The sequence below is a fragment of the Enterobacter sp. ECC-019 genome (assembly GCF_043974075.1).
Taxonomy (GTDB): Bacteria; Pseudomonadota; Gammaproteobacteria; order Enterobacterales; family Enterobacteriaceae; genus Enterobacter; species Enterobacter asburiae_D.
Genome location: NZ_CP143759.1, coordinates 512,245 through 1,434,990, shown reverse-complemented (window position 1 = coordinate 1,434,990; position 922,746 = coordinate 512,245). Strand labels below are relative to the sequence as shown.

At 56.0% G+C, this 922,746-nt stretch carries 801 protein-coding genes, 16 tRNA genes, 9 rRNA genes, 7 pseudogenes, 2 riboswitches and 2 other annotated features (2 of these 837 cut by a window edge); of the genes and pseudogenes, 380 read left to right on the top strand and 453 right to left on the bottom strand.

Annotation, left to right across the window (positions count from 1 at the left end):
- The 3 genes in view from coaE to yacG are tightly spaced (at most 9 nt apart) and all read left to right on the top strand, a layout consistent with a single transcriptional unit that may run on beyond the window.
- Window positions 1-100, top strand: partial view of a dephospho-CoA kinase gene (gene coaE, locus V1566_RS06665; RefSeq protein WP_395305404.1) — the 3' portion only. The gene continues 521 nt to the left of window position 1, outside the view; 100 of the gene's 621 nt are visible here — the last part of the coding sequence; its start codon lies off the left edge, out of view; its stop codon occupies window positions 98-100.
- Window positions 100-843: a cell division protein ZapD gene (gene zapD / locus V1566_RS06660; RefSeq protein WP_023334512.1), complete on the top strand. Its 744-nt coding sequence runs from the start codon at window positions 100-102 to the stop codon at window positions 841-843. Before coaE ends, zapD begins: the two co-directional genes overlap by 1 nt.
- Window positions 844-852: 9 nt before the next feature.
- Window positions 853-1,047, top strand: coding sequence for a DNA gyrase inhibitor YacG (gene yacG / locus V1566_RS06655; RefSeq protein ID WP_023310404.1), 195 nt, complete (start codon window positions 853-855; stop codon window positions 1,045-1,047).
- Window positions 1,048-1,081: 34 nt separating this feature from the next.
- Here the strand turns inward: yacG and mutT are convergent, their stop codons facing one another.
- The 23 genes from mutT to leuO all read right to left on the bottom strand — a co-directional run bounded on the left by mutT (window position 1,082) and on the right by leuO (window position 28,279).
- Window positions 1,082-1,474: an 8-oxo-dGTP diphosphatase MutT gene (gene mutT / locus V1566_RS06650; protein ID WP_023310403.1), complete on the bottom strand. Its 393-nt coding sequence runs from the start codon at window positions 1,472-1,474 to the stop codon at window positions 1,082-1,084.
- Window positions 1,475-1,531: 57 nt separating this feature from the next.
- Window positions 1,532-4,237 (bottom strand): preprotein translocase subunit SecA, encoded by a 2,706-nt coding sequence (gene secA / locus V1566_RS06645; RefSeq protein WP_213329241.1) that lies wholly within the window; start codon window positions 4,235-4,237, stop codon window positions 1,532-1,534.
- Window positions 4,238-4,295: 58 nt separating this feature from the next.
- On the bottom strand, window positions 4,296-4,799 hold the full coding sequence (gene secM / locus V1566_RS06640; protein WP_074147218.1) for a secA translation cis-regulator SecM: 504 nt from the start codon (window positions 4,797-4,799) through the stop codon (window positions 4,296-4,298).
- Between the two features lie 280 nt (window positions 4,800-5,079).
- On the bottom strand, window positions 5,080-5,997 hold the full coding sequence (gene lpxC / locus V1566_RS06635; protein ID WP_008501977.1) for a UDP-3-O-acyl-N-acetylglucosamine deacetylase: 918 nt from the start codon (window positions 5,995-5,997) through the stop codon (window positions 5,080-5,082).
- 101 nt (window positions 5,998-6,098) lie between these two features.
- Window positions 6,099-7,250 (bottom strand): cell division protein FtsZ, encoded by a 1,152-nt coding sequence (ftsZ, locus tag V1566_RS06630; protein ID WP_008501978.1) that lies wholly within the window; start codon window positions 7,248-7,250, stop codon window positions 6,099-6,101.
- Between the two features lie 63 nt (window positions 7,251-7,313).
- Entirely contained in the window at window positions 7,314-8,570 is a 1,257-nt protein-coding gene (gene ftsA / locus V1566_RS06625) for a cell division protein FtsA (RefSeq protein WP_023334508.1), read from the bottom strand.
- On the bottom strand, window positions 8,567-9,409 hold the full coding sequence (gene ftsQ / locus V1566_RS06620; RefSeq protein WP_023334507.1) for a cell division protein FtsQ: 843 nt from the start codon (window positions 9,407-9,409) through the stop codon (window positions 8,567-8,569). The genes ftsA and ftsQ overlap by 4 nt, the downstream gene beginning before the upstream one ends.
- Window position 9,410: 1 nt before the next feature.
- Window positions 9,411-10,331 (bottom strand): D-alanine--D-alanine ligase, encoded by a 921-nt coding sequence (locus V1566_RS06615; RefSeq protein WP_395305403.1) that lies wholly within the window; start codon window positions 10,329-10,331, stop codon window positions 9,411-9,413.
- The gene (gene murC / locus V1566_RS06610; RefSeq protein ID WP_395305402.1) at window positions 10,324-11,799 is read right to left on the bottom strand and encodes a UDP-N-acetylmuramate--L-alanine ligase; all 1,476 of its coding nucleotides are present in this window, start codon (window positions 11,797-11,799) and stop codon (window positions 10,324-10,326) included. Before murC ends, V1566_RS06615 begins: the two co-directional genes overlap by 8 nt.
- Window positions 11,800-11,856: 57 nt before the next feature.
- Window positions 11,857-12,921 (bottom strand): undecaprenyldiphospho-muramoylpentapeptide beta-N-acetylglucosaminyltransferase, encoded by a 1,065-nt coding sequence (murG, locus tag V1566_RS06605; RefSeq protein WP_395305401.1) that lies wholly within the window; start codon window positions 12,919-12,921, stop codon window positions 11,857-11,859.
- Window positions 12,918-14,162: a cell division protein FtsW gene (gene ftsW / locus V1566_RS06600; RefSeq protein ID WP_395305400.1), complete on the bottom strand. Its 1,245-nt coding sequence runs from the start codon at window positions 14,160-14,162 to the stop codon at window positions 12,918-12,920. The genes murG and ftsW overlap by 4 nt, the downstream gene beginning before the upstream one ends.
- Complete coding sequence (gene murD, locus V1566_RS06595; RefSeq protein WP_395305399.1) at window positions 14,162-15,478, bottom strand: UDP-N-acetylmuramoyl-L-alanine--D-glutamate ligase; 1,317 nt, start codon at window positions 15,476-15,478, stop codon at window positions 14,162-14,164. Before murD ends, ftsW begins: the two co-directional genes overlap by 1 nt.
- Window positions 15,479-15,480: 2 nt before the next feature.
- Window positions 15,481-16,563 (bottom strand): phospho-N-acetylmuramoyl-pentapeptide-transferase, encoded by a 1,083-nt coding sequence (gene mraY / locus V1566_RS06590; protein ID WP_008501985.1) that lies wholly within the window; start codon window positions 16,561-16,563, stop codon window positions 15,481-15,483.
- Complete coding sequence (gene murF, locus V1566_RS06585) at window positions 16,557-17,915, bottom strand: UDP-N-acetylmuramoyl-tripeptide--D-alanyl-D-alanine ligase (RefSeq protein ID WP_395305398.1); 1,359 nt, start codon at window positions 17,913-17,915, stop codon at window positions 16,557-16,559. Before murF ends, mraY begins: the two co-directional genes overlap by 7 nt.
- Complete coding sequence (gene murE / locus V1566_RS06580) at window positions 17,912-19,399, bottom strand: UDP-N-acetylmuramoyl-L-alanyl-D-glutamate--2,6-diaminopimelate ligase (protein ID WP_395305397.1); 1,488 nt, start codon at window positions 19,397-19,399, stop codon at window positions 17,912-17,914. The genes murF and murE overlap by 4 nt, the downstream gene beginning before the upstream one ends.
- The gene (locus V1566_RS06575) at window positions 19,386-21,152 is read right to left on the bottom strand and encodes a peptidoglycan glycosyltransferase FtsI (RefSeq protein WP_395305396.1); all 1,767 of its coding nucleotides are present in this window, start codon (window positions 21,150-21,152) and stop codon (window positions 19,386-19,388) included. The genes murE and V1566_RS06575 overlap by 14 nt, the downstream gene beginning before the upstream one ends.
- A 15-nt stretch (window positions 21,153-21,167) precedes the next feature.
- A complete protein-coding gene (ftsL, locus tag V1566_RS06570; protein ID WP_008501989.1) occupies window positions 21,168-21,533 on the bottom strand; it encodes a cell division protein FtsL in 366 nt (121 codons plus the stop codon).
- Window positions 21,530-22,471, bottom strand: a complete 942-nt coding sequence (gene rsmH, locus V1566_RS06565; protein WP_021240527.1) for a 16S rRNA (cytosine(1402)-N(4))-methyltransferase RsmH — start codon at window positions 22,469-22,471, stop codon at window positions 21,530-21,532. Before rsmH ends, ftsL begins: the two co-directional genes overlap by 4 nt.
- 2 nt (window positions 22,472-22,473) lie before the next feature.
- Window positions 22,474-22,932, bottom strand: a complete 459-nt coding sequence (mraZ, locus tag V1566_RS06560) for a division/cell wall cluster transcriptional repressor MraZ (protein ID WP_021240528.1) — start codon at window positions 22,930-22,932, stop codon at window positions 22,474-22,476.
- Between the two features lie 599 nt (window positions 22,933-23,531).
- A complete protein-coding gene (cra, locus tag V1566_RS06555) occupies window positions 23,532-24,539 on the bottom strand; it encodes a catabolite repressor/activator (protein WP_008501993.1) in 1,008 nt (335 codons plus the stop codon).
- A gap of 179 nt (window positions 24,540-24,718) precedes the next feature.
- Window positions 24,719-25,210 carry an acetolactate synthase small subunit gene (gene ilvN / locus V1566_RS06550; protein ID WP_023334498.1) on the bottom strand — a complete coding sequence of 164 codons (492 nt, stop codon included), beginning with the start codon at window positions 25,208-25,210 and terminating at the stop codon, window positions 24,719-24,721.
- Window position 25,211: 1 nt separating this feature from the next.
- Window positions 25,212-26,936 (bottom strand): acetolactate synthase 3 large subunit, encoded by a 1,725-nt coding sequence (gene ilvI, locus V1566_RS06545; RefSeq protein ID WP_395305395.1) that lies wholly within the window; start codon window positions 26,934-26,936, stop codon window positions 25,212-25,214.
- Between the two features lie 380 nt (window positions 26,937-27,316).
- Window positions 27,317-28,279, bottom strand: a complete 963-nt coding sequence (leuO, locus tag V1566_RS06540) for a transcriptional regulator LeuO (protein ID WP_395305394.1) — start codon at window positions 28,277-28,279, stop codon at window positions 27,317-27,319.
- 589 nt (window positions 28,280-28,868) lie between these two features.
- Here leuO and leuL point away from each other — a divergent pair.
- The 5 genes from leuL to leuD all read left to right on the top strand — a co-directional run bounded on the left by leuL (window position 28,869) and on the right by leuD (window position 33,728).
- Window positions 28,869-28,955, top strand: coding sequence for a leu operon leader peptide (gene leuL, locus V1566_RS06535; protein ID WP_071787438.1), 87 nt, complete (start codon window positions 28,869-28,871; stop codon window positions 28,953-28,955).
- A 91-nt stretch (window positions 28,956-29,046) separates the two neighbouring features.
- Window positions 29,047-30,618: a 2-isopropylmalate synthase gene (leuA, locus tag V1566_RS06530; RefSeq protein WP_395305393.1), complete on the top strand. Its 1,572-nt coding sequence runs from the start codon at window positions 29,047-29,049 to the stop codon at window positions 30,616-30,618.
- Entirely contained in the window at window positions 30,618-31,709 is a 1,092-nt protein-coding gene (gene leuB, locus V1566_RS06525) for a 3-isopropylmalate dehydrogenase (RefSeq protein WP_262803472.1), read from the top strand. Before leuA ends, leuB begins: the two co-directional genes overlap by 1 nt.
- 2 nt (window positions 31,710-31,711) lie before the next feature.
- Window positions 31,712-33,112 carry a 3-isopropylmalate dehydratase large subunit gene (gene leuC / locus V1566_RS06520; RefSeq protein WP_395305392.1) on the top strand — a complete coding sequence of 467 codons (1,401 nt, stop codon included), beginning with the start codon at window positions 31,712-31,714 and terminating at the stop codon, window positions 33,110-33,112.
- 10 nt (window positions 33,113-33,122) lie between these two features.
- The gene (leuD, locus tag V1566_RS06515; RefSeq protein ID WP_395305391.1) at window positions 33,123-33,728 is read left to right on the top strand and encodes a 3-isopropylmalate dehydratase small subunit; all 606 of its coding nucleotides are present in this window, start codon (window positions 33,123-33,125) and stop codon (window positions 33,726-33,728) included.
- Between the two features lie 267 nt (window positions 33,729-33,995).
- Here the strand turns inward: leuD and V1566_RS06510 are convergent, their stop codons facing one another.
- Both V1566_RS06510 and sgrT read right to left on the bottom strand, forming a co-directional pair.
- Window positions 33,996-35,174: a sugar efflux transporter gene (locus V1566_RS06510; protein WP_395305390.1), complete on the bottom strand. Its 1,179-nt coding sequence runs from the start codon at window positions 35,172-35,174 to the stop codon at window positions 33,996-33,998.
- A gap of 120 nt (window positions 35,175-35,294) precedes the next feature.
- On the bottom strand, window positions 35,295-35,447 hold the full coding sequence (gene sgrT / locus V1566_RS06505) for a glucose uptake inhibitor SgrT (RefSeq protein WP_023334488.1): 153 nt from the start codon (window positions 35,445-35,447) through the stop codon (window positions 35,295-35,297).
- A gap of 88 nt (window positions 35,448-35,535) precedes the next feature.
- Between sgrT and sgrR the strand changes: the two genes are divergently transcribed.
- The 4 genes from sgrR (at window position 35,536) to thiQ (ending at window position 40,614) form a co-directional block, all read left to right on the top strand.
- Window positions 35,536-37,191 (top strand): HTH-type transcriptional regulator SgrR, encoded by a 1,656-nt coding sequence (gene sgrR / locus V1566_RS06500; RefSeq protein WP_395305389.1) that lies wholly within the window; start codon window positions 35,536-35,538, stop codon window positions 37,189-37,191.
- A gap of 36 nt (window positions 37,192-37,227) precedes the next feature.
- A riboswitch (TPP riboswitch) is annotated at window positions 37,228-37,328 on the top strand.
- 31 nt (window positions 37,329-37,359) lie between these two features.
- Entirely contained in the window at window positions 37,360-38,343 is a 984-nt protein-coding gene (thiB, locus tag V1566_RS06495; RefSeq protein WP_395305388.1) for a thiamine ABC transporter substrate binding subunit, read from the top strand.
- Window positions 38,319-39,929: a thiamine/thiamine pyrophosphate ABC transporter permease ThiP gene (thiP, locus tag V1566_RS06490; RefSeq protein WP_395305387.1), complete on the top strand. Its 1,611-nt coding sequence runs from the start codon at window positions 38,319-38,321 to the stop codon at window positions 39,927-39,929. The genes thiB and thiP overlap by 25 nt, the downstream gene beginning before the upstream one ends.
- Window positions 39,913-40,614, top strand: coding sequence for a thiamine ABC transporter ATP-binding protein ThiQ (gene thiQ / locus V1566_RS06485; RefSeq protein ID WP_395305386.1), 702 nt, complete (start codon window positions 39,913-39,915; stop codon window positions 40,612-40,614). Before thiP ends, thiQ begins: the two co-directional genes overlap by 17 nt.
- Window positions 40,615-40,654: 40 nt before the next feature.
- On the opposite strand, the gene V1566_RS06480 is transcribed toward thiQ, so the two are convergent.
- From V1566_RS06480 to araC, 3 genes are all read right to left on the bottom strand, one after another.
- Entirely contained in the window at window positions 40,655-41,830 is a 1,176-nt protein-coding gene (locus V1566_RS06480) for an IS4 family transposase (protein WP_395303820.1), read from the bottom strand.
- A gap of 103 nt (window positions 41,831-41,933) precedes the next feature.
- Entirely contained in the window at window positions 41,934-42,701 is a 768-nt protein-coding gene (locus tag V1566_RS06475; RefSeq protein ID WP_032660723.1) for a DedA family protein, read from the bottom strand.
- Window positions 42,702-42,829: 128 nt separating this feature from the next.
- Window positions 42,830-43,675 carry an arabinose operon transcriptional regulator AraC gene (araC, locus tag V1566_RS06470; RefSeq protein ID WP_023310373.1) on the bottom strand — a complete coding sequence of 282 codons (846 nt, stop codon included), beginning with the start codon at window positions 43,673-43,675 and terminating at the stop codon, window positions 42,830-42,832.
- 337 nt (window positions 43,676-44,012) lie between these two features.
- Here araC and araB point away from each other — a divergent pair, with 337 nt between their 5' ends.
- The 6 genes from araB to rluA all read left to right on the top strand — a co-directional run bounded on the left by araB (window position 44,013) and on the right by rluA (window position 54,156).
- Window positions 44,013-45,722: a ribulokinase gene (gene araB / locus V1566_RS06465; protein ID WP_395305385.1), complete on the top strand. Its 1,710-nt coding sequence runs from the start codon at window positions 44,013-44,015 to the stop codon at window positions 45,720-45,722.
- Window positions 45,723-45,732: 10 nt separating this feature from the next.
- Entirely contained in the window at window positions 45,733-47,235 is a 1,503-nt protein-coding gene (araA, locus tag V1566_RS06460; protein ID WP_395305961.1) for an L-arabinose isomerase, read from the top strand.
- A gap of 86 nt (window positions 47,236-47,321) precedes the next feature.
- On the top strand, window positions 47,322-48,017 hold the full coding sequence (araD, locus tag V1566_RS06455; protein ID WP_332983005.1) for an L-ribulose-5-phosphate 4-epimerase: 696 nt from the start codon (window positions 47,322-47,324) through the stop codon (window positions 48,015-48,017).
- A gap of 74 nt (window positions 48,018-48,091) precedes the next feature.
- Window positions 48,092-50,449, top strand: a complete 2,358-nt coding sequence (gene polB / locus V1566_RS06450) for a DNA polymerase II (RefSeq protein WP_395305384.1) — start codon at window positions 48,092-48,094, stop codon at window positions 50,447-50,449.
- A 128-nt stretch (window positions 50,450-50,577) separates the two neighbouring features.
- A complete protein-coding gene (rapA, locus tag V1566_RS06445; protein ID WP_395305383.1) occupies window positions 50,578-53,484 on the top strand; it encodes an RNA polymerase-associated protein RapA in 2,907 nt (968 codons plus the stop codon).
- A 12-nt stretch (window positions 53,485-53,496) separates the two neighbouring features.
- On the top strand, window positions 53,497-54,156 hold the full coding sequence (rluA, locus tag V1566_RS06440) for a bifunctional tRNA pseudouridine(32) synthase/23S rRNA pseudouridine(746) synthase RluA (protein ID WP_028015484.1): 660 nt from the start codon (window positions 53,497-53,499) through the stop codon (window positions 54,154-54,156).
- Between the two features lie 29 nt (window positions 54,157-54,185).
- On the opposite strand, the gene djlA is transcribed toward rluA, so the two are convergent.
- Entirely contained in the window at window positions 54,186-55,001 is an 816-nt protein-coding gene (djlA, locus tag V1566_RS06435; protein WP_008502016.1) for a co-chaperone DjlA, read from the bottom strand.
- A gap of 239 nt (window positions 55,002-55,240) precedes the next feature.
- Between djlA and lptD the strand changes: the two genes are divergently transcribed.
- From lptD to apaH, 6 genes are read left to right on the top strand one after another with little or no spacing between them, the layout of a single operon-like run.
- On the top strand, window positions 55,241-57,610 hold the full coding sequence (gene lptD, locus V1566_RS06430) for an LPS assembly protein LptD (protein ID WP_395305382.1): 2,370 nt from the start codon (window positions 55,241-55,243) through the stop codon (window positions 57,608-57,610).
- 53 nt (window positions 57,611-57,663) lie between these two features.
- Entirely contained in the window at window positions 57,664-58,950 is a 1,287-nt protein-coding gene (gene surA / locus V1566_RS06425) for a peptidylprolyl isomerase SurA (protein WP_063143323.1), read from the top strand.
- A complete protein-coding gene (gene pdxA, locus V1566_RS06420) occupies window positions 58,950-59,936 on the top strand; it encodes a 4-hydroxythreonine-4-phosphate dehydrogenase PdxA (RefSeq protein ID WP_029740873.1) in 987 nt (328 codons plus the stop codon). Before surA ends, pdxA begins: the two co-directional genes overlap by 1 nt.
- A complete protein-coding gene (gene rsmA, locus V1566_RS06415; protein ID WP_395305381.1) occupies window positions 59,933-60,754 on the top strand; it encodes a 16S rRNA (adenine(1518)-N(6)/adenine(1519)-N(6))-dimethyltransferase RsmA in 822 nt (273 codons plus the stop codon). The genes pdxA and rsmA overlap by 4 nt, the downstream gene beginning before the upstream one ends.
- A gap of 3 nt (window positions 60,755-60,757) precedes the next feature.
- Window positions 60,758-61,135 (top strand): Co2+/Mg2+ efflux protein ApaG, encoded by a 378-nt coding sequence (gene apaG, locus V1566_RS06410; protein WP_148243653.1) that lies wholly within the window; start codon window positions 60,758-60,760, stop codon window positions 61,133-61,135.
- Between the two features lie 4 nt (window positions 61,136-61,139).
- Window positions 61,140-61,988: a bis(5'-nucleosyl)-tetraphosphatase (symmetrical) ApaH gene (gene apaH / locus V1566_RS06405; RefSeq protein WP_047646615.1), complete on the top strand. Its 849-nt coding sequence runs from the start codon at window positions 61,140-61,142 to the stop codon at window positions 61,986-61,988.
- A gap of 39 nt (window positions 61,989-62,027) precedes the next feature.
- On the opposite strand, the gene folA is transcribed toward apaH, so the two are convergent.
- The 8 genes from folA to V1566_RS06365 form a co-directional block, all read right to left on the bottom strand.
- Window positions 62,028-62,507 (bottom strand): type 3 dihydrofolate reductase, encoded by a 480-nt coding sequence (gene folA, locus V1566_RS06400; protein ID WP_008502023.1) that lies wholly within the window; start codon window positions 62,505-62,507, stop codon window positions 62,028-62,030.
- Window positions 62,508-62,621: 114 nt separating this feature from the next.
- The gene (kefC, locus tag V1566_RS06395; protein WP_395305380.1) at window positions 62,622-64,487 is read right to left on the bottom strand and encodes a glutathione-regulated potassium-efflux system protein KefC; all 1,866 of its coding nucleotides are present in this window, start codon (window positions 64,485-64,487) and stop codon (window positions 62,622-62,624) included.
- Window positions 64,480-65,010 carry a glutathione-regulated potassium-efflux system oxidoreductase KefF gene (gene kefF, locus V1566_RS06390; protein ID WP_395305379.1) on the bottom strand — a complete coding sequence of 177 codons (531 nt, stop codon included), beginning with the start codon at window positions 65,008-65,010 and terminating at the stop codon, window positions 64,480-64,482. Before kefF ends, kefC begins: the two co-directional genes overlap by 8 nt.
- Window positions 65,011-65,113: 103 nt before the next feature.
- A complete protein-coding gene (locus tag V1566_RS06385) occupies window positions 65,114-65,347 on the bottom strand; it encodes a YgdI/YgdR family lipoprotein (protein WP_023310357.1) in 234 nt (77 codons plus the stop codon).
- Window positions 65,348-65,486: 139 nt separating this feature from the next.
- Window positions 65,487-68,711, bottom strand: a complete 3,225-nt coding sequence (gene carB / locus V1566_RS06380) for a carbamoyl-phosphate synthase large subunit (RefSeq protein WP_024907428.1) — start codon at window positions 68,709-68,711, stop codon at window positions 65,487-65,489.
- Between the two features lie 18 nt (window positions 68,712-68,729).
- On the bottom strand, window positions 68,730-69,878 hold the full coding sequence (gene carA, locus V1566_RS06375) for a glutamine-hydrolyzing carbamoyl-phosphate synthase small subunit (protein WP_395305378.1): 1,149 nt from the start codon (window positions 69,876-69,878) through the stop codon (window positions 68,730-68,732).
- A 454-nt stretch (window positions 69,879-70,332) separates the two neighbouring features.
- A complete protein-coding gene (gene dapB / locus V1566_RS06370) occupies window positions 70,333-71,154 on the bottom strand; it encodes a 4-hydroxy-tetrahydrodipicolinate reductase (RefSeq protein ID WP_087823405.1) in 822 nt (273 codons plus the stop codon).
- 132 nt (window positions 71,155-71,286) lie between these two features.
- Window positions 71,287-72,294, bottom strand: a complete 1,008-nt coding sequence (locus tag V1566_RS06365; RefSeq protein ID WP_395305377.1) for a LacI family DNA-binding transcriptional regulator — start codon at window positions 72,292-72,294, stop codon at window positions 71,287-71,289.
- A 187-nt stretch (window positions 72,295-72,481) separates the two neighbouring features.
- Here V1566_RS06365 and V1566_RS06360 point away from each other — a divergent pair.
- A pseudogene (locus V1566_RS06360) lies at window positions 72,482-73,525 on the top strand (mannose-6-phosphate isomerase); the annotation flags it as partial.
- Window positions 73,526-73,549: 24 nt separating this feature from the next.
- Here the strand turns inward: V1566_RS06360 and V1566_RS06355 are convergent.
- Window positions 73,550-74,725, bottom strand: coding sequence for an IS4 family transposase (locus V1566_RS06355; RefSeq protein WP_395303820.1), 1,176 nt, complete (start codon window positions 74,723-74,725; stop codon window positions 73,550-73,552).
- Between the two features lie 64 nt (window positions 74,726-74,789).
- On the opposite strand from V1566_RS06355, the pseudogene V1566_RS06350 reads away from it, so the two are divergent.
- From V1566_RS06350 to V1566_RS06330, 5 genes and pseudogenes are all read left to right on the top strand, one after another.
- Window positions 74,790-75,512, top strand: a pseudogene (locus V1566_RS06350) (class I mannose-6-phosphate isomerase); the annotation flags it as partial.
- 2 nt (window positions 75,513-75,514) lie between these two features.
- Entirely contained in the window at window positions 75,515-75,943 is a 429-nt protein-coding gene (locus tag V1566_RS06345) for a PTS sugar transporter subunit IIA (protein ID WP_395305376.1), read from the top strand.
- Window positions 75,944-75,953: 10 nt separating this feature from the next.
- Window positions 75,954-76,448, top strand: coding sequence for a PTS system mannose/fructose/N-acetylgalactosamine-transporter subunit IIB (locus tag V1566_RS06340; RefSeq protein WP_395305375.1), 495 nt, complete (start codon window positions 75,954-75,956; stop codon window positions 76,446-76,448).
- A gap of 10 nt (window positions 76,449-76,458) precedes the next feature.
- Window positions 76,459-77,256 (top strand): PTS mannose/fructose/sorbose/N-acetylgalactosamine transporter subunit IIC, encoded by a 798-nt coding sequence (locus V1566_RS06335; RefSeq protein ID WP_395305374.1) that lies wholly within the window; start codon window positions 76,459-76,461, stop codon window positions 77,254-77,256.
- Complete coding sequence (locus V1566_RS06330; protein ID WP_395305373.1) at window positions 77,256-78,074, top strand: PTS system mannose/fructose/sorbose family transporter subunit IID; 819 nt, start codon at window positions 77,256-77,258, stop codon at window positions 78,072-78,074. The genes V1566_RS06335 and V1566_RS06330 overlap by 1 nt, the downstream gene beginning before the upstream one ends.
- 27 nt (window positions 78,075-78,101) lie before the next feature.
- Here V1566_RS06330 and V1566_RS06325 read toward each other — a convergent pair whose 3' ends face one another.
- The 8 genes and pseudogenes from V1566_RS06325 to V1566_RS06290 form a co-directional block, all read right to left on the bottom strand.
- Entirely contained in the window at window positions 78,102-78,872 is a 771-nt protein-coding gene (locus tag V1566_RS06325) for a glucose-6-phosphate isomerase family protein (protein WP_395305372.1), read from the bottom strand.
- Window positions 78,865-79,419, bottom strand: a complete 555-nt coding sequence (locus V1566_RS06320) for a glucose-6-phosphate isomerase family protein (RefSeq protein WP_395305371.1) — start codon at window positions 79,417-79,419, stop codon at window positions 78,865-78,867. The genes V1566_RS06325 and V1566_RS06320 overlap by 8 nt, the downstream gene beginning before the upstream one ends.
- Before the next feature lie 157 nt (window positions 79,420-79,576).
- The gene (gene ispH, locus V1566_RS06315) at window positions 79,577-80,527 is read right to left on the bottom strand and encodes a 4-hydroxy-3-methylbut-2-enyl diphosphate reductase (protein WP_395305370.1); all 951 of its coding nucleotides are present in this window, start codon (window positions 80,525-80,527) and stop codon (window positions 79,577-79,579) included.
- A gap of 1 nt (window position 80,528) precedes the next feature.
- A complete protein-coding gene (gene fkpB / locus V1566_RS06310) occupies window positions 80,529-80,978 on the bottom strand; it encodes an FKBP-type peptidyl-prolyl cis-trans isomerase (protein WP_003856450.1) in 450 nt (149 codons plus the stop codon).
- A gap of 117 nt (window positions 80,979-81,095) precedes the next feature.
- Entirely contained in the window at window positions 81,096-81,596 is a 501-nt protein-coding gene (gene lspA / locus V1566_RS06305) for a signal peptidase II (protein WP_048975056.1), read from the bottom strand.
- On the bottom strand, window positions 81,596-84,412 hold the full coding sequence (gene ileS / locus V1566_RS06300; protein WP_395305369.1) for an isoleucine--tRNA ligase: 2,817 nt from the start codon (window positions 84,410-84,412) through the stop codon (window positions 81,596-81,598). Before ileS ends, lspA begins: the two co-directional genes overlap by 1 nt.
- Window positions 84,413-84,457: 45 nt before the next feature.
- Window positions 84,458-85,384 (bottom strand): bifunctional riboflavin kinase/FAD synthetase, encoded by a 927-nt coding sequence (gene ribF / locus V1566_RS06295; RefSeq protein ID WP_032644021.1) that lies wholly within the window; start codon window positions 85,382-85,384, stop codon window positions 84,458-84,460.
- A 7-nt stretch (window positions 85,385-85,391) separates the two neighbouring features.
- Window positions 85,392-85,610: pseudogene (locus V1566_RS06290) on the bottom strand (DUF2575 domain-containing protein).
- Window positions 85,611-85,711: 101 nt separating this feature from the next.
- Here V1566_RS06290 and rpsT point away from each other — a divergent pair.
- Window positions 85,712-85,975, top strand: a complete 264-nt coding sequence (gene rpsT, locus V1566_RS06285; protein ID WP_003856458.1) for a 30S ribosomal protein S20 — start codon at window positions 85,712-85,714, stop codon at window positions 85,973-85,975.
- 57 nt (window positions 85,976-86,032) lie between these two features.
- On the opposite strand, the gene nhaR is transcribed toward rpsT, so the two are convergent.
- The 4 genes from nhaR to dnaK form a co-directional block, all read right to left on the bottom strand.
- Complete coding sequence (gene nhaR / locus V1566_RS06280) at window positions 86,033-86,932, bottom strand: transcriptional activator NhaR (protein WP_395305368.1); 900 nt, start codon at window positions 86,930-86,932, stop codon at window positions 86,033-86,035.
- Window positions 86,933-86,990: 58 nt separating this feature from the next.
- Complete coding sequence (gene nhaA, locus V1566_RS06275) at window positions 86,991-88,166, bottom strand: Na+/H+ antiporter NhaA (RefSeq protein WP_395305367.1); 1,176 nt, start codon at window positions 88,164-88,166, stop codon at window positions 86,991-86,993.
- Window positions 88,167-88,337: 171 nt separating this feature from the next.
- On the bottom strand, window positions 88,338-89,483 hold the full coding sequence (gene dnaJ, locus V1566_RS06270) for a molecular chaperone DnaJ (RefSeq protein WP_023310347.1): 1,146 nt from the start codon (window positions 89,481-89,483) through the stop codon (window positions 88,338-88,340).
- A gap of 87 nt (window positions 89,484-89,570) precedes the next feature.
- Window positions 89,571-91,484, bottom strand: a complete 1,914-nt coding sequence (dnaK, locus tag V1566_RS06265) for a molecular chaperone DnaK (RefSeq protein ID WP_024907421.1) — start codon at window positions 91,482-91,484, stop codon at window positions 89,571-89,573.
- Window positions 91,485-91,780: 296 nt separating this feature from the next.
- On the opposite strand from dnaK, the gene satP reads away from it, so the two are divergent.
- Complete coding sequence (gene satP, locus V1566_RS06260) at window positions 91,781-92,347, top strand: acetate uptake transporter (protein WP_395305366.1); 567 nt, start codon at window positions 91,781-91,783, stop codon at window positions 92,345-92,347.
- On the opposite strand, the gene V1566_RS06255 is transcribed toward satP, so the two are convergent.
- The 3 genes from V1566_RS06255 to tal all read right to left on the bottom strand — a co-directional run bounded on the left by V1566_RS06255 (window position 92,324) and on the right by tal (window position 95,420).
- The gene (locus tag V1566_RS06255; RefSeq protein ID WP_395305365.1) at window positions 92,324-93,646 is read right to left on the bottom strand and encodes an MFS transporter; all 1,323 of its coding nucleotides are present in this window, start codon (window positions 93,644-93,646) and stop codon (window positions 92,324-92,326) included. The two genes, satP and V1566_RS06255, sit on opposite strands and share 24 nt — an antisense overlap.
- Before the next feature lie 122 nt (window positions 93,647-93,768).
- Entirely contained in the window at window positions 93,769-94,356 is a 588-nt protein-coding gene (mog, locus tag V1566_RS06250; RefSeq protein ID WP_395305364.1) for a molybdopterin adenylyltransferase, read from the bottom strand.
- 110 nt (window positions 94,357-94,466) lie between these two features.
- Complete coding sequence (gene tal, locus V1566_RS06245) at window positions 94,467-95,420, bottom strand: transaldolase (RefSeq protein ID WP_023334458.1); 954 nt, start codon at window positions 95,418-95,420, stop codon at window positions 94,467-94,469.
- Between the two features lie 262 nt (window positions 95,421-95,682).
- Between tal and V1566_RS06240 the strand changes: the two genes are divergently transcribed.
- Complete coding sequence (locus V1566_RS06240) at window positions 95,683-97,113, top strand: sodium:alanine symporter family protein (RefSeq protein ID WP_213329878.1); 1,431 nt, start codon at window positions 95,683-95,685, stop codon at window positions 97,111-97,113.
- Between the two features lie 66 nt (window positions 97,114-97,179).
- Window positions 97,180-97,953, top strand: a complete 774-nt coding sequence (gene yaaA, locus V1566_RS06235) for a peroxide stress protein YaaA (RefSeq protein WP_159515487.1) — start codon at window positions 97,180-97,182, stop codon at window positions 97,951-97,953.
- Window positions 97,954-97,985: 32 nt separating this feature from the next.
- Here yaaA and V1566_RS06230 read toward each other — a convergent pair whose 3' ends face one another.
- The 7 genes from V1566_RS06230 to yjjY all read right to left on the bottom strand — a co-directional run bounded on the left by V1566_RS06230 (window position 97,986) and on the right by yjjY (window position 104,897).
- Window positions 97,986-98,288 carry a DUF2502 domain-containing protein gene (locus V1566_RS06230; protein ID WP_120159193.1) on the bottom strand — a complete coding sequence of 101 codons (303 nt, stop codon included), beginning with the start codon at window positions 98,286-98,288 and terminating at the stop codon, window positions 97,986-97,988.
- Window positions 98,289-98,626: 338 nt separating this feature from the next.
- Complete coding sequence (gene thrC / locus V1566_RS06225) at window positions 98,627-99,913, bottom strand: threonine synthase (RefSeq protein WP_395305363.1); 1,287 nt, start codon at window positions 99,911-99,913, stop codon at window positions 98,627-98,629.
- 3 nt (window positions 99,914-99,916) lie between these two features.
- Complete coding sequence (gene thrB, locus V1566_RS06220; RefSeq protein ID WP_032660770.1) at window positions 99,917-100,846, bottom strand: homoserine kinase; 930 nt, start codon at window positions 100,844-100,846, stop codon at window positions 99,917-99,919.
- A gap of 1 nt (window position 100,847) precedes the next feature.
- The gene (thrA, locus tag V1566_RS06215) at window positions 100,848-103,310 is read right to left on the bottom strand and encodes a bifunctional aspartate kinase/homoserine dehydrogenase I (protein ID WP_395305362.1); all 2,463 of its coding nucleotides are present in this window, start codon (window positions 103,308-103,310) and stop codon (window positions 100,848-100,850) included.
- A gap of 24 nt (window positions 103,311-103,334) precedes the next feature.
- Window positions 103,335-103,452 (bottom strand) — a sequence feature (Thr leader region).
- Window positions 103,391-103,459 (bottom strand): thr operon leader peptide, encoded by a 69-nt coding sequence (gene thrL, locus V1566_RS06210; RefSeq protein ID WP_015572623.1) that lies wholly within the window; start codon window positions 103,457-103,459, stop codon window positions 103,391-103,393. (Overlaps the previous feature by 62 nt.)
- Window positions 103,460-103,670: 211 nt before the next feature.
- Window positions 103,671-104,357, bottom strand: coding sequence for a tRNA/rRNA methyltransferase (locus tag V1566_RS06205; RefSeq protein WP_029740855.1), 687 nt, complete (start codon window positions 104,355-104,357; stop codon window positions 103,671-103,673).
- 399 nt (window positions 104,358-104,756) lie between these two features.
- Entirely contained in the window at window positions 104,757-104,897 is a 141-nt protein-coding gene (gene yjjY, locus V1566_RS06200; RefSeq protein ID WP_085928893.1) for a protein YjjY, read from the bottom strand.
- 95 nt (window positions 104,898-104,992) lie between these two features.
- Between yjjY and arcA (V1566_RS06195) the strand changes: the two genes are divergently transcribed.
- A complete protein-coding gene (gene arcA / locus V1566_RS06195) occupies window positions 104,993-105,709 on the top strand; it encodes a two-component system response regulator ArcA (protein WP_003856501.1) in 717 nt (238 codons plus the stop codon).
- A 46-nt stretch (window positions 105,710-105,755) separates the two neighbouring features.
- On the opposite strand, the gene creD is transcribed toward arcA (V1566_RS06195), so the two are convergent.
- From creD to creA, 4 genes are read right to left on the bottom strand one after another with little or no spacing between them, the layout of a single operon-like run.
- Complete coding sequence (gene creD / locus V1566_RS06190; RefSeq protein WP_395305361.1) at window positions 105,756-107,108, bottom strand: cell envelope integrity protein CreD; 1,353 nt, start codon at window positions 107,106-107,108, stop codon at window positions 105,756-105,758.
- 56 nt (window positions 107,109-107,164) lie between these two features.
- Window positions 107,165-108,589, bottom strand: coding sequence for a two-component system sensor histidine kinase CreC (creC, locus tag V1566_RS06185; RefSeq protein WP_395305360.1), 1,425 nt, complete (start codon window positions 108,587-108,589; stop codon window positions 107,165-107,167).
- The gene (creB, locus tag V1566_RS06180) at window positions 108,589-109,278 is read right to left on the bottom strand and encodes a two-component system response regulator CreB (RefSeq protein WP_395305359.1); all 690 of its coding nucleotides are present in this window, start codon (window positions 109,276-109,278) and stop codon (window positions 108,589-108,591) included. Before creB ends, creC begins: the two co-directional genes overlap by 1 nt.
- 14 nt (window positions 109,279-109,292) lie before the next feature.
- Entirely contained in the window at window positions 109,293-109,763 is a 471-nt protein-coding gene (creA, locus tag V1566_RS06175) for a protein CreA (protein WP_023334448.1), read from the bottom strand.
- A 211-nt stretch (window positions 109,764-109,974) separates the two neighbouring features.
- Here creA and robA point away from each other — a divergent pair, with 211 nt between their 5' ends.
- Window positions 109,975-110,844, top strand: coding sequence for an MDR efflux pump AcrAB transcriptional activator RobA (gene robA, locus V1566_RS06170; RefSeq protein WP_028016611.1), 870 nt, complete (start codon window positions 109,975-109,977; stop codon window positions 110,842-110,844).
- Here the strand turns inward: robA and gpmB are convergent.
- A complete protein-coding gene (gene gpmB, locus V1566_RS06165; protein WP_008502057.1) occupies window positions 110,841-111,488 on the bottom strand; it encodes a 2,3-diphosphoglycerate-dependent phosphoglycerate mutase GpmB in 648 nt (215 codons plus the stop codon). The two genes, robA and gpmB, sit on opposite strands and share 4 nt — an antisense overlap.
- 50 nt (window positions 111,489-111,538) lie before the next feature.
- Here gpmB and yjjX point away from each other — a divergent pair, with 50 nt between their 5' ends.
- Window positions 111,539-112,054: an inosine/xanthosine triphosphatase gene (yjjX, locus tag V1566_RS06160; protein ID WP_023334447.1), complete on the top strand. Its 516-nt coding sequence runs from the start codon at window positions 111,539-111,541 to the stop codon at window positions 112,052-112,054.
- Window positions 112,055-112,081: 27 nt separating this feature from the next.
- Here yjjX and trpR read toward each other — a convergent pair whose 3' ends face one another.
- Window positions 112,082-112,411, bottom strand: coding sequence for a trp operon repressor (gene trpR / locus V1566_RS06155; protein WP_010427104.1), 330 nt, complete (start codon window positions 112,409-112,411; stop codon window positions 112,082-112,084).
- A gap of 55 nt (window positions 112,412-112,466) precedes the next feature.
- Window positions 112,467-114,404, bottom strand: coding sequence for a murein transglycosylase (gene sltY / locus V1566_RS06150; protein ID WP_395305358.1), 1,938 nt, complete (start codon window positions 114,402-114,404; stop codon window positions 112,467-112,469).
- A 227-nt stretch (window positions 114,405-114,631) separates the two neighbouring features.
- Here sltY and ettA point away from each other — a divergent pair, with 227 nt between their 5' ends.
- On the top strand, window positions 114,632-116,299 hold the full coding sequence (ettA, locus tag V1566_RS06145) for an energy-dependent translational throttle protein EttA (RefSeq protein WP_395305357.1): 1,668 nt from the start codon (window positions 114,632-114,634) through the stop codon (window positions 116,297-116,299).
- Window positions 116,300-116,366: 67 nt separating this feature from the next.
- Here ettA and V1566_RS06140 read toward each other — a convergent pair whose 3' ends face one another.
- Complete coding sequence (locus V1566_RS06140) at window positions 116,367-117,353, bottom strand: IS110 family transposase (protein WP_395303481.1); 987 nt, start codon at window positions 117,351-117,353, stop codon at window positions 116,367-116,369.
- 226 nt (window positions 117,354-117,579) lie between these two features.
- Window positions 117,580-118,479, bottom strand: coding sequence for a LysR family transcriptional regulator (locus V1566_RS06135; RefSeq protein WP_395305356.1), 900 nt, complete (start codon window positions 118,477-118,479; stop codon window positions 117,580-117,582).
- Window positions 118,480-118,587: 108 nt separating this feature from the next.
- Here V1566_RS06135 and V1566_RS06130 point away from each other — a divergent pair, with 108 nt between their 5' ends.
- Window positions 118,588-119,589, top strand: coding sequence for a zinc-binding alcohol dehydrogenase family protein (locus V1566_RS06130; RefSeq protein WP_395305355.1), 1,002 nt, complete (start codon window positions 118,588-118,590; stop codon window positions 119,587-119,589).
- Between the two features lie 54 nt (window positions 119,590-119,643).
- Here the strand turns inward: V1566_RS06130 and nadR are convergent, their stop codons facing one another.
- The 3 genes from nadR to serB form a co-directional block, all read right to left on the bottom strand.
- Complete coding sequence (nadR, locus tag V1566_RS06125) at window positions 119,644-120,876, bottom strand: multifunctional transcriptional regulator/nicotinamide-nucleotide adenylyltransferase/ribosylnicotinamide kinase NadR (RefSeq protein WP_032643997.1); 1,233 nt, start codon at window positions 120,874-120,876, stop codon at window positions 119,644-119,646.
- Window positions 120,877-120,913: 37 nt separating this feature from the next.
- Window positions 120,914-122,299: a DNA repair protein RadA gene (gene radA, locus V1566_RS06120; RefSeq protein ID WP_014068810.1), complete on the bottom strand. Its 1,386-nt coding sequence runs from the start codon at window positions 122,297-122,299 to the stop codon at window positions 120,914-120,916.
- 74 nt (window positions 122,300-122,373) lie between these two features.
- A complete protein-coding gene (gene serB / locus V1566_RS06115) occupies window positions 122,374-123,342 on the bottom strand; it encodes a phosphoserine phosphatase (RefSeq protein WP_395305354.1) in 969 nt (322 codons plus the stop codon).
- 117 nt (window positions 123,343-123,459) lie between these two features.
- Between serB and V1566_RS06110 the strand changes: the two genes are divergently transcribed.
- Both V1566_RS06110 and lplA read left to right on the top strand, forming a co-directional pair.
- Window positions 123,460-124,104 carry a YtjB family periplasmic protein gene (locus V1566_RS06110; protein ID WP_115876488.1) on the top strand — a complete coding sequence of 215 codons (645 nt, stop codon included), beginning with the start codon at window positions 123,460-123,462 and terminating at the stop codon, window positions 124,102-124,104.
- 39 nt (window positions 124,105-124,143) lie between these two features.
- Window positions 124,144-125,160: a lipoate--protein ligase LplA gene (gene lplA, locus V1566_RS06105; protein WP_395305353.1), complete on the top strand. Its 1,017-nt coding sequence runs from the start codon at window positions 124,144-124,146 to the stop codon at window positions 125,158-125,160.
- Between the two features lie 85 nt (window positions 125,161-125,245).
- On the opposite strand, the gene deoD is transcribed toward lplA, so the two are convergent.
- The 4 genes from deoD to deoC form a co-directional block, all read right to left on the bottom strand.
- Window positions 125,246-125,968 carry a purine-nucleoside phosphorylase gene (gene deoD / locus V1566_RS06100; RefSeq protein WP_010427122.1) on the bottom strand — a complete coding sequence of 241 codons (723 nt, stop codon included), beginning with the start codon at window positions 125,966-125,968 and terminating at the stop codon, window positions 125,246-125,248.
- Window positions 125,969-126,073: 105 nt separating this feature from the next.
- On the bottom strand, window positions 126,074-127,297 hold the full coding sequence (deoB, locus tag V1566_RS06095; protein WP_395305352.1) for a phosphopentomutase: 1,224 nt from the start codon (window positions 127,295-127,297) through the stop codon (window positions 126,074-126,076).
- Between the two features lie 53 nt (window positions 127,298-127,350).
- Window positions 127,351-128,673, bottom strand: coding sequence for a thymidine phosphorylase (gene deoA / locus V1566_RS06090; protein ID WP_047646671.1), 1,323 nt, complete (start codon window positions 128,671-128,673; stop codon window positions 127,351-127,353).
- A gap of 109 nt (window positions 128,674-128,782) precedes the next feature.
- Window positions 128,783-129,562, bottom strand: coding sequence for a deoxyribose-phosphate aldolase (deoC, locus tag V1566_RS06085; RefSeq protein WP_023310320.1), 780 nt, complete (start codon window positions 129,560-129,562; stop codon window positions 128,783-128,785).
- A 262-nt stretch (window positions 129,563-129,824) separates the two neighbouring features.
- Between deoC and V1566_RS06080 the strand changes: the two genes are divergently transcribed.
- A complete protein-coding gene (locus tag V1566_RS06080; RefSeq protein ID WP_395305351.1) occupies window positions 129,825-131,372 on the top strand; it encodes a YjjI family glycine radical enzyme in 1,548 nt (515 codons plus the stop codon).
- Window positions 131,347-132,207, top strand: coding sequence for a YjjW family glycine radical enzyme activase (locus V1566_RS06075; RefSeq protein ID WP_395305350.1), 861 nt, complete (start codon window positions 131,347-131,349; stop codon window positions 132,205-132,207). The genes V1566_RS06080 and V1566_RS06075 overlap by 26 nt, the downstream gene beginning before the upstream one ends.
- Here the strand turns inward: V1566_RS06075 and V1566_RS06070 are convergent.
- The 8 genes from V1566_RS06070 to V1566_RS06035 all read right to left on the bottom strand — a co-directional run bounded on the left by V1566_RS06070 (window position 132,202) and on the right by V1566_RS06035 (window position 138,564).
- A complete protein-coding gene (locus tag V1566_RS06070; protein ID WP_395305349.1) occupies window positions 132,202-132,984 on the bottom strand; it encodes a TatD family hydrolase in 783 nt (260 codons plus the stop codon). The two genes, V1566_RS06075 and V1566_RS06070, sit on opposite strands and share 6 nt — an antisense overlap.
- The gene (locus V1566_RS06065; RefSeq protein ID WP_134349587.1) at window positions 132,981-134,033 is read right to left on the bottom strand and encodes a patatin family protein; all 1,053 of its coding nucleotides are present in this window, start codon (window positions 134,031-134,033) and stop codon (window positions 132,981-132,983) included. Before V1566_RS06065 ends, V1566_RS06070 begins: the two co-directional genes overlap by 4 nt.
- A gap of 120 nt (window positions 134,034-134,153) precedes the next feature.
- Window positions 134,154-134,315, bottom strand: coding sequence for a DUF1328 domain-containing protein (locus V1566_RS06060; protein ID WP_003856556.1), 162 nt, complete (start codon window positions 134,313-134,315; stop codon window positions 134,154-134,156).
- Between the two features lie 127 nt (window positions 134,316-134,442).
- Window positions 134,443-135,060: a molecular chaperone OsmY gene (gene osmY, locus V1566_RS06055; RefSeq protein ID WP_395305348.1), complete on the bottom strand. Its 618-nt coding sequence runs from the start codon at window positions 135,058-135,060 to the stop codon at window positions 134,443-134,445.
- Between the two features lie 299 nt (window positions 135,061-135,359).
- Window positions 135,360-136,949 carry a peptide chain release factor 3 gene (gene prfC / locus V1566_RS06050; protein WP_032660822.1) on the bottom strand — a complete coding sequence of 530 codons (1,590 nt, stop codon included), beginning with the start codon at window positions 136,947-136,949 and terminating at the stop codon, window positions 135,360-135,362.
- A 91-nt stretch (window positions 136,950-137,040) separates the two neighbouring features.
- Window positions 137,041-137,718 (bottom strand): pyrimidine 5'-nucleotidase, encoded by a 678-nt coding sequence (gene yjjG / locus V1566_RS06045; RefSeq protein WP_395305347.1) that lies wholly within the window; start codon window positions 137,716-137,718, stop codon window positions 137,041-137,043.
- A 20-nt stretch (window positions 137,719-137,738) separates the two neighbouring features.
- Entirely contained in the window at window positions 137,739-138,182 is a 444-nt protein-coding gene (gene rimI / locus V1566_RS06040; protein WP_023334424.1) for a ribosomal protein S18-alanine N-acetyltransferase, read from the bottom strand.
- Complete coding sequence (locus V1566_RS06035; protein ID WP_029740017.1) at window positions 138,151-138,564, bottom strand: DNA polymerase III subunit psi; 414 nt, start codon at window positions 138,562-138,564, stop codon at window positions 138,151-138,153. Before V1566_RS06035 ends, rimI begins: the two co-directional genes overlap by 32 nt.
- Window positions 138,565-138,666: 102 nt before the next feature.
- On the opposite strand from V1566_RS06035, the gene rsmC reads away from it, so the two are divergent.
- From rsmC to V1566_RS06015, 4 genes are all read left to right on the top strand, one after another.
- Window positions 138,667-139,695, top strand: coding sequence for a 16S rRNA (guanine(1207)-N(2))-methyltransferase RsmC (rsmC, locus tag V1566_RS06030; protein ID WP_395305346.1), 1,029 nt, complete (start codon window positions 138,667-138,669; stop codon window positions 139,693-139,695).
- A gap of 172 nt (window positions 139,696-139,867) precedes the next feature.
- A tRNA-Leu gene (locus tag V1566_RS06025) sits at window positions 139,868-139,953 on the top strand.
- 28 nt (window positions 139,954-139,981) lie between these two features.
- Window positions 139,982-140,068 (top strand) — tRNA-Leu (locus tag V1566_RS06020).
- Between the two features lie 33 nt (window positions 140,069-140,101).
- A tRNA-Leu gene (locus V1566_RS06015) sits at window positions 140,102-140,187 on the top strand.
- Between the two features lie 41 nt (window positions 140,188-140,228).
- Here the strand turns inward: V1566_RS06015 and V1566_RS06010 are convergent.
- Window positions 140,229-140,498: a DUF1435 domain-containing protein gene (locus V1566_RS06010; RefSeq protein WP_032660829.1), complete on the bottom strand. Its 270-nt coding sequence runs from the start codon at window positions 140,496-140,498 to the stop codon at window positions 140,229-140,231.
- A gap of 215 nt (window positions 140,499-140,713) precedes the next feature.
- Here V1566_RS06010 and V1566_RS06005 point away from each other — a divergent pair, with 215 nt between their 5' ends.
- Together V1566_RS06005 and fhuF are read left to right on the top strand one after the other, a co-directional pair.
- Window positions 140,714-141,778: a GGDEF domain-containing protein gene (locus V1566_RS06005; RefSeq protein WP_395305345.1), complete on the top strand. Its 1,065-nt coding sequence runs from the start codon at window positions 140,714-140,716 to the stop codon at window positions 141,776-141,778.
- A gap of 95 nt (window positions 141,779-141,873) precedes the next feature.
- Window positions 141,874-142,662, top strand: a complete 789-nt coding sequence (fhuF, locus tag V1566_RS06000; protein WP_395305344.1) for a siderophore-iron reductase FhuF — start codon at window positions 141,874-141,876, stop codon at window positions 142,660-142,662.
- A 96-nt stretch (window positions 142,663-142,758) separates the two neighbouring features.
- Here fhuF and V1566_RS05995 read toward each other — a convergent pair whose 3' ends face one another.
- Window positions 142,759-144,105: a PTS sugar transporter subunit IIC gene (locus tag V1566_RS05995; RefSeq protein ID WP_395305343.1), complete on the bottom strand. Its 1,347-nt coding sequence runs from the start codon at window positions 144,103-144,105 to the stop codon at window positions 142,759-142,761.
- A gap of 328 nt (window positions 144,106-144,433) precedes the next feature.
- Between V1566_RS05995 and V1566_RS05990 the strand changes: the two genes are divergently transcribed.
- Window positions 144,434-144,892, top strand: coding sequence for a YbaK/EbsC family protein (locus tag V1566_RS05990; protein WP_008502085.1), 459 nt, complete (start codon window positions 144,434-144,436; stop codon window positions 144,890-144,892).
- A gap of 38 nt (window positions 144,893-144,930) precedes the next feature.
- Here the strand turns inward: V1566_RS05990 and bglJ are convergent, their stop codons facing one another.
- Both bglJ and V1566_RS05980 read right to left on the bottom strand, forming a co-directional pair.
- Window positions 144,931-145,566 carry a DNA-binding transcriptional activator BglJ gene (gene bglJ, locus V1566_RS05985; protein WP_395305960.1) on the bottom strand — a complete coding sequence of 212 codons (636 nt, stop codon included), beginning with the start codon at window positions 145,564-145,566 and terminating at the stop codon, window positions 144,931-144,933.
- The gene (locus V1566_RS05980) at window positions 145,563-146,300 is read right to left on the bottom strand and encodes a LuxR C-terminal-related transcriptional regulator (protein ID WP_395305342.1); all 738 of its coding nucleotides are present in this window, start codon (window positions 146,298-146,300) and stop codon (window positions 145,563-145,565) included. The genes bglJ and V1566_RS05980 overlap by 4 nt, the downstream gene beginning before the upstream one ends.
- 409 nt (window positions 146,301-146,709) lie before the next feature.
- On the opposite strand from V1566_RS05980, the gene V1566_RS05975 reads away from it, so the two are divergent.
- The 10 genes from V1566_RS05975 (at window position 146,710) to V1566_RS05930 (ending at window position 154,736) form a co-directional block, all read left to right on the top strand.
- Window positions 146,710-147,486, top strand: coding sequence for a threonine/serine exporter ThrE family protein (locus V1566_RS05975; protein ID WP_395305341.1), 777 nt, complete (start codon window positions 146,710-146,712; stop codon window positions 147,484-147,486).
- On the top strand, window positions 147,477-147,950 hold the full coding sequence (locus V1566_RS05970; protein ID WP_395305340.1) for a threonine/serine exporter: 474 nt from the start codon (window positions 147,477-147,479) through the stop codon (window positions 147,948-147,950). Before V1566_RS05975 ends, V1566_RS05970 begins: the two co-directional genes overlap by 10 nt.
- 67 nt (window positions 147,951-148,017) lie before the next feature.
- Window positions 148,018-148,659, top strand: coding sequence for a TetR family transcriptional regulator (locus V1566_RS05965; RefSeq protein ID WP_395305339.1), 642 nt, complete (start codon window positions 148,018-148,020; stop codon window positions 148,657-148,659).
- A gap of 41 nt (window positions 148,660-148,700) precedes the next feature.
- On the top strand, window positions 148,701-149,153 hold the full coding sequence (locus V1566_RS05960) for a MarR family winged helix-turn-helix transcriptional regulator (RefSeq protein ID WP_023293337.1): 453 nt from the start codon (window positions 148,701-148,703) through the stop codon (window positions 149,151-149,153).
- An 83-nt stretch (window positions 149,154-149,236) separates the two neighbouring features.
- A complete protein-coding gene (locus tag V1566_RS05955; RefSeq protein WP_013095463.1) occupies window positions 149,237-149,665 on the top strand; it encodes an organic hydroperoxide resistance protein in 429 nt (142 codons plus the stop codon).
- A gap of 148 nt (window positions 149,666-149,813) precedes the next feature.
- Window positions 149,814-150,359 (top strand): primosomal protein DnaT, encoded by a 546-nt coding sequence (dnaT, locus tag V1566_RS05950; protein ID WP_395305338.1) that lies wholly within the window; start codon window positions 149,814-149,816, stop codon window positions 150,357-150,359.
- Window positions 150,356-151,093 carry a DNA replication protein DnaC gene (gene dnaC, locus V1566_RS05945; RefSeq protein ID WP_023334409.1) on the top strand — a complete coding sequence of 246 codons (738 nt, stop codon included), beginning with the start codon at window positions 150,356-150,358 and terminating at the stop codon, window positions 151,091-151,093. Before dnaT ends, dnaC begins: the two co-directional genes overlap by 4 nt.
- Before the next feature lie 83 nt (window positions 151,094-151,176).
- Complete coding sequence (locus V1566_RS05940) at window positions 151,177-151,659, top strand: DUF2501 domain-containing protein (RefSeq protein WP_333051348.1); 483 nt, start codon at window positions 151,177-151,179, stop codon at window positions 151,657-151,659.
- Between the two features lie 270 nt (window positions 151,660-151,929).
- Window positions 151,930-154,221: a phosphatidylglycerol--membrane-oligosaccharide glycerophosphotransferase gene (gene opgB, locus V1566_RS05935; RefSeq protein WP_395305337.1), complete on the top strand. Its 2,292-nt coding sequence runs from the start codon at window positions 151,930-151,932 to the stop codon at window positions 154,219-154,221.
- Window positions 154,221-154,736: a GNAT family N-acetyltransferase gene (locus V1566_RS05930; protein WP_395305336.1), complete on the top strand. Its 516-nt coding sequence runs from the start codon at window positions 154,221-154,223 to the stop codon at window positions 154,734-154,736. Before opgB ends, V1566_RS05930 begins: the two co-directional genes overlap by 1 nt.
- A gap of 138 nt (window positions 154,737-154,874) precedes the next feature.
- Here the strand turns inward: V1566_RS05930 and tsr are convergent, their stop codons facing one another.
- Entirely contained in the window at window positions 154,875-156,539 is a 1,665-nt protein-coding gene (gene tsr, locus V1566_RS05925; protein ID WP_134349569.1) for a methyl-accepting chemotaxis protein, read from the bottom strand.
- 83 nt (window positions 156,540-156,622) lie between these two features.
- Window positions 156,623-157,063: a homoprotocatechuate degradation operon regulator HpaR gene (gene hpaR / locus V1566_RS05920; RefSeq protein WP_023334396.1), complete on the bottom strand. Its 441-nt coding sequence runs from the start codon at window positions 157,061-157,063 to the stop codon at window positions 156,623-156,625.
- A 270-nt stretch (window positions 157,064-157,333) separates the two neighbouring features.
- Between hpaR and hpaG the strand changes: the two genes are divergently transcribed.
- The 14 genes from hpaG to yjiA all read left to right on the top strand — a co-directional run bounded on the left by hpaG (window position 157,334) and on the right by yjiA (window position 172,328).
- The gene (gene hpaG / locus V1566_RS05915) at window positions 157,334-158,611 is read left to right on the top strand and encodes a 4-hydroxyphenylacetate degradation bifunctional isomerase/decarboxylase (RefSeq protein ID WP_395305335.1); all 1,278 of its coding nucleotides are present in this window, start codon (window positions 157,334-157,336) and stop codon (window positions 158,609-158,611) included.
- Window positions 158,608-160,074, top strand: coding sequence for a 5-carboxymethyl-2-hydroxymuconate semialdehyde dehydrogenase (gene hpaE, locus V1566_RS05910; protein ID WP_395305334.1), 1,467 nt, complete (start codon window positions 158,608-158,610; stop codon window positions 160,072-160,074). The genes hpaG and hpaE overlap by 4 nt, the downstream gene beginning before the upstream one ends.
- A 2-nt stretch (window positions 160,075-160,076) precedes the next feature.
- Window positions 160,077-160,928 (top strand): 3,4-dihydroxyphenylacetate 2,3-dioxygenase, encoded by an 852-nt coding sequence (hpaD, locus tag V1566_RS05905; protein WP_395305333.1) that lies wholly within the window; start codon window positions 160,077-160,079, stop codon window positions 160,926-160,928.
- Window positions 160,929-160,937: 9 nt separating this feature from the next.
- Window positions 160,938-161,318: a 5-carboxymethyl-2-hydroxymuconate Delta-isomerase gene (locus V1566_RS05900; protein ID WP_395305332.1), complete on the top strand. Its 381-nt coding sequence runs from the start codon at window positions 160,938-160,940 to the stop codon at window positions 161,316-161,318.
- Between the two features lie 147 nt (window positions 161,319-161,465).
- Window positions 161,466-162,269 carry a 2-oxo-hept-4-ene-1,7-dioate hydratase gene (hpaH, locus tag V1566_RS05895; protein ID WP_108417166.1) on the top strand — a complete coding sequence of 268 codons (804 nt, stop codon included), beginning with the start codon at window positions 161,466-161,468 and terminating at the stop codon, window positions 162,267-162,269.
- 9 nt (window positions 162,270-162,278) lie between these two features.
- Window positions 162,279-163,076: a 4-hydroxy-2-oxoheptanedioate aldolase gene (gene hpaI / locus V1566_RS05890; protein ID WP_395305331.1), complete on the top strand. Its 798-nt coding sequence runs from the start codon at window positions 162,279-162,281 to the stop codon at window positions 163,074-163,076.
- A 21-nt stretch (window positions 163,077-163,097) separates the two neighbouring features.
- The gene (gene hpaX / locus V1566_RS05885; RefSeq protein WP_395305330.1) at window positions 163,098-164,450 is read left to right on the top strand and encodes a 4-hydroxyphenylacetate permease; all 1,353 of its coding nucleotides are present in this window, start codon (window positions 163,098-163,100) and stop codon (window positions 164,448-164,450) included.
- On the top strand, window positions 164,422-165,312 hold the full coding sequence (hpaA, locus tag V1566_RS05880) for a 4-hydroxyphenylacetate catabolism regulatory protein HpaA (RefSeq protein ID WP_395305329.1): 891 nt from the start codon (window positions 164,422-164,424) through the stop codon (window positions 165,310-165,312). Before hpaX ends, hpaA begins: the two co-directional genes overlap by 29 nt.
- A 218-nt stretch (window positions 165,313-165,530) precedes the next feature.
- Complete coding sequence (gene hpaB / locus V1566_RS05875; protein WP_014168483.1) at window positions 165,531-167,093, top strand: 4-hydroxyphenylacetate 3-monooxygenase, oxygenase component; 1,563 nt, start codon at window positions 165,531-165,533, stop codon at window positions 167,091-167,093.
- A 17-nt stretch (window positions 167,094-167,110) separates the two neighbouring features.
- Complete coding sequence (locus V1566_RS05870; RefSeq protein WP_395305328.1) at window positions 167,111-167,623, top strand: 4-hydroxyphenylacetate 3-monooxygenase reductase subunit; 513 nt, start codon at window positions 167,111-167,113, stop codon at window positions 167,621-167,623.
- Window positions 167,624-167,801: 178 nt separating this feature from the next.
- Window positions 167,802-168,719: a helix-turn-helix transcriptional regulator gene (locus V1566_RS05865; protein ID WP_395305327.1), complete on the top strand. Its 918-nt coding sequence runs from the start codon at window positions 167,802-167,804 to the stop codon at window positions 168,717-168,719.
- A gap of 191 nt (window positions 168,720-168,910) precedes the next feature.
- Window positions 168,911-171,064, top strand: coding sequence for a carbon starvation CstA family protein (locus V1566_RS05860; protein WP_023334384.1), 2,154 nt, complete (start codon window positions 168,911-168,913; stop codon window positions 171,062-171,064).
- 96 nt (window positions 171,065-171,160) lie between these two features.
- Window positions 171,161-171,364, top strand: a complete 204-nt coding sequence (locus V1566_RS05855) for a YbdD/YjiX family protein (protein WP_003856610.1) — start codon at window positions 171,161-171,163, stop codon at window positions 171,362-171,364.
- A 10-nt stretch (window positions 171,365-171,374) separates the two neighbouring features.
- Window positions 171,375-172,328 carry a GTPase gene (yjiA, locus tag V1566_RS05850; RefSeq protein ID WP_395305326.1) on the top strand — a complete coding sequence of 318 codons (954 nt, stop codon included), beginning with the start codon at window positions 171,375-171,377 and terminating at the stop codon, window positions 172,326-172,328.
- A gap of 43 nt (window positions 172,329-172,371) precedes the next feature.
- Here yjiA and V1566_RS05845 read toward each other — a convergent pair whose 3' ends face one another.
- Window positions 172,372-173,730, bottom strand: coding sequence for an esterase-like activity of phytase family protein (locus tag V1566_RS05845; protein ID WP_395305325.1), 1,359 nt, complete (start codon window positions 173,728-173,730; stop codon window positions 172,372-172,374).
- A gap of 411 nt (window positions 173,731-174,141) precedes the next feature.
- On the opposite strand from V1566_RS05845, the gene V1566_RS05840 reads away from it, so the two are divergent.
- A complete protein-coding gene (locus tag V1566_RS05840) occupies window positions 174,142-174,687 on the top strand; it encodes a YfaZ family outer membrane protein (protein WP_395305324.1) in 546 nt (181 codons plus the stop codon).
- Between the two features lie 167 nt (window positions 174,688-174,854).
- On the opposite strand, the gene V1566_RS05835 is transcribed toward V1566_RS05840, so the two are convergent.
- Window positions 174,855-176,225 (bottom strand): NAD-dependent succinate-semialdehyde dehydrogenase, encoded by a 1,371-nt coding sequence (locus tag V1566_RS05835; RefSeq protein WP_395305323.1) that lies wholly within the window; start codon window positions 176,223-176,225, stop codon window positions 174,855-174,857.
- A 151-nt stretch (window positions 176,226-176,376) separates the two neighbouring features.
- On the opposite strand from V1566_RS05835, the gene V1566_RS05830 reads away from it, so the two are divergent.
- The 7 genes from V1566_RS05830 (at window position 176,377) to V1566_RS05800 (ending at window position 186,475) form a co-directional block, all read left to right on the top strand.
- A complete protein-coding gene (locus V1566_RS05830) occupies window positions 176,377-177,120 on the top strand; it encodes a helix-turn-helix domain-containing protein (protein WP_395305322.1) in 744 nt (247 codons plus the stop codon).
- A gap of 47 nt (window positions 177,121-177,167) precedes the next feature.
- Window positions 177,168-177,794 carry a LysE family translocator gene (locus tag V1566_RS05825; RefSeq protein WP_395305321.1) on the top strand — a complete coding sequence of 209 codons (627 nt, stop codon included), beginning with the start codon at window positions 177,168-177,170 and terminating at the stop codon, window positions 177,792-177,794.
- Window positions 177,795-177,915: 121 nt separating this feature from the next.
- On the top strand, window positions 177,916-179,097 hold the full coding sequence (locus V1566_RS05820) for a restriction endonuclease (protein WP_395305320.1): 1,182 nt from the start codon (window positions 177,916-177,918) through the stop codon (window positions 179,095-179,097).
- A gap of 49 nt (window positions 179,098-179,146) precedes the next feature.
- The gene (locus tag V1566_RS05815; protein ID WP_395305319.1) at window positions 179,147-180,766 is read left to right on the top strand and encodes an N-6 DNA methylase; all 1,620 of its coding nucleotides are present in this window, start codon (window positions 179,147-179,149) and stop codon (window positions 180,764-180,766) included.
- Window positions 180,756-182,120 carry a restriction endonuclease subunit S gene (locus V1566_RS05810; RefSeq protein WP_395305318.1) on the top strand — a complete coding sequence of 455 codons (1,365 nt, stop codon included), beginning with the start codon at window positions 180,756-180,758 and terminating at the stop codon, window positions 182,118-182,120. The genes V1566_RS05815 and V1566_RS05810 overlap by 11 nt, the downstream gene beginning before the upstream one ends.
- A 95-nt stretch (window positions 182,121-182,215) precedes the next feature.
- The gene (locus V1566_RS05805) at window positions 182,216-185,479 is read left to right on the top strand and encodes a type I restriction endonuclease subunit R (protein ID WP_395305317.1); all 3,264 of its coding nucleotides are present in this window, start codon (window positions 182,216-182,218) and stop codon (window positions 185,477-185,479) included.
- Between the two features lie 63 nt (window positions 185,480-185,542).
- A complete protein-coding gene (locus V1566_RS05800; protein WP_395305316.1) occupies window positions 185,543-186,475 on the top strand; it encodes a hypothetical protein in 933 nt (310 codons plus the stop codon).
- A gap of 59 nt (window positions 186,476-186,534) precedes the next feature.
- Here V1566_RS05800 and tssD read toward each other — a convergent pair whose 3' ends face one another.
- Genes tssD through V1566_RS05785 form a run of 3 tightly spaced genes read right to left on the bottom strand, consistent with a single transcriptional unit; the run spans window position 186,535 to window position 187,901 of the window.
- A complete protein-coding gene (tssD, locus tag V1566_RS05795) occupies window positions 186,535-187,026 on the bottom strand; it encodes a type VI secretion system tube protein TssD (RefSeq protein WP_395305315.1) in 492 nt (163 codons plus the stop codon).
- Complete coding sequence (locus V1566_RS05790; RefSeq protein WP_395305314.1) at window positions 187,027-187,539, bottom strand: hypothetical protein; 513 nt, start codon at window positions 187,537-187,539, stop codon at window positions 187,027-187,029.
- The gene (locus tag V1566_RS05785; RefSeq protein ID WP_395305313.1) at window positions 187,539-187,901 is read right to left on the bottom strand and encodes a tlde1 domain-containing protein; all 363 of its coding nucleotides are present in this window, start codon (window positions 187,899-187,901) and stop codon (window positions 187,539-187,541) included. Before V1566_RS05785 ends, V1566_RS05790 begins: the two co-directional genes overlap by 1 nt.
- 242 nt (window positions 187,902-188,143) lie before the next feature.
- Here V1566_RS05785 and V1566_RS05780 point away from each other — a divergent pair, with 242 nt between their 5' ends.
- Window positions 188,144-189,412, top strand: coding sequence for a DUF445 domain-containing protein (locus tag V1566_RS05780; RefSeq protein ID WP_395305312.1), 1,269 nt, complete (start codon window positions 188,144-188,146; stop codon window positions 189,410-189,412).
- On the opposite strand, the gene V1566_RS05775 is transcribed toward V1566_RS05780, so the two are convergent.
- Window positions 189,402-190,265 carry a LysR substrate-binding domain-containing protein gene (locus V1566_RS05775; RefSeq protein WP_395305311.1) on the bottom strand — a complete coding sequence of 288 codons (864 nt, stop codon included), beginning with the start codon at window positions 190,263-190,265 and terminating at the stop codon, window positions 189,402-189,404. The genes V1566_RS05780 and V1566_RS05775 overlap by 11 nt on opposite strands.
- Before the next feature lie 95 nt (window positions 190,266-190,360).
- Here V1566_RS05775 and V1566_RS05770 point away from each other — a divergent pair, with 95 nt between their 5' ends.
- Both V1566_RS05770 and V1566_RS05765 read left to right on the top strand, forming a co-directional pair.
- Window positions 190,361-190,669 (top strand): carboxymuconolactone decarboxylase family protein, encoded by a 309-nt coding sequence (locus V1566_RS05770; protein WP_395305310.1) that lies wholly within the window; start codon window positions 190,361-190,363, stop codon window positions 190,667-190,669.
- Window positions 190,669-191,049 carry a tautomerase family protein gene (locus V1566_RS05765; RefSeq protein ID WP_395305309.1) on the top strand — a complete coding sequence of 127 codons (381 nt, stop codon included), beginning with the start codon at window positions 190,669-190,671 and terminating at the stop codon, window positions 191,047-191,049. The genes V1566_RS05770 and V1566_RS05765 overlap by 1 nt, the downstream gene beginning before the upstream one ends.
- On the opposite strand, the gene V1566_RS05760 is transcribed toward V1566_RS05765, so the two are convergent.
- The 4 genes from V1566_RS05760 to V1566_RS05745 all read right to left on the bottom strand — a co-directional run bounded on the left by V1566_RS05760 (window position 191,040) and on the right by V1566_RS05745 (window position 195,192).
- The gene (locus V1566_RS05760) at window positions 191,040-192,104 is read right to left on the bottom strand and encodes a DUF2955 domain-containing protein (protein ID WP_157188567.1); all 1,065 of its coding nucleotides are present in this window, start codon (window positions 192,102-192,104) and stop codon (window positions 191,040-191,042) included. The genes V1566_RS05765 and V1566_RS05760 overlap by 10 nt on opposite strands.
- Complete coding sequence (locus tag V1566_RS05755) at window positions 192,094-193,161, bottom strand: HlyD family secretion protein (RefSeq protein WP_395305959.1); 1,068 nt, start codon at window positions 193,159-193,161, stop codon at window positions 192,094-192,096. The genes V1566_RS05760 and V1566_RS05755 overlap by 11 nt, the downstream gene beginning before the upstream one ends.
- Complete coding sequence (locus V1566_RS05750) at window positions 193,158-193,628, bottom strand: MarR family winged helix-turn-helix transcriptional regulator (protein ID WP_395305308.1); 471 nt, start codon at window positions 193,626-193,628, stop codon at window positions 193,158-193,160. The genes V1566_RS05755 and V1566_RS05750 overlap by 4 nt, the downstream gene beginning before the upstream one ends.
- Before the next feature lie 148 nt (window positions 193,629-193,776).
- A complete protein-coding gene (locus tag V1566_RS05745; RefSeq protein ID WP_395305307.1) occupies window positions 193,777-195,192 on the bottom strand; it encodes an aldehyde dehydrogenase family protein in 1,416 nt (471 codons plus the stop codon).
- A 100-nt stretch (window positions 195,193-195,292) separates the two neighbouring features.
- Between V1566_RS05745 and V1566_RS05740 the strand changes: the two genes are divergently transcribed.
- Window positions 195,293-196,195, top strand: a complete 903-nt coding sequence (locus tag V1566_RS05740) for a LysR family transcriptional regulator (protein WP_395305306.1) — start codon at window positions 195,293-195,295, stop codon at window positions 196,193-196,195.
- Here the strand turns inward: V1566_RS05740 and V1566_RS05735 are convergent.
- A complete protein-coding gene (locus tag V1566_RS05735) occupies window positions 196,182-196,661 on the bottom strand; it encodes a carboxymuconolactone decarboxylase family protein (protein ID WP_014882392.1) in 480 nt (159 codons plus the stop codon). The two genes, V1566_RS05740 and V1566_RS05735, sit on opposite strands and share 14 nt — an antisense overlap.
- 101 nt (window positions 196,662-196,762) lie before the next feature.
- Between V1566_RS05735 and V1566_RS05730 the strand changes: the two genes are divergently transcribed.
- Window positions 196,763-198,151: a PLP-dependent aminotransferase family protein gene (locus V1566_RS05730; protein ID WP_395305305.1), complete on the top strand. Its 1,389-nt coding sequence runs from the start codon at window positions 196,763-196,765 to the stop codon at window positions 198,149-198,151.
- Between the two features lie 85 nt (window positions 198,152-198,236).
- Here V1566_RS05730 and V1566_RS05725 read toward each other — a convergent pair whose 3' ends face one another.
- Window positions 198,237-198,398: a DUF1127 domain-containing protein gene (locus tag V1566_RS05725; protein WP_121424933.1), complete on the bottom strand. Its 162-nt coding sequence runs from the start codon at window positions 198,396-198,398 to the stop codon at window positions 198,237-198,239.
- Between the two features lie 176 nt (window positions 198,399-198,574).
- Here V1566_RS05725 and V1566_RS05720 point away from each other — a divergent pair, with 176 nt between their 5' ends.
- Window positions 198,575-199,990 (top strand): PLP-dependent aminotransferase family protein, encoded by a 1,416-nt coding sequence (locus tag V1566_RS05720; protein ID WP_395305304.1) that lies wholly within the window; start codon window positions 198,575-198,577, stop codon window positions 199,988-199,990.
- Window positions 199,991-200,042: 52 nt separating this feature from the next.
- Here V1566_RS05720 and V1566_RS05715 read toward each other — a convergent pair whose 3' ends face one another.
- Together V1566_RS05715 and V1566_RS05710 are read right to left on the bottom strand one after the other, a co-directional pair.
- Window positions 200,043-201,164 carry a JmjC domain-containing protein gene (locus V1566_RS05715; protein ID WP_395305303.1) on the bottom strand — a complete coding sequence of 374 codons (1,122 nt, stop codon included), beginning with the start codon at window positions 201,162-201,164 and terminating at the stop codon, window positions 200,043-200,045.
- A gap of 136 nt (window positions 201,165-201,300) precedes the next feature.
- Entirely contained in the window at window positions 201,301-201,903 is a 603-nt protein-coding gene (locus V1566_RS05710) for an ATP-dependent Clp protease proteolytic subunit (RefSeq protein ID WP_024909504.1), read from the bottom strand.
- 88 nt (window positions 201,904-201,991) lie between these two features.
- On the opposite strand from V1566_RS05710, the gene V1566_RS05705 reads away from it, so the two are divergent.
- Window positions 201,992-202,378 (top strand): VOC family protein, encoded by a 387-nt coding sequence (locus V1566_RS05705; RefSeq protein ID WP_395305302.1) that lies wholly within the window; start codon window positions 201,992-201,994, stop codon window positions 202,376-202,378.
- Between the two features lie 185 nt (window positions 202,379-202,563).
- Window positions 202,564-203,181 carry a response regulator transcription factor gene (locus tag V1566_RS05700; protein ID WP_395305301.1) on the top strand — a complete coding sequence of 206 codons (618 nt, stop codon included), beginning with the start codon at window positions 202,564-202,566 and terminating at the stop codon, window positions 203,179-203,181.
- Window positions 203,182-203,184: 3 nt separating this feature from the next.
- Here the strand turns inward: V1566_RS05700 and V1566_RS05695 are convergent, their stop codons facing one another.
- The 5 genes from V1566_RS05695 to V1566_RS05675 all read right to left on the bottom strand — a co-directional run bounded on the left by V1566_RS05695 (window position 203,185) and on the right by V1566_RS05675 (window position 210,407).
- Entirely contained in the window at window positions 203,185-208,767 is a 5,583-nt protein-coding gene (locus tag V1566_RS05695) for an ATP-binding protein (protein ID WP_395305300.1), read from the bottom strand.
- Between the two features lie 9 nt (window positions 208,768-208,776).
- Window positions 208,777-209,157: a response regulator transcription factor gene (locus V1566_RS05690; protein WP_238459988.1), complete on the bottom strand. Its 381-nt coding sequence runs from the start codon at window positions 209,155-209,157 to the stop codon at window positions 208,777-208,779.
- Between the two features lie 23 nt (window positions 209,158-209,180).
- Entirely contained in the window at window positions 209,181-209,441 is a 261-nt protein-coding gene (locus V1566_RS05685; RefSeq protein WP_010427264.1) for a XapX domain-containing protein, read from the bottom strand.
- Window positions 209,438-209,659, bottom strand: coding sequence for a DUF1427 family protein (locus V1566_RS05680; RefSeq protein ID WP_047646548.1), 222 nt, complete (start codon window positions 209,657-209,659; stop codon window positions 209,438-209,440). Before V1566_RS05680 ends, V1566_RS05685 begins: the two co-directional genes overlap by 4 nt.
- 61 nt (window positions 209,660-209,720) lie before the next feature.
- Window positions 209,721-210,407, bottom strand: coding sequence for a hydrolase (locus tag V1566_RS05675; RefSeq protein ID WP_008501349.1), 687 nt, complete (start codon window positions 210,405-210,407; stop codon window positions 209,721-209,723).
- A gap of 218 nt (window positions 210,408-210,625) precedes the next feature.
- Here V1566_RS05675 and V1566_RS05670 point away from each other — a divergent pair, with 218 nt between their 5' ends.
- The 4 genes from V1566_RS05670 to V1566_RS05655 are packed head-to-tail and all read left to right on the top strand — an operon-like array spanning window position 210,626 to window position 215,372.
- The gene (locus V1566_RS05670) at window positions 210,626-212,497 is read left to right on the top strand and encodes an amidohydrolase (protein WP_395305299.1); all 1,872 of its coding nucleotides are present in this window, start codon (window positions 210,626-210,628) and stop codon (window positions 212,495-212,497) included.
- Window positions 212,497-212,904, top strand: a complete 408-nt coding sequence (locus V1566_RS05665) for a DoxX family protein (protein WP_395305298.1) — start codon at window positions 212,497-212,499, stop codon at window positions 212,902-212,904. The genes V1566_RS05670 and V1566_RS05665 overlap by 1 nt, the downstream gene beginning before the upstream one ends.
- A complete protein-coding gene (locus V1566_RS05660; protein ID WP_395305297.1) occupies window positions 212,901-214,520 on the top strand; it encodes an MFS transporter in 1,620 nt (539 codons plus the stop codon). The genes V1566_RS05665 and V1566_RS05660 overlap by 4 nt, the downstream gene beginning before the upstream one ends.
- A gap of 30 nt (window positions 214,521-214,550) precedes the next feature.
- Window positions 214,551-215,372, top strand: coding sequence for an alpha/beta fold hydrolase (locus V1566_RS05655; RefSeq protein WP_155026282.1), 822 nt, complete (start codon window positions 214,551-214,553; stop codon window positions 215,370-215,372).
- Window positions 215,373-215,411: 39 nt separating this feature from the next.
- On the opposite strand, the pseudogene V1566_RS05650 reads toward V1566_RS05655, so the two are convergent.
- Window positions 215,412-215,971: pseudogene (locus V1566_RS05650) on the bottom strand (MFS transporter).
- Between the two features lie 50 nt (window positions 215,972-216,021).
- Window positions 216,022-217,110 carry a cellulase family glycosylhydrolase gene (locus V1566_RS05645; RefSeq protein ID WP_395305296.1) on the bottom strand — a complete coding sequence of 363 codons (1,089 nt, stop codon included), beginning with the start codon at window positions 217,108-217,110 and terminating at the stop codon, window positions 216,022-216,024.
- Between the two features lie 185 nt (window positions 217,111-217,295).
- Between V1566_RS05645 and V1566_RS05640 the strand changes: the two genes are divergently transcribed.
- A complete protein-coding gene (locus V1566_RS05640) occupies window positions 217,296-218,303 on the top strand; it encodes a LacI family DNA-binding transcriptional regulator (RefSeq protein ID WP_395305295.1) in 1,008 nt (335 codons plus the stop codon).
- Here V1566_RS05640 and fosA read toward each other — a convergent pair.
- On the bottom strand, window positions 218,289-218,714 hold the full coding sequence (fosA, locus tag V1566_RS05635) for a FosA/FosA2 family fosfomycin resistance glutathione transferase (protein WP_395305294.1): 426 nt from the start codon (window positions 218,712-218,714) through the stop codon (window positions 218,289-218,291). The two genes, V1566_RS05640 and fosA, sit on opposite strands and share 15 nt — an antisense overlap.
- Window positions 218,715-218,913: 199 nt before the next feature.
- On the opposite strand from fosA, the gene trpS reads away from it, so the two are divergent.
- Window positions 218,914-219,915, top strand: coding sequence for a tryptophan--tRNA ligase (gene trpS / locus V1566_RS05630; RefSeq protein ID WP_395305293.1), 1,002 nt, complete (start codon window positions 218,914-218,916; stop codon window positions 219,913-219,915).
- A 43-nt stretch (window positions 219,916-219,958) separates the two neighbouring features.
- On the opposite strand, the gene V1566_RS05625 is transcribed toward trpS, so the two are convergent.
- Entirely contained in the window at window positions 219,959-220,414 is a 456-nt protein-coding gene (locus tag V1566_RS05625; protein WP_395305292.1) for a SymE family type I addiction module toxin, read from the bottom strand.
- A 300-nt stretch (window positions 220,415-220,714) separates the two neighbouring features.
- Here V1566_RS05625 and V1566_RS05620 point away from each other — a divergent pair, with 300 nt between their 5' ends.
- Window positions 220,715-221,587: a phosphorothioated DNA-binding restriction endonuclease gene (locus V1566_RS05620; RefSeq protein WP_395305291.1), complete on the top strand. Its 873-nt coding sequence runs from the start codon at window positions 220,715-220,717 to the stop codon at window positions 221,585-221,587.
- 25 nt (window positions 221,588-221,612) lie between these two features.
- Window positions 221,613-222,302 (top strand): winged helix-turn-helix domain-containing protein, encoded by a 690-nt coding sequence (locus V1566_RS05615; protein WP_395305290.1) that lies wholly within the window; start codon window positions 221,613-221,615, stop codon window positions 222,300-222,302.
- On the opposite strand, the gene V1566_RS05610 is transcribed toward V1566_RS05615, so the two are convergent.
- Window positions 222,296-222,730 (bottom strand): hypothetical protein, encoded by a 435-nt coding sequence (locus V1566_RS05610; protein WP_395305289.1) that lies wholly within the window; start codon window positions 222,728-222,730, stop codon window positions 222,296-222,298. The genes V1566_RS05615 and V1566_RS05610 overlap by 7 nt on opposite strands.
- A complete protein-coding gene (locus tag V1566_RS05605) occupies window positions 222,727-223,428 on the bottom strand; it encodes a hypothetical protein (protein WP_395305288.1) in 702 nt (233 codons plus the stop codon). Before V1566_RS05605 ends, V1566_RS05610 begins: the two co-directional genes overlap by 4 nt.
- Before the next feature lie 340 nt (window positions 223,429-223,768).
- On the opposite strand from V1566_RS05605, the gene V1566_RS05600 reads away from it, so the two are divergent.
- Window positions 223,769-224,353: a hypothetical protein gene (locus V1566_RS05600; protein ID WP_262762200.1), complete on the top strand. Its 585-nt coding sequence runs from the start codon at window positions 223,769-223,771 to the stop codon at window positions 224,351-224,353.
- Window positions 224,354-224,782: 429 nt separating this feature from the next.
- Here the strand turns inward: V1566_RS05600 and V1566_RS05595 are convergent, their stop codons facing one another.
- Entirely contained in the window at window positions 224,783-225,691 is a 909-nt protein-coding gene (locus V1566_RS05595; protein ID WP_395305287.1) for a hypothetical protein, read from the bottom strand.
- A gap of 2 nt (window positions 225,692-225,693) precedes the next feature.
- Window positions 225,694-227,847: an AAA family ATPase gene (locus V1566_RS05590; RefSeq protein ID WP_395305286.1), complete on the bottom strand. Its 2,154-nt coding sequence runs from the start codon at window positions 227,845-227,847 to the stop codon at window positions 225,694-225,696.
- Window positions 227,848-228,132: 285 nt separating this feature from the next.
- Here V1566_RS05590 and V1566_RS05585 point away from each other — a divergent pair, with 285 nt between their 5' ends.
- Window positions 228,133-228,801 carry a hypothetical protein gene (locus tag V1566_RS05585; RefSeq protein ID WP_262762197.1) on the top strand — a complete coding sequence of 223 codons (669 nt, stop codon included), beginning with the start codon at window positions 228,133-228,135 and terminating at the stop codon, window positions 228,799-228,801.
- 12 nt (window positions 228,802-228,813) lie between these two features.
- A complete protein-coding gene (locus V1566_RS05580; RefSeq protein WP_262762196.1) occupies window positions 228,814-230,019 on the top strand; it encodes an XRE family transcriptional regulator in 1,206 nt (401 codons plus the stop codon).
- Between the two features lie 154 nt (window positions 230,020-230,173).
- Here V1566_RS05580 and V1566_RS05575 read toward each other — a convergent pair whose 3' ends face one another.
- From V1566_RS05575 to rraB, 8 genes and pseudogenes are all read right to left on the bottom strand, one after another.
- Window positions 230,174-231,436, bottom strand: coding sequence for a GIY-YIG nuclease family protein (locus tag V1566_RS05575; protein ID WP_395305285.1), 1,263 nt, complete (start codon window positions 231,434-231,436; stop codon window positions 230,174-230,176).
- A gap of 3 nt (window positions 231,437-231,439) precedes the next feature.
- On the bottom strand, window positions 231,440-233,455 hold the full coding sequence (locus V1566_RS05570; RefSeq protein WP_395305284.1) for a DEAD/DEAH box helicase: 2,016 nt from the start codon (window positions 233,453-233,455) through the stop codon (window positions 231,440-231,442).
- A 40-nt stretch (window positions 233,456-233,495) separates the two neighbouring features.
- Complete coding sequence (locus V1566_RS05565) at window positions 233,496-236,168, bottom strand: class I SAM-dependent DNA methyltransferase (protein WP_395305283.1); 2,673 nt, start codon at window positions 236,166-236,168, stop codon at window positions 233,496-233,498.
- Between the two features lie 202 nt (window positions 236,169-236,370).
- Window positions 236,371-237,304 (bottom strand): annotated as a pseudogene (locus tag V1566_RS05560) (tyrosine-type recombinase/integrase).
- 200 nt (window positions 237,305-237,504) lie between these two features.
- Window positions 237,505-237,589, bottom strand: a tRNA-Leu gene (locus tag V1566_RS05555).
- 106 nt (window positions 237,590-237,695) lie between these two features.
- Window positions 237,696-238,418: a topoisomerase II gene (locus V1566_RS05550; protein WP_395305282.1), complete on the bottom strand. Its 723-nt coding sequence runs from the start codon at window positions 238,416-238,418 to the stop codon at window positions 237,696-237,698.
- Between the two features lie 30 nt (window positions 238,419-238,448).
- Complete coding sequence (miaE, locus tag V1566_RS05545; protein ID WP_395305281.1) at window positions 238,449-239,207, bottom strand: tRNA isopentenyl-2-thiomethyl-A-37 hydroxylase MiaE; 759 nt, start codon at window positions 239,205-239,207, stop codon at window positions 238,449-238,451.
- 46 nt (window positions 239,208-239,253) lie between these two features.
- Complete coding sequence (gene rraB / locus V1566_RS05540) at window positions 239,254-239,679, bottom strand: ribonuclease E inhibitor RraB (RefSeq protein ID WP_029739283.1); 426 nt, start codon at window positions 239,677-239,679, stop codon at window positions 239,254-239,256.
- A 99-nt stretch (window positions 239,680-239,778) separates the two neighbouring features.
- Between rraB and V1566_RS05535 the strand changes: the two genes are divergently transcribed.
- From V1566_RS05535 to xynR, 3 genes are all read left to right on the top strand, one after another.
- Complete coding sequence (locus V1566_RS05535) at window positions 239,779-239,874, top strand: hypothetical protein (protein ID WP_213014347.1); 96 nt, start codon at window positions 239,779-239,781, stop codon at window positions 239,872-239,874.
- A complete protein-coding gene (gene argF / locus V1566_RS05530) occupies window positions 239,844-240,848 on the top strand; it encodes an ornithine carbamoyltransferase (RefSeq protein WP_023299201.1) in 1,005 nt (334 codons plus the stop codon). The genes V1566_RS05535 and argF (V1566_RS05530) overlap by 31 nt, the downstream gene beginning before the upstream one ends.
- 190 nt (window positions 240,849-241,038) lie before the next feature.
- The gene (gene xynR, locus V1566_RS05525) at window positions 241,039-241,797 is read left to right on the top strand and encodes a DNA-binding transcriptional repressor XynR (protein ID WP_047346190.1); all 759 of its coding nucleotides are present in this window, start codon (window positions 241,039-241,041) and stop codon (window positions 241,795-241,797) included.
- A gap of 4 nt (window positions 241,798-241,801) precedes the next feature.
- On the opposite strand, the gene V1566_RS05520 is transcribed toward xynR, so the two are convergent.
- The 5 genes from V1566_RS05520 to V1566_RS05500 all read right to left on the bottom strand — a co-directional run bounded on the left by V1566_RS05520 (window position 241,802) and on the right by V1566_RS05500 (window position 248,567).
- The gene (locus V1566_RS05520; RefSeq protein ID WP_395305280.1) at window positions 241,802-243,412 is read right to left on the bottom strand and encodes a glycoside hydrolase family 43 protein; all 1,611 of its coding nucleotides are present in this window, start codon (window positions 243,410-243,412) and stop codon (window positions 241,802-241,804) included.
- 11 nt (window positions 243,413-243,423) lie between these two features.
- A complete protein-coding gene (locus tag V1566_RS05515) occupies window positions 243,424-244,806 on the bottom strand; it encodes an MFS transporter (protein ID WP_085841484.1) in 1,383 nt (460 codons plus the stop codon).
- Between the two features lie 226 nt (window positions 244,807-245,032).
- A complete protein-coding gene (yagF, locus tag V1566_RS05510) occupies window positions 245,033-247,000 on the bottom strand; it encodes a xylonate dehydratase YagF (protein WP_395305279.1) in 1,968 nt (655 codons plus the stop codon).
- Between the two features lie 14 nt (window positions 247,001-247,014).
- Window positions 247,015-247,923 (bottom strand): 2-keto-3-deoxygluconate aldolase, encoded by a 909-nt coding sequence (yagE, locus tag V1566_RS05505; protein ID WP_395305278.1) that lies wholly within the window; start codon window positions 247,921-247,923, stop codon window positions 247,015-247,017.
- Window positions 247,924-248,114: 191 nt separating this feature from the next.
- Window positions 248,115-248,567 carry a YhcH/YjgK/YiaL family protein gene (locus V1566_RS05500; RefSeq protein ID WP_395305277.1) on the bottom strand — a complete coding sequence of 151 codons (453 nt, stop codon included), beginning with the start codon at window positions 248,565-248,567 and terminating at the stop codon, window positions 248,115-248,117.
- Between the two features lie 675 nt (window positions 248,568-249,242).
- Here V1566_RS05500 and arcA (V1566_RS05495) point away from each other — a divergent pair.
- The 5 genes from arcA (V1566_RS05495) to V1566_RS05475 all read left to right on the top strand — a co-directional run bounded on the left by arcA (V1566_RS05495) (window position 249,243) and on the right by V1566_RS05475 (window position 254,422).
- Entirely contained in the window at window positions 249,243-250,463 is a 1,221-nt protein-coding gene (gene arcA / locus V1566_RS05495) for an arginine deiminase (RefSeq protein ID WP_159515416.1), read from the top strand.
- A 10-nt stretch (window positions 250,464-250,473) separates the two neighbouring features.
- On the top strand, window positions 250,474-251,385 hold the full coding sequence (arcC, locus tag V1566_RS05490) for a carbamate kinase (protein WP_033144506.1): 912 nt from the start codon (window positions 250,474-250,476) through the stop codon (window positions 251,383-251,385).
- Between the two features lie 26 nt (window positions 251,386-251,411).
- A complete protein-coding gene (argF, locus tag V1566_RS05485; protein WP_395305276.1) occupies window positions 251,412-252,416 on the top strand; it encodes an ornithine carbamoyltransferase in 1,005 nt (334 codons plus the stop codon).
- 47 nt (window positions 252,417-252,463) lie between these two features.
- Complete coding sequence (locus tag V1566_RS05480) at window positions 252,464-253,867, top strand: YfcC family protein (protein ID WP_395305275.1); 1,404 nt, start codon at window positions 252,464-252,466, stop codon at window positions 253,865-253,867.
- 75 nt (window positions 253,868-253,942) lie between these two features.
- Complete coding sequence (locus V1566_RS05475) at window positions 253,943-254,422, top strand: arginine repressor (RefSeq protein WP_023334317.1); 480 nt, start codon at window positions 253,943-253,945, stop codon at window positions 254,420-254,422.
- Window positions 254,423-254,425: 3 nt separating this feature from the next.
- Here the strand turns inward: V1566_RS05475 and V1566_RS05470 are convergent.
- Window positions 254,426-254,543, bottom strand: a pseudogene (locus tag V1566_RS05470) (hypothetical protein).
- On the opposite strand from V1566_RS05470, the gene V1566_RS05465 reads away from it, so the two are divergent.
- From V1566_RS05465 to ridA, 4 genes are all read left to right on the top strand, one after another.
- Window positions 254,523-254,627 (top strand): pyrBI operon leader peptide, encoded by a 105-nt coding sequence (locus tag V1566_RS05465; RefSeq protein ID WP_395305274.1) that lies wholly within the window; start codon window positions 254,523-254,525, stop codon window positions 254,625-254,627. The pseudogene V1566_RS05470 and the gene V1566_RS05465 sit on opposite strands and share 21 nt — an antisense overlap.
- A gap of 34 nt (window positions 254,628-254,661) precedes the next feature.
- Window positions 254,662-255,594 (top strand): aspartate carbamoyltransferase, encoded by a 933-nt coding sequence (gene pyrB, locus V1566_RS05460; protein WP_023310198.1) that lies wholly within the window; start codon window positions 254,662-254,664, stop codon window positions 255,592-255,594.
- Between the two features lie 12 nt (window positions 255,595-255,606).
- Entirely contained in the window at window positions 255,607-256,068 is a 462-nt protein-coding gene (gene pyrI / locus V1566_RS05455) for an aspartate carbamoyltransferase regulatory subunit (protein WP_023310197.1), read from the top strand.
- A 74-nt stretch (window positions 256,069-256,142) separates the two neighbouring features.
- Window positions 256,143-256,529 carry a 2-iminobutanoate/2-iminopropanoate deaminase gene (gene ridA, locus V1566_RS05450; RefSeq protein ID WP_014882305.1) on the top strand — a complete coding sequence of 129 codons (387 nt, stop codon included), beginning with the start codon at window positions 256,143-256,145 and terminating at the stop codon, window positions 256,527-256,529.
- A 49-nt stretch (window positions 256,530-256,578) separates the two neighbouring features.
- On the opposite strand, the gene V1566_RS05445 is transcribed toward ridA, so the two are convergent.
- The 3 genes from V1566_RS05445 to mgtA all read right to left on the bottom strand — a co-directional run bounded on the left by V1566_RS05445 (window position 256,579) and on the right by mgtA (window position 263,022).
- Entirely contained in the window at window positions 256,579-258,963 is a 2,385-nt protein-coding gene (locus V1566_RS05445; RefSeq protein WP_395305273.1) for a beta-N-acetylhexosaminidase, read from the bottom strand.
- 131 nt (window positions 258,964-259,094) lie between these two features.
- Window positions 259,095-260,081 carry an IS110 family transposase gene (locus tag V1566_RS05440; protein ID WP_395303481.1) on the bottom strand — a complete coding sequence of 329 codons (987 nt, stop codon included), beginning with the start codon at window positions 260,079-260,081 and terminating at the stop codon, window positions 259,095-259,097.
- Window positions 260,082-260,313: 232 nt separating this feature from the next.
- A complete protein-coding gene (gene mgtA / locus V1566_RS05435; protein ID WP_395305272.1) occupies window positions 260,314-263,022 on the bottom strand; it encodes a magnesium-translocating P-type ATPase in 2,709 nt (902 codons plus the stop codon).
- 391 nt (window positions 263,023-263,413) lie between these two features.
- On the opposite strand from mgtA, the gene treR reads away from it, so the two are divergent.
- From treR to V1566_RS05415, 4 genes are all read left to right on the top strand, one after another.
- Window positions 263,414-264,361 carry a trehalose operon repressor TreR gene (treR, locus tag V1566_RS05430; protein WP_395305271.1) on the top strand — a complete coding sequence of 316 codons (948 nt, stop codon included), beginning with the start codon at window positions 263,414-263,416 and terminating at the stop codon, window positions 264,359-264,361.
- 130 nt (window positions 264,362-264,491) lie between these two features.
- Window positions 264,492-265,910, top strand: a complete 1,419-nt coding sequence (gene treB / locus V1566_RS05425) for a PTS trehalose transporter subunit IIBC (RefSeq protein ID WP_187360832.1) — start codon at window positions 264,492-264,494, stop codon at window positions 265,908-265,910.
- A 51-nt stretch (window positions 265,911-265,961) separates the two neighbouring features.
- The gene (treC, locus tag V1566_RS05420; RefSeq protein WP_395305270.1) at window positions 265,962-267,617 is read left to right on the top strand and encodes an alpha,alpha-phosphotrehalase; all 1,656 of its coding nucleotides are present in this window, start codon (window positions 265,962-265,964) and stop codon (window positions 267,615-267,617) included.
- Between the two features lie 134 nt (window positions 267,618-267,751).
- Complete coding sequence (locus V1566_RS05415) at window positions 267,752-268,498, top strand: oligogalacturonate-specific porin KdgM family protein (RefSeq protein ID WP_395305269.1); 747 nt, start codon at window positions 267,752-267,754, stop codon at window positions 268,496-268,498.
- 8 nt (window positions 268,499-268,506) lie between these two features.
- On the opposite strand, the gene V1566_RS05410 is transcribed toward V1566_RS05415, so the two are convergent.
- Window positions 268,507-269,166 carry a MurR/RpiR family transcriptional regulator gene (locus tag V1566_RS05410; RefSeq protein WP_395305268.1) on the bottom strand — a complete coding sequence of 220 codons (660 nt, stop codon included), beginning with the start codon at window positions 269,164-269,166 and terminating at the stop codon, window positions 268,507-268,509.
- Window positions 269,167-269,345: 179 nt separating this feature from the next.
- On the opposite strand from V1566_RS05410, the gene V1566_RS05405 reads away from it, so the two are divergent.
- The 5 genes from V1566_RS05405 to nrdG all read left to right on the top strand — a co-directional run bounded on the left by V1566_RS05405 (window position 269,346) and on the right by nrdG (window position 277,011).
- On the top strand, window positions 269,346-270,749 hold the full coding sequence (locus V1566_RS05405) for a PTS fructose transporter subunit IIC (protein WP_395305267.1): 1,404 nt from the start codon (window positions 269,346-269,348) through the stop codon (window positions 270,747-270,749).
- Window positions 270,750-270,759: 10 nt separating this feature from the next.
- The gene (locus tag V1566_RS05400) at window positions 270,760-273,357 is read left to right on the top strand and encodes a glycoside hydrolase family 38 C-terminal domain-containing protein (protein ID WP_395305266.1); all 2,598 of its coding nucleotides are present in this window, start codon (window positions 270,760-270,762) and stop codon (window positions 273,355-273,357) included.
- 1 nt (window position 273,358) lies between these two features.
- Complete coding sequence (locus V1566_RS05395; protein WP_395305265.1) at window positions 273,359-273,931, top strand: fructose PTS transporter subunit IIA; 573 nt, start codon at window positions 273,359-273,361, stop codon at window positions 273,929-273,931.
- A 370-nt stretch (window positions 273,932-274,301) separates the two neighbouring features.
- Window positions 274,302-276,440, top strand: coding sequence for an anaerobic ribonucleoside-triphosphate reductase (gene nrdD, locus V1566_RS05390; RefSeq protein ID WP_395305264.1), 2,139 nt, complete (start codon window positions 274,302-274,304; stop codon window positions 276,438-276,440).
- Window positions 276,441-276,546: 106 nt separating this feature from the next.
- A complete protein-coding gene (gene nrdG / locus V1566_RS05385) occupies window positions 276,547-277,011 on the top strand; it encodes an anaerobic ribonucleoside-triphosphate reductase-activating protein (RefSeq protein ID WP_395305263.1) in 465 nt (154 codons plus the stop codon).
- A gap of 32 nt (window positions 277,012-277,043) precedes the next feature.
- Here the strand turns inward: nrdG and V1566_RS05380 are convergent, their stop codons facing one another.
- From V1566_RS05380 to pmbA, 12 genes are all read right to left on the bottom strand, one after another.
- Window positions 277,044-278,954, bottom strand: coding sequence for a BglG family transcription antiterminator (locus V1566_RS05380; protein ID WP_395305262.1), 1,911 nt, complete (start codon window positions 278,952-278,954; stop codon window positions 277,044-277,046).
- Window positions 278,955-278,973: 19 nt separating this feature from the next.
- A complete protein-coding gene (locus V1566_RS05375) occupies window positions 278,974-280,110 on the bottom strand; it encodes a lactonase family protein (RefSeq protein ID WP_395305261.1) in 1,137 nt (378 codons plus the stop codon).
- A 36-nt stretch (window positions 280,111-280,146) separates the two neighbouring features.
- Window positions 280,147-280,887, bottom strand: coding sequence for a KDGP aldolase family protein (locus V1566_RS05370; protein WP_395305260.1), 741 nt, complete (start codon window positions 280,885-280,887; stop codon window positions 280,147-280,149).
- Window positions 280,884-282,002, bottom strand: a complete 1,119-nt coding sequence (locus V1566_RS05365; protein ID WP_395305259.1) for a DgaE family pyridoxal phosphate-dependent ammonia lyase — start codon at window positions 282,000-282,002, stop codon at window positions 280,884-280,886. Before V1566_RS05365 ends, V1566_RS05370 begins: the two co-directional genes overlap by 4 nt.
- Window positions 281,986-283,119 carry an amidohydrolase/deacetylase family metallohydrolase gene (locus tag V1566_RS05360; RefSeq protein WP_395305258.1) on the bottom strand — a complete coding sequence of 378 codons (1,134 nt, stop codon included), beginning with the start codon at window positions 283,117-283,119 and terminating at the stop codon, window positions 281,986-281,988. Before V1566_RS05360 ends, V1566_RS05365 begins: the two co-directional genes overlap by 17 nt.
- A gap of 42 nt (window positions 283,120-283,161) precedes the next feature.
- Window positions 283,162-283,803, bottom strand: coding sequence for a DUF4310 family protein (locus tag V1566_RS05355; RefSeq protein WP_010427370.1), 642 nt, complete (start codon window positions 283,801-283,803; stop codon window positions 283,162-283,164).
- A 13-nt stretch (window positions 283,804-283,816) separates the two neighbouring features.
- Window positions 283,817-284,593 carry a DUF4311 domain-containing protein gene (locus tag V1566_RS05350; RefSeq protein WP_008501408.1) on the bottom strand — a complete coding sequence of 259 codons (777 nt, stop codon included), beginning with the start codon at window positions 284,591-284,593 and terminating at the stop codon, window positions 283,817-283,819.
- 22 nt (window positions 284,594-284,615) lie between these two features.
- Entirely contained in the window at window positions 284,616-284,915 is a 300-nt protein-coding gene (locus V1566_RS05345) for a DUF4312 family protein (RefSeq protein ID WP_006810338.1), read from the bottom strand.
- A 2-nt stretch (window positions 284,916-284,917) separates the two neighbouring features.
- A complete protein-coding gene (locus V1566_RS05340; RefSeq protein ID WP_010427372.1) occupies window positions 284,918-285,280 on the bottom strand; it encodes an SFCGS family glycine-rich protein in 363 nt (120 codons plus the stop codon).
- 10 nt (window positions 285,281-285,290) lie between these two features.
- Window positions 285,291-285,629: a glycine dehydrogenase gene (locus tag V1566_RS05335; protein ID WP_025911967.1), complete on the bottom strand. Its 339-nt coding sequence runs from the start codon at window positions 285,627-285,629 to the stop codon at window positions 285,291-285,293.
- 315 nt (window positions 285,630-285,944) lie between these two features.
- Entirely contained in the window at window positions 285,945-286,331 is a 387-nt protein-coding gene (cybC, locus tag V1566_RS05330) for a cytochrome b562 (protein WP_032651443.1), read from the bottom strand.
- Window positions 286,332-286,372: 41 nt separating this feature from the next.
- On the bottom strand, window positions 286,373-287,725 hold the full coding sequence (gene pmbA, locus V1566_RS05325) for a metalloprotease PmbA (RefSeq protein WP_023310180.1): 1,353 nt from the start codon (window positions 287,723-287,725) through the stop codon (window positions 286,373-286,375).
- Between the two features lie 95 nt (window positions 287,726-287,820).
- On the opposite strand from pmbA, the gene yjgA reads away from it, so the two are divergent.
- Window positions 287,821-288,372, top strand: a complete 552-nt coding sequence (gene yjgA / locus V1566_RS05320) for a ribosome biogenesis factor YjgA (RefSeq protein WP_023334300.1) — start codon at window positions 287,821-287,823, stop codon at window positions 288,370-288,372.
- Between the two features lie 102 nt (window positions 288,373-288,474).
- On the opposite strand, the gene mpl is transcribed toward yjgA, so the two are convergent.
- Window positions 288,475-289,854, bottom strand: a complete 1,380-nt coding sequence (gene mpl, locus V1566_RS05315) for a UDP-N-acetylmuramate:L-alanyl-gamma-D-glutamyl-meso-diaminopimelate ligase (RefSeq protein WP_395305257.1) — start codon at window positions 289,852-289,854, stop codon at window positions 288,475-288,477.
- Between the two features lie 197 nt (window positions 289,855-290,051).
- Between mpl and fbp the strand changes: the two genes are divergently transcribed.
- Window positions 290,052-291,050, top strand: a complete 999-nt coding sequence (gene fbp / locus V1566_RS05310) for a class 1 fructose-bisphosphatase (protein ID WP_024907283.1) — start codon at window positions 290,052-290,054, stop codon at window positions 291,048-291,050.
- A 150-nt stretch (window positions 291,051-291,200) separates the two neighbouring features.
- Window positions 291,201-291,557 carry a LysR family transcriptional regulator gene (locus V1566_RS05305; protein ID WP_395305256.1) on the top strand — a complete coding sequence of 119 codons (357 nt, stop codon included), beginning with the start codon at window positions 291,201-291,203 and terminating at the stop codon, window positions 291,555-291,557.
- Here V1566_RS05305 and V1566_RS05300 read toward each other — a convergent pair.
- From V1566_RS05300 to ytfQ, 5 genes are all read right to left on the bottom strand, one after another.
- Window positions 291,529-293,100, bottom strand: a complete 1,572-nt coding sequence (locus V1566_RS05300) for a methyl-accepting chemotaxis protein (protein ID WP_395305255.1) — start codon at window positions 293,098-293,100, stop codon at window positions 291,529-291,531. The two genes, V1566_RS05305 and V1566_RS05300, sit on opposite strands and share 29 nt — an antisense overlap.
- Before the next feature lie 93 nt (window positions 293,101-293,193).
- Window positions 293,194-294,195, bottom strand: a complete 1,002-nt coding sequence (gene yjfF / locus V1566_RS05295) for a galactofuranose ABC transporter, permease protein YjfF (RefSeq protein WP_023293434.1) — start codon at window positions 294,193-294,195, stop codon at window positions 293,194-293,196.
- On the bottom strand, window positions 294,182-295,207 hold the full coding sequence (gene ytfT, locus V1566_RS05290) for a galactofuranose ABC transporter, ATP-binding protein YtfT (protein ID WP_257258943.1): 1,026 nt from the start codon (window positions 295,205-295,207) through the stop codon (window positions 294,182-294,184). Before ytfT ends, yjfF begins: the two co-directional genes overlap by 14 nt.
- A 10-nt stretch (window positions 295,208-295,217) precedes the next feature.
- The gene (gene ytfR, locus V1566_RS05285) at window positions 295,218-296,720 is read right to left on the bottom strand and encodes a galactofuranose ABC transporter, ATP-binding protein YtfR (RefSeq protein ID WP_311391303.1); all 1,503 of its coding nucleotides are present in this window, start codon (window positions 296,718-296,720) and stop codon (window positions 295,218-295,220) included.
- 65 nt (window positions 296,721-296,785) lie between these two features.
- Window positions 296,786-297,742 (bottom strand): galactofuranose ABC transporter substrate-binding protein YtfQ, encoded by a 957-nt coding sequence (gene ytfQ, locus V1566_RS05280; RefSeq protein WP_014882271.1) that lies wholly within the window; start codon window positions 297,740-297,742, stop codon window positions 296,786-296,788.
- 309 nt (window positions 297,743-298,051) lie between these two features.
- Between ytfQ and ppa the strand changes: the two genes are divergently transcribed.
- The 3 genes from ppa to V1566_RS05265 all read left to right on the top strand — a co-directional run bounded on the left by ppa (window position 298,052) and on the right by V1566_RS05265 (window position 299,830).
- Complete coding sequence (gene ppa / locus V1566_RS05275) at window positions 298,052-298,582, top strand: inorganic diphosphatase (RefSeq protein ID WP_010427397.1); 531 nt, start codon at window positions 298,052-298,054, stop codon at window positions 298,580-298,582.
- A 222-nt stretch (window positions 298,583-298,804) separates the two neighbouring features.
- Window positions 298,805-299,242, top strand: a complete 438-nt coding sequence (locus V1566_RS05270) for a hypothetical protein (protein WP_248227445.1) — start codon at window positions 298,805-298,807, stop codon at window positions 299,240-299,242.
- 117 nt (window positions 299,243-299,359) lie between these two features.
- Complete coding sequence (locus V1566_RS05265; protein WP_395305254.1) at window positions 299,360-299,830, top strand: hypothetical protein; 471 nt, start codon at window positions 299,360-299,362, stop codon at window positions 299,828-299,830.
- Between the two features lie 315 nt (window positions 299,831-300,145).
- On the opposite strand, the gene V1566_RS05260 is transcribed toward V1566_RS05265, so the two are convergent.
- The 3 genes from V1566_RS05260 to tamA are packed head-to-tail and all read right to left on the bottom strand — an operon-like array spanning window position 300,146 to window position 305,999.
- Window positions 300,146-300,490, bottom strand: a complete 345-nt coding sequence (locus tag V1566_RS05260) for a gamma-glutamylcyclotransferase (protein WP_024907288.1) — start codon at window positions 300,488-300,490, stop codon at window positions 300,146-300,148.
- Window positions 300,491-300,492: 2 nt separating this feature from the next.
- A complete protein-coding gene (gene tamB, locus V1566_RS05255; protein WP_395305253.1) occupies window positions 300,493-304,269 on the bottom strand; it encodes an autotransporter assembly complex protein TamB in 3,777 nt (1,258 codons plus the stop codon).
- On the bottom strand, window positions 304,266-305,999 hold the full coding sequence (tamA, locus tag V1566_RS05250) for an autotransporter assembly complex protein TamA (protein ID WP_395305252.1): 1,734 nt from the start codon (window positions 305,997-305,999) through the stop codon (window positions 304,266-304,268). The genes tamB and tamA overlap by 4 nt, the downstream gene beginning before the upstream one ends.
- Window positions 306,000-306,223: 224 nt before the next feature.
- On the opposite strand from tamA, the gene msrA reads away from it, so the two are divergent.
- Window positions 306,224-306,865 (top strand): peptide-methionine (S)-S-oxide reductase MsrA, encoded by a 642-nt coding sequence (gene msrA / locus V1566_RS05245; RefSeq protein WP_023334288.1) that lies wholly within the window; start codon window positions 306,224-306,226, stop codon window positions 306,863-306,865.
- Here msrA and V1566_RS05240 read toward each other — a convergent pair whose 3' ends face one another.
- Complete coding sequence (locus V1566_RS05240; protein ID WP_395305251.1) at window positions 306,866-307,924, bottom strand: LacI family DNA-binding transcriptional regulator; 1,059 nt, start codon at window positions 307,922-307,924, stop codon at window positions 306,866-306,868.
- A 192-nt stretch (window positions 307,925-308,116) separates the two neighbouring features.
- Here V1566_RS05240 and V1566_RS05235 point away from each other — a divergent pair, with 192 nt between their 5' ends.
- From V1566_RS05235 to V1566_RS05210, 6 genes are all read left to right on the top strand, one after another.
- Window positions 308,117-309,268, top strand: coding sequence for a Gfo/Idh/MocA family protein (locus tag V1566_RS05235; RefSeq protein WP_395305250.1), 1,152 nt, complete (start codon window positions 308,117-308,119; stop codon window positions 309,266-309,268).
- Between the two features lie 16 nt (window positions 309,269-309,284).
- On the top strand, window positions 309,285-310,454 hold the full coding sequence (locus V1566_RS05230) for a Gfo/Idh/MocA family protein (RefSeq protein ID WP_395305249.1): 1,170 nt from the start codon (window positions 309,285-309,287) through the stop codon (window positions 310,452-310,454).
- Between the two features lie 11 nt (window positions 310,455-310,465).
- Window positions 310,466-311,533 carry a Gfo/Idh/MocA family protein gene (locus V1566_RS05225; protein ID WP_395305248.1) on the top strand — a complete coding sequence of 356 codons (1,068 nt, stop codon included), beginning with the start codon at window positions 310,466-310,468 and terminating at the stop codon, window positions 311,531-311,533.
- A 12-nt stretch (window positions 311,534-311,545) separates the two neighbouring features.
- Window positions 311,546-312,568 carry a Gfo/Idh/MocA family protein gene (locus tag V1566_RS05220; RefSeq protein ID WP_395305247.1) on the top strand — a complete coding sequence of 341 codons (1,023 nt, stop codon included), beginning with the start codon at window positions 311,546-311,548 and terminating at the stop codon, window positions 312,566-312,568.
- Window positions 312,569-312,647: 79 nt separating this feature from the next.
- Window positions 312,648-314,195, top strand: a complete 1,548-nt coding sequence (locus tag V1566_RS05215; protein ID WP_395305246.1) for an MFS transporter — start codon at window positions 312,648-312,650, stop codon at window positions 314,193-314,195.
- Between the two features lie 195 nt (window positions 314,196-314,390).
- Entirely contained in the window at window positions 314,391-315,728 is a 1,338-nt protein-coding gene (locus tag V1566_RS05210; protein WP_395305245.1) for a hemolysin family protein, read from the top strand.
- A gap of 71 nt (window positions 315,729-315,799) precedes the next feature.
- On the opposite strand, the gene V1566_RS05205 is transcribed toward V1566_RS05210, so the two are convergent.
- A complete protein-coding gene (locus V1566_RS05205; RefSeq protein WP_008501430.1) occupies window positions 315,800-316,006 on the bottom strand; it encodes a DUF1107 domain-containing protein in 207 nt (68 codons plus the stop codon).
- A gap of 324 nt (window positions 316,007-316,330) precedes the next feature.
- Between V1566_RS05205 and V1566_RS05200 the strand changes: the two genes are divergently transcribed.
- On the top strand, window positions 316,331-316,888 hold the full coding sequence (locus tag V1566_RS05200; protein ID WP_023334281.1) for a YtfJ family protein: 558 nt from the start codon (window positions 316,331-316,333) through the stop codon (window positions 316,886-316,888).
- Here V1566_RS05200 and cysQ read toward each other — a convergent pair.
- The gene (gene cysQ, locus V1566_RS05195; protein ID WP_024907298.1) at window positions 316,882-317,622 is read right to left on the bottom strand and encodes a 3'(2'),5'-bisphosphate nucleotidase CysQ; all 741 of its coding nucleotides are present in this window, start codon (window positions 317,620-317,622) and stop codon (window positions 316,882-316,884) included. The genes V1566_RS05200 and cysQ overlap by 7 nt on opposite strands.
- Window positions 317,623-317,812: 190 nt before the next feature.
- Here cysQ and V1566_RS05190 point away from each other — a divergent pair, with 190 nt between their 5' ends.
- A complete protein-coding gene (locus V1566_RS05190) occupies window positions 317,813-319,756 on the top strand; it encodes a bifunctional 2',3'-cyclic-nucleotide 2'-phosphodiesterase/3'-nucleotidase (RefSeq protein ID WP_395305244.1) in 1,944 nt (647 codons plus the stop codon).
- 91 nt (window positions 319,757-319,847) lie between these two features.
- On the opposite strand, the gene V1566_RS05185 is transcribed toward V1566_RS05190, so the two are convergent.
- Entirely contained in the window at window positions 319,848-320,234 is a 387-nt protein-coding gene (locus V1566_RS05185) for a helix-turn-helix domain-containing protein (protein WP_023334278.1), read from the bottom strand.
- A gap of 84 nt (window positions 320,235-320,318) precedes the next feature.
- Between V1566_RS05185 and V1566_RS05180 the strand changes: the two genes are divergently transcribed.
- Both V1566_RS05180 and V1566_RS05175 read left to right on the top strand, forming a co-directional pair.
- A complete protein-coding gene (locus tag V1566_RS05180; protein WP_395305243.1) occupies window positions 320,319-321,167 on the top strand; it encodes an SDR family oxidoreductase in 849 nt (282 codons plus the stop codon).
- Between the two features lie 96 nt (window positions 321,168-321,263).
- The gene (locus V1566_RS05175) at window positions 321,264-321,977 is read left to right on the top strand and encodes a 4'-phosphopantetheinyl transferase (protein ID WP_395305242.1); all 714 of its coding nucleotides are present in this window, start codon (window positions 321,264-321,266) and stop codon (window positions 321,975-321,977) included.
- Here V1566_RS05175 and V1566_RS05170 read toward each other — a convergent pair.
- The 8 genes from V1566_RS05170 to V1566_RS05135 form a co-directional block, all read right to left on the bottom strand.
- The gene (locus tag V1566_RS05170; RefSeq protein WP_395305241.1) at window positions 321,945-322,892 is read right to left on the bottom strand and encodes an alpha/beta fold hydrolase; all 948 of its coding nucleotides are present in this window, start codon (window positions 322,890-322,892) and stop codon (window positions 321,945-321,947) included. The genes V1566_RS05175 and V1566_RS05170 overlap by 33 nt on opposite strands.
- On the bottom strand, window positions 322,885-324,054 hold the full coding sequence (locus V1566_RS05165) for an alkane 1-monooxygenase (protein ID WP_395305240.1): 1,170 nt from the start codon (window positions 324,052-324,054) through the stop codon (window positions 322,885-322,887). The genes V1566_RS05170 and V1566_RS05165 overlap by 8 nt, the downstream gene beginning before the upstream one ends.
- On the bottom strand, window positions 324,048-325,103 hold the full coding sequence (locus V1566_RS05160; protein WP_395305239.1) for a 2Fe-2S iron-sulfur cluster binding domain-containing protein: 1,056 nt from the start codon (window positions 325,101-325,103) through the stop codon (window positions 324,048-324,050). Before V1566_RS05160 ends, V1566_RS05165 begins: the two co-directional genes overlap by 7 nt.
- A gap of 1 nt (window position 325,104) precedes the next feature.
- Window positions 325,105-326,121, bottom strand: a complete 1,017-nt coding sequence (locus tag V1566_RS05155) for an arylesterase (RefSeq protein ID WP_395305238.1) — start codon at window positions 326,119-326,121, stop codon at window positions 325,105-325,107.
- The gene (locus V1566_RS05150; RefSeq protein WP_395305958.1) at window positions 326,118-333,851 is read right to left on the bottom strand and encodes an aminotransferase class III-fold pyridoxal phosphate-dependent enzyme; all 7,734 of its coding nucleotides are present in this window, start codon (window positions 333,849-333,851) and stop codon (window positions 326,118-326,120) included. The genes V1566_RS05155 and V1566_RS05150 overlap by 4 nt, the downstream gene beginning before the upstream one ends.
- A gap of 43 nt (window positions 333,852-333,894) precedes the next feature.
- Window positions 333,895-334,722: a hypothetical protein gene (locus tag V1566_RS05145; RefSeq protein ID WP_395305237.1), complete on the bottom strand. Its 828-nt coding sequence runs from the start codon at window positions 334,720-334,722 to the stop codon at window positions 333,895-333,897.
- A 25-nt stretch (window positions 334,723-334,747) separates the two neighbouring features.
- Window positions 334,748-335,158, bottom strand: coding sequence for a membrane protein (locus V1566_RS05140; RefSeq protein WP_024907308.1), 411 nt, complete (start codon window positions 335,156-335,158; stop codon window positions 334,748-334,750).
- A 91-nt stretch (window positions 335,159-335,249) separates the two neighbouring features.
- On the bottom strand, window positions 335,250-337,148 hold the full coding sequence (locus V1566_RS05135; RefSeq protein WP_395305236.1) for a beta-ketoacyl synthase: 1,899 nt from the start codon (window positions 337,146-337,148) through the stop codon (window positions 335,250-335,252).
- Between the two features lie 176 nt (window positions 337,149-337,324).
- Between V1566_RS05135 and V1566_RS05130 the strand changes: the two genes are divergently transcribed.
- The 3 genes from V1566_RS05130 (at window position 337,325) to V1566_RS05120 (ending at window position 340,282) form a co-directional block, all read left to right on the top strand.
- Entirely contained in the window at window positions 337,325-338,368 is a 1,044-nt protein-coding gene (locus tag V1566_RS05130; protein WP_395305235.1) for a GlxA family transcriptional regulator, read from the top strand.
- Between the two features lie 48 nt (window positions 338,369-338,416).
- Window positions 338,417-339,241 carry an AraC family ligand binding domain-containing protein gene (locus tag V1566_RS05125; RefSeq protein WP_395305234.1) on the top strand — a complete coding sequence of 275 codons (825 nt, stop codon included), beginning with the start codon at window positions 338,417-338,419 and terminating at the stop codon, window positions 339,239-339,241.
- Window positions 339,242-339,316: 75 nt separating this feature from the next.
- The gene (locus tag V1566_RS05120) at window positions 339,317-340,282 is read left to right on the top strand and encodes a DMT family transporter (protein WP_395305233.1); all 966 of its coding nucleotides are present in this window, start codon (window positions 339,317-339,319) and stop codon (window positions 340,280-340,282) included.
- 114 nt (window positions 340,283-340,396) lie between these two features.
- Here the strand turns inward: V1566_RS05120 and V1566_RS05115 are convergent, their stop codons facing one another.
- Complete coding sequence (locus tag V1566_RS05115; protein WP_395303785.1) at window positions 340,397-341,554, bottom strand: DDE-type integrase/transposase/recombinase; 1,158 nt, start codon at window positions 341,552-341,554, stop codon at window positions 340,397-340,399.
- Window positions 341,555-341,657: 103 nt separating this feature from the next.
- The gene (locus V1566_RS05110; RefSeq protein ID WP_395305232.1) at window positions 341,658-343,307 is read right to left on the bottom strand and encodes a methyl-accepting chemotaxis protein; all 1,650 of its coding nucleotides are present in this window, start codon (window positions 343,305-343,307) and stop codon (window positions 341,658-341,660) included.
- Window positions 343,308-343,552: 245 nt separating this feature from the next.
- Between V1566_RS05110 and ytfE the strand changes: the two genes are divergently transcribed.
- Window positions 343,553-344,215, top strand: a complete 663-nt coding sequence (gene ytfE / locus V1566_RS05105) for an iron-sulfur cluster repair protein YtfE (RefSeq protein ID WP_311391319.1) — start codon at window positions 343,553-343,555, stop codon at window positions 344,213-344,215.
- Window positions 344,216-344,301: 86 nt separating this feature from the next.
- Here ytfE and cycA read toward each other — a convergent pair whose 3' ends face one another.
- Both cycA and fklB read right to left on the bottom strand, forming a co-directional pair.
- Window positions 344,302-345,711, bottom strand: coding sequence for a D-serine/D-alanine/glycine transporter (gene cycA, locus V1566_RS05100; protein WP_032662435.1), 1,410 nt, complete (start codon window positions 345,709-345,711; stop codon window positions 344,302-344,304).
- 311 nt (window positions 345,712-346,022) lie between these two features.
- The gene (gene fklB, locus V1566_RS05095) at window positions 346,023-346,643 is read right to left on the bottom strand and encodes an FKBP-type peptidyl-prolyl cis-trans isomerase (protein ID WP_395305231.1); all 621 of its coding nucleotides are present in this window, start codon (window positions 346,641-346,643) and stop codon (window positions 346,023-346,025) included.
- A 233-nt stretch (window positions 346,644-346,876) separates the two neighbouring features.
- Here fklB and V1566_RS05090 point away from each other — a divergent pair, with 233 nt between their 5' ends.
- Complete coding sequence (locus V1566_RS05090) at window positions 346,877-347,521, top strand: LysM-like peptidoglycan-binding domain-containing protein (RefSeq protein ID WP_395305230.1); 645 nt, start codon at window positions 346,877-346,879, stop codon at window positions 347,519-347,521.
- A gap of 67 nt (window positions 347,522-347,588) precedes the next feature.
- Here V1566_RS05090 and rplI read toward each other — a convergent pair whose 3' ends face one another.
- The 4 genes from rplI to rpsF are packed head-to-tail and all read right to left on the bottom strand — an operon-like array spanning window position 347,589 to window position 349,028.
- Window positions 347,589-348,038, bottom strand: a complete 450-nt coding sequence (gene rplI / locus V1566_RS05085) for a 50S ribosomal protein L9 (RefSeq protein ID WP_023310148.1) — start codon at window positions 348,036-348,038, stop codon at window positions 347,589-347,591.
- A gap of 41 nt (window positions 348,039-348,079) precedes the next feature.
- Complete coding sequence (gene rpsR, locus V1566_RS05080) at window positions 348,080-348,307, bottom strand: 30S ribosomal protein S18 (protein WP_000135199.1); 228 nt, start codon at window positions 348,305-348,307, stop codon at window positions 348,080-348,082.
- A 4-nt stretch (window positions 348,308-348,311) separates the two neighbouring features.
- Window positions 348,312-348,626, bottom strand: coding sequence for a primosomal replication protein N (priB, locus tag V1566_RS05075; RefSeq protein ID WP_008502895.1), 315 nt, complete (start codon window positions 348,624-348,626; stop codon window positions 348,312-348,314).
- Between the two features lie 6 nt (window positions 348,627-348,632).
- Window positions 348,633-349,028 (bottom strand): 30S ribosomal protein S6, encoded by a 396-nt coding sequence (gene rpsF, locus V1566_RS05070; RefSeq protein WP_080328808.1) that lies wholly within the window; start codon window positions 349,026-349,028, stop codon window positions 348,633-348,635.
- Between the two features lie 340 nt (window positions 349,029-349,368).
- Between rpsF and yjfY the strand changes: the two genes are divergently transcribed.
- A complete protein-coding gene (gene yjfY / locus V1566_RS05065; RefSeq protein ID WP_010427445.1) occupies window positions 349,369-349,644 on the top strand; it encodes a DUF1471 family protein YjfY in 276 nt (91 codons plus the stop codon).
- Between the two features lie 140 nt (window positions 349,645-349,784).
- On the opposite strand, the gene V1566_RS05060 is transcribed toward yjfY, so the two are convergent.
- Genes V1566_RS05060 through ulaA form a run of 6 tightly spaced genes read right to left on the bottom strand, consistent with a single transcriptional unit; the run spans window position 349,785 to window position 354,192 of the window.
- Window positions 349,785-350,471 (bottom strand): L-ribulose-5-phosphate 4-epimerase, encoded by a 687-nt coding sequence (locus tag V1566_RS05060; protein WP_395305229.1) that lies wholly within the window; start codon window positions 350,469-350,471, stop codon window positions 349,785-349,787.
- Window positions 350,464-351,324, bottom strand: a complete 861-nt coding sequence (locus tag V1566_RS05055; protein WP_395305228.1) for an L-ribulose-5-phosphate 3-epimerase — start codon at window positions 351,322-351,324, stop codon at window positions 350,464-350,466. The genes V1566_RS05060 and V1566_RS05055 overlap by 8 nt, the downstream gene beginning before the upstream one ends.
- A gap of 9 nt (window positions 351,325-351,333) precedes the next feature.
- Window positions 351,334-351,984: a 3-keto-L-gulonate-6-phosphate decarboxylase UlaD gene (gene ulaD / locus V1566_RS05050; RefSeq protein WP_063144079.1), complete on the bottom strand. Its 651-nt coding sequence runs from the start codon at window positions 351,982-351,984 to the stop codon at window positions 351,334-351,336.
- A gap of 12 nt (window positions 351,985-351,996) precedes the next feature.
- Entirely contained in the window at window positions 351,997-352,464 is a 468-nt protein-coding gene (gene ulaC, locus V1566_RS05045) for a PTS ascorbate transporter subunit IIA (RefSeq protein WP_013095304.1), read from the bottom strand.
- A gap of 9 nt (window positions 352,465-352,473) precedes the next feature.
- A complete protein-coding gene (ulaB, locus tag V1566_RS05040) occupies window positions 352,474-352,779 on the bottom strand; it encodes a PTS ascorbate transporter subunit IIB (protein WP_003856022.1) in 306 nt (101 codons plus the stop codon).
- 12 nt (window positions 352,780-352,791) lie between these two features.
- Window positions 352,792-354,192, bottom strand: a complete 1,401-nt coding sequence (gene ulaA, locus V1566_RS05035) for a PTS ascorbate transporter subunit IIC (protein WP_126545637.1) — start codon at window positions 354,190-354,192, stop codon at window positions 352,792-352,794.
- A gap of 358 nt (window positions 354,193-354,550) precedes the next feature.
- On the opposite strand from ulaA, the gene ulaG reads away from it, so the two are divergent.
- Both ulaG and ulaR read left to right on the top strand, forming a co-directional pair.
- The gene (gene ulaG, locus V1566_RS05030) at window positions 354,551-355,615 is read left to right on the top strand and encodes an L-ascorbate 6-phosphate lactonase (protein WP_010427455.1); all 1,065 of its coding nucleotides are present in this window, start codon (window positions 354,551-354,553) and stop codon (window positions 355,613-355,615) included.
- A gap of 110 nt (window positions 355,616-355,725) precedes the next feature.
- Entirely contained in the window at window positions 355,726-356,481 is a 756-nt protein-coding gene (gene ulaR / locus V1566_RS05025) for an HTH-type transcriptional regulator UlaR (protein ID WP_395305227.1), read from the top strand.
- Here ulaR and yjfP read toward each other — a convergent pair.
- The gene (gene yjfP, locus V1566_RS05020; protein ID WP_395305226.1) at window positions 356,478-357,200 is read right to left on the bottom strand and encodes an esterase; all 723 of its coding nucleotides are present in this window, start codon (window positions 357,198-357,200) and stop codon (window positions 356,478-356,480) included. The two genes, ulaR and yjfP, sit on opposite strands and share 4 nt — an antisense overlap.
- Window positions 357,201-357,337: 137 nt before the next feature.
- Here yjfP and bsmA point away from each other — a divergent pair, with 137 nt between their 5' ends.
- The 3 genes from bsmA (at window position 357,338) to V1566_RS05005 (ending at window position 360,195) form a co-directional block, all read left to right on the top strand.
- A complete protein-coding gene (bsmA, locus tag V1566_RS05015) occupies window positions 357,338-357,667 on the top strand; it encodes a biofilm peroxide resistance protein BsmA (RefSeq protein ID WP_395305225.1) in 330 nt (109 codons plus the stop codon).
- Window positions 357,668-357,803: 136 nt separating this feature from the next.
- Window positions 357,804-358,091, top strand: coding sequence for a DUF1471 family protease activator YjfN (gene yjfN, locus V1566_RS05010; RefSeq protein WP_021240708.1), 288 nt, complete (start codon window positions 357,804-357,806; stop codon window positions 358,089-358,091).
- A 172-nt stretch (window positions 358,092-358,263) separates the two neighbouring features.
- Complete coding sequence (locus V1566_RS05005) at window positions 358,264-360,195, top strand: methyl-accepting chemotaxis protein (protein ID WP_395305224.1); 1,932 nt, start codon at window positions 358,264-358,266, stop codon at window positions 360,193-360,195.
- Here V1566_RS05005 and V1566_RS05000 read toward each other — a convergent pair.
- Window positions 360,192-361,814, bottom strand: a complete 1,623-nt coding sequence (locus V1566_RS05000; protein ID WP_395305223.1) for an isovaleryl-CoA dehydrogenase — start codon at window positions 361,812-361,814, stop codon at window positions 360,192-360,194. The two genes, V1566_RS05005 and V1566_RS05000, sit on opposite strands and share 4 nt — an antisense overlap.
- 193 nt (window positions 361,815-362,007) lie before the next feature.
- Here V1566_RS05000 and V1566_RS04995 point away from each other — a divergent pair, with 193 nt between their 5' ends.
- Window positions 362,008-363,282 carry an MFS transporter gene (locus tag V1566_RS04995; RefSeq protein WP_121424849.1) on the top strand — a complete coding sequence of 425 codons (1,275 nt, stop codon included), beginning with the start codon at window positions 362,008-362,010 and terminating at the stop codon, window positions 363,280-363,282.
- A gap of 82 nt (window positions 363,283-363,364) precedes the next feature.
- On the opposite strand, the gene rlmB is transcribed toward V1566_RS04995, so the two are convergent.
- From rlmB to nnr, 14 genes are all read right to left on the bottom strand, one after another.
- A complete protein-coding gene (rlmB, locus tag V1566_RS04990) occupies window positions 363,365-364,096 on the bottom strand; it encodes a 23S rRNA (guanosine(2251)-2'-O)-methyltransferase RlmB (RefSeq protein ID WP_058840431.1) in 732 nt (243 codons plus the stop codon).
- Window positions 364,097-364,162: 66 nt separating this feature from the next.
- A complete protein-coding gene (rnr, locus tag V1566_RS04985; RefSeq protein ID WP_395305222.1) occupies window positions 364,163-366,607 on the bottom strand; it encodes a ribonuclease R in 2,445 nt (814 codons plus the stop codon).
- Between the two features lie 38 nt (window positions 366,608-366,645).
- Window positions 366,646-367,071, bottom strand: coding sequence for a nitric oxide-sensing transcriptional repressor NsrR (nsrR, locus tag V1566_RS04980; RefSeq protein ID WP_023334253.1), 426 nt, complete (start codon window positions 367,069-367,071; stop codon window positions 366,646-366,648).
- Window positions 367,072-367,264: 193 nt separating this feature from the next.
- On the bottom strand, window positions 367,265-368,563 hold the full coding sequence (locus V1566_RS04975; RefSeq protein WP_024907332.1) for an adenylosuccinate synthase: 1,299 nt from the start codon (window positions 368,561-368,563) through the stop codon (window positions 367,265-367,267).
- Window positions 368,564-368,667: 104 nt separating this feature from the next.
- On the bottom strand, window positions 368,668-368,865 hold the full coding sequence (locus tag V1566_RS04970) for a DUF2065 domain-containing protein (protein WP_003855996.1): 198 nt from the start codon (window positions 368,863-368,865) through the stop codon (window positions 368,668-368,670).
- A gap of 71 nt (window positions 368,866-368,936) precedes the next feature.
- Window positions 368,937-369,941, bottom strand: a complete 1,005-nt coding sequence (hflC, locus tag V1566_RS04965; protein WP_023334250.1) for a protease modulator HflC — start codon at window positions 369,939-369,941, stop codon at window positions 368,937-368,939.
- 2 nt (window positions 369,942-369,943) lie between these two features.
- Window positions 369,944-371,203: an FtsH protease activity modulator HflK gene (gene hflK / locus V1566_RS04960; RefSeq protein WP_047646479.1), complete on the bottom strand. Its 1,260-nt coding sequence runs from the start codon at window positions 371,201-371,203 to the stop codon at window positions 369,944-369,946.
- A gap of 56 nt (window positions 371,204-371,259) precedes the next feature.
- Window positions 371,260-372,540, bottom strand: coding sequence for a ribosome rescue GTPase HflX (hflX, locus tag V1566_RS04955; RefSeq protein WP_023310136.1), 1,281 nt, complete (start codon window positions 372,538-372,540; stop codon window positions 371,260-371,262).
- A 74-nt stretch (window positions 372,541-372,614) separates the two neighbouring features.
- Window positions 372,615-372,926 (bottom strand): RNA chaperone Hfq, encoded by a 312-nt coding sequence (hfq, locus tag V1566_RS04950; protein ID WP_023334248.1) that lies wholly within the window; start codon window positions 372,924-372,926, stop codon window positions 372,615-372,617.
- An 85-nt stretch (window positions 372,927-373,011) separates the two neighbouring features.
- On the bottom strand, window positions 373,012-373,962 hold the full coding sequence (gene miaA, locus V1566_RS04945; protein WP_032651346.1) for a tRNA (adenosine(37)-N6)-dimethylallyltransferase MiaA: 951 nt from the start codon (window positions 373,960-373,962) through the stop codon (window positions 373,012-373,014).
- Window positions 373,955-375,799 carry a DNA mismatch repair endonuclease MutL gene (mutL, locus tag V1566_RS04940; protein ID WP_395305221.1) on the bottom strand — a complete coding sequence of 615 codons (1,845 nt, stop codon included), beginning with the start codon at window positions 375,797-375,799 and terminating at the stop codon, window positions 373,955-373,957. Before mutL ends, miaA begins: the two co-directional genes overlap by 8 nt.
- Window positions 375,800-375,808: 9 nt before the next feature.
- Window positions 375,809-377,149, bottom strand: a complete 1,341-nt coding sequence (amiB, locus tag V1566_RS04935) for an N-acetylmuramoyl-L-alanine amidase AmiB (protein ID WP_148244454.1) — start codon at window positions 377,147-377,149, stop codon at window positions 375,809-375,811.
- 16 nt (window positions 377,150-377,165) lie between these two features.
- A complete protein-coding gene (tsaE, locus tag V1566_RS04930) occupies window positions 377,166-377,627 on the bottom strand; it encodes a tRNA (adenosine(37)-N6)-threonylcarbamoyltransferase complex ATPase subunit type 1 TsaE (protein ID WP_013095283.1) in 462 nt (153 codons plus the stop codon).
- Complete coding sequence (nnr, locus tag V1566_RS04925; protein WP_395305220.1) at window positions 377,620-379,143, bottom strand: bifunctional ADP-dependent NAD(P)H-hydrate dehydratase/NAD(P)H-hydrate epimerase; 1,524 nt, start codon at window positions 379,141-379,143, stop codon at window positions 377,620-377,622. The genes tsaE and nnr overlap by 8 nt, the downstream gene beginning before the upstream one ends.
- Between nnr and queG the strand changes: the two genes are divergently transcribed.
- A complete protein-coding gene (queG, locus tag V1566_RS04920) occupies window positions 379,142-380,281 on the top strand; it encodes a tRNA epoxyqueuosine(34) reductase QueG (protein ID WP_148244452.1) in 1,140 nt (379 codons plus the stop codon). The two genes, nnr and queG, sit on opposite strands and share 2 nt — an antisense overlap.
- Before the next feature lie 270 nt (window positions 380,282-380,551).
- Here the strand turns inward: queG and V1566_RS04915 are convergent.
- The 4 genes from V1566_RS04915 to orn all read right to left on the bottom strand — a co-directional run bounded on the left by V1566_RS04915 (window position 380,552) and on the right by orn (window position 381,723).
- Window positions 380,552-380,627, bottom strand: a tRNA-Gly gene (locus V1566_RS04915).
- Window positions 380,628-380,784: 157 nt separating this feature from the next.
- Window positions 380,785-380,860: transfer RNA gene (locus V1566_RS04910), tRNA-Gly, on the bottom strand.
- Between the two features lie 45 nt (window positions 380,861-380,905).
- Window positions 380,906-380,981 (bottom strand) — tRNA-Gly (locus V1566_RS04905).
- Window positions 380,982-381,177: 196 nt separating this feature from the next.
- Complete coding sequence (orn, locus tag V1566_RS04900) at window positions 381,178-381,723, bottom strand: oligoribonuclease (protein WP_023310130.1); 546 nt, start codon at window positions 381,721-381,723, stop codon at window positions 381,178-381,180.
- A gap of 107 nt (window positions 381,724-381,830) precedes the next feature.
- Here orn and rsgA point away from each other — a divergent pair, with 107 nt between their 5' ends.
- The 3 genes from rsgA to mscM all read left to right on the top strand — a co-directional run bounded on the left by rsgA (window position 381,831) and on the right by mscM (window position 387,292).
- A complete protein-coding gene (gene rsgA / locus V1566_RS04895) occupies window positions 381,831-382,883 on the top strand; it encodes a small ribosomal subunit biogenesis GTPase RsgA (protein WP_023334242.1) in 1,053 nt (350 codons plus the stop codon).
- A 97-nt stretch (window positions 382,884-382,980) separates the two neighbouring features.
- Window positions 382,981-383,949, top strand: coding sequence for an archaetidylserine decarboxylase (gene asd / locus V1566_RS04890; protein ID WP_395305219.1), 969 nt, complete (start codon window positions 382,981-382,983; stop codon window positions 383,947-383,949).
- A 19-nt stretch (window positions 383,950-383,968) separates the two neighbouring features.
- Window positions 383,969-387,292 carry a miniconductance mechanosensitive channel MscM gene (mscM, locus tag V1566_RS04885; RefSeq protein ID WP_395305218.1) on the top strand — a complete coding sequence of 1,108 codons (3,324 nt, stop codon included), beginning with the start codon at window positions 383,969-383,971 and terminating at the stop codon, window positions 387,290-387,292.
- A gap of 37 nt (window positions 387,293-387,329) precedes the next feature.
- Here the strand turns inward: mscM and yjeM are convergent, their stop codons facing one another.
- The gene (gene yjeM / locus V1566_RS04880) at window positions 387,330-388,829 is read right to left on the bottom strand and encodes a glutamate/gamma-aminobutyrate family transporter YjeM (RefSeq protein WP_395305217.1); all 1,500 of its coding nucleotides are present in this window, start codon (window positions 388,827-388,829) and stop codon (window positions 387,330-387,332) included.
- A 179-nt stretch (window positions 388,830-389,008) separates the two neighbouring features.
- Window positions 389,009-389,986: an elongation factor P--(R)-beta-lysine ligase gene (gene epmA / locus V1566_RS04875; RefSeq protein ID WP_395305216.1), complete on the bottom strand. Its 978-nt coding sequence runs from the start codon at window positions 389,984-389,986 to the stop codon at window positions 389,009-389,011.
- A gap of 310 nt (window positions 389,987-390,296) precedes the next feature.
- Between epmA and frdA the strand changes: the two genes are divergently transcribed.
- From frdA to frdD, 4 genes are read left to right on the top strand one after another with little or no spacing between them, the layout of a single operon-like run.
- Entirely contained in the window at window positions 390,297-392,087 is a 1,791-nt protein-coding gene (gene frdA / locus V1566_RS04870) for a fumarate reductase (quinol) flavoprotein subunit (RefSeq protein ID WP_395305215.1), read from the top strand.
- Entirely contained in the window at window positions 392,080-392,814 is a 735-nt protein-coding gene (locus V1566_RS04865; RefSeq protein WP_023310124.1) for a succinate dehydrogenase/fumarate reductase iron-sulfur subunit, read from the top strand. The genes frdA and V1566_RS04865 overlap by 8 nt, the downstream gene beginning before the upstream one ends.
- Window positions 392,815-392,824: 10 nt before the next feature.
- Complete coding sequence (gene frdC, locus V1566_RS04860) at window positions 392,825-393,220, top strand: fumarate reductase subunit FrdC (protein ID WP_029739890.1); 396 nt, start codon at window positions 392,825-392,827, stop codon at window positions 393,218-393,220.
- Between the two features lie 10 nt (window positions 393,221-393,230).
- Entirely contained in the window at window positions 393,231-393,590 is a 360-nt protein-coding gene (gene frdD / locus V1566_RS04855) for a fumarate reductase subunit FrdD (RefSeq protein WP_032662398.1), read from the top strand.
- A gap of 29 nt (window positions 393,591-393,619) precedes the next feature.
- Here the strand turns inward: frdD and ampR are convergent, their stop codons facing one another.
- The gene (gene ampR / locus V1566_RS04850) at window positions 393,620-394,495 is read right to left on the bottom strand and encodes a LysR family transcriptional regulator AmpR (protein WP_395305214.1); all 876 of its coding nucleotides are present in this window, start codon (window positions 394,493-394,495) and stop codon (window positions 393,620-393,622) included.
- A gap of 131 nt (window positions 394,496-394,626) precedes the next feature.
- On the opposite strand from ampR, the gene V1566_RS04845 reads away from it, so the two are divergent.
- From V1566_RS04845 to V1566_RS04835, 3 genes are all read left to right on the top strand, one after another.
- A complete protein-coding gene (locus tag V1566_RS04845; RefSeq protein ID WP_367187911.1) occupies window positions 394,627-395,772 on the top strand; it encodes a cephalosporin-hydrolyzing class C beta-lactamase ACT-167 in 1,146 nt (381 codons plus the stop codon).
- A gap of 229 nt (window positions 395,773-396,001) precedes the next feature.
- Window positions 396,002-396,988 carry an IS110 family transposase gene (locus tag V1566_RS04840; protein ID WP_395303481.1) on the top strand — a complete coding sequence of 329 codons (987 nt, stop codon included), beginning with the start codon at window positions 396,002-396,004 and terminating at the stop codon, window positions 396,986-396,988.
- A gap of 94 nt (window positions 396,989-397,082) precedes the next feature.
- Entirely contained in the window at window positions 397,083-397,613 is a 531-nt protein-coding gene (locus tag V1566_RS04835; protein WP_111965406.1) for a lipocalin family protein, read from the top strand.
- Here the strand turns inward: V1566_RS04835 and sugE are convergent.
- On the bottom strand, window positions 397,610-397,927 hold the full coding sequence (gene sugE, locus V1566_RS04830) for a quaternary ammonium compound efflux SMR transporter SugE (protein WP_006178944.1): 318 nt from the start codon (window positions 397,925-397,927) through the stop codon (window positions 397,610-397,612). The genes V1566_RS04835 and sugE overlap by 4 nt on opposite strands.
- Window positions 397,928-398,188: 261 nt before the next feature.
- On the opposite strand from sugE, the gene V1566_RS04825 reads away from it, so the two are divergent.
- Complete coding sequence (locus V1566_RS04825; protein WP_213329049.1) at window positions 398,189-398,788, top strand: LuxR C-terminal-related transcriptional regulator; 600 nt, start codon at window positions 398,189-398,191, stop codon at window positions 398,786-398,788.
- A gap of 36 nt (window positions 398,789-398,824) precedes the next feature.
- Here V1566_RS04825 and ecnB read toward each other — a convergent pair whose 3' ends face one another.
- The 3 genes from ecnB to efp form a co-directional block, all read right to left on the bottom strand.
- The gene (ecnB, locus tag V1566_RS04820; RefSeq protein WP_014168289.1) at window positions 398,825-398,971 is read right to left on the bottom strand and encodes a lipoprotein toxin entericidin B; all 147 of its coding nucleotides are present in this window, start codon (window positions 398,969-398,971) and stop codon (window positions 398,825-398,827) included.
- 108 nt (window positions 398,972-399,079) lie between these two features.
- A complete protein-coding gene (locus V1566_RS04815) occupies window positions 399,080-399,211 on the bottom strand; it encodes an entericidin A/B family lipoprotein (protein ID WP_395305957.1) in 132 nt (43 codons plus the stop codon).
- Between the two features lie 58 nt (window positions 399,212-399,269).
- Window positions 399,270-399,836, bottom strand: a complete 567-nt coding sequence (gene efp, locus V1566_RS04810) for an elongation factor P (RefSeq protein WP_010427766.1) — start codon at window positions 399,834-399,836, stop codon at window positions 399,270-399,272.
- A 40-nt stretch (window positions 399,837-399,876) separates the two neighbouring features.
- Between efp and epmB the strand changes: the two genes are divergently transcribed.
- Entirely contained in the window at window positions 399,877-400,905 is a 1,029-nt protein-coding gene (gene epmB / locus V1566_RS04805; RefSeq protein ID WP_395305213.1) for an EF-P beta-lysylation protein EpmB, read from the top strand.
- A gap of 66 nt (window positions 400,906-400,971) precedes the next feature.
- Here epmB and V1566_RS04800 read toward each other — a convergent pair whose 3' ends face one another.
- Entirely contained in the window at window positions 400,972-401,325 is a 354-nt protein-coding gene (locus V1566_RS04800; RefSeq protein WP_023310115.1) for a DUF4156 domain-containing protein, read from the bottom strand.
- Window positions 401,326-401,558: 233 nt separating this feature from the next.
- Here V1566_RS04800 and V1566_RS04795 point away from each other — a divergent pair, with 233 nt between their 5' ends.
- The 3 genes from V1566_RS04795 to iadA are packed head-to-tail and all read left to right on the top strand — an operon-like array spanning window position 401,559 to window position 403,840.
- Window positions 401,559-402,224 (top strand): nucleoside recognition domain-containing protein, encoded by a 666-nt coding sequence (locus V1566_RS04795; protein WP_395305212.1) that lies wholly within the window; start codon window positions 401,559-401,561, stop codon window positions 402,222-402,224.
- Window positions 402,205-402,666, top strand: coding sequence for a YjiG family protein (locus V1566_RS04790; RefSeq protein ID WP_395305211.1), 462 nt, complete (start codon window positions 402,205-402,207; stop codon window positions 402,664-402,666). The genes V1566_RS04795 and V1566_RS04790 overlap by 20 nt, the downstream gene beginning before the upstream one ends.
- 10 nt (window positions 402,667-402,676) lie before the next feature.
- Entirely contained in the window at window positions 402,677-403,840 is a 1,164-nt protein-coding gene (gene iadA / locus V1566_RS04785; RefSeq protein WP_395305210.1) for a beta-aspartyl-peptidase, read from the top strand.
- A gap of 64 nt (window positions 403,841-403,904) precedes the next feature.
- Here iadA and groL read toward each other — a convergent pair whose 3' ends face one another.
- Together groL and V1566_RS04775 are read right to left on the bottom strand one after the other, a co-directional pair.
- Window positions 403,905-405,557, bottom strand: coding sequence for a chaperonin GroEL (gene groL, locus V1566_RS04780; RefSeq protein ID WP_368767377.1), 1,653 nt, complete (start codon window positions 405,555-405,557; stop codon window positions 403,905-403,907).
- Window positions 405,558-405,588: 31 nt separating this feature from the next.
- A complete protein-coding gene (locus V1566_RS04775) occupies window positions 405,589-405,882 on the bottom strand; it encodes a co-chaperone GroES (RefSeq protein ID WP_003855929.1) in 294 nt (97 codons plus the stop codon).
- Between the two features lie 179 nt (window positions 405,883-406,061).
- On the opposite strand from V1566_RS04775, the gene yjeH reads away from it, so the two are divergent.
- Complete coding sequence (gene yjeH / locus V1566_RS04770) at window positions 406,062-407,312, top strand: L-methionine/branched-chain amino acid transporter (protein ID WP_395305209.1); 1,251 nt, start codon at window positions 406,062-406,064, stop codon at window positions 407,310-407,312.
- Between the two features lie 24 nt (window positions 407,313-407,336).
- On the opposite strand, the gene V1566_RS04765 is transcribed toward yjeH, so the two are convergent.
- Window positions 407,337-407,801, bottom strand: coding sequence for an FxsA family protein (locus V1566_RS04765; RefSeq protein WP_032651318.1), 465 nt, complete (start codon window positions 407,799-407,801; stop codon window positions 407,337-407,339).
- 335 nt (window positions 407,802-408,136) lie between these two features.
- Here V1566_RS04765 and aspA point away from each other — a divergent pair, with 335 nt between their 5' ends.
- The 6 genes from aspA to V1566_RS04735 all read left to right on the top strand — a co-directional run bounded on the left by aspA (window position 408,137) and on the right by V1566_RS04735 (window position 413,922).
- Window positions 408,137-409,573: an aspartate ammonia-lyase gene (gene aspA / locus V1566_RS04760; RefSeq protein ID WP_003855923.1), complete on the top strand. Its 1,437-nt coding sequence runs from the start codon at window positions 408,137-408,139 to the stop codon at window positions 409,571-409,573.
- A gap of 115 nt (window positions 409,574-409,688) precedes the next feature.
- Window positions 409,689-410,990: an anaerobic C4-dicarboxylate transporter gene (locus tag V1566_RS04755; protein ID WP_032662382.1), complete on the top strand. Its 1,302-nt coding sequence runs from the start codon at window positions 409,689-409,691 to the stop codon at window positions 410,988-410,990.
- Window positions 410,991-411,103: 113 nt separating this feature from the next.
- On the top strand, window positions 411,104-411,427 hold the full coding sequence (gene cutA / locus V1566_RS04750; RefSeq protein ID WP_014168278.1) for a divalent cation tolerance protein CutA: 324 nt from the start codon (window positions 411,104-411,106) through the stop codon (window positions 411,425-411,427).
- Window positions 411,403-413,094 (top strand): protein-disulfide reductase DsbD, encoded by a 1,692-nt coding sequence (locus tag V1566_RS04745; protein WP_395305208.1) that lies wholly within the window; start codon window positions 411,403-411,405, stop codon window positions 413,092-413,094. Before cutA ends, V1566_RS04745 begins: the two co-directional genes overlap by 25 nt.
- A 49-nt stretch (window positions 413,095-413,143) precedes the next feature.
- Entirely contained in the window at window positions 413,144-413,719 is a 576-nt protein-coding gene (locus V1566_RS04740) for a transcriptional regulator (protein WP_395305207.1), read from the top strand.
- Between the two features lie 127 nt (window positions 413,720-413,846).
- Window positions 413,847-413,922: transfer RNA gene (locus V1566_RS04735), tRNA-Phe, on the top strand.
- Window positions 413,923-414,140: 218 nt separating this feature from the next.
- Here V1566_RS04735 and rrf (V1566_RS04730) read toward each other — a convergent pair.
- The 4 genes from rrf (V1566_RS04730) to V1566_RS04715 form a co-directional block, all read right to left on the bottom strand.
- Window positions 414,141-414,256: ribosomal RNA gene (gene rrf, locus V1566_RS04730) — 5S ribosomal RNA — on the bottom strand.
- A 69-nt stretch (window positions 414,257-414,325) separates the two neighbouring features.
- Window positions 414,326-417,231: ribosomal RNA gene (locus V1566_RS04725) — 23S ribosomal RNA — on the bottom strand.
- 192 nt (window positions 417,232-417,423) lie between these two features.
- Window positions 417,424-417,499 (bottom strand) — tRNA-Glu (locus V1566_RS04720).
- Window positions 417,500-417,584: 85 nt separating this feature from the next.
- A 16S ribosomal RNA gene (locus tag V1566_RS04715) occupies window positions 417,585-419,124 on the bottom strand.
- 497 nt (window positions 419,125-419,621) lie between these two features.
- Between V1566_RS04715 and V1566_RS04710 the strand changes: the two genes are divergently transcribed.
- On the top strand, window positions 419,622-420,575 hold the full coding sequence (locus V1566_RS04710) for a nickel/cobalt transporter (RefSeq protein ID WP_395305206.1): 954 nt from the start codon (window positions 419,622-419,624) through the stop codon (window positions 420,573-420,575).
- Window positions 420,576-420,610: 35 nt separating this feature from the next.
- Here the strand turns inward: V1566_RS04710 and proP are convergent, their stop codons facing one another.
- Window positions 420,611-422,113 (bottom strand): glycine betaine/L-proline transporter ProP, encoded by a 1,503-nt coding sequence (gene proP / locus V1566_RS04705; protein ID WP_047345547.1) that lies wholly within the window; start codon window positions 422,111-422,113, stop codon window positions 420,611-420,613.
- A 647-nt stretch (window positions 422,114-422,760) separates the two neighbouring features.
- Between proP and kdgT the strand changes: the two genes are divergently transcribed.
- Window positions 422,761-423,753 carry a 2-keto-3-deoxygluconate transporter gene (gene kdgT, locus V1566_RS04700; protein ID WP_395305205.1) on the top strand — a complete coding sequence of 331 codons (993 nt, stop codon included), beginning with the start codon at window positions 422,761-422,763 and terminating at the stop codon, window positions 423,751-423,753.
- 56 nt (window positions 423,754-423,809) lie between these two features.
- On the opposite strand, the gene V1566_RS04695 is transcribed toward kdgT, so the two are convergent.
- Together V1566_RS04695 and crfC are read right to left on the bottom strand one after the other, a co-directional pair.
- A complete protein-coding gene (locus tag V1566_RS04695; RefSeq protein WP_395305204.1) occupies window positions 423,810-424,685 on the bottom strand; it encodes a diguanylate cyclase regulator RdcB family protein in 876 nt (291 codons plus the stop codon).
- Complete coding sequence (gene crfC / locus V1566_RS04690; RefSeq protein ID WP_395305203.1) at window positions 424,682-427,027, bottom strand: clamp-binding protein CrfC; 2,346 nt, start codon at window positions 427,025-427,027, stop codon at window positions 424,682-424,684. Before crfC ends, V1566_RS04695 begins: the two co-directional genes overlap by 4 nt.
- A 596-nt stretch (window positions 427,028-427,623) precedes the next feature.
- Between crfC and V1566_RS04685 the strand changes: the two genes are divergently transcribed.
- From V1566_RS04685 to phnP, 16 genes are all read left to right on the top strand, one after another.
- Window positions 427,624-427,959: a zinc ribbon domain-containing protein YjdM gene (locus V1566_RS04685; RefSeq protein ID WP_023334217.1), complete on the top strand. Its 336-nt coding sequence runs from the start codon at window positions 427,624-427,626 to the stop codon at window positions 427,957-427,959.
- An 80-nt stretch (window positions 427,960-428,039) separates the two neighbouring features.
- On the top strand, window positions 428,040-428,483 hold the full coding sequence (gene yjdN, locus V1566_RS04680; protein WP_395305202.1) for a VOC family metalloprotein YjdN: 444 nt from the start codon (window positions 428,040-428,042) through the stop codon (window positions 428,481-428,483).
- Window positions 428,484-428,656: 173 nt separating this feature from the next.
- Window positions 428,657-429,445, top strand: coding sequence for a phosphonate ABC transporter ATP-binding protein (phnC, locus tag V1566_RS04675; protein WP_023334215.1), 789 nt, complete (start codon window positions 428,657-428,659; stop codon window positions 429,443-429,445).
- Window positions 429,446-429,469: 24 nt separating this feature from the next.
- On the top strand, window positions 429,470-430,486 hold the full coding sequence (phnD, locus tag V1566_RS04670; RefSeq protein ID WP_395305201.1) for a phosphonate ABC transporter substrate-binding protein: 1,017 nt from the start codon (window positions 429,470-429,472) through the stop codon (window positions 430,484-430,486).
- Window positions 430,487-430,588: 102 nt separating this feature from the next.
- Window positions 430,589-431,368: a phosphonate ABC transporter, permease protein PhnE gene (gene phnE / locus V1566_RS04665; RefSeq protein WP_223562212.1), complete on the top strand. Its 780-nt coding sequence runs from the start codon at window positions 430,589-430,591 to the stop codon at window positions 431,366-431,368.
- A 20-nt stretch (window positions 431,369-431,388) separates the two neighbouring features.
- Entirely contained in the window at window positions 431,389-432,114 is a 726-nt protein-coding gene (gene phnF / locus V1566_RS04660) for a phosphonate metabolism transcriptional regulator PhnF (RefSeq protein ID WP_395305200.1), read from the top strand.
- Window positions 432,115-432,567, top strand: coding sequence for a phosphonate C-P lyase system protein PhnG (phnG, locus tag V1566_RS04655; protein ID WP_395305199.1), 453 nt, complete (start codon window positions 432,115-432,117; stop codon window positions 432,565-432,567).
- Complete coding sequence (gene phnH, locus V1566_RS04650; protein WP_395305198.1) at window positions 432,564-433,148, top strand: phosphonate C-P lyase system protein PhnH; 585 nt, start codon at window positions 432,564-432,566, stop codon at window positions 433,146-433,148. Before phnG ends, phnH begins: the two co-directional genes overlap by 4 nt.
- Window positions 433,148-434,212: a carbon-phosphorus lyase complex subunit PhnI gene (locus tag V1566_RS04645; RefSeq protein WP_395305197.1), complete on the top strand. Its 1,065-nt coding sequence runs from the start codon at window positions 433,148-433,150 to the stop codon at window positions 434,210-434,212. The genes phnH and V1566_RS04645 overlap by 1 nt, the downstream gene beginning before the upstream one ends.
- On the top strand, window positions 434,205-435,050 hold the full coding sequence (gene phnJ / locus V1566_RS04640) for an alpha-D-ribose 1-methylphosphonate 5-phosphate C-P-lyase PhnJ (protein WP_023310087.1): 846 nt from the start codon (window positions 434,205-434,207) through the stop codon (window positions 435,048-435,050). Before V1566_RS04645 ends, phnJ begins: the two co-directional genes overlap by 8 nt.
- The gene (phnK, locus tag V1566_RS04635; RefSeq protein WP_213329605.1) at window positions 435,047-435,802 is read left to right on the top strand and encodes a phosphonate C-P lyase system protein PhnK; all 756 of its coding nucleotides are present in this window, start codon (window positions 435,047-435,049) and stop codon (window positions 435,800-435,802) included. The genes phnJ and phnK overlap by 4 nt, the downstream gene beginning before the upstream one ends.
- 106 nt (window positions 435,803-435,908) lie before the next feature.
- A complete protein-coding gene (gene phnL / locus V1566_RS04630) occupies window positions 435,909-436,589 on the top strand; it encodes a phosphonate C-P lyase system protein PhnL (RefSeq protein ID WP_395305196.1) in 681 nt (226 codons plus the stop codon).
- A complete protein-coding gene (gene phnM, locus V1566_RS04625; RefSeq protein ID WP_395305195.1) occupies window positions 436,586-437,722 on the top strand; it encodes an alpha-D-ribose 1-methylphosphonate 5-triphosphate diphosphatase in 1,137 nt (378 codons plus the stop codon). Before phnL ends, phnM begins: the two co-directional genes overlap by 4 nt.
- Entirely contained in the window at window positions 437,719-438,270 is a 552-nt protein-coding gene (gene phnN, locus V1566_RS04620; RefSeq protein ID WP_395305956.1) for a ribose 1,5-bisphosphokinase, read from the top strand. Before phnM ends, phnN begins: the two co-directional genes overlap by 4 nt.
- Window positions 438,263-438,697 carry an aminoalkylphosphonate N-acetyltransferase gene (phnO, locus tag V1566_RS04615; protein WP_395305194.1) on the top strand — a complete coding sequence of 145 codons (435 nt, stop codon included), beginning with the start codon at window positions 438,263-438,265 and terminating at the stop codon, window positions 438,695-438,697. Before phnN ends, phnO begins: the two co-directional genes overlap by 8 nt.
- 9 nt (window positions 438,698-438,706) lie before the next feature.
- The gene (gene phnP, locus V1566_RS04610; RefSeq protein ID WP_395305193.1) at window positions 438,707-439,465 is read left to right on the top strand and encodes a phosphonate metabolism protein PhnP; all 759 of its coding nucleotides are present in this window, start codon (window positions 438,707-438,709) and stop codon (window positions 439,463-439,465) included.
- Between the two features lie 82 nt (window positions 439,466-439,547).
- Here phnP and yjdP read toward each other — a convergent pair whose 3' ends face one another.
- A complete protein-coding gene (yjdP, locus tag V1566_RS04605) occupies window positions 439,548-439,871 on the bottom strand; it encodes a DDRRRQL repeat protein YjdP (RefSeq protein ID WP_395305192.1) in 324 nt (107 codons plus the stop codon).
- Window positions 439,872-439,940: 69 nt separating this feature from the next.
- Complete coding sequence (locus tag V1566_RS04600) at window positions 439,941-442,223, bottom strand: ATP-binding protein (protein WP_395305191.1); 2,283 nt, start codon at window positions 442,221-442,223, stop codon at window positions 439,941-439,943.
- 140 nt (window positions 442,224-442,363) lie between these two features.
- Here V1566_RS04600 and V1566_RS04595 point away from each other — a divergent pair, with 140 nt between their 5' ends.
- From V1566_RS04595 to V1566_RS04570, 6 genes are read left to right on the top strand one after another with little or no spacing between them, the layout of a single operon-like run.
- Window positions 442,364-443,881 (top strand): sugar ABC transporter ATP-binding protein, encoded by a 1,518-nt coding sequence (locus V1566_RS04595; RefSeq protein WP_395305190.1) that lies wholly within the window; start codon window positions 442,364-442,366, stop codon window positions 443,879-443,881.
- Window positions 443,878-444,873: a ribose ABC transporter permease gene (locus V1566_RS04590; protein ID WP_395305189.1), complete on the top strand. Its 996-nt coding sequence runs from the start codon at window positions 443,878-443,880 to the stop codon at window positions 444,871-444,873. The genes V1566_RS04595 and V1566_RS04590 overlap by 4 nt, the downstream gene beginning before the upstream one ends.
- Window positions 444,874-444,905: 32 nt before the next feature.
- Window positions 444,906-445,847, top strand: a complete 942-nt coding sequence (locus V1566_RS04585; RefSeq protein ID WP_021242935.1) for an ABC transporter substrate-binding protein — start codon at window positions 444,906-444,908, stop codon at window positions 445,845-445,847.
- Between the two features lie 49 nt (window positions 445,848-445,896).
- Window positions 445,897-446,583, top strand: coding sequence for a D-lyxose/D-mannose family sugar isomerase (locus V1566_RS04580; protein WP_395305188.1), 687 nt, complete (start codon window positions 445,897-445,899; stop codon window positions 446,581-446,583).
- A 10-nt stretch (window positions 446,584-446,593) separates the two neighbouring features.
- Window positions 446,594-447,454, top strand: a complete 861-nt coding sequence (locus V1566_RS04575) for a ketose 1,6-bisphosphate aldolase (protein WP_237848058.1) — start codon at window positions 446,594-446,596, stop codon at window positions 447,452-447,454.
- Complete coding sequence (locus V1566_RS04570) at window positions 447,454-448,458, top strand: carbohydrate kinase family protein (protein WP_395305955.1); 1,005 nt, start codon at window positions 447,454-447,456, stop codon at window positions 448,456-448,458. Before V1566_RS04575 ends, V1566_RS04570 begins: the two co-directional genes overlap by 1 nt.
- On the opposite strand, the gene V1566_RS04565 is transcribed toward V1566_RS04570, so the two are convergent.
- Window positions 448,455-449,186: a response regulator gene (locus V1566_RS04565; protein ID WP_395305187.1), complete on the bottom strand. Its 732-nt coding sequence runs from the start codon at window positions 449,184-449,186 to the stop codon at window positions 448,455-448,457. The genes V1566_RS04570 and V1566_RS04565 overlap by 4 nt on opposite strands.
- A 256-nt stretch (window positions 449,187-449,442) precedes the next feature.
- On the opposite strand from V1566_RS04565, the gene fdhF reads away from it, so the two are divergent.
- The 4 genes from fdhF (at window position 449,443) to V1566_RS04545 (ending at window position 454,076) form a co-directional block, all read left to right on the top strand.
- On the top strand, window positions 449,443-451,590 hold the full coding sequence (gene fdhF / locus V1566_RS04560) for a formate dehydrogenase subunit alpha (RefSeq protein ID WP_395305186.1): 2,148 nt from the start codon (window positions 449,443-449,445) through the stop codon (window positions 451,588-451,590).
- A gap of 324 nt (window positions 451,591-451,914) precedes the next feature.
- A complete protein-coding gene (locus V1566_RS04555; RefSeq protein ID WP_042719158.1) occupies window positions 451,915-452,067 on the top strand; it encodes a Hok/Gef family protein in 153 nt (50 codons plus the stop codon).
- A 121-nt stretch (window positions 452,068-452,188) separates the two neighbouring features.
- Window positions 452,189-452,863: a tetratricopeptide repeat protein gene (locus tag V1566_RS04550; RefSeq protein WP_395305185.1), complete on the top strand. Its 675-nt coding sequence runs from the start codon at window positions 452,189-452,191 to the stop codon at window positions 452,861-452,863.
- A 226-nt stretch (window positions 452,864-453,089) separates the two neighbouring features.
- The gene (locus V1566_RS04545; protein ID WP_395305184.1) at window positions 453,090-454,076 is read left to right on the top strand and encodes an IS110 family transposase; all 987 of its coding nucleotides are present in this window, start codon (window positions 453,090-453,092) and stop codon (window positions 454,074-454,076) included.
- Between the two features lie 55 nt (window positions 454,077-454,131).
- Here the strand turns inward: V1566_RS04545 and gltP are convergent, their stop codons facing one another.
- On the bottom strand, window positions 454,132-455,445 hold the full coding sequence (gene gltP / locus V1566_RS04540; protein ID WP_395305183.1) for a glutamate/aspartate:proton symporter GltP: 1,314 nt from the start codon (window positions 455,443-455,445) through the stop codon (window positions 454,132-454,134).
- Window positions 455,446-455,868: 423 nt separating this feature from the next.
- Between gltP and acs the strand changes: the two genes are divergently transcribed.
- The 3 genes from acs to actP all read left to right on the top strand — a co-directional run bounded on the left by acs (window position 455,869) and on the right by actP (window position 459,856).
- Complete coding sequence (gene acs / locus V1566_RS04535; protein ID WP_395305182.1) at window positions 455,869-457,827, top strand: acetate--CoA ligase; 1,959 nt, start codon at window positions 455,869-455,871, stop codon at window positions 457,825-457,827.
- A 68-nt stretch (window positions 457,828-457,895) separates the two neighbouring features.
- A complete protein-coding gene (locus V1566_RS04530; RefSeq protein WP_395305954.1) occupies window positions 457,896-458,210 on the top strand; it encodes a DUF485 domain-containing protein in 315 nt (104 codons plus the stop codon).
- Window positions 458,207-459,856, top strand: a complete 1,650-nt coding sequence (gene actP, locus V1566_RS04525) for a cation/acetate symporter ActP (RefSeq protein ID WP_395305181.1) — start codon at window positions 458,207-458,209, stop codon at window positions 459,854-459,856. The genes V1566_RS04530 and actP overlap by 4 nt, the downstream gene beginning before the upstream one ends.
- A 32-nt stretch (window positions 459,857-459,888) precedes the next feature.
- Here actP and V1566_RS04520 read toward each other — a convergent pair whose 3' ends face one another.
- The gene (locus V1566_RS04520) at window positions 459,889-460,578 is read right to left on the bottom strand and encodes an LrgB family protein (RefSeq protein WP_395305180.1); all 690 of its coding nucleotides are present in this window, start codon (window positions 460,576-460,578) and stop codon (window positions 459,889-459,891) included.
- Complete coding sequence (locus V1566_RS04515) at window positions 460,571-460,981, bottom strand: CidA/LrgA family protein (protein ID WP_032644716.1); 411 nt, start codon at window positions 460,979-460,981, stop codon at window positions 460,571-460,573. Before V1566_RS04515 ends, V1566_RS04520 begins: the two co-directional genes overlap by 8 nt.
- A gap of 102 nt (window positions 460,982-461,083) precedes the next feature.
- Between V1566_RS04515 and V1566_RS04510 the strand changes: the two genes are divergently transcribed.
- Window positions 461,084-461,971, top strand: coding sequence for a LysR family transcriptional regulator (locus V1566_RS04510; RefSeq protein WP_395305179.1), 888 nt, complete (start codon window positions 461,084-461,086; stop codon window positions 461,969-461,971).
- 81 nt (window positions 461,972-462,052) lie between these two features.
- On the opposite strand, the gene V1566_RS04505 is transcribed toward V1566_RS04510, so the two are convergent.
- From V1566_RS04505 to soxR, 4 genes are all read right to left on the bottom strand, one after another.
- Window positions 462,053-463,699 (bottom strand): Na+/H+ antiporter, encoded by a 1,647-nt coding sequence (locus V1566_RS04505; protein ID WP_024906728.1) that lies wholly within the window; start codon window positions 463,697-463,699, stop codon window positions 462,053-462,055.
- A gap of 150 nt (window positions 463,700-463,849) precedes the next feature.
- Entirely contained in the window at window positions 463,850-465,199 is a 1,350-nt protein-coding gene (gene ghxP, locus V1566_RS04500; protein ID WP_395305178.1) for a guanine/hypoxanthine transporter GhxP, read from the bottom strand.
- 294 nt (window positions 465,200-465,493) lie between these two features.
- Window positions 465,494-466,165 carry a glutathione S-transferase family protein gene (locus V1566_RS04495; RefSeq protein ID WP_395305177.1) on the bottom strand — a complete coding sequence of 224 codons (672 nt, stop codon included), beginning with the start codon at window positions 466,163-466,165 and terminating at the stop codon, window positions 465,494-465,496.
- Window positions 466,166-466,517: 352 nt separating this feature from the next.
- A complete protein-coding gene (gene soxR / locus V1566_RS04490; protein WP_023331806.1) occupies window positions 466,518-466,976 on the bottom strand; it encodes a redox-sensitive transcriptional activator SoxR in 459 nt (152 codons plus the stop codon).
- A gap of 98 nt (window positions 466,977-467,074) precedes the next feature.
- On the opposite strand from soxR, the gene soxS reads away from it, so the two are divergent.
- Entirely contained in the window at window positions 467,075-467,401 is a 327-nt protein-coding gene (gene soxS / locus V1566_RS04485) for a superoxide response transcriptional regulator SoxS (RefSeq protein WP_013095071.1), read from the top strand.
- Window positions 467,402-467,407: 6 nt separating this feature from the next.
- Here soxS and V1566_RS04480 read toward each other — a convergent pair whose 3' ends face one another.
- Both V1566_RS04480 and V1566_RS04475 read right to left on the bottom strand, forming a co-directional pair.
- Entirely contained in the window at window positions 467,408-468,973 is a 1,566-nt protein-coding gene (locus V1566_RS04480) for an EAL domain-containing protein (protein ID WP_395305176.1), read from the bottom strand.
- A 340-nt stretch (window positions 468,974-469,313) separates the two neighbouring features.
- Window positions 469,314-470,717: a GGDEF domain-containing protein gene (locus V1566_RS04475; RefSeq protein WP_395305175.1), complete on the bottom strand. Its 1,404-nt coding sequence runs from the start codon at window positions 470,715-470,717 to the stop codon at window positions 469,314-469,316.
- A 487-nt stretch (window positions 470,718-471,204) separates the two neighbouring features.
- Between V1566_RS04475 and V1566_RS04470 the strand changes: the two genes are divergently transcribed.
- Window positions 471,205-471,486, top strand: a complete 282-nt coding sequence (locus tag V1566_RS04470) for a YjcB family protein (protein WP_008503385.1) — start codon at window positions 471,205-471,207, stop codon at window positions 471,484-471,486.
- A gap of 62 nt (window positions 471,487-471,548) precedes the next feature.
- Here V1566_RS04470 and ssb1 read toward each other — a convergent pair whose 3' ends face one another.
- On the bottom strand, window positions 471,549-472,079 hold the full coding sequence (gene ssb1, locus V1566_RS04465; protein ID WP_023310055.1) for a single-stranded DNA-binding protein SSB1: 531 nt from the start codon (window positions 472,077-472,079) through the stop codon (window positions 471,549-471,551).
- Window positions 472,080-472,330: 251 nt separating this feature from the next.
- Here ssb1 and uvrA point away from each other — a divergent pair, with 251 nt between their 5' ends.
- Window positions 472,331-475,153, top strand: coding sequence for an excinuclease ABC subunit UvrA (gene uvrA / locus V1566_RS04460; RefSeq protein ID WP_395305174.1), 2,823 nt, complete (start codon window positions 472,331-472,333; stop codon window positions 475,151-475,153).
- 3 nt (window positions 475,154-475,156) lie between these two features.
- Here the strand turns inward: uvrA and V1566_RS04455 are convergent, their stop codons facing one another.
- The 8 genes from V1566_RS04455 to dnaB form a co-directional block, all read right to left on the bottom strand.
- Window positions 475,157-475,510 (bottom strand): MmcQ/YjbR family DNA-binding protein, encoded by a 354-nt coding sequence (locus V1566_RS04455; RefSeq protein WP_023310053.1) that lies wholly within the window; start codon window positions 475,508-475,510, stop codon window positions 475,157-475,159.
- Between the two features lie 2 nt (window positions 475,511-475,512).
- Complete coding sequence (locus V1566_RS04450; protein ID WP_331413717.1) at window positions 475,513-475,929, bottom strand: secondary thiamine-phosphate synthase enzyme YjbQ; 417 nt, start codon at window positions 475,927-475,929, stop codon at window positions 475,513-475,515.
- A gap of 113 nt (window positions 475,930-476,042) precedes the next feature.
- Window positions 476,043-476,756 carry an acid phosphatase AphA gene (aphA, locus tag V1566_RS04445; protein ID WP_059347291.1) on the bottom strand — a complete coding sequence of 238 codons (714 nt, stop codon included), beginning with the start codon at window positions 476,754-476,756 and terminating at the stop codon, window positions 476,043-476,045.
- 264 nt (window positions 476,757-477,020) lie between these two features.
- Complete coding sequence (gene tyrB, locus V1566_RS04440) at window positions 477,021-478,214, bottom strand: aromatic amino acid transaminase (protein WP_395305173.1); 1,194 nt, start codon at window positions 478,212-478,214, stop codon at window positions 477,021-477,023.
- Window positions 478,215-478,289: 75 nt separating this feature from the next.
- Window positions 478,290-479,300, bottom strand: coding sequence for an AAA family ATPase (locus V1566_RS04435; RefSeq protein ID WP_395305172.1), 1,011 nt, complete (start codon window positions 479,298-479,300; stop codon window positions 478,290-478,292).
- On the bottom strand, window positions 479,297-479,854 hold the full coding sequence (pnuC, locus tag V1566_RS04430) for a nicotinamide riboside transporter PnuC (protein WP_395305171.1): 558 nt from the start codon (window positions 479,852-479,854) through the stop codon (window positions 479,297-479,299). Before pnuC ends, V1566_RS04435 begins: the two co-directional genes overlap by 4 nt.
- Before the next feature lie 22 nt (window positions 479,855-479,876).
- Window positions 479,877-480,956: an alanine racemase gene (alr, locus tag V1566_RS04425; RefSeq protein WP_395305170.1), complete on the bottom strand. Its 1,080-nt coding sequence runs from the start codon at window positions 480,954-480,956 to the stop codon at window positions 479,877-479,879.
- Between the two features lie 16 nt (window positions 480,957-480,972).
- Window positions 480,973-482,385: a replicative DNA helicase gene (gene dnaB / locus V1566_RS04420; protein ID WP_023310046.1), complete on the bottom strand. Its 1,413-nt coding sequence runs from the start codon at window positions 482,383-482,385 to the stop codon at window positions 480,973-480,975.
- 66 nt (window positions 482,386-482,451) lie between these two features.
- On the opposite strand from dnaB, the gene V1566_RS04415 reads away from it, so the two are divergent.
- Entirely contained in the window at window positions 482,452-483,435 is a 984-nt protein-coding gene (locus V1566_RS04415) for a quinone oxidoreductase (protein WP_395305169.1), read from the top strand.
- Window positions 483,436-483,619: 184 nt separating this feature from the next.
- On the opposite strand, the gene pspG is transcribed toward V1566_RS04415, so the two are convergent.
- The 4 genes from pspG to V1566_RS04395 form a co-directional block, all read right to left on the bottom strand.
- Window positions 483,620-483,862: an envelope stress response protein PspG gene (gene pspG / locus V1566_RS04410; protein WP_395305953.1), complete on the bottom strand. Its 243-nt coding sequence runs from the start codon at window positions 483,860-483,862 to the stop codon at window positions 483,620-483,622.
- A gap of 136 nt (window positions 483,863-483,998) precedes the next feature.
- Complete coding sequence (dusA, locus tag V1566_RS04405) at window positions 483,999-484,994, bottom strand: tRNA dihydrouridine(20/20a) synthase DusA (protein WP_395305168.1); 996 nt, start codon at window positions 484,992-484,994, stop codon at window positions 483,999-484,001.
- Window positions 484,995-485,076: 82 nt separating this feature from the next.
- A complete protein-coding gene (locus V1566_RS04400; protein ID WP_033144404.1) occupies window positions 485,077-486,387 on the bottom strand; it encodes a conjugal transfer protein TraF in 1,311 nt (436 codons plus the stop codon).
- 172 nt (window positions 486,388-486,559) lie between these two features.
- A complete protein-coding gene (locus V1566_RS04395; protein WP_024906713.1) occupies window positions 486,560-487,048 on the bottom strand; it encodes a cupin domain-containing protein in 489 nt (162 codons plus the stop codon).
- A gap of 115 nt (window positions 487,049-487,163) precedes the next feature.
- Here V1566_RS04395 and zur point away from each other — a divergent pair, with 115 nt between their 5' ends.
- Window positions 487,164-487,676 carry a zinc uptake transcriptional repressor Zur gene (gene zur / locus V1566_RS04390; protein WP_008503369.1) on the top strand — a complete coding sequence of 171 codons (513 nt, stop codon included), beginning with the start codon at window positions 487,164-487,166 and terminating at the stop codon, window positions 487,674-487,676.
- Between the two features lie 47 nt (window positions 487,677-487,723).
- Here the strand turns inward: zur and V1566_RS04385 are convergent, their stop codons facing one another.
- From V1566_RS04385 to V1566_RS04370, 4 genes are all read right to left on the bottom strand, one after another.
- Window positions 487,724-487,933 carry a CsbD family protein gene (locus V1566_RS04385; RefSeq protein ID WP_024906712.1) on the bottom strand — a complete coding sequence of 70 codons (210 nt, stop codon included), beginning with the start codon at window positions 487,931-487,933 and terminating at the stop codon, window positions 487,724-487,726.
- A gap of 120 nt (window positions 487,934-488,053) precedes the next feature.
- Entirely contained in the window at window positions 488,054-489,391 is a 1,338-nt protein-coding gene (gene dinF / locus V1566_RS04380) for an MATE family efflux transporter DinF (RefSeq protein WP_395305167.1), read from the bottom strand.
- 63 nt (window positions 489,392-489,454) lie between these two features.
- Complete coding sequence (lexA, locus tag V1566_RS04375; protein WP_024906710.1) at window positions 489,455-490,063, bottom strand: transcriptional repressor LexA; 609 nt, start codon at window positions 490,061-490,063, stop codon at window positions 489,455-489,457.
- Window positions 490,064-490,171: 108 nt separating this feature from the next.
- The gene (locus tag V1566_RS04370; RefSeq protein ID WP_023334158.1) at window positions 490,172-490,540 is read right to left on the bottom strand and encodes a diacylglycerol kinase; all 369 of its coding nucleotides are present in this window, start codon (window positions 490,538-490,540) and stop codon (window positions 490,172-490,174) included.
- A 154-nt stretch (window positions 490,541-490,694) separates the two neighbouring features.
- Between V1566_RS04370 and plsB the strand changes: the two genes are divergently transcribed.
- Window positions 490,695-493,115 (top strand): glycerol-3-phosphate 1-O-acyltransferase PlsB, encoded by a 2,421-nt coding sequence (plsB, locus tag V1566_RS04365; protein ID WP_395305166.1) that lies wholly within the window; start codon window positions 490,695-490,697, stop codon window positions 493,113-493,115.
- Between the two features lie 118 nt (window positions 493,116-493,233).
- Here plsB and gntU read toward each other — a convergent pair whose 3' ends face one another.
- The 5 genes from gntU to V1566_RS04340 all read right to left on the bottom strand — a co-directional run bounded on the left by gntU (window position 493,234) and on the right by V1566_RS04340 (window position 498,174).
- Complete coding sequence (gene gntU / locus V1566_RS04360) at window positions 493,234-494,574, bottom strand: gluconate transporter (RefSeq protein WP_395305165.1); 1,341 nt, start codon at window positions 494,572-494,574, stop codon at window positions 493,234-493,236.
- A 3-nt stretch (window positions 494,575-494,577) separates the two neighbouring features.
- A complete protein-coding gene (gene gntK / locus V1566_RS04355; protein WP_008503362.1) occupies window positions 494,578-495,105 on the bottom strand; it encodes a gluconokinase in 528 nt (175 codons plus the stop codon).
- A 126-nt stretch (window positions 495,106-495,231) separates the two neighbouring features.
- A complete protein-coding gene (gene gntR, locus V1566_RS04350) occupies window positions 495,232-496,227 on the bottom strand; it encodes a gluconate operon transcriptional repressor GntR (RefSeq protein WP_021242747.1) in 996 nt (331 codons plus the stop codon).
- Between the two features lie 91 nt (window positions 496,228-496,318).
- Complete coding sequence (locus V1566_RS04345) at window positions 496,319-497,014, bottom strand: pirin family protein (RefSeq protein WP_000639796.1); 696 nt, start codon at window positions 497,012-497,014, stop codon at window positions 496,319-496,321.
- Window positions 497,015-497,136: 122 nt separating this feature from the next.
- Entirely contained in the window at window positions 497,137-498,174 is a 1,038-nt protein-coding gene (locus V1566_RS04340; RefSeq protein ID WP_395305164.1) for an oxidoreductase, read from the bottom strand.
- A 256-nt stretch (window positions 498,175-498,430) separates the two neighbouring features.
- Between V1566_RS04340 and yhhY the strand changes: the two genes are divergently transcribed.
- The gene (yhhY, locus tag V1566_RS04335) at window positions 498,431-498,919 is read left to right on the top strand and encodes an N-acetyltransferase (RefSeq protein WP_395305163.1); all 489 of its coding nucleotides are present in this window, start codon (window positions 498,431-498,433) and stop codon (window positions 498,917-498,919) included.
- Window positions 498,920-499,005: 86 nt separating this feature from the next.
- Here the strand turns inward: yhhY and ggt are convergent, their stop codons facing one another.
- Window positions 499,006-500,751 carry a gamma-glutamyltransferase gene (gene ggt, locus V1566_RS04330; RefSeq protein ID WP_395305162.1) on the bottom strand — a complete coding sequence of 582 codons (1,746 nt, stop codon included), beginning with the start codon at window positions 500,749-500,751 and terminating at the stop codon, window positions 499,006-499,008.
- A 123-nt stretch (window positions 500,752-500,874) separates the two neighbouring features.
- Here ggt and V1566_RS04325 point away from each other — a divergent pair, with 123 nt between their 5' ends.
- Complete coding sequence (locus V1566_RS04325) at window positions 500,875-501,252, top strand: DUF2756 family protein (protein WP_045402505.1); 378 nt, start codon at window positions 500,875-500,877, stop codon at window positions 501,250-501,252.
- Here the strand turns inward: V1566_RS04325 and ugpQ are convergent.
- The 10 genes from ugpQ to livK all read right to left on the bottom strand — a co-directional run bounded on the left by ugpQ (window position 501,236) and on the right by livK (window position 511,285).
- Window positions 501,236-501,982, bottom strand: a complete 747-nt coding sequence (gene ugpQ, locus V1566_RS04320) for a glycerophosphodiester phosphodiesterase (RefSeq protein ID WP_395305161.1) — start codon at window positions 501,980-501,982, stop codon at window positions 501,236-501,238. The genes V1566_RS04325 and ugpQ overlap by 17 nt on opposite strands.
- Window positions 501,979-503,049 (bottom strand): sn-glycerol-3-phosphate import ATP-binding protein UgpC, encoded by a 1,071-nt coding sequence (locus tag V1566_RS04315; RefSeq protein ID WP_395305160.1) that lies wholly within the window; start codon window positions 503,047-503,049, stop codon window positions 501,979-501,981. Before V1566_RS04315 ends, ugpQ begins: the two co-directional genes overlap by 4 nt.
- A 1-nt stretch (window position 503,050) precedes the next feature.
- A complete protein-coding gene (gene ugpE, locus V1566_RS04310; protein WP_013099125.1) occupies window positions 503,051-503,896 on the bottom strand; it encodes a sn-glycerol-3-phosphate ABC transporter permease UgpE in 846 nt (281 codons plus the stop codon).
- Window positions 503,893-504,780: a sn-glycerol-3-phosphate ABC transporter permease UgpA gene (ugpA, locus tag V1566_RS04305; RefSeq protein ID WP_023310026.1), complete on the bottom strand. Its 888-nt coding sequence runs from the start codon at window positions 504,778-504,780 to the stop codon at window positions 503,893-503,895. The genes ugpE and ugpA overlap by 4 nt, the downstream gene beginning before the upstream one ends.
- Before the next feature lie 106 nt (window positions 504,781-504,886).
- On the bottom strand, window positions 504,887-506,203 hold the full coding sequence (gene ugpB / locus V1566_RS04300) for a sn-glycerol-3-phosphate ABC transporter substrate-binding protein UgpB (protein WP_021242738.1): 1,317 nt from the start codon (window positions 506,201-506,203) through the stop codon (window positions 504,887-504,889).
- Window positions 506,204-506,449: 246 nt separating this feature from the next.
- Complete coding sequence (gene livF, locus V1566_RS04295; protein ID WP_008500102.1) at window positions 506,450-507,163, bottom strand: high-affinity branched-chain amino acid ABC transporter ATP-binding protein LivF; 714 nt, start codon at window positions 507,161-507,163, stop codon at window positions 506,450-506,452.
- A 1-nt stretch (window position 507,164) separates the two neighbouring features.
- Entirely contained in the window at window positions 507,165-507,932 is a 768-nt protein-coding gene (gene livG / locus V1566_RS04290) for a high-affinity branched-chain amino acid ABC transporter ATP-binding protein LivG (protein ID WP_023310024.1), read from the bottom strand.
- On the bottom strand, window positions 507,929-509,206 hold the full coding sequence (gene livM / locus V1566_RS04285; protein ID WP_063145307.1) for a branched chain amino acid ABC transporter permease LivM: 1,278 nt from the start codon (window positions 509,204-509,206) through the stop codon (window positions 507,929-507,931). Before livM ends, livG begins: the two co-directional genes overlap by 4 nt.
- On the bottom strand, window positions 509,203-510,129 hold the full coding sequence (livH, locus tag V1566_RS04280) for a high-affinity branched-chain amino acid ABC transporter permease LivH (protein ID WP_395305159.1): 927 nt from the start codon (window positions 510,127-510,129) through the stop codon (window positions 509,203-509,205). Before livH ends, livM begins: the two co-directional genes overlap by 4 nt.
- A 46-nt stretch (window positions 510,130-510,175) precedes the next feature.
- Window positions 510,176-511,285 carry a high-affinity branched-chain amino acid ABC transporter substrate-binding protein LivK gene (gene livK / locus V1566_RS04275; protein ID WP_395305158.1) on the bottom strand — a complete coding sequence of 370 codons (1,110 nt, stop codon included), beginning with the start codon at window positions 511,283-511,285 and terminating at the stop codon, window positions 510,176-510,178.
- Between the two features lie 424 nt (window positions 511,286-511,709).
- Here livK and panM point away from each other — a divergent pair, with 424 nt between their 5' ends.
- Window positions 511,710-512,093 (top strand): aspartate 1-decarboxylase autocleavage activator PanM, encoded by a 384-nt coding sequence (panM, locus tag V1566_RS04270; protein WP_395305157.1) that lies wholly within the window; start codon window positions 511,710-511,712, stop codon window positions 512,091-512,093.
- Window positions 512,094-512,157: 64 nt separating this feature from the next.
- Here panM and livJ read toward each other — a convergent pair whose 3' ends face one another.
- The 6 genes from livJ to ftsY form a co-directional block, all read right to left on the bottom strand.
- Window positions 512,158-513,258, bottom strand: a complete 1,101-nt coding sequence (gene livJ / locus V1566_RS04265) for a branched chain amino acid ABC transporter substrate-binding protein LivJ (protein WP_074147346.1) — start codon at window positions 513,256-513,258, stop codon at window positions 512,158-512,160.
- A 197-nt stretch (window positions 513,259-513,455) separates the two neighbouring features.
- A complete protein-coding gene (locus V1566_RS04260; protein WP_395305156.1) occupies window positions 513,456-514,721 on the bottom strand; it encodes a 4-aminobutyrate--2-oxoglutarate transaminase in 1,266 nt (421 codons plus the stop codon).
- A gap of 136 nt (window positions 514,722-514,857) precedes the next feature.
- Window positions 514,858-515,715 (bottom strand): RNA polymerase sigma factor RpoH, encoded by an 858-nt coding sequence (gene rpoH, locus V1566_RS04255; protein WP_024906692.1) that lies wholly within the window; start codon window positions 515,713-515,715, stop codon window positions 514,858-514,860.
- Between the two features lie 251 nt (window positions 515,716-515,966).
- On the bottom strand, window positions 515,967-517,022 hold the full coding sequence (gene ftsX / locus V1566_RS04250; protein ID WP_023310017.1) for a permease-like cell division protein FtsX: 1,056 nt from the start codon (window positions 517,020-517,022) through the stop codon (window positions 515,967-515,969).
- Complete coding sequence (gene ftsE, locus V1566_RS04245; protein WP_025758973.1) at window positions 517,015-517,680, bottom strand: cell division ATP-binding protein FtsE; 666 nt, start codon at window positions 517,678-517,680, stop codon at window positions 517,015-517,017. Before ftsE ends, ftsX begins: the two co-directional genes overlap by 8 nt.
- Before the next feature lie 2 nt (window positions 517,681-517,682).
- On the bottom strand, window positions 517,683-519,143 hold the full coding sequence (gene ftsY / locus V1566_RS04240) for a signal recognition particle-docking protein FtsY (protein ID WP_395305155.1): 1,461 nt from the start codon (window positions 519,141-519,143) through the stop codon (window positions 517,683-517,685).
- A 127-nt stretch (window positions 519,144-519,270) separates the two neighbouring features.
- Here ftsY and rsmD point away from each other — a divergent pair, with 127 nt between their 5' ends.
- On the top strand, window positions 519,271-519,873 hold the full coding sequence (gene rsmD / locus V1566_RS04235) for a 16S rRNA (guanine(966)-N(2))-methyltransferase (protein WP_395305154.1): 603 nt from the start codon (window positions 519,271-519,273) through the stop codon (window positions 519,871-519,873).
- On the top strand, window positions 519,857-520,138 hold the full coding sequence (locus V1566_RS04230) for a DUF1145 family protein (protein WP_010436509.1): 282 nt from the start codon (window positions 519,857-519,859) through the stop codon (window positions 520,136-520,138). The genes rsmD and V1566_RS04230 overlap by 17 nt, the downstream gene beginning before the upstream one ends.
- Window positions 520,139-520,220: 82 nt before the next feature.
- Here V1566_RS04230 and V1566_RS04225 read toward each other — a convergent pair whose 3' ends face one another.
- On the bottom strand, window positions 520,221-520,580 hold the full coding sequence (locus V1566_RS04225; protein WP_395305153.1) for a DUF2500 domain-containing protein: 360 nt from the start codon (window positions 520,578-520,580) through the stop codon (window positions 520,221-520,223).
- 129 nt (window positions 520,581-520,709) lie between these two features.
- Here V1566_RS04225 and V1566_RS04220 point away from each other — a divergent pair, with 129 nt between their 5' ends.
- The 3 genes from V1566_RS04220 (at window position 520,710) to V1566_RS04210 (ending at window position 524,798) form a co-directional block, all read left to right on the top strand.
- Window positions 520,710-521,336: a lysoplasmalogenase gene (locus tag V1566_RS04220; protein WP_024906687.1), complete on the top strand. Its 627-nt coding sequence runs from the start codon at window positions 520,710-520,712 to the stop codon at window positions 521,334-521,336.
- 76 nt (window positions 521,337-521,412) lie between these two features.
- A complete protein-coding gene (zntA, locus tag V1566_RS04215) occupies window positions 521,413-523,584 on the top strand; it encodes a Zn(II)/Cd(II)/Pb(II) translocating P-type ATPase ZntA (protein WP_395305152.1) in 2,172 nt (723 codons plus the stop codon).
- A gap of 227 nt (window positions 523,585-523,811) precedes the next feature.
- Window positions 523,812-524,798: an IS110 family transposase gene (locus V1566_RS04210; protein ID WP_395303481.1), complete on the top strand. Its 987-nt coding sequence runs from the start codon at window positions 523,812-523,814 to the stop codon at window positions 524,796-524,798.
- 62 nt (window positions 524,799-524,860) lie between these two features.
- Here the strand turns inward: V1566_RS04210 and ubiA are convergent, their stop codons facing one another.
- The 5 genes from ubiA to malK form a co-directional block, all read right to left on the bottom strand.
- On the bottom strand, window positions 524,861-525,730 hold the full coding sequence (gene ubiA / locus V1566_RS04205; protein WP_395305151.1) for a 4-hydroxybenzoate octaprenyltransferase: 870 nt from the start codon (window positions 525,728-525,730) through the stop codon (window positions 524,861-524,863).
- Window positions 525,731-525,742: 12 nt separating this feature from the next.
- Complete coding sequence (gene ubiC, locus V1566_RS04200) at window positions 525,743-526,240, bottom strand: chorismate lyase (RefSeq protein ID WP_023334136.1); 498 nt, start codon at window positions 526,238-526,240, stop codon at window positions 525,743-525,745.
- A 180-nt stretch (window positions 526,241-526,420) separates the two neighbouring features.
- On the bottom strand, window positions 526,421-527,374 hold the full coding sequence (malM, locus tag V1566_RS04195; RefSeq protein ID WP_395305150.1) for a maltose operon protein MalM: 954 nt from the start codon (window positions 527,372-527,374) through the stop codon (window positions 526,421-526,423).
- Window positions 527,375-527,487: 113 nt separating this feature from the next.
- The gene (locus tag V1566_RS04190; protein ID WP_395305149.1) at window positions 527,488-528,825 is read right to left on the bottom strand and encodes a maltoporin; all 1,338 of its coding nucleotides are present in this window, start codon (window positions 528,823-528,825) and stop codon (window positions 527,488-527,490) included.
- Window positions 528,826-528,896: 71 nt separating this feature from the next.
- Window positions 528,897-530,006 (bottom strand): maltose/maltodextrin ABC transporter ATP-binding protein MalK, encoded by a 1,110-nt coding sequence (gene malK, locus V1566_RS04185; protein WP_193941048.1) that lies wholly within the window; start codon window positions 530,004-530,006, stop codon window positions 528,897-528,899.
- A gap of 370 nt (window positions 530,007-530,376) precedes the next feature.
- Here malK and malE point away from each other — a divergent pair, with 370 nt between their 5' ends.
- The 3 genes from malE to malG all read left to right on the top strand — a co-directional run bounded on the left by malE (window position 530,377) and on the right by malG (window position 534,138).
- On the top strand, window positions 530,377-531,567 hold the full coding sequence (malE, locus tag V1566_RS04180; RefSeq protein WP_048990584.1) for a maltose/maltodextrin ABC transporter substrate-binding protein MalE: 1,191 nt from the start codon (window positions 530,377-530,379) through the stop codon (window positions 531,565-531,567).
- Window positions 531,568-531,688: 121 nt separating this feature from the next.
- Window positions 531,689-533,233: a maltose ABC transporter permease MalF gene (gene malF / locus V1566_RS04175; RefSeq protein ID WP_395305148.1), complete on the top strand. Its 1,545-nt coding sequence runs from the start codon at window positions 531,689-531,691 to the stop codon at window positions 533,231-533,233.
- Window positions 533,234-533,247: 14 nt separating this feature from the next.
- Entirely contained in the window at window positions 533,248-534,138 is an 891-nt protein-coding gene (gene malG, locus V1566_RS04170) for a maltose ABC transporter permease MalG (RefSeq protein WP_023310002.1), read from the top strand.
- 97 nt (window positions 534,139-534,235) lie between these two features.
- Here the strand turns inward: malG and psiE are convergent, their stop codons facing one another.
- The 6 genes from psiE to pgi form a co-directional block, all read right to left on the bottom strand.
- The gene (gene psiE, locus V1566_RS04165) at window positions 534,236-534,646 is read right to left on the bottom strand and encodes a phosphate-starvation-inducible protein PsiE (protein ID WP_000202963.1); all 411 of its coding nucleotides are present in this window, start codon (window positions 534,644-534,646) and stop codon (window positions 534,236-534,238) included.
- 178 nt (window positions 534,647-534,824) lie between these two features.
- Window positions 534,825-536,921: a YjbH domain-containing protein gene (locus tag V1566_RS04160; protein WP_395305147.1), complete on the bottom strand. Its 2,097-nt coding sequence runs from the start codon at window positions 536,919-536,921 to the stop codon at window positions 534,825-534,827.
- Window positions 536,921-537,658 (bottom strand): capsule biosynthesis GfcC D2 domain-containing protein, encoded by a 738-nt coding sequence (locus V1566_RS04155; RefSeq protein ID WP_395305146.1) that lies wholly within the window; start codon window positions 537,656-537,658, stop codon window positions 536,921-536,923. Before V1566_RS04155 ends, V1566_RS04160 begins: the two co-directional genes overlap by 1 nt.
- On the bottom strand, window positions 537,655-538,293 hold the full coding sequence (locus V1566_RS04150; protein WP_395305145.1) for a YjbF family lipoprotein: 639 nt from the start codon (window positions 538,291-538,293) through the stop codon (window positions 537,655-537,657). The genes V1566_RS04155 and V1566_RS04150 overlap by 4 nt, the downstream gene beginning before the upstream one ends.
- 63 nt (window positions 538,294-538,356) lie before the next feature.
- Entirely contained in the window at window positions 538,357-538,599 is a 243-nt protein-coding gene (gene yjbE, locus V1566_RS04145) for an exopolysaccharide production protein YjbE (protein ID WP_008503423.1), read from the bottom strand.
- A 367-nt stretch (window positions 538,600-538,966) separates the two neighbouring features.
- The gene (gene pgi, locus V1566_RS04140) at window positions 538,967-540,616 is read right to left on the bottom strand and encodes a glucose-6-phosphate isomerase (protein WP_395305144.1); all 1,650 of its coding nucleotides are present in this window, start codon (window positions 540,614-540,616) and stop codon (window positions 538,967-538,969) included.
- A gap of 374 nt (window positions 540,617-540,990) precedes the next feature.
- Here pgi and lysC point away from each other — a divergent pair, with 374 nt between their 5' ends.
- Complete coding sequence (lysC, locus tag V1566_RS04135) at window positions 540,991-542,340, top strand: lysine-sensitive aspartokinase 3 (RefSeq protein WP_023334126.1); 1,350 nt, start codon at window positions 540,991-540,993, stop codon at window positions 542,338-542,340.
- Between the two features lie 41 nt (window positions 542,341-542,381).
- Here lysC and V1566_RS04130 read toward each other — a convergent pair whose 3' ends face one another.
- The 3 genes from V1566_RS04130 to V1566_RS04120 are packed head-to-tail and all read right to left on the bottom strand — an operon-like array spanning window position 542,382 to window position 545,532.
- Window positions 542,382-543,170 carry a DNA polymerase beta superfamily protein gene (locus V1566_RS04130; RefSeq protein WP_395305143.1) on the bottom strand — a complete coding sequence of 263 codons (789 nt, stop codon included), beginning with the start codon at window positions 543,168-543,170 and terminating at the stop codon, window positions 542,382-542,384.
- Window positions 543,171-543,173: 3 nt separating this feature from the next.
- A complete protein-coding gene (locus V1566_RS04125) occupies window positions 543,174-544,400 on the bottom strand; it encodes an RtcB family protein (protein WP_395305142.1) in 1,227 nt (408 codons plus the stop codon).
- Between the two features lie 4 nt (window positions 544,401-544,404).
- Window positions 544,405-545,532 carry a slipin family protein gene (locus tag V1566_RS04120; RefSeq protein WP_395305141.1) on the bottom strand — a complete coding sequence of 376 codons (1,128 nt, stop codon included), beginning with the start codon at window positions 545,530-545,532 and terminating at the stop codon, window positions 544,405-544,407.
- Between the two features lie 443 nt (window positions 545,533-545,975).
- On the opposite strand from V1566_RS04120, the gene rtcR reads away from it, so the two are divergent.
- The 3 genes from rtcR to V1566_RS04105 all read left to right on the top strand — a co-directional run bounded on the left by rtcR (window position 545,976) and on the right by V1566_RS04105 (window position 548,923).
- A complete protein-coding gene (rtcR, locus tag V1566_RS04115; protein ID WP_395305140.1) occupies window positions 545,976-547,550 on the top strand; it encodes an RNA repair transcriptional activator RtcR in 1,575 nt (524 codons plus the stop codon).
- 105 nt (window positions 547,551-547,655) lie between these two features.
- On the top strand, window positions 547,656-548,600 hold the full coding sequence (panS, locus tag V1566_RS04110) for a ketopantoate/pantoate/pantothenate transporter PanS (RefSeq protein WP_395305139.1): 945 nt from the start codon (window positions 547,656-547,658) through the stop codon (window positions 548,598-548,600).
- Between the two features lie 50 nt (window positions 548,601-548,650).
- Window positions 548,651-548,923: a DUF3811 domain-containing protein gene (locus V1566_RS04105; protein WP_395305138.1), complete on the top strand. Its 273-nt coding sequence runs from the start codon at window positions 548,651-548,653 to the stop codon at window positions 548,921-548,923.
- Here V1566_RS04105 and rluF read toward each other — a convergent pair whose 3' ends face one another.
- The 5 genes from rluF to metH all read right to left on the bottom strand — a co-directional run bounded on the left by rluF (window position 548,924) and on the right by metH (window position 555,988).
- The gene (rluF, locus tag V1566_RS04100; protein ID WP_395305137.1) at window positions 548,924-549,796 is read right to left on the bottom strand and encodes a 23S rRNA pseudouridine(2604) synthase RluF; all 873 of its coding nucleotides are present in this window, start codon (window positions 549,794-549,796) and stop codon (window positions 548,924-548,926) included. It lies immediately after the preceding gene.
- Between the two features lie 54 nt (window positions 549,797-549,850).
- Entirely contained in the window at window positions 549,851-550,168 is a 318-nt protein-coding gene (locus V1566_RS04095; protein ID WP_029740630.1) for a CcdB family protein, read from the bottom strand.
- A complete protein-coding gene (locus V1566_RS04090; RefSeq protein ID WP_395305136.1) occupies window positions 550,168-550,461 on the bottom strand; it encodes a type II toxin-antitoxin system CcdA family antitoxin in 294 nt (97 codons plus the stop codon). The genes V1566_RS04095 and V1566_RS04090 overlap by 1 nt, the downstream gene beginning before the upstream one ends.
- A gap of 95 nt (window positions 550,462-550,556) precedes the next feature.
- Window positions 550,557-552,188: a Na/Pi cotransporter family protein gene (locus V1566_RS04085; RefSeq protein WP_395305135.1), complete on the bottom strand. Its 1,632-nt coding sequence runs from the start codon at window positions 552,186-552,188 to the stop codon at window positions 550,557-550,559.
- 116 nt (window positions 552,189-552,304) lie between these two features.
- Window positions 552,305-555,988, bottom strand: coding sequence for a methionine synthase (gene metH, locus V1566_RS04080; RefSeq protein WP_395305134.1), 3,684 nt, complete (start codon window positions 555,986-555,988; stop codon window positions 552,305-552,307).
- A gap of 193 nt (window positions 555,989-556,181) precedes the next feature.
- Here metH and iclR point away from each other — a divergent pair, with 193 nt between their 5' ends.
- A complete protein-coding gene (iclR, locus tag V1566_RS04075) occupies window positions 556,182-557,009 on the top strand; it encodes a glyoxylate bypass operon transcriptional repressor IclR (RefSeq protein WP_311391385.1) in 828 nt (275 codons plus the stop codon).
- Window positions 557,010-557,046: 37 nt separating this feature from the next.
- On the opposite strand, the gene aceK is transcribed toward iclR, so the two are convergent.
- From aceK to V1566_RS04040, 7 genes are all read right to left on the bottom strand, one after another.
- Window positions 557,047-558,783, bottom strand: coding sequence for a bifunctional isocitrate dehydrogenase kinase/phosphatase (aceK, locus tag V1566_RS04070; protein ID WP_395305133.1), 1,737 nt, complete (start codon window positions 558,781-558,783; stop codon window positions 557,047-557,049).
- 48 nt (window positions 558,784-558,831) lie between these two features.
- On the bottom strand, window positions 558,832-560,136 hold the full coding sequence (aceA, locus tag V1566_RS04065; RefSeq protein ID WP_029742132.1) for an isocitrate lyase: 1,305 nt from the start codon (window positions 560,134-560,136) through the stop codon (window positions 558,832-558,834).
- A gap of 31 nt (window positions 560,137-560,167) precedes the next feature.
- A complete protein-coding gene (gene aceB / locus V1566_RS04060) occupies window positions 560,168-561,769 on the bottom strand; it encodes a malate synthase A (protein WP_395305132.1) in 1,602 nt (533 codons plus the stop codon).
- 270 nt (window positions 561,770-562,039) lie between these two features.
- The gene (gene metA / locus V1566_RS04055) at window positions 562,040-562,969 is read right to left on the bottom strand and encodes a homoserine O-succinyltransferase (RefSeq protein WP_059312978.1); all 930 of its coding nucleotides are present in this window, start codon (window positions 562,967-562,969) and stop codon (window positions 562,040-562,042) included.
- 173 nt (window positions 562,970-563,142) lie between these two features.
- Window positions 563,143-563,258: ribosomal RNA gene (gene rrf, locus V1566_RS04050) — 5S ribosomal RNA — on the bottom strand.
- Window positions 563,259-563,330: 72 nt separating this feature from the next.
- Window positions 563,331-566,236: ribosomal RNA gene (locus V1566_RS04045) — 23S ribosomal RNA — on the bottom strand.
- Between the two features lie 209 nt (window positions 566,237-566,445).
- A 16S ribosomal RNA gene (locus tag V1566_RS04040) occupies window positions 566,446-567,985 on the bottom strand.
- Window positions 567,986-568,546: 561 nt separating this feature from the next.
- On the opposite strand from V1566_RS04040, the gene purH reads away from it, so the two are divergent.
- The gene (gene purH, locus V1566_RS04035; RefSeq protein WP_395305131.1) at window positions 568,547-570,136 is read left to right on the top strand and encodes a bifunctional phosphoribosylaminoimidazolecarboxamide formyltransferase/IMP cyclohydrolase; all 1,590 of its coding nucleotides are present in this window, start codon (window positions 568,547-568,549) and stop codon (window positions 570,134-570,136) included.
- 15 nt (window positions 570,137-570,151) lie between these two features.
- A complete protein-coding gene (purD, locus tag V1566_RS04030) occupies window positions 570,152-571,444 on the top strand; it encodes a phosphoribosylamine--glycine ligase (RefSeq protein WP_395305130.1) in 1,293 nt (430 codons plus the stop codon).
- A 47-nt stretch (window positions 571,445-571,491) separates the two neighbouring features.
- Here the strand turns inward: purD and V1566_RS04025 are convergent, their stop codons facing one another.
- The 6 genes from V1566_RS04025 to nudC form a co-directional block, all read right to left on the bottom strand.
- Complete coding sequence (locus V1566_RS04025; protein ID WP_395305952.1) at window positions 571,492-572,184, bottom strand: DUF1481 domain-containing protein; 693 nt, start codon at window positions 572,182-572,184, stop codon at window positions 571,492-571,494.
- An 11-nt stretch (window positions 572,185-572,195) separates the two neighbouring features.
- On the bottom strand, window positions 572,196-572,468 hold the full coding sequence (hupA, locus tag V1566_RS04020) for a nucleoid-associated protein HU-alpha (protein ID WP_002445246.1): 273 nt from the start codon (window positions 572,466-572,468) through the stop codon (window positions 572,196-572,198).
- Window positions 572,469-572,654: 186 nt separating this feature from the next.
- Entirely contained in the window at window positions 572,655-573,245 is a 591-nt protein-coding gene (locus V1566_RS04015; protein WP_395305129.1) for a YjaG family protein, read from the bottom strand.
- A gap of 41 nt (window positions 573,246-573,286) precedes the next feature.
- Complete coding sequence (gene nfi / locus V1566_RS04010; RefSeq protein WP_063145605.1) at window positions 573,287-573,958, bottom strand: deoxyribonuclease V; 672 nt, start codon at window positions 573,956-573,958, stop codon at window positions 573,287-573,289.
- 9 nt (window positions 573,959-573,967) lie between these two features.
- On the bottom strand, window positions 573,968-575,032 hold the full coding sequence (gene hemE, locus V1566_RS04005) for a uroporphyrinogen decarboxylase (RefSeq protein WP_395305128.1): 1,065 nt from the start codon (window positions 575,030-575,032) through the stop codon (window positions 573,968-573,970).
- A 38-nt stretch (window positions 575,033-575,070) separates the two neighbouring features.
- On the bottom strand, window positions 575,071-575,844 hold the full coding sequence (nudC, locus tag V1566_RS04000) for an NAD(+) diphosphatase (RefSeq protein ID WP_395305127.1): 774 nt from the start codon (window positions 575,842-575,844) through the stop codon (window positions 575,071-575,073).
- A gap of 95 nt (window positions 575,845-575,939) precedes the next feature.
- Between nudC and rsd the strand changes: the two genes are divergently transcribed.
- From rsd to V1566_RS03950, 10 genes are all read left to right on the top strand, one after another.
- The gene (rsd, locus tag V1566_RS03995) at window positions 575,940-576,437 is read left to right on the top strand and encodes a sigma D regulator (protein WP_395305126.1); all 498 of its coding nucleotides are present in this window, start codon (window positions 575,940-575,942) and stop codon (window positions 576,435-576,437) included.
- Window positions 576,438-576,491: 54 nt separating this feature from the next.
- A riboswitch (TPP riboswitch) is annotated at window positions 576,492-576,603 on the top strand.
- Window positions 576,604-576,681: 78 nt separating this feature from the next.
- Window positions 576,682-578,577, top strand: coding sequence for a phosphomethylpyrimidine synthase ThiC (gene thiC, locus V1566_RS03990; RefSeq protein WP_395305125.1), 1,896 nt, complete (start codon window positions 576,682-576,684; stop codon window positions 578,575-578,577).
- Window positions 578,577-579,218 carry a thiamine phosphate synthase gene (gene thiE / locus V1566_RS03985; RefSeq protein WP_395305124.1) on the top strand — a complete coding sequence of 214 codons (642 nt, stop codon included), beginning with the start codon at window positions 578,577-578,579 and terminating at the stop codon, window positions 579,216-579,218. Before thiC ends, thiE begins: the two co-directional genes overlap by 1 nt.
- Window positions 579,205-579,960 (top strand): HesA/MoeB/ThiF family protein, encoded by a 756-nt coding sequence (locus V1566_RS03980; protein ID WP_395305123.1) that lies wholly within the window; start codon window positions 579,205-579,207, stop codon window positions 579,958-579,960. Before thiE ends, V1566_RS03980 begins: the two co-directional genes overlap by 14 nt.
- Entirely contained in the window at window positions 579,944-580,144 is a 201-nt protein-coding gene (gene thiS / locus V1566_RS03975; protein WP_024908257.1) for a sulfur carrier protein ThiS, read from the top strand. The genes V1566_RS03980 and thiS overlap by 17 nt, the downstream gene beginning before the upstream one ends.
- A gap of 1 nt (window position 580,145) precedes the next feature.
- Window positions 580,146-580,916: a thiazole synthase gene (gene thiG / locus V1566_RS03970; RefSeq protein ID WP_023334103.1), complete on the top strand. Its 771-nt coding sequence runs from the start codon at window positions 580,146-580,148 to the stop codon at window positions 580,914-580,916.
- Window positions 580,913-582,040, top strand: a complete 1,128-nt coding sequence (gene thiH / locus V1566_RS03965; protein ID WP_121425957.1) for a 2-iminoacetate synthase ThiH — start codon at window positions 580,913-580,915, stop codon at window positions 582,038-582,040. Before thiG ends, thiH begins: the two co-directional genes overlap by 4 nt.
- Window positions 582,041-582,376: 336 nt before the next feature.
- The gene (locus V1566_RS03960) at window positions 582,377-583,918 is read left to right on the top strand and encodes a diguanylate cyclase domain-containing protein (RefSeq protein ID WP_395305122.1); all 1,542 of its coding nucleotides are present in this window, start codon (window positions 582,377-582,379) and stop codon (window positions 583,916-583,918) included.
- A 181-nt stretch (window positions 583,919-584,099) separates the two neighbouring features.
- Entirely contained in the window at window positions 584,100-584,408 is a 309-nt protein-coding gene (locus V1566_RS03955) for a PTS sugar transporter subunit IIB (RefSeq protein ID WP_010425948.1), read from the top strand.
- On the top strand, window positions 584,408-584,725 hold the full coding sequence (locus tag V1566_RS03950; protein ID WP_008503455.1) for a PTS lactose/cellobiose transporter subunit IIA: 318 nt from the start codon (window positions 584,408-584,410) through the stop codon (window positions 584,723-584,725). Before V1566_RS03955 ends, V1566_RS03950 begins: the two co-directional genes overlap by 1 nt.
- Window positions 584,726-584,840: 115 nt before the next feature.
- Here V1566_RS03950 and rpoC read toward each other — a convergent pair whose 3' ends face one another.
- The 13 genes from rpoC to V1566_RS03885 form a co-directional block, all read right to left on the bottom strand.
- The gene (gene rpoC, locus V1566_RS03945) at window positions 584,841-589,064 is read right to left on the bottom strand and encodes a DNA-directed RNA polymerase subunit beta' (RefSeq protein WP_395305121.1); all 4,224 of its coding nucleotides are present in this window, start codon (window positions 589,062-589,064) and stop codon (window positions 584,841-584,843) included.
- Window positions 589,065-589,140: 76 nt separating this feature from the next.
- A complete protein-coding gene (gene rpoB, locus V1566_RS03940) occupies window positions 589,141-593,169 on the bottom strand; it encodes a DNA-directed RNA polymerase subunit beta (RefSeq protein ID WP_023334099.1) in 4,029 nt (1,342 codons plus the stop codon).
- Window positions 593,170-593,488: 319 nt separating this feature from the next.
- Entirely contained in the window at window positions 593,489-593,854 is a 366-nt protein-coding gene (gene rplL, locus V1566_RS03935) for a 50S ribosomal protein L7/L12 (RefSeq protein ID WP_006176746.1), read from the bottom strand.
- A 66-nt stretch (window positions 593,855-593,920) separates the two neighbouring features.
- Complete coding sequence (rplJ, locus tag V1566_RS03930) at window positions 593,921-594,418, bottom strand: 50S ribosomal protein L10 (protein ID WP_005132895.1); 498 nt, start codon at window positions 594,416-594,418, stop codon at window positions 593,921-593,923.
- A 292-nt stretch (window positions 594,419-594,710) separates the two neighbouring features.
- A complete protein-coding gene (gene rplA / locus V1566_RS03925; RefSeq protein WP_006176745.1) occupies window positions 594,711-595,415 on the bottom strand; it encodes a 50S ribosomal protein L1 in 705 nt (234 codons plus the stop codon).
- A 3-nt stretch (window positions 595,416-595,418) separates the two neighbouring features.
- Window positions 595,419-595,847 (bottom strand): 50S ribosomal protein L11, encoded by a 429-nt coding sequence (gene rplK, locus V1566_RS03920; protein ID WP_008503452.1) that lies wholly within the window; start codon window positions 595,845-595,847, stop codon window positions 595,419-595,421.
- Between the two features lie 156 nt (window positions 595,848-596,003).
- The gene (nusG, locus tag V1566_RS03915) at window positions 596,004-596,549 is read right to left on the bottom strand and encodes a transcription termination/antitermination protein NusG (protein WP_002438628.1); all 546 of its coding nucleotides are present in this window, start codon (window positions 596,547-596,549) and stop codon (window positions 596,004-596,006) included.
- A gap of 1 nt (window position 596,550) precedes the next feature.
- The gene (secE, locus tag V1566_RS03910; protein WP_014068449.1) at window positions 596,551-596,934 is read right to left on the bottom strand and encodes a preprotein translocase subunit SecE; all 384 of its coding nucleotides are present in this window, start codon (window positions 596,932-596,934) and stop codon (window positions 596,551-596,553) included.
- Between the two features lie 225 nt (window positions 596,935-597,159).
- Complete coding sequence (tuf, locus tag V1566_RS03905) at window positions 597,160-598,344, bottom strand: elongation factor Tu (RefSeq protein WP_320387395.1); 1,185 nt, start codon at window positions 598,342-598,344, stop codon at window positions 597,160-597,162.
- Between the two features lie 118 nt (window positions 598,345-598,462).
- Window positions 598,463-598,538 (bottom strand) — tRNA-Thr (locus tag V1566_RS03900).
- Between the two features lie 6 nt (window positions 598,539-598,544).
- A tRNA-Gly gene (locus tag V1566_RS03895) sits at window positions 598,545-598,619 on the bottom strand.
- 117 nt (window positions 598,620-598,736) lie between these two features.
- Window positions 598,737-598,821, bottom strand: a tRNA-Tyr gene (locus V1566_RS03890).
- A gap of 8 nt (window positions 598,822-598,829) precedes the next feature.
- Window positions 598,830-598,905: transfer RNA gene (locus tag V1566_RS03885), tRNA-Thr, on the bottom strand.
- 317 nt (window positions 598,906-599,222) lie between these two features.
- Here V1566_RS03885 and coaA point away from each other — a divergent pair.
- Complete coding sequence (gene coaA / locus V1566_RS03880; protein WP_213330626.1) at window positions 599,223-600,173, top strand: type I pantothenate kinase; 951 nt, start codon at window positions 599,223-599,225, stop codon at window positions 600,171-600,173.
- Window positions 600,174-600,216: 43 nt separating this feature from the next.
- Here coaA and dppF read toward each other — a convergent pair whose 3' ends face one another.
- The 9 genes from dppF to V1566_RS03835 form a co-directional block, all read right to left on the bottom strand.
- Window positions 600,217-601,230: a dipeptide ABC transporter ATP-binding subunit DppF gene (dppF, locus tag V1566_RS03875; protein WP_023309965.1), complete on the bottom strand. Its 1,014-nt coding sequence runs from the start codon at window positions 601,228-601,230 to the stop codon at window positions 600,217-600,219.
- Window positions 601,227-602,210 (bottom strand): dipeptide ABC transporter ATP-binding protein, encoded by a 984-nt coding sequence (gene dppD / locus V1566_RS03870; protein WP_008502772.1) that lies wholly within the window; start codon window positions 602,208-602,210, stop codon window positions 601,227-601,229. Before dppD ends, dppF begins: the two co-directional genes overlap by 4 nt.
- A gap of 10 nt (window positions 602,211-602,220) precedes the next feature.
- Complete coding sequence (gene dppC / locus V1566_RS03865) at window positions 602,221-603,123, bottom strand: dipeptide ABC transporter permease DppC (protein ID WP_395305120.1); 903 nt, start codon at window positions 603,121-603,123, stop codon at window positions 602,221-602,223.
- Window positions 603,124-603,132: 9 nt separating this feature from the next.
- A complete protein-coding gene (dppB, locus tag V1566_RS03860; RefSeq protein ID WP_014882057.1) occupies window positions 603,133-604,152 on the bottom strand; it encodes a dipeptide ABC transporter permease DppB in 1,020 nt (339 codons plus the stop codon).
- A gap of 177 nt (window positions 604,153-604,329) precedes the next feature.
- Window positions 604,330-605,937, bottom strand: coding sequence for a dipeptide ABC transporter periplasmic-binding protein DppA (gene dppA / locus V1566_RS03855; protein ID WP_395305119.1), 1,608 nt, complete (start codon window positions 605,935-605,937; stop codon window positions 604,330-604,332).
- A gap of 620 nt (window positions 605,938-606,557) precedes the next feature.
- A tRNA-Pro gene (locus V1566_RS03850) sits at window positions 606,558-606,634 on the bottom strand.
- Window positions 606,635-606,725: 91 nt separating this feature from the next.
- Complete coding sequence (gene eptB / locus V1566_RS03845; RefSeq protein WP_395305118.1) at window positions 606,726-608,420, bottom strand: kdo(2)-lipid A phosphoethanolamine 7''-transferase; 1,695 nt, start codon at window positions 608,418-608,420, stop codon at window positions 606,726-606,728.
- 237 nt (window positions 608,421-608,657) lie between these two features.
- Window positions 608,658-609,860, bottom strand: a complete 1,203-nt coding sequence (locus tag V1566_RS03840) for an MFS transporter (RefSeq protein ID WP_395305117.1) — start codon at window positions 609,858-609,860, stop codon at window positions 608,658-608,660.
- Window positions 609,861-610,098: 238 nt separating this feature from the next.
- Window positions 610,099-610,797 carry an autotransporter domain-containing protein gene (locus V1566_RS03835; RefSeq protein ID WP_395305116.1) on the bottom strand — a complete coding sequence of 233 codons (699 nt, stop codon included), beginning with the start codon at window positions 610,795-610,797 and terminating at the stop codon, window positions 610,099-610,101.
- A 162-nt stretch (window positions 610,798-610,959) separates the two neighbouring features.
- Between V1566_RS03835 and tag the strand changes: the two genes are divergently transcribed.
- Window positions 610,960-611,541, top strand: coding sequence for a DNA-3-methyladenine glycosylase I (gene tag, locus V1566_RS03830; RefSeq protein WP_395305115.1), 582 nt, complete (start codon window positions 610,960-610,962; stop codon window positions 611,539-611,541).
- Window positions 611,519-611,965 (top strand): N-acetyltransferase, encoded by a 447-nt coding sequence (locus V1566_RS03825; RefSeq protein WP_395305114.1) that lies wholly within the window; start codon window positions 611,519-611,521, stop codon window positions 611,963-611,965. The genes tag and V1566_RS03825 overlap by 23 nt, the downstream gene beginning before the upstream one ends.
- Here V1566_RS03825 and V1566_RS03820 read toward each other — a convergent pair.
- Window positions 611,928-614,207, bottom strand: a complete 2,280-nt coding sequence (locus V1566_RS03820) for a molybdopterin guanine dinucleotide-containing S/N-oxide reductase (RefSeq protein ID WP_395305951.1) — start codon at window positions 614,205-614,207, stop codon at window positions 611,928-611,930. The two genes, V1566_RS03825 and V1566_RS03820, sit on opposite strands and share 38 nt — an antisense overlap.
- A 212-nt stretch (window positions 614,208-614,419) precedes the next feature.
- Between V1566_RS03820 and V1566_RS03815 the strand changes: the two genes are divergently transcribed.
- From V1566_RS03815 to ghrB, 6 genes are all read left to right on the top strand, one after another.
- Window positions 614,420-615,082 carry an OmpA family lipoprotein gene (locus tag V1566_RS03815; protein WP_395305113.1) on the top strand — a complete coding sequence of 221 codons (663 nt, stop codon included), beginning with the start codon at window positions 614,420-614,422 and terminating at the stop codon, window positions 615,080-615,082.
- A 141-nt stretch (window positions 615,083-615,223) separates the two neighbouring features.
- Window positions 615,224-616,240 carry a LacI family DNA-binding transcriptional regulator gene (locus V1566_RS03810; RefSeq protein ID WP_008502761.1) on the top strand — a complete coding sequence of 339 codons (1,017 nt, stop codon included), beginning with the start codon at window positions 615,224-615,226 and terminating at the stop codon, window positions 616,238-616,240.
- A 103-nt stretch (window positions 616,241-616,343) separates the two neighbouring features.
- Window positions 616,344-617,093, top strand: a complete 750-nt coding sequence (locus tag V1566_RS03805) for a sugar phosphate isomerase/epimerase family protein (RefSeq protein WP_395305112.1) — start codon at window positions 616,344-616,346, stop codon at window positions 617,091-617,093.
- Window positions 617,094-617,096: 3 nt separating this feature from the next.
- Complete coding sequence (locus V1566_RS03800) at window positions 617,097-618,035, top strand: sugar kinase (protein ID WP_395305111.1); 939 nt, start codon at window positions 617,097-617,099, stop codon at window positions 618,033-618,035.
- 117 nt (window positions 618,036-618,152) lie between these two features.
- Window positions 618,153-619,433 carry an MFS transporter gene (locus V1566_RS03795; RefSeq protein WP_395305110.1) on the top strand — a complete coding sequence of 427 codons (1,281 nt, stop codon included), beginning with the start codon at window positions 618,153-618,155 and terminating at the stop codon, window positions 619,431-619,433.
- Window positions 619,434-619,459: 26 nt separating this feature from the next.
- A complete protein-coding gene (gene ghrB / locus V1566_RS03790) occupies window positions 619,460-620,434 on the top strand; it encodes a glyoxylate/hydroxypyruvate reductase GhrB (RefSeq protein ID WP_395305109.1) in 975 nt (324 codons plus the stop codon).
- A 58-nt stretch (window positions 620,435-620,492) separates the two neighbouring features.
- On the opposite strand, the gene cspA is transcribed toward ghrB, so the two are convergent.
- Both cspA and V1566_RS03780 read right to left on the bottom strand, forming a co-directional pair.
- Window positions 620,493-620,705, bottom strand: a complete 213-nt coding sequence (gene cspA / locus V1566_RS03785) for an RNA chaperone/antiterminator CspA (protein ID WP_003860775.1) — start codon at window positions 620,703-620,705, stop codon at window positions 620,493-620,495.
- 247 nt (window positions 620,706-620,952) lie between these two features.
- Window positions 620,953-621,663, bottom strand: coding sequence for a DUF3053 domain-containing protein (locus tag V1566_RS03780; protein WP_395305108.1), 711 nt, complete (start codon window positions 621,661-621,663; stop codon window positions 620,953-620,955).
- Window positions 621,664-621,994: 331 nt separating this feature from the next.
- Between V1566_RS03780 and V1566_RS03775 the strand changes: the two genes are divergently transcribed.
- Window positions 621,995-622,282 carry an HTH-type transcriptional regulator gene (locus V1566_RS03775; RefSeq protein ID WP_008502755.1) on the top strand — a complete coding sequence of 96 codons (288 nt, stop codon included), beginning with the start codon at window positions 621,995-621,997 and terminating at the stop codon, window positions 622,280-622,282.
- Between the two features lie 39 nt (window positions 622,283-622,321).
- Here the strand turns inward: V1566_RS03775 and V1566_RS03770 are convergent, their stop codons facing one another.
- From V1566_RS03770 to V1566_RS03755, 4 genes are all read right to left on the bottom strand, one after another.
- Entirely contained in the window at window positions 622,322-623,941 is a 1,620-nt protein-coding gene (locus V1566_RS03770) for an ABC-F family ATP-binding cassette domain-containing protein (RefSeq protein WP_395305107.1), read from the bottom strand.
- A 254-nt stretch (window positions 623,942-624,195) separates the two neighbouring features.
- Window positions 624,196-626,265, bottom strand: coding sequence for a glycine--tRNA ligase subunit beta (gene glyS / locus V1566_RS03765; RefSeq protein WP_395305106.1), 2,070 nt, complete (start codon window positions 626,263-626,265; stop codon window positions 624,196-624,198).
- Window positions 626,266-626,274: 9 nt separating this feature from the next.
- A complete protein-coding gene (glyQ, locus tag V1566_RS03760) occupies window positions 626,275-627,186 on the bottom strand; it encodes a glycine--tRNA ligase subunit alpha (protein ID WP_003860141.1) in 912 nt (303 codons plus the stop codon).
- Window positions 627,187-627,346: 160 nt separating this feature from the next.
- Complete coding sequence (locus V1566_RS03755) at window positions 627,347-627,652, bottom strand: YsaB family lipoprotein (RefSeq protein ID WP_047646683.1); 306 nt, start codon at window positions 627,650-627,652, stop codon at window positions 627,347-627,349.
- 183 nt (window positions 627,653-627,835) lie between these two features.
- On the opposite strand from V1566_RS03755, the gene V1566_RS03750 reads away from it, so the two are divergent.
- Entirely contained in the window at window positions 627,836-628,831 is a 996-nt protein-coding gene (locus V1566_RS03750; protein WP_395305105.1) for an acyltransferase, read from the top strand.
- Here the strand turns inward: V1566_RS03750 and V1566_RS03745 are convergent.
- The 4 genes from V1566_RS03745 to xylA all read right to left on the bottom strand — a co-directional run bounded on the left by V1566_RS03745 (window position 628,824) and on the right by xylA (window position 633,224).
- Window positions 628,824-629,744: a GlxA family transcriptional regulator gene (locus V1566_RS03745; RefSeq protein ID WP_395305104.1), complete on the bottom strand. Its 921-nt coding sequence runs from the start codon at window positions 629,742-629,744 to the stop codon at window positions 628,824-628,826. The two genes, V1566_RS03750 and V1566_RS03745, sit on opposite strands and share 8 nt — an antisense overlap.
- Window positions 629,744-630,283, bottom strand: a complete 540-nt coding sequence (locus V1566_RS03740; protein ID WP_395305103.1) for an isochorismatase family protein — start codon at window positions 630,281-630,283, stop codon at window positions 629,744-629,746. Before V1566_RS03740 ends, V1566_RS03745 begins: the two co-directional genes overlap by 1 nt.
- Window positions 630,284-630,386: 103 nt before the next feature.
- Window positions 630,387-631,841, bottom strand: a complete 1,455-nt coding sequence (gene xylB, locus V1566_RS03735; protein WP_395305102.1) for a xylulokinase — start codon at window positions 631,839-631,841, stop codon at window positions 630,387-630,389.
- 60 nt (window positions 631,842-631,901) lie between these two features.
- Window positions 631,902-633,224 (bottom strand): xylose isomerase, encoded by a 1,323-nt coding sequence (xylA, locus tag V1566_RS03730; RefSeq protein WP_371899153.1) that lies wholly within the window; start codon window positions 633,222-633,224, stop codon window positions 631,902-631,904.
- A gap of 371 nt (window positions 633,225-633,595) precedes the next feature.
- Here xylA and xylF point away from each other — a divergent pair, with 371 nt between their 5' ends.
- The 4 genes from xylF to xylR all read left to right on the top strand — a co-directional run bounded on the left by xylF (window position 633,596) and on the right by xylR (window position 638,573).
- Window positions 633,596-634,588, top strand: coding sequence for a D-xylose ABC transporter substrate-binding protein (xylF, locus tag V1566_RS03725; RefSeq protein ID WP_032650791.1), 993 nt, complete (start codon window positions 633,596-633,598; stop codon window positions 634,586-634,588).
- 72 nt (window positions 634,589-634,660) lie between these two features.
- Window positions 634,661-636,202: a xylose ABC transporter ATP-binding protein gene (locus tag V1566_RS03720; RefSeq protein WP_121425982.1), complete on the top strand. Its 1,542-nt coding sequence runs from the start codon at window positions 634,661-634,663 to the stop codon at window positions 636,200-636,202.
- Window positions 636,180-637,361, top strand: coding sequence for a xylose ABC transporter permease XylH (gene xylH, locus V1566_RS03715; protein ID WP_025759156.1), 1,182 nt, complete (start codon window positions 636,180-636,182; stop codon window positions 637,359-637,361). The genes V1566_RS03720 and xylH overlap by 23 nt, the downstream gene beginning before the upstream one ends.
- Window positions 637,362-637,394: 33 nt before the next feature.
- Window positions 637,395-638,573 (top strand): D-xylose utilization transcriptional activator XylR, encoded by a 1,179-nt coding sequence (xylR, locus tag V1566_RS03710; RefSeq protein ID WP_395305101.1) that lies wholly within the window; start codon window positions 637,395-637,397, stop codon window positions 638,571-638,573.
- Between the two features lie 39 nt (window positions 638,574-638,612).
- On the opposite strand, the gene V1566_RS03705 is transcribed toward xylR, so the two are convergent.
- Window positions 638,613-639,437, bottom strand: coding sequence for a protein bax (locus V1566_RS03705; protein ID WP_395305100.1), 825 nt, complete (start codon window positions 639,435-639,437; stop codon window positions 638,613-638,615).
- 314 nt (window positions 639,438-639,751) lie between these two features.
- On the opposite strand from V1566_RS03705, the gene V1566_RS03700 reads away from it, so the two are divergent.
- Window positions 639,752-641,782 (top strand): alpha-amylase, encoded by a 2,031-nt coding sequence (locus V1566_RS03700; protein WP_395305099.1) that lies wholly within the window; start codon window positions 639,752-639,754, stop codon window positions 641,780-641,782.
- A gap of 147 nt (window positions 641,783-641,929) precedes the next feature.
- On the top strand, window positions 641,930-643,186 hold the full coding sequence (gene avtA / locus V1566_RS03695) for a valine--pyruvate transaminase (RefSeq protein ID WP_395305098.1): 1,257 nt from the start codon (window positions 641,930-641,932) through the stop codon (window positions 643,184-643,186).
- 4 nt (window positions 643,187-643,190) lie between these two features.
- Here avtA and V1566_RS03690 read toward each other — a convergent pair whose 3' ends face one another.
- Window positions 643,191-643,646: a 4Fe-4S dicluster domain-containing protein gene (locus tag V1566_RS03690; protein WP_395305097.1), complete on the bottom strand. Its 456-nt coding sequence runs from the start codon at window positions 643,644-643,646 to the stop codon at window positions 643,191-643,193.
- Between the two features lie 3 nt (window positions 643,647-643,649).
- Window positions 643,650-644,468, bottom strand: a complete 819-nt coding sequence (gene yiaJ, locus V1566_RS03685; protein ID WP_021242452.1) for an IclR family transcriptional regulator YiaJ — start codon at window positions 644,466-644,468, stop codon at window positions 643,650-643,652.
- A 225-nt stretch (window positions 644,469-644,693) separates the two neighbouring features.
- Here yiaJ and yiaK point away from each other — a divergent pair, with 225 nt between their 5' ends.
- The 8 genes from yiaK (at window position 644,694) to araD (V1566_RS03645) (ending at window position 652,292) form a co-directional block, all read left to right on the top strand.
- Window positions 644,694-645,692 (top strand): 3-dehydro-L-gulonate 2-dehydrogenase, encoded by a 999-nt coding sequence (yiaK, locus tag V1566_RS03680; RefSeq protein WP_395305096.1) that lies wholly within the window; start codon window positions 644,694-644,696, stop codon window positions 645,690-645,692.
- 10 nt (window positions 645,693-645,702) lie between these two features.
- The gene (locus V1566_RS03675; RefSeq protein ID WP_395305095.1) at window positions 645,703-646,170 is read left to right on the top strand and encodes a YhcH/YjgK/YiaL family protein; all 468 of its coding nucleotides are present in this window, start codon (window positions 645,703-645,705) and stop codon (window positions 646,168-646,170) included.
- Window positions 646,171-646,196: 26 nt separating this feature from the next.
- The gene (locus tag V1566_RS03670) at window positions 646,197-647,123 is read left to right on the top strand and encodes a DUF4862 family protein (RefSeq protein WP_395305094.1); all 927 of its coding nucleotides are present in this window, start codon (window positions 646,197-646,199) and stop codon (window positions 647,121-647,123) included.
- A gap of 46 nt (window positions 647,124-647,169) precedes the next feature.
- A complete protein-coding gene (locus V1566_RS03665) occupies window positions 647,170-648,489 on the top strand; it encodes an MFS transporter (protein WP_395305093.1) in 1,320 nt (439 codons plus the stop codon).
- Window positions 648,490-648,584: 95 nt separating this feature from the next.
- A complete protein-coding gene (locus V1566_RS03660) occupies window positions 648,585-650,090 on the top strand; it encodes an FGGY-family carbohydrate kinase (protein ID WP_395305092.1) in 1,506 nt (501 codons plus the stop codon).
- Entirely contained in the window at window positions 650,087-650,740 is a 654-nt protein-coding gene (gene ulaD, locus V1566_RS03655) for a 3-keto-L-gulonate-6-phosphate decarboxylase UlaD (protein WP_395305091.1), read from the top strand. The genes V1566_RS03660 and ulaD (V1566_RS03655) overlap by 4 nt, the downstream gene beginning before the upstream one ends.
- Before the next feature lie 2 nt (window positions 650,741-650,742).
- Window positions 650,743-651,603: an L-ribulose-5-phosphate 3-epimerase gene (locus V1566_RS03650; protein WP_395305090.1), complete on the top strand. Its 861-nt coding sequence runs from the start codon at window positions 650,743-650,745 to the stop codon at window positions 651,601-651,603.
- Complete coding sequence (gene araD, locus V1566_RS03645; RefSeq protein WP_395305089.1) at window positions 651,597-652,292, top strand: L-ribulose-5-phosphate 4-epimerase; 696 nt, start codon at window positions 651,597-651,599, stop codon at window positions 652,290-652,292. The genes V1566_RS03650 and araD (V1566_RS03645) overlap by 7 nt, the downstream gene beginning before the upstream one ends.
- Here the strand turns inward: araD (V1566_RS03645) and V1566_RS03640 are convergent, their stop codons facing one another.
- Complete coding sequence (locus V1566_RS03640) at window positions 652,293-653,102, bottom strand: helix-turn-helix domain-containing protein (RefSeq protein ID WP_395305088.1); 810 nt, start codon at window positions 653,100-653,102, stop codon at window positions 652,293-652,295.
- Between the two features lie 225 nt (window positions 653,103-653,327).
- Here V1566_RS03640 and V1566_RS03635 point away from each other — a divergent pair, with 225 nt between their 5' ends.
- Together V1566_RS03635 and V1566_RS03630 are read left to right on the top strand one after the other, a co-directional pair.
- On the top strand, window positions 653,328-654,728 hold the full coding sequence (locus V1566_RS03635) for an MFS transporter (protein ID WP_395305087.1): 1,401 nt from the start codon (window positions 653,328-653,330) through the stop codon (window positions 654,726-654,728).
- A gap of 10 nt (window positions 654,729-654,738) precedes the next feature.
- Entirely contained in the window at window positions 654,739-656,688 is a 1,950-nt protein-coding gene (locus V1566_RS03630) for a glycoside hydrolase family 127 protein (RefSeq protein ID WP_395305086.1), read from the top strand.
- Window positions 656,689-656,757: 69 nt separating this feature from the next.
- On the opposite strand, the gene V1566_RS03625 is transcribed toward V1566_RS03630, so the two are convergent.
- A complete protein-coding gene (locus tag V1566_RS03625; RefSeq protein ID WP_219322113.1) occupies window positions 656,758-657,498 on the bottom strand; it encodes a MipA/OmpV family protein in 741 nt (246 codons plus the stop codon).
- A gap of 117 nt (window positions 657,499-657,615) precedes the next feature.
- Between V1566_RS03625 and V1566_RS03620 the strand changes: the two genes are divergently transcribed.
- Complete coding sequence (locus V1566_RS03620) at window positions 657,616-658,581, top strand: LysR family transcriptional regulator (protein WP_395305085.1); 966 nt, start codon at window positions 657,616-657,618, stop codon at window positions 658,579-658,581.
- Here the strand turns inward: V1566_RS03620 and aldB are convergent.
- The 4 genes from aldB to selA all read right to left on the bottom strand — a co-directional run bounded on the left by aldB (window position 658,578) and on the right by selA (window position 664,761).
- Entirely contained in the window at window positions 658,578-660,116 is a 1,539-nt protein-coding gene (gene aldB / locus V1566_RS03615) for an aldehyde dehydrogenase AldB (RefSeq protein ID WP_023309928.1), read from the bottom strand. The two genes, V1566_RS03620 and aldB, sit on opposite strands and share 4 nt — an antisense overlap.
- Before the next feature lie 86 nt (window positions 660,117-660,202).
- A complete protein-coding gene (gene yiaY, locus V1566_RS03610) occupies window positions 660,203-661,354 on the bottom strand; it encodes an L-threonine dehydrogenase (protein WP_395305084.1) in 1,152 nt (383 codons plus the stop codon).
- Window positions 661,355-661,510: 156 nt separating this feature from the next.
- Window positions 661,511-663,376, bottom strand: a complete 1,866-nt coding sequence (gene selB, locus V1566_RS03605; RefSeq protein WP_395305083.1) for a selenocysteine-specific translation elongation factor — start codon at window positions 663,374-663,376, stop codon at window positions 661,511-661,513.
- Window positions 663,373-664,761 (bottom strand): L-seryl-tRNA(Sec) selenium transferase, encoded by a 1,389-nt coding sequence (gene selA, locus V1566_RS03600; protein ID WP_395305082.1) that lies wholly within the window; start codon window positions 664,759-664,761, stop codon window positions 663,373-663,375. Before selA ends, selB begins: the two co-directional genes overlap by 4 nt.
- 227 nt (window positions 664,762-664,988) lie before the next feature.
- On the opposite strand from selA, the gene V1566_RS03595 reads away from it, so the two are divergent.
- Window positions 664,989-665,891, top strand: coding sequence for a hypothetical protein (locus tag V1566_RS03595; RefSeq protein WP_395305081.1), 903 nt, complete (start codon window positions 664,989-664,991; stop codon window positions 665,889-665,891).
- A gap of 25 nt (window positions 665,892-665,916) precedes the next feature.
- Here the strand turns inward: V1566_RS03595 and V1566_RS03590 are convergent, their stop codons facing one another.
- The 3 genes from V1566_RS03590 to V1566_RS03580 all read right to left on the bottom strand — a co-directional run bounded on the left by V1566_RS03590 (window position 665,917) and on the right by V1566_RS03580 (window position 668,111).
- Window positions 665,917-666,525, bottom strand: coding sequence for a glutathione S-transferase (locus V1566_RS03590; RefSeq protein ID WP_395305080.1), 609 nt, complete (start codon window positions 666,523-666,525; stop codon window positions 665,917-665,919).
- Between the two features lie 90 nt (window positions 666,526-666,615).
- Entirely contained in the window at window positions 666,616-667,752 is a 1,137-nt protein-coding gene (locus tag V1566_RS03585) for an HlyD family secretion protein (protein WP_395305079.1), read from the bottom strand.
- Window positions 667,753-667,754: 2 nt separating this feature from the next.
- Entirely contained in the window at window positions 667,755-668,111 is a 357-nt protein-coding gene (locus tag V1566_RS03580; protein ID WP_024906600.1) for a DUF3302 domain-containing protein, read from the bottom strand.
- A gap of 662 nt (window positions 668,112-668,773) precedes the next feature.
- Here V1566_RS03580 and V1566_RS03575 point away from each other — a divergent pair.
- From V1566_RS03575 to trmL, 9 genes are all read left to right on the top strand, one after another.
- Window positions 668,774-670,681: a PTS mannitol transporter subunit IICBA gene (locus tag V1566_RS03575; protein ID WP_395305078.1), complete on the top strand. Its 1,908-nt coding sequence runs from the start codon at window positions 668,774-668,776 to the stop codon at window positions 670,679-670,681.
- Window positions 670,682-670,781: 100 nt separating this feature from the next.
- On the top strand, window positions 670,782-671,930 hold the full coding sequence (gene mtlD, locus V1566_RS03570; RefSeq protein ID WP_395305077.1) for a mannitol-1-phosphate 5-dehydrogenase: 1,149 nt from the start codon (window positions 670,782-670,784) through the stop codon (window positions 671,928-671,930).
- On the top strand, window positions 671,927-672,517 hold the full coding sequence (gene mtlR, locus V1566_RS03565; protein WP_395305076.1) for a mannitol operon repressor MtlR: 591 nt from the start codon (window positions 671,927-671,929) through the stop codon (window positions 672,515-672,517). The genes mtlD and mtlR overlap by 4 nt, the downstream gene beginning before the upstream one ends.
- Before the next feature lie 58 nt (window positions 672,518-672,575).
- Complete coding sequence (locus V1566_RS03560) at window positions 672,576-672,938, top strand: YibL family ribosome-associated protein (protein ID WP_063145475.1); 363 nt, start codon at window positions 672,576-672,578, stop codon at window positions 672,936-672,938.
- Between the two features lie 292 nt (window positions 672,939-673,230).
- Window positions 673,231-674,886, top strand: a complete 1,656-nt coding sequence (lldP, locus tag V1566_RS03555) for an L-lactate permease (protein ID WP_395305075.1) — start codon at window positions 673,231-673,233, stop codon at window positions 674,884-674,886.
- Window positions 674,883-675,656: a transcriptional regulator LldR gene (gene lldR, locus V1566_RS03550; RefSeq protein ID WP_395305074.1), complete on the top strand. Its 774-nt coding sequence runs from the start codon at window positions 674,883-674,885 to the stop codon at window positions 675,654-675,656. The genes lldP and lldR overlap by 4 nt, the downstream gene beginning before the upstream one ends.
- A complete protein-coding gene (lldD, locus tag V1566_RS03545; protein ID WP_395305073.1) occupies window positions 675,653-676,840 on the top strand; it encodes an FMN-dependent L-lactate dehydrogenase LldD in 1,188 nt (395 codons plus the stop codon). The genes lldR and lldD overlap by 4 nt, the downstream gene beginning before the upstream one ends.
- A gap of 180 nt (window positions 676,841-677,020) precedes the next feature.
- Window positions 677,021-678,361 (top strand): MFS transporter, encoded by a 1,341-nt coding sequence (locus tag V1566_RS03540; protein WP_395305072.1) that lies wholly within the window; start codon window positions 677,021-677,023, stop codon window positions 678,359-678,361.
- Window positions 678,362-678,406: 45 nt separating this feature from the next.
- Window positions 678,407-678,877 carry a tRNA (uridine(34)/cytosine(34)/5-carboxymethylaminomethyluridine(34)-2'-O)-methyltransferase TrmL gene (trmL, locus tag V1566_RS03535; protein ID WP_032643735.1) on the top strand — a complete coding sequence of 157 codons (471 nt, stop codon included), beginning with the start codon at window positions 678,407-678,409 and terminating at the stop codon, window positions 678,875-678,877.
- A 32-nt stretch (window positions 678,878-678,909) separates the two neighbouring features.
- On the opposite strand, the gene cysE is transcribed toward trmL, so the two are convergent.
- The 5 genes from cysE to V1566_RS03510 all read right to left on the bottom strand — a co-directional run bounded on the left by cysE (window position 678,910) and on the right by V1566_RS03510 (window position 682,019).
- On the bottom strand, window positions 678,910-679,731 hold the full coding sequence (gene cysE / locus V1566_RS03530; protein ID WP_395305071.1) for a serine O-acetyltransferase: 822 nt from the start codon (window positions 679,729-679,731) through the stop codon (window positions 678,910-678,912).
- Between the two features lie 74 nt (window positions 679,732-679,805).
- On the bottom strand, window positions 679,806-680,825 hold the full coding sequence (gpsA, locus tag V1566_RS03525) for an NAD(P)H-dependent glycerol-3-phosphate dehydrogenase (protein WP_395305070.1): 1,020 nt from the start codon (window positions 680,823-680,825) through the stop codon (window positions 679,806-679,808).
- Entirely contained in the window at window positions 680,825-681,292 is a 468-nt protein-coding gene (gene secB / locus V1566_RS03520) for a protein-export chaperone SecB (protein ID WP_003860835.1), read from the bottom strand. The genes gpsA and secB overlap by 1 nt, the downstream gene beginning before the upstream one ends.
- 32 nt (window positions 681,293-681,324) lie before the next feature.
- Window positions 681,325-681,576, bottom strand: a complete 252-nt coding sequence (gene grxC / locus V1566_RS03515) for a glutaredoxin 3 (protein ID WP_023309914.1) — start codon at window positions 681,574-681,576, stop codon at window positions 681,325-681,327.
- Window positions 681,577-681,587: 11 nt separating this feature from the next.
- Complete coding sequence (locus V1566_RS03510; protein ID WP_023309913.1) at window positions 681,588-682,019, bottom strand: rhodanese-like domain-containing protein; 432 nt, start codon at window positions 682,017-682,019, stop codon at window positions 681,588-681,590.
- Window positions 682,020-682,265: 246 nt separating this feature from the next.
- Here V1566_RS03510 and gpmM point away from each other — a divergent pair, with 246 nt between their 5' ends.
- The 3 genes from gpmM to V1566_RS03495 are packed head-to-tail and all read left to right on the top strand — an operon-like array spanning window position 682,266 to window position 686,039.
- Complete coding sequence (gpmM, locus tag V1566_RS03505; protein WP_395305069.1) at window positions 682,266-683,810, top strand: 2,3-bisphosphoglycerate-independent phosphoglycerate mutase; 1,545 nt, start codon at window positions 682,266-682,268, stop codon at window positions 683,808-683,810.
- Window positions 683,811-683,843: 33 nt separating this feature from the next.
- Complete coding sequence (gene envC, locus V1566_RS03500) at window positions 683,844-685,103, top strand: murein hydrolase activator EnvC (protein WP_229231479.1); 1,260 nt, start codon at window positions 683,844-683,846, stop codon at window positions 685,101-685,103.
- Between the two features lie 3 nt (window positions 685,104-685,106).
- Window positions 685,107-686,039, top strand: a complete 933-nt coding sequence (locus V1566_RS03495; protein ID WP_257833057.1) for a divergent polysaccharide deacetylase family protein — start codon at window positions 685,107-685,109, stop codon at window positions 686,037-686,039.
- 3 nt (window positions 686,040-686,042) lie between these two features.
- Here V1566_RS03495 and V1566_RS03490 read toward each other — a convergent pair whose 3' ends face one another.
- Window positions 686,043-686,843, bottom strand: a complete 801-nt coding sequence (locus V1566_RS03490) for a glycosyltransferase family 2 protein (RefSeq protein ID WP_395305068.1) — start codon at window positions 686,841-686,843, stop codon at window positions 686,043-686,045.
- Window positions 686,844-687,048: 205 nt separating this feature from the next.
- Between V1566_RS03490 and V1566_RS03485 the strand changes: the two genes are divergently transcribed.
- Window positions 687,049-688,254: a glycosyltransferase gene (locus V1566_RS03485; protein WP_395305067.1), complete on the top strand. Its 1,206-nt coding sequence runs from the start codon at window positions 687,049-687,051 to the stop codon at window positions 688,252-688,254.
- A 15-nt stretch (window positions 688,255-688,269) separates the two neighbouring features.
- Window positions 688,270-689,184 (top strand): hypothetical protein, encoded by a 915-nt coding sequence (locus tag V1566_RS03480; protein WP_395305066.1) that lies wholly within the window; start codon window positions 688,270-688,272, stop codon window positions 689,182-689,184.
- A gap of 28 nt (window positions 689,185-689,212) precedes the next feature.
- On the opposite strand, the gene tdh is transcribed toward V1566_RS03480, so the two are convergent.
- Both tdh and kbl read right to left on the bottom strand, forming a co-directional pair.
- Window positions 689,213-690,241: an L-threonine 3-dehydrogenase gene (gene tdh / locus V1566_RS03475; RefSeq protein WP_023309906.1), complete on the bottom strand. Its 1,029-nt coding sequence runs from the start codon at window positions 690,239-690,241 to the stop codon at window positions 689,213-689,215.
- 9 nt (window positions 690,242-690,250) lie between these two features.
- Window positions 690,251-691,447 carry a glycine C-acetyltransferase gene (kbl, locus tag V1566_RS03470; RefSeq protein ID WP_182946169.1) on the bottom strand — a complete coding sequence of 399 codons (1,197 nt, stop codon included), beginning with the start codon at window positions 691,445-691,447 and terminating at the stop codon, window positions 690,251-690,253.
- Between the two features lie 215 nt (window positions 691,448-691,662).
- Between kbl and rfaD the strand changes: the two genes are divergently transcribed.
- Genes rfaD through V1566_RS03440 form a run of 6 tightly spaced genes read left to right on the top strand, consistent with a single transcriptional unit; the run spans window position 691,663 to window position 697,857 of the window.
- Entirely contained in the window at window positions 691,663-692,595 is a 933-nt protein-coding gene (rfaD, locus tag V1566_RS03465; RefSeq protein WP_063145463.1) for an ADP-glyceromanno-heptose 6-epimerase, read from the top strand.
- A 2-nt stretch (window positions 692,596-692,597) separates the two neighbouring features.
- Window positions 692,598-693,644: an ADP-heptose--LPS heptosyltransferase RfaF gene (rfaF, locus tag V1566_RS03460; protein ID WP_029740812.1), complete on the top strand. Its 1,047-nt coding sequence runs from the start codon at window positions 692,598-692,600 to the stop codon at window positions 693,642-693,644.
- A 3-nt stretch (window positions 693,645-693,647) separates the two neighbouring features.
- Complete coding sequence (gene rfaC / locus V1566_RS03455; RefSeq protein ID WP_395305065.1) at window positions 693,648-694,631, top strand: lipopolysaccharide heptosyltransferase RfaC; 984 nt, start codon at window positions 693,648-693,650, stop codon at window positions 694,629-694,631.
- Between the two features lie 3 nt (window positions 694,632-694,634).
- Window positions 694,635-695,744, top strand: coding sequence for a glycosyltransferase family 9 protein (locus V1566_RS03450; protein ID WP_395305064.1), 1,110 nt, complete (start codon window positions 694,635-694,637; stop codon window positions 695,742-695,744).
- A 5-nt stretch (window positions 695,745-695,749) separates the two neighbouring features.
- The gene (locus tag V1566_RS03445; RefSeq protein ID WP_395305063.1) at window positions 695,750-696,658 is read left to right on the top strand and encodes a glycosyltransferase family 2 protein; all 909 of its coding nucleotides are present in this window, start codon (window positions 695,750-695,752) and stop codon (window positions 696,656-696,658) included.
- Window positions 696,646-697,857, top strand: a complete 1,212-nt coding sequence (locus V1566_RS03440) for an O-antigen ligase family protein (protein WP_395305062.1) — start codon at window positions 696,646-696,648, stop codon at window positions 697,855-697,857. The genes V1566_RS03445 and V1566_RS03440 overlap by 13 nt, the downstream gene beginning before the upstream one ends.
- 23 nt (window positions 697,858-697,880) lie before the next feature.
- Here the strand turns inward: V1566_RS03440 and V1566_RS03435 are convergent, their stop codons facing one another.
- Window positions 697,881-698,837 (bottom strand): polysaccharide deacetylase family protein, encoded by a 957-nt coding sequence (locus V1566_RS03435; protein WP_395305061.1) that lies wholly within the window; start codon window positions 698,835-698,837, stop codon window positions 697,881-697,883.
- Between the two features lie 150 nt (window positions 698,838-698,987).
- Between V1566_RS03435 and rfaQ the strand changes: the two genes are divergently transcribed.
- The 7 genes from rfaQ (at window position 698,988) to coaD (ending at window position 705,880) form a co-directional block, all read left to right on the top strand.
- A complete protein-coding gene (gene rfaQ / locus V1566_RS03430; RefSeq protein WP_395305060.1) occupies window positions 698,988-700,058 on the top strand; it encodes a putative lipopolysaccharide heptosyltransferase III in 1,071 nt (356 codons plus the stop codon).
- Entirely contained in the window at window positions 700,055-701,182 is a 1,128-nt protein-coding gene (locus V1566_RS03425; RefSeq protein WP_395305059.1) for a glycosyltransferase family 4 protein, read from the top strand. The genes rfaQ and V1566_RS03425 overlap by 4 nt, the downstream gene beginning before the upstream one ends.
- 2 nt (window positions 701,183-701,184) lie before the next feature.
- Window positions 701,185-702,285, top strand: a complete 1,101-nt coding sequence (locus V1566_RS03420) for a glycosyltransferase (protein ID WP_395305058.1) — start codon at window positions 701,185-701,187, stop codon at window positions 702,283-702,285.
- 11 nt (window positions 702,286-702,296) lie between these two features.
- Window positions 702,297-703,286, top strand: coding sequence for a glycosyltransferase (locus V1566_RS03415; RefSeq protein ID WP_252033384.1), 990 nt, complete (start codon window positions 702,297-702,299; stop codon window positions 703,284-703,286).
- 66 nt (window positions 703,287-703,352) lie between these two features.
- Window positions 703,353-704,627, top strand: coding sequence for a lipid IV(A) 3-deoxy-D-manno-octulosonic acid transferase (waaA, locus tag V1566_RS03410; RefSeq protein ID WP_395305057.1), 1,275 nt, complete (start codon window positions 703,353-703,355; stop codon window positions 704,625-704,627).
- On the top strand, window positions 704,627-705,397 hold the full coding sequence (locus V1566_RS03405; RefSeq protein ID WP_395305056.1) for a glycosyltransferase family 2 protein: 771 nt from the start codon (window positions 704,627-704,629) through the stop codon (window positions 705,395-705,397). The genes waaA and V1566_RS03405 overlap by 1 nt, the downstream gene beginning before the upstream one ends.
- Window positions 705,398-705,400: 3 nt before the next feature.
- Complete coding sequence (coaD, locus tag V1566_RS03400; RefSeq protein ID WP_395305055.1) at window positions 705,401-705,880, top strand: pantetheine-phosphate adenylyltransferase; 480 nt, start codon at window positions 705,401-705,403, stop codon at window positions 705,878-705,880.
- A gap of 2 nt (window positions 705,881-705,882) precedes the next feature.
- Here coaD and mutM read toward each other — a convergent pair whose 3' ends face one another.
- The 4 genes from mutM to radC form a co-directional block, all read right to left on the bottom strand.
- Window positions 705,883-706,692, bottom strand: a complete 810-nt coding sequence (gene mutM / locus V1566_RS03395; RefSeq protein ID WP_395305054.1) for a bifunctional DNA-formamidopyrimidine glycosylase/DNA-(apurinic or apyrimidinic site) lyase — start codon at window positions 706,690-706,692, stop codon at window positions 705,883-705,885.
- Between the two features lie 72 nt (window positions 706,693-706,764).
- Window positions 706,765-706,932: a 50S ribosomal protein L33 gene (gene rpmG, locus V1566_RS03390; protein ID WP_003024094.1), complete on the bottom strand. Its 168-nt coding sequence runs from the start codon at window positions 706,930-706,932 to the stop codon at window positions 706,765-706,767.
- A gap of 22 nt (window positions 706,933-706,954) precedes the next feature.
- Window positions 706,955-707,191, bottom strand: a complete 237-nt coding sequence (gene rpmB / locus V1566_RS03385; protein WP_002436699.1) for a 50S ribosomal protein L28 — start codon at window positions 707,189-707,191, stop codon at window positions 706,955-706,957.
- A 218-nt stretch (window positions 707,192-707,409) separates the two neighbouring features.
- Entirely contained in the window at window positions 707,410-708,078 is a 669-nt protein-coding gene (gene radC, locus V1566_RS03380; protein WP_023334017.1) for a DNA repair protein RadC, read from the bottom strand.
- A 173-nt stretch (window positions 708,079-708,251) separates the two neighbouring features.
- Between radC and coaBC the strand changes: the two genes are divergently transcribed.
- The 3 genes from coaBC (at window position 708,252) to slmA (ending at window position 710,616) form a co-directional block, all read left to right on the top strand.
- Window positions 708,252-709,463, top strand: coding sequence for a bifunctional phosphopantothenoylcysteine decarboxylase/phosphopantothenate--cysteine ligase CoaBC (coaBC, locus tag V1566_RS03375; RefSeq protein WP_395305950.1), 1,212 nt, complete (start codon window positions 708,252-708,254; stop codon window positions 709,461-709,463).
- Window positions 709,441-709,899 carry a dUTP diphosphatase gene (gene dut / locus V1566_RS03370; protein ID WP_008502691.1) on the top strand — a complete coding sequence of 153 codons (459 nt, stop codon included), beginning with the start codon at window positions 709,441-709,443 and terminating at the stop codon, window positions 709,897-709,899. The genes coaBC and dut overlap by 23 nt, the downstream gene beginning before the upstream one ends.
- 120 nt (window positions 709,900-710,019) lie before the next feature.
- Window positions 710,020-710,616: a nucleoid occlusion factor SlmA gene (gene slmA / locus V1566_RS03365; RefSeq protein WP_395305053.1), complete on the top strand. Its 597-nt coding sequence runs from the start codon at window positions 710,020-710,022 to the stop codon at window positions 710,614-710,616.
- Between the two features lie 83 nt (window positions 710,617-710,699).
- On the opposite strand, the gene pyrE is transcribed toward slmA, so the two are convergent.
- Window positions 710,700-711,341, bottom strand: a complete 642-nt coding sequence (gene pyrE / locus V1566_RS03360) for an orotate phosphoribosyltransferase (RefSeq protein WP_010426430.1) — start codon at window positions 711,339-711,341, stop codon at window positions 710,700-710,702.
- Between the two features lie 66 nt (window positions 711,342-711,407).
- Window positions 711,408-712,124 carry a ribonuclease PH gene (rph, locus tag V1566_RS03355; protein ID WP_010426431.1) on the bottom strand — a complete coding sequence of 239 codons (717 nt, stop codon included), beginning with the start codon at window positions 712,122-712,124 and terminating at the stop codon, window positions 711,408-711,410.
- A 125-nt stretch (window positions 712,125-712,249) separates the two neighbouring features.
- Between rph and V1566_RS03350 the strand changes: the two genes are divergently transcribed.
- Window positions 712,250-713,113, top strand: coding sequence for a YicC/YloC family endoribonuclease (locus V1566_RS03350; RefSeq protein WP_063145645.1), 864 nt, complete (start codon window positions 712,250-712,252; stop codon window positions 713,111-713,113).
- Window positions 713,114-713,318: 205 nt separating this feature from the next.
- Window positions 713,319-713,936: a trimeric intracellular cation channel family protein gene (locus tag V1566_RS03345; protein WP_395305052.1), complete on the top strand. Its 618-nt coding sequence runs from the start codon at window positions 713,319-713,321 to the stop codon at window positions 713,934-713,936.
- Between the two features lie 2 nt (window positions 713,937-713,938).
- On the opposite strand, the gene ligB is transcribed toward V1566_RS03345, so the two are convergent.
- Window positions 713,939-715,609 carry an NAD-dependent DNA ligase LigB gene (gene ligB, locus V1566_RS03340; protein ID WP_395305051.1) on the bottom strand — a complete coding sequence of 557 codons (1,671 nt, stop codon included), beginning with the start codon at window positions 715,607-715,609 and terminating at the stop codon, window positions 713,939-713,941.
- Between the two features lie 251 nt (window positions 715,610-715,860).
- Between ligB and gmk the strand changes: the two genes are divergently transcribed.
- Genes gmk through recG form a run of 5 tightly spaced genes read left to right on the top strand, consistent with a single transcriptional unit; the run spans window position 715,861 to window position 721,727 of the window.
- Window positions 715,861-716,484 (top strand): guanylate kinase, encoded by a 624-nt coding sequence (gene gmk, locus V1566_RS03335; RefSeq protein WP_010426438.1) that lies wholly within the window; start codon window positions 715,861-715,863, stop codon window positions 716,482-716,484.
- A 54-nt stretch (window positions 716,485-716,538) separates the two neighbouring features.
- Window positions 716,539-716,814 (top strand): DNA-directed RNA polymerase subunit omega, encoded by a 276-nt coding sequence (gene rpoZ / locus V1566_RS03330; protein WP_000135058.1) that lies wholly within the window; start codon window positions 716,539-716,541, stop codon window positions 716,812-716,814.
- Between the two features lie 19 nt (window positions 716,815-716,833).
- Complete coding sequence (spoT, locus tag V1566_RS03325) at window positions 716,834-718,948, top strand: bifunctional GTP diphosphokinase/guanosine-3',5'-bis pyrophosphate 3'-pyrophosphohydrolase (protein ID WP_047347514.1); 2,115 nt, start codon at window positions 716,834-716,836, stop codon at window positions 718,946-718,948.
- 4 nt (window positions 718,949-718,952) lie between these two features.
- Window positions 718,953-719,642, top strand: a complete 690-nt coding sequence (gene trmH, locus V1566_RS03320) for a tRNA (guanosine(18)-2'-O)-methyltransferase TrmH (RefSeq protein ID WP_395305050.1) — start codon at window positions 718,953-718,955, stop codon at window positions 719,640-719,642.
- Window positions 719,643-719,645: 3 nt separating this feature from the next.
- A complete protein-coding gene (recG, locus tag V1566_RS03315; protein WP_333052081.1) occupies window positions 719,646-721,727 on the top strand; it encodes an ATP-dependent DNA helicase RecG in 2,082 nt (693 codons plus the stop codon).
- A gap of 2 nt (window positions 721,728-721,729) precedes the next feature.
- On the opposite strand, the gene gltS is transcribed toward recG, so the two are convergent.
- Window positions 721,730-722,932 carry a sodium/glutamate symporter gene (gene gltS, locus V1566_RS03310; RefSeq protein WP_395305049.1) on the bottom strand — a complete coding sequence of 401 codons (1,203 nt, stop codon included), beginning with the start codon at window positions 722,930-722,932 and terminating at the stop codon, window positions 721,730-721,732.
- Window positions 722,933-723,158: 226 nt separating this feature from the next.
- Here gltS and V1566_RS03305 point away from each other — a divergent pair, with 226 nt between their 5' ends.
- The 3 genes from V1566_RS03305 to V1566_RS03295 all read left to right on the top strand — a co-directional run bounded on the left by V1566_RS03305 (window position 723,159) and on the right by V1566_RS03295 (window position 732,040).
- Window positions 723,159-724,550: an NCS2 family protein gene (locus V1566_RS03305; RefSeq protein WP_395305048.1), complete on the top strand. Its 1,392-nt coding sequence runs from the start codon at window positions 723,159-723,161 to the stop codon at window positions 724,548-724,550.
- A gap of 119 nt (window positions 724,551-724,669) precedes the next feature.
- Window positions 724,670-726,370 (top strand): AsmA family protein, encoded by a 1,701-nt coding sequence (locus V1566_RS03300; protein WP_395305047.1) that lies wholly within the window; start codon window positions 724,670-724,672, stop codon window positions 726,368-726,370.
- A 249-nt stretch (window positions 726,371-726,619) separates the two neighbouring features.
- On the top strand, window positions 726,620-732,040 hold the full coding sequence (locus V1566_RS03295; RefSeq protein ID WP_395305046.1) for an Ig-like domain-containing protein: 5,421 nt from the start codon (window positions 726,620-726,622) through the stop codon (window positions 732,038-732,040).
- A gap of 50 nt (window positions 732,041-732,090) precedes the next feature.
- Here the strand turns inward: V1566_RS03295 and yicI are convergent, their stop codons facing one another.
- Window positions 732,091-734,409 carry an alpha-xylosidase gene (gene yicI, locus V1566_RS03290; protein WP_395305045.1) on the bottom strand — a complete coding sequence of 773 codons (2,319 nt, stop codon included), beginning with the start codon at window positions 734,407-734,409 and terminating at the stop codon, window positions 732,091-732,093.
- Between the two features lie 12 nt (window positions 734,410-734,421).
- Window positions 734,422-735,813 (bottom strand): glycoside-pentoside-hexuronide family transporter, encoded by a 1,392-nt coding sequence (locus V1566_RS03285; RefSeq protein WP_395305044.1) that lies wholly within the window; start codon window positions 735,811-735,813, stop codon window positions 734,422-734,424.
- A gap of 288 nt (window positions 735,814-736,101) precedes the next feature.
- Between V1566_RS03285 and V1566_RS03280 the strand changes: the two genes are divergently transcribed.
- Together V1566_RS03280 and V1566_RS03275 are read left to right on the top strand one after the other, a co-directional pair.
- Window positions 736,102-736,196 (top strand) — tRNA-Sec (locus V1566_RS03280).
- A 121-nt stretch (window positions 736,197-736,317) separates the two neighbouring features.
- Window positions 736,318-738,117 (top strand): hypothetical protein, encoded by a 1,800-nt coding sequence (locus V1566_RS03275; RefSeq protein ID WP_395305043.1) that lies wholly within the window; start codon window positions 736,318-736,320, stop codon window positions 738,115-738,117.
- A gap of 14 nt (window positions 738,118-738,131) precedes the next feature.
- Here V1566_RS03275 and V1566_RS03270 read toward each other — a convergent pair whose 3' ends face one another.
- Entirely contained in the window at window positions 738,132-738,323 is a 192-nt protein-coding gene (locus V1566_RS03270) for a toxin-antitoxin system HicB family antitoxin (protein ID WP_395305042.1), read from the bottom strand.
- Window positions 738,324-738,448: 125 nt separating this feature from the next.
- Between V1566_RS03270 and V1566_RS03265 the strand changes: the two genes are divergently transcribed.
- Both V1566_RS03265 and V1566_RS03260 read left to right on the top strand, forming a co-directional pair.
- Window positions 738,449-738,790, top strand: a complete 342-nt coding sequence (locus tag V1566_RS03265) for a SymE family type I addiction module toxin (protein ID WP_395305041.1) — start codon at window positions 738,449-738,451, stop codon at window positions 738,788-738,790.
- Window positions 738,791-738,848: 58 nt separating this feature from the next.
- A complete protein-coding gene (locus V1566_RS03260; RefSeq protein ID WP_395305040.1) occupies window positions 738,849-739,877 on the top strand; it encodes a virulence RhuM family protein in 1,029 nt (342 codons plus the stop codon).
- On the opposite strand, the gene V1566_RS03255 is transcribed toward V1566_RS03260, so the two are convergent.
- From V1566_RS03255 to V1566_RS03245, 3 genes are all read right to left on the bottom strand, one after another.
- Window positions 739,867-740,322, bottom strand: coding sequence for an acetyltransferase (locus tag V1566_RS03255; protein ID WP_395305039.1), 456 nt, complete (start codon window positions 740,320-740,322; stop codon window positions 739,867-739,869). The genes V1566_RS03260 and V1566_RS03255 overlap by 11 nt on opposite strands.
- Window positions 740,323-740,424: 102 nt before the next feature.
- The gene (locus V1566_RS03250; protein WP_395305038.1) at window positions 740,425-741,423 is read right to left on the bottom strand and encodes a class I SAM-dependent methyltransferase; all 999 of its coding nucleotides are present in this window, start codon (window positions 741,421-741,423) and stop codon (window positions 740,425-740,427) included.
- Between the two features lie 78 nt (window positions 741,424-741,501).
- Complete coding sequence (locus V1566_RS03245) at window positions 741,502-742,026, bottom strand: lipocalin family protein (protein ID WP_395305037.1); 525 nt, start codon at window positions 742,024-742,026, stop codon at window positions 741,502-741,504.
- Window positions 742,027-742,143: 117 nt separating this feature from the next.
- On the opposite strand from V1566_RS03245, the gene V1566_RS03240 reads away from it, so the two are divergent.
- From V1566_RS03240 to V1566_RS03225, 4 genes are all read left to right on the top strand, one after another.
- Entirely contained in the window at window positions 742,144-742,869 is a 726-nt protein-coding gene (locus V1566_RS03240; protein ID WP_121426055.1) for a MerR family transcriptional regulator, read from the top strand.
- 99 nt (window positions 742,870-742,968) lie between these two features.
- Window positions 742,969-743,379, top strand: a complete 411-nt coding sequence (gene uraH / locus V1566_RS03235; RefSeq protein WP_395305036.1) for a hydroxyisourate hydrolase — start codon at window positions 742,969-742,971, stop codon at window positions 743,377-743,379.
- 102 nt (window positions 743,380-743,481) lie between these two features.
- On the top strand, window positions 743,482-744,441 hold the full coding sequence (locus tag V1566_RS03230; RefSeq protein ID WP_395305035.1) for a YbgA family protein: 960 nt from the start codon (window positions 743,482-743,484) through the stop codon (window positions 744,439-744,441).
- A gap of 147 nt (window positions 744,442-744,588) precedes the next feature.
- On the top strand, window positions 744,589-745,677 hold the full coding sequence (locus V1566_RS03225; RefSeq protein ID WP_267217693.1) for an AAA family ATPase: 1,089 nt from the start codon (window positions 744,589-744,591) through the stop codon (window positions 745,675-745,677).
- A gap of 38 nt (window positions 745,678-745,715) precedes the next feature.
- Here the strand turns inward: V1566_RS03225 and V1566_RS03220 are convergent, their stop codons facing one another.
- From V1566_RS03220 to nlpA, 8 genes and pseudogenes are all read right to left on the bottom strand, one after another.
- Entirely contained in the window at window positions 745,716-746,171 is a 456-nt protein-coding gene (locus V1566_RS03220; RefSeq protein ID WP_395305034.1) for a hypothetical protein, read from the bottom strand.
- 4 nt (window positions 746,172-746,175) lie between these two features.
- Window positions 746,176-761,253 carry a polymorphic toxin type 25 domain-containing protein gene (locus V1566_RS03215; protein ID WP_395305033.1) on the bottom strand — a complete coding sequence of 5,026 codons (15,078 nt, stop codon included), beginning with the start codon at window positions 761,251-761,253 and terminating at the stop codon, window positions 746,176-746,178.
- Window positions 761,254-762,717: 1,464 nt separating this feature from the next.
- On the bottom strand, window positions 762,718-763,212 hold the full coding sequence (locus tag V1566_RS03210) for a hypothetical protein (RefSeq protein WP_395305032.1): 495 nt from the start codon (window positions 763,210-763,212) through the stop codon (window positions 762,718-762,720).
- Between the two features lie 2,042 nt (window positions 763,213-765,254).
- Window positions 765,255-776,354 (bottom strand): annotated as a pseudogene (locus V1566_RS03205) (hemagglutinin repeat-containing protein); the annotation flags it as partial.
- A gap of 14 nt (window positions 776,355-776,368) precedes the next feature.
- Window positions 776,369-778,009, bottom strand: a complete 1,641-nt coding sequence (locus tag V1566_RS03200; RefSeq protein WP_395305031.1) for a ShlB/FhaC/HecB family hemolysin secretion/activation protein — start codon at window positions 778,007-778,009, stop codon at window positions 776,369-776,371.
- A 236-nt stretch (window positions 778,010-778,245) separates the two neighbouring features.
- Entirely contained in the window at window positions 778,246-779,199 is a 954-nt protein-coding gene (locus tag V1566_RS03195) for a GlxA family transcriptional regulator (protein WP_395305030.1), read from the bottom strand.
- 26 nt (window positions 779,200-779,225) lie between these two features.
- Entirely contained in the window at window positions 779,226-780,005 is a 780-nt protein-coding gene (locus V1566_RS03190; RefSeq protein WP_395305029.1) for an MBL fold metallo-hydrolase, read from the bottom strand.
- A gap of 123 nt (window positions 780,006-780,128) precedes the next feature.
- A complete protein-coding gene (gene nlpA / locus V1566_RS03185; protein WP_395305028.1) occupies window positions 780,129-780,929 on the bottom strand; it encodes a lipoprotein NlpA in 801 nt (266 codons plus the stop codon).
- Window positions 780,930-781,256: 327 nt separating this feature from the next.
- Here nlpA and V1566_RS03180 point away from each other — a divergent pair, with 327 nt between their 5' ends.
- On the top strand, window positions 781,257-782,243 hold the full coding sequence (locus V1566_RS03180) for an IS110 family transposase (RefSeq protein ID WP_395303481.1): 987 nt from the start codon (window positions 781,257-781,259) through the stop codon (window positions 782,241-782,243).
- 21 nt (window positions 782,244-782,264) lie between these two features.
- Here V1566_RS03180 and V1566_RS03175 read toward each other — a convergent pair whose 3' ends face one another.
- Entirely contained in the window at window positions 782,265-782,684 is a 420-nt protein-coding gene (locus V1566_RS03175) for a GNAT family N-acetyltransferase (RefSeq protein WP_395305027.1), read from the bottom strand.
- On the opposite strand from V1566_RS03175, the gene V1566_RS03170 reads away from it, so the two are divergent.
- Window positions 782,671-783,120, top strand: a complete 450-nt coding sequence (locus V1566_RS03170; protein ID WP_395305026.1) for a YicS family protein — start codon at window positions 782,671-782,673, stop codon at window positions 783,118-783,120. The two genes, V1566_RS03175 and V1566_RS03170, sit on opposite strands and share 14 nt — an antisense overlap.
- A 45-nt stretch (window positions 783,121-783,165) precedes the next feature.
- Here V1566_RS03170 and V1566_RS03165 read toward each other — a convergent pair whose 3' ends face one another.
- Entirely contained in the window at window positions 783,166-784,116 is a 951-nt protein-coding gene (locus tag V1566_RS03165; RefSeq protein WP_395305025.1) for a LacI family DNA-binding transcriptional regulator, read from the bottom strand.
- A 293-nt stretch (window positions 784,117-784,409) separates the two neighbouring features.
- Here V1566_RS03165 and V1566_RS03160 point away from each other — a divergent pair, with 293 nt between their 5' ends.
- The 6 genes from V1566_RS03160 (at window position 784,410) to V1566_RS03135 (ending at window position 790,319) form a co-directional block, all read left to right on the top strand.
- Window positions 784,410-784,724: a PTS sugar transporter subunit IIB gene (locus V1566_RS03160; protein ID WP_023333974.1), complete on the top strand. Its 315-nt coding sequence runs from the start codon at window positions 784,410-784,412 to the stop codon at window positions 784,722-784,724.
- 11 nt (window positions 784,725-784,735) lie between these two features.
- Window positions 784,736-786,061, top strand: a complete 1,326-nt coding sequence (locus tag V1566_RS03155; protein ID WP_395305024.1) for a PTS sugar transporter subunit IIC — start codon at window positions 784,736-784,738, stop codon at window positions 786,059-786,061.
- Between the two features lie 17 nt (window positions 786,062-786,078).
- Complete coding sequence (locus V1566_RS03150; RefSeq protein WP_395305023.1) at window positions 786,079-787,455, top strand: glycoside hydrolase family 1 protein; 1,377 nt, start codon at window positions 786,079-786,081, stop codon at window positions 787,453-787,455.
- A 5-nt stretch (window positions 787,456-787,460) separates the two neighbouring features.
- A complete protein-coding gene (locus tag V1566_RS03145; protein WP_029741865.1) occupies window positions 787,461-787,763 on the top strand; it encodes a PTS lactose/cellobiose transporter subunit IIA in 303 nt (100 codons plus the stop codon).
- Between the two features lie 136 nt (window positions 787,764-787,899).
- Window positions 787,900-789,279, top strand: coding sequence for a carbohydrate porin (locus tag V1566_RS03140; protein ID WP_023309838.1), 1,380 nt, complete (start codon window positions 787,900-787,902; stop codon window positions 789,277-789,279).
- 134 nt (window positions 789,280-789,413) lie between these two features.
- Entirely contained in the window at window positions 789,414-790,319 is a 906-nt protein-coding gene (locus tag V1566_RS03135) for a DMT family transporter (protein ID WP_029741863.1), read from the top strand.
- 112 nt (window positions 790,320-790,431) lie between these two features.
- On the opposite strand, the gene nepI is transcribed toward V1566_RS03135, so the two are convergent.
- From nepI to V1566_RS03085, 10 genes are all read right to left on the bottom strand, one after another.
- On the bottom strand, window positions 790,432-791,622 hold the full coding sequence (gene nepI / locus V1566_RS03130) for a purine ribonucleoside efflux pump NepI (RefSeq protein ID WP_395305022.1): 1,191 nt from the start codon (window positions 791,620-791,622) through the stop codon (window positions 790,432-790,434).
- A gap of 102 nt (window positions 791,623-791,724) precedes the next feature.
- Window positions 791,725-792,177 carry a DUF1198 domain-containing protein gene (locus V1566_RS03125; RefSeq protein ID WP_395305021.1) on the bottom strand — a complete coding sequence of 151 codons (453 nt, stop codon included), beginning with the start codon at window positions 792,175-792,177 and terminating at the stop codon, window positions 791,725-791,727.
- A gap of 110 nt (window positions 792,178-792,287) precedes the next feature.
- Window positions 792,288-793,679, bottom strand: coding sequence for a hexose-6-phosphate:phosphate antiporter (gene uhpT, locus V1566_RS03120; RefSeq protein WP_395305020.1), 1,392 nt, complete (start codon window positions 793,677-793,679; stop codon window positions 792,288-792,290).
- Window positions 793,680-793,811: 132 nt separating this feature from the next.
- On the bottom strand, window positions 793,812-795,122 hold the full coding sequence (locus V1566_RS03115) for an MFS transporter (protein WP_395305019.1): 1,311 nt from the start codon (window positions 795,120-795,122) through the stop codon (window positions 793,812-793,814).
- Window positions 795,115-796,620 carry a signal transduction histidine-protein kinase/phosphatase UhpB gene (gene uhpB / locus V1566_RS03110; RefSeq protein WP_395305018.1) on the bottom strand — a complete coding sequence of 502 codons (1,506 nt, stop codon included), beginning with the start codon at window positions 796,618-796,620 and terminating at the stop codon, window positions 795,115-795,117. The genes V1566_RS03115 and uhpB overlap by 8 nt, the downstream gene beginning before the upstream one ends.
- The gene (uhpA, locus tag V1566_RS03105; RefSeq protein WP_032626676.1) at window positions 796,617-797,210 is read right to left on the bottom strand and encodes a transcriptional regulator UhpA; all 594 of its coding nucleotides are present in this window, start codon (window positions 797,208-797,210) and stop codon (window positions 796,617-796,619) included. The genes uhpB and uhpA overlap by 4 nt, the downstream gene beginning before the upstream one ends.
- Window positions 797,211-797,294: 84 nt before the next feature.
- Window positions 797,295-797,582, bottom strand: coding sequence for an acetolactate synthase small subunit (gene ilvN, locus V1566_RS03100; protein WP_134348271.1), 288 nt, complete (start codon window positions 797,580-797,582; stop codon window positions 797,295-797,297).
- Window positions 797,583-797,585: 3 nt separating this feature from the next.
- Complete coding sequence (gene ilvB, locus V1566_RS03095; RefSeq protein WP_148400159.1) at window positions 797,586-799,274, bottom strand: acetolactate synthase large subunit; 1,689 nt, start codon at window positions 799,272-799,274, stop codon at window positions 797,586-797,588.
- A gap of 106 nt (window positions 799,275-799,380) precedes the next feature.
- Window positions 799,381-799,479: an ilvB operon leader peptide IvbL gene (ivbL, locus tag V1566_RS03090; RefSeq protein WP_057979964.1), complete on the bottom strand. Its 99-nt coding sequence runs from the start codon at window positions 799,477-799,479 to the stop codon at window positions 799,381-799,383.
- Between the two features lie 147 nt (window positions 799,480-799,626).
- Window positions 799,627-800,046, bottom strand: a complete 420-nt coding sequence (locus tag V1566_RS03085) for a type II toxin-antitoxin system HigA family antitoxin (protein WP_139156876.1) — start codon at window positions 800,044-800,046, stop codon at window positions 799,627-799,629.
- 590 nt (window positions 800,047-800,636) lie between these two features.
- On the opposite strand from V1566_RS03085, the gene tisB reads away from it, so the two are divergent.
- The 4 genes from tisB to emrD all read left to right on the top strand — a co-directional run bounded on the left by tisB (window position 800,637) and on the right by emrD (window position 803,493).
- Window positions 800,637-800,726: a type I toxin-antitoxin system toxin TisB gene (gene tisB, locus V1566_RS03080; protein WP_023309830.1), complete on the top strand. Its 90-nt coding sequence runs from the start codon at window positions 800,637-800,639 to the stop codon at window positions 800,724-800,726.
- A gap of 64 nt (window positions 800,727-800,790) precedes the next feature.
- Entirely contained in the window at window positions 800,791-801,237 is a 447-nt protein-coding gene (locus V1566_RS03075) for a GNAT family N-acetyltransferase (protein WP_010426532.1), read from the top strand.
- Between the two features lie 62 nt (window positions 801,238-801,299).
- Window positions 801,300-802,133, top strand: a complete 834-nt coding sequence (locus V1566_RS03070) for an EamA family transporter (protein WP_395305017.1) — start codon at window positions 801,300-801,302, stop codon at window positions 802,131-802,133.
- 175 nt (window positions 802,134-802,308) lie between these two features.
- The gene (gene emrD / locus V1566_RS03065) at window positions 802,309-803,493 is read left to right on the top strand and encodes a multidrug efflux MFS transporter EmrD (RefSeq protein WP_024907378.1); all 1,185 of its coding nucleotides are present in this window, start codon (window positions 802,309-802,311) and stop codon (window positions 803,491-803,493) included.
- Here emrD and V1566_RS03060 read toward each other — a convergent pair.
- Both V1566_RS03060 and dsdC read right to left on the bottom strand, forming a co-directional pair.
- Window positions 803,396-804,484 (bottom strand): cellulase family glycosylhydrolase, encoded by a 1,089-nt coding sequence (locus tag V1566_RS03060; RefSeq protein ID WP_395305016.1) that lies wholly within the window; start codon window positions 804,482-804,484, stop codon window positions 803,396-803,398. The two genes, emrD and V1566_RS03060, sit on opposite strands and share 98 nt — an antisense overlap.
- An 84-nt stretch (window positions 804,485-804,568) precedes the next feature.
- Entirely contained in the window at window positions 804,569-805,495 is a 927-nt protein-coding gene (gene dsdC / locus V1566_RS03055) for a DNA-binding transcriptional regulator DsdC (RefSeq protein ID WP_395305015.1), read from the bottom strand.
- A 204-nt stretch (window positions 805,496-805,699) separates the two neighbouring features.
- On the opposite strand from dsdC, the gene dsdX reads away from it, so the two are divergent.
- Together dsdX and dsdA are read left to right on the top strand one after the other, a co-directional pair.
- A complete protein-coding gene (gene dsdX / locus V1566_RS03050; protein ID WP_032662040.1) occupies window positions 805,700-807,037 on the top strand; it encodes a D-serine transporter DsdX in 1,338 nt (445 codons plus the stop codon).
- Window positions 807,038-807,054: 17 nt separating this feature from the next.
- Window positions 807,055-808,341, top strand: coding sequence for a D-serine ammonia-lyase (gene dsdA, locus V1566_RS03045; protein WP_395305014.1), 1,287 nt, complete (start codon window positions 807,055-807,057; stop codon window positions 808,339-808,341).
- 32 nt (window positions 808,342-808,373) lie between these two features.
- Here the strand turns inward: dsdA and V1566_RS03040 are convergent, their stop codons facing one another.
- From V1566_RS03040 to V1566_RS03025, 4 genes are all read right to left on the bottom strand, one after another.
- Window positions 808,374-808,721: a DUF202 domain-containing protein gene (locus V1566_RS03040; protein WP_395305013.1), complete on the bottom strand. Its 348-nt coding sequence runs from the start codon at window positions 808,719-808,721 to the stop codon at window positions 808,374-808,376.
- Window positions 808,711-809,058 carry a YidH family protein gene (locus tag V1566_RS03035; RefSeq protein WP_024907384.1) on the bottom strand — a complete coding sequence of 116 codons (348 nt, stop codon included), beginning with the start codon at window positions 809,056-809,058 and terminating at the stop codon, window positions 808,711-808,713. Before V1566_RS03035 ends, V1566_RS03040 begins: the two co-directional genes overlap by 11 nt.
- A 92-nt stretch (window positions 809,059-809,150) precedes the next feature.
- Window positions 809,151-810,473 carry a 6-phospho-alpha-glucosidase gene (locus V1566_RS03030; protein WP_395305012.1) on the bottom strand — a complete coding sequence of 441 codons (1,323 nt, stop codon included), beginning with the start codon at window positions 810,471-810,473 and terminating at the stop codon, window positions 809,151-809,153.
- Window positions 810,470-812,092, bottom strand: coding sequence for an alpha-glucoside-specific PTS transporter subunit IIBC (locus V1566_RS03025; protein WP_395305011.1), 1,623 nt, complete (start codon window positions 812,090-812,092; stop codon window positions 810,470-810,472). Before V1566_RS03025 ends, V1566_RS03030 begins: the two co-directional genes overlap by 4 nt.
- Before the next feature lie 222 nt (window positions 812,093-812,314).
- On the opposite strand from V1566_RS03025, the gene V1566_RS03020 reads away from it, so the two are divergent.
- Entirely contained in the window at window positions 812,315-813,061 is a 747-nt protein-coding gene (locus tag V1566_RS03020) for a GntR family transcriptional regulator (protein ID WP_395305010.1), read from the top strand.
- Here the strand turns inward: V1566_RS03020 and V1566_RS03015 are convergent.
- The 3 genes from V1566_RS03015 to ibpA form a co-directional block, all read right to left on the bottom strand.
- Window positions 813,029-814,690, bottom strand: coding sequence for a putative transporter (locus V1566_RS03015; protein ID WP_063145118.1), 1,662 nt, complete (start codon window positions 814,688-814,690; stop codon window positions 813,029-813,031). The two genes, V1566_RS03020 and V1566_RS03015, sit on opposite strands and share 33 nt — an antisense overlap.
- A gap of 172 nt (window positions 814,691-814,862) precedes the next feature.
- The gene (gene ibpB, locus V1566_RS03010) at window positions 814,863-815,291 is read right to left on the bottom strand and encodes a small heat shock chaperone IbpB (protein WP_010426545.1); all 429 of its coding nucleotides are present in this window, start codon (window positions 815,289-815,291) and stop codon (window positions 814,863-814,865) included.
- A 136-nt stretch (window positions 815,292-815,427) separates the two neighbouring features.
- Complete coding sequence (gene ibpA, locus V1566_RS03005) at window positions 815,428-815,838, bottom strand: small heat shock chaperone IbpA (protein ID WP_010426546.1); 411 nt, start codon at window positions 815,836-815,838, stop codon at window positions 815,428-815,430.
- Window positions 815,832-815,903 (bottom strand) — a sequence feature (ROSE (Repression Of Heat Shock gene Expression) occurs in the 5'-region of heat shock genes and acts as an RNA thermometer to modulate expression.). (Overlaps the previous gene by 7 nt.)
- Window positions 815,904-816,151: 248 nt before the next feature.
- On the opposite strand from ibpA, the gene V1566_RS03000 reads away from it, so the two are divergent.
- Complete coding sequence (locus V1566_RS03000; RefSeq protein ID WP_024907391.1) at window positions 816,152-816,484, top strand: YceK/YidQ family lipoprotein; 333 nt, start codon at window positions 816,152-816,154, stop codon at window positions 816,482-816,484.
- Here V1566_RS03000 and V1566_RS02995 read toward each other — a convergent pair.
- The 3 genes from V1566_RS02995 to V1566_RS02985 all read right to left on the bottom strand — a co-directional run bounded on the left by V1566_RS02995 (window position 816,481) and on the right by V1566_RS02985 (window position 819,713).
- A complete protein-coding gene (locus V1566_RS02995; protein WP_395305009.1) occupies window positions 816,481-817,710 on the bottom strand; it encodes a DUF3748 domain-containing protein in 1,230 nt (409 codons plus the stop codon). The genes V1566_RS03000 and V1566_RS02995 overlap by 4 nt on opposite strands.
- Before the next feature lie 50 nt (window positions 817,711-817,760).
- Window positions 817,761-818,573 (bottom strand): sugar-phosphatase, encoded by an 813-nt coding sequence (gene yidA, locus V1566_RS02990; RefSeq protein WP_048981402.1) that lies wholly within the window; start codon window positions 818,571-818,573, stop codon window positions 817,761-817,763.
- 114 nt (window positions 818,574-818,687) lie between these two features.
- Entirely contained in the window at window positions 818,688-819,713 is a 1,026-nt protein-coding gene (locus tag V1566_RS02985; protein ID WP_395305008.1) for an NAD(P)-dependent alcohol dehydrogenase, read from the bottom strand.
- Window positions 819,714-819,823: 110 nt separating this feature from the next.
- On the opposite strand from V1566_RS02985, the gene V1566_RS02980 reads away from it, so the two are divergent.
- On the top strand, window positions 819,824-820,759 hold the full coding sequence (locus tag V1566_RS02980; protein ID WP_395305007.1) for a LysR family transcriptional regulator: 936 nt from the start codon (window positions 819,824-819,826) through the stop codon (window positions 820,757-820,759).
- A 34-nt stretch (window positions 820,760-820,793) separates the two neighbouring features.
- Here the strand turns inward: V1566_RS02980 and gyrB are convergent, their stop codons facing one another.
- From gyrB to dnaA, 4 genes are read right to left on the bottom strand one after another with little or no spacing between them, the layout of a single operon-like run.
- Window positions 820,794-823,205, bottom strand: a complete 2,412-nt coding sequence (gyrB, locus tag V1566_RS02975; RefSeq protein WP_029741443.1) for a DNA topoisomerase (ATP-hydrolyzing) subunit B — start codon at window positions 823,203-823,205, stop codon at window positions 820,794-820,796.
- Between the two features lie 28 nt (window positions 823,206-823,233).
- Window positions 823,234-824,307 (bottom strand): DNA replication/repair protein RecF, encoded by a 1,074-nt coding sequence (recF, locus tag V1566_RS02970; protein ID WP_032648574.1) that lies wholly within the window; start codon window positions 824,305-824,307, stop codon window positions 823,234-823,236.
- Window positions 824,307-825,407 (bottom strand): DNA polymerase III subunit beta, encoded by a 1,101-nt coding sequence (dnaN, locus tag V1566_RS02965; RefSeq protein WP_010426557.1) that lies wholly within the window; start codon window positions 825,405-825,407, stop codon window positions 824,307-824,309. The genes recF and dnaN overlap by 1 nt, the downstream gene beginning before the upstream one ends.
- Before the next feature lie 4 nt (window positions 825,408-825,411).
- Window positions 825,412-826,806, bottom strand: coding sequence for a chromosomal replication initiator protein DnaA (gene dnaA / locus V1566_RS02960; RefSeq protein WP_010426558.1), 1,395 nt, complete (start codon window positions 826,804-826,806; stop codon window positions 825,412-825,414).
- A 596-nt stretch (window positions 826,807-827,402) separates the two neighbouring features.
- On the opposite strand from dnaA, the gene rpmH reads away from it, so the two are divergent.
- The 9 genes from rpmH to V1566_RS02915 all read left to right on the top strand — a co-directional run bounded on the left by rpmH (window position 827,403) and on the right by V1566_RS02915 (window position 834,922).
- The gene (gene rpmH, locus V1566_RS02955) at window positions 827,403-827,543 is read left to right on the top strand and encodes a 50S ribosomal protein L34 (protein ID WP_000831330.1); all 141 of its coding nucleotides are present in this window, start codon (window positions 827,403-827,405) and stop codon (window positions 827,541-827,543) included.
- A gap of 16 nt (window positions 827,544-827,559) precedes the next feature.
- The gene (gene rnpA, locus V1566_RS02950; RefSeq protein ID WP_032640303.1) at window positions 827,560-827,919 is read left to right on the top strand and encodes a ribonuclease P protein component; all 360 of its coding nucleotides are present in this window, start codon (window positions 827,560-827,562) and stop codon (window positions 827,917-827,919) included.
- On the top strand, window positions 827,883-828,140 hold the full coding sequence (gene yidD, locus V1566_RS02945; RefSeq protein WP_001307474.1) for a membrane protein insertion efficiency factor YidD: 258 nt from the start codon (window positions 827,883-827,885) through the stop codon (window positions 828,138-828,140). Before rnpA ends, yidD begins: the two co-directional genes overlap by 37 nt.
- Window positions 828,141-828,142: 2 nt before the next feature.
- Window positions 828,143-829,786: a membrane protein insertase YidC gene (yidC, locus tag V1566_RS02940; protein WP_029741445.1), complete on the top strand. Its 1,644-nt coding sequence runs from the start codon at window positions 828,143-828,145 to the stop codon at window positions 829,784-829,786.
- A gap of 72 nt (window positions 829,787-829,858) precedes the next feature.
- Entirely contained in the window at window positions 829,859-831,223 is a 1,365-nt protein-coding gene (gene mnmE / locus V1566_RS02935) for a tRNA uridine-5-carboxymethylaminomethyl(34) synthesis GTPase MnmE (protein ID WP_395305006.1), read from the top strand.
- A gap of 111 nt (window positions 831,224-831,334) precedes the next feature.
- Window positions 831,335-832,510, top strand: a complete 1,176-nt coding sequence (locus V1566_RS02930; protein ID WP_395305005.1) for an MFS transporter — start codon at window positions 831,335-831,337, stop codon at window positions 832,508-832,510.
- Window positions 832,479-833,450, top strand: a complete 972-nt coding sequence (yidZ, locus tag V1566_RS02925; RefSeq protein ID WP_395305004.1) for an HTH-type transcriptional regulator YidZ — start codon at window positions 832,479-832,481, stop codon at window positions 833,448-833,450. Before V1566_RS02930 ends, yidZ begins: the two co-directional genes overlap by 32 nt.
- A 122-nt stretch (window positions 833,451-833,572) precedes the next feature.
- A complete protein-coding gene (locus V1566_RS02920; RefSeq protein WP_370732774.1) occupies window positions 833,573-834,319 on the top strand; it encodes a 4'-phosphopantetheinyl transferase superfamily protein in 747 nt (248 codons plus the stop codon).
- Window positions 834,320-834,355: 36 nt separating this feature from the next.
- Complete coding sequence (locus V1566_RS02915; protein ID WP_232943924.1) at window positions 834,356-834,922, top strand: NADPH-dependent FMN reductase; 567 nt, start codon at window positions 834,356-834,358, stop codon at window positions 834,920-834,922.
- 91 nt (window positions 834,923-835,013) lie between these two features.
- Here V1566_RS02915 and adeP read toward each other — a convergent pair whose 3' ends face one another.
- Window positions 835,014-836,351 (bottom strand): adenine permease AdeP, encoded by a 1,338-nt coding sequence (gene adeP, locus V1566_RS02910; RefSeq protein ID WP_395305949.1) that lies wholly within the window; start codon window positions 836,349-836,351, stop codon window positions 835,014-835,016.
- A gap of 165 nt (window positions 836,352-836,516) precedes the next feature.
- On the opposite strand from adeP, the gene yieH reads away from it, so the two are divergent.
- Window positions 836,517-837,182, top strand: coding sequence for a 6-phosphogluconate phosphatase (gene yieH / locus V1566_RS02905; protein WP_395305003.1), 666 nt, complete (start codon window positions 836,517-836,519; stop codon window positions 837,180-837,182).
- A 44-nt stretch (window positions 837,183-837,226) separates the two neighbouring features.
- On the opposite strand, the gene phoU is transcribed toward yieH, so the two are convergent.
- From phoU to asnC, 20 genes are all read right to left on the bottom strand, one after another.
- Window positions 837,227-837,952 carry a phosphate signaling complex protein PhoU gene (phoU, locus tag V1566_RS02900; RefSeq protein ID WP_008500182.1) on the bottom strand — a complete coding sequence of 242 codons (726 nt, stop codon included), beginning with the start codon at window positions 837,950-837,952 and terminating at the stop codon, window positions 837,227-837,229.
- Window positions 837,953-837,978: 26 nt separating this feature from the next.
- Entirely contained in the window at window positions 837,979-838,752 is a 774-nt protein-coding gene (pstB, locus tag V1566_RS02895; RefSeq protein ID WP_010426574.1) for a phosphate ABC transporter ATP-binding protein PstB, read from the bottom strand.
- A 47-nt stretch (window positions 838,753-838,799) separates the two neighbouring features.
- Window positions 838,800-839,690, bottom strand: a complete 891-nt coding sequence (gene pstA, locus V1566_RS02890) for a phosphate ABC transporter permease PstA (RefSeq protein WP_023309794.1) — start codon at window positions 839,688-839,690, stop codon at window positions 838,800-838,802.
- A complete protein-coding gene (pstC, locus tag V1566_RS02885; RefSeq protein ID WP_023333924.1) occupies window positions 839,690-840,649 on the bottom strand; it encodes a phosphate ABC transporter permease PstC in 960 nt (319 codons plus the stop codon). Before pstC ends, pstA begins: the two co-directional genes overlap by 1 nt.
- Window positions 840,650-840,777: 128 nt before the next feature.
- Window positions 840,778-841,818 (bottom strand): phosphate ABC transporter substrate-binding protein PstS, encoded by a 1,041-nt coding sequence (gene pstS / locus V1566_RS02880; RefSeq protein WP_395305002.1) that lies wholly within the window; start codon window positions 841,816-841,818, stop codon window positions 840,778-840,780.
- A gap of 321 nt (window positions 841,819-842,139) precedes the next feature.
- Complete coding sequence (gene glmS / locus V1566_RS02875; protein WP_023333923.1) at window positions 842,140-843,969, bottom strand: glutamine--fructose-6-phosphate transaminase (isomerizing); 1,830 nt, start codon at window positions 843,967-843,969, stop codon at window positions 842,140-842,142.
- Between the two features lie 225 nt (window positions 843,970-844,194).
- Window positions 844,195-845,565, bottom strand: coding sequence for a bifunctional UDP-N-acetylglucosamine diphosphorylase/glucosamine-1-phosphate N-acetyltransferase GlmU (gene glmU, locus V1566_RS02870; protein ID WP_395305001.1), 1,371 nt, complete (start codon window positions 845,563-845,565; stop codon window positions 844,195-844,197).
- A gap of 138 nt (window positions 845,566-845,703) precedes the next feature.
- A complete protein-coding gene (locus V1566_RS02865) occupies window positions 845,704-846,123 on the bottom strand; it encodes a F0F1 ATP synthase subunit epsilon (RefSeq protein WP_006177560.1) in 420 nt (139 codons plus the stop codon).
- A gap of 20 nt (window positions 846,124-846,143) precedes the next feature.
- Complete coding sequence (atpD, locus tag V1566_RS02860; protein ID WP_006177559.1) at window positions 846,144-847,526, bottom strand: F0F1 ATP synthase subunit beta; 1,383 nt, start codon at window positions 847,524-847,526, stop codon at window positions 846,144-846,146.
- A gap of 31 nt (window positions 847,527-847,557) precedes the next feature.
- Entirely contained in the window at window positions 847,558-848,421 is an 864-nt protein-coding gene (atpG, locus tag V1566_RS02855; RefSeq protein ID WP_008500191.1) for a F0F1 ATP synthase subunit gamma, read from the bottom strand.
- A gap of 51 nt (window positions 848,422-848,472) precedes the next feature.
- Entirely contained in the window at window positions 848,473-850,014 is a 1,542-nt protein-coding gene (atpA, locus tag V1566_RS02850; RefSeq protein WP_006808751.1) for a F0F1 ATP synthase subunit alpha, read from the bottom strand.
- A gap of 12 nt (window positions 850,015-850,026) precedes the next feature.
- On the bottom strand, window positions 850,027-850,560 hold the full coding sequence (atpH, locus tag V1566_RS02845; protein WP_023309790.1) for a F0F1 ATP synthase subunit delta: 534 nt from the start codon (window positions 850,558-850,560) through the stop codon (window positions 850,027-850,029).
- Between the two features lie 14 nt (window positions 850,561-850,574).
- Window positions 850,575-851,045 (bottom strand): F0F1 ATP synthase subunit B, encoded by a 471-nt coding sequence (atpF, locus tag V1566_RS02840; protein WP_014072436.1) that lies wholly within the window; start codon window positions 851,043-851,045, stop codon window positions 850,575-850,577.
- 48 nt (window positions 851,046-851,093) lie between these two features.
- Window positions 851,094-851,333: a F0F1 ATP synthase subunit C gene (gene atpE, locus V1566_RS02835; protein WP_000429386.1), complete on the bottom strand. Its 240-nt coding sequence runs from the start codon at window positions 851,331-851,333 to the stop codon at window positions 851,094-851,096.
- Between the two features lie 49 nt (window positions 851,334-851,382).
- On the bottom strand, window positions 851,383-852,198 hold the full coding sequence (gene atpB, locus V1566_RS02830) for a F0F1 ATP synthase subunit A (protein WP_023309789.1): 816 nt from the start codon (window positions 852,196-852,198) through the stop codon (window positions 851,383-851,385).
- 8 nt (window positions 852,199-852,206) lie between these two features.
- Window positions 852,207-852,587 carry a F0F1 ATP synthase subunit I gene (gene atpI / locus V1566_RS02825; protein WP_023333920.1) on the bottom strand — a complete coding sequence of 127 codons (381 nt, stop codon included), beginning with the start codon at window positions 852,585-852,587 and terminating at the stop codon, window positions 852,207-852,209.
- 616 nt (window positions 852,588-853,203) lie between these two features.
- Window positions 853,204-853,827 (bottom strand): 16S rRNA (guanine(527)-N(7))-methyltransferase RsmG, encoded by a 624-nt coding sequence (rsmG, locus tag V1566_RS02820; RefSeq protein ID WP_115876778.1) that lies wholly within the window; start codon window positions 853,825-853,827, stop codon window positions 853,204-853,206.
- A 107-nt stretch (window positions 853,828-853,934) separates the two neighbouring features.
- Window positions 853,935-855,824 (bottom strand): tRNA uridine-5-carboxymethylaminomethyl(34) synthesis enzyme MnmG, encoded by a 1,890-nt coding sequence (gene mnmG, locus V1566_RS02815; RefSeq protein ID WP_023333918.1) that lies wholly within the window; start codon window positions 855,822-855,824, stop codon window positions 853,935-853,937.
- A gap of 374 nt (window positions 855,825-856,198) precedes the next feature.
- Window positions 856,199-856,648 (bottom strand): FMN-binding protein MioC, encoded by a 450-nt coding sequence (gene mioC / locus V1566_RS02810; RefSeq protein WP_063145557.1) that lies wholly within the window; start codon window positions 856,646-856,648, stop codon window positions 856,199-856,201.
- Window positions 856,649-856,738: 90 nt separating this feature from the next.
- Complete coding sequence (asnC, locus tag V1566_RS02805; RefSeq protein WP_024907891.1) at window positions 856,739-857,197, bottom strand: transcriptional regulator AsnC; 459 nt, start codon at window positions 857,195-857,197, stop codon at window positions 856,739-856,741.
- Window positions 857,198-857,348: 151 nt separating this feature from the next.
- On the opposite strand from asnC, the gene asnA reads away from it, so the two are divergent.
- Window positions 857,349-858,341, top strand: coding sequence for an aspartate--ammonia ligase (gene asnA / locus V1566_RS02800; protein WP_395305000.1), 993 nt, complete (start codon window positions 857,349-857,351; stop codon window positions 858,339-858,341).
- On the opposite strand, the gene viaA is transcribed toward asnA, so the two are convergent.
- Window positions 858,342-859,793 (bottom strand): ATPase RavA stimulator ViaA, encoded by a 1,452-nt coding sequence (gene viaA / locus V1566_RS02795; RefSeq protein WP_395304999.1) that lies wholly within the window; start codon window positions 859,791-859,793, stop codon window positions 858,342-858,344.
- Window positions 859,787-861,283: an ATPase RavA gene (gene ravA / locus V1566_RS02790; RefSeq protein ID WP_395304998.1), complete on the bottom strand. Its 1,497-nt coding sequence runs from the start codon at window positions 861,281-861,283 to the stop codon at window positions 859,787-859,789. The genes viaA and ravA overlap by 7 nt, the downstream gene beginning before the upstream one ends.
- Before the next feature lie 222 nt (window positions 861,284-861,505).
- On the opposite strand from ravA, the gene kup reads away from it, so the two are divergent.
- From kup to rbsR, 7 genes are all read left to right on the top strand, one after another.
- A complete protein-coding gene (kup, locus tag V1566_RS02785; protein ID WP_395304997.1) occupies window positions 861,506-863,374 on the top strand; it encodes a low affinity potassium transporter Kup in 1,869 nt (622 codons plus the stop codon).
- A 196-nt stretch (window positions 863,375-863,570) separates the two neighbouring features.
- Window positions 863,571-863,990, top strand: a complete 420-nt coding sequence (gene rbsD, locus V1566_RS02780) for a D-ribose pyranase (protein ID WP_023615934.1) — start codon at window positions 863,571-863,573, stop codon at window positions 863,988-863,990.
- 7 nt (window positions 863,991-863,997) lie between these two features.
- Complete coding sequence (rbsA, locus tag V1566_RS02775; protein ID WP_168980087.1) at window positions 863,998-865,503, top strand: ribose ABC transporter ATP-binding protein RbsA; 1,506 nt, start codon at window positions 863,998-864,000, stop codon at window positions 865,501-865,503.
- Window positions 865,504-865,507: 4 nt separating this feature from the next.
- Window positions 865,508-866,473: a ribose ABC transporter permease gene (rbsC, locus tag V1566_RS02770; RefSeq protein WP_006808742.1), complete on the top strand. Its 966-nt coding sequence runs from the start codon at window positions 865,508-865,510 to the stop codon at window positions 866,471-866,473.
- 27 nt (window positions 866,474-866,500) lie between these two features.
- Window positions 866,501-867,391, top strand: a complete 891-nt coding sequence (gene rbsB, locus V1566_RS02765; protein WP_395304996.1) for a ribose ABC transporter substrate-binding protein RbsB — start codon at window positions 866,501-866,503, stop codon at window positions 867,389-867,391.
- A gap of 106 nt (window positions 867,392-867,497) precedes the next feature.
- The gene (rbsK, locus tag V1566_RS02760; RefSeq protein ID WP_395305948.1) at window positions 867,498-868,427 is read left to right on the top strand and encodes a ribokinase; all 930 of its coding nucleotides are present in this window, start codon (window positions 867,498-867,500) and stop codon (window positions 868,425-868,427) included.
- Between the two features lie 3 nt (window positions 868,428-868,430).
- Entirely contained in the window at window positions 868,431-869,423 is a 993-nt protein-coding gene (gene rbsR, locus V1566_RS02755; RefSeq protein ID WP_395304995.1) for a ribose operon transcriptional repressor RbsR, read from the top strand.
- Here the strand turns inward: rbsR and mdtD are convergent.
- The gene (gene mdtD, locus V1566_RS02750) at window positions 869,389-870,822 is read right to left on the bottom strand and encodes a multidrug transporter subunit MdtD (RefSeq protein WP_121423341.1); all 1,434 of its coding nucleotides are present in this window, start codon (window positions 870,820-870,822) and stop codon (window positions 869,389-869,391) included. The two genes, rbsR and mdtD, sit on opposite strands and share 35 nt — an antisense overlap.
- Window positions 870,819-871,526: a FadR/GntR family transcriptional regulator gene (locus V1566_RS02745; RefSeq protein WP_395304994.1), complete on the bottom strand. Its 708-nt coding sequence runs from the start codon at window positions 871,524-871,526 to the stop codon at window positions 870,819-870,821. The genes mdtD and V1566_RS02745 overlap by 4 nt, the downstream gene beginning before the upstream one ends.
- Window positions 871,527-872,003: 477 nt before the next feature.
- Between V1566_RS02745 and V1566_RS02740 the strand changes: the two genes are divergently transcribed.
- The 4 genes from V1566_RS02740 (at window position 872,004) to rrf (V1566_RS02725) (ending at window position 876,987) form a co-directional block, all read left to right on the top strand.
- A 16S ribosomal RNA gene (locus tag V1566_RS02740) occupies window positions 872,004-873,543 on the top strand.
- Window positions 873,544-873,628: 85 nt separating this feature from the next.
- Window positions 873,629-873,704 (top strand) — tRNA-Glu (locus V1566_RS02735).
- 192 nt (window positions 873,705-873,896) lie between these two features.
- Window positions 873,897-876,802: ribosomal RNA gene (locus V1566_RS02730) — 23S ribosomal RNA — on the top strand.
- A 69-nt stretch (window positions 876,803-876,871) separates the two neighbouring features.
- Window positions 876,872-876,987, top strand: a 5S ribosomal RNA gene (gene rrf, locus V1566_RS02725).
- Between the two features lie 91 nt (window positions 876,988-877,078).
- On the opposite strand, the gene mobB is transcribed toward rrf (V1566_RS02725), so the two are convergent.
- A complete protein-coding gene (gene mobB, locus V1566_RS02720) occupies window positions 877,079-877,582 on the bottom strand; it encodes a molybdopterin-guanine dinucleotide biosynthesis protein MobB (protein WP_395304993.1) in 504 nt (167 codons plus the stop codon).
- Window positions 877,579-878,163, bottom strand: coding sequence for a molybdenum cofactor guanylyltransferase MobA (gene mobA, locus V1566_RS02715; protein ID WP_395304992.1), 585 nt, complete (start codon window positions 878,161-878,163; stop codon window positions 877,579-877,581). Before mobA ends, mobB begins: the two co-directional genes overlap by 4 nt.
- Before the next feature lie 68 nt (window positions 878,164-878,231).
- Here mobA and V1566_RS02710 point away from each other — a divergent pair, with 68 nt between their 5' ends.
- The 3 genes from V1566_RS02710 (at window position 878,232) to dsbA (ending at window position 880,214) form a co-directional block, all read left to right on the top strand.
- Window positions 878,232-878,501 (top strand): YihD family protein, encoded by a 270-nt coding sequence (locus V1566_RS02710; protein WP_003861904.1) that lies wholly within the window; start codon window positions 878,232-878,234, stop codon window positions 878,499-878,501.
- Window positions 878,502-878,576: 75 nt separating this feature from the next.
- Window positions 878,577-879,563 (top strand): serine/threonine protein kinase, encoded by a 987-nt coding sequence (locus V1566_RS02705; protein WP_039264179.1) that lies wholly within the window; start codon window positions 878,577-878,579, stop codon window positions 879,561-879,563.
- Between the two features lie 27 nt (window positions 879,564-879,590).
- Window positions 879,591-880,214: a thiol:disulfide interchange protein DsbA gene (dsbA, locus tag V1566_RS02700; protein WP_121423247.1), complete on the top strand. Its 624-nt coding sequence runs from the start codon at window positions 879,591-879,593 to the stop codon at window positions 880,212-880,214.
- Between the two features lie 23 nt (window positions 880,215-880,237).
- Here dsbA and V1566_RS02695 read toward each other — a convergent pair whose 3' ends face one another.
- Window positions 880,238-881,146 (bottom strand): acyltransferase, encoded by a 909-nt coding sequence (locus V1566_RS02695; protein ID WP_395304991.1) that lies wholly within the window; start codon window positions 881,144-881,146, stop codon window positions 880,238-880,240.
- A gap of 440 nt (window positions 881,147-881,586) precedes the next feature.
- Between V1566_RS02695 and polA the strand changes: the two genes are divergently transcribed.
- A complete protein-coding gene (polA, locus tag V1566_RS02690; protein ID WP_395304990.1) occupies window positions 881,587-884,379 on the top strand; it encodes a DNA polymerase I in 2,793 nt (930 codons plus the stop codon).
- Window positions 884,380-884,689: 310 nt separating this feature from the next.
- Here polA and yihA read toward each other — a convergent pair whose 3' ends face one another.
- Window positions 884,690-885,319 (bottom strand): ribosome biogenesis GTP-binding protein YihA/YsxC, encoded by a 630-nt coding sequence (gene yihA / locus V1566_RS02685; protein WP_023309768.1) that lies wholly within the window; start codon window positions 885,317-885,319, stop codon window positions 884,690-884,692.
- 578 nt (window positions 885,320-885,897) lie between these two features.
- Between yihA and yihI the strand changes: the two genes are divergently transcribed.
- The gene (gene yihI, locus V1566_RS02680) at window positions 885,898-886,413 is read left to right on the top strand and encodes a Der GTPase-activating protein YihI (RefSeq protein ID WP_033146972.1); all 516 of its coding nucleotides are present in this window, start codon (window positions 885,898-885,900) and stop codon (window positions 886,411-886,413) included.
- A 188-nt stretch (window positions 886,414-886,601) separates the two neighbouring features.
- Window positions 886,602-887,975: an oxygen-independent coproporphyrinogen III oxidase gene (gene hemN / locus V1566_RS02675; protein WP_395304989.1), complete on the top strand. Its 1,374-nt coding sequence runs from the start codon at window positions 886,602-886,604 to the stop codon at window positions 887,973-887,975.
- A 100-nt stretch (window positions 887,976-888,075) separates the two neighbouring features.
- Here the strand turns inward: hemN and V1566_RS02670 are convergent, their stop codons facing one another.
- From V1566_RS02670 to glnA, 4 genes are all read right to left on the bottom strand, one after another.
- Window positions 888,076-888,186, bottom strand: coding sequence for a YshB family small membrane protein (locus V1566_RS02670; RefSeq protein WP_023333898.1), 111 nt, complete (start codon window positions 888,184-888,186; stop codon window positions 888,076-888,078).
- Window positions 888,187-888,297: 111 nt separating this feature from the next.
- Complete coding sequence (gene glnG, locus V1566_RS02665) at window positions 888,298-889,710, bottom strand: nitrogen regulation protein NR(I) (protein ID WP_023309765.1); 1,413 nt, start codon at window positions 889,708-889,710, stop codon at window positions 888,298-888,300.
- Window positions 889,711-889,721: 11 nt separating this feature from the next.
- Entirely contained in the window at window positions 889,722-890,771 is a 1,050-nt protein-coding gene (gene glnL / locus V1566_RS02660) for a nitrogen regulation protein NR(II) (protein WP_395304988.1), read from the bottom strand.
- Window positions 890,772-890,940: 169 nt separating this feature from the next.
- Window positions 890,941-892,350 carry a glutamate--ammonia ligase gene (glnA, locus tag V1566_RS02655; protein ID WP_014072406.1) on the bottom strand — a complete coding sequence of 470 codons (1,410 nt, stop codon included), beginning with the start codon at window positions 892,348-892,350 and terminating at the stop codon, window positions 890,941-890,943.
- A gap of 378 nt (window positions 892,351-892,728) precedes the next feature.
- Between glnA and typA the strand changes: the two genes are divergently transcribed.
- Window positions 892,729-894,552, top strand: coding sequence for a ribosome-dependent GTPase TypA (gene typA, locus V1566_RS02650; RefSeq protein WP_029741474.1), 1,824 nt, complete (start codon window positions 892,729-892,731; stop codon window positions 894,550-894,552).
- Between the two features lie 54 nt (window positions 894,553-894,606).
- Here typA and V1566_RS02645 read toward each other — a convergent pair whose 3' ends face one another.
- Window positions 894,607-897,495, bottom strand: a complete 2,889-nt coding sequence (locus V1566_RS02645) for an autotransporter outer membrane beta-barrel domain-containing protein (protein WP_395304987.1) — start codon at window positions 897,493-897,495, stop codon at window positions 894,607-894,609.
- A gap of 71 nt (window positions 897,496-897,566) precedes the next feature.
- On the bottom strand, window positions 897,567-898,184 hold the full coding sequence (locus V1566_RS02640) for a helix-turn-helix transcriptional regulator (protein WP_193941354.1): 618 nt from the start codon (window positions 898,182-898,184) through the stop codon (window positions 897,567-897,569).
- A gap of 547 nt (window positions 898,185-898,731) precedes the next feature.
- Between V1566_RS02640 and V1566_RS02635 the strand changes: the two genes are divergently transcribed.
- The 6 genes from V1566_RS02635 (at window position 898,732) to fabY (ending at window position 902,925) form a co-directional block, all read left to right on the top strand.
- Window positions 898,732-899,475, top strand: coding sequence for a transcriptional regulator (locus V1566_RS02635; protein ID WP_395304986.1), 744 nt, complete (start codon window positions 898,732-898,734; stop codon window positions 899,473-899,475).
- Window positions 899,472-899,942: a hypothetical protein gene (locus V1566_RS02630; RefSeq protein ID WP_395304985.1), complete on the top strand. Its 471-nt coding sequence runs from the start codon at window positions 899,472-899,474 to the stop codon at window positions 899,940-899,942. Before V1566_RS02635 ends, V1566_RS02630 begins: the two co-directional genes overlap by 4 nt.
- Window positions 899,943-900,030: 88 nt before the next feature.
- Window positions 900,031-900,630: a glucose-1-phosphatase gene (yihX, locus tag V1566_RS02625; protein WP_032662695.1), complete on the top strand. Its 600-nt coding sequence runs from the start codon at window positions 900,031-900,033 to the stop codon at window positions 900,628-900,630.
- The gene (locus tag V1566_RS02620; protein WP_335246417.1) at window positions 900,624-901,505 is read left to right on the top strand and encodes a virulence factor BrkB family protein; all 882 of its coding nucleotides are present in this window, start codon (window positions 900,624-900,626) and stop codon (window positions 901,503-901,505) included. Before yihX ends, V1566_RS02620 begins: the two co-directional genes overlap by 7 nt.
- On the top strand, window positions 901,502-901,939 hold the full coding sequence (dtd, locus tag V1566_RS02615) for a D-aminoacyl-tRNA deacylase (RefSeq protein ID WP_008501836.1): 438 nt from the start codon (window positions 901,502-901,504) through the stop codon (window positions 901,937-901,939). Before V1566_RS02620 ends, dtd begins: the two co-directional genes overlap by 4 nt.
- A 44-nt stretch (window positions 901,940-901,983) precedes the next feature.
- On the top strand, window positions 901,984-902,925 hold the full coding sequence (gene fabY / locus V1566_RS02610) for a fatty acid biosynthesis protein FabY (protein WP_008501835.1): 942 nt from the start codon (window positions 901,984-901,986) through the stop codon (window positions 902,923-902,925).
- 8 nt (window positions 902,926-902,933) lie between these two features.
- Here fabY and V1566_RS02605 read toward each other — a convergent pair whose 3' ends face one another.
- Entirely contained in the window at window positions 902,934-903,854 is a 921-nt protein-coding gene (locus V1566_RS02605) for an alpha/beta hydrolase (protein WP_395304984.1), read from the bottom strand.
- Between the two features lie 229 nt (window positions 903,855-904,083).
- Here V1566_RS02605 and V1566_RS02600 point away from each other — a divergent pair, with 229 nt between their 5' ends.
- Window positions 904,084-904,395, top strand: coding sequence for a type II toxin-antitoxin system RelE/ParE family toxin (locus V1566_RS02600; protein ID WP_395304983.1), 312 nt, complete (start codon window positions 904,084-904,086; stop codon window positions 904,393-904,395).
- Window positions 904,396-904,686 carry a NadS family protein gene (gene nadS / locus V1566_RS02595; RefSeq protein ID WP_395304982.1) on the top strand — a complete coding sequence of 97 codons (291 nt, stop codon included), beginning with the start codon at window positions 904,396-904,398 and terminating at the stop codon, window positions 904,684-904,686. It abuts the gene before it with no gap.
- A 40-nt stretch (window positions 904,687-904,726) separates the two neighbouring features.
- Here nadS and fdhE read toward each other — a convergent pair whose 3' ends face one another.
- Genes fdhE through fdnG form a run of 4 tightly spaced genes read right to left on the bottom strand, consistent with a single transcriptional unit; the run spans window position 904,727 to window position 910,250 of the window.
- Window positions 904,727-905,656 (bottom strand): formate dehydrogenase accessory protein FdhE, encoded by a 930-nt coding sequence (gene fdhE / locus V1566_RS02590; protein WP_395304981.1) that lies wholly within the window; start codon window positions 905,654-905,656, stop codon window positions 904,727-904,729.
- The gene (gene fdoI / locus V1566_RS02585; RefSeq protein ID WP_032644324.1) at window positions 905,653-906,288 is read right to left on the bottom strand and encodes a formate dehydrogenase cytochrome b556 subunit; all 636 of its coding nucleotides are present in this window, start codon (window positions 906,286-906,288) and stop codon (window positions 905,653-905,655) included. The genes fdhE and fdoI overlap by 4 nt, the downstream gene beginning before the upstream one ends.
- The gene (gene fdxH, locus V1566_RS02580; protein WP_010436855.1) at window positions 906,285-907,187 is read right to left on the bottom strand and encodes a formate dehydrogenase subunit beta; all 903 of its coding nucleotides are present in this window, start codon (window positions 907,185-907,187) and stop codon (window positions 906,285-906,287) included. Before fdxH ends, fdoI begins: the two co-directional genes overlap by 4 nt.
- 12 nt (window positions 907,188-907,199) lie before the next feature.
- On the bottom strand, window positions 907,200-910,250 hold the full coding sequence (gene fdnG / locus V1566_RS02575; RefSeq protein ID WP_395304980.1) for a formate dehydrogenase-N subunit alpha: 3,051 nt from the start codon (window positions 910,248-910,250) through the stop codon (window positions 907,200-907,202).
- 371 nt (window positions 910,251-910,621) lie between these two features.
- Between fdnG and fdhD the strand changes: the two genes are divergently transcribed.
- Entirely contained in the window at window positions 910,622-911,458 is an 837-nt protein-coding gene (gene fdhD, locus V1566_RS02570; protein ID WP_395304979.1) for a formate dehydrogenase accessory sulfurtransferase FdhD, read from the top strand.
- A gap of 114 nt (window positions 911,459-911,572) precedes the next feature.
- Window positions 911,573-911,785, top strand: a complete 213-nt coding sequence (locus V1566_RS02565) for a DUF1471 domain-containing protein (protein ID WP_023309747.1) — start codon at window positions 911,573-911,575, stop codon at window positions 911,783-911,785.
- A 39-nt stretch (window positions 911,786-911,824) separates the two neighbouring features.
- On the opposite strand, the gene V1566_RS02560 is transcribed toward V1566_RS02565, so the two are convergent.
- Window positions 911,825-912,148: an AzlD domain-containing protein gene (locus V1566_RS02560; RefSeq protein WP_033146957.1), complete on the bottom strand. Its 324-nt coding sequence runs from the start codon at window positions 912,146-912,148 to the stop codon at window positions 911,825-911,827.
- Window positions 912,148-912,807: an AzlC family ABC transporter permease gene (locus tag V1566_RS02555; RefSeq protein WP_047646952.1), complete on the bottom strand. Its 660-nt coding sequence runs from the start codon at window positions 912,805-912,807 to the stop codon at window positions 912,148-912,150. Before V1566_RS02555 ends, V1566_RS02560 begins: the two co-directional genes overlap by 1 nt.
- A 103-nt stretch (window positions 912,808-912,910) precedes the next feature.
- Between V1566_RS02555 and V1566_RS02550 the strand changes: the two genes are divergently transcribed.
- The 6 genes from V1566_RS02550 to yiiM all read left to right on the top strand — a co-directional run bounded on the left by V1566_RS02550 (window position 912,911) and on the right by yiiM (window position 919,538).
- Entirely contained in the window at window positions 912,911-913,459 is a 549-nt protein-coding gene (locus V1566_RS02550) for a helix-turn-helix domain-containing protein (protein WP_395304978.1), read from the top strand.
- 17 nt (window positions 913,460-913,476) lie between these two features.
- Window positions 913,477-914,472: a LacI family DNA-binding transcriptional regulator gene (locus V1566_RS02545; RefSeq protein WP_395304977.1), complete on the top strand. Its 996-nt coding sequence runs from the start codon at window positions 913,477-913,479 to the stop codon at window positions 914,470-914,472.
- A 104-nt stretch (window positions 914,473-914,576) separates the two neighbouring features.
- Window positions 914,577-916,700, top strand: coding sequence for an alpha-galactosidase (locus V1566_RS02540; RefSeq protein WP_395304976.1), 2,124 nt, complete (start codon window positions 914,577-914,579; stop codon window positions 916,698-916,700).
- 44 nt (window positions 916,701-916,744) lie between these two features.
- Window positions 916,745-918,010, top strand: a complete 1,266-nt coding sequence (locus V1566_RS02535; RefSeq protein ID WP_395304975.1) for an MFS transporter — start codon at window positions 916,745-916,747, stop codon at window positions 918,008-918,010.
- A 162-nt stretch (window positions 918,011-918,172) separates the two neighbouring features.
- On the top strand, window positions 918,173-918,793 hold the full coding sequence (gene sodA, locus V1566_RS02530) for a superoxide dismutase [Mn] (protein ID WP_395304974.1): 621 nt from the start codon (window positions 918,173-918,175) through the stop codon (window positions 918,791-918,793).
- A gap of 70 nt (window positions 918,794-918,863) precedes the next feature.
- On the top strand, window positions 918,864-919,538 hold the full coding sequence (gene yiiM, locus V1566_RS02525) for a 6-hydroxyaminopurine reductase (protein ID WP_395304973.1): 675 nt from the start codon (window positions 918,864-918,866) through the stop codon (window positions 919,536-919,538).
- A 52-nt stretch (window positions 919,539-919,590) separates the two neighbouring features.
- Here yiiM and cpxA read toward each other — a convergent pair whose 3' ends face one another.
- Window positions 919,591-920,964 carry an envelope stress sensor histidine kinase CpxA gene (gene cpxA, locus V1566_RS02520; protein ID WP_023309731.1) on the bottom strand — a complete coding sequence of 458 codons (1,374 nt, stop codon included), beginning with the start codon at window positions 920,962-920,964 and terminating at the stop codon, window positions 919,591-919,593.
- Window positions 920,961-921,659, bottom strand: a complete 699-nt coding sequence (cpxR, locus tag V1566_RS02515; RefSeq protein WP_006179159.1) for an envelope stress response regulator transcription factor CpxR — start codon at window positions 921,657-921,659, stop codon at window positions 920,961-920,963. Before cpxR ends, cpxA begins: the two co-directional genes overlap by 4 nt.
- A 150-nt stretch (window positions 921,660-921,809) precedes the next feature.
- On the opposite strand from cpxR, the gene cpxP reads away from it, so the two are divergent.
- Window positions 921,810-922,316, top strand: coding sequence for a cell-envelope stress modulator CpxP (gene cpxP, locus V1566_RS02510; RefSeq protein WP_395304972.1), 507 nt, complete (start codon window positions 921,810-921,812; stop codon window positions 922,314-922,316).
- A 150-nt stretch (window positions 922,317-922,466) separates the two neighbouring features.
- Here the strand turns inward: cpxP and V1566_RS02505 are convergent, their stop codons facing one another.
- Window positions 922,467-922,746: the 3' portion of a polysaccharide pyruvyl transferase family protein gene (locus V1566_RS02505; RefSeq protein ID WP_395304971.1), read on the bottom strand. 1,229 nt of this gene lie beyond the right edge of the window; the window shows 280 of its 1,509 coding nt (coding positions 1,230-1,509); its start codon lies off the right edge, out of view; it ends in the stop codon at window positions 922,467-922,469.

Here is a 922,746-nt window from a genome sequence, read left to right as displayed (position 1 = left end):
TAATAACGGCGCACCAGATGCCATTGCATCGGATGTTGCCCGTCTGCACGCGCAGTATCTGACGTTCGCCGCGCAGGCCGTTGCACAGGAAAAACCATAATGTCGACACACATCCTTTTTGAGCATCCGCTCAACGAAAAAATGCGCACCTGGCTGCGCATCGAATTTCTTATTCAACAACTTTCACAACATCTGCCCGTTAACGATCATGCCACGGCGCTGCACTTCTTCCGCAACGTAGGCGATCTGCTGGATGTGATTGAACGCGGCGATGTCCGCACAGAATTACTCAAAGAGCTGGAGCGCCAGCAGCGTAAATTGCAGGCATGGACAGAAGTCCCCGGCGTAGACCAGAGCCGTATCGACGCGCTCCGCCAGCAGTTGAAAAGCAGTAGCGCCATCCTGATGGCCGCGCCGCGCGTCGGGCAGTTTTTGCGTGAAGACCGCCTGATTGGCCTGGTGCGCCAGCGTCTGAGCATCCCTGGCGGCTGCTGTAGCTTCGACCTGCCGACGCTGCACATGTGGCTACATATGCCACAGGCGCAGCGTGACGCGCAGGTGAACAGCTGGCTGGCAAGCCTGGAGCCAATGCACCAGACGCTGTCGCTGATCCTCGATCTGATCCGTAACTCTGCGCCGTTCCGCAAGCAAACCAGCCTGAATGGTTTCTTCCAGGATAACGGTGATGATGCCGATCTTCTGCGTCTCAATCTGTCTCTTGGCGAACAGCTTTACCCACAGATTTCCGGGCATAAGAGCCGCTTTGCGATTCGCTTTATGCCGCTGGACAGTGAAAATGGCACCGTGCCGGAACGTCTCGATTTTGAACTGGCCTGTTGTTAAGGAGTGCCGATGTCTGATGTCACCACCGTAAGCTGCCCAACCTGTGGCAAAACCGTTGTCTGGGGCGAAGTGAGTCCGTTCCGCCCATTCTGCTGCAAGCGCTGTCAGCTCATTGACCTGGGCGAATGGGCGGCGGAAGAGAAACGCATTCCAAGCGAAGGCGATCTCTCGGACAGCGATGACTGGAGTGAAACCCAGCAGTAATCTGTAAAGCCTGCTGGCGCTTCGCTCAGCAGGCTTACGGTTGTGCGACTAACCGCAGGATCACGGGCTCATTCGCTGGCGGGAATTTTTCAGCATCACTTGCCTGAAGCTCTACCCAGTTACCCGGCTGTCCCTCTTTTCCCCAGGGTTCACCTTCCCAGTTTTCCACCAGCCAGAACCACAGCGTGATGTGCCTGTCCGGAAACTGGTACTCAAGCTTATCAAACAGCGTTGCGCCAAGCGGGGTGATCCCCACCTCTTCCTGAAGCTCCCGAACCAGCGCCTCTTCCGGCGTTTCACCTGACTCGATTTTACCGCCCGGAAACTCCCACTTGTTCGCCATATGAGCGTCGGCAGCGCGCTGGGTGATGAAGATTTGGTTTTGCGGGTTGCGAATAATCCCGACGGCAATTTGCAGTATTTTCATATTGTCACTTCCATAAAAAAGGCGCAGAAATCTGCGCCTTTTTGTTTTTTTATGTACTTAGCTCAGACGGCCGTGGCACGCCTTGTACTTTTTACCGGAACCACACGGGCACGGATCGTTACGACCCACTTTACGATCGCCGGTCTGCGCGGCGATCGCCGCTGCGGCTTCGCTGTCGTCGGTCTGATGACTCAGCTGTTGCATTTGTGCCAGACGCTCGGCTTCTTCACGACGCTGCTGCTCCATCGCTTCCACTTCTTCAGGCATACGCACCTGAACCTTGCTCAGAGTGCTGATCACTTCGTACTTCAGTGACTCCAGCATAGACGCAAACATGGAGAAGGATTCACGCTTGTATTCCTGCTTCGGATCTTTCTGCGCATAGCCACGCAGGTGGATACCCTGACGCAGGTAGTCCATCGCCGCCAGGTGCTCTTTCCACAGGGAGTCCAGAGTCTGCAGCATCACGCCTTTTTCGAAGTGGCGCATCATTTCAGCGCCAACAACCTCTTCCTTACGCTTGTAGACGTCCAGCGCGGTTTCAAAGATACGTTCACGCAGGGTCTCTTCGTGCAGTTCAGGCTCTTTATCCAGCCACTCTTTGATTGGCAGATCGAGGTCAAAGTCATTTTTCAGACGTTCCTGCAGGCCTTCGATATCCCACATCTCTTCCAGAGACTGAGGTGGAATATGCGCGTCGATGGTGGCTTTGAACACATCTTCACGAATGCTGTTGATGGTTTCGCTCACGTCGGACACGTCCAGCAGTTCGTTACGCTGGGTGTAGATCGCACGACGCTGATCGTTAGCCACATCATCATATTCCAGCAGCTGCTTACGAATATCGAAGTTACGGCTTTCCACTTTACGCTGCGCGTTAGCAATCGCTTTGGTGACCCATGGATGCTCAATGGCTTCGCCAGGCTTCATACCCAGTTTACGCATCATGCCGGATACGCGGTCGGAGGCAAAAATACGCATCAGCGCATCTTCCATAGACAGGTAGAAGCGGGATGAACCGGCATCCCCCTGACGACCCGCACGGCCACGCAGCTGGTTATCGATACGACGGGATTCATGACGCTCTGTACCGATAATGTGCAGACCGCCGGAAGCCAGAACGGCGTCATGACGAACCTGCCAGTCGGCTTTGATCTGGGCAATCTGCTCTGGCGTTGGGTTTTCCAGCTCCGCCACTTCAGCCTGCCAGCTACCGCCCAGCATAATATCGGTACCACGACCCGCCATGTTGGTGGCGATGGTCACGGCAGCCGGATAACCCGCCTGCGCAACAATGTCTGCTTCTTTGGCGTGGAATTTGGCGTTAAGAACGTTGTGTTTGATACCCGCTTTAGTCAGCTCGTGTGAAACCACTTCGGATTTCTCGATGGAGATGGTCCCCACCAGAACCGGCTGGCCATTGGCAGTACGGTCGCGAATATCTTCGATGATCGCCTGAATTTTTTCCGCTTCGGTCATGTACACCAGGTCCGGCATATCCTTACGGATCATCGGACGGTTGGTTGGAACAACCACGGTATCCAGCTTGTAGATAGAGCTGAATTCAAACGCTTCGGTATCAGCAGTACCGGTCATCCCCGCCAGCTTCTCGTACAGACGGAAGTAGTTCTGGAAGGTGATAGACGCCAGCGTCTGGTTTTCATTCTGAATATCCACACCTTCTTTGGCTTCCACAGCCTGGTGCAGACCGTCAGACCAGCGACGTCCCTGCATGGTACGGCCGGTATGTTCATCGACGATGATCACTTCGCCGTCTTTTACGATGTAATCGACGTCGCGGGTAAACAGCGCGTGGGCGCGCAGCGCAGCGGTTACGTGGTGCATCAGCATGATATTGCTCGGGGAGTACAGGGACTCGCCCTCTTCCATAATGCCTTCAGCCACCAGCAGCTCTTCAATTTTCACCAGACCGCGTTCGGTCAGGTTCACCTGGCGCGCTTTTTCATCAACGGAGAAGTGGCCTTCACCCTGGAAGGTATCCGAGTCCTCTTTCTCCTGACGCAGCAGGTGTGGAATGATTTTGTCGACTTTACGGTACATCTCGGAGCTGTCTTCAGCCGGGCCGGAGATGATCAGCGGGGTACGCGCTTCATCGATCAGGATGGAGTCCACCTCATCCACCAGCGCATAGTGCAGTTTACGCTGTACGCGCTCTTCCGGGCTGAACGCCATGTTGTCACGCAGGTAGTCGAAACCGTATTCGTTGTTGGTGCCGTAGGTGATGTCCGCGTTATACGCTTCGCGCTTGGCTGGCGCAGGCAGGCCGGACATGTTGATGCCGACGGTCATACCGAGGAATTCGAACAATGGACGGTTGTTTTCGGCGTCACGCTGCGCCAGATAGTCGTTGACGGTAACCACGTGAACGCCTTTACCGGTCAGCGCGTTCAGGTAAGCCGGCAGCGTTGCGGTCAGGGTTTTACCTTCACCGGTACGCATTTCCGCGATGCAGCGCTCGTTAAGCACCATACCCCCCAGCAGCTGAACGTCGAAGTGACGCATGCCGAATACGCGCTTACTTGCTTCACGCACGACAGCAAACGCTTCCGGGATCAGGCTTTCTAAGGTTTCGCCTTTTTCCAGACGCGCGCGGAATTCCGCCGTTTTCGCTTTCAGCTCATCATCAGAGAGCTTCTCCATCGCCGGTTCCATACCGTTGATGACGGTAACAGCTTTACGCATACGGCGCAGGGTACGATCGTTACGACTACCAAAAACTTTAGTTAACAATTTGATTAGCATAATAAATTCTCAAACGCCCCAGTGTGGGCAGATAAATTAAGGTATTGAAAAAGTTAATTTAGCTGAGGCGTTGCGGCCCGGCGCGAATGCCGTGGGCCTGGCTAATCCAGGTTGAAACAGAGAATGAAACCGGTGAAACCAACGCACGTTGCGTCGTCTGGCGAACCATGACCGGCGGCTGGCTGTCCTGCGTGAGCAGCGCGTTGAGCGTGTCCAGCAGGGCAAGATGCTGTGCCTGCACCGGCAGCGTCTCTTCCGCAACAGGCATGGCCTGCGGTGCCATCGCGAAGGACAGATGGCGGATAACCGTGCGGATAGCGTGCTGGTGCCAGTAATCAACCGAGAAGTTTGGGCGGCGGTTGGCTTCAAGCCACGCGAGGTTAGTAAAGTTAACCCGCGTGTTGAGATCGTGTTTGGTGGTAGAGGTTTTTGCGGGCGTCGCCGCTTCGGCACTGTTGCAAAGCGCAGGCAAGCCGAAACTCGCCGCGACCATCCCTAATAAGAGATGCGGCCAGAAGTAACGTCTGCCAAATTGTCGCCAGCGCGTCAGTATTCCGCTCACCTGCTCCACCCAATAAGCCAGCCTTGCAGAGGCTGAGTTCAGTTATTCTTTTTAGCGCCCAGATAGTACCACTAATGCCAATATACATCAGCAGGAATGAGGTGCCGCCGCGGGGAAAAACGGTCAAGAATGCAGCTAACGCACACATTTTCTGCGTAAGACAAACGAGAGATAACGCTGGGGCAAACGAAGAAGGGTAAAAATAAAAACGACTGGTCTTCCTGGTCGGAGAGAGTACCAGGTTAACCAGTCGATTTTTTTTACGAAACGGCGTGAACCGTTACGCCAGAACCATGCTTGGTGCTTTGAAAGCCAGCGGCAGTTCAGCTTCGTCTTCGAAGGTCACATATTCCCAGGCTTCCTGTTTTGCCAGGACGGCCTGCAACAGTTTGTTGTTCAGCGCATGACCGGATTTGAACGCGGTAAATGCACCAATGATGTTGTGACCACACATGAACAGGTCGCCGATAGCATCCAGCATTTTGTGACGAACGAATTCATCTTCGAAACGCAGGCCGTCTTCGTTCAGTACGCGATAATCGTCAACAACGATGGCACAATCGAAGCTGCCGCCCAGGCACAGGCCGCGGGACTGCAGATATTCGATATCACGCATGAAGCCAAATGTACGGGCTCGGCTGATCTGGCGCATAAACGCATCGGCAGAGAAGTTCATCGCATAGCGTTGGGTGCTGGAATCAATCGCCGGATGGTTAAAGTCGATGGTAAAGTCCAACGAGAAACCATTGTACGGTTTGAATTCAGCCCACTTGTCGCCATCTTCGACGCGAACGGTCTCTTTGATGCGTACAAATTTCTTCGCGCAGTTCAGTTCTTCGATGCCGGCATCCAGCAACAGATAGACGAACGGTGCAGCACTGCCATCCATAATCGGGATTTCTGGCGCATCGACTTCAACAATAATGTTGTCGATACCCAGACCCGCCAGGGCGGCGTTCAGGTGCTCTACGGTAGAAATCCGCACGTCATGCTCGTTCACCAGACAAGTACAGAGCATAGTATCACGCACAGATTTGGCATCGGCCGGAAAATCTACCGGTGGATTCAAGTCGGTGCGACGATAGATGACCCCGGTATTGGCCGGCGCAGGGCGTAACGTCAGCGTGACTTTCTTGCCGGTATGTAAACCGACACCAGTCGCCTGAACGATACGTTTAAGTGTCCTTTGTTTGATCATCGTATAATCTCGCCAAATTAACTATCCAACCGAGAGTGTATATCACTAACGGTGGGCCAGTTTAGCACAAAGAGCGCAAATCCCCTAATTCCAGCCAATTCTTAGTCAGCTTGCTTACGCAGGAACGCCGGGATATCCAGATAATCTGGCTCTTTCGCCGTTTGCGGCGTTGGGTCGTTCACCACTTTTGCGGCCGGTTTCTGCTCCTGAGTCAGAGGAGACATACCGTGCTGCTGGTAACGATCCATTACCGGTTGCTGAGTCTGCTTGTTGGTCACTAAGGTGATCTCAGGACGTTTGTCCATACCGATACCGGTCGCAACTACCGTCACACGCAGCTCGTCGTTCATTTCAGGGTCAAGGGAAGTACCGATTACCACGGTAGCGTTGTCAGAGGCGAACGCACGGATGGTGTTACCCACGGTTTCGAACTCATCCAGACGCAGGTCAAAGCCAGCGGTAATGTTGACCAGCACGCCGCGCGCACCAGACAGATCGATATCTTCCAGCAGTGGAGAAGAGATAGCCATTTCAGCCGCTTCTTCTGCACGGTCTTCACCACTCGCCACGCCAGAGCCCATCATCGCGTAGCCCATTTCGGACATCACGGTGCGAACGTCTGCAAAGTCGACGTTCATCAGGCCAGGACGGGTAATCAGTTCAGCGATACCCTGAACCGCGCCTTTCAGCACGTCGTTTGCTGCACCGAATGCGTCCAGCAGGGAGATACCGCGACCCAGAACTTTCAACAGTTTGTCGTTCGGAATGGTGATCAGCGAGTCCACATGCTTGGACAGCTCGGTGATACCCTGCTCCGCGAACGCCATACGCTTCTTGCCTTCAAAGTTGAAAGGCTTGGTCACGACAGCAACGGTCAGGATACCTAAATCTTTTGCCACTTCAGCCACAACAGGTGCTGCGCCGGTACCGGTACCGCCACCCATACCTGCTGCGATGAAGACCATGTCCGCACCTTCCAGTGCAGCGCGCAGCGCTTCACGATCTTCTTCAGCCGCATTGCGACCCACTTCCGGGTTAGCCCCTGCTCCCAGCCCTTTGGTGATACCACCGCCGATCTGGATAGTCTGGCCTACAGCCGTTTTACGCAGTGCCTGTGCATCGGTGTTAACTGCGAAGAATTCAACACCTTCAATGCGTTCACGCACCATATGCTCTACGGCGTTACCGCCGCCACCACCGACGCCGATGACTTTAATCACCGCGTCGTTGGTCAGTTCCATAGGTTCAAACATAATTTCTCTCTCCGTTGTGCCTGTCGCCCGAGACCGCTAATTCTCTCCGGTCTCTTAAAAAAATTAAAACTCTTTTCGCAACCAGTTGTTCAGTCGTTTGACCCACGACCCCACTGAGACGCGTTTTTCCACTTCTGCTTCACCACTGAGATGAGATTCCTTCCCGTAGTGGAGCAGGCCCACAGCCGTTGAATAATACGGCTCCTGAGCATAATCCGTTAAACCGGTGATATTCAGCGGCGCACCAATACGCACCTGCGTATGGAACACGCGCTGAGCACAGGCCGCAAGACCTTCAATTTGCGCTGCACCGCCGGTTAATACAATCCCCGCCGCAAGATGATGTTTAACGCCCTGCTGACGAAGTTGTTCCTGTAACTGTAAAATCTCTTCGTTGACCAGGTTGAGCAGCTCGGTATAACGCGGCTCAATCACCTCTGCCAACGTCTGGCGCTGCAGGCTACGCGGTGGACGACCACCGACGCTCGGCACTTCAACGCTCTCATCTTTGCCAACGATAGACCCCAGCGCACAGCCGTGGCGCACTTTAATCGCTTCTGCATCGCTCGGCGGCGTACCAAAAGCGTAAGCAATATCGCTGGTCACAACGTTCCCGGCATAAGGGATCACTTTGGTGTGGCGTAACGCACCGCCGGTATACACGGCGATATCCATTGTACCACCACCAATATCGACCACACAGACACCCAGTTCACGTTCATCTTCGGTCAGCACGGAATAACTTGCCGCCAGACCCGCGAAAATAAGTTGGTCAACTTTCAGGCCACAACGTTCAACGGCTTTTACAATGTTCTTCGCCATATCGTTGTGACATGTGATCAGGTGCACTTTTGCCTGCATACGTACGCCAGAAAGACCGACCGGGTTCTTGATCCCTTCCTGGTAGTCAATCGCATATTCCTGCGGAATGACATGCAGCACGCGGTGTTCATCACGGACACGCACGGATTTTGCCGTGTGCACGACGTTTTCAACGTCTTCCTGCGTCACTTCTTCTTCGGAAATCGGCACCATACCGATTTCGTTCTGGCAGCTAATGTGCTTACCAGAAAGGGCCAGATAGACAGAAGAAATCTGGCAATCTGCCATCAATTCAGCCTGATCGATGGCGCGCTGAACGCATTTCACCACCGATTCAAGATCGTTTACCCCACCTTTATCCATACCACGGGACGGGCAACTGCCTACGCCAATGATATTGACCATACCGTCGGGCAGAACTTCCCCTACTAAAGCGGCAACCTTCGCGGTGCCAATCTCCAGTCCAACTACCAGTTTTCTGTCCGTCGCCTTGATCATTGTTGTTCTGCCTGTACCTGTGCCTGATTCTGTTGCTGATTAGGTTCCTCGACCGGAGCCGGTACCCAACCGACTGCTGCGCCTGAGTCATAGCGCAAATCAACGTAGCTTATCCGTTTGCCGTCAGTCTGTGCCTGCTGCTGTAAAACCGGGTAAAGTTCGACAAAACGCGCCAGACGCTTCATTGTGTCTCCGCGTCCCAGGTTGAGCTTAATGCCGTTCGTTAACGTCAGTTGCCAGGAACGGCGCGCCGTCATGGCAGCATCTTTTAACGTAAACCTGTCCTTCGCCAGCACCTGCCCCATTTCGCGAAAACCCTGTAACACTTCGTTTTCGCTGCCTTCAGGGCCATACAACATCGGTAAATTTTGCTTGTTGACACGATCGGCCGGGACGCTGAAGGAATTTCCGTCTACGTCAACCATGTGCTGATCATTCCAACGCGCAATGGGCACATATTCAACCAGATGAATCTTCAATTCATCAGGCCATTGCTTTCTTACGCTCGCCTGTTTTATCCATGGCAGACGTTCTATCTGGCTCTGGATAATATTGACGTCCTGCGTCATAAAGGTACCAGGCGAGCCCAGCGCCAGTATGGACTGACGAATATCGTCGTTACGCGTGTAGTGGCGCTCACCGGTGACCACCAGCTTAGAAAGCGGCAACCGCTGCGCATCTTCCATCCAGCCCAGGACCATCCAGCCGCTGATAAACACGGTGCACAGCACCCCGAGCAGGAAAATGATGCCTGCAAGACGCGTTCCATTACTGCGGCGTGAAGAGGTGTATTCGTCCTCGTCATCGCGGTTGCGCGTGTTCAATGCAGCCTGAGACATATCAGCCCGCCTGGTCCAGAATGCGTACGACTAACTGCGAGAAACTCATCCCCGCCTGACGCGCAGCCATCGGCACAAGGCTGTGGCTGGTCATTCCCGGAGAGGTATTGGCTTCCAGCAGATAAAATTGTCCATCACTGTCCTGCATCACGTCGATGCGTCCCCAGCCACGGCAACCCAGAACATGCCAGGCTTTAAGCACCAGGGACTGTAAATCTGCTTCACGCTCAGCTTCAAGGCCACAAGGGCAGAAATATTGCGTCTCATCAGAGAGATACTTCGCCTCATAATCATAGAAGGTTCCGGCCGGTTGGATACGGATTGACGGTAAAATTTCTTCGCCAAGCATCGCGACGGTAAATTCCGGCCCGCTGAGCCATTTTTCAATCAGAACTTCTTCATCATGTTGAAATGCCAGTGCTAAAGCGGACGAAAGATCTTCAGCTTTATCGACTTTGGACATTCCCACGCTGGAGCCTTCCCGGCTGGGCTTTACAATAACCGGTAAGACCAGTTCAGCAATGCGTGCATTAACGCTATCCGGCAGGCCCAATTCAAATTCGCGACGCGTCAGTGCCACCCATGGCGCAACGGGTAACCCCGCGCCCTGCCACAGAAGCTTGCTGCGCAATTTATCCATAGAGATTGCGGAGGCCATCACGCCGCTGCCGGTGTACGGCATGCCGATCAAATCCAGAAGCCCCTGCAGGGTGCCGTCTTCACCGCCACGACCATGCAAAGCGATAAAGACTTTATCGAAGCCCATGGCTTTTAATTGTGTCAGGTCGACCTCTTTTGGGTCGACCAGGTGCGCATTGACGCCACCTTCACGCAGGCCAGCCAGCACAGCCGCGCCGGAATTCAGGGAAACCTCGCGCTCGGCGGAGGTGCCGCCAGACAGGACAGCAATCTTATCAGCCATGATGCTCATCCTCCTGGGTTTGCGGCTTCAGTTTGATTTCAGCTAAGGTACGGGCGATTTTGCCAATATTTCCCGCGCCCTGAATCAGAATCAAATCGTTACCTGTCAGGACCGGAGCCAGAATTTCCGCCACCTGAGCAGGGTCAGAAACCAGAATAGGGTCCACTTTACCGCGTCCACGGATGGTGCGACATAAAGAACGACTGTCTGCGCCTGGAATCGGAGTTTCGCCCGCTGAATAAACATCCAGCATTAACAGGGTATCTACCTGTGACAGGACGCTGGCGAAATCGTCGTACAGATCGCGCGTACGCGTGAAGCGGTGCGGCTGGAAGACCATCACCAGATTTTTGTCAGGCCAGCCTGCACGTGCGGCTTTAATGGTGGCGTCCACTTCGGTCGGATGGTGACCGTAGTCGTCCACCAGCATCGCTGTGCCGGTTTTACCGTTTACGGCGTCCAGCGGGAATTCACCGAGGAAGTCGAAACGACGACCGGTGCCCTGGAAGCTTTCCAGCGCGCGCAGAATTGCATCATCATCAATGCCTTCTTCTGTCGCGACGGCCACTGCCGCTGCGGCATTGAGGGCGTTATGGCGCCCTGGCGCATTCAGCGTGACGTGCAGCAGTTCTTTGTCCTGACGCGCCAGAGTGAAATGCCCCTGCGCACCAATCTGTTTGTACTCTTCCACACGGACGTCAGCGTCTTCGCTGAAGCCGTAAGTGGTGATTTGACGACCCACACGCGGCAGCAGCTCGCGGATCACCGGATCGTCTACGCACATCACCGCGCGTCCATAGAACGGCAGGTTGTGCAGGAAGTTGATGAAGGTCTGCTTTAAGTTCTCGAAGTCACCCTGGTAGGTATCCATATGGTCAGCTTCGATGTTCGTGACAATCGCCACCATCGGCTGCAGGTGCAGGAACGACGCGTCGCTCTCATCCGCTTCGGCAATCAGATAACGGCTGTGGCCCAGACGCGCATGTACCCCTGCGGCTTTGACCAGACCGCCGTTGACGAACGTCGGGTCGAGGCCCGCTTCCGCATAAATACTGGAGACCATCGCCGTGGTCGTGGTTTTACCGTGGGTCCCGGCAATAGCGATGCCGTGACGGAAACGCATCAGTTCCGCCAGCATTTCTGCACGGCGGATCACCGGAATGCGCGCTTCGTGCGCGGCGACGATTTCCGGGTTGTCAGAGGAGATGGCGCTCGAGACCACCACCACGCTCGCATCGCGCACGTTTTCCGGACGATGGTTGAAATAGATAGTCGCCCCAAGCGACGCCAGCTGCTGCGTAACAGGGTTTGGCGCCAGGTCAGACCCGCTGATCTGATAGCCTTCGTTAGCTAACACTTCGGCAATACCGCCCATGCCAGCACCACCGATGCCAACAAAGTGAATGTGCCGGACGCGACGCATCTCGGGCACGATTGAACGCAGTTTTGCCAGTTGTTGTGTATTCATTCTCTAAACGCCATCGACTACTTAAAAATTCGTGCCGCGCTTCACGCGCTGCGAGGGTTAAGCCTGGGCTGCCAGGCTCACTTCTTTTGCCACCCGTTCCGTCGCATCAGGAATAGCGGTCGCGCGCGCGCGTTCTGCCATCTCCAGTAATACGTCTCTGTTCCAGCCCGCCAGGGTGGTGGCGACCGCATCGGCGGTAAATTGTGGCTGCTCAAAAATTTTCGCCGCGCCAGCTTTCTCAAGCGGCAGCGCATTCCAGTACTGCTGTCTGTCTTTGTGCTGGAACGGCACAAACAGGGCAGGCAGACCAGCGGCGGCAATCTCGCTCACCGTCAGCGCGCCTGAACGACAGACCACGACATCGGCCCAGGCATACGCTGCCGCCATGTCGTCGATAAACTCTGTGACTTTATGCTGCGGCTGACCTTCGTCTGCGTAAGCCTGCTCAACGGTCTGCTGAGCGCCTTTTCCGCTCTGGTGCCATATCGTCACGGTATCCCCCAGCTTTGCGGCTACCTGCGGCATTGTCTGGTTTAAGATACGCGCGCCCTGAGAGCCGCCAACGACCAGTACACGAACCGGCCCTTCACGGCCCGTCAGGCGAGCATCCGGCAGCGGTAACGCCAGCACATCCACACGCACCGGGTTACCCACCACGTCCGCTTTTGGGAACGCGCCAGGAAACGCCTGCATAACTTTGGTGGCGATTTTCGCCAGCCATTTGTTGGTCAGACCGGCAATACCGTTCTGCTCATGCAGCACGACGGGAATACCTAACGACCACGCCGCCAGCCCGCCAGGACCCGAGACATAGCCGCCCATGCCCAGCACCACATCTGGCTTAAAGCGCTTCATGATGGTGCGCGCCTGACGCCAGGCGTTAAAAATACGCACCGGTGCCAGCAGCATTGCCTTGAGGCCTTTGCCCCGAAGGCCGGAAATACGAATAAAGTCGATCTCGATACCGTGCTTCGGTACCAGATCGGCTTCCATGCGGTCTGCGGTTCCCAGCCAGCGTACCTGCCAGCCCTGATCCATTAAATGGTGCGCAACCGCCAGTCCCGGGAACACGTGTCCACCGGTACCGCCTGCCATCACCATTAACCGCTTCGGTTGATTCATCGTGAACCTCGTGTAAACGCCTGGGCTTTTTCCAGACGCGTTTCATAATCTATGCGCAACAAAAACATGATGGCCGTCGACATAATCAACAGACTGGAACCACCATAACTGATCAACGGCAACGTCAGACCTTTGGTCGGCAGCATACCCGCTGCGGCCCCGACGTTAACCAATGCCTGGAAGCTAAACCAGATACCAATTGAACAGGCTAAGAATCCTGAGAAGCGGTGATCGATCTCCAGCGCTTTCCGGCCGATGGACATGGCGCGGAAAGCGACGAAGAATACCATTAATAGCGCTAATACCACACCGATATAACCCAGTTCTTCCGCAATAATGGAGAAGATGAAGTCAGTGTGCGCTTCCGGTAAATACTCCAGTTTCTGTACCGAGTTACCCAGACCCTGTCCCCAGACTTCGCCGCGACCAAAGGCCATCAGCGACTGCGTCAGCTGATAACCGCTGCCGAATGGATCTTCCCACGGGTTCCAGAACGAGGTCACACGGCGAATACGGTAAGGCTCGGCGAGGATCAGCAGCACAACCGCCGAAATCCCCATTCCGATGATAGCGATGAACTGCCACAGCTTCGCGCCCGCCAGGAACAGCATCGCCAGGGTGGTAACGAACAGCACGACAACAGTACCGAGGTCAGGCTGCGCCAGCAGTAATACCGCCAGCACCAGAATTACGCCCATCGGTTTTAAGAAGCCGCGCAGGTTGTTACGCACTTCATCTACCTTACGCACCAGGTAGTTAGCCAGGTAGCAGAACAGGGAGAGCTTGGTAAATTCCGCAGGCTGAATACGCAGCGGGCCAAAGGCGATCCAGCGTGATGCCCCGTTAACCGAACTCCCCACCACCAGTACGATCAGCAGCATAATAATCGAGGCGATCAGCATCGCCGTACTGTGCCGCTGCCAGAACTCCATTGGCAGACGCAAGGTCACCAGCGCCAGGCAGAACGCCAGGATGATGTAAAGACCATCACGCTTGGCAAACAGGAAAGGATCGTTCGCCAGACGCTGCCCAACAGGCATTGAGGCTGACGTCACCATAATAAAGCCGACCGCCGCCAGCCCCATCGTGAGCCAGAACAGCGTGCGATCGTACATGACCAGGCTGTCGTTATCTTTTTGACGAGAGCCCATCACCCAGCCTTTGAGCGCCGCAAATACCCATGCCAGGATCCCAAATCCTGGCATGCGCGGCATTTTCAGGCGAGGGAGAGATAAACGCATTAGCCTAACTCCTTCGCCAGACGGGTAAAGACATCACCACGCTGTTCGAAATTCTTGAATTGATCGAGACTGGCACAGGCCGGAGAGAGCAACACCATGTCGCCTGACTTCACGCGAGGAGCAATCAGCCGCATCGCCTGTTCCATGGTTTCGGTTTGCTCGGCAACGTCAGGGCGCAGTTCAGCCAGCTCGCTGCCGTCACGGCCGAAGCAGTACAGACGGACGTTATCACCGGACAGATACGGCTTCAGAGAGGAGAAATCAGCTGATTTACCGTCGCCGCCCAGCAGCAAATGCAGAGTGCCTTCAACGTGCAGGCCGTTCAGCGCGGCCTCCGTGCTTCCCACGTTGGTGGCTTTGGAGTCGTTGATCCAGCGTACGCCGTTGTGCTCCAGCGCCAGCTGGAAACGGTGTGCCAGGCCAGAAAACGTGGTTAACGCTTTCAGGCTGGAGGAGCGCGGCAGCCCTACTGCATCCGCCAGCGCCAGCGCCGCCAGGGCGTTGGTATAGTTGTGCTGACCAGTGAGCTTCATCTCTTTCACGTTCAGCACTTTTTCACCCTTCACGCGCAGCCAGGTTTCGCCCAGCTGGCGGTTCAGGTGGTAATCCCCCATCGTGATACCGAAGCTGATACAGCGATCGTCCGCACCACGCACCGGCATGGTCAGTGCGTCATCGGCGTTAACAACGCAGATTTTGGCATTTTCATAAACGCGCAGCTTGGCGGCACGATACTGCTGCAGGCCAAATGGATACCTGTCCATATGATCTTCAGTCACGTTGAGGATCGTCGCAGCCGCAGCGTGCAGGCTGGAGGTCGTTTCCAGCTGGAAGCTGGAAAGCTCGAGAACATACAGCTCACAGCCTTTGTCCAGCAGCATCAGAGCGGGTAAACCAATGTTACCGCCAACGCCGACGTTCATGCCCGCCGCTTTCGCCATTTCACCCACCAGGGTAGTGACGGTGCTTTTACCGTTAGAACCGGTAATGGCGATAACGGGCGCCTGCGCTTCGCGGCAGAACAGCTCGATATCGCCGACAATCTCAACGCCCGCATCCGCGGCAGCGCTCAGCGAAGGGTGCGCCAGCGCCATACCTGGGCTGGCGACAATCAGATCGGCTGCCAGCAGCCAGTCATCATTCAGACCACCAAGGTGGCGTTCAACCTGTTCCGGCAGTTTGTCCAGACCCGGCGGAGAGACACGCGTATCCATCACGCGTGGCGTCACGCCGCGCGCGAGGAAAAAGTCCACGCAGGAGAGCCCCGTGAGGCCCAACCCGATGATAACGACTTTTTTGCCCTGGTAATCTGCCATGATTAACGTACCTTCAGCGTTGCCAGGCCAATCAGCACCAGCATCAGCGAAATAATCCAGAAGCGCACAATCACGCGCGGCTCCGGCCAGCCTTTCAGTTCATAGTGGTGGTGAATCGGCGCCATACGGAAGATGCGCTGACCGCGCAGCTTGAAGGAACCGACCTGCAAAATCACCGACAGGGTTTCAACCACAAACACGCCGCCCATGATCACCAGCAGGAACTCCTGACGCAGCAGTACGGCGATAATGCCGAGCGCACCGCCCAAAGCCAGAGAACCGACGTCACCCATAAAGACCTGCGCCGGATAGGTGTTGAACCACAGGAAGCCCAGCCCCGCGCCGACGATCGCCGTACAGACGATCACCAACTCACCCGCGTGGCGCAGATAAGGAATGTGCAGATAGTTCGCAAAGTTCATGTTACCGGTCGCCCACGCCACCAGCGCAAAACCAGCGGCCACAAAGACGGTTGGCATAATGGCCAGGCCATCCAGACCATCGGTCAGGTTAACGGCGTTGCCGGTACCGACAATCACAAAGTAGGCCAGCAGAATGTAGAACAGCCCCAGCTGTGGCATCACGTCCTTAAAGAACGGCACGACCAGCTCGGTGGCTGGCGTATCTTTCCCGGCCAGATACAGCGCAAAGGCCACCCCCAGCGCGATCACTGACATCCAGAAATATTTCCAACGCGCGATCAGGCCCTTAGTATCTTTGCGAACGACTTTTCGGTAATCATCCACAAAACCGATGATCCCGTAACCCACCAGTACCGTCAGAACGCACCAGACGTACGGGTTGGAGGGATACGCCCACAACAGCACGGAAACGACGATGGCGGTCAGGATCATGATCCCGCCCATGGTCGGCGTGCCGCGCTTGCTGAAGTGCGATTCCGGACCGTCGTTACGTACAACCTGGCCGAAAGAGAGTTTTTGCAGACGGGCAATCATGCGCGGGCCCATCCACAACGAGATGAACAGCGCAGTCAGCAGGCTGACGATGGCGCGAAACGTCAGATAGGAAAAGACGTTAAAGCCTGAATAATATTTGACCAAATGTTCGGCCAGCCAAACTAACATGTCCCGTTCTCCTGTAATGCGTGCACAACCTCTTCCATGGCGGCACTACGTGAACCTTTCACTAACACAGTCACAATTTGTTTTTCTGTCATCAGCGCCTTAAGGCGCGCTATCAACGCGGTTTTATCAGCAAAATGCTCGCCAACGCCGCTGGCATGGCTAATCGCCTGGCTCAGTTTTCCCGCGCTCAGCACGCAGTCCAGCCCCGCCGCTTTCGCCGCTTCACCGACCTGGGTATGACAGGCTTCGCTTTCGTCGCCCAGCTCTGCCATATCGCCAACCACCATGATGCGGTAGCCCGGCATTTCAGATAACACCTGCACCGCCGCCGTCATCGAGCCAACGTTAGCGTTGTAGGAGTCATCCAGCAGCAGCTTGTTTTCCGAAAGCTGAATCGGGAACAGGCGTCCCGGCACGGCTTTCAGGTTCGCCAGCCCGGTTTTAATCGCTTCATGCGACGCGCCCACCGCCGTCGACAGCGCCGCCGCCGCAAGCGCATTGGCGATGTTATGACGACCCGGCAGTGGCAGCAGCACATCGACGCCACCCGTTGGGGTGGTGAGGGTGAACTCCGTGCCGTGCGACGTCACATGGATATTGGTCGCGGTAAAATCACTGTTTGCCGCATTCGGCGAGAAGCGCCAGGTTTTACGCGAACCAATAATGCTCTGCCAGTTCAGCCAGTCGTTGTTGTCGGCGTTCAGGATGGCGATACCGTCATCCGGCAGACCGGTGTAAATCTCACCTTTGGCTTTCGCTACGCCTTCCAGCGAGCCAAAGCCTTCCAGATGCGCAGCCGCGAGGTTATTTACCAGCGCAGCTTCCGGGCGAGTCAGGCTCACGGTCCAGGCGATTTCGCCCTGGTGGTTTGCCCCTAACTCGATCACCGCAAATTCATGTTCTTTGGTGAGGCGGAGTAATGTCATCGGCACGCCGATGTCATTATTGAGGTTGCCCGCGGTATAAAGCGTATTCCCGCACTGGCTGAGGATCGCCGCCGTCATTTCTTTCACCGACGTTTTGCCTGATGATCCCGTCAAGGCGACAACGCGCGTAGGGACCTGCTGACGAACCCAGGCGGCCAGCTCACCGAACGCGAGACGCGTATCTTTCACCACAATTTGTGGCAGATCGATATCGAGCCTGCGGTTGACCAGTAGCGCACCGGCGCCGTTCTCTTTGGCCTGTTCAGCAAAATCATGCGCGTCAAAACGCTCGCCTTTCAGCGCCACAAACAGACAGCCTGCGGTGATTTTGCGGGTGTCCGTCGTTACGGCATCAATCGTCAGGTCTTGTCCGTGCAGGTCGCCCTGCAGGATGGCAGCGGCCTGGCTTAAGGTGATGCTAATCATGCCACGACTCCCAGCAGACGAGCTGCCGTGACGCGGTCCGAGTAGTCCAGACGGCGATTGCCAACGATCTGATAATCTTCATGGCCTTTACCCGCCAGCAGGACAACATCATTCTCCCGCGCCTGCATGATGGTGTTCGTCACGGCTTCCGCACGGCCTTCCACCACGCGAGCGCGCCCCGCGTCCAGCATGCCCACCAGAATGTCATTGATGATGGCGCGCGGCTCTTCCGTACGCGGGTTGTCATCGGTGACTACAGGAATATCTGCGAACTGCTCGGCAATAGCCCCCATCAGCGGGCGTTTGCCTTTGTCGCGATCGCCGCCGCAGCCAAACACGCACCAGAGCTTCCCAGTGCAGTGCAGGCGCGCCGCCTCCAGCGCTTTTTCCAGCGCATCCGGCGTGTGGGCATAATCAACCACAACGGTCGGTTTGCCCGGCGCGCTGAACACTTCCATACGGCCGCAAACCGGCTGCAGCCGCGCTGAGGTTTTCAGCAGTTCAGCCATCGGATAACCCAGCGCCAGCAGCGTCGCCAGCGCCAACAGCAGGTTGCTGACGTTAAAGGCGCCCATCAGGCGGCTTTCAATTTCGCCTTCACCCCAGGAAGAGGCAAAGCGGATTGTCGCCCCGCTGTCGTGGTAATTCACCGCAACCGCCTTCAGCCAGCGGCCGTGGCAGTTCGGATTGATATGGTCTTCCATCGACACCGCAACCGCATCCGGCAGCTTCGCCAGCCAGCGGCGGCCCACTTCGTCATCGGCGTTGATGATGGCTTGTCCGTAATGGTGAGTAGAGAACAGCAGCCATTTCGCGGCTTCGTAATGCTCCATATCACCATGATAATCAAGATGATCGCGGCTCAGATTGGTAAACACTGAAGCGGCAAATTTCAGCGCCGCGACGCGGTGCTGTACCAGACCGTGCGAAGAGACTTCCATTGCAGCAAAGGTTGCCCCCTGCCCTGCCAGACCGGCAAGCACGTGCTGTACGTCTACCGCCGAGCCGGTGGTGTTTTCCGTCGGGCTCACTTTGCCCAGCAGGCCGTTACCCACGGTCCCCATCACCGCACCGGTTTCACCCAGCAACTGGGCCCACTGCGCCATCAGCTGCGTGGTGGTGGTTTTACCGTTGGTACCCGTCACGCCAACCAGGCGCAGCTGGTCGGAAGGTTCGTGATAAAAACGTCCCGCCAGCGCGGAAAGACGCTCGTTCAACTGGCTGAGATAGATAACCGGCACACCGTGCATTTCACGGATCTCACCGTCGGTTGCCTCATCTTTCGCCTCAGCAATAATGGCAGCCACACCTTGCGCAATCGCCTGCGGGATATAACGACGCCCGTCCGCCTGATGACCGACCACCGCCACAAAAAGATCGCCAGAAGCAGCCACGCGGCTGTCCAGTACCATCTCTCGCAGTGCTCGCTCCGGTGCATTTGGCACCCACGGAGCGAGAAGGTCGCGCAAATTACGATCTGCCACCTGTACCCTCGCCTTGATTAATTACAAATTCACTTTTTTCGCCCGTCGCCAGCGCATCTGGTTCAATGTTCATGGTGCGTAACACGCCGCCCATGATAGCCCCGAACACAGGCGCGGAGACGGCGCCGCCGTAGTATTTACCCGCCTGTGGATCGTTTATCACGACCACCAGCGCAAAACGCGGATTGCTTGCAGGCGCAACGCCTGCGGTGTAGGCAATGTATTTGTTGATATAGCGGCCGTCCGGCCCTACTTTTTTCGCCGTACCGGTCTTGATGGCGATGCGATAACCTTTGATTGCCGCCTTCACGCCGCCGCCGCCGGGCAGCGCCACGCTTTCCATCATATGAACAACAGTACGGACGGTCGATTCCGGGAAGATACGCTCACCGGGAACCGGTGGATCAACTTTGGTAATCGACAGAGGACGATAAACGCCATAGCTGCCGATCGTTGCGTAGACTCGCGCTAACTGTAACGGTGTCACCATTAGCCCGTAGCCGAAAGAGAAGGTGGCCCTCTCTATGTCAGACCACCGTTGTTTTTGAGGATATAAGCCACTGCGTTCTCCGACCAACCCCAAATTGGTCGCCTTTCCAAGCCCAAAACGTGAGTAAGTCTCTACTAACGCTGAGGACGGCATCGCTAACGCCAGCTTTGAAACACCGACGTTACTCGACTTCTGTAACACCCCGGTCAGGGTCAATTCGCTGTAGCGCGCCACGTCTTTGATTTCGTGACCGTTAATTCGGTAAGGAATGGTATTCAGTACGGTGTTTTCATTAACAATACCGCGCTGAAGTGCCGTCATGACCACCATCGGCTTAACGGTCGAACCTGGTTCGAACACGTCGGTGATGGTACGGTTACGCATAATATCCTTCTGCGTACCGGTAAGATTGTTAGGGTTGTAGGACGGGCTATTGGCCATCGCCAGCACTTCACCCGTGTTGACATCAACTAACACGGCGCTGCCCGATTCCGCTTTGTTAAAGGCCACGGCGTTGTTCAGCTCGCGGTAAACCAGCGCCTGTAACCGCTCATCGATACTCAGCGCAAGGTTGTGTGCGGCCTGGCTGTCCGTTGAGGAAATATCCTCAATAACGCGACCATAGCGGTCTTTACGCACAATGCGCTCGCCGGGCTGGCCGGTCAGCCATTTATCAAAGCTTTTTTCAACGCCTTCAATCCCCTGGCTATCAACGTTAGTAAAGCCAATGAGGTGAGCGGTTACTTCGCCGGATGGATAGTAACGACGGGATTCTTCACGCAGGTGGATCCCCGGCAGCTTCAACTTCTTGATGTAGTCCGCCATGTCAGGGTTCACCTGACGCGCCAGATAGATAAAACGCCCTCTCGGGTTGGTATTCACGCGTGAAGCTAACTGGTCCAGCGGCATCTTCAGCGCGTCCGCAAGGGCCTTCCAGCGGTTATCAAGCGTGATACCGCCAGCGTCGTGCAGCTCTTTCGGATCGGCCCAGATAGCCTTCACCGGCACGCTCACCGCCAGCGGACGACCCGAGCGGTCGGTGATCATCCCGCGGGATGTCGACACTTCCTGGACGCGCAGAGAGCGCATATCGCCCTGACGTACCAGCATGTCTGGGGCGACGATTTGCAGCCAGGCCACGCGTCCCAGCAGGAAACCCAGCGCCAGTAAAATGCAGCCGCAAAGCAACGCAAAACGCCAACTGATAAAGTTGGCCTGTTCTTCCTGACGTTTTGGTTTTAGCGTTTTTGCCGCTGCTTTCATGCGTCGCGTTTTCCCTTATTTTTGTACTACGATATTTTCCTGCGAAGGATCAACATGCTGCAGCTGCAGCTTTTCCGTTGCGATCCGTTCAACCCGGCTGTGATCGCCGAGCGCGTTTTCTTCAAGGATCAAATTTCGCCATTCAATATCCAGCGCATCGCGTTCCAGTACCATCTGCTCGCGTTGCGCAGTCAATAAACGTGTATGGTGGGCGGTGGTCACCACCGTAACTGCCGTGACAATGATGCAAATGAACAGACAGAGTGGCAGTTTCCCAAACCGCAAAAGATCGTCGCCGATCACGCCAGGCAAGGCATGGCGCTCGTTGCTTCCTAACGAATCCTTAACTTTGCTTAGGGTCTCTGTCACTCTGCCGATCATGCGTTCGTCCTCTCTGCAACACGCAGCACTGAACTACGGGCGCGTGGATTCTCTGCCACTTCTTCTTCGCCCGGCATCAACTTGCCTAATGCTCGCAACTGACGGCCACCCAGCTTCCTGAGTTGTTCTTCCGTCATCGGCAACCCCGCTGGCACCTGTGGACCGCGGCTTTGTTCACGCATAAAGCGTTTCACAATACGGTCTTCCAGCGAATGGAAGCTGATGATGGATAACCGCCCACCCGGGGCCAGCACGTCGAGCGAGCTTTTTAGCGCCAGCTCTATTTCCTCCAGTTCACTGTTTACCCAGATGCGAACCGCCTGGAAGGTACGGGTCGCGGGATGTTTGTGCTTATCCTTCACCGGTGTCGCCGCCGCGATCACTTCGGCCAACTCTTTGGTGCGGGTCATTGGCTCAATGCGATTGCGCTCAACGATGGCGCGCGCAATACGTTTGCCAAAGCGCTCTTCGCCGAACGTTTTGATGACCCATGCAATATCGGCTTCGTCAGCGGTCTGTAACCACTCAGCGGCAGACTGACCGCGCGTCGGGTCCATCCGCATGTCCAACGGACCATCACGCATAAAGGAGAAACCACGTTCAGCATCATCAAGTTGGGGTGAAGAGACGCCAAGATCGAGAAGAATCCCGTCGATCTTGCCCGTCAGGCCGCGCTCAGCGACATAATCCGCGAGCGCAGAAAAAGGTCCATGCACGATGGAAAAGCGTGGGTCATTGATGGTCTGTGCAACGGCAATAGCCTGCGGATCGCGATCGATTGCCAGCAGGCGTCCTTCCTCTCCAAGCTGGGAGAGAATCAAACGCGAGTGACCACCGCGACCAAACGTGCCATCAATGTAGATGCCATCCGGACGAATATTCAGGCCGTTAACGGCCTCGTCCAGTAACACCGTTTTATGTTTATAATTTTCCATCATATTTATAGAGACAAGTCCTGCAGCCGTTCCGATAATGTCGCGGAATCAGACTGCTCAGCGTCGATATCTTCCTTGACCTGTTGATACCAGGTCGTTTCATCCCACAGTTCAAACTTGTTGAACTGCCCGACCAGCATCACTTCTTTGGTCAGACCGGCATGTTGCCGCAACACAGGGGCAATCAGTAATCGCCCTGCGTTATCCATCTGACATTCACTGGCATGTCCCAATAACAGCCGCTGTACGCGGCGTTCCTGCGGGTTCATGCTCGACAGTCGCGACAGCTTTTGCTCAATAATTTCCCATTCAGGCAAGGGGTAAAGCAGCAGGCAGGGGGAGTTAATGTCAATGGTGCAAACCATTTGACCCGCAGCGTTCTCAATCAGCTGGTCGCGGTATCGGGTTGGTACCGATAAACGCCCTTTGCTGTCGAGATTGACTAACGTTGCTCCACGGAACATGCCAGTCTCCCCCCTCCTCACCACTTTAACCCACAAATTCCCACTTAAAGGAGTTTACGGAGCGAGGGAAAAGCTTGTCAAGCCAGGACTATCCCTGTGAGGACTCGAAAGCCCTCTATTTACAGAGATAAACAGTCCTGGTTAATAACTGCACAACTGGCGAGGCAAAATTAACGTTATGAATATTTGTAAGAAAAAAACCGAATATGCACACTAGCGTTAAAGCTCACTCAATATCATCGCAGATAAATATAAAGTGTCAGTTTGCGACGCGGGCAGCATTTTATGACAGATTCTCAGGGGATAACAGCGCCAGATTCACCCAGGCACCCGGTAAGCGCAGCGGTTGCCACGTAAGCTGGCAAAGGAGGAGGAAAAACGTCTGAATATTCATCGACCGAAGAGGGTTTGTAACAAAATAATACAAAGAATGCTGTTTAAAATCGCCCGGACGTTCTTTAAAGGACAATTTAAAAGCCAGAATGAATTAAAAAAAATAGGTGATTATGATCCCTCAAGAATTATCCTAATTTCTCTCCGGGAATTATCTGCACGAATTATTGCAACAAAATGGGGCAGATTTCGCCGCCCCAGTCATATCATTTTTGGCGGCTTAAAATTCCGCGATGGTAGAGATTACGTTTGATACGCGTGAGGCCCGGCTTCGGCTTGCGCGGCTCATCCAGGCTTGCCAGCACAATCTCAAGCACGCGTTCAGCCACATCACGGTGACGCTGTGCTACCGCCAGCACCGGGCACTGGAGGAAGTCGAGCAGCTCGTTATCCCCGAACGTGGCAATCGCCAGGTCGGAGGGCAGTTTACCTTCACGGCGTAGGGTCACATCCATGACGCCCTGCAAGAGCGCGAAGGACGTGGTGAACAGCGCCTGAGGCATCGGATGCGTTTCCAGCCATTTCTCGAACAGCTGCGCGGCGGCTTCGCGTTCGTAGCTGTTGGCATAGAGGTAGTGAACCTCGCGCGGATCGTCTTTCCAGGCGGTTCTAAATCCCTGCTCGCGCAGGAAGCTCACGGAAAGCTCGGGCAATGCGCCAAGATACAGCACCGTTTCCGCCGGGAATGTCCGCAGCTCTGCGGCCAGCATTTCTGCATCATCCTGATCCGCACCCACGACGCTGGTGAAATGCTCGCGATCGAGCGCGCGATCCAGCGCAACGATTGGGAACGGGTCGTTCGCCCAGCGCTGGTAGAACGGATGTTCTGGCGGCAAGGAGGTCGACACGATGATGGCATCCACCTGGCGCTGGAGAAGATGCTCAATGCAGCGCATCTCGTTGTCGGGCTGGTCTTCCGAGCAGGCAATCAGCAATTGATAGCCGCGCTGGCGCGCCTGACGCTCAAGATAGTTGGCTATACGGGTATAGCTGGTGTTTTCCAGGTCAGGGATCACCAGACCAATAGAGCGGGTACGCCCGGCACGCAGACCGGCTGCGACAGCATTCGGATGGTAGTTATGCTCACGAACCACCGCCATAACTTTTTCAACGGTCTTGTCGCTGACACGGTACTGCTTTGCTTTACCGTTAATCACATAGCTGGCCGTTGTTCGTGACACGCCGGCTAGCCGGGCGATTTCATCCAGTTTCACAATTGCCCCTTAAAAAAAGAAAAGAGTCCATGGCCCTGTCAAGGTTATGGTTAAATCTTTTAACATCTAAACGCAGAAAAGCCTTCGCGGCAACCGCTTTTATCTGCGTTGTCGGCTGATTACACAAAAAAAAGCCCGGCTTTGGCGACCGGGCAGAAAGAGGCGAACCTTTTTGACAACTAACGCATGATTTTCTCGCCGCGTGACAGACCTACTACACCCGATCTCGCCACCTCGACAATTTTTGCGACGTCCCGCACGGACGCCAGGAAAGCATCCAGCTTGTCGCTCGTCCCGGCCAGCTGAACCGTATAAAGAGAAGGCGTTACGTCGATAATCTGTCCGCGGAAAATATCCGCATTACGTTTAACTTCATCACGCCCGTAGCCACTGGCCTGGATTTTCACCAGCATAACCTCACGTTCAACGTAGGCTCCCTGCCCCAGCTCACTCACGCGCAGTACGTCGACCAGCTTATGCAGCTGTTTCTCAATCTGCTCAAGCACTTTGGCATCGCCGACGGTTTGGATCGTCATGCGCGACAGCGTGGGGTCTTCCGTCGGGGCAACGGTCAGACTTTCAATGTTATAGCCGCGCTGCGCAAAAAGGCCAATGACGCGCGACAGTGCGCCAGACTCGTTTTCCAGTAAAACAGATAATATCCGGCGCATATCAGGTTCTCTCCGTTTTGCTTAACCACATTTCATCCATACCACCACCACGAATATGCATCGGATAAACGTGCTCGGTTCCATCAACAATCACATCCATAAAGACGAGGCGGTTGTTTTTAACGTGCTCAAGCGCTTGTGCGAGCTTCGTTTCCAGCTCAGCCGGATCGGTCACCCGCATGCCTACATGGCCGTAAGCTTCAGCAAGACGAACAAAGTCCGGCAGCGATTTCATGTAGGACTGAGAATGACGGCCAGAGTAGATCATATCCTGCCACTGCTTCACCATACCGAGATACCCGTTATTCAGGTTCAGCACCAGTACCGGCAGTTCATACTGCAGCGCGGTAGACAGTTCCTGAATGTTCATCTGAATGCTGCCATCTCCGGTCACGCAGACGACGGTTTCATTCGGCAACGCCAGCTTCACGCCCAGCGCGGCAGGCAGACCAAAGCCCATGGTTCCTAAACCACCGGAGTTGATCCAGTGTCGCGGTTTATCAAACGGGTAATACAGGGCGGCAAACATCTGGTGCTGCCCCACGTCTGAGGTCACGTACGCCTCACCTTTCGTCAGTCGCCACACCGCTTCGATGACCGCCTGCGGCTTAATGTTTTCACTTTGCGTGTCATATTTCAGGCACTGACGCGCGCGCCACTGTTCAATCTGCTGCCACCAGTCGCGAATCTCATCCAGCGGCTGGGTTGCACTCTCCTGGGCCAGCAGGTCCAGCATTTGCTCCAGAACCTGACGGGCATCACCGACGATCGGCACATCAGCCGATACCGTTTTTGAAATTGACGTCGGATCGATATCAATGTGCAGCACGGTGGCGTTCGGGCAATACTTCGCCAGGTTATTGGTGGTGCGATCGTCAAAGCGCACGCCGACGGCAAAGATGACATCGGAATGATGCATCGTCATGTTGGCTTCATAGGTACCGTGCATACCCAGCATCCCCAGCGCCTGACGATGGCTGGCAGGAAACGCCCCCAGCCCCATCAGTGACGACGCAACGGGAAGGTTAAGCTTTTCAATCAGTTCACGAAGCTGGACTTCACAGGCAGAGTTGATCGCCCCACCACCGACATAGACCACCGGTTTTTTGGCAGCCAGCAGCGTTTGCAACGCTCGCTTGATCTGGCCTTTATGCCCCTGCGTTGTTGGGTTATAAGAGCGCATGCTGACCGATTCCGGCCAGACATAAGGCAGCTTGTTTGCCGGGTTCAGGATATCTTTAGGCAGATCGACCACCACCGGTCCGGGACGCCCACTTGCCGCCAGCCAGAAGGCTTTTTTCAGTACGCCGGGAATGTCTTCTGTTTGCTTGACCAGGAAGCTGTGCTTCACAACGGGACGCGAAATCCCGACCATGTCGCACTCCTGAAACGCATCGTAGCCAATCAGTGAGGTTGCCACCTGCCCGGAGAGGATCACCAGCGGGATAGAGTCCATATACGCTGTCGCAATGCCGGTAATGGCGTTTGTCGCGCCGGGGCCGGACGTGACTAACACCACGCCCACTTCACCCGTCGCACGCGCCAGGCCGTCAGCCATGTGCACTGCCGCCTGCTCGTGACGTACCAGAACATGGTCAATGCCCCCTACCGTATGCAGCGCATCATAAATATCGAGGACCGCACCGCCAGGGTAGCCGAACACTTGCTTTACGCCCTGATCGATCAGCGACCGAACGACCATTTCCGCGCCAGACAACATCTCCATGCTTTGCCTCCAGGCATTTTGTTATAGACGGAGTGCCGAATTCATTTCCGCACCGTCTTACGATTGGGGTAAACCAATCTTATATTTTGCAGAGTGTTCTTTACCTTAACCGCTCGTTATGAGGCAGGCAATTAGCAAACCCGGGGAGATAAACGACGCGTAAAGCAGAAAACGCAGCCGTTAACAGAAGATATGGTTAATTCCTCTGGGAATAGAGGATGAGGTGATAAATCATCGCTGAAAAGCGCGACAATGCAGGAAATCATCTATTTTTGCGTGCCGGAGAGCAGCCCGAAAAAATTCACCACAGAACAAAATAGCAATTATCTAAAAAAACTCAGGATAAATCACATAAACCGATGCAATTTATCCTGATGCGTTTACCGGCGGCAGATGTTAACCAGCAACTCTTCCATCCACTGATGTCCTTTATCCCGGCCCGCCGCTTCATGCCAGGAAAGATAACAGGTACGGCTATTTAGCTTGAGCGGCAGAGGCAATATTTGCAGATTTAAAGGGTCAGAAAACTCTTCTGCAAGCCAGCGCGGCGCAATCGCCACAAGCTGCGTCTGGGAGACCACGTTTAATACGCTGACCATGGCCATGCCCTGATAAGCCACACTCGCCTGCTTATCCGCGGTGTCATACCACGGCAGGCTAAAGGAGGCATATCTGTCCAGTGCAACAACAGCATGCTGCTCGTTGTAAACATCGTTTTCTCGCAGCGGAGAATTCAGGCGCGGATGCTTTTTACTGGCAACCAGAACCATTTCATCTTTAAACAGCGGCACGCAGGAAAATTCTGGACGACGAAACTCTTCATATCCCAGAACAAATTCAATCTCCTGATAGCGCAACTGATGTTCCGTGTTTTGATTCAGGGATGATTTAAAAACAAGATTGATATTTGGTGCGATCTCTTCAATTTTATTATAAATAATCGACGTTAAATAATTATCTAATGGGCTACAGACGCAAAGATGGAATACGCGCTCACTGCTTAAGGGTTCAAAGCCCGACCCCGGCAGTTCGTTTTGTACCAACTGCAACGCCTGGCGGATGGAGCCAAACAGCTGGAATGCACGCGCCGTAGGCTGGATACCTCTCCCGTAGCGAACAAATAATTCGTCGTTAAACATGACCTTAAGTCTGGCAACGGCATTACTCACGGCAGGTTGCGACATCCCCAACGTTTGGGCCGCGCGGGTGATATTCTGTTCCTGCATGACAGCATCAAACACCGTCAGAAGATTAAGATCCACCGTGCGTAACTGCGGTTTAATCCCATCAGCAGCTTGAGGCTGTTTAATATTATTTTCTGGCACTTCTGACTCCACTGTCACGCTACACTCCCTTTGCCATCGTACGGTAATAATCTCGGAAAATATGATTTACCATGCAAATACGATCAGCGAAAGCGAATCACTTAAAATTCGGAATATATAAAGACTCTATATAAACGAAAATTAATGAGCGCAAATGATATGTTTGACTTTAGGATTTAAATGAAACCATAAACCAAACAAATATACAATTGCCATCAGGTTAATGATGACTTAAGTATTATTAAACTGTTATTGCTAACGCCCTACAGTTAGTTAACAACCTGTTATCTCTGTTCACTTTTCAGCGTTCTGAAATAGATTCACTGCATTTATAACTTAATGATATCAAAACCCTTTAAGCACAAAACATCCTCTTCAAGACATTCCACTCATTTTTAAACAATTAAATTTATTTGTTTCTGCAACTCTTTTCTTCAGTCCAAAATTAGACAATTAGTCGGGTCGCGAAAGCGAAAACCAGCACAATTAGCTAAAGTGGATACCCTATAGATTCCGTCCGTCGGGCCCGTTTTCATCGTCAGGGGTTGACATGAACGGCCGTATCCAGTACCACTAAAAGCATATTGAATTTAACGGAGCACGATTCATGATTCGCACCATTCGTTTCACCGGTCTACTACTACTAAACGCATTCACTGTGCGCGGTAGACTGGCGGGCGAAATTCAGCGTTGAATCGTCACCAGTAAGACTAAAAACCCGCGCCACTGCGCGGGTTTTTTTATGCTCGTAGCAAGGCGCCCTAAGACTGACAAGGACCTAACCCATGAGCCAGCAAGTCATTATTTTCGATACTACTTTACGTGACGGTGAACAGGCATTACAGGCAAGCCTGAGTGTAAAAGAGAAACTGCAGATCGCGCTGGCTCTCGAACGTATGGGTGTCGACGTGATGGAAGTCGGTTTCCCGGTCTCGTCTCCGGGCGATTTCGAATCCGTCCAGACTATCGCTCGCACCATTAAAAACAGCCGCGTGTGTGCCCTGGCGCGCTGCGTAGAGAAAGACATCGACGTTGCCGCCGAGTCATTGAAAGTCGCCGAAGCGTTCCGTATCCACACCTTTATTGCGACCTCGCCTATGCACATCGCAACCAAGCTGCGCAGCACGCTGGATGAGGTGATTGAGCGCGCAGTCTACATGGTTAAGCGTGCACGCAACTATACCGATGACGTTGAGTTCTCCTGTGAAGATGCGGGCCGTACGCCAATCGAAGACCTGGCGCGCGTCGTAGAAGCCGCCATCAACGCGGGCGCGAAAACCATCAATATCCCGGACACCGTCGGCTACACCATGCCGTTTGAGTTCTCCAACATCATCACTGGCCTGTATGACCGCGTACCGAATATTGATAAGGCAATTATCTCCGTCCACACTCACGATGATTTGGGTCTGGCCGTGGGCAATGCCATCGCCGCCGTCCACGCCGGGGCGCGCCAGGTAGAAGGCGCGATGAACGGTATCGGCGAGCGCGCGGGCAACTGTTCGCTGGAAGAAGTGATCATGGCGATCAAAGTGCGCAAAGACATCATGGACGTGCACACCCGCATCAATCACAACGAAATCTGGCGCACCAGCCAGACCGTCAGCCAGATTTGCAACATGCCCATTCCGGCTAACAAAGCGATTGTCGGCACCGGCGCCTTCGCACACTCCTCCGGTATTCACCAGGATGGCGTCCTGAAGAACCGTGAAAACTACGAAATCATGACCCCGGAATCCATCGGCCTGAATCAGGTGCAGTTGAACCTGACCTCCCGTTCCGGCCGCGCGGCGGTTAAGCACCGTATGGAAGAGATGGGTTATCAGGACAGCGATTACAACATGGATCAGCTGTACGACGCGTTCCTGAAACTGGCCGACAAAAAAGGTCAGGTGTTCGACTACGACCTGGAAGCGCTGGCCTTTATTAACAAGCAGCAGGAAGAGCCAGAGCATTTCCGTCTGGATTACTTCAACGTGCAGTCCGGCTCCAGCGACATCGCCACCGCCTCGGTCAAACTGGCCTGCGGTGATGAAATTAAAGCAGAGGCCGCGAACGGTAACGGCCCTGTCGATGCCATCTACCAGGCGATTAACCGCGTCACCGAGTACGACGTTGAGCTGGTGAAGTATGACCTGACGGCCAAAGGCCACGGCAAAGATGCACTCGGTCAAGTCGACATTGTTGTTACCCACAACGGCCGCCGCTTCCATGGCGTGGGCCTGGCGACCGATATCGTTGAATCCTCCGCGAAAGCGATGGTGCATGTTCTGAACAACATCTGGCGCGCCGCCGAAGTCGAAAAAGAGTTGCAACGCAAAGCTCAGAATAAAGAGAACAACAAGGAAACCGTGTAATGTCGAAGAATTACCATATTGCTGTGTTACCGGGCGACGGTATTGGTCCGGAAGTGATGGCACAGGCGCTGAAAGTACTGGAAGCCGTTCGTTCGCGTTTTGCGATGAAAATCACCACCAGCCACTACGACGTGGGCGGTATTGCGATTGATAACCACGGTACGCCACTGCCGAAAGCGACCGTGGAAGGTTGCGAAAATGCCGATGCCGTTCTGTTTGGTTCCGTCGGTGGCCCGAAATGGGAACACCTGCCGCCAGCAGAGCAGCCAGAACGCGGCGCGTTGCTGCCGCTGCGTAAACATTTCAAGCTGTTCAGCAACCTGCGTCCGGCGAAGCTGTATCAGGGTCTGGAAGAGTTCTGCCCGCTGCGCGCGGATATCGCCGCCAACGGTTTCGACATTCTGTGCGTGCGTGAACTGACCGGCGGGATCTATTTCGGTCAGCCAAAAGGGCGCGAAGGCAGCGGACAACATGAGAAAGCGTTCGACACCGAGGTATATCACCGTTTCGAAATCGAACGCATCGCCCACATCGCGTTCGAGTCGGCGCGTAAACGCCGCCATAAAGTGACCTCCATTGATAAAGCGAACGTACTGCAGTCTTCCATTTTGTGGCGCGAGATCGTCAGTGAAGTTGCTAAGCAGTACCCGGACGTCGCGTTGTCGCACATGTACATCGACAACGCGACCATGCAGCTGATTAAGGATCCGTCCCAGTTTGACGTGCTGCTGTGCTCCAACCTGTTCGGCGATATCCTCTCTGACGAGTGCGCGATGATCACCGGCTCCATGGGGATGCTGCCCTCCGCAAGCCTTAATGAAGAGGGCTTTGGCCTGTACGAGCCTGCGGGCGGCTCCGCACCGGATATAGCAGGCAAGAACATTGCCAACCCGATTGCGCAGATCCTCTCCCTGGCCCTGCTGTTGCGCTACAGCCTGGATGCAGGCGATGCGGCAACCGCAATTGAAAACGCCATTAACCGGGCGTTAGAAGAAGGCGTCCGTACCGGCGATTTAGCACGCGGCACGGCGGCAGTCAGTACCGATGAAATGGGCGACATTATTGCCCGCTATGTCGCTGAAGGGGTGTAATCATGGCTAAGACGTTATATGAAAAGTTGTTTGATGCGCACGTTGTTTACGAGGCGCCAAACGAAACCCCGCTGCTGTACATTGACCGTCATCTGGTACACGAAGTGACCTCTCCCCAGGCATTTGACGGCCTGCGCGCGCACAAGCGCCCGGTACGTCAGCCGGGTAAGACCTTCGCGACGATGGATCACAACGTTTCCACCCAGACCAAAGACATTAACGCCTCGGGTGAGATGGCGCGTATCCAGATGCAGGAGCTGATTAAGAACTGCAATGAATTTGGCGTTGAGCTGTACGACCTGAACCATCCGTATCAGGGCATCGTCCACGTGATGGGGCCTGAGCAAGGGATTACCCTGCCGGGTATGACCATCGTCTGCGGTGACTCCCATACCGCGACCCACGGCGCGTTTGGCGCTCTGGCATTCGGGATTGGCACTTCCGAAGTGGAACATGTGCTGGCAACGCAGACCCTGAAACAGGGCCGCGCCAAAACCATGAAGATTGAAGTGAAGGGTAAAGCCGCACCGGGTATCACCGCAAAAGACATCGTGCTGGCCATCATCGGTAAAACCGGCAGCGCAGGCGGCACCGGTCATGTTGTTGAATTCTGCGGTGAAGCCATCCAGGCGCTGAGCATGGAGGGGCGCATGACCCTGTGCAATATGGCCATTGAGATGGGCGCAAAAGCCGGTCTGGTCGCCCCGGATGACACCACCTTTAACTATGTGAAGGGTCGTCTGCACGCGCCGAAAGGTCAGAATTTTGACGACGCGGTCGCGTACTGGAAAACCCTGAAAACCGACGATGGGGCAACGTTTGATACGGTTGTCACGCTGCAGGCTGAAGAGATTGCGCCTCAGGTGACCTGGGGCACCAACCCGGGTCAGGTGATTTCCGTCAATGACGCCATCCCCGATCCGGCCTCTTTCGCCGATCCGGTCGAGCGCGCCAGTGCGGAAAAAGCGCTGGCCTATATGGGGCTGAAACCCGGCGTGCCGTTGACCGATGTCGCCATTGATAAGGTCTTTATCGGTTCCTGCACCAACTCCCGTATCGAAGATTTACGTGCCGCCGCCGAAATTGCCAAAGGCCGCAAAGTGGCGCCAGGCGTGCAGGCGCTGGTGGTTCCTGGCTCCGGTCCGGTGAAGGCCCAGGCGGAAGCCGAAGGGCTGGATAAGATCTTTATCGAAGCAGGCTTCGAGTGGCGCCTGCCAGGCTGCTCCATGTGTCTGGCCATGAACAACGATCGCCTGAATCCGGGTGAGCGCTGCGCCTCTACCAGCAATCGTAACTTTGAAGGCCGTCAGGGCCGCGGCGGGCGCACCCATCTGGTCAGCCCGGCTATGGCCGCCGCTGCGGCAGTCACCGGCCATTTCGCCGATATTCGCAGCCTGAAATAAGGAGACAATCATGGCAGAGAAATTTACCCAACAAACGGGCCGTGTTGTCCCGCTGGACGCCGCTAACGTCGATACTGACGCAATTATTCCGAAACAGTTTCTGCAGAAGGTGACGCGCACCGGTTTTGGCGCGCATCTGTTTAACGACTGGCGTTTCCTGGACGATAAGGGCGAAGTGCCTAATCCGGAATTCGTTCTGAACTTCCCGGAATACAAAGGCGCCTCCATTTTGCTGGCGCGGGAAAACTTTGGCTGCGGTTCATCCCGTGAACATGCGCCGTGGGCGCTCACGGACTACGGTTTTAAAGTGGTTATCGCACCGAGCTTCGCCGATATCTTTTACGGCAATAGCTTCAATAACCAGCTTCTGCCCGTCACGCTGAGCGACGAACAGGTTGATGAGCTGTTCGCCCTGGTGCAGGCGAATCCGGGTATTTCGTTTGAAGTGGATCTGGAAGCGGAAGTGGTGAAGGCCGGAGATAAGACCTACAGCTTCAGCATTGATGCGTTTCGTCGTCACTGCATGCTGAACGGTCTGGACAGTATTGGCCTGACGCTTCAGCACGAAGACGCCATCTCAGCGTACGAGAAAAAACAGCCTGCGTTTATGGGCTAAAGGCAATGGCCCGCAGGGCGCGGGCCATTGATTTGACTACGTTTTGGCATTCCAGCCTCCTTATTGCTTTTCGGCAATGAAGAGACTAACCTCGCAATGTTGGTTGTGAAGTTGGTCTCCCCATCAGTTTTTTTGATGTGGGACTCTCCACTGTTTGCCTCTTGCGAAAGCCTGAGGCAAACAGCCTCAAGCACCCGCCACGCACTCTATTCTCCTTCCAGGTACCTGTCAGAAAGTCGTTTCATTTCGTGAAGCCGCCTTCCAGAATCAAACATCCTTAACCCGGCAAGTCAGCCCAAGCGTAACCACCGAAATCGCGGCAATCATCCAGTAAACTGAGCCATGCCCGTAACTTTGCGCCAGCGCCCCCTGAATCACGCCTGCCAGAATCACCCCGGTTGAAATACTGTTGGTAAAAAGCGTGGTCGCCGAGCCTGCACGACCGGGCATGAGATCCTGAAACCAGAGCATGCCGATCCCGGCAACAATCCCGATAAACACGGCGTTAAACAGCTGCAGCGCCAGCAACGCTTCACGCGAATGGAAAAGGATCAGCCCCGCGTAGAACAGCACCCCGGACGCCACGGCGACGATCATCATCCGACGCTTTCCAAAGCGCTTAACGTAGTAACCCGCCAGAATCATCGCCGGAATTTCCAGCCCGGCAGCGGTCCCCATTAAGATCCCCGCAAGCTTGTCCGGTAAACCCAGATCGCTGCTGATCCACAGCGGCATATCGATGATATACATGGTGTTGCAGGTCCACATCAGCGTGGAGGCAATAAACAGCATGCGGACGTTTTTGTCCTGCCAGCCGCTCACCTGGGTGACAGGTTTATCCGTCGCCTGTTCGACGCGCGCCACGGACGGCAGCGCAAAGGCAATCAATACCAGGCTGATGACAAAAATCCCGGCGGCGATGGAGAACATGGCGGTAAAGCCGTAGTTCAACGCCAGCATGAAGGCCAGCGGCGGGCCAATGACCCACGCCAGCGAGAGCTGGGCACGCATCACCGAGCTGAACATCACCACTTCCCGCGCCGAGTTATCCGCATATTCACGGGCCAGCGCGAACAGCTGCGGCATGGCGGTGTTCGCCAGCGACGCCAGCAGTACGCCGCAGGTAATCAGCGTCAGGTAGTGGCGGTTGAAGGCAAAGAGCAGCGCGTTGCCCACGGCCATGGCGCAGCAAAAGAGGATCAGCCTGCGGCGATCGCCCTGTCTGTCCGATCGTTTCGCCAGCGCGAGGCTGACCAGGATCCCGGCAATGGCGTTGACGGTATAAAACAGGCCGACCCAAAACGGCTGTGCCCCCACCTCGCGGCTGAGAAACAGGCTCAGCGTCGGCGCCTGCAGCGCCCCCGCCACGCCCATCATAAAGGCCACCAGCATAAAAGCGGCATACACGCCGTTAAGGCGTCGCCCCATCGTCATCAACCAGAGCATGCGCAAGTCCTTGTGAAAGCGAATCGAAACCGGGTGAAAGAATAAACGAAAAAAGCCAGCAAAAACATTTTGCTGGCGGGTGATAAGCACCAATACTCAGTCACACATGATCGAGGCGAGTTAGCGGGAAGAGGTCGGTGTTGTAACGTCCCACTGCATCAATTCTTCTAACGTTTTCAGCCGTTGCTCGGCACACCGGCGGGCCAGCCAGGACGATCCTTTTGTCGCTGAAAAGTACTGCTGATAAAACTGACGTGCGGTAGACCTCTTCATAATTTACCTCCTCGCTTCATCGAGGAGAATTATTGGCCTAATATAGGGATAAATAAATTGCTGGTTTTTTGTCAGGAGTTCCCCTTTTATGCCTTCCGGTCGTCTGCAACAACAGTTTATCCGCCTCTGGCAGTGCTGCGAGGGGCAATCGCAGGAGACCACGCTCAACGAGCTGGCTGACCTGCTTAGCTGTTCCCGCCGCCATATGCGCACGCTGCTCAACACCATGCAGCAGCAGGGTTGGTTAAGCTGGGAGGCGGAGGCGGGACGCGGCAAACGTTCGCGCCTGACCTTTCTCTATACCGGGCTGGCGTTGCAGCAGCAGCGCGCGGAAGACCTGCTGGAGCAGGACCGCATCGATCAGCTGGTACAACTGGTAGGCGACAAAGCCGCCGTGCGCCAGATGTTGGTTTCCCATCTCGGACGCAGTTTTCGTCAGGGTCGACACATCCTGCGGGTGCTCTACTATCGCCCAATGAAAAATTTGTTGCCCGGCACGGCGTTACGCCGTTCTGAAACCCACATGGCCCGGCAAATCTTCAGCGGCCTGACGCGCATAAATGAGGAAAACGGGGAACTGGAAGCAGATATCGCGCACCACTGGCAGCAGGTTTCCCCGCTTCACTGGCGCTTCTTCTTACGCCCCGGCATTCACTTTCACCACGGCCGCGAGCTGGAAATGCACGACGTCATCGCCTCTCTGGAACGCGTCCGCAAGCTCCCGCTCTACTCCCATATCTCCCGCGTCCACTCCCCCACGGCCTGGACGCTGGATATCGAGCTGTCGCAGCAGGATAAGTGGCTGCCCTGGCTGCTGGGCTATGTGCCGTCGATGATTTTGCCCGGCGAGTGGGAATCGTTGAACAACTTTGCCAGCCTGCCGATTGGCACCGGGCCCTACTCCGTGTCCCGCAATAACAGCAACCAGCTGAAAATCCGCGCGTTCGATGACTACTTTGGCTATCGGGCGCTGATCGACGAAGTCAACGTATGGGTATTGCCGGATCTCAATGAAGACCTGAGCTGCGGGCTGACGCTGGAAGGCCCCACCACGGGAGAAAAAGCCGTGGAGAGTCGCCTGGAGGAGGGATGCTACTATCTCCTCTTTGACCGCCGCACCCACCGTGGGGCAAACCAGGCCGTCCGCAAGTGGGTCAGCCACGTTTTGTCCCCTTCCAATCTGATCTACCATGCGGAAGAGCAGTACCAGACATACTGGTTCCCGGCGTACGGCCTGCTTCCGCGCTGGCACCACGCCCGCCCGGTGCACTGCGACAAACCCGCCGGGCTGGAGTCCATCACCCTGACCTACTACCGCGAGCACGTGGAGCATCGTTTTATCGCCAGAATCATGACCCGACTGCTGGCAGCCGAGGGGGTCACGTTAGACGTCAGGGAAGTGGACTATGACGAATGGCATCAGGGGGAGATCGCCAGTGATATCTGGCTCAACAGCGCCAACTTCACCCTGCCGCTCGATTTCTCGCTCTTCTCGCACCTGTATGAAGTCCCGCTGATCCAGCACTGCATCGACCGGGACTGGCAGCAGGATGCCGCCCAGTGGCGTGCGGGCGAAATGAATCTTGCTGCGTGGTGCCAGCAGCTGCTGGCCGAGCAGGCGATCGTCCCGTTGATCCACCACTGGCTGATGATTCAGGGCCAGCGCAGCATGCGCGGCCTGCGAATGAATACCCTGGGCTGGTTTGATTTTAAATCCGCCTGGTTTGCGCCGCCGGAGCCATAACGCTTTCGTAATATTCACCAAATCATTACAATAGCGCCGTTCTCAACGGGGTGCTGCATCACAGATGTGCGCTGAGATAATACCCGTCGAACCTGATCCGGATAACGCCGGCGAAGGGATTTGAGGCTGTCGCTCAAAATCCTTTGCCACTCAACTTTGAGGTGCAAAGTGTTAAAAAAAGTTCTCCCCCTGCTGGCGCTGTTTGCGCTGCCTGTTTTTGCGAAGCCCGTCCTGACGGTCTACACCTATGACTCCTTCTCTGCCGACTGGGGCCCTGGCCCGGTAGTCAAAAAAGCTTTCGAAGCTGACTGTAACTGCGAGCTGAAGTTCGTGGCGCTGGAAGATGGCGTTTCTCTGCTCAACCGTCTGCGCATGGAAGGGAAAAACAGCAAGGCCGACGTGGTGCTCGGTCTGGATAACAACCTGCTGGAAGCCGCCTCGCAAACCAAACTGTTTGCCAAAAGCGGCGTCGCGGCAGATGCCGTTAACGTGCCGGGCGGCTGGAAAAACGACACCTTTGTGCCGTTCGACTATGGCTACTTTGCTTTTGTTTACGACAAAAATAAGCTGAAAAACCCGCCGAAGAGCCTGAAAGAGCTGGTCGAAAGTGACCAGAAATGGCGCGTGATTTATGAAGATCCGCGTACCAGTACGCCGGGCCTGGGCCTGCTGCTGTGGATGCAAAAGGTCTACGGGGATAAAGCGCCGGAAGCGTGGCACAAACTGGCCGCCAAAACCGTCACCGTGACCAAGGGCTGGAGCGAAGCCTATGGCCTGTTCCTGAAAGGCGAAAGCGACCTGGTGCTGAGCTACACCACTTCTCCGGCCTACCACATTATCGCCGAGAAGAAAGACAACTACGCTGCGGCGAATTTTGCTGAAGGGCACTATCTGCAGGTGGAAGTCGCCGCGCGTACCGCCGCCAGCAAACAGCCGGAGCTGGCCGAGAAGTTCCTGAAGTTCATGGTTTCAACGGCGTTCCAGAATGCGATTCCCGCAGGCAACTGGATGTATCCGGTCACTAACGTTACCCTGCCCGCAGGTTTCGAGCAGTTGACCAAACCAACAGCCTCGCTGGAGTTTACGCCGCAGCAGGTCGCCGCGCAGCGTGCAGCATGGGTAAGTGAATGGCAACGCGCCGTCAGCCGTTGATTCCCGGCTGGCTACTTCCCGGGCTGTTCGCCGCCGTAGTGATGGTAGTGGTCAGCCTGGGGGCTTTTCTTGCACTGTGGCTCAACGCGCCAGAGAGTGACCTGCTCGCCCTCTGGCACGACAGCTACCTCTGGCACGTTATCCGGTTCTCCTTCTGGCAGGCTTCGCTTTCTGCCCTGCTGTCGGCGATCCCGGCCATTTTTCTGGCGCGCGCCCTGTATCGGCGGCGTTTCCCCGGTAGGCTGGCACTGCTGCGCCTGTGCGCCATGACGCTGATCCTGCCCGTGCTGGTGGCGGTATTCGGCATTTTGAGCGTTTACGGACGCCAGGGCTGGCTGGCTTCGCTGTTCGCCCAGCTTGGTCTGGAATGGTCATTCTCGCCTTACGGCCTGCAGGGCATTCTGCTGGCGCACGTCTTTTTCAATATGCCGATGGCAACGCGCCTCTTCTTGCAGGCTCTGGAAAACATTCCCGGCGAACAGCGTCAGGTTGCCGCCCAGCTCGGCATGCGCGGCGTGTCGTTCTTCCGCTTTGTCGAATGGCCGTGGCTGCGCCGCCAGATCCCGCCCGTCGCGGCGTTAATCTTCATGCTCTGCTTTGCCAGCTTTGCCACCGTGCTGTCGCTCGGCGGCGGGCCGCAGGCCACCACCATTGAGCTGGCGATTTACCAGGCGCTGAGTTACGACTACGATCCCGGTCGCGCCGCGCTGCTGGCGATGGTGCAGATGGCGTGCTGCCTTGCGCTGGTGCTGCTGAGCCAGCGACTGAGTAAAGCCATTCCCGCGGGTAGCAATCAAATAACCGGCTGGCGCGATCCGCAGGACAGCCTGCACAGCCGCGTCACCGATTTTATCCTGATTGCGCTGGCGCTCCTGCTTCTGCTGCCGCCGCTGATGGCTGTTATCGTTGACGGACTGAACCTCAATCTCATATCCGTCCTGCAACAGCCCGTCCTCTGGCAGGCCACCTGGACCTCGCTGCGTATCGCCCTGGCGGCTGGGTTACTGTGCGTCATGCTGACCATGATGCTGCTGTGGAGCAGCCGTGAACTCTATGCCCTGCAGGCCCAAAAGGCCGGACAGGCGCTGGAGCTGACGGGCATGCTGATTCTGGCTATGCCGGGCATCGTGCTGGCGACGGGCTTCTTTTTACTGTTCAACAGCACCATCGGCCTGCCGGAAAGGGCCGATGGCATTGTGATTTTCACCAACGCCCTGATGGCCATTCCCTACGCGCTCAAAGTACTGGAAAACCCGATGCGCGACGTCAACAGCCGCTACGGTTTACTGTGCCATTCGCTGGGCATGCAGGGCTGGCAGCGGCTGAAGGTGGTCGAACTGCGCGCGCTAAAACGTCCGCTGGCGCAGGCGCTGGCGTTTGCCTGCGTGCTGTCGATTGGGGATTTTGGGGTTGTCGCGCTTTTCGGCAATGACGATTTCCGCACGCTGCCATACTGGCTCTATCAGCAAATCGGCTCTTATCGCAGTCAGGACGGCGCGGTCACCGCGCTGTTACTGCTGCTGCTGTGCTTTGCCTTATTTACCGCTATCGAAAAACTTCCGGGGCGTGATGTTAAAACTGACTGATGTAACCTGGCTTTACCAGCATCTGCCGATGCGCTTCACGCTCTCCGTGCGTCAGGGGGAGATGATCGCCGTACTTGGCCCAAGCGGCGCGGGAAAAAGCACGCTGCTTAACTTGATTGCGGGTTTTCTGCAGCCTGCAAGCGGCGCGATCGTCATTGAAAATCACGATCATACCCACACGCCGCCCGCAAAACGTCCGGTCTCAATGCTGTTTCAGGAAAACAACCTGTTTACCCACCTGACGGTGCGGCAAAACATCGCGCTGGGAATGCATCCGGGACTCAGGCTGAACGATGCCCAGCGCCAGAAGCTGGAGATTATCGCCGTACAGATGGGGATCGCCGAGTTCATCGACAGGCTGCCGGGCGAGCTTTCCGGCGGCCAGCGCCAGCGCGTAGCGCTGGCGCGTTGTCTGGTGCGCGAGCAGCCGATCCTGCTGCTGGATGAGCCGTTCTCTGCGCTCGATCCCGCTCTGCGCCAGGAGATGCTGGCGCTGGTGCAGGACGTCTGTCAGCGCCAGCAGCTGACGATGCTGATGGTGTCGCACAGTATCGAAGATGCCGCACGGATTGCGCCGCGATCGGTGGTGATTGCCGAAGGGCGTATTTTGTGGGATGGAAAAACAGAAGAACTGCTGAGTGGTAAAGCGGAGGCGTCTTCACTGTTGGGCATTCGTGCAGTCTGATGCCCTCTCCCACAGGGCTGAGGGATCCCCAGTAATATGGTCATACCACCATGACCATATTACTGTACTCTTTTCCCAGCTTTTTTATCTCGTTACCTATATTCAGCCGCCTCACTTTTCCAGGCTCATGCCGGATGACTTCTTCTGCCAGACTCAGGTAAGACAGGACCCGCCTGTGTCTGATACTGCTTGCCTGATAATGCCTGTGTAAGCACTGCCTTTCTGCCCTGTAACCTGCCAGCCACAGCACCAGACTTGCCATCGCTGCGACCAGATTCAGCACTTCCAGCCGCCCTTTTCCCTGACTCCGGCTCAGCCTCAGACCGAACCCGAAGCGGGGACTTTTGTCGTCCCGGAAGTTCTGTTCTATCTGCATTCTGCGGCTGTACAGCGCCATTATCTGGTGCGGCTCCAGCCCCTCTGCATTACTGAACAGCAGCCAGGGCTCACGGGCGCTACTGCGGTGTTCCCGCTGTGTTTTTGGCATTCCCCCTTTTCCCTGACGCCCTGCGTCAGGGCGCTTATGCAGATAGAACCGGCCGTAACAGGGCGCTCGTGGTTTACGGGACAGGACACCGTAACCCACGCAGACCGGTTGTCCGGTAGCCTCAAGCTCGCTGATTTTCATCCACTTTTTATCTCCGTCCAGCCGGAAGCTGATACAGCCCCTGACCCTGCCGGTGAAGCGCCAGCCCAGCTGGCTGACATGCCGGAACCAGTCTGTCCGGAAGCCTGCATCCGTAATGATGGTAACGGCTTTGTCTTTCGGGATGGCGTCATGCAGGCGGTCAAGGAAGCGGCACTGTACACCGCTGTTCTGCGCCAGCTCTGCGGGGACAACTTCACTCATAAGCGGAAGTGAGCGGCCATTACAGACCAGGCTTGCCCGCAGAAGATGCCAGTTCCTGTCATGCCAGCCGGTCCAGTCGACAGCGATAACACAGAAGGGCATCAGGGAGGTGATGGTATGTGTGAGCAGGTGCTGAATACGGGGAATATCACGGTGAAGGGCGGTATTGCCCAGGGCACGGTCAACACGTTTGATTTTATTTTTAACGTGCGCCCTGCCGGGAAGGGTACGTCCCAGGCTGGTCAGGGTCAGACTGGCACCGTGCGTGAGGGCGACGGCCATGGAAACAAGGACATTGACCCGGAAGCTGTGAATGTCAGGTAAAGACGCGGAGAAAAATTTCTGGCAGACTGTCTGTAAAGGCACGATGAGGTCTCTTCTGATTTGTTAGCGCAACCAGTAGATCACACTTCATCGTGCTTTTCATTTTTTTGGGGAACCCTCAGCCCACAGGGAGAGGGAAAAAACCTTAACGGCTGACCACTTTTAATAAAATCTCGCCGTACACCGGCATCAGCGGGTGACGAATCAGCGCGACCAGGGCTACCACGGCCACACCCAGCGTCAGCGGGGCTAGCCAGAGCAGGCGAGTACGCGGGAGGTAGCGCGTCAGGCGATCGATATTCGCTTTCCCGCTGCGCCACAGCCGCCAGCAGAGCCATGCCGCCAGCCACAGCAACACAGCCGTGCCCAGCAGCAGCCACTTGAACTCGCCGCTTTGCATACCGTCAGGAATATCAATTGCAGCACCCGCGAGTATCCCCGGCAGGAAGTAGAACGGCGGCCAGAAGACGCAGCCGATGATGTTCGGCACCACGAATTTCGCGACGGGCAGGTCCAGCATTCCCGCCACCATCGGCACCAGTGGACGCGTTGGCCCGACAAAGCGGCCAACGAGGATGGTAAACATGCTGTGCTGATGCAGCGCATGCTCGGTTTTATCCAGCAAGGCTTTGTTCTTTTTCATGAACGACCAGCGGTGCAGCGGCTTCTTAAAGCGCCAGCCCAGCCAGAAGGAGATCCAGTCGCCCAGCAGGCAGCCGATAATCCCGGCCAGCCACGCCTGCCAGAAATTAACCTCGCCGCTGCCAATCAGCGCCCCAAGCCCTGCCATCATCACGGTGCCGGGCAGGATCAGCCCAACCAGCGCCAGCGATTCCAGAAACGCCACCAGCGCCACGGCGATGAGCGAGTACATAACGGACTGGGTAATAAAGTGTTCCAGCAATGCCTGCATAACTATTCCGGTCAGAAAACGAATCAGCGATTCTGCTTAGCGCCCCGCACCGCGTCAAGGCAACAATTGTCTGAATAGTTTACAGGTTGCTTTCTGCATTCACCTGTTTGTTTATCTTTTTTTACCGTTTATTCACATCCCGCGCGGAATTCACTCGGGCTGGCGCCGGTACATTTTTTAAATACCCGGGAGAAATAGAGCTGATCCTCAAAGCCTACGTTGCGCCCCACGGTAGCGATCGGCATCCGGGTGGTGCTGAGCAGCAGCTTCGCCTGGCTGATGCGCTGATCCTCGCGCCAGCTCAATACGCTGACGCCCAGCTGCTGGCGAAACAGATGCGACAGCCGCGACGGCGACAGGCAGACGTGCTGGGCAACGCTGGCGATATCAAACTGGCTATCGGCCAGGTGGTCGCTGATGTACTGGCAGGCGTCACGCACGCGGTTATCCAGCGGCGGGTTAAGCGACTCGTTAATCGCCTCCATCCGTCGCAGCAGAAGCTGTTCGAGCAGGTTAATCGCCAGCAGTTCGGCGTAACGCCCGCCCGCCTGCCCGGCTTCAATAATCTGCGCAAAAAGCTCGCGAAACTGTGCCAGATGAACCTCATCCGGGCGATAAAAACCGGTGTGCGCAAAAATAGCCGGCCAGGAAAGCCACTCCTGCCAGTAGGCGCGCGGACGGAAGTAGACCCACTGGTGATACCACTCTTTGGCATCCGGATGACGGCCATAGTGATGGATCTCCCCCGGCGGGAACAGCAGGATATCGCCGGGGCGGCAGACAAACTGCTGGTCGCCGTTCTTGATGATCCCTTCCCCTCGCACGGTCAGGTTGAGGATATACCCTTTCATCCCGAGCGGTCGGTCGACGTAAAAGTCGAGATATCCCTCAGCCTCGATAGGGGTCAGTCCCGCCACAAGGTGCGCGTTAAACGAGTATCCCGGCAGCAGGGGATCGTTTTGCGTTTCGGCCATAGATTCAGTTCTCCCAAGGGTCCTGAAGGAAACCAATTGTCCATATCACTAAAAGCAGCTTAAAAATGGCCCGCGAAAAGATCCAAAAAGCATCACGCCGCTTTTACGTCCGCCATGTTTCAGCCTTTCCCCCTGATTTCTCCGCCAGAGCAGGCAGATAACCAGTAACAAAAGTGTCTATAAGTGCGGCAGAAATGTCCACATTGAATATTTGCACGGCGTCACACTTTCCGTTGTAACAGCAATTTAGTCCATAAGATTAGCGGATCCTGCCTGACGACTTTTGTCCCCAGTCTCTAATGTTCTTCCATACCTGTTTTTTCGATGGAGCAACACCATGGCAATTGCGATTGGCCTCGATTTTGGCAGCGATTCAGTTCGCGCGCTGGCAGTGGACTGTACGTCCGGCCAGGAGATAGCAACCAGCGTTGAGTGGTACCCGCGCTGGCAAGAGGGGCGCTACTGTGATGCGCCGAACAACCTGTTCCGCCACCACCCGCGTGACTATATCGAATCGATGGAAGCGGCGATCAAAACCGTCCTGGCTGAACTGACTGACGCCCAGCGGGCTGAGATTGTCGGCATTGGCGTCGACAGCACCGGCTCAACGCCTGCCCCGGTGGATGCCGAAGGCCGCGTGCTGGCGCTGCGCCCGGAGTTCGCCGACAACCCGAACGCCATGTTCGTGCTGTGGAAAGACCACACCGCCGTGGAAGAGGCTGAAGCCATCACGCGCCTGTGCCATCAGCCAGGCAAAACCGACTACTCGCGCTACATCGGCGGGATTTATTCCAGTGAATGGTTCTGGGCCAAGATCCTCCACGTTACCCGCGCCGACGCCTCCGTTGCGCAGGCAGCCGCATCGTGGATTGAGCTGTGCGACTGGGTGCCTGCCCTGCTCTCCGGCACCACGCGTCCACAGGATATCCGCCGCGGCCGCTGCAGCGCCGGGCATAAATCGTTATGGCATGAAAGCTGGGGCGGCCTGCCTCCAGCCGCGTTCTTCGATGAGCTCGACCCGATTATCAACAAGAACCTGACATATCCGCTGTTTACCGACACCTTTACCGCCGATATTCCGGTCGGCACGCTCTGCGAAGAGTGGGCGAAACGACTCGGCCTGCCGCAGAACGTGGCGATCTCCGGCGGTGCCTTTGACTGCCATATGGGCGCCGTGGGCGCAGGTGCACAGCCTAATACGCTGGTGAAAGTTATCGGCACCTCCACCTGCGACATTCTGACGGCGGATAAAGCCACCGTCGGCGACCGCGCGGTGAAGGGCATCTGCGGCCAGGTTGACGGCAGCGTGGTGCCGGACTTCATCGGTCTGGAAGCTGGTCAGTCCGCGTTTGGCGATATCTACGCCTGGTTTGGTCGCGTCCTGGGCTGGCCGCTGGATCGGCTGGCGGCAGCACATCCTGAACTGAAAGCCCAGATCGCCGAGAGCAAAAAGCTGCTTCTGCCGCAGCTCACCGAAGCCTGGGCAAAAAATCCGTCTCTCGAACACCTGCCGGTGGTGCTGGACTGGTTTAACGGCCGCCGCACGCCGTTTGCCAACCAGCGTCTGAAAGGGGTGATCGCGGATCTCAACCTGGCGACCGACGCGCCTGCGCTGTTCGGCGGTCTGATTGCCGCAACGGCCTTCGGTGCCCGCGCCATTATGGAGTGCTTCACCGAGCAGGGCATCGACGTGAACAACGTGATGGCGCTGGGCGGCATCGCCCGTAAAAACCCGGTGATTATGCAGGCCTGCTGCGATGTGCTGAACCGTCCGCTGCAGATTGTGGCCTCCGATCAGTGCTGCGCGCTGGGCGCAGCGATTTTCGCCGCCGTGGCCGCAGGCGTTCACGCCGACATTCCGACCGCGCAGCAGCATATGGCGAGCGCCGTCGAAAACACGCTCCAGCCGCGCGCCCAGCAGGCACAACGCTTTGAACAGCTTTATCAGCGCTACCAGCAATGGGCAAAAAGCGCCGAACTTCACTATCTCCCTGTCGCCGCCCCGGCCAAAAGCACCGCGGACACTACGGCAACCCTGACCCATTAAGGACACGATGATGACCATTTTTAATAACTATGAAGTGTGGTTTGTGATTGGCAGCCAGCATTTGTACGGACCGGAAGCGCTGCAGCAGGTGACGAAACACGCGGAGCACGTCGTTAACGCGCTGAACGCGGAAGCTAAACTGCCGTGCAAACTGGTGCTGAAACCGCTGGGCACAACGCCGGACGAAATCACCCACATCTGCCGCGACGCCAACTACGACGACAAATGCGCCGGTCTGGTGGTGTGGCTGCACACCTTCTCGCCGGCCAAAATGTGGATCAACGGTCTGTCTATCCTCAACAAACCTCTGCTGCAGTTCCATACCCAGTTCAACGCCTCCCTGCCGTGGGACAGCATCGACATGGACTTTATGAACCTGAACCAGACCGCGCACGGCGGCCGCGAGTTCGGCTTCATCGGCGCGCGTATGCGTCAGCAGCACGCGGTGGTCACCGGCCACTGGCAGGACGGCAAGGCGCAACAACGTATCGGCTCCTGGATGCGTCAGGCGGTCTCTAAGCAGGATACCCGCCACCTGAAAGTGGTGCGTTTCGGTGACAACATGCGTGAAGTGGCGGTCACCGACGGCGATAAAGTGGCCGCGCAGATCAAGTTCGGCTTCTCCGTCAACACCTGGGCCGTAGGCGATCTGGTGCAGGTGGTGAATGAAATCAGCGACGGCGACGTGAGCGCGCTGGTGGACGAGTACGAAAGCAGCTACCACCTGACGCCTGCGGCACAAATCAACGGCGACAAGCGCCAGAACGTGCTGGACGCGGCGCGCATCGAGCTGGGCATGAAGCGCTTCCTGGAACAGGGCGGCTTCCACGCCTTTACCACCACCTTTGAAGACCTCCACGGCCTGAAACAGCTGCCGGGCCTGGCGGTACAACGTCTGATGCAGCAGGGCTATGGCTTTGCGGGCGAGGGCGACTGGAAAACTGCCGCTCTGCTTCGCATCATGAAGGTGATGTCGACCGGTCTGCAGGGCGGCACCTCCTTTATGGAGGACTATACCTACCACTTCGAGAACGGCAACGACCTGGTGCTCGGCTCCCACATGCTGGAAGTGTGCCCTTCTATCGCCGTCGAAGAGAAACCGATTCTCGACGTGCAGTATCTCGGCATCGGCGGTAAAGCCGATCCGGCGCGTCTGATCTTCAACACCCGTACGGGCCCGGCCATCAACGCCAGCCTGATCGACCTGGGCGATCGTTTCCGCCTGCTGGTGAACTGTGTCGATGCGGTTGAAACGCCGCACTCCCTGCCGAAACTGCCGGTTGCCAACGCCCTGTGGAAAGCACAGCCTGACCTGCCAACCGCCTCAGAGGCCTGGATCCTGGCCGGCGGCGCGCACCACACGGTGTTCAGCCACGCGCTGGATCTGAACGACATGCGCCAGTTCGCCGAGCTGCACGACATCGAGCTGACCGTCATTGATAACGACACCCGCCTGCCCGCCTTCAAAGACGCGCTGCGCTGGAACGAAGTCTATTACGGTTCAAAACGCTAAGCCCTGAATGCCCGGTGGCACTGCGTTTACCGGGCCTACGGTTCCGTAGGCCGGATAAGCGAAGCGCCATCCGGCAGGAGACAACTATGTTAGACGATCTCAAACGTCAGGTGCTCGAAGCCAACCTGGCGCTGCCGAAACATAATCTGGTGACCCTGACCTGGGGCAACGTCAGCGCCGTTGACCGGGAAAAAGGCGTGTTCGTGATTAAGCCTTCCGGCGTGGATTACACGGTGATGACCGCAGATGATATGGTGGTGGTCAGTCTCGAGACTGGCGAAGTAGTGGAAGGCAACAAAAAACCGTCTTCCGATACGCCGACTCACCGCCTGCTCTACCGATCATTCCCGACCATCGGCGGCATTGTGCATACCCATTCGCGCCATGCGACCATCTGGGCGCAGGCGGGCCAGTCCATCCCGGCGACCGGCACCACCCACGCGGACTACTTTTACGGCACCATTCCCTGCACGCGTCTGATGACCGATGCGGAGATTAACGGTGAGTACGAGTGGGAAACCGGCAACGTGATTGTCGAAACCTTCGAAAAACAGGGGATCGACGCGGCGCAGATGCCCGGCGTGCTGGTGCACTCCCACGGCCCGTTCGCCTGGGGGAAAAACGCGGAAGACGCGGTGCATAACGCCATCGTGCTGGAAGAGGTCGCCTATATGGGGATCTTCTGTCGCCAGCTGGCACCACAGCTGCCGGATATGCAGCAAACCCTGCTGGATAAGCATTACCTGCGCAAGCACGGCGCGAAGGCGTATTACGGGCAGTAAGCTGTATATATACCCAGCATAAAATATTCAACCAGGCTATAATCAAGCCTGGTTTTATTTTATGGGATAACGGCGTGGCGCAGGCGCAAGAAGGCTTTTTACTGACCCGACACTGGCGGGATACCCCTCAGGGCACCGAGGTTGCGTTCTGGCTGGCAACCGATAATGGCCCGCTACACGTTACGCTGCCCCCGCAGGAATCCGTGGCCTTTATTCCTGAAGCCCATGTCGAGAAGGTGAAGCAGCTGCTGCGCGGCGAAAACGGCTGGCGTATTACTCCACTTGAACTGAAAGATTTCCACCGCCAGCCGGTTTACGGCCTCTACTGTCGCGCCCATCGCCAGCTGATGCGCTATGAAAAACTGCTCCGCGAAGCAGGCGTGACGCTCTACGAAGCCGATATCCGCCCACCGGAACGCTTTCTGATGGAGCGGTTCATTACCGCCCCCGTCTGGGTCGACGGCACCGCGCATAGCGGCAGCCTCGTTAACGCGCGCCTGAAGCCTAACCCACACTATCGCTCACCGCTGAAGTGGGTCTCCCTGGATATCGAAACCACCCGTCACGGCGAACTGTACTGCATTGGCCTGGAAGGCTGCGGCGATCGGGTTGTCTATATGCTCGGACCGCCGAATGGCGATGCGTCCGCGCTGGATTTCCGGCTTGAGTACGTCAACAGCCGCCCGCAGCTGCTGGAGAAGCTTAACCAGTGGTTTGCCGACTACGATCCCGATGTTCTGATCGGCTGGAACGTGGTGCAGTTCGACCTGCGCGTGCTGCAAAAACACGCCGAGCGCTACCGCATCCCGCTGATGCTGGGGCGCGGAAACAGCGAGCTGGAATGGCGCGAACACGGTTTTAAGAACGGCGTTTTCTTTGCGCAGGCTAACGGTCGCCTGATTATCGACGGCATCGAGGCGCTAAAATCCGCCTTCTGGAACTTCTCTTCATTCTCACTCGAAGCCGTCGCGCAGGAGCTGCTTGGCGAAGGCAAATCCATCGACAACCCCTGGGACAGAATGGACGAGATCGACCGGCGCTTTAACGAAGACAAACCGGCGCTCGCCACCTATAACCTGAAAGACTGTGAGCTGGTCACGCAGATATTCCACAAAACCGAGATTATGCCGTTCCTGCTGGAGCGCGCGACGGTGAACGGCCTTGCGGTAGACAGGCACGGCGGCTCGGTTGCCGCCTTTAGCCACCTCTATTTTCCGCGGATGCACCGGGCGGGATACGTCGCCCCCAACCTCGGAGACGTGCCGCCGCAGGCAAGCCCCGGCGGATACGTCATGGACTCCCGACCAGGATTGTATGACTCCGTTCTGGTCCTGGATTACAAAAGCCTGTACCCGTCGATCATCCGCACCTTCCTGATCGATCCCGTCGGGCTGGTTGAGGGCATGGCCCAGCCGGATGATGAGCACAGCACCGAAGGCTTCCTCGGCGCACGTTTCTCGCGGGAAAAACACTGTCTGCCTGAAATCGTGGGAAACATCTGGCACGGCCGTGACGAGGCCAAGCGCCACGGTAACAAACCCCTTTCTCAGGCGCTGAAAATCATCATGAACGCCTTTTACGGCGTGCTGGGCACCAGCGCCTGCCGCTTCTTTGACCCGCGTCTGGCCTCCTCGATTACCATGCGCGGGCACGAGATCATGCGCCAGACTAAAGCGCTGATTGAATCCCGGGGCTATGACGTCATCTACGGCGACACGGACTCCACCTTTGTCTGGCTTAAGGGCACGCATTCAGAAGAGGACGCCGCGCAAATCGGCAAAGCGCTGGTCGCCTTCGTGAACGACTGGTGGCAGGAACATTTGCAGAAAGAGCGGTTAACCAGCGCGCTGGAGCTGGAATTTGAGACCCATTTCGCCCGCTTTTTAATGCCTACCATTCGCGGTACCGATCAGGGCAGCAAGAAGCGCTATGCCGGGCTGATTCAGGAAGGCGACGCGCAGCGGATGGTGTTTAAAGGGCTGGAAACGGTGCGCACCGACTGGACGCCGCTGGCGCAGCAGTTCCAGCAAACCCTCTACCTGCGGGTGTTCCGCAATGAGCCGTATCAAGACTACATCCGCGAAACCATCGCCAGCCTGATGGCGGGCGAACTTGACGCCCAGCTGGTGTACCGCAAGCGCCTGCGCCGCCCGCTGGCGGAGTACCAGCGTAACGTTCCTCCGCACGTACGCGCCGCGCGCCTGGCGGATGAAGAAAACGTCCGCCGTGGCCGCGCGCCGCAGTACCAAAACCGGGGAACCATCAAATACGTCTGGACCATTAGCGGCCCGGAACCCGTGGATTATCAGCATTCTCCGCTGGATTACGAACACTATCTGACGCGTCAGCTTCAGCCGGTCGCCGACGGAATTTTGCCCTTCATCGACGATGATTTTGCTACACTAGTGACAGGGCAACTTGGCCTATTTTGACGCGTGACGAAATGGCTGCCATCCAGTACCATAGCGCCCTTTCCATTCCCGGACCCATTTTTCGATGACCGTCTTTTTTGACGGGGGTCGAACTATTGCCTGCAATTAAAGATTAGAGCCGAACAACTATGCCTTTTACACTTGGTCAACGCTGGATCAGCGATACAGAAAGCGAACTTGGATTAGGAACCGTCGTAGCAATCGATACGCGTATGGTTACCCTCCTCTTCCCTGCCACCGGTGAAAACCGTCTGTACGCTCGCAATGACTCCCCTGTTACCCGCGTGATGTTCAATCCGGGCGACACCGTGACCAGCCATGACGGCTGGCAGCTCAAGATTGAAGACGTAAAAGAAGAGAATGGACTGCTCGCCTACATCGGGACTCGCCTGGACACCGACGAGGCCAATGTCATCCTGCGCGAAGTGCTCCTCGACAGCAAGCTGGTGTTCAGTAAGCCGCAGGACCGCCTGTTTGCCGGGCAAATTGACCGTATGGATCGCTTCTCCCTGCGCTATCGCGCGCGTAAGTTCCAGAGTGAACAGTACCGCATGCCGTGGAGCGGCCTGCGCGGCCAGCGCACCAGCCTGATCCCCCACCAGCTGAACATCGCCCATGACGTGGGTCGTCGCCATGCGCCGCGCGTGCTGCTGGCAGATGAAGTGGGTCTGGGTAAAACCATCGAAGCGGGCATGATCCTGCATCAACAGCTGCTTTCCGGGGCTGCCGAACGCGTGCTGATTGTGGTGCCAGAAACCCTGCAGCACCAGTGGCTGGTTGAGATGCTGCGCCGCTTTAACCTGCGTTTCTCTCTGTTCGATGACGAACGCTATGCCGAAGCGCAGCACGATACCGACAACCCGTTTGAAACCGAACAGCTGGTCATTTGCTCCCTGGACTTCGTGCGCCGCAGCAAGCAGCGTCTTGAGCACCTGTGCGATGCCGAGTGGGACATTATGGTCGTTGACGAAGCGCACCATCTGGTCTGGAGCGAAGATGCGCCAAGTCGCGAATATATGGCTATCGAGCAGCTTGCCGAGCGCGTGCCTGGCGTTCTGCTGCTGACCGCAACGCCGGAGCAACTGGGTCTGGAAAGCCACTTCGCCCGTTTGCGCCTGCTCGATCCAAACCGTTTCCACGACTTTGCGCAGTTCGTGGAAGAACAGAATAACTACCGTCCGGTCGCGGATGCCGTCGCTATGCTGCTGGCGGGCAAGCGTCTTTCAAATGACGAACTCAACACCCTGAGCGATCTGATTGGCGAGCAGGACATCGAGCCGCTTTTGCAGGCTGCGAACAGCGAGAGCGACAACGCGGAATCCGCGCGTAAAGAGCTGATAGACATGCTGATGGACCGCCACGGCACCAGCCGCGTGCTGTTCCGTAACACCCGTAACGGCGTCAAAGGCTTCCCGAAACGCGAGCTGCACACCATCAAGCTCCCGCTGCCGACGCAGTATCAGACGGCGATTAAAGTCTCCGGCATTATGGGTGCGCGCAAAACTCAGGAAGAGCGCGCCCGCGACATGCTTTATCCGGAACAAATCTACCAGGAATTTGAAGGCGATACCGGCACCTGGTGGAACTTCGATCCGCGCGTGGAGTGGCTGATGGGCTACCTTACCGCGCACCGCTCCCAGAAAGTGCTGGTGATCTGCGCCAAAGCGGCCACCGCGCTGCAGCTGGAGCAGGTCCTGCGCGAGCGCGAAGGTATTCGTGCCGCCGTGTTCCACGAAGGCATGTCCATCGTCGAGCGCGACCGCGCCGCGGCGTGGTTCGGAGAAGAGGACAGCGGCGCGCAGGTTCTGCTGTGCTCGGAAATCGGCTCTGAAGGCCGTAACTTCCAGTTCGCCAGCAACATGGTGATGTTCGACCTGCCGTTTAACCCGGATCTGCTGGAGCAGCGTATCGGCCGTCTGGATCGTATCGGTCAGGCGCATGATATTCAGATCCACGTGCCGTATCTGGAAAAAACCGCGCAGTCCGTGCTGGTGCGCTGGTTCCACGAAGGTCTGGACGCGTTTGAACACACCTGCCCGACGGGCCGCACCATTTACGATCAGGTGCATGGCGATCTGATCGGCTACCTGGCCGCGCCGGAAAACGCGGAAGGGTTTGATGAGCTGATCAAGTCCTGCCGTGAGAAACACGACGCGCTTAAAGCGCAGCTGGAGCAGGGCCGCGACCGCCTGCTGGAGATCCACTCCAACGGCGGTGAAAAAGCGCAGGCGCTTGCCGAAAGCATTGAAGAACAAGATGATGACACCAGTCTGATCAGCTTCTCCATGAACCTGTTCGACATCGTCGGCATCAACCAGGACGATCGTGGCGAGAACCTGATTGTCCTGACCCCGTCCGATCACATGCTGGTTCCGGATTTCCCGGGCCTGCCGGAAGATGGCTGTACCATCACCTTTGAGCGTGATGTGGCGCTGTCCCGCGAAGACGCCCAGTTTATCACCTGGGAACACCCGCTGATCCGCAACGGGCTGGATCTGATCCTGTCCGGCGATACCGGCAGCAGCACCATCTCCCTGTTGAAAAACAAGGCGCTGCCGGTGGGCACCCTGCTGGTGGAGCTGATCTACGTTGTGGAAGCGCAGGCGCCGAAACAGCTGCAGCTCACCCGCTTCCTGCCGCCAACGCCGGTCCGCCTGCTGCTGGACAAAAACGGCACGAACCTGGCGGGACAGGTGGAATTCGAGAGTTTCAACCGACAGCTGAGCGCGGTGAACCGCCATACCGGCAGCAAGCTGGTGAACGCGGTCCAGCAGGACGTGCACGCTATTCTGCAACTGGGCGAAACGCAGATTGAAAAAGCGGCCAGATCGCTGATTGACGCTGCGCGCAGTGAAGCCGACGAGAAACTGTCCGCGGAGCTGTCCCGTCTGGAAGCGTTAAAAGCCGTCAACCCGAACATCCGTGACGACGAGCTGGCGGCGATTGAAAGCAACCGTCAGCAGGTGCTGGAAAGCCTTAATCAGGCGAGCTGGCGTCTGGATGCCCTGCGTCTTATCGTTGTGACGCATCAGTAAACGGAGCGCAAGATGGTGATGGAGCCTTACAATCCGCCGCAGGATCCCTGGCTGGTCATTCTGTATCAGGATGAACACATTATGGTGGTCAACAAGCCCAGCGGCCTGTTGTCCGTGCCGGGGCGTCTGGACGAGCACAAAGACAGCGTGATGACGCGCATTCAGCGCGATTATCCGCAGGCGGAGTCCGTCCATCGCCTGGATATGGCCACCAGCGGCGTGATTGTGGTGGCGCTGAATAAAGCCGCGGAACGCGAGTTAAAGCGCCAGTTCCGCGAGCGCGAGCCGAAAAAGCAGTATGTCGCCCGCGTCTGGGGCCACCCCGCGCAGGCAGAAGGGCTGGTGGATTTACCGCTGATCTGCGACTGGCCGAATCGGCCAAAGCAGAAGGTGTGTTATGAAACCGGCAAGGCCGCGCAGACCGAGTATGAAGTGCTGGAGTACGCGCCGGATAATACCGCGCGCGTCCTGCTGAAGCCGATTACCGGACGTTCACACCAGCTGCGCGTGCATATGCTCGCCCTGGGTCATCCGATTCTGGGCGACCGCTTTTACGCGCCGCCTGAAGCGCTGGCCTTAGCGCCACGTCTGCAGCTGCACGCGCAGACGCTCACCATCACCCATCCGACCTTCGGTAACGCGATGACGTTTAAAGCCCCGGTGGACTTCTAAAAAAAAGCCCGACATCGTCGGGCTTTTTCTTATTTGAAACCTTTCTTCTCTTTAATGAGCTCGTACGCCTTCTGGATTTCCTGCGCTTTTTGCTTCGCCATCTCCATCATTTCTGGCGGCAGGCCTTTCGCGACCAGTTTGTCCGGATGATGCTCGCTCATAAGCTTACGATAGGCACGTTTAATCGTGGTCTGATCGTCAGAGGGCTTTACGCCAAGCACGTTGCAAGCATCTTCCAGCGTCGGACCACGCTGCGCCTGCTGCCAGGCTCCACCGGACGACTGCTGGTGATAGCCACCGCCAAACTGCGCCCCGCCCTGCATCATGCGCAGGAACTGGTCGAACTGCATGCGGGAGATGCCTAGCTCTTCCGCAATGACGTACAGCACATCTCGTTCATTAGGGTGAAGCGAACCGTCGGCGAAGGCCGCCTGGATTTGAATTTCCAGAAACATCCGAATTAAATCAAAACGTCCAAAACAGATGCTGCGGAACTGACGCATTTTTTCGCGAAGCGGATAATTATCCGATTTACCGATGCGAAACGCATTTTGCGCTTCCAGACGGGAGTCGCCGTGCAGGTTCATGCGATCCATAAAGACGCTGGCAATCTGAATATCGGCTTCTGTGACACGCCCTTTGGATTTGGTTAAATGCCCCATCACCTCAAAGGTGGTGGAGAAAAAGAGTGACTGACGCTCGCGCTGATTGGCAAACCAGGCCATTTTGCGGCTGCGCGCCTTATCAAACATGTGGCCGATAATAAGCCCAAGCACAATCCCCCAGAACCCGGCCCCCATGATGATGGCGAACGCAACGCCGATTATTTTACCCCAATACTGCATATACTCCCCGGATAGTCATATTCCTGGCCGACGCAACGTCATCATCACTGTGTTCAAGTCACGGTCAATTGAAGGACATCGCCTATAATTTGCTTTATCATACTCGTCATTCGATAGCGAGCCTAACACTCTGGCACGCAAACGGGCAGGATTAACGCTGGTACTGCGCAGATGAGTAAGATAGTCTCTGAGCGTTTGTAAGCCGTAGCCACTGATGACGGAACAATAAAATACAACGTATGAAAAAACGTATCCCCACCCTCCTGGCCACAATGATTGGCACCGCCCTGTACAGTCAACAGGGGCTGGCGGCCGATCTCGCCTCGCAGTGTATGCTTGGCGTCCCAAGTTATAATCGCCCACTGGTGAGTGGCGATACAAATAGCTTGCCGGTAACCATTACTGCCGACAGTTCGAAAGGGACTTACCCTGACAATGCCACGTTCACGGGCAATGTTGATATTAACCAGGGTAATAGCCGCCTGCAGGCAGATGAAGTGCAATTGCACCAGAAGCAGCCGGAAGGTGCGGCCGAGCCGGTACGAACGGTGGATGCGCTGGGTAATGTGCACTATGACGACAATCAGGTCATCCTGAAAGGTCCGAAAGCCTGGTCAAACCTGAATACCAAAGATACTAACGTCTGGAAAGGTGATTACCAGATGGTGGGTCGCCAGGGGCGCGGTGACGCAGACCTGATGAAACAGCGCGGTGAAAACCGCTATACGATCCTGGAAAATGGTACGTTCACGTCATGTCTGCCGGGTTCAAATACCTGGAGCGTGGTCGGGAGCGAGGTTATCCATGACCGCGAAGAACAGGTCGCAGAGATCTGGAACGCCCGCTTCAAGCTGGGTCCGGTGCCGATATTCTACAGCCCTTATCTGCAGCTTCCCGTGGGTGACAAACGTCGCTCCGGTTTCCTGATCCCGAATGCCAAATACAGCACGTCGAACTACTTTGAGTTCTACCTGCCGTATTACTGGAACATCGCGCCAAACATGGATGCGACGATTACGCCGCACTATATCCACAAGCGCGGTAACATCATGTGGGAGAACGAGTTCCGCTATCTGACCCACGCCGGTGCGGGTCTGATGGAGTTGGATTATCTGCCGTCGGATAAAGTTTTCCAGGACGAGCATCCGACCGAAGGCGATAAACACCGTTGGTTATTCTACTGGCAGCATGCCGGGGTGATGGATCAGGTGTGGCGCTTTAACGTTGACTACACCAAAGTGAGCGATTCGTCTTATTTTAATGACTTCTCGTCCAAGTACGGCTCAAGTACCGATGGCTATGCCACGCAGAAATTCAGCGTAGGCTATGCGGTGCAGAACTTTGATGCAACCGTCTCGACCAAGCAATTCCAGGTCTTCTCTGACCAGTCCACGCCTACATATGGTGCAGAGCCACAGCTGGATGTTAACTGGTATCAGAATGATGTGGGTCCATTCGATACCCATGTCTACGCTCAGGCAGTGCATTTCGTTAACACGGATTCGGACATGCCTGAAGCAACGCGTGTTCACCTTGAGCCGACGATCAATCTACCGTGGTCTAACGACTGGGCAAGCCTGAATACCGAAGCCAAGTTGATGGCGACTCACTATCAGCAAAAAAATGTTGATAATTACAATGCAACCAACAATGCTCATCTGGAAGAGTCGGTCAATCGAACGCTGCCGCAGTTCAAAATGGACGGCAAGCTGATCTTCGAGCGTGATATGGCCCTGTTGGCGGATGGTTATACCCAAACGCTTGAACCGCGTATGCAGTATCTGTATGTGCCGTATCGCGATCAGAGCAAAATTCAGAACTACGATTCTGCTTTATTGCAATCTGACTATAGTGGTCTGTTCCGTGACCGTACTTACGGCGGCCTTGACCGCATCGCGTCCGCTAACCAGTTAACGACCGGCGTCACAACACGTGTTTATGATGATGCTGCCGTTGAACGTTTTAACGTTTCTGTTGGTCAAATCTACTATTTCACCGAGTCTCGCACGGGCGATGACAACATTCAGTGGGAGAAAGACAACAAAACAGGATCGATAGTTTGGGCGGGAGATACCTACTGGCGTATGACTGACCGTTGGGGCCTGCGTGGCGGTGTACAATATGACACTCGTCTCGACAATGTTGCTAACAGCAGTGCTGCCATAGAGTATCGTCGTGATGAAGATCGTATGATTCAGGTTAGTTATCGTTACGCTAGCCCAGAATACATTCAGGCAACGCTACCGAAAAGCAATGACCAGAACAGCATCAACTACTGGAAATTGCCACAATATGCGGATGGTATTTCTCAGGTCGGTGCGGCAGCGAGTTGGCCAATCGCCGACCGCTGGTCAATCGTAGGCGCGTACTACTTCGACACCAACGCCAATAAAGCTGCTGACCAGATGGTCGGTCTGCAATATAACTCCTGCTGTTACGCGCTGCGTGTCGGTTACGAACGTAAGCTTAACGGCTGGGAAAACAATCAGAGCAAATACGATAACGTGATTGGCTTTAACTTCGAGTTACGCGGCCTGAGTTCCAACTACGGTCTGGGTACACAGAAAATGCTGCGCTCGAATATTCTGCCGTACAGTAGCGCCTTGTAATGTGCTTGATTTGCAACGTAATCCGCTTTGCGGTTAATTGAAATGGAAAAAGTATGAAGAACTGGAAAACGCTGCTGCTCGGTGTCGCTATGGTTGCGAATACCAGCTTCGCGGCCCCCCAGGTTGTTGATAAAGTCGCGGCTGTGGTTAACAACGGCGTCGTGCTTGAAAGTGACGTTGATGGTCTGATGAAATCGGTGAAGCTCAATTCGGGCGAAGCTGGTCAACAGCTTCCCGATGACGCCACGCTGCGCCACCAGATCCTGGAGCGTCTGATCATGGATCAGATCGTTCTGCAGATGGGGCAGAAAATGGGTGTGAAGGTCACTGACGAGCAGCTCGATCAGGCGATCGCTAACATCGCGAAGCAGAACAATATGTCTTTAGACCAGATGCGCAGCCGTCTGGCCTATGACGGCATCAGCTACGCCACCTACCGTAACCAGATCCGTAAAGAGATGCTGATTTCGGAAGTGCGTAACAACGAAGTACGTCGCCGCGTCACGATCCTGCCTCAGGAAGTGGACGCGCTGGCAAAACAGGTGGGTAACCAGAACGATGCGAGCACAGAGCTGAACCTGAGCCACATTCTGATCCCACTGCCAGAGAACCCAACGTCCGATCAGGCTGCGGAAGCAGAAAGCCAGGCGCGTTCTATTGTTGAACAGGCGCGTAACGGCGGCGACTTTGGCAAGCTGGCAATCACCTACTCCGCTGACCAACAGGCGCTGAAAGGCGGCCAGATGGGCTGGGGACGTATTCAGGAGCTGCCATCCATCTTTGCCCAGGCGCTGAGCACGGCGAAGAAAGGGGATATCGTCGGTCCTATCCGTTCAGGCGTGGGCTTCCACATTCTGAAGGTGAACGATCTGCGCGGCCAGAGCCAAAATATCTCCGTTACCGAAGTTCACGCTCGCCACATTCTTCTGAAACCGTCACCGATCATGACTGACGATCAGGCGCGTGCGAAGCTGGAACAGATCGCAGCAGACATTAAGAGCGGCAAAACCTCGTTTGCGAAGGCCGCAAAAGAGTTCTCTCAGGATCCAGGCTCTGCTAACCAGGGCGGCGATCTGGGCTGGGCGGCTGCGGATATTTACGATCCTGCCTTCCGCGACGCGTTGATGAAGCTGAACAAAGGCCAGATCAGCACGCCGGTTCACTCTTCGTTTGGCTGGCATCTGATCGAGCTGATGGACACCCGTAACGTTGATAAAACGGATGCGGCACAGAAAGACAGAGCCTACCGTATGCTGTTTAACCGTAAGTTCTCTGAAGAAGCAGCAACCTGGATGCAGGAACAACGCGCCAGTGCTTACGTGAAAGTTCTGAGCAACTAATGAAACAGCATCGTGTTGTTATCACGCCCGGCGAACCCGCCGGGATTGGGCCTGACCTCGTTGTCCAGCTTGCCCAGCGCAGCTGGCCGGTAGAACTGGTTGTCTGCGCCGATGCAACACTGTTACAAGACCGGGCAACGCTGCTCGGTCTGCCTTTAACGCTCATCCCTTACGTTGAAGGCCAACAGCCTGCACCACAGCAAGCCGGTACGCTCACTCTTCTTTCAGTTCCCCTTCGTACGCCGGTCATCCCGGGCCAGCTCAGCACGGAAAACGGCCATTATGTCGTTGAAACCCTTGCGCGCGCCTGCGACGGTTGCCTGAAGGGCGAATTTGCCGCTCTGATCACCGGCCCCGTCCACAAAGGCGTCATCAACGAAGCGGGCATACCGTTTACCGGGCATACGGAGTTCTTCGAAGAGCGCTCGCATAGCCCGAAAGTGGTGATGATGCTGGCGACGGAGGAGATGCGCGTTGCGCTGGTGACAACCCATCTGCCGATCAAAGCCATTCCTGATGCGATTACCCCTGAACTCCTGCGCGAGATCATCGGGATTTTGCACCACGATCTGCAGACAAAATTTGGGATCCCGCAGCCGCACGTGCTGGTCTGCGGCCTGAATCCGCACGCCGGAGAAGGCGGGCACATGGGAACCGAAGAGATCGACACCATTATTCCGGTGCTCAACGAAATGCGGGCGAAGGGGATGAACCTCAGCGGGCCGCTGCCTGCAGATACCCTTTTCCAGCCGAAATACCTGGATAATGCCGACGCCGTGCTCGCGATGTACCACGATCAGGGCCTGCCCGTGCTAAAATACCAGGGCTTTGGCCGCGGGGTGAATATCACCCTCGGTTTACCCTTTATTCGAACGTCCGTTGACCACGGTACTGCGCTGGATCTGGCAGGCCAGGGGAAAGCGGATGTCGGCAGTTTTATTACGGCGCTTAATCTCGCCATCAAAATGATTGTTAATACTCAATGACTAATCGAGTCCATCAGGGCCACTTAGCCCGTAAACGTTTCGGGCAAAACTTCCTTAACGATCAGTTCGTGATCGAAAGCATTGTCTCGGCTATTAATCCGCAAAAAGGTCAGGCGATGGTCGAAATCGGCCCGGGCCTTGCCGCGCTGACCGAGCCGGTAGGCGAACGCCTCGACGAGCTGACCGTCATCGAACTGGACCGCGATCTGGCCGCACGCCTGCAAACGCACCCGTTCCTCGGGCCGAAGCTGACCATCTATCAGCAGGACGCCATGACCATGAACTTTGGCGAGCTGTCGGAAAAACTGGGCCAGCCGCTGCGCGTCTTCGGCAACCTGCCGTACAACATCTCCACACCGCTCATGTTCCACCTCTTTAGCTATACTGATGCCATTGCCGACATGCACTTCATGTTGCAAAAAGAGGTTGTTAACCGTCTGGTTGCAGGCCCGAACAGTAAAGCGTATGGTCGTTTAAGCGTGATGGCACAATATTACTGCAACGTGATCCCGGTACTCGAAGTACCGCCGTCAGCGTTCACACCACCACCGAAAGTGGATTCAGCGGTTGTGCGCCTTGTGCCGCACAAAACGAAACCGTATCCGGTTAAAGATCTGCGCGTACTGAGCCGCATTACCACAGAAGCCTTTAACCAGCGCCGTAAAACGATCCGTAACAGCCTGAGCAATTCGTTTACCGTTGAGGTGTTAGCCGAGCTGGGGATCGACCCGGCAATGCGTGCGGAGAATATTTCCGTAGAGCAGTACTGTAAGCTGGCTAATTACATCAGCGATAATGCGCCGCCGAAGGAGAGTTAAGCCATGATTGATTCGCCCCGCGTATGTGTCCATGTACAAAGCGTCTATGTTGAATCACAGTCCTCCCCGGACGAAGAACGTTTTGTTTTCGCTTACACCGTGACCATTCGCAATCTGGGGCGGATGCCCGTGCAGCTGCGCGGGCGCTACTGGCTTATCACTAACGGCAATGGCCGCGAAATCGAAGTTCAGGGCGAAGGTGTGGTCGGTGAACAGCCCCACATCGCCCCTGGCGAAGAGTACCAGTACACCAGCGGCGCGGTGATTGAAACGCCGATGGGTACCATGCAAGGCCATTATGAAATGGTCGACGTCGATGGCAATGGATTCCGCGTTGCCATTCCTGTGTTCCGTCTCGCCGTTACAACACTCATTCATTAATCTAATGTCTACATATCTGATTGGCGACGTTCACGGTTGCTACGATGAACTGATCGCATTATTAAAACAGGTCGACTTTACGCCAGGACAGGACACGCTCTGGCTGACGGGCGATTTAGTCGCACGTGGCCCCGGCTCCCTTGAAGTATTACGTTTCGTCAAATCGCTTGGCGACAGCGTGCGCATGGTGCTGGGTAATCACGATCTGCATCTGCTGGCGGTTTTCGCCGGGATCAGCCGCAACAAACCTAAAGATCGCCTTACCCCACTGCTGGATGCGCCGGACGCGGACGATCTGATTAACTGGCTGCGCCGTCAGCCCCTGCTGCAGATCGACGAAGAGAAAAAGCTGGTCATGGCGCATGCCGGGATCACGCCACAATGGGATCTTGAGACGGCGAAAACCTGCGCGCGCGATGTTGAGGCGGTGCTGGCGAGCGACTCGTATCCTTTCTTCCTCGATGCCATGTATGGCGATATGCCGAACCACTGGAGCGAGGAACTTAGCGGTCTGGCACGCCTGCGCTTTATCACCAACGCGTTCACCCGCATGCGCTTCTGCTTCCCGAACGGACAGCTGGATATGTATTCCAAAGAGACGCCGGAAAGCGCGCCCGCCCCGCTGAAACCGTGGTTTGCCATTCCGGGACCGGTGACCAGCGAGTACAGCGTGGTCTTTGGTCACTGGGCTGCACTGGAAGGAAAAGGGACACCGGAAGGGATTTACGGTCTGGATACCGGATGCTGCTGGGGCGGAGAGTTAACCTGCTTACGCTGGGAAGATAAAGCTTACTTTGTGCAGCCGTCCAACCGACAGCTGGACTTAGGAGAAAGTGAGGCCGTTGCCTCCTGATACGTTATCCCCTCTCCCGGCCGGGAGAGGGGAAATCACTTAACGACGTTCCAGAATCTCGAAGCAGTAGCTGTGGGAGTTCTGTGCATCCGCGTCGTGGAATTCGCTGAATACAGATTCCCACTCGTCCGGATCGTAGTCCGGGAAATGGGTATCCCCTTCCACTTCTGCATCAATGTGGGTCAGATACAGCTTCTGCGCTTTTGGCAGGAACTGCTCGTACACGCGCCCACCGCCAATCACCATGATCTCTTCGGCATTGCCGCATGCAGCAATCGCCTCGTCTACTGATTTTACCCATTCGACGCGATCGTCAGTGCCCGGCTGGCTGCTGATAACGATATTCTTACGGCCCGGCAATGGACGACCAATCGACTCCCAGGTCAGGCGGCCCATCACTACCGGCTTGTTTAACGTAGTACGTTTAAACCATGCGAGATCGGCAGGCAGGTTCCACGGCATGGCATTTTCCATACCGATAACGCGGTCCACCGCCAGCGCTGCAATCAGACTGATCATTGAAAATTTCCCGGATGCAAAAAATTGCCGCCACTATACGGAAAGCTTAATCTTTCGTCGACTGGCGGCAGGGTAAAGATAAAGAAATTTTTTAATATTGCTGGCAACTCCACTTCACGCGGAAGGTTTACTCTCGGGCTCGTCAGCCGGATCGCCGGTATGCTTGCCCTCTTCCGTGCCCTGCCAGCCATGGCGCTGGGTAAGCGACAGGTGGTTACGGTCCTCGTTAATGATTTCCGTCAGCATCGCGCTGGTGCGTTTAAACACCGCCGCGCGCTCGGTGGCCGTACTCCCGGCCATCGCCGCCATCTCTTCAATCATCTCGGTATTAAAGCGACGGAACAGGTCCGCCCGTTCGCGCGCTTCATACGCGCCGAGCCCGAGGTTTTCCAGCGCCACGCGGCCAGACTTCAGCGCACCTTCAAACGTTTCACGCTCCGGCGCGTCGACGCCCGCCTGCCGCAGCCGGATGTAGTGATCCACATCGCGCGCGCGGGAAATAATGGTCAGCGCCGGGAAATGTTCTTTTACCAGCTCCACCATCTGCATGCTGGTTTCCGGATCGTCAATGGCGTTAATCAATACCTCGGCTTTTGCCGCCCCGGCGGATTCCAGCAGATCGACGCGAGTCGCATCTCCGTAAAAGACTTTCATATCAAATTTACGCAGGGTATCAACATGGTCGGGGTCGTGATCGAGGATGACCATTTTCACCCCGCTCGACAACAGTAAACGCCCCACGATCTGCCCATAGCGGCCAAATCCGGCGATGATGACGCGCGGCTGCTCCTCGTCAATCTCATCGGCTTCGCGCTCCTGCCCGCTGTCCGATTTTTCCAGGCGCGTCAGCACCACCAGCAGCACAGGCGTCGCCGCCATCGACAGTGCTACCGCCAGCGTCAGCGCTTTCGCCCACTCGGGATCGAGCACGTTTGCCATCTGCGCGGCGCCAAAGACCACGAACGCAAATTCACTCCCCTGCCCCAGCAGCACGGCAAACCAGCGGCGCTGCCTGCCCGGCACGTTCAATGGACGCGCAATCAGCCACAGCATTGCCATTTTAATGACCAGGAAGCCGACGAGCAGGATGACGATCCGCAGCGGGTGCGTCACCAGCGTGCCGAAGTCGACGGACATCCCGACGCCGATGAAAAACAACCCCAGCAGCAACCCTTTGAACGGCTCGATATCGCTTTCCAGCGCGTGACGGTATTCAGAGCTCGCCAGCAGAACGCCTGCGAGGAACGCCCCCATCGCCATCGACAGCCCGGCCTCTTCCAGCAGCAGACCGAAGCCAAATACCAGGAACAGCGCCACGGCGCTGAACACTTCGCGCAGGCCAGAGCGGGCAACAAACCGCAGCAACGGGCGGGTGACGTAGCGACCAAGCAGCACCACCAGCGCCAGCGCGCCCGCCACCTTCAGCGCCGACAGCGCGAAAGCGCCCAGCGTGGTAGAGGAGCCGCTGGCCGCCAGCAGCGGGATCATCGCCACCAGCGGGATAGCGGCAATGTCCTGGAACAGCAGCACCGAGAACGCGCTGCGTCCCATCTGGGATACCGTCAGATTTCGCTCGTTCATCGCCTGCATGGCAATGGCCGTTGAGGAGAGCGCCAGCGTCATGCCGATGAGCTCTGCCACTTTCCAGTCCATACCCAGCAGGATGCAGAACCCGCCCAGCAGCAGGCCGCAGGCAACCATCTGCAGGGCCCCACCGCCAAATACCGAGGCGCGAAGCTTCCACAAGCGCTGCGGGTCGAGCTCCAGGCCAATCACAAACAGCATCAGCACCACGCCAATTTCAGCGAAATGCAGTATCGCTTCGGCATCGGTGACTAAACGAAAGCCCCACGGCCCGATGACGCAGCCAGCAATCAGATAACCGAGAACAGAGCCCAGTCCCAGGCGTACCGCCACGGGTACAATCAGCGCCGCCGCGCCGAGGTAAATCAGCGCCTGTATTAGCGTATGGCTATCCATGGTGCGTCTCCTGCCACTCGAGTAAGCGTTGTTTATAATGGCGAGCTTGCGCCTGTAGCGTTTCATCGTCGCAGACAAACGTACAGTGCATAGCAAAAGGTGGGAGCCAGTTCAGACCACAATAGAGCGCGGTTGCCTGCAGCGGCTGCGCCAGGACGTCAAAACCCGGGAAGGAACCAATATCAAAGTGGCTTTCCCCTCCGCCGGTGGTGACCGCCCACATCAGGCTTTTACCCTTTAGAGCATTGCCGTTGTGACCATACGCCCAACCGTGAGAGAAGACTTTATCAATCCACAGCTTCAGGAGCGGGGGCGTGCTGTACCACTGCATGGGATGCTGCCAGATAATCAGATCGGCACGAGAAAGCGCCTCCTGTTCGGCGGCGATATTGATATTAAAATCGGGATAGAGTTGATAGAGGGAACGTATCTCTACGTTATCAAGCGTCCTTACCTGCTCAAGCATCCGCTTATTCGCATGCGAGTGCTGCGGATAAGGATGGGCATAAATTATCAGAATCATTGATTAGCCTGTGGTTACTGCTCTCTTTTAACAAAAGAGTGTAGTCAGTAATTCAACAGGCTAATAGTGAATATTATTGACGGGCTTACGTCAGAATTCTGAATTAGTTATCCAGCTCGCCCATGGATTTGACCTGGTCACGGTTGATCTGCTCGGTTTGACCGGTTTCGGCGTTTTTGTACGACACCAGACCGGTATCGTCATCCACCTGCGGTTTGCCGTCGGTGACAATGGTTTTGCCATCGGTGGTTTTTACGGCCTGATTAGACGAACAGCCCGCAACGGTAAACATTGTCGTGGCAGCCAGAACGGAAGCGATCAGTAATTTATTTTGCATGGTGTTTTCCCCTGCTCTCAGTTGAATTTCGTTATCGACCTAACCATTTTAGGCTAACTGACTGAAAGCGGATGAAAAACCAGAAGGTTCTGAAGATGGGGAGAATGCCCGGCAACCGAACGGTGCCGGGCATTTTTACTTACTTGCTAATCTGCGCGTGCATTTCCTGCACTGAAATCACCTTCTCGGTGGCATCCGCGTTCAGCGCCATGGCCGTCGCGAAACCGCCGTTCAGGGTGGTGTCGTAGTGCACTTTGTACTGCAGCGCGCTGCGGCGAATCAGCTTGGAGTCTTCAATCGCCTGGCGGCCTGCGGTGGTGTTGATGATGTAGGTGTATTCGCCATTCTTGATACGATCCTGAATGTGCGGACGACCTTCGTGCACCTTGTTCACCAGACGCGGGTTGATGCCGGCTTCGCCCAGCACAATCGCCGTACCGTGGGTTGCATCCAGCTCGAATCCCTGTTTCAGCAGCTTGGCGGCCAGGTCAACCACGCGCTCTTTGTCGCCTTCACGAACGGAGAGCAGCGCACGGCCTGATTTTCTCATGGTAGAGCTACTGCCCAGCTGCGCCTTCGCAAACGCTTCTGCGAAGGTGCGGCCCACGCCCATCACTTCCCCGGTAGAGCGCATTTCTGGCCCTAACAGCGGGTCAACGCCCGGGAATTTGTTGAACGGCAGCACCACTTCTTTCACCGAGTAGTACGGTGGAATGATCTCTTTGGTCACGCCCTGCTGCGCCAGCGTCTGGCCCGCCATCACGCGCGCCGCCACTTTCGCCAGCGGTACGCCGGTGGCTTTGGAGACGAACGGTACGGTACGCGCCGCACGCGGGTTCACTTCAATCAGGTAGACTTCGTTGTCTTTCACCGCGAACTGGACGTTCATCAGACCGCGAACCTGCAGCTCGAAGGCCAGCTTCTGCACCTGCTGGCGCATCACGTCCTGGATCTCCTGGCTCAGGGTGTACGCTGGCAGAGAACAGGCTGAGTCGCCGGAGTGTACGCCTGCCTGCTCGATGTGCTCCATGATGCCGCCAATCAGCACCATTTCGCCGTCGCAGATGGCGTCAACGTCCACCTCTACCGCATCGTCAAGGAAGCGGTCGAGCAGCACTGGCGCATCGTTGGACACGCTTACCGCGGTCTGGAAGTAGCGGCGCAGGTCGGCTTCGTCATAGACGATTTCCATCGCGCGGCCACCCAGCACGTACGAAGGACGCACCACCAGCGGGTAGCCAATCTCTTTCGCCTTCTCAACGGCCATTTCGATGGCGGTGACGGTGGCGTTCGCCGGCTGTTTCAGCTTCAGACGGTCAACCGCCTGCTGGAAACGCTCGCGGTCTTCCGCACGGTCAATCGCGTCCGGGCTGGTGCCGATAACCGGCACGCCAGCTGCTTCCAGCGCGCGCGCCAGCTTCAGCGGGGTCTGGCCGCCGTACTGCACGATAACGCCTTTTGGCTTCTCGATACGCACGATTTCCAGCACGTCTTCCAGCGTTACCGGCTCGAAGTAGAGGCGGTCAGAGGTGTCGTAGTCGGTCGATACGGTTTCCGGGTTACAGTTGACCATGATGGTCTCGTAACCGTCTTCACGCAGCGCCAGGGAGGCGTGTACGCAGCAGTAGTCGAACTCGATGCCCTGGCCGATACGGTTTGGACCGCCACCCAGCACCATAATCTTGTCGCGGTCGACGGACGGGTTCGCTTCGCACTCGTCTTCATAGGTGGAGTACATGTACGCGGTGTCGGTCGAGAATTCAGCCGCGCAGGTGTCCACGCGCTTGTAGACCGGGTGCAGGTCGTACTGGTCGCGCAGCTTGCGGATTTCCGCTTCACGCACGCCCGCCAGCTTAGCCAGACGCGCATCGGCGAAGCCTTTACGCTTCAGCACGCGCAGGAAGTCAGCGTCCAGGCCGGTGATGCCCAGCTCCGCTACCTGCTCTTCCAGACGCACCAGCTCTTCAATCTGCACCAGGAACCAGCGGTCGATGTTGGTCAGGTTGAACACGCCGTCGACGGACAGGCCCGCACGGAAGGCATCGGCGATGTACCAGATACGCTCTGCGCCCGCGTCTTTCAGCTCGCGGCGGATTTTCGTCAGCGCTTCCGGGTCGTCCAGGCTCACTTTCGGGTCGAAGCCGGTCGCGCCCACTTCGAGGCCGCGCAGCGCTTTCTGCAGGGATTCCTGCTGCGTGCGGCCAATCGCCATCACTTCACCGACAGATTTCATCTGGGTGGTCAGACGGTCGTTCGCGCCTGCGAATTTCTCGAAGTTGAAGCGTGGAATTTTGGTGACAACGTAGTCGATGGACGGCTCGAAGGACGCAGGCGTGCGGCCACCGGTGATGTCGTTCATCAGTTCGTCGAGGGTGTAACCCACCGCCAGCTTCGCCGCCACTTTCGCAATCGGGAAGCCGGTCGCTTTAGAGGCCAGCGCGGAAGAACGGGACACGCGCGGGTTCATTTCGATAACAATCAGACGGCCGGTTTTCGGGTTAACCGAGAACTGCACGTTAGAACCGCCGGTTTCCACGCCGATTTCACGCAGTACCGCCATCGAGGCGTTACGCATGATTTGATACTCTTTGTCGGTCAGGGTCTGAGCCGGCGCAACGGTGATGGAGTCACCGGTGTGGATACCCATCGCATCGAAGTTTTCGATGGAGCAGACGATGATGCAGTTGTCGTTTTTATCACGCACCACTTCCATCTCGTACTCTTTCCAGCCAATCAGCGATTCATCAATCAGCAGCTCTTTGGTTGGGGAGAGATCCAGACCGCGTTCGCAAATCTCTTCGAACTCTTCGCGGTTGTAGGCGATACCGCCGCCGGTGCCGCCCATGGTGAACGATGGGCGGATGATGCACGGATAGCCCACGTCAGCCGCGACGGCCAGCGCTTCTTCCATATTGTGTGCGATACCGGAACGCGCGGTGTCGAGGCCGATTTTCTTCATCGCCACGTCGAAGCGGCGACGGTCTTCTGCTTTATCAATCGCGTCGGCGGTTGCACCAATCATGGTCACGCCGAACTCGGCCAGCACGCCCTGACGCTCCAGCTCCAGCGCACAGTTCAGCGCCGTCTGGCCACCCATGGTTGGCAGCACCGCATCCGGACGCTCTTTCTCGATGATTTTACGCACCACTTCCCAGTGAATCGGCTCGATGTAGGTTGCATCAGCCATTTCCGGGTCGGTCATGATGGTTGCCGGGTTAGAGTTCACCAGGATAACGCGGTAACCCTCTTCACGCAGAGCTTTACACGCCTGCGCACCGGAGTAGTCGAATTCGCAGGCCTGGCCGATGACGATCGGGCCAGCGCCAAGGATCAGGATGCTTTTTATGTCTGTACGTTTTGGCATTGTCTTCTCGGCTCCTGATTATTTAGCGATCTTGCGGTATTGCTCGATAAGTTCGATGAAGTGATCGAACAGCGGCGCGGCGTCGTGTGGGCCCGGGCTGGCTTCCGGGTGACCCTGGAAGCTGAATGCTGGCTTATCGGTGCGATGAATCCCCTGCAGGGTGCCATCGAACAGTGACTTATGGGTCACGCGCAGGTTAGCCGGCATCGAGACTTCATCGACGGCAAAGCCGTGGTTCTGCGCGGTGATCATCACCGTGTTGTTATCGATGTCTTTCACCGGGTGGTTACCACCGTGGTGGCCGAACTTCATCTTAACGGTGTTCGCACCGCTCGCTAGCGCCAGCAGCTGATGGCCGAGACAGATGCCGAATACCGGGATGTCGGTTTCCAGGAAGGACTTGATGGCGGCGATGGCGTAATCGCACGGCGCCGGGTCGCCAGGACCGTTGGACAGGAAAATACCGTCCGGATTCATCTTCAGCACGTCTTCGGCAGACGTTTGTGCCGGCACCACCGTCAGGCGGCAGCCGCGGTCAACCAGCATGCGCAGGATGTTGCGCTTGGCGCCGAAATCGTAGGCCACCACGTGGAACGGCAGCTCGCTCTCTTTTTTCGCTTCCGGCAGGTCGCCTTCCAGCGTCCAGCTACCCTGAGTCCAGCTGTAGGCTTCAGCGGTAGTCACTTCTTTCGCCAGGTCCATGCCGTTCAGGCCCGGGAAGGCTTTCGCTTTTTCCAGCGCCAGCGTCGCATCGAGGTTATCACCCGCGATGATGCAGCCGTTCTGTGCACCCTTCTCGCGCAGCAGACGCGTTAACTTACGGGTATCGATATCGGCAATCGCCACGATGTTATGGCGCTTCAGGTAAGAAGAGAGGTCTTCGGTATTGCGGAAGTTGCTGGCAATCAGCGGCAGGTCGCGGATGACCAGGCCTTGCGCATGTACCTGAGAAGATTCTTCGTCAGCCGCATTGGTGCCGACATTGCCGATATGAGGATAAGTAAGAGTAACGATTTGGCGAGAATAGGAAGGATCAGTGAGGATTTCTTGATAACCGGTCATTGAAGTATTGAAAACGACTTCCCCAACCGCCGAACCCGTTGCCCCTATGGCCCGACCGATAAACTGGGTTCCGTCTTCCAGAACCAATAGCGCTGACTTAATCAAAACACCCTCCGAAGAATATTCACTCACTTTATTTGCATATTAATTCATAACGACGTCATGAATCAATGCAAATGTGTTGCCAGCGGATTTTTGGCAAACGGCGGCATTCTGGGGATTTGGTGGGTAAAAGTCAACTTAAAACGGATATTTTGTTTAGTCTTTTGCAGGCCTGGTGAGAGGAATGCAGCTTAAGCGACAAAAAGATCAGGAAAATCACTGTAGAAAACGCTTGCGCGCCTGGTTTAATAAAAAATAACGCGATGGAGCTTAATAAAGTGGACCAAATGGTCAAAATTTACATTTCAGTAACGTTAAAATGCAAAAATAGATAGATATTTATGGATTTAAAGAAAAATATAACATGAAACAGACAAAATAAAAGGGCAATAAAATATTGCCCTATGCAATCAAACAATTACGACTGCAATAACCACATCACGATGGGTAATAATACTTACAAATTGTTGAGATCGAGCACGTCTCGCATATCAAAAAGGCCATCTTTCTTGTTTTTCAACCACAAAGCGGAACGTACCGCACCGTTGGCGAACGTCATTCGACTGGAGGCTTTATGCGTAATTTCGACGCGTTCACCAATATCGGCGAACATCGCCGTGTGTTCGCCGACGATGTCACCCGCTCGCACGGTTGCAAAACCAATGGTGCCCGGCACGCGTTCGCCGGTATAACCTTCGCGGGTGTAGACCGCGCAGTCTTTTAAATCTTTATCGAGTGCATGAGCAATCGCTTCGCCCATCGCCAGCGCCGTACCTGATGGCGCATCAACTTTATAACGGTGGTGAGCTTCTACGATCTCGATATCGGTATAGTTGCCCATCACCTTCGCGGCCTTCTCCAGCAGCTTCAGCATGACGTTAACGCCCACGCTGAAGTTTGCGGCGAAGACAATCGCAATCTCTTTTGATGCATCCTGAATAGCCTGCTTACCCGCATCGTCAAAACCGGTGGTGCCGATCACCATCCCCTTGCCGTGCTGGCGACAAAACGCCAGATGCGTGAGCGTCCCTTCCGGGCGAGTAAAATCGATGAATACATCGAAGTCCTCTTTTACCGCCTCCAGGCTGCTTTGCACGGTAACGCCCGTGTGGCCTGCGCCCGCCAGCTCACCGGCATCGGTCCCCAGAAGTGAAGAACCTTCACGCTCCAGGGCCGCGCCAAGCGCGACGCCATCCATCTGAAGTGCCGCCTGAATAAGCTGACGGCCCATACGTCCACCCGCGCCCGCAATGGCGACACGGATCTGTGCATCATGCATAGTTATTCTCTTACGTTAAAATGATGTAAACCGTTTTCAGATTAACCAGCCTTTGCAGAGGCTGCCACTGAAAACGCCGATAATTAGAATTTAATGATAAACAGGGAGAGATATCAGTTAAAGACATGATCGTCAGCGAAAACCGCATGATTCCCGCACCACCAGCGCAGGCGGCAGGATGATACGTTTTGGGGGTTCATTATTGCCCTGTATGCGGCTGTACAGTAACTCTCCGGCCTTTCGGCCAATTTCTTTTGCCGCCACCGATACGGTAGTTAACGCAGGCTGGACCAGAGCCGCTTCAGTAATGTCGTCAAAACCGACCAGCGCAAAATCACGCCCCGGCTCACGGTTCAGTTTGCGCAAGCTTTGCATCACCCCCAGCGCCACAATATCCTGATAGCAAATCGCAGCGCTGATGTCTGGATACTCAAGGAGTAACGCCTCAGCCACGCGAGCACCGTCGCTTTGGCTGGCCTGCGAGGTTCTGATCCAGGCAGGATTAGGCGTCACACCGTATTCCAGCAGCTTGCTGGTAAAGCCGCCGATACGCTGCGCCCGCGAGCCCGAGTTCTGGCTCCCGCCGATGAACGCAATGTGCCGATGCCCCATTCTCAGCAGATGCTCGGTTGCCAACTGAGTGCCTAAGAAGTTGTCCGTTCCGACAAAATCAAAATCCGGATCGTTCAGTGGACGCACAACCATGATAGCCGGAATATTGCGTCGTTTCAGCCCATCAAAAAAGGCCTGCGGTGTTTCGCGAGCCGCGCACAGCACCATACCGCCGACATTATTGCGCATCAATGAATCAACAAATTTTTGCTGTCGCTCTGAGGATTCTTCACTATTTGCCAGAAAAAGCAGCAGCTCATGACGCTCCATTTCATGGCTCAGCCCTGCCGTCATCTCCCCGTAAAAAGGGTTGGTGATATCATGTAAAAGTAGCCCAACCTGATTACTGCTGCGATTACGCAAATTGGCCGCCGTCTGGTTATAGACATAGCCCGATTCATCCAGCGCCTTAAGTACGCGTTCGCGCGTACTTTGCGAAATTCGGCCTTTGTTGCAAAGCACCATTGAGACTGTCGCCGTTGACACGCCGGCGTGTTTGGCGACATCGGCCAGTGTAATTCCCGTCATGTTGTCTCCTTAAATATCACCACAGGTTAATCGAATAACCTATTTTTTGCATTTTTCCCTGTGAGACTCTTCACATTACCGCAGCCGATCCGGATTTCATTCTTATTTATGGCGGGTTAATCGCGTTAACCACTCTTCTCAAATACGGTTAATCGAATAACCTTAAATAACGATTACGGAGGATATGATGACAACTTACGATAAATTCCCCACGGTGGTGGTTCAGGGTTATGACGATAGTGCATGGCAAGGTTGGGAGGACATTATCCGCACCCTTTATGCAAAAACCCAACAGCACAGCCGTACCGTACTGGTGATTGATTGCTATCCCGGCGTGCGCCTGAGCGAACTTGAAGATAACGTGCTGCCGCGGTTGCGCCCAACGCTAACGATCAATGCCGAGCAGGCGCGACAGGATAAGCGCGCCATCGATGAGATGCTGGCGCGCAACCTCACAGACGATCGCGTTTTTGGCGTGCTTTCCTGCCACCAGCTTGGTGAGTTTTTCGATCCCGCGCGTCTGGATACATTGCAGAATACGGTGAACCAGTGTTCCGAAGGGCTGATTGTGATTTACGGCCCCGGTGCGGCGCTTATCCATCAGGGTGATGTGCTGGTGTATGCCGATCTGCCCCGCTGGGAGATCCAGCAGCGCATGCGCAGCGGCGAGATGGGGAACTGGGGCGCAGAGAATCAGCAGGAAGATATTCTCCGTCGCTACAAACGCGCCTTTTTTATCGAATGGCGTGTCTTCGATCGCCACAAAACGCCGCTGCTCAGGCGCGCCGATTTTTTACTGGATACCACCCGGACAAACCAGCCCGCGATGGTGAGCGGCGAGGCCCTGCGGGCCGGACTGGCACAGACGACAACGCAGCCTTTCCGCGTTGTACCCTTTTTCGATCCTGGCATCTGGGGCGGCCAGTGGATGAAACAGCAATTCGATCTCGATCCTTCTGCACCCAATTACGCATGGTGTTTTGACTGCGTGCCCGAGGAGAACAGCCTGTTACTGCGTTTTGGTGCAGTGCGGATCGAGATCCCCTCTCAGGATCTAGTTTTGCTTGAACCTCGTGCTCTGCTGGGCGAGAAAGTTCATGCGCGTTTCGGCGCAGAGTTCCCGATCCGTTTTGACTTCCTCGACACCATTGGCGGCCAGAACCTGAGCTTTCAGGTCCACCCGATTACGGAATACATCCAGCAGCAGTTTGGTATGCACTACACCCAGGATGCTGAGGGATCCCCAGTAATATGGTCATACCACCATGACCATATTACTGTACTCTTTTCCCAGCTTTTTTATCTCGTTACCTATATTCAGCCGCCTCACTTTTCCAGGCTCATGCCGGATGACTTCTTCTGCCAGACTCAGGTAAGACAGGACCCGCCTGTGTCTGATACTGCTTGCCTGATAATGCCTGTGTAAGCACTGCCTTTCTGCCCTGTAACCTGCCAGCCACAGCACCAGACTTGCCATCGCTGCGACCAGATTCAGCACTTCCAGCCGCCCTTTTCCCTGACTCCGGCTCAGCCTCAGACCGAACCCGAAGCGGGGACTTTTGTCGTCCCGGAAGTTCTGTTCTATCTGCATTCTGCGGCTGTACAGCGCCATTATCTGGTGCGGCTCCAGCCCCTCTGCATTACTGAACAGCAGCCAGGGCTCACGGGCGCTACTGCGGTGTTCCCGCTGTGTTTTTGGCATTCCCCCTTTTCCCTGACGCCCTGCGTCAGGGCGCTTATGCAGATAGAACCGGCCGTAACAGGGCGCTCGTGGTTTACGGGACAGGACACCGTAACCCACGCAGACCGGTTGTCCGGTAGCCTCAAGCTCGCTGATTTTCATCCACTTTTTATCTCCGTCCAGCCGGAAGCTGATACAGCCCCTGACCCTGCCGGTGAAGCGCCAGCCCAGCTGGCTGACATGCCGGAACCAGTCTGTCCGGAAGCCTGCATCCGTAATGATGGTAACGGCTTTGTCTTTCGGGATGGCGTCATGCAGGCGGTCAAGGAAGCGGCACTGTACACCGCTGTTCTGCGCCAGCTCTGCGGGGACAACTTCACTCATAAGCGGAAGTGAGCGGCCATTACAGACCAGGCTTGCCCGCAGAAGATGCCAGTTCCTGTCATGCCAGCCGGTCCAGTCGACAGCGATAACACAGAAGGGCATCAGGGAGGTGATGGTATGTGTGAGCAGGTGCTGAATACGGGGAATATCACGGTGAAGGGCGGTATTGCCCAGGGCACGGTCAACACGTTTGATTTTATTTTTAACGTGCGCCCTGCCGGGAAGGGTACGTCCCAGGCTGGTCAGGGTCAGACTGGCACCGTGCGTGAGGGCGACGGCCATGGAAACAAGGACATTGACCCGGAAGCTGTGAATGTCAGGTAAAGACGCGGAGAAAAATTTCTGGCAGACTGTCTGTAAAGGCACGATGAGGTCTCTTCTGATTTGTTAGCGCAACCAGTAGATCACACTTCATCGTGCTTTTCATTTTTTTGGGGAACCCTCAGCCCAGGATGAGAGCTATTACATCCTGGAAGCCGAGCCGGGTGCCGTGGTCTATCTGGGCACCAAAACCGGCACTGACCCCGAGGCCATGATGGACGATCTCAGGCGTGCGGGGCGAGGTGAAAAATCGTTTGATGACGCTCGCTTCGTAAATCAGATCCCGGCGAAAAAGCACGACCATTTCCTGCTCCCAGCAGGTACGGTTCACTGCTCCGGTGCAGGGACCATGGTACTGGAGATCAGCGCCACGCCATACATCTTCACCTTCAAATTGTGGGACTGGGGCCGCCTGGGCCTGGATGGCCTGCCGCGCCCGGTACACCTGGAACACGGTGAAAAGGTGATCGACTGGCAGCGCGACACACAGTGGGTACACCAGCATCTGGTAAATCAGTTCGAACCTATAGCGGAAGGAAACGACTGGCGCGAAGAACGCACCGGCCTGCACGAGCGTGAATTTATCGAAACCCGCCGCCACTGGTTTAGCAAACCCGTTGTGCATCATACCGGTGGCGGTGTGAATGTGCTGAATCTGGTAGAGGGTGACGAAGCGATTGTCGACAGCCCTACCGGTGCATTTGAGCCGTTTACCGTCCATTACGCCGAAACCTTCATCATTCCGGCAAGCGTAGATGAATATCGCATTTCGCCGTCAGCCAGCGCTTCCGGACAAGCGATGGCGACCATCAAAGCCTGGGTAAGGAGCTAACGATGATTCATTTTATTGTTGCGACTCACGGTCCCCTTGCCGCCGCATTACTTGAGAGCGGTCGGATGGTATACGGCGACCTTCCCGGCGTGCACGCCGTGTGTCTGACCGAACAGGCGGGAATTGAGGGCTTCCGGCGCGACTTCAGCGCCACGCTGGAAGCGGCAGGCGTTAACGCCGACGGCGTGCTGGTGCTGTGTGATATGCAAAGCGGCACGCCGTGGAACGTGGCCTGTGAGGCTGCGTTTAATCCGCGCACGCAGCCGCCGGTCACCGTGGTGGCGGGGGTCAACTTCCCGATGCTGCTGCAAACCGACGAGGTGATGACGGCACGCGATGTTCATCATGCTGCCGCGCACATTATCGAACTCACTCTGCCGACGCTGGTGCAGGCGAAACCGGTAGATTCTGCACAGACAGACGATTTTTAAGGAGCCGCATATGAGTATTTCTTTTGTTCGCATTGACGACCGCGTGATCCATGGGCAGCTCATCACACGCTGGGCCAGGGAGCTGCCCTGCGACGGTATTGTTGCCATTGACGATACTGTGGCGGCCGACCCGTTGCTGTCATCGGTCATGAAAGGGGCCGTCTCAGACACCAAAGTGTGGCTGTTCGATACGGCAACCGCGATCGAAAAGTTGCCAAAAGTGATTGCCAGCGACAAGCGCTATTTTGTGATTGGCAAATCACCGCTCACGCTGCAGCACATTGAGCAGGCAGGTATTAGCCTGAAAAACAGCAACGGGAAAATCAATGTGGGGCCGATGAGCGCTCGCGCTAACACGATCACCATTGGCCCGAATCAATCGGTAACCCAGGATGAAGCTGCAGCATTCGAGTGGCTGACCGTCCAGGGACACGCGATTGAATTCCGCCTGGTTCCCGATGCCAGTTTTTATAGCTGGCAGGATGCCAGACAAAAGCTGAAATAAGGAACAGACCATGATTATCGAAGCGTCTTTAATTGGCCTGCTGTGTTATCTGGGCGCACTCAGCAGTCCATGGCTTTTAGGGCTGACCGGCGGGTGGTATCTGATCTCCCGACCACTCATTTCCGGGATGCTGGTTGGCCTGATCCTGGGCGATATCAAAACCGGGATTCTGATTGGCGTGGCGGTACAGGCGGTGTATATCGCGATGGTGACCCCCGGCGGCTCGATGCCAGCAGATTTAAACTTTGTGGCTTATCCGGCCATTGCGCTGGGGATACTTTCCGGCAAAGGACCTGAGGTCGCCGTCGCGCTGGCGGCCACTATCGGTATCGCCGGAACCATTCTCTTCAATGCGATGATGGTGCTGAACTCCTTCTGGAACCATCGGGCGGATGTGGCGCTGGAAAACGGCGACGAACGCGGCCTCTATCTCAACAGCGCCATCTGGCCGCAGGCGATGAATTTTGTACTGCGCTTTGTGCCCACCTTTATCGCTGTCTTTTTTGGCGCGCAGTACATTAGCGGTTTTATGGACAGCCTGCCGCACATCGTACTCTCCACCATGAACGTGCTGGGCGGCATTTTGCCTGCCGTTGGTATTGCCATCCTGCTTAAGCAGATCATCAAAAGCTATACCATGCTCATCTACTTTCTTGTGGGCTTTGTCTGCATCGTTTTCCTGAAACTCAATATGGTTGCGCTGGTGATCGTCGGCGCCCTGCTGGCACTGATTCATTACAACTATAAACCCGAAGCACCGCAGGCCGTGACTTCAGCACCTGCACCTGACGATGAGGATGAATTCTGATGGAAGAACGTAAACTCACCCGCAACGATCTGCGCCGCTGCTGGCGGACGTGGATGATGCACAACCTCTCTTCAATGAGCTTTGAACGTCTGGAATCCTTCGGCTTTTGCTTGAGTATGCTGCCAGTGGCAAAAAAGCTTTATCCGGATGCGGCTCAACGCACCGAGATGCTGCGACGTCACGCGTCGTTCTACAATACGGAGCCACAGATTGGCGCGATTGTTAACGGTATGGCGCTGGGGCTGGAAGAGAAGAAGGCCAACGGCGAGCCGATTGATGGTGAAACCATAAACACTCTGAAGGTGGGTCTGATGGGTCCGATCGCCGGGATCGGTGATTCGATGATCCCCGGAATGCTAATTCCGATCCTCCTCAGCATCGGGATGGCGCTGGCGGCAGGCGGGAATATCCTCGGTCCGCTGTTTTATACCGTTGCCTGGCTGGCCATTATTATCCCGGGCTCCTGGTTCCTGTTTCTTAAGGGCTACCAGATGGGCTCAGGCTCCGTGGAAATGCTGGTCAGCAGCAAGTCCACACGGCTGCGTGAAGCCCTCTCCCTGTTGGGAGTATTCGTCATGGGCGGCGTAGCGGCCAGCTACGTGAAGCTGGGCACCGGGCTGGAGTTCATCACCCGGGATGGCGTTAACATTCACGTTCAGCAGATGCTGGACGGTATTTTCCCGCAGCTGCTTCCGCTGGCTGTAGTGCTGGGGACCTGGTATCTGATGGCAAAACGTGGCGTGTCGCCGGTAAAAGCCATGGTGTTGCTGCTTATACTCGCAGCGCTTGGCGTGGCGTCCGGTTTGTTTGCAGGATAAGAAAACCGGGGCAATGCCCCGGTTTCATTATGGGTGGAAGTTATCCCACAGCTCCGCCGTTTTATCCGGGCGCGAGATAAACTGGAACCGCGCCGGATCATCGATAAACTGCTGATAAACAGGCGCATCCGTAATACCAAATTCCAGATAGCTCCGCGGCGTAATCATCTGCAATCGCCCTGGCCTGTAATGACTGTTGTGCTGCCAGACAATATGATCTCCCTGAACTAAGGGATACCAGGCCAGACCTTTTCGCGCACGAACGGCCTCATACTCAAATCCATATTCCCGATCGCACCACGCACCAAACGTCAGCGGCTCATTGGGCGAGGCCGAAATCGTCGCATGCCCCCATCCCGGAGGGACCAGCACTTTTTCACCCGGCCCCGCGAGCACGGCAAAACAACGTCCCGGATCGTCGTCAACATACTCCTGCATGTAGATAATCGCTTTACCCTGCCAGATTTCATACAGCTCGGGCGGCGACCATCCGCTGTGCTGGCTGATGCGGTGAATGTGCCCCTGGCTACGGACCGGCTCATCGCCGAGCGTACCGGCAGCGTAGGTGACTACGCCAAAGAGCAGCATCCGTTTTTCAAGCTCTTGCCTGTCCGACAGGCGCGCCACGTCCATGGCGATGGCGTACACCTGCTCTGGCCCTTCGCAATCCGGGTTGCGCAGCGACGGACGGATCTGATCGAGGGTCCGGATCTCCGGCATCGGTCCCGTTACGTCATCTCCATAGCTAAAACCGAGCGGCTGATGGGTAATGGTCATGTCCAGGCCGTAATTAACCATGGCGCACCTCAAAACCCTGCCCGGAGGCAAAGACCCGCAGGGAGAAGCCCTCTGCCAGCGCCGCGTAGTCGTGACCCGCGACGCTTGGCCAGACAGCAAGCGCAGATAGCGTCTCGGTGCCGGTGTTAATCAAACGATGCGCCGTAAAAGGCGGAATAATATGCACGGAGCCTGCCGTCACCTGCTCAAGACGCGCATCGCCCGCCTCCGTTTGCAGCAGCAGCAAGCCCACGCCGCGCAGGCCAAAATAGACTTCCCCCTGTTCACGGCGCGCGTGGAAATGGCCGCGCGTCATAAAGAACTCATCGCCCACGTTTCCCGCGTACAGGTGGGTCACGCCGACGAAGAGCGCCCCCTCGCCCACCGGGGAGCCCAGGACGTCTACGTCATACACGCCTTGTTGAGGATTACCGCGCTTCCACGCCTCGCCGTCCGTGAAGACGTCGGGTAGTTCGGCAAGGCGGGTTGTTTTGCGGATAAGAGGTCCGCCGGCTAGCGCGCCGGTAGCCCACGCCACCTGAGGTGGCAGAAAGATATCTGGATTCATTTCAGTCTCCGGCCCGAGGAGAACAGCAACATCATTCTGGCAGATTAAACGATTAACTTGCGAACAGAGGACTCAATGTTGATGGTGAATCACAGTTAACCAGAAACAAAAATGCCGGAAGCTTTCGCCACCGGCATTTTTCAAATCAGAAAGGTCATTATTCCACTTCGCGGGCGTCGATACGCAGCTCTTTCGGCACTTCGAAGACGATGTTCTCTTCGCGTCCTTCCAGCGGAACCGCTTCACCGCCGCCCAGCTCCTGCAGGCGGGCAATGACGTTCTGCACAAGAATATCCGGCGCGGAAGCCCCGGCCGTCACGCCGACACAGGCCGCATGCTTAACCCACGCTTCCTGAATATCCGACGCGTCATCAATCAGGAAAGCCATTTTCCCCATCCGCTGCGCCAGTTCGGCCAGACGGTTGGAGTTAGAAGAGTTTTTGGAGCCGACCACCAGCACCACATCCGCCTGTTCAGCCAGGGCACGCACCGCTTCCTGACGGTTAGTGGTCGCGTAGCAGATATCATCCTTACGCGGACCGACGATTTTCGGGAAGCGCTGACGCAGAGCGTCAATTACGTCCGAGGTATCGTCTACGGAGAGGGTTGTCTGGGTCATAAACGACAGACGGGCTTCATTTTTCACGTTCAGCGTCAGGACATCTTCCGGCGACTCGACCAGATACATCCCCCCTTCAGGGTTACTGTACTGGCCCATGGTGCCTTCGACTTCCGGATGACCGGCATGGCCAATCAGAATCGACTCTTCACCACGACGGCTGGCGCGCGCCACTTCCATATGCACTTTTGTCACCAGCGGACAGGTGGCATCGAATACGGTCAGGTCGCGGCTTTTCGCCTCGTTACGCACCGCCTGAGAAACGCCGTGCGCGGAGAAGATCAGGATCGCACCGTCCGGCACTTCGCTGATCTGCTCGATAAAGATGGCGCCGCGCTCGCGCAGGCTGTCCACCACGTAGCGGTTATGCACCACTTCGTGACGCACATAAATCGGCGCGCCGTAAATCTCCAGCGCGTTTTCAACAATGCTGATAGCGCGGTCTACACCGGCGCAAAAGCCGCGCGGGTTAGCCAACAGGATCTGCATTTCAGGCCTCCAGTGCAGGATCGATTTCCAGCACTTCAACATCAAAATGAACGGTACGCCCGGCAAGCGGATGGTTGAAATCAACAGTAATAGAGTCGCCGTTGATTTCGCGGATCACGCCAGGCATTTCGCTGCCGTCCATAGCGGTAAAGAGCATAATCGCCCCGATTTCCGGTTCACCCGCGTCCATGAACTCACGGCGCGAGAAATACTGGATCAGGTCCGGACTCGGTACTCCAAACGCGGCATCCGGCTCCAGCGAAAAGGCTTTTTTCTCACCCTCTTTCAGGCCCAGAAGCTGCTGCTCAAGACCTTCAGACAGGGAGGTATCGCCAAGACGAAACAGGGCCGGTTTGCCGTTGTTGCGGGTGGACTCGGCCGTGGAGCCGTCATCCAGCTTCAGCGTGAAGTGAACGAGAACCGCGCTGTTGCTCTGTACGGATTTAGACATGCAAATTGCTCGCTTGTTTTGGGTCACCTGTTGCCCGGTGGCGCTGCGCTTACCGGGCCTACGGGAGGCCACAAATTCTGTAGGCCGGGTAAGCGCAGCGCCACCCGGCATTGACAATTAAGCCTGCTCTTTCGCGGCCGGTTTAGGCAAGAAGCCTTCCAGCACGATTAACGCCGCACCGATACAAATTGCCGTATCGGCGAGGTTAAAGGTCGCGAAGTGCCAGTCGCCGACGTAGAAGTCGATCATATCGACCACAAAACCGTGCCACAGGCGGTCAAACAGGTTGCCCAGCGCGCCGCCAATGATCAGCGCGTAGGCAATGTTATTCAGCTTTTGCGTGGCCTTCGAGCGGTACATCAGCACCGCCAGGATCACGCAGATACCGAGAGCGATACCCGCAAAGAACCAGCGCTGCCAGCCACCGCTGTCGGCAAGGAAACTAAACGCTGCGCCGTAGTTACGTGCGTAGTGCAGGTTAAGCGACGGGAACAGCGGGACCGTATCCCCCAGAGCGAAATTCTGGAGGATCAGGAACTTGCTGCCCAGATCGATAATCAGCACCACCACAACCAGCCACAGCCAGCGCAGTCCTGTGGAACAGAGAGTTTTACTCATCAGGCAAACTTACGTTTTTCGCCGTCACCGGCGACGTTGCTTACACAGCGTCCGCAGATGTCTGCGTGTTCCGCCACCAGGCCAACATCGGTGGTGTAATGCCAGCAGCGCGGGCATTTCTCACCGTCGGCTTTGCTCAGCGCGACTTTCAGTCCTTTGAGCAGTTCGCTCTGCTGAGCATCAGCAGAAGCATCGGCATAATCCGCAACTTTCGCACCGGAGGTCAACAGGACAAATCGTAATTCATCGCCCAGCGCGGTCAGTTTGGCCGCCAGCTCAGGTTCGGCGTACAGCGTCACTGCCGCTTCCAGAGAGCCGCCGACTTTCTTGTCTGCACGCGCCTGCTCGATAACCTTATTCACTTCGCCACGCACTTTCAGCAGTTCGTCCCAGAAGGCATCGTTCATTGCTTCGGTGCTGGAGAGATCGAACAGGCCTTCGTACCACTCGCCCGTGAAGACATACTTCTCACGGTCACCCGGCAGGTAGCCCCAGATTTCATCCGCGGTGAAGGACATGATCGGCGCCATCCAGCGTACCAGCGCTTCTGCGATGTGGAACAGCGCGGTCTGGCAGCTACGACGCGCCACGCTGTCCGCTTTCGCGGTGTACTGGCGGTCTTTGATGATGTCGAGGTAGAACGAGCCCATCTCGATGGAGCAGAAGCGCATCAGGCGCTGCACCACTTCGTGGAAGTCGTAAGACTCATAGGCTTTCAGGATATCGTCCTGCGCCGCTTTCGCGCAGCCTACCGCCCAGCGGTCCAGAACGACCATCTCTTCCGGTTTCACCATGTCTTTTGCCGGATCGAACCCGTTCAGGTTCGCCAGCAGGAAGCGCGCGGTGTTACGGATACGACGATAGCTGTCGGCGGCACGCTTCAGGATCTCGTCGGACACCGCCATTTCGCCGGTGTAATCAGTAGAGGCCACCCACAGACGCAGAATGTCTGCGCCCAGCTTGTTCATCACATCCTGCGGAGAAACGGTGTTACCGATAGATTTAGACATCTTACGGCCCTGACCATCCACGGTGAAGCCGTGAGTCAGTACCTGACGGTATGGTGCTTTACCCTTCATGGCGGTGGAGATCATCAGCGATGACATGAACCAGCCGCGGTGTTGGTCAGACCCTTCCAGATACATATCGGCAGCGTGACCGGCAAACTCCGGACGCACGTCAACCACGGAGGAATGGGTAGACCCGGAGTCGAACCACACGTCCAGGGTATCCGGCACTTTCTCGTAGTTGTCTGCGTCAGCGCCCAGGATGTCGCGGGAGTCGAGATCCCACCACGCCTGAATGCCGTCAACTTCGACGCGCTTCGCCACTTCTTCCATCAGTTCCAGGGTGTTCGGGTGCAGCTCCTGCGTCTCTTTATGTACGAACAGAGACATCGGCACGCCCCAGGTACGCTGACGGGAGATACACCAGTCAGGACGGTTAGCCACCATGGATTCGATACGCGCCTGGCCCCAGTCCGGGATCCACTGCACGCCTTTGATCTCTTTCAGAGACTGCTCGCGCAGGCCTTTCTGATCCATGCTGATGAACCACTGCGGGGTCGCACGGAAGATGATCGGGGTCTTGTGACGCCAGCAGCACGGATAGCTGTGCTGCATTTTTTCAACGTGCAGCAGCGCGCCGCTGGTGCGCAGCATGTCGACGATGATGTCGTTCGCTTTGAAGACGTTGATACCGTCCAGCGCCGGATAGGTGCCAGGCAGGTAAGATCCGTCCGGTCCCACCGGGTTAGCGATTTCCAGACCGTACTTCAGGCTGATGTTGTAGTCGTCAGGACCGTGGCCACCGGCGGTATGTACCGCACCGGTACCCGCTTCCAGCGTCACGTGGTCGCCGAGGATCGCCGGAACGTCGAAGTCCAGGAACGGGTGTTTGAAGCGCATCAGCTCCAGCGCATCACCTTTCACGGTGCCCAGCACGGTGTAGTCGGTGATATGCGCGCGCTTCAGCACGCTTTCAACCAGATCTTTCGCCAGGATAACCGCCTGACCTTCAACCTGAACCAGCGCGTATTCGAACTCACCGGACAGGGAGATCGCGCGGTTGGCTGGCAGGGTCCACGGGGTGGTGGTCCAGATAACCAAAGAGATTGGGCCGTTAACGGACGACACGCCAAATTTGGCTTTCATCGCATCCTGATCGACGGCATGGAACGCCACGTCAATAGATGGAGAGGTTTTGTCGTAATACTCCACTTCCGCTTCTGCCAGCGCAGAGCGGCAGTCCACACACCAGTGCACCGGCTTAGCGCCTTTGTGCAGGTGGCCGTTACCGATGATTTTACCCAGCGCACGGATGATGTTGGCTTCAGTTTTGAAGTCCATGGTCAGGTACGGGTGCGACCAGTCGCCCAGCACGCCCAGACGGATGAAGTCAGCGCGCTGACCGTCAACCTGCGTAGCGGCGTATTCGCGGCACTTCGCACGGAACTCGGCGGCGGTGAACTTCTCACCCGGTTTGCCAAACTCCTGCTCCACTTTCAGCTCGATTGGCAGACCGTGGCAGTCCCAGCCAGGAACGTAAGGCGAGTCATATCCCGTGAGGCCTTTGGACTTCACGATAATGTCTTTCAGAATCTTGTTAACCGAGTGACCAATATGAATGCTGCCATTCGCATATGGAGGGCCATCATGCAGAATGAAGGATTTTTTGCCTTTTTTGGCTGCACGAATGATGCCGTACAGGTCATCATCGGTCCAACGCGCCAGCATTCCCGGTTCGCGCTTGGCGAGATCGCCGCGCATCGGGAACCCTGTTTCCGGCAAATTCAGGGTTGATTTATAGTCACTCATCAGATTCTCGGTTCCGTATTTATCACGTAGGCAGTTAAGCCGGGTTCAAAGCCCAAAAAACTCGCGGGCCGTCAATTCATCTCGCGCAATTTGCGCTTTTAGTTCATCCAGCGAACCAAATCGCTGCTCGTTGCGTATTTTTTTACGCAGTATCACATCTATATGGCGACCATACAGGTCCATTACAACGTCCAGCAGGTGCACTTCTAGCTGTTGACGCACACCGGCGACGGTCGGACGCGTGCCAATGTTGGCGACGCCGTAAAAGGGCTTATCGCCCAGTCCTGCCACTTCCACCGCATACACCCCTTTAACCGGGGAAACCTGACGACGCAGCGGTATATTCGCCGTCGGGAAGCCTATCGTGCGGCCCAGCGCATCGCCATGGACCACGCGGCCAGAGATGGTGAACGGATGCCCCAGCAGGGTTTCCGCCGTATCCAGTTCGTCATCGGCCAGTGCCCGACGAACCGCCGTGCTGCTGACGCGCACGCCGCCTTCGCAGAAGGTCATCGCGCTGGTGACGTCAAATCCATACTCCAGACCAGCCTTCTGTAATAGCAAGAAATCGCCCTGACGACCAGCGCCAAAGCGGAAATCATCGCCCACAGCGAGAAACTGCACGCCAAGACGCTTCACCAGCAGGTCGCTGACGAAATTTTGTGCTGTCAGCGCGGCAAAGCGACGATCGAAACGTACACACAATACATAGTCCACGCCGGACTCCGCCAGATAGCGCAGCTTCTCGCGCAGGCGAGTGAGGCGGGCGGGAGATTTATCGCCCGCGAACAGCTCCAGCGGCTGCGGTTCGAAAATCATCACTACAACGGGCAGGCCACGGGCCTCCCCTTCTTTACGCAATCCCTGCAACAGCGCCTGATGACCACGATGCACGCCGTCGAAATTACCAATGGTCAGCACGCACCCGTGTGGCGCGCTACTGAGATTATGTATGCCGCGTATCAGCTTCATGTCTGGCTCAAAACAGTGAAAATCGCCAAAGTATACCTTGTACAGCGGTTAAGGTTAACCGGCGATTGTTCGCGCAAAACAGAAAGCCGTAATGATTTCATCAGGCTGACCTTTCGCAGCGAAAAAATCTGCTCGTGAACTGCGATTTTTATGCCGAAAGGCTGTATTCAGGGAAGACAAGCTGGTAGAATCCTGCGCCATCACTACGTAACGTAGCGTCGCTAATTAACGGCGCTTATTTGCACAAATCCATTGACAAAAGAAGGCAAAGAGGGCATATTCCTCGGCCTTTGAATTGTCCACATAGAACATATTTGGGAGTTGGACTTGGCTAATATCAAATCAGCTAAGAAACGTGCCGTTCAGTCTGAAAAGGCTCGTAAGCACAACGCAAGCCGTCGCTCTATGATGCGTACTTTCATCAAGAAAGTATACGCAGCAATCGAAGCAGGCGACAAAGCTGCAGCGCAGAACGCATTTAACGAAATGCAACCAATCGTGGATCGTCAGGCTGCTAAAGGTCTGATCCACAAAAACAAAGCAGCGCGTCATAAAGCAAACCTGACCGCGCAGATCAACAAACTGGCTTAATCGCTACTTGTTGTTGCTTGTTTAAAGAACCCGCTTAACGCGGGTTTTTTTATGCCTTCAGATTGCCGGTGGCGTAAACAGCGCCGAATAGTCACGGTTACAGATTCGCTGTACCGCCGGGTGCTGAATCATCCGTTCGGCAAATATGGCGTGATACTCCTCCATCACGTTATCCACTCTGCCTATTTCCGTAATCTTATCGTCCGAATAGAGATCGTGCGCGTACAGCGTCGGCGCAACGAAGATCGCGTTATGCGCTTCGCCAAAGGCTTTCATCAGCGCCGCATCGTCGAACTCACCGAGGATTTCTACCTTTAGCCCCTGCGAGTTAAACCAGTTCAGCAGCTTGCGTCCGAGCATGGAACGCCTTCCCGGCACCAGCAGGCGGCGCTCTTCAAGGCACGCGGGGAACGGTTTTTCCGGCGGCGGGTTAAGGCACCAGAAGCTGACGCCGCATTCGCCAATTTTTACTGAGAACAGCCCTTCCTGCTGGGTGGAGTCGATCGGGCAGTCCGAGATAATCATGTCCAGCTTGTGCTGGCTCAGCTGTTCCAGCAGCATCTCGTGGGTGGATTCAAAGCAGCGCAGATGGATTTGCTCATTTTCTACCACCGCCGCATCCAGCACGCCGCTCACCAGCCGCTTGGACAGCGCATCCGCCACCCCCACGTCAAAGAGCAGGTTCGACTCTTTGCGGTAGTTGACGATATCCAGCATCTCCTGGCTCAGGGTGAACATTTTGTCCGCGTAGCGGAAAACCAGCTCGCCCAGCTCGCTTGGCTCAATACCGCGCCCTTTGCGCTTGAACAGCTTGCCCTGCAGGCGCTCTTCCAGGGCCTTGATTTGCCCGGTGATGGTTTGCGGCGTCAGGTAGAGCGCTTCTGCCGCCCCCACCACCGAGCCCTGTTTATAGACGTGCCAGAAGTAGTACAGATGGTTGTAATTTAAATGAGACATCGCGTCTTCTCTCCCTGAGTGTGTATCGGGAGAAGGATCGCCTCCTCCCGGTGTTCCGTTATGCCTGGACGGCCTGTCCGGACAATTTCACCTTCAACAAGGTATAACCGATTACCGCGGCCAGTAATGACCCGATGAGAATGCCGAGTTTAGCCCAGACGATAAGCTCAGGCGCATGCGCACCAAACGCCAGCGTCGAGATAAAGATCGACATCGTAAACCCGATGCCACACAGCACGCCGACGGCCATAATCTGCTTAAACGTGGTGCCGTGCGGCAAAGACGCCAGCTTCAGCTTCGTCGCCAGCCAGCAGAAGAGGCTAATGCCCAGCGGCTTACCGATAAACAGCCCGGCAATGATGCCCAGCGGCAGCACGGACGTCAGCCCGTCCAGCGTCACGCCGCCGAGGGACACGCCCGCGTTGGCAAACGCAAACAGCGGCAGGATCATAAAGGCAACCCACGGGTGCAGCACATGCTCCAGCTGCTTTGCCGGAGATTTGCCATCCTGCGGCTTAAGCGGCACGAAGAAGCCCACAATCACGCCCGCCAGCGTGGCGTGCACGCCCGATTTCAGCACCGCCGTCCACAGCACCATCCCCACCAGGATGTAGATACCGATGCGGCGAACATTGAAGATATTCAGCAGCGCCAGCACTGCAATCGCCCCAGCGGCCACGCTCAGGGACAGGATCGACAGTTCGCTGGTGTAGAACAGCGCGATAATCACAATGGCGCCCAGGTCATCGATGATCGCCAGCGCCATCAGGAAGATTTTCAGGGCCACCGGCACGCGGCTTCCCAGCAATGCCAGTACACCGAGCGCAAAGGCGATATCCGTCGCAGCCGGGATCGCCCATCCGTGACGTGCAATCGGATCCTGCCAGGTGAACGCCAGGAAGAGCAGCGCCGGCACCACCATCCCACCGAGCGCGGCAATCACAGGGAACGCCGCGCGCTGGCGGCTGGCAAGCGAGCCCAGTACCAGCTCACGCTTAACCTCAAGCCCGACGAGCAGGAAGAACACCGCCATTAACGCATCGTTGATCCACAGCAGCATGTTCTTGTTAATTTCGAGCGCACCGACCTTCAGCTCAACGGGCGTTTCCAGAAATGCATGGTAGAGTTCCTGCGTGATGCCAAGGTTAGCCAGCACCATCGCGGTCGCAGCCGCAATAATCAGGATCACGCCGCCGGACGCTTCACTGCTAAAAAAACGGTGTAGTAATTTCACTTTTATTCTCTCTTTTACAACAATACCTCGATAAAACCATAATACCAAGCCAGATAGCTCGGCAAAAACAGATTAATATTGAGTATAGATTCAGTTTTACCGAGCAATACCCATAAACAGAAAAGGCCCGGAATCGCTTCCGGGCCTTTGCGGATGAAACCTGCGAACAGATTAACGGGTCAAATCATCGAAGAATTTTTTGACGCCATCGAAAAAGCTTTTGGAGCGCGGGCTGTTTTTCTCACCCGTCGGGCCGCCAAAGCTCTCCTGCAACTCTTTCAGCAGCTGTTTCTGCTTGTCGTTCAGGCCAACCGGCGTTTCCACGACGACGCGGCACAGCAGGTCGCCCTGCGCACCACCGCGAACGGATTTAACGCCTTTCCCGCGCATGCGGAACAGCTTACCGGTCTGGGTTTCGCCTGGCACTTTCAGGTTCACGCGACCATCCAGCGTCGGTACTTCGATTTCACCGCCCAGTGCCGCCATCGCGAAGTTGATCGGCACTTCGCAGTACAGATTATTACCTTCACGCTCGAAGATAGCGTGCTGTTTCACCTGCACCTGAACGTACAGATCGCCTGCCGGTGCGCCGTGCTCGCCTGCTTCGCCCTCACCTGCCAGACGGATGCGGTCGCCCGTATCAACGCCTGCCGGGATTTTAACGGACAGGGTCTTGGTTTTCTCAACGCGACCGTGGCCGTGGCATTTGGTGCACGGATCTTTAATCAGCGTACCGCGACCGTGACAGTGCGGACAGGCCTGCTGTACCGCGAAGAAGCCCTGACGCATCTGTACCTGACCAGAGCCGTGACAGGTTGGACAGGTCTGAGGCTGCGTACCCGCTTTCGCGCCGCTGCCGTGGCAAACGTCACACTCTTCCAGCGTCGGGATACGGATCTCTTTGGTGACACCGCGAACGGCCTCTTCCAGCGTCAGCTCCATGTTGTAGCGCAGGTCCGCGCCGCGCGCCGCGCGCTGACGACCACGACCGCCGCCGAAGATGTCGCCAAATACATCGCCAAAGATATCGCTGAAGTCAGCGCCGCCGCCAAAGCCGCCGCCACCGAATCCACCGCCGCCCATGCCGCCCTGTTCAAAGGCTGCGTGACCGTACTGGTCATAGGCCGCACGTTTTTGTGCATCGGTCAGGACTTCGTAGGCTTCTTTGATCTCTTTAAATTTGGCTTCAGCCTCTTTGTCACCCTGGTTACGGTCCGGGTGGAATTTCATGGCCAGGCGCTTATACGCCTTTTTGATTTCACGCTCTTCCGCAGTTTTCGGAACGCCTAAAATCTCGTAATAGTCTTGCTTTGCCATTGGTTTTTTTAAGCCCCTTAACATGCGAGCACGGGCGTGGAGAGTTCTCCTACGCCCGTGCCGATTAATTACCCTGCATCAGGGCGATTATTTTTTATCTTTAACTTCTTCGAACTCAGCGTCGACAACGTCGTCGTCTTTCGCGTTGTTCGCCGAAGCGTCAGCGCCCGCCTGCTGTTGAGCGTGCTGCTGCTGAGCGATTTCCATCAGCTTCTGAGAAGCCTGCGCCAGCTCCTGCATCTTCGCTTCGATGTCCGCTTTGTCTTCACCTTTCAGCGAGGATTCCAGCGCACTCAGTGCAGCTTCGATAGCAGTTTTGTCTTCCGCTGGCAGTTTATCGCCTGCTTCTTCAACCTGCTTACGGGTGCTGTGCAGCAGATGGTCACCCTGGTTGCGGGTCTGAACCAGCTCTTCGAACTTACGGTCGGATTCCGCGTTAGCTTCGGCATCGCGAACCATTTTTTCGATTTCCGCTTCGTTCAGGCCAGAAGATGCCTTGATGGTGATCTTCTGCTCTTTACCGCTGTTTTTGTCTTTCGCAGACACGTGCAGGATACCGTCAGCATCGATGTCGAAGGTCACTTCGATCTGCGGCATGCCGCGCGGTGCCGGGTTGATACCGTCCAGGTTGAACTGACCCAGAGATTTGTTATCCGCCGCACGCTTACGCTCACCCTGAATCACATGGATGGTTACCGCAGACTGGTTGTCTTCAGCGGTAGAGAACACCTGGCTGTGTTTCGTTGGGATGGTGGTGTTTTTGTTGATGAGCGCAGTCATCACACCGCCCATGGTTTCGATACCCAGAGACAGAGGGGTAACGTCCAGCAGCAGTACGTCTTTCACTTCACCGGTCAGTACGCCACCCTGAACCGCAGCACCGATTGCGACCGCTTCGTCCGGGTTAACGTCTTTACGTGGCTCTTTACCAAAGAACTCAGCCACTTTCTTCTGAACCATTGGCATACGGGTCTGACCACCGACCAGGATAACGTCCTGGATATCGGATACGGACAGGCCAGCGTCCTGCAGAGCAACTTTCAGCGGCTCGATTGAACGGTTCACCAGGTCTTCTACCAGGCTTTCCAGTTTCGCACGGGTCACTTTGATGTTCATGTGTTTAGGACCGGTCGCGTCTGCAGTGATGTACGGCAGGTTCACGTCGGTCTGCTGAGCGGAAGACAGCTCGATCTTCGCTTTCTCAGCGGCTTCTTTCAGGCGCTGCATGGCCAGCGGGTCGTTACGCAGGTCAATGCCCTGATCTTTCTTGAACTCGTCAACGAGGTAGTTGATCAGACGAGTATCGAAGTCTTCACCACCCAGGTGGGTATCACCGTTGGTTGCCAGAACTTCGAAGGTTTTTTCGCCATCAACTTCGTCGATTTCGATAATAGAGATATCGAAGGTACCACCACCCAGGTCGTAAACCGCGATAGTACGGTTGCCAACTTCTTTATCCAGACCGTAAGCCAGTGCAGCAGCGGTTGGTTCGTTGATGATACGTTTTACTTCCAGACCTGCGATACGGCCAGCATCTTTGGTTGCCTGACGCTGAGCATCGTTGAAGTAGGCAGGTACGGTGATAACAGCTTCAGTTACCGGCTCACCCAGGTAATCTTCAGCGGTTTTCTTCATTTTCTTCAGCACTTCAGCAGAAATCTGCGGTGGTGCAGTTTTAGCGCCTTTCACATCAAGCCATGCATCGCCGTTATCTGCCGCGATGATTTTGTAAGGCATGATGGAAACGTCACGCTGAACTTCTTCGTCCTGGAAGCGGCGACCAATCAGGCGTTTAATCGCAAACAGAGTGTTTTGCGGGTTTGTCACTGCCTGACGTTTAGCCGGCTGACCAACCAGAGTTTCACCATCCTGGGTATAAGCAATGATAGAAGGCGTGGTGCGATCGCCCTCGGCGTTCTCCAGCACGCGTGCAGTAGTGCCATCCATAATCGCTACACAAGAGTTGGTAGTACCCAGGTCGATACCAATAATTTTACCCATCTAAACGTCTCCACTAAAAATTCAGTCAACATGTGGTTGTGTACCTGTAATAAGGGCAGAACGTGCTTTTTCAACTGCCCAGATTTGATTTTTTTCAGGTCCACACACTGCGGTTGACTACAAGATGGGGTCGCGACGGCATCCATCAAGGGGCAAGCATAAAAAAATTTTTAATTTCACCCTGATGAGATCATAGACGCCATCGATTGCGCCCATTATGATGCCGCGCCCAGTCAGGGAGAACTGACGCGGGTTTAACCATTTCACCATATTAATGATGATTTTTTTGAGGACTTATGGGCAACACTAAGTTGGCTAATCCGGCTCCGCTGGGCCTGATGGGTTTTGGCATGACCACTATCCTGCTGAACCTGCACAATATCGGGATGTTCCCGATGGATGGCATCATCCTGGCGATGGGCATTTTTTACGGCGGTATCGCGCAAATCTTCGCGGGCCTGCTGGAATATAAGAAAGGCAATACCTTCGGCTTAACCGCCTTCACCTCTTACGGTTCTTTCTGGCTGACCCTGGTTGCCATTCTGCTGCTGCCTAAAATGGGTATGGCAGACGCGGCAAACGCCCATTTCCTGGGCGTTTACCTGGGCCTGTGGGGCGTCTTCACCCTGTTCATGTTCTTCGGTACCCTGAAAGGTAACCGCATGCTGCAGTTCGTCTTCCTGAGCCTGACCGTGCTGTTCGCCCTGCTGGCGATTGGTCACCTGGAGGATAACGAAGGCATCGTTCATGTTGCAGGCTGGATTGGTCTGGTTTGCGGCGCAAGCGCTATCTACCTCGCAATGGGTGAAGTGCTGAACGAGCAGTTTGACCGCACCGTTCTACCGATTGGTGAAAAACACTGATCCCTCTGTCGTGCCCGCCTCGCGGGCATGACATCCCCCCACCTGACGAAGCCAAAATCCTAATACCAGCCCCATCAGCGAGAGCGCGAGTACATACCAGGCTGGCGCCATCGGCGACACGCCCATCAGCACGGTAACCGCAATCGGCGTTAGCCCGCCAAAAATGGCATACGACACGTTGTAGGAAAATGAGATCCCGGTGAAGCGTACCTCCGGCGGAAACGCGCGGACCATTACGTACGGTACCGCCCCGACAACGCCTACACACAGCCCTACCACGCCGTACAGCAGGAACAGTTGTTCAGGATGGCTACCCGCCAGATGGTAAAACCCCCAGCTTGATGCGGCCAGTAACAGACTGCCGACGATAAAGGTAACGCTGGCACCGAAACGATCTGCCGCCAGCCCGGCGGCCAGACAGCCAAAGCAGAGCATGATTGTCGCGATACTGTTCGCCTGAAGCGTCACGGCAGGGGCGAAACCATACTGCTTTTGCAGCCACACCGGAGACATCAATATCACCACCACAATGCCCGCCGAAAGCAGCCAGGTGAGCAGCATCGACACCACCACCGCTTTTTTATGGCGTACCACGACCGCCTTCACCGGCAGCTCCTGCGCCAGCGATTTGCGCTGCTGCATCTCGAGGAAAATCGGCGTCTCCTGCAGCCAGCGGCGCAGGTACATCGCCACCAGACCAAACGCCCCGCCCAGCAGGAACGGAATACGCCAGCCCCAGTCGTGTACGGCCTGCTGCGTCATGCTGGTGTTAATAATCGTTGCGACCACCGAGCCAAGCAGGATTCCGACGGTCAGCCCCGCAGTTAAGGTTCCGCAAGCGATACCTATGCGGCGCGCCGGAACATGCTCCGCGACAAACACCCACGCGCCCGGCACTTCACCGCCAATCGCCGCACCCTGAAGGACGCGCATCAGCAACAGCAGCAACGGAGCAAGGATGCCCATCGAGGCATAGGTGGGCAGCAGGCCAATGGCCAGCGTCGGCACAGCCATCAGCAGGATGCTAAGGGTAAACATCTTCTTGCGCCCGACCAGATCGCCAAAGTGCGCCATGACAATGCCACCAAGCGGACGCGCCAGATACCCTGCGGCAAAAATGCCGAAGGTTTGTACCTGACGCAACCACTCGGGGATATCCGCCGGGAAGAAGAGCTCCCCCACCACGGCGGCGAAGAAGACGAAGATGATGAAATCGTAAAACTCCAGCGCACCGCCTAAGGCCGCGAGCGTGAGGGTTTTATAGTCCTGTCGATTCAGAGGTCGGGTGTTATGTGACATAGCGAACCATTTAGCTTTTGTTGTGGATTTATTTTTACAGTAGTCGTAAAGAAAAAATTACTATACCGTAAAAGCTTTACCACGCTATCGCCGCTTCAGCTAATGCCACATATTGATTAATTTCAGGAGATTGTTTCGCGGCGCGCGTTTTTCGGGCGAAAAGCTGCTACCACTTTCTCATCGGTTTCCACATAGGGACCGTCAAGCAGCTGTATACAATACGGTACACTTGCAAAGATGCCGTGAACGAGGACGCTGCCATCTTCTGCTTTCAGCCCTTCCAGCGTCTCTTTAATCGACTTCGGCTGGCCCGGCAGGTTCAGGATCAACGCCTGCTTGCGGATCACCCCCACCTGGCGGGAAAGAATGGCCGTCGGAACAAAGTGTAGACTGATCTGGCGCATCTGTTCACCGAAGCCCGGCATTTCACGATCAGCGATAGCCAGCGTCGCGTCCGGCGTCACGTCGCGGCGCGCGGGGCCGGTTCCGCCCGTTGTCAGAACGAGGTGACAGCTCATCTCATCCACCAGCTCGCAAAGGGTCTGCTCGATGATCGGCTGCTCGTCCGGGATCAGGCGGGTCTGGATCTCGAACGGGGTGGTCAGCGCGCTACCCAGCCACTCTTCCAGAGCGGGGATGCCTTTATCCTGGTAAATACCGCTGGAAGCGCGGTCAGAAATCGACACTAAGCCGATGCGTAAGGTATTCATATCCATTCCATTCAAAAAGTACTGATTAAAGGGAATGATACACGCAGAGAGGAAATTCAGACAGAGGCGGGGGTAAGACGCGTGACCGGGAGCCCGGTCACGCAGAATGATTACAGCAGGTCGCCGATCATTTTTTCCAGTTTGCCCTGGTCAACAGCAAACTTACGGATACCGTCCGCCAGTTTGTCTACAGCCATTGGATCCTGGTTGTGCTGCCACAGGAACTCGGATTCAGTGATGCGCTCTGGGCGTGCTTTCACTTCACCGGTGTAGGACAGTTTACGCTCCAGAGTACCTTCGCTTTCAGCCAGCTCTTTCAGCAGTGCAGGCGCGATGGTCAGGCGGTCACAGCCAGCCAGCTCGATGATTTCACCGACGTTACGGAAGCTTGCGCCCATAACCACGGTCTCATAGCCGTGCTGTTTGTAGTATTCGTAGATTTCAGTAACAGAAACCACGCCTGGATCTTCAGCCGGTGCGTACTCTTTCTTATCGGTGTTGGCTTTGTACCAGTCCAGAATACGGCCCACGAACGGAGAAATCAGGTATACGCCCGCTTCTGCACATGCACGCGCCTGCGCGAAGGAGAACAGCAGGGTCAGGTTACAGTTGATACCGTCTTTTTCCAGCTGCTCTGCCGCGCGGATACCCTGCCAGGTAGAAGCCAGTTTGATCAGGATACGGTCGTTGCTGATGCCAGCGTCGTTGTACATTTTGATCAGACGTTTCGCTTTGGCGATAGACGCTTCGGTGTCGTAGGAGAGACGCGCATCCACTTCGGTAGAGATACGGCCAGGAACCAGTTTCAGGATTTCCAGACCGATGTTCACTGCCAGCTTGTCGGTGGCATCCACAACCTGCTGCGCGCGGTCGTTGCTCTGTGCTTTCGCCCAGGTCACTGCGTCGTCAATCAGTTTGCGATACTCAGGGATCTGTGCGGCGTTAAGGATCAGAGAAGGGTTAGTTGTGGCATCCTGCGGCTGGTACAGCTTCATTGCCGCGATATCTCCGGTGTCAGCTACGACAGTGGTGAACTGACGAAGGGAGGTCAATTTATCCGTCATGATAGTGTTTCTCTTTTAACGTGCCCTGGATAATTCACGCTACCGACAGCATGCCTGCAGCGGAAAAATGACAGGTTTACTTGTTAGGGGGATGTAACCGGTCTGCCCTGATGATAACACGACGGAGGGGTAGCGCAACCGCAGACAGTGCGCTTAGGCAGAGTATGGTAAACTGGGAAGATTAACAGGCTGCTAAGCAACAGCATGCCCAATCAGTGGTAGCGCTTACATATTCACATTGGCATCAACAAGAGGGACGTTAATGCCTGATTTCTTTTTCTTTATTAACGAAGTCCTCTGGGGTTCGATAATGATTTACCTGCTTCTGGGAGCAGGTATTTGGTTTACGCTACGCAGTGGGTTCATCCAGTTTCGTTATATTCGCAAGTTTGGCAGAAGTCTGAAAAACAGCGTTACGCCCCAGCCGGGCGGATTAACGTCGTTCCAGGCACTCTGTACCAGCCTGGCGGCACGGCTCGGCAGCGGTAATCTGGCGGGCGTTGCGCTGGCCATCAGCGCGGGCGGGCCAGGCGCGGTCTTCTGGATGTGGGTGACGGCGCTACTCGGAATGGCCACCTCCTTTGCCGAAAGTTCGCTCGCCCAGCTTTATAAAGAGAAAGATAAAAACGGCCAGTTTCGCGGTGGTCCTGCCTGGTACATGGCGCGTGGCCTGGGGATGCGCTGGATGGGCGTCCTGTTCTCGCTTTTTTTACTGCTCGCGTACGGTCTTATTTTTAATACCGTCCAGGCAAATTCTGTCGCCAATGCCCTGAGCTACGCCTTCTCCTGCCCGGAGTGGGTCGCCGGTATCGCTTTAGCCCTCGTCGTTCTGCTCACCATTTCTGCCGGTCTTAAGGGCATCGCCCGCCTGATGCAGTGGCTGGTTCCCATTATGGCGCTGCTCTGGGTTGTGGCGAGTCTGTTCGTCGCCGCACTGCATATCGACCTGGTTCCGGGCGTGATTGCGACCATCTTCAAAAGCGCCTTTGGCTGGCGCGAGGTGGCCTCCGGGGCGCTGGGCTACACCTTCAGCCAGGCGCTGATGGCGGGTTTTCAGCGGGGAATGTTCTCCAACGAAGCCGGTATGGGATCAACCCCCAACGCGGCAGCCGCCGCCTCTTCCTGGCCGCCGCACCCGGCCGCACAGGGCATTGTGCAGATGATTGGCGTCTTTACCGATACCATTATCATCTGTTCCGCCAGCGCCATGATTTTGCTGCTGGCAGGCCCCGTACCGCATTCCTCAGGAACCGCCGGGATACAGCTTCTCCAGCAGGCGCTGGTGAACCTGACCGGCGGCTGGGGCGCAGGGTTTGTCTCGCTAATCCTGATCTTATTTGCCTTCAGCTCGATTGTGGTGAATTACCTCTACGCAGAAAATAACCTTATTTTCCTGAAGCTCGACTCCCGTGCAGCAATCGGAACCCTGCGCCTGGGGGTCATACTGATGGTAATAGCAGGCTCCCTGCTCAGTATGCCGCTGGTCTGGCAGCTGGCCGATATTATTATGGCGCTGATGGCGATCACTAACCTCACGGCGATCCTGCTGCTCTCGCCGGTTGTGACCCTGATTGCCAGAGACTATCTGCGTCAGCGCAAACTCGGCGTTCCACCGGTATTTGATCCCGCCCGCTATCCCGACATTAAGGCGCAGCTTGCCCCCGGCACGTGGGATGATTTGCCGCGGCAATAACAGCTATCGATCAATTCAGGGCGATTTTTTGTTAAAGTCGCTCTAAATTTCCTGCAAGGACTGGATATGCTGATTCTGATTTCACCTGCAAAAACGCTCGACTACCAGAGCCCGCTCGCCACCGAGCGCTATACCCAGCCTGAACTGCTGGACTACTCGCAACAGCTGATCCGCGAAGCGCGTAAGCTCTCTGCGCCGCAAATCGCCTCGCTGATGAGCATCAGCGACAAGCTGGCCGATCTTAACGCGACCCGCTTTCACGAGTGGCACCCGGATTTCACCCCGGCGAACGCTCGCCAGGCGATTCTGGCCTTTAAAGGCGATGTCTATACCGGCCTGCAGGCGGAAGATTTTAGCGAAGCCGATTTCGATTTTGCTCAGCAGCATCTGCGCATGCTGTCAGGCCTGTACGGCGTACTGCGCCCGCTGGACCTGATGCAGCCGTATCGTCTGGAGATGGGGATTCGCCTGGAAAATGCCAAAGGCAAAGACCTGTACCATTTCTGGGGCGATATCATTACCGACAAGCTGAACGCGGCGCTGCGCGCTCAGGGCGATAACGTGGTGATTAACCTGGCATCCGACGAATACTACAAGTCGGTGAAACCGAAAAAGCTGGATGCAGAGATTATCAAACCGGTGTTCCTCGACGAGAAGAACGGCAAGTTCAAGGTGATCAGCTTCTACGCCAAGAAAGCGCGCGGTCTGATGAGCCGCTACATCATCCAGAACCGCCTGACGAAGCCGGAGCAGCTGACCGCCTTTAACAGCGAAGGCTATTTCTTTGACGAGGCGTCGTCGGGGAGAGGCGAGCTGGTGTTTAAGCGCCACGAGCAGTAAAAACAAACCCCGCCAGATGGCGGGGTTTTGCATTAATGGTGTTTCCAGTCCGGGCCGCGATCGTCGCGGTGGTCATCGTGGTGATGGTCATCATGGCGATTGTCATGTTTACGATGCTCATCATGTGGACGCCAGTGGTTATCACGCCAGTCATAGTGCGCTTTCCACCAGTCGTGGTCGCGCCAGCGGCCGCCGTCCCAGTAATGCCCGTTGTTATCCTGGTCGCCAATCTGCAGTTTTACCGCAGGTACGAGGGTAATTTCAGATGCCTGAACCGCCATGGGGGCGACCAGCATCAGTGAAAGCGCGATGAGTGCAGGTTTCAGTGTAGACACAGGTGACTCCTTATTCTTCTTGCCCAACGTGGGCCGATGTAAGGAGAGTACGCGAGGGGAACGGGGGATGTTATTCTCTGCAATCCTAAACGCTAAGTGACCGCATTTATTGGGAATTTCTGCTTTTTTCCTGCTTTATTCCTCCTTAATTTCTTCACAAAAAAAGCCGGGTGGCGCTGTGCTTACCCGGCCTACACATTGGTGCCGTTATTGCCGGTTGGCGCTGCGCTTACCCGGCCTACAATTGGTACCGTTATTGCCGGGTGGCGCTGCGCTTACCCGGCGTACAATTGGGATCGTCGTAGGTCGGGTAAGGCGTAGCCGCCACCCGACAAAAATCACGCTCGAGCCATCATCAGCTTACGCAGCGCGGCAAAATCTGCCGGCAGTTCATGAGACAGCAGCGGCAGGTCGGCACGCTCGGCCAGCTCTTTCGGCAGCGGCAGCGTTTCGCCCAGGATCGCTTCCACGCTCTCTTTGAACTTCGCCGGATGCGCGGTGCCCAGGAACAGGCCATATTCACCCAGGTTAAGCTGGTCGCGCAGCGCGCGGTAGGCAATCGCCGCGTGCGGTTCAGAGGTATACCCCACCGCCTTCAGCTCGCGCATGGTCGCTTTGGTGGTTTCATCCGTCACCGCAGCGTAGCCCAGGTCACTCAGACGCCAGATCTTACGACGGAACAGCTCTTCCACGCGCGGCCAGTTGTTCGGCTGGGATACATCCATTGCATTAGAGAGCGTTGCCTGCGTGGCGTTCGGCGCCCACTTCCCGTCTTTCAGGAAGCGCGGCACGGTGTCGTTGGCGTTGGTGGCGGCGATAAAGCGTTTCACCGGCAGACCCAGGGATTTCGCCAGCAGGCCCGCCGTCAGGTCACCGAAGTTACCGCTCGGCACGGAGATCACCAGCTGGTTGCGCGCTTCCTGCGGCAGCTGCGCCACCGCTTCGAAGTAGTAGCAGATCTGCGCCAGCAGACGGCTGATGTTGATGGAGTTGGCGGAGTTCAGACCCAGGGCCACCTTCAGCTCTTCATCGTCGAAGGCCTGCTTGACCAGCGCCTGGCAGGCATCGAAATCGCCGTCGATCGCCACGGTTTCAATGTTGCCGCCGAGCGTACAGAACAGTTTTTCCTGCAGCGGGCTGATTTTGCCTTTCGGGTAGAGGATCACTACGCGGACGTTTTTCAGTCCGTAGAACGCGTGAGCCACCGCCGCACCGGTATCGCCGGATGTCGCGGTCAGGATGGTCACCGGTTTGTCGCCGCTGATGTGGGTCAGCATCTGCGCCATAAAGCGGCCGCCGAAGTCTTTAAACGCCAGGGTTGGGCCGTGGAACAGCTCCAGGCAGCCAACGTCAGGCTCAACCTGCTTCACCGGCGCCGGGAAAGCGAACGCCGCTCGCACGCGCTCTTCCAGCAGCTCCTGCGGGATTTCGTCGCCAATAAACGCCGAGAGAATTTTGGTGCTGCGGGTGACAAAGTCCTGCTTCAGCAGCTCGTCGATGTCGGTCAGCTGGAATTCCGGCAGGTCATGCGGGAAGAACAGCCCCTGGTTTTTGCCCAGCCCCTGAGTGACCGCCTGCGCGAAGCTGACCTGCTCGTTATGATCTTTAAGGTTATAGAGTTTCATTGATTATCCCAGTACTCGTGCGCCAGCCGTGTCCAGACGGCAAATATGAACAAAGCCTTCCTGATTTTGCAGGTAGTGTTTAGAGAGCCAGTCCGCCACGCGCTGCGCGGTGTCAGGCTTGTCGCAAAGGGCGAACAGTGTCGGGCCGGAGCCGGAAATGCCGCACGCCTGCGCGCCGATATCCATCGATGCCTGTCGCGCCTCGTTAAAGCCGGGCAGCAGCTTCGTGCGGTACGGCTCGGCAATGACGTCCTTCATCAGCTTCGCCGCCAGCTGCGGCTGACGGGTGTAGCAGGCGTGGATAAAGCCCGCCAGATGACGTCCGTGGGCGATACAGTCCTGACGACGATACTGCGCGGGCAGGATCGCACGCGCTTCCGCGGTAGAGACCTTAATGCCCGGATAGGCCAGCACCCACAGCCACTCATCAAACCCTGGCACCTGCTGGCTGATGATGCCATTTTCTTCGATCATCAGCTGCATGCCGCCGAGGAAGCACGGCGCCACGTTGTCATAGTGAATGCTGCCGGAGATGCGCCCTTCCAGCTCGCCCATTAACCCCAGCAGGCGGTTGTTGTTCAGCGGCTTGCCGCAGTGCTCGTTCATCGCCACCAGCGCGGCGACCACCGAGCAGGCGCTGGAACCCAGACCCGAGCCAATCGGCATGCTTTTTTCCAGCGTCATGGCGACCGGCACGTTTTTACCGATCTCCTGACAGAAGCGTTCCCAGCACTGATAGACGATATTTTCGCGCGGCTCAGACGGCAGTTTGCTGGCGAAGCGGCCCACGTTATTCAGGCTGAAGCTGTCTGCCGCTTCCACCGTGACCGTATCGCCGAGCAGCGAACCATCCACCGGCGTCACCGCCGCACCCAGCACGTCAAATCCGACGCTCATATTCGCGCTGGAAGCCGGGGCATAGACTTTGACCATGTTAAACTCCTAACTTCCATGACAGGGTACGCAGCAGATCGGCAAACACACCCGCCGCCGTAACATCGTTCCCTGCGCCATAGCCGCGAAGCACCAGCGGCAATGGCTGATAATAATGGCTGTAAAACGCGAGGGCGTTTTCGCCGTTTTTGACTTTGTACAGCGGGTCGTTGCCATCCACTTCGGCAATCTTCACCCGGCACACGCCATCTTCTTCAATGTTGCCAACATAGCGCAATACCTTGCCTGCATCACGGGCTTTCGCAACGCGCGCGGCAAAAGCGTCGTCAAGCTGCGGCAAACTGGCCATAAAGGCAGCGACATCACCGCTGCTGTCAAATTCTGCCGGCAGTACCGGCTCAATCACGATATCGGAAAGCTCAAGCTCGCGGCCCGTTTCACGCGCGAGGATCAGCAGCTTACGCGCCACATCCATACCGGAAAGGTCATCACGCGGATCCGGCTCGGTATAGCCCAGCTCGCGCGCAGCGCGGGTGGCTTCGGACAGGCTCATCCCTTCATCCAGCTTGCCGAAGATAAACGACAGCGAGCCGGAGAGAATGCCGGAGAAACGCTGCAGTTCATCGCCCGCGTTCAGCAGGTTTTGCAGGTTCTCGATAACCGGCAGCCCCGCGCCCACGTTGGTGTCGTACAGGAACTTGCGGCGCGACTTGCTCGCCGCCAGACGCAGCTGGTGATAGTAATCCATCGACGAGGTGTTGGCCTTTTTGTTCGGCGTCACCACGTGGAAACCTTCGCGCAGGAAGTCGGCGTACTGATCGGCCACCGCCTGGTTCGAGGTACAGTCGACGATCACCGGGTTAAGCAGGTGGTACTCTTTCACCAGACGGATCAGGCGGCCCAGGTTGAACGGCTCTTTCGCCTCGTTCATCTCGGCCTGCCAGTTCTCCAGGTTCAGACCGTGAACGTTGGTGAGTAGCGCTCTGGAGTTGGCAATCCCGCAGACGCGCAGATCGATATGTTTCTTCTTCAGCCATTCCTGCTGACGCTTCACCTGCTCCAGCAGCGCGCCGCCCACGCCGCCCACGCCAATCAGGAACAACTCGATGACCTGATCGGTGTTGAACAGCATCTGGTGAACCACGCGTACGCCGGTGGTCGCGTCATCGTTGTCCACGACAACAGAAATTGAACGCTCTGACGAGCCCTGAGCAATCGCCACGATATTGATATTGGCGCGCGCCAGCGCGGCAAAGAATTTGGCGGAGATACCGCGCAGCGTGCGCATGCCGTCGCCAACCACAGAGATGATCGCCAGACGCTCCTGAATGGAGAGCGGCTCCAGCAGCTCTTCTTTCAGCTCCAGATAGAACTCTTCCTCCAGCGCGCGGCGGGCGCGCAGGCAGTCGGCCTGCGGCACGCAGAAGCTGATGCTGTATTCAGAAGAGGACTGGGTGATCAGCACCACCGAAATACCGTTGCGGGACATGGCCGCAAACACGCGCGCCGCCATGCCGACCATCCCCTTCATCCCCGGACCGGAGACGCTGAACATCGCCATATTGTTCAGGTTGGAGATGCCTTTCACCGGCAGACCGTCCTCATCGGTACTCGCGCCAATCAGCGTACCCGGCGCCTGCGGGTTACCGGTATTTTTAATCAGGCAAGGGATCTGGAACTGGGCAATCGGGGAGATGGTACGCGGGTGAAGCACTTTGGCGCCGAAGTAGGAAAGCTCCATCGCTTCCTGGTACGACATCGACTTCAGCAGTCTGGCATCGGGTACCTGGCGCGGGTCGCAGGTATAAACGCCGTCGACGTCAGTCCAGATCTCACAACAGTCCGCGCGTAAACAGGCGGCCAGCACGGCGGCGGAGTAGTCGGAGCCGTTACGGCCCAGCACCACCAGCTCTCCTTTCTCGTTACCGGCGGTGAAGCCTGCCATCAGGATCATATGGTCAGACGGGATTTTGCTTGCGGCGATACGGCGGGTTGATTCGGCAATATCAACGGTGGATTCGAGGTAGTGGCCCACCGCCAGCAGTTTTTCAACCGGGTCAATTACGGTCACGCTATGGCCGCGCGCTTCCAGCACGCCCGCCATGATGGCGATTGAGAGTTTTTCGCCCCGGCAGATCAGCGCCGCGTTGATGCTGTCCGGGCACTGGCCGAGGAGGCTGATGCCGTGCAGGACGTGTTTGATTTGCGCGAATTCCTGCTCAACAAAGGACTTCAGCTGAGCGTGCGGGAAGCCAGGAAGCGCCTCTGCCAGACCTTGCAGTAAGTCAGCGAAGATACGCTCTGCGTCGCTGATGTTCGGGAGTGCATCCTGGCCACCGATGGTTTTTTCAATCATCGCCACCAGATGGTTCGTGATTTTTGCCGGGGCAGAGAGCACGGTCGCAACCTGCCCCTGCCTGGCGTTGCTTTCCAGGATATCGGCAACACGCAGAAAACGTTCCGCATTTGCCACTGATGTACCGCCGAACTTCAACACTCGCATGGTTCTACCTCGTTTCCTTTAGCCGAAAAAAAAGCCCGCACTGTCTAGGTGCGGGCTTTTTTTTGTTTTTCCTGTACGCGTCAGCCCGCATCGTTACCTGTGGTAATGATGATGGTTGTAGTAATGGTGGTGATGCTGATGCGTTTCATGGATGTTGTGTACTCTGTCATTATTATCTGTCTGTGCTGTATTCTTTTAGGGTTAAAGGATCGGGCACCTTAAGTCAACGAATTTTTAATTTGATCACAATTCGGGAGACTCTCACGTCCCGCTGCTTGCAGATTTATTTTCATCCGATTCGCCCAATAGCAACCCTTCTGGACAGACTTATTCGCCATAGTAAAAACTTATGGCAGTGTTTTACTCGGCCAGTTTTTTTTCAATATCGTGCAGCAAACGGTGCAGCATTGCGGTGTCCCGCTGCTCAAGACGCCCCAACCGCTGCTGCAGCCAGTCAGCCATTTTTTGATCGTCGGCCACCCCCAGTTGAGATAACAGCTGCTCGACGCGTGCCCGCAGCGCAGCCAGCTGATTTTCATTTGCCCCTTCTGCCGGAGGCTGGGGGATTTGTATTAGGGAGGCTAATTGATAGCAATAGACCATAACCGCCTGGCCTAAATTCAGGGAGGGATAATCGGCTACCATCGGCGCACCGGTAAGAACGTCCGCCAGCTCCAGCTCTTCGTTGGTTAATCCGGAATCCTCGCGCCCAAACACCAGCGCCGCTTTATCCAGCCACTGGCTTTTCTCGCTCAGCATCGGCACCAGCTCCGCTGGCGTGGCATAGTAATGGAACTTTGCCCGGCTGCGCGCGGTGGTCGCAACGGTAAATGAAATGTCGTGCAGCGCATCAGCAAGCGTCGCGTAAGTGGTTATATTATCGAGAATATCACCTGAACCATGTGCCACCCAACGTGCCGCAGGCTCCAGGTGGGCCGTGCTGTCCACAATACGTAAATCGGTAAAACCCATGGTCTTCATGGCACGCGCGGCAGCGCCTATATTTTCTGCTCTGGCTGGGGCAACCAGTACAATCGACAGATGCATTTATGCTCTCTTTTTAATCAGTTAGCGGGTAAAAATGTGATGCGCTTCAACATATTACGCAGCGCGAATTTACAAAATTGCAACACAAATCACCGAAATAGCGTTTCATAACAAATTAAAAACGCTAAACTATTCCTTGTCTGAACAATCAGTTAGAATGTTAACAGAACACCATTATCCCTATGTTTTATAATGATAATGGCGACATGAATACCCTATTCTGATTGGATTCGCTTCGTTTATAAATCAATGTCCGCAACTAGTTGGTTTATTGAAAAATTGTGACAAAGGCTAGCATTCGGCTACGATGATTTCATCAAACTGTTAACGTGCTACAATTGAACTTGATATATGTCAACGAAGCGTAGTTTTATTGGGTGTCTGGTGTCACTTAGCCTGTTATGTTGCTGTTAAAATGGTTAGGATGACAGCCGTTTTTGACACTGTCGGGTCCAAAGGGAAAGTACCCAAGACCAAGCTAATGATGTTGTTGACGTTGATGGAAAGTGCATCAAGAACGCAATTACGTACTTTAGTCACGTTAAGCCGATCATGTTAATTTGCGACATGCATCAGGCAGGTCAGGGACTTTTGTACTTCCTGTTTCGATTTAGTTGGCAATTTAGGTAGCAAACATGCAGACCCCGCACATTCTTATCGTTGAAGACGAGTTGGTAACACGCAACACGTTAAAGAGCATTTTCGAAGCAGAAGGCTACGATGTCTTTGAAGCGACCGATGGCGCAGAGATGCATCAGATCCTTTCTGAAAATGATATCAACCTGGTGATCATGGATATTAACCTGCCGGGCAAAAACGGTCTTCTTCTGGCGCGCGAACTGCGCGAGCAGGCGAACGTCGCGTTAATGTTCCTGACGGGCCGTGATAACGAAGTTGATAAAATTCTTGGCCTGGAAATCGGTGCGGATGACTACATCACCAAACCGTTTAATCCACGCGAGTTAACCATTCGTGCACGCAACCTGCTGTCCCGCACCATGAACCTGGGTACGGTCAGCGAAGAGCGTCGTAGCGTAGACAGCTACAAATTCAACGGCTGGGAACTTGATATCAATAGCCGTTCGCTGATTAGCCCGAACGGTGAGCAGTATAAACTGCCGCGCAGTGAATTCCGCGCGATGCTGCACTTCTGCGAAAACCCGGGCAAAATTCAGTCCCGTGCAGAGCTGCTGAAGAAAATGACCGGCCGTGAGCTGAAACCGCACGACCGTACCGTAGACGTAACCATCCGTCGTATTCGTAAGCATTTCGAATCTACGCCAGATACGCCGGAAATCATCGCCACGATCCACGGCGAAGGGTACCGTTTCTGCGGCGATCTGCAGGAGTAATCCCGCAGTTAACGCATTAAAAAACGGCGCATTTGCGCCGTTTTTTTTATTTCCAGATCCGCATCGTATCGTCATCCGGTGCTGCGGGTGGCTCAGGTCGCTTCGGCTGAGAGAGCGAGTACCAGTCGAAATGCCGGGTCAGGTACATCACGGCGAACAGCGCCAGCGCGAGAACCGCTGACCCCAACAGCAGCGCGCTGTCCTCCGAGCGCAGCAGGAACCACATCACCACATCCAGCCCGAGCAGCGCCAGCACAAACAGCCCGCTGCGCTTCCAGCTTTTCAGCACGGCCTGCAGGTACATTCCGTTCATCGCTGCGCCAACCAGGCTTGCAACAACCCAGGCTGGCGTAAACCCGACGTGTTCAGACAGCGCCAGCAGCACCAGATAGAACAGGACCAGCGACAGCCCCACCAGCAGATACTGCATCGGGTGAAGGCGTAATCCGGTTAAGGTTTCGAAGACAAAGAAGGCCATAAACGTCAGTGCAATCAGCAAAATGGCGTACTTGATCGCACGGTCAGTCAGCTGATACTGATCGGCGGGCGTGGCTACCGTGACGCTAAAGGCCGGAAGCGCCTCCCATTCCGGCGACTCCTTGTCGTAGAACCAGCTCTCAAGGTTATTTGCAAACCAGCTGCTCTGCCAGTTCGCCTGGAAACCAGACTCGCCAATCTGATGCTTAACAGGGAGATAATCGCCCATAAAGCCCGGATGCGGCCAGTTGCTGTTGAGCGTCATTTCGCTATTACGCCCTACCGGTACCACCGCAAAACTGCCGGTTCCCGCCAGGTTGAGGGACATCTCAAGCGCAAACGTTTTGGCTTCCAGCGCTTTGTCGGTCAGCGGGATGTGGATCCCCGCTAGCGCCCCGTAGACGCCTGAACCGGGTTCTACGCTTAGCGTCTCACCATTGATTTTAGAGATACTGACCGTGCCAATGCCCCGCGCGTCGCCAACGCCCGTCACGATAAACGGCTGCCCTGTCGCGATCGTTTCCCCTTTCAACTGCTTCAGCTCTTCGGTATTAAACTGCGCTTTTATCTTCAGGTCAGTGTTCCAGATCTGCCCGTCGTAGATGCCAATATTACGGGACTCCACGCGCTGGTTTCCTTCCACAACCAGAGATTCCGGCAGAATGAAATGCATATAGCTTTTCTTGTATTCGACCTTCTTCTCGTCCTCTATCTTGTAAAAGATCTCCGTCATCGGAATCGCAATCATCGGACCGACCAGCTTTTGCGGTCCGCTGGTGCTCTGACGAAGCGTATTTTCGACATCGTTGCGGTAGCTCTCCCGCTCTGATATCAGGTTACTGACCATAAAAAGCGGGACTAACAGCAGCAGGATGCACCCCAGCAGGGTGCTTACTTTCCAGAACAGGGGGGATTTCATCATTACGTCTCCTTTGTGATGAGGAGAGCGTAACCAGGCTGTGTGGGGTCAGTTTGAAGTTATGTGAAGGGACGGTGAAGTGTCAGCGTGGCCATCACGCCGCCTTCATCACGATTACGCAATGTAATCTCTCCCTGATGCAGACGCGCCACCTCCAGGACAAACGCCAGCCCGAGTCCGCTGCTCTTCAACCCGTTCTCGCGCGGCAGGGAATAGAAGCGTTCAAAAATACGCTCCAGCGCGTAATCCGGGATCCCGCTTCCGCTGTCGGTGACAAGAAGCTGTATCTGCCCCTGCTCTTCCCGGGCCGCCAGTTCAATGGCGCCGCCCTGCGGCGTAAAATCGATAGCGTTATCCAGCAAGTTACCGAGTGCCTGTTCGAGCAGGTCGGGATCGCCTTCAACATAAAGCGAAGCGGGCTGGAGGGTCAGCCCAATCTCTTTTGCCGCCAGCAGCGCCGAGCGGGCGTCGGCAAGACGCGTAAACAGCAGGTCGACGCGGACGGTCTGAGGCGTAATCTCGACCCGATTTTCAAGCCGCGCCTGGGTGAGCAGTTTTTCTACCAGCGACTGCATGCGCGCGTTTTGCACCAGAATATTATCGATAAACCGCGCGGCCACCTGCGGCGGCGGCTGCTCGGCGAGAATTTCCGCCGCGCCGCGTATGGCGGCGATAGGGCTTTTCAGCTCGTGGGTGAGCGCATGGACATAGTGTTCAATGTAGTTTTTCCCTTCCAGGCGAATGCGCATATTCTCCAGCGCCTGGGCCAGCTTGTTCAGTTCGCTACTGCCTGGATTAGGCAGCGGGAGAGGCGTATCCGTAGTCACCGAGTCGGCATAGCGCGATAACGTACCGATAGATCGATTGATCCACCACGCCACAACGAGGCCAATCAGCAGGGCAATGCCGAGCAGCGCCCCGCCTGCCCACAGGATCCTTCGCTCGCTGCGATGGATAACCGGTGCCATCGCGCTGTTAGGTTTCCCGACCGACAGCACGCCGATAATCTTGCCCTGCTCCACAACCGGCGCGGCAACATACATCACCGTGCTCTCCGGATCGTCGGGATGGCTCTGAGTACTGCGCGCGCCGTATTCACCGCGAAGTGTCAGCCAGACATCGTTCCAGCGCGAGTAATCCAGCCCCACGGCCAGACCGGCGGAATCAAACACGACGCGGCCCTGCGCATCGGTCATGTAGACGTGGTACTCATTACGCACTTTATGAATCCCGCCGATATTGGCGCGGAAAGGGCGCTGATGAAGCTGAGAAAAGGCCTGCGCCAGTTTGCCCTGCTGCGCATGACCCGAAAGCAAATCATCACGTCCAATTTCCGCCAGCAGGGTCGCGGTGTCGATCAACGTGCCCTCGGTTGCCCTGCGCACGCCGGGCTTTACTTCCTGAACAAAGATCGACAGCACAAACCACGCGGCGATGGCCACGATCAGGAAATACCCCAGCAATAGCCGCATCCCAATGCGCATCAGTAAAGGCCCAGACTGTAGCCCATGCCGCGATGGGTGCTGATGGGTGAGAGTTCCTCGTTCACCGCCCGCAGCTTGGCGCGCAGGGTTTTGATGTGGGTGTCCACGGTACGATCGAAGCTGTCGCCGTCTTCACCCCACACCTTGTCCATGAGCTGCTGACGAGAAAAGACCCGCCCGGGGGCCTGCAACAAGGTTTTGAGCAGCAAGAATTCGTAGCGGGTCAGGGGCAGTGCTTCCCCGCACCAGCTGATTCGCGCGGCAGGCTCGTTCAGTTCAAACTGCCCGATACGCAACGTTTCTGATGGTGCGGCGGATTTTTGCATGCGCCGTAAAATCGTCCTTACCCGGGCGCAGACCTCACGAGGGGAGAAAGGTTTAGCAACGTAGTCATCAGCGCCCATTTCCAGGCCAAGCAGCTTGTCTACCTCATCACTGCGCGCCGTCAGAAACAGCACGGGCAGTGAGGGATACTGCGCCAGCAACTGGCGGCAAAGCTCAAATCCACTGATGTCCGGCAGCCCGACATCCAGAATGGCGAGCGCCGGAACCTGCCGCCGCGCCGCCTCCAGCACGGGTAAACCGCGTTCAAACGCCTTTACCGCGAATCCTTCCTGCTGAAGCATGTAGATCAGCGTATCGGCGATACTGGTTTCGTCTTCAACCAGCCAGACCACAGGTTGTTGCATGGTTCATCCCTGAATTAATGCCACGGCATAATCGGCACCGCGCTGATGGCGTTTTTCGGCGAGCCTTCCACCACTTTGTCAGAATAAGCAAGGTAAGCCAGTGTGTTGCGTTTGGCATCATAGAAACGCACCACCTGCAGTTTTTTGAACACCAGCGAGGTCCGTTTCTGGAATACCACGTCGCCCTGCGCTTTGCCGTTTTTAATTTTATCGCTCAACTCAACCGGCCCCACCTGCTGACAGGAAATCGCCGCATCGGAGGTATCTTCCGCCAGTCCCAGCCCGCCTTTGATACCGCCCGTTTTCGCGCGGCTGACATAGCAGGTGACGTTTTTCACGTCCGGATCGTCAAACGCCTCCACCACGATTTTGTGGTCCGGGCCAAACATTTTGAACACGGTATCGACGGAACCAATCTGTTCTGCCTGCGCCACGCGCCCGACCATCAGCATCAACGCGGTGAAGATCAAAGTCTTGTATTTCATATTGTTACCATTCTTTAAAATTACACTGAGCGATTATTCAACACTTTAGACAAAAATGTAGCAAGATCACAGGATTAGAATATATCTGCCTGTAATGTGCTCTAAAAAGCATGAATGCGCAAAAAAAACACTGAATGCTAAAACATCAAAAAATGCTATTATCCGCTAACCTGTTATCAGGCACCTGCTGTTTTAAGGATGAGGATAGTATATGGATCAGGCTGGAATTATTCGCGACCTGCTCACCTGGCTGGAAGGTCATCTCGACCAGCCTTTGTCACTGGATAATGTGGCGGCTAAAGCAGGCTATTCCAAGTGGCATCTGCAAAGGATGTTCAAGGATGTCACCGGTCATGCTATCGGGGCCTATATTCGCGCACGTCGTTTATCAAAATCTGCGGTGGCACTGCGCCTGACCGCGCGGCCGATTCTGGATATTGCCCTGCAATATCGTTTCGATTCGCAGCAGACTTTCACCCGCGCCTTTAAAAAACAGTTCTCGTTGACGCCAGCGCTTTATCGTCGCTCGCCTGACTGGAGCTCGTTTGGTATGCGTCCGCCACTGCGTCTGGGCGAGTTCGCGATGCCGAAGTACGAAATTGTCACGTTGCCGGAAACCCATCTGATCGGTACAACGCAGAGTTACTCGTGCTCCCTGGAGCAGATTTCTGAGTTCCGTCATCAGATGCGCGTCCAGTTCTGGCGCGACTTCCTGAGCCACGCACCGGCGATCCCGCCAATCCTGTATGGCCTCAACGAAACGCACCCAAGCCAGGAAAAAGACGACGAGCAGGAGGTGTTCTACACCACCGCGCTGACGCCAGAGATGGCCAATGGGTATATTCAGGGTTCGAAACCGGTCGTGCTGGAAGGCGGCGAATACGTGATGTTCGCCTATGAAGGGCTGGGAACGGGGGTTCAGGAGTTTATCCTGACCGTTTACGGAACCTGCATGCCGATGCTGAATCTGAATCGCCGTAAAGGTCAGGACATTGAGCGCTACTACCCGGCGCAGGATGCCAAACCGGAAGAAGGCCCAATCAATCTGCGTATGGAATTCTTGATTCCGATACGTCGTTAACGCTGCAGTTCGTCAAGCGCAGGGGCATCAAGATGCGAAATGTCCCCTGCCATCTCCACTACCCAGCCCGACGCCAGCCACGCGCTTTCCTGATAATCAATTCGGGAAATGGAGCAGTTGCGCAGACGCAAACGGCGCTCGGCGTAAGCCGGTAACCCCAGAATGGTGCTCACAAGGCAACCCAACGCAATCCCGTGACTCACCAGCAGCGGACGGCTTCCCGCCGGAAGCTTCAGGCATTCCGCCAGTGCGGCATGCATGCGTACGCTCAGCTCCTGCATGGATTCGCCTTCAGGAATACGGCCATCTTCGGTACCGTTCACCAGCGTGCGGCGCCAGCCCTCCTCCGTTTCCGTCAGCGTATCGATATGGCGTTTTTCCAGCACGCCCATATCCAGCTCGCGCAGGCGCGGTTCAAGCATCACATCGCAGCCGCAGGCATCTGCGATGATGCGCGCCGTCTGCTGTGTGCGACCTAAATCGCTGGTAATCACGTGGGTAATGCCCAGCGTTCTGGCGCGTTCCGCCACCTGCCACGCTTGCTGCACACCCTTCTCAGTGAGAGGACTGTCTGACTGGCCTTGAATACGTCGCTCGGCGTTCCACTGCGTTTCACCGTGGCGAACAAGGTATACCTGTAACATGCTTTTTTTCCGTTATACTGCGATGAGTTTTTTTTGAATCGAGCTTAATTATGCACCATGTTGTCTCTGCTACCACTAATCCTGCCAAAATTCAGGCAATTCTAAGGGCATTTGACGAGATCTTCGGCGCAGGATCCTGCCATATTGAGGCCATCGGCGTCGAGAGCGGCGTACCTGAACAGCCGTTTGGCAGCGAGGAAACGCGCGCTGGCGCACGAAATCGCGTGGCAAACGCTAAGGCCGCGGCACCGAATGCTGACTTTTGGGTAGCGATTGAAGCAGGTATCGACGAAGGCGCCACCTTTAGCTGGGTGGTGATCGAAAGCCGCGAGCAGCGCGGTGAAGCGCGCTCGGCCACCCTGCCATTGCCGGAGATCATTCTGGAAAAAGTCCGTGCGGGTGAAGCGCTCGGGCCGGTGATGTCGCAGTACACCGGCATTGATGAGATTGGTCGTAAAGAAGGGGCGATTGGCGTCTTTACCGCAGGCGCGCTGACGCGTTCAGGCGTTTACCACCAGGCGGTGATTTTGGCGTTAAGCCCGTTCCATAACGCGATTTATCGGTAAGTTTCCAGGCCGGATAAGGCGTAGCCGTCATCCGGCGTTTTTCAGCAATACCGCTTCCAGCCACTGGCGCAGCTCAACCGGTGCCGACTTCAAGCTGTTCGAGCCGCGGGTGATCGTTGCGATACCCGCGCCGAGCTCATTTTTCAGCTCGCGCTGGCTCATCTCGCCGCGCAGCAGCTCTTCAATGATCCGCACGCGCGTGCCCAGCGCCTCACGCTCGTCCGGCGTGAGCATCAGCTGCATGAGGGGTAAGTGCAAATCCTGCTCGTAAGACTGGCGAAGCAGCTCCACAAAACGAAGCCACTCCTGATGACGTTGTTCGGCCATTGCCGAGGAATACGGGGAATGCTGGGTCATGTTATGCTGCCTCTTGTACTCATTAGCGAGTACAGCATAACACAACCCACGCCGATCAGTAACGTCTCTGCCACTCGGCATCGCTCATAAGGGTATCTTTCTGCCCCATGAAGTAGCGATAGTAGGCATCATAGGCCAGCACGTTCTTCACGTAGCCGCGCGTTTCCGAGAACGGGATGCTCTCGACAAACGCTACCGCGTCGATGCGTCCGGCGCTGTTGCCGAGCCAGGTGCGCACGCGTCCAGGCCCCGCGTTATACGCCGCCGAAGAGAAGATGCGGTTATTGCCGAACTGCTGATACACGTACTGGAGATAGCTGGTACCGATGTTGATGTTGGTATCCGGATCCAGGAGCTGTGACGGGCTGCTGTACCCCGGAATATTAAACATCTTCACCGTGTGCGTCGCCGTGCCAGGCATAATCTGCATCAGGCCGCTGGCGCCCACCGGGGAACGGACTTTCGGGTTCCATGCGCTCTCCTGACGGGCAATCGCCATTGCGTAGCTTTGCGGGATATCTTTACCGCTGGTATAGCGATCGAAAAGATCTTTGTAAGCCAGCGGGAAACGCTCTTCGAGATGATCCCAGAGCTTGCCGGCGATCGTCGCCTGCACGCTGAGATCCCACCAGTGATTATCAAACGCATAGCGGGCAAGCTGGGCTTTCTCGTCGGTGGTGCGGCTGGTGACCAGATTCGCCCACTCGCTGCGCGCGGTGTTGTCCATATTCCAGTACATCAGCTCGCGCACGCGCGCCATTTCTGGCCCCTGCGTCAGCGTCGGGTTCGCGTTAGCGGGCGCTTTATCAATGCGGAAGGTGTACTCCTCGCCGAGACGCTGCGCGGCGGCCATCGGGTAAAACCCGCGCTGCTGCATCAACGTATGGAGGATCTCTTTGGCTTCATCATCTCGACCGCGCTCCATCAGCAGGTCGGCCTGCCAGTAGCGCCATTCGTCTTTCTCTTTGGCCTCCATTGGCAACCGCGCGAGCCAGGTATTCAGCCCACGGCGATCGCCCGTGCCCAGCGCCATGCGCACTCGGCGCTCCACCAGCGACGTGGAGTTCGAACGCATAATGGCATCGTCACGCCAGCGCGCCTGTTCATCGGTCACATCGGTGCCCATCAGTCGCCACGCCACGATATCGCGCAGCTCCTGGGTTTGCTCCTCATTGAGCTGCTGCGCCTGCACCAGCTGCGGGATCATCAGTCGCGCGTTTTCCACATCATCACGCGCCACGCTGGCAAAGGCCACCGCCGCCATCTGGCGGGTAAAATCGGTCGCGCCCGTACTGCGGGCAAAGGTCAGCACGCTGTTCGGATCGTTCGCCAGCGAGATAACCGCGGTAGAGATCGTCTGGTAATCGGACGGCATCTGCCCCGCCAGCGTGGTCACCAGACGCGTGTTCCCGGCTTTCATCGCCAGACGGATACGCTCAAGGTAGGACAGCGGATCCTGCTTGCCGGAAGCGCGCCATGCGCCGAACAGGGAATCACAGGCGTTCGGCTGGCTTTTCCCGGTCAGCCAGAGCTCTTTCGCCCCAGCCCAGGCTTCTTCCTGCTGGCCGGTCGCCCATTTCGCGTAGTAATAGTTACACTGGGCTTCGGTGGCGTTCGGCTTTTCAGGGCTAAACGCCAGCAGTCCGCGCCAGTCTTCGCGACGCGCCAGCTCATTCACAAAGCGAGACTGGAGATTTCGGGCTGGCGGCAGGGTCGGGTTCGCCTGAATGAAGTTATTCACGGTGACGGTAGGCTGGTTCATCAGATCGTCCGTAATCTGGCGATACTCCAGATACGGATACAGCGGATAATCCTTTAGCGTCGGCATCAGCGCCTGCACGGTATCCATCTGCTTGTTGTCCCACGCCTGTTTAATCTGGGCGTAGCGGTTACGTTGTTCATCCAGTGAATCGGCATGCACCGCCTGGCTTACCGCCATTACGCATACGCTGGCAGCCAGCAGACGCCAGACCACCCGTTTGGCTTTTTCCACAAGCTCTTCCTCATTGTTTTTTCGTCAATTGCAGCGTCTTGCCACGTCAAAGTCTAATTAACTTATGCTAACCAGGCATCCTTCAACGCGCCACGTCATGGACACTTTTTTACCTTTCTTGCGCGTTTTAACACTCACGACGTTCCTGGCTGGGATTAGGCCGTGAAAAAGGCTACACTTCGAGGCTGAAATTCCTTCTCATTACGATAAAAGAGGCGAAGTCCAACGTGGCTCAATTCGTTTATACCATGCATCGTGTCGGCAAAGTTGTCCCGCCGAAACGTCATATTCTTAAAAATATCTCGCTGAGCTTCTTCCCGGGCGCAAAAATCGGTGTTCTGGGTCTCAACGGTGCCGGTAAGTCCACCCTGCTGCGCATCATGGCCGGGATTGATACAGACATCGAAGGTGAAGCCCGTCCGCAGCCTGGCATCAAGATTGGTTACCTGCCGCAGGAACCTCAGTTGAACCCGGAACACACCGTTCGCGAATCCGTTGAAGAAGCGGTTTCCGAAGTGGTTAACGCCCTGAAAGGTCTGGATGAAGTGTATGCCAAATACGCCGAGCCGGATGCGGACTTCGACAAGCTGGCCGCGCAGCAGGGCAAGTATGAAGAGATCATCCAGGCGCACGACGGTCACAACCTGAACGTGCAGCTGGAGCGTGCGGCTGATGCCCTGCGTCTGCCGGACTGGGATGCGAAAGTTGAGAAGCTCTCCGGGGGTGAACGTCGCCGCGTGGCGCTGTGCCGCCTGCTGCTGGAAAAACCAGACATGCTGCTGCTCGACGAACCAACCAACCACCTGGATGCGGAATCCGTGGCGTGGCTGGAGCGCTTCCTGCACGACTTCGAAGGCACCGTTGTGGCGATCACCCACGACCGTTACTTCCTCGACAACGTCGCTGGCTGGATCCTGGAGCTGGACCGCGGCGAAGGTATTCCGTGGGAAGGCAACTACTCCTCCTGGCTGGAGCAGAAAGATCAGCGTCTGGCACAGGAAGCTTCTCAGGAAGCGGCGCGTCGTAAGTCTATTGAGAAAGAGCTGGAGTGGGTGCGTCAGGGCGCGAAAGGCCGTCAGTCTAAGGGCAAAGCCCGTCTGGCACGCTTCGAAGAGCTGAACAACACCGAATACCAGAAACGTAACGAAACCAACGAACTGTTTATTCCACCTGGAGCACGTCTGGGGGATAAAGTGGTTGAAGTCAGCAACCTGCGCAAGTCCTACGGCGACCGCCTGCTGATCGACGACCTGACCTTCTCCGTACCGAAAGGCGCTATCGTTGGCATCATCGGTCCGAACGGCGCGGGTAAATCGACCCTGTTCCGCATGATGTCCGGTCAGGAACAGCCTGACAGCGGCTCTATCACCCTGGGTGAAACCGTGAAGCTGGCCTCCGTTGACCAGTTCCGTGACGCGATGGATAACAGCAAAACCGTGTGGGAAGAAGTCTCCGGCGGTCTGGATATCATGCGTATCGGCAACACCGAGATGCCAAGCCGCGCCTATGTTGGCCGCTTCAACTTCAAAGGCACCGACCAGGGCAAACGCGTGGGCGAGCTGTCCGGCGGCGAGCGCGGTCGTCTGCACCTGGCGAAGCTGCTGCAGGTTGGCGGTAACGTTCTGCTGCTCGATGAACCAACAAACGACCTGGACATTGAAACCCTGCGCGCGCTGGAAAATGCCCTGCTGGAGTTCCCGGGCTGCGCGATGGTTATCTCGCACGACCGCTGGTTCCTGGACCGTATCGCGACCCACATCCTGGACTATCAGGACGAAGGTAAAGTGGAGTTCTTCGAAGGTAACTTCACCGAATACGAAGAGTACAAGAAACGCACGCTGGGCGCCGACGCGCTGGAGCCGAAGCGTATTAAGTACAAGCGTATTTCGAAATAAGTGCCTGAGTGCCGGGTGGCGGCTTCGCCTTACCCGGCCTACGGTACTGCGCAGTTTGTAGATACTGTTATGCCACGCAAGCATTTTCCTGATGCAATGTGGCATCGAACGGGCGTCCTGATTTCAGGACGCCATACGCCACCTGCGCCAGCTTACGCATCATCGCTCCGATTATCAGCTTCGCTCCCTTGCCGTTCTTTTCCAGACGCGTCCTGAACGCTTTTCCCCACTCCGTTTTGTACAGCGCCACCATCGCGGGCATATACAGCGCCCTGCGAAGCGAGACATGGCCAGCCTTACTCATCCTGCTTGCCCTGTGTACGCTGCTTCCTGATTCATGCTGCCGCGGTGTCAGTCCTGCGAAAGCCGCGAACTGCCGCGCCTGACCGAACCTGTCCTTCAGCCCCACATACGCCAGCAGCACCGCGGATGTCTTTTCACCGATACCCGGTATGCTGTCCAGCAGTTTTCGCCGGTGCTTCAGGTCCGGGTCATCATCCGTCAGGTCCTTTATCTGTTTCTCCAGCCGCTTCAGCTCCGCTTCCAGCCACAGAAGGTGCGCATCGATGCTCGGCATCTGCACCTCCCGCGCCGTCTCACGACGGTTCAGCTCCTGCGTGTGCATGTCTGTCAGGGACTGGTGACGCAGCACCAGCGCCCGCAACGCGCGCTCCAGCGGATGAGGTGCCTCCCAGGCTACCGGACGCTTCTGCCGGCAGAACTCTGCCAGCATACGGGCATCAACGGCATCGGTTTTACTGCGCAGGCCTTCACTCTGCGCAAAGGCTTTACCAAGAGCCGGGTTGATGATGGATACGGTGAAACCGGCATCGCTGAGGGATGCTGCTGCGTCTTCCATATAGGTGCTGGTCGCTTCCATGCAGATATGTGCCTGAGCCACATTATGGCTGCGGAGCCAGCTGAGCAGCTCCTCGTGACCTTTAGGTGTGTTAGTAAATTTTTTGCTGCGGTGACGGCCATCAGGTCGCAACACATCGACATCCAGCTTAGCTTTGGAGACATCGATACCAATAAAGTGAAGTTCCTGTTCCATAGTGAAACCAACCTTGTGAATGCGGATTACCGGGAAAACCGGTCCATGATACTGTCCGGTTTGTCACTTGTGGAGAAGGTGCAGTCCACTGCAGGGATCTACAACACAGGCTCGTGGCCTAAGGCCGGGTACGGCATGTGGACTGCATGGCAGAAAGAACTGGCCGGTTCTTTCTGCACGGAAGGATAATACAAGGCCGGGTAAGCGTGAGCGCCACCCGGCTTTTTTATTTGCCCACGTAATACCGCTTCACCTCATCAAACTGCATTGCAAACTCGATATAGCTCATCAGCGCAGGTGAATTCAGCTTGCGGCTTGGATACGCCAGCCACAGATCGTTACCTTCCACATTCCACTCCGGCAGCACCTGAACCAGCGCGCCATTATCGATCTTATCTTCCAGCATAAATGCGGGTAAGAGCGTGATCCCCGCACCGGCAATCGCACATTCGCGGGCGTACACCAGATTATCGGTCATGTGCGCGTTATCCGGCAGGTAGCGGTAATCCTCGCTCTCGCTTCGCAGAAGCCACTCCGACCATGCCCGGTGCGTAATGCAGCGGTGTTCCACCAGCTGACGGGGATGAATTAACGGCTCCCGACGCGCCAGATAGTCCGGCGAGGCCAGCATGTAGCGCGGGCAGTGTCCGATCATCCGGCCAATCAGGGAGGAGTCCTGCGGCTTGCCGGTACGCAGCGCCACGTCAAACCCGGCCTCAACCAGATCCACCACGTCATCAGAGATCGACACATCCAGCGAAACGTCAGGATAGCGAAGCTGGAACTCGGCATTCATATGCGCCAGCAGCGTCGCCCCTATCCCCGCCGGACAGGTGATCCGCAGCCGCCCGCTCGGGTTTTCGCGCAGCCGCTGAATGGCGTACTCGGCCCGCTCGCTGGCCGCCAGTATTTCGCGACAGTGCACCAGATAGTGCTCGCCCGCAAACGTCAGGCTGATCCTGCGCGTGGTGCGGTTTAGCAGGCGGATCCCCACCTGCTGCTCCAGCTGGCTAATTCGCTGGCTAACGCTGGATTTCGGCAGTTCGGCCTTCTGCGCCGCCGCGGTAAAGCTGCCCATCTCCGCCACCAGCGCGAACAGCGCCATATCCTGCAGCTGTTTAAACATGATTGTTCATCCTGTACGAACGCTGAGTTCTTGATTGTCCATCTTATCATGCAGCTGGCCACTTAATAGACTAGCCTCAACAAAACGCATGCCATTGAGGAGCACACCATGTCAGTGAAAGCCATCGCCGTTAACCCAGAAAATCCGGCCACCTTCATTGAAATCACCCCGCCGATGCAGCAGCCCGGCGAGCACGATCTGCTGGTGGAGGTGAAGGCCGTCTCCATTAACCCGGTCGATACCAAAGTCCACGCGAGCATTGCCAAAAGCGGGCTGAAAGATCCGCGAGTGCTCGGCTGGGATGCCAGCGGGATCGTCAGAGCCGTTGGGGCTGGCGTCACCGGATTCAAACCGGGGGATGAAGTGTGGTACGCGGGCGACATCACCCGCCCGGGCAGCAACACCACGCATCAGCTGATCGATGCGCGGATTGTCGGGCGCAAGCCTGCCAGCCTCGGCTGGGCGGCTGCCGCTGCACTGCCCTTAACCGCGCTCACCGCGTGGGAAGGCCTGTTTGAACGGCTGAACATTCAGGATGCCGGGGCGGATAAAACGCTGCTGATCATCGGTGGCGCGGGCGGCGTGGGATCGCTGGCGATCCCGTTTGCGAAACACAACAGCACGGTGAAGATCGTCGCAACCGCTTCCCGAGAAGATTCAGCCCGGTGGTGCCGCGATCGCGGGGCTGACATTGTCGTCAACTACCGCGACCTGAAAGGCGAGCTGGCGAAACACGGGCTCACCTTTGTGGATTACATCTTCATCCTCAACGACACCGACGGGCACTGGGATGCGGTCAGCGAACTGATTGCGCCGCAGGGGCATATCTGCTCCATCGTTGAGAATGAACGTCCGCTGAACCAGGACAAGCTCAAGTCCAAATCCGCCGCCCTGCACTGGGAGTTTATGTACACCCGCAGCATGTACCAGACGGCGGATATGGCGCGTCAGGGTGAGATCCTCAATGAGGTGGCCAGGCTGGTGGATAACGGCGTGGTGGAAAGTTCGCTGAGTGAAACGCTGCACGGGCTGAGCGTGGAAAGCATTACCGAGGCGCACCGTAAAGTGCTGGAGGGGCATATGCGGGGGAAAGTGGTGGTTGAGTTCTGAGTGGTTGGTTCCCCTCACCCTGCCCTCTCCCAGAGGGCAGGGTGAGGGGTAAAACTACCCCTGCTCCCCCATCATCTCCTTCACCAGCTCAACGCAGCGCAGGAAACGGGAGTCGTAGTCCGACTCTTCCACATGCACAAACTCAACGTTGTTCTCATTGAGCATATCCACCAGCATGGTCTGAAACTCTCGCCTGTCCACCGAGCTGCCGAGGCTGCGCATGCCGTCGGCGACCCACGGGGTGTTGTTCTCCAGCAGTATCACCAGGTCAAAGCGGTATTCGTCAATCAGCGCCTGCACGAACGGGTGCTCGCGCCCTTCGTATTTTTTACAGAACGCCTGAGTGGTGACGAAATCGGTATCGATAAACGCCACCTTATTGGCGTATTTCACGGCAAAATCAATGTACTGGGCGTGTCCGAGCGCAATTTTGTCATAGTCGGAATACTGCAGTGCCATCTCGTCACCGCCGAGGTGCGAGAAGACATAATCGCGGCCATACTCCCACGCGCTGGTGGTGTTGAAGATGTTCGCCAGCTTGTTGACCAGCGTTGATTTGCCGCTCGACTCGCCGCCCAGGATCGCGACGGTACGCACAAAGAACGGCTTCACTTCGGTCGGAATGTAATCCCAGTAGCGGAACGGGTTTTCGCGGATCTGCGCCCCGCTGATGTTCATAAAGGTGCGTTTCGGATCGATCAGCACCGTCTCGATGCCCAGATGCTCGCGGAACTGCGGCGCGTCGGACTCTTCAGAGGTGTAGATCCAGTTCGGCGCAATGCCCTTCTCTTCCATAAACGCTTTTATGCCGTTGCTCCACACGTCCCAGCCGTGCGGATACGGCTCCATGCCCTCTTCGTTAAAGGCATGAATACGAATATTTTTCTGATACTTAAAGGTCTGGAGCAGCCAGCGCAGGCGGTCCGGCACGGTCGGCTGCTGCGACATGGCGCTGTCTTCGAACAGCTGGCGGTCGCGGGTTTCGTCGTAGCCCATGATGATGTGCAGCTCGTCCACCTGGCTACAGGCGCGCTGGATCAGATAGATATGCCCGGTATGCAGCGGGTAAAACTTGCCGAACACCACGCCGATGTTCTTTTGCATACGCGGGAATTCCAGCCCCAGAAAGCGGTGCAGCGCTTCAAGCTTCTGCGCGCTGGGGCTTTTGATTTTGGCGTTCAGCAGCTGGCTCAGGTAGCCTTTGGTCATGCCGCTGGCGTCCGCCACCTGCTGCAGCGTGCAGCCCTTCTGGCGGATTGCGGTCTTGATGTAGTCAAATGATGACATAAATTACGGTGCCTCCTGCAAAATCAAATTTACGTAATTATAAGTCGTCAAAGACATTTAACGCATCTGCGAGTTTCTTCACGCCAAATACCTGCATCCCTTCCGGGATTTTTTTCGGCACGTTGGCGGCGGGCACGATCGCCCGGCGGAAGCCGTGTTTTGCCGCCTCGGAGATACGCTCCTGACCGCTGGGCACCGGACGGATTTCCCCGGCGAGACCCACTTCGCCGAAGACGACCAGATCCTGCGGCAGCGGTCTGTCGCGCAGGCTGGAGACCATTGCCAGCAGCAGCGCCAGGTCTGCGCTGGTCTCAGTAACTTTAACGCCGCCGACCACGTTCACGAAAACGTCCTGATCCGCCATCTGCAGCCCGCCGTGACGGTGCAGTACCGCCAGCAGGATCGCCAGACGGTTTTGTTCCAGACCGACCGCCACGCGCCGCGGGTTGCCCATCATCGACACGTCCACCAGCGCCTGAATTTCGACAAGCAGCGGGCGCGTCCCTTCCCACAGCACCATCACCGAACTGCCGGAGGTGATCTCATCGCCACGGCTCAGGAAGATGGCCGACGGGTTGCTGACTTCGCGCAGCCCCTGTTCGGTCATGGCAAACACGCCCAGTTCGTTCACCGCCCCAAAGCGGTTTTTATGGCTGCGCAGGGTACGGAAGCGGGAATCCGCGTCGCCGTCTAGCATCACGGAGCAGTCGATACAGTGCTCAAGCACTTTCGGCCCCGCCAGCGAGCCGTCTTTGGTCACGTGGCCGACCATTACAATCGCCACGCCGCGCGTTTTGGCAAAGCGCGTCAGGTAAGCCGCGGTTTCACGCACCTGCGCGACGCTGCCCGGCGAGGACTGAATGTCCGCCATGTGCATCACCTGGATGGAGTCGATCACCATCAGCTTCGGCTGCTCTTCTTCGGCGATCATGCAGATCTGCTCGATGCTGGTTTCGGAGAGCATGTTCAGGTTGCCGGTCGGCAGGCCCAGACGGTGCGCGCGCATCGCCACCTGCTGCAGTGATTCTTCGCCCGTGACGTACAGGGTTTTCATCTGTTCGGCGAGCTTGCAGAGCGTTTGCAGCAGCAGGGTCGATTTACCCGCGCCCGGGTTACCGCCGATCAGAATTGCGCTGCCCGGCACCACGCCGCCGCCGAGCACACGGTCAAACTCTTTGAATCCGGTGGAAAAGCGCGGCAGTTCCTCCAGACTGATATCCGAGAGTTTTTGCACTTTTGCCACGCCCGCATTACCGGCATAGCCGCTCAGACGTTCGTTGCGGGCTACGCTCGGCGAAGCCGCCACACCACGCACTTCGGTGATGGTGTTCCAGGCATGGCAGGCGCTGCATTGCCCCTGCCAGCGCGGATAATCCGCACCACATTCATTACAGACAAATGCGCGTTTTGGAGCTTTCGCCACGGTTTACCTCGTTATTTCTGTGCAGCCTGCGTGCCGGGTGGCGCTTACGCTTACCCGGCCTACAAAGCAGACCGTTATTTCTGATTAAGGCTGCCGGAGAGAATGCAGAACACCCCCATCAGGTCAGCGTGACGGATAGTGACTTCCGTCTTTTCATTCACTTTTGGCTTGGCGTGGTAGGCAATGCCAAGGCCAGCCACTTTGATCATCGGCAGGTCGTTCGCGCCGTCCCCGATGGCGACGGTCTGGACGGCCGGAATTTCATACTTTTCCGCCAGACGCGTCAGCGTGTTGGCTTTGTACTGGGCATCTACAATATCGCCGATCACCTGGCCGGTCAGCTTGCCATCCATGATCTCCAGCTCATTGGCCACCACGGTGGTCAAATGCAGTTTTTCCCGCAGATAATCCGCGAAGAAGGTGAAGCCACCGGAGGCAATCGCCACTTTCCAGCCGAGGGACTGCAGCTTCAGCACCAGCTGCGTTAGCCCTGGCATCAGCGGCAGCTCGTCGCGCACCTGGCGCAGAATGTTGGCATCGGCCCCTTTCAGGGTCGCCACGCGCTGTCTCAGGCTGGCGGTGAAGTCCAGCTCGCCGCGCATCGCACGCTCGGTCACTTCCGCCACCAGCTCGCCGCTGCCCGCCAGTTTTGCAATCTCGTCGATACATTCGATCTGGATCGCCGTAGAGTCCATATCCATAACCAGCAGGCCAGGGGTTTTCAGGTGCGGAATTTTACCCAGCGGCGCGACGTCCAGCCCGGCGTCATGCGCCAGACGCGTTGCGCGCTGCGTCAGGGAACCCGCCAGGCGAATAACCTGATAGTCTTCCACGCACCAGGCGGCGACGATGACCATCGCCGCACCCAGCTTGCTTTGATACTGGGTCAGGCGTTGCTTATCCAGACCGCGTCCGTAGAGGAGCCAGCCGCTACGACCGGCGTGGTAATCCAGAGGCATCACCTCATCGCCACTTAAAGAGAGCGGCAATCCTGGCCATAAAGAGACATCCGTTGGCAGGTCACACCAGGTAATGTTCGGCATTAAAGCTCCTGTAATTTCGTTCGCGCCGGAAGGTTGCAGAGGGAAAATAACGCATGAGGCTACCCTGTAACCATCACTTCTGGCAACATTAAGCCGTAAATTTTCAGCAGGTGGAATATGGCTCGCGCAAAACTGAAATTCCGGCTTCATCGCGCCGTGATTGTCCTTTCCTGTCTCGCACTATTAGTTGTGCTGATGCAAGGGGCATCGTGGTTTAGCCAGAACCATCAACGGCAACGTAACCCGCAGTTTGAAGAGCTGGCCCGCACGCTGGCACGCCAGGTGACGCTCAACGTCGCGCCGTCCATGCGTACCGAAACGCCGGACGATAAGCGGATAGGCCAGGTTTTACGCCTGCTCACGGAGAACAGCCGCATTCTTGATGCCGGCGTCTATGATGAGCAGGGCAACCTGATTGCCCGCGCGGGCGAGCACGTCGACGTGCGCGACAGGCTGGCGCTGGACGGTAAAAAAGCCGGGGGCTATTTTAACCAGCAGCTCGTCGAACCTATTCAGGGGAAAAATGGCCCACTAGGCTATCTGCGCCTGACCCTCGATACCCACACCCTGCCCACTGAAGCCAAACAGGTCGATAATACCACCAATATTCTGCGCCTGATGCTGCTGCTTTCACTCGCCATCGGCGTTGTGCTGGCACGTACCCTGCTTCGGGGCAAGCGCTCGCGCTGGCAGCAATCCCCGTTCCTGCTGACCGCCAGCCGGTCGGTTCCCGAAGACGAAGAGAGCGAGAAGAAAGAATAGTGATAAAGTAGGCGAACGATTCGGAAAAGGAACTTTGCCATGACGACGTTGCGCCTGCTTATCTCTGACTCTTACGATCCCTGGTTTAATCTCGCGGTAGAAGAGTGCATCTTCCGCCAGATGCCCGCAACCCAGCGCGTACTGTTTCTCTGGCGTAACGCCGATACGGTGGTCATCGGCCGCGCGCAAAACCCGTGGAAAGAGTGTAATACGCGGCGTATGGAAGAGGATAACGTCCGTCTCGCGCGCCGCAGCAGCGGCGGCGGCGCGGTTTTTCACGATCTGGGCAATACCTGCTTTACCTTTATGGCGGGTAAACCGGAATATGACAAGACCATCTCAACGTCAATCGTTCTCAACGCGCTCAATTCACTCGGCGTGACGGCGGAAGCCTCCGGGCGTAACGATCTGGTGGTGAAAACCCCCGAGGGCGACCGGAAGGTCTCCGGCTCCGCCTACCGCGAAACGATGGATCGCGGGTTCCACCACGGCACCCTTCTGCTGAACGCTGACCTGAGCCGTCTGGCTAACTACCTGAATCCGGACAAGAAAAAGCTCCAGGCTAAAGGGATTACCTCCGTGCGCGGACGCGTGGCAAATCTGGTGGAACTGCTGCCGGGCATTACTCACGAGCAGATTTGCGATGCGATCCGTGACGCGTTCTTTGAACATTACGGCGAGCGCGTGGAGGCAGAAGTGATTTCCCCTGACAAAACCCCGGACCTGCCAAACTTCGCCGAAACCTTCGCCCGCCAGAGCTGCTGGGAGTGGAACTTCGGTCAGGCTCCTGCGTTTTCCCATCTGCTGGATGAGCGTTTTACCTGGGGCGGCGTGGAACTGCATTTTGACGTCGAGAAAGGCCATATTACCCGCACGCAGGTGTTTACCGATAGCCTGAACCCGGCACCGTTAGAGGCGCTGGCGGCACGTTTGCAGGGCTGTTTGTACCGTGCGGATATGCTGCAGCAGGAATGCGACGCGTTGATTGGGGATTTCCCGGAGCAGGAAAAAGAGTTAAGGGATTTGTCAGCATGGATTGCACAGGCCGTGCGCTAGTAAAAAAGCCCGCTGGCGATGCGCTTAGCGGGCCTACAAAACCGTAGGCCGGGTCAGGCGAAGCCGCCACCCGGCACAACAGCGCTTACTCTTTATCGCCCAGAAGAACAGATTCCAGCGCGATTTTGATCATGTCGTTGAAGGTAGTCTGACGCTCGGCAGCGGTGGTCTGCTCGTGGGTACGGATGTGGTCAGACACGGTGCAGATGGTCAGCGCTTTCGCACCAAACTCAGCCGCTACGCCGTAGATACCCGCCGCTTCCATTTCCACGCCCAGAATGCCGTATTTTTCCATCACGTCGAACATCTCGCCGCCGTCCGGTGCATAGAACAGGTCAGCAGAGAAGATGTTGCCCACGCGCGCTTCAACGCCCAGCGCTTTTGCCGCGTCAACCGCGTCACGCACCATGCCGAAGTCAGCAATCGCCGCGAAGTCATGGTCTTTGAAGCGCATACGGTTAACTTTGGAATCGGTGCAGGCACCCATACCGATAACGATGTCGCGCAGCTTAACATCCATGCGCACCGCGCCGCAGGAGCCAACGCGGATGATTTTCTTCACGCCGAAGTCGGTGATCAGCTCTTTGGTGTAGATAGAGCAGGATGGGATACCCATGCCGTGGCCCATAACGGAGATTTTGCGGCCTTTATAGGTACCGGTGAAGCCCAGCATGCCGCGAACGTTGTTCACTTCACGCACGTCTTCCAGGAAGGTTTCAGCAATGTGCTTCGCGCGCAGCGGGTCGCCCGGCATCAATACGACGTCAGCGAAATCACCCATTTCTGCATTAATGTGAGGAGTTGCCATCTTCAGTTCCTTTTCATTTGAGTTTTTTTTGCCCGGTGGCGCTTCGCTTACCGGGCCTACGGTTTTGTAGGCCGGGTAAGGCGCAGCCGCCACCCGGCAATGACCTCAGAACATGGCCTTGCCATATTCCATGTCAGACGTACCAAAGTATTTCGCGATAGTCTGGCCGATGTCCGCGAAGGTTTCACGGTGACCGAGCGAGCCCGGCTTCACTTTCGGGCCGTACACCAGCACCGGAATGTGCTCACGGGTGTGGTCGGTACCGGTCCAGGTTGGGTCACATCCGTGGTCCGCGGTCAGGATCAGAATGTCATCTTCACCCACCAGCTCCATCAGCTCCGGGAGACGACGGTCGAACAATTCCAGACCGGCCGCATAGCCTGCAACGTCGCGACGGTGGCCCCAGGAGGAGTCGAAGTCCACGAAGTTGGTGAAGACGATAGTCTTGTCGCCCGCTTCTTTCATCTCTTTGATGGTGGCATCGAACAGCGCATCCAGACCGGTGGCTTTCACTTTTTTGGTGATGCCGCAGTTGGCGTAGATATCCGCGATTTTACCCACGGAAACCACGTGGCCGTCTTTCTCTTCAACCAGCTTTTGCAGCACGGTTGGCGCCGGTGGCTCAACGGCCAGGTCATGACGGTTACCGGTACGCTGGAAGTTACCCGCTTTGTCGCCCACAAACGGACGCGCGATCACGCGGCCAATGTTGTAGCCGCCTTCGGTCAGCTCTTCACGGGCGATTTCGCACAGCTCGTAGAGTTTATCCAGGCCGTAGGTCTCTTCGTGGCAGGCAATCTGGAACACGGAGTCAGCAGAGGTGTAGAAAATCGGCTTGCCGGTTTTCATGTGCTCTTCGCCGAGTTCATCCAGAATCACGGTACCGGAAGAGTGGCAGTTGCCGAGGTAGCCCGGCAGGTTGGCGCGCTTAACCAGCTTATCCAGCAGCTCCTGCGGGAAGCTGTTCTGGTGATCGGAGAAGTAGCCCCAGTCGAACAGCACCGGCACACCGGCGATTTCCCAGTGGCCAGACGGGGTGTCTTTACCGGAGGAGAGCTCGTGAGCCCAGCCGTAGGCGCCCACGACTTCCGCGTTGCCGTCCATACCGGCTGCGATTTTACCGGTAGAGCCTTCATGCGCTTTCACCAGACCAAGGCGGGTCAGGTTGGGTAGAGTCAGAGGGCCTTTACGACCGTTGTCCGCTTCGCCTTTCGCACAGGCTTCCGCGATGTGACCCATGGTATCGGAACCCACGTCACCAAAACGTTCTGCATCTTCGGTTGCGCCGATGCCGAATGAGTCCAGCACCATAATAAATGCACGTTTCATAATTGTTCTCCGTACGTAGTGCTTCAAAAATTATCGATCAGATCAGTATACCGCTATTCGGTGATACGGCGATAGACAGTCGGTGTGGTTTCCGGCGCTTTATCGTCAAGCGTAATGGCCGCTTTCACCGCTTTAGCCGCTTCCTGCCAGCTGGCTTCGTCTTTGGCGTGGATCACCGCCAGCGGACGTTGACCGTCAACGCTGTCGCCCAGGCGGGCCATATCGGTAAAGCCGACGCTGTAATCAATGGTGTCTGACGCCTGACGGCGGCCGCCCCCCATCGAGACCACCGCCATGCCGAGGGCACGGGTGTCCATCGCAGAAACAAACCCTTCGCTATCGGCATACACCGCTTTGCTGAGCGTCGCGGTTGGCAGGTATTTCGCGTAGTTTTCAACGAAATCGGTCGGGCCTTTCTGCGCCGCAACCATGCGGCCAAAGATCTCCGCAGCTTTGCCGTTGTCCAGCACCGCCTGCAGTTTCGCGCGCGCTTCCGCATCGTCTTTGGCCAGCTTGCCGGAGATTAACATCTCAACGCACAGCGCCATGGTGACGTCGAACAGACGCGGGTTACGGTATTCGCCGGTGAGGAACTGGACGGCTTCACGCACTTCGACGGCGTTACCGGCGCTGGAGGCCAGCACCTGGTTCATATCGGTGAGCAGTGCGGTGGTGCGCACGCCCGCGCCGTTGGAGACGCCAACGATCGCTTCGGCAAGCGCAGCTGAAAGTTCATAGGTCGGCATAAACGCGCCGCTGCCTACCTTCACGTCCATCACCAGCGCGTCCAGCCCTTCTGCCAGTTTCTTCGCCAGGATAGAGGCGGTGATCAGCGGGATGGAGTCAACGGTTGCGGTGATATCGCGGGTCGCGTAGAAACGCTTGTCTGCCGGAGCAAGAGAGCTGGTCTGGCCGATAATCGCCACACCAACGTCTTTAATAATGTCGCGGAAGCGGTTGTCATCCGGGAAGATATCGAAGCCCGGAATGGCTTCCAGTTTGTCGAGCGTACCGCCGGTGTGGCCCAGGCCACGTCCGGAGATCATCGGGATGTAACCGCCACAGGCTGCCACCATGGGGCCGAGCATCAGAGACGTTACGTCGCCCACGCCGCCGGTGGAGTGTTTATCCACAATCGGGCCGTTAAGGTTGAGGCTTTTCCAGTCCAGAACGGTTCCTGAATCTCGCATCGCCATGGTCAGCGACACGCGCTCAGGCATCGACATATCGTGGAAGAAAATGGTCATCGCCAGAGCTGCAATCTGCCCTTCGGAGACGGTGTTATCACGAATGCCGTTGATAAAGAAGCGGATCTCTTCGTCGCTTAATGCATGACCATCACGTTTTTTACGAATAATTTCTTGTGCGAGAAACACGGTAACCTCCATGCGGAATCGGGGGAGTTGTGGCGGGTGGCGCTACGCTTACCCGCCCTACGATCCTGTAGGCCGGATTAGCAAAGCGTCATCCGGCATTGTCTGGCAATCAGTAGCTGCTTGCGCTCTTGCCGTCGCCGTGACCCAGCGCTTTCAGCAGGCTGGCCAGCAGGCTGGACGCGCCGAAGCGGTAGTGACGGGAATCAGCCCAGTCGGCGCCAAACAGCTCGTCGGCAATCGCCAGGAACTGCTGCGCGTCTTCGGCAGTACGCACGCCGCCCGCAGGTTTGAAACCAACGGTTTTGGATACGCCCATGTCGCGGATCACTTCCATCATGATGCGCGCGCTTTCTGGGGTCGCATTCACCGGCACTTTACCGGTAGAGGTTTTAATGAAATCCGCACCGGCTTTGATGGAGATTTCAGACGCCTTACGAATCAGCGCCTCTTCTTTCAGCTCGCCGGTTTCGATGATTACTTTAAGCAGCACGTTTGCCGCCGCACACGCGTCTTTACAGGCTTTCACCAGGTCAAAACCGACCTGCTCGTTGCCGGCGATCAGCGCGCGGTACGGGAACACCACGTCAACTTCGTCTGCGCCGTAGGCAATCGCCGCGCGGGTTTCTGCCAGCGCAATCTCGATATCATCGTTGCCATGCGGGAAGTTAGTTACGGTTGCAATGCGCACGTCCGGCGTGCCCTGCTCTTTCAGAGTCTTACGGGCAATCGGGATAAAGCGCGGGTAGATACAGATGGCTGCGGTGTTACCCACCGGCGTTTTCGCCTGATGGCACAGGGCGATGACTTTTTCATTGGTGTCGTCATCGTTCAGGGTGGTCAGGTCCATCAGTTTCAACGCGCGCAGGCTGCTTGCAGTTAAATCGGTCATAACATTCTCCAACGGCAGTGCCGTATAAATTTTACCTTGCGGGTCTGTGAGTATTCTAACATTCACCCGCATCCACACTTCGACATTCATCACAGTTAATGAAAACTGCGTACAAATTTGCATTACTGTAATGAGATCTTCTTCAAACTTTAGCGCCTAAATTGTCGACTAAAGCAGCGATACACCCTGTCGGATCAAAAGCCCCGACAGGCTGGCTTCCTACAATTCGTTCATCATCCGCAGAACACTCAAGGAAGCGAATATGCCCCACTCCAGCCCCGACGCCCTGCAACAACGTTGCCAGCACATTGTGACAAGCCCGGTGTTAACCCCGGAACAAAAACGTCATTTTCTGGCGCTGGAAGCGGAAAACAACCTGCCTTATCCGGCGCTTCCTGAGGCCGCGAGAGCCGCACTGGACGAAGGGTTTATCTGCGACATGTTCGAAGGCCACGCGCCTTACAAACCCCGTTACGTTCTGCCGGATTACGCAAAATTTCTGGCTAACGGTTCAGAATGGCTGGAGCTGGAAGGGGCGAAAGATCTCGACGATGCCCTCTCGCTGTTAACCATTCTCTACCATCATGTTCCGTCCGTCACATCGATGCCGGTCTATCTCGGTCAGCTTGATGCGATATTAACTCCATATGTTAGAATTCTAACACAAGAAGAGATCGATAGCCGAATAAAACGTTTCTGGCGCTATCTCGACCGTACGCTGCCGGATGCGTTTATGCACGCAAACATCGGGCCTGCTGACGGCCCCATCACACGCGCCATTCTTCGTGCCGATGCAGAGCTGAAGCAGGTCGCGCCGAACCTGACCTTTATCTACGATCCCGATATCACCCCGGACGACTTGCTGCTTGAGGTGGCAAAAAACATATGTGAATGCAGCAAACCGCATATTTCTAATGGCCCGATGAATGATAAAATTTTCACAAAAGGCCGTTACGGCGTGGTGAGTTGTTACAACTCCCTGCCGCTTGCAGGCGGTGGCAGCACCCTGGTGCGCCTTAACCTCAAAGCCATTGCTGAACGCAGCACATCCATTGAAGACTTCTTCACCCGCACGCTCCCGCACTACTGCCAGCAGCAAATGGCCATCATCGATGCGCGCTGCGATTTTCTGTACGGGCAGTCTGGCTTCTTTGAGAATAGCTTCCTGGTCAAAGAGGGGCTGATTGATGCCGATCGGTTTGTGCCCATGTTTGGCATGTACGGTCTGGCGGAAGCGGTAAACGCGCTCTGTGAGAAAGCAGGAATAGCGGGACGCTACGGAAAGGACGAACAGGCCAACGCGCTGGGGTATCGCATCAGCGAACAGCTTGCGGCGTTTGTGGAAAACACGCCGGTGAAACACGGCTGGAAGCACCGCGCGATGCTCCACGCGCAGTCGGGGATCAGCTCCGACTCCGGCACCACGCCGGGCGCGCGACTGCCCTACGGCGACGAGCCGGATCCCATCAGCCATCTGCTGGCCGTTGCACCACACCACAAACACTATCACTCCGGAATCAGCGATATTCTCACCCTGGAGGAGACGGTAAAACGCAACCCGCAGGCGGTGGTTCAGCTTTGCCTGGGCGCCTTCAGGGCGGGAATGCGGGAATTTACCGCCAACGTGGCGGGTAACGATCTGGTCCGCGTGACCGGTTATATGGTTCGATTATCGGATCTGGAGAAATATCGGGAAGCCGGATCGCGCACCAATACCACGTGGCTGGGAGAAGAGGCCGCACGCAATACCCGTATTCTGGAACGTCAGCCGCGCGTGATTAGCCATGAACAGCAGATGCGCTTTAGTTAGTCAGGTCATTCCTTTTTCCTGCGTGGACGGACCGGGCAGCCGCCTGGCCCTGTTCCTGCAGGGCTGTAACCTGCGCTGTAAAACCTGCCATAACCCGTGGACGATCGGCCGCTGCAACGACTGCGGGGACTGTGTGCCCCACTGTCCGCACGACGCGCTGACCATTCAGGCCGGACGCGTCTGGTGGCAGGAGAGTGACTGCCAGCAGTGCGACACCTGTCTGCACCAGTGCCAGCAGCAGGCAACGCCTATGGCACACCGCTTCAGCGTGGATGAGATCCTCACCCAGGTCCGCAAATCCACCCCCTTTATCGAAGGGATCACCGTGAGCGGCGGCGAAGCCACAACGCAATTGCCGTTTTTAGTGACGCTATTCTCAGCGATCAAAGCCGATCCTGCCCTGCGTCACCTGACCTGTCTGGTCGACAGCAACGGTCTGTTAAGCGAAACCGGCTGGCAAAAGCTGCTGCCGGTACTGGATGGCGCGATGCTGGATCTGAAGGCGTGGGGGAACGAGCATCACCGCTTCCTGACCGGGCGCGAAAACCCGCTGATTAAACAGAGCATCCGCTGGCTGGCAGATCGTCACCGTTTGACGGAACTCCGCCTGCTGGTTATTCCGGAGCAGTGTGATTACCTGGAACATCTCAAACCGCTAACGACCTTTATCCACGGGCTTGGAAATGTGCCGGTGCGCATCAACGCATTTCATGCGCATGGCGTTTACGGTGAAGCGGCCTCATGGCGCAGCGCCACGCCCGAGGACATTGAACCGCTGGCACTGGCGCTGGAAAAGCAGAAGATAACGGTGATCCGTCCGGCGCTTTATCTATAGCGTGATGCCAAATACCGAACGGGTATTCTCAAGCAGCGCGTCGGCAATCACCTCTTCAGGCTCCTTTCGCAGTTCACACAGGGTGGTAAACACGCGCGCCGCCTGTTCCGGGCGATTCGGCTGGCCCTGAAAACCATTCAGCGGCATATCCGGCGCGTCGGTTTCCAGCAGAAGCGTCGACAGCGGCAGCTGTGCCATCACGTCACGGGTTTTACTGGCGCGCGGATAGGTGATGGTGCCGCCGACGCCGATTTTATAGCCCAGCTCAATAAAACGCTGCGCCTGCTGCAGGCTGCCGGAGAAACCGTGTACGACGCCCCTGCGCGGCAGATCGATGCGTTTCAGGTGCATCGCCAGCTTATCGTGCGTACGTCTTGAGTGGAGGATCACCGGCAGATCGTGGCGCTTCGCCAACCTGAGCTGCGCGTCGAGGATCGTCTGCTGGCGCTCAAACTGCGGATCCTCGCGATAAAGATCGAGGCCGATCTCACCGATGGCGACAAGTTTGTCTCCTGCGGTCTGCAGGACCTCATCAAGCCTCTCAATGTGCTCCTCAAGATGCCGCTCAATCACAATCGGATGCAGACCGAGCGCGGCATAGAGCGCGGGGTGCCGCATAGAAAGATCCAGCACGCGGGAAAAATAGGCCGCTTCCACTGACGGCACAATGATGGCCTGAACACCTGCTTCGGCAGCTTTCGCAATGCTTTGCGCTTCATCCCCCGTAAACGGCGGGAAATCAAAGTGGCAGTGGGTATCGACAAAGCGGTGCGTCACGCCAGATCCTCGTTATCCAGTAAAGCGTCATTCGCCTGCGGAATATCCACCAGCGGCATCGTCAGGGCGTCGTTGGCGACAATCGCAGGCGGCATAATAATGCGTTTATGGCGATGAAGCGGCGGTTGCTCCGCCAGCATTTTACCCACCGTCGCCAGGAAATAGCGCCCGCACAGCCGCCCCGTTTTGTAATCCATGCGCAGCGCAGGGACGCGGCTGCCCAGGGCCATGCTCAGCAGCGGCTTAGGCGGATAGATTTCAAAAATACGCAGCTTACCCGGCGGTTTTTCAATGAAGCGCTGCATCGCGCCGTAGGTGGTTTCATGCTGCTTCGCGATGTTCACCAGCGGCTGCAGGCTGCTGTCGCCCAACCAGCGCTCCATCCGTTTAAACCACTGCGGCGTGTAATACATTTGCGACGGTACGGTTCGGATCACCACAATGGTTTTCGCCCCGCGCCGGGCGGCTTCCTGCACCGGCACCGCGTCACTGATCCCACCGTCCAGATAGCTAATGCCGTCCAGCAGGGCGCCGGTACGATAAAAGCCGGGGATCGCGCTGGAGGCGCGGATGATGTCCAGCCAGTTCTCCTTCTGAGGAGAAAAATAGCCCGGCGAATAATCATCGCCCCGGCTGGCGCACATCCAGAATTCTTTGCCGCTATCAAACAGACGGGCGGCAGTATCCATGGCCAGCGGCATCTGGCTGGAGGTCGACTCCAGCAGCCAGTCGAGATCGATCAGGTTACCCCCGCGCACAAAGCGCACCGGGTTAAAAAATTCTTTCGCCGTGGTGTAGCGCATAATGACCTTTCGCGCGTAGCCGGGCTGGTTGCAAACATAGGCAGAGAGGTTCTGCGCGCCGGCAGAAGTACCGAAGTAGAGATCGAAAGGGTTGAACTGCGCGCGCATAAATTCATCCAGCACGCCGGCGGTGAAAATGCCGCGCTGTCCTCCACCTTCGCAGACCAGCGCGAGTTGACCTGCGCGAAAAGGTTTTAACGTCAGCGGCGCAATATTGCCGAGCGTAACGGGAATTCGTTGCCCCACCTCTGCTTTCCTGTTTTGATTATTTTATAACACCACAGTAACGCACCCGACCTGTTCCGCAAATAAGAAAAAGCCAGTCACAGTGACTGGCTTTTTTTTGTTGAAGGAATATTGCGTTTGCTACGGACGTCTACGACCCGTAAACAGGCTGACCAGGAACAGAATAATACCCACAACGAAGACAATTTTAGCTGCCCATGCCGCTGTACCTGCCAGTCCACCAAAGCCCAATGCGGCGGCAATTAACGCGATAACCAGAAATATAATGCCCCAACGAAACATAAGCTTCTCCTTTACCATAGTTAATGTCGGCCGCTAAACGTGAGCGCTCAGGTCACTCACCGGCGTTTTTCCAGAGTCGTTCTTATTTCGCCCGCTGGTGTTAGCCAGACGGGCGAATGGTCAAGATTTACTTCGTTTTCAGATCGTTTTTAACGCTTTTCACACCGTCAATCGCTTTCGCGATGGACTCGGCACGTTCACTTTGCGCCTGCGAATCTACCGTACCGGAAAGCTGAACCACACCATCGGTGGTTTCTACTTTCACCTTACGGGATGGCACGATGTCATCTGCTAAAAGTTTAGCTTTGATTTCACTGGTCGTAGCGGCATCACCGGCATAACCTTTTACCGACGCGTTTTTGCTGTCACGTACGTGCAGCTTATCGCTGACGGAGGCAACACCTTCGACGCCTTTCGCCACTTTCACCGCCTGTTCGGCCTGAGCCTGGCTTTCAACAAAGCCGCTCAGCGTGACCACTTTCTTGTCGGTCTTAACGGAAATATCGGTACTTTTGATGGCTTCATCATCCACCAGTGCGGCTTTCACTTTTGCTGTGATTGAGCTGTCATCCATGAAGTTGCCGACTTTATTCATAGAGCTATCGATTTTTTGCCCTGCGGTATCGGCCGTGGACTGTGCTTTATCCATGGTGCTGCTTTCCGCCAGGGCGGAACCGCTCGCCAGAACGCTACCCAGGGTTACAGCCAGCAGAGTTTTCGAAATCTTCAGTCTTGTCATATTCATCGATCTATTCCTGTGTTGACCCGTTATTCGGGCTACATACTTCCTTAGTAGTTTTATATATTGCGAATAAACACGCGGGCAAAATGGACAACCTAAAGTCATGCATTGAACAGTTAATTTATCCACGCCCGGTGTTAAACACTGAGTTAAATATAGATCACTCTCACAGAGCCGCTTTCAGAATTGGGTAAAAAACGCGCGAATAGCGTGAAATTGCGTTGAATTAAGAACATTCCGCAAGGGATTAATAAGACAGGAATTAAAGAAGAGCACGGCGGCAGCCGTGCTCTGAGAGGGGATTAGTGCTCGCGGGTTTTACGGAACTGAACGTCAGGATAACGTTCCTGCGTCAGGTTCAGGTTCACCATGGTTGGCGCGATATAGGTCAGGTTATCCCCGCCATCCAGCGCCAGCTGAATTTCGTTCTTACGCTTAAATTCTTCGAATTTCTTCACGTCAGAACACTCAACCCAGCGCGCGGTCGCGACGTTCACAGACTCGTAAATCGCTTCCACGTTGTACTCGCTCTTCAGACGTGCAACAACCACGTCGAACTGCAGCACGCCGACCGCGCCAACGATCAGATCGTTGTTCGCGATTGGGCGGAACACCTGCACGGCGCCCTCTTCGGAGAGCTGAACCAGGCCTTTCAGCAGCTGTTTCTGCTTCAGCGGATCGCGCAGACGGATACGACGGAACAGCTCCGGTGCGAAGTTCGGAATACCGGTGAACTTCATCATTTCGCCCTGGGTGAAGGTATCGCCGATCTGAATAGTGCCGTGGTTGTGCAGACCGATGATGTCGCCCGGATACGCCTCTTCAACGTGCGAACGGTCGCCCGCCATAAAGGTCAACGCGTCGGAGATCACCACGTCTTTCCCGGTACGCACCTGGCGCAGCTTCATGCCCTTTTCATACTTACCGGACACCACGCGCATAAAGGCCACGCGGTCGCGGTGTTTCGGGTCCATGTTGGCCTGAATTTTGAAGACGAATCCGGTGAATTTCTCTTCTTTTGCTTCCACTTCACGGGTGTCGGTTTTACGCGGCATCGGGCGCGGCGCCCACTCCACCAGACCGTCCAGCATGTGGTCAACGCCGAAGTTACCCAGCGCGGTACCGAAGAAGACCGGGGTGATTTCACCGCTCAGGAACAGCTCTTTGTCGAACTCGTGAGACGCACCCTTCACCAGCTCCAGCTCGTCGCGCAGCTGCGCGGCCAGCTCTTCGCCGACTGCAACGTCCAGCTCAGGGTTATCCAGACCTTTCACCACGCGGACTTCCTGAATGGTGTGGCCTTTACCGGTCTGATACAGGTAGGTTTCGTCTTTATAGAGGTGATACACCCCTTTGAACAGCTTACCGCAGCCAATTGGCCAGGTGATGGGCGCACAGGCGATCTTCAGCTCGCTTTCCACTTCGTCCATCACTTCCATCGGATCGCGGATGTCACGGTCGAGTTTGTTCATAAAGGTGAGGATCGGCGTATCGCGCAGACGGGTAACTTCCATCAGCTTACGGGTCCTGTCTTCTACACCTTTCGCGGCGTCGATCACCATCAGACAGCAGTCCACCGCCGTCAGGGTACGGTAGGTATCTTCGGAGAAGTCTTCGTGGCCCGGGGTGTCCAGCAGGTTCACCAGGCAGTCGTGATACGGGAACTGCATCACGGAGGTGGTAATCGAAATACCACGCTGCTTTTCCATCTCCATCCAGTCGGATTTTGCATGCTGGCTGGAGCCACGGCCTTTAACGGTACCCGCAGTCTGGATCGCCTGTCCGAACAGCAACACCTTCTCAGTGATGGTCGTTTTACCGGCATCCGGGTGCGAGATAATGGCAAAAGTGCGGCGCTTGGCCACCTCTTGCAGATAAGGAGACAACGTCATAATTAAATCTTCTTTTATAAGCGCGGCAGCACGCCACGCATCATGGAATACAAAATTGCGGCTATTTTACCCATCAATGGGGGGCAGGCAATCATTGTTTACACAGGAGTTGCTCCAGTTCGTTCAACGACGTCACGGTCCAGGTCGGCTCGATGCCTTCAGGCTTCACGCGGCCATGCGCATTGAGCCAGACGGTCGACAGACCGGCATTCATGCCGCCCAGAATATCTGACTCTGCCGTATCACCCACCATCAGTACGCGATCGCGGTCAGGATTACTGGCCTGCGACAGCGCATAATCGAAAATGCGCGGATCCGGTTTAGGTACACCCACCTCTTCGGAGATCACCAGCGCGTCGAAATGATCGCGCAGGCCGGTGCGCTCGAGGCGGATCTGCTGCAGGGCGGTAAAACCGTTGGTGATGATCCCCAGTTTCACCTTGCCTTTCAACGCATTCAGCAGGGAAACCGCGCCCGGCAGTGGCGCACAGATATCGGCCATCGCGTTCAGGAACGCCTCGTTCAGCGTCCCCGGGCTGACCTTTAAGCGTTCCGCCCAGACGTCAAAGCGCTGGTGCTGAAGCTGTAACGCGGTGATGGCACCGTTCTGGTAATCCACCCACAGCGGCTTGTTTACCGCCTGATAGTCCTGAAAATCTTCAGCGGTGAAGGTCACGCTATAGTCGAGAAACATCCGCTGCAGGCCGCCGAACGAATCGAACGTAAACAGCGTTTCGTCGGCATCAAAGAAAATCCAGTCCCATTTCATCGTTACAACCTTATTTTTTATTATCCAATCGGCAGAGCCATTATGATGGCGTCTTCACGTCCCTCTGCGGTGGGGTAGTAGTTACGGCGGATTGTCGCCTCGTTAAAGCCTAAGCTTTCATAGAGCGCGATGGCGGCGACATTCGACGCGCGCACCTCCAGCCACAGGGTGAAAACGTCACGGGTTTCGAGCTCACGGATGAGGTGCTCAAGCAGTTCTCTTCCCAGCCCACGGCGCTGGAACGCGGGATCAACCGCGATATTAAACAGCGTCGCTTCATCAAGAACAACCTGCGTAATCGCGAAGGCGGCCATGGTACCGTCGACGTCCAGGCGGTAGTTCAGATACCGTTCGCCCTGATTGCTGGCGAAGGTTTTTTCGCTCCACGGAAACGCGTGGGCGCGTGTTTCAATCGCGAACGCGGTGGTCAGGTCAGGCGTCGTGAGGGAAGAAATCGTGTTCATATTCGCAGATTTGTTGCCATAGCGCGCTGCGCGCTTTTGGGTTGGCTTTCAGTTCGTCCAGCGCTGGCGTGCAGATCTGGCTCCCCTGCAGGGGGATCTCGTTTGTCTCTCCGATACGCCAGCTGTTACAGCGGCTATCAGGAGGAAGCATCGCGACACGCTCTGGCGTCAGCTGTAAAACCTGGTCGGCCGTCATCTTCAGGCTGCGAAGGACATCATCGATCAGGGGTTCATTCAGGGCAGGCAGTTCTTCCGCCACCATCACCAGGCGTACGTGCGCAGGGATGGAAATGGCGATTTCGCCCTGCAACGCCGTCGGGCGACGCAAAGCCCACTGGGTAATGCCCAGCTGCTGCAACTGCCAGTCTCGTCGGGATGTCATAGGGAAAACTCCTGTCTCTCAGGCGCGCAAATATAGCAAATGTGTCGAAAGTGCGCCATCTACCTACTATAATCCCCGCCTGAGTTTATTGAGGAACAATTCATGTCTGCATTTACCCCGGCAAGTGAAGTCTTGCTGCGTCACAGTGATGATTTCGAAGAAAGCCGTATTCTGTTTGCCGGAGATATGCAGGATGACCTGCCTGCGCGTTTCGACTGTGCTGAAAGCCGTGCCCACACCCAATACTACCACCACTGGCAGGTGCTGAGCCGCCAGATGGGCGAGCGCGCGCGCTTTAGCCTGGTGGCGGAGCAGAGCGATATCGCCGACTGCGATACGCTGATTTACTACTGGCCGAAGAACAAACCGGAAGCCCAGTTCCAGCTGATGAACCTGCTCTCCCTGCTGCCGGTCGGCTGCGATATTTTCGTGGTGGGTGAGAACCGCAGCGGCGTGCGCAGTGCTGAACAGATGCTGGAAAGCTACGCGCCGCTGAATAAAGTCGACAGCGCCCGCCGCTGTGGTCTGTACCATGGCCGTCTGGAAAAGCAGACAACGTTTGATCCACAGGCTTACTGGGACGAATACCAGCTTGACGGCCTGACCATCAAAACCCTGCCGGGCGTGTTCAGCCGTGACGCGCTGGATACGGGCAGCAAGCTGCTGCTCTCCACCCTGACGCCGCACACCAAAGGCAAAGTGCTGGACGTGGGCTGCGGCGCGGGCGTGCTCTCTACCGTCCTCGCCAGCCATTCACCAAAAGTCCGTTTAACCCTGTGTGACGTGAGCGCCCCGGCGGTAGAAGCCAGCCGCGCAACGCTTGCCGCAAACGGCATTGAAGGCGAGGTGATTGCCAGCAACGTCTTCTCTGACGTCACCGGTCGTTTCGACATGATTATCTCCAACCCGCCGTTCCACGACGGTATGGAAACCAGCCTTGAAGCGGCACAAGCGCTGATCCGTGGCGCAACCCGTCACCTTAACAGCGGCGGCGAGCTGCGTATCGTTGCGAACGCCTTCCTGGCGTACCCGAAGGTGCTGGACGAAACCTTCGGCTTCCACGAAGTGATCGCCCAGACTGGCCGCTTTAAGGTCTACCGTACCGTGATGACGCGTCAGGCCAAAAAGTAATCTCCACTCCTGCAGGCCGGATAAGCACAATCACCATCCGGCAGGCAGGCGTCTCCGTTCCGGCCATTTTTGCAGCAATCAATAAAAGGTGAGCACTTTTCAGTTGACGTAAAGCTGAAAACATCTAGAATGCGCCTCCGTGGTTACGATACTTTTACAGTATCGATGGTATGCGAAGGTGGCGGAATTGGTAGACGCGCTAGCTTCAGGTGTTAGTGTCCTTTGGATGTGGGGGTTCGAGTCCCCCCCCTCGCACCATAAATCACAATGATATTGCTCGCACTGGGCGAAGGTGGCGGAATTGGTAGACGCGCTAGCTTCAGGTGTTAGTGTCCTTACGGATGTGGGGGTTCGAGTCCCCCCCCTCGCACCAACGAGGCGATATCAACAATAGTAAGATGACTGTGCGAAGGTGGCGGAATTGGTAGACGCGCTAGCTTCAGGTGTTAGTGTCCTTAGGATGTGGGGGTTCGAGTCCCCCCCCTCGCACCAATTATCTTACATCCCTTCTGAAGTGCCTCTTGTTTTCCCTGTTATTTCAAACTCATCAGTATCACCAGAATTCCACTGACCAGTGCTACGCAGGATGGCAGTAAAACAAAGTGGCGTAATTGCTTATGCCAGATCATGCCTGACGTGACTAACAGGCCTGACACAATGATCGCTTTCCAGGTATCAAGGGAGAGATCGGCAAACATCAAACCGCCGAGAATAGCTCCCGGTAGCAATACCCCCCAACCACTTCCCAGCGCCCTGTTCAACATGATCTGCCCTCTCACAACGATAATGATAACCAATATCATATGACAGAGATTATCATTTGTCAGCTGAATGAATCAAAATCCATCGACCTTTACCTTTCCCGTAATGACAGGAATTGCCTAAGGTGATAAATTGCACACCTGTTAACAACATCTAAAGATTTTCTGATAATTATTCTTTCAGTTTTTTGCATATTTTATTGCGAAACAACACCTACTTATTTGTTTTAATTAAATTTTAATAAAAACGCACGACTATGACATCACAATCCTGGCGGTCTTTGGTTCACAGAAAATATCAATTGTCGTTACGTTTGTTTTTATTTCTGAACGCAACCTCGGCAGTGTTCTCGGTAACAAACCCGCTCAATTCTGTACGCCTGGTATCTGCCCCTCTTATTGCTATTTTCTCCATCAGCACAGGGCTCTTCGTCTGGCACTGGAGAAAGCGCGCGCGGAAGATAAATATTCCTGTCGTTTCAGGGATCTTCGGTATTTTATGGGCCTGGCAAATTGAGTCGAAATTCGCCTTAATTTCCCACGACCATGCGACGTATTTGTTAATTGCCCTGTTGACGGTGCTTTTTATCGGAACGCTGGCATTCGCCAGTAATATCAAAGCATTTACGCTGCACTCTTTGCCCACCTTTATTGTCTGCCTGTGGTTAAGCGATCACGATATATGGCTGCGAATGACCTATTCTTTCGCACTTCCTGTGGTGGCAATTGCTATTCATAACATTTTGCAAAGACGTAACGATCGTTTCGCTCAGGAATTGCTCTCTCGCCTGTTGGAAGAGCGAGAAACCCTTACCGATCTCAGCATGATGGACCCGCTTACCGGGCTCTATAATCGTCGCGGTCTGCAAAGCCGTCTGGAGAACCTGCCGACCGTAGAAAATGGCGAGCACTTTGTCCTGCTGATGGATATCGACCACTTCAAAGCCTATAACGACCATTATGGCCATATGATGGGCGACCAGGCGCTGAAGCGCGTCTCTGCGGCAATCCGCGACGCCGTGCGTTCTCGCGATATTGTGGCGCGCTTTGGCGGGGAAGAGTTTATGGTGCTGCTGACCAATATTTCACTCGAGCATGCTCGCCAGACGGCCGAGCGGATCCGTCAGAAAGTCTACGATTTGAAAATCCCGCATCTGTTTAACGAGAGTGTCGCAACAAACGTCACCATCAGCATTGGTATTGCCATTTTCGAGGATGAAGACGTGGAAGGCGCGCTGGAAAAAGCGGACAAAGCCCTCTACGAGGCTAAGCATATGGGGCGCAATAACATTCTGTTGAGTGAAGAGCTACAGACGGCGTAAACATCGCGGCGATGTCATCAGGACAAAAGTCTTGCCATTGGTATGAGCAATAGTTAGGATTGGCAATCATTATCATTTAGATTTTTATCTATACTATGGCCACGCATACCGCACACATCGTCGAACCCCTCCTCTGGCGAGCGCCCCTCACCAGCGGGAATGCTTCGCTTGCGGATGCCATACGGGATAAGATTGCAAAGACGCGCGCCCACCTGCTGGACTTTATCCGGCTTGATGAAGCGCACCCGCACCATGCCATGACGCTCTCAGAGTGGCGCCAACCGGCAAAACTGCAATCGCTGCTGGCCACCTATTCCGACCATATCTATCGCAATCAGCCCACCCTTTCGCGGGAAAATAAACCGCTGCTCTCTCTCTGGGCGCAGTGGTATATCGGGCTGATGGTGCCTCCCCTCATGCTGGCGCTGTTAACCCAGAAGAGCATGCTGGAACTCTCGCCGGATAATTTCCATGTGGAGTTTCACGAAACCGGGCGTGCAGCCTGCTTCTGGATCGATCTTCACGAAGACCAGAGCGCGGAACGCCTGACGGCTCAGGAACGTATGGAGCAGCTTATCACGCAGGCCCTGATCCCGGTGGTGGAAGCGCTTGAAGCGACGGGAGAGATTAATGGGAAGCTTATCTGGAGCAATACGGGCTATTTAATCCACTGGTATTTAACGGAAATGAAGCCCCTGCTTGGTGATGAGAATGTTGACGCCCTGCGTCAGTCCTGTTTCTTTGCAAAACAGCTTTCCGATGGCCGTGACAACCCGTTATTCCGTACCGTCGTGCTCCGTGATGGGCTTCTGGTTCGCCGCACCTGCTGCCAGCGGTACCGCCTGCCGGACGTTAAGCAGTGCGGGGATTGCACGCTGAAGTAGTGCAGTGAATTGCCCGGTGGCGCTTCGCTTACCGGGCCTACAAACATCTCAACTCGTAGGCCGGGCAAGGCGCAGCCGCCACCCGGCACAGTGCTTTTAAGCTATCTGCTGATTATCCTCTTCCGCGTTACGCTGCGCTTCTTCCGCTTCCTGCTCCAGCAGCTGCTTCTCGTACACTTTGAAGAACGGGTAATAGATGATTGCCGATACGCAGGCCAGAACCACAACCAGAATGGCCGCGCGGAAATCCCAGCCCAGAGCCCACGCTGCGCCTATCGGCGCCGGTGCCGTCCAGGGGACCACTGAGATGACGCGGCCAATCAGGTCAAACGTCATCGCCGCCCAGGCCAGCACGGCATTTACCATCGGTGCCAGCAGGAACGGAATAAAGAACACCGGGTTCATCACAATCGGCGTACCGAAAATAACGGGTTCGTTGATATTAAAGAAGCTGGGTACCACGCTCAAACGCCCGATAGAGCGTAAATGCGCTGAACGGCTACGCAGATAGCAAATCACCAGCCCCATCGTGGCGCCAGACCCGCCAATCACAATAAAGAACGTCCAGAACGCCTCCATAAAAATATGCGGCAGAGGCTGGCTGGCGGCCAGCGCGGTCTGGTTAGCGCCCAGGTTAGTCAGCCAGAACATCTGCAGCATCCCGGAGACGATGGCGGCTCCGTGGATCCCGGCAAACCACAGCAGATGGCCAATCAGCACGGCCAGCAGGATCGCAGGCAGGGAATCCGCTGCGGAAACCAGCGGTTTAAAGACCGACATAATGGCCTGCGGGATCAGCATGCCAAACTGAGACTGAATGAGCAGGCTCAGAGGATAGAGCGTTAACACCACCACCAGCACCGGGATCAGCAGATCAAAAGAGTTTTTGATCATCGGAGGAACCTGATCTGGCAGGCGAATACCGATGTTATGCGCCTTGAGGAAACGCATCATCTCAACGCAGTAGATCGCCACCAGAATCGCGGTAAAAATCCCCGTCCCACCCAGGCTGTCGACAGGAAGCGTGCCTTTGGTTTTCGGTGCCGCGACCAGCAGAAATGCCATCAGCGACAGCATGGCGCACATAAACGGGTCTAACTGGTGCGATTTGACATAGTGTTTGCCAAGGTTATAGGCAATGGCCGCACAGATATAAATGGACATAATGCCCATCGTCATATCAAACGGTGTCAGGATCTGGCCTTCAAACTGTTTCGCCATATCCAGCCAGGCGCGGGCGAAACCCCAGGTGGTATCAGGCGAAAAAGGTGGGTAAGCGAACACTAATAAAAACGAACCCACAATCATAAATGGCATCGCGGAGATGAACCCATCACGAATAGCCATGACATGACGCTGGGAAGAAATCCGCCCGGCAATCGGGCTCACGTAATTTTCAACGAAACGGAATATCAGGTTAAACGCAGCATGGTTGGCAGACATGGCAGATCTCCTGTCAGACGTTTGATACAGGCACTTTCGCGCCGTACGTTGTTCCATAAATCAGCTTCACAACCTTGCTGGCTTGTGTACCAGTGGTACTGCTCAGACGAAATGGTTTCATAATTTGCTCTTATTATTGGATACAGGGGACGTTACGTACTCAGTATTAATCGACGCAACACGCTCTGCAACCGGTTACTGTAACCGGTTTCTGTGATTGTGAAGAGGATCCAGAAATCAGCCGTTCGGAATATTTGTTACTGAAGAGATATTTACAGAGCATAAATTCTTATGACAGATTACGCAGGATATTTGTCAGGAGGAAACAATGAGTTTGCAGTCTGTACAGCAGTTTTTTGCCGACAACGCGCCGGATATAGATGTAATTGAACTTAGCCAGAGTACCGCTACCGTTGCGTTGGCTGCTGCCGCCCATCGTGTTGAACCGGGACAAATCGCCAAGACCTTGTCATTAAAGGTGAAAAATGAGGTGATTCTGGTGGTGGCGAAAGGCGATGCCCGCCTGGATAATAAAAAGCTGAAAGACACGTTTGGTGCGAAAGCGCGCATGCTCAGTAGTGATGAAGTGGTGACCATCACCGGTCATCCCGTTGGCGGCGTGTGCCCGTTCGGGCTGGAAAACCCGCTCGCGGTTTACTGCGATATCTCATTAAAGCAGTACGCCGAAGTGCTGCCCGCCGCAGGCGCAATTCATAGCGCCGTGCGTATTTCACCTGACAGAATGGCAGAGCTGACTTCCGCAAAGTGGGTTGATGTTTGTATCTGATTGATGCGCCAGAGCCTGTCTGGCGCGCAACAGGCAGGTTATAAAAAGTTCGGTTTGCTGAGTGCCGAACTTTGCGGTTCTCTTGCCGGAAGGTGAGTAATAATATCCGCCGCGTCGAGCAATCCTACATCAGAATTCACCCCCAGCTTCAACATCGCATTAAACTTATGCGCCCGAATGGTCTTAATATTGCGTTCAAGCTGTGCCGCGATTTGAGGAATGGAATAGCCGCAGGACATATAGCGCAGTATTGCCCGTTCCGTTGGGCTTAACATTCTGTTTTGACTCCGGTACCAGTGATTCATCATATTGTCATTGATGCGTAATGTTTCACTCAACAACACCACGAGTTCCTGCTGCAGATACTCAAGCGTCAGCGACTTACTGACCACACCGTGAAGGCGTGACGGTGAAAGATGGCTAATTAACCGAGCTTCCGTCTCATCAGCGACCAGGATAATGCGCTGGATATGACCATGCGTAAACGCGAAATCCCGCAGGTGTGCCAGGCAGTTACGACGTTCTTCTCGCGCATCGGAAAGTGAATAGATCAGTGAGAAAAAATTGTCGTGCTGAAGTGCTTTCTTAAAGCTGTCAAATTCACTGAACAGATGCAGCTGATAATGGCTCAGGCCAGGCATAGCAAAAAGATGCTGTAACCCAACAGCACTCATCGCGCAATTTTCGACGAGGGCGATATGTCTTGTTGAATTGGTTTTTTCCATTCCTCGAACTCTCCATAGGCTGACATCAAATTCAGCTCTCTCATTCCCTGTGTACTGTTGATCCAGGCGTACATATCGGCATTACTGCGTAATGACAGCCGTCGCATCGCACTGTTTTTCTGCGCACTGATGGTTTTATTACTCTTCTTGAGCAATGTGGCAATTTGGTTAATCCCCCATCCTTTACCTAACAGACGCAGCACCTTGCGTTCGGAGTGCGTCAGCTCGATAACATGTTCGTCTTCATCCTCCGTATTTTGAGGTTCCGGGGTTAACAACGTCTGGCTTATTCGCTCTGCCCGCTCGCTACCTGCCCGAATAGCGTTAACCACGCCTTCAATGGGCTCTATGTCAGAAAGCAACGTACTTTCCGGGCGCATAAGCAACTCAACCGCAATAGGGTAAAGCGGCCGCGAGACTAAAAAAATCCAGTGAATGTCCCGGTATTGATTCAATAAACCGTAATACTCTTCGAGGGTGCCCCGAGGATTCCTGTATTCACCTGAAATATCGGCAATGATGACATCAGCCCGACGTAGCTGGAGCAGCGTTAACTCCTGCAGTGAGCGACAATAGGTCAATTCAAAATCCGGGAAATGGCGCGCCATCACGCCCCCTAACCCGCTTTGCATGACGGGTATCCGGCTAATGATAACGCCATGCTTACCATGCAATGACAACATAGACCCTCCGTGTCCATTCTTCATTTGATGAGTAACGTTAAAACGCATCAAGGTATAAGTATTTTCGTCCCTGAGTGTAAAACTGATTAATACAAGCAGAAGATGAGATAAGTTCTTAGTTTAAGAAATGCCTAAAACAGAGGTAATATCTCATAAAGCGCAAATAAATTTAATCGCGGAGCCATTAAAATAACGACAATATAAAATTAGAATAACTAAATACAAATATTCTATATTTCCACATCAATAATTCACTACATTAATAAATTCATCCGGCCTCCTTTCGCGATACGGGCTGAAACTGTTTGCATAAACCTTGATCTGGCCCACAGCAAGGGGCACTGCACTTTGTGCTAAAAGTAATCACTATGGGCCAACCGGCAACTTTCCATCTTCTTCAGGACAATACATGCAGGTAGATAGGTCAACGCAGCGTGCTATCACGCGGCTATGTATTCAGTGCGGTCTTTTTTTGCTCCAGCACGGCGCGGAAAGCGCGCTGGTTGAGGAACTCTCCACCCGGCTGGGAGTGGCGCTGGGTATGGATAGCGTTGAAAGCGCTATCTCATCCAACGCCATTGTGCTGACCACGATCAAAGACGGTCAGTGCCTGACCTCCACCCGCAAAAACCATGACCGCGGCATTAACATGCACGTCGTGACCGAAGTGCAGCACATCGTCATCCTTGCTGAACACAAGCTTCTCGATCTCCATGAAATTGAAAAGCGATTCAATCAAATTAAGCCATTACGTTATCCGCGCTGGCTTGTCGTGTTGATGGTGGGGCTGTCGTGCGCCTGCTTTTGTAAGCTCAACAAAGGCGGCTGGGACGGCGCGATCGTTACCTTTTTTGCCAGCAGTATCGCCATGTATGTTCGCCAGCTGCTGACGCACCGGCAGCTGCATCCGCAAATTAACTTTTGCATTACCGCGTTTGTCGCCACTACGGTTTCCGGCCTGCTTCTGCGCCTGCCGCAGTTTGCTAACACCCCGACGATTGCCATGGCAGCCAGCGTGCTTCTGCTGGTCCCGGGCTTTCCGTTGATCAATGCCGTCGCCGACATGTTTAAAGGGCACATCAATACCGGCCTGGCACGCTGGGCTATCGCCAGCCTGCTGACGCTGGCGACCTGCATCGGTGTGGTTATGGCTATGACGCTCTGGGGGTTACGCGGATGGGCGTGATAGATTTTCTGCTGGCGCTGGCCCAGGACATGCTTCTGGCCGCCATTCCTGCCGTCGGTTTTGCGATGGTATTTAACGTTCCGCGACGCGCGCTGCCGTGGTGTGCGCTGCTGGGTGCGATTGGCCATGGCTCGCGAATGGTGATGATGACCGCGGGTTTTAACATCGAATGGTCAACATTCATGGCCTCTATGCTGGTCGGCAGCATCGGCATTCAGTGGTCGCGCTGGTATCTGGCGCATCCCAAAGTGTTCACCGTCGCCGCCGTGATCCCGATGTTCCCGGGTATATCCGCGTATACGGCGATGATTTCCGCAGTAAAAATCAGCCATTTTGGCTACACCGAGCCCCAGATGATCCTCCTCCTGAGCAACTTTCTTAAGGCGTCGTCCATCGTCGGCGCGCTCTCTATCGGTCTGTCGATCCCCGGACTGTGGCTGTACCGCAAACGCCCACGCGTTTGATATTTGTGTTATTTCGCTGCCATGGAGATAATCCTTCTGGTCCGTTTGGTGAAAATAAGGAAAGGATGTGGCTAACCCTGGCAGCGAACACCCAGAGCACAGTGAAGAATCCAGCCTGAAAGAGAAAATTTTTCAGAGCGCCATCGCGCTTTTTGCCGAGTATGGATTGAACGGTGCCCGCATGGAGCAGATCGCGGAGAAAGCGGGTACCACCAAACGCATGGTGGTTTACCATTTTAAAAATAAAGAGAATCTCTACCTCCTGGTACTGGAATATGTTTACACCCAGATTCGTGCCAGTGAGAAAGCGCTAAGCCTGACGGGAATGCCCCCCGTCGAAGCGTTGGTCGACCTGGTTGAAGCCACCTTTGACTATCATGCCGACCATCCAGACTACATCCGGATTATCTGCATGGAAAACATGCAGCGTGGCCGCTTTATGCAGCAGTCGAGCTATCTTCGCCAGGTCAACCGCAGCGCGCTCGACCTGCTGGAGGAGATCCTGCGCCGGGGTAAAGAAAAACAGCTCTTCAGCCAGACGGTCGACGCCCGCGATCTTCACCGCCTGATAAGCAGCTTCAGCTTTCACTACGTTGCCAACAGCTACACCTTCACGCTCCTGTTTGAAGACGGTGCGGACGAACAGGCCCAGCGCCAGCACTACCGTAAAATGGCCGTTCAGGTAGCGCTCCGCTACATCTGCCCATAAAATTGCTTGCAATTAAATCGCACACTATCTATATTCATTTCATGAACGCGAAAACGAACGATGCAACCGCTGCGCTTAAGCTGGATAACCAGCTCTGCTTTGCCCTCTATTCGGCAAATCTGGCGCTTAATAAGCTGTACCGGCAACTGCTGGCACCGCTGAACCTGACTTACCCGCAATACCTGGTGATGCTGGTACTGTGGGAGCAGGATGACATGACGGTGTCGGACATCGGCGAACGACTGTTCCTGGACTCTGCAACCCTGACGCCGCTGTTGAAGCGGCTGGAAAGTGCCGGGTTAATCAACCGTCACCGTTCCCGCAAAGACGAACGTCAGGTCGCCGTCACCCTGAGTGAAGCGGGACGTGAACTGCAGCAGCAGGCATTGGGTATCCCCCATGCGGTGGGTTGCGCAGCGCAGTGTGATACCGACACCCTGCTGGCGCTCAAACAGCAGCTCGAACTTTTGCGACAGCAGCTACACCGCGCGTAAGGCTATACTTTACGCGTGATTATTACCCATATACATCGCACGCTATTTAATAGCACACACTTAAGCAAGATGAGGAACCTGCCATGTCTTTAGAAAAAGTCGTTTATACCGCCAAAGCCAAAGCAACCGGTGGCCGTGACGGTCGTGCCACCTCTTCCGATGGCGTACTGGACGTAAAACTGGGCGTGCCAAAAGAGATGGGCGGCATGGGGGGAGAAGTGACGAACCCTGAGCAGCTGTTTGCTGCCGGCTACTCTGCCTGCTTCCTGGGCGCGATGAAATTTGTGGCCGCGCGCGACAAATTTACCCTGCCAAAAGAGGCCTTTATTGAAGGTGAAGTGGGTATTGGCCCGCTGCCAACCGGTTTTGGTATCGAAGCGAAACTGAACATCCACGTTGAGGGTATGGATCCCGCGGAAGCCAAAAAGCTGGTCGACGCGGCGCACATTGTTTGCCCGTACTCTAATGCGACCCGCGGCAACATCGACGTGACCCTGAATATCATCGCGTGATAAATGCCTGATGGCATTGCGCTTATCAGGCCTACGACCGTAGCCCCGGTAAGCGCAGCTCCACCGGGGAAATCCCCTCCTTCCCTTTCCTCTCTCTGTGCTACCATAAGCCCATATCACGCCCGTAGTAATCAGTAGAGTAAGCGTTATGTCCTCCAGAATTCTGACCACCAGCATTGCTGGCATTGATGCCTTTATGCGCGACCCACGCGGTGTGTTGACCCACGCCGAAGGCGGCACGATTGCGGTTTTCGCCGACAACGCGCCGGCGTTTTACGCAATCACGCCGGAACGTCTGGCACAGCTTCTGGAGATCGAAGCGCAATTGTTACGCCCGGCGAGCGATGTCACGCTGGATAACCAGTTCTTTGATGAACCGGTCAACGTCCCCGTGACCGTTCCGATGGGAAAATTTGCCCTGTACGCGGGCTGGCAGCCGGATGCGGATTTTCAGCGGCAGGCGGCGCTGTGGGGCATCGCGTTAACCCAACCGGCCACCGCCGAAGAGCTCGCCGCGTTTACCGCCTGGTGGCAGGCGGAAGGTAAAGTCTTCACCCACATTCAGTGGCAGCAAAAGCTTGCGCGTCATCTTCAAATTACCCGCGCCGGCAACAACGGCCAGCCCAAACGCGATATCAACGCGTTTTCAGAACCGGATAAACAGATCCCCAGCGGATTCCGAGGTGCGAAATGAAGAACGTCGGCGACCTGATGAAACGTCTGCAAAAAATGATGCCTGCCAACGTGAAGCCCGCTTTCACCACGGGTGAAGAGCTGCTGGCGTGGCAAAAAGAGCAAGGTGAGATCCGCGCCGCCGCGCTCGCCAGGGAAAACCGGGCGATGAAAATGCAGCGCACCTTTAACCGCTCCGGTATCCGTCCCCTGCACCAGAACTGCTCGTTCGATAACTATAAAGTCGAAACCAACGGACAGATGAACGCCCTTGCCGCCGCCCGTCAGTACGTGGATGAATTCGACGGCAATATCGCCAGCTTCATCTTTAGCGGCAAGCCGGGCACCGGAAAAAACCACCTTGCAGCCGCTATCTGCAACGAGCTGCTTCTGCGGGGTAAATCGGTTCTTATCATCACCGTGGCCGATATCATGTCCGCGATGAAAGACACTTTCAGCAACCGCGAAACCAGCGAAGAACAGCTGCTTAACGATCTGAGCAATGTCGATTTGCTGGTCATCGACGAGATTGGCGTTCAGACAGAATCCCGCTATGAAAAAGTAATCATCAACCAGATTGTCGATCGCCGCTCCTCGTCCAAGCGCCCCACCGGCATGCTGACGAACCACAATATTGACGAGATGACCCGCCTGCTGGGGGAACGCGTCATGGACCGCATGAAGCTGGGTAATAGCCTCTATGTCATCTTCGACTGGGAAAGTTACCGCAGCCGCGTCACCGGCAAAGAGTATTAAGACAGTTCCAGGAATCGCCGCCAGGGCATAGGTATATACTGGAACCCCCTCGGCCCAAAACGGACCTTTTTGAGAGAGCCATGATGAAAAAACAGATTCTAATCAGCACCTTTTTAGGCGCGCTGCTGGTGACCGGCGCGGCGCAAGCGGCGTCCTGGCAGGAGTCCCTGTCAAGCGCAGCAAATGAGCTGAGCAAAGAGAGCAGCAGCTCTCAGGGCGGACTCTCCGCCTCTTCCCTCACCAGCCTGCTGGGCAACAGCTCCCAGAGCCTCAGCGCGGGAACGATGAACAATGCGGCGGGGATTCTGGAATATTGCGCGAAGCAAAAGCTGGCCTCCGTGACCGACGCGCAAAACGTGAAAAATCAGGTGCTGGGTAAACTGGGTCTGGATACCCAGGAGCAGAAAGCGGACACCAACTATATGGACGGCATTCAGGGCCTGCTTAACGCGCAAAACGGCCAGCAGCTTAACCTGAGCACCCTCGGCAACTCTTCTCTTGCTAAACAGGTGAAAACCAAAGCCTGCGATCTGGTGCTGAAACAAGGCGTTAATTTCCTCTCCTGATCCTTCCCATTTTCTGCCACAACACGCCGCGTTTAATGCGATAGTCTTGCAGCGCGGCGCTAAATGAGCGTTTTCCTCACCTGCCACCGTCTCAGCGTCCGTTTGTCAGGATGCGACCCTCTTCATAAAAACGATTTTCTAAACCAAATCCTAACAACAGCACACTTTCGTGACACTAAAATTGCAGCTTAACGACATCGCAATTACATTGTATGACCCAAAAAATAAACAGTTAGCCAGCGAACCATCTGGCGTCATGAGGATATGCTGTTGTCTGAATTCATGTCTCTTATCCTTTTTCTGGCTTCTGTCGGCGTTTACGCCTGGAAAGCCGGCCGTCACACCTGGTGGTTTATCGCCACGCTGGTGGTGCTCGGCATTTTTATTATTTTAAACATTACCTTATACGCCAGCGATTACTTTACCGGTGACGGTATTAACGATGCGGTGCTCTACACGCTGACGAACAGCCTGACGGGCGCGGGTGTGGGCAAGTACATTCTTCCGGGGCTCGGCATTATTGTCGCGCTGGTGACGATTTTTGGCGCGCTGGCCTGGGTGCTGCGCCGTCGCCGCCATCTTCCACACCATCATGGCTACAGCCTGCTGGCATTATTCCTGGCGCTGGCCTCCGTCGACGCCAGTCCGGCGTTCCATCAGATCACCGAGCTGGTGAAATCCCAGTCGCGCGACGGCGATCCTGATTTCGTGGCTTACTATAATGAACCGTCGAAAACAATCGCCAACCCGAAGCTCAATCTGGTCTACATCTACGGCGAAAGCCTGGAACGCACGTACTTTGATAGCGATGCGTTTCCGGACCTGACGCCAGACCTGGGAGCGCTGAAAAATGAAGGTCTTGATTTCAGCCATACCATGCAGCTGCCTGGCACGGATTATACGATTGCCGGGATGGTTGCCTCCCAGTGCGGTATCCCGCTGTTCGCGCCTTTTGAGGGTAACGCCTCAGCCTCGATGTCGACGTTCTTCCCACAGAATATTTGCCTCGGCGATATCCTGAAAAACTCCGGCTACGAAAACTATTTTATGCAGGGGGCTAACCTGCGCTTTGCCGGAAAAGACGTGTTCCTGAAATCCCACGGTTTTGACCACCTGTATGGCTCAGAAGAGTTAAAAACGACGGTTGCCGATCCGAACTACCGTAACGACTGGGGTTTCTATGACGATACGGTACTCGACGAAACCTGGAAGAAATTCGAGGAGCTTTCCCGCGCGGGCAAGCGCTTTTCCCTCTTTGCGCTGACGGTGGACACCCACCATCCGGACGGGTTCGTCTCGCGCAGCTGTAAACGCAAAAGCTATGACGTTGACGGCAAAAACAACAAGTCTTTCAGCGCCGTTACCTGCAGCCAGGAGCACATTGCCGCGCTGGTCGAGAAAATCAAAGCCTCGCCCTGGTTTAAAAACACCGTCATCGTCGTTTCGTCTGACCATCTGGCGATGAAAAACAGCGCCTGGGATCAGCTCAACAAGCAGGATCGCAGCAATCTGTTCTTCGTCCTGCGCGGCGACCAGCCGCAGCAGGAGGTCATCGCCACCAAACGCAACTCCATGGATAACGGCGCAACCGTGCTGGACATTCTGGGCGGCGACAACTTTATTGGCCTTGGCCGCAGCACGCTGTCGGGGCAATCCCTGTCGGAAGTGTTCCTCAACATGAAGGAAAAAATCCTCGCCTGGAAGCCAGACATCATCCGCCTGTGGAACTTCCCGAAAGAGATGAAGGACTTCACCGTCGATCGGGATAAAAACACGATTGCCTTCTCGGGCAGCAACTTCCGACTGCCGCTGCTGGTGCGCGTGTCGGAGGGACGCGTTGAGCCGCTGCCAGAAAGCGAATATTCCGCGCCGCTGCGCTATCAGCTGGCCGATTTTGCGCCACGCGATAATTTCGTCTGGGTCGACAGATGTTACAAGATGGGCCAGCTCTGGTCGCAGCCGCTGGCGCTCTCTACCGACTGGTGCGTCTCTCAGGGTCAGCTCGGCGGGGAGCAAACCGTGCAGCACGTGGATAAAGCCCAATGGAAAGGCAAAACCGCGTTTAAAGATACGGTGATTGATACGACGCGCTATCAGCACAACATCGACATGCTGAAAGTCAGCGATAACGATATTCGCTACAAAGCGGACAGCTTTATCTTTAACGTGGCCGGCGCGCCCGAGGAAGTGAAGCAGTTTAGCGGCATCTCGCGTCCGGAGTCCTGGGGACGCTGGTCAAACGCGCAACTGGGCAACGAGGTGAAAATTGAGTACACCCATCCGCTACCGGAACAGTTCGACGTGGTGATCACCGCCAGAGCGTATGGCCCTAACGCTAACAAGCCCGTACCGGTGCGCGTGGGCGACAGGGAGCAGACGCTGACGCTCGGGACCGACGTGAGCACGCACACGCTGCATTTTGAGAACCCATCGCGCAGCAATACCCTGGTAATCGTGCCACCGGATCCGCAGTCCACCAATGAAGGGAATATTCTCGGCCATTCACCGCGCGAGCTCGGGATTGGTATGGTCGAAATTAAAATTGTGAGTCGCGCAGGCTAATGGTCGACCTTAACATCACCGTTCGACCCACGCGTCCCGGCGACGTTACCGCCCTGCCCGCCATTGAACGCGCGGCGGGCGAGCGCTTTCGTGAAGACCTGGCGCTCGCCTGGCTTGCCGACGGTGAGGTCATTTCCGCTGAGCAGCACCTTGAGTATGCCGAACGTGGGCTAAGCTGGCTGGTGCTGGTGAACGACCGGCCCGTGGGGTTTATCCTCGCCGAAGCGCACTCTTCGTCGCTGTTTATCGTGGAGCTTTCGGTTGATCTGGACTGGCAGGGAAAAGGGATTGGCCGGCAGCTCATCGCCCGTGCGGCTGACCATGCCCGCAGGCTGGGGCTGGCGTCGCTGACGTTGACAACGTTCCGGAACGTACCGTGGAACGCGCCGTTCTATGCACGATTGGGGTTTGAAAAAATGACGACGCTGACGCCTGAACTGCGTCAGAAAAGGGAAGAAGAGACAGCGCACGGTTTCGCGTATGAAACGCGCTGCGCCATGTGCCTGCCTCTGTGATATCGCCCGGTGGCGCTGCGCTTACCGGGCCTACAAAACCCTGAACCGTAGGCCGGGTAAGGTGCAGCCGCCACCCGGCAAAAACCACGAACCGTAGGCCGGGTAAGGCGCAGCCGCCACCCGGCACAACGCACAGAGTTAGAACGTTTCCCAGTTATCGCCTGAATCGGCAGTCGCGGTTTTACGCGCCATCACCGGCGTGGAAACCGCTTTAGCCGCAGCGAATTCGCGCGCTTTCATCTGCTCCTGCTGAATGCGGAACACCGCCACGGCCTGAGTCAGACGGCTCGCCTGCTCTTCCAGTGCGGCGGCCGCTGCGGCAGATTCCTCAACCAGCGAGGCGTTCTGCTGGGTCACGCGATCCATCTCAGCGACCGCCAGGCCGACCTGGTCGATACCGCGGCTCTGCTCGTCAGACGCAGAGGCGATTTCACCCATGATGTCCGTTACGCGGGTCACCGCGTTCACGATCTCACCCATGGTTTCACCGGCGCTTTCGACCAGCGTTGAACCCACTTCCACGCGACCCACGGAGTCTTCAATCAGGCTCTTGATTTCACGAGCCGCCTGGGCGCTGCGCTGGGCCAGGTTACGCACTTCACCTGCCACCACCGCAAAGCCACGACCCTGCTCGCCCGCACGCGCCGCTTCTACCGCCGCGTTCAGTGCCAGAATGTTGGTCTGGAAAGCAATCCCGTCGATCACGCTAATAATGTCGGCAATTTTCTGCGAACTGCCCGCGATATCGCGCATGGTCTGCACCACGTTATCCACCACTTTACCGCCTTTCTGCGCGGTTTCAGAGGCGCTCAGGGCAAGATGGCTCGCCTGACGGGCGTTTTCGGCGTTCTGCTTAACGGTCGCCGTCAACTGCTCCATGCTGGCCGCGGTCTCTTCCAGGGAAGCGGCCTGCTGCTCAGTACGGGAAGAGAGGTCGTTATTGCCCATCGCAATTTCGCTCGCGCCGCTGTAGATAGCGTTCGCGCCGTTACGCACATCACCAACGGTACGCACCAGCTCACCCTGCATATGACGCAGCGAGTCGGCCAGTTCACCCATCTCGTTGGTGCCCTGAACCTCAATGCGCTTCACCAGGTCGCCGCTGGCGATATGGCGAATGTTGTCAATCAGACGATTCAGCGGAGAGATCAGCGTCTGCTTGATGTTGAGCCAGACGGCCACGATCACCACCAGCACGGCAATCAGGACGCTGATCAGCACCCAGATAGCCTGGCTGAAGGAGCTGTTGCTGTCTTCGACCGCCATCTGGTACAGCTTGTCGTTCTGCTGCAGGTAGCTCACATACTGCTTCTCAAAACCATCCTGATAGCTCTGGGTCGGCTGGTCGAAGAAGGCGTTGATTTTGCCCGCACCCAGCAGCTGGATCAGCTCCGCCAGCGCACCGTGGTAAATATCATAGTTACGCTTGATCTCCATCGCTTCAGCGTCGTTCTGACGCGGGTCGCGCGGCAGGGCTTCGTAGGCAGCCCAGTTTTTTTCCGCCTGTTTCAGAGACGTAGACGCGATTTGCATCAAATCGTTAACGGTCGCGCCGCTGCCGATATTGCTCTGATCCATCATGTAGCGGATACCCGCGCGGTTCAGGGTATTACGGGTTTGCAGCAACGCGACCCAGCTGGCGTTCAGCGTGGATTGTTGCTGGCGAATGGTTTGCAGGACGGTGAAATTCTCTTTGTCATTCTTAAGGGCATTAAAGAAAAGACCACCGGACGTGAGTTGTAAAAGGCCAAATATCGCTAAAACCAGCATTAAGCTGGTGACAATCTTGATACGGTTTAACATGTTTTCTCTTTCCTCAGACAGATACAGAATTTTCGGCCTGGAAAGGGAAAACTTTACGAAAATCATCCTGGAATTTGTGGTTTTTACTCTTCTTCCCGCGCTGCGTTATGCCGGTTTCCGAGTTCAATAAACTCTTCCAGCAGCGCCGTCAGCTGTTTCATCTTCTCCGGCGTGTATTCCGCCTCAATTTGCTGATACGCCTCTTCGACCTGCGCCTGGGCGTGTTCATACAACGCATTCCCCTCTTTGGTCAGCGACACGTACAGCTTGCGCTGGTCGTTCACCGGCTTTAAGCGCAACACCAGGCCGTCACGCTCCATGCGCGTCAGGATGCCGGTCAGGCTCGGGCGCAGGATGCAGGTGCGAAACGCCAGATCGTGAAAATCCATCGACGGATGCTCAGCCAGCACGCGCACAATGCGCCACTGCTGCTCGGTCAGATTATGGCGCTTCACAATCGGGCGGAAGTACGACATCGCCGCTTCCCGAGCCTGTAGCAGCGCGATGGTTAATGAATCATGCATAGCCTCTCCCCGCTAGTCATTAACAAGTAAACAATCACTAAAAGATGTTTTTATAAACAACACGTTTTCCGTCAAAAAGTCTAACAGAAACCATTCATTTTTATTAACCACCTGATTTACATATAAATAAAAACCAATATGTAAATTTATTGTTATTCATATCACAAATTTTTCACTTCTGATTGCGAAATAAACAGCAAAAGCATAAAACCAGATCATTAACATATTAATGAAATCATAACCCGGACCGCCGGGGTGAGGAGTATGTGAATGAAAGGTACCGTTTTTGCCGTCGCCCTCAACCATCGAAGCCAGCGTGAAGCCTGGCGTGAGGCGTTTGAAAAAGCCCCCTACAACACGCCGCCGAAAACAGCCGTGTGGTTTATCAAGCCGCATAACACGGTGATTCGCGCTGGCGAGCCGATCCCCTTCCCGCAGGGGGAAACGGTGCTGAGCGGCGCGACGGTGGCGCTGGTGGTGGGCAAAACCGCCAGCAGGGTGCGCGTGGAGGACGCCGCGGCGTACATCGCGGGATACGCGCTGGCCAACGAGGTGAGCCTGCCGGAAGAGAGCTTCTACCGCCCGGCCATCAAGGCCAAATGCCGGGACGGATTTTGCCCGCTGGGCGAGCTGGTCGCCGTTGATAACGTGGACAACCTGACCATCATCACCGAGATCAACGGCCGCGAAGCGGACCACTGGAACACCGCCGATCTTCAGCGCAGCGCTGCCGAACTGCTGAGCGCCCTGAGCGAGTTCGCCACCCTCAATCCCGGCGATGCGATCCTGCTCGGCACGCCGCAAAGCCGCGTGGAGATCCGCCCGGGCGATCGCGTGCGTATTCTGGCAGAAGGTTTTCCGCCGCTGGAAAACCCGGTGGTGGATGAGCGCGACGTCACTATTGCGCACAGCACGCCGCCGCACGCCACGCTGTTTGCCCTCGGGCTGAACTATGCCGATCACGCCAGCGAGCTGGACTTCAAGCCGCCCACCGAGCCGCTGGTATTTATCAAAGCGCCAAACACCTTCAACGGCGACAACCAGACGTCGGTGCGCCCGAACAATATCGAATACATGCACTACGAAGCGGAGCTGGTTGTGGTCATCGGTAAGACCGCGCGTAAGGTCAGCGAAGCCGAGGCGATGGACTACGTGGCGGGCTATACGGTCTGCAACGACTATGCCATCCGCGATTACCTGGAAAACTACTACCGCCCGAACCTGCGGGTAAAAAGCCGCGACGGGCTGACGCCCATTTCCCCCCACATCGTGCCGAAAGCGGCGATTCCCGACCCGCACAACCTCGCCCTACGCACCTTCGTCAACGGCGAGCTGCGCCAGGAAGGCACCACGGCGGATCTGATCTTCAGCATTCCGTTCCTGATTGCGTACCTGAGCGAATTTATGACCCTGCAGCCGGGCGACATGATTGCCACCGGCACGCCGAAAGGGCTGTCCGACGTGGTGCCGGGCGATGAGGTGGTGGTGGAAGTGGAGGGCGTGGGACGCCTGGTGAACCGAATTGTCAGCGAGGAGACTGCAAAATGAAAAAGATTAACCACTGGATCAACGGTAAAAACGTCGCCGGAAGCGAATACTTCCACACCACCAACCCGGCCTCCGGCGAGGTATTAGCGGAAGTCGCCTCCGGCGGTGAAGCTGAAATTCACCAGGCCGTCGCCGCCGCCAAAGAGGCGTTCCCGAAGTGGGCTAACCTGCCGATGAAGGAGCGCGCGCGCCTGATGCGCCGTCTGGGGGATCTAATCGACCAGAACGTGCCCGAGATCGCCGCCATGGAAACCGCCGACACCGGCCTGCCGATCCACCAGACCAAAAACGTGCTCATTCCGCGCGCCTCGCACAACTTCGAGTTCTTCGCCGAGGTGTGCCAGCAGATGAACGGCAAAACCTACCCGGTCGACGACAAGATGCTCAATTACACCCTGGTGCAGCCGGTGGGCGTCTGCGCGCTGGTGTCGCCGTGGAACGTGCCGTTTATGACCGCCACCTGGAAGGTCGCACCCTGCCTGGCACTCGGAAACACCGCGGTGCTAAAAATGTCTGAACTCTCCCCGCTGACCGCCGACCGTCTGGGCGAGCTGGCGCTGGAGGCGGGCATTCCGGCGGGCGTGCTTAACGTGGTGCAGGGCTACGGCGCGACGGCAGGCGACGCGCTGGTGCGCCATCACGACGTGCGCGCCGTCTCCTTCACCGGCGGCACCGCCACCGGGCGCAACATCATGAAAAATGCCGGGCTGAAGAAATACTCCATGGAGCTGGGCGGCAAATCCCCGGTGCTGATTTTTGAAGATGCCGACATCGAGCGCGCGCTCGACGCCGCCCTGTTTACCATCTTCTCTATCAACGGCGAGCGCTGCACCGCGGGCTCGCGCATCTTTATCCAGCAGAGCATCTACCCGGAATTCGTGAAGCGCTTTGCCGAGCGCGCCAACCGCCTGCGCGTGGGCGACCCGACCGATCCGAATACCCAGATTGGCGCGCTCATCAGCAAGCAGCACTGGGAGAAGGTTTCCGGCTACATCCGTCTCGGCATCGAGGAAGGCGCAACCCTGCTGGCGGGTGGCCCGGACAAACCGACCGATCTGCCTGCGCACCTCAAGGCCGGCAACTTCCTGCGCCCAACCGTGCTGGCGGACGTCGATAACCGCATGCGCGTGGCGCAGGAAGAAATCTTCGGGCCGGTGGCCTGCCTGCTGCCGTTTAAGGACGAAGCGGAAGGCCTGCGCCTGGCGAACGACGTGGAGTACGGCCTGGCGTCGTACATCTGGACCCAGGACGTCAGTAAAGTGCTGCGCCTGGCGCGCAGCATCGAGGCGGGCATGGTGTTCGTCAACACCCAGAACGTGCGCGACCTGCGCCAGCCGTTTGGCGGCGTGAAGGCCTCCGGCACCGGCCGCGAGGGCGGTGAGTACAGCTTCGAGGTGTTCGCGGAGATGAAGAACGTCTGCATCTCCATGGGCGACCATCCGATTCCAAAGTGGGGGATCTGACCATGGGTAAATTAGCATTAGCGGCAAAAATCACCCACGTACCGTCGATGTACCTCTCCGAGCTGCCGGGGAAAAACCACGGCTGCCGCCAGTCGGCCATCGACGGGCATAAAGAGATCAGCAAGCGCTGTCGCGAGCTGGGCGTGGACACCATCATCGTGTTCGACACCCACTGGCTGGTGAACAGCGCGTACCACATCAACTGTGCGGACCATTTTGCGGGCGTCTACACCAGCAACGAGCTGCCGCACTTTATCCGCGACATGACCTACGACTACGACGGCAACCCGGCGCTCGGCCAGCTGATTGCCGACGAAGCGGTGAAGCTCGGCATACGCGCCAAAGCGCACAACATCCCGAGCCTCAAGCTGGAGTACGGCACGCTGGTGCCGATGCGCTACATGAACGCGGATAAGCACTTCAAAGTGATCTCCATCTCGGCGTTCTGCACGGTTCACGACTTCGCCGACAGCCGCAGGCTGGGCGAGGCCATCGTCAGCGCGATTGAGAAATACGACGGTACCGTGGCGGTGCTCGCCAGCGGCTCGCTGTCGCACCGCTTTATCGACGACCAGCGCGCGGAGGAAGGGATGAACAGCTACACCCGTGAGTTTGACCGTCAAATGGACGAGCGCGTGGTGAAGCTGTGGCGCGAAGGCCAGTTCAAAGAATTCTGCAGCATGCTTCCGGAGTACGCCGACTACTGTTACGGCGAGGGCAACATGCACGACACGGTGATGCTGCTGGGGATGCTCGGCTGGGACAAATACGACGGCAAGGTGGAGTTTCTCACCGAGCTGTTCGCCAGCTCCGGCACCGGCCAGGTTAACGCCGTTTTCCCGCTGCCCGCATAAGGAGTCACCATGCCGCACTTTATTACTGAATGTACCGACAACATCCGCGAGCAGGCCGACCTGCCGGGGCTGTTCGCCAAAGTGAACGAGGCGCTCGCCGCCACGGGCATCTTCCCCATCGGCGGTATCCGCAGCCGTGCCCACTGGCTGGACACCTGGCAGATGGCCGACGGCAGGCACGATTACGCCTTTGTGCATATGACGCTGAAGATTGGTTCCGGGCGCAGCCTGGAGAGCCGGGAAGAGGTCGGTGAAATGCTGTTTGCGCTGATCAAAACGCACTTCGCGGAGCTAATGGCGAGCCGCTATCTGGCGCTGTCGTTTGAGCTGGACGAGCTGCACCCGACGCTCAATTACAAACAAAACAACGTGCACGCGTTGTTTACGTAGCCGTCTGCTCGCCCGGTGGCGCTTCGCTTACCGGGCCTACAACGACCCCGAACGTAGGCCGGGTAAGCGAAGCGCCACCCGGCAACAGCAGCACCAAACCGTAGGCCGGGTAAGCGCAGCACCACCCGGCAAAAACAGGATATCGCCATGCTCGATAAACATACCCATACCCTGATCGCCCACCGCCTGCATCAGGCGGAACAATCCCGGGAGCAGATCCGTGCGATCTCCCTTGAGTACCCGGAGATCACGATTGAAGACGCCTACGCCGTCCAGCGCGAATGGGTCAGCCTGAAAATCGCCGAAGGCCGCGTGCTGAAAGGCCACAAGATCGGCCTCACCTCGAAAGCGATGCAGGCCAGCTCGCAGATCAGCGAGCCGGACTACGGCGCGCTGCTGGACGACATGTTCTTCCACGACGGCAGCGACATCCCCGTCGATCGCTTTATCGTCCCGCGCATCGAAGTGGAGCTGGCCTTCGTGCTGGCAAAACCGCTGCGCGGCCCGAACTGCACGATCTTCGACGTCTACAACGCCACGGATTACGTCATCCCCGCGCTGGAGCTGATCGACGCCCGCTGCCACAACGTTGATCCGGAAACCCAGCGCCCGCGTAAGGTGTTCGACACCATCTCCGATAACGCCGCCAACGCGGGGGTGATCCTCGGCGGTCGTCCGATTAAACCCGACGCGCTGGATCTGCGCTGGATCTCCGCCCTGCTCTACCGCAACGGCGTGATCGAAGAGACCGGCGTGGCCGCAGGCGTGCTTAACCACCCGGCGAACGGCGTGGCGTGGCTGGCGAACAAGCTGGCGCCGTACGACGTACAGCTTGAGCCGGGGCAAATCATCCTCGGCGGCTCCTTTACCCGCCCGGTGCCTGCCAGCAGAGGCGACACCTTCCACGTCGACTACGGCAGCATGGGCTCTATCAGCTGCCGTTTTGTCTAGGAGATAGTGATGCAAAACGCATTTAAAGCGGCGCTGAAAACGGGCCGCCCGCAAATTGGCTTATGGCTGGGGCTGACCAGCAGCTACAGCGCTGAACTGTTAGCAGGCGCGGGATTCGACTGGCTGCTGATCGACGGCGAGCACGCGCCGAACAGCGTGCAGACCGTGTTAACCCAACTGCAGGCCATCGCACCCTATCCAAGCCAGCCGGTGGTGCGCCCGTCGTGGAACGACCCGGTGCAGATCAAACAGCTGCTGGACGTAGGGGCACAAACCCTGCTGGTACCGATGGTGCAAAACGCCGATGAAGCGCGGCTGGCGGTACGTTCCACCCGCTACCCGCCCGCGGGCATTCGCGGCGTCGGCAGCGCCCTGGCAAGAGCGTCGCGCTGGAACCGGATTCCGGACTACCTGCAGCAGGCCAACGACGCCATGTGCGTGCTGGTGCAGATTGAAACCCGCGAGGCGCTAAAAAACCTGCCGCAGATACTCGACGTGGAAGGCGTCGACGGCGTGTTTATCGGCCCGGCGGATCTGAGCGCCGACATGGGCTTTGCCGGCAACCCGCAGCACCCGGAAGTGCAGGCCGCCATCGAGCAGGCGATCGCGCAGATCCTTAGCGCCGGTAAAGCGCCCGGCATTCTGATGGCGAACGAGCAGTTGGCGAAACGCTACCTTGAACTCGGCGCGCTGTTTGTCGCCGTCGGCGTCGACACCACCCTGCTCGCCCGCGGCGCGGAAGCGCTGGCGGCTCGTTTTATCGAACAACCGGTTACGTCAGTTAATAACAATAAATCCGTCTACTAAACGTAAGATCTGGAGCGCACCATGACGACCTCTACCCTGCAAACCCATGATAATAAAGCTGTTGAACATCGCGCCATTAACAAGCTGTTCCGACGCCTGATCGTCTTTCTCTTTATCCTGTTTGTCTTTTCGTTTCTCGATCGCATCAACATCGGCTTTGCCGGGCTGACGATGGGCAAAGATCTGGGCCTTACGTCGACCATGTTTGGCCTCGCCGCGACGCTGTTTTACGTCACCTACGTGCTGTGCGGGATCCCGAGCAACATCATGCTGGCGAAGATCGGCGCGCGACGCTGGATCGCCGGGATTATGGTGGTATGGGGCATCGCCTCCACCTGCACCATGTTCGCCACCAGCCCGCACACGCTCTATGTTTTACGCATGCTGGTGGGCATTGCCGAAGCCGGCTTCCTGCCGGGGATCCTGGTCTATCTCACCTGGTGGTTCCCGGCCTATCACCGCGCCCGCGCCAATGCGCTGTTTATGATCGCCATGCCGGTGACCATGATGCTCGGCTCGATCCTCTCCGGATACATTCTGGCGATGGACGGGCTGTGGAACCTGAAGGGCTGGCAGTGGCTGTTCCTGCTGGAGGGGCTGCCGTCGGTGGTGCTCGGTGTGGTGACCTGGTTTTATCTCAACGACACGCCGGATAAGGCCACCTGGCTGGACGACGACGAAAAGCAGGCGCTGAAAACGATGATCGCCCGCGAGCAGGAGGTCGCCATTGCCCAATCCGTCACGCCGCGCTCGACGCTGCGTGAAGTGCTGACCCCGGCGGTGCTGCTCTACACGCTGGCCTACTTCTGCCTGACCAACACGCTCAGCGCCATCAACATCTGGACGCCGCAGATCCTGCAAAGCTTTAACACGGGGAGCAGCAATATCGTCATCGGCCTGCTGGCGGCGATCCCGCAGTTTTGTACCATCCTCGGGATGATCTGGTGGAGCCGCCGCTCCGACAGGCTGAAAGAGCGAAAAAAGCACACCATCCTGCCGTACCTGTTCGCCGCGGCGGGATGGATGCTGGCCTCGGCCACCGATCACAGCCTGATCCAGCTGCTTGGCATCATTATGGCCTCAACCGGATCGTTTACCGCCATGGCGATATTCTGGACCACGCCGGATCGGGTGATTAGCCTGCAGTCCCGCGCGGTGGCGCTGGCGGTGATCAACGCTATCGGCAACGTCGGCTCCGCCGTCAGCCCATTGCTGATTGGGATCCTGCGCGACGCGACCGGCAGCTTCAGCTCCGGACTGTGGTTCGTGGCCGGGCTGCTGGTGGTCGGCGCGCTGGTGCTGACGCGCATTCCAATGACGCAGCGGGATCAACAGAGGAACGATCATGTGCCAGAGCCCTATCGCCAACATTGATATCAGCAAGGAGTACGACGAAAGTCTGGGCACCGACGATGTGCACTACCAGTCGTTCGCCCGCATGGCGGCCTTTTTTGGCCGCGACATGCAGGCACATCGTCACGACCAGTATTTTCAGATGCACTTTCTCGATACCGGGCAGATTGAGCTCCAGCTCGACGATCACCGCTACTCGGTGCAGGCCCCGCTGTTCGTCCTCACGCCGCCGTCGGTGCCGCACGCGTTTATCACCGAATCCGACAGCGACGGGCACGTGCTGACGGTGCGTGAAGATCTGATCTGGCCGCTGCTGGAGGTGCTCTACCCCGGCACGCGGGAAGCGTTTGGCCTGCCGGGGATCTGCCTCTCGCTGGCAGACAGGCCGGACGAGCTGGCGGCGCTGAAGCACTACTGGCAGCTGATTGCCCGGGAATCCACGGAACAGCTGCCCGGGCGCGAGCACACGCTGGTCCTGCTGGCGCAGGCGGTGTTTACCCTGCTGCTGCGCAACGCAAAGCTCGACGACCACGCTTCAGGCGGTATGCGCGGCGAGCTGAAGCTGTTCCAGCGCTTTACCCAGCTGATAGATGCCCACTACCACCAGCACTGGACGGTGCCGGGATACGCCAGCGAGCTGCACCTGACCGAATCCCGCCTGACCGATATTTGTCGCCGCTTCGCCAACCGCCCGCCGAAGCGGCTGATCTTCGACCGGCAGCTGCGGGAAGCCAGACGGCTGCTGCTCTTCTCCGACAGCGCGGTCAGCGAGATTGCCTGGCAGCTGGGGTTTAAGGATCCGGCCTATTTTGCCCGGTTTTTTAACCGTTTAGTGGGATGCTCGCCGAGCGCGTATCGGGCGCAGAAAGTACCGGTGTCGTAATTCCCCGGTGGCGCTACGCTTACCGGGGCTACGGTCCGTAGGGCGGGTAAGCGCAGCGCCACCCGCCGAAAAGCCGCACAGATCACAAATTCCAATCCCGCCCGAAAAGTACCCGCCGTTGTCCCAATCGTCCCTTCACGTCTCGCCCCTCTCAAGCTTCAATTAAACAACAAAAACAAAACATAAATTTAACAACACTATTCCGATACGAGGTCCCTATGAAGCCTGAAGATTTCCGCGCTGATGCCAAACGTCCGTTAACCGGCGAAGAGTATTTAAAAAGCCTGCAGGACGGCCGTGAGATTTATATCTACGGCGAGCGCGTCAAAGACGTCACCACCCACCCGGCGTTTCGCAATGCGGCGGCCTCCATCGCACAGATGTACGACGCGCTGCACAAGCCAGACATGCAGGATACCCTCTGCTGGGGCACCGACACCGGCAGCGGCGGCTATACCCATAAGTTCTTCCGCGTGGCGAAAAGCGCCGACGACCTGCGCCAGCAGCGCGACGCTATCGCCGAGTGGTCACGCCTGAGCTACGGCTGGATGGGCCGCACGCCGGACTACAAGGCCGCGTTCGGCTGCGCGCTCGGCGCCAACCCGGCCTTCTACGGCCAGTTCGAGCAGAACGCCCGCAACTGGTACACGCGCATTCAGGAAACCGGCCTGTACTTCAACCACGCCATCGTTAACCCGCCGATCGACCGCCACAAGCCGGCTGACGAGGTGAAAGACGTCTACATCAAGCTGGAGAAAGAGACCGACGCGGGGATCATCGTCAGCGGCGCGAAAGTGGTGGCAACCAACTCGGCGCTGACCCACTACAACATGATCGGCTTCGGCTCCGCGCAGGTGATGGGCGAAAACCCGGACTTCGCGCTGATGTTCGTCGCGCCGATGGACGCCGAGGGCGTGAAGCTGATCTCCCGCGCCTCTTACGAGATGGTGGCAGGCGCAACCGGCTCCCCGTATGACTACCCGCTCTCCAGCCGCTTCGACGAGAACGACGCGATCCTGGTGATGGATCACGTGCTGATCCCGTGGGAAAACGTGCTGATCTACCGCGATTTCGACCGCTGCCGTCGCTGGACGATGGAAGGCGGCTTTGCGCGGATGTACCCGCTGCAGGCCTGCGTGCGTCTGGCGGTGAAGCTCGACTTCATCACCGCCCTGCTGAAGAAATCCCTGGAGTGCACCGGTACCCTGGAGTTCCGCGGCGTGCAGGCGGATCTCGGCGAAGTGGTGGCCTGGCGCAACATGTTCTGGGCGCTGAGCGACTCCATGTGCTCCGAAGCCACCCCGTGGGTCAACGGCGCGTATCTGCCGGATCACGCCGCGCTGCAAACCTACCGCGTGATGGCACCGATGGCCTACGCGAAGATCAAGAACATCATCGAGCGTAACGTGACGTCCGGTCTGATCTACCTCCCGTCCAGCGCCCGGGATCTGAATAACCCGCAGATCGACCAGTATCTGGCGAAATACGTGCGCGGCTCCAACGGCATGGATCACGTCGAACGCATCAAGATTTTGAAACTGATGTGGGATGCCATCGGCAGCGAGTTTGGCGGTCGTCACGAGCTGTACGAAATCAACTACTCCGGCAGCCAGGATGAGATCCGCCTGCAGTGTCTGCGCCAGGCGCAGAGCTCCGGCAACATGGACAAGATGATGGCGATGGTCGACCGCTGCATGTCCGAATACGACCAGCACGGCTGGACGGTGCCGCACCTGCACAACAACAGCGATATCAACATGCTCGACAAGCTGCTGAAATAGCGCAGCGGGAGGTTGCAATGCATTTAGATGAACAACGCCTGCGTTTTCGCGACGCAATGAGCAGCCTGTCGGCGGCGGTCAATGTGGTCACCACCGAGGGCGAGGCGGGCCGCTGCGGCATTACCGCCACCGCCGTCTGTTCGGTCACCGACACCCCACCGTCGGTCATGGTGTGCATCAACGCCAACAGCGCCATGAACCCGGTATTTCAGGGCAACGGCAGGCTGTGCGTTAACGTGCTGAACCACGAGCAGGAGATCATGGCTCGCCATTTCGCCGGGATGACCGGTATGACCATGGAGGAGCGCTTTACCCTCTCCTGCTGGCAGAAAGGCCCGCTGGCGCAGCCGGTGCTCAAGGGCGCGCTGGCCAGCCTTGAAGGCGAGATTAGCCAGGTGCAAACCATCGGCACGCATCTTGTCTACCTTGTTGAAATTAAAAATATCATCCTGAGTGACGCGGGACACGGCCTGATCTACTTCAAGCGCCGTTTCCACCCGGTCATGCTGGAGGCGGAAGCCGCCGTGTGATCCCCCTCGCGCTGGCCTTTTTCTTCGGCCAGCGCCGCTTTCTACAAAAACTCCTAAGGTTTCCGCTAAATCACGCCGTTATATAACCATAAGAGAAATTTTCTGTGACTGAATACTGACACCGCCTGTCAGTGCATCCGCATCATTCAGCGCATACCTAAATATACAGGATGACCTTATGGCTAAAACGACGCGGAGCCGCTCGGCTGAACGTCTGGTCGATATTCTCCTTGAGCTACATTTAAACGGTGTGGTAAACCGCAGTGCGCTAATGGAAAAATTTAAAATTACCGAGCGTACCGTCTACCGGGATTTAAATGCCCTCTCCCCCATTGTTGAACATACCGGTAACGGGCTATATCGACTGATCCATTCTGCACAATCGCCCGGCGGACAAGGCTTACATCACACCCTTGCTAACTTCCTGAATGCTGACAGCTTTTTCCCTGAAAGAAATAAGGAATTCTGGCGAAATCTTGAAACGCGCGTTGACGAAAACCATATTCTTATTCTTGCGAATGAAGCCGAACACACGGTACAGCGTGATATTCGCCGTCATTTAACGAAAATCGAGAGATCGATTAAAAACCATAATGTTTGTCAGATTGTTTATAAGGGGAAAACCCGTCTGATTAATCCCTATAAACTCATTAACAAAAAAAATATATGGTATTTACAAGCCACCGAAAATAGCCACCTGAAATCCTTCTCATTGAGCCAGATTAGCTGGTTTGATATTCAGAAAACGACCTTCACTCCGGAAGAAAATGTCCTTGAGCTGCTGGAAAAAAGCCTCGACCCCTGGGTATCTGAAAATACTTTCGCGGTGAAAATATTCATCAAAGATAATATTTCGCATTACTTCCTGCGCCGCGATCTTCTGCCGGAACAAGAGCTGCTGGAGGAGCAACAGGGCGGCGTCACGCTGCGCTGCCAGGCGGCGCACGAGAACCAGATCCTGCCGCTGCTGTTCTACTGGCTGCCCCATATTCAGATTCTGGAGCCGAGCTGGCTGAAGGAAAAACTGATCGGAACGCTGGAGAACTATCTGGCGGTGGAACGCAACCCGAATAATCAAGTGATCTCAATCACATAATTTCGTCCCCTGGCGGCGAGCCGGAACCGCTCGTCGCCCCCTTTGACCGCTCACCCGGCACTTTCAACCACTCATTCATTTACCGTCCTTTACACGCGCGAGGATCTGGCACGATCGCTCCAGCATTAATCAATACCTCCTCACAACGAACCCTGACCCTTTTTTCTTTACATAAAAAACCAGGTCTTACTATGGATACTAAAAAACTACTGAAGCACGTGCCATGGGCCCTACTCGGGATCCTCGGCGCTTTTTGTCTGGCGGTTGTCGCATTACGCCGGGGCGAACACGTAAGCGCCCTGTGGATCGTGGTCGCGTCCGTTTCCGTCTATCTTGTTGCTTATCGCTACTACAGCTTGTACATCGCGCAGAAGGTCATGAAGCTCGACCCGACGCGCGCCACCCCGGCGGTCATTAACAATGACGGCCTGAACTACGTGCCAACCAACCGCTACGTGCTGTTTGGTCACCACTTTGCCGCTATCGCCGGTGCAGGCCCGCTGGTGGGCCCGGTGCTGGCCGCGCAGATGGGCTACCTGCCGGGTACCCTGTGGTTGCTCGCGGGCGTAGTGCTGGCGGGTGCGGTGCAGGACTTTATGGTGCTGTTTATCTCTTCTCGCCGTAACGGCGCCTCTCTGGGTGAGATGGTCAAGGAAGAGATGGGCCGCGTGCCGGGGACTATCGCTCTGTTCGGCTGCTTCCTGATTATGATCATCATCCTTGCGGTGCTGGCCCTGATCGTGGTGAAAGCCCTGGCCGAAAGCCCGTGGGGTGTCTTCACCGTTTGCTCAACCGTGCCGATTGCGCTGTTCATGGGGATCTACATGCGCTTCCTGCGTCCGGGACGCGTAGGTGAGGTGTCGGTGATTGGTATCGTGCTGCTGGTGGCCTCCATCTACTTCGGCGGCGTGATTGCGCACGACCCATACTGGGGCCCGGCGCTGACCTTCAAGGACACCACCATTACCTTCGCGCTGATTGGCTATGCGTTTATCTCCGCGCTGCTGCCGGTCTGGCTGATTCTGGCCCCGCGCGACTACCTGGCGACCTTCCTGAAAATCGGCGTTATCGTCGGTCTGGCGATCGGCATCCTGGTGATTAACCCGGACCTGAAAATGCCTGCGGTAACGCAGTACATCGACGGTACCGGCCCGCTTTGGAAAGGCGCCCTGTTCCCGTTCCTGTTCATCACCATCGCCTGCGGTGCGGTCTCTGGCTTCCACGCCCTGATTGCGTCCGGTACCACGCCTAAGCTGCTGGCGAACGAGAAAGACGCGCGTCTGATCGGCTACGGCGCGATGCTGATGGAGTCCTTCGTGGCGATCATGGCGCTGGTTGCAGCCTCCATCATCGAACCGGGTCTGTACTTCGCGATGAACACCCCGCCTGCGGGCCTCGGCATCACCATGCCAAACCTGCACGAAATGGGCGGTGATAACGCGGCGCTGATTATGGCGCAGCTGAAAGACGCGAGCGCACATGCGGCGGCGACCGTCAGCTCCTGGGGCTTCGTGATTTCGCCTGAGCAGATCATGCAGACGGCGAAAGACATCGGCGAACCGTCCGTGCTGAACCGCGCAGGTGGTGCACCTACGCTTGCCGTCGGTATCGCACACGTGTTCCACAAAGTGCTGCCGTGGGCGGACATGGGCTTCTGGTACCACTTCGGTATTCTGTTCGAAGCGCTGTTCATCCTGACCGCGCTGGACGCCGGTACCCGTGCGGGCCGCTTCATGCTGCAGGACCTGCTCGGTAACTTCGTGCCATTCCTGAAGAAAACCGACTCTCTGGTGGCGGGTATTCTGGGTACTGCGGGCTGCGTCGGCCTGTGGGGCTACCTGCTGTATCAGGGCGTTGTCGACCCGCTCGGCGGCGTGAAGAGCCTGTGGCCGCTGTTCGGTATCTCTAACCAGATGCTCGCAGCCGTTGCTCTGGTGCTCGGTACCGTGGTCCTCGTGAAGATGAAACGCACCAAATACATCTGGGTAACGGTTGTTCCTGCGCTGTGGCTGCTGCTCTGCACCACCTGGGCGCTTGGCCTGAAGTTGTTCAGCGCCAACCCTCAGTTGGAAGGCTTCTTCTTCATGGCTAACCAGTACAAAGAGAAGATTGCCGCAGGCGGCGCGGATCTGACCGCGCAGCAGATTGCCAACATGAACCATATCGTGGTGAACAACTACACCAACGCGGGTCTGAGCATTCTGTTCCTGGTGGTGGTGTACAGCATCATCTTCTACGGCATCAAAACCTGGCTGAACGTGCGCAACGCCGACGGCCGTACGGATAAAGAAACCCCGTACGTGCCGGTGCCGGAAGGCGGCGTGAAGACCTCATCACACCATTAAAAAAATGGCGGGTGGCGCTACGCTGACCCGCCCTACAACGGTACTGTAGGCCCGGTAAGCGTAGCGCCACCGGGCTTTTTCTTATCAGGACACGTTATGTTTGGTAACTTAGGCGAAGCAAAAAAATACCTCGGTCAGGCGGCGAAAATGCTGATTGGCATTCCGGACTATGACAACTACGTTGAGCATATGAAGACCAACCATCCGGATAAGCCGTACATGACCTACACCGAATTCTTCCGCGAGCGCCAGGAAGCGCGCTACGGCGGAAGTGGAGAAGGCGGCGTCCGCTGCTGCTAAAGGAGAGACCATGACCCCGATTGCCGTTACCCTGCTGACCGGTTTTCTCGGCGCCGGTAAAACCACCCTGCTGCGCCACATCCTGAATGAACAGCACGGCTTCAAAATCGCCGTCATCGAAAACGAATTCGGTGAGGTCTCGGTAGACGATCAGCTGATTGGCGATCGCGCCACCCAGATCAAAACCCTCACCAACGGCTGCATCTGCTGCACCCGCTCTAACGAATTAGAAGACGCCCTGCTGGACCTGCTCGACAGCTGCGATCGCGGTGAAATCGACTTTGACCGTCTGGTGATCGAGTGCACCGGCATGGCCGACCCCGGCCCGATTATTCAGACCTTTTTCTCTCACGAGATCCTCTGCCAGCGCTATCTGCTGGACGGCGTGATTGCCCTGGTGGATGCGGTTCACGCCGACGAGCAGATGAACCAGTTCACCATCGCCCAGTCTCAGGTGGGCTACGCCGACCGCATCCTGCTGACCAAAACCGACGTGGCGGGCGAAAGCGTTAAGCTTCGAGAGCGCCTGACGCGCATTAACTCCCGCGCGCCGATTTACACGGTGACGCATGGCGATATCGACTTGTCTCAGCTGTTCAACACCAACGGCTTTATGCTGGAGGAGAACGTCACCGCAAAACCGCGCTTCCACTTTATGGGAGAAAAGCAAAACGACGTGGCGTCGATTGTGGTGGAGCTGGACTACCCGGTGGATATCAGCGAGGTTTCGCGCGTGATGGAAAACCTGCTGCTGTCGTTTGCCGACAAGCTGCTGCGCTATAAAGGGATGCTGTGGATTGACGGCGAGCCGAACCGCCTGCTGTTCCAGGGCGTACAGCGCCTGTACAGCGCCGACTGGGACAGACCGTGGGGCGATGAAGTACCGCGCAGCGTGATGGTGTTTATAGGCATACAGCTGCCGGAAGAGGAAATTCGGGCGGCGTTTGCGGATCTGAAGAAATAACCGCCCGGAACAATCCCCTCTCCCCTGCGGGTGAGGGGTAAACTTATTTTACCGCCTCCGGCAGCGTCACAATCCACAGCTCGCTGTCGGACTCCGGCTTCTTCAGCGGCTTCACGCTGAGCGTGGTTTCAACCGGTTTATCATCCAGCGTCAGCTTGCCTTCCGCATTCACCCGATAATCCTTGAGCTTTTTGCCCTCGACCGGGTTTTGCATCGCCACCTTCACGCCAAAGTCGTTATCGTTCGCCACCGCAAGCGTTTTGCTGTCGATAAGCGCCAGCCCTTCGGCCTTCTCCTGCTGCCAGCCGAGCGCGCGGAGATCGACCACCTGCGTTTTTGCTGCAAGCGTAATCCCGCGCTGCGCCAGGGTTTTCTCATCATCAAATTCCGGGTACTCGCCCGGCTTGTCAAAGGCAGAAAGATCGCTCGCTTTGCTGAGATCCACCTTGTAAATCAGGTTACGCATCCCGTCGTTTTTATCGCTTCCCTGCTCAATCAGCAGGATGTGCTGATTATCAAGCGCCACGATGTCGCCGATTTTGGCGTCGCTGTTTTTACCGTAGGCCGCGCTGTCGATGGGGTAACCGTACATCGCGGTTTTCCCGGTCGCCGGGTCGAAGCTCACCAGACGGGTGAACAGCGCCTGCTTTTTGCTCTTGCCATCGATGTCCAGCGTGCTTTGCACGGCGGCGATAATCCGTCCGTCCGGCATTCGGGTCAGGCCTTCAAAGCCCCGGTTAGGCTGGCGCCATTTAATGATGTTTGGCAGACCGCCCGCGATGGATTTTTCGCCTTCCGCGGCCTGCGGCCCGTGAATCGCCAGGATCTTCCCTTTGCTGTCGACGTTAATCAGGAACGGGCCGTACTCGTCGCACAGCCAGTAGCCTCCTTTGCCGTCCGGCGTGATGCCTTCCGTGTCCAGCCCGCGGTTGTCACCCTTCAGCGTCTTTAAGGTATCGCTGAAGGCCACTTCATTGGTGGAGCCAATCACGCCGCTTTGCAGCGGCAGACCGTTAATCTCGCCTTTATCGTCATGCAGCGGGCGGGCATCCGTTGCCTCTGCTTTGCCGTTCTGGACGCGGATGGTCATCAGCAGTGGCGCGAAATCTGGCGTGACAAATATTTTGGCTTCGTTTTTACCCATTTTTGGCGCATCGGCGTTGGGACCGCGATCGGTCACGGTCGCAAACGTCAGGGCATCGCCTTGCTTGCCCGTAAACAGCAGGCCAGAGCCAATCCCCACCGGGAGCCCGTTCGGAAACGCGCTGGCAAACGCGCCGCTGTATTTCACATGCGAGCCGTCAGGGAAGCTGACGACATAGCGCTCAGCAGTGGGCTGCGCCGCCAGGCCAGAGAAAGAGAGCGCACAACCGATTAGCACAGGAATAATTTTTCTTTTCATATTGTTAGCATCCAGTTAGTGAAGCCAACAACGTAAAGAATAAACGTGTCAGAAAAATGACACAGAAGGGACGCTGACCAACGCAGTGGCACGTATATCCCTCTTCAGAAATGTAAACTTACGTCTTTATCTATGACAACTGAAACATTTTTGGAAATTATTAGAAATTCAATTAATTCATCTCAAATGGTTTTTTCCCGCTCGTTCAAACGTCGTTTAGCAAACTATTTAAACTTTTCCTAAACGCAAATTTAATTGCCATTGACGGTTCGCCAAACAAACAATTCAGCAACAGATAAATATTAAATAGCCAACAAAATCAGCATAAAACCACGATACATATCACATTTGCAGTCATAAACATCACTTGTTAAGGTGCCCTCAGATTAATTTAATGACGAGGAACTACTCATGAAAAAGCTTAACGTTCTCATCCTTTCCGCTCTGACCGCTGCCTCTGGCTCCGCACTGGCGATGGGCGGCAGCATTGAGCAGGGTAAAAACTTCACCAACCTGAATGTGGAAATGGGTAAATCCTCATCCGGCCTGTATACCGAAGGTAACTGGCTCAAAAATACCGATGACGGCACCCAAACCGGTGGCGTGGGTGCCGGTTACAACCTGGAAGTTGGCCCGGTGATGCTGAATGCGGGCGCAAAAGCCATCTACATCGGCCCGAAAAAAGGCGATAACGGCGTAGCGTTCCCAATCGGTGGCGGCATGAATGTTGCCCTGACCGACAGCATTCATGTATTTGGTGAAGGCTATGTGGCGCCAGACGGGCTGAACAACAGCGTCAAAAACTACGTGGAAGCGAACGGCGGCGTAAGCTGGACCCCAATCAAACCGGTTACGCTGAAAGTGGGTTACCGCCACGTGAGCGTTGACGGCAAAGATGGTCGTCCAAACCACACGCTGATCGACGGCGCATACGTGGGCGGCGGCGTGAGCTTCTAAGCCTGTATTGCGCCCGGCGGCGCTACGCTTGCACGGGCCTACAAAAACTGTGCAGTCTATTGATGCTGTTGCACATTGTAGGCCGGGTAAGCGCAGCGCCACCCGGCAAGAAAGGCGATGACACTATTCATGGAAAACCTGCCGGTTGGCAGGTTTTTTATTATCTCTTACTTACGCACCACCACCAGCTTCTGGTTCACAAACTCTTTGATCCCCAGATCCGACAGCTCGCGTCCGTAGCCGGAGCGCTTCACGCCACCAAACGGCAGTTCTGCCGCGGTATCGGTGAGCCAGTTGATATACACCATCCCGGTCTCAATCCGTGACGCCATTTTCTTCGCGCGCTCAATATCCTGGCTAAATACCGCCCCGCCCAGGCCGTAGTGAGAGTCGTTCGCCAGCGCGACCGCCTCGTCGTCGTTTTTCACCACGTAAATCTGCGCCACCGGGCCGAAGAACTCCTCGAAGTACGCCGGGTTGTCGCGGGAGATATTCGTCAGGATCGTCGGTTCAAAGAAGCTTCCGTCGCGCTGTACCGGTTTACCGCCATAGTGCAGCGTAGCACCGTTTTTCACCGCCTCGTTAACCTGTTTGGTCAGCGTTTCGAGCGCATCTTTAGACGACAGCGGCCCCAGCGTGGTGCTTTCGTCCAGCGGATCGCCAATCTTCACCTGCTTAAACGCCTCGGTGAATTTGCTCAGGAACTTATCAGCAATCTTCTCGTGCAGAATAAAGCGCTTCGCCGCGGTGCAGACCTGCCCGGCGTTGTTGAGCCGCGCATTCACGCCAATTTTCACGGCCTTCTCAAGGTCTGCATCGTCCAGCACCACGAATACGTCGTTACCGCCCAGCTCCAGCGTAGATTTCTTGATGTGCTTCGCCGCCTGCGCGGCCACCACGCTGCCCGCCTTTTCGGAGCCGGTTAATGCGGCGCCCTGCACGCGATCGTCAGCGATAATATTTGCTACCTGCTCGGACGAGATAAACAGGTTGGTCCACGCCCCTTCCGGCGCACCCGCCTCGCGCACCAGATGGGCAAAGGTCTCGGCGCAGTGCGGCACGATGCTGGCATGCTTGGCCAGAACGGGGTTACCCGCCGCCAGGTTTGGTGCCAGGACGCGCATCAGCTGGTAGTACGGGAAGTTCCACGGCTCAACGGCCATCAGGACGCCGATGGGGTGATGCTCCACCCACGCTTCCCCGAGTTCAGAGTCGTACTTCAGCGGGGCCAGGAACTGCTTCGCGTTGTCGGCGTAATAGCGGGCGATCTGCGCACACAGCTTTACCTCGCCGCGGCTCTGCTCAATGAGCTTCCCCATCTCCTGGCTGGCGATTTTCGCCAGATCCTCCACGCGCTCGTCGATCAGGTCGGCGAGCTTATGCAGCACCGGCAGACGCTGGCTGATGTCGCCTTTCGCCCAGTCCGAATGATAAAGCGCATCGGCCGCCTTGAGCGCCGCTTCGATATCCGCGTCGGTATGTGAGGGGTATTCTTTGATGAGCTGGTTAGTAGCAGGATTTACTGTCTGATAAGCCATGTCGAATCTCCTTGTTTTACCGCTTAGGGTATTAAGGGTAGTCAACATGACTGGCCGTGGACGTAAAGTTGGGTATATCCGGAAGGTTCTTAATGAAGCGCTGCCAGAGGGTTCGATGACGTGGTATAAAAAACATCCAGAAGGAGCGCCCATGACCGATACCCGACACGTCCGCCAGACTTTTCACCGCGCCTCAGGCCTTGAGCTGCGCAGCACCTGGCAGAGCACGCAGGCGTACAAACGCCATAGCCACCCTCAACTTTCCATCGGCGCGATTGTGGAGGGCCAGACCTGCTGCGTGTGTCATGACAGAGAGTACATCCTTAACCCCGGGGACCTCATCGTGATCCCGGCATGTGCGCCGCACAGCTGTAACCCCGTCGGCGGGCAACCGCGCAGCTACCATATGCTCTATATCGAAACCGAGCTGCCTCTGGCACTACAGGTGATTCGTAGCCCTGACCTGTTTGCCCACTACCTGGACGTTGTCGAGACAATGTCTCCGGCGTCTGTGGGCACGCTGCTTTCTGCCCTTCCCCGCTGTGCGGATAACGCAGACGCGCTTCGCTCAACCAGCCAGCAGGTTCAGGAGGCATTTCTTTCCGATCTCACCAGCCCGCCTTCCCTCGACGAGCTTGCCCAACGCTTCTCGCTGCGCAAGGAGACGCTGATTCGCACCTTCAAGCAGGACACCGGCCTGACGCCGGGCAGCTTCCTCAACATCTCCCGCGTGGAGTACGCCAAGGAGCGGCTGCGTGCCGGGGATGATATTGCCGACGTCGGCTACCAGAGCGGCTTTGCCGACCAGAGCCATTTTCATAAGACCTTCGTCAGCTATACCGCCGCCACGCCGCGCCAGTACGCCACGGGCCGATCAATATCAGACAATAAATAGGATCTGCAGCGCCGTACTCTGACCTCGGATTGTTAACCGAGGTCGCTATGGAACTGTTCTTCCCTTCCGCTTTTCTCGCCCTGGCGCTGGCGCATTTTGTTGCCCTGCTAAGTCCGGGCCCGGATTTCTTCCTGCTGGTGGGCTACGCCGCGCGCTATCGGCTGCGCGGCAGCGCCGGGCTGTGCCTCGGCATTGCCGCGGGTAACGCGCTCTATATTGTTCTGGTCATTATCAGCTGGAGCGCGCTGCGCCAGTTTACGTGGCTGTTTACGCTTATCGAGCTTTGCGGTGCCCTGTACCTGCTGTGGATCGGCTCGCATCTGGTGCGCAGCCGACCTCAGGCACTGGCGCTGAATGAAACCCACCAGCGCTTCCCTTCGCTGCGCAAGCAGATCCTGCTGGGGCTCGGTTCGGCGCTGTTAAACCCGAAGAACGCGCTGTTCTATCTGGCGCTGATGACAGCATTGCTGGGGCCGGACGTGACGCTGCTTCAACAGGCGACCTGTGGCGTCTGGATGATGATGGTGGTGCTGATGTGGGATCTGGCGCTGGTATCGCTGATGGGGTTACGAGCGGTGCAACAGAAGATCAGCCGTTCGCTGTGGTGGATTGAGCGCATGGCGGGGGTGGTGTTGATGGGGTTTGGGGGGTGGGTATTGTGGCGGGTGCTATGAAATAGAGCTTTGCCATATAAAAAGCAACACCTTCATTGCCTTACAAAATAAGTGACTTAGCTAGTAGTATTTACTCCCTGACGTGGCAAGCTAAAGCCACAGCAATCGTTAAGGGAATAACGTGAAAAATTACAAAGTCATCACGCCACTTTTTCCAACCTATGCGCAGGTTCAGGCAATGATGAAAGCCGTCTCCGGCTATTCAGTGCATTCTGTACGTAACATGATCAATGCGATTCAGGAACAAACCGGCACGCCGCAAAACCCGGTTGACTGGTCCGAACCTGATATGTGGATCAACGAACGCCTGAAAGGCGAAGACGCAGAGATCGCACTGAAAATCTGGAACCAGGATAATCACATCCTCAATCCCCGTCATAGTTACGGTAGCTATTTATTCCTTAACTCTTCAGTTTTCGAACTGATGGAAACGACGCCGAAAGATATCTGGGTACCCACCGAGCGCGGGCAACAATTTCTCAATCGTGATGACGCCACGCTCCGCGCGCTGGACGATAAAGAAGGGTTACTGCAACTTCTTGAACTGCTGGCGGGACGTGAAATGTCCCGTCGTGCTGACTTACTCCCTGAATGGCAGGCTTTTTTACACCAGCATTCAAAGTTCGCTTCTTCCAGTTCCATTAAAAGCACCCTCTACTCGCGCCTCTATAACCTGATCGATCGCGATATGATCGCCCGGGAAGGGATGAGCTACTACATCACCGATAAAGGCCGGGCATGGCTGGCGAATGCCTTACCGGCCCGCAAAGCCGATCCACGAAAAGAACTTCTGGACGCGGTTAAGCGCTACAACCAGCAGCAAAAAGAGCAGCTTCGCGAACAAATCAGCACCATGAATCCCTACAAGTTTGAGCATTTGATTGGTCAACTTCTGGAGGCAATGGGTTATGAACAGGTGGAAGTGACCAAAGCGTCGGGCGATAAAGGCGTCGACGTAGTCGGTAGAGTACAAGTGGGCATTACCACCATCACGGAAGTGGTGCAGGTTAAGCGTATGCAGAGCAATATTACCCGTCCTGTTATCGACCAGTTACGCGGTGCGTTGCCTTACCACAGCGCGATTCGGGGCACGCTCATCACCACGGGGCGTTTTGCCGGAAACTGTGAAAAAGCGGCTCTGCATCCCGGTGCGGCTCCTATTACCTTGATAGATGGTGACCGACTGCTAGAACTGCTAATTGAGAATAATGTCGGCATTCGTCGCAGCAATGCGGTCGAGCTGCTGGACGTGGATCTGCAGCTTTTTGATGAACTGGAAGAGGGATTAAAAGGCGAAATTTAACGTCTTAATCGCTACAATAGACGCCAAATTTTTCCTGATTGAGTTCATCATGGCCAAAGCACCAACAAAAAAATCCAAAGCAAAGAAAGGCTTTGAAGACACATTATGGGATACCGCGAACCAGCTTCGCGGTAGCGTTGAATCTTCAGAGTACAAGCACGTGGTACTAAGCCTCGTGTTCCTGAAATTTATCAGCGATAAGTTCGAGGCCCGTCGTCAAAAAATGAAGGACGAAGGCCAGGGAGACTTCCTGGAAATGGAAGTCTTTTATCAGCAGGACAATATCTTCTACCTGCCGGAAAAGGCGCGATGGTCGTTCATCAAACAGAATGCCAAGCAGGATAACCTCGCCGTTTTGATTGATGACGCCCTTTCTACTATTGAGAAGCGCAACCCGACGCTGAAAGGCGCGCTGCCGGATAACTACTTCAGCCGTCAGGATCTGGAAACTAAGAAGCTGGCATCGCTGATCGACACTATCGACAACATCGAAACGCTGGCGCATGAAACCGACGTTGAAGCGCTGTCGAAAGAAGACCTGGTCGGCCGCGTGTACGAATACTTCCTCGGCAAGTTTGCCGCCACCGAAGGCAAAGGCGGCGGCGAGTTCTATACGCCAAAATGCGTGGTGACGCTGCTGACCGAAATGCTCGAACCGTTCCAGGGCAAAATTTATGACCCATGCTGCGGCTCGGCGGGGATGTTTGTGCAGTCGGTGAAGTTTGTCGAAAGCCACCAGGGGAAAAGCCGCGATATCGCCCTGTACGGTCAGGAGCTGACGGCCACCACCTATAAGCTGGCGAAGATGAACCTTGCGATTCGCGGCCTGTCAGCCAATCTTGGCGAACGTCCTGCGGACACCTTTTTCAACGACCAGCACCCGGATTTAAAAGCCGACTACATTCTGGCCAACCCGCCGTTTAACCTCAAAGACTGGCGTAACGATGCCGAGCTGACCAACGATCCGCGCTTCGCAGGCTACCGCACGCCGCCAACCGGTAACGCCAACTACGGCTGGATTTTGCACATGCTCTCCAAGCTATCGGCCAACGGTACCGCCGGTTTTGTGCTGGCAAACGGCTCCATGAGCTCCAACACCAGCGGCGAAGGCGAGATCCGCGCGCAGATGATCGAAAACGATCTGATCGACTGCATGATAGCCCTGCCCGGCCAGCTGTTCTACACCACCCAGATCCCGGTCTGCCTGTGGTTTATGACCAAATCGAAGTCTGCCGACCCCGCCAAAGGCTACCGCAACCGTCAGGGTGAAACGCTGTTTATTGATGCGCGTAACCTCGGCACCATGATGAACCGCACCACCAAAGAACTGACGGCGGATGATATCGCCACCATCGCAGATACTTACCATGCGTGGCGCAGCACGCCGGAAGAGCTGGCTGAACGCGTTAAGCGCGGCGACAGCAGGCTGGCGCAGTACGAAGACCAGGCCGGGTTCTGCAAGATTGCCACCATTGAAGAGATCAAGGCTAATGACTATGTGCTTACGCCGGGCCGCTACGTCGGTGCCGCGGAGCAGGAAGATGACGGCGTGGCGTTTGAAACCAAAATGCGTGAATTGTCGCAGACGCTGTTTGCGCAGATGAAGCAGGCGGAAGAACTGGATAAGGCGATTCGTCAGAACCTAGAGGCGCTGGGTTATGGGGAATAATATCAAACTGTCTGAAATATGCACTGATATATCTTACGGTTATACAGCCAGTGCAACCTCGAAAGAAATCGGCCCTAAATTTCTCCGGATTACCGATATACAAGGCGGTACAGTTAGCTGGGATCATGTACCATTTTGCGAAATAAGCAAAAATGATGCTCATAAATACCTACTCGAAAAAGGTGATATTGTTATAGCAAGAACGGGTAACAGTACTGGGGAGAATTATATTTTCGACTCTGATGTTAAAGCCGTCTTTGCATCATATCTTATTCGTTTTCGAGTCGATAGCACTAAGGCAAACCCCTCATTTGTATGGTTACAAATGAGGACACCAGAATGGTGGAGTTTTGTCGAGTCAGTGAAATCTGGCTCAGCTCAGGCAGGAGCTAATGCTAAAGTTTTAGGTCTTTTTGAACTAGAGTTACCTGAACGAGAAATACAGGACTCTATTGTTGAAATAGCGTTTAATTTGCTTAACAAGCAAAATACTAATTTATTAATCAATCAAACCCTAGAACAAATGTCCCAAACCCTGTTCAAATCCTGGTTTGTGGATTTCGATCCGGTGATTGATAATGCGCTGGATGCGGGAAACTCAATCCCGGAGGCGCTGCAATCTCGCGCCGAACTCCGTCAAAAAATACGTAACAGTGCAGATTTCAAAACACTTCCAGCGAATATTCGTGCACTGTTCCCGGCGGAATTTGTAGAATCAGAATCGGGCTGGATACCGAAAGGTTGGGAAAGTGAAAGTTTTGATTCATTCTGTGATTTTATTCAGAGTGGAGGAACACCTTCAAGAAAGGAAACATCATTCTGGAATGACGGTACAATAAAATGGCTTTCATCAGGCGAAGTTAAAGGTAAAATAGTCTTAGACACAAAAGAAAAAATTACACAAACTGGGTTACTGCATAGCTCAGCGAAATTATGGAAAAGGTATACAACCGTCGTTGCAATGTACGGTGCAACTGCGGGAGAAGTGTGTATTATTGGCGATAAAATGACAGCTAATCAAGCATGCTGCGGATTGTATTCAGAAAAATACCCATTCTATGTCTATAATTTTGTCAGCAATAAAACTGATGAATTGGCTTCAAAAGCTACAGGTTCAGCGCAACAGAATCTTAATAAATTAATTATATCCTCAACAAAATTTATACGTCCTTCAAATGCGATAATTACTATATTTGAAGATAATGTAGCTCCATTGTTTATGAAATGGTTTTCTAATTCGTCTGAAAATAATACCTTAACAAACCTCCGCGACACCCTGCTCCCCAAACTCATCTCCGGCGAGCTGTCCCTGGAGGATCTGCCAGATTTAGTAGATCAAACCGAACCCGCATAACGCATTTTGCCCCTGAAAAATCAGGGGTTTTCTGGTAAGGTTTTCTCTTATTACAGGAACCCTTACCAGAAAACCAGCCAGGGCCGGAGCGGGATATGCATCTCTCATTCAGTGAAGCGAAGTTAGAACAGGCAATAATTGAACTGTTACAGGAGCAGGGTTACCAGCACCTGACAGGCGATAATGTGCCGCGTTCCAGCCTCGATCAGGTGATTATTGAAGACGATCTTCGCCACTATCTCGCATCCCGCTATCAGGCCGACGGTATAACGGAAGACGAAATCCAGCGGCTAATCAAACAGTTCACTATCCTGCCCGCTTCCGATCTTTACGAAAGTAATAAGACCTTTTGCACCTGGCTGGCAAATGGCTTCCTGTTTAAACGCGACGACCGTCAGCAGAAAGATCTCTATATCGAACTGCTCGATACCCGGCACCTGCCCGCCGCGCTGCGTGAGTTATTCGATAGTGAAGACGTACCGATGCAACAGGCCGCTGAAACGCCAGCTAGCTATCTTATCCAGCCGCTGAACCGCATAAAGATCGTTAATCAGCTGACCATCACCGGTAAAGAAAACCAGCCACGTATTCCGGATGGCATCCTGTATATCAACGGGCTGCCGTTGGTGGTGTTTGAATTTAAAAGCGCGGTTCGCGAGCAGGAAGCCAATATTGGTGATGCGTATAAACAGCTCTGCACCCGCTATCGTCGCGATATTCCGCAGCTGTTTGTCTATAACGCGCTGTGCATCATCAGCGATGGCGTGAATAACCGCATGGGCAACCTGTTCGCGCCGTATGAGTATTTCTACTCCTGGCGTAAAGTCACCGGTAATGAAAATCGCGAGCAGGACGGCATCCCTTCCCTGCACTCAATGATTCAGGGGCTTTTTCACCCGGTACGCCTGCTGGATGTGATTAAAAACTTTATCTGCTTCCCGGATAAAGCCAAACACGAAGTGAAAATCTGCTGCCGCTATCCGCAGTACTATGCCGCGCGCAGGCTCTACTACAGCATCGAGCGAGCGCGTAAACCTTACGGCAACGGTAAAGGCGGCACCTACTTTGGCGCCACGGGCTGCGGTAAGAGTTACACCATGCAGTTCTTAACCCGCCTGCTGATGAAAAGCGTCGAGTTTGCCAGCCCGACCATCGTTCTGATCACTGACCGTACCGATCTGGACGATCAGCTCTCCACGCAGATGTGTAATGCCAAAAATTATATCGGTGACGATACCGTGGAACCCGTCACCAGCCGCGACGATCTGCGGGAAAAGCTGGCCGGTCGTAACAGCGGCGGCGTCTTCCTGACCACCATCCATAAATTTACTGAAGACACCGAATTGCTCTCCAAGCGAAGCAATGTCATCTGTATCTCTGACGAAGCGCACCGCAGCCAGGTCAATCTGGATCAGAAAGTGATCGTCGATAAAGAGAGCGGCAAGGTACGCAAGACCTGGGGCTTCGCCAAATATCTGCACGACTCGCTGCCAGCGGCCACCTATGTCGGTTTCACCGGAACGCCTGTAGACGCCACGCTGGATGTCTTCGGCGCGGTAGTGGACAGCTACACCATGACAGAATCCGTTCAGGATGAAATCACGGTACGTATAGTCTATGAAGGTCGTGCTGCAAAAGTGATCCTGGATGCCAGCAAGCTGGAAGAGGTTGAGAAGTACTACGAAGATTGCGCTAACGCGGGCACCAATGAGTGGCAAATCGACGAAAGTAAAAAAGCCAGCGCCACCATGAACGCGATCCTCGGAGATGAGGATCGCCTGAAGTCGCTGGCGGAAGATTTTGCTAAACACTATGAAAAACGCGTCGCTGAAGGCTCAACGGTAAAAGGTAAGGCAATGTTTGTCTGCGCCAGCCGGGAAATTGCCTGGGATTTATACCGTCAGTTGAAAGGTTCTCGTCCGGCGTGGTTTGAGGTTAAACAGGCTCCCGAAGGGGTCGAACTTACCGAACAGGAGCAGAAAGAGCTGCCACCGTCCGAAATGGTCAAGATGGTGATGACGCGAGGTAAAGACGATGACGCCAAACTGTACGACCTGTTGGGCAGTAAAGAGTATCGTAAAGAGCTGGATAAACAGTTCAAAAATGCAAAGTCGAATTTCAAAATCGCTATTGTGGTCGATATGTGGCTCACCGGTTTCGACGTCCCGGAACTGGACACAATCTATATCGATAAGCCGCTGCAAAAACATAACCTGATCCAGACCATATCCCGCGTTAACCGCAAGCTGGAAGGAAAAAGCAAAGGTCTGGTGGTGGACTATATCGGCATCAAGCGCCAGATGAATCAGGCACTGGCGATGTATTCGCGCATAGACGCCACCAACTTTGAGGACATCCAGCAGTCGGTCATTGAGGTAAAGAATCATCTCGACCTTCTGTCGCAGGTGTTCCACGATTTCGACAGCCGCGCTTACTTCACAGGAGAGCCTCAGGCTCAGCTTGCGTGTCTGAATCAGGCGGCAGAATTTGTCATGCGGACCCAGAAAATTGAACGTCGCTTTATGGGGCTGGTGAAGCGCCTGAAGGCGGCCTACGATGTCTGCTGCGGTAGCGAGGCGTTATCGCAGACAGAGCGAGATCGTATCCATTTCTATCTTGCAGTACGCTCCATCGTCTTTAAGCTGACCAAGGGTGATGCACCTGACGTTACCCAGATGAACGCCCGCGTGCGAGAGATGATTTCTGACGCATTAAAGGCAGATGGCGTGGAAGAGCTGTTTTTCCTGGGCGATAAGAAAGCAGAATCGATCGATATTTTCGACGAGGATTATCTTGCACGTATTAATAAGATCAAGCTGCCCGCAACAAAGATTCAGCTTCTGCAGAAACTGCTGGAGAAAGCCATCAGCGATTTTAAAAAAATTAACCAGCTTCAGGGGATCAACTTCACCCGTCGGTTCCAGTCCATTATGGATAAATATAACGAGCGCCGTGAAGACGACGTGCTGAACGGTGAAGAGTTTGATCACTTCAGTCAGGAAATGACCGACATTATCTATGATATTAAAACCGAAATGGGTACTTATGCAGATTTGGGAATTGATATCGAAGAGAAAGCGTTTTATGACATCCTGGCACATATGCGAGACAAGTATCAGTTTACTTATGAAGACGACAGGATGCTGGCGCTGGCAAAAGAGATGAAAGCAGTGGTTGATAACACGTCGAAGTACCCAGACTGGAGTAAACGCGATGACATCAAAGCCAAACTTAAAGTTGAGTTAATTCTTTTACTGCATAAACATAAGTTCCCTCCTGTAGCAAACGACGAGGTCTATCTGGGCGTACTGATGCAGGCAGAGAATTTTAAAGAAAATATGGGATCGATAAAAATGTAATATGTCAAATGATTTTGGCAAAGTCTGTTCTTCCAGTGCAACAAGAATTATAAGGAGCATATTATGGCCGAAGGATTAAAAATGTTTTACGCGCGTGATGAGCGCAATATACACTCCCGCATTCCTGTAAAAGATATTAAAGAGAGTGATAGAGAGGGACTGATATGTGAGTTCTGCTCCGCTAAAATCAGTTGGGTTAAGCCGCACAAGCGTAACGGCAAAAATATTTCAGCATTTTTACGTTTACAGAAGAATGAGGAACATAGTTTCAATTGTAAAAACAGCGTCAAATCAGCAATCACTTCTCTTGTCGCTCATTCACAAAATGTTGAAGACGGAAAACTTCTCCTCGAAGCGCAGGATTCAGCGTTTATATTCCGAATGAACGTCCTTATTGAAGCCAGTGCCGATCTAAGAAAAGCCAGTTTTACACCAGAGGAAGAAGCCGATCCGGAAGAGAAAGCACGCAAGCGAATTAGATATAAGAAAACAGAAAAGCGTCTCGCTGATTACTTTAACACGGCTGCAGGCATTGCTAAAATCAGAGCAAAAATAGAGGAAAGCAGCGATAAGAAAACACTATCTGACTTGGTTAAGATAGATTATAACGGCAAAAAAATCAGCTGGAATGACTTTTTCTATGATGAAGACCGTTATCCCATTCTTTTTAAAAAGGCCGCAAAAATCACTCATCCTGTCGCAATTCTTATAACGGTTAAAAAAGCGCGAGAACACATTAATAATGAAAGGAATAATTTCTTCGCCCTCAAAGGAGAGGTATGCACACTGGAGCATGAGGATAAAAGCAAAGAGTTTTTCGCACCTGGTTTAACTTGTAACGATGCTACCTTTTTTGAAAACCTCGAACCAAAAGACGAGATTATTGTTGTCGGTAAAGTACGCCCAACGACAAACCTCTGGGGTGAAGGGAAAATTTATAAGAATTTAAACTTTATTATATTTAACAAAAAACAAATTACACGGTTAAAAGATTGAAATACAGTAGATATTGCACTCTGGCAACGGGAAATAATGAATCTCCCGTTGCCAGTTAATCAGGCCCCTAACCGATAATCCCAGTCATCCGAGTGAATAACGTTACCGTCACGGTAATGCCAGGTAATCTTTTCATAACGAAGCAAAACGAGCTCAAGATGACCCTGTTTTTCATGGCAAGTCTCTTTCACGTCATGCATTAATGAAAACACCGTGACGACCTTCACCGCTTCCAGTGTTATCGTGAAATAGATTTCTTCCTGACCGGCATCATTGATTCTATACAGGTCGATAGTCGCTTTCCTGAACGTACCGCCCGTGCTGAGTGCTTTATAGAGAAAAACACTGGAGGCATCTATTTCTTTCTCAATAAGAAAGGGACGATGCTGGCGTTTGCTCAATGCTCTGCCATTATGCAGGTCAGAATTATAGCTTACGTTATGATAGAGCCCTAAAACCTCAATCTGGTTTTCACGGTCTTTGACACTCACACTGCCTTTTATGACATTACCCGCATCGTCAGTTAATGACATATATCCTGGAATAGCCATTTAAATATCCTTATCGAATGGAACAGAGTGCTCAACGGTTTCGATCATAACGGCAAGACATCTTTTACCCTCTGTGCTTTTAATCTTAAACATCTCCCTGATTGAATCGACATAAAGCTTATTGCTCTCTGCTTCCGTCTCCGGAAAATTAGCGAAAGCGCAGATTTGTTCAACAGTGAGTAACGGTTTATCGTCTTTTAGGATTGCCAAAACGCCTGCTGGATTATGTGGGATAGCTTTAGAAAGCGCCGCCTTTAGATCTTCAGCCGTACTGGCATCCACACCAGGTTCAAGTGTACTCGCTACGGCTAACCATGCACGTGAACCTCTACTTATCTCAGGGATAACAAGATTCCACCATTCCGACTCACCGCTATCATTTGAATCCAGTTCCGTTACCACAGACCTGGCACCTTTGTCATTTATCATCTGCAAAATCTGTTCAGGTCGATGGCCTTTGGCAAATAAATACATGGGGGAAAACAAGAAGAAAAATACAATGAGATATTTCATCACCTCACCACCAGTATTGTATCACCCGAATCATAAATCATATGTCGTTTATCCTGACCGTTCATAATGATACAGCCTGCAGATGCTGACCCCGGTGGTTGACCTTTCTTATCGCCATGGATTTGAAAATGATCTCGACCAAAGGTATTGGTCCCCGCTATCGGCTCAAGAATAATGGCCTCTGCACTTTTATGATTATTCCATCCGGCAATAAAATAAACACCTCTGGGAATGGGGCCTCTGTTTCGTTGACTTTCACACTCTGGCTTATCTTTCGATTCACCCGCACCGCTGTAGCAGTTAGCGACAAACACACCATTATGGTTCAATACCCCCGTCGAAACTTTATACTCCCATGTCATCGATACCGTCTCCTTTCATAAATAGTCCTTTATCTTATGGCTAACAGGAGCGTTAAAATGACTACGACGGTCACAAAACATTACGTCCGAAAATAAATAAGCACAAAAAATATAGAAAAATTAATAATAGATAATTTTGATTTATATAATTTTTATATAAAAGCCGTGTGTCAGGCAGAGAATGCGTCTCTCCCCTTACACCAGTTTTGCACTTTTGGTTCACTTGCCTCTATCCTTAACCCATGGAAAAACATACCGAACTCAAACGCGCCAAGCTTCTCGCGCTGTCGCTGCTGCTGATTGCTGCCGCAGCGTTTATCACCACCCTGTTCCTGCCGCAGACCTTCTGGGTGCGCGGCGTGAAGGCCATTGCCGAGGCGGCGATGGTCGGCGCGCTGGCAGACTGGTTTGCCGTGGTTGCGCTGTTTCGCCGGGTGCCCATTCCGTTTATCTCACGCCATACGGCGATTATCCCGCGCAATAAAGACCGAATCGGCGACAATCTCGGCCAGTTTGTGCAGGAGAAGTTTCTTGATACCCAGTCGCTGGTGGCGTTGATTCGCCGCTATGAGCCCGCACAGATGATTGGCGCCTGGTTCAGCAAGCCGGATAATGCCCAGCGCGTCGGGCTGCATTTGATGCAGGTGATGAGCGGTTTTCTCGAACTCACCGACGATGGGCGCATTCAGCGCCTGCTTAAACGGGCGGTGCATAAGGCCATCGACAAGGTCGATTTCACCGAAACCAGCGCCGTGATGCTGGAGAGCATGACCAAAAATAACCGCCACCAGGTGCTGCTGGACGCCATCATCAACCGTCTGATTACCCTGATTCAGCGGGAGAGCACGCGGGACTTTATTGCCGTTCAGATTGTCCACTGGCTGAAGACCGAACACCCGCGCAAGGCGATGGTGCTGCCCACCGAGTGGCTGGGCGATCAAAGCGCGGAGATGGTGTCGAACGCGGTGAATACGCTGCTGGACGATATCAGCCACGACCGCACGCATCAGATCCGCCAGGCGTTCGACCGCGCCACGCTGAAGCTTATCGACAACCTGAAAAACGATCCGGAAATGGCGGCAAAAGCCGACAACATCAAGCACTACCTGAAAAACGATGAGGCGTTTAACCGCTATCTGGGAGAGATGTGGGCTGACCTGCGCCAGTGGCTGAAAGCGGATATGCAAAGTGAAGATTCGCGCGTGAAGCAGCGCATCGCCAACGCCGGGCTGTGGTTTGGCGAAACGCTGTCTAATGACGCCAGCCTGCGGGCGTCGCTGAACGAGCATCTGGAGCAGGCCGCACACCGCCTCGCACCGGATTTCGCGGCGTTTCTGACCCGCCACATCAGCGACACGGTCAAAAGCTGGGACGCCAAAGACATGTCCCGCCAGATTGAGCTGAACATCGGTAAAGATCTACAGTTCATCCGCGTCAACGGCACGCTGGTCGGCGGGACGATTGGCCTGCTCCTGTTTTTACTCTCGCAAATTCCGACGCTTATCCATTAAGCGTCTTGAGGATCAGCGCCTTCATGCTGGAAATGGCTGTATCGGCGGTATCGTCCCCCTGATGCAACGCAATCCCCAGTTCCCCTGCGTAGGGCAGCAGGCGGTTGTCGATCTGTAAGGTCTCTGGCAGGCCAATACGCGTGCGAAGCGTAATACCCAATCCTGCGCTGACGCCCGCCCACAGCCCGCTCAGGCTATGGCTGGTAAAAGCGATACGCCAGGGTATACCTGCGGCATCCAGCGCCGCGATGGCCCTGCTGCGCAGGAGGCAGGGCGCGTCAAACATCACCAGAGGCAGCGGCTCCCCTCGTTGCAAAAGTGCTTCTATGTCCTCACGGTACCGGCAAATCCATGCCAGCGGTTCGCTGCGCACATAGTCGCCTTCTCGTCCTTCCTGCCAGACCAGCACCAGATCGAGTTCGTTTGCCGCCACGCCCCGCAGCAGCGGAGGGTTGCGATCGACGCGTGCGATCATGCGAAGCTCAGGGTGTTGTCTGTGAAAATCGCCGAGAACCTGCGGCATCACAGACTCCCCGAAGTCCTCCTGCATACCCAGACGCACTTCTCCCTGCAGCATCTCCCCTCTGATTGCACGGAGCGCCTCGTCGTTCAGCGCCAGCATGCGTCGGGCGTAGCTCAGCAGAATTTCACCCTCCGGGGTCAATGCCAGCGTTCGCCCCTGCTTCACGGTGAGCGCCACGCCGCACTGCTGCTCCAGCTTTTTTAGCTGGGCGCTGACCGCAGAGGTGGACCGACACAGCCTGTCCGCCGCCACGGCAAAGCTGGAGGATTGAATACCCTCCACAAAGCTACGCAGCGCGTCCAGGTCTAATGCTGAAAATCGTTTATCCATATCATCCTCATTTTCGGGACGTTGAGTCCGAAACATTGTGATTTTATTTATGGTGGCAGCCTGCGAGAGTCATTGCCAGACAACAGGAGGAAAAAATGAGCACACCACTGAATCGCGACACGCTTGCGCAGGTTTCCCCTAAACTGGCGGAACTCAGCCAGCAGGTGCTTTTTGGCGATATCTGGCAGCGTCCGCAGCTGGCCCCGCGGGATCGCAGCCTGATCACGCTTGCCGCACTGGCCGCCCTGGGGCGCACCGCGCAGCTTCCCTGGCATATCGACTTTGCCCGACAAAACGGCGTGACGGACGATGAGATTGCCGAAGCGTTTACCCATCTGGCGTTTTACGCAGGCTGGCCGGCAGCCGTCAGCGCCCTGACCTGCCTGGCAGAGGAGAAACGATAATGCCGTTTGTTCGCATTATGACGGGTGACCGCTATAGCGAGATGCAGAAAAAACAGATCTCGGACATTCTGCACCAGGCGCTGACGGAAACCTTCGCCGTTCCCGCGCAGGACCGGTTTCATTTTTTTGAATGCTTCGCTGCAGGGGATCGATACATTGATCGGTACTATCTCAGCCCGGGCAGAACGGAGGGGGCGATATTGTTCAATATCGTGGCCGGTAAGCCGAGGCGCGAAGAACAGAAAGCGGCGCTCTACCGCCAGCTGGCTATGGAACTGAATCAGAATATGGGTATCGACGGCGCGGATGTGATGGTCGTTATCCAGTTTACTGCCGCTGAGGACTGGAGCTTCAGCGGCGGCATACGCTATCAGCCCTGAATGACGTAGCGCGTCGCCTCAAAGCGGTTGAGGATCAGGTGCACCAGGAAGACCATCGTCAGCGTTGCGACCAGCGAAAAGGTGACGGAAGTGATGCGATAGAGATCGCTGAACACCAGGTCAGTGTCCGGATGCATGTTCTGCCCGAACATAATGCCGATGGTCGTGATGCTGGAGAACCCCACGCCTGCACCGACTTTTTCCATCACGTGCAGGCGCGCGCCAAACGCCAGCCCGAGTCCGATCAGCGGCATCATCAACAGCATATGGCTGCTGTGATCGTAGAGGATCAGCTGCACCACCAGAATATAGAGGCAGCCCAGCACTACCCCGACCACGCGCCAGATAGAGCTCATCACCGAACCGCGGTAGTGCATCGGAAACAAAATCAAAATCCCCGCCATCAGCGCCGAAAGCGAATCGCTTAAGTCGCTAATCTGGAACACCACGAATATCAGCGTCGCGACGGTGCCGGAGAGCAGCGATTCATGGCGCACGCGCGCATCGTCTTTCTCAATCAGCGGCGGCGGCTTGCGGGGCTCCACGTCCGGCAGGAGGTAGTTCATCAGCGCGCTCAGACACACCGCCATCACGCTCGCTTCGATGTTGGAAAACAGCAGCGTGTGCCAGTTGGTAGTGGGGTAGCTCATAAAGTTGAGCATCACGCTCTGGCACACCACGCCCATTGAGCCAAACAGGAACAGCGGCCCCTTGCTCATAAAGCGAAAACGCATCACGTACAGGGCAAACACCACCAGCGTCATGATGACCGGCCATTGCGACAGATAGCCGATGATGAAGATCATTTCGACGCAGTTTAGCGCGGCGCTGAAGATAAACTGCTTCGCCACGTGGCGGTTAAAGACCGGCACCAGCGACAGGAGCATGATCGGGTAGACCACGAAAAACACGCCGTAGCTGGTGTTGTAAAAGCTGGAGATGCTCAGCGCAATCATCCCGGCAAAGACGATGCGCAGGGTCTGGCGAAAGTCGTTCGCCGTGTAGACGATGTTGCCGTGCGGGGTAAAGACCCGCGCCAGGGTGCTAATAGACATAGTGAAGCAGGCTCACCAGGTGGATCTGCATCCCGGAGAAGAAGCGCGCAAACGGCCCCTCGCTGTTATAGAGCTGTACGGTCGCGCGTGCGCCGGTCGGCAGATGCTTCGGCAGCGCCTCGTCCAGCGCGACGTGAATACGCATGCGTTGGGCATCGCGCACCCAGCGGTTGGAGGTTTCCGGTTCGGACAGCTGACCGTTCACGGCCTCCTGACCTGCCAGTATCCCCGCGTCGCTGCTGGTCACGTGGGCGCGGAAAACGTGCCCCGGGAAGGCGTCGAACACCACGGCGGCGTCGGTGCCCTGATGGGTATGCCGCAGGCTTTTTTCACGAAAATCGGCCACGATATCGGTCTGGTTGTTCACCAGCGCCAGCGCGGCTGAGCCCGAGGAGGCGTAAAAGCCCGGGCTTAACTGCAGGTTACTGACCGTGCCGTCCGCCTGAGCGTAGACCTTCGTCCAGCCGAGATTCAGCTCCGCGTCGTCCAGCGCGTTGCGGTATTTTTGCAGCGTCACGTTGCGGTGCTCGTCCCGCTCGCCGCGCTGAATGCGCAGGTTATGGATGTTGGCCTGAATGGAACTGACGGACTGCTCGCTGCTCTGCCAGGTGGTACGGACCTTATCCAGATCCGCCTGCGAGACGTTCTGCAGCGTGCTTAGCTTTTGGTAGCGGTCGAAGGTCACTTTGTCGTTACGCGCGGTCAGCACGGCGGTTTTCAGGCTGGCCTGCGCGGCGGCGATCTGCGCGTCCAGCTGTTCGTTGGACAGGCGGGCCTGCTCAAGCGCGATTTGCGCCGCTTCCACTTTATTGCGAAACGGCGTGTCGTCGAGCTCAAACAGCAGATCGCCTTTCTTCACCTGGCTGTTGTTGTGGACATGTACCGCCGCCACATAGCCGGAGACGCGCGGAGAAACCGGCGTCACCACGCGCATCACGGTGGAGTCCGGCGTCAGCGGGATCCAGATATCCGCGACGATAAAGTAGATAAACATCAGCAGGAAAGAGGCAATACTCACCCTTACCCAGCGGGCAAACTTTTGTTCAGGAGTCATTATTTTTCGGTCTTGTTATCTTCTTCGCGGATTGTCCGCAAATTGCAGGCGATTTGATTCAACGTGGCGCTGAAAATGTCGATATGTTCCGGCGCGATGTTTTGCGATACGCGCGCCTGATAGGTCTCAATCACCTGAGTGAGCCGTTTTAATACGGCTTTTCCCTCGGGTGTCAGCGTCAGAAGCCGGATGCGCTTGTCATAAGGCGATACGGCGCGCAGCAGGTAACCCTGCTTTTCCAGCTGTGTCAGGGTGCGCATCAGCGGCGGCAGTTCAATGCCCTGCACCTCCGCCAGCTCACTCATGGAGACGTTATCCCCGAGCTGATGTAGCTGCATCATCACCGTCCAACTCGACTGGGTTAACCCGGTATCGAGAATGGCGTCGTCGATGACGGCACGCCACTGGCGCACGATCATCGCCATCCGCATACCCATCGGCCTGCGGCTGAACAGTTCTTCTTCACTCATGGGGAAAACCTCTCGTCACACGCGGTCAAGATAATAGTTATCAGGATAAGTATCAAGAAACGAGAGGTAAAAGCGCAGGAATTGCGAAAGGCGTTACGGGAGGCGATTTACACGTAGGCCCGGTAAGCGCAGCGCCACCGGGCGGGTTTTAGCTCAGAATCGACCTCGGCTCCATAAATGCCCGAATCCCCCACTCGCCCATCTCGCGCCCCACGCCGGAGTGCTTAAACCCGCCGAACGGCGCTTTCGGTTCATGGGCAAGCGTGTTCACCAGCACGCGACCGGAAACAATCTGCTGCGCCACGCGTCGCGCACGGTCCGCATCGCCGCCCAGCACCATCGCGCTCAGTCCGTATTCTGTGTCATTGGCAATGGCGACAGCCTCCGCCTCGTCACGATAGGGGATCACGCACAGCACCGGGCCAAAAATCTCGTCACGGGCAACCGTCATCTGGTTGTTCACGTCGGCAAACAGCGTCGGGCGCACAAACCAGCCATCTCGCGTCCCGTCCGGTCTCCCTTCACCACCCGCCAGCAGACGCGCCCCCTCTTCGATGCCTTTACGGATATAGCCCTGCACCCGCTGCCACTGTTTTTCGCTGACCATCGGGCCGACGTCCGTCACGCTATCGCGCGGGTCGCCGGATTTCACCGCCGCCACGGCCTGCGCCAGCGCGGTTTCGATCTCCGCCTTGCGCGAATGAGGTATCAGAATGCGCGTTCCGGCCACGCACGCCTGCCCGCTGTTCATAAACCCGGCCTGAATCACCAGCGGGATCGCCTGCGCCAGCTCCACATCATCCAGCAGGATCGTCGGCGATTTACCGCCTAACTCCAGCGTTACGCGCTTAAAGCTCTCCGCCGCGTTGCGCAGGATCGCCTTGCCGGTATTCGTGGAGCCGGTAAACGAGATTTTTGCCACGTCCGGATGGCGGCTAATGGTTTCACCTACCGTCTCGCCGCGCCCGGTGACGATGTTAAACACGCCCGGCGGCAGCGCGGCATCGCGCAGCGCTTCGGTGACAATCCGGGTTTGCAGGGCGCTCATTTCGCTCGGCTTGATGACTGCCGTACAGCCCGCCGCCAGCGCGGCCGCCAGCTTGCCGCAGATAAACCCCGCGTCGCTGTTCCACGGCGTGATAAGCCCGGCCACCCCAAGCGGCGTCATCTGCACTGTGGCTGCGCCTGCGGGGGTGATGAATGCAAACGCCTCCAGCGCCTCAATGGCCTGAGCAATCACCTCCGCCGGATAGCTGGCCATCCACGCCGAGCGCGAGGCGGGCGCGCCGTACTCTTCAATGACCGCTTCCAGCAGATCGTCGTGGCGAGCGGCCACGGCGGCGTGCATACGTTTTAGCGCCGCGATGCGTTCCTGCTTTGTTGTCTGTGACCACGCCGGAAACGCCGCTTTTGCCGCCGCAATGGCGCGCTCTGCGTCAACCTCATCCGCCAGACGAACCTGGCCGATGACCTGCGCCGTCGCCGGGTTGTACAAATCAAACCACTCAGTGCCGTTCGGGGTAACAAATTCGCCGTTAATACAGATCTGTTCGATGGTGTGCATATAAACCTCCTCAGGCTGTGTGAGCACAGTCTGGCACGGCTTCTCCGTTGCGATAATCCACGCTATGCTGCAAGGGTTGTTTCGATTTTCAGGATAATCTATGCATCGTTCAGGTCTGACAGAGCTTGAAGTAGTGATGGCGGTCGTGCGGCGCGGCAGCTTTCGCGCCGCGGCGCAGGAGCTGGGTATGTCCGCCACGGCGGTAAGCAACGCCATCGCCGGGCTGGAGAGCCGCCTTGATTCCCGCCTCTTTAACCGCACCACCCGCAGCGTGGCGCTCACCGACGCCGGACAGCGCTACGTGGCGCGTATCGGCCCGGCCCTGCAGGAGATCCGCCTCGCCAGCGAGGAGATCCACAGCGACACCGGGGAACCCGCCGGCACGCTGCGTCTGAACGTGCCGAACCATATCGGCACCCTGTTTCTGGACCAGCTGCTGATCGACTTTATGATCCGCTACCCGAAGATGCGCGTAGAAACCGTCAGCGAAGCGCGAATGATCGACATCGTCGCGGAAGGCTATGACGCGGGGATCCGCCTTGAGGAGTCCGTACCGCAGGACATGATTGCCGTGCCGCTGACCGGGGAGATCCGCCAGCTGGTCACCGCCACGCCGGACTATTTTGCACGTCACGGCATTCCGCAGACGCCGGACGATCTGCTTTCACATCAGGGGATCGGCATGCGTATGGCCCACGGCGGGATCTACCGCTGGGAGCTGGCGCGCCGGGGTGAAACGTACGCCCTTGCCGTGCCGCCGCGCTTTGCGACGTCCGATCTTTTTGCCTCGATCCGCGCCGTGAAAGCGGGATTAGGGGTGGGATTTTTGCCGGAACTGTATATCCGGGAAGAGCTTAAGCGTGGGGAACTGGTGAGCGTGTTAAACGACTGGGCGCAGCCCTTTGCCGGGTTGCGCCTGTATTACCCCGGCCATCGCCACGTCCCGCCAGGGTTGCGGGCGCTGGTGGCGATGATCCGCGAGCGCGGGATTATTCCAGGTTAGCCTTATTCAGTCCGTAAGCCGCGTCCAGCGAGCCCGGCGCCATGCGGGAGGTGATCCCCAGACGGTTCCAGGCGTTGATTGCCACGATGGCGAAGTTCAGCTCTGAAATCTCGACGTCCGAGAAGTGCTCCGCCACGCTGCGGTACAGCGCGTCGCTCACGCCGTGAACGCCAATCTGGGTCAGCGCTTCGGTGAAGGCCAGCGCGGCTTTCTCACGGGCGCTGAACAGCGGGGACTCGCGCCAGGCCGCCAGATGGTACAGGCGCAGCTCGCGCTCGCCGGCGATTTTGGCCTCTTTCGAGTGCATATCCAGGCAGAAGGTACAGCCGTTCAGCTGCGACACGCGAATGTCGATCAGGTGCTTCAGCGCCGGGTCGATGGAGGTTTTTGCCACTTCCATGCTCAGGGCGGACAGGGCGTTGGCGAGGGCTGGAGTAACTTTATGGTGGTTGACGCGAGTGCTCATGGTCTTTCCTCTTCTTGTGCGGCATGTGTCATGCGATGAGGCAAATCTACGCCGTTCATGACATAGTAAAAAGATACAAAAAGCGTGAAATGAGGTAGGACATGAAGCCGGGCTATCACGAAATTTATTCCCGCTATCGCGACAACATCACGCGCGGCGTGCTGAAGCCGGGCGATAAGGTGCCCGCCATCCGCGTGCTGGCGGAAGAACTGAAGGTGGCGCGTAAAACCGTCGAAACGGCGTACGCCATTCTGACGGGTGAAGGGTATCTGGTGAGCCAGGGCGCGCGCGGCACGCGGGTGAACCCGGATTTACTGTTGCCGGATAACAATGCCCCTGCGGAACAGCCCACCGGCACGCTTCCGGCATCGCTCATCAGCCAGCGCGAGCGGGCGGGGTTTCTCCGCCCCGGCATCCCTGCCCTCGACAGCTTTCCGTATAAAAAATGGCTGCTGCTGGCGGGCCAGGCGACGCGCGCCATGCGCCAGGAGGAGATGCTCAACCCACCGGTGCTGGGCTGGTATCCGCTGCGCCAGGCCATCGCCAGCTATCTTAATATTTCACGCGGGCTGTCCTGCAGCGCCGAACAGGTGCTGATCACCAGCGGCTACAGCGGCAGCCTGCGGCTGATCCTCGACACCCTTGCCAGCCGCAGCGACAAGGTGGTGTTTGAAGATCCGGGCTATTTTATGGGCCAGCAGCTGCTCAAGCGGATCGTGCCGCGCCTGCACACGGTGCCGGTCGATCGCTGCGGTATCGACACGGAATACCTGCTCCGTCACCATCGCGACGCCCGTTTTGCCATCGTCACCCCGTCGCACCAGAGCCCGCTGGCGGTCACGCTCTCCCTGCCGCGCAAGCAGCAGCTGCTCGACTGGGCAAGCCAGAACGCGGCGTGGATTATCGAAGACGATTACGACGGGGAGTTTCACTACACCCGCAAAGTGCTGCCGTCGCTGAAAAGCCTCGACCCGCACGACCGGGTGATTTTTATGGGGACCTTCAGTAAAACCATCATGCCGTCGCTGCGCATGGGCTACGTGGTGATGCCTGCCAGCACCGTCGGGGCTTTTACCGACTGCGCGGACATTACCACCAGCGGCCAGCCGGTGCTGACGCAAAAGATCCTCACCGCGTTTCTCAACGAAGGGCATTTTTTCCGTCACCTGAAAAAGATGCGCACGCTGTATCAGACCCGACGCGACTGGATGATTGCCGCCCTGCGCGAGGTGTATGGCGATCTGTTTTTCACCGAGCAAAACGACGGCGGGATGCATATCGTGGCGTTTCTGACCAGAGGAAGCGGTGATCGGGAAGTGGCGCGCTGCTGGCAGGAACAGCAGCTGCAGGTGAATGCGCTTTCGGAGTGGTATCGCGGTTCGGGCAAACGCTACGGGCTGGTGATGGGCTATAACAACGTGCGGTCGTATCAGGAGGCGCTGGATTTGCTGGAAAGGCCGAAGCGGCAGACGTTTGGGCTGTTGAGCTGAACATCGCCGGGTGGCGGCTTCGCCTTACCCGGCCTACTCGATCCCGTAGGCCCGGTAAGCGAAGCGCCACCGGGCGATAAATGCCTCACACGTCATACCGCGACAACCCAACGTCCTTAAGCTGCTCGTCGCTCATCTGGCTCAATATGCGGCGAGTACGATTGATGCGATACCAGTTGCAGATCGTTTTGCCGATCCAGATAAACACGATAAACGGACGTTTTGAACGATTCTCATAGAATTCCATGATGCTCTCCTCACTGTACCAGTGGGGTTATCATCCTGGAAATCGACCTGTGCAATACAGACTCAAAAACACCTTTTGTTTAACATACAGATCCGCTAAAACAGTATCTGCATGGCAATTTTTACGGCAATCTGTACTGGTTTTACAATCTGTATGGTGAAAACAAAGGATACAGCATGACGCGCTATCAACATCTCGCCAACCTTCTGGCAGAACGCATTGAACAGGGGCTGTATCGCAGCGGCGAACGTCTGCCGTCGGTACGCACGCTGAGCCAGGAGCACGGCGTGAGTATCAGCACCATACAGCAGGCCTATCAGATCCTCGAAAACCTCCAGCTGATCACCCCCCAGCCGCGCTCCGGCTATTTTGTTTCGCAGCGCAAAGCCCAGCCGCCGGTTCCGGCCATGACGCGCCCGGTGCAGCGTCCCGTGGACGTCACCCAGTGGGATGAGGTGATGATGCTGCTGGACGCCCGTGCCGACAAAGAGATGATTTCGTTTGGCGGCGGCTCGCCGGATATTAACCAGCCGAGCCTGAAGCCCCTGTGGCGGGAGATGAGCCGCATCGCGCAGCATAATCCGGGTGAAATGCTGAGCTATGACGTGCTCGACGGGCGCCTGGAGCTGCGCGAGCAGATCGCCCGCCTGATGCTGGACGGCGGCTCGACCGTGGCAGCGAACGAGATTGTCATCACCAACGGCTGCCACGGCGCGCTGTCGATCGCCCTGCTCTCGGTGTGCAAGCCGGGGGATATCGTGGCGGTGGAGTCGCCGTCGTTTCACGGCACCATGCAGATGCTGCGCGGGTTTGACATCAAGGCGATTGAAATTCCTACCGATCCCAAGACCGGGATCAGCATCGAGGCGTTAGAGCTGGCGCTGGAGCAGTGGCCGATCAAGGCAGTGATCCTGGTGCCCAACTGCAATAACCCGCTCGGGTTTATCATGCCGGAAGCGCGGAAAAAGCAGGTGTTAGCCCTCGCCCAGCGGCACGATATCGTGATCGTGGAGGATGACATTTACGGCGAGCTGGCGGCGGAGTACCCGCGCCCGCGCACCATTCACTCGATGGATATCGACGGCCGCGTAATCCTCTGCAGTTCGTTTACCAAAACCGTGGCGCCGGGCCTGCGCGTCGGCTGGATTGTGCCGGGGCGCTATTACGACCGGGTGATGCACATGAAATACGCCGCGGGCGGGTTTAACGTGCCGGGCACGCAGATGGCGGTGGCGGCGTTTATTCGCGACGGCCATTACCATCGCCACGTGCGCCGTATGCGTCAGATTTATCAGCAGAATATGGAAACCTACACCTGCTGGGTGCGGCAGTATTTTCCGGCAGAGATTTGCGTCACGCGCCCGCAGGGAAGCTTCCTGCTGTGGATTGAGCTGCCGGAGAAGGTCGACATGGTGTGCGTGAGCAAGCAGCTGTGTCGGCTGAAGATCCAGGCTGCGGCCGGGTCGCTGTTTTCCGCCTCCGGGAAGTACCGCAACTGTCTGAGGATCAACGTGGCGCTGCCGCCGACGGAGAAGAATCGCGAGGCGTTGAAGAAGATGGGCGAAGCGATTGTGATTGCAATGGAGGAGTAGTTTTTGCCGTTGTAGGCCCGGTAAGCGCAGCGCCACCGGGCAACAGGCCGCACTACTCGTCGAAGTACCAGTACCCCTGGTTAATCAGCCCGGTGAGCTCTTCAACAAACGCCGGGTTATTCAGCGCATCGCCGAGCTCCGCCTGGCCCAGCTCGGTGTAGCGGCACAGCGCATCCGCCGCCTTCGCGTCTACCGTTTCCAGCTGTTCGCTGTTGATGAAGAAGCTGCCGTTGACGTTCAACACGCGCAGGCCGCTCAGGCGAGACAGCGTTTCGCCGCCCTGCAGCGCGTCCAGCACCTCGTCAGGAGAATACGGCGGCTCTGCGGTGGCGATATCCAGCTCGTGGCGCGGCGTCGAGACAAAGCTGCCGAACCATTTTGTGAAATCTTCAGGCTTGCCGATCATCTCGATCATCATCTGACGAATGCGATCGAGCTCGTACTGCTCCACCCGGCCCGGGTGTTCGCGACAGGTCAGATCCGGATCGCTGTAGTGCTCGCCGCCCAGATCGTTTTCCAGCGCGTAATCGGCGAAGCTGCTGATCAGATCGCGACCGTTCGGCCCGCGGAAGCCAACGGAGTAGTTGAGCGCCGTCTCATGGGTAAAGCCGTCGTGCGGGAATCCAGGCGGGATGTAGAGGATATCGCCCGGGGCCAGATCTTCGTCGATGATCGGCTCAAACGGATCGACATGCAGCAGCGCCGGATGCGGGCAGAACTGACGCATCGGCAGCTTGTCACCCACGCGCCAGCGGCGGCTGCCCATCCCCTGAATGATAAACACATCGTACTGATCGATATGCGGACCCACGCCGCCGCCCGGCACGGAGAAGGAGATCATCAGGTCATCCAGACGCCAGTCCGGCAGGACGCGGAACGGACGCACCAGCTCCGCCGCGGGCATATGCCAATGGTTTACCGCCTGCGCCAGCAGCGACCAGCCGGTTTCGCCCAGATCGTCAAAGTGCTCAAACGGACCATTGCTGGCCTGCCATTTGCCGTTGAAATGGCTCACCAGGCGGCTATCGACTTCCGGCTCCATCGCCAGCCCAGCCAGCTCGTCCGGGGTAATCGGGTCGACAAAATTCGGGAAGGCATTTTTCAGCACTACGGGTTTTTTTTGCCAGTATTTCTCAAGAAATTCCGGCCAGTTCAGGTTCAGTTGATACGCCATGGGTAGCACCAGTGAGAGGGGAAACAGGCGCGATTATAGGTAAGAAAGCGGAGGGGGAACTTGTCATGGGTCAAACGAGGGCGTGTAGGTCGGGTAAGGCGTAGCCGCCACCCGACACGTACACGGCGATAAAAACTTAATCCAGCTTCAGCTCGTCATAATGGGTAATCAGTTTACCCACGATGCCGTAGTCCAGCGCTTCTGCCGGAGACATCCAGAAGTTGCGATCGGTGTCTTTTTTCACTTTTTCCAGCGGCTGGCCGGTGGCGTCAGCGATCAGCTTGTTCACGCGATCCAGCATGCGGATGATCTCGCGCGCTTCGATCTCAATATCCGTTGCCTGACCGCGCACGCCGCCCAGCGGCTGATGGATCATAAAGCGGGTATTTGGCAGCGAGTAGCGGTGCTCTTTCTTCGCCGCCAGGAAGATGGTGATCCCGGCGCTCGCCACCCAGCCGGTGCCGATGACGTGAACTTCCGGGCGAATGAATTTGATAAAGTCGTGGATGGTATCGCCCGCTTCCACGTGGCCGCCCTGGCTGTTGATGTACAGCTTGATCGGATCGTTGCTGACGCTTTGCAGCAGGATCATCTGGGTGATGACTTTCTGCGCCAGCTCCTGGTTGATCTCACCGGAGATCACAATCGAACGGGACTCCAGCAGTTTTTGCTGCAGAGCGCCCGCGCCGTTTGACCCTTCCGCCTTTTCCTTGTCGCTTTCTTTCAGTGTGTAGTGCATTGTTATTTCCTCAGCTTGTAGCGCTCAAAACCAGAGTGTAGCCTGTTTTACCGATCAAAGTCCTCACAGACAAATAACGAGGGAGCATATGAATATTGCCCATGTCGCGCTCTGGACCCGCAGCCTGAACGCCCAGGTTCAGTTCTGGGAAACGGTTTTTAATGGCCGCAGTAACGAACGTTACGTCAGTAAAAATCGTCCCGGTTTTGAATCACACTTTATTACGCTGGATAACGGACCGACCATCGAGCTGATGACGCTGCCGGATCTGCCCGACGCCCCTGCCCACCCGGAGTTTATCGGCTGGGCGCATATCGCCATCAACGTCGGCAGCAAAGCGCAGGTCGACAGCATGGCCGGGCGGGCGCAGGCAAACGGCACGCTGCTCAGCGCCCCGCGCATGACCGGGGACGGCTTCTATGAAGCGGTAATTGCGGATCCGGACGGCAACCGCATCGAGCTTGTGGGTGCATAAAATCAGCGTTTCGTTGCTTAACCACCCCGGTCACGTATCGCTATACTTCATCTTCATACGGTTATCATATTGTGAAATGATAATGATAGTTAATGTGTTAAGATGAAAGTCAGCATAAACAGTCTCTTACGTAACCGTCGGGATTGTTTGCATCCTCGACATGTAAATCAGCACCGGGGCGGTGAATGGAACACATTGTGTATGTGGTTGATGACGATGACGCAGTCAGACAGTCCGTGATCGGGCTGCTGGACTCGGCGGACCTGAACGCCGTCGGCTTTTCATCGGCAGAAGCGTTTCTTCAACACCGGTTTGAGGATCTGCCGTCGTGCGTGGTTCTCGATATGCAAATGCCCGCCATCTCGGGCTTTGAGGTGGCTGACGCCCTAAAGGACAGCGGGCGCGAGATCCCAATTATTTTTCTTACCGGCCACGGCACCATCCCGATGTCGGTGCGCGCCATTAAGGGCGGCGCGTACGAATTTCTCACCAAGCCCGTCGAATCCACTGCGCTTATCGACGCCATCGAGTCCGCGCTTCAGCTGGCGGAACACAACGCCGCGCGCAATAAAGAGCACTACGCCCTGAAGCAGCGCCATCTGTCCCTCACCCCGCGTGAACACGAGGTGCTGACGCTGGCGATAAGCGGCATGCTGAACAAGCAGATTGCCGCCGAGCTGGGCGTCAGCGAGATCACGGTTAAGGTGCACCGTCGCCGCGTGATGGAGAAAATGCAGGTGCGCTCCGTGGCGGAGCTGGTCAGGGCCGTTGAGCGCCTGACCAAAAGCCAGCCTGCGGAGTAACCTTTACCCTTCCTGCGCCGCCTGCGGCAGCGCAAACGCAAACACCGTGCCGTACGGCTCCCGGCGGCGCGCGCTCAGCTTCCCGCAGTGGCGCTCGATGATGCTGGCGCTGATGGTCAGCCCCATCCCCATCCCCTGCGCCTTGGTGGAGTAGAACGAGTCAAAAATCTGCTCCAGCCGCTCGGGCTCAATGCCGCTCCCGGTATCGGCGATCTCGACGATCACTTTCCCGTCCGCGTTGGCGGTGCTGAGGGTAATGGTGCTGGCGCGATCCTTCACCTCGGCCATCGCCTCTACCGCATTCATCACCAGATTGAGCAGCACCTGCTGGATCTGCACGCTATCGCCGGTGATAAAGCTGTCCTGCGCCTTTAACAGATAATCAACGCTAATGTGTCTCTGCTCCAGCTCGCTGCGCGAAAGCGTGATGATATGGTGGATCAGGTAGTGCATGTCGATGCGCGAGAAAGTGGGATCCTGCTTGCGCGTCAGGGACTGGATGCTGCGTATGATCTCCCCCGCCCGCGCGCCTTCCGCGGCGATCTCTTCCAGCCCTTCGCGGACCTTATCCAGCCGGGCGGGCTCGCGGTTGAGCCAGCGCAGGCTCGCCCCGGCGTTCGAGACGATCGACATCAGCGGCTGGTTGATCTCGTGGGCGATGGAGGAGGTCAGCTGCCCGACGGTGGTGGCCCGGGACACCCGCGCCAGATCCGCCTGCGCGACCCGCATGGCATCCTCCGCGGCGCGCTGGCTGGTGATATCGGTGATGATGCCGTAATACTCGTTCACCTCGCTGCCCACGCCCACCGGATCGCCAATCCCGAGGAGATAGCGCGTTGAGCCGTCGGTACGCTTAACGCGAAACTCCGCGCGCATGGAGAGTCCGTCGCGCACGCTCCGGGTGACGATGGCGCTGATGCGGGCGTAATCGTCTTCATGAACGAAAGTCAAAAACTCCGCCATGGAGATCATCTTTTGCTGCTCGGGCAGGCCGAGAATGCGGGCGTACTCTTCCGAGACAAACATCAGATCCTGCTCCAGCTCCCAGCGCCAGCTGCCGGTGTGGCTGATCTGCTCGCCCAGCATCAGCGAGGTCTGGCTGGATCGCAGCTCTTTCTCCACCCGTCGGCGCTGGATGTTCTCCGCCAGCAGCTCGGCGTACAGCCGCGCCGTCTCCAGGGATACCGCGGCCTGCGCGCCCAGCAGGCTCACCACGCGCGAGTGCTCGGCGGTGAAAACCTCCGGCATCAGGCGGTTTTCCAGGTATAGCACGCCCACCAGCCGCGCCTGTTTGAACATCGGGACGCACATGACCGCCGCCCCGGAGGTCACCAGATAGGGATCCTGACTGAAGGGATGGAACTCCTCCGGCCTGCCGGTGCGGATCTCCTGCCCGGTGCGGATCACCGCCGCCAGCACCGACAGCGGCAGGTCAGTCGCCGTCGGCACGTCTTTCAGGATCCGCACCCGCACGCCTTCCGTGCTGGTCCAGGCGCTGGCCTCGATCTCCGGAATCAGGCTATCGCTCACGCGCAGCAGCAGGCCGCGCTGCGCCCCGGCGCGTTCGAGCAGAATGGTCATCAGGTTTTCGATTAAGCGCTCCAGGTTAATCTCTTCCGACAGCGCGCGGGAGGCTTTGATCACGCTCTGGAGATCGCGGATGGTCTCGTTCTGGGCGAACGCCACCGTGTCGTAGGCGCTGGCCTGTCCGGAGGCCAGCAGGTGCGGGAAATCCTGCTCCAGCTGGCGCACCTTCGCCTGCGCGCCCGCGCGGCCCCAGGCGGCAATCGAGCCGCGGAAGTGCGCGTCCGAGGCTGTCGGGTAGCCGCAGGACAGCGCGAAGCGGCCCGCCAGCTCGTGGGACAGGGCGTTGATCGGGTTAAACCCGCCCTCGCGGGAGAGCCGGACCGCCTTCTCATACTGCTCGAGCGCAATGCTGTTCATCCCGTCCAGACGCACGATTTCGGCGTAGATCAGCGCCTCTTTATCCGCAAACGTGCCGGGATTAACGCGCGCCCAGAGGGCGATTTTGTCGTAGTGGGCGTGAATGCTGCGGCGGTGATTCGCCGAGAAGGTCTCCGGCGTCAGCTGACGTGACAGCGCCAGAGCGCTGTAGAGATGGTAATCCAGCAGATGGATGTGCCCCGGCGCAGACCACGCGTACCAGCCCGCCATCTCGAGATCCGCCTGCGCCTCGGCATATTCGCCACAGGTAAAGTGCGCCATGCCGCGATAGAGCCAGTACCAGAACAGCATGGTGGAATTCTTCTCCGGCGCCTGCTCCGGCGACGCGGGAAGCAGCGCCTCCGGCAGCACCTGCGACGCGGTCCAGGTGCCGATGACCGGCGTGCGCAGAAACTCAACGTAGCCGCGCTGGACCATCAGAATGGTTTCCACGTCCTGGAAGTGGGTTTTACGCACGAACGCCAGGCCGCGATCGATGCTGGTCAGCACCCCGTCCAGATGATCGCCCCGCGAGAGGAAGTTAATCACCTGGTGGCAGGCCGCAAAGCAGGCCATGGTCATATCCCCGTGGGTCACCGCCGAGGTGAAGCAAGCCTTCGCGCACTCGATGGTAAACGATAAAGGCTGGGTCCAGACGCTGAGCTGGTCGAGCGGCAGCAGGGTTTTGGCTTCGAAGGCGTCGTAGCCGTGGCGATTGACCAGCTCGCGGGCCAGGGTGCCGTACTGGAACCCGAGGCGGTACTCGGCGTAGCGGTGGCCAATCAGCACGCCAAACCAGGCCATCGCCGTGGTGGACGCGCCGGTAATGCCGTGATCGAGGGTCAGGTGCATCATGCGGCAGAGCAGCAAAAAGTGCAGGCGCGGGCAGATGAAGCTGGCGCAAATGCTGGCGCTGTAGAGCAGGTTCATCACCGCTTCGGTTTCCGGGTTGTCCATCCGCGACAGCTGGGCAAACAGGTGTTGCGGCGCGTCGGCCGTGCGGTTGCAAAAGAGCGCCCAGGCCTCGTCGCAGTCGGCATCTTCCGGATAGCGGCTAATCTGGATCCCGAAAATCCCCAGCCAGCAGAGCGCCGCCTCCAGCGCCAGACGGCTGTCCGACTGGCGAATGTATACCTCCACCAGCAGGTTGGCCGCCAGCGCCTTTTCGGTCAGCCCGCCGGGGCAGCCGAGAATGGCGTCGCACAGCTCGCGGGTACGCTCCAGATGGCCCAGCGCAAACTCGCAGCCCGCCTCTTCGATGTCGAGCATAAAGTCCGACACCGTCCCGGCATTGCCCAGCGCTCTGGCGGTCTGAATATAGCCGAGCGCCGAAAGGTAATCTCCCGAACGCGTCGCGCGTCGCGCGGCCAGCAGGCTCAGCTCGCGGAACATCTGGCGCTGCGGCGCGGGCTGGATGCTGTCCAGCGCGGCCGTGACGTGGTGAACGGCGCGGAACAGCAGCTCGTTCCCCGCCGCCTGACGCGCGGCGTCAGCCAGCAGGCTGGCGGTCGTCAGGTGAATATGGCTTTTCTCATGCCGTTCCAGCAGCGCAAAGGCCGCCTCCTGCACCCGGTCATGGGTGAAGGCGTACTTTTTTTCCGTCAGCACGATGAGCTGGGCCATCACCGCCGGGTGCAGCGCATAGCGCATTTCCGCCATCGACATGCCAACCACGCGGCAGATCATCTCCATCTCGCCCGTGCCGCCGAGGCAGGCGATGCTGCCCAGCAGGCGGCGCGTCTCGTCGGGCAGCTCTTCAAGCTGCTCCAGCACCAGGGTGACGACGTTTTCGGTGTAGTGCCTGGCGCGGATCGCCTGCAGATCGTAGTGCCACTTGTCCTGATATTTGTTGTGCACCACCAGGCCGTCATCAACGATGCGGCGGAAAAACTCGTGCACAAAGAGCGGGTTGCCGCCCGTCTTCTCGTGGATCAGCGTGGCGAGGTCGGTCGTCGCCGCGCTGCGGGTGCGAAATACCGTCGCCAGCCAGCGCGCCACCGCTTTCACGGAAAGCGCCTGCGGGACAATCTCGCTCGCGTTTTGCGCCGCCTCCGGCAGGCCTGCCAGCAGCGCCTGCAGGACGGCGTCGGACACGGAACTGATATCCCGGTGGGCCGCGACCACCAGCAGCGGAACAGCGCCGCAGTTCATCAGCAGATATTTGAGCGTGTGCAGGCTGGCGGCGTCGCTCCACTGGAGGTCGTCGAGCACCAGCACCAGCGGGCAGCCCTGCGAGGCAAAGGTTTTTACCAGCGCCAGCACCATATGGCTGAAGCGCGCCCGGGCATCTATGGAAAACGTATCCGCCGAGAAGCGCGGCTTGCTCTCAAGCAGCAGGCCCAGCTCGGGCACCAGGCTGACGGCCAGCGCCTCATGCCCCTCCAGGGCGCGAGACAGGCGGATTTTCCACTTCGCCACGTCCTCTGCGGGCAGCCCCAGCAGGTGCAGCGTCAGGGTACGGAACGCGGAGCTTAATACGCCGTAGGGCAGCGACGGTGAAAACTGGTCGACTTTGCCCACCGCCAGCAGCACCGTACGCTGCTGCAGCGTTTTGAGCGCCGTCGCGATGATCGAAGATTTGCCGATCCCCGACGGCCCGCCGATCGTCACCAGCTCCGGCGCCAGGCTCTGCCCCACCCGCTCAAACGCGGCAATGATGTCGTTCGCCTGCGGATGCGTCGCGAACAGGGAGTCCGCCAGATGGATCGCCGGGGTGCGGTCCTGCTGGCCGGGGGTAAAGGCGACGATCTCGCCCTCGCAGGTCAGCGTCGCCTGGCAGCGGCGGAGGTCGGCAATCAGCCCGTCGACCGTCTGATAGCGGTTATCGGGGTGCTTTTCCAGCAGCTTGAGGATGATGGTCGACAGCATTCCCGGCACGTCCGGGCGGATCGCGTCCGGGGCCAGCGGCGCCGAGGCAATATGATAGTGCGCCCAGTTGGTCTGTTCGTCCTCCCCCAGCTCAAACGGCAGGCGTCCGGTCAGGAGCTCATACAGCACCATACCGAGGCTGTAGAGATCGCTGCGGCCGTCAACGGGTCGCTGGGTGCGGGTGGTGTGCTCCGGCGACATATACGCGGGCGTCCCCCCTGAAACGGCAAGCCGGGTCTGGGTGATGGCATCGGAGAGACTGCTGGAAAGGCCAAAGCTGCCCAGACGGCAGGTGGCATCGTGATGAACAAAAATGCTGCCGGGCTTGATATCGCCGTGGATCAGATTTTGCAGATGCATCTGGCGCAGGGGAACGCAGATCTGGATCGCCATCTCGATAAAGCGCGTGATGCCCGAGATCGCCCTGCCCGCGCGCCGCGCCAGCAGCTCAAACGCAAACGGGGCGTACACCAGCGCGAAGCGCCCCCGGTACTGGGTGGAGGCAACGGCGCGGATGGCCCAGCTGTCCTGCAGCGCGTCGCGCAGCGCAAACTCGTTTTTCAGCAGCCGGGTCGCCCGCTCTTCCTCTTCATCGCTCACCGCGGTGGCGATAATGAACGAGCCGCCGGAGTGGGGATGTCGCGCGTGCATCCAGGCGATACCGCCCTCCTGCGCCAGCACGGTAAAAATCACATCCTCTTTAAGGACAAAAACCCGCCCCTGGTGAAGATTCCCCTGGGCGGGCCAGAATGCAGGCTGCTCGTGTTCGTTCATCCGCGATCCTTATTGTCGGCGGGCCAGCTCCCGCTGAATATGATCCAGCAGAATATCGATGTTAATGGGCTTACGCAAAAATGCAGCGGCGCCCAGATTAAGAGCGTACCGCTGCATATTTTCATCAGCATGACCGGAGATAAAGATCACGGGCGGCGGCGGTACGGCCAGCAGCCGGAGCTTCTCAAACAGCTCCAGGCCGCTCATGCCCCGCAGCTTGATATCGGCGATCACCAGCGCCGCGCCGGACAGGGCGAGCGGATGGCTCAGAAACACCTCTGCCGAATCAAACGTATCGGCGGCATAGCCTTCCGACTCCAGGAGATTACTCAGCCCGCTGCGGACGGAACGTTCGTCATCAATGATGGCAATGCGCCACGGCAGCGTCATGCTGTCTTTCCTCTGGTAAATCATTAAACGTCGCGATCGTCCTTCGCGGGCGCAGGTGGCGCCGTGCCGCTGATTTTCGGTACGCATTCGTGACGAAACCAGGCGAGGGTAAGCGGTTCGCGACTCAGTAAACGCCGTCCCACCGGGATGAGCTGTTCGCCCACCAGCATGCCAAACAAGCCAAGCAGAGCGACAACCGGCGGCGCCGGGGAATGGACGTCGAGCAGAGCGTAAATTACCCCAGCAACCACGCCGCACACCAGCGAAATTATCCATGCTTTCATGACGACGCTCCCGTCTGCGATTTGGCCTGCGGAACAGTCGCCTGAGGAGGGGGCGCAGCGTCGCGGGATAACAGATGGCGCGTCGCCTGTTCGCCCGCCAGCATCCCCAGCAGGCCAATCAGCGCCAGCGCGGGCGGCGCGGGGGAGCGCACCTTCAGCACGGCATACATCAGGCCAATCAAGACGCCTGCCGCAAGGGATATCAGCCCAGTACTCATTGTGAACTCCAGAGAAAGAGGCAGCGGCGAGCCGGATGAGGGACCAGCCCGCCAGCGGAACTTAGCGAGCCGGAACCGGCGCTAAGGTGCGGTGCTCGCTCTTCTGGCGAGACGGCGCTTTGTGCACCATGGTGTAGGCGTAATCCACGCCCATGCCGTACGCGCCGGAGTGCTCGCGCACGATATCCATCACCGCGGTGTAGGTCTCTTTACGCGCCCAGTCGCGCTGCCACTCCAGCATCACCTGCTGCCAGGTCACCGGGATCACGCCCGCCTGGATCATGCGCTGCATCGCGTAGTCGTGGGCTTCTTTGGAGGTGCCGCCGGACGCGTCCGCCACCATATAAATTTCATAGTCGCCTTCCAGCATCGCGCACAGGGCGAAGCTGTTGTTGCACACTTCGGTCCACAGGCCGGCAACCACCACCTTCTTCTTGCCGTTGGCCTTCAGCGCGTCGCGCACCTTCTGGTCGTCCCAGGAGTTCATGGAGGTACGTTCCAGAATGTCCTGGCCCGGGAACACGTCCAGCAGCTCCGGATAGGTGTTACCGGAGAAGCTTTCGGTCTCAACGGTGGTGATGATGGTCGGGATGTTGAACACTTTGGCCGCTTTCGCCAGCGCCACGGTGTTGTTTTTCAGCACCTGGCGGTCAATCGACTGCACGCCAAACGCCATCTGAGGCTGGTGATCGATAAAGATGATCTGACAGTTCGCAGGGGTTAACACTTCGAGCTTTGAAGAGGTCATAGCATTTTCCAGTGGTTAAGGGTGAAATCGCCGCGAGCGCCGCGACGATAAAATCACCTTCATCCTGCGGTTTTCCGTCTCTGCGCGTAATTATCTCTTCGTATAGTTAACCTTAGGTATAGTTATACTTTGGTATACCTATCCTATTGTATAACTGGATCTTTGCCGAAACCGGTTCCCATAATCCTGACCATTCCCCTCTCAGTCAGGAGCAGTTTATGGTTACCCTCGGTAAAGCCGATCTCATTCTGGTTAACGGCCAGTTTCACACCGTCGATCGCGAGAACCCCGTCGCGGAAGCCGTTGCCGTGCGCGACGGAAAATTTCTGGAAGTGGGTACCGTCGCCGAGGTGATGCAACACCACTGCGACGGCACCAAGGTGGTGGATTTGAAAGGCCATACCGCCATCCCCGGCCTGAACGACTCGCATCTGCACCTGATCCGCGGCGGGCTGAACTACAACCTCGAGCTGCGCTGGGAAGGCGTACCGTCCCTGGCCGACGCCCTGCGGATGCTGAAAGAGCAGGCCCTGCGCACGCCGTCGCCCCAGTGGGTGCGCGTGGTGGGCGGCTGGACCGAGTTCCAGTTTGCCGAGCGCCGCATGCCGACCCTCGACGAGATCAACGACGCCGCGCCGGACACCCCGGTCTTCATCCTGCACCTGTACGACCGCGCCCTGCTCAACCGCGCCGCGCTGAAGGTGGTCGGCTACACCAAAGACACGCCAAACCCGCCTGGCGGGGAGATCCAGCGCGACGCCAACGGCAACCCGACCGGGATGCTGATTGCCCGTCCGAACGCCATGATCCTCTACGCCACGCTGGCCAAAGGGCCGAAGCTGCCGCTGGAGCAGCAGGTCAACTCCACTCGCCAGTTCATGCGCGAGCTGAACCGCCTGGGGCTGACCAGCGCCATCGACGCGGGCGGCGGCTTCCAGAACTACCCGGAAGATTACGAGGTGATTGCCGAGCTGCACGAGAAAAAGCAGATGACCATCCGCATCGCCTACAACCTGTTTACCCAGCGTCCGGGCCACGAGCTGGAAGACTTTGAAAAATGGACCGACATGCTCACGCCCGGCCAGGGCAGCGACTTCTTCCGCCACAACGGCGCGGGCGAGATGCTGGTCTTCTCCGCCGCCGATTTTGAAGATTTCCTCGAACCGCGCCCGGAGCTCGCGCCGGGCATGGAGGACGAGCTGGAGCGCGTGGTGCGCCATCTGGTGGAGCACCGCTGGCCGTTCCGCCTGCACGCCACCTACAACGAATCCATCAGCCGCATGCTGGACGTTTTCGAGAAGGTGAACCGCGACATACCGTTCAACGGCCTGCACTGGTTCTTCGACCATGCGGAAACCGTTACCCAGGCCAACATCGACCGCATCAAAGCGCTGGGCGGCGGCATTGCCGTCCAGCACCGCATGGCCTTCCAGGGGGAATACTTTGCCGAGCGCTACGGCATCGAAGCCACCCGCCACACGCCGCCGGTGGCGAAAATGCTCGAGACCGGCGTGCCGGTGGGCTTAGGGACGGACGCCACCCGCGTGGCGAGCTACAACCCGTGGACCGCGCTCTACTGGCTGGTCTCCGGCCGCACCGTCGGCGGGATGCAGATGTACGATCACAGCGCCCGTCTGGACCGCGATACCGCCCTGATGCTCTGGACCCAGGGCAGCGCGTGGTTCTCCAGCGAGCAGAACCAGAAGGGGCAGATCAAGGTCGGCCAGCTTGCCGACCTGGCGGTGCTCAGCAAAGACTACTTCCGCGTGCCGGAAGAGGAGATCAAGGGCATCGAGTCCGTCCTGACGGTGGTCAACGGCGATATCGTTTACGCCGCAGGCAGCTTTGGCCCGCTCGCGCCGCCTGCCATTCCGGTTCTGCCCGAGTGGTCACCGGTGGTGAAGGTGCCGGGCCACTACCGCAGCGCGCCGCCGCAGGCCGCACGCGTCGGCATGAACCCTATCCATCACTGCAGCGGCCCGTGCGGGGTGCACAGCCACCAGCATGATTTCGCCCGCACGTCAGAGATGCCGGTGTCCGACGATAACGCTTTCTGGGGGGCGCTGGGCTGCAGCTGCTTTGCATTCTGATGAAAAACACCTTTACTCCGCCCCGGATCGACCTGGGGCTGTTATTCCTGCGCCTGACCGGCAGCCTGCTGCTGCTGTACGTGCACGGCCTGCCGAAGGTGCTGCACTTCAGCGAAGAGCTGACGCGCATTGAAGATCCGTTCGGCTTCGGGCCTTACGCCAGCCTGATCACGGCGATTGTCGCCGAGGTGGTTTGCCCGCTGTTTATCATTGCGGGCGTGTACACCCGCCTGGCGTGCCTGCCGATTATCGCCGTGCTGCTGGTGGCGATGCTGGCGGTCCACCCGAACTGGTCGATTGCCGAAGGGCAGTTTGGCTGGCTGCTGCTGATTATCTTCACCACCCTCGCCCTCACCGGGCCGGGCCAGTGGCGGCTGCAGCGTAAGGCTACGGAGAGGTTCGCATGACCCAGGTTAACGACGTTCGCGACGCACACGTCGAGACGACGCCCACATCGACGGTTTCGCCCTGGCAGCCGCTGAGCCAGCCGGTGTTCCGCATGCTGTGGATCGCCACGGTGGTCTCTAACGTCGGCTCATGGATGAGCGACGTCGGCATAAACTGGAGCATGCTGACTCTGAGCGCCGACCCGCTGGACATCGCGCTGGTGCAGGCGGCCAGCAGCCTGCCGATGTTCCTCTTCGCCCTGCCGTCCGGGGTGATGGCGGACATCGTCGACCGACGTAAATACCTGCTCTTCTCCCAGCTGTGGGTGTTCATCGCCGCCGCCGGGCTGACGGTGCTCTCCTTCACCGGACACGTCACCCCCACCGTTCTGCTGGTGGCGACGTTTCTGCTGAGCGTGGGCGCGGCGATGAGCTCGCCGCCGTTCCAGGCCGTGGTGCCCGATCTGGTGAGCAAGCCGGAGCTGGGTGCCGCCGTGGCGCTGAACTCGCTCGGGGTGAACATCAGCCGGGCGATTGGCCCCGCGCTGGGCGGTTTTCTGCTGTCGCTCGCCGGGCCGTGGATGGTGTTTGCCCTGAACGCACTGTCCGTTGTGGGCGTGGCGTGGGTGCTGTGGCGCTGGCGTCCGGCGCCGTCCATTCAACGTCTGCCGCCGGAGCACTTCTTCTCGGCGGTGCGATCCGGGATTCGCTACGTGCACGCCGCGCCGGTGCTGCGCAACGTGCTGGTACGCACCGTGGCCTTCTTCGTTTTCGGCAGCGCGGGCTGGGCGCTTCTGCCGCTGGTGGCGCGCCGCGAGCTGGGCCTGGGCCCGGCGGGCTACGGCGTGATGCTGGCGTGCATTGGCCTGGGGGCGATTGCCGGGGCCATCCTGCTGCCGCGCCTGCGCCAGCGGCTGAACGCCGACCGCCTGATGGTGGCCGCCAGCCTGACCTTTGCCCTCACCATGCTGGCGCTGGCGTTTGTGCGCCACGTCTGGCTGCTTAACCTGTTTGAGTTCTTCACCGGCTTCGCGTGGATTGCGGTGCTTTCAACGCTGAACCTCGGCGCGCAGCGCAGCGCCGCCCGCTGGGTGAAGGCCCGCGCGCTGGCGGTCTACCTGACGGTGTTCTTCGGCTCGATGACCGCGGGCAGCGCCATCTGGGGGCAGATCGCTTCCCGCTTTGGCACCCCGACCTCGCTGGTTGTCGCCACGCTGGGGATGGTGCTGGCGAGCGCGACGGTGTTCCGCTGGAAGCTGGGCAAAGATCCGGACCTGAACCTCGACCTCAGCGGCCAGCCGCTGGACGGCGTGGAGATTGACCTGCCGAACGAGCGCGGCCCGGTGCTGGTGTCGCACGAGTACATCATCGACCCGCAGAACACCAGGGCCTTCCTGGAGGCGGTCCACGAGCTGCGTCGGGTGCGCCGCCGCGCCGGGGCGATGAGCTGGGCGGTATACGAAGATATCGAGCGTCCCGGCCTGTTTATCGAGACCTTCCTGATGGGCTCCTGGATTGAGCATCTGCGCCAGCAGGAGCGCCACACCATGAATGACCTCCTGCTGCAGAGCCGCGTTCTGGCTTTTCATCAGGGCACAACATCACCGGCTATTCGCTACCTGGTCGCGCCGGTATAACCATAACCATCACCTGCACAGGAACACACTATGGCAACGTTTAAGGCAAAAGACGGCACGCAGATTTACTACAAAGATTGCGGCGCGGGCAAACCGGTTCTCTTCAGCCACGGCTGGCCGCTGGACGGCGACATGTGGGACAGCCAGCTGAACTATCTGGCCGAACGCGGCTTCCGCGCCATCGCCTTTGACCGTCGCGGGTTTGGCCGCTCGGATCAGCCGTGGAACGGCTACGACTACGACACCTTTGCGTCCGACATTAACGACCTGATCACCACCCTGGATCTGCGCGACGTGACGCTGGTGGGCTTCTCCATGGGCGGCGGCGACGTAACCCGCTACATCAACAACTACGGCAGCGCGCGCGTGGCCGGTCTGGCGCTGCTGGGCGCGGTGACGCCGATCTTCGGTAAATCCGACTCCTTCCCGCAGGGTGTGGATCAGAGCGTGTTCGACGGCATTCGCGACGGGCTGCGTAAAGATCGCGCCCAGTTCATCAGCGACTTCGCCACTCCGTTCTACGGCATCAACGCCGGGCAGACCGTCTCTGCCGGTGCCCTGACCCAGACGCTGAACATCGCCCTGCTGGCGTCTTTGAAGGGCACCATCGACTGCGTGACCGCGTTCGGCGAAACCGACTTCCGCCCGGATATGGCGAAAATCGACGTACCGACGCTGGTGATCCACGGCAGCAACGACCAGATCGTGCCGTTTGAAAGCACCGGCAAGCTGGCGGCGGAGATGATCAAAAACGCCACGCTGAAGGTGTACGACAACGCGCCGCACGGCTTCGCGCTGACCCACCAGGACCAGCTCAACGAAGATCTGCTGGCGTTTGTGAAGTCGCTGTAAGTCATTAAGCGAAGCCTGATGCCGCTTCGCTTATCAGGCCTACAAGGGCTGGTCCTGTAGGCCGGGTAAGGCGCAGCCGCCACCCGGCGCTTTCGCAGACGCGTTCCGCTCAGCCGGCAGCAGGCAAATCCCGAAGAACAGCCCCGACAGCACGCCTTCGCTCTGAATTTGCGCCTGCGGCACGTAGCCGATCATCGTCAGGAACACGCCGATTAACCCGCCGCCCACCGCCACAATTCCCATCACGCCAATCGCCATTTGCAGGCTACCGTCGCCCAGGTTGTTGATAAAGAAGTAGATATACAGCCCACCCGCCACGTTGTGAAACACGCAGAAGAAGCACGACAGCAGGACGATAAACAACGGCCGAACCGGCTGTTAATGGTGTCCATAATGCTGGCAAACAGCGGATCGTGAACCGCGTCCCACGCGCGGGCAAGCAGGAAGATGGTGCTCGCCGCCAGCGCCGAAATCCCCAGCACGTCGGTGTAAAAATAGTTAATAAACGAACCCACTAAACCAAAGCTAAAACACTGACCTAATCCATAACCAAAATAAGACCACAGCTCGCGAGACGGTATTTTCATTGTCGTTGCCATTGATATATGCCTGCCTGGTTGCCCGGCGGTCGGCCGCCGGGTCGATATTATTAGCCTTGTGCCTTCGGGGCGATCTTGCGCAGCTGCTGCATCAGGGCGATTTCACGGCGCGAGAACGGAATGCCGTTCTCCTCGAACACGTCGTGGAACCAGAGGCGGCAGTAGTCCGTGGACTCCTTCATCACCACCGGCCACGGCAGCCACGTCTGGGTTTTGCCGCGCACCAGCCCCCACTGGTACGGCGCGACCTTCGCCGCGTACATCAGCGGGAGCTGCTCTTCGATGGTGCTGCCCACGTGGCGCGCCAGCCATTCGGTGCAGAACAGCGGGCGGCCGAGCTGTTGCAGCTGCTGGATAATCGCCGTCATGCGCCCCGTATGGGTGTAGGCGTGGAAGCTCACCACGTCCGAGAGCGCCAGCGCGGTCTGGTCCAGCGGATGCAGGAAGAACGTTTCGCCCTCCTCTTCCGGCGGCAGGCGCCACGCGCAGACGGTGAGCGGCTGGGTCGGGTCTTCTTCACGCACCCACTGGAACGCGAGCTTCATCAACTCGTGCGCGCAGGTTTCCAGCTTCGCGTCGTACTGCACCTCCTGCGTGCCGGTCGCGAAAATGCCGCGGTTGCCCGGCTCGTTATAGAGATCCCACAGCAGTACGCGCTTATCGTCGCGGAACTGGTGAACAACGTCGCGGATATAGCACTCAATCTGTTGCCAGCAGTCGGGATCGCACACTTTGTCGCGCCCCGGGCTCGCCGCCGCCTGACTGTTGTGCTTGCCTGGCACGGGTGGCTTTTGCGGGCCAAGGTACGGCTCGTCGCCGGAGAAGCCGCAGTCGTCCATCAGGGTCAGCATGGTGCTGAAGCCGTGACCGTCGGCAATCGTCAAAAAGCGGTCGATGCGCGCCATCAGCCCGTCGCGGTCGTGCTCCCAGACGATAAACGGCAGGTTGATGCGCAGGGTGTTATAGCCCGCCTCCGCCGCCCAGCCCAGCTCGCGCTCGATGGTGGCGGCATCGAAGGTCTCTTCCTGCCAGATATCGGTCCAGTTCACCGCCGTCGACGGCAGATAGTTAAACCCGCACAGCCAGCCTTTTTGCTCATACCACGCCTGTGCCTGCTCCCTGCTCCACTGTTCTTTCATTACGCGTCCTCTTACTGATAATATTTAGCTAATAAATATTAGTTGCGGAATAAATGCGCAAATCACGGCGTTTAGAAAAGCGATGCCCCTCACAAAGTTCACGCTTCGATGAATGAGAAACGTGATCGACGGCGCTAAAGCGCGCGGTTAGGGTATGATGCGAAGTCGCGAAAGGGAGGGGACGGATGAAGCGAAAAACGAAAGTGACGATGAACGATATTGCGCGGGCGGCGGGCGTGTCGCAGGCGACGGTATCGCTGGTGCTTAACCAGTCCCGCAACATCAAGCTCAGTGACGACACCCGCCAGCGGGTCATTGGCGTCGCTACCGAGCTCGGCTACGACCGCCTCCCCGCCGTTCACGCCCCGCGCAACCAGGAAGAGATCGCCCTGCTGGTGAGCTCCATGCAGAGCTTCGACCCGTTTATCGACGCCATCAGCCAGGCGCGGGAAGCCGCGTGGCGCAACGAAACGTTGCTCACCGTCTACGACTACGGCGACGACATCGAGCTGGCGCTGAACATCATCCGCCAGCTGGAGAAACGCAACTGCATCGGGATTATCCTCGCCTCTCCGGTCACCACGCTGGTGGACATGACGGCCTTCCAGGACTGCACCCGCATCCCGCTGGTGCTGCTCAACCAGCGCGACCCCGGCTCGCCGCTGCTGCCGTCGTTTATCCCGGACGACTACGCCAACGCCTTCCAGGTGACTAAACACCTCATCGCCTGCGGGGCCACGCGCATCGCCCACATCACCGGCGAGAGCTGGATGGAGGCCTCGCGCCAGCGACTGGCAGGCTACCAGGCGGCATTACAACAGGCCGGACTCGCGTGCGACGACGGCCTGGTGCGCCAGACCAACTGGCAGTTCAGCGAGTCCTTTACCGCCACTACGTCCCTGCTGGAACTGGCCGAGCGCCCGGACGCCATCTTCTGCGCCAGCGACTGGCTGGCGATTGGCTGCTATCAGGCGCTGGCGGTGAACGGCGTGCGCATCCCGCAGGACATGCTGCTGGCGGGCTACGACGACCAGAAGATCTCCGAGCAGCTTACTCCGCCGCTGACCAGTATCCAGCTGCCCTACAGCGAGCTGGGACGGCTTGCGGTGGAGTACCTGTGCAATCAGGAAGATGCCGCCACGCACGTGATGCTGGCGGGCAGGCTGAAGGTACGCGCCTCAAGCCTCGTCTGAGGTAATCACCATGCCCGCATAGGGCTTCTCGCGACACGCCGCCAGCCGCGCGGCGAGGCTGCCCACGTGCAGCTCCAGCTTGTGCCCGTCCGGGTCGAGAAAATAGAACGACGCCCCCTCGCTTTTGTTCTGCTTCCAGACGGTGACGCCCGCCTGCTCCAGCCTTTGCGAGAAGGGTTCAAAATCCTCTTCCGCCACGGTAAACGCGTAGTGGGTGTAGTCGCTCTCCTGCGGCGGCACGTACTGGCGCGCCTCGTCGTACGACAGGCAGACCCACAGATCGCCGCAGGTGAGATAGGCCCCGGTATTCCAGCGGGCGTGCAGCGCAAGCCCCAGCAGCTCGTGCCAGAAGGTGACGCTTTTTTGCAGGTCGCTGACCGCGAGGGTCAGGTGGTTGAGTGATTGCAGCATGACGTGCCCTTTTGTTTTTCGCGCCGGACGTGGTACGGTAAAGAGATGAACATAAACCACGCCGTGCTCACCGTAAACCGCTGGTGGCTGCCTTCTTAAAGGCGGCACGGAGTTGTTTTCCCCATTTTCAGATAGCCGCCGAAAGGCGGCTTTCTCACATCTAAGACCCCTTTCGGCATTACAACGTTAAGGAGTCTTTATGAACGCACCAACCATTCTCACCGGCGACCGCCCAACCGGCCCGCTGCACCTTGGCCACTTCGTCGGATCGCTGCGCCAGCGCGTGGCGCTCCAGCAGACGCACAACCAGTTTGTACTGATTGCCGACCTGCAGGGGCTGACCGACAACGGCAGCAACCCGCAGAAGATCCGCGACAACATCCCTGAAGTGCTGGCCGACTACCTCGCCGCCGGCATCGACCCGAACCTGACCACGATCTGCCTGCAGTCCGCCCTGCCCGCCCTCTCCGAGCTGACGATGCTGTATATGAACATCGTCACCGTCGCCCGCGTGGAGCGTAACCCGACGGTGAAAAACGAGATTGCGCAGAAGGGCTTTGCCCGCTCGCTGCCGGTCGGGTTTATGGCCTATCCCATCAGCCAGGCGGCGGACATCACCGCGTTTAAGGCCGAGTGCGTGCCCGTCGGAGACGACCAGTTGCCGATGATTGAGCAGACCAACGAGATTGTGCACAAGATGAACAGCCTGCTGCCCGCCCCGGTGCTGCGCCACTGCAAGGCGATGCTGAGCGACACCAGCCGTCTGCCCGGCATCGACGGCAGCGCCAAGATGTCGAAATCGCTGGGCAACACGCTGCACCTGTCGGCCAGAGAAGAGACGATTCATCGTGCGGTGAGCGCCATGTACACCGATCCGAACCACCTGAAGGTGAGCGACCCGGGACAGATTGAGGGGAACGTGGTGTTTACGTACCTCGACGCGTTTCATCCGGACAAAGAGAAAGTGGCGGCGATGAAGGCGCAGTATCAGGCGGGCGGGCTGGGTGACAGGGTATGTAAGAACGAACTGAAGGCGTGTTTGCAGGAGTTGATTGCGCCGATGCGGGAGCGCAGGGCGATGTATATGCAGGATAAGGGCGAGCTGATGTCGATGCTGAAGCGCGGGACCGAACGGGCGCAGGGGGTGACGCAGGAGACGTTGAGGGAGGTGAAGGTTGGGCTGGGGGTGCCGGTGTTTTGAGAACGATATAAATAATAATCCCGGCGCAGGGCCGGGATATTTATCAGGCGTTGCGCTTAATCACCGGAATATCGCCGGTGTCATTTAACGCGCCCGGAAACGTTTTTAACCACTGGGCAACTTTCTGCTTATTAATATTCACCACGCTCATACCCTCCAGGCATCCCCATAATTCTCTTGTATGCTGTGGCGTAATCACAATGCAGTCTTTCATGGCGCGGATTTTCACCGGCATACCGTTGATAAAACCTGCACGGGTTAACCAGTCGCCACCCAGCAGAAGATATTTCATATCGATGCGCGCATACAGTTCGCAGCATGCGGCACTGTCCTGCGGCGTTTCCGCGCGGGGATGGACGGGGGCCGCGTTGGTCTGGTTGCCGTGTAAACGGCGGGCGCTGTTTTTGCGTACCAGCTCGCGGTTTTCAATCATGCCGCTGAAAGCGTCTGATTCTGTTTTGCAAACAGTAAACTCTGGCTTAAAATTCGTCGCAGCCATTTTCAACTCCATTCTAGTTGGTTGTGGTTAGCGGTATGGGGGTGTTGCAGCACCTTCATATCGCGAATTCCTCGTTAAATATTCTTTGCTACTTCCTTTGCCGTTCGGCGTAATTTCTGATGCTCATTATACAGGGCTGAATATAAATACAGCGGTTTGGTGTGGGGGAAATTTGGAATTTGCGAGGGGGATTCAGGAAATAGGGTTGTGTGCGGTAAGGCCATGTTTTTGTTGATTGCGGGTTGATTGGTCCGGGTTTTGCGAGCATCATCGCAATTATTTACCTTCTTCCGTAACGCGATGGCTTCCAGCAAAACTCTCGAACAGGCGATTGCCGACATCACCATCTGGCGCAAAGGCGAACAGCGTGCGCCGCATAAACCTTTATTGCTTCTGTACGTGCTGGCGAACTATCAGCAGGGACATGCGCGACTGTTTGATTACGGTACGAAAGTGCGCGATCAGTTGCACAGCCTGCTGGAACGTTTTGGACCACAGCGTGCACAGTACCGTCCTGATATGCCGTTCTGGCGTTTACAAGGTGATGGCTTTTGGGAACTACAAAATGCGGAGCGCTGTTCCACATCAGGTACCAGCAAACAACCTCCTGCGGGAGAGCTGGTTGAAAATCAAGTTGCAGGCGGTTTTGACGAGCCGCATTACACTCGTTTGATAAACAGCAAGAATCTGATTAACTCTATAGCTCAGCAAATCCTCGAAGCACACTTTACCGAAAGCATCCAGGAAGAACTCGCCGACGAGTTGGGATTCGATCTCCTGCAAATTCGCAAACAGCGCGATCCCTTATTTCGACAGCAGGTACTGCGAGCCTATAACTATCAGTGCGCCGTTTGCGGTTTCAATATGCGACATGATAATACCTCTGTCGCACTTGAAGCCGCTCATATCAAATGGAAGCAATTTGGAGGGCCATGTGAGATCGCGAATGGCTTAGCTCTCTGCTCAATCCATCATAAAGCCTTTGATAAAGGCTCTCTTGGAGTGGATGAAAACATGCGCGTTCAAATATCTTCCGCTGTAAATGGTAATAACGTTGTCTCCAGATTCTTTTGGGACTTCGCAGGAGCTCAAATTCACCTCCCACTACAGAAAGAAAATTATCCGCAGGATAGTTATATAGAGTGGCATATACGCGAAATTTTCAGAAAGTAACTTGTTCATTTTGATGGTGATAAACATGGCATTTCCAAGTTATAAAGAAATTGAAATCCCCTTACTTTTGAATATTTATAACCGAGGGGGAGAAGTTAGTTCTTCCTCATGTTATGAACCATTGGGGAGGGAGTTCGGCCTTACCGATGAAGAAATGAGCATCTTACTTCCTGATGATAGCAACCGTCCGCAATGGAACAACATGGTCCAATGGGCGCGAAAAAAGCTTGTTGATTACAAGTATCTTCATAATGCCAAAGAATCAGGCCTTGGCATCTGGAAACTCACTCATGAGGGCATCAAAAAAGCAGAATCGCTTTCTTCCAAGTTAGATATCGATTATCCAGATGATGTGCCCGAAACCTTTTATGAAGGGGCCGTAAAACAGATCAAAGTTAACAAATACGAACGTAGCAAAACAGCAAGAGACAAATGTATAGACCATTACGGCTGCCATTGTAGCGTGTGCAATATGGACTTTGAGAAAACGTATGGTGAAACCGGCAAGGACTATATTCACGTCCACCATATCACCCCTCTCTCTGAGATTGGAGAGCGCTACAAACTCGATCCTGTAAATGATCTTCGCCCTGTCTGTCCCAATTGCCATGCAATGATCCACAGGCAAAAACCCTCACTTACTATTCAGGAATTGAAGACCTTGATGACCAAAGCACAAAAAAATGAATCGGCACAGAGCAAGTTAACTCAGTAATTCATCACTTTGGTCAGCTCTACTTTACCCGTAGCGGCGTTAAAGTACAGATAGAAGATGTCACCTTTTACCTGATCGGGTTTTGACCAGATTTCCTTATCCCCCAGGCGACGCTTTTCCTTTGTATATCCCAGCGTTTCGAGATACGCACGCAACGGCGCAGCCCCGGTAGCCCCTTTAAAAAAGATGCTATTTGAAGGGGCATAACCATCGCCGGGATGCGCCTCGAAATAGTAGTCGTCCGTGATACGCGGGGCGTTTTCAATATCCTTGTCAGTCAGCGTGTGGTAGTGGAAAAAGTCATTTTGGGTGTAAACCGTCGTTTCATCAGAGCCCGATGCCACGAGCCAGACAAACAGCCATCCGAGGATAAAGACGGTGACAAAAGAAAGTGCACACCACTTCAGGATTTTTAAAAAGACAGTCATAGCTTAGCTCCCATGAATGAGAGCGATGTCCCATCATTTGTAATGACCTTAACCACTCCGGATGCGAAATCGTCCCACGGCCGAAGCCATGTCATAAAATGCGGAAGATTGACCATATACGGCAGATGCCGCACACATTGGTCCTGTGGATCAGGAAAGAGAATCGGACGGAAGCCACGGTTTTTATGGGAACCGATAGCGCCGTAGTAATCCCAGCGGCGAACGGCTGATTCATAACTAACGGGCTTGAGACGATAGCCGTACCGGCCAGGAATAATTGCGCGATAGAACCCGAACAGGTCAGACACCAAATCCTCACCGCTAAAGCCGCTGTCCGTATACCAGGAGAATGAACGCAGGCTTTGCAGACCTTCGAATCTGGATGCGGTGTTCATCATCATCGCCAGCATAATTCTGTTAATGTCTTCGGTGCTCCGGCCACGCTTAATTTCCCAGTGAGAGAACTTCCCGACGCCGAGCCGCGATTTGAATTTTAAGACGCCCATATCTTGCCGATACATGACGGAATAAGATGGCTTACCGCTACGCTCTCCCTCGACGAATTGACGTTTGAGCGTCGCCACATCATTGCCACGGGCATGCCCCATATCAAGCCAGCCCAACGCCTCGGTGTAGACGATCCCTCTGTCGAGAACGTCAAAGAGTGCCCCATCCTTTATCTCTCTTCTGGTGCTCATGCTTACATCTCCATATGTAGTCTAACTGGCTATGTTATAGACGATTTTTTTGACAGTCCAGACAACTGTTAAAGAGTTATGAAGCATAAGGCCGCAAGCGGGATTGATGAAGAACACTATATTCTGTTGAGTAACAACAAAAATACAACTTTTCTGTCCGGTAGGAATGGTAAAAAAGATCTATAAAAACATTATTCGTTGGTGTTCATACATAAATTTAATAGTATTGAGAAAGAAGGTGTTGATATGATTATATCAATCATGACGTAGTAAGTTGCCATATTGCAAAATCACCTTTAGCTAATTAGAATAAGGTCAAATCAAATAGGGGGTAAAAATCATGACAGTTGATAGTGCACTTGAAATAGTAAAAAAATACTCTATACAGTCGCTTATCGTCATTGTTATATGCACACCCATCGTTCTCTTTTTCATCAGTGAGTACAAATCACTTCAGACGTTAAAAGATGCACATTATAAAGAGGTAAATGCCTTTTATGAAAAAACCTCAGTAAAAGAAAATGAAATAATAAAAAAACAAGGAGAGAACTATAAAAAAGAGATTTACCTCGAGCAAATAAAAAAAGAATATGAAAGCAAGCTTGCTGAATTAGAAAACGCTAGAAAAATTATAAATAGTGAATATACAGCGCTCGCAACAAAAGAAAAGGAATTGACTGACGCCAATCAAAAACGTCTTGCCAGTGAAAAACTTCAGGTAATGATGTCTGAGTTTTCAAGCTTTGGCGTTGATTTGGGTCATTCTCCAAAATGTGATGATGGAGAAGAAAAATGGAAAAGATACAATATGGCAAATGCTAAGTTACGAGAAGCTGAAGCCTATGCTCGTGCGAATGGCTTATATGACGCTTATAAAGGATTTTTCACCTCGAATGCACCATTTGTAATCTCGTCATGTGGTTAATTCAAAAGTTAGTTAACCTGACACTACGTAGTTAGAATAAGAATGCAGATCAGGTATCTTTTTCGCCACTGAAAGCTCTTTAAATCGCAAATGTTTAACTGATACCTCCGTATCATTATTCCTGAGCTGATTCTCCTCGGCACAATTCGATGAAGAGTTTTACTATAAAATCCACAGCGCTGTAGGAAGCATTAAAACAAACTTCGCTCGCGTCAATTCTTACCTTGGCTTACTGTACCGTTTGTAACGGTATGCAGCTAAAGGATGGCATCACAACTTTATGAAAATACAGAAAATATTTCCTTCAGAAAAAGCAATTGGCAGTATACATTCTGCCAACTTACATGCAGATTGTGACGCTGCTTTTCTGAGAGAATAAGGCTAAGTGTATGACCAGTCATTACAGCGGCAACTACTACATCCCTTAAATCATGGCAACAACCCAATAAGATATCGCTTTAGTGTTTTCATATGTGGTTCGATGTAGGATTTCACCATCGAGGCATACTGCCGGTTAGGTTTATAGCAGGCATGCAACTCATCGATATCCTGCCCAATCTTTATTAGGCAGCGCTCCCTCGCTTCACAGGCTGGCATAATCGCTGTAATGTCTATCAGCTGGTAAATATTTTTGACTTGAACTTCAATCTGTTGTAACACTGCAGCCCGCTCATTCACCAGTCCAAGTCTATTTAACCCCATGATTTCAATGCTACTTACACCCTTCTGATCCGGCTGTGCCCCCAATAATTTTGCCAAGAGGATCGGCGCCTTCGTATTACTGATATGCCAACTAAGATGGTCATCAGGATCATGTTCGCAGGGGTTGATCAATAAAGGAACTTCAAGGCCGATGTTATCTTGGCTATTCCACGCCCGGTAGGGGCCGGAAACAGGAAAGGCACATTCCTTACCAGCATTTTCCATCGTATCGGTAAAAACAATAGTGCCATCTGCCTCTAATACTGCGATCTTCTGTCCACGACGGCGATTGCAATCTGTGCACGAGGGCAATAAATTATCCCAATCAAGAGCTAGCCACCAGTAACCTGGGTGTGTCTGACTTTCATTGACTTTTCCTTTGGGGCGGTAATGCTCAACATCCATTTTCTGGGTGCCAATGTATTTACTCTCACAATAGGCACATTTTCCATGAAAAAGGCGTTCTAAAGCTTCTACGATATCATCTTCTTTATATCGCTTAAATTTATAAGTTTTACTAGGAGCTGGTACAGCTGTGTAATAGCTTTCCGCGGCACTACGTTCATTATCAACAACATTACCCTTCACGGTTAGTGAGGTCGGTACCGGCTCGGCTGAACGATCAATTTTAATCATGATCAATAACCTTTTTGAACCAAGACGTTAAGGATAGCTCTGATGGCATCCTCTTTAATATCTTTGACTTCAGGCTGCTTTCGCCTTACGGAAATCAAATATCGAGCCAATGCCTCATGGACTACACGCTGGCTCAGAGTCGTGCCAAGCACAGTCATTTCACTGAGTTCCTGTTCTACCTGACGAATATATTCCGCCTGACGGTCCCCCTCTTGTCCGGCAATATCTTCTAGCCTCCGTTCAAGATCCGGATCATTAGGTGTAAGAAGACCAAAATACTCAGATGTTAGAAGTTGTTCCGTTCTCAATCCTTGAAACCTAGGCAGATCGTCTTCCTCGGTGATTGAGTGCATTTCATCACGTTTTAACACATGCACTTCACCATCAAACATTCCTCGCAAACATAGAGGGTCGTGGGTCGTAAATATGAACTGGACTCCTGGCATTGCTCGCCGGAAAGCGCTCACCACCTGCATTTTCCACCGAGGATGAAGATGTGTTTCAATTTCATCAATTATGACAATTCCGGAAGCATATTCTAGATTATCCCAGCGCTTAAGCATATGACGCATAATGTCGATAGCCACATAAAACAAAGCCTTGTAGCCATCACTCATATTTTCAAGCGGTGTGTTACGCTTGTGCGCACGGACCATGATATGTCTTTGGTCATTGCGGAAAATGATATCATCCTGTTTTAGAGCAAGGATCTCCTTCATTGCCCTAGCAACTGACAGAAACACTTCATCATCACATTCTTGTAACCATCCGGTTGGATTTGACAATAGAGCAACTGGATTGAATAAGGTATTGCTGATAATACTATTCCTTAAGCCTCCTTGCTTAAGTGGTTTTACAAAGCGTCTTGCCCCATATGCCAGAAAAACAATGTTGCTAACACCTTCCCCGATGGCATTGAAATTTTCATCGATACGAAACATGCTGCTCGTACCATCATTAAATGTAAGACTAACCTCAGCAGGTTGAATATGATCAACAGTCCACTCACCATTGTCCCTGGCAATAAAGTCGTCATAGAGCAGGTTCAGTTTTTTACGCTGAGCTGCGGTCATCATTGCTAGTGCAATAGATTGAAGAATTGAACTTTTGCCTGTCGCATTTTCTCCTAGTAGCATCATACTGGGGGCAAGAGATTTCGACTCACTGTGTTTCAGATTCAGGGTGAAGTGACAAAGGCCTTTAAAATGATGAATATCGATTTTTTTCAAATGACGAGAGGCCTGACTTTCATAATCTAAGATGCTGGCAAATTTGTCATATTCAACGTCCCTGTAACTCAACAGCTCAATTTCCTCAAATATCTCTCTTGGGGTATCCGCATTGTTATCAAATGCAAAGTACCCAAGGTTCACGCTGTCGTTTAAAAAGGATTCGATTTTGTTTGTGGAACGGCATTGTCTCCCCCCAACATGTTCCTTCATTAACATAGCTATAATCAAATTTACTACACCCTGAAGGCAATCATCACTTAAATAAAATTTGTGGAATTCATCGACAGAACCTTCCCTTCCGGAGAAGAATAAATGGACATGATTGATTTGTTTTTTTCGAGCAAAAATCAGGTCATTTCGGTTGAGATCAAAAAGCATGAGGGTGTGCTGCCCCTTATCTGTTAAGGCCACCAGTGTCCCATCACGGCTGAGCGACAGGTGCCGAATGGGGTCATCCAGACAGGGGTTAATCAACAATACCGTTTCTAGAATGTTAGCACCTCTCCACGTCGAAAGAACTGGGGCTCGTGCGGACCCAACAGGGAAGTAATTACGACGCACACGATTACACCCTGAGCACGACAAAAAAAGATTGTCCCACACATATGCAAACCAACCGTAAGAATCCAGACTTTCCTCTTCCTTTAGCCCTTTTGCGTTACTGAGGGGGCGAAAATGGACAATTTCCCCATCATGTGACGCAACATGGGTTTCACACCAAGCACAGCGGCTATGGAAGGTTTTCTGCAATGCAGACCAAACGCTTTCAGAATAAAAAATTTCTTTATTAATGGGGGGACGGCTGTGACTACGCAATTTAGAGGACTGGAGAAAATATTTTCTCAACTCGCTTTCTTCTTGAACAATACGAGCCGGTTTTAAATCGTCAGGGATGTCGGCGTTGAGTCTTTTAATCTTTCTCATGAAAATCCTGGCAAGTTGGTCGGCGTGACGTCATAACGAATGGTTTGAATATAAGCATAATCGTACGCCTGTTTCGTTCATATTGCAGCAGCAACCCTACAGATGAAGCCTAACGCAACATGCCCAAAACCACGTAGCTAAAGCGAAAGCAACGTCCTGTGCCCAAGTTTCTAAAGCTCATTCTTACTACGAATAGTTCAGACGCCTCATAGAGATGATCTCTTCTTGCTGTCAAAACGAAAAAAAACTATGATTAAATCTGCTTAACGCAATCAGGGTATCTAAATGAGTAAAGATGACGTACAAAAGGACATTAGCGGACTGATCGTAAATGCTTTTCAGCGAGAATTCTGGCTTAACATCCAAGAAGAACTCCATACCGCATACGTGGCTGCAAATGCACTTACAATGGGAAGCATTGCAAAACTAGGTGAGCCAGAACAATCACGCTTTCGCCCTCAAGCACGACATTATGTATTGAATGCGGCTTTTAGAAGAGCTGCAGAAAACTCGGGTATTGCTTGTTGTGACGTGGACACGACACCTAAAGGTGAGAGTTACATCATAGTAAACTCTGCAGGAGTGAAGATTAGTCGAATCGGGCTGAACTATGATGAAAAGTGCATTAGGGGTGCAAAACATCGTTCTTTATTAGCAGAATTAAACGAGAGTTTTGAAGGATATACGCCAGATTTATTTAGCGAACGTGATCAATCTGAAGGTGGAGTTGGCACTCTAGGAATGTTGGTCTTAAATATCAACCCACCTCACGGTCATTCGCAAGATAACATGCTGGACCTAAGGATTGTCGTACCCTTTACAAATATGAAGGGGTATCACTTTAACCGTTCAGTAAGCGAGCTGCTTGAGCTTTACCATACTGAACAAGCTGTGGTCATACCAGATAAGGTTATTCCACAGCTAAAGAAACGCCTGAAAGAACAGGAAGGCTAACGTGGTGAAATTATGAGAGTGGGAATAACGGGATTTCAGCCGGAAAGGTTAACTCAGCTTCGTGAAGCGCGAGGGTTATCTAAAATTAATTTGGGTCGTTTGGTTGACCGTTCCCCCTCTACGATTACAAAATGGGAGAATGGCAGCCATTCTCCCGATGCAGAAGTCATTGCGATCTTGGGACAGGTTCTGAACTGCCCTGTCACATGGTTTATCAAACCAACGGTGAAAAAAGAGAACAATCCAGTTTTCTTTAGAACTATGGCAAACACAGCGAAAGACCTGTGCAATGCTTCTGAGTGTTACATGGGGTGGTTGCAGGAGGTTTCTGCAACTTTACAGGAATACCTTGATTATCCTGAAGTAGATGTTCCTCATTTAGAGGTTACAGATTATCGTGCAATTGATGATGAAATGATCGAATTGATGGCTGCAAAATGCCGTCAGCAGTGGGGATTGGGTATAGCCCCTATTACCGATTTGCTTTTGATTATTGAAAATGCCGGAGTTGTATGTTCTCGTTTTGAACAGGGAAGCGCAATGATGGATGGATATTCTCAATGGAATGAGTCAGAGAGTCGTCCTTACATTATTCTTGCCAGTGACAAAGATAATTATTACAGAAGTCGTTTTGACGCTGCACATGAGCTTGGACACGTTGTGTTGCACAGATATGTCGAAAGGCTTGATTCTGTCAACTTTAAACCAATTGAGGAACAAGCTCATAAATTTGCAGCATGCTTGATGTTACCAGAGGAAGCATTTTCGATAGAATTGCCTCCGTTCCCAACGCTTGAGAACTTTATTTCATTGAAAACTCGTTGGGGAATGTCTGCTCAATCCATGATTCATAGAGCTAAATCCTTGGAACTCATCTCTCCGCTAGAATATCAGCGCCTATATAAAAGCGTTTCTGCTCGAGGCTGGAGAAAAGGTGAACCACTTGATGATCTTCGCAAACCAGAGTCAGTGAGATTACTGCCTCGATGTGTCAATTTGTTATTTGAAACAAACACATTCTCTAAATCAACCTTACTTGAAACTTTAAGCATGTCACGTATTGATGCCGAAGATATTCTTTCTCTTCCGCGCGGATATTTAGCAGACAAACCATTACTTGATATTAATTCAAAAATTAAACTCAAGAATAGTCTGAAACCTGCAGTAAGAGAAGATGAAAAATCAAATGTTATTGATTTATTCACTCGCAAATCTTAAATAACAGATGCTGCGCTGAGATTGTCGATGAAGGCTGACGCTACAATTCCTAGGGTAGTGTCAGCTTAAATCTCCTAGAGCAACACTTGTTATGTGGAGAAAACTTATACAGAATCAGAATGCTCAAATCATAGCCAAATGATTTCCACTCGCTTCATGAATGACCAGTATCTCTCTTCGCCACAATTTTCCCTGTCGTATTGTCCATACGATATTGCGAAATTGTACCGTCAAGAATGTACTTGATCACAGAGAGCACAGTCGCTAAAGGCGCATGAAACCATTCGCGGGGATGATAAGTTTGTCCATCAAAACCCCGTAATGTGATATTGAGCCGTTGCTTACCTAAAAAACCGTGAATAAGCGTTTCAAATTTGTGAGTGTTGATATTGAAGCATTGCGTAGTCATGACTATACGAACGGGTGCTTCGAGAAATGTTTTATCTTTTTCAGCGTGTTTGATGCGCTCTTCGATAGTTCCTTCAGTAAAGCCAATTTTATACAAATCAGGTTTAAAACGTTGAAGAGCTGGCTGGTCGCTATGCGTGGCGAGGACATAGACATATCCTGTCGGAACCGGAGCTTCATCAGGACGTATTGACTGTCCATTCAAAACAACTTTGCGACCTTCTGTATCTCGTACCAGACCATGCGTAAGCGAGAGGAAAAGCATATTCATCTCAGTTCCGTTTTCAAACACCAAATGCAAACGGGCATTCCAAGGTCCATATTCCTCCAATCGCTCACCAACTTTATCTACATAGCCCATAACTCCATTGAGAATAAAAAAATCACCTTCATGAATTTTTAACTCATGGCGGAAGCGAACAAATGAAAACGCCCCCGTTTTCAGACCATTTTGGACTGTCTCAAACAGTGGGGAAAATCGATAAAAATCAGGGCACGGCTGTCGTTTGGCAATTTCGTCAGGCTGTGTTTTCTTTTCAATCGGAACATGTTTTAACGTGAAAATATCGGGCTCAGCAAATGAGAGCAATCCATCATCGTCATCAGCAAAGATATCGTCCAGAGAGGTGACCAACTCTGACTTATCAACCTCGGCGGGAGGAACTGAAAATGATACAGATGATTCAAGGGTATTCTCGTTATTTTCACCTGCTAGTAAGCCATGAATATCAAATGGCTGCAACATCTCGCGATATTGCTTGTTATCCTTGAGAGCCCTCAAACGCTGTGCTAGCAACGTTTCCTTAAATTCTTCCGAATCGGGTAGAGGCGGACGCCCATGAACCACATAAAATGCATTAATCTCTTCTAATCTGCTTACAGTCAGATTACCCGTAGAGGAATATATTTTTAGTGGTTCGACTTCGAGTAAACCAAGATCGTCTGGTTCAGAAAAAATGTCATCAATTGTCACTTTTTGACGAACTTGAAGAGGTGAAAGTCTGAGCATAAGTTACGGTTCCTGTCGCACAATACGCTGTTGTTTCATTTTTCGGATGTAAGCTAACGCTTCTGCATAACGAACCTCTATTGCGTCACTGGCATTCAGCGATGGCTCCCTTTTATGCTCACTGGCAAACGTTTTAATTCTTGGCCAGAGCATCACAGCTTCTTCCTCAGATACCTGCGCCTGATTCGCTCTGACTGCTTCCTGAATAGTTTTTAGCATCGTCGCGGTAACTGATTTTGATAGAATCTCATAAGCACCGTGGAAAGGATTTACCGCATCAATTAAGTCAATATTCAAGTTTTCAATATTGATGAATTTATCACCCATTTTTATAAACTGATTGTTTACGTTTAATGAATCATTCGAATTGCCGGAACGCTGACCTTGGCCGTTATCAATGATGGCATCCGACGGCAAATCGGCTTCATCAACTAACCCACCACATTGGCCTACAAAAAGACTCTGCAAAATACCGCTGCGAACCTGTTCTAGTTCGTATTCAGTCAGGTCAGGGTGAAGCGTTTGTATCACCGATGGTAACACTACCTGAGTAATTACCTCAGGCGGTGTTGACTCGGTAATAGCCTCTTTAACCACCTGCTCATTCGCCATTAGTGCCGCCAGGATCTCGTTTTTACCGCCGTTAAGGATTGTTAGAACCTTGTCTGATACCGGTAATGCATGATCATCAACCAGAACAGTATTGGCAGGTAACGGCTCGCCAGTCCATTGAGACCGTGGTTTGAATTGAATATTTGGAGCCATAATCTGCTCCATCAACAACGAAGTGGTGATGGCTTTAAGCATGTTATTTACTGATACTTTAACGTCATCATCTTGAGCATCAGGCTGAGCAATAAGGTTAGTAAACTGTGCGTGAGTTTTGCCTTCACAATCTCGTGTTGCACGCCCAATTATTTGCACAATCTCCGTCATCGAACTACGATAACCAATGGTCAGCACATGTTCACAGAATGGCCAGTCAAACCCCTCTTTCGCCATACCTAACGCAATAATAATATCAATATCGTCGGCAGAGTGGATATTACGCAGATACGCCTGTACTTTCGGTCTTTCTGCCGGGTTATCATCAACCAGATTCGCTACACGCAACAATTTGCCATCGCTTTTGCGTTTCACTCGATAGATGCCGGTATCTGGCTCTTGCTGTTGCACCTCACCCAGCGCATCCAGGATGGCATCAACCTCGGCATGTTTATCTTTTGTTGATTCGCCGGAATTAACATTGGGAATATGGATGATGGTTTTTTTGCTAGCATCCAGCACTGAAGGTAGTGCCTTGATATATGAGCCCTGATAAAAATGGTAGCCAATGCCTAAAGATTTTAAATATTGGTATCCATTGAGCTGTTCGTAGTAGGTATAGGTCACTTTCGTGAACTGGGCTTCATCTTCGGGTTGCAAAATGGGTACTGTATCCCCCCGGAAGTAAGAACCCGTCATTGCAACAATATGCGCATTAGAACCTATCATCAGGGCATCAATCAGATTACCCAAACGGTTGTTTTCATCCGCAGAAACATGATGGAACTCATCAATTGCGACCAAGCAATCATTAAACGATTCAACATTTAGCTTATCGAAAGCAAAACGCAGAGTAGCATGAGTACAAACCAGAATGTCGTCAGGACTAGCCATAAATCGTTTAAAGGTTTCAACCTTCCCAGCCTCTCCACCGCCAATGCACAGATTATTTTCAGGTTTTACTTTCCAGTCAGCAAAGAAACCGTGCTTCGTAAGTGCAGTATCTTTAAACGAACCTCCGATAGACATTTCAGGGACCGCGACAATAGCTTTGCGTACCCCCTGATTAACAAGCTTATCCAGAGCAAGAAACATCAATGCTCTTGATTTACCCGAGGCTGGTGGGGCTTTGATAAGCAGATAAGGATTGTTCCTCTGTTCAAAGGCTCGAGCCTGCATTTCCCGCATACCAAAATCATTAAGACGCGCACTTTGCCCAGTCTGCCCGTACGTAACCTTTAAAATATTTTCCACAATGCAATCCTCTGTAGGCTCTGGCTGGCAGAGCGAAACCTTATGCTTTAATCAGCGCTTCGTAGCGTTCTAATAGGCAGCTCAAACGCTCAGTGGAGTCCCTGAATGGTTTGTCACGGTAGAGACGATCTACAGCCTTATCCAAAGTCTGATGGATTTCCAAAAGGTCTGCGGGCATCTTTAACGGATCATACAACTCAGCTAGAGTATTTTCTGGGTAATTTTCCCTCGTCAATAATACTGTTTTTGCCAATGCAATAAGCGAATTACGCTGTTCATCAGTCACGCTAGGCCAAGGGAAAGAGTTATAAACCACTGTTGCTGAATAGCGGTAGCGACTTTCAAGACGACCTGCTACCAGTCGCATCCAGTCGTTGTGCATTAGTGAGGTCAGGATAGCAAACTCGTACAAAGTGCCATTTGGGAGAATGTAATTCAGATTAGTTGAAATTACACTGGCATCATAAAAGCCAATAGGGACATAGGTTCGCCGCTCTGATGAAACACTAGGTATCAGAATATAATCATTTGGGTTATTTAAATCTCTAAATTGATGAGGGCGCTCAGCCATTTTCTGAGCGCCTTTGTCTGGGCTTTTACGCCGTGCTTCTGCTACTTTTTGTACTCGGTTTAAGACGAGCGGCATCGACTGAAGCTCTTTATCGGTAATATCTGCCAACCATAAACACCAGCGCTCTTTACCATTGAGAAATTCATCCGCTCCCATAACTCTTTTAATCCAAGGGGCAGCTTGAGGCTCCAGTTTTAGCAAAATATCACGTTCACGACGATCCATTAGCAAATGACCACCATCGGTAGGTTTATTTCCAAACAATAGCTGGGGGACATTCTTTACCATCGGTTTTGTTTTCGCCGACACGGCTATGTTGCTGCCTTCAATCAGATAAGGGCTAATGTTGTTCACAAGCTTACTGTGCCAATGCCCGTCTACCTGCTGGTAGAGTTGACGCGTTTTGCTTCGTCCTGATAGACCAACAATAACCACATGCACCGCTGCTTTATCACGAGCATTATTTGCCCATGCAAAGGTTGGGTAAGCAAAATGAATGCACAGACCCAGCTTGAATACAGAAGGCCATAGTGTTGCTACTTGCTCTCCCTGACATAACGAATTTGTAGCTACAAGTGCCAGCTCAGCACGGCTATTCTGGATATATTGCGCGCCCTTCCAAAACCAACAGGCAACAAAATCCAGACCACCTAATGACTTAAAACCGCTAAATACAGCCTGCATATCAGCACGCTGTTGATCAGACCGACCTAGCGTCCCTAAAAAAGGGGGGTTGCCTATCACATAAACTTCATCATCAACCCCTTTTGGACATACTTCCTGCCAGTCTTTTTGCAGGCTATTACCGCTCCAAATTTTACCGGATGATCGCAACGGCAACGCTGGTGGCGCTGAACCAATATGTTCTTCCCACTGTTTATTTAACTGATGCTCTGCAAGCCATAAGGAAAGGCGGGCTATTTCACAAGCAAAATCATCGATCTCAATGCCGTAAAATTGGTCGAGATGGATACCGCTCATAAAAATGGATTGTGGGTCGCATTGCAAAAGAGCCTGAATCACATCCATTTCCAAAAGACGTAGTTCTTTATAGGCGACAATCAAGAAGTTACCTGAACCACACGCAGGATCAAAAACTTTCATTTTCCCCAGACGGAGAAGCAACCGTTTGAGACCATTCGTGTTTGTGCGTTGTTTTTCAAGCTCTGAACGCAATGGCTCCAGAAATAATGGTTGTATAACCTTCATGATATTGCTGTATGAAGTGTAATGCTGTCCTAAGCGGCTACGCTGCTCTACATCAATCACAGCTTGGAACATGCTGCCGAAAATGTCAGGGTTAATCTCACTCCAGTCCATTGCACTGCATTCAAGTAAGATACGTCTGCCCTTCAACCCCAACTCTGGAACAAGCTCATCACTGGCGAATAAACCACCATTAACATAAGGGAATGCGGCTAAATGAATCGGAAGTGACTGGCGTAATTTGCTATTCGGTTTGCTGTTCATCACGGCAAACAGATCTGTCAGAAACTGATCTAAATCACTGCCATCTTCGACGGTGTAGCTCTTAACTGCGGAAGTAAACTGACTTTTTTCAAAGATGCCTGTGTCTTCGGCAAAAAAGCAAAACAGCAAACGAGTGAGGAAAACATTTAGCGCGTGAATATCTTCTGCTTTACTTAAATCATTACGCTCCTTGATAAGATCAAACAGCTTCCCCATCTTCTCAGCGGCTTTCACATCGGCCGGGTTTTCACTATTGAGAATAGCCTTCTCCAACCCTACCAGCGGTAAGAAAAAACCATAGTTACGTGGTAACTCTTCAAACTCAATATCGAGACGTTCCTGTGTCAGTGTGTCCCAGGCTAAAAAGCGAACAAAATTTGTCATTAGAACAAAGCGGATCTTATTTTTTGCAACCGCCGCATCGGCAATACGTTGGTCAAAAGCAGATTCAAGATCATCATTATCCGCTACTGGCTGGTAGTAGAGTTTATTTTTTAATGAAACGTGTCCTGGCTCTTTCGCAACATTACGCGCCCCACCTTGCCGAATCTGACTCAGGGTAGATTTAGGGAACTCAAAAGCAGTTAAAAAGCCGTAGATAAATTCGTCTTGCTCGGGGTTTTCAACCAGTTGTTCGAGATGTTCAAAAATTTTCGCCTGATTAACAGCCATTGTTATTCCTAAAAAATACAGTACCCGTAGAGGATGATGCACTCATTCTAACCGAAGAAAATTTTATCAAGTAGTTCCAATGCATTACCTACGTTGTATCAAAAAATAGAAAACTTAAGCCCTATGCATGCCACCGCAAGGCGGCAGGCTTCGTTCAGAGTACTTAATCGTCAGCGGAAATTTATCCTTAAGACAGCCGTTACTACCGCGTAGACTCTAATTTCCCAAAATCAAACGGACTCATTCCCTTCTCCCGATTCGCATCAAGATAATCAGCCCACCACTGCAACATTAGCCTCTTCTCCCCCAGATGCTCCGCCTTATGAATCTAAGCCGCACGTACAGAGTTACGTTCCCGATGACTTTTCTGCCGCTCTACCTCGTCCCTCGACCATAATTCCGACTCGATCAACGAGCTACACGCCATAGTCCTGAAACCATACCCACATACTTCCGTTTTCGTGTCATAACCCATCACTCTCAGAACCTTATTCACCGTGTTTTCACTCATGGGTTTATGCGGATCGAGATCACCTACGAAAATCAACTCCCGGTTCCCATTCATGCTTTTGAGCTTTCCCAGAATAGCTAAGGCTTGGCGCGACAAAGGAACAAGATGAGGTGTTCGCATCTTTGAACCACGCTGAGAATGATTAACGCCTTCCAGCGGTTCACGCTCACTAGTAATCGTCCACAAGGCAGTATCAAAATCCACTTCTTACCAGCGAGCAAAACGCAGTTCATTTGAACGAATGAAGACCAACAAAATGAGTTCAACAGCCAATCGAGTTAAGGGTCTGCCAGAATAGTGATCTATGTGATGCTGTAATTCAGGTATGTGGTTCAGTTCAAGAGCTGCACGGTGCTGTCTTTTAGCCGTAGCAACCGCGCCAGCAATCTCTTGCGCGGGGTTGTAATCGATTTAGCCGCTCTGAACGGCAAAGCGCATAATCGTGGTAGTACGCTGTGTAAACGGGCAGCGACTTCAAGACGCCCAGATGACTCGACTGCTTTAATGGGTACAAGCAGATCTCGTGGTTAGGGTGAACCAGCAAAACCACGCCTTCACCGTCAGTCAGTTTATAGACTTTTGCTTCAGGCTTAGCCGTACGAACCTTCACATCACTCAGAGCCATGATGAATCTCCTTTCAAGGATTCTGTGTGGGTACAAACATTATCGAACCGGGATATAACCGCAGATGTACCCACATCAGCAAATTGATGTAGGTTGAATCAGGTTGATTTAGGTTGAGTGAAAAAGCGAGGAAAGTCTTGCAGGCACTGGCTTTCAGACACAAAAAAAGCCACCCTTAGGTAGCTGATTATTGCATCACTTGGTGCCGAAGGCCGGACTCGAACCGGCACGTATTTCTACGGTTGATTTTGAATCAACTGCGTCTACCGATTTCGCCACTTCGGCACTGAAGGGGATGCGGAAACGTTGTGGATTATACCTGTCGCGCGCCGCCATGCAAGCGACGACGCGCTAAACCCGCGCTAAGTGCCCAAAAAACCAGCGCCCTTCGTCACTCCAGCTCAGACACCGCCAGTCGGATCACCCCCGCCGCCTTCTGCTCCGGCAGCGCCAGCACCTTCGCCCACATCTCCTGCACCATATCGCAGGAGAGCTTCTCTTTGCCCGCCGCCTTCTCCGGCATCTGCAGCAGCTGGATGTCCTCGCCGTACTTATCGGCAAGTTCCTTCATAATCGGCCGCACGTCTTCGACAGCCGCCTCACGTTCGGCCTGCGTCACGGTGTGGCGATTTTTGCCGTAGGCCGCGCGCATCATGTCGGCGTCGGCCTGCATGCGCCGCGCCATCAGGTCTTTATCCAGCATGCGCATCGGGTTCACGCCGCCCTTCACCGTCGGGTAGAGGAAGCGGAAGCAGGCGTCGTCGCTCACCTTCTGGATGGCGGCGGTCTGCTCCATGTTGATGGTCATGTAGTTCACCACGTTGGCGTCCGGGGCGTTCTGCAGACGCGACATCTGCAGATGCAGGATCTGCGGCTGGATGGTGTCGATAATCTGCTGCTCCGGCTCGCCCGCTTTTTGCAGGGCGGCCATCTGGTCGAGGATGCGCTGATGCAGCGCGGGCTCCTGCTCCTTAATCACCTGCCAGGCGGGCATCGCGTTAAGAGCGGAATCCATCTGCCGTTCCGGAGAGCGCTGCCTGTCGAAGAACACCCAGAACGCCACGGCGGCGGCCACCACAACAACCATCACGGTACGGGTCCACGTTTTATTCATCTCGCATCCTTATCCTTGAGTTGTGCCGGTTTACACCGGCACGCCGCTGTGGAAGCGAAACTCGTTGTCCGGTGTCGAGATAAGTGTGGCTTCAATTTCGCCAAAAAGCTTTATGCGCGGTGAGATATCGTCGTCGCTCACCTGCCGGGCCAGCGTCAGGTAGTCCTGATAGTGGCGCGCTTCCGAGCGCAGCAGTGAGAGATAGAACTTCTGCAGGTCGTCATCGAGGAACGGGGCCAGCGCGGCGAAGCGTTCGCAGGAGCGGGCTTCGATGTAGGCGCCGCAGATGAGCTTGTCGATCAGCGTCAGCGGTTCGTGGGTGCGCACTTCTTTCAGCATCCCTTTGGCGTAGCGGCTGGCGGTGATTTTGACGTAGGGAATGTCGCGGGCCAGCATCGCCTCGCGCACCTGCCAGAAATGGTGCAGCTCCTCTTTAATCAGCAGCACCATGCTGTCGATGAGCGCCTGGCCCCACGGGTCGTCGGTTTTGGGCATCACGCTTTTGCCAATCTGCTTATGCAGGGCGATGAAGTCCGGCTCCGGGCCGTCGCGGAAGGTGAACTGTTCGTAGGGTTTGAGCCAGTCGAGCAGCGCGTCGGCACCGCTTTCGTCGGCGACGTATTTGCGCACCAGCAGCAGCGCGGTCTGGGCGGCCTTGAGCTCGCACACCATGTGGTCGGTGAGCAGCAGCGGCAGGTTGAGCGGGTCGCGGGCTTTATCAATCCATGCTTGCGGGGTCGGGCACTGGAGGAAGTTGAGTACGGGGGCGAGTATCTGCGGGTAATCCATGGTTCTGCCTTGAAAAAGCGGTGGCGCGCGCCACCGCCTGAAACGCTTAGTGACGCACGCCGTCGTCGTCTTCGTCGACGTAATCTTCGTCGTCGCCTTCTTCGCCGTCTTCACCGTTCGGATCTTCGAAGTAGGTTCCCCAGCCGTCGTATTCCACTTCAAACTTCTCGGCCAGGTTCATCAGCTGTTCTACCTGCGCGTCGATCAGCTCCGCCTTCAGCGCGCCTTCGCTCAGGATGTCGCAGCAGATGACGGTGTCGCCCTCTTCCACTTCCAGCTCTTCCGGCTCGGTTACTTCGTAACCCAGCTTGAAGGCTTCCACGGCCAGTTTTTCCAGCGCGTCGAAATCATCCGCAGAGAAATGGTGCTCGATGGTGTACAGCGCGTCCGGATCGCTACCGTCTTCCAGCAGTTCTTCAATAATCAGACGCGTCTCTTCGCGTTGCTCTTCCAGGTGTTCCGGGTTTGCCATGGCTCAATCCTCTTTAAAGTGCGGCAGATACTTCTATTTTCACACACGGACGGGTTTGCCTCCACCTTTGTTGGAAAGAATTGTGAAACGGGGTTGCAAATGAATAATTACACATATAAAGTGAATTTTAATTCAATAAGTGGCGTTCGCCATGTGAGGATAAAATGTCTGATCTGTACAAGAAACACTTTCTGAAATTGCTCGACTTCACACCTGCACAGTTCACTTCTCTGCTGACCCTTGCCGCACAGCTCAAAGCCGATAAAAAAAATGGCAAGGAAGTACAGAAGCTTACCGGTAAAAACATCGCGCTCATCTTCGAAAAAGACTCGACCCGTACACGTTGCTCTTTCGAAGTTGCCGCATTTGACCAGGGCGCGCGCGTCACCTATTTAGGGCCGAGCGGCAGCCAGATTGGGCATAAAGAGTCAATTAAGGACACCGCGCGCGTGCTCGGGCGGATGTACGACGGCATTCAGTATCGCGGTCACGGCCAGGAAGTGGTCGAAACGCTGGCGCAGTACGCGGGCGTGCCGGTGTGGAACGGGCTGACCAACGAGTTCCACCCGACGCAGCTGCTGGCGGACCTGCTGACCATGCAGGAGCACCTGCCGGGCAAGGCGTTTAACGAGATGACGCTGGTCTACGCGGGCGACGCGCGCAACAACATGGGCAACTCGATGCTGGAAGCGGCGGCGCTGACCGGGCTGGATCTGCGCCTGGTGGCCCCGAAAGCCTGCTGGCCGGAAGAGAGCCTGGTGGCGGAATGCAGCGCGCTGGCGGAGAAGCACGGCGGGAAGATCACCCTGACGGAAGACGTGGCGGCGGGCGTGAAGGGCGCGGACTTTATCTATACCGACGTCTGGGTGTCGATGGGCGAGGCCAAAGAGAAGTGGGCAGAGCGGATTGCGCTGCTGCGTGGGTATCAGGTGAACGCGCAGATGATGGCGCTGACCGGCAACCCGAACGTGAAGTTCCTGCACTGTCTGCCGGCATTCCATGACGACCAGACCACCCTCGGCAAGCAGATGGCGAAAGAGTTCGATCTGCACGGCGGAATGGAGGTGACGGACGAGGTGTTTGAGTCGGCGGCGAGCATCGTGTTCGACCAGGCGGAAAACCGGATGCATACGATTAAGGCGGTGATGGTGGCGACGCTTGGGGAGTGAGCCTCTCCCCACTTTATTGATTCGGTGCGCTCTTCTTGCCGGGTGGCGCTGCGCTTACCCGGCCTACAAAACCCGTAGGCCCGTGCAAGCGAAGCGCCGCCGGGCGGATCAGGCCAGCTCCATTTCATTGATTTTTCACCCCGAAAAAGGTACGTTTTCGCCTTAATTCCAGCGTGGACATGCCAGCATTATGCCGATTATTCAGTCTGTTGAACGTGCGTTGCAGATCCTCGACCTGTTCAACGAGCAGGCCACCGAGCTTAAGATCACCGACATCAGCAAACTGATGGGGCTGAGCAAGAGTACCCTCCACTCGCTGCTGAAAACCCTGCAGCTTCACGGCTATATCGATCAGAACCCGGAAAACGGTAAGTATCGCCTCGGCATGAAGCTGGTCGAGCGCGGCCATTTTGTCGTGGGCTCCATCGATATTCGTCAAAAGGCGAAAGGCTGGCTGACGGAGCTGTCCCAGCGAACCGGGCAGACCACCCATCTGGGGATCCTGGACGGGCGTGAAGGGGTCTATATCGAGAAGATTGAAGGCAAGCTGGCCGCCATCGCCTATTCGCGCATCGGCCGCCGCCTGCCGGTTCACGCCACCGCCATCGGCAAGGTGTTGATTGCCTGGCTGGGCGAGGCCGAGCTGAACGCCCTGCTGGAGGGCTATCAGTACACCACCTATACCCCTTCCACCCTCGCCTCTCGTGAAGAGCTAATGGCCGCCCTGACGCAGACCCGCGAGCAGGGTTACGCCCTGGATAGCGAAGAGAACGAGCAGGGCGTGCGCTGCGTGGCGGTGCCGGTGTGGAACCACGAGTCCCGCGTCATCGCCGCCCTGAGCCTCTCGACACTGACCTCCCGCGTGGACGATGCGGAGCTGGCTAATTTCCGCGAGCAGCTTCAGCAGGCCGGGCTCCAGCTTTCACGCGCGCTGGGCTACCCGGCCTGAGCCGTTAGGCCGGCTCGTAGGTGAAGTAGTCGAAGTCCGCGTGGCAGCCGTCGCCGCTGATGTCCTCGCAGTGCAGCCCCACAAACGCGCCGGTGAAGAAGCCGCGCCCGCCGATGTAGTCGTCCGACAGCTTCCACGCCTCATACGTTACCGGCACGGTGTGCCACGTCTCGCCGTCGAACGAGTAGCTGTAGCGGTAGACCAGCGTATCCACATCCACCCGCAGCCAGACGCTCTCCGCACTCTCCGGCACCGGAATGGGCTGCTCGTGCAGCGGCCACGACGGCACGTTGTGGTCGAGCTGAATAACCTTGATGGTTCTCCCCTGCCCCTCCTCGTAGTCCACAAAGCAGTAGCTCCAGTTTTTGCTGTTGTAGTAGCAGGTCAGCCCCGCGCTCTGCTGGAAGTGGACCGGCGAGAACTGCATCCGCGTTTCTGAACGAAAAGCGAAGTGCTGCCAGCGGCGCGCCACGGTCGACTGGGTAAAGGTCGTGTTGAGCGAGTCGTTGCCGTAGAGCCGTAAGTAGCCCGGCCGCGCGGTGAGCGAGCCGAGGGTGTCGTCGAACGGAATGCGCAGGGTCTGCAGCTCCGGGTCGAGCGAACTGGCGTCGAAATCGTCCCGCCAGCTGCTCTGAACGGCAGCGGGCTGCTCCGCCATCTGCGGGCCGGGCACGGTCAGCTGCGCGTGCTTGCCGCCTTCCACGTACGGCCAGCCGTCGCGCCATTCAATGCGGGCGATGCCGGTCTCGCGCCCCAGCGGGCAGTAGCCGCGTCCGCCGGAGGCCAGCAGCGGCACGCCGGGCAGGCGCAGCGGGCGGCTGGTGAGGTAGGCCATATACCATTCACCCGTATGCGTCTGCAGCAGCGAGCCGTGGCCGCTCTTCTGCAGCGGGTTCTCCGGCAGGTGCCAGCTGGTCATCATCGTTACGTCCGGGTGCAGCTCGTACGGCCCGTCGATATTTTTGGAACGCAGCACCACAACCGCGTGCTCGTAGCTGGTGCCGCCTTCGGCGACCATCAGGTAATACCATCCCGCGTGGCGATAGAGGTGTGCGCCCTCGGTGTAGCAGAGCGGCGTGCCGGTAAACAGCGTTTTGCGCTCGGGCGAGAGCGTGCCGGTCTGCGGGTCAAACTCCTGCATCACAATGGTGTTGTGCGGGTTGCTGTGGTGGCGCGGCCCCCACGGGCGGTAGATATAGTATTTGCGGCCATCGTCGTCGTGGAACAGGGACGGATCAAACCCGCCATTGCCCATCGGGATCGGCTCGCTCCACGGCCCCTCGATGGACGGCGCGGTGACGAGGAAGTTGCGGCCGTTTTTCCACGGCGAGTCGACAATCTTCACGTCGGTGTAGAGCAGCCAGAATTTGCCGTCGGCGTAGCTCAGGCACGGCGCCCAGATGCCGCCGGAGTCCGGATTGCCCTTCATGTCCAGCATCGACACGCGGTCCAGCGGAGTGCTGACCAGCGACCAGTTTTTCAGGTCGCGGGAGTGGTAGATGCGCACGCCGGGGAACCACTCGAAGGTCGAGGTGGCGATGTAGTAGTCCTCGCCCTGGCGGCACAGGGACGGGTCCGGGTTGAAGCCGGTCAGGATTGGGTTAGTGATTTCCATATTGCCTCCGGTTAATGGGATGCGGCTGTCGCAGCGTCGGGAACGGCCTCGCCCTGCGCCGCGCGGTGTTTGATCAGCTGCTGGCTGATGGCCTCCACGCGGGCATCGGTGAGCTTATAAAACGACAGCATGATGAACATGCCCGCGTAGAGCACCACCGGCACCACGCAGAACAGAATTTTGATGGTGGTAAGCACCTCGACCGGCTGCACGCTGCTGCTGGCGGAGTAGTTCACGTACGCCAGGATCCAGCCCACCACTGCCCCGCCAATCGCCAGGCCAATCTTCAGGCTGAACAGGTAGGTGGAGAACACCAGCCCGTCGAGGCGGCGACCGCTGCGGCTCTCCTCGTAATCCACCACGTCAGAGGCCATCAGCCACTGCAGCGGCGTGGTGGTGTTAAAGACGAACAGGAACAGAATGTTGAGGGCGAAAATCAAGGCGATGTGCTCGGCCGGGGTGACGAAAATCAGCAGGCTGATCAGCGAGTAGGCGACGATGATCCACTTGAAGGCAGTTACGCGGTCGAAGCGCCCCAGCAGGCGGGAGGAGCAGAGCGAGCCAAACATGGTGGCAAGGCTGCCGTAGAGTAAAAACTGGGTCGCCATCTCCGGGTGATCCATCACGTATTTCACGAAGTAGAGCGTCGCCCCGCCGCGCACCACGTTAGAGCAGGTCGCCATCATCTTGAACGCGCACATGATGCGCCACTGGCCGTTGCCCAGCAGCAGCTTGAGATCTTTCGCCACCGACGAGCCCGGCTGCACCTCAAAGGTGTAGCGCTCTTTGGTGGTGAAGAAGCAGACGTAGAGCAGCACCACGCCGCTCAGGCCCAGCACGCACATGGCGCCGAAATAGCCCACCTGCTCGTTCCCTTTGCCGATGATGCTCACCAGCGGCAGCGCGATGCCGCTGATGGCGAGCGAGCCCGCCGCCGCCAGGAAGAAACGCCAGGACTGCAGGGCGTGACGCTCTTTCGGGTCGGCGGTAATGACGCCCGGCATGGCGCAGTACGGCACGTTAACGAAGGTATAGACCAGGGTCAGGAGAATGTAGGTCACGCAGGCGTAGATGATTTTGCCCTGCGCAGAGAAGTCCGGCGTGTAGAAGGTCAGCACGCAGACGATGCCGAACGGGATGGCGCCCCACAGCAGGAACGGGCGGAACTGGCCGTGCCGCGTGCGCGTGCGGTCCACCAGCAGCCCCATCAGCGGGTCGGTCACGGCGTCGAGCACGCGGGAGACCAAAAACAGCGTGCCCATAATCCCCGCCGACAGACCGAAGACGTCGGTGTAGAAGTAGGCCAGCAGGAACATCGTGGCCTGCCAGACGAAGCCGCAGGCGGTGTCACCCAACCCGTAGCCAATTTTGTCTTTCATGGTTAATTGCGTCATCAGAATTACACCCTTATGTAGTGTGCTGAATTACAACATCGTGTTAATGGAGTGTAATGAGCTGTTCAATTAACCAGCAATGGTCATATCTTATTTCCGAATTACGTTATTTTGCTTTTGTGACGCCAACGATATATCACAACCTATTGTTTAAATTAATAAATCACAGGCACAGCAAAGCCGTCCGCGGAATATTTCCCGCAGACGGCTTTATCTAATGAAATAATTAAATGCCGAGCGCTTTTTTACCGGCGTTAATTACCTCAATGATTTTATCGGTGTCATAAATACAGCCTTTCCAGGTGCCGCCGCTCACCGACTGCAGTGCCGCCCACAGCCGGGTATCGTCCGGCAAAAAGTCGTGGGCGTGCAGGTCCGGATGCGTCTGCCGCCGCGCCAGCTCGCGCGCCCCCTCTTCCGGCGTCAGCGGGTTTTCCGCCGTGCCGATGAAGTTCACGCTGCCCGTGAGGGTCAGACGGTCGACGGCAATCTCGATGATGTCGTTATCGCGCAGCTTGCCAATCGGCCCGCCCGCCAGCGCCTCCGGCGACACGTGGCCGAAGCAGGCGCCCGTCGACACGCCCGAGAAGCGCGCATCGGTGATGAGCGACACCGTCTTGCCCCACGAGATATGCTTTAGCGCGGAGGTGAGCTGGTAGGTCTCTTCCATGCCGGTGCCGGACGGCCCGCCGCCGATCACCACCATGATATCGCCCTGCTTAATCTCTTCCCGCTTGATGGCCTTGATCGCCTGCGCTTCCGAGACAAACACCCGCACCCGGCCGGTGTGGCGGTACACACCATCGTCATCCACCACCGACGGGTCGATCGCCGTGGCCTTGATCACCGATCCTTCGGGCGCGATGTTGCCCGTCGGGAAGCAGACCGTCGAGGTCAGCCCTTTCGCTTTTGCCTTCTCCGGCGGCAGGATCACGTCATCCGGATCCACGCCGTCCTGCTCGCGCAGGCACTGGCGGAAGCGCGCCCGGCGCTCGGACGCCTGCCACCAGTCGAGGTTCTCGCCGACCGTCTGGCCAGTAACGGTCATCGCATCAAGATGCAGCAGGCCGAGATCGCGCAGGTGGAGCATCACCTCCGGCACACCGCCCGCGAGGAAGGCGCGCACGGTCGGGTGATAGTCCGGGCCGTTGGGCAGCACGCTTACCAGGCGCGGCACCCTGCGGTTGACGCGCGTCCAGTGTTCAACGTCCGGAATAGTGCAGCCCGCCGCGTGGGCGATGGCCGGAATGTGCAGCAGTAAATTGGTGGAGCCGCCGAACGCCGCGTGGATCACCATGGCGTTTTCGATGGCTTTGTCGGTGAGGATATCGCGAGTGGTGATGCCGCGGTTATCCAGCTCGCTCACCGCCCGCGCCGACTGGCGGGCGATCTCCAGCCACACCGCCTGCCCGGACGGCGCCAGCGCGGAATGCGGCAATGCCAGACCCAGCGCCTCCGCGACCACCTGCGAGGTGCCCGCCGTGCCGAGGAACTGGCAGCCGCCGCCCGGCGAGGCGCAGGCCCGACAGCCCAGCTCGGCGGCCTCCTGCAATGACAGCTCGTGGTTGGCGAAGCGCGCGCCGATGGTCTGTACCTTGCCCGCGTCTTCCCCTACGGTTGGCGGCAGCGTCGCCCCGCCCGGCACCAGAATGGTCGGCAGGTCGTGCATTGCGGCCAGGGCAATCATAGTAGCGGGCAGCCCTTTATCGCAGGTTGCCACGCCGATCACCGCCCGGCGCGTCGGCAGGGAGCGGATCAGGCGGCGAAACACGATCGCCGCGTCGTTGCGGTACGGCAGGGAATCAAACATGCCGTGCGTGCCCTGCGAACGTCCGTCGCACGGATCGCTGACGAAGGCCGCAAACGGGATCCCGCCATTGCGGGTGATCTCCTTCGCCGCCGCCTGCATCTGCATGCCGATCTCCCAGTGCCCGGTGTGGTAGCCCAGCGCAACCGGGCGTCCGTCTCCGGCCCGGATCCCGCCCTGGGTGCCGATAATCAGCACCTCTTTGCCGGTGAGCTTGTTAGCGTCCCAGCCCATCCCGGCGTTCTGCGTCATGCCGAACAGGTTGCCGCTGGGGGATTCCATCAGCATCTGCGGAGTCAGCGGCAGCGCGCCCTGCGGCCCCGCCGCGTGGGTGATCACCGCATAAAACGCGTCGTCCTGCGGGGTGAAAATTTTCTCGATGGTCATGGTTATCGTCCGGCTCAGCAGAGCTTGAGCTGTTGCAGCAGGGTTTTCAGCTGCGCCCTGCGCGGCTCGTCCAGCGCAGAGGCGGGCGGCAGCACGTGCGTGGAGACAGGGCGACCGCAGAGCACGATCGCCTCTTTAATGACGTTCACAAACGGTGTATCCAGCTGATACATCTGCGGAATTTGCAGCAGGGTCTGATGATACCCGGCCGCTTTCGCCACGTCCCCGTCGCGCCAGGCTTTCAGAAGATTCACCGACACCTGCGGAGCAAAGTTGCCGCTCGCCGAGATCGCCCCGTCGCCGCCGAGCAGCAGGGTATTAAACAGATGATCGTCGTAGCCGCAGAGCACGGTGAAGTGCGGATGGGCGGCTTTGACGGTGTGGATCATGCTGCGCAGATGGGCCACGGAGTCGATGGTGTCTTTGATGCCGATAATGTTGCTGCGCGAGTCGGCCAGCGTTTTAACCAGCGCCGGGGTCAGATCCTGCCCGGTCAGCGCCGGGAAGTTATAGAGCATCACCGGCAGCGTGACGCTGTCGGCCACCTGCTCGAAATAGCGGATCAGGTTCGCTTCCGACACTTTCCAGTAGTAGGGGTTAATCACCACGATGCCGTCCGCGCCCGCCTGCTGGGCGTGCTGGCTCAGCTCAATGGTTTCCCGGGCGTTGGTGCCGCCGGTGCCGATCAGCACCGGCACGCGACGATCGACGTGATCGATAGCAAAGCGGGCAATGGCTTTACGCTCTTCGGCGCTGAGCTGGGAGAACTCGCCGCCGCTGCCCAGGAAGAACAGACCGTCAACGCCTGCTGCGATCAGATCGTCGATCAGCGCGGCGGTGCCCGGCTTATCGAGCTGGCCGTCGGCGGTAAAAATGGTGGAGACAGGGGGAATGATTCCCGTGAACAACGCGGACTGCGGCATGATATCTCCTTGCTGAATTATTTTGTTCTACATTATAGAACAGCGTTCATTAATTTAACGATCATACTATGACGCAGAAAAAGCACAGGTAAATGGGAAGGGAGGAAGGAGTGTGGGAAATTTAAGCTGGATCACAGATTGCCCCTCACCCTAACCCTCTCCCCTGTACAGTCCGGGGTGAGGGGTAAGGGTTATTCAACCAGCATTTTAACAACCACTTTCCTGACCTTAGCAGGTGCCCCAACCGCGCACAGCGGCTTATGCACCTCGCCCGGCCAGAACACCACAAAATCCCCTTCGCTCAGCACCACGGTTTTCTCCTGCTCGCCTTCCGGCAGGAACGCCATGTCTTTGTCCGCCAGCCAGTCGGTGTCCGGCGTGCCATGCGGCAGGGTGCTGAAAGTCATACCCTCCTGGCCCTTCATCACAATCTGGATGTCCAGATAGCGCGCGTGGAACTCGGCGCGGCGCTCGGCGAACGGTTGGGTCATGTCTTCCGAGACCAGATAAAACAGGCTGTTGCCGTTGATGTCGTGTTTCCCGAGCGGCGTGGCGTCGGTGACGTGGGCTTTAACGTGCTCAATGGCCTGGCGCAACTCGTCAGGCAGCCAGGACTGCAGATGGTGGATGTTGCCGATAATCATGTTTTAACCCTCAATATAAAACAATGTTTCATTTTTATCTTTTATACGAGAATCCCGGCTGCCATACCAGCCCTTTTTGGACGAGGTTTGCGCGAGCGCATGTTTATCGGGAAAGGTGTTAATTTGCTGTTAATCCTGCCCAGGCATTTATGCAGGGGTTATGCATAACCTCGATCAGCGCATATCGCACGGCTGTTCTAACCTCTTGATCATGCTGTCTAATTAACAAAACCCGTTGCCGCCTCACACTTTACTGTTTTGATAATTTGCTCTAAAAAACCATAATTATTTATTGATTTTTCTTAAGTCAAAAATAGTTAATTACGTTAATTGCATAGCCATTCTTACGCATTATTTTTATCATTTAAAATCAGATATATAAGAATTTATTTCAAAGGATTAAAATCTACAAAATAATAACAACCTCAAATAATGCCACCGAATCCTGCTTAGCTATTCATCCCTCAATAATATGAAATCAATTATTATCTGATGCGAATCATGCAAATGAAAACAAACCTCTCAATATCCCGTTTCTCGTGAGCAACATCACAATACGAATTATTTAACTGCCTAGTATGAATCACGAAATCAATTGAGCTTAGCCGCCATGAAATTAAATACATCACATGGCGCATGCCCTTTTTATTCTGAAAAACAGTTAAAGGAATAATTATGGAAAAGCATTACGTCGGTTCTGAAATTGGTCAATTGCGTAGCGTTATGCTGCACCGCCCTAATTTAAGTCTGAAACGCTTAACGCCATCGAATTGTCAGGAGCTGCTTTTCGATGACGTGCTCTCGGTTGAACGGGCGGGTGAGGAGCATGACATCTTCGCAAACACGCTGCGCGAGCAGGGTGTGGAAGTCCTGCTGTTGACCGACCTTCTGACACAAACCCTTGATATTGCAGAAGCGAAAGCCTGGCTGCTGGATACGCAGATCTCTGACTATCGCCTCGGCCCAACCTTTGCTGGCGACGTCCGCGGCTGGCTGGCGGATATGCCGCACCGCGAACTGGCGCGCAGATTAAGCGGCGGATTAACCTACGGTGAAATTCCGGCGGCCATTAAAAATATGGTAGTGGATACCCACACGGCGAATGATTTTATTATGAAGCCGCTGCCGAACCATTTATTTACCCGCGATACCTCGTGCTGGATTTATAACGGCGTCTCTATTAACCCGATGGCCAAACCGGCTCGTCAGCGTGAAACCAATAACCTGCGGGCAATATATCGCTGGCACCCGGCGTTTGCCGACGGCGATTTTATTAAGTATTTCGGCGACGAAAATATTAATTACGACCATGCCACCTTAGAAGGCGGCGACGTATTAGTGATTGGCCGCGGCGCGGTGCTGATCGGCATGTCCGAACGCACGACGCCGCAGGGCGTGGAGTTCCTCGCCAACAGCCTGTTCAAACACCGTCAGGCCGAGCGCGTGATCGCCGTCGAACTGCCAAAACACCGCTCCTGCATGCACCTCGACACCGTCATGACCCACATCGACGTGGACACCTTCTCCGTCTACCCGGAAGTGGTGCGCAAAGACGCCCAGTGCTGGACGCTTACCCCGGACGGACGCGGCGGCCTGCTGCGCACCCAGGAAACCGACCTGCTGCACGCCATCGAGAAAGCGCTCGGCATTAACCAGGTGCGCCTGATCACCACCGGCGGCGACGCCTTTGAGGCCGAGCGCGAGCAGTGGAACGACGCCAACAACGTGCTGACCCTCCGCCCGGGCGTGGTGATTGGCTACGAGCGCAACGTCTGGACCAACGAGAAGTACGACAAAGCTGGCATCACCGTGCTGCCCATCCCGGGCGACGAGCTGGGACGCGGGCGCGGCGGCGCGCGCTGCATGAGCTGCCCGCTGGAACGCGACGGAATTTAAAGGAGCCATCATGGAACGAAAACCCACTCTGGTTGTGGCGCTTGGCGGCAACGCGCTGCTCAAACGCGGCGAGCCGCTGGAAGCGGAGATCCAGCGCCAGAACATCGAGCAGGCCGCCCGCACCATCGCCGGGCTGACGGAACAGTGGCGCGTGGTGCTGGTGCACGGCAACGGGCCGCAGGTCGGGCTGCTGGCGCTGCAGAACAGCGCCTATGACAAAGTGACGCCCTACCCGCTGGACGTTCTCGGTGCCGAAAGCCAGGGAATGATCGGCTACATGCTCCAGCAGGCGCTGAAAAACAATCTGCCGCAGCGCGAGGTGAGCGTCCTGCTCACGCAGGTGGAAGTGGATGCCGCCGACCCGGCCTTCAGCAACCCGACCAAGTACATCGGCCCGGTTTACAGCGAAGCCCAGGCGAAAGCGCTGGCCGCGGAAAAAGGCTGGGTGTTCAAGGCCGACGGGAGCTACGTCCGCCGCGTGGTGCCTTCGCCGCAGCCGAAGCGCATCGTCGAGAGCGACGCCATCACGGCGCTGATTCAGCGTGACCATCTGGTGATCTGCAACGGCGGCGGCGGCGTGCCGGTGGTGGAAAACGCTAACGGCTATCGCGGGATTGAGGCGGTGATCGACAAAGACCTCTCCGCCGCCCTGCTGGCGAGGCAGATCGAGGCCGACGCCCTGCTGATTTTGACCGATGCCGACGCAGTGTACCTCGACTGGGGCAAGCCGACCCAGCGCCCGCTAGCGCAGGTAACGCCGGAGCTGCTCAGAGGCATGCAGTTCGACGCCGGATCGATGGGGCCGAAAGTGGCCGCCTGCCGCGAGTTTGTTGAAGCCTGCAACGGCATTGCCGGGATCGGCGCGCTGGCCGACGGCGCGGAGATCCTGGCGGGCGAGAAAGGCACGTTGATTCGTAACTGAACACTTATTTAAAAAGGATTTCCCACATGACCATCAACCTGAAAAACCGCAACTTCCTGAAACTGCTGGACTACACCTCGGCGGAGATCCAGTACCTGATCGACCTCGCCATCGAGCTGAAGGCCGCCAAAAAAGCCGGGCGTGAGAAGCAAACCCTGGTCGGGAAAAACATCGCCCTGATTTTTGAAAAAACCTCTACCCGCACCCGCTGCGCCTTCGAAGTGGGCGCGTTTGACCAGGGCGCGCAGGTCACCTACCTCGGCCCAAGTGGCTCGCAGATCGGCCATAAGGAGTCGATGAAAGACACCGCCCGCGTATTAGGCCGTATGTATGACGGCATCGAATACCGCGGCTACGGCCAGGCCATCGTCGAAGAGTTGGGCAAATACGCGGGCGTGCCGGTGTGGAACGGCCTGACCGACGAGTTCCACCCAACCCAAATCCTCGCCGACCTGATGACCATGCTCGAGCACGCGCCGGGTAAAACCCTGCCGGAGCTGAGCTTTGCCTATCTGGGCGACGCGCGCAACAACATGGGCAACTCGCTGATGGTCGGCGCGTCCAGGATGGGGATGGATATCCGCCTCGTCGCGCCGAAATCCTTCTGGCCAGAAGCCGGGCTGGTTGAGCAGTGCCGCGCCATCGCCAAAGAGACGGGCGCGCGCATCACCCTCACCGACGACGTGGAAGAAGGCGTACGGGGGACCGATTTCCTCTACACCGACGTGTGGGTCTCTATGGGTGAGCCGAAGGAGGCCTGGGCCGAGCGCGTCAGCCTGATGAAGCCGTATCAAATCAACGCGGACGTGATGAAGGCCACCGGCAACCCGAACGTCAAGTTTATGCACTGCCTGCCGGCGTTCCACAACGAGCACACCAGGGTGGGCCGTGAAATCGAGATGGCGTACGGCCTGAAGGGGCTGGAGGTGACGGAAGAGGTCTTCGAATCACCGAACTCCATCGTCTTCGACGAAGCAGAGAACCGCATGCACACCATCAAAGCGGTCATGGTGGCGACACTCGGCGACTAATCACCGCCCGGCGCGCCGTGGGGTGCGCCGGGTTTCAGGAGAACATCATGGGCAAGTTTAAGTTTCCCTCCGCTTACACCATTCTCTTTTTTCTGATTGCCGTTGTAGCCGTGCTGACGTGGGTTGTACCGGCCGGGCAGTACCATATGGCAATGAACGAGGCGCTCGGCAAAGAAGTGCCGGTTGCAGGAACCTACGCGCACGTCGCGGCACATCCGCAGGGACTGGTTTCCGTCCTGATGGCGCCAATCGCCGGGCTGTACGATCCGGTTTCCGGCCAGGCCGGGGCGATCGACGTGGCACTGTTTATCCTGATCATCGGGGGATTTCTCGGGATCGTCACCAAAACCGGGGCGATTGACGCCGGGATCGAGCGCGTCACCACCCGGCTGCGCGGACGCGAGGAGTGGATGATCCCGATCCTGATGGCGCTGTTCGCCGCAGGCGGCACGATTTACGGCATGGCCGAAGAGTCGCTGCCGTTCTATACCCTGCTGGTACCGGTGATGCTGGCCGCCCGGTTCGATCCGGTTGTCGCCGCCTCCACCGTGCTGCTCGGGGCGGGGATCGGCACCCTCGGCTCCACCATCAACCCGTTCGCCACGGTGATCGCCGCCAACGCCGCCGGGATCCCCTTCACCAACGGTATCGCCCTGCGCGTGGCGCTGCTGGTCATCGGCTGGATCATCTGCGTGGCGTGGGTGATGCGCTACGCCCGCAAGGTCCGCCAGGATCCGTCGCTGTCGATCGTCGCAGATAAGCAGGAAGAGAACCGCGCCCATTTCCTCGGCGACAAGGGCGAACAGTCGCTGGAGTTCACCCCGGTGCGCAAAATCATCCTGGTGATTTTTGCCCTCGCCTTCGCGGTGATGATCTACGGCGTGGCGGTGCTGGGCTGGTGGATGGCGGAGATCTCGGCGGTGTTTCTCGCCAGCGCGATTATCGTCGGCCTGATTGCCCGCATGAGCGAAGAGGAGCTGACGTCGACGTTTATCAACGGCGCGCGAGATTTGCTGGGCGTCGCGCTGATTATCGGCATCGCGCGCGGTATCGTAGTCATCATGGATAAGGGCATGATTACCCACACCATTTTGCACAGTGCCGAGGGAATGGTTACCGGGTTGTCGACGGTGGCGTTCATCAACGTGATGTACTGGCTCGAAGTGGTGCTGTCGTTTCTTGTGCCTTCTTCGTCCGGCCTTGCCGTTCTGACGATGCCGATCATGGCACCGCTTGCCGATTTCGCTAACGTCAACCGCGACCTGGTGGTCACGGCTTATCAGTCGGCGTCCGGCATCGTTAACCTGGTCACTCCCACCTCTGCCGTCGTGATGGGCGGGCTGGCTATCGCCCGCGTGCCCTACGTGCGTTATCTGAAATGGGTGGCGCCGCTGCTGGGGATCTTGACGGTGGTGATTATGGCGGCGTTAAGCCTGGGGGCGATGTTGTGATGTTTTGAAGTTGTAGGCCCGGTAAGCGTAGCGCCACCGGGCGTTTTGTTTCAGCCACTTACATGGGAAATAGTTATGACGGAATATGGTGATTACTCTCCAAAAGAACAGCTTCAGCTGACGGTCTGTCAGCGCCTGATCGCAGAAAAGAGTTATCTTTCTCAGGAGGAGATCCGCCGGGATTTGCAGGAGCGTGGTTTTGAGACCATCAGCCAGTCCACCGTTTCACGTCTGCTTAAATTGCTCGGTGTCATAAAAATTCGAAATGCCAAAGGGCTAAAGATTTATTCGCTGAATCCCCAGCTGCGCCCTGCCCCCGACGCCGCGCGTACCGTGTCCGAAATGGTGGTCAGCGTCGAGCACAATAGCGAGTTTATCCTTGTTCATACCGTTGCCGGATATGGCCGCGCGGTGGCGCGTATTCTGGATTATCACCAGTTACCGGAAATTTTAGGCGTGGTGGCTGGCAGCAGTATCGTCTGGGTCGCGCCCCGGGTCGTGAAGCGCACCGCACTGGTGCATAAGCAAATTAATTATTTACTCAGAACGCATTAATATTCATAAAGAACCGTTTGCATTGAGTAAAGCGTGCATTAAATCGCTTGATCCGAAAAGCGAGCTGCGTATAATGCCCGACAATTTGCCGGGAGGAAGCATGGTCAAGCGTGTACGACATAACGTCTTACCGCGTCTGAAATCAGACGCTGGCCTGCCGTTTTTCTTCCCGTTGCTAACCCTATTCCCAGAGCCCCTCATTTGAGGGGCTTTTTTTTGCCCGGCGTCAGGAGATAAACATGAATCCGCTTTATCAAAAACACATCATTTCCATAAACGACCTCAGCCGCGAAGAGCTGGAACTGGTTCTGGAAACCGCGGCAAAACTGAAGGCCAATCCGCAACCGGAGCTGCTGAAGCACAAGGTGATTGCGAGCTGCTTCTTCGAAGCCTCGACCCGCACCCGCCTCTCCTTTGAAACCTCCATGCACCGCCTGGGCGCGAGCGTGGTGGGCTTCTCGGACAGCAGCAACACGTCGCTGGGTAAAAAAGGCGAGACCCTGGCGGATACCATTTCAGTGATTAGCACCTATGTCGACGCGATTGTGATGCGTCATCCGCAGGAGGGCGCGGCGCGTCTGGCGACCGAGTTTTCTGGCGGTATTCCGGTACTGAACGCCGGTGACGGTGCCAACCAGCACCCGACGCAGACCCTGCTGGATCTGTTCACCATTCAGGAGACGCAGGGCAAGCTCGAGAATCTGAATATCGCCATGGTCGGCGATCTGAAATACGGCCGCACCGTCCACTCCCTGACCCAGGCGCTGGCGAAATTTAACGGCAACCGCTTCTTCTTCATCGCGCCTGACGCGCTGGCGATGCCGCAGTACATTCTCGACATGCTGGACGAAAAAGGCATTCAGTGGAGCCTGCATGCCAGCATCGAAGAGGTGATGAGCCACGTGGATATTCTCTACATGACCCGCGTGCAGAAAGAGCGTCTGGACCCGTCCGAATACGCCAACGTGAAGGCGCAGTTCGTGCTGCGCGCCAGCGACCTCGAGGGCGCGCGCGACAACATGAAGGTGCTGCATCCGCTGCCGCGCATCGATGAGATCACCACAGACGTGGATAAAACGCCGCACGCCTGGTACTTCCAGCAGGCCGGAAACGGCATCTTCGCCCGCCAGGCGTTACTGGCACTGGTTCTGAATCGCGAATTGGCACTGTAAGGGGAAACGACCATGACACACGATAACAAACTCCAGGTTGAAGCCATCAAGCGTGGCACCGTGATTGACCACATCCCTGCGCAGGTGGGCTTTAAGCTGCTGACGCTGTTCAAACTGACCGAAACCGACCAGCGCATCACCATCGGTCTGAACCTGCCGTCAGGTGAAATGGGCCGCAAGGACCTGATCAAAATCGAGAATACCTTCCTGACCGACGAGCAGGTTAACCAGCTGTCGCTTTACGCGCCCGACGCCACCGTTAACCGTATCGACGAGTATGAAGTGGTCGGTAAATCCCGCCCGAGCCTGCCGGATCGCATCGAAAGCGTGCTGGTCTGCCCGAACAGCAACTGCATCAGCCACGCTGAGCCGGTTTCCTCCAGCTTTGCAGTGAAAAAACGCGCCGATGATATCGCGCTCAAATGCAAATACTGCGAAAAAGAGTTTTCTCATTATGTGGTGCTGGCCAACTAATTGAGGTTGGTAAAGGATCCCGGCCTCCCTATAATGGCCGGGACTCTTAAATCAGCTGTTATTCTGGAGAAATCATGACCAAAGTACTCGCGACGGAAAATGCACCAGCGGCTATCGGCCCATACGTTCAGGGCGTTGATCTGGGCAGCATGATCATCACTTCGGGCCAGATCCCGGTGAACCCAAAAACCGGTGAAGTGCCAGCCGACGTAGCGGCACAGGCGCGTCAGTCGCTGGAAAACGTGCAGGCTATCGTTGAATCTGCGGGCCTGAAAGTAGGCGATATCGTGAAAACCACCGTTTTCGTGAAAGATCTGAACGACTTCGCGACCGTTAACGCCACCTACGAAGCGTTCTTCACCGAGCACAACGCCACCTTCCCGGCGCGCTCCTGCGTGGAAGTGGCCCGTCTGCCAAAAGACGTGAAAATTGAAATCGAAGCGATTGCCGTACGTCGTTAATTCGCTTTGTTGAAGATAAGGCAGCCCGGGCTGCCTTTTTTATGACCCGCTACTGATTCCGCGTCGCCCTAAGCAGCGTCTCCAGCGGATACACCGCCGCAATCACCACTTCGTCCTGAACCTTCGCCGCGTTATCCAGTTCGCTCTGAATCGACGCGATCTCTTTATCATCCAGCGTGCCCTGGCGCGCCACAAGATCCGTCAGCCTCAGGCCAATCGAGGCCAGCTTATCCACTTCCTGAATCACCGGCTTCATCGCCTTCAGCTGATAGCTGTTTTCGCTTAGCGCCAGCGCGTCGCTGGTGTTGCTCTGCCAGCGGTTAAAGACATGGCGCAGCGCGTCGGCGCTTTCCGTGTCTTCCGCATCGCTCACCAGACGGTCCGCCCATTTGTGCATCTGGCGCACGGTAGCGCTTTCGGCGTTCAGCGCATCCGCGAAGCGGTTGAGCGGTTCGAACTGATGATAATTTCCCGCCTGGAACTTCAGATGCTGACGGGTGTAATACTGCGCGGGCTCGACCGCCTGCGCGAGGATCTGCAGCGGCAGCGTGTCGGCATTGTTAGCAAGGCGTGTGAACTGCACCTGCTGCTGGGTATGCTGCTGCAGCCCCACCGACACCGTCGACCAGCTGTCCATCGCCTGCAGGCGGGTGTACATGTTGTCGACGTCGTTGACGTCCTTCGCCGACCACAGCCGCTCCGCCACCGCAAAGGCGCGCGGCCACAGGCGGATATCCAGCACTGGCACCACCACGTTCTCCGCCCACAGCGCGGCTTCACCGCCGAGCAGATTGGCCTGGTTCGCCACGTCCGGCACGACCGGCAGAATGCCTTTCGGCACGTCCTCCAGACGCGTGCCGCTGATTGGGTAGCGGGTGTTCCCCACCAGGAAATAGCCGGTGAGCTTGTCGTTATCGACGGAGACCACCGGGCGCGTTTCGCCCATCCAGGTGTCGACAGTAAACGTGACCTGATTGTCGTCACGCCATTCAATATCCTGCACCGCGCGGCGAGATTTCCCGGCAAAATCAATAAATCCGCGCCAGCCGGCATCCCCTTTCACCAGGGTGAAGCTCCCCTCAACCGGCTTGCCCTTCAGGCGTGGCATGGTGAAGGCCCAGCTCTGGACGCTGTCGGTGTCTGCAATCACATCCACGCCGTTCAGCCCCTGCGGGACAATTTCGTTGCGATAGTGATAGGCGGTGGACTGGGGCTGGTCGAGATAGAAGCCCGTCGAGAGAATCCCTTTGTAGCCGTTCTGCGCCACCTGCCCCAGCGCATCCTGCCCCTGCCAGGACTGGATCAGAATGCTTTTCGGCAGGTCAGGATGATAGATCTCGTCCCAGCCGACCATCTGCCGGTGGTGTTTCTCGAGGATCGTCTCCAGCTTGCGGTTGAAATACGCCTGCAGAGCGTGGCTGTCCGCCAGCCTGTTATCGCGCATGAAATTCTGGATCGCGGCGTTCGCTTTCCACTGGCTGTCATCCACCTCGTCGCCGCCGATATGCAGATACGGATCGGGGAAGATCGCCGCCAGTTCGCTGACCATCGCGTCGGCGAAGGCGTAGGTTGCCTCTTTTGTCGGATCGAGCACCGGCTTCAGCACGCCCCAGTGGCGCTCCATTGCGTACGGCCCCGGGGCGCTCATCAGCTCCGGATAGGCCACGGCAATCGCCGAGGCGTGGCCCGGCATGTCGATTTCCGGCACCACGCGGATACCATGCTCGGTGGCGTAACGCACCACCTCGCGCATCTGTTCAGGCGTGTAGAACAGCCCGTCGCTGGCAAGCTGGGTCAGCTTAGGGTAGCGCTTCGAGCTGAAGCGCCAGCCCTGATCGTCGGTCAGGTGCCAGTGCAGGACGTTGAGCTTCGCCGCGGCCATGCCGTCGATCTGGCGCTTGATATCCGGCAGCGGGATAAAGTGGCGCGCCGAGTCGAGCAGCAGCCCGCGCCACGGGAAGCGCGGCGAATCTTCAATAGTGACCCACGGCAGCGAGGTGTTTTCCGCTCCGTTCTGCATCAGCTGGAGCAACGTTTCCATAGCGCGCAGCGCGCCGAAACGGGTGTTGGCGGAGATATCGACGCCGTTGGCGTCCACCGTGAGCTTATAGCTTTCATCGCTGTCCGGCTGCGGCTGCGGCTTGACCTTTTTGGCAACCGCGATGCGGATGGTCGGTTTGTCTGGCTTTTCAGCCTGAGGCTGCAGCGTCCAGCCGGTTTGCAGGGCAATGCGCTGGCGCAGGCGGTTGACGGCATCGCCGAGATCGTCGCCGCTGACGCTGACAGAGATTTTATCGTTAAGCACCAGCGCGCCCTGAATCGTCGGGCGTTCAACCCTGGCAGGCCAGGGCATTAAGGAGAGATCGCCTGCCGGGGCGGCAAAGGCTGAGGCGCCGAGCATCAGCCCGGCGGTTAAGAGACTGTACCGTAACATGAATGTTCCTTATCTGACGGGCCAAATAAAGGCAAAACATTCTGTTAACATGCGCTCAATTTGTCGTCAAGCGAATGCGCCGACGGAGATCACAGGTTGTTGAATTTGGGAGGTTTCGTGAGTAGATACTGTTATGCCACGCAAGCATTTTCCTGATGCAATGTGGCATCGAACGGGCGTCCTGATTTCAGGACGCCATACGCCACCTGCGCCAGCTTACGCATCATCGCTCCGATTATCAGCTTCGCTCCCTTGCCGTTCTTTTCCAGACGCGTCCTGAACGCTTTTCCCCACTCCGTTTTGTACAGCGCCACCATCGCGGGCATATACAGCGCCCTGCGAAGCGAGACATGGCCAGCCTTACTCATCCTGCTTGCCCTGTGTACGCTGCTTCCTGATTCATGCTGCCGCGGTGTCAGTCCTGCGAAAGCCGCGAACTGCCGCGCCTGACCGAACCTGTCCTTCAGCCCCACATACGCCAGCAGCACCGCGGATGTCTTTTCACCGATACCCGGTATGCTGTCCAGCAGTTTTCGCCGGTGCTTCAGGTCCGGGTCATCATCCGTCAGGTCCTTTATCTGTTTCTCCAGCCGCTTCAGCTCCGCTTCCAGCCACAGAAGGTGCGCATCGATGCTCGGCATCTGCACCTCCCGCGCCGTCTCACGACGGTTCAGCTCCTGCGTGTGCATGTCTGTCAGGGACTGGTGACGCAGCACCAGCGCCCGCAACGCGCGCTCCAGCGGATGAGGTGCCTCCCAGGCTACCGGACGCTTCTGCCGGCAGAACTCTGCCAGCATACGGGCATCAACGGCATCGGTTTTACTGCGCAGGCCTTCACTCTGCGCAAAGGCTTTACCAAGAGCCGGGTTGATGATGGATACGGTGAAACCGGCATCGCTGAGGGATGCTGCTGCGTCTTCCATATAGGTGCTGGTCGCTTCCATGCAGATATGTGCCTGAGCCACATTATGGCTGCGGAGCCAGCTGAGCAGCTCCTCGTGACCTTTAGGTGTGTTAGTAAATTTTTTGCTGCGGTGACGGCCATCAGGTCGCAACACATCGACATCCAGCTTAGCTTTGGAGACATCGATACCAATAAAGTGAAGTTCCTGTTCCATAGTGAAACCAACCTTGTGAATGCGGATTACCGGGAAAACCGGTCCATGATACTGTCCGGTTTGTCACTTGTGGAGAAGGTGCAGTCCACTGCAGGGATCTACAACACAGGCTCGTGGCCTAAGGCCGGGTACGGCATGTGGACTGCATGGCAGAAAGAACTGGCCGGTTCTTTCTGCACGGAAGGATAATACAAGGCCGGGTAAGGCGAAGCCGCCACCCGGCAAACATAACTTACTGCCACCCATACCGACGCGCATAGAATCCTTTCACCATCTGCGTCAGCACCATGTAGCCCGCGAGGATCGCCACCAGCCACGGGAAGTAGCTCAGCGGCAGCGCCTGCAGCTGCAGATAGCTCGCCAGCGGCGAGAACGGCAGCGCGATGCCGAGCGCCATCACAATGCCCGTCATCACAATCAGCGGCCATGCGGCACGGCTCTGGATGAACGGAATGCGGCGGGTGCGGATCATATGCACAATCAGCGTCTGCGACAGCAGACCTACCACGAACCAGCCGGACTGGAACAGCGTCTGATGTTCCGGGGTGTTGGCGTGGAACACAAACCACATCAGGCAGAAAGTCAGGATGTCAAAGATGGAGCTGATAGGCCCAAAGAACAGCATAAAGCGCCCCAGATCCGCCGGGTTCCAGTGCTGTGGCTTCTGGATCTGCTCGTCGTCGACGTTATCAAATGGGATCGCCACCTGAGACACGTCGTACATCAGGTTCTGGATCAGCAGATGCAGCGGCAGCATCGGCAGGAATGGCAGGAACGCGCTCGCCACCAGCACGCTGAAGACGTTACCGAAGTTGGAGCTGGCGGTCATTTTGATGTACTTGAGCATGTTGGCAAAGGTACGGCGACCTTCGATCACGCCCTCCTCCAGCACCATCAGGCTTTTTTCCAGCAGGATGATATCCGCTGCTTCACGGGCGATATCCACCGCGCCGTCCACGGAGATACCAATATCCGCCGCACGCAGCGCGGGCGCGTCGTTGATGCCGTCGCCCATAAAGCCCACCACGTGCCCTTCGCGCTTAAGCAGGGTGACGATGCGCTCTTTGTGCATCGGGGTCAACCGGGCAAACAGCGTGGTGCGCTGGGCAAGCTGCGCCAGCTCGTCGTCGGAGAGATGTTCAATATCGCTCCCCACTACCACGTCGCCCGCGTCCAGCCCCACTTCATGGCACACTTTAGCCGCCACCAGCTCGCTGTCACCGGTGAGAATTTTGACGGTAATGCCGCTCGCCTTCAGCGCTTTCAGCGCCGGGGCGGTAGTCTCTTTCGGCGGATCGAGGAAGGCGATGTAACCCTCGAGGATCAGATCGGATTCGTCGATACGCTGATAGTCACCCTCGCGCGCGGGCAGGAACTTGCTCGCAACCGCCACCACGCGCAGCCCCTGACGGTTCAGGTTGTCGGTGACGCGCTTGATGCGGCGCAGCATGGTGTCGTCCAGCGGCACGATGTCGCCGTTATAGCGCACCTGCGTCGACACGTTGAGGATCTCCTGCAGCGCGCCTTTGCAGATCAGCTGATGCACATCCGTCTGCTCGCTCACCACCACCGACATACGGCGGCGCTCAAAGTCGAACGGGATCTCATCTACCTTCTGCCAGCGGCCGGAGAGCGTGCGGGCGGATTCCTCGTCCACCCCTTCCAGCACCGCCACGTCGAGCAGGTTTTTCAGCCCGGTCTGGTAATGGCTGTTCAGCCACGCGCTGTGCAGCACGCGCTCGCTGGTTTTGCCGGAGATATCGGTGTGGTTCTCCAGCACGATTTTGTCCTGCGTCAGGGTGCCGGTTTTATCGGTGCAGAGGATGTCCATCGCGCCAAAGTTCTGGATGGCGTCGAGGTGTTTAACGATCACTTTCTGCTTAGAGAGCTTCACCGCCCCGCGCGCCAGCGTGGAGGTGACGATCATCGGCAGCATTTCCGGCGTCAGGCCAACGGCTACGGAGAGCGCGAACAGCGCCGCTTCCCACCAGTCGCCTTTGGTGTAGCCGTTGATCAGCAGCACGATCGGCGTCATCACCATCATAAAACGGATCAGCAGCATGCTGACGCGGCCAATCCCTTTCTGGAAGGCGTTCGGCTCGCTCTCCTGCTCGCTGACGCGCCCGGCAAGCTGACCAAACCAGGTGTTGCCCCCGGTGGCGGTGACGATCGCCTGCGCCGTGCCGCTGACGACCGTGGTCCCCATAAAGCACAGGGTATCGCACTCGAGCGGGTTCATCTGCTGCGGGTCACGGCTGCGCGCCACCTTTTCAACGGGCAGGGATTCCCCGGTCAGGGAGGCCTGCGCGACGAACAGATCGCGCGCCTGGATAATGCGCAAATCCGCCGGGATCATGTCCCCCGCCGCCAGCTTCACCAGATCGCCCGGCACCAGCTGGTCGATAGGCAGCTCAACCCAGGCGTTTTCGCCGAGATCGTTGATCACGCGCGACACGGTCGCGGTGTTACTGACCATCGCCTTCAGGGCATCTGCCGCCCTGGTGGAGCGGGCTTCCTGAATGAAGTTCAGCAGCGTGGAGATACCGACCATCAGGGCAATGACGCCTGCGGCAAACAGATCTTCAGTGGCGTAGGAGATGATGCCCAGCACCGTCAGCAGCAGGTTGAACGGGTTGCGGTAGCAGAGCCACAGATGCACCCACCACGGAGACGGCTTTTGCGCCGGGATCTGGTTATCGCCGTGCACGGCGCGGATTTTTTCCACTTCGGCCGCGTTTAGCCCTTCCGGGTGTCCGCCGAACGCGCGCCAGACTTCGTTTTCATCCATCGCCGCCACGTTCAGGCAGCGTTCGGTCAGGGATGCGGGGATCGCCGCCCCCGCCATGTTTTTGGCGTTTGGCAGCGGGTCGCGCTGAACAAGACGGTGTGGCAGGTGGCGGCTCAGCAGGGCCTGCAGCTGCCGGGTGATATTTTTAAACATAGTCATTCCTCCACATCCGCGAATGCGGACGCAGCATTTCCTTCAGGCGTGGCAAGGCCGTACCTGAGAGGCACTTAATTTTTCAAGCAGGAACGTTTATGGCGTTGCTGCCTCACATCACCGGTGAGTCAGCAACAGGCTGGCTTACCGGTAAGAACGCATTCTCCCGTTCAGGAGAGGTGTGGGATCGGGATCCATGAAGCCTCCGGTAAGTAAAAAACAGGGTGTCGCTGCGCAGTATAAGGATTTAAGCGTACCCTTTGTGACGATTCGGGCGGTATTATACCCCCCTGCAAATAAACCGAACGTAAACCAGACTTTGCCCATAGCGAAATCGCGCTATAGCATTAGGCTCAATTGACCATTTTGTCGTTGTTACAGGGAATACAGCATGCAGAACCGCCTTACGATTAAAGACATCGCGCGTTTAAGCGGCGTGGGGAAATCAACCGTCTCACGCGTGCTGAACAACGAAAGCGGCGTCAGCGAACGCACCCGCGAGCGCGTTGAGGCGGTCATGAATCAGCACGGCTTTTCCCCTTCCCGCTCCGCGCGCGCCATGCGCGGGCAGAGTGACAAAGTCGTCGCCATCATTGTCTCGCGTCTGGACTCTCTGTCTGAAAACCTCGCCGTGCAGACTATGCTGCCCGCCTTTTATGAGCAGGGGTATGATCCGATCATGATGGAGAGTCAGTTCTCTGTGCAACTGGTTGAAGAGCATCTGGGTATGCTCCAGCGGCGCAACATTGACGGCGTGGTGCTGTTTGGTTTTACCGGCATCAAAGAAGAGATGCTGAAACCCTGGCAGCCTTCGCTGGTGCTGCTGGCACGCGATGCCCACGGCTTTGCCTCCGTCTGCTATGACGACGAGGGCGCGATTATCACCCTGATGCAGCGCCTGTTTGACGAAGGCCATCGCCACATTAGCTTCCTCGGGGTACCGCACGCGGACGTCACCACCGGCAAGCGTCGTCACGAGGCCTACCTGACCTTTTGCAAAAACCACAACCTCTCCGCCGTGGCCTCCCTGCCGGGGCTGGGCATGAAGCAGGGCTACGAGCAGGTCGCCAGCGTCCTGACGCCGCAGACTACCGCGCTGGTGTGCGCCACCGATACCCTTGCGCTGGGTGCCAGCAAATATCTGCAGGAGCAACGCATCGATAACCTGCAGGTGGCGAGCGTCGGCAGCACGCCGCTGATGAAGTTCCTGCACCCGGAAATCATCACCGTCGATCCGGGCTACGCCGAGTCCGGCAGACAGGCCGCCGCGCAACTGATCGAGCAGATCAACGGGCGCGCTGAGCCGCGTCAGATCGTTATTCCTGCCCACCTTTCTTAACCCCCGCTCAACGGTTTATTGTGATCTTCGCCCGATTTCGGGAACGTTCCCATTTTCGCCGTCACGCTGAAGGAGTAGGCTTGCGCTCAGGTCATTACACCCTCCTCACCATCTGTCATGAGGTTTCATGATGAGTAAAGTCAAACAAGCAGATATCGATCGGCTGATCGTCCTGGTCGGCGGCCGCGAAAACATCGCCACCGTCAGTCATTGCATTACCCGCCTGCGCTTCGTGCTGAACGATCCGGCCAAAGCCAACCCGAAGGCCATTGAAGAACTTTCCATGGTCAAAGGCTGCTTCACCAACGCCGGTCAGTTCCAGGTCGTTATTGGTACCGAAGTGGGCGATTACTATCAGGCTCTGCTGGCGACAACCGGGCATTCTTCTGCTGATAAAGAGCAGGCGAAGAAGGCCGCGCGCCAGAATATGAAGTGGCACGAGCAGCTGATTTCCCACTTCGCGGAGATCTTCTTCCCGCTGCTGCCGGCGCTGATCAGCGGGGGCTTAATCTTAGGCTTCCGTAACGTCATCGGCGATGTGCCGATGAGCGACGGCAAAACGCTGGCGCAGATGTACCCGGCGCTGCAAAGCATCTACGACTTCTTGTGGCTGATTGGCGAAGCCATCTTCTTCTATCTGCCGGTCGGGATTTGCTGGTCCGCGGTGCGCAAAATGGGTGGCACGCCGATTCTCGGTATCGTGCTGGGCGTCACGCTGGTCTCTCCACAGTTAATGAACGCTTACTTACTTGGTCAGCAGGTGCCGGAAGTGTGGAACTTCGGCCTGTTTACCATCGCCAAAGTGGGCTATCAGGCGCAGGTTATTCCGGCATTGCTGGCCGGTCTGGCGCTCGGCTTTATTGAAACGCGCCTGAAGCGCATCGTGCCGGATTACCTCTATCTGGTGGTGGTGCCGGTCTGCTCGCTGATTATTGCCGTGTTCCTGGCACACGCTTTTATCGGTCCGTTTGGCCGCATGATCGGCGACGGCGTAGCCTTCGCAGTGCGTCACCTGATGACCGGCAGCTTTGCGCCGATTGGCGCCGCGCTGTTTGGCTTCCTGTACGCCCCGCTGGTGATCACCGGCGTGCACCAGACCACGCTGGCGATTGATATGCAGATGATCCAGAGCCTCGGCGGCACGCCGGTCTGGCCGATTATCGCCCTGTCTAACATTGCGCAGGCCTCTGCGGTGACCGGCATCATCATCGTCAGCCGTAAACACAACGAACGTGAGATCTCCGTTCCGGCTGCCATCTCTGCCTACCTCGGCGTCACCGAACCGGCGATGTACGGTATCAACCTGAAATACCGCTTCCCGATGCTCTGCGCGATGATCGGTTCCGGTCTGGCAGGCCTGGTGTGCGGTCTGAACGGCGTGATGGCGAACGGGATTGGCGTCGGCGGCCTGCCGGGCATCCTCTCCATCCAGCCCGCTTACTGGCAGGTGTTTGCTCTGGCGATGGCCATCGCGATTATCGTCCCAATGGCGCTCACCACCGTGGTTTATCAGCGCAAGTTCCGTCAGGGCTCGCTGCAGATTGTTTAATTCTCTCTTTCGGGGCGCAGTTGCGCCCCTTCGCATTTGCAGGAACGCACTATGAATACCCTTCCTCACTGGTGGCAGAACGGCGTCATCTATCAGATTTACCCAAAGAGTTTCCAGGACACCACCGGCAGCGGCACCGGCGATTTACGCGGCGTGACGCAGCGTCTGGACTACCTGAAAACCCTCGGCATCGACGCCATCTGGCTGACGCCGTTTTATATCTCCCCGCAGGTGGATAACGGCTACGACGTGGCGAATTACACCGCCATCGACCCGGCTTACGGCACGCTGGATGATTTCGACGAGCTGGTTGCCCGGGCGCACACGCGCGGCATTCGCATCGTGCTGGATATGGTGTTTAACCACACCTCCACGCAGCACGCCTGGTTCCGCGAGTCGCTGAACAAAGCGAGCCCGTACCGCCAGTTCTACATCTGGCGCGACGGCAACCCGGAGCAGCTGCCCAACAACTGGCGCTCCAAGTTTGGCGGCAACGCCTGGCGCTGGCACGCCGAGAGCGAGCAGTACTATCTGCACCTGTTTGCGCCGGAGCAGGCGGATCTCAACTGGGAGAACCCGGCGGTGCGTGCCGAGCTGAAAAAGGTGTGCGAGTTCTGGGCCGATCGCGGCGTGGATGGCCTGCGTCTGGACGTGATTAACCTGATTTCAAAAGACCAGGATTTCCCGGACGACCACATCGGAGACGGCCGCCGCTTCTATACCGACGGGCCGCGCGTTCACGAATATCTGCAGGAGATGAGCCGCGACGTCTTTACCCCGCGCAACCTGATGACGGTAGGCGAGATGTCCTCGACCTCGCTGGAGAACTGCCAGCAGTACGCGTCGCTCGACGGCAGCGAGCTGTCGATGACCTTTAACTTCCATCATCTGAAGGTGGACTACCCCGGCGGCGAAAAGTGGACGAAGGCGAAGCCGGACTTCGTGGCGCTGAAAACCCTGTTTACCCACTGGCAGCAGGGGATGCACAACAAAGCCTGGAACGCGCTATTCTGGTGTAACCACGACCAGCCGCGCATCGTGTCACGCTTTGGTGACGAAGGGGAACACCGCGTGGCTGCCGCGAAGATGCTCGGCATGGTGCTGCACGGCATGCAGGGTACGCCGTATATCTATCAGGGTGAAGAGCTGGGGATGACCAACCCGCACTTCAGCCGCATCACCGATTACCGCGACGTGGAGAGCCTGAACATGTTCGCCGAACTGCGGGCCAATGGCCGTGAGCCGGATGAATTACTGGCGATTCTGGCGAGTAAGTCCCGTGATAACGGACGAACCCCAATGCAGTGGGACGCATCGCACAATGCGGGCTTTACCGAGGGCGAGCCGTGGATTGGCGTCTGCGATAACTACGAAACCGTGAACGCCCGCGCGGCGCTCGACGACCCGAATTCGGTGTTCTACACCTACCAGTCGCTGATTAGCCTGCGTAAAACCCTGCCGATACTGACGTGGGGGGATTATGAGGATCTCCTGCCGGAACATCCTTCTCTTTGGTGTTACCGCCGTCAGTGGCAGGGGCAGACGCTGATGGTGGCGGCAAACCTGAGCCGCGAGCGTCAGCACTGGCAGCCGGACCCGGTACCGGGAGCATGGCGGACCGCACTCAGTAACTATGAGGACGTTCCCTCCCGTCCCAATACGCTGATATTGCGTCCGTTTGAAGCCATCTGGTGGGTACAGGAATAAACTTCAGGAGATACAGCATGCTGTATCTCTTTTTTTATGTTTAGCGATACGCTAAATGTACGACGATAACTTTTACAACATGGCGCACCCAAAATAAAAATAGCCTGCCAATTAAATAACCTCGGCAGGACATTATGAAAAAGACAATTATTAAAGCAACGTGTATTAGCGCATTATTATTAAGCACGCAGGGATGGTGCGGGAATACGTCCGTCGACCTTCGCTTTGGCCATAATACGCGCTCAGACGTAAATGATTCACGTATTAAGGTCATGCATCAGGCGAATAACGGTTTTTACTTCTCCGTTGAAGCCGCACAAAACCACAACGATACCTTTTTTGGTGATACCGACCGATATAATCCAGACGACAAGGGGTTAACGGAGGCGGCACAGGAGATCGAAACGCGCTGGCGCTTCGATCTGGGCAATGGCTTCGCTGTTGCGCCAGGTATGGTGACCGTATTCACCGCCAGCAATACACATTATCGCCCCTTCATTCAGGGCTGGAAAGCGTTCGATAACGGTCTCAACCTATCTGCTCGCTATCGTTATAACACCGTCAATGATGCGCACAGCGACAAAGAGCTAGACGGCAGCGGCTATACCCGCCGCCAGTCGCACCAGTTTGATATTTGGTTCGCCTATAACATTGGCAAATTCGGTATGTCCTACAATCCACGCTTTCGCTGGCAGGATAATGTCGATCAGGGAACCGGGGATGATACCTACTGGGAACATACCGTCGCATTCAACTACAAGCTCGACGATGGCTGGACGCCTTACGTCGAACTGGTTTCGCTGGATAAAACGTACATCACGGCTGATGGCAATCATGAAAATGATTATGCCGTACGTCTGGGGATAGTGAAGCAGCTCTGACGGCCTGACTAAACCGTATCGTGCTGCAGTAGCCTGCAGCCGATACGGTCCACGGCGATTAACAGTTCAAGCTGCCCTTCCCGCTGATACAGCGATACCGCGTTAATGTCGATCAATAACGGCCAGCATAGCGTTGAAATTGCCGCCAGTGTCGACCCCTCGCGGGTAATCGCAATAATCTTTAACCCTTTGCGCAGCGCGTTACGCGCCATCTCGATCAGCGACTGCGTCTCCCCGGATTTACTGATCAACACCAGCGTCCCCTTCGATACCCGTGTCAGCTGGTGCATGTCATTCAAAATAAGGTGCGGCAGGCTCGCCAGCGATAAAAAGCGCGACAGGTAGTTGAGGCTGGTGAGCGATGCACCGCGCGCGTACAGATAGACATGACTGGAATGCGTAAGCAACCTCGACACCTCTGTCACAATATCATCCGCCTGCAGCCCCACGTCAGGCTCTACGGGTGCTGGTGTAGAATGATCGCGCAAAAAACGATACCGAAGCTCAGTATAGCTTTTATAGCCCATTTTTTTACATACACGATTAACGGATGTTGTCGTTGTAAAGGTATCCCGGGCAATCTCTTTTGCCGATATATTAGAAATATTACACGCATGATGCTGAATGTATTCAAATATCAAACGTTCACTTCCCTGGAATGAATTCATAAATTACGCCCTGTTTAATCCCGACATCATATTAACACAGCATAAAAATAGTCTCTGGAAGGCGCTTCACACATTGCATTTACGCGTATCACGATACGTAATTAGTATTAGCAAACATTAAAAACTGTTTTAGGTTCTCTTTATACTTTCCCTGTTTTCACATTCAGGGAATTATGACAATGACGAAACAAAAAGTTGTCGCGGTAACGGCCTGCCCGACAGGCATCGCGCATACCTTTATGGCGGCGAATAAAATTATTGCATGGGCTAAAGAGCACAATATCGACGTAAAGGTCGAAACGCAGGGCAGCGACGGCGTTAAAAACCGCTTAACAAAACAGGATATCGCCTCCGCCACGGCCATTATTCTGGCAACCGACGTTCCCATTCAGGATGCCGAGCGTTTTGAAAACATTCCCCACCTGCAGACCCGCACGCAAGAGCTTATCAAGCATACCGATCGCTATCTGCGTCAGGCGCTGGCAATGGAAAAAAACGTCATTTCCACCTGCGTAGCAGACGAAGACGAGAGCCAGCGTTCGGCTTACCAGGTCTTTATCGGCCATATCATGGCGGCCATCAGCTACATGCTACCGGTGGTGGTCATGGGCGGGCTGATGATGGCAACCGCCAAAATTACCGGGCAGTTTATCAACATTGAACATTCGCCATTCAGCGTACTGGATAAAGTGGGCTTTATGACCATTAAGTTCATGTACCCGGTTTTCGCCATGTATCTGGCGTTTTCCATTGCCGGTAAACCGGCGCTGATCCCCGGGCTTATTGGCGGCATCATGTCAGACGAAGTCTATAAGCGCTTCTTTGATATCGAAGGCTTTATGCCATCCGGCTTTTTCGGCGCCATTGGCATTGGCTTTTTTGTGGGTTATCTGGTGCGCTGGCTCAATGATTCGATTCACGTCCGTCAGCAGCTTACCACCATTAAAACCATGCTGGTCGTCCCGCTGATCACCGGCATTACGCTGGTGATGGTCATGGAATACCTGATTAACCCCATTTTTGGCTCGCTTAACCAACTGATGGTGGTCTTTTTTACCTCGGCAGGTGACACCGGACGCGGGTTCTATTCCGCAATGATCGCCGCGGGCACCGCGTTCGACCTGGGTGGTCCGGTCAACAAGGCTGCGGGCTCGGTCGCGCTTGGCCTGAATGGCATGAGCGCAACGTTTGATTTAACCGCCCGTGAACTCTCCATCGTAATCCCCTCCATTGGCGTTGGCTTTGCCGCATTCCTCAATGGTCGCTTTGGGCTGCCGGATGTCTTCAGCCAGGAAGAGAAAACCGTTGGCAGCACTTCGTTATTGCTGGGCGTTATCGGGATCTCGGAAGGCGCGATCCCGTTCATCCTGAAAAACCCACGACTGATCCCGGTGTTCATGACCGGTGCCGTCGCCGGCGCGCTGGTCGCCATTGCACTCGGCGTGAAGCAGACGCTGCCTCTGCCCGCCATCTGGGGCTGGCCGCTGGCAACCAATGTGGCGGGCTACCTGGCCAGCGTCTTTATTGGCGCACTGATTTGCGCCCTGGGCGTGCTCTATGTCAGCCCAAAGAACGCCGGGTAAGGGGAGCGTCATGAATCAGATCCACGTCATTGCCCATACGCACTGGGATCAGGAGTGGTACTTCACCCGTCAGGATAGCATGGTGCTGGCGTCATATAACTTTGCGGACGTCATCAACACGCTGGAGCAGGACCCGGCTTATCGTTGCTATCACCTTGACGGGCAGATGGCGGTGGTGGATGACTTTCTCGCCATCAATCCCGATTATCGCGCCAGGCTGGAAACGCTGGTCAGAGAGAAAAGGGTCTTTGTGGGGCCATGGTATACCCAGACGGACACCTACAACGTGCATGGCGAATCGATTATCCGCAACCTCAAATACGGCATCTTCGCTGCCCGGACGCTGGGGCATGCCATGCAGGTCGGGTATCTTCCGGATACCTTCGGCCACAATGCGCAGATGCCCACGATTTTGCAGGGCTGCAACATCGACAATATCGTCTTCTGGCGCGGCATCGATCACGACAGGCACGCCAACAGCAGCCAGTTCCTCTGGCGCGCGCCGTCAGGGGCGACCGTTATCGCCTGCGCGATGGCGTTTGGTTATGGTGCGGCCAAAAACATGGATACGGAAGCGAGCCATCTGCAGGGCAAAATCTACCCGATGGTCAATCTTCTGCGTTCACGGTCAGGTATCAACGACCTGCTCCTGCCCTGCGGCGGCGATCAGGTCAGCATCGACCCGGCGCTACCGAAAATCCTGCAGGTCGCCAGCGCACAGTCCCCGGATCAGGATCGTTACCTCATCAGTTCGCTGGAGCGCTATGTCGACATTCTGCGCGCGCAGCGTGAACAGTTTGAACTCTGGGAAGGGGAGCTGAAATCACCGCGCTACACCCGCATTCATAAAACGATCGGCTCTGTGCGCTACGACATCAAAAAGAAAAATGATGAAGTTGAGCAGTTCATCCTGCGGCAGCTGGAGCCGACAATCGCAATGGCGCGTCATCAGGGCATCCCGGTCAACCTCTCTGTGGTTGATACCCTCTGGAAGAAGCTGTTGCGAAGCCACGCCCACGACTCCATCGGCGGCTGCAACAGTGACGCTACCAACCGCGACATCCTGCATCGGCTGGAGCAAACCGAACAGCTGTGCCACAGCCTGTGGAATCTGGTGGTGAAAACCCTGGCCGACGCCTGCGTTCAGGAAGGCGATCTGCTGATTTTCAACCCGCTGGCCACCCCAACGCAGCGCGTGGTGAAAACCACTCTCTATAGCCGCGCCGAAAATATCGCTCTGACGTATCAGGGGCAGCCCATCCCCTTCGACGTCCTGAAAAGAGATATTCTGCCCGGCGGAACGGCGATCTCCCTTACCGCCGAAGGCGAGTGTGAAACGCCCCTTCCCCCTTATTTCCGCTGGCAGGTTGCTCTGCAACCCCCGGTTTTGCCGTCGGTCGGCTATCTTACCGTCAGTGTTGAAGAGAACCCTGCTCCGTTCCGGCAGCCTGAACAGATTAAGGGCTGTGAGATAGAGAATACGCACTATCAACTGACGCTGGACGCCGGAACGCTGACCCTGCATGACAAACGCAGCGGCAGACGTATCCCCTCTTTCTTTACCCTTGAAGACAGCGCGGACGCGGGCGACAGCTACGATTTCTCACCGCTTGCAGGCGACGCGCCAACGCGCTGCTCGCTTTTCACGCTCATCGACTGCCTGAAAACGCCGCTTGTCGAAAAGCTGATCGTCGAAGCCACGATGCTTCTTCCGCAGGATCTTGCGAGCCGTCAGAATGCTGCCCTAACGCCTTTATCCATTCGTCTGGTGTGCGAATTACGCCACGACGATCCGAACCTGTATGTCGAGAGTACGCTTGAAAACAGCCACTGCGATCACCGGCTACGTTTACTGATCGGCAGCGATATTCATACCCGTCACGCTATCGCCTCACAGCCCTTCGCAATAATCCAACGCGAAACGGGATATGACGGTGAAAACTGGCAGGAGCGCTATCGCGAGATGCCCGTGGATATCGAAACCAGTGAGGGAATTATTGCTGTCGCGGAAGCGGGCAAAGCGCTGGTGGTGAATAGCCGCGGTATGAAGGAATTTCAGATCATCGGCAGCGAACCGGCCGCTATTGCTCTGACGTTGTTTAAAGCGACGGGCGTGCTCGGACGCAACGATCTCGACTGGCGACCAGGTCGGGCGTCCGGCATCAATAACACGGTGGTTGAGACCCCTGATGCCCAGTTGCTGAAACCGCTGTGCTTTTCATTCACCGTCGCGCTGGCCGACAACGCCGGGCATCTCACGCTTCGCCAGCTGGAAAATCAGGCGGCCGGACAGCCCTTCACCTATCAACGTCAGACGCTGCACACGCTCGATCACCGTCTTGAGCGCTTTTCGTTGCGTCTGCCTGAACGCAGGCTATCGCCAGAATTCTCACTGTTGACCTTGCCGGAGCCGCTCATCCTTTCCGCTCTGCCCCATGCGCAGCAGCTGACTGGCAACGTCGTGCGGGTGTTTAACGCCGGCACGCAGCCGGCTCCCGTCCCGAAAAGTCTGGCAGGTCTCCGTCAGATCAACTATCTGGAAGAGCCGGTGCAGCCAGTAACGGCGATTCTCCCTTTCGCGACCTGCGATTTTTTAATGGAGGCTTAATATGAACTTGCTTGCATTGACGCACCCCGCTCTGGTTTTTATCAACCCGCCGCACCGTTCGCCTGAAGCGCTGATACGCTGGCTCGCCGAACCGCTCGCAAGGCGAAAAATCATCAGCGATGAAGAAACGTTTATTCAGAGCGTGTTACAACGCGAAAGTGAAGGCCCAACCGCGCTGGGTGAAGCGCTCGCCGTCCCGCACGGTAAAACCGAGGCGGTGCATCAGGCGGCGTTTTGTCTGGCGCTCTTTGACGACCCGATACGCTGGCCGGGGCTGGACGGTGATGAAGAGGTCAGAATGGTTTTCCTGCTCGCCATTCCGCCAGCGGAAGCAGGCAGTACCCATATGCAGTTGCTAACGACACTGACCAGTTTATTGACGGAAGATCGGGTGCGTGAGCGGCTGCTGGCAGCGCGCACCAGGGAAGAGGCGATGTCCGCCCTAAGTGCTGAAGAACCTCAAAAACAGGACGATCCCCCTGAACGCTCCCTTCTCATCCCGGTGGTGCTGGGATGTATCGCTACCGCAGCCTTTTTGCAGGCGGGATTGAGCTGGGTCTGCAGCGTGAGTTAAACGAGCAGCGCTCAGGCCAGGCTGTGCTGAGCGCTTGTTTTTGTTGAATAATTAATCAGATTTTTCTCGCATGCCTTTACAATCGCTGAAGCGCCCGTCGTTTGTACTCTCGTCTTTTTACTTTGTTCTGCATCAAATAAATCGCAAACATGTTTGATGCAAATCACTATATATAGCACTTAAAATGCACATCGACCCAACATCTTGTATTTATCGTCTACTATTCCAACAACAAGACGGCGCTTACGCTGGCCGGAATTGTGGATAACACGAGCTGGGAACGCGGGAAGTCTTTGACCCGGCGGGGACTGCGCCCGGTGAATACTTCTCCACCTCTGTGGATAACCTGTTTTCAAAAAATGGAGTGATCATGACACCGCATGTGATGAAACGTGATGGCTGTAAAGTGCCGTTTAAATCAGAGCGCATCCAGGAAGCCATTCTGCGTGCAGCTAAAGCAGCGGGAGTCGATGACGCAGATTACTGCGCCACCGTCGCAGAAGTCGTTAGCAGCCAGATGACTGAACGCAGCCAGGTCGACATCAACGAGATCCAGACCGCGGTTGAGAACCAACTGATGGCGGGGCCTTACAAGCAGCTGGCACGCGCCTACATTGAGTACCGTCACGATCGTGATGTGCAGCGTGAGAAGCGCGGTCGTCTGAACCAGGAGATCCGTGGCCTGGTGGAGCAGACCAACTCCGCCCTGCTCAATGAAAACGCCAACAAAGACAGTAAAGTGATCCCGACCCAGCGCGACCTGCTGGCCGGTATCGTCGCCAAACACTATGCCCGTCAGCATCTGCTGCCGCGCGACGTGGTCTCGGCGCACGAGCGCGGTGAGATCCACTACCACGACCTCGACTATTCGCCGTTCTTCCCGATGTTCAACTGCATGCTGATCGACCTGAAAGGCATGCTGACCCACGGTTTTAAAATGGGTAACGCCGAGATTGAACCGCCTAAGTCGATCTCCACCGCCACCGCCGTCACCGCGCAGATTATCGCTCAGGTTGCCAGCCACATTTATGGCGGCACCACGATTAACCGTATTGATGAAGTGCTGGCTCCGTTCGTGACGGCAAGCTTCAACAAGCATCGTAAAACGGCCGAAGAGTGGCAGATCCCGGACGCTGACGGCTACGCGCACTCCCGCACCGAGAAAGAGTGCTACGACGCCTTCCAGTCGCTGGAGTATGAGGTGAACACGCTGCACACCGCCAACGGCCAGACGCCGTTTGTGACCTTCGGTTTTGGTCTGGGCACCAGCTGGGAATCACGCCTGATCCAGCAGTCCATCCTGCGCAACCGTATTTCCGGCCTCGGCAAGAACCGCAAAACGGCGGTGTTCCCGAAACTGGTGTTCGCCATCCGCGACGGCCTGAACCACAAGTTTGGCGATCCGAACTACGACATCAAACAGCTGGCGCTGGAGTGCGCGAGCAAGCGTATGTACCCGGACATCCTGAACTACGATCAGGTCGTCAAAGTGACCGGTTCGTTTAAAACGCCTATGGGCTGCCGCAGCTTCCTCGGCGTGTACGAAGATGAAAACGGCGAGCAGATCCACGACGGACGTAACAACCTGGGCGTCATCAGCCTGAACCTGCCGCGCATCGCGCTGGAGGCGAAAGGTAATGAAGCTGAATTCTGGACGCTGCTGGACGAGCGTCTGCAGCTGGCGCGCAAAGCGCTGATGACCCGTATTGCGCGCCTTGAAGGGGTCAAAGCCCGCGTGGCGCCGATCCTCTATATGGAAGGGGCCTGCGGCGTGCGTCTGAAAGCGGACGATGACGTGTCGGAGATCTTCAAAAACGGTCGCGCGTCCATTTCGCTGGGCTATATCGGTATTCACGAGACCATCAACGCCCTGGCGGGCGATACGCATATGTACGACAGCGAGGCCCTGCGCGAAAAAGGCATCGCCATCGTTCAGCGCCTGCGCGATGCGGTTGACCAGTGGAAAGAGGAAACCGGCTACGGGTTTAGCCTCTACAGCACGCCGAGCGAGAACCTGTGCGACCGCTTCTGCCGTCTTGACACCGCCGAGTTCGGGATTGTGGAAGGCGTGACCGACAAAGGGTATTACACCAACAGCTTCCACCTCGACGTGGAGAAAAAGGTGAACCCGTACGACAAGATCGACTTCGAAGCGGCGTATCCGCCGATCGCCAGCGGCGGCTTCATCTGCTACGGCGAGTACCCGAACATTCAGCACAACCTGAAGGCGCTGGAAGACGTGTGGGATTACAGCTATCAGCACGTGCCGTATTACGGGACCAACACGCCAATCGACGAGTGCTACGAGTGCGGCTTTACCGGTGAGTTCGAGTGTACGAGCAAAGGCTTCACCTGCCCGAAATGCGGCAACCACGACGCGGCCCGCGTCTCCGTGACCCGTCGCGTGTGCGGCTATCTCGGCAGCCCGGACGCGCGTCCGTTTAACGCCGGCAAGCAGGAAGAGGTGAAGCGCCGCGTTAAGCACTTGGGGAATGGGCAGATCGGGTAACCCTCTGCCACATTCATGCCCGGTGGCGCTACGCTTACCGGGCCTACAATCCGCATTCACACTGTAGGCCGGGTAAGCGCAGCGCCACCCGGCTTGGTTATCCGCTATGAATTATCATCAATACTACCCCGTCGACATCGTCAACGGCCCCGGCACCCGCTGCACCCTGTTCGTCTCAGGCTGCGTCCACGAATGCCCCGGCTGCTACAACAAAAGCACCTGGCGTCTGAACTCCGGCATGCCGTTTACCGCTGAGATGGAAGACAAGATCGTCAACGACCTGAACGACACGCGCATTCACCGTCAGGGGATCTCACTTTCCGGTGGCGACCCCCTGCACCCGCAAAACGTGCCGGATATCCTGAAGCTGGTGAAGCGCATTCGGGCAGAGTGTACGGGAAAAGATATCTGGGTCTGGACAGGCTACAGGCTGGAAGAGCTGAACGTGCAGCAAATGGAAGTGGTGGATCTGATTAACGTCCTGGTCGACGGCAAGTTCGTACAGGATTTAAAAGACCCGGCGCTGATTTGGCGCGGCAGCAGCAACCAGGTTGTGCATCATCTGCGTTGAACAAAGGCGGATGTTATCCGTCCGCCTTTACCTCAAAACCGACTCAAACTCTCCATCGCCACCGCCTTAAACTCGGCAAAATCTCCGCAGCTACAGAGCCGCGACATCGCCCGTTCACGCAGGAAGGTGACGAAGATATCGTAAATCGCCATCGCCTCTTCGTATTCGCTTTTGCTGATGGCGAGCAGGAAGATGACGTGCGCGGTTTCGTCGCCCCACTGGACGCCGTGCGGGGCGAGCACGGTATAGACTACCGTTTTCTGCGCCAGCAGGCCGAGGGAGTGCGGGAGCGCGATGCCGTCGCCGAGCATGGTGCTGACGATGGCTTCACGCTCGACGACGGAATCCAGGAACTCCGCGCCGACAAACCCCTCGCCTTCAAGCTGCGCGCACAGTTCACGGAACAGCGTTTGCTGGTCAACAGGCTTGTCGATAATGCGGAAATGAGCCGCGTCGAAGTATTTATCCAGCATCCACGGGCGGGTGCGGTCCACCAGCACCAGCTTGCCGATCTGCTCTAACTGATAGTCGGTCGGGAACGGGGCGATCGTCACCACCGGTTTCGACTTTTCGCTGACGCGGGCGGTGGCAATCACAAAATCTTCACTAATCGTTTCCGCCAGCTCGTACTCGCGCAGGGTGAGCGTGCGCGTGACCTCAATCTGCGGGTATTTACGCTGTAGCACCGCTTCAATCATGCGGACCATAGCATTACCGGCGTCGCACACCAGCAGCACGCGCGGCTGGCGCTGGTAGCCAATGTTGTAGTGGCGCTCCAGCCCGACGCCAATATGCAGCACCAGGAAGCCAATCTCGTTTTCGCTGATCACATACGGCGTGTATTTGCCCCAGCTCGATACCGCCGCGAGGGTCATATCCCACGCCATCGGGTAGTGCTGCTTGATGTTATCCAGCAGCGGATTGGGGATCATGATTTGATACCGCACGCGGGTGATCATGGTTTTGATGTGCGTGAGCAGGTCCGCGTGCAGCTGCGCGTCGCTGAGCAGGTTGTAGTTATAGTGGGTGTTGATGTAGCGCAGGATGTAGTTGACCAGCGCTTCGTCGTCATCGGCGTTAATAGCGCTCGGGGCAATCTCCTGGATCTGCCGCGCCGCAATGTGCACGCACAGCCAGCTCTCCTCCGAAGGTGAAAGCGCTTTGCCCGCCAGCTGCTGGATAGTAACGGCGATATCCTTCGCCGCCTCGCGCACGTTCTCTTCCACGTCTTCGGCGTGGAATTCCGGCAGCGGATAGCCCTCGCTGATGCGCCGCACCGACACCGCGCAGTACAGGCGCAGGAACAGCTCGCCTTCATCGGTCAGACGGATGTGATGACGCGTCAGCGCCTCGTGCAGCACGGGCACCATCTGCTCCGCCACGCCTGCATTCAGCGCCACGTCGGTCACCAGCGGGTTGAGGCTGTCCTGCTGCGCCAGCTCCCAGAGCAGATCGGTCAGGCAGGCGCGGGTGGACATCTCGCTGCCAAACAGCTTCATGCCGTGGCGCGGACGCGTTTCCAGCGTCAGGTTATAGCGATGGAACCACTCGCGGACTTCCGCCATGTCGCTTTGCAGCGTGGCGCGGCTGACGAACCACTCGTCCGCCAGATCCTCGAGCTTAAGAGAAAATGCCGAGGTGAGAAAACGCACCACCAGATAGTGCACGCGCTCCGGCCCGGTCCGCGGAATACGCAGCGCGCGAGGGTGGGAGGCCTGCAGCTGCTGGTAGCGCTCGGCATCCTCAATTTTGAGCTGGTAGCCGTTGCCCCGGCTCAATATAAACTGCGCGCCGTGGCCTGCCAGCAGCGCGTTCAGGGCGGTGATATCGGCACGGACGGTTCGCGTGGAGACCGACAGCCGCTGCGCCAGCTCGTCCTGCGGCAGCGTCTCGTTTTGCAACAGATCAAAAAGTTGCGCTAAACGTTGGTTCGGAAATCGCACGGGTTTGTCCTCTTACGGCTTAAGGTGAAATGACCATCTGGGATGGGCTGCCGACCGGGGTGTAGTCTGGCTCGAAGCTCAATTTGCCGTCCTGCGCAACGCGGAAACGGGTAATGTTGTCGCTGCGCTGGTTCATGACGTACAGCCAGCGCCCCTGCTTATCAAGCGTCAGGGTGCGCGGGTAGTCGCCGCGCGTCCACACGTCGTCCTGATGCGTCAGCGTGCCCTCCGCTGTTACGGTAAAGTGCCCGATGCTGTTATGCAAACGGTTAGCCACATACAGCTGTTTACCGTCGGCGCTTAATGCCAGCCCGGCAGCAAAGCTGGTGCCTTTGTAACCTTCCGGCAGGGCTGAAAGCGTTTTGCCCTCTTTTAAGGTGCCATTGGCGCTCACGGTATAATGGGTGAGCGTAGACGCCTCTTCGTTAATCAGCCACAGGGCATCGCCTTTTGGCGTAAAGACAAAGTGGCGCGGCCCGGCGCCTTTTGAGGAGGCGCTGATAAACGGCGGATCGTTCGGCATCAGCTTCCCTGTTCGATCGTCAAAACGGTACTGGTAGAGGCGATCCAACCCAAGATCGGTCGAAAATACGTACTTCCCGCTCGGATCGGCGGCGATCATGTGCGCATGGGGGCCGTTATGATCGCTGATGGCAAAGCTGCCCTCCGCTGCCGCTTCCGGCTTCGCCGCGCCCGGTTCGCCCTGATCCTGACGTGTGTCCGTAGCCTCACCCAGGCTGCCGTCTGCTTTAACGGGCAGCACTGCGATAGATCCGCTGACGTAGTTCGCCACCAGAAGATGGCGACCGTTCGGCGTCAGCGACAGGTAAACCGGCCCCGCACCGCTGGAGGCCACCTGATTCAGCTCGCTCAGCGCGCCGTTATCGCCCACGCGCAGCGCCTGCACCACGCCCCGCTCCACTTCGCTTGCCAGATAGAGCGTTTTGCCGTCGCGCGAGACGGCCAGTTGCGCAGCGTTCGGCAGCTTGCTCACCAGCGTTTTATTCGCCAGCGCGCCGCTTTGCGGGTCAACGGTAAAGCGGTACAGCCCTTCGCCGTTGGGGTTGTAGGTGCCCACCCAGGCGTATTGCGTCTGGGCGATGGCGGTGGTGGCGAACATTGAGAGTGAAGCAACAAGCAGGGTACGGGTGTGCATGGTGGCTCCTTCAGGTGTGTGCGGTAAGGTTTTATTCTACTTAACCAGCTTCTTCGTCATCGCAAGCAGCGTACGCACATCTTCCGGACGCGTATCGCCGCTGGCTTTGTCGATAATCGAGCTGTAGATATGCGGGATGATTTTGCTCACGCCCGCGTCGAGGGCGATCTGCAGGATCTCCTCATAGTTTTCCAGATCGATACCTCCGGTTGGCTCCAGCCAGAAGTCGTGACGGGCGCAGGCTTCCGCCACCGCTTTGTACTCGTCACGGCACTTCAGGCCGCCCATCGGGAAGTATTTGATGGAGCTGCCGCCGAAATCTTTCAGCAGGGCAATCGCAGTTTCAACCGGTACGATGCCGTCAGGCGCGGCGCTGCTCAGCGGGCCGGTGGAGATTTTGACCATCCCGACGGTGCCGGTCGGAGAGACCAGACCGTTGACCACCGTTTCATTCTGCCCCAGCAGCGCGCGGCTGGTGGCCACGCCGGTAAAGACCTGGTTGACGTGCTGCGGCTGCACCTGGCGGGAAATTTCGCTCACCATCGCCGACTGGTTCGGATCCCCCGCGCCGAGGCCTACGGAGAGCGCGTTATCAATCAGCGCGGCATATTCACGCATATCGGCAACGGCGCTCGCCACGTCCGGGTAATTTTTGGAGAGCACGCCCACCAGCACGTGACCTTCCGCCGCCTCGTAAATGGCGCTGGCGTTGGCTTTCGATCCTGCCAGCACGTTCAGGCAGACGCGGTCACGGTAAAAGTTGGGGGTCAGTTTCATGCTTTTTTCTCCTGTCCTAATACTTCGCTAATGCGGCGGTACACAATGTTCAGCTGGTCAGCATTCACGCTGCGCACGTCCGCCTCGATAATCCCTTCGTTGGCCTTGTAGCCACGGAAGTAAATGGCGTATTCACCCTGTTTGAGTTTCGCCACCAGATCGCCCGTGCCGACGCCCGTTGCCGCTTCGTCAAACTTAATCTCGGTGCGCGCGATATCGCGACCGGCGCTGTCCCAGACCACGCGCGCGGTCACGCCGTTCAGGGTGTTGAGCGCGTCGATAAACGGCGTCATCTTCGCCACCATCTCGGCACCGCTCTCCTTGGTCGCGGTAAGGTAATGTTCGATGGCGCAGGTCAGGCCAAGAATGCCCTCTTTACCCACCTTCATTGCGCGGCCAATGCCCGCCGTCTGGCGCTTCACCCACTCGACGTACTGGGTTTTACCGATCACCAGCCCGCTGGTTGGCCCTTCAATCGCCTTCGCGCCGCTGTAGATCACCAGATCGGCACCGGAGCGGTAGTACGTGTGCAGATCTTCTTCTGCCGCCGCATCGACGATCAGCGGGAGATCGTGCTTGCGCGCGACCACCGCCGCCTGCTCGACGCTGAGCATGCTTTTCTGTACGCAGTGGTGAGATTTAATGTAGAGGATCGCCGCGGTGCGCGGGCCGATCGCCGACGCCAGCTGATCGGCGGAGCATTCGTTGGCGTAGCCCGCTTCCACCAGCTTACCGCCGCCCAGCGCCACCATGGTGCCCACCGGCGCGCCAAAGTTCACGTTGTGGCCTTTCGGCAGGACGATCTCGTTATTCTCGATTGGAGTGACGTGCAGGTTTTCCAGCAGCCAGTCGCTGTCTTTCACCAGCACCGCCGCCACCGACTGGGCAATGCCCGCCGACGCGCAGGAGACAACCGTCGCCCCTTCAACATCCAGCAGCTTCGCGATGTATTCACCGGTTTTATTAACCAGATCCTTCATCTCGAAGTACTCATTCATGCCGTCCATTGCCGCCTGCACCACTTCCGGGCGCGGGGTGGAGACGCCCAGCGCCGTCATGCGGCCAGAGGTGTTGATAACCTGCTTTAAGTTGTACTTCTCATAAATCGAAGGCATGTTCCGTGCTCCCTTGTTCGGTCATGTAGCCCTTGCCCGCGCGGATCGCGGCAAGCGGCACCAGAATGTGTTCAGCCTGCAGGCTGTCGTTTTCAGCATCCGTCAGCACCGTCGGCTGGCGTTTGAGCGTGAACAGCGTCAGGTCGGCGTCGAGACCCGGCTGAATGCGGCCCTTGCGCGCCAGGCGCAGGCCGTCGGCGGCGTTCGCGGTCACGCAGTCAATCACCTGCGGCAGCGACATGCCGATGGCGAGAAACTTCGACATCACGCTTGCCAGCGAGCCGACCGGGCCGTTGATGCGGTTGCGGCAGTAGATATCCGAGCTGATGGTGTGCGGCAGAATGCCCATCGCGATGGCGCGTTTCGCCACCTCAAAGCTGAAGCTCGCCGTGCCGTGCCCCACGTCCAGACGCACGCCGCGCTTCAGGGCGGAGGTGATGGAGGCGCGCAGCTCGCCGGAGGGCGTCAGAATGCGGTTGGGTTTGCCGTTGTAGCAGTGGGTGATAATGTCGCCCGAGCTCAGCAGCTCGGCAATTTCGTCGAGGTTCGGCGGGTTGTTGCCAATGTGCACCATCAGCGGCAGGTCGCCGTTCTCTTTCTGAATGGCCTTGGCGCGCTCCAGCGGCGTAATGCCGTTTTCACCGACCACGCTGCTGCTCATGCGCGCCTTCAGGCCAACGATAAAATCAGGGTGACGCTTCACCGCCTGTCTGACCGCGTCGGCGTCGATGTTGGCCATATTGGCCAGCTCGTTCTGCGCAATCAGCCCCACGCGGGAAATATTCAGCAGGGCAAACACCTCGGTTGAAGCTTTGCGGGTAATCTCATAGAAGTCATCTACGTCGTCGGCACCGGTACTGCCCGCGTCCACAACGGAGGTCACGCCGGTGGCAATGCCCACGCTGTCCGGCTCGTCGTGGTAAATCGGGGAGTTCGGGTAGCAGTGAACGTGGGAGTCAATCCAGCCTGCGCTGACGAACACGTCGCCGTTCAGCTCAACCGTTTTAAGCGTGGGGGCGTCAATCTCGCCCAGCGCCGCGATCTTCCCGTCCTGAATGGCGATATCGGTCAGGGTATCGTCGGCAAGGCGCGCACGGCGCAGGAGTAAATCAAACATGAGGATCTCCTGATAAGGCGGGCGCCTGAGCGCCCGCGGGTATTAAAGGGCGACCGGGAACAGCCAGCCCAACAGCATTGCGCCGAGAATGGCGCCACCGGTGATCGGCTTCTGCCAGATGTAGAACACCAGCGCACCCAGCAGGGAACCGACGCCGATAGGAATGGAGGCGGTCATGGCGCTGAGGATAATCAACGGCCCGAGGAAGCGGCCGGAGGCGTTACCCGCGCCCATCATTACGTCTGCACCGTAGGTGGAGTTGCTCTGATTGATGGTGAACTTACGCGCCAGGATGATGACGTAGCCAATCGCCAGACCAATCACCAGGCCGGTAATCAGCGCGGCAATGAAGTTGGTCACCGGGAACATGATGCCCGCGCCCAGCAGCAGCGCCGGAACGCCGAGGCCCACGCCGGTCTGGATGGCACCGCCGATATCGAGAATACCCACCAGCGACCCTTCGATAATGCGGGCGAACAGGAAGCTTGCGCCGAACGCCGCCACCGCGCCGTAGACGCCGGTATCCATTCCCGCTTTCAGCATCGCCACGAAGGCCACTTCGTTAAACGCGCCGATGCCGTAGAGGTAGTACATGTGCGTCCCGGCGAAGACGCCGGAGGAGAGCAGGCCAACGAAGATCGGGAACGACCAGTCGGCATACCAAAAACCTTTATTCTGTTCCATGTAGAGGCTCCTGTTATTTACCGCTGAGCGAGTTGTGGATCATGTCGAGCCAGTTCGGCACGGTCAGATGGAAGGATTCGATCATCTTCATGTCGAAGCCGCGGAAGAAGCCGCTCAGCACGAAGAGCAGGACGATCGCCGCCATCATCACTTTGGTGACGTGGTTCCAGCCGCTCTCTTCCACGCCTTTACCGATCAGGATCCCCAGCACCAGGCCCGGTACGGCGTTGCCCATGATCAGCTGCGCCGCGCCGCCAAAGATGGTGGCCCAGAAGCCCGATTTTTTACCCGCGTCGATAGCCGCCAGCCAGAAGATCACCGGCATGACGGTGTTCACCAGCAGGTTTGCCGCAGGTACCAGCACCTTGACGGCGGTGACCTGGAGCGCTGCCGGAACTGAAGATGCGGTCAGGTTCAGGAAGGTCACGACGATCATGCCGATCACGCCGCAGGCAATCGCCATTTTGCGCGGGTCGTGCAGCGTTTCGCCGACGTTACGGTTTTTGATCATCAGTGCAGCGGCACCCCAGTTCGGGATGATGCGGTGGTCAACGTCCTGTGTGAAGGCACCTGCGGCCACGGAAGAGGCCCAGGCGTTAAAGAAGAAACCTAACCCAAAGGAGAAGTGGGACGCCGGATCCCCTTCACAGGAGTTCAGTTCCCCCAACGTACGAAACGCGCCCATACCCTGAGTGGTAGGCGCATGAAACATGCGTGCAGCCCCGGCTCCGACACCGACGCCAACCAGGCCGCCAATGATGAGCGATTTTATTAATATAATTAAGAACATCAGTCTGCCCTTTTATGAATAATCAGCGTTGCGTGACGAAATCCACCTGGTCAAGATTGATAGCGGTCACGTTGACGGTCACATCCAGCTCCACGCTGTAGGTGCGTCTTTCCCGGCGCAGAAAGAAGAACAGAAACGCTTCTTTACGCACCGCTTCTTGCGCCTGAACGACCTGCACATCCTGTGGCTCAATACGCAGTAAGATATGCGGTGAGGCTTTCATCACCGCGGCCTGAACGTGGTTGAGCGCGTCGGCAAAGGCGCGCGCTTTGGCGTCGCCTTTCCCCTTCACTCTCACCGTGGTTGTGAACTGTTCTTTCATGCTTATGCGCCGTATTTCTTCTGCCACGCCTGTACCAGACGCTCGCCCAGCTCTTCTTTATCCATAAAGCCAAAGCCCAGCACGTTGCAGCCTTCGTTGATGGCGGTCACGCCCTCTTCCACGGAACGCATGCCGTATTTGGCTTTGTAGCCATATTTGGTTTGGGCCGTGATGGCACCCGCGCCGCCGCTGCCGCAGAAGGAGATGCCGAAGGTGGCGTTTTCCGCTTTCATCATGTCGCCGAGCTTCATGTCCGCCGCCATGCCCGGCACAACCACCGCGCGTCCACCTGCTTTTTCCACACCGGCAGCCACTTTCTGACCTTTACCCAGGCGATCGCCAATCACGACTGTAATCTGTTCCATGTGTTGCTCCTTAAAGGTTGTCTTTCGCGACTTCAAAGTGAACGGAGAGCAGCCAGGCTTCTTCATCAGGAAGATTGCCAAACTGCGCGACCACTTCACGGGCGAGCCGCATTGAATCCGGTGAAATTTCGTCAAACAGCTCTGCTTCAACCTCCGGCAGCGGCTCGCCGGTCACGGACCGGTGCGCCATTGCGCGCACGTGGGAGGTGAGCATCTGCTCCTGTACCGCATTGGGGATGATGTTGTTCCGGGCCAGCAGGGCATAAACCTGCTGCAGCATGGTGTTCGCGAGCTGTTCTGTTTGCTCCGCCTGTTCCCCAACGTCGTTCATTACCGCTCCGTTAATCACTGGTCTTACCCCGTTAATGGCTCTGGGATAAAACTAACGTTGGGGGGGAATTGTTTGTAGCGAGTTGTTTTCCACTTCGAAGTGGAAAGGCGAGCCGCAGCAGTGATCTGTGCCACATAAATGCGGTGAATCTGAATTAATCACGGTATTTGCGTGATGAATATCACGTATTCCAGCGGCGAAACGCGCGCCGGGGAAACGAAACGTTCAGGCGTGGTGACGCAAAAATGTGATGGCGATAGGGTTTACTTATTACCGCGTAAAAAAAACGGGAGCCACTGGCCCCCGCTGGTTGTTTGTCAGATGCGCGATCGGTTAACGGTATTTCTGGTGATACGTATTACGCGTGGTCGCAAACTGCTCGGCCGCCGCCTGGGCTTCCTTCACTTTGCCTTCGTTAGCCAGCTTCAGCGCGCCGTCGATCTGGCCGACCAGCACGTCAAAGCCGTGGCGATAGTCTTTCATCTCTGCGCTGTCTGCCGCTTTGCTTTCCAGCTTCGGAGGCGTCGCTTTTTGCGCGTCCAGCGCCGCTTCACGCATTTTGGTCAGCGCGTCTTTCATTTCAGCCGCATTGTCTGTTTTCTGCACCACCTTCAGGTTTTGACCGAGGATGCCCATGTCGTCTTCAAGATCGGCAGCAAACGCAGAAGATCCAAGAACCAGCGTTGAAGCCGCGACGATCGCTAACAGATGTTTACGCATTGCTCACTTCCTTTTTTATTATTAAAACGCCTTTACGGGTATTACTGGCCGGCGATTTTCATTTCCGGCAGAAGTACAGAACCACACTGTATATTGCTACGTGTTTCAATATCGTTACCGACCGTAACGATGTTGCGCCACATGTCCTTCAGGTTGCCGGCAATCGTGATCTCGCTTACCGGATACTGGATTTCGCCGTTTTCTACCCAGAAGCCCGCCGCGCCACGCGAGTAGTCGCCGGTGATGCCGCTTACGCCCTGACCCATCAGTTCGGTTACGACCAGGCCGGTACCCATCTCTTTCAGCATCTGCTCAAAGTTAAGGCCTTGCCCGGCAATACGCCAGTTGTGGATGCCGCCAGCGTGTCCGGTGCTTTTCAGCCCCAGCTTGCGCGCGGAGTAGTTGGTCAGCAGCCATTGGGTCAGAATACCGTCTTTGATAATATCGCGACGTTCGGTGCGCACGCCTTCGCTGTCGAACGGCGTGGAGGCCAGCCCTTTCAGCAGGTGCGGATGCTCTTCGATGGTCAGCCATTCAGGCAGGATTTGCTTGCCCAGCGAGTCGAGCAGGAAGGTCGATTTACGGTACACCGAGCCGCCCGCGATCGCGCCCACCAGATGACCAAACAGACCGGTTGCCACTTCGTTGGCAAAAATAACCGGGGCCTTCATGGTGGAGAGTTTACGCGGCGACAGGCGAGACAGCGTGCGTTCGGCACACTCTTTACCCACCCACTCAGGAGACTGCAAGTCCCCCAGCGCGCGGCCAATGGTGTAGGCGTAGTCGCGCTCCATGTCACCGTTCTCTTCGGCGATGACGCAGCTGGAGAGCGAATGACGGGTGGAGCAGTAGCCCTGCAGCATGCCGTGGCTGTTGCCGAAGACTTTGATGCCGTAGTGGCTGTTGAAGCTGCCGCCTTCGGTATTGGTGATGCGTTTATCAGCCTGCAGGGAAGCCTGCTCGGCGCGCGCGGCCAGTTCGATCGCTTCGTCCGGGGTCACTTCCGCCGGGTGGAAAAGATCGAGATCCGGCGCATCAAACGCCAGCAGGTCTTTATCCGCCACGCCTGCGTAAGGATCCGGGGAGGTATAGCGGGCGATATCCAGCGCCGCCTGCACCGTACGGGCAATGGCATCCGGGCTGAGATCGGTGGATGACGCGCTGCCTTTGCGATTCTGGTGATACACCGTGATCCCAAGCGCGCCATCGCTGTTGAATTCGACGTTCTCCACTTCACCATAGCGGGTACTCACGCTGATGCCGGTGGTTTTGCTGACCGCCACTTCGGCGCCATCTGATTTTTCTGAAGCAAGCATCAGCGCGGTGGAGACGGCTTCTTCAAGGATCTTACGCTGCGCTTCAACTTGTGAGGTTACTTTCATCGCAAATGCCATACTGTAAGAGAGAGTTATCTGAAGTCTAACAGAGAACCGTTTTTCAGTGCGCGTCTTAACTGGTAACATTAGCCTCTTTTTTTAAGGAGCCTGACATGACTAAGCAGCCCGAAGACTGGCTCGACGACGTTCCCGGTGATGACATCGAAGACGAAGATGATGAGATCATCTGGGTCAGTAAAAGTGAAATTAAACGTGACGCCGAAGAGTTAAAACAGCTTGGCGCAGAAATGGTAGAACTGGGTAAAAACGCGCTGGACAAGATCCCGCTCGACCAGGATCTGCGTGATGCCATTGAACTGGCACAGAAAATCAAGAAAGAAGGCCGTCGTCGCCAGCTTCAGCTTATCGGGAAAATGCTGCGTCAGCGCGACGTCGATCCGATCCGCCAGGCGCTGGACAAGCTGAAAAACCGCCACAACCAGCAGGTTGCGTTTTTCCACAAGCTTGAGCAGATCCGCGATCGCCTGATTGAACAGGGTGATGACGCCGTACCGGAAGTGCTGAACCTGTGGCCGGATGCCGACCGCCAGCAGCTGCGTTCCTTGATCCGCAATGCGAAGAAAGAGAAAGAAGGGAATAAGCCGCCGAAGTCTGCGCGCCTGATTTTCCAGTATCTGCGCGAGCTGTCTGAGAACGAAGAGTAATCCGTGCGGTTTTGCGTCGGATGGCGGCGTAAACGCCTTATCCGGCCTACAAGGTTGTGCAAAATCCAGGCCCGGTAAGCGCTAGCGCCACCGGGCTTTTTTTTACTCTGCGGCTGCCGCTTCCGCTTTCTTCGCCAGACCGTCCAGCAGCTTCTGATGGATCCCACCAAAACCGCCGTTGCTCATCACCAGAATGTGGTCACCGGGCTGGGCGGCTTTCACAACCATATCCGCAAGTACATCCACATCCGCGCTCCAGTGCGCAGGCTGAATGCAGGCGTCGACCACTTCGGCCACCTGCCACGGTATATGCTGCGGCTGCAGCAGGAAGACTTCATCGGCGCGTCCTAACGACGGCGCGAGGTCATCTTTGCAGATGCCCATCTTCATGGTGTTCGAGCGCGGTTCCAGCACCGCCAGAATGCGGGCAGTGCCGCCGACCTTGCCACGCAGAGCGGCAAGCGTGGCCAGAATAGCCGTTGGGTGGTGCGCGAAATCGTCATATACGGTAACGCCATTCGCTTCGCCGCGCAGTTCCAGACGGCGACGGGCGTTAATGAACGAGCCCAGCGCATTGGCTGCATCCGCAGGCAGAACGCCCACGTGACGCGCCGCAGCAATGGCCATCAGGCCGTTGTGCATGTTGTGCTCGCCCACCAGGCCCCACTTCACCTCACCCACTTTTTCACCGTCGAGCAGCACTTCCCACTCGGAGGCATCGGCATTGAGTTTCTTCGCCTGCCAGTGGCCCTGCTCGCCCACCAGCTCCTGCTCGCTCCAGCAGCCCATCGCCAGGGTCTGCTTCAGGTTGATGTCGTTCTCCGGCAGGATGATGCGCCCCTGACCCGGAACAATGCGCACCAGGTGGTGGAACTGTTTCTGAATCGCTTTCAGATCGTCAAAGATATCCGCGTGATCGAACTCAAGGTTGTTGAGGATCAGCGTGCGCGGGCAGTAATGCACGAACTTAGAACGCTTGTCGAAGAACGCGCAGTCGTATTCGTCGGCTTCGATCACAAAGAACGGGCTATCGCCCAGACGTGCAGAAACGTCGAAATTACCCGGTACGCCGCCAATCACGAAGCCCGGCTTGTAGCCGCAGGCTTCGAGGATCCAGGTTGCCATGCCCGCGGTCGTGGTTTTGCCGTGGGTACCGGCAACGGCAACCACCCAGCGGTCGCGCAGGACGAAGTCATGCAGCCACTGCGGGCCGGACATGAACGGAATATTGCGTTCCAGTACCGCCTCGACGCACGGATTGCCGCGGGTCATGGCGTTGCCAATGATCACCAGGTCCGGCTCGGGATCCAGCTGGCTGGCATCGTAGCCCTGAATTAAAGAGATGCCCTGTTTCTCCAGAAGTGTGCTCATTGGCGGATACACATTGGCGTCCGAACCTGTCACTTCATGGCCCAGCGAGCGCGCCAGCATTGCCAGTCCGCCCATGAAAGTGCCACAAATCCCCAATATATGAATGCGCATACGTCACTATCCTTCTTCAATGTGGCGCACATTTTACTCACATGTTAGCGGCTGTGAAACGCATTTCAGGTAAATCCGTATGTTGCTGGCGCGATTCACCTCTGCGCTAATATTTGAATGTTTGTTAAGATTGTTGGGCTTTAGTCGTTTTAGTGAACATACAATCGCTCTACTCACAAAGATGCAGGGAAAGTGTTATGAAAACGTTAGGTGAATTTATTGTCGAAAAGCAGCACGAGTTCTCTCATGCTACCGGTGAACTCACTGCTTTGCTGTCGGCAATAAAGCTGGGCGCTAAGATCATCCACCGTGATATCAACAAGGCCGGTCTGGTCGATATCCTGGGTGCCAGCGGTGCCGAGAACGTTCAGGGCGAGGTTCAACAGAAGCTCGATCTGTTCGCAAATGAAAAATTGAAAGCTGCACTGCGCGCGCGCGACATCGTTGCGGGTATCGCCTCTGAAGAAGAAGATGAAATTGTTGTTTTCGAAGGGTGTGAACACGCTAAATACGTTGTTCTGATGGATCCGCTCGACGGCTCCTCAAACATCGACGTTAACGTTTCTGTCGGTACCATTTTCTCCATCTACCGCCGCGTCACGCCTGTTGGCACGCCGGTGACCGAAGAAGATTTCCTGCAGCCGGGCATTAATCAGGTTGCTGCCGGTTACGTCGTTTACGGCTCCTCCACCATGCTGGTGTATACCACCGGGTGCGGGGTTCACGCCTTTACGTACGATCCGTCACTGGGCGTTTTCTGTCTGAGCCAGGAACGCATGCGCTTCCCGCAGAAGGGCAACACCTACTCCATCAACGAAGGCAACTACATCCGATTCCCGAACGGCGTGAAGAAGTACATTAAATTCTGCCAGGAAGAAGATAAAGCGACCCAGCGCCCGTACACGTCCCGCTATATTGGCTCTCTGGTCGCGGATTTCCACCGTAACCTGCTGAAAGGCGGTATCTACCTCTACCCAAGCACCGCCAGCCACCCGGACGGGAAGCTGCGTCTGCTGTACGAGTGCAACCCGATGGCGTTCCTCGCCGAACAGGCGGGCGGCAAGGCGAGCGACGGTAAAGAGCGTATTCTGGATATCGTGCCGGAAAGCCTTCACCAGCGCCGTTCATTCTTCGTCGGCAACAACCACATGGTTGAAGACGTTGAACGTTTTATCCGTGAGTACCCGGACGCGTAATACCTCTCTTCAGGGGAGCCGTTCTGGCTCCCCTGGTCATTTATATATTTTACCGTATAAGTGTTTATAAAAAACATGCTTTAATATTCACCACTGCTCCTGCATTATTTCCATAACAGTTTGACAGATATTTCGTGGAGCAGAATCGCAATGAAAAATTATTCCCGTGCTAATACCGGCATTGATTTAAATCTTATCCCTGTATTTATTGAAATTGTCCGCTGCGGCAGCATGGCAAAGGCCTCTTTGCGTCTGGAGATGTCCCGCCCCGCGGTAAGTCTGGCATTAAAGCGCTTTAATCAACTCTTTGATGAGCCGTTATTTTTCCGTAAAGGTTTATATCTTGAACCGACTGAAAAAGCGTTAGCCTTAACCCGTTCGCTGGAAATATTAATGGGTGAAATTCACGATAATATTGCGGCAGTTAATTCTGAAAAAAATAAAACCCCGGCACAGAACGTACCGGGGCTGGGTAATATTATGCAGCGGTCTGAGTCGTCACTTTGAATGATGACATGGCTTCCATCAGCTGACGCGACTGCTCCTCAAGAGAGCGGGTCGCGGCGGAGGATTGCTGCACCAGCGCCGCATTCTGCTGCGCGGTTTCGTCCATCTGGTTCACCGCAATATTCACCTGCTCAATGCCGCGGCTCTGCTCCTGAGACGCGGTCGCGATCTCGCGCATCAGCCTGGTCATGCGCAGCACTTCTGTTGCGATCTCGTCCATCGTTTCGCCAGCCTGCTGGGCCAGCTCGCTGCCCTCGGTAACGTGGGTCTGCGAATCACTGATAAGCGTTCGGATCTCTTTCGCCGCGTCGGCGCTGCGGCTGGCGAGGTTTCGCACTTCGCCCGCGACGACGGCAAACCCGCGTCCCTGCTCGCCCGCGCGCGCCGCTTCCACGGAGGCGTTAAGCGCCAGAATATTGGTCTGGAAGGCGATACCGTCGATCACGCTCAGGATGTCGGCGATGCGTGCCGAGCTGCCGGAGATATCGCGCATTTTTTCAATCACGTAGCAGACCATCTCGCTGCCGTGATCGGCCGTGTCGGACACCGACTTCGCCAACTGGTGCGCCTGCTCGGCGTTATCGGCGTTGAGCTTCACCGTCGCGGTGATCTGTTCCATGCTGGCTGCAGTCTGCTCAAGCGACGTGGCGGTGGATTCCGTACGCTCGGCAAGATCGCGGTTTCCCAGCGTCAGCTCGCGGCTACCGGTGTCAATTTGCGCGCTGGCATCGCGTACCCGCAGAACCGAGTTCATCAGCGACTGGCGCATCTCCTCTATCACCGCGTTGAGGCGGTTAAACTCCTGGCTCGCAGGGGCATTCAGCGTGTGGGTTAAATCCCCCGCAGCCACATTCTCCAGCTGAGCAATGGAGGCCGAGAGCGGCTTGAGCAGCATATGGCGCAGCACCAGCCAGGCGAGCACGATAATGCCCGCCGTCAGCAGCGCGGCGACGATAATCAGGATCAGTACACGGGTTTTACTCGACTGCACGGCACTCACTTCCGCCTGCCCACGCGCTTCGCTCCATTTCTGAAACGCCTGCATATCGTTATCAAACTGCTTCGCCACCGGTATCAGCGTCTTCTCCAGCAGATCGTAATACCCGTCCGCGCTCTGGTCATTCAGGGTTTTCAGCATCGGGTTGATCCCCTGCTGGCTATACGTCGCCAGGCTGGCAGCTACTTTATCGAGCAGCTGTTGCCCCTGCTCGTCAGCCACGCCGCCGTCGATCACGCCTTTCAGCGTTTTCTGGGCCAGGGCAACTTCCTGATTGATGTTTTTTACCGCTTTGGCCGCATCGTCCAGCATGCCGATTTCCATCATGCGGACGGCCTGGCCCGCCTCATTGCGCGCGCGCAGGATCAGCGTATAGCCTGAATTAAGCTGCACCATCTGCTCACCCTGAAGGTGATTAATACGCTGCAGTGAAGAAGAACTCTGAGTGAGGGCATAAATGCCAATGCCGCTGACAATCAGCAGCAGAAGGGTCATAACGGCCAGTAAAGAGAGCAAGCCGGTACGAATCGATAGCGTTTTAAGCATGATATTATTTCCGGTAGCGAGATATTTCTGGGCATAAAAAAAGAGTATCGGCCGCTACCGGAAAATGTTTAGACTTTAAGCAAATTCAGCGTGTTATCGCTCTGTTACCGATGTGTTTACGCGGGTAACAGGCGAGCTTTGACGGTTCTCCCACAGCACCGTCAGACCCCGCTGCAGGGCAATAAAAATAAACAGCAGAATGCCAATGGCGATCTTCGTCCACCAGGAGCTGAGCGTGCCGTCAAAGTTGATATAAGTTTGTATCAGCCCCTGGATAGCCACGCCGAACAGCGTCCCCAGCACCGTGCCCACCCCGCCGCTGAGCAGAGTGCCGCCGATAACCACAGAAGCAATCGCATCCAGCTCAACGCCCACACCAGCAAGGGCATAGCCCGCCTGGGTATACACCGAGAAGACGATACCCGCCAGCGTCGCCAGCCCGGTCGAGAGCATATAGATGCGGATAGTGGTGCTGCGGGTTGAGATCCCCATCAGGTTTGCCGACGTGGCGTTACCGCCGATCGCGTAAACCTGATTGCCAAACCGGGTACGATGGGCGAGGAAGATGCCAATCACTACCACGCCCAACATCAGCAGCCCCATCGCGCTCAGGCGGCCGCCGCCGGGAATTTTCCACGCCAGGCTGGAGAGCGTGTCGTACACCGGATGGTTAATCGGAATCGACTCTTCCGACACCAGATAGCTCACCCCGCGCAGGAAGAACATCCCCGCGAGGGTAATGATAAACGCCGGAATTTTCAGCGCGTCGATCAGCAGCCCCATAAAGGCGCCAAACGCACAGCCCATCGCCAGCACCAGCGGAAACGCCACCAGCGGAGAGATCCCCCAGAAGCCGATCGCCTTCGCGAGGAACACGCCTGTAAACGCGATCACCGACCCGACGGAGAGATCGATCCCGCCGGAGAGGATCACAAAGGTCATCCCGACGGCGATGATGCCTAAAAAGGCGTTATCGGTCAGGATATTGCAGATCACACGCGTGGAGGCAAAACCGGGAAATTGGGTCAGGCAGTAGAGATACCCCAACACAAACACGCCCAGCGTGATCATCAACGGTAAATTACGTTTTATCATGGCCACGGATCCCCTTAATGATGCTGACAAAGCGCGGCGACTGGACGATCAGCACGCAAAGCACGACCACCGCCTTCACCACCTGGTTAAGCTCCGGCTGGAATCCCGAAAGCAGGATCCCGGTGTTCATGCCCTGAATGATCAGCGCGCCGATCACCGAGAGCAGCAGGTTAAAGCGCCCGCCCATCAGCGATCCGCCGCCGATCACCACCGCGAGGATCGCGTCCAGCTCCAGCCAGAGTCCCGCGTTGTTGGCATCGGCCCCGCGAATATCCGCCGCGACGATGATCCCGGCAATGGCGGCGCAGACGCCGCTCAGCACGTAGGTCAGCATCACCATCAGCCGGGTGTTGACCCCGGCGTTGCGCGCGGCGCGAATGTTGATCCCGACGGCCTCAATGAACATGCCCAGCGCCGTTTTGCGGGTGAAGAGCCAAAAGACGACGAGCGTGGCCAGGGCAATAATCACCGGCGTCGGGAAGAACAGAAGGTTGCCGCTACCGAGCCACGCCAGGCTCGGGGAGTTAAAGGTGACAATCTGTCCGGAGGTAATCAGCTGCGCCACGCCGCGCCCGGCCACCATTAAAATAAGGGTGGCGACAAAGGGCTGAATTTTCAGCACCGCCACCAGAATGCCGTTCCATAATCCAGCCAGCACGCCGGTGCCTAAGGCCGCCAGCAGGACCACCGGCAGGCTGTGTCCGGCCACGGTCATGGAGGCGGCCGTGGCCCCGGCGATAGCCATCACCGCGCCGACGGAGAGGTCAATCCCACCGGTGGCGATGACCAGCGTCATCCCGATGGCCAGCAGCGCCACGGGCGCGGCGCGGTTTAAAATATCAATTGGGCTGCCAAACAGGCGGCCATCCTGCACGATAATCTGGAAGAAATGCGGCGCGACCAGGCTATCCACCAGCAGTACCACCAGCAGCGCCGCGATTTGCGGCGTGCCGGTCGGCCAGCTAAAGCGGCGCTTTGACTCACCGGTTTGCGAAAGCGAACGGGGCATCACGATTCACTCCTTATGCCGCGATGGCATTCATGATTGCCGGAACGGACAGCTTATCCAGCGGGATCTCTGCCACCTGTTTGCGATCGCGCATGATGATGACGCGATCGGCATAGCCCACCAGCTCTTCCAGCTCGGACGAGATGACCAGCAACGCCAGACCGTCCGCGCACAGGGTTTCGATAAGCCGGATAATTTCAGCGTGCGCGCCCACGTCAATGCCGCGGGTCGGTTCGTCGAGGATAAGGAACTGGGGTTTGGTCAGCAGCCAGCGCGAGAGGAGAACCTTCTGCTGGTTGCCGCCGGAAAGAAACTCAATAGGCTGTTCCGCGCTCGGCGTGCGGATGCCGAGCTGGCGGATAAAGCGCTCGGCGATGGCGTTTTGCTCTTTTCGTGGGATAGGCCTTAACCAGCCGCGCTGTGCCTGCAGCGCCAGAATGATATTTTCCCGCACCGAGGCGGCGGCAATAATGCCGTCCGTTTTCCGGTCTTCCGGGCAGAAGCCGACACCCAGACACGACGCCTGATGCGGCGATCGCAGGGTTTGCGGTTTGCCCTTGATCAGCGCGCTGCCGCTGTCCGCCGGCTTGATCCCGAAGATCACCTCGGCGGTTTCGGTTCGGCCGGAGCCTAGCAGGCCCGCCAGCCCGACAATTTCGCCCGGGCGGACTTCCAGGTTAAACGGCGAGATCACCCCTTTCCTGCCGTAATCGCTGAACGCGGCGACCGGCTTCTCGCTCAGCAGCGTGCGCCCTGCGCGCTGAAGGGCGTTGGTTTCCAGCTCACGGCCCAACATCATTTTGACCAGCTCGATCTGCGGCAGCTCGCGGGTTTCGCGGCAGCCGACAAAGCTGCCGTTGCGCAGCACCGTGATGCGATCGCTTACCTCATACACCTGATCGAGGAAGTGCGTAACGAAGATCAGGCTGACGCCCTGATCGCGCAGCTGGCGCATCAGGGTAAAGAGCATCTCCACTTCCTGGGTATCGAGGCTGGCGGTGGGTTCATCGAGGATCAGCACCTTCGCGGAGAGATCGATAGCCCGGCAGATGGCGACAATCTGCTGCATCGCCACGGAAAAGCGGTTCAGCGGCTCGCGGACGTCGAGGGAGAAGCCGTACGATTCCATCAGCTTTGTCGCCCGTGCTTCCATCTCTTTGCGGCGCAGCAGGCCAAAACGGCGTGGTTCACGGCCAATAAACAGGTTATCCGCCACCGACATATTCGGCAGCAGGTTCACTTCCTGGTACACCGTCCCGATCCCCAGCTGTTGGGCATGGGCGGTGTTTTTTGGCGAAATGGCGTTGCCTTCCAGCCAGATGGTGCCGCGATCGGCGTGATAGACGCCGGTGAGGGATTTAATCAGCGTCGATTTTCCCGCGCCGTTCTCGCCCAGCAGCGCCATAATCTCACCGCGCCGCAGGCTGAAATCAACGCTATCCAGCGCCTTTACGCCGGGAAAGAATTTACTCAAGCCCTCTGTGCGGAGGATTTCCTGGTGTTGTTCAGTTTTCATCTTTACGTCCCCGGCACGTTCCCGTAGGCCGGGTAAGCGCAGCGCCACCCGGCAATTTCACTGGATCAGTAGCCCATATTTTTCTTCTTCTCTAACTCTTCTTTCGCCGTGTCAGGCAGGTAGAGCGTGGACTTGGTGACCGTCACCTTCTCAGGCATCGTGCCGTCTTTCTTGAATTTCTCCAGCGCGTCGAATGCCGGGCCCGCCATGTTTGGCGTCAGCTCCACGCTGGCATTGGCTTCGCCGTCGATCATCGCTTTGTAGATGTCCGGCACGCCGTCGATAGAGCCGGTGAGGATATCTTTGCCCGGCTTCAGGCCCGCTTCTTTAATCGCCTGAATCGCACCGATCACCATGTCATCGTTATGGGCGTAAACCATGCAGATGTTCTTGCCGTTGTTTTCAGCCTTAATGAAGCTCTCCATGACCTCTTTACCTTTACTGCGCGTAAAGTCGCCGGACTGAGAGCGGATAATCTTGATGTTTGGCGCTTTAGCGATGGCTTCAGCAAAGCCTTTTTTACGGTCGATGGCCACGCTCGCGCCGACGGTACCCTGCAGCTCAACGACGTTACACGGCTTGCCGTCGACCTGTTTCACCAGCCAGTCGCCAATCAACTGCCCTTCAAGCACGTTGTTGGCGGTGACGGTGGTCATATAGAGGGATTTGTCTTTGACGTCGATGGAACGGTCGAGCAGGAAGACCGGGATCTCAGCGTCTTTCGCTTCCTTCAGGACGGGTTCCCAGCCGGTCGCCACGACGGGTGCAATAAAGATGGCATCCACGCCCTGGGCGATAAAGGAGCGCACGGCTTTGATCTGATTCTCTTGTTTTTGCTGACCATCGGCGATTTTCAGGGTAATACCGCGTTTCTGAGCTTCGCTTTTCGCCACGTTGGTTTCTGCTGCTCGCCAGCCAGATTCAGAGCCGACTTGCGAAAAACCTACGGTTAAGGGAGCGGCCATCGCCATAGACGACATGGCTGCCGAAACTGCTGTGACCAGGAGTAAGCGCTTCCACATATGAACGTCCTCGTAGGGTGAGTTATTGTTGGTTAAAAGATGTTCTGCGGAATGACTATAGCCCATGAAATATGTAACGAATTGCGTTACATCACACTTCAGAAAAGTGAATAAAACGTTAATCACAAGTTTGTAATCGCTTTCATTTCGCCATGAAAAATGCGGCTGAGTTTATGGATTTTCCTGTCATGGAATCGGTCTGAAAAGTGGAGAAAGCGGGGAGAGAAAGCGAAAACAGGCGGAGACATTCAGCGCGAGTTGGCTATAATACCTGCCACTTGTTTACCATCCATTTTAAAGGACACCGACATGAGCTTACTCAACGTCCCAGCGGGTAAAGAACTGCCAGAAGATATCTACGTAGTTATCGAAATCCCGGCTAACGCAGATCCGATCAAATACGAAGTGGACAAAGAGAGCGGCGCCCTGTTCGTAGACCGTTTCATGTCTACCGCGATGTTCTATCCGTGCAACTACGGTTACATCAACCACACCCTGTCTCTGGACGGTGACCCGGTTGACGTGCTTGTCCCAACGCCGTACCCACTGGAGCCAGGCTCCGTCATTCGCTGCCGACCAGTTGGCGTGCTGAAAATGACCGACGAATCCGGTGAAGATGCGAAGCTGGTTGCGGTACCGCACACCAAGCTGAGCAAAGAGTACGATCACATCAAAGATGTGAACGACCTGCCAGAGCTGCTGAAAGCGCAGATCACTCACTTCTTCGAGCACTACAAAGACCTCGAAAAAGGCAAGTGGGTTAAGGTTGACGGCTGGGACAACGCTGAAGCGGCGAAAGCAGAAATCATCGCCTCTTTCGAACGCGCTGCTAAGAAGTAATTCTTACTGCCTGTCGATAAAGCCCCGCTGGTCGGGGCTTTTTTATTTCGTTGGTTAAAAGCGGTACAAACGGATTAATTAAGAAAAATCCCATTCCTTTTGATTTGGATATTAAAAACAGAAAAGACGCCCTATCATTTATAGTGGGGGTGGTTGAATAGCCAGGCGGTTCGCAACATACTGTCACGATGAACATTAATCCCCCTTCCTTACAGGATTCATATGTCATCCATTAACATTGACGTTGCCCGCCCAACTGGGATTTATTTTATCATTGAACGGCTTTATTCCCGCGATGGTCTTATGCCTTCTATTGGGGAAATCAGCCCCTCTTTAACACAGGTGCACCGTACTGTCATTCAGCTAAAACGCAAGCAAGATATGTTTATGGATGGCGTTAAGGTTTCCCCTAAAGATATTACCCTTTGGCAACAGATAAAATATATTACGGGTTCAAAAGTAACGACCAAAGATACGGATGCGTTAGTGTATACGACCGATTTTATTGGCTCTCTTGTTGCCACAACGCCTTTAGGTAATATTGAGCATGAAAATATTCCTCGGTTCCTCACGACAGAGTCTATCCACTCCCTGCCACAGGCGGTGAGCTATGGGCGGGATCCCATCCCACAAGTTCTTCTTTATGGACAATGGTGGTAAAGGTACGCCAACCGCTATTGCAAAATATAACCACAATACTCGTGACCTTGCCATAATAAAAGATCAGCTAGAAGCTAGTAAAACGATGAAGGTACTGCTATCTAAGGGAGCATAATTATGAGTAAGAAAAGCCATATTGTGAGCCTATTCATCCTTATTGTTGCCTCCTTTATCTTTGGCAGAAGTACGTATATTGAATATCTGTCATGGTACTATGGAAGTGATAATTTAATATTCAGCGAAATAAATAGTTCATTACTATCAAGTTTATTTAACGGGCTTTACTTCGCACTATCAGCAAGTATTATTTATGCGTCACTTACTCTATTAAAAAGAATCCCAGGAAATATTATCACTTCTTGTCTGCTTCAGTTCTGTATTAACATCGGGCTATATACGCTTTTTGTTGCAGTAGATAGAGGATATAGTAAATTACATACTTTAGGCTCGGGTGCTACTGATATTACCCACAGCTATTTTTTAGGGGCGTTGCTGACGAGCACACTCCTGACCGTCGCGATCGTGAGCGTTATACATGCTAAGTTTCTTTCTTCAAAGCATAAAGATAGGCTACATAAAGGCGTTTGACTGTTACGGCAAAGACAGCAAATGGCAGTATCTCTGCATCATGACATTCCAGCTTGCCTGGTTTTTGTTTTACTTATGGATCCCTTATCGAAGCGATTATGCGATTCTGCTGTTTTTACTGTTTTTCCTGCCCGTCATTTCAAGCAATACGCGGTGCATAAACTACTATGGCCGTTCACGCGCCCTGTGTTTGTTATGGCTTATTGCCCCCTATATCATGCTGTTCGTTCCTCTTTTTTTAACCCGGCACCGGGATACAGAAGAGAGTTGAAGGAACAAAAAAAACAACGCCACCTCACGGTGGCGTTGTTTTTTTCAGTACTGGTCTCTGTCTAACCAGTTACCGCTTACAATCCGCGTTAACCCTTCGACCGGACGCTGGTAGACATACATCCACGCACTTCCGTACGGCGTCTGGATCAACTGGCGTGCGTATTCACCGCCCCTGGTGCGCAAGGCATCAAGTTCGGCAAGTGTCGCGTTATCAATACGATAGACTTCACCCTGTACTGTTCCTTCGCCCGGAACCGCGCCTGGATAGTGGCCCAGGCTGTACAACTGGTAGTTCTCGATATTGTAATTCCCCAGCAGCAGGGCATTGGTCATCCAGTGACTGTTGCCTTGCCTGGTTCGTAAACTGCCGTAGACAAATATTCGCATTGCTAAAACTCAAACTGATAGAGCAAATCAAGTGCCTGGTCTACGCCGGATACTGCTTCCAGATATAGCTTAGGCATCAGGCGATAGCGTAACGTGAGTGTTGCCAGTGAGTCAAAGATCCCCACACCATATTTTACCTGCAGACCCGGCAGTACATAGCCGCTGACCACCACCTGCGAGGAGTCACCCACGCCCTGGGTGTCCAGCGCCAGATTGCTTACGCCGAACGTCTCGCCGATTTTACCCACAACCTGCCCACTTTGTGCAACCCCCAGACCCACTAACATCGAGGTCATCGCCGCACTGTCGCTTTGTCCGCTGTCCAGACCTTGTCCACGCAGCAGATAAGAGAGAGCTTCCTGCTGCGACATCGCCGGGTCAGAGAAGATCTCCGCCTTCGGTTCGTCAGCAGAACCGGTGACGCGAACGCCAGCAATGACGTCGTTTTCCGTCGCTTCCGGGTTACGAATCGCTTCGATGTTCAACAGGGGTTGATCCGGTGGACCGGAGAACAGCAGCTCGCCTTTACGGACAATCAGATCCTGACCATAGGCGTGGAAACGCCCTTCAGGAATATTGATTTGCCCGTTCAGGCCAAGCCCTTGTTTATCCTGCGCCACCTTCAGGTCGCCCGTGAGCCTCGCCTTCAGCCCAAACGCATCCAACCGCACGTTATTCCCCACGTGCACGATAAGGTTACTATTAATCGGTATTCCAGCGCTCTTCTGTTCGACAGGTTTCAGATTTTCATTGAGCATAACTTCATCACTTGAGACGCCGACCGCACTTTCCGGCACGTCATGAACCACGATGCGCGCCCAGGGTACGTCGACGCGTCCGTCAAGCGTGAAGAGGCTTGGCGTGGCTTCAAAGACCACATCAGGCGAGACGTCCAGGCGCACCATTGGCGGTACGGTGATGCGTACCCGGCTCCCCTTCGCCGCGATGCGGGCGCGCCAGTTGTCGAGCTGGCTCCAGTCCGCGTCGCCGCTGAGGTTGATTTGCCCTTGCTGCGTCAATACCGAGCCGCTCAGCGTCGAGCTCATGCCGTTGAAGTTCATCGCGATCTGGCTGGGCTGCATGTCAAACGGCATGAAGTTGCCGTCGATATCCACGCCGCTGAGCCGCATCTGACCGAACAGCTGCGGGCTTTGCGCGTTGCCGGCCAGGCGCAGGTTAGCATTCAGCATGCCCTCGGCTTTTTCCCCGCGTGCGAAAATCGGGTTCACCATCGCCAGGTTGAAGTTACGAATGTTGACGTTGCCGCCCAGATTACGCCGTCCCTGCGGATCGGTAATCTGAACCTGCCCGTCCAGCTGACCGTTATTGGTCAGGCGGATTGTCCACCCCAGCTGTGCACGATTGTTGTGCAGATCGGCGCTCAGGTTCAGGGTATCGAACGCCAGCGGCAGCGGCGCGTCGTTGACCTCCTGCGTCACCTTCACGTTACGCCCGGACAGCGTGACGCTGCCCTGCGGCAGCCCCTCTTTGGTGGTGTCCCAGGCCACATCGGCCTTCCCGCTGAAGACGCCGCTGGCCTGGGTCGTGTCCGGCATAAACGGCTTCAGCATCGCCAGATCGAAGCGGTTGAGGTTGATCTGCGCGCGCCCTTCCGCGCCCGCATCGATGGTCTGCGGTACGCACAATTCCGCATTCGGGTTAGTCCAGCAGTGTGGCCCAATGCTGATTTTCTGCTCGGCGTTGCGGTAGTCCAGCGCGATGGCGCGCGACAGCGCCAGCGGCCCGACCGGCGTATTGAAGCGGGTGTTGTCCAGCGTTCCTTTCCAGCGTTCTTCCTTGCGGTCAAAGCTGCCGGTCAGGTGCAGCTGGCCGGAGACCGGCTCGCCCTGCACGCGCAGCTGGAGATCGTGCTGCTTCTCGTTTCCTTTGGCGTCCAGGGTGACCAGGTTAATGTTCACGTCCGGCTGAGAAATGCGCTCCACGCGCAGGTTCAGGTTACCGCCAATCTGATCGGTGGATTTCACATCCCCTTCCACGCGGACGCGGGCCACGCTCAACTCCTGCCAGCGCAGGTTATTGGCGGTAATGTCCGCCAGCAGCTGCGGCGCATCCACGGTGCCGCGTACTTTCACGAGCCCTTTCGCCGTGCCGCCCAGACCCGGTAGGGCATTATCCAGATTCGGCGCGTCGATGGTGGCGTCAAGGTTGAGATCCTTCACCCCCAGCTCGCCTTTGATATCCGCCGTGTTGCGGCCCAGCGCCACGTGCAGCCCCGGGATAATCCACTGCAGATAGCTGTTGCCTTTCACCGAACCTTCGACGTTAATCTTGTTCTGCTTCACGTTCCCGGAGAGCTTAATTTCCGGCACGTCCATCTGCCACGTACCGCCGTACAGGCTGCCGCGCGTTTTGATCAGGCCATCCAGTTTCGACGGCCAGTCCGGCACCTCTTTTGCGGTGTTAATGCCCGTCAGCTTAAGCTCGCCGCGCCAGCTGATCGCCTGCTGCCAGTCGAGCAGCGCGGTCAGCTCGGTTTTACCTTCCAGCGCCGCGACGGTCAGCTTATCGAGGTTGACCTGCTGTTCGTTGCCCTTCGCATCCAGCGTGATGTTCGCAGGCGGCACGCCCTGCCCCTTCACCGCGGTGCGGAACGAGAGCGTGTAATCGGTCATCTTGCCGCTCAGCTTCAGCTTCAGGTCATCGGCCTGGAACTGCTTTTCGCCGGTGAACGGCCAGGAAAGCTGCTTGCTGACAACCTCAAGATTGAGCGGCAGCCCGGCTTCCGCCAGCTGGGTTTGCGCACGCAGGACCATGTCCACCGGACCGGAGAGATTGACCCCGACGTCCAGCTTCTCGCGCAGCGCCCCGCCCACTTTGACCTTCACCTTTTCGCCTTTCAGCGGATCGATGTTAAGCGCGCTGTTCAGCGTAATATCCACCGGCCAGTTGTCACGCAGCAGCGCATTCCCTGACGCATTCACCGAGCCCTGATTGGTGTCGATATCCAGCGCGTCGAGCTTCATGTTGCCGTCAATGCTGCTGACTTTCAGCAGCATGGTGTAGACCGTCAGATCGGTATCGCCGGTCAGGCGCAGCTGCTCGCCTTTGAACTCCTCAATGTTGAGATTCAGCGGCAGGTGAACGTCGGTCATTTCCGGCAGAACAGGCTTCGAGAAGAGGTCTTTCAGCGTTTCACCCAGCGGCTTCTCTTCCGGCTGCGGGTTCTGGATCTTCGGCTCGACAATCTCTTCCTGCGCCACGTCGGCCACTTTCGGCAGCGCGATCAGCAAGCCCTGCAGGGACGTTGGCGTCAGGGTGAGGTTTTTCTCCTGCCAGCGCAGGCCGGAGGTGAAATCCATCACGGACACGGTGGTGTCGTCGATTTTGATATTGACGTTATCGAGCGCCACCCGATAGAGCGCGATCGGGTACGGCGTGGAGAGATTCAGCGGGCCGCTGTCCTCCTCCTCGACCGGCGCAGACTTCGGCATTTTTTTCGAATCAATCGCCACGTTGACGTCTTTAAGCGACAGATCGTTGACGCAGAGCTTGCTGTCTCGCAGGCAGCCCAGCTTCACCGCGAGATGGAACTCCCCGGCGTTCACCGCCACGCCCGGCTGCTCATAGCGGATGTTCTTCAGACGCAGGTCGCGCCAGCCGCCCGTCACCTGACCAATCTCCAGCCCAGGCACCCAGCGGTTCGCAGCGTTAAACAGCAGATGCAGCCCGGTCGTCGTTCCCACCAGAAACGCCACCGTACCGAGCAGCAGCACGATAAAAATCAGCACCCCGAGGCTTATTTTCTTCCATAAACTCATAATTCAGGCCCCAGACCGATGTAAAACTGTAATCCGTGTTCTTCTTTGTCGCCGACAGGCACGGCGAAATCGAGCTTGATGGGCCCGACGGGCGACTGCCAGCGTACGCCAACGCCCGCGCCGGTTTTAAAGTCGCTGCGGCGGATATCGTTCACCGCTTCACCGCCGTCAACAAACATGGCGCCCCACCACTTTCCGCTGACGTTGTACTGATACTCCAGCGATCCCGTTGCCAGTTTTGACGCACCGGTTAGCTGACCCTTTTCGTTCTCAGGTGAGATCGATTTGTACTTATACCCGCGAATGCTGCGGTCGCCCCCGGCGAAGAAGCGCAGATCCGGTGGAACGCGCTCGAAGTCTCCCGTTTCAATCCAGCCGAGATTGCCGCGCATCACAAAGCGATGTTTGTCATACAGCGTGCGGATCCAGACGTTTTGCGCCTGAATGACAGAGAAGTCCACGTCGGAGCCCCAGGCGGAGTTGGAATAGTCGATGGAGTAACGCTGTGAGTCGCCCCAGGTCGGCATCAGGCCCCCGCGCGAGCGGGTACGGCTGATCATCACGCCCGGATAAAGCAGCATGGTGGTATTGGTAACATTGGCCTGGGTAAAGTGGTCCAGGCTCCAGCGCAGGTTAATGGCGCGCTGCCAGCCGCTGGAGAGATCCCAGAAGCGGGAGACCGCAAGCGTCGTAGAGTCCTGCTTTGTGTCGTTTAAATCGGTGCGCTTAAAACCGCCTTGCAGAAGGTAATATTGCTCAAGCGGATTTTTCAGCAGCGGCATTTTGTAGCTGAAATCCAGCTGCTGCTCGGGCGCAGAGAGGCTCAGGCTGGTAGTCAGACTGTGGCCGTAGGAGTTCATCCACGGTTTTTTCCACGAAGTTTTCACGCGTGGTCCGACATCCGTCGAGTAGCCAACACCGGTCTCAATGGTGTTCTCGGTGCGCGGCGAGACAACGCCATGCAGCGGCAACACCTTGGTTTTGCGAGACTTATCAAATTCCGGCGCGACAACCACGGAGTTAAACCAGCCGGTAGCGGAAAGACGACGGTTCAGTTCCGCCAGGTCCCTCGACTGGTAGTAATCCCCTTTTTTGAACGGCACGAGGTTTTGCAGGTACTCTTCACGAATCTGCGAACCTTCAAACGTCACATCGCCAAAGCGATAGCGTTCCCCGCTGTCGTAGTCGATATCCCAGAAGGCCTGACGTCGATCCAGCGCAATGCCCAGCTGGCTTTTATTGAACTGGCTGTCGAAGTAGCCCTTGCGCAGGGAAACGCTCGTCAGCTCTTTTTTGAAATGGTCGTAGTCGCCGTGGTTAAGCACGGTACCGACTTTTGGCCGCGTGCTGAGCAGGTCCAGATAATCCCGATCGGTACGCGCCCCGCCGCGCAGGATGACGTTCGTGCCGCCAATCAGTACCGGCTCACCCGGCGAAACGCGGGCAATAAGGACCTGACGCCCCTTCTTTGGCGGTGGGCGGAGATCGAAATCAATGGTGGGTTCGTAATACCCCAGCGCTTTCAGCCCTTCACGGATGGCGTCATCGACGCGCGCGCGAAAACGCCGGTCCGGCGTCACCTCATCACTCTGGATGGTCGATAGCTGCGCGCGCACGTTTTTTTCCAGCGCCCCGGATAACCCCTCAACCTGCAAACGGACATTCGCCGCGCTGGCAATCCCGCTTGTCAGCAACACACTGACCAAACATAACTGGCGGATTTTTGTCACGTTTTCTCCTGAATATCCCTGTTTCCACCCTGGAAGCAAATGAAGTGCCGCTCCGCGGCAAAACACGGCCTGTTGGCCAAAAACCCGAATCGCGGGTTGAAAATGGGTGTAACACCCAAATATTTCTTATGATTAAATCTAGACTCATTCAGCGCATTTATTGTGTTCAATTAAACGCTTCGTGACAACCTTAACTGAAACATCGCACCCCGGGAGGCCCCATCGTGAGTTTATTCGACAAAAAGCATCTGGTTTCACAAACCGATGCATTACCGGGACGCAACACCCCTATGCCTGTGGCGACCTTACACGCCGTCAATAACCATTCCATGACCAACGTGCCGGAGGGAATGGAAATCGCCCTGTTTGCCATGGGCTGTTTCTGGGGTGTTGAGCGCCTCTTCTGGCAATTGCCCGGCGTTTACAGCACGGCGGCTGGCTACACGGGCGGTTACACACCGAATCCTACCTATCGCGAAGTCTGCTCCGGCGAAACCGGGCATGCGGAAGCGGTACGCGTGGTCTATGACCCTGCGGTAATTAGCTACGAGCAGCTCCTGCAGGTCTTCTGGGAAAACCACGACCCGGCGCAGGGCATGCGTCAGGGCAACGACCACGGCACCCAGTACCGCTCGGCCATTTATCCGCTTACGCCTGAGCAGGATGCCGCCGCGCGCGCCAGCCTTGAGCGTTTCCAGCAGGCCATGCGTGAAGCGGGCGATACGCGCGAGGTAACGACAGAAATCGCCACCGCGAAACCGTTCTACTATGCCGAGGACGACCACCAGCAGTATCTGCATAAAAACCCGTACGGCTACTGCGGAATCGGGGGCATCGGCGTCTGCCTGCCGCCACAGCTGGCCTGATTATTGATCCAGCGCCACGCGCGCCGCGTGGCGCGTGGCGTTACTGACCGAACCGTAATCCATCACTTTGCCCTGCAACAGCAGATTAAAGACCGGCGCCTGCGGTCGGTTAAGCCGCGTTTGCAGCAGATGTACGGCCTCAATCCCCAGCTCGCGGCAGGGCACCGTGACGCCCGTGACCGGTTTTTCCAGACGGTGCGCTAAATTCCAGGCAAAATCGGTCGTAATCAGCGAAACATCTTCCGGAATACGCAGCCCGTGGCGCGTTAACGCTCTGACCACGCCTTCCACCATCCGGGTACTGTTCGGGAAAATCACCTCCGGCCACTGGGATCGGTCATGACTCAACAGCCACGCATCCAGCGCCTGCTCGGCCTCTTCAGCGGTAAACCACTCCGTCACGAGCAAATCACGCTGCGGGTCAAAGGCCACGTGAAAATGGCGATACGCCTCTTTGATGCCGTCCAGACGCGCATACAGCGTATCCCGCCGCAGGCAGGTAAGCGTCAGCACACGGCGATGCCCCTGCTCGAAAAGGTACTGCATCGCGGTAAAACCAATCGCCCGGTGATCGGGCGACACGGCATCCAGCACCCGATCCCGATCGACGGAATTAATCAACACGCAGGGCTTATTCAGCGTGCTCGCCAGTTTAAATATGGTGGAATCATCAGTCCCAATAATAATTATCGCGTTGATATTCTTATGACTGGCCTTTTCCAGAAAGACTTTCACATCGGCGTGCTGTTCTTCTAAACCACAGCAGCTGACCCACACGTTGTGCGGCGCGCAGGCTTCAGCAATGCCTTTTGTCACTTCCAGATAAAAAATGTCCCCGCGTCCCTGAAAGGTTCTTTCCGGTGCAAAAACAGCGATACCGTTAATTAATAGTCTTCCGCTCGCCATTGACTCGAGGACACCTAATTCTCGCGCGGTGCGAACGATCGCCTCCCGGGCTTTATCGCTGGTATAAGATTTGCCGCTTAATACCCGCGAAACCGTGCTGACGGAATAGCCCGTCAGGGCCGCGATCTCCTCCATTTTTAGCCTGCCCGACATAGTGTGACCTCGCTCTCAATCAGTTTTTGCAAAAATTTGCAGAAACAGCCCATTGATTTTAAAACCAAATTTCACAAAGCCTGGAGATTACTTAACCACCCTGCGAGTATTCTCACAAAAACACATTGTCGCTGCGGCTCCCCTTTCCTATTTTCCGGTCATCACTCATTTCAACTGAAATTAAGGTGTGACATGGAGAAGGTACGTTTTGGCATTATTGGAATAGGGAATATCGGGACGGTCCATGCGCGTTATTTACTGGCGGGTACGGTCAGTGACGCCTGCCTGGCGGCGGTTTGCGATAATGCACCGGAAAAGCACCCCGCTATCCGCCAGCTGGTCGGCACTCTCCCGTTATTCAGCGACGCGCAGGAGATGCTCCAGAGCGGGCTTATCGACGCGGTGATTGTCGCCACGCCGCATTACGAGCATCCGCGCCTGTCGATGCTGGCGATGCGTAACGGCATCCATACCCTGTGTGAAAAACCAGCGGGCGTATATACGGCGCAGGTGCAGGAGATGAACGCCTGCGCCCAGGCGTGCGATGTGGTGTTCGGCATCATGTACAACCAGCGCCCGAATCCGCTCTACCAGAAGGTGAAAGATCTTATCGACAGCGGCGAGCTGGGTGAGATCCGCCGCTCCAACTGGATCATCACCAACTGGTATCGCTCGCAGAGCTACTACAACTCCGGCGGCTGGCGCGCCACCTGGAAAGGAGAAGGCGGCGGCGTACTGCTCAACCAGGACCCGCATCAGCTCGATCTCTGGCAGTGGCTGGTCGGCATGCCGGTCCGCCTGCGGGCGTTCTGCCAGTTCGGTAAGCATCGTCAAATCGAAGTGGAAGACGAGGTCACCGCCTACGCCGAGTACGCCAACGGCGCGACGGGCGTGTTTATCACCACTGTGGCGGAAACGCCGGGCACCAACCGGCTGGAAATCGTCGGCGATCGCGGCAAGGTAGTCGTCGAAGAGGGGAAACTGCGCTACTGGCGGCTGCGTGAGTCCGAAACTGACTTCAACGCCCGCTGGCAAAACGGTTTCGGTGAACCCGAATGCTGGGAGGTCACGCTTCCCGTCGCCCCGGAGTGCAGCGAACACCACGTCATTACCGCCAACTTCTGTGCCGCCATCCTGCGCGGCGAGCCGCTCATTGCGCCGGGTCTGGAAGGGATCCGCGGGTTGACGCTCTCCAACGCCATGCACCTCTCCACCTGGACCGACGACTGGGTCGAACTCCCGCTCAACGAGAAACAGTATCTGCGCCTGCTTCAACAGCGCATCAGCACCTCAGTGGCTAAAGAGACAGCCAGCGTCACGCTGGATGCCTCCGGCACCTGGTAACTCCGGAGAAGAATCGATGTTAAATGTCGCTATCGTGGGAACAGGGAATATCTCGCATAACCATATTCAGGGCTATTTACAGTTTGGCCAGCGCTGCCGGATCGTCGCGCTGGTGGATATCTACCCGGAAAAAGCCCACGAGAAAAAAAAGCGCTACGGCCTGTCGGAAGCCCGTGTGTATGACAGCCACCAGCAGATGCTGGCCTCAGAGCCGGATATCGACATCGTCGACGTCTGTACGCCGCCCTACGTCCACGCAGAGATCAGCATTGATGCCCTGAACGCGGGGTGCCACGTGCTGTGCGAAAAGCCGATGGCCGCCTCGCTGGAGGAGTGCGACGCGATGATCGCCGCACAAAAGGCCAGCGGCAAAACGCTCGCCATCATTGCGCAGAACCGCTTTACCGATGCCTTCTGGCGTCTGAAAGCCGCGCTCGATTCCGGCCTCGCAGGAAAAATCTGCCACGCGCAGGTGGATTCGTTCTGGTGGCGCGGACACTGCTACTACGATCTGTGGTGGCGCGGCACCTGGGAAAAAGAGGGAGGCGGCTGCACCCTAAACCACGCGGTTCACCACATCGATGCCATTCAGTGGATGCTAGGCTTCCCGTCCGAGGTGGTGGCGATGATGACCAACGTGGCGCACGACAACGCTGAAGTCGAAGACCTCAGCGCCGCGATCTTCAAATACCCCAGCGGCGCGCTCACGCAGCTTACCGCCTCGGTCGTGCACCACGGGGAAGACCAGAAAATTATCATTCAGGGCGATAAGGCACGCATCTCCGCGCCATGGCAGGCCTTTGCCAGCGTCAGCGCCGATAACGGCTTCCCGCAGGAGACTAACGATCTGACGCGAGAAACGCAGCTCAACGCCGTTTTTCAGGAGACGCCGAAGCTCGAGTGGACGCTGCACACCGGGCAGATCGATGACCTGCTTTATGCCATCGAGCACGGCACGGCGCCGTTAGTGGATGGCCTGCAGGGCAAACGCTCGCTGGAGCTGATTACCGCGATCTATAAATCCGCCATTACCCGCAGCGTGGTCTCGCTGCCGATTCAGCGCGATGACCCGTTTTACCGTACCGGCGGGACCAACGCCCTCGCCCCCCGTTTTTATGAAAAATCCGCAAGCGTCGCCAACTTCAGCGAAGTGGGTGCGATTCCCCTTGGCAAAGATCTGGATTAAGGAGTGACACCATGAACAAGCATGACGGAATGAACTACGCGCCGGTCGGTAAACCACAGCCGGTCGTGAAGGAAGGCGAATTTGTCTTTGCTGCCGCAGCGCTCGACCACGGCCATATCTACGGGATGAGTAACGGCCTGATAGAAGCCGGGGCCACCCTGAAATGGGTGTACGACCCCGATCCGGCCAAAGTGGATAAATTTATCCGGCAGTACCCGCAGGCAAAAGTGGCGGAGTCGCTGGAGGTGATACTCAACGACGACGAGGTGCGGCTGGTTGCGGGTGCGGCCATCCCGTCCGAGCGCTGCGCGCTGGGGCTGAAAGCCATGGCCGCAGGCAAGGACTACTTCACGGATAAAGCGCCGCTCACCACCCTTGAACAGCTGGCCGATGCCAAAGCGATGGTGGAAAAAACCGGGAAGAAATACGCGGTGTACTACAGCGAACGCCTGCACGTCGAGAGCGCGGTTTTTGCCGGACAGCTGGTGCAGCAGGGGGCGATCGGTCGCGTGGTGCAAACCCTGGGAACCGGCCCGCACCGGGAAGGCACGGGCCGCCCGGACTGGTTCTACGAACGTCACTACTTCGGCGGCATTCTGTGCGATATCGGCAGCCACCAGATCGAGCAATTTCTGTTTTACACGGGCAACAGTGAGGCATGCGTGGTCGCCAGCCAGGCACGCAATTTCAACCATCCGCAGCATCCGGCATTTGAAGATTTCGGCGACGCGACAATCAGAGGCGAAAACGGCGCCAGCGGCTATTTCCGCTGCGACTGGTTCACCCCGGACGGACTCTCAACCTGGGGCGACGGCCGCCTGACGCTGCTCGGCACCGAAGGCTATATCGAAATCCGCAAATATGTCGATCTCACCCGCGGCGAGCAGGACGTGGTTTATCTCGTCAATAAAGAGGGGGAATTCCGCTATCCGGTCGCCGGAGAGGTCGGCTTCCCGTTCTTTGGCGAACTGATCCTCGACTGTCTGCACCGCACCGAAAACGCCATGACGCAGGCGCACGCGTTCAAAGCGGCGGAGCTCTGCGTGAAGGCTCAGATGCTGGCCAACGCAACGGAATAACGGGAGGCGACAATGACGATCCTGAACACGGCGGTTATCGGTGCCGGTGCAATTCACGGCTGCCACGTGAACGCGTTGCGCCAGATGCCCAACGTCGCGCTGCGCGCGCTGGTAGATATCGACAGCGTCAAAGGGCTGAAGCTGGCGATGGGCTATCAGTGTCGCTTTTATCAGGATTACCGGGAAATGCTGCTGGATGAGGCCATCGACGTGGTCCATATCTGCACCCCGCATTTCGAGCATAAAACCATGATCCTGGCGGCGCTCGCCGCCGGGAAGCATGTTTTCTGCGAAAAACCGGTGGGGATGAACAGCAGCGAGCTCGTTGAAATCACCCGCGCCGCGGAGCAGGCACCGGGTCTGCTGGGCGTGTGCTACCAGAACCGGCTCAACCCCACCAGCCTGGGGATTCTCCAGGCGCTGGATGATGGCGAGCTGGGGAAAATGCTCAGCATCAAAGCGGTGCTGACGTGGTCACGCTCGGGCGCGTACTACACCGAAAGCCCGTGGCGCGGGCGGCTGGCAACGGAAGGCGGCAGCCTGCTGATCAACCAGGCCATTCATACTCTGGACCTGATGCAGTGGTTCGCCGGCGGCGCAACGCGTGTGAAAGGCGTGGTGGACCGCGGTGAGCTGGCGGATGTGACCGAGGGAGAAGACAGCGCGATGGCGACGCTGCATTTTGCCAACGGCGCGCGCGGCCTGTTTTATGCCAGCATCTGCAATACCGCGGATTCCCCCCTCTGGCTTGAAATCCACTGCGAACGGGGCTCGCTGCTGCTCAGTGACAACGTGCTCTGGCGTATTACTCCCGGCGAGCGCCTCAGGCTGGCGAGCGATAACTCCCCTGACGGCCTGGTCAAAAGCTACTGGGGGCTGGGGCATGAGCAGGCGATCCGCCGTTTTTATCATGCCATTTCTCATCCCGAAAACGCGAATTACACCGACATCCGCGAAGCCGGAAAATCACTCACCCTTGTGGAGGCTATTTATCGCTCATCTCAGTTAAGACAATGGATAGAACTCAATAAGTAGAACGTAATGTGTCATCCAGATTTGAATAAAAATACGACCTGAAAAACAGGTTAATCATTACCCTACACTGGATATTATTATGGTCAAACCTACTGAACGTAGAGTGGGTTACGGCGTGGCACTTGGCTACGGCGTAACCGATCTGTTTGGCGGAGGTGCGTTCGCCATTATCGGCACCTGGCTGCTCTTTTTTTACACCACCTATTGCGGGCTCTCGGTTATTGAAGCGGGGTCAATATTCGCCATTGCCCGCGTGATTGATGCGTTATTAAGCCCGATTATGGGCTATATCACCGATAATTTCGGCGATACCTGGCTCGGGCGTAAATTTGGCCGTCGCCGCTTCTTTTTACTACTCAGTTCGCCGCTCATGTTTTTGTATGCCCTGCTGTGGCTGACGGACATGGGCTACTGGTATTACCTGGGGACCTATCTCTCTATTGAGCTGCTGTCGGCAATGGTGCTGGTGCCCTGGGAGACGCTGGCAGCGGAGATGACAAACCGCTATGAAGAGCGTAGCCGCCTCTCGGGCGTGCGTATGATCTGCTCTCAGTTGGGCGGTTTTCTTGCGGTTTCCGTTCCCGGCGTGATTATGCAGTTCACGGGGAAAGATAATCCATTTACCTATACCCTCACCGGGCTGATATTTTCCTGCGTGTTCTGCATTGCGGTATTTATTACCTGGTACACCACCTGGGAGGCAAAGGATGTGCGTCAAGAGTCCGATTTTAAAGTGGATAACCAGCGCAGCAGCGGGATACTCAATCACCTGAAATACCTGGTGCTGGATCTCTTTTCTTCCTTCCGCATTCGCGCGTTTCGCCTGCATATTATTATTTATATCTTTTCGTTCACGGCGATGGACGTATTCGGGTCGGTCTTTACCTATTACGTCGTGTATTGCCTGAGCCAGGATGCCTCAGCGGTTTCCGGCTGGCTGAGTATTGCTGCCTTTGCCTCAGTACCGGGTACCTATGGATTTATGCTGCTATTGAACCGTCTGAACATGACGCCGTCTGCCGCCCTGCGGCTCGCGTACGGCTGTATCCTCCTGGTGCTGGCGTTCCTGTTTACGGTTTACCTGACCAAAACGCAGGTGCCGACGCTGCTGTTCTCGGCGGTCTTTATCCTGTTGGGTGCCGCCCGCTCGGGCCTCTATTATATTCCGTGGAACATTTACAGCTTCATTCCGGATATCGATGAGATGGTGACGCAGCAGCGCCGCGAAGGCATTTTTGCCGGTGTGATGGTTCTGACCCGTAAGAGCACCGTGGCGATTGCCATCATGATCATTGGCCTGGTGCTGCAGGAGTCCGGCTTCGTGAAGGGCAGCGGCGCACAGCCTGAAAGCGCGCTGGGGGCGATTATCGGCCTGATGATTTTCGCCACGGCAGCCCTGCTGGCGGTCAGCTTCTTCACCACCTACAGGTTCAAGCTCACCCGCGAGACGCACAAGCTGCTCCTGAAGGAGATTGCACGCCGCAAACTGGGCGGTGATTACCGCGACTGCGACGCCAGGACCCGCGTGGTGATTAAGCAGTTAACGGGTTATGAGTATGACCAGGTGTGGGGAGGAAGCGCCTCACGCCGCGCGGAGGGGAACGCCCGTTTATCCGCCGCGGAATAGCGCCCTGTACCGGACAGCGCCACGCTGTCCGGTCTGTTTTATGCCAAAAATGTGACCTCTGGCAGATTTACATCTCTTTACGCTATACTACCCGCTGAAATAATCGGCTCAACGCTACGAGCTGACGTTCAATGTGTCTTCACACAAATGGTATCAACTCCCCTTCAGAGGATCTGGCGAGAAGCCGGATAAACTATGTTAAACAGTATTTTAGTAATACTTTGTCTGATTGCCGTCAGTGCATTTTTCTCGATATCTGAGATCTCGCTGGCCGCGTCCCGTAAAATCAAACTGAAGCTGCTTGCCGATGAAGGCAACATCAATGCTACCCGCATCCTGAAAATGCAGGAAAACCCCGGCATGTTCTTCACCGTGGTGCAGATTGGCCTCAACGCGGTAGCCATTCTCGGTGGTATCGTGGGTGATGCGGCGTTTTCCCCGGCGTTTTATAGCCTGTTTGTTAAGTACATGTCCGTTGAGCTGGCCGAACAGCTGAGCTTTATCCTCTCCTTCTCGCTGGTAACCGGCCTGTTCATTCTCTTTGCAGACCTGACCCCGAAACGCATCGGTATGATTGCGCCAGAAGCTGTGGCTTTGCGTATCATCAACCCGATGCGCTTCTGTCTGTACGTGTTTCGTCCGCTGGTGTGGTTCTTCAACGGCCTGGCGAACGTCATTTTCCGCATCTTTAAGCTACCGATGGTGCGTAAAGACGACATCACGTCTGACGACATTTATGCGGTCGTGGAAGCCGGCGCGCTGGCCGGGGTGCTGCGCAAGCAGGAACACGAGCTGATTGAGAACGTATTCGAACTGGAATCCCGTACCGTGCCGTCTTCCATGACCGGCCGTGAGAACATAATCTGGTTCGATTTACATGAAGATGAGCAGAGCCTGAAGAACAAAGTGGCGCAGCATCCGCACTCCAAGTTCCTGGTCTGTAATGAAGATATTGACCACATCATCGGTTACGTCGACTCCAAAGACCTGCTGAACCGCGTGCTGGCAAACCAGAGCCTGGCGCTCAACAGCGGCGTGCAGATCCGCAATACCCTGATTGTGCCGGACACCCTGACGCTCTCAGAAGCGCTGGAAAGTTTCAAAACCGCCGGGGAAGACTTCGCGGTTATCATGAACGAATACGCGCTGGTGGTGGGTATTATCACCCTGAACGACGTGATGACCACGCTGATGGGCGACCTGGTTGGCCAGGGGCTGGAAGAGCAGATTGTTCAGCGTGACGATAATTCATGGCTGATTGATGGCGGCACACCGATTGAAGACGTGATGCGCGTGCTGGATATTGACGAGTTCCCGCAGTCCGGCAACTACGAGACCATCGGCGGCTTTATGATGTTTATGCTGCGTAAAATCCCGAAACGTACCGACTCGGTGAAGTTCTCCGGCTACAAGTTTGAGGTGGTGGATATTGATAACTACCGCATCGACCAGCTGCTGGTGACGCGCATAGACAACAAACCGACCGTACTGGTGCCGAGGCTGCCGGACGCGGAAGAGAAGGTTTCGGCATAACACACCAGCCCCCACAAACATCAACGGCTCCCATCGGGAGCCGTTTTTTTAACTACTGCATAGCACGTTGGTTAAGCCATCTCAGTTTGCAGACGCATAACCTGACGGTTGACTTCGGACATCACAGACAGGTGCTGTTTGTCCTTCACTTTTGGGACAAGGATCTTGCCCTTATCAAACTCAAAAGCGCCAACATCCTTGATATACAACCGTCCACGGAACAGGATCTTCACGTACTTCGCCACCTGAAGCGGGTTGTAGCGTTGGAAAATTTTCATTCTTGTATCTCCTGCGAATCATACGCTCTTGCGGTGCCACAATCGGCCCGACTGTCCTGAGCGCAAATTTTAATGCCCAATGACTATAGACCAGAACAACGATGTAACCCAGTATGCATAAGTTTATTTACCGTTTGATTACAATTATTCAGAATAATCTTTGCAAAGCGTGACTGAGCGCAGTATAAGCCGTCGTTTTTTCATGGATATGTGCGTTCACCCGCAAACTGGCATCGGGATTGCGGGAAAACCCCATTGATCGCACTTATGATTAAAAGCGCAAGACCAAGTGGTCGGATCACCTGCAAACAATAAGGAAACGCCATGACCCTACGTAATATCCTTGCAGCAGCCTGCCTGCTGCTGCCCCTGTGGGCTTCCGCTCACAGCATAGAAAAAGGACAACGTGTACCGCCAGTCGGCATTGCTGACCGGGGAGAATTGATTCTCGACAATGATAAGTTTAGCTACAAACCCTGGAATAGCGCGCAGCTCGCGGGCAAAGTGAGAGTTGTACAACATATTGCCGGTCGTACATCTGCAAAAGAGAAAAATGCCAACCTTGTAGAAGCGATCAAGGCCGCAAAATTCCCTCACGACCGCTACCAGACCACCACGATCGTGAATACCGATGACGCGATTCCGGGCTCCGGGATGTTTGTGCGCTCAAGCCTTGAAAGCAATAAAAAGCTCTATCCGTGGTCGCAGTTTATCGTCGACAGCAACGGCGTAACCCGTAAGGCCTGGCAGCTTGAGGAAGAGAGCTCCGCGATTATCGTGCTGGATAAAGAGGGCCGCGTACAGTGGGCGAAAGACGGCGCGTTAACCCAGGAAGAGGTGCAGCAGGTTGTCGACCTGCTGCATAAGCTGCTGGCTCAATAAATAGAGACGCGGAAGCCGGGGTTGAGGAAGGATTCGCGCGGGGTATAGTCCAGCGGCTTGCCCTGCCAGTCATGAACGTGCGCCCCGGCGGCCGCGGCAACGGCATGACCTGCTGCGGTGTCCCAGACGTTGGTTGGCCCAAAGCGAGGGTATAGCTGCGCATGGCCTTCTGCCACCAGGCAGAATTTCAGCGATGAGCCAATCGACGTGGTCTGGTGTTCACCCAGCTGCTGCAGGTACTCCTGCAGCTCGCTGTCGCTGTGCGAGCGGCTAATCACCACCAGCGGTGGACGCGCATCGCGCACCTGGATCTGCTTGCGCACGCCGCACTCTTCCTTCCACGCCTTCCCTTCGGCGGCGCTGTACATCACCTTCATTACCGGCGCGTAAACTACGCCCAGCACCGCTTTTCCCTTCTCAATCAGGGCGATATTGACGGTAAATTCACCGTTGCGCTTGATGAACTCTTTTGTCCCGTCGAGCGGATCGACCAGCCAGTAGCGCTGCCAGTGCTGGCGTTCTTCCCAGCTTTGCGGCGCTTCTTCTGACAGAACGGGGATGTCCGGCGTTAAGGCCTGTAACCCTTTCAGTATCACCTTATGCGCCGCAATATCCGCCGCCGTGACCGGAGAGTCGTCGGCTTTGCTGACCACCTCCATAGGTTTACTACCGTCATACACCTGCATGATGGCATCTCCCGCATCCCGTGCGAGCTGACAAATTTTATCTAGCATTTTCCACCTCTTTGTTAACGCAGTGAGGTTAACTCTTTGTTTTAGTTATATCGTAATGTGAACAATTCCGCTATCTGTGAAGCAATTCCGGTTTCAGGTTACTTTTTTCTGTCAGGATTCACATTTCTGTAAGCAACACGCTATAGATACATACTCTTTTGTGGTCTGCATCGAAAAAAGGACTCCTCTGATGATTAAGTTTAGTGCAACGCTTCTGGCGACGCTGATTGCAGCAAGCGTACAGGCGGCGACGGTAGATCTGCGTATTCTGGAAACGACCGATCTGCACAGCAACATGATGGACTTCGATTACTACAAAGATACCCCAACGGAAAAATTCGGACTGGTACGCACGGCAAGTTTGATCGATGCGGCGCGTGGCGAAGTGAAAAACAGCGTGCTGGTCGACAATGGCGATCTCATTCAGGGTAGTCCGCTCGGGGATTACATGGCGACCAGGGGCCTGAAAAAAGGCGAGATCCATCCGGTGTATAAGGCGATGAACACCCTGGACTATACCGTCGGCAACCTTGGCAACCACGAATTCAACTACGGTCTGAAATACCTGCATGACGCGCTGGCCGGTGCGAAATTTCCGTACGTTAACGCCAATATCATCGACGTTAAGACCCAAAAGCCGCTCTTTACCCCTTATCTGATTAAAGAGACAAACGTCGTCGACAAGGACGGCAAAAAACAGACGCTGAAAATCGGCTATATCGGTTTTGTTCCGCCGCAGATCATGACGTGGGATAAAGCCAACCTCGACGGTAAAGTGACCGTTAACGACATCACCGAAACCGCGCGCAAATACGTGCCGGAAATGCGCGAAAAAGGTGCCGATCTGGTGGTCGTTGTCGCCCACTCGGGTCTCTCCGCCGATCCGTACCAGGCCATGGCAGAAAACTCCGTTTACTATCTGAGTAAAGTTCCGGGCGTCGACGCGATCCTGTTCGGCCACGCCCACGCGGTCTTCCCGGGCAAAGATTTCACCAGCATCAAAGGCGCGGACATTGAGAAAGGGACGCTCAACGGCGTGCCGTCGGTGATGCCGGGCATGTGGGGCGACCATCTTGGCGTGGTGGATCTGGTGCTGAATAACGACAGCGGCAGCTGGAAGGTGACGCAGTCAAAAGCAGAGGCACGCCCGATTTACGACGCTGCGGCTAAAAAATCTCTGGCGGCTGAAGATAAAAAGCTGGTCGACGTGCTGAAGCACGATCACGACGCCACGCGCGAATTCGTCAGCAAGCCGATCGGCAAATCCGCCGACAACATGTACAGCTTCCTGGCGCTGGTTCAGGACGACCCGACCGTTCAGGTCGTCAACATGGCGCAGAAAGCCTATGCGAAACACTTTGTGCAGGGCGATCCGGATCTGGCAAAACTGCCGGTCCTGTCAGCCGCTGCGCCATTCAAGGTGGGCGGGCGTAAGAATGACCCGGCAAGCTATGTTGAAGTCGAAAAGGGCCAGCTAACCTTCCGTAACGCCGCCGATCTCTACCTCTACCCGAACACGCTGGTGGTGGTAAAAGCGACGGGCCAGGAGGTGAAAGAGTGGCTGGAGTGCTCTGCCGGACAGTTTAACCAGATTGACCCGCACAGCAGTAAGCCGCAGTCGCTGATTAACTGGGACGGCTTCCGTACCTATAACTTCGACGTGATCGACGGCGTGAACTACCAGATTGACGTCACCCAGCCGGCGAAATATGACGGCGAGTGTCAGGCGATTAACCCGCAGGCGGAGCGCATCAAAAACCTGACCTTCAACGGCAAGGCGATTGACCCGAATGCCACCTTCCTGGTGGTGACCAATAACTACCGCGCCTACGGCGGCAAGTTTGCCGGTACGGGAGATAGCCACATCGCCTTTGCCTCGCCGGACGAGAACCGCTCGGTGCTGGCGGCGTGGATCAGCGCGGAGTCAAAAAAGGCGGGCGAAATTCATCCGGCAGTGGATAACAACTGGCGTCTCGCGCCGATCCACAGCGATACGAAACTGGATATCCGCTTCGAAACGTCACCGTCCGATAAAGCAGCCGCGTTCATTAAGAACAAGGCGCAGTATCCAATGAAGCAGGTCGCAACGGATGATATCGGGTTCGCGATTTATCAGGTGGATTTGAGCAGGTAGCGGTGATTGTGCCGGGTGGCGCTTCGCTTACCCGGCCTACGGGATGAAAGATTACGGGTAGGCCGGGTAAGGCGAAGCCGCCACCCGGCTTTTACGCCGCACGATCGTCCCTGTTCGCCATCACCTTCGGCGTATTCACCTCAATCCAGTCCGCCAGCGCGGCGACCTTCTCGCTCACCTCAACGCCCAGCGGCGTCAGACTATACTCTACGTGCGGCGGCACCACCGGATACGACACGCGATCGACAAACCCGTCCAGCTCCAGCGCCTGAAGTGACTGGGACAGCATCTTCTCGCTCACCCCGCCCATTTTACGGCGCAGATCGCTAAAGCGATGCGTTCCCTGGCGCAGGGCCAGCAGAATCAGAACACCCCAGCGGCTGGTCACGTGTTTGAGTACCTCGCGTGAAGGGCACTGCTCCGCGAAAAGATTGCCATCGCGCATTTGTTCGCTGAGCGTTGGTATCGTTGTTTTCATACTTACCTTTTTGTACGTACTTACTAAAAGTTAGCTATGGTGCTAGTGTGCCACAACACCAGACAAACACGAAGGAGATTCATCATGATCGCGATTACCGGCGCTACCGGCCAGCTTGGCCATCTCGTTATCGAACAGCTGTTGAAAACCGTACCGGCCAACCAGATTGTGGCCATCGTACGTAACCCGGCGAAAGCGCAGGCCTTAAGCCAACAGGGAATTGTGGTGCGTCAGGCTGACTACACGGATGAAGCCGCATTCACCGCCGCGCTGAGCGGCGTGGATAAGCTGCTGCTGATCTCTTCCAGCGAAGTCGGCCAGCGCGCAACCCAGCACCAGAACGTGATTAACGCCGCCAAAACGGCAGGCGTGAAATTTATCGCCTACACCAGCCTGCTGCATGCGGACAAATCACCGCTGGGTCTGCACGTTGAACACGTTGCCACTGAAAAAGCGCTGGCGGCGTCCGGCATTCCTTATGCCCTGCTGCGCAATGGCTGGTATACCGAAAACTACCTGGCGAGCGCGCCGCCTGCCCTGGAACACGGCGTGTTTATTGGTGCGGCAGGCGAAGGCAAAATTGCCGCTGCGACCCGTGCAGACTATGCCGCGGCGGCAGCCAAAGTGATCGCTGAAGAGGGCCATGCAGGCAAGATCTATGAACTGGCGGGCGACCACGGCTGGACGCTGAGCGAACTGGCGGCTGAACTCAGCAAGCAGAGCGGGAAGCCGGTCACCTATCAGAATCTCAGTGAAGCGGATTTTGCCGCCGCGCTGAAAAGCGTCGGCCTGCCTGCAGGGCTGGCAGATATGCTGGCGGACTCCGATGTGGGTGCGTCCAAAGGGGGACTCTTTGACGATAGCCATACGCTGAGCAGACTGATCGGGCGCGCGACTACGCCGCTGGCGCAGAGCATTAAAGCCATTCTGTAACGGCCTGGCCGTTTTTTCCTGCGGCCGGGTCATTCCTCTTACCCGGCCCGCACTTATATGGCATTCTGTTCCCCCGACAGATACCGATACCCCGCTATGTTTACTGCGATAAACACAGATTCAGCGCCCCCTTTTATTCACTCCGTTGAGATGGGCAACGTCGACCCTTTCCCCGCTCTGCGCTACTGCCTGGTCTCATTCACTGTGCACGATTACCATGACGGGCTCTTTGCTCATTGGGGCATCCCCTTTCCCGGTCAGCTCGATAGCGCTGTGGTCAAACGCAGGGCGGAGTATCTTGCGGCACGTTACGCCGCGCAACGGGTGCTGAGATCCTGGGGCTGTGACGCTACGCCGGGCAGCGCGCCGGATCGTTCTCCGGTGTGGCCTTCCGGCTGGCGGGGAAGCCTGTCACATTCTCATGAGTGGGCGCTGGCGGTCGTTGCCCCAGAGGCGTCGGGGCTGACGCCGGGCGTCGACATTGAGTTTTTGGCACCCGAGACGATCCAGCGGACAGCGCACCTGTTTACCACACCGCAGGAGCGGGAGTGCCTTGCCGCCAGCCCGTTCGGCGAAGCCAGCGCGCTATTAATGACCTTTTCCGCGAAGGAGAGTCTCTATAAAGCGCTCTATCCTGACGTTGGCCGCGTCCTCGATTTTGACGCGGCCCGCGTGTGCCACATCGCGCCTGAACAGCACAGGATCACCCTGGAGCTGACCCGGACGCTTTCCCCCCAACGCGTACAGGGCAGCCGGATCCAGGGCTATTATCAGCTCTCAGGCGACAGGGTTATCACGATCATTGCCTGACGCCAGCAAGGGGGCCAGATAGGTCATCACCATGTCGATCCCCTCCCCCGGACGGCGCAGCGGATTATGCCCCTGACCGTGGGTCTCTGCCAGCCTCGCGCCAGGCCAGGCGTTAACCAGGCATTCAGCTTCAACCCGCAATACGATGTCATCGCTGCTGTCGTGAATAACAAGGGCGGGCTGATCGACCTGCTGCAGCCCCTCGTAGGCGTTAAAGCGCTGCCAGACCGCCTCGCCAATGCCAAAGTACCCTTCAATATACCGTCGTAACCTCTGCTGCTGGCGTCCCGGGAGATTCAGGATCGCGGCATATTTGGTGACCAGCCCGCTAAAGTGCGTCGGTGCCCCTACGATAACCAGCGCGCGGGTCCGCAATCCCGCTTTTACCGCATTGATGACGGATAAACCGCCAAAAGAGTGCGCCACAATCGCGTCAAAACCGCCTTCCTGCTGCGCCAGCTGTTCAATAATTTCAATGAACTCGACGATGCTGCTCTGACGCCCTGCCGCGTTGCCATGCGCGGGAGCGTCAAACCCGATGACCTGAAAGCCCTTTTCGACCAGCGTCTTGATCAGCCTGCCAAAGTGGGAAGCCCTCGACTCCCAGCCGTGGGCTAATAGTACGGTGGGTCCCGCGCTGCCCCAGCGGTACACCACCGCATGTTTACTATTACTCAGAGGGAGGGACTCAATGCGGCTCGCCAGCGCCGTCATCTCCTTATCGCTTGCACGCGTCGGCACCCGGCGCGGCGTAAAAAACCGATTGCCCAGCCAGTCGGCGGTCGCCCCCGGCACAACCCGATCCATCAGGCGGATACCGGCCTTCACGCATGAAACCATCGGAGAGCGCAGGTAGGCGGGTCCACGATACTGCTGGTAGGCTTGCTCAATCAGTCGATCAAATTGCTCACTCATGGGACTCTCCAGAAACACAGGGAACAGTGGAATTAACCGCGGATGATTCAGACTGACGGATCAAGGCACGCTCTGCGTCACTGGCAACATGTTCGTCCCAGTACGCGAGTTTTGCTTCCATTCGTTTAAACCACAGTGGCGGTATCAGCGCGTAAAAAATATGAGCGACATACCCTTTTTCTATTCCCACCGCGTAGCTGTGCGCCTGCAAATTCCAGTATTCACGACGGGGATGGGTGTGATGATCGGAGTGGCGCGTCAGGTTCAACAGACCGGCCGACGAGGCCCGGTTATTGCAATCCCAGCTGTGTCGCGGCTCCACGCGCGTGCCGGGAAGGCGGACCAGACCGTAGTGCTGGATGTAATTCACCGTTTCAAACAGGAATTTAGACACCAGCATGGTCACCAGACACGCCAGCGCGCCCCTGACGCCCGCCGCCGTGAAGCAGACCGCCACGATCAGCAGGCTCATCAGCACTCCGCGCATCACCCGGTTCGCCAACATGGCGCCGCGCCGGTTCTGCTGCGACAGCCGCTGCGCTTCCACCTGCCAGGATTCAACATACTGCGACAAAGAAGAACGGATAAAGAAGCGATACACAGTCTCCCCACGACGCGCCGTCGCGCCGTCCGCCGGGGTCGCCACGTTAGGATGATGCGAATAGACGTGTGAAATCGAAAACTGCGCATCGCCGACCAGCGCCAGAAGCCAGCGCCCGACCACCATCGCCGCCAGACTGTGGGTTTTATGGATAAGCTCATGGGCCACCACGGTATTGGTGCTCATGGTATAGCCGGTGGATGCCGCCGCAAGCAGCAGCTCCGGCAGGGCAAGGTTATGCAACGCCATGATGTTGTGACCCGTCAGGGCGGAAAGCCATGCGCCAAACCCGAGCAGATCGCCCGGCGCGGCCTGCCAGATAAGAGTGAACAACGCCAGCAGCGCGGCCGGAAGCTGGAAATACGGGATGATTTCCAGCAGCGCCGGGAGGCGGTAGTGGCGATCGGCGGTGTCGTGCGTGGTTGCGTTATCGAAAAGGACATAGCTCAGCGTCACGCAGAGCATGGAAACGACGATCCACACGCCGCCGAGCAGGGTGGTTAGCGCGGTTAGCGGTAAAAAAACGCAGGGGACAAGGGCAAATCTCAGGTAACTCAACATACGGGCTCCTTATTGTTATGACTGTTTTTTGCACCGACCGGCGGGGAGAAGCAGTCCATTTCAAGCAGGTGGCTCATCACCCCTCCGGCAAGCAGCCTTTGCCGGCACGACTGCGCCAGCGCTGGATTGCCGCAAATCACGACGCGCCATTCGGCTACCGCCGTCCGGCGGGGATAGAGGGCACGCCAGTCGTCCAGCCAGCAGGTAATACGGCCTGCCAGCTCCTGCACCTGAACCTCACGCTCCCGGGATAACGCGTGCAGAAAGTGAAAACCGGGATAGTGCTGACGCAGACGCTGCAGCTCAGGCAGGTCGAATTTGTCCTGCCGCCTGCGAACCGCGTGGATCAGCATGACCTCGCGGTGGGGATGACGCGCCAGCGCGGCGCGGACAAGACCCAGCGTCGTTCCCAGTCCCGATCCACTGGCGATGGCCAGCAGCGGACCGTTACCATCATCCTGCTGGCCGAACTGCCCCCGGCAGTCTGAGAGCCACACCTTCCGGCCAGCCCCCCGTTCATCACACAGCAGCGGGGAGAGTCGCCCCTCTTCACGGCGCGTGATATCCAGAACAATCTCTCGCCCCCGGCTCGGCCAGCTGACGGAGAAGCTCCGGATATCTCTATCCTTTTCGAGACCGACCTGAACGTATTGTCCTGGCTGAAAGGGCAGCGCCTGCTCCGCCAGCAGCGTCACGCGCCATACCGTTGATGAGAGCGCGACAACTTGCTTAATTTGCGCAGACGTCCAGGTCGTGGATGCCGCGGCCAGCGTGACATCCGATTCCGGCAGGCACTGGCATGCCAACACGTGACCAGCGGCAATCTCCTCCGGGCTGAGCAAATAGCGCAGGTCGACAAGCGAACGCACCTTGCCGCTCGTTACCCGGCAAAGACAGGATTTACACGAGCCGACCTGGCAGTTATACGGCAGGGAAACACCGCCGTTGAGCGCGCTTTCGAGGAGCGTATGGCCGGACGTCAGGGGGAATACCCGTCCCTCAAGCGTCCCCTGAAAATGACCGCGTCGGGAAAACCATCTCTTCAGCATCTTATTGCTCTCCGCACAGCAGCAGTCCGTCGTCAAAGACGCTGCCCATCATCACCTTTCCGCCCATCGGCGCAGCGACGCTGACCGCCGCCAGCGCTTCGCCGTGGCTCTGATAGAGCATACTGGCCTGAGCGATCGCTCCCTGTGCGCCGGTTGTCAGCCGCCACACCATGGACGGTGAACGTGCCTGTGCTTCTTTCTGATAGGCGGCCAGCTTCAGAAGCTGCGGGTGCGCGGCCACCAGCATTCCCTGCCCGTCAGGCAGGATATTGTCGACGCCATGCAGACCGCTGAAGCGCCCCAGCAGGACGGGCGCAGCCTCGTTCGGCTGCCACGCCCAGCTGCTCACCGCACCGCGGGTGGTTTCCGCCACGTACAGACGCCCCAATTGTCGGTTGTAGTAAATGCCGTTCGCAAAATGCAGGCCATCAATCAGGGTATGCAGCCCCGCCTCGTCTGCCAGCAGAACGCTGGACAGCGGCAGCCGCAGATAGTCCTCCACGCGTCCCGCGAAGCCCTTCCACCGGTGGTCCCGCGTCAGCAGCCAGTGGGTTTTATCAATGACGCTGATATCATTGATGTTGTTGCCGACCGCGCGCGACAGGGCGGGCTGATACTCAAGACGCATCTGCGCGCGATTAAAGCGAAACACATCAATGCTGTCCTCCTGCGGGCGGTGGTTCACCACGTAGATCCACGTCTCGCCCTCCTGCTGCCAGACATCGATGCCGTGCGGGAAGAAGGCATCCGGATAGTCGCCAGCCAACCGCTGCGGCTTGTCGCTGCCGTTGAGGTAATACAGCGCCCCGGGCGCGCTGCCGTGTCGGTTGAGGCTACTGGCTATCGCCCCGCCGTCCGATAAGGGAGCGATATCCTCCGCGCCCTCAATGCCCGTTATTTTTTGGCACTGTTCCCCGCCGCTCTCCTGCACCCGATAAAACAGTCCGGCATCGATCAGCAGGTTTACAGCGAACGCTAGCACGGCGCCCGCGAGGACGATAATCGTCAGCTTTTTCATGATGCGGCCAGCGCCTCTGACGATGAGAATAATGCTTCGACGGCCTCTTCTCCCTGCTCGGCCAGCACGGTTATCGCCTTCAGGAAATGCGCCAGCAACGCGCGCGCACGTTCCTCGGTGAAATAGCGCATCTGGTAATCCAGCTCGATGGACAACCCCTCTTTCGTCTCGAGAATATTAACCATCAGCGGGAATTCGACGGCGCCGATCGGGAGCAGCGACAGGCTGGCCTCCCACTGCCGCATTTCTGCCAGCGGAGCATGCGGTTCGACGTTAAAGGTCGCCAGCAGCGGAAGCGGCGCATCCTGACCGTGGAAGCAGCGTGACGGCATTGCGGGCTCGCCGCGCTGGGCGAGGATACCGTCATGGATTGCCCTGGCGACCCCGGACACCGACGCGCAGACAGCGCTGTCGATACACAGCGGCAACAGCCTGACGCACTGACCGACAAGCGCGTCGCCCTGCCCGAAATCCCGCCCGGCATCCGGCACGCCGACCGGCACCGGAGCGTGGCCGAACGCCTTCTCCAGGGTCAGGGTAAAGAGCGCATTCAGCATCGCGAAGCGGGTCACCCGCAGCTCGGCAGAGGCTTTGCGCAGCTGCCCGGTCAGGCCCGGATACGACAGGCGCTGTACCAGCCGCTGCCCCTGATACGTCCGGGAGGGTACCAGCGCGGTAAGGGCGTCTGGCGTTGCCCGGCGCACAGGAAGCGCCGCAATACGCGCAGATAGCTCCGCCTCGCTGACGATGTTCTGCGCACGGATGACCTGCAGATAGCTTGCCGCAGCCGCCAGCTCAGGACGTTTACCCGACGCCAGGGCATCGTAAAGATGCAGCAGCTCGCGCAGCATCACCATAAACGACCAGCCATCCGCCACCGAATGATGTGCCGAGATGGCGAGCGTGGTTTTCCCCTCATGGCGGACCAGCAGCAGGCGAGCCAGCGGCGCGGCGGTAAGATCAAAAGGACGCGCGGCAAAATCAGCGAGACAGGCGGCAGGCGCAGCGTATTCCTCGCAGACGTCGACGGTGGGCGCCAGGGCCACCTGAAGTTCGCCTGCGTCAGTGAACTGCATCCGCAGCGCGTCATGGCGCTCGCACAGCAGTTGCCAGGCGGCGCGCATGATGTCGCTGTCTACATTGCGCGGCGTTTCAATGACGCCGCCGATCGTCCCGGCCAACAGGCCGCTTTCATCCTGCGCGGCCAGCTGCAGAAAGCGCTGCTGGCTGTCTGCAACGGCATAAGGCGTGTCGGGGCGCAATCCCGCCTCCCCAAAGAAGCCGTCCACGCGCATGGCGCTAACGCTCTCTTTCACTGCCGCAATAAACCGATCGATATCCTCGTCCGTGTGTGCGACCGAGACAAAACAGTTACGCCCTTCCCAGATGAAAATGCCGCGCAGCATCAGGTGGTGGAAGAGGATGTCGTAGTTGCCGTTGAATTTGAAACGGAACAGGCTGCCGGCAGAGACGATCTCAATCGGCGTACCGGTTGCAGAGAACCAGGTATTTAGCGATATCGTCAGACGCGCGGTTTTCTGGTTGATGTCATCATACAGCGCCGGATGGGCTTTGATGTACTCCAGCACGGCTTTGCTTGCCGCCATGGTCAGCGGATGCTTGGAGAACGTACCGGCAAAGAAGATCAGTTCAGCCTGCGGCCAGGAGTCATCGCCATACTGCCAGAATCCGCCGTCGATACTGTCCATAAAGCGGGCAGAGCCTGCAATCACGCCGATCGGCATACCGCCGCCGACAATCTTTCCGTAGGAGGCGATATCCGCCTGAACGCCGTAATATGCCTGCGCGCCACCGGCCGCCAGACGGAAACCGGTGATCACTTCGTCAAACATCAGCGCAATGTTGTGGGCCGTCGTCAGTTCACGCAGGGTATGCAGATAGTCACGCGGCTGATGATCGGGATAACGGCTCTGCACCGGCTCAACGATCACCACCGCCAGCTCGGCGGCATAGCGGGCGATAAGCGCCAGGCTCTCTTCGCTACCGTAGTCGAGCACCAGCAGGTCGTCCACCAGCGATGGCGGCGTGCCTGCGGCAATCGGCGTGGCGCGCTCGGGGGTTTCGCCCCCCTGCTGTCGTCCTAGAATGCCGTCAAACACGCCATGATACGAGCCGCTAAACAGCGCGACTTTATTTTTCCCGGTCACGGCCCGCGCCAGGCGCACGGCGCTCATTACCGCTTCAGAGCCGGAGTTACAAAATGCCACGCGCTGCTGGCCGGTCAGCTCGCTGATGAGCGTTGCCACCTCGCCCGCCAGCGCGCTTTGCGGCCCAATCTGCATGCCCTGCGCCAGCTGGTTGGCGACCGCCTGCTGGACACAGTCCGGCGCATGTCCCAGCAGGTTAGCGCCAAACCCCATCGTAAAATCAATATACTCGTTGCCATCGACATCCCAGATGCGCGAACCCTGAGAGCGCTCCCCGACTAAGGGGTAAAGCATCTCTTTGGTGGATAAACGAAAGCCCGCAGAGGCCCGGTTATCCGCCAGCACGGCGCGGTATTGCTGAGCATTGCGTTTCGACCCGCCCGTTTTATCGACAAACCGCTGAGTGAGTTGCGCCAGATGCTGGTCGCGTTCAGCGCCGAGGGAGACCTTTTTGGTCTCTTTTTTAAACCAGCTGTTGTGCGCGCTGGCCTTCACCGGTGCGGCCGTGGTCGCGACAGGCGCAGGCGCGATAACGTCCGGCGTCGCGGGTGCGGCTGGCATCGGGAGAGTCTGCGCCGTGCCGTTGAGCAGCGTGAGCTGCTGGGACATAAGCTCCAGCTGGCGGGCAATCAGATCCTGAACCGTATCAGGCACCGGCCTGCTGGCGCCCTGCTGTGCCACGACAGGCGGTGCCGCCTGGCCGGCGGTTTCCAGGGGGCTGAGCGGAGCCGCCGCCGCTGGCTGCGCGTGCTCCACCACATAACCGATCACCGCATCCAGCGTATTAAGCTCTTCAAACAGCGCCCGCACCGGGATGGCCACGCCGTAGCGGTCTTTAATGGTATTGATGGCATCCAGCAGCACCAGCGAGTCCGCCCCCATTTCCAGGAAGGGCAGAGAGTCGTCAAGCGCGGCGGGATCCGCCTCAAGAAAACCGGCAATAATCGCTTTTATTTCAGCGGCTAAATGATGTTGATTTGACATAGCGTCCTCTTTTGCAGATGGGGTCTGCGCTGACGTCTCACCCGCCAGCCAGTAACGTTTGCGGCAGAACTGGATTGCGGGCAGGGCTAGCGCCTCCCGCGTGGTCGCGTGATAAAGCCCGCTCCAGTTGATGTCGTACCCTTGCTGCCACAGCGTACCCAGCAGCGTCAGCAGTGATTTGTACTCATGTCTCCGATCGCCTGCGGCCAGCACCTGGTGACGGCGGTCGGTTGCGGTCACAAATTTGCCCAGCGAACTGTCCGCGCTCAGATCGATAAAGGTGAACTCACCCTGCGCAAGCACGTTTTGCACGCCCTGAAGGTAACTCACGGGCTGGCGAATTTGCCGGGTCCAGTAGTCGGCGTCGGTGCGGTCGCACGCCTCGCCGTTCAGGTTGCTGTAAAACGGGATCGTCCCGCGGGTGAAGGTGACGTTGTTGACCAGCCACTCGCGCCAGGCACCGAGGATCGGATCCATCATCGAGGAGTGAAATGCGCTGGCGGTTTTAATTTTTCTGGCGTGACCACCCTGAGAAGAAATGGCCTGAAGGCAGGCGTCAATCGCCGTCTGGCTGCCAGCTATGGTGGTCAGCGTCGGCGTATTGAATGCGGCAATATCAATGTCGCCCGCCCAGGGGGTAATCATCTGACGGACGTCGGCTTCGCCGCTGAAGACGACCGCCATCGCCCCTTCCTGCGTCAGGGCTGACATCAGCAGCGCGCGCTGATGAACCATTGCCAGCCCGTCGTCCAGCGAGAGATAGCCGGCGATAACCGCCGCGCAGTACTCTCCCAGGCTGTGGCCCATCACGGCTGCCGGACGCGGGCCGAACTGCATCACGCTCTGAGCAAGCGCGTAGCTACAGGCAAATAAGGAAAGCTGACACGTTCTGGCGCAGCGCTGCCAGCTATCGTCTCGGGCAAATAACGCCTGTGTGATATCAATCTGATAGCGCTGCTGGATGGTCGTCGCCAGCGCGTCAAACTGGGTGCGATAGTGCGGCAGATGGTGATACAGCTCGGCACCCATGCCGATTTGCTGGGTGCCCTGCCCCGGGAAGAGCCATACCTGGGGCGGGGCTTTACCCGCCTTGCAGGCCGTGAGCTGCGCAAGGCTTTCTGCCAGTTGGGTGCGATCCGCGCCATACGCCACGCCGCGATAGCGGGCCGCGTCGTAGCGGGTGTTCACCAGCCGGCACCAGGTGGCGATATCGCTCTCCCGGCATGTAGATAACCCTTTTTTGACCGCCTCCCGCTGAAGGGTAAACGCCCCTTCATCATGAGAACCGATCAGAAGCAGGCCGTGCGGCGCAGCGGGCTCCTGGCGTTTTTCCACCGCTGGCGCGCTGCGCAAAATCACGTGACCGTTGGTACCGCCGAAGCCAAAGCTGCTAACGCCCGCGTAGCGTGCTTCACCATCGACATGCCATGAGGCAGGCTGCGCGCCACTCACCTCAACATGACGGCTAATCGCCGCAATATGTGGGTTTTTATGCTGGAAATTGAGGTGAGGAACGTATTGCCGGTAGTGCAACATCAGAGACGCTTTCACCACGCCCAGCACGCCCGCCGCCGCCTCCAGGTGGCCAACGTTGGTTTTAATCGAACCCACCTGGACAGGCGCGGTTTTTTTCCGGTCCGCAAACACCGCCTCCAGCGCCTGATATTCAATCAGATCGCCAAGCGCCGTTCCCGTACCGTGCGCTTCGATATAGTCAATCTTATCGCTATCCACCCCGGCGTCCGCCATCGCCTGCCGGATGACGGCCTGCTGCGATGGACCATTTGGTGCGGTAATGCCGTTGCTGCGGCCGTCCTGATTCACGGCGCTCGCCACCAGCGTGGCATAAACCCGATCGCCATCCGCCAGCGCCTGCGTCAGCGGCTTGAGCACCACGACGCCACACCCTTCGCCGCGGACATAGCCATCCGCGCGGGCGTCAAAGGTTTTACACCGGCCGTCGGGGGCCAGCATCCGGGCGTCGGTGAAGACTTTTTGCAAATGCGGCGTCAGCGCCAGATTAACGCCTCCGGCAATGGCCAGAGCGCAACGACCGCTCCGCAGGCTCTGCATTGCCCCCTCTATCGCCACCAGCGAGGAAGAACAGGCCGTGTCAACGGCGACGCTTGGCCCTTTAAAATCATAAAGATAAGAAATTCGGTTGGCCGCGATACTGTGCGCGTTGCCTAAGCCGCTATAGGCCGAGACGTTATCGCCGCAGGCCAGGGCATAGTCGCTGGCGCTGATCCCGACATAAACCGCCGTATCGCTACCGCGCAGGGATGACGCCTTTAGACCGGCATCGGTTAGCGCCTGTTGAACGGTTTCTAGCAGCAGACGATGCTGCGGATCGATATAGACGGCTTCACGGGGAGAGATGCCGAAGTAGCCTGCGTCGAACGCGTCGACTTCGTCAAAGAAACTGCCTTTACGGTTAAAACCGTCAAGGGACGAGGTACGCCAGCGGTGCGCCGGGATCTCGCCGGTCGTGCTGCGGCCCTGCTGCAGCAGCGACCACAGCGCCTCCACGCCGCTATGCCCCGGCAGCTCCACGCCGATGCCGATCACCGCAATGGCGCTCTCTGTGACGGCTGAGCTGACCGGCCGGGCCGCAGCGGGTTGTCCCAGCGCGGCCGCCAGCTGATTGATGGTAGGATAGTCATAAATCAGCGCCGGAGAGAGCTCGCGGCCCAGCCGCTGTTCAAGCTCGCCAATGACGCCCACCGCCTGCAGAGAGCTCATGCCAAAGCGGGTAAACGCGTCATCCCACTGGGATTCGCCGATCGTCGTATTCATCGCGCTGCTGATTATCCCGGCAATCAGCGCCGCCAGCGCGGGTGGGGTTTCCCCCTCGGTTACGCCAGGTTTAGACGCGGCCTGGCGGTTGCGCCACGCCACGTCCAGGGTCCCCTGCTGATACATCACTTTCGCGCGGGTGCGCTGTAATTTCCCGCTGGTGGTGCGGGGGATTGCCCTTCGTTCGACAAGGAGCAGTTCATCCAGCGCAATACCGTGACGCTCCGCCACCGCCGCGGTAATGCGCGGGGTCAGCGCCGCCATATCGAGGTCATTTTTATGACGTGTCATCAGCTCAAGCAGCGCAACCGGGCGTTCGGCTTCGCTGGCAAACACGCAAACCGTCGCTTCCGCCAGCGCGGGATCGGCCTGACGGATCGTCTCTTCAATATCCGTCGGGTAGTGGTTCTGACCGTTGATAATCAGCAGCTCTTTGAGCCGTCCGGTGACGTACAAATGACCGGACTGGAGAAAACCCATATCGCCGCTGCGCAGCCACGGGTGCGGATGGCCAGCCAGAGACGCCTGGAAGGTTTCGCGCGTGGCGGCGTCATTGTCCCAGTATCCTGCGGCAACGCTCGGACCACGCAGCCATATTTCCCCGCTCTCACCGTCAGCAAGCGGTTGATGGTGGTCAGGATCGACGATACGCACCTCGGTATCAGTCAGAGCCTGCCCGCAGCTCACCGCACCGGCCTCGTCGGAAACGCGGAGCCCCTGTCCTTTGTCCATTCCGGTGACGATGAGCGTGGTTTCCGCCATGCCGTAGCAGGGCAGGAACGCGCCGGGCCGAAACCCTGCGGGCGCAAAGTGCTCGCTAAACTGCTGGAGCGTGGCGGGCCGAATCGGCTCTGCGCCGCAAAAGGCCACATCCCAGCGCGAAAGATCCAATGCCTCAACCTGCTCTCGGCCAATCTTACGCACGCACAGCTCGTAGGCGAAATTAGGGCCGCCGGAGGTTGTCGCCTGATAGTCGGAAATCTGTTTGAGCCAGTTAAGGGGGTTTTTCATTAGCATCATGGGTGACATCACCCGACAGGGGAATGCGCCAAACACGGGCTGCAGTAGCCCGCCGATAAGCCCCATATCATGAAAATGCGGCAGCCAGATCGTGCCCCGGCTTTCGCTGTGGTGGCCGAAAAAGCGGTGAATGGCATGCGAGTTAGCCCAGAGGTTGCCATGGGTCACCATCACGCCTTTCGGAGAGCCCGTCGAGCCCGAGGTGTACTGTAAAAAAGCCAGATCGTTTTCTGCTACCGGAACGGGGTGAAATGCCCCGGAGAACGTGCGCTCAAGATGGTGCAGACGATAGCCCGCAGGTAGCGCAACTGTGTCTGGTTTGTCGAAGGTAAAAATAAGCGGGGATAACGGAAGTGATAACTGGCCTAGCGTTTCTGCTCCCTTTGCTGTCGTAACAATACAGTCCGTTTGCGCATTACGTAATACGCCGGCAAAACGCTCCCACGCACTCCCTGACGATTTTGCGGGCATCGGGACGGGAACCGCCACCCTGCCGGCATAAAGACATCCAAAAAAAGCGCCAATAAAATCTTCACCATCCGGATAAAGCAATATTACCCGGTCGCCCCGTTGCCCGTATTGCATTAAAGATTGTGCAAGCGACGCGGCGCGCTGGTGTAACTGGTCATAGCTTTGGCTGTGAATATCTCTGGCGCTGCGGACGAATTCAAATGCCGTCTGAGTAGTCTGTTGAACAGCAAGTTCGGGCAAAAGCTGGTTGAAGGAATGATATCCCCTGTTAAACAACTGATGAGACGGCATCATAATTCGCTCTATATTTTCAAATGTATTGAGGGTGAAAAGATTATTTTCCGGCGCGGCCAGCCAGCAGATCGTTACAGAAGTCGTTCCATACCTTCAGCCAGAGATCGACGCGCTGTTCCATCTCGGCATAGCGGTCTGCGGTCAGCGCCTGGCAGAACAGGATCCATGCATCTTCGGAGTGACCATCTTCAATGGACTCTCCCGTTTCGCTTTCTACATGGATGCTGTGATAACCCCTGGTGACGTCAATATCCGTTGCTTTATCAACACCTTTGGCCCACGGCGTGGCGAAGTCATGGAAGACGGTCTCGGCCACGGCCAGCAAACCCACCAGCTGGGTATAGTCGCCATAGGCGTTTTCAAACGTTGCGCGGCAGGCCAGGGAGCTGGACATCGGCAGCCAGGATTTCACCTCGTGTTCCGTCATCCCCAGTTGCTGGATGGTCGTAAAGAATTGCACGTAGTGCGCCAGCGCGGGCTGGCCGTTGTAATTGCCCTCGGCGTCTTCGCCAGGGTGGAAGCCCAGCTCATCCAGCAGGTTGATTTGCAGCAGAAAACGGGCCGCCATTTTCGCCTGCGCGCCCAGCGGAGCTTCCAGCTGTTTTGCCGCGCTTAACGCTTCAATCACGGCATCGGTAAAGACTTGCGCAAAAGCGTGATAAAACTCCAGATGGAATACGCGCATCTGTTGAAGATCGACTTCACCGCTGTTCATTTTTGACAATATAGGGCTGCGCATCAGCGGATGGGATTCAATCCGGTCAATAAGCCTGTTGGCAAATGCGCGGTTTTCGGTATAAACGTGCTTATCTACGGTCGCGACAATAGCGTCCCGACCCAACTGGCGGGTATTCAGTAACGTTTTCATTTTTATATCTCAGGTAGGTGATAGTTTACAGGGCTGAAACCCTGCCAATTGCCATTACGACTAACGCATACATTCCACAGCTAAACGGTATAACCTGCACATATTTAAATGGCAGATAAAAACACGATGCAATCAGCAGAACCGGAATACCAACCGAAAGTATCATCATGCAAATAACGGCATAATATTTATAGGTATAAGACACGGCGAGGTCATCAATACACATGCCATAGAGCATTGATATTAACGGCAGCATAATAAAGGCAATATGTGCCAGTCTTAACATTCTGCGATTTAAATCGGTATAGTTTTCATGTCCTTTGGGGGCGCGAAACGGTCCCTTAAAAGCATACATCCCCATTAATCCGCCCATCATTATGCCGACAACAATACCGCTCCAGCCAAAGGCAATCAGTATTGCACTGAGATTAGCCACTCTCTTTCTCCTGTTTAGTGGTACACAAAGGTAAGGCGCCTGAGAAAATACAAGCACATTTATTTATTAATAATAAAATAAGATATAACGATTAAAAGTCCGGGTATTCTTTATCCGTCGCGTACGTTATCGGCTTTTCAAATCCGGGAATGGTGATGCCATTCATATCAATCTTAATATCTTCCTCATTTATGCCCTGCTGGCCGAACAGATAAATGACATTGAGTTCCCCCTGCGAAGCCGCCTCGTCGTACGCGTTAGCCTGACGTCGCACCTGGCGGTTGCGCTGCTGATATTCCGCAAACACCGCGTCCCCATAGCGTTTGCGCAACCATTGATGGGTAAGCTTTGGCGAGTAAACCACCCCCGTGGCATTATTACCGCCAAAGCCTTTTGAATTAATAAAGGCGATTTGTCCCTGGCCTTCCTCTAATTTGCAGTCCTGAAGAGGAATGGTTAAGCGTGCGTTGTTCACCTGCGGCGCAATGTGCGACACGCTTTTAATTCCCGGCAAAATACCGTAGCGGAAGACGCCGAGGCAGCCGATCAGCTGGTCGCCGCTGGCGGGCCCCAGGGAGTGGCCGAGATACGATTTCACTGCCGTCACCGGCCAGTCACGAATCGAAAAGGCTTGCGCAACGCGGTCAAAAATATCCGCCTCGGAGACGCAATTCTTCGGCGTGCTTGAACCGTGCGCCTGAATAAACGATCCCTTCTGCACCGTCTCCATCCCGGCCATTGATACCGCAGAGGCTACGGCTTTCGCCATGGTGATGTAGTTCCCCGGCCCCGGTGACGCGATAGAACGTTTAAAGCCGTCAGCGTTGATGAAGACATTCCCCACCGAACCGTGGATCTCTGCGCCAAGCTGCAGCGCCAGCTCGTCGTCCATTAACACAACATACTGGCTGGATTCCGCGATCACAAAACCGCAGCTGTTGCCAAACGGGCGACTGCTGTTACGCCAGTCGGCCATTTCCTTTTCATCAATATGCTTAAGCTTACTCTCCGTTGCCAGGGCGCCCATGGCATCGAATCCTTCAATCACTTCTGAGGTGACCGGCGCTTCGGCGCTGCCCACGACGGCTACGCGAATGCGCCCCGCTTTGATATCTTCAACCGCCGCATTCAGGTTATACAGAAACGTGGCGCATGCCCCTAGCGTGGCGCTGGTATGGCCGACGCTACCCAGCACATACGCATTGAGGAAATCGGCGCACATGCTGTTCAGGCCCAGCGGACACTGCTTGGCGCTGACGCGATGGCCTTTCAGGCGCGACTGCAGCATCCCGCCAAAGCCATAATCGTCGAGCTGCCCCATAATATTGCCCGAATAGACGCCGAGCTGATCCGGCGTGATTTTTGCCTGAACCTCTCGCCACGGGATCCCCAGGGCGTTGATGGCGTCAGATGCCCCGACAATCGCCATTTGTAACGCCCGCGGATGGAACTGCGAATTGTAGTGGTCGCCCGGGCGGAATCCCTGCGGCAGCAGCCCGGCAGCCTGCACCTCCGTGCGCAGCAACGCCTCAATTTTACAGTCCATCTCTCCCTGAACGGTGATACGGACACGCTGATCCCCTAATTCTTCAACGTGCCATCCCGCCGGTAAGGGTTGAGGTAATTGTCTGGCAGATATATTAAAACTGAATCCTTCTTCGCCTGAAACCATATTCATTTTTGCATGGCTGGCGATAGCATCGACATCAAAATAGTCGCGCGTGATTTTTCTGATAAGGGTCCCCTCAAGCGCCTCGTCTTTTATCCTCTCGGCAGCCTGAGCAGGTGTAAATCTTTTACCGGAATTGTCGCAATACCCGCCCTCATCATATTTAAGCACGCCCATCAGGATGGCTAACGATAATAACGTCTCCTGCCTTTCCTCTTCCGATAATGACTCAATAATCATTCGACGAAATGCATGATGTGAAGAACTACGACCAGCTGGACCATAGCCGCCAAAAGCCGTTATTACGGGTAATTTCACCATAATTCATCCTGTAGTGGTCGTGGATTTATTTTGTTAAGTAAGTGCGATAATTTCAGATATTAGTTTACAAATTACCAACAAAAGCTAATATGAAAATCCAGCCAAAATGCTGACTTTTTTGGCCAGGACAACGATGAGCTACCAAAAATAATAGTCAAAACAGGTATTAATCAAAAATGACAAATACACAAATAGGATTTGTGTTATGCGAACGCATGCTAAGTTCCGGTCTCAGTCTTCCGATTGAAATGTGGAAAGCCGCAGCCAGTAGCTATTTAGCAGAGCAAAAAACAACATCCCACGCAGACACGCACAAACCGGAGAAGTCATCCTTCAGGCTCTGTCGCCCGGAGAATATTCTGAAAGTGAATACCATTGGCATAAACAGTGAGCCCATCCTGACGCACAGTGGCTTTAGCATTACCGCCGATACCACCCTTGCCGCAGACAGACACTATGACGTTATCTATCTTCCTGCCCTGTGGCGCAATCCTCGCGGAGTGGTCAGACAACAGCCTGAACTCCTGGAATGGCTGACCGAGCAGGCCGCGCGAGGAACCCGCATCGCCGCCGTCGGAACGGGCTGCTGTTTTCTGGCGGAGTCGGGACTGCTCGACGGGAAGCCCGCCACCACCCACTGGCACTACTTCAAACAATTCTCGCGCGACTACCCCACCGTAAAATTACAAACAAAACATTTCCTCACTCAGGCCGATAATATTTTCTGCGCCGCAAGCGTTAAGGCCCTATCAGACCTGACGATCCATTTTATAGAAACGATATACGGGAAACGGGTAGCCACACATACCCAACGGACATTTTTCCATGAGATTCGTAGCCAGTTTGAGCGTCAATGCTACAGTGAAGAAAACAAACCCCATCCGGATGAAGACATTGTTCAAATTCAAATCTGGATAAAAGCCAACTGCGCTTCGGATATATCCATGCAAAATCTTGCAGATATGGCTGGCATGAGTTTGCGCAACTTTAATCGCCGCTTTAAAAATGCCACCGACATGTCTCCGCTGCAGTATTTATTAACCGCCAGAATTGAATCCGCCATGACAATGCTGCAATCCACCAATCTGTGCATTCAGGAGATCGCGAATGCGGTTGGATATCAGGATATTGCGCACTTTAATCGCCAGTTTAAGCATAAAACAACGGTTTCACCGGGGGATTACCGTAAGACCGTCCGGGCAAAGATGTTTAGTGCATAAACGCCGGTCATCTCTGATAATGAAAAGATGACCACGAGGAGGCTTACCGTGCAAGGCGTACCGGAACAGTTTACTGATGAAAGAGACAGCGCGCGCTTTCGCCATCTGGCGCAGCTGCCGGGCCTGGAGCTTTATCACGCGCATATTTCTGACTACGCCTTTGAGCCTCACACCCATGAAGCCTTCGGGATCGGCACGATTGAAACCGGTGCCGAACGCTTTCGCTATCGCGGTACCCAGCATCTTGCGGCGGAAAAATCCGTTGTCACCATGAACCCGGACGAGATCCATACCGGTGAATCCGCCACCGAAGGCGGCTGGCGCTACCGGATGGTCTATATCGAACCCGACCTGCTGGAAGAGGTGACCGGCCTCCGGCACTGGTGGTTTAGCGATGTCACGCGTCATGACCCGCTGCGCTCGCAGCAAATCGGCAGGCTCATTTACGGCCTGTGGCACACGGACGATCCGCTTGCGCAAAAAGGATTGCTGCTGGATTTGATTGAGACCTTCCGGCCGTTTGCCCATCACGCGCCGGTGGTTCTGGAAGGCGCGCACCGCTTCGAACGCGTGCGCGAGTATCTGCACGACAACTATATGCGCGCCCTGACGCTGGACGAGCTGGCCAGCGTCGTTTCGCTCAGCCCTTACCATTTCCAGCGCCAGTTCAAAGCCCATTTTCACGTTACGCCGCACCAGATGCTGATGGCCATTCGCCTCTGGCGCGCTAAAGCGTTCCTCACCCGCGGCATGCCCGCGGCAGAGGTCGCCGCCGCAACCGGACTGACCGACCAGTCGCATTTAACCCGCGCGTTTACCCACCGCTACGGCATTACCCCCGTGCGCTACCAGAAGCAGGTCACCCGGCGCTAATGCGCAATCTCATACAATACGCGCGCATTTTCCCCTCCTACACTGCATACAGCGTAAATACCTGTGGATGGAAAAATGATTAGTGGTGTGTTGTATGCCCTGCTGGCCGGGATGATGTGGGGGCTGATTTTTGTCGGCCCATTAATCGTGCCCGAGTATCCGGCAATACTGCAGTCGACCGGACGTTATCTGGCGCTGGGGCTGATTGCCCTGCCTCTGGCGTGGCTGGGACGCGCGCGCCTGCGTCAGCTCAGCCGTCAGGACTGGGGTACCGCGCTGGCGCTAACGATGATGGGCAATCTTATCTACTACGTTTGCCTCGCGAGTGCCATTCAGCGTACCGGTGCGCCGGTATCTACCATGATTATCGGCACGCTGCCGGTCGTTATCCCTGTCTTTGCTAACCTGCTCTACAGCCACCGCGATGGCAAACTGGCGTGGTCAAAAATGACCCCGGCGCTGGTATGCACCGCCGTGGGGCTGGTATGCGTTAATATTGCCGAGCTGCGTCATGGGCAGGCGGATGTTGACCTGTGGCGTTACGGCTCTGGCATTGTGCTGGCGTTCATTTCCGTGGCGTGCTGGGCATGGTATGCCCTGCGCAATGCGCGCTGGCTGCGGGAGAACCCGGACAAGCACCCGATGATGTGGGCGACGGCGCAGGCGCTGGTCACGCTGCCCGTCTCACTGGTGGGATATGCCGGCGCGTGCATCTGGTTAGGCCATCAACAGCCAGACTTCGCCCAACCCTTCGGGCCAAGACCCTGGGTGTTTATCGGCCTGATGATTGCGATTGCGGTGCTGTGCTCATGGGTGGGCGCGCTGTGCTGGAACATTGCCAGCCAGAAGTTGCCGACGGTGATTTTAGGGCCGCTGATTGTCTTCGAAACCCTGGCGGGACTGCTTTATACCTTCCTGATGCGCCAGAGCGTGCCGCCGTTATTCACGGCCTGCGGGATCGCACTGCTGGTGGTGGGAGTGGTGATGGCGGTAAGAGCGAAGCCGGAGAAACCGAGGGTCGTTCCGGCGTCGGAGGTGTGAGCATTGCCCAGCGGCGCTGCGCTTGCAGGGCCTACAAAACCGTAGGCCGGGTAAGCGCCAGTGTATGACCGGATACATAGGTGACAGATCAGACCGGGAACATAGGTAACACTTTTAGTCTATCCGGAGCACACTCTGGGTTCTTCGGTCATAGTACGCAAGCGTTATTCCGTTAAAGATGATGGCCTCAAGGCCATCATCTTGTTCTTCCAGCATGATGTACTCATCAGTCAGCGCTTCACTCAGGAACACCGTCCCCTTTTTCCCCATGTAGAGTGTCCCCCTCGATTTCACCCTGTAGACCGTACCGCCTTCCGGATAAGCATATTCAGGAACCCTGCCATCCCAGTGACGGCCTGAGGGCTTCCACACCGTTCCGGGCGTTGCACCCGCCAGGGCTTCATGCGGTCTTTCGTGGTTAAATTCTTCCCGGTAGTCACTGAACCACCGCTGTTGTTCTTCCATCGTCATGAAGGTGTTGCCCTGTTTCACTGCACTTTTCAGCGAGCGGTGCATTCGCTCATGACGGCCGTTTTCTTCCGGATGCCCCTTTCTGATACGTTCCGGTCTGATGCCCAGCTTTATCAGCCAGACTGCAAGGCGACTTAACCCGGCAATACCTGTTCCCGCGAACGGCTGACCATTATCCGTTCTCAGGACTTCCGGCAGACCGTACTCCAGGAACGCATCCGTCAGGCACTGCCTGACGAAGGGCTCGCTCTCCCGGTCCGTTCCCCGGCAGCTCAGAAGATACCGGCTGTGATTGTCGGTCAGGGTGAAGGGATGGCAGTATTCCCGGCTCAGCAGCCTGAACTTGCCTTTAAAATCAGCGCTCCAGACCTGATTGTTCTCACTGATGATGGTCAGGGGCTGGCGATTGCCCGGGGTTCTGCGTTTTCGCTTTTTATCCGGAACCAGGCCTTCACGCTTGAGGATATCGCCGATAGTGCTGGCAGCAGGGACGGTAAAATCGACGTGATGATTGAGCAGCCACATCCGCAGTTTTTTGGGACCCCAGTCAGGGTATTTTTGCCTCAGGGCCGTAAGCTGTCCGGCGATATCATCAGGAACCGTCCGGGAGTGGGAGTGTGGCGCGCGCGACCGGTCAGAGAGAGATGACAGGTCAGAGGGATCAAAACGCTGAAGCCATTTATAGCCGGTTTTACGGCTGATGCCAAAAAGACGGCAAAGAGCGGAGAAGGAGTCCGTACCTGCATGGCAGGCACGGATAAAATCAAGGCGTTGCATAGGTCGGGTCTCAGTCCAGGGCATAGCGAGTCTCCTCTTCTATGCCAGTTATAACTGTTACCCATGTATCCGGTCTAAAGTGTTACCCATGTTTCCGGTTCATACCCCAGCGCCACCCGGCATGATGTTAAAACGTTTCCCAGTTCCCTTCAGACGCCGCCGCTACGGGCTGCGCTTTTGGCACATAGGTTTTCACCGGCGCCGCTTTGACCGCCTGGTTACGGGTGATTTTGAACACCGCCACCGCTTCGTTCAGGCGTGCAGCCTGATCTTCCAGCGCCGCCGCCGCGGCCGCAGACTCCTCTACCAGCGAGGCGTTCTGCTGGGTCACGCGGTCCATCTCGGCTACCGCCTGACCCACCTGGTCGATACCGCGGCTCTGCTCGTCAGAGGCAGAGGCAATTTCGCCCATGATGTCGGTGACGCGGGTGACCGCATTGACGATCTCTGCCATCGTCTCCCCGGCTTCGTTAACCAGCTGGGAGCCCGCGTTCACGCGCTCGCCGGAATCATCGATCAGCGCTTTGATCTCTTTCGCCGCCTGGGCGCTGCGCTGGGCGAGAGTACGTACTTCCCCTGCCACCACCGCAAAACCACGGCCCTGCTCGCCCGCGCGCGCCGCTTCCACCGCCGCGTTCAACGCCAGGATGTTAGTCTGGAAGGCAATACCGTCGATCACGTTAGTAATTTGCGCGATTTTACTGGAGCTGGTGGCGATTTCGTCCATTGTTCGCACCACGCCTTCAACCACGTTCCCGCCCTTCTTCGCCGTTGATGAGGCGTCCAGCGCCAGACGGGAAGCCTGACGCGCATTATCGGCGTTCTGCTTCACGGTTGCCGTCAGCTGTTCCATGCTGGCTGCCGTTTCTTCCAGAGAAGCGGCCTGCTGCTCGGTACGGGAAGAGAGATCGTTGCTGCCCGCAGAAATTTCACCGGCACCGGTGTAGATGGTATCTGCGCCTTCACGCACCACGCCCACGGTGTTCGCCAGCGAAGTTTGCATCTCCTGAACGTTGCGCGCCAGAATAGCCATTTCGTTCTTACCTTCAGCCTGAATCGACTGGGTTAAATCCCCCGCCGCAATGGCGCGAATATGGTTAATCACCTCTTCCAGAGGCAGCAGCAGCACGCGGCGCATGGCTACCCAGCTGGAAATAATCACCACAATCACCAGCAGCATGACCGCAGACAGGATCCACAGGATGCGCTTGTAGTCGCTTTCATTGTCCTGGATGCCTTTATCAGTGAGCGCGGCCTGCGCTTCACGCCATTCACGATAAACCTTCTGCATGGCGTTTTGCTTTTGTTCTGCATTCTGCTTGAACATATCTTCCAGATTGCCCTGGCTCAGCAGAACGTTCATTTGGGTCAGCGTTGCAGAGTAAATGCGGTACTGCTCTTCGAGTTGGTTGGTCAGGTTCTCATCCAGCCCTGGCGTATTCGGCAAGGCATAGTATTTATCGTAATGGACCTGGGCATCAGTCAGCAGATTTTTCGCCGTCGTCACCAGCTCATTCAACTGACCGCCGTTAATCTGAGAGGCCATGCTGCTTTGCAGGCGCAACATCCCGCGGTTCAGGGTGACGCGTGCCTGGTTCAGACTGATCCACGCATCGGTAAACTCCGCCACGTTCTTGCTGGACAGCTGCGACACGGTGAAGTTGTCTTTATCGTTGTTCAGCGCGTTGATAAAGATACCGGCGGAAATCATTTGCATGATGCCGAGCACAAGCAGCACCGAAATCAGAAGGGTAATGACTTTTATACGTTTAAACATGCGTTGCCTTTGTTATATGCAGGTTTGTCTGACGTGGATATATCGGCAGGCGCGGCGGGTTGTTTACTGTTTCTACACCTTTAAAAAGTTTCTAAACCACTTTCTTAAGTCCATTCAGAGAGTTAAAAGGGGTGTTTTTTTTGTGATCTGCATCTCATTTTTCCCGTTCCCTCTAAAGGGTTATAGCATCGCTTTAAAGATGCATTTAATATACATCTTATATTATTGATGACGAGGTAACTGCTATGGCCTTTCGCGACCAACCCCTTGGCGAGCTGGCGCTCTCCATTCCTCGCGCTTCTGCGCTGTTCCGTAAATACGATATGGATTACTGCTGCGGCGGTAAGCAAACCCTGGCGCGAGCGGCCTCACGCAAAGAGCTGGACGTTGAGGTGATTGAAGCAGAGCTGGCGCTGCTGGCCGAACAGCCCGTCGACAAAGACTGGCGAACCGCCCCGCTCGCTGAAATCATCGACCATATCATCGTGCGATACCATGACCGTCACCGTGAACAGTTGCCGGAACTGATCCTGCAGGCGACCAAAGTCGAGCGCGTACATGCCGACAAACCTTCCGTACCGCGCGGCCTGGCGAAATACCTGACAATGCTGCACGAAGAGCTTTCCAGCCATATGATGAAAGAAGAGCAGATCCTCTTCCCGATGATCAAACAGGGAATGGGTAGCCAGGCAATGGGGCCAATCAGCGTGATGGAAAGCGAACATGATGACGCGGGTGAACTGCTGGAAGTGATCAAACACACCACCCACAACGTCACACCGCCGCCAGAAGCGTGCACAACGTGGAAAGCGATGTACAACGGCATTAACGAAACGATCGACGACCTGATGGAACACATCAGTCTTGAGAACAACGTTCTGTTCCCTCGGGCATTAGCTGGGGAATAAAAAAGCCCGGTGGCGCTAGCGCTTACCGGGCCTACAACGTCCTGGAACGTAGGCCGGGTAAACGTCAGCGCCACCCGGCAACATGCTTAACGCATGCCTGCCATACGTTTCTTACCGATAAACACCCAGCCCAGCCCCAGCGCGATAAACCACAGCGGCGTGACGATGAGTGCCTGACGGGTATCATCTTCCAGCGTCAGCAGAACCAGCACGAAGACGAAGAACGCCATGCACACCCAGCACATCAGCTTGCCCAGCGGCATCTTGTAGATCGATTTTTCATGCAGGTGCGGACGCTGCTTGCGGTACACCAGGTATGAACAGAGGATGATGGTCCAGACGAACATAAACAGGATCGCAGAGACCGTGGTAATCATGGTGAACGCGCCAATCACGCTTGGGTTCACGTACAGCATCACCACACCGCCCAGCAGGCACATGCAGGAGAAGGTCAAACCTTTCGCCGGTACCGCACGCTTAGACAGCTTCGCGAAGGCGCTCGGCGCCACGCCTTCCTGCGCCAGACCAAACAGCATACGGCTGGTTGAGAACACACCGCTGTTGGCAGATGAAGCCGCAGAGGTCAGCACCACGAAGTTAATCAGGCTCGCGGCGGCAGGCAGGCCTACCAGCACGAACAGTTCAACGAACGGGCTCTTGGTCGGCACCACGGAGCTCCACGGCGTCACGGACATAATAATGACCAGCGCGAAGACGTAGAACATGATGATACGAACCGGAATGGAGTTAATGGCGCGCGGGAGAGACTTCTCGGGATCTTTGGTCTCCGCCGCCGTGGTGCCCACCAGCTCAATCCCTACGAAAGCAAATACCGCGATCTGGAAGCCGGCAAAGAAGCCGCTGATGCCTTTCGGGAACCAGCCGCCGTCATTCCACAGATGCGTAAACGACGCCTGAACGCCCGTTGGCGACTGGAAGTGGGTGAGAACCATCACCAGACCCACAACGATGAGCCCGACAATCGCCACGATCTTGATCATCGCGAACCAGAACTCCATCTCACCGAACATTTTAACGGTGGCGAGGTTAAGGCTCAGCAGCAGGACAATGACCGCCAGCGAGGCAACCCAGTCCGACAGCCCCGGGAACCAGAACTGCGCGTAGGCGGTAATCGCCACGACGTCCGCCATACCGGTGACGACCCAGCAGAACCAGTAGGTCCAGCCGGTGAAATAGCCCGCCCATGGCCCGAGCAGGTCAGAAGCGAAGTCGCTAAAGGATTTGTATTCGAGGTTCGAGAGCAGCAATTCACCCATTGCACGCATCACGAAGAACAGCATAAAACCGATAATCATATAGACAAATATGATTGACGGTCCGGCGAGACTGATGGTTTTGCCTGACCCCATAAACAGCCCGGTACCGATGGCACCACCAATCGCAATGAGCTGAATATGACGGTTTGTGAGATTGCGCCGTAGCGACTGTTCAGACGACGCCTCTTCGTCGGCGACGACTTTGACCTGATCTACCATGTGATATTTTCCTGTTTATGCCTGTCTGTGTTGTTAAGGCTCTTCTGGCCTTTAAATACGTCAAAAGATGACGTTCCCTTGTAAGGGCTAATCGATATTAGGTAAGAATCGGCGGGATGAATACTATGATTTAGATATTATGTTAATAATATGTTGAAAGTGAGTGTCATATCACTCATACAGCGCGAAACAGCTCACAAAAATACACGCAACAGTTTCGTTTGCAAGATAAAATGTTGATAGCACCGTAACTATAGGTTTTTACACTATTTTCCTCTCCCCAACCGGGGAGAGGAAATAAGAAAATTCGATTACAGAATTTCCAGCAGCTCGACTTCAAAGACCAGGGTGCTGAATGGCGGGATGGACGCGCCAGCGCCGCGCTCGCCGTAGGCCAGGTTATGCGGGATAGTCAGTTCCCATTTGGAACCGACCGGCATCAGGGTCAGGGCTTCGATCCAGCCTGCGATGACGCCATTCACCGGGAATTCAGCCGGTTCGCCGCGCGCCACGGAGCTGTCGAAGACGGTACCGTCAATCAGCTTACCGGTGTAATGTACGCGAACGTGGTCGGTACGTGCCGGGATTGCGCCGTCGCCCTGATTGATCACGCGGAACTGCAGACCAGACTCGGTGCTGTTCACGCCTTCACGCTCGCGGTTCTCTTCCAGATATTTCACACCTTCGGCGGCCATCTCTTCAAAGCGCTCACGACGCACGGCGTCAGCACGTTCGTGGATTTCACGCAGCGCACGGTGCACAACGTCAACCGGAACGGCAGGCTGTTTACCTTCCAGCGCGTCAGCGATACCCGCCACCAGCGCTTCTGGTAACAGACCTTCCAGGCCGGATTCGCTCAGCTGCTGTCCTACCTGCAAGCCGATACCGTAACTTGCCTGCGCTTCGATAGTGTCAAAAGTCGGGGTGGTCATGGGTTTTCCTTCCATCACATTTAAAGTAGCGGGCAGCATATCAGCCATGCCCTTATGGGTAAAACTTTGTCTGAAGTTAAGGTGACAAACCGCGACGAAACAGAAACAATAGAGATAACCAGGATTAATCCCGAACTGATGTCACGGATGTCGGGTTTACTACGCCGTTCAGGCAGTTAGCAAACTATACTTCGGGACACAGGATAAAAAATACGCGGAGCAGGAGGAGTGCCATGCCCGGGCGATTTGAACTGAAACCTACCCTGGCGAAAATCTGGCAGGCGCCGGACAATTTTCGCATCATGGACCCGCTGCCTCCTCTGCATCGCAGAGGGATCATTATTGGCGCACTGATGATGATCGTGGGCTTCCTGCTTCCTTCCGGGGGCGATGATGTCGATACCACACCCGTCACCCGCAATGCCCAACTGGACATTCAGTCGCAGACGCGGCCGCAGCCTGACGCACAGCCGATGCAGACGCAGCTCGTCACCCCGTCTAACGATCCGGGTCAGGTCGCGCCGGTTGAGCCTGAGCCCATTCAGGATGAACAGCCGCAGGATCAAGCCGCCGCCCCGTCTCAGCCTCAGACGCAACAGCCCACCGGCATTGAGCAACAGTGGCGTTCCTACCGCGTAGAGCCGGGCAAAACTCTGGCGCAGCTGTTCCGGGATCACAACCTGCCGCCGACCGACGTCTATGCCATGGCGAAGGTGGAAGGTGCGGGTAAACCGCTCAGTAACCTGCAGAATGGTCAGATGGTACAGATTCGCCAGAATGCCAGCGGGGTGGTGACAGGGTTAACGATTGATACGGGAAGTGGACAACAGGTACTGTTTACCCGCCAGCCAGACGGCAGTTTTATCAGGGCGCGTTAAGGCCCGGTTCTCTAAAAAGCAAAACGCCGGCACAAGGCCGGCGTTTCAACGTGAGCAGAGTAAAAAATTACTCAGCTACAACGTTAACAACCAGTTTAGCGAACACTTCGCTGTGAACCTGGAAGTCAACTTCGTGCTCACCAGTGGTACGCAGAACGCCGTTCGGCAGACGAACTTCGCTCTTAGCCACTTTAACGCCTGCTGCAGAAACTGCATCAGCGATATCGCGGGTACCGATGGAACCGAACAGTTTACCTTCGTCGCCAGATTTAGACGCGATGGTAACGGTGCCCAGTGCGTTGATTGCTTCAGCGCGAGCGTTAGCAGCCGCCAGAACGTCAGCCAGTTTGGCTTCCAGTTCAGCGCGACGTGCTTCGAAAAACTCTACGTTTTTCTTGGTAGCCGGAACAGCTTTACCCTGTGGAACCAGGAAGTTACGTGCGTAACCCGCTTTAACGTTAACCTGATCACCCAGGCTGCCCAGGTTTGCTACTTTATCAAGCAGAATAACTTGCATTACCTTATCCTCTTAAAGTCGTATTAATGGACCGTGCCCGATTACTGATGACGATCAGTGTACGGCAGCAGGGACAGGTAGCGAGCGCGTTTGATAGCGCGAGCCAGCTGACGCTGGTATTTTGCACGAGTACCGGTGATACGGCTTGGGACAATCTTACCGCTTTCGGTGATGTAGTTTTTCAGCGTTGCGATATCTTTATAGTCGATCTCTTGAACGCCTTCCGCGGTGAAACGGCAGAACTTGCGACGACGGAAATAACGTGCCATATGGCTAGTCTCCAGAATCTATCAAATCAATCTGCTCGGCATGCAGAACCATTTTGCTCAGGCCGTTCTTTGCCTTGTGGCAAGAGATGAACCCCTGAACGATTACTGCGCTACCGACCGTTAAACTGTGAGTAATGGCCTGGTTTTCGTGTCCGCTAATAATAACGGGCATTTGGCACCACGCCTGCCGGTGAAACCCGGCTTCCTCTTGCACAGAACGATGCTCAAGCACGAACTGGCAATGCGGAATTCCTGATGGACTGACCTTTCGAAGGGGAGCCCTGCATACGATGCCGGACAACGCCAGACGGTTGGTCATCAGAAATTACTCTTCAGAATCCCCAGCATCAGAATCATCTGCGGTTTCGTTTGCGAAATCATCGCGACGCTCACGGCGCTCGTCTTTCGCTTTAACCATCGGAGATGCTTCGGTAACTGCGTTTTTGGTACGCATAACCATGCTGCGGATAACGGCATCGTTGAAGCGGAAGGTAGTTTCCAGCTCATCGATCACTTCCTGCGGCGCTTCAACGTTCATCAGAACGTAGTGTGCTTTGTGCAGTTTGTTGATCGGGTAAGCCAGCTGACGGCGGCCCCAGTCTTCCAGACGGTGGATCGTACCTTCTGCACCAGTGATGGCAGCAGTGTAACGCTCGATCATACCCGGAACCTGTTCGCTCTGGTCAGGATGGACCATAAAAACGATTTCGTAATGACGCATCGAATTGCTCCTTACGGATTATTCAGCCTCCTGTCTGGGTCAGCCGAGGCCCGGGGAGGCAAGGAACGTGTTAAAGGTCGGCTGAAAAATTGACGCGTCATAATACTTGCGCGCCCCTGGAAACTCAAGCTGATTGCACAAATAATTCGCACAAAGCGCGAAGCGGGTCTAAGTGAGTGATTTAAAATTGGTCACACCCGGAAGCGCTGTTTTTTTGAACAACTGCATCAGAAATGGTCACGCATCCCCGCCGGATGAGTGATTACACTTTAATCAGAGATCACCTGAATTAAAGAAGGAGCATCCCCCTCTCGCAGCATGTAGTCGTGGAGCGCATATCATGAAAAAAATCGCATTAGCCATAATGGCGGCGCTTTTGCTCAGTGCAAACGCGATGGCAGCCATCAAGATAGACAGCCGACAGGCCAGAAACATGGATGATGTGCAAAGCTTGGGCGTAATTTACATCAATCATAATTTCGCCACGGAAAGTGAAGCAGATCAGGCATTAAATGAAGAAACCGATGCGCAGGGCGCAACCTATTACCACGTGATGTTAACCCGTGAGCCCGGCAGCAACGGCAATATGCACGCCAGTGCAGATATTTACCGATAACGCTTTAACGCTAGCACCAGGAAAGCCAACAACGAGAACATAGCCATAGTTGACGTTGCCCCCTGCCCGGGGGCTTTTTTTGTGAATGGCTCCGGAATACCACCGGTTACAACTGTTTTTCGGTATTCCAGAGCGCTTATTCACTTCTGCCCGTAGTAGGCATTCGGGCCATGCTTGCGCATAAAATGCTTGTTCATCAGGTAGTCATCAATGCCCTGAAGCTGTGGGTTGATGCCGCGGGCAATCCACGCCATGCGCGCCACCTCCTCCATGACGACCGCATTATGAACGGCGTCGTGGGCATCTTTTCCCCAGGAGAACGGACCGTGCTGATAGACCACAATACCCGGCGTATGCAGCGGTTCGCTTTCGCCCAACGTTTCGATGATGACCTTACCGGTGTTGAGCTCGTACTCGCCTTCCACTTCAGCCTGCGTTAATGCGCGCGTGCAGGGGATGTCGCCAAAGAAGTAGTCTGCGTGGGTGGTGCCCAGCGCCGGGATGGGCAGCCCAGCCTGTGCCCAGGCCGTCGCGTGCGTGGAGTGGGTATGCACCACGCCGCCAAGGGACGGATAACGCCGGTACAGCGCCAGATGGGTTGCGGTATCTGAAGAGGGACGCCATTTTCCTTCCACGGCGTTTCCATCGAGATCCACCACCACCATATCCTCTGCTTTCATGGTGTCATACGCTACACCGCTCGGCTTAATCACGATAAGCCCCTGCTCGCGGTCGATCGCGCTCACGTTGCCCCAGGTGAACGTAACCAGACCATAGCGCGGCAGATCCATGTTGGATTCAAAGACCTGCTGTTTAAGCTTAAGCATGTTCAGCCTCCAGCAACCCTGCCCGCGCCATACGTTCGCGCACCCAGTCCCGCGCCTTCGCCACTTCTGCAGCCGGGTCGTCCGACGTCTCGCTCCACATCTCAATCAGGTAAGGCCCGCAATAGCCTGTCTGTTTGAGCGTTTCGAAGCACCGTTCGAAATCCACCACCCCGGTGCCGAACGGTACGTTTTTAAACACGCCAGGACGGGTATCTTTGACGTGCACCGCCACGATATGCCCGACGCCCGCCTGCAGTTCCATCTGTACGTCGTTATCCCATGCCGACAGGTTGCCGATATCGGGATAAAGCTGGAACCACGGGTTATTCAGATAGTGCGCGTAGCCCAGCGCCTTACTGATGGAGTTCATCAACGGGTAGTCCATGATCTCCATCGCCAGCGTGACCTGCGCGCGGCTTGCCATCTCGACGCTCTCTTTCAGGCCGTCACGGAAACGACGGCGCGTTTCATCGTTGGCTTCCTGATAGTAAACGTCATAACCCGCCAGCTGGATCACGCGGATACCGACATCCTGCGCAAAGCGAATGGCTTTACGCATGATCTCCAGCCCCTGCGCGCGTACGGCATCGTCTTCGCTGCCGAGCGGAAAACGACGGTGGGCGCTCAGGCACATGGACGGCACGCGCACGCCCGTTTCAGCAACGGCGCTCACCAGCGCCAGGCGCTGTTCGCGGCTCCAGTCGAGGCGAGAGAGACGCTCGTCCGTCTCATCCACGGACATTTCGACAAAATCGAAGCCCAGCTGTTTTGCCAGTTGCAACCGCTCCAGCCAGCACTCCCCCGCAGGGAGTGCCTTTTCATAGATGCCAAGCGGGACCTGTTTTGACAACATACCCGCTCCTTAGCCCCAAAGCTGAGCGATTGAGCGTTTGAACTGACGCGCCGCTTCCACCGGAGATGCCGCATCACGAATACTACGACCGGCAATAAAGACGTGAATTGGAATGCCCTGGAACAGCGGCAGATCTTCCAGCGCCAGACCGCCGGTGACGGTGACTTTGAAGCCCATATCCGCCAGACGTTTGATGGCGCTGATATCCGCGTCGCCCCACGCCACGCCTGCGGCCTGCGCATCGCGGCTACGGTGATACACCACCTGCTGAATGCCCGCGTCGCGCCACTCCTGGGCCTGCTCCCAGGTCCAGAAGCCGGTCAGCTCAATCTGCACGTCGCCGTTAAACTCTTTCGCTACGTCCAGCGCGCCTTTCGCGGTGTTGATATCCGCACAGCAGATCACGGTGACCCAGTCGGCGTTGGCTTCAAAGCACATGCGGGAAAGGATTTTTCCTGCATCGGCGATCTTGGCATCCGCCAGCACGATTTTATGCGGATAGAGCGCCTTCAGGTCGCGAACGGCGCGAACGCCCTCGCCCACGCACAGAATGGTGCCCACTTCGATGATGTCCACTTCTTCCGCGATCAGGCGGGTGGTTTCGTAAGCGTGGGACAGAGTTTGGTTATCCAGCGCAACCTGCAACATTGGTAATGACATGTTCAATTCCTCTTAGACTGCCGCCGCAGTGGCGTTATCAATTAAATCCAGCACTTCCTGCTCGGTACGGCAGGCGCGTAAACGGTCAAAATTGGCTTCGTCATCAAACAGATTGACGATCTGCATGATGCCCACCTCCTGGTGGGTGTTGGCATCCACGGCAGCCATGGTGATCAGGATGTCGACCGGATCGTTATCTTCGTGGTTAAACACCAGCGGTGTTTTCAGCGTCACCAGCGCGAAGCCGGTTTTCTTCACGCCCTCTTCAGGGCGCCCGTGCGGCATTGCCAGCCCTGGCGCTATCACAAAGTAAGGGCCGTGCTGCGCGACGCCATCAAGAATGGCCTGGTAGTAACGCGGCTCGACAACGTCAGCCTTAACCAGCAGATCCACGCTCAGCTTCACCGCTTCCTGCCAGGTGCTGGCCTCCGCCTGCAAAAGGATGGAGTTATTCTCTGCCAGCGAATCACGTAGTTTCATGTGGCGTCCTTACTTCACGTCTTGTGGGAAGTGCTCTTTAATCACTTCCAGCAGTTTTGGTCCGAAATCCGCAGGCGACAGCATGTTGCGCACGCCCACCACATATTTATTGCCCGACACGCTAATTTCGCCGGCGATGTGGGTAGAGGCGATGATGATATCCGCGCCGTTCAGTTCACTTTTGTATTCACCCACCGCGCAGCTGTTCACCGTGTGGTCGATGTTTGACTGGGTTAAAAACTGGTCCACTTTCATCTTCATGATCATGGAGCTGCCTTGCCCATTGCCACACACAGCCAGGATACGTACGGTCATAATCGAAACTCCTTAATGAGCAGACACTTCTGCTGTTTGTTTTTCCGCATCTTCTTCAGCTCGCAGCGAACGGCCAGCGAAGAACATATAAGCCAGAGCAATCAGGATGATGACGGCCATAAAGACCAGCCCGACGGAGGCAAAGCCCTGCATCATCGGCGGTGCCAGAATTGACCAGTCCGCCATGCCCATCCAGGCACTCATACCGGTGAGCTTAACCGCCCACACGCAACCGAAGATTTCCACCATGCCCATGACCAGGCAGATCTTGAGCGCCGCACGCCAGCCGCCGAAGTGGTTAGCGAAAACGCCGATGGTGGCGTTGGAGAAGAACATCGGGATAAAGCCAGGAATTATCAGGATTGAGGAGCCGCAGCCGACCAGGATGCCCACCGCAATCAGCTGGCCGATGGTGCCCCACATAAAGCCCCAGACCACCGCGTTTGGCGCGAAGCTGTAGATAGCGGCACAGTCAATTGCCAGCACCGCACCGGGGATCAGGCGCTGGGAGATACCGTTGAAGGCTTCCGACAGTTCAGCGACGAACATACGCACGCCCTGCGTGATGATGAAAATGGCCACCGCGAAGGAGAAGCCGGTCTGCAGGATATAGACCGTCCAGTGGGTTTTACCGGCCATCGCCTGAACAACATCAATGCCGAAGGAGAGCAGAATGGCGCCGAAGAAGATGGTCATCACAATCGCGGTGGAGACGATGTTGTCGTGGAAGATATTCAGCCAGCCCGGCAGCTTAAGATCTTCAACGCTCTCTTCTTTTTTGCCCAGGTACGGCGCAACTTTATAGGCAATCCAGGAGGCGAACTGCTGCTGGTGGCCGATGGAGAAGCCGCAGCCGTCAGTCACTTCCTGGGTTGGCTTGTACATCATGTTGGAGGTGATACCCCAGTAGAGCGAAACCAGCACCGCGGTGCAGATAATCGTGGTCCACATTGGGTAGCCGAAGATATAGAGAGAAACCGCGATCAGCCCCGCCTGCTGGAACATGATGTGCCCGGTAAGCATGATGGTGCGAATGCCGGTAATACGGCGCAGAAGAACGTAAATGATATTCAGCGCCAGGGCGAGCAGAACCGCATAACCCACCCAGCTATAGGCATCCCCCATGCGTTCGATGGTCGCCATCATCGAGGCGTATGTGTCAGAGATGGCACCGTTGATGCCATATACCTCAGACATTTTGGCGACGACCGGCTTAAAGGTGCTGGTCAGAATGCCTGACCCCGCCTGCAACAGCATGAAACCGATAATGGTTTTGATGGTGCCTTTAATAATCACACTGACGCTTTTGCGCAGCAGGATATAGCCCAGGCACGTCACGATACCCAGCAGCAGCGGGGCATTGGTCATTACCTGATTAAAGAACACGGTAAAGACGTTGTAGAGGATCTCCATAACTCTCTCCAGAAATGAGAACACGAGGGGCAATCCCTGTGTGGTTGGTGCCATCACTCTATTAATCACAAATAATCACCACAAGATTGCATTTGATTATTTGTGACGTATCACGCAAATTATTTCCATGATGTTAGTAATGATTTTCACTACCGTATGGGAAAAATGAATTAATCTTTATAATTCATACTGTTAATATTTAACACTGGATAGTCTAACAAGGAAAAAGCGCAGAATCCGTGAAGTCGAGCAGATAAAATTCCGCATTTTCACCATTGCAAAGCGCATCAAATGGTGCCAGCATTAATCACAACAAATCACCACATGATTAATTTTGATTAAACCAGGAGTCAAAACGATGAGTAAAGTGAACACCATCACCCGTGAGTCATGGATTCTGAGCACCTTCCCGGAGTGGGGCAGCTGGCTGAATGAAGAGATCGAGCAGGAACAGGTTGCTCCTGGCACGTTTGCAATGTGGTGGCTGGGCTGTACCGGTATCTGGCTGAAATCAGAGGGTGGCGCCAATATCTGCGTCGATTTCTGGTGCGGCACCGGCAAGCAGAGCCACGGCAACCCGCTGATGAAAAAAGGCCATCAGATGCAGCGCATGGCGGGCGTAGAAAAACTGCAGCCGAACCTGCGTACCACACCGTTTGTGCTTGACCCGTTTGCCATTCGCCAGATCGACGCCGTCCTTTCCACTCACGATCACAACGATCATATCGACGTGAACGTGGCGGCAGCGGTAATGCAAAACTGCGCGGACGACGTGCCGTTTATCGGGCCACAGACCTGCGTGGACCTCTGGATTGGCTGGGGCGTGCCGAAAGAGCGCTGCATCGTGATGAAGCCCGGCGACGTGGTGAAAATCAAAGATATAGAAATCCATGCGCTGGATGCCTTTGACCGTACCGCATTGATTACCCTGCCAGCCGACCAGAAAGCCGCTGGCGTGCTGCCGGACGGTATGGATGAGCGTGCGGTCAACTACCTGTTTAAAACCCCTGGAGGTTCCCTGTACCACAGCGGCGACTCTCATTACTCCAACTATTACGCGAAGCACGGTAACGAGCACCAGATTGACGTGGCGCTGGGCTCCTACGGCGAGAACCCGCGCGGCATTACCGACAAAATGACCAGCGCCGATATGCTGCGTATGGCGGAAGCGCTGAACACTAAAGTGGTTATTCCGTTCCACCACGATATCTGGTCAAACTTCCAGGCCGATCCGCAAGAAATCCGCGTGCTGTGGGAAATGAAAAAAGACCGCCTGAAGTATGGCTTCAAGCCGTTCATCTGGCAGGTCGGCGGCAAGTTCACCTGGCCACTGGACAAAGATAATCTGGAATATCACTACCCACGTGGTTTCGATGATTGCTTCACCATTGAGCCAGACCTGCCGTTCAAGTCCTTCCTCTGATAGTGCAGCCAAATCGCCAGACGTGATGTCTGGCGATGCCATATTTCTTTTAGTAATTTCACGCTATTTCAAATATCATCTTTTCAAATCAATTCTTATCGGAATAGCTCATGACGGAAGCGCAACGGCATCAAATTCTCCTGGAACTCCTGGCGCAAACAGGGTTTGTCACCGTCGAGAAAGTGATCGAACGTTTAGGGATCTCACCGGCAACGGCGCGGCGAGACATTAACAAGCTGGATGAAAGCGGCAAGCTGAAAAAGGTCCGCAACGGCGCGGAAGCCATCAGCCAGCAACGCCCACGCTGGACGCCGATGAATATTCATCAGGCGCAAAATCATGATGAAAAAGTACGGATCGCCAGAGCCGCGTCGCAGCTGGTAAATCCCGGTGAGAGCGTGGTCATCAACTGCGGCTCCACGGCGTTTCTGCTGGGTCGTGAAATGTGCGGCAAGCCGGTGCAAATCATCACCAACTACTTGCCGCTCGCCAACTATCTCATCGATCAGGAGCATGAGAGCGTGGTGATCATGGGCGGCCAGTACAACAAAAGCCAGTCCATCACCCTTAGCCCTCAGGACAGCGAGAATAGTCTCTATGCCGGGCACTGGATGTTTACCAGCGGCAAAGGCCTGACGGCGGATGGCCTGTATAAAACCGATATGCTGACCGCGATGGCGGAGCAAAACATGCTTAACGTTGTGGGCAAGCTCGTTGTACTGGTCGACAGCAGCAAAGTGGGCGAGCGCGCAGGGATGTTATTCAGCCGTGCCGAACAGATCGACATGGTGATCACCGGCAAAGGCGCCAACCCTCAGATCCTCCAGAAGCTGGAAGATCAGGGGGTGAAAGTCCTGCGCGTTTAAAGGTGCTGGCGGAAAAACGCCACCGTCGCGTCCAGCGCCGTTGGCGTGATGCGGTGGCGGACGCCAGGTTCCCACAGACAGGTCAGATTACCGTCCAGTCCTTCATTCATTAACGCCTGCTGCAGACGGAAGGTTCCCTCGGGCGGGACCACATCATCTGCGTCACCGTGCCACAGCAGCAGCGGGCGATCGGCCACGCGCGGCAATGCCCGGGTCACTTCCCACTCTGCCAGCGTCGCGATCATTCCCGTTAAATCCTGAGGGGGAAAAAGCGTCTTCGCCAGCGAAGTAAAGTAGCCCGAGCCCATCAGACAGGCGACAGACTTCACTTCAGAATGATGCGTCATAATCCCCAGCGCCGTCATACCGCCCATCGATGCCCCGGCGACAGCCAGACGATTGTCGGCCACCAGCCCCGCCTCATAAAGCGCATCGCGCAGCCCGGCAAACTCGGTCAGACTCCCGTGCAGAATCTGCCAGAACTGCCCCAGCCGCGCCTGTTCATTGCCCATAAAGCGTGCGCCGTGGTCTGGTGCATCTGGCATCACCACGCGAAAACCTGCCTGTGCCAGCGCGACCGCAAAATAGCTGTAAACCAGCTTCGATGAGGTAAACCCGTGATAAAAAACCACAACAGGCAGCGCTTTATCACGTTTACCCGCTGGCATCGCGTGTAAAATTTCATGGTCGCCGAGGTGGCGTATTTCAATTTCAATCATTGTCGACCCTGTGCGAATGTATGATTCATAATGTTGAGAACTGGGTTACGCTTTCACATCATTTTCATTCGAAATATACGTCCCAGATAACACTTCGGGAACATTCCCCCAAAACTAAATACACAGACAACTACACTATGGCTATCAGGAAACGAGATATGGTTATGCGCAGGTTTGCTGCTTTATTGCTGGTGTTTCTGCTGAGTGGCTGTAGCGCGCTGCAGGGAACGCCGCAACCCGCTCCACCGATCGCCGATCATCCACAGGAGATTCGTCGTAATCAGACGGAAGGATTACAACGAATGGGCACCATCTCCGCGCTGGTTCGCGGCTCTCCGGATGACGCAGAATCGGCAATAAAAGCACAGGCCGTCGCCGCCAAAGCAGATTATTACGTCATCATTATGATCGACGAAACCATCATAACGGGACAGTGGTATTCACAGGCCATTTTGTACCGTAAATAATGGTTTTCCTTTGAACGAGATTTACACTGCTTTGCGTCCATAGACATTTTCCTGTCCACAATAAACTCCATGCCCGCGTCAATGGAAGGGAGTTTATTTGCGAAGGATTGCCCGGCGGATACCGGATACATGTGAAATGGAGCTGACGATGAAACGAACTCTTGCTTTGACCTCACTGTTGCTCTCAGCAGGCCTGGTGAGCACCACCGCGCAGTCAGCAGAATTCGCCAGTGCTGATTGTGTGACTGGCCTAAATGAAATTGGCCAGATCTCCGTAAATAATATCTCGGGGAGCCCGCAAGACGTTGAACGTGTCGTGGCATTAAAGGCCGATGAGCAGGGTGCTTCATGGTATCGCATTATTCAGATGCAGGAAGATAACCATATCGACCACTGGCGGGTACAGGCCATTCTCTACGTGTAATCTCCCTTCTGATAAAAGCCACTTATTTTTAGTGGCTTTTCGTTTTTGCAAATTTTTTATCTTATATAAAACCAATCAAGAACAATAAAATAACATTTTGTTACATTAATTCAGTAAACGTAATCCCCGCTCTGCCGTTGAAGAACCATACCTTTTCAATGATGAGCAATTTATGATCAACGTTTTTCGCCGCGCAGGCCTGGGTGCGAAGCTGTCACTGCTTACGGGCGTCAGTGTCGCCACGCTGTTTCTGCTTTTCACTTTTCTGCTCAGCCAAAAAGCCAGCCAGCAGCTTGAAGCCCTTGCGGTAGAAGACCTGCATAATCAGTCCACCGGCATGGTCGACATGGTGCAGATGTTTAACACCAGCCTGAGTGAAGAGGTTGAGAGCTATACCCGTCTGTTCACCACCTTTTTACCGCAGCCCCTGAACATTGATACTTCCCAAACCCAGACGATCAACGGGCTCAGCGTTCCGCTTCTGAAAGGTGGAGAAACCGGGCTGCATGAAAACAACACGCTTTCGGACGAGTTCCTGAACCGTACGGGAGCCATTTCGACGCTGTTTGTACGCAACGGTAATGACTTTGTTCGCGTAGCCACTTCCCTGCGCAAAGAGAACGGCGAGCGCGCAATGGGTACCGTTCTGGATAGCGCCAGCCCGGCCTTTGTCGCCGTCAACAAAGGTGAAGTCTACCGCGGCCTGGCGCTGCTGTTTGGCAAACGCTACATAACCCAGTACCAGCCCGTTAAAAACGACGAAGGACAGGTCATTGCGATCGTCTTTGTCGGGGTGGACATCACCCACTCCTGGAACGTGATGCGTGAGAAAATCCTCAACCGCAGGCTGGGCGAGAGCGGTCACTTCTTTGTGCTGGATCGCAGCAACGGAAAAACGCGCGGGCAATACCTGTTCCACGCCAGCGAAGAGGGAAAACTGCCGAAGTGGGACGGCGCGACGCAGCAACAGCTTCTGAGTGACAAGCCCGGCACGCTGGAGCGCGTAAGCGACGACGGTCGCACGCTGAAAATGGCCTATACCCCACTGCCGGGCTGGAACTGGACTATCGTGGGCGAAGTGGATAAATCGGTGCTGCTCTCAAGCGTCACCGCCATGCGCGATCGTTTCCTGCTGGCCGGCGTGGTCTTATCCATCCTTTTCGCTGGCCTGTTCGTGGTCCTGATTCGCCGCGTGCTGACCCGGCCGCTGCGCAATGTGATCCACCTTGCCCGGCAATATGCCGCAGGGGATCTCCGTTCCAGCCTGCCCGTAACGCGCCAGGACGAAGTCGGCCAGCTGATCGATGCTATCAACGGCATCGGCGGCGGCCTGCAAGAAATTGTGCTGCAGGTCCGTGAGGCCGCAGGCGAGATCCATTCAGGCACCAACGCGCTGGCCGCCGACACTGGCGAGATTTCAGAGCAGATCAACAAGCAGGCCAGCAGCGTGGAAGAGACGTCCGCCAGCATGGAGCAGCTGGCCGCCACCGTGCAGCAAAATGCCGCCAATATGGAGCAAACGCAGCAGCTGGTGGGTGAAACCTCGCTCGCGGTTCATCAGGGCGGTGAGACGGTCACCCACGCGGTGTCGACCATGGACGACATTCGCGAAGCGTCAAAACGTATCGAAGACATCACGCGCGTGATCGAGTCCATTGCTTTCCAGACCAATATTCTGGCGCTGAATGCGGCCGTGGAAGCGGCCCGCGCGGGCGAGCACGGAAAAGGATTTGCGGTAGTCGCCCAGGAAGTTCGCGCGCTGGCGGGACGCAGCGCTAACGCGGTGAAGGAGATTGAACAGCTGATTGGCGATACGCTCAGAAAAGTGAGTGAGGGTCATGCGCTGTCTGAACAGACGCGCCTGGCGATGGATGCCATCATCATTCATATCGATAACATCAGCCAGCTGGTCACCGAGATTAACCATGCCTCACGCGAGCAGTCCGCCGGGATCGGCCAGGTGAACCTCGCCATGACCCATATTGGCGAAGCGTCGCATATCAATGCCGATCGCATCTCACGCAGCGAACAAACGGCTCAAACGCTGCGCGAGAAGGGTTCACACCTGGCTCAGCTGGTGAGTCTGTTCCAGCTAAAAGGCTAGCCGACTCTGCCCGTGGCGCGCAGCAGCAGGTCACTTTGCACCTGCTCACTCATCAGCGTACCGCCACGGGTGTCCAGCATCATGCGGCACCACGCCTGCGCCACCGGGGGCGATGCGTACCGCAGCATCTGGCTCCCGGCCCCCAGCAAGAAAAGCTGCTGCGCAATCTCCCGTCCCTGCGCCTCCTGCGGTTTACGCAGTTTTTGCTGAAGCTGTCGCCAGCTGCGGTCGAAGTGTCTGTCCTGCCCTTTCACCTGCGCAAACTCGTCGGCAAGCAGATCGTGAATACCCGGCTGCTTCGCCAGCACGCGCAGCACGTCCAGGCACATGATATTTCCTGACCCTTCCCAGATACTGTTCACCGGCATCTCGCGGTACAGGCGGGGAAGTTCGCTCTCTTCGCAATATCCGATCCCGCCCAGCACCTCCATCGCCTCAGCGACAAACGGGATGCCCGCTTTGCACACGCTAAATTTCGCCGCCGGGGTAAACAGCCGCGCCCAGGCAGCTTCTTGCGGATCGGCACGCTTGTCCCACGCCCGGGCCAGTCGGAACAGCAGCGCCGTGTGCCCCTCCAGCACCAGCGCCATCCGGCTTAGCACCTCACGCATTAGCGGCTGGTCGATGAGATTTTTGCCGAAGGTTTGCCGCTGATGGGCATGGTACAGCGCCACCGAGAGCGCCCGACGCATCAGCCCGTGGCTGCCCAGCGCGCAGTCGAAACGCGTCAGCCCGCCCATTTTGAGGATCTGCCGTACCCCTTCGCCCTCTTCCCCCAGCAGCCAGCCGGAGGCATCAAGAAACTCCACCTCGCTGCTGGCGTTGGAGCGGTTTCCGAGCTTGTCCTTGAGTCGCTCCAGCCGGACGGCGTTGCGTTGTCCGTCGGGCAAAAAGCGCGGCACAAAAAAGCAGGATAGCCCGCCTTTCGCCTGGGCCAGCACCAGGTGCGCATCGCTTTGCGGGACGGAGAAAAACCATTTATGCCCCACCAGCCTGTAACTGCCGTCGCTGCATTTTTCCGCTTTGGTGGTGTTGCTGAGCACGTCTGAGCCGCCCTGCTTTTCCGTCATTCCCATGCCGATCAGCAGGCCGCGCTTTTGCGCGCCGGGGGCCAGATGCGGATCGTAGCGATCGCTGAGCAGCGGCGTCAGCCAGTCGTGAAATATTTTGGGGAGCGCCTGCTGCAGCAGCGGCGTGGCAGCGAACGTCATGGTGACCGGGCAAAGCGTGCCCGCCTCTACCTGAGCATGAAGCACAAAGCGTGCGGCCCGAGCGACAAACGACCCTTTACGCGCCTCCTCTTCCCACGCCAGGTTATGTACGCGGTTGGCACAGAGTCCCTGCATCAGCAGGTGCCATGCCGGGTGAAAGCGGACGTCATCCAGCCGCTCTCCGGTGGCGTCATAACGTAGTAACTCCGGAGGATTAACGTTTGCCAGCCTGCCCAGCTCCAGCGACTCCGCGGTGCCTAACTGCTGTCCGATGCTGGCGAGCAACTCAATATCCCACTCGGCCCCTTCACGGGCGACCGCATCGCGCAGGGCGCAGTCCGAGAGGAAAAGGTTGCTGTTGGAAAGCGGTGCAGGTTGATTGAAAACGGTATGGGTCTGCCAGTGCATGCTGTCTCCCTCCTTCAGTGGCAATGACGATAAGTATGGACAGACCGCGCGCGCGCTGCATGGGAGGGGAGTCACACGTTCACGATCCCGCTGATATCATTCGTGAAATAGCTCACAGAACATAAGAATAAACTATTTCATCACTTCGCTTTTGTTGAATAATTTATTCTTACCCTTTTCAGTGAGGATCGTTATGCAACCGGATGCGCACAAGCGAGCATTAATTGCAGGCTCCATTGGTAACTTTATCGAGTGGTATGAGTTTGCGGTCTACGGTTTTCTGGCGACCGTGATTGCGAAAAACTTCTTCCAGCTTGAAGGAGAAGCGGGGCTTACCAGCCTGATCCTCACCTATGCCTCGTTTGCCATCGCCTTCTTCTTCCGCCCGCTGGGTGCGGTAGTGTTTGGCCGCATCGGCGACCGGATTGGCCGTAAACCGACGCTAATCATTGTGCTGGTATTGATGACGCTCGCTACCGCCGCCATCGGCGTTGTGCCGGTCTATGCCAGCATCGGGATTGCCGCGCCGCTCATTATTACGCTGCTGCGCATCCTGCAGGGGCTGTTCGCGGGCGGCGAGTACGGCGGTGCGGTCTCGCTGATGACGGAGTTCGCCCCGCGCGGCAAGCGTGGGCTCTATGGCGCGTGGCAGTCCTTTACCGTGGCGCTGGGGCTGTTAGCGGGCGCAGGCATCGTGGCGCTGCTCTCCGCCCTCCTCACGCCTGAAGCCCTGCACGACTGGGGCTGGCGCATTCCTTTCTTCCTGGCGCTGCCCATGGGCGTCGTTGCGCTGTGGCTTCGCGTCAGCATGGAGGAGACGCCCAGCTTTGTGCAGCAGCAGGATAAACCGACTGTCGCTCAGGCGGATACTGCCGCCACGCTCCGGGCCATCGTGATGGGGATTGGGCGCGTCATGGTCTGGTCTGCGGCGGGGTATACCTATCTGGTGATTATGCCAACCTATCTGCAGTCGGCGCTGCACACCGGGTTTAACCAGGCGCTGCTGATAGCGGTGATTTCGAATATTGGTTTTGCACTCACCATCATTCCGTCGGGGATCCTGAGCGACCGGATCGGGCGCCGCACGGTGATGATTATCGCCACCGCGCTGCTGCTGATCCTCGCCCTGCCGCTGCTGAAAATCCTTCAGGCTGAGTCGAGTACGCTGGTGGTTAAGGCTGGTGTGGTACTGATTGCGGGCGGTCTGGTGGGCATGCTGGCGGGTCCGGGCCCGGCGATGCTATCTGAGATGTTCCCGACGCGCGTGCGCTATACGGGGCTGGGGCTGGCCTACTCTTTGTCGAACGCGATTTTCTCGGGATGTGCAGGGTTAATCATTACCGGGCTGATTAAGCAGACGGGCAACCTGGATATTCCGGCGTATTACGTGATGGCGACGGCGGTAGTGAGTATTTTCGCGCTGATGACGCTGAGGAAGGATGACCATTTGCGGTCGTTAGAGGAGTGAGTTTGTTTTGCCGGGTGGCGGCTTCGCCTTACCCGGCCTACAAAACCGTAGGCCCGGTAAGCGAAGCGCCACCGGGCGAAAATCAGCTACGCTGACGCACCGCTTCAAACAAGCAGATACCCGTCGCAACGGAAACGTTCAGGGACGACACGCTGCCCGCCATCGGGATGCTGATCAGCTCGTCGCAGTGCTCGCGGGTCAGACGACGCATGCCTTCGCCTTCCGCACCCATCACCAGCGCCAGACGGCCGGTCATTTTGCTCTGGTAAAGAGTATGGTCCGCTTCACCGGCGGTACCAACGATCCAGATGTTCTCTTCCTGCAGCAAACGCATGGTGCGCGCCAGATTGGTCACGCGGATCAGCGGAACGTTTTCCGCCGCGCCGCAGGCCACTTTCTTCGCCGTCGCGTTCAGCTGTGCGGAGCGATCTTTCGGCACGATCACCGCGTGCACGCCCGCCGCATCGGCACTGCGCAGGCACGCGCCGAGGTTATGCGGATCGGTAACGCCATCGAGGATCAGGAAGAACGGGTTATCCAGCTCGGCAATCAGATCCGGCAGATCGTTTTCCTGATACTGACGACCCGGCTTCACGCGGGCAATGATCCCCTGGTGAACCGCGCCTTCACTTTTCTCATCCAGGAACTGGCGATTCGCCAGCTGGATCACCACGCCCTGCGCTTCCAGCGCGTGGATCAGCGGCATCAGACGCTTATCTTCACGCCCTTTCAGAATAAACACTTCCTGAAAACGCTCCGGTGCGCGCTCGAGAAGGGCCTGCACCGCGTGGATGCCGTAAATCATTTCACTCATTGATGGTTCTCGTAATAAGTATTTCCCCTCCCCCCGCTGGGGAGAGGGTCAGGGTGAGGGGAGAATTTACTCCGCCTGCTTTTTCTTGGCCGCGCGCTTCGCTTTTGTGGCGGCAGCTATTTTCTGCGTTTTCGCGGACGGTTTTTTCGCTGAACGGGCTTCTTTCTTCGCCGCCTTCGGCTTCTGTTTCTTCTCGCCGCGGAACGCGCTGTCCGGCTCGAAGTTTACCTTCTTGCCCGCCTGACGACGTTTACCGCCGCCCGGTTTACCGTTACCGGTTTTTTTCGCCCTTTCACGCTCGGTTTTGCCTACGTTACGCGGCGCGCGCTCGCTGGAGATCAGGCTGAAGTCGATTTTACGGTCATCCATATTCACGGCTTCGACCTTCACTTCGACACGGTCGCCCAGACGATAGGTCTGGCCGCCAGATTCGCCAATCAGCCGCTGACCGACCTGGTCAAAGCGGTAGTAGTCGTTATCCAGGCTGGAGACGTGCACCAGACCGTCGATGAACAGCTCGTCCAGACGAACAAAGAAACCAAAGCCGGTCACGCTGGCAATCACGCCTTTAAAGACGTTACCCACCTGATCGAGCATAAAGTCACACTTCAGCCAGTCCGCCACGTCGCGGGTTGCTTCATCGGCACGACGTTCGGCCATGGAGCAGTGCTGACCCAGCTGCAGCATCTCTTCCATCGAATAGTGGTAGCCACCGGTTTCGGTGGTGTTCCCTTTATGGCCCTGCTCCTGCGCCAGCAGATACTTGATCGCACGGTGCAGAGAGAGGTCAGGATAACGACGGATCGGCGACGTAAAGTGGGCGTATGACTGCAGCGCCAGGCCGAAGTGTCCCCGGTTTTCCGGATCGTAAATCGCCTGCTTCATAGAGCGCAGCAGCATCGTCTGCAGCATTTCTGCGTCAGGACGGTCGCCAATGGACTCCAGCAGCTCGGCGTAATCGCGCGGCTCTGGCTTGTTACCGCCAGGCAGCTCCAGACCCAGTTCAGCCAGCACGGAGCGGAACGCGGTGATGGCTTCCGTCGACGGTTTATCGTGAATACGGAACAGCGCAGGCTCTTTGGCTTTCTCGACGAATCGTGCCGCCGAGATGTTCGCCAGAATCATACACTCTTCGATCAGCTTGTGCGCATCGTTACGCTGGGTCTGCTCGATACGCTCAATGCGGCGTTCTGCGTTGAAAATGAATTTCGCTTCTTCACTCTCAAACGAGATCCCGCCGCGCTCTTCGCGCGCCTGATCCAGCGTTTTGTAGAGGTTATGCAGCTCTTCGATGTGTTTGACCAGCGGCGCGTACTGTTCGCGCAGATCCTGGTCGCCCTGCAGCATATGCCAGACCTTGGTATAGGTCAGACGCGCGTGCGAGCTCATCACCGCTTCGTAGAACTTGTAGCCGGTTAAGCGCCCTTTGGTGGAGATGGTCATCTCGCAAACCATACAGAGGCGGTCAACCTGCGGGTTCAGGGAGCACAGGCCGTTAGACAGCACTTCCGGCAGCATCGGCACGACCTGCGACGGGAAATAGACCGAGGTACCGCGGCTGCGCGCTTCGTTATCCAGCGGGGTGTGCGGACGAACATAGTAGCTTACGTCTGCAATAGCGACCCACAGACGCCAGCCGCCACCGCGTTTTTTCTCGCAGTAGACGGCGTCATCGAAGTCGCGGGCATCTTCACCGTCGATAGTGACCAGCGGCAGGGAGCGCAGATCCACGCGGCCCACCTTGGACTCTTCCGGCACTTCTTCGCGCAGGCTTTCGATCTGCTCTTCAACCGCTTTCGGCCAGATGTACGGAATTTCATGGGTACGCAGCGCCATATCAACGGCCATGGTAGTGCCCATGTTGTCGCCCAGCACTTCGACGATTTTACCTACCGCTTTGGTGCGACGGGTTGGGCGCTGGGTGAGTTCCACCACCACCACAAAGCCCATGCGGGCGCCCATCACCTCTTCAGGTGGGATGAGGATGTCGAAGCTCAGACGGCTGTCGTCCGGCACCACGAAGCCCACGCCCGCGTCGGTAAAGTAGCGGCCGACGATCTGGCTGGTTTTTGGCACCAGAACGCGTACCACGCGCGCTTCGCGGCGACCTTTACGGTCCGCGCCCAGCGGCTGCGCCAGGATCTGGTCGCCGTGGATGCACATTTTCATCTGTTCAGATGAGAGGTACAGATCGTCTTTACGGCCTTCCACGCGCAGGAAGCCGAAGCCATCGCGGTGACCAATGACGGTCCCTTTCAGCAGATCGAGGCGTTCTGGCAGCGCGTAGCACTGGCGGCGGGTAAAGACCAACTGCCCGTCACGCTCCATCGCGCGCAGGCGGCGGCGAAGGGCTTCAATTTGCTCTTCACCTTCAATGTTTAATTCAACGGCAAGTTCTTCACGATTGGCGGGTTTTTCGCGTTTTGTTAAGTGTTCAATGATGAACTCGCGGCTGGGAATAGGATTCGCGTATTTTTCAGCTTCGCGTTCCTGGAAAGGATCATGTGACATGTCGGTTCCTCCGTTGTCAGCTCCGGTGGAAATTTTCTTCATTCCACCAGCAATAATTTATAAAGCGGTTGATTCTCTTCAACCAAATCGGCCAGCGTGTAGTTATCCAGTTCCATGAGAAAACTTTGCACGGCCTTTGAAAGCGCCTTTTTCAGGCGGCAAGCGGGCGTGATGTGGCAGAACTCGCTGCTGCAGTTCACCAGAGACAGCGGCTCCAGTTCACGTACCACATCACCCACACGAATACTCTGTGCCGGTTTACCGAGACGGATCCCACCATTCTTCCCGCGGACGGCAGCAACGTATCCGGCACGACTAAGTTGATTGATTATTTTGACCATATGATTACGGGATACGCCGTAGACCTCTGTGACTTCAGAGATACTGGTCATCTTCCCCTCGGGTAACGACGCCATGTAAATCAGCGCACGTAAGCCGTAATCGGTGAAACTTGTTAACTGCACATCAACCTCAGGAAAAAAGGGAAAACGCGGTTAAACCGCAGAGATATTCATTAATGATGATAAACCAGCCAGATAGTTAGCGGCTAATTTATTTGACAGACGGGGCGAAAAAGCGGAGATCCAGGAGCGTTCGCCGGATGGCGCTACGCTTATCCGGCCTACGGGTCACCCCGCAGGCCAGCATTCACGAAGATTATGCGTCGAACGGGTCGCGCAGGATCATCGTTTCAGTACGATCCGGGCCGGTAGAAATAATATCGATCGGCACTTCGGTCAGTTCTTCAATACGCTTGATGTAATCCAGCGCCGCCTGCGGCAGGCCGCTACGCTCTTTCACACCGAAAGTGGTCTCAGACCAGCCCGGCATGGTTTCGTAGATTGGCTCAATGCCTTCCCAGTCGTCAGCAGCCAGCGGAGTGGTGGTCACTTCGCGGCCATCTGGCATACGGTAGCCTACGCAGATTTTCACTTCTTTCAGGCCGTCCAGTACGTCCAGCTTGGTCAGGCAGAAGCCAGACAGGGAGTTGATCTGCACTGCACGACGCACTGCAACCGCATCCAGCCAGCCGGTACGACGACGACGACCGGTAGTCGCGCCAAACTCGTTACCCTGCTTGCACAGGAACTCGCCGGTTTCATCAAACAGCTCGGTCGGGAATGGACCTGCACCCACGCGAGTGGAGTATGCTTTGATGATGCCCAGAACGTAATCCACATAACGTGGACCCAGGCCAGAGCCGGTCGCCACGCCACCAGCAGTGGTGTTAGAGGAGGTAACGTACGGATAGGTACCGTGGTCGATGTCCAGCAGCGTACCCTGCGCACCTTCGAACATGACGAAATCGCCACGCTTGCGCGCCTGGTCCAGCAGATCGGACACATCAACAACCATACCGGTCAGAATGTCTGCGATCGCCATGACGTCATCCAGCACTTTCTGGTAGTCAACAGCGTCAGCTTTGTAGAAGTTCACCAGCTGGAAGTTGTGATATTCCATCACTTCTTTCAGTTTTTCAGCGAAGGTTGCTTTGTCGAAGAGGTCGCCCACGCGCAGACCGCGACGCGCAACTTTATCTTCGTAAGCCGGGCCGATACCACGACCGGTGGTACCGATCGCTTTCGCACCGCGCGCTTTTTCACGCGCAACGTCCAGCGCCACGTGATAATCCAGGATCAGCGGGCAGGCTTCGGAGAGCAGCAGACGCTCACGAACAGGGATACCACGGTCTTCCAGACCTTTCATCTCTTTCATCAGCGCAGCAGGAGACAGCACAACGCCGTTACCGATGATGCTGGTGACGTTATCACGAAGAATGCCTGATGGAATAAGATGGAGGACGGTTTTTTCACCGTTGATTACGAGAGTATGGCCTGCGTTGTGACCGCCCTGGTAGCGTACAACATATTTAGCCCGTTCAGTCAGAAGATCAACAATCTTCCCTTTACCTTCGTCACCCCATTGGGTGCCCAGTACGACGACGTTGTTACCCATTTTTTTCAAAATCACCGTTTGCTTAAAAATGGATTCTACCATCGCTTTTTCAGATATACAGCACTTTTTGACCTCAAAGCACGCCAAATCAGACCACTTTTTGATCAGCCAATCGTTTTCCTCAACATGTAGTAGATCACAATGCCAGCAACCACAAGACCTCCGCCAAAACGACGCAAAATATTATCCGGCAGTTGGCTCATCGTGGCGATCATTCGACGCCAGGCGCGCGGATAAAGCATCGGTCCAAGACCTTCCAGCACCAGGACCAGGGCCAGTGCGAGCCAGATCGTTGAATTCATTTTTATTCCTTATAAAAGAAAACCACCGCTCCGTTGGGAGCGGTGGTTTGAATACTCAAACGAGCCTGAGTTTATCGCGTTGCGTTAGTCGGCGTCTTCATATAACGGAAGAAATCGCTGTCCGGGCTGAGCACCATCACATCCTGGTTGCTCTGGAAGCTATTCTCGTAAGCACGCAGGCTACGGATAAAGGCGTAGAAGTCAGGATCCTGGCTGAAGGCATCCGCGAACAGCTTCGCCGCTTCGGCATCGCCTTCACCGCGCAGGATACGGCCCTGGCGCTCAGATTCCGCCAGCGTCTTGGTGACTTCATAGTCCGCTGCTGCACGCAGCTTCTCAGCCTCTTCCTGGCCCTGTGAACGGTGACGACGGGCTACCGCTTCACGCTCGGCGCGCATACGGTTGTAAATCGCCTCGGACACTTCGACTGGCAGGTTGATCTGCTTGATACGCACGTCAACCACTTCGATACCCAGCGCAGCCATACTGTTCGGGTTGATCACCGGCACTTTGCCATTGGTCTCCGCCTGAACGCGTTCAGCCGCTTTGGCAATCGCATCATCTGCTGCCGGCGTTGAAACTTCATCTTCCGTGCCCGCGGTACCGGAGTTCAGCGCATCGCGAACTTCCAGGGTCAGACGACCGCGGGAGTCGGTCACGATGTCTTTCACATCCAGACGACCAATCTCGGAACGCAGACGGTCAGAGAACTTACGTTTCAGCAGTACTTCTGCCTGAGAAACGTCACCACCGCCCGTTGCCAGGAAGTAACGGCTGAAATCGCTGATGCGCCATTTGATATAGGAATCAACGATCAGGTCTTTCTTCTCTTTGGTCACGAAGCGGTCGGCCTGGTTATCCATGGTCTGGATACGCGCATCAAGCGTTTTCACTGACTGAATAAACGGCACCTTGAAGTGCAGGCCCGGCTCATAAATCACCGGACGTTTGTCGCCATCACGCACGACGCTGCTGAACTGGAACTTAATCCCACGCTCGCCTTCTTTCACCACAAAGATCGAGGTATAAAGCGCGACCAGTACGATGACGATGATCGCAATAACTGACTTACGCATCCTTATTCCCCCTGACGCTGGTAGTCGTTACGCTGCGCGTTAGCACGGCGTTGGTCCATAATGTCACCATCGTTCGAAGAAGGCGTTGTGTTCGTGCTGGCGCTGCCTGATGAGGCTGGCGGCAGACGCAGCAGGTTGTTCGCGCCGCTGGTGTCGCCTTTCGCTGCTGGTGCAGAACCGCCTTTCAGCATCTGATCCAGCGGCAGAACCATCAGGTTTCCGCCTTTACTGTCATTAACCAACACTTTGCGGGTGTGGCTCAGCACTTTTTCCATGGTCTCGATATAGAGACGCTCACGGGTAATTTCCGGGGCCGCTTTATATTCCGGCAGGATCTTCGCAAAGCGAGCCACTTCACCCTGAGCTTCGAGGATGGTCTGCGTCTTATACGCGCGCGCTTCTTCCAGAATACGCTGCGCCTGACCGTTAGCGCGTGGCTGAACTTCGTTTGTGTACGCTTCTGCTTCACGGATGTACTGCTGTTCGTTTTCACGGGCAGCAATCGCATCGTCAAATGCGGCTTTCACCTCTTCCGGCGGACGCGCAGCCTGGAAGTTGACGTCCAGCAGGGTGATACCCATGTTGTACGGACGAATGGTCTCTTCCAGCTCGCGCTGGGTATCGCTACGAATAACGGTACGACCTTCGGTCAGGATACGGTCCATGGTGTATTTACCGATCACACCGCGCAGGGCGCTGTCAGTCGCCTGACGCAGGCTGTCATCGGCGCTGGTCACGCTAAACAGATAACGCTCAGGATCGGTCACGCGGTACTGCACGTTCATCTCAACGCGCACCACGTTTTCGTCAGAGGTCAGCATCACGCCAGAGGCGGCCAGTTCACGGACGGATTCCACGTTTACCGCGGTCACGTCGTCAATGAAGGTTGGCTTCCAGTTCAGACCCGGCTCAACCAGATGGCTGAACTTGCCGAAACGGGTGACCACGCCGCGTTCTGCTTCTTTAATGGTGTAGAACCCGCTGGCTGCCCAGATGATGACTACCGCAGCGGCCACGATGCCCACTACGCGGCCACCCATTGGTGGACGCGAACTCTGAGTGGAATTGCCACCCGAGCCAGAACCTTTTCCTCCGCCAAGGCCACCAAGCTTCTTGCTCAGTTTGCGGAAGATATCATCCAGATCCGGCGGCCCCTGCTCGCGACCACCTTTGTTGCCATTTCCCTCAGAGTTGCCGCCAGGTTTGCTGCTTCCCCACGGGTCGCGGTCTTGTCCGTTATTACCGGGCTGATTCCACGCCATGTATATGCTCCATATTTGTTATGCAAGGGCGAATTATTCAGGCATCCCCTTTCTGATCAGACGATATAGTCGACCAGCGCAGGTTCTTGTTTACAGAGGCGACGCCAGTCAACGATCGGCATACGCACCTGCATCCCCACGCTGCCGTCATCCTCCATCCACTCTTTTTCTATCGCCTGAAGCTGATAAAACCGGCTGCGCAGCCTGCCTTCCTGTGGCGGCAGTCGCAGCGTGTGCTGAGCTACCTCACCGGAAAGACGTTCTGTCAAAGCCTGGAAAAGCAGTGGCACACCAATACCGGTCTGGGCAGAAAGCCAGACCCGAATCGGTTTGTTTTCTTCATCTCTGTCGATACGCGGTTCGAAATCGTCCAGCATATCGATCTTGTTCATGACCAACAGCGTTGGGATCTCATGGGCGTCGATCTCTTCGAGCACCACGTTAACCGCGTCGATATTCTCCTGCACGCGCACGTCTGCCGCATCAATCACGTGCAGCAGCAGAGTCGCCTGTCGCGTCTCCTGCAGGGTGGCTTTAAACGCCGCCACCAGGTCATGCGGCAGGTGGCGAATAAACCCTACGGTATCCGCCAGCACCGTTTCACCGACGTCTGCTACGTCAATACGGCGCAGCGTAGGGTCCAGGGTCGCAAACAACTGGTCTGCGGCATACACCTGGGCCTCGGTTATCTGGTTAAACAGGGTGGATTTACCGGCGTTGGTATAGCCCACCAGCGACACCGTCGGGATGTCGGCTTTCGTTCGCGCCCGACGTCCCTGTTCACGCTGTTTCTCTACACGTTCCAGACGTGAGAGGATCTGGGTAATTCGGCCACGCAGCAAACGACGGTCGGTTTCGAGCTGGGTTTCACCCGGGCCGCGCAAACCAATCCCGCCTTTTTGTCTTTCAAGGTGTGTCCAGCCACGCACCAGACGCGTTGCCAGATGGCGCAGCTGCGCCAGCTCAACCTGCAGTTTCCCTTCGTGGGTACGAGCACGCTGAGCAAAAATATCTAAAATCAAACCCGTGCGATCGATAACACGGCATTCGCAAAGGGCTTCCAGGTTGCGCTCCTGGGCTGGAGACAGCGCATGATCAAACAACACGACTGACGCGCCGGTTGCTTTTACGGCATCCGCAATTTCGACTGCTTTACCTTCACCAACAAAATACTTTGGGTGCGGCGCTTTACGGCTACCGGTAATCACCTGCATTGCTTCGACACCGGCGGAAGAGACCAGAGATTCAAACTCCTGGAGGTCTTCCATATCTTTGTCTTGCGAAAAATAGATGTGTACCAGCACCGCCTGCTCACCGGCATCATAACGGTCAAACAAGCGTAAACCTCTCTAAAAAGATCAGCGGGGAACGCAGGATCCCTGGCTCCCCGTGTGGATAACAGTGCGAAACCTTATTCGGTTTCGTCGCTGTCCTGCGCCGGCGTTGAAGAACCCTGCGCGCTGCTGCCATGATGGTAGTTACTACCAGTGCCGCCGCCAGCGTTATTGCTGTGATGAGATACCGGACGGGACGGAACAACAGTAGAAATAGCGTGCTTGTAGACCATCTGACTGACCGTGTTTTTCAACAGAATCACAAACTGATCGAAAGACTCAATCTGACCTTGCAGCTTAATACCATTCACCAAATAAATAGAAACTGGAACACGTTCCCGACGCAATGCGTTCAGGAACGGATCTTGTAAAGATTGCCCCTTAGCCATTCTATCTTTTCCTTATATGCTTGTTTTGTACTTAGAACCTTGCGATTCTGAAAAATTGCGCACGATACGTCTCAATTGTACACATTCAGTGAGCGATATCACCAACAACCTCAATCACTTCGTTTAACGCTTGTTGCGGTTTTTCACTGTCTAACCAGTGAACGCCGTCCCAACCGCGCAACCAGGTGATCTGGCGCTTCGCTAACTGTCTCGTGGCGCAAACACCTCTATAAACCATTTCATCGTATGAAATCTCACCTTCAAGATACGACCACATCTGGCGGTATCCCACACAACGAATGGAAGGCATGTCCGTATGCAAATCTCCACGGGCAAATAGCGCCCGCACTTCTGCTTCAAAATCTGAAGCTAACATCTGATGAAAACGCTGCTCAATTCGCTGATGGAGCAGTTCACGGCTCGCCGGGGCGATGGCGAACTGATGCACCTGATACGGCAGAGCGTCTCCTGACGTTTGCGTCAGTTCCGTTAAAGTTTTACCCGAAATGAAAAAAACTTCCAGTGCCCGGGAAAGCCTTTGCGGATCATTTGGATGGATCCGTGCTGCAGCAACCGGGTCAATCTCCGCCAGTTGCTGATGCAGAACGTCCCAACCCTGCTCTGCCGCCTGCTGCTCAATTTTCGCTCTTATTTCCGGATCTGCAGATGGCAGAGGTGACAACCCCTCCAGCAACGCCTTGAAATAGAGCATGGTTCCGCCAACCAACAGCGGTATACGTCCCGCCGCCGTTATCTCGGCCATCTCGGCTAAGGCATCCCGGCGGAAATCCGCTGCGGAGTACGCCTGAGCCGGGTCGAGAATATCCAGCAAACGGTGCGGTGCCGCACGCAACTCTTCTGCGTCAGGCTTCGCCGTGCCGATGTCCATCCCTCGGTAGATGAGGGCGGAGTCGACGCTAATCAACTCTACAGGCAAAACTTTACGCAACTCAATGGCTAGCGCCGTTTTGCCGGAGGCCGTAGGGCCCATTAAAAAAATTGCCTTAGGCAGGCTCGCCTTACTTGCGTCAATCATGTTTCAGGGCGTTCATCGCCGTTTGTAAATCAACAGGTTGTAATAACCCACCCGGCGGCGTTTTCACCAGATGCGGACAGAGGCGTTCCACCTCCGCCAGCACGCTAATGGCCTGCGCCATACTCCACGGCGTGTGTTCGCTTGCCAGATGGCGGGCGATCCACTGCGCGGTGTTGGCGGCATCAAACGATGTTTGCTGCGCCAGGTAGCCTATCAGTTCAGGAATCAAGTTTTGTAAATTTTGTTGGCGTAAGGGTAAAGGCACTGCACGAATTGTCACATGTTGTGGTTCGAGCACAGTTTCAATGCCCATTTGCGCCAGCTGCGGCTCGGCGCGCTGCAATACCCTTGTTTCTTCAGAGGATATTTTCAGGCGAACCGGAATTAACAACGGCTGCGCGCAGGCTGCATTTTCACCTGGCGTGAGCTGCACCTGCTTGAGCCAGCGTTCGGCGACCGGCAGTGCCAGAAGCATCAATTTGCCGTCACGTTCAAGCAGTGCCATATCCGGCGCAATAATCGTCAGCACCCGGCCAAAACTCTGGCTATGGCCGTCCAGAGAAGGCTGAGCGGTCTGAATGTGCTCTTTACGCTCCACGGCTGGCGTTTCCAGCAGCTTGCGGTACAACGCTCCCTGCTGCTTCTGATAGCCGGGCTGGGCATTCGGGTAGTTCGCGCCCGTTGGACGCGGTGCGTTCCCTGCCGGGGAGAAGCGCGGGGCTTCCGGTTCACGTGCGACGGCAGGCTCCGCAAAATGGTTGCGCCCTGCCGCTACACGGTTTTCTGGCAGCGGACGCGGTGCAGGGGCGTCGTTCTCCAGCGGCAACGTTGGCTCTGCCTGCTGCTGCAACACGGCGGCCACGCCCTGATAAATGAAGTCATGAACCAGACGCGACTGGTGGAACCGCACCTCATGCTTGGCAGGATGGACGTTCACATCCACCTGATGGGGGTCGATTTCCAGATAAAGAACGAAAGCAGGCTGCTGATCGGCCCCGAGTTTGTCTTCGCAGGCCTGGCGAATTGCGTGATTGATGAGACGGTCGCGCATCATGCGGCCGTTTACGTAGCAATACTGGATTTCCGCAAACGCAGCACTGCTCGCGTTTGGATCGGCAACCCAGCCGCGTAAAGCCAGATCGCCGTGCTGCCACTCAATGGCCAGTGCCTGTTCCAGAAACGGCGTACCGCATATCGCCCCCAAACGGCGCTCTTTCTGTCCACCTTCTGCCACCGCGCGATACTGGCGCATCACCTTACCGTTGTGGCTGAGGTTGATGGTGACATCGAAGCGGGCCAGCGCGATACGGCGAATGATCTCGTCGATATGGCCGAACTCGGTCTTCTCGGTACGCATGAACTTGCGTCGGGCGGGGGTGTTGTAGAACAGATCCAGGACTTCCAGAGTCGTGCCGACAGGGTGCGCTGCGGGTTTCACCGTCACATCCATATCGCGCCCTTCGGCGTAAGCCTGCCAGGCCTCCTGCTGTTCAGCGGTACGGGAGGTCAGCGTTAAGCGCGAAACCGAGCTGATACTGGCCAGCGCTTCACCGCGAAAACCGAGGCTAATAATCGCTTCCAGGTCATCCAGAGAGGCAATTTTACTGGTGGCGTGACGGGCCAGCGCCAGCGCCAGCTCGTCTTTTTTAATGCCACAGCCGTTGTCGCGAATGCGAATAAGCTTCGCGCCACCGCGTTCGATATCGATATCAATGCGGGTTGCGCCCGCATCGAGGCTGTTTTCCACCAGTTCCTTCACCACCGACGCAGGGCGTTCCACCACCTCACCGGCGGCGATTTGGTTCGCGAGCTGCGGCGGTAGAACCTGAATCGGCATGAATTCTCCTTAGTTGGTCGCGGTCATCTCACCCGGTAGCGCTGCACTGGCCGTCTGGGCAGCGCCGCTCTGCGGCGCGGACTGCAGCGGATGGGCATCAAAATATTTACGCAGACCGTTATAAATCGCTTCGGCAATTTGCTGCTGGTAGCTGTCGCTTCCCAACAGACGCTCTTCACCGTTGTTACTGATAAAGCCCGTCTCGACGAGGATGGACGGGATATCCGGCGAGCGCAGAACGCCGAGGCTGGCATGTTCCGGACGACGTTTATGCAGCACGCCAATGCTTTGCAGCTGGTTCAATACGTTAGTGGCGACATCATACCCGACGCGCTGAGAATGACCGAACTGTAAATCCAGCACCGCCTGGCTGAGGTACGGATCGGACTGGCTGTTCGCCAGCACGTCGCCCGCGCCGCCTAACAGTTCAGACTGCTTCTCATGCTCTTCCAGCCAGTTGGCCATTTCGCTGTTGGCGCGACGGTTCGACAGCACCCAAACCGAGGCGCCGGTGGCGCTACGATTCGGTGCGGCGTCCGCATGAATGGAGACCAGGAAGTTCGCGTTTTGCTTACGCGCCACATCCGAGCGTCCCATGACGGAGATAAAGTAGTCCCCGTCGCGGGTCAACACGCCTTTAAACATAGGGTCGTCATTGAGTAGCGAACGCAGTTTCCGCGCGATAGCGATGGTCACGTTTTTTTCTCGCGTGCCGCCAGGGCCAATCGCCCCCGGATCTTCCCCGCCGTGGCCCGCATCAATGGCGATAATCACTTTGTCACCGCTGACCGTCGCGCGTCGCGCGCTGGCCGCCGGACGCGTCACCGTATTGCTGCTGGTTGCCGCAGTAATGCGGTCGTTCTGCGATTTAAACGGATTACGCGCAGGTTCAGAAGGACGCGGCGTATATACCGGTTCTTCCACGCGCTTCGCTACGACCGGCGGCGGTGGAGGCGGTGGCGGTGCGTCGGCATTAATGGTAAAGACCACCGTATAGTTCGCCCCGTTTTGCTGCTTCACCGCCTTCGTTTTGCCCTTTTCGGTCAGATCGACCACCAGGCGTAACGACTGGCTATCCTGCGGCGTTCCCGAACGGATACTTTTCACCAGGTTGTTGCCGCTAAACCGCAGCGGTAGCCCCTGGATCACGCCAGTCTGCTTGATATCCAGCGCCACGCTGTGGCTGTCTGGCTGTGAAAACGCATATTCAGGATCGCCCATAAAGCTGAACGTGATCCGGGCCTGGCTTTCGCCGTTTGATACCTGAATATCTGAGAGGTTTGCCGCCCCGGCCTGCGCGCACAGCAGCACGGTAGCAGCCAACAACCAACCTTTAACGCGATTTATCATCCCGTCATCCCTACGCTTAACCGGCCAGTCGCGCCAGTAAGGAACTGCCTGATGAGGAAACAGCACTGATGCGTGCCTCACGCCCTTGTGCCTGGTAATCTAAGTGAATTTCGACATCCGGGTCAGGCAGCACACCCGCACCTTGTTGCGGCCACTCCACCAGGCAAATGGCGTCGTTGGCAAAATAATCACGGATCCCCATAAATTCCAGCTCCTCAGGATCCGCAAGGCGGTATAAATCGAAGTGGTACACCATGAGATTTTCAAGGGTGTACGGTTCGACCAGCGTGTAGGTTGGGCTTTTTACATTCCCGTTATGCCCTAACGCCTGCAAAAAACCCCGGCTGAAGGTGGTTTTACCCGCACCTAAATCACCATACAGATAAATGACGGTTGCCCCCTGACAGGCCTGCGCCACGCGCTTGCCGAGTTCTAAAGTGGCTTGTTCATCAGGTAAAGGAATCGCTCGATTAGTCATTTTCTACGTCAATCACATCCGGGTTAACAACACGCCGCAGCGTGCAAAAAAGATCGGTGGCCAGCATACCGCGTGTGCCGTAACGCGCGGCGAGTTTATCCGCCGCGACACCGTGGGCCACGCAGCCCGCACAGGCTGCATCATAAAGGGGAAGTTTCTGTCCAAGCAATGCGCCAATGATGCCGGAAAGCACATCGCCCATGCCGCCGCTTGCCATGCCCGCATTTCCAGCATCAATAATGCCCTGCGTCTCGTCACTGGCGACAACGGTTCCTGCCCCTTTTAAAACAGCAACACCTCCGTAACGTTTTACCAGACGCTGAGCAGAAAGTAAGCGATCGCTTTCAATTTCTGCCACGCTGCAGTTAAGCAGCCGCGCGGCTTCGCCGGGGTGTGGCGTCAGAATGCGATTGTGACGCTTATCCGGGTTTATTGCCAGAAGGTTAAGCGCGTCGGCATCCCACAGCATCGGTTTACGAAAATTCTCGACCTTTTGCAGGGCCTGTTTACCCCATGCCTGCTGCCCAAGACCCGGGCCAATTACCACTACATCCGCCCATTCAAGGCACTCTTCAAGCGCCTGAGGCGTAAGCTCGTGCACCATCAGCTCCGGTCGGGCTGTAACGATCGGCGCAATATTCTCGATGCGAGTGAGTACTCGCACTAATCCGGCACCGCTGCGCAGAGCCGCTTCGCCGGTCATGCGAATCGCACCTGCCGTACCATGGTCGCCGCCAATAATCACCAGCCTGCCGTGATCGCCCTTATGGGACGTTGGCTGGCGCGGCGGAAGCCACGCAGCAAGCTGCGACGCATCAAAACGCGCGATGCGCATTTCCTGCCCGGCCAGCCAGCTCTCCAGCCCCAGCGCATTGTGGTGCAACACGCCAACGACGTCTCGCGCTTTACCGGTCAGTAACCCCGGCTTGAGGGCGATGAAGGTCACCGTATGGGCAGCCTGAATGACCACTCCCGGCGTCGCGCCGGTTTGTGCAATCAGGCCAGAGGGAATATCCAGGGCGACTACCGGCGCGGAATGTCTGTTAGCGTGTTCAATAAGCGCGGCAATGTTCTCACGAGGCGCACTGCGTAGCCCGGTACCCAGCAGGCCATCCACAATCAGAACCACCTCTTCCGGCCAGACGATATCAGGCGCATGAATCACACCGCCCGCGTTAAGCCACGCCTCCCGCGCCGCGTCGGCCTCTTCCGGTAGAGGTTTATCGCTCTCCAGGGCCAGCAACGTCACGCGGATACCTGCCGCAACCGCCAAACGTGCGACGACGTAGCCGTCGCCGCCGTTATTGCCGTAACCGCACAGAATCAGCCAATGGGCGGCCTGCGGGTACGCGCTGCGGGCAACGTTAAACGCCGCCTCACCCGCGCGCAGCATCAGTTCATAAAGGGTAATCCCTAGGCTGTCTGCGGCCTCTTTTTCGGCGCGCCGGAGGTCATCCGCATGCCAGATGGAATGTGGTATACTTGCGGGGTTTTTCTTCACCGTATGGTCCGTCATGTCACAGCCCCTCGATCTAAATGAATTAGCGCAAAAAATAAAACAGTGGGGTGCTGAGCTTGGCTTCCAGAAGGTGGGCATTACCGATACCGACCTTTCCGCCAGCGAGCCTAAACTGCAGGCCTGGCTGGACAAACAATACCACGGCGAAATGGAGTGGATGGCGCGTCATGGCATGATGCGCGCCCGTCCTCACGAGCTTTTGCCGGGCACATTACGCGTCATCAGCGTGCGCATGAACTATCTGCCCGCCAACGCGGCCTTTGCGCGCACGCTAAAAAATCCCTCTTTGGGTTACGTCAGCCGGTACGCCCTGGGACGTGATTACCATAAGCTCTTACGTAACCGTTTAAAAAAACTCGGGGAAACTATTCAGCAGCACTGTGTTTCGCTGAATTTTAGACCCTTTGTCGATTCTGCGCCTATTCTTGAGCGCCCAATCGCCGAAAAAGCTGGGCTTGGCTGGACAGGTAAGCACTCACTTATCCTCAGCCGCGACGCCGGATCGTTCTTCTTCCTCGGTGAACTGCTGATTGATTTACCGCTGCCGGTAGACGGCCCGGTAGAGGAAGGCTGTGGCCGCTGCGTGGCCTGCATGACCATCTGCCCGACGGGTGCCATCGTAGAGCCTTACACCGTTGATGCGCGCCGCTGCATCTCCTACCTCACTATCGAACTGGAAGGGGCCATTCCCGAAGAGTTTCGACCGCTTATCGGCAACCGCATCTACGGCTGCGACGACTGCCAGCTGATCTGCCCGTGGAACCGCTATTCGCAGCTCACGGACGAAGAGGATTTCAGCCCGCGTAAGGCGCTGCATGCGCCGCAGCTCATTGAGCTGTTCGCCTGGACCGAAGCATGGTTCCTGAAGGTGACGGAAGGTTCGGCCATTCGCCGTATCGGTCATCTGCGCTGGCTGCGTAATGTGGCCGTCGCGCTGGGTAATGCCCCGTGGGATGAAGCGAACGTGCGTGCGCTTGAAAGCCGTAGAGGTGAGCACCCACTTCTTGATGAACACATAGAATGGGCGATTGCGCAGCAAATTGAGAAGCGTAATGCCTGTGCGATCGAAGTGCAGCTACCGAAGAAACAGCGTCTTGTGCGGGTGATTGAAAAAGGGCTTACGCGGGATGCCTGAACTATTCACAGCCTGTGAATAAAATTACAAACTCAAGCGCCATCTGGGTTGGAGAAGAGGTCAAGTGATCTCACTAACATTTTGAAATGAAAATTTATCCATTAAATACAGAAAGTTAAATAGATACTATTCACCCTGCTAAGTTTTAACCCTGTTCCGGTTACACGCAGTTTCTGTGGATAACTCTGTTCACAAGAGTATTTCAGACGCAATAGAAAACGTCCCCAACGAATCTTTTCGCTGTGGATATTTTAGAGATGAAGAAGAATTTGGAGCGGGAAACGAGACTCGAACTCGCGACCCCGACCTTGGCAAGGTCGTGCTCTACCAACTGAGCTATTCCCGCTTAATCTGTGTCTTTCAAGCTGCCACTGCGTTGGCTGCCTTCACTCACCTTAGTCACTTACTCAAGTAAGCTCCCAAGGATTCGTTCAGTTGCCGCCTTGTTGCAACTCGAAATCCCACGATTTGGTGGTCCGTGCTTTATAAGCACTTTCAAATTTTGGAGCGGGAAACGAGACTCGAACTCGCGACCCCGACCTTGGCAAGGTCGTGCTCTACCAACTGAGCTATTCCCGCTTGGGTGTTCTGGTGCTGGGCGTATCCGGAGATACTTTCAAATTTTGGAGCGGGAAACGAGACTCGAACTCGCGACCCCGACCTTGGCAAGGTCGTGCTCTACCAACTGAGCTATTCCCGCAAATCTGCACTGCTTTTGTTGCTGTCGTAACGTGTAATTCTCTGTCGTTACGGGAGGCGCATTATACGAGAAATCCTTTTAGCTGCAACCCCCCTTAAAGCGATTTTTTCGAAATTAAGTTCAAATGCTTATTAAATCGGCAAGCTGAACAATTTAACGACAAAAACCCGGCCACGCAAGGCGCCGGATCTCAAAATCACAGCTTTATAAAGTTTTCGCGGTAGTAGGAAAGCTCCGCCACGGACTCACGGATATCGTCCATCGCCTGGTGGGTCCCCTGCTTTTTAAAGCCGTCGAGTATTTCAGGCTTCCAGCGACGCGCCAGCTCTTTCAGGGTGCTGACATCCAGATAGCGGTAGTGGAAGTAAGACTCCAGCTCCGGCATGTACTTAAACAGGAAACGGCGATCCTGGCCGATGCTATTCCCACAGATTGGCGATTTGCCTGCCGGAACCCACTGTTTCAGGAACTCAAGCGTCGCCAGCTCCGCCTCACGGTCGCCGAACGTGCTCGCCTTCACGCGCTCCACCAGGCCACTGCCGGTGTGAGTGCGCACGTTCCATTCATCCATCAAAGCCAGCTGATCGTCGGACTGATGCACCGCAATCGTTGGCCCTTCTGCCAGGATATTCAGGTTGGCGTCCGTCACCAGAGTAGCAATTTCAATGATGCGATCGCGCTCGGGATCCAGCCCGGTCATTTCGAGATCGATCCAAATCAGGTTGTTTTCATCCGCGCTCATGTTATTTTCCACCCTTCTCGCATAACCGGCAGTAGCAGGTTAACTAGTATTAATTAGAGTGTATCATAGAGGTTTTGCCCCTTACGGGCGACCAGGAGCCAGCGCGATTGAGTAAAAATAAACTCTCCAAAGGGCAGCAGCGCCGCGTAAACGCCAACCACCAGCGCCGTCTTAAAACCACTTCGGAGAAGCCGGATTATGACGACAACCTGTTTGGTGAAGCGACAGAAGGCGTAGTCATCAGCCGTTTCGGTATGCATGCCGATGTCGAATCCGCCGACGGTGATATTCACCGTTGCAATATCCGTCGCACCATCCGTTCACTGGTTACCGGCGATCGCGTGGTCTGGCGTCCGGGTAAAGAGGCCGCTGAAGGTGTCACGGTTAAGGGCATCGTTGAAGCCGTGCATGAACGCACGTCGGTGCTCACCCGCCCGGACTTCTACGATGGCGTAAAACCGATTGCCGCCAACATTAACCAGATCGTCATTGTTTCGGCGATTTTACCTGAGCTTTCGCTCAACATTATTGACCGATACCTTGTCGCCTGCGAAACGCTGCAGGTTGAACCGATCATCGTGTTGAATAAAATCGATCTGCTGGATGACGACGGCATGGCCTTCGTGAATGAGCAGATGGATATCTACCGAAAGATCGGGTATCGCGTGCTGATGGTCTCCAGCCACACCAAAGATGGCCTTAAGCCGTTAGAAGAGGCGCTGACCGACCGTATCAGCATCTTTGCGGGCCAGTCCGGCGTGGGCAAATCGAGCCTGCTGAACAACCTGCTTGGCCTCCAGCAAGAGATCCTGACTAACGATGTGTCCAACGTCTCGGGTCTGGGCCAGCACACCACCACCGCCTCGCGCCTGTATCATTTCCCGCACGGCGGCGACGTGATTGACTCCCCTGGGGTGCGTGAGTTCGGTTTGTGGCACCTTGAGCCGGAACAAATCTTTAACGGATTTGTCGAATTCCATGATTATTTAGGCGCTTGTAAATACCGCGACTGTAAACACGATAACGACCCAGGCTGCGCTATCCGTGAAGCGGTTGAGAAAGGCGAGATCGCGGAAACCCGCTTCGAGAATTACCACCGCATTCTTGAGAGCATGGAAGACGTAAAAACGCGTAAAAACTTTTCTGATTCTGATAACTGACAACTAAGCTAAGCATCGCTAAAATCGTCCCCTTTTTTCAGGTTCCGGCGGCTTAACGCCGGATCAGGAACGACAAAACAATGGCCTGGAGGCTACCTTGTTAAACGCATTTAAACTTTCGCTTCAATACATTCTGCCAAAACTGTGGCTCACTCGCCTGGCGGGCTGGGGCGCAAGCAAACGCGCGGGCTGGCTGACCAAACTGGTGATCGACCTTTTCGTAAAATATTACAAAGTCGACATGAAAGAGGCGCAGAAGCCGGACACCGCCAGCTACCGCACCTTCAACGAATTCTTCGTGCGCCCGCTGCGTGACGAAGTTCGCCCGCTGAACACCGATCCTAACGTCCTGGTGATGCCAGCAGACGGCGTGATCAGCCAGTTGGGTAACATCGAAGACGACAAAATCCTGCAGGCGAAGGGCCATAACTACAGTCTGGAAGCGCTGCTGGCAGGTAACTACCTGATGGCGGATCTGTTCCGCAACGGTACGTTTGCCACTACCTATCTGTCACCGCGCGACTATCACCGCGTGCATATGCCGTGTAACGGTATCCTGCGTGAAATGATTTACGTCCCGGGCGACCTGTTCTCCGTAAACCATCTGACCGCGCAGAACGTGCCAAACCTGTTTGCCCGTAACGAACGCGTCATCTGTCTGTTCGATACTGAATTTGGCCCTATGGCTCAGATTCTGGTGGGTGCAACCATCGTAGGCAGCATTGAAACCGTCTGGGCCGGCACCATCACCCCACCGCGCGAAGGCGTGATCAAACGCTGGACCTGGCCTGCCGGTGAAGCGGAAGGCTCGGTGGCCCTGCTCAAAGGTCAGGAGATGGGTCGCTTCAAGCTGGGCTCCACCGTGATCAACCTGTTTGCGCCGGGCAAAGTGAAGCTGGCTGAACAGCTCCAAAGCCTGTCGGTCACCAAGCTGGGCCAGCCGCTGGCGGTCTCTACCGAAACCTTCGTGACGCCAGATGCAGAACCTGCTCCGCTGCCACAGGAAGAGATCAACGCCGAGCACGACGCCAGCCCGCTGGTTGACGACAAAAAAGACGAAGGCTAACAACAGAAGGATCGCTGACGTGCGCCCGATTATCGTTCTACTGATGGCCTGGTGCCTCAGCATGGGGGCGTACGCAGCGACAGCCCCCGACGCCAAACAGATAACCCAGGAACTGGAGCAGGCAAAAGCGGCCAAACCCGCTCAGCCAGAGACCGTCGAGTCGCTCCAGGCTGCCCTGAACGCGCTTGAGGAGCGGAAAGGCTCTCTTGAGCGCGCTCAGCAGTATCAGCAGGTTATCGACAACTTCCCCAAACTCTCACAGACGCTGCGCGCGCAGCTCAATAACCTGCGTGACGAACCGCGCGATGTTCCTGCGGACTTAACCTCCGATGCGCTAAACCAGGAGATCCTCCAGGTCAGCAGCCAGCTTCTGGAAAAGAGCCGCCTGGCGCAGCAGGAACAGGAGCGCGCGCGCGAAATCGCCGACTCGCTCAGCCAGCTTCCACAGCAGCAAACCGACGCCCGCCGCCAGCTAAACGAGGTGGAGCGCCGCGTGGGCACACAGTCTGGCAATTCAGCACAAAGCCAGGCGCAAAATCTTGGGATTCAGGCTGAATCCGCCCGACTTAAAGCGCTGGTTGATGAACTCGAGCTGGCGCAGCTTTCTGCCAACAACCGTCAGGAGCTGTCGCGCATGCGCGCCGAGCTGGCGCAAAAGCAGAGCGAGCAGCTTGATGCCTACCTTCAGGCCCTGCGTAATCAGCTGAACAGTCAGCGCCAGCGCGAAGCCGAACAGGCGCTGGAAAGTACAGAACTGCTCGCTGAAAACAGCGAAAACCTGCCTGCCGGTATCAACGAACAATTCAGGGTCAACCGCGAGCTTTCTGCCGCGCTGAACCAGCAGGCGCAGCGCATGGATCTGGTTGCATCCCAGCAGCGTCAGGCCACCAATCAAACCCTCCAGGTTCGACAGGCGCTCAACACCCTGCGCGAACAGTCACAGTGGCTGGGATCGTCGAACCTTCTCGGCGAAGCGTTGCGCGCCCAGGTTGCCCGTCTGCCGGAGATGCCGAAGCCGCAGCAGCTTGATACCGAAATGGCCCAGCTGCGCGTTCAGCGCCTGCACTTTGAAGATCTTCTCAACAAGCAGCCGCAAATCCGCCAGATCCGTCAGGCTGACGGACAGCCCCTGACCAGCGAGCAAAACCGTATTCTGGAAGCCCAGCTGCGTACCCAGCGTGAACTGCTGAACTCTCTGCTCCAGGGCGGGGATACGTTGATTCTGGAGCTGACCAAGCTAAAAGTCTCCAACAGCCAGCTGGAAGATGCGCTGAAAGAGGTGAACGAGGCTACGCACCGTTATCTCTTCTGGACGTCCGACGTGCGTCCGATGACCTTCTCGTGGCCGATTGAGATTGTCCAGGACCTGCGCCGCCTGATTTCACTGGATACCTTCAGCCAGCTGGGACAGGCCAGCGTGATGATGTTTACCAGCAAAGAGACCATATTCCCGCTGCTGGGGGCGTTGATTCTGGTGGGCTTCAGCATTTACTCGCGCAGACATTTCACCCGTTTCCTGGAGCGTTCCAGCTCCAGGGTCGGGAAAGTCACCCAGGATCACTTCTGGCTGACGTTGCGCACCGTATTCTGGTCGATTCTTGTCGCCTCTCCGCTGCCGGTGCTGTGGATGACGCTGGGGTATGGCCTGCGGGAAGCCTGGCCCTATCCGCTCGCGGTCGCGATTGGCGATGGCGTCACCGCCACGGTGCCGCTGCTGTGGGTGGTCATGATTTGCGCCACCTTCGCACGCCCCAATGGCCTGTTCATCACCCACTTTGGCTGGCCGCGTAATCGCGTTGCGCGCGCCATGCGTTACTACCTGATGAGCATCGGGTTGATTGTGCCGCTGATTATGGCGCTGATCATGTTCGATAACCTCAACGACCGGGAATTCTCAGGCTCGCTGGGCCGCCTCTGCTTTATGCTGATATGCGGGGCGCTGGCCATCGTCACGCTCAGCCTGAAACGCGCGGGTATTCCGCTCTATCTGGATAAATCCGGTAACGGCGACAACATGTTCAACCGGCTGCTCTGGAACCTGCTGCTTAGCGCGCCGCTGTTTGCGATGCTGGCAGCCGCGGTGGGCTATCTGGCAACCGCGCAGGCGCTGCTGGCAAGGCTGGAAACCTCGGTAGCCATCTGGTTCCTGCTTCTGGTGGTGTACCACGTGATCCGCCGCTGGATGCTGATCCAGCGCCGCCGTCTGGCCTTTGACCGAGCCAAGCATCGCCGGGCGGAGATCCTCGCCCAGCGTGCGCGGGGTGAGGAAGAGCCAAACCATGTCAACAGTACGGAAGGCACAACGGATGCGGACGAGGTCGAACTGGATCTGGATGCCATCAGCACCCAGTCCCTGCGCCTGGTTCGCTCCATCCTGATGCTGATTGCCCTCTTGTCGGTGATCTTCCTGTGGTCAGAGATCCACTCTGCGTTTGGCTTCCTGGAGAACATCTCTCTCTGGGACGTGACGTCCACGGTTCAGGGTGTTGAAAGCCTGGAGCCGATTACCTTAGGGGCGGTGCTGATTGCCATTCTGGTGCTGATCATCACCACGCAGCTGGTGCGCAACTTCCCGGCGCTGCTGGAGCTGGCGCTGCTGCAGCACCTGGATTTAACCCCGGGGACGGGTTATGCGATTACGACCATTACCAAATATCTGATCATGCTGTTTGGCGGGCTGGTTGGCTTCTCAATGATCGGTATTGAGTGGTCGAAGCTGCAGTGGCTGGTGGCGGCGCTCGGTGTAGGGTTAGGTTTTGGTTTACAGGAGATCTTCGCCAACTTCATCTCCGGCCTGATCATTCTGTTCGAAAAACCGATCCGTATTGGCGATACCGTAACGATCCGCGATCTGACCGGCAGCATCACGAAGATCAACACCCGTGCGACGACGATCAGCGACTGGGATCGGAAAGAGATCATCGTGCCAAACAAGGCGTTTATCACCGAGCAGTTCATCAACTGGTCGCTGTCAGACTCCGTTACTCGTGTGGTGCTGACGGTACCGGCACCGTCGGACGCCAACAGCGAAGAGGTCACCCAGATCCTCTACACCGCCGCTGAGCGCTGCTCGCTGGTAATCGACAACCCGGCGCCGGAAGTCTTCCTTGTGGATTTACAGCAGGGGATCCAGATTTTCGAGCTGCGTATCTACGCCGCCGAAATGGGACACCGTATGCCGCTGCGCCATGAGATCCACCAGCTGATTCTGGCGGGCTTCCGCGAGCACGGTATCGATATGCCGTTCCCACCGTTCCAGATGCGACTGGAAAGCCTGGACGGGCGTAAAACGGGAAGAACGCTGACGTCAGCGGCGCGTACGCGCCCGGCGGGAAGTTTGTAATGCTGCTCCCCTCCCTTTCGGGAGGGGAATATTCCCGCTACGCCACTTCTGCGACGTACGCCATCGCGCGTCGACGGTAATTCTCATAAATCCCCATCGCCAGCAGCGAGAAGAAGATTGGGCCGCCCACCATCCACAGCGCGCTGTTCCAGTCGTTAGCCTCAATTACCGGCTGAATAATGGTAAAGATGTTGGCAAACGCCACCACCAGCACCACCACCGCGGTGGCCAGCAGCGTTGCCGCGCGGTTTTTAAAAATCATAAATGGACGTTCAAGATCCTGCTTCGCCTTAAAGAATGGGAACGCCAGGGTCAGGAACAGGTACGGCAGCGTCATCGACACGTTCGCCATCAGGGTCAGCTTGTTGTAAAACGCAGACGCCGTATCGCCGCCAAATGACACCAGCAGAATAAACACGCACACCAGCAAACACTGCATCCACATGGCGTTGGCAGGCATGCCTGCGCTATTCAGCTGGGTCATACGTGCGGGCCACAGCGCTTTTGGCGTACCCTGAATAATCGCTTTCAGCGGCGAGTAGATCAGCGTGAAGAACGCACCGGTATACGCCAGGAACATCGACAGGCCGGTAATACGCGCGAACCAGCCCCCCATTACCGATGCCGCCTCGGGACTCAGGTTCATCGCCTGTCCCAGCGTCATCCCCAGGCTTTTCATCAGCACATAGGTAATGTTGCCAAGGTTAGTGGTGTTGTTGCTCAGCACCTGCTGCCAGTTGGTGCTAACGCCCCAGAGGAAAATCGCCAGCGAATAGCCAATGGAAATGACGATGGCGGCAAAAATAATGCCTTTCGCAAAGTTCTTTTCCGGGTTCTCCGTCTTATCGACCAGGCCGCCTACGGCTTCAATACCGCCGTAAGCGAAGATGGCAAACACCACGAAGGAGAGCATGGCGAGCCCGGACTGGTAGCCCGGATTCGGCGAGGAGGCAAAGTTCACCTCCTGCGCGAAGTGACCACCGTTCAGGCACAGGATAGCGATGCTCGCCAGCAGCAGTACCAGATTCAACCCCATAACCGAGATCCCGCCCACGGCGGTAATCCGGGCAATTTTATTGATGCCTTTAGACGCCACCAGGGTGACCACCACCATCCAGCCTACCGCCAGAATCCCGACGACCTGCGTGGAGCTTAGCCCGGCTAAAGACCAGACCTGCGTTTTATCGGCACCGAAAAGAAACGTTGAGAACGGCACCCAGACTTTGGCCGCTGTACTGACCATCCAGACGACGTAGGATGAAAACCACATAAACGTGCCGATAAACGCATAGCGCGGCCCGACGCTGTTATTCATCCAAGAGTAGATCCCACCCTCTTCTTTCCGGTAAGCCGAGCCCATCTCCGCCATCATCAGCGCAAACGGGATAAAGAAGAACAGAGCAGAAACGATATAAAACGGCGTCGCGCTGTAGCCCATCAGATAGAACGCTGACGGACTGTTGGCAAAGCCAAAGACTGAGGTAAATATCATCAGGATGAGCCCGGTGAGGGTCATCTTTTTGAGTGACTGGGACATAGAACCATCCGAAGAGGAATTAAATTGCGCGGATGGTAGCAGAAGACCAGATAAATATTGTGGCTATACGGGGCAAATTAAGAAAAAGGCCCGCGTATAGAGAAAATGGCAGTTTTTAATGTGGCAGGGCCAAATGACCCGAGTAGGCCGGGTAAGCGACAGCGCCACCCGGCGATTCTTTAAGCGCGATCGACTGTAAAGGCGATCACATCGCCAAGCTGCTCTGCGCCCAGGGCCAGCATCACCAGACGGTCAACACCCAGCGCCACGCCGGAACAATCCGGCAGACCTGCTTTTAATGCTTCAAGCAGATTAATATCAATTGGCTGCTGCGGCAGACCGCGCGCGACGCGCTTGCGGTTATCCTGCTCGAAGCGCTGCTGCTGCTCGCGGGCATCAGTCAGTTCGTGGAAGCCGTTCGCCAGCTCGATGCCTTTGTAATAGACCTCAAAACGCTCTGCGACACGATGATCTTCGGTACTGATCTGCGCCAGTGAGGCCTGGCTTGCCGGGAAGTGATAGACAAACGTCGGGCGATCTTTACCAATCTGCGGTTCAACGCCAAAAGTGAACAGCAGTTGCAGCAGCGTGTCGCGATCCTCTTCGGTATCCGCCACGTTGCTGAGATCCAGTTTTGCCGCCACTTCGCGCAGCTGGGCTTTGTCCGCCGACAGCGGATCGATTTCCAGATGGCGCTGGAAAGCCTGCTGATAGGAGAGCGTTTCGGCTTCTGAGCATTCCAGGACCTGCTGCAGCAAATCGTCCACCTCATTCATCAGGCGGTACATATCATAATGCGGGCGGTACCACTCCAGCATGGTGAATTCCGGGTTATGGTGACGCCCCATCTCTTCATTACGGAAACTGCGACACAGCTGATACACCGGACCACATCCCGCCGCCAGCAGGCGTTTCATGTGGTATTCCGGGCTGGTCATCAGATACAAATTCATGCCCTGAGAGTGGCCGGGGCCAACAAAACGGGTTTCAAACGGGACCAGATGAATATCCGTTACCGTTGCCTGACTCATGCACGGCGTTTCCACCTCCAGGACTCCGCGGTCGGCAAAGAAACGGCGGATCTCCGCCATAATTGCAGCGCGTTTTAACAGATTAGGGATGGATGCGCTCGGCTGCCAGGTGGCCGTTTCGCTCATGAGTTGTTCTCCGATTTCAGACAAGGGCACGAAGTCTACTCGTTAGCAGGGACAGAGACAAATTTTGCGCAGTAAAAAAGCGCATTTCATTTAGGTGAGTAATTACGTGACGCAATTCATCAATCTCCATGATAAATCACCGTACAGAACAGCAAAAAAATCGAACACGTCAAATTTCCCTGACATCTACACGGTTATACTGTTTTACCCATAAAGGAGCAGTGGAAACGCTTTCGCAATCGTCCTTTTGGACGGGTGAACTACCTTTAGTTTGTCGCGTTGCGAAATAACAAAAATCTGGAGGAATGTCGTGCAAACTTTTCAAGCCGATCTTGCCGTAATAGGCGCTGGCGGGGCTGGATTACGTGCTGCGATTGCTGCAGCACAAGCTAATCCAAACGCTAAAATCGCATTGATTTCAAAAGTCTATCCAATGCGTAGTCACACAGTGGCAGCAGAAGGAGGGTCCGCCGCCGTTGCGCAGGATCATGACAGCTTTGAATACCATTTCCACGACACGGTTGCAGGGGGCGACTGGCTTTGCGAACAGGATGTCGTTGACTACTTTGTCCATCATTGTCCAACGGAAATGACCCAGCTTGAACAGTGGGGATGTCCGTGGAGCCGTCGTCCGGACGGTAGCGTCAACGTTCGCCGCTTTGGCGGAATGAAAATTGAACGCACCTGGTTCGCCGCCGATAAAACCGGCTTCCATATGCTGCACACCCTGTTCCAGACCTCCCTTCAGTTCCCACAAATTCAGCGCTTCGATGAACATTTCGTCCTCGACATTCTGGTTGATGACGGACAGGCGCGTGGCCTGGTGGCGATGAACATGATGGAAGGCACGCTTGTCCAGATCCGCGCCAACGCGGTAGTGATGGCGACGGGTGGTGCGGGTCGCGTTTATCGCTACAACACCAACGGCGGCATCGTGACCGGCGACGGCATGGGCATGGCGCTCAGCCACGGCGTTCCGCTGCGCGATATGGAGTTCGTGCAGTATCACCCAACCGGCCTGCCGGGCTCCGGCATTCTGATGACGGAAGGCTGCCGCGGTGAAGGCGGTATTCTGGTCAATAAAAACGGCTACCGCTATCTGCAGGATTACGGCATGGGCCCGGAAACCCCGCTCGGCGAGCCGAAGAACAAATACATGGAACTCGGCCCGCGCGACAAAGTCTCTCAGGCCTTCTGGCACGAGTGGCGCAAAGGCAACACCATTTCCACGCCGCGCGGCGATGTGGTCTATCTCGACCTGCGTCATCTGGGCGAGAAGAAACTGCTGGAACGCCTGCCGTTCATCTGCGAGCTAGCGAAAGCTTACGTCGGCGTCGACCCGGTGAAAGAGCCGATTCCGGTGCGCCCAACCGCGCACTACACCATGGGCGGGATCGAAACCGACCAGCAGTGCGAAACCCGCATTAAAGGTCTGTTCGCCGTCGGCGAGTGTTCCTCTGTGGGTCTGCACGGCGCTAACCGTCTCGGGTCTAACTCGCTGGCAGAGCTGGTCGTCTTTGGCCGCATGGCGGGCGAGCGCGCGATGGAACGGGCGGTAACCGTGGGCGAAGCTAACGGTGCCGCGCTGGATGCGCAGGTCGCAGACGTTGAAAAACGCCTGAAAGATCTGGTGAACCAGGAAGGCAATGAGAACTGGTCGAAGATCCGCGACGAGATGGGCCTGTCGATGGAAGAAGGCTGCGGTATTTACCGTACGCCAGAGCTGATGCAAAAAACCGTCGACAAGCTGGCGGAACTGCAGGAGCGCTTCAAGCGCGTGCGCATCACCGACACCTCCAGCGTATTCAACACCGACCTGCTCTACACTATTGAGTTGGGCCACGGTCTGAACGTCGCGGAATGTATGGCGCACTCTGCGCTGGCGCGTAAAGAGTCGCGTGGAGCCCACCAGCGTCTGGACGAAGGCTGTACCGAACGTGACGACGTCAATTTCCTGAAACACACTCTCGCCTGGCGCGATGCGGATGGCACCACACGTCTGGACTACAGCGACGTGAAAATCACCACGCTGCCGCCGGCTAAACGCGTGTACGGTGCAGAAGCAGAAGCCGCCGAGAAGAAGGAGAAGGCGAATGGCTGAGATGCAAAAAATGAAAGTTGAAGTGGTGCGCTACAATCCGGAAGTGGACGCCGCACCGCACAGCGCTTTTTATGAAGTCCCTTATGACGAGCAAACCTCCCTGCTGGATGCGCTCGGCTATATCAAAGACAACCTGGCGCCAGACCTGAGCTACCGCTGGTCCTGCCGCATGGCCATCTGCGGCTCCTGCGGCATGATGGTCAACAAGGTGCCGAAGCTGGCCTGTAAGACCTTCCTGCGCGAGTACACCAAAGGCATTAAGGTCGAAGCGCTGGGTAACTTCCCGATTGAACGCGATCTGGTGGTCGATATGACCCACTTTATCGAAAGCCTGGAAGCCATTAAGCCGTACATCATTGGTAATCCGCGCACGCCGGATCAGGGGCCGAATACCCAGACGCCGGCGCAGATGGCGAAATACCATCAGTTCTCCGGCTGCATCAACTGCGGTCTTTGCTACGCCGCCTGTCCACAGTTTGGCCTGAACAAGGAGTTCATCGGCCCGGCCGCCATTACCCTGGCGCACCGCTACAACGAGGACAGCCGCGACCACGGCAAAAAAGAACGTATGGCGCAGCTTAACAGCCAGAACGGCGTGTGGAGCTGTACATTTGTGGGTTATTGCTCCGAAGTTTGTCCGAAGCACGTCGACCCGGCCGCCGCAATTCAGCAGGGTAAAGTGGAAAGCTCGAAAGACTTTCTTATCGCTACCCTGAAACCACGCTAAGGAGTGCATGATGACGACTAAACGCAAAGCCTATGTGCGGCCTGTGCCGTCCACCTGGTGGAAAAACCTGCCGTTTTATCGCTTCTACATGCTGCGTGAAGGCACGGCGGTACCGGCGGTCTGGTTCAGCCTTGAGCTGATGTACGGCGTTTTTGCCCTCAAGCACGGTCCGGAAGCCTGGGCCAGCTTTGTCGGTTTCCTGCAAAACCCGATCATTGTGGTTCTGAACCTGATCGTGCTCGCAGCCGCGCTGCTTCATACCAAAACCTGGTTTGAACTGGCGCCAAAAGCGGCGAACATCATCGTAAAAGGCGAAAAAATGGGGCCAGAGCCGGTGATTAAAGGGCTCTGGGCGGTGACGATTCTGGTCACTGTGGTCATTCTGTTTGTCGCACTGTTCTGGTAAGGAGACACCTGTGATCAATCCAAATCCAAAACGTTCTGACGAGCCGGTCTTCTGGGGCCTGTTTGGCGCAGGCGGCATGTGGAGTGCCATCATCGCCCCCGTCATCATCCTGCTGGTCGGCATTATGCTGCCCCTGGGGCTGTTCCCGGGCGATGCACTGAGCTACGAGCGCGTGCTGGCGTTCGCGAGCAGCTTTATCGGCCGCGTGTTCATCTTCCTGATGATCGTCCTGCCGCTGTGGTGTGGTCTGCACCGTATTCACCATGCGATGCATGACCTGAAAATCCATGTCCCGAGCGGTAAATGGGTGTTCTACGGTCTGGCGACCATCCTGACCGTGGTGACGCTGATTGCCGTGGTCACCCTCTGACGCTTCTGGCCCGCCATCCGGCGGGCCTTTTATTTCTGCATCTTCTCCACCAGCCACTGGGCAAACTCGCGCATTGCGGGCGTTTCTGTCCGTGACTGTAGCCTTGTCAGCCAGTAGCTGCCGAGGTCAATCTGCGTTGCAAACGGCTGCACGATACGCTCGCTGCTGAGTAAATGGGTAAACATGTCGACAGGCGCAATGGCAATCCCTGTGCCTGCCTGCGCGGCTTCCAGCATGGTCACGGACGAATCAAACACCATCACCCGGTGCGTCGGCGAGGGAGGGTGCTCACCCGCTGCCTGCATCCACGCAGCCCACTCGTCGCGCCGGTAGGAGCGCAGCAGGGTAAACTTCAGGATATCTGCCGGTTTTTTTAGGCAAGAGGCAATGTCGGGTGTACAGAGCGCAGACAGCGGCGCAGGGCAAAGGAATTCAGCATCGGTTCCATGCCACGCGCCGCCACCGTAGCGAATGGTGTAATCAAGCCCTTCAGCCGCCGGGTCGACGCGATTGTTATGGGTGGAAAGGTGAAGATCAATATGCGGATAGCAGCGGCGAAAGTCCGCAAGTTCTGAGAATAAAACCCCCGTGGCAAAAGTCCCTACCACACCTATTTTGAGCTTCTCCTGAGCGCGCTGGCTGGCAAAGCGATCCAGCATTCCGGCGATACGATCGAACGAGTCATTCAGCACCGGCAGCAAATTCTCGCCTTCGGTGGTCAACATCAGCCCACGCGAAACGCGGACAAACAGCTGGCAATTAAGGTGCTGCTCCAGCGCCTTTACGTGCTGGCTAATCGCGGAATGGGTGACGTTCAGCTCGATAGCGGCATGCGTAAAACTGAGGTGCCTGGCGGCAGCTTCAAACGCCCGCAGGGAATTAAGAGGAAGATAGCTGCGCGTCATGGTCTCGTCCATTAGAAAAATTAACAGCTAATGCTAAATTTAACCGTTTGTCAGCCATAGTCAAATCCAACAGACTACAGCGGTCTGACGGGCCCGGACACTCCCTTGAACTGCTATTACGGAAGATAATGATGATGACAAAATCCCTTTGCTACGCCCTGCTGCTCAGCACCTCCTGCTCAGTATTGGCTGCCCCGATGTCAGAAAAACAGCTGGCTGAAGTGGTGGAACGGACTGTTACGCCGCTGATGAAAGCGCAGGCCATTCCGGGTATGGCGGTGGCGGTGATTTATCAGGGTCAGCCGCACTACTTTACCTTCGGTAAAGCCGATGTTGCGGCAAACAAGCCTGTCACCCCACAAACCTTGTTCGAACTGGGTTCTATAAGTAAAACCTTCACCGGTGTACTGGGTGGCGATGCGATTGCTCGCGGTGAAATATCGCTGGGCGACCCGGTGACCAAATACTGGCCTGAGCTGACAGGCAAGCAGTGGCAGGGGATCCGCATGCTGGATCTGGCAACCTATACCGCAGGGGGTCTGCCGTTACAGGTACCGGATGAGGTCGCGGATAACGCCTCTCTGCTGCGCTTTTATCAAAACTGGCAGCCGCAGTGGAAGCCGGGCACCACGCGTCTTTACGCCAATACCAGCATCGGCCTTTTTGGCGCGCTGGCGGTCAAACCTTCCGGCATGAGCTATGAGCAGGCCATAACGACGCGGGTCTTTAAGCCGCTCAGGCTGGACCATACCTGGATTAACGTTCCGAAAGCGGAAGAGGCGCATTACGCCTGGGGATACCGTGACGGTAAAGCGGTACACGTTTCGCCAGGCATGCTCGACGCGGAAGCCTATGGCGTAAAAACCAACGTGCAGGATATGGCAAGCTGGGTAATGGTCAACATGAAGCCGGACTCCCTTCATGATAATTCACTCAGGCAAGGCATTGCCCTGGCGCAGTCTCGCTACTGGCGCGTGGGTGCCATGTATCAGGGTTTAGGCTGGGAAATGCTTAACTGGCCGGTCGATGCCAGAACCGTGGTTGAAGGTAGCGACAATAAGGTGGCGCTGGCACCGCTGCCCGCGAGAGAAGTGAATCCACCAGCGCCTCCGGTAAAAGCCTCATGGGTGCACAAAACCGGCTCAACCGGCGGGTTTGGCAGCTACGTGGCCTTTATTCCTGAAAAGCAGCTCGGCATTGTGATGCTGGCGAATAAAAGCTATCCGAACCCGGCACGCGTTGAGGCGGCATACCGTATCCTCGACGCGCTGCAGTAAAACATTGCCGGGTGGCGGCTTCGCCTTACCCGGCCTTGTATTATCCTTCCGTGCAGAAAGAACCGGCCAGTTCTTTCTGCCATGCAGTCCACATGCCGTACCCGGCCTTAGGCCACGAGCCTGTGTTGTAGATCCCTGCAGTGGACTGCACCTTCTCCACAAGTGACAAACCGGACAGTATCATGGACCGGTTTTCCCGGTAATCCGCATTCACAAGGTTGGTTTCACTATGGAACAGGAACTTCACTTTATTGGTATCGATGTCTCCAAAGCTAAGCTGGATGTCGATGTGTTGCGACCTGATGGCCGTCACCGCAGCAAAAAATTTACTAACACACCTAAAGGTCACGAGGAGCTGCTCAGCTGGCTCCGCAGCCATAATGTGGCTCAGGCACATATCTGCATGGAAGCGACCAGCACCTATATGGAAGACGCAGCAGCATCCCTCAGCGATGCCGGTTTCACCGTATCCATCATCAACCCGGCTCTTGGTAAAGCCTTTGCGCAGAGTGAAGGCCTGCGCAGTAAAACCGATGCCGTTGATGCCCGTATGCTGGCAGAGTTCTGCCGGCAGAAGCGTCCGGTAGCCTGGGAGGCACCTCATCCGCTGGAGCGCGCGTTGCGGGCGCTGGTGCTGCGTCACCAGTCCCTGACAGACATGCACACGCAGGAGCTGAACCGTCGTGAGACGGCGCGGGAGGTGCAGATGCCGAGCATCGATGCGCACCTTCTGTGGCTGGAAGCGGAGCTGAAGCGGCTGGAGAAACAGATAAAGGACCTGACGGATGATGACCCGGACCTGAAGCACCGGCGAAAACTGCTGGACAGCATACCGGGTATCGGTGAAAAGACATCCGCGGTGCTGCTGGCGTATGTGGGGCTGAAGGACAGGTTCGGTCAGGCGCGGCAGTTCGCGGCTTTCGCAGGACTGACACCGCGGCAGCATGAATCAGGAAGCAGCGTACACAGGGCAAGCAGGATGAGTAAGGCTGGCCATGTCTCGCTTCGCAGGGCGCTGTATATGCCCGCGATGGTGGCGCTGTACAAAACGGAGTGGGGAAAAGCGTTCAGGACGCGTCTGGAAAAGAACGGCAAGGGAGCGAAGCTGATAATCGGAGCGATGATGCGTAAGCTGGCGCAGGTGGCGTATGGCGTCCTGAAATCAGGACGCCCGTTCGATGCCACATTGCATCAGGAAAATGCTTGCGTGGCATAACAGTATCTACAAAATCCTCGGTGTGACGCCGCACAAAAACCACATTTTCCTTGCCGTCATCTACACTTAACAAAAAAACAGTAAGGAAACTCCTATGCGCATTCTGCCTGTTATCGCCGCGGTGACAGCCGCGTTTTTAGTGGTTGCCTGCAGTTCCCCTACCCCACCACCTGGCGTTACCGTCGTCACGCCTTTTGATGCACAACGCTTCCTTGGAACATGGTATGAAATCGCGCGCCTCGACCATCGTTTTGAGCAGGGCTTAGAGAAGGTCACGGCGAATTACAGTCCGATGGACGATGGCGGTATTCAGGTGATCAACCGGGGCTATAATCCCGACCGGGAGATGTGGCAACAGTCGATTGGGAAAGCGTACTTCACGGGCGACCCGCGACGGGCCGCGCTCAAAGTCTCTTTCATTGGTCCGTTTTATGGCGGCTACAACGTGATAGCGCTCGACAGAGAGTACCGTCACGCGCTGGTCTGCGGACCGGATCGCGACTATCTGTGGATACTTTCCCGCACACCAACTATTTCGTCAGAAATGAAACAGCAGATGCTGGACGTCGCGACCCGGCAAGGGTTTGATGTGTCAAAACTCATCTGGGTAAAACAACCCCATTAATGGGTGCTGAGCTTGAGCCCAATGATACCGGCCACAATCAAGGCGAGGCTGGCGATACGCGCCAGACTCGCTGACTCTCCCAGCAGCAGAATGCCGGTGATGGCGGCCCCTACCGCGCCAATGCCCGTCCAGACGGCATAAGCCGTTCCCACAGGCAGCGAGCGCATCGCCCAGGATAACAGGACAATACTCACGATCATCGCGGTGACGGTAATGACGCTGGGCGTCAGGCGGGTAAATCCGTGGGTGTACTTGAGACCTATCGCCCATACCACTTCGAGCAGGCCAGCAATAAAAAGAATGATCCAGGACATTTCAGGCTCCATAACTTAATACAAGTTGGGGCCGTCCCCGGTGAAAGAAACGCTTACGGGTCGTCCCGTAAGGCAGAGATTACGCCCCATATTGTGGTTAGCGTGCTATTTTTTTTCAATCATTTTTTGCTGAACACGTTAAGGCAAGAAATAGCCGCAGTATGGCGCGTAGTTCCGGCATTTAGCACTCATCCGACTTCTCTATGATGATGTGCTTTCTGATGGCAGGAAGCCAAACCACTAGCCGACTGCGAATAAAATATGTTCAAAATTCTTTTGATTGACCGTTGTCACTTCACCCGCACGGGGTTTGAAGCATGGCTCAATCATTCCGGTTTGTTCCCGGGACACTACGTTGTGACCGGGCTGAATAATCTGTTCCTTGCCAGAGAGCACATTCTGCAATGGAAACCCACGCTGGTTATCGCTGACCTGTACGGCTTCAGGCAGGATATTCATCATTTCCAGCAGCTCTCGTCCTTGCTCAACGCCAGTGAACGCTTACCGTTTATCTTGCTGCAATCGGGAGAGGACAACGGCATGACAGACTGGCTCGGCCAGTTCCCGGTGTGGTCGTCGTTGTTGAAAAACGCCAGCCTCGGAGAAGTAGCAACGGTTATCAACGACGCATTAATTTCGCGCTCATGCGCTGAAAGGCCAACGGCAGCCGCCCCCTTGCTGACCCGGCAGGAAGAGAAAGTGCTGACATTGTGGATGGACGGCGCGAGCAATCAAAAAATTGCTGCTCACCTGAGTATCAACGGAAAAACGGTCTATACCTATAAACGCAATATCCGCATGAAACTGCATATGGATACGCGTTTCTCCCCGTTTTTATCCCTGCAGGAATCAGAAAGCTGACGGTACGAAACCCGCTGGTCCCGTACCGTGTGTTAATTACTGCTGAGCTTTTGATGCCGCGCCAGAGATTGCGCTACCACCTTCAGAAATATCCTGACCGACGCCACGCGTGGTATTACAGGCCGTTAACACTGAAGAAAGTACCAGGACTGAAAAGATCGCTGCAATTGTCTTCTTAACCATAATATCTTCCTTTTATAGCCAAAGTTGTTTTGTGTATAGCAACTTAAGAATAGACAAGATCCCGCCGGTTGACGGAAAAGGAAGCATTTTTAGGAAAATTAGACGAACTTAGCTGGCGGCGTGAGAAATGATATGACCGAGATCCTGGATATCTTGTCCCATTCCACGTGTGGTGTTACAGCCGGAGAGTAATGCGCTGGAAAGCGCTAACAGAAGCAGAATTTTAACGGTATGTTTCATCATCCCTGCCTGCAAAAATCAGGCGCAGCGGGCGCTGCGCCTTCAATCATGACGTAAATTACTTCACGCGGGACACGTATTCGCCGGAGCGGGTATCCACTTTGATCACTTCACCAGTCTGTACGAACAGTGGCACTTTAACCACTGCACCGGTAGACAGTTTGGCTGGTTTACCGCCGGTACCTGCGGTATCACCTTTCAGACCTGGATCGGTTTCAACGATTTCCAGCTCTACGAAGTTTGGTGGGGTCACAGCGATAGGCTGGCCGTTCCACAGGGTCACGATGCACTCAGCCTGATCCAGCAGCCATTTAGCGCTGTCACCTACCGCTTTCTCATCAGCAGACAGCTGTTCGAAAGTGGAGTTGTTCATGAAATGATAGAACTCACCGTCGTTGTACAGATAGGTCAGGTTCATATCAACAACATCAGCGCCTTCAGCGGAATCAGTTGACTTGAAGGTTTTCTCAACACGGGTACCGGTCAGCAGACGGCGCAGCTTAACGCGTGCGAATGCCTGGCCTTTACCTGGTTTAACGAATTCGCTGGCTTCAACCGCGTACGGTTCGCCGTCCATCATGATTTTAAGACCAGCACGAAAATCGTTGCTATAGTACGTTGCCATAAGGCCCTCTAAATTTGTTAACTGGTAGCTAAGCCACAAAATGGCGCATATTGTAACCCTAAACACCCCGTCCAGAGAAGATTGGTTATCGCAACTTGCCGATGTAATCACCAGTCCTGATGAATTGATGCGTCTTTTAGACCTCGATCAGCACCCAGAGTTGCTTGCAGGCCGCGAGGCAAAGCGCCTTTTCGCCCTGCGCGTTCCCCGTGCGTTTGTGGCGCGTATGGAGAAAGGCAACCCCGATGATCCTTTATTAAAACAAACGCTTACTTCGCAGGATGAGTTTGTCACCGCGCCGGGTTATAGCACCGACCCACTGGAAGAGCAGAACAGCGTGGTGCCGGGTTTACTGCACAAGTATCTCAACCGCGCCCTGCTGCTGGTAAAAGGCGGCTGCGCGGTAAATTGTCGTTATTGCTTCCGTCGGCACTTCCCGTATGCCGAAAACCAGGGCAATAAACGCAACTGGCAGGTCGCGCTGGACTATATCGCCGCCCATCCGGAGCTGGATGAGATTATTTTTTCCGGCGGAGACCCGCTGATGGCGAAAGATCATGAGCTGGACTGGCTGCTGACCGAGCTTGAAGCCATCCCGCACATTAAGCGCCTGCGCATTCACAGCCGTTTACCGATTGTCATTCCGGCACGTATCACGGACGGCCTGGTGTCACGCCTGGAGCAGTCTCGCTTGCAGGTGCTGCTGGTGAACCATATCAACCACGCGAACGAAATTGACGATGCGTTTCGCGCGGCGATGGCGCGACTGCGTAAAGCGGGCGTGACGCTGCTGAACCAGAGCGTCCTGCTGCGCGGCGTGAATGATAGCGCCCGCGTGCTGGCCGACCTGAGCAATGCCCTGTTTGATGCGGGCGTGATGCCCTATTACCTGCACGTGCTGGATCGCGTTCAGGGCGCGGCCCATTTCATGGTGACGGATGAAGAAGCCCGTAAGATCATGCGCGAACTGTTAACGCTGGTTTCAGGCTATATGGTGCCGAAGCTGGCACGCGAGATTGGCGGAGAGCCGAGCAAGACGCCGCTGGATTTGCAACTGCGGCAGAACTAAAAAGGCAGGTGGCGCTACGCTTACCTGCCCTACGGGGTCCGGGCGCAGCGCCATCAGCAAGTTAACTCAGTTCGGGCACTTGTAGACCTGGCCGTTCATCTGGCTGGCGGTCGGCACGAAGCTGGACAGCATACTCTGCGTTGGGCTGCTCACGCCGTAAATCACGTTACCGCCCATCGCCGCAGCCTGGTTACGCAGGGCATTCGCCGCACCGCGCATAGAACCGCCTTCTTCGCCATGCTGACCTGACATCCAGTTACTTTGCTCACCGGTTGCCGTGCCTAACAGCTGGCATTCACTGCCAGGCTTATCTTCCACAAAGCGAACGCCCTGGCCCGCTGCCGACAGCTCATTGCTGGAGCTACACCCCGCCAGCAGCAGTGCTGCCCCTACAATCCCTGCACAGACTTTTACGCGCATGTTATTCCTCGTTTTCAATAAGCTGGACAGTAGTTGTCCGTGTCTCAATCTTATACCTAAAAGATGACCAAAAGAAAAACCCCCGAGCATTTCTGCGAGCCAGATTCCGCACGGTACTCCTCCGACATCTTAAATGAATTCTGATAATGCCCTTTGGGATATCGTGTTTTAGCCCCCGATCGTTTTTAGTGGTGCGATGTACAACTTTTATACGCAACTAAAAAGGGGGGTTCATGAGTGCATCATCCTCAGGAGAGGAAAAAGTGTCATGGTTGGGCTATCTGGCATTTATCCTTACCATCATATTTTTCTCGGGCTTTTTCGCTAAAAGTACCGAATGGTGGCGGGTGCTGGATTTTACCGTCTTAAACGGCAGCTTTGGTCCAGTGAACGGTGCGCTAACGTTTCGTGGCACGGGCGGCACGGGGGCGAAAGACGGCTTCTTGTTTGCCCTTGAACTGGCGCCTTCAGTCATTTTATCGCTCGGAATCATTGCGGTCACCGAGGGGCTGGGTGGGCTGCGCGCCGCACAACAGTTAATGACACCCATTTTGCGCCCGCTGCTTGGCGTCCCGGGCATCTGCTCTCTGGCGCTTATCGCCAACCTACAAAACACAGATGCAGCCGCAGGGATGACCAAAGAGTTGACCGACGAAGGGGCAATTACTGACCATGAACGAGCCATTTTCGCCACCTTCCAGACCAGCGGTAGCGCCATCATTACCAACTATTTTTCTTCCGGTGCAGCACTCTTTACCTTCATCACCGTCCCGGTGATTACGCCGCTTGCCGTTATTCTGGTGTTCAAATTTGTTGGCGCGAATTTCCTGCGTCTGTGGATCGCCCAAATGGAAGAGCGCCGCATTCAGGAGGAAAAAAATGATCGCACAGCCGCGTAAAAATATCATGGACATGTTTATTGATGGCGCTCGCCGTGGCTTTACCATCGCCACCACCAGTCTGCTGCCGAACGTGGTTATGGCGTTTGTCATTATTCAGGCGCTCAAGGTAACCGGCCTGCTGGATATTGTTGGCAGGGTATGCGAGCCGATCATGGCGCTGTGGGGGCTTCCGGGCGCTGCGGCGACGGTCCTTCTGGCCTCGGTGATGAGCATGGGAGGCGGTGTGGGAGTCTGCGCCAGCCTGGTCGCCGCCGGCACGCTCAACGGTCACGATGCTACCATCCTGCTTCCCGCGATCTATCTGATGGGCAATCCGGTACAAAACACGGGCCGTTGCCTGGGGACCGCCGGGGTGAACCCAAAATATTACCCGCACATTATTACTGTTTGCGTTATTAATGCCCTGCTCTCAATGTGGGTGATGCAGCTACTCTTCTAAGGAGATAAAAATGGATTTTTCAGTGCTGGAACCCCATTTTTTCCGCAATGCGCATCTTTACGCTCCGGAGGACCAGGGGCATTGTGACCTGCTGATTGCCGGGGGCAAAATCGTCGCGATCGAAAAAACGGACAACTCAGCGACGAGGCTAGACTGCCCTGAAAGCGATCTCGACGGGGCGGTGGTTTGTCCGGGATTTATCGATCAGCACGTGCACCTGATCGGCGGCGGCGGTGAAGCCGGCCCGCATACCCGTACGCCGGAGGTGCGGTTGTCTGCGCTGGTGGCAGCTGGCATCACTTCCGTTGTGGGCCTGCTGGGCACCGACGGCGTGACCCGCCATCCCGAGTCGCTGTTGGCAAAAACGCGGGCGCTTGAGTACGAAGGGATCAGTGCCTGGATGCTGACAGGCGCATACGGGCTGCCGTCTCCGACGATTACCGGCAGTATCGAAAAGGATGTGGCGCTGATTGATAAAATCATTGGTGTGAAATGCGCGATTTCCGACCATCGCTCTTCTGCACCTGCAGATGACCAGCTCGCGAATATGGCCGCTCAGTCGCGCGTCGGAGGGCTTCTGGGCGCCAAAGCGGGCGTATCCGTGTTTCATCTCGGCAACAGCCCGACGCTGCTGGAGCCGCTGTTTAACATCCTGAATAACGCCGACGTTCCCCGCACGAAACTGCTTCCAACTCACGTCAACCGCGCTCAGGCGCTGTTCCTGGCCGCGCTGAACTATGCACGCCAAGGGGGCTACATCGATATCACCACCAGCATTCGTGAACCCATTGATGCCGCCACCGCCATCGTGGCGGCTCGTGAAGCGCAGGTGCCGTTTAACCGTCTCACCCTCAGCTCGGACGGTAACGGCAGCCAGCCGAATTTTGATGCGAACGGCAATCTGGTGGGCATTGGCGTAGCCGGGTTCGAATCTCTGCTTGAGACACTGCAGCAGTTGGTCAGCCGGTATCACCTGCCGCTTGAGGAGGCGCTTCTACCGTTTACGCGTAACGTGGCGGAGTTTCTCGGTCTGGAGCATAAGGGGCGGATCGCACCCGGTTGCGATGCCGATATCCTGGTGCTAACGGATGACCTGAAGATCCACGAGGTCTGGGCGAAAGGCCGTCAGATGGTGCGTGAAGGTGTTGTGTGCGTGAAAGGGACATTTGAGTAGCGGCAATAAAAAACCCCGGGCATCGCTGCCCGGGGTTCGTTCTGAGAGGTTCAGAACAACACGATTACATCATGCCGCCCATGCCACCCATGCCACCCATGCCGCCCATGCCAGCAGCACCTAAGTCAGGTGCATCGCCTTTAGGCAGGTCGGTTACCATGCACTCGGTGGTGATCATCAGGCCAGCAACAGATGCCGCATACTGCAGAGCAGAACGGGTCACTTTAGTTGGGTCCAGGATACCGAAGTCGATCATGTTGCCGTATTCTTCAGTTGCTGCGTTGTAACCGTAGTTACCTTCGCCCGCTTTCACGTTGTTGGTCACAACAGATGGCTCTTCACCGGCGTTAGACACGATCTGACGCAGAGGCGCTTCCATTGCGCGCAGCGCAACTTTGATACCCACGTTCTGATCTTCGTTCTGTGCGGTCAGGCCTGCCAGCTTAGCGGCAACACGCACCAGCGCAACACCACCACCAGCAACCACGCCTTCTTCTACCGCAGCACGGGTCGCGTGCAGGGCATCGTCAACGCGTGCTTTTTTCTCTTTCATTTCAACTTCGGTCGCCGCACCGACTTTGATTACCGCAACGCCGCCAGCCAGTTTCGCTACGCGCTCCTGCAGTTTTTCACGGTCGTAATCGGAAGTCGCTTCTTCGATCTGCTTACGGATCTGACCTACGCGGCCCTGAATAGCGGCTTCTTCACCCACGCCATCGATGATGGTGGTGGTGTCTTTGTTGATCACAACGCGTTTCGCCTGGCCCAGGTCTTCCAGGGTCGCTTTTTCCAGCTCCATACCGATCTCTTCAGAGATCACGGTACCGCCGGTCAGGGTAGCGATATCCTGCAGCATCGCTTTACGGCGATCGCCGAAGCCAGGTGCTTTAACCGCAGCCACTTTCACGATGCCGCGCATGGTGTTAACCACCAGGGTCGCCAGCGCTTCGCCTTCAACGTCTTCAGCGATAATAACCAGCGGCTTGCCTGCTTTCGCAACGGCTTCCAGCACTGGCAGCATTTCGCGGATGTTGGAGATTTTCTTGTCAGCCAGCAGGATGAACGGGCTTTCCAGCTCAACAGCGCCAGTCTCTGGCTTGTTGATGAAATATGGGGACAGGTAACCGCGGTCGAACTGCATACCTTCAACCACGTCCAGTTCGTCTTCCAGACCGGTACCGTCTTCAACGGTGATCACGCCTTCTTTACCGACTTTGTCCATCGCTTCAGCGATCAGTTTACCTACAGTTTCGTCGGAGTTAGCGGAGATGGTACCAACCTGAGCAATGGCTTTAGAGTCAGAGCACGGTACGGACAGCGCTTTCAGTTCTTCAACAGCGGCAGTGACAGCTTTGTCGATACCGCGTTTCAGATCCATTGGGTTCATGCCCGCAGCAACGGCTTTCAGACCTTCGGTGATGATCGCCTGCGCCAGTACGGTCGCGGTGGTGGTACCGTCGCCTGCAGCGTCGTTCGCTTTAGAGGCAACTTCTTTCACCATCTGCGCGCCCATGTTTTCGAACTTGTCTTCCAGCTCGATTTCACGTGCTACTGAAACACCATCTTTGGTAATGGTTGGCGCGCCGAAGGATTTATCCAGCACTACGTTACGGCCTTTCGGGCCCAGGGTCACTTTAACTGCATCTGCCAGTACGTTTACGCCGCGGAGCATTTTTACACGAGCGTCGTTACCGAATTTTACGTCTTTAGCTGCCATGTTCTTATTTCCTCAAATTCTCGTGCGTAAATTACGCTTCAACAATTGCCAGAATGTCGCTCTCGGACATGATCAACACTTCTTCATTGTCGATCTTCTCGGATTTCACGCCGTAGCCATCGTTGAAAATTACGATGTCACCAACTTTAACGTCCAGTGGCTGCACAGTTCCGTTTTCCAGGATGCGGCCCTTACCGACAGCGATGATTTCGCCACGCGTTGATTTGGCTGCTGCAGAACCGGTCAGAACGATGCCGCCAGCAGACTTGGTTTCAACTTCTTTACGTTTGACGATCACACGATCATGTAACGGACGAATACTCATTGATAGCTCTCCTTTGAGAAAGTCATTATCAGTTATGGATGACGCCGGCCCGCATGCGGTTTTCCGACTAGTGCCCTGAGAGATGGGGATAGCTTTTTACCCCTTCAAGGGGGAGTCGAAAAAAAAATTTGCGAAAGTGTTACCATCGCCTCTCTTTTGGTACTGGCAGGGCGATGTCAATGAGTGGACTCAAGCAGGAGTTGGGGCTGGCGCAGGGCGTTGGACTGCTCTCAACCTCCTTGTTAGGTACGGGCGTGTTTGCGGTACCCGCGCTGGCGGCGCTGGTGGCTGGAGATAATAGCCTGTGGGCGTGGCCAGCGCTGATTGTACTGGTTTTCCCGATAGCCATTGTGTTTGCCATCCTGGGGCGGCATTTCCCTAGCGCGGGCGGCGTGGCGCACTTTGTCGGCCTGGCCTTTGGCCCGCGACTGCAGCGCGTCACCGGCTGGCTGTTTCTCTCCGTCATTCCGGTTGGCCTTCCTGCGGCGCTGCACATTGCGACTGGCTTTGGTCAGGCGCTGTTTGGCTGGCATAACGAGCAGTTATTGCTGGCCGAACTGGGTACGCTGGCTATCGTCTGGTGGGTAGGCTCTCGCGGAGCCCGCTCCAGCGCCAATCTTCAGACGCTGGTTGCGGTGCTGATTGTCGCGCTCGTTGCCGCTATCTGGTGGGCGGGCGATATCACAATCAAGGAAATTCCCTTCCCGGCGGTGACAGACGTCGACCATTCACAGCTTTTCGCCGCGCTCTCCGTCATGTTCTGGTGTTTTGTGGGTCTGGAAGCCTTTGCCCATCTGGCGTCGGAATTTAAGCGACCTGAGCGCGATTTCCCCCGCGCGCTGATGATAGGCCTGCTGCTGGCAGGCACGGTCTATTGGGCGTGTACCGTGCTGGTATTACACTTCAACGCGTTCGGTGCGGATCTCGCCGCTGCTGCATCGCTGCCGGGTATCGTGGTGGAACTATTCGGCGTGAAGGCGCTGTGGATCGCCTGCGTCATTGGCTATCTGGCCTGTTTTGCCAGCCTGAATATTTATATCCAGAGCTTTGCGCGGCTGGTGTGGTCGCAGGCGCTCGACAAACCTGAGAATCGCCTCGCGCGCCTGTCTAAACGCCAGCTTCCGCTGAATGCCCTGAATGCCGTACTGGGCTGCTGCGTGTTGAGCACGCTGTGTATTTACGCGCTGAAGATCAATCTGGACGCGCTGATCGTCTACGCCAACGGTATTTTCATCATGATCTACCTGCTGTGCATGCTGGCGGGATGTCGCTTGCTGAAAGGTCGTTATAAAACACTGGCGGTCGTCGGAGCCGTGCTTTGCCTGCTGTTGCTGGCGATGGTGGGATGGAAGAGTCTGTACGCGATTGTCATGCTGCCAGGGCTGTGGCTGTTTTTGCCGAAGCGCGGTGCGCTGCCGGAGGCCCGGTAAGCGAAGCGCCACCGGGCAACAACATCACCGATCGTCTTTATGGTCTAAACGGTCGTGCTGTTCATCTTTACGCTGATACTCCCCTTCAAAGGTATCGCCCGGCCCGGTGCTGAACCCGCCCCCCGGCATACGGCTAAAGCGCAAATGCGGCAACAGCTTCATGGTCAGGTGTTTTTGCACCGGCGGCAGAAGCAGCAGAAGGCCGAGGAAGTCGGTGAAGAACCCCGGCAGGATCAGCAGCAGCCCCGCAATAATCAGCGATACGCTTTTGATCATCTCCGCCGCCGGGCTTTCGCCTGCGGCCATCTTCTCCTGCATTAACAGGAAATTTTTGAAACCCTGATTACGCACCAGCGACATGCCGATGACGGAGGTGAAAATCACCAGAATCAGCGTCAGCAGGACGCCCAGCACATGGGCAACCTGGATGAAAATGGAAATCTCAATGTAAACATAGAGAAAGAAAGCAATAAACGGTATCCAGCGCACTGGCATCTCCTGTGTCGCAAGGGCCGTCGGGCCCCTGTCTGAATGTGTTCGCGACGCGCGTCTGTATGAAATGGTGACGGTTAGCGAAAATTCAATCAGTTTGCACGGATATTTTTTTTGGAAATATTAAAGCGGTGACCCATTTCACAGATTAATAATTATCATGGAATCGGCTCGATAATAAGTGATCCAGCTTACGGCAATTCGCTATCATCAGCATATGATCTCGAGCATCTGGCTGATTGAGGGAATAATCGTCGGCCAGAAAATATTCAAAACCACATAAATACTGTGTGTTTAGTACAATCCATCGGCAGCTTGAAAAGAAGGTTCACATGTTAAACAACATTCGTATCGAAGAAGACTTGTTGGGTACCAGGGAAGTTCCAGCGGATGCCTACTACGGTGTTCACACTCTGAGAGCGATTGAAAACTTCTACATCAGCAACAGCAAAATCAGCGACATCCCTGAGTTTGTCCGTGGCATGGTGATGGTGAAGAAAGCCGCAGCGCTGGCCAACAAAGAGCTGCAAACCATTCCTAAAAGCGCGGCAAATGCGATTATCGCGGCCTGCGATGAAGTGCTGAACAACGGCAAATGCATGGACCAGTTCCCGGTTGACGTCTATCAGGGCGGCGCGGGCACCTCCGTCAACATGAATACTAACGAAGTACTGGCAAACATTGGCCTGGAGCTGATGGGTCACCAGAAAGGTGAATACCAGTACCTGAACCCGAACGACCACGTTAACAAATGCCAGTCCACCAACGACGCCTACCCTACCGGCTTCCGTATCGCGGTGTATGCCTCTGTAGTGAAACTGGTAGATGCGATCAACCAGTTGGGTGATGGCTTCCAGCGTAAAGCGGTTGAGTTCCAGGACATCCTGAAAATGGGTCGTACCCAGCTGCAGGACGCGGTGCCGATGACGCTCGGCCAGGAATTCCACGCGTTTAACGTGCTGCTTAACGAAGAGACCAAAAACCTGCTGCGCACCTCCGAGCTGCTGCTGGAAGTGAACCTGGGCGCAACCGCCATCGGTACACGTCTGAACACCCCGGATGGCTATCAGCAGCTGGCGGTACAGAAGCTGGCTGAAGTCTCTAACCTGCCGGTTGTGCCTGCTGAAGACCTGATTGAAGCCACCTCAGACTGCGGCGCCTACGTCATGGTTCACAGCGCCCTGAAACGTCTGGCAGTGAAACTGTCTAAAATCTGTAACGACCTGCGCCTGCTCTCTTCCGGTCCGCGCGCTGGCCTGAACGAAATCAACCTGCCAGAACTGCAGGCCGGTTCGTCCATCATGCCAGCCAAGGTGAACCCGGTTGTGCCAGAAGTGGTGAACCAGGTTTGCTTCAAAGTCATCGGCAACGATACAACCGTGACCATGGCCTCTGAAGCCGGTCAGCTGCAGCTGAACGTGATGGAGCCAGTGATTGGCCAGGCGATGTTTGAATCCATTCATATCCTGACCAACGCCTGCTACAACCTGCTGGAAAAATGCATTAACGGCATCACGGCGAATAAAGAAGTCTGTGAGGGTTATGTCTATAACTCCATCGGGATCGTCACCTACCTCAACCCGTTCATCGGTCACCACAACGGTGACATCGTCGGTAAGATTTGCGCCGAAACCGGTAAGAGCGTACGTGAAGTGGTGCTGGAGCGCGGGCTGTTGACCGAAGCTGAGCTGGACGATATCTTCTCGGCCCAGAACCTGATGCACCCGGCATATAAAGCAAAACGATATACCGATGAAAGCGAACAGTAACCGTTCTGGCTAGGCTTCTTAAGGCACGTCACTTGTGACGTGCCTTTTTTCTTTTTAGGCGTTACCAAAATACAACAATTCAATATCAACTTGTTAATAAGCAAGGAAGGTCCTTATGTTTGGAGCAGAACTCGTCATCGTCTTGTTGGCGATTTATTTGGGAGCAAGACTCGGGGGTATCGGCATCGGTTTTGCTGGCGGTCTCGGGGTGCTCGTTCTTACCCTTATCTTTCAGATTAAACCCGGCGCAATCCCGTTTGACGTTATCGAAATCATCATGGCAGTTATTGCCGCTATCGCCGCCATGCAGGTGGCAGGCGGTATGGACTACCTGGTGAGCCTGGCGGAGCGTATGCTGCGCCGCCATCCAAAATACATCACCTTCCTTGCCCCGCTGGTGACCTGGTTTATGACCATTCTCGCCGGTACGGGCCACACCGCCTTCTCTACGCTGCCGGTGATTACCGAAGTGGCGAAAGAGCAGGGTATCCGTCCGTCTCGTCCGCTCTCTATTGCCGTCGTCGCGTCCCAGATTGCGATTACCGCCTCGCCGATTTCCGCTGCGGTGGTCTTCTTCGCCGGAATCCTTGAGCCGATGGGCGTGAGCTATCTGACGCTGCTGGCGATCTGTATCCCGGTGACGCTGATTGCGGTGATGATTACTGCCGTGCTGTGTAACTTCCTCGGTGCCGAACTGAAAGACGATCCGGTTTATCAGGAACGCCTGGCCAAGGGTGAAGTGAAACTGCGCGGCAGCCAGGTCTTCGAACTGAAACCGCATGCGAAACGCTCCGTGCTGCTGTTCCTGATTGGCATTGTCGCCGTCATGTTCTACGCAACCGCTATCAGCGATACCGTGGGCCTGATCCAGAACCCGGTCCTGCCGCGTAACGAAGCGATTGTGGTGTTTATGCTAACCATCGCGACGCTGATTAGCATCACCTGTAAAATTGACACCAGCGAAGTGCTGAACGCCAGCACCTTCAAATCCGGTATGAGCGCCTGCGTGTGCGTCCTCGGCGTAGCCTGGCTTGGTGATACCTTCGTGAAAGCGCACATCAGCGACATTCAGACTGTAGCAGGCGACCTGCTGCACAACTACCCGTGGCTGCTGGCTGTGGTGCTGTTCTTTGCCGCTACCCTGCTTTACTCCCAGGCGGCGACCACCAAAGCGCTGATGCCTGCGGCACTGATGCTGGGCGTTACCCCGCTGACGGCGATTGCCTCTTTCGCGGCGGTATCTGCCCTGTTCGTTCTGCCAACCTACCCAACCTTGCTGGCGGCGGTGGAGATGGACGACACCGGTTCAACCCGTATCGGTAAGTATGTGTTTAACCATGCGTTCCTGATCCCGGGCGTGGTCGCCATTTCACTTTGCGTGATCCTCGGCTTTATCATTGGCGGCGTGGTGCTGTAAACGGTGAGTGGTTGTAAAAATAGTTAAAATCGGGCCGCTCTGCGGCCCGTTTCATTAATGACCAACCGCCTTGCGTGATATAGTGAAACCTTTCGTGATGAGGAGGTCGACTTGTGAACACGCCTGATGCTGTTGTCGTACTGTGTACCGCCCCTGATGAAGCCTCTGCCCAGGATCTCGCCGCCAAAGTGCTGGCCGAAAAACTGGCTGCCTGCGTGACGCTCCTCCCCGGTGCCACCTCCCTTTATTACTGGGAAGGCAAGCTGGAGCAGGAGTACGAAGTCCAGATGTTGCTCAAAACTAATCTGGCGAATCAGCAGGCACTCCTGGACTGCCTCAAATCTCATCATCCTTACCAAACCCCGGAACTGCTGGTCTTGCCCGTGGTTCATGGCGATAACGACTATCTCTCATGGCTCAACGCTTCTTTACGCTGATCCTGCTGCTGTGCAGCACATCAGCTTTTGCCGGGTTGTTTGACGCGCCCGGCCGTTCGAACTTCATCCCTGCCGACCAGGCGTTTGTTTTCGATTTTCAGCAAAACCAGCACGATCTCAATCTTACCTGGCAGGTGAAAGAGGGCTATTACCTCTATCGCAAGCAGGTGAGCATTACCCCTGCCCAGGCAAACGTGGGCGCATTACAGTTGCCCGCTGGCGAGTGGCACGAGGACGAGTTCTACGGCAAGAGTGAAATCTACCGCCAGCGCTTAAGCGTCCCCGTCACGGTGAATCAGGCAGATAAAGGCGCGACGTTGACGGTAACCTATCAGGGGTGCGCGGACGCCGGATTCTGCTATCCACCGGAAACGAAGGTCGTTCCGCTCAGCGAAGTTAAGGCTGCCGCCGCCTTTACCCCTCTCCCCTCGGGCGAGACAAACGAAGAGCGGACAGATCTTCCGTTCTCAGCGCTTTGGGCCTTGCTGATCGGTATCGGCATTGCCTTTACGCCGTGCGTGCTGCCGATGTATCCGCTCATCTCTGGCATCGTGCTGGGCGGTAAGCAACGGCTTTCCACCGCACGCGCCCTGCTGTTGGCCTTTATTTATGTGCAGGGCATGGCGTTGACCTACACAGCCCTTGGCCTTGTGGTTGCCGCTGCCGGGTTACAGTTCCAGGCCGCACTGCAGCATCCTTTCGTCCTTATTGGCTTGTCGGTGGTCTTCATCCTGCTGGCACTGTCGATGTTCGGCCTGTTTACCCTGCAGTTACCGTCGGCTCTGCAGACTCGCTTAACGCTGATGAGTAACCGCCAGCAGGGTGGCTCGGCGAGTGGGGTATTCGCGATGGGAGCCATCGCCGGCTTGATTTGTTCCCCTTGCACCACCGCACCGCTGAGCGCCATCCTGCTCTATATCGCCCAGAGCGGCAATATGTGGCTCGGCGGCGGAACGTTGTACCTGTATGCCCTGGGCATGGGCCTGCCGCTGATTCTGGTCACGGTTTTCGGCAATCGACTGCTGCCGAAGAGCGGCCCGTGGATGGAGACGGTGAAAACCGCGTTTGGCTTTGTGATTCTGGCGCTGCCGGTGTTCCTCCTTGAGCGTATCATCGGTGACGTCTGGGGCTTGCGCCTGTGGGCGATGCTCGGCGTAACATTCTTTGCCTGGGCGTTTATCGTCAGCCTGGGGACGAAAAAGCCATGGATGCGCCTGGTGCAAATCCTGCTGCTGGCTGCCGCGTTGGTGAGCGTACGCCCTCTGCAGGACTGGGCGTTCGGCACACCGATGGGTCAGACACAGGCGCATCTGAACTTCACCCAGATTAAAAACGTGGATGAACTCAACAGCGCCCTTGCAGAGGCAAAAGACAAACCGGTGATGCTCGATCTCTATGCCGACTGGTGTGTCGCCTGCAAAGAGTTTGAAAAATATACCTTTAGCGATCCACAGGTGCAACGCGCCCTGAAAGAGACCGTTTTGCTCCAGGCGAACGTGACCGCTAATAATGCGCAGGATAAGGCTCTGCTGAAGCAGCTTAACGTGCTCGGGCTGCCAACCATTCTGTTCTTCAATCAACAGGGCCAGGAGCAGCCAGAACAGCGTGTAACCGGGTTTATGGATGCAGCGGCATTTAACACGCATTTGCGCAATCGCCAACCGTAAACAACACTTTAAACGGGACAAACCGTTGGGAATAGCGGAGGAGATAACCGTGCAACGTGAAGACGTACTGGGACAAGCCCTGCAACTACTTGAGATTCAAGGGATCGCCAGCACCACGCTTGAGATGGTAGCCGACCGTATCGATTACCCCGTGGATGATCTTAAGCGCTTCTGGCCGGATAAAGAGGCGCTCGTTTATGATGCCCTGCGCTATCTCAGCCAGCAGGTTGATGTCTGGCGCAGGCAACTGATGCTGAATGAAGAACTGACTGCGGAACAAAAACTGCTGGCGCGCTATACCGCCCTGACGGAATGTGTCAGCAACAACCGGTACCCGGGCTGTCTGTTCATCGCTGCCTGCACTTATTTTCCCGACCCAGGCCATCCTATCCACCAGTTGGCGGAGCAGCAAAAACGGGCTGCGCATGACTTCACTCACGAGCTGCTGACCACGCTGGAAGTCGATGATCCGGCGATGGTGGCGAAGCAGATGGAGCTGGTGCTGGAAGGTTGCCTGAGCCGCATGCTGGTGAACCGTAGCCAGGCCGATGTGGATACGGCGCACCGACTGGCGGAAGATATTCTGCGCTTTGCTCAGTGCCGTATGGGCGGGGCGTTGACGTAAGCGAACCTGTTAAATTAGACGTATTCGGCGCGTAAACCGCCAGATTGCCGTAAACTTAAGCAGTTGAACAGCTTTTCCCGAAATAATGTTGACGCTCGAGCGTGATTGCGGTTTAATGCGCTCCGTTGCCCGGATAGCTCAGTCGGTAGAGCAGGGGATTGAAAATCCCCGTGTCCTTGGTTCGATTCCGAGTCCGGGCACCACTATTTAAAGAACCCAGCCTATGGCTGGGTTTTTGCTTTTCTGCGTTTATCAAAACCTTCCCTGTTTTTATATTCCTGTATCTCTTTCCAGTAAGATCGTGCGGCCTGGCCTGCCCGGTGGCGCTGCGCTTACCGGGCCTACAAAGCCATTTGGCATGATTTCTCACGCACAATGCAAAAAACCCCGCACCTTACGGTACGGGGTTCTTCTAATTGATGCCTGGCAGTTCCCTACTCTCACATGGGGAGACCCCACACTACCATCGGCGCTACGGCGTTTCACTTCTGAGTTCGGCATGGGGTCAGGTGGGACCACCGCGCTAAAGCCGCCAGGCAAATTCTGTTAAATCTGTATCAAAGCTGAAAATCTTCTGTCTCTTCGCCGAAACAGCTTCGGCGTTGTAAGGTTAAGCCTCACGGTTCATTAGTATCGGTTAGCTCAACGCATCGCTGCGCTTACACACCCGACCTATCAACGTCGTAGTCTTCAACGTTCCTTCAGGACCCTTAAAGGGTCAGGGAGAACTCATCTCGGGGCAAGTTTCGTGCTTAGATGCTTTCAGCACTTATCTTTTCCGCATTTAGCTACCGGGCAATGCCATTGGCATGACAACCCGAACACCAGTGATGCGTCCACTCCGGTCCTCTCGTACTAGGAGCAGCCCCCCTCAATTCTCCAGCGCCCACGGCAGATAGGGACCGAACTGTCTCACGACGTTCTAAACCCAGCTCGCGTACCACTTTAAATGGCGAACAGCCATACCCTTGGGACCTACTTCAGCCCCAGGATGTGATGAGCCGACATCGAGGTGCCAAACACCGCCGTCGATATGAACTCTTGGGCGGTATCAGCCTGTTATCCCCGGAGTACCTTTTATCCGTTGAGCGATGGCCCTTCCATTCAGAACCACCGGATCACTATGACCTGCTTTCGCACCTGCTCGAGCCGTCACTCTCGCAGTCAAGCTAGCTTATGCCATTGCACTAACCTCCTGATGTCCGACCAGGATTAGCTAACCTTCGTGCTCCTCCGTTACTCTTTGGGAGGAGACCGCCCCAGTCAAACTACCCACCAGACACTGTCCGCAACCCGGATTACGGGTCTACGTTAGAACACCAGCCATTAAAGGGTGGTATTTCAAGGGCGGCTCCACGCAGACTGGCGTCCACGCTTCAAAGCCTCCCACCTATCCTACACATCAAGGACCAGTGTTCAGTGTCAAGCTATAGTAAAGGTTCACGGGGTCTTTCCGTCTTGCCGCGGGTACACTGCATCTTCACAGCGAGTTCAATTTCACTGAGTCTCGGGTGGAGACAGCCTGGCCATCATTACGCCATTCGTGCAGGTCGGAACTTACCCGACAAGGAATTTCGCTACCTTAGGACCGTTATAGTTACGGCCGCCGTTTACCGGGGCTTCGATCAAGAGCTTCGCGTTGCCGCTAACCCCATCAATTAACCTTCCGGCACCGGGCAGGCGTCACACCGTATACGTCCACTTTCGTGTTTGCACAGTGCTGTGTTTTTAATAAACAGTTGCAGCCAGCTGGTATCTTCGACTGATTTCAGCTCCACCCGCAGGGGCTTCACCTACATATCAGCGTGCCTTCTCCCGAAGTTACGGCACCATTTTGCCTAGTTCCTTCACCCGAGTTCTCTCAAGCGCCTTGGTATTCTCTACCTGACCACCTGTGTCGGTTTGGGGTACGATTTGATGTTACCTGATGCTTAGAGGCTTTTCCTGGAAGCAGGGCATTTGTTACTTCAGCACCGTAGTGCCTCGTCATCACACCTCAGCGTTAATAAGGTACCGGATTTACCTGGAACCTCCGCCTACATGCTTAAACCGGGACAACCGTCGCCCGGCTAACATAGCCTTCTCCGTCCCCCCTTCGCAGTAACACCAAGTACAGGAATATTAACCTGTTTCCCATCGACTACGCCTTTCGGCCTCGCCTTAGGGGTCGACTCACCCTGCCCCGATTAACGTTGGACAGGAACCCTTGGTCTTCCGGCGTGCGGGCTTTTCACCCGCATTATCGTTACTTATGTCAGCATTCGCACTTCTGATACCTCCAGCACCCCTCACAGGACACCTTCAACGGCTTACAGAACGCTCCCCTACCCAACAACGCATACGCGTCGCTGCCGCAGCTTCGGTGCATGGTTTAGCCCCGTTACATCTTCCGCGCAGGCCGACTCGACCAGTGAGCTATTACGCTTTCTTTAAATGATGGCTGCTTCTAAGCCAACATCCTGGCTGTCTGTGCCTTCCCACATCGTTTCCCACTTAACCATGACTTTGGGACCTTAGCTGGCGGTCTGGGTTGTTTCCCTCTTCACGACGGACGTTAGCACCCGCCGTGTGTCTCCCGTGATAACATTCTTCGGTATTCGTAGTTTGCATCGGGTTGGTAAGCCGGGATGGCCCCCTAGCCGAAACAGTGCTCTACCCCCGAAGATGAGTTCACGAGGCGCTACCTAAATAGCTTTCGGGGAGAACCAGCTATCTCCCGGTTTGATTGGCCTTTCACCCCCAGCCACAAGTCATCCGCTAATTTTTCAACATTAGTCGGTTCGGTCCTCCAGTTAGTGTTACCCAACCTTCAACCTGCCCATGGCTAGATCACCGGGTTTCGGGTCTATACCCTGCAACTTAACGCCCAGTTAAGACTCGGTTTCCCTTCGGCTCCCCTATACGGTTAACCTTGCTACAGAATATAAGTCGCTGACCCATTATACAAAAGGTACGCAGTCACACCACGAAGGTGCTCCCACTGCTTGTACGTACACGGTTTCAGGTTCTTTTTCACTCCCCTCGCCGGGGTTCTTTTCGCCTTTCCCTCACGGTACTGGTTCACTATCGGTCAGTCAGGAGTATTTAGCCTTGGAGGATGGTCCCCCCATATTCAGACAGGATACCACGTGTCCCGCCCTACTCTTCGAGTTCACAACCTGTGTGCTTTCGTGTACGGGGCTGTCACCCTGTATCGCCGGACTTTCCAGACCGTTCCACTAACACACAAGCTGATTCAGACTCTGGGCTGCTCCCCGTTCGCTCGCCGCTACTGGGGGAATCTCGGTTGATTTCTTTTCCTCGGGGTACTTAGATGTTTCAGTTCCCCCGGTTCGCCTCGTTAACCTATGTATTCAGTTAACGATAGTGTGTCGGAACACACTGGGTTTCCCCATTCGGACATCGCCGGGTCAAAGGTTCATATCACCTCGCCGGCGCTTTTCGCAGATTAGCACGTCCTTCATCGCCTCTGACTGCCAGGGCATCCACCGTGTACGCTTAGTCGCTTAACCTCACAACCCGAAGATGTTTCTTTCGATTCATCACCGACTTGCGAAAATTTGAGAGACTCGAACACACCTTAAAGATGTGTCGTTTCAATTTTCAGCTTGATCCAGATTTTTAAAGAGCAAATATCTCAAACGTCACCCGAAGATGAGTTTTGAGATATTAAGGCAGGTGACTTTCACTCACGAACCAGCAAGTGGCGTCCCCTAGGGGATTCGAACCCCTGTTACCGCCGTGAAAGGGCGGTGTCCTGGGCCTCTAGACGAAGGGGACACTGAAGTCTCAATCGCAAGACGCCTTGCTATTTACTTTTCATCAGACAATCTGTGTGAGCACTACAAAGGCAGGTTCTTTAAGGTAAGGAGGTGATCCAACCGCAGGTTCCCCTACGGTTACCTTGTTACGACTTCACCCCAGTCATGAATCACAAAGTGGTAAGCGCCCTCCCGAAGGTTAAGCTACCTACTTCTTTTGCAACCCACTCCCATGGTGTGACGGGCGGTGTGTACAAGGCCCGGGAACGTATTCACCGTAGCATTCTGATCTACGATTACTAGCGATTCCGACTTCATGGAGTCGAGTTGCAGACTCCAATCCGGACTACGACGCACTTTATGAGGTCCGCTTGCTCTCGCGAGGTCGCTTCTCTTTGTATGCGCCATTGTAGCACGTGTGTAGCCCTACTCGTAAGGGCCATGATGACTTGACGTCATCCCCACCTTCCTCCAGTTTATCACTGGCAGTCTCCTTTGAGTTCCCGGCCTAACCGCTGGCAACAAAGGATAAGGGTTGCGCTCGTTGCGGGACTTAACCCAACATTTCACAACACGAGCTGACGACAGCCATGCAGCACCTGTCTCAGAGTTCCCGAAGGCACCAAAGCATCTCTGCTAAGTTCTCTGGATGTCAAGAGTAGGTAAGGTTCTTCGCGTTGCATCGAATTAAACCACATGCTCCACCGCTTGTGCGGGCCCCCGTCAATTCATTTGAGTTTTAACCTTGCGGCCGTACTCCCCAGGCGGTCGACTTAACGCGTTAGCTCCGGAAGCCACGCCTCAAGGGCACAACCTCCAAGTCGACATCGTTTACGGCGTGGACTACCAGGGTATCTAATCCTGTTTGCTCCCCACGCTTTCGCACCTGAGCGTCAGTCTTTGTCCAGGGGGCCGCCTTCGCCACCGGTATTCCTCCAGATCTCTACGCATTTCACCGCTACACCTGGAATTCTACCCCCCTCTACAAGACTCTAGCCTGCCAGTTTCGAATGCAGTTCCCAGGTTGAGCCCGGGGATTTCACATCCGACTTGACAGACCGCCTGCGTGCGCTTTACGCCCAGTAATTCCGATTAACGCTTGCACCCTCCGTATTACCGCGGCTGCTGGCACGGAGTTAGCCGGTGCTTCTTCTGCGGGTAACGTCAATCGACAAGGTTATTAACCTTATCGCCTTCCTCCCCGCTGAAAGTACTTTACAACCCGAAGGCCTTCTTCATACACGCGGCATGGCTGCATCAGGCTTGCGCCCATTGTGCAATATTCCCCACTGCTGCCTCCCGTAGGAGTCTGGACCGTGTCTCAGTTCCAGTGTGGCTGGTCATCCTCTCAGACCAGCTAGGGATCGTCGCCTAGGTGAGCCGTTACCCCACCTACTAGCTAATCCCATCTGGGCACATCTGATGGCAAGAGGCCCGAAGGTCCCCCTCTTTGGTCTTGCGACGTTATGCGGTATTAGCTACCGTTTCCAGTAGTTATCCCCCTCCATCAGGCAGTTTCCCAGACATTACTCACCCGTCCGCCGCTCGTCACCCGAGAGCAAGCTCTCTGTGCTACCGCCCGACTTGCATGTGTTAGGCCTGCCGCCAGCGTTCAATCTGAGCCATGATCAAACTCTTCAATTTAAGTTTGATGCTCGTGAATTAAACTTCGTAATGAATTACGTATGTTCACTCAGAGACTTGGTATTCATTTTTCGTCTTGCGACGTTAAGAATCCATGTCACTTTGAGTGCCCACACAGATTGTCTGATAAATTGTTAAAGAGCAGTGCAACGCGGCTTTCGCTCACCGTTGCGAGGTGGCGTATATTACGCTTTCCTCTTTCAGAGTCAACCCGTTATTTCAGGATTTTTTCTCTTCAACCGAACCGCTTGTTGTGTGAAGTGATTCACATCCGCCGTGTCGATGGAGGCGCATTATAGGGAGTTCTCAGCAGGCCGCAACCGCTAAATGACAGAAAAATGACTGACTGCTGCATTCCACAGCAAAACCCCGCCTTATACCCTTTTATACACAAAGTTATCCACAGCCATGAGCGGATCGCGATGCGATCCTACGAATTGAGCGGGAAGATCAACTATACTAGCGGCAAATACTCTCCTCTGTGCAGGCCCATCCTCATGACCACACAACGCCTCGCCCGTGACTGGCGTCTCCCTACAGCAGGAGTGATGCTGCTGGCAATCCTCTTTGCCGGTTTTACCCTGCATGCGCACTGGAACGCTTTTATCCAGTGGTGTCTCGCCACACAAATTACGCTGCACCGTTATCTGGTGATGTATCTGCTGCAGCTTAATAACCACCAGTACAGCGGCGGATTATGGCTATTAACGGGGGCTTTCCTTTATGGTGTCCTTCACGCCATCGGACCCGGGCACGGAAAATTCATTGTAACGACCTATCTGACCACCAATAAGGAAAGCGAGCTGGCCGCCCGGGTCGTCCCCTTCCTGGGTAGCCTGATGCAGGGCGTGAGCGCCATTCTGTTTGTCTTTATTCTGGCGGTGGGGTTTAACCTCGCCTCAGGGGATATCAGTACCAGCCGCTGGTACGTGGAGAAGATAAGCGCAGTGCTTATTGGCGCATTTGGCGCGTTTGTTATTTACCAGGCACTGAAGAGCCTGCGTCCACACAGGTTAACGATCTCAGCCATCAAGCCGCTTCATCAACACGATGAACACTGTGGCTGCGGTCATCATGGCGTGGGGGCAAACCTGACGCAGGGCGACTGGAAAACGCGCCTGGGTGTGATTCTGGCGATTGGCGCACGCCCGTGCAGCGGGGCGATCATGATTCTGATGTTTTCGAACGCGCTGGGCATTGTCACCTGGGGGGTGGCCGCAGTCATGACCATGTCTTTAGGAACCGCGCTTTCTATCGTGGGGCTTTCACTGGCAGTACGCTACGCCCGCGAGCGCACGGTGAGCTGGTTCGGAGAAAGCGCCTCATTAAGATGGCTGGTACCGACAGTCAAAATAGCCGGAGGGATAGTCCTGATCCTGTTCGCGACGGTGCTGTTCCTGACGGTGATCCCCGTCAGCGCCAATGGCGACTACATCGCTGCTGGATGCTAATAAAAGAAAACCCGCCGTTGGCGGGTTTTCTTTTATTACTCGTTGATGCGTGGATGCTGGTCCACTAGTCGGGAGCGTTTTTTCTGCAGCTCTTCAATCTCTGCGTCAATATCCTCAATCTTCTGCTCTACGTTATCGTAATGCTCACGCAGGATCTCTTTCGCTTCCTGAATATCAGACGCCGCAGGCGTTGCACCTTTCAGAGGACGGTTCGCCGTCTCCTTCATGGTAATACCGGTAATCAAACCAATCACCGCGATCACCATCAGATAATAAGCCGGCATCATCAGGTTCTGCGTGCTCTCTACCAGCGAGGCGGCAAGCGTCGGGGTCAGACCGGCAATCAGCACCGAGATGTTAAAAGCCGCGGCCAGCGCGCTGTAGCGAATATGCGTCGGGAACATCGCGGGCAACGTTGAGGCCATCACCCCGATAAAGCAGTTAAGGATCACCGCCAGCAGCAGCAGACCGGCAAAAATCAGCCCCAGTACATTACTGTTGATCAGAATAAATGCCGGAATGGCCAGAGCAAACAGCGCAACGCTTCCCAGAATAATGAACGGTCGACGGCCAAAACGGTCACTCAACAGGCCCATAATCGGCTGCACAAACAGCATACCGACCATGATGGCGATAATAATCAGTACACCGTGATCTTCCGAGTAGTGCAGGTTATGCGACAGATAGCTCGGCATGTAGGTCAACAGCATGTAGTAGGTCACGTTGGTCGAAATCACCAGGCCAATACAGGTCAGCAGGCTGCGCCAGTGCTTAGTAGCAATCTCTTTGAACGACACCTTCGGACCATCCTGCAGCCCTTCGCGGTCACCCTGCTCCAGTTTTTCGACGTGCTGCTGGAACGCGGGCGTCTCCTCAAGCGCATGACGCAGGTAGAGACCAATGATCCCCAGCGGCAGTGCCAGGAAGAACGGGATACGCCAGCCCCAGTCGAGGAAGTTATCTTCGCCCACCACGGTTGAAATCAGCACCACTACGCCCGCGCCCATAACAAACCCGGCAATCGAGCCAAAGTCCAGCCAGCTCCCCATAAAACCACGCTTACGGTCTGGGGAATACTCGGCAACAAAGATCGAGGCACCGGTATATTCACCGCCCACGGAGAAGCCCTGAGCCATCTTACAAATCAGCAACAGAATCGGTGCCCAAATGCCGATAGTGGCGTAAGACGGTATAAGGCCGATACAGAATGTACTGATCGACATAATGACGATGGTGATGGCAAGGATTTTCTGACGACCATATTTATCGCCGAGCATACCGAAGAACAGACCACCCAGGGGGCGAATCAGGAAGGGAACGGAGAACGTACCCAGAGCGGCAATCATCTGCAAGCTGGGATCGGCCCCGGGGAAAAACACTTTACCTAACGCATAGGCCACAAAGCCGTAGACACCAAAATCGAACCATTCCATCGCATTACCGAGCGAGGCTGCGGTAATGGCTTTACGCAGCTTTGCGTCATCAATAATGGTGACGTCGCGAAGCGTGATGGGTTTAATCTTTTTCCTTCTTAGCATAGCTATCCTCGTTGACTCGGCCCTGTCTGTTTCACAGTCCAGTTTGCGTTCTGTGAACCATGGGATCCGCTCCATGCGAATCGCCTTATTCAAGCGTAGCAGGTTTACTTACATTGACGATTTACGTCGATACAACCGAACCTGTTGACGCCTGCCTGGGCAGTTAATGACCTTTTTACCCTACCAGCGTTTATATTTGTGATCAACTTCACACATATTTTCGCGTCCGGTCAGCTCAGGCATATTTTTGTCAAGGAGTGCCAATACGCACTTCCTTAACCCGCCTAAAGAACATCCTCCCGCGCGTCATTATTTGTTTCGTAACAGAAAAAAAACCACGTTAATTCACATCAGCTTTACATAAATTCTCACCAACAGGATCCGGCCTTAATTTTTACATTGAATATGTGACAAGGATAACTAAAACGATGTTTTATTTTCATTGAATCACTATTCCAATGATCGCATTATAAATCCGAATTCAGCGTTTAAGGTGTTTCTGAATCAGGTTAATCGGGAGCACACATTTAATTATGTTGCAGGGTAATCGAAAAAATACCGCAAGTAAAAAGAGCAATTGATTGAATTTATTGACTAATTTTTAACACCTATCACCCGTCCTGCGGGATCCGATGTGAGGTTTGTCCATGAAGATTAAAGCCACAATAGAACGCATACCTGGCGGTATGATGCTGGTTCCGCTGGTACTGGGCGCGATCCTGAATACCCTTGCTCCCGATACCGGAGCTTATTTTGGCGGTTTCACAAAAGGCATGATAACAGGCACGGTTCCCATTCTTGCCGTCTGGTTTTTTTGTATCGGTGCATCCATTAATTTGCGGGCAACGGGTACTGTAATACGGAAATCCGGCACGCTGGTGCTCACCAAAATAGCCGTAGCCTGGGCGGTGGCGATGATATGCGCGATGTTCATTCCGGAGGATGGAATTCAGACCGGGTTCTTCGCGGGATTATCGGTCCTGGCGATTGTCTCGGCGATGGATATGACCAACGGCGGATTGTACGCCAGCCTGATGAACCAGTACGGGACGAAAGAAGAGTCCGGCGCATTTGTGTTGATGTCTCTGGAGTCCGGCCCGCTGATGACGATGCTGATCCTGGGGTCTGCTGGCCTGGCCTCGTTTGAACCTCACCACTTTGTCGGCGCGATCCTGCCCTTCCTGATCGGTTTCGCCCTTGGCAATCTCGATCACGATCTGCGTGATTTCTTTAGCAAAGCCACGCCGGTGCTGATCCCGTTCTTCGGTTTCGCACTGGGGAACACCATCAACCTGAAGGTCATTCTCGATACCGGCCTGCTGGGTATTGTGCTGGGTGTCGCCGTGATCGTCATCACCGGTATTCCGCTGATTATTGCCGACCGCGTAATCGGAGGAGGAAACGGCACGGCCGGCGTCGCCGCCTCTTCAGCCGCGGGCGCAGCCGTCGCAAACCCGGTGATTATTGCCCAAATTAACCCGGCCTTCGAACCGGTGGCCGCTTCAGCGACGGCGCTGGTTGCCGCCAGCGTGATTGTCACCGCGATTCTGGTGCCCATCATCACCGCGCTGTACGCGAAACGCTACGGGAATATGCCAGAGACCCAGCCTGAGCCGAAACCAATAGAAATGAATCATTAACACACCGCACCAAACCATACCCTCTTCCCCGCGGGGAGAGGGTTAGGGTGCGGAGTTTACCCAAAAATCTCTTCTACCATCGCGTCCACCAACCGTTTTGCTGAACAGAGCCTTGGCATACCCAGCGCGACGGTCTGCCAGTTTTGCGTCACTGACCAGCTCACCGGATGTTGATCCGCCTGACACCAGTCCCCCAGCCACCCCAGCATGTCTTTATGATCGATTAAACCCGGAGAGGCCGGCGTTGTCAGCCACTGGTGATAGAAATGGCGGGTCGTAGGGGATGCATTGATGCCTTGCGCCAGATAGTTAGCCGCCATGCTGCGCAGGTTATCCTTAAGCATTGCCACCACATCTTCATTCGCGAGGCGGCATGCATCACCAAATGCCCCCCAGCGAAGCTCTTCCAGCACGATAAAACAGCGCCCGGCCAGCGACCAGCCATCATAATGCCCGGCCCGCCAGCGGGTAAAAATCTGCTCGCTGTGCTCGCCCGCCTGCACCGTGAGCCCGCGCTGGGTCAGCGCCTTTTCTTTATATGCTGCACGTTGGGTAAAATGAGAGGCGAGTTCACCGTATTGCTGCATCAGCCCAGGGGATTGCGGCGCGCGCGGGTGAGTCTGCTGGCGCAAAGCAATCAGCTTATCTGCCATCAGCGTCAGCGCCAGATGACCCGGATCAAGCATGCCGGCCAGTTTTTCCGCCAACCCCAGGCGCAGCGCTGCATTTTCATTGAGCATACCCGCCATCGCCCAGGGGCGTAGTCGGGTATGCGTCATGATTTCCTGAGTCAAACGCTCGCGAAACTGAAGCTGTTGTGGTCCCAGATGAGAATGACGCGCCGCGTCTCCCCCCTGCACCAGATCGACCATAAATTTTGGATTAATACACTCCAGCGTTCGCCCGGGGCCGTCCAGTAGTGGTGTTGTCATGGTTGCTCTGCCGCGAATAGAGTTTGAATATCATCGCGTAACAGTCGGGTATCTTCCTGTATCCACGTCGCAGTAGTGATACTTTGCTTCAACAACTGGCAGAGCGCTCGGGTTGAATGCTCATTCTGTTGACGCACTGCGAGGCTATCACGCAAGCTTTCCTGTAACCCGGTCAGGCACAACGAAAATTCTGCAAAGAACGTTGCCATTCCTGCCGTAACAGAGACATCGACCTGCGCGGACAAAGCTTTACGGATTTGTTCACAAAACTGTTCAATATGTTGCTTAAATTTGTCATGTAGCTGCGCAATGTCGATAACATAGCGCGTGCGCGTTTCCACATACTCATCCCAGCCCCAGCCCGGATTATTGAGCCAGCGAGAGACCGTCTCTCGCATGCTGCCCCCACCCGATGGCGGGCCTGCCTGGCTGTCATCCTGCGCAATCGCATCATTAAACAGCGCCCGCGTGTTGAAGTTAAGCTGGTGAGCCTGAAACGCCGGGAAACTGATTCGCGCCCGAAAACCCGCATGGCTGAGATGCTCTTTAATACGCGTTTCGATGGGGCGCATAGCTTCGTTCAGGGAACGCGCCAGCGTGGACTCAAGCTGGTCGAAGCGTAGCGCCAGCTCCCGGCAAATCTTCGTCTGCGCATCCAGCATCACCCGCTCGCAGGAGGAGCGGATTTTACTCAGCGCAATCTGCGCCTGCCCTTCGTCGTCCAGAACCAGCTGCTTCAGCTCGTCACCGTGAGGGGTCTGCCGATCGATGCCTGCCAAATCACGAATATGCTGAGCGCTGAACACCTCGCCAATCGCCTGGTTAAGCGCGGTTTTTTGGGCCCCCATAAAGTCCGCAGTGGCGTTCAGCGCCTCCTCAACTTCATGTTTCACCTCATCGCTCACCACGCTCTGGCGCGTCTGCAGAAGCGCCATGTCCTCTTCCAGACGTGCGATATTCAGTTCCAGCGCCTCAAAGGCAACCGTCAGACCCTGATAGCGGAAGTCGAGGTACTCCCGGGCATTTTGTGCGTAGTTGAGCAGCTTATGCGAGGCCGAACGCAGCGCGTAAAGCGAGGCATTGGCATAGGCGGCGTAAATCAATTTGCGTATGGGTTGTTCGAAGAGGGAGTCTTCCCAGAGCAAATCGGCAGAATGACGAATATGATCGATATCGTCCAGGTCAGCCGTACGCCAGCGCCGCCCAAGCGCAGCCTCGGCAAAATCCTGCACCCAGGGTTGCTCCTGATGATCCGGCAGCTGTCCGTGGGTACTCATCTCGTAGCGAGCGCGGTTCGCCAGATACGCCCACATGGAGGAAACGGGATAGATCTGACCAGGCGAAATATTGCCTTTCATTAAGGTGCCGGAGATCATCGCCCGGATCTGCTCTTCATCGTCGCTATTGCGATCTTTCTGATCGAACTTATTGACCAGCGCATACAGCGGCACGGATTTTCCCGCCGCGGAGATGGCCTGGCGGACTTCTTCATCAGAGATCGATTTAAGCTGGGTATAATCCATCACGGCCAGCACTGCCGACGCGCGGGACAACTGCTCGTTGAGCATTTTTTGCAGATGCGGCTGTCCGGCCTCATTTGGTCCGGGCGTATCGAGCAGCGTCAGCTGTCCGAGGTGAGCATCCAGACCCGCAAGATGCACGAACTCCACTTCAATCACCGGAATATGTTCGATGGCGGCATATTCAGAGAAAGGAAACTCCACGCCTAACGCCTGGGAAAGTCTCACCAGGTCGTTGAGGCTTTTCAGACAATGAAATATCGGCTGCGCGCCCAGGTGATGCTTCTCAAAAGCTTCTCCTTTTTCAATGCGCTCCAGCAGCGTATTCATGTCTTTATCAATTTCCAGATGCTGGGCCAGCTTCCCGCGATCGTAGTCGCAGAGCTTTTTCTGAAGCAGTTGAATCAAATCATCAATCGGCGAGGCATGTGAGAAATGCAGCACCGGGTCCTTCTGACCCGGCGTATGGCGAATCAGGGTAGGTAGCGCCGTCATCGGACGATTGCGGTTCGGCAACACTTCGGTACCCACAATCGCATTAATGGTGGTCGATTTCCCCGCTTTCATGGTGCCAACAATAGCCAGGACCATTTCCAGCCGGGTTATTTTCCGTAATTCATTATTCAGCATCGCCTGCTGCGCGTCGACACCGCGCGCACTAAAATGCAAAGGTAAAACGTTGTTCTTTTCACCCGTAATGGCAGCCGCTGTGCTCTCCAGCATCGCAGTCGGCATTGATTTCAACGTATCAAGATTTTGCAGGGCGAGCTGTAACAAACGCTCAGCTTCCTGGCTTAATTCAAAAATGGTCTGTGTGTGCATGATAAAAGCCTTTCCTTAACGCAAATTTATTACTTTTATTAAGCCACTGGTATTAATTATGTTGTTCAGGCTTATATGATCACGTGTGGAAAACATGTCCGCCGAAATATAACTGATTGATGATAATCAGAAATAATTCGCTATCCTTGCATGGCGTGTATAGCTCCCCTCCTGGCCTGACGGCCAAAAGAAAAAAGCGTAGCCCATTTTTAAGAAACTTCAGGATATATCATCATTATTTATCCCCCTAAAAAAAGAGGTAATACGCCCCTGCCATAAGATATGTTTGGCAGCGAAGTCAGGAGATAAATAACAATGAGTCGCTTCACCTTATCCGAAATGGAGGAGCGTAGCAATTTGCCGCAATAAAATATTCGATATATTTAGCCCCCATTCTTTCCACCGTGTTAATGACGTAAGCATCGCTTAACTGACTGACAGGAAGTGTCACTCCCGATACGCTTTTTGCATTTTTTTAATTCACAATATCACCGACAACCGTGTGGATTTGCGCTATACTTGCCGCCTTTTTCGGCACGCTGCCGTCATTTAGCTGGCACTTTCCAGCGCGTTTACACTTTTTTGAGGATACCGATATGTCACTCCCACATTGCCCAAAATGCAATTCTGAATACACCTATGAAGATAATGGCATGTTCATCTGCCCGGAATGCGCTCACGAATGGAATGATGCCGAACCATCCCACGACGCTGATGCACTTGTCGTAAAAGATGCGAACGGCAATCTGCTGGCGGACGGCGACAGCGTTACCGTGGTTAAAGATCTGAAAGTGAAAGGCAGTTCTTCCATGCTGAAGATTGGTACCAAAGTGAAGAATATCCGTCTGGTTGAAGGCGATCATAATATCGACTGCAAAATTGACGGCTTCGGTCCGATGAAGCTGAAATCAGAGTTCGTGAAAAAGAACTGATTTACCCGCCCGGTGGCGCTTCGCTTACCGGGCTTTCGGGAACTACACTTAACGGGCTTTTCTTACGTGAGGTAAAGATTATGCCGTTAAGTCCCTACATCTCTTTCGCCGGCAACTGCGCAGAGGCCACCGCCTTCTACCAGCAAGCCGTCGGCGCAGAACTTCTCTATAAAATCACCTTCGGCGAAATGCCAAAAAGCGATAACAGCGATGAAGGCTGTCCTTCCGGTATGCAATTTCCGGATTCGGCTATCGCTCACTCCAACGTTCGCATTGCGGGCAGCGATATCATGATGAGCGACGGGATGCCGCCGGGCAGCAACACGCAGTACGCGGGTTTCACGCTGGTACTCGATACCCAGGACGTCAATGAAGGCAAGCGCTGGTTCGACAACCTCGCCGCGGGCGGCAATATCGAAATGGCCTGGCAGGAAACCTTCTGGGCACACGGTTTCGGTAAAGTCACCGATAAATACGGCGTGCCGTGGATGATTAACGTCGTTAAGCAACACCAAACATCGTAGGCCGGATAAGCGCAGCGCAGCCGGCAACAGCGCCCGGTGGCGCTGCGCTGACCGGGCCTACGGTGATTGTCATCAAACTCCGCTCAACTCTTCAAACTCCCGCAACCCAGACTTAACCAAAATGTCACATTGATGCGCCAGCATGAGGCCACATTTATCGTGAGGCCCAGCACATGCAAACCGTCATCCGCGTCGAGAAACTGAGCAAGACCTTCAATCACAATAAGGCTCTGCATGCCGTTGATCTGACCGTCCAGCAGGGCGAAATGGTGGCGCTGCTGGGGCCATCCGGTTCAGGTAAATCCACCCTACTGCGTCATTTAAGCGGCCTTATCACCTGCGATAAAACGCCGGAAAGCCATGTCGAGCTGCTGGGCAATACCGTACAGCGCGCGGGGCGTCTCGCCAGCGATATCCGCAAGAGCCGCGCCCAGACGGGCTACATCTTCCAGCAGTTCAACCTGGTGAACCGCCTGACGGTGCTGGAGAACGTGCTGATTGGCGCGCTCGGCAGCACCCCGTTCTGGCGTACCTGCCTGCGCTGGTTCTCCCCTTCCCAGAAGCAGGAAGCCTTACAAGCGCTGACCCGCGTCGGCATGGCGCATTTCGCCCACCAGCGCGTCTCCACCCTGTCCGGTGGACAACAGCAGCGCGTCGCCATTGCCCGCGCCCTGATGCAAAAAGCGCAAATCATTCTCGCTGACGAACCCATTGCCTCGCTGGACCCGGAGTCCGCCCGCATCGTGATGGAGACCCTGCGCGACATTAACCAGAACGACGGCATCACCGTGGTGGTCACGCTGCATCAGGTGGATTACGCCCTGCGCTACTGCGAACGCATTGTCGCCCTGCGTCAGGGACACGTGTTCTTTGATGGCGCGAGCCATCAGTTTGATAACGAACGTTTTGACCATCTCTACCGCAGCATTAACCGCGTCGAAGAGAACGCGCAGGCTGCTTAATTAAACCCGATCCGAGGAAAGTACATGAGCTACAAAGCCGTTGCCGCGCTGGCCTTTACCAGCATGTTCAGCATCAGCACCCTGTTAAGCCCAGCGTATGCGGAAGAGCAGGAAAAAGCGCTGAACTTCGGCATTATTTCGACGGAATCACAGCAGAACCTGAAGCCTCAGTGGGAACCGTTCCTGAAAGATATGGAAACCAAGCTGGGGATCAAAGTGAACGCCTTCTTCGCCCCGGACTACGCGGGCATCATCCAGGGGATGCGCTTTAATAAAGTGGACATCGCCTGGTACGGCAACCTCTCCGCCATGGAAGCGGTGGACCGCGCGAACGGCCAGGTCTTTGCCCAGACCGTTGCCGCAGATGGCTCCCCTGGCTACTGGAGCGTGCTGATCGTGAACAAAGACAGCCCGATCAACAACCTCAACGACATGCTCGCCAAACGCAAAGAGTTGACCTTCGGCAACGGCGACCCGAACTCCACCTCCGGTTATCTTGTCCCCGGCTACTACGTCTTCGCCAAAAACAACGCCTCCGCCAGCGACTTCAAACGCACGGTGAACGCCAGCCACGAAACCAACGCCCTGGCCGTGGCCAACAAGCAGGTGGACGTTGCCACTAACAACACCGAGAACCTCGACAAGCTGAAAACCTCAGCGCCGGACAAGCTGAAAGAGATCAAGGTTATCTGGAAATCGCCGCTGATCCCCGGCGACCCGATCGTGTGGCGTAAAAACCTGTCTGAAAGCACCAAGGACAAGGTGTACGACTTCTTTATGACCTATGGCAAAACGCCGGAAGAGAAAGCGGTCCTGGAGCGTCTGGGCTGGGCACCGTTCCGCCCGTCAAGCGACCTGCAGCTGGTCCCGATTCGTCAGCTGGCGTTGTTTAAAGAGATGCAGGGCGTGAAGGACAACAAAGGGCTGAAGGACGAGGAGAAGACCAGCAAAGTGGCCACCATTCAGGCCCAGCTGGAAGACCTCGACCGCCTGACCGCCGCGCTCGGTGCAATGACCAACGTGAATAAAGCGGTGCAGTAACGCTTTTCGCCCGGTGGCGCTGCGCTTACCGGGCCTACATTTTGGATCGTAGGCCGGATAAGCGTAGCGCCATCCGGCACACAAAGATTCGCGGGGTAACACATGCAAACCATCACCCTCCCACCGCCGAAGCGCAGCTGGTTCTCGCTCATAAGCTGGGCAATCCTGCTGGCGGTGCTGGTTATCTCCTGGAAGGGCGCGGAAATGGATCCGCTGCTGCTCTTCAAAGACGCTGGCAACATGGCGACCTTCGCCGCCGACTTCTTCCCGCCGGACTTCAGCCAGTGGCAGGACTATCTCAGCGAAATGGCGGTTACACTGCAAATCGCCGTCTGGGGTACCGCCCTTGCCGTCGTTCTCTCCATTCCATTTGGCCTGATGAGCGCCGAAAACATCGTGCCGTGGTGGGTGTATCAGCCGATGCGTCGCCTGATGGACGCCTGTCGCGCCATCAACGAAATGGTCTTTGCGATGCTGTTCGTGGTCGCCGTCGGCCTGGGCCCGTTCGCCGGCGTGATGGCGCTGTTCATCCACACCACCGGCGTGCTTTCCAAGCTACTCTCCGAAGCGGTCGAAGCCATCGAGCCCGGCCCGGTGGAAGGCATCCGCGCAACGGGCGCCAATAAAATCGAAGAGATCCTTTACGGCGTCCTGCCGCAGGTGATGCCGCTGCTGATCTCCTACTCCCTGTACCGCTTTGAGTCCAACGTCCGCTCCGCCACCGTGGTCGGCATGGTGGGCGCAGGCGGGATTGGCGTCACCCTGTGGGAAGCGATTCGCGGTTTCCAGTTCCAGCAAACCTGCGCCCTGATGGTGCTCATCATCCTCACCGTCAGCCTTCTGGATTTTCTCTCTCAACGTTTGCGTAAGCACTTCATCTGAGAAGCGAGGCTTTGTTTTCTATGCACTTATCCAGACATCCGACCAGTTACCCCACCCGCTGGCAAGAGATTGCGGCAAAGCTCGAAGTGGAGCTGCGCACGCACTACCGCTGCGGGGACTACCTCCCCGCCGAGCAGCAGCTTGCCGACCGCTATGAGGTGAACCGACACACCCTGCGCCGCGCCATTGACCAGCTGGTCGAGCGCGGCTGGGTCCAGCGCCGTCAGGGCGTGGGCGTGCTGGTGCTGATGCGCCCGTTCGACTACCCGCTAAACGCCCAGGCGCGCTTTAGCCAGAACCTGCTGGATCAGGGCAGCCATCCGACCAGCGAAAAGCTGCTCTCGGTATTGCGCCCGGCCTCCAACCACGTGGCGGACGCGCTGGGCATTCAGGAGGGCGATAACGTCATTCATCTGCGCACCCTGCGCCGCGTTAACGGCGTGGCGGTGTGTCAGATAGACCACTACTTCGCGGACCTCGCCCTCTGGCCTGTACTCCAGCATTTCTCCAGCGGCTCGCTGCATGATTTTCTTCAGGGTGCGACAGGCATTGCGCTTAAACGTACCCAGACGCGCATCAGCGCCCGTCGCGCGCAGGCGAAAGAGAGCAAGGTGCTCGAAATTCCCAATATGGCCCCGCTGCTCTGCGTACGCACCCTCAACCACCGTGACGGCGAGATCAACGCGACGGAATACTCCGTCAGCCTGACCCGCGCCGACATGATCGAATTCACCATGGAGCACTGAATGCACTTCGATACCTCCACCCGACAGCGCTGGATGCGCGTTCTGGCCCACAGCCAGCCTGCCGTGCTCTCTGCCCGCATGAGCGCCCTGAGTCTGGCACCCGATTACGACACCCTCCGCGCCCCGGAGATCGGCCTCGTTCAGATCCAGGCGCGCATGGGCGGCACCGGCGAGCGCTTCTTCGCCGGAGACGCCACCCTCACCCGCGCCGCAATCCGCCTGAACAGCGGCACGCTGGGCTACAGCTACGTGCTGGGGCGCGACAAAGCCCACGCCGAGCGCTGCGCGGTGATCGACGCGCTTTTACAGGAACAACCCTATTTCCAGACGTTAATGGAAACCCTTATTGCCCCGCTGGAAGCCGACCGCGACGCGCGCATTGCCGCACGTCAGGCCGAAGTGAACACCAGCCGGGTCGACTTCTTTACGCTCGTTCGCGGAGACAACGCATGACGCTTCAACCTGCTTTTACCCTGGCCGTCCAGGATGCCCAACACAGTTTTCGTCGCCTGCTGAAAGCGATGAGCGAGCCGGGCGTGATTGTTTCGCTGCACCAGCTTTCACAGGGCTGGCTGCCGCTGAATCTGGCGACCACCAGCGTGCTGCTGACGCTTGCCGACAACGACACCCCGGTGTGGCTTTCGGGCGCATTATCCAACGATATCGCCAGCCAGAACCTGCGTTTTCATACCAGCGCCCCGCTGGTCGATCAGCCCCAGCAGGCAATCTTTGCCGTGGCCGATGAGCAAATCAGCCATGAACAGCTCAACGCCCTGAGCGAAGGTAGCGCCGTCGCCCCGGAGACCAGCGCCACGCTGATTTTGCAAGTCTCCAGCCTGAGCGGCGGCCGCATGCTGCGCCTCACGGGGGCAGGCATCGCCGACGAGCGCATGGTCGCGCCGCAGCTGCCGGAGTGCATCATTCACGAGCTGACCGAACGCCCGCACCCGTTCCCGCTGGGCATTGACCTGATCCTGACCTGCGGCGAGCGCCTGCTGGCAATCCCGCGGACCACCCTCGTGGAGGTGTGCTGATGTACGTTGCCGTCAAAGGAGGCGAGAAGGCCATCGCTGCCGCCCATGCGCTACAGGCGCACAGACGACGGGGCGATGAACGGCTTTCCGAGCTGAGCGTCGCCCAGATCGAGCAGCAGCTAAATCTTGCCGTCGACCGCGTGATGACCGAGGGCGGCATCGCCGACCGCGAGCTGGCGGCGTTGGCCCTGAAGCAGGCCAGCGGCGACAACGTGGAAGCCATCTTCCTGCTGCGCGCCTGGCGCACCACCGTTCCCCGCCTGGCGGTCAGCGAGCCGGTGAATACGGCGGAGATGCGCCTGGAGCGCCGCATTTCTGCCGTTTATAAAGACATCCCCGGCGGCCAGCTGCTTGGCCCAACCTACGACTACACCCATCGCCTGCTGGATTTTACTCTGCTGGCGAACGGCGAAGCGCTGCAGCTGAGCACTTCTGACGCCGAACAAGAACCGTCTCCGCACGTCTTCAGCCTGCTGGCGAAACAGGGTCTGGCGAAGGCGGAAGAAGATTCTGGCGCGCAGCCGGATGACATCACCCGCACGCCGCCGGTTTACCCGTGCTCGCGCTCGTCCCGCCTGCAGCAGCTGATGCGCGGCGACGAAGGCTATCTGCTGGCGCTGGCCTACTCCACCCAGCGCGGCTACGGGCGCAACCACCCGTTTGCGGCCGAAATTCGCAGCGGCTACATCGACGTCGAAATCGTGCCGGAAGAGCTGGGTTTTGCGGTAAACGTCGGCGAACTGCTGATGACCGAGTGTGAAATGGTGAACGGTTTTGTCGCGCCCGAAAATGAAGACCCTCACTTTACCCGCGGCTACGGGCTGGTGTTCGGCCTCGGCGAGCGCAAAGCCATGGCAATGGCGCTGGTCGACCGCGCACTCCAGGCATCGGACTACGGCGAGCACATTGCAGGCCCGGCGCAGGACGAAGAGTTCGTGCTGGCCCACGCGGATAACGTTGAGGCCGCCGGTTTTGTCTCGCACCTCAAGCTGCCGCACTACGTCGATTTCCAGGCTGAACTGGAACTGCTGAAACGCCTGCAACGGGAGCGCACCAATGGCTAACTTAAGCGGCTACAACTTTGCCTATCTGGACGAGCAAACCAAACGCATGATCCGCCGCGCGATACTGAAAGCGGTGGCCATTCCGGGCTATCAGGTGCCGTTCGGCGGCCGCGAAATGCCGATGCCCTACGGCTGGGGCACGGGCGGTATTCAGATCACCGCCAGCGTGATCGGCGAGGCGGACGTGCTGAAGGTCATCGACCAGGGTGCCGACGACACCACCAACGCCGTGTCGATCCGCAGCTTCTTTCAGCGCGTCACCGGCGTCAATACCACCGAAAAAACCGAAGACGCGACGCTGATCCAGACCCGTCACCGCATCCCCGAAACCCCGCTGACGGAAGATCAGATTTTGATTTTCCAGGTGCCGATCCCGGAGCCGCTGCGCTTTATCGAGCCGCGCGAAACCGAAACCCGCACCATGCACGCGCTGGAAGAGTACGGGGTAATGCAGGTGAAGCTGTATGAGGATATCGCCCGCTTCGGCCATATCGCCACCACCTACGCCTATCCGGTGAAGGTAAACGGGCGCTACGTCATGGACCCGTCGCCGATCCCGAAATTCGATAACCCGAAGATGGACATGATGCCCGCCCTGCAGCTGTTCGGCGCCGGGCGTGAAAAACGCATCTACGCCGTCCCGCCGTACACCCGGGTGGAGAGTCTCGATTTCGACGATCACCCGTTTACGGTGCAGGAGTGGGACGAACCGTGCGCCATCTGCGGCTCCAAACACAGCTATCTGGATGAAGTGGTGCTGGACGATACGGGCAAACGGATGTTTGTCTGCTCCGACACCGATTACTGCCGCCAACAGAGCGAGGCGAACGGCCAATGAAACCGCTGCTTTCGGTTAATCATCTGACTCACCTGTATGCGCCGGGCAAAGGCTTTAGCGACGTGTCGTTCGAGCTGTGGCCGGGCGAAGTGCTGGGTATCGTCGGCGAGTCCGGCTCTGGCAAAACCACCCTGCTGAAGTCCATCTCCGCGCGCCTGACGCCGCAACACGGCGAGATCTTGTATCAGGGACGCTCCCTCTACGGCATAAGCGAGGCCGAGCGCCGCCGCCTGCTGCGCACCGAGTGGGGCGTGGTGCATCAGCACCCGATGGACGGCCTGCGCCGTCAGGTCTCCGCCGGGGGCAACATCGGCGAACGCCTGATGGCCACCGGCGCGCGCCACTACGGCAACATCCGCGCCACCGCCCAGCACTGGCTGGAGGAGGTGGAAATCCCCGCCTCGCGCATCGACGACCTGCCGACAACCTTCTCCGGTGGGATGCAGCAGCGCCTGCAGATTGCCCGCAACCTGGTGACCCATCCGAAGCTGGTGTTTATGGACGAACCCACCGGCGGGCTGGACGTCTCCGTGCAGGCGCGCCTGCTCGACCTGCTGCGCGGTCTGGTGGTGGAGCTGAACCTTGCGGTGGTGATTGTCACCCACGATCTGGGCGTTGCGCGCCTGCTGGCGGACCGTCTGCTGGTGATGAAGCAGGGCCAGGTGGTGGAAAGTGGGCTAACCGACCGGGTGCTCGACGATCCACACCATCCGTACACCCAGTTGCTGGTGTCGTCCGTGTTGCAGAACTGAGGGCGCTGTCGCCGGGTGGCGCTGCGCTTACCCGGCCTACGAACACCGCACCTGTAGGCCGGGCAAGGCGAAGCCGCCACCCGGCAAAACGAATCGCGAGGCCAACATGATCCACGTACAAAACGTAAGTAAGACCTTTGTGCTCTACCAGCAAAACGGCGTGCGCCTGCCGGTGCTGCAAAATGCCTCGTTAGAGGTCAGCAGCGGCGAATGCGTGGTGCTGCACGGCCATTCCGGCAGCGGAAAATCCACCCTGCTGCGCTCCCTGTACGCTAACTACCTCCCGGACGAAGGTCACATTCACATTCGCCACAACGATGAATGGGTCGATCTGGTGCAGGCTCCCGCGCGTAAAGTGCTGGAAGTGCGCCGCACGACGATCGGCTGGGTAAGCCAGTTTCTGCGGGTGATCCCGCGGATCTCCGCCCTGGACGTGGTGATGCAGCCCCTGCTGGATCTCGGCGTGCCGCGCGAAGCCTGCGCCGCCAAAGCCACCAGCCTGCTGACGCGCCTCAACGTGCCCGAGCGCCTGTGGCACCTTGCCCCGTCGACTTTTTCCGGCGGCGAGCAGCAGCGCGTCAATATCGCCCGCGGGTTTATCGTCGACTACCCGATTTTACTTCTGGATGAACCCACCGCCTCGCTCGACGGTAAAAACAGCGCGGCCGTGGTGGAGCTGATCGAACAGGCTAAAGCGCGCGGGGCGGCGATTGTCGGGATCTTCCACGACGCAACCGTTCGTAACCGCGTGGCGGACAGACTGCACCCGATGGGGACAAACGCATGATTATCAATAACGTCAGGCTGGTGCTGGAAAATGAAGTCGTTGATGGCTCGGTTGAAGTCCATGAAGGCGTTATTCGCGCCTTTGCCGAAACCCAGAGCCGTACCCCTGAAGCGATGGACGGCGAAGGCGGCTGGCTGCTACCGGGGTTGATTGAACTGCATACCGATAATCTGGATAAATTCTTCACCCCGCGTCCGAAGGTGGACTGGCCCGCCCATTCGGCGATGAGCAGCCACGACGCGCTAATGGTCGCCAGCGGCATCACCACCGTGCTCGATGCGGTGGCCATTGGCGACGTGCGCGACGGCGGCGATCGCCTGGAGAATCTGGAGAAGATGATCAACGCCGTGGAGGAGACGCAAAAACGCGGCCTCAACCGCGCCGAGCACCGTCTGCACCTGCGCTGCGAGCTGCCGCACCACACTACCCTGCCGCTGTTTGAAAAGCTGGTCGGGCGCGAGCCGGTCTCGCTGGTCTCCCTGATGGACCACTCGCCGGGGCAGCGCCAGTTCGCCAACATTGAGAAGTATCGCGAATACTATCAGGGCAAATATTCTCTCAACGATGCGGAGATGGCCCGTTACGAGGAAGAGCAGCTGGCGCTTGCGGCACGGTGGTCGCAGCCTAACCGCCTTAAGATTGCCGCCATGTGCCGTGACCGCAACATCGCGCTGGCCAGCCATGACGACGCCACGCACGATCACGTCCTCGAATCTCACCGACTTGGCAGCGTGATCGCCGAATTTCCCACCACGTTCGAAGCCGCGGAAGCCTCACGCAGGCACGGCATGAACGTGCTGATGGGCGCACCGAACATCGTGCGCGGCGGATCGCACTCCGGCAACGTCGCGGCAAGCAGGCTCGCCTCCCTCGGCCTGCTGGATATTCTCTCGTCCGACTACTACCCCGCCAGCCTGCTGGATGCGGCGTTCCGGGTGGCGGATGACGAAGGCAACAGCTTTACGCTGCCGCAGGCGATTCGCCTGGTGACGAAAAACCCGGCCTCGGCGCTTAACCTTCACGATCGCGGTGAAATCGCCGAGGGTAAACGCGCGGATCTGGTGCTGGCCCACCGCAAGGGGGAGCACGTTCATATCGACCACGTCTGGCGTCAGGGAAAAAGGGTGTTCTGATGGGAAGGCTCATCTGGTTAATGGGGCCCTCCGGCTCCGGTAAAGACAGCCTGCTGTCCGCCTTACGGCAGCGGGAACATCCGCAGCTGCTGGTTGCGCACCGCTATATTACCCGCGCGGCCAATGCAGGGAGTGAAAACCATATCGCCCTGAGCGAGCAGGAGTTTTTCACCCGTGCCGGGCAAAACCTGCTGGCGCTGAGCTGGCATGCCAACGGCTTTTACTATGGCGTGGGCATCGAAATCGACCTCTGGCTGCACGCGGGTTTTGACGTGCTGGTTAACGGCTCACGTGCGCATCTGCCACAGGCGCGCGCCCGCTACGAAACGGCCCTGCTTCCGGTTTGTCTGCAGGTTTCGCCGGACGTCCTGCGCAGCCGGTTGCAGAGTCGGGGGCGTGAATCAACCCGTGAGATCGATCAGCGGCTTGAGCGTGCGGCCCGCTATACCCCGTCCGACTGCCACATCCTCAACAACGACGGAAGTTTGCTACAGTCAGTCGATACCTTTTTATCGCTTATCCGTCAGAAGGAGAACCAGCATGCCTGACTGCCAGCTTCGCCCCGCTACTGCCGACGATGCGCAGATTGTCTATGCCCTCATCTGCGAACTTAAGCAGGCAGAATTCGATCATCAGGCGTTTCACGCGGGCTACCTTGCCAACCTGCAGGATCACAACATGCGCTACCAGCTTGCCGAAATGGACGGGCAGGTCATCGGCATGATCGGTCTGCACATGCAGTTTCACCTGCACCATGCGCGTTGGATCGGCGAGATCCAGGAGCTGGTGGTGATGCCGCAGGCGCGTGGGCACAAAGTGGGCAGCCAGCTTCTGGCATGGGCGGAAGCGATCGCTCGCCAGGCTGGTGCTGAGCTAACGGAGCTCTCCACCAGCGTGAAGCGCACCGACGCGCACCGTTTTTACGTGCGTGAAGGATATACGCAGAGCCATTTCCGATTCACTAAACCGCTGTAGAGGTGCGTTATGAGTCTGACCATTACGTTGACGGGAACGGGTGGCGCCCAGCTGGTGCCGGTCTTTGGCTGCGACTGCGCGGCCTGCCGCCGGGCGCGCCTGCAGGACAACTATCGCCGTCGCCCCTGTAGCGCGGTGGTCAAATTCAACGATGCGGTGACGCTGCTGGACGCGGGCATTCCGCATCTGATGGACGACTGGCCGGCGGGCAGCTTCCAGCAGTTTTTGCTGACCCATTATCATATGGATCACGTTCAGGGACTCTTCCCCCTGCGCTGGGGCGTTGGCGCGACGATTTCGGTTTACGGTCCGCCGGACGAAGCAGGATGCGACGACCTGTTTAAACACCCCGGGATTCTGGATTTCAGCCACACGGTCGAACCGTTTGTGATGTTTGAACTTCAGGGAATGCGGGTTACGCCGCTGCCGCTTAACCATTCAAAACTGACCTTCGGGTATTTGCTGGAATCGGCCCACAGCCGCATGGCCTGGCTTTCCGACACCGCCGGGCTGCCGGAAAAAACAGTGAAGTTCCTGCTCAACAATCAGCCGCAGGCGATGATTATCGACTGCAGCCATGAACCGCGCGACAAGACGCCGCGCAATCATTGCGACTTAAATACCGTGATTGCGTTAAACGAAACGATTGGCTGCCCTCAGGTGATCCTGACGCATATCAGCCATCAGTTTGACGTGTGGATGATGAATAATTCGCTACCCGACGGCATTGAAGCGGGGTATGACGGGATGGTATTGGTACTCGACTGAGTTTTGCCGGGTGGCGGCTGCGCCTTACCCGGCCTACGGTCCAGGGTTTTGTAGGCCTGCGTAAGCGAAGCGCCACCAGGCTTTAGCCTCGATCGTAATCGTCTTCTAACCTGCGCTCATCTTCTTCTAACCGACGGCGATCGTCATCCAACTGACGCTGACGCTCATCGAGACGGCGACGTCTGTCTTCAAGCTGCCGACGACGATCGTCGTACTGTCGGCTGTCGATTTGACGGCTGCGGTCATAACGATCGTCATCGTCATCGCTGCGGCTGCTGCTGGGGTTATAAGCATCATTGATCGCCTGTTGAATGTTGCCAATAGCATCATCAACAATATCGGCATGAGCCAGCTGGCTGGTGAGTGACAGCAGACCAAATAACAGAGCAGTTGAGTAACGTTTCATAAGGCCAGACTCGCAGGTGAACTGGCCTTACAATAATGAACGACAGGGAACGGGGGTAGCGGAGGAATCTCAAATTACCATGACCTTCCGCAGCGCCTGCGCCAGCTGCACTCGCGTAAACGGCTTACGCAGTAACTGAACGTCCGGCAGTTGAGGGTTGTGTGTGGGCCGTAAATCCTGGCCGCTGATCAGCAACACCGGAAGCTGCGGGTAATGATTACGCACATGGCTAATCACCTCGGCTCCACTGAGGCTGCCGGGAAGCATCAGATCGCTGATAAACATGCCAATATCCGGTGACGCCGCCAGCATGTTCAGCGCCTGCTCGCCGTTGTCTGCTTCCAGTGTCAGGTAACCAAGCTGATGCAGCTGCTCGCACAGGGTCTGACGGACGTCCGCCTCATCTTCCAGCACCAGAACCAGCCGCTCGCTATCGACGGAGTCGGTGGCTGACAGCGCTTCATCATCTGCAGCGGCGGGCAGCACAGAGCGCGGGAGATGAAGCCGGACGGTCGTTCCCTGCCCCGGCGCGCTTTCGATCTCCACGCGCCCGCCGGACTGGCGTACAAAGCCGTAGACCATCGACAGGCCTAACCCACTCCCGCTTCCGGTCTGCTTGGTGGTGAAGAACGGTTCAAAGACCCGGGATTTTACCTCCTGCGACATGCCGCTACCGCGGTCAATCACTTCCAGCGCCACCATATCCTGCCGGCGCCCGTCGCTGCGGGTAACGCGCTGATTCCAGGTGCGGATTTTTATCACCCCGCTTTGTCCTTCCATCGCATCGCGGGCGTTCATCACCAGGTTGATGATGGCGTTTTCCAACTGGCTGACGTCTATCCATGCGGGCCACGCCGGGGTTTGCGCTTCAATCTCCAGGGTCAGGGTGGCAGGCAAAGAGTGGCGCATCAGTTCCCGGAGGTTCTCCAGCAGCGGCAGCATCTCTACCGCATGCGGCGTCAGGGATTGCTTGCGGGAAAACGCCAGCAGACGCTGCGTCAGTAAGGCGCCACGCTCGGCCGCCTTCTGCGCCCGGGTGATGCGCGGCGCATCTTTTGATTCAGGATCGGTAAGTTCAAGGCTGCCGATGATCACCGCCAGCAGGTTGTTAAAATCATGCGCCAGCCCACCGGTCAGCTGTCCAACCGCCTTCATCTTCTGGCTGTGCAGGAGCGCCTCTTCCAGCCCCTGACGCTCAATACGGTCGATCTCCATCTGCGTGGTTTTCTCTTTCAGCAGCCGCGTGGTGTGCTCAAGCGAGGCGGTATTACGGGCAAAAACGTTAAACGCGCGCGCCAGCTCGCCCAGCTCATCACGCCGCTGGAGGGCGGGAACGGAAACATCCTGTTCGCCGTGGGCAAGGCGCGACATCGCCCGGGAAATAGCCGTCAGGTTAGAGGCCAGATTGCGGTAGATATACCAGCAGGCGCACCCGGTGATGATCAGCGCCAGGACGGCGAAAATGCTGATAAACACGCTGATGGATTGTAGCTCGTGATGGCTCTGGGCCGTGCGAAGCCGGGAGGCCTGCGCCACCTGCTCGACGTACTGATTAATGTCACTGTTAAGGATCGCCACCAGCGCCTTGATGTGAAACATATACCAGCTTATCGCCAGATCGCTCTCTTCCAGCTGCTTCGACAGCGGGGCGAGCTTGCCTAACTCGGCATTAAAATCAGGCAGAACGCTCTTCACAACCGGCTGCGCGGCATTTCGGGGCAGCGTTGCGGCCACCGCGTCCAGTTGATGAACGGTCGCGCGCGGCGAAGGGGTGTCGATGGCAGCAGCGATCAGCCGGTCCATCTCCATCAGCTGCTGCGCATCCGGTACGTTGCTGCCATAGCGGCGGTTGATGTCCTGCAGATGACGCAGGTAGCTCTGGCTTTGATACAGCGAGCTCAGCAGCGCGTTACGCTCCAGATGGCGTCGCTGCCCGCGCTCAAGCATCTCCGTCACGCTCTGCTGGAGCTCATTGCTTCGTTGAATAATACGCGCCACCAGCGCCGGCTCCTGCTGCGCCAGCGGTGCATCCGCAAGCTGCTCCAGTGAGCGACGCAGCGCCATTTGCATCTGCTTCAGGCGCTCGGCTTCGCCTTTGTACTCCAGCGCCCCCACCACCTGCGAGAGCCGCACCGCTGCCGTCGCCACGTTGGCGGTATCACGGGCCAGGTTCATGCTGCCGGTCATATCATCCAGCGTTTGCTGCTGAACCTGCTCCTGGATTTGACTGGCGTGACGAAAGCCGAGCACCGCCACGCCGCTCACCATCAGCGTAACGGCGACCACCAGCAGATTGAAAATCAGCAGGCGTCCGCGGGCGCTGGCGAAGAAGGGGGGACGGCGTGATGGCATGGATTTGGGCTCCTGTGCGGTAAGGAAAATGTGATGGCGATTAGCTATTCATAACTATGACAAATATGAACAGCTTCTGACATTTTGCATTTACGCACCTGTGATGAAGTGCAGATATCGGCATTCGCAGGAGATCCGTCATGAGCAGAACCCCGGTATTAGAGATGCGCAGCATTGCCAAAACGTTTGGCAGTTTCCACGCGCTCAAGGGTGTAGATTTGACGGTCTTTCCCGGTGAGATCCACGCGCTGATGGGTGAAAACGGCGCGGGAAAAAGCACGCTGATGAAAATCCTCGCGGGAGCCTATACCGCCACCAGCGGTGAGATCCTGATCGACGGTCAGCCGTTTCACATTAAAGGGCCGAAAGATGCGCTGGCCGCAGGCATTACCCTGATTTATCAGGAGATGCAGCTCGCACCCAATCTGACCGTTGCCGAAAATATCTTTCTTGGCAGCGAGCTGTCGCGGGGTGGGATGGTGCAGCGCAAAGAGATGGCCGCCCAGGCGCAGGCGGTGATTGAGCGGCTCGGCGCACAGTTCAATGCCACCGACCTGGTGATGAAGCTGACCATCGCCGAGCAGCAGCAGGTGGAAATTGCCCGCGCGCTGCACCGCAACAGCCGCATTCTGGTGATGGATGAACCCACCGCCGCCCTCTCCTCGCGGGAAACGCACCGCCTGTTCGAACTGATTTTGCGCCTGCGCGATGAAGGGATGGCGATCATCTATATCAGCCACCGTATGGCGGAAGTGTATGAACTCTCTGACCGCGTCAGCGTGCTGCGTGACGGGCAGTACGTCGGCAGCCTGACGCGCGACAAGCTGAATGCCTCTGAGCTGGTGCGCATGATGGTGGGCCGCCCGTTAAGCGACCTGTTCAATAAAGAGCGTGATATTCCCCTCGGCAGCCCGCGCCTCAACGTCCACCACCTCACCGACGGTAAAAAAGTACAGCCGTGTAGTCTGCAGGTACGTTCCGGCGAAATCGTCGGGCTGGCGGGCCTGGTTGGGGCCGGACGCTCCGAGCTGGCACAGCTCATCTTCGGTGTGCGTAAAGCCACCGGCGGCATGATTGAGGTCGACGGCGAGCCAGTGGTGATCCACTCCCCGCGCGCGGCCATCGAAAACGGCATCGGTTTTCTCACCGAAAACCGCAAGGAGCAGGGGCTGTTCCTTGAACTGGCGGCGCAGGAGAACATCACCATGGCGACGCTGGAGCGCGACGCCACCTTCGGCATGTTAAACCGCAAAAAAGCGCAGGCCATTTCCGATGACGCTATTGCCCTGCTCAACATCCGCGTACCGCATTCGCAGGTGCGCGCGGGCGGGCTGTCCGGCGGCAATCAGCAAAAGCTGCTGATCTCCCGCTGGGTGGCCATCGGCCCGCGCATTCTGATTCTGGACGAACCCACGCGCGGCGTGGACGTCGGTGCGAAAAGCGAGATCTACCGCATCATGAACCAGATGGCGCGCAAAGGGGTGGCGATTTTGATGATCTCCAGCGAGCTGCCGGAAGTGGTAGGCATGAGCGACCGGGTCTACGTGATGCGGGAAGGCAGTATTGCGGGTGAACTTCACGGGCGCGACATCTCTCAGGAAAACATTATGACGCTGGCAACCGGCGTGAACGATACTCATCAGGCGGTGCAATCATGACAACTCCTACCCATACACAGCAGGTGGCGAAATCCGCCTCTGCCAAAAAAATGCTGATGAGCGATCTGATGCAAACGGTCGGTATTCTGCCGATTCTTATCCTGATTGTGGCGGTATTTGGCTTTATCGCCCCTAACTTCTTCACCGAGAGCAACCTGCTCAACATTACCCGCCAGGCGTCAATCAACATCGTGCTGGCGGCGGGAATGACCTTTATCATTTTAACCGGTGGGATTGACCTCTCCGTCGGCTCGATTCTCGGCACCACGGCGGTCGCGGCGATGGTGGTCTCGCTTATCCCTGAATTTGCCATGCTCTCCATTCCGGCCGCGCTAATGCTCGGCATGGTGTTGGGGCTGTTTAACGGCGCGCTGGTGGCCTTTGCCGGGCTGCCGCCGTTTATCGTCACACTCGGCACCTATACGGCACTGCGCGGCGCGGCGTATCTGCTGGCCGACGGCACGACGGTCATTAACTCCAACATTAACTTCGAGTGGATCGGCAATAACTACCTCGGCCCGATTCCGTGGCTGGTGGTGATCGCGCTGGCGGTCATTGCTATCTGCTGGTTCATCCTGCGCCGCACCACGCTCGGCGTACACATCTATGCAGTGGGCGGCAACATGCAGGCGGCGCGACTGACCGGCATTAAGGTCTGGCTGGTGCTGCTGTTTGTCTACGGCATGAGCGGCCTGCTCTCCGGGCTTGGCGGCGTCATGAGCGCCTCGCGCCTCTACAGCGCCAACGGTAACCTCGGCATGGGTTACGAGCTGGATGCGATTGCGGCGGTGATCCTCGGCGGCACCAGCTTCGTCGGCGGGATCGGCACGATCACCGGCACGCTGGTCGGCGCGCTGATCATCGCCACCCTTAACAATGGCATGACGCTGATGGGCGTCTCCTACTTCTGGCAACTGGTGATCAAAGGGGCGGTGATCATCATAGCGGTGCTGATCGACAAATACCGTACCCGACACCATCAAAGTGCATAATAACAAAACCCTACAGCTTCGAGGAAAACCCTATGCGTTTGAAACCGTTAGTGACCGCGCTCTGTGCTGGCGCACTGCTTGCCGCAACACCGTTTGCGCAGGCAAAAGATCTGAAGTCCATCGGCGTGACGGTGGGCGACCTGGCTAACCCGTTCTTTGTGCAGATCACCAAAGGTGCCGAGCTGGAAGCGCGCAAGCTGGCTGGCGATAACGTCAAGGTGACGCTGGTTTCCAGCGGGTACGATCTGGGTCAGCAGGTAGCGCAGATCGACAACTTCATCGCCGCGAAGGTGGACATGATCATCCTCAACGCTGCGGATTCCAAAGGGATCGGCCCGGCGGTGAAGCGCGCGAAGGACGCCGGGATCGTGGTCGTTGCGGTTGACGTGGCGGCGGAAGGCGCTGATGCGACCATCACCTCCGATAACACCCAGGCGGGCGAAATGGCCTGTAAGTACATTACCGACCGCCTGAAAGGGAAAGGCAACGTGGTGATCATCAACGGACCACCGGTCTCTGCGGTGCAAAACCGCGTGGAAGGCTGTCAGACGGAATTCAAAAAACATCCGGATATCAAGGTGCTCTCGGATAACCAAAACGCCAAGGGCAGTCGTGAAGGCGGTCTGGAAGTCATGACCTCCCTGCTGGCGGCCAATCCGAAGATCGACGGCGTGTTTGCGATTAACGATCCGACGGCGATCGGCGCCGATCTGGCCGCGAAGCAGGCTCAGCGCAACGAGTTCTTTATCGTCGGCGTGGATGGTTCTCCGGACGGTGAGGAAGCGCTGAAGCGCGAAAACTCCCTGTTTGTCGCCACCCCGGCGCAAGATCCGCAGGTGATGGCGGCAAAAGCGGTGGAGATCGGCTATGACATTCTACAGGGCAAACCTGCGCCGAAAGCGCCGGTGCTGATCCCGGTGACGATGATCGATAAAAAGAACGTCGGCACGTATAAGGGTTGGACGGTTAAATGATCCTTTTCCCTCTCCCGGTGGGAGAGGGAACTGTTTTCAAGGAGTCCCCATGAAACGCTCCGACATCAATGAAATTCTCGGCCACACGCGACAATTCTTTTCCATGCACGACGTGCATCTCCCGCCGTTTGCCAGCTTTCCGCCAACAAAATGGCAGCAGCTTGACCAGGCCGCATGGCAGGAGGTATTCGACCTCAAGCTCGGCTGGGACGTGACGGCGTTCGGCGGCAACAGCTTTGCCGCTGAGGGTCTGACGCTGTTTACCCTGCGCAACGGCTCGCCCAACGGCGTGCCTTATGAAAAGTGCTATGCCGAAAAAATTATGCACGTGCGTGACGGCCAGGTGACGCCGATGCATTTTCACTGGCGCAAGCGAGAAGACATCATCAACCGGGGCGGCGGGAACCTGATTGTAGAATTGTGGAATACCGGTGCGCATGAAGAGACGGAAAACACCGACGTAACGGTCACCGTCGACGGATGCCGTCAGACCCACGCGCCCGGCAGCCAGCTGCGCCTGCTGCCCGGGGAAAGCATCTGCCTGACGCCCGGTCTGTACCACAGTTTCTGGGGCGAACGCGGCTTCGGAGACGTGCTGGTCGGCGAAGTGTCATCGGTAAACGACGACGAGCACGATAACCACTTTTTGCAGCCCGTTGCCCGCTATAACAACATCGAAGAAGACGAACCAGCGCTACTGGTGCTATGCAACGAGTACAACCTGTTTCGGATATAAGGGGTGAATGATGCCATTGATTTCTCTTGCCGACGGTCTTGAGCACGCCCGGCAACATCGCTACGCGCTGGGCGCGTTCAACGTGCTCGACTCCCACTTCCTGCGCGCGCTGTTCGCCGCCGCGAAGCAGGAACGCTCGCCGTTTATCATCAATATCGCCGAAGTGCATTTTAAGTACGTGTCTCTGGATTCGCTTGTCGAGGCGGTTAAGTTCGAAGCCGCTCGTCACGACATTCCCGTGGTGCTTAACCTCGACCACGGGCTGCATTTTGAGGCCGTCGTACGCGCCCTGCGCTTAGGGTTCAGCTCGGTGATGTTCGACGGCTCTACGCTGAGCTATGAGGAAAACATTCGCCAGACGCGGGAGGTGGTGAAGATGTGCCACGCGGTGGGCGTGTCGGTAGAGGCGGAACTGGGCGCGGTCGGTGGTGATGAAGGCGGCGCGCTTTACGGGCATGCGGACGAAGCGTTCTTTACCGACCCGCAGCTGGCGCGCGAATTTGTCGATTCAACCGGCATTGACGCGCTGGCGGTTGCCATCGGCAACGCGCACGGCAAATACAAAGGCGAGCCGAAACTCGATTTCCCACGCCTGGACGCCATTCGCCAGCAGACGGGGTTGCCGCTGGTTTTACACGGCGGCTCCGGGATTAGCGATGCCGACTTCCGCCGCGCCATCGAGCTGGGTATTCATAAAATCAACTTCTATACCGGCATGTCACAGGCCGCGCTTGCCGCCGTTGAGCAGCGTATGGCAAACCGCCAGCCGCTCTATGACGAGTTTGCCGAGCTGCTGCTGGGGATAGAAGAGGCGATAACGGATACGGTCGCCGAACAGATGCGCATCTTCGGCAGCGCGGGGCAGGCATGATGGAACGCAAAGGCATCATCGCCGCAGGCAACATGCTGGTGGATCACGTCCACCAGATCGTGCAGTGGCCGGAGCGCGGCTGGCTGGCGGAAATCACCCACAGCGAACGCTCAACCGGCGGGGCGCCGCTCAACGTGCTACTGACGCTGGCGAAAATGCACGTTGGACTGCCGCTGCAGGCGGTGGGGCTGATTGGCGAAGATGGCGACGGGGATTACATTCTGGCGATGCTCGACCAGTACCATGTCAACCGCCAGCGCGTACAGCGCACCACCTTTGCCCCGACCTCCATGTCGCAGGTGATGACCGATCCCAGCGGACAGCGCACCTTTTTCCACTCGCCGGGCGCCAACCGCCTGCTGGATCTTCCTGCCTTCGATCGCTTAGACGAATCGATGAAGATCTTCCATCTCGGCTACCTGCTACTGCTCGACAGCCTGGATATGCCCGATGACGAGTTCGGCACCCGCAGCGCGCGGCTGCTGGCGCAGATGCGCGACCAGGGGTATGAAACCTCGCTCGACCTGGTGTCCCGCAAGGGCGACCCGCGCTACCAGCCGCTGGTGCTCCCTGCCCTGCGCCATCTTGATTATCTGGTTATTAACGAGCTGGAAGCCGGGGAGTTTAGCGGGCTGGAGATGCGCGACGGCAGCGACGCGCTGAACACAGCCCATATTGCTGAAGCCGCCGCGCAGCTGCTGGCGGCAGGCGTTCGCCAGCGGGTGGTGATCCACTGCCCGGAAGGCGCATGGGGTGAAGCACCGGGTGAGCAAGGTCGCTGGATCCCATCATGGTTGCTGGAGCAAAAAGACATTGTCGGCAGCGTCGGCGCGGGCGATGCGTTTTGCGCGGGGTTTTTATACGGCTGCCATGAATCGCTGCCGCTCACGGAGAGCATTTATCTGGCGCACGCCTGCGCGCGGGCAAGCCTGCTGGCCGCCAATGCGATTGACGGCGCGAAAACGCTGGCCGAGCTGCAGCTGTTTATCAAAGAGAATACCTAGGCCGCTTTCTCGCTGTGGGAAACGTCGGTGGCAAACACATAGCCTAACCCACGGATGGTTTTGATGAGCGCTGGCTGATGCGGGTTAGCCTCGATCTTCCGGCGCAGGCGCATGATCAACACGTCAATCGTGCGGTCGAACACGTCGGCGCTTTCGCTGTGGGTCAACTCAAGCAGCCGGTCACGGCTCAGCACCCGACGGGCATTTTGCGTGAGCGCCAGCAGCAGGCCGTACTCGCCCTGGGTTAAGGGGACAGGATTACGCTGCGGATCGCTCAGCTCGCAGCGGGAGGTATCGAGCGTCCATCCGTTAAAAGCAATGCCCGCTACGGGCGCTGCGGGAACTTCAGCAGCAAGCACACCGGTACGGCGCAATACCGCTTTAACGCGGGCGACCACCACGCGCGGGTTGAATGGTTTGCCAATATAATCGTCGGCTCCCATCTCCAGCCCCACCACCACGTCTGACTCACTCCCCAGCCCGGTTAGCATCACAACCGGTAGCGCCGGCCGCTGCTTTTGCAGCTGCAGCAGAACCTGCAGGCCGTTGATATCCGGCAGCATCATATCCAGCAGCACCAGCGCGATATTCGGCTCCTGCTGTACCTGCCGCAGTGCATCCTGGCCGTTATGGCAGACAAGCACGCTAAAGACGTGCTCGCTCAGCACGTCCTGAAGCAGTTCGCAGACTGCCGTATCGTCATCTACCACCAGAATCGCCGGTTTCATCGTATGCTTCCGTCAGGGGATTATGTTAAGTCTGAACCATTCTGCCGCCGGCTCCAGTCAAATCTTTTTTTCAGTGACGGAAATTCAACCCATGTCACATCCGCTGCCCTGTCGACACGTCAATTTTGACGATTGGCTGTTTTTTGTCAGGGTTTTCACCGCGAATGAACCGTAAAGTCAGGGTATACCCATACGAAAAACATGGCATAGAAGCTGCATAGTGGGTGCGAATGATTCGATTAACTGGAGCAGACTGATGAAAAAAGTCGTCACGGTTTGCCCTTATTGTGCCTCAGGTTGCAAGATCCACCTGGTGGTCGATAACGGCAAAATCGTCCGGGCAGAGGCCGCACAGGGGAAAACCAACCAGGGCACGCTGTGCCTGAAAGGTTACTACGGCTGGGATTTTATTAACGATACCCAAATCCTCACCCCGCGCCTGAAAACCCCTATGATCCGCCGCGAGCGCGGCGGCAAACTGGAAGCCGTCTCCTGGAGCGAGGCGCTCGATTATGTCGCCACGCGTCTTAGCGCCATCAAGGCCAAATATGGCCCGGATGCGATTCAGACCACCGGCTCTTCACGCGGGACGGGGAATGAAACCAACTATGTGATGCAAAAATTCGCGCGCGCCGTTATTGGAACCAATAACGTCGACTGCTGCGCTCGCGTCTGACACGGCCCATCGGTTGCAGGTCTGCACCAGTCGGTCGGTAACGGCGCAATGAGTAATGCCATCAACGAGATAGATAATACCGATCTCGTCTTCATCTTTGGTTATAACCCGGCGGATTCTCACCCTATCGTCGCGAACCACGTTATTCGCGCTAAGCAGAATGGGGCGAAAATCATCGTCTGCGATCCGCGTAAAATTGAAACCGCGCGCATTGCGGATATGCACATCGCGTTGAAAAACGGCTCGAACATCGCGCTGTTGAACGCAATGGGGCACGTCATTATTGAGGAGAATCTGTACGACCAGGCGTTTGTCGCGACCCGTACGGAAGGTTTTGAAGAGTACAAGAAAATAGTCGAAGGCTATACGCCGGAGTCGGTTGAAGCGATCACCGGCGTCAGCGCGCAGGAGATCCGCCAGGCGGCACGGATGTATGCCGGGGCGAAAACCGCCGCCATCCTCTGGGGTATGGGCGTGACCCAGTTCTACCAGGGTGTGGAGACCGTGCGTTCCCTGACCAGCCTCGCCATGCTGACAGGAAACCTTGGCAAGGCGCACGTCGGCGTCAACCCGGTACGTGGTCAGAATAACGTTCAGGGTGCCTGCGATATGGGGGCGCTGCCGGACACCTATCCGGGCTACCAGTACGTGAAGTTCCCGGAAAATCGTGAGAAATTCGCGAAGGCCTGGGGCGTGGAAAGCCTGCCAGAGCATACCGGGTATCGCATCAGCGAGCTGCCGCACCGCGCGGCGCACGGCGAAGTGCGTGCGGCCTACATCATGGGTGAAGATCCGCTCCAGACCGACGCCGAGCTGTCTGCGGTGCGCAAAGGGTTTGAGGATCTGGAGCTGGTGATTGTCCAGGATATCTTCATGACCAAAACCGCGGCGGCGGCGGATGTGATTCTACCGTCGACCTCCTGGGGCGAGCATGAAGGCGTCTACACGGCGGCGGACCGCGGCTTCCAGCGCTTCTTTAAGGCGGTCGAGCCGAAGTGGGATCTGAAAACGGACTGGCAGATCATCAGCGAAATTGCCACCCGCATGGGCTACCCGATGCACTACAACAACACTCAGGAGATCTGGGACGAGTTGCGCAGTCTGTGCCCGGACTTTTATGGGGCAACCTATGAAAAAATGGGTGAGCTGGGGTACATCCAGTGGCCGTGTCGCGATGAGTCTGAATCCGACCAGGGGACGTCGTACCTCTTTAAAGAGAAGTTCGACACCCCGAACGGGCTGGCGCAGTTCTTCACCTGCGACTGGGTCGCGCCGATCGATAAGCTCACCGATGAGTATCCGATGGTGCTCTCCACCGTGCGTGAAGTGGGCCACTACTCCTGTCGTTCGATGACCGGCAACTGCGCCGCGCTGGCGGCGCTGGCGGACGAACCGGGCTACGCGCAAATCAACACCGCCGACGCGCAGCGCCTTGGTATTGAGGATGAAACGCTGGTGTGGGTGAATTCGCGCAAAGGGCGGATCATCACCCGTGCGCAGGTCAGCGATCGTCCGAACAAAGGGGCGGTCTATATGACCTACCAGTGGTGGATTGGCGCCTGTAACGAGCTGGTAACGGAAAACTTAAGCCCGATAACCAAAACGCCGGAGTATAAATACTGCGCCGTGCGCCTGGAGCCGATTGCGGATCAACACGCAGCGGAACAGTATGTGATCGACGAATATAACAAGCTGAAAGCCCGACTGCGCGAAAGCGCAATGGGTTGAAGCCGTTAATTCATCGTTGAATAAAGGGAGTGAAATATTCACTCCCTTTTTATTTCCGCTTAACCCATAAAATACATCAATTATTATTCTGGAAAGCGGCTCGCAGAAATAATGTAATTTTCGCGAAAAAGAATTACATCTTTGCATTTTAATTCAGAGGGATAAGATGTGCGGCGGGTGCTTAAGACTTTCTGTCTTGAGCATTGTTGAGGGACAGAAAGTAGGAAGCCCCGGGAAATTTTCATTTACCCGAGGCTACTCTTCCTCAACTCCCAACAAGTTGAGAGTAGCCTCTTATTCTTTTTTACACAAGGAGTAAAAGGCATGACGCCATTAAAAACTGCGTTAGGCATCGTCTTTATTATTTGCCTGACGATAGTGATCTTTACCTTTATTACTCGCGGCAGGCTCTGCGAGTTTTCAATAAAGAGTGAACATCAGGAGGTGGCGGCAAAATTAGCCTGCAACGCAGGCTAACCTCTACGGGCGGAACAAGGGTTCCGCCCGGCTTGTAGGATGCTGAGGTCTTAATGCACCCATTTTTTTCTTCCGCCACCGCGATTATACTGCGCGGCGTGTACCCAGATGATAAGAATCCATGAAATCCTTTTTTCTGTTGTTGTTATTTTTAACCTCGTTCGCTCGCGCGGATGAGATCGGCAGCCAGTACCAGAAACAGGCGGAAGCAGGCGATGCCCGCGCCCAGTATTATCTTGCTGATACGTACTTTAGTTCCGGTGACAGCAAGCAGGCAGCGCTTTGGGCCGAGAAAGCCGCTAAAGGCGGCGATGTCGACGCCATGGGGCTGCTCTCGCAAATCCTCTTTACCCAGGGAAATTATGCGCAGGCCAAAGCACTGGCGCAGCAGGCAACTATCGCGGGCAGCAAACGTGGCGCAATCATGCTGGCGCGCGTGCTGGTGAACACCCAGGCGGGGAAAACCGACTATCCCCAAGCCATTAAACTGCTGCAAACGGCGACCGAGGATATCGACAACGACTCCGCGGTTGATGCGCAACTGCTGCTGGGGCTGATTTATGCCAACGGCGTTGAAGTGGCGCAGGATGACGCTCAGGCGGCTGCGTGGTTTAAGCGCAGTTCGTCTCTGTCACGTACGGGATACGCAGAATACTGGGCTGGGATGCTGTTCCAGCAGGGCGAGAAAGGCTTTATTACGCCAAATAAACAGAAAGCGCTGTACTGGTTGAACCTGAGCTGTACGGAAGGGTTTGATACCGGATGCGAAGAGTTTGATGCGTTGAGCGGGGAGTAAAGTGCCGGGTGGCGGCTTCGCCTTACCCGGCCTTGTATTATCCTTCCGTGCAGAAAGAACCGGCCAGTACTTTCTGCCATGCAGTCCACATGCCGTACCCGGCCTTAGGCCACGCGCCTGTGTTGTAGATCCCTGCAGTGGACTGCACCTTCTCCACAAGTGACAAACCGGACAGTATCATGGACCGGTTTTCCCGGTAATCCGCATTCACAAGGTTGGTTTCACTATGGAACAGGAACTTCACTTTATTGGTATCGACATCTCCAAAGCTAAGCTGGATGTCGATGTGTTGCGACCTGATGGCCGTCACCGCAGCAAAAAATTTACTAACACACCTAAAGGTCACGAGGAGCTGCTCAGCTGGCTCCGCAGCCATAATGTGGCTCAGGCACATATCTGCATGGAAGCGACCAGCACCTATATGGAAGACGCAGCAGCATCCCTCAGCGATGCCGGTTTCACCGTATCCATCATCAACCCGGCTCTTGGTAAAGCCTTTGCGCAGAGTGAAGGCCTGCGCAGTAAAACCGATGCCGTTGATGCCCGTATGCTGGCAGAGTTCTGCCGGCAGAAGCGTCCGGTAGCCTGGGAGGCACCTCATCCGCTGGAGCGCGCGTTGCGGGCGCTGGTGCTGCGTCACCAGTCCCTGACAGACATGCACACGCAGGAGCTGAACCGTCGTGAGACGGCGCGGGAGGTGCAGATGCCGAGCATCGATGCGCACCTTCTGTGGCTGGAAGCGGAGCTGAAGCGGCTGGAGAAACAGATAAAGGACCTGACGGATGATGACCCGGACCTGAAGCACCGGCGAAAACTGCTGGACAGCATACCGGGTATCGGTGAAAAGACATCCGCGGTGCTGCTGGCGTATGTGGGGCTGAAGGACAGGTTCGGTCAGGCGCGGCAGTTCGCGGCTTTCGCAGGACTGACACCGCGGCAGCATGAATCCGGAAGCAGCGTACACAGGGCAAGCAGGATGAGTAAGGCAGGCCATGTCTCGCTTCGCAGGGCGCTGTATATGCCCGCGATGGTGGCGCTGTACAAAACGGAGTGGGGAAAAGCGTTCAGGGCGCGTCTGGAAAAGAACGGCAAGGGAGCGAAGCTGATAATCGGAGCGATGATGCGCAAGCTGGCGCAGGTGGCGTATGGCGTCCTGAAATCAGGACGCCCGTTCGATGCCACATTACATCAGGAAAATGCTTGCGTGGCATAACAGTATCTACAAAACCCGTAGGCCCGGTAAGCGCAGCGCCACCGGGCTTAGGATATTACTGGTCAGCCGTCTTATCAAAACGACCCAGCACTTCGCGTTCATACGCCAGCGCTTTTTTGTGGTCGAATTTGTGTTCCCACTTGGCGATAACCAGCACCGCCAGGGCATTCCCCACCACGTTCAGCGCCGTACGCGCCATGTCGAGGATACGGTCCACACCGGCGATAAATGCCAGACCTTCCAGCGGAATACCGACGCTGCCGAGCGTAGCCAGCAGCACTACGAAGGAGACACCAGGAACGCCTGCAATACCTTTTGAGGTCACCATCAGCGTCAGTACCAGGACGATCTCCTGCCACAGCGACAGATCAATGCCGTACAGCTGCGCAATAAAGATAGCGGCGATACTCTGGTACAGCGTCGAACCATCCAGATTAAAGGAGTAGCCGGTCGGTACCACGAAGCTGGTAATAGAGGCAGGCGCGCCGTAGGCTTCCATCTTCTCAATAATACGCGGCAGCACGCTCTCGGAGCTTGCCGTGGAGTACGCCAGAATCAGTTCATCTTTCAGGATACGGATCAGGATCCAAATGCTCAGCCCGCACAGCCGCGCCACGATCCCCAGCACCACCAGCGCGAAGAACAGGATGGCGAAGTGCACCAGGATCACCAGCTTAGCCAGCGGCCACAGGGAGGCAAAACCGAAGTTCGCCACGGTGACGGCGATAAGCGCAAACACCCCTACCGGTGCGTAACGCATCACCATGTGGGTCACTTTAAACATGGTTTCGGAGATAGAACGGAACACGGTCACCAGCGGTTCGCGATGCGTCGCTGGCAGCGAAGAGAGTCCCAGACCGAACAGCACCGAGAAGAAGATGATAGGCAGCATCTCGCCCTTCGCCATTGAGGCCACGATGTTGGTCGGTACCAGCGAAAGGATTGTGCCCATCAGGCCGTGCGCATGACTCTGCACGTCAGCGGTCGTACTTTGGTATTTCGAAATATCCACCGTTGCCAGTTGCGACATATCGATCCCGGAACCCGGCTGGAACACGTTCGCCAGCGTGATACCGAGGATAATCGCAACCGTAGTGATCACTTCGAAATAGATAATGGTTTTCGCACCAATACGGCCTAACTGCTTCGCATCGCCGACGCCCGCAATACCGACCACCAGCGTCGAGATCACAATCGGTACCACAATCATCTTGATCAGATGAATAAAGATATCCCCTGCCGGTGAAAGCAGGTTCGCAATCAGCCATTCGCGGCTGTCGCTGTGATAGTGGAGGTAACTGCCCAGCAAGATGCCCAGCACAAGGGCGATTAAGATCTGCCAGGCAAGGCTGACTTTAACGTTTTTCATAGAAACTGACTTCCTCAATGAAGCGCCCTATTCACTGAAACTGCATGAATATGGAGACATACTGAAAGGGTATGAATTGTGTTGCGTTGGTTTATGGGATTTTTTAACGCGGCGTATGAGTATCATTTGCGCGACCCGTTGCGCAAGCCTTAAAGAACGATGCGTTTCACTCGCAAAAGCGACGATGACGGGAGTTTGTTCTAATTCTGACAAATAACCTTTTGTTATAAAAAAGCTTTTTTAAACATAAATGTGAATAATCGTCAGCATAAATTATTTTCCTTCAAAGTTTCATTCGCTCATTTTTCATACTCTTCAAACAATGCGTGATCTGTAGCCCAAATACTAAACAAAGCTTGTAAAGCCCCTACAATTAACGTTTTTGCGACATATTATTAACATCTTACAAGGAGAAAAAAAGCCATGAGCCAAATCCACAAACATGACATTCCCGCAAATATTGCGGACCGTTGCCTGATCACCCCGGAGCAGTACCACGAGAAATATCAGCAATCTATCACCGCCCCGGACATCTTCTGGGGTGAGCAGGGCCATATCCTTGACTGGATCAAACCTTATCAGAAGGTGAAGAACACCTCCTTTGCGCCCGGGAATGTCTCCATTAAATGGTATGAAGATGGCACCCTGAACCTGGCGGCGAACTGCCTTGATCGCCACCTTGCCGAGCGCGGGAACGAGACGGCCATCATCTGGGAAGGCGATGACGCCTCGCAAAGCAAACACATTACCTACAAAGAGCTGCACCGCGACGTGTGCCGCTTCGCCAACGTCCTGCTGGAAAAAGGCATTAAAAAAGGCGATGTGGTCGCTATCTATATGCCGATGGTGCCGGAAGCGGCGGTGGCCATGCTGGCCTGCGCGCGTATCGGGGCGATTCACTCGGTGATTTTCGGCGGGTTCTCGCCAGAGGCGGTTGCGGGTCGTATTGTCGATTCAAGTTCAAAGCTGGTGATCACCGCCGATGAAGGCGTGCGCGCCGGACGCGGTATCCCGCTGAAGAAAAACGTCGACGAAGCGCTGAAAAACCCGAACGTCAAAACGGTCAGTAACGTCATCGTCCTTAAGCGTACCGGCGGCAAAATCGACTGGAACGAAGGGCGCGACCTGTGGTGGAGCGACCTGATCGAAAAAGCGAGCGACCAGCATCAGCCGGAAGAGATGAACGCAGAAGATCCGCTGTTCATTCTTTATACTTCCGGCTCAACCGGTAAGCCGAAAGGCGTGCTGCACACCACCGGCGGCTATCTGGTCTATGCGGCCACCACCTTCAAATACGTCTTCGACTACCATCCGGGCGACATCTACTGGTGTACCGCCGACGTGGGCTGGGTCACCGGACACAGCTACCTGCTGTACGGCCCGCTGGCCTGTGGCGCAACAACGCTGATGTTTGAGGGCGTACCAAACTGGCCGACCCCGGCGCGTATGTGTCAGGTAGTCGACAAACACCAGGTCAACATTCTCTACACCGCGCCAACTGCGATCCGCGCATTAATGGCGGAAGGTGATAAAGCCATCGAAGGCACGGACCGTTCTTCATTGCGCATCCTCGGTTCCGTGGGTGAGCCCATTAACCCGGAAGCCTGGGAGTGGTACTGGAAAAAAATCGGTAACGAAAAATGCCCGGTGATGGACACCTGGTGGCAGACCGAAACCGGCGGCTTCATGATCACTCCGATGCCGGGCGCCACGCAGCTGAAGGCCGGTTCCGCAACCCGTCCGTTCTTCGGCGTGCAGCCTGCACTGGTAGATAACGAAGGCAACCCGCTGGAAGGCGCCACCGAAGGTAACCTGGTGATCACAGACTCCTGGCCGGGTCAGGCGCGTACCCTGTTCGGCGATCACGATCGCTTCGAGCAGACCTACTTCTCGACCTTTAAAAACATGTACTTCAGCGGTGACGGCGCACGTCGTGACGAAGACGGGTACTACTGGATCACCGGGCGCGTGGACGACGTGCTGAACGTCTCCGGCCACCGTCTGGGCACCGCTGAGATTGAATCAGCCCTTGTGTCGCATCCGAAAATTGCCGAAGCCGCCGTTGTCGGTATTCCGCACAACATCAAAGGCCAGGCGATTTACGCCTATGTCACCCTGAACCACGGCGAAGAGCCGTCGCCAGAGCTGTATACCGAGGTGCGCAACTGGGTACGTAAAGAGATTGGCCCGCTGGCGACGCCGGACGTGCTGCACTGGACCGACTCGCTGCCGAAAACCCGCTCCGGCAAAATTATGCGTCGCATCTTGCGCAAAATCGCGGCAGGAGACACCAGCAACCTCGGCGATACCTCAACGCTCGCGGATCCTGGCGTGGTGGAAAAACTGCTCGAAGAGAAGCAGGCCATCGCAATGCCTTCCTAGTGTTTTCTCCCTCTCCCCATAGGGGAGAGGGAGAAAACAAACCAACCTTACCTCTGGAGATTTCTGTGATGAATAACGATATTTGTCAGCAGATAGAGAATAGTGCGCACTACAGGGAGCTCGTCGAAAAACGGCAACGGTTTGCCTTCATCCTTTCCATCATCATGCTGGTTATCTACGTCGGCTTTATTCTGCTGATCGCCTTTGCCCCGCACTGGCTGGGTACCCCGCTGCACGAGGGGACCAGCGTGACGCGCGGCATTCCGATTGGCATTGGCGTGATTGTGATTTCATTCCTGCTGACCGGCGTCTACGTCTGGCGCGCGAACGGTGAATTTGATCGTCTTAACAGAGAAGTCCTGCGCGAGGTAAAAGCATCATGAAGCGAGTTATGACGGCGCTCGCCGCCACACTTCCCTTTGCTGCCGATGCGGCAGATGCCATTACCGGTGAGGTACAGCGCCAGCCAACCAACTGGCAGGCAATTATCATGTTCCTGATTTTCGTCGTGCTGACGCTGTACATTACGTACTGGGCGTCGAAACGCGTGCGCTCCCGTAACGATTACTACACCGCAGGCGGTAACATTACCGGCTTCCAGAACGGGCTGGCGATTGCGGGTGACTTTATGTCTGCCGCCTCTTTCCTCGGGATCTCTGCGCTGGTGTACACCTCCGGCTATGACGGCCTGATCTACTCCCTCGGCTTCCTCGTCGGCTGGCCGATCATCCTGTTCCTGATTGCCGAGCGCCTGCGTAACCTGGGCCGCTATACTTTCGCAGACGTGGCCTCGTATCGCCTGAAGCAGGGGCCAATTCGCACCCTCTCCGCCTGCGGCTCGCTGGTGGTGGTGGCGCTGTATCTGATTGCGCAGATGGTGGGCGCGGGTAAATTGATCCAGCTGCTGTTCGGCCTCAACTACCACATCGCGGTGGTGCTGGTTGGCGTACTGATGGTGATGTACGTGCTGTTCGGCGGCATGCTGGCGACCACGTGGGTGCAGATCATCAAAGCCGTCCTGCTGCTGTTCGGCGCCAGCTTTATGGCCTTTATGGTGATGAAACACGTCGGCTTCAGCTTCAATAACCTGTTCACCGAAGCGATGGCGGTCCACCCGAAAGGGGAAGCGATCATGAGCCCGGGTGGGCTGGTGAAAGACCCGATATCCGCGCTCTCGCTGGGTCTCGGGCTGATGTTCGGGACCGCGGGCCTGCCGCATATCCTGATGCGCTTCTTTACCGTGAGCGATGCGCGTGAAGCGCGCAAGAGCGTCTTCTACGCCACCGGTTTCATGGGTTACTTCTATATCCTGACCTTTATCATCGGCTTTGGCGCGATCATGCTGGTGGGGGCGAACCCGGCGTTTAAAGACGCGGCGGGCGCGCTGATTGGCGGTAACAACATGGCGGCGGTGCACCTGGCCGACGCGGTGGGCGGTAACCTGTTCCTCGGCTTTATCTCCGCCGTGGCCTTCGCCACTATTCTTGCGGTGGTTGCAGGGCTGACGCTGGCCGGCGCGTCTGCGGTGTCGCATGACCTCTACGCCAACGTCATCCGCAAAGGCGCGAGCGAGCGCGATGAGCTGAAGGTCTCGAAAATCACTGTGCTGGTGCTGGGCGTTGTGGCGATTCTGTTAGGCATTCTGTTCGAGAAGCAGAACATCGCCTTTATGGTGGGGCTGGCCTTCTCGATTGCGGCAAGCTGTAACTTCCCGATCATCCTGCTCTCCATGTACTGGTCGAAACTGACCACCCGTGGCGCAATGATTGGCGGCTGGTTGGGACTGCTGACGGCGGTGATCCTGATGATTCTGGGCCCGACCATCTGGGTGCAGATCCTCGGTCACGCAAGCGCCATCTTCCCGTATGAATACCCGGCGCTGTTCTCCATTGCTGTAGCGTTTATCGGCATCTGGTTCTTCTCCGCTACCGACAATTCGCCGGAGGGTAATCTGGAGCGTGAGAAATTCCGCGCCCAGTTTATCCGCTCACAAACCGGTCTCGGCGTTGAGCAGGGCCGCGCGCACTAAGCCTTTCTCCCCGGTCATTCTGGCCGGGGAGCTTAAAACATCACCCACGCCACCAGCGGCGCAATCAGCACCATTACCACGCCCGAAAGCATCATCACCAGGCTCGCGACAACGCCCTCCTGCTGCCCCAGCTCATACGAACGTGCCGTGCCCGCCCCGTGCGACGCCGCGCCAAACCCTGCCCCTTTTGCCATCCCCTCACGGATCGACAAGCGCAGGAATAGCATATCGCCGACCGCCATGCCGAACACGCCCGTCACCACCACAAACAGCGCCACCAGATCCGGCTGCCCGCCGAGCGGTTTCGCGGCCGCAAGCGCAAACGGCGTGGTTACCGAACGCACGGCCAGGCTGCGCTGAATTTCATCGGGCAGGGTAAACAGGCGTGCCAGCCAGACGGAGCTACACACCGCCACCACCGTGGCGGTGACAACGCCCGCGCTGAGCGACATCCAGTGGCGTTTGATAATCGCCAGGTTGTCGTAAACCGGTACGGCGAAAGCGATGGTCGCCGGGCCGAGCAGCCAAAGCAGCCAGTGGGATTCACCAATGTAGTTCTGCCAGGAGATATGGCCGAAGACCAGCATCAGCACCAGCAGGATTGGCGTGAAGACCAGCGGCATCAGCGGCAGGGCATGGAAACGACGATACAGCCGCTTGTTGGCGAAGTAGATCCCCAGCGTCGCAATCAGGCACAGGATGCTTATCTGAAAGTTAGTCATGTTTGTGCCTGCTGATTTCAAAGCGATACACTTTATCCACCACCCAGGCGGTCGCCCCCAGCACCATCAGCGTACTCAGCGCGATAACCGCAAAGATTCGCCAGCCGTCGACCATTAGCAGCTGCGCGTAGTTCACCACCGCCACCACGGCAGGGACAAAGAACAGCAGCATCTCCGCCAGCAGCCAGCGCGCCCCGGCGCGCACCCAGCTCAGGGGGATCACGCGACAGAGGATGAGCGTCAGCATCAGCAGCATCCCCACCAGGTTGGCAGGCAGCGGCAGATGCAGCCAGCCGACAAGATATTCCGCGAAAACAAACAGTCCCGCATAGAGCAGTACCTGAACCGGGACCTGGAGTCGTTGCACAACGGCAGGCGTAACACGGCTTAACGCCACGGCCATGGAGGGTTTCCTCAAAAATGAGACGAGGCGCCAGTATAGAGACCGCACGGTGTGGACTGAAATGAATTAAAATCATCAAAGGTATAGTTTCGAGGAATAATCATGGACATAAGAACGCTGCGCTATTTTGTCGAAGTGGTTCGTCAGCAAAGTTTTACCCGCGCAGCGGAGAAGTTGTTTGTTACCCAGCCGACTATCAGCAAGATGCTGAAAAACCTCGAAGATGAACTGAACTGTACCCTGCTGATCCGCGACGGGCGCAAGCTGTTGCTGACCGACACCGGACGCGTGGTGTTCGAACGCGGGCTGGCGATTCTGGCGGAGTTCCGCCAGCTGGAAGCAGAGCTGGACGATATTAATCATCTGACGAAAGGGGTACTTCGCCTCGGCATTCCGCCAATGGTGGGGATGATGATGGCCGGGCCGATCAGCCTGTTTCGCCAGCGTTATCCCGGCGTTGAGCTGAAGATTTCGGAGTTTGGTGGGTTAACCGTCCAGCAGGCCGTCACCAACGGCGAGCTCGACGTGGCAATGACCGCCCTTCCCGTTGAGGAAGAGAGTGGTCTGGCAACGCTGCCGCTCTTTAGCCACCCGCTGTGCGTGCTGGTACCCCGCTCCGGCGACTGGTTGAAGCGAGACTCGGTGAAGCCTGAACTGCTCGGCGAGCACCCTCTGCTTATTTACAACGAAGACTTTGCCCTCAGCCGCCAGCTGATGACGCTGTTTAGCCACCATAACGTCAAGCCGCGCATAGCGGTGCGCAGCGGACAGTGGGATTTCCTGGCGGCGATGGTGCAGGCAGGCGTGGGGATTGCCATTCTGCCGCAGCCTATCTGCGAGCGGCTGGATAAAAACACGCTGCGCTGGATCCCGCTGGAGAGCGACCTGCACTGGCAACTGGGGATGATCTGGCGTGAAGGGGTGTATTTATCGCACAGCGCACAGGCGTGGCTGCAGTGTTGTGAGGGGTTTTGGGTGCGGTCTGAATAGTGCCGGGTGGCGGCTTCGCCTGACCCGGCCTACGGTTCGAACGTAGGCCCGGTAAGCGCAGCGCCACCGGGCAAAACAGCGCTACTGATTCTCTATCAACAGCGCTTCCAGCAGGTCCAGATCGTGCAGCAGCTTTTGCAGCGTTTCGTTGCTGATCTGCCGCGTGGCGCGCAGGTGATACAGCTCGGCACGCTCTGAGCGCAGCGCCGCCAGGCGGAACCGGCGCTCCAGGTTCTCCTCCTGCAGCGAGCTTTCCACATCGTTACGCCCATCGGCACGGCGACGCAGGTTGCCAATCACGCGGGAACTGACTTCCGTCAGCAGTTGGTTATCGATGTTCTCTTCCGCATCCGCAGCCAGACGCTCTTCCATTTTCTGGATGGCGACAATTGCCACCTCGGCGGTAGCCGCCCTGGCAATACGCTCCTCTTTATGCTGCTGGGTCGAATCACCGGCATCAATATGCTGGAGTAAAATCGGCAGCATAATCACGCCGACAAACAGGGAGAACAGAATCACGCCCGCCGCCAGGAAGACCAGCTCGTAGCGCGCCGGGAAGACGTCGCCCGTGGGCAGCAGCAGCGGTATGGAGAGCACACCGGCAAGGGTAATCGCCCCGCGTACGCCCGCAAATGAGGCGATCAGCAGCTCACGCGTTGTCCACGAGCCGAACTCCATCGGCTTTTTCTTCAGGAAACGTACGCTGAAGTTTTTCATCGTCCACAGCCAGCCGAAACGCACCAGCATCAGCGCCAGGTAGATCAGCACGATGTCGGTAAACAGCATCCAGACCTCAACGTTCGGGTCGGCTTCGGCCGCCACCAGCGAGGATTCCATAATGCCCGGCAGCTGCAGGCCCAACAGCAGGAACACCATGCCGTTAAACACAAATTCCAGCATGGCCCAGGTGCTGTTGGCACGCAGGCGCATGGCCAGCGGCGCGCGGCGCATTACGCCGGAGCGGGTTATGGTCATCCCTGCCGCAACCGCTGCCAGAATGCCCGACACACCGATATGCTCGGCAATCAGATAAGAGGCAAACGGCAGCAGGAACAGCAGTACGATCTGCGTAGCGGGTTCATCGCCGCCCCAGCGGCTGAGGAAGCGCAATGAGCGGCCGTACAGCCAGCTCACCACGAAACCTGCGAGAATACCGCCAATCGCTACCTTGAAGAATTCCAGCGTCGCGCCGCCGACGGTGAAGACCATCGTGCCCATTGCAACGGCCACGGCAAACTTCAGGGCCACCAGGCCGGAGGCGTCGTTCATCAGCGCCTCACCCTGTAAAATCCCCATGATTTTCTTCGGAATACGGCCTTCACCCACAATGCCGGACAGCGCCACGGCATCGGTTGGCGACAGCACGGCGGCCAGCGCAAAAGCCGGTATTAATGGAATACCCGGTACCGCCCAGTAGATCAGAAAACCAATCCCGACGACGGTGACCACCACCAGCGCCAGCGCCAGGCCGAAGATCTCGCGCCCGTGCTCAAGGAATTCGCGCGTGGGCGTTTTCCAGCCATCGGCAAACAGCAGTGGCGGGATAAACAGTACGAGGAACAGTTCGGGGTCAAATTCCACGTGCAGGCCAAACGTCGGCCACGCCAGCAGCGCGCCGATGGCAATTTGCATTAATGGCAGGGGGACCTGAAAGGGCAGTACGCGTGTAACCACCCCGGATAACGAGACCACAAGGGTCATGATGAGTATTGTGAAGAAGATTTCCATGCGTTCCCTGTTTGCTGTGTTGCTTATGTACTCCGGAAGGCGTCGTGCCTTTTATTCTATCTTCACCAGAGTAACGCAAAAGGCAACAGGATGAGTCCTGAAAATAAAAACGGGCGGCCTGAGCCACCCGTTTTCGCATCAAAGGACAACTTAGATTGCCCAGCCGCCCGCGTAGAACGCCACCAGCGCAACAGCGATAATCACGGTGCCGATGTTCAGCTTGCGCCATTCACCGGAAACCAGACGACCAATCACCAGCGACGCGAAGCCGATCATAATGCCGGTCACGATGTTACAGGTCAGCACGATGAAGACTGCGGTAATCAGGCCAGACATGGCGTCCACGAAATCTGCAAAGTCGATTTTCGCCACGTTGCTCAGCATCAGCAGGCCAACGTACATCAGCGCTGGCGCGGTCGCATACGCCGGAACCAGATAGGAGAGCGGAGAGAGGAACAGGATCAGCATGAACAGCACGCCGACGGTGATCGCCGTCAGGCCGGTTTTACCGCCTGCCGCCGTACCCGCTGCGGATTCGATGTACACCGCCGCAGGCGCCGCGCCCACCAGGCCAGAGAAGACGCTGCTCAGGGAGTCAGTGGTCAGCGCTTTGCCGCCATCAATAATCTGACCGTCTTTATCCAGCAGGTTCGCCTGACCGGCTACCGCACGAATGGTACCGGTCGCGTCAAACACGGCGGTCATCACCAGCGCCAGCACGCTTGGCAGGATCACCGGGTTCAGCGCGCCAACGATATCCAGGCTGCCAATCAGGGAGTTGCCTTTGTCATCGCTCAGTGACGGCATGGCGAAGATACCGGAGAAGTGTACGGTTGGATCGAAAATCAGGCCGATAACGGAAACACCGATAATGGTCAGCAGAATGCCGCCCGGGACCTTCAGTTTTTCCAGACCGATAATCACCGCCAGGCCGATCAGCGACATAATCACCGGGAAGCTGGCGAAATGGCCCAGCGCCACCGGCAGACCGTCCAGCGGGTTCTTGATGACCAGACCAACGCCGTTGGCGGCGATCAGCAGCAGGAACAGGCCGATGCCGATACCGGTACCGTGCGCCACGCCCTGCGGCAGGTTGCGCAAAATCCAGCTACGGATGCCGGTTGCGGAAATCACGGTAAACAGCACGCCCATCAGGAACACGGCACCCAGCGCAATCGGTACGCTGATGTGCTGACCCAGCACCAGGCTAAACGCGGTGAAAGCGGTCAGAGAGATAGCGCAACCAATCGCCAGCGGCAGGTTCGCCCACAGGCCCATCACGATGGAGCCTACACCGGCCACGAGGCAGGTCGCCACAAAGACAGCCGCTGGCGGGAAGCCTGCTTTACCCAGCATGCCCGGCACAACGATGACGGAATAAACCATCGCCAGAAACGTTGTCAAACCGGCAACGATCTCCTGGCGCACGGTGCTGCCGCGAGCCGAAATTTTAAACATGGCGTCAAGTGAACCGCCAGTACGCGCAGATGGCGTAGACATAGAAAACATCCCCTGAGAGTTTTTTAGGAAGTCCATAAGCGAGGTGGAGACGCCACTGCCAGCTGAACGTCAAATCCTTGTGTTGCGTTTGTGACGAAAGGGCGTCACAAAAAAAGCAAACGTTTAGCTCCGCGCTTACAAACGGGTGGTCAAATTAAGGCAAACGATTATCTAGCGTAATCCCCGCCCTTTTCAACTGAACTTTCTCGTTTTTCGCTAAAATTCACTTATGACGCTGAAGAAATAAACAGAGGATGCGCAAACGTTATCGTCTATGCGCAATTTGTTTACATTTCAATCCTCGCCCGGGATAGATAACGGCCCCCCTTGCTCCAGGGTTCTTTGCCAGCCAGGGCTGCTCTCAACTTTTGTCTTCCATGCCTGAATATGCGGCAGATTAGCGATACCGCCGCGCGCCAGCAGGGCAAAGATCGGAAAGCTCATCTGAATATCGGCCATGCTGAGCGAATCCCCGGCAAACCAGCTGTTTTCGGCAAGATGTGACTCAATATAGCGCGCATGGGTTTCCAGCTGGCGGTTGAGATACGCTTTCTGCACCCCCTGTCCCAGCGCTTTGCCCAGGGTTCTGATACCAAACGGCACCGGTGGCTTGCCGAGACTGCTGAAGACCAGCTTCATTAACAACAGCGGCATCAGCGATCCTTCGGCGTAATGCAGCCAGAAGCGGTACTGCACCTTATGCGCCGGATCTAAAGGCTTAAGGCGTGACTCGGGATCGTACGTTTCCTGCAGGTACTCCAGGATGGCGCCCGACTCTGCAAGGATCAGTCCGTTATCTTCGATGACCGGTGATTTACCCAACGGATGCACCTTTTTGAGAGCCTCCGGTGCCAGCATGTTCTTTTCGCGCTGGTAGTGAACGATCTCATAAGGCAGGTCGAGCTCTTCCAGCGCCCAAATCACGCGGTGCGAGCGTGACTGGTTAAGGTGGTGTACCGTGAGCATGGTTTTCTCCTGTTATTCATACTTTTTAACTATAGAAAATTGAACAACACCGCGAAAAAAATTCGTCTAAAAAACGGCCAACGCGGCTGGCGAAAAAACGGGTCTTGCATAGACTTAAAGTGTCAGCACAATCCGGAACCTCACCAACCAGCTCGACACGAGGGGTACTGACGTCGGGGGAACCCCCCCCGTGAACCAGCGGGATAGAGTGAAAGACAAAGACCGGGAAAAACTAAAGCGCCCTTATGTGGCGCTTTAGTTCTTTATGTTTGCGCGGTTTTGCCGGCCTACGTTCTCGGTTTTGTAGGCCGGGTAAGGCGCAGCCGCCACCCGGCAAACCGGCCGCACAGACTCAATCTTCTTCCAGCAGCCGCGCCCCCGTCCCCTGCTCGCCCAGCCTGTCGCCCGGGTTACGCAACGGACAATCGCTACGCGACAGGCAGCCGCAGCCGATACAGCCATCCAGCTCGTCACGCAGGGCGACCAGCGTATGAATACGCCTGTCCAGCTCCTCACGCCACTGGGATGACAGCTCTTTCCACTCTTTCGGGCTAAGCGTGTGACCTTCCGGCAGCACGCCAAACGCCTCGCCGATCGTGGCCAGGGGAATTCCGATTCGTTGCGCAATTTTGATAATCGCCACGTAGCGGAGCACGTCGCGGGTATAGCGACGCTGGTTGCCCCCGTTACGGATACTTTTGATTAACCCTTTGCTTTCATAGAAGTGGAGCGCCGATACCGCAACGCCGCTTCGCTTTGCCACTTCACCGGGGGTTAAAAGCGCTTTAATTCGCGGCAATCTCTTTTCCATAAAACCTCTTTACCTCAAGTTAACTTGAGGAATTATACTCCCCCGCAGAGAAAACGACGAATTAACCGAGATAGTTGTATCTACAGAGGGGCAACCTTATGTCGCATCAGCAGATTATTCAGACGCTTATTGAATGGATTGATGAACATATCGACCAACCGTTGAACATTGATGTGGTCGCTAAAAAGTCGGGCTATTCGAAATGGTATTTACAGAGAATGTTCCGCACGGTCATGCATCAGACGCTGGGTGAGTACATTCGCCAGCGCAGACTGCTGCTGGCGGCACAGGCGCTACGCTCAACGCAGCGGCCCATTTTTGATATCGCGATGGATCTTGGCTATGTGTCGCAACAAACCTTTTCCCGCGTGTTTCGCCGCGAGTTTGACCGCACGCCGAGCGACTACCGCCACCAGTTGAATTAATTACCCTCAGTGCAAAGGCTGCTGCTGCCAGGTCATAAATTCCTGGGGCGGCATCGCTTTCGCGAAGTGCCATCCCTGACAATACTGCACGCCGCGCTTCAGCAGCCAGCTCACCTGCTCTGCCGTCTCTACCCCTTCCGCAATGGTTTTCAGCCGCAGGCTTTGCGCCATCTCGATAATATGCTCGGCGATCAGGTGGCTGGTACTGTTGGTCGTTAAGGTATCGATAAACGATTTATCGATTTTCAGAATATCCACGTTCAGCGAGTAGAGGTTATGCAGGTTCGAGTAACCGGTTCCGAAATCATCGATCGCGACTTCGTAACCCGCCTGACGGAAAGCCTGAATCACCGGCGTGGTTTTTGGCACATCGATAAAACCGCGTTCCGTCACTTCTATTTTGATTTGCTGCGCACGGACGGCGTAGTGGCGAGCCTTGTCGGAGATCATGGCGATCAGCCGCGAGGAGTGGAAATCCGTGGCCGATAGGTTAATCGAAATATAGAGATGCGGATGCTCGGCCAGGAAATGACCCAAATCATTGAACACCTCTTCAACGACATAGTCCGTAATCCGCTCACTCATCCCCTCATTTTCCGCCAGCGGAATAAACTCCGCCGGGCTCATCACCTGCCCGTTAAAACCAGGCCAGCGTAACAACGCCTCCGCGCCCACACACTGGTTGTTCTTGATATCAATAATCGGCTGATAGTGTACGCAAAGCTGTCGTTTGTTCAGCGCGCGGTGCAGTAAGCGCCCCGGCGAATTGAGCTCACGATGGGTACGGGACCATACCAGCAAAATAATAATGCTGCAGATCATGCCCAGCGGCAGCGTCAACGTCGCCTGGTGATAAAGCGTTTCATAAAAGCGTTTATTCGATGTCGACACAATGGCCGCAATAGGTCTTTTAGGGGATGTTACGATCGTATAAAAGCGGTTATCTTTTTGAAATACCGATTCCTTATCCCGAATCATCGAATTTAATAAAGAAACATTGGCTTTCTGGCTGACGGAAAAGAAAGCATTGGTTACCGTGTCGTACACACCCCACGAGAGAGAATGATCCGCAGACATGACTTCGCTGTATGAAAGCGGGTTGACGACCACCACATAATTTCCGCGCTGCATATATGTCATTTTATAGCCAGTATAAAATGGGGTATCGCGATAATAATAGATAGCGACGTCAGGTTTACGCGTGTAATTAGCGACAGGAATGGCGTAGGGGTGATCCGGTGTAAAAACGGTCGAACAAAGAAAATTCTGACCTTCAGCGTAAATTAAATCGGCGACAAACAGGCGGCCACGAACAACGTTCAGCATATATTGACGATGTCCCGGCGTGCAAAGCTCGCCCTGATATTTTTCAGCCTCGTCCCGTGCCAGCTCAACCTGTTGAATAACCAGTTCTGTTTTGTCTAAAGCCAGTTCAGCAAATGTGCGTAGCTGGGCGCTTGTTTCAGACACGGCTCGTAGCTGGGCAAACCATAGCGCAAGCATCACCGGCAGCATAACTACCATGATGATCCCTACTACCCTGAGCATTTTGCGCCGCGCGCTACGATTCATTTCCCGCCCTATATCCCTGCATGTTGTACGCCTGTAGTAATGAAGGCCGGATGCTTTGTTAAACAGGTGATTACGTTGCATGAATCATGCGAAGTTAGCAACTGACTTTTCGTATTAAAAATCTTAAATTTCGTTATGACGATAATATTTTCCCGTAAGTTAAACTGTAAGTATTCGTTCCGTTTCAATTAAGGAAAATAATTACCCAGCCCACCGGGAGAGGCGGGAAGATAACACAACAGACGATCGTTGATTAAGCCAAACTTGTGGTAGTACGAGAAAAGCACAACGTTACTATGACATTTCACTCTATTTTTTCGGGCGTCTTTTGTTCGTTGATTTATAAATAATCAGCCGCCACTACCGTTTTTCCTCGCCCCGTATGCTTGGCCTCATATAACGCTTTATCGGCACGCCTCAGTAAGGCTGAAGTATCCTGCTGTTCCCCGCAGACTTCCACAACCCCTGCGCTAAACGAAAGCGACAGTTTTCTCTCACCCACTATCATCGGATTGGTTTTCAGGACGGTGCGCAACCTGGCGGACAGCTGCGCAGCGCCATTACCGTCAGTGTGTGCCAGAAGGAGCAAAAACTCTTCGCCTCCCACGCGCCCTAATGCTGAGTCTGAGGGGGCTAACTTGCGGACAGAATTACAAAAGTGAAGGAGTGCTGCATCACCCACTGGGTGTCCCCATTCATCGTTGATCTGTTTGAAAAAATCCAGGTCAAACATCAGGACACAAAAATGGCTGTTAATCTCATGCCTGGCGCTGGCCTCCAGCGCGAGTTCCAGCTGCTGCAAAATCGCCGAACGGTTTAAGCAGCCCGTGAGATCGTCAGTACTGGCTTTTACCTCCAGCTGCAGCTCGGCTTTTTTCCGCTCGGTAATATCCAGCCCAATATTGAGAATAGAGTTGTCTGGCAACAAAATGTTTGACCACAGTACCGTCAATGGGGTGCCGTCTTTACGTAGAGGATGCCACTCATACATATCCTTAAGCGGCGAGATATTGACCGACTCTCTTACCCGCCGCCGCTCTTCTGGGTCGGGGTAAAACAGCGAAAGCGGATCGGCATGTTCAGCGATCTCCGCCATCGTCCAGCCGAATACTTTTTCACATTCTGCATTCCACAGTACGCAGCGGTTAAATTTATCGAAAGAGTTCATTAAAACCGGGGCACGTTCAAACAGAGTCTTATATTGCGTCACGACACGCTTCATTTCCTGCGCGGTTTTTTCACGGGCAATAATTTCCGCAAAATAGTCTTTTAATTTTTCCATCAGCACCACGACGATATTTTTCAGAATCGGCAGCGAATAGAGCCTTTCATTAAACGCTAAAAAGAAATAGCCGCTGCAGTGCCAGTTATGGGTTGAAAGCTTGCACAACACACCGCTTTGCAGTTGCGCATAGCCCGGGTGCTGAGGAGAAAATAACGCGCGGCCAATATTCTCTTTCCAGTAGATCGCCCGCCACAATCGAGGGTGCCGCTGGAGCAGGGTATCCGCAAGGAAATCGGCCACCTCGAAGGGATGGCAGGTCATCTCTCCGGCACAGACCACGCGCTGCAGCCCGTCATCACCGTTAACACTCACCCAGGCAAGACTTGCTCCCAAGGCCCGGCTGATGGTCTCCAGCATATCGGCCTGAGAACATTGTGCATGAAGCTGGGGCATCAGTTTTGCCAGCGCATGCAACGCCTGCATGCTGTCATTAACAATCTCACGTCGGTTTTCTTTCATTTTTTTCGCTGATTATCAGGCGATAAACCGGACGCAACTTTCTTCAGATTCGAAAAATCGTCAAAACAACGCGGCAGGCTGAGTCTCAGCGCAGCGAATTAAAACAACGTTGTGTGTAATTAAAAACGTACAGATAAATAAAAAATCAATAAAATTCAAAAACCTGAAATATTAGCTGCGAGTAAAATTAATTGTCCACTCAAGCATAAGCCATAGGAATATTACTGTAAACGTTGTACATAGCACGCGCTTTTGCATCAGTTTTGCTATCCCAATGAATTCTTTATAAAGAGTCAGGAAAAAGGGAGCTTAGCCTGCAAAGATATATTTTTCACCGACGCGCACTGATAATGGGTAGCGATACCCCCCCGCTTTTCATCAGTCTGGCACTGGCGAATAAAACAGCAATTGTGATATAGTTCACAAATCTCATGTAACGAAAAAATCTGTTTCATTCAGTTCGTCTGTTTTGTAGAGGATGGGTTTTATGGCAACCATTACTACCAGCATGGTTCTCCTGCGCTGGCCTTTGTTGAGTGCGGTACTGATGTTTTTAGCCAGCACGCTGAACATTCAGTTTCGTAAATCTGACTATGCGGGTCTTGCTGTCATCAGCACCCTGCTGGGGCTGGGTGCAGCCTGCTGGTTTGCAACGGGTCTTCTTGGCATCACCCTGCTGGATATCGCCGCTGTCTGGGAAAATATTAAAGTGGTGATGGTTGAGGCGATGAGCCACACGCCACCAGACTGGCCGATGGTAATTACCTGATCCCTTACGGAATAAAAAAACCCAGACCATGGTCTGGGTTTTTTGTTTTGAGCACTCGGAAATCAGAACGGAATGTCGTCGTCGAAATCCATTGGCGGTTCGTTAGACGGCGCCGGTGCAGACTGCTGCTGCGGACGAGACTGCGCGCCGCCGCTGAACTGGTTGCCGCCCTGCGGCTGCTGAGGCTGACCCCAACCGCCCTGCTGCTGGCTCTGGCCACCACCTGCTGGTGCACCACCGCCCTGACGGCCACCCAGCATCTGCATGGTACCGCCCACGTTGACCACGACTTCAGTGGTGTACTTCTCAGCACCGGACTGATCGGTCCATTTGCGGGTACGCAGCTGGCCTTCGATATAGACCTGAGAACCTTTACGCAGATACTCACCGGCCACTTCGGCCAGTTTGCCAAACAGCACTACGCGGTGCCATTCGGTCTGCTCTTTCATCTCACCGGTCGCTTTATCACGCCAGGATTCGGAAGTAGCCAGCGTAATGTTGGCAACTGCGCCACCACTCGGCATGTAGCGTACTTCCGGGTCCTGGCCCAGATTACCGACGAGAATCACCTTGTTTACGCCTCTGCTGGCCATGTTCGTGTCTCCTGAATACGTTTCTTAATAGTGTAAACGCGCGAGTGTACCATTTCCACGCGTCAATTTGCATAGTTGCGTAGCAGGTTCAGAAATCTCCCGCGAACTCGACATTGTTACACAGCGAATCAGAAAATGCATTCCAATACTGTATATTCAAACAGGTCAAATTGTGTCATAATTAGCCGTTTCTGACAGCCGTTTGTCCTTCAAACAAATCAGGCAATCCGTGTTCCAACCGGGAAAGGTGAATGGATAAGATCGAAGTTCGGGGCGCCCGCACCCACAATCTCAAGAATATCAACCTCATAATCCCTCGCGACAAACTCATTGTCGTGACCGGGCTTTCGGGGTCTGGCAAATCCTCACTGGCTTTCGACACTTTGTATGCCGAAGGACAGCGTCGTTACGTTGAATCACTCTCTGCGTACGCGCGTCAGTTCCTGTCGCTGATGGAAAAACCGGATGTCGACCATATTGAAGGGTTGTCCCCTGCTATCTCTATTGAGCAGAAGTCCACCTCGCATAACCCGCGCTCAACGGTCGGGACCATTACCGAAATTCATGACTACCTGCGTCTGCTGTATGCCCGCGTGGGTGAGCCGCGCTGCCCGGACCACGACGTCCCGCTGGCGGCCCAGACCGTCAGCCAGATGGTGGATAACGTGCTGTCGCAGCCGGAAGGCAAACGCCTGATGCTGCTGGCGCCGATCATCAAAGAGCGAAAAGGCGAACACACCAAAACGCTGGAAAACCTGGCAAGCCAGGGCTATATCCGCGCCCGTATCGACGGCGAGGTGTGTGACCTGTCCGATCCGCCAAAGCTGGAGCTGCAGAAGAAGCACACCATCGAAGTGGTGATTGACCGCTTCAAGGTGCGTGACGATCTCGCCACGCGTCTGGCGGAATCCTTTGAAACCGCGCTGGAGCTCTCCGGCGGCACGGCCGTGGTCTCCGACATGGACGACCCGAAAGCGGAAGAGCTGCTCTTCTCCGCCAACTTCGCCTGCCCGATTTGCGGCTACAGCATGCGCGAGCTTGAACCGCGCCTGTTCTCATTCAACAACCCGGCGGGCGCGTGCCCGACGTGTGACGGCCTGGGCGTACAGCAGTATTTCGACCCGGACCGCGTGATCCAGAATCCGGAGCTGTCACTGGCGGGCGGGGCCATTCGCGGCTGGGATAAACGTAACTTCTACTACTTCCAGATGCTGAAATCGCTGGCGGAGCACTATAAGTTTGACGTTGAAGCCCCGTGGGCCAGCCTGAGCGTGAACGTGCACAAAGTGATCCTGTTCGGTTCCGGCAAAGAGAACATCGAGTTCAAATACATGAACGATCGCGGTGATACCTCCGTGCGTCGCCACCCTTTCGAAGGGGTGCTGCACAATATGGAGCGCCGCTACAAAGAGACCGAATCCAGCGCGGTGCGTGAAGAGCTGGCGAAGTTTATCAGCAACCGCTCCTGCGCCACCTGTGAGGGCACGCGTCTGCGTCGCGAAGCGCGTCATGTGTTTGTTGAAAACACCGCGCTGCCGACCATCTCAGACATGAGCATCGGCCACGCGATGGACTTCTTCAACAACCTGAAACTCTCCGGCCAGCGTGCGAAAATTGCCGAAAAAGTACTGAAAGAGATCGGCGATCGCCTGAAGTTCCTGGTCAACGTCGGCCTGAACTACCTGACGCTCTCCCGCTCGGCGGAAACGCTCTCCGGCGGTGAGGCTCAGCGTATCCGTCTGGCGAGCCAGATTGGCGCGGGCTTAGTCGGCGTGATGTACGTGCTTGATGAGCCGTCCATTGGCCTGCACCAGCGCGACAACGAGCGTCTGCTCGGGACGCTGGTTCACCTGCGCAACCTCGGCAACACGGTGATCGTGGTCGAGCACGACGAAGATGCGATCCGTGCGGCTGACCACGTCATCGACATTGGTCCTGGTGCTGGCGTACACGGCGGCCAGGTGGTCGCGGAAGGCACGCTGAAGGACATCATGGCGGTGCCCGAGTCGCTGACCGGTCAGTTCATGAGCGGCAAGCGCAAGATTGAAGTGCCGAAACAGCGCGTAGCGGCCGATCCGGAAAAAGTGCTGAAGCTGACCGGCGCGCGCGGTAACAACCTGAAAGACGTCACCCTGACGCTGCCGGTTGGCCTGTTTACCTGTATTACCGGCGTGTCCGGTTCCGGTAAATCGACGCTGATCAACGATACGCTGTTCCCGATTGCGCAGACGGCGCTGAACGGCGCGACGCTGGCCGAGCCTGCACCGTACCGCGACATTCAGGGGCTGGAGCATTTCGATAAGGTTATCGACATTGACCAGAGCCCGATTGGCCGTACCCCGCGCTCTAACCCGGCGACCTACACCGGCGTCTTTACGCCCGTACGTGAACTCTTCGCAGGCGTGCCGGAAGCGCGTTCACGCGGCTATACGCCAGGACGTTTCAGCTTTAACGTTCGCGGTGGCCGCTGCGAAGCGTGCCAGGGCGACGGCGTGATCAAGGTTGAGATGCACTTCCTGCCGGATATCTACGTGCCGTGCGACCAGTGCAAAGGCAAGCGCTATAACCGCGAAACGCTGGAGATTAAGTACAAAGGCAAGACTATCCACGAAGTGCTGGACATGACCATCGAAGAGGCGCGCGAGTTCTTTGACGCCGTCCCTGCGCTGGCACGTAAGCTGCAGACGCTGATGGACGTAGGCCTGACCTATATTCGTCTGGGACAGTCCGCCACCACGCTGTCCGGCGGTGAAGCGCAGCGCGTGAAGCTGGCGCGTGAACTGTCAAAACGCGGCACCGGTCAGACGCTCTACATTCTGGACGAGCCGACCACAGGCCTGCACTTTGCCGACATCCAGCAACTGCTCGAGGTTCTGCATCAGTTGCGCGATCAGGGCAACACTATCGTGGTCATCGAACATAACCTGGACGTGATTAAAACCGCGGACTGGATTGTCGATCTCGGCCCGGAAGGCGGCAGCGGCGGCGGTGAAATTCTTGTCTCCGGTACGCCAGAGACCGTTGCAGAGTGCGAAGCCTCGCACACCGCGCGCTTCCTTAAACCGTTGCTGTAATTGTCACACGGAGAGTTGCTGTCGGGTGGTTTCCGGCAGCAGCTCAACCGCCTGCTGATAGGACGCATCCACCAGGTAGTAAATTTGCGAGCCAGGAATCGACCCATCCAGATAGACGGTACTCCAGTGCGCCTTATTAAGGTGCTTGCTCGGCCTTACGTCATCATGCTGCTGGCGTAGCAAATCCGCCAGTTCAGGGCTGGTTTTCAGCGACGCCGCCGGGCGGCCTTCCACCTCTTTCACCATCGCAAACAGTACATCACCCACCTTAATCTGCGTGGCTTTCCAGTCGCTGTGGACGCTCTGCTCCGCGCCGGGCTTGCTCATGCAGTACTGAAGTATCTCCGAAATTGTCATCTTTATTCCCCTTGTAGCGTGGCGATAATTTTACGCGAACCACCGTGAATGCGATGCTCTCCCAGCCAGATCCCCTGCCACGTTCCCAACATCAGCCGTCCATTGTGAACCGGCAGCATCAACGATACGCCCAGCAAAGAGGATTTAATATGCGAAGGCATGTCGTCTGCCCCCTCATAGTCATGCTCATAAGGCGCGTTGTCCGGGACGCTCTTCAGAAAATGGTGCTCCATGTCGGACCGGACGGTGGGATCGCAATTTTCATTAAGCGTGAGAGAGGCGGACGTGTGCTGAAGCAGCAGATGCAGCAAACCCGTTCTGACGCGCGACAGGTCGCGGAGTTGCCCGATGACTTCATCCGTCACCAGGTGAAATCCGCGTGGTTTAGCGCTTAAGGTCAGGGTCTGTTGGTACCACATGTGCTGCTCCGTGATGAAAGATGAATCTTTCTAAGTGTGCAGCAAGAAGACGAAAGGTAAAACCCGCAGCAGCGAGATTTGATTAAAAAAGAGTCAAACCCGCTGCCGGGTACTTAATACTCCGAATTGACGATCACCTCTTCGCCAAACTTTCCGGCCATCGGCAGCGGTCGATACGTGGAGTTAGAGGCACGTAACACCCTGATCCCTCTGGCACCCACGTCATGCGCGGCGGTGATGTCGTTATCCGAATCGCCGTAGAATACTTTGATATTTTTCTTTTCCAGCCACTGGGTTTTGGTGTTTTGCCCTTCTTTGTCACCGGCAAAAATTACCGGGTTCATGCTGGTTGCCGGGATCTGGAAATCATCCTGCAGCGTTTTAGAGACGGTTTCCGTTTTGGTCTGGCTGCGGCCGGTCACAAAATAAATGCTGTCACCGCGCTTCACGTGCATGGCAATAAGCGCACGGGCAACCTCTTTCGGGATGCTGAATTCGTCCCAGCCGTTGTTCATTTTTTCCCAGAATTCCGGATTCTTCAGATACGCTTCGCTGTCTGGTGAATACGTTTTCTTACCGCGCCAGAAGCCGGGGCTTGAGAACAGCACGGTATCGTCAATGTCAAAACCTACGGCCATTGGCGCACGGCCCATCAGGCTGTTTTCGATTTGGGCCACGGAAACCCAGTGAATGGGCGCCTGCTCGGCGAGAATGGCGGCGGTGGTGCCGGTGTAAAGCGGCGTCGGGGCAGAAGCTCGCGCGACGACGGCGCTATTAAGCGAGAACAATAAGCAGGCGGCGCTGAGCGCCAGTGTGATCTTGCGCATATTTTCCCCTGAATATTCAGTTTCTTATCGTTTTAATTTGAGCGGATGGTCAAAAAACTATCCGACCATAACCCCAGCGGGAGGTGAAGGGAAGGAGTTTTTGCTTATGAAGCTGAATAAAAAGAAGACGATCACAAAGCGCGGAAGAGGCGTGTAGGCCCGGTAAGCGAAGCACCGGGCAAGATTGGCACCGGCGCAAACAAAAAAGCCGGGTGGCGGCTGCGCCTTACCCGGCCTACATATAGCATGCAAGTAAGTGAATACTTACATCACAGCAGCAAACGCCTGCGCCACGCGATGAACGTTGCTGGCATTCAGACCCGCCACGCACATACGGCCGCTGGCGATCAGGTAGACGCCGAACTCTTCGCGCAGGCGATCGACCTGGGCCGCACTCAGTCCGGTATAGCTGAACATCCCGCGCTGCTTGAGCAGATAGTCGAAATTATGTCCCGGCACGGCCTCTTTCAGGACGTTAACCAGCTCCTGACGCATCGTCTGAATACGCTGGCGCATCGCTTCCACTTCCGCAAGCCAGGATGCTTTCAGCTTTTCGTCACCGAGAACCGTCGCCACCACCTGCGCACCAAAGTTCGGCGGGCTGGAGTAAATGCGGCGCACCGTCGCCTTAAGCTGGCCGAGCACGCGACCTGCCGCTTCGGCGTCTTCACACACCACGGACAGACCGCCAACGCGTTCACCGTAGAGAGAGAAGATTTTTGAGAAGGAGTTGCTGACCAGCGCTGGCAGCCCGGCGCTGGCCACGGCGCGAATGGCGTATGCATCTTCTTCCATGCCCGCGCCAAAGCCCTGGTAGGCAATATCGAGGAACGGGATCAGGTTGCGGGCCTTCAGTACCTCAATCACCGCATCCCACTGGGCATTGGTGAGATCCGCACCGGTCGGGTTATGGCAGCAAGGATGCAGCAGCACAATACTGCGCTCCGGCAGGGTGTTCAGTTTTTCCAGCAGCGCTTCAACGCGCACGCCGTTAGTTTCGCTGTCAAACCATGGATAGGTCGCCACTTTGAAGCCTGCGCCCTCGAAGATCGCAACGTGGTTTTCCCACGTCGGGTCACTCACCCAAACGCCTGAATCCGGGAAGTATTTTTTCAGGAAGTCTGCACCCACTTTCAGCGCACCCGAGCCGCCCAGCGTCTGGATGGTCGCCACGCGTTTTTGCGCGAGCACCGCGTGATCGGCACCAAACAGCAACGGCGCAATGGTGCTGCGATAGGCATTTAACCCTTCCATCGGCAGATAAAGTGAAGCACCGTGTGGAACAGCGTTCAGACGCGCTTCAGCTTCGGCAACGGCCTGCAACTGAGGAATAAAACCCTCGTGGTTGTAATACAAACCGATGCTAAGGTTCACTTTGTCGCTGCGAGGATCTTCTTTGAAACGCTCCATTAAGGAGAGGATAGGGTCGCCGGCATAGGCGTCAACTTTCTGAAACACGCGATGGTTCTCCGGAATTCGATGAGGCAGGGATTTCAACAATAAACCGGAAGTGGGAGAAGGTCGAGAGCGATATCAGGCCAGCCCCTGGATATATCGGCAAATTTGATCGATTCGCGCAGAGAGTGGACCCTGCACGCGCAAAAAGGGGATATTTCGCTGTGACAGCTCCGCTTCATACCACGCTTGCTGCCGATGACGAAACGCCTCATTCTGACGGGTTCCATCCTGCACAAAGGGAAATTCATCCCCGCAGAGTACGACCAGCGAATAGTCGCGTTCGGCTAACTCAATTAATGCCTGCGGCGCGCTGCCAAACTGATCGAGCGTGTAAAACAAGGTCGTTAAAGGTGACGTATCGCACACCAGGTAGGGCGCTATACAGGATAATTCCTCTCGGCGCACTTGCTCTCGGGCTATATGCAGCAAATCCTCCAGCTCAAGAACACCATTCTTTGCTTCCCAGTGTTCACGACCATACTCTGCAACGTACGGGACGTTTAGCGTCTGCGCCAGTGCCTTAGAAAGCGTGCTTTTGCCCGTTGATTCTCCACCTAATAAGCAGATGCGGAAAACAAAGCTGCGATAAACCTCAGGGGACATCATCTTACGATAACGATGAACATCAGAACGTATGCGCGTTCCCGAAGGGGCATCAGGTTCCAGTGAACGCTGGAGACGAACGTGCGCAACCGGTCGTCCGAAACGTTGGCTCAACACACTGGCAAACCCGTCTCCATAGTCTTCGGCAGTAAATACCGCCTGTGGCTGACAATGCAGGATGTCTTCACACAGCGTGGCAACGTAATGACGATGCAGATCGGCGTCAGCGTCGTTCGGTGGGGGCGGCGCAATATCGTAAGACGCCATCACCTGCGGAGAAAGCACAAGGTGGCGACATTGCGGGAAGCGCGTCGTTAACCAGTGAAGTCGTTTTTCAGGTTCGTAACCGCGTATTTCCGGCACCGAATAGCTGATGATATAGACCGTCTCGCACTGCTCAAGTGCCGCATTGATAAGCGCTTCATGGCCTGCATGTAATGGTGCGAATTTGCCTACCACCAGGCCGCTGGCATAACGCTTCATTGCGCGCGGATCTCCTTACGCCACTGATAGAGTCCGTGCCATGCATTAAACCAAAACAGTAAATATAACCCGGCGGTCAGATGCAGGTCCCTCATCGCATACAGCGGTACCGCCAGCGTGTTAACGGCAATCCAGACGTACCAGTTTTCCAGACGTCGCCCCATCAGCATAAACTGAGCAAGAACGCTGAATGTCAAAATGATGGAGTCCAGCCAGGGCGCCCAGGCATTGGTGTAGAGATGCAATATCAGTCCGTACACCGCCGCCACGCTAATGGCACAGGCCAGGAGCATAAAAAAATGCCCCGGTCTGGTACGCCGGACGGGCAGTACGTCCCCGCGATTGCCTTTCAGCCAGTGCAGCCAACCGGTTATGCTCGTGATAATGAAGAAGAATTGAAGGGTAACGTCAGCATAAAGCTGCACAGAATAGAAGACCCAGGCATAAAGCCCGCTGCCTATGATGCCTATCCACCACGTATGGATGTTATTTCTGGCGGCCAGCCAGACGGAGAGCGCGTAGGCCAGACAAGCAGCGAGTTCTGAAGGGGACATTATCCTTCCCTGGAATAAAATGTTAGTCGATGTACTTCATCGCTACCCTTGACGTCAGGCGCGTGATAAGTTCGTAAGCACTTACTTTCGTTATTTCAGCAATGCGCTCTACGGGTAAACCTTCGCCCCACATCACGACATCGTCGCCTGGCTTATCCTGGGCTTCAGGCCCCAGATCGACACAAATCATGTCCATCGCCACGCGGCCAACAATCTTCACCTCGCGACCGTTGACCAGAACCGGCGTACCCGACGGTGCAGCACGGGGATATCCGTCACCATAGCCCATCGCCACCACGCCGAGACGGGTATCACGCTCGCTGGTCCAGGTACCGCCGTAGCCCACCGGCTCACCCGCTTTATGGTCACGCACGGCAATCAGGTTAGAGACCAGCGACATGACCGGCTGGAAGCCAAAGTCCGGCCCCCAGGGTTTGTTCTCCAGCGGCGACACGCCGTAGAGAATGATGCCCGGTCGCGCCCAGTCGAAATGCGACTGCGGCCACAGCAGAATACCGCCGGATGCCGCAATCGAGCGCATCCCCAGCTTGCCTTCGCAGAAGGTGTTAAAGATATCCAGCTGCCGCTCGGTCGCACCGCACTCGGGCTCATCGGCGCGGGCAAAGTGACTGACAATATTCACCGGCTGGCGCACGTTTTTGCACTGGCACAAACGCTGATAAAACGCCTCCGCGTTTTCCGGACGCACGCCCAGACGGTGCATGCCCGTATCGAGCTTCATCCACACGGTTACCGGCTCGCTCAGCTCGGCGGTTTCGAGCGCGGCGAGCTGCTCTTCGTTATGCACTGCCGTGTGAAGATGCTGGTCAGCAATGGTCGGCAGATCTGTGGCTTCGAAAAAGCCTTCCAGCAGCAAAATCGGTTGAGTAATCCCCCCCGCGCGCAGGCGGAGGGCTTCTTCAAGACGGGCGACGCCAAAGGCATCGGCATCGGGGAGCGTTCGCGCGGTCTCCAGAAGACCGTGTCCGTAAGCGTTCGCTTTCACGACTGCAACGAGCTTGCTGGCGGGTGCCAGTTCACGCAGACGTTGCAGGTTGTGTCGCAGAGCGCGGCGGTTAATAACAACAGTTGCCGCTTGCATTTGAATTCCTTAGAAATTACTCATCATCATATTGAGGACCGGCATAGTTGTCGAAACGCGACCACTGTCCGTTAAAGGTCAGACGCACCGTCCCGATCGGGCCGTTACGTTGTTTACCAATAATAATTTCGGCGATCCCTTTCAGGTCGCTGTTCTCGTGATAAACCTCATCACGGTAGATAAACATGATTAAGTCGGCATCCTGCTCGATGGAGCCGGACTCACGCAGGTCAGAGTTGACCGGGCGCTTGTCGGCACGTTGTTCCAGAGAGCGGTTGAGCTGCGACAGCGCAACGACCGGAACGTGCAGTTCTTTGGCTAACGCCTTGAGCGAGCGGGAAATCTCCGCAATTTCCAGCGTACGGTTGTCGGAGAGCGACGGGACGCGCATCAGCTGTAAGTAGTCGATCATGATAAGACCAATGCCGCCGTGTTCACGGGCGATACGGCGCGCGCGGGAACGAACCTCCGTCGGCGTCAGGCCGGAGGAGTCATCAATATAGATGTTCCGTTTTTCCAGCAGAATGCCCATGGTGCCGGAGATGCGCGCCCAGTCTTCATCATCGAGCTGGCCGGTACGAATGCGGGTCTGATCCACGCGCGACAGCGACGCCAGAGAACGCATCATGATCTGTTCGGAGGGCATCTCAAGACTGAAGATAAGCACCGGCTTATCCTGCAACATCGCCGCATTTTCGACGAGGTTCATCGCAAAAGTGGTTTTACCCATCGACGGACGCGCGGCGACGATAATCAAATCCGACGGCTGCAGGCCGGCGGTTTTCTTGTTCAAATCGTCATAGCCGGTGTTCACGCCGGTGACGCCGTCGTGCGGCTGCTGGAACAGCTGTTCGATACGGGCCACGGTGGCGTCGAGGACATCGGCGATGTTTTTTGGGCCTTCGTCTTTATTGGCGCGGCTTTCGGCGATTTTAAAGACGCGGGACTCAGCAAGGTCGAGCAGGTCTTCACTGGTGCGACCCTGCGGATCAAAACCGGCTTCGGCGATCTCATTCGCCACCGAGATCATCTCTCGAACGACGGCACGTTCGCGCACGATATCGGCATAAGCGCTGATGTTCGCCGCACTTGGCGTGTTTTTTGAAAGCTCTGCCAGATAGGCAAACCCGCCGCAGCTGTCGAGTTGCCCAAGACGCTCCAGCGATTCCGCGAGCGTAATCAGGTCGATCGGGCTGCCCGACTCCTGCAGACGCGCCATTTCGGTAAAGATGTGGCGGTGCGGACGGGTGTAGAAATCTTCCGCCACGACGCGCTCGGCGACATCGTCCCAGCGTTCGTTATCCAGCATTAAACCGCCCAACACCGACTGTTCCGCTTCAATCGAGTGCGGCGGGACTTTTAACCCTGCGACCTGGAAATCACGCTCGCGAGGTTCAGTCTGTTTGTTGAAGGGTTTGTTTCCTGCCATAGTGAATGGAGTTACCGAGATAAAGAGTGGGTCGAAAGATTACCATATTTTTCTTACGGAGGGAGCATGGCAACGCGCATTGAATTCCAGAAACACGGTGGGCCAGACGTACTGAAAGCGGTGGAGTTCACCCCTGCCGCGCCTGGCGAAAACGAAGTGCAGGTTGAAAACAAAGCCATCGGCATAAACTATATCGACACCTATATTCGCGGCGGTCTCTACCCGCCTCCGTCAATGCCGAGCGGCCTGGGCACCGAGGCAGCCGGTGTCGTCGTCAAAGTGGGCAGCGCGGTCAAGCATATTAAAGAGGGCGACCGCGTGGTGTATGCGCAGTCAGCGCTGGGCGCTTACAGCTCCGTCCACAACGTTCCGGCGGATAAAGCCGCCCTGCTGCCTAACGCCATCTCCTTTGAGCAGGCGGCAGCCTCGTTCCTGAAAGGTTTGACGGTTTACTACCTGCTGCGCAAAACCTATGAAATTAAACCCGACGAGCAGTTCCTGTTTCATGCCGCTGCGGGTGGCGTCGGGCTCATCGCCTGTCAGTGGGCGAAAGCACTCGGCGCGAAACTGATCGGCACAGTAGGAAGTGCACAAAAAGCGCAGCGCGCGCTGCAGGCGGGTGCCTGGCAGGTGATTAACTACCGTGAAGAGAGCATTGTTGAGCGGCTGAAGGAGATCACAAGCGGGAAAAAAGTGCGCGTGGTCTATGACTCGGTGGGGAAAGACACGTGGGAAGCGTCGCTGGACTGCCTGCAGCGTCGTGGTCTGATGGTAAGCTTCGGGAATGCGTCAGGCGCAGTGACCGGCATTAACCTGGGCATTCTGAATCAGAAAGGTTCTCTGTACGTGACTCGCCCTTCCCTGCAAGGATACATCACCAATCGGGAAGAACTTGAGGAAGCCAGCAACGAGCTGTTCTCGCTGATCGCCAGCGGCGTCATTAAAGTGGATGTGGCAGAGGCGCAGAAATTCGCGCTGACCGATGCGCAGCGCGCGCATGAGGTGCTGGAGAGCCGGGCGACGCAGGGATCGAGTTTATTGATTCCCTGAGCCCTAAAAAGAAATTGGGCTTCCCGTGGGAAGCCCTTTCTTTTTTTAGTTCGGCTGTATGTAGGGTACAGCTCGATGAATTCTTTAGCGACAGTCATAGTGACAGATTCGATAAGCAAATCCTATTCTGTTCTAAGCCCTGCCGCCGGAAAAGTTACAAGTATGTGACGAACCCCTCAATACCTTAGTAACGAAAGCGGTTATTGCGCTGATAACTGGGCACTTTTGGCGCTTTAATCGCCCGAATCACCCACACGACCGCAATGGCCAGCAGTAGCCACGGCAACAGTTTGATCGTCAGGGCAAACAGTCCGCCAATAAACATGACCACCGTCGCCACCACGATAGCCACCAGAATGCCGAGCAGCGAAACGCCTGTCGCTAACAGCATGACAAAAAAGCCAATCACAAAAAGTAGTTCCAGCATGGTGCTCTCCCACGAGTTCCCGAGTAATGCAGTAGGCATTACAAGAACCATGCCAGTATTAACCTGTTGTTATTAAAGCAAAACGCCCCGCGAGCGTTCGCAGGGCGTGGTGAATTTGACGAACTTTTAGCGAAAGTTATCGCTTGTCTGCCACCAGTCGCAGCGCATGTTCCAGCACCTCGATATCTGCACCGGCTTTATGCGCATTCTCGCTCAGGTAGCGTCGCCACTGACGCGCGCCAGGAATACCCTGGAACAGGCCAAGCATATGGCGGGTGATATGGCCGAGATAGGTGCCATTGCTCAACTCGCGCTCAATGTAAGGGTACATCGCACGCACGACGGCAACCGGATCGGTGTCTGCGCCTTCGGTGCCAAAGATTTCGCGATCGACCGTCGCCAGAATGCCCGGGTTCTGATACGCCTCGCGCCCGACCATCACGCCATCCATATGTTCCAGATGCGTTTTGGCCTCTTCCAGCGACTTGATGCCGCCGTTAATGGACATCGTCAGGTGCGGGAAGTCACGCTTCAGCTGATACACGCGCGGGTAGTCCAGCGGCGGGATCTCACGGTTCTCTTTCGGGCTGAGGCCGGAGAGCCAGGCTTTTCGCGCGTGGATAATGAACATCTCGCACTCGCCTTTTCCGGATACCGTATTGATGAAGTCGCACAGGAATTCGTAGCTGTCCTGGTCGTCAATGCCGATGCGGGTTTTGACCGTGACCGGAATGGAGACCACATCGCGCATCGCCTTGATACAGTCCGCCACCAGCTGTGCATTCCCCATCAAACATGCGCCAAACATGCCGTTTTGCACGCGGTCGGACGGGCAGCCAACGTTAAGGTTGATCTCGTCGTAGCCGCGCGCTTCTGCCAGCTTTGCGCACTGCGCCAGCGCGGCCGGATCGCTGCCGCCCAGCTGCAGGGCAACCGGATGCTCTTCTTCGCTGTAGGCCAGGTAGTCGCCCTTCCCGTGAATGATTGCGCCTGTAGTCACCATTTCAGTGTACAGCAGCGTATGGCGGGAGAGCTGGCGCAGGAAATAGCGGCAGTGTCTGTCCGTCCAGTCGAGCATCGGCGCAATGGAGAAACGGTGTGCAGGGAAAGCGGTCTGTAATTCTGACGACATGGCGAAGTTTTAAGCATCTGGTGGAAAAGGGGCGCTACTATAGCACAAAGAAAAGCCGGAGGCGCAGCGCCTCCGGTGGACTTTAGAACGTCATACTCAGCTGGGCCCCTGCGCCCCAGGTTTCGTCTTCACCGTACAGGCCCATCAGGTCAACATGAACGGTGCTGAACGGCGCGAAACCGACACCGCCGGTAAAGACATTGCTGTCGTTACCCTTCACGTCCGCGCGATAACCCGCACGCACCGCCAGCCAGCTGAGCGGCGTAACCTCGGCACCGACACCCACGTACTGCGACGTGTCTTCGCTCTTGAAGCCTTTGGTTTCCGTCAAATCACCATCGGCGGTCAACGTCACCAGATCGTTGTGCCAGGCGGCACCAGCAGTCACCAGCGGACGGATCTGGTAGGTATCTTTATAGCTCACCACTTCTCCCGTACGGCCGTTGCGGATACGGATATCTTTGGTGTCGATATCGCGCGACATCAGGTTTTGGCCGCTCACGCCAACGGTCCAGTGTTCGCCGAAATCCGCCGCAATACCGGCATCGACGTTAAAGCCCGTGTCGTCCGTACGGTATCGGCTGTCGTTCCACTTGTTACTGTCGTAATCGTAGATTGAGGTGGTGTAATTATAGACCCAGGTTTTTTGCAGTTTTGGCGTCACGCCCACGGAAACCGGGACGCCGCCGAGGTCAAACTGACGGGCAACGGCAACACCATAGTCGGACACAATCGCCGCCCGGCCAGACGCCGTTGAGTTGAGGTTTTTAGTGATCTGATCCGTGCCGTTCAGCGCGGCGTCCAGGGCAACACCGGCAGCCACCACTTTGCTTTGTTGAATACCGCGAAGATAATCAATATCTTGCTGATCGATAGACGAGCTCACCCGGCCATGAGCATAGCCTTTCGCCATAAAGGCCACGGAAAGCACATCGTTAGGGATACTCACGGCAAGCCCTGCCCCTGCCGTCGCGCGTGCGGTTTTGCCTTTGAGATAGTCCAGTTCATCGGCCAGATCTTTGGCCGCGCCCTGGAATTGATTAATGGAACCTAACGGATTGGTAATAATCTCCCTTGGCGTGAGGTCATCAACCACATCCTTGTAGTGATTAATTTTGTCGTTGATGGTATCAATCTCGTCCTGAAGATTGTCCTCATCCGTCACCTGGACGCCAACGGACGGCAAAATGACCGTCACATCATCGTCCGGTTTTGCCTTTGCCAGCAACGCGGGGTTGATTAACGCCCCGCTACCATAGCTCCCGGAGGCAACGCCAGTGCCCCCCATTGCGTCACTCCGTGATTCTGTCCAGGTATTGGCTGCTCCCGCCTGATTTGCCATAAACAAGGAAACAGCGATACTCACCACCGAAAATTTAAAATTTTTTTTCACAGTATGCCCGTTATAGTCTGTTATGAAATAACCCCTGTCTGTTATCACCCAAACAGGAACGAACTATTGCTGTGAATAAGTAGTAAAAGACCCGCTATTTCTATCCCTAAGTAAAACTCCCTTACGGCCTGTTATATTTTGTGACGGCCCTCAATATTTATAGAAGAGGAAATTATTTTTTCCCAGGTTTTCCATCATGCGGTCCAAAAAACTGGGGTGGGTGGTCAACCCAGCGATCCTCTCGGGTAGCGGCATACACCGGGTTGAGAGGATAGTAGATGCGATTGTGCTTCTTGTTGGCCTCGCCTACGACCAGCAACCGCACCTCTTCCTCCGTGTTGTTAATAAAGGTGTGGCAGATACCGGTTCCGGCAGGAAACCCCACGCTGTCGCCCGGTTCAAGTTTCCATAAATAGCCATTAATCCACGCCTCTGGATAACCTTCGAGCACATAAATGAACTCTTCTTCATCGCTTTCCGCATGCGGATAAGACGTCCTGCGCCCGGGCGGTAAACGTTCATGATGGATGCCAATGCGTCGGAGCCCGAGCTTGCGAGCCAGCGGGGCGCCGATAGAAAAAAGCTCATCGCTATCGGGATAGGTCGAATCATCCGCGCCTTCTACGTCGCGCCAGTGCCGAATACAGTCAGGTTTTTTCATTGTTTATTTCCCGGTTTGTAATGGGTCAGGTATAGCACAGACTGGCGGATCTCGGTGTTTTTACCAGAACATGATAAAGTGGGGGTTTTCCGTCCTATAACATCCGGGGTGCTACATGGATAAGTCCACAAAAGAGCTGTTAGCGCAGGCCGAAAAGCTGTGTGCGCAACGCAATGTGCGCCTGACTCCGCAGCGCCTTGAAGTCTTACGTCTGATGAGCCTGCAGCAGGGTGCTATCAGCGCCTACGATCTGCTCGACCTGCTCCGCGAAAGCGAGCCGCAGGCGAAGCCACCGACGGTGTATCGCGCCCTGGATTTCCTGCTTGAACAAGGGTTTGTGCATAAGGTTGAATCCACCAACAGTTATGTGTTGTGCCATCTGTTTGATCAGCCCACCCACACATCGGCGATGTTTATCTGTGACCGCTGCGGCGTGGTGAAAGAAGAGGCTGCGGAAGGCGTGGAAGATATTATGCATACGCTGGCGGCGAAAATGGGTTTTGCCCTGCGTCATAACGTGATTGAAGCGCACGGACTGTGCTCTGCCTGCGTGGAAGTGGAAGCCTGTCGTCATCAGGACGCGTGCCAGCATGACCACTCAATTCTTGTGAAGAAAAAGCCGCGTTAACGGCAAAAGAAAAGGCGGCTTAGAGCCGCCCTGTGGGTTATTCAGCGTTACCAGCGGTAGTCGTTACGGGTTTCCCAGTCTTTGACTTCGTTTTCCGCCTGATCTTTCGCATAGCCGTAACGTTCCTGAATTTTACCGACAAGCTGATCGCGTTTACCTTCAATGACGGTCATATCGTCATCAGTCAGCTTACCCCACTTTTCTTTCGCTTTACCTTTGAACTGCTTCCAGTTGCCGCCGATTTCGTCTTTATTCATCATCGTGTCCTCTTAGTTAAGCGTCGGGTCGTAACGTCCGTTACGTTCTTTTCTGCTGGACGTGATAATTATTGTAGTTAAGGATTCGGCAGTTGGTTTCATATTCGGAATCTTTAACCGTCACGATATATCGTGACGTGAAGAGAACCAGGTATTGTTTTGCCAGTGGCGGTGCCAGATAAAAGCCAGCGATATCCCTCGCAGCGAGAGGAAAACGGCAAGGGCTAGCCACAAACCGTGATTACCCAGCCAGGGAAGCGTCAGTAGCGTCAGACCAAACCCTGCCGCCGCGACCGCCATGCTGTTGCGCATTTCCGCTCCGCGCGTCGCACCAATAAACATACCGTCCAGCAGATAACACCAGACCCCGACCACCGGTAAGATCACTTGCCAGATGAGATAGTGACTCGCCAGCTCGCGCAGCGCAGGGATAGACGTCAGCAATGCCACGATCTGCTCACCAAAGCAGGCATAAACCAGACCGAACGCCAGCGCCACCAGTCCCGACTGACGGCAGGCTGCCCGCCAGACGTCCCGAAGCTGCCCGCTTTCGCGCGCACCGTACGCCTGCCCGGAATGCGCTTCTACCGCATAGGCAAAACCATCCAGCGCGTAGGCGGTAAAGGTCAGTAGCGTCATCAATACCGCGTTGACCGCAACGATTTCTGGCCCCAGTCGAGCCCCGAAAACCGTCAGCGCACCGAAGCAGAGCTGAAGCAGCAGCGAGCGCAGCATGATGTCACGATTGAGCGCCAGCAGCTTACGGATATTGCCGCGCCATGCGGTTTTGAGCAACGCCAGGGAGATGCCGCGCATCGCCAGCACGCGCCAGACCATCCACAGACCAATAATAAAGGTTCCGTACTCGGCAATCGCTGTCGCCAGCGCCGCGCCCTGCACATTCATATGCAGGCCCATTACCAGCCAGACATCCAGCACAATGTTGAGAAGGTTGCCCACCACCAGCAAAATGACCGGTGCGCGGGCGTACTGAACGCCCAGTAGCCACCCTAGCAGAACCAGGTTTGCCAGCGAGGCGGGCGCGCTGAGCCAGCGGATTTCAAGGAAACGTCGCGCCTGCGCCAGTACCGCCTCGCTACCGCCAACAACATGGAGCGCAAGGTCAATAAGAGGCGCACGTAATAAAACGATTAACGCCCCCGCGCCAAGCGCAAGGATCAGCGGCTGGACCAGCGCGCGCGCCAGACGCAGCGGATCTTTTGCACCATAAGCCTGTGCAGTGAGCCCGGTGGTGCTCATACGCAAAAAGAGCAGCAGCATAAAGAGGAAGCTGGTTGCCGTCGCGCCAATCGCCACGCCGCCAAGATACACAGGCGAATCAAGGTGACCAATAACGGCAGTATCGACCAGACCCAGCAAGGGAACGGTAATATTGGAGAAAATCATCGGCAGAGCAAGACGCCACAATGCCTTATCGGATGCCGTCAGCAGTGACATGAAAAATACCGGGAGTCGAGAATGAAGCAGGCTACAGCGGCGCCATAGCCTGTCAGGAAGAGGTTACAGCCATTCGCCGTTGCGAATGACCCCAACCGCCAGTCCTTCGATAGAGAAGTTGTGTTCGCGGAGATCGACTACAATCGGGGAGAACTCGTTGTTTTCAGGCAGTAGCTGAACAGTGTTCCCCTGTTTTTTCAGACGCTTGACGGTGACTTCATCATCAATGCGCGCGACAACCACCTGGCCGTTACGCACATCCTGCGTTTTGTGCACCGCAAGCAGATCGCCGTCAAGAATACCGATATCTTTCATCGACATACCGCTGACGCGCAGCAGAAAATCAGCGCTCGGTTTGAACATGGCCGGATCGACCTGGTAGTGGCCTTCAATATGCTGCTGTGCCAGCAAAGGCTCACCGGCAGCAACACGCCCCACCAGCGGAATGCCCGTCTCTTCTTCCACCAGCAGGCGGATACCACGTGACGCGCCTGAAACAATCTCAATCACGCCCTTACGCGCCAGCGCTTTGAGGTGTTCTTCGGCAGCATTCGGAGAACGGAAGCCCAGACGCTGCGCGATTTCCGCACGCGTGGGTGGCATACCCGTCTGGCCGATATGATCCCGGATGAGATCAAACACCTCTTGCTGCCTGGTCGTTAACGCTTTCATTCCGCCCCCTGGGTGTATATACAGTTATGCTGTGAGTATATACAGTCAAAGGCGATTTTGGAACCAAAAACTGCACAAAAAACCAGGGACTTAATTATTCCTCGAGGCTCATCGGAAATGTGACCAAAGCAGCGTGACCCAGGTGATAACGGCAGTGATAATCGCCAGCAACACGGCAGCAGAGCCCATGTCTTTTGCGCGGCCAGAAAGCTCATGGAAATCTGAACCAATGCGATCAACAACGGCTTCAATAGCGCTATTAAGAATTTCCACTATCATCACCAGAAGCACGGAACCGATAAGAAGTACGCGGGTAATAGCATCAACATCAAGGAAACAGGCGATGATCACCGCGATGATAGCGGCGACGCCCTCCTGGCGAAAGGCGGCTTCGTTGATCCACGCAGCACGAAACCCTTTCCACGAATAGCCGGCGGCTTTGATGATACGCGTTAACCCAGTGGTATTATTGGCCATTAAAAGAACCTTTTATGAAAAAAAGCGTCAGTAACAGGAGCTGTAGCGCGTTTCGCTACAGCCTGAAGTATGACGGGTAACAACAGAAATTTTGCGCGCTTTCTGTTATCCTTGCGCCGCAATTGCATTATTAACCAGAGGCTTTACATCGTTTATGTCCGGCTGGCCACGAATTTACTACAAATTACTTAATTTACCATTAAGCATCCTGGTAAAAAGCAAGTCTATCCCAGCAGAACCCGCGCTGGAATTGGGGCTCGATACCTCGCGTCCTATTATGTACGTTTTGCCTTATAACTCGAAGGCAGACTTACTGACGCTTCGCGCCCAGTGTCTGGCGCATGACTTACCTGACCCGCTTGAACCGCTTGAAGTTGACGGTACGCTGCTGCCGCGCTACGTGTTCATTCACGGTGGACCGCGCGTGTTTACCTACTACACGCCAAAAGAAGAGTCCATCAAGCTGTTCCATGACTATCTCGACCTGCACCGCAGCAATCCCGATCTGGATGTGCAGATGGTGCCGGTATCGGTGATGTTTGGTCGTCGTCCGGGCCGTGAAAAAGGTGAAGAGAACCCGCCGCTGCGCATGCTTAACGGCATCCAGAAGTTCTTCGCGGTCTCCTGGCTGGGACGCGACAGCTTTGTGCGTTTCTCCCCTTCAGTTTCGCTGCGTCGAATGGCGGACGAGCACGGCACCGATAAGATCATCGCGCAAAAACTGGCGCGCGTGGCGCGTATGCACTTCGCCCGCCAGCGCCTGGCTGCCGTAGGGCCGCGTCTCCCTGCGCGTCAGGATTTGTTCAACAAGCTGCTGGCCTCCAAAGCGATTGCCCGCGCCGTTGAAGACGAAGCGCGCAGCAAGAAAATATCGCATGAGAAAGCCCAGCAGAACGCCATTGCGCTGATGGAAGAGATTGCAGCGAACTTCTCTTACGAGATGATTCGCCTGTCCGATCGTATTCTCGGCTTTACCTGGAACCGTCTCTACCAGGGCATCAACGTTCATAACGCCGAGCGTGTACGTCAGCTGGCGCATGATGGCCATGAGATTGTCTATGTTCCCTGCCACCGCAGCCACATGGACTACCTGCTTCTTTCCTACGTGCTCTATCACCAGGGGCTGGTACCGCCGCACATTGCTGCCGGTATCAACCTGAATTTCTGGCCAGCAGGCCCGATTTTCCGCCGCCTGGGCGCCTTCTTTATTCGTCGTACCTTCAAGGGCAACAAGCTCTACTCCACCGTGTTCCGCGAGTATCTGGGCGAACTGTTCAGCCGCGGTTATTCCGTCGAGTACTTCGTCGAGGGCGGTCGTTCCCGTACCGGACGTCTGCTCGATCCGAAGACCGGCACACTGTCGATGACCATCCAGGCGATGCTGCGCGGAGGAACCCGTCCAATCACGCTGGTGCCAATCTACATTGGCTATGAGCACGTGATGGAAGTGGGCACGTACGCCAAAGAGCTGCGCGGTGCGACCAAAGAGAAAGAGAGCCTGCCGCAGATGCTGCGCGGCTTGAGCAAGCTACGCAATCTCGGTCAGGGCTACGTGAACTTCGGCGAACCGATGCCGCTGATGACGTACCTTAACCATCACGTTCCCGAGTGGCGCGAATCCATCGATCCTATCGAAGCGATTCGTCCGGCCTGGCTGACGCCAACGGTCAACGGCATCGCGTCCGAGCTGATGGTTCGCATTAACAACGCCGGTGCGGCTAACGCCATGAACCTGTGCTGTACGGCGCTTCTGGCTTCGCGTCAGCGCTCGCTGACCCGCGAACAGCTCACGGAGCAGCTGGATTGCTATCTGGACATGATGCGCAACGTACCGTATTCCGTTGATTCAACCGTGCCTTCTGCTACCGCCAGTGAGCTTATCGATCACGCGTTGCAGATGAACAAGTTTGAAGTCGAAAAGGACACGATCGGCGACATCATCATTCTGCCGCGCGAGCAGGCAGTGCTGATGACCTACTACCGCAACAACATCACCCATATGCTGATGCTGCCGTCGCTCATGGCGGCCATCATCACCCAGCATCGCCGTATCTCGCGTCAGGAACTCTTGCGTCACGTTGAGACACTCTATCCAATGCTGAAAGCGGAGCTGTTCCTGCGCTGGAGCAAAGATGAGCTGGCAGCCGAGCTGGATAAACTGACGGAAGAGCTGCGTCGTCAGGGACTGATCACCGTCTCAAACGACGAGCTGCACATCAATCCGTCACGCTCCCGCACCCTGCAACTGCTGGCGGCCGGCGCGCGCGAAACGCTGCAGCGCTACGCCATTACGTTCTGGCTGCTGAGTGCGAACCCGTCTATCAACCGCGGTACGCTGGAGAAAGAGAGCCGGACGCTGGCACAGCGCCTGTCCGTTCTGCACGGCATTAACGCACCTGAATTCTTCGACAAGGCGGTCTTCAGCTCTCTGGTGCTGACGCTGCGTGACGAAGGCTTCATCAGTGATACGGGCGATGCCGAGCCGGAAGAGACGCTGAAGGTGTACCAGATGCTGGCAGAACTGATCACCTCGGATGTGCGTTTGACGATTGAGAGCGCGACGCAGGGCGAGTGATGTGAAAAAGCCGGGTGGTGGTTTCACCTGACCCGGCCTGGCGTTCTGCATAATATAAAGGCCCGGTAAGCGCTAACGCTACCGGGCCTTATTTTTGAGCCTTGTTAAATCACCGCATTCAGCTCAGCAGCGTAAAGGCAATCATCCCGACAATCGCACCCGTCGTGCCGAGGATGGTTTCCATCAGCGTCCAGGTTTTCAGGGTTTGCGCTTCGGTGGCGCCGGTAAATTTACCGAACAGCCAGAAGCCTGCGTCGTTAACGTGAGAGACCACAATCGAACCGCCCGCGATACAGATAGACAGCGCGGCCATCTGCGCACCGGAGTAGTTCAGCTGTTCAATCACCGGCATCACCAGACCCACGGCGGTTAAACACGCCACGGTTGCGGAACCCTGGATGATACGCACCGCCGCAGCCAGAACGAAGCAGGTTACCGCAATCGGCAGGCCCATCCCGGTCAGCGCTTCGCCCAGAGCCGGACCCACGCCGGAATCCACCAGCACCTGCTTGAACACGCCGCCGGCACCGATCACCAGCAGGATAATACCCGCAGGCTGCAGCGCGGCACCGCAGATCTCCATCACCCGGTCTTTTGGCATCCCCTGGCGCATTGCCAGGCCGTAAATCGCCACCAGACAGGCCACCAGGATCGCCGTGAACGGGTGACCGATGAACTCAAACCATTCGTAGGCGCTGGAACCCACCAGCACAAAGCGCGCGGCGATGGTTTTCAGACCCACGAGAACCAGCGGGAGCAGGATCAGCGACAGGCTGAAGCCGAAGGACGGCATTTTGCCCTCGCCCAGATGCGGCTCGGTGACGTCATCCGGAATGTGCAGTTCAACGTAACGGCTGATGAAGTTGCCCCACAGCGGACCGGCAATAATCATTCCCGGGATTGCCGCGCACAGGCCGATCAGGATCATCCAGCCAAAGTCAGCGTGCATCTGGGACGCCAGCAGCATCGGAGCAGGCCCCGGCAGCAGAAACGCTGCGGCTGCCGCCACGCCCGCAAACAGCGGAATAACCAGCTTCACGAGATTAGTGCCGGTATGGCGCGCCATGGAGAACGCGACGCTTATCAGCAGCACAACGGCCACTTCGAAGAACAGCGGCAGCGCGCAAATCAGGCCAGCCAGGCCAATCGCGTAGTGCGCACGGCTGTGGCCGAAGGATTTCAGCATCTTGACGGCAATCTGGTCGACCGCGCCCGTCTCGTGCAAAATCTTGCCAAACATCGCGCCAAGAGCGACCACAATCGCCAGGAAGCCCAGCGTACCGCCCATCCCTTTTTCCATCGTCGCGGCGATCTTGTCGAGCGGCATACCGGAAAAGAGACCTGCACCTATAGAAACCACCATCAAAGCAACAAAAGCGTGCATGCGCGCCTTCATCACTAAAAACAGCAGCAGCAACACGGAACCCACTGCTGTCAAAACTAGCGTTAATGTACTCAAAACTTACTGCCTTTTATTAATGACCTCGATGGTGCTGGCAACAACACCCTCCAGTGACTGATCGATATCAACCACTAAGACGTCTTTCTCATCTTCACCCGGCTCCTGCAGCGCTTCGAACTGCGTCACCAGCATCTGGGTCTTGAAGAAGTGACCTTTACGCGCCTTCAGACGGCTTTCAATCACCTCGAAATCCCCTTTCAGGTAGATGAAAGAGAGGTTCGGGTTGCCGTCGCGCAGCAGGTCGCGGTAGGTTTTTTTCAGCGCGGAGCAGACGATCAGAGAGACTTTGTTGGTACGCTGCATAGCGAACGCGGCATCATTCAGCGCCTGCAACCACGGTTTGCGGTCGTCGTCGTTCAGCGGCTCGCCGGAGGCCATTTTCATGATGTTGCTGCGCGGATGGAGGAAGTCGCCATCAAGAAACGCAGCCTGGAGTTGATGCGCCACTTCGCTGGCTACGGCTGATTTCCCGCTACCGGAAACGCCCATCAGGACGTAGACGTGGTGATCGTGATTAGTCGTGCTCAAAGGGTGTCCCTCAGTCAATTGTTACGGGTAACAGTTATCGGTAACATTGTCCTGCCGGGGCAAAAGAGAAGCAATATCCAAACGTGCGCGAAGTGAATAAGTGTGAGCTACTTCAAATTTGTCAGTTCAAATAGATCCACCCGGTGACAAGGTGAAACCTAAATCTAACATTTTCGGGGTAACCGTCTCGCCACGAATGCGCGCCAGCAGGCGTTCTGCGCCAATGCGGCCCATACGTTCACGCGGGGTCAGGACGCTCGCCAGACGCGGCTCCATCACCTGGCCAATGTCGTGGCCGTGGAAACCAGCAATCGCCATATCGTCGGGGATCTTAAGCCCCAGACGCTGACACTCAAACGCCGCGCCGACCGCAAGGTCATCGTTGGTGCAGAAAATACCGTCCAGTTGCGGATACTCGCGTCGTGCCTGACGCATCAGCTCAATCCCCGACGTATAGGAAGAGGACTGCTCCACCATCACGCTGTAGGGGGTTAAGTTCGCGTCTAGCATCGCCTGCTCGTATCCCTTCTGTTTGATGATAGTACGTTCATCCAGACGCGCACCCAGATAGGCGATATGACGATGCCCACGGGCAATAATGGCCGCCGTCATCTGGCGCGCCGCTTCGAAGTTATCGAACCCAACGGCGATATCGAGGCACGGCGACTGGCTGTCCATCAGCTCCACCACCGGGATACCGGCCACTTCGATCATTTTGAGCGTGCGGGCAGTGTGGGTACGTTCGGTTAAAATCAGGCCGTCGATGTTCCAGGAAAGCATCGATTCAAGACGCTCCTCTTCCAGTTCCGGCTTGTACCCGTAGTGGGCGAGCATGGTCTGATAGCCAAAAGCATCGGTGACGCTTTCAATGCCGCGCAGAACTTCGGCGAAAACCTGGTTGGTCAGGGAAGGAAGCAGGACGCCCACCGCACGGCTGGTCGCATTGGAGAGAATATCGGGTGCGCGGTTGGGGATATAACCCAGTTCATCAAGGGCAGCGGCAATCTTGCCACGTAACGCCACGGAAACCTGCTCCGGGTTACGTAAAAAACGGCTGACCGTCATTTTGGTCACACCGACGCGATCGGCGACATCCTGAAGTACGGGGCGTTTCTTTTTCATCGTCCTGAGAAATCTTGAAGTGAGAGATTTGCTCAGTTTATCACGGACAAAGCTCAACCTTCCCCGTTTAAAGGGAAGGTTGAGTAATTATTTATACCGGCGGCAGGTCAAACAGCAGAATTTCACTTTCGCTGTCGGCGTGCACGGAGAGCGCCTGCTCATCCCAGATGGCCAGACCATCGGCGGTGGTTGCTTTGGTGCCGTTGATGGACACTTCACCTTTCACCACCTGGATCCAGACGCGGCGGTTGGCGGCAATCTGATGCACAGACTGTTCGTCTTTTGCCAGCGCCCAGCGGTACAGCTCCATATCCTGATGCACCTTCAGGGAACCTTCACGCGCATCCGGGGAGAGCACCAGTTGTTTGCCCTGTTTCGCGTCGAAGCGGCGCTGCTCGTAGCGCGGCGTGATGCCGGTCTCTTCTGGAATGATCCAGATTTGATACAGGTGCAGTTTTTCCGTTTTGCTCGGGTTGTACTCGGAGTGGCGCACCCCGGTACCCGCGCTCATAATCTGGAACTCGCCCGCCGGAACCTGCTCTTTGTTGCCCATGCTGTCCTGGTGCTCAACCGCCCCTTCCAGCACGTAGGTCAGAATTTCCATGTCTTTGTGCGGGTGGGTACCGAAGCCCTGCCCTGCATCAATCACGTCGTCGTTAATCACGCGCAGTGCGGAGAAGCCCATGAAGTTCGGGTCGTAGTAGTCGGCAAACGAGAATGAATGCCATGAGTCCAGCCAGCCATGATTCGCGTGACCACGTTCGTTTGCTTTGCGTAAGTAGATCATTGTTTCACCCTCAGTTCGTTTCGATGGAGTAAGTGTGGACGCAAACCGCCTGGGATCATAGAGGGTGAAAATTGACTCCTCTGTTCAAAAATTATGAACAAGCGCAGAGGAGCCGTTTTTGCTTATTTCGCGAGGGTTACCGTGGCAGGAGAAGCCTGTTCGAAGGCCCGTTCAAGGATTTCCAGGTTGGTCAGAACGTCAGATTCCTTGACGTAATTCGGCGCACCGGCTGTGAGAGTTTCATACAGCGCATCGTAGACGCGGCCATAGTCGCCAATTTCCGGTTTCATCTCTTCCCTGACCGTTACGCCCTCATCGTTCACGTACTCCAGCACGCCCACGGAATCATCGGCCGCAAAGCCCGGCTCACCCGGCATGATGTTGGCCTTGAGGCTGGTCTCCTGCTGGTCGATGCCGTGCTTAATGAACGATCCTTTGGTGCCGTGAACGATAAATTTTGGATAGTCGATTTTCACCAGATGGCTGGTTTTGACGATGGCTTTCAGGTCGCCGTAGAACAGCTGCGCTTCAAAGGTGTCATCCGGGTTGGCTTTATTACGCAGGCTGCGGATGTCATACGCCACGTGGTCCGGTCGGCCAAACAGGGAGATGATCTGGTCCATGGTGTGCACGCCCAGACCATAGAACGAGCCGTCCTGCGGCAGGCCGGGCTGAGTTTCCGCGACCGGACGGTAGTAATCGAAGTGGCTTTCGATTTCCACGATGTCGCCCAGCTTGCCGCTTTCAATCGCTTTTTTCGCCGTCAGGAAGCAGCTGTCAAAGCGACGGTTCTGATACGGCGTAACGGTCAGGCCTTTGCTTTTCGCCAGCGCGAACAGCTCTTTTGCTTCGGCGATAGTTGGGGTGAACGGCTTTTCCACCAGCACGTTTTTGCCCGCTTCGAGCGCGCGCTTCGCGTAGTCGAAGTGGCTGTCGGCGTGCGTGCAGACGACAACCAGTTTGACCTGCGGGTCGTTAAGCACTTCATCAAGATCGCTGGTGAAATGGATATGAGAATACTGCGGGGATTGCTCTTCCGGCTTCGCGCGGCGGCGGTAGATATGGGCCACGTGCCAGCTGTCTTTACGGTTGAGAACATACGGCAGGTGGTAGCGGGTCGTACTTTTACCAAATCCAATAAATGCGCAATGTAGTGTCATAGCTCAGTCCTTTTGGAAGGTTACTGAGTCTAACCATAACAAAAAAAAAGCCAGCTAGAAGCTGGCTAAAGTAATACTGGAAGCAATGTGAGCAATGTCGTGCTTTCAGGTTCCCGTAGGGGTCTTCCTGAATGCAGAGCAATAATAATCATTCTCATTCGCACTTGTCTACTTTTTTTTGCAAAAAATAGCGGTTGACTCAAATTTTAAAGTCATTGATGTTGAAAGGGACATTTAACTGACTGAGGAACAAGGAATGAGTGAGATAGTGATACGCCACGCTGAACCGAAAGATGCCGAAGCTTTACGCCAGAACTATATGCATCCCGGGGTGTATCACGACACGCTACAGCTACCTCATCCTTCCCTTGAGTACTGGCAAGAACGTCTGATTACAAAACCCGGGCAAAGACGGCTGGTCGCCTGCATTGATGAGCAAATCGTTGGCGATCTGATGCTTCAGGTGGAAGCCAGCCCACGACGCAGCCATGTGGCAACGTTCGGAATCAGCGTTGCGGCGCACGCTCAAGGACGCGGCGTCGGGAGCGCGCTCATGCACGAGATGATCAACCTGTGCGACAACTGGCTGCGCATCGAACGTATCGAGTTAACGGTTTTTGCCGATAACCCTGCTGCGCTGGCGCTGTACCGGAAGTTTGGCTTTGAAATCGAAGGCACCGGCAGGAAATTTGCCCTGCGCAACGGCGAGTATGTGGATGCGTATTATATGGCGCGGATGAAGTAGTTATTTGCCGGGTGGCGGCTTCGCCTTACCCGGCCTACGTTCGTGCAGTTGTTAGCCCGGTAAGCGCAGCGCCACCGGGCAACACATCAATACCCCGCCGACAAATCATCCACAGAACGCGGGTCCGACGCGCCAAACAGCGCCCCGTCCGGCCCTACCATAATGCTCTGGGTGCTACCCATCGCCTCTTTCACCGCCACCTTTTGACCGCGCTGTTCAAGCAGCTTGATGGTATCCGGGCTAAAGCCCTTCTCCACGCGCAGTTCATCCGGCAGCCACTGGTGATGGAAGCGCGGGGCGTTAGTCGCTTCGGCGACGTTCATCCCAAAGTCGATGCTATTCACCACCATTTGCAGCACGGTGGTGATAATACGGCTGCCGCCAGGGCTGCCGGTCACCAGCCAGGTTTTCCCGTCTTTCACGACAATGGTGGGCGACATGGACGACAGCGGGCGCTTCTTCGGCCCGACGGCGTTTGCATCGCCTCCGACCAGCCCGTAGACGTTCGGCACGCCCGGTTTGGCAGAGAAGTCATCCATCTCGTTGTTCAGCAGAATGCCGCTGTTGCCCGCCACAATCCCGGTGCCGAAGGTGGTGTTGAGCGTATAGGTCACCGCCACCGCGTTACCGTCTTTATCCACCACCGAGAAGTGGGTGGTCTGGTTGCTTTCGTACGGCGCCAGCTTGCCGGGGCGGATCTCGCTCGACGGTTTGGCCTTGTTGATGTCGATCTGTTCCGCAATGGATTTGGCATACGCCTTGTTGGTCAGCGCCTGCCACGGCACCTTCACGAAGTCCGGATCGCCGAGATATTCCGAACGGTCGGCGTAGGCGCGTTTTTCCGCTTCCGCCATCACCTGCATGGCGTCCGCGCTGCCGAAGCCGAACTTGTGCATGTCGAAGTTTTCAAGAATATTGAGGATCTGCACGATGTGGATCCCACCGGAAGATGGCGGCGGCATTGAGAAGACCTCGTAGCCGCGATAGGTGCCGCTAATCGGCTCACGCTCCACCGCCTTGTATGCCGCCAGATCCGCTTTGGTGATGAGCCCGCCGTTCTTTTGCATCTCTTCCGCAATTTGGTCGGCAATCGCCCCTTTGTAGAAGGCGTCCGGGCCGTGCTCCGCAATCAGCTCCAGGCTTTTGGCGAGGTTCTTCTGCACCAGCTTGTCGCCCTTCTTCAGCGGCTCACCGTCTTTCCAGAAGATGGCCTTGCTGTTTTCATGATTGGGAATGACTTCGCTGCCGTAGGTCTTGAGATCGTCCGCCAGGGCGTCATTCACCACAAAGCCGTCGCGCGCGAGCTTGATGGCAGGCTGAACCACCTTGTTTAGCGGCAGGGTGCCGTATTTCTCCAGCGCCAGCGAGAAGCCCGCGACGGTGCCCGGCGTGCCGGAGGCGAGGTGAGAGGTCAGGGATTTTTTGCTGTCAGGGTTACCCTGTTCGTCGAGGAACATATCGCGGGACGCCTGAGCAGGTGCCATCTCGCGGAAGTCGATGGCGGTGGTTTTGCCGTCTTTGGTGCGCAGCATCATAAAGCCGCCGCCGCCCAGGTTCCCCGCCTGCGGATGCGTTACCGCCAGCGCATAGCCGACGGCGACCGCTGCATCCACCGCGTTACCGCCCTGCCTGAGAATATCAACGCCCACTTTGGTTGCCAGCGCATCCACTGACGCCACCATGCCATGGGTTGCCCGCACGGGATGAAAAACATCTTCCTCCACGCCGTAAGAGACCGGAGGCGCCGCTGGCGGGTTGGCCGCCACGCTAAATGTACCGCCTGCCATCAGCGCGGCGATGGCGACCCAGCGCAAAAACGTTGGTTTCATCATTATTGTTCTCCAGGTGAAGGGATCCATATTCCCCGCTTAAGCCTGGTTCACAACTCCTAAAAAATCATCGTCATGGTGAAATCAGGGTAAACTTAAGAGAGACCTCAAAAGGAGGAAATGACAATGAAACGCTTGATGATCCTTGCGGCGCTGATCCCGTTTGCCGCGCTCGCACAGCCACTCAACACCATGAACAACCCCAACCAGCAGGGTTACGTTATCCCGAGCCAGCAGCGTATGCAGACCGAGATGATGAGCCAGCAGCAGCAGCAGAAAGGGATGCTTAACCAGCAGCTTAAAACGCAGACCCAAATGCAGCAGCAAAGCCTGCAAAATCAGATGAACGCCAACACCCAGCGCGTGCAGCAGGGGCAGATGCGCGAGCAGCCGCTGCCGAATAAAAACGGCGGGATGTTAGGGGGGATGACGTCGTCAGGCAGCGGACAGCAGCATATGCTGCCGCCGCAGTCGAATGGCAGTATGCTTAATCCGCAGAACTAAAGTCCGGGCCGATCAGGTCGATTGCATCGGTACAGATGCTGTCCACGCCCCAGCGCAGCAGCTCGGCTGCGCGCTGGGGTTTGTTAACGGTGTAGACCAGAATATGCAGACCCGCGTCTTTCAGCATCTTCACCCGCGCCTCATCCAGCAGCCTGTGATTGAGATGGATAGAAACGCACGCTAAGCGCGTTGTCAGCTCGCGCCAGTCCTCGCGCCACTCGTCAAGCAGCAGCCCGCGTGGCAGCGCCGGCACGGCCGCCTGTGCCGCTTCCAGGGCGTCAATTTCAAACGAGGAGAGCAGCGGCGCGGTCATCCCGTCCCACAGCTCGCGCGCGGCAAGGGCAATCACTTTACCCGTCAGCGGCCCGGTGCCGGTGGTCGGTTTGATTTCGATATTGGCCATCATGCCGTGCTGGCGACAGCGATCGGCCACCTCCGCCAGCAGCGGCAGCGGTTCGCCTTTGAATTCGCCGCTGTACCAGCTTCCGGCGTCCACCTTCAGCAGATCGCGCCACGGCAGCTCGCCCGCCACACCCCAGCCGTTGCTGGTGCGTTCGAGGTTATCGTCATGCAGCAGGAAAATTTCGCCGTCTTTCGACAGCTTGGCGTCAAACTCGATCATCGTGTGACCGTAGCGCGCGCCCGTATCGATGGCCGCCAGGGTGTTCTCCGGCGCCAGCTTACCGCCGCCCCGGTGGGCGACGACGTGGGGATAAGGCCAGTTGCTCATACTCGTTGTCCTGTTTCACCGTCAAACAGGTGCAGATGGTTTTCCGGCAGGTGCAGCCACAGCGTACTGCCGGCTTTAGGGCGCTCCTGATGTGCCAGGCGCACCACCAATTTTTGCTCGCCCCAGCGTCCGTGCGCCAGGTTATCTGCACCCAACATCTCCAGCGTGTCCATCACCAGCGGCACGCCGCCGTCCGCCTGAGAGGTTAAACCAATATGCTCCGGGCGGATACCGAGCGTCATCTTACGCCCGGCGTAGCCACGATAGTACCAGTTGATCGGCAATGCCATCCCGCTTTCCAGCTCAAAATGCGTGCCCGCGCTGCTGATACGCCCTTCCAGGAGGTTCATTGCCGGGCTGCCGATAAAGCTCGCCACAAAGCGGGTGGCCGGTTTCTCATACACCTCCACCGGCGTGCCAATCTGCTCGGCGATGCCTTTGTTCATCACCATCACGCGCTGGGCGAGGGTCATGGCTTCGACCTGATCGTGGGTGACGTACAGTGACGTTGTCTTCAGACGACGGTGCAGCTGCTGCAGCTCAAGACGCATCTGCACGCGCAGCTTGGCGTCGAGGTTAGAAAGCGGCTCGTCGAACAGGAACACCGCCGGGTCGCGCACGATGGCGCGCCCCATCGCCACGCGCTGACGCTGGCCGCCGGAGAGCTCGCGCGGGCGGCGCTTGAGCAGACCATCCAGCTCCAGAATACGCGCGGCCTCTTTGACGCGCTCGTCGATGTGGCCTTTGCCCATTCCGCGAATTTTCAGCCCCCAGGCCATGTTCTCTTCCACGCTCATGTGCGGATAGAGGGCGTAGTTCTGGAACACCATCGCGATGCCGCGGTCTTTGGGTTCCATTTCGGTAACGCGCTGGCGGTCAATCCAGATATCCCCGGAGGATACGCGCTCCAGCCCCGCCACCATGCGCAGCAGGGTGGATTTGCCACAGCCGGAAGGACCGACCATCACGATGAATTCCCCGTCCGCCACGTCGAGCGTCAGCGGCTGAATCACCTGGGTTTTGCCGTCCCAGCTTTTGGTTACTGCCTGAAGTTTTAAACCTGCCATCTTATTTCTCGCTATCGACCAGGCCGCGGACAAACGCACGCTGCATGGCTAAAACAATGACTACGGGTGGGATAAGGGTGAGCAGCATTGCCGCCATCACCTGGTTCCAGAGGGTGGTGCCTTCGCCGGTGGCGATCATGCCTTTGATGCCCGCCACAGCGGTGCCGAGGTTGACGTCCTGAATAATCAGCAGCGGCCACAGGTACTGGTTCCAGCCGTAGATAAAGGTGATCACAAACAGCGCCGCAAGGTTGGTTTTCGACAGCGGCAGCACGATGTCGCGGAAGAAGCGCATCGGCGACGCGCCGTCGATGCGCGCCGCTTCAATCAGCTCGTCCGGCAGGGTCATAAAGAACTGGCGGAACAGGAAGGTGGCGGTCGCCGAGGCCATCAGCGGCAGGGTTAAGCCCGCATAGCTGTCGAGCATCTTCAGGTTGGCGATCACCTCCACCGTCGGGAAGATACGCACTTCCACCGGCAGCATCAGGGTAATGAAGATCATCCAGAAGAAGAGGTTACGCAGCGGAAAGCGGAACCAGACGATGGCGAAGGCCGAAAGCATCGACACCGTAATTTTGCCGACCGTAATGCCAAACGCCATGATGAAGCTGTTGAGCATCATCAGCCAGAACGGCGCGCTGTTGGCGCCCACGCCCTGGGTCCAGATGGTCTTCATGTTCTCGAAAAGATGTGTGCCTGGGATCAGCGTCATCGGCGTGTCGAACACCGCTTTGGTGTCCAGCGTGGCGGCGACAAAGGCCACGTACAGCGGGAAGAGGATGACGATAATCCCTAAAATCAGCATGGTATGGCTGAAAATCGTCAGCCCGCGACGGTTCTCAATCATTGGTAGCGCACCTTACTTTCGACATAGCGGAACTGCACCACCGTGAGGATGATGACGAGGAACATCAGCACCACCGACTGCGCGGCAGAGGCGGAGAGATCCAGACCGGCGAAGCCTTCGCGGTAGATCTTATAGATAAGCGTCGTGGTCGCCTGCACCGGGCCGCCTGCGGTCGCCGCATCGATCACCGGGAAGGTGTCGAAGAAGGCGTACACGAGGTTAACCACCAGCAGGAAGAAACTCACCGGGGCGATCAGCGGCAGCGACAGCCTGAAGAAACGACGAATGGGCCCTGCGCCGTCAATTGCCGCGGCTTCCACCAGCGAGCGCGGAATGGACTGCAGCGCGGCAAAGAAGAACAGGAAGTTGTAGCTGATCTGCTTCCACACCGAGGCGAACACCACCAGGAACATCGCCTGCCCGCTGTTCTGGGCATGGTTCCAGTCGTAGCCCAGTTCGGCCAGGAAATGGGTAATCAATCCGCGCCCCGGGTTAAACAGGAAGATCCACAGTACGGCGGCGACGGCGGGAGCCACGGCGTAAGGCAGCAGCATCAGCGTTTGATAAATACGGCTGCCGCGCACCACGTAGTCCACCAGCGCGGCGAAAAACAGTGAGGCAACCAGACCGCTGACGGTCACCAGCGCGCTGAACTTCATCGTCGTCCAGAAGGAGTCCAGGTAGTAGCTGTCATGGAACAGCGCGGTGAAGTTGTCCAGGCCAACAAACTGGCTGGAGAGCCCGAACGGATCGACGCTTTGTACCGAGTACCACAGCGCTTCGCCCGCAGGCCAGATAAAGAAAATAACGGTGATGACCAGCTGCGGCGCGACCAGCAGGTACGGCAGCCAGCGGGAACGGAACACCGGACGGGATGATGACATTGAGATTTGGTTCCTGAGCAATGCCGGGTGGCGGCTACGCCTTACCCGGCCTACATGGGGCACATCGTAGGCCCGGATCGCTACGCGTCACCGGGCGTTTCAGCGATTACGATTTGGTCGACTGCTCAAAGCGGCGCAGCAGCTGATTTCCGCGCTCTACCGCGGAATCCAGCGCCTGCTGTGGCGTTTTCTTACCGGTCCACACGCTTTCCAGCTCTTCATCCACGATGGTGCGGATCTGCGGCATGTTGCCCAGACGCAGGCCTTTGGTGAACGGCAACGGCGGCTTGTTCAGCATCTGGCGCGTCGCAATGTCCGCACCTGGGTTTTTGCTGTAGAAGCCCTGCTCGCGGGTCAGGTCGTACGCAGCTTTGGTGATCGGCAGGTAACCGGTCTTCTGGTGCCATTCGGCGGCGTTTTCAGGCTTGGCCAGGAAGTCGAGGAACTCGGCTACGCCTTTGTAGGTGCCCTTATCTTTACCCTGCATGACCCACAGGCTCGCCCCGCCGATAATGGCGTTCTGCGGCGCGCCCTTCACGTCTGCGTCGTACGGCATCATGCCCACGCCGTAGTTGAATTTGGCGTAGTGACGGATATCCGCCAGCGAGCCGGACGAGGCGGTGGTAATGGCGCAATCGCCGTTGTAGAACTTCTCGGTGGATTCGTCTTTACGTCCGAAGTAGCTGAAGTCTCCCTTCTTGTTGAGTTCTTCCAGCAGCGCGATGTGCTTCACCTGCTCCGGCTTGTTGAACTCCAGCACAGCATCGGTGCCGTCGAAGCCGTTGTTTTTGGTCGCCACCGGCAGGCCGTGCCAGGCGCTGAAGTTTTCAATCTGGATCCAGCCCTGCCAGCCGCTGGCGTAGCCGCACTTCATCCCCGCCGCCTTCAGCTTCGCGGTGTACTCCGCCAGGTCTTGCCAGGTTTTTGGCGGCTGCTCCGGGTCTAAACCGGCTTTTTTGAAGGCGTCTTTGTTGTAGTACAGCACTGGCGTAGAGCTGTTAAACGGCTGGGACAGCAGATGGCCGGTTTTGGAATCTGTGTAGTAACCCGCTACGGTCGGCACGAACTGCGATTCGTCGAAGTTGATGCCCGCTTCTTTGAACACTTCGTAGACCGGCTTGATGGCTTTGGAGGCCATCATGGTGGCAGTACCCACTTCATAAACCTGTAACAAGGCCGGCGCGTTGCCGGTACGGAAGGCGGCGATACCCGCGCTCAGGCTCTGCTCGTAGTTGCCTTTGTACACCGGCACAATTTTGTAATCCGGGTGGGTGTCGTTGAAACGCTGCGCCAGGGAGTCAACTTCTTTACCCAACTCCCCTTCCATTGAATGCCAGAACGGAATGGTGGTGACAGCCATTGCGTTCGTCGCAAAAGCCAGACCCAGTGCCAGACCCAAAGCTGTGTGTCGTAACGATGTCATTGTCATCTCTCTTATTGTGCCGGATGCGCGATATCACGCGTTTTATGCTCGCGAGGTAACATGACATGCTCGAATTACAGAAAAATAACTGTTTGTTTACAGATAAGTGACAGCCAGGCGTCAGGGGGATGATGGTTGTATGAAAGGGTGTAGTGGTTAAAAAAGCCGGGTGGCGGCTACGCCTTACCCGGCCTGGTCGATCCCGTAGGCCCGGTAAGCGCAGCGCCACCGGGCGATACAGACGGCTCAGCCGCCCAGGTAAGCGCTCCGCACCGCTTCGTTCGCCAGCAGCGCGTCGCCGGTATCCTCCAGCACCACGCGGCCGTTCTCCAGCACGTAGCCACGGTCAGCGAGCTTCAGCGCCTGGTTGGCGTTCTGCTCGACGAGGAAGATGGTCATCCCCTCTTTACGCAGCTGTTCGATGGTGTCGAAGATCTGCTGAATGATGATCGGCGCCAGACCGAGCGACGGTTCGTCCAGCAACAGTAGGCGCGGCTGGCTCATCAGCGCGCGGCCAATCGCCAGCATCTGCTGCTCACCGCCGGACATGGTGCCCGCACGCTGGATGCGGCGCTCCCACAGGCGCGGGAAGAGTTCATATACCCACTTAATTCGGGTCTGGTATTCATCGCGGTGAGCGAAGAACCCGCCCATCGCCAGGTTCTCTTCCACCGTCATGCGGGAAAACACGCGACGCCCTTCCGGGACAATCGCCACCGCCTCGCGCATGATTCTGGCGGTCTGCCAGTCGGTAATGTCTTTACCATCGAACACAATCCGCCCGCTGGTGGCGCGCGGGTCACCGCACAGGGTGCCGAGCAGCGTGGTTTTACCCGCGCCGTTGGCGCCAATCAGGGTGACGATTTCGCCCTGATTGATGTGCAGGCTGACGTCGTGCAGCGCCTGGATCTTGCCGTAGTGCGCGTTGACCTTGTCAAACGTTAACATCGCTTTTTCCATCTTATGCCTCACCCAGGTATGCGCGGATCACGTCCGGGTTGTTGCGGATCTCTTCCGGCGTGCCGTTCGCCAGCGGCGTGCCCTGGTTTACCACGTAGATACGGTCCGAAATGCCCATCACCAGCTTCATGTCATGCTCAATCAGCAGGATGGTGGTGTCGTGACTATCGCGCAGCTCGGCAATCAGCTCGTCCAGCTCTTTGGTCTCTTTCGGGTTGAGTCCTGCCGCCGGTTCGTCGAGCATCAGGATTTCCGGCTGCGTCACCATGCAGCGCACAATCTCCAGGCGACGCTGATCGCCGTACGCGAGGTTGCTCGCCTGACGGTTGGCGTGCTGCAGCAGGCCAATTCGGTCGAGCCAGGTGGCGGCGCGGTCGAGCGCTTCATCCTGCGCGCGGCGGAAGGCCGGGGTTTTCAGCAGGCCGGAGAACAGCCCGGTTTTCAGCTGCTGATGCTGTGCCACCAGCAGGTTCTCAATCACCGTCATCTCGCGGAACAGACGTACGTGCTGGAAGGTACGCACCACGCCCATGCGGGCGATCTGCTGGCCCGGCAGCCCTTCCAGGTGCTGGTCGCGCAGCATGATGGTGCCGCCCGTCGGCTTGTAGAAGCCGGTCAGACAGTTGAAGACCGTGGTCTTTCCCGCGCCGTTCGGGCCAATCAGGGAGACAATCTCTTTCTTGTGCAGATCCAGATTCACGTTGTTAACCGCCAGCAGGCCGCCAAAACGCATCATCAGACCGTTAACGGATAATAATGGCTGACTCATGCCTGCTCTCCTTTCGCTTGCCCGTTCTTCAGCTTCAGCTGTGGACGGGTCATCGGCAGCAGACCCTGCGGACGCCAGATCATCATCAGCACCATCAAACCACCCAGCATCAGCATGCTGTATTCGTTAAAGTCACGCATCAGCTCGCGCGAGACCACCAGCAGGATGGCCGCGAGGATAACGGCAAACTGCGAGCCCATCCCGCCGAGCACCACAATCGCCAGCACGAAGGCGGATTCGGCAAAGGTGAACGATTCCGGGCTGACGAAGCCCTGACGCGCGGCAAACAGCGTTCCGGCGAAACCAGCAAACGCGGCGCTGATGGTGAACGCGGTCAGCTTGATGCGGGTCGGGTTCAGGCCCAGGGAGCGACAGGCGATCTCATCTTCACGCAGCGCTTCCCACGCGCGGCCCAGCGGCATGCGCAGCAGACGGTTAATCACGAACAGGGTAATCACCACCAGCAGCAGCGCCACCAGATAGAGCCAGATCACGCGGTCGGACGGGTCGTATTTAATGCCAAAGAAGTTGCTGAAGGTATCCCAGCCGCCTTCGCGGGCAGTACGGCTGAACTCCAGGCCGAAGAAGGTCGGTTTCGGGATCTGGCTGATGCCGTTCGGGCCGCCGGTCACTTCGGTGTTGTTAAGCAGCAGGATGCGGACGATTTCGCCGAAGCCTAAGGTCACAATCGCCAGGTAGTCACCGCGCAGGCGCAGTACAGGGAAGCCAAGCAGGAAGCCTGCCGCAGCAGAGACCAGCCCCGCCAGCGGCAGGCAGGTCCAGAAGCCGAGACCGTAATAGTGGTTCAGCAGCGCGAAGGTGTAGGCGCCGATGGCGTAGAAGCCGCCGTAGCCCAGCACCAGCAGCCCAGAGAGCCCTACCACCACGTTCAGACCGAGACCGAGAATCACGTAGATCATGGTCAGAGTAGCGATATCCACGGTGCCGCGAGACACCACAAACGGCCACGCCACGGCGGCCACCAGCAGCGCCACGAGGAACAGCTTCTGCTTAACGGTAGAGCCGTCGATTGCCGGCAGGACGAATTTCGGCCCGGAGACGTTTTTCAGCGTCTTCTGGAACAGCGGACGCAGCAGCTGGAACAGGAACACCACGGCCGTGCCGATAAACACCCACTGCCAGCGGATGTCGGGGGCGGTATCCACCACCAGCTTCGTGCCGTCCAGACCTAACTGGACGCCCATAAAGACGCCCGCCAGCACGAAGAACATGGCGGCAGAGAGTAGCGCCATTGCAAAATGCATCGGTTTCATACTTTCTCTACCTCCGGACGGCCCAGAATACCGGTAGGCATCACCAGCAGAACCAGAATCAGCAGGGCAAACGACACCACGTCTTTATATTCCGTGCTCAGGTACGCCGAGGAGAGCGCTTCCGCCACGCCCAGGATCAGTCCACCGATCATCGCGCCCGGAATACTGCCGATACCGCCCAGAACCGCCGCGGTGAAGGCTTTCATCCCGGCCATAAAGCCGATGTACGGGTTGATCACGCCGTAGAACTGACCGAGCAGGACACCCGCCACCGCCGCCATCGCTGCGCCAATCACGAAGGTCAGGGCAATTACGCGGTCGGTGTTGATGCCGAGGAGACTCGCCATCTTCAGGTCTTCTGCGCAGGCGCGGCAGGCGCGTCCCATACGCGAGTAGCGGATGAACAGCGTCAGGGCGAGCATCGCAATAAAGGTCACCACCCAGATAACCAGCTGCATGGTGGTGATAGTGGCCGCGAAGTTTTCGCTGGCCCCCACAACCCACTGTCCGTTAAACAGGCTTGGCAGCGCCACGTCGCGCGAGCCTTCGGTCAGGCTGACGTAGTTTTGCAGGAAGATCGACATCCCGATCGCGGAGATCAGCGCAATCAGGCGCTTGGAGCTGCGCACCGGCCGGTAGGCCACGCGCTCGATGCTCCAGCCGTAGGCGCTGGCTATCACAATCGCGCCGACAAACCCGGCGGCGACCAGCAGCCAGCTGCTGTCGATGCCCATCATCATCAGGGCGGCGATAATCATGAAAGAGACGTAGCTACCGATCATGTACACCTCGCCGTGGGCGAAGTTGATCATGCCGATAATGCCGTAAACCATCGTATAGCCGATGGCGATCAGCGCGTAGGTGCTTCCCAGCGTAACGCCGTTAAACATCTGCTGCAGGAAATAGAGAAACTGCTCGGACATATGCAAACCTTTTTATACCCGCCCGTCATGCCGGGCGGTGGGATAATTATTTGGCGGCCGAGGACGAACCGTCGGCGTGCCACTTAAAGACACCAAACTCAAATCCCTTCAGATCGCCTTTCTCATCCCAGTTCAGCGGCCCAATCACGGTGTTCGCCCCGTGTGCTTTTAAATCTTTCACCAGATCCAGCGGTTCTTTGCTGCCGGAGCGATCCAGCGCGGTGGCCAGAGACTGTATGGCTGCATAGGTGATCCAGACGTACGGACCACTTGGATCTTTCTTCTGCGCCTTGAGCGCATCCACGATAGCCTTGTTGGCCGGATCCTGGTCATAGCGTTTTGGCATCGTCACCAGCATGCCTTCAGCAGAATCGCCCGCGATGTTTGACAGTGAGGCATTGCCCACGCCCTCTGGCCCCATAAACTGGGTTTTCAGACCGGTGGCGCGCGCCTGACGCAGCATCTGACCCATCTCCGGGTAGTAGCCGCCGTAGTAAACGAAGTCGATATTCTCTTTTTGCAGACGGGCGATCAGCGCGGAGAAGTCTTTCTCACCGGCGGTAATGCCGTCGAAGAAGACGATGTTCGCGCCGCCTTTTTTCAGGCCGTCCTGCACGGAGCGCGCCAGGCCTTCGCCGTACTGCTGTTTGTCATGAATAATAGCAATGCGCTGTGGCTTAACGGTCTCGAGGATGTATTTGGCGGCGGTGGGACCCTGCGAGGAGTCCAGACCGGCGGTACGCATGATGTGCTGATAGCCGCGCTGGGTCAGCTCAGGGTTCGTTGCGCCTGGGGTGATCATCAGAATGCCTTCGTCTTCGTAGATATCAGACGCAGGCTGCGTGGAGGAAGAGCACAGGTGGCCGATCACATACTGAATACCGTCGTTGACGATTTTGTTGGCGACCGCAACGGCCTGTTTCGGATCGCAGGCGTCGTCATATTCCACGCCCACCAGCTTGTCGCCCTTAACGCCGCCCTTGGCGTTGATGTCTTTAATGGCCTGGCGCGCGCCGTTGAACTCCATGTCACCCCACTGGGCAACAGGGCCGGACATCGCACCCACTACCGCAACTTTAATATCCTCCGCCATAGCGGCATGCGAGATCGACAGTGCGACCATCCCCGCGATTAACGTCTTCGCGTTCCTTTTCATCTCTGAATCCCCATTCGTGATGTCGTGTTTATATTTTGTTTTATTATGGTTAAAAAGCATTCTGTACTTTTAATGAACAACGCTATTTTTACCAGTGCCTTTAATGGTTTAGCGCAGGTTTTTGTCAAAAACCAGACTAAAATCTCTATTTTTCAGGCGATTAAGCAAAGATAATATTCTGAAATCAGGCAGAGATAAACAAATAAAAGTGCAGTTTGCAGCATAAAATAACGGTACAAAGCGCCGAATAAATCACTACCATTCAGGTTAAAATTCTGCTTATTTTTCGATCCATGTGTTTTCAAACTGCCCATCGCGTTGCCAAAAAACTAATCACCTGGTTAATGAGAATAAAAAGAGGAAGCCGCTGAGGGAATAAATTGAGTACACTGCCCCAACTCAATCTGATTTGGACAAGTAGCTAATGAAACTGACTATCGTGCGTCTGGTGACCTTTAGCGACCAGGATCATATCGACCTGGGCAAGATCTGGCCGGAATATTCCCCTTCGTCGCTGCGCGTTGATGAGACCCACCGTATTTATGCCGCCCGTTTTAACGAGCGCCTGCTGGCTGCGGTTCGCGTAACCCTGAGCGGTACAGAAGGGGCGCTGGACTCTCTGCGCGTACGTGACGTCACCCGTCGTCGCGGTGTGGGGCAGTATTTAATTGAAGAAGTCATACGTGAAAACCCGAGCGTGACCTCCTGGTGGATGGCCGACGTGGGCGTGGAAGACCGCAGCGTGATGGCGGCATTTATGCAGGCGTTAGGGTTTACGGCGCAGGAGAGCGGGTGGGAGAAGCGCTAAAAGAAAGCCGGGTGGCGGCTGCGCCTTACCCGGCCTACATTATCTGCCGCATTTTCCCAGGGTATTATTTGGCGTCAGTAGCAGTCCCGTTAGCATGCCAGTCAAACACGCCGAACTCGAAGCCCTTCAGGTCGCCCTTCGCGTCCCAGGAAAGTGGTCCCATGACGGTCTGGACCGTGTTCGCTTTCAGCCAGGTGGCAATCTCAGCCGGATCGGCTGACTGATTCAGGCCCGCCTGCAGAGACTGCAGAGCCGCGTAGGTGGTCCAGACGAACGCCCCGCTTGGATCCTGTTTCTTCGCCTTAATGGCATCCACGATAGGTTTGTTCGCTGGCACCTGGTCGTAGTTCTTCGGTTTGGTCACCAGCAGGCCTTCGGCTGATTCACCCGCAATGTTAGACAGGGACACGTTCGCCACGCCTTCCGGGCCCATAAACTGGGTTTTCAGGCCCGCAGCGCGCGCCTGGCGCAGGATCTGGCCCATTTCCGGGTGGTAGCCACCGTAGTAAACGAAATCAATATTCTCTTTCTTCAGACGCGCCACCAGGGTGGAGAAGTCTTTCTCACCGGCGGTGATCCCGTCGAAGAACACCACGTCGGCATTCGCTTTCTTGAGGTTGTCCTGCACTGAACGCGCCAGACCTTCACCATACTGCTGCTTGTCATGAACGATGGCAATGCGCTTCGGCTTCACTTTTTCAACGATGTATTTCGCTGCGGTTGGGCCCTGGTCAGAGTCCAGGCCGGTGGTGCGCAGAGTCAGCTTGTAGCCGCGCGCGGTCAGCTCTGGTGCGGTCGCTGCCGGGGTGATCATCAGAATACCTTCGTCTTCGTAGATGTCAGACGCAGGCTGAGTAGAGGAAGAGCACAGGTGACCGATAACGTATTTGATCCCGTCGTTCACCACTTTGTTCGCGACCGCGACCGCTTGTTTCGGGTCACAGGCATCATCATATTTTACGATCTGCAGTTTTTCGCCCTTGATACCGCCCTTGGCATTAATGTCTGCAACCGCCTGCTCAGCGCCGGTAAATTCCTGGTCGCCGTACTGTGCTACCGGACCGGACATTGCGCCAACCACAGCCACCTTGATGTCTGCCTGTGCCATGGTGCTGAATGCCAACGCGATACATCCTGCCAGTAACGCTTTACCCTTCATGTTCATCCTGATATTCCCCATTATTATGGTTATTACGATTGTTGTGATGTTGTTGTGCAGCGCTTTATGTCAGTTATAGGTGTGCTGTCCGCGCTTTTTCAGCATACTCTGCTAAAACATACCCGATTTTTATGATTTTGGAATAGCTAATTTGAAATGAATATATGCCAGGCCCGGCTGGGATTTTCGCCGGGCGTGTGGCTTTAACGTGTCAGCGACGCGGAGATAATGTCCAGCGCTTTACGGAACTGCACTTCAGGGATAGTCAGCGGATACAGGAAACGAATGACGTTGCCGTAGACGCCGCAGCTCAGAAGAAGCAGCCCTTCCTGCAACGCGCGCTCCTGCACCTGGCGGGTAAATTCCGGCGAAGGCTGACCCGTTTGCGGGTCGTTAAACTCCACCGCCACCATCGAGCCCTGCGCGCGAATGTCAGCGATATACGGGCAGTGTTCCTTCGCTTTGTTCAGCACTTCCACCAGGTGATGGCCAAGATGCGCCGAGCGCGTGCAAAGATCCTCTTCATCAATCACGTCGAGCACGGCAAGCGCCGCCGCAATCGCCAGCGGGTTCCCGGCGTAGGTACCGCCCAGCCCGCCCGGCGCGGGTGCGTCCATCACCTCCGCACGGCCAGAAACCGCTGAGAGCGGCATTCCGCCAGCCAGGCTTTTCGCCATGGTGATCAGATCGGGCTTCACGCAGTGGTGTTCCATCGAGAACAGCTTGCCGGTACGGGCAAAGCCGCTTTGCACCTCGTCGGCAATGAGCAAAATACCGTGGGTGTCGCACAGGGCGCGCAGGGCCTGCATAAAATCGGCAGGCGCAATGTTGAAACCGCCCTCTCCCTGAACCGGTTCGAGAATAATGGCCGCGACCTGGTCGGGTGCGATATCCGCCTTAAAGATGCGTTCCAGGCTTTTCAACGCTTCCGCCGTGCTGACGCCGTGCAGTTCATTCGGATACTGCGCGTGATAAACCGAACCGGGGAACGGGCCAAAGCCGAGCTTATACGGCGCAACTTTGCCGGTCAGCGCCATGGTCATAAAGGTGCGGCCGTGGAACGCGCCGCCGAAGGTGATAAGGCCGGGACGCCTGGTGTACGCCCGCGCTATTTTGACCGCGTTTTCGACCGCCTCTGCCCCCGTGGAGAAGAACGCGGTTTTGGCCGGACCGTCAACGGGCACGCGCTGGTTGATGCGCTCGGCAAGCGCGACATAGCTTTCGTACGGCACAATCTGGTACGCCGTATGGGTAAACGCGTGGAGCTGTTTTTCAATCGCGGAAATGACTTTTGGATGGCGATGGCCAGTATTCAGCACCGCGATCCCGGCGGCGAAGTCGATGTACTCGTTGTCTTCCACGTCCCACACCGTGGCGTTTTCAGCTTTATCGGCATAGAAGTTACACATCACGCCGACGCCGCGCGGCGTCGCCTGTAAACGCCGGTCGTTCAGTTCGTTATTTTTCACCCTGTCCCCCTGAGAAAGTCGCCTGCTTAGCGCATCAGTAAGTGTTTGCCAGGGGGAGGGAATTCGCCAGAGCGGGCGCTAAAAAAACAAAACCCCCAGACTCTCATCCAGGGGTTCTCGGTGTACTTCGCGAAAATTACGCTTCGATAGCGGCGCGAAGTTTTTTCATGGCGTTCTTTTCAAGCTGACGGACACGTTCCGCAGAAACGCCGTAGCGGTCGGCAAGCTCCTGCAGCGTGGACTTGTTGTCTTCGTCCAGCCAGCGGGCGCGAATAATATCCTGGCTACGTTCGTCGAGGCCTTCCATCGCATGGGTCAGCTTGTTCGCGGCCTGATCTTCCCAGTTATCCTCTTCGATGCCGTCGGCAAAGTTAGAGGTTTTATCCTGCAGATACAGAACCGGCGCCATCGGCTGGCTGTCAGATGCGTCGTCGTCGGAGGACATATCAAAGGTCATGTCCTGCGCGGCCATACGGGATTCCATCTCACGCACGTCTTTGCTGGTTACGCCCAGCTCGCGCGCCACCATTTCCACTTCATCCTGGTTGAACCAGCCCAGACGCTGCTTGGTTTTACGCAGGTTAAAGAACAGTTTGCGCTGCGCTTTTGTCGTGGCGACTTTCACGATACGCCAGTTGCGCAGCACGTATTCGTGAATTTCTGCTTTGATCCAGTGTACGGCGAAGGAGACCAGTCGCACACCCACTTCCGGGTTGAAGCGACGTACAGCCTTCATCAGACCGATGTTACCTTCCTGAATCAAGTCCGCCTGCGGCAGGCCGTAGCCCGCATAATTACGAGCAACGTGAACAACAAAGCGCAGGTGAGACAGGATCAGCGTCTTAGCTGCTTCCAGATCGCCCTGGTAATGCAGCTTTTCAGCAAGCTCCTTTTCTTCCTCGGCCGTTAACATCGGCCAGGTGTTCGCAGCCCGGATATAAGATTCCAGGTTACCAACAGGGGCTAAAGCTAAAGTTTGCATTTCTTTGGTCATTCATTCCTCTCAATGTTTCTTCTGGTCCAGGTCGTCCCCGTCAGGCAACAACCATGCCAAAGCGTTTGAGCAACGAGATTAGCATTCACTCTTTTATCAGACAGTGATTTTATCCACAAGTTCCAGGTGCAACAGTGAATAAATTACGCACAAAATGTGACATGGAAATGATAACAGGGGGAGCGAAAACAGGGACGCTTTCCCTGCAGAGCGAACATCTCGGTGCAGGGAAAGATTATATCACGCTTTTATTAGTCGGGAGTAAAGTGACGTAAATGTTGAACGGTTGCCAGCCAGGCTGCCACCCACCCAATCATCGAGCAAACCAGCAGCAGCAACAGGCACTCATCGAACCCTAACCCACTGATATCAAACTTCGTTCCGAAAACCTGCGCCACTTCAGTCACGGCAGACGAAAGCCGCATCACCAAAATTTCTGACAATATCAGTGAAAGAAATGCGCCGGAAAAACCGAGCAATGCACCGCCGTAAAGGAACGGCCTGAGGATGAAGCCATCCGTCGCACCAATCAGTTTCTGCACGTTGATGGTATCGCGACGGGCAAAGATGCTCAGGCGTACGCTGTTACCAATGACGAGGAAGACCGCCGCCACCATCAGCACGCCAATCATCGCCGCGACGCGTCCTACCAGCCCGGTCAGGGCAGAGAGACGCGCAAACCAGCTGTCATCCATGCGCACTTCATCAATGCCCTTAATGCGCGTGATGCGATCGCGCAGGGTGTTAAGCGAATCGGTCCCCTGGAAATCCAGCTTCGGGATCACCACCGCCACGGCGGGCAGCGGGTTCTCTTCGAGCATATCCAGCGCGCCGCCAAAGCCAGACCAGTTACGGAACTCGCCCAGCGCGTCTTCACGTGAGAGGTAGTTGACCTTCTCCACGCCCTGCTCGGCCTGGATTTGCCCAACCACCTGCGCCGCGGCGTTATCGTCGAGCGCTTTATCCATATAGACCGTGATCTGCGGGGACGGATAATACTGTGAAGCCGCCTGGTTAACGTTTTTATAGACCATATAGCAGACGCTTGGCAGCGTCAGGGAGATGGCAATCACCATCACCGTCAGGAACGTCGCCAGCGGTTTGCTTTTCAGGTCCTGCAGGGCACCGTGGAACGCGTAGCGCACCTGCTCGTTAAACACGTTGGTTTTACGGGAGGCCGGCTTTGGCGCGGCCTTCTGGCGCTTCGGCGCATTACGATTGCCGTCACCACCGCCCTGCGGCTTACGGAAGCGGTCAAACCGGTTCCCGAACTGCCGAATCTGGTTTATTGCATCACGCTTATTCACCGTGGCCTCCGTGCAAATGCCCGTCGCTCAGGGTCAGCATGCGGTACGAACGACGGGAAATGAGCCCGATGTCGTGCGTCGCCATCAATACCGTGACCCCTACGCGGTTGAATTCCTCAAACAGACGCAAAATCCCTTCGGACAGGGCATCGTCCAGGTTACCGGTTGGTTCATCCGCCAGCAGTACAGCAGGCTTGTTCACCACCGCGCGGGCGATGCCCACGCGCTGCTGCTCACCGCCGGAGAGCTGGATCGGGAAGTTCTTCGCTTTGTCCAGCAGCCCGACCTTATCCAGCGCCGCAGAGACGCGACGGCGGATATCGTCATAGCTGGCGCCGGCAATAATCAGCGGAATGGCCACGTTATCGAAAACGGTGCGATCCATCAGCAGGTGGTGATCCTGGAAAATCATGCCGATCTGACGACGCAGGAACGGCACTTCGCGGTTTTTCAGGCGGCTGATCTCATGGCCGCCGAAAAAGATTTTCCCGGCGCTTGGCCGCTCGATCCCACAGATAAGCTTGAGCAGGGTACTTTTCCCCGCGCCGGAATGGCCGGTCAGGAATGCCATCTCGCCCGGCTGCAGGTGGAATGTCACCCCCTGCAGCGCTTGTCTCCCACCGAGATAGGCCTTGCTGACATGTTCAAAGCGAATCATTGTTAGTCCTCTCGGGCAAATAATGCCTCAATAAAGTCGTCCGCCTTAAACGGACGCAAATCCTCAATACGCTCGCCCACACCGATGTAACGGATAGGAATGCCGAACTGGTCGGCCACGGAGAAGATCACCCCGCCTTTCGCGGTGCCGTCCAGTTTGGTCAGCGCGATCCCCGTCAGTCCTACCGCTTCATTGAACAGCTTCGCCTGGCTGATGGCGTTCTGTCCGGTGCTGGCATCGATAGTCAGCATAATTTCATGCGGTGCGTCTTCGTCCAGCTTCTTCATGACGCGGACGATTTTCTTCAACTCTTCCATCAGGTGCGATTTGTTCTGCAAACGCCCTGCGGTATCGGCAATCAGCACGTCCACGTTGCGCGCCTTCGCCGCCTGGATGGCATCAAAGATCACGGACGCGGAATCCGCGCCGGTATGCTGGGCAATCACCGGAATGTTGTTGCGCTGGCCCCAAACCTGCAGTTGCTCAACCGCTGCCGCACGGAAGGTATCGCCCGCCGCCAGCATCACCGATTTGCCCTGCTGCTCGAACTGACGCGCCAGCTTGCCGATGGTGGTGGTTTTACCCACGCCGTTTACGCCAACCATCAGAATAACAAATGGCGTTTTGCCTTCAATATTAAGCGGTTCGTCAACTTTTGCGAGAATTTCGCCCATCTCGTCTTTCAGCAGACCGTACAGCGCTTCGGCGTCGCGCAGCTGTTTGCGGCTCGCCCCTTCGGTCAGATTGGCGATGATCTTACGGGTGGTTTCCACGCCGACGTCCGCAATCAGCAGCTGTTCTTCCAGTTCTTCAAAGAGATCGTCGTCGATCTTCTTGCCGCGGAACAGACTGATAAATCCGGAACCTAAGTTTTCTTTGGTTTTGAGCAGGCTGCGCTTCAGACGCGCGAAGAAACCTTCTTTGGTCGGTTTTTCCTGCTCCTGAACGATCTCTTCTTCCGGCTGTTCTTCCACCGGCACGACGATGACCGCCTCTTCCGCGGCTTCCGCCGCCAGCGCCTGGGCTTCCAGCTCTTCGTCGGTCAGTTCTGGCTCAAGTGCCGCTTCTTCTTCGACCGCCTCAACGATTTCAACGGTTTCCGCTTCGGCCAGCCACTCTTCGGCAGACACCTCTTCGGCTTTCACCTCTTCCGGCAGCGGCAGCTCTTCGTGCTCGATTACAGCCTGCGGCGCTTCGGCAACGGCGTCGATGACAACCGGCTCTGGCTTCTCGCTCTCCTGAACCTGCTCAGTGACCTCAACCACCTCTTCAGCAAAGGATTCAATCTCTTCTTTGCTGTGCGCCGTTTCTTCCGCTTCGACTACCGCGGTGGTTTCTACAGGCGTTTCAGGCTGTGACTGCTCTTCAACGGCTTGTTGCTCTTCGGTTTTCTGTTCTGTTTCTTGCTCTTTTTCACCGAAGCCCAGCCAGGAAAAGAAGCCACGTTTTTTTTGTTTTGCCATCTGCGACTACACTCCTCGCGGCGCTATATACATGGAAGCTAAAAAAATGATGAAATAGTCTAACACTTTACTTAATTGACATCACCGCCCGCAATCGCAGGCCAATTGTTAACAGAGCTTTCCTGAGATGAAGAAACCCAACCGCGCCCCGGCCGGTCAAATTCGTATTATCGGCGGTCAGTGGCGAGGCCGGAAATTACCGGTGCCGGACAGCCCCGGTTTACGCCCCACTACCGACCGCGTGCGCGAGACGCTGTTTAACTGGCTGGCCCCGTCAATGGTAGACGCCCACTGCCTGGACTGCTTCGCCGGAAGCGGCGCGCTCGGGCTGGAAGCGCTGTCGCGCTATGCTGCCAGCGCCACGCTGCTGGAGATGGAGCGCGGCGTGGCGCAGACGCTGCAGCAAAACCTGGCGACGCTGAAGGCGAGCAACGCCAAAGTCGTGAACACCAACACGCTGAGTTTTCTTGCGCAGAAAGGCACGCCGCATAACGTGGTGTTTGTCGACCCGCCGTTCCGCAAGGGGCTGCTGGAGGAGACGTTATCCCTGCTGGAGCAAAACGGCTGGCTGGCGGATGGCGCACTTATTTACGTTGAAAGCGAAGTGGAAAACGGTTTGCCGCCGGTTCCCACTCACTGGGATCTGCACCGCGAAAAAGTCGCGGGTCAGGTTGCTTATCGTCTGTATCACCGTCAGGCACAAGGAGGATCCGATGCCGGTACTGATTAACCTGGGACGTTTGCTGATGCTGGGCGTCTGGGCGTTCTTGATTCTGAATCTGGTGCACCCGTTCCCGCGCCCGATGAACATTTTCGTTAACGTGGCGCTGATTTTCACGTCGTTTATGCACGCCCTGCAGATGGTGATGCTGAAAAACGGCCTGCCGAAAGACGGCCCGCAGATGACGGGCTGGCAGCAGCTGCGCGTGTTTATTTTCGGGGTGTTTGAACTGCTGGTGTGGATGAAAAAGTTTAAGGCGCAGGTGAAGAAGTAAGGTGCGTTTAGTCGCCCGGTGGCGCTTCGCTTACCGGGCCTACGAAACCCCGTAGGCCGGGCAAACGCAGTGCCACCCGGCATTACCGCTCCGGTTCAAACCCTTCAAACCGCGACCCTTTGTAGCTCAGCGTTCCTTTCTCCCCCACCGTCAGCTGATGATACTGCTGCGCCTCCAGACGGAAGGTCATCTCCAGGCCGCCCGTTTCCGGCTTAAAGCTCGCTTCATAGCGCATGCTGGTTCCTGCAGGCGTCACCTGCTGCTGGCGTGAGCGTTGGTCATTCAGCGGTTTCTCGCGCTTGTTCGTCACCACCACGCGCTTTTGCATCAGCGGCGCGGCATCGTTATCCGCCTTCTCGCGGCGCTGCTGCACGAAACGGAACGAGGCGGCAATGACGATAATCGCCACCACGATAATGAAAAAAAGCGGCATCTTGCTCATTCGACAATCCCATCAGATTTTGCGGAATTCAGGATACCTTGCCTTCCCCGCCATTGCCAAACGCCCGCCCGCGTCACTACACTGGATCAGAAACTGATTATTCAGACTTAACAGATACAGGGAGTTAATATGCTTTGGTCATTTATCGCTGTCTGTTTTTCCGCATGGCTTTATGTCGATGCGTCGTACCGCGGTCCCACCTGGCAGCGCTGGTTGTTTAAACCGGTCACGCTGTTGCTCCTGCTGCTGCTGGCCTGGCAAGCGCCGATGTTTAACGCCGTCAGCTATCTGGTGCTCGCCGGGCTGTGTGCATCCCTGATTGGCGATGCCTTAACTCTGCTGCCGCGCCAGCGCCTGCTGTACGCCGTTGGGGCGTTCTTCCTCTCCCATCTGCTCTATACCATCTACTTTGCCAGCCAGATGACGCTCTCCTTCTTCTGGCCGCTGCCGCTGGTGCTGCTGGTGATTGGCGCGCTGCTGATTGCGGTGATCTGGTCGCGTCTGGAAGAGATGCGTTTGCCGGTCTGTACGTTTATCGCCATGACGCTGGTGATGGTGTGGCTGGCGGGCGAGCTGTGGTTCTTCCGCCCGACCGCTCCGGCGATGTCTGCCTTCTTCGGCGCGGCGCTGTTGCTGATCGGGAATGTCGTCTGGCTGGGTAGCCACTATCGCCGCCGCTTCCGGGCGGATAACGCGATAGCCGCCGCCTGCTACTTTGCCGGGCATTTCCTGATTGTGCGTTCGCTGTATATCTAAATAGCGCTTGACTCTGGAGTCGACTCCAGAGTGTATGCTGCGGTTAATGAGAAAATTATCATTGCCGGAGACTGCCATGTCGACTCCAGAAATACCTAAAAAAGTACCTCAATTCTCGGCACTTAAGCTCAGCCCGGTTCCGTCGAAAGACGACTGCTGCTGCGAAGGCGCGTGCGAAACGCCAACTCAACCCCTTCCTGAAAGCGGCAACCGCTTCAGCTGGGTCGTCAACGGCATGGACTGCGCGGCCTGCGCGCGCAAAGTGGAAAACGCGGTGATGCAGGTACCGGGCGTGAGTCACGTTCAGGTGCTGTTCGCCACCGAAAAGCTGCTGGTTAGCGCCGATAGCGACGTCAGCAAGCAGGTGGAAGCCGCCGTCAGCAAAGCGGGCTATACCCTGCGTAGCGAAACAGCACCCGTTGAAAAAGCCTCCCCCCTGAAAGAAAACCTGCCGCTCATTACCCTCATTATCATGATGGCCCTGAGCTGGGGGCTGGAACAGATTAACCACCCGTTCGGCAATCTGGCGTTTATCGCCACCACGCTGGTCGGGCTGTTCCCGATTGCCCGTCAGGCGCTGCGCCTGATGAAAAGCGGCAGCTGGTTTGCCATCGAAACGCTGATGAGCGTGGCGGCAATCGGCGCGCTGTTCATTGGCGCGACGGCGGAAGCGGCGATGGTGCTGCTGCTGTTCCTGATCGGCGAACGTCTTGAGGGTTGGGCGGCGAGCCGGGCGCGTAAAGGGGTCAGCGCGCTGATGGCGCTGAAGCCGGAAACCGCCACTCGCGTGATAAACGGCACGCGTGAAACGGTCGCCATCACTACGCTGCGCCCGGGCGACGTGATTGAGGTGGCCGCAGGGGGCCGTCTGCCTGCAGACGGCGCGCTGCTTACCGCCACCGCGAGCTTTGATGAAAGCGCCCTGACCGGGGAATCCATTCCGGTAGAGCGTGCCGCAGGTGAAAAAGTGCCTGCCGGTGCCACCAGCGTCGACCGACTGGTGCAGCTCACCGTGCTTTCCGAGCCGGGCGACAGCGCCATCGACCGTATACTGAAGCTGATTGAAGAGGCAGAGGAGCGCCGCGCGCCGGTCGAACGCTTTATCGATCGCTTCAGCCGGATTTATACCCCTGCCATCATGCTGGTTGCCCTGCTGGTCACCGTCGTCCCGCCGCTGTTCTTTGGCGCGCCGTGGGAGGGCTGGATTTATAAAGGGCTGACGCTGCTGCTGATTGGCTGCCCGTGCGCGCTGGTGATCTCCACCCCGGCGGCGATTACCTCCGGGCTGGCGGCTGCGGCACGTCGCGGGGCGCTGATTAAGGGCGGCGCGGCGCTGGAGCAGCTGAGTCAGGTCCAGCATATCGCCTTCGATAAAACCGGCACGCTGACCGTCGGCAAGCCGCAGGTGACCGGCGTTTATCCGCAGGAAATCAGTGAAGATGAGCTGCTTACGCTGGCCGCCGCCGTTGAGCAGGGATCGACCCACCCGCTGGCGCAGGCGATTGTGCGTGAAGCGCAGTCGCGCGGGCTGAACATCCCCCCGGCAACCGCCCAGCGGGCGCTGGTCGGGTCAGGGATTGAGGCCACCGTTGACGGTAAAAAGGTACTGATTGTCGCGGCGGGCAAGTCTTCTCATCCAGAGGTTGAGGCGTTAGAACAGACCGGACAAACCGTCGTGGCCGTCCTGCAGGACGGCGTCGCGAAAGGGATGCTGGCGCTGCGCGATACCCTGCGCGATGACGCAAAAGAAGCCGTGGCGGCGCTGCATCAGCTAGGCGTGCAGGGCGTTATTCTCACCGGTGATAACCCTCGCGCGGCGGCAGCGATTGCGGGTGAGCTGGGGCTGGAGTTTAAAGCCGGATTGTTGCCTGCAGATAAGGTCAGCGCGGTAACGGAGCTGAACGCTCACGCGCCGCTGGCGATGGTCGGTGACGGGATTAACGATGCCCCGGCGATGAAAGCGTCCACCATTGGTATTGCGATGGGCAGCGGCACCGACGTGGCGCTGGAAACGGCTGACGCGGCGCTGACCCACAACCGCCTGACCGGGCTGGCGCAGATGATTAGCCTGGCGCGGGCGACGCGGGCCAATATCCGTCAGAACATCGGCATCGCGCTGGGGCTGAAGGGGATTTTCCTGGTGACCACGCTGCTGGGCATGACCGGGCTGTGGCTGGCGGTGCTGGCGGATACCGGAGCAACGGTGCTGGTGACGGCGAACGCGCTTCGGCTGCTGCGTCGCCGGTAAAAAAGCCGGGTGGCGGCTACGCCTTACCCGGCCTTGTATTATCCTTCCGTGCAGAAAGAACCGGCCAGTTCTTTCTGCCATGCAGTCCACATGCCGTACCCGGCCTTAGGCCACGAGCCTGTGTTGTAGATCCCTGCAGTGGACTGCACCTTCTCCACAAGTGACAAACCGGACAGTATCATGGACCGGTTTTCCCGGTAATCCGCATTCACAAGGTTGGTTTCACTATGGAACAGGAACTTCACTTTATTGGTATCGATGTCTCCAAAGCTAAGCTGGATGTCGATGTGTTGCGACCTGATGGCCGTCACCGCAGCAAAAAATTTACTAACACACCTAAAGGTCACGAGGAGCTGCTCAGCTGGCTCCGCAGCCATAATGTGGCTCAGGCACATATCTGCATGGAAGCGACCAGCACCTATATGGAAGACGCAGCAGCATCCCTCAGCGATGCCGGTTTCACCGTATCCATCATCAACCCGGCTCTTGGTAAAGCCTTTGCGCAGAGTGAAGGCCTGCGCAGTAAAACCGATGCCGTTGATGCCCGTATGCTGGCAGAGTTCTGCCGGCAGAAGCGTCCGGTAGCCTGGGAGGCACCTCATCCGCTGGAGCGCGCGTTGCGGGCGCTGGTGCTGCGTCACCAGTCCCTGACAGACATGCACACGCAGGAGCTGAACCGTCGTGAGACGGCGCGGGAGGTGCAGATGCCGAGCATCGATGCGCACCTTCTGTGGCTGGAAGCGGAGCTGAAGCGGCTGGAGAAACAGATAAAGGACCTGACGGATGATGACCCGGACCTGAAGCACCGGCGAAAACTGCTGGACAGCATACCGGGTATCGGTGAAAAGACATCCGCGGTGCTGCTGGCGTATGTGGGGCTGAAGGACAGGTTCGGTCAGGCGCGGCAGTTCGCGGCTTTCGCAGGACTGACACCGCGGCAGCATGAATCAGGAAGCAGCGTACACAGGGCAAGCAGGATGAGTAAGGCTGGCCATGTCTCGCTTCGCAGGGCGCTGTATATGCCCGCGATGGTGGCGCTGTACAAAACGGAGTGGGGAAAAGCGTTCAGGACGCGTCTGGAAAAGAACGGCAAGGGAGCGAAGCTGATAATCGGAGCGATGATGCGTAAGCTGGCGCAGGTGGCGTATGGCGTCCTGAAATCAGGACGCCCGTTCGATGCCACATTGCATCAGGAAAATGCTTGCGTGGCATAACAGTATCTACAATTCGGCACGACACGTAGGCCCGGTAAGCGTCAGCGCCACCGGGCTATTTTTCAGGAGAAATAGCTCATCGCCAGGCCTAAAAACAGCACCAGACCGACGTAGTTGTTGTTCATAAACGCTTTAAAGCAGGCGTCGCGCTCACGATTAGCAATCAGCTTTTGCTGGTACGCAAACAGCAGTCCCGCCACCAACACGGACCAGTAAAACTCCCAGTTCAGCCCATTCAGGCGACCGATCGCGACCATCAGCGCCAGTACCGCGACCTGCAGGATGCCGATAATCAGCTTGTCCTGACGGCCAAAGAGGATGGCGGTTGATTTGATGCCAATTTTCAGGTCATCGTCGCGGTCTACCATCGCGTATTGCGTGTCATACGCCACAGCCCAGAGTATGTTCGCGAGGAACATCAGCCAGCAGCTAAGCGGTAAGGACTCACTAACTGCCGCAAACGCCATCGGAATCGACCAGCCAAACGCCGCGCCCAGCACCACCTGAGGCAGGTGGGTATAGCGCTTCATAAACGGATACACCCAGGCCAACGCCAGCGCCGCAACGGAAAGCAGAATGGTCATGGTGTTGAGGGTTAACACCAGCAGGAAAGAGAGCAGCACCAGAACAATGAACAGCACGCGGGCTTCTTTCCCGGTGACCTGTCCGCTGGGTAACGGGCGACCGGCAGTACGCTTAACATGGCCGTCGAATTTACGATCGGCATAGTCATTCACCACGCAGCCCGCCGCGCGCATCAGCCAGACGCCGGCAACGAATACGCCCAGGATCCACAGCGGCGGCACGCCCGGCGTGGCGAGCCACAGCGCCCATAGGGTCGGCCACAGCAACAGTAACGCGCCAATCGGTTTATCGGTACGCATTAAGCGGTGATACGCCAACAGCTTATTCTGCGTCAGGCTCCACTCCATTTTTTCTTCCTCTTAGTACAACGGTGATGCCGGTAAAAAAAGCTCCGTCAGAATTAACGGCTTACCGCTCAGGCGCAGGCGGGAACGACGCCCCCAGAGTTCGGCATCACGACCAATCTCAATAAAATCTCGGGTAAGCTCAGACGAGGTGAAAAGGTAACGCCCCAGCGGCGTTTTCCCCAGACGTTGCAGCGCCAGTTCTGGCCCGGAAAGGGTGGACTCGGGCACCACCGTCCGCCCGGCAAGCCATGGCTCACCGTCAGCACAGAGTAAAATTTCGCGCAGCCAGTAACGAGGCTCCTGCGGCAGCAGCGGCAGCTCGCTGGCGATCTCATCGCCAGAAACAAACCCTTCCTGAATCAGGGTCACCGTGACCGTTTTACCCTGCTGCTCAAAACGTTTCGTCATGGAATCTTCCAGCAGCAACCAGTCCAGTTGCTGCGGATCAAGCGCAGGTATTTGGTCGAAATAGCGCAGCGCACGCAGTTGCGTTAGCGCAGGGTGTGACATGCCAGACTCTCCGATACATAACGTAATGGCATTGTATCGCAGAAACACGGATTGAGGGGGGCCAAACGTTATTTAACGATCACGATCGCAACATGGGCGCAACAGCCTGGCGGATACGAAAAAAAGTGCGCCCACTCAGGCGCACCAAACTACTAACAAATCAGCACTGTGGGGAAACGGTTACCCCTTGCCTTTTACACTGCTGATAAAGGTGGAACGGGCAGTGGTTGAACCTAAACGTTCGGCTTCATCAAGCAGTTTCAGCGCTTTATCGACATCGCCGCGCTTCACCGCCTGCTTAATGGCGTTGTTGAAGTACTCTTCGGTGTCGTTCAGAACCGGCTCAGCTTTCTTCGACGGGGCAGGCGCTGCGGTCGCCACCGGCGCGGCTGCCGTGGCAGCTGGCGCGGTATAGGCAGGAGCAGCAGTGTTACCTACAGTGACAGGGCCGTTACCGGAGGAGCCAAACAGCGGGCCGACCAGGACGCTGGAACCGCTGTTCGTTTTCACCTTCAGCTTTAACGTTCCGTCGGTGACGTGACGAGCAATCGGGTCTGGAATATCAGGAATCGCGTTACCGGTGCCTTTTGCGTAGGCTTTAGCCGGATCGAGCAACGTGGTGGTCTTCTGAAGATCCTGCTCAGTGGTAAAGACCAGCACGTAGAGTTTTTGCTGGCCGAGCGCAGGCGTAAGGCGCATGACGCCTTCCAGACGATCGGCGCTCATCACGCCGGGTTCCTGATACGTAAAGTATTCACTTGGGAAAAAGGCAGATGGCGTCATGTTCTGATCGAGAATCAGCACGTTTGGTGCAAATACGCTCGTCTGCTTGTTGACTTCACTGGTCAAAGTAATGGCCAGTTCACCGATATTGGCGGGTACGCTATACGCAGCGACCGGACCGGTAATACCCGGAACATTAAGTGACTGACCGGCCGTTGAGAGTTGGGTGGTCTGGGTTTTAGACTGATCGACAGGCGTCCAGACAAGCTGTTGCAGTGCCGCTGCCGGAATGGCTGGCGCAGATGTTGTGTTTTGTGGAACGAAGTTGACGTTAGCGAGCGTTACAGCAGGTGCGCTTGCCAGCAGCCCTGCGGATAAACAAAGGGCAAGGAGAGTTTTGTTCATTTTCATTGTTATCACCTCAAAATGCACAGGTTCAGCGGTAGCCAGGCAATAGCGCGCCGTTCCAAGGATTGAGGGGCTTGCGCCCCTCAGTTTGGTCATTACGTCAGATTAAGACGGGATTACCACCAGATTTCCATCTGGGCGCCGAAGGACCACTCGTCGTTGTCGCCGCGGCTGAAGCTTTTCGCAGTGGTATCGCTATAGGCCATGCCTGGGGTGTAACCCGCAACGGAGTTTTTACCTGAAGGCGCATAACCCCATTTCTCATCCCACTTCGCATAGGTTGCAAATACGCGGATTGCCGGACGTGACCAGATGCTGTCGCCAGCCTGCCACTGTTGTGCCAGGGTGATTTTATACTGGTTGTTGGTTTCGCCAGTTTCCTGAGATTTGACGTTGTCGTAGCCCACTTCAAGCAGAGTGCTCATGATAGGCGTCCATTTGTACATAGGACGAACCCCTACGGTCCACCATTTCGTACCGTTGTTGTTATCCCAGTTGATATCCTGGTACATACCGACATACATCAGATCCCAGCTATCGCCCAGGGAGATAGCACCGTGGTCAAGTACGCGCCACAGGTGACCGTTGTTGTTGATGCCGTAGTTGATATCGTCAGAGGTGCCAATGTTCGAACCTTGCGACAGACCTTTACCCTGAGAGGTCATAGAATCAGTTGCATATTGCAGAACGAATTTGTTGTAGCCTTTCAGCATGCTCTGCGTGTGTTCAGCGGTGAACATCCAGCCATCTTTAGATGCGCCGTCGATCAGGTGATAATCATCACGTGGGTTTGCACGGCCGTAATCAGCCCCCAGCTCCAGGGTACCGCCTGGGTTAATTTCCATCTGGGCTAAACGCACGTCAAAGACATCGTTCGCCGTGCGGGTGGTGTAGTCATAAACGCTGTTGCTGGCGAAGGAAGAAGAACCGCCGGCTTCAGAAGAACGGGTTGCAGCCAGAGAGAGCTTACCGAAACCGACGTCGATGTTTTCCAGACCCGCACCAGGACCTGAAATATCCCAGTAGTAGAAGTCGATCATGTGGACGTCGTGACGCTGATAGAAGCGCTTACCGGCCCAGATGGTGGAACCAGGCAGCCATTCAATCAGGTTTTTACCCTGCACGTTAGCTTCACGGAACGCGGGGTCAGTGGCTTCCCAGTCGTTCTGCTGCGCTACGGAGTACGCTACGTTGGTGTCGAAGTAGAAGCTCTTGTCACCTTCTTTCCACACTTCCTGGCCCAGTTTCAGTTCCGCATAGGTTTCACATTCGTTACCAAGACGGTATTTACTTTGAGCACCGGTTGCCTGGAAGCACTGTTGTTCGCCGCCACTACCCGTCCAGCCGATACCGGAACGAGCATAACCATGGAAATCCACGGCCAGTGCCTGAGCAGACATTACGCCCGCTGCGACGGCAACTGCCAGAGGAAGTTTGCGCAGAGTAATCATCATTCTATCTCCTGAGATCATTGCTTTTCTTTGAACACTTCACCTGTCGGTTTCGTGTCTTCTTTTGGGATTGCTTAAACGCCTGGCTCTTTGTGCAACCGACGACATGCAGTGCCATCCTCACGGAACAGATGGCAACGCTCTGGCGGCAAGCCGATAGCGAATGTGGCACCCTCTTCTACCAACACCACGTCATTCTGGCGGTAGACCAGGTTCTGACGGATGGCGGGGATCTGGATATGAATCTGTGTTTCGTGACCAAGCTGTTCGACGACCTGAACGTCACCTTCCAGGGTCACATCAGCGATGTGGCTCGGCAGCAGGTGCTCAGGACGAATACCGAGGGACATGTTTGCCCCGACCTGTACGTTGGCGCTGTCGACCGGCAGCCAGATCTGCTGGCGGTTTGGCAGCTCCACCTGTACCTGTTCAATGGCTGTCGCGGTCACTTTGACGGGCAGGAAGTTCATCTTTGGCGAGCCAATAAAGCCCGCAACAAAGCGGTCTGCCGGGTAGTGGTACAGCTCCAGCGGTTTACCCACCTGCGCCACGCGACCGGCATCCAGCACCACGATTTTGTCGGCGAGGGTCATCGCTTCCACCTGATCGTGGGTGACGTAAATCATCGTGCGGCCAAGACGCTTGTGCAGACGGGAGATTTCAATACGCATCTGGACGCGCAGGGCGGCATCCAGGTTAGAGAGAGGTTCATCGAGCAGGAACACGCGCGGCTCTGCTACCAACGTACGGCCAATCGCCACACGCTGACGCTGACCACCGGAAAGCGCTTTTGGTTTACGCTCCAGCAGGTGAGCCAGCTGTAACACTTCCGCTACCTGCGTCACGCGCTGGTTAATGACCTCTTTCTTCGCGCCAGCCAGCTTCAGGCCAAAGGACATGTTTTCAGCAACGGAAAGGTGGGGATAGAGTGCATAAGACTGGAACACCATGCCTACGCCACGTTCGGCAGGCGGGATGTCGTTCATTCGGGTATCACCAATCAGCAGGTCGCCGCTGGTGATCGTTTCAAGACCGGCAATCATACGCAGCAGAGTAGATTTACCACAGCCTGATGGGCCAACAAACACCACGAATTCGCCTTCGTTGATGTCCAGATTGATGTCTTTCGACACCACAACGTCACCCCAGGCTTTCGTTACATTACGCAGCTGTACGCTCGCCATGCCCTTCTCCCTTCGTTACAACCTGTCACCGACAGAAACATTCAAGATAAGTTCACTATGGGGTATCCATTACTTTCCCGAATCCTCCACCCCCCGCCTTTTTTATGGGGGAGGAGGCGGGAGGATGAGAGAGCAGGCTCTGCGACCGCCGCTGGCGGGCTGAGGCGAAATTCGTGAAGCCGCTTGCAAAATTCGGTGGTTTTTTATGTGCGCCAGCACTCATAACTTAAATTTATGCAACGGAGATCACACAAACGGGGGGTGGGGCGTAGGGGTTGGGAGGATGGAAAGAGGATGTCAAATAAGGAGACTGAGACACGTTGAACCACTGAAGTCATACCACGAGACATCACCAAAAAGGATGGCAGCTATGAATATCAAGACTGGCGCACGCGTTTTCGCATTGTCCGCCCTCGCAGCAATGATGATTTCCGCACCGGCGCTCGCCAAAATTGAAGAAGGCAAACTGGTTATCTGGATTAACGGCGACAAGGGCTATAACGGCCTGGCCGAAGTGGGCAAAAAATTCGAGAAAGACACCGGTATCAAAGTTACCGTAGAGCACCCGGACAAGCTGGAAGAGAAATTCCCGCAGGTTGCAGCAACCGGCGACGGCCCGGACATCATCTTCTGGGCGCATGATCGTTTCGGGGGTTACGCGCAGTCTGGCCTGCTGGCAGAAGTGACGCCAGATAAAGCCTTCCAGGACAAACTGTTCCCGTTCACCTGGGACGCCGTTCGCTATAACGGCAAGCTGATCGCTTACCCTATCGCAGTTGAAGCCCTGTCTCTGATTTACAACAAAGACCTGGTACCAAACCCACCGAAAACCTGGGAAGAGATCCCGAAACTGGATAAAGAGCTGAAGGCGAAAGGTAAATCCGCCCTGATGTTCAACCTGCAAGAGCCATACTTCACCTGGCCGCTGATTGCTGCCGACGGCGGTTACGCGTTCAAGTTTGAAAACGGCAAATATGACGTGAAAGACGTGGGCGTAGACAACGCGGGCGCGAAAGCGGGTCTGACCTTCCTGGTCGATCTGATCAAGAACAAACACATGAATGCGGATACCGACTACTCCATCGCGGAAGCGGCGTTCAACAAAGGCGAAACCGCGATGACCATCAACGGTCCGTGGGCCTGGACCAATATCGACAAGAGCAAAATCAACTACGGCGTGACGCTGCTGCCAACCTTCAAAGGCAAGCCGTCTAAACCGTTCGTTGGCGTGCTGAGCGCAGGCATCAACGCCGCCAGCCCGAACAAAGAGCTGGCGAAAGAGTTCCTGGAAAACTACCTGCTGACCGATCAGGGTCTGGATGAAGTGAACAAGGACAAACCGCTGGGCGCCGTTGCGCTGAAATCCTTCCAGGATCAGCTGGCGAAAGACCCACGTATCGCGGCCACCATGGATAACGCCCAGAAAGGCGAAATCATGCCGAACATCCCTCAGATGGCCGCGTTCTGGTACGCCACCCGTACTGCGGTCATCAACGCTGCAAGCGGTCGTCAGACTGTCGATGCCGCGCTGAAGGATGCTCAGGGTCGTATTACTAAGTAAGTCTGAAAAACGGCGGGTGGCGCATGCGCTTACCCGCCCTACGACTACGGCACGATCCGTAGGTCAGGTAAGCGCAGCGCCACCTGACGATAAGTTTCCACCGTTGTAGAGGAAGAACCCCATGGATGTCATTAAAAAGAAACGCTGGTGGCAAAGCGACGCGCTGAAGTGGTCAGTGATAGGTCTGCTGTGTCTGCTGGTGGGTTACCTTGTTGTTTTAATGTACGTACAAGGGGAATATCTGTTCGCCATCATGACGCTGATTTTAAGCTCTGCTGGCCTGTATATTTTCGCTAATCGTAAAGCCTATGCCTGGCGCTATGTCTATCCGGGCGTGGCCGGGATGGGGCTGTTTGTCCTGTTCCCGCTGATTTGTACCATCGCCATTGCGTTCACCAACTACAGCAGCACCAACCAGCTTGCGCAGGAACGCGCGCAGCAGGTCCTGCTGGATCGCTCATATCAGGCAGGCAAGACCTTTAATTTCGGTCTGTATCCTGCCGGCAACGAGTGGAAGTTAGCGCTTACTGACGAATCAAGCAGCAAATACTATGTCTCCGACGCGTTCAAATTTGGCGGCGAGCAGAAGCTGGCCTTAAAAGAGGCACAGGCCCTGCCTGAAGGTGAACGTGCCAACCTGCGCGTTATTACCCAGAACCGTCAGGCGCTGACCCAGCTCACCGCCGTGCTGCCAGACGAAAGCAAAGTGACCATGAGCTCGCTGCGCCAGTTCTCCGGTACGCAGCCACTCTATACTCTGGCGAACGACGGCACCCTGACCAACAACCAGAGCGGCGTGAAATATCGTCCGAATAACGACATTGGTTTCTATCAGTCTATTACTGCCGACGGCAAATGGGGTGATGACAAACTCAGCCCTGGCTATACCGTCACCATCGGCTGGGACAACTTTACCCGCGTGTTTACCGACGAAGGCATTCAGAAACCGTTCTTCGCCATCTTCGTCTGGACAGTGGTCTTCTCGGTACTGACGGTGATCCTGACCGTTGCCGTGGGCATGGTGCTGGCCTGTCTGGTCCAGTGGGAATCCCTTAAGGGCAAGGCGATTTACCGCGTGCTGCTGATTCTGCCGTACGCCGTACCGTCGTTTATCTCGATTCTGATTTTCAAAGGGCTGTTTAACCAGAGCTTCGGTGAAATCAATATGATGCTCAGCGCCTTGTTCGGCATCAAACCGGCCTGGTTCAGCGACCCAACCACCGCCCGCTCAATGATTATCATCGTGAACACCTGGCTCGGTTATCCGTACATGATGATCCTGTGCATGGGCCTGCTGAAGGCTATCCCGGACGATCTGTACGAAGCCTCGGCGATGGACGGCGCGGGCCCGTTCCAGAACTTCTTCAAGATTACGCTGCCGCTGCTCATTAAGCCGCTGACGCCGCTGATGATTGCCAGCTTCGCCTTTAACTTTAACAACTTCGTGCTGATTCAGCTGTTGACCAACGGCGGCCCGGACCGCCTTGGCACCACCACGCCAGCAGGCTATACCGACCTGCTCGTGAGCTACACCTACCGCATCGCCTTCGAGGGCGGCGGCGGTCAGGACTTCGGTCTGGCGGCGGCGATTGCCACCCTGATCTTCCTGCTGGTAGGCGCCCTGGCGATTGTGAACCTGAAAGCCACACGTATGAAATTTGACTAAGGAGGGCATCGATCATGGCAATGGTACAACCCAAATCTCAGAAACTGCGCCTCCTGGCGACGCACTTAGGCCTGCTGATTTTCATCGCGGCGATCATGTTCCCGCTGCTGATGGTTATCGCCATCTCCCTGCGTTCGGGTAACTTCGCCACCGGGAGCCTGATCCCGGACGAAATCTCCTGGGAGCACTGGAAGCTCGCGCTGGGCTTCAGCGTGGAACACGCGGATGGCCGCGTCACGCCGCCGCCGTTCCCGGTGCTGCTGTGGCTGTGGAACTCGGTGAAAATCGCAGGCATTACCGCCATTGGTATCGTGGCGCTTTCCACCACCTGCGCCTACGCCTTCGCCCGCATGCGCTTCCCGGGCAAAGCGACGCTGCTGAAAGGGATGCTGATTTTCCAGATGTTCCCGGCCGTTCTGTCACTGGTGGCGTTGTATGCCTTGTTTGACCGTCTGGGCCAGTACGTACCGTTTATCGGTCTGAACACCCACGGCGGCGTGATCTTCGCCTATCTTGGCGGTATCGCACTGCACGTGTGGACCATTAAAGGCTATTTCGAAACCATCGACGGCTCGCTGGAAGAAGCGGCCGCGCTGGATGGCGCAACCCCATGGCAGGCGTTCCGCCTGGTGCTTCTGCCGCTGTCAGTGCCTATCCTGGCGGTAGTGTTTATTCTGTCGTTTATCGCTGCGATCACCGAAGTACCGGTTGCCTCACTGTTACTGCGTGATGTGAACAGCTACACCCTGGCCGTAGGTATGCAGCAATACCTCAACCCGCAAAACTACCTGTGGGGCGACTTTGCCGCGGCGGCCGTACTTTCTGCTATCCCGATTACCGTGGTGTTCCTGCTGGCGCAGCGCTGGCTGGTTAACGGCCTGACGGCGGGCGGTGTGAAAGGTTAAGTTTCATTTTGTTATGCCACTGCAACCCTCAACTTTAGACGTATTGTATTGACCCAACTTGTGACTGTTGTTAGGCGGCCTCCGGGCCGCCATTTTTTTATTCGCGTTTCAGCCGCTTCGAGTTGCACAGCCAGAGGGTGATCACCAGCAGCAGGATCGCCGCCGAGTAGATTAGGACGTCGAGCGGAGATTTATGATCGACGATGATCAGCCGCACTATCGCAGTGATCCCTATGTAGACAAAATAACGCAGCGGGAAGTGAAAGCCGGACTGAAAGTACTTTACAATCAGGGCGATAAATTCAAAGTAGAGAAAGTAGACCACCAGGCCTTCCACCAGCGCATATTTGCTGGTTTGTTCAGGGGCGAACAGTACATCCGCCAGATGCACCGTCTCTTTACCCAAAAAGACGACCAGTATCAGGCCAAGGCTCAACAGACCGAGGTTTAGCACGGTCTGGAGGATAGTTGAGATAAACTCAACGCGCGGGCGAGTCAGGGATGTCATACAGCACCTCATTCTCCAGGGCGAGGTTCCTGTATAACGCAAAAATGTGACGGGGATCTATATTTTTTGTTTATGTTTTGTCCGCATGAGCATTCCTGCCGGGCGGCACTGCGTTTGCCCGGCCTACAAAAACCCTATCGTAGGCCCGGTAAGCGCAGCGCCACCGGGCAAAGAAGCATCAGCGGAAGTTAATGTTCTTATCGCTCGTCATGTCATACAGCTGGAACTTACGCCCAAGCTGCTGGCCGCCGTCGCGCGTCAGCGGCGTCCAGCCCACTGCCGCACGGCTGCGGGTTGGTCCTGACGAGAACAGATCCAGCGGAATCGACACATAGACCCCTTTGGTGAAGTCCCCTTCCCCGTATTCGTCCGGCGAGACGTTGGTGATGGTGGCATAGCCGCCCACCACGACGCCGCTGTCAAAGTGTTTGGAGATATCCAGCGTACCGCCCTTATCGCCCGCCAGGTACTGGCCGACGCTGGCTTTCACCAGCACGTCCTGCGCGAACGACGGCGTCCAGTAGGCGGTCAGGTGACCCGTTTTGACGCTGTAGTCGGTGAACTTCATCATGTCCTGCGCGCTGCGCCAGTCACGCTGTTTGACGTAGTTAGCGTCAATCCCAAACGCCCAGTTGCTGTCAACAGGACGATAAAGCACTTCCGCCCCCGCACCGCCGAACATAGTTTCCAGATACCCGCCGTAGACCTGGCCGTAGAAGCCGTTGCCGAAGTACTGGAAGTAGTTGGCCTGCAGGTTGTTCACGTAAGCGTTGTTCTGCACATACTCACGCACGCGGGTACGCACGCGCGGCAGCTGTGAGTCGTTTGGCGGGTTGGTGTAGTTGAACTTGTCGTAGTTGTTGGCGATGTTGCCGAACAGGCTGCCGGTGGTCAGCAGATGGTCGGTGACCCACAGATCTGCCGTTGCCATCACGCCCAACTGATACATATAGAAGTTTTCAGGCCCGCCGACGGACTGGTTCAGCACCGGATCGATATGGAAATCGAAGCGCGATTTGTCGATATACCAACCCTGCTCGGTGGTGTCTGGCACCACGGGCTCGATGCGTTTTTGCACCAGCTCGGTTTCATGCCCAAGCGGCTCGCCTTCAAGATGGCGCTTGAGGCTGGCAACGTCCGTTTCGGTTGTGACCTGCGGCAGGTTGAGACGGTTCTCCGTCACGCGGATCGTGCGGATCCCCTCCGGCAGATCGTTCATAACGATCCGGTTGGCGCGTTCGATCCCTTCGCGCGAGTCGCGGTATTTCACCTGCTCGCCGGTGACGTAAAGCGTATCGCCCTTGGTCTGAATCTTCGGATCCGCCAGACCGGCATTGTATTTCAGCAGCGTCAGCTGGTTTGCCACCACGGAGTGCTGCAGAATCGCATCCTGCGGCTCCGGCTGGTATGCAGGGCGCGCGTTATCATTGTAGTGCGGCCGCATGTCGTTAAAGTTGGTGCGCAGCGTAAAGCCAAACATCACCGTATTGCCGCGCTCGTAGCTGAGGTTAACGTCGGCCCAGTCGGTGACGCGATAAATGGCGCCGACGTTAAACTTGCTCTTCTGCTCAATCTTCCCGGCGAAGTCCTGCGAGTAGTCATTCCCTTCATACTCCAGCTTCAGGCGTAATGGCTGCCAGGGCGTTTGATACTCCACACCGCCAAACAGCGAGGCGGGGCCGTGGAACATCTGGTCACCGTTGATGGAACCGGCTTTTTTGTAGCTGTTATCGCGGTAGCAGTATTTATCGCTGTAGGAACAGAACGGGTTTTTCACGTTACCGCTGGTGCCGAGATAGCCCCACCCCAGGCCAAGCGAGAAGTCGAACGGGCCCCAGGCTTTGCTGGCTACGATGTATTCCGCATCAAACAGACCGGTACCACCGATATCTTTGGCGCCCACGGACACCTGCGGCATCCAGTAACTCTCTTCCCACAGGCGCAGCTTGACGTCGAAGGCTTTATCTTTATAGGTCTGATCGCCTGAGAACGCCTCGACGCTGCTGTATTGTTTCGTCCGCACGTCGGTATAGCGCAGCGTGGTTTCAAGCCACGGGAACAGCTGCACCGACGCCGAGTAGTAGCGATACTGGTCGTTATCACGGTAGTTAAGGCTAATTTCCCCTTCGCGCGCCATACGCGCGGTGGGGGTTTGCAGTAAACCGACGCCGCCGAAGTCTGACTGAGACGGGCCAATGGGTGCCGGATACGTTTCTGCATGGCAGGCAGCACTCACGCAGAGCGCCAGCATGCTGTAGAGATAGGTTCTTTTCATTATTCCGGTATCCGCTGAATCAGGGAGTGAAGGATATCGGCGTTAAGCCCGTCATACGCCTTCGTCCAGAAATGGTCGGCAAAACCGACAAAAATGATGCTGCCCGGCATAGGTTCGATATGCCGTTTATTCCAGTAAGCAACGGGGGCTTTTTGTGTGTGCCCGTCAGGGTAAACCACCCAGGCGTAGCTGTTATCGGCACCGTTCAGCAGGCTCTGCTCGTCGAGGTAGCTCACCACGTCACGGCCGGGCGTAAAGGGCTTTTTACCCGGGCTGCTGATAAGCCCCATCACGGTCACCGTCGTCGGCTTCACCGGCAGCCAGAGCGTATACTCCCCTTCAAGCGTGGGGTTGCCCTTTTCCGTGACGCGCACTTCATCTGGATCAAGATTCACTATCTGACGGCCCGTCACCTTCAGCGCCTGCAGCTGCTGGCGAACGCTGTTAATGGCCGCCGCGTCGTCGCCATCTTCCTGCTCCGCTAACCCCGTCAGCCTGGCAAGGAGCGCCTTGTGCTGTTGTTCCGCTTCAGCGGTCTTCTGCCGTTCAGCGATGACCGCGCCTGGCCACCAGCTGTTGGCGAGCCTTGGCTGTCCGACGAGATCGAGCAGATGCTCGGCGTGGGTTAAGGTTTTGGGTTTTTCACTGTCCGGCGTGTAGACATTTACCGTCCCTGCGGACCATGCCAGCGGCGCGGCAAGGCTGGCGAGAAGCGCAACGTGGATGAGCGTTTTCATGATTTCGCCGCCTTGATCAGGGTGGTTTTCACCGGGAAGAATCCGGCACCGAGATACTGCAGGGACTGGCGGATCTGCCCTTCCTCGTCGATCCAGAAGCGGTTGTGCCAGGTGGCCTGGTCGGTGGTGACTTCTTCATCCAGCACGCGAACATGGGTTTCGTCGCTGCCGACTTTCACGTTGTCCATGCCGTCCCAGCGGAAGGTCGAGCGTGCCGTGGCGTAACGCACCTGCTTATGTTCGGTCCAGCCCATCGTGCGCGTCCAGCTTGCGCCGTCGGCGATCTGGCTCGGCTCGATCAGCGGATCGGCAGCGATATTATTCACTTCCAGCAGGTTGTCGCCGCCCAACAGGGTTTTCACGATACGGCCATGCTGCGTCACGATGGTGGCCTGATCCTGCGTCACCCATTTCTGCTGCCCGTTTTCATCGAAAGCGAGCACCACAAACAGCTGCGGGCCATCGTTAAGCTGCATGTACTGACTGGCATAGGGCATGTTTTGAAGTTCGTCATCGGTCAGATGTACGCCCGGTGTGCCGAACATACTTTCCCACAGTGAGTTTCCCAGCCCTTTAGTGGTGGCCGAGCACGCCTGCAGCAGCAGGCAAATCAGAATGATTGCAGGTCGCTTCACGACTCTTCTCCGAAGGGGCGAAATAACCACACCGAAGTGTGGTTATGATTAAAACACCCGCTATTACTGGGTGCTGGTTGTCGTGGTGGTCGTGGTTCCGGTATTGGAGCCATCACCGCCACCGGTTGCCGCCAGCGCGACACCCACGGCTGAACTTACGGTGCTGGCGCTGGCTGCGGTAGAACTTCCCGCAGACGCAGACGTCGCAGCCGAACCTGCCGCTTCCCCGACCTGAACCGGAGCTGCATAAACAGATGTCGCCGCAAGCGCAGATATGGCAAAAATGCCATACAGTACTTTCTTCATAACAATTTCCCTTCAATGAATGAATGGAGATTTGCCCGAAAAGAATTTCAGGCGGAATCGAGTATACACAACTACTGCCGTGGGTTTGCCGTAAGGGGAAATAGGGAGAGGGTTTTCGGACTAATGGTTAAAATCGAAATGAAAGACAAATAACAGAAATATATAATATATAAAAATCAAGAAGTTATAATATAAAAATATTAATGGGCTACTGCGTATTTTCTTAAAATAAACCGCAGCAATTAACGGGTTAAGCGTCTTTTTCGGATTAAACTCAGATCCAGAGTTTGAGTTAACTAACAGACATCAGGAATTATCCGATAAAAAAATGCCGGCATTAAGCCGGCACGTTTTCATGACGTTTTAATTACGCACGCCATGCTTTATAACGGTTGATCAAACCATTTGTCGAGCTGTCATGGCTGGCAATCGCTTTATCGTCACCCAGCTCTGGCAGAATACGGTTTGCCAGCTGTTTGCCCAGCTCAACGCCCCACTGGTCAAAGGTAAAGATGTTCAGGATGGCGCCCTGCGTGAAGATCTTGTGCTCGTACAGGGCAATCAGCGCACCCAGGCTGAACGGCGTGATTTCACGCAGCAGGATGGAGTTGGTTGGACGGTTGCCTTCGAACACTTTGAACGGCACAACGTGGTCCAGAGTTGCCGGATCTTTACCCTGGTCACGGTATTCCTGCTCAACTACCTCGCGGGATTTACCGAACGCCAGCGCTTCGGTCTGCGCAAAGAAGTTCGACAGCAGCTTCGGATGGTGGTCGGACAGCGGGTTATGGGTGATAGCCGGGGCGATGAAATCGCACGGTACCATTTTGGTGCCCTGGTGAATCAACTGGTAGAAGGCATGCTGACCGTTGGTGCCCGGCTCGCCCCAGATGATTGGGCCAGTCTGGTAATCCACCGCGTTGCCGTTACGGTCAACGTATTTACCGTTGGACTCCATGTTGCCCTGCTGGAAGTAGGCCGCAAAGCGGTGCATATACTGGTCGTATGGCAGGATCGCTTCGGTTTCAGCGCCGAAGAAGTTGTTGTACCAGATACCGATCAGCGCCAGCAGCACCGGCAGGTTTTTCTCTGGTGCGGTCGTGGAGAAGTGTTTATCCATCGCGTGCGCGCCGGAGAGCAGCTCAACGAAGTTGTCGAAGCCCACGGACAGGATGATGGACAGACCGATCGCGGACCACAGAGAGTAGCGGCCGCCAACCCAGTCCCAGAACTCGAACATGTTCGCGGTATCAATGCCGAACTCGCTGACCGCTTTACCGTTGGTAGACAGCGCCGCGAAGTGTTTCGCCACGTGCTTGTTGTCGCCCGCGGTTTTCAGGAACCAGTCGCGCGCGCTGTGGGCGTTGGTCATGGTTTCCTGAGTGGTGAAGGTTTTGGAGGCAACCAGAAACAGGGTGGTTTCCGGGTTCACGTTCTTCAGCACTTCGGCGATGTGGGTACCATCGACGTTAGACACAAAGTGCATATTGAGGTGGTTTTTATACGGGCGCAGCGCTTCGGTCACCATGAACGGACCGAGGTCAGAGCCGCCGATACCGATGTTAACCACGTCGGTGATCGCTTTGCCGGTGTAGCCTTTCCAGCTACCGGAGATGATCGCTTCGGAGAAGGCTTTCATCTTTTCCAGCACCGCGTTCACTTCCGGCATGACGTCTTTGCCGTCAACGATGATTGGCGTATTGCTACGGTTACGCAGGGCCACGTGAAGCACGGCACGGTCTTCGGTACGGTTAATCTTCTCACCGGAGAACATGGATTTGATGGCGTCGGCCAGCTCAGTCTCTTTCGCCAGATCCTGCAGTTTTGCCAGCGTCTCTTCGGTAATGCGGTTTTTGGAGAAATCCACCAGCATCAGGTCGTCGAAGGTCGCGGAGAACTTTTTGAAACGATCGGCATCTTTCGCGAACAGATCCGCGATGGTGACGTCTTTCATTTCATCAAAATGTTTCTGGAGTGCCTGCCAGGCAGCGGTCTGCGTTGGGTTGATGTTTTTCATTAGCAATACTCTTCTGATTTGAGAATTGTGACTGCGGTCGATTGTAGCGCCTGCAAATAAAAATTGTGATGGTTTTTATGCCATTGCCCTGGCCTGCATCAAACGCAGGTGAAAAGACCCGAAAAGTATAGCTGCTGAGGTGCCCTCTCGGGGCGGCGAAATGTCGGCCAAAATGCCCTAAAACGGAGCATAAAATCTGGCTCTGTTATAAGTCCTGTTTCTCAGGGGTACCCCCCCATAAAAAATCCGCATAATCCCAGCATTGACAGGACCTCCCCCGCATTTTATTTATAGGGCCGTATTTTGCGCCTGCACCTGTTTTCGTTTCACTCTTGTGCCAAGGTCGCTTATTCATTCCCTGACACGAGGTTGTTATGACGAGTTTTGTGGTCGCCAAGTTTGGCGGCACCAGTGTGGCCGATTACGATGCCATGAACCGCAGCGCCGATGTGGTGCTGGCCGATCCGAATACCCGCCTGGTGGTGCTTTCTGCATCCGCTGGCGTGACGAACCTGCTGGTTTCTCTGTCTGAAGGACTAGAAGCGACAGAACGTTTCGTGAAGCTGGATGCACTGCGCAAAATTCAGTTCGACATTCTTGAGCGTCTGCAGAACCCGAACGTCATCCGCGAGGAAGTGGAACGTCTGCTCGAAAATATTACCACCCTGGCAGAAGCCGCCTCTCTGGCGACCTCCACAGCCCTGACCGACGAACTGGTCAGCCATGGCGAGCTGATGTCCACCCTGCTGTTTGTGGAAATCATGCGCGAGCGTAACATTCAGGCTCAATGGTTTGACGTGCGTAAAGTGATGCGTACCAGCGATCGCTTTGGTCGTGCCGAGCCGGACGTTGAGGCGCTGGCGGAGCTGACCAATCAGCAGCTGGCACCACGCCTGGCTGACGGTATCGTGATCACCCAGGGCTTTATCGGCAGTGAAGCGAAAGGCCGCACCACCACGCTTGGCCGCGGTGGCAGCGACTACACCGCCGCGCTGCTGGGCGAAGCTCTGCATGCAACGCGCGTGGATATCTGGACGGACGTTCCGGGCATTTACACCACCGACCCGCGCGTCGTTTCTGCAGCTAAACGTATTGATGTGATCGCCTTTGAAGAAGCAGCTGAAATGGCCACCTTCGGCGCGAAAGTGCTGCACCCGGCAACGCTGCTGCCAGCCGTACGCAGCGATATTCCTGTCTTCGTCGGCTCCAGTAAAGATCCGAAAGCGGGCGGGACGCTGGTCTGCAAGAAAACGGAAAACCCACCGCTGTTCCGCGCCCTGGCCCTGCGCCGTCGCCAGACGCTGGTGACGCTCCATAGCCACAATATGCTGCATTCTCGCGGTTTCCTGGCGGAAGTATTTGGCATTCTGGCGCGCCACAATATCTCGGTGGATCTGATCACCACCTCTGAAGTGAGCATTGCGCTGACGCTGGACACCACCGGTTCTACCTCCACCGGCGACACGCTGCTGACGCAGTCTCTGCTGATTGAGCTGTCTGAGCTGTGCCGCGTGGAAGTGGAAGAAGACCTGGCGCTGGTTGCCATCATTGGCAACAAGCTGTCGCGCGCCTGCGGCGTGGGTAAAGAGGTGTTCGGCGTGCTCGACCCGTTCAGCATCCGCATGATCTGCTACGGGGCATCCAGCTATAACCTCTGCTTCCTGGTGCCTGCCGATCAGGCCGAGCAGGTCGTGCAGAAACTTCATCAGAATTTGTTTGAATAAACGCAAGCATGGCCCGGGCGTTTTCACGACCGGGCCATGCTTTAGCTTCTCATTACTGTTCTCATCAGCAGCGAATCCAGATCTTTTAAATTTCCTTCACTGCTGTCGGGTAGTAACGGCGGAACTTCTCCTCTCGCTAGCTCACTTTTCAAAAAAGCATGGAGTAAGGGCCGTTTAGGACCATATTCCGCTTCACCTGCGCGCTGTTTTATTTCCAGTAATGCATCGATTTCCGCACGTAACGTCGCACTCAGTTCGCTCCCGGCAAGTAGTTCGGCAAAACGCATCGGTGGAACGCCCTTCCCAGCTTCTACCCACTGAGCCGCCAGCAAAGGGCGCAGGACATAAAAATACTTTTTCAGCCGAACCGTTTCCCCCTGTAAATAGGCACGGAAGTTTTTCCGGGCCATGGAGAAGTAATGCCAGCGGGCGCGCAATGGCGAGAAACACGCGGGTATCAGAGCACGCAGTTCGGCCAGCACCGTTTCATCTTCCTGATAGACAACAGGAGAGTCCAGCCACTCGATTAGCGTCGGGTTTGCACCTTTCAACAGGCCCAGTGCCTTGCGCCACTCCCAGCCACATACGTCCAGTTCATCATCTATCGGCAGCTCGATCACATCCCGCTGGGGCTCGACGCGCAGATACCATTCAGGACGATGAACGTACAAAAACCGCACATCATAATCGCTATCCGGTGAGGCAAAACCCCATCCCCTACTGCCTGATTCACAGGCGTAGAGCACGCGCACGTTATAGCGCTGCTCTATATCGTGAAGTTGCCCGCGTACGCGTTCACGCATCGCACTATCAACATCGTTCATGTTCATTTTTTATCCTTTTACACATACTACCTGACGCAGGGTGTGAACGATCTCCACCAGCGACGATTGTGCCGCCATCACTGCCTCGATGTTTTTATAGGCCATCGGCGTTTCATCGATAACCTCATTGTCTTTGCGACACTCTACGTGCGAGGTCGCCTGAATATGGTCGCTAAGGGTATAGTGTTTTTTTGCCGCCGTTCGGCTCATCACACGCCCAGCGCCGTGGCTACAGGAACAGAAGCTTTGCTTGTTGCCAAGACCACGTACGATGAAGCTCTTTGCTCCCATTGAGCCCGGTATGATCCCCATCTGCCCTTTCTGCGCCGACACCGCTCCTTTGCGTGTGATCAGTACCTCTTCACCAAAGTGATGCTCTTTTTGCACATAGTTGTGATGGCAGTTAACCGCCTCCTGCTGCGTAATAAAGGGTTTAGTCACTTCACGAGAGAGCGCCGCCAGCACACGCGCCATCATCACTTCCCGGTTGTGGCGGGCAAAATCCTGCGCCCACTCCACCGCCTCGATATAGTCATCATAATGGCGGCTCCCTTCCTGAAAATAGGCCAGATTTTTATCCGGTAGATTCCCCAGGTGTTGCTGCATATCCTGCTGTGCCAGGGCGATAAACACATTACCGATGGCGTTTCCTACACCGCGCGAACCACTGTGTAACATCACCCAGACGCGCTGCTGCTCATCGAGACAAATTTCGATAAAGTGGTTTCCGGTTCCCAGCGTGCCCAGATGCTGATAGTTATTAGTTTTCAGCAACTGCGGATATTTATCGGTCAGCCGTTTAAAACGAGGGACCAGCAGTGACCAACGGTCATCCACCTCTTTCGGTGGCGTTTCCCAAGCCCCTTTATCCCGCCGAGAACGGGTATTGGTTCGGCCATGCGGCACTGCCTGTTCAATGGCGCTACGTAAAACGCGGAGATTATCCGGCAAATCACCTGCCACTAGCGATGTGCGAACGGCAATCATCCCGCAGCCAATATCCACGCCAACCGCCGCAGGAATAATTGCCCCTTTGGTCGGGATAACGCTGCCAATGGTAGAGCCTTTACCGAGATGTACGTCGGGCATCACCGCAAGGTGTTTGAAAATAAACGGCATCTTTGCGGTATTCAGTAATTGAGCCTGCGCCTCTGGCTCCACGGGAACGCCGTGAGTCCACATTTTGATCGGTGCGCCGTTTGACGCCGTCAGTAATTCAAAATCGTTTTGCTGCATTACGTTATCCTTTCAGGTTAACAAGGCCATGTAATACCTGGTCCAGGCCACCAAATACCGAAATTTTGTCGATACGTTCCGCAACCCTTTCCAGGGTTTCCATCTCTTTTAAACGCAGCGCTACCGGGTTGTTCTCCATCACCTTTGCGGTGTTTAACAGCGAGCGTGTCGCAGCCGTTTCTTCACGACGGCGAATAACATTCGCTTGGGCCGATTTTTCAGCCTCAACCAGACGGGATAAAATCGTTTTCATATCACCCGGTAAAACAATGTCTTTCACCCCAAGCGACGCAACTTCCATACCAAAGGGTGACAGGCGGCCTTGCACCTGTTTGCTGACCACTTCATCAATGATCTGCTTATCTTCGAGTAACTCATCGAGAGTGCGGGTGCCGACTGCCTCGCGCAGTGCGAACTGGAGTTCGCGGTACAAATGTTCCAGCGGTTTCGTAAGCTGCCCGCAGGCTTGCAGCACATCGCTGTAGCGCCAGTTTGCCGCCAGGTTCAGACGCAGGTTAACTTTGTCCTTCGTCAGGATCTCCTGCCCGCTCACTTCCACCACCTGAAGGCGCGTATCCACTACCTCCGCCTCTACGAGATGGTTAATTTTCCAGTATGCCGTCAGGCCCGGCGGTAATAGTGACTGGATTTCTCCGTCGATTTTCAGCACCCCGACGTGCCATGCAGGTATCTGTACCACCAGGATCGCGTCGCGTCCCTTTACCGCCCCATTACGACGCGGTTGCAGAGCAGCATTCATCACGTCGACAGGCACCCGCACGTCGCGGGTATCGATTCTTTGCAGGGTTAACGCTGCATCCTGCTGCCAGAACAGCCGACGTGTAGAAGGCGGCACAATCTCCTGCAATACACCGTTGTTCGATAACACCCCTATTTCATCCGCAGTAAGATCAACCGCCAGGCAGTAGCGAGCCACCCAGTCAGGCTGAAAGCGGCGCAAATAATCCGCCAGCGCTTCTGGCACCTCGCTGCCGTCCTGGTTCACTACCAGCACGTCTGGGGTGTTTAACCACCCCAGACGGTGTACGCCCGCCTCCAGAACCCGGTAATAATCGCCGGCTTTTGCTACCAGTCCTAACTGACCTTTTTTTATCGTGATTTTTTTAGCCATTTTATATTCCTTAAAGTCAGGCGCGGGTGCAGGCACGAAATCACAGGGGAATGCCTTTTCGCCTGCGGTCCGGCACCGTTACCGGCGGCCTTCGTTGGTATTGCTGACTGCGCAATACCCCGTTTTTACCTTGATGTTTACAACGAGTTTTCATTGGGAGAATGAATCGGGAATCGAACCCTTCTGTGTGTCATTGGTTGACGGAACGCCCCCGGAAAACAGCCTTGCCGTTCCTGGTGCGCCGACGGGGCCTTAACCCCCAGTGTGCTCAACTTCGTGACGTTATCTGTATTGCCAGAAGCGTGCCAAAAACAAAAATCATCGTTCTATTTTTTTATTACATTGATTATTAATGGATTTTCATTGGTCGTTATTTTCTTCCATTGCCATTCGGCTCAGCGTTTTTTATCCTTAAATATCAATAATTATCTTTATGTATAAATATGAAAAAGCGACGGGTAGTGATTGGGGTGATTGGCACCGTGATGGATAAGCGGGGAAAACGGGCTAATCGCTTTCGCAAATGGCGTCCAACCGTTGGCCTATGCCAACAGCCGGATTTCCCGGTTGACAGGCTGGAGTTGCTTCATCAACCGCGAGACCTCGGCATGGCCCAGCAACTGGCGCAAGATATTGCGCTGGTTTCCCCCCATACCGAGGTGTGGCCCAGCGAAGTAATCATTGAAGATCCGTGGGATTTCGAAGAGGTTTACGCCGCATTTCTCGATTTTGCCACCCAGTACGCTTTTGATACCGAGCACGAAGAGTATTTCGTCCACATAACCACCGGCACGCATGTAGCGCAGATCTGCTGGTTCCTGCTGACGGAAGCTCGCTATCTTCCCGCCAGCCTTTTGCAAACCGGTCCAGCCGGAAAAGAAGCCTCAGCTGAGGAGATCGCAGCCGGAACTTACTCCATTATCGATCTGGATTTAAGCCGCTACACGACTCTCACCAACCGTTTTCAGCGCGAGCAGCAGCAGTCAATCTCATTTCTGAAAGCGGGCATTGATACGCGAAACGCCACTTTTAACAGTCTTATCGATAAGATTGAACGCGTGGCACTACGCTCCACAGCACCAATCCTGCTGACCGGTCCCACTGGCGCGGGCAAGTCGTTCCTCGCGAACCGCATCTATCAACTTAAGCAGTCACGCCATCAGGTTTCCGGCAAATTGGTATCCGTCAATTGCGCGACCCTGCGCGGTGATAACGCCATGTCCACGCTGTTCGGCCATGTGAAAGGGGCCTTTACCGGCGCACTGTCGGCACGCAGCGGCCTGCTGCGTGAAGCCGATGGCGGCGTCCTGTTCCTCGACGAGATCGCCGAACTAGGCCTGGATGAACAGGCCATGCTACTCAAAGCCATTGAAGAGAAAACTTTTTTCCCGTTTGGCTCCGACAAAGAAGTTCACAGCGATTTTCAGCTTATCGCCGGAACCCACCGTGATATGCGCCAGTGGGTGGCCGAGGGACGTTTTCGTGAAGATCTCTATGCCCGTATTAATATGTGGAGTTTTACCTTGCCCGGACTTGCACAACGGAAAGAGGACATCACGCCTAATGTCGACTACGAACTTCAACGTTTCTCCCGCGAAAGCCAGACGCAAATCCGCTTCGATAAAGAGGCGCGCGAATGCTATCTGGCATTTGCCTGTTCCACCAGGGCACTGTGGCGCGGCAATTTTCGTGAGCTGAGCGCCAGCGTCGCACGCATGGCGACGCTGGCAGAACAAGGACGTATTACTCAGGATCTAGTGCTGGAGGAGATTTCCCGACTTCAGACCGACTGGCAAACTGACGCGCCACCGCCTGCAGCTGATCTGGGTATTGACCTCTTTGACCAACGGCAACTGGAAACGGTGCTGGAGGTGTGTCGCCGCAGCGCATCTTTGTCTGAGGCCGGTCGAGAGCTGTTTGCCGTTTCGCGGCTCAAAAAATCCAATCCTAACGACGCCGACCGACTGCGCAAATATCTCGCTCGCTTTAGCCTGAGCTGGGAAAGCATCCAGTCATAATTCATTTGAATATTATTTCCTTACGCGATAAACAATAACTATAGCTGGGCTCGAACCCGGCTTTTTATAACAAACACACGCAACATTCATCGCAAGGAATTCAATATGTTATCCGTCATCACACGGCTGTTCCCGTTATGGGCGCTGCTGCTCTCCGTACTCGCGTATTACACCCCCGCCACCTTCACGGGCATTGGTCCGTGGGTCGCCACGCTGCTGATGCTGATCATGTTCGGTATGGGCGTGCATCTGAAAATCGACGACTTCAAACGCGTGCTGTCTCGCCCTGCGCCCGTCGCAGCGGGGATCTTCCTGCACTACCTGGTGATGCCGCTTGCGGCGTGGCTACTGGCGATGGCCTTTAAGATGCCGCCCGATCTCTCCGCCGGGATGGTGCTGGTAGGCAGCGTGGCCAGCGGCACGGCGTCTAACGTCATGATCTACCTGGCAAAAGGGGATGTGGCGCTGTCCGTCACCATTTCCTCCGTTTCCACGCTGGTGGGCGTGATTGCCACGCCGCTGTTAACCCGCCTGTACGTGGACGCGCATATTCAGGTGGACGTGACGGGCATGCTGCTCAGCATTCTGCAGATTGTGGTGATCCCGATTGCGCTGGGGCTGGTCATTCACCATCTTTTCCCGCGCGTGGTGAAAGCCGTTGAGCCGTACCTGCCTGCGTTTTCAATGGTCTGCATTCTGGCGATCATCAGCGCCGTGGTGGCAGGTTCCGCATCGCACATTGCCTCCGTGGGCTTTGTGGTGATCATCGCCGTGGTGCTGCATAACACTATTGGCCTACTGGGCGGCTACTGGGGCGGGAAGCTGTTTGGTTTTGACGAATCGACCTGCCGCACGCTGGCAATCGAGGTAGGTATGCAGAACTCCGGCCTGGCGGCGGCGCTCGGTAAAATTTACTTCTCCCCGCTGGCGGCCCTGCCTGGCGCGCTGTTCTCCGTCTGGCATAACCTCTCCGGCTCGCTGCTGGCAGGCTACTGGTCCGGCAAACCGATTGATGAACAAACGAAAAAAGATGCGGTGAAGCAGGGTTAATTTACGCGGCTTGCTTTACACTGAAGCCTCCCCATCAGGAGGCTTCAGCAATGGCTACACCACGTTTGACCCAGAAAGACATGACGGAAGCCGAGCAGCGCGAACTGAAAACGCTTCTCGACCGCGCCCGTATCGCACATGGCCGCACGCTGACGAACGCCGAAACCAATCAGGTGAAAAAAGAGTACATCGATAAGCTGATTGCGCAGCGTGACGCCGCGGCGAAAAAAGCCCGCAAGCTGAAAAAAGAGCAGGCTTATAAACCCGATGCAGAGGCGACCTTCTCCTGGTCCGCCACCACATCAACCCGTGGAAGGCGCTAATCAGCGCCCTTTCTTTTTACGCCCCGGCTGGGTAAAGCGCTTTCCGTTGCCCGGCTTGCCTCGCCCTTTCTCTTCCGCCTGCGGTGCCTTCACGACCGGGCGCTTAATCGCCTGGGTTTTCGGTTTGGCTTTGGCCTTCGGCTTCGCTTCGGACGAGGAGTCCTCGATAAGCTTGAACAGCTCAATCAGCTCGTCATCGGTTAAATCACGCCACTCGCCGAGGGGAATGCCCGACAGGCTGACGTTCATGATGCGGGTGCGTTCCAGCTTCGTCACGTCATAACCGAAGTGTTCGCACATGCGGCGGATCTGGCGGTTTAAGCCCTGCACCAGCGTAATGCGGAACGCGAACGGTGCTTCTTTCTTCACCTTACACTTTTTCGTGACGGTACCGAGGATAGGCACTCCGGCACCCATGCCACGAATAAATTCGTCCGTGACCGGCTTGTTCACCGTCACAATGTACTCTTTCTCGTGGTCGTTACCGGCACGCAGAATTTTGTTGACCAGATCGCCGTGGTTGGTGAGGAAAATCAGCCCCTGAGAGTCTTTATCCAGACGGCCAATCGGGAAGATACGGCTGCTGTGGTTCACGAAATCAACAATGTTGTCCCGCTCACCGTCTTCCGTGGTGCTGACAATGCCAACCGGTTTGTTCAACGCGATAAACAACAGGTCTTCAGCATCACGCGGTTCGATGACCTGACCATTCACTTTAACCACATCGCCAGGGGCCACCTGATCGCCGATGGTGGCGCGTTTGCCGTTAAGAAACACGTTACCTTGTTCAATGTAACGGTCAGCCTCGCGACGTGAGCAGATCCCGCTCTCGCTAATGTATTTGTTTAATCGGGTTGATTGAGTTGGCAGCATAGTTTCTCCTGTGAAGGGCGAAATATACCTTACCTTGCGGCTGACAAAAAAGTGTTAGTAACCGTTGATCAAAAAATCGAGTGCATCCCGCAGTGAAGCCCGGTTTTGCGTAAGATCGGCGACACGCTCGCCTAACTCTTTTGGCGATATGCCTGCCATCATGTGCATCATGACCACGCAAGGCTTACCCGCTATCTCAACGACAGGGCACACTTTCGCAGGCGGCTGAATGCCTCCCAGGTGGCTAAGCTCAACTGCGGGAGCAACCAGGACATGTTTCATCACATTGGCCACGGGATGCTGCATATTGATTAGCCAGGGATAGGCAGTTTTCCCCTTACCTTCATTCTCATAAGCAAAATATTGCTCCATCAGAACGACCTCTGAAAGTCACTAAAGGAGCCGTTTTCCTCAACCCATTGGTTAATGGCCTCGATAGAAGCTTTATTTTCAGCTAACCACTCTGCGCGCTGATGCGCACGAAACTGCTCCTGCAGTGCAGCCGTGAGCACGGCAGAGAGATTAAGTTTAAGCCGTCTCGCCTCTTCCAGGATTTCTGGCGCTAACGACACATTGACTGATTTTTTGATGCCATGAGTAGTGCGCATGAGAACCCCCATCAGAATGCGCATGAATTGGCGAAGTGTAGCGTAATAAACGAGCATTTTCTATTCCCTTAAAAATGTAAGGTCTGAAGAGTAAATGGCGCTTTATAAGTTGTCACGCCTCGCAAAACGCTTTTGCGAGGCGCTTTCAGAGATTAATACTCATCCCGCTCGTCGTCTTCATCCGGCTGTTCCATCACGCTGTACGCCACCGCGCAGAACAACGAGTTGAGACGCTTCATGTCCCCCAGCAGCCCCAGGTGCAGGGAGCTGGTTTCGATACTCTGCACGTTCTGCTGGTGCAGACGCTCGACGTGAGCGTGCGAGTAGCGGCGGTTGAGGATGCGGAAACGGTGCTTGTTACGGCGCAGGCGGCGGGCGCTCGGCACGTCGCTTGAGAAGAACACCGACATCGCCAGCTTCAGGTTGCTGACCAGCTGTTCGTGCAGTGCTTCCAGCTCCTTAAGGCCCTCACCTGAAAACGCCCGGCGCGCGGCAAGGGATTTATCAGCGATCTCGCTTCCCATACGCTCAACGATATCCGAAGCCTGCTCAAGGTTAAGCGACATCTCAATTATTTCCGCCCAGCGGCGGGACTCCTCTTCCGCCAGCTCGTCCTGCGGCATACGCGCCAGGTAAAGCTTGATGGCGGTATAGAGCACGTTGATGTCGTCCGCTAATCTGCGCAGCTCTTTCTCTTCACGCGGCTCGCCGTGCATCACCTTTTGCAGGCCTTCGAGCATGGTTTCCATTGCGTCGCCCATGCGCAGCGTCTCGCGCGCGGCATTCGCCAGCGCCAGCGCCGGGGTATCCAGCGCGGACGTATCCAGGTGCTTCGGTTTCAGGCGCGCATCCAGCTCCGGTTCGTCCTGAATGAGTCGTTCGCAGAAGCGGGCCATCGGCCCAGCAAAAGGTACCATCGCCAGGCAGCGCGCCAGGTTGTAGAAGACGTGGAAGTAGATCACCAGCTCCGCCTTCGGTAGCGCGAGGTTGTCCATCAGGTTCGCCAGCGGGTGGATAAAGGGCAGGATAATCAGGCTGCCCACCAGCTTAAACAGCAGGCTGCCGAGGGCCACACGGCGGGCAGCAGCGTTGGCCGCGCTGTTATTGAGCATCGCCAGCAGGCCCGAGCCGAGGTTAGCCCCGATCACCAGGCACAGCGCCACCGGGAAGGAGATCGCCCCTGCGGCAGTTAAGGTCGCCGTCAGAAGGACCGCCGCCAGGCTGGAGTAGCTGACGATGGCAAACACCGCGCCAATGAGCGCGTCAAGCATGATATCCCCGGTCAGGGAGGCGAAGATGACCTGCACGCCGTTGGCCTGGGTGATCGGCGTGACCGCCTGCACAATCAGCTCCAGCGCCAGCAGGATCAGCCCGAGGCCAATCCCTACGCGCCCGAGCTGCCCGGCGCGAGTCTGTTTGCGGCCGAGGAAGAAAATGACGCCGAGAAAAATCAGCAGCGGCGACAACCAGGAAAGATCGAAGGTCAGAATGCGCGCCATCAGCGCGGTACCCACGTCGGCCCCCAGGACGATCACCAGCGCCGGGGCCAGCGCCACCAAATCCTGCGCCACAAAGGAGGTGACAAGCAGGGTCGTGGCGTTACTGCTCTGAACCAGTGCCGTTACGCCAATACCCGCGCAGAAGGCGAGCGGCTTCTTCTCAACGCTGCTGCTGAGAACGGTACGTAAGCGCGCGCCAAAGACGCGCATCACGCCGGTACGGACGATATGGGTGCCCCAGACGAGCAGAGCGACTGCAGAGAGCAGATGTAACAGGGTCAGCACGGAATGTTTTCCTCCTTATCGTTATTCGTTTTCCTTAGGTTCAGTATAAGGGTTTAAACGTAAGAAAGAGACAGGGCGCCTAATGGGCGCCCTGTTTGTTGTAAGGAAAAGTGATTTTAGTCGGCGTCGTAGCCCAGATTCGGTGCCAGCCAGCGTTCGACTTCTGACACGCTCATGCCTTTGCGCAGGGCATAATCTTCGATCTGATCCCGCTGCAACTGCGCCACGGCGAAGTACTTGCTGTCCGGATGGCTGAAGTACCAGCCTGAAACGGACGCGCCCGGCCACATGGCGAACGACTCGGTGAGCTTCATGCCGGTATGGGTTTCCACGTCCAGCAGTTTCCAGATGGTGCCTTTTTCGGTGTGCTCCGGGCAGGCAGGATAGCCCGGCGCCGGGCGAATCCCCTGGTAGTTTTCGCGGATCAACTCCTCGTTGCTGAGGTTCTCATTCGCCGCGTAGCCCCAGTGTACCTTACGCACGCGCTCGTGCAGGTACTCGGCGAAAGCTTCCGCCAGGCGGTCGGCAATCGCTTTCACCATGATTTTATTGTAATCATCGTGCTGCGCTTCGAACGCATCCGCCAGCGCATCTTCTTCCAGACCGCCGGTTACCGCAAAGGCGCCGATATAATCGGCTTTACCACTTAACTTAGGTGCGACGAAATCGGCCAGGCAGTAGTTGGCAAAGCCCACTTTCTCCGTTTGCTGGCGCAGATGGCGGCTGACCGCCAGCACGTGGGTGCGGGTTTCATCGCGGTAAATTTCCACGTCGTCGCCCACGCGGTTCGCCGGAAACAGGCCCACCACGCCGCGCGGGTTGAGGGTTTTCTCTGCGCTCAGCGTGTCGAGCATGTCGTTGGCATCTTTAAACAGACGCTTCGCCTCCTCTCCTACCACCTCATCCTCCAGGATGCGCGGATATTTGCCCGCCAGCGACCAGGTCATAAAGAACGGCGTCCAGTCAATGTAGTTGCGCAGCGTCTCGATGCTTGCCGTTACGTCCTGCACGCCCAGACGGTGCGCGACCGGCGGCGTATAGCTGGACCAGTCAAACGCCAGATCGTTGTCGCGTGCCGCCTGAAGTGAAACAGGCGGGGTGCGCGGCTTCTTACGGCCGTGCTGGATGCGAACGGTTTCGTACTCTTTGCGGGTGCGCGCCACAAAATCGTCACGCTGGGTGTCGGAGAGCAGCGCGGAGACCACGCCCACCGTGCGCGAGGCGTTCTGCACGTACACCGTCGGGCCGCTGTAGTTCTGCTCGATTTTCACCGCCGTGTGCGCTTTCGAGGTGGTCGCCCCGCCAATCAATAACGGAATGGTGAAGCCCTGTCGCTCCATCTCTTTTGCCACGTTGACCATTTCGTCGAGCGACGGCGTAATCAGGCCGGAGAGGCCAATCAGGTCGGCGTTCACTTCGCGCGCGGTCTTGAGGATTTTGTCCGCCGGGACCATCACGCCGAGGTCAATAATTTCGTAGTTATTACACTGCAGCACTACGCCGACGATATTCTTGCCGATGTCGTGCACGTCGCCCTTCACGGTGGCGATAACCATCTTGCCGTTGCTGGAGCCTTTCTCTTTGCTGGCTTCGATGTAGGGCTCAAGATACGCCACCGCCTGCTTCATCACGCGGGCGGATTTCACCACCTGCGGCAGGAACATCTTGCCTTCGCCAAACAGATCGCCGACCACGTTCATGCCGTCCATCAGCGGGCCTTCAATCACCTCAATCGGGCGGGCTGCCTGCTGGCGCGCCTCTTCGGTATCGAGCTCGATAAATTCGGTAATGCCTTTGACCAGTGAGTATTCCAGACGCTTTTTCACGTCCCAGGAACGCCACTCGGCCTGCTGAACGTTTGCCGCCTCATCCGATTTGCTGCCGCGGTATTTTTCCGCCAGGTCCAGCATGCGCTCGGTGGCGTCGTCGCGGCGGTTAAGGATCACATCCTCTACGGCGTCGCGCAGCTCGGCAGGGAGGTCGTCATAAATCGCTAGCTGGCCGGCGTTAACGATCCCCATGTCCATGCCGTTGCGGATGGCGTAGTAGAGGAACACGGCGTGGATCGCTTCACGCACCGGGTCGTTACCGCGGAACGAGAACGACACGTTCGATACGCCGCCGGAGATCAGCGCATGCGGCAGCTCGCGCTTGATGTCTTCACATGCGCCGATAAAGTCCTGGGCATAGTTGTTGTGCTCTTCAATCCCGGTCGCGACGGCGAAAATGTTCGGGTCAAAGATAATGTCTTCCGGCGGGAAGCCCACCTCTTCGGTCAAAATCTTGTACGCGCGGCGGCAAATCTCAATTTTGCGCTCGCGGGTATCCGCCTGGCCCACTTCGTCGAAGGCCATCACCACCACGGCGGCACCGTAGCGGCGGACCATCTTCGCGTGGTGGATAAAGATATCAACCCCCTCCTTCATCGAGATGGAGTTAACGATGCCTTTACCCTGGATGCACTTCAGCCCTTTTTCGATAACTTCCCATTTGGAGGAGTCAATCATGATCGGCACGCGGGCGATGTCCGGCTCACCGGCAATCAGGTTGAGGAAACGCACCATCGCCGCTTCGGCGTCGAGCATCCCCTCGTCCATGTTGATATCGATAATCTGCGCGCCGCTTTCCACCTGCTGGCGGGCAACGTCCAGCGCTTCGTTGTATTTCTCTTCTTTGATCAGGCGCTTGAACTTTGCGGAACCGGTGACGTTAGTACGCTCGCCCACGTTCACGAACAGGCTGTCGTCGCCGATGGTCAACGGCTCGAGGCCGGAAAGGCGACAGGCAACCGGAAGCTCGGGCAGCTTGCGCGGCGGTAGCCCGGCCACGGCGTTGCTCATGGCCGCGATGTGCTCCGGCGTGGTGCCGCAGCAGCCGCCGACGATGTTCAGGAAGCCAGACTCTGCCCACTCGCGGATTTGCGCCGCCATGGTGTCGGCATCGAGATCGTATTCACCGAACGCGTTCGGCAGACCGGCGTTCGGGTGGGCGGTGACGTAGCATTCCGCGATACGGGAAAGCTCCTGCACATACTGGCGCAGTTCATCCGGCCCCAGCGCGCAGTTAAGGCCAAAGGAGAGCGCTTCGGCGTGGCGCAGGGAGTTATAAAACGCTTCGGTTGTCTGGCCGGACAGGGTGCGGCCGGAGGCGTCGGTGATGGTGCCGGAAATCATGATCGGCAGGTCAACGCCCAGCGCCTCAAACTCTTCTTTCACCGCGTAAATCGCGGCTTTGGCGTTGAGGGTGTCGAATACGGTTTCAATCAGGATCAGATCGGAACCGCCTTCCACCAGCGCTTTGGTCGATTCACGGTAGGCGGCAACCAGCTGATCGAAGGTGATATTACGAAACGCCGGGTCGTTGACGTCCGGTGAAATTGACGCGGTGCGGTTCGTCGGGCCAAGCACCCCGGCAACGTAGCGCGGCTTGTCAGGCGTGCGTGCCGTCCACTCGTCGGCGCAGGCGCGCGCCAGCTTCGCGGCTTCAAAGTTGATTTCCGCCGACAGGGATTCCATCTGGTAATCCGCCATGGCGATGGTTGTCGAGTTGAAGGTGTTGGTTTCAACGATATCCGCACCCGCTTCGAAGTAGGCGTTGTGGATATCCTTAATAACGGACGGCTTGCTGAGCACCAGCAGGTCGTTGTTCCCTTTGAGGTCGCAGGGCCAGTCGGCAAAGCGCTCGCCGCGGAAATCGTCTTCACTCAGACGATAGCCCTGGATCATGGTGCCCATGCCGCCGTCCAGCACCAGAATTCGTTCATTTAACTGCGCACGCAGTTGCTCTACTTTGCTGCTCACACTTGCTCCCGACAACGCTCAACAAGGCCAAAAGGCTGCGTTCCATACTGGCACAATCTCGCAGGGTGGAAAAGTCGCACAGCGGTAACATGAGACATGTTCACCATCACTCCTCCGATCAGTCAGGATAACGGTTGCAAATTCACCAAATAAAACGAAAATGATTTCCACGATACAGAAAAAGGAGATCGTCATGGTCGCGACCGTTCCCGCTAAACGCGGCAGAAAGCCTGCTGCCACTACCACCGCTCAACAGGGCGGACAGGTTCAATCGCTCACGCGCGGTCTGAAACTGCTGGAGTGGATAGCCGAGTCGCACGGCAGCGTGGCCCTGACGGAGCTGGCCCAGCAGGCTGGCCTGCCAAACTCCACGACGCACCGCCTGCTGACCACCATGCAGCAGCTGGGCTTTGTCCGCCAGGTCGGCGAGCTGGGGCACTGGGCGGTGGGCGCGCACGCCTTTATCGTCGGCAGCAGCTTCCTGCAGAGCCGCAACCTGCTGGCGATTGTGCACCCGATTCTGCGCAAGCTGATGGAAGAGTCCGGCGAGACGGTAAACCTGGCGGTGCTGGACCAGAGCGACCATCAGGCGATTATTATCGACCAGGTGCAGTGTACGCAGCTGATGCGCATGTCCGCACCGATTGGCGGCAAGCTGCCTATGCACGCGTCCGGGGCGGGGAAAGCGTTTCTCTCCCAACTGAGCGAGGAGCAGGTGACCGGGCTGCTGCACCGTAAAGGTTTGCACGCTTATACCCACGCCACGCTGGTGTCGCCCGTGCATCTGAAAGAAGATCTGGCCCTGACCCGCAAGCGCGGCTATTCGTTTGATGATGAAGAACATGCCCTGGGTCTGCGCTGCCTGGCGTCCTGCATTTTTGACGAACATCGCGAGCCGTTTGCCGCCATCTCCATCTCCGGCCCTATTTCACGCATGACCGACGACCGCGTGACCGAGCTGGGTGCGCTGGTGATTAAGGCGGCGAAAGAGGTGACGTTGGCGTACGGTGGGATTCGTTGAGATCGCTTTGCCGGGTGGTGGCTTCGCCTTACCCGGCCTACAGGATGCCCTCTGAAAATCTGATGCAAAACCGCTGCTTGCGGCGATAAGCGTACACATCTTCGACATGCCCATTTTTGATCCGCGTTTGTAGTCCGCGCCAGTAGCTGGCACGGAACAGATCCTCATGCATCTCTTCGAATAGCGGCCCGATGCGCGGGTCGGCGCACAGCCAGTGGCGAAACTCCTCCGGAAACACATCGCCCGGCGAGACGCTGTACCACGGCTCACCGGAAAGCTCATCTTCCGGGTAGCGGGGCGGCGGGATATCGCGGAAATTCACCTCGGTCATGTAGCAAATTTCGTCGTAATCGTAGAACACCACCCGCCCGTGACGGGTAACACCAAAGTTTTTAAATAGCATATCGCCGGGGAAAATATTGGCGGCGGCAAGCTGGCGAATCGCGTTGCCGTATTCTTCAATGGCATCCCTCAGCGCCTGACCTTCGGACTGCTCAAGCCAGATATTCAGCGGCACCATGCGGCGCTCAATGTAGAGATGGCTAATCACGATTTTGTCACCCAGATCGGTGATTTTCGCGGGCGCTTCCTGCATCAAAAGCGTCATGAGCGCCGGGTCGATCTGCTGTTTGTCCAGCACAAAGTTTTCGAATTCCTGGGTATCCGCCATGCGCCCGACGCGATCGTGCTCTTTAACCAGCTGATAGCAAGCGCGGACGTGCGCGGCGGTCATCTCTTTCTGCGGCGCGAATCTGTCTTTAATCACCTTAAAGACCCGATCGAAACCCGGCAGCGTAAAGACCAGCATCACCATGCCGCGAATGCCTGGCGCTTCGATAAACTGCTCATCGGCCGTGGTGACATAACGCAGGTACTCCCGGTAGCTTTCCGTTTTGGCGTGCTTCTGGCAGCCAATCGCCATATACAGCTCGGCGGTGGTTTTACCCGGCAGGATCTCGCGCAGCCACTCCACCAGCGCGGCAGGCAGCGGGGCGTACACCATGAAATAGGAGCGGGCGAAGCCAAACACGATGCTGGCCTCAGAGCTGGTGGTCAGGCAGGTATCGACAAACAGTTCCCCGTCGTCGGTACGATGAATCGGCAGCAGAAACGGCACAATGGCGGTCGGTGTAACCAGTTTGCCTACCAGCCAGGCGGCTTTATTGCGGTAGAAAAGCTCGTTGGCCACCTGCAAATGGCTGTGGCTGAGCACCTCCGCGCCGAAGGTTTCGTTGAGATGCGCGTGGATATAACCGATATCCCGGGTTTTATTCTCCCAAGGCAAGCGCAGCGGTAGATCCGTTAGCACGCGGTGCAGGAGCTTTTCCCATCCGCGATCGGGAAAGAAATCTTTCGCCAGCGGACGTGGAATGGTTCGAAAGCGTCGCTCGGGCTGGGAGCTGAAGATAAATAACCGCTCAGGAGATAGTGAGCGGTGGTCAAATAACCGGCAATAGACGGAGTTGAAAAAGCTCTCCGCAATTTCGAAGCGCGGGTAGTCGGGTAACAAATGGGTGTAATGCTCTTTGACGCGCAGTAAAAAATCCGCATCCGGGCTTTTACCGTCAGTGATACAGCGCAGCTGCTCCACCACCAGACCCACGTGGTGATCGTAGAGATGGATACGCTGCTTCATGGCCTGCTGAACCGCATGCCAGTCTGCATGTTCGAAGCGCTGCTGCGCGCCGGATGTCACTTCAAGAAAACGACCATACTGGGCATCAAAGCCCTGCAAAATAGTTTGGGCAATCAGCAATTCCAGACCACGCGACATATATTCCCCTTACCCAACCCTCTCCCCAGTGGGGAGAGGGGGAAAAGATTAGAACTGTGCTTCTTCCGTTGAACCCGTTAAGGCGGTGACGGAGGAGGTGCCGCCCTGAATAATCGTGGTCACATTATCAAAGTAGCCGGTGCCCACCTCCTGCTGGTGAGACACGAAGGTGTAGCCGTCTTTGCCCGCCGCAAACTCCGGCTGCTGCACCTTCTCAACGTAGTGCTTCATGCCCTCACCCTGCGCGTAGGCGTGCGCCAGGTCGAACATGTTGAACCACATGCTGTGGATGCCTGCCAGGGTAATGAACTGGTATTTGTAACCCATGTCGGACAGCTGCTGCTGGAAGCTGGCGATGGTTTTGTCATCCAGCTTTTTCTGCCAGTTAAAGGACGGCGAGCAGTTGTAGGCCAGCAGCTTGCCCGGGTATTTCGCGTGGATGGCGTCGGCAAAGCGTTTTGCCAGCGCCAGATCCGGCGTAGAGGTTTCACACCAGACCAGGTCTGCGTAAGGCGCGTACGCCAGGCCGCGGCTGATCGCCTGTTCAATGCCGGCATGGGTACGGTAGAAGCCTTCACTGGTACGCTCGCCGGTGATGAATTCGCTGTCGTACGGGTCGCAGTCAGAGGTGATCAGGTCCGCCGCGTCGGCATCGGTACGGGCAATCACCAGCGTCGGCACGCCGAGCACGTCAGCAGCCAGACGCGCGGCAACCAGCTTCTGAATCGCTTCCTGAGTCGGAACGAGCACCTTACCGCCCATGTGTCCGCATTTCTTCACTGACGCCAGCTGGTCTTCGAAGTGAACGGCCGCTGCACCGGCCTCAATCATCGATTTCATCAGCTCGAAGGCGTTCAGCACGCCACCGAAGCCTGCTTCCGCATCCGCAACGATCGGCAGGAAGTAGTCAGTAAAACGCGGATCGCCAGGTTCGATACCTGCGGCCCACTGGATCTGATCCGCACGGCGGAAGGTATTGTTGATCCGATCCACGACCGACGGCACGGAGTTAGCCGGGTAGAGCGACTGATCCGGGTACATGCTGGAGGCCAGGTTGGCGTCCGCCGCGACCTGCCAGCCGGAGAGGTAAATCGCCTCAATACCGGCCTTCGCCTGCTGCAGCGCCTGACCGCCGGTCAGCGCGCCGAGGCTGTTGATGTAGCCCTTTTTAGAGCCACCGTGCAGCAGCTTCCACATTTTCGCCGCACCGTTCTGTGCCAGCGTGCATTCCGGATTGACCGAGCCGCGTAATTTCACCACTTCCTCCGCGCTGTAAGGACGGCGGATGCCTTCCCAGCGAGGTTGTGTCCACTCTTTCTTCAACTCTTCGATTTGTTGGGTACGGGTTTTCATGTGCAGATGCTCCATATTGTTATGTGGTGAGTTACGCCAGGAAGCGGTAGCCCGGCAGGGTCAGGAAGTCGATTAAGTCGTCTGATGTGGTGATTTGCTCCATCAGGCGCGCAGCGTCGTCAAAACGTCCGCTGCTGAAGCGGTGTTCGCCCAGCTCGTCCTGGATCACCCGCATCTCTTCGGCCAGCATCTGGCGGAACAGGGATTTGGTTACCGGCTTGCCGTTGCTGAGCGTTTTTTGATGGTGGATCCACTGCCAGATGGAGGTACGTGAGATCTCCGCCGTCGCGGCATCTTCCATCAGGCCGTAGATCGGGACACAGCCGTTACCGGAGATCCACGCTTCGATGTATTGCACGGCGACGCGAATATTGGCACGCATGCCCTCTTCCGTCCGCTCGCCCGCACACGGAGCCAGCAGCTGTTCTTCAGCCGTTGGAGCATCCTCTTCGCGCGTGACAAACAGCTGGTTTTTATTGTCACCGAGTACGCGGTTGAAGACCTCCATCGCCGTATTGGCCAGGCCGGGATGGGCAATCCACGTGCCGTCGTGACCGTTACGGGCTTCAAGCTCTTTGTCAGCCTTCACCTTGTTGAGCACCTGATTGTTGCGCTCTGCGTCTTTGCTCGGGATAAATGCCGCCATGCCGCCCATCGCAAAGGCACCGCGCTTGTGGCAGGTTTTGATCAGCAGACGCGAGTAGGCGCTCAGGAATGGTTTATCCATGGTGACCACCTGACGATCCGGCAGCACGCGATCGGGATAGTTTTTCAGGGTTTTGATGTAGCTGAAAATATAGTCCCAGCGTCCGCAGTTCAGGCCGACAATGTGGTCGCGCAGGGCGTGCAGAATTTCATTCATCTGGAACACGGCTGGCAGCGTTTCAATCAGCAGCGTGGCCTTGATGGTGCCGCGCGGCAGGTTGAAACGATCTTCCGCATAGCTGAAGACCTCGCTCCACCAGGCCGCTTCCTGCCAGGCCTGCGTTTTTGGCAGATAGAAATAAGGTCCGCTGCCTTTTGCCAGCAGGTTCTTGTAGTTGTGGAAGAAATAGAGTGCGAAATCAAACAGGCTGCCCGGAATGGCTTCCCCACGCCAGGTAACATGTTTTTCAGGCAGGTGCAGGCCGCGTACGCGACAAATCAGCACAGCCGGGTTCGGTTTGAGCTGGTAAATTTTGCCGGCTTCGTTGGTATAGCTGATTGTGCCGTTCACGGCGTCGCGCAGGTTGATCTGCCCGTCGATAACTTTGTTCCAGTCTGGCGCCAGTGAGTCCTCAAAATCGGCCATAAAGACTTTAACGTTGGCGTTCATGGCGTTAATCACCATTTTGCGCTCTACCGGACCGGTGATCTCAACGCGACGATCCTGTAAATCTTCAGGGATGCCGCGGATTTTCCACTCACCACGACGAATGGAAGCGGTTTCCGAAATGAATCCAGGCAACTTGCCATCGTCAATTTCCTGCTGCTGATGAATGCGTGCCGCCAGCAGCTTATTACGCTGCGGCGTAAAGCGGGTCACCAGTTCAGTCAGAAACTCTACCGCTTCCGCCGTCAAAACTTGCTGTTCTTGCTCGCCATACGGCTGGGTAAAGGCCAGTTCATCGACCGTCGTTGCCTGTTGAGTCATTACTCTGCTCCTCATCAAAGATCCAAAATCACGCCCCCGATGCGAACGAAAGATCGTTGGGTAGTTTTCGCTCAGCAGAATTAAGACTATCTATATTTTTTTCAAAATCAAAAATAATTTCCATTTTAATTGTTAATTGCCATTAATTAATTGATTTTATTGAGATTAAAGTTTGATCGAATGGTGAGTGACATTTCGGAAATAAAAAAGGCACCCGAAGGTGCCTGATTTGAATAGCTGAAACGCTTTAGGATCGTTTAATGCAGAAGATTACTCCAGCGTCGGATTCATGTGACGCAGATCGTATGGCGTTATCTGGTAGACGTAATAGTTGAGCCAGTTAGTGAAAAGCAAATTCCCGTGGCTGCGCCAGGTTGCTCTCGGTTTGTTTTGCGGATCGTCTTTTGGGAAGTAGTTGTACGGTACTTCCGGATTAAGACCCGCTTCGACATCACGGAAATACTCTGACGCGAGAGTATGCGGATCGTATTCAGGATGCCCGGTCACAAAAGCAATGCGTTTATCCTTGCTGGCAAACAGATAAGCATCTCCATCTTCCGTTTCGGCCAGGATCTCCAGATCGGTGTAATCACGAATCAGCTGGGCCGGGAAATCGGCGTAGCGAGAATGTGGGGCCAGGAAAGAGTCATCGAAACCACGCGTCAGCAACGCATGTGGATGAAGAATGTGGTGTTCGTATACGCCGGAAAGCTTTTCAGTGCGGGTTTGCTTGGGGATGCCATAAAGAATATTCAGTGCGGCTTGTACCGCCCAACAGACAAACAATGTCGACGTGACGTGATCTTTTGCCCACTCCAGAACCTGTTTGATCTGCGGCCAGTACGCGACATCATTAAATTCAACCAGACCGAGCGGCGCGCCGGTCACAATCAGTCCGTCGAAGTTTTCACCCTGAATGTCATCGAAGTTACAGTAGAAGTTGTTCAGATGCTCAGAAGGCGTATTACGCGACTCACGGGCATCGATTCGCAGCAGCTGAATATCGACCTGCAGCGGAGAGTTCGACAGAAGACGCAGGAACTGGTTTTCTGTTTCGATCTTTTTTGGCATCAGATTGAGAATAAGCACCTTCAGCGGGCGAATTTCCTGACCTGTCGCACGCGAAGCCGTCATCACGAAGACGTTCTCTTCACGCAAGAAATTGACGGCTGGTAGCTCGTCCTGCACCCGAATCGGCATAACTTAATATCCTCACAGCACACGTATAAACGTTTAGACATCCAGATAGCTAACGATACCCAGAAACGTTATGAATGTCGAGTCTGCAAGCGGAAGGTGAGAAAGTTTCAAGGAAGGGGAAAGTAAAAAGCAAAAAACCCCGCACCTTACGGTACGGGGTTCTTCTAATTGATGCCTGGCAGTTCCCTACTCTCACATGGGGAGACCCCACACTACCATCGGCGCTACGGCGTTTCACTTCTGAGTTCGGCATGGGGTCAGGTGGGACCACCGCGCTAAAGCCGCCAGGCAAATTCTGTTAAATCTGTATCAAAGCTGAAAATCTTCTGTCTCTCGTCCGCCGAAACAGCTTCGGCGTTGTAAGGTTAAGCCTCACGGTTCATTAGTATCGGTTAGCTCAACGCATCGCTGCGCTTACACACCCGACCTATCAACGTCGTAGTCTTCAACGTTCCTTCAGGACCCTTAAAGGGTCAGGGAGAACTCATCTCGGGGCAAGTTTCGTGCTTAGATGCTTTCAGCACTTATCTTTTCCGCATTTAGCTACCGGGCAATGCCATTGGCATGACAACCCGAACACCAGTGATGCGTCCACTCCGGTCCTCTCGTACTAGGAGCAGCCCCCCTCAATTCTCCAGCGCCCACGGCAGATAGGGACCGAACTGTCTCACGACGTTCTAAACCCAGCTCGCGTACCACTTTAAATGGCGAACAGCCATACCCTTGGGACCTACTTCAGCCCCAGGATGTGATGAGCCGACATCGAGGTGCCAAACACCGCCGTCGATATGAACTCTTGGGCGGTATCAGCCTGTTATCCCCGGAGTACCTTTTATCCGTTGAGCGATGGCCCTTCCATTCAGAACCACCGGATCACTATGACCTGCTTTCGCACCTGCTCGAGCCGTCACTCTCGCAGTCAAGCTAGCTTATGCCATTGCACTAACCTCCTGATGTCCGACCAGGATTAGCTAACCTTCGTGCTCCTCCGTTACTCTTTGGGAGGAGACCGCCCCAGTCAAACTACCCACCAGACACTGTCCGCAACCCGGATTACGGGTCTACGTTAGAACACCAGCCATTAAAGGGTGGTATTTCAAGGGCGGCTCCACGCAGACTGGCGTCCACGCTTCAAAGCCTCCCACCTATCCTACACATCAAGGACCAGTGTTCAGTGTCAAGCTATAGTAAAGGTTCACGGGGTCTTTCCGTCTTGCCGCGGGTACACTGCATCTTCACAGCGAGTTCAATTTCACTGAGTCTCGGGTGGAGACAGCCTGGCCATCATTACGCCATTCGTGCAGGTCGGAACTTACCCGACAAGGAATTTCGCTACCTTAGGACCGTTATAGTTACGGCCGCCGTTTACCGGGGCTTCGATCAAGAGCTTCGCGTTGCCGCTAACCCCATCAATTAACCTTCCGGCACCGGGCAGGCGTCACACCGTATACGTCCACTTTCGTGTTTGCACAGTGCTGTGTTTTTAATAAACAGTTGCAGCCAGCTGGTATCTTCGACTGATTTCAGCTCCACCCGCAGGGGCTTCACCTACATATCAGCGTGCCTTCTCCCGAAGTTACGGCACCATTTTGCCTAGTTCCTTCACCCGAGTTCTCTCAAGCGCCTTGGTATTCTCTACCTGACCACCTGTGTCGGTTTGGGGTACGATTTGATGTTACCTGATGCTTAGAGGCTTTTCCTGGAAGCAGGGCATTTGTTACTTCAGCACCGTAGTGCCTCGTCATCACACCTCAGCGTTAATAAGGTACCGGATTTACCTGGAACCTCCGCCTACATGCTTAAACCGGGACAACCGTCGCCCGGCTAACATAGCCTTCTCCGTCCCCCCTTCGCAGTAACACCAAGTACAGGAATATTAACCTGTTTCCCATCGACTACGCCTTTCGGCCTCGCCTTAGGGGTCGACTCACCCTGCCCCGATTAACGTTGGACAGGAACCCTTGGTCTTCCGGCGTGCGGGCTTTTCACCCGCATTATCGTTACTTATGTCAGCATTCGCACTTCTGATACCTCCAGCACCCCTCACAGGACACCTTCAACGGCTTACAGAACGCTCCCCTACCCAACAACGCATACGCGTCGCTGCCGCAGCTTCGGTGCATGGTTTAGCCCCGTTACATCTTCCGCGCAGGCCGACTCGACCAGTGAGCTATTACGCTTTCTTTAAATGATGGCTGCTTCTAAGCCAACATCCTGGCTGTCTGTGCCTTCCCACATCGTTTCCCACTTAACCATGACTTTGGGACCTTAGCTGGCGGTCTGGGTTGTTTCCCTCTTCACGACGGACGTTAGCACCCGCCGTGTGTCTCCCGTGATAACATTCTTCGGTATTCGTAGTTTGCATCGGGTTGGTAAGCCGGGATGGCCCCCTAGCCGAAACAGTGCTCTACCCCCGAAGATGAGTTCACGAGGCGCTACCTAAATAGCTTTCGGGGAGAACCAGCTATCTCCCGGTTTGATTGGCCTTTCACCCCCAGCCACAAGTCATCCGCTAATTTTTCAACATTAGTCGGTTCGGTCCTCCAGTTAGTGTTACCCAACCTTCAACCTGCCCATGGCTAGATCACCGGGTTTCGGGTCTATACCCTGCAACTTAACGCCCAGTTAAGACTCGGTTTCCCTTCGGCTCCCCTATACGGTTAACCTTGCTACAGAATATAAGTCGCTGACCCATTATACAAAAGGTACGCAGTCACACCACGAAGGTGCTCCCACTGCTTGTACGTACACGGTTTCAGGTTCTTTTTCACTCCCCTCGCCGGGGTTCTTTTCGCCTTTCCCTCACGGTACTGGTTCACTATCGGTCAGTCAGGAGTATTTAGCCTTGGAGGATGGTCCCCCCATATTCAGACAGGATACCACGTGTCCCGCCCTACTCTTCGAGTTCACAACCTGTGTGCTTTCGTGTACGGGAGTATCACCCTGTACCCTGCGACTTTCCAGACGCTTCCACTAACACACAAGCTGATTCAGACTCTGGGCTGCTCCCCGTTCGCTCGCCGCTACTGGGGGAATCTCGGTTGATTTCTTTTCCTCGGGGTACTTAGATGTTTCAGTTCCCCCGGTTCGCCTCGTTAACCTATGTATTCAGTTAACGATAGTGCAACGAATTGCACTGGGTTTCCCCATTCGGACATCGCCGGGTCAAAGGTTCATATCACCTCGCCGGCGCTTTTCGCAGATTAGCACGTCCTTCATCGCCTCTGACTGCCAGGGCATCCACCGTGTACGCTTAGTCGCTTAACCTCACAACCCGAAGATGTTTCTTTCTATACATCACCGACTTGCGAAAATTTGAGAGACTCGAACACACCATTAAAGATGTGTCGTTTCAATTTTCAGCTTGATCCAGATTTTTAAAGAGCAAAACTTCTTAATGCACTCAAAAGTACATTCAGAAGTTCATCATTCATCAGACAATCTGTGTGGACACTACAAAGGCAGGTTCTTTAAGGTAAGGAGGTGATCCAACCGCAGGTTCCCCTACGGTTACCTTGTTACGACTTCACCCCAGTCATGAATCACAAAGTGGTAAGCGCCCTCCCGAAGGTTAAGCTACCTACTTCTTTTGCAACCCACTCCCATGGTGTGACGGGCGGTGTGTACAAGGCCCGGGAACGTATTCACCGTAGCATTCTGATCTACGATTACTAGCGATTCCGACTTCATGGAGTCGAGTTGCAGACTCCAATCCGGACTACGACGCACTTTATGAGGTCCGCTTGCTCTCGCGAGGTCGCTTCTCTTTGTATGCGCCATTGTAGCACGTGTGTAGCCCTACTCGTAAGGGCCATGATGACTTGACGTCATCCCCACCTTCCTCCAGTTTATCACTGGCAGTCTCCTTTGAGTTCCCGGCCTAACCGCTGGCAACAAAGGATAAGGGTTGCGCTCGTTGCGGGACTTAACCCAACATTTCACAACACGAGCTGACGACAGCCATGCAGCACCTGTCTCAGAGTTCCCGAAGGCACCAAAGCATCTCTGCTAAGTTCTCTGGATGTCAAGAGTAGGTAAGGTTCTTCGCGTTGCATCGAATTAAACCACATGCTCCACCGCTTGTGCGGGCCCCCGTCAATTCATTTGAGTTTTAACCTTGCGGCCGTACTCCCCAGGCGGTCGACTTAACGCGTTAGCTCCGGAAGCCACGCCTCAAGGGCACAACCTCCAAGTCGACATCGTTTACGGCGTGGACTACCAGGGTATCTAATCCTGTTTGCTCCCCACGCTTTCGCACCTGAGCGTCAGTCTTTGTCCAGGGGGCCGCCTTCGCCACCGGTATTCCTCCAGATCTCTACGCATTTCACCGCTACACCTGGAATTCTACCCCCCTCTACAAGACTCTAGCCTGCCAGTTTCGAATGCAGTTCCCAGGTTGAGCCCGGGGATTTCACATCCGACTTGACAGACCGCCTGCGTGCGCTTTACGCCCAGTAATTCCGATTAACGCTTGCACCCTCCGTATTACCGCGGCTGCTGGCACGGAGTTAGCCGGTGCTTCTTCTGCGGGTAACGTCAATCGACAAGGTTATTAACCTTATCGCCTTCCTCCCCGCTGAAAGTACTTTACAACCCGAAGGCCTTCTTCATACACGCGGCATGGCTGCATCAGGCTTGCGCCCATTGTGCAATATTCCCCACTGCTGCCTCCCGTAGGAGTCTGGACCGTGTCTCAGTTCCAGTGTGGCTGGTCATCCTCTCAGACCAGCTAGGGATCGTCGCCTAGGTGAGCCGTTACCCCACCTACTAGCTAATCCCATCTGGGCACATCTGATGGCAAGAGGCCCGAAGGTCCCCCTCTTTGGTCTTGCGACGTTATGCGGTATTAGCTACCGTTTCCAGTAGTTATCCCCCTCCATCAGGCAGTTTCCCAGACATTACTCACCCGTCCGCCGCTCGTCACCCAGGAGCAAGCTCCTTGTGCTACCGCTCGACTTGCATGTGTTAGGCCTGCCGCCAGCGTTCAATCTGAGCCATGATCAAACTCTTCAATTTAAGTTTGATGCTCGTGAATTAAACTTCGTAATGAATTACGTATGTTCACTCAGAGACTTGGTATTCATTTATTGTCCGGAGACATTAAGAATCCATGTCACTTTGAGTGCCCACACAGATTGTCTGATAAATTGTTAAAGAGCAGTGCAACGCGGCTTTCGCTCACCGTTGCGAGGTGGCGTATATTACGCTTTCCTCTTTCAGAGTCAACCCGTTATTTCAGGATTTTTTCTCTTCAACCGAACCGCTTGTTGTGTGAAGTGATTCACATCCGCCGTGTCGATGGAGGCGCATTATAGGGAGTTCTCCGCAGGCCGCAACCGCTAAATGACAGAAAAATGACTGACTGCTGCATTCCACAGCAAAACCCCGCCTTATACCTTTTTACACACAGACTTATCCACAATGATACGAAAAAGTGAAAATGTGCGAGCGTTGCGCAAACGTTTTCGTTAAAATGCTCGCGCTTAACAAGGATGCCCCGTCAGGTGTGTTAGATGAGTTTTTCGCAGGAAAATTCATCTAACGCTCTCTGTAATCGTGAAATCCAGGGGATTTACCATGCAACAACGTCGTCCAGTCCGCCGTGCTCTGCTCAGTGTTTCTGATAAAGCCGGTATCGTCGAATTCGCTCAGGCACTTTCCGCACGCGGTGTGGAGCTGCTTTCCACAGGCGGTACCGCTCGCCTGTTAGCAGATAAAGGTCTGCCGGTAACCGAAGTGTCCGATTACACCGGTTTCCCGGAAATGATGGATGGACGCGTCAAAACCCTGCACCCGAAAGTGCACGGCGGTATTCTTGGCCGTCGCGGTCAGGACGACGCCATTATGGAGCAGCATGACATCGCGCCAATCGACATGGTGGTTGTTAACCTCTACCCGTTTGCCCAGACCGTTGCCCGCGAAGGCTGTTCTCTGGAAGATGCCGTAGAGAATATTGATATTGGCGGCCCAACCATGGTGCGCTCCGCGGCCAAGAACCATAAAGATGTGGCCATCGTCGTAAAGAGCAGTGATTACGAAACCATTATTAATGAGATGGATGCCAACGAAGGGTCACTGACGCTTGCAACGCGTTTCGACCTCGCCATCAAAGCCTTCGAACACACCGCCGCGTACGACAGCATGATCGCCAACTACTTCGGAAGCCTGGTGCCAGCCTACCACGGTGAAAGCAAAGATCCTTCTGGCCGCTTCCCGCGCACCCTGAACCTGAACTTCATTAAGAAGCAGGATATGCGCTACGGCGAGAACAGCCACCAGCAGGCTGCCTTCTATATAGAAGAAGAGGTGAAAGAAGCCTCTGTTGCGACTGCCCAGCAGGTTCAGGGCAAAGCCCTCTCCTATAACAACATTGCTGACACCGATGCCGCGCTGGAATGTGTGAAAGAGTTCAGCGAGCCAGCCTGCGTTATCGTCAAGCATGCGAACCCATGCGGCGTTGCCGTGAGCACCTCTATTCTGGATGCCTACGATCGCGCCTACAAAACCGACCCGACCTCTGCGTTCGGCGGCATTATCGCCTTTAACCGCGAGCTGGATGCTGAAACGGCTCAGGCCATCATCTCCCGCCAGTTTGTTGAAGTGATCATCGCGCCATCCGCATCTGAAGAGGCGTTGAAAATCACTGCGGCAAAACAGAACGTGCGCGTGCTGGTATGCGGCCAGTGGGCACAACGCGTGCCGGGCCTGGACTTCAAGCGCGTGAACGGCGGTCTGCTGGTTCAGGACCGCGATCTGGGTATGGTGCCAGAAGCCGACCTGCGCGTGGTAACCAAACGTCAGCCGAGCGAACAGGAACTGCGTGACGCGCTGTTCTGCTGGAAGGTCGCCAAGTTCGTCAAATCCAACGCCATCGTCTACGCGAAAGAGAACATGACCATCGGAATAGGTGCCGGCCAGATGAGCCGCGTCTACTCCGCGAAAATCGCGGGTATTAAAGCAGGCGATGAAGGTCTGGAAGTAAAAGGCTCCGCCATGGCTTCTGACGCCTTCTTCCCGTTCCGTGACGGTATCGACGCGGCAGCCGCTGTAGGGATCACCTGCGTGATCCAGCCTGGCGGCTCAATCCGCGACGACGAAGTGATTGCCGCCGCCGACGAACACGGCATTGCGATGATCTTCACCGACATGCGCCACTTCCGCCATTAATTCCCGGAGCTGAAAATGAAAGTATTAGTAATTGGTAACGGCGGACGCGAGCACGCTCTGGCGTGGAAAGCGGCGCAGTCTCCGCTGGTGAAAACGGTCTTCGTGGCGCCGGGCAACGCCGGTACCGCCCTGGAGCCGACTCTACAGAACGTCGCCATTGGCGTAACCGATATTCCGGCGCTGCTGAGCTTTGCCCAGAGCGAGAAAATCGACCTGACCATCGTCGGCCCGGAAGCGCCGCTGGTGATTGGCGTCGTTGATGCATTTCGCGCGGCGGGCCTGACCATCTTCGGGCCAACGGAAGGCGCTGCGCAGCTGGAAGGCTCTAAAGCCTTCACCAAAGATTTCCTCGCGCGTCATAACATCCCGACGGCGGAATATCAGAACTTCACCGAAGTAGAGCCAGCCCTGGCCTATTTACGTGAAAAAGGCGCGCCGATTGTTATCAAGGCCGACGGTCTGGCCGCCGGTAAAGGCGTGATCGTGGCGATGACCCTCGAAGAAGCAGAAGCCGCGGTTCAGGATATGCTGGCGGGCAACGCCTTTGGCGACGCGGGCCACCGCATCGTGATCGAAGAGTTCCTCGACGGTGAAGAGGCGAGCTTTATCGTGATGGTCGACGGCGAGCACGTTCTGCCGATGGCCACCAGCCAGGACCACAAGCGCGTGGGCAACGGCGATACCGGCCCGAATACCGGCGGGATGGGTGCCTACTCCCCTGCTCCGGTAGTGACTGATGAAGTACACCAGCGCACCATGGATCGCGTCATTTGGCCAACCGTGAAAGGGATGGCGGCGGAAGGCAACACCTATACCGGTTTCCTTTACGCAGGTCTGATGATCGATAAGCAGGGTAACCCTAAGGTTATCGAATTCAACTGCCGCTTTGGCGATCCGGAAACGCAGCCCATCATGCTGCGCATGAAATCCGATCTGGTGGAACTGTGTCTGGCAGCCTGCGAAGGCAAGCTCGACGAGAAAACCTCAGAGTGGGACGAGCGTGCGTCTCTGGGCGTGGTGATTGCTGCAGGTGGTTATCCGGGCAACTACAACACCGGGGATGAAATCCACGGCCTGCCGCTGGAAGAAATTGACGGTGCGAAGGTATTCCATGCGGGTACGAAGCTGGCTGACGACGATCGCGTCCTCACCAACGGCGGACGCGTGCTGTGCGCAACCGCGCTGGGCCATACCGTGGCAGAAGCGCAGAAACGCGCCTATGCGCTGATGGCGGATATTCACTGGAACGGCAGCTTTAGCCGTCAGGATATCGGTTATCGCGCGATTGCGCGTGAGCAGGGGGAGTAATTTACCCCTCACCCTAACCCTCTCCCTCAAGGGAGAGGGGACTTAAATCAAAAACTCTTCTCTGTCGGCTGCCAGGTGCAGAAGTCTTCGTTCGCCACCAGCAGCAGTTGGGAGCCTTCCGGCGCTTCCAGCCACGCCACACTCACCTCCATTGATGAATGACGCTGACGGCGTTGAATGTGTTCTGTTGCCCAGGATTCGAGCTCAGGCTTGACCGTCTGCCCTTCGCAGGTGGTCACCGTCCCATCGGCATGCCAGCGCCCCTGGCGCAGCACAACGCGGCCCAGGCGAAGCGCATCGCTGGTCTGGCGGATTTGTTCGGCACGATAACGGTAGAGGGCGATTTGATCGCTGGAAAGCTGCTGTTTTTGACCGCTGACTTCACGCTGCATAAAGCTCAGCTCGCCATGGTCGTCAAAACGCACTTTCACGTGTTCGGGGGTCTTGCTGTAGACGTTCAGTTCAATCAGCGACAGGTCATCTCCCTGCCAGCGATATTCCGCCGTCGACGTATTGCCGTTATGCCACGGGCTGAAGGCAGAAAGCAGATGCACTTCACCGCCGGAATCTTTGCGCCAGATCCTGACCGCGCCCTGGTTGCCCGCATAACCGCTGGCGGTAAAAGGCGGCAGGGAAGTGTCGTGGCTGCAGGCGGACAGCAGCAGCATGCCTGCCAGCGCGAGCGTTCCACGCCAGAAAGACAAAAGGGGCGTTGCCGCCCCTTCGCTAAAACTGTTCACTGCCACGCGTCTTACTTAACAGCGTCTTTCAGTGCTTTACCAGAAACAAATGCCGGCACGTTAGCTGCGGCGATTTTGATTTCTTTACCGGTCTGCGGGTTGCGGCCAGTACGCTCAGCGCGGTGGTTCACTTTGAAGGTACCGAAACCAACCAGTTGTACAGCATCACCTTCTTTCAGAGACTCAGTAATAGCAGCCAGGGTAGATTCCAGAGCAGCTTTAGCCTGCACTTTAGACAGATCAGCCTTGTCCGCAATTACATCAATCAGTTGAGTCTTGTTCATAAGTTATCCTTTCAATGTGTTTATCGCTTGCTAAGCATCGAGTGCGACGAAAATGCCAAAAAAGCACTCTCCTGCATACACGCACCGATAGCCACTTTTTTTCGCCCCCCAAATGTAGACCAGACAAGGGGCGAAAGGGAAGAGTCGAGGAGCGACAAAACGCGCGTTATCTCAAGTTTTCTTGTCTCATTGGTTAAAAATTATACCAATATTGCTCTCAGCAGTCTCTCGTAAGTCCGCGCGCAGCCCTTTGATCAGCTCAATATCGCGTTCTTCACACTCTGCCAGCAGGCGGAAAATCTCCCACTGAATGTCCCATTCTTGCTCAACCGCCGGGTTCGCACGCAGCTCTTCGTCGGTCATCTCGCGACCTTCCTGGGTCATTTCCAGCATCGCGACGGTCGTAATAGATGCCTTACTGACTTCAATAGCGTGCTCCAGCGTTTCACCGCTCAGACGGGAGTGAAGCAGTTCGCTTAATGCCACGCAGGCATCAATCGCCGGGTAGACACCGTACAGGTCAAAATCATCCGCAGCCGGAATCGCCTCTTCCAGCTTTTCCAGCTGGGAGTCAAAGTTCACCTTCGCGTCTTTTACCGTCAGCGTTTCCCAGATCAGATCCAGAATGCGGCGGTAGATATGGCCATCACCAAAGCCCGTCTCCTTACAGAACGCGGCATAGTTGGGATACATGCGCTCGCACAGGCAAGCCATAAACGTCACGTGCTGCCAGCTTTCAACTTTCTCAAGGCGCAGGTGAATCGGGTTTTGTAGCATGATGATCTCTCGAATCGAAAATTAGGCGCAGTTTACCTGAATCATCGCTGAATTTCCTGCCAACGAACAAAAGCCGGACGCGAAGACGCCACCGCGTCTGCCCAGCGCGTCGGCTCCGGCAAGCGGTAGCCCTTCATGCAACGCTGCACCCACGCCAGGGCGCTGTCCATGCTCACCCGGTGCCCTGTGGCGATAAAGAGCGGGTTACACCGTGCCTTGCTGCGCCAGACCCACGCTAACTGCTCACCTTTATGGACAAGCGGTGCCAGCGCACCCGGCTCGGCAGAAAGAGGTTCAAACGCGCCGCACAGGCGTTTCTTGGCGACGCCAATGGTCGGCACATCCACCAGCAGCCCAAAGTGGCTGGCAACGCCTAAACGGCGCGGGTGTGAAATACCATGTCCATCGACAAACAGCAGGTCAGGTTTTTGCGAGAGTTGCTCCCACGCTGCCAGCAGCGCGGGATATTCGCGGAAGGAGAGAAAGCCCGGAATGTACGGCATGGTGGTCGCGATACGCGCTACCTTGTACTCAACCAGCTCAAGCGACGGGTATTTCAGTACCACCATCGCCGCGCGCGTCACTTCCCCACCCTGCTCGAACCCGACGTCTGCTCCGCCAATGTACTGCGGAGGATCCTTATCCAGACGATCCTCGCGGATCACCGATGAAGCCAGTTCGATTTGCTGAGCGCGTAGCGACGCGAGATCCATAACCACTCCTTACTTGTGATACTGGGCAGAAAGCCGATGCACCGCCTCCACAAATACGCCAGCGTGTTCTGGCGGCACATCCTGATGAATACCGTGGCCGAGGTTAAAGACGTGGCCTTCCCCCTGGCCGAAACCAGACAGTATAGTCGACACTTCTTCTTCAATGCGGGCAGGAGGCGCATAGAGCATGGACGGGTCCATGTTGCCTTGCAGCGCCACTTTGTCGCCCACGCGACGGCGCGCATCAGCAATATCGGTGGTCCAGTCGAGGCCCAGCGCGTCGCAGCCGGTTGCCGCCATCGCTTCCAGCCACTGACCGCCACCTTTGGTGAACAGCGTCACCGGCACGCGACGACCTTCGTTTTCACGCAGCAGGCCGTCAACGATTTTGTGCATGTAGTACAGGGAGAACTGCTGATAATCGCGCCCGGTCAGCACGCCGCCCCAGGTATCGAAAATCATCACCGACTGCGCACCGGCCTTAATCTGCGCGTTCAGATAGAGGGTGACGCTCTTCGCCAGCTTGTCGAGCAGCGCATGCAGGGCCAGCGGCTCGGCGTACATCATCTTTTTAATCATGGTGAAGGCTTTGCTGCTGCCCCCTTCCACCATATAGGTCGCCAGCGTCCACGGGCTGCCGGAGAAGCCAATCAGCGGCACTTCACCTTTCAGCTCGCGGCGGATGGTGCGCACGGCGTTCATCACGTAGCCCAGCTCGCCTTCCGGATCGGGGATCGGCAGCTTATCCACGTCGGCTTTGCTTTGGATTGGGGAGGTGAAACGCGGACCTTCACCGGTTTCGAAGTACAGGCCAAGGCCCATTGCATCCGGAATGGTCAGAATATCCGAGAAGAGGATCGCAGCATCCAGCGGGAAGCGGCGCAGCGGCTGGAGCGTCACTTCGCAGGCCAGTTCGGCGTTTTTGCACAGCGACATAAAATCGCCCGCCTGCGCGCGCGTGGCTTTGTACTCTGGCAGATAGCGTCCCGCCTGGCGCATCATCCACACCGGGGTGACATCAACGGGCTGGCGCAGCAGCGCACGCAGATAACGATCGTTCTTCAGTTCGGTCATTTTTGCAGTTCCTTAAGCGTCATGGCCTCAGTGTAACACTACTCATACTCGGCCCGACACATCGCCACGGTATCTTCTATCAGCCGACGCGCCACGGTACCCGGCGGAGGTAACAGCGGTAAATCGTCGTAGCGATACCAGTTCGCGTCCAGTAGCTCTTTATGGTCGATAACGATCTCGCCGCTGTCGTATTCGGCCATAAATGCCGTCATCAGCGACTGCGGGAACGGCCACGGCTGGGAGGTGACGTAGCGCAGGTTCTTCACTTTGATTCCGCTCTCCTCCATCACCTCGCGCGCCACCGCCTGCTCCAGCGTTTCCCCCACTTCGACGAAGCCGGCCAGCACGGTGTGAATGCCGTTGCGATGGCGGGTATGCTGCGCCAGCAGGATGGAATCCTCCCGGCGGATAGCGACGATGATGCACGGCGCAATCTGCGGATAGTAGCGTTCGCGGCAGTGGTTGCAGAGCATCGCCCATTCGGTTTTGCTCGGGCGCATGGTATGACCGCAGTAGCCGCAGTATTTATGCGAGCGGTAAAACTCGGCCAGCTGCACGCCGCGCCCCGCCAGCTGGAACAGCCCCACGTCCAGATCCAGCACCTGGCGCACAGATCCCATATCCAGGCGGCGGGGCTGTTGGATCAACCACACGGGCTCACCCTGCCACTCGCCGATCTGTAGCGCTGGCTGGCCAACGAGATCGAACGCCTCAGCTGCGCCATAGGGAATTTCCCCGGCAGGAAGCCATAATTTTTGTTCGTGACTGACGATCCACCAACCAAGATCTGATTTTTCAATAATACGATCCATATCTATTGCACTACCTTCGCTTCACTGACATGTTGTTAGCATTGTGGTTACATTCTGGATAAGCAGATTCAATCCTACATTTTGCGGAGTCGACCATGTTAAACCAGCTGGAAAGCCTGACTGAGCGCGTTAGAGGAAGTAACAAACTGGTGGATCGCTGGCTACATGTGCGCAAGCATCTACTCGTGGCTTATTACAATCTGGTCGGTATTAAGCCTGGCAAAGAATCGTTTATGCGACTGAATGAAAAAGCGCTGGATGATTTTTGTCAGGGCCTGGTCGACTATCTGTCCGACGGCCATTTCAATATTTATGAACGCATTATCCGCGAAATGGAAGGGACAACACCGTATTTAGCGGCCAGCAAGCTCTATCCGCTGCTGGAAGCTAATACCCAGCAGATCATGGATTACTATGATTCCGCGCTCGAGAACGCCATCGATCACGATAACTATCTTGAGTTCCAGCGGGCGCTATCCGATCTCGGTGAAGCGCTGGAAGAGCGATTCACGCTGGAAGATAAGCTGATCGCCCTCGTGCTGGACAATGATGTGAACATCAGTAACGAAGAGAACGTCGCGCGCCCTGCTTGAGTTCTTCATCGTTAACGAGTAATTTACAACCATTCTCCCCTCTCACGAGGGGAATTTTTCTTGTCGGAGTGCCCAGCGCCTGAAAGCGCGGGCTGAGACCGTTAATTCGGGATCCGCGGAACCTGATCAGGCTAATACCTGCGAAGGGAACAAGAGTCACACTGCTGTTGTATCGCCTGAGGGCGATCCTCTCTTGCTTCATCCGTCGTCTGACAAGCCATGTCCTTCACTTTTGGAATGAGCTATGTCTACTGCAAAACTGACCCGCCGCGAACAGCGCGCACAGGCCCAACACTTCATCGACACGCTGGAAGGCACCGCTTTCCCGAACTCGAAACGCATCTACATTTCCGGCTCGCAGGCCGATATCCGCGTCCCAATGCGCGAAATTCAGCTCAGCCCGACGCTTATCGGCGGCAGCAAAGATAACCCCCAGTATGAAGACAACGAAGCCGTGCCGGTGTATGACACCTCCGGCCCATACGGTGACCCTGATGTTGCCATCAACGTCCAGCAGGGTCTGGCTAAGCTGCGCCAGCCGTGGATTGAGGCGCGTGATGATAGCGAAGCGCTAAACGAGCAAAGCTCAGCCTACACCAAAGAGCGCCTGGCCGACGACGGTCTGGACGAGCTGCGCTTTACCGGTCTGCTGACGCCAAAACGCGCTAAGGCGGGCAAATGCGTGACCCAGCTGCACTACGCGCGCCAGGGCATCGTCACGCCGGAGATGGAGTTCATCGCCATCCGCGAAAACATGGGCCGCGAGCGCATCCGCAGCGAAGTGCTGCGCTATCAGCATCCGGGTGAAGGCTTTGGCGCTCGTCTGCCGGAGAACATCACGCCGGAGTTTGTGCGTGACGAAGTGGCCGCAGGCCGCGCGATTATCCCCGCCAACATCAACCACCCGGAATCCGAGCCGATGATTATCGGCCGCAACTTCCTGGTGAAGGTCAACGCGAACATCGGTAACTCGGCCGTCACCTCCTCCATCGAAGAAGAGGTGGAAAAGCTGGTCTGGTCCACGCGCTGGGGTGCGGACACGGTAATGGACCTCTCCACTGGACGCTATATTCACGAAACCCGCGAATGGATCCTGCGTAACAGCCCGGTACCGATTGGCACCGTCCCGATTTATCAGGCGCTGGAGAAGGTCAACGGCATTGCCGAAGACCTCACCTGGGAAGCGTTCCGCGACACGCTGCTGGAGCAGGCTGAACAGGGTGTGGACTACTTCACTATTCACGCTGGCGTGCTGCTGCGCTACGTGCCGATGACGGCGAAGCGTCTGACCGGCATCGTCTCGCGCGGCGGTTCCATCATGGCGAAGTGGTGCCTGTCCCATCATCAGGAAAACTTCCTCTACGAGCACTTCCGCGAAATTTGCGAAATCTGCGCCGCGTACGATGTCTCTCTGTCGCTGGGCGACGGCCTGCGTCCGGGCTCTATTCGCGACGCGAATGACGAAGCGCAGTTTGCCGAGCTGCACACCCTGGGCGAACTGACCAAAATCGCCTGGGAGTATGACGTGCAGGTGATGATTGAAGGTCCGGGACACGTGCCGATGCAGATGATCCGCCGCAACATGACCGAAGAGCTGGAGCACTGTCACGAAGCGCCGTTCTATACCCTGGGGCCGTTGACCACCGATATTGCGCCGGGCTATGACCACTTCACGTCAGGCATTGGGGCGGCGATGATCGGCTGGTTCGGCTGTGCCATGCTCTGCTACGTGACGCCGAAAGAGCACCTCGGCCTGCCAAACAAAGAGGACGTGAAGCAGGGGCTGATCACCTACAAAATTGCCGCCCACGCGGCGGATCTGGCCAAAGGCCACCCGGGCGCGCAAATTCGCGATAACGCCATGTCGAAGGCGCGCTTTGAATTCCGCTGGGAAGATCAGTTCAACCTGGCGCTGGACCCGTTCACCGCCCGCGCCTATCACGACGAGACCCTGCCGCAGGAGTCGGGCAAAGTCGCACACTTCTGCTCCATGTGCGGGCCAAAATTCTGCTCGATGAAAATCAGCCAGGAGGTGCGCGACTACGCCGCGGCGCAAACCATTGAAGTGGGTATGGCGGACATGTCTGAGACCTTCCGCGCCAAAGGTGGCGAAATCTACCTCAAAAAAGAGGAGGCGTAATGTACCAGCCCGATTTCCCGCCCGTTCCCTACCGTTTAGGCCTCTATCCGGTGGTGGACAGCGTGGGGTGGATCCAACACCTGCTGGAGGCCGGTGTTCGAACGATCCAGCTACGCATCAAGGATAAACGCGATGACGAGGTGGAAGCCGATGTGGTTGCCGCCATCGCGCTTGGGCGTCGGCATAACGCCCGCCTGTTTATCAACGACTACTGGCGGCTGGCCGTTAAGCACCAGGCTTACGGCGTGCATCTGGGCCAGGAGGACCTGGAAACAACGGATCTGAGCGCTATCCGTGAAGCCGGGTTGCGTCTTGGCGTTTCAACACACGATGACATGGAGATCGACGTGGCCCTGGCGGCCCGCCCCTCTTACATCGCACTCGGTCACGTCTTCCCGACGCAAACCAAGCAGATGCCCTCCGCACCGCAGGGTCTGACGCAGCTGGCGAGCCACGTTAAACGCCTTGCCGATTACCCTACTGTCGCCATTGGCGGAATCAGCCTTGAACGTGCCCCGGCGGTGCTGGAGACCGGCGTCGGCAGTATCGCCGTCGTCAGCGCCATCACCCAGGCCGCAGACTGGCGGCTCGCCACCGAACAGCTGTTACAGCTGGCAGGAGCGGGTGATGAACGATCGTGATTTTATGCGCTACAGCCGTCAGATCCTGCTGGAAGATATCGCCATCGACGGACAGCAAAAACTGCTCGCCAGCCGGGTGCTGATTGTCGGTCTGGGCGGATTAGGCGCGCCCGCCGCGCTTTATCTGGCAGGTGCAGGTATCGGTACGCTGGTGCTGGCCGACGACGACGAGGTTCACCTCAGCAACCTGCAGCGACAAATCCTCTTTACCACCGAGGATATCAACCAGCCGAAAGCGAAAATCACCCGACAGCGTCTGAACCAGCTCAACCCGGATATCGAGCTGATTGCCCTGGAGGATCGGCTCAGCGGTGACAACCTGCGCCATGAGGTCGCCCTTGCCGACGTAGTGCTGGACTGCACGGACAACATGGCGACGCGCCAGGCGATTAACGCCGCCTGTGTGGCAAATAATACGCCGCTTATCACTGCCAGCGCGGTGGGTTTCGGCGGGCAGATGATGGTCCTGACCCCGCCGTGGTCGCAGGGCTGCTATCGCTGCCTGTGGCCGGATGATGCAGAGCCAGCGCGCAACTGCCGTACGGCGGGCATTCTTGGTCCGGTGGTCGGGGTAATGGGCACAATGCAGGCGCTGGAAGCCATCAAGCTGCTCAGCGGCATGGAGACGGAACGCAATACGCTGCGGCTGTTTGATGCCCGCTCCAGCGGCTGGCGCCATCTGGCGTTACACCGCGCCAGCCGCTGCCCGGTATGCGGAGGTCGCGATGCGCATTCTGTTTAACGATGAGCCGATGAGATGCGAAGACGGGCTCACCGTTGCGGTCTTGCTCGACAAGCTGCGTCAGCTGAAGCCGGGAACGGCGCTGGCGCTCAATCAACAGATCCTGCCGCGCGAGCAGTGGGAACATCAGCAGGTCAATGATGGCGACCAGATCCTGCTGTTTCAGGTTATCGCAGGGGGCTGAGATGTTACGTATTGCCGATAAAGTCTTTGATTCACATCTGTTTACCGGAACCGGAAAATTCGCCTCGCCGCAGCTGATGGTGGATGCCATTCGCGAAAGCGGCAGCCAGCTGGTGACGCTGGCGCTCAAGCGCGTGGATCTGCGTCATCACAGCGATGCCATTCTGGCGCCTTTACTGGAGGCTGGCGTCACGCTGCTGCCCAACACCTCGGGTGCCAAAACGGCCGAAGAGGCAATTTTTGCCGCGCAGCTGGCCCGCGAGGCGCTCGGCACCCGCTGGCTGAAGCTGGAAATTCATCCTGACGCCCGCTGGCTGCTGCCCGACCCTATCGAAACGCTGAAAGCGGCTGAAAAGCTGGTGCAGCAAGGGTTTACCGTCCTGCCTTACTGCGGCGCTGACCCTGTCCTGTGCAAACGGCTGGAAGAGGTCGGCTGCGCCGCCGTCATGCCGCTGGGAGCACCCATTGGCTCCAACCAGGGGCTGGAAACCCGCGCGATGCTGGAAATCATTATTGAGCAGGCTACCGTGCCGGTGGTGGTTGACGCGGGCATTGGCGTGCCCAGCCATGCCGCGCAGGCGCTGGAGATGGGCGCTGACGCAGTGCTGGTCAACACGGCCATCGCGGTTGCCGACGATCCGGTCATGATGGCGCGTGCGTTCCGCATGGCCGTAGAGGCTGGCCTGCTGGCAAGGGAGTCCGGCCCCGGCTCGCGCAGTTTCCAGGCCCAGGCCACCAGCCCGCTGACCGGTTTTCTGGAGGCGATCTCATGAGCACGTTTACCGAGCGCTGGCGGCAGCTTAGCTGGGACGACATTGCCCTGCGCATCAACAGCAAAACGGCGGCTGACGTGGAGCGCGCGCTGAATGCCCGCCATCTGACCCGCGAGGATCTGATGGCTCTGCTCTCCCCGGCGGCCAGCGCGTACCTCGAACCGATGGCCCAGCGAGCACAGCGGCTCACCCGCCAGCGTTTTGGCAACACGGTGAGCTTCTACGTGCCGCTCTATCTCTCAAACCTGTGCGCCAATGACTGCACCTACTGCGGCTTCTCCATGAGCAACCGCATCAAGCGTAAAACGCTTGATGAAGGTGAGATTGCCCGTGAGTGTGCGGCCATTCGTGAAATGGGTTTTGAACATCTTCTGCTGGTCACGGGCGAACATCAGGGAAAAGTGGGAATGGACTATTTCCGTCACCACCTTCCCGCCATTCGGCGTCAGTTTGCGTCATTGCAGATGGAAGTGCAGCCCCTGGCGCAGGAGGAGTACGCGGAGCTCAAAACCCTCGGGCTGGACGGGGTCATGGTCTACCAGGAAACCTACCACGAGGCGACGTACGCCCGGCACCATCTCAAAGGCAAGAAACAGGATTTCTTTTTCCGGCTGGAAACGCCGGACAGGCTGGGTCGCGCGGGCATCGACAAAATCGGTCTGGGCGCGCTGATCGGTCTCTCTGACAGCTGGCGGGTGGATTGTTATATGGTGGCGGAACATTTGCTATGGCTTCAGCAGCACTACTGGCAGAGCCGTTATTCCATCTCCTTCCCGCGCCTGAGACCTTGCGCGGGCGGGATTGAACCGGCCTCGCTAATGGATGAACGCCAGTTGGTGCAGACCATCTGCGCATTTCGCCTGCTCGCCCCGGAAGTGGAATTATCGCTCTCAACGCGTGAGTCCCCGGCGTTTCGCGATCGCGTTATCCCGCTTGCGATTAACAACGTCAGCGCGTTTTCCAAAACGCAACCTGGCGGCTACGCCGACGATCATCCTGAGCTCGAACAGTTTGTGCCGCATGACGGACGACGTCCGGAAGCGGTCGCCGCAGCCCTGACGGCGCAGGGACTTCAGCCTGTCTGGAAAGACTGGGACAGCTGGCTGGGAAGAACCTCGCAATGACGTTGAAACGCACTGCAACACCATAAAAAATTGTCGAGGCGCTACGAAAAGGCAAAACCGGATGATTGTCAGCGATCGTCCGGTTTTTTATTGTCACACGGTCAGCAACGGATGCTGACCAGGGCGAAAAGCTTCTTCCTCGTTTCGCCCTGCCTCTGGTTCATTGCACAAACGGCCCCAGCCAGTTGAATAAGCATTTTCTTAATGGTTCTTAAGATAAATCATTCCGTCAGAAATCGTGTGCCGTATAATTCACCGCTAGCAGCAGGACAGCGACTATGCTGAGAGGATATCGGCAGACGAAAAGTATTCACCATCAGGAACGATGCACAGCTCATGGCACTTCACAGCAAAAAGCTCTCTTTTACCCGGCCAATCATGCTTAGCTTCGCGGGGATCATCTGCAGTTTTGTGGTGATCGCGGTCGCGGTGACGCTTTCGCAACGAAAGGATTTTGTTGAGGATTATCACAAGATTAATAGCAATTTCACGCACAACCTGGCGGTGAACTATACCGAGTCGATCCTGCGTGAAAACGACTATATTCTTGGTCGTGCCGCGATGTACTTTTCGCGTAACGACAGGCTAAACGAGACGCTCAACGTCAACCCGACGCAAGGGCTGCAGATGGTGATGCATTTGCAGAACCTGATGCCGACCGTCTCCTCCATCTCGCTGGCTGACACGCAGGGGCATTATCTTCGCGCACCGGAAGTACTCCCCACGGAGAAGAGTAAAACCTTCGATCCCCGGACGCGGCCGTGGTTTGTCGCTCAGGCCGAAGCCAGTATCTTCAGCCATTATACTCGCCCCTACATGGACTATTTCACCGGCCATCCGACGGTCACAGTCTATAAGCCATTGATTTCACCGGAAGGCAGACTGAAGGGAACGATCGCGTTTCATCTCGATTTGACGTCAATGGGCTACACCCTGCGCCAGATGGTGGCGCCCGTTCAGGGGGAATTCTTTGTCGTCGAACGCGACGGCGCCGTTGTGCTTCACCCGGATACCGGCGCGCTCTTCAAACAGTACGTGAGCGAAGCGCTGATGGACAAAATGACCAGCGGCGAAGGCCACCTTTATGACAAGAAAAACAACGCCTGGTATTACTACTACTCGTTTACCAATCCGGACTGGTTTGTCATTTACCGGGTCTCTGGCGAGACGCTCACCGATATCACCCGCCACGAAACGACGATTGTTGGCTGGGGGTTTGCGCTGGCGGCCATCATCATCATCCTCTTCGGCTTATACCTCCGCCACGCCTCGCGTAGCGTGCTGATGCACATTATCAATGCCATCAAAACCGGCGACGTCAGCGAGGCGCCGCGGCTGGAGGCGATGCTGAGCCACACTATCCAGTCCAATAAAGAGCGTGAGATGGCCTATGTCCGCCAGGCCACTCACGATGCGCTGACGGGCTGTAAAAACCGCCGCGCATTCGATAGCGATATTGCGGAGCTGCTGAATACCCATCAGCCTTTCGCACTGGCGCTGGTGGACATTGATAACTTCAAGTCGATTAACGACACGCTGGGCCACCTGACCGGTGATATCGTTCTGCGCAACGTGGCCCGCGAAGGGATCCAGATCATGCAGCCACATCACGTCTCGCTTTACCGGTACGGTGGAGAAGAGTTTGCGGTAATTTTCCAGACTGAGCAGATGACGTCTGCGCTCTCATTACTGGAAGCGTGGCGTACCGCTGTTGAAAAACGCGTCTGGCGAGAAGAAAACCTGCGGGTTACGTTCAGCGGCGGTCTTGGGGAGTGGCATTTTGAACCGCTGGATCAATTTGTCGGAAGCGTTGATAACGCCCTCTACAGCGCCAAACAACAGGGCAAAAACCGCATTAACCGAACGTCCATCAGCTAATCCTCCCTCTTTCACCCCTGCCCGTTTCGACGGGCCGGGTACCCGACAACGCAAAATTGTAACCGGTTTCAGAAAATCGCCGGTTTCTTTGTGATGCCTGACACACAATCGCGGTAAACCGGTTGTTGAAGCAGTCTGCACGGGATAATTATCAATAAACACATGTAGATCGAGGCTGATTATGAAGAACATCGTTTTATGCTGTGCAGCGGGAATGTCAACCAGCATGCTGGTTCAACGTATGAAAGACGCCGCGCAGAAAAAAGGGGTTGAAGTCACCATTAAAGCCGTTCCGGTTGCGGAGTTTAAAGACAACATCGCGACGGCCGACATCGTATTGCTGGGGCCACAGGTTAAATACGAGCAGGCCAAACTTCAGGCGCAGGCCGACCCGTTGGGTAAAAAGGTCGCGGTGATCGACATGATGGATTACGGCATGATGAAAGGCGATGCCGTACTGGAAAAAGCGCTCAAACTTCTGGAGTCATAATGGAAGACTTAGAAACCACGATAATGGAACTGCTGGTCAATGCAGGCGCGGCGCGCAGTGCGGCCCTGACGGCGTTACAGATGGCGCGTAAAGGTGAGTTTGACGAAGCAGAAAAAGCGATGGAAGAGTCGCGCGAATATGTGAAGCATGCGCACACGATCCAGACTCAGCTTATTGGTCTTGATGAAGGGACCGGGAAGCTTCCGGTTAACCTGATCACCGTCCACTCTCAGGATCACCTGATGAACGCGATGGTCATTCAGGATCTGGCGGGCGATATGATTGAGCTTTATCGTCGGATCCCGTTGGTAAACTGATAACGTACAGATGTAAAAAAACCCGCCTCGGCGGGTTTTTTATTGTCGGGTGGCGCTGCGCTTACCCGACCTACGAGGCACATGCCCGGTAATGTTCATCACCGGGCATCAACGATTACTCGTTGTCGGAACCGCCCAGACCTGCGTTCAGCAGTTCTGCCAGGCTCGCGGATGCATCTTCAGCAGTCACCTGCGGTGCAGCTGGCAGTTCGCCCGCAGCACGACGACGCATACGATCCTGATGGTACGCATAACCGGTACCAGCCGGGATCAGACGACCCACGATAACGTTCTCTTTCAGACCGCGCAGTTCATCACGCTTACCAGCAACAGCGGCTTCGGTCAGGACACGAGTCGTTTCCTGGAACGATGCAGCAGAGATGAAGGACTCGGTTGCCAGAGACGCTTTGGTGATACCCAGCAGATCGCGCGCGAAGGTCGCACCGATTTTGCCGTTCGCTTCCAGATCGCGGTTAGCAATCTTGACGCGTGAGTATTCAACCTGCTCGCCTTCCAGGAACTCGGAGCTGCCTGCGTTTTCGATGGTTGCTTTACGCAGCATCTGACGAACGATAACTTCGATGTGCTTATCGTTAATCTTAACGCCCTGCAGACGGTAAACGTCCTGCACTTCGTTGGTGATGTAACGCGTTACCGCGTGGACGCCACGAAGACGCAGAATGTCGTGCGGAGCTTCTGGACCATCGGAAACCACGTCACCACGTTCTACACGTTCACCTTCGAACACGTTGAGCTGACGCCACTTAGGAATCATCTCTTCGTACGGTTCGCTGCCATCTACTGGAGTGATAACCAGACGGCGTTTCCCTTTGGTCTCTTTACCGAAGGAGATGATACCGCTGATTTCAGCCAGGATTGCAGGCTCTTTCGGACGACGTGCTTCGAACAGATCCGCAACGCGTGGCAGACCACCGGTGATGTCCTTGGTACCGCTGGATTCCTGTGGAATACGCGCCAGAGCATCACCCGCACCGATCTGAATGCCATCTTCCAGCTGAACGATCGCTTTACCCGGCAGGAAGTACTGCGCAGGCATGTCGGTACCAGGGATCAGAACGTCGTTACCCTGAGCATCAACGATTTTCAGTGCAGGACGCAGATCTTTACCACCGGTAGTACGTTCAGCAGAATCCAGAACCACCAGAGAAGACAGACCGGTCAGCTCGTCGGTCTGACGAGTAATGGTCTGGCCGTCGATCATGTCAGTGAAGCGGATGAAACCACTTACTTCGGTGATAACCGGCATGGTGTGTGGATCCCAGTTTGCAACGGTTTCACCGCCGGCAACCTGCTCGCCATCACCTTTCGCCATAACCGCACCGTAAGGCACTTTATAGCTCTCTTTGGTACGACCGAATTCGTCGATCAGCTTCAGCTCGGTGTTACGAGAGGTCACAACCAGCTTGCCTGCGGAGTTAACAACAGACTTCGCGTTGCTGAGCTTGATGCTACCTTTGTTTTTCACCTGGATGCTGGATTCAGCAGCCGCACGAGATGCCGCACCACCGATGTGGAACGTACGCATCGTCAGCTGTGTACCCGGCTCACCGATGGACTGTGCCGCGATAACGCCGATTGCTTCACCTTTGTTGATGATGTGGCCACGCGCCAGGTCACGACCGTAGCAGTGCGCACATACACCAAAGTCGGTGTCACAGGATACAACGGAACGTACTTTCACGGAGTCAACAGAGTTCGCTTCCAGCAGGTCACACCAGTGCTCGTGCAGCAGCGTGTTGCGTGGAACCAGAATATCTGCAGTACCCGGCTTCAGAATGTCTTCCGCGGTCACACGACCCAGAACGCGATCGCGCAGTGGCTCTTTAACATCACCACCCTCGATAACCGGGGTCATGGTGATACCTTCGAGGGTGCCACAATCGTCTTCGGTCACAACCAGATCCTGGGCAACGTCAACCAGACGACGCGTCAGATAACCGGAGTTCGCTGTTTTCAGTGCGGTATCCGCCAGACCTTTACGAGCACCGTGCGTGGAGATGAAGTACTGGAGTACGTTCAGACCTTCACGGAAGTTCGCGGTGATTGGCGTTTCGATGATGGAGCCATCTGGCTTCGCCATCAGACCACGCATACCTGCCAGCTGACGAATCTGTGCTGCGGAACCACGCGCACCGGAGTCGGCCATCATGTAGATGCTGTTGAAGGAAACCTGCTGCTCTTCTACGCCGTCACGGTTAATCACGGTTTCGGTCTGCAGGTTATCCATCATCGCTTTGGATACACGATCGTTCGCCGCTGCCCAGATATCGATAACTTTGTTATAGCGTTCGCCCGCGGTAACCAGACCAGACTGGAACTGCTCCTGGATCTCAGCGACTTCGGCTTCCGCTTCAGAGATGATCTCGTGTTTCTTCTCTGGGATGACCATGTCATCGATACCAACAGATGCACCTGAACGCGCTGCATAAGCAAAGCCGGTATACATTGTCTGGTCAGCGAAGATAACGGTCGGCTTCAGACCCAGAATGCGGTAACAGGTGTTCAGCATTTTGGAGATCGCTTTCTTGCCCAGCGCCTGGTTGACGATGGAGAAAGGCAGACCTTTCGGTACGATCATCCACAGAATGGCACGGCCAACGGTCGTGTCTTTCAGGCTGGTTTTCGCAACGAATTCGCCGTTTTCATCTTTTTCGTATTCGGTGATACGCACTTTAACGCGCGCATGCAGAGAGGCCAGGCCAGCGCGATAAATACGCTCAGCTTCTTTCGGGCCAGTCAGCACCATGCCTTCGCCTTTGGCGTTAACACAGTCGCGGGTCATGTAGTACAGACCCAATACAACGTCCTGAGAAGGAACGATAATTGGTTCACCGTTCGCTGGGGACAGGATGTTGTTGGTAGACATCATCAGCGCACGCGCTTCGAGCTGGGCTTCCAGCGTCAGCGGTACGTGAACAGCCATCTGGTCACCATCGAAGTCGGCGTTATATGCCGCACAAACCAGCGGGTGCAGCTGGATAGCTTTACCTTCGATCAGAACTGGCTCAAATGCCTGGATACCCAAACGGTGCAGGGTTGGTGCACGGTTCAGCAGTACCGGGTGTTCGCGGATAACTTCGTCCAGGATATCCCAAACGACAGCTTCTTCACGCTCAACCATTTTCTTAGCGGCTTTGATGGTGGTGGCGAGGCCACGCAGTTCCAGCTTGCCGTAGATGAACGGTTTGAACAGCTCCAGTGCCATTTTCTTCGGCAGACCGCACTGATGCAGACGCAGGTATGGACCTACGGTGATTACAGAACGACCGGAGTAGTCAACACGCTTACCGAGCAGGTTCTGACGGAAACGACCCTGTTTACCTTTGATCATGTCGGCCAAAGATTTCAGAGGACGTTTGTTAGAACCGGTGATCGCACGACCGCGACGACCGTTATCCAGCAGGGCATCTACCGCTTCCTGCAGCATACGTTTTTCGTTGCGTACGATGATGTCCGGCGCAGCCAGATCCAGCAGACGTTTCAGACGGTTATTACGGTTGATAACGCGACGATACAGATCGTTCAGATCGGACGTTGCGAAACGACCACCATCCAGCGGAACCAGTGGACGCAGATCTGGCGGCAGAACCGGCAGAACGGTCAGGATCATCCACTCTGGTTTGTTACCAGACTGAACGAACGCTTCCAGCAGTTTGATACGCTTGGTCAGCTTTTTACGTTTGGTTTCGGAGTTGGTTTCGTTCAGCTCTTCACGCAGCTGCTCGCACTCTTGCTCCAGATCCATGCTCTTCAGCAGGGCCTGAATAGCTTCCGCACCCATCTTCGCGTCGAATTCGTCACCGAACTCTTCCAGCGCGTCCAGATACTGCTCTTCAGTCAGGATCTGATGACGTTCCAGGTTCGTCATCCCGCCTTCGATAACCACATAAGATTCGAAGTACAGAACGCGTTCGATATCGCGCAGCGGCATATCCAGCAGCAGACCGATACGGGACGGCAGAGATTTCAGGAACCAGATATGAGCGGTCGGAGACGCCAGCTCGATGTGGCCCATGCGCTCACGACGCACTTTGGTCTGGGTCACTTCAACGCCGCACTTCTCACAGATCACACCACGGTGTTTCAGGCGCTTGTACTTACCGCACAGGCACTCGTAATCTTTTACTGGCCCGAAAATACGCGCACAGAAAAGGCCGTCACGCTCAGGTTTGAACGTACGGTAGTTGATGGTTTCCGGCTTTTTAACTTCACCGAAAGACCATGAACGGATCATGTCTGGCGAAGCCAGAGCAATTTTGATCGCATCAAACTCTTCGGTTTTAGTCTGCGCTTTCAGAAACTTTAATAAATCTTTCACGGATTTGCTCCCGTCGGAGTTAGCACAATCTGGTGCCGGGGGTTAACCCGGCACCAGTGACCTGTTTGAGCGAGAATTACTCGTCTTCCAGTTCGATGTTGATACCCAGCGAACGAATCTCTTTCAACAGTACGTTGAAGGATTCTGGCATGCCCGGTTCCATCTGATGGTTGCCGTCCACGATGTTTTTATACATCTTGGTACGACCGTTCACGTCATCAGACTTAACGGTGAGCATTTCCTGCAGGGTGTATGCCGCGCCGTATGCTTCCAGCGCCCACACTTCCATCTCCCCGAAGCGCTGACCACCGAACTGTGCCTTACCACCCAGCGGCTGCTGAGTAACCAGGCTGTAAGAACCGGTAGAACGAGCGTGCATCTTGTCGTCGACCAGGTGGTTCAGTTTCAGCATGTACATGTAACCTACGGTTACCGGACGCTCGAACTGTTCACCGGTACGGCCGTCAAACAGCGTAATCTGACCAGACGTTGGTAGACCACCCAGTTGCAGCAGCTCTTTAATTTCAGCTTCTTTCGCACCATCGAAGACCGGCGTTGCGATTGGCATACCTTTTTTCAGGTTCTCAGCCAGGCGCAGCACTTCTTCATCGCTGAAGGTATTCAGGTCGACTTTCTGACGCACGTCGGTACCCAGATCGTAGGCACGCTGGATGAATTCGCGCAGTTTCGCGACTTCTTCCTGCTGCTTCAGCATGGCGTTAATCTTGTCGCCGATACCTTTCGCAGCCATACCCAGGTGAGTTTCCAGGATCTGACCGATGTTCATACGAGACGGTACGCCCAGCGGGTTCAGTACGATATCTACCGGCGTACCGTTAGCATCGTGCGGCATATCTTCGATCGGGTTGATCTTAGAGATAACACCCTTGTTACCGTGACGACCTGCCATCTTATCACCAGGCTGGATCTGACGTTTAACGGCCAGATACACCTTAACAATCTTCAGCACGCCTGGTGCCAGATCGTCGCCCTGAGTGATTTTGCGGCGTTTCGCTTCGAGTTTTTTCTCGAACTCGTGTTTCAGTTCGTCATACTGCTCAGCCAGCTGTTCCAGCTGATTTTGTTTCTCTTCGTCGGTCAGGCCCAGTTCCAGCCAGCGATCGCGTGGCAGTTTGTCGAGCTTCTCAGCTTCAACGCCACCGGCAACCAGCACCGCATAGATACGGCTGAACAGACCCGCTTCGAGGATCTGCAGTTCTTCAGACAGGTCTTTCTTAGCCTGTTTGAGCTGCATCTCTTCGATTTCCAGCGCACGCTTATCTTTCTCAACGCCGTCACGGGTGAAGACCTGAACATCGATAACCGTACCGGAAACACCGTTTGGTACGCGCAGAGAAGAGTCTTTAACGTCAGACGCTTTCTCACCGAAGATTGCACGCAGCAGTTTCTCTTCTGGCGTCAGCTGCGTTTCACCTTTAGGCGTAACCTTACCAACCAGAATGTCGCCGCCGGTCACTTCCGCACCGATGTAAACGATACCGGATTCATCCAGTTTGGAGAGCGCAGCTTCACCCACGTTAGGGATGTCAGCGGTGATCTCTTCTGGCCCCAGCTTGGTGTCACGGGACACACATGCCAGTTCCTGAATGTGGATGGTGGTGAAACGATCTTCCTGAACCACACGCTCGGAGACGAGGATGGAGTCTTCGAAGTTGTAACCGTTCCATGGCATGAACGCTACACGCATGTTCTGACCGAGCGCCAGTTCACCGAGGTCGGTGGACGGACCATCTGCCAGCACGTCGCCGCGCTCAACTGGCTCACCCAGAGATACGCAAGGCATCTGGTTGATACAGGTGTTCTGGTTAGAACGGGTGTATTTGGTCAGGTTATAAATGTCGATACCTGCTTCGCCAGGATACATCTCGTCTTCGTTAACTTTGATAACGATACGGGATGCGTCGACGTACTGAACAGTACCGCCACGTTTAGCAACCGCAGTAACACCGGAGTCAACGGCAACAGCACGTTCCATACCGGTACCAACCAGCGGCTTATCAGCGCGCAGAGTTGGAACGGCCTGACGTTGCATGTTCGCACCCATCAATGCACGGTTGGCGTCATCGTGTTCCAGGAACGGGATCAGGGACGCACCGACGGATACCACCTGCTGGGTGGATACGTCCATGTAGTCAACCTGGTCGCGGCTGAACAGGCTTGATTCGCCTTTGCTACGGCAGGTAACCAGATCTTCTACAAAGTGGCCTTCGTCATCCAGGTTGGAGTTCGCCTGAGCGATAACGTAGTTGCCTTCTTCGATAGCAGACAGGTAGTGAATTTCGTCGGTTACAACACCGTCAGTCACTTTACGGTACGGGGTCTCGAGGAAACCGTATTCGTTAGTCTGTGCGTACACGGACAGGGAGTTGATCAGACCGATGTTTGGACCTTCAGGCGTTTCGATTGGACATACGCGACCGTAGTGCGTCGGGTGTACGTCTCGAACTTCAAAGCCTGCGCGTTCACGGGTCAGACCGCCTGGGCCGAGTGCAGAGATACGACGTTTGTGCGTAATCTCAGACAGCGGGTTGTTCTGGTCCATGAACTGAGACAGCTGGCTTGAACCGAAGAACTCTTTCACTGCTGCAGAAATCGGCTTGGCGTTGATCATATCCTGAGGCATCAGGGTATCCAGATCGCCCAGAGACAGACGCTCTTTCACCGCACGCTCTACACGTACCAGGCCAACGCGGAATTGGTTTTCCGCCATTTCGCCTACGGAACGGATACGACGGTTGCCGAGGTGGTCGATATCGTCCACTTCGCCTTTACCGTTACGGATATCGATGAGCTTCTTCATCACTTCGATGATGTCGTCTTTGCTCAGGATACCGGAACCTTCGATTTCGTCGCGCAGCAGAGAACGGTTGAACTTCATACGACCAACCGCGGACAGATCGTAGCGGTCTTCGGAGAAGAACAGGTTCTCGAACAGGCTTTCCGCCGCTTCGCGAGTTGGTGGCTCACCAGGACGCATCATGCGGTAGATTTCTACCAGCGCGCTCAGACGATCGGTAGTTGGGTCGACGCGAATAGTCTCAGAGATATACGCGCCGTGGTCCAGATCGTTGGTGAACAGCGTTTCGATACGTTTGTGGCCAGACTGGCTCAGCTTAGCCAGCAGATCCAGGCTCAGCTCCATGTTCGCTGGGCAGATCAGCTCACCCGTTGACTCGTCAACGTAATCTTTCGCGGCTACTTTTCCTGCAATGTACTCAACCGGAACTTCGATGAGTTTGATATCATCTTTTTCCAGCTGGCGGATGTGGCGCGCGGTGATACGGCGACCTTTTTCCACATACACTTTGCCGTCGGCTTCGATGTCGAACGACGCGGTCTCACCACGCAGACGTTCCGGCACCAGCTCCATCTGCAGCTTGTTGTCGCGGATTTCAAAGATCACTTTCTCAAAGAACAGGTCCAGGATCTGTTCAGTGGTGTATTGCAGCGCACGCAGAATGATGGTTGCAGGCAGCTTACGACGACGGTCGATACGGACAAACAGGTTGTCTTTCGGATCGAACTCGAAGTCCAGCCATGAACCACGGTAAGGAATGATGCGTGCGTTATACAGTACTTTACCGGAAGAGTGTGTTTTACCTTTATCGCTGTCGAAGAAGACGCCCGGGCTACGATGCAGCTGGGAAACGATAACACGCTCAGTACCGTTGATAACGAAAGTACCGTTGTCTGTCATGAGTGGAATTTCACCCATGTAGACTTCTTGTTCTTTAATGTCTTTTACGGTGCCTTCCGGCGCTTCGCGCTCGTAGATCACCAGACGCAGTTTTACGCGCAGCGGTGCGGAATAGGTCACGCCACGGATCTGACATTCCTGAACGTCAAACACCGGTTCGCCAAGGCGGTAGCTGACGTACTGCAGCTCGGAGTTACCGCTGTAGCTCTGAATCGGGAACACGGAGCGGAAGGCTGCTTCCAGACCGTACTGCCCTTCAGGATCTTGCTCGATAAACTTCTGGAACGAGTCAAGCTGGATAGAAAGGAGATATGGAATGTCCAGAACTTGTGGACGTTTACCAAAATCCTTACGAATACGTTTTTTCTCGGTATAGGAGTAAACCATAGGGTTCCTCAGCTCGCTGACAAGTCGACCCATCTGTCCGACGAAGGGACAGTTTGTGCAACACCATTTTGTGGACCGGAAAATTGAATACTTTCCGCAATACCTGTTGCTATCACGCTTAAATCATTTCGTCGCGATTTACACAGAGCGAGCACCCTGTCGCAATATATTAAGTCGTCGATAGAAACATGCATTGTCAGGACAACCAGCAGTCAAACAGTGTGAAATGCTACTGATGCCTTACAGCGCAAAAAGGCTGGTGACTAAAAAGTCACCAGCCATCAGCCTAATTACTCAGGCTGCAACCAGAAAAGTTGGCTTATTTAACTTCAACTTCAGCGCCAGCTTCTTCCAGAGATTTTTTCAGTGCTTCTGCGTCGTCTTTGCTCACGCCTTCTTTCAGCGCAGCTGGAGCAGATTCTACCAGGTCTTTAGCTTCTTTCAGACCCAGGCCAGTTGCGCCACGTACTGCTTTGATAACAGCAACTTTGTTAGCGCCAGCAGCTTTCAGAATTACGTCGAATTCAGTTTTTTCTTCAGCAGCTTCAGCCGGGCCCGCAGCTACAGCTACAGCAGCAGCAGCAGAAACACCGAATTTTTCTTCCATTGCAGAAATCAGTTCTACAACGTCCATTACGGACATAGCTGCAACTGCTTCAATGATTTGATCTTTAGTGATAGACATTTAAATTGTTCCTGAAAATCAGAATAAGTTTATACGTAAGCAAATGCTTTATAAAGATAACCGCGATTAAGCAGCTTCTTTCGCATCGCGAACAGCAGCCAGAGTGCGAACCAGTTTGCCAGCCGAAGCTTCTTTCATGGTTGCCATCAGGCGTGCAATTGCTTCTTCGTAGGTCGGCAGGGTTGCCAGGCGATCGATGTTCGATGCCGTGATCAACTCACCTTCAAAGGCTGCAGCTTTGACCTCAAATTTTGCATTCGCTTTCGCGAACTCTTTGAACAGACGAGCAGCAGCGCCCGGGTGTTCCATAGAGTATGCAATCAGGGTCGGACCAACAAACGTGTCTTTCAGGCACTCGAACTGAGTACCTTCAACTACGCGACGCAGCAGGGTGTTACGAACAACACGCATGTATACGCCAGCTTCACGACCTGCTTTACGCAGTTCAGTCATTTTGTCTACAGTAACGCCACGGGAATCCGCAACTACTGCAGACAGCGCGCCTTTGGCTACTTCGCTGACTTCAGCAACAATCGCTTGTTTGTCTTGAAGATTTAAAGCCATTAGCTTTGCTCCTGGATGTTTGCCGGAACTCATGTTCCGGAACTCACTTCACTCTTCCCAACGGAAAGAGCGTCTTAATACGGTGAGCAGAAACAAGCCAGAGTATCCAAAAATAATCTTAGCGTTCTGTCACCGTCTACGCAGGGGATTAAGTCTCTTGCGAAACACCTGCGGTCTTCGACGGAGGCCTGGATTAGGCCAGGCTCCAACGAACAAATCTTTTAGCCGCTAACTTTCGTTAGCAAACGTGGGGGGTAAGATTGTAGACAAAATCACCGCCCACGTAAAGGCATTAGTTTGCAGCAGCGCTCAGGCCAGCCTGGTCAACTGCAACACCTGCACCCATGGTGGTGGAGATGCTAACTTTCTTGATGTACACGCCTTTCGCCTGAGTTGGTTTTGCTTTTTTCAGCGCAACCAGCAGAGATTCCAGGTTTTCTTTCAGTTTGTCAGCGTCAAAGTCCACTTTACCGATGGTGGTGTGGATGATGCCGTTTTTGTCGTTACGATAACGAACCTGACCTGCTTTAGCGTTCTTAACAGCTTCAGCAACGTTAGGGGTTACAGTACCCACTTTCGGGTTTGGCATCAGGCCGCGTGGACCCAGAACCTGGCCCAGCTGGCCAACAACGCGCATTGCATCTGGAGAAGCAATAACAACGTCAAAGTTCATTTCGCCTTTCTTGATCTGATCAGCCAGATCTTCCATACCTACCAGTTCAGCGCCGGCAGCTTTAGCAGCTTCAGCGTTTGCACCCTGAGCAAATACAGCTACGCGAACGGAACGGCCAGTACCGTGTGGCAGTACAGTTGCGCCACGAACGTTCTGATCGGATTTACGAGCGTCGATGCCGAGGTTAACGGCAACGTCAACGCTTTCAACGAACTTAGCAGTTGCCAGTTCTTTCAGCAGAGCGATAGCTTCGTTGATGTCGTACTGTTTGGTCGCATCAACTTTGTCACGGATCACGGACATGCGCTTGGTCAGTTTAGCCATTTCTTAGTCCTCCACTACCAGGCCCATGGAACGTGCAGTACCTTCGATTGAGCGAGTCATCGCTTCAATGTCGGCACCAGTCATGTCGGCAGCTTTGGTCTGCGCGATTTCCTGCAGCTGAGCGCGGGAAATTTTACCCACTTTGTCTTTGTTCGGTTTACCGGAACCAGACTTGATACCAGCCGCTTTCTTCAGCAGAACTGCTGCTGGAGGGGTTTTGGTAACGAAAGTGAAAGAACGGTCAGCGTAAACAGTGATTACGACTGGGATTGGCAGACCTTTTTCCAGGGATTCGGTTTTGGCGTTGAACGCTTTACAGAATTCCATGATGTTCACACCCTGCTGACCCAGAGCTGGACCAACTGGTGGACTTGGGTTCGCCATACCAGCTGCAACCTGCAGCTTGACGTAGGCTTGTACTTTCTTAGCCATTCTAAAATCCTCTGATTGGGTAATAGCGCCTCAGGAAGGCTCCCCGTGAATAAAATTCGTTTTACGGGCCGGGGCCCATAAAAACAAAAGGCGCGAAATTGTATTCCAATCTCGCGCCCTGTGCAACGATTAAATCGCCGCTTTTTTGATCGCTGCTTAGGCTTTTTCGACCTGCGCAAAGTCCAGTTCTACCGGGGTCGCACGACCGAAGATAGAAACAGAAACTTTCAGGCGGGACTTCTCGTAGTCCACTTCTTCAACGACGCCGTTAAAGTCAGCAAACGGACCGTCGCTAACACGAACCATTTCACCCGGTTCAAACAGCGTTTTAGGACGCGGCTTATCACCCACCTGCTGCAGGCGGTTCATAATCGCATCAACTTCTTTGTCGCTGATTGGCGCCGGACGGTCAGACGTGCCGCCGATAAAGCCCATCACGCGCGGTACGCTGCGCACCAGGTGCCAGCTCGCGTCGTTCATCACCATCTGAACCAGCACGTAACCCGGGAAGAATTTACGCTCGCTTTTGCGACGTTGGCCGCCACGGATCTCAACCACTTCTTCGGTCGGAACCATAACTTCGCCAAATAACTCTTCCATGTTGTGTAATTTGATATGCTCACGCAGCGACGTTGCTACGCGGCCTTCAAAACCGGAAAACGCCTGAACGACGTACCAACGCTTTTTAGGGGCTTCAGACATCTTAGAACCTCAGGCCAGTAATAAAGGAAACCAGGCGAACCAGAATACCATCCAGTCCCCACAGGATCAGTGACATTACAGCGGTAACCGCCGCTACGATCAGCGTGGTGTGCAATGTTTCCTGGCGAGTCGGCCAAATGACCTTGCGGACTTCGGTACGCGCTTCACGTGCAAAAGCAACGGTTGCTTTACCTTTAGTCGTTAACAGCGCGACACCGCCCGCTGCAGCAATCAGAATCACCACTGCCAGCGCGCGGAGCGGCAGCATCATGTCACGATAAAGATAGTTGCCAACGATTGCCACAATCAGCAGCACGGCAACAGCGACCCACTTCATCGCTTCCAGGCCGCGCCCGCTCCCTTGAGCTTCGGTATTCGCACTCATAAACCAACCTGTCAGAAGAATTCTACAAATAATTTCACCCCGCGATTGCGAGGCGAGCCAAATCGAAATAATCCCTTTATGGATTATACGCTCTCTGCAGAGCCTGTCTCAGCAATGATTATGACAAAAATAATCACTGATGAGCCAGGTTCTGATGTGAAAGCGTGCAAAAAGGGCATCAAATGATGCCCTTTTCATGCGCATTGCGTCAAATGTTATCAGCGATTAGCTGAGAACTTTAGCAACCACGCCCGCGCCAACGGTACGGCCGCCTTCACGGATTGCGAAACGCAGACCGTCGTCCATCGCGATTGGGTGGATCAGCGTCACAACCATCTTGATGTTGTCGCCTGGCATTACCATCTCAACGCCTTCTGGCAGTTCGATGGTACCGGTCACGTCAGTTGTACGGAAGTAGAACTGTGGACGGTAGCCTTTGAAGAACGGAGTATGACGGCCGCCTTCGTCTTTGGACAGGATGTACACTTCAGATTCGAACTTGGTGTGTGGCTTGATTGAGCCTGGCTTCGCCAGAACCTGACCACGTTCGATTTCTTCACGTTTGATACCACGCAGCAGAACACCAACGTTCTCACCAGCACGGCCTTCGTCCAGCAGTTTGCGGAACATTTCAACGCCAGTACAGGTAGACTTCGCAGTCTCTTTGATACCAACGATTTCAACTTCTTCGCCAACTTTGATGATACCGCGCTCTACACGACCGGTAACAACGGTACCACGACCGGAGATGGAGAATACGTCTTCGATTGGCAGCAGGAATGGCTTGTCAATCGCACGCTCTGGTTCTGGGATGTAAGAATCCAGGAAGCCAGCCAGTTCGATGATTTTCGCTTCCCACTCAGCTTCGCCTTCCAGCGCTTTCAGAGCAGAACCACGAACGATTGGGGTATCGTCGCCTGGGAAATCGTACTGAGACAGCAGTTCACGAACTTCCATCTCTACCAGTTCCAGCAGCTCTTCGTCATCAACCATGTCGCATTTGTTCAGGAACACGATGATGAAAGGAACGCCTACCTGACGACCCAGCAGGATGTGCTCACGAGTCTGAGGCATTGGGCCGTCAGTCGCAGCAACAACCAGGATCGCGCCGTCCATCTGCGCAGCACCGGTGATCATGTTTTTAACATAGTCGGCGTGGCCTGGGCAGTCTACGTGTGCGTAGTGGCGAGTCGGGGTGTCGTACTCAACGTGAGAGGTGTTGATGGTGATACCACGAGCTTTTTCTTCTGGCGCGTTATCGATCTGGTCGAATGCGCGAGCAGAACCACCGTAGGTTTTTGCCAGAACGGTAGTGATTGCAGCGGTCAGCGTTGTTTTACCATGGTCAACGTGGCCGATAGTACCGACGTTAACGTGCGGTTTTGTACGTTCAAACTTTTCTTTAGACATCGATTGTCCCTCTAAGACACGGATAAATCGGTGATATCACCACATCAACCAGGCGAAATGCCTGAATTGTTGAATACAGTAAAATTGAAACAGAGAGAAACGGGAAGGAGAAGTGAAGTGGTGCTGATACCCAGAGTCGAACTGGGGACCTCACCCTTACCAAGGGTGCGCTCTACCAACTGAGCCATATCAGCACGTATTGGAGCGGGCAGCGGGAATCGAACCCGCATCATCAGCTTGGAAGGCTGAGGTAATAGCCATTATACGATGCCCGCATCCTGAAACTCGGCTACCCAGTTCTTTCTGTAACAAAAAAAGAGATTTCTCTCTTTTTCAGTTTGAGCTGGCTAATTTTTCCAACCAGCTCCGGCGGCATTTACGCTGCCAGAAAGTGGTGGTGGGGGAAGGATTCGAACCTTCGAAGTCTGTGACGGCAGATTTACAGTCTGCTCCCTTTGGCCGCTCGGGAACCCCACCGGACTTGATGGTGCCGACTACCGGAATCGAACTGGTGACCTACTGATTACAAGTCAGTTGCTCTACCTACTGAGCTAAGTCGGCATCAAGTAGCGCGCATTCTATGGATACCTGCGCGGTCATGCAACTAAAAATTTGCATAAAACGTTCTTTCGCTCACATTTTATGCGAACAGCGTATCGAGCGCTGTAAAAGTAGTCATTTGAGGTCAAATATTCAACATATCAGCGTGATTTGCACCGTATTCACCGTAGCGTGACGGCTTCCGCGTTACGCAGCGCTTTCCATCTTTTTTCTTATTATTCCTGTCATCTGGTGTTAACCTCCTGCCCATTGTCCAAAATTAACTGTGTGATGAGCCATGATCCGGCAGTGTGATGCTGGCTCACTGAAGCATGCTTATGAGCAAAAAAGAGCAAACGTTAATGACGCCTTATCTTCACTTTAACCGCAGCCAGTGGGCTGCCCTGCGTGATTCCGTCCCTATGACGCTGACGGAAGGTGAAATCGCACGGTTAAAAGGGATAAACGAAGATCTGTCCCTGGAAGAGGTGGCAGAAATTTATCTCCCCCTCTCTCGCTTGCTTAACTTCTATATCAGCTCGAACCTGCGCCGTCAGGCTGTGCTGGAGCAGTTTCTCGGGACGAACGGTCAACGCATTCCTTATATCATTAGTATTGCAGGCAGCGTGGCCGTGGGTAAAAGTACCACCGCGCGCGTCCTGCAGGCGCTGTTGAGCCGCTGGCCGGAACACCGCAGCGTGGAGCTGATCACCACCGACGGCTTCCTGCACCCGAACGAGGTGTTAAAAGAACGCGGGCTGATGAAGAAGAAGGGCTTCCCGCTTTCTTATGATATGCACCGTCTGGTGAAATTCGTTTCCGACCTTAAATCTGGTGCCCCAAACGTCACCGCGCCAGTCTATTCACACCTGATCTACGATCGCATCCCGGGTGGGGATAAAACGGTGGTCCAGCCGGACATTCTGATTCTGGAAGGTCTGAACGTGCTGCAAAGCGGGATGGACTATCCTCACGACCCGCATCACGTATTCGTCTCGGATTTCGTCGATTTCTCTATTTATGTCGATGCGCCGGAAGACCTGCTGCAAAACTGGTACATCAACCGCTTCCTGAAGTTCCGCGAAGGGGCGTTCACTGACCCGGATTCCTATTTCCACCACTATGCTCAGCTTTCTGAAGAAGAAGCAGTCAACGTGGCCACGGGGCTGTGGAACGAGATCAACTACGTGAACCTCAAAGAGAACATCCTGCCGACGCGCGAGCGAGCAAGCCTGATCCTCACCAAGAGCGAGAAGCACGCCGTCGACCAGATTCGCCTGCGGAAATAATCAAGCAGACATAAAAAAACCGGCTTAGCGCCGGTTTTTTTCGTTATGCCTGTGGCTTCTCGCCATTTTCATCCTGATCGACCGCGAAGCAGGCAACCAGCTGGCCGCCATAATCCTTCAGCTGCGGCTGGAGCTGAGTGCACGGGCCAAAGCGGCGACTGCAGCGGGCGTTGAATGCACATCCCGGAGGTGGATTCAGCGGACTTGGCAGTTCCCCCGTCAGCTTAATACGCTCACGACGATCGTCCGGGTTCAGACGCGGCGTCGCAGACAGTAGCGCCTGGGTGTACGGGTGACGAGGATTATTAAAGATCTGGTCTTTGGTCCCCTTCTCCACGCAGCGCCCCAGGTACATCACCATCACTTCATCAGCAATATGCTCCACCACCGACAGGTCGTGGGAGATGAACACGTAAGACAGCCCTAGCTCCTGCTGGAGATCCATCATCAGGTTCAGCACCTGCGCACGCACGGATACGTCGAGCGCGGAGACCGGCTCATCGGCAATCACCACGTCCGGATCGAGCATCAGCCCGCGGGCGATCGCGATACGCTGACGCTGGCCACCGGAGAACATGTGCGGATAGCGGTCGTAATGCTCGGTTTTGAGGCCGACCTTCGCCATCATCGCCAGCGCTTTTTCACGGCGCTGCTCCTTGCTCAGATTACTGTTGATCAGCAGCGGCTCTTCCAGAATCTGCCCGACTTTTTTACGCGGGTTCAAAGAACCATACGGGTTCTGGAACACAATCTGGATTTTCTGGCGACGCAGCTTCTGCGCCTGCGGATCGTGCTTGAGCAGATCCTGCCCCTGATAATAGAGCTCACCACCGGTCGGCACTTCAATCATCGTCAGCAGACGGCCCAGCGTGGATTTACCGCAGCCTGACTCCCCCACCACCGCCAGCGTTTTACCGCGTTCGAGGTTAAAAGAGACGCCATCCAGCGCTTTCACCAGGCGTTCAGGGGCAAACAGTCCCTTCTTCACCGGGTAGTATTTTTTCAGATCGATGGCCTGCAGCAGCGGCTGTTGCGTGGTGGCCTGTTGCGTACTCATAGTGTTGGCCTCCCGGCATCATCGAGTGGGTAGTGGCATTTCGACTGACGACCGTCAGCAAGCTGGTTCAGCTCTGGCTCTTCTGCCCGGCATTTGTCCGTCGCATACGGACAGCGCGGATTGAGCAGACAGCCCTGCGGACGGTCATATTTACCCGGTACCACACCCGGCAGCGACGCCAGACGCGCTTTGTCCTGGGCAAACTCCGGCAGCGCGCGTAAAAGCGCCTGGGTATATGGGTGACGCGGCGCGCGGAAAATATCGTGTGAATTTCCGGTCTCGACCACCTGACCGGCATACATCACGATGATTTTGTGCGCGGCTTCGGCCACCAGCGCCAGATCGTGCGTAATCAGCACCAGCGCCATATTCTCTTTCTGCTGCAGCTCCAGCAGCAGCTCGATGATTTGCGCCTGAATGGTCACATCCAGCGCCGTCGTCGGTTCATCCGCAATCAGCAGTTTTGGTCGACAGGCAATCGCCATCGCGATCATCACGCGCTGGCTCATCCCACCGGAGAGCTGATGCGGGTAAACGTCCAGACGCGATGCCGGGTCCGGAATACCCACCTGGTTCAGCAGATCGATTGCGCGCTGGCGACGGGTTTTCTTATTCCCACCCTGGTGCACCTTAATCGCTTCCATAATCTGGAAACCAACGGTGTAGCAAGGGTTCAGGCTGGTCATGGGATCCTGGAAAATCATCGCTACTTCGGCGCCCACCAGCTGGCGGCGCTGTTTCTCAGAAATGCGCTTCAGGTCCTGACCGTTGAACTGCAGGTTTTCCGCCATCACGCGGCCCGGGTAATCAATCAGCCCCATGATCGCCAGTGAGCTCACTGACTTACCGGAACCGGACTCCCCGACAATGCCAACCACTTCGCCCTGATTTACGCTATAGCTGATGCGGTCCACGGCGCGAAACGGGGTGCCTTCGTCGCCGAAGTGCACCGATAATTTATCTACATTTAATAACGCCATCTCGTGCCTCTTACTGCTTCAGTTTGGGATCAAGCGCATCACGCAGGCCATCACCCATCAGGTTAAATGCCAGCACCGTCAGCAGGATTGCCAGACCCGGGAAGGTGACAACCCACCAGGCGCTTTGTGCGAACTGCAACACGTCGGAGAGCATGGTGCCCCACTCCGATGTTGGCGGCTGCGCACCCATGCCCAGGAAGCCAAGAGCGGCCATATCAAGAATGGCGTTAGAGAAACCGAGCGACGCCTGAACAATCAGCGGCGCAAGGCAGTTAGGGAAGATATTAACGAACATCTGGCGCATCGCACCGGCACCCGCCACGCGAGACGCGGTGACGTAATCGCGGTTCACTTCCACCAGCACCGCCGCACGCGTTAAACGCACGTAGTGAGGGAGCGCCACGAAGGTCAACGCCAGCGCGGCGTTACCAATCGACGGGCCGAAGATCGCCACCAGCACCAGCGCCAGCAGCAGGCTTGGCAGCGCCAGCATGATGTCGACGATACGCATGATGATGTTATCAACGATGCCGCCGAAGTAACCGGCAACCAGGCCGAGGACGACGCCCATGATCAGCGACAGCACAACAACGAGACAGCCGACCAGCAGCGACAGGCGCGCGCCGTACATCAGACGTGACAGCACGTCGCGGCCCACGTCATCGGTACCGAGCAGGTGCGTCAGGCTACCGCCGTCCTGCCACGCAGGCGGCGCGAGCAGCGCATCGCGGAACTGGTCCGCCGGGTTATACGGTGCGAGGAAGTTCGCAAACACCGCAATCAGGATCATGATTACGACATACACCAGCCCTACCACCGCGCCTTTATTGCGCTTGAAGTAGTGCCAGAACTCCTGCAGCGGCGTCATAGGAACCGGTGCAGCGACCACTTTATTTTGAGTGACTTGTGACATGATGGTCCCTTACTTCTTATGACGAATACGCGGGTTCACCACGCCGTACAGCAAATCGACCAGCAGGTTGACGAGGATAATCATCGTCGCGACCAGCAGTACACCGCCCTGCACAACCGGATAGTCACGGCGTTGCAGCGCATCAATCAGCCAGCGTCCAAGACCCGGCCAGGAGAAGATGGTTTCGGTCAGGATCGCCCCCGCCAGCAACGTCCCCACCTGGAGACCGATAACGGTCACCACCGGCAGCATGGCATTACGCAGCGCGTGAACGATGATGACGCGCATACGCGTCAGGCCCTTGGCGCGCGCGGTGCGGATATAATCTTCACCCAGCACTTCCAGCATCGATGAACGGGTCATACGCACGATCACCGCCAGAGGAATGGTGCCCAACACCATGGCAGGCAGGATCATGTGCGCCACGGCATCAATGAAGTTGCCCTCTTCGCCCCAGATAGCCGTATCAATCAGCATAAAGCCGGTGAGCGGGTTGGTATCATCCAGGAAGACCATATCACTGACGCGCCCGGAGACCGGTGTCAGGTTAAGCTGCACCGATACCAGCATGATCAGCATCATGCCCCACCAGAAGATAGGCATGGAGTAGCCGGTCAGCGCCAGGCCAACGGCGGTATGGTCAAATATAGAGCCACGCTTGACGGCAGCCAGTACCCCGACAGGAATACCCACCGCAGTGGCGAAAATCATGGCGCAGACACCAAGCTCCAGTGTCGCTTTAAAACGCGGCACGAACTCGTCCCACACCGGAAGACGGCTTTTCAGCGAAATCCCTAAATCACCGTGCAACACGCCCCAGATATAGTGGAGGTACTGCTGCCACATCGGCTTATCGAGACCGAGTTCCGCCAGCAGCTGTGCATGGCGCTCAGGGGAAATACCACGCTCGCCCGCCATAATCATTACCGGGTCGCCGGGGATCATATGGACGAAGGCAAAAGTGAGAAGGGTGATACCGATAAACGTGGGGATAACAAGTCCCAGACGTCGGAGGATGAACTGCAACATAACCCGGATTCTCTCTGATGACGCACGACCAGTGGCGTGACGTCTGTATTGCTCACAAATCTTATTCCCTCCCCTTTTAGAGAGGGAATAAAGCACTGCTGCCGGGTGGCGCTACGCTTACCCGGCCTACATACCGTAGGCCAGTGCAAGCGCAGCGCCGCCTGGCATTGCTTTTAATTATTCAACAGATACGTTTTCGAAGTGGTGTTTGCCCAGTGGATCAACCACGTAGCCCTTCACTTCTTTACGCACTGGCTCGTACACGGTGGAGTGAGCAACAATCAGCGCCGGAGCCTGATCGTGCATAACAACCTGAGCCTGCTTGTACAGTTCAATACGCTTGTTGTGATCGTCGGTCGCACGCGCCGGCTGGATCAGGTCTTCAAACGGCTTGTAGCACCAGCGAGAGTAGTTAGAACCGTCTTTCGCCGCCGCGCAGCTGAACAGGGTAGCGAAGAAGTTGTCCGGATCCCCGTTGTCACCGGTCCAGCCCATCATTACCGCCTGATGCTCACCCGCTTTGGCGCGCTTCAGGTACTCGCCCCACTCGTAGGTCACAATCTTGGCCTGAACGCCAACCTTAGCCCAGTCAGCCTGAACCATTTCCGCCATACGGCGTGCGTTCGGGTTGTACGGACGCTGAACAGGCATCGCCCACAGCTCAACGGTAAAGCCTTTATCCTGGCCCGCTTCTTTCAGCAGCGCTTTCGCTTTCTCAGGATCGTAGCTGTAATCTTTAACGTCGTCGTTATAGCCCCACATGGTTGGTGGGATCAGGTTTTTGGCAGCAACGCCAGCGCCCTGGTAAACGGCCTTGATGATCGCTTCTTTGTTCACTGCGTAGGTCAACGCCTGACGCACCTTCACGTCATCAAACGGTTTCTTCTCGGTGTTGAAGGAGAGATAGCCCACGTTCAGGCCAGCCTGCTCCAGCAGGTTGATGTTCTTGTCCTGCTTCATGCGGGCGATATCAGCCGGGTTCGGGTACGGCATTACCTGGCATTCATTTTTCTGCAGTTTTGCATAACGCACTGACGCATCAGGCGTGATGGAGAAGACCAGACGGTCGATCTGCGGCTTGGTGCCCCAGAAGCCTTCGAAGGCTTTGTACAGAATACGGGAGTCTTTCTGGTACTGCAGCAGCTGGAATGGACCGGTACCGATTGGGTTCAGGTCGACTTTTTCCGGCGTACCGGCTTTCAGCATGTTGTCCGCGTACTCTTTGGACAGAATTGAGGCGAAGTCCATGGCCAGGTCAGCCAGGAATGGCGCTTCCGGGCGAGTCAGCACGAACTGAACCGTTTTATCGTCCACTTTTTTCACTTCAGCAATCAGGTCAGGCAGCCCCATCCCTTCGAAGTATTCATAGCTGCCGCCAGACACTTTGTGGTACGGGTTCTGAGCGTTTTTCTGACGGTCGAAGGAGAACACAACGTCGTCGGCGTTAAAGTCGCGCGTTGGTTTGAATTCTTTGCTGTCCTGCCACTTCACGCCCTGGCGCAGGTGGAAGGTATAGGTTTTGCCGTCTTCGCTGACGTCCCACTTCTCGGCCAGACCCGGAATCACTTCCGTGGTACCGGTTTTGAATTCAACCAGACGGTTATAGATCGGTACAGAGCTTGCGTCGTAAGTCGTACCAGAGGTAAAGAGCTGTGGGTTAAAGCCTTCCGGCGAGCCTTCAGAACAGTAAACCAGGGTTTTTGCCTGTACGCTTGCTGCCACGGTCATAGCCACCAGGCTCAGACCAAGCTTCAGCATCCCTGACTTCTTCAAGGAAATACTCATTATTCTGCTCCAATGTGATGTTTTGCTTTGTTGTGTTACGCCGCCAGACCTTTATTTATTTTTTACCCGGTCCGGTCGGTGATGCCCGAAGGCTTTAAAGGGATGGAGAATCCTTTCAGAAGAGCGTTTGAGTTGCAGCGCAGATCGTCCCTGAAATGCCCCTCATGCCCTACAATCTGTCAACAGAATGTGAAAACGTCAATACAGGTGACGGGGATTTACGCTGAGTGTGAGAAACCGCAAACAAAGATTAAAAAAACTATGTGTGCCAGTTTTCAGCAGGGAAATTTATGCTACTCGCTCTCTTGCAGCACAACTCTCTTCATATTTCGCAACAATTAGTGATTAACTTTTATTCAGAATGGGTAAATTTTCTTGCAGAATGGTGATTATCTGAGCACTAAATACCGCGAACGTTAAAACGCACAGCGAAAAATGCTGAGGTTATCCATAAGCAACGCGAAAAAAGATCAATCTATATATAAAAAAATACAATGGATTATGTCACAAAATCGTTAACAGGCAGGGAGAAGCAGGTCTAAAGGGTGTTTTGGATACTCTGACGGGATAAAGTCATAATGCAAAAAGGGCTAACCTTGCGGTTAGCCCTTTTCAGAATGTGGTCGGCGAGAGAGGATTCGAACCTCCGACCCACTGGTCCCAAACCAGTTGCGCTACCAAGCTGCGCTACTCGCCGAATGCGGAGCGCATCTTACTGCTGAGGTGCGCCCCCGTCAATCCCTTATTTTCAAAAAGACAATCAACTGGCGATATTCTCGCCAGAGCAGCTACTGCGCGGCTTTTACGGTGTTATCAGGGAGTTTACACCAGTTGTTGTTTTCGTTAATCCCACCGTCCGGTGAGGTATAGCCGAGACAACCCATAATGGTGTCGTACAGCTCAACGTGACGACGCGGCACCTTCATCTCCGCCTCTTTCTTCAACTGAGCAAACATCTTCGCCTTCTCCGGGTTTTCCAGGTACTTATCCGACATCCACATGATCATCGGCACGCGGAACTGCTCCGGCGGAGCCAGCTTGCGCGGCGTACCGTGCAGATGCTCTTTCTCATTGATGGATTCACCGTGGTCTGCCGCATAAATCACAATCGCTTTCTTATCGCGCAGCTGGTCAATCACCCGGCTCAGGAAGGTATCCACATAGAGCACCGAGTTATCATAGGCGTTGATCAGCTCCTGCTTGCTACAGTCTTTATTAATACCCACGCATTCAGGCTGCCACTTCGCGAAATCACGCGTGTAGCGCTGGTAATAGCTGTAATGCGACCCTTTGGTATGCAGAATAACCAGATGCTTGCCCTGTGGATGATTCTTGAGGGACTGCGACATCTCTTCCAGCAGCAGCATATCGTCGACGTTTTTACCGCGGTTACGCGGCTCGGCACCAATCTGCTCGCGGTACGCAATGTTATCTGCCAGCGTGTTGGTGTAGAACCACATCTCACTTTGCATCGCGAACAGATCAGAGCTAAACCCAAGCTGCTTCAGCACGGCAAACACATTCTGCTCTTTCAGCGTACGTTGCGGGTTATCGCTTGCACCGCCTTCACGCACAAACATACAGCGCAGCGAGAGCTTCGTTGCGGTATCGCAGGAGTAACCACGGTAGGCCACAAGGTTCTTCTCCTGCGCCAGCTTTGGTGTGGTATCCCGGTCATAGCCGAGAATGCCCATATGATCCCAGCGCGTCGTTTCACCGATGACAAAGACGACGTAAGTATCATCCAGTCCGTCGGTCGGCGGTTCGTATTTAAATTTTTTCAGTGGGTTGATCAGTGACTTCACATCACCGGATTCATCCGCCTGTGCCCAGGCATATAGACCTAACGCTGAGAGCCAGTTAGACGGCAAATAGGAGTTTGCTACCACGCCGCCATAGCTTGGCATATCAACGCCCGTCGCTTTTTCGACGCGTTTTTGCTGCGTTTCCATCAGGCGGATAGGCGCCCACACCAGCAGACCGGCCAGCAGGACGACGACGATATTGCGGATCCGCTGCCCACGCGTGCGCAGCTGGCGTAACAGCGTATAGCGGCAGGTATTGTTCCAGATAAAGAACAGCGGGATCAGACAGGTTAAAATCGTCCAGACGATAAAGCCTTTCCCGACCACCTCTTTCGAGAGATCGATATCCGTGGTCATTACCGAGGCAACGATACCGTAGCCAATGACCACGTTCATAAAGGTCATGTAATAGCTTGCGGCGGCGGAGATAATCACCACCAGCGAGGCCAAAATTTGCCACGTCCGTCGGCCAAAGAGAGAGAGCAGGCGTAACAGGAAAAAGGTAGCCAGAACAGAACCAAACACTTCAATCGCGGCGAAAATCCCATTGCTTACGGTGAGGTGTTCAAAATAGCCTTCCACTCTTCTGAACAGCACCGCGCCATTCAGAAACAAACCGATATAGACAGCCAGCATCAGACACAATCTTTGCTGGGTAAGAGACCTAATATATTTCATGCAAACAACCCTGGGGAAAGGGGTATAAAGACCCGCCGAATCTCAATGAGAAAGCAGACAGAGTAAGTAGGTGCGGGAGAAACCGTTATCAGAAACGTCTACAAGCGCGATAAGTAGACCACAGCGGGGAAAAAAAGTGGCAACAGAGAATGTGATCGATAAAGATTTTTACAAAATAACTCGTCAGGAAACGATGCGTAGATAAAAAAAGAGGCCTTACGGCCTCTTTTCGTCGAATCATGCATGCGCTTCTTTATAAACTTCACGCTGCGGCTGACGAATGGTCGTGGACAGCGCCAGGGAAATAATCAGCAAGGCAAATATCACACAGAAGGTCACGTAGAACCCGCCGAACAGGGAGGCAATCAGCGAGCCGCAGATACTGCCGATCCCGAAGCCCAGATAGATAACGCCATAGTTTTTCGCCAGATTGTTCAGGCCAAAGAACTCGCTCACCAGTGACGGGAAGACGGTAATGGTGCCGCCGAAGTTAAAAGCCACACAGGCAATCGCCGCGAAGAAGGTTGCTTCATTTAGCGGAGCGAACAGCAGCGCCGCCATACCGACCAGCGAAACCACCTGCCCAATCGTAATCACACGGATGCGGGCAATTTTGTCTGACAGAATGCCGAGCACCAGGCGGCCGGAGAGGTTAGCAATGGAGATCACGGTCACCGCATTGGCCGCCGTGGCCACATCCAGCTTCACCATCCCCTGCGCGATATCTTTCGCCACGCCGATGACATACAGACCGCTCATACAGGCCGTCAGGAACATCACCGCCAGCATCCAGTACTGCGGTTTACGCATGGACTGCGCGAGGGTGAAGTCGTTCTCTACCACGCCGTTAACGGATTTGACCTCCTGCTGCGGCGCATCGGTCATCAGCGTGGCGCCGAACAGAATCATCACCAGCACGATTGCGCCCCAGATCATAAAGGTTTTTTCGAGGCCAACGGACGCCAGCAGGTGGGAGTCGATAAATTTGAACCCGAGGCTGCCCAGGCCATAGGAGCCGATGGCGAACGCAGAGATTAAGCCTTTACGCTCCGGGAACCACTTGACGCAGTTCGACAGGGTCAGCAGGTAACCTGCGCCATCGGCCAGCCCCACCAGCACGCCGGCGCTCAGCCACAGCATCATCAGGTTGCTGGAATGTGCCGTCAGGAAAAAGCCCAGACCCAACAGAATGCCGGATGCCATGGTCACACGCTTCACGCCGAAACGCTCCTGCAGCTTACCCGCGACGGAAGACGAAATCGCCAGACCCAGGCTCAGCAGACCAAAGGAGAACGCAACCTGGCTGACCGGTGCGCCGAGTTTGTCGGAAAGTGCGCTGTTAAACAGGCTCCAGGTATAGACCGACCCCAGCGCAAACTGGGTGACGATGGTGCCAAAGAGCGTAAGCCAGCGCGTGCGGTTATAAGTTGATGTGTTCATGGCAGTTGTCCTGCAAGAGAAATTAAGGAAGTTCGCTGAGGACAACGATAAACAAAACCTTAATACGCCTGGGGGAAAACGGCATGAAATGCAGGCGGAACGGAATGAAATGCCTGGAATGGGGAATGAATGGCCTGGCCCGGGTATAAAGCGACAGCGTGTTAGTATCCGCTATCGCTGTAAAGCCCGTGATTGTTGTATTCGAGATGTTATCGTAACGTTTAAAAAAGTAACAACTCTAGAAATTCGCGCTGACGCCGAGGGTATACAAAAACTCCTCACCGGTAGTGGTATGCTCCCCCTGAGCCAGCGACGCATAGGCCGCCATATGCGTATTAAAGGGAATATCAGCTCCCACGGTAACGTCCATCCAGCTACCGTTTTGGGCAGGGGCTGGCGTTTGCGGCATGCCAAACTGTGATTTCCACTGGTTTTCACCAAACTGCTGGTTATAACTGATCTGCGCCCAGGGACGGAGATCGCCGTACTGGGTATTCACGCGCCATCCCAGCGTGCTGACGCTGGCATGCCAGAGCGGGTCGGTGAGTGCCTGCGTCGACGCGCTATCACCAAACTCGTTGACCATCATGGGAACCGTGCCGTCGTACCGCCACGCCGCTACCGGACCGGTGGTGATACGCGCTGAAACCGGAAAATTCCAGCCCACGCTCATCGCCCCCTCCGTCGTGCTGCCAGACGGTATATTCAGGGCAAGACCTGGCGCGTTTTGCGAAGACTGAATACGCTCAGCCAGAATATCCTCATAACGCGGTTGGTGATCCGCGTCCCATGTATAGCGTTCCGCCGTATTATTTTGGGCGTCTGAAACGATATATTCCTGTTGCCAGGCAGACGCTGTATTACAAAAAAACAGGCAGGCAGAAATCCCCACCAGGCCAGAAGCAGCATGGCGACCACTGATTTTTTTTATCATCATCAACGCGACCCCAGAGAGAGCCGAATTCGGCGATATTTGTCGTTATTCAGGAAGAACTTAAAGAGCATATGGCCCTGTATTAACTATTGTCTTTATAGTAGACACGTCAAGCCAGGCAGAATGAAATTTTTGCGAAATCAGTATCAATAAGGGAGATGACGGATGGAACGTTGCGGTTGGGTAAGCCAGGATCAGCTTTATATCGACTATCACGATCGGGAATGGGGCGTGCCGCAAACGGATGGCAAAAAACTCTTTGAGATGATCTGCCTGGAGGGCCAGCAGGCGGGGTTATCGTGGATTACGGTGTTGAAGAAGCGCGAAAATTACCGCAACGCCTTCCACCAGTTCGATCCTGTCGCCGTCGCCGCTATGACCGATGAGGACGTGGAACGACTGGTGCAGGATGCCGGCATCATCCGCCATCGCGGTAAGATACAGGCCATCATCGGTAACGCACGCGCTTACCTGGCGATGGAACAAAACGGCGAGTCTTTCTCAGATTTTGTCTGGTCGTTTGTGAACAACGATCCGCAGGTCACCCAGGCCGCCTCGCTCGCGGAAATCCCGGCCTCTACCCCGGCCTCGGATGCCCTCTCGAAGGCCCTGAAAAAACGCGGCTTTAAGTTTGTCGGCTCCACCATCTGCTACGCCTTTATGCAGGCCTGTGGCCTGGTCAACGACCACGTTACCGGCTGCTTCTGTCATCCGGGAGGCCATCATGATCCGCAAATGGCAAAGTGAGAATACCGCGCCGCTTTTGAGCCTGTGGCTTGAAAGCACCACGGAAGCGCATCCGTTTATCGAGCCGGGTTACTGGAAAGAGAACGAGGCCATGGTGCGGGACGTTTACCTGCCGTCGGCGGAAACCTGGGTCTGGGAACAGGACGGCGAACCTTGCGGATTTATCAGCGTGATGCAGTCTCAGTTTGTCGGCGCGCTGTTTGTCGCACCGTCATGCATCGGGAAAGGCATCGGGCGGGCGCTGCTGAACCATGTTCAACAGCGCTTCCTGCACCTAAGCCTGGAGGTGTACCAGAAAAATGTGCGGGCAGTGAATTTCTACCATGCTCAGGGCTTTCGCATTGAAGACAGCGCCTGGCAGGATGATACCCAGCACCCGACGTGGATCATGAGCTGGCAGGCGGATCAAACGCCGTTAAGGTAAGCGCGGGTCCCTGATATTTCTCGACCCAGGCCAGGGCCGTATTCCCTGCGCAACCGTTCCCCAGCTTCGAGCTGGGGAGATCTTTGGTCAGCACGTTAACCGCCCCGTTTTTACAGATACCGCCTTCGGCGGGCTCAAGATCGGGCCATGCGCCCTGATGAATGCAGATCACGCCCGGTTTAATCCCGTCGCTCACCACCGCCCCTGCCAGCACCTGCCCGCGCGAGTTCCAGACGCGCACCACGTCGCCATCCGCAATCCCGCGGGCTTTCGCATCGAGGGTATTCAGCGTGATCGGCTCTCGCCCGGCGACCGCATACTGCGCGCGCAGGGAGGTATAGTTAAGCTGGCTGTGCAGACGGTGCGCGGGATGCGCTGACAACACCTGCAGCTGTTCCGGCTGGGCGTTGCCGTGCCACTCGTCCGGCTCAAGCCACTTAGGGTGCGGCGGGCAGTCGGCATAGCCAAAGCTGGCGATGCGCTCGCTGTAGATCACGATCTTCCCGCTCTCGGTTTTCAGCGGGTGGTTCTCCGGGTCGCGGCGGAAATCGGCAAAACGGACAAACTTCGCGTTCTGCTCGCTCTCCGGCATCTCGACGATCTGGTTCGCCTCCCAGAACTCAGCAAAGGGCGGCAGCGTCACGCCCTGCGCCGCGCCGCGCTGTCCGGCAATCTGGTAGAAGGTCTCCAGCCATTGCAGATCGCTTTTCCCTTCGGTAAAACGCTCGCGACCGCCCTCTTCCCAAAGCTCGCTCAATTCAGCAAACACGTCAAAATCATCACGCGCCTCATCGCGCGGGGCGACAACGCGCTTCATCGGGACCATATGCTGGTTGCTGTAGTCGCCGGTCATGGTGAGATCGTTACGCTCAAACGAGGTGGTCGCCGGCAGCACAATGTCGGCGTGTTTGGCCGAGCCGGTCCAGAAGCACTCTGAAATCACCACCAGCTCCGGCTTTTGCCAGGCGCGGATCAGGCGATTGGTATCCTGATGGTGCGTGAAGTTCGACCCGCCCGCCCACCAGACAAATTTAATATCCGGGAAGTGGCGGTCCAGACCGTTGTGCTGATAAAAACCACCGGGGTTTTCCAGAGCTTCAACAATACGCGCCACCGGGATTTTATCCACGGCATCCGCGCCGCCCTGCACCGAGCCTTGCAGAGATGCCAGCACCGCCGCTTTACGCGTTGGGTTACCGCCGTTCGCAAAGTGATAGGAGAGACCAAAACCTCCGCCCGGCGTGCCGATCTGCCCAAGCATTGCGGCAAGGGTCACCACCATCCAGTGTTTTTGCTCGCCAAACTGCTGGCGCTGCATTCCCCAGCCGGACATTAACATTGTGGTGTTTTTATGGAATAACGCCGCCAGTTCGCGGATTTTCTCCGCAGGAACGCCGCAAATATTTGCCGCCCACTCTGCCGTTTTCGCTACCCCATCGGATTGGCCCGTCAGGTAGTCGGCGAATTTATCGAATCCGGTGGTACAGCGCGTCAGGAATTCGACGTCGTGCCAGCCGTTTTCTACCAGCGTGTGGGCGATCCCCAGCATCATCGCCACGTCGGTGCCCATATGGGGGGCAATCCACTCGGCGCTGTCGCCGAAGAACTCCATGGTTTCAGAACGCATAGGGTCAATGCAGATGATGCGCTTGCCGCTTTTGCGCAGCGCGTCGAAATACCCAATGCCCTGCTCGTCGCTGGCATTCCAGGCAATTTTCAGCGTGTTGAGGGGGTTAGCGCTCCACAGCACCACCACGTCGGTATGCGCCAGCACCAGCGGCCAGCTGGTCTGCTGCTGGTACACTTCGTTCCCGCCCACGACGTACGGCATGATTGCCTGCGCCGCACCGGTGGAGTAATCCCCCAGATGACCGGTATAGCCTCCCGCCAGGCTCATGTAGCGCTGCAGCAGCGTTGAGGCCTTGTGCAGCACGCCGTTAGAACGCCAGCCGTACGACCCGGCGAAAATGGACGACGGACCGTAACTGTCGCGAATGCGCTTGTGCTGGGCGTGGATCAGCGCCAGCGCGTCATCCCAGCTCACGCGAACAAACTCATCCTGACCGCGAATTCCCTGCGGCTTGTCCGGCGAGGCCAGAAAACCTTTACGCACCATCGGCCAGCGCACGCGCGTTTTGCTATGCACCTGATCGCGAACAACGGTCTGTAACGAGTTGGGATGTTGGGTTGGCAGTGCCCCGCGGGACGACAGAACATTTTCGCCATCAGTTTCGACCAGCATCGGTCCCCAGTGGGCGGCGGTCAGAATGGTTTTCGTTGAGGTGCTCAAGCGTGCGCTCCTGGTTGCGTGCAGGTTTTACGGCCTTCTTGCTGAGGCGGTTTATGGTTTGTCACAAATTTCAGAGTTATACCCGGAATTTTCTCCGTATCTGGACGTCATAATCAACTGCCACGCTCGCCGTGGCAAAGAATAAAAAGGATTAAGGAAAGAAGATGAAAAAACGCGTACTCGTTATTGCCGCTCTGGTGAGCGGTGCCCTGGCTGTTTCTGGCTGCACAACCAACCCTTACACCGGTGAGCGCGAAGCGGGTAAATCCGGCATTGGCGCGGGTATCGGCTCGCTGGTCGGCGCAGGCGTTGGGGCGCTCTCCTCCTCTAAGAAAGACCGCGGCAAAGGCGCGCTGATTGGCGCAGCGGCGGGCGCAGCACTGGGCGGCGGCGCAGGCTATTACATGGACGTGCAGGAAGCGAAGCTGCGCGACAAAATGAAGGGAACGGGCGTGAGCGTGACGCGCAGCGGCGATAACATCATCCTGAACATGCCGAACAACGTGACCTTCGACAGCAGCAGCGCAACGCTGAAACCGGCGGGCGCGAATACCCTGACCGGCGTGGCGATGGTGCTGAAAGAGTACAACAAGACCGCCGTGAACGTGATGGGCTACACCGACAGCACCGGCAGCCAGGATCTGAACATGCGTCTGTCCCAGCAGCGCGCCGACGCCGTGGCCAGCTCGCTGATTACCCAGGGCGTTGAAGCAAACCGCATCCGCACCAGCGGCATGGGCCCTGCCAACCCTATCGCCAGCAACAGCACGGCGGAAGGCAAAGCGCAGAACCGCCGCGTTGAGATTACGTTGAGTCCTGTGCAGTAATCATTGAGCCGGGTGGCGGCTTCGCCTTACCGGGCCTACGTTCGACATGTAGGCCCGGTAAGCGCAGCGCCACCGGGCAAATTACTTGATTCGCCAGATTTTCCCGCTAAGGTATTCTCACTAAATTCAGGGAAATCAGCGATGAGCAAACCAGCCCGGGCCACCATCAGCGACGTGGCGAAAGCCGCCAAAACCGGTAAAACCAGCATTTCGCGCTACCTTAACGGCGAGAAGCACCTGTTGTCCGACGCATTGCTGGCGCGTATTGAACAAGCCATTGCAGATCTCGACTACCGTCCCAGCCTCATGGCGCGCGGGCTTAAACGCGGCCGCACCCGCCTTATCGGGCTTATTATCGCCGATATCACCAATCCCTACTCCGTTAACGTGCTCAGCGGTATTGAAGCCGCCTGTCGCGAGAAGGGTTTCACGCCGCTGGTCTGTAATACCAACAACGAAGTCGATCAGGAGCTGCATTACCTCGATCTGCTGCGCAGCTACCAGGTCGAAGGAATTGTGGTTAACGCGGTGGGCATGCGGGAAGAGGGTTTAAACCGCCTGCAGCAGTCCTCCCTGCCCATGGTCCTCATCGACCGTAAAATTCCGGAATTTGCCTGCGATGTGGTCGGTCTGGATAACACCCAGGCAGCCACGACCGCCACCGAACATCTGATCGAACAGGGCTTCGAGGCCATTCTGTTTCTGAGTGAACCCTTAGGGATGGTCAACACCCGTCGCGAGCGCCTGAGCGCATTTCGCGCCACGCTGGAGCGATATCCCGGCGTGATCGCCGAAAATGCTGAAACGCCGCTTCACGAAGCCGGGCAGCTCGACAACACCCTGCGTCAGTTCCACACGCGCCATCGCGGGATGCGCAAAGCCGTTATCTCCGCCAACGGGGCGCTGACGCTTCAGGTCGCCCGCTCGCTCAAGCGCATTGGCCTGCACTGGGGCAGCGATATCGGTCTGCTGGGGTTTGATGAACTGGAGTGGGCGGAGCTGGCGGGCGTCGGCATTACGACCCTCAAACAACCCACCTGGCAGATTGGCTATGCTGCTGTTGAACAAGTAGTTCGTCGCATTGAAGGCACCAGCGATGCCGTTCGCGAGCAGGTCTTCTCCGGCGAGCTGATCGTTCGCGGCTCCACCGCGCGTTAATATTCCCTTGTGATACCGATCATAAATTCGACATCCTGACCTTTTCTTTGGAACCGGTTCCATCTAGCGTAATAGTATTGATATGTTGCGATGGAGTCCGAAGATGGGCAGGAAAATTATGGTGGTCACCGCCGCGTACGGTGCGGAACAGGTGCGACAGGCTGGCGGACAGCGGGCGATGCTTCCCGTTATTGCAGGCGCAGGGGCAGACGGCGTGGAGATCCGCCGGGAACTGTTCAGCAGTGAAGAGCTGCTGGCGCTGCCTGCGCTGGGAGAATCCATTGAGCTGCTCGGCCTGCTGGCGTGCTACTCCGCCCCCGCCGCCCTGTTTATGCCCGACGGCACCCTCAACCCGGACCTGACCCGCTATCTCTCTGAGGCCAACACCCTGAACGCCCTGTGGCTGAAGGTTTCCCTGGGCCATTTCCGCGACGCGCAGCCTCTCGACGCCCTGCGTAGCCTGCTGAACGCAAGCGGCATGGCGCTGGTCGTGGAGAACGACCAGACCGACTGCGGTCAGCTCGCGCCCATGCAGCGCTTCCAGGCCGCTTGTCGGGAAATGGCCTTACCCGTCACGCTGACCTTCGACATGGGCAACTGGCTGTGGGTTGGCGATTCACCCGAAGAGGCCGCGCGTCATCTGGCCCCTGCGGTGAGCTATATCCACGTTAAAGCCGCCGTGCCGCATAAAGATAACTTCCGCGCCGTGGCACCGGACCACGCTGACGCGCGCTGGCTGGATCTGCTCGGCCAGCTGCCTGCCGATGCCCCGCGAGGTATCGAGTTCCCGCTGGAAGGGACGGATTTAATCGCCGTTACCCGCCATTACGTCAACCTGCTGCGCGAGGAGTAAACCATGCACAAGACGCTGGATGTCATCACAATCGGCGAAGCCATGGCGATGTTTGTCGCCACTGAAACGGGCGAACTGAGCGCGGTAGAGCACTTTATCAAACGCGTGGCAGGCGCAGAGCTGAACGTCGCGACCGGCCTGGCGCGTCTCGGCCTGAACGTCGGCTGGGTCAGCCGCGTGGGGGACGACAGCTTTGGCCATTTCGTTCTCGAGTCGCTGAAAAAAGAGGGTATTGATGCCGCAGGCGTCACCCTCGACGGACGCTTTCCTACCGGGTTTCAGCTTAAATCCAAGGTCGAAAATGGAACCGATCCCATTGTGGAGTATTTCCGTAAAGGATCGGCCGCAAGCCACCTCTCTGTAGCGGATTTCCACGCCGACTATTTCGCCTCCGCGCGCCACCTGCACCTGAGCGGCGTGGCGGCTGCGCTGTCTGCCAGCTCGTATGAGCTGCTGGATCATGCAGCAGCCACTTTCAAAGCTCAGGGAAAAACGATCTCTTTCGATCCGAACCTGCGCCCGGTGCTGTGGAAAAGCGAAGCGGAAATGGTCGAGAAACTGAACCGTCTGGCGTTTAGAGCGGACTGGGTTCTGCCGGGGCTGAAAGAAGGGATGATCCTGACGGGTGAAAATACGCCGGAAGGCATTGCCGATTTCTACCTGAACAAAGGGGTAAAAGCGGTAGTGCTGAAAACCGGTGCCGATGGCGCATGGTTTAAGACGGCCAACGGCGAACAGGGCGCAGTCGCGGCGGTGAAGGTTGAGAACGTTGTCGACACCGTCGGCGCGGGCGACGGTTTTGCCGTGGGCGTGATTAGCGCCCTGCTGGAAGGCAAAACGCTGCAGCAGGCCGTCACGCGGGGCAACAAGATTGGCTCGCTGGCCATTCAGGTGCAGGGCGACAGCGAAGGATTACCCACACGAGCACAGCTCGGAGTATGAATTCCCTCTCCCACCGGGAGAGGGCCAGGGTGAGGGCAGCACGCCGCACCAGATAATTAAGCCACCGTGTACCCTACAGACAACGGCGGTAACAACCTCAACAACAGAGGCAAGCCTATGAACAGTTCGACCAATGCAGTAAAACGCTGGTGGTACATCATGCCAATCGTGTTTATCACGTACAGCCTGGCGTACCTTGACCGTGCCAACTTCAGCTTCGCGTCCGCGGCGGGGATCACAGAGGACCTTGGCATCACCAAAGGTATCTCCTCCCTGCTGGGTGCCCTTTTCTTCCTGGGCTACTTCTTCTTCCAGATCCCCGGCGCTATCTATGCGGAACGCCGCAGCGTGCGTAAGCTGATCTTCATCTGTCTGATCCTGTGGGGCGCCTGCGCGTCACTGACCGGCATGGTGAACAATATTCCTGCCCTGGCCGCTATTCGCTTTATCCTCGGCGTCGTTGAGGCGGCGGTCATGCCCGCGATGCTGATCTACATCAGCAACTGGTTTACCAAATCTGAACGCTCGCGCGCGAATACCTTCCTGATCCTCGGTAACCCGGTCACGGTACTGTGGATGTCGGTGGTGTCTGGCTACCTGATCCAGTCTTTCGGCTGGCGCGAGATGTTTATCATCGAAGGGGTTCCGGCAGTGATCTGGGCATTCTGCTGGTGGGTGCTGGTGAAGGATAAACCTGCACAGGCGAAATGGCTTTCCGAAGATGAAAAAGCGGCGCTGCAGGCGCAGCTGGATAAAGAACAGCAGGGGCTGAAGGCGGTACGTAACTATGGTGAAGCCTTCCGCTCCCGCAACGTGATCCTGCTGTGTGCGCAATACTTTACCTGGAGCATTGGCGTGTACGGCTTTGTGTTGTGGCTGCCGTCGATTATCCGCAGCGGCGGCGAGAACCTCGGCATGGTAGAAGTGGGCTGGCTCTCTTCCGTACCGTATCTGGCCGCGACCATCGCCATGATCGTCGCATCATGGGCATCGGATAAGCTGCAGAACCGTAAGCTGTTTGTCTGGCCACTGCTGCTGATCGCTGCCTTTGCGTTCATTGGCTCCTGGGCCGTCGGCGCGAATCACTTCTGGGCCTCTTACGCCCTGCTGGTCATTGCCGGTGCCGCCATGTACGCCCCGTACGGTCCGTTCTTTGCCATCATCCCGGAAATGCTGCCGCGTAACGTGGCGGGTGGCGCGATGGCGCTGATTAACAGTATGGGTGCGCTGGGTTCGTTCTGCGGCTCCTGGTTCGTCGGGTACCTGAACGGTGCCACCGGCAGTCCATCCGCATCGTACATCTTTATGGGGGTGGCGCTTTTCGCCTCCGTGTGGCTTACTCTGATTGTTAAGCCTGCTAATAATCAACAACACCCTGTCGGCGCTCGCCACGCCTGAATCCTTAAAAATCTACGGAGATTAGCATGAAGCCGTCCGTCATTTTGTATAAAGCACTGCCGGAAGATCTGCATAAACGTCTTGAAGAACACTTCACCGTCACGCAGGTGAAGAACCTGAGCCCGGAAACCGTGGCGCAGCGCGCCGAAGCGTTCGCCAGCGCCGAAGGCCTGCTGGGTTCAAGCGAGAAAGTGGATGTCGCCCTGCTGGAGAAAATGCCGAAGCTTCGTGCTACCTCTACCGTTTCCGTGGGTTACGACAACTTTGATGTGGACGCCCTAAATGCCCGCGAGATCCTGCTGATGCATACGCCACATGCCCTGACGGAAACAGTCGCCGACACGCTGATGGCGCTGGTACTCACCACGGCCCGTCGCGTGGTGGAAGTCGCCGGGCGCGTGAAAGCGGGTGAATGGACAAAAAGCATTGGTCCGGACTGGTTCGGCGTGGACGTACACGGCAAAACGCTGGGCATTGTTGGCATGGGGCGTATCGGGCTGGCACTGGCGCAGCGCGCGCATTTTGGTTTTAACATGCCGATTCTGTATAACGCGCGTCGCCATCACAGTGAAGCCGAGGAACGCTTCAACGCCCGCTACTGCGAGCTGGATACCCTGCTGCAGGAAGCCGATTTTGTCTGCCTGGTTCTGCCGCTGACGGACGAAACGCGCCATCTGATTGGCAAAGAGGCGTTTAAGAAAATGAAGCAGTCAGCCATTTTCATCAACGCGGGTCGCGGCCCGGTGGTGGATGAGAAGGCGCTGATTGAGGCCCTGCAAAACGGAGAGATCCATGCAGCAGGTCTGGACGTCTTTGAGCAGGAGCCGCTGCCGATGGATTCCCCGCTGCTTTCGCTACCTAACGTGGTTGCGCTACCGCATATCGGCTCAGCCACCCATGAGACGCGCTACAACATGGCGGCCACTGCGGTCGATAATCTCATCGCCGCCCTTAGCGGAAAGGTAGAGATAAACTGTGTGAACCCGCAGGTGCAACGATAGAAACGAAAAAACCCGCCAGAAGGCGGGTTTTTGAATTTTGTGCTACTGGGTTGGAAGCTTACAGGCTTACAACGTTACCAGCTGCTGGGCCTTTAGCGCCGCTTTCGATGGTGAAGGAAACTTTCTGACCTTCATCCAGAGATTTGTAGCCATCGTTCTGGATAGCAGAGAAGTGTACGAACACGTCTTTTGAGCCATCGTCAGGAGTGATGAAGCCGAAACCTTTATCAGCGTTGAACCATTTTACCAGACCAGTCATTTTAGCAGACATAGAAATTACCTTATTAACAAATATATTGAGCCTTCCGGCTTGATGGATTGCGTTACAGATTTTTAAGCGATGAAGGAAGGGTCACAACGAAGGGTATCTATGGATAACAATCTGGACTGCTTTACTAAACTGCTTTAGGTCTGTGTAACAAACCGACGGGGATAGTTATACCGATGTGGTAGAGGAATGACAAGCGTTATTTTCGATACGCATAAAAAAACCCCGCCGGAAGCGGGGTTTTTTCGGTTTATTCTGTGGCCGTGACGGCGGCACTCCAGGCCTGGCTAAAGGCCTGATGCTGGGAGGCCAGCGGCCCAATCAGCGTATTGTACTGGCTTGCCTGCTGCGAGGTCGGGAACTGAATGCCGTTGGCAACAAAGCTCACCTGAGCCTCCTGCTGGGCGATAAAGTCACCTACCTGAACCAGCTGCTGCGTGAAGATTTGCGCGGCCGGAATCAGCGGTTGCAGCACTTCAGAAGGCTTGGTCACCACTTTCTCATACACTTTGTCGAAGACCGGTTTGAGATCGTCGCCCTGCTTCAGCGCAGAACGTGACGCGTCAGCCTGCATTTTCGCATTCTGCAACTGCTGGCTCAGCACGCCAAGCGCACCGTTGGACTGGCGAAGCGGTTCGCGCTGCGTCATATAATCCTGCGGAACGCGGATGGCGTTCACGCTATCCACCACGGGACGAATTCCGGAATCCATCGCCTGGCTCACCTGCTGTGAATAACCATAAAGAATGGCGTAATCGGACACGAAGGGGCCAAACTGTTTTTTCTGATCCGCAGTCAGCGTCGGCAACCGCTCGCCGCTGCGCATCACTGTATTCTGCAGAAAATCGATAAACGCTTTGCGCTGATCGCCTTCTTTATCAAAACACCCACTCAGGCTAACAACCATCAACAACGCCGCAATAGGCGCAAACCAGCGAGAGCAGGACTTTCCTGTCGCCATTTTATTACTCCTTTCACCCAAAAAAGCGCACACCGGCACACGCGTGCCCGACGCTGACAAGGATAGTCCAGGTCAGCCTTGCAAGATACTCTTTTCATGCAAAACGGCTATTGCCGATTTATTTCTTACCATTTACAAAAAAATACCTGACGCAGCCGACATATGACTAATCAGGGAATTAGCATAACTATCCATATCGCTGAATCGGGTAAAGCGATCGTTACCGCACGATTAATCACAACCGCGACGATCCTGGGTTGGTATTAGGGACTATTCTTAACTGGCTCTCTGATGTTCTTGATCACGATGTGAGATTTAAGAGGAGTCCTCAATGGAATATAAAGATCCTGAGTTTGAGCTGCTGAGCAGCCTGGAACAGATCATTTTTAAAGATGTACCGCAGACGATTACCCTGCAACAAAAATCCAATCCCTTTACAGAATATGAGCAATTGCGCAAAGGGACAGGACTGAAAACGGAAGAATTCGCCAGAGCGATGGGTGTCAGCGTGGCTATGGTGCAGGAGTGGGAGTCAAAACGTGAGAAACCCACCCCAACCGAGTTAAGGCTGATGCGCCTGATTCAGGCCAACCCTGCACTCAGCAAACAGATAGCGTAATGAAGTTTGAATGCCCCCGCCTTTGCGGGGGCTTGTGTTTTAAAGGCTATCACAACGCCAGCCCGCCTCTTCCCACACCCATTCATGCGTTAACGTTAAGCCTCTTAGAAAAGCCTCATCGTGTGATACCACCAGCAGAGCTCCCGGGAAATCGGCCAGCGCCGCTTCAATGGCCTGGACCGAGGCCAGATCCAGATGGTTGGTCGGTTCATCCAGCAGCAGAAGCTGCGTGGCCTCCGCGCGCCACAGCACGCAGGCCAGGGCGGCCTTAAGACGTTCGCCGCCGCTGAGCTCCGCCAACGGGAGCATAACTTTGTCGGCACCCAGTTGAAGCTGCGCCAGACGTGTTCGCAATACCCCCTCTTCCAGAGGCGTATGACTCAGGTTGAGATGCGTCATGACCGACAGCGAAAGATCGAGCCGGGACAGATGTTGGTCGAGATAAGCGCAGCTGACTGAAACCTTACAGGTCCCCGAACGGGGGACAATCTCGCCGAGGAGGATTTTTAACAGCGTCGATTTGCCGCAGCCGTTCGGTCCCTTTAACGCCACGCGCATCGGCCCGTCCATCCGCCAGTTGAGTGGAGGAACAGGCACATGCGGCAGCACCAGATCCTCCAGCACCAGCACCTGTTTGCCCTCCGTGATCTGGCTCCCCGGCAGGGTGAACATTACCGGGTTATCTTCCTCAACGCGTTCACGCGCCTTATTTACCGCGGCGTTGAGGGCTTCATTTTGCTCGCTGTGCTGTTTTTTCCAGGAGCCGATCCGCTCCTTTGCCGCGCCTTTATATTTGACCCGCTCGAACGACGCGATATTCAGGGTATCGACGGTGCGCAATGTCTTTGCCGAACGCCGCTGGCTGTCGTCATGCTCTTTTTGCAAGCGTACCCGAGTGCGTTTGCGCTCGGTTGCCGCATGTTCCAGCGCCGCGCGGGCCGCCTGCTGTTCGGCATCGCGCTGGGTTTGATAATCCGCATAATTCCCGCCGTAGCTGCGCAGACCCGAGGCGCTCAGCTCAAGGATACGCGGCACCTGCTCCAGAAGTTCGCGGTCATGGGAGGCCACCAGCACGCCGCCCTGAAAACGGCTGAGCTGGTCGTAGAACCATGCCCGGCCTTGCCTGTCCAGATGGTTAGTGGGTTCGTCCAGCAGCATGAAATCCGCTTCAGCCGTAAACGCCCCGCACAGCAGGGCGCGAATGCGCTCGCCGCCGCTGAGTTCACCGGCGGGTTTATCCGGGTCAAACGGTGGGAGCTTCGCATTGATAAACGCCTCGCTCAGGCGCTCGGCAACATCCCAGTGGCCGTCGAGTAACTCCAGATCGTCAGGCTGGTAATCGCCACTGTCGATGCGCTTACGCGCCGTAAAAATCGCGTCATACCCGAGCAGTTCAGCAAGCGTCGTCTGCGGGGAAATGACGTGCTGCTGCGCCACATAGACATGCGAGCCAAAGCGTTCGATATGACCGGTAGCCGGTTCGTCCAGCCCCGCCAGCAGACGTAGTAGACGCGTTTTCCCGCTGCCGTTGCGGCCAACCAGCGCGCACAGGGAGGGTTCCAGCGTGAGATTCAGCGGACCAAAAAGGATATCGCCCGTCGGAAACTGACAGGTGACCTGATGCAAAATAAAAGAAGGGGACTGCGCAAAATGAGCCATAAGCACTCCTGAATGAAATCAAAACATCCCCTGCAGACGCGGTGGCGTTTAGCAAGGATCGAAGTTCATCAGTCGTGTTTGTTCATTTTTGGGGGGCACTCCAGCGCGAGAAAGTTAACGCGATAAGGATAGCGGTAATGTGTTGAAGGTTTCAAGGTTAAATTTTGTGCGGCACGGTATAAAAAAACCCGCCGAAGCGGGTTTTTCTCACCTGTAGGCCCGTGCAAGCGAAGCGCCGCCGGGCAACGGGCACATTACTGCAGCAGCGAAATATCCGCCACGCGCAGGAACAGCTCGCGCAGTTTCTCGAGCATGGAGAGACGGTTAACACGCAGCTCTTTATCTTCAACGTTCACCATCACCTTCTCGAAGAAGGCGTCGATAACGTCACGCAGCTCGGCCAGCTCCACCAGCGCTTCCTGGTAGCGACCTTCCGCAAAGTACGGCTCGAGCTTGTCGCGCAGCACCACCACCTGCATCGCCAGAGCGATCTCTTCCGGCTCCTTCAGGGTTGCGGCGTTCACGCGCTCGTTCAGCGTCTCGTCGGATTTCGCCAGAATGTTGGATACACGCTTGTTGGCCGCGGCCAGGGCAGATGCCGCTTCCAGAGTACGGAAGTGGGAAACCGCCTTCATACGCGCATCGAAATCAGCCGGACGGGTCGGACGACGCGCCAGCACCGCCTGAATGGTGTCAACGGTGTAACCTTCGTCCTGATACCACGCGCGGAAACGACCGAGCATAAAGTCGATCACGTCATCCACAACCTTCGCGTTGGTCAGCTTGTCGCCGTACAGACGCACCGCTTCTTCGGTCAAGGTCTGCAGATCGAGGTTCAGGTTCTTCTCAACGATGATACGCAGCACGCCCAGCGCAGCACGACGCAGCGCAAACGGGTCTTTGTCGCCTTTCGGATGCTGACCGATACCAAAGATACCCGCCAGGGTGTCCATCTTATCGGCAATCGCCACGGCGCAGGCAACCGGGTTGGACGGCAGTTCGTCACCCGCAAAGCGCGGCTGATACTGCTCGTTCAGGGCCACGGCCACGTCTTCCGCTTCGCCATCGTGACGCGCGTAGTGCATGCCCATCACGCCCTGGGTGTCGGTAAATTCGAACACCATGTTGGTCATCAGGTCGCACTTGGACAGCAGGCCAGCACGGGTCGCGTGGTTGACGTCAGCACCGATTTCACGAGCAATCCAGCCGGACAGCTCCGCAATGCGGTCGGTCTTGTCGCGCAGCGTGCCCAGTTGCTGCTGGAACAGCACGGTCTGCAGGCGCGGCAGGTTATCTTCCAGACGCTTTTTACGGTCGGTATTGAAGAAGAATTCGGCATCCGCCAGACGCGGACGCACCACTTTCTCGTTACCGGAGATAATCTGGATCGGATCTTTCGATTCGATGTTTGCCACGAAGATGAAGTTTGGCAGCAGCTTGCCGTCGTTGGCGTAAACCGGGAAGTACTTCTGGTCACCCTTCATGGTGTACACCAGCGCTTCTGCCGGAACGGCCAGGAATTTCTCTTCAAACTTCGCGGTCAGCACAACCGGCCATTCAACCAGAGAGGTCACTTCTTCCAGCAGGCTTTCGCTCAGGTCGGCGTTACCGCCAATCTGGCGTGCCGCTTCTTCGGCATCCGCTTTAATTTTGGCTTTACGCTGTTCGTAGTCGGCAATAACTTTACCGCGCTCCAGCAGGACTTCAGGATACTGGTCAGCATTGTCGATGGTGAACTCAGGCTCACCCATGAAGCGGTGGCCGCGGATCACGCGATCGGACGCCACGCCCAGAATGGTCGCCGGGATAACGGTATCGCCCAGCAGCAGGGTCACGGTGTGAACTGGACGCACGAAATGCACGTCGGACGCGCCCCAGCGCATCAGCTTAGGAATCGGCAGCTTCGCCAGAGAAGTGGCAATCATGTCCGGCAGCAGCGCTTCTGCACTCTCGCCTTTCACATGGGCGCGGTACAGCAGCCACTCGCCTTTATCCGTGGTCAGACGCTCGGCCTGATCGACGGTGATGCCACAGCCGCGCGCCCAGCCTTCAGCCGCTTTGCTCGGCTTGCCTTCCGCGTCAAACGCCTGGGCAATCGCCGGGCCACGTTTTTCGACTTCGCGATCCGGCTGAGACGCCGCCAGATTTGCCACTTTCAGCGCCAGACGGCGCGGGGCGGCAAACCACTCAATTTTACCGTGTGCCAGGCCAGCGTTATCCAGCTCGGCGGTCACGTTCGCAGCAAAGGATTCAGCCAGGCTGCGCAGGGCTTTTGGTGGCAGCTCTTCAGTGCCGATTTCCACCAGGAAAGTTTTCTCAGACATGGCCGCCTCTTATTTGTTTCGGTTGCACATCGGGAAGCCAAGGGCTTCACGGGACGCGTAGTAAGCTTCTGCAACGGCTTTGGTCAGGGTACGAATACGCAGAATGTAGCGCTGACGTTCAGTCACGGAGATGGCTTTGCGGGCGTCCAGCAGGTTGAAGCTGTGGGCGGCCTTCAGAATACGCTCGTAAGCAGGCAGCGGCAGCGGAGTCTCCAGCGCCAGCAGCTGCTGCGCTTCTTTCTCGTACTGCTCGAAGCAGGTGAACAGGAAGTCCACGTCCGCGTATTCGAAGTTATAGGTGGATTGCTCCACTTCGTTCTGATGGAACACGTCGCCGTAGGTGGTTTTACCCAGCGGGCCGTCGCTCCAGACCAGGTCGTAAACGCTGTCTACGCCCTGAATGTACATCGCCAGACGTTCCAGACCGTAGGTGATTTCACCGGTGATCGGCTTACATTCCAGACCACCCACCTGCTGGAAGTAAGTGAACTGGGTCACTTCCATGCCGTTCAGCCACACTTCCCAACCCAGACCCCAGGCACCCAGCGTTGGGTTTTCCCAGTTATCTTCCACGAAACGGATGTCGTGGATGGTTGGATCCATACCCAGCTCTTTCAGCGACCCGAGGTACAGTTCCTGAATGTTGTCTGGTGATGGCTTAATCACCACCTGGAACTGATAGTAATGCTGCAGACGGTTCGGGTTTTCACCGTAACGACCATCGGTCGGACGACGAGAAGGCTGCACATACGCAGTCGCCATTGGCTCTGGCCCCAACGCGCGCAGGCTGGTCATCGGGTGTGAAGTGCCGGCGCCGACTTCCATGTCCAAAGGTTGAACAATGGTACAGCCCTGACGAGCCCAGTAATCCTGTAAGGTCAGGATCAGGCCCTGGAAGGTCTTGGTATCAAACTTTTGCATAGTATTTCGTGCTGGATACGTGTGGTTTTAAATGGAAGGGACCAGTATACCCGCTGGCTGCAAGATATACAGTACGAAACGGGGTTGTTTAGGGAAAATTGGGAAATAAGCAGTTAAGCCAGAACGTCGTGGACGTCTGGCTGTTGATTATACGAGCAGGCTAGCGCATGGAGAGGTGTAAAAACTGGCCGTCCGCATCAAACGAGCAGACAAAGCCCTCTTTACGTGACGTATGGCCCCGCAGCTCGTAGCTTCCCTGAAAACGCTCAAACCCGGTGACATCAATTTTCTGCACGTCCGAGTTATAGCGACGAGCGGCCCGATCTTTACAGAGCGCTTCCATATCCAGTGAACGTTCCGGGCTCATTTTACCCTGCTGCGCTTTTTGCACAGGTGCTTCTTGCGGCGCACTGCATCCCGCCAGGCTCGCCAGCAGAAAGAGTGACGCCACACGCTTCATCATCATTTTTATTACCGCCCTGGTCAGTGGCTGTTATTTTTAGTATCAAAGCTTTTATAGATTACGGTCCGGCATTCTGCGAATCTCGCGGCCTCCCTACAAGCCTGCTGAATAAAACTCAGAATTTTCCAAACGAAGACTTTTGGACAACGGCAGTCACACTCAATTTACAGGGAATACGAGGAACTGATGCAGTCAAAAATTAACTGGATTGATAACCTGCGAGGAATAGCGTGTCTGATGGTGGTCATGATCCACACGACGACCTGGTATGTCACAAATGCCCACAGCATCAGCCCCGTTAACTGGGATATCGCCAATATTCTCAACTCTGCGTCACGCGTCAGCGTGCCGCTGTTCTTTATGATTTCAGGCTTTCTCTTTTTTGGCGAGCGCAGCGCGCAGCCGAGGCATTTCATTCGCATCGCGGCCTGTCTGGGGTTCTACAGCGTCGTTGCCCTGCTGTATATCACCCTGTTCACCTCGATTAACGCCGGGCTATCGCTGAAATACGTGCTGCAAAAACCGGTGTTCTATCACCTTTGGTTCTTCTTCGCCATTATCGTTATCTATCTGGTCTCCCCGCTTATCCAGGTAAAAAACGTCAGCGGTAAAATGCTGCTGGCCCTGATGGTGGTGGCTGGCATTATCGCCAACCCGAATACGCTTTCGCAGAAAATCGACGGATTTGAGTGGCTGCCGGTCAATCTCTATATCAACGGGGATACTTTTTACTACGTGCTTTACGGCATGCTGGGGCGTGCCATTGGGATGATGGACACGCAAAAACGCGGCCTAAACTGGCTTTGCGGGGCGCTGTTTATCGCTGGCGTGGCGGTGATTTCACGCGGGACGCTGCACGAGCTGCAGTGGCGCGGCAATTTTGCCGATACGTGGTATCTGTATTGCGGGCCGATGGTCTTTATCTGTGCGGTTTCGCTGCTCACGCTCGCCAAAAACACCCTGAACGCGCGTCCCCTGCCCGTGCTGAGTCTTATCTCTCGGCACTCTCTCGGGATTTACGGTTTTCACGCGCTGGTGATCCACGCGCTGCGCACGAGAAGCATTGAGCTAAAAAGCTGGCCGGTGCTGGATATCGTCTGGATTTTTGCCGCCACGCTGGCGATCAGCCTGCTGCTGTCGATGCTGCTGCAAAAAATAGATGCTCGCCGCTTCGTCAGCTAATGCTTCGCTGCCGGGCGCGATGATACTGGCGCGGGGAGGAAAACCCAGCCGCCAGTGAAGCCTGCTCCACGCCGCGCCCCTGCAATAGCCACTGCTCCGCCACCGCCAGACGCAGCTGCTCAAGATAATCGCGAACGCTAATCCCTAAATGTGACTGGAAAAGCCGGGTGAGGTGACGCGGGCTGACGTGCGCCAGTGCGGCAATGTCAGGCAAGCTCCACGTTTTTTGCGGCTCGGCGGTGAGCGCATCCTGCGCCCGATGAATCGCCGGATGAAGATGATTGCGGTAGCGTAGCCACGGAGATAGCTGGGGATCGTCACCCGAACGGCGGAACCAGACCACCATTTCACGCGCCACGGTCAGCGCCTTTTCGGGGCCGCACAGGCGGTTAATCATATGCAGCGCCAGATCGATGCCCGACGTGATCCCGGCACTGGTCCAGATATTCTCATCCTGCACAAATATCCGGTTTTCTTTAATCGTCGCCGTGGGAGCCGCGGTGCGCAGACGGTTAATAACGTCATGGTGGGTTGTGCACTGTCTGTTATTCAGCAGGCCCGATTTCGCCGCCAGCAGTGCCCCTGAACAGACGCACATCACGGTGATATCCTGGCGCTGGATCTGCGGCTGCAGGCGCATCAGCCAGTGCTGGATCTGCTGCGCCTGTGGCGTTGAGAACTGAAAGCGGGAGTCGCTTACCCCCGGCAGCACCAGCAGGCTGCCCGATGGCAGACTTTCCGGCAACGGTTGGATGCCGCCCATCGTCAGGCCTATCGACGTCGGAACCTCCGGTTGCGGGCCAATGTAATGCAGACGAAACGCGTCGCCAGCCAGCACAAAGGTCTCCGCCGGGCCGGTCATGTCTAATGACAGCACTCCGGGCAACATCACGAACCAGACGTCGATGCTCATTACAGGGACTCCAGCGTCTCCGCTACCGTTTTAATCTCGGCAAAACGCCCGGACAGTACCGTCTCGGTACGATGGCGAATTTCCGCTGCGCTCAGGGTAATACCCTTGTACGTCATGGGAAACGTCAGCGTTGCCTCGCTCACAAAGGTCACAGCATAACCCAGATCGGATGCCACCCGGGCGGTGGTTTCGCAGCATTGTTCAGTGCGAATGCCGCAGATAATCACACTGTTGATATCACGCTCGCGCAGCCAGCGGTCAAGCCCGGTATCCGTGAAGGCATTATGGACGTGTTTCTGGAAAACCACATCCGGCTGATGACGCAAAAAGGCCATCGGTTTGACATAGCCGCTTTCCAGGGTGAAAGGGCCGTCTTCATCCACATGAAAAATATCAACGACCGGAATATTGCGCGCCTGGCAGCCTTCAATCAGCCCCAGCATCGCCTGCTGAAAAGCAGGGATCTCGCTTTCCTGCCAGTAATTGCGGTGGTGAAATGACTGCTGAGTATCGATGTTGATTAATGCAATGCGTGACATGATGGATCTCCTCGCCAGTGGGTGTGACGCCATACTGGCAAGGAAATGAAGGCACGCACAGACCAAAAAAGGACATCCTCGTGCCTCTCCCGGACAAGCGTATTTACGACATCAGAGGCAGCAGCTGCTGGTAGATTTTGCGGAACACGTCGCGCCTTTCCGCGTACCGCGCATGGCGCACCGCGTCAGGGAGATGTGCCTGTTCAAGCGTAAGCTGCGGCAACAGTTGCGAAAGCGGCTGTTCCGGGTTCATAGCTATCTGCGCCAGACGCGCGGCGCCGAGCGCGGGCCCGACATCCCCGCCGGTGCGGAAATCCAACTGCAAACCGCTGATATCCGCCAGCATCTGTCGCCAGTAAGGGCTTCGCGCACCGCCGCCAATCAGGGTGACGCTCGTCGGTTTCAGGCCGCAGTCGTGCACCACGTCCATGCCGTCGGCCAGGGCATAGCCCACGCCTTCCAGAACCGCACGCGCCAGCTCTGCCGGGCCATGTTGATGGGTTAAGCCAAAGAACACCCCTTTCGCTTCCGGGTTATTGTGCGGCGTACGCTCGCCGGAAAGATACGGTAAAAACCAGACGGTACCTGCAGCGTCATCCGCCTGCTGCGCCGCAGAAATGAGCGCCGGGACGTCGGCCATGCCGGTGAGTTTTGCCGCCCAGTCCAGGCAGGATGCCGCACTGAGCATCACCGACATCAAATGCCATTTCCCGGGAAGGGCATGACAGAAGCTGTGCACAGCGCTTTCTGGATTACTGCGATACCCGTCGCTGACGGCAAAATAGACGCCAGACGTTCCCAGCGACAGCATCGCCTGGCCCGCCTCCACCATCCCGACACCGACAGCCCCCGCCGCGTTGTCACCGCCCCCGGCCACCACCGGTACGGCAGGAATATTCCAGCGCTCAGCAACGGCTGGCAGCAGCGCGCCTGTCACCTCACAGCCTTCGAACAGCGCGGGCATATGTTCCCGGGTCAGATGGCAGGCATCCAGCATCACCTCGCTCCAGTCGCGCTTCGCCACGTCGAGCCACATCGTGCCGGCGGCATCTGACATGTCGCTGGCGAAATCGCCCGTCATGCGAAAACGCAGATAATCTTTCGGCAGCAGGACTTTCGCCACCTGCCGGAAAATCTCCGGTTCGTGGCGCTGCACCCACAGTAATTTGGGCGCAGTAAAGCCGGGCATCATCAGGTTGCCGGTAATCTCGCGGGAAGTAGGTACGCTCGCCTCGAGAAGCGCACACTCTTCCGCACAGCGGCCATCGTTCCAGAGGATCGCAGGACGCAGCACGCGATGCTGGCTATCGAGCAGCGTAGCGCCGTGCATTTGTCCGGCAATCCCCAGCGCTTTCACGTCACGCAGGCTGTGCTGCTCACCTAATGCTTTGATTGCGCGATCCGTCGCCTGCCACCACTGCTCCGGATCCTGTTCCGACCACAGCGGATGCGGACGTGAAACCTGCAGCGTTTCCGTCTGCGTGGCTAACACGTCGCCCTGCTCGCTCAACAGGATGGCTTTCACACCCGATGTGCCAAGATCGATCCCGATATACATTGTGGTGACTCCTTTGACAGAAATGCCCGGTGGCGCTGCGCTTACCGGGCCTGGATGCTGTTATTTATCGAACAGGTAGTGATTGACCAGGTTTTCCAGCAGTTCCTGGTGCCCGCTCTGATGCTGCGGAGCCAGCTGATGTTGTTCAGCGTACTTCGCGATTTCCGCAAGCGATAACTGCCCTTTCAAAATTTGCTGGCCCAGCTCACTGTTCCAGCCGCTGTAACGCTTCGCTACGCGTTTATCCAGCTCGCCGTCTTCAATCATTCGAGCCGCCACTTTCAGCGCCAGCGCCATGGTGTCCATCGCGCCAATGTGGCCGTAGAACAGATCGTATTTGTCGGTGCTCTGACGACGCACCTTGGCGTCAAAGTTCAGGCCGCCGGTGGTGAAACCGCCCGCTTTGATGATTTCGTACATCACCAGCGCGTTCTCTTCCACGCTATTCGGGAACTGATCGGTGTCCCAGCCCAGCTGTGGATCGCCACGGTTAGCATCGACAGAGCCGAAGATGCCCAGCGCAATCGCAGACGCGATCTCGTGATGGAAAGAGTGGCCCGCCAGCGTGGCGTGATTGGCCTCAATGTTCACTTTAATCTCTTTTTCCAGACCGAACTGCTTCAGGAAGCCATACACCGTCGCTACATCGTAATCATACTGGTGCTTGGTTGGTTCCTGCGGTTTCGGCTCGATCAGCAGCGTGCCGCGGAAGCCGATTTTGTGCTTATGGTCGACAACCATCTGCATAAAGCGGCCAATTTGTTCGCGCTCCTGGCGCAGGTCGGTGTTGAGCAGGGTTTCATAGCCTTCACGGCCCCCCCACAGGACATAGTTTTCACCGCCCAGCTGATGCGTGGCGTTCATTGCCGTCACCACCTGCGTGGCCGCCCAGCTAAACACGTCCGGATCCGGGTTGGTTGCTGCGCCCGCGCCGTAGCGAGGGTTGGTAAAGCAGTTTGCCGTGCCCCAGAGCAGCTTCACACCGCTTTGCTGCTGTTTCGCCGCCAGCACATCCACCATCTGCGCGAAGTTGTTCAGATACTCTTTCAGCGACGCGCCTTCCGGCGACACGTCCACGTCATGGAAGCAGTAGTACGGCACGTTCAGCTTGTGGAAGAACTCAAACGCCACATCGGCTTTGCGTTTTGCCAGCTCGATGGCCTCACCCGGCTGCTGCCACGGGCGGTCAAAGGAACCCACGCCGAACATATCGGCGCCGTTCCAGCAGAAGGTATGCCAGTAACAGGCGGCAAAGCGCAGATGGTCTTCCATGCGCTTACCCAGCACCAGCTCATCCGGGTTGTAGTGACGAAATGCTAAAGGATTGGTCGTTTTTGGGCCTTCGTAACGAACACGATCGAGTTGGTCGAAATAAGCTTGCATATTGAGCTCCATAATCAGGGTATGCGGCGAGTCGTTGATACAGGAGTAATAGTGAATAGACATTTTGGGTTGCTCAATTACGTTATTTCACACTGCTATTGAGAGAATGCACAACTGTGCGCTGGCTCGCAAAATAATGCGCAGACGAACTATTTTTCGGCGCGTATTCCAGAATCAAATGTAATTAAGACGTTACGTATTTTAAAATCCGATCGCGGTCATAAATTCAGAAATAAACCAAATATCATAATGAGAAGATAAAAATCTGTAATTGCCAGCACGCCTTTCCGCGTTAAAAATTTGCTGCGTCTCAGCAGTGAATGTTTCTTTTATCTCAGCAACACATACCCCTACAAAAAGGCCTAATAATTATGAAGATAAAGAACCTGACTCTAACGCTCTGCACTACGCTCCTTCTTGCAAGCTTTGCAGGACATGCCAAAGAGGTCAAAATTGGCATGGCGATTGACGACCTGCGTCTGGAGCGCTGGCAAAAAGATCGCGATATTTTTGTTAAAAAAGCAGAATCCCTCGGTGCCAGCGTGTTTGTTCAGTCGGCTAACGGCAATGAAGAAACACAAATGTCGCAGATCGAGAATATGATCAACCGTGGCGTCGATGTTCTGGTCATTATCCCCTATAACGGCCAGGTATTAAGTAACGTGGTGAAAGAAGCCAAACAGGAAGGCATAAAAGTCCTGGCCTATGACCGCATGATTAATAATGCGGACATTGATTATTATATTTCATTCGACAATGAAAAAGTCGGGGAATTACAGGCGCAAAGCCTGATCGACAAAGTGCCTCAGGGCAATTATTTCCTGATGGGCGGCTCTCCGGTGGATAACAACGCCAAACTGTTCCGCGAAGGGCAAATGAAAGTCCTTAAGCCGTACATCGACAACGGGAAAATTAAAGTAGTTGGCGATCAGTGGGCCGATGGCTGGCTGCCAGAAAACGCGCTGAAGATTATGGAAAACGCGCTGACGGCCAACAACAACAAAATTGACGCGGTTGTGGCCTCCAACGATGCCACCGCAGGCGGCGCTATCCAGGCCCTGAGCGCCCAGGGGCTGGCCGGTAAAGTCGCCATTTCAGGACAGGATGCCGATCTGGCTGGCGTAAAACGCATTATCGCAGGCACCCAAACCATGACGGTCTACAAACCGATTACCCAGTTGGCCAATACGGCGGCGGAAATCGCCGTAGAGCTGGGCAATGGCAAACAACCTAAAGCAGACGCGACCCTGAATAACGGGCTGAAAGACGTTCCGGCTCGCCTGCTCACACCGATTGAAGTCAACAAAGAGAACATTGACGCCACCGTGGTTAAAGACGGTTTCCACAAGAAGAGCGAACTGTAATCCGGCGCGGCCCCTGCTCTGCGGGGGCGCATCACGTTGTACTGTTCTTCCCTCGGGTTATGTGGAGCGGTTATGCCTTATTTACTTGAAATGAAAAGCATCACCAAACGCTTCGGCACGGTGAAAGCCGTCGACAACGTCAGCCTCCGGTTGAACCCCGGCGAAGTGGTTTCGCTGTGCGGTGAGAACGGTTCGGGCAAGTCGACGCTGATGAAAGTGTTGTGCGGGATTTACCCACACGGCAGCTACGAAGGCGAAATCGTCTTTGCCGGTGAAGTTATCCAGGCGACACACATTCGCGATACCGAACGCAAAGGCATCGCCATCATCCACCAGGAGCTGGCGCTGGTGAAGCATCTCACCGTGCTGGAGAACATTTTCCTCGGGGCCGAAATTTCACGCCACGGCGTGCTGGATTACGACACCATGACGCTCCGCTGCGAAAAGCTGCTGGCGCAGGTGAGCCTCAACATTTCACCGGATACTCGCGTAGGGGATCTTGGCCTCGGGCAACAGCAGCTGGTCGAAATAGCGAAAGCGCTAAATAAACAGGTCAGGCTGCTGATCCTTGATGAGCCAACGGCCTCGCTCACCGAACAGGAAACGGCGGTTCTGCTCAATATCATCCGCGATCTGCAAAACCACGGCATCGCCTGTATCTACATCTCGCACAAGCTGAACGAGGTAAAAGCCATTTCGGACACCATCTGCGTGATCCGCGACGGGCAGCACATCGGCACGCGTGAAGCCGCGGGGATGAGCGAAGATGACATCATCACCATGATGGTGGGCCGCGAGCTGACGGCACTCTACCCGAATGAACCCCACGCAACGGGTGATGAAGTGCTGCGTGTGGAAAACCTGACCGCGTGGCACCCCGTTAACCGCCACATCAAGCGCGTCAATAACGTCTCGTTTTCCCTTCGCCGTGGCGAAATTCTTGGGATTGCGGGCCTCGTCGGTGCCGGGCGCACCGAAGCCGTACAGTGTCTGTTTGGCGTGTGGCCTGGGCGCTGGGAGGGCACGATTTATATCGACGGCCAGCCGGTGAAAATCGATAACTGCCAGCAGGCGATTGCCCGCGGCATTGCCATGGTCCCGGAAGATCGCAAAAAAGACGGTATCGTGCCGGTCATGGCGGTGGGTAAAAACATTACGCTTGCGGCACTCGATCGGTTCTCCGGTGCGCTGAGCAGCCTGGACGATGCCGCCGAGCAGCAGTGCATCCTCCAGTCGCTTGCCCGGCTGAAAGTCAAAACCTCCTCACCGGAGCTGGCGATTGGCCGCCTGAGCGGGGGAAACCAGCAGAAGGCGATTCTGGCGCGCTGCCTGCTTCTCAATCCACGCATATTAATCCTTGATGAGCCCACGCGCGGGATTGATATCGGTGCCAAATATGAAATCTACAAACTGATTAATCAGCTTGTACAGCAAGGGATTGCCGTCATTGTCATTTCGTCTGAGTTACCCGAAGTGCTCGGCCTGAGCGACCGCGTGCTGGTCATGCACGAGGGAAAACTGAAAGCCAACCTGATTAACCAGAACCTGACGCAGGAGCAGGTGATGGAAGCCGCTTTAAGGAGCGAACGTCATGTCGAAAAGCAATCCGTCTGATATCAAAGTCGCTGTTCCGACGCCCGGTGCGTTTGCGGGGCTAAAAGCGCTTAACCTGCAGGTTTTCGTGATGATCGCGGCGATTATCGTCATCATGCTGTTCTTTACCTGGATGACCGATGGCTCGTACTTAAGCGCGCGTAACGTCTCCAACCTGCTCCGCCAGACCGCCATCACCGGCATTCTGGCCGTGGGCATGGTGTTCGTGATTATCTCCGCGGAAATCGACCTGTCGGTCGGTTCGATGATGGGGCTCCTCGGCGGCGTGGCGGCGATTTTTGACGTCTGGCTCGGCTGGCCGCTGCCGCTGACCGTGGCGGTCACGCTGGTGCTGGGGCTGGTTCTGGGAGCCTGGAACGGCTGGTGGGTTGCCTACCGTAAGGTGCCATCGTTCATTGTCACCCTGGCAGGGATGCTGGCCTTCCGCGGGATCTTAATCGGCATCACCAACGGCACCACCGTCTCCCCCACCAGCGCGGCCATGTCGCAGATTGGCCAGAGTTACCTCTCAGATAGCATAGGTTTTACGATCGGTGTAATTGGGTTGCTGGCGTTTGTTGCCTGGCAGTGGCGTGGACGTATGCGCCGTCAGGCGCTGGGGCTGGCTTCTCCGGCATCAACCTCGGTGGTGGGACGTCAGGCGCTTACGGCGGTCATTGTGCTGGGCGCTATCTGGCTTTTAAACGACTATCGCGGTGTCCCGACTCCCGTCCTGCTGCTGGCGCTTTTACTGCTGGGCGGCATGTTTATGGCCACACGCACCGCGTTTGGCCGCCGTATTTATGCCATTGGCGGCAACCTTGAAGCTGCCCGCCTCTCGGGTATCAATGTCGAGCGCACCAAGCTGGCGGTCTTCGCCATTAACGGCCTGATGGTCGCTATCGCCGGCCTGATCCTCAGTTCGCGTCTCGGAGCAGGCTCTCCCTCCGCCGGGAACATCGCCGAGCTGGATGCTATCGCCGCCTGCGTCATTGGCGGCACCAGCCTCGCAGGGGGTATCGGTAGCGTGGCGGGCGCGGTCATGGGGGCATTTATTATGGCGTCGTTGGATAACGGGATGAGTATGATGGACGTCCCGACGTTTTGGCAGTATATCGTCAAGGGGGCCATTCTTTTACTGGCAGTCTGGATGGACTCGGCCACCAAGCGACGGGCCTGATAACCGTATTGTGACTTAATTGGGAAGTGAGCCATGTTTGAAAAGCGTCACCGCATTACGTTGTTATTCAATGCCAATAAAGCCTACGACCGTCAGGTGGTAGAAGGTGTTGGTGAATATTTGCAGGCGTCGCAATCCGAATGGGATATTTTTATTGAAGAAGATTTTCGCACCCGTCTGGAGAACATCAAAGACTGGCTGGGCGATGGCGTCATCGCCGACTATGACGATCCCGTCATCGAGCAGCTCCTGACCGACGTCGACGTTCCGATAGTGGGCGTCGGCGGCTCCTACCATTCGCCCGAACACTATCCGCCGGTCCACTATATTGCCACCGATAACCATGCCCTGGTCGAGGCCGCCTTTCTCCATTTAAAAGAGAAAGGCGTCCATCGCTTCGCGTTTTATGGTTTACCCGCCACCAGCGGCAAGCGCTGGGCCGTTGAGCGCGAACACGCGTTTTGCCAGCTGGTCGCGCAGGAGAAGTATCGCGGCGTGGTGTATCAGGGGCTGGAGACCGCGCCAGAAAACTGGCAGCACGCGCAAAACCGCCTGGCGGACTGGCTGCAAACGCTGCCGCCGCAAACCGGTATCATTGCCGTGACGGACGCCCGCGCCCGCCACGTGCTGCAGGTCTGCGAACACTTACACATCCCGGTGCCCGAAAAGCTATGCGTGATTGGCATTGATAATGAAGAACTGACCCGCTATCTGTCTCGCGTGGCGCTCTCCTCCGTTGCACAGGGCACGCGTCAGATGGGTTATCAGGCGGCGAAGCTGCTGCATCGTCTGCTGGATAAAGAATCTCTGCCGCTTCAGCGCTTGCTGGTGCCTCCGGTCCGCGTCGTAGAACGTCGCTCAACCGATTATCGCTCCTTAAGCGACCCGGCCGTCATTCAGGCCATGCACTATATTCGCAACCACGCCTGCAAAGGGATTAAGGTCGATCAGGTGCTGGATTCGGTGGGCATTTCGCGTTCGAATCTGGAGAAGCGTTTTAAAGAAGAGGTGGGCGAAACTATCCATGCCGTCATCCATGCTGAAAAGCTGGAGAAAGCACGCAGCCTGCTCATTTCCACGTCGCTGTCGATCAACGAAATCTCACAGATGTGCGGTTACCCGTCTCTGCAATATTTCTACTCAGTGTTCCGCAAAGAGTATGACGCCACGCCGAAGGAGTATCGGGATCGCCACAGCGAGGTGCTGATATAGAAAAGAAAACGCCTTCCAGTGGAAGGCGTTTTTTTGAGATTACATATGGGCGGCGATTAAGCGCTGGTTATCCTGGTACATGGCGAACAGATAGTTGTTATAGCTCTGTCCCTTTGTCGAATAACCTTTCAGCTTGTGGATCATCGTACTGGCCGTCACTTCCTGGTCCGCTTTACGCAGCTGAGCGCGTGATTTACGGAACGATGAGTAGGCCGGGTGCGTGTTCAGATTCACCACGTAGGCGCTGACAGAATCCTTCACAGATTCAAACTGCGAATAGCCTTTCACCTTGCCAGGGGCATTATTACAACGACCTTTCACACATTTCATGCCGAAAAGGTTGTTGTTGCTACGCGCAAGCTTAGACGTCCCCCAGCCGCTTTCGGCAGCAGCCATGGTCGCAACCATGCTGCCCGGGATGATATCTACACGCTCAAGGAGAGCATTCCACGGCACACGACGCGTGTTACCGTTCCAGCTCAGCTTGTAGCGCTTCGTGATATCTTTCAGACGCGTGCGCTCTGACGGCGACCAGCGGCTATCGTACTGTTTGGAAATCAGCCAGTTACGATCCGCAGTAATCGCGGCATTTTGACTCGTGATGTAAGGCATTACCGTCCGGAGAAACGCTTTTTTCCTTGGTGTTCCGGAAGGGTATTTTCGCAAATCAGGAAGTGAACTACTCTTTGCACTATTGCGAGAATACTCTTGTTTACTGCTAACCTTACTACTTGTCGTCTGTATTACGTGGGCTTTCTTACTCGTTGTATCCGTGTGCGTCTTCGCAAGCACCTCACCCGAAAATGCCGTGGTGAGTAACATGAGTATCGCAGCCCCATATCGTCGAATGGGAGTCGATATCATTAGGTCTCCTGGTCGGATGTAATCATCCCAACACCTTATTTTTTTCACAAATTTGAGAGCGGAATCTCAAATCATATCAAAAATAGACTTCAAGAGCACGTATAGAAATAGTCCAATTCCGAAACTATGTCATCTAAAACTTGCTCACAAAAACACCATTCCCGAAAAAATGTGTGCGGTATCGCAGTTAACTGCTTAATTTTGCGCGAGATCACTCATCCTCACGCATCCTCCTGGCAGAAAGCGATGGGGGATGAGTTTTTACCCTTCGCCTGATGGCACACTGGTCAAAAATGCCGCGACAGGAAAAAGGAATGAAACGCACCGCATTAGCCTTTCTTATGTTACCCACACTGGCGCATGCCGACTGGTCATCGCCGGGATTTAGCGCATTTAGCGCCGAAGGCACCGGGGTCTTCACCAGCCAGGCAAAGCTTGCGAAGGGTACGCGTCCTCTGACGCTGAGTTTTGACAAGACGTGCTGGCAGCCTGCGGACGCGATAAAACTCAATGAGATGCTGTCGCTCAAGCCCTGTAACGGCACGCCGCCGCAGTGGCGCCTTTTCCGCAACGGTGACTACCAGATGCGGATTGATACCCGCTCCGGCACGCCCACCCTGCTGTTGACGATTCAGAGTGCCGCAGAACAGCCGGTTGCAAACGTCATCCGCCAGTGTCCGAAGTGGGACGGCAAACCGCTGACGCTGGACGTCAGCAGTACCTTCCCGGAAGGCTCCGTGGTGCGCGACTACTACAGTAAACAGACGGCGACGGTGCAGAATGGAAAAATAACCCTGCAGCCTGCCGCCAACAGTAACGGCCTGCTGCTGCTTGAGCGCGCCGAAACTGACAAGCCTGCGCCGTTTAGCTGGCAAAACGCCACCGTCTATTTTGTGCTGACCGACCGTTACGTGAATGGTGACCCGGGCAACGACAACAGCTACGGTCGCCATAAAGACGGCATGCAGGAGATTGGCACCTTCCACGGCGGTGACCTCAAGGGACTCGCCGGCAAGCTCGACTACCTGCAGCAACTGGGCGTCAACGCGCTCTGGATAAGCTCCCCGCTTGAGCAGATCCACGGCTGGGTAGGCGGTGGCACCAAAGGAGATTTCCCTCACTACGCCTATCACGGCTACTACACCCTGGACTGGACAAAGCTCGACGCCAGTATGGGCACTGAGGATGACCTGCGCCAGCTTGTCGACGAAGCGCACAAGCGCGGGATCCGCGTTCTGTTCGATATCGTCATGAACCACGTTGGCTATGCCACGCTGGCAGACATGCAGGAGTATCAGTTTGGTGCCCTGTACCTGCAGGGTGATGAGCTGAAAAAGACGCTGGGAGAACGCTGGACAGACTGGAAGCCGGGCGCGGGGCAAAGCTGGCACAGCTTTAACGACTACATCAACTTTGGCGACAAAGCCGCATGGGAAAAATGGTGGGGGAAAAAGTGGATCCGCACCGATATCGGCGATTACGACAACCCTGGCTTCGATGATTTGACCATGTCGCTGGCATTTCTGCCGGATCTGAAAACGGAATCCACGACGCCTTCCGGATTGCCAAACTTTTACCAACACAAGCCCGATACTCATGCGAAGGCCATCCCGGGATATACCCCGCGCGATTATCTGACCCACTGGCTCAGCCAGTGGGTCCGTGACTACGGCATCGACGGTTTCCGGGTGGATACGGCTAAACACGTTGAGCTTGCGGCCTGGCAACAGCTGAAAGACCAGGCAAGCCAGGCGCTGGCCGCCTGGAAAGGGGCGAACCCGGACAAAAAGCTCGACAACGCACCGTTCTGGATGACCGGGGAATCCTGGGGCCACGGGGTGATGCAAAGCGATTATTACCGCCACGGTTTTGATGCGATGATCAACTTTGATTATCAGGAGCAGGCGGCAAAAGCGGTGGATTGCCTGGCTGACATGGATCTCACCTGGCAGCAGATGGCGGAGAAGCTGCAAAGCTTCAACGTGCTGAGCTATCTCTCATCACACGATACGCGTCTGTTCCGCGAAGGGGGCCAGCGCGCGGCGGAGCTGCTTCTGCTGGCGCCGGGTAGCGTACAAATCTATTACGGGGATGAATCCGAGCGTCCGTTTGGGCCAACAGGCTCCGACCCGCTGCAGGGTACCCGTTCGGATATGAACTGGCAGGACGTCACGGGCAAGCAGGCCCTAACCGTCGCCCACTGGCAAACGCTGGGCCAGTTCCGCGCCCGCCATCCGGCGATCGGTGAAGGCAAGCAAACCACGCTGTCGCTGAAAGAGGGATACGGCTTCGTGCGCGAGCACAAGGGCGATAAGGTGATGGTGGTATGGGCAGGTAATCAGTAGACCACACCCCTCACCAGAACTATTCACTACACAAATCCGCCCCCGCCCTATAAAACAACAAATCCGACCACATCACCCGATTTGCACCAGCACGGTGCTAGCGTTATGGTTACCCACTTTCAAAATAAGCTCGACAGATCACCTGCTATGACGTTTTCACTTTTCGGCGACAAATTTACCCGCCATTCAGGCATTACTCGCCTGATGGAGGACCTCAACGACGGGCTGCGCACACCGGGCGCAATCATGCTCGGCGGCGGAAACCCGGCTCAAATCCCGGAGATGACGACCTATTTCCAGACGCTGCTCGCTCAGATGCTGGAAAGCGGCAAAGCAACCGATGCGCTTTGCAATTACGATGGCCCGCAGGGTAAAACCGAGCTGCTGGCACTCCTCGCCGAAATGCTGCGTGACGAGCTGGGTTGGGATATCGAACCACAGAATATTGCACTGACAAATGGCAGCCAGAGCGCATTTTTCTACTTGTTTAACCTGTTCGCAGGGCGTCGCGCCGATGGCACCACCAAAAAAGTGCTGTTCCCGCTGGCACCGGAGTATATCGGCTATGCTGATTCCGGCCTGGAAGAGGATCTGTTCGTCTCCGCGCGCCCGAACATTGAGCTGCTGCCGGAAGGCCAGTTCAAATATCACGTCGATTTTGAACACCTGCATATTGGTGAAGAGACGGGCATGATCTGCGTATCGCGTCCGACTAATCCAACGGGCAACGTGATCACCGACGATGAACTGATGAAGCTGGATGCGCTCGCGAATCAGCACGGCATTCCGCTGGTGATCGATAACGCCTACGGCGTGCCGTTCCCGGGTATTATCTTCAGCGAAGCACGTCCGCTGTGGAACCCGAACATTGTCCTGTGCATGAGCCTCTCTAAGCTGGGTCTGCCCGGTAGCCGCTGCGGCATCATCATCGCTAACGAGAAAATCATCACCGCTATTACCAATATGAACGGCATTATCAGCCTCTCACCGGGCGGCATTGGCCCGGCGATGATGTGCGAAATGATCAAGCGCAACGACCTGCTGCGTCTGTCCAATGACGTGATCAAACCGTTCTACTACCAGCGTGTTCAGGAAACAATTGCGACAATTCGCCGCTACTTGCCGGAAGAACGCTGCCTGATCCACAAACCTGAAGGGGCGATTTTCCTGTGGCTGTGGTTTAAGGATTTGCCTATCACCACCGAGCTGCTTTACCAGCGCCTGAAAAAGCGCGGCGTGCTGATGGTACCAGGCGATTATTTCTTCCTGGGGCTTGATAAGCCGTGGCCGCATACGCACCAGTGCATGCGCATGAACTATGTGCCTGATCCAGAAAAAATCGAAGCGGGTGTGAAAATTCTCGCGGAAGAGATTGAGAACGCCTGGCGCGAAAACGGTCAGTAAGTTCTTACGCCAGATGATGCAGCCGTTCGGTGCGTAATCTGGCGGGGTCGACACAGCTTAACGCGTGGGTCGGGCAAGCCTCAACGCAGGCAGGTCCGCCCTCGCGATGCGCGCATAAATCACATTTCAGCGCCTGCGCATGATCCCCCACCCTCTGTACCTGCATCGCCCCAAACGGGCACGCCACCATACAGCTTTTGCACCCGATGCAGCGCGCCTGCTCAACGAGCCAGGCTCCGGCTGAGCGTCGGATTGCCCCGGTTGGGCACACATTTGCACAGGGCGCATCCTCGCACTGATGACACCCGACCGCGGTGGTATAAGAATCCCCTTTCACCACCCGAATGCGGGGCATGAAATCATTTGCGGTGACGAATTCCTGATGCGAAACCGCGCAGGCCACTTCGCAAGTGCGGCATCCAATGCATTTTTCCGAATCCGCCCTGATAAATCGGTTCATCTGTTACGCCTCGCGCACGTTAAAACCCAGTTCTTTTGAGATAGCCTCTGCCGTTTCGCGCAGCGGCTTGAGCAAGTTCTTCTCACCCACCTGCTTCATGCGCGACGTTGATAGCGAGATAGAGATCGCATACGGGACGCGGCCGTGGATATCAAATACCGGCACGGCAATGCAGGAAACGCCCAGCTCGTTTTCTTCTTTGTCCATCGCCATGCTGCGATCGCGAATTTCCGCCAGCTCATCATACATCGCACTCAGCTCAGTGATGGTGTTGCGCGTCAAAGGTTGGATCTGTTCCTGATGGCTTTCCCAGTAGCTCGCCACGTAATCCTGATGACCAAACGCCATGTAGATCTTGCCCATTGCGGAGCAGTAGAGCGGCATATGCTGGCCGATATAGGCGCGCGTGCGCAGCATACCGGTTGTCGGCTCGAGCTTGTAAATCAGGATCGCGTGGTCGTCTTCCCGGCTGGAGAAGTTCACCGTCTCGCCGGTGGCAATATTCAGCGCCTCAAGGTGCGGAGCGGCCACGTGAATGATATTCAGCGACGACAGCGCCTTTTGCCCGACGGCGATAAATTTGGTGGTCAGGCGATAGCTGCCCGCCGCGGGTGCCGGGGTCACGTACCCGCACGACTGTAGCCCCTGCAGCAAGCGGTGCACGGTGCTCTTATTCAGCCCCGCCAGTTCCGATAAATGTGCAAGCGGACACCCGTTCGGATAGTTGCTGAGGATCTCAATCAGCATCAGGCCGCGAAACAAGCTCTGGCTACCTGCAGGCCTCTCTTTTTCTTGTGTCATTTCGCTCTCTTTCATGCTCATTACATGGCTCCTTTTTATCGCGCCCTGATGGTAGCGCAAAGTGTGGTTCAGTTCACGATCTCAACAGAAAAAACACAACCGTTTGATTTTAATCGATTTTGAAAAACATGAATGTCGTTGATCTGACAAAATTTGATCGATATATTTGAAATCAGATTTCGCATAGTGAAATTTAGCGATAAAAAAGCACTCGCACTTGCCCCTTAAAAGAACAGGAGAACAGGGATGAAAGTGACCTTTGAAGAGTTGAAAGCGGCGTTCAATCGGGTCCTGCTCGATCGCGGCGTGAAAGCGGAAACCGCAGACGCCTGCGCCGATATGTTCGCTCGCACCACGGAATCCGGCGTTTATTCACACGGAGTTAACCGCTTCCCGCGCTTTATTCAGCAGCTTGATGCTGGCGATATCATTCCCGACGCTCAGCCAAAACGGGTGATGACATTAGGGGCTATCGAACAGTGGGACGCCCAGCGCGCTATCGGCAACCTGACGGCGAAAAAGATGATGGATCGCGCCACCGAGCTGGCGTCCGATCACGGTATTGGTCTGGTGGCACTGCGTAACGCGAACCACTGGATGCGCGGCGGCAGCTACGGCTGGCAGGCGGCGGAGAAAGGCTATATCGGCATTTGCTGGACCAACTCTATCGCCGTGATGCCCGCATGGGGATCAAAAGAGTGCTGCATCGGCACCAACCCGTTGATCGTTGCTATTCCATCTAACCCGATCACCATGGTCGATATGTCGATGTCGATGTTCTCCTACGGCATGCTGGAAGTGAATCGCCTGGCCGGGCGCGGGCTGCCGGTCGATGGCGGCTTTGACGACGAGGGCAATCTCACCCGAGAGCCGGGCGTGATTGAGAAAAACCGCCGTATTCTGCCGATGGGCTACTGGAAAGGGTCCGGCTTATCCATCGTGCTCGATATGATCGCCACCCTGCTCTCCAACGGATCCTCCGTCGCGGAAGTGACCCAGGACAACAGCGACGAGTACGGCGTGTCGCAGATCTTTATCGCCATCGAGGTTGATCGCCTGATCGACGGCCCAACCCGCGATGCCAAACTGCAGCGCATCATGGACTTCGTTACCACCGCCGAACGCGCTGATGAAAACGTCGCCGTCCGTCTGCCGGGGCATGAATTCACCCGTTTGCAGGAAGAGAACCGCCGCGACGGCATCACCATCGACGACAGTGTGTGGGCGAAAATCCAGTCTCTGTAAGGAGTGGACCATGATATTTGGACATATTTCCCAACCCAATCCATGTCGCCTGCCGCTGGCGATTGAAAAAGCGCTTCATTTTTTGCGCACCACGGATTTCACCACCCTGGCGCCAGGCGTGGTGGAAATTGAAGGCCGCACTATTTTTGCCCAGGTTCTCGACCTGACGACAAAGGAACCGCACGAGAACCGTCCGGAAGTGCACCGCCGCTATCTGGATATTCAGTTTTTGGCATGGGGTGAAGAGAAAATCGGTATCGCTATTGATACCGGCAATAACGAAATAAGCGAATCATTGCTGGAACAGCGAGATATTATTTTTTATCACGACAGCGAAAATGAATCGTTTATCGAAATGATACCCGGCAGCTATGCCATATTTTTCCCGCAGGATGTGCATCGTCCTGCCTGTATTAAAAACAAGGGATCCGCAATTCGTAAAATTGTGGTGAAAGTGGCAATCAGCGAATTAGATTAATTTTCTGATAAATACAGGAACGCGAAATGACCAACACCGGTTTTATTATTGGTGCGTACCCCTGCGCACCCTCGTTTCACCAGAAAGGGGAACAAGAAGAACAAACCTTCTGGCGAGAACTTTCCGACACGCCGAACATTCGCGGGCTGGAACAACCGTGCCTTGAAAATCTCCATCCGTTTGGTGATGAATGGCTGTTCCGCCATACGCCGGGTGACTGGCAAATCGTCGTCACGGCAGTGATGGAGACCATGCGCCGCCGCGGCAGCAACGGCGCGTTTGGCCTGGCGTCAGCCGACGAAGCGCAGCGTAAAGCCTGCGTAGACTTTTACCGGCATCTGCACCAGAAAGTTAACGCCGTGAACGCCCGCTATCCGGGCAAAGTGATTGCACTGGAAATGCAGGCAGCCCCACAGGCGGGCAATACCTCCGTCGAACAGGCTACCGAAGCGTTTTCACGCTCGATCCGGGAAATCGCGGGCTGGGACTGGGACTGCGATCTGGTGCTGGAACACTGCGATGCTATGACTGGCCCGGCACCGCGCAAGGGTTTCCTGCCCTTAGAGCAGGTGCTGGAGGTGGTGAAAGAGACGGATATCAGTGTCTGCATCAACTGGGCGCGGTCGGCCATCGAAGGCCGTAGCACGACCCTTCCGCTTGACCACGTTCAGGCCGCGCTCAAAGCCGGGAAACTGGGAGCACTGATGTTTTCGGGCACGACCACCCACGGGGAGTACGGTGAATGGCAGGATCTTCACGCGCCGTTTTCTTCATTCTGCGCCGACAGTTTGATGTCAACTGAACTCGCAAAATCACTCTTTACTGCGGCGAGCGCCGCAACGTTGAAATTCTCCGGTATTAAATTACTGGAAATAAATGCTAATGCTGACGTCAGCCATCGCATCGCTATTTTGCGTGACGGTATTAGCGAAATGAATAAAGCAACGCAATAACAATAAAAATATCCCTATTCCGGTTACATTGACTGAGACAGTAAATATGAACACTTACTCGAATACTCAACAAGCGGACATTCCGCGCCAGCGCTGGCTAAGAATCATTCCTCCCATTCTTATCGCCTGCATTATTTCATATATGGACCGCGTGAATATCGCGTTTGCGATGCCGGGTGGTATGGATGAAGAATTAGGTATTACCGCAACGATGGCAGGCCTGGCGGGCGGGATCTTCTTTATCGGCTATCTGTTCCTGCAGGTTCCCGGCGGCAAGATTGCCGTGCACGGCAGCGGCAAGAAGTTTATCGGCTGGTCGCTGGTTGCCTGGGCGGTGATCTCGGTGCTCACGGGTCTGGTGACGAATCAGTATCAGCTTCTGGTGCTGCGCTTCTTACTCGGCGTGGCGGAAGGCGGGATGCTGCCCGTTGTGCTCACCATGATCAGCAACTGGTTCCCGGACGCCGAGCGCGGTCGCGCCAATGCCATTGTGATCATGTTCGTGCCCATCGCCGGGATCGTCACCGCCCCGCTGTCCGGCTGGATTATTACCGCACTCGACTGGCGCTGGCTGTTCATCATTGAAGGTCTGATGTCCGTCGTTGTGCTGGTGCTGTGGGCGTACACCGTTTACGACCGACCGCAGGAAGCCCGCTGGATTTCAGAGGCGGAGAAAAACTATCTGGTGCAAACGCTGGCGGCGGAGCAGCAGGCCATCGCCGGAAAAGAGGTAAAAAATGCCTCGCTCAGCGCCGTGCTGTCCGACAAAACCATGTGGCAGCTGATCGCCCTGAACTTCTTCTACCAGACCGGGATTTACGGTTACACGCTCTGGCTGCCGACCATCCTGAAAGAGCTGACGCATACCAGCATTGGTCAGGTGGGCATGCTCGCCATCTTGCCTTACATCGGCGCCATTGCGGGCATGTTCCTGTTCTCTACGCTCTCTGACCGCACCGGCAAGCGCAAGCTGTTTGTCTCCCTGCCATTGATTGGCTTTGCGCTCTGCATGTTCCTGTCTGTGGCGCTGAAAGAGAGTACCTGGCTGGCGTATTCCGCGCTGGTGGGCTGCGGGTTCTTCCTGCAATCCGCCGCGGGCGTGTTCTGGACCATTCCGGCGCGACTGTTCAGCGCAGAGATGGCGGGCGGCGCGCGCGGCGTGATCAACGCCCTGGGCAACCTTGGCGGGTTCTGCGGCCCGTATGCGGTTGGCGTGCTGATCACCCTGTACAGCAAAGATGCGGGCGTTTACTGCCTGGCGGTGTCTCTGGCGCTGGCGTCACTGCTGGCCCTGCTGTTACCGGCGAAATGCGATGCTGGCGCGGAGCCTAATCCCACGGTGACTCCGCATAAACGTGCGGTCTGATGCCCTCACCCCAGCCCTCTCTCACGGGGAGAGGGAGAAAACCGAACCGTAGGCCGGGTAAGCGAAGCGCCACCCGGCGAATAAGTGAGATGAAGATGAGTGAAAAAGAGCCCTTCTGGCTGGGTATCGATTGTGGCGGTACTTATCTGAAAGCCGGTTTATACAACAGCCAGGGCAAGGAAGTTTGTATCGAACGTCTCTCCGTTGCCACGCTCAGCCCGCGCGCAGGCTACGCGGAGCGGGATATGCCCCAGCTCTGGCAGCACTGCCACGCAACCATCGCCGCGCTGCTTAAGAATTCAGGCGTAAACGGCAACCAGATTAAAGGCGTCGGCATCTCTGCTCAGGGCAAAGGACTGTTTCTGCTCGATAAACAGGACCAACCACTGGGCAATGCCATACTCTCCTCTGACCGCCGGGCGCTGGACATTGTGCAGCGCTGGCAGCAGGACGGTATTCCCGAAAAGCTTTATCCGCATACGCGCCAGACGCTGTGGACCGGGCATCCGGCCTCGCTTCTGCGCTGGGTGAAAGAGAACGAGCCGCAGCGGTACCAGCAGATTGGCTGTGTGATGATGGCGCACGACTATCTGCGCTGGTGTCTGACTGGCGTGAAGGGCTGCGAGGAGAGCAATATCTCCGAGTCCAATCTCTACAACATGAATACCGGGAAATACGACCCACAGCTTACGCGCTGGCTCGGTATCAGCGAAATTGACGGCGCCCTGCCGCCGATTGTCGGTTCAGCAGAAATTTGCGGGGAAATCACCGCTCAGGCAGCCGCACTTACCGGTCTCGCGGCGGGCACGCCCGTCGTGGGTGGACTGTTTGATGTGGTTTCCACCGCAGTCTGCGCAGGGCTGCAAGACCAGCACACGCTAAATGCAGTGATGGGCACCTGGGCCGTCACCAGCGGGATCGCCAGTGCGCTTCGCGACAACGAACCCTTCCCGTACGTCTATGGCCGCTACGTTCACCCACAGCAGTACATTGTTCACGAAGCCAGCCCGACCTCGTCCGGCAACCTTGAGTGGCTGACCGCGCAGTGGGGCGATATGCCGTTTAGCGAAATCAACCGCGCCGTGGCCAGCCTGCCGAAAGCGGAAAGCGATCTGTTCTTCCTGCCGTTCCTCTACGGCAGCAACGCCGGGCTGGAGATGACCAGTGGTTTCTACGGCATGCAGGCGCTACACACCCGCGCGCATCTTCTGCAGGCCGTTTACGAGGGCGTGGTGTTCAGCCACATGACCCACCTCAACCGCATGCTTGAGCGTTTTACCCAGGTGCAGGCGCTGCGCGTCACGGGAGGCCCGACCCATTCGGACGTGTGGATGCAAATGCTCGCCGACGTCAGCGGGCTGGCGATTGAGCTGCCGCAGGTGGAAGAGACCGGCTGTTCCGGCGCGGCGCTGGCGGCGATGGTGGGTACCGGTGTGTTCACCGACTTCCACTCAGCGCAGCGCGCGCTCAAACATGACATCCGGGTGATTGAACCCGACATGCGCGCCCATACGGCCTACCAGCGCAAATATCACCGTTACCAGCTACTGATTTCAGCACTACAGGGCTATCACGCCCGTGTTAAGGAGTACGACCTATGAGCCGACCATTACTGCAGCTGGCGCTCGACCACACTTCGCTTCAGGCCGCGCAGCGCGACGTCGCGACGCTTTCAGATCACGTCGATATCGTCGAAGCGGGCACCATTTTGTGCCTGACTGAAGGGCTGAACGCCGTACGCGCCCTGCGCGCGCAGTGCCCGGATAAGATCGTCGTTGCGGACTGGAAAGTGGCCGACGCCGGAGAAACGCTGGCTGAGCAGGCGTTTGGTGCGGGCGCGAACTGGATGACCATCATCTGCGCCGCGCCGCTGGCAACCGTTGAGCGAGGCCACGAGGTGGCACTGCGCTGCGGAGGTGAAATCCAGATGGAGCTCTTTGGTAACTGGACGCTGGACGACGCGCGCGCATGGCATCGCGTCGGCGTGAAGCAAGCAATCTACCACCGCGGGCGCGACGCACAGGCTAGCGGCCAGCAGTGGGGCGAAGCGGATCTCGAGAAAATGAAGGCGCTCTCCGACATCGGTTTACAGCTTTCAATTACCGGCGGCATCACCCCCGCCGATCTGCCGCTGTTTAAGCAGATCAACGTTAAAGCCTTTATTGCCGGGCGCGCGCTGGCAGGCGCCGCTAATCCGCCGCAGGTGGCGCAGGCATTTCACTCGCAAATTCGCGACATCTGGGGAGCGTAACTATGCGTCAGCATCCGTTAGGGATTTACGAAAAAGCACTGCCAAAAGATCTCTCCTGGCCGGAACGCCTGGTACTGGCGAAAAGCTGCGGGTTCGATTTTGTTGAGATGTCGGTTGATGAAACCGACGAGCGATTATCACGCCTCGAGTGGAGCACCACGCAGCGCGCTTCGCTGGTTGAAGCGATGCTGGAAACCGGCGTGGCGATCCCGTCGATGTGTCTTTCTGCCCACCGCCGTTTTCCCTTTGGCAGCCGGGATGAAACCGTGCGCGAACGCGCCCGCGAGATCATGACCAAAGCCATCAGGCTGGCGCGTGACTTAGGCATTCGCACCATCCAGCTTGCCGGGTATGACGTCTATTACGAAGAGCACGATGAGGGCACGCAGCAGCGCTTTGCCGAAGGGTTGGCGTGGGCGGTAGAGCAGGCCGCCGCCGCGCAGGTGATGCTGGCTGTGGAGATCATGGATACCGCGTTTATGAACTCCATCAGCAAATGGAAAAAGTGGGACGACATGCTCGCCTCGCCGTGGTTCAGCGTTTACCCGGACGTTGGCAACCTGAGCGCGTGGGGCAACGACGTCACCGCCGAGCTGACGCTGGGCATTGACCGCATTGCGGCTATTCACCTGAAAGATACCCAACCCGTCACCGCGCAAAGTCCCGGACAGTTCCGCGACGTGCCGTTTGGCGAAGGCTGCGTCGATTTCGTTGGCGTGTTTAACACGCTGAATAAGCTGAACTATCGCGGCGCGTTTCTGATTGAAATGTGGACTGAAAAAGCAAAAGAGCCGGTGCTGGAAATCATCCAGGCGCGCCGCTGGATTGAAGCCCGTATGCAGGAAGGAGGCATGACATGTTAGAACAACTCAAAGCCGAAGTGCTGGCAGCAAACCTGGCGCTGCCCGCCCACCAGTTGGTGACCTTTACATGGGGCAACGTCAGCGCGGTGGATCGCGAAAGCGGCCTGATGGTGATCAAGCCCTCCGGCGTGGAGTACGACGTGATGACGGCGGAGGATATGGTGGTGGTAAATATCGCCACGGGCCTGGTTGTCGAGGGTAATAAAAAACCCTCTTCAGACACGCCCACCCATCTTGCGCTGTACCGTCGTTACCCGGAAATTGGCGGCATTGTGCATACGCATTCTCGCCACGCCACCATCTGGTCACAGGCGGGGCAGGATTTACCCGCCTGGGGCACAACGCACGCGGACTATTTCTACGGAACCATTCCCTGCACGCGCCTGATGACCACGACAGAGATAGCAGGGGAATACGAATACCAGACGGGTGAAGTGATCATCAAAACCTTCGAGGAGCGCGATCTCAGTCCGATGCAGATCCCGGCTGTGCTGGTCCACTCCCACGGCCCGTTCGCCTGGGGTAAAGACGCTGCCGATGCGGTCCACAATGCCGTCGTGCTGGAAGAGTGCGCGTACATGGGCCTGTTCTCACGCCAGTTAGCGCCGCAGCTACCGGTTATGCAGCAGGAGCTGCTCGACAAGCATTATCTGCGTAAGCACGGGGTGAATGCCTATTACGGCCAGTGATCAGCCGGAGTTGATATGCTCTTTACAGTACCGTCGTTTCCAGACGGCGGGTGTTAGCCCGGTATGCTTTGAAAAGATCTGCCGAAAATACCCCACGTCATTAAAACCGCAGCGGGTTGCCACTTCGGTGAGCGAGGCAGAGCCATCCAGCAACAGCTTTTCCGCTGCCCTGACGCGCTGGCGATGTATTGCCTCCGTCAGGGTTAAATGGAAAGTCCGGCGAAACACGCGCCCGAGGTAATCGGCATTGCAGTGCAACGCTTTTGCCAGCTGCGACGTCGAAAGCGGTAAATGAAACTGCGTGCGAATAAGCTGCTTCGCCTTCCACGCCATCGCCGCACCAGATTCATCTGCGTTATCTTCATAGCCTGATGAAATAGAAATTTGCTGCAAAATCAGTAATAAAATGATTTCCAGCGCCACGCTTCGCTGTAATTTCTCCTGCTCACTCAGGAACTGACGAAAAAGAGAAATCACATACTGTGCATCCCTCACTCGGCAATGTTGTTCAATTGCCAAATTTGGCAACCGGGGCGGGTGATGCTCAACCTCAAAATGCAGCCAGTAAAATTTAAGATCGGCTGGAAAGTCGCCCACGCCCACATGGCGTCGGTCTGGCCAAAGCAGCAAACTCTCTCCTGCTTTTACCACAAATAACGTGCTTTCTTCCTGGATCGTTAATGTCCCTTTTTCGACAAAAATAATCTCCCACGACGTTAATTTTCGCGCAGGGTGGCGGCCCACGCCCCTGGAGATAAATAACCCGCCATTTTGGACCTTAATCGGAAGCGCTATGGATAATTCGAGCATGGATATTCACCATTCCGCTTTTATTGCCGTTGCTATTCAACTTACGCTTTGATTATTAATCAATATTCGAATAACTGTCCGATCGGAATCACATTTTTATCATCAGGTCGGAATCGTCATCTTTTTATACTTTTCCCTTCCCTTGTTGGCCTTTCCGTTCGGTGCAGAATAAATGAGTACCTTGCACAAATACGATAATAAACTCTATTACTGAGGAGTTACTTCATGACTTCCACACCGATTACAGACTCAGACGTGACACAAGGGGCAACAGATAACCTCTTGTCCGTCCGCGAAAAAATTGGCTACGGCCTGGGTGATGCGGGCGGGACGGTGATTACCTGTCTGATCATGAATTTTCTGACCTTTTTCTATACCGATATTTTTGGTCTGACGCCTGCGCTCGTTGGCACTCTCTTTATTGCTTTGCGCGTATTTGACGCCATTTCCGATCCGGTAATGGGCATTATTGCCGACCGCACGCAAAGCCGCTGGGGGCGCTTTCGCCCGTGGCAGCTGTGGGTCGCCTTCCCGATCGGGATTATCGGCGTGCTGACTTTCACCGTTCCGGAAGCCAGCATGGGCGTGAAAATCGCCTGGGCGTTCGGCACCTATTTGCTGCTGTCCGTTGGCTATACCGCCATCAACGTTCCCTACTGCGCGCTGATCAACACCATGACGACCCGCCACAATGAGGTGATCGCCTGCCAGTCATGGCGCTTTGTACTCTGCGGCGTTGCAGGCTTCCTGGTCTCGGTGGGACTGCCGTGGCTGGTCGCGGAGCTGGGCCAGGGCAATGTCGCAAAAGGTTACCAGCTTGGCGTCGGCGTGCTGTGCGCTGTCGCCGTGGTGATGTTCCTGTGCTGCTTCTTCTGGGTACGTGAGCGCGTCCCGCTGGCGCTGATGGGCAAATTCACCCTGCGCGAGCATCTGGCCGGTCTGCGTAAAAACGATCAGTTACTGCTGATGCTGGTGATGTCGTTTTTGCTGATCAACGTTTTCAACATTCGCGGCGGCGGATACATGTACTTCATCACCTACGTGCTGCAGGGCAGCACGGCGTACACCTCGCTTTTTTTCACTATGGTGACCTTTGCCGCCATTCTGGGCGCGGTGATCGTCAACCCGCTGTCGCGCCGTATTGATACCGTCAAACTCTACTATTACACCAACCTGGTGCTTGCAGCACTGGCTGTTGGAATGTGGTTCCTGCCGGGTGGCCCGGGGCACCAGACGCTCTGGCTGATCGTCATTTTTAGCAACGGCGTGATCCTGGGTTTCACCCTGCCGCTGCACTTCTCGCTGATGGCGTTTGCTGACGATTACGGCGAGTGGAAAACCGGCGTGCGCTCTTCGGGGATGAACTTCGCCTTCAACCTTTTTTTCATCAAGCTCGCGTGGGCGTCCAGCGCCGGGATTATTAGCCTGGTGTTTATTGCCGTGGCCTATCAGCCTGGTGCGGGCAACCAGACACCTGCTTCACTGCAGGGCATCACCGCCATGGAGACGCTGCTCCCCGCCCTTTTCCATCTGCTGCTGGCCGTCTCTATCCGCTGGTGCAGACTCAACAACCCTATGATGTCGCGCATTGCCACCGACCTGCGCCAGCGTCACGTACCGTCCTGAGGAGAACGCTATGTCCATAATGGAAGCCGATCTGCATAAACTAAAAATTAACGACCCGTTTCTCGGGCAGTATCAACGGCTGGTACGAGAAGTGGTGATCCCCTACCAGTGGGATGCACTAAACGATCGCGTAACGGAAGCCGAACCCAGCCACGCCATCACCAACTTCCGCATTGCGGCGGGCCTGGAGCAAGGTGAATTCTACGGCATGGTGTTTCAGGACAGCGACGTCGCGAAATGGCTGGAAGCCGTGGCGTGGTCGCTGTGCCAGAAACCGGATGCTGAACTGGAAAAAACCGCCGACGATGTGATTGCGCTGGTCGCGGCGGCGCAATGTGACGATGGCTATCTCAACACGTACTTTACGGTAAAAGCGCCCAACGAGCGCTGGACGAATCTGGCCGAATGCCACGAGCTGTACTGCGCCGGACATATGATTGAGGCGGGTGTGGCGTATTTCCAGGGAACAGGGAAACGCCGTCTGCTGGATGTGGTCTGCAGACTCGCGGACCATATCGACAGCGTGTTTGGCCCCGGTGAAAACCAGCTTCACGGCTATCCTGGCCACCCGGAAATCGAGCTGGCGCTGATGCGGCTTTACGACGTCACGCAGGAGCCACGCTATCTCACGCTGGTGAAATATTTCATTGAACAACGCGGCGTGCAGCCTCACTTCTACGATATCGAATACGAGAAGCGCGGCAGAACGTCATACTGGAACACTTATGGCCCGGCATGGATGGTCAAAGACAAAGCCTACAGCCAGGCGCATCAGCCGCTTGCTGAACAACAAACGGCCATCGGCCACGCGGTGCGCTTTGTCTACCTGATGGCGGGCATGGCGCATCTGGCGCGCCTGAGTCATGACGAGGGTAAACGGCAGGACTGTCTGCGGCTGTGGAAAAATATGGCACAGCGCCAGCTGTATATTACCGGCGGGATCGGGTCGCAAAGCAGCGGCGAGGCGTTCAGCAGCGATTACGATCTGCCCAACGATACGGTCTATGCCGAAAGCTGTGCCTCTATTGGCCTGATGATGTTTGCCCGCAGGATGCTGGAAATGGAGGCCGACGGCCACTACGCCGACGTGATGGAGCGCGCATTATACAACACGGTACTGGGCGGAATGGCGCTGGACGGTAAGCATTTCTTTTATGTGAATCCGCTGGAAGTGCACCCGAAAACGCTGGCGTTCAACCATATCTACGATCACGTGAAACCCGTCCGCCAGCGCTGGTTTGGCTGCGCCTGTTGCCCGCCGAATATCGCCCGCGTGCTGACCTCGCTGGGGCACTACATTTATACCGTCCGCCAGGATGCGCTTTTTATTAACCTTTACGTGGGCAACGATGTCGCCATACCGGTTGGCGACGAAGTCCTGGCGCTGCGAATTAGCGGCAATTATCCGTGGCAGGAAGAGGTGAACATCGAGATCGTCTCGCCTGTGCCGGTGAGGCACACCCTGGCCCTGCGGCTCCCGGACTGGTGCGCGGCACCTGGCGTGTCGTTGAACGGTGAAGCCGTTGCGGGTGAAATCTCCCGGGGATATCTCTACCTGACCCGTACCTGGCAAGAAGGGGATGTCGTCACGCTGACGCTACCGATGCCAGTTCGGCGCGTGTATGGGAACCCGCAGGTACGCCAACAGGCGGGGAAAGTCGCCCTGCAGCGCGGACCGCTGGTTTATTGCCTGGAAGAGGCCGATAACGGTGCAAATCTGCATCATCTTTCTCTACCTGAAAACAGCGAGTTCAGGATCTTTGAAGGGAAAGGGATTTTCGCGCACAAGATGTTGATACAGGCAGAGGGGATGGGGTGTCACGTGAAGGACACGGATGCGCTGTGGCAGTACGACCGCTCGCCGGTACAACGTCAACCCCAGACGCTGACCTTCATTCCCTGGTTTAGCTGGGCTAACCGGGGAGAAGGAGAAATGCGGATCTGGGTGGATGAAGGCTGAATATCTGCGGCCTGTTGCCCGTAACCCAACCCTCTCCCACGGGAGAGGGAGTAAACGGGCTTTACCGCATCAGAAACGCCAGGTCAGGCCGGTCATCAGCGCGAAGCTGTCGTCGCGGTCGATCATCGGGCTGTTCTTCACGTCGTCAGGCAACACGGTGTAGACCGCGCTGGCGTTGAGGTACAGCTTCTGGGTTAACTGATATTTAGCCGCCAGGCCAACGTATGGCGTCCAGCTGTCACCAGCGGTGTATTGCTCCAGACCTGAGCGGCGAGACTCGCTACCGGATACGCCGTAGTAGTAGTCGTTATAGCTTTCGTCGCTGTAGAACACACCAACAGAAGGCGTCAGGGTCAGGCGCTCCATTCTGATTGGACGGAAGTACGATACCTCGCCCACCACGCCACCGCTTTCATCCATCGCATCACCCGAGACCGCCACTTTCAGCGAACCCCAGCTTTCATGGCGGTAGTATGCGCCGCCGAGGAAAGCTGACGCTTTGCGCTCATCAAGCTGCTTCATCTGATGATCGTCGTTGTCATCAGGATCAAAATGCAGCGGCATCCACGACGCGGTCAGGCTGAATTCATTTTTTGCGTCTTTCCACAGGATCCACCCTCCGGTGGTCTGGCGAACGTAAAAGCGATCGCCTTCATAGCTAATTAATGGTACTGCGGTCGTATTTTCGTTATAGCCTTTGTAAGGAGACTCATTAAATACAGCCCCCGCTCCAAGTGAAAAGTCTCCGGCCATTGCTGAGGATGTTGCAAATAACGTGGCAGCGATCAGTAAATTGTATTTAATAGTCATTACATGTAATCCATTAAAATGCCAAACAAGCGAGGCGCATAATAATGGTTACAAATTTGCCAATGCAACGCTGCGGTTTATATAATATTATATATAAAATCATATAGATGGGTGTGCATGATGAATAAATTACAGCTAAAGCCACGCGAATTAAAAATTATATCCGTCATCGCAGCCACCCATAGCATTGGCGATGCCGCCGCCCTGCTGGGCATGGCGCAGGCCAACGTCAGTAAATATCTGTCTGATTTTGAAACGCGGGTTGGACTGAAGGTTTTTGAGCGTACCACGCGCCAACTGGCCCTTACCCAGTTTGGTGAAGCGTTACTCCCTTACGTTAATGCCACTCTGGATAAGAACAGTCAACTCGTTAATTTCATTGCTGATTATAAGCATGAAAAGCGCGGAAAGGTCACAATCTATGCCCCTACAGGTATCGTGACCTATCTCGCGCGCCACGTGATCCACCAGATAGAAGATATCGGTGACATCCGCATCTCCCTGAAAACCTATAACCTGGACCGAAATGAATTTTCAGAAGGTGTTTCCTTTCCTGATGACTGCGACATTTTAATTACCTATGCGCAACCGAAAGACGAAAGCCTGGTCGCCAGCGTGCTGACAAAATATTCCGTTACAGCATTCGCAACCGTTGAGTATTTAAATAATCATTCCTTAACGGGACCTGAAGATTTAATTAACCATTCCTGCATTCTCATTGACTCCATGCTGGTCGATGATGCAAACATCTGGCGTTTCCGCGTGCACGGCAGTGATAACGTGCACGACTATCGGGTGACAGGTAATTATATTTGCGACAATACGCAGACCGCCCTGGAGCTGGCAAGAAATAATCTTGGGATTGTTTTTGCACCAAAAGAGAGTCTGAGGAAAGAATTAACGCAAGGGATGCTGGTCCCCTGCTTCCCGCATCAGGAAGAGTGGTGGCTCGATCTGACGGCCATCTTCCGCAAACGCGAATACCAGCCCTGGCGCGTGCAATACGTTCTGGATGGCGTTCTGAACTGCCTGCGCCAGCAAATTGCTCAGGCCGCCCACGGACGGCCTGAGCTGGGCGATTAGAACAGTCCCAACGGTTTATCGGAGTAGCTAACCAGCAAACATTTCGTCTGCTGGTAATGCTCCAGCATCATCTTGTGGGTTTCACGCCCGATGCCCGACTGCTTATAGCCGCCAAATGCCGCGTGCGCCGGATAGGCGTGGTAGCAATTGGTCCAGACGCGCCCGGCCTGAATGCCTCTGCCCATTTTATAGGCCAGATTACCGTTGCGGCTCCAGACACCTGCCCCCAGGCCATACGGCGTGTCGTTGGCAATCTCCAGCGCCTCCTCCATCGTTTTGAAGGTGGTCACGGCCAGCACCGGTCCGAAAATTTCCTCCTGGAAGACGCGCATGTTGTTCTGACCGAACAGGATCGTCGGCTCAAGGTAATACCCTTCCTGCAGATCCCCGCCGAGCACTTTACGGCGACCGCCGGTCAGAATATCTGCCCCTTCTTTCTTACCGATATCAATGTAGTTGAGGATAGTTTCCAGCTGTCCGTGCGAGACCTGCGCGCCCATCTGCGTGACGTTATCGAGCGGATTACCGCTGCGGATAGACTCAACGCGGCGAATGGCTCGCTCCATAAAGCGCTCATAGATGGACTCCTGCACCAGCGCGCGGCTTGGGCAAGTGCAGACTTCGCCCTGGTTAAACGCAAACAGCGCAAACCCCTCCAGGGCTTTATCGAAGAAGGCATCCTCTTCCTCCATCACGTCCGCGAAGAAGATGTTCGGGGATTTCCCGCCCAGCTCCAGGGTCACCGGAATGATGTTTTGCGTGGCGTACTGCATGATCTGCTGGCCCACTTCCGTCGACCCGGTAAACGCCACTTTGGCGATCCGTTTCGAGGTAGCCAGATATTCCCCTATCTCTCCGCCCGCACCGTTGACCACGTTAATCACGCCCGGCGGCAGAAGATCGCCTACGATTTCCATCAGCAGCAACACCGAGAGCGGGGTCAGACGCGCCGGTTTCAGCACAATGCAGTTCCCGGCCGCCAGCGCGGGCGCCATTTTCCAGCTCGCCATCAGCAGCGGGAAGTTCCACGGAATAATTTGCCCGACGACGCCCAGCGGTTCGTGGAAGTGATACGCCACGGTGTCGCTGTCTACCTCACTTATTCCGCCCTCCTGAGCGCGAATACAGGAGGCAAAATAGCGGAAGTGGTCAATAGCCAGCGGCACATCGGCCGCCATCGTTTCCCGGATCGGCTTGCCGTTATCCCAGGTTTCCGCCGTCGCCAGCAGCTCCAGATTCTGCTCCATCCGGTCGGCGATTTTGAACAAAATGGCCGCGCGGTCCTGCACGGAGGTATGACCCCATTTATCTTTCGCTTTGTGCGCCGCATCCAGCGCCAGGTCGATATCGCGCTTGCCGGAGCTGGCTATCTCGCACAGCGGCTGGCCGGTAACGGGGGTCAGGTTGGAATAGTATTCGCCGTCGACGGGAGCCACCCAGTCGCCGCCAATAAAATTGTCATAACGAGGCTTCAGCTTGAGGGGAAAACCATACTCGCCGGGCTGGATACGCGATGAGGGAGGATTGTTTGTCATGACCATCTCCTTGCTGTTGGTGTACAACAAGGGTAGTTCCGGCTGGCGATTTTCTCGCCAACCGGTAACGGCGTTTACGACAGGGGTCACATCGCGGCGCGATAAATCGCCACTATCTCATCATGGGTAGCCTGAACGGGATTGGTGAACCCGCAAGCATCCTTCAGCGCATTGGTCGCAAGAACTGGAATATCTTCCTCTTTGACGTTCAGTTCACGGAGGCCGGACGGGATATTCACTTTACGAGCCAGGGCGCGAATTTCCGCGATGCACGCCTGTGCACCCTGCTCATCAGTCATCTTGCTAACATCTACACCCATGGCTCCCGCACAGTCGCGCAAACGGGCTGCCGCCACTTTACTGTTAAACACCTGAACGTGCGGCAGCAGTACCGCATTACATACGCCGTGTGGAAGGTCGTAAAAACCACCCAACTGATGCGCCATCGCGTGTACGTAGCCTAAGGAAGCGTTGTTAAACGCCATGCCAGCAAGGAATTGTGCATAGGCCATCGCCTCACGTGCCCGCGCATTACTGCCTTCTTCAACAGCCTGCACCAGATTTTCGCTGATCATCGTCACGGCCTTCAGCGCACAGGCATCCGTAATTGGTGTGGCTGCCACGGAAACATAGGCCTCAATCGCGTGGGTCAGGGCATCCATGCCGGTTGCCGCCGTTAGCGATGCAGGCATCCCTGCCATTAGAGAAGAATCATTGACGGACAGAACCGGTGTGACATGTTTATCCACAATAGCCATTTTAATATGGCGCGCCTCATCGGTAATAATACAGAAGCGTGTCATTTCAGAGGCTGTACCGGCGGTGGTATTAATGGCAATCATTGGCAATTGTGGTTTTGCCGAGCGATCAACGCCCTCATAGTCACGAATATCGCCGCCATTAGCGGCCACCAGTGCAATACCTTTTGCGCAGTCGTGTGGCGACCCGCCGCCCAGCGATATAACGCAGTCACAGTGGTTACTCTTTAATATTTCCAGACCAGCAGCAACGTTTGCCGTTGTGGGATTCGGATGTGTGCCATCGTAAATCACACTGGAAATATCACGTTCCTTAAGCGCGTTTTGGATATCAGTTGCCATACCCAGTTTGCTCAACATCGCGTCGGTGACAATCAGCGCGCGGCGCCACCCGTAGTCGCGCATGGTATCCATTGCGGAAGATAATGAATCAGAACCAATAATATTCACGGAAGGAATATAAAATACGGATGCAGCCATAATAAATCCTCAAAGAGATAAAAACTATCGGCAGCATACGGAAAAGATTATTTTAAAAATATGATCAAACACCTGTTTTTGCGTACACCTTCGCAGGTTTAACACATTACGCCTGCGAAAGTGTTAATTAATATATAAATCTATTTCAATCCATTCTTATTCTGTATTAATCCCGGTTTTTGTTTCTGGAAATAATAATGAATCACGTAATAAATGATCGTTCCCGCGACGGCGGGTAAAACCAATGCGGTTGAAATACTCCAGGATCTGAATCGCCAGCTTGCGGCCCACGTTCAGCCGGTCGCGGAAATCGGCTGCGCAGGTGGAGCCCCGCTCCTGATCCAGCTCGCGGATCAGGTTGGCAAACGCCACAATACGATCGTTACGGTAATAACGATCTTTCACGATCGCGACTATCAGCCCCTGTTGTGCCGCATGGCGCAACACCTGACGCATGACCTGCTCGTCGGCATTCGTCTCGCGTGCCAGATCGCGAACCCACCACGGCTCATCGCCAAACAGCGAGGCCACTTTTTGCCATACTGCCTCTTGCTCTGCGGTGAACCCGGCCTTGTGATCCGGCAGATGCAGCCAGCCGTGGTGACTTTTAATCACACCGCTTTCGCGCATGTTTTCAATCAGCAGCAGCACCAGCGCATCGTCTTCCATCGGCAGCGCCATTCGTCGCAGACGCTCACGGCCCGGGCCAGGCTCGTCCTGATGCTGTTCATGGTACGTTGCCAGCGTGCTCAGTATCTTACGCTGCCAGTGTGCAGCAACCGGGGCATTAAGCAGACTGTTTCCAGCCTGAATAAAGCCCGGCTGCTGGGCCAGCAGGTGTACCCCTTCCTCGCTCAGCTGGCGTGCCCATGCAAAATCACGCAGACTCACCGCACCACGATCGAGATGTACCCGCAGCGCGGCGTTATCATCGCTGGCCTGCGCGAGCGCTGCCAGCCACTGCAGATATTCAGGTTTACGCTTGCCGCGTCGCGGTGGATTCAGCGCGACGACCCGTGCCCCGGCCAGCGTTTCCCGCGCGGAAATATCACGCAGTACCAGACGATCGTTGTCTGCAAGCCAGAGCGGAGAATCGAATACCAGTTCGGCAAGGTCGTTTTCCAGCAGCGACACGCGCCCGGTGATATGGCTCGCCGCATGGTGAATATGCAACGGCTGCCATTGGGTCAGGGGCATGTGCGTCTGCAGGGAGACAATGACGCGTTCTGACGGTTCAGGTGGGGCGTCGGCGAGCAGCCAGTCGCCGCGGTTAAGCTGCTCTTTTTCCGCATCCCCGGCAATGTTCAGCGCGATCCGCTGCCCGGCATGGGCCTGCTCTGTGGGCTGGTTTTGCGCATGTAGACCGCGCACGCGCATCGGTTTGTTAACGCCCGTCAGCCATAAGCTATCGCCTACCTTTACTTCACCGCTCAGCGCCGTACCGGTAACCACCAGACCCGCGCCTTTGACGGTAAACGCCCGGTCAATGGCCAGACGGAAACGGTGATGGCTGGCGTGGTCACGTGATGAAAGTTGCTGTAAGTGGTGGCGAAGTTTATCGATACCGCGCCCTTCTGTTGCCACGGTGACAAAAAGCGCTGCATCGTCAAAACCATATTCCCGTAAGGTCGCCTGTACCGTTTCGCGTACCTCTCTGACGCGTGCGTCATCCACGCGATCGGCTTTGGTCAGCGCCACGGTCAACTGCGGATTGCCGGTCAGTTGCAGGATCGCCAGATGCTCGCGGGTTTGCGCCATGACGCCGTCATCGCAGGCTACCACCAGCAGGGCATGATCGATGCCCCCCACACCCGCCAGCATGTTAGACAGAAACTTTTCATGCCCCGGAACATCTATAAAACCCAGTACGCGGCCATCAGGCTGGGGCCAGTAGGCATAGCCCAGATCGATGGTCATGCCGCGCTTTTTCTCTTCCGGCAGGCGGTCGGCGTTTATGCCGGTAATCGCCTGCAGTAACGTGGTTTTTCCGTGGTCGACGTGACCGGCGGTGGCAATAATCATTTCAACAACATCTCCAGAAATCGCTCTTCATCTTCAAGGCAGCGCAGATCCAGCCACATTCGGCCGTCGTAAATCCGCCCGATAACCGGAGCAGGCAGGCCACGCCAGCGCGACGACAGGGCGTCAAGGCGGCTGCCGCGCCCGTCACGCGGGGTGAACGTAAGCGCTTCACTCGGCAGCCTGTCCACCGGCAGCGAACCGCTGCCAATCTGCGACTGGCAGGGTTCAATGCGAACGTCAAAATCGGGGTAGTGCGGGGCAATGCGCGGCAGCAGTAATTCGGCCTGGGCGCGAATCGAGGCGGCATCGCGGCTTAACAAACGCAGCGTGGGCAGGCGATCGGCCAGTTTCTCCGGGTGGAGATAGAGCCGCAGCGTCGCGTCCAGCGCGGCAAGCGTCATTTTATCAGCTCGCAGGGCACGCTTGAGCGGATGCTGCTGCAGCTTCGCAATCAGCTCGCGCTTGCCGACGATAATCCCGGCCTGCGGTCCGCCCAGCAGCTTGTCGCCGGAAAAACTGACCAGGCTAACGCCCGCCGCAATCATCTCTTGCGGCATCGGTTCTTTCGGTAGCCCGTAAGGGCTCAGATCCACCAGCGAGCCGCTGCCGAGATCGGCGATCACCGGTATATTCAGTTCACGGCCAATCGCCGCCAGCTCCGCCTCTTCAACCGTTTTGGTGAAGCCTTCAATATGGTAATTGCTGGTGTGGACCTTCATCAGCAGGGCGGTATTTTCATTTACCGCCGCGCGATAATCTTTCGCATGGGTACGGTTGGTGGTGCCCACTTCATGTAGCGTGCAGCCCGCCTGGCGCATCACGTCCGGAATGCGAAACGCCCCGCCAATCTCAACCAGCTCGCCGCGGGAAACCACCACCTCTTTGCCGCTGGCGGTAGCCGCCAGCATCAGCAGTACCGCTGCGGCGTTGTTATTCACAATGCAGGCATCTTCCGCGCCGGTCAGTTGGCACAGCAGGTCCGCCAGCGCCCGGTCACGATGCCCGCGCCCGGCGCCGTCCAGATCGTACTCCAGCGTTACGGGGGCTCGCATGGCCTGCGCGACCGCCGTGATAGCCTCTTCCGCCTGCTGCGCGCGGCCCAGGTTGGTATGCAGCACGGTACCGGTCAGGTTAATCACCGGGCGTAACGCGCTTTGCTGGCGCTTATCCAGCCGCAAGGCGAGCGCCCCTGCCCAGTCGTGGTTCCAGTCAGGCAAGGCTCCCTTCTCAGCAATGGTCCTGCGCGCCTCGTCCTGCAAATTACGCAGCGTCATGACCACGAGCGTACGCCCATAGAGATTCAGCAGGGGTTGAATGGCGGCGTCACGCAGCAAACGCTCCGTGGCGGGAAGATGGCGATAAAGCGAGCTGGAATTCGAAGTCATAAGCCTGCCTGAGTAAAAGAAGACAGGCGACATTTTAGCAGGTCAGGGAAGAGGAGTCCTTACGGATGCGGGGCTTTAATTTATCCTGATCAATAAATCTCGTGAATTTTATAAATTAAAACATCGCTCATATGAATAATTAATTCAGAATTCATCTATGTTAATCAATCGATGAAATGAATAAACTACATTACTATTTTATCAGTTTTTTGCAAGGATGCACGAGCATGAATATTATCTTCAAAGTATACACGGCCTTTTTCCTATTTTTTTGCATGATTTTTTCCGTCAACATCAATGCCGAACAGAAATTTGGTTTTGCCCAACCCCAAAGATGCCAATTGCCCGATGCCCCCTTCCCTATTATGTTTAGAATTGACGATCATCTGGCTAATTTTGCGGGCATGGCCTTTAACATTATTTATATTCCCGCAGACGAAAGCAACCGCTCAGATTTATACAGCCTGTATCAAAACGAAGATGGCTATAATTATCTCTCTCAGTCGCAGGCCACCAGCCGCGGATTTGGTGTGGGAGTATACGATGATTTAAATGACCCGGCAGGTACTATGACAAGCTATATTTCTCAGCCTGTATGCACCAAACAAAACAGCTGCCAACCGTTCCCCACAGGCTGGTCACCAACTGAAAACTTTGGACGATCAGCCTATGAAACGATCAAAGAGAATTACCCTAATGACTTTATTATTGTTCATTCAGGAATGTTTCCTAGCCTCTCTGACGTTCAGCTAAATACCACTATTTTCACGACCACCCGACGGTTCAAACTGCTTCGCATTGAGGTGTTTTCCGTCACCAGTAATGAAGATCCCAACGTGACGCCTGAGTGGATGCACGATACAGGTGCAGAACCCATCGTATTGGAATATCGTTCGAGTACAACAACCAGCGTGCCTTATTACATCCGGGATGATGCCAGCCGCATGTCACGCCCAATGAGCACCAGCCCAATGACCGAATTTCCTCAACACCTCGATAAAGAATCCATCCAGTCGATGGACTTTCACATCAAGTATGACGGCGGAAAATTGGGCGAAATCTACTCTGAAGCTAAGTTCCATTATTTCAATGACGCCCAAAAAGCCGTCTTATCGAAATGCAAGCAGTAGCCTCTGACGGCATCAGGCGCGATCCCTACGCCTTTGGCGGCTCGGTGCGCGCAAAACTTTCACGCTGGAAATGCGTTTCGGCAAGCTTGACCAGCAGCGGACGATCGACGCACCAGCCAGGGGAAACGCGGCGGAAGTTGAGATAGCCGATGGCGCAGGCGATGGCGATGGTTGCCAGGTTCAGGCTGTCGGTTTGAATTTTTCCTTCCCGGATAAGCTGCTCGCACCTGTCCAGGCTGCGGCTGATTTTTTCCCGCTGGCGTAACAGTTCCGTTTCCGACTGCTGGGCGGCGGGCCTTGCCTGTTCACGCACGGAGGTTAACGCCGCATCCATGATGCCATCAGCCAGAGCTTCAATTTGCTTCACTGCCAGCGCCGCTTTTGGGTCAGCCGGCAGCATTGCCGGGGCAACGCCCAGCAGTTCGATATACTCCGCAATAATCGGGGAATCGAACCAGTATTCGCCCTCATCCGTCACCAGCGCCGGGACTTTCCCCAGCGGGTTGTACTGCGCGACGCCGTTTTCAGCGTTGTAGGGCTGTTCATTGATGAATTCAAATTCAATCCCTTTCTCCAGCAGGAGAATCGAGATTTTTCGCACGAAGGGACTGGTGTAGCTACCGATGAGTTTCATTGCCTGATCCTTGATGCCGGAAAAAAGTCAGTATGGATCAAGCGATGAAAAAAGGGCAGGTATGCGTGTCGAATTCCTGCCCTGAAAGGATTAGTGATCGAGGTAGAGGTAGTGCATCCAGCTGGTCATACGGAGCAGCACCTTACGCATCACCGAGACGTGGGCGAAATGGTCCGAGTAGACCGCCACCTGGGCATAAATACCGTCTGGCAGCGCATCAACGTCAGCGTTAGGCTCCAGCTCAATCAGCGCCTGTACGCCATCCGTACCCGGCACAACGGTCAGTGCCTGCAGCGCGCCCTGTGCCTGATACGACCCGCCTGGCACCACTGGCAGAACGCTGGTGAGCTTACCGGTGAACACCTGGCCCGGCAGCGCGTTAAACACCACTTCCGCTTCATCGCCCGGCTTCAGACGTAGCAGCGAGTTCTGACGGAACTGGGCTACAATCTGACGCTTCTGTTCAGGAATAAAAACCATCACCGGACGGAGAGGCAGTGCGGCGGCATACGTCCCCGGACGAATCAGCACCTGGGTGATATAACCGTTACTGGGCGCGCGTACCACGGTCTGATCGAGATTATAGGTGGCTTCCGCCAGTTGGGCGCGCAGGGAAGCAATCTGCGACTGCTCGCCATTCACCATGCTGTCTAACTGGCTTTGAATCTGCGTCTGTTCGGCAACGGAGCCTTTCACCATCGCATCCTGTGCCAGATAATTCTGCCGCGCGTTGTCGATATCGCTTTCAGAGAACGGATTCACCTTTGCCTGGCTGCCTTTCAGGTAGCGCTGATAATCTTTAAACAGACGATCGCGCTCAGAGGAGACGCGGGTGGTATTGGCGACGGCTTCCGCCAGCTGCGCTTTCAGATTATCGATGTTGTGCGTCGCGGTCACCAGGTCGGCCTTCAGTCTGTCAACGCGCGCCTGGTAGCGGCCCGGATCAAGTTTAAATAACACTTCGCCTTTTTTAATAAGCTGGTTATTTTTATTGGTCACTTCACTGACCACACCAGTCACCTGCGGCGTAATTGGAATAGAAATAACCGCTTTTTGCGCCATAAAGGTATACGGATGGTTATAGTTCATTAGCAGAATAAGACCGGCAACAATAAACACGCCGCCTAATGTCGCCGTGGCAAGCGTCCACTGGTTTACCGGAATACGGAATATTTTAAAAATCACCCAGGCGAATGCCACATAGGTCAAAATAATCAACAGATCCATGATTAGCGCTCCAGCGTGTTCTTATCAGCAGCAGGCTTTACCGCGGCCAGCTTTTGTTCGAGTTCCGCCACGCGTTTGGCGAGCGCATCCATGCCCGGGACCTCATCAGGCTTTGTGATGTGGTTTTGCATACCCCAGCCGCGATCTTCACGGTACAGCGTGGCCCAAATCCACAGGAACGGCCAGATGGCATGGAGCGTAAACAGGCTAATCCAGCCAGCCGTATGAATCGCATCGGCATGGGGATGGTTACGCTTTTTGGCCATATTGTAAGGAATGTCATGGATGGCGATGATCCCATAAAAGAGAACCAGAAATACAAAAATCAATACGCCCAGCGCAAAATAGTTGAGAAACATATTCTCCTCACTTAAACAACGTCAACTCATTAAATTAATAAAACAGTACGCAACCTAATTAATATATTTTTAAATACAATAAGGTATACTGGTTATTTCAGAGCCGGAGAGTATCGGTTTTTATAATATCTCCATGCAAGTTTATAAGCGTGTCAAAATATATCCTGAATAATAATATACTTAACCTTACAATATGAGCGTAATCCACGTTCTAACTTTTCGCCATACCACACATCAAAAGTGGTTTTTTAGCTTAACGTGTCGTGCTAAGTCATCCTGACGCCGAATCGCCAGGCAGATTTTGCCGCCGATCGCAGCCGGAGAAATCCGCATAAAAATATTTTGTGAAATCAATCACAATCCAGAAACAAACCCATAAAACAAAAACGTGATGGCAATCACAAAAAAAGGTGTTTTTTGCTTTATTTCTCGCCATCGTATTTTTTTTGCCCATCAATTTTGTGATTCAGATCACCTCATTGATATCCACACCCCCTACATTTACGTGACGTGAGTCACACAAATTTTCGCTATCTGGACAGTTGAACGATTCAGTGCCAGATTTCACAGCATCAGAACAGGGCCCGGCTACCTCTGCCGCCGAACATTAACGATAAACCTCGGGCCGCAAGCCTAAGCGTAAACAGAAGAAGGGGTGTTTTATGTCATCCGATTTCAAGATCAAAGTTCAAAGCTTTGGTCGTTTCCTCAGCAACATGGTGATGCCAAATATCGGCGCGTTTATCGCGTGGGGTATCATCACTGCATTGTTCATTCCGACAGGGTGGTTGCCTAACGAAACGCTGGCGAAACTTGTTGGCCCAATGATTACCTATCTCCTGCCGCTGCTCATCGGTTTCACCGGTGGTCGTCTGGTGGGCGGTGACCGTGGTGGTGTCGTGGGTGCCATCACCACGATGGGTGTTATCGTCGGTGCGGATATGCCGATGTTCCTCGGTGCGATGATTGCCGGTCCTCTGGGCGGCTGGGCGATTAAGAAATTCGACGTCTGGGTTGATGGTAAGATCAAATCCGGCTTCGAAATGCTGGTGAACAACTTCTCTGCGGGCATCATCGGGATGATTCTCGCGATTCTGGCGTTCCTCGGCATTGGCCCTGCGGTTGAAGTGCTGTCCAAAATTCTGGCGGCAGGCGTTAACTTTATGGTGGCGCACGACATGCTGCCGCTGGCGTCTATCTTCGTAGAACCGGCGAAAATCCTGTTCCTGAACAACGCCATCAACCACGGCATCTTCTCGCCGCTGGGTATTCAGCAGTCTCACGATCTCGGCAAGTCTATCTTCTTCCTGATTGAAGCAAACCCGGGTCCGGGTATGGGCGTTCTGCTGGCGTACATGTTCTTTGGTCGCGGCAGCGCTAAGCAGTCTGCTGGCGGCGCAGCAATCATTCACTTCCTGGGCGGTATTCACGAAATTTACTTCCCGTACGTGCTGATGAACCCACGTCTGATCCTGGCCGTTATCCTTGGCGGTATGACTGGCGTGTTCACCCTGAGCGTGCTGGGCGGCGGTCTGGTGTCTCCGGCCTCTCCGGGTTCTATCCTGGCGGTACTGGCGATGACGCCAAAAGGGGCGTACTTCGCGAATATCGCGGCCATCTGTGCGGCCATGGCCGTCTCCTTTGTGGTCTCTTCTATCCTGCTGAAAACCAGCAAAGTGAAAGAGGACGACGATATTGAAGCGGCGACCCGTCGTATGCACGACATGAAAGCCGAATCCAAAGGCGCAACCCCACTGACCGCGGGCGACGTGTCTAACGACCTGAGCCACGTGCGTAAAATCATCGTTGCCTGTGACGCCGGTATGGGTTCCAGTGCAATGGGTGCAGGCGTGCTGCGTAAGAAAGTGCAGGATGCGGGCCTGACCAACATCTCCGTGACCAACAGCGCCATTAACAGCCTGCCGCCGGATGTTGACCTGGTCATCACACATCGCGACCTGACCGAACGCGCCATGCGCCAGGTACCGCAGGCACAGCACATATCGCTGACCAACTTCCTCGACAGCGGCCTGTACACCAGCCTGACCGAACGTCTGGTTGCCGCGCAGCGTCACGAAGACAACGAAGTGAAAGTGCGCTCCAGCCTGCAGGACAGCTTTGACGAGAGCAACGCCCACCTGTTCAAACTGGGTGCGGAAAACATCTTCCTCGGTCGTACAGCGGCAACCAAAGAAGAAGCGATTCGCTTTGCCGGTGAGCAGCTGGTGAAAGGCGGCTACGTCCAGCCTGAATACGTTGACGCGATGCTGGAACGCGAAAAACTGACGCCAACCTACCTGGGCGAATCCATCGCGGTGCCGCACGGTACGGTTGAAGCGAAAGATCGCGTCCTGAAAACCGGCGTCGTATTCTGTCAGTATCCGCAGGGCGTACGCTTCGGTGAAGAAGAAGACGACATCGCCCGTCTGGTGATTGGTATCGCCGCGCGCAACAACGAGCACATTCAGGTGATTACCAGCCTGACCAACGCGCTGGACGATGAGTCTGTTATCGAGCGTCTGGCACAGACTGAAAGCGTTGACGAAGTTCTGGCTCTGCTTAACAAGTAACAGCGCCTCTTCCCTCTCCCCCCGGGGAGAGGGCTAGGGTGAGGGGAAACGTTCCTCACCCCAGCCCTCTCGGGTAAAAACATTGATGAAGGTTAACACTATGAAAGCATTACATTTTGGCGCAGGTAATATCGGTCGTGGTTTTATCGGTAAACTGCTGGCAGACGCGGGCATTACGCTGACATTCGCCGATGTGAATCAGGTTGTCCTGGATGCCCTGAATGCGCGTCATAGCTATCAGGTCCATGTGGTCGGTGAAAACGAGCAGGTTGAGACGGTATCCGGCGTCAACGCGGTCAGCAGCATCGGTGAAGACGTTATCGACCTGATCGCCAGCGTCGATCTGGTCACCACTGCCGTGGGTCCGGTCGTCCTTGAGCGCATCGCTCCTGCGGTCGCGAAAGGCCTGGCAAAACGTAAAGCGCAGGGCATCGACACCCCGCTGAACATCATCGCCTGTGAAAACATGGTGCGCGGTACCACGCAGCTGAAAGGCCACGTGCTTAACGCTGTCGCAGACGAAGACAAAGCCTGGGTTGAAGCGCACGTCGGGTTTGTGGATTCCGCTGTGGACCGCATCGTTCCGCCGTCCGAATCCGCCACCAACGACCCACTGGAAGTGACCGTGGAAACCTTCAGCGAGTGGATTGTTGATAAAACCCAGTTTAAAGGCGCCCTGCCGACCATTCCGGGAATGGAATTAACCGATAACCTGATGGCATTTGTCGAACGCAAACTCTTCACGCTGAACACCGGGCATGCTATAACCGCGTACCTCGGTAAATTGGCCGGTCATCAGACCATCCGTGATGCGATCCTCGATGAGAAGATCCGCGCGGTGGTAAAAGGGGCAATGGAAGAGAGCGGCGCGGTGCTGATCAAACGCTACGGTTTTGATGCTGAGAAACACGCAGCATATATCCAGAAAATCCTCGGTCGCTTTGAAAACCCGTATCTGAAAGATGACGTTGAGCGCGTGGGCCGTCAGCCTCTGCGCAAACTGAGCGCGGGCGATCGCCTGATTAAGCCGCTGCTGGGCACGCTGGAATACGGCCTGCCGCACGCCAACCTGGTGAAAGGGATTGCCGCCGCGATGCACTACCGCAGCGAGCAGGACCCACAGGCGCAGGAACTGGCTCAGCTGATTGATAACAAAGGCGCACAGGCTGCGCTGGCGCAGATTTCCGGTCTGGACGCCAACAGCGACGTGGTTGTGGAGGCGGTTAACGCATACAACGCAACCAAATGATGCACAGTGCGGCGCAGGTTAACCTGCGCCCAGATAATAGATTGTCGGATATGCAGGCAATAATGGAACAAACCCAGGCCTTTGAAAATCGTGTGCTTGAGCGTCTGAATGCTGGCAAAACCGTACGAAGTTTCCTGATTGCCGCCGTCGAGCTGTTAACCGAGGCGGTGAATATCCTGGTGCTTCAGGTGTTTCGCAAAGACGACTACGCGGTAAAATATGCTGTAGAACCGTTACTGGACGGAGACGGACCGCTGGGCGATTTATCCGTGCGTCTGAAGCTGATTTATGGTCTTGGCGTGCTGAACCGGCAAGAGTATGAAGATGCGGAGCTGTTAATGGCGCTGCGCGAAGAACTCAATCATGACGGTAATGAGTACACCTTTACCGATGATGAGATCCTGGGGCCCTTCGGCGAGCTGCACTGCGTCACCGCGCTGCCCCCTGTTCCCCATTTTGATAACAGCGACCCTGAGCTATATTCGATGCAAAAGCTGCGTTATCAACAGGTTGTCCGTTCCACGATGGTGCTCTCCCTGACTGAGCTGATTTCCCGAATCAGCTTAAAAAAAGCGTTTCAGAAGTAAGCCTGTTCACATTGGTGTATCCTTCCCTGTAAATTCCCCGTTTTCAGAGTTATTTGTCATGAAAGAAGTCGAAAAGAACGAAATTAAACGCCTGAGCGACCGCCTGGATCTGATCCGCCACCAGATGGCTGGCCTGTCACTGGTCGATTCCGCCGAGAAGTACGCCGAGCTGGAAAAAGAAGCCGCCACGCTGGAAACAGAAATCGAGCGCTTGCGCGAAGTGAAAGGCCAGAAGCTGAGCAAAGAAGCGCAGAAGCTGATGGATATGCCGCACCGACGTGCGATCACTAAAAAAGAGCAGGCCGACATGGGCAAGCTGAAGAAAAGCGTCCGTGGTCTGGTGGTGGTACACCCGATGACCGAGCTTGGCCGCGAAATGGGCCTGAAAGAGATGACGGGTTTTTGTAAAACCGCGTTCTGATACTTTCCCCCTCACCCTAACCCTTTCCCCGTGGGAGAGGGCCGGGGTGAGGGCAGCAGGCCCCACCCCGCTTCAAATTGGCCCAACCAATCCCCCTTTTCTTTCTTCCCCGGTTCACAATTCCATTAATTCCGCTCACAAACTCATTGCTTGGCCATAACATTTGGTTAACCATTCATTGTCATTAACCCTACAACACAACATTGGCAGGACCACTTTTACACAACCTGTGACGCAGAGTTGAGCGGAGACTCACCCGCAGCGCAGGCTGTCTGGTCCCCAGGAGACCTGCATGAGCCTCTGGCAACAAAACTACGACCCGGCCGGAAATATCTGGCTGTCGAGCCTGATCGCATCGCTTCCGATCCTGTTCTTCTTCTTTGCGCTGATTAAGCTCAAGCTGAAGGGCTACCTCGCCGCGACGTATACCGTTGCAATCGCCCTGATGGTGGCGCTGCTCTTCTATAAAATGCCGGTCGATCGCGCGCTGGCCTCTGTCGTCTACGGTTTCTTCTACGGCCTGTGGCCGATTGCGTGGATCATCATCGCGGCGGTGTTTGTCTATAAAATCTCGGTAAAAACCGGGCAGTTCGACATTATCCGCTCGTCGATTCTCTCCATCACACCGGACCAACGCCTGCAGATGCTGATTGTCGGCTTCTCCTTCGGGGCGTTTCTGGAAGGTGCGGCAGGCTTTGGCGCACCGGTGGCGATCACCGCCGCGCTGCTGGTCGGCCTGGGCTTTAACCCGCTGTATGCCGCAGGTCTGTGCCTGATTGTGAATACAGCGCCGGTGGCGTTTGGCGCGATGGGTATTCCGATTCTGGTAGCCGGACAGGTCACCGGGCTGGACAGCTTTGAGATTGGCCAGATGGTCGGCCGCCAGCTGCCCTTCCTGACCATTATCGTCCTGTTCTGGATCATGGCGATTATGGACGGCTGGCGCGGCGTGAAGGAGACCTGGCCTGCTGTGATGGTGGCGGGCGGTTCGTTCGCCATTGCCCAATACCTCAGCTCGAACTTCCTCGGCCCTGAACTGCCGGACATTATCTCTTCGCTGGTCTCTCTGGTCTGTCTGACCCTGTTCCTGAAACGCTGGCAGCCGGTACGTATTTTCCGCTTCGCCGATATGGGTGCTTCGCAGGTGGATCAAACCCTGGCGCGTACGGGCTATACCGCAGGCCAGGTGGTACGCGCCTGGTCGCCGTTCCTGTTCCTGACCGCAACGGTCACGCTGTGGAGCATCCCGCCGTTTAAAGCCCTGTTCGCCCCGGGCGGTGCGCTGTACGACATGGTGATTAATATCTCTGTACCGTTCCTCGACAAGATGGTCGCTCGTATGCCGCCGGTGGTGCACGCCGCCACGCCGTATGCCGCGGTCTATAAATTCGACTGGTTCTCTGCCACCGGTACCGCCATCCTGTTTGCCGCTATCCTTTCCGTGGTGTGGCTGCGCATGAAGCCTGCGGCCGCGGTGCAGACCTTTGCGGCGACCATTAAAGAGCTGATGCTGCCGATTTACTCCATCGGCATGGTGCTGGCGTTCGCGTTTATCTCGAACTACTCCGGCCTGTCATCGACCCTGGCACTGGCGCTGGCCCATACCAGTCACGCCTTCACCTTCTTCTCGCCATTCCTCGGCTGGCTGGGGGTATTCCTGACCGGGTCAGATACCTCGTCTAACGCCCTGTTTGCCGCACTGCAGGCTACCGCCGCACAGCAAATCGGCGTATCAGATGTGCTGCTCGTGGCGGCTAACACGACCGGCGGCGTGACCGGCAAGATGATTTCGCCGCAATCCATCGCCATTGCCTGTGCGGCGGTAGGTCTGGTCGGTAAAGAGTCGGATCTGTTCCGCTTTACCGTGAAACACAGCCTGATATTCACCTGCATGGTGGGCGTGATCACCACCCTGCAGGCCTATGTCTTAACCTGGATGATCCCATGATAGTGATGCCCAGACGCCTGTCCGACGAGATTGCCTCTCGCGTGCGGGCGCTGATTGAAGAACAACAGCTGGAAGCGGGCATGAAGCTGCCCGCCGAACGCCAGCTCGCCGCCCAGCTTGGCGTATCGCGCAATTCACTGCGCGAGGCGCTGGCGACGCTGGTCAGCGAAGGGGTGCTGCTGAGCCGTCGCGGCGGCGGCACCTTTGTGCGCTGGCAGCATGACGACTGGTCCGAGCAAAACATCGTTCAGCCGCTGAAGACGCTGATGGAGAACGACCCGGACTACAGCTTCGACATCCTTGAAGCGCGTCACGCCATCGAAACCAGTACCGCCTGGCACGCGGCCATGCGGGCAACCGACGCCGACAAAGAGAAACTCATCGCCTGCTTTGAGGCCACGCAAAGCAGCGACCCGGATATCGCCTCCCAGGCGGACGTGCGTTTTCACCTGGCGATTGCCGAGGCATCGCACAACGTGGTGCTGCTCCAGACCATGCGCGGGTTCTTTGACCTGCTGCAATCCTCCGTTAAACAGAGCCGCCAGCGCATGTATCTGGTTCCGCCGGTGTTTGCCCGGTTGACCGAACAACACGAGGCGGTGCTCAACGCCATTCTGGCCGGTGATGCCGAGGCCGCACGCAAAGCGATGATGGCGCATCTCGGTTTTGTGCACACCACCATTAAACGATTCGATGAAGACCAGGCCCGACAGGCGCGTATTACCCGTCTGCCTGGCGACAGTGATATTTCCAGGGAGAACAAAGCATGATTATTTCAGCAGCCAGTGACTATCGCGCCGCGGCGCAGCGCATTTTGCCCCCGTTCCTGTTCCACTATATCGACGGCGGGGCGTATGCCGAATACACCCTGCGCCGCAACGTGGAAGATCTGTCGGAGGTGGCTCTGCGCCAGCGCGTGCTGAAGAATATGTCTGACCTGAGCCTTGAGACAAAACTGTTCAACGAAACGCTCTCCATGCCGGTGGCGCTCGCGCCTGTAGGCTTATGCGGGATGTATGCCCGCCGTGGCGAAGTGCAGGCCGCCGCTGCGGCGGATGCCAAAGGCATTCCGTTTACCCTTTCCACCGTGTCCGTCTGCCCGATTGAAGAGGTCGCCCCGACCATCAAGCGCCCGATGTGGTTCCAGCTGTATGTCCTGCGGGATCGCGGCTTTATGCGTAACGCGCTCGAGCGCGCCAAAGCGGCGGGCTGCTCCACGCTGGTCTTTACCGTCGATATGCCGACCCCCGGCGCGCGCTACCGCGATGCGCACTCCGGCATGAGCGGCCCGAACGCTGCGCTCCGTCGTTACTGGCAGGCCGTGACCCACCCGCAGTGGGCGTGGGATGTGGGTCTGAACGGGCGTCCGCACGATCTGGGAAACATTTCAGCCTATCTCGGTAAACCGACCGGGCTGGAGGATTACATCGGCTGGCTGGCGAACAACTTCGATCCGTCGATCTCGTGGAAAGACCTGGAGTGGATCCGCGAGTTCTGGGACGGCCCGATGGTGATCAAAGGGATCCTCGATCCGGAAGATGCCCGCGACGCGGTACGCTTTGGCGCAGACGGGATTGTGGTCTCTAACCACGGCGGACGCCAGCTTGACGGGGTGCTCTCCTCCGCACGCGCCCTGCCGGCCATCGCCGATGCGGTGAAAGGCGATATTGCCATCCTGGCCGACAGCGGCATCCGCAACGGACTGGACGTAGTGCGTATGATTGCGCTGGGCGCTGACAGCGTACTGCTGGGGCGTGCGTATCTGTATGCGCTGGCGACGGCGGGCCAGGCGGGCGTGGCGAACCTGCTCAACCTGATCGAAAAAGAGATGAAGGTGGCGATGACGCTGACCGGCGCGAAAACGATCGGTGAAATCAGTAAGGATTCCCTGGTGCAGGAGTTAAGCAAATTACCATCGGCGCTGGCTCCTCTTGCTCAGGGAAACGCAGCCTGACCTTCTCTGATTAACCCCCTTTCTCATGCGCCCGATTTCCCACTCGGGCGCTTTTTTACGCCAAAAATAACATCCAGATAACATATTAGATAAGAAAATTTGACATCCACCCGCCGCCCGCAATTGTATAGACAAGCAAATACAAGAACACAAAAACAACATCAGATCGGAGTGGAGCGTATGGCGTATTCAGGTAAGGTGGATATTCAGCAGGTGATCGATGAGAGCCCCTTTTCAGGGTTTCACTGGCTGCTCATCGTGCTGGGCTTTCTGGTTCTGGCGATCGATGGTTTTGATACAGCGGCGATGGGCTACATCGCGCCTACGCTGTCGGCAGAATGGGGGATACATAAACAGGATCTGGGTCCGGTACTGAGCGCTGCGCTGTTGGGGCTGTCGCTGGGTGCGCTGATCGCAGGTCCGGTATCGGACCGGGTGGGACGCAAGCGCGTGCTGGTTTTCTCCTGCCTGTTCTTCGGCCTCGCGAGCCTGGGGACGGCCTGGGCGCAAAGTCTGAATACCCTGACGCTGTGGCGCTTTCTGACGGGCCTGGGGCTCGGTGCCGCAATGCCTAACGCCATCACGCTTATCTCCGAGTTTGCCCCCCAGCGCTGTCGCGCCATGGCGATTAATACCATGTACTGCGGCTTCCCTCTGGGTGCGGCGGGCGGCGGCGCGATCTCTTCCTGGCTTATCCCCCACCACGGCTGGCGAAGCGTGCTGCTGACCGGGGCGATTGCTCCGCTGATTTTAACGCTGCTGCTGGCGCTGTTTTTACCGGAGTCCGTGAAGTTTCTGGTGCAGCGCGGGAAGGACGTCATGCAGGTCCGTCGCATCGCCAGCCGGTTCGCCCGCAGTACGCTGGATAGCGTCACGGGCTTTTTCCTGGCGGAGGAGAAAGTCGCGTCTAAAAAAGGGAGCGTGTCGCAGCTGTTTTCCATGCCCTGGCTGCCCGGCACCCTGATGCTGTGGGTGACCTATTTTATGGGCCTGGTCATTTACTACGTCCTGCTGAGCTGGATGCCAACGCTAATGCAGGGGATGGGCTATGCGCTGGCGGAATCCGCCTGGCTCACCTCGCTGTTCACCTTTGGCGGCACCGCAGGCATTCTGCTCGCGGGCTGGATGATGGACCGCTGGGAGGCGCACAGGGTGGTTGCGTGTGGTTTCGTGCTGACAATGGGCCTTATTCTTTTGCTTGGCATTGAGCATAACCATATCGCCCTGTTTGGCGGATTGATTTTCCTGATGGGGATCGCGATGAACGGCGCGCAGTCGGGCATGCAAACCCTGGCCGCCACCTTTTACCCTACCGAGTGCCGCGCGACGGGCATCGCCTGGATGCAGGGGATCGGCCGCTTTGGCGGCGTGGCGGGAACCATGACCAGCGCCCAGCTTCTTTCTATGCAGTGGCAGGCAGACAGTATTTTAATGATCCTCAGCGTGCCCGCCCTGGTGGCCGCTGCGGCCACCGTCTACAAAATGCTGTACAGCCGCTCGCAGGAACCCGGCGTCGCGTAGTTCCTCTCTTTTCTGCTATTCTGCCCCCGCAATTAAGGGGGCAGCATGCTTAACATCGTTTTATTCGAACCAGAAATTCCGCCGAATACCGGCAATATCATCCGCCTGTGTGCGAACACCGGTTTTCGTCTGCATATCATTGAGCCGATGGGCTTTACGTGGGACGACAAACGTCTGCGTCGCGCAGGGCTGGATTATCATGAATTTACCGCCGTCGTTCGCCATCACGATTACGCCGCGTTTCTGGAAGCCGAAAAGCCGCAGCGCATGTTCGCCCTGACCACCAAAGGCACGCCAGCGCATAGCGCCGTAAGCTATCAGGCAGGTGACTATCTGATGTTTGGCCCGGAAACCCGCGGCCTGCCGGCCACGATCCTGGATGCCCTGCCCGCCGAGCAGAAAATCCGTATTCCGATGATGCCGGACAGCCGCAGCATGAACCTGTCGAACGCGGTGTCGGTGGTGGTGTATGAAGCCTGGCGCCAGCTGGGATATCCCGGCGCAATTCTAAGGTAGGCCCGGTAAGCGCAGCGCCACCGGGCAAAATCTCAGATGCCGTCACCATACTCGAAGGTATGGTGAATACCGTTGAAGTGCTGATCCATGTCCATGGACGGCTTATCGCTGTCTGGTTTACCGACGATGCGTGCCGGTACGCCAGCGGCAGTAGTATGCGGTGGCACAGGCTGGAGCACCACGGAGCCAGCACCGATCTTCGCGCCGCGCCCGACTTCGATATTGCCGAGGATTTTGGCACCCGCGCCAATCATCACCCCTTCACGAATTTTCGGATGACGATCGCCGCTGGTTTTACCGGTACCGCCCAGGGTAACCGACTGCAGGATCGAGACGTCATCTTCAATCACCGCCGTTTCACCCACGACAATCCCGGTAGCGTGGTCAAGCATGATCCCACGACCAATTTTTGCTGCCGGGTGAATATCGACCTGGAACGTCACGGAAACCTGGTTTTGCAGGAAGATCGCCAGTGCGCGGCGGCCTTCATTCCACAGCCAGTGGCCGATGCGGTAAGCCTGCAGGGCGTGGAAGCCTTTCAGGTACAGCAGCGGCGTAGAATATTTATCGACCGCCGGGTCACGCGTGCGCACGGCCTGGATATCGCAGGCGGCAGCGGCGATCATTTCCGGGTCTGCAGCATAAGCCTCTTCCACCACTTCACGAATGGCGATAGCAGGCATGATCGAGGAAGCCAGCTTGTTGGCGAGCATATAGCTCAGCGCGCTGCCAAGATTTTCGTGCTTAAGTAGCGTCGCGTGGTAGAAACTGGCCAGCATAGGCTCGCAGTCGGCCAGCGCCCGGGCTTCGGCTTTAATATTGTTCCAGACGATATCCAGTTCTTCACACGGCATTGCTTACTCCAGACGATAGTTAATGACCAGCCAGTTCTGCGCTGGCTGGGTCATTCAGGTGACAACGGTTCCGACTAGTTACTGCTGCGCTCGTCCTTGCGCGCACGACCTAATAAGGTCAATGCTGCCTCGCGCGCATTTTTTCCGCAATACAATACCTGATAAATTTCCTCGGTTATTGGCATTTCGACACCGAAACGGTGCGCCAACTCGCGGACTTCTTTGGTATTGCGGTAGCCTTCAACCACCTGACCAATTTTCTCCTGCGCGCCTTTTACATCGCTGCCCTGTCCGAGCATCATGCCAAAGCGGCGGTTACGAGACTGGTTGTCGGTACAGGTCAGCACCAGGTCGCCCAGGCCAGCCATTCCCATAAAGGTGGCCGGATCGGCACCCAGCGCTTCGCCCAGGCGGGACATTTCGGTCAGCCCTCGGGTGATCAGCGCCGTACGCGCATTGGCACCAAAACCAATGCCGTCTGACATCCCGGCGCCAATCGCAATCACGTTCTTCACCGCACCGCCCAGCTGCACGCCGATAAAATCGGGGTTGCTGTAGACGCGGAAGCTCTTGCCGCAGTGCAGCAGCTGTTGAAGATCGTCTGAGAAGGTCTGATCGGTGGAGGCCAGCGAAATCGCCGTCGGCAGGCCAGCAGCCAGCTCTTTGGCAAAGGTCGGGCCGGAGATGACCGCCAGCGGGATCGCATCACCCAGCGCTTCGCGGGCAACGTCCTGCAGCAGGCGTCCGGTTTCGGCTTCCAGTCCTTTTGTCGCCCAGACAATGCGCGCATCCGGGCGCATCAGCGGCTTAATCTGACGGAGCACGTCGCCAAATACATGGCTCGGGACCACAATCAGAATGTTGCGGCTGGCCGCCAGCGCGGTCGCAAGGTCGCTTTCAAGGTGCAGGGAGTCAGGGAACGGAACGTCCGGAAGAAACGCCACGTTACAACGATCGCGTTGCAGCGTTGCGATATGTTTTGGGTCGTGGCCCCAGAGAACCACTTCGTGACCATTTCTTGCCAGCGTGATGGCAAGAGCGGTGCCGTATGAGCCGGCACCGATCACAGTCATTGACGCATTAACAGTGCTCATCAGGCATCCTGATGTTGTTCAGCACCTTCGCCAGCTTGCTGCTGCAGATAGTTCATGAACAGCGCATCAAAGTTAACTGGCGCAAGGTTCAGTTGCGGGAATGTACCGCGGGAAACCAGGCTGGTGATGCATTCACGCGCATACGGGAACAGAATGTTCGGGCAGTACGCACCCAGGCAATGCGCCATCTGGTTGCCTTCGATACCGCCAATAGAGAAGATGCCGCCCTGCTGTACTTCACACAGGAATGCAGTTTCTTCGCCCAGAGACGCGGTAACGGTCACACGCAGCACGACTTCATACACGTCATCTGCCAGTTGGGTAGATGCGGTATCCAGATCAAGTTTAACCTCTGGCTGCCAATCTTTCTGGAAAACATGTGGCGCATTTGGCGCTTCGAAAGAGACGTCCTTGGTGTAGATACGCTGGATCTGGAAAGTCATTTCGGTGTTGTTTTGTTCTGACATGGAAATACCCTTTTTAATTGTCCTAAAGTCTCTTAGCTCAGCAGCGGATCGAGTCCACCACGGGCGTCGAGCGCATACAAGTCATCACAGCCGCCAATGTGCTGCGCATCAATAAAAATCTGCGGAACCGTCGTACGACCACTACGTTTGATCATCTCTTCGCGTTTAATCGCGTCACCGTCAATCGGCAGTTCCTGGAACGTGACGCCTTTGCTGTTCAGCAGCGCTTTCGCACGATGACAGAACGGGCACGTCGCTTTGGTATAGATCTCAATATTGGCCATGACTGAACTCCTTATTTACCGCGAACCAAAGGAAGATTTTCCCCGCTCCAGCCGGAAATACCTTCTTTCAGCACCGTTACGTTTTCGAAGCCTGCTTTATGAAGCGCGCTGGCAGATTCCTGTGCCTGCATGCCGGTCGCATCGACAACGATAATTGGCTGGGCTTTGTGTTTCTCAAGCTCACCAACGTTGTTCGCTTTGATTTCAGCTGGCAACAGGTTGATTGCGCCCGCAATGTGACCTTTACGGAAATCGTCACGCTGACGCAGATCGACCACGACGGCATCTTCTTTGTTAATCAGACGCGTCGCTTCACCACGGGTGATAACCTTAATTTTAGACGTCAGGCTCTTAAATGTGGTGAACAGCACAGCAGCCAGCAGGCCAATCCACGCGATGCTCAGAACCGGATGGCGGCTAACGAATTGCATAATTTCTTGCATGGAGGGTAACTACTCCCGACTAAGTGATAAAAAAAACCAGGACAGGAGTATACCTGTGCGTTCTGGCAAATACAGCCAGCGACCATAACCTAATCCATTTTCTGCGGCATGCCACCTAAAAAATGCCTCGAAATGGTCTGGTCAGCACCTTGCCCCTGCGCTTTCTTTGATCTTCTGCGGCTATTTGATCGATTCAGCTGTAGTAAAATTACGCAAATTTTGACTCTTGAGCATGAGGTTGTCGCAATGTCGGTTTCTAAAAAACCTATGGTACTGGTGATTCTGGATGGCTATGGCTACCGTGAAGACAGCCAGGATAACGCTATTTTCAACGCCAAAACCCCGGTCATGGATGCGCTGTGGGCAAAACGTCCGCATACGCTGATTGACGCGTCTGGCCTGGAAGTGGGCCTGCCGGACCGTCAGATGGGCAACTCCGAAGTCGGTCACGTAAACTTGGGCGCCGGGCGTATTGTGTATCAGGATCTAACGCGTCTGGACGTTGAAATCAAAGAACGCACCTTCTTCTCCAACCCAACGCTGTCTGGCGCGGTCGATAAAGCCGTTGCCGCTGGCAAGGCCGTACACATCATGGGCCTGCTCTCTGCTGGCGGCGTTCACAGCCACGAAGATCACATCATGGCGATGGTTGAACTGGCCGCCGAGCGCGGTGCGGAAAAAATCTATCTGCACGCTTTCCTGGACGGTCGCGATACGCCACCACGCAGCGCCAAAGGTTCTCTGCAAGCCTTCGAAGAGAAATTCGCCGCGCTGGGTAAAGGCCGCGTAGCGTCCATCATTGGCCGCTACTACGCCATGGACCGCGACAACCGCTGGGATCGCGTTGAACAGGCCTATGATCTGATGACCCTGGCAAAAGGTGAGTTCCAGTTCGCGACCGCCGTTGAAGCCCTGGAAGCGGCTTATGCACGTGATGAAAACGACGAATTCGTGAAAGCGTCCGTGATCCGCGCTGAAGGCCAGGCTGATGCCGCCATGGAAGATGGCGACGCGCTGATCTTCATGAACTTCCGCGCTGACCGCGCGCGTGAAATCACCCGTGCGTTCGTCAACAGCGACTTCGACGGTTTTGCCCGCAAGAGAGTGGTAAACCTCGATTTCATCCAGCTGACTGAATACGCGGCAGACATCAAAGCTCCCTGCGCGTATCCGCCAGCATCTCTGGCAAACACCTTCGGCGAGTGGATGGCGAAGAACGACAAAACGCAGCTGCGTATCTCTGAAACCGAGAAGTACGCACACGTCACCTTCTTCTTTAACGGCGGCGTTGAAGAGCCGTTCAAAGGCGAAGACCGCATTCTGATCAACTCCCCGAAAGTGGCCACCTACGATCTGCAGCCAGAAATGAGCTCTGCCGAACTGACGGAAAAACTGGTTGCGGCCATCGAGAGCGGTAAGTACGACACCATCATCTGTAACTACCCGAACGGCGACATGGTGGGGCATACCGGGGTGATGGAAGCGGCAGTAAAAGCGGTTGAAGCGCTGGACAACTGCGTTGAGCAGGTAGCAAAAGCGGTTGAATCCGTTGGTGGCCAGCTGCTGATCACCGCGGACCACGGTAACGCTGAACAGATGCGCGACCCGGCGACCGGCCAGGCGCACACGGCTCATACCAACCTGCCTGTTCCGCTGATTTATGTGGGTGATAAATCACTGAAAGCAGTGGAAGGCGGCAAGCTTTCCGACATCGCGCCAACCATGTTGACGCTGATGGGTATGCCGATCCCTGAAGAGATGACTGGTAAGCCGCTGTTCATCGTGGAATAATCGCTCCCCATGAGGGGAAAGGCGATTTTTTCAATCACATGGGTCGTGAAGCCGCTTAGGTTATCAGTCAGACCTCTGTTTTACGCCAGCGCACTCAGCGCTGGCGTATTGCTGTGCGCCGCATCCGCCCACGCGGATGACCGCGACCAGCTGAAATCCATTCAGGCCGATATCGCCGCCAAAGAGCGTGCGGTACGCCAGCAGCAGCAGCAGCGCTCCGCCCTCCTCGCCCAGCTTAAGCAGCAGGAAGAAGCGATCTCCGCCGCCACGCGTAAACTCCGTGAAACGCAAAACACCCTCGCCCAGTTGAATAAACAGATCGACGAGATGAACGCGTCGATTGCCAAGCTGGAGCGCCAGCGTGATGCGCAGGAGCGCAATCTTGCCGCACAGCTTGATGCTGCATTCCGTCAGGGTGAACATACCGGACTCCAGCTGATCCTCAGCGGCGAAGAGAGCCAGCGCGGCCAGCGCCTGCAGGCCTACTTTGGCTATCTCAACCAGGCGCGTCAGGAGACGATCGCGCAGCTGAAGCAGACGCGTGAAGAGGTCTCCACGCAAAAAGCCGAGCTGGAAGAGAAGCAGAGCCAGCAGCAGACGCTGCTCTACGATCAGCAGGCCCAGCAGGCGAAGCTTGAGCAGGCTCGCAACGAGCGTAAGAAAACCCTTTCCGGCCTGGAATCCTCCATTCAGGAAGGTCAGAGCCAGTTGAGCGAAATGCGCGCCAACGAATCAAAACTGCGTAACAGCATCGCCCGTGCGGAAGCGGCGGCGAAAGCGCGCGCAGAAAAAGAGGCGCGCGAGGCGCAGGCCGTTCGCGACAAGCAGCAGGAAGCCTCCCGCAAAGGGACCACCTACAAGCCAAGCGAGAGCGAACGTTCTCTGATGTCGCGTACCGGCGGTTTGGGCTCTCCTCGCGGTCAGGCTTTCTGGCCCGTTCGCGGTTCAATTCTGCATCGCTATGGCGAACAGCTGCAGGGTGAGCTACGTTGGAAAGGGATCGTTATCGGTGCGTCTGAAGGTAGCGAAGTGAAAGCCATTGCCGATGGCCGCGTAATTCTGGCCGACTGGCTGCAGGGTTACGGACTGGTGGTGGTGGTCGAACACGGTAAAGGTGATATGAGCCTTTACGGCTACAACCAGAGCGCGCTGGTCAGCGTCGGCACGCAGGTGCGCGCCGGCCAACCCATCGCCCTTGTGGGCAGCAGTGGCGGTCAGGGCCGCCCGTCACTCTATTTCGAAATTCGTCGCCAGGGTCAGGCGGTCAATCCACAGCCGTGGTTGGGAAGATAAGTTTTGCTCCAATTTCGTCGAATGGTTTTCTCCGTCGTCAGCGCGCTGGCGCTGGCTGCACCGGTATATGCAGGTAAACTCGCTATCGTGATTGATGACTTCGGTTATCGTCCACACTATGAAAATCAGGTGCTGGCGATGCCGTCGGCCATCTCTGTCGCCGTCCTTCCGAATGCCCCCCACGCGCGTGAGATGGCAACCAAAGCCCACAGCAGCGGTCATCAGGTGCTGATTCACCTGCCCATGGCACCGCTCAGCAAGCAGCCGCTGGAAAAAGATACCCTGCGCCCGGATATGAGCAGCGAGGAAATCGAGCGCATCATCCGCGACGCCTACAACAAAGTGCCGTATGCCGTAGGGCTGAACAACCATATGGGCAGCGCGATGACATCAAGCCTGTACGGGATGCTCAAAGTGATGCAGGCGCTGGAGCGTTACAACCTCTACTTCCTCGACAGCATGACCATCGGCAACAGCCAGGCGATGCGTGCCGCCCAGGGAACGGGCGTAAAGGTGATTAAGCGTAAGGTGTTCCTGGATGATACCCAGAACGAAGCCGATATCCGCATGCAGTTTAATCGTGCGGTACAGCTGGCCCGCCGCAATGGCTCAGCCATTGCCATCGGTCACCCGCACCCGTCTACCGTTCGCGTCCTGCAGCAGATGCTGCCGACCTTGCCTGCCGATATCACGCTGGTACGTCCGAGCGATCTGCTGAACGAGCCGCAGGTGGATACCTCCACACCGAATTCTGCGCAGCCTGTCCCGACAGCGCCGCGTAATCCGTTCCGCGGCGTGAAGCGCTGTGTTCCGAAGCAACCGCCTGAACCGGTCTATGCGACCCGCTTCTTCTCCGTCATCGGAGACAGCATCAGCAACAGCACGCTGGTGAAATACGTCCAGCAGCAGTGGCAGGGATGGGGTAAGAAAGCCTGACGCTTATTTCGCAATCTGAGAGTCCGTCTGCTCGTTAGCAACGGACTCTTTTTTCTCCTGATGCTGATACCAGGATTTGAAATACTTCAAAAAGCTATAGGCTGTGGCGTACAGTCCCGTCGCCACCCCCACTTTGCCCTTACGCCAGGCGCCGCTAAACAGATACCATTTAAAAAAAGCACCGATAGCGCTGATCACGCCGCGCCCAATAGAGGGCCGTATTTTTTGATGTTGAACCAGGCGGGATGTATAACAATTTAATTTGTTAAAAAGTTCATGCAGAGTAGGAAACGTATCATGTTTGACATAACCCGGAATACGCGAACAACGGAGAAAACCTTCGACCTGATCGTCTACCGGCCGGTTATTAAAGCGGGACTGTTTACGGTTAAAAAGACGCACAGGATAATCAGGGGATGAAACAGGATAAATCGTCCGGACTTCTTCACCCAGAACAAACCAGTGGCGGCATATTCGCCATGCCATTCCGGGGTCTGGCTCATCGCCTGCTTTTAACGTTAAAACGGCATTAACCGTTTCCTGGTCAAGAATTTCGTCGCTGTCGATGCACATAACCCAGTCATTGCTGGCTAAGGATATGGCATGGTTCATCTGCTCGCCATGCCAGCCAAATTTTTTATAGATGGGTAGTAGTCCAAAGCTCTCACAAATATATCGTGTTTTGTCCGTACTGCCGGAATCGACGACGACAACTTCATCCGCTATTTTTAAAAGAGGCGGGATAACATCGTGCAATAATCTTTCAGAATTAAACGTTAATAAGCAGACCGTTATTTTAAACATTTTCCCACTCGCAATAGCAGCCTAAATTAATAGTATTAATACTATATAAATGAGTAGAGATAATTAAAGTCCTGAATCACACTTTTCAAATAAGCACGCTTGAAACTTTGTCTAATCCTGAAGCGCAATAAAATAGAAAAATCTATTTTATTTCAACAGATTCTTTATAATGCAGTCAGATGAAGGGTAGCACACGGATTCAGACATGCCGCACAAAAGTAAAATTCTCCTCCTGGATACGGGTAAAGAATGGGGGGGAGGCACCAACAGTATGCTTGAGCTCCTGAAGCGAATCAATCGCGATAAATTCGATATTACCTGTTGTTTTTACAGTGATTATAGTCGTGCTGAAGGTGAGACGATTGGCCAGGTGCTCAACGGCATCGGCATCCCGCTCATCGTGATCCCTCAACGTCCGCAGCCGGTCTGGGCCAAATTGTTGAAGGAAGCGGGACGTAGCCTGCTGTTTTTCTCACGCAGCGCCCGCAAGGCATTGACACGTCATGTGGATATCATGTGGCGCATCAGGCCTAACGTCAGCAAAATCGAAACCCTTTTCACCGCGGGCGGTTTCGATACGCTCTATATGAATAATCAACCGGGCTCAAATGAGGAAGGCTATCTGGCGGCGGCAAAACTGCAGGCGCGGTTGATTCAGCACTGCCGCATTGATCCTGTTTTGACTCCATCACTGGTGAAGCTGGTGAATGCCCATGCCACAAAAATTATCGCCGTCTCGCACGGCGTTGAACGCGTGTTGCTTCAGCATGGCGTCCGGCCCGAACTGTGTACGACGGTCAATAATGCCATCGACATCCACCAGCCTTTACCTGACCGACGCGCGATGCGCCAGCGCCTGAACATCGATGACGACACGTTTGTGTTCGGCAGTATCGGGTCGTTAATCCCTCGCAAAGCCAATCACCACACGCTGGAGGCACTGGCACAGTTCAGCCAGAAGCATCCACAGGCGAAATGGAAAATGGTGCTGGTCGGCGAAGGTGCCGAACGCCGCGCTTTAGCGGAACAGGCCCGAGCGTTGGGAATTGAACACCACGTCATCTTCACCGGTTTTCAGAATACCCCGTTTGACTACCTTGCTACGTTTGACGCCTTTATTCTCGCCTCAAAAAGCGAAGGGCTGCCGCGTGTGGTGCTGGAAGCGATGCTTCTCAATATCCCCGTGATTGGGTCTCAGGTGACCGGCACGGCGGAATTGATTGATCATGATTCGACAGGGCTGCTCTTCCCCTGGAGCGATGTTTCACAGCTTGCGCAGCATCTGGACAATATCTGGGCAGACGCGGAGCTGCGGGCTCGACTGGCTGCGGCTGCATACCAGAACGTCTGTCATACCTATGCCATCGAAAACTATGTCAGCGGTGTTGAAGCCGTGCTTGGCGCGCACTAACCAAACGAGATAACTATGTTTAAATTTCTTAATGCTCGCTATCGTCATATCACCGGGCGACACAATATTCCTTACAGCTCTCTGCCAGTGACGGGGGCAATTGCTGCGGTAGATTCTATTGTGATTCCGTGTACCGGCGCAGATTTCGTCGAAGAGGGACTACTCTCTGCCACCTTCGCGGAACGTTATGCCACCGGGGTGAGCGAAATCGTCATCGTCAGCGATCAACCTGAATCCGCCTTTGGGGTACTGCCGCCTAAAACCCGCGTAGTGACGCTTAACCTTCCGGTTCGTGAGGAAGGGTACCGCTATAAGCAGATCTACCTCAGCCGTCTGGTGAAGCTTAACGCCCCTCTGCAGGCGCGCGGTGAAGGGATACTGATGATCGATTCCGATCTCAACCTGCTGAAGATGCCAGAGATTAACATGGCCGACATGCACATCTACTCCAGCTTCCGTCAGGGCAAAATGATTGCCAAGCTGGACGGTGCGCCAGCGGAGAAAGTGCCGGCGTATTACAAAGAGACGGTGCGCCCATATCTGGTCGATCACGTTAACGGCGCGTTTCTTGCGGCGACTAAAAAGACCTGGCGCCGCATCTGCCCGCTGTGGCTGACGCTGTTCCAGGATACCTGGGAGCTGATGGACGACACGCAGCCGCCGACCGATCAGCTGCCGCTCGCCGCGCTGCTGGATATGCTGGATCTAAAAACGGTTAACCTCGGCGACTGGATGAACTGGCCGGTCTCCAAGAAGATCGGTGGTCAGGAAGCCGTTGTACCGAAAGAGGTGATTGGCGCGCACGGCGGTTTTCCTCTCTCCGAATGGCAGAAGTATCTTGAATCGCCGGATAACACGCTGCTGTTCAAAGGTCAGGACTACACCCGCAAGGTGCGTTACCTGACGGACGAAGAGAAAAAGAATCAATGAAAAAAAGGGGCCTCAGGCCCCTTTTTGATTACTTATCCCAGCTCAGGATCACTTTCCCTGACTGGCCGGAACGCATCGCGTCGAAGCCCTGCTGGAACTCATCGATGGAGAAGCGGTGAGTAATAATCGGGGACAGATCCAGACCGGACTGGATCAGCGCCGCCATCTTATACCAGGTTTCGAACATCTCGCGGCCATAGATGCCCTTGATGAACAGCCCTTTGAAGATCACTTTGTTCCAGTCGATAGACATATCTGACGGCGGGATACCCAGCATCGCGATACGGCCACCGTGGTTCATGGTGTCGAGCATGGTGCGGAACGCCGGTGGCGCGCCGGACATCTCCAGACCCACGTCAAAGCCTTCGGTCATGCCCAGCTCTTCCATCACGTCGGTGAGGCTCTCTTTCGAGACATCTACCGCACGGGTGACGCCCATTTTGCGCGCCAGCGACAGACGGTATTCGTTCACATCGGTGATCACAACGTTGCGCGCACCCACGTGCTTCGCCACGGCAGCGGCCATAATGCCGATTGGGCCCGCGCCGGAGACCAGCACGTCTTCACCGACCAGGTCGAAGGAGAGCGCCGTGTGCACCGCGTTGCCGAACGGGTCGAAGATGGAGGCCAGATCGTCAGAGATATTGTCCGGGATTTTGAACGCGTTAAACGCCGGGATCACCAGGTATTCCGCGAAGCAGCCCGGACGGTTTACGCCCACGCCAATGGTATTACGGCACAGGTGCGTACGCCCGCCGCGGCAGTTACGGCAGTGGCCGCAGGTAATATGGCCTTCACCGGAGACGCGGTCGCCAATTTGGAAACCTTTCACTTCCTGGCCGATACCCACCACTTCACCGACATATTCGTGACCGACAACCATCGGTACCGGAATGGTTTTCTGCGACCACTGGTCCCAGTTGTAGATGTGAACGTCAGTACCGCAGATAGCCGTTTTACGAATTTTGATCAGCAGATCGTTATGACCGACTTCCGGCTCCGGCACGTCGGTCATCCAAATCCCTTCTTCCGCTTTCAGTTTGGATAACGCTTTCATCACACGTCCTCAGGCAATTACGCCCAGCTGTTTGCCGATGCGGGTAAAGGCTTCCACCGCACGTTCAATTTGTTCAGGCGAATGCGCCGCAGACATCTGGGTGCGGATACGCGCCTGACCTTTTGGCACCACCGGGAAGAAGAACCCGGTGACGTAAATCCCTTCTTTCTGCAGCTCGCGGGCAAACTGCTGCGCGACGACCGCATCGCCCAGCATCACCGGAATGATCGCGTGGTCAGCACCGGCCAGGGTGAAACCTGCGGCGCTCATTTTTTCACGGAACAGACGGGCGTTGGACCACAGGCGGTCGCGCAGCTCAGCGCCGGACTCCACCATCTCCAGCACTTTGATAGACGCAGAGACAATGGCCGGTGCCAGGGAGTTGGAGAACAGATACGGACGGGAGCGCTGGCGCAGCCACTCAACTACCTCTTTACGCGCGGCGGTATAGCCGCCGGACGCGCCGCCGAGTGCTTTGCCCAGCGTACCGGTAATGATGTCCACGCGGCCCATCACGTCACAGTATTCGTGGGAACCGCGGCCGTTTTCGCCGACAAAACCGACTGCGTGAGAGTCATCGACCATCACCAGCGCGTCGTACTTGTCTGCCAGGTCGCACACACCCTTCAGGTTGGCGATCACGCCGTCCATGGAGAACACGCCGTCTGTGGCGATCAGCACGTGGCGAGCACCCGCTTCGCGAGCCTCTTTCAGGCGCGCTTCCAGCTCAACCATGTCGTTGTTGGCGTAGCGGAAACGCTTCGCTTTGCACAGGCGTACGCCGTCAATGATGGAGGCGTGGTTCAGGGCGTCGGAGATAATTGCATCCTCTGCGCCAAGCAAGGTCTCAAACAGACCGCCGTTGGCGTCGAAGCAGGAGGAGTACAGAATCGCATCTTCCATTCCGAGGAAGCTCGCCAGCTTTTGCTCAAGCTGCTTGTGGCTGTCCTGCGTACCGCAGATAAAGCGTACGGAGGCCATGCCGAAACCGTGGGTGTCCATGCCGTTTTTTGCAGCGGCAATCAGCTCAGGGTGATTCGCAAGACCTAAGTAGTTGTTCGCACAAAAGTTAATCACATGGCTGCCGTCGGCAACGGTGATGTCCGCCTGCTGAGCAGACGTGATAATACGCTCTTCCTTGAACAACCCTTCCGCTCGTGCGGTGTCGAGGTCGCTGTTTAACTGTTTGTAAAAATCACCACGCATTGCAATTCTCCAGACTCGGCAAATTTCGGGACATATTACCCAAACCTATAGTTCATGACGAGATGACACGTCATCTCTTGTCGTTTTTGCAGCATAAATCACGCGTACCCCTGCGCTATGAAGGTGAATGGCTGAAGGGCAGCCATACTAATGATATGATAGAGACATTAGCGTCCGGGATTGTCCCCGGGCTTCACACTTCAAAGGTTACAGTTATGATCATCGTTACCGGCGGCGCGGGCTTTATCGGCAGCAATATTGTTAAGGCTCTCAATGACAAAGGCATCACCGACATCCTGGTGGTTGACAACCTGAAAGATGGCACCAAGTTCGTCAACCTGGTGGATCTGAACATCGCTGACTACATGGATAAAGAAGACTTCCTTATCCAGATTATGGCAGGCGAAGAGTTCGGCGAGATCGAAGCCATCTTCCACGAAGGTGCGTGTTCTTCCACCACCGAGTGGGACGGTAAGTACATGATGGACAACAACTATCAGTACTCTAAAGAGATCCTGCACTACTGCCTGGAGCGTGAAATTCCGTTCCTTTACGCCTCCTCCGCGGCAACCTACGGCGGCCGCACCTCGGACTTCATCGAGTCCCGCGAATATGAGCAGCCGCTGAACGTCTACGGTTATTCTAAATTCCTGTTCGACGAGTACGTGCGTCAGGTTCTGCCAGAAGCGAACTCGCAGATCGTCGGCTTCCGCTACTTCAACGTCTACGGACCGCGTGAAGGCCACAAAGGCAGCATGGCAAGCGTCGCGTTCCACCTGAACACCCAGTTGAATAACGGCGAAAGCCCGAAACTGTTCGAAGGCAGCGACGGCTTTAAGCGCGACTTCGTTTACGTGGGCGACGTTGCCGCAGTGAACCTGTGGTTCTGGGAAAACGGCGTATCCGGCATCTTCAATCTGGGTACCGGCCGCGCGGAGTCCTTCCAGGCGGTGGCTGACGCAGCGCTGGCGTACCACAAGAAAGGCAGCCTTGAGTACATTCCATTCCCGGAAAAACTGAAAGGCCGTTATCAGGCGTTCACGCAGGCCGATCTGACCAACCTGCGCGCCGCAGGCTACGACAAGCCGTTCAAGACCGTTGCCGAAGGCGTAACGGAATATATGGCCTGGCTGAACCGCGACGCGTAAGTATGAAGATTCTGGTGATCGGCCCGTCATGGGTGGGCGACATGATGATGTCGCAAAGTCTCTATCGCACGCTCAAGGCGCGTTATCCCCAGGCGATAATCGACGTGATGGCACCCGCATGGTGCCGTCCGCTGTTGTCGCGTATGCCGGAAGTGAATGAAGCCATCCCGATGCCGCTCGGCCACGGGGCGCTGGAAATCGGCGAACGCCGCAAGCTCGGTCATAGCCTGCGCGAGAAGCGCTACGATCGCGCTTATGTCCTGCCAAACTCCTTTAAATCCGCCCTGGTGCCCTTTTTTGCGGGCATCCCACATCGCACCGGCTGGCGCGGTGAAATGCGCTACGGCCTGCTGAACGACGCGCGGGTGCTGGATAAAGAGGCCTGGCCGCTGATGGTGGAGCGCTATGTGGCGCTGGCCTACGACAAAGGCGTGATGCGCAGTGCGCAAGACCTGCCGCAGCCGCTGCTCTGGCCACAGCTTCAGGTTAACGACGGTGAAAAATCCCAGACCTGCAGCGCGTTTGGTCTTTCGTCAGAACGCCCGATGATTGGCTTCTGCCCTGGCGCCGAGTTCGGCCCGGCAAAACGCTGGCCGCACTACCACTATGCGGAGCTGGCGAAACAGCTGATAGACGAAGGTTACCAGATTGTCCTGTTCGGTTCGGCAAAAGACCACGAGGCTGGCAACGAAATTCTCGCGACGCTCAGTAATGAACAGCAGGCCTGGTGCCGCAACCTGGCAGGCGAAACGCAGCTTGAACAGGCGGTTATTCTGATTGCCGCCTGTAAGGCTGTGGTCAGCAACGACTCTGGCCTGATGCACGTCGCTGCCGCGCTCAACCGCCCGCTGGTGGCGCTGTATGGCCCAAGTAGCCCGGACTTCACGCCCCCGCTTTCTCATAAAGCGCGCGTCATCCGCCTGATCACCGGCTACCACAAAGTGCGCAAAGGCGATGCCGCAGAAGGCTACCATCAGAGCCTGATCGACATTACGCCAGAGCGCGTTCTCGAAGAGCTTAACGAACTGCTGTTGAGCGAAGAAGGATAACGAATGCGGGTACTGATCGTTAAAACCTCTTCGATGGGCGATGTTCTGCATACGCTGCCGTCACTGACGGACGCGATGCGGGCCGTTCCCGGCATTCGTTTTGACTGGGTGGTGGAAGAAGGTTTTGCGCAGATCCCCACCTGGCATGAAGCGGTTGACCGCGTAATCCCGGTGGCGATTCGCCGCTGGCGCAAAGCGTGGTTCTCCGCGCCGATTAAAGCCGAACGCAAAGCCTTCCGTGAGGCGGTGCAGGCACAGCATTACGACGCTATCATCGATGCCCAGGGGCTGGTGAAAAGCGCTGCGCTGGTGACGCGTCTGGCACACGGTGTAAAGCACGGCATGGACTGGCACACCGCCCGCGAACCGCTGGCGAGCCTGTTCTATAACCGCCGTCACTACATCGCAAAGCAGCAGCACGCCGTTGAACGCACCCGCGAGCTGTTTGCAAAAAGCCTGGGCTATGCGAAACCGGAAACCCAGGGCGACTATGCCATCGCGCAGCACTTTTTGCGCAATACAGATCCCTGTGCTCAGCCTTATCTTGTCTTCCTGCATGCCACAACGCGCGACGATAAGCACTGGCCGGAAACGCACTGGCGAAGCCTGATTGAACTAATGCAACCCACCGGCATCCATATTAAACTGCCCTGGGGCGCTGAACATGAGCGGCAGCGTGCAGAGCGTCTGGCAGCAGGCTTTTCGCACGTCGAGGTATTGCCGAAACTCACGCTGGCGCAGGTTGCAGCGCAGCTGGCGGCGGCGGATGCTGTTGTTTCCGTTGATACAGGCTTAAGCCATTTAACCGCGGCGCTGGATCGTCCGAATATTACGATTTTTGGTCCGACCGATCCTGGATTGATCGGGGGTTACGGTAAAAACCAGCATCAGATGGTCAGCCCGACCCAGCAAACGAAGGATATCAGCGCAGATGCTATTTTTTCATTTTTACAGGGCAGCCGTTGGCTTTCCAACAGGGATATCTAACGCATGAGTTACGTATTTCTGCTGATTTTACTCTTTCCGGTGAAACTTATCCGGAAGCTGTTCCGCAAAGAGACAGGTAAAAACCTGGTCATTCAGACAGCAAAAATCGGCGATTTTGTTAATGCCACGCCCCTCCTGGCATACCTGCAAAAAAGCGACGTGTTCGTCAGTCGTAGCGTGGGTGCATTGGCGAAGCATGATGAGACGATCGACGAGATTTTTTTTATCGAGCAGCATAAGCGTAACCTGTGGCGAAAGCTGGTCTTTGCCTGCCGAATCATGAACCGCTATGACAATGTCTATCTCCTGCAACCTAACAGCGTGAACCTCTTTTTCGCCTCCGTGTGTAATGCTAAAAATAAACAGTTTTTAAGCACTTACACGCGCAGATGGTATCACGGTATTTTCTATGCAACGGCAGACGGGACTGTTGAACACGGCAGAAAGACGCTGTCGGTCACAAACTATCTCAAACTGGCCGATCGCGCCTTAACCTGGCAAGACTCGCCAAAGCACGCCACAAAACCCCTTTTCAAACCCGCGACCTATCCGGCAATCCTCGATAAACCCGGCGTGATCCGCATTGGCATCAGCGTAGCCGCCGGGAATAAAGCGAAAACCGTTCCGCCGGTCATCTGGAAGCAAATTGCCGATCGTCTCGCCGACCTGCCCTGCGAATTTTATGTGTTTGGCGCCCCGAATGAACAATCGTGGATGGATGATATCACCCGCGTTTATGGTGAACTGCCTAACTTTATTAATCTGATTGGCAAAATCTCGCTTGAAGAGCTGCCGTGGGCCATTTCTAAAATGGATTGCTATATCGCGTCTGATTCGGGGAATGTCTACATTGCCGATGCAGTCGGGGTGCCAGTAATCTTACTCTTCGGGCCCTGCTGCCACTATGAACAGCGCCCGCTGGGCAACGTATTGCTGATTGGTAATGATGACAACATTTGCTCCTATGTTTTTGAAACACGATATTACTTCTCACAGAGCCGGGAAGAACTCTTCGCTGTAACAGACGAATCGCTACGTGATCTCAAACATTTTATTTGCGAGTTATCAACAATTAACGCAACCACAAACGCCTTTGATGCTCTGGGAAACTAATTATTATGGCTTTTCTAAGCATCATTATTGCCGCGCATAACGCCAAAGATACGCTTCACGCAACCCTGGAAAGCCTGCAAAACGCGATTGAGGGTGCGGGCGATGATGTAGAAATCATTATCTTTAATGACAGCTCCGATGACTCCACACAGGATATTATTGAGGCATGGCTGCCAACGTTTCCGAATGCGCAATCCCGATACGTTGAGTACCGTAACGTAGGTCATGTTCGAAACAGTGCCCTCTCGCTGGCCTCAGGTGAATACATTACCATGCTGGATAGCGATGACCGATTGAAACCGGGCAGCATCAGGGACGCCGTGGCATACCTCAAAACAGAGCGCCCTGATATGCTACTGACGCGCCTGCTGGAAATTCGCGACACCCAAAAAATCACCGCCGACTGGCAGGGTTTCTCTCCTGTTGCTTTGTCACAACATGAGGCAATAAAGCGGTTCCTGCAGCACAAAGATTTTCAGGCACATCTCATCGGCCAATTCATTCATCGGAAATTGTATATAAATAACCCGATTCCTTCGATGGTCTGCTATGAAGATTTCGCCGTTTTTCCCGGCATGCTGATGCAATCGAGTAAAATAGTCTACCAGCGTCAGGGACACTATTATTACATCAAACGTAGCGGCAGTTTGTCGAGCCGTCTCGACGCCAGTAAAATCGCTACGCTTATCGAATGCACCTTAAAGATGGAAAAAGCATTCCCGATATTATTCAAACATCTTATTAATTGTCATTGGTTTGATATTTACAGTAACCACCGACAACATCTGACCGACCTGCAACTCAAACTGGTTAAACAGCGGGTAAGCGCACTTTATTCTTTCTCTTTTTTCTTCTCCAGAGATGTACGTTTCAGCTACAAAAAAAGGGTCATTGAGGCATTATGGAAAAAGTAAAACTGCGGCTTTACCAGCTTACGCTGATTTTGAGCCTTATTTCGCTTGCGCTCGCACTGCTGAGTTCAGGTAAGCAACGAGAGTTTTTCTATATTGCAATTTACGCCAGCATTATCGGTTTAGCGTGTGAATATAAAAAAATCACAGTGCGTCCTTTTACTATCGCGTTACCAATTTTATTAATTGGATTGCTTAATCTTGGCTGGTATCTGGTGTATGAATACCATAGCGAAGGTCTGAATGTTTATAACGATTATCTCGGTGCAAGTAAAAAATTGATTCTGGCGAGTATCCTCATTTTCTATCTTGACCGGTTTAAGTCATATATTGATAAAAAATCCTTCCAGACGTATTTCTTATACGCCTCTGGTGCTGGTTTTATACTTGCCACTGGCTATGGCTTATGGCAGGCATCACAGGGTATGGGACGTATCGAGATGGCCATAAACCGTGCGACCGTGTCGGCCTATGTTTATTCTGTACTCTCACTGGCGTTTGTATACAGTCTTTATCTACAGAAAAACATAAAACTGTATGTCGCAGCAGGACTCATCATTTTAATATCTTATTTCGTCATTCTTTTAACAGGCACCCGCGCCGCAATGGGATTGTATTTACTCCTGGCGATTGTGCTCACGCTTTACCACTTCAGAAGAATACACCTTAAATCAACGCTGATTTTCTTATGTATTGTGGCGGGTATTGTTATCGTTAGCTACAAGCCATTAATTTTACCAAAGATACAACAAACACAAACTGAAGTTGAAAGCTATCAAAAAGGATATGATGCAACCTCACTCGGTGCACGTTTTTCTATGTGGAGTGTTGGTATTCAAAACGGACTCACCCATCCTTTAGGGCAGTCAGTTGAAGACCGCGAAGTATGGACACAGCAATATGTAAAAAATGGGCATCCACATCTCGCGGCAGCACTCGATTTTATCAGGGTGCATCTGCATAATGAGTTTATTGAAAAATACTCTTTGCAGGGGATCCCCGGCCTGGTGATATTATTCTTTTTCTATATATCGATGATCGCTTATGCGCTTAAAAACAGAAATGGTCTGCTGCTGACGACCATGCTTCTTTTATTACTCTATGGCCTGACGGACGTCATACTATTGAGTTCAGAAGCCTTAATCTTCTTTGTGACCATGTTTGCGCTGAGTACACCTTTTTCACAAACCAGGCAACGCTAATGATAATGCCCGCCTCGCGGGCATTATTTTTTCTTGTATTGATAAAACTCCGCCAGTGTCATCCCCACTGTCTTATCGGATAACCAGCTAAAGAGCGTTTCTAAATCCTGGTACAACCCTTCGATCGCCGCCTTATCTTTAAACGTAGGGCTTCCGCCAGGCATAAATTCCGACGAATGAAGCATAAACTCCACGTACTCACTTCCCTGAGACAGGCATTGCTGTGCGACCTGAATCATTTGCGCCGCATTCCCACCGGACGGTCTTAACCAGTTCACGGAAGGTGAGCGGTATTTACCGCGAAGCCTGTCGTAGCCCTGTTTGATCGTATTCAACCAGGCCGGGTGTTTATACTGAATGCTCATCGGCACTTCGAGTAATGGGCTATTGCCCGCCCGGGAAATATTATCTAAATCCATAAAATAGGCGTGATCGGGGAAATGCTGATAATTCGTTCCGCCATTACCCTGCGGTGCGCCTTTCGCATTGCGCCAGTTCACGCGTGGCGTCACGGAGCAATCAACCTGGTAACCCAGTTCAACAAGCAATTTTGCGTAGCGGCTATCAAATGCCCAGCGCCCGGCACGGTGGCTCAGCATTTTTGTCTGGAAGGTCTCTTCCAGCAGGCGGGTCATGAACAGCACTTTCTCGCGCATCACCTCATCCGAAAATTCAATCAAATAAGGCTGCCAGCGCCAGTCATCTCCCGTGAGATCGTGCTCCGGCGGGCTATTCCATGCGTGAAGGTGCATTCCCACCTCGCCCTGACCGCGGGCGATCGCGTCCCTGGCGAATTCAATGAAAACGGGTTCGATCGCCATCTCGTAATTGGTCAGCCACACGGGCTTAAAACCGAAACGCTCACAAAGCGTCTGGAACCGCGCCAGATAGCGCGCGTTTTCGGTTTTAATGACGCGGTGATTTTGCCAGAGATTATCGCCCTCAGTATCAATAGTGATGATAAACGCTGGTTTGTTCATAATGAGTCCGCAAGACAGGAAAGTTAGCGCTATGTTACGCACTCTCCAAAGCATGAGTAAACCCTTCCAGGGAAATTCCTGAGATTATGGAGAAAGAGTGCAAGTCGCTATCAGGTCTATTAGAATTGCCATCAGTACAACGCCGATAAGATGATGATGAATAACTTACCTGACACACCTGATTTGCGCATTTTACTTATCAAACTCCGCCATCATGGCGACATGTTGCTGACCACTCCCGTCATTGATTCGTTACGTCAAAAATGGCCGCAGGCGCAGATTGATGTCCTGCTGTATGAAGAAACGCGCGATATGCTCGCCGCCCATCCGGCGATCGATACAATTTATGGAATCGATCGTAAATGGAAGCAGTTGGGCACGCTGAAGCATCTTCAAAAAGAGTGGCAGTTGCTGTGTGCGTTAAGAAATCAGCATTATCATCTGGTCATTAACCTTGCCGATCAATGGCGTAGCGCTATCGTCACCCGTTTTACCGGTGCACCCTTCCGCCTCGGATTCGCGTTTAACAAACGCAACAGTGCATTCTGGCGTTTTTGTCATACCGATCTGGTCTCTGTCGACGGCCACAAATCCCTGCATACGGTCGAACAGAATCTCTCCATTTTGACGCCATTACCGGTCACGCCTCAGCCTGCCGTCACCATGGCCTACGCCGCAGATGACTGGGATTATGCCCGTCAAAGACTGACGCAGACGGGTGTGGGCGAGCGCTATATCGTGATCCAGCCGACGTCTCGCTGGTTCTTTAAATGCTGGAGCGAAGACAAAATGGCGCAAGCTATTACTGCACTGCAGCGGGATGGTCATACGGTTGTACTCACCGCGGGGCCGGATAAAAAAGAGCTGGCGATGATCGATCGCATTCTCGCTGCCGCACCGAAGACCGGTGTCGTTTCGCTCGCGGGCCAGTTGACGCTGCGTCAACTGGCGTCGCTTATCGATCACGCTTCTCTGTTTATTGGTGTCGACTCCGTGCCGATGCATATGGCCGCCGCGCTGCAAACGCCCTGCGTGGCGCTGTTTGGCCCTTCTAAACTGACGTTTTGGTCTCCATGGCAGGTTAAAGGGGAAGTGATCTGGGCCGGCGATTACGGCCCGCTCCCCGATCCGGATGCCATTGATACCAAAACGAAAGAACGCTATCTCGACGCCATTCCCGTTGATGCTGTCGTCTCCGCCGCAAGGAGATATCTGTCATGAAACACCATCGTCTGGCCATTGTTCGCCAAAAGTATCGCCCTGATGGCGGAGCGGAACGCTTCGTTTCGCGCGCCCTCACCGCGCTGAGCAATCAGAACCTTGAACTCAACGTCATCACGCGTGAGTGGCAGGGAGAGAAGCAAGACGACTGGCATATTCACATTTGCAACCCTCAAAAGTGGGGTCGCATCAGTCGTGAACGCGGATTTGCACAGGCCGCGCGCGCACTCTGGCAGCAACAGCAGTTTGATATTGTTCAAAGCCATGAGCGCATCCCGGGTTGTGATATCTATCGCGCGGGTGATGGGGTCCATCGCCGCTGGCTGCTGCAGCGCGCGCGCATTTTACCTGCCTGGCGTGCGCAAATGCTGATGTATGACCGCTATCACCGCTACGTGATGCGCGCGGAACGGGAAATGTATCAGGCGCCTGAGCTAAAAGCCGTAATCTGTAATGCGGAGATGATCAAACGCGAAATCGTTGAAGATTTTGATATTGACGCAAATAAAATTCATGTGATTTATAATTCAATAGATTCCACCCGCTTCGTTCCGGCTGAAGAGGCGCAGCGTTTTGCACTACGCCAGCAGTTTGGCTTGCCAATCGATGCCGTAATATTCTGCTTCGTAGGCTCAGGGTTTGAACGAAAAGGATTGGCCAGCGCCATACGCGCTATCGCGGGAACATCAGCCTGGCTGATTGTGGTTGGACAAGATAAAGCAGAAAGTCGTTATCGCGACCTCGCCCGTTCGTTAGGCTGCGAGGGGCAAATCCGTTTCCTGGGGGTGCAAAAAGAAACTCTGCCTTTTTATCAGCTATCCGATGGTTTACTGTTGCCAACGCTGTATGATCCCTTTCCTAACGTCATTCTTGAAGCGATGGCCTGCGGCTTGCCGGTCATTACTTCAGAGAGTTGCGGTGGTGCAGAATTTATTCAACAAGGCCAGAACGGGTTTTATTGTGACGCACTTGATATCAGTACATTGAAGGAAGCGGTAGCAGCCATCTCTTCTCTGGAAAAAAATAACAATATGGGACGAGCGGCACGTGAACGTGTAAAAGACGCAACTCCCGAAAAACTGTCAAGTCAGCTTATTACGCTTTATCAAAAATTACTGGATTAAAAATGCGCATCCTAATGATTATTGATGGTTTACCCGGTGGAGGAGCTGAAAAAACGGTTCTTACACTCTCCCGCGGGCTAATAGAAATGGGGCATCAGGTCTCTCTATTCTCTCTGCGGAAAGTGTGCGACTACGCCATCCCGGAAGGCATCGATTATCAGGTTGTTCAGGACACATGTAAAAAACCGTGGCGAAAGCTGACGGAGATCCCACGCCGCGCCCAATTGCTGGATCAGGCGATTGAACGGGCTGAGCACAGCGGCAAATTTGATGTGGTTTTCTCTCATTTGCACAAAACCGACCGCATTGTGGCGCACTGCCGCGCGCTGGAACGCGACAAAGTCTGGTTCTGCGTGCACGGCATGTTCTCGTTCTCCTATCTTCGCCATCGCAGCGGACTTTCACGCTGGTTTAAACACCTTAAAATTCGTCATACCTACGAAAACCGCAACGTGGTCGCCGTCTCAGGTGCCGTGTTGAAAGATCTTTCCGAGACGCTGGCACTCAATCTTCGGCGCAAAGCGGTTATCCATAATCCTTTCGATATTCCTGAAATTCAGCGTCTGGCGGATGCTCCCTTCGAGATGCAGGGAAAGGATTACATTATTCATGTTGGCCGCTTCCATGAGCACAAACGCCACGACCGTCTCTTACGTGCGTTCGCCCTGAGTAAAATTGACACAACGCTGGTCATGATGGGCAATGGATCCGAAGCGCAAATTCAAAAACTCAAGCAGCTTGCTGCCGAGCTGGGTATTGAAAACAAAACGGTTTTCCGCCCGTTCGATTCCAATCCCTATCCCTGGATTAAAGGGGCACGCCTTTTAGTGTTAAGTTCTGACTGCGAAGGTTTTGGTAATGTGCTGGTTGAAGCCATTATCTGCCAGACGCCACCGGTCAGTACAAATTGCCCAGGTGGCCCCGCCGAAATCCTTACCGGAGCCTTAGCGCGCGGGCTGGCAGAGTTAAATGACGCGTCACTGGCAAAAACGCTGGCGGATATTTATACCGCCCCGCCGGTCGTTGGCGATGCAACCATCGCGTCGTTCGGTATCAGTGCCATTTGCCAGCAATATATTGCTCTGGTCGACAATCAAAAATAATCAGGTTTCTTATGCAAAATTCAGCCCCATTGTTGAGCGTGGTGGTTGCCGTTTATAACGGTGAAGCTTTCCTGGATCAGTTCTTTACCTGCCTTGTGAATCAACGCATCGACAGCATGGAAGTCATCATTGTTAATGATGGCTCTACTGACCGCTCGATGGAGATCGTCGAAAACTGGCGAGAAAAACTGCCGCAGCTGCAGGTCATAGAACAGCAAAACCAGGGCGTATCCATCGCGCGTAACACCGGTCTGGCCGTTGCGACGGGTCAATATCTCTCTTTCCCGGATATTGATGATGTCTTTAAACCCGGCATGTACCAGCGCCTGCTGGAGATGGCCGTCACGCAGGATCTGGATGTCGCCACCTGTAACGGGAACTACGTCTGGGAGAACAACAAGAAACCCTCGCGCCCGATCTTCCCAGAAGACAAACTGGCTTCGACAGGGGTCATGGCTGGCCCGGCGTGGTTAAAAATGGCGCTGGATTCGCGTAAGTTCCTTCACGTCACCTGGTTGAACATCTATCGCCACGACTTTATCCGTAAACACAGTTTCCATTTCGAACCCGGCCTGCGCCATCAGGATATCCCGTGGACCACCGAAGTGCTGCTCGCGGCAGAGCGGGTTCAATACACCAGCGAGCGTTATTACGACTACTACATTCACTCTGCATCGGTGTCCCATATGCCGGACAATGACGACACGCTGATTCGCTCCGCGCGTCACTACATGAAAATCCTGCAGCTGCTCGATGCCATCAATCAGCGTTACCCGGATAAAGTGAAAGGGATCCCTGCCTGCCACTGGCAAATTGCCAAAGAGGGGCTGGGAATTATTCACACCTTCGACAACATGAAGGATGAGAAGAAGAAATCAATGATTATTAAAGAGTTCTTCGAAACAGGCATCTGGAAACTCATCTGGAAAAGTGCAAAAAGTCCGCGTCTGCGCTGGCGGCTGGGTCGACGTTATTTCCGTTTGAAACGGTATCTGGCATAAGAGATAGCTTTACCTGGCCTAAATGCTTAGAATTTGCCCGCCGAAACTAAAAAAACGGATAATCGCTTGGAATTGTTGTATACCGCTCTGCTCTACATCATTCAGCCACTGGTGTGGCTGAGACTGTTGCTTCGTAGCCGGAAAGCGCCTGCGTATCGTAAACGCTGGGCTGAACGCTATGGCTTCTGCCGCAATAAAGTCACACCGGACGGTATTTTGCTGCATTCCGTTTCTGTCGGTGAAACGCTGGCGGCGATCCCGCTGGTCCGCGCCCTGCGTCACCGCTACCCGTCGCTGCCGATCACCGTCACGACGATGACGCCGACCGGCTCTGAGCGCGCGTTATCCGCTTTCGGTAAAGACGTGCAGCACGTCTATCTGCCTTACGATCTGCCCTGCGCCATGAATCGTTTCCTCAACACCGTGCGCCCAAAGCTGGTGATCGTGATGGAAACCGAACTGTGGCCGAACATGATTTCCGCCCTGCATGCCCGTAAAATTCCGCTGGTCATTGCCAACGCGCGCCTGTCAGAGCGCTCGGCGAAAGGTTACGGCAAGCTGGGTAAATTTATGCGCCGCCTGCTCAGCAGGATCACGCTGATTGCCGCGCAGAACGAAGAGGACGCGGCGCGCTTCATCGCGCTGGGCCTGAAACGCAACCAGCTTGCGGTAACGGGCAGCCTGAAATTTGATATTTCTGTTACCCCTGAGCTCGCCGCCCGTGCGATCACACTGCGTCGCCAGTGGGCCCCACGTCGTCAGGTCTGGATTGCCACCAGTACTCATGATGGCGAAGAAGAGATTATCCTGCAGGCTCACCGCAAGCTGCTGGAAAAATTCCCTGATTTACTGCTGATCCTCGTGCCTCGCCATCCGGAGCGTTTTAAAGATGCCCGCGACATGGTGCAAAAAGGTGGTTTCATCTACACCCTTCGCAGCAGCGGTGAAATCCCTTCCGGCAGCACCCAGGTGGTGATTGGCGATACGATGGGCGAACTGATGCTGCTGTACGGCATTGCTGACCTCGCGTTTGTCGGTGGCAGCCTGGTCGAGCGCGGCGGTCATAACCCGCTGGAGCCGGCAGCCCACGCTATTCCGGTGCTGATGGGGCCGCACACGTTTAACTTCAAAGATATCTGCGCGAAATTACAGCAGGCCGATGGTTTAATTACCGTGACCGATGCGGATTCGGTGGTCAAAGAGGTATCAACCCTTCTGACTGACGAAGATTATCGCCTGTGGTATGGGCGTCATGCCGTTGAAGTGCTGCACCAGAACCAGGGCGCACTGACCCGTCTGTTGCAGCTTCTGCAACCTTATCTGCCCCAGCGGAGCCACTAATGTCAACGCGTCTGTCGGTCGTGATGATCGCCAAAAACGCCGCCGACCTGCTTCCGGATTGCCTGGCGTCGGTTGCCTGGGCTGACGAGATAGTCATTCTTGACTCCGGAAGTACGGACAACACGGTGGATGTTGCCCGGGCTGCGGGCGCAAAAGTCTTTGTCGACGCTAACTGGCAGGGCTATGGCATCCAGCGCCAGCGCGCGCAGGGGTATGCCACAGGTGATTATGTGCTGATGCTCGATACTGACGAGCGCATTACGCCAGAACTTCAGCAGGCCATTCAGGCGGTGCTTTCCTCGCCCCAGCCTGGCGCCGTATACAGCATTGCCCGCCGCAACTACTTCCTTGGCCGTTTTATGCGCCACAGCGGCTGGTACCCTGACCGCGTGATGCGCCTCTACGAGCGCGAGCGGTATCAGTACAACGACAATCTGGTGCATGAATCCCTGAGCTGCGATAGCGCCCAGGTAATCCCCCTGACGGGCGATTTGCTGCACCTGACCTGCCGTGATTTCGCGAGCTTCCAGCGTAAACAGCTCAACTATGCCACCGCATGGGCGCAGGAGCGTCACCAGCGCGGCAAGAAGGCCTCGCTGACGGGTATCTTCACCCACACGCTGGGCGCGTTCCTGAAAACGCTGCTGCTGCGTGGTGGCGTGCTGGACGGTAAGCAGGGCTGGTTACTCGCGGTAGTGAATGCCCAGTATACTTTCAACAAATACACCGAGCTGTGGGCGCTCTGCCGCGGCTACTCAGAGAAAACGTGAGCCATGAGCACAAAAGCGATTTATCCGGGTACCTTCGATCCGATCACCAACGGTCATCTTGATATCATCACCCGTGCGGCGTGCATGTTCGACAAGGTGATCCTGGCCATAGCCGCCAGCCCCAGCAAAAAGCCGATGTTTGACCTCAACGAGCGCGTTCAGCTCGCCACCGATGCCATTTCGCACCTGCCGAATGTTGAGGTGGTCGGGTTTAGCGACCTGATGGCAAACTTCGCCCGCACTCAGCAGGCAAACATTCTGATCCGTGGTTTACGCGCGGTGGCGGACTTCGAGTATGAGATGCAGCTGGCGCACATGAACCGCCACCTGATGCCGGAGCTGGAGAGCGTGTTCCTGATGCCCTCCAAAGAGTGGTCGTTTATCTCTTCTACGCTGGTAAAAGAGGTGGCGCGTCATCACGGCGACGTTACCCATTTCCTGCCGACGAACGTCCACCAGGCCTTGATGGAAAAGTTAAAGTAACCCTATTTCTGGCACTGGCGGCAGTAGAACGTGGCGCGCTGGGCGTGCTTCGTGGCAATAACGGGCGTGCCGCAGACTCTGCACGGTTCGCCTTTACGGCCATACACCTGAAGCTCCTGGGCAAAATAGCCCGGCTTGCCGTCACTCTGCAGGAAGTCCTTCAACGTTGTCCCGCCCTGCTCAATCGAGCGAAGTAATACGGCTTTAATCACCCGGACCAGCAGCTCACACTCCTGCGCAGACAGCGAAGAGGCCAGCCGATCGGGATGGATCCCAGCCGCAAATAGCGATTCGCTGGCATAGATATTCCCCACGCCGACCACCAGCTTGTTATCCATCAGCCAGGGCTTAATCGGAGTCTTCTTCTTCGCACACTTCGCTTGCAGGTATTCCGCGTTAAACGCGTCTGAGAGCGGCTCCGGGCCCAGATGCGCCAGCACGTTATGTCCTTCCAGCTCCTTCGTCCACAGCCACGCGCCAAAGCGCCGCGGGTCGGTGTAACGGAGCACTTTGCCGTTGCTCATCACCAGATCGACGTGGTCGTGCTTTTCCGCAGGCAGTTCTTCGGTCAAAATGCGCAGGCTCCCGGACATCCCCAGGTGGATAATAATCCAGCCGTCGGGAAGCTCCAGCAGCAGGTACTTAGCGCGACGCTGTACGCTAAGGACGGGTTTATCGCTCAGGGTATGGATCTCATCGGACACCGGCCAGCGCAGACGTCCATTGCGGACCACCGCGTGAAGAATCGTCGCGCCGACCAGATGGGGCTCAATGCCGCGACGGCTGGTTTCTACCTCAGGTAATTCAGGCATGGTTCCTCCGTTGAGATACAGAATGCAAAAAACCCCGCAGTTGCGGGGTTTTTCGATACAAGGAGACTAAAATTATTTGATTTTAGCTTCTTTGTACAGTACGTGCTGGCGTACAACTGGATCGAATTTTTTCAGTTCCAGTTTTTCCGGCTTAGTACGTTTGTTCTTCGTGGTGGTGTAGAAGTGACCTGTACCAGCAGAAGAAACCAGCTTGATTTTCTCGCGAATACCTTTAGCCATGATTTATTTCCTCTTTAAGTACTTAGTACTTTTCGCCACGGGCACGCAGTTCGGACAGAACTGTATCGATGCCTTTCTTATCGATTACACGCATACCTTTAGCAGATACGCGCAGGGTGACAAAACGCTTCTCGCTCTCAACCCAGAAACGGTGAGAGTGCAGGTTCGGCAGGAAACGGCGTTTAGTCGCGTTCAGTGCGTGGGAACGGTTGTTACCGGTCACCGGACGCTTGCCAGTAACTTGGCAGACTCGGGACATGTCTATTCTCCAAAAATCAAATTAGCTCGAGCTTCGTATGGGGTATCGGCGCCTCGTCAGGCTTTACAGCCCGGTCATCGCATAGTTCTAAGTGAACTCTCGATTGCCAGGCCCAAATGCCAAACCCGAGATTCTCAAAGGTGGCGTAGTATACGCTGACTCGGCGGTGTGCTCAAGTCCCGAACAGACAAAGATCCCGATGGATCGCGAGAAATAGCCTAAATCCAGCCATGTTCTGCGAAAGAAATGTACTCACCGCGGCCAATTATCAGATGGTCCAGCACACGAATGTCCATGAATTGACAGCATTTGATAATGCGTTCGGTGATTTCTTTGTCCGCTCTGCTCGGTTCTGCACAGCCAGAGGGGTGATTATGCGCGAGGATCACGCCCGCTGCATTCACTTTTATCGCTTCCCGCACAATTTCACGCGGATGCACCTCAACGTGGCTCAATGTGCCCGCAAAGAGACAGCTATGTTTCAGCACCCGATTTCTGTTATCGACAAAGATCACCATGAAGATCTCACGTTCAATATCGGTTAACTGGCTTTGCAGGAATTCGCGCGTCATCGCGGGCGTCAGGATCGGATCTTCCTTCTCCATGCGGACATTGTAAAAACGGCGGGCAAGTTCAGCAATGCCCCTCAACTGGGCATATTTCGCCACGCCGATCCCCTCAACGTGCTTAAACTGCGCCAGATCGGCGGTCAGTAAACCGTACAGCGAACCGAAATGTGCTATCAGCTCTTTTGCCAGCGTAAATACCGTTTTTCCGGGCGTTCCGGTACGTAAAAAGAGCGCCAGCAGTTCATCGTCTTTTAACAGGGTGACGCCATAGCGCAGCAGTTTTTCGCGCGGCAGCAGCTGCTCATCCTCTTCTTCCATGCTCTCTTCTCCCTTTTTTAACCTCATGCTGCCACAGGCCAATCCGTCGCTCGACGGCCACATTGCGTTCTTGCGTAGCGCCTCGCAAAGTGGTCGAAGGACAAAATCACCCCGCTTTGGGGATTGTGATAAAATGCCCGCTCTCTGGTGAAACCCAACAGGAAAGAATCATGATGAGCCTGGCCGGTAAAAAAATCGTTCTTGGCGTGAGCGGCGGCATTGCTGCCTACAAAGCGCCGGAGCTAGTGCGTCGTCTGCGCGAGCGCGGGGCAGATGTGCGGGTCGCGATAACCGAAGGCGGTAAAGCCTTTATCACTCCCCTGAGCCTGCAGGCCGTTTCAGGATACCCGGTATCTGACAGCCTGCTCGATCCGGCCGCCGAAGCCGCGATGGGCCATATTGAGCTGGGTAAATGGGCTGACCTGTTCATCCTCGCACCCGCCACGGCTGATTTAATCGCTCGGGTGGCGGCCGGTATGGCAAACGACCTGGTCTCTACCATTTGTCTGGCCACGCCTGCGCCTGTTGCCGTCGTTCCTGCCATGAACCAGCAGATGTACCGTAACGCGGCCACCCAGCACAATCTGGAGACGCTGGCCTCACGCGGCCTGCTTATCTGGGGTCCGGACAGCGGCAGCCAGGCCTGCGGCGATGTTGGCCCGGGTCGCATGCTTGACCCACTGACGATTGTTGATATGGCCGCAGCCCATTTTTCACCTGTCAACGATCTGCAACATCTCAACATCATGATTACCGCGGGCCCCACGCGCGAGCCGCTGGATCCGGTGCGCTACATCACCAACCACAGCTCCGGTAAGATGGGCTTTGCGATTGCCGCTGCCGCCGCAAGGCGTGGGGCGCACGTCACGCTCGTGAGCGGCCCGGTATCGCTGCCTACCCCTGCGTTTGTGAAGCGAATTGACGTTACCACCGCGCTGGAGATGGAAGCCGCCGTGCAGGCACATGCGCAAAGCCAGCAGATTTTTATCGGTTGTGCGGCCGTCGCAGACTATCGTGCCGAGACGATCGCCGAGGCTAAAATTAAAAAGCAAGGCGATGAATTAACACTAAAAATGGTGAAAAACCCGGACATTGTTGCCGGTGTCGCCGCACTAAAAAGCCATCGTCCATACGTTGTTGGGTTTGCCGCAGAAACGAATAATGTGGAAGAATATGCCCGGCAAAAACGTACCCGCAAAAACCTCGATTTGATTTGCGCGAACGACGTATCGCTGGCCACACAAGGATTTAACAGCGACAGCAACGCACTGCACCTTTTCTGGCAGGATGGAGATAAAGTCTTACCGCTTGAGCGCAAGGAACTCCTGGGCCAACAATTACTCGACGAGATCGTTACCCGTTATGATGAAAAAAATCGACGTTAAGATTCTGGACCCGCGTGTTGGCGAGCAATTCCCGCTGCCAACCTATGCCACCTCCGGCTCTGCCGGTCTTGACCTGCGCGCCTGTCTCGATGACGCCGTAGAGCTGGCTCCGGGTGCCACTACCCTGGTTCCAACGGGTCTGGCAATTCACATTGCTGACCCGTCTCTGGCAGCGGTGATCCTCCCGCGTTCTGGCCTGGGCCATAAGCACGGCGTTGTGCTGGGGAACCTGGTCGGCCTGATCGACTCCGACTACCAGGGTCAGCTAATGGTCTCCGTCTGGAACCGCGGTCAGGACAGCTTCACCATTGAACCGGGCGAGCGTATCGCACAGATGGTCTTTGTACCGGTGGTACAGGCAGAATTTAACCTGGTGGCAGACTTTGACGCCACCGACCGTGGCGAAGGCGGCTTCGGCCATTCCGGGCGCAAATAGCAGCCCGAAAGACACGTATCTCACAGCGTTATAATGCAATAACAAACCGCAAACGCCAGTTTGCGGTCGCTGTGTGGATGCCAGCCTGGCAAGTGCTTATTTTCAGGGGTATTTTGTAACATGGCAGAAAAACAAACTGCGAAAAGGAATCGTCGCGAAGAAATACTTCAATCTCTGGCTCTGATGCTTGAATCCAGCGATGGCAGTCAACGCATCACCACCGCTAAACTGGCCGCCTCTGTGGGCGTGTCTGAGGCGGCGCTATACCGTCATTTTCCGAGCAAGACCAGGATGTTCGACAGCCTGATCGAGTTTATTGAAGACAGCCTGATCACGCGCATCAACCTGATTCTGAAAGACGAAAAAGACACCACCGCGCGTCTGCGTCTGATTGTGCTGTTAATCCTGGGCTTCGGTGAACGTAATCCGGGCTTAACCCGTATCCTTACCGGCCACGCGCTGATGTTTGAGCAGGACAGACTGCAGGGCCGCATTAACCAGCTTTTCGAACGTATTGAAGCGCAGCTGCGCCAGGTATTGCGCGAGAAGAAGATGCGTGAAGGCGAAGGTTACAGCGTTGATGAAACACTGCTGGCGAGCCAAATTCTGGCGTTTTGTGAAGGGATGCTCTCCCGCTTTGTGCGTAGCGAGTTCAAATACCGTCCAACGGACGATTTTGACGCCCGCTGGCCGTTAGTGGCCGCTCAGTTGCAGTAACACCGTTGCCGGATGGCGGCTTCGCCTTATCCGGCCTACGAAATGCGCAGGCCCGGTAAGCGTCGCGCCACCGGGCAATTTAACTACACCCCGAACTCTTCCCGGTACGCACGTACCGCCGCCAGATGGTCCGCCATCTCAGGCTTCTCTTCCAGATACGCAATCAGGTCTTTCAGGGTGATAATCGACGTCACTTTGCAGCTGTAATCGCGCTCGACTTCCTGAATAGCGGAAATTTCACCGCGACCACGCTCCTGACGATCCAGAGAAATCAGCACGCCAGCAAGCGTCGCACCGTTGGCCTGAATAATCTCCATCGATTCGCGGATCGCCGTACCTGCGGTGATCACATCGTCGACCAGCATGACACGGCCCTGCAGAGCGCTACCAACCAGATTCCCACCTTCACCGTGGGTTTTAGCCTCTTTACGGTTAAAGCAGTACGGCACGTCGCGGTCATGGTGTTCCGCCAGCGCTACCGCGGTGGTGGTCGCAATCGGAATGCCTTTATAGGCCGGGCCAAACAGCAGGTCAAAATCAATCCCGGAATCCACCAGCGCTTCGGCATAGAAACGCCCTAACAATGCCAGATCGCGCCCGGTATTAAACAGCCCGGCGTTGAAGAAATAGGGACTCTTACGCCCGGATTTCAGCGTAAATTCGCCAAACTTAAGTACCTGCTTGTTAAGCGCAAACTCAATAAACTGGCGCTGATACGATTTCATGGATTTGCTCCTTTGGTTTTCTGTCTTACAGGCAAAAAAAAGGCGACTCATTGGTCGCCTTTAAAATCAATTTTCTAACGCCGCTTTCTGCGTCGTTACAATGGATTCGATTCCCCCTCGGGCCAACGCCAGCAGGGAGAGAAGCTCTTCGTGGGTGAACGGCTCGCCTTCCGCCGTACCCTGTACTTCAATGATGCGGCCGTCTTCGGTCATCACCACGTTCATGTCGGTTTCGGCTGCGGAATCTTCAACGTATTCCAGATCGCAAAGCGCTTCGCCGTTAACGATACCGACAGAAACCGCCGCAACCATGCCTTTCATTGGGTTGGTTTTCAGCTTACCGGCCGCAACCAGCTTATTCAGGGCATCGGCCAGCGCCACGCAGGCTCCGGTAATCGACGCCGTACGCGTGCCGCCGTCTGCCTGAATCACGTCGCAGTCCAGCGTGATGGTGAATTCACCGAGGATTTTCAGGTCAACGGCGGCGCGCAGCGCACGCGCGATCAGACGCTGAATCTCCATGGTACGCCCGCCCTGCTTACCCTTTGCCGCTTCACGGGCATTACGGGTATGAGTCGCACGCGGCAGCATGCCGTATTCTGCGGTGATCCAACCCTGGCCCTGACCTTTCAGGAAGCGCGGAACGCCTTCTTCGATGGAGGCGGTGCACAGCACTTTAGTGTCACCAAACTCAACCAGCACGGAGCCTTCAGCGTGTTTTGTATAGTTACGGGTCAGGGTGACGGGACGCACCTGATTGGCGCTACGGCCTGATGGACGCATGATGGATTCTCCGGCTTGAAACGAATGTGGCTGCGCATTATACGGATAAAGGACGCTTATTCCTATCCTGAGAAGCCCCCGAAAGCTATAATCCCCCCATCTCTCCTTTAAAAACGGGAATGTCTATGATCCGCAGTATGACCGCCTACGCCCGGCGTGAAATCAAGGGTAGCTGGGGCAGCGCCACATGGGAAATGCGCTCGGTAAACCAGCGTTACCTGGAAACGTATTTCCGTATGCCGGAGCAGTTCCGCAGCCTTGAGCCTGTCGTACGTGAGCGAATCCGTAATCGTCTGACGCGCGGGAAAGTGGAATGTAACCTGCGCTTTGAGCCTGATGCCAGCGCACAGGGCGAGCTGATCCTCAACGAAAAACTGGCGAAACAGCTCGTGAATGCGGCGAACTGGGTCAAAATGCAGAGCGATGAAGGCGAAATCAACCCGGTTGATATTCTGCGCTGGCCTGGCGTCATGGCCGCCGGTGAGCAGGATCTGGACGCCATCGCCGCTGAAATCCTCGCAGCCCTCGACGGCACGCTGGACGACTTTATCGTTGCCCGTGAAACCGAAGGCCAGGCGCTAAAAGCGATGATTGAGCAGCGTCTTGAAGGCGTGAGCACCGAAGTAGCCAAAGTCCGCACCCATATGCCAGAAGTGCTGCAATGGCAGCGCGAGCGTCTTGTCGCCAAACTGGAAGAAGCGGAAGTTCAGCTGGAAAACACCCGTCTGGAACAAGAGCTGGTGCTGATGGCGCAGCGTATCGATGTCGCTGAAGAGCTGGACCGTCTGGAAGCGCACGTTAAAGAAACCTACAACATTCTGAAGAAGAAAGAAGCGGTGGGCCGCCGTCTGGACTTTATGATGCAGGAGTTCAACCGCGAGTCGAACACCCTGGCGTCTAAGTCGATCAATGCAGAAGTGACGAATTCAGCGATTGAGCTGAAAGTGCTGATTGAGCAGATGCGCGAGCAGATCCAGAATATCGAGTAATGCCTTTCGGGTGGTGTCGACTGCACCACCCATTATTATTTCTAATCCATATCAACGCCCACTTTTATGTATCACCGCCTATCATCAGGCCCGCCCAAGATAAATTAATAAAATTTTATAGGGCAACCTGACTCGCCTTAGAAAATCTCAATCGTGATCTTGCGCACAAATCGCTAACCTCCCCCGCGTTCACACCGGAGGGTATATGCTGCTTCACATCCTTTATCTTATTGGCATCACCGCAGAAGCCATGACCGGCGCACTTGCCGCCGGACGTCGCCGTATGGACACCTTCGGCGTCATCATTATTGCGACCGCTACCGCGCTGGGCGGCGGTTCCGTGCGCGATATCCTGCTGGGCCATTACCCACTCGGCTGGGTTAAACACCCTGAGTACGTGATTATCGTGGCCACTGCTGCCGTATTAACCACCATAATGGCGCCCGTTATGCCCCATCTGCGCCGCCTGTTTCTGGTGCTTGATGCGCTGGGGCTGATCGTCTTTTCGATCATCGGTGCGCAAATCGCGCTCGATATGGGGGAAGGACCGGTCATCGCTACCATTGCTGCCGTGGTCACGGGCGTATTCGGTGGTGTACTGCGCGATATGTTCTGCAAACGCATCCCCCTGGTCTTTCAAAAAGAGCTGTATGCCGGCATCTCCTTTGCGGCAGCGGTGCTTTATATCGCGCTGCAGCATTACGTTTCGAACCATGATGTGGTGGTCATCTCGACGCTGTTGTTTGGCTTTACGGCCCGCATGCTGGCGCTGCGTCTGAAGCTCGGGCTGCCCGTTTTTCATTACAAACACAGCGCACACTAGCTTCAGAACCCGTTGATGTGCTGTTCAGCGAGCCATTTCGCCAGCACATCAATCTGAGGCGCGTGCATCCAGTTAACGATTTGTCGCGCTTTTTCCTCACCCGTTCCCGGCAGAGTCTGCCAGTCCTTTGCGTTGCGCCCGCTCATCTTCTGCCACGATATGTCTCCCATCGCCTTCAGCGAAGCCTGCGTCATTGGCACACCCAATGCCATGAGCCAGCGGATAAACGGCTTCTCGCGCACCAGATTAAATCGGTGCCAGAGCGCAAGCCCGCGTGCTGAGGAAAATCCCGGTGTAGTCTGCAGCTGCGCCTGAGTTAATAGCAACCATGAAAAGAGATGTTCAAAACGATGCGCCTGCCAGAGGGTCCGCCAGCCTGACTCACCTAATCCTTCAATATCAAAGACCTGCTTTGAGCTGAGCCACGTCAGCCGGGCAAAGAACTGCTCCATACACTCCGGCGAAGCGTAGAAACAGCTGAGAGCATGATAGCGCGGGGCCGGAGGCTCTGGTTTATGTCTGTCCGTCCCGCGCCAGAGCACCTTATCAAACCGGGGGATACCCTGCCCGGCCAGGCTGATCTGTATCTGATCCCCCGGGGCAATATCCAGCCTCTGCCAGCGCCCAACCGAGCCCAGACTCACCCGCTGCACCTGTTTATCATCCAGTTGCACGGGTTCCAGCGCTGCAACAACGGAACTTTTGCCCGTTCGCCCCACAGAAAAATGAATATCTCTCACCTCAGCAACCTGGGCTGCAGGAGGATACTTCCATGCGACGACCCAGTTGCCTTCTCCCGGTAACCAGCCTTCGCCCGCAGGTTCATCCTCCGAACGCACCACAATGCCATCCGTAGCAAAGGGTAATGCGGTCACGTGCCAGGCCGCGCGCTGTTTCTCGACGGCATCAACAGATTTAACAGGAAGCGTATACCGTGCCGGCAGCGTAAAACCGGCCTGAGACAGTTCAGCTAAAGATGTCTGCATATCTTTCGGTCCGTCCGGCCAGGCCCAGATGAATACGCCTATCCTGCTCAATAGCGAGTTATCCTTTTGCCGCATCATCGCCCCCGCCACCTTTGCGCGAGCGTTCATTCCGCCCATCTGGTTCTGAATGTGGTTGTCGTGTAACCAGAAAAGCTCGCCCTGTAAGACGCTATTCGCCAGCGCGCCGGTGAGCTTTTGCGGAACCGACGGGATTAAACGCACCTTCCCGGTCCAGTCTTCCCCTTTCAGGCCATCACCGCGACTGATGGCCTGGGCTAACTTTCCGTTACGATAGACCAGCGTCACCGCCACACCGTCAACTTTCGGCTGCAGCCACAGATGCTGTCGGGCACGCATCCACTGCCTCAATTCCTCTTTGCTGGCCACTTTATGCACGCCCGTGTGGGCAACAGGATGTTTTACGCTTCCCGTCAGCGCGGGGAGTTTCTCTTCTGAAGGCTCACCGCCAAAACAGCGCTGCCACTGCGTTAATCGCCCGTGAAGCTGGTCGTAAACTTCGTCGTTGATCTCGCTCACGCCCTGCTTCCAGTAAGCATCATCCCAGCGTTTGATTTGCGCGCTTAACGACGCCATCTCTTTCTCTGCTTTTGCCTGCGACCACACCGGACATACCGCCGCGCCATAGCCACACCACAACAGCATTAACCCGCTTATCCATCGCCACATCGCTACCCCTCCTTTGCATTGCAGGAGGTATACCCGGATGCCTGAAACAACGCTAACGGCAACGTTTCACAATGCGAGACGCTATCCGGTATTTCTTTTGGTTGCTGAAAACCACAGATAAAACCTGAAAACGGCACGCAAAATTCAATAATCCATGGGAAAAAGTGTGACAAAGGCTACGTCACGGTGCGCCGACGTGTATAATAAGCCCGTATGTAGGACTTCTTCGTTAACACATACAAAAGACTCTCATGGCTCAAGGCACGCTTTATATTGTTTCTGCCCCTAGTGGCGCGGGTAAATCCAGCCTTATTCAGGCACTGTTAAAAACCCAACCGTTGTACGACACACAGGTTTCTGTTTCTCACACCACGCGAGCGCCGCGTCCGGGTGAAGTGCACGGTGAACACTATTTCTTTGTGGATCACGACGAATTCAGAGCGATGATCGGCAGAGACGCGTTTCTTGAACACGCTGAAGTATTCGGTAATTACTACGGTACCTCGCGTGAAACCATTGAGCAGGTTCTGGCCACGGGCGTGAATGTGTTCCTGGATATCGACTGGCAGGGCGCACAGCAAATTCGCAAGAAAATGCCTGACTCGCGCAGTATCTTTATTTTACCGCCATCGAAAGATGAACTGGATCGCCGCCTGCGTGGCCGCGGTCAGGACAGCGAAGAAGTCATCGCAAAGCGTATGGAACAGGCTGTTGCAGAAATGAGCCATTACGCGGAATATGATTACCTTATTGTGAATGATGATTTTGATGCCGCGCTGAGCGATCTCAAAACCATTCTTCGCGCAGAACGTCTGCGTATGAGCCGCCAGAAGCAGCGACATGACGCATTAATCACCAAACTGTTGGCAGACTGAACCCACTTTCAGTATCATGCCCAGTCATTTCTTCACCTGTGGAGCATTTTAAGTATGGCACGCGTAACTGTTCAGGACGCTGTAGAGAAAATTGGTAACCGTTTTGACCTGGTGCTGGTCGCCGCGCGTCGCGCTCGTCAGATGCAGGTAGGCGGTAAAGATCCGCTGGTACCGGAAGAAAACGATAAAACCACCGTTATTGCACTTCGCGAAATCGAAGAAGGTCTGATTAACAACCAGATCCTCGACGTGCGTGAGCGCCAGGAGCAGCAAGAGCAGGAAGCCGCAGAACTGCAGGCCGTAACCGCTATTGCTGAAGGTCGTCGTTAATTAAACCTGCGGGTCGCCCTTGTATCTGTTTGAAAGCCTGAATCAACTGATTCAAACCTACCTGCCTGAAGACCAGATTAAGCGTCTTCAGCAGGCGTATCTCGTTGCACGTGACGCTCACGAGGGCCAGACACGTTCAAGCGGTGAACCCTATATCACGCACCCGGTAGCGGTGGCCTGTATTCTGGCCGAGATGAAACTCGACCACGAAACGCTGATGGCCGCTCTGCTGCACGACGTGATCGAAGATACCCCTGCCACTTACCAGGACATGGAACAGCTGTTTGGCAAAAGCGTTGCCGAACTGGTGGAAGGGGTCTCTAAGCTTGATAAGCTGAATTTCCGCGACAAGAAAGAGGCGCAAGCCGAAAACTTCCGCAAGATGATTATGGCGATGGTGCAGGATATCCGCGTCATTCTCATCAAACTCGCTGACCGTACCCACAATATGCGCACGCTGGGCTCACTTCGCCCGGATAAACGTCGCCGCATTGCCCGTGAAACCCTCGAAATCTACAGCCCGCTGGCGCACCGTTTAGGTATACATCACATTAAAACCGAGCTGGAAGAGCTGGGTTTTGAAGCGTTGTACCCGAACCGCTATCGCGTGATTAAAGAGGTGGTGAAAGCCGCACGCGGTAACCGTAAAGAGATGATTCAAAAAATCCTCTCTGAAATCGAAGGGCGCTTACAGGAAGCGGGAATCCCGTGCCGCGTCAGCGGTCGCGAGAAACATTTGTACTCCATCTACTGCAAAATGGTGCTCAAGGAGCAGCGTTTTCACTCGATCATGGACATCTACGCCTTCCGCGTCATTGTCCACGACTCGGACACCTGCTATCGCGTGCTGGGGCAGATGCACAGCCTCTACAAACCGCGTCCGGGGCGTATGAAAGATTACATCGCCATTCCAAAAGCGAACGGCTATCAATCTTTGCACACCTCGATGATCGGGCCACACGGCGTGCCTGTTGAAGTGCAGATCCGCACCGAAGACATGGACCAGATGGCAGAGATGGGTGTTGCCGCGCACTGGGCCTATAAAGAGCACGGTGGCGAAAGCAGCACGACCGCACAAATCCGCGCCCAGCGCTGGATGCAGAGCCTGCTGGAGCTTCAGCAGAGTGCGGGCAGCTCGTTTGAATTTATCGAGAGCGTGAAATCCGATCTCTTCCCGGATGAGATTTACGTTTTCACCCCAGAAGGTCGCATTGTCGAACTGCCTGCGGGCGCGACGCCGGTCGACTTCGCTTACGCCGTGCATACCGATATCGGGCATGCCTGCGTCGGCGCACGCGTCGACAGACAGCCTTACCCGCTGTCTCAGCCGCTCTCCAGCGGCCAGACGGTAGAAATTATTACCGCGCCGGGCGCACGTCCGAACGCGGCCTGGCTGAACTTTGTCGTGAGCTCCAAGGCGCGCGCCAAAATTCGCCAGCTGCTGAAAAACCTCAAGCGTGATGATTCCGTCAGCCTGGGGCGTCGTCTGCTCAACCACGCGTTGGGCGGCAGCCGTAAGCTGGCTGAAATTCCGCAGGAGAACGTCCAGCGTGAGCTGGAGCGCATGAAGCTCGCGTCGCTTGATGACCTGCTGGCAGAGATTGGCCTCGGCAACGCCATGAGCGTGGTGGTTGCGAAAAACCTGCAGCAAGGCGACACGACAGCGGTGCCTGCAACGACGCAAAGCCACGGACACCTGCCGATTAAAGGCGCGGACGGGGTGCTGATCACCTTCGCAAAATGCTGTCGTCCAATTCCTGGCGACCCGATTATTGCGCACGTCAGCCCGGGTAAAGGGCTGGTTATCCACCACGAGTCCTGTCGAAACATTCGCGGCTACCAGAAAGAAGCCGAGAAATTTATGGCGGTCGAGTGGGATAAAGAGACCGCACAGGAATTTATCACCGAAATTAAGGTGGATATGTTCAACCACCAGGGTGCCCTGGCGAACCTGACGGCAGCGATCAACACGGCCTCTTCCAATATTCAGAGCCTGAATACGGAAGAAAAAGATGGCCGCGTGTACAGCGCTTTTATTCGTCTGACTGCCCGCGACCGCGTGCATCTGGCGAATATTATGCGCAAGATCCGCGTCATGCCGGACGTGATTAAAGTCACCCGAAACCGAAACTAGGTTTATGAATTCACAACGTTATGCACGTATCTGCGAAATGCTCGCCAGGCGTCAGCCTGACCTGACGGTCTGCATGGAGCAGGTGCATAAACCTCATAACGTCTCTGCTATCGTTCGTACCGCAGATGCCGTCGGAGTGCATGAAGTGCACGCCGTCTGGCCGGACGGCCGTATGCGAAATACGGTCTCGGCGGCGGCAGGCAGCAACAGCTGGGTGTCTGTCAAAAATCATCACACCATTGGCGAAGCCGTATCGCACCTGAAAGGGCGCGGGATGCAGATCCTGGCCACTAACCTGTCCGCTAAAGCCGTAGATTTCCGCGAGATCGACTACACCCGCCCGACCTGCATTTTGATGGGTCAGGAGAAAACCGGGATCACCCAGGAGGCGCTGGATCTGGCGGATCGGGACATCATCATTCCGATGATCGGCATGGTCCAGTCTCTCAACGTCTCCGTGGCGTCCGCGCTCATTCTGTATGAAGCGCAGCGCCAGCGTCAGAACGCCGGGATGTACGAGCGCAGCAACAGCATGCTGCCGGAAGAGGAACAGCAGCGCCTGCTGTTTGAAGGTGGCTATCCGGTGCTGGCTCGCGTTGCAAAGCAGAAAAAATTGCCTTACCCCCACGTCAACGCGCAGGGCGAAATTGAAGCCGATGCCGAGTGGTGGGCCACCATGCAGTACGGCGGGTAAGCGATGAAAGGCCGCCTGCTGGATGCCATCCCGCTTAACAGCCTGACGGGCGTGGGTGCGGCGCAAAGCAATAAGCTGGCAAAAATTGGCCTGCACACCGTGCAGGATCTCCTGCTTCACCTCCCCCTGCGTTACGAAGACCGCACCCAGCTCTATAAGATTGGCGATCTCCTTCCCGCCATTTATGCCACCGTTGAAGGCGAAGTCCTGAACTGCAACATCACCTTCGGCGGACGCAGGATGATGACCTGCCAGATCAGCGACGGCACCGGCATTCTCACCATGCGTTTTTTCAACTTCAGCGCGGCGATGAAAAACAGCCTGGCGACGGGCCGCAGGGTGCTGGCCTATGGCGAGGCCAAACGCGGGAAATACGGCGCAGAGATGATCCACCCGGAGTACCGCGTTCAGGGCGATCTCAGCACACCGGAAATGCAGGAGACGCTCACCCCGGTTTACCCAACGACCGAAGGCATCAAGCAGGCGACGCTGCGTAAGCTCACCGATCAGGCGCTGGAGCTGCTGGATACCTGCGCTATCACCGAGCTGCTGCCGCCCGAGCTGGCGCAGGGCATGATGAGCCTGCCCGAGGCGCTGCGCACCCTGCACCGCCCGCCGCCAACGCTGCAACTCAGCGATTTAGACAGCGGCAAACACCCCGCCCAACAGCGTCTTATCCTTGAGGAATTACTGGCGCATAACCTGAGCATGCTGGCGCTTCGCGCGGGCGCGCAGCGTTTTCACGCCCAGCCATTAAGCCCGCGTGATGAGCTCAAAGATAAGCTGCTGGCCTCTCTGCCGTTTAAGCCCACCGGCGCGCAGGCGCGCGTCACCGCCGAAATCGAACGCGATATGGCGCTCGATGTGCCGATGATGCGCCTGGTGCAGGGCGACGTAGGTTCCGGTAAAACGCTGGTTGCCGCCCTGGCGGCCCTGCGCGCGATTGCCCACGGCAAACAGGTTGCGCTGATGGCGCCGACCGAGCTGCTGGCCGAACAGCACGCCAATAATTTCCGCGCCTGGTTTGCGCCGCTGGGGATAGAAGTAGGCTGGCTTGCCGGGAAGCAAAAAGGCAAAGCACGCCTTGCGCAACAGGAGGCTATTGCCAGCGGGCAAGTGCAGATGATTGTCGGCACGCACGCCATCTTCCAGGAGCAGGTGCAGTTTAACGGTCTTGCGCTGGTGATTATCGACGAGCAGCACCGCTTCGGCGTGCATCAGCGTCTGGCACTGTGGGAGAAAGGCCTGCAGCAGGGCTTCCACCCGCATCAGTTGATCATGACCGCCACGCCAATCCCACGTACCCTGGCGATGACCGCCTACGCCGATCTGGATACCTCCACCATCGACGAACTGCCGCCGGGCCGTACGCCGGTCACAACGGTCGCCATTCCTGACACGCGCCGCAGCGACATCATTGACCGCGTGCGCAATGCCTGCACCCATGAAGGGCGTCAGGCCTACTGGGTCTGTACGCTGATTGAAGAGTCTGAACTGCTGGAAGCGCAGGCTGCCGAAGCCACGTGGGAAGAGCTTAAGCTGGCGCTGCCGGAGCTGAACGTGGGTCTGGTTCACGGACGCATGAAACCCGCCGAAAAACAGGCGGTGATGCAGTCGTTCAAACAGGGTGATTTGCATCTGCTGATCGCTACCACGGTGATCGAAGTCGGCGTGGACGTCCCGAATTCCAGCCTGATGATCATCGAAAACCCGGAACGTCTCGGCCTTGCCCAGCTCCACCAGCTGCGCGGGCGCGTTGGCCGTGGTGCGGTAGCGTCCCACTGCGTACTGCTCTATAAAGCCCCGCTCTCGAAAACCGCCCAGATGCGGTTGCAGGTGCTGCGCGACAGCAACGACGGTTTTGTGATTGCGCAAAAAGACCTGGAGATCCGCGGCCCGGGCGAACTGCTCGGCACGCGTCAGACGGGGAACGCGGAATTCAAAGTAGCGGATTTGCTGCGCGATCAGGCGATGATCCCCGAGGTTCAGCGCCTGGCTCGCCATATTCATGAACGCTACCCCGAACAGGCGGCAGCGTTAATTGAGCGCTGGATGCCGGAAACCGAGCGGTATTCTAACGCCTGATTTCAGGCAAACATCGGCAGCATCAGGTACAGCTTAATCACCAGCGCGTTGACGATATCAATAAAGAACGCCCCGACCATCGGGACCACCAGAAACGCCATGTGCGATGGCCCGAACCGTTCGGTGATCGCCTGCATGTTGGCGATAGCCGTTGGGGTAGCCCCCAGGCCAAACCCGCAGTGACCCGCAGCCAGCACCGCCGCATCATAGTTTTTACCCATCATGCGCCAGGTGACGAATATGGCGTATAGCGCCATAAACAGCGCCTGCACCGCCAGAATCGCCACCATCGGCAGCGCCAGCGATGCCAGCTCCCACAGCTTAAGGCTCATCAGCGCCATCGCCAGGAACAGCGACAGGCAGACGTTGCCGAGCACCGATACCGCCCGTTCAAACACGCGGTAAAAACCCATCATCGCCAGACCGTTGCTCAAGATCACCCCAATAAACAGCACGCAGACAAACGTCGGTAGTTCAAACGCGGAGCCCGCCAGCCATTGCGCAACCACTTTGCCCACGGTCAGGCAGATGGCGATCGTCGCGATGGTTTCAATCAGCACCAGCGAGGTAATACTGCGCCCGACGTCCGGCTTTTCAAACGCGGTCGGCACCAGCTCATCGTCCGGCCTGCCGTTCGGCGTGGCGGAGTGCTTAACCAGATACCGCGCCACCGGGCCGCCAATCAGGCCACCCAGCACCAGACCAAAGGTCGCGCAGGCCATCGCCACCTCCGTCGCGTTTTCAAACCCGTAGCGCTCGATGAACAGCTTACTCCACGCGGCCCCGGTACCGTGACCGCCCGAAAGGGTAATTGACCCCGCCAGCAGCCCCATCAGCGGATCCAGCCCCAGCAGCGTCGCCATCCCGATGCCGATAGCGTTTTGCATCAGCAGCAGCCCCACCACCACAATCAGGAATACGCCGAGCACTTTACCGCCCGCCCGCAGGCTCGCCAGGTTGGCGTTCAGGCCGATGGTGGCAAAGAAAGCCAGCATCAGCGGGTCTTTCAGGGACATATCAAAATCGATTTCCCAGCCCATACTTTTTTTCAGAATCAGCAGGGCCAGCGCCACCAGCAGGCCACCGGCGACAGGTTCAGGAATGGTGTATTTCTTCAGAAGGGAAACGCTATGTACCAGCTTACGGCCAAGCAGTAAGACCAGCGTTGCGGCAACAAGTGTCGACAACGTATCGAGATGAATCATAGAAGGCTCCTGTTTTGCGCGTGTTCCATACACACGCGGCGTTATCCTGGGCCGGTTTGCGCTCTTCATGAGCTCACGGCGCGAAAAAGTGTAATTTTTTTTCCCGATGCGTTGTAGAAAACCTGCTCACAGCGGCAGATTTTCTTCCCTTTTTTTGCTGGCAATCGTTTGCTTTTACCAGGTGGTCAGATAAAATGCCCGCTTTTCCACCGTGGGATTGCCGCCGATGTCCGTTAACACCATAGAGTCGCCTGATGCGCAACCGATTGCGCAAAAGCAAAATAGCGAACTGATTTACCGCCTTGAAGATCGCCCGCCGCTGCCGCAAACGCTTTTCGCCGCCTGCCAGCATCTTCTTGCGATGTTTGTTGCGGTGATCACCCCGGCGCTGCTGATTTGCCAGGCGCTCGGTTTACCGGCTCAGGACACGCAGCACATTATCAGCATGTCTCTCTTCGCCTCCGGCGTGGCCTCGATTATTCAAATTAAAGCGTGGGGTCCGGTAGGGTCGGGATTATTGTCGATTCAGGGAACCAGCTTTAACTTCGTGGCACCGCTGATCATGGGCGGTACGGCGCTGAAAACCGGCGGTGCGGATGTCCCTACCATGATGGCGGCGCTGTTCGGCACGCTGATGCTGGCCAGCTGCACGGAGATGGTGATCTCCCGCGTTCTGCATTTGGCTCGCCGCGTCATCACCCCGCTGGTTTCCGGCGTCGTCGTAATGATTATCGGCCTGTCGCTGATCCAGGTGGGCCTGACCTCCATCGGCGGCGGCTATGCCGCAATGAGCGACCACTCCTTCGGCGCGCCGAAAAACCTGCTGCTGGCGGGCGTGGTACTGGCGATCATTATTCTGCTTAACCGTCAGCGTAACCCTTACCTGCGCGTTGCCTCACTGGTGATCGCCATGGCGGCGGGCTATCTGCTGGCGTGGGCGCTGGGCATGCTGCCGGAGAACACCGCGCCGACCAACGGTGCGCTGATCACCATCCCCACGCCGCTGTACTACGGTCTGGGCATTGACTGGGGTCTGCTCCTGCCGCTGATGCTGGTCTTTATGATCACCTCTCTTGAGACCATTGGTGATATCACCGCCACCTCCGACGTCTCCGAGCAGCCGGTGTCCGGCCCGCTGTACATGAAGCGCCTGAAAGGCGGCGTGCTGGCGAACGGCCTGAACTCGTTTGTCTCTGCGGTATTCAACACCTTCCCGAACTCCTGCTTCGGTCAGAACAACGGCGTGATCCAGCTGACCGGCGTGGCCAGCCGCTACGTCGGTTTTGTGGTGGCGCTGATGCTGATCGTCCTCGGCCTGTTCCCGGCGGTAAGCGGCTTTGTGCAGCACATCCCTGAGCCGGTGCTGGGCGGCGCAACGCTGGTGATGTTCGGCACTATCGCGGCCTCCGGCGTGCGTATCGTTTCCCGCGAGCCGCTAAACCGCCGCGCGATCATGATTATCGCGCTGTCGCTGGCCGTCGGTCTGGGTGTCTCCCAGCAGCCGCTGATCCTGCAGTTTGCGCCTGACTGGGTGAAAAACCTGCTCTCTTCCGGCATTGCCGCGGGCGGTATCACCGCTATCGTTCTGAACCTCGTTTTCCCGCCTGAGAAAAATTGATTTCTCTCACGGCAGGCAGTCAATGCCTGCCGTGACATCTCATTACACCATTCCCGCCTTGAGGATTGCGCATAAATCGTGCATAACTCCTTTATGTGCGTTTTGCGGGATGGAAGACCATGAAATTTATTGGAAAGCTCCTCATCTATCTTCTGGTAGCCCTGCTCATTGTGCTGCTGGCGCTCTACATTCTGCTCCAGACCCGCTGGGGCGCGTCTCAGGTCAGCAGCTGGGTGACGGTGAATACCGACTACGAACTCAGTTTCGACAAGATGAATCACCGCTTTTCGTCGCCTTCCCACATTATTCTGGAAAACGTCACCTTCGGTCGGGACGGTAAACCCGCCACGCTGGTTGCCAAAAAGGTCGATATTGGCCTGAGCAGCCGCCAGATAACCGATCCGCTGCATATGGACACCATCACCCTGTTCGACGGCACGCTGAATCTCTCGCCTCAGACGGCGCCGCTGCCTTTCCAGGCGGATCGCCTGCAGCTCAACAACATGGCGTTTAACAGCCCGAATACCGAATGGGATCTCAGCGCGCAGAAGGTAACGGGCGGCGTCAGCCCATGGCAGCCGGAAGCGGGCAACGTGCTGGGGAACAACGCGCAGATTCAGATGAGCGCAGGCTCGCTGACCCTGAACGGCGTACCGGCCACCAACGTGCTGATCGAGGGCCAGCTTAACGGCAAGGAAGTGGTGCTGAAAACGATTGGCGCCGATATGGCCCGTGGCTCACTCACCGGCTCCGCCCTGCGCAACGCCGACGGGAGCTGGATTATCGACACGATGCGCCTGAACGAGATCCGCCTGCAAAGCGATAAAACGTTGATGGCGTTCTTCGCGCCGCTGGCCACCATCCCCTCACTGCAGATTGGTCGTCTGGACGTAACCGACGCCCGGCTTCAGGGCCCGGACTGGGCGGTGACCGATCTCGATTTAAGCCTGCGCAACCTGACTCTCAGCAAAGGCGACTGGCAGAGCCAGGAAGGCCGCCTGTCCATGAACGCCAGCGAGTTTATCTACGGCTCGCTGCATCTTTTCGACCCGATCCTGAATGCGGAGTTTTCTCCACAGGGCATGGCGTTGCGTCAGTTCACCTCCCGCTGGGAGGGCGGCATGGTGCGTACCTCCGGCAACTGGCTGCGCGACGGCAAAGCGCTGGTGCTGGACGATGTCGCCATCGCCGGGCTGGAGTACACCCTGCCGCAGAACTGGAAAACATTGTGGATGGAGCCTCTGCCGGAATGGTTGAACAGCGTCACGCTGCAAAAATTCGGCCTGAGCCGCAACCTGGTGATCGACATCGATCCTGCGTTCCCGTGGCAGATCACCTCTCTGGACGGCTATGGTGCAAACCTGCAGCTGGCGAAAGATCGCCAGTGGGGCGTCTGGGGCGGCAGCGCAACATTGAACGGTGCGGCCGCGACCTTTAACCGCGTGGACGTGCGCCGTCCGTCGCTGGCGCTGAGCGCCAACGCCGCCACGGTGAACATTACCGACCTGAGCGCGTTTACCGAGAAAGGTATTCTGGAAGCCACGGCGACGGTTTCGCAGCTGCCACAGCGGCAGACTACGGTGAGCCTGAACGGGCGAGGCGTGCCGCTTAACGTGCTGCAGCAGTGGGGCTGGCCTGCATTGCCGATTACAGGAGATGGAAACCTTCAACTCATCGCCAACGGTAATGTGCAAAATAACGTTTCAGTGAAATCCACACTCAACGGAGAGTTAAGCGCGGAGAATATGGAAAAACAAAGTGTTAATCAGACATTACTTAATGGGAAAGAAATAAAAAATAATATCCGTCAACCAGAGTAATTTTGTTTAACTCTGTTTTAAATAGATTAATCCTTGCCTCACCCCTCCTTCAGGGGCCAGAAAGATAAGAACATAAATCACTTAAAATGCAATAACTTATGAGTTATTGCATTTTGCTTTTCTTATGAATGAAGTAAAAGTTAATAACAAAATTAGAATTTATAAAAACAATATTCAATTGATCCTGAATATAATCCCATCACTTCCATTCCCTCTTCTTTATTCATTAATCTGGAAAGGACTCCAACGATGCGATTGTACTCAAAGATTACAGCTTATTTGCAAATATTTCTGCAGTTAATATTTATATTTATTAACTCGTTCATTTTTTCGTTTCCCGTTATTGCCAGCACTCGCCAGCCCTCACCAACAACGACAACCAGTGCAACAAAAGAAGATGATGCGGGTAAAAATCTCGCCAATATCCTTTCCAGTACCGGTTCGATGCTGAGTCAGGATAACAAAACGGATGCGCTCATTAACTCAGCGATCAATAGCGGCTCTGCCTATGCAACCAATGAGATTCAATCCTGGTTGCAGCAATTTGGTACAGCACGCGTAAACCTCGGGTTTGAAAACGATCTGTCGCTGGAGAGTGCTAACCTCGACCTGCTTTTGCCTCTCTACGATGATAAGAAACAGAACCTGTTCTTCACCCAACTGGGCGCACGACGTGATGACGATCGAAACATCGTTAACGCGGGCCTGGGCTACCGCTTTTTCGCCGACAAATGGATGTGGGGTGTAAATGCGTTTTACGATCAACAGCTATCTGACAACACCCACCAGCGTCTTGGACTTGGGGGAGAACTCGGCTGGGACTACTTCAAACTCAGTGCCAACGGTTACCAACGCCTCTCAGGCTGGAAGGAATCCAAAGATCATCAAGATTATGAAGAACGCGTGGCTAATGGCTACGACGTACGTGCTGAAGGCTATCTACCGGCCTATCCTCAGCTCGGCGCCCAATTGGTTTGGGAGCAATATTATGGCGACGATGTCGCCCTGTTTGGGGACAGCGACGATGACCGCCAACGCGATCCTTATGCTGTCACCGCGGGTATCAATTACACCCCTGTCCCACTGTTCTCTGTCGGATTAAGCCAAAAAATGGGTAAAGGCGATCATAACGATACCCAAATTGAAATGGCAATTAACTGGATGCTCGGCTCACCGCTCAGCGCCCAGCTTGATGCCGATCGGGTGAAAGACCGCCGCACACTGCTGGGAAGCCGTCTTGATTTGGTTAATCGCAACAATACCATCGTACTGGAATATCGTAAGAAAGAGCTTATTTCACTGAAATTGCCTGAAAAAGTCACCGGCGTTGAAGCGGAAACAGTGCCATTCAGCGTGAATGTGAAAAGCAAATATCCGGTGGATAGCATCAGTTGGCAGGATGATAACCTCGTGCGAAACGGGGGTAAAATCGAAGAAAAGAACGGCGCGTGGACCGTCACCCTTCCGCATTACCAGCAAAATGGCGCCGAGAAAAATATGTACGATGTCTCCGCCACAGCCTATGACAACCAGGGGAATAAATCTGATGTCAGCCACATGACGGTGGCGGTGAGCGGATTCAACATTGCCGATGTCACGACAACGACATCAGCGGCGGCTGCTTCGCTGCCGGCTGACGGCGTAAGTACTACCCAGGTCACCGTCACGATAACATCAGGTAGCGGTGAAAAGATTACCGGGCTTGCCGACAACCTCAGCGCTCAACTGATCCGCAGCGCGCAAAAACAAAAGACAGAAGCCACACCTGCTCTGGAAAAAATCAGCGCATTTAGCGAGCGTTCCCCTGGCGTTTACGTGAGTACCTTTACTGCGGGGACACAACCAGGTGCAGTGGTAGTCCAGCCTCTCTATAACCAGACGACGAAGCTCACGACAACAACCATCACCCTCAATGCAATCAGCGATACATCGCACTTCTCCGCCCTGGATACCTCCAAAACGTCGGCGCTGGCAAACGCTCAGGATGCGATTTCGCTGACAGCACATGTTGTGGATGACATGAATAATCCTGTTCAGGGAGTTGCCGTAAACTGGCGTAGCGAAAATGAAGGCGCAATACTGAGTACGGCAACAAGCACAACGGATGCGCAGGGTAATGCCATTAACACCTTGACCAGCAGTAAAATCATCACCACGACGGTCAGCGCGCAACTTGATAACGGTGATTCCATCCAGAGTAAAACGCTTCAATTCACCGCTGACACGAATAGCGCGCAGGTCACCCAGATTGAGGCAGATAAAAAAATCGCTCAGGCCGATAATCAGGATGAAATTACGGTTAGCGCCATGGTCACGGATGCCAGCCAACACCCGCTGGCAAATCAGCCTGTCGACTGGGCAATAGACGCTGCAAGCGGTACAGCACATCTGGCTGACAAGCAGAGTAATACCGATGCTAACGGAATGGCGACGATGACGCTGAAATCGACAAAAGCTGGGCAAGGTATTGTCAGCGCATCAACGGGAAGCAGCGACGCGTTAAAAACAGAAGTGCTGACTTTCCTGCCCGATCTTAAAACTGCAACGCTGAGCAGCGTATCAGCCAGTAAAACGTCGGCGCTGGCGAATGGTCAGGATCCTGTGACTTTCAAAGTGAAGGTCGAAGATGCCAATAAAAATCCGTTGAAAGGGGTGAAAATAAACTGGAGTACAGCCAGTACGCAAGCCAGCCTGTCAGGAACATCAACCAACACAGACGCTCAGGGTGAAGCCACTGTCGATCTCACCTCTACGGCCGTTGAAAACACGACCGTGACTGCAGCATTAGAAGGGCAGTCACAGACATCCTCAACCATTAATTTCATCGCCGATGACGCAACGGCGTCAGTACAATCGCTCAGCACGGATAAAACAGAGGCCGTCGCGAATCAAAACGATCGGATCTCGCTGACTGCACACGTTGTTGATGCCAACGATCACCCGGTATTCGGCAGTGCTGTACAGTGGAAAATTGTCGAAGGGCAAGGCACGTTAAGTGCTGCACAAAACAACACAAATAATCAGGGTGATGCCACCGTCACTATCATTTCATCCGTGCAGGGCAAGGTAATAGTCTCTGCCAGTACAGCAACAGGCGCAGGGGTAAACTCACAGGAACTCACCTTTACTGCGGATTCTGCAACGGCAAAAGTGACAAATGTTACGGTGGATAAATCTTCGGCCATTGCTAATGGCAAAGATAAAATCACCTACACGGCCACCGTTACGGATGCAACTGGCAACCCGGTGAAGGATCAGGATGTTAACTGGACAGCATCACCAGGCACGGCGAAACTCTCTGCGGCAACGACAAAAACAGATGCAAGCGGGACAAGTTCAGTAACGGTGACCACCCTCAAAGCCGGTGAGGTCAACGTCACCGCGCAGGCAGGATCGGGCCCGGCGTGGAATGCCCCTGCCACCACCTTTACAGCTGATACCACGACGGCACAAATCGCCAATATCAGTGTTGATAAAAAGACTGCCTACGCGAATGGAACGGACAAAATTACGTTCACCGGCACCATTATTGACGCCAACAGTAATCCACTCAAAGGCGTGAATGTTGAATGGACCGTTACACCATCGACAGGTGTGCTGTCAGCGCCGGATAGTGCCTCTAACGATGCCGGGGAAGCTTCCGTTTATTTAACCTCTACCCAGATCGCCAACTACACAGTGACGGCGAAGGTAAACGGTAAGACAGAAACGTCCGAGACAGTTTCATTTACGCTAGACAGTACTACTTCAGGTATAACGTCGCTGACAGCAGATAAAACCGACAATATTGCTGCCGGTAAAGATACGGTTACGCTCACGGCCCTGGTTAAGGATGCGTACGGCCACCCAGCGCCCAATGTTGCTGTAGCCTGGGCTTCGGATAACACAACGGGCAATTTCAGTGAGAACAGCTCCACCACTGACAGTGAAGGTAAAGTGGTCGTCACGTTCAGCGGTACACTGGCTCAGGTTACTACCGTGACGGCCAGTAGCGTAAACAATAGCCAGCAGACGGTTAAACTGACCATCGTACCGGATGTTCAGAGCGGCAAACCGGTGATAATAACCGCTCAGGGACAAGACTATGATGCCGTTGCCGATGGTAAAGATGTCATCACTTTAACGGCTACCGTGAAAGATGATTATGGCAATGCCATTTCTCAGGGTGACGTTGACTGGAAGGTGGAACCGGATGCTAACTATCATCTCTCTGCCAGCACCCAGCCAACGGACAATCAGGGCAAATCAACAGTGACGATAGCCTCAGAGGATGTCGTTGCCTGTAAAGCAACGGCTACCATCAACGGGTTTAGTAAAACCTCAGCCACGATGCGCTTTGCCGCAGATACCAGCACGGAGGAAGTCTCGCAGCTTACCGCCAGTAAAACTACGGATGTAGTCGCAGGTAAAGACGTCGTTACGCTGACAGCGACGGTTACTGACGCCAGTAATAACCCCGTTGCAAATCAAACCGTTTACTGGGGTACGGATAACACCAGCGGCATCTTCCAGCCAGGAGACAACAGCGTCACCGACAGTAACGGTATCGCGACCATCTCTTATACGCAGACGACAGCGGGCACAGCGCTGGTCGGAGCAGGGATAAACCATTCTCAGAAAACCACCACGATTGAGTTCATTGGCAATGCTGAAACGGCCGCCCTCTCTAGTCTGAAATCGGATAAAACTAAAGCCGTTGCGGACAACAATGATGTGGTTACCTGGTCGGTGGATGTGAAAGATCAAAACGGTAATGTCCTGCCGGGTCTGTCCATCAACTGGAGTAGTGACGATACCGATCTTACCCTTGCCGCCAGTAGCAGCGTAACCAATGCGCAAGGTGTCGCCACTATCACTGGCCGCACCCTGAAAGCACGCGATACGATTGTTACTGCGACAATCCCAGGTAACGGAAAAACGCTATCAGCCGCAAAAGTGACCTTTATTGGGGATGCCAAAACAGCAAGATTGCTCTCACTGAACGTGGATAGAACCACCATCCTGGCTAACGGTGCAGATTCTGCAACCTACACCGTGCAGGTTGAGGATGTTAACAACAACACGGTGCCTGATGCCACGATCAACTGGCAGACTACCCTGAACCATTTGTCTGCTGCGACCAGCCAAACATCGAGCTCTGGTGTCGCTACAATCAAGTTGAATGGTAACGAACAGGGCATGGCGACGGTCACTGCATCCATCAACGCTTCAACGCTTGAAGACAGTAGCGTGAAATTTATCAGCACGATTGAAGATACTTGGGTCGTTACCTCAGACTCGTCTTCCTATACCTCTGCCGCAATCAAGGGGTATCCGGATCTCGGCTTTATTACATCGTCGCCAACAACGGGACCAACCGAGCTGGAGTGGGCACCTGATGGCGGTTACTCCGATGTTTCTACACCGGTCGCACTGGTAAATGAAAGCGGTCAACAGTACGTGGTGAACCTCAAGGGCTATCGAGCCTCTGCATGTTCACGGCGCCCGCTGAATGCGGCCGTAGGTTGTAATAGCGATCAAGGTATGAGCGCGCAATTCACCTGGAGCCTCGCCGACAACCCGGACATACCGCCAGGACACTACACAGGCCTGATCCATTTCTACGGAAAAGACTGGCACACGAGTTGGGCCTTTGAATACCGCTTAACGATGGATTTAACCGTTTACTGATAGATACGAAAAAGCGAGCCAATTGGCTCGCTTTTCCATTATCACCCCGGTTAAAGATGAACCACCACCTCATTCCCCTCCGCTTTCACCACCACACCCCACTCACTTCCTGAGTAAGAGCCGCCTTTCACGCCGCTCACCTTCTGCACGTTGCGCAAGCACACCGACCAGTTTTTCGCGTCTCCCGCGCCGGTAAAGGTCACGATGTCGCCCTGACGTGACGCCTTCAGCGTAAACGCCACGGAGCCGTCCGCCGCAGGCACTTCGCTCACCGCCGTTGCGCCATCGTCCAGGTTAAACAGCTGGAAGGCCGTCCCCTCATTCCATGCGTAGTCCGGCTTCTGGTTGTTGTTACCCAGCGCCAGCAGCGTGTTATCGCGCACGTAGACCGGCAGGCTCATGAAATCGTGCTGCTGCTTATGCCAGCGGCTACCCTGAATTTCGTCGTTATGCCACAGGTGCGTCCAGCGTCCTTCCGGCAGGTAGAACTGCACCTCCCCCACCTCTGAGAACACGGGTGCGACCATCACCGAATCCCCCAGCATGTACTGACGGTCAAGATAATCGCACGCCGGATCGTCCGGGAACTCAAGCATCATCGCCCGCAGCATCGGCGTGCCGAACTCGTGCGCCAGCGCCGCCTGACGATACAGATACGGCATCAACTGACACTTCAACTGGGTGAAGTGGCGCACCACGTCGCAGGACTCGTCATCGTACGCCCACGGCACGCGGTAGGATTTGCTGCCGTGCAGGCGGCTGTGGCTGGAGAACAGCCCGAACGCGCACCAGCGTTTGTAGACGTGCGCCGGGGCGGTGTTTTCGAACCCTCCGATATCGTGGCTCCAGAACCCGAAGCCGGACAGGCCAATCGACAGCCCGCCGCGCAGGCTTTCGGCCATTGATTCATAGTTGGCATAGCAGTCGCCGCCCCAGTGAACCGGGAACTGCTGCGCACCCACAGACGCGGAGCGGGCAAACAGCACCGCCTCTTCCTCCCCCACCGTCTCTTTCAGCACGTTCCACACCAGCTCGTTATAGATGTAGGCGTAGTGGTTGTGCATCTTCTGCGGATCGGACCCGTCGAACCACTGCACGTCGGTCGGGATACGCTCGCCGAAGTCGGTCTTGAAGCAGTCGACGCCGATCTCCACCAGGCCTTTCAGCTTGTCGGCATACCACTGGCACGCTTCCGGGTTGGTGAAGTCGTAAATCGCCAGCCCCGGCTGCCATTTGTCCCACTGCCAGAGGGAGCCGTCCGGGCGCTTGAGCAGGTAACCCTTCTCTTTCAGCTCCCGGAAGATCGGGGATTTCTGGCCGATGTACGGGTTAATCCACACGCAGACCTTCAGTCCCTTCTCTTTCAGGCGGCGGATCATGCCTTCCGGGTCAGGGAAGGTCACCGGATCCCACTCGAAGTCGCACCACTGGAAGGCCTTCATCCAGAAGCAGTCGAAGTGGAACACGTGCAGCGGCAGGTCGCGCTCGGCCATGCCGTCGATAAAGCTGTTTACCGTCGCTTCGTCGTAGTTGGTGGTGAACGAGGTGGTCAGCCACAGGCCGAACGACCAGGCAGGCGGCAGCGCCGGACGCCCGGTGAACTGGGTATAGCGGTTCAGCACCTTTTTCGGCGTCGGGCCGTCGATCACGAAGTACTCCAGATATTCGCCTTCGACGCTGAACTGCACTTTGGAGACTTTCTCCGAGCCAATTTCGAAGGAGACGTTTTCCGGATGATTCACCAGCACGCCGTAGCCGTGATTGGTCAGGTAGAACGGGATGTTTTTGTAGGACTGTTCGGTGCTGGTGCCGCCGTCGCGGTTCCAGGTTTCGACCGTCTGGCCGTTGCGCACCAGGGCGGTAAAGCGCTCGCCCAGACCGTAGACCGTTTCCCCCACGCCCAGATCCAGCCGTTCGAACACGTAATTGCGGTCGGTGTTGCTGTCCTGCACGTAGCCGTTGTTTTTCAGCTGGCTGCCGGTAATGCGCTGGCCGTTACGCAGGAAATCCAGCGCCCAGAACTCGCCTTTGGTGACGCGCACGCTGACGCTTCCGCTTTTCAGCTCGGCAAACTCGGCGTTGTTCTCAATCTCTACCTTCACGTCTTTCAGAACGTTCAGCGGATAGTGTGGGCCGTTATTCAGCGCGCCCTGGAAGTGATCGATGCGCACCCCGACAATCCCTTCCTGCGGGGCAAACAGGCGAACCGTGAACATCAACGTGTCGAGCTGCCACGTGCGCTCGCGCACGTCGCGCGGCGCCACGTACACCACCAGGTCATTGCCCTGCTGCTCCACGTCGAACACCTGCACCGGATACGTCACGTTCAGGCCCGGTTGAATAAGCCAGTTTCCATCACTGATTTTCATGCTTTCGTCCTCTTAGTTCTGTAATTCTTTGCTGACCGGCAGGTTTTCAAACTCCTGCTGATTGCGGCGCACGCCCTGCGCCAGCTCGCCCAGGATTTTGGTCAGGAAAGGGGTTTTCAGCGTGTAGTAGCGTTTAGCGATGATGGCGCTCAGCACGTAGCAGACCGCCGGGGCAAGGGTAAACAGGCCGATAATGATGCTGATGGTCGCGCTGTTCTGGGTTTTGGCTGCCGCGTCGTAGCCACCGCCGGCCAGCATCCAGCCGATCATCGCCCCGCCCAGCGCCAGGCCAAGCTTCAGCACGAACAGCGTGCCCGCAAAGCTGATGCCGGTCAGGCGTTTGCCGTTGGTCCATTCGCCGTAGTCGACGGTATCGGACATCATCACCCACTGGATCGGCGTCACCAGCTGGTGCAGCACGCCGATGACGAAGATAAAGGCGAACATCAGCACGGTGGCGTGCATCGGCACGAAGAACATCGCCACGCTGACCACCGCCAGCGCGGCGTTAGTCCACCAGAAAATGCTGACCTTGCACTTCCAGTCAGTGAGCGGTTTCGCCAGCGCGGAGCCGATCAGGTTGCCGACGCAGTAGGTGGTGAGAAAGGCGACGAACACCTCTGGCGAGCCCATGATCCAGGTGCAGTAGTACATCATCGCGCCGCCGCGCACGCAGACGGCGAGGATGTTGAGGATGGTGAGCACGCCAACGATGCGCCACTGGTCGTTGTGCCAGATGTCGCGCAGGTCTTCCCGCATGGAGGTGGTGCTCGGCGGCACCTGGATGCGCTCTTTGGTGGTAAAGAAGCAGAACGCCAGCATCAGGAACGCGACCACGGACAGCACGGCGATCCCGCCCTGGAAGCCGAACGCCTTATCGTCGCCGCCAATCAGTTTCACCAGCGGCATCATCAGCACCGTGGAGAGCATGCCGCCCGCCGTCGCCAGCACAAAGCGCCAGGACTGAAGGGAGATACGCTGCGTTGGGTCGTTGGTGATCACGCCGCCGAGTGCACAGTACGGAATATTGACGACGGTATAGAGCAGGGTTAACAGGGTATAACTAATTGCGGCGTAAACCATTTTTCCGTTGAGGCTGAGGTCCGGCGTGGTGTACGCCAGCACGCAGACGATACCGAACGGGATAGCGCCGAACAAAATCCACGGACGGAACTTGCCCCAGCGGCTACGGGTGCGGTCGGCAATCAGCCCCATGCACGGGTCGGAGATCGCATCCAGCGCGCGCGCCAGCAGGAACATGGTGCCGACAAACCCGGCGGGAATGCCGAAAATATCGGTGTAGAAAAACATCATGTACAACATGACGTTATCAAAAATGATGTGGCTGGCGGCGTCTCCCATGCCGTAGCCAATCTTCTCTTTTACTGACAATACTTCGCTCATTTTTTTTATCCTTCACGCTGTAGGGGGCGCTGAGACCGGTTACAGAGTTTTAAACCATTGTTTCAGGAGCGGGTATTGCGTTTTCTGGTTAGCAGATTACGTTTCTTGTTTTTTGTGATCGCGGTAAATGTTGGGGAGCACGAGGGTCTAACATGAGGATTTTATTAGGAATTAACTGAAACAGGGGTGTACAGGTCAAAAGAGAGGTGAAAAAAGTGTGTATGGGTATGTGGTAAATGCCTGAAAGTAGCTATAATGCGCCCCGCCTCCATGTAGCAATCGAGGCGCGGAAGATCGTCATCTCCGGTGAGGTGGCTGGATTTCAAATCCAGTTGGGGACGCCAGCGTTCCCGGGCAGGTTCGACTCCTGTGATCTTCCGCCAAAATTTAAACATATCTTCGATGCGTGTCATATATTCTATCTTTGTGATAAACATCACTACATCTGTTCAAAAATTCATATAATTATTTCATTTCAAATTGCAAATAATGAATGAGATCGTTATGGACGATATTCAAAAGGAACACCTTTCACCTTTTTTTTCAATATTAATTGGTTTTAACAAATCAAACTACACAGCTAAATATTTAAATGAATCTATAATGGAAATTATAGACAAGAAAATCTACAATGAAGGAGAAATACAAAAATATTTAACTAAACATGAAATAATTAACGAAGCCACCGTAATTATATCTCCTTATTCAATAAATAAAACACCTAGCTGGACTAAAAGAAATGATATACATGATACTGAGAACCACATTGCACTTACATTTTCTCTTGGAAGTTATGTAGCATTTTACTTTTCAGAAAAAGGAATGAAGGATTTAATAAGGGAAAATTTCAAAAGTTCACCACTAACAAACTTGCTTCCTGTGGAGATATCACAGTTAAATCACTTATTTATTAATGAAGATAATATCAAAATGCTCTGGCTCCTTGGTATTCATGGGAAAACAACTTTTAAGGCTGATTCAAAAGTTTTAGGTGGTAATAGTGTTGCGGAGTCGTTAGATCCTCTTGAAGATCAATCATATATGATGTCTGCAGTGAGAACTGAAATTGGCATCAATAATAAAACCATAGGGTTAAATCCGTTCAAATCATCCATCTGGAAAGGACCATGTAAAGACTGGGACGCGTTTGAGAAAAATGTTATAGAAATATTAGACATGTTAAACGCTAATAACCAAAACAACCTTACCCCTATAGGCATTCTAGCCAGCCCGATAAATGATCTTAATGGTGTAAATGACGCATATGATTTTTCTGTAATTGATCCTGATTTCGTACCTTACGAAATGAGCCCTTCGAAAGTTGATTTACTTAGAAAAATAGTAAATAAATATAGAATAGAAGTTTACCCAATAATGAACTCATCATTTTCGTTAAAAGTTTTTCATGAAAATGTTCATTGCGGAGATATTAGCATAAGGCTAACAATTAAAGATTATGAAGTTTGCTTTGAAATTTACAATCAACAACCTGTTGCACAAAAAAAAGAAATACTAAATAATTATGCTAAAATACTCAAGTATCCTGAATTTATAAAGTGCTGGTATGAATCTGGACATGCAGTAGTAAACTCTTGGATTTTCAAAACTGATTATAAAGATGTGTCTTATAATGGATTTATTTGGGCTGATTTCGAAAAATTTGATATTTGTAAAGAGAAACCGTTAGTTTCAGATAAACTTGACTTGACAAAGATCGGAATGCAAGATTCTCTTTTCTGTTGGGTGAAAAACCGTTGGAATAGTCGTTGGGATTCATCAGAAAACTTTAATACGACAGAAAAACCTACTGGATGGCTGTATTGTGACGATGGGGCTGGTGAAAAAGCAGACTTCATTCATATTGATGAGTATAATGATAAAATCATAATATCTCTTATCCATATCAAAGCTGCTAATAGTAGCAGTAATAGCAGAAGAATATCAGTAGGTGCGCATGATATAGTTTTAAGTCAAGCAGTTAAAAATCTCAGATATTCAAATCGTAAAAATCTCATTCAAGATCTAACAGATAGAGCTTCAACCTCAAAAAACAAAATGTGTTGGTATAACAATAAGTTGATTCAGCCATCGGATTTTCTGATACAACTTTCATCCTTAAATTCCAATCCTAATAAAATAAAAACAAGAGTAATAGTTATACAACCACACACTACCAAGAGTTATTATACAAAATCACAAAATAACAACATTAAGCGCCAGTTAGATGTATTATTAGTTAGTTCAGATAATGCAATTAAATCCTCTGGTGCAGAGTTCCATATCGTTGGTTTTTATGATAATTGATATCATGAAAATATCTAACCGTTAGGTTTAATTCCCTTGGATCTTAACGCCTCTCTCGCCAGTTCTTTCAACCAACTGGCGAGACTCACCCCTTCCTCAGCAGCCACAGCATCCAACTGTTCTTTCAATGCCGGATCAATACGCATCTTAAACTGAGGGGACTGGCCACCGCCTTTTGGTTTTTTTTCGCGCGATATGATTGACATGAGGCCACCTATCCATCTACTCTGATACATATAGGAGGCCACCTAAACCTCCTGTATTTGCAACGCCCCGATGTGCGGGAACACAACCGGAGCGTCTAACCTTACCAACTATCAAGGAGTTGATTATGGCTGATTCGCATTCTACCCCAGACACCGACCAATCCGGAACCGAGCGTTCGTTAATTGTGGGATACCGCCCGAATGTTTTCGACAAATCTACGCCGAAAATCATCCTTTCCGGCAAGTGGCTGCGCGCGGCGGGCTTTGATACCGGACAGCAGGTCACGATAAAGGTGATGAAAGGGTGCATCGTTCTGGTGGCGTATAACGAGCAGGAGCAGAGGTTGCAGGACGATTATAAACGGACGAAAGCAAAGCTTATTGAAATAGAGAACGCGCTTGCAGCCATCCAAACTCCGCGTCCTGGAAAGCGCCTCGCAAAATCAAATACAAACAACCTGGCTTAGCGGCTGTTTCTGGCATACTACGAACTTACCGACATCAACCTTATGAGGTGGGGGCAGCATGACATATGAAGAATTAATCAATTCACCAGCGGGTGAGTTCGTCATGTTTGCCAGCAAGGATGGAAAAGTTCGCATTGAATGCCGCTTCGAAAGCGATACTTTGTGGCTCTCACAGGCTACGATCTGTGAGTTATACGGCAAAGCCAAAGCAACGATCAGTGGGCATATCAAGAATATTTTTGATGAGGGTGAGCTGGTCGAAAATTCAGTTGTTCGGTTTTACCGAACAACTGCCAGCGATGGTAAAGTATATAACGTTCAATATTTTAGCCTGCCCGTTATTCTCGCCATCGGCTATCGCGTCCGCTCCACGCGAGGTACACAGTTCCGCCAGTGGGCTACCCAAACGCTGCAGGAATATCTGGTAAAAGGCTTCGTTATGGACGACGAGCGCCTGAAAAATCCACCTGTCGGATCATCCGCCGTACCTGACTATTTCGATGAAATGCTGGAACGCATTCGCGATATACGGGCCAGCGAACGGCGGGTTTATCTCCGCGTGAGGGAGATTTTTGCATTGGCCGCTGATTACCAGCCATCACTTAAAGAAACCACGCAATTCTTCCAGACCATCCAGAATAAACTGCATTTTGCCTGCACGGGCCTTACCGCTGCTGAGTTGATTCACCAACGTGCGGACGCCACTCAACCGCATATGGGGCTGACCAGCTATAAAGGCGAAGAAGTCCGTAAAAGCGATGTCACCACTGCAAAAAATTATCTGTCTCAGGAGGAGGTGAGCGAGCTTAATCGCGTCGTGAATATGTGGCTCGATTTTGCAGAAGATCAGGCCAAACGCCGCAAGCAGGTATTTTTACGAGACTGGCAAACTAAGCTCGATCAGTTCCTGCAATTTAACGACCGGGACGTATTAGAAGGAGCAGGCAAAATCAGCAAGAAAGCGGCTGATGAAAAGGCGTGCTCAGAATACATTGAGTTTGAAAAAAAGCAGCGCCTGCTGAAAGAAGCCGAAGGTGAGAAAGATATCATCGACTTATTAAAATGGGATAAGCAGGCTAAGCGCTAATCCCGGTATCCCTGCTCAGCTTCATATGCAGCAACGGAAACGGATTCCCCTGCCCGTCCAGTTCCGAGCGTCCGACCTGCTCAAACCCCATATGGCGATAAAATCCCACGCCCTGCGGGTTCTGCTCATTCACATCCACTTCGTTCACGCCAAACGCTGCGATAGCGTGTTGCAACAGCAATTTCCCCACGCCTTTTCCCCGGCTCGCATCATCAACAAACAGCATTTCAATGCGGTTTTCATCCACGCCTAAAAAGCCGTGAATAACGCCTGCGTCATCGCGAGCTATCACGACCTTGAGGTTAGGCAGATAGGCGTTGAGCAATAACGGACGCAGCGCCGCAATATCGCTTTCCTGTAAAAAGTGATGGGTGGCGCGGACGGAGGATTCCCAGATCGCGACCAGACGTTCGAAGTGTGAGGGGAGTGCGGTTTCAATTTTCATGGGGGGATCATGATTGGAAAACCGAACGATTTCAAGCCACACTTTGCGGTCTGCCCCCCCTCACCCTGGCCCTCTACTTCAAGGGAGAGGGAACCGACCGTGCTAAACCCTAATCTCCATCACCGCGTACACCCCGTCCTTCGGCACCACCACGGTGACGTTTTCCACCGGCACGCCCGCCGCGAGGTGTATATCCTGCAGCTGCTGTAACGACCTCGGGTGAATATCCTCCCAGCCGATGCCCCGCAGCACAAAGTCAATTTGCGGGCTGCTGGTCAGCATGTTCGACACAATCACCGCGCCGCCGGGCTTGACCAGTCGCAGCGCGCGCTGGAGAAAAATCACCGCATCGGTATCGTTGAAGTATTCGAAGATCCCCAGCGCGTCGACCAGTTCGGCCTGGTGCTCGCCCAGCTCCAGCAGCAGGTCCTCGTTACGCACCAGCGTATGGAGCAGGTTGCGCCTGAGCAGCGTCAGCTGTTCGCCCACCACAATGCCTTCCTGCGCCGCCATGGTTTCGGCCCAGCTGAGCGCCACCGGGTCTTTATCCACCAGCGTGAGATACACCTTCTGGCCGTCGAGCTTTGCTTCACGCAGCGCCTCCAGCACCGGGATGGCGGCGCCGCTCGCGAGGCTGACCCAGTTGTTCTCGCTCTCATTATGAATGTACTTATCCACCAGCGCGGCCAGCACCCTGGCGCGGGAACGTACGCCAACCGCATCGTTAGCGTGGATAAACCACTGGCGGCTGTCGCTGTCCATTTTTGTGCCGTCGGGCAGGCGATCTTCCAGCGGGTTTTGCACCACAAACAGCGCCAGCGCAGAGGGCACCAGCCGTGTTCGCCACGCGGTGAGCGCCGGGCGGTTGCGGAAGGCCTGTTCGGAATAGCGGTTCTGGGGAACAAGCACGGCTTGCCCCCCTTCTTCGTATTCCACCTTCGGTGGCCGGAGCGCTGGCTCGGCTTTCAGGGCGCGGTCAAGGGAGGCGATCTCACGGGCAGCATCGTCTTTCATCGGCCACTGGTCGCTGACGTCGGGAAATGACGCGCTAAAAATCGTCATATTTTCCGGCGCATCGCCGCGAAAAGGCTGCCAGTTCATGTCGTCTTCCCTCCGTTGGGCTTTTAACGGAAGTCTATCCAGGCGAGCCAGTAATGCCCCAGGAAGAAAGCACGATTTTTATTGTTTCGCCCACACCAGCTGGTCAACCCGGAAGCCCAGACTGCGTGCGGTGTTCAGGTAATCCTGCTTCACCGCATCCGGGATGGTCGGCGTGCGCGACAAAATCCACAGGTAGTCGCGGTTCGGGCCGCTGACCAGCGCGTACTGGTACTTATCGTCGAGCTTGATCACGTTATAGCCGCCGTAGAACGGGCCGAAGAACGACACCTTGAGCGCGGCCGTGGTCGGTTCGCCGGTAAAGTACGCTTTGCCCTCGCTCTCATTCCATTTGTTCTTCACCGGATCGTAGCCCCGGTTGAGCACGCTGATGCCACCGTCGCTGCGCTTGCCGTAGGTGGCGGTTACCTGCTCCAGCCCGCGTTCAAAGCGGTTTTCCAGACGGGCGACCTCATACCATTTACCGAGATAGCGGCTGGCGTCAAAACCGGAAATCGGCTGCACGCCCTTCGGCGGCGTGGGGGATTTACAGGCGACCAGCGTCAGCGCAATGGCAACACCGGTCACAACAGGCCATAGCTTCATGAGAATTCCTTTCATTTGCACGGTTGGACGTTAAGTGTAGTGCACCGTTTCGGCGCTTCATCCCGTTCGGGAAAATTCGTAGTATATTGAGAGTATTCCTCCACTCTGGACACGGACATGGCTTACTCCATCGGCGAATTCGCCCGACTCAGCGGCATCACCGCCACCACCCTGCGGGCGTGGCAGCGTCGCTATGGTTTACTCAAGCCACAGCGCACGGAAGGCGGCCACCGCCAGTACAGCGATGAGGACGTCCAGCAGGCGCTAAAAATTCTCGACTGGGTAAAAAAAGGCGTCCCGATCGGCCAGGTCAAACCGCTGCTGGAACGCCCGATGCCGGGTCGGACCAACAACTGGCAAACCCTGCAGCAGAACATGCTGCAACGCCTGCAAGACGGCAAAGTCGAGTCCCTGCGCCAGATGATTTACGACGCCGGACGCGAGTACCCAAGGCCCGAGCTGGTCGCGAACGTGCTGCGCCCGCTGCGCAGCCAGGTTTCGGCCAACGTCGCCGCCGCCATGACCCTGCGCGCGATCCTCGACGGCATCATCATCGCCTACACCTCGTTTTGCCTCGAAGGCGATAAAAAAGCGCCGGGCGATAATATTCTGCTCAGCGGCTGGCACCTCAACGACCCGTGCGAGATCTGGCTCGAAGCCCTGACGCGCACCGGGCAGGGCCACCGGATCGACATCCTGCCGGTTCCGCCTGACGCGCTGGCACCGGAAATTTTCCCGGAGCGTAAATGGCTTCTGGTCACCAGCGGCAAACTCACCGCCGGGCGGAAAAAGCAGCTGGAGCAGTGGCAGCAGCAGGTATCGCTTGAAGTGATTATCCTCTGATCATTTTCTCCTGCGGGAATCTTCACGAAAAGTTGAATATTTTCCCGCACCGCAGATGCTAACGTTTTCCTGTGACGAATCACTCCACAGGAAAACATCATGAAAAAAACTGCCCCTCTGCTGATCCTGGCCTCGATGGCCTTTGCCCCTGCTGCCTTTAGCGCCCCTGCCGGCACGCTGAGCGTCCACATTCTCGACCAGCAAACCGGGATGCCGCCGTCGGATGTGACTGTGACTCTCGAAAAGCAACAGCAGGACAAATGGACTCCGATTGCCAGCGGTAAAACCGACCACGACGGCCGTATCAAATCGCTCTATCCGCAGGATCAGGACATGCAGCCTGGCGTGTATAAAGTGACCTTCAAAACCGCAGATTACTTCCACGGCAAAAAGCTGGACTCCTTCTTCCCGGCGATCCCGGTGCTGTTTACCGTGACTCGCACCAACGAAAAGCTGCACATTCCCCTTCTGCTGAGCCAGTACGGTTACTCGACCTACAAAGGCAGTTAAGACGCATTGATTTTAAAGGATTATAAAAAATAGTTCCGCAAATACTTGGACAAATTAGTCATGTTGTGTAAGTTTTAGTTATATGAACGGGAGGACCACACCATGACAACGAAACCTGTACTCGGTATTAGCGGATGTTTGACCGGATCCGCCGTTCGCTTTGACGGCGGACACAAGCGTATGGGCTTCGTCATGGATGAGCTGGCCCAGTGGGTGAATTTCAGGCCCGTCTGCCCGGAAATGGCCATCGGTCTGCCGACGCCTCGCCCGGCCATACGCCTGACGCTGACGGACAGCGGCGAAACGCAGCTCCATTTCAGCAAGCCGCCTCATGATGACATTACGCAGAAAATGGCCGATTTTACGGCGGACTATCTGCCAAAAATCGGCGATCTGTCGGGATTTATCGTCTGCGCAAAATCCCCAAGCTGCGGCCTGGAACGCGTGCGGCTGTACGATGAAAACGGCAACCGGGGCCGCAAGGAGGGCGTCGGGCTGTTCACCGCCGCCCTTCTTGAAACCTGGCCGTGGCTGCCCGTCGAGGAAGACGGTCGGCTGCACGACCCGGTGCTGCGGGAAAACTTTATCGAGCGGGTATTTGCCCTGCATGAACTAAACACGCTGCGCGCTAAAGGTCTGACGCGACGTGGGCTGCTGGACTTCCACAGCCGTTACAAACTTCAGCTGCTGGCGCACCATCAGGCAGGCTACCGTGAAATCGGCCCGTTCGTTGCCTCACTGCACGAGTGGGAAGATCTGGACGCCTTCTTCGTGGCGTACCGGGAAAAGCTGATGACCATCCTGAAAAAACCCGCCTCGCGGAAGAATCACACCAACGTGCTGATGCATATTCAGGGGTATTTCCGTAACCAGCTGAACACCCGCCAGCGCGGCGAGCTGCGCGACGTGATCCTGCACTATCGCAACGGACAGCTGCCTATTCTCGCCCCAATCACGCTGCTGAAGCACTACCTGGCCGAATACCCCGACCGGTATCTGATGACGCAAAACTACTTTGATCCCTATCCTGATGATTTGGGTCTGCGTCTGGCAGTCAAGTGATCATAAAAATGCGAAGGCCCCATTGACCCGTAGAGGCCCAAAGCAGTACCCCGTTTAGACGACATCCTCACTGTCGTCTCTTTTTTGCATTTCATCTCAAAGACTGTGATTATATACAGGCTTATTCTGCAAAAAAGGGGCCTGCCAGTGATCAACACCCTGCACATTCAAAACTACCGCTCCATCCGCGAGATGTCGCTGGAGCTGGAGCAGCTCAACATCGTCTTCGGGCCGAACGGTACCGGGAAATCCAATATTTACAAGGCGATACACCTGATGCACAGCGCCGCCCAGGGGCAGTTTTCCCAGGCGCTGGCGAACGAGGGCGGCATTCTGAAGGTGTTCTGGGCAGGCAAAACCCGCAGCGACCAGCTGCGGCGGATGAATCTGGCGGTGGAAACAGAGACCTACGAATACGAGCTGCAGGTCGGGTTTGTGGAGAAACTGCCCTATCCCTCGCAGTTTCAGCTCGACCCGGTTATCAAAGAGGAGTCCATCTGGCTGAGCGGCCAGCACCGTCGGCCTTCGTCACAGCTGATGAAGCGTAAAAATCAGGCGGTGTTTCTGAACAACGTGCATCACGAGAAAGTGACCCACAGCGGCACGCTGTATGAGAATGAATCGGTATTCGGACAGCTCGGCGAGCCGCATCTTTACCCGGAAGTGTCGCAGATGCGCGAGTCCCTGCGTAACTGGCGCTTTTATCATGAGTTTTCTGTATCAATCGGCTCGGCGATGCGGGCTCCGCAGGTCGGTTTCCGCTCCCCGGTGCTGGCCAGCGACGGCGCCAACCTGGCGGCCGCGTTTCAGACCATCGTGGAGATTGGCGACGAGCTGCTGCTGATGCGCATCCTCGACCAGGCCTTCCCCGGCTGCGTGTTTTATAGCGACAACACCGGCGGACGTTTTCGCATGATGATGCAGCGCGAAGGGCTGAGCAGGCCGCTGGAACCGGCGGAGTTCTCCGACGGCACCCTGCGCTTCCTGTGCCTGGCGGTAGCACTGTTAAGCCCGCGTCCACCGGCGTTTATCGCGTTGAACGAACCGGAAAACAGCCTGCACCCGCAGATGCTGCCCGCGCTGGCGAGCTTAATCGCCGAGGCCAGCCGCTACTCGCAGATCTGGCTCACCAGCCACTCGCCGGAGCTGGCGACGTTGATTGAGAAACAGCGATCATTTTCGCTGTATCAGCTGTCGATGGTGGAGGGGGAGACGAGGGTGGAGAGGCTGGGGTAGTCTCCAGGGGCACAGAGACTGTTTTTTCGCATCTCGCTTCAGCGAATCATGCCAATAAAGAACCCCAGATATCCGGCCCGGCTTAACCATAAAAAAGGGCTGATGAGGCCGGATCGCCGGAGATTAATCAACTCTCTCATGGGAGCCAGGCCATCATTTTTGATAACGACATTTTTTGCACAATAGCGACAATGCATAATCAGAAATAAAATCCCGGCGATCACAAAACCAAAATAACTTTCGCGACTCCCCCAAAAATGAGTGCTTAATTTTAAATAAGTTAATCCCCATACGCTTAGTAAAAAGACGATAAATGAACATGCTGCGATATTCATGTCTCGTTTACTGCCCAGGCCAAAAAAGAGCGCGTCAAAGAAAAACATCGGGGTAAAAGGTGACTGGACGCTTCTTCCCGTCACTTTACTAAAACGAAAAAACACGACCGTTCCAACTACAAACGCGAAAAGCGCAATTCCTAATAGCAGATAAATCATTTAATTAGTCCTTTTTGAAGGGCCAGGATGCGAGTTCGGTACTGCCAGCGCCGTCGATCTCCGGCAGGTTGTTATGATTTTCACTTTGTCGGATACTAGCACCAATACCTCCGCCAATTCTGAAAGCACCACCAACGCCATCTTTACCTACAGATCCTTCAATTGAAAAAATACCAGCGGATATGGAACCTGAATAATCATAAGCCGGATTGAAATCCTTAATTGGATAAGGCCCGAAAGTTAATCCAGCCGACGCATCCGCGCGCCAGCCAAACACCTTTGTTATCCCGCCATTAATTGCGAATTTATCTTCTGAAAGGACCCCCTCCAGATAGCCTCCGCCGACATAACCAACAGCCACCTGACCTTTTACATCACCATGGATTTTTGCCGTATCCCCTACTGATGGACCAATATGAGAGTCTTTAATAGCCTTGTTAATTTTGTCGGGAGATACACCTTTACCGCCGAGGTCGAAAGCCAGTGAAGCATCCTGTTGTGTTGCTGGAGGCACTAATCCACCCCAGTTTGAGGTAGCATTATTCTCTGCCGCGTTCTTCCCACCTTGCGCCCCAGCAGCAGTCGAAGCCGTACTCCCTCCCGCCAATCCACCAGCCATCCCCGCCGATACTGAAGCCAGCGTAACGATCGTCTGCTTTTGATCTTCACTCAGTTTCGACAAGTCTTTCACATCCGGATAAAGCAGCCCGGCTATAGCATGCGCAGCCAGCTCACCTGATGCCGCACCCGCAGCCCCCGCTGCGGCACTGTTGCCCTGGAGAGCCGCCACCGCGCCGCCCAGAACAGCGTGAGCAACGGTATTAACGGTCGGATCGCCTTCGGTAGATTTAAGCAGATGCGCCAGCTCCGGTGCGGATGCCCCCGCCAGCGCACCCGCAATATTGCCGCCTGCCAGTCCCTGAAGTGCCGCCGTTGCCGCCTGAATACCGCGCTGAATATCGCTGCCTGTACCGTACTTCTCCATTGCCGTCTGGCCAGCCTGATTCACGATTTGCTTATCACTTGGGTTAGCATTACCTTCCGATTTCAGCTTCTCTTTGGCCGCCTTAAGTGCCTCCGGATCGGTCATGGCGTTCCGTGCCGCTATCTCACCCTGCGTCCGCGCGATATCCGCCGCCTGGCTGCCGATATCACTGATAAGCCCGACCGCTTTAAGGCGATTTTGCTCTTTCTCCTTGTCGAAGATCGGGCTGATGCTTTCATTGGCATGCTCGGTATCCCGGTTCAGGCTTGCAACATCCTGCGTCTGATTATCCCGATCGCGAACGGTAATAGTACCGTCAGCTACCGCTGCCTGGGTGGTACCTTCCGCATGACCGCTGTGGCTTGCGCCTGAAATCATGCCCCCCGGCATATTGCCTTTAAAGGTATCGCCAAAACTACCGCTCCCGCTCAGGCTCACACCCGTATGGCTGACCTTATAATCCGCCTCGTTGTGAAGGTCGCTAAAGCCCAGCGTTCCCGTGTCCAGCGCGTTTTTGTCTGCCGTCGCCGTGGAAGCTATGACCGCACCATTCATCTGAGTGTGACGGCCAACCGTGACATCAAATCCGCCATTACCGGCAAACAGCCCCGTCTGCTCCTGAACCGAATCATACGTGCTCTTCATTTTGTCCTGACTGGCGCTGATGTAGCCGGAGCCTGTCATACTCCCGAAGGTGAAGCTTCCCCCCGCTGCTACGCTGGTCTGCTTCGATTTGTAATCATTGTTGTCCTGCTGACTGCTCATCAACAGATCGCGACCAATATCAGCGACAACCTTCTCACCATTGACCTGCGCCCCGTTCAGAATAGCGTCACGACCGCTGGACATGGAGACCGTGCCGCCGCTGTCCAGCGTGGTTTCGGTCCAGGTGGTGCCATTACCTTTGTCGTTACCTTTCGAGGCATTTACATTGGCGAAGACACTGATCCCCATCCCGCTGCTGCCACCGCCAATACTCATTCCTACACCACCGCCGCTGCTGCTGTTTTTACCGGTGCTTTTCTGGGTGTTGGCTTCTCCCGTCAGCAGGATGTCGTTTGCCGCATTCAGCGCAGTGCCGCCTCCCGCCTTCAGTTGACTACCGCCGATCAGGATATCCCCGCTGTTTGCGCTTTTGCCTTTGCCCGTAGCGTTAATGGAAAGATCGTTTCCTGCATTAAGCGTGCTACCCGCTACCGTGTCGCTTTCAGCATGCTGCTGAGATTTCGATTTCTGACTGGTTAAAGAGAGGCTGACGCCAAACCCGTTCGCTGGATCGCCCGTCTGCTGCGCAACAACCGCACCCTGCGCCGCCTGCACGCCAGAGAGTGCAGTTTTCGTTGCCTGCAGTGCCGCCAGGCGCCCGTCACTCTCTTTGGTCGCCTCCTGCGCGGTGGTAACGGCGCTGTTGATTGCGCTACCTACCGCGCCAGACAGTGCAACCGTCAGGCCAGTAGATTTTTGTTCGAACTTCTCATCGCGTATGCGCTTGTCGTGCCCCGGCTCGATGATGACGCTGTCGCCGCTGAGGCTTAAATCCTTCCCGGCGATAAGATCCGCGCCGCCGATGTGGGCCTGGTTTCCGGCAGAAATCGCCACGTTACCCCCCGTCGAGCCCACCGTACTGAAGCTCTGGCTCTGGGTGGTGCCCTTCTCACGAAGATCGTGCGTACTTTTGCTGCTGCCGATGGTGAAACCAATCCCACCCGAGCCCATCAGGCCGGATTTTTTCTCTTCCTTAAAGCGCCAGGAGGTGTCGCTGTTCGTGGCCGCCACGATATCGACGTTGTTGCCCGCCTTAAGCTGCACGTCGCCATCGCCCGCCACGGCGGAGCCGTTCACCAGCAGGTTATTGCCCGCCAACACCTGCACGTTGTCGCCGCTCAGCAATGAGCCGGATTCACGCGTCGCGCTGTTCTCCTCGATGGTGTGGGTGGTTTTCTTGCTGAGGAAACCTTTTTTAGTTTTGGTCTGCTCTTTGTAGTGATAATCGCTTTCGGTTGCGGTATCGAGACTGACGTCGCGGCCTGCCGCCACGCCAATATCGCCCTTCGCCGTCACCTGCGCGGCTTCGGTGGTGACATCGCGTCCGGCGAGGATTTGAGTATTCGCCCCGCTGGCGATCTCGGTTCCCTGCTGGCGCACGGACTGGTTGATCTCGACTTTTTTCTTCGCGCTGTATTTATCGCTGGTTGTGGACTCTGCCGCCAGCAGATCGATATCCCGACCAGCCTGCAGCCCCACGCGATCCTGTGCGGCAAGCGCCGCGGCGTTACTGCGCAGATCGCGGCCTGCAGCCAGCATCAGATCGTCGCCAGCGCTAATGACCGTACGCGTATTATCCGTCTTCAGGGAATCCGTTTTCGCGGTCTGGCTGTGGCGGCTATTCTGCGCCACATCCAGCACCAGATCGTTCCCCGCCCAAAGCGCAGCGCTGCTTCCGGCCGTCAGATTACTGCCCGTAACGCTCAGATCGTGCCCCGCCTGCAGGCCAAGGCTGCCCCCGCTGTTTACCGCACTGCCCTGGTTGGTGACGGTCTCATTGAGATTGCGGCCAAAGCGATCGCGCGTCACCAACTGATTCCCGGTAATAGAGATATCATCCAGCGCTTTTAACAACATATCGCCGCCAGCGCTGAGGCTAGCACCGGTATTGATGATATCTTTCCCGGCGCTCAGGGTCAGGCTGTCCGTCGCTTTGATGGAAGCAAGAGCGCCCAGGTCGGTTTGCGTCAGCGAGACGGCCTGGCTGTTCCATCCGTTCGTGTTGCCCGAGATGCTCCATTGGTTAGTCAGCGTCTGGTTAATAATGCTGCCGCCCACGCTCTCAAGGCTAACCGTCTGCCCGCTGATGGTGGACCCCACATTATTGATATTGCCCAGGGCGCTAAGCTGCAGGCTTCCGCTGGAACCGATCAGGCCGCCATTGATGTTGTTGATTGTGCTCTGGCTGCTGGCTGCCAGCAGGCTTTTACCCTGCAGCGTACTGCCGTCATTCGTGATGCTGCCAGCATTAAGGAGCACCTGATTCCCGGCAATAATGCTCCCTTTGTTAAACGCCACGTCCTTCGCCGACAGGTAAAGCCTTGGCACGAGGACATTTTGCCCCTCAATCACCGTGTTTTCCCACCACAGGATACTGGAATCCAGCGAGGCAACCTGCTCTTCTGACAGGCTGACGCCGAGCTGTAACCCCAGCTTATCCCGGGCCTGAGCGGCGCGATCGATCAGATACTGCATCTGCTCAAGGTCGGAGCCCACGCCGTTAACGTAGCGGCTACCGGTCTCGTTCAGGATCTGATTGCTGACGTAGCGGGTGTCAAAGGCCGCATCGCCCAGGAAACGGTAATCATATTCCGGACGCAGATTCAGACGCGCCAGGAAATAATCCGAACCCAGGAACTGCGTGGCATCGGTATAGGTTGTACGGGTTTCCTGCGGCGCCGAAGGCGGCGTCGTCCCGGCGAGCTTGTACAAATCATTGAACAGGCTGCTATCCAGCTGCCCTAAACCCGCCAGTTTCGGGTTGGTAACTATGAGATACGGGCTTTTCGGATCGCGGTTTGGTACAAAATAACCGTTATTACTGGCCGGTAGCGGATAGTCACTCAGCTTAATCGGCGAACCATTGCTGGTCAGCGCGGGGGCAACCGACGAGATATCGGTAAGCGAAATAGGACGGTAGTTATAACCCGGTGGCGGAGGCGTTTTCCCACCGCTGGAAAGCGAAATAATCTGAGCCGTTACCGCAGCAATTTCACCGATCTTATCGCGAGAAGCCAGGGAGGACGTCCCGCTTGTCCCCGTCTGCTGCTGACCCGCCACCAGCGCCACGGCATCGCTGGAGATAGTGGTATGTTTGCCACCCGCGCTATCGGGAACCACCAGGGCTGCACCGGTCCCGCTCAAATCAAGCGGTGTGCCGTTCGCACCATTCTGGCTGGTTAAGCCTGTAGCCTGCAGGTGCACGTCAGCCAGCTTGCCGCCAGACTGGCCAAAATCACCGATGCTCTGTGGACGGTTATCAATCGATGCCAGACCGTTATTACCGGCATTGCGACTGGTGAGCGATTCCGCAGTACCTATGCCATTCCCGCCGCCGGGCAGGTTAATGGTCGCCTGCGGTGCAGCAACGCTTTGGCTGGTTGCCGCGTCCAGCCCGGTGGCCTTAGCGCCAGACGCAACGGTCGGACCGCCAGACAGGTTCAGCCCGGGGGCACTGAGGCCAGGCTTATAGCCTGGGGCGTTCGCCGTGGTGGAGGTATTGCTGATATTGTTGGTGAAACTGGCGACTACCGCGCCGCCAGCCTGGATAACGGCGCGATAAACGTCTCCGCTGGCCCCTTCAGTGGTCACACTGTCAAGAACATAGCTAATCGACTTCGATACCAGCCTGCTATAGCTTCTTGTGTCCTCATCAGGTCTGGGGGCATATTTATCGCCTACCCCATAACGATAAACGTTATAGACCGTCGACGTACCGTTTAGCCACGACTGATTATTTAAAGAATTTCCTGAAAGCTGGATATTTCTGTTCGCCAGAATCGACGACGCCATATTTTCAACGTTATCAGACCGGGCAATGATGTCTCTGCCAGCCGCAATGCGGGACTGCTGCCCTTTTGCACTCACGGAAACAGAAACAGTTTTAACGGCAACTTTTTGAACATCCGCATCTTCATAAGGCGCATAGTTGCCAAGCATTTCGTACCAGTCGTCACCGTGGCCGTGATACCGCGTTCCTTCCGTCACATAAATACCGTACTTACCGGTGCCAGAAGAGGAAATCCAGTCCACTGGAATATCTGCCGTTCCCCCCTTAACCCAGGACGGCGCGATATTCGTTTCGCTCTGGACTGCATTGAGCCCATCACGCTCGTTTACTAAATGCCCGGTCAGAATCGAAATGTCACCACGCAGGGTTTCAATACTGCCTGAAGTATTCACGACCTCCGCGTTAGCGTTACCTGCGCTGTCGCGCTGCATCCACAGGTTGTTGCCAGCCAGAATATCGCCGCGAGCGTTATGGATGCTGTTCGCCATCAGGCTCATATTATTGCCCGCGTACAGCAGGGCGCTATTCAGCAGCGTGCTTCCGGCGCTGGCGATCAGATCGCCTGCGGTTCCGACAAAGCCTGAGTTATTAATACCGTTCAGGCTGCTCAGGCGCAGCGTACCGCCCGCCTCGACGCTGCCTGAACCATTCAGGTTTAACTGCCCTGCACTGAGCTGGCTTTCGCCATAGCCCGCCCGCAGCTGGCCGTTATTATTCAGCGTACCCGCAGCGGAAAGCTGTATCCCCTTGCCCTGCATCAGGCCATTGGTCGTGATATCGCCCTGGCTGGTGACGGACAACGTATTCCCGGCGGCCAGCGTAGTCAGCTGATTATAGGAAGCCTTGCTCGCGAGGGTGAGGTCCCCCAGCGCCACAACCTGCCCCTGCAGGCTGGTATTCCCGGCGTTAATCGCCAGGTTACCCTGGCTCAGCATTCGGGCAGCAGCAGCGTTATTGACCTGCGAGGCTGTGATCCCCAGATTCTGGGTTGCATACACCGTACTGTTATTATCGAGCTGGCCCGGATTAATCGTCAGGGTCGCGCCCTGCAGCATACCGTTGTTTACAATATAATTACCGCCCAGCGTTCCCTGCTGCTGCGCCAGCACCGTACCGCTGTTATTCAGCGAACCGGCGTTGAGCCACAAGGCAAAACCCTGCACCCAGCCGCTGTTGGTCAACCCCGGCGTATTCAGCGTCAGCGTTGCGCCACTGAGCAATTGCCCCTGATTACTGCCGCGATCGCGCAGGTCGAGCTGCGTATTACCGTTCCCCTGTAGCGTACCGTCATTATTCAGCGTCTGTGCGCCCAGCTGGAACGTGCCCTGGCTCAGCATCACGGCATTACGTCCGTTATCGACGTTACCGCGCAGCGTGGCGTTGAGCGCGGTATTTGCCTCCATGCGGCCCTGGTTATTCAGGCTTCCGGCATTCACCGTCAGAGTGTTCCCCTGGATATGACCCAGGTTGGTCAGGATATTGGCCCCCATGCTGAGCAGGCCGTTGCTTAACAGCTTCGCACCCGCCTGCTGGTCAAGATCGCCGCTGAGCGTGACGCCAAGGCCGTCAGCGCCGCTGATGTTGCCGCTGTTACTGAGCGAACCGCCCGACAGCGACATCTTCTTCGCCAGCATTTGTCCCTGATTTTTCAGCGTTGGTGCCCCGAACGTGGCCGTTCCGTTCGCCACCATTGAGCCCGTATTGGTCAGTGAGGCGGTCAGCGTGAGATCCATATTTCCCGCGCTTTGCAGCGTGCCGTTGTTCTGTAACTGCCGCGCGTTAACCTTCAGGTATTGTGACTGCCACAGACCATCATTCGTAATGCTCTGCCCACCCGCCAGCAGCGTTCCCTGTGTTTTCATCGACGCACCGGCCCGGTTGGTCAGCCCCTGAAGAGGTTGAAGCGTAAGGGCGTTCAGACCAATCACGGAACCGGCGTTATCGACCGTGCCGCTATTTACCGTCAGGGTAGTGCCCTGAAGACTGCCCCCGTTTGACAGGCTGCCGCCGTCCACTATCAGGTCACCGTCAACCAGCAGAGAGCCCTGGTTATTCAGCGCCCCCGCAGTGACGCGCGTACTCCCCTGGCCAAGCAGTCGACCCGTGTTGGTCAACTGGTTATCAACCTGAGCGGTCAGCCCGTCGGTACCGAGCGCGCTACCGCTGTTGTTCCAGCCACTCGCGTTCACGCCGAGCCGTTGCCCCTGCATTATCCCGCCATTCGCGAGCTGACCGGCCTTAAGCGTCAGCTGTCCGCCGGTCAGCAGTTTCCCGCCGGTCAGGTTGTTCAGCGTCGGTGCGGTAATCGACAGCCCACCGTCGCCCTGAAGCACGCCGCGGTTATTCAGGATATTGACCGCCAGCGTGGCATTACTCGCCGCCAGCTGACCTGCGTTATCCAGCCGTGCGGCCGTCAGGGTCAAGCCCTGCTGAGCGAGCAGCCGTCCACTTTGTTGGTTCGTCAGCAGGTTACCGATGTTCAGGCCCAGATCGCGCGCCTGCACAATGCCCTGGTTGTCGAGATTATCGAGGTTAAGCGTGAGCCCCTGCTGCGAAAGCAGCAGCCCCTGGTTGGTCAGTTGCGGCAAAGAGAGCGTCAGCGCCCCGCCGGTAATCATTTGCCCGCCGGTTTTATTGTTAAGCACGAGAGAGGATGGCGTGAGGGAGTTCAGCGCCAGCGCGCTGTTGCCCTGCAGCAAGCCGACGTTGTTCAGCAGGTTGGTGATGATACTCACCGATTCTCCCGCTAACGTACCCTGATTGTTAAGACTGGCCGCGCTCAGGGTCAGATCTTTTTGTGCCACCAGGCGTGCATTGCCGCGGTTCACGACGTCGCCGGAGAAGTTTAACCCCAGGCGGCTGCCTTGTAGCGTGCCCTGGTTATCCAGGGTTGCTCCGGAAAGGATCAGCGCCTCTTTTACAGACATCAGCCCCAGGTTGACCATCTGCGGGATGGAGAGATTCAGCGAGCTGCCGCTAACAATTTGCCCATTCGTAAGGTTGTTGAGCCGCGACGTGTGCAGCCCCAGCGCGCTGTCTCCCTGCAGGATGCCGTTGTTGTCGATCTGACCGCTGGTGAGATCGACACTGTTCGCGGCAAGCACGCCGTTATTCGTCAGGCTGGCGCTCTGGCTGCTAAGCTTACGAGCCGCCAGCAGCCTGCCCTCGCTCAGGTTATTCAGCTGTTGCGCGACGTTAAGGTTTAACGCCCCGGCAGACAACGTGCCCAGGTTGTCAAAGCTGCCGGTCGTCAGCGTCATGTCCTGACTCGCCTGAACGAGCCCGCCGTTAGTAAACTGCGGCAGATCGAGATTGAGTGAACCGCCGGACAGGATTTGTCCACCGGTAAGGTTATCCAGAGCCCGGGTATTGAACGTCAACGCCGCGCTGCCCTGTAATAAACCGCTGTTGCTGATGCTGTCCGATTGCAGGTTAAGCGTGCCCGCCGCCAGTTGCCCGCTGTTTTCTAAAACGCCAGCGCGAATATCAAACCCGGCCTGGCTAAGTAACGTTCCGCTATTTGCCAGTGTGCTGCTGACGTTCAGGCTCGCGCCTTGCTGGCCGAGCAGCGTCCCCTCGTTATTCCAGCTTCCGGCCTTAACATTCAACGTTCGGCCCTGTAACGTGCCGGCGTTATCACCCTTATCCCCGGCAAGCGTCAAATCACCGCCGCTTAACAGCTGTCCGCCGATCAGGTTATTAATTACTCTGGCAGCAGGCGTCTGCGCGGCGTCAGCACTCTTCAGTCCTGAGGTCTGTGCCGCTTGTCCCTGGATCGCCAGCCCGTTGTTACCCTGCACCAGGCCGCTATTATTCAGGATCCCGAGAGCCAGGCGCGCATTATCTGCCGCCAGCGTGCCGCTGTTGGTTAACGTATTGCCGTCAAAAGTCAGCGCCTGGGTGGCAAGCACTTTGCCCGTGTCCCGGTTGGTTAGAGCGTTTTTTACCGCGAGGGTCAGCGTGTCGCCCTGAATCACACCGCTGTTAGTCAGCATCGCGCTCGTAAGATTCAGCGCCTTTTTGGCCAGAAGCGTACCGGCGTTACTGAATGCGTCCGCCACAAGATCCAGGGCACCATTACTTTGCAGCGTCCCGGTATTGTCCAGCTCTCCGGTTCTTACGCTCAGCGCATTCGCCGCCAGAATACCGCTATTATCGAGATGATTGGCGGCAAGCTGCAGCTTGCCCTGGCTCAGTATTTGCCCGGTGACGATCGCGGTATTATCCACATTCAGCGTCAGATCGCCTTTGCCTGTCAGCGAACCCGCATTGTTGAAATCCGCGCCGTGCAGAAGGGCGTTCTGCCCCTGCATCAGTCCATTGTTATTCAGCTGCTGGCCGGTGATATCCAGCAGCCCGCCGCTTACTATCTTGCCTGCTCGATCGTTATCGAGGCCGGTAACAGCAAGTTTAAGACCGCTATCCCCCTGCAGCAGACCGCTATTTTGCCCGTGGCCGGACGTAATAATGACGTTGTTGCCGATAAGCTGTCCGTCGTTACGCCAGCTTCCTGCGTTAAGCGTCAGCAGATCGTCTGCAAACAGACGTCCTTCAGGCAGGTTGTTTACCTGACCGGACAGATTTAGCTGCACATTCAGCGCTTCCAGACCACCGCGATTATCAAGAGAAGTCCCGTCCAGGCGCAGGTTTTTCCCCGTCGAAATCAGCCCGTCATTGACCAGCGCAGGTGCCGTAAGCGCTATATCATCGCCTGCCACCAGCGAACCGCTCTTCTGGTTGGACACTGAGGCGGCGGCAAAGCTGAGCTTGCCGTCGGCCTGTATTAGCCCGCTGTTTTTTGCCTGCGCCGCCGCGCTGTCAACGTCGATAGTCGCGGCAGCAATGACGCCGGTATTAGCAAACGCCCCGCTTTTCAGGCTGAGGGAATTCTGGCTGATAAGGCGCCCGTCGTTGTTGAAGGCTCCGGCGAACAGGATATTCAGCGCCTCGCGGCCCAGCATTTGTCCGCGGTTAACGCCGCCAGACTGTCCGCCCGTAAGCGTCAGGTTTTTCCCCTGAACCCGACCAGCATTCTCCAGGCGGGCAACGTTAAGCCCGACATCGCCATCGCTCAGCAATTGGCCGCTGGCCATGTTGTTAAGCTGGCTGCCCTGCAGCCCGAGGGACTGGTTGCCCTGAATCAGCCCGCTATTTGTTAAGCTGCTCACCGCAAGACGCGCGTTGCTGCTGATAAGCTTCCCGGCGTTATCACCGCTGGCGGCGTCAAGCGAGAGAGTATCGTCCGCCAGCAGTACGCCACTGGCCTGGTTATTCAGCGTCTGTACCGACGTTAACGCCAGATTGCCTGCTTCAATATTGCCGCCATTCGTTAGCGTCAGCGCGTCGATAGCCAGCCCCTGACTGACCGAAATCAGCCCGGCGTTGACCAGCCGATCAACATGTAAACTACCTCCGCTACCGCTCATTTCTGCGCCTGCAGTATTATTCAATTCCCCGGCGGTGAGCGACAGACCGTTGATAGCAAGCACCTGGCCGCTGTTATCCAGCCGCCCCGCACCGATCTGAACCGTGTCCCCCTGCAGACGTCCGGCGTTCCCTCCCTGCACGGTATTCAGGGTGAGCGCACCGCCGCTCAGGAGTTGACCACCTGAAAGGTTATCCAGCGTCTGGCTGCTGACGGAAAGCCCCTGATTTCCCTGCAATAACCCCGCATTTGACAGAGTATCGGCGATTATCGTGCCTGAGCGGCTAATCAGTTGCCCCTGGTTGGTGAACTCAGGTGTCGACAGGTGAAGCGAATCATCTGCCAGCAGCACACCTTTCGCCTGGTTATTCAGCTGCTGGCGCAGCGTCAGCTGTAAATCCTTCGCCTCGATGTTCCCGGCGTTGTCCAGCGTCGCGGCCTCGATAGCCAGCCCCTGGGTGACCGAAATCAAACCGGCGTTCACCAGGTCGGGAATGGCAAGCCTGAGCCCGCTGCCGCTGATAATGCTGCCCTGCTTCAGGTTATGGAGTGAGGAGGCGGTAAAACCAAACAACTTGTCACCCTGTAGCAAACCGTTATTGGTCATCTGCCGGGTGTTGATATTGAGCTCGGGCGCCGCGATCTGCCCCTGGTTATCCAACTGCTCGCCCGTAAGGCTCAGTTTGCCTTTGCTGAGCAAATTACCGCTATTGGTAAGGCTTTCGGTGCCGCTCAGGCTAAGCGAAGATAATCCCAGCATCTGGCCACTGTTATCCGCCTTTCTGGTATTCAGACCAATAGTCTCGCCCTGCACCTTACCGGCATTGCTGAATCGCTGGGTCTCATTGAACGTAAGCGTACCGCCGCTGACGACTTCACCCTCAGAAGTATTGTCAAACTGCTCGCCGTCAGCGACAAGTGCCGCGCTCCCCTGCAGCAGACCCTTATTGACGACCGCCTTTGCGTTCAGCGTCGCGCTTTCCGACATCAGACGGCCGTCGTTATTAAGCTGTGGCGTCGCGAGCTTCAGGCTGCGCTGGGCCAGAACAATCCCCTCAGCCAGGTTATTCAGCTTTTCGCGCAGCGTCAGCTGCAGATCCTGAGCTTCAATCCGCCCGTTGTTATCCAACGTTAACGCATCAAGGGCAGCGCCTTGCTGAGCGGAGATCGCGCCAGCATTAACCAGCTGCTGTACGGTAACGGCCAGACCGCTGCCTGCCTGAACAGTGCCGGAAAGCCCGTTTGCCAGCGCGCCGACGTTCAGATCCAGCGCCCCGCCGCTTTGCAACCAGCCGTCGTTATTCAGGCTGTTGCCGCTAATGCTCAGATTGCCTGCCGTGACGCCGCCGAAATTAGCAAACTTCCCGGCGTTCACGCGGCCAGTCTGCTGGCTGACAAGCCGCCCGTCGACGAGGTTAGTAAACGTATCGCGGACATTGACCGACAGATCGTCTAGCCCCGAAGCCTGACCCCCGTTGCTCCACTCCCCGGCGTCAATCGTCAGCGTTTTGCCCTGAACGCTGCCCGCGTTATCAAACGCCGGGGTGGTCAGCGCCAGCGACGCTTCCGCCAGCAGTACGCCGCCTTGCTGATTACTTAATTTCTGCCCCGCTTTCAGCGCCATCGACTGGGCTTCAAGATTGCCGCTGTTCGTCAGCATCAGGCTTTCAATGGTTAGCCCCTGCTTCACCGAAATCAGCCCGGCATTCACCAGCTGTGGGATATTCAGCGTCAGCCCGCTGCCGCTGATGATTTTTCCCCCGCTCTGGTTAGCCAGCCTTGTGGAAGCGAGCTGCAACGTTTGCCCGCCCTGCAGCAGGCCGCTATTGTCGAGGGTATTCGCGTTCAGGTTCAGAGCGGATGAGGCCACTCTCCCGGCGTTATTGAACACCGGTGCGGTCAGGTCGAGAGTATTTTCGGCGAGCGCGCTGCCGGAGGCCGTGTTGGTAAAGGCGTTATTTAGCGTCAGCGCCAGCGCGCTGGCAGCCAGCTGGCCGTCGTTGGTTAAGGTATTTCCCGTCAGCGTGAGCCCGTTACGGGCCGTCATTTTGCCGCTCGCGTGGTTATCCGTATGCCCGGTAATGGCAAGCGTTAAGGCATCGCTATCCAGCGAACCACTGTTGGTCAACTGGCTGGTATTAAGCTGCAGCGTTTTCTGCGCCAGCAGCGCCCCTCCGGCCTGCTGAACAATGGTTTCGGCGCTCAGCGCCATGGCATTATCCGCCTGCAGAGAACCGCTGGTGTCAATCTGGTTAGCCTGCAGAGAAACGTTGCTGCCGCGGCTCGTACCGCGATGCGTTAAGCTGCCGGTAGCGAGCGTCAGGTTGCCTTTTGCGGCCTGGACACCATTCAGCCCGGCTGCGTTATGCGCCTGCAACAGCATATCGCCCTGTGACTGAAGCTGTCCGCTCGCCAGCGTCGTAAGTCGGTCGCCACTGAAGGACAGGCTGCCCTGAGCCAGAACCTCCCCGGCGATCTGCGCATCACCCGCATTGAGCTGCAGGCTGCCCCCGCTGGTCAGCGTGCTCCCCTGAAGAGCGCTGAATTGACGGCTGGTGAGCGCGAGATTCTGTTTCCCACTGACCAGCCCGTTGTTTATGACGCTGTCAGACTGCAGCCCGAGCCTGCCGGTGGATAACAATTGCCCGTTTTGCCCGATATTCAGCGCGCCAGTACCGCTAACGCTCAGATCGCTATCGCTGCTGAGCATGCCGTCAATCCAGGCATCCCCCGTTGAGATCTCCAGCACGCCGCCGGCCAGCAGCTGACCAGTATGGTTAAGCGTGCCTAGATCGAGCCGGGTATTTTTCTGCGCCTGTACCGCACCGCTATTGGTAAAACCTCCCGCTTTCACGTTCAGATCGCCGTTCGCGGTCATTTTCCCGCTGTTAGCGAGCTGGCCTGCGGAAAGGGAGATACCGCTACCTGCCGTCATCTTACCCGCATGGTTTGCAGCCCCTGCGACGTTAGCCTGAATGGCGCCAGCCGCATTAACCTCACTGGTGGTATCTGCGGTAAGCGAACCAGAGTTCAGGTTGATGTCTTTACCCGCCGTTAACGTACCGTTAGCGACGCTCAGCTTTCCATTTCCGGCAAGCGTAATATCCCCATCGCTAACCAGTTTGCCGTTCGTCACCGCCACGTCTGAACGGCTGTTGATCAGCATCGCTCCCGTACTTTTATGATCGCCGCTGAGCACAACGCTATCCGCCTTCGCCGTCAGGCTACCGCTTGCAAGGCTGTTATTCACCACCAACTTACCGTTGGTATCCAGCGTGATATCCCCCTGGCGAGCGTTAAGATCCCCGAGGTTAACCCCGACGCCTTTTTCGCTGGAAACAAGACGGATACGGTTGGCGTACATCCCGCCGAGCGCGCCGGTATCCACGGCTACCACAGGTGCGGCCCCCTCGCCGGTAATCGGCGTGACGCTGCCGTCGGCGGCAACCCGGTTGGCGCCCACGGTCACGGTCAAATCTTTCGCGTGAATAGCGGCGTTCACCTCCGTCGCGCGCGCAATAATCGACAGCGCATCGCTCTTGCTGGCGTCCAGCCCCTGGCCTTCAACCGTGATGGCCCCTTTTGTCACCTCCAGCGCCAGCAGGTTACCGCTGGCGTCAAACTGCGGCTTGCCGGTTGTCAGGGTGACGTTCGGGGTGTTGATAAACCCGCATCCGTTACAGGTGATACCGTACGGGTTAGCCACCATGACGTTTGCCGCCTTGCCGGCGACTTCCGTATAGCCCTGCAGCTGCGAGCGGTTAGCACCTGTGACTTCGTTGATGATGCCTTTCGCTTCCCGCCCGGCCTGCAGGTTGGGGTTGTTCTGGATAAGCCCGCCCAACTGGGTCTGGGTTAAGCGGTCGGTGCCGTTGTTGAGGATAAGCCCCTCTTTGCCGACGTTGTAATCCTGGAACTGGTTATGCGAAATGCCTGCCTGGTTTGGCGTGGCGATGTTGATGACCGGAACCCCGTTCCCCGCCTGATCCATCCGGGTACCTGGCGTAACCGGGTTGATGGATGCTGCGACTGCAGGAAAGACTGGCTGCCCTGCCACCAGAAACATGACCAGATAACTAATCAGACGCTTCGCTAATCCAACGGGATGCTTATCCATGCCTTTACCTTAAATCATCAACCCAATACGGTAATAAATGTCGAGGTGCTCAGGTGCCAAATCGCCCGGATAATAAAGCCAGGCGCCCTGCCCGATATTAAGCAGGCGGCGAATATCACGTTCAGTCAGGAGAAAGAGATGCGGTATTGCCGAGAGAGCAATACAATAACGAACAACGAAAGACAGCCTGGCTGTAATTACGCATAAGCAGAGAGATTTTTTTAGTTTTCTTCAGTATGCCACCCCCACCATAAATAGGAATAGTCCCAAAGGAAGCACTACCAGAATTAGTAGTAATATTTAGGTTAAGGGTAAAAAAACATTAAAAATATGTGATATCGATGGGCATCAGCGCTGGAACTGGCATTATTTCGCTTGTCTAACTTCGCTATTTAAATAGAGATGGGGGGCGACTGCTCTAATTTTTGATATGTAAGACGATTGCAAGTCTCTGCTATACGCGGGAAGGGGATGGTTCTGGTGGGATGTGCTGAGGGGGGTGGGGCGTCGGGGGCTTAAGGGAAGGGCATTTTTAATAGCCTTGATGGCTGGTAAACAATTCTCGGCTCTAGAACTGGGATCACTAGCAGAATTTACCTAAAGTAGAATCGCCTGTCTAATCGGAAATTAACGTCTAAATTCTTACAGGAAACGTAGATCCTGCTCAGTAAATTATCCATACTCTTGCATTTGACTTCTTAGCGCGTCTGTATAGCTGCATACAGTTAGTTACATCCGCTTTCTTGCGGCACGAAATCTTTCCTTTGCGCATTTCTAAATCTTTTTAAAAATGCTCCTGACGTTGGTGTTGGGAGCATTTGTACGTTTTAGCGGTTATTTTTCTGGATTTATATATGTATACCTACTATCAATTTCCAGACCAAGATCATTAGCTATTTTAAGCACTTGCGTGTACTCATCTTTACTGATCACATAGCGTTTCGAATGCTAATACATTTCTGAAAACCCAAGATAACCAAGGGCAAAGTCAACTAACGAAGGTTCCAGACGATCTTTTAATCCTTCACAAAATTCTCTAATTTCGTCATTAATATTCATTTCACACACGCTATCTCTTTATAGGCTTTTCGACTTTCAGCACAGATACCCCAGTCACAGTCAGTATAGAACAAGGAAGACTAGTGATTGAGCCGGCCAGGCGCTGACGGGTAAAAAGAGCCCGGCTCGAAAGTCGGGATCTTTTTGCTATTGATAATAAAAAACCTTTAGCTCTTTCGGATCATGTTCAAGTATCCCAACATAATGTGAGTACAACCTTATTAGCTCAAGATATCCACAGATAGAATGAATACCAAAAACCTCAGATAAATCGGCATACCCTTCACTTCTGTCAATAAAAATAGCCTGCCAAGGCGGATTCCGGATTTCTGATTAAGAAGGCTATCGATCCTTGGAAAAAAAGCCTCTACAATAACTAGAGGCCATTTTTAATATATATATTACTTATCGTTCCTTTCGAATCAAAGAGTCATACTCCCCAAACTCAGGGAATACATCATAATTCCCTGTCACATCGACTGTTGTTTGACTCTCTTCCAGTTTATAGGGGTTAAAATGTTCTTCCCTTATTACTGCACTACCATTTTCGTTAAAGATATATGTAGTGCCATGCGACACATTTAATATACCAGCACCTTCGCCATCGTGTTCAGCAAACTCTCTATAAACAGCCATTGATAAAAACAAACGATTGTCATCAAGTATTTTAAAGTTGTATAACAAATACTCTTGCAAATCTTCATTTAAAAAACTTACCCCGACCCATCCTTTATTTTTCATTACTTCAATAAAACATGATGGTGTAGAATCTGAACCAATGAGTGCAGTGTAGGGCTCACCAGTCGTATGTTTTTTATATGCTTTCTTATCCAGCCATACATCAATTGGTTTATTTTTCGCTCTAAACCATAATTTACAATAAAATACATTTTGTTTCATTGATAAATCTTCCCATTTGTATCACGTATTACCACCCCAGCCTTATCTGCTGCATTTAAAACCGATTGTGGAATGGGTTTTACCTGGGGAGGAACTTCTAAAATATTAGTCCCACGCAACGCATCACCGGCCAATGACCCACTTGACGGAACTTTCGCAATAGTTGCTCCTGCCGGATATTTATTCACCGCTTCCCTGATGTAGTTATTTGCAGTTGATTCAGTGATATCAGAAAACTGTGTGAATTTCCGTGACACTATCTCACCTGTAGCCGGGTTATACGAATCAACACGATAATAGCCGTTTCCGTTAGGTTTGTTCACATACAATTCATTGTACGGATAATTTTTAGACTGTTCTGCGTTAAACTTATTACCAGCCTGAACATTCTGCAACCACTCGGGCTTGGCCGATATCGTTTTACCTGGTGTTGAAGTGCCAGCTTTCCCCATTCCACCGGTAACAGCACCCAGCACTGCCATTGCAAGGATCTCGGACTGCTGTTTGTCCATGCCATATCGATTTTCCAGCTGACTCGCAAATTCGGTGCTGGTAACTACACCTTCAGCCTCCATCTGCTGCGCCCAGAATGAAGAGATATCGTTCTTCATTTCTGCCGGAACATCTGCATCAAACAGGCCATCCAGTGCTTTACGAACCAGCATTCCATTAGCCGGGATATCGCCGTATTTCTCTTTACAGGCCGCAGCGTTGGTGGAACAGACCGCAATCATTTCCTTTTGCTGATTGAGGCTCAGATCTTCCATTTCTTTCACTATCTGCTGGCAGTCCCCACGGGCCTCACAGCCTTTGGCTTTTGCTGCAAAATCCTTGATCTGATCTTCTCTCAGCGAGTTATTCTCAACCTCCACCTTCGCCGTTTCCGACGCCATTGCCGCCATGGAGACACTGCCATCCGTCACCGCAGCACCTGCCAGACCACCCGCGATACTCACCAGGCTACTGACCAGCCGTTTTTCCTCTGGCGTCAGGTCACTGGATTTTTTATCTCCATACAGCGCGCTGACCAGATGGTCGGTCGTCGCCGAGGCCGTAATGGCCCCTATGGCACCAGCCTTCAGGCCATCCGCACTGCTCCCGCCACTCAGCTGCGTCAGCGCCGCAGCCACAATACCGTGCAGCGCGGCACGGGCTGTCGGGTCTTTCTGCTCCTTGACCAGGGTCGCCAGAAGAGGGGCCGCCCCCGCTGCCGCGCCTGCCTTCAGGTTACCGCCAAGCGCACCTGCCAGTAATCCCGCCGCTGCGCTACCCTTCGTCCAGAAGGCACTCCCCGGACCGTACTCGGTATTCTGATATCCGGGCTGCGTCTTCAGGAACGCTTCCTGCTCCTGCGGGGTATCGCCCTGCAGTTTTCCTTCTGACGCCAGCTTCGCGCCCAGCGCCGCATTGGATTCCCGCGCTTTCTGCTCCGCATACTTGCCGTAAGCATCCAGCGCAGAGGTAGCCAGGGCCGCGCCTTCGCTCTGGACCGCCAGGTTATCCCTGACCTTCTGCACATCGCCGCTCACGTCCACGCCGTGGTGGGCATCAGCCGTATCACGGCTCAGGTCAGCAATATCCTGTTTCTGTCCCGCCGGGTTGCGAATGACAATGCTACCGCCACTCACCGCTGATGAGGTCGTGCCTGTGTGGCTCTCTTCTGCCTGGCCCGTACCGATGGCTGGTGCCAGGTTGCGGTTTTCACCGTTTCCGCTGCCGCCCGCGCTGCCGGAAAGCGCCACCGTGTAGCCGTTGCCGCTGGTCTGGCTCTCGTTGTGGAGATTACTGAAACCCAGCGTACCGGTGTCGAGGCTATTTTTATCTGCAGACGCCGTGGATGCAATCACCGCGCCGTCAAGCTGGGTATGATTTCCGGTGGTGACAGCAAAGCCGCCCTTGCCTGCGAATATCCCGCTCTGATCAGCAACGCTCTTACCATTCTGGGTGATATTCTCACCCGATGCACTGACGCTACCGGAAGAGGCACCATAACACAGGGGCGGTATGCACAGACTGAGGGACGCGCCTGACGAAGACTGCTTGCTGTCATAACTGGCTGTATCCTGCACGCTGCTGATGGTGAGATCGCGTCCGGTATTCACCACCACACGGTTACCTTCCAGCTCCGCACCTTTCAGGGTGGTGTCGCGTCCGCTGTTCACCGTAAGCTGTTCATCAGCATGGACAATACTGTTCGTATTGCGCTGCGACTGGCTGTTTTCCTGCCCCTTATGCTGCGACGCTCCCAGCTCCACCGAGATACCGTTTTGTGCACCAATCAGGCTCACACCGACACCGACGCTGAACTGGCTGCCGCTGTTTTTACTCTCAGAGCGGGTTGTGTTCTGGGAGGCAGACAGCAGAATATCCCGCCCCGCATCCAGCGCCACGTGTTTACCCGCGATCTGTACCCCCATACCGGCAATGTCGTTTCCGGCACGGACAGAAACATTCTCACCGGCAGTAATGGTGGTGCCCTGCGTGTCCGTACTGTGATAACGACTGTCCTGAGAGGACGTTCCCGCCGTTAAAGACACTTTAGCCTTGATGAGCGACGAGTCCGACATAGCGCCCTGCGCCGCGGTTGCCGCCGACTGACCTGTTCTGATGGCGGTCAGCCGTGGATCATCGCCGTTTTCTGCGCTGCGGGCTGCCGTCTCAGCGGCTTTTGCAGCCTCAACAGCCCAGCCGCCAGCAGATGCCGTCACACCATACTGGGCGCTGCTGCTGTGGTTTTCACCGTCACGGGTATCCCGGCTCACCCCCATGAGGACATTTTCGCCACTGAGTGAGACCGATTTACCGGCACGGATATCCGTACCTGACAGGGAGAGATCGTTACCGGCCTGCGCGACCACGTTACCGTTTTTGCTGCTTAGCTGGCTGCGCAATCCGTTTTCGAGGCTGCTATCTTCCCGACTGCTGTTTTTTTCATGACGGTAGCCTGCCGTGGCGCTGTAACCATCGCCTCCCAGCGTTCCCAGCAATTTGCTGCTGCCGCTGCTCTCACTGCGCGATGTATCGCGTCCGGCAGAAACGGAGATATCCCCATTTGTGGCTGACAGCAGAAGATCGTCCGTGGCGGTCATCAGGCTGCCGCTGATATTCACGCTGCCGTCACGACTGTTAACGTAAATATCTGAGCCCTGAATGACCGACGCGTTTTGTGTGGTCCGGGTACCGCTACTGTTGCTCTCCGCCTTGCTCAGCCCGCCCGGCAGGAGCTGATTGCCGTGGGAACCCCCACCCGAGATGGCGCGAACAGCACTTCCGGCACTCAGGTCGCTCGAAAGATTCCAGCCGCTATTTTTTGCGCTGCTGCCGTATTTCTCGCTGTCTGTGGAGGTGGTGATATCAACGTCGCGTTTCGCATCGAGGATCACCGTTTCACCGGCCTTAGCCTGGCTTCCGGCAATCAGGATATTGCCGCTGTTGCTGCCTCCCTGTTTACCGGTGGCAGTCATCTGAATATTGCCTGCGGCGGCAAGATGACTGCCGCTGTTAAACTCACCCTCGTAGTACGACTCAGAGGAAGACCGGGTGCTGCCTACGGCAATGGCCATCATCTGCCCTGGTCCGTCAAGGCCGAGCGCACCGCCTTCTGCCCCCAGCCCCTTCACCTTATCGACGGTGCTGTTGCCGCTGTTGCCCTTACCACGAACGATATCGCGCACGTTACGCACAGTGTCTTCAAATGGCGCTTTCACACTGACCGTTACGCCAGACGATTTGGTCTCCTGCTTCATGGACTCAGTGGTCGTATCCCGTCCAGGAAGGATGGCGATGCTGTCGCCAGTGATATCGATATGGCCGGTTTTGCGGGAGGAATCATCCTTCGCTCTTCCGGCAACCACATCTGCCGCGCTCAACTGGACGTCATTTCCGGCGCTGATGATGACATTACCGCCAGTGGTGCCCACCGTGCTGCGGGCATCGCTCTGCGTCGTATTTGCCCCCTGTCGGGTGCTTTTTGAAGACTGCGACCCGATGGTGATACCCAATCCCGACCCGCTGGAGAAAACGCCGGATTTCTTCGTCTTCTTCATGTCGTAGAACGTATCGGTGTTAGTTGCGGCCTCCACGGTCAGATCATTTCCAGCCTTCAGGGCCACATCGCGCTCAGCGGCAACTGACGAGCCCTGCACCGTCAGGTTGTTACCAGCCCGGAGAGCAACGTTATCGCCGGAAAGCTGCGTACCTTTCTCACGCGTATGCGTTTCTTCGTGGATGGTGTGAGTGGTTTTCTTGCTGAGGAATCCACCGGACGTCTTTTTCTCCTCCCGGTATGCATAGTCACTTTCCGTTGCAGTGGAAAGGGTGATATCCCGCCCGGCGGCCACGGCTGTATCGCCTTTGGCATAGACATCTGCTGCCTGCGCCGTCACATCCCGTCCGGCGACAACAGTCACATTCCCACCCGCAGTGATGTCGGTTCCCGACTGGCGAACCGACTCGTTAATCACTTTTTTACGGCCTGACTTATAGCTGTCGCCCTGCGTGGTCTCTTCCGCAGCCAGATTCACGTCGCGACCCGCCTGCAGCCCGACGCTTTTCTCCGCCGCCAGCGCGGCGGCCTGAGCATTGATATCCTGCCCGGCCTTCAGGACCAGGTTATCGCCTGCGGAAATCGTGGTGCGGTCGAGCCCGGTGCTGTGGGACTCGCTTTTCCCTTTACGGCTGCTTTCGCTGGTCTGTGCCGCGTTCAGATTGAGATCGTTGCCCGCGCTCAGCCCCGCGCTGCCGCCCGCCTTCAGGTCGCTGGCGGTCACATCAAGGTTGTGCCCGGCATTCACCAGCAGGTTGCCGCCCGCGGTGACGTTACTGCCCTGATACGTGACGGACGAACGGCTGGTTTTCGCCCGGCTGGAGCTGTATGCGTCGTTGATCTGGTTCGCGTTGACGGCAATATCGCCCCACGCATTCAGCAGCATATCGCCGCCGGAAGCCAGGTTCGCCCCGGTGACGGTGATGTTTTTCCCCGCCTCAAGCGACAGGCCATCCTGCGCGGTAATGGACGCCGTGTTGCCCAGCAGCGTGTCTTTCAGGCCGATGTTGCCGTACTTCCCTCCGGCGTTGATATCAATCTGCTCAACCTGCGTCAGGTTGTTGATGCTGCCGTCGAGGCTCTCCAGCGCGACCGTTTTGCCGCTGATGGTAGAGCTGATGTTATTGATATCGCCGATGGCGCTCAGGTTCAGGTCGCCGCCCGCTTTCATCAGGCCGCTGTTGAGGTTGCTGATGCTGTTCTGGCTGTCGAGCGTCAGGCTGTTTTTTGCCAGCAGCGAACTGCCGCTGTTGGTGATGCTGCCGCCCTTCAGGGTGACATTGTTGCCCGCGATCACGCTGCCGTTATTGACGGTGACGTCCTTCGGAGACAGGTAGAGTTTCGGTACCATCACCGTTTCGCCGTTGACGGTGGCTTTCTCCCACCACAGCAGGCTGTGGTCGAGCGCGGCAATCTGATCGGCGGTCAGCGAGACGCCAAACTGCAGGCCCAGCGACCGCTGCGCCGCCGCCGCGTTGTCCATCAGATAGCGCATCTGATCCAGATCGGAGCCGATGCCGTTCAGGTAGCGGTTACCGGTCTGGTTGAGCACCACGTTGGAAACATAGCGGGTATCGAACGCCGCATCGCCCAGGAAGCGGTAATCGTAATCCGGGTTCAGATTGAGGCGACCGAGCATGTAAGACGAGCCGAGGAACTGCTTCTCGTCAGTAAACGCCAGCCGCGTCTCCTGCGGCACAGTGGACGACGGTTTGACCCCGAGCATTGCGTTCAGGTCGGCAAACAGGGCGGGATCAAGCTGTCCGAGACCGTTCAGTTTCGGGTTGATGTTGATCAGGTACGGGCTTTTCGGGTTGGCGGAGAAGACAAAATAGCCATTGTTGCCCGACGGCAGCGGGTAAGCGCTGGTATCAACGCGCTGGCCCTGATAATGCCCGACGGCACCGCCCTGAGTGGTTCTGAGATCGGCAGTGGTGACCCCGGCGTTCGCCAGTGCGCCCAGTTGGCCGAGGTTGGCGTTGCCTTTCTGGGTAGTGGCAATGTTGCTGAGAGGCGTGCCAGACGTGTCGCCGTTTTCCAGCGCGCCGCCGCCGTTAAGCTGCTGCAGCGCCCCCTGGAGCTGATCGTTCCACTGCGGCGAGTTCACCGCCACGGTGCCGGTAGCGTTCAGCCCCTGTTTTTGTACGCCGCTGCCGACAGTCTGGTTGCTGAGGGTGTTCAGCGACGGCGTGGAGATAACGTTGCTGACACCGCCCGCGTTAGCGGTGGTATTGGTGTTGCTGATGTTGCTGGTGAAGTTTGCGGTAACGTTGCCGCCCGCCTGGATGACGGCGCGGTATATTTGACCGTTTTCAGCGCGGGAATTTTCACCAGTCAAAGCAAAGGTCATTACAGTATTAGAAGGAGGTGTAACATAAACATCACCGCCTCCCTCCATCATCCCCGAGACCGGACCTGTTGCAGTCTTTCCACTATATGTATAAGTGAGGTACCTGGAAACGTAACCATCCTGCCAGGACTGGTTATTAAAAACAGAACCGTCAAGCGTAATGTTACGTCCAGCAAGAATAGTACTTGCCTGATTATCAAGAGTTGTTGTTCCTACATACACATCTCTGCCAGATGATATTCTGCCTGCTCCCCCCTGACTTTCCACGGAAGTATAAGTTTGAGAGAGTAATATCTCTTTCTGAATATATTCCTGGTAGGGAGCGTAGTAGTAGGTGTAGTAATCTTCGCGGAGGCATGTTCCATTTGGGCCACAGCCACCAGCGTGGACGTGTCTGGTAACACTATAAACGCCGAAGCTATCTTCAGGCATATCTGCAATATTGATCTTAATGGCCGACAGGTTCGGATCAGCTCCTGTTGATACAACGTTTGTCGTTGCTTTCAGACCATCCCTTTGGTTCAGCAAATGCCCCGTCCTGATCCCAATATCCCCATTCTGCGTCTCAATATTCCCCGACGTGTTCACCACCTGACTGTTGGCATTCCCCGCCGCATCCCGCTGCACCCACAGGTTATTCCCCGCCATGATGTCGCCACGCTGGTTGGTGATGCTGTCGGCAAACAGCGCCAGGTTATTCGCCGCGTACAGCAGCGCGGTGTTGACGATGGAACCCGGTGCGCTGAGGGTCAGCGAGCCACGCGTGCCGGTGAAGCCGTCGACGGTAATATTGCTCCGGCTGGCGACGGTGATGTCGCCCCCGCCCTGCACCGAGCCCGCGGCGTTCAGCGCCACGCTGCTGCCGGAGAGCGTGCTGGTGCCGCCGCCGGTGGTGATTTGTCCGTTGTTGCTGAGCTGCCCGCCCGCATTGAGGTTGACTGCCTGCCCCTGCAGCACGCTGCGGTTATCGATGTCGCCGCCGCTGTTGATGGTCAGGGTTCTGCCCGCCGCCACGGCGGTTCGGCTGGTAAACGCGTTCGTCAGCTGCAGCGTTAAGTCCCCCAGGGACACCAGCTGGCCGGTAAGGTCCAGCCCCCGGCTCTGCAGCCACAGGTTACCGCCGCTCAGCAGCTTGCCGCCCGCGCTCTGGGTTACCTGGTCTGCGCCAATATTCAGCTGCGTGTTGCCGAGCAGCGTGCCGCTGTTGTTCAGCTGGCTGTAGTTAACCGTCAGTTGTCCCGCCTGGGTGGTACCCTGGCTGGCGAAGTTGGTGCCGGTCAGGGTGGCGCGATCGGCCACCCACGTGCCGCCGTTGGTGGCATTTGCCGCATTCAGGATCAGGTCGGTGGCCTGCAGCCAGCCGGTGCCAGTGAACTGCGGCGTGCCGAGCGTCAGGCGCGCGCCGGACAGGAGCCTGCCGTCGTTACGCGCCTGCGAGGAGGCGGTCACGCGCGTCTCGCCGCCGCCCTGGATCAGGCCGTAGTTAAACAGCGCGGGCGTGGTCAGCGTCAGGCCATCGCGGCTAACAATTTCGCCCCCGCTGCTGTTGGTCAGCGTCCCGCTGAGGGCCAGCGTCGCGCCGTTATCGCCCTGCAGACGTCCGTTGTTGGTGAGCGCCCCGGTGGTGATGCCGAGTGTGCCCCCCTGCATTTTGCCGTCGCTGGCGACGGAGGCCGCCGTGACGTTCAGCGCCCCGCCGGACAGCAGGGTGCCGCCAGACTGCTGGCTGACCGCGCCGGTCTGGCTGAGGGTCAGGCCATTCACGCCGCTGATGGCGCCGCTATTGCTGAGCGTGCCGCCGGTCAGCGTCAGGTTTTTCGCCGCCCACTGCCCCTGGTTCGCCAGCGTGGCGGCCTGCAGTGTGGCGCTGCCCAGCGCGGTAATCTTACTGCCCGCGGTCCCGGTGAGCGCGTCGGCCAGCGTCATCTGCAGCGCGTCGGCGCTCTGCACCGCCCCGCTGTTGGTGAGCGACCGGGCGTTAAGCAGAATGTTCTGCGCCTGCCAGCTGCCGGCGTTGGTCACTGCTCCGGACGCAATCGTCAGCGCGCCCTGGGTAAGAAGCTTACCGCCAGCGCCGTTGATCAGCTCCTGCTGCGGCGCGGCCATCGCCATGCGCGCCATCAGCCGCTGCTGCCCCTGAACGGTCAGGCTCTGCAGACCGGTCAGGGTGCCCTGGTTGTTAATGCTGCTCTGACGCAGCGTGAGGGTATTCCCCTGCACGGTGCCGCTGTTTTTAAGCGTGCTGCCACCGAGCGTCACATCGCCCTCGCTGAGGAGCTGCCCGCGGTTATCCAGCGTCTGTGCGGTGATATCCGCCCCGCCCTGGCTCATCAGCGAGCCGGTTGAGGTCAGCGTGCCGCCTGTATTTGCCGTCAGCGTTCCCTGGCTGAGCAGTGACCCGCCGTGCGTCCAGTCGGTGGCGCGGATATCTGCGCCGTTCCCCTGCAGCGTGCCCTGGGTGGTCAGCTGGCCTGCATCCAGCGTCAGCATGCCGCCGGAGAGGGTGCGCGAGGTCGCGCCCGTGGTCAGCGTGGTGCCGGTGAGCGCCAGGCCGTTCGTTCCCTGAATCAGCCCGCCGTTGTTCATATCGCGGGCAGTGAGGGACAGCGTACCGCCGGTGATGCGCCCCGGGTTCGCCAGGGTGTCCGCGGTGAAGGTGGTTGCGCCGCCGCTCTGCAGCAGCCCGGTATTGGTTAACGCCCCGCTGAGCGTGCCGCTGAGTCCCGTCTGCCCGTTCACCGTGCCGCTGTTAGTGAGGGTGGTGCCGGTCATGCCCAGCGTCGCGCCCTGCAACGTACCGGCGTTGGTCAGCTGTCCGCCCGTCAGCGTGAAGCCGCCGCCGGAGAGCCATTTACCGTTCAGCTCGTTGATAAAGCGGTCGGCGGTGGCGTTAACCGCGTTGCTGCCCTGCATCAGGCCGCTGTTGCGCAGCTCCGTCGCGCCTGCGGTCAGCGTTTTGCCCGCCACCGTGCCGCTGCTGGTCAGCGTCGCCGCGTTAAGCGTGGCATCTTCGGTGGCTACGATGTTCCCGGTATTGGTCAGGGTGTTGCTCAGGCCAAAATCCAGGCTCTGCGCCTGAATATCGCCCCGGTTGGTCAGGTCGCTGCCCCGGAGAGTCAATCCGCCGTTCACCAGCAGCAGACCGGCGTTATCGAGCGTATCGAGGTTTAAATCCAGGTCGCTACCGCTCACCAGCTGTCCGGTGGCGCCGTTGCTCAGCGCGCGCGTGGTCAACACCAGCGTGTCGTTGCCCTGCAGAATGCCGGTGTTGCTCAGCTGCGCGGCGTTCACCGTCAGCGCTTTCCCGGCCAGTTGGCCGTCGTTAAACAGCTGCGCCGCCGTCAGCGTGAACAGGTTCTGGCTGAGCAAGGTGCCCGTGTTATCCAGCCTGCCGGTCGCGGCAAGCGTCAGGGCGTCCAGCGCCTGAACGCTGCCCTGGTTATTCAGGCTCCCGGCGTCAAGCGTCGCGCTGCGCCCCTGCAGGCTGCCCGCGTTGCTGAGGGTTTGTCCGCTCAGGGTCAGGGTCTCGCCGCCCGTCACCTGCCCCTGAGTCTGGTTCGCGAGGGTGTTGCCGGACCAGGCCAGCGTGCTGCTCCCCTGAAGCAGGCCGCTGTTCTGCAGGTCGCCCCGCAGGGTCAGCACTTTCGCCAGCAGCTGGCCCCGGTTATCGGTATTGCCGGCCTGAACGTCGAGCGCCTGCTGGCTGAGCACCTTACCGCTGTTGGTCAGCGCGCCGGTCACCGCTGCCGTCACGCCCGCTTCCCCGAGCGCGTTACCGGTGTTAATCCACTCGCCGGTGGCCAGGTTCAGGGTGTTGCCCTGTACAAGCCCGGCGTTGTTCAGGGTGGCGTGGTGCAGGTCAAGCGCGCCGCCGGAGAGCAGCATGCCCCCCTGCAGGTTGCTGAGCTGTGCCCCCGTCGCCGTCAGGGAGCGGGTTCCCTGCAGCGTGCCGCCGTTGGTCACCGACGCGCTGTTAAACTGCGCGTCGGTACCGGCCATCAGCCCGCTGTTCGTCAGGCTGGCGGCGGTCAGCGTCAGGCCGTCCCGGGCAATCACCCGGCCACCGGCCTCGTTGCTGACCTGACGGGTCAGGTTCAGCAGCAGCGCGGTGGCGCTGAGTTCGCCGCTGTTGGCAAGCGTGTCGCCGTTAAGCGTCAGCGTTCCGCTGCTGCGCAGCGCGCCGCGGTTAGTGAGGTCTGCCACGTCAAGCGTCAGTGCCGCGTCCCCCTCGACGGTGCCCTGGTTCTGCAGGCTGTCCGCGGTGATGTGCAGGTCGCCTGCGGCAATACTGCCCGCGTTAGCAAGCGTGGTGCCGTTCAGCGTGAGGCGGTCGTCCGCCAGCAGGCGTCCGCTGCTGGTCAGGCTGAGGTAGTCGCTGCTCAGGCTGACGCCGTTGATTTCGCCCTGGTTTGTCAGCGTGTCGCCTTTAATGCGCAGCGTGCCGTCGGTGGTGATAAGCCCGCTGTTGGCCAGCACCGGAACGTTCAGCGTTAAATCCTGCGCGCTGTAGACCGACCCGCCAGCGAGGTTCGTGAGTGACCCGGTATTCAGGCCGAGCAGGGTGGTTCCCTGCAGCAGCCCGCCGTTCTCCACCGAGGCAGCGTCCAGCGCCAGCGTACCGGCAACCAGAGAGCCGCTGCTGGTGATGCGCCCGGGGGCCGTCAGGGTCATGCGGTCCGCTTTTGCGGCGCCGGACTGGAGGATGTTCTGTCCGCCGAGCGTGATGGCGCCGGCGGTAAGCTCCCCGCTACTGGTCAGGTCGCCGGTCGCGTTAAAGCTCAGCGTGTCACCGGTGGATTTCCCGGCGTGCGCAATCGTGCCCGCCGTCACCGACAGGGCGCCTTTCGCCGCCTGGGTGCCGTTCAGCGCGGCATTCTGCGCCTGCAGGGTGAGCCCCTGCCCGCTCTGCAGGTGTGCATCCCGGCCGGTGGTCAGGTCGCCGGTGCTGACGGTTAATGCTCCCGCCGCGTCCGTCTGCCCGTTCAGGCTGGCGCTGCGGGTCGCGGTAATCTGTACGTTGCCCTGGCTGGTGGTGCGGGACGCCTGACCGCTGGTCAGGGTACCGGCCTGCGCCGTCAGCGCCGTCGCGCCGGACAGGGTGCCGTTCTGCTCAAGCGTGCCTGCGGTCACGTTCATCGCGCCGTCAGCCAGCAGGCTGCCGCCGTTACGCAGGGTCTGCTGCGCCGTGACGTTCGCATTACCTTTCGCGCTCAGCGTGCCCCGCTGCTCCAGGGTTCCGGCGCTTAACGCCAGGTTGCCGCCGCTCTGCAGGGTGCCGTTGTTGGTCACCGTCTGCCCCTTCAGGGTGACGTCGTTGCCCTGCGCCGTGCCGCCGTTCGTCAGGTCTCCGGCGTTCACGTCCAGATGGCCTTTCGCCGCCAGCAGGCCGCTGTTTGACACCCTGTCGCCTGAGAGCGCAATGTCGCGCCCCGCATTCACCTGCCCCTGGTTACTGACGGTGCTGCCCGTCAGGCGGATATCGCCCGTGGCATCGGCCCGGCTCTGGCCGTCCATCACCAGCTGTCCGCCGCTCAGGGCCAGACTCTCCCCTGCCGAGACCGCACTGCCCGTGGATGTCAGCGTACCGCCGCCGGTCAGCGTCGCGCGGGTATCGCTTCCGCTGCGGGTATTCGTCAGAGTGATATCTTTTCCGGCCGCTACGCTGAGCGCGCCTTTGCTGGTCACACTGCCGCCCGCGATCTGCACATTCCCCTCACCGGAAAGGCGCATGTCGCCGCTGCTGGCGAGCGTGCTGTTATTCAGTTCCACATCCTGCGAGCTGGCCACATTCAGCGCGCCCCCGGCCTGATGGCTGCCGCTGAGGGCCACCCCCGCGCCATTCGCGCTAATCGAGCCGCTGGCGAGACTGTTCGTGACCGTCAGTTTCCCGCCCGCATCCAGCTGAATATCGCCCTGGCGCGCGGCGAGGTTGCCGAGGTTCACCCCCACGCCCGTCTCGCTGGAGACCAGGCGGATACGGTTGGCATACATCCCGCCGAGCGCGCCGGTATCCACCGCCACCACGGGCGCGGCGCCCTCACCGGTAATCGGCTTAACGCTGCCGTCTGCGCCCACGCGGTTCGCCCCTGCCGTTACCGTCAGGTCGTTCGCGTGGATCGCGGCGTTCACTTCCGTTGCGCGCGCAATAATCGTCAGCGCGTCGCTCTTGCTGGCGTCCAGCCCCTGGCCTTCGACCGTGATGGCCCCTTTTGTCACCTCCAGCGCCAGCAGGTTACCGCTGGCGTCAAACTGCGGCTTGCCGGTGGTCAGGGTGACGTTCGGGGTGTTGATAAATCCGCACCCGTTACAGGTGATCCCGTACGGGTTGGCCACCATAACGTTTGCCGCCTTGCCGGCGACTTCCGTGTAGCCCTGCAGCTGCGAGCGGCTGGCGCCCGTGACTTCGTTGATGATGCCTTTCGCTTCCCGCCCGGCCTGCAGGTTGGGGTTGTTCTGGATAAGCCCGCCCAGTTGGGTCTGGGTTAAACGGTCCGTGCCGTTATTGAGGATAAGCCCCTCTTTGCCGACGTTATACTCACCGAACTGGTTATGCGAGATACCCGCCCCGTTGGGCGTGGCGATGTTGACGACCGGCACCCCGTTCCCCGCCTGATCGACCGTGGTCTGCCCGGTCGGCGTAAGCGCCGCCGCGACGGCAGGCGCCATCGGCTGCCAGACCATCAGGCCGCAGACAATCCAGCTGATCAGACGCTGCGAGAAACGAACGGGTGGGTGACGGGTATCCATAGTCGTAGAGTCTCTTAAAGCATGAAGGCAATGCGCCAGTTAACGCTCACATGATCCGGGCCGAGCCAGTCGGGGTAGTGCAACGGCGTACCAACCGAAATCTGGCTGCTGTACCAGCGCCCTGCGCTGCTCAGCCCCACCGAGCCTCCCCACAACGTGCCGGAGGCAAAGCGGTCCTGCCTGTCTTTTTCCAGCCAGCCGCCGTCAACGGCGACCGTTGCGCTCACCGCGCCAATCACCGGGAGGGTGAAGAGGGAATACCCCAGCTCGTTACGCCAGTAGCCGCCGTTATCCCCGGACAGGTACTGTTCTTTAAAACCGCGCACGGAGCTTTCGCCGCCGAGCGTCAGGCGCTCGGCGCCGTATAGCCGGTCGGGCGACCACTGGCCGTAGGCGCTGGTCAGCCACCACGCGTTACGGGCGACAGGACGCTGGAAGCTGGCGTTCAGGCTCCATTTACGGAACTCTGCCCGCGGCATATCCCCGGATTTATTTTCGTCGGTTTCGGCATTGAACCACGGCATGCCATGGCTCCAGGTCGGGTTGAAGGTCGCCACGCCGCCCAGCATTTTTTGCGTGTGGGTAATCCCCAGGACCAGGCTGGAGAGGTTGCGCGTGCTGCTCTGAAGCGGCGCGTCGTTGAGCCAGTTGCGGCTGGAGCGCTGAACCACGCCTGCCGCAATGCCGGTTTTGACATCCCCGTTGCGGAAAACCACCCATGACGCGTTAAGGCGGTGGGTTTTGGTATCGCCCGTGGAGAGCCAGTTGAACCCCTGGCTACTGATGGTGGTCCGGTAGTTACTCCAGGCGTAGCTGTAGTCCAGCAATCCGTAGCCAAACGGTACGCTGACGCCCGCCTGGAAATTCTGCGCATCGTACGCGCTGGCAAAATCACTGCTGCGCCCGCCGCTGACAAACCATTTATCCGCCAGCCCCAGCATATTATTGGCGGTGAGCACGCCGTTAAGCTGGTTTTCACCGGTGCTCTTCTGCCCGCTATTATCCAGGCTTACCGATGCACTTAACGGAAATTCCGGTTTTGCCGTAAGATTAACGATGGAATATCCGGCCTGCGTACCCGGAAGAATTTCAATCTGAACCGGTTCGGCGCGCAAACGGTTAATTTGCTCCATACCCTGTTCGATGTCGCGTAAATTAAGGATGCCGCCCACCCGTCCCGGAAACGCCATTTTCAGCATTCGCGGCGTTTCGCCTTCCAGACGGATCGCTTCCAGCCGGCCTTCCAGCACAACAATATTCAGCTGACCGCTGGAGAGATCCTGCTCAGTGAGAAAGGCACGGCTGGTGATATATCCCCGGCTGATATACCAGTCAGAAATATGGGCGAGAAGTTCCGTTATTTTCGCCATATCCAGACAGCGGCCCTGCCACGGCGCAACAAGGGCCTGTTGGGTTTTCGGGGGGATTAAGGTCGCGCCGGAAAGGGTAATGGTGTCAATGGTGAAACAGGGCCCGGTGCCGGTAACGGGCACCGGTCTGGCGGGCGCGGGGCGAGGGATACTCCGCTCCAGCTCTTCACGCTGTTGCTGGTTCTGTAATAAAAGCTGCTGCTGTTGCTGCTGAATAGTGTCGCGATCGGCTGGCGATAGCGGCGCAGCGTTAGCGCTCGCTGAAAATAACGCCCCCAGAAACATAGCAGTAGCATAATTTCCAAATGAAATTATTTTGTTTTTTATTTTAGACGTGTTCATCCATGCCACAAAATTAAGACGCAATTATAATTTGTACAATATAAGAGCATTCTTAAGGCGAGTATATCTAATTTAAGTTATGGCATCTTAAAAAAGATTATTTTAGAAACGTAAGAAGTCGCTTAACAAAAATTAGAAATATTTAACTATTCCTTAAATCTTAAGTTAGCTGTAATACATTAAATATGCAGACGAAACGTTTTTCGCCATTCCGCGGGGCTCACCCCAAAACGCGCCTTAAACTGCTGTCGCCAGGTGACGGCGGAATTAAATCCCACCAGCTCGGCCACTCGCTCAATCGGCATATTTCCGGCTTCAAGCAGGATCTGGCTGCGCCGCAGGCGTTCAGCGGTAAGCCAGTCGGCGACGCTCATCCCCGTGGCTTTAATAAAATGGCGGGTCAAGGTACGGCGGCTCATAGAGACCACCCCCGCCAGCGTGTCCAGGCTATGCGGTTCGGTGATGTGCTGCTGTAGGTAGTCGATCAGGCAGTTAATGCGTCCGTCGCGGGTATCTTTAGGTACCGGCTGGGCAATGAACTGCGCCTGCCCGCCTTCGCGGTGGGGCGGTACAATCATCCGACGGGCAATCTGGTTGGCGACCACGCTGCCAAAGCGCTGGCGAATGATATACAGGCAACAGTCCAGCGCCGCCGCAGTCCCGGCAGAGGTGATAATATTGCCGTCATCCACGTAGAGCGCATTGATATCCAGCCGGACGCGCGGAAAGAGCGACTGAAACTGATGTTCAAACTCCCAGTGGGTGGCCGCACGTTTGCCGTCAAGGATCCCTGCATAGGCCAGCACAAACGACCCCAGACACAGCCCGACGATTTCCGCGCCGTTGTCTCTCGCCTGCACCAGGCTGTCGAGCAGCGTCTGGGGCGGGCGTTCAAGGACGTGCTGCCAGTAGGGAACGACGACAATATCAGCCTGACCAATGACGGTGTAGTCCTGCGTGGCGTTGAGAGCGAACCCGTCTTTTGAGGTGAGAAAACCCGGCGTTTCGGCGCAGATCGTCACGTTAAAGCGCTTCTCGCCGGAGACCGAATCACCAAACAGAATGCAGGGAACGGAGTAGTGGAACGGGCTGAACCCGTCTACTGCGACAATCGCGACGTTGATTAGCGACATCTGTCTCTCCTTTCCCTTTAACGCACTCAGAATATAACGGTTTCGCCATCCTGGGGAATGCTCACTGCGTCACTCACCTGATTGGCTTCAACGTAATCTCGCAGCGCGCTGCGGGTCAACAGACAGTGGTTAATCGCCTCCATATGACTCGCCACAATTTTAGCCTGCGGCAGCAGGAAATGAACGTTGAGCACGTCCTCCTGCCCCATAATAATGGGCCCAAAACCAATGACGTGGGCATAGCCCGCGTTCAGCACCACCACGTCCGGCTGGTGCTTTTTCAGATCGGCCGCTACCTCGTCACGCCAGACGGTATCCCCGGCAAGATAGAGCGTCTTCTCATCGGGATGACGCAGCACCACGCCACAGGCCTCGCCCAGCCGCTCCGCCAGCTCCGGCACGGCATAAGCGCGATCGGTACCGTGCTGTCCGCCCTGGGTTTTCGTAATCTGAATATCGCCGAAGAAGGTCGCGTCGGTCATGACCGTCAGGTTGCTAAACCCCTGGCTACGCAGCAGCGCGGCGTCACGGTCATTTTGTACGTAGATCGGTTTGTCTTTAGCGATCAGCTCCGACGCGGCGCGATCCCAGTGATCGTCATGGGTATGGGTGACGATCACCGCATCGGCGTCCAGCAGCGTGTTGACGTCAACGGGGAGTTCGACCGTTGGGTTACGACGTTCGGCATGCGCCGTACCGGGAAAGCCCGGATAAGCGCCCTTCGGAGCCAGCATCGGGTCGATTAAAAGACATTTTCCGGCGTAGGAAATAAGCTGGGTGGCGTTGCGAATATGGGTAATGTTCATGGGCTATCCTCCGGTTGGTGTGATAAGGAGGATAGCCAGCCGTCACTATTGGCGCTGTGGGCTAAAGGGCGATTACCGATGGAATCGGGCCAATTGAAGATACCGCGTATTCTGCCGGTTCCCTTACCAACCCGGCACTGCCCCGCCGTTAAAGATCGTCTCAGCTGCTTTTGCCACTTCAGGCGACTGATACGACTGGATAAACGCCTTGACGTTCTCCGCGTCCTTATTGTCTTCGCGCGTCACCACGATGTTCACGTACGGCGAGTTTTTGTCTTCAATAAAGACGCTGTCATGCACCGGTGACAGCCCGGTTTGCTGAATATAGGTAGTGCTGATGATAGCGACATCCACTTTCGGGTCGTCCAGCACGCGCGGCAGCTGCGCCCCTTCCAGCTCCATAATTTTCAGTTTCTTAGGGTTGGCGGTAATATCCAGCGCCGTTGGCAACAGTCCGGTGTCCGGCTTCAGAGTGATGAGCTTCTCTTTTTGCAGCAGCAACAGCGCGCGGCCAAGGTTGGTTGGATCGTTTGGAATGGCAATGGTTGCCCCGTCCTTCAGGTCAGACACGGATTTGATTTTGCGGGAATAGCCGGCCATCGGGAAAACAAAGGTGTTCGCTACGGCCACCAGCTTATAGCCATGCGCCTTGTTATCTTCTGCAAGGAACGGGCGATGCTGGAAGACGTTGGCATCCAGTTCCCCCTGGTTGGTGGCATCGTTGGGCAACAGCGAGCCGCTGAAGCCGACCAGCTCCACGTCCAGGCCATATTTCTCTTTTGCCACCTTTTTGGCGACTTCCGCCACGTCCTGTTCAGCGCCGTTGATGACGCCCACTTTAATGTGTTTGGCATCGCTGCCACTTTGATCGCACCCTGCCAGCAGCAGGCCAGCAAGTACCAGAGCACCCAATCGACGTTTCACAAGACAGTTCCTTTTGCTGAATGTTGTAGTGACTATATCGACAACGAGGCGGTGAAATAAAAAACGAAAAAGAATCAATAAGAAGGATAAGTTATATGCGGGTATTGCCGGGTGGCGCTTCGCTTACCCGGCCTTGTATTATCCTTCCGTGCAGAAAGAACCGGCCAGTTCTTTCTGCCATGCAGTCCACATGCCGTACCCGGCCTTAGGCCACGAGCCTGTGTTGTAGATCCCTGCAGTGGACTGCACCTTCTCCACAAGTGACAAACCGGACAGTATCATGGACCGGTTTTCCCGGTAATCCGCATTCACAAGGTTGGTTTCACTATGGAACAGGAACTTCACTTTATTGGTATCGATGTCTCCAAAGCTAAGCTGGATGTCGATGTGTTGCGACCTGATGGCCGTCACCGCAGCAAAAAATTTACTAACACACCTAAAGGTCACGAGGAGCTGCTCAGCTGGCTCCGCAGCCATAATGTGGCTCAGGCACATATCTGCATGGAAGCGACCAGCACCTATATGGAAGACGCAGCAGCATCCCTCAGCGATGCCGGTTTCACCGTATCCATCATCAACCCGGCTCTTGGTAAAGCCTTTGCGCAGAGTGAAGGCCTGCGCAGTAAAACCGATGCCGTTGATGCCCGTATGCTGGCAGAGTTCTGCCGGCAGAAGCGTCCGGTAGCCTGGGAGGCACCTCATCCGCTGGAGCGCGCGTTGCGGGCGCTGGTGCTGCGTCACCAGTCCCTGACAGACATGCACACGCAGGAGCTGAACCGTCGTGAGACGGCGCGGGAGGTGCAGATGCCGAGCATCGATGCGCACCTTCTGTGGCTGGAAGCGGAGCTGAAGCGGCTGGAGAAACAGATAAAGGACCTGACGGATGATGACCCGGACCTGAAGCACCGGCGAAAACTGCTGGACAGCATACCGGGTATCGGTGAAAAGACATCCGCGGTGCTGCTGGCGTATGTGGGGCTGAAGGACAGGTTCGGTCAGGCGCGGCAGTTCGCGGCTTTCGCAGGACTGACACCGCGGCAGCATGAATCAGGAAGCAGCGTACACAGGGCAAGCAGGATGAGTAAGGCTGGCCATGTCTCGCTTCGCAGGGCGCTGTATATGCCCGCGATGGTGGCGCTGTACAAAACGGAGTGGGGAAAAGCGTTCAGGACGCGTCTGGAAAAGAACGGCAAGGGAGCGAAGCTGATAATCGGAGCGATGATGCGTAAGCTGGCGCAGGTGGCGTATGGCGTCCTGAAATCAGGACGCCCGTTCGATGCCACATTGCATCAGGAAAATGCTTGCGTGGCATAACAGTATCTACAGATTCAGAGCTTAAAGCGCTTTTGCCAGATAATGTCGCTGCATGCCAGAATAAGGATAATCCTGCAAAGACATCTGTAGCCGGTACCCCTGTTTTTCATAGAACGGGCGCGCCTGGAAGCTGGCGGTATCGACCAGCGCGTGCTTGCAGCCTTTGCGTCTGGCTTCAGCTTCGGCCGTTTTGATGAGCTGGCTGCCGACGCCGGATCCGCGCACGGCGTCGCTCACCCACAGAAAATCAATATTCAGCCAGTCGCCTTTACGTACCCCAATTAGCCCGCCGAGCATGGTGCCGTTTTCGTCCCGCACGTAAACGCCAATATCCCCGCTAAATGTGGACAGATCCAGAAACTGCGCATTGTAGGCTCTCAGGCCAGTGAGTAATTCTTCTTTTTCCTGCGGCGTGACCGCATTAGTAATGCTCAGGTGCATATTTTTTTCCTTGTTATCTGTGCCGTTTCACTATCTCACACAGATCTCCTGGAGAAAATTCATACTTTCGACTGGCGTCGCTACACTGAATGTAACGATATATTTCATGGGAAGCATGTGTCTCTTAAAGGGGGTTTCGATGAAAGCTGCGCACCTGGTCTGCCTGCTGGTTTGTCTGCTCTTCGCCGCGTTTGTCCATGCTCAGGAAAAGGAGGATCCGGCAAAAGAGGCGCAAATTAAGCAGCAGGTCCTGAAAGATATTAAGAAAACCTGTACGCCACAGAAAAAGCAGAGCGATAAGGCCTGGCAGGAGATGATTTTGTCATCCGAGGCCAATCAGCTGCTGATCAAAAACGCCATCACCGCCGTGAAGCGCGACAACCTGGACGCCTACTGGGCAGCGGTTGGTCAGGTGGATTGTCTGGAAGATTACTGAGTTCTCGCCGGGTGGCGCTGCGCTTACCCGGCCTGGAAAACGTTTTTAACGCTTACGCACATCCGGAATAATCAAATCCCCGCGCAGAACATAGGACCCGAGCATCTGCGTTTTCTCCGTCAGCCAGCTCACAATGCGTGCCGCCATCGCGTCCATGGAATATTCAATCGCCGGGATCACCGGAATACCCGGCAGGTGCAGCGATCCGGCAAGGCTGAAGACCATAATGTCCTCCGGCACGGATTTATTAAACGCCTGCAGCTGCGGGATCACCCGCTGGGCTTCCTGCTCGTCCGCCACAAGAAGCGCGTTGAAATTCAGGGTGCTGGCGTTGTTAAGCAGCTCCTGCAGCGCAACGGATGAGGAGGTCGCGTCCATAAAGACCAGGTTGCGATTAAAGGGCAGGAAATTTTTCTCCAGCGCATGCTTGTAGCCAAGCAGGACCTGGTCGGCAAAACCGCTGCCGTGCGGGTGGATCAGCGCAATCTGGCGACGCCCCTGGCTGGTGAGGTAATTACAGGCGGTTTCGGCGGCAAAGGCGTGATCGAACTGAATGCTGTTGGAATTATCAGACTCCATGCAGTCCACCAGAATGACGTTTTCCATATCCACGTCCAGCGGGAAACGGGCGCCAATCACCAGGATATCATCACAGAGCCCGCAGGAGAGTTCTTCAAGGGCGTGCATCACTTCCGCTTTGCTGTGCGCGAAGCGCAGCAGGAGGTGTTTTTGATGCTGGCTGAGCTGTTTTTCCAGCGCGTAGAGATAACCGGTGGTCTGGTTAATGTTTTCCTGCGCGCAAATGACCCCGATACAGCCCGTCGACTGGCTCAGCAGCGACTGGGCAATCACGTTAGGCCGGTAGTTCAGCTCATCCACCGCTTTCAGTACGGCCTGGCGGCTGGCTTCCTTTACGCCACGCGACCCACTCAACACTCGCGATACCGTGGCTTTAGACACCCCGGCAAGACGTGATACATCATTGATTGTCGACATCTCTTTCCCCTGACAGGCTTACCTCGCGCCTGCAAATTCCATGACCGCTTCGGCTCACATTATAGCCAGAACGGAGTATATCCGTTTCCGTTTTCCATGGAAACCGATTTTCCGTTTCCACTCAAAATGATGTCAAAACAGCCAAATTATGTGATGCACATCCGGTTAATTAGCCTCATAAGTAAGGGATCTTGATGGGTATCACACTTCTGTCTTTTATGAATGGAAACCGGTTTCCGTATAATGTCCAATCATCCTCGCAATAACTTTTTACATTTAGAGGATGGTTGTCGATGTTCAAGATTATGCTGTGCTGCTCTGCCGGGATGTCCACCAGCCTGTTGGTCAGCAAAATGGTCGATGTCGCGAAAGAACGTGGTTTGCCGGTGAAGATTGATGCGTACGGTGTTTCCGAATTTGATACGCAGTTTCCGCAGTACCAGGTCGTCCTTCTCGGACCGCAAGTGAAATACATGTTACAGACACTCTCAGACAAGGCGGCGACGCAAGGCATTCCGGTGCAGCCCATCGACATGATGGACTACGGCATGCAGCGTGGCGATAAAGTACTGGACTATGCTCTGTCGCTCATCGAAGCGGCACACTAAAAGGTGTTCACATGAGTTCGTTATATCAATCCATGGTCGCGGTGATTGAGCAGTCAATTACCCCGCTGGCCGCGAAGCTGGGCCAGCAAAAGTATGTGATTGCCATCCGCGACGGCTTTACCGCCGCGCTGCCGTTTATGATCATCGGCTCGTTTATGCTGGTGTTCATCTTCCCGCCGTTCTCAGCGGATACCACCAACAGCTTCGCCCGCGGCTGGCTGGATTTCTCCCAGACCTACCGCGAGCAGCTGATGCTGCCGTTTAACCTCAGCATGGGCGTGATGACCTTCTTCATCTCGGTGGGAATTGGGGCAAGCCTGGGGCGTCAGTTTAACCTCGACCCGGTAATGTCCGGCCTGCTGGCCTTTATGGCCTTCCTGCTGGTCGCCGCGCCCTATGCCGATGGCAAAATCTCGACCCAGTATCTCTCCGGCCAGGGCATCTTCACTGCACTGATCACCGCCATCTACTCCACCCGCGTCTATGCGTGGCTGAAGCAGAACAACGTGACCATCCGCCTGCCGAAAGAAGTGCCCACCGGCGTGGCGCGTTCGTTCGAGATCCTGATCCCGGTGATGGTGGTGATCGGCACGCTGCATCCGCTGAACCTGTTCATCGAAGCGCAGACCGGAATGATCATCCCGCAGGCGATTATGCACCTGCTGGAGCCGCTGGTCTCTGCGTCGGACTCTCTGCCCGCCATTCTGCTCTCCGTGCTGCTGTGCCAGATTTTCTGGTTCGCCGGTATCCACGGCTCGCTGATTGTCACCGGCATCATGAACCCGTTCTGGATGGCGAACCTCTCCGCAAACCAGGCGGCGCTGGCGGCGGGCGCCGCGCTGCCGCACGTCTACCTGCAGGGCTTCTGGGATCACTACCTGCTGATTGGCGGCGTGGGCTCTACTCTGCCGCTGGCCTTCCTGCTGCTGCGCAGCCGCGTTACCCACCTGCGCACCATCGGCAAAATGGGCGTGGTGCCAAGCTTCTTTAACATCAACGAACCGATTCTGTTCGGCGCGCCGATCATCATGAACCCGATGCTGTTTATCCCGTTCGTGTGCGTTCCGCTGGTCAACGCCTGCCTGGCGTACGGCGCAACCAGGCTCGGCTGGCTGGCACAGGTTGTGTCGTTGACCCCATGGACCACCCCTGCGCCGATCGGCGCCTCGTGGGCGGCGAACTGGGCGCTGAGCCCGGTGGTGATGTGCCTGGTCTGTATGGTGATGTCCGCGCTGATGTACCTGCCGTTCCTGCGCGCCTATGAGCGTACGCTCATCAAAAACGAAGAGCAGAAAGCCCTGGCAACTGTCGGTAACGCTGAAGCAGCCAGCAATTAAGTCAAAGAGGAAGCGTCATGAAATATGCATTTCCCGATAACTTCTGGTGGGGCAGCGCAAGCTCCGCTCTCCAGACGGAAGGGGCAAGAGGGGGGGAAACCACGTGGGATTACTGGTTTGCCCGCGAGCCGAACCGTTTTCACAACGGCGTGGGGCCGCAGCAGACCTCCACGTTCTATCAGCACTGGAAAACGGATATTCAGCTGTTAAAGCAGCTGAACCACAACAGCTTTCGCACCTCGATTAGCTGGGCGCGCCTGATCCCCGACGGTATCGGTGAAGTGAACCCGGAAGCGGTCGATTTTTACAATCAGGTCATTGATGAGCTCAATGAACAGGGCATCACGCCGTTTATCACCCTTTTCCACTTCGACATGCCGATGGCAATGCAGGAAATCGGCGGCTGGGAAAACCGCGACGTGGTGGAGGCCTACGCCCGCTATGCGCAGATTTGCTTCGAACTGTTTGGCGATCGCGTGCTGCACTGGTTTACCTTCAACGAGCCGATCGTGCCGGTGGAGGGCGGTTATCTGTACGACTTCCACTATCCGAACGTGGTGGATTTTCGTCGGGCGGCTACCGTGGCGTATCACACCGTGTTGGCCCACGCGAAGGCCGTTCAGGCTTACCGCGCCGGACATTACGCGGGTGAGATCGGTATCGTGCTCAACCTGACCCCGTCATACCCGCGTTCGCAAAACCCGGCTGACGTGAAAGCGGCGCACGTTGCGGATCTGATGTTTAACCGCAGCTTCCTCGACCCGGTGCTGCGCGGGGAGTATCCGGCCGATCTGGTGGCATTACTGAAATCCTACGATCAGCTGCCCGCCTGCAAGCCGGAAGACGGTTTCCTGATTGCGGAAGGGAAAATCGACCTGCTCGGCGTGAACTACTATCAGCCGCGTCGCGTGAAGTGTCGCGACAGCGCGGTGAACCCGCAGGCGCCGTTTATGCCGGAGTGGTTCTTTGATAACTACGAGATGCCGGGCCGCAAGATGAACCCCTACCGCGGCTGGGAAATCTACGAGCCGGGTATTTACGATATTCTGGTCAACCTGCGCGACAATTACGGCAACCCACGCTGCTTTATTTCTGAAAACGGCATGGGCGTCGAAAACGAGCAGCGCTTTATTGAAAACGGCCAGATTAACGATCAATACCGCATCGAGTTTATTTCCGAACATTTAGCCTGGCTGCATAAGGGTATTAGCGAAGGGTGCAATTGTCTTGGCTACCATATGTGGACGTTTATTGATAACTGGTCGTGGTGCAATGCCTATAAAAATCGCTATGGATTTATCCAGCTCGATTTAAAGACGCAGCAGCGCACCATCAAGAAAAGCGGAGAGTGGTTTGCCGCCACCGCATTAAATAATAGTTTTGAAAAAGAGTAATAATGATGATCGCACTAGAAGAAGCCGTAATGGAAATTATCGTCAATGCCGGACAGTCCCGCAGCCTGTGCTTTGAAGCGCTGCACGCGGCGCGTCAGGGCAACATTGACGAGGCCAAAAGCCTGCTGCGCGAAGCCGACGGCTACGCGCGCCAGGCGCACAAGATGCAGACCAAACTGATCGAGCAGGATGCGGGCGAAGGCCGCCAGCCGATGACGTTAATCATGGTGCACGCGCAGGATCACTTAATGAACTCCTTATTAGCGCGTGAATTATCCGAAGAAATTATTCATTTATATCAGAGATAGTCTATGGCGAAATAATTACTGTAATACCTCTGTACCCTAAATAGAGATCCACTTGTTCTGATGATAGCGACATACTCTGTCAGATCGGAGCGGGATGGTTATTGTCTGAATAAAATTAAACTATATTGAGATAACCATGAATACGATTAAAAAACTTCCATTAACCATGGCGGTTATCGCCGCGCTTTGCCCAATTTCCGTGCTCGCACAAGAATTCACCCAGGAGCAAATCGACGCCATTGTGGCGAAAGCAGTGGATAAAGCCCTGGCTGAACGTCAGGCCAAAATGGATGCCGCGGTCGCGAAAAAAGCGGACGTGGTGACCGAGCCGCAAAGCGCGGCACAATCTCCCGATATGGCGATCCCGTTCGGGATTAAATTTACCGGCTACGCCCGCTACGGCGCGCACTTCCAGGCCGCCGATCAGAAATATGTGGCGGTGGACGGCTCCTACAACGGCGCGTCCGCGATTGGTCGTCTGGGCAACGAAGGCAACGGCGGGGAATTCCAGCTTTCAAAGGCCTTCAAGGGTGAAAACGGCGCCATCTGGGACATCAACGTGATGATCGACCACTGGGGCGACGAAGTTAACCTGAAAAAAGCCTACGCGGGGGTGACCAACATTATGGCCTCCAACCCGAACGCCTATTTCTGGGCCGGCCGTGACTTCCACCAGCGTCCGCAGCAGGGCATCAACGACTACTTCTGGATGAACCACGACGGCCAGGGCGCCGGGGTGAAGAACTTCGATATCGGCGGCGTGCAGTTCGACGTGGCCGCCGTGGCGGCGGTGGAATCCTGTAGCCCGGAAGTGATGGAAGATGAAGCCAACCCGTCGCGCATCACCTGTACCGGCGGTTCCGGCACGGGCGACAAAGGCAACTACGCCGCGACATCAAAAATCCACGGCATGAAGCTTGGCCCGATCGACATGGAGCTGTACGCCAACTACGGCTTTGACTCCAAGGCGGTGGAGAGCGACGAACGTCTGAACGCCTGGCAGGGCGGCGTGGTGCTGAGCCACACCAACGACAGCGGCGTGAACAAGGTGATTGCCCGCTACTCCGATAACGCGGACAACAGCGTGTTCAACAAAACCGAGGATCTGACCACGGTTTACGCCAGCTTCGAAGGGCTGTACAAATTCACCCAGGCGACGCAGGTGGAGTACATCCTCGCCTTCCACGACTACGACAACAGCCGCGACAAGACCGACAACCGCAAGAACTACAACGCCATCGTGCGCCCAATGCACTGGTGGAACGACGTTCACTCCACCTGGCTGGAAGCGGGCTGGCAGCATGTGGATTACGACAACGGCGGCGACAACAAGGGCTGGAAGCTGACCCTGTCGCAGAACATGTCTATCGCAATGGGGCCGGAGTTCCGCCCGATGCTGCGCTTCTACGTGACCGGCGGCAAGGTGGATAACGAACGCACCGCGCGCGTGAACAACACCAAAGACGAAACCCTCGACGACTTCAACGTCGGCGCGATGTGGGAGGCGTGGTTCTAGTACAGCGCCGTTTGTTTCGCCCGGCGGCGCTGCGCTTGCACGGGCCTACAAAACCTTGTAGGCCGGGTAAGCGCAGCGCCACCCGGTAAGATCCCATGTTATGCTAGAAAAAAATTAACATCGCAGGGGAGAACATGGGTTCCACACGTAAAGGAATGCTGAACGTCCTGATCGCCGCCGTTTTATGGGGCAGTTCGGGGGTTTGCGCGCAGTACATCATGGAGAAAAGCCACATTTCTTCGCCTTATCTGACCATGGTTCGCCTGCTGTTTACCGGCGTGATCTTGCTGACGCTCTCCTTCGTTCACGGCGACAAGATTTTCTCGGTCATCAAACATCGCAAAGATGCCCTCAGCCTGCTGATTTTCTCGCTGGTCGGCGCGCTTACCGTGCAGCTCACCTTCCTGCTGACGATTGAGAAATCTAACGCCGCGACCGCTACCGTGCTGCAGTTTCTGTCGCCGACCATCATTGTGGCCTGGTTCGCTCTGGCGCGGAAAAAACGTCCCGGCGTGTTTGTGCTGTCGGCCATCATGACGTCGCTTGTCGGTACGTTTCTGCTGGTCACCCACGGCGACCCAACCTCGCTCTCCATCTCACCTGCCGCGCTGTTCTTCGGCATCGCCTCGGCGTTTGCCGCCGCGTTTTACACCACCTATCCGTCAACGCTGATCGCCCGCTACGGCACGCTGCCGATTGTCGGCTGGAGCATGTTGATTGCCGGGTTAATGCTGACGCCGTTCTACGCCGGGCGCGGGACCACGTTCGTGATTGACGGCAGCCTGCTGCTGGCGTTTTTCTATCTGGTGGTGATTGGCACCGCGCTGACGTTCAGCCTGTACCTGAAAGGCGCACAGATGATCGGCGGGCCGAAGGCGAGCATTCTGAGCTGCGCCGAGCCGCTGAGCAGCGCGTTACTGTCGGTGATTTTGCTGGGCGTGGCGTTTACCCTGCCGGACTGGCTGGGGACGCTGCTGATTGTGTCGTCGGTGGTGCTGATTTCGATGGATTCGAGAAGACGGGTTCAGACATCGGCGTAGCCTGATGTCCCCTCACCCCGGCCCTCCCCCCAAAGGGGCGAGGGTGAAAAGACAGCACCGAGCAGTCCCCTCTCCCCTATGGGGAGAGGGTTAGGGTGAGGGGGAAAATTTACTATTTCGCCTTCACCTTCCCCGCCACCAGCAGTGCCGTCAGCAGCATCAGCGTGCCGGAAATTACCAGCGGCGATGTCAGCCCCAGATGGTCGAGCGCCACGCCGCCAATGGCCGCCCCGCAGGTATTCGCCAGCTGGATCACCGCCACCTGAATCGACCCGGCTTTTTCAGCCTGATCGGCCAGCGTTCGGGTGATCCACGTCGACCAGCCCACCGGCACCAGCGCAAAGGCAAAGCCCCAGATAATCGCGATGGCAGACGCCACCCACTTGTCGCTGCCCCACAGCACCAGCACCGCCGCGCTCAGCGCCAGCACCAGCGGCGCGCCCGCCAGCGCAAACTTCAGGGAGCGTTTCAGGAACGGGGACGACAGCGAGGTGCCGACAAAGCTGGCGATACCGAAGCTCAACAGCACCAGCGTCAGGCCGTCGACGTCAAAGCCCGCCATGGTCATAAACACCGGGCGGATATAGGTAAAGAAGGCAAACTGCCCGGCAAAGGACATAAAGATCGCCGTCATCCCCGCCAGCACACCGGGGCGCTTCAGCAGCGCAAACATGTTTTGTTTGTGGTGCGCCGCTTCGCCCGGCAAAGTCGGTAGCGCTTTCCACACCCAAATGATGCAGAGCAGGCCCATCACCGCCGCGGCGTTGAAGACGTTACGCCAGCCGATAATCCCACCGAGGAAGCTACCGAGCGGCGCGGCAATCACCAACGCGATAGAGACTGCACCGAAGATAACGGACAGAGCCTTTGGCACCGTACGCGCGGGCACCAGGCGCATGGTCAGCGAGGCCGACATCGCCCAGAAGCCGCCGAGCCCCAGCCCCAGACAGGCGCGACCGAGCAGCAGCAGAGTGAAGCTTTCAGCAAAGGAGACCAGCAGGCAGGAGAGCGTCAGCAGCACGCTGAAAAGAATGACCACTTTACGGCGGTCAATTGCGCCAATCACCTGCGTGATAAACAGGCTGGCGAACATCGCCACAAACGCGGTGACGGTAACAGACTGACCCGCCACGCCTTCGGAAATGCCCAGATCCTGCGCCATCGGCGTCAGCAGGCTCACCGGCAGAAACTCAACGGTAATCAGACATGCAACGCAGAACGCCACGGCGAAAACGGCCGACCAGTTGGGGCGAGAAACCTCGTTGGTCTGCGGTCTGGTCGTGGGCTGGATATGTTCTGTCATGGCGTCACCTGAAGATAAAAACGTGCGGAAAAGTCGCGCAGTTTATCATCAAAAGTGTGACGAATTTAACGATTTGACAACTTTTGTCGTTTTTACAGGGGATCAATGCAGGTAAAACACGCCCTCTTCCGGCAGGAAGAGCTGGTTATAGCGCAGCTGGAAAGCGTTAAGCTCTTGCGGATCGGGCTCCATCTCGCGCATAAAGCCAAGCGCCAGACGAATTTGCGCATCGGTAATCGGTGCGGCAAGGCGGGCTTTACGCAGCATGCGGTGCCATGTATGCAGGTTCTCTTCGCTACCGTCGACAATGCAGACCTGCCAGATGAGCAGCACCTGCGCCGCGTTTTGCAAATGCGCCTCGTCCGGCCGCTCAAGGTAGCGGATAAACTCATTGCCCGACGTTTTACCAAACTGGTCGATCATCGACTCAACCGGCACCGGGGTGATCCCCAGACGCTCGCTTAAGCGTTTGATGGCGCGGCGGGAATCTGAGGTCAGGACGCGAAATCCCACCACAAAGACCACAGCAAGCGTTGCCAGCATTATCCAGACCATGTGTTCTCCTTACATCAGCCGCTCATCATAGCGGGAAACACACGGCGTCGACAGCGACAGGCATAAAAAAGCCCGGCATCACACACCGGGCAAAGAAGTTACCTGCACACTCAGGCTGTTTTTAATTTCTGCGCACGATTTTCACGGCGAATCTTACGTTCTTCCAACACCGCGACCATCGCCATCAGGACGATACAGCCGATCGCTGCCGCATCCAGCGCCGCGAAGGTGCCCGCCCAGCCGGTGAGGCCGAAAATCGGTGTGCCGTCGGCGATCATCCCCAGACCCAGCTTGGCGAAGCTGTCGCCGATCAGGTAGGCGAAGGTGCCCTTAATCCCATCGGCGGCGCCGATCGCTTTTTTCGGGACGAAGCCGACTGCCGCCACGCCGATCAGCAGCTGCGGACCAAATACCAGGAAGCCGAGCGCGAACAGGGACGCCAGGTAAACGTACTGGTTGCTGGCATGCTGGTACACGCCAAGCGTGGCGATAATCAGCGCCAGCGCGACGCAGGCTACCAGCGCACGACGGCCGTTGGCGAGATCCGAGAGCCAGCCCCAAAGCAGCGTGCCGACCAGCGCGCCCACTTCGAACAGGGTGAAGCCCTGAATCGCCACTTCTTTAGAGAGCTTCAGCTCCTGGAAGGCATACACGGTCGACCACTGGTCGATGCCGATACGCACCACGTAGAGGAAGATGTTTGAGAAGCACAGCAGCCAGATCACTTTGTTTTTCAGCACGTACTCAACAAAGATCTGCCATTTGGACATCTCGTTTTCTTCGGTCTCTTTGTCCTCTTCGCTGATCTCCTCGCCGAACAGCTCTTCGGCTTTGCCGAGGCCGTACGATTCCGGGGAGTCGCTGCCGTAGCGTAGGCCGATAAAGCCGACGATCAGGGCGATAATCGACGGGAAGATAAACATACCGATCACGTGGCCGTCGAACAGGTAGTTTGCGCCAAACAGCGCCACGCCAGCCGCACCGGCACCGCCGAGGTTGTGGGAGATGTTCCACATGCCGAGGTACGAACCACGCTTACGGCGCGGGGTCCATTTGGTGATGGTGGAGTAGCTGCACGACCCGCCGGTACTCTGGAAGAAACCGCTCAGAGCGTAGAAGGCGATCATCATAAACAGGCTGACGGAGCCCGCGCCCATGCTGGCGCTGAAGCCGAGCATACAGATGGCGGAGAGGATTAGCATAAACGGCAGGAACTGCTTGGTGTTTTTGCCGTCCGCGTAGTAGGAAACCAGTGTTTTCCCCACGCCGTAGGTGATGGAGAACCCCAGGCCGATCATCCCCAGTTGCGTCATGCTCAGCCCGTAGGTTGAGATCATGTCGTTCTGCGCGATGTTAAAGTTTTTGCGGATCAGGTACATGGTCAGGTAGCCGATGAAGACCACCAGATAAGACTGCATGAACGGTTTGAACCACATCTTGCGCCGCACGTCGAGCGGCAGATCCAGGGTCGGCTTGCGCACCTGATTTAAGAAGGCCAGCATGACTGAGTTACTCCTGAGCTGATTTTTGCAGCATTGTAAAAACCAGCCGGGAGAGATGCCTGAGACAGCGTCCAGGTAAAACCGGGAAAATTTCTTAGTTTTTCGCCACTCGGGGCGAAAAGGTGAGGCGCATCACGCTTCGCGCGGTGACTGGGCGTGCAAAAACGGCAGCAGCAGCAGGGCGGATATCCCCGCCGCGATGGCGATCACCGCAAAGAAACCGCTCCAGTGCCAGACGTCGATCACCCGCGCCAGCGGCCAGCCGGAGAGCGATGCGCCGAGGTAGGCAAACAGCCCGACAAAGCCCGTCGCCGCGCCTGCCGCCTCTTTGTGGGAACACTCCGCCGCCGCCATGCCGATCAGCATCTGCGGTCCAAACACGAAGAAGCCGATGGTGAAGAAGCACGCCGCCTGCATCACGTAGCTGGCGAACGGCATCAGCCACAGCGAGCCGACGGAGAGCAAAATCCCGGCGGCGAAAATCAGGTTCATCGGGCCGCGGTTGCCGTTGAACAGCTTGTCCGATCCCCAGCCTGCCACCAGCGCGCCGATAAACCCACCCAGCTCGAACATCGTCACCGCCGAGTTGGCGGTCACCAGGTCCACGCCGAGCGTCTCGGACATGTACAGATTACCCCAGTCGTTGATGGCCGCGCGCACCACGTAGACCAGCACGTAGCAGAGCGACAGCAGCCAGATATACGGGTTTTTCAGCACGTATTTGGTGAGGATCTCCCTGCGGGTCAGCCCCGCGCCCTCCTGCTGCTGGGCAATCTCCATCTCGTCGTGCCGCCAGTCGCCCACCGGAGGCAGGCCGACGGTTTGCGGCCTGTCGCGCAGGCGCCAGCAGAGGAACAGCCCGGCGACAATAGCGAGGCCACCGGCAATCATCATCCCCGCGCGCCAGCCGTAGTGTAGCGCCGCCGCGCCCACCACCATCGGGATCAGCGCCCCGCCGACGTTATGCGCGGTGTTCCAGATTGCCCACCAGCCGCCGCGCTCGTTGCGCGAATACCAGGCGGTGAGCAGGCGAGCGCAGACCGGCGCGCCCCAGCCCTGGAAAAAGGCGTTCAGCGCCCACAGCAGGGCAAAGGCCCACAGCGAGGTGGAGAAACCAAACAGGATGTTCACCACGCCGGTGGCGATCAGCCCAACGCCCATAAAATAGCGCGCGTTGGAGCGGTCGCTGACGATGCCGGAGAAGAACTTCGACAGGCCGTAGGTGATGTAAAACAGCGTCGCCAGCAGGCCGATATCGGTGCGCGTCATCACGCCGCTGGCGAGGATTTCCGGCGCGGCGGCGTTGAAGCTTTTGCGGGTGAAGTAGAACAGCGCGTAGCCGAGCCAGATGGTCATCAGGATATGGCGACGCCAGTAGCGGTAGCGGGCGTCGATTTCCGCTTTGTCGCCTATCGGCGCGGCGCTGGCAGGGGTTTTAAACATGGTAACTCCGTAGCGGCAGGCTGACGCTCACGCGCGTTCCGTGGGTGCAGGAGATGCTCAGCGTGCCGCCGAGCGCCTTCACGCGCTCGCGCATGCCCGCCAGGCCAAAGCCCTGCTGGCCGGATCCCGGCGGCAGGCCGCAGCCGTCGTCTTCAATCACCAGCATCAGGCGCTCGTCCTGCTGCCAGCCCTGGATCGTGACCGCGCTGGCGCTGGCGTGCTTGACGATATTGTTCAGCCCCTCCTGACAGACGCGGAACAGCGTCACGCGCTGGCCTTCGCTCAGGGTGGCTTCATTAATACGCCAGTCGAGATGGCTGACGATTCCGCGGCTTTCCAGCTCCATCTCGCGCATCAGGGAACGCACAGCCTGCTCAAGCGTAAGGTCGTCAAGCTGGCGCGGGCGCAGCCGTCCTAACAGGCGGCGAACGGAGTCATAGACACCCAGCGAAAGCTGTTCGATATGCGCCCCACCCTGCTTCACGCCCGCGTTTTCCGCCGCCAGGCGCTGGACAATGCCCGCCTGGGTGCGGATAGCGGTGATGGTCTGGCCGATATCGTCGTGCAGCTCGCGGGCGACCTCCTGCCGCACGCTCTCTTCCGTCTCCAGCAGACGCTCCGCCAGACGGCGGTTGCGCGCCAGCTCGGTTTGCAGGGACTGATTCAGCTCGCGCAGACGCTGTATGCCCGCGCCGAGCAACAGCCCGGTCAGGCTCTGGGCCAGCAGGGAAAGCAGCAGATCCACCGGATGATCGTGCCAGGTCTGGCTGGCAATCAGCGCGATGGCGTTCATCAGCGTCGCAATCAGCGCCCCCTGCCAGCCGTAGTGCCAGGCCAGGGCGATAATTGGGAGCGCAAGGCAAAATGGAGTAAAGCGTGAAAGCTCGGCGGGCAGGCCAAGCTGGAGCCACAGGCTCACCACAAACAGCAGCAGATACCAGATGAGGTGCCGGGCGCGCCAGTTCACCGGTTGGGAAACCAGCGCCGGGCCGAGCGGCTGCCAGACGGTGCTGGTGAGGTAGTGCCAGATCACGAGGCAGGTTGGGGCCAGCGTCAGGCCGCCGGTGAGGGTCAGCAGCAGGGCGTTGAGCATCTCCTTCTCGCCGACCCACGGAAGCGACTGCAGCAGCGCGGCGGCAATCAGCGCCGCCCCCTGACGCAGCAGCGTGCGCCAGTCGCGCTGGTGGCGGTAGCGGGAAATCAGCGCAACCGGGAGAAGCGTGAGCAGGCTTCCGGTCATCAATAAGGGCAGATGCGCCAGAGCGACTTCCTGCGCCAGCCAGACCAGCATCAGCCACTCTGCGCCGAGCAAAACCGGCCAGTAGGCGCGCGGGCACTGGAGCATTAAGCCCAGACGCAGGCCGAAGGGAAACAGCAGCACCGCCAGCTCGGGGCGTTCCACCAGGTGCAGGCTGATGCTCCACAGGCAAAACCAGGCGGCGGAGAAGATAAAAAAGCTGGCGACAACGGCGATCAGCCGCGAAAAGACGGGACTCATTGCCAGCTGTCGAACATGCGGCGCGCCAGCTCGACGTCGTTGCTGACGTTAAGTTTTTCCATCAGGTTGGCGCGGTGAACGTGCACGGTTTTCGGGGACAGTTCCAGCTCGGCGGCAATCTCTTTTACCGACATCCCCTGCGCGAGTTTTTCCGCAACCTGACGCTCGCGTCTGGTGAGCGGATCCTGACGTCCGGCCGCCAGCTTGATGGCGATATCCGGCGTTAAATAGCAGCCGCCGGTAGAAACGGTGCGCACCGCTGCGATCAGTTCGTCGGGGCTACAGCGTTTAGAGAGGAAGCCGCGCGCACCCGCGTTGAGCGCCTGCTCGACCAGCGCCGGGCTGTCGTGGACCGACAGCATAATCGTCGCCATGCCCTTCGGCAGCTGGCTTAGCAGTTCCAGCCCGGAGAGATCCGGCATTGAGATGTCGCAGATACAGACCTGCACCCCGCGTCCCGGCAGGCCCGCCAGCGCCTCACGACCGGAGCCAAACTCGGCCACGACCTGGAAATCCGGTTCGAGGTTCAGAAGCTGGGCGAATCCGGAGCGGACGATAAGGTGGTCGTCGATGAGAGCGATGGTGGTCATGTGTCTTCCTGCGGTCTGAAAACGCCGGATGGCGCTGCGCTTATCCGGCCTACAAGAGCGAAAGACGCTTACCTTAAGCGATCTTTATTCGAAAAACACCGCAATTTTGTTAAACATGGCGGGATCGGACTGGTTGCGCGCCACTTTGGTAACGTCTTCCAGCTTGTCGATCTGGGCCATCATCTGCTCCAGACGCTGGTCATCGTTGACCAGCAGCCAGATGCGGCTGTGCTCGCTACCCTGAATCGGCAGACAGAGAATGCCTTCCACGTTAAACGCCCGGCGGGCAAACAGCCCGCAGACGTGGGTCATGACGCCAGGGTGGTTGCGGACGGTGAGTTCCAGAATGACGTTATCATGTTGTTTCTGCATGGCTTATTCTCCCACCATCTCAGTATTTGCCGCACCCGGCGGCACCATCGGATACACTTTTTGTTCAGGGTCGATACGCACGTGGATCAGCGCCGGGCCGGGGCGAGAAATCGCCGCCTGCAGCGCCGCGTGGGCGTCTTCTTCCGCGTTCAGATCGCAGGTATGCAGGCCAAAGCCGGCGGCAATCTGCATAAAGTTAATCATCCCCGGATAGGTCGCCGCAAACACGCCCTGCTTGTAGAACAGGCTCTGCTGCTGGTGCACCAGACCCAGCGCCTCGTTGTTCATCAGGATGATTTTCACGTCTAACTGGTTTTCGGCCGCGGTCGCCATTTCCTGAATGTTCATCATCAGGCTGCCGTCGCCGGAGAAGCAGATGACCTTGCGGTCCGGATTCGCCAGCGCCGCGCCTACGGCTGCGGGCAGGCCAAAGCCCATAGTGCCCAGACCGCCGGAGGTCAGCCACTGACGCGGACGGTTCAGCGGGTAGGCCTGGGCGGTCCACATCTGATGCTGACCCACGTCGGTGGTGATAATCGCGCTGTCGTCCACGCAGGCGGCCACGGCGTTGATCAGCCCGTAGTGGCTCAGCGGGTCGCCTTCGGTTGGGATGGCGCCCGGGAACTCGCGCTGCAGATCGGCCACCAGTTGGCGCCAGTCGGCGCGGTCGGCTGCGTCCGTCTGCGGGATCAGCTGCGCCAGCACCTCCGCCACGTCGCCCTGAATCGCCACGTGCGGCTGCTTGATTTTACCCAACTCGGCGCGGTCGATATCCACGTGAATGATTTTGGCATTCGGGCAGAACTGCTCAGTTTTGCCGATCGCCCGGTCATCAAAACGTGCGCCCATAACGATCAGCAAATCCGCTTCTTGCAGGATGTAGTTGGTGCTGCGCGCGCCGTGCATGCCCAGCATGCCGAGAGAGAGCGGGTGCGCTTTGGGCAGCATGCCGAGCGCCATCAGGGTCATGGTGGTCGGCAGGTTGGCTTTTTCCGCAAACTGGCGGATTTCATCCGCGGCGTTAATCGCTCCGCCGCCCAGATAGAGCACCGGGCGTTTGGCGGCGTTAATCATGGCGGCGGCATCGCGCACGCTCTCAGCGCTGAATGCCGGCGCGGGCGCACGGTCGCCCGGCTCCGGCAGCACGTCGATCTCGATCTCTGCGGTCTGGACATCCTTAGGAATGTCTATCCACACCGGGCCCGGGCGGCCAGACTGCGCAATGCGGAACGCATCGCTGATAACCTGAGGCAGCTCGCTGATATCGCGAACTAAATAGTTATGTTTGGTGATGGGGATAGAGATGCCGTAGGTATCCACTTCCTGGAACGCATCGGTACCGATCATCGAAGACGGTACCTGGCCGGTAATGCAGATCAGCGGTATAGAGTCGAGGCGCGCGTCGGCGATGGCGGTCACCAGGTTGGTTGCGCCCGGGCCGCTGCAGGCCATGCAGACCGCCGGTTTGCCCTGCGTGCGCGCCATGCCCTGAGCGATAAAGCCTGCCCCCTGCTCGTGGCGCGCCAGCACGTGGCGGATCTGCGTGCTTTGGCTCAACGCATCGTACAGCGGCAGCACCGTGCCGCCCGGGATACCCGCAACGGTAGTGATGCCCTGTCGTTCCAGCAAATGAACGATCAGCTGCGCGCCGGTGAAACGCGTCTTCGTGGATGTTGTGCCCGAAATTGCCATGCTCCAGTCCTTTTCTTCTGGGCCGACTTTCCGGGGAGGCTCTTAAACGAAAAACCCCGCCCGGTTTGCGCCGGCGGGGTTTTGGATTCGTGTGTTGATCCAGTCCCTACGGCGCATTGCCGACGACCACCACCACACGCACGACGACCACTGCGGCTGGTTGCGCAGTTTTTAGTAGGGTCGAAGTGAAGATGGATGAAGTCATTGGGGACCTGTGTTTGGAATCATTGATGGAATTTATACAAACACAGGTTTTCGGGCGTGACAATGGAAATATTTTCATCTGCGCAAAAATGCGTCAGGGATCACGTTTCGTTTGTTGAGTGATGACACTCAAAAAGTCGGTTTTAACTCACTCAATAAACAGAGCTGGTGATACCCCAAATCTGGCCGCCAGCTTTTTAATATGGTTCAGCGTAAGCTGTCTTTGACCATTCAGGACCCGTGAAACCATTGATTTACTGCCAATTTCATCCTGAAAATCCGATATCGTCAGGTTGTACTGATCCATCAAGGTTCTTAAAACCGCAATACCGACAGGAACGGACTCCATCTCCTTGCGTAATGCGACTATCTCTGGCCGATTGGCTTCGTAACGGCTAATCCTGGCGCACACAATATCCAGCAAGGGACTATCGGGCTCATTCATGAGCAGATACTCAACCAGCTCAAGCGCATCCTTATAATCTTTCTCGCTCGGCTGTTCACCCAGTAAAGGAACGGCCGCAACAAGGGCATGCGTAGCTTTCATTGCATCAGCGACGATCATCATTTCTTCCCCTTAGTGCGATGTTTCTCCGTAAAACGGTCATATTCCTTATGCTGGGGAAACTGGGTTACCGCATCCAAAATAGCTTTCATAGAGATTAAATGCATACTGCATGCCTGCCGCGTCCGTTGCCATTATGGCAATGATGACATTCGTTGCCAATAAGTCAACAGCCATCTTTTTTGAGCAGACCAGAAAACAAAAAACCCCGCCTAAGCGAGGTTTTTATCAGGGTTTTGCGGTTGGTCGCCGCAGAACACACTGTGTTACGTCAACGCAAAAAAGTATACGCGATCGAAGACGAACGCGCAATTCCGGCACGGATTTTGACGTTTTTGAGTATGGATCGCCTTCCAAATTTTGTCCATAAAATACTGTTCATGCATACAGTATTTATCTATACTGAGGGTGTTCGCAGTGAGCGAGGGGGCCGCAGTTCTACCGGCGCAACGAAGTCCTGGCTGAAACGGGTGGTGCCGTCAGTGCCTTAACCCCTGAAGTGAGCACACTGTGTTACGTCAATCCAGGTGCTGGCAACAGGTGGCGGAAAGGTACGCCAGCATCGTGCTCCTTTTAACCAAAAGGAGACGCGTATGAGCGTAGTGGATATGGTGATACTTATCCTCAAACTCATTGTTGCTGTACTGCAACTGCTTGATGCTGTCCTGAAATTCCTTCGGTAATTCAGGTTCAAGTCGCACCTGAGAGGGGCGGGCAACCGCCCCTCTTTAATAACGAGGGAATGCTATGTCGCGTCTGTTAATTGAGCCTGTCACACCGGATGAGCCGGGGTATATCGCCCTGAAAGCGGAAAGTATCGCATTGAATTTCAACATGCTGCGCAGGCTGGAAGAGAACTGGCAGCGCGGTGAGAACCGCTTTAACGCGCCGGGTGAAAAACTGCTGGGTGCGTTTCTCAACGGCAAGCTGGTCGGCGTGTGCGGCCTCAACCGCGATCCGTTCAGCCAGCAGCCGCGCGCCGGACGTATTCGCCATCTCTACGTCAGCGAGAAGTGCCGCGGGCTGGGCATTGGCAAACAGCTTTTGACCGTGGTCATGGCCGATGCCAGCATCTGGTTTGATTTCCTGAATACCCATGCGCCGGACAGTGCCTGCGGGTTTTATAATCGGGCGGGTTTTACGATGGTCTCAGACGAACCGCGGGTGACACACCGCCTTTTTTGTGCGGTGTAACCGGCTGGCAGCATCAGGATGTGAATGTTACAGTTGAGTGACAATTCATCACCCGATACGCCATGACCCTCACCGTATTCTGCATTTTGCTCTTCGCCGCGCTGCTGCATGCGAGCTGGAACGCCATCGTTAAGGCCGGAACGGACAAGCTCTATTCCGCAATAAGCGTCAGCGGCTCCGCCACGGTTATCGCTCTGGTCTTACTGCCGTTTTCTCCACAGCCATCTGCTGCCAGCTGGCCGTTTTTGATTGTCTCCTGTGCCTTACAGGTGGTGTACACCGTGCTGGTAGCGAAGACCTATCAGGTCTCTGACATGAGCCAGACCTATCCGCTGATGCGCGGCACCGCCCCGCTGCTGGTGGCGCTGGTAAGCGTGCTGGCGCTCGGCGATAGCCTCTCATGGCTCGCCTGGTCCGGCATTGGCGTGATCTGCCTGTCGATTCTCATTATGGCGATGCATGGCCGTATGCAGTCACGCAAAGGGATCTGGCTGGCACTGCTGAACGCCTGTTTCATCGCAGGCTACACGCTGGTGGACGGCACCGGCGTGCGGCTGTCCGACACCGCGCTGGGCTATACGCTGTGGACCTTCTTTATGAACGGCTTCTGCCTGCTGAGCTGGGCAATGGTCGCGCGTCGACGCGAGGCGTCCGGCTACCTGCGCCTGCACTGGAAAAAGGGGTTGCTCGGCGGCGTTGGCACCATGGGCTCTTACGGTCTGGCGCTTTGGGCAATGACGCAGGCACCGCTGGCGGTGGTCGCAGCGCTGCGTGAAACCTCCATACTCTTTGGGGCACTGATCGCGTTTGTCCTTTTAAAAGAGAAGGTTGCGGGTCTGCGCATTGTAGCTGCACTGGGTATTGCTGGCGGCGCCATTCTGCTGCGCCTGGCGTAAATCACTGGCAACATTAGTTGCCGTTCTTGTTTACAAATCCTGCCTTACCCGGTTTTTTCATTCACCACGACAATGCTTAAATTGTCATCTCACTGTGGTAGATTCCTCGCGCATTTATGGTAATGCGCAGTCACTTATTCTTCATTTTTATCTTTTGGCAAAAGTATTCAGCGACATGAAAAAACAAAGGAACGTTAACTTATTGTTGATGCTGGTGTTACTGGTGGCCGTCGGTCAGATGGCGCAAACCATCTACATTCCGGCGATTGCCGACATGGCAAAGGAACTTAACGTCCGCGAGGGCGCAGTGCAGAGCGTGATGGCGGCCTACCTGCTGACCTATGGCGTTTCGCAGCTCTTCTACGGCCCGCTGTCCGATCGCGTCGGGCGTCGTCCGGTGATCCTGGTGGGTATGAGCATTTTCATGGTGGCGACGGTGATTGCCATTACCACGCACAGCCTGACCGTATTGATTGCCGCCAGCGCCCTGCAGGGCGTTGGGACCGGCGTCGGCGGGGTGATGGCGCGAACCTTACCGCGTGATATGTATCAGGGCACCCAGCTCCGTCATGCTAACAGCCTGTTGAATATGGGTATTCTGGTCAGCCCGCTGCTGGCCCCGCTGATTGGCGGCCTGCTGGACACGATGTGGTCCTGGCGCGCCTGCTACGCCTTCCTGCTGGTGCTGTGCATCATTGTCACCTTCAGCATGGCGCGCTGGATGCCGGAAACGCGCCCGCAGGACGCGCCGCGCACGAAGCTCATCACCAGCTACAAAACGCTGTTCGGTAACGGCGCGTTCACCTGCTACCTGCTGATGCTGATCGGCGGCCTGGCGGGCATTGCGGTGTTCGAAGCCTGTTCCGGCGTGCTGCTGGGCGCGGGGCTGGGTCTGAGCAGCATGGTCGTGAGTATTCTGTTTATTCTGCCGATCCCGGCGGCGTTCTTCGGCGCGTGGTTTGCCGGACGCCCGAACAAACGCTTCTCCACCCTGATGTGGCAGTCGGTGATCAGCTGCCTGCTGGCGGGTCTGATGATGTGGATCCCAGGGCTGTTTGACGTAATGTCGGTCTGGACGCTGCTCATCCCGGCGGCGCTGTTCTTCTTTGGCGCGGGGATGCTGTTCCCGCTGGCAACCAGCGGCGCGATGGAGCCGTTCCCGTTCCTTGCAGGCACGGCTGGCGCGCTGGTGGGCGGTTTGCAGAATATCGGCTCCGGCGCGCTGGCCTGGCTCTCCGCGATGATGCCGCAGACCGGGCAGGCTAGTTTGGGCCTGCTGATGACGCTGATGGGGCTGCTGATTTTACTGTGCTGGCTGCCGCTGGCGTCGCGTGTCCCGCATCACGAGCAGCCGGTTTAACCGCATGATGGCCCGGCTTCTCGCCGGGCTTTTCACAAACGGGCGCAATCATCGCCTGCAATAACGGCTCCGGCGCAGGCCGCCAGGCTCCCTCTTCCCCGTCGTAAAACTGGAAATCCGCGTTAAGCGCATAAGGGATTTTCGCCTTTTGCAGCTCGCAGGCCATAAAGGTGGCGAAGGCCATTTGCGAAGCGGTTGGCGTGAGGTGGTTTGACTCCCCCACGCCCCAGCCCCCGACCCAGCTTACGTGCCCGGTTTTTTGCTGCCAGCGCAGCGCGGTATTGATGCGATTATGGATAGCCGCTTTCTCCGCCGCCGTGCCGGACGTCCACGGGTATTTACCGCTATTTTTCAGCGGCCCCCACGGGAAAATATGCCACTCCGCCAGCAGGTAGTTTTGACTGTGCGCAGGTAGCTTCAGGCTGGATAAATCCTCCGGCGCGGCACGCAGGCGTGGCGCAATAAAGATCATGCGCTGCGGGTCAATATCGTGGATCGCTTTAATGGTTTTTTCATACACGCGGTTTAGCGACGTGAGGTTGTGGTTAAGCTTGTCGGCGGGCTCATAAATGAGATCAAAACCCAGCAGCGGGTAGCTCTGACCGAAATAGTGCGCCACGGCAATCCACCAGTTGATCGTCTCTTTCTCGTTATCGGCTTTTGGGTCGTTTTTATATTCATCAGCCTGATAAGCGACTATCGGGATCACGCCATACTGCTCGCAGGCCTCCACCAGCTTGCGCAGGTGGATCAGCCGCGCTTCCGTCGGTTCATCGGCCACGCGGATACGCACATGGGTAATGCCTTTTGCACGGAAATCGCGAACCACCAGCGGGTCGAACTCGCGAATACCGCGCTCGGTGCGCGCCCAGTCCACATCCATTCCGACGCCCAGCTGCTGCGCATAATGGGCAGCCGTCAGCGGCGGCTCAACGGCAATCGCCCAGCCGGAAGAGATCAACAACGCAGTGGCAATATAAGGCTTTAACACGGTTTACCCTGGATAAATCGAAAGCATTACCTGTATTTAGCACGCTTTTTCACATTTGGTGTAGCGTCAAAGCGTAATAATTCTTCACCTCACCAGTTCTCTCAGCCAGCCGATAAAGGCGTCAATTTTCGGCCACTGGCGGCCGGGAAGCGTTGAGATGTAATAATGCTGATGGCATTTGAGGGTTTTTTCACCAAACGGTGCAATCAACTCGCCCCGTTCGAGCCGTTTCTGCACCAGCCGCTTTCTGCCCATCGCGACGCCTACATGGTTGATGGCCGCAATAATCGCTAAGTCGGAACGATCGAAACCAATGCCCGACGATGGCGGCATATTCACCGCAAAGTGCTGCGCCCAGCTCAGCCACTCATCCGTACCGGAATCGTTGCTCCAGGCCTGACGGTCGTGCAGCAGCGTACAGTGGCTGAGGTTATCGGGGTTTTTCAGCAGTTCATGCTCGCGGGCGTACTGCGGTGAGCAGACGGGCAGAATCTCCTCGTCCATAAGGAAGTGATGAGAGAGGTGGTTTGGCGGCGTATCGTCGAAATAGAGCGCCAGATCGACACCCGTTCGCTGCATATTAACGTAATCATTGCCAGTCAGGATGGTAAGTGAGATCGACGGGTAGCGGCGGGTAAAGTCCCCCAGCATGGGCACCAGCCAGCACTGGGCGATCGACGGGCGGGAGTAGACCGTCAGCGTGCCGGAGAGCGCCTGGTTTTTAATATCCAGGATCTCCTGATTCAGGGTGTCGAGGGACGATTTTAGCGTCCAGTAAACGCGCTTTCCCTCCTGCGTCAGCTCGACTTTCCGGTGCGAGCGGACGAACAGCTGAATACCCAGCTCCTCTTCCAGCAGGTTAATGCGGTGGCTCACCGCGCTGGGGCTGAGCGACAGCTCCTCCGCCGCCAGCGCGAAGGACTCATGCCGGGCGGCCACTTCAAAGGTATACATTTTCGACAGCTGCCAGCCGTTTAACAGCCGGTTTCTGGCTTCATTTGCATCGGTCATCACAATTCTCGCGCGTGGTTTCTGCGCTCAGCATACCGTTTAAGGGTGAATTAATGTGAACCTAATACGAATTAAGTGCGCTTTTTAGAGCACAGTCACTCAGTTGATCCAATCTGGTTCATCTGAACGCCAATTTATATCGTTTGTCAGCCCACGCCGCTTTTTCGTCCAATACCCCCAGATGACAAAAGGGTGAGGTGAGATATGGGATCTCAGGTCTGGGTTGTGGCAACGCTGCTGGTCAGCATTGTGTTGATTGTTTTAACCATCGTAAAACTGAAGTTTCACCCGTTCCTCGCGCTGCTGCTGGCGAGCTTTTTCGTCGGCGCGATGATGGGGATGAGCCCGCTGGATATGGTGAACGCCATTGAGAGCGGAATTGGCGGCACGCTGGGCTTCCTGGCTGCGGTGATTGGTCTGGGCACCATTCTCGGCAAGATGATGGAAGTCTCCGGCGCGGCCGAGCGCATCGGGATCGCACTGCAGCGCTGCCGCTGGCTGTCAGCAGACGTGATTATGGTGCTGGTGGGCCTGATCTGCGGTATCACGCTGTTCGTGGAAGTGGGCGTAGTACTGCTCATCCCGCTGGCGTTTTCCATCGCCAAAAAGACCCACACGTCGCTGCTCAAGCTGGCCATTCCGCTCTGTACCGCGCTGATGGCGGTGCACTGCGTGGTGCCGCCGCATCCGGCGGCGCTGTTTGTCACCAACAAACTAGGTGCAGACGTCGGAACGGTGATTGTCTACGGTCTGATGGTGGGCCTGATGGCGTCTCTGGTCGGTGGCCCGCTGTTCCTGAAACTGCTCGGCAATCGTCTGCCGTTTAAACCGGTTCCGGCGGAATTTTCAGACCTGAAGGTGCGTGAAGAGCACACCCTGCCGTCGCTGGGCGCCACGCTGTTCACGGTGCTGCTGCCGATTGCCCTGATGCTGGTGAAAACCATCGCCGAGCTGAATATGGCAAAAGAAGGCACGCTGTATACGCTGCTGGAATTTATTGGCAACCCGATCACCGCCATGTTTATCGCCGTGTTTGTCGCCTACTACCTGCTGGGGATCCGCCAGCATATGGGCATGGGCACGATGCTGACGCACACCGAGCACGGCTTCGGCTCTATCGCCAACATTTTGCTGATTATCGGCGCGGGCGGCGCGTTCAACGCCATCCTTAAAACCAGCGGGCTGGCGGACTCACTGGCGCATATTCTCTCGAACCTGCACATGCACCCTATCCTGCTCGCCTGGCTGGTGGCGCTGGTGCTGCATGCTGCCGTCGGCTCCGCCACGGTCGCGATGATGGGCGCCACGGCGATCGTCGCGCCGATGCTGCCGCTCTATCCGAACGTAAGCCCGGAGATTATCACCATTGCCATCGGTTCCGGCGCTATTGGCTGCACGATCGTGACCGATTCCCTCTTCTGGCTGGTGAAGCAATACTGCGGCGCGACCCTGAATGAGACCTTCAAATACTATACGACGGCGACCTTTATCGCCTCGGTGCTTGCACTTGGCGGCACATTCCTGCTTTCTTTCATTATCTGAGCGCGAAGAGACGTATTATGGAAAACGCAACTATCACTACTTTAACCGCACAGTTTCCTCTGGTTGAGGATCTGATTGCCCTGAAAGAAACCACCTGGCTTAACCCGCGCACCACGACGCTTGCCGAAGGGTTGCCGTACGTCGGGCTGACCAAAGCCGACGTGGACGACGCACACGCTCGCCTGAAACGCTTCGCGCCGTATCTGGCGAAAGCCTTCCCGGAAACGGCGGCAACGGGCGGGATTATCGAATCCGAACTGGTCGCGATCCCGGCAATGCAGGCGCGGCTGGAGAAAGAATCTGCTACGTCTATTCCCGGCGCGCTGCTGCTGAAAAAAGACAGCCATTTGCCGATTTCCGGCTCGATTAAAGCGCGCGGCGGCATCTATGAGGTGCTGGCCCACGCGGAAAAGCTGGCGCTGGAAGCCGGATTGCTAAGTGTTGAAGACGACTACAGCATCCTGCTGGAGCCGCGCTTTAAGGACTTCTTTAGCCAGTACAGCATCGCGGTGGGCTCAACCGGCAACCTCGGGATGTCCATCGGCATTATGAGCGCCCGCATCGGCTTTAAGGTGACGGTGCATATGTCTGCCGACGCCCGCGAGTGGAAGAAAGCCAAACTGCGCAGCCACGGCGTCATCGTCGTGGAATATGAGCAGGATTACGGCGTGGCGGTAGAGCAGGGACGAAAAGCGGCGGAAAGCGATCCGAACTGCTTCTTCATTGACGATGAAAACTCCCGCACCTTATTCCTGGGCTATGCGGTGGCGGGCGAGCGCCTGAAGGCGCAGTTTGCCAAACAGGGCCGGGTGGTGGATGCGGAGCATCCGCTGTACGTCTACCTGCCGTGCGGCGTCGGAGGCGGCCCTGGCGGCGTGGCATTTGGCCTGAAGCTGGCCTTTGGCGATAACGTGCACTGCTTCTTTGCGGAGCCTACGCACTCTCCGTGCATGCTGCTGGGCGTCTACACCGGCCTGCACGATGAGATTGCCGTGCAGGATCTGGGCATTGATAACGTGACGGCAGCGGACGGCCTGGCGGTAGGACGCGCCTCCGGCTTCGTGGGCCGCGCGATGGAGCGCCTGCTCGACGGGTTCTATACGCTTTCCGACCAGAGCATGTACGACATGCTCGGCTGGCTGGCGCAGGAGGAAGGCATTCGGCTGGAACCGTCCGCGCTGGCGGGGATGGCTGGGCCGCTGCGTGTTCATTCGCATAACAACGTTACCCACCTGGTGTGGGCGACCGGCGGCGGGATGGTGCCGGAAGACGAGATGGCGAAGTATCTGGCGAAAGGGAAGTAATTATGCCGGGTGGCGGCTGCGCCTTATCCGGCCTACAACTGCAAAATTTGTTGAATGTGGGTTACCGCAAACAGCAGTGACAGCGACAGCACGGCCAGGGCGATGAGGAACTTATCGCGCACCGCTTTCGGCTGCACAAAATCGTCCTGCGCCACGTCCATCAGGTTACGGCTGCGGGTATAGCGCCATAAAATGAGGGCCACCAGCGCCAGCACAACAACAGAGATCCAGAATGGCACCCCGGTGCGGTGCCAGTTGTGCTTAATCGCCAGGGCAATCAGCGCGCCATACCCCAGCAGCGTGCGCAGCCACGCGAGGGACGTCCGCTCCGGCTGCAGGCCGGGGTCCGCTTCGCGCCGCGCTTTGCGGCTATCCGCCATAGAACACCAGCACCATCACCACGCCCGCTACCGCCAGCAGGATTGCGCTGATGATGAGTAATCCGCGCGTATAGGGCAGATCCTGCTTCAGACGCATCGCCTTCTCATTGCGCAGCCAGCGCAGGTAACCGTAAATCGCCAGCACGCCCGCAAACAGGCACAGCAGCAGCGCCAGCACTTCACGAATCAGCGGCGTGGCGAAATCGGGCGCGAGCTGATCGAGACCGACCCCTGCGGCAAGAAAGCCCAGCGCGGTGCGGATCCACGCTAAAAAAGTGCGTTCATTAGCCAGAGAGAAGCGGTAGTCCGGCGCTTCGCCGAGGCGGGAAATTTTCATGAGGGTTCCTTGTCTTGCTTCGGGCAGGCTTCAGCATAGCGTAAATCGACAAGGACAAGGAGACCGGCATCGGGCGATGCCGGTCAGGACGATTAATGCAGCTCTGGCCAGTACGCTTTGTTGGCCTCGATCAGGTCATCCAGAATCGCTTTCGCGACGGACGCGCTCGGCACGGTTTTCGACAGGGTGATCGCCTGCCAGAGTTTCTGGTACGAGCGCTGCTCCCAGGCATCCACCACCAGTTTTTCCACCGCCACCTGCTGGCTCATCAGCCCTTTCTGGAAGTGTGGAATATCGCCCACCGTAAGCGGCTCCGGCCCGTTATGGCCCACCAGGCACGGGATCTCCACCATCGCGTCGGCATCGAAGTTATGGATGGCCCCGTTGTTTGGCACAATCAGCAGCATCCGCTCCTGAGTGTTGAAGGCAATCGCGGTTGCCAGATCGACGATGTACGACGCGTGTTCGTCGATTTCCAGCTCACCGGCGGCGGAGTTACCGGCTTCGATAATCGCCCGGCAGGAACTGAACACGTGCTTCTCGCGATGATCCATAACCTCATTGGCGCGGGTGCGCTCCGGGTTGGAGTGCGCGACCACGTAGTCCGGGAACAGGTAATACTTCAGGTAGGTGTTCGGCATGGTGTCCGGATCCAGCGCCTGCACGTCTTTTGCTTTGGCAAAGGTATCGTTCCAGCTCGCTTCGGTATGCGCGTCGTCAGAAGGGGGAACATAGCCGTTTTTCGCCACGTATTCGCGCAGTTTCGGCATCAGATCGTTGCCGTTCAGATCTTCAATCGACGTCCACCAGCCAAAGTGGTTCAGGCCATAGTAGCGCACGCGCATCTGTTTGCGGTCCTTCAGGCCGACAATCTGCGCCATACGCCCTTCAATGCCGATCGGCATATCGCAGATGTTGAGGATTTTAGCGTTCGGACGCAGGCGGCGCGTGGCTTCCGCAACAATCGCCGCCGGGTTGGAGTAGTTCAGCATCCACGCGTTCGGGGAGTACTGCTCCATGTAATCCACCAGCTCCAGCACGCCGCCGATAGAGCGCATGCCGTAGGAAATCCCGCCCGGTCCGCAGGTTTCCTGGCCCAGCACGCCGTGGCGCAGCGGGATTTTTTCATCTTTTTCACGCATCGGGTATTTGCCCACGCGGATATGCGCCATCACGAAATCCACATCAGTAAACGCCGCTTTAGGATCGGTGGTGTAGCTGAACTCAATCTCCGGCGCCTGCTCTCTGAGGATGATTTTGCACGCTTCGGCGATGGTCTCCTGACGCGCGCCGTCGTTGTCATAAAACTTCAGGGCGCGCAGCGGGAAACGGTCACGGTTGGCTAACAGCATCAGGACGATACCAGGCGTAAACGTGCTGCCGCCGCCTGCAATGACAACTGAGAATTTTTTCATGATATAGCCTCTGTCAGGGTGGTTTGTTCATTCGTTAAAGGGGTTTTCATCAGCGATTCCAGCTGGTCGCGCACCTGAGGAACGTGCAGACCAACAATCACCTGAATGCCGTTGCCGCGTCGCACCACACCGTGTGCGCCAAGGGCTTTGAAGACGTCGTCGCTTTGGGTTTTCGCCATATCGACCAGCGCAATGCGCAAGCGGGTAGCGCAGTTGTTGATGCTTTCGATGTTGGCCGCACCGCCGAGTGCCTGCAGGAATCCGGCGGCCTGTCCGACCTGCTGGCTGGCCGCCGCCGGGGCGGTGGTTTGCCCGCGCGCCGCCTTATAGTCGGCCTTGCTGTAGAGTTTGATTTCGCTCTCTTCCCGACCCGGGGTTTTCAGGTTCAGACGCTCAATCAGCGTTTTGAAGACCACGAAATAGAGACCGGTGAAGCAGACGCCAATGCCGATCTGGGTGAATACCGTTGACGCGTGGTTGTGGAACATCGGGATCCAGTTTTGCGGCAGGAACTGGTCCAGCAGGCCGCCACCCATGTTCCCCACGACGCCGAAGAGGTACATCACCGTCGCCATGGTCGCCGCCAGCACGGCGTGGACGGCAAACAGCAGCGGCGAGATAAACAGGAAGGTGAATTCCAGCGGTTCAGTAATGCCCACCAGCACGGCGGTGAGCGTGGCCGGGATCAGCAGCCCCGCCACCTTGACGCGGTTTTCCGCCGACGCGGTGTACCAGATGGCCAACGCAATCCCGACCGAGCCAAACACCTTAGAGTTGCCGTGCAGCGCGAATCCGCCTTCCGGGAAGAGGGTTTTCAGCGGCAGCGTGCTCTGGCTGAATTCCTGCAGGTGCTGCGCCCAGTAGACCTGAATCCCCCCTTCCACCGCCGCCGGACCGAAGATGAACGGACCGTAGACAAAGTGGTGCAGCCCGGTTGGGATCAGAATACGTTCCAGGAAGGTATACACCCACACGCCCAGCGCACCGGCAGAGCGCAGGAACGCCTGCAGGGACTCAATGCCCATCTGTACTTTCGGCCAGCCCAGCAGCGTCAGCCAGGCGCAGGGGATCATGACGAAGAACGCGAGGATAACGACAAACGAGCTGCCCTGGAAAATCCCCAGAAAGACCGGCAGCGGCTTGTCAAAATAGCGGTTGTGGATGGCGGTAACGATGCCTGAAATCACAATGGCCCCGATGATGCTGGTATCGAGCGTTTTGATCCCGGCAATCATCGCCAGGCCGCTACCGGCCGTCGGTTCGGCGGAGAAGTCGACGCCAAAGAAGTGGCCCCAGGTCATCCCCATCGCGTTAATGAAGTAGTTCCAGGTCAGGAAGCTAATCAGCACCGCCAGACAGGCGCGGCCCTGCGCCTGCTTCGCCAGGCCAATCGGCAGGCCGACGGCAAAAATCAGCGGCATATTGCGAAACACCGCCCAGCCGCCCTCTTCAATAATGTGAACAATCTGCGCGAAAAGATGATCGGGGGCGGTTAAGGCTTCGCCGACAAACAGCGGGTTGCGAAGCATGATGGCGATTCCCACCACGATCCCGGCAAACGGAAACAACAACACCGGGGTAAACATGGCACCGCCAAAACGTTGTATTTGACTGAGCATTTTTAAATCCTCACGTAACAACCTGTAGGGGGTAGAGGCCTTTATGTTTTTTTGCTGGCCTGAGGTGAGCATAAGAACTTACTGATGCGCGAACATGGCGTGCCGCTGCGATTCGTGATCGCATTCATGGTTTTATTTTGACCAATCAGGTCTACTTTTTGCTGTAAATATGGACATGTCAGGACGCCATCCACGCCCTGATAAGGGCAGAGAGGTCTACTGGTGATCTACAAATCAATCGCCGACAGATTGCGGCTGCGGCTGAATTCGTCGGACTACAACATCGGCAGCCCGCTGCCGGGCGAAAAAGCGCTGGCGCAGGAGTTTGGCGTGGCGCGAATGACCATCCGCAAGGCGCTGGATCTGCTGGTGAGCTGGGGTCTGGTTGAGCGGCGGCACGGCAGCGGCACGTTTGTCTCGCGTAAAGACGTTCACCACGAAACCACTAACCTGACCGGGCTGGTGGAGGTGCTGCGCCAGCAGGGGAAAGAAGTACAGAGCAAGGTGCTGCAGTTCGAAGTGATGCCCGCCCCGCCCGCCATCGCCAGCCAGCTGCGGATTCAGGTGGATGAGCGGATCTATTTTTCACGTCGGGTGCGCTACGTGGACGGAAAGCCGCTGATGCTGGAGGACAGCTTTATGCCGGTGAAGCTGTTCCGCGACCTGTCTCTGGCGCATCTTGAAGGGTCAAAGTTTGATTACATCGAGAAGGAGTGCGGGATCACCATCAGCGGCAACTACGAGAGCCTGACACCGGTGCTGGCAGATAAAACGCTGGCTGGTTATATGAACCTGCCGGAACAGACGCCGCTACTGCGCATTACGTCTCTTTCCTACAGCGACAGCGGCGAGTTCCTCAATTATTCCGTCATGTTCCGAAATACCAGCGATTACCAGGTGGACTACCATCTGCGGCGCATCCACCCGGACGATCTGCTAGCTCATCCCCCAGAACAGCACCGCCAGTAGCTGCGGGGTAATGATGCGCAGGAACATCACCAGCGGGTAGACGGTGGCATAGGAGAGCGCGGCCGCACCGCTGGTGGCGTGCAGGTTGTTGGCAAAGGCCAGCGCGGGCGGATCGGTCATGGAACCCGCCAGCATGCCGCACAGGGTCAGGTAGTTCATTTTGGCGAACATCCGCGCCAGTATGCCCACCGTCAGCAGCGGGATAGCCGTGATAAATATGCCGTAACCGACCCAGCTCATCCCTTCGCCCTTGACCAGAGTATCGACAAAATCCCCGCCGGATTTCAGCCCGACCACCGCCAGGAATAGCACAATGCCCAGCTCGCGCAGCGCCAGGTTAGCGCTCGGCGGCATAAACCAGTAGAGCTTACCGATACAGCCGATACGCCCGAGGATCAGCGCCATAATCAGCGGCCCGCCCGCCAGACCCAGCTTGAGCGCCACCGGGAAGCCCGGCACGTACACAGGAATAGAGCCGAGCAACACGCCGAGCCCGATACCGATAAACACCGGCAGCATCTGCACCTGCTGCAGTTTTTGCTGGGCGTTACCCACCATATCCGCCACGGCGTCAATGGACGATGGCCGACCGACCAGATTGAGGATATCACCGAACTGCAGGCTGGCCTCCGGGCTGGCGACCAGCTCGACACCCGCTCGGTTAAGGCGGGAGATCACCACGTCGTAACGCTCTTTTACCTGTAGATCGCGTATTTTCTTCCCCAGAACCTGCTCGTTAGTCACCACCACGCGTTCCACGCGCATATCGGTGCCGCGGGTGGAGAGCGAGGTATCCACTTCCTGCCCAATCACCAGCCGCGCGTTGTTTAAATCGCCGGGCTGGCCGACCAGATGCAGTAGATCGCCTTGCTGAATGACGGTGCCGGGCGCGGGCACCATCAGCATATCGTCACGCTTAAGGCGGGAGCAGATGATATTGGCGCTGTTCAGGATCGGCACGTCCTGAATCGCCATATTGTTCAGGTTGGGGTTATCGACCCGAATGTTGATGGTTTTGATCGGCATATGGCCGTTGGTGAGCGTGGTTTCATGATCCTTCGCCTCTTTGTCGACGTTAATGCGAAACAGGACGCGTACCAGCCACATGGAGAGCAGAATGCCGCAAATCCCAAACGGATAGGCCATGGCGTAGCTCATCCCCATCTGGTCGACAATGCCGGGTTCGATACCCAAATCGCGCAGGATTTGCTGCCCGGCGCCGAGCGCGGGCGTGTTGGTGACCGCCCCGGAGAAAATGCCCAACACCACGGGCAGCGGGATATCGAAGATTTTGTGCAGGATCGCGGTGACCAGCCCGCCCATCACCACAATGCCGAGGGCAAACAGGTTGAGCCGTAATCCGGAGACCCGAAGTGAGGCGAAAAAGCCCGGTCCCACCTGAATACCGATGGTATAAACGAAGAGGATCAGGCCGAACTCCTGAGTAAAGTGGAGCATCTCGGCGCTGAGGACCAGCCCGAGCTTGTCGGCGAAGTGTCCGACAAAAATGCCGCCAAACAGCACCCCGCCTATCCCAAACCCGACGCCACGGATTTTGATATTCCCTATCCACAGGCCAACAACAGCGACCAGGGCCAACACGCTGACGGTTAACGCGATATCACTCATGATCCACTTCCTGTGCATAACCTTAGTTATACTAAGGATTCTCTCAGAGCCGGAGGCGATTGTATGGGCGATGGCGCACAAAAAAGCCCTGCCGGGGCAGGGCTTCGTGCAGTCTGTGAGTATTGTCGGGTGGCGGCTGCGCCTTACCCGACCTACAGGTTCGGCGGGCTTGTTAACTGTTTAACGCAGGCCGCTCGCTAATAGCGATACGCTGCGGCGCGATGGCTTCCGGCACGTTGCGGAGCAGGTCGATATGCAGCAGCCCGTTGGTAAACGTGGCGCCGGACACTTCCATATGGTCTGCCAGGGTAAAGCTCAGGCTAAACGGCTGATTAACCAGCCCCTGATGCAGCCATTTGGTCTCGGTTTCTTGTTTTTCCGGCGTCCCCTTCACGGTCAGGCGAGTACCTTCAAGCTGGATGTCCAGATCGTCCTGGCGGAAACCGGCCAGCGCAAGGGTAATGCGATAGTGGTTATCGTCGCTTTTTTCGATGTTGTACGGCGGAAACGTCTGTTGCTCGGTGGTGCTTTGCAGGGCGTTAGCCAGTTTGTCAAAACCAATCCACTGACGCAGCAGGGGGGATAAATCGTAGTTACGCATACTAAATCTCCTTCTGAGAAGCGAGTTCGGCACAGTTTAATTTTGTGCGCAGTTGTTCCTGCAAATCCTGATGGATTCGCATATGCTCCCGTTACGGCAAGCAATTCTGAGTGGGCCGCTCACGCGACCCGCGTAATTAGTTAATTTCGATACGGCGCGGTTTTTTCTCTTCCGGAATCACACGTTCCAGTTCGATAAACAGCAGGCCGTTAACCAGGTTCGCGCCTTTCACGTGAATGTTCTCGGCTAACTGGAACTTGCGTTCAAAGTTGCGCTCGGCGATGCCCTGATAAAGGTAGGTACGTTCTTTCTGCTCGGCCGCATGGGAACCTTTCACCACCAGCAGATTGTCCTGCGCGGTGATCTCCAGTTCGTTTTCTGCAAAACCGGCGACGGCAATGGCGATGCGGTAGTGGTTTTCGTCAACCAGCTCAACATTGTATGGAGGGTAGCCGTTGCTCTGGCTTTGGTTATTTTCTAAATGGTTAAACAGGCGGTCAAAACCAATTGCAGAACGGTATAGCGGAGAAAGATCGAAGTTACGCATAAATAAAACTCCTGAAATCAGCGAGAAATTGTAGCCTTCCACCATGGACAGGCCTTTGCGCCCCCGAACACCCATCAGGCGAGTTCGTTATCGGGCCACATTCTTAAAATGGGTCTGCAATCGGGCTTTTCAAGCACGACAGCTGCACTTTTTTTTGCACTTTCCGGCATCTCGCTTAGACTGGGACAACAGCACAAAGGGTTAAATTGCGATGGCTGCCACAGTGCGGGGTTATCGGGCTATCCATTTTGGATAAGGCCCGCTATAACCCTGAGTTGCAGGTCTATGCAGTGCCATTAACGATGACTGAGTGATGATGAAAAATGTTCTGATAAAGCTGACGACGTTCAGCGGGGTAGTTTTACTTTGCGGGTGCTCGAGCGTGATGTCTCACACCGGGGGTAAAGAAGGAACATATCCGGGGACGCGCGCCAGCGCGGCGATGATCTCTGATGACGATACAAACTGGGGCACCAAATCCCTGGTTATCCTGGATATGCCGTTTACGGCCGTGGCGGATACGCTTCTGCTACCGTGGGATATGTTTCGTAAGGACAACTCCGTGCGCTCACGGGTAGAAAAAAGCGAGCAGGAAAATCTGGCGACCAACGCCGTCATCCCGCCCGCAGAGATGCCTCCACGCTAGCGCTGCGCGGTTTCCGTTGCCCAAAGCTGACGGAAACCGTCTGTCTCTTCCATCCATGCAATAACGCGCCCGTCCGGGGAAAACACGACCGCATCAGCAGACGGCGGGTTGCCGTGATCGGACGTCAAAAACGTCACCTCTCCGGTCTGCGCGTCGCAGCAGGCGATCCTATTTTCGAGGACAAACCCCAGACGGTCGCCCGCAGGATGCCAGTTAAATGCAGACTGAATATCGCTCCGGGTGCGCGTCAGCTGGCGCGGCTCGCCGCCCTCAGGAGAGATCAGCCACAGCTGCACAATGCCGTTATCATCCTGCATCAGAAACGCGATCTGCGTCCCCTGCGGGTTGCTGCGAACCCAGTGGCGCGGCACGTTCACCAGGCCTGGATATGCCTTCTGATGCGTAAAGGTCAGACGACGCTGCATCACCCCGGCAGGCGGCGCTGGCAGGCTCTCTGCCGTACCCTGGAGCGGCTCATCGCCCGCCCGCTTCCAGCCCTGCTCGTCTTTCGGCAGGTCGACGATAAACAGTTCGGGTACTTTTTCGCCCTGCGCTGAGAGGGTATCGCCGATAAACGCCAGCCTGTCGTTGCCCACCCAGCCCTCTTCGTAAGCGCGGTTGATTTCATCGCTGCCCGGCTGTGGGTCAGGCGTCGTGCGGCTAACCAGCACGCTCCAGAAGGCTCCCGGATACTCACGGGGATGGTTCCCCTGCGGGTTCACCGGGCCGTAAGGCGCAGCCACGCCGACGTTGCGTAAATCAAGTTTAGGATCGCGCTCGTGCAGGACATAGTCGTTATAGGTAAAGCTGACGAGCTGCCCGTTCGGGCTGAAGACATGGACGTGGCTACCCCCGCGCAGCGCGCCTGCGGTGTAGGGCGCTGTGATATCCATCGCGTCAAGATTGCTCACCTGTCCGTTGCAGGCAATGACCCCCTGACGATGATGGAAATCGTAGTGCCAGTCTGCGTCCGGGTTTTTCGGGCCGTGGATAAAGACGTATTTGTCCTGTGCCGGATGAACGGTCACCACGCCAACATGCGCGCCGTCGGTGGCGCGATAAACCACCTCTACCTCCCCCGTACCGACATTGACCCGCTCGATGGTTTCGCCGGTGAACGACGCACCGGACGGGCGCACGTCGTAGACCAGCCACTGGCTGTCCGGCGTCCAGGTATTGATATTCGTGAGCTGATGATGGTGGGAGGCAAAGGTGATTTGTTTCATGAGGATACCCTGATGCGCAGTTATCGCATCAGGGTATCGCAAGCGGGTTTTTAGTTCAGCACAAACTTCTCAATGGCGTAAGCCACGCCGTCTTCGAGGTTGGATTTGGTCACAAAATTAGCCACTTCTTTCACCGACGGGATCGCGTTATCCATCGCCACGCCCATACCCGCGAACTCAATCATCGCGATGTCGTTTTCCTGGTCGCCCAGCGCCATGATCTCTTCCTGTTTAATCCCCAGCGCATCTGCGAGCGATTTCACGCCGGTGCCTTTATTGACGCGTTTATCGAGGATTTCGAGGAAGTACGGCGCACTTTTCAGCACGGTGTACTTCTCTTTTACCTCTGCCGGAATGCGCGCAATCGCTTTATCCAGGATCTCCGGCTCGTCGATCATCATCACTTTCAGGAACTGGGTCGCCGGGTCCATTTTCTCCGCCTCACAGAACACCAGCGGAATGGTCGCCACGTAGGATTCATGCACCGTGTAGTAGCTGATATCGCGGTTGGCGGTATAGAGCGTATTGCGATCGAGCGCGTGGAAGTGGGACCCCACTTCCCGGGACAGTTTTTCCAGGAACAGATAATCCTCGTAGCTCAGCGCGGTTTGCGCAACCGTACTGCCATCTGCGGCTTTCTGCACCAGCGCGCCGTTATAGGTGATGCAGTAGTCGCCCGGCTGATTCATGTGCAGCTCTTTCAGGTAGCTGTGTACGCCCGCATATGGACGCCCAGTGGTCAGTACCACATTCACGCCCTTTGCGCGCGCCGCGGCAATCGCGTTTTTAACGGCTGGAGAGATAGTGTGGTCTGGCAGCAGCAGCGTGCCGTCCATATCGATTGCAATAAGTTTGATAGCCATGAGTTCCCCGGAATAAATGAGTGCGGCCTCATGCTAACGCGATTAAGCACACAAAAATAGAGCTACATTGCGCAACAAAAGCCCCCTTTTACGCTTATCCCGGGGAACAAAGACTTACTCGCGGGTGAGAACGATTTTACCAAACGCCCCACGATCGAGGTGTTCAAACGCCTGTTCAAGCTCGTTAAAACGGTAGCTATGCTCAATCACCGGCTTCAGTCCGGTGACATCCACAGCGCGGACGAAATCTTCCAGCGCCCGGCGGTGCCCCACGCCGATCCCCTGAATGACAGGGGATTTCAGCAACAGTTCGCCAGCAGAGAGCGTAATCTCCGTCCCGGCCAGCACGCCAATAACGGAGATACGTCCGTGAACGGCAACGGCGCGCAGGGAGTGCTTCAGGTTCTCGCCCCCCACGGTTTCAATAATATGGTCGATGCCGCGATCCTGCGTGAGCGCCAGCGTATTTTCAGCCCAGTCGCCTTTCAGCCGGTTGATGCCCTGGCTGGCCCCCAGCGTTTTGGCCAGCGCCAGTTTTTCATCACTCCCCGAGGTGACAAACACCTCCGCACCGTGGGCTTTTGCAATTTGCAGGGCGAAAATCGCCACGCCACCCGTCCCCTGTACCAGCACCGATTGCCCGGCGCGCAGCTGGCCGCGTTCCACCAGCGCAAACCAGGCGGTAAGCCCTGCGCAGGGTAAGGTGCTGGCCTCGGCGTCATCCAGGGTCTCCGGGGAGGCCGCCAGCGCGTCTTCATTCACAATCACATACTCGGAAAGCATGCCCTGGAAGTATCCGCCGGACGTTTTATAGGGCAGATTGCGCGCGTCCGCCTGCGGCTTACCGTCGATCCACTCAGGGAAGAAGGTTGATATGACGCGCGCGCCGGGTTTGAAGCGCGTAACGCCTTCACCAATGCTGTCCACCACGCCCGCCATGTCAGACGCCGGGGTAAACGGGAAGGAAAGCGGGATCGGCATTGTGCCTTCAACAACCATTTTATCGCGATAGTTAAGCGCAACGGCATTCACCCGTACGCGCACTTCACCCGGGCCGGGCTGTGGAACGGGTTCCTTAATGAGCTTGAGGTTCTCGCGCCCGAGGGCGTCCATGGACCAGCGTTGCATTGTCTCTGTCATTTTATGTCTCCTGCCATCAGATGAACTTCAGTCCTGACAGTCTACCGTTGACTTAACGTCGCCAGTGGCGATAAGTTTTCTCTTTATTGACGCCATAATAGATACAATCTATGACCGATACGCTGAAGGATATTCCTGTTTTTGTGGCCGCCGTTGAGGCAGGAAGTTTTGCTCAGGCCGCCATTCGTCTGCATTTGTCACGCTCGGCGGTAGGAAAAAGCATTGCCCGCCTTGAAGAGCGGCTGGGGGTACGTCTTTTTCACCGCACCACCCGTAGCCAGAGTCTGACCGATAACGGCGCCCTTTTTTATGAACGCTGCCTGCGGGCGCTGGAGGAGATTCGAGGCGCAGAATCGCTGCTTGAAACAGGGAAACAGCAGGTCAGTGGCCGTCTGCGCGTTGCCATGCCGGTGCTGTTTGGTCGCCAGTGTGTCGCCCCGCTGCTGATAGCGCTGGCGCAGGAACACCCCGGGCTTGAACTGGAGATGTCATTCAGCGACCGCGTGGTGGATCTCGTCGAGGAAGGGTTTGATATGGCGGTGCGTAACGGCACGCTTCAGGACAGCAGCGTGCTGGTCGCCAGAAGACTGGGAGAACACCGCATGGTGCTGTGCGCCGCGCCGGATTATCTGCAGAAGAAAGGTCAGCCACAACGCGTTGATGATTTACCCCAGCATACGGCGATTAACTACCTGCGCGCAGGCAGAGTGTTGTCCTGGCAACTGATGGACAGCGAAGGAACGTCGCACACCTTTACGCCCCGATCGTCGCTCAATATGGATGATTTGCAGGCGATCTGCGACGCTGCGCTGGCCGGACACGGCATTGCATGGCTGCCCTGCTGGATGGTCGTCAAAGATATTCACCAGGGTAAACTCGTCCCGCTCCTGAAGCAGGCACCGGATGTGCATTTCGACGTTCATGCGGTGTGGCAGCAGACGCCGCATCTGCCGCTGAGGGTAAGAATAGCGATAGATACGCTGGCGAGCCGTTTACCATCCGTGATGTCGCTGGATATGCCTGCGCCCACAAAAAAGCCGCGCTAAAAGCGCGGCCAGTTATCGTGCGGTATAACGACGATTAAATATCGATATTCGCCGCTTTCAGGGCGTTCTCTTCAATGAAGGCACGACGTGGTTCAACCGCATCGCCCATCAGGGTCGTGAAAAGCTGGTCCGCAGCAATCGCGTCCTTAACGGTGACGCGCAGCATGCGGCGGCTTTCCGGATCCATGGTGGTTTCCCACAGCTGATCCGGGTTCATTTCGCCCAGACCTTTATAGCGCTGGATCGCAAGACCACGACGGGACTCTTTCACCAACCAGTCAAGCGCCTGCTCGAAGCTGGCTACCGGCTGACGACGTTCGCCACGTTCGATGAACGCATCGTCTTCGATCAGGCCGCGCAGCGTCTCGCCGAGCGTACAGATACGCCGATATTCCGGACCGGTCACAAACTCGTGTTCCAGCGGGTAGTCGGTATCAACGCCGTGGGTACGCACGCGAATAATAGGCTCGAACTGCTTATCGGCGTTCTGCTGGATATCGCATTTCCACATGCTGCCGTGCTGCTCTTTCTCGTTCAGATCGGTCACCAGGGCGTTCACCCAGCGGGTCACGGTCTGCTCGTCGCTCAGATCGGCTTCGGTCAGGGTTGGCTGATAAACCAACTCCTTCAGCAGCGTTTTCGGATAACGGCGTTCCATACGCGTGATCATTTTCTGCGTCGCGTTGAACTCGGACACCAGACGCTCCAGCGGCTCACCGGCCAGTGCAGGGGCGTGCGAGTTCGCATGCAGGGTCGCGCCATCAAGGGCGATTGCGATTTGGTACTGATCCATCGCTTCGTCGTCTTTAATGTACTGTTCCTGCTTGCCTTTCTTCACTTTATACAGCGGCGGCTGTGCAATGTAGACGTGGCCACGTTCAACGATTTCAGGCATCTGACGATAGAAGAAGGTCAACAGCAGCGTACGAATGTGCGAGCCGTCGACGTCCGCATCGGTCATGATGATGATGCTGTGGTAGCGGAGTTTGTCCGGGTTGTACTCATCACGGCCGATGCCGCAGCCCAGCGCAGTGATGAGGGTCGCCACTTCCTGAGAAGAGAGCATCTTGTCGAAACGGGCTTTCTCAACGTTGAGGATTTTACCCTTCAGCGGCAGAATCGCCTGGTTCTTACGGTTACGGCCCTGCTTCGCAGAACCGCCCGCGGAGTCCCCTTCCACGAGGTACAGTTCAGACAGCGCCGGGTCGCGTTCCTGGCAGTCAGCCAGTTTGCCCGGCAGGCCTGCTAAGTCCAGCGCGCCTTTACGACGGGTCATTTCACGGGCTTTACGCGCCGCTTCACGGGCACGCGCCGCATCAATAATTTTGCCCACCACGATTTTCGCGTCGGACGGGTTTTCCAGCAGGTATTCGCTCAGCAGTTCGTTCATCTGCTGCTCAACCGCCGATTTCACCTCGGAAGAGACCAGCTTGTCTTTGGTCTGTGAGGAGAACTTTGGATCCGGCACCTTCACGGAGACAACGGCAATCAGGCCTTCACGGGCATCATCACCGGTGGCGCTAACTTTCGCTTTCTTGCTGTAGCCTTCTTTGTCCATGTAGGCGTTCAGGGTACGGGTCATCGCCGCACGGAAGCCTGCAAGGTGAGTACCGCCGTCACGCTGTGGAATGTTGTTGGTGAAGCAGTAGATGTTTTCCTGGAAACCGTCGTTCCACTGCAGCGCTACTTCCACGCCGATACCGTCTTTTTCGGTGGAGAAATAGAAGATATTCGGGTGAATTGGCGTTTTGTTCTTGTTCAGATACTCAACGAACGCTTTGATACCGCCTTCGTAATGGAAGTGGTCTTCTTTGCCGTCACGCTTGTCTTTCAGGCGGATAGAGACGCCGGAGTTCAGGAACGACAGTTCACGCAGGCGTTTCGCCAGGATGTCGTACTCGAATTCGGTGACGTTGGTGAAGGTTTCATGGCTCGGCCAGAAACGCACCATGGTACCGGTTTTGTCGGTATCGCCGGTAACGGCCAGCGGTGCCTGCGGCACGCCGTGCGTATAGAGCTGACGGTGAATTTTGCCTTCGCGCTGGATAACCAGCTCCAGCTTCTGCGACAGGGCGTTAACCACGGAAACGCCTACGCCGTGCAGGCCGCCAGAAACCTTATAGGAGTTATCGTCGAACTTACCGCCTGCGTGCAGCACGGTCATGATCACTTCCGCGGCAGAGACGCCCTCTTCCGGGTGAATACCGGTTGGGATGCCACGACCATCATCGGTGACGGAGACGGAGTTGTCCGCATGGATGGTGACCACGATGTCTTTACAGTGACCCGCGAGCGCTTCGTCGATAGCGTTATCTACCACCTCGAATACCATGTGGTGCAGACCGGTGCCGTCATCCGTGTCGCCGATATACATACCCGGGCGCTTACGCACCGCATCCAGCCCTTTCAGGACTTTGATACTGGAGGAGTCATAAGAATTCGACATCAACGTTTCTCGCTCATTTCAACTTGGGTTAATCCGTTATTTTACCCTTTTCCACGGTAAACATCTTCGAATTTTCGTCCGACATGTCTATAACGTGTTCAGCGCTAATGGCGCTGACGAAAACCTGCGACTGCGTGGCTTTTAAGCGGCTGGCAAGCAGTCCGCGCCGCGCGTCGTCAAGTTCCGAGGCAAAATCATCTATCAGGTACAGGCAGCGTCTTCCGCTCTCGCGGGTGAGAAACTCTCCCTGTGCCAGGCGCAGCGCACACATCAGGAGCTTGAGCTGCCCGCGCGACAGCGTGTCTTCCACCGGCGCACCGTCGGCACGAATGCGGAAATCCGCCTTGTGCGGGCCGTGCGCGGTGTAGGTCAACATGCGGTCGCGCTCGAAGTTTCTCTCTAACACCTCGGCATAATCCGTCTCTTTCTCCCAGCCGCGCTGGAAGGAGAAGGTGAGAGAGAATTCGGGTAAAAACTGTTTGCAGGTGTCGGCCATGTCTTCGGCGATACCTGCGCTGTATTCGGCACGCCAGCGGCTGATTTGTTCCGCGAGAGGGATTAATTCCATATCCCACGGACGCAGCTGGGCGTAGCGTGTTACCTGGCGCAACGCGGCGTTACGCTGCTTGAGCAGGCGCTTCAGGTTGCTCCAGGCGTTAAAGAATCCGGCTTCGTTGTGAAAGCATCCCCAGTCGAGGAACGCTCTTCTGTATTTGGGGCCGCCGTTGAGTAAAGTAAACCCCTCCGGCGTAATCAGCTGCATTGGCATCAGCAGCGCCAGCTCCGCCACTTTATGGCCGTCGGTGCCGTCGATGCGCACCTTGCTGTCGCCCTGCTTGTCTTTGGTCAGGCCGATGGCGGTTTCCCGCTCCGCCCCCTGCAAACGACCGTGCAGAACAAAGGATTCCTGCTCGTGGCGAATGACGCGACCAATCTGCAAACTGCGAAACGCCCGACCGTGGCCGAGCGTATAGATGGCTTCCAGCACGCTGGTTTTGCCGCTGCCGTTTGCGCCAACCAGGAAGTTAAAGCCAGGGGATAAAGCGAGATCCGCGCTTTCGATATTGCGAAAGTCGCGGATCAACAGACGGGTGAGCGACATTACAGTCTCATTGGCATGACAACATAAGCCGCGCTTTGGCTGGCCGCATCTTCAATCTGTACGCTTGAAACGGAGTCGGTCAGCAGAATGCGAACGTTCTCGCATTTCAGTGCATTCAGCACATCCAGCACGTAGCTGACGTTAAAGCCGATTTCCATCTCGGTTCCGGCGTAGGTGACGTCCAGAATTTCTTCTGCCTCTTCCTGCTCCGGGTTGTTAGCGGTGATTTTGATCTGGTTTTCACTCACGTACAGGCGCACGCCGCGGAATTTCTCGTTAGAGAGGATCGCGGCACGGGCAAAGGCCTGCTTGAGGCTGTCGCAGCCTGCTTCCAGCGTTTTGTCCGGGTTCTTCGGCAATACGCGGCGATAATCCGGGAAACGACCGTCAACCAGCTTAGACGTGAAGACAAAATCACCCACGTGTGCGCGGATGTTGTTGCTGCCGATCTGCACGCGCAGCGGCGTGTCGCCACCGTCGAGCATACGCATCAGCTCAATCACCCCTTTACGCGGCACGATCACCGAATGGTTTGGCAGTGAGTCGCCAATCGGCATAGAACAGACCGCCAGACGGTGGCCGTCGGTGGCTACGGTACGCAGCTCTTCACCTTCGGTTTCGAACAGCATGCCGTTTAAGTAGTAACGAACGTCCTGATGCGCCATGGAGAACTGCGTGGCTTCAATCAGACGCTTCATCGTCGCCTGCGGCAGAGTGAATTCAACTTCGCTCTGCCAGTCGTCCAGGTTCGGGAAATCTGCAGCAGGCAGCGTGGAGAGCGAGAAACGGCTGCGGCCAGAGCGCACCAGCATACGGTCGCCTTCCAGCTGCACGGCGATTTCAGCGCCTTCCGGCAGCCCACGGCAGATGTCAAAGAATTTACGTGCCGGAACCGTGGTCGCGCCCGCGTCGTGCGGCTGCGTCAGCGTAACGCGCGCGATCATTTCCATTTCCAGATCTGTACCGGTCAGCGACAGCGTACCGTCCGCGACCTGAAGCAGCAGGTTTCCGAGAATAGGCAGCGTTGGGCGGCCACCTAATGGGCCACTCACCTGTTGCAGCGGTTTTAATAAATGTTCACGTTCAACGGTAAATTTCATAGCGTCACGATGATAATGTTCTGATTAAATTGGAAAAATCTTCTTTTATGTCGTGGCTTTCTTCGCGTAACTGCTCAATCTTACGACAAGCGTGCAGCACGGTCGTATGGTCACGGCCACCAAACGCATCCCCGATTTCCGGCAGACTGTGGTTGGTTAACTCCTTTGCCAGCGCCATCGCCATCTGACGCGGACGCGCCACCGAGCGGGAACGACGTTTAGACAGTAAATCTGCCACTTTGATCTTGTAGTACTCAGCCACCGTCTTTTGAATATTGTCGATAGTGACTAGTTTTTCCTGCAATGCCAGCAAATCGCGCAGCGCTTCACGCACAAAATCGATGGTGATCGCACGACCGGTGAAGTTGGCATTGGCGATAACGCGGTTCAGTGCCCCTTCCAGCTCGCGCACGTTGGAGCGCAGACGCTTGGCAATGAAGAACGCCACTTCGCCCGGCAGGCGAATGTCGTTTTCATCGGCTTTCTTCATCAGGATCGCGACGCGGGTTTCCAGCTCCGGTGGCTCGATCGCCACGGTCAGGCCCCAGCCGAAGCGGGATTTCAGACGATCTTCAACACCGTTGATCTCTTTTGGATAGCGATCCGAGGTCAAAATAATCTGCTGATTACCTTCCAGCAGGGCATTGAAGGTGTGGAAAAACTCTTCCTGCGATCGTTCTTTATTGGCAAAGAACTGGATGTCATCGATGAGCAGCGCGTCAACGGAACGATAGTAGCGTTTAAACTCTTCGATCGCATTGTTTTGCAGGGCTTTTACCATGTCCTGAACGAAGCGCTCGGAGTGCATATACACCACTTTGGCATTGGGCTTGCGCGCCATAATGCCGTTGCCCACCGCATGCAGCAGGTGCGTTTTACCCAGGCCCGTGCCGCCATAAAGGAACAGCGGGTTGTAGGCCCCACCGGGATTATCAGCAACCTGACGAGCCGCCGCGCGCGCCAGCTGGTTCGACTTACCTTCAACGAAGTTATCGAACGTGTGTTTCACGTTAACGTTAGAGCGGTAGGTTGGCTCAGCCGGTGCAGGGACATTATCCCAGCCCTGACGAGCAGGTGCGACGCGAGGGGCCGGAGCAGGAGCGGCCTGAGCAGGCGCTGCTACGTTCACGGTTTCACGAACGGTTTGGGTGACCGGCTTTGTGCCCACTTCAAAGCGCAGCTGCGGGGCATCTGACCCGCAGAAATCGTTTAGCAGTCCATTGATGTTATTAAGGTACTTGTCCCTTACCCAATCGAGCACAAAACGGTTTGGCGCATACAAAGCCAGCGTGTTATCGCTCAGTTCCGCCTGCAACGGGCGGATCCACATACTGAATTCTGTGGCTGGTAACTCATCCTGCAATCGGGCAAGACACTGCTGCCAAAGCGAAAGTGACACGGCGGACTCCACTCGAACAATAAAAGAAAACTATTGAATATTCATGATTGTTGGCGCACATCGACATGACCCAATGAGGGTGATGTGCGAACCGCTATCTGCGGTTATACCCGGCCAGGATCGCTGGATCCCGATCGGGACCGCGGATCATAGCCTAAACTGAGCCAGAGATCTTCTGTTTCTCACAGATTCTTCCCGATTTATCCACAGGAAGATCCGAAACCGGGTAAGTGTAAACGATCCTGACGCGAGTGCCCCGCGATTTAGTCCGCATATTGGAAAAATTAATGAGCACAGACAATTTATTGCTTAAATGATCTAACGAAGATCCGGGACGATCCTTGCGCTTTATCGTTGAGCCCGTATAATCCTCGACCCGGCGCGTGATGCTCATCTTCCTGCGTCGTCCGTTGCTCATTTTCCACGCGAAAACGTGCGGAAATACGCGGGAAATAAGGAAAGAGAATTGACTCCGGAGTGTACAATTATTACAATCCGGCCTCTTTAATCACCCACGCTGAGGCGTTAGTCGTTCGAAACTCGTTCGGGTATACGCAAAAGTCAGTGAATTTATTCAAGTTTAGGTAGAAATCGCCATGAAACGCACTTTTCAACCGTCTGTACTGAAGCGCAACCGTTCTCACGGCTTCCGTGCTCGTATGGCTACTAAAAATGGTCGTCAGGTTCTGGCACGTCGTCGTGCTAAAGGCCGCGCTCGTCTGACCGTTTCCAAGTAATAAAGCTAACCCCTGAGTGGTTAAGCTAGCATTTCCCAGGGAGTTACGTTTGTTAACTCCCGCTCATTTCACTTTCGTCTTCCAGCAGCCACTACGGGCTGGCACGCCGCAAATCACCATCCTCGGCCGCCAAAATTCGCTGGGGCATCCCCGCATCGGTCTCACAGTCGCCAAGAAAAATGTTAAGCGTGCGCATGAACGCAATCGGATTAAACGTCTGACGCGTGAAAGCTTCCGTTTACGTCAGCACGAACTGCCTTCAATGGATTTCGTGGTGGTGGCGAAGAAAGGGGTTGCCGACCTCGATAACCGTGCTCTCTCGGAAGCGTTGGAAAAATTATGGCGCCGCCACTGTCGCCTGGCTCACGGGTCCTGATAGCCCTCATTCGGGTCTATCAACGCCTGATTAGTCCGCTACTCGGGCCGCACTGCCGTTTCACACCTACATGCTCAAGCTACGGAATTGAGGCATTGCGCAGGTTTGGAGTGATAAAAGGCAGTTGGTTGACGGTGAAACGCGTATTAAAATGCCACCCTTTACACCCCGGTGGAGACGACCCCGTCCCTCCAGGACCCTTTGATACCAGAGAACACTAACGATGGATTCGCAACGCAATCTTCTTATCATCGCTTTGTTGTTCGTGTCTTTCATGATCTGGCAGGCATGGGAGCAGGATAAAAATCCTCAACCCCAGCAGCAGACCACGCAGACTACGACCACCGCAGCGGGTAGCGCCGCCGACCAGGGCGTACCGGCCAGTGGCCAGGGGAAACAGATTACGGTTAAGACCGATGTGCTTGAGCTGACAATCAACACCCGTGGTGGTGATGTTGAGCAGGCGCTGCTGTTGACCTACCCGAAAGAGCTGAAGTCTAACGAACCGTTCCAGTTACTGGAAACCACGCCTGAGTTTATCTACCAGGCGCAGAGCGGCCTGACCGGTCGTGATGGCCCGGATAACCCGGCTAACGGTGCGCGTCCACTGTATACCGTCGAGAGCGACACCTTTGTGCTGGCTGATGGCCAGAACGAACTCGCAATCCCAATGACGTACACCGACGCCGCAGGCAACACCTTTACCAAAACCTTCACCCTGAAACGCGGTGAATATGCGGTGAATGTGGGCTACAGCGTACAGAACGCCAGTGCGAAACCACTGGAACTGTCGACCTTTGGCCAGCTGAAGCAGTCCATCAATCTGCCGTCTCACCGTGACACCGGAAGCAGCAACTTTGCGCTGCATACCTTCCGTGGCGCGGCGTACTCCACGCCAGACGCGAAGTATGAGAAATACAAATTCGACACCATTGCCGATAACGAAAACCTGAACGTCAGTGCTAAAGGCGGTTGGGTGGCGATGCTGCAGCAGTATTTCGCTACTGCGTGGGTGCCAAATAACGACGGTACCAACAACTTCTATACTGCGAACCTGGGTAACGGTCTTGCAGCCATCGGCTACAAATCTCAGCCGGTTCTGGTTCAGCCGGGTCAAACCGGTAAGATGGCAAGCACCCTGTGGGTCGGCCCGGAAATTCAGGACAAAATGGCCGCTGTTGCGCCGCACCTGGATCTGACCGTCGATTACGGTTGGTTGTGGTTCATCTCTCAGCCGCTGTTCAAGCTGCTGAAGTTCATCCACAGCTTCCTGGGTAACTGGGGCTTCTCCATCATCGTTATCACCTTCATCGTTCGTGGCATCATGTACCCGCTGACTAAAGCGCAGTACACCTCCATGGCGAAGATGCGTATGCTGCAGCCGAAGATTGCGGCGATGCGTGAGCGTCTGGGCGATGACAAACAGCGTCAGAGCCAGGAAATGATGGCCCTGTATAAAGCAGAGAAAGTAAACCCGCTGGGTGGTTGCTTCCCGCTGCTGATTCAGATGCCAATCTTCCTTGCGCTGTACTACATGCTGATGGGTTCCGTTGAGCTGCGCCACGCGCCGTTCGCCCTGTGGATCCATGACCTGTCCGCACAGGACCCGTACTACATCCTGCCGATCCTGATGGGCGTGACGATGTTCTTCATCCAGAAGATGTCGCCGACCACCGTGACCGACCCGATGCAGCAGAAGATCATGACCTTTATGCCGGTCATCTTCACCGTGTTCTTCCTGTGGTTCCCGTCAGGTCTGGTGCTGTACTATATCGTCAGCAACCTGGTGACCATCATCCAGCAGCAGCTGATTTACCGTGGTCTGGAAAAACGTGGCCTGCATAGCCGCGAAAAGAAAAAGTCCTGATTCGGTAAGTTAACGCTAAAATAAGGGCGGTCGATTGACCGCCTTTTTTATTTGTATTGAACGAGACCAACCATGAGCCATAACGACACTATCGTCGCCCAGGCAACCCCACCGGGACGCGGTGGTGTAGGCATTCTGCGCATCTCCGGCCTGAAGGCGCGCGAGGTGGCCGAAGCGGTGCTGGGTAAACTGCCAAAGCCGCGCTACGCTGATTACCTGCCGTTTAAGGACACCGACGGCACGCCGCTGGACCAGGGCATTGCGCTGTGGTTCCCCGGCCCGAACTCCTTTACCGGCGAAGACGTGCTGGAGCTGCAGGGCCACGGCGGCCCGGTTATCCTCGACCTGCTGTTAAAACGTATTCTGACCCTGCCAGGCCTGCGCATTGCGAAGCCGGGCGAGTTCTCCGAGCGTGCTTTCCTCAATGACAAGCTCGACCTGGCGCAGGCAGAAGCGATTGCAGACCTGATCGACGCCAGCTCCGAACAGGCGGCCCGCTCCGCCCTGAACTCGCTGCAGGGGGCATTTTCCGCCCGCGTGAATCATCTTGTGGAAGCACTTACTCACCTGCGGATCTACGTGGAAGCGGCTATCGACTTCCCGGATGAGGAGATTGACTTCCTCTCTGACGGTAAAATCGAAGCGCAGCTCAACCAGGTGATGAACGATCTCGACGCCGTGCGTGCCGAAGCGCGCCAGGGCAGCCTGCTGCGCGAAGGGATGAAGGTGGTGATTGCCGGACGCCCTAACGCCGGGAAATCGAGCCTGCTGAACGCCCTGGCGGGCCGTGAAGCGGCGATCGTCACCGACATTGCCGGCACCACCCGCGACGTGCTGCGCGAGCATATCCACATCGACGGGATGCCGCTGCATATTATCGACACAGCGGGCCTGCGCGATGCCAGCGACGAAGTTGAACGCATCGGTATCGAACGCGCCTGGCAGGAGATCGAGCAGGCCGACCGCGTGCTGTTTATGGTGGACGGCACCACGACCAATGCCGTGGACCCGGCTGAGATCTGGCCAGACTTTATCGCCCGTCTGCCGGCGAAACTGCCGATCACCGTGGTGCGCAACAAAGCGGACATTACCGGCGAAACGCTGGGTATCAGCGATGTGAATGGTCACTCACTGATTCGCCTGTCGGCGCGCACCGGTGAAGGCGTTGACGACCTGCGTAACCATCTCAAGCAGAGCATGGGCTTTGACACCAGCATGGAGGGCGGCTTCCTGGCGCGTCGTCGTCATCTGCAGGCGCTGGAAGAGGCGGCGAACCACCTTGTTCAGGGTAAAGCTCAGCTGATCGGCGCGTGGGCCGGTGAACTGCTGGCGGAAGAGCTGCGCCTGGCGCAGCAGAATCTGAGCGAGATCACCGGGGAGTTTACGTCGGACGATCTGCTAGGAAGGATCTTCTCGAGCTTCTGTATCGGTAAGTAATGCCCGCTCATTAATGGTGATTTCCTCCTGGGAAATCACCATTGTCCAAATGGCAACTCGCCTAATCCCTTTTCACCCCCTATCCTGCATGCCTGCATCTTTGGGGGGTTTATGGCGCGTTTTCTGTTTTGTAGTTTCGCATTAGTTCTGCTTTATCCGTCTGGTATTGATATGTATCTGGTGGGATTACCGCATATCGCCCGCGATCTGGGTGCCAGCGAGGCGCAGCTGCACATCGCGTTTTCGGCCTACCTCGCGGGGATGGCGTCGTCGATGGTGTTTGCCGGGAAGATCGCGGATAAAGCAGGCCGTCAGCCTGTCGCTATAACGGGTGCCATCATTTTTGCCCTGGCCTCTCTTCTCTGCTCACAGGCGCAGAACAGCACCTTGTTCCTGACCGGACGGTTTATCCAGGGCATTGGAGCCGGGGGCTGTTACGTCGTCGCTTTTGCCATTTTGCGCGACACCTTAAGCGCCCAGCGTCGTGCTAAGGTGCTGTCGATGCTGAACGGTATTACCTGCATCATCCCGGTACTGGCCCCGGTCGTGGGATATCTGATCATGCTGAAATTCCCGTGGCAGAGCCTGTTCTGGACCATGGCGGCGATGGGCGCGCTGGTGTTTATCCTGTCCATCGCCGTGCTGAAAGAGACCCACCCGGGCTCGCAGAATACCGGTCATACCCCAACGATTCACCCAGCCGAGAAGCTGCTTAACCGCTTTTTCCTCAGTCGTCTGGCCGTGACCACGTTAAGCGTTGCGGTGATCCTGACCTATGTAAACGTTTCCCCGGTTTTACTGATGGAAACCATGGGCTTCGATCGGGGTGAGTATTCAACGGTGATGGCATTAACCGCCATGGTCAGTATGGCAGTCTCGTTCTCTACCCCGTTTGCGCTAAATGTTTTCAGCCAGCGTGCGTTGATGCTGACCTCACAGGTTTTATTCCTCACCGCAGGCGCGATCCTGGCGACCACCAGCTCACATGCGGTGATGCTGGTAGGTATTACCCTCATTTGTGCCGGGTTCTCGGTTGGCTTTGGCGTGGCGATGAGTCAGGCGCTTGGCCCCTTCTCGCTGCGGGCAGGCGTGGCAAGTTCGGTGCTGGGGATCGCGCAGGTCTGCGGCTCGTCGCTGTGGATTTGGCTGGCGGCGGTCATCGGGCTTAACGCGCTGAATATGCTGATCGGGGTTCTGATTGGCTGTAGCATACTGTGCATTACCTTACTTATGGTCATCCGGCCCACGGCGCATTATGAAGAAGCCCATCAGCAATCTCGATCTTAACCTGTTGCTGTGCCTGCAGCTTTTGCTGCAGGAGCGCAGCGTTACCAAAGCGGCGAAGCGGATGAACGTGACGCCGTCGGCGGTGAGTAAATCGCTGGCCAAGCTGCGCGACTGGTTCGATGACCCGCTGTTTGTCAAAACGCCGCTAGGGCTGCTGCCGACACCGCTGACGGTAAGCCTGGAGCAGGATCTGGCCGAGTGGATGCAAATCGGCAACCAGATACTCGATAAATTCCACCATGATTCGCCAGGCGGGTTGACGTTCGTGCTGGCAGCCGAAACGCCGTTGATGCTGATCCGCTTTAACGCCCTGCTGGAGCAGGTGAACCAGCGCTATCCGCAGGCTACGGTGAAAATGCGCCACTGGGATTACGATTCGCTGGATGCGATTACGCGTGGAGAGGTAGACCTTGGCTTTACCGGCCGAGAAACGCATCCGCGCTCCCGCGAGCTGCTGAAGCTGTTGCCGTGGTTTATCGACTACGAGATCCTGTTCAGCGACCGTCCGTGCGTGTATCTGCGTGAGGATCACCCCGCGCTTCAGGATGAATGGAACCTCGAAACCTTCCTGCGCTATCCGCATATCAGTATCTTCTGGGAACGCAGCGACACCTGGGCGCTGGACGAAGTGCTAAAGGAGATGGGTCGAGAGAGAAATATTGCCATGTGCGTGCCGGGCTTTGAGCAGTCGATGTTTATGGCAGCGCAGCCCGGGCATAACTATATCGCCACGGCTCCGCACTACTGTCATCACTACAATCAACTCCACCAGCGGAAGCTGATCGCGCTGCCTATTCCCATTGACGAAGTGCAGGCTGAAAAGCTTACCGTTCCCTTCACGCTGATCTGGCATAAACGGAACAGCCATAATCCGAAAATCCTCTGGCTGCGGGACACCATCAAGGCGCTGTACGGTGCCAGCGATCCAATTTTTGCCTAAGAAAATGTAAAGTTCGGTCCTAAGGCTTCTCTTACTCCCATTTACTGATTAAAACAGGAGTCAAGTTAAGCGATAATCATGTAACCGTTTAACCGATTACGACCATTATCAAGGAGCGAAAAATGGCTACGCACTTTGCAAGAGGGATACTTACGGAAGGACGTCTCGTATCGGCAAGAATTTCTTCAGCCTGTCACAGTGAAGCACTCACTCTCCCGGAGCACCGCAGAACGCGGTTTTTAGGGTCCAGAGCGCTTCTCGCAGAACTGCTGTTTATGCTGTACGGCACCAGCGAGCTGCCGGACATCATTACCCAACCCGAAGGCCGCCCGGTCTTTGCCGACCCGGATCTGCCTCGTTTTTCGATTGCCTACGCGGGCAATATCATTGGCGTCGCGCTGACCACCGAAGGGGATTGTGGGCTCGACATGGAGCTTCAGCGCGCGACGCGCAGCTTCCATGGCGGTAATGCGCATGAAGACTATCCGCTCTCCAGCAATGAGAAGCTGTGGGTCCGCAACCAGAACGACCCTGTCGAAGCCAGAGCCCAGCTCATTACCTTGCGCCAGAGCATTCGCAAGCTCTGTGGATGCGCCTCAGACGACGCCAGCCTGCTGCAGCTGCTGCCAGGCTCCGGACGTCTTCGTGCCACTCAGGCCACGCTGGTAGAGGCGCTCAGTGACGCAGAGGATGTGCTCATTTGGTCCATTGCGGTTACCCCCGCCATCGAACGCATGAAAATCTGGGAATTTGACAGTCAACAGGGATGGCGTAGCCTTCCTGATGTGCCCGAGCGCGCCAACGAGCCCGCCGCACGCCTGATGCGTTTAACCAGTTTACCGGCAGAAAAAGCATTCACCCTTAGCTGATCCAATCAGGGTCATCATGATGAAACAGGAGTAATCATGTCTGATACGTTGAAAGTAGTTACGTTACTGGGAAGCCTGCGCAAAGGTTCATTTAACGGGATGGTTGCCCGCACGCTGCCACAGCTGGCACCAGCAGGAATGGAAATTAGCGCCCTGCCGTCTATTGGCGATATTCCGCTGTATGATGCGGATGTCCAGCAAGAAGAAGGGTTCCCGCAGAGCGTTGAGGCGCTGGCGGAGCAGATCCGCCAGGCCGACGGGGTGGTCATTGTCACGCCGGAGTATAACTACTCGGTTCCGGGTGGCCTGAAGAATGCTATCGACTGGCTGTCCCGTTTACCTGAGCAGCCGCTGTCAGGCAAACCGGTGCTGATCCAGACCAGCTCAATGGGCGCGATTGGCGGCGCGCGCTGCCAGTATCATCTGCGCCAGATCCTGGTATTCCTGGATGCGATGGTCATGAACAAGCCGGAGTTTATGGGTGGTGTGATTCAGAATAAGGTCGACCCGCAAACGGGTGAAGTGGTGGATCAGAGCACGCTTGACCATCTTTCTGGCCAGCTGACGGCATTTGGGGATTATATTAAGCGGGTTAAAGCCTGATAAAAAAGCCCGGTGGCGCTAGCGCTTACCGGGCCTACACTCGTCAGTAGGTCAGGTAAGCGAAGCGCCACCTGACACCACAAACCGCACCTTAGTGCGCGTCAATAAACACAATCTTCAGCACAAACAGCAGCGCCACAACGATGACACACGGGCTGAGGTCGCGGAAGCGGCCGGTACCGATCTTCATTACGCAGTAAGAGATAAAGCCCAGCGCGATACCTTCGGTAATCGAGAAGCTGAACGGCATCATCACGGCGGTAATAAACGCCGGCACCGCTTCGGTTAAATCATCCCACTTCACGCGTGACAGGCTGGAGGTCATCAGCACACCCACATAGATCAGCGCGCCGGCTGCCGCATACGGAGGAACCATACCCGCCAGCGGAGAGAGGAAGATCACCAGCAGGAACAGAATACCCACGACCACCGCCGTCAGGCCGGTACGGCCGCCCACGGACACGCCGGAAGAAGATTCAATGTACGCGGTAACGGACGAGGTTCCGATAAAAGCTCCGGTCACAGAAGAGACGCTGTCCACAAACAGCGCCTGCTTCATGCGCGGGAATTTCCCTTTTTCATCCGCCAGACCCGCTTTGTCGGTCACGCCAATCAGCGTACCGGAGGAGTCAAACAGGTTGACCAGCATAAAGGAGAAAATCACGCCCGCCAGACCCAGGTTCAGGGAACCCACCAGATCGACGTGACCAATCACGGTAGAGACGCTCGGTGGCGCGGAGACGATACCGTTATAGTGAACGTCGCCCAGCATCCAGCCCAGCAGGGTGGTCACCACGATGGACACCAGCACCGCCGCGTGAATATTGCGGGAAGCCAGGATCGCGATGATAAAGAAGCCCAGCACGCCCAGCAGCACGTTATGAGAGGTCAGGTGACCGATGCTCACTAGCGTATCCGGGTTAGCCACGATAACGCCAGCGTTTTTCAGCCCCATCATACCGATGAACAGACCAATACCGCTGGTGATGCCCACGCGCAGGCTCACAGGAATGTTCGCAATCATCCAGTAACGCACGCGGAAAATGGTCAGCAGCAGCAGGCCAACGGCGCCCCAGAAGATCGCGCCCATGCCAACCTGCCACGGCAGACCCATCGCCTGAACGACCACGAACGCGAAGAACGCATTCAGGCCCATCGCCGGTGCCAGCGCAACCGGCAGGTTAGCGAACACACCCATCAGAATGCTGCCAAAGGCCGCGATCAGGCAGGTGGTTACAAAGACGGCGCTGGTATCCATGCCAGCAACGCCCAGAATTTGAGGGTTCACAAAAACGATATAGACCATCGTCAGGAAGGTGGTGAAACCCGCGATCACTTCGGTGCGTGCCGTTGTGCCGTGCTCGCGCAGTTTGAAAACGCGCTCAAGCAGACCCTGACCAGACGTCTGGGTAGTGTGTTGTTGACTCATCATCAATTTCCGAACAAGGAGGGAAAATTCGTCGCTATCCTATACCAAAATGCGACAATAGTGGCGGTTACGTGATACTTTTTTCATTGATTTTGCTTATACGGCAACGATTGCGTTCCGGTGAACTACGGTACGAAAACGTTAAACTTGTTAAAAGGGAAAGGCATGTCCGGAATTGAAGCGGTATTTTTCGACTGCGACGGTACGCTGGTCGACAGTGAGGTCATTTGTTCCCGCGCGTATGTCACTATGTTCCAGGAATTTGGCATTACGCTGGAACTCGAAGAGGTATTTAAACGCTTTAAGGGCGTGAAGCTCTACGAGATCATCGACATCATTAACGAAGAACACGGCGTGGATCTGGCGAAAGCGGATCTGGAACCGGTGTACCGCGCCGAGGTCGCACGCCTGTTCGACTCCGAGCTGGAGATTATCTCCGGGGCTAACGCGTTGCTGGATGCGATGACGGTGCCAATCTGCGTCGTCTCTAACGGCCCGGTCAGCAAAATGCAGCACTCGCTGGGCAAGCTTGAGATGTTGCACCATTTCCCGGAAAAACTGTTCAGCGGCTACGATATCCAGAGCTGGAAGCCAGACCCGGCGCTGATGTTCCATGCAGCGAAGGCGATGAACGTCAACGTGGAAAACTGCATTCTGGTGGATGACTCGTCTGCGGGTGCGCAGTCGGGGATTGATGCGGGGATGGAGGTGTTTTACTTCTGCGCCGATCCGCACAACAAGCCGATCGATCATCCCAACGTGACGACCTTTACCGATCTGGCACAGTTGCCTGAATTGTGGAAAGCACGCGGGTGGAATATTACGCGTTAAGCTAACGCAGGGCGGGTAAGCGTTAGCGCCACCCGCCACAAACATCACTCTTTCGGATCTTTACCCGCAAGCAGCTTGTCCAGCTCGTCGCCGCCCACGTGACGGAAGTCCTGACCTTTCACGAAGTAAAAAATATATTCGCAAATGTTCTGGCAGCGGTCGCCGATACGCTCGATGGAGCGCGCGCAGAACAGGGCAGTCAGTACGCTTGGGATCGTACGTGAATCTTCCATCATGTAGGTCATCAGCTGACGCACGATGCCTTCATACTCCTGGTCGACCTTCTTGTCTTCACGGTAGATACGCACCGCTTCGTCCAGATCCATACGCGCAAAGGCATCCAGCACGTCGTGCAGCATCTGCACGGTGTGGCGGCCCAGCGACTCCAGGCTCACCAGCAGGGGCTGGTGCTGCTGAGAGAACTTCTCCAGCGCGGTGCGGCAGATTTTATCCGCAACGTCACCAATACGCTCCAGCTCGGCGATGGTTTTGATGATCGCCATCACCAGACGCAGGTCGCTCGCCGTCGGCTGACGTTTCGCGATAATGCGCACGCAGGCCTCGTCGATAGCGACTTCCATCATGTTGACGTTTTTGTCGCCTTCAATGACGCGCTTCGCCAGCTCGCTGTCCTGGTTGTGCATTGCCGTAATCGCATCAGAAAGCTGCTGCTCAACCATGCCACCCATGGTCATTACCTGCGTGCGAATACTTTCCAGCTCTGCGTTGAACTGGCCTGAAATGTGTTTATTAAGATTGAGGTTGTCCATGGTTTCTCCACATGCACTAAGGCAAATCAACCGTAGCGGCCAGTAATATAATCTTCGGTTTGTTTCTTCGCGGGCCGGGTGAACAGCGCATCCGTATCGCTGAACTCAATCAACTCGCCTAGGTACATAAACGCCGTGTGATCGGAGCAACGCGCAGCCTGCTGCATGTTGTGGGTCACGATAACCACGGTGTAATCCTGCTTCAGCTCGGTGATCAGCTCTTCAATACGACCGGTGGAGATCGGATCCAGGGCCGAACACGGCTCATCCAGCAGCAACACTTCCGGGCGAATAGCAATACCGCGCGCAATGCACAGACGCTGCTGCTGACCACCGGAGAGAGAGTAACCGCTCTGGTGCAACTTATCTTTGGTTTCGTTCCATAATGCGGCCTTGGTCAAAGCCCACTGCACGCGCTCGTCCATATCGGCACGGGAGAGCTTTTCAAACAGGCGAACGCCAAAAGCGATGTTGTCATAAATGGACATCGGGAACGGCGTTGGTTTCTGGAACACCATCCCCACTTTGGCGCGCAGCAGGGCGATATCCTGAGCCTGGGTCAGAATGTTTTCACCGTCCAGGATGATTTCACCTTCAGCGCGCTGCTCCGGATAGAGCGAATACATTTTGTTAAAGGTACGCAGCAGCGTGGATTTTCCACAGCCGGACGGACCGATAAATGCCGTGACCTGGTTCTTCGCGATATCCAGGTTGATGTTCTTCAGGGCATGGAATTTGCCGTAGTAGAAGTTCAAATCACGAACCTGAATCTTACCCGGGGCAGTATCAACCATACTCATTGACTCATTTCCTCATTCGGCGCCGCGAGCTGCCGCGCCGTAAAAAATTAACCGTGTTTCTTCTTCGCGAAAATGACGCGCGCCAGAATGTTCAGCAACAGTACGCAAAGGGTAATGATCAGCACCCCGGCCCAGGCCAGCTGCTGCCATTCCGCGAATGGGCTCATCGCAAATTTAAAGATCGTCACCGGCAGGTTGGCGATCGGCTGCATCATGTCCGTGCTCCAGAACTGATTGGAGAGGGACGTAAACAGCAGCGGCGCCGTTTCACCTGCGATACGCGCAACCGCCAGCAGGATACCGGTCATAATCCCGGAGACGGACGCCTTCAGCGTAATCGCAGAGATCATCTTCCATTTCGGCGTACCCAGCGCATAAGCCGCTTCACGCAGGCTGTCCGGCACCAGTTTCAGCATGTTCTCGGTGGTACGAATAACAATCGGCACCTGCAGCAGCGCCAGTGCAATCACACCCGCCCAGCCGGAGAAGTGTTCCATCTGCGCCACCACCACGGTGTAAACAAACAGACCCACGACGATAGAAGGTGCAGACAGCAGAATGTCGTTGATGAAGCGAATCACTTCCGCCAGCCAGGATTTACGACCGTATTCTGCCAGGTAGATGCCCGCCATGATGCCCAGCGGCGTGCCGAAAACCGTTGCCCAAAGGATCAGCAGGCCGCTGCCCGCCAGGGCATTCGCCAGGCCACCACCCGCCGTGTTCGGCGGCGGCGTCATTTCGGTAAACAGCGACAGTGACATCCCGTCAATCCCGCGAACGACCGTAGAGAAGAGGATCCAGACCAGCCAGAACAGCCCGAATGCCATCGTCGCCATAGAGAGCGACAGGGCAATACGGTTTTTCATGCGGCGTCTGGCCTGCATTTTACGGCGGGATTCCGCCAGTTCAGCGGTAGCTTGCATTTCGAGAGTGGCCATTAGCGTGCTCCCTCATTTTTAGCGAGGCGCATAATCATCAGCTTGGAAATCGCCAGAACAATGAAGGTGATAACGAACAGAATCAGACCCAGCTCCATCAGCGCCGCCACGTGCAGCCCCGATTCCGCTTCCGCAAATTCATTCGCCAGCGCCGAGGTAATACTGTTACCCGGCATGTAGAGCGACACGCTGTCGAGCTGGTAGGTGTTACCGATGATAAAGGTGACCGCCATGGTTTCACCCAGCGCACGACCTAAGCCCAGCATCACGCCCCCGATCACCCCATTTTTGGTGAACGGAAGGACAATGCGCCAGATAACTTCCCAGGTGGTGCAGCCGATGCCGTAGGCCGACTCTTTCATCATCACCGGCGTTTGTTCGAAGACATCGCGCATAACCGCCGCAATGTACGGAATAATCATGATGGCGAGGATCACACCTGCCGCCAGAATGCCGATACCGAAAGCCGGGCCGGAGAACAGGGCACCCACAAACGGAATGGCTGAAAGAACGTTACCGACCGGTTCCTGGAAGTATGTGGCGAACAGCGGAGCAAAGATGAACAGGCCCCACATGCCGTAAACGATACTCGGAATGGCCGCCAGCAGTTCGATGGCAATACCCAGCGGGCGTCGCAGCCAGCCCGGCGCCAGCTCCGTCAGGAACAGGGCAATACCAAAGCTCACCGGAACCGCAATCAGCAGGGCGATAAATGAGGTCACCAGCGTGCCGTAAATCGGCACCAGGGCACCGTAGATATCGTTCGGCGCGTCCCACTCTTTGGTCCACAGGAAGGAGAAACCGAATTTCTGGATGCTCGGCCATGAGGAGAAAATCAGAGACACGATAATGCCGCCCAGCAGCAATAGCACAATCAGCGCAGCCAGTTTTACCAGCGCGCTGAAAATCATGTCACCTTTTTTACCCGGAGGGTTAAATGCAGGCTTGGTTGCAGCCATAAATTACTCTTCTGTTTGAGACGTTTTTACGAATATGCCCGGTGGCGCTGACGCTTACCGGGCCTACAGCTTAAACCGTAGGGCGGGTAAGCGCAGCGCCACCCGCCATCTTCGTTAAATATATCCTGTTAGTACAGCGCTTTACCGCTGCTGTCTTTCACGTTGGTTTTCCATGCAGCGCGAATCTGCTCAACCACGTTGTCCGGCAGGGTGGCGTAATCCATGGCGTTAGCCTGTTTGCCGCCGTTTTTGTACGCCCAGTCGAAGAACTTCAGCACTTCGGTGCCCTGCTCAGGTTTCTTCTGCTCTTTGTGAACCAGGATGAAGGTGGTAGAGGTGATTGGCCATGCACCTTCGCCTTTCTGGTTAGTCAGATCCTGCGCGAACGATTTGCTCCAGTCAGCGCCTTTCGCTGCGTTAGCAAAGTTCTCTTCGGTCGGGCTAACCGGTTTGCCATCGGCGGAAACCAGCTTGGTGTAGGACAGGTTGTTCTGCTTAGCGTACGCATACTCTACGTAACCAATTGAGCCCGGCAGACGCTGTACGAACGCAGCGATACCGTCGTTACCTTTACCGCCCAGACCGGTTGGCCAGTTAACAGTAGAGCCGGAGCCGACTTTAGATTTCCACTCTTCGTTCACTTTCGCCAGGTAGCTGGTGAACACGAAAGAGGTACCGGAACCATCCGCGCGGCGAACCACGGCGATGTTCTGAGAAGGCAGCTTCAGGCCTGGGTTGAGTTTAGCGATCGCTTCGTCATCCCATTTTTTGATTTTGCCCAGGTAGATATCACCCAGCGTTTTGCCATCCAGCACCAGCTCACCCGACTTAACGCCCGGCAGGTTGATAGCCAGAACCACACCACCGATTACGGTAGGGAACTGGAACAGGCCTTCCTGAGCCAGTTTGTCATCAGACAGCGGAGCGTCTGATGCGCCGAAATCAACCGTGTTCGCGGTAATTTGTTTAACGCCACCGGAGGAGCCGATACCCTGATAGTTAACCTTGTTACCGGTTTCTTTCTGGTAGGTATCCGCCCATTTGGCATACACCGGCGCAGGGAAGGTTGCACCAGCGCCAGTCAGGCTTGCTTCTGCAAATACAGAGAACGCGCTCAGAGATAAGGTCGCGGCGACAACAGTTGCGACAGTGGTACGCATAACTTTCATAATGTCTCCTGCAAGATTTTCGTAAATCGTTGTTTAGTGGCTACGATGAGCAAAATAGGACAAACAGGTGACAGATAAATGTACGAATTATGACATTTTTATGACAACGTAAATTTCACTTAAAAAGAAGCAAAAGAAAGCTTATTTTTCATCGCGTTAGCTACTTTTATGACAAGACGTTTTCAGAAATATTTTCTTTATGTGACACTGAAAAAAGTAGCTGAAGATGACAGATTGTCATTATTAAAAACGAGAAAGGATTGATTAAAAACAAACCGGGCAGGATAAAAAAGCTCCACCCGAAGGTGGAGCCTGAAGGGATTATTCTACGGTAACCGATTTCGCCAGGTTACGCGGCTGGTCAACGTCGGTGCCTTTGATCAGTGCAACGTGATAGGCCAGCAACTGCAGCGGAACGGTGTAGAAGATTGGTGCAATCACCTCTTCCACATGCGGCATCTCAATGATGTGCATGTTGTCATTGCTGACAAAACCGGCATCTTGATCGGCGAAGACGTACAGGACACCACCGCGGGCGCGCACTTCTTCGATGTTAGATTTCAGTTTTTCCAGCAGTTCGTTGTTCGGTGCTACAACGATGACCGGCATATCGGCGTCAATCAGCGCCAGCGGGCCGTGTTTCAGCTCGCCTGCCGCATAGGCTTCAGCGTGAATGTAGGAGATCTCTTTCAGCTTCAGCGCGCCTTCCAGCGCAATCGGATACTGATCGCCACGACCCAGGAACAGGGCGTGATGTTTGTCAGAGAAATCTTCCGCCAGCGCTTCAATGCGTTTGTCCTGAGACAGCATCTGTTCAATACGGCTCGGCAGTGCCTGCAGACCGTGAACGATGTCATGCTCAACGGAAGCATCTTCGCCTTTCAGACGCGCCAGCTTCGCCACCAGCATCAGCAGAACGGTCAGCTGAGTGGTAAACGCTTTGGTGGAGGCCACGCCGATTTCGGTACCCGCTTTGGTCATCAGCGCCAGATCGGACTCACGCACCAGCGATGAGCCTGGGACGTTACAGATGGCCAGCGAACCCAGGTAACCGAGCTCTTTAGACAGACGCAGCGCGGCCAGCGTATCCGCCGTTTCGCCGGACTGGGAAAGGGTGATCATCAGGCTGTTACGACGCACAGCGGATTTGCGATAGCGGAATTCAGACGCGATTTCCACATCGCACGGCACGCCCGCCAGGGATTCAAACCAGTAGCGAGAGACCATACCGGAGTTGTAGGAGGTACCGCAGGCCACGATCTGAATATGCTCGACCTTGCCGAGCAGTTCGTTCGCGTTTGCGCCCAGCTCGCTCAGATCCACTTCACCGTGGCTGATGCGCCCGGTGAGGGTGTTTTTGATGGCGTTTGGCTGCTCGTAAATCTCTTTCTGCATGTAGTGACGGTAAGCGCCTTTGTCGCCCGCGTCGTACTGCAGGTTAGATTCGATCTCCTGACGTTTCACCTGCTCGCCTTTGGTATCGAACACGGTCACGCTGCGACGGGTCACTTCCGCGATATCACCCTCTTCGAGGAAGATAAAGCGACGGGTAACCGGCAGGAGCGCCAGCTGGTCAGAAGCGATGAAGTTTTCACCCATGCCCAGACCGATAACCATCGGGCTACCGGAACGCGCGGCCAGCAGTGTGGACGGGTCGCGTGAATCCATGATCACCGTACCGTAAGCACCGCGCAGCTGAGGGATAGCACGCAGCACCGCATCACGCAGCGTGCCGCCCTGCTCCAGCTCCCAGTGCACCAGGTGAGCAATCACTTCGGTGTCAGTTTCAGAGACGAAGGTGTAGCCGCGCGCTTTCAGTTCTTCGCGCAGCGGTTCGTGGTTTTCGATAATGCCGTTGTGCACGACCACAATGTGTTCAGACACATGCGGGTGCGCGTTACCTTCAGACGGTTCACCATGCGTCGCCCAGCGGGTGTGCGCAATACCGGTACCACCGTGCAGCGGATGTTCTTCCGCGGCCTGAGCCAGCATCTGCACTTTACCGAGACGGCGCAGACGGGTCATATGACCTTCTGCATCGACGACAGCCAGACCGGCTGAGTCGTAACCACGGTATTCCAGACGACGTAAACCTTCGAGAAGGATTTCAGCAATATCACGCTGCGCAACTGCGCCAACAATTCCACACATAATTTTAGATTCCGAATTTAGGCATTATGCCTGCGTTGTCGCTGACCTGTATTTGCCCTTTCCGGGCGCCCCGAGCCTTGTAGAGAGTGGGGTTATTTTTATGGGTACTGCTTGTGGGGGGAGATATATATTTATCTCCTCTCCCGGGTTTGCCTGATGTCGGCTACGCCTTATCAGGCCTACTCAATCGTAGGGCGGGTAAGCGTAGCGCCACCCGCCTTGTTGTTACTTTTTCTTCACCGGGCGTTTCCAGCCCTGCTTGCTGACCTGCGGAACGCGGCTTAACACCAGCGCGTTCTCGGCCACATCGCGCGTCACGGTTGTTCCGGCTGCAATGGTCACCCCGTTACCCACGGTAACAGGCGCCACCAGCTGCGTATCGGAGCCAACGAACACATCATCGCCGATGATGGTTTTAAACTTATTCGCGCCGTCATAGTTACAGGTAATAGTCCCTGCACCAATATTCACGTTATTGCCAATTTCCGCGTCGCCCAGATAGGTCAGATGACCGGCTTTCGAGCCTTTACCCAGACGCGCTTTTTTCATTTCCACGAAGTTACCCACGTGAGCACCTTCCAGCAGCTCAGCGCCCGGGCGCAGACGCGCAAACGGGCCGATGGTACAGGCGGCATCGAGACGGGCATCTTCCACCACGCTGTACGGGCTGATTTCGCAGTCGTCACCGATGACGCTGTTTTTAATCACGCTGCCGGCGCCAATTTTGACGCGATTGCCCAGCGTGACGTGACCTTCGAGGATAACGTTAGTATCAATTTCAACATCACGCCCGTGAGATAACGAACCACGCAGATCGAAACGCGCCGGATCGCGCAGCATCACGCCCGCCAGCAGCAGTTTTTCGGCCTGCTCGGACTGATAAATACGCTCAAGACGGGAAAGCTGCAGGCGGTTGTTTACGCCGTCCGTTTCGCTGATACGTGCTGGATGAACGGCGGCAATGTCACGCCCTTCGTAGTACGCCATCGCAATGATGTCGGTGATGTAGTATTCACCCTGCGCGTTGTTGTTGTTGAGCTTCGACAGCCAGCGCTTCATATCCGCGCCATTGGCAATCAGGATACCAGTGTTGATCTCCTGTATCTGACGCTGTTCGTCGCTGGCATCTTTATGCTCAACAATACCCGTTACGTTGCCGTTTTCACGGGTGATGCGGCCATAACCGCTTGGATCGTCCAGCACGACGGTCAACAAACCGATGCCGCCCTGCGGTTTGGCTTCACGCAGGCGAGTCAGGGTTTCAACGGAGATCAGCGGGACATCGCCGTAGAGCATCAAAATGTCTTCGTCATCCGCAAAGAAGGGCGCTGCCTGCTGCATCGCATGGCCTGTACCCAACTGTTCGGCCTGAAGCACCCAGTTGAGCTTGTCATCGTTCAGCGTCTTTTTAAGCAGATCGCCGCCGTGGCCGTAGACCAGGTGGACCTGACTGGCACCCAGTTCATTCGCTGCATCAATGACATGCTGCACCATCGGCTTTCCTGCAAGCGTGTGGAGCACCTTAGGCAGATCGGAATACATGCGGGTCCCTTTGCCAGCGGCAAGGATCACCACGCTCATCGCACTGTTTGACATACGCATCCTGACGGTTGTTTGAGTGTGAAGTAAAAACGTTTGATGCTTAAAATTCTACATCTTTTTAATCATGAATTAAGGCCGAAAAAAAAAGCCAGCCTGGTATCCAGACTGGCTTTCGTGCTTTTCAAGCCGGTGTTACATCGCTTTTTTGGTCAACTCGATAACGCGCAGTTTCGCGATCGCTTTGGCCAGCTCCGCAGACGCCTGAGCGTAATCCACGTCACCATGAGAGCTGCTAATGTGCTCTTCAGCCTTACGCTTCGATTCCAGGGCTCGCGCTTCGTCGAGATCCTGGCCACGGATAGCGGTATCGGCCAGAACGGTCACACTGCCAGGCTGCACTTCAAGAATGCCGCCGGACAGATAGATAAACTCTTCGTGACCGAACTGTTTAACGATGCGGATCATACCAGGCTTAATGGCGGTGAGCAGCGGTGCGTGACCCGGGAAAATACCCAGTTCACCTTCACTACCCGTTACCTGGATTTTCTCGACCAGACCAGAGAACATTTGTTGCTCTGCGCTGACGACGTCCAGGTGGTAAGTCATTGCCATATCACCCTCCGATTAAGGCGTTAAAGTTTTTTGGCTTTTTCCACGGCTTCGTCGATGGAACCAACCATGTAGAACGCCTGCTCCGGCAGGTGATCGTATTCGCCTTCCATGATGCCTTTAAAGCCACGGATGGTGTCTTTCAGGGAAACGTATTTACCAGGAGAACCGGTGAATACTTCCGCAACGAAGAATGGCTGGGACAGGAAGCGCTGGATCTTACGCGCACGTGCTACCACCAGTTTGTCTTCTTCAGACAGTTCATCCATACCCAGGATGGCGATGATGTCTTTCAGTTCCTGGTAACGCTGCAGCAGGGACTGTACGCCACGCGCGGTGTCGTAGTGTTCCTGACCCACAACCAGTGGATCCAGCTGACGGCTGGTGGAGTCCAGCGGGTCAACGGCCGGGTAGATACCCAGAGACGCGATCTGACGGCTCAGTACCACGGTTGCATCTAAGTGCGCAAAGGTGGTTGCTGGAGATGGGTCAGTCAAGTCATCCGCAGGTACGTATACCGCCTGAACGGAGGTGATAGAACCGGTTTTGGTAGAGGTGATACGTTCCTGAAGAACACCCATCTCTTCCGCCAGCGTAGGCTGATAACCTACCGCTGAAGGCATACGACCCAGCAGTGCAGATACTTCCGTACCGGCCAGGGTGTAACGATAGATGTTATCAACGAACAGCAGAACGTCACGGCCTTCGTCACGGAACTTCTCAGCCATAGTCAGACCAGTCAGCGCAACGCGCAGACGGTTTCCTGGTGGCTCGTTCATCTGGCCGTAAACCAGGGAAACTTTGTCCAGAACGTTGGAGTCGGTCATTTCGTGGTAGAAGTCGTTACCCTCACGAGTACGTTCACCTACGCCCGCAAACACAGAGTAACCGGAGTGCTCGATCGCGATGTTACGGATCAGCTCCATCATGTTTACAGTTTTACCAACACCCGCACCACCGAACAGACCGACTTTACCGCCCTTCGCGAACGGACACATCAGGTCGATAACTTTGATACCGGTTTCCAGCAGTTCCTGAGAGCTGGACAGCTCTTCGTAGGAAGGTGCCGCGCGGTGGATAGCCCAACGCTCTTCTTCACCGATGTCGCCTTTCATGTCGATTGGTTGACCCAATACGTTCATGATACGACCCAGTGTTGCTTTACCTACCGGGACTTCGATCGGGTGCTCAAGGTCTTTGACTTCCAGACCACGACGCAGACCGTCGGAAGAACCCATCGCGATGGTACGCACGATACCGCCGCCGAGCTGCTGCTGAACTTCCAGCACCAGGCTCTCGTTACCATTCTGTACCTCAAGCGCGTCGTACACGCGTGGTACGGCGTCCTGAGGGAACTCGACGTCCACCACGGCGCCGATTACCTGGACAATCTTTCCAGTAGCCATCTTGAATCCTCTACGTAATTCGTAAACCTGGTTAAACCGCGGCGGCCCCCGAGACGATCTCGGTGAGTTCCTGAGTAATGCTGGCCTGACGAGCTTTGTTGTAAACCAACTGCAGCTCTTTAATCAGGCTGCCGCCATTATCGGTCGCGGCTTTCATCGCCACCATTCGTGCGGCCTGCTCGCTGGCCAGGTTTTCTACAACGCCCTGATAAACCTGAGATTCAACGTAACGACGCAGCAGGGTATCCAGCAGCGGTTTCGGATCGGGTTCATACAGGTAATCCCAGGCTTTTTGCTTCAGCTCGTCATCTTCTGATGCCGGTAACGGCAGCATCTGAGTGAGCGTTGGAACCTGAGACATGGTGTTAATGAATTTGTTGCTGACAACGTACAGTCTGTCCAGACGGCCTTCATCATAGGCCTGCAACATCACTTTAACCGGGCCGATCAGTTCGGACAGGGACGGGTTATCACCCATACCGGTCACCTGAGCGACAATGTTGCCACCAACGGAGTTAAAGAAAGAGACGCCTTTAGAGCCGATCATTGCGATATCGCACTGAACGCCTTTTTCAGACCATGCTTTCATATCCGCCAGCAGTTTTTTGAACAGGTTAATGTTCAAGCCGCCACACAGACCACGGTCGGTCGACACCACCAGGTAGCCCACGCGCTTAACATCGCGTTCTTCCAGGTAAGGGTGCTTATATTCCAGATTACCGTTTGCAAGGTGACCAATCACTTTGCGCATGGTTTCTGCATAAGGACGGCTGGCCGCCATGCGATCCTGCGATTTACGCATTTTGGAAGCGGCGACCATCTCCATCGCTTTAGTGATCTTTTGCGTGTTCTGGACGCTTGCGATCTTACTACGTATCTCTTTTGCGCCGGCCATGAGCTTCTCCTCAATGCCAGGCGGCTTGTCCTGAGACAAGCCGCCGGACGATTACCAGGATTGGGTTGCTTTGAAGGAATCGAGGATAGCTTTCAGCTTGCCTTCGATTTCGTCGTTATAGCCACCGGTCTGGTTGATCTCTTGCATCAGCGGAGCGTGATCACGGTCGACGTAAGCCAGCAGAGCGGCTTCGAAGCTACCGATTTTCGCCAGTTCCACATCTTCGAGGTAACCGCGTTCAGCCGCGAACAGTACCAGGCCCTGCTGAGCAACAGACATTGGTGCGTACTGTTTCTGCTTCAGCAGCTCGGTCACTTTCTGACCGTGGCTCAGCTGTTTACGGGTTGCTTCGTCCAGATCGGATGCGAACTGAGAGAACGCAGCCAGTTCACGATACTGTGCCAGCGCGGTACGGATACCACCGGACAGTTTCTTGATGATCTTGGTCTGAGCAGCACCACCAACACGGGATACGGAGATACCCGGGTTAACCGCCGGACGAATACCGGAGTTAAACAGGTTGGTTTCCAGGAAGATCTGACCATCGGTAATGGAGATTACGTTGGTCGGAACGAACGCAGAAACGTCACCCGCCTGGGTTTCAATGATCGGCAGAGCGGTCAGAGAGCCCGTTTTACCCTTCACTTCACCTTTGGTGAAGTTCTCGACGTATTCCGCGTTAACGCGGGAAGCACGCTCCAGCAGACGAGAGTGGAGGTAGAATACGTCGCCAGGGAACGCTTCACGTCCAGGTGGACGACGGAGCAGCAGGGAAACCTGACGATAAGCAACAGCCTGTTTAGACAGGTCATCGTATACGATCAGCGCATCTTCACCGCGGTCACGGAAGTATTCGCCCATTGCGCAACCGGCGTATGGCGCCAGGTATTGCAGTGCAGCGGATTCAGAAGCAGTGGCTACCACAACGATGGTGTTAGACAGTGCGCCGTGCTCTTCCAGTTTACGAACCACGTTAGAAATGGTGGACGCTTTCTGGCCGATGGCCACGTACACACATTTGATACCGGAGTCACGCTGGTTGATGATGGCGTCGATAGCCATTGCGGTTTTACCGGTCTGACGGTCACCGATGATCAGTTCACGCTGACCACGACCGATTGGGATCATGGCATCAACGGACTTATAACCTGTCTGAACAGGCTGATCTACGGACTGACGGTCGATAACGCCTGGTGCGATAACTTCAATTGGGGAGAAGCCATCGTGCTCAACCGGACCTTTACCGTCGATTGGCGCACCCAGGGTGTTAACAACGCGACCCAGCAGGCCACGGCCAACCGGCACTTCCAGAATACGGCCAGTACACTTAACCTTCATGCCTTCGGCGAGGTCAGCGTATGGACCCATCACAACTGCACCTACGGAGTCGCGCTCCAGGTTCAGTGCGATAGCGTAACGGTTACCCGGCAGGGAAATCATCTCACCCTGCATACAATCGGCCAGGCCGTGGATGCGGATAACACCGTCACTTACAGAAACAATAGTACCTTCGTTGTGAGCTTCACTCACAACACTGAACTGAGCAATGCGCTGCTTGATCAGTTCGCTGATTTCGGTGGAATTCAGTTGCATGCTCCAGTCCCCTTAAGACTGCAAGACGTCTGCAAGGCGTTCAAGACGGCCGCGTACGCTGCCATCAATGACCATATCACCCGAACGGATGATTACGCCTGCCATTACAGACTTATCGATTTTGCAATTCAGCTTAACTTTGCGTGACAGACGTTTTTCCATCGCGGCGGTGATTTTCGCAAGCTGTTCGTTACTCAGTTCAGTCGCAGAAGTCACTTCAACTTCAGCGGTTGCTTCACTAAGGGCACGTAAGTGCTCAAACTGCTCGAGAACATCCGGGAGCACACGGAGACGACCATTTTCTGCCATCACCTTAATCAGGTTCTGGCCGTTGGCATCCAGTTGCTCTCCGCACACGGCGATAAACGACGCGGCGAGAGTTTCAGGTGCTAACGCACCGGAAAGCAACTCAGCCATTTGTTCGTTTTTCGTCACCTCAGCGGCAAACGCCAGCATATCCTGCCAGCGATCGACATTTTGGTGTTCGACAGCAAAGTCAAAAGCTGCTTTGGCGTAGGGGCGAGCTACCGTAACAAATTCAGACATCAGCCCCTCCCTCCTTACAGTTCAGCGACAAGTTTGTCCACGATGTCGCTGTTAGCAGCTTCATCCACGGAACGTTCGATGATCTTCTCGGCGCCAGCAACAGCCAGAATCGCAACCTGCTTACGCAGTTCTTCACGAGCACGTTTACGCTCAGCATCAATTTCTGCCTGAGCCTGTGTCACGATCTTAGTACGTTCCTGTTCTGCTTCAGCTTTGGCTTCGTCCAGGATCTGCGAACGGCGTTTGTTAGCCTGTTCGATGATTACCTGAGCTTCCGCTTTCGCTTTTTTCAGCTGGTCTGTCGCGTTGGCCTGTGCAAGGTCCAAATCTTTCTTAGCGCGTTCTGCAGAAGCCAGACCGTCAGCAATTTCTTTCTGACGTTTTTCGATGGCAGCCATTAAAGGCGGCCATACATACTTCATACAGAACCAGACAAAGAGAATAAACGCGATGGCCTGGCCGAGGATTGTTGCGTTCATGTTCACAGCACAATACCTCTTTAATTTCTGTGGCTTAGGGTTTTAAAACTACTACTACGCGACAGCAAACATCACGTACAGACCCAGACCTACAGCGATCATTGGGATAGCATCCACCAGACCCATAACGATAAAGAACTGAGTACGCAGCAGAGGAATCAGATCAGGTTGACGCGCTGCGCCTTCCAGGAATTTGCCCCCGAGGATGCCGATACCGATCGCAGCACCGATAGCCGCCAGACCCATCATCACAGCGGCAGCCATGTACAGCAGATCCATATTCAGGTTTTCCATGACAGTCTCCAGTTTGTTTCAATTAAAACGTAGTAGTGTTGGTAAAAAATCAGTGCTCTTCAGACGCCATCGACAGATAGACGATCGTCAGAACCATGAAGATAAAGGCTTGCAGCGTAATGATCAGGATGTGGAAAATGGCCCATGGCACATTCAGAATCCACTGTGACCACCACGGCAGAAGACCCGCGATCAGAATGAAAATCAGCTCACCCGCATACATGTTGCCGAACAGTCGCAGACCCAGTGAAACAGGTTTGGACAGCAGGCTAACGCCTTCCAGGATCAGGTTGACCGGAATAAACGCCCAGTGGTTGAACGGCTGCAAGGTAAGCTCTTTCACAAAGCCGCTTACGCCTTTCATTTTGATGCTGTAGAAAAGAATCAGGATAAATACGCCCAGCGCCATCGACAGGGTGATGTTCACGTCCGCAGACGGTACAACACGCAGCGCAGGCAGGCCGAAGATGTGCTCGCCGATAAACGGCAGCAGATCGATTGGCAGCAGGTCCATCAGGTTCATCAGGAAGACCCAAACGAACACGGTCAGGGCCAGCGGAGCAATCAGCTTGCTCTTACCATGGTACATGTCTTTGACGCTGCCATGGACGAAGCCGATGATCATTTCGATGAATGTCTGGAATTTCCCTGGTACACCGCTGGTCGCTCGTTTAGCAACACCGCGGAACATGGCCAGGAACAGAAGACCCAAAACCACCGAGAAGAACATGGAGTCGATGTTGATCGTCCAGAAGGTGGCCGGGGGGTTATGTGGATCCACCAGCGAGAATGTACGCAGGTCCAACTGAAGGTTATTCAGATGGTGACCTATGTAATCCTGCGGCGTCATATTTTCTGAAGCCATGATGCCTTTTACCCTTTGTTATTGATTACAGCTGGAGCCAGAACTTGTACCACCAGCACCAAAACCCACGTTGCTATCAGCGGCATGAAGACCACTTTCAAAACCGCCAGCGCCATCACCAGTAGAGCAAAGGTCAGCAACACCTTACACACTTCGCCGAGGGCGAAGGACCAGGCCACGCGGCCTTTGGCGGGTGTATGCGCCTGATGACGCCAGGCAAAAATCATAAACAACACGTTTGGCAGCACAACCGCCAAACCCCCGCACACGGCGGAGATGCCCCAGAAGGGGTCTTTGAGGCTAAACAGCAGTCCACTTGCTATCACAGCCAGAAACTGAACGAACAGAAGCTTACGAGCAACGTTTCTACTCAAGAGCGACACAGACATCACGTTTTTACTCCTGCTCCCTTCGAGGTATGCCGCGTGTCGTATAAAACGTCCTTTAAGGCTCAGAGTCAAGCATCAAAAAGCGGTCAAATTATACGGTGCGCACCCGTGATTTCAAACATTAAGTAGCGAAAAGGTGAATAAATGTTTAATTATTTTTCCCCACCGCTATTTTTTAACTTTCGCTGAAAGCGTCAACCTTCGACCAAAACTGCAAACAGCGCGAAAACGTTGACGATAAAGCGTGCACGAGATCACAAAACACACATTTGCGATAAGGTTGTATTTATCAAAGGCGCAAATCGCATAAATTTATCTTTATGAAATTAAAAGCAAAACGTCGTAACTATTTTCAAAACAGCCCAGTACACAATAAAAACCTTTTATTGACATTCTTAATAAATAATTAACATTGCGTTCTGGTTACTGCCTTCCACTTTTAGCAGACTTATATTTTCACAGATGACTATCTTCTCGGTAAATAACAGGCGTTACGTTAACCGGAAGAAAACCCTTAGTAAAAAAGAGGTTAAAAGCTCATCGGTAAATCCCCGGTAGTTGTGCTGTTTTTTAACATGCTAAGAACAGCACAAATTCCACATTTTTTATTAATTTTTTAAAAATTGTTTGGCTTAATTATCACCAGATGACGTTCCCCATCGAGCTGAGGAATGTTTAATTTCTCGATGGATTCAACAGCAAATCCATCCGGAAGCTGTTCAATCTCATCGCCAGGCAACTGCCCTTTCAGCGCATAGAAGCGGCCATTCTCTGCTGGCAAGTGCTTACACCAGCTCACCATGTCATTGAGTGAAGCAAACGCGCGGCTGATAACACCATCAAACGGCGGCTCTGCCGGGAACGCCTCTACCCTGCTCTGCACGGGCGTGATGTTCTCAAGCTTCAGCTCATGCTGTACCTGACGTAAAAAGCGCACGCGCTTGCCCAGGCTATCCAGCAGCGTGAAGTGGCTCTCAGGGCGAACAATCGACAACGGAATGCCCGGTAAACCAGGGCCCGTACCCACGTCAATAAAACGCTCACCTTTCAGGTACGGTGCAACCACGATGCTATCGAGAATATGGCGTACCAGCATCTCGTTGGGGTCACGTACTGAGGTCAGGTTGTACGCTTTGTTCCATTTGTTCAGCATATCGACATAGGCCACCAGCTGATTTTTCTGGTGATCGGTGAGCGAAATACCTGCCTGATCCAGCAGACGAGAGAGTTTGTTGAGCACGGTGGGTACCTGTTTAGAGATTTTTCGCCCGGTGGCGCTGCCGCTTACCGGGCCTACGAATAAGTAGCGCGGGTCAGCGAAGCGCCACCCGCCAAAAACAATGTCAATTACGCGCTGCGGCGCAGCATACCTTGCTTTTTCAGCCAAACCAGCAGGATCGAAATGGCCGCAGGGGTAACGCCCGAGATACGGGACGCCTGGCCGATCGACACCGGTTTGTGATCGTTCAGCTTGGCAATCACTTCGTTGGAAAGGCCCGTCACCTGGCGGTAGTCCAGCATTTCCGGCAGCAGCGTGTTTTCGTTACGCTGCTGTTTTTCGATCTCATCCTGCTGACGCGCGATGTAACCTTCGTACTTAACCTGGATCTCAACCTGCTCTGCCGCTTCAGCGTCTTCTAGTCCCGGCGCGAACGCGGTCAGTTTGACCAGGTTCTCGTAGGTGACTTCAGGACGGCGCAGCAGATCTTCCCCGCTGGCTTCGCGCGACAGCGGAGCTGTTAAGTGAGCGTTTACTTCGGCGGCGGTTTCCGCCTGCGGATTCACCCAGGTGGTTTTCAGGCGCTGACGTTCCTGTTCAATGCGTTCCAGCTTCTCGTTAAAGCGCGCCCAGCGTTCGTCATCGACCAGACCCAGCTCGCGGCCCATTTCGGTCAGACGCAGGTCGGCGTTATCTTCGCGCAGCATCAGGCGATATTCCGCGCGAGAGGTAAACATACGGTACGGTTCTTTGGTACCCAGCGTGCAGAGATCGTCAACCAGCACGCCCAGATACGCCTGAGAACGGCCTGGCGCCCAGCCCTCTTTCTCAGCGGAGAAGCGCGCGGCATTCAGACCGGCAAGCAGACCCTGTGCAGCCGCTTCTTCGTAGCCGGTGGTGCCGTTAATCTGACCCGCGAAGAACAGACCGTGGATGAATTTGCTTTCCAGGGTTGGCTTCAGGTCACGCGGATCGAAGAAATCGTACTCAATAGCGTAGCCAGGGCGAACGATTTTCGCATTCTCCATCCCCTGCATTGAGCGAACAATTTGCATCTGCACATCGAACGGCAGGCTGGTGGAGATGCCGTTCGGGTAAATTTCGTTTGAGGTCAGCCCTTCCGGCTCCAGGAAGATCTGGTGCTGGTTACGATCGGCGAAGCGCATCACTTTGTCTTCGATCGACGGACAGTAGCGTGGGCCGATCCCTTCGATCACGCCGGCATACATGGGGCTGCGATCGAGGTTGTTGCGGATCACGTCATGGGTTTTCTCGTTGGTATGCGTGATGTAGCACGGTACCTGCTGCGGATGTTGTGCCGCATTGCCCATGAACGAGAAGACCGGCATGGGGTTATCACCGTGCTGTTGCGCCAGCACGCTGAAATCAATTGTGCGCGCATCAATACGCGGAGGCGTACCGGTTTTCAGACGGCTGACGCGCAGCGGCAGTTCACGCAGACGACGAGACAGGGGAATAGACGGCGGATCGCCGGCACGGCCACCGCTGTAGTTATCCAGACCGATATGAATTTTACCGTCCAGGAATGTGCCCACGGTCAGCACCACGGCTTTCGCGCGGAATTTGAGGCCCATCTGGGTCACGGCACCCACGACGCGATCGTTCTCAACGATAAGATCTTCTACAGCTTGCTGGAAGATCATCAGGTTCGGCTGGTTCTCCAGCGCGGTGCGCACAGCCTGACGGTAAAGCACGCGGTCTGCCTGGGCACGGGTCGCACGCACAGCGGGACCTTTACTCGCGTTTAGTATCCTAAACTGGATGCCAGCCTGATCGATCGCTTTCGCCATCAGTCCGCCAAGTGCATCCACTTCTTTTACCAGGTGTCCTTTCCCAATGCCGCCAATCGCCGGATTACAGGACATTTGTCCCAGCGTGTCGATATTGTGTGTCAAAAGCAGGGTCTGCTGACCCATACGCGCTGCGGCCATTGCGGCCTCAGTGCCTGCATGACCCCCGCCAATGATGATGACGTCAAAAGGATCCTGATAAAACATGGTGGTCTGCCTCGCGTAAAGCGGTATGAAAATGGATTGAAGCCCGGGCCGTGGATTCTACTCAACTTTAGTCTTTCGAGAAAGCATTGGGATCCTGGGCTATTAAAAAGAAGATCTTTTTATTTAGAGATCTGTTCTATTGTGATCTCTTATTAGGATCGCGAACATGTGTGGATAAGTCCGATCTCATAAAGAAGATCATGCAGTTAGAAAGGATCGTTTGCTGTGAATGATCGGTGATCCTGGACAGTATAAGCTGGGATCAGATCGCCACTTTATACACAGGTCAAAAACCACACTACAGTTGTTCTTTGGATAACTACGGGTTAATACGAGCTTTTAACCAGAGTTATCCACATCTGTTCGCACGATCTTTAATCGTTTTTGAGTAAATTTTTCCATTCCGCGAGCCAGATCTCGGCTGGATCCTCCGGAATGTCATGATCGAGGATGTTGATCTTGAGCGTTTCACCCAGCTGTTTTGCTCCGCAGGAGGTTACAGCGGCTTCAACTTTCTCTATTGCCCCGCAAAAGGTGTCATATTCACGACTGCCGATCCCCACCGCGCCAAAACGGACGTTTGACAGGTCGGGCTGCTGTTCCAGCAGTTCGTCATATAAAGGTTGCAGGTTATCCGGCAGATCGCCCGCGCCGTGCGTGGAGGTAATCAGCAGCCAGACCCCGTCAGCCGGGAGATCTTCAAGCAACGGGCCGTGCAGGGTTTCCGTAGAAAAGCCCGCATCTTCCAACTTTTCAGCCAGGTGTTCCGCTACGTATTCCGCACCACCAAGGGTGCTGCCGCTGATAAGGGTAATGTCCGCCATTGATCGCTCGCCCAGATAAAGAGACGGTCATTGTACGCTGTGAACGAGCTGGGATCTACCTGTGGAAAATGTGGGAATGGATTTGCCCGATCACGGGCGGATGGTACGCATGATCGGGTTTTGCAGGGAGATCAGCGTCTCGGTGGATTGAATTTCATCGATTGTTTGGATCTTGTTGATAAGTACCTGCTGGAGGGCGTCGATGGATCGGCACATTACCTTTATAAAGATGCTGTAGTGACCGGTGGTGTAATACGCCTCGGTGACCTCATCCAGTGCGTTCAGCCTCGCCAGGGCGGAAGGATAGTCTTTGGCGCTTTTTAGAATGATGCCGATGAAGCAGCAGACGTCGTAACCCAGATGTTTAGGACTGACGTCAATGCGTGCACCGGTAATGATCCCCGCCTGTTTCATCTTCTCTACGCGAACGTGAATGGTCCCCGGGCTGACGCCAAACTGTTTCGCCAGTTCGGCGTAGGCGGTACGGGCGTTGGCCATTAATGCCTCCAGGATGCCGCGGTCGAGATTGTCGATCTGATAATTTTCCATAGCTTTTTCTTATGAAGATTAATGAATCACTCTATTCTAGCGTTTAATTTTATCGAATCAAAAGTGAAGGTGGCTTTTTGTTGATGAGTTATTGAATGTGATGCTATTTCTGTTGCTTAATCAATATCAACAGGACGCAGGAGTATAAATAATGAAAACCGCTTACATCGCAAAACAACGCCAGATCAGTTTCGTTAAATCCCATTTTTCCCGTCAGCTGGAAGATAAGCTTGGGCTAATTGAAGTCCAGGCGCCGATTCTGAGCCGCGTGGGTGACGGGACCCAGGATAACCTGTCTGGATGCGAAAAAGCGGTACAGGTGAAAGTGAAAACACTGCCAGATGCCCAGTTCGAAGTGGTTCATTCCCTGGCGAAGTGGAAGCGTCAAACTCTGGGGCAACACGACTTCAGCGCGGGCGAAGGGCTCTACACGCACATGAAAGCCCTTCGCCCCGATGAAGACCGCCTCACCCCAATTCACTCTGTCTATGTTGACCAGTGGGACTGGGAGCGCGTGATGGGTGACGGCGAGCGCCACGTCGGTACGCTGAAATCTACCGTTGAAGCGATCTACGCCGGGATCAAAGCCACCGAAGCGGCAGTGAGCAAAGAGTTTGGTCTGGCACCGTTCCTGCCGGATACGATCCACTTTGTTCACAGTCAGGAATTGCTGAGCCGCTTCCCGGAACTGGATGCCAAAGGCCGCGAGCGTGCGATTGCCAAAGAGCTGGGCGCGGTATTTCTGATTGGGATCGGCGGCAAGCTGTCTGATGGCAAACGCCACGACGTTCGCGCGCCGGATTATGATGACTGGAGCACTGCGGGTGAGGGAGAATTTGCCGGACTGAACGGCGATATTCTGGTGTGGAACCCGGTTCTGGAAGATGCATTCGAGCTTTCTTCTATGGGGATCCGCGTGGATGCTGACGCGCTTAAGCGTCAGCTGGCGGTCACCGGTGATGAAGATCGTCTCAAACTCGAGTGGCACCAGGCGCTGCTGCGCGGTGAAATGCCTCAGACGATCGGCGGCGGTATCGGCCAGTCCCGTCTGACCATGCTGCTGCTTCAGTTGCCACATATCGGTCAGGTTCAGTGTGGCGTCTGGCCGCAGCAGGTATGTGAAAGCGTCGGCTCTCTTCTGTAATTAACGCCGCCAGCGTCTGAGCAGGCGGCTACGCAACCCGGTATCAAAGCGCCAGATATGATCGAAGATGCGCATGATACCGGGCTTTCCATGGGCAGACATCGCCACCGCATGAAAACGGTGCTGATGCACCCGCTGTAACTCCTTCACCTTATTCACCACGTCATCCGGCAGCCGCTGGGCAATAAAATCGGAAATCACCACCGCGTCGGCGTCGTACCAGTCGCCGCCCTGCATACGCTCCACAATGCTGCGAAAACAGCTGGCCAGATCCGTGCCGCCGCGAAAACGCTGGCTCAAAAAGCGGATCGCCTGCTCGATCCCCTGCTGGTTCGTCAGCTCATAACCCACAACCTCGCTGGAGAACAACATGATGAAGCAGCGACGGCGATCGGCGAGCGCCACGCGCATCAGTGCCAGACAGAACGCCTTCGCACACTGCTCGTTAAACCCGCCCATCGATCCGGACGTATCCACGCAAACAATGAATGGCCCACGGGGCTGTTCATCAAAATCCTGATGGACCACCGGCCGTTGGCTTACCTTCTCGCGCCAGGCTTCGCCGTGCAGCCGATACGTGAGGAGCTGCTTTTCCACCAGCCGACGATAGAACTCATACTCCAGCTCGGTCATCCCCAGCGTGCTCAGTTCCGTGGGCAGCAGGCGTAAAATGTCATCGCTCTGCTGGAGTCCGTCGACCTGCTCCGGTACGGTGGCCGGTTCGCGCACCAGGGTGCGGAAGGTTTCCATCGGGGCATCTTTCTTTGGGACGGATTTTGCCTCCCTTGAGCGGCCCAGCTGTTCTGCAAGCTTCATCAGCTCGGGCTGCTGCGTTAGAAAGTCACCGTACTTCACGATCAGCTGGTAGTCACCGCGCTTCAGCTGACCGGCGCTCATGTCCCACAGACGTCCGGCGGCGTTTTCATTTTCTACCAGCACCTCTTCAAGCTGGCCGCTCAGCGTCATACGCTCCTGAACTTCGCTGAGCAGCTGTTCACGCTCTTCATCCAGCAGCTGCTGGTTCAGCGTTGTGGCCTGAACCACCAGGCTGAGGCGCCAGCGCTGTAGGAAGAGGGTATGCAGCGCCGGGGTTAAAGTGGCGTTATCCGTGACCAGCGCCCGGGCCTGGCTGGCAAACGGAGAGTGGACTTTATCAAGCAGCGTAAGGGTTTGCGGTAGCTGGACGATAAACTGCGGTGTCGACAGCCGTTGGCACTGCTGGTAGCTGGTGACCTCCTCCGTCAATTCAGGCGGGACTTCCGTCTCTTTAAACCGCTGGCGAAGGTTATCGCGCCAGCGTGGGAGATCGTCGGTCATCGCTTTTTTGAGCTTCGGAAATTTTTCGAAGAAGGCCGCCAGCTGCGGCGATGCCAGGAGGGTAATGACCACTTCTTCGATCAACCCTTCTTCGCTGACGGCCAGCATGACGTTAAGCGTATCCAGCGTTAGCATTGACGCGCCTGTTTGATCTGCGCACTGACGTCCTGCAGGCTGGCTTCGATGCGACCTAACCAGTCGCTATGAATAAAGAGGCATTTTTGCTGCTCGCTGAAGCGGGTGTGCTGCTGGTGCCATTCGGTATCCAGCGCTTCCAGTTGCTGCTTGATCTCTTCCGGCACGCTATCGGAAGCGGTGCCCGGCAGCGCCAGACGCGATCCCTGCAGGCTGACGTCGCGGATCACCAGATGCTGGCTGCTATCCACTTCCATCGTCAGCGGCTGGGCAAAACCAATGCCGTTGAGCTTGCCACGGATCTCACCGCCCTTATCCAGCCACTGCGCCAGCGCCTCGCGCTCAATCGTAATGTGTACCACCTGCATGTCATGTAGTTTAAGCGGCTGCTGGAGCAGCAGCGTGAGCGTTGCGCCGGTCAGATCCGCGGGAAGCTCGTAGTGCGGTTTGCGGGCGAACATGCCCCCCAGGCGACTTACTTTCAGCGCGGTTTTATCGCTTTGCTGCTGCTGTAGCTGAATGCGCCGCTGGGTAATCGCCCCCAACTGGTTGAGCATCGCCTGCTGCCCCCAGGCGTGCCCGGTCATCAAAACGTCAAGCTGCTGCTGCATCAGGTTCATGCCTTCTGCATCGTGCCAAAGGCAGTCTTTCAGCAGGATCAGGTCGATTGGCGCGACGGCATCACGACCGCTGAACAGGGCGCTGGCCTGGAGCAGACGAATCGCTTTCTTCCAGCGACGGTCTGAGACATACGGGGCGGAAGGCAATAAATCAAGCTGCTGGCGCAGCATGAAGATCAGTTCAAAAACGGCGTCGGGCAGTTTAATTTTGCCGATCTCGTCCTGCCACTGATGGTACTCCTCGTCCGTCACCTGCAGTGACGGCGCCACCGGGTTTTCACTTTCATCCTGCTGGCTTATCAGCAGGGAGCGGAAATTTGATTTATCCTGGACTTTGTCCAGCCACAGGCGGATCAGCATACGGTCATACAGTGCTTCCAGACTGCTGTCGGCTTCAGGCAGTTCGTTAGAGGCGGCTACCAGCAGGCGCATCGGGATTTTCTCTTCACTGGCGCCGTTACGGAACCGACGTTCGTTTATCGCCGTGAGCAGGGTGTTCAGAATGGCCGGTCCCGCTTTCCAGATCTCATCAAGAAAAACAATCTCAGCCTCCGGAAGATACCCTTCTGTCAGACGCTGATAGCGCCCCTCATCTTTCAATGCCTGAATAGAAAGCGGGCCAAAAACTTCTTCTGGGGTGGAAAACCGGGTCATGAGATATTCGAAGGCGCGGGCGTTCTGAAAAGCAAATTTTAGCCGGCGGGCGATCAGGCTTTTGGCAATGCCCGGTGGGCCCAGCAAAAACACGCTTTCACCGCTCAGCGCCGCCAGTAAACAGAGGCGAATGGCGTGGCTACGCTCGAAAAGGCCTTTCTCCAGCGCGCTGCTGAGGCGGGAAATTCTTTCTGCTAATAAATGTGAGTGAGCCATAATAGTTTTGCATCCTTTCGCCGTCGTGGCGGCCAATTGAAGCGAGTATAGACGTTTCAGTCAGGGCTGGTAATAGACTGAAGTGCGGCGCAATTTTCTTTGCGCTACATTAATGCGGTTGCATTTAGGGGTACGATTTTGCAATGAATCGTGCATACTGTGCGCTTTTTGTGGGCCAAGGGACCAGGAACACATTTGTTATTTAAACGAAAAGACTAGTCTATGAGCACTGATAATAAGCAATCATTACCCGCAATAACGCTTGCGGCGATCGGGGTTGTCTACGGTGATATCGGCACCAGCCCGCTTTATACGCTTCGTGAATGTCTGTCCGGCCAGTTTGGCTTTGGTGTTGAACGCGATGCCGTGTTTGGCTTCCTGTCCCTTATTTTCTGGCTGCTGATCCTGGTGGTGTCCGTTAAATATCTCTCCTTCGTTATGCGTGCTGATAACGCAGGTGAAGGTGGGATCCTGACCCTGATGTCCCTTGCCGGGCGCAATACCTCGGCCAGAATGACCTCAGTGCTGGTCATTATCGGCCTGATTGGCGGCAGTTTCTTCTACGGGGAAGTGGTGATAACGCCGGCTATCTCGGTGCTGTCTGCGATAGAGGGGCTGGAGATTATCGCTCCGCAGCTTGATTCATGGGTGGTTCCGCTGGCCATTATTGTCCTGACGCTGCTGTTCATGATCCAGAAGCACGGTACAGGGCTGGTGGGTAAATTGTTTGCACCAATTATGCTGGCCTGGTTCCTGATCCTGGCGGCGCTTGGTTTGCGGAGCATTATCGCGAACCCGGAAGTGCTGCAGGCGCTGAACCCTTACTGGGCCGTGCATTTCTTCCTCGAATACAAAGTGGTTTCCTTCGTGGCGCTGGGGGCTGTCGTGCTCTCCATCACCGGAGTGGAAGCGCTGTATGCTGACATGGGCCACTTCGGGAAACTGCCTATCCGCGTGGCATGGTTTATTGTGGTGCTCCCGTCGCTGGTGCTGAATTACTTCGGTCAGGGTGCGCTGCTGCTTAAAAACCCGGAAGCGATCAAGAACCCGTTCTTCCTGCTGGCGCCTGACTGGGCGCTGGTACCGATGCTGATCCTGGCGACGCTGGCGACCGTCATTGCTTCTCAGGCGGTGATTTCCGGCGTGTTTTCTCTGACGCGTCAGGCCGTGCGTCTGGGGTATCTGTCACCGATGCGCATCATCCATACCTCAGAGATGGAGTCGGGTCAGATCTACATCCCGTTCATTAACTGGCTGCTCTATTTCGCTGTTGTCATTGTTATCGTCAGCTTCGAGCACTCCAGCAACCTGGCGGCGGCGTACGGTATTGCCGTAACCGGTACGATGGTGCTGACATCGCTGCTCTCCACCACGGTGGCGTACCGAAACTGGCACTGGAATAAATTCCTCGTGACGATGATTCTGGTGGGCTTCCTGTGCATCGACGTGCCGCTGTTCTCTGCGAACCTCGACAAAATTGTCTCCGGTGGCTGGCTGCCGCTGACGCTGGGTCTGGTGATGTTCATTGTCATGACCACCTGGAAAAGCGAGCGCTTCCGCCTGCTGCGCCGCATGCACGAGCACGGGAACTCTCTGGAGGCAATGATCGCTTCTCTGGAGAAATCCCCGCCGGTTCGTGTGCCGGGGACCGCGGTATATATGTCTCGCGCGCTGAATGTCATTCCGTTCGCGCTAATGCATAACCTCAAGCACAACAAAGTGCTGCACGAGCGCGTGATCCTGCTGACGCTGCGCACCGAAGATGCGCCGTATGTCCACAACGTGCGTCGCGTGCAGATTGAGCAGCTGTCGCCAACCTTCTGGCGCGTGGTAGCAAGCTACGGCTGGCGCGAAACGCCAAACGTGGAAGAGGTGTTCCACCGCTGCGGTCTGGAAGGGTTGAGCTGCCGGATGATGGAGACGTCGTTCTTTATGTCGCACGAGTCGCTGATCATCGGCAAGCGACCGTGGTATCTGCGCCTGCGCGGCAAGCTGTACCTCATCCTGCAGCGTAACGCCCTGCGCGCGCCTGACCAGTTTGAGATCCCGCCTAACCGCGTGATTGAGCTGGGTACGCAGGTCGAGATCTAATCCCTCCTGAAATGCCGGGTGGCGCTTCGCTTACCCGGCCTACCAAACCCCTCGCCAACCCACAATAATTGTCTCTACATTTCACTTAGCGAAACGTTTCGACGTCGATCACAAATCTGTTACGTCATGGTGGTTTTCTGAACACTCTTGAGACTAAACTGATTTCAGCGAAACGTTTCGCTAGTGGAGCAAGAAAATGAAGAAAGGCACGGTACTCAACTCAGAAATCTCATCGGTTATTTCCCGTCTTGGGCATACCGATACGCTGGTGGTTTGCGATGCAGGCTTACCGGTTCCGCGCAGTACAACCCGTATCGATATGGCGTTAACGCAGGGTGTTCCTTCGTTTATGCAGGTACTGGAAGTCGTGACTGCGGAGATGCAGGTTGAGGCAGCCATTCTCGCGGCGGAAATCAAACAACATAATCCGCAACTCCACGAAACGTTGCTCAGCCATCTTGAGCAACTGCAACAACACCAGGGAAACACCATAGAAATTCGTTACACAACGCACGAGCAGTTCAAACAACAAACCGCAGACAGTCAGGCGGTGATTCGCAGCGGGGAGTGTTCCCCGTATGCGAATATTATTCTCTGTGCTGGCGTCACATTCTGAGGCCATCATGGACGCATTACTGCAACTCAAAGGGATCGATAAATCGTTCCCGGGCGTAAAAGCCCTCTCCGGCGCGGCGCTGAACGTCTACCCCGGGCGCGTGATGGCGCTGGTGGGCGAAAACGGTGCCGGCAAATCCACCATGATGAAAGTGCTGACCGGTATCTACCAACGCGATGCCGGCTCACTCGTCTGGCTGGGCAAAGAGACTACCTTCAACGGCCCTAAATCTTCTCAGGAAGCGGGCATCGGCATTATTCACCAGGAGCTTAACCTGATCCCGCAGCTTACCATTGCGGAAAACATCTTCCTCGGCCGCGAGTTTGTTAACCGGTTCGGCAAAATCGACTGGAAAACCATGTATGCCGAAGCGGACAAGCTGCTGGCGAAGCTGAACCTGCGCTTTAAGAGCGACCGCCTGGTGGGCGATCTCTCGATTGGCGATCAGCAGATGGTGGAAATCGCCAAAGTGCTGAGCTTTGAGTCGAAGGTCATCATTATGGATGAACCGACCGACGCCCTGACCGATACCGAAACCGAATCCCTGTTCCGCGTGATCCGCGAGCTGAAGTCGCAGGGGCGCGGGATTGTCTATATCTCTCACCGTATGAAAGAGATCTTCGAAATCTGCGATGACGTCACCGTCTTCCGCGACGGGCAGTTTATTGCCGAGCGAGAAGTGGCGACGCTGACCGAAGATACGCTTATCGAAATGATGGTGGGACGTAAGCTCGAAGATCAGTATCCGCATCTGGATAAAGCGCCGGGTGAGATCCGCCTGAAGGTGGACAACCTCTGCGGTCCGGGTGTGAACGACGTGACCTTTACCCTGCGCCAGGGCGAGATCCTGGGCGTGGCGGGCCTGATGGGTGCCGGACGTACCGAGCTGATGAAAGTGTTGTACGGCGCACTGCCGCGCACCAGTGGTTATGTCACCCTCGATGGTCATGAAGTGGTCACCCGCTCTCCGCAGGATGGCCTGGCGAACGGCATCGTCTATATCTCCGAAGACCGCAAGCGCGACGGCCTGGTGCTGGGGATGTCGGTAAAAGAGAACATGTCCCTGACCGCGCTGCGCTATTTCAGCCGTAGCGGCGGTAGCCTGAAGCATAAAGATGAGCAGCAGGCGGTCAGCGATTTTATCCGCCTCTTTAACGTTAAAACCCCGTCGATGGAGCAGGCGATTGGCCTGTTGTCCGGCGGGAATCAGCAGAAAGTGGCGATTGCGCGTGGGCTGATGACGCGCCCGAAAGTGCTGATCCTCGATGAGCCGACCCGCGGCGTGGACGTGGGCGCGAAGAAAGAGATCTATCAGCTGATTAACCAGTTTAAGGCCGACGGTCTGAGCATCATTCTGGTCTCTTCCGAGATGCCAGAAGTATTAGGCATGAGCGATCGCATTATCGTCATGCATGAAGGGCATCTCGGCGGTGAATTCACTCGCGAGCAGGCCACCCAGGAAGTTCTGATGGCTGCCGCTGTGGGCAAGCTTAATCGCGTGAATCAGGAGTAAGAAGATGACTACCCAGGCTGTTTCTGGTCGCCGCTATTTCACAAAGGCATGGCTGATGGAACAAAAATCGCTGATTGCCCTGTTGGTGCTGATCGCGATTGTGTCGACCATGAGCCCGAACTTTTTCACCGTTAATAACCTGTTCAATATTCTGCAGCAGACGTCTGTGAACGCCATTATGGCGGTCGGCATGACGCTGGTGATTTTGACCTCGGGTATCGATCTGTCCGTCGGTTCTCTGCTGGCGCTCACCGGCGCGATCGCCGCTTCGATTGTCGGCATTGAAGTCAACGCCCTGGTGGCCGTGGCCGCTGCCCTGGCGGCAGGCGCGGCGATTGGTGCCGTAACCGGCGTGATTGTGGCAAAAGGCCGCGTTCAGGCGTTCATCGCCACGCTGGTGATGATGCTGCTGCTGCGCGGTGTGACCATGGTGTACACCAACGGCAGCCCGGTTAATACCGGCTTTACCGATAACGCGGATCTGTTTGGCTGGTTCGGTATTGGTCGCCCGCTGGGTGTTCCGACCCCGGTCTGGATCATGGCTATTGTCTTCCTGGCGGCGTGGTACATGCTGCACCACACCCGTCTGGGTCGTTATATTTATGCGCTGGGCGGTAACGAAGCGGCAACGCGCCTGTCCGGTATCAGCGTTAATAAAGTCAAAATTATCGTTTACTCCCTGTGCGGTCTGCTGGCGTCACTGGCAGGCATCATCGAAGTGGCGCGCCTCTCCTCCGCGCAGCCGACGGCGGGTACGGGATATGAGCTGGATGCTATCGCGGCAGTGGTTCTGGGCGGTACGAGTCTTGCGGGCGGTAAAGGTCGCATTGTTGGGACATTGATCGGCGCACTGATTCTCGGTTTCCTGAATAATGGTTTGAATTTGTTAGGTGTTTCCTCCTATTACCAGATGATCGTTAAGGCAGTGGTGATTTTGCTGGCGGTACTGGTAGACAACAAAAAACAGTAACTGACGACACTACAGGACATCTTAGATATGAACATGAAAAAACTGGCTACCCTGGTTTCCGCTGTCGCGCTGAGCGCAACCGTAAGTGCTAACGCCATGGCGAAAGACACCATCGCGCTGGTTGTCTCTACCCTAAACAACCCGTTCTTCGTCTCCCTGAAGGACGGTGCGCAGAAAGAAGCGGACAAGCTGGGCTACAACCTGGTGGTTCTGGATTCACAGAACAACCCGGCGAAAGAGCTGGCTAACGTTCAGGACTTAACCGTTCGTGGCACCAAAATTCTGCTGATCAACCCAACCGATTCCGATGCCGTAGGTAATGCCGTGAAGATGGCAAACCAGGCGAAGATCCCGGTAATCACCCTGGACCGTCAGGCGTCTAAAGGTGAAGTGGTCAGCCACATTGCCTCTGATAACGTGCTGGGCGGCAAAATCGCGGGTGATTACATCGCGAAAAAAGCCGGCGAAGGCGCGAAGGTTATCGAACTGCAGGGGATTGCCGGGACTTCCGCAGCCCGCGAGCGTGGTGAAGGCTTCCAGCAGGCAGTGGCTGCGCACAAATTCAGCGTTCTGGCCAGCCAGCCGGCAGACTTCGACCGTACTAAAGGCCTGAACGTCATGCAGAACCTGCTGACCGCGCACCCTGACGTGCAGGCGGTATTTGCGCAGAACGACGAAATGGCGCTGGGCGCGCTGCGTGCCCTGCAGACCGCAGGTAAATCTGATGTGATGGTTGTCGGATTTGACGGCACGCCGGATGGTGAAAAAGCAGTAAACGATGGCAAACTGGCTGCGACCATCGCTCAGCTGCCTGAGCAGATTGGCGCCACTGGCGTTGAAACTGCCGACAAAGTGCTGAAGGGCGAAAAAGTTCAGGCCAAATACCCGGTTGACCTGAAGCTGGTCATCAAGCAGTAAAAGGCGAATCAGGCAGTCGCTGGCTGCCTGAGGGACACCAATAAAGAAAAGTGTGGCATACGCCACCGGGTAACACCGGTGGCGCTCTCAGATGGACAACCCAACCATGAAAACCGCAGGCAACCTCGTCGTCCTTGGCAGTATCAATGCCGATCACATTCTTAACCTTGAATCATTCCCTACACCGGGCGAAACCGTCACGGGTAACCAGTATCAGGTGGCCTTCGGCGGTAAAGGTGCCAACCAGGCCGTCGCCGCCGGTCGCAGCGGGGCAAACATTGCATTTATCGCCTGCACGGGTAATGACGATACCGGTGAGCGCGTACGCAAGCAACTGGCGAGCGACAACATTGATATCGCACCGGTCAGCGTTGTTGCGGGGGAATCTACCGGCGTGGCGCTGATTTTCGTCAACGCTGAAGGTGAGAATGTCATCGGTATTCATGCGGGTGCTAACGCTGCGCTGACGACGGAGCGCGTGGAAGCGCAACGTGCCATCATCGCCGGAGCGGAAGCCCTGCTCATGCAACTGGAGTCACCGGTTGTAAGCGTGCTGGCCGCTGCCAGGATTGCGCATGAAAATCATACCACTGTCGTACTTAACCCGGCCCCAGCCCGTGTATTATCAGACGAGCTGCTGGCGCTGGTGGACATCATTACGCCGAACGAAACCGAAGCCGAAAAGCTGACGGGCATTCGCGTTGAAAATGATGACGATGCCGCGCGAGCCGCGCGTGCGCTGCACGATAAGGGTATCGGTACTGTGATTATCACCCTTGGTAGCCGTGGGGTGTGGGCAAGCGTCAATGGCGAAGGCCGTCGCGTGCCGGGCTTTAAGGTCAAAGCGATTGATACCATCGCAGCGGGAGATACCTTCAACGGTGCACTGGTGACCGCGCTGCTGGAAGGCAAGAGAATGGATGACGCTATCCGCTTCGCACACGCTGCTGCTGCGATTGCGGTGACGCGCAAGGGCGCCCAGCCTTCCGTTCCGTGGCGTAAAGAGATCGATGAATTCTTAAGTCAGCAGGGGTAACGCTTGGCCACAATGAAAGATGTCGCCCGCATGGCGGGCGTTTCTACCTCGACGGTCTCTCACGTTATAAACAACGATCGCTTCGTCAGCGAGGCGATTCGGGAGAAAGTTGAAGCTGCGGTAAAAGATCTCAACTATGCGCCGTCTGCGCTGGCGCGCAGCCTTAAGCTCAACCAGACGCGCACCATCGGTATGCTGATCACCGCCAGTACCAACCCCTTTTATTCAGAACTGGTTCGCGGCGTGGAGCGCAGCTGCTTCGAGCGTGGCTACAGCCTGGTGCTGTGCAATACCGAGGGCGACGAGCAGCGCATGAATCGTAACCTGGAAACGCTGATGCAAAAACGCGTCGACGGGCTATTGCTGCTCTGTACCGAAACGCACCAGCCCTCGAAAGAGATCATCCAGCGTTATCCCTCGATTCCCACAGTGATGATGGACTGGGCGCCGTTCGACGGAACCAGCGATCTCATTCAGGATAACTCCCTGCTGGGCGGTGACATGGCGACTCAGCATCTGATTGATAAAGGCCACACTCGCATTGCCTGTATTACGGGGCCGCTGGATAAAACTCCGGCGCGTTTGCGTCTGGAAGGGTATCTCTCTGCCATGGAACGTGCGGGGCTTGCCATTCCTGATGGCTATCGGATCACCGGTGATTTTGAGTTCAGCGGCGGTTTCGAGGCGATGCAGAAACTGCTGGCGCAAAATCCGCGCCCGCAGGCGGTATTTGTCGGTAACGACGCGATGGCGTTTGGTGCCTATCAGGCGTTGTATCAGGCGGGACTACGCGTGCCGGACGATATGGCGGTGATTGGCTACGACGATATCGAACTGGCCAGCTACATGACGCCGCCGCTGACCACGATCCATCAGCCAAAAGATGAACTGGGCGAGCTGGCCATCGATGTGTTGATCCACCGTATGGCGCAGCCCACGCTGCAGCAGCAACGCCTGCAGCTTACTCCTGTTCTGATTGAACGCGGTTCGGTTTAGCTTTCTCTTTGTGACGCTCTTTAATCAGGTTTCGGCCGTCTTTCGGTTTTAACAGCATAAAGACCAGCGCCGATACCACGGTAAGTGCACCCATGGTGATAAAGGTATAGTGGAACTGCTCAACGGTATTTGCGCTGTCAAAACCTTCATAAAACCTCAGCACCGCTGCACTCACGGCAACCCCTAAACTGATCGACAGCTGTTGCGTTACCGCCAGCACGCTGTTGCCGCTGCTGGCGTTCTCGTCAGTCAGATCGGCGAGGGTGATGGTGTTCATCGACGTGAACTGCGTCGACATCGCCATGCCCAGCACAAACAGCGGCAGGATCAGCATCCAGACGGGTAACGCGGCGGATTGCAGCGAGAACTGCGCAATCATCAAACCGATAAAGACCGTCACGCCAACCAGCGTCTTGCGATAGCCAAACCAGCGCAGCACCTGCGTTACGGTTGATTTTGCCAGGATCGAACCCATCGCCGTGGGCGCCATCATGCAGCCGGCAATCAGGGCCGGATAGCCGAAACCCACCTGCAGCATCAATGGCATCAGGAACGGTACGCAACCCGTCCCCAGACGAGACGCAATGTTGCCTGCAATCCCTACGGAAAATGTTCGGGTGTTAAAGAGCCCCAGGGAGATTAACGGTGTCGGGTGACGGCGCGCGTGACGTATATAAAGAAGGAATAACAGAATACCGCCGAGAATAACGGAGAGCGCCATCCACGTCGCAACGATCTTCTCGCCAAACAGCTCCATCCCGCTGGAGAATAACACCAGGCTCAGGCCAAACAGGAAAAAGCCGCCCATGTCGAAGCTGCGCCTTGGCGTGGTGAAGTTCGGCATATATTTACGGGCATACAGCAGCCCAGCAACGCCAATCGGAATATTAATCAGGAAGATCCAGTGCCAGCTTGCCCAGGTGACAAACACGCCACCGAGTACCGGGCCAAGAATCGGGCCGACCAGGCCCGGCATGGTGACGAAGTTGAGCACGGGAAGCAGTTCGCTCCTGGGGTAGGCTCGTAGCAAGGCAAGGCGCGCCACCGGCATCATCATCGCGCCGCCAATGCCCTGTAATACGCGGAAGATAACCAGCTCCGTTAAGGATGAGGAGAGCGCGCAGGCCAGCGAACCGAGCGTAAAGAGCGTGACGGCCAGCATGAAAACTTTGCGGGTGCCAAAGCGGTCGGCCAGCCAGCCGCTGACCGGAATTAACATTGCGACCGTCAGGGTGTAGCTGATGATGGCGGACTGCATCGCCAGCGGGGAGCGGTTAAGGCTTTGCGCAATAGCGGGAAGCGCTGTGTTGAGGATGGTGGCATCCAGTGCCTGCATAAAAAACGCCATGGCTGCAATCCACGGCAATCCCGCCATGCTGCGCGCTTTTTTCTTTGTCATTTATTTACCTGCTGGTGGGTTGGCGCAGTCAGCAATGCCTGACATGCGCTCAGGGCTCGCTGCCCGTCGCTTTCCTGAATGGCATCCACTATCGCCTGATGCAAATCCAGTTTTACCACTTCGTTTTGTGTAATAGAGGTAAAGTAGGTGTGATACACCGAATGAAATAAAGAGGCAAAAGAGGTGAGGAACGGATTGGCGCTCATCATATAGATGTGTTCATGCCAGGCCATATCGACCTCAACCCAGCGTTCGCGGTTGAAGTGCTTTTTCAGGAACACCATTTCTTCCATCAGCGCGTTAAGCTGCGCTTTCTGCTCTGCTGTTCCTAGCGTGGCAGCAAGCAGGCATGCCTGAGGTTCAAGGCTGCTGCGCATCACCAGAAAGTGATCGACGACCTGATGAAAGTTATCTTCCGTCATCCACCAGGAGAGCAGCTCCTGATCGAGAAAATTCCAGTTACTCTGTGGCATCACGCGTGTGCCAATTCGAGGACGTGGAAGTACCATACCTTTTGCCGTCAGGGTTTTCACCGCTTCGCGCACGGCGGTTCGACTCACCCCAAACTGCTCACCCAGCTCCATTTCACCCGGCAGGATGCTACCCGGGGCATATTTACCCGCTAAAATCCGCTGAGCCAGCTTTTCTGCCAGCACGTACGACAGGTTTTTTTGGGCGGCCAGCTGTTGTGCGCTTAATGGCATCGCTTTTATTCCTTAAAGATTCATGCTGATAATTATGCCACCTCGAATGTGATTGTGGTTGCAGATACATCAAATAGAACAATTTGTAGCTTGATTTCACCTCTATTGGTGAAAAAAAACGCGGATGGAAACTTTTTTTAAATTTCCTCTTGTCACGTCGGAATAACTCCCTATAATGCGCCTCCACTGACACGGAACAACGGCTTACAGGCCGCCGGGTTAGCGGGGTTCAGAGATGAACGCCAGCAGAGAAAAGCGAAAATAAACGCTTGACTCTGAAGCGGGAAAGCGTAATATGCACACCCCGCGCCGCTGCGAAAAGCGAAGCGGCACTGCTCTTTAACAATTTATCAGACAATCTGTGTGGGCACTCAAAGTGACATGGATTCTTAACGTCGCAAGACGAAAAATGAATACCAAGTCTCTGAGTGAACATACGTAATTCATTACGAAGTTTAATTCACGAGCATCAAACTTAAATTGAAGAGTTTGATCATGGCTCAGATTGAACGCTGGCGGCAGGCCTAACACATGCAAGTCGAGCGGTAGCACAGAGAGCTTGCTCTCGGGTGACGAGCGGCGGACGGGTGAGTAATGTCTGGGAAACTGCCTGATGGAGGGGGATAACTACTGGAAACGGTAGCTAATACCGCATAACGTCGCAAGACCAAAGAGGGGGACCTTCGGGCCTCTTGCCATCAGATGTGCCCAGATGGGATTAGCTAGTAGGTGGGGTAACGGCTCACCTAGGCGACGATCCCTAGCTGGTCTGAGAGGATGACCAGCCACACTGGAACTGAGACACGGTCCAGACTCCTACGGGAGGCAGCAGTGGGGAATATTGCACAATGGGCGCAAGCCTGATGCAGCCATGCCGCGTGTATGAAGAAGGCCTTCGGGTTGTAAAGTACTTTCAGCGGGGAGGAAGGCGATAAGGTTAATAACCTTGTCGATTGACGTTACCCGCAGAAGAAGCACCGGCTAACTCCGTGCCAGCAGCCGCGGTAATACGGAGGGTGCAAGCGTTAATCGGAATTACTGGGCGTAAAGCGCACGCAGGCGGTCTGTCAAGTCGGATGTGAAATCCCCGGGCTCAACCTGGGAACTGCATTCGAAACTGGCAGGCTAGAGTCTTGTAGAGGGGGGTAGAATTCCAGGTGTAGCGGTGAAATGCGTAGAGATCTGGAGGAATACCGGTGGCGAAGGCGGCCCCCTGGACAAAGACTGACGCTCAGGTGCGAAAGCGTGGGGAGCAAACAGGATTAGATACCCTGGTAGTCCACGCCGTAAACGATGTCGACTTGGAGGTTGTGCCCTTGAGGCGTGGCTTCCGGAGCTAACGCGTTAAGTCGACCGCCTGGGGAGTACGGCCGCAAGGTTAAAACTCAAATGAATTGACGGGGGCCCGCACAAGCGGTGGAGCATGTGGTTTAATTCGATGCAACGCGAAGAACCTTACCTACTCTTGACATCCAGAGAACTTAGCAGAGATGCTTTGGTGCCTTCGGGAACTCTGAGACAGGTGCTGCATGGCTGTCGTCAGCTCGTGTTGTGAAATGTTGGGTTAAGTCCCGCAACGAGCGCAACCCTTATCCTTTGTTGCCAGCGGTTAGGCCGGGAACTCAAAGGAGACTGCCAGTGATAAACTGGAGGAAGGTGGGGATGACGTCAAGTCATCATGGCCCTTACGAGTAGGGCTACACACGTGCTACAATGGCGCATACAAAGAGAAGCGACCTCGCGAGAGCAAGCGGACCTCATAAAGTGCGTCGTAGTCCGGATTGGAGTCTGCAACTCGACTCCATGAAGTCGGAATCGCTAGTAATCGTAGATCAGAATGCTACGGTGAATACGTTCCCGGGCCTTGTACACACCGCCCGTCACACCATGGGAGTGGGTTGCAAAAGAAGTAGGTAGCTTAACCTTCGGGAGGGCGCTTACCACTTTGTGATTCATGACTGGGGTGAAGTCGTAACAAGGTAACCGTAGGGGAACCTGCGGTTGGATCACCTCCTTACCTTAAAGAACCTGCCTTTGTAGTGCTCACACAGATTGTCTGATGAAAAGTAAATAGCAAGGCGTCTTGCGATTGAGACTTCAGTGTCCCCTTCGTCTAGAGGCCCAGGACACCGCCCTTTCACGGCGGTAACAGGGGTTCGAATCCCCTAGGGGACGCCACTTGCTGGTTCGTGAGTGAAAGTCACCTGCCTTAATATCTCAAAACTCATCTTCGGGTGACGTTTGAGATATTTGCTCTTTAAAAATCTGGATCAAGCTGAAAATTGAAACGACACATCTTTAAGGTGTGTTCGAGTCTCTCAAATTTTCGCAAGTCGGTGATGAATCGAAAGAAACATCTTCGGGTTGTGAGGTTAAGCGACTAAGCGTACACGGTGGATGCCCTGGCAGTCAGAGGCGATGAAGGACGTGCTAATCTGCGAAAAGCGCCGGCGAGGTGATATGAACCTTTGACCCGGCGATGTCCGAATGGGGAAACCCAGTGTGTTCCGACACACTATCGTTAACTGAATACATAGGTTAACGAGGCGAACCGGGGGAACTGAAACATCTAAGTACCCCGAGGAAAAGAAATCAACCGAGATTCCCCCAGTAGCGGCGAGCGAACGGGGAGCAGCCCAGAGTCTGAATCAGCTTGTGTGTTAGTGGAACGGTCTGGAAAGTCCGGCGATACAGGGTGACAGCCCCGTACACGAAAGCACACAGGTTGTGAACTCGAAGAGTAGGGCGGGACACGTGGTATCCTGTCTGAATATGGGGGGACCATCCTCCAAGGCTAAATACTCCTGACTGACCGATAGTGAACCAGTACCGTGAGGGAAAGGCGAAAAGAACCCCGGCGAGGGGAGTGAAAAAGAACCTGAAACCGTGTACGTACAAGCAGTGGGAGCACCTTCGTGGTGTGACTGCGTACCTTTTGTATAATGGGTCAGCGACTTATATTCTGTAGCAAGGTTAACCGTATAGGGGAGCCGAAGGGAAACCGAGTCTTAACTGGGCGTTAAGTTGCAGGGTATAGACCCGAAACCCGGTGATCTAGCCATGGGCAGGTTGAAGGTTGGGTAACACTAACTGGAGGACCGAACCGACTAATGTTGAAAAATTAGCGGATGACTTGTGGCTGGGGGTGAAAGGCCAATCAAACCGGGAGATAGCTGGTTCTCCCCGAAAGCTATTTAGGTAGCGCCTCGTGAACTCATCTTCGGGGGTAGAGCACTGTTTCGGCTAGGGGGCCATCCCGGCTTACCAACCCGATGCAAACTACGAATACCGAAGAATGTTATCACGGGAGACACACGGCGGGTGCTAACGTCCGTCGTGAAGAGGGAAACAACCCAGACCGCCAGCTAAGGTCCCAAAGTCATGGTTAAGTGGGAAACGATGTGGGAAGGCACAGACAGCCAGGATGTTGGCTTAGAAGCAGCCATCATTTAAAGAAAGCGTAATAGCTCACTGGTCGAGTCGGCCTGCGCGGAAGATGTAACGGGGCTAAACCATGCACCGAAGCTGCGGCAGCGACGCGTATGCGTTGTTGGGTAGGGGAGCGTTCTGTAAGCCGTTGAAGGTGTCCTGTGAGGGGTGCTGGAGGTATCAGAAGTGCGAATGCTGACATAAGTAACGATAATGCGGGTGAAAAGCCCGCACGCCGGAAGACCAAGGGTTCCTGTCCAACGTTAATCGGGGCAGGGTGAGTCGACCCCTAAGGCGAGGCCGAAAGGCGTAGTCGATGGGAAACAGGTTAATATTCCTGTACTTGGTGTTACTGCGAAGGGGGGACGGAGAAGGCTATGTTAGCCGGGCGACGGTTGTCCCGGTTTAAGCATGTAGGCGGAGGTTCCAGGTAAATCCGGTACCTTATTAACGCTGAGGTGTGATGACGAGGCACTACGGTGCTGAAGTAACAAATGCCCTGCTTCCAGGAAAAGCCTCTAAGCATCAGGTAACATCAAATCGTACCCCAAACCGACACAGGTGGTCAGGTAGAGAATACCAAGGCGCTTGAGAGAACTCGGGTGAAGGAACTAGGCAAAATGGTGCCGTAACTTCGGGAGAAGGCACGCTGATATGTAGGTGAAGCCCCTGCGGGTGGAGCTGAAATCAGTCGAAGATACCAGCTGGCTGCAACTGTTTATTAAAAACACAGCACTGTGCAAACACGAAAGTGGACGTATACGGTGTGACGCCTGCCCGGTGCCGGAAGGTTAATTGATGGGGTTAGCGGCAACGCGAAGCTCTTGATCGAAGCCCCGGTAAACGGCGGCCGTAACTATAACGGTCCTAAGGTAGCGAAATTCCTTGTCGGGTAAGTTCCGACCTGCACGAATGGCGTAATGATGGCCAGGCTGTCTCCACCCGAGACTCAGTGAAATTGAACTCGCTGTGAAGATGCAGTGTACCCGCGGCAAGACGGAAAGACCCCGTGAACCTTTACTATAGCTTGACACTGAACACTGGTCCTTGATGTGTAGGATAGGTGGGAGGCTTTGAAGCGTGGACGCCAGTCTGCGTGGAGCCGCCCTTGAAATACCACCCTTTAATGGCTGGTGTTCTAACGTAGACCCGTAATCCGGGTTGCGGACAGTGTCTGGTGGGTAGTTTGACTGGGGCGGTCTCCTCCCAAAGAGTAACGGAGGAGCACGAAGGTTAGCTAATCCTGGTCGGACATCAGGAGGTTAGTGCAATGGCATAAGCTAGCTTGACTGCGAGAGTGACGGCTCGAGCAGGTGCGAAAGCAGGTCATAGTGATCCGGTGGTTCTGAATGGAAGGGCCATCGCTCAACGGATAAAAGGTACTCCGGGGATAACAGGCTGATACCGCCCAAGAGTTCATATCGACGGCGGTGTTTGGCACCTCGATGTCGGCTCATCACATCCTGGGGCTGAAGTAGGTCCCAAGGGTATGGCTGTTCGCCATTTAAAGTGGTACGCGAGCTGGGTTTAGAACGTCGTGAGACAGTTCGGTCCCTATCTGCCGTGGGCGCTGGAGAATTGAGGGGGGCTGCTCCTAGTACGAGAGGACCGGAGTGGACGCATCACTGGTGTTCGGGTTGTCATGCCAATGGCATTGCCCGGTAGCTAAATGCGGAAAAGATAAGTGCTGAAAGCATCTAAGCACGAAACTTGCCCCGAGATGAGTTCTCCCTGACCCTTTAAGGGTCCTGAAGGAACGTTGAAGACTACGACGTTGATAGGTCGGGTGTGTAAGCGCAGCGATGCGTTGAGCTAACCGATACTAATGAACCGTGAGGCTTAACCTTACAACGCCGAAGCTGTTTCGGCGAAGAGACAGAAGATTTTCAGCTTTGATACAGATTTAACAGAATTTGCCTGGCGGCTTTAGCGCGGTGGTCCCACCTGACCCCATGCCGAACTCAGAAGTGAAACGCCGTAGCGCCGATGGTAGTGTGGGGTCTCCCCATGTGAGAGTAGGGAACTGCCAGGCATCAAATAAGTGAAGAGGCCATCCGCAAGGATGGCCTTTTTGCGTTTATAGACTAAAAAGGCCGGGTAAGGCAGAGCCGCCACCCGGCAAGTCAGACCGCACTCCACGTCACAATAAACTCTGCAATCCCATCCACATCATTTAAGTCCAGCACCGGAACCTCAAGCGGCAATACAACATCACTGGCCACCGCAATCACATGCTCATCCAGAGTTAACTCGCTGAAATCATGCCCGGCATCGCTTCTGAACAGCAGGATCTTAGGCACGGCCTCATGCTTAAATCCCTCAACCAGCACCAGATCCAGCGTGGCATGATCCATCCGGCTGACCAGATAAGCGAGATCCAACGGTGCCTCATCCGGCGTTTCTGTCATCAACGCCCAGCGTTGAGTACTTGCCACCATCGTTTGCGCCGCCCCCGCTTTACGCAACGCATAGCTATCTTTGCCCGGTTTATCGACATCCATATTATGGTGGGTATGCTTAATCAACCCTGGACGGATACCTCTGGCACAAAGCGCAGGAATGAGCTTTTTCAGCAGCGTGGTTTTCCCGGTCCCACTCCAGGCGGAAATGGCTATAACAGGTATCATCTTTTCTCCTGCATCATCTGGAGATCTTCACGCGTATTCACGTTCACAAACGCTGATTTCAAATCGCTAAAATCAACGGGATGGCCGCCAGAGTTGCGCATAAAAACCATCACCCTGCGCTCTCCCGCAGCCAGATAGGCCTGCAGGGCTGGCGCTAGCGATCGGTGCATCAACGCGATAGCAGGATGGTCACGCTCGCCGTCATGTACCCACACCACAGGGGCTGTACCACGAAGCAGAAACAAACGCTCGACAAGGCAGGACGGAATAAACGGGGTATCGCAGGGACAGAAGATAAACCACTCTCCTTGAGACTGTTGCATGACAGAAAGCATACCGGCCAGCGGTCCCGGGAAATCCTCAAGGATATCCTGGTAAACGGCGTACCCGCTGAGCTGGTAAGTATCGATATGCCGGTTAGCACTGATGACCATTGTCGACACCTGGTCTGAGAGCGTATCAGCGACACATTGCCATAAGGGTTTGCCATTCAGGCGTTGAAGCCCCTTATCTTTTCCCCCCATTCGCGTCGCTCTGCCACCTGCCAGAACGACACCAATGATTTCCTGGCTAAGATTCACGAATATCGCCTCTTTTATTGTGGGATTGACCCTGATAACGTGTCACTCTAAATGAAAGGAGCACCACCATGAAATGTAAACGTCTGAATGAAGTTATTGAACTCCTCCAGCCCGCCTGGCAAAAAGAGCCAGAGCTAAATCTGATGCAATTTTTACAGAAACTGGCGAAAGAGTCAGGTTTTGACGGCGAACTGGCAGACCTTTCTGACGACATCCTGATCTATCACCTTAAAATGCGTGATTCTGCCAAAGATGCTGTTATTCCTGGTATTCAGAAGGATTATGAGGAAGATTTTAAGACTGCATTATTGCGCGCCCGAGGTGTAATTAAAGAGTAAAAGCTTGTAAGCGGCGGCACCGAAATCGCCACAAGATGATATCCTGAATCATTCGTATAATTTCCGGATGATCGGATGAACGACCAGGCTTTTACTTTCCAGACATTACACCCGGACACCATTATGGATGCCCTGTTTGAACAGGGTATTCGGGTGGATTCCGGGCTAACACCGTTAAACAGCTACGAAAACCGCGTCTATCAATTTCAGGACGAGGATCGTCAGCGCTTCGTCGTAAAGTTCTATCGTCCTGAACGCTGGTCCGCAGAACAAATTCAGGAAGAGCATCAGTTTGCTCACGATCTGCTGGATGACGATGTTCCCGTTGCCGCGCCGCTAAAATTCAATAACCAAACGCTCCTCACGCACGAAGGGTTTTACTACGCTGTATTCCCGAGCCTGGGTGGTCGCCAGTTTGAAGCGGATAATATCGATCAGATGGAGTGGGTTGCCCGCTATCTTGGGCGTATACACCAGACGGGACGCAAAAAAGCCTTTATTGCCCGCCCGACTATCGGGATTCAGGAATACCTTCTTGAACCGCGGGGAATATTCGAAACGTCTGCCATGATCCCCACTGCGTTAAAGGATGATTTCCTCAACGCCACCGATAAGCTCATTGCTGCAGTTAAAACCTGCTGGCGCGACGATATTTCCGTCCTGCGTCTGCATGGCGATTGTCATGCCGGAAATATCCTCTGGCGCGATGGCCCGCTGTTTGTCGATCTCGATGATGCGCGTATGGGGCCAGCGGTTCAGGACCTGTGGATGCTGCTCAATGGCGATAAAGCCGAGCAACGCATGCAGCTTGAAACCATTATTGAAGCTTATGAAGAATTTAGCCCATTTAATTCAGACGAAATTGCCCTGATTGAGCCTTTACGTGCGATGCGTTTTGTTTATTATCTCGCATGGTTAATCAGGCGTTGGGACGATCCCGCATTTCCCCGGAATTTCCCGTGGCTTACCGGAGAGGATTACTGGCGTAGCCAGATATCTACATTTACTGAGCAGGTCAAGGTTCTTCAGGAACCCCCTCTGCAATTAACGCCGATGTATTAATTGGACACACCCAGGAGAGAGTTAATCATGAAAAAAATTTGGCTGGCGCTGGCAGGTATGATTCTGGCATTTAGCGCTTCTGCTGCACAGTTTACCGACGGCAAACAGTTCATCACGCTGGACAAACCGGTCGCTGGCGAGCCACAGGTTCTGGAGTTCTTCTCGTTCTATTGCCCACACTGCTATCAGTTCGAGCAGGTTCTGCATGTGTCTGACAACGTGAAGAAAAAGCTGCCAGAAGGCACCAAAATGACTAAGTACCACGTCGAGTTCCTGGGCCCATTGGGTAAAGACCTGACTCAGGCATGGGCTGTTGCTATGGCACTGGGCGTGGAAGATAAAATCACTGCGCCAATGTTTGAAGCCGTACAGAAAACCCAGACCGTTCAGACCACAGCGGATATCCGTAAAGTGTTCGTTGATGCCGGCGTGAAAGGTGAAGATTATGACGCAGCATGGAACAGCTTTGTGGTGAAATCCCTGGTTGCCCAGCAGGAAAAAGCGGCTGCTGACCTCCAGCTTCAGGGCGTTCCGGCGATGTTTGTTAACGGCAAATACCAGCTGAACATGCAGGGCATGGACACCAGCAGCATGGATATTTTCGTACAGCAGTATGCTGATACTGTGAAATACCTGGTTGAGAAGAAGTAATTTCGCTGATGTAAAAACGCCGGTCACTGACCGGCGTTTTTGTATGAAGATTTAATCTTGTCTATCTGTTCGTCTTTCTCTTTCCAGAGCGTATTGAGCCACTGCTGGAAACGACGTTTGAAATTCTTATCGTTAACGTAATCACCGTGCAGTCCGGCATCTATCGGGACCAGATCGACACGCACAACAATGCGCGTCAGTTTGCCGCTGAGCATATCGAAGAACGGCGTCTTATCATTTTCCGGATAGCAGAGCGTAACGTTCAGGAGTTTATCGAACTGTGTTCCCAGCACGTTAAGCGCCATTGCAATACCCGCCGCCTTCGGTGGGAGCAGATGCTGATAAGGAGAGCGAGTTTGTTGATGCTTCTCTTCCGTAAACCGGGAGCCTTCAACAAAGTTCACGATGGTCGTTGGATGCGCACGAAACTTTTCGCAGGAACGGCGCGTGGTCTCCACATCTTTGCCGCGACGCTCGGGATGACGAATCAAATAGCTGCGCGAATAGCGTTTCATAAACGGCATATCGAGCGCCCAACAGGCCAGCCCGATAAAAGGCACCCAGGCGAGCTGCTGTTTCAAAAAGTATTTGTTCATCGGGATGTGTTTGCGAAAAAGCACGCATAACACCACGATGTCCGCCCAGCTGTGGTGATTGCAGATCAGCAGGTACCAGTTCTTCTTGTTAAGGCTCTCCAGCCCTTTGATATCCCACTTCAGATGCGGGTTCAGGCACAGCAGGATCGCCAGTCCTTCGCACCAGCAGTACATCATGAAGTTACAAAATGCGGACACGGCTCGCCACACCACGGGGACAGGCAGCAGCAGTTTAATGATCCCGGCGACAATGATCGGCACAGAGCAGGCGATCGTCACCAGAATAGTTAAAATGATGCTTAACAGTAATGTTATTGCAGCGAGCAATCTCGGCATGATGAGCTTTTTCAGGTAGTTAGCTGTAAGTGAGCGGCCGACTATGCGACGCTGGGCGCTGATTTTACCAGAAAACAGGCAAATTAATGGCGCTTTCACGTGATGATTTGGCCGCTTTTACCCTGCCGTAGACGATTTCACTGTGATTACGCGCTTATCAAGGCTTATATCCACATAGACTAAATTGCCATCAGTTGGCCATATAGATAAGATCTAATGACATAACAGCATGATAATTAAGATCTAAAAATTATCGCATATGTGTTTTTTGCGTCTGTTATTCATATGAAGTGAAAATATGCACAAACTTATCCACAGTTTGATTTTTGCGAGCGATCCTCACGATCGCAAAATCTTTTCCTGTATCAGGCGCTAATAACTGATGTTTTCATCCTTCTGTGGCATCCTTTACCCATAAATTGATTAAAGGCACGGACATTATGGTTCAGATCCCAGAAAACCCTCTTATTCTCGTCGATGGCTCTTCTTACCTGTATCGGGCATACCATGCGTTTCCTCCTCTGACCAATAGCGCAGGGGAACCCACCGGCGCAATGTACGGCGTGCTGAACATGCTGCGCAGCCTGATCCTTCAGTATCAGCCAACCCATGCGGCTGTGGTCTTTGATGCGAAAGGTAAAACTTTCCGCGATGAGCTGTTTGAGCATTACAAATCTCACCGTCCGCCAATGCCTGACGATCTGCGTGCGCAGATTGAGCCGCTGCACACCATGGTAAAAGCGATGGGGCTGCCGCTGCTGGCCGTCTCCGGCGTTGAAGCCGATGACGTCATCGGTACGCTGGCGCGTGAAGCAGAAAAGATGGGTCGTCCTGTACTGATCAGCACCGGTGATAAAGATATGGCGCAGCTGGTGACGCCAGGTATCACCCTGATTAACACCATGACCAACACCATTCTGGGGCCTGAAGAGGTGGTCACAAAGTATGGCGTGCCCCCTGAGCTGATTATCGACTTCCTCGCGTTGATGGGCGACTCCTCGGATAACATCCCGGGTGTCCCTGGTGTCGGTGAAAAAACCGCGCAGGCGCTGCTTCAGGGGCTTGGCGGGCTGGATACGCTGTACGCGGAATCGGATAAAATCGCCGGGCTTTCCTTCCGTGGCGCAAAAACCATGGCCGGAAAACTGGAAGAGAACAAAGAGGTGGCTTATCTCTCCTATAAGCTGGCGACAATCAAAACCGATGTCGAACTGGAGCTGGGCTGTGAGCAGCTTGAAGTGCAACAGCCTTCCGCTGACGATCTGCTGAGCCTGTTTAAGAAATACGAATTCAAGCGCTGGATCACTGACGTGGAAGCCGGTAAATGGCTACAGGCAAAAGGGGCCAAACCTGCTGCAAAGCCGAAGGAGACGATCGTCGTTGACGCAGAAGAGCAGGCGGAAGAAGAAGCCGTGGCGCTTTCCTTCGACAACTACGAAACCATTCTTGAAGAGTCGCAGCTGATCGCCTGGATCGAAAAACTGAAAAAGGCGCCGGTCTTTGCCTTTGATACCGAAACTGACAGTCTTGATAACATCTCAGCTAATATGGTTGGCCTGTCATTTGCGACAGAGCCGGGTATTGCCGCCTACGTTCCTGTGGCGCACGATTACCTGGATGCGCCGGAGCAGATCTCCCGTGAACGCGTGCTTGAGCTGCTGAAGCCGATCCTGGAAGACGAAAAGGCGCTCAAGGTTGGGCAAAACCTCAAGTACGACCGCGGCATTCTGCAAAACTACGGCATTGAACTGCGCGGGATTGCCTTCGACACCATGCTTGAATCCTACATTCTGGACAGCGTCGCGGGTCGTCATGATATGGATTCCTTATCTGACCGCTGGCTCAAGCACAAAACCATCACCTTTGAAGAGATTGCCGGAAAAGGGAAAAATCAGCTCACCTTTAACCAGATTGCTCTTGAAGAGGCGGGGCGCTACGCGGCGGAAGACGCAGATGTCACGCTGCAGCTGCACCTGAAGATGTGGCCAAAACTGCAGAAGCATGAAGGTCCGCTGAACGTGTTCCAGCATATCGAGATGCCGCTGGTGCCCGTGCTGTCACGCATTGAACGTAACGGCGTGAAAATCGACCCAACGGTGCTGCATAACCACTCCGGGGAGCTGGCGCAGCGTTTGACCGAGCTCGAGCAAAAAGCGCATGAGCTTGCAGGCGAGCCGTTTAACCTCTCTTCACCGAAGCAGCTGCAAACCATTCTGTTTGAAAAGCAGGGCATCAAGCCGCTGAAGAAAACCCCAGGCGGCGCACCGTCCACCTCTGAAGAGGTGCTGGAAGAGCTGGCGCTGGATTACCCGCTGCCAAAAGTGATTCTGCAGTACCGTGGTCTCGCGAAGCTGAAATCGACCTACACCGACAAGCTCCCGCTGATGATCAACCCGAAAACGGGTCGTGTGCATACGTCGTATCATCAGGCTGTCGCGGCGACCGGTCGTCTCTCATCTACCGATCCTAACCTGCAGAACATCCCGGTACGTAACGAAGAAGGCCGCCGTATTCGCCAGGCTTTCATCGCACCAGAGGATTATCTGATAGTCTCTGCTGACTACTCGCAAATTGAGCTGCGCATTATGGCGCATCTGTCCCGCGACAAAGGCCTGCTGACTGCCTTTGCCGAAGGGAAGGATATCCACCGGGCCACCGCGGCGGAAGTCTTCGGCCTGCCGCTGGACAGCGTGACCAACGAGCAGCGTCGGAGTGCTAAGGCGATCAACTTCGGTCTGATTTACGGCATGAGTGCATTTGGTCTTTCGCGCCAGCTCAACATTCCGCGCAAAGAGTCGCAGAAGTATATGGATCTCTACTTCGAGCGTTATCCGGGCGTGCTGGAATATATGGAACGCACCCGCGCACAGGCGAAGGAAAAAGGTTACGTCGAAACCCTGGATGGCCGCCGTCTCTACTTACCGGACATCAAATCCAGCAACGCGGCGCGTCGCGCTGGCGCGGAGCGTGCGGCGATCAACGCCCCGATGCAGGGTACCGCGGCGGACATTATTAAGCGTGCAATGATCGCCGTTGATGCCTGGCTGGAAGCTGAGAAGCCTCGCGTGAAAATGATCATGCAGGTACACGATGAACTGGTATTTGAAGTGCACAAAGACGACCTTGAGGTCGTGTCGAAGAAGATCCACGAACTGATGGAAAGCAGCATGACGCTTGACGTGCCGTTGCTGGTGGAAGTGGGAAGTGGCGAAAACTGGGATCAGGCTCACTAACGGTTCTTCGCAGAACGCGCCTTTTATGTAAGTTTGCAACATAACAACGCGCGTTTTGTGACGATCATTAGAATTCCCTATGTAAAGAATGAAAAAAAACTACAAAAAGTGCTTTTTCTGCAGCACAAAAAGGGGTAGAGTTATCGGCGTAGGGTACAGAGGTAAGATGTTCTATCTTTCAGACCTTTTACTTCACGTAATCGGATTTGGCTGAATATTTTAGCCGCCCCAGTCAGTAATGACTGGGGCGTTTTTTATTGCGACAAAGAAAAATTCAGGCAAAAAAACGCGGCCATCGCCGCGCTCGGTATTACTCTTCTTCCGCTTCCGTCGCGGGTTCCAGCTCGCTAAACCAGGTGTCGAGTTTCTGACGCAGCTTGTCCACGCCCTGTTTTTTCAGCGAGGAGAACGGTTCAACCTGCACATCACCGTTGAACGCCAGCACCGCTTCGCGAACCATATTTACCTGCGCTTTGCGCGCGCCGCTTGCCAGCTTATCGGCTTTAGTCAGCAGCACCAGCACGGCGATATCGCTTGCTACAGCCCAGTCGATCATCTGCTGATCCAGATCTTTCAGGGGATGGCGAATATCCATCAGCACCACCAGACCTTTCAGGCACAGACGTTTTTCCAGGTATTCACCCAGCGCACGCTGCCACTTGATTTTCATCTCTTCCGGTACTTGCGCGTAACCGTAGCCCGGTAAGTCGACCAGGCGTTTGCCCTCTGCGACTTCAAACAGGTTGATCAGCTGAGTACGGCCAGGTGTTTTTGAGGTACGCGCCAGGCTCTTCTGATTGGTCAGCGTATTCAGGGCGCTGGATTTCCCCGCATTGGAGCGGCCAGCAAATGCCACTTCAATACCGGTATCAGAAGGAAGGTGGCGAATATCGGGCGCACTGGTGACAAAATGCGTCTGTTGGTAGTTCCAGGTAGTCACGTGGTCGTCTCCAAAATCGTAATCTGAAGGGGATTATACCCGAATGCAGGCAAAAGGCTTTTCTGATTGCTATGACCTGTAGGCGAATGCCGCAACCGGTGTGAGAGATCGGCCTGTGATGCTATGGGAGATTTCAGAGAATTCGCAGGCGTAAAAAAATCCAAACTGTTTTAAATCATAAGCTTATTACCGGGTAATTGTCTGAAAATCCCTTTTTGTACCGTTTCGTTGCTTGTCAGTTTAACGGAACAAGGTAAAGTGTGCGTCAGGGCGAGGAAGCCAACAGGATATCGACTTAAGGATTAGGGTCAGGAGCGCCAGGAGGCGAAGACGCAGGATTGTCAGGATGACCAGCGCCTGGAGGCGTTTTAACAGGAAATGGAACCGTATCACGGACCGGTATTAGCCAAGGGATAAACAGGGTTTGTTGTTGGCAAACATGGAATGTCTGACCCGCTAAGGGTTGTGAGTCAGGAAAAAAGGCGACAGATTGCTCTGTCGCCTTTTTTCTTTGCTTGCTTTCTGCTAGATTTCGCCGCAATTCTATACTGAAGAAAACGACTTAAAGACAAAACATCATGAAAAAACCAACCTCCGCTGCGGGCGCGAAACGCCCTGCAAAAGCACGCCGCAAAACGCGCGAAGAACTGAACCAGGAAGCGCGCGATCGTAAACGCGACAAAAAACATCGCGGTCATACTGCGGGTAGCCGTGCCAACGGTGGTGGTGCAGCGGGTGCTTCTGCAAAAGGCAAACAGCAGAAAGACCCTCGTATCGGCAGTAAAACTCCCATTCCACTGGGCGTGACAGACACCCCGGTCACTAAGCAGCACAAACCAAAGAGCGAGAAACCTATGCTTTCACCGCAGGCTGAGCTGGATTTGCTGGAGAACGATGAGCGCCTGGATGCGCTGCTGGAACGTCTTGAAGAGGGTGAAACCCTGACCGCTGAAGAGCAGTCATGGGTGGATGCCAAACTGGATCGTATCGATGAACTGATGCAGAAGCTGGGCCTGTCATACGACGATGACGAAGATGAAGAAGAAGACGAGAAGCAGGAAGATATGATGCGTCTTCTGAAGGGTGGAAACTAACATTTGCACCCGGCAGGCACGATAGTCCTGCTTATAACCCTTCCGGTTATATGTTATCTGGTGTGGTTATTCGTTAAACTACGGCGGTTGTCGCGGCGACAGAAGTGGCTGCGCACCCGAGTGATGGCCCGCAACGGGGCCAGAACGGGCCGCCGTATACGAACGCGACACCAACGGAAGGAGTGAGCATGTCAGCACCAACTATCGACTGGGATTTGGCCCTAATCCAGAAATATAACTATTCCGGGCCGCGTTATACGTCATACCCCACCGCGCTGGAGTTCTCCGATGCCTTCGGAGAGCGTGATTTCCAGCAGGCTGTCGCGCGCTATCCTGAGCGTCCGCTGTCGCTCTACGTCCATATTCCGTTCTGCCATAAGCTGTGTTACTTCTGCGGCTGCAATAAAATCGTTACCCGTCAACAGCATAAAGCCGACCAGTATCTTGATGCGCTCGAACAAGAAATTGTCCATCGCGCACCGCTGTTTGCTGGCCGTCACGTCAGCCAGCTTCACTGGGGCGGCGGCACGCCAACCTATCTGAACAAAGCGCAAATCAGCCGGCTGATGAACCTGCTGCGCGGCAATTTCAGTTTTAACGCCGACGCGGAAATATCGATCGAAGTCGATCCGCGTGAAATTGAGCTGGATGTACTGGATCACTTACGCGCCGAAGGCTTCAATCGTCTGAGCATGGGCGTGCAGGATTTCAATAAAGAGGTTCAGCGTCTGGTGAACCGCGAGCAGGACGAAGAGTTTATCTTCGCCTTACTCAATCACGCGCGTGAGATTGGTTTCACCTCGACCAATATCGACCTGATTTACGGCCTGCCAAAGCAGACGCCGGAAAGCTTCGCCTTCACCCTGAAGCGCGTGGCCGAACTCAACCCGGACCGCCTGAGCGTCTTTAACTATGCGCACCTGCCGACGCTCTTTGCCGCCCAGCGCAAAATCAAAGATGCCGATCTTCCTTCTGCCCAGCAGAAGCTGGATATTCTGCAGGAAACCATCACCTCGCTGACCGAAACCGGCTATCAGTTTATCGGGATGGATCACTTTGCCCGTCCGGATGACGAGCTGGCGATTGCTCAGCGGGAAGGCGTTCTGCACCGTAACTTCCAGGGTTACACAACCCAGGGTGATACCGATTTGCTGGGGATGGGCGTCTCCGCCATCAGTATGATTGGCGACTGTTACGCGCAGAACCAGAAAGAGCTGAAGCGCTACTACCAGCAGGTTGATGAAACGGGCAACGCGCTGTGGCGCGGCATTGCGTTAACGCACGACGACTGCATCCGTCGCGATGTCATTAAGGCGCTAATCTGCAACTTCCGTCTCGATTTCAGCGACGTTGAGTCGCAGTGGGATCTGCACTTCAGCGATTATTTTGCGGAAGACCTGAAGCTGATTGCACCGCTGGCGAAAGACGGGCTGGTGGATGTGTCGGAGAGCACGATTGAGGTCACGCCGAAAGGGCGTCTGTTGATTCGTAATATCTGCATGTGCTTTGACGCCTATCTGCGTCAGAAAGCGCGCCTGCAGCAGTTCTCGCGGGTGATTTAAACTGCAATGCCGGGTGGCGGCTTCGCCTTACCCGGCCTACAAAAGTGCGAAATGTAGGCCGGGTAAGCGAAGCGCCACCCGGCTTTTCATCGCCAACTCGCTAGCTAAACAGCCCCACCAGCGCTGCGCACAACATAGCCGCAACGGCTGTTTGTGGCGTGTGGCTTTCAGCGGCTCCGCTAGAGAGCATATTCACGATTGTTTCCAGCATGATGTTCACCCCCAATTTCCGGGCACGATCATACAAAACTCATCGGAACAGTAAAGCGCAAAATAACGGCGATTTGCGCTCAATTAATAACCTTTACACAGCGGCGTACGATTACTCCATTCCCAGCTCTTTAAGCTTGCGCGTCAGGGTATTACGTCCCCATCCCAACAGACGAGCGGCTTCCTGCTTATGACCCTGCGTATGACGAAGCGCGGTGGTTAACAGCGTACGTTCCATCTCTGGCTGAGCTTCAGACAGCAGGTTTTGATGGCCGGAACGCAGCGCGCGGTCGGCCCACTGTGCCAGCAACGTCGCCCAGCTGTCCGGCAGCGCGTGCCCGGTACTGCTTTCAGGTGCGGTCGCTTCAAACAGCTCGGCCGGTAAATCCTGAATCAGCACTTCCTGCCCGGCGGCCATCACGGTTAACCAGCGGCAGGTGTTTTCCAGCTGACGTACGTTGCCCGGCCACGCCAGACGCGTCAGAGCGGCATCGGTTTCCGGATGAAGCTGCTTGGCTTCCACACCCAGCTCGCGGGCGGCCACCTGCAGGAAATGGCGTGCCAGGCGGGGAATATCTTCCCGACGCTCACGCAGCGGCGGCAGATGAACGCGGATGACATTCAGACGGTGGAATAAATCCTCACGGAATTTTCCTTCCTGCACGCGTTGCTCCAGGTTCTGGTGGGTCGCAGCGATAATACGCACGTCCACCTTCACCGGCGCATAGCCGCCCACGCGATAAAACTGCCCGTCGGCCAGCACGCGCAGCAGGCGGGTCTGGACATCCAGCGGCATATCGCCGATTTCATCCAGGAACAGCGTGCCGCCGTCAGCCTGTTCGAACCGCCCCTGGCGAATGGTATTTGCGCCGGTAAATGCCCCTTTTTCATGGCCGAACAGTTCGGACTCAATCAAGTCCTTCGGGATCGCCGCCATATTCAGGGCGATGAACGGCGCTTTTGCCCGTGGGCTATGGCGATGCAATGCATGCGCCACCAGCTCTTTACCGGTTCCCGATTCACCGTTAATCAATACGCTGATGGATGAGCGGGACAAACGACCAATAATGCGAAACACGTCCTGCATCGCCGGCGCTTCGCCGATGATGTCTGTCGTTGGCCCAAAATCTGGCGCGTGGCGCGGCTGTTGCTGCTCCTGATAATGGCTAATCGCGCGCTCAACCAGCGCCACCGCTTCGTCGATATCAAACGGTTTGGGCAGGTAATCGAACGCCCCTTGCTGATAGGCGCTCACTGCGGCATCCAGATCGGAGTGCGCGGTCATTATGATGACCGGAAGCATAGGGTGGCGTTGTTTGATCTGCTTTAACAGCGCCAGCCCGTCCATGCCCGGCATACGAATATCCGAAAGCAGAACATCTGGCGTTTTGGTGGTGAGTGCGTCGAGCACTTCGCTGCCGCTCTCAAACGTCGTGCAGCTTAATCCCGCCCCTGTGAGCGCGCGTTCAAGCACCCAACGGATGGAGCTATCGTCATCGACTACCCAGACTATCCCTCGTTGCATAAACGTCACCTTTATTTTTTAATCGGCAGGAAAACCGAAAACTCGGTATGTCCCGGCCAACTGGTAAATTCAATTTTCCCGGAGTGTTGATCGATCAAACTGCGGGCAATGGATAAGCCCAGGCCGGTACCACCTTCGCGACCGCTTACCATCGGGTAGAACAGGGTATCCTGCAGATGCGATGGAATGCCGGGCCCGTTATCCTCAACGTCGATTCGGGCCGCCAGCCGGTAGCGTACGCCGTGTAACGTGAGCTGGAAGGCGGTGCGGGTGCGTAAAATAATCTCGCCCCCTTCAGGTCCCAGCGCCTGCAGGGCATTACGCACAATATTCAACAGGACCTGTTCAATCTGGTCCGGGTCATGGGCCAGTTCCGGCAGGCTTGGGTCGTAATCACGTACTAGCGTGACGTTCTCCGGTAGCTCCATTGAGACGAGCTTCACCACCCGCTCAGCCACTTTATGGATGCTTTCAGTGACGTGCATTCCCGGCTGCTGTGGCCCAAGAAGACGGTCTACCAGATTCCGCAGACGGTCCGCCTGCTCAATGATGACGTTGGTATACTCCGCCAGCGCGGGGTCGGGCAGCGCCTTGGTCAGAAGCTGCGCCGCGCCGCGTAATCCACCCAGCGGGTTTTTGATTTCATGCGCCAGACCTCGCACCAGGTCACGGGCGGCAATTTGCTGCGCATGCTGAAGCTGCTCCTGGCTCAGTCGACGCTGATTATCCATCGGCGCCATTTCCAGCAGGATCATCCCATCGGGAAGACGCTGCGCGGTCAGCGACAGAATATGCGAGCGCCCGTCGATCACCAGCGTCACTTCGTTATCGGTAAACCCCTGGCCAGCCTGCAAACTTTCCTGCATCAGGCCAATATTCAGCGAAAAATAGCTCAGGAGTTCAGGAAGCGGGGTGCCGAACAGTTTACGTACGCTTTGGGCGAGCAGCTGCTGCGCCGCCGGGTTGGCGTAATGAACGGCCAGCTCGTCATCGACCAGCAAAATGCTGTTAATCAAAGAATTGAGGATCTGCCCAGCATCGGGCAGCGTGCCAGTTGCCATTCAGCAGTCTCCTGGAGTTGTTGCACTGTTTTAGTGCAGTATAGCGTTTTTGGCGTAAAAAGCGCGTGAGATCAGATTGTTGGTGGAGAAAAAAGCCCATCCGGAGATGGGCTAAAAGTTTCCACGGCAACTACCCCCGGCGCTTATCACGCCGGGTAAAACAACTTTATTAAACGCTGTAGTACAGCTCGAACTCAACCGGATGCGGAGTCATACGCACACGGTCGTTCTCTTCAATACGCAGAGCGATGTAAGCGTCGATCGCTTCATCAGTAAACACACCACCCGCAGTCAGGAACTCACGGTCTGCGTCCAGCGCCTGCAGGGCTTCTTCCAGAGAGCCAGCAACCTGTGGGATCTCTTTCGCTTCTTCTGGCGGCAGGTCGTACAGGTTTTTGTCCATCGCTTCGCCCGGGTGGATCTTGTTCTTGATACCGTCCAGACCGGCCATCAGCAGTGCTGCGAAGCACAGGTATGGGTTAGCCGCTGGATCCGGGAAGCGAACTTCGATACGACGCGCTTTAGGAGAAGCCACCACCGGAATACGGATAGAAGCAGAACGGTTACGTGCAGAGTAGGCCAGCATCACTGGCGCTTCGTAGCCCGGGACCAGACGCTTGTAGGAGTTAGTGGTTGGGTTCGCCAGGGCGTTGATCGCTTTAGCGTGTTTGATAACACCACCGATATAGTGCAGCGCCTGCTCGGACAGACCGGCATATTTGTCGCCAGAGAACAGGTTGGTCCCGTTCTTGGACAGAGACATGTGGCAGTGCATACCGGAACCGTTATCGCCAAACATTGGTTTTGGCATGAAGGTCGCGGTTTTACCGAAACGGTGCGCAACGTTGTGCACAACGTATTTGTAGATCTGAATCTCATCCGCTTTCTTGGTCATGGTGTTGAAGCGGGTAGCGATTTCGTTCTGGCCAGCGGTCGCCACTTCGTGGTGATGCGCTTCAACCACCAGGCCCATCTCTTCCATGATCAGACACATGGTAGAACGGATGTCCTGTGAAGAATCGACCGGAGGAACCGGGAAGTAACCGCCTTTCACGCCAGGACGGTGACCTTTGTTACCACCTTCGTATTTGGTGGAAGAGTTCCATGCGCCTTCGATGTCGTCGATAGCCACGTGGGAACCAGAAATTGAAGCGCCGAAACGGATGTCGTCAAACAGGAAGAACTCTGGCTCTGGCCCGAACAGAACGGTATCCGCGATGCCGGTAGAACGCAGGTACTCTTCAGCACGTTTTGCGATAGAGCGTGGGTCACGGTCGTAGCCCTGCAGCGTGCCTGGCTCGAGGATGTCGCAACGGATGATCAGGGTTGGTTCTTCGAAGAACGGGTCAATGAGCGCAGTGGTCGCGTCCGGCATCAGAACCATGTCGGATTCGTTAATGCCTTTCCAGCCACCAATGGAGGAGCCGTCAAACATTTTGCCTTCTTCAAAGAATTCGGCGTTCACCTGATGAGCAGGGATTGTGACGTGCTGTTCTTTACCTTTGGTATCGGTGAAGCGCAGATCAACAAACTTCACTTCATGTTCGTTCAGCATCGTCAAAACGTGTTCAGCGGACATACTTAACTCTCCAGATTGGTCATTGTCGTCGTGGTAACGAGGTCTTCAATTTCTGTTTGTACTGGCTGTTGCCATGTATTTTTTATAAAGCGAAATCTGTGCCAACTTTTAAAACACCCCAAAAAGGCGTTATCATGCGCACCATAGTGCAAAAGGGCTGCACCACGATGGATTTGTTGCACCAGTATAGTGCTTCAATGTGAACATTGAGCACCATATTGGTGCAATTTACGTTAAAGTGCCCTTTTACCGCTCCGTGAAAGCGATCACAAAGCATCTCTGCAATACTTGTTTGCGGGGGATGTTTGTGATCCTGTTTTGTAGTGCGATTAATCCGTGTACAATAACGCGCTATTTCTAAATGCCTGAGGCAAAGTTGTGATCGAAAATTTGCGTAACATCGCCATCATCGCGCACGTAGACCATGGTAAAACTACCCTGGTTGACAAGCTGCTGCAGCAATCCGGTACGTTTGATGCGCGTGCCGAAACCCAAGAACGCGTGATGGACTCCAACGATTTGGAGAAAGAGCGTGGGATTACCATCCTCGCGAAAAACACCGCGATTAAATGGAATGACTACCGTATCAACATCGTTGATACCCCAGGGCACGCCGACTTCGGTGGTGAAGTTGAACGTGTAATGTCCATGGTAGACTCCGTTCTGCTGGTCGTTGACGCAATGGATGGCCCAATGCCACAGACGCGCTTCGTGACCAAAAAAGCTTTTGCCCATGGTCTGAAGCCAATCGTTGTTATCAACAAAGTTGACCGCCCTGGCGCGCGTCCTGACTGGGTTGTTGACCAGGTCTTCGACCTGTTCGTTAACCTCGACGCGACCGACGAGCAGCTGGACTTCCCTATCGTTTACGCCTCTGCGCTGAACGGTATCGCAGGTCTGGACCACGAAGACATGGCTGAAGACATGACCCCGCTGTATCAGGCGATTGTTGACCGTGTTCCTGCGCCAAACGTCGATCTCGACGGCACCCTGCAGATGCAGATCTCTCAGCTCGACTACAACAACTACGTTGGCGTAATCGGCATTGGTCGTATCAAGCGCGGTAAAGTGAAGCCTAACCAGCAGGTTACTATCATCGATAGCGAAGGCAAAACCCGTAACGGTAAAGTTGGTAAAGTACTGACTCACCTGGGTCTTGAGCGTATCGAGAGCGACATCGCTGAAGCGGGCGACATCATCGCTATCACCGGTCTGGGTGAGCTGAACATCTCCGACACCATCTGCGATCCGCAGAACGTCGAAGCGCTGCCAGCCCTGTCCGTTGATGAACCAACCGTAACCATGTTCTTCAACGTCAACACCTCTCCGTTCTGTGGTAAAGAAGGTAAGTTCGTTACCTCTCGTCAGATCCTTGACCGCCTGAACAAAGAGCTGGTGCACAACGTTGCGCTGCGCGTTGAAGAAACCCCGGATGCAGACGCATTCCGTGTTTCTGGTCGTGGTGAGCTGCACCTGTCTGTTCTGATTGAGAACATGCGTCGTGAAGGTTTCGAAATGGCGGTTTCCCGTCCGAAAGTAATCTTCCGCGAGATCGATGGCCGTAAACAAGAGCCATTCGAAAACGTAACGCTGGATGTTGAAGAGCAGCACCAGGGTTCTGTGATGCAGGCTCTGGGTGAGCGTAAAGGCGACCTGAAAAACATGAATCCAGACGGCAAAGGCCGCGTACGTCTCGACTACGTGATCCCAAGCCGTGGTCTGATCGGCTTCCGTTCAGAGTTCATGACCATGACCTCCGGTACCGGTCTGCTGTACTCCACCTTCAGCCACTACGACGATGTGCGTCCGGGCGAAGTTGGCCAGCGTAACAACGGCGTGCTGATCTCCAACGGTCAGGGTAAAGCGGTTGCGTTTGCGCTGTTCGGTCTGCAGGATCGCGGTAAGCTGTTCCTGGGTCACGGTGCTGAAGTTTATGAAGGCCAGATCATCGGTATTCACAGTCGTTCTAACGACCTGACCGTAAACTGCCTGACCGGTAAGAAACTGACCAACATGCGTGCGTCCGGTACTGACGAAGCAACGGTTCTGGTTCCACCGATCAAGATGACTCTGGAGCAGGCTCTGGAATTCATCGATGATGACGAACTGGTAGAAGTGACTCCACAGTCAATTCGTATCCGTAAACGTCACCTGACCGAGAACGATCGTAAACGTGCGATGCGCGGTCCGAAAGAAGACTAATACGGTTAATGCGTATTAAAAAAAGCCGCTGAGAAATCAGCGGCTTTTTTGTTGTTATTTGAAGCTGTATTTCACTCCCAGCATCCCCTGGGTATCGCTGTAGCCTTTGTCGCCCATCTGTTGAGCCACATTGCCCCATACGCTAAGCTGCGGCGTAATCTGTCCCTCTACACCTGCCTTAAGTTCACCGATATTGCGAGTACCGCGCATTTCATTGCTGACGTCATCCATGCGGATGCGCGTGGTCTGGGTATTGTGGATCCAGTTCGCCTCGATAAACGGCTGGAAGGTGCGGGCTTTACCGTCGTCAATCGCGTTATGTCCGCTGATATAGGCCTTCACGCCGAGACGTGTCATCAGATTCCCCTGAGTCTCGTCTTTCACCCGCGTGCCGTTGTGCTCGCGATGGTCGTCAGCCTGCACGTCCATCCAGACGGCCTGCGCCTTCGGCTGGAGCCAGTAGCTGTTGCGGCCGCTTTCGCCTACCTTAACGCTATAGCCAGCTTCTACAGAGGCGGTTACGCCACTGGAGCGATAACGCTCAGTCGCCTGATCCTGCCCCATCACCTTATTGTCGAACCAGTTATACAGCATCCAGCTATCAACGTAGGTACCACTTTTATCCGCGTCGTTTGCGTACCAGGTACCGTACAGGCCTACGCTATAACCATTCACTTCGCCACGCGAGTGGTATCCGGTCAGGCTGGAAGCGCTCCGGCTCTGGCTGTTGCCGTAGCCCGCCATCAGGCCAATATGCCACCGATCCAGGCCGTCGGTGCTCCACTGGGCGACATCACCACCCAGCTGCAGCACGTAGCGATTGGCGGTCGTTTTTAGCTGGCCGCTGCCGTCTCTGAAACGCGTATGGCCGCCGACGTTACGCATCCACAGGCTCGTTACTTTTTGCTCGCCGGTGAGCATGTCGGTGTACTGTGTTTCACCCAGACGGTCGTGCAGGCGGGTCATAAACAGCGTATTTGCCGCATAGCTGTTCGCCTGATAGCTACCAAATTCCGGGCGGTACTGATGCTCGCTTTTTGGTGGTGCAGGCGGTGGAACCGGCTCTTGAGGCGGAATCACCGGGTCAACAGGCGGATCAATAGGGTCGACAGGTGGGGCTACGGGGTCGACAGGCGGGTCCACGGGGTCGACAGGTGGGTCTACCGGGTCAACCGGTGGATCAACGGGCTCAGCCAGGCTGGTCAGAAACCAGTTTTTACCTTTTTGCACAACGTTATAGTCATAACCCCCCGCTACGATACGGCTGGCCTTCTCAAACGTTCCGTCAGAGTTGCCGCCCACGCTGACAATTTCAATCCCTTCTACGGTTTGTGCGCCAGTACCGCCAATGTTATTCACTTCCACCCCGGTATGACCGGAGGTGTTCCCTTCAACGATCAGTTTGTCCGTTTCAGAGGTGTCGTCAAACAGCACGGTATTGAAAACCAGCTTGCCGCCGTTGCCGATAAAATCGTCACTGATGGTCAGAGTTTGCCACGCCGCATCCTCAGCATGCTGGAAATTAATCGTGCCGCCCTCATTCAGCGTCAGGCTGGTCAGCGTTGAGCTGTCACGCATATTCCACACGGCATCATTCATCGTAAGCGCGATAGTCCCGCTACCGTTGGCGTTGCTCTCAATATAAGACGCGCCGTTCCAGAGTGAATTATCCTGCATGGTTAGCGCGATCGCGCTGTTTTGCGCTGCCGCAGTGCTGGTGGCCGCGACGCCGCCTGCGGAGAGGATATCGCCGTTGAGAATGAATTTTCCGCCCGAGGAGGCATCAATCACGCCACCGTTGCTGGCGTTCAGAGCATAGCTACCGCTGTCGCGCTGGCCAGCAGTGGTAATGGTTGCGCCACCCTCGAGCGTTATCACACCGCGTGACCAGGCATACATCCCGTGCGGCGCTTGCGCGGAGCTGCTGGTTTTCTCGCTGCTGTTGACCGCAATGGTGACGTTATCTCCAAGATTCACCGTGCCTGTGTACGCATAGACGCCATGCGCGCTGGCACCGTTGGTGGTGATGGACGCGCCTTCATCAAGGGTGATGGTTGACGAGCCGGTAGAGTACACCCCGGAGGCGCTGGCCGCGTCGGTGGTTATCGCCGCTTTTTTTCCCAGCTCAATTTTAGATGCGGAACCTGCATACAGGCCGTAGGCCGATGTGCCGTACGTTTCGATGGCGGCCTCATTCCCCAGACGGACGTATGAGCCGCTCTGGTTGGTACGAATCCCCTCGGCGGAGGAACCACGCGTTACAATATGCGCACGATCGCCGACGATAACGTTATTTTTTGCCTTTGACGCATCATTCAGTGCATAGGCGCTGATCCCTCGACCGGTACTGCCGGTGGTTTCGATATAGAGATCGTCACCCACATAAATATTGGCGGAGCCGAGAGATCCCTGGCTGAAGGAGCTGTATCCGGCGTTAATGCCGTCACCGCTTTGGCCATTAACGTAAATATGGGTGCGGTCGCCGGTAATGATAAACACCGGGTTGTCCGGCGTGTTCATACCATGGGTGCGGATGCCGTCGACGTCTTTACCATTATTGGCGGCCACTTTTGACTGGGTGCGAATAGTGAGATCGTCACCAAATATCACCCCCGGGCTACCGGACGTGGAGTTCTGAATAACGGTGACCGAATGCTCGAAGGCTTCCGCCCCCGGTCCTTCGAGGGTGATCCCATCTCCGTAGATCGGGATATTACCCGCGCTGTACTGGTAGACATAGTTAGGATCGCTGGTATTTTTGCTAAAGTTCGCGTTTGCCGTTGCAGGAATCAGCGCCTGTATTTCTGCAGGCAAATCCGTTACTGCTCCGGAGGCAGGTAAATTAGCAAAATCTATTACCGCTGCATGTGCGGTAAATAGCGCTGACGATAACGCCAGAGAAATCGCCGCGGCGATTGGTGAGTGTTTCATTAAATATGGCATAGCTAGCCCCTTTCATTCAGGCGTAGAACATCCTCCACAGCATTAAATGTGGGTATGTTAAGTGGTTGAAATTACAAAATAGAAACGAGAATTTTATGAATGCTGGTGCCTAATTTCCTTTCAAGTCGTTTTTTATGAACATAAATTTTTTTAACATCAATGCTGTCTGTTTTTATAATCTCCTGGAGGCACGCTCCTGATAAAAATCGGTTAAGTAAAGTGAATTCGACGGTATTCAACTTACTTCCTCGTCTACTATTCACCCGTCTACCGGAGAAAAGATGGTTAATTTTTTCCTGTAATATAGCGTCCTTATCATCCGAATAAATAACGCCCTTTATTTCACTGCGGTGATTGAATAAGTAATTAGCTAGCGCCTCCAGCCTGCGGTCCGTGATAATCACGATGTTCATGTTGGTTATCGCCAGACGTTCAATCCATTGCGGATCGGCAAGTACGCGCAGGTTGTACATCGAAAAATCTACAAAAATAAATCCACGTGATAAATGATTCTTGTTCCCGCGCAATATTTTATTTTCAACTGCAGTCTGCAGGAAATGATTACCAACCGGCCAAACCGCGAACGAGGCGTTGCCACAGTATTGTGATCGTACTGCGTTATCTGGATATAACTGACAGGACAATTCACAGCTTATACAGCGGACAACCTTTTGCGACGATGTTATCATCCAGTCCACTCCTGTCTTATTTTCATAGTCAATATTTCACTGCCGCTCAAATGTGTCAATCTTGAAACATATCTCGTCATCCTGTCTTATTTATCAAAAATAATGGCAGGGAATATAAATTCCTGGTGGTCTCTATTCCGTCAGGCCGTCGCCATAGCGAAAGAACATCAGCTGGCAGAAGTAAACCAGGAATATTCATCAATCCCTTAAGATTATTCGACAAAAAAAAGCCGAAAAGGAGATTCACGAAATAGCACTAATAGCTAAAAATTCGTTTCTTAAATCTACCGCTACGTCAGTCTTTTCTCTGGTTGCGGCTCAATATAATTATTTGGCCTGGCGAAGTGTAATGAAATCTCATTATGTCGTTTTAGATGAGGGAAGCCTAAGAGAAGCGGCTTGTAACAGATTGAAAAATAATACGTTTTTTTTAATCTTAGGTGAGGTGGTATCGCGTCCTAATCCATCTGGCCTATAATGTTGTTAAATATACGTATATGTTTTTGTCGTATAAAGTTAAGCATTGTTATTGCAGAGGAAAGGAAAATTGTATCTCATTAACAACTTGGTCGAGTATGACCCAGAAAACAAAACGCTGGTGAATCATATTACCGGGCGCTCGATACAATTGCAGCTTCCTGCCAATTTCTGTTTTCTTTATCTCGTCACCCATCCCGGGGAAATTATTTCGCAAAACCAGTTAATGGTGGTGGGGTGGGGGGAGCGCAATGACGTCACCACGCCGAATACCTTTTACCAGGCCATTTTGACATTACGCAATGCTCTGGCTGAGGTGGGGTTACCGCGCGATACGGTAAAAACGATATCTCGCCGCGGGCTGATGCTTTCCGAAACCACTCAGGTTGAAGTATTTACCCAGACCGCTGACCCGATCACCGTCAATAAAGACGTGGCAATAACCGATCGCACCGCGAGGCAGAGGCCAGCCTGGTTGATAATTACCACCGCGATGCTTTTGCTGATCGCGCTTATCAATGGGGTGATATTATATAAACACCACCAGAACATGCCGTTTAGTCACTTTATTCCACTTTCAACGGGCAGCACGACCAGCGCCTGCCAGCTTTTTTATGCACCTAATGAACACCTTCAGGATCATTACTTACGCCTGTTAAAAAACAACCCCGGTCTGTGCGCCGAAAAACGATACGTCTTTCTCATCGGCTATAGTAAAACGGAGCGAATCGCGGCGTTTGTCTGTAATAACGATGCGCGACGGGACGCGGCAGCATTATGTACCACGCATTATTTTTGGGCGTATGAGCAATGAAGACACTCCGGAACCGTATTATTTTGCTGGCTGCGTTTCTGATGGCCGCTATCACCAGCGGCTGGTTAGCGTATTCGCATTTATCGAGTACGCCGATACGCTGTACGGGAGATGTGGAATGGACGATTGGTAAAAACCGATTTGTGGGTACGGTTTCCTGGCGGATGCAGCATCGCGAGGGGTCTACCGTCATTAACGGTAAATTATTTGGTCAGACGGTTTCTGAAGTTAACCGTACCATCTATTTTCACTACAGCTATCATCAGAACGCGCGCGTATTAAATAACGATCGGATTGTTAAAACCTTCGCCGATAATGCGGATGAGGCTGATATCAACGCAACGCTGCCGGGTTTTTATCGTACGCCGGGCAGAGAGCTGAGCCTGATGATCGATGAGTATCGGGGGGCCTGGCTTTTTGCCGCGTCAAACGTCCCTTCACTTTACTGTCGCAAAAACGCGCCATAGAAATCGATCGCACACCTTAGACAGCACGCATAGTCAAATCTCTTTATTCCCGCTACAGTTACCTCTCCACGGCGAGCAGGAGATAACCATGCTTTATATCTTTGATTTAGGAAACGTAATCGTCGATATCGATTTTAATCGCGTGCTGGGTGCATGGAGCGACTTTAGCCGCGTTCCGCTGGCGACACTGAAGCAGAATTTCGCGATGGGCGAGACCTTCCATCAGCATGAACGCGGCGAGATCGACGATGAAGAATTCGCTGAACGTTTCTGTCAGGAGATGGATCTACCCTTAAGCTACGAGCAGTTTTCACACGGCTGGCAGGCAGTATTTGTCGCCATCCGGCCTGAAGCGATCGACATCATGCATAAGCTTCGCGAGCAGGGCCATCGGGTCGTTGTGTTGTCAAATACTAACCGTCTGCACACCACGTTCTGGCCTGAGGAATACCCTGAAGTTAAGGCGGCGGCCGATAAGATCTATCTTTCGCAAGAGATGGGGATGCGTAAGCCTGAAGCGCGAATTTATCAGGCCGTTCTGCAGTCAGAGGGATTCACCGCGGCCGATGCGGTCTTTTTCGACGACAATGCCGATAATATAGAGGGAGCTAACCAGTTGGGTATAACGTCAATTCTGGTGACCGGAAAAGAGACGATACCAAACTACTTCGCGAAGCAGCTATGCTAAAAACCGTTCATCAAAAAGCCACGCATCATACTCGCCCGCTGAGGGCCTGGCTGAAACTGCTCTGGCACCGTATCGATGAGGACAACATGACCACGCTGGCGGGTAACCTCGCCTACGTGTCGTTGCTCTCATTAGTGCCGCTGGTGGCGGTCATCTTTGCCCTGTTTTCCGCCTTTCCGATGTTTGCGGACGTCAGCCTGCAGCTTCGTCATTTTGTCTTCGCGAATTTCATTCCTGCAACCGGGGATGTCATCCAGAACTACATTGAGCAGTTTGTCGCCAATTCCAGCAAGATGACGGCAGTGGGGGCATGCGGTCTTATCGTTACGGCGCTGCTGTTGATGTATGCCATCGATAACGCGCTGAACACGATCTGGCGGAGTAAAAAAACGCGGCCAAAAGTGTATTCCTTTGCCGTGTACTGGATGATCCTCACGCTGGGGCCGCTGCTGGCCGGGGCGAGCCTGGCGATCAGTTCGTATCTCCTTTCCTTGCGCTGGGCGAGTGATCTAAACGGCGCTATTGATAATGCGCTTCGCATCTTTCCGTTGATCCTGTCGTGGCTCTCGTTCTGGCTGCTCTATAGCGTCGTGCCGACCACGCGCGTGCCTAACCGCGATGCGGTTGTGGGGGCGCTGGTGGCGGCGCTGCTTTTTGAGCTCGGTAAAAAAGGGTTTGCCCTCTACATCACCATGTTTCCGTCCTATCAGCTGATTTACGGCGTGCTGGCGGTGATCCCCATTTTGTTTGTCTGGGTCTACTGGACCTGGTGTATCGTCTTGCTTGGTGCCGAAATAACTGTCACTCTCGGTGTATACCGCGAACTGAAAAAAGCAGCAGCAGCTGAAAAACAACAAGAAGCAGACCAACCATGATTGCATTGATACAGCGCGTAACCCGTGCCAGCGTCACCGTGGAGGGAGAGGTGACGGGTGAAATTGGCCCAGGACTTTTGGTGTTGTTAGGTGTCGAAAAGGATGACGACGAACAAAAAGCCAACCGCTTGTGTGAGCGCGTGCTGGGCTACCGTATTTTCAGCGATGCGGAAGGCAAGATGAACCTGAACGTCCAGCAGGCGGGCGGCAGCGTGCTGGTGGTTTCCCAGTTTACGCTGGCAGCGGATACCGAGCGCGGCATGCGCCCGAGCTTCTCTAAAGGCGCCGCGCCGGATCGTGCAGAAGCACTTTACGAGTACTTTGTTGAGCGTTGTCGCCAGCAGGAAATGAATACGCAAACCGGACGATTCGCTGCAGATATGCAGGTTTCGCTGGTGAACGATGGCCCCGTCACATTCTGGCTCCAGGTATGAGCCAACTGGCGGCGTGGCCGCGGGTAACAAGAGAGAGTACAGCTATGTATCACCTTCGAGTACCGCAAACGGAAGAAGAGTTAGACGCTTATTACCAGTTCCGCTGGGAAATGCTGCGCAAGCCACTGCATCAGCCAAAAGGCTCTGAACGTGATGCCTGGGACGCGATGGCCCACCATCAGATGGTGATGGACGAAGAGGGTAACCTCGTCGCCGTCGGGCGCTTATATATCAACGCCGATAACGAAGCGTCTATTCGCTTTATGGCGGTTCATCCCTCCGTGCAGGACAAAGGTCTGGGGACGCTAATGGCGATGACCCTTGAGTCCGTCGCCCGTCAGGAAGGCGTTAAGCGCGTCACCTGTAGCGCCCGCGAAGATGCCGTAGAATTCTTCGCCAAACTTGGTTTTGTGAATCAGGGGGAGATCACGACCCCGCAAACCACGCCGATTCGTCATTTTTTGATGATCAAACCCATCGCCACGCTGGATGATATTCTTCATCGCGCCGACTGGTGTGGTCAGCTGCAGCAGGCCTGGTATCAGCACATTCCGCTGAGTGAAAAAATGGGCGTGCGCATTCAGCAGTACACCGGACAAAAATTTATTACCACCATGCCGGAAACCGGCAATCAGAACCCGCACCACACCCTGTTTGCCGGAAGTCTTTTCTCGCTGGCCACGCTCACCGGCTGGGGGCTTATCTGGCTGATGCTGCGCGAGCGCCATCTGGGCGGCACCATCATTCTGGCCGATGCCCACATTCGCTATAGCGCACCGATAAGCGGCAAGCCGACCGCCGTGGCCGATCTGGGGTCACTGGGCGGCGATCTTGACCGTCTGGCACGCGGCCGTAAAGCTCGCGTACAAATGCAGGTCGAACTGTTTGGCGATAAAACACCGGGCGCGGTGTTTGAAGGCACCTACATTGTTCTTCCGGCGAAGCCTTTTGGTGCGTATGAAGAGGGTGGGAACGAGGAGGAGTAATCTCTTGTTCATTCACCTCGGGCGTGCTTAATCCGCCCGGCGATATCCCGCATTACGTCTCGCGCTGACTGGCTGACGCCGCCAAGCTGAAAGAAGCCATGGATGACGCCCAGCCAGCGCTGAGCGGTACACTTCACACCCTGCTCAGTCAGATGCTGATACAACATTTCTCCCTCATCGCACAGCGGATCGTACTCTGCGGTAATGATATGCACTGGCGGAAGCCCGTAAAAATCATCGCGCCACAGCGGGCTGGCTTCCGGATGCTGGCGGTCAGTCTCTGCGAGATACATTTCATATCCGCTGAGCAGGGTATCGCGGGTGATAATATAATCCGTGCCATTAAGGGCATAGCTTTCAAAACTGGCCGTGGCGTCGAGCATGGGGTAGATAAGAATAAGCTGTGCGGGTTTCCATCGCCCTTTCGCGTTGAGCCGCAATGACGTTACCAGCGCAAGATGTCCCCCCGCGCTGTCTCCACAAAGGGTGAGCCGGTTCCTATCGACGCCTAATTTGTCTGCATATTGCCATACCAGCTCCGCACCTCTTTCCGCATCGTCATGCGCGGCGGGGAAGGTATGTTCCGGTGCCAACCTGTACTGAATCGCAACCACCCGGCAATTGCCATAGCAGGCTAACTGACGGAGTTGGTTGTCATGGGTATCAAAGCCGCCGCTGATAAAGCATCCACCGTGATAGTAGATGGCTGCAGGCAGTGTTTCTGGTGCATTGAGGGGCGAAAATACCCGAAAGGTCATACCTTCAAGAACATGCGTTTCAACCTGGACGCGAGCTTCTGTCTCTCCGGCCAGTTCTGTGCTGGCGACATACCCAGCCCTCCGGTCATCAATATTTTGCTTTCGCGAGGAAGGTCTTCCTGCAGCTATAAAATCTTGAACAAGCTTATCAATACCCTTTTCAAGAGCCATGGCGGCGTCCTTTTGCTGTATGAATACACAGTCTTATAACCTGGTTTAATGCAGAAGAAAACATCAAATTGTGTGAAACCAGTGATCTGGAAAACGGCTCGCAGAAACCAACATTACTTGATGAAATAGATGGATAAGTAACCAAAATCGCAATAACGTAACTCATATTAGGGGTACGTCATTGACGTACATTGGATGTTTGCTACTATAAGTCAATGGCGTATAATTTATGCTATTCATTGAAACGGATATTTTTACAGAAGACGTCAAAACGTTACTGGATGATGAGGAATACCATAAGTTTCAGGTTTTCCTGGCAACGCAACCTGATTATGGCGATCTGATCCAAAATACGGGAGGCCTACGAAAGATTCGTTGGCTTTCAGGAGGCAGGGGAAAGCGTGGTGGAGTCAGGGTGAACTATTTTCATCGCACGCGTGAGCTTGAAATCAGGCTGCTGCTCATCTATCGCAAAGGGATTAAAGATGACCTGTCTGCGAGTGAAAAAGCCGTACTGAGAAAGATGATTGAGAGGTGGTAAATGAACAAGGCACTCTTTGAGCGGTTAACCCAAAGCCTGGCGCAAATGAATGAAATCGCTGAGGGCAAACGTGAACCGTCACGTACTTTTCAAATCGATGCGATGAAAATCAAAGAAATCCGTCAGGCGTCCGGGCTATCGCAGAGTAAATTCGCGAATTTAATTTCTGTTAGTGTCGATACACTGCGTAACTGGGAACAAGGCAGACGTTCGCCTACTGGGCCGGCTAAAGCGCTGCTGCGGGCTATTGCCAACGATCCGCAACATGTTATCCCTGCACTTTCGCAGTAATTAGCCCGGCAGCAAAGAGGCTGACCGGGCTAAATGGAAATTACTCCCCTTCACCCGGGAACAGGAACGGGTTGATCGAGCTGCGGGCAAAGCCCTCCTGCTCCATCTTCGCGTCCAGAATCAGCGAGGCGAGATCGTCGGCCACCGCTTCGACTTTCGGGTCTTTTTCCTGATACAGAATCTTCAGGTAGGTTCCGCAGTCGCCGCAGCTTTCGGCTTTCACCGCCGCTTCTTCGTTTTCCAGTGACCAGTAGTTCAGATCGCGGGTCTGCTCGCAGTTACTGCACTTGATGCGCACCACGTGCCACTCGGTTTCACACAGGTTGCAGTGCAGGTAGCGCAGCCCCTGAGTGGTACCGATTTGCACCATGCTCGATACCGGCATGGAGCCGCAGACCGGGCAGAACTGGCGCGCCTCGCCGTATTCGGCGCGGGCTTTGCCCGGGATCAAGCTTGCCATTTGCGCCCAGTAGAGCGACAGCGCGGCCCAGATAAACGGCGCTTTATCGCTGCTGACCAGCGAGAAGTCGGAGGCAAACAGCGCGCTCGCCATCTCTTCCAGCTCCAGGTCAGAGGCTTTTTCCAGATTCTCAATGACCGCCAGCGCGGTGCCGCTCATCTCCGGCTTCAGCTCAGCAATCAGCGAATGCAGCAGCTTTTGCCAGTGCTTGTCGCGCGGCAGGACGTGAATGTCCAGCGGCGGCTTGCCCTGCTCGCTGGCTTCTTTGATGCGCGCGGTCAGATCCATTTGCAGCGGGTGGTCGTACAGCACCACTTCCTGCGCGTGGGCAACCAGCGCGGCAAAGCGCAGAAAATCACCCAGCGGGTTGTTCTCTGCCAGCTCGCGCAGACGCTCTGCGCGGCGGTTGTAGAGGTTCTTGAGTCTGGGGAATAACAACGGCGGAATATAATCCGCCGTGCGTTTCTCGCTCGACCCCAGCTCATCTTGCGGGATTATGCGAATACTCATTCAGTTTTCTTTTCCGTTGTCTTTCGGACTTCACGGTACCAGCGCGGGTGATGTTTCTTCGCCCACGTACTGGTTACCCATCCTTCCACCATCGCGGTAATGGTGCCTTTCACCCAAAGGGCGGCGTAGATATGCACCATGATAACCACAATTAACGCCACTGCGGCAAATGAATGCAGCATCAGCGCGAATCGGATCACCGGGATTGAGAAAGCAGGCGCAAAGTACGGACGCCAGATGATCACGCCGCTCACCAGCAACAGGACCAGGAAGATAATCGCCGCCCAGAATACGCATTTCTGGCCGAAGTTATAACGCCCGGTATCACCTACTTCCTCGTTGACGACGATCTTACGAATATTCTTCGCCCAAAAGATATCATCCCGATTGATTAGGTTATGGTGCCAGTAGCGGAAAAACATGATGATAAACGACGCGAACATGATGACGCCCACAAACGGGTGCAGAATACGCGCCAGCTGTGGTGTCCCCATGATCTGCATCAGCCAGTTGAAGGATGGGAAGAAGAACCCCAGCCCGCTTATCGCCGCCAGCATGAAGCAGAAGGCGGTGACCCAGTGGTTGATGCGTTCCGGCGCGGTGTAGCGCACGATGGTGTCACGTTTTCTCATTTGCGCACCTCGTCTTTCTCTTCATGCAGGTTGTCGTCTTCCTCTTCCGCGCGGTTCGGACCAACGCCGACGTAGTGGAAGATACTCGCTGCGAAGGTGGCAGCAAAACCGACCGCTGCCAGCGGTTTCCAGATGCCTTTCCAGAACTTCACGGTGGCGCTGATTTCCGGGTTCTCCGGCAGGCCATGGTACAGATTCGGCTTGTCGGCGTGGTGCAGCACGTACATGACGTGCGTACCGCCAACCCCGGCCGGATCGTACAGGCCCGCGTTGTCGTAACCACGGGTTTTCAGCTCGCCCACGCGCTCTGCCGCCAGCGTTTTCATATCCTCTTTGGAGCCAAAGTGGATAGCGCCGGTTGGGCAGGTCTTCACGCACGCTGGCTCCTGGCCGACGGTGACGCGGTCAACGCACAGCGTGCATTTGTAGACTCGATTGTCTTCCGGGTTCAGGCGCGGTACGTCGAACGGGCAGCCCGCGATGCAGTAGCCGCAGCCGATGCACTGTTCGGACTGGAAGTCGACGATGCCGTTAGCATACTGAATGATAGCCCCTTCTGACGGACATGCCTTCAGGCAGCCCGGATCCGCACAGTGCATACAGCCGTCTTTGCGGATAAGCCATTCCAGTTTGTCGTTCTGCTCCACTTCCGAGAAACGCATCACCGTCCAGGACTTGGCGGTCAGGTCCGCCGGGTTGTCGTACACCCCGACGTTGTGACCCACTTCGTCACGCAGATCGTTCCACTCTGAACAGGCCACCTGACAGGCTTTACAGCCGATACAGGTGGTCACGTCGATGAGCTTCGCCACTTCCTGCTGGTGGTCCCGCGCCTGAGGCGCGGGCGTGAAACTGTTTGTCGCGGAACGACGGATAATGTCTTGAGATTGATAAGCCATAAGTCGTCTCCGTTACACCTTTTCCACGTTCACGAGGAAGGCCTTAAACTCCGGCGTCTGCGTGTTCGCATCGCCGACGAACGGCGTCAGGGTGTTCGCAATGAACCCTTTCTTCGCCACACCCTCATAGCCCCAGTGGATCGGGATACCGATGGTGTCCACCTCCTGACCGTGAACGTTCAGCGTGCGGATACGCTTGGTCACCACCGCCTTGGCTTTAATATAGCCGCGGTTTGAGGATACCTTCACGGTATCGCCATGGGCGATGCCGAGCTTGCCCGCCAGCTTCTCGCCGATCTCCACAAACTGCTCCGGCTGCGCGATGGCGTTAAGCAGCGCGTGCTTGGTCCAGTAGTGGAAGTGCTCGGTCAGACGGTAGGTGGTGCCCACGTACGGGAACTTGTCCTTTTTACCCAGCGCTTCGAAATCGCCCTTAAAGATACGGGCTGCCGGGTTAGAGACCACGTTCGGGTGCAGCGGGTTGGTGCCCAGCGGCGTCTCAAACGGCTCGTAGTGTTCCGGGAACGGACCTTCCGCCATCTTATCGATAGCAAACAGACGTCCCATCCCTTCAGGCTGCATGATAAACGGCCCAACGTCGCTGCCCGGTGCGGCAGTGCTGTAGTCCGGAATATCCACGCCGCCCCATTTCGCGCCGTCCCACTTCAGAAGCTGACGCTTCGGATCCCACGGGTTGCCCTGCGGGTCAGCGGATGCGCGGTTATAGAGGATGCGGCGGTTGAGCGGCCACGCCCATGCCCAGCCCAGCGTATTGCCGAGGCCCGACGGGTCGGCGTTATCGCGGTTGGCCATCTGGTTGCCTTTCGGCGTCCAGCTACCGGCAAAGATCCAGCAGCCGCTTGACGTGGTACCGTCATCGCGCAGGTGCGCGAAGGTGCTGAGCTGATCGCCTTTCTTCGCCAGCACGGTACCGGTGGCCGGGTCGATAACGTCCGCCAGCGCCTTACCGTTGCTCTCCATCGCCACTTCTTCCGGCGCAGGGTTTTCCGGCGTCGAGTAGTTCCAGCTCATGTTCAGCACCGGTTCCGGGTTCGCGCCGCCTTCTGCCGCATACATCTTACGCAGGCGTAAGAAGATACCTGCCAGGATCTCGCCATCGTTCATGGCGATGCCCGGGGCGTCCGCGCCTTTCCAGTGCCACTGCAGCCAGCGTCCGGAGTTGACGATAGAACCGTTCTCTTCCGCGAAGCAGGTAGACGGCAGACGGAACACTTCGGTCTGAATCTTCGATGGATCGACGTCATTCGATTCACCGTGGTTCTGCCAGAAGGTTGAGGTCTCGGTATTGAGCGGGTCAATCGTCACCAGGAACTTCAGCTTCGACAGCGACTCAACAACCTTGTTCTTGTTCGGGAACGAGGCAACCGGGTTAAAGCCCTGGCACAGATAGCCGTTCACTTTGCCCTGGTGCATCATCTCGAAATACTGCAGAACGTCGTAGCCTTTGTCCCACTTCGGCAGCCAGTCAAAGCCCCAGCTGTTTTCCGCCGTCGCTTTGTCGCCGAAGAAGGCTTTCATCATTGAGACGAAGAACTTCGGATAGTTGCCCCAGTAGTTTACCTGGCCTTCGAGCAGCGGTTTAGGCGTGCTGGCCGTCAGGTAGGTTTGCAGATCGGTCTGTTTCTCGCTTGGCAGGTTCATGTAACCCGGCAGGCTTTGAGACAGCAGGCCGAGGTCGGTCAGACCCTGAATGTTGGAGTGACCGCGCAGGGCGTTCACGCCGCCGCCTGCCATCCCCATGTTGCCGAGCAGGAGCTGAACCATCGCCATGGTACGGATATTCTGCGCGCCGATGGAGTGCTGCGTCCAGCCGAGGGCGTACAGGAACGACGCGGTTTTGTCCTTCGCGCTGGTTTCGGCGATAAGCTCGCACACCTTCAGGAAGTCTGCCTTCGGCGTACCGCAGATGTTTTCGACAACCTCCGGCGTGTAGCGGGATACGTGCTCTTTCAGCAGGTTCCACACGCAGCGCGGGTGTTGCAGGGTGGTATCGCGCTTCGCAAAGCCTTTCTCATCCAGCTCGTAGTTCCAGCTGGTTTTATCGTATTTGCGTTTTTCGGCGTCGTAACCGCTGAACAGGCCATCTTCGAAGTGGTAATCCTCACGCACGATCAGGCTGGCGTTGGTATAGGCTTCGGTGTATTCGCGGTTATATTTTTCGTTGGTCATCAGGTACAGCAATACGCCTGACAGGAAAGTGATGTCAGTACCTGAACGAATAGGGGTGTAGAAATCCGCCACTGACGCTGTACGCGTAAAGCGGGGATCGATCACTATCAGTTTCGCACCGTTGTGGATTTTGGCTTCCATCGCCCAGCGGAACCCGACAGGGTGCGCTTCAGCGGCGTTACCGCCCATCACCACAATGAGGTTGGCGTTCTTGATGTCGACCCAGTGGTTGGTCATCGCACCGCGACCAAATGTTGGAGCAAGACTTGCTACCGTTGGTCCGTGTCAGACACGCGCCTGGTTGTCGACCGCGAGCATACCGAGTGCGCGCGTAAATTTCTGGGTTAAATAACCGGTTTCGTTGCTGGAAGCAGAGGCACACAGCATCCCGGTGGAGAGCCAGCGGTTGACCGTAACGCCGTCGGCGTTCTTCTCAACAAAGTTGGCATCGCGGTCTTCTTTAATGTGTTTTGCGATGCGGTCGAACGCCTCTTCCCAGCTGATTTGCTGCCATTTGTCTGAGCCTGGCGCGCGATATTCAGGGAATTTGAGGCGGCTTTCGGAGTGGATAAAGTCCACCAGACCGGCCCCTTTCGGGCACAATGCGCCGCGGTTGACCGGATGATCCGGGTCGCCTTCGATATGGAAAATAGACGCTTTGGCGTTTTTAGCACCGTCGCCGAGGCTATACATCAACAGCCCGCAACCGACAGAGCAGTACGTACAGGTATTACGGGTTTCACGGGTGCGCAGCAGTTTATACTGCCGCGTTTCCGCCAGCGCTACGCCGGGCGCAAAGCCCAGTGCCGCTGCCGTGGTGCCTGCCATACCGCCAGCGCAGATCTTAAAGAACTGCCTTCTGCTGACCTGCATGGGTCACTCCTTGTTTCGACATTGCTTACATATGTAGTTTTGACTTCGCGGCTGAAGAATGACCGCAAAGGAAAAAATTTGCGTTAATCCCTCAATTCCACGAGGGATATCATCAGAATACCACAATGTCGGTACAGCTGTTCTAATGGCGTTAATACAAAGTGAACGTATTATCACCATGTTGATTATAAAGTGTGATATTGATCACATTAACAGCTCAGCTTGTTAAAGGTGTGTAGCGGGTGTCGGGTTGCACCCCTTCTAAATGAGTAGGAGAATGATTGTTGAAAAGTTGATCCATACTATGCGTAACGCCTGTGGATTATGCTGCAATAGCAGGCTCACCTCCGTGGTTGTTCAGGAATACCGCTGTGTCTAAACAAAACCGTGCTCCCCACTCGTCACCACTGCCTGCGGGCATTGTGGAACTGTCGGTACACAGACCGCCCCACATCACCCATGCCACGCCGGATTTTCTGGCGGAAGAAGTGCCCGTTGCGCTCGTTTACAACGGTATCTCCCATGTGGTGATGATGGCTTCACCGAAAGATCTTGAGCTGTTCGCCATCGGTTTTTCCCTCTCGGAAGGCATCATCGACCATCCGCAGGAGATCTACGGCATGGACGTGGTGCAGACTTGCAATGGCCTTGAAGTGCAAATCGAACTCTCCAGCCGCCGCTTCATGGGGCTGAAAGAGCGCCGCCGCGCGCTGGCCGGGCGTACCGGCTGCGGCGTCTGTGGCGTTGAGCAGCTCAATGATATTGGTAAACCCGTTGTGCCACTGCCGTTTACTCAGACCTTTGATCTGGCTCACCTCAACCATGCGCTCGAGCACCTTAACGATGTACAGCCCATCGGCCAGCTGAGCGGCTGCACGCACGCGGCGGCATGGGTGTTGCCGTCGGGGGATATTGCCGGGGGACATGAGGACGTTGGCCGCCACGTGGCGCTGGATAAGCTGCTGGGTCGCCGGGCGCGTGAAAGTGACGTGTGGAAGCAGGGGGCTGCACTCGTTTCCAGCCGCGCCAGCTATGAGATGGTGCAAAAATCCGCGATGTGCGGTGTGGAAATTCTGTTTGCGGTCTCAGCCGCAACGACGCTGGCGGTGGAGGTGGCGGAGCGCTGCAACCTGACGCTGGTGGGCTTCTGCAAGCCGGGAAGGGCGACCGTATATACCCATCCTCAGCGATTAATTGTTAATCAATAATTTTGAATGATAATAGCAAATCCTTCCGCTTTTAGTTGTTCATGATGAGGTCTATTATTTATCTCATCAAGGCACGGTGCCTTACCTAAACAACTTAATGAAAGGGTTTATATCATGAAAAGCATCAAAACTTTTGTCGCTGTAATCGCTCTGGCTACTTCTTTCGGTTCTTTTGCTGCTCAGACCGTGACCGCAACCGCCTCTACCATTGATGGCGCAGAAGCGAAAATCGCGGCTCAGGCTCAGGAAGCCGGCGCGTCATCTTACAAAATTACCCAGGCGTTCTCAGGTAACCGCGTACACATGACTGCTGAACTGACTAAATAAGCTGTCACACCGTCGAAAGAGCGCCCCCGGGGCGCTTTTTTAGTTTATGCCCGCCACGCGCAGCAGCGCGGTTACCACTGCCGCCGCCACGATCACCACAATTAACGGCATCTTCCGCCAGGCCAAAAACACCGCAAACGCCACGCCCAGCACGCGCGCCATACCGGCAAAGTGGTCACCTTCATAAAACGTGGTCGCCAGCGCCACGGAAAACAGCAATACCGTTGCCGCATCTGACAGCAGCGCCTGTGAACGCTCTGACAATGCCAGCCTGCTGCCCAGTTTCGCCCCGCCAAGACGCATCAGATACGTTCCCGCAGACAAAATAGCGATGCCGAGAATAAAAAACGTCATATTTCCCATTATTTTTTCCTCGCAGCGAGACCCAGTAAAGAGAGCAGCACCGGTAATCCCACCGGGGCAAATGGCACGGCGGCCAGCGACACAACGGCACCGCTGCAGGCGCGGATTAGCGTGGTACGGTTTTTAAACGCGGGAACCACCAGCGCCAGCAATATGGCCGGGAATACCGCATCCAGGCCAATGGTTTCCGGATCCGGTAGCAGTTTGCCGACCATGGCGCCCAGCAGGGCCCCCAGCGGCCAGACAATTGCCACGCCTAAACCACATAACCAGTACGCCGCTTTGCGCTGTTCGGGCGTTTTTTGCGACAGGCCAAAGACCACGCTTTCGTCGTTCATGATGTGGCAGCCCAAAAGGCTCAGGCCACGTTTGCCCACCAGTTCACGCACCGTCACGCCAAACGGCACGTGCCGCGCGTTGACCAGCAATCCCGCGGCCGCGGCCGCCAGCGGATTACCGCCGCTTGCCACAATGCCGATAAACATAAACTCTGACGCGCCCGCGAGTACGGTGATGGAGAGTACAAACGGTACCCAAACCGGGAAACCGTAGGCCATCGCCAGGGAGCCGTATGACATCCCGACCACGCCAACCGCGAGGCAGACCAGGATGATTGCTTTTATGGTGTCGCCTTTCAGGCAAGAGAGATGATGCTTCATACATTTTTAGCCATATCGAACGTGTATCCATTATAATGAACGCAACAGAAGTGTTTTTCAAGATGAACGATTCGTTCGATTTATAGAACAAAAGGGCCGTTTTATGACGCAGCCAATCAGCGTAATCGCCAAAAGCCTGGTGCGAGAACGCCTGCGAACCGGACTTTCACTGGCGGAAATTGCCCGCCGCGCCGGGATCGCCAAATCCACGCTTTCTCAGCTTGAGTCCGGCAACGGTAACCCGAGCCTGGAAACGCTGTGGTCTCTTTGCGTGGCGCTGGATATCCCCTTCGCCCGCCTGCTCGAACCACAGCAGCCTATCACTCAGGTGATCCGTCGTGGTGAAGGGACGAAGGTCGTTGCCGGACAGGCCAACTACGAGGCGATACTGCTGGCGGCATGTCCGCCGGGCGCGCGACGCGACGTATACCTCCTGCTTACCCAGCCGGGCGCAGACCGCATTTCCCAGCCGCATCCGCCAGGGTCCGTTGAACATATTATTGTGACGCAGGGGCGAGCGTTAGTCGGCCTGATCGACGCGGCAGAAGAACTCGGCCCGGGAGATTACATCTGTTATCCCGCAGATCTACCGCATATCTTTAAGGCGCTTGAGCCGGATACGCACGCGCTGCTGGTGGCGGAACAAAACTAACAGAGATACGGAAACTCATGTCGCTTAAAGCCATTGCCAAAGAACTGGGGCTGTCAGTCACCACCGTCAGCCGCGCCCTCAACGGATATGATGACGTCTCCGCCGAGACGCGCGCACGCGTGGAAGCAGAGGCCCAGCGCCGTGGTTACCGACCGAACACCTTCGCCCGCCGCCTGAAGATGGGCAAAATTGACGCCGTCGGGCTGGTTTTTCCCGTACACCCTGTCCCGCTCAATAACAGCGTATTTATGGACATGGTCGGCGAAATTAGCCACGAACTGGCGCGACATGAGATCGACTTATTGCTTATCGCCGACGACGATCTGGCGGATAAACACAGCTATATGCGCATGGTGCAAAGCCGCCGCGTGGATGCTCTGATCGTGGCGCACACGCTGGATCACGATCCCCGTCTTGAGCAGCTGCAGGCCGCCGGTTTTCCTTTCCTGGCGCTTGGGCGCAGCCACCTCCCGCAGCCGTACGCGTGGTTTGACTTCGACAACTATGCCGGTACCTGGCAGGCTACCCGCTGGCTGATCGAGAAAGGCCATCAGCGTATCGCACTACTTGGCGAAAGCAACAATCAGGCGTTTATCACTCAGCGCCGTCAGGGCTATCTGGACGCCTTGCGGGAAGCCGGGCTTTCCAGCGAATGGCTGCGCGCTATGCCGCCTTCGCGCCGCGTCGGGTATGCCACCACGAAAGAACTCCTTGCTCTGCCGCAGCCGCCCACGGCCATCATCACCGACTGCAACACCCACGGCGACGGCGCGGCGATGGCGCTGGCGCAACTGGGGCGCTTATCCGGCGACAACGCCGTTTCGCTGGTGGTCTACGACGGACTGCCGCAGGACAGCATCGTCGATATCGACGTGGCGTCGGTGATCCAGTCCACCCGCCAGGGCGTCGGGAAACAGATTGCCGATATGGTGCGCCAGCTGATTAACGGCGACGATATTGAACAGCTTCAGGTGCTCTGGCAGCCAGAATTCTCTCCGGGCCAGACGGCCTAAACCCACTAAAATTCCAAACCCGATCACAGATCCGAAACGTTTTGGTTTGTATCCGAAACGTTTCGGATCAACACTCAGAGCATCCCGATGACAGGAGATGTCTGATGCAAGATTCCGTTTTACGACTTGAAACCACGACGGTAGACGTGGTGATTAAAACCCATCCGTTCGCCGAAATTCTCTACTGGGGGCCGCACCTTCAACACTTTTCGCCGCAGGATGCGCTGAGCATTGCGCGCCCTGTTGCGAACGGCAGGCTGGACGTTGACTCCCCGGTCACGCTGATGGCCGAGCTGGGACACGGCCTGTTTGGCTCGCCGGGCATTGAGGGGCATCGCCAGGGGCTGGACGGTTCCCCGGTGTTCAAAACCACGCAGGTGCAGCAGGACGTAAACACCCTGACGATAACCGCCGAAGATGAGCATGCGGGACTGCGCCTGACCAGCGAGCTCGCGTTGGACGCCAGCGGCGTGCTGGTCGTGCGTCACGGCCTGACCAATCTGAAAGCGCTGCCGTGGCAGGTGGACCGTTTCGCCGTCACGCTGCCGGTGGCCGAGCGCGCGCAGGAGGTGATGGCCTTCCACGGACGCTGGATCAGAGAATTTCAGCCGCACCGCGTCAGGCTTGAGCACGACAGCTTTGTGATTGAAAACCGCCGGGGTAAAACCTCCCACGAGCACTTCCCGGCGCTGATTGCCGGTACGTCGTCGTTTAGCGAAATGCAGGGCGACGTCTGGGGCGTGCATCTGGGCTGGAGCGGCAACCATCGCCTGCGCGCGGAAGCGAAAACCGATGGTCGTCGCTACCTGCAGGCCGAAGCGCTCTACTTGCCGGGGGAAATGGCGGTTGAGGAGGGCGACACGCTCTGGACGCCGTGCCTGTATGCCAGCCACTCCACGCGGGGCTTGAACGGCATGAGCCAGTCGTTCCATCGCTATCTGCGCGATAACGTTATCCGCTTCCCGGAAAACAAACCGCGCCCGGTGCACCTCAATACCTGGGAAGGGATCTACTTCAACCACGACCCGGACTACATCATGCGCATGGCCGACGAGGCGGCTGTGCTGGGCGTGGAGCGCTTCATCATCGATGACGGCTGGTTCAAAGGCCGTAATGACGACCATGCCGCGCTGGGCGACTGGTATCTGGACGAGAAAAAATACCCGAACGGCCTGACGCCGGTGATCGACCACGTCAAACGGCTCGGCATGGAGTTTGGCATCTGGGTTGAGCCGGAGATGATCAACCCGGATTCTGATTTGTACCGCGCGCATCCTGACTGGGTACTGGCGCTGCCGGGCTATCCCCAGGCGACCGGACGACACCAGCTGGTGCTCAATCTCAACATCCCGGAGGCCTTTGATTACCTGGTGGAACGCATGAGCTGGCTGCTGGGCGAGCATGCGGTCGACTACGTGAAGTGGGACATGAACCGCGAGCTGGTGCAGCCGGGACACAACGGTAAAGCCGCCGCCGACGCCCAGACCCGCCAGTTTTACCGCCTGCTGGACGTGCTGGGAGAGCGCTTCCCGCACATTGAGTTTGAATCGTGCTCCTCCGGCGGTGGGCGCATTGATTATGAGGTACTGACCCGCAGCCACCGCTTCTGGGCGTCCGACAACAACGACGCGCTGGAGCGCAGCACCATCCAGCGCGGCATGAGCTACTTCTTCCCGCCGGAGGTGATGGGCGCGCATATCGGTCATCATAAATGTCACGCCACCTTCCGCCAGCACAGCATCCAGTTTCGCGGGCTGACGGCCCTGTTCGGCCACATGGGGCTGGAACTGGACCCGCTCACCGTGGACGCACAGGAGCGCGAAGGCTATCGCCATTACGCCGCGCTGCACAAGCAGTGGCGAGAGGTGATCCACCATGGTACCCAGTGGCGTATTGATATGCCGGATGCCACCACGCTGGCGCAGGGGATTGTGAGCGAAGATAAGGCGCAGGGGCTGTTTATGGTCAGCCAGCTCGCGATGCCGGATTACAGCCTGATGATGCCGCTACGCATGGCGGGGCTGGAGGCTAGCGCGCGGTACCGCGTCACGCTGCTCGATCACCCGAATATTCAGATTACGGGCGAGGGCGGGCACACCATGCGCAAGCTGCCAGAGTGGATGGAAACGCCGCAAACGGTGAGCGGCGAGTGGCTGATGCAGGCGGGCATTGCGCTGCCGATTCTGGATCCGGAAACCGCCATTCTGATTGGCGTCGAACGCGTGTAAGGGTGACGGGCCGGGGAACCGGCCCTCCGTTGAGGATAAAAATAATGAACACAACAACCTGTACCCACAAAGACAACCCAAACTTCTGGATCTTCGGGCTGTTCTTCTTTCTCTACTTCTTCATCATGGCCACCTGCTTTCCGTTCCTGCCGATTTGGCTGTCGGACATCATCGGCCTGAATAAAACCCATACCGGGATTGTCTTCTCCTGCATCTCGCTGTCGGCCATCGCGTTCCAGCCGCTACTGGGCGTCATTTCGGACAAGCTGGGGCTGAAAAAACACCTGCTGTGGATCATCGCGGTGCTGCTGTTTCTGTTCGCACCGTTCTTCCTGTACGTCTTCGCGCCGCTGCTGAAAGCCAATATCTGGCTGGGGGCGTTGAGCGGCGGGTTATATATCGGCTTTGTCTTCTCGGCGGGATCGGGGGCCATTGAGGCCTACATCGAGCGCGTGAGTCGCAACAGCTTTTTTGAATACGGCAAGGCGCGGATGTTTGGCTGTCTCGGCTGGGGCTTGTGCGCCTCAACGGGCGGCATCCTGTTCGGCATCGATCCGTCGTATGTTTTCTGGATGGGATCGGGAGCGGCATTGCTGCTGATGCTGCTGCTGGTGGTCGCGAAGCCGAAGCCCAACCAGACGGCGCAGGTCATGGATGCCCTGGGTGCGAACCAGCCGCAAATCACCGCAAAAACAGTGCTCAACCTGTTCCGCCAGCGCAGAATGTGGATGTTCATTCTGTACGTGATTGGCGTGGCCTGCGTGTATGACGTTTTCGATCAGCAGTTTGCCACCTTCTTCAAAACCTTCTTCGCGACGCCGCAGGAGGGCACCCGCGCCTTTGGCTTTGCGACGACGGCGGGGGAAATTTGTAACGCCATCATCATGTTCTGCTCGCCGTGGATCATTAACCGTATCGGCGCGAAGAACACGCTGCTGATCGCCGGGGTGATTATGGCAACGCGCATTATCGGCTCGTCGTTTGCCACCACTGCCGTGGAGGTGATTGCCCTCAAGATGCTGCATGCGCTGGAAGTCCCGTTCCTGCTGGTGGGCGCCTTCAAGTACATTACCGGGGTGTTTGATACCCGCCTGTCGGCGACTATCTATCTGATTGGATTTCAGTTTTCCAAACAGTCGGCCGCGATTTTCCTTTCTGCTTTTGCCGGGAATATGTACGACAAGATCGGCTTCCAGGAGACGTATCTGATGCTGGGCTGTTTCGTGCTGGCGATTACGGTGGTGTCGGCGTTTACGCTGAGCAGCAGGCGTGAGATTGCGGCAGGCAATACGGCGGTAGAAGTCCATTAACTTCCTGAACCTATTCACCATTTTAGCTTTGGTCAGAAAATAAATAACCTTATAAAAACTACGGCATTGATAATCATTTTCAATATCATTTAATTAACTATAATGAACCAACTGCTTACGCGGCATTAACAGCTGTGCCGCCCGACAATAATGGAGAGGATTATGAGTTATACACTGCCATCCCTGCCGTATGCCTACGACGCACTGGAACCGCATTTCGACAAGCAGACGATGGAAATCCATCACACTAAACACCACCAGACCTATGTGAACAACGCGAACGCTGCGCTGGAAAGCCTGCCAGAGTTCGCTAACCTGTCTGCTGAAGAGCTGATCACCAAGCTGGACCAGCTGCCAGCGGACAAGAAAACCGTTCTGCGTAACAACGCTGGCGGCCACGCTAACCACAGCCTGTTCTGGAAAGGCCTGAAAACCGGTACCACCCTGCAGGGCGACCTGAAAGCGGCTATCGAGCGCGACTTCGGTTCTGTTGACAACTTCAAAGCGGAATTCGAAAAAGCCGCTGCGACCCGTTTCGGCTCTGGCTGGGCGTGGCTGGTTCTGAAAGGTGACAAGCTGGCAGTGGTTTCTACTGCTAACCAGGACTCCCCGCTGATGGGTGAAGCGATCTCTGGCACATCCGGCTTCCCAATCCTGGGTCTGGACGTGTGGGAACACGCTTACTACCTGAAATTCCAGAACCGTCGCCCGGACTACATCAAAGCCTTCTGGGACGTGGTGAACTGGGACGAAGCAGCAGCACGTTTCGCCGCTAAAAAATAAGGTTGCATTGACGCCTGTGAGAAGCGAGTCTGATGACTCGCTTTTTTTGTATCTGCAGAAAGGAGCAGCGATGCATCATCCGGTGAATGTATTTACAGGCAAGGTAAGGGAGTACGACGGCAGTCGCCCGAGTGCCATCGCCAAAATTCAGGTCGACGGTGAACTGACGTTAACCGACCTCGGGCTTGCGGGTGACGAGCAGGCCGAAAAGAAAATCCACGGCGGGCCCGAGCGTGCGCTGTGCCACTATCCGCGCGAACACTATCAGCACTGGAAAACCGAGTTCCCCGAGCAGGCGGACCTCTTCGTCGCCCCCGCGTTTGGCGAGAATCTCTCCACCGAAGGGCTTACCGAAAAGAACGTGTTTATCGGTGATATCTACCGCTGGGGCGATGCCCTGATTCAGGTGACGCAGCCACGCTCGCCGTGCTTTAAGCTCAACTTCCACTTTGCTATTCAGGATATGTCTGCCAAGCTGCAAACAGCAGGCAAAACCGGCTGGCTGTACCGCGTGGTGCTGGCAGGGCAGGTATCAGCGGATGCACCGCTGGTGCTGGCGTCGCGCCTGAGCGATGTCTCCGTGTATGAGGCCTGCGCGATTGCCTGGCATATGCCGTTCGACGACGAGCAGTATCACCGCCTGCTGTCGGCGGCTGGGTTGTCGACAAGCTGGACGAGAACGATGCAGAAGCGGCGCTTAAGCGGCAAGATTGAGGATAATTCGCGGAGATTGTGGGGGAAATAGTCCCCGTAGAGAGTAGGCCGGGTAAGGCGAAGCCGCCACCCGGCACTAACAGCTACGAACGCTTATACAACGGTAGCCACAGCGTTAACCGTAGTCCACCCAGCGGGCTGTCGTCGGCTTTCACCCAACCACGGTGCTGCTGCATGGCGGTTTCAACAATCGCCAGACCCAGTCCCGTACCACCCGATTCCCGGTCGCGCGCCTCATCAGTACGATAGAACGGACGGAAAATCTGCTCGCGGTCTTCCGGGCTGACGCCGGGACCGTCGTCATCGACAATGACGGTGATCCCGTCTTTATCCACCGAGAACGCCACCTCAATTTTCGTATGCGAGTAGCGCAGGGCGTTACGCACGATGTTTTCCAGCGCGCTTTCCAGCGTGTTGGGGTTACCGTACAGCGGCCACGGGCCCGGCGGGAAGTTGACGGTGAAGGATTTACCCATCTGTTCCGCTTCGAACGCCGCGTTGTCCAGCACCTCGTGCCACAGGTGATTCGCTTTCACCGTTTCGCTGACCAGCGCGTTTTTCTGCTGATTGCGCGACATGACCAGCAGGTCGTTGATCATGCTGTCCAGGCGGTGAGCTTCCGTTTCAATACGCTCCAGCTCTTTGCTCTCACCGCTGCGGCGGCGCAGTAGCGCGGTGCCAAGCTGCAAGCGCGTAAGCGGGGTACGCAGCTCGTGCGAGATATCCGACAGCAGACGTTGCTGTGCGGTCATCATGCGATCGAGAGCGCTCACCATCTGGTTAAAACTGGTCCCGGCGGCAAGGAACTCCTGAGGTCCGGCTTCCAGTTCAGGGTGTTGTCGCAGGTTACCCTGAGCAACCTCATCGGCGGCATTCTTCAGCTTACGCGCCGGTTTTGCCAGGCTCCACGCCAGCCATAACAGCAGCGGCGAGCTGACCAGCATGGTGACAATCAGCAGCAGGAGAGGGCGGTCAAACAGCAGGTTGATAAAATCAGACTGGGAGTTACTCGCCGGACGGATCAGGTAGAGCTGATAGTTATCCTCTCCGTCTCTGACGGAGAAAGGCCCCACCATTTCTACGCGGCCATATTTCTTCTTCTGGGGATGATCGGCGTTATCCGCCTGGCCAATGAAGTTGCGGATAATCTGCATTTCATTGCGATCGGCCCCAATGACGCGGCCTTCGCTGGTCACCAGCAGCAGGCGTTGTCCGGGCGGCGCCCACTTGTCGATAGCGCGAAACAGCCTGCGCCACCACATTAAATCGTTCGGCGGATCGTTTGCCAGCTCGGCTTCCACGTGCTGCTCGATCATCACGCCCTGACGTTGCTCGCTGTCGAGAAGCTCCGTCATCTGGCGTGAGTCGAGTTTTGGCAACATCAGTACGAGCATTAAAACCAGTGCCAGCGTCAGCCAGAAGATGGCGAAGATGCGGGCGGTTAAGCTTCCTATCATGAAGCGGAAACCATCAGATAACCGCGACCACGCAGGGTTTTAAACCATGGATGACCGTCTTTACGCTCCGGCAGCTTACGGCGCAGGTTAGAGATGTGCATGTCGATGGCGCGGTCAAACGGGGTGAGACGTTTGCCCAGCACTTCCTGACTTAAATGTTCACGCGATACCACCTGGCCGAGATGCTGCGCCAGCAGATACAGCAGGGTGAACTCCGTGCCGGTCAGTTCCAGCGTCTGGCCATCAAAGCTCGCCTCCTGACGGCCCGGGTTCAGGCTCAGGGAGTCGACTTCAAGAGTAGGTGAGCTGTTGTCGGTATTTTGCTGCTGCTCGCTCCAGTGGGAACGACGCAGGATAGCGCGAATACGGGCAACCAGTTCACGGTCGTTAAACGGCTTCGGTAAATAGTCATCCGCGCCCAGCTCAAGGCCGAGTACGCGGTCAAGTTCGCTGCCGCGTGCGGTCAGCATGATAACGGGAGTCTGGTGTGTCTGGCGAAGCTCTTTCAACGTATCAATGCCGTTTTTCTTCGGCATCATCACGTCGAGCAAAAGTAAATCGATGCTGTCGTCAAGGAGACTCAGCGCCTGCTCGCCATCATGGGCAACCAGGACGTTGAAACCTTCCATGTCGAGCAACTCCTTTAAAAGGGATGTGAGCTCTCGGTCATCATCAACTAACAGGATTTTATTCATTGTTTAAATACCTCCGAGGCAGAAATTACGACATCAAGGCTGTCTAATCCATGACTTTACGTTGTTTTACACCCCCTGACGCATGTTTGCAGCCTGAATCGTAGACTGTCTCTCGTTGAATCGCGACACGAAAGATTTTGGGAGCAAGTGATGCGCAAAGTTACCGCTGCCGTCATGGCCTCAACGCTGGCGTTCAGTGCGTTTAGCCAGGCTGCTGTAGCTATCATCAGCGATAACAGTCCCTTACAAGAGGGGGCAACGCAGAACAGCAGCCAAAGCCATATGTTTGACGGCATAAGTTTAACCGAACATCAGCGTCAACAGATGCGAGATCTGATGCAGAGGGCACGACACGACCAGCCCCCTGTTAATGTTAGCGAAATGGAGACAATGCATCGCCTTGTCACCGCAGAAAATTTTGACGAAAGCGCTGTACGCGCTCAGGCCGAAAAAATGGCACAGGAACAGGTTGCCCGCCAGGTAGAGATGGCGAAGGTCCGCAACCAGATGTTCCACCTGCTAACGCCCGAGCAGCAAGCGGTTTTGAACGCCAGACATCAGCAGCGAATGGACCAGTTGCGTGAGGTTGCACGGATGCAGCGAAGCTCAGAAACGACGTTTTTCAGTAGCACTAGCAGTACCCGTAGTAACCAGTAAACCCTGTTTTCCTTGCCATAGACACCATCCCTGTCTTCCCCCACATGATGTGGGGGTTTTTTTTTACCATTGATTCTTCACAATCATAAGGGAAAAGGTATATCTTTCCACTTTGCTATTATCATGAAGCAGTTTTCATTTATTTCTGTATTATTTTATGAGTGCTTTTTTGATTTTTAATTTGATGTTATTAATGGTTTTAATCAAATTATAGGTTCTTGATTTTTGCATTTCATTAATCCATTTTTCAGCATCGGATTTTTGTTTTAGCAATTCATTGTTCTGTTGTTGAAGGTTGTTGAATGTATCCTGAAATTCAATATTAGTGCTACTTAAGGTATTGACTGTATCCTTCAGTTCAGTATTTGACTTGCATAATTCGGTGTGTTTATCCTGTAGCGCTATATACTGTATGTAGGTATCTCTACTT

Bases quoted from the DNA above. Each gene is read 5' to 3' on its own strand.
- thiE (WP_395305124.1), top strand. From the start codon at position 578,577: ATGTACCAGCCCGATTTCCCGCCCGTTCCCTACCGTTTAGGCCTCTAT.
- V1566_RS04415 (WP_395305169.1), top strand. From the start codon at position 482,452: ATGGCAACGCGCATTGAATTCCAGAAACACGGTGGGCCAGACGTACTG.
- lplA (WP_395305353.1), top strand. From the start codon at position 124,144: ATGACGACGTTGCGCCTGCTTATCTCTGACTCTTACGATCCCTGGTTT.
- slmA (WP_395305053.1), top strand. From the start codon at position 710,020: ATGGCAGAAAAACAAACTGCGAAAAGGAATCGTCGCGAAGAAATACTT.
- trmH (WP_395305050.1), top strand. From the start codon at position 718,953: ATGAATTCACAACGTTATGCACGTATCTGCGAAATGCTCGCCAGGCGT.
- V1566_RS03575 (WP_395305078.1), top strand. From the start codon at position 668,774: ATGTCATCCGATTTCAAGATCAAAGTTCAAAGCTTTGGTCGTTTCCTC.
- ppa (WP_010427397.1), top strand. From the start codon at position 298,052: ATGAGCTTACTCAACGTCCCAGCGGGTAAAGAACTGCCAGAAGATATC.
- V1566_RS03180 (WP_395303481.1), top strand. From the start codon at position 781,257: ATGGAACAGGAACTTCACTTTATTGGTATCGATGTCTCCAAAGCTAAG.
- ulaD (WP_063144079.1), bottom strand. From the start codon at position 351,984: ATGTCATTACCAATGTTGCAGGTTGCGCTGGATAACCAAACTCTGTCC.
- V1566_RS04580 (WP_395305188.1), top strand. From the start codon at position 445,897: ATGAAACGCTCCGACATCAATGAAATTCTCGGCCACACGCGACAATTC.
- V1566_RS05955 (WP_013095463.1), top strand. From the start codon at position 149,237: ATGTCTTTAGAAAAAGTCGTTTATACCGCCAAAGCCAAAGCAACCGGT.
- V1566_RS05980 (WP_395305342.1), bottom strand. From the start codon at position 146,300: ATGTTGTCATTGCATGGTAAGCATGGCGTTATCATTAGCCGGATACCC.
- rpmH (WP_000831330.1), top strand. From the start codon at position 827,403: ATGAAACGCACTTTTCAACCGTCTGTACTGAAGCGCAACCGTTCTCAC.
- arcA (WP_003856501.1), top strand. From the start codon at position 104,993: ATGCAGACCCCGCACATTCTTATCGTTGAAGACGAGTTGGTAACACGC.
- ubiA (WP_395305151.1), bottom strand. From the start codon at position 525,730: ATGGAGTGGAGCCTGACGCAGAATAAGCTGTTGGCGTATCACCGCTTA.
- rluA (WP_028015484.1), top strand. From the start codon at position 53,497: ATGGTGATGGAGCCTTACAATCCGCCGCAGGATCCCTGGCTGGTCATT.
- V1566_RS06365 (WP_395305377.1), bottom strand. From the start codon at position 72,294: ATGACGGGAATTACACTGGCCGATGTCGCCAAACACGCCGGCGTGTCA.
- V1566_RS03585 (WP_395305079.1), bottom strand. From the start codon at position 667,752: ATGGATCTGTTGATTATTTTGACCTATGTGGCATTCGCCTGGGTGATT.
- V1566_RS02560 (WP_033146957.1), bottom strand. From the start codon at position 912,148: ATGGGAAATATGACGTTTTTTATTCTCGGCATCGCTATTTTGTCTGCG.
- ugpB (WP_021242738.1), bottom strand. From the start codon at position 506,203: ATGACATCGTTACGACACACAGCTTTGGGTCTGGCACTGGGTCTGGCT.
- rbsD (WP_023615934.1), top strand. From the start codon at position 863,571: ATGAAGAAAGGCACGGTACTCAACTCAGAAATCTCATCGGTTATTTCC.
- yiiM (WP_395304973.1), top strand. From the start codon at position 918,864: ATGCATCATCCGGTGAATGTATTTACAGGCAAGGTAAGGGAGTACGAC.
- recG (WP_333052081.1), top strand. From the start codon at position 719,646: ATGAAAGGCCGCCTGCTGGATGCCATCCCGCTTAACAGCCTGACGGGC.
- V1566_RS04315 (WP_395305160.1), bottom strand. From the start codon at position 503,049: ATGGCAGGTTTAAAACTTCAGGCAGTAACCAAAAGCTGGGACGGCAAA.
- V1566_RS03745 (WP_395305104.1), bottom strand. From the start codon at position 629,744: ATGAGCATCGACGTCTGGTTCGTGATGTTGCCCGGAGTGCTGTCATTA.
- V1566_RS05465 (WP_395305274.1), top strand. From the start codon at position 254,523: ATGGTCAAGCGTGTACGACATAACGTCTTACCGCGTCTGAAATCAGAC.
- V1566_RS05790 (WP_395305314.1), bottom strand. From the start codon at position 187,539: ATGAAATATCTCATTGTATTTTTCTTCTTGTTTTCCCCCATGTATTTA.
- yjgA (WP_023334300.1), top strand. From the start codon at position 287,821: ATGACTAAGCAGCCCGAAGACTGGCTCGACGACGTTCCCGGTGATGAC.
- rsmD (WP_395305154.1), top strand. From the start codon at position 519,271: ATGAAGAAACCCAACCGCGCCCCGGCCGGTCAAATTCGTATTATCGGC.
- V1566_RS05375 (WP_395305261.1), bottom strand. From the start codon at position 280,110: ATGCACACCCGTACCCTGCTTGTTGCTTCACTCTCAATGTTCGCCACC.
- ugpE (WP_013099125.1), bottom strand. From the start codon at position 503,896: ATGATTGAGAACCGTCGCGGGCTGACGATTTTCAGCCATACCATGCTG.
- V1566_RS04995 (WP_121424849.1), top strand. From the start codon at position 362,008: ATGCAACCGGATGCGCACAAGCGAGCATTAATTGCAGGCTCCATTGGT.
- V1566_RS06135 (WP_395305356.1), bottom strand. From the start codon at position 118,479: ATGTTTAAACAGCTGCAGGATATGGCGCTGTTCGCGCTGGTGGCGGAG.
- V1566_RS03450 (WP_395305064.1), top strand. From the start codon at position 694,635: ATGAGTTACGTATTTCTGCTGATTTTACTCTTTCCGGTGAAACTTATC.
- V1566_RS05360 (WP_395305258.1), bottom strand. From the start codon at position 283,119: ATGTTTGATTTACTCCTGCGCCGTGCGCGCCTTGCCGACGATACCCTG.
- V1566_RS05715 (WP_395305303.1), bottom strand. From the start codon at position 201,164: ATGGCGTATCAACTGAACCTGAACTGGCCGGAATTTCTTGAGAAATAC.
- V1566_RS04190 (WP_395305149.1), bottom strand. From the start codon at position 528,825: ATGATGATTACTCTGCGCAAACTTCCTCTGGCAGTTGCCGTCGCAGCG.
- dapB (WP_087823405.1), bottom strand. From the start codon at position 71,154: ATGCATGATGCACAGATCCGTGTCGCCATTGCGGGCGCGGGTGGACGT.
- ibpB (WP_010426545.1), bottom strand. From the start codon at position 815,291: ATGCGTAACTACGATTTATCCCCCCTGCTGCGTCAGTGGATTGGTTTT.
- arcC (WP_033144506.1), top strand. From the start codon at position 250,474: ATGGAACGAAAACCCACTCTGGTTGTGGCGCTTGGCGGCAACGCGCTG.
- dnaJ (WP_023310347.1), bottom strand. From the start codon at position 89,483: ATGGCAAAGCAAGACTATTACGAGATTTTAGGCGTTCCGAAAACTGCG.
- plsB (WP_395305166.1), top strand. From the start codon at position 490,695: ATGTCCGGCTGGCCACGAATTTACTACAAATTACTTAATTTACCATTA.
- nadS (WP_395304982.1), top strand. From the start codon at position 904,396: ATGAACAAGGCACTCTTTGAGCGGTTAACCCAAAGCCTGGCGCAAATG.
- gyrB (WP_029741443.1), bottom strand. From the start codon at position 823,205: ATGTCGAATTCTTATGACTCCTCCAGTATCAAAGTCCTGAAAGGGCTG.
- V1566_RS05265 (WP_395305254.1), top strand. From the start codon at position 299,360: ATGAGTAAGAAAAGCCATATTGTGAGCCTATTCATCCTTATTGTTGCC.
- robA (WP_028016611.1), top strand. From the start codon at position 109,975: ATGGATCAGGCTGGAATTATTCGCGACCTGCTCACCTGGCTGGAAGGT.
- V1566_RS03670 (WP_395305094.1), top strand. From the start codon at position 646,197: ATGACCAACACCGGTTTTATTATTGGTGCGTACCCCTGCGCACCCTCG.
- V1566_RS03960 (WP_395305122.1), top strand. From the start codon at position 582,377: ATGGCACTTCACAGCAAAAAGCTCTCTTTTACCCGGCCAATCATGCTT.
- V1566_RS04840 (WP_395303481.1), top strand. From the start codon at position 396,002: ATGGAACAGGAACTTCACTTTATTGGTATCGATGTCTCCAAAGCTAAG.
- V1566_RS04565 (WP_395305187.1), bottom strand. From the start codon at position 449,186: ATGAAACCGGCGATTCTGGTGGTAGATGACGATACGGCAGTCTGCGAA.
- hfq (WP_023334248.1), bottom strand. From the start codon at position 372,926: ATGGCTAAGGGGCAATCTTTACAAGATCCGTTCCTGAACGCATTGCGT.
- glnL (WP_395304988.1), bottom strand. From the start codon at position 890,771: ATGGCAACTGGCACGCTGCCCGATGCTGGGCAGATCCTCAATTCTTTG.
- V1566_RS05350 (WP_008501408.1), bottom strand. From the start codon at position 284,593: ATGTTCTTAATTATATTAATAAAATCGCTCATCATTGGCGGCCTGGTT.
- rplL (WP_006176746.1), bottom strand. From the start codon at position 593,854: ATGTCTATCACTAAAGATCAAATCATTGAAGCAGTTGCAGCTATGTCC.
- epmB (WP_395305213.1), top strand. From the start codon at position 399,877: ATGGCGCATATTGTAACCCTAAACACCCCGTCCAGAGAAGATTGGTTA.
- V1566_RS05500 (WP_395305277.1), bottom strand. From the start codon at position 248,567: ATGATTATCGGCAACATCCACCATCTGCAGTCCTGGCTGCCTGACGAG.
- ugpA (WP_023310026.1), bottom strand. From the start codon at position 504,780: ATGTCATCATCCCGTCCGGTGTTCCGTTCCCGCTGGCTGCCGTACCTG.
- V1566_RS05340 (WP_010427372.1), bottom strand. From the start codon at position 285,280: ATGGAACAGATTACAGTCGTGATTGGCGATCGCCTGGGTAAAGGTCAG.
- V1566_RS03560 (WP_063145475.1), top strand. From the start codon at position 672,576: ATGAAAGAAGTCGAAAAGAACGAAATTAAACGCCTGAGCGACCGCCTG.
- phoU (WP_008500182.1), bottom strand. From the start codon at position 837,952: ATGGACAACCTCAATCTTAATAAACACATTTCAGGCCAGTTCAACGCA.
- ubiC (WP_023334136.1), bottom strand. From the start codon at position 526,240: ATGTCACACCCTGCGCTAACGCAACTGCGTGCGCTGCGCTATTTCGAC.
- V1566_RS02645 (WP_395304987.1), bottom strand. From the start codon at position 897,495: ATGCCATATTTAATGAAACACTCACCAATCGCCGCGGCGATTTCTCTG.
- ftsY (WP_395305155.1), bottom strand. From the start codon at position 519,143: ATGGCAAAACAAAAAAAACGTGGCTTCTTTTCCTGGCTGGGCTTCGGT.
- V1566_RS03490 (WP_395305068.1), bottom strand. From the start codon at position 686,843: ATGTTTAAAATAACGGTCTGCTTATTAACGTTTAATTCTGAAAGATTA.
- miaE (WP_395305281.1), bottom strand. From the start codon at position 239,207: ATGGATTACCCGCAGATACTCGCCCCCGTACTCAACTTCCTCCAGTGC.
- V1566_RS06080 (WP_395305351.1), top strand. From the start codon at position 129,825: ATGCCCCACTCCAGCCCCGACGCCCTGCAACAACGTTGCCAGCACATT.
- rbsK (WP_395305948.1), top strand. From the start codon at position 867,498: ATGAAAACCGCAGGCAACCTCGTCGTCCTTGGCAGTATCAATGCCGAT.
- V1566_RS03780 (WP_395305108.1), bottom strand. From the start codon at position 621,663: ATGGCGACAGGAAAGTCCTGCTCTCGCTGGTTTGCGCCTATTGCGGCG.
- V1566_RS05270 (WP_248227445.1), top strand. From the start codon at position 298,805: ATGTCATCCATTAACATTGACGTTGCCCGCCCAACTGGGATTTATTTT.
- V1566_RS03140 (WP_023309838.1), top strand. From the start codon at position 787,900: ATGAATACGATTAAAAAACTTCCATTAACCATGGCGGTTATCGCCGCG.
- V1566_RS03035 (WP_024907384.1), bottom strand. From the start codon at position 809,058: ATGAAAATTTCCCGCCTCGGCGAAGCGCCGGACTACCGCTTCTCTCTG.
- ampR (WP_395305214.1), bottom strand. From the start codon at position 394,495: ATGACGCGCAGCTATCTTCCTCTTAATTCCCTGCGGGCGTTTGAAGCT.
- ivbL (WP_057979964.1), bottom strand. From the start codon at position 799,479: ATGACTTCATCCATCTTCACTTCGACCCTACTAAAAACTGCGCAACCA.
- V1566_RS03625 (WP_219322113.1), bottom strand. From the start codon at position 657,498: ATGACTATTAAATACAATTTACTGATCGCTGCCACGTTATTTGCAACA.
- livG (WP_023310024.1), bottom strand. From the start codon at position 507,932: ATGAGTCAGCCATTATTATCCGTTAACGGTCTGATGATGCGTTTTGGC.
- kefC (WP_395305380.1), bottom strand. From the start codon at position 64,487: ATGGATAGCCATACGCTAATACAGGCGCTGATTTACCTCGGCGCGGCG.
- kdgT (WP_395305205.1), top strand. From the start codon at position 422,761: ATGAAGATTAAAGCCACAATAGAACGCATACCTGGCGGTATGATGCTG.
- V1566_RS03445 (WP_395305063.1), top strand. From the start codon at position 695,750: ATGGCTTTTCTAAGCATCATTATTGCCGCGCATAACGCCAAAGATACG.
- malM (WP_395305150.1), bottom strand. From the start codon at position 527,374: ATGAAAATGAACAAAACTCTCCTTGCCCTTTGTTTATCCGCAGGGCTG.
- V1566_RS05995 (WP_395305343.1), bottom strand. From the start codon at position 144,105: ATGTCTGCCAACCATGCTGCGTTTAACCTGATATTCCGTTTCGTTGAA.
- zur (WP_008503369.1), top strand. From the start codon at position 487,164: ATGGATAAGTCCACAAAAGAGCTGTTAGCGCAGGCCGAAAAGCTGTGT.
- V1566_RS05150 (WP_395305958.1), bottom strand. From the start codon at position 333,851: ATGCCGTCTCATCAGTTGTTTAACAGGGGATATCATTCCTTCAACCAG.
- mutL (WP_395305221.1), bottom strand. From the start codon at position 375,799: ATGCCGATTCAGGTTCTACCGCCGCAGCTCGCGAACCAAATCGCCGCC.
- treC (WP_395305270.1), top strand. From the start codon at position 265,962: ATGAATACCCTTCCTCACTGGTGGCAGAACGGCGTCATCTATCAGATT.
- V1566_RS06385 (WP_023310357.1), bottom strand. From the start codon at position 65,347: ATGCAAAATAAATTACTGATCGCTTCCGTTCTGGCTGCCACGACAATG.
- yjjX (WP_023334447.1), top strand. From the start codon at position 111,539: ATGCACCATGTTGTCTCTGCTACCACTAATCCTGCCAAAATTCAGGCA.
- V1566_RS03150 (WP_395305023.1), top strand. From the start codon at position 786,079: ATGAAATATGCATTTCCCGATAACTTCTGGTGGGGCAGCGCAAGCTCC.
- V1566_RS04545 (WP_395305184.1), top strand. From the start codon at position 453,090: ATGGAACAGGAACTTCACTTTATTGGTATCGACATCTCCAAAGCTAAG.
- ridA (WP_014882305.1), top strand. From the start codon at position 256,143: ATGACCAAAGTACTCGCGACGGAAAATGCACCAGCGGCTATCGGCCCA.
- V1566_RS05760 (WP_157188567.1), bottom strand. From the start codon at position 192,104: ATGTCTATTAGCACCCTGGCGCGGGTCTTTACCCCGCACGGCAACATC.
- V1566_RS06110 (WP_115876488.1), top strand. From the start codon at position 123,460: ATGGCTCGCGCAAAACTGAAATTCCGGCTTCATCGCGCCGTGATTGTC.
- yhhY (WP_395305163.1), top strand. From the start codon at position 498,431: ATGAGTGAGATAGTGATACGCCACGCTGAACCGAAAGATGCCGAAGCT.
- V1566_RS05735 (WP_014882392.1), bottom strand. From the start codon at position 196,661: ATGAGCACTCGCGTCAACCACCATAAAGTTACTCCAGCCCTCGCCAAC.
- hpaA (WP_395305329.1), top strand. From the start codon at position 164,422: ATGTGCCAGAGCCCTATCGCCAACATTGATATCAGCAAGGAGTACGAC.
- glyQ (WP_003860141.1), bottom strand. From the start codon at position 627,186: ATGCAAAAGTTTGATACCAAGACCTTCCAGGGCCTGATCCTGACCTTA.
- V1566_RS03305 (WP_395305048.1), top strand. From the start codon at position 723,159: ATGTCCGTTAACACCATAGAGTCGCCTGATGCGCAACCGATTGCGCAA.
- V1566_RS04710 (WP_395305206.1), top strand. From the start codon at position 419,622: ATGACCACACAACGCCTCGCCCGTGACTGGCGTCTCCCTACAGCAGGA.
- secE (WP_014068449.1), bottom strand. From the start codon at position 596,934: ATGAGTGCGAATACCGAAGCTCAAGGGAGCGGGCGCGGCCTGGAAGCG.
- rplK (WP_008503452.1), bottom strand. From the start codon at position 595,847: ATGGCTAAGAAAGTACAAGCCTACGTCAAGCTGCAGGTTGCAGCTGGT.
- V1566_RS06205 (WP_029740855.1), bottom strand. From the start codon at position 104,357: ATGCATCTGTCGATTGTACTGGTTGCCCCAGCCAGAGCAGAAAATATA.
- gpsA (WP_395305070.1), bottom strand. From the start codon at position 680,825: ATGAGCACTGTTAATGCGTCAATGACTGTGATCGGTGCCGGCTCATAC.
- V1566_RS05745 (WP_395305307.1), bottom strand. From the start codon at position 195,192: ATGCACACCATCGAACAGATCTGTATTAACGGCGAATTTGTTACCCCG.
- rpsF (WP_080328808.1), bottom strand. From the start codon at position 349,028: ATGCGTCATTACGAAATCGTTTTTATGGTCCATCCTGACCAGAGCGAA.
- hupA (WP_002445246.1), bottom strand. From the start codon at position 572,468: ATGAACAAGACTCAACTGATTGATGTAATTGCGGACAAGGCTGATCTG.
- mnmE (WP_395305006.1), top strand. From the start codon at position 829,859: ATGAGCCATAACGACACTATCGTCGCCCAGGCAACCCCACCGGGACGC.
- V1566_RS05225 (WP_395305248.1), top strand. From the start codon at position 310,466: ATGAACAAGCATGACGGAATGAACTACGCGCCGGTCGGTAAACCACAG.
- V1566_RS05690 (WP_238459988.1), bottom strand. From the start codon at position 209,157: ATGACGCTGCCGTGGCGCATTGCCATCATTGATGACGAACGTTCCGTC.
- viaA (WP_395304999.1), bottom strand. From the start codon at position 859,793: ATGCTAACGCTGGATACGCTTAACGTCATGCTGGCCGTCAGCGAAGAA.
- V1566_RS05705 (WP_395305302.1), top strand. From the start codon at position 201,992: ATGAATATTGCCCATGTCGCGCTCTGGACCCGCAGCCTGAACGCCCAG.
- V1566_RS03170 (WP_395305026.1), top strand. From the start codon at position 782,671: ATGCTCAGGTGCATATTTTTTTCCTTGTTATCTGTGCCGTTTCACTAT.
- dppC (WP_395305120.1), bottom strand. From the start codon at position 603,123: ATGTCACAAGTCACTCAAAATAAAGTGGTCGCTGCACCGGTTCCTATG.
- V1566_RS05005 (WP_395305224.1), top strand. From the start codon at position 358,264: ATGATCAACGTTTTTCGCCGCGCAGGCCTGGGTGCGAAGCTGTCACTG.
- gmk (WP_010426438.1), top strand. From the start codon at position 715,861: ATGGCTCAAGGCACGCTTTATATTGTTTCTGCCCCTAGTGGCGCGGGT.
- V1566_RS04575 (WP_237848058.1), top strand. From the start codon at position 446,594: ATGCCATTGATTTCTCTTGCCGACGGTCTTGAGCACGCCCGGCAACAT.
- yidD (WP_001307474.1), top strand. From the start codon at position 827,883: ATGGCGCCGCCACTGTCGCCTGGCTCACGGGTCCTGATAGCCCTCATT.
- V1566_RS05200 (WP_023334281.1), top strand. From the start codon at position 316,331: ATGACCCTACGTAATATCCTTGCAGCAGCCTGCCTGCTGCTGCCCCTG.
- V1566_RS03795 (WP_395305110.1), top strand. From the start codon at position 618,153: ATGAACAGTTCGACCAATGCAGTAAAACGCTGGTGGTACATCATGCCA.
- djlA (WP_008502016.1), bottom strand. From the start codon at position 55,001: ATGCAGTATTGGGGTAAAATAATCGGCGTTGCGTTCGCCATCATCATG.
- V1566_RS05660 (WP_395305297.1), top strand. From the start codon at position 212,901: ATGACCCAGGTTAACGACGTTCGCGACGCACACGTCGAGACGACGCCC.
- ggt (WP_395305162.1), bottom strand. From the start codon at position 500,751: ATGATGAAACCAACGTTTTTGCGCTGGGTCGCCATCGCCGCGCTGATG.
- V1566_RS05000 (WP_395305223.1), bottom strand. From the start codon at position 361,814: ATGCACTGGCAGACCCATACCGTTTTCAATCAACCTGCACCGCTTTCC.
- V1566_RS05260 (WP_024907288.1), bottom strand. From the start codon at position 300,490: ATGCGAATATTTGTCTACGGCAGTTTACGAACCAGGCAAGGCAACAGT.
- murF (WP_395305398.1), bottom strand. From the start codon at position 17,915: ATGATTAGCATCACCTTAAGCCAGGCCGCTGCCATCCTGCAGGGCGAC.
- V1566_RS03115 (WP_395305019.1), bottom strand. From the start codon at position 795,122: ATGTTTAAAACCCCTGCCAGCGCCGCGCCGATAGGCGACAAAGCGGAA.
- nepI (WP_395305022.1), bottom strand. From the start codon at position 791,622: ATGACAGAACATATCCAGCCCACGACCAGACCGCAGACCAACGAGGTT.
- ftsE (WP_025758973.1), bottom strand. From the start codon at position 517,680: ATGATTCGCTTTGAACATGTCAGCAAGGCCTATCTCGGTGGGAGACAA.
- V1566_RS04125 (WP_395305142.1), bottom strand. From the start codon at position 544,400: ATGCAGCAAAACGATTTTGAATTACTGACGGCGTCAAACGGCGCACCG.
- V1566_RS05185 (WP_023334278.1), bottom strand. From the start codon at position 320,234: ATGAAAACAACGATACCAACGCTCAGCGAACAAATGCGCGATGGCAAT.
- phnF (WP_395305200.1), top strand. From the start codon at position 431,389: ATGCACTTATCCAGACATCCGACCAGTTACCCCACCCGCTGGCAAGAG.
- V1566_RS05930 (WP_395305336.1), top strand. From the start codon at position 154,221: ATGGTCGACCTTAACATCACCGTTCGACCCACGCGTCCCGGCGACGTT.
- dnaC (WP_023334409.1), top strand. From the start codon at position 150,356: ATGAAGAACGTCGGCGACCTGATGAAACGTCTGCAAAAAATGATGCCT.
- V1566_RS05565 (WP_395305283.1), bottom strand. From the start codon at position 236,168: ATGGCTGTTAATCAGGCGAAAATTTTTGAACATCTCGAACAACTGGTT.
- V1566_RS03270 (WP_395305042.1), bottom strand. From the start codon at position 738,323: ATGTCAATCATATCGCGCGAAAAAAAACCAAAAGGCGGTGGCCAGTCC.
- atpG (WP_008500191.1), bottom strand. From the start codon at position 848,421: ATGGCCGGCGCAAAAGAGATACGTAGTAAGATCGCAAGCGTCCAGAAC.
- psiE (WP_000202963.1), bottom strand. From the start codon at position 534,646: ATGACATCCCTGACTCGCCCGCGCGTTGAGTTTATCTCAACTATCCTC.
- araC (WP_023310373.1), bottom strand. From the start codon at position 43,675: ATGGCCGAAACGCAAAACGATCCCCTGCTGCCGGGATACTCGTTTAAC.
- ispH (WP_395305370.1), bottom strand. From the start codon at position 80,527: ATGCAGATCCTGTTGGCTAACCCGCGCGGCTTTTGCGCCGGTGTAGAC.
- dusA (WP_395305168.1), bottom strand. From the start codon at position 484,994: ATGTCGTCAGAATTACAGACCGCTTTCCCTGCACACCGTTTCTCCATT.
- sgrT (WP_023334488.1), bottom strand. From the start codon at position 35,447: ATGAAGAGGTCTACCGCACGTCAGTTTTATCAGCAGTACTTTTCAGCG.
- phnL (WP_395305196.1), top strand. From the start codon at position 435,909: ATGATCCACGTACAAAACGTAAGTAAGACCTTTGTGCTCTACCAGCAA.
- V1566_RS05410 (WP_395305268.1), bottom strand. From the start codon at position 269,166: ATGAATTCATTCCAGGGAAGTGAACGTTTGATATTTGAATACATTCAG.
- V1566_RS02640 (WP_193941354.1), bottom strand. From the start codon at position 898,184: ATGATAACATCGTCGCAAAAGGTTGTCCGCTGTATAAGCTGTGAATTG.
- fdhE (WP_395304981.1), bottom strand. From the start codon at position 905,656: ATGAGTATTCGCATAATCCCGCAAGATGAGCTGGGGTCGAGCGAGAAA.
- pyrI (WP_023310197.1), top strand. From the start codon at position 255,607: ATGACACACGATAACAAACTCCAGGTTGAAGCCATCAAGCGTGGCACC.
- pyrB (WP_023310198.1), top strand. From the start codon at position 254,662: ATGAATCCGCTTTATCAAAAACACATCATTTCCATAAACGACCTCAGC.
- mdtD (WP_121423341.1), bottom strand. From the start codon at position 870,822: ATGACAAAGAAAAAAGCGCGCAGCATGGCGGGATTGCCGTGGATTGCA.
- aceB (WP_395305132.1), bottom strand. From the start codon at position 561,769: ATGACTCAACAGGCAACGACGGTCGATGAACTGGCCTTTACCCAGCCG.
- V1566_RS05090 (WP_395305230.1), top strand. From the start codon at position 346,877: ATGCCCGGGCGATTTGAACTGAAACCTACCCTGGCGAAAATCTGGCAG.
- V1566_RS06140 (WP_395303481.1), bottom strand. From the start codon at position 117,353: ATGGAACAGGAACTTCACTTTATTGGTATCGATGTCTCCAAAGCTAAG.
- V1566_RS05765 (WP_395305309.1), top strand. From the start codon at position 190,669: ATGCCGTTTGTTCGCATTATGACGGGTGACCGCTATAGCGAGATGCAG.
- yjfP (WP_395305226.1), bottom strand. From the start codon at position 357,200: ATGATTGAAATTGAAATACGCCACCTCGGCGACCATGAAATTTTACAC.
- glnA (WP_014072406.1), bottom strand. From the start codon at position 892,350: ATGTCCGCTGAACACGTTTTGACGATGCTGAACGAACATGAAGTGAAG.
- V1566_RS05845 (WP_395305325.1), bottom strand. From the start codon at position 173,730: ATGAAAAGAAAAATTATTCCTGTGCTAATCGGTTGTGCGCTCTCTTTC.
- yjdP (WP_395305192.1), bottom strand. From the start codon at position 439,871: ATGAAACGTTACTCAACTGCTCTGTTATTTGGTCTGCTGTCACTCACC.
- V1566_RS05830 (WP_395305322.1), top strand. From the start codon at position 176,377: ATGACCGATACCCGACACGTCCGCCAGACTTTTCACCGCGCCTCAGGC.
- leuL (WP_071787438.1), top strand. From the start codon at position 28,869: ATGATTCGCACCATTCGTTTCACCGGTCTACTACTACTAAACGCATTC.
- ftsA (WP_023334508.1), bottom strand. From the start codon at position 8,570: ATGATCAAGGCGACGGACAGAAAACTGGTAGTTGGACTGGAGATTGGC.
- ribF (WP_032644021.1), bottom strand. From the start codon at position 85,384: ATGAAGCTGATACGCGGCATACATAATCTCAGTAGCGCGCCACACGGG.
- glmU (WP_395305001.1), bottom strand. From the start codon at position 845,565: ATGTCAAACAGTGCGATGAGCGTGGTGATCCTTGCCGCTGGCAAAGGG.
- V1566_RS05780 (WP_395305312.1), top strand. From the start codon at position 188,144: ATGGAAAAACATACCGAACTCAAACGCGCCAAGCTTCTCGCGCTGTCG.
- ghxP (WP_395305178.1), bottom strand. From the start codon at position 465,199: ATGTCTACGCCATCTGCGCGTACTGGCGGTTCACTTGACGCCATGTTT.
- dsbA (WP_121423247.1), top strand. From the start codon at position 879,591: ATGAAAAAAATTTGGCTGGCGCTGGCAGGTATGATTCTGGCATTTAGC.
- sugE (WP_006178944.1), bottom strand. From the start codon at position 397,927: ATGTCCTGGATCATTCTTTTTATTGCTGGCCTGCTCGAAGTGGTATGG.
- V1566_RS03295 (WP_395305046.1), top strand. From the start codon at position 726,620: ATGCGATTGTACTCAAAGATTACAGCTTATTTGCAAATATTTCTGCAG.
- V1566_RS05405 (WP_395305267.1), top strand. From the start codon at position 269,346: ATGACGAAACAAAAAGTTGTCGCGGTAACGGCCTGCCCGACAGGCATC.
- rtcR (WP_395305140.1), top strand. From the start codon at position 545,976: ATGAAAAAGCGACGGGTAGTGATTGGGGTGATTGGCACCGTGATGGAT.
- yjfF (WP_023293434.1), bottom strand. From the start codon at position 294,195: ATGATAAAACGTAATTTACCGTTGATGATCACGCTGGGCGTGTTTGTG.
- V1566_RS05520 (WP_395305280.1), bottom strand. From the start codon at position 243,412: ATGGAAATCACTAACCCAATCCTGACCGGCTTCAACCCGGACCCGTCC.
- dnaK (WP_024907421.1), bottom strand. From the start codon at position 91,484: ATGGGTAAAATTATTGGTATCGACCTGGGTACTACCAACTCTTGTGTA.
- V1566_RS03000 (WP_024907391.1), top strand. From the start codon at position 816,152: ATGATGAAAAATGTTCTGATAAAGCTGACGACGTTCAGCGGGGTAGTT.
- V1566_RS04495 (WP_395305177.1), bottom strand. From the start codon at position 466,165: ATGCTCACGGTACACCACCTTAACCAGTCACGCTCGCACCGCGTGATT.
- V1566_RS03700 (WP_395305099.1), top strand. From the start codon at position 639,752: ATGAAACGCACCGCATTAGCCTTTCTTATGTTACCCACACTGGCGCAT.
- V1566_RS06475 (WP_032660723.1), bottom strand. From the start codon at position 42,701: ATGCAGGCATTGCTGGAACACTTTATTACCCAGTCCGTTATGTACTCG.
- V1566_RS04120 (WP_395305141.1), bottom strand. From the start codon at position 545,532: ATGGCTAAAAAAATCACGATAAAAAAAGGTCAGTTAGGACTGGTAGCA.
- V1566_RS05675 (WP_008501349.1), bottom strand. From the start codon at position 210,407: ATGACCTCTTCAAAGCTCGAAGTGTTAACCCCTGCGAACTGTCAGATC.
- V1566_RS06010 (WP_032660829.1), bottom strand. From the start codon at position 140,498: ATGATATTGGTTATCATTATCGTTGTGAGAGGGCAGATCATGTTGAAC.
- V1566_RS04550 (WP_395305185.1), top strand. From the start codon at position 452,189: ATGAAATCCTTTTTTCTGTTGTTGTTATTTTTAACCTCGTTCGCTCGC.
- glyS (WP_395305106.1), bottom strand. From the start codon at position 626,265: ATGTCTGAGAAAACTTTCCTGGTGGAAATCGGCACTGAAGAGCTGCCA.
- V1566_RS04220 (WP_024906687.1), top strand. From the start codon at position 520,710: ATGCTTTGGTCATTTATCGCTGTCTGTTTTTCCGCATGGCTTTATGTC.
- V1566_RS04595 (WP_395305190.1), top strand. From the start codon at position 442,364: ATGAGCAGAACCCCGGTATTAGAGATGCGCAGCATTGCCAAAACGTTT.
- cysQ (WP_024907298.1), bottom strand. From the start codon at position 317,622: ATGCTAGATAAAATTTGTCAGCTCGCACGGGATGCGGGAGATGCCATC.
- V1566_RS03300 (WP_395305047.1), top strand. From the start codon at position 724,670: ATGAAATTTATTGGAAAGCTCCTCATCTATCTTCTGGTAGCCCTGCTC.
- rpsR (WP_000135199.1), bottom strand. From the start codon at position 348,307: ATGGCACGTTATTTCCGTCGTCGCAAGTTCTGCCGTTTCACCGCGGAA.
- prfC (WP_032660822.1), bottom strand. From the start codon at position 136,949: ATGACGTTGTCTCCTTATCTGCAAGAGGTGGCCAAGCGCCGCACTTTT.
- V1566_RS05475 (WP_023334317.1), top strand. From the start codon at position 253,943: ATGACGGAATATGGTGATTACTCTCCAAAAGAACAGCTTCAGCTGACG.
- secB (WP_003860835.1), bottom strand. From the start codon at position 681,292: ATGTCAGAACAAAACAACACCGAAATGACTTTCCAGATCCAGCGTATC.
- V1566_RS03135 (WP_029741863.1), top strand. From the start codon at position 789,414: ATGGGTTCCACACGTAAAGGAATGCTGAACGTCCTGATCGCCGCCGTT.
- V1566_RS03720 (WP_121425982.1), top strand. From the start codon at position 634,661: ATGCCTTATTTACTTGAAATGAAAAGCATCACCAAACGCTTCGGCACG.
- thiS (WP_024908257.1), top strand. From the start codon at position 579,944: ATGCGCATTCTGTTTAACGATGAGCCGATGAGATGCGAAGACGGGCTC.
- pmbA (WP_023310180.1), bottom strand. From the start codon at position 287,725: ATGGCATTTGCGATGAAAGTAACCTCACAAGTTGAAGCGCAGCGTAAG.
- V1566_RS03980 (WP_395305123.1), top strand. From the start codon at position 579,205: ATGAACGATCGTGATTTTATGCGCTACAGCCGTCAGATCCTGCTGGAA.
- V1566_RS06075 (WP_395305350.1), top strand. From the start codon at position 131,347: ATGAACAGCAGATGCGCTTTAGTTAGTCAGGTCATTCCTTTTTCCTGC.
- rfaC (WP_395305065.1), top strand. From the start codon at position 693,648: ATGCGGGTACTGATCGTTAAAACCTCTTCGATGGGCGATGTTCTGCAT.
- V1566_RS04975 (WP_024907332.1), bottom strand. From the start codon at position 368,563: ATGGGTAACAACGTCGTCGTACTGGGCACCCAATGGGGTGACGAAGGT.
- V1566_RS05640 (WP_395305295.1), top strand. From the start codon at position 217,296: ATGAAGCGAAAAACGAAAGTGACGATGAACGATATTGCGCGGGCGGCG.
- fdoI (WP_032644324.1), bottom strand. From the start codon at position 906,288: ATGAGAAAACGTGACACCATCGTGCGCTACACCGCGCCGGAACGCATC.
- V1566_RS06325 (WP_395305372.1), bottom strand. From the start codon at position 78,872: ATGGTTAATTACGGCCTGGACATGACCATTACCCATCAGCCGCTCGGT.
- ytfQ (WP_014882271.1), bottom strand. From the start codon at position 297,742: ATGTGGAAGCGCTTACTCCTGGTCACAGCAGTTTCGGCAGCCATGTCG.
- V1566_RS04825 (WP_213329049.1), top strand. From the start codon at position 398,189: ATGTTCAAAATTCTTTTGATTGACCGTTGTCACTTCACCCGCACGGGG.
- yicI (WP_395305045.1), bottom strand. From the start codon at position 734,409: ATGAAAATCAGTGATGGAAACTGGCTTATTCAACCGGGCCTGAACGTG.
- V1566_RS05855 (WP_003856610.1), top strand. From the start codon at position 171,161: ATGTTTGGTAACTTAGGCGAAGCAAAAAAATACCTCGGTCAGGCGGCG.
- rpmG (WP_003024094.1), bottom strand. From the start codon at position 706,932: ATGGCTAAAGGTATTCGCGAGAAAATCAAGCTGGTTTCTTCTGCTGGT.
- creC (WP_395305360.1), bottom strand. From the start codon at position 108,589: ATGCGCATTGGGATGCGGCTATTGCTGGGGTATTTCCTGATCGTGGCC.
- xylB (WP_395305102.1), bottom strand. From the start codon at position 631,841: ATGTATATCGGGATCGATCTTGGCACATCGGGTGTGAAAGCCATCCTG.
- pgi (WP_395305144.1), bottom strand. From the start codon at position 540,616: ATGAAAAACATCAACCCAACGCAGACCGCTGCCTGGCAGGCACTCCAG.
- yiaY (WP_395305084.1), bottom strand. From the start codon at position 661,354: ATGGCTGCATCCGTATTTTATATTCCTTCCGTGAATATTATTGGTTCT.
- nrdG (WP_395305263.1), top strand. From the start codon at position 276,547: ATGAATTATCATCAATACTACCCCGTCGACATCGTCAACGGCCCCGGC.
- uhpB (WP_395305018.1), bottom strand. From the start codon at position 796,620: ATGAGTCCCGTCTTTTCGCGGCTGATCGCCGTTGTCGCCAGCTTTTTT.
- V1566_RS05215 (WP_395305246.1), top strand. From the start codon at position 312,648: ATGGTCAAACCTACTGAACGTAGAGTGGGTTACGGCGTGGCACTTGGC.
- nadR (WP_032643997.1), bottom strand. From the start codon at position 120,876: ATGTCATCATTTGACTACATCAAGACCGCAATCCGCCAGAAGGGCTGC.
- V1566_RS03215 (WP_395305033.1), bottom strand. From the start codon at position 761,253: ATGGATAAGCATCCCGTTGGATTAGCGAAGCGTCTGATTAGTTATCTG.
- V1566_RS03435 (WP_395305061.1), bottom strand. From the start codon at position 698,837: ATGAACAAACCAGCGTTTATCATCACTATTGATACTGAGGGCGATAAT.
- V1566_RS04520 (WP_395305180.1), bottom strand. From the start codon at position 460,578: ATGACTAACTTTCAGATAAGCATCCTGTGCCTGATTGCGACGCTGGGG.
- grxC (WP_023309914.1), bottom strand. From the start codon at position 681,576: ATGGCCAATATTGAGATCTATACCAAAGCGACGTGCCCGTTCTGTCAT.
- V1566_RS03070 (WP_395305017.1), top strand. From the start codon at position 801,300: ATGACCCTCACCGTATTCTGCATTTTGCTCTTCGCCGCGCTGCTGCAT.
- dsdA (WP_395305014.1), top strand. From the start codon at position 807,055: ATGGAAAACGCAACTATCACTACTTTAACCGCACAGTTTCCTCTGGTT.
- xynR (WP_047346190.1), top strand. From the start codon at position 241,039: ATGCCGATTATTCAGTCTGTTGAACGTGCGTTGCAGATCCTCGACCTG.
- V1566_RS02980 (WP_395305007.1), top strand. From the start codon at position 819,824: ATGACCGATACGCTGAAGGATATTCCTGTTTTTGTGGCCGCCGTTGAG.
- V1566_RS05990 (WP_008502085.1), top strand. From the start codon at position 144,434: ATGAGTTTGCAGTCTGTACAGCAGTTTTTTGCCGACAACGCGCCGGAT.
- polA (WP_395304990.1), top strand. From the start codon at position 881,587: ATGGTTCAGATCCCAGAAAACCCTCTTATTCTCGTCGATGGCTCTTCT.
- V1566_RS05610 (WP_395305289.1), bottom strand. From the start codon at position 222,730: ATGACTGTCTTTTTAAAAATCCTGAAGTGGTGTGCACTTTCTTTTGTC.
- rplI (WP_023310148.1), bottom strand. From the start codon at position 348,038: ATGCAAGTTATTCTGCTTGATAAAGTAGCAAACCTGGGCAGCCTGGGT.
- V1566_RS05370 (WP_395305260.1), bottom strand. From the start codon at position 280,887: ATGAAACTGACCCCCAACTTTTACCGTGACCGCGTCTGCCTGAACGTG.
- V1566_RS05515 (WP_085841484.1), bottom strand. From the start codon at position 244,806: ATGACGCAATTAACCATGAAAGACAAAATTGGCTACGGGTTGGGTGAC.
- cycA (WP_032662435.1), bottom strand. From the start codon at position 345,711: ATGGTAGATCAGGTCAAAGTCGTCGCCGACGAAGAGGCGTCGTCTGAA.
- nhaR (WP_395305368.1), bottom strand. From the start codon at position 86,932: ATGTCTCATTTAAATTACAACCATCTGTACTACTTCTGGCACGTCTAT.
- V1566_RS05145 (WP_395305237.1), bottom strand. From the start codon at position 334,722: ATGAAAACGTTACTGAATACCCGCCAGTTGGGTCGGGACGCTATTGTC.
- V1566_RS05300 (WP_395305255.1), bottom strand. From the start codon at position 293,100: ATGCTTAAAACGCTATCGATTCGTACCGGCTTGCTCTCTTTACTGGCC.
- ulaD (WP_395305091.1), top strand. From the start codon at position 650,087: ATGAGCCGACCATTACTGCAGCTGGCGCTCGACCACACTTCGCTTCAG.
- V1566_RS02605 (WP_395304984.1), bottom strand. From the start codon at position 903,854: ATGGCTCTTGAAAAGGGTATTGATAAGCTTGTTCAAGATTTTATAGCT.
- V1566_RS03075 (WP_010426532.1), top strand. From the start codon at position 800,791: ATGTCGCGTCTGTTAATTGAGCCTGTCACACCGGATGAGCCGGGGTAT.
- thiP (WP_395305387.1), top strand. From the start codon at position 38,319: ATGGCAACGCGCCGTCAGCCGTTGATTCCCGGCTGGCTACTTCCCGGG.
- V1566_RS04130 (WP_395305143.1), bottom strand. From the start codon at position 543,170: ATGAACATGAACGATGTTGATAGTGCGATGCGTGAACGCGTACGCGGG.
- V1566_RS03800 (WP_395305111.1), top strand. From the start codon at position 617,097: ATGCACAAGACGCTGGATGTCATCACAATCGGCGAAGCCATGGCGATG.
- V1566_RS05940 (WP_333051348.1), top strand. From the start codon at position 151,177: ATGAAAAAACAGATTCTAATCAGCACCTTTTTAGGCGCGCTGCTGGTG.
- rplJ (WP_005132895.1), bottom strand. From the start codon at position 594,418: ATGGCTTTAAATCTTCAAGACAAACAAGCGATTGTTGCTGAAGTCAGC.
- V1566_RS03030 (WP_395305012.1), bottom strand. From the start codon at position 810,473: ATGAAAAAATTCTCAGTTGTCATTGCAGGCGGCGGCAGCACGTTTACG.
- V1566_RS03705 (WP_395305100.1), bottom strand. From the start codon at position 639,437: ATGATATCGACTCCCATTCGACGATATGGGGCTGCGATACTCATGTTA.
- trpR (WP_010427104.1), bottom strand. From the start codon at position 112,411: ATGACCCAGCATTCCCCGTATTCCTCGGCAATGGCCGAACAACGTCAT.
- V1566_RS05210 (WP_395305245.1), top strand. From the start codon at position 314,391: ATGTTAAACAGTATTTTAGTAATACTTTGTCTGATTGCCGTCAGTGCA.
- deoC (WP_023310320.1), bottom strand. From the start codon at position 129,562: ATGACCGATTTAACTGCAAGCAGCCTGCGCGCGTTGAAACTGATGGAC.
- leuC (WP_395305392.1), top strand. From the start codon at position 31,712: ATGGCTAAGACGTTATATGAAAAGTTGTTTGATGCGCACGTTGTTTAC.
- apaH (WP_047646615.1), top strand. From the start codon at position 61,140: ATGTCTACATATCTGATTGGCGACGTTCACGGTTGCTACGATGAACTG.
- V1566_RS06130 (WP_395305355.1), top strand. From the start codon at position 118,588: ATGTCAGTGAAAGCCATCGCCGTTAACCCAGAAAATCCGGCCACCTTC.
- xylA (WP_371899153.1), bottom strand. From the start codon at position 633,224: ATGCAAGCTTATTTCGACCAACTCGATCGTGTTCGTTACGAAGGCCCA.
- V1566_RS02710 (WP_003861904.1), top strand. From the start codon at position 878,232: ATGAAATGTAAACGTCTGAATGAAGTTATTGAACTCCTCCAGCCCGCC.
- V1566_RS02600 (WP_395304983.1), top strand. From the start codon at position 904,084: ATGCTATTCATTGAAACGGATATTTTTACAGAAGACGTCAAAACGTTA.
- atpD (WP_006177559.1), bottom strand. From the start codon at position 847,526: ATGGCTACTGGAAAGATTGTCCAGGTAATCGGCGCCGTGGTGGACGTC.
- V1566_RS02540 (WP_395304976.1), top strand. From the start codon at position 914,577: ATGCAAGATTCCGTTTTACGACTTGAAACCACGACGGTAGACGTGGTG.
- bglJ (WP_395305960.1), bottom strand. From the start codon at position 145,566: ATGAGTGCTGTTGGGTTACAGCATCTTTTTGCTATGCCTGGCCTGAGC.
- V1566_RS03840 (WP_395305117.1), bottom strand. From the start codon at position 609,860: ATGAACACATCAACTTATAACCGCACGCGCTGGCTTACGCTCTTTGGC.
- yjiA (WP_395305326.1), top strand. From the start codon at position 171,375: ATGACCCCGATTGCCGTTACCCTGCTGACCGGTTTTCTCGGCGCCGGT.
- V1566_RS04160 (WP_395305147.1), bottom strand. From the start codon at position 536,921: ATGAAAAGAACCTATCTCTACAGCATGCTGGCGCTCTGCGTGAGTGCT.
- glnG (WP_023309765.1), bottom strand. From the start codon at position 889,710: ATGCAACGAGGGATAGTCTGGGTAGTCGATGACGATAGCTCCATCCGT.
- ulaA (WP_126545637.1), bottom strand. From the start codon at position 354,192: ATGGAGATCCTCTACAACGTCTTTACCGTGTTCTTTAATCAGGTAATG.
- tssD (WP_395305315.1), bottom strand. From the start codon at position 187,026: ATGGCTATTCCAGGATATATGTCATTAACTGACGATGCGGGTAATGTC.
- V1566_RS05810 (WP_395305318.1), top strand. From the start codon at position 180,756: ATGGGGAATAATATCAAACTGTCTGAAATATGCACTGATATATCTTAC.
- yagE (WP_395305278.1), bottom strand. From the start codon at position 247,923: ATGCCGCAGTCCGCGTTGTTCACGGGAATCATTCCCCCTGTCTCCACC.
- V1566_RS04090 (WP_395305136.1), bottom strand. From the start codon at position 550,461: ATGCTCGTTTATTACGCTACACTTCGCCAATTCATGCGCATTCTGATG.
- creD (WP_395305361.1), bottom strand. From the start codon at position 107,108: ATGATGAAATCCCCCCTGTTCTGGAAAGTAAGCACCCTGCTGGGGTGC.
- V1566_RS03510 (WP_023309913.1), bottom strand. From the start codon at position 682,019: ATGCAAGAAATTATGCAATTCGTTAGCCGCCATCCGGTTCTGAGCATC.
- ulaG (WP_010427455.1), top strand. From the start codon at position 354,551: ATGAGTAAAGTGAACACCATCACCCGTGAGTCATGGATTCTGAGCACC.
- panM (WP_395305157.1), top strand. From the start codon at position 511,710: ATGAAACTGACTATCGTGCGTCTGGTGACCTTTAGCGACCAGGATCAT.
- araD (WP_332983005.1), top strand. From the start codon at position 47,322: ATGTTAGACGATCTCAAACGTCAGGTGCTCGAAGCCAACCTGGCGCTG.
- pstB (WP_010426574.1), bottom strand. From the start codon at position 838,752: ATGAGTATGGTTGATACTGCCCCGGGTAAGATTCAGGTTCGTGATTTG.
- V1566_RS05220 (WP_395305247.1), top strand. From the start codon at position 311,546: ATGACGATCCTGAACACGGCGGTTATCGGTGCCGGTGCAATTCACGGC.
- V1566_RS05240 (WP_395305251.1), bottom strand. From the start codon at position 307,924: ATGTCGGGCAGGCTAAAAATGGAGGAGATCGCGGCCCTGACGGGCTAT.
- sgrR (WP_395305389.1), top strand. From the start codon at position 35,536: ATGCCTTCCGGTCGTCTGCAACAACAGTTTATCCGCCTCTGGCAGTGC.
- cspA (WP_003860775.1), bottom strand. From the start codon at position 620,705: ATGTCTGCTAAAATGACTGGTCTGGTAAAATGGTTCAACGCTGATAAA.
- V1566_RS04865 (WP_023310124.1), top strand. From the start codon at position 392,080: ATGGCTGAGATGCAAAAAATGAAAGTTGAAGTGGTGCGCTACAATCCG.
- V1566_RS05615 (WP_395305290.1), top strand. From the start codon at position 221,613: ATGGCATTTCCAAGTTATAAAGAAATTGAAATCCCCTTACTTTTGAAT.
- V1566_RS05235 (WP_395305250.1), top strand. From the start codon at position 308,117: ATGGAGAAGGTACGTTTTGGCATTATTGGAATAGGGAATATCGGGACG.
- mutT (WP_023310403.1), bottom strand. From the start codon at position 1,474: ATGAAAATACTGCAAATTGCCGTCGGGATTATTCGCAACCCGCAAAAC.
- iadA (WP_395305210.1), top strand. From the start codon at position 402,677: ATGGATTTTTCAGTGCTGGAACCCCATTTTTTCCGCAATGCGCATCTT.
- V1566_RS04345 (WP_000639796.1), bottom strand. From the start codon at position 497,014: ATGATCTACTTACGCAAAGCAAACGAACGTGGTCACGCGAATCATGGC.
- V1566_RS04685 (WP_023334217.1), top strand. From the start codon at position 427,624: ATGTCACTCCCACATTGCCCAAAATGCAATTCTGAATACACCTATGAA.
- rpoH (WP_024906692.1), bottom strand. From the start codon at position 515,715: ATGACCAAAGAAATGCAAACTTTAGCTTTAGCCCCTGTTGGTAACCTG.
- malE (WP_048990584.1), top strand. From the start codon at position 530,377: ATGAATATCAAGACTGGCGCACGCGTTTTCGCATTGTCCGCCCTCGCA.
- epmA (WP_395305216.1), bottom strand. From the start codon at position 389,986: ATGAGCGAAACGGCCACCTGGCAGCCGAGCGCATCCATCCCTAATCTG.
- V1566_RS03580 (WP_024906600.1), bottom strand. From the start codon at position 668,111: ATGTTTCTCAACTATTTTGCGCTGGGCGTATTGATTTTTGTATTTCTG.
- yjfY (WP_010427445.1), top strand. From the start codon at position 349,369: ATGAAAAAAATCGCATTAGCCATAATGGCGGCGCTTTTGCTCAGTGCA.
- rpmB (WP_002436699.1), bottom strand. From the start codon at position 707,191: ATGTCCCGAGTCTGCCAAGTTACTGGCAAGCGTCCGGTGACCGGTAAC.
- thiQ (WP_395305386.1), top strand. From the start codon at position 39,913: ATGTTAAAACTGACTGATGTAACCTGGCTTTACCAGCATCTGCCGATG.
- V1566_RS02865 (WP_006177560.1), bottom strand. From the start codon at position 846,123: ATGGCAATGACTTACCACCTGGACGTCGTCAGCGCAGAGCAACAAATG.
- V1566_RS05680 (WP_047646548.1), bottom strand. From the start codon at position 209,659: ATGAGTACTGGGCTGATATCCCTTGCGGCAGGCGTCTTGATTGGCCTG.
- carB (WP_024907428.1), bottom strand. From the start codon at position 68,711: ATGCCAAAACGTACAGACATAAAAAGCATCCTGATCCTTGGCGCTGGC.
- V1566_RS04590 (WP_395305189.1), top strand. From the start codon at position 443,878: ATGACAACTCCTACCCATACACAGCAGGTGGCGAAATCCGCCTCTGCC.
- queG (WP_148244452.1), top strand. From the start codon at position 379,142: ATGTCACAGCCCCTCGATCTAAATGAATTAGCGCAAAAAATAAAACAG.
- nusG (WP_002438628.1), bottom strand. From the start codon at position 596,549: ATGTCTGAAGCCCCTAAAAAGCGTTGGTACGTCGTTCAGGCGTTTTCC.
- treR (WP_395305271.1), top strand. From the start codon at position 263,414: ATGCAGAACCGCCTTACGATTAAAGACATCGCGCGTTTAAGCGGCGTG.
- malG (WP_023310002.1), top strand. From the start codon at position 533,248: ATGGCAATGGTACAACCCAAATCTCAGAAACTGCGCCTCCTGGCGACG.
- thiG (WP_023334103.1), top strand. From the start codon at position 580,146: ATGTTACGTATTGCCGATAAAGTCTTTGATTCACATCTGTTTACCGGA.
- thrB (WP_032660770.1), bottom strand. From the start codon at position 100,846: ATGGTCAAAGTCTATGCCCCGGCTTCCAGCGCGAATATGAGCGTCGGA.
- V1566_RS05960 (WP_023293337.1), top strand. From the start codon at position 148,701: ATGAACGCGAAAACGAACGATGCAACCGCTGCGCTTAAGCTGGATAAC.
- V1566_RS04015 (WP_395305129.1), bottom strand. From the start codon at position 573,245: ATGCTACAAAACCCGATTCACCTGCGCCTTGAGAAAGTTGAAAGCTGG.
- tsaE (WP_013095283.1), bottom strand. From the start codon at position 377,627: ATGACTAATCGAGCGATTCCTTTACCTGATGAACAAGCCACTTTAGAA.
- V1566_RS02535 (WP_395304975.1), top strand. From the start codon at position 916,745: ATGAACACAACAACCTGTACCCACAAAGACAACCCAAACTTCTGGATC.
- lysC (WP_023334126.1), top strand. From the start codon at position 540,991: ATGACGAGTTTTGTGGTCGCCAAGTTTGGCGGCACCAGTGTGGCCGAT.
- fbp (WP_024907283.1), top strand. From the start codon at position 290,052: ATGAAAACGTTAGGTGAATTTATTGTCGAAAAGCAGCACGAGTTCTCT.
- V1566_RS06340 (WP_395305375.1), top strand. From the start codon at position 75,954: ATGAGTATTTCTTTTGTTCGCATTGACGACCGCGTGATCCATGGGCAG.
- V1566_RS04225 (WP_395305153.1), bottom strand. From the start codon at position 520,580: ATGAGCAAGATGCCGCTTTTTTTCATTATCGTGGTGGCGATTATCGTC.
- phnO (WP_395305194.1), top strand. From the start codon at position 438,263: ATGCCTGACTGCCAGCTTCGCCCCGCTACTGCCGACGATGCGCAGATT.
- rapA (WP_395305383.1), top strand. From the start codon at position 50,578: ATGCCTTTTACACTTGGTCAACGCTGGATCAGCGATACAGAAAGCGAA.
- atpI (WP_023333920.1), bottom strand. From the start codon at position 852,587: ATGTCTGTGTCGCTCTTGAGTAGAAACGTTGCTCGTAAGCTTCTGTTC.
- V1566_RS06005 (WP_395305345.1), top strand. From the start codon at position 140,714: ATGACATCACAATCCTGGCGGTCTTTGGTTCACAGAAAATATCAATTG.
- araB (WP_395305385.1), top strand. From the start codon at position 44,013: ATGGCAATTGCGATTGGCCTCGATTTTGGCAGCGATTCAGTTCGCGCG.
- V1566_RS03815 (WP_395305113.1), top strand. From the start codon at position 614,420: ATGAAAAAACGCGTACTCGTTATTGCCGCTCTGGTGAGCGGTGCCCTG.
- V1566_RS05115 (WP_395303785.1), bottom strand. From the start codon at position 341,554: ATGCCCTGGACTGAGACCCGACCTATGCAACGCCTTGATTTTATCCGT.
- V1566_RS04475 (WP_395305175.1), bottom strand. From the start codon at position 470,717: ATGAAAGAAAACCGACGTGAGATTGTTAATGACAGCATGCAGGCGTTG.
- rimI (WP_023334424.1), bottom strand. From the start codon at position 138,182: ATGAACACGATTTCTTCCCTCACGACGCCTGACCTGACCACCGCGTTC.
- uraH (WP_395305036.1), top strand. From the start codon at position 742,969: ATGAAAAAAACTGCCCCTCTGCTGATCCTGGCCTCGATGGCCTTTGCC.
- coaBC (WP_395305950.1), top strand. From the start codon at position 708,252: ATGAGCCTGGCCGGTAAAAAAATCGTTCTTGGCGTGAGCGGCGGCATT.
- kup (WP_395304997.1), top strand. From the start codon at position 861,506: ATGAGCACTGATAATAAGCAATCATTACCCGCAATAACGCTTGCGGCG.
- V1566_RS05620 (WP_395305291.1), top strand. From the start codon at position 220,715: ATGGCTTCCAGCAAAACTCTCGAACAGGCGATTGCCGACATCACCATC.
- hpaB (WP_014168483.1), top strand. From the start codon at position 165,531: ATGAAGCCTGAAGATTTCCGCGCTGATGCCAAACGTCCGTTAACCGGC.
- V1566_RS02565 (WP_023309747.1), top strand. From the start codon at position 911,573: ATGAAAAGCATCAAAACTTTTGTCGCTGTAATCGCTCTGGCTACTTCT.
- pstS (WP_395305002.1), bottom strand. From the start codon at position 841,818: ATGAAAGTTATGCGTACCACTGTCGCAACTGTTGTCGCCGCGACCTTA.
- phnH (WP_395305198.1), top strand. From the start codon at position 432,564: ATGACGCTTCAACCTGCTTTTACCCTGGCCGTCCAGGATGCCCAACAC.
- fdxH (WP_010436855.1), bottom strand. From the start codon at position 907,187: ATGGCTTATCAATCTCAAGACATTATCCGTCGTTCCGCGACAAACAGT.
- trmL (WP_032643735.1), top strand. From the start codon at position 678,407: ATGCTTAACATCGTTTTATTCGAACCAGAAATTCCGCCGAATACCGGC.
- V1566_RS05205 (WP_008501430.1), bottom strand. From the start codon at position 316,006: ATGAAAATTTTCCAACGCTACAACCCGCTTCAGGTGGCGAAGTACGTG.
- malF (WP_395305148.1), top strand. From the start codon at position 531,689: ATGGATGTCATTAAAAAGAAACGCTGGTGGCAAAGCGACGCGCTGAAG.
- V1566_RS03025 (WP_395305011.1), bottom strand. From the start codon at position 812,092: ATGCTCAGTCAAATACAACGTTTTGGCGGTGCCATGTTTACCCCGGTG.
- V1566_RS05580 (WP_262762196.1), top strand. From the start codon at position 228,814: ATGAGAGTGGGAATAACGGGATTTCAGCCGGAAAGGTTAACTCAGCTT.
- V1566_RS03165 (WP_395305025.1), bottom strand. From the start codon at position 784,116: ATGTCGACAATCAATGATGTATCACGTCTTGCCGGGGTGTCTAAAGCC.
- yjdN (WP_395305202.1), top strand. From the start codon at position 428,040: ATGCCGTTAAGTCCCTACATCTCTTTCGCCGGCAACTGCGCAGAGGCC.
- aldB (WP_023309928.1), bottom strand. From the start codon at position 660,116: ATGACAAACAATCCTCCCTCATCGCGTATCCAGCCCGGCGAGTATGGT.
- V1566_RS02705 (WP_039264179.1), top strand. From the start codon at position 878,577: ATGAACGACCAGGCTTTTACTTTCCAGACATTACACCCGGACACCATT.
- pdxA (WP_029740873.1), top strand. From the start codon at position 58,950: ATGAAACAGCATCGTGTTGTTATCACGCCCGGCGAACCCGCCGGGATT.
- nrdD (WP_395305264.1), top strand. From the start codon at position 274,302: ATGACACCGCATGTGATGAAACGTGATGGCTGTAAAGTGCCGTTTAAA.
- V1566_RS05110 (WP_395305232.1), bottom strand. From the start codon at position 343,307: ATGTTTAAACGTATAAAAGTCATTACCCTTCTGATTTCGGTGCTGCTT.
- V1566_RS03415 (WP_252033384.1), top strand. From the start codon at position 702,297: ATGCAAAATTCAGCCCCATTGTTGAGCGTGGTGGTTGCCGTTTATAAC.
- radC (WP_023334017.1), bottom strand. From the start codon at position 708,078: ATGGAAGAAGAGGATGAGCAGCTGCTGCCGCGCGAAAAACTGCTGCGC.
- aphA (WP_059347291.1), bottom strand. From the start codon at position 476,756: ATGCGCAAGATCACACTGGCGCTCAGCGCCGCCTGCTTATTGTTCTCG.
- leuB (WP_262803472.1), top strand. From the start codon at position 30,618: ATGTCGAAGAATTACCATATTGCTGTGTTACCGGGCGACGGTATTGGT.
- creA (WP_023334448.1), bottom strand. From the start codon at position 109,763: ATGAAATACAAGACTTTGATCTTCACCGCGTTGATGCTGATGGTCGGG.
- V1566_RS03755 (WP_047646683.1), bottom strand. From the start codon at position 627,652: ATGATGATGAAGCGTGTGGCGTCACTCTTTCTGCTGGCGAGCCTGGCG.
- livM (WP_063145307.1), bottom strand. From the start codon at position 509,206: ATGAAACCGATGCATTTTGCAATGGCGCTACTCTCTGCCGCCATGTTC.
- V1566_RS05415 (WP_395305269.1), top strand. From the start codon at position 267,752: ATGAAAAAGACAATTATTAAAGCAACGTGTATTAGCGCATTATTATTA.
- ytfE (WP_311391319.1), top strand. From the start codon at position 343,553: ATGGCCTTTCGCGACCAACCCCTTGGCGAGCTGGCGCTCTCCATTCCT.
- tdh (WP_023309906.1), bottom strand. From the start codon at position 690,241: ATGAAAGCGTTATCCAAACTGAAAGCGGAAGAAGGGATTTGGATGACC.
- yagF (WP_395305279.1), bottom strand. From the start codon at position 247,000: ATGACCATCGAGAAAATTTTCACCCCGCAGGACGACGCGTTTTATGCG.
- phnE (WP_223562212.1), top strand. From the start codon at position 430,589: ATGCAAACCATCACCCTCCCACCGCCGAAGCGCAGCTGGTTCTCGCTC.
- ftsZ (WP_008501978.1), bottom strand. From the start codon at position 7,250: ATGTTTGAACCTATGGAACTGACCAACGACGCGGTGATTAAAGTCATC.
- cysE (WP_395305071.1), bottom strand. From the start codon at position 679,731: ATGCCGTGTGAAGAACTGGATATCGTCTGGAACAATATTAAAGCCGAA.
- tag (WP_395305115.1), top strand. From the start codon at position 610,960: ATGGAACGTTGCGGTTGGGTAAGCCAGGATCAGCTTTATATCGACTAT.
- atpH (WP_023309790.1), bottom strand. From the start codon at position 850,560: ATGTCTGAATTTGTTACGGTAGCTCGCCCCTACGCCAAAGCAGCTTTT.
- V1566_RS05440 (WP_395303481.1), bottom strand. From the start codon at position 260,081: ATGGAACAGGAACTTCACTTTATTGGTATCGATGTCTCCAAAGCTAAG.
- V1566_RS05655 (WP_155026282.1), top strand. From the start codon at position 214,551: ATGGCAACGTTTAAGGCAAAAGACGGCACGCAGATTTACTACAAAGAT.
- V1566_RS03275 (WP_395305043.1), top strand. From the start codon at position 736,318: ATGGACGATATTCAAAAGGAACACCTTTCACCTTTTTTTTCAATATTA.
- coaD (WP_395305055.1), top strand. From the start codon at position 705,401: ATGAGCACAAAAGCGATTTATCCGGGTACCTTCGATCCGATCACCAAC.
- purH (WP_395305131.1), top strand. From the start codon at position 568,547: ATGCAACAACGTCGTCCAGTCCGCCGTGCTCTGCTCAGTGTTTCTGAT.
- V1566_RS06035 (WP_029740017.1), bottom strand. From the start codon at position 138,564: ATGACATCCCGACGAGACTGGCAGTTGCAGCAGCTGGGCATTACCCAG.
- dppF (WP_023309965.1), bottom strand. From the start codon at position 601,230: ATGAGTACGCAACAGGCCACCACGCAACAGCCGCTGCTGCAGGCCATC.
- V1566_RS03190 (WP_395305029.1), bottom strand. From the start codon at position 780,005: ATGAACATTACCCATATTCGCAACGCCACCCAGCTTATTTCCTACGCC.
- selB (WP_395305083.1), bottom strand. From the start codon at position 663,376: ATGATTATTGCCACCGCCGGTCACGTCGACCACGGAAAAACCACGTTA.
- V1566_RS05900 (WP_395305332.1), top strand. From the start codon at position 160,938: ATGCCGCACTTTATTACTGAATGTACCGACAACATCCGCGAGCAGGCC.
- metA (WP_059312978.1), bottom strand. From the start codon at position 562,969: ATGCCGATTCGGGTGCAGGACGAGCTACCAGCCGTCAATTTCTTGCGT.
- araD (WP_395305089.1), top strand. From the start codon at position 651,597: ATGTTAGAACAACTCAAAGCCGAAGTGCTGGCAGCAAACCTGGCGCTG.
- V1566_RS03245 (WP_395305037.1), bottom strand. From the start codon at position 742,026: ATGAAGCTATGGCCTGTTGTGACCGGTGTTGCCATTGCGCTGACGCTG.
- ftsQ (WP_023334507.1), bottom strand. From the start codon at position 9,409: ATGTCTCAGGCTGCATTGAACACGCGCAACCGCGATGACGAGGACGAA.
- V1566_RS03955 (WP_010425948.1), top strand. From the start codon at position 584,100: ATGAAGAACATCGTTTTATGCTGTGCAGCGGGAATGTCAACCAGCATG.
- hpaD (WP_395305333.1), top strand. From the start codon at position 160,077: ATGGGTAAATTAGCATTAGCGGCAAAAATCACCCACGTACCGTCGATG.
- V1566_RS05595 (WP_395305287.1), bottom strand. From the start codon at position 225,691: ATGATTAAAATTGATCGTTCAGCCGAGCCGGTACCGACCTCACTAACC.
- pstC (WP_023333924.1), bottom strand. From the start codon at position 840,649: ATGGCTGCAACCAAGCCTGCATTTAACCCTCCGGGTAAAAAAGGTGAC.
- V1566_RS06320 (WP_395305371.1), bottom strand. From the start codon at position 79,419: ATGAATCCAGATATCTTTCTGCCACCTCAGGTGGCGTGGGCTACCGGC.
- gpmB (WP_008502057.1), bottom strand. From the start codon at position 111,488: ATGTTACAGGTATACCTTGTTCGCCACGGTGAAACGCAGTGGAACGCC.
- V1566_RS04435 (WP_395305172.1), bottom strand. From the start codon at position 479,300: ATGAAGCGTTATGCCAGCGGCCTGGTGGTAGGCAAATTCGCACCATTA.
- livH (WP_395305159.1), bottom strand. From the start codon at position 510,129: ATGTCCGAGCAGTTTCTCTATTTCCTGCAGCAGATGTTTAACGGCGTT.
- actP (WP_395305181.1), top strand. From the start codon at position 458,207: ATGAAGCGAGTTATGACGGCGCTCGCCGCCACACTTCCCTTTGCTGCC.
- coaA (WP_213330626.1), top strand. From the start codon at position 599,223: ATGAGCAAAAAAGAGCAAACGTTAATGACGCCTTATCTTCACTTTAAC.
- serB (WP_395305354.1), bottom strand. From the start codon at position 123,342: ATGCCGAACATTACCTGGTGTGACCTGCCAACGGATGTCTCTTTATGG.
- V1566_RS03810 (WP_008502761.1), top strand. From the start codon at position 615,224: ATGAGCAAACCAGCCCGGGCCACCATCAGCGACGTGGCGAAAGCCGCC.
- V1566_RS02670 (WP_023333898.1), bottom strand. From the start codon at position 888,186: ATGCTGGAAACAATCGTGAATATGCTCTCTAGCGGAGCCGCTGAAAGC.
- V1566_RS04510 (WP_395305179.1), top strand. From the start codon at position 461,084: ATGGACATAAGAACGCTGCGCTATTTTGTCGAAGTGGTTCGTCAGCAA.
- V1566_RS04775 (WP_003855929.1), bottom strand. From the start codon at position 405,882: ATGAGTATTCGTCCGTTACATGATCGTGTGATCGTCAAACGTAAAGAA.
- deoD (WP_010427122.1), bottom strand. From the start codon at position 125,968: ATGGCAACTCCTCACATTAATGCAGAAATGGGTGATTTCGCTGACGTC.
- hpaX (WP_395305330.1), top strand. From the start codon at position 163,098: ATGACGACCTCTACCCTGCAAACCCATGATAATAAAGCTGTTGAACAT.
- V1566_RS04800 (WP_023310115.1), bottom strand. From the start codon at position 401,325: ATGCGCGTAAAAGTCTGTGCAGGGATTGTAGGGGCAGCACTGCTGCTG.
- V1566_RS03590 (WP_395305080.1), bottom strand. From the start codon at position 666,525: ATGAAACTCATCGGTAGCTACACCAGTCCCTTCGTGCGAAAAATCTCG.
- yidC (WP_029741445.1), top strand. From the start codon at position 828,143: ATGGATTCGCAACGCAATCTTCTTATCATCGCTTTGTTGTTCGTGTCT.
- phnP (WP_395305193.1), top strand. From the start codon at position 438,707: ATGAGTCTGACCATTACGTTGACGGGAACGGGTGGCGCCCAGCTGGTG.
- V1566_RS06335 (WP_395305374.1), top strand. From the start codon at position 76,459: ATGATTATCGAAGCGTCTTTAATTGGCCTGCTGTGTTATCTGGGCGCA.
- dsdC (WP_395305015.1), bottom strand. From the start codon at position 805,495: ATGACCGATGCAAATGAAGCCAGAAACCGGCTGTTAAACGGCTGGCAG.
- hpaG (WP_395305335.1), top strand. From the start codon at position 157,334: ATGAAAGGTACCGTTTTTGCCGTCGCCCTCAACCATCGAAGCCAGCGT.
- pnuC (WP_395305171.1), bottom strand. From the start codon at position 479,854: ATGTCCCCTTCAGAACTCGCTGCTTGTCTGGCCTACGCGCTCTCCGTC.
- V1566_RS03155 (WP_395305024.1), top strand. From the start codon at position 784,736: ATGAGTTCGTTATATCAATCCATGGTCGCGGTGATTGAGCAGTCAATT.
- V1566_RS05970 (WP_395305340.1), top strand. From the start codon at position 147,477: ATGGGCGTGATAGATTTTCTGCTGGCGCTGGCCCAGGACATGCTTCTG.
- V1566_RS03195 (WP_395305030.1), bottom strand. From the start codon at position 779,199: ATGTCGCTAATCAACGTCGCGATTGTCGCAGTAGACGGGTTCAGCCCG.
- mgtA (WP_395305272.1), bottom strand. From the start codon at position 263,022: ATGTTTAAAAATATCACCCGGCAGCTGCAGGCCCTGCTGAGCCGCCAC.
- phnG (WP_395305199.1), top strand. From the start codon at position 432,115: ATGCACTTCGATACCTCCACCCGACAGCGCTGGATGCGCGTTCTGGCC.
- trpS (WP_395305293.1), top strand. From the start codon at position 218,914: ATGAACGCACCAACCATTCTCACCGGCGACCGCCCAACCGGCCCGCTG.
- V1566_RS03485 (WP_395305067.1), top strand. From the start codon at position 687,049: ATGCCGCACAAAAGTAAAATTCTCCTCCTGGATACGGGTAAAGAATGG.
- murC (WP_395305402.1), bottom strand. From the start codon at position 11,799: ATGAATACACAACAACTGGCAAAACTGCGTTCAATCGTGCCCGAGATG.
- fkpB (WP_003856450.1), bottom strand. From the start codon at position 80,978: ATGTCTAAATCCGTACAGAGCAACAGCGCGGTTCTCGTTCACTTCACG.
- dppD (WP_008502772.1), bottom strand. From the start codon at position 602,210: ATGGCGTTATTAAATGTAGATAAATTATCGGTGCACTTCGGCGACGAA.
- V1566_RS04105 (WP_395305138.1), top strand. From the start codon at position 548,651: ATGGCTACACCACGTTTGACCCAGAAAGACATGACGGAAGCCGAGCAG.
- ssb1 (WP_023310055.1), bottom strand. From the start codon at position 472,079: ATGGCCAGCAGAGGCGTAAACAAGGTGATTCTCGTCGGTAATCTGGGC.
- phnJ (WP_023310087.1), top strand. From the start codon at position 434,205: ATGGCTAACTTAAGCGGCTACAACTTTGCCTATCTGGACGAGCAAACC.
- V1566_RS02930 (WP_395305005.1), top strand. From the start codon at position 831,335: ATGGCGCGTTTTCTGTTTTGTAGTTTCGCATTAGTTCTGCTTTATCCG.
- gntR (WP_021242747.1), bottom strand. From the start codon at position 496,227: ATGAAAAAGAAACGCCCCGTACTTCAGGATGTCGCCGATCGCGTCGGT.
- ravA (WP_395304998.1), bottom strand. From the start codon at position 861,283: ATGGCTCACTCACATTTATTAGCAGAAAGAATTTCCCGCCTCAGCAGC.
- rfaQ (WP_395305060.1), top strand. From the start codon at position 698,988: ATGATGATGAATAACTTACCTGACACACCTGATTTGCGCATTTTACTT.
- V1566_RS04970 (WP_003855996.1), bottom strand. From the start codon at position 368,865: ATGAATTCAACGATCTGGCTCGCACTGGCCCTGGTCCTGGTGCTGGAA.
- yihI (WP_033146972.1), top strand. From the start codon at position 885,898: ATGAAAAAACCAACCTCCGCTGCGGGCGCGAAACGCCCTGCAAAAGCA.
- V1566_RS05230 (WP_395305249.1), top strand. From the start codon at position 309,285: ATGTTAAATGTCGCTATCGTGGGAACAGGGAATATCTCGCATAACCAT.
- V1566_RS03250 (WP_395305038.1), bottom strand. From the start codon at position 741,423: ATGAACTGGCAGCCTTTTCGCGGCGATGCGCCGGAAAATATGACGATT.
- V1566_RS05800 (WP_395305316.1), top strand. From the start codon at position 185,543: ATGGCCGAAGGATTAAAAATGTTTTACGCGCGTGATGAGCGCAATATA.
- yiaK (WP_395305096.1), top strand. From the start codon at position 644,694: ATGAAAGTGACCTTTGAAGAGTTGAAAGCGGCGTTCAATCGGGTCCTG.
- V1566_RS03750 (WP_395305105.1), top strand. From the start codon at position 627,836: ATGCAGTCAAAAATTAACTGGATTGATAACCTGCGAGGAATAGCGTGT.
- V1566_RS02915 (WP_232943924.1), top strand. From the start codon at position 834,356: ATGTCTGATACGTTGAAAGTAGTTACGTTACTGGGAAGCCTGCGCAAA.
- ligB (WP_395305051.1), bottom strand. From the start codon at position 715,609: ATGTGGCGATGGATAAGCGGGTTAATGCTGTTGTGGTGTGGCTATGGC.
- V1566_RS05750 (WP_395305308.1), bottom strand. From the start codon at position 193,628: ATGAGTGAAGAAGAACTGTTCAGCCGCAGGCCGATGGGTATGCGGATG.
- V1566_RS04845 (WP_367187911.1), top strand. From the start codon at position 394,627: ATGATGACAAAATCCCTTTGCTACGCCCTGCTGCTCAGCACCTCCTGC.
- gltS (WP_395305049.1), bottom strand. From the start codon at position 722,932: ATGATTCATCTCGATACGTTGTCGACACTTGTTGCCGCAACGCTGGTC.
- V1566_RS03775 (WP_008502755.1), top strand. From the start codon at position 621,995: ATGGAATATAAAGATCCTGAGTTTGAGCTGCTGAGCAGCCTGGAACAG.
- pspG (WP_395305953.1), bottom strand. From the start codon at position 483,862: ATGCTGGAACTACTTTTTGTGATTGGCTTTTTTGTCATGCTGTTAGCG.
- malK (WP_193941048.1), bottom strand. From the start codon at position 530,006: ATGGCGAGCGTACAGCTGCGTAATGTAACGAAAGCCTGGGGTGACGTT.
- V1566_RS06575 (WP_395305396.1), bottom strand. From the start codon at position 21,152: ATGAAAGCAGCGGCAAAAACGCTAAAACCAAAACGTCAGGAAGAACAG.
- fosA (WP_395305294.1), bottom strand. From the start codon at position 218,714: ATGCTGCAATCACTCAACCACCTGACCCTCGCGGTCAGCGACCTGCAA.
- V1566_RS04470 (WP_008503385.1), top strand. From the start codon at position 471,205: ATGGCAACCATTACTACCAGCATGGTTCTCCTGCGCTGGCCTTTGTTG.
- livJ (WP_074147346.1), bottom strand. From the start codon at position 513,258: ATGAACATGAAGGGTAAAGCGTTACTGGCAGGATGTATCGCGTTGGCA.
- V1566_RS03740 (WP_395305103.1), bottom strand. From the start codon at position 630,283: ATGTCACGCATTGCATTAATCAACATCGATACTCAGCAGTCATTTCAC.
- V1566_RS02555 (WP_047646952.1), bottom strand. From the start codon at position 912,807: ATGAAGCATCATCTCTCTTGCCTGAAAGGCGACACCATAAAAGCAATC.
- ftsW (WP_395305400.1), bottom strand. From the start codon at position 14,162: ATGCGTTTATCTCTCCCTCGCCTGAAAATGCCGCGCATGCCAGGATTT.
- murG (WP_395305401.1), bottom strand. From the start codon at position 12,921: ATGAATCAACCGAAGCGGTTAATGGTGATGGCAGGCGGTACCGGTGGA.
- soxR (WP_023331806.1), bottom strand. From the start codon at position 466,976: ATGGAAAAGAGATTGCCGCGAATTAAAGCGCTTTTAACCCCCGGTGAA.
- V1566_RS05155 (WP_395305238.1), bottom strand. From the start codon at position 326,121: ATGAAAAAGCTGACGATTATCGTCCTCGCGGGCGCCGTGCTAGCGTTC.
- atpB (WP_023309789.1), bottom strand. From the start codon at position 852,198: ATGGCTTCAGAAAATATGACGCCGCAGGATTACATAGGTCACCATCTG.
- rbsB (WP_395304996.1), top strand. From the start codon at position 866,501: ATGAACATGAAAAAACTGGCTACCCTGGTTTCCGCTGTCGCGCTGAGC.
- rsmH (WP_021240527.1), bottom strand. From the start codon at position 22,471: ATGATGGAAAATTATAAACATAAAACGGTGTTACTGGACGAGGCCGTT.
- phnD (WP_395305201.1), top strand. From the start codon at position 429,470: ATGAGCTACAAAGCCGTTGCCGCGCTGGCCTTTACCAGCATGTTCAGC.
- rfaD (WP_063145463.1), top strand. From the start codon at position 691,663: ATGATCATCGTTACCGGCGGCGCGGGCTTTATCGGCAGCAATATTGTT.
- V1566_RS05815 (WP_395305319.1), top strand. From the start codon at position 179,147: ATGGCCAAAGCACCAACAAAAAAATCCAAAGCAAAGAAAGGCTTTGAA.
- V1566_RS05835 (WP_395305323.1), bottom strand. From the start codon at position 176,225: ATGGCTTATCAGACAGTAAATCCTGCTACTAACCAGCTCATCAAAGAA.
- cybC (WP_032651443.1), bottom strand. From the start codon at position 286,331: ATGCGTAAACATCTGTTAGCGATCGTCGCGGCTTCAACGCTGGTTCTT.
- V1566_RS04395 (WP_024906713.1), bottom strand. From the start codon at position 487,048: ATGAAAAAACCTGACTGTATTCGGCACTGGCGCGACGTAGAAGGCGCG.
- mutM (WP_395305054.1), bottom strand. From the start codon at position 706,692: ATGCCTGAATTACCTGAGGTAGAAACCAGCCGTCGCGGCATTGAGCCC.
- V1566_RS05550 (WP_395305282.1), bottom strand. From the start codon at position 238,418: ATGAATAAAACGTGGACCCGTACCGTGATGGTTGTTGTGGTGGCCGCC.
- V1566_RS05135 (WP_395305236.1), bottom strand. From the start codon at position 337,148: ATGGTGAAATTACCCGTAATAACGGCTTTTGGCGGCTATGGTCCAGCT.
- dppA (WP_395305119.1), bottom strand. From the start codon at position 605,937: ATGAGTATTTCCTTGAAGAAGTCAGGGATGCTGAAGCTTGGTCTGAGC.
- V1566_RS05840 (WP_395305324.1), top strand. From the start codon at position 174,142: ATGAAAAAGCTTAACGTTCTCATCCTTTCCGCTCTGACCGCTGCCTCT.
- acs (WP_395305182.1), top strand. From the start codon at position 455,869: ATGAGCCAAATCCACAAACATGACATTCCCGCAAATATTGCGGACCGT.
- deoB (WP_395305352.1), bottom strand. From the start codon at position 127,297: ATGAAACGTGCATTTATTATGGTGCTGGACTCATTCGGCATCGGCGCA.
- V1566_RS05725 (WP_121424933.1), bottom strand. From the start codon at position 198,398: ATGGAATTCTATGAGAATCGTTCAAAACGTCCGTTTATCGTGTTTATC.
- V1566_RS03665 (WP_395305093.1), top strand. From the start codon at position 647,170: ATGAACACTTACTCGAATACTCAACAAGCGGACATTCCGCGCCAGCGC.
- thrA (WP_395305362.1), bottom strand. From the start codon at position 103,310: ATGCGAGTGTTGAAGTTCGGCGGTACATCAGTGGCAAATGCGGAACGT.
- lspA (WP_048975056.1), bottom strand. From the start codon at position 81,596: ATGAGTAAAACTCTCTGTTCCACAGGACTGCGCTGGCTGTGGCTGGTT.
- yiaJ (WP_021242452.1), bottom strand. From the start codon at position 644,468: ATGAGCATGAAAGAGAGCGAAATGACACAAGAAAAAGAGAGGCCTGCA.
- rsmA (WP_395305381.1), top strand. From the start codon at position 59,933: ATGACTAATCGAGTCCATCAGGGCCACTTAGCCCGTAAACGTTTCGGG.
- ugpQ (WP_395305161.1), bottom strand. From the start codon at position 501,982: ATGAGCAACTGGCCTTATCCCCACGTCGTCGCCCACCGGGGCGGCGGT.
- V1566_RS05860 (WP_023334384.1), top strand. From the start codon at position 168,911: ATGGATACTAAAAAACTACTGAAGCACGTGCCATGGGCCCTACTCGGG.
- zapD (WP_023334512.1), top strand. From the start codon at position 100: ATGTCGACACACATCCTTTTTGAGCATCCGCTCAACGAAAAAATGCGC.
- asnA (WP_395305000.1), top strand. From the start codon at position 857,349: ATGAAAACCGCTTACATCGCAAAACAACGCCAGATCAGTTTCGTTAAA.
- V1566_RS05730 (WP_395305305.1), top strand. From the start codon at position 196,763: ATGAAGCCGGGCTATCACGAAATTTATTCCCGCTATCGCGACAACATC.
- aceA (WP_029742132.1), bottom strand. From the start codon at position 560,136: ATGAAAACCCGTACCCAACAAATCGAAGAGTTGAAGAAAGAGTGGACA.
- V1566_RS06345 (WP_395305376.1), top strand. From the start codon at position 75,515: ATGATTCATTTTATTGTTGCGACTCACGGTCCCCTTGCCGCCGCATTA.
- ecnB (WP_014168289.1), bottom strand. From the start codon at position 398,971: ATGGTTAAGAAGACAATTGCAGCGATCTTTTCAGTCCTGGTACTTTCT.
- panS (WP_395305139.1), top strand. From the start codon at position 547,656: ATGTTATCCGTCATCACACGGCTGTTCCCGTTATGGGCGCTGCTGCTC.
- hpaI (WP_395305331.1), top strand. From the start codon at position 162,279: ATGCAAAACGCATTTAAAGCGGCGCTGAAAACGGGCCGCCCGCAAATT.
- hemN (WP_395304989.1), top strand. From the start codon at position 886,602: ATGTCAGCACCAACTATCGACTGGGATTTGGCCCTAATCCAGAAATAT.
- soxS (WP_013095071.1), top strand. From the start codon at position 467,075: ATGTCGCATCAGCAGATTATTCAGACGCTTATTGAATGGATTGATGAA.
- pstA (WP_023309794.1), bottom strand. From the start codon at position 839,690: ATGGCCACTCTCGAAATGCAAGCTACCGCTGAACTGGCGGAATCCCGC.
- V1566_RS03660 (WP_395305092.1), top strand. From the start codon at position 648,585: ATGAGTGAAAAAGAGCCCTTCTGGCTGGGTATCGATTGTGGCGGTACT.
- V1566_RS03125 (WP_395305021.1), bottom strand. From the start codon at position 792,177: ATGGTCTGGATAATGCTGGCAACGCTTGCTGTGGTCTTTGTGGTGGGA.
- rnr (WP_395305222.1), bottom strand. From the start codon at position 366,607: ATGTCACATGATCCTTTCCAGGAACGCGAAGCTGAAAAATACGCGAAT.
- V1566_RS03440 (WP_395305062.1), top strand. From the start codon at position 696,646: ATGGAAAAAGTAAAACTGCGGCTTTACCAGCTTACGCTGATTTTGAGC.
- V1566_RS05670 (WP_395305299.1), top strand. From the start codon at position 210,626: ATGGTTACCCTCGGTAAAGCCGATCTCATTCTGGTTAACGGCCAGTTT.
- phnC (WP_023334215.1), top strand. From the start codon at position 428,657: ATGCAAACCGTCATCCGCGTCGAGAAACTGAGCAAGACCTTCAATCAC.
- sodA (WP_395304974.1), top strand. From the start codon at position 918,173: ATGAGTTATACACTGCCATCCCTGCCGTATGCCTACGACGCACTGGAA.
- V1566_RS05785 (WP_395305313.1), bottom strand. From the start codon at position 187,901: ATGACATGGGAGTATAAAGTTTCGACGGGGGTATTGAACCATAATGGT.
- V1566_RS03635 (WP_395305087.1), top strand. From the start codon at position 653,328: ATGACTTCCACACCGATTACAGACTCAGACGTGACACAAGGGGCAACA.
- amiB (WP_148244454.1), bottom strand. From the start codon at position 377,149: ATGATAAATCGCGTTAAAGGTTGGTTGTTGGCTGCTACCGTGCTGCTG.
- rph (WP_010426431.1), bottom strand. From the start codon at position 712,124: ATGCGTCCATCAGGCCGTAGCGCCAATCAGGTGCGTCCCGTCACCCTG.
- V1566_RS04815 (WP_395305957.1), bottom strand. From the start codon at position 399,211: ATGAAACATACCGTTAAAATTCTGCTTCTGTTAGCGCTTTCCAGCGCA.
- V1566_RS03950 (WP_008503455.1), top strand. From the start codon at position 584,408: ATGGAAGACTTAGAAACCACGATAATGGAACTGCTGGTCAATGCAGGC.
- V1566_RS05365 (WP_395305259.1), bottom strand. From the start codon at position 282,002: ATGCCTTCGATTTATGAGAAGTACAACTTAAAGCAGGTTATCAACACC.
- groL (WP_368767377.1), bottom strand. From the start codon at position 405,557: ATGGCAGCTAAAGACGTAAAATTCGGTAACGACGCTCGTGTAAAAATG.
- V1566_RS03540 (WP_395305072.1), top strand. From the start codon at position 677,021: ATGGCGTATTCAGGTAAGGTGGATATTCAGCAGGTGATCGATGAGAGC.
- eptB (WP_395305118.1), bottom strand. From the start codon at position 608,420: ATGAAATATATTAGGTCTCTTACCCAGCAAAGATTGTGTCTGATGCTG.
- V1566_RS04505 (WP_024906728.1), bottom strand. From the start codon at position 463,699: ATGGAAATCTTCTTCACAATACTCATCATGACCCTTGTGGTCTCGTTA.
- V1566_RS03260 (WP_395305040.1), top strand. From the start codon at position 738,849: ATGACATATGAAGAATTAATCAATTCACCAGCGGGTGAGTTCGTCATG.
- tuf (WP_320387395.1), bottom strand. From the start codon at position 598,344: ATGTCTAAAGAAAAGTTTGAACGTACAAAACCGCACGTTAACGTCGGT.
- rpoZ (WP_000135058.1), top strand. From the start codon at position 716,539: ATGGCACGCGTAACTGTTCAGGACGCTGTAGAGAAAATTGGTAACCGT.
- zntA (WP_395305152.1), top strand. From the start codon at position 521,413: ATGTCGACTCCAGAAATACCTAAAAAAGTACCTCAATTCTCGGCACTT.
- hpaE (WP_395305334.1), top strand. From the start codon at position 158,608: ATGAAAAAGATTAACCACTGGATCAACGGTAAAAACGTCGCCGGAAGC.
- ilvN (WP_023334498.1), bottom strand. From the start codon at position 25,210: ATGCGCCGGATATTATCTGTTTTACTGGAAAACGAGTCTGGCGCACTG.
- pyrE (WP_010426430.1), bottom strand. From the start codon at position 711,341: ATGAAATCGTATCAGCGCCAGTTTATTGAGTTTGCGCTTAACAAGCAG.
- V1566_RS05740 (WP_395305306.1), top strand. From the start codon at position 195,293: ATGCATCGTTCAGGTCTGACAGAGCTTGAAGTAGTGATGGCGGTCGTG.
- miaA (WP_032651346.1), bottom strand. From the start codon at position 373,962: ATGATTGACGCAAGTAAGGCGAGCCTGCCTAAGGCAATTTTTTTAATG.
- V1566_RS04795 (WP_395305212.1), top strand. From the start codon at position 401,559: ATGAGTGCATCATCCTCAGGAGAGGAAAAAGTGTCATGGTTGGGCTAT.
- V1566_RS03620 (WP_395305085.1), top strand. From the start codon at position 657,616: ATGATGAATAAATTACAGCTAAAGCCACGCGAATTAAAAATTATATCC.
- V1566_RS04600 (WP_395305191.1), bottom strand. From the start codon at position 442,223: ATGCCATCACGCCGTCCCCCCTTCTTCGCCAGCGCCCGCGGACGCCTG.
- yidA (WP_048981402.1), bottom strand. From the start codon at position 818,573: ATGGCTATCAAACTTATTGCAATCGATATGGACGGCACGCTGCTGCTG.
- ulaB (WP_003856022.1), bottom strand. From the start codon at position 352,779: ATGACCGTACGTATCCTGGCTGTGTGTGGCAATGGGCAAGGCAGCTCC.
- V1566_RS02630 (WP_395304985.1), top strand. From the start codon at position 899,472: ATGAAGACACTCCGGAACCGTATTATTTTGCTGGCTGCGTTTCTGATG.
- yjbE (WP_008503423.1), bottom strand. From the start codon at position 538,599: ATGAAGAAAGTACTGTATGGCATTTTTGCCATATCTGCGCTTGCGGCG.
- V1566_RS04230 (WP_010436509.1), top strand. From the start codon at position 519,857: ATGCCGGTACTGATTAACCTGGGACGTTTGCTGATGCTGGGCGTCTGG.
- rplA (WP_006176745.1), bottom strand. From the start codon at position 595,415: ATGGCTAAACTGACCAAGCGCATGTCCGTGATCCGTGACAAAGTTGAT.
- V1566_RS05590 (WP_395305286.1), bottom strand. From the start codon at position 227,847: ATGAGAAAGATTAAAAGACTCAACGCCGACATCCCTGACGATTTAAAA.
- glmS (WP_023333923.1), bottom strand. From the start codon at position 843,969: ATGTGTGGAATTGTTGGCGCAGTTGCGCAGCGTGATATTGCTGAAATC.
- V1566_RS03200 (WP_395305031.1), bottom strand. From the start codon at position 778,009: ATGTTTCTGGGGGCGTTATTTTCAGCGAGCGCTAACGCTGCGCCGCTA.
- hpaH (WP_108417166.1), top strand. From the start codon at position 161,466: ATGCTCGATAAACATACCCATACCCTGATCGCCCACCGCCTGCATCAG.
- V1566_RS03690 (WP_395305097.1), bottom strand. From the start codon at position 643,646: ATGAACCGATTTATCAGGGCGGATTCGGAAAAATGCATTGGATGCCGC.
- V1566_RS05825 (WP_395305321.1), top strand. From the start codon at position 177,168: ATGGAACTGTTCTTCCCTTCCGCTTTTCTCGCCCTGGCGCTGGCGCAT.
- V1566_RS02545 (WP_395304977.1), top strand. From the start codon at position 913,477: ATGTCGCTTAAAGCCATTGCCAAAGAACTGGGGCTGTCAGTCACCACC.
- mtlD (WP_395305077.1), top strand. From the start codon at position 670,782: ATGAAAGCATTACATTTTGGCGCAGGTAATATCGGTCGTGGTTTTATC.
- V1566_RS06615 (WP_395305403.1), bottom strand. From the start codon at position 10,331: ATGGCTGATAAGATTGCTGTCCTGTCTGGCGGCACCTCCGCCGAGCGC.
- ulaC (WP_013095304.1), bottom strand. From the start codon at position 352,464: ATGAAACTACGTGATTCGCTGGCAGAGAATAACTCCATCCTTTTGCAG.
- V1566_RS02985 (WP_395305008.1), bottom strand. From the start codon at position 819,713: ATGACAGAGACAATGCAACGCTGGTCCATGGACGCCCTCGGGCGCGAG.
- thiC (WP_395305125.1), top strand. From the start codon at position 576,682: ATGTCTACTGCAAAACTGACCCGCCGCGAACAGCGCGCACAGGCCCAA.
- V1566_RS04455 (WP_023310053.1), bottom strand. From the start codon at position 475,510: ATGACAATTTCGGAGATACTTCAGTACTGCATGAGCAAGCCCGGCGCG.
- V1566_RS05585 (WP_262762197.1), top strand. From the start codon at position 228,133: ATGAGTAAAGATGACGTACAAAAGGACATTAGCGGACTGATCGTAAAT.
- yjjG (WP_395305347.1), bottom strand. From the start codon at position 137,718: ATGAAATGGGACTGGATTTTCTTTGATGCCGACGAAACGCTGTTTACG.
- yjeM (WP_395305217.1), bottom strand. From the start codon at position 388,829: ATGTCCCAGTCACTCAAAAAGATGACCCTCACCGGGCTCATCCTGATG.
- lldP (WP_395305075.1), top strand. From the start codon at position 673,231: ATGAGCCTCTGGCAACAAAACTACGACCCGGCCGGAAATATCTGGCTG.
- apaG (WP_148243653.1), top strand. From the start codon at position 60,758: ATGATTGATTCGCCCCGCGTATGTGTCCATGTACAAAGCGTCTATGTT.
- V1566_RS03405 (WP_395305056.1), top strand. From the start codon at position 704,627: ATGTCAACGCGTCTGTCGGTCGTGATGATCGCCAAAAACGCCGCCGAC.
- V1566_RS05180 (WP_395305243.1), top strand. From the start codon at position 320,319: ATGATCGCGATTACCGGCGCTACCGGCCAGCTTGGCCATCTCGTTATC.
- yjeH (WP_395305209.1), top strand. From the start codon at position 406,062: ATGAGTGGACTCAAGCAGGAGTTGGGGCTGGCGCAGGGCGTTGGACTG.
- kbl (WP_182946169.1), bottom strand. From the start codon at position 691,447: ATGCGTGGTGATTTTTACAAACAGTTAAACAGCGACCTCGACACCGCA.
- rsd (WP_395305126.1), top strand. From the start codon at position 575,940: ATGTTAAACCAGCTGGAAAGCCTGACTGAGCGCGTTAGAGGAAGTAAC.
- V1566_RS03255 (WP_395305039.1), bottom strand. From the start codon at position 740,322: ATGAAAATTGAAACCGCACTCCCCTCACACTTCGAACGTCTGGTCGCG.
- V1566_RS05770 (WP_395305310.1), top strand. From the start codon at position 190,361: ATGAGCACACCACTGAATCGCGACACGCTTGCGCAGGTTTCCCCTAAA.
- V1566_RS03480 (WP_395305066.1), top strand. From the start codon at position 688,270: ATGTTTAAATTTCTTAATGCTCGCTATCGTCATATCACCGGGCGACAC.
- V1566_RS02745 (WP_395304994.1), bottom strand. From the start codon at position 871,526: ATGCCATTAAGCGCACAACAGCTGGCCGCCCAAAAAAACCTGTCGTAC.
- purD (WP_395305130.1), top strand. From the start codon at position 570,152: ATGAAAGTATTAGTAATTGGTAACGGCGGACGCGAGCACGCTCTGGCG.
- yieH (WP_395305003.1), top strand. From the start codon at position 836,517: ATGTCCGGAATTGAAGCGGTATTTTTCGACTGCGACGGTACGCTGGTC.
- V1566_RS06240 (WP_213329878.1), top strand. From the start codon at position 95,683: ATGCCTGATTTCTTTTTCTTTATTAACGAAGTCCTCTGGGGTTCGATA.
- mraY (WP_008501985.1), bottom strand. From the start codon at position 16,563: ATGTTAGTTTGGCTGGCCGAACATTTGGTCAAATATTATTCAGGCTTT.
- efp (WP_010427766.1), bottom strand. From the start codon at position 399,836: ATGGCAACGTACTATAGCAACGATTTTCGTGCTGGTCTTAAAATCATG.
- V1566_RS04530 (WP_395305954.1), top strand. From the start codon at position 457,896: ATGAATAACGATATTTGTCAGCAGATAGAGAATAGTGCGCACTACAGG.
- V1566_RS05695 (WP_395305300.1), bottom strand. From the start codon at position 208,767: ATGAACGAACACGAGCAGCCTGCATTCTGGCCCGCCCAGGGGAATCTT.
- V1566_RS04325 (WP_045402505.1), top strand. From the start codon at position 500,875: ATGAAACGCTTGATGATCCTTGCGGCGCTGATCCCGTTTGCCGCGCTC.
- V1566_RS04515 (WP_032644716.1), bottom strand. From the start codon at position 460,981: ATGGCCGTGGCGTTAAGCCGTGTTACGCCTGCCGTTGTGCAACGACTC.
- V1566_RS04480 (WP_395305176.1), bottom strand. From the start codon at position 468,973: ATGAATCGTAGCGCGCGGCGCAAAATGCTCAGGGTAGTAGGGATCATC.
- V1566_RS05060 (WP_395305229.1), bottom strand. From the start codon at position 350,471: ATGCTTAAGCTTAAACAGCAGGTCTTTGAATCCAACATGGATCTGCCG.
- V1566_RS05170 (WP_395305241.1), bottom strand. From the start codon at position 322,892: ATGAGTGAGCAATTTGATCGACTGATTGAGCAAGCCTACCAGCAGTAT.
- phnK (WP_213329605.1), top strand. From the start codon at position 435,047: ATGAAACCGCTGCTTTCGGTTAATCATCTGACTCACCTGTATGCGCCG.
- V1566_RS03770 (WP_395305107.1), bottom strand. From the start codon at position 623,941: ATGGCTCATTTTGCGCAGTCCCCTTCTTTTATTTTGCATCAGGTCACC.
- ibpA (WP_010426546.1), bottom strand. From the start codon at position 815,838: ATGCGTAACTTCGATCTTTCTCCGCTATACCGTTCTGCAATTGGTTTT.
- V1566_RS03650 (WP_395305090.1), top strand. From the start codon at position 650,743: ATGCGTCAGCATCCGTTAGGGATTTACGAAAAAGCACTGCCAAAAGAT.
- ilvB (WP_148400159.1), bottom strand. From the start codon at position 799,274: ATGGCAATTTCGGGCACAACATCCACGAAGACGCGTTTCACCGGCGCG.
- V1566_RS03145 (WP_029741865.1), top strand. From the start codon at position 787,461: ATGATCGCACTAGAAGAAGCCGTAATGGAAATTATCGTCAATGCCGGA.
- bsmA (WP_395305225.1), top strand. From the start codon at position 357,338: ATGGCTATCAGGAAACGAGATATGGTTATGCGCAGGTTTGCTGCTTTA.
- V1566_RS03640 (WP_395305088.1), bottom strand. From the start codon at position 653,102: ATGCTCGAATTATCCATAGCGCTTCCGATTAAGGTCCAAAATGGCGGG.
- V1566_RS05535 (WP_213014347.1), top strand. From the start codon at position 239,779: ATGAATAATTACACATATAAAGTGAATTTTAATTCAATAAGTGGCGTT.
- emrD (WP_024907378.1), top strand. From the start codon at position 802,309: ATGAAAAAACAAAGGAACGTTAACTTATTGTTGATGCTGGTGTTACTG.
- secA (WP_213329241.1), bottom strand. From the start codon at position 4,237: ATGCTAATCAAATTGTTAACTAAAGTTTTTGGTAGTCGTAACGATCGT.
- avtA (WP_395305098.1), top strand. From the start codon at position 641,930: ATGACGTTTTCACTTTTCGGCGACAAATTTACCCGCCATTCAGGCATT.
- V1566_RS02695 (WP_395304991.1), bottom strand. From the start codon at position 881,146: ATGCCGAGATTGCTCGCTGCAATAACATTACTGTTAAGCATCATTTTA.
- V1566_RS05865 (WP_395305327.1), top strand. From the start codon at position 167,802: ATGGCTAAAACGACGCGGAGCCGCTCGGCTGAACGTCTGGTCGATATT.
- V1566_RS03210 (WP_395305032.1), bottom strand. From the start codon at position 763,212: ATGAAACAAAATGTATTTTATTGTAAATTATGGTTTAGAGCGAAAAAT.
- dinF (WP_395305167.1), bottom strand. From the start codon at position 489,391: ATGTCACTGCTGACGGCATCCGATAAGGCATTGTGGCGTCTTGCTCTG.
- V1566_RS05400 (WP_395305266.1), top strand. From the start codon at position 270,760: ATGAATCAGATCCACGTCATTGCCCATACGCACTGGGATCAGGAGTGG.
- uhpA (WP_032626676.1), bottom strand. From the start codon at position 797,210: ATGACCACCATCGCTCTCATCGACGACCACCTTATCGTCCGCTCCGGA.
- V1566_RS04450 (WP_331413717.1), bottom strand. From the start codon at position 475,929: ATGTGGTACCAACAGACCCTGACCTTAAGCGCTAAACCACGCGGATTT.
- hpaR (WP_023334396.1), bottom strand. From the start codon at position 157,063: ATGCATGATTCATTAACCATCGCGCTGCTACAGGCTCGGGAAGCGGCG.
- fklB (WP_395305231.1), bottom strand. From the start codon at position 346,643: ATGACCACCCCGACTTTTGACACTATCGAAGCGCAGGCAAGTTACGGT.
- dnaB (WP_023310046.1), bottom strand. From the start codon at position 482,385: ATGGCAGGAAACAAACCCTTCAACAAACAGACTGAACCTCGCGAGCGT.
- V1566_RS04585 (WP_021242935.1), top strand. From the start codon at position 444,906: ATGCGTTTGAAACCGTTAGTGACCGCGCTCTGTGCTGGCGCACTGCTT.
- rbsA (WP_168980087.1), top strand. From the start codon at position 863,998: ATGGACGCATTACTGCAACTCAAAGGGATCGATAAATCGTTCCCGGGC.
- tal (WP_023334458.1), bottom strand. From the start codon at position 95,420: ATGACGGATAAATTGACCTCCCTTCGTCAGTTCACCACTGTCGTAGCT.
- ileS (WP_395305369.1), bottom strand. From the start codon at position 84,412: ATGAGTGACTATAAATCAACCCTGAATTTGCCGGAAACAGGGTTCCCG.
- satP (WP_395305366.1), top strand. From the start codon at position 91,781: ATGGGCAACACTAAGTTGGCTAATCCGGCTCCGCTGGGCCTGATGGGT.
- V1566_RS05605 (WP_395305288.1), bottom strand. From the start codon at position 223,428: ATGAGCACCAGAAGAGAGATAAAGGATGGGGCACTCTTTGACGTTCTC.
- V1566_RS04370 (WP_023334158.1), bottom strand. From the start codon at position 490,540: ATGGCCAATAATACCACTGGGTTAACGCGTATCATCAAAGCCGCCGGC.
- V1566_RS03820 (WP_395305951.1), bottom strand. From the start codon at position 614,207: ATGCTGGTCGAAACTGATGGCGAAAATGTTCTGTCGTCCCGCGGGGCA.
- V1566_RS02550 (WP_395304978.1), top strand. From the start codon at position 912,911: ATGACGCAGCCAATCAGCGTAATCGCCAAAAGCCTGGTGCGAGAACGC.
- ghrB (WP_395305109.1), top strand. From the start codon at position 619,460: ATGAAGCCGTCCGTCATTTTGTATAAAGCACTGCCGGAAGATCTGCAT.
- V1566_RS05720 (WP_395305304.1), top strand. From the start codon at position 198,575: ATGACGCGCTATCAACATCTCGCCAACCTTCTGGCAGAACGCATTGAA.
- V1566_RS05685 (WP_010427264.1), bottom strand. From the start codon at position 209,441: ATGAAAGCATGGATAATTTCGCTGGTGTGCGGCGTGGTTGCTGGGGTA.
- V1566_RS04835 (WP_111965406.1), top strand. From the start codon at position 397,083: ATGCGCATTCTGCCTGTTATCGCCGCGGTGACAGCCGCGTTTTTAGTG.
- hemE (WP_395305128.1), bottom strand. From the start codon at position 575,032: ATGACCGAACTGAAGAACGATCGTTATCTGCGTGCGCTGCTGCGCCAG.
- lldR (WP_395305074.1), top strand. From the start codon at position 674,883: ATGATAGTGATGCCCAGACGCCTGTCCGACGAGATTGCCTCTCGCGTG.
- aspA (WP_003855923.1), top strand. From the start codon at position 408,137: ATGTTAAACAACATTCGTATCGAAGAAGACTTGTTGGGTACCAGGGAA.
- V1566_RS04340 (WP_395305164.1), bottom strand. From the start codon at position 498,174: ATGACACTACATTGCGCATTTATTGGATTTGGTAAAAGTACGACCCGC.
- V1566_RS05975 (WP_395305341.1), top strand. From the start codon at position 146,710: ATGCAGGTAGATAGGTCAACGCAGCGTGCTATCACGCGGCTATGTATT.
- livF (WP_008500102.1), bottom strand. From the start codon at position 507,163: ATGGAAAAAGCGATGTTAACGTTTGACAAGGTCAACGCGCACTACGGC.
- V1566_RS03630 (WP_395305086.1), top strand. From the start codon at position 654,739: ATGTCCATAATGGAAGCCGATCTGCATAAACTAAAAATTAACGACCCG.
- V1566_RS05445 (WP_395305273.1), bottom strand. From the start codon at position 258,963: ATGTTACGGTACAGTCTCTTAACCGCCGGGCTGATGCTCGGCGCCTCA.
- lptD (WP_395305382.1), top strand. From the start codon at position 55,241: ATGAAAAAACGTATCCCCACCCTCCTGGCCACAATGATTGGCACCGCC.
- ulaR (WP_395305227.1), top strand. From the start codon at position 355,726: ATGACGGAAGCGCAACGGCATCAAATTCTCCTGGAACTCCTGGCGCAA.
- rfaF (WP_029740812.1), top strand. From the start codon at position 692,598: ATGAAGATTCTGGTGATCGGCCCGTCATGGGTGGGCGACATGATGATG.
- V1566_RS02995 (WP_395305009.1), bottom strand. From the start codon at position 817,710: ATGAAACAAATCACCTTTGCCTCCCACCATCATCAGCTCACGAATATC.
- V1566_RS04555 (WP_042719158.1), top strand. From the start codon at position 451,915: ATGACGCCATTAAAAACTGCGTTAGGCATCGTCTTTATTATTTGCCTG.
- V1566_RS04210 (WP_395303481.1), top strand. From the start codon at position 523,812: ATGGAACAGGAACTTCACTTTATTGGTATCGATGTCTCCAAAGCTAAG.
- V1566_RS03175 (WP_395305027.1), bottom strand. From the start codon at position 782,684: ATGCACCTGAGCATTACTAATGCGGTCACGCCGCAGGAAAAAGAAGAA.
- V1566_RS03835 (WP_395305116.1), bottom strand. From the start codon at position 610,797: ATGATGATAAAAAAAATCAGTGGTCGCCATGCTGCTTCTGGCCTGGTG.
- yidZ (WP_395305004.1), top strand. From the start codon at position 832,479: ATGAAGAAGCCCATCAGCAATCTCGATCTTAACCTGTTGCTGTGCCTG.
- V1566_RS05175 (WP_395305242.1), top strand. From the start codon at position 321,264: ATGTTTACTGCGATAAACACAGATTCAGCGCCCCCTTTTATTCACTCC.
- V1566_RS06060 (WP_003856556.1), bottom strand. From the start codon at position 134,315: ATGTTTCGTTGGGGCATTATATTTCTGGTTATCGCGTTAATTGCCGCC.
- livK (WP_395305158.1), bottom strand. From the start codon at position 511,285: ATGAAAAGGAACGCGAAGACGTTAATCGCGGGGATGGTCGCACTGTCG.
- V1566_RS03805 (WP_395305112.1), top strand. From the start codon at position 616,344: ATGGGCAGGAAAATTATGGTGGTCACCGCCGCGTACGGTGCGGAACAG.
- mog (WP_395305364.1), bottom strand. From the start codon at position 94,356: ATGAATACCTTACGCATCGGCTTAGTGTCGATTTCTGACCGCGCTTCC.
- orn (WP_023310130.1), bottom strand. From the start codon at position 381,723: ATGAGCGCGGATGAAAACAACCTGATTTGGATCGATCTCGAAATGACC.
- leuA (WP_395305393.1), top strand. From the start codon at position 29,047: ATGAGCCAGCAAGTCATTATTTTCGATACTACTTTACGTGACGGTGAA.
- nnr (WP_395305220.1), bottom strand. From the start codon at position 379,143: ATGACGGACCATACGGTGAAGAAAAACCCCGCAAGTATACCACATTCC.
- V1566_RS05165 (WP_395305240.1), bottom strand. From the start codon at position 324,054: ATGTTGAGTTACCTGAGATTTGCCCTTGTCCCCTGCGTTTTTTTACCG.
- ilvN (WP_134348271.1), bottom strand. From the start codon at position 797,582: ATGCAGAAACAACATGATAACGTCATTCTGGAACTCACCGTCCGCAAC.
- V1566_RS03350 (WP_063145645.1), top strand. From the start codon at position 712,250: ATGATCCGCAGTATGACCGCCTACGCCCGGCGTGAAATCAAGGGTAGC.
- priB (WP_008502895.1), bottom strand. From the start codon at position 348,626: ATGACCAACCGTCTGGCGTTGTCCGGCATCGTATGCAGGGCTCCCCTT.
- lldD (WP_395305073.1), top strand. From the start codon at position 675,653: ATGATTATTTCAGCAGCCAGTGACTATCGCGCCGCGGCGCAGCGCATT.
- rbsC (WP_006808742.1), top strand. From the start codon at position 865,508: ATGACTACCCAGGCTGTTTCTGGTCGCCGCTATTTCACAAAGGCATGG.
- mioC (WP_063145557.1), bottom strand. From the start codon at position 856,648: ATGGCGGACATTACCCTTATCAGCGGCAGCACCCTTGGTGGTGCGGAA.
- dnaN (WP_010426557.1), bottom strand. From the start codon at position 825,407: ATGAAATTTACCGTTGAACGTGAACATTTATTAAAACCGCTGCAACAG.
- proP (WP_047345547.1), bottom strand. From the start codon at position 422,113: ATGCTAAGAAGGAAAAAGATTAAACCCATCACGCTTCGCGACGTCACC.
- xylF (WP_032650791.1), top strand. From the start codon at position 633,596: ATGAAGATAAAGAACCTGACTCTAACGCTCTGCACTACGCTCCTTCTT.
- V1566_RS05355 (WP_010427370.1), bottom strand. From the start codon at position 283,803: ATGGAACAGAATAAAGGTTTTTGGTATGCCGACTGGTCGTTCCCGATC.
- V1566_RS02620 (WP_335246417.1), top strand. From the start codon at position 900,624: ATGCTAAAAACCGTTCATCAAAAAGCCACGCATCATACTCGCCCGCTG.
- atpE (WP_000429386.1), bottom strand. From the start codon at position 851,333: ATGGAAAACCTGAATATGGATCTGCTGTACATGGCTGCCGCTGTGATG.
- V1566_RS05345 (WP_006810338.1), bottom strand. From the start codon at position 284,915: ATGAAAGAACAGTTCACAACCACGGTGAGAGTGAAGGGGAAAGGCGAC.
- mnmG (WP_023333918.1), bottom strand. From the start codon at position 855,824: ATGTTTTATCAGGATCCTTTTGACGTCATCATCATTGGCGGGGGTCAT.
- rluF (WP_395305137.1), bottom strand. From the start codon at position 549,796: ATGCTGCCAACTCAATCAACCCGATTAAACAAATACATTAGCGAGAGC.
- kefF (WP_395305379.1), bottom strand. From the start codon at position 65,010: ATGATTCTGATAATTTATGCCCATCCTTATCCGCAGCACTCGCATGCG.
- recF (WP_032648574.1), bottom strand. From the start codon at position 824,307: ATGTCGCTCACCCGTCTGTTGATCCGCGACTTTCGCAATATCGAAAGC.
- dnaT (WP_395305338.1), top strand. From the start codon at position 149,814: ATGTCCTCCAGAATTCTGACCACCAGCATTGCTGGCATTGATGCCTTT.
- V1566_RS05600 (WP_262762200.1), top strand. From the start codon at position 223,769: ATGACAGTTGATAGTGCACTTGAAATAGTAAAAAAATACTCTATACAG.
- V1566_RS05480 (WP_395305275.1), top strand. From the start codon at position 252,464: ATGGGCAAGTTTAAGTTTCCCTCCGCTTACACCATTCTCTTTTTTCTG.
- V1566_RS03825 (WP_395305114.1), top strand. From the start codon at position 611,519: ATGATCCGCAAATGGCAAAGTGAGAATACCGCGCCGCTTTTGAGCCTG.
- V1566_RS04570 (WP_395305955.1), top strand. From the start codon at position 447,454: ATGGAACGCAAAGGCATCATCGCCGCAGGCAACATGCTGGTGGATCAC.
- alr (WP_395305170.1), bottom strand. From the start codon at position 480,956: ATGCAAGCGGCAACTGTTGTTATTAACCGCCGCGCTCTGCGACACAAC.
- tamB (WP_395305253.1), bottom strand. From the start codon at position 304,269: ATGAGTTTATGGAAGAAAATAAGCCTCGGGGTGCTGATTTTTATCGTG.
- V1566_RS05575 (WP_395305285.1), bottom strand. From the start codon at position 231,436: ATGCTCAGACTTTCACCTCTTCAAGTTCGTCAAAAAGTGACAATTGAT.
- V1566_RS03085 (WP_139156876.1), bottom strand. From the start codon at position 800,046: ATGATGATCGTCGCTGATGCAATGAAAGCTACGCATGCCCTTGTTGCG.
- V1566_RS03240 (WP_121426055.1), top strand. From the start codon at position 742,144: ATGGCTTACTCCATCGGCGAATTCGCCCGACTCAGCGGCATCACCGCC.
- V1566_RS03040 (WP_395305013.1), bottom strand. From the start codon at position 808,721: ATGGCGGATAGCCGCAAAGCGCGGCGCGAAGCGGACCCCGGCCTGCAG.
- atpA (WP_006808751.1), bottom strand. From the start codon at position 850,014: ATGCAACTGAATTCCACCGAAATCAGCGAACTGATCAAGCAGCGCATT.
- V1566_RS03230 (WP_395305035.1), top strand. From the start codon at position 743,482: ATGACAACGAAACCTGTACTCGGTATTAGCGGATGTTTGACCGGATCC.
- crfC (WP_395305203.1), bottom strand. From the start codon at position 427,027: ATGCACACACAGACCATTTTTGAATTAAGCCAGGAAGCTGAGCGTTTG.
- V1566_RS05625 (WP_395305292.1), bottom strand. From the start codon at position 220,414: ATGGCTGCGACGAATTTTAAGCCAGAGTTTACTGTTTGCAAAACAGAA.
- ilvI (WP_395305395.1), bottom strand. From the start codon at position 26,936: ATGGAGATGTTGTCTGGCGCGGAAATGGTCGTTCGGTCGCTGATCGAT.
- V1566_RS05305 (WP_395305256.1), top strand. From the start codon at position 291,201: ATGAAAAATTATTCCCGTGCTAATACCGGCATTGATTTAAATCTTATC.
- V1566_RS05130 (WP_395305235.1), top strand. From the start codon at position 337,325: ATGACAAATACACAAATAGGATTTGTGTTATGCGAACGCATGCTAAGT.
- tisB (WP_023309830.1), top strand. From the start codon at position 800,637: ATGAGCGTAGTGGATATGGTGATACTTATCCTCAAACTCATTGTTGCT.
- nfi (WP_063145605.1), bottom strand. From the start codon at position 573,958: ATGGATCTCGCGTCGCTACGCGCTCAGCAAATCGAACTGGCTTCATCG.
- nudC (WP_395305127.1), bottom strand. From the start codon at position 575,844: ATGGATCGTATTATTGAAAAATCAGATCTTGGTTGGTGGATCGTCAGT.
- folA (WP_008502023.1), bottom strand. From the start codon at position 62,507: ATGATCAGTCTGATTGCAGCGCTGGCGGTGGACCGCGTTATCGGTATG.
- yjfN (WP_021240708.1), top strand. From the start codon at position 357,804: ATGGAGCTGACGATGAAACGAACTCTTGCTTTGACCTCACTGTTGCTC.
- fabY (WP_008501835.1), top strand. From the start codon at position 901,984: ATGTATCACCTTCGAGTACCGCAAACGGAAGAAGAGTTAGACGCTTAT.
- argF (WP_023299201.1), top strand. From the start codon at position 239,844: ATGTCTGATCTGTACAAGAAACACTTTCTGAAATTGCTCGACTTCACA.
- V1566_RS04745 (WP_395305208.1), top strand. From the start codon at position 411,403: ATGGCTCAACGCTTCTTTACGCTGATCCTGCTGCTGTGCAGCACATCA.
- yacG (WP_023310404.1), top strand. From the start codon at position 853: ATGTCTGATGTCACCACCGTAAGCTGCCCAACCTGTGGCAAAACCGTT.
- yihX (WP_032662695.1), top strand. From the start codon at position 900,031: ATGCTTTATATCTTTGATTTAGGAAACGTAATCGTCGATATCGATTTT.
- dppB (WP_014882057.1), bottom strand. From the start codon at position 604,152: ATGTTGCAGTTCATCCTCCGACGTCTGGGACTTGTTATCCCCACGTTT.
- dut (WP_008502691.1), top strand. From the start codon at position 709,441: ATGATGAAAAAAATCGACGTTAAGATTCTGGACCCGCGTGTTGGCGAG.
- V1566_RS02920 (WP_370732774.1), top strand. From the start codon at position 833,573: ATGGCTACGCACTTTGCAAGAGGGATACTTACGGAAGGACGTCTCGTA.
- rraB (WP_029739283.1), bottom strand. From the start codon at position 239,679: ATGGCAAACCCGGAACACCTGGAAGAGCAACGCGAAGAGACGCGTCTG.
- rlmB (WP_058840431.1), bottom strand. From the start codon at position 364,096: ATGAGTGAAATGATTTACGGCATCCACGCGGTGCAGGCCCTTCTCGAG.
- V1566_RS04385 (WP_024906712.1), bottom strand. From the start codon at position 487,933: ATGAATAAAGACGAAATCGGCGGCAACTGGAAGCAGTTCAAAGGTAAA.
- creB (WP_395305359.1), bottom strand. From the start codon at position 109,278: ATGCAACAACCTGTGGTCTGGCTGGTTGAAGACGAAACCAGTATCGCC.
- V1566_RS03285 (WP_395305044.1), bottom strand. From the start codon at position 735,813: ATGAGCGAAGTATTGTCAGTAAAAGAGAAGATTGGCTACGGCATGGGA.
- V1566_RS03675 (WP_395305095.1), top strand. From the start codon at position 645,703: ATGATATTTGGACATATTTCCCAACCCAATCCATGTCGCCTGCCGCTG.
- dsdX (WP_032662040.1), top strand. From the start codon at position 805,700: ATGGGATCTCAGGTCTGGGTTGTGGCAACGCTGCTGGTCAGCATTGTG.
- V1566_RS05700 (WP_395305301.1), top strand. From the start codon at position 202,564: ATGGAACACATTGTGTATGTGGTTGATGACGATGACGCAGTCAGACAG.
- frdC (WP_029739890.1), top strand. From the start codon at position 392,825: ATGACGACTAAACGCAAAGCCTATGTGCGGCCTGTGCCGTCCACCTGG.
- V1566_RS04095 (WP_029740630.1), bottom strand. From the start codon at position 550,168: ATGGAGCAATATTTTGCTTATGAGAATGAAGGTAAGGGGAAAACTGCC.
- V1566_RS05645 (WP_395305296.1), bottom strand. From the start codon at position 217,110: ATGAAAGAACAGTGGAGCAGGGAGCAGGCACAGGCGTGGTATGAGCAA.
- xylR (WP_395305101.1), top strand. From the start codon at position 637,395: ATGTTTGAAAAGCGTCACCGCATTACGTTGTTATTCAATGCCAATAAA.
- cpxA (WP_023309731.1), bottom strand. From the start codon at position 920,964: ATGATAGGAAGCTTAACCGCCCGCATCTTCGCCATCTTCTGGCTGACG.
- mobB (WP_395304993.1), bottom strand. From the start codon at position 877,582: ATGATACCTGTTATAGCCATTTCCGCCTGGAGTGGGACCGGGAAAACC.
- iclR (WP_311391385.1), top strand. From the start codon at position 556,182: ATGGTCGCGACCGTTCCCGCTAAACGCGGCAGAAAGCCTGCTGCCACT.
- thrC (WP_395305363.1), bottom strand. From the start codon at position 99,913: ATGAAACTCTATAACCTTAAAGATCATAACGAGCAGGTCAGCTTCGCG.
- cpxR (WP_006179159.1), bottom strand. From the start codon at position 921,659: ATGAATAAAATCCTGTTAGTTGATGATGACCGAGAGCTCACATCCCTT.
- yaaA (WP_159515487.1), top strand. From the start codon at position 97,180: ATGCTGATTCTGATTTCACCTGCAAAAACGCTCGACTACCAGAGCCCG.
- V1566_RS04695 (WP_395305204.1), bottom strand. From the start codon at position 424,685: ATGACAACACCACTACTGGACGGCCCCGGGCGAACGCTGGAGTGTATT.
- gltP (WP_395305183.1), bottom strand. From the start codon at position 455,445: ATGAAAAACGTTAAAGTCAGCCTTGCCTGGCAGATCTTAATCGCCCTT.
- V1566_RS05395 (WP_395305265.1), top strand. From the start codon at position 273,359: ATGAACTTGCTTGCATTGACGCACCCCGCTCTGGTTTTTATCAACCCG.
- V1566_RS03595 (WP_395305081.1), top strand. From the start codon at position 664,989: ATGAATATTATCTTCAAAGTATACACGGCCTTTTTCCTATTTTTTTGC.
- uvrA (WP_395305174.1), top strand. From the start codon at position 472,331: ATGGATAAGATCGAAGTTCGGGGCGCCCGCACCCACAATCTCAAGAAT.
- V1566_RS06510 (WP_395305390.1), bottom strand. From the start codon at position 35,174: ATGCTCTGGTTGATGACGATGGGGCGACGCCTTAACGGCGTGTATGCC.
- ytfR (WP_311391303.1), bottom strand. From the start codon at position 296,720: ATGAAAACTGAACAACACCAGGAAATCCTCCGCACAGAGGGCTTGAGT.
- gpmM (WP_395305069.1), top strand. From the start codon at position 682,266: ATGTCGGTTTCTAAAAAACCTATGGTACTGGTGATTCTGGATGGCTAT.
- V1566_RS05710 (WP_024909504.1), bottom strand. From the start codon at position 201,903: ATGCACTACACACTGAAAGAAAGCGACAAGGAAAAGGCGGAAGGGTCA.
- tsr (WP_134349569.1), bottom strand. From the start codon at position 156,539: ATGTTAAACCGTATCAAGATTGTCACCAGCTTAATGCTGGTTTTAGCG.
- mpl (WP_395305257.1), bottom strand. From the start codon at position 289,854: ATGCGCATTCATATATTGGGGATTTGTGGCACTTTCATGGGCGGACTG.
- V1566_RS05870 (WP_395305328.1), top strand. From the start codon at position 167,111: ATGCATTTAGATGAACAACGCCTGCGTTTTCGCGACGCAATGAGCAGC.
- argF (WP_395305276.1), top strand. From the start codon at position 251,412: ATGACCATCAACCTGAAAAACCGCAACTTCCTGAAACTGCTGGACTAC.
- V1566_RS06330 (WP_395305373.1), top strand. From the start codon at position 77,256: ATGGAAGAACGTAAACTCACCCGCAACGATCTGCGCCGCTGCTGGCGG.
- osmY (WP_395305348.1), bottom strand. From the start codon at position 135,060: ATGAATATGACAAGACTGAAGATTTCGAAAACTCTGCTGGCTGTAACC.
- V1566_RS04155 (WP_395305146.1), bottom strand. From the start codon at position 537,658: ATGAAAACGCTCATCCACGTTGCGCTTCTCGCCAGCCTTGCCGCGCCG.
- phnM (WP_395305195.1), top strand. From the start codon at position 436,586: ATGATTATCAATAACGTCAGGCTGGTGCTGGAAAATGAAGTCGTTGAT.
- lpxC (WP_008501977.1), bottom strand. From the start codon at position 5,997: ATGATCAAACAAAGGACACTTAAACGTATCGTTCAGGCGACTGGTGTC.
- V1566_RS04790 (WP_395305211.1), top strand. From the start codon at position 402,205: ATGATCGCACAGCCGCGTAAAAATATCATGGACATGTTTATTGATGGC.
- asnC (WP_024907891.1), bottom strand. From the start codon at position 857,197: ATGGAAAATTATCAGATCGACAATCTCGACCGCGGCATCCTGGAGGCA.
- xylH (WP_025759156.1), top strand. From the start codon at position 636,180: ATGTCGAAAAGCAATCCGTCTGATATCAAAGTCGCTGTTCCGACGCCC.
- V1566_RS03345 (WP_395305052.1), top strand. From the start codon at position 713,319: ATGCTGCTTCACATCCTTTATCTTATTGGCATCACCGCAGAAGCCATG.
- V1566_RS06255 (WP_395305365.1), bottom strand. From the start codon at position 93,646: ATGTCACATAACACCCGACCTCTGAATCGACAGGACTATAAAACCCTC.
- adeP (WP_395305949.1), bottom strand. From the start codon at position 836,351: ATGAGTCAACAACACACTACCCAGACGTCTGGTCAGGGTCTGCTTGAG.
- surA (WP_063143323.1), top strand. From the start codon at position 57,664: ATGAAGAACTGGAAAACGCTGCTGCTCGGTGTCGCTATGGTTGCGAAT.
- fhuF (WP_395305344.1), top strand. From the start codon at position 141,874: ATGGCCACGCATACCGCACACATCGTCGAACCCCTCCTCTGGCGAGCG.
- V1566_RS03265 (WP_395305041.1), top strand. From the start codon at position 738,449: ATGGCTGATTCGCATTCTACCCCAGACACCGACCAATCCGGAACCGAG.
- V1566_RS05120 (WP_395305233.1), top strand. From the start codon at position 339,317: ATGATTAGTGGTGTGTTGTATGCCCTGCTGGCCGGGATGATGTGGGGG.
- V1566_RS03160 (WP_023333974.1), top strand. From the start codon at position 784,410: ATGTTCAAGATTATGCTGTGCTGCTCTGCCGGGATGTCCACCAGCCTG.
- V1566_RS05160 (WP_395305239.1), bottom strand. From the start codon at position 325,103: ATGCTGAAGAGATGGTTTTCCCGACGCGGTCATTTTCAGGGGACGCTT.
- lexA (WP_024906710.1), bottom strand. From the start codon at position 490,063: ATGAAAGCGTTAACGACCAGGCAGCAAGAGGTGTTTGATCTCATCCGG.
- V1566_RS03425 (WP_395305059.1), top strand. From the start codon at position 700,055: ATGAAACACCATCGTCTGGCCATTGTTCGCCAAAAGTATCGCCCTGAT.
- rsmC (WP_395305346.1), top strand. From the start codon at position 138,667: ATGTCTGCATTTACCCCGGCAAGTGAAGTCTTGCTGCGTCACAGTGAT.
- mtlR (WP_395305076.1), top strand. From the start codon at position 671,927: ATGATGCACAGTGCGGCGCAGGTTAACCTGCGCCCAGATAATAGATTG.
- V1566_RS05055 (WP_395305228.1), bottom strand. From the start codon at position 351,324: ATGTTGTCAAAACAGGTCCCGCTTGGCATCTATGAAAAGGCACTCCCT.
- V1566_RS05665 (WP_395305298.1), top strand. From the start codon at position 212,497: ATGAAAAACACCTTTACTCCGCCCCGGATCGACCTGGGGCTGTTATTC.
- araA (WP_395305961.1), top strand. From the start codon at position 45,733: ATGACCATTTTTAATAACTATGAAGTGTGGTTTGTGATTGGCAGCCAG.
- murD (WP_395305399.1), bottom strand. From the start codon at position 15,478: ATGGCAGATTACCAGGGCAAAAAAGTCGTTATCATCGGGTTGGGCCTC.
- dtd (WP_008501836.1), top strand. From the start codon at position 901,502: ATGATTGCATTGATACAGCGCGTAACCCGTGCCAGCGTCACCGTGGAG.
- aceK (WP_395305133.1), bottom strand. From the start codon at position 558,783: ATGTCGCGTGGTCTGGAATTGCTGATTGCCCAAACTATTTTGCAGGGC.
- V1566_RS03420 (WP_395305058.1), top strand. From the start codon at position 701,185: ATGCGCATCCTAATGATTATTGATGGTTTACCCGGTGGAGGAGCTGAA.
- V1566_RS05775 (WP_395305311.1), bottom strand. From the start codon at position 190,265: ATGGATAAACGATTTTCAGCATTAGACCTGGACGCGCTGCGTAGCTTT.
- mraZ (WP_021240528.1), bottom strand. From the start codon at position 22,932: ATGTTCCGTGGAGCAACGTTAGTCAATCTCGACAGCAAAGGGCGTTTA.
- rpoB (WP_023334099.1), bottom strand. From the start codon at position 593,169: ATGGTTTACTCCTATACCGAGAAAAAACGTATTCGTAAGGATTTTGGT.
- ftsL (WP_008501989.1), bottom strand. From the start codon at position 21,533: ATGATCGGCAGAGTGACAGAGACCCTAAGCAAAGTTAAGGATTCGTTA.
- cpxP (WP_395304972.1), top strand. From the start codon at position 921,810: ATGCGCAAAGTTACCGCTGCCGTCATGGCCTCAACGCTGGCGTTCAGT.
- V1566_RS03220 (WP_395305034.1), bottom strand. From the start codon at position 746,171: ATGATTTATCTGCTATTAGGAATTGCGCTTTTCGCGTTTGTAGTTGGA.
- thiH (WP_121425957.1), top strand. From the start codon at position 580,913: ATGAGCACGTTTACCGAGCGCTGGCGGCAGCTTAGCTGGGACGACATT.
- treB (WP_187360832.1), top strand. From the start codon at position 264,492: ATGAGTAAAGTCAAACAAGCAGATATCGATCGGCTGATCGTCCTGGTC.
- hflC (WP_023334250.1), bottom strand. From the start codon at position 369,941: ATGCGTAAGTCAGTTATTGCGATCATCGTCATCGTACTGGTCGCGCTT.
- uhpT (WP_395305020.1), bottom strand. From the start codon at position 793,679: ATGCTGGCCTTCTTAAATCAGGTGCGCAAGCCGACCCTGGATCTGCCG.
- V1566_RS04645 (WP_395305197.1), top strand. From the start codon at position 433,148: ATGTACGTTGCCGTCAAAGGAGGCGAGAAGGCCATCGCTGCCGCCCAT.
- V1566_RS05190 (WP_395305244.1), top strand. From the start codon at position 317,813: ATGATTAAGTTTAGTGCAACGCTTCTGGCGACGCTGATTGCAGCAAGC.
- V1566_RS03015 (WP_063145118.1), bottom strand. From the start codon at position 814,690: ATGAGTGATATCGCGTTAACCGTCAGCGTGTTGGCCCTGGTCGCTGTT.
- hflK (WP_047646479.1), bottom strand. From the start codon at position 371,203: ATGGCGTGGAATCAGCCCGGTAATAACGGACAAGACCGCGACCCGTGG.
- arcA (WP_159515416.1), top strand. From the start codon at position 249,243: ATGGAAAAGCATTACGTCGGTTCTGAAATTGGTCAATTGCGTAGCGTT.
- V1566_RS05805 (WP_395305317.1), top strand. From the start codon at position 182,216: ATGCATCTCTCATTCAGTGAAGCGAAGTTAGAACAGGCAATAATTGAA.
- V1566_RS04755 (WP_032662382.1), top strand. From the start codon at position 409,689: ATGTTTGGAGCAGAACTCGTCATCGTCTTGTTGGCGATTTATTTGGGA.
- leuD (WP_395305391.1), top strand. From the start codon at position 33,123: ATGGCAGAGAAATTTACCCAACAAACGGGCCGTGTTGTCCCGCTGGAC.
- selA (WP_395305082.1), bottom strand. From the start codon at position 664,761: ATGACTTCGAATTCCAGCTCGCTTTATCGCCATCTTCCCGCCACGGAG.